The organism is Devosia sp. A449, from assembly GCF_054489375.1.
The window spans coordinates 116,837-1,024,358 of the sequence record NZ_JBTMWU010000001.1 but is presented as its reverse complement, the minus strand read 5'-3'; the positions used below and the strand labels follow the sequence as shown (position 1 = coordinate 1,024,358).

Here is a 907,522-nt window from a genome sequence, read left to right as displayed (position 1 = left end):
GCTCGGCATCGACCGGCTGCGCCTCTATGACATCGACCGCGCCGCGTCGCTCAAATGCCAGGGGAATTTGGCCGGCATGGGCTTTGATATCACCATCTGCGACAGCGGGCAGGAAGCGGTGGAGGGCGCCGAGATCATCACCACCATCACTGCCGACAAGCAATGCGCGACCATCCTTACCGACAACATGATCGGGCCCGGCATCCATATCAACGCTGTCGGCGGCGACTGCCCCGGCAAGACCGAGCTGCATCGGGACATTCTGCTGCGCTCCGACATCTTCGTGGAATTCGCGCCGCAGACCCGTATCGAGGGCGAAATCCAGCAACTGGCGCAAGACCATCCGGTCACCGAACTCTGGCAGGTTGTGGGCGGCACGGTGCCGGGCCGGGCCAGTGGCAAGCAGATCACGCTGTTCGATTCCGTGGGCTTCGCCATCGAAGACTTTTCAGCGCTGCGCTATGTGCGCGATCAGCTTGTCGACAGCGGCCACTACAACGAACTCGACCTGCTCGCCGACCCCAATGAGCCGCGCGATCTATTCGGTATGTTGCTCCGGGCGCAGGAACCGGCCTGATACAGCCGGATTATTCGCCGCGCGGCAGGGCCGTGTAGACGCGGGCGACGAACTGGTGGAACTCGGCCATGTAGTTGCGCAGGAACTCCTTGGTGCTGTCATTGTTCACCTCGCCCTCGGCGGTAATCAGGCCGGGGGTGAAATGGATATAGGCCTCCGGCGCGTTCATCTGCGGCGAGTTGGAAAAGCTGAGTACGCTGCGCAGATTTTGCTGCGCCACCGCCGTACCGATGGAGCCGATCGAGGCGCCGATCACCGCCGAGGGCTTGCGGGTGAAGGCATTCTGGCCCCAGGGCCGGCTGGCCCAGTCGATGGCGTTTTTGAGACCGCCGGGGATCGAGCGGTTATATTCCGGGGTCACGAACAGCACCGCATCGACATCGGCGATGGCCTGCTTGAAGGCCCGGGCGACGGGCGGATAGTCCGCGTCATAATCATAGCTGTAGAGCGGTAGGTCGCGGAACGGGATTTCGCTCATGATGAACCCAGGATGCGCCAGCCGCACCAGCGCCATGGCCAGCTTGCGGTTGATAGAGGCAGTGGCAAGGCTGCCTACGAAGTAGCCGACTTTGAACGTGGTCATGGGGCTCTCCTCCGGCGCAATGATTGCGTCGGAGCAATAACGTCGGCGGCCCCAAAATCGATCCTGCCGCAATGGCGGAATGGATCGATGGGGGCCGCTATTATTGCGCCTTACCAGCGCTCGAGACCGAGCAGTTTCTGGCCCAGCGGCGAGAGAACCGCCGTCGTGGCATTGTGCTTTTCCCATTCGCGTGGATCGCCGGGAAAGGCGTCCCGCTTGGGATGGTCCAGCTCACGCCAAAGCCGGATGCGTTCCTGGCGTTCGGCGTCATTGTCCCACTCTGCGGGGTGCATCGAGACATATTGCGCCATGCGCACCCGACCATCCGAATGGTTGGGGCGGACGCCATGGGCCAACAGCGAATTGAAGATCATCAGGTCGCCCGGTTCCAGATCGACATTGACGACGCTGAGGCCCGTCATATCCGGATGCATCGGATCGCGATCCCCAGGCTGGGTCTGCACCCACTCATCGAAATGCTCGAACAGATAGGGCACGCACTGGAAGCCGCCGACATCGCCATCCTGCTTTTGCAGGCTCAGCACGGCCTGCACGCCGATTGGCGGCGGCTGAATCGAGGTGTCCACATCCCAATGGATGAAGCCATTGGGATTGCCCTTGACCAGCTTGGGTGGATTGAGGTTGGCGCGATCAATGGTGACCCACAAATCTTCGCGGTCCCAGATGTCGACGAAGACGTCGTAGATGCGCGGCTCCATACGGTTGTCCCACAAGAACTGGTGATTGTAGATCTCCAGCATGCCGGTATTGTTGAGCTCCTTCATCTTGTGCTCGCGGCGCTGCGGCGCGTACCAGGTGGTGGAGTCGTTCGGATCTTTCTCGTCAAATTTCCAGAGCAGCTCGGCAAGACGCTCGACCCTGGCCGCAGGCACCGCGCCCCGGACAATGACATAGCCCTTCGTGGTCCAATGCGCCCAGTCGGCCTTCGACAGCACACGCAGCGGCAAGGTCTTCTGGATATCCTTGAGCTGGATCGTGGCGGCGGTGGTTGGATGGCTGTCGCGCTTGAGTGTGGTGGCGGTCTGCATGTCGGTCTCCCATTCTGCCCTCCCTGAATATCAGGTGATGCAGCCAGAATACCGACGCCAACCGCGCCATGTTGTTGGAGCTTGGCCAGCTATGATACTATTCTGGCGTACCAACGCTGGATCGGGGCGCCATGCGGCCAGTTCGAGAACATCTGACCCAACCGCCCGACGCGTCCTGGAGCATGCTCAACCGCCGGCTGGACGATGCAATTCCGTTCACTTGGCACCATCATCCCGAATTTGAGCTGACGCTGACGCTCAATTCGCGCGGCCAGCGCTTCGTCGGCGATCATGTGGGCAGCTATGAGCATGGCGATCTGGTGCTGGTCGGCCCCAATTTGCCGCATACCTGGGCGTCGCGCGAGAAGATCGACCCGGCTGAGCCGCATGTCGCGCTGGTGTTCTGGTTCCGCAAGGAATGGCTGGAAGGGCTGATCGGCGACACGGTGGAATTCCGCCCCATTGAGCGGCTGATCGCTCAGGCCGCCGGCGGATTGGCCTTTGGCGATGGGCTGGGCCAGATGCTGGCCGAGGACTTCGCGGCGATCTATGCGCGCCCTCCCGCCCGGCGACTTATCGGACTGCTGGAGATCCTGCTGCAGCTCGCCAATGCGACTGAGATCAAGCCGCTCTCGACCACCGCGCCGCAGCCGGTGGAGGGCAGCCGCCTGCGTATCGACCGGGTGCTGCTGCATCTGCACCAGCATTATCCCGAACCGCTCCGCCTGACCGAGCTGGCCGAAATTGCCGCCTTGAGCCTGTCCGGCCTGCACCGCATGTTCCGCAAGCACACCCAGCTCAGCATCTCGGATTATCTGATCGGATTGCGGGTTGGGGAGGCCTGTTCGCGGCTGTCGAGCACCGACCAGGCGATCCAGCATATCGCTGCGGATGTGGGCTATGCCTCGCTGGCCAATTTCAATCGGCAGTTCCGGCGGCTGCGGGGCATGTCGCCGCGCCAATATCGCGCATCCTTTGCCAAATGAGCGGCTTATTCGCATGAAGACCGCGCCATCGACTTTTGCCTGACCGGGCGCTAAGCTTTTGGACGTTTAGCTTAGACCATGAACGCCGGGCTGCGGTGGCGATTTGGCTAATAACGGGAGGAACCCCCAATGAACCCCGACACTCACTTTCCCACAAAGCGCCGCATGCTGGCGGCAGGCCTGGTTGCCAGTGGCTGGCTTGGGCTGTCGATGTTGGCGTTTGGCGTTGACGTGACCTCGCCCACCAGCGCGGCCATGGCGCCGGCTCCGGCGCGGATCCATGTTGCCCAGGCCGCTGCTGCGCCGGCCGAACATCCGGTCTCCTACGCGACTGACCAGGCTGATCGTGGCCAGACCAATTTCACCAAATATTGCGTGGAGTGTCACGGCGAAGACCTCAGGGGCGGACTGCTGGGCGGGGCGCCGTTGCGCGGCCTGAGCTTTGAGGAAAAATACGTGACCGACATGCCGGCCGGGATGTTGTTTGAGGTCATGAGCGCCACGATGCCGCCCGATGCGCCGGGCCGGTTTTCGCCCACTGCCTATGCCGATCTGATGGCCTATATTCTCAAGCGGAACGGCTTCCAGTCGGGTGCGCCCCTGCCCTCGGATGTGGATGCACTTTACGAACTGACCATGGAGAAGTGATCGCCAGCGGGCGCGGCTCTCCTGTTGCAGCGAGGCGCGCGTGATTGGCTCGGAACTGACCCTGCAATTGCTGGCGTTGCGGCTGTTTGCCGGACTGCTCATCGTCACGGTGCAGGGCGCCACCATCGCCGCCGTGGCGGTGCTGCTCGGCGATAAGGGGCCACGCTATGACGGCCGGCTGACGCTGCTGCCGTTCGGCCATGTCGATCTTTTGGGTTTGGCTGCGCTGGTGCTGTCCGGCTTTGGCTGGAGCCGGCCCGTGGCGATCGAGTGTGCCCAGCTGCGGTTCGGGCGCTGGGGGCTGGTGATTGCGGCGTTGGCCAGCAGCGCCGTACTGCTTGCCCTTGGCTCGCTGATCCTGCTGCTGACCATTCCCCTGCTGACGCAACTGCCTTACGCGGCGGGCGTGACGGCGGCGGCGTTCGTGCGGGTCACCGCCCGGCTCTGTGTCTGGATGGCGATCTTCACCCTGTTGCCGGTGCCGCCGCTGGTCGGCGCGCATGTGCTGGCGGCCTTGGGAATTCAACTACCACGTTCGGTGGGCATGGTGATCGGCTGGGCTCTGCTGGTGGCTTCGATATTGGGGATCACCAGAATGGTGCTGCTGCCAGTTTACATGTTCGTCGCCCCGCTGATCATCGGCGTCGAGCTCGCCATCTAGTCGATCGGCGTCGCCCCGTAGCGGTCCAGGATAGCGGCGATGCTGCCATCGGCCGCCAGCGCGACGAAGGCCTCGTCGATAGCCCGTTTGAGGGTGATGTCGCCCTTCCACAATCCGAACGCCAGATGGTAACGGGCGAGTGCGGGGGAGGCCCAGCTGACGCTCCAGCCATGCGCATCCGCCAAAGTCGCCGCCAGCATTGCCTCGGTCACGCCGGCGTCGAACGCGCCGGACGTTATGCCGGCGACCAGCGCATCGGGGCTAGCGACGACGCGTGCCGTGGCGCCCTCGGCGCGCAGGAAACTGGCCAGCGCGATGCGGTCGAGCCCCGAAACCAGGGCCAGCGCCCCGACATTGCGCCCAGCCAGCGAGGCAAGCGGCGTCGGCGAGAGCACGGCCCAGCCGGTATCGGCATAGGAGGGCCCGGTTTCGAGAAACGAGCGGGTCTGCGCCGAATCCACCACGCCACCGGCGATCACCTGACACTGGGCGCGGTTGAGGTTCCAATTGCGCGGATTGAAGTCGCGCCCCATGGCGTTGTTCTCATATAGCGCCAGCGACACGCCGATGCGCGCGGCCACCGCCTGCAGCAGTTCAATGTCGATGCCGGGCCGCTCCGGGTCGCCGGTGACCAGCGGCGGATAGAGGGGCGGCACGCAGGCCTTCAGCATGGCGCTGTTGCGCACCTCGGACAGCGAGGTGTCCGGCGGCAGCAGGGCGACCGCAAACAGCAGTGCCAGAATGAGGCCGATGCCCCCGAAATCGCGCAGCAGCCGCCGGAACAGGGTCATCGACGCCTCACGCCCGGCGGAAGTCATAGAGCGCGATGGCGAACAGCACCGCCCCCGAGACCGCCATGACCGTGATCCCGATCCAGGGGGAAAACTGGTGGTAATTGATCAGCGCGCCGCGCAGCGCATCCACCGCATAGGTCAGCGGGTTCCATTCGACGATGGTCACCAGCCAGTCCGGATAGACCACCCTTGTCTGAGCGCGCGACAAAGCCGGATCGAGCGGAAAGATCGAGCTGGAGGTGAAATACAGCGGCAGGATCACCGCGTTGGAGAAGATGCCAAAACCCTCGAAACTGCGGATGCGGTTGGCGATCACCACGCCGAGACAGGTGAGCGAAAAAGCCAGCATGGTCATCAGACCCAGCGCCGTCAGGATTTGGCTCGGGGTCAGCGGCACATCGGCAAAGCGCGCCAGGATCAGCGCGAGGCAGCCATGCAGGACGGCGACCGTGGTGCCGCCCAAAATCTTGCCGAGCAGCACCGTGCCGCGCGACAGAGGCGAGACCAGCACCTCGCGGAGAAAGCCGAATTCGCGATCCCAGATCACCGAGACGGCCGATTGCACCGAGGTGAACATGATGTTGAGCGCGATGACGGCCGGGAAGATGAACTGCAGATAGGTGAAGGGCACGACAAAGCTGACCTCGCCATAGACCTCGCCGCGAAAATACGGATTGAGCCCGATGCCCAGGATCAGCACCCACAGGATGGGACGGCTGACCCCGCCGATCAGCTGGCCACGGTCGCGCATGGCGCGCATGACCTCCCGCAGCCATAACCCGTAAAGCCCACCCAATTGCACCAGCAACCAGTGGCGGCGCGAGGCCGGGGGCGTAGCAGCGGAAATGCTCATCTGGTGTGTTCTCCTCCCCGGCGGCCAAAGGCGGCGGTGCGCTCGCGGACATCGGCGGCCCGGTCACGCAATTCGCGTCCGGTCAGCGACAGGAACGCCGATTCAAGGCTGGGCACCTCATTGGAAAGCGCCAGCACGCGGGTGCCGAAGGCCGCCAGGAAGGTTTCGACAAACGCCTCGTCGGAATTGAGCACGATCTCGGGACCGGCCTGCCGCAGCACCCGGTCGGGGAAACGCACGAGGATTTCAGCGCCGTCCTGCTCGGTCCGGGGCGTCACCCGCAGTAATTGCTGGCCATGGGCGTGGCGCAAGGCGGTGGGCGTGTCGATGGCGAGCAGCTTGCCATTGTCGATGATGCAGACCCGGTCGCAGTTCTCGACTTCCTCGATATAGTGGGTGGTGATCACCACGGTGAGCCCACGCTCTGCCTGCAGGCGACGCAGATAGCTCCAGATCCGCTCGCGGGTCTGTGCATCCAGCCCGACAGTGGGCTCATCGAGCAGCAGAATCTCGGAATCATGGATCAGCGCGCGGGCGATTTCGAGCCGCCGCTTCATCCCCGAGGACAGGGTGCGGGCGGTCTTGTCGGCCCAATCGGTCAGCTCGACCAGCGCCAGCATTTCCTCGATGCGCTGGCGGCGCAGGCGCCGGGGCACGCCGAACACCAGACCGTGCAGATTGAGATTCTCCCGCACCGTCAGCCGATCATCGAGGCTGGGTTCCTGAAACACGATGCCCAACCGGCTGCGGGCGGCTAGCGGCGCGCGCAGCACGTCGTGGCCGGCGATCTCGGCGGTGCCGCTGTCGGGCCTGAGAATGGTGGAGAGGATATGCATGAGCGTCGTCTTGCCGGCGCCATTGGGCCCCAGCAGCGCAAACAATTCGCGCTCGCGAACCTCGAAACTGACCGCGTCCAAGGCCAAAGTGCGCCCGTAACGCTTGGACACGGCGTCGACGCGAATGGCGGGGCGGAGCGGCGCGGTGGGTGGTGGTGTGTCTGGCATCATGGGGCTGCGGTGGCGGGGAATGCGAAGCTATCGAGGATACCCGTCAGGGTGCCATCGGCGCTAAGCGCCGCAATGGCCTGGTCGACGGCGTTGCGGAGGAAGGTGCTGTTGGCCAGGGCAATGGCGCCCACCCCCAGTCTGGTCGGCGGCAGCGGTGTCGAGTCGATGATGTGAAACTTGGCGTATTCGGGGTCCTGGCGCTGCTTGGCCCACAGGCTGGGTGCCCAGACCAGCGCGACATCGACACTGCCGGCGAGCAAAGCCTCGAGGGCCATGTCATTGTTGCCATAGGGATAGGTCGGCCAGCGTTTTTCGGCCGGCAGTGCCGTCAGATAAGAGACTAGGCGGAGATGGGCCAGACTGCCCATCGTCGCGCCGATCGGCCGCGCCGGCGCCAGCTCGGCGAGCTGGTGAATGTCGGGGTCGGCGGCGACATAGACATATTGGGTTTCATAATAAGCCCGGGTCAGGGTGAGCCAGCTCTCATAGCCCTCGGGGATCAGCTTGAAGCCCATATAGATGTCGCAATGCTGCCGCATCACGGCATAGACCTTGGTGATGTCCTCGCTGATGAGGTTGCTTTCGACCACATAGCGCTGCGGTTCGAGCAGCAATGCTGCGGCGATGGCGTCGGCGATTTCGCCGGCTACCTCCCAATCGGGATCGCGGTGATCGATGCAGTAGCGGAGCTGGGATTCATCCAGCCGCCGGCCAAAGTTCCACTGGCCATCGGCAAAGGGGATGTCGAAGAATTCCGGCTGCTGGGCCGAAGCGGGTGACAATGCGGCCCCTGGGACCGCCAATGCGAGGATCAGAAGCGGACCCGCCAGGCGTAAAAACGTGGAGGCAACGCTCAAGACCAGACCTCATTGATAGACCCGGACGGCACCGGAAATTCCGGCCCGTCCGGGCAGTTGGCAGGGCGCTCGCCGATTAGTCGGGCAGCGCGAAGACGTAGAGCGTCGCCGGGTTATCCCGCGGCAGCTTGATTTCCGGGGTCAGCGACGACAGCCGGCCCAGGCCAGAAGCGAAGTTGGCAACAATGGCAACATACTGCTTGCCACCGGCTTCGTAGCTGATGGGGAAGGATTCGAGCGAGTTGCTCAGCGCGCCGCTCTCCCACAGCTTGTCACCCGTCTCGTCGTCGAAGGCCATGAACTTGCGGTCAAGGCTACCAACGAACACCAGACCGCCGCCGGTTGGCAGGGTCGAGCTGGTGATCGGCGGGCGCTGACGGTACATCCACTTGTCCGACTGGTCGGTCAGATCGATGGCGCGAACCTGGCCGATATTGCCGTCGCTGTCAGGCGTCGGCACACGCGAAAAGGTCGCCATGCCGCCACCGGTATAGATGGTGCCCGGATCCAGCGGGTTCGGCGTGGTGTTGGAGCAGAACTCCACCGTTGGCATGTAGAGGGTCTGCGTCTTGGGGCTGTAAGAGGTCGCCTGCCAGGCGCGCCCGCCGGGGTCGGCCGGGCAGTTGAAGGTGGTCTCGCCAATATGGGGGATCACCTCGGGGTTAATGGTCTTGTCACCGGTTGTCTGGTCAATCGACAGCACCACGTTTTGCGGCACGGTTTCCTTGGCCCACAGCCATTCGCCGGTGGTCCGGTCGAGGGCTTCAACGATGCCGATCTTGCCGCTGGTCACCACCATCTTGCGGTCTTCGCCCTTGAACGGCAGGTCGATGAGCAGGCGCTCATAGACGTAGTCCAGGTCGAGACTGTCGTTGGCGAGATACTGGTGGTACCACTTCAGATCGCCGGTCTGCGGATCGAGGGCCAGCGTGGAGTCGGTGTAGAGCGCGTTGTTGGTAACATCGGGATCAGAGCTTGCCGGCAGCAGGCCGCTGATCTCGGCGACCCATGGATAAGGCTGGCCGACGCCGGCAAACACCAGGTTCTGATCCGGGTCATACGAGCCGGCAATCCACGCCGAAGCGCCGTGCCGGCTATCCACCGGAATGCCATTCCAGCTATTGCCTTCGGGCGTGTCGCCACGGGCAATGGTTTGAACGCGCCACAGCTCCGCACCGGTTTCGGGATCATGGCCGGTAATGAAACAGCCGCCCGGCTGGCCATTGCCGCAGTTGGTCATGCCCTGGATGATGACGCCATCGGCCACGATCGGGCCGCTGGTATAACCCCAGCCCTTGGCATGATCGGCAACCTGCTGGTCCCAGACCAGTTTGCCGGTCTTGGTGTCGAGCGCGATGATGTGGGCATCGCGGGTGGCGAGGATCAGATTGTTGCCGTAGATCGCCTTGTTGCGCTCGCCGCTCGGGTTCACGCCATCGGGCAGTTCATACTGATATTCCCAGATCAGATCACCAGTGGCACCATCGAGCGCCTGGATCAGGTGTGTCGAGTTCTGGATATAGATGATCCCGTCATGGACCAACGGGGTCTCCTGCGAGCGCCCGCCCGGCGTCATGCCCCAGGCCCAGGCCAGTTGCAGGCCCTTGACGTTTTCCTTGTTGATCTCTTCGAGTGGACTGTAGCCCCAGCCATTGAACGTCCGCCGCCACATCAACCAGTCGCCGTCCGACGGATTGAGCAGCATCTCGGCAGTGACCGGCGTAACCTTGTCGATCGGGCTATCTTGCGCGGTGGCCGCCTGCGCGACCAACAGTGATGTGAACGACACGGAGATCGCAATGATCCCCGTTAACTTCCGAAATCCCTGCATGAGTGGCTCCCCCACAATTAACGGGACTAGCGCACAGGCTCGATCGAAGTGGAATGAGCCAGGCGAAAGCACGCTAGCTTGGCTTGAGCCTAGGCCCATGCAACGGGAGCCGTCAACTAGATGTATGGTAGAATGATGCGAACGGGCAGTTCAGTGGCCGAGGCCCTGCGACTAAAGCACCTCTACGCTTGGCGCGCCTTGTTGGCCGCCGCCGCAATGCCTATAAAGACAGCAGGCCTTTTGCCGGTTATCCGCTGAGCATTCGAGTGGAAGACGAGAAGCGAAAGCGTCGACACTAAGGAGAGTTTTATGTTTGCCATTACCAGACGCAAGTTCGTTGCCGGTACGGTGGCGGCTTTGGCCGTCCCAGCAATCCTGGCCCCGAGCCAAGCCTACGCTGCCGAGCACGAAGTGCATATGCTGAACAAGGGCGAGGCCGGCGCCATGGTTTTCGAACCGGCGCTGATCCGGATCGCCGCCGGCGACACCGTGAAGTTCGTGCCGACCGATCGTGGTCACAATGCCGAGAGCATCCGTGACATGATGCCGGAGGGTGCCGAGCCCTTCAAGGGCGCGATTGGCAAGGAAGTCAGCGCCACTTTCACCGTTCCGGGCGTCTATGGCATCAAGTGCCTGCCGCATCTGGGCATGGGCATGATTGCCCTGGTGGTGGTGGATGATCCCTCGTCCAACCTGGAAGCCGCCAAGGCCGCGAAGAACCCGCCCAAGGCCAAGGAACGCTTCGACGCCATGTTTGCTGAGCTCTAAGAGCACCAGCAAGGCCAACCCCATCTACCGCCCGTTACGGGCGGTAGAAATCTGATTGCGGGTCGGACAGCACCAGCTCACGCATCCGCGCTGACAGATAGGCGCGCAGCTTGATGTAGCGCTCGTCGGCGTGGGCATCATATTCCCAGCGCGGACGGTCGAGATCGACATCCAGCGTCTCGACCACGCGGCCCGGCCGCGGCCCCATCAGCACGATGCGGTCGGAGAGCAGGATCGCCTCATCCACGCTATGGGTGACGAACAGCACGGTCGATTGCTGCCGGCTCCAAATCCCCATCAGTTCCATCTGCATCAGCTCGCGCGTCTGCGCGTCGATGCTGGCAAAGGGCTCGTCCATCAGCAGGATGCGCGGCTTGGTGACGAGCGCGCGCGCAATGGCGACCCGCTGTTTCATCCCGCCCGACAGCTCGTCGGGATAGGCGTCCTTGAACCGCGAAAGCCCCACCGCCTCGAGCTGGTCCAGCACCATCTCGGCGCGCTCGGCCTTTGACAGCCCCTGTTCCCCCAGCGGAAACTCGACATTGGCCTCGACGGTGAGCCAGGGAATGAGGCGAAAGGACTGGAAGACAAAGCCCATGTCGGGACCGGGCTTCGGCGCTTCGCCGAGCACGCGCACCGTGCCCTGCTGCGGCTTGAGCAGCCCATCCACCAGCCGCAGCAACGTGGTCTTGCCACAGCCGGAGGGCCCGAGCAGGCTGACAAACAGCCGGTCGGGCACCGAGAGATTGATGTCGCGCAGGGCGGTGATTTCCTGCTTCAGCCGCGCCGAGCGAAAGGACATGGTGACGCCCTCAAGCTCGATGGCGGCGACGGGGGACGATGATTGATCCAGAACTTTTTCCCCCGTCGCGCCGTCATACCTTAGCGGCCGGTGGCATCCCCATCGACCGTACCCACCTCGGCGAGTACCGCGTCAACGGGGCCAAAGTCCACCCATTGATCAATGGTAACCGGCGGTACGTTGACAAAGTCTTCCGTCGAGTAGAGCCAGTCCTGGGTGTATTGCAGGTCGGTCTCGTTCATGCCGCCGTTGACGCTCCAGGTGCCCGCGAAGGTGGCGGCCAGTGCCTGTAGGCCGGCTTCGTCGGTGTTGGGTGCATAGGGCACCATGGCTTCGGCCCAGGCATCGGGGTCGGCGGAGAAGTCGCGGGACAGTTTGATCAGCGCCCGGATCACGCCCTGCACTTCGGTCGCGCGCTCGTCGAGCACCTTCTGGGTGACCACATTGACCTTGTTGATGACCGGAACGGCGGCGTAATACGGCGCCTGGTCGATGAGCAGATGATAGCCGGTCTTGTCGGGAATCGACATCCAGACGCCGATCGACATGGTCGTGGCGTCGATCTGCCCGGCCATCAATGCCTGCGCGCGGACATTGGGTTGGCCGATGGCGAGGATATCCATCGTATCGGTGTCAAGTCCTTCTCCCGCCAACACTTTCATCGACAGCGAGTGGTCGAGACTGCCCACGCGGCCAACACCAAAAGTGCGGCCGGCAAGGTCGGCGGCACTGGTGATATCGTCCTTGGCGGCGATGACGTAAGGCAGTGATTTGTTGGGCGAGGTAACCGCCTTCAAGTCGGTGGCGCCCTGTGCGACGAGCAGCAGCAGACCATCGACGCTGACATTGGCCATCTCGCCTTCACCGGCGGCCAAAGCCTGCAAAGCTGAGGGCGTTTGCTGGACGCGGACCAGCTCGACCTCGACGCCTTCGGCTTCGAAATAGCCCTTCTCCAGGGCCAGATCCATGACCGAATTGGGGACCAGCGGTGGCTCCAGATGGGTTAGGATCAGTCGGAATGGCGCCGCAACGGCGGGTTGGGCAACCAGCAGCAAAGCCAGCGCTGGCGCAAGAAAACGGGTTATTTTCTGCATGATTTCTTCCACTTTTCTTCCAGATTTCTTGTGTTTTTCACGCTGCGCCACGCCAGCGCTCGAGGCGCAGCTGAATGTGGCGCAGAATTTCGGTGACGATGACGCCGACGGTGGCCAGGATCAGGACGATGACGAAGTACTCCGCCATGCGGAACGTGTTGCCATAGATGGCCAGCAACCCGCCCAGACCGCGCACGGCGGTATAGAGTTCGGCGACGACGGTATTGATCAGCCCGATGGTCGCCCCGACGCGCAGCCCGACGACGATGAAGGGGACTGCGCTGGGGATGGTGATGCGGCTGAAGATGCGCCAGGGGCTTGCCCCGACCGATTTCGCCATTTCGACCAGTTCGTCATTGGAGGCGAGGACGCCGGCATAGGTGTTGAGCAGGATCGGCATGGCGGCGCCGAGGAAGACGATGAACACCTTGGCCTGGACCCCGAGGCCCAGCAGCACGATGATCAGCGGAATGAAGGCGACGCGCGGCGTCGCGGCCAGGGCGTTGACGTAAATATCGAGGGTTTTGCCGAGCGGACGAATGCCGCCCATGATGACCCCGACCGGCACCGCCACCGCGATGGCGAGCCCGAAGCCCAGGCCATAGACGGTCAGGCTGTCGCCGATGGCAATCCAGAGCCGGGCTTCGCTGAACAGCAGCTGGGCGGCCTCGAAGGTGGCGAAGGGCGTCGGGATGAGGTTGCGGGGAGTCAGCTCGGCGGCGATGGTCCAGCCGGCCAGCAAAAAGGCCAGAAAAGCCAAGCGATAAAGCCAAATGATCACGGTGCAACCACGGCCCGCAGGCCATCCTCATTCCCCAAACAAGCTATCGCTAGCACGAAGCCGCCATGCTGGGAGCAATAGGCCTTATAGGCAGTTCTTCTAGGCTGGTTGCGTCAGGCCTTGAGGAAGGGTGGTGCCGGGCTGATGGTCGGCCGCACCCGGTCATGGGCGGCCTCCTGCAGGGTGTCGATCAGGGCCGAATAGGGCGACAGATGCCGATATTGCGTCGGAATCAGCGCCACCAGTGGTCGGGGAATGCCCAGCGCCACGTCGTAGAGCCGGATGCCGGGGGGAATGCTGTCGCCGGAAAAGCAGGACAGCGCCGGCGCGAGGCAGACGCCAAGCCCGGCGCGAACCATGGCCACGGCAACTTCAAAACTGCGGCACTGGGCGATCACCCGATGGTCGGCCAGCGCGGTCTCGTACCAGGCTTCCACGCGCTTCTGATGCTGGGTGCCGTAGATGAAGTGGATGGCATTGTTGAGGATCTGGCGCTGGGACGCATCCAGCTCGTCCTCTGAGTTAATACCATCGAGTTTGAGCGTGTCCGGCACCACCAGAACATAGGGATCGTCGAGCAGCGGCACCTGCACAAAGCCCATGCTGGCCTGCGCGATCGAACTCGCGGCGACGATGCCGATATTGGCGCGGCGGGCATAGAGCATGGCGATCACATCGCCCGGACTGCTCTCATGCACGTCGAAGCCGATCTCGGGATGCAGTTCGTTGAAGCGGCGCAGGGCCTGCGGCAGCAGCACCCTTATCGGCGAGCTGATCCCGGCGATGCCGATGGTGCGGGTGCCGCCGGTGTAGCCACTGAGCCGGTCCTCCAGCTCCTGCATTTCGCGCATCACCTGTTCGGCGCGCTCGACAAGAAAGGTGCCGATCTCGGTCAGGGTCATCCGCGCGGCGCCGCGCTCGAACACCTTGTGCCCGATGCTGGCCTCGAGCTTGGCGATCTGCTGGGACAGCGAGGGCTGCGACAGGCCGAGTTGCTTGGCGGCGCGGCTCACCGTTCCGGCATGAGCCACGGCCCAGACAATACGCAATTGATGCAGAGTCAGCTGAGGGCCGCCGGCAGCCCGGGTCAGTGTCGACATTTAGCTCATTTGCCCAGGGATCGAGAACGCGGTTTATGCCTGCTCATATACCAGACCGGCGACAGAAGACCTATTTTCCATCGCGACGAAGCAGGTTTTTGCGCGCCCGAGGGAGGGCGTATCGGTTCCTTCGCCTCCCTCCCCCTTGAGGGGAGGGATTGAGGGTGGGGGTCGTGCAGTTGTCCACAATGCCACCCCCTCCCCGGCCCTCCCCTCAAGGGGGAGGGAGGGAAAGAGCCGATAGTCTCATGTCGCCAACGCAGCGGATCAAGGGTGGGGGTGGTTTGCCCCGGTCATCGGGGCTCTCCACACCCCCTCCCAACCTTCCCCGTCAAGGGGGAGGTGTCGGCCGGTGGGGAGGCGGCGTCGTGCCTATTATGGCCTACTGCGCCGCTTCGCTGAGGGCGACCGGGGCGGGCGCCTCGGCGTCGTCATGCGGGGCTTTGGGCCTGAAGCGGCGGGTCCAGCGGCTGAAGCTGTCGATATAGGTCAGCAGCACCGGCACCACCAACAGGGTCAGTGCCGTCGAGCTGATCAAGCCGCCAATCACCGCATGGGCCATCGGGGCGTTCTGCCCGCTGCCTTCATGCAGGCTGAGCGCCAGCGGCAGCATGCCGAAAATCATCGCCAGCGTGGTCATGATGATCGGACGGAAGCGGGTGACGCCGGCTTCGACCAGCGCCTCATAGAGGTTCCAGCCTTGCTTGACGTGCTGATTGGCATTGTCGACCAGCAGAATGGCGTTCTTGACCACCAGGCCCATCAACATGATGAAGCCGATGGCGGAGAACATGTTGAGCGTCGAACCGCCCACCAGCAGCCCCACCATCACGCCGATCAGCGCCAGTGGCAGCGAACCCATGATGGCAATCGGCTGCAAGAAGCTGCCGAACTGGCTGGCCAGCACCAGATAGATGAAGATCACCGCCAGCAGCAAAGCCGAGACCACCGAACCCATGGTTTCGGCAATCTGTTCCACTTCGCCACCCATCGAATTGCGGTAGCCGGTGGGCAGCTCGATGCTGTCGACTGCCTTTTGCAGCAGCGGCGTCACGGTGCCCAGCTCAACGCCTTCGAGATAGGCGTCGATGGTCACGCCGCGCTGCAGATCCTGCCGGTTGATGGTGGTGGGGCCGGTGCTCTGCACCACCTCGGCCACCTGGGACAGGGTCACCATGCTGTTGGAGCCGCTGGCGCCGGACTGGGCGATCGGCAGATTGCCGATGGCATCAATGTCGTTGCGCAGCTCTTCGGGGAGACGCACCACCACCGAATAGACCTGACCATTGGCGGCGGTCCAATCGGCGACGTCATCGCCGCTGATCAACGGCCCGAGCGTCGCGGCGATCTGGCCGAGCGACACGCCCAAATTGTCGGCCAGGTCGCGATTGACCTTGATGCCAACCACGGGCTGGGCTTCATCGAAGCTGGAGGTGATGTCGATCAGGTCGGGAATCGCTTCGAGCTTGGCGACCAATTCATCGCCGAGGCGGTCCAGCACGTCGAAGCTGTCGCCATAAAGCGTGATCGACACCGGCGCCGTTGCCCCGCCCAGGCCCGAAGCGGCCGACACCTGGAAGGTCGCGCCGGGAACCGCCGTCAGGGCCTGACGGATTTGCGGCATGAGCTGAATCGGCGTCAGATCGCGCAGTTCCTTGTCGATCAGCGTCACCGTCATGGTGCCGGTATTGGCGCCGGAGGCCGCCAGACCACCGCCCACTGTGGAATAGGTGGTTTTGACGACTGGCGATTTACGGATCACCGCTTCGGCCTGCTGCAGCTTGGCGGCGGTATATTCCTTGCTCGAGCCGGCGGGCGTTTCCACCGTCACGGTGAAATTGCCGTTGTCGGTGGCGGGAATGAACTCCACGCCGACCAGTGGGAACAGCATGAAACTGCCGACGAATGACAGCACGGCGATCATCAAAACCGACTTGCGGAATTTGAGGCCCCAGCGGATCAGGTGGCGATAGCCCCCGGTGACCCACTCGAAAAACCGGTCGAACTGTTGCACAGCCCGGCCGAGCGGTCCGCGCTTGGCCTTCGGGTTCGAGGCGGGGTCGTACCAGACGCTCGACAGCATCGGATCAAGGGTGAAGGCGACAAACAGCGAGATCAGCACGGCAACGGAAACCGTGACACCGAACTGCAGGAAGAACTTGCCCATGATGCCGTCCATGAAGGCCACGGGCAGGAACACCGCGACGATGGACAGGGTCGTCGCCATCACGGCGAGGCCGATCTCGTTGGTGCCGTCAAACGCCGCCTGCCGGTGCGATTTGCCCATATGCAGATGTCGGGTGATGTTCTCTCGCACCACGATGGCGTCATCGATCAGAATACCCACCGCCAGCGACAGGGCCAGCAGCGTCATCATGTTGAGACTGAAGCCCAAGAAGTTCAGCGCCACCATGGTGCCGATGATCGAAATGGGCAGGGTCAGGCCGGTAATGACCGTCGAGCGCCACGAATTGAGGAACAGGAAGACGATGACGACGGCGAGCAGCGCGCCTTCGATCATCATGTTCTGCACGGCGTGGAAGGAGTCTTCCACCGGCTTGGCATTGTCGACGACGATTTCGATCTTGACCACGCCGTCCGGCAATTCCTTGTCGAGGATATTGGCGATGGTGCGACGGATATCCTCGGCGACGCCAACCGTGTTGGCGCCCTGGGTCTTGAGGATATCGACGGCCAGCGCCCGTTCGCCATTGAGAATGGCCAGGCTCGAGGTTTCGCCCCTGCCCTCCTCGATGGTGGCGACGTCGCGCAGGGTGACCGGTTGCCCGCCCTGCTTGCCGACGATGATGTCGTAGAAATCCTCCTGATCCTCCAGACGCCCCAGCACCTGGATGGACTGCACGATGCTGTCCTGGGTGATGGAGCCGGCGGCCAGATCCTTATTGGCGGCCTGCAACGCGCTGATCACCGCATTGGGGCTGATATTGAACGCGGTCAACCGATCAGGATCGATCTGCACATTGAGCTGGCGCGGCACGCCGCCGGCGATGGTGGCACTGCCGACGCCGGTGATGTTGGTGATGCGCTTGACGATGATGTCTTTGGTCAGCGCTGTCAGGTCGACATCGGACAGCGTGTCCGAGCTGACCGCCAGCGACAGGATGGGCATGGCCGAGGGGTCGAAGCGCAAGACCTGCGGATCGCCGACGCCATCGGGCAGACGGGCCTTGACCGGGTCGATCTTGTCGCGGACTTCCTGCGCCTTGTCGCGCGAATTGGAATCCAGATCGAAGATCATCAGGACCATGGCCTGGCCGGCCTGGGCGGTGGACTGGATGGTGTCCAGCCCGGCAATGGTGTTGACGGCGGCCTCGAGGGGCTCAACCACGTCGGCTTCCACCGCTTCGGGCGAGGCGCCGGGATAGCTGACCACGACGGCGACGACGGGCAGGTCCACATCCGGCATCTGCTCGATCGGCAGATGCTGGTAGGAATAGACGCCGAAGACCATGATCGCCACCATGATCATGGTGGCGAAAACCGGATGGTTGACGCTGATGCGGGTCAGAAACATCGATTAGCCCTCAATCAGTTCATAGGCCTGGCCGGCACTGAGTTCGGCCAGCGCGGCGGCGACGACCTGCTCGCCCGGGGTCAGGCCGGTGACTTCGACCAGGCGGCCGCGATCCCAGGTGGTGCCGGGCTCGACGGCCTGGCGCGTCAAAGTGCCGTTGTCGAGCTTGAGCACGAAATGGCCCTCGGCATCCTCGCGGATGGCGGTGGCCAGAATGGCGATGGCGTCGGGCTTTTCGGCGACGGTGATCTGGCCGGTGGCGAACATGCCGCCACGCAGCAGGCCGTCTTCATTGTGCAGCGAGACATAGATCGGCACGGTTCGGGTGCCGGCCAGGGCCACCGGATTGACGCGGGTGACGGTGCCGTCAAACACCCGGCCATCGAGGCCGGTGACCGAGACGGCGACAGCCTGCCCCGGGGCGACCAGGGCGCTGGACGTGACCGAAGCGGCGGCCTGGAATTCCATCTCTTCAAGATTGACCACGGTGAACAGCGTGGTGCCGGCGCTGATGGTCTGGCCCGGCTCGACCGAGCGCTCGGAAATGATGCCGTCAAAGGGGGCGGGAACCGAGGCATTGTTGAGCGCGATTTCGGCGCCCTGCACGGCGCTTTCCAGCGCCACGAGATTGGCCTCAAGCGCCGCGGTGCCCGAGCGGGCCTGTTCCAGCGTCGAGGGACTGGCCAGCCCCTGCCGCGCCAGTTCCTGGGTGCGCTCAAGCTGCTGCTGCGACGAGAGCAGTTGGGCGCGGGTGGCATCGGCGGTGGCGCGCTGCTGGTTGAGCTGCAATTCCAGCGTGGCGCGGTCGATTTCGGCCAGAATGTCGCCAGCCTTCACCGTGTCACCCGGCCGCACCGCGACGCTGAGGACGCGGCCCGAGGCCTGCGAGGCGACGGCCGAGACCCGGCCGGGAACCAGCGTGCCGGTCACGCGGGCGCGCTGGCTCAGCAGGGTCGGGGCGATTTCGGCGACTTCCGATACCAGCAATTGCTGCGTCACCGGCTCGGTGCTGGCGGTTTCGGCCTCCGGCGCCGGCGGGCGCGTGAGCACGAAGCCCACCACGGCCAGGATTATCACCGCCAGAACGATCCACGGCATCAGCCGACGCCGGGGCTTCTGGCCCTCGGCAATACGGCGCGCATTATCCTTTTCACGCTTGCTCTGGGCCCAGTCGGGCTTTTCACTTGCTGTGGTCATGGCGCGGATCCTGGTTTAGCGGGCTAGTCTTGGAAAATCGAACAATGGCCCAGGCTTACGCCCAGGCCAGACTTTTAGCTGTATGCAACAAAGCCGCGACATTCCCAAGGTTCGTTTGGGGTCACGACGAATAAATCGTGATCGCCGCTTAGCGCAAGACTGGTCGCAGCGTGTCCGCGTCGAGCAGCTGCATGGCGTTGGCGCCGCTGGTGGTGGTGGACCAGACGCGCACGAACTCGCCCCATTCCTCAACGCCATCCACCGCCACACCCTGTGCAGTCAGCGCGGCGACGAGGCCCAGCTCGGTGTGGCCATGGATGAGGTTTTCCTCGGCGATGGCGGCGACCGAAAACGCGGCAACGGAAACCGTGGCGATAGCGGCGGCGAGGGTGAACTTCTTCATAGCAATGATTCCTTGGTTTGGGATGGCGTCGGTTTCCCCCCGCTGGATTGTCCCAACATTGCGCCGCGAAATTTTATCTTGGCCGGATCGGTGGTTGAACTGCCGCAATGCACCGGCAATGTTCGCCCGCAATGGTCAGGGCGACACCGGGGTTTACATGCGCATACTGCTAGTCGAGGACGAGGTGGAACTGGCGCGGGCGCTGATGACGGCGCTCAGTCGGCATGATTTCGTCGTCGATCACGTCGCCACGCTGGCGCTGGCCGAGGAAGCCGCGCGCAGCGAAGTGCATGCGGTGGTCATTCTTGATCGCAAATTACCCGATGGCGATGGTCTCAGCCTGATCCCCAAATTGCGCGCGATCCAGGCCGGGTTGCCGATCATCATGCTGTCGGCGCTCGGATCGCCGGATCACCGGGTGGCTGGGTTGGAGACCGGGGCCGACGACTATCTCGCCAAGCCGTTCCTGATTGATGAGCTGGTGGCGCGAATCCGTGCTGTCATGCGCCGTCCGGCGTTGATGCTGGAGCATGCGGTGACGGTCGGGCGGCTTAAATTCGATCTCAATGAGCGGACCGCCCTGGTCGATGGCAAGCCGCTGGCGTTGCCGCGCCGCGAGTTGCTGGCTCTTGAGGCGCTGGTGCGGCGCGCGGGGCGAACCGTGGCGCGCTCGTCGCTGGTGGAAGCGGTTTATGGCTTTGACGATGATATCGCATCCAACACGCTCGACGCCCATATCTCGCGGCTGCGGCGGAAGCTGGCCGCGGCGGGGGTCGAAATTCACGGCATCAGGGGCATCGGCTATTTGCTGCGGGCAGCGTCATGAGAAAGCGGCGGGAGCCATCGCTGCGCGGCGCGCTGTCGCGGGGCATGATCATGGTGCAGGCGCTGGTGCTGGTCGCTTTTACGCTGGTGGCCGCCATCGCCATGCTCAACCTCATCGCCACCAATCAGGGGCTTGATGACGCGGTGATCGAGGATATCGTGCGGTCGGTGAGCCGCACCGAGACCGGGGCTCTGGCGCTGATTTCCACGCCGGAACTGGATCGGGTGGTCAGCAGCTTTCCGAATTTCTGGTTCTATGTGGTCGATGCCGACAGCAAATCCATCGGCCTGGGCGAGATTCCGCCCCAGATCCGCGTGTTCCCCGGCGCGCTGCTGCATGTATCCTCGGCCAATCTTACCGATCTCGGCAACCCGACCTCGCCCTATGCGCTGATCCGTACCCGCGACAGCACTGTCGGCAAATTATGGATTATGACCGCAGGCGGCCCGCCGGTGTCGTGGCGATTTCTGAGCGTGGCGTTCTCCAACCCGTTCTTTGCCAGCCTGCTGATCCTGCTGACCACGGTGACGCTGCTGACCATCCCGCTATTGATCCGGCGCTCGTTGCGCGGCCTCGATCAGGTGGCGGCCGATGCGGAGAAAATCGACGTCGATCAGCGTGGGTTGCGGTTGTCGTACGACACGGTGCCGGCCGAACTGAACTCGATGGTGCGCGCCATCAATTCGGCACTGGAACGGCTGGATCAGGGCATTGAGCGCCAGCACAGATTCATGGCCGATGCGGCCCATGAATTGCGCACCCCGATTGCCATTCTGCAGACCAGGCTCGAACTGCTGCCCAATACGCCCGAGCATCAGCAATTGCTGATCGATGTGGCGCGGCTGGCCAGCATGGCCAACCAGTTGCTGGACCTGCACCGCATGAGCCTGTCGGCGGCCGATTTTGGACCGATCGAGTTGACCGACCTCGTCGCCCAGGTGCTGGCCGATCTGGCGCCGCTGGCCATTGCCGCCGGCAGCGAGGTGGCGCTCGACGCGCCATCCGGCCCGGTGCTGATCGCGGGCGATGCGCCGGCGCTGTCGCGTGCCATCGCCAATCTCATTCAAAATGCGCTGGCCCATGGCGGACCCGGCGTCGCGGTGACCGTCGAAGTCACCACCGACCGCACTATCACGGTGCGCGACAACGGCACCGGGATCGCGCCGAAACATCATGAGGAAATCTTCTGGCCCTTCCACCGGCTGGCGCCGGCGCAACAGGGCGCCGGACTGGGGCTGAGCCTCGTGCGGGACATCATCCACAAGCATGGCGGGCGGATTTCCGTGTCTGGCACCGAGGGCGGTGGCGCCTGTTTTGAAATCGTCTTTCCTCCGGCGCCCGGCGGCGCTGCCTGATTATCCCATCGAGAGTTCCTGCATGAATTTGACCGTCAAATCGCTTGGCCACATCCTGGGCTGCGCCGTGCTGGCCACCGCCATGAGTGCCAGCGCGGCACAAGCGCAATCCATCACCCAGGCGCTGACCCTGGCCTATGAGCATTCGCCGGATTTGCAATCCGCCGTGCTGAGCGCCCGCTCCGCCGCTGAAGGCATCGCCCTGGCCAAAGCGGGGCAGCGACCAACCATTGGTGCGTCGCTGGCCGGGAACCAATCCTGGGATCTGAATGGCGGGTCCTGGCACGACAGCACGTCACTGACGACCGGCCTCTCCTACAAGCAGACAATCTACGATAGTGGCCGCAGCGACGCGCAAATCGAAGTCGCCCGCGCCGCCACCGAGGCCGCCGAGCACCAGATTCGCAGCAGCGAACAGATCGTGCTGTTCTCGGTGATCCAGGCCTATATGGCGGTCTATGCCGACCGGCAATTGCTCGATTTGCGGGGCGAAAGCCTCGCCTTCTTCCAGGCCCAGGTGACCTCGGCCGAGGATCGCCTGGCGGTCGGCGAAGGCACCAGGATCGATGTCGCGCAGGCCCAGGCCCGCCTCGCGCAGGGGCAGGCCGCTCATCGCGCGGCCCAGGGAAGCCTCGACATCAGCCAGGCCCGCTTCATGCGGCAGGTCGGCGCCGCGCCGCAAAATCTGGCGACGACGCACGACTATGCCAGACTAATTCCGGCCAGCCTGCAATCCGCCATGGCCGAAGCCGAGCTTGGCCACCCGGCCATTCTGGCCGCCAAGGCCGGCATCAGGGCAGCGCAGGCGTCGATCCAGAGCGTCAGCGCGGGTTTTGGCGCGACGGCCGCGATAAACGGCTCGGTCGGGACGCGCTGGAGCGGTCCAGGCGGCGGCGCCAGCGATGGCCTGAACGGCGCGATCGGATTCCAGATTTCCGTGCCGATCTATGCCGGCGGCTCCATCGGCGCAGGCGTGCGCAAGGCCAATATCGAGCAGATCAAGTCGGAGGTGGACGCCATGTCCGTCTATGACCAAATTCGCGAAGCGGTGATCTCGGCCTGGGCCAGCATACAGAGCGCCGACGCCCAGATTGCCGCCGCCGCAACGGCCGCCTCAGCCGGGCAAACCGTGCTCGACAGCGTGGTTCAGGAGCGGGATCTCGGATCGCGGACCACCCTCGATGTATTGAACGCGCAGGCCGAACTGGTCACGTCGCGCGAGGCGGTCATCAACGCGTCGGCCAACAAGGTTGTCGCCACCTTCTCGCTGCTGTCGGCCATGGGACGGTTAACCGCTTCCGACTTGGGTTTGGCGGTGGTGACGAAGTCGGCGACGGGTTATGCGGCGGCGGTTGAAGATGTGTGGCAGGAATTGCGCGCGGTGGCCGAATAGGCGGCGCGGCTAACCCCATTCCTTCTGGGCCAGCAGACTGGCGCTGACGCGGTTCTTGACCTTCAGCTTGGCCATGATCCGGGTCATGTGGAATTTGACCGTCTTCTCGAGGATGCCGAGCTTTTCGCCGGCTTCGCGGTTGCTCATGCCCTTGGCGACGAGCCGGAGCACGCGTTGTTCCTGTTCGGACAGCGAGTCCAGTAGCCGGGGCGTTGCCTTCTCCTTGACCCCCGAGAGCAGGCGCAAGGTCAAATTGGGCGACACGAAGGAGTCGCCCGCCGCTACGCTTTTCACCGCCGCGATCAGATGCAGCGATTCAATGCCCTTGAGGATATAGCCCACCGCCCCGGCCTCAAGCGCGCTGATCATGTCGTCATCATCTTCCGAGACGGTGAGCATGATCACCCGGGGCGCATCGGGCATGGCGGCAATCACCCGAGCGGCTTCGATGCCATTGCCGGGCATGGAAATATCGAGCAGCACAATATCGGGGCGCAGCCGCTCAGCGAGCTCGATTGCCTGCTCGCCGGTGCCGCCCTCCCCGACGACATCGAGCTGGGGATCGAGGGCCAGCGTCTGGATCACCCCGGCCCGAAACAGCGAATGATCATCGATCAGAACGATGGAAATTCTTTCAGCCATCCAGCTTCTCCATGATTGCGAGCGTCATTTCGAGACGGGTGCCGCCGGCAGGATCGGTGACCGACAGGAAGGTGCCGCCCAGGCTTTCGACCCTGGCGCGAAGCCCGGTCAGGCCGAGCCCCGCCTCGCCCCTGACATTGCCCTGCCCGCTGGCCCCGCCACCGCGATCCTGCACCGAGATGTGCAGCAGCGACGCCACCAATTGGCACGACACCGACTGACCATCCCGGCTGGCATGACGGAAGGCATTGCTGAGCCCCTCCTGCACGAAGCGGTACACACAGATTTTGACGGCATGCGACACCTCGCAATCCAGCGCCCCGCAGGTCACGGCCACTTTGGTTTCGGTGCGTTTCTCATGCAGGTTGACGGCCCGCGCCACGACCTCACACAGCGGCAGGCTTTCGATTTCGGGCAGCATCAAGCCCTTGGACACCGCCCTGATGTCGCGCAAGGCATCGGCCAGCACCGTGTCGATGGCCTGTAGCTCGCGGCGGCGGCCCGCGACTGTCCGGGCCTGACGGACATGCTCGACCTTGAGCGCGGCAAGGCCAAGCAACTGGGCAGGCCCGTCATGCAGTTCAGCCCCGACATTGCGCAGATAGCTGGCATTGAGTTCGGCCAGCCGGCTGGACGCCAGTTGCGCCTTATCCCTGAGGGTGCGGTTCTGATCGGAGACCCGGCGCACTTCATCGATGCGCTGTTTGAGCGCGGCATGCTGGGCAGTGATCAGCCGGCTGCCGCGATGGACGATACCGAACAGGCTGAGCATCACGACCAACGTCAGCGCCGCCGTGGTCAGCCAGCTGCGGGCGCGCACATCGAACAGCCGACGCTGCAATAGCTCCGGCTGTTCGTGGATTTCAGCGACGGCGATGATGTGCCCCGACAGATACTCGCGGACCGGCACATAGATCTCCAGATATTCGCTCTCAAAGTGACGCTCGACATGTTCGGCGGCGCCAAGATTGGCATAATGGGCCGAAACCGCGCCCGCCATCGCCTCGGCAAGCCCTTGCGGCGGATCGAAGCGCCGTCCGATCAGTTGCGGCGAGCTGGAATAGACGACGAGGCCGCCTCGCTTCCAGATTTCGAGATGCGGAAAGCGCTTTTCGAAGGGCTCGTCCAGCGCGGTGCCGACGCCCAGCAGCCGGTTCAGCGCCTCCACCTTGTCGGGGGGCAGGCTGTCGCCATAGGCCAATGACTGCAGCTGGGGCGACAGGAAGCTGTCCATGAACAGGGCGGTGGACGCCGCTGTATTCTCCACCGCGGCATTGGAAACGATCCTGGAGGTGATCATGCCGGCCAGCAGCATGACCAGCAGCATGACCAGGCCGCCGGTCAAGGCGAACTGGCCCGACAGATTGCGCGGCGCCGTCACGCCCGCTCCCAAATTGACTGCGGTCCCAATTGACACAATTCATCTCCAGGAAGCCCGGAGTAACAGCGATATCTTACGCTGTATCGCGCCGCTACTTCAATTGGTCGCCCATATTACTCGACCTAAGTCCAGTTCCGGCAATTGCCGGAGCCCAGCTGGCATCAGACCATTGCCCCGCAAAAATCATCAGACCTTCTGACGTTGTTCGCTGTTCTTGGCAGGCGCACTGTTGCCCCGAAATCGCCACGTCCCGCTGTGGAGTGGTGACCGCTGCCAAGCAGATCACGGCAATTCGACTGTTGATCGCAAGACGAGCGGGGGCACGAAAAGGGGAATGTCATGGTAAGTCTGGTCAAACACGATCTCGAATTCATCCTCAAGCAGATCAAGATTGCCGAAGCGCATGCCGCGGGGGGCGATCTAGCGTCGCTGGTGGGCAATCCGCTGGCGCCTTACGGTCTGCGCACCGTCGATGGCAGCTACAACAATCTGGTCCCCGGCCGTACCGAATGGGGCGCCGCCGACAATCCATTCAGCCCGATTACCAGCAGTGGCACGCCGAGAAACGATCTTGATGGCGACAGCCTGAGCTTTGGGCCGGGCATGACGCTAACCAATACTGATTACGGCGCGTCGGGCGATGTGGTGGATGCCGATCCGCGGCTGATTTCGAACCTGATCGTCGACCAGACCCTCGACAATCCCGCGGCCATCATCGCGGCGCTGGAACATGCCGGTTATGCGGGCGACGTCAACGCCGCCATCACTGCGCTACAGACCGGCTATGCGCAGTTCAAACTGATTGCCGAAGCCCTCGAGGGCAACGAGGCTGCCTTGGCGCCGATCCGCGCCGCCTGGCAAACCACGGTCGCCGGCTATGGCATCGAGATGGATGGGCCGACCATTATCCTGCCCAATGTGTCGCCCGATATCGGGGATTCGGCGCCCTATAGTTCGGTGTTCACGCTGTTCGGGCAGTTCTTCGACCACGGTCTCGACCATGTCGCCAAAGGCAATAATGGCACGGTCTATATGCCGCTCTCGCCGGATGACCCGCTCTATGTGCCTGGAGCGCATACCAATTTCATGGCGATGTCGCGGGCCAGTACCGGCGACAATGCGATGAACACCACCACGCCCTGGATCGACCAGAACCAGACCTATGGCTCGCATGCCTCGGTGCAGGTGTTCCTGCGGGAGTATATCCTGGTTGAGGGCAAGCCGGTGGCGACCGGGCATTTGCTGGAAGGCGCGCAGGGCGGCATGTCGACCTGGGGCGATATCAAGCAACAGGCCGCCGATATTCTGGGGATCAAACTGACCGATCTGGATGTCGGCAGCGTGCCGCTGCTGGCGACCGACGAATATGGCAATTTCATTCCCGGCGCGAATGGCTTCCCGCAGCTGGTCGTCGGCCTGGGGGCCGGTGATCTCGTTGAAGGCGTGCCCGGCGCCGGGGCCATTGATCCAACCGAGGCCGGCGCGTTCCGTACGCCGCAGGCCTTCCTGCTCGATATCGCGCATCATGCCGCGCCCGGCTTCTATGATCACGATCACAATCCTGCCACCGCGCCGATAGCGCTGGTGGCCGATGCCGATGGGGTCACCGGCGATGACGGCGACCCGCTGACCTATGACAATGAAATGCTCGATGCGCATTTCATCGCCGGTGACGGGCGCGCCAATGAAAATATCGGCCTCACCACGATCCACCATGTGTTCCATGCCGAGCACAATCGGGTGGTCGAGCAGGTCAAGGACGTGCTCATCGGCTCGGGCGATGTGGCGTTCCTCAATGAGTGGCTGCTGAACGACGTCACCGCCATTCCGGCCGCCAGCGATGCCGGCTATGCGGCGTGGGCCGAGGGCTTGCTGTGGGATGGCGAGCGGCTGTTCCAGGCCGGCCGTTTCACCACGGAAATGGAATATCAGCATCTGGTGTTCGAAGAATTCGCGCGCAAGATGCAGCCCGATGTCGATGCGTTCCTGTTCGAACCCGACCCGGATATCAATCCGGCAATCTTCGCCGAGTTTGCCAATGTGGTGTATCGCTTCGGCCATTCGATGCTGCGCGAGACCATTGATCGCGTGCACACCGACGGGACGACCGACAACCTCGATCTGTTCGACGCCTTCCTCAATCCGCTGGCCTATGACAATTCGGGGACGCTGACGCATGACATGGCGGCCGGCGCCATCATGCGCGGCCTTAGCGGGCAGGTCGGCAATGAGATTGACGAGTTCGTCACCAATGTGCTGCGCAACCAGCTGGTCGGCATTCCGCTGGATCTGACAGCGATCAACATCGCCCGGGGTCGCGACACCAATATGCCCTCGCTGAACGAGGCGCGCGCCCAGTTCCAGGCGGCGGCCGGCGGCGACAGCCAGCTTGATCCCTATACCAGCTGGGTCGACTTCGCGCTGAACCTGAAAAACCCCGCCTCTATCGTCAATTTCATCGCCGCCTATGGCACCCATGCGGCGATTGCCGCCGAGGACAGCGTGGCCGGCAAACGCGCCGCCGCCATGGCCATCGTCTTTGGCACCAACCAGACCTTCCATGACGGAATCACCAACACCAACAAGGTTATCCTGGCCTCCAGCATTACCGACCGGCTCGCCTTCCTCAACAGCACCGACACCTGGACCGCCGCCAATAGCGGGCTCAACAGCGTCGATTTGTGGATGGGCGGGCTGGCCGAGAAGAAAATGGACTTTGGCGGCATGCTGGGGTCGACCTTTGCCGCCGTGTTCGAACTGCAGATGGAAAATCTGCAGGACGGTGATCGCTTCTACTATCTGTCGCGCGTCCAGGGCCTCAATCTGCTGTCCGAGCTCGAAGGCAATTCGCTGGCCAAGATGGTGTTGCGCAACACCGATCTCGGCGCAGACGGCACGGCGATCCCCGGCGACATCTTCTCGCGGCCCGATCTCGTGCTCTATATCGACGCGGCGCGGCAGGCGGCGATGACCGGCCTGGCCGACCCGGTGCATGACAATCCCACGCTGCAGGCGATCTCCAATCTGGTCGACCGGCGGGATACCGATGGCGACGGCATTGTCGATTACCTGCGCTATAATGGCGGCGATCACACCGTCCTCCAGGGCAGTGCCGGCAATGACACGCTGATTGGCGGCGAAGGCGATGACAGCCTGTGGGGCGGCGATGGCGATGACCGGCTGGAAGGCGGTTATGGCGTCGACCATGTCCATGGCGGGGCCGGCGACGACATTATCACCAATTCGGGCACCGATATCGGCGCCGCCGATTTCCTGCATGGCGAGGAGGGCAATGACGTCATCCATGGCGGCTCGGGCCTCTCGCTGATGTTCGGCAATCAGGGACAGGACTTCCTGGTCGCCGGCCCGGACGGCAAGACCGTCATGGGCGGCACGGATAATGATTTCCTGCTGGGCGGCGACGGCATGGACTTCCTGCTCGGCGAGGCCGGCGATGACTGGCTGGAAGGCGGCGGGCGTTTCGACACGCTGGCCGGCGAGAATTCCGAGTTGTTCTTCAATTCGTCGATCATCGGCCACGACGTGCTGAACGGCCAGAAGGGCGATGTCGACTACGACGCGGAATCCGGCGACGATATCATGCTGCAGGGTGTCGGCATCCAGCGCAGCAACGGCATGTCCGGCTTTGACTGGGCGATCCACAAGGGCGACCAGCAGGCGGCCAATTCCGACCTGGGCATCCCCATTTTCACCACGCAGGAAGATTTCATCCTGCGCGATCGTTTCGATCTGGTGGAAGGCCTTTCCGGCTGGAAATTTGATGACGTGCTGACCGGCCGCATCGAGAATGTGAACACGCGTGCCGAACTGACCGGCACCGCCGCTATCCCGGGCCCGGATTCGATCCTCGAGTCCTATTCCAATGCGCTGCTGGAAAAGAACGTCGCGCTGATTGCCGGCCTCGACCAGATCGTGGCGCATAGTGCTCGCACCGTTCAGATCGGCAATGACGGCACCGCCGAAGTCGTCGCGCTGGAGACTTCTGACGCCACCGACATTCTGCTCGGCGGTGGCGGCAGCGACCGGATCAAGGGCCTTGCCGGCAATGACGTCATCGACGGCGACAAATGGCTGAATGTGCGCATCGCGGTCTATGCCCGCGACGCCAATGGCAACCGGACCACGACCCTGATCGCCACCGCCGACAATATGACCGGCAAGCTCTACAACACGGCCGCGGGCCTCGCGGCCCAGGACGCGGCGGATCTCTATAATCCGGCAGGCATCGCCAATTATGCCGGCATGACGCTCGACCAGGCGATGTTCAGCCGGGCGCTCAATCCAGGGCAGCTGGGCATCGTCCGCGAGATCATCGACGGCAACCAGGTCGGCGACATCGACACTGCCGTCTTTACCGGCGTGCGAGAACATTACGGCTTTGGCGTCAATATTGATGGCAGCCTGTATGTCGACCACGCCCCGCCGGCCGCCGATGACACCGCCACGCTCGGCGACAATATTGAGGGCGTGACCAAAAAGCCGGTGCTGGATGGTCGCGATACGGTCCGCAATATCGAACGTCTCGACTTCACCGATCTCGACATGAATGTCGTCAACGGCACGGCTTCGGGCGAGACTCTCAATGGCAATGTCGCCGGGAGCGGGCTGATCCATGACGTGATCATGGGCTTTGGCGGCAACGACACGCTGAATGGCCTGACCGGCGATGACGTGCTGATCGGTGGCAGCGGCAATGACCGGCTGAATGGCGGCGTGGGCGACGACAACTACATCTTTGGCCTCACCGATGGCCAGGACGTGATTGACGACATCGAGGGCAATGACAGGATCAGCATCGCTGCTGCCGGGGTGGCGCTGAGCGCCCTGAATTTCCTGCGCGAAGCCGATGGCGATCTGCGCATCGACATCAATGACCAGCGCATCACCGTCACCGACCATTTCGACAATAATGGCAAGGTGGTCGAGACGGTCAGCTTCGATAGCGGCAGCTATGGCGGCTATGACTTCTATCTGGCCGATGACGAAGGCGACGAGGTGTTCCGCGGCACCTATGTGCTGAGCACGGACGCAACCGGCGAACTCACGGCGGAGGCTGACGTCGACACCATCCTCGTCGATGCCACCGGCAGCGTCGCCTCGACCCTGTTGGGGAACAGCGGGGACGACATGCTGTTCGGCAATGGCGGGGCCGACATTCTCAATGGCGGGGCCGGCGTGGACCTGCTGGTCGGCGGCAGCGGCAGCGACACCTATATTGTCGATGACGTCGGCGACACGGTGGTCGAGCTGGCTAATGGCGGCACCGATACCGTCCAGACCTCGCTCTCAACCTATGCCCTGGAAGCCAATGTCGAACGGCTGACCTATACCGGCGCGGGCGACTTCACCGGGGCCGGCAATGAGCTGGACAACATCATCACCGGCAGCGCGGGCTCAGACAGCCTTTATGGCGGTCTCGGAGCTGATCGGCTCGTCGGCAATGCTGGCGACGATGCGCTCTATGGCGGCGATGGCGACGACACGCTGACCGGTGGCGACGGCGATGATGCGCTGCATGGCGGCGCCGGCAATGACGCCATCAATGTGGGCGGCGGGTTCAACACCATCGTTTACGACGAGGCCAATTTCGGCACCGACACCGTGGCCAGCTTCGACGCCAACCCAACCGGCGGCGGACAGGACAAGATCGACCTGAGTGGCCTGGGCATTACCGACGCCAATTTCGATGCTGAGGTCAGCATCACCATCGTTGGCGGCAGCACCCATATCGACGTAGCCGGCGGCACCATCATCCTGACTGGGGTCAACGGCACCGGAACGAATGTGGTCAATCGGGCCGACTTCATCCTGGTCGGCGACACCACCGTGACCGGCGATGCCGGTGACAACATCATCGACGGCACGGCCGGCAGCGACGATATTAGCGGCCTTGGCGGCAACGACATCATCAACGGCCTGGCCGGCGATGACAGTCTTGATGGCGGCACTGGCGACGATATCGTCAATGGCGGCACCGGCGATGACACGATTTACTGGACTGCCCCGGAAGGCGGCTCCGGTGGGTGGGATGTTATCGATGGCGGCTCGGAAGGCATTGCTGGCGACACCTTCGTCATCACCGGCAGCTCCGCCTATGAAATCTTCCGCTTCTACCCGGCGGAAGATGCCGAGGCGGTCATTCCGGGTCTGGTGCTGAAGGGCAGCGCCACGGAAATCGTAGTGACCCGGACCCTGGTGGTGGATGGCGTCGAAACTACCACCGAAGTCATCGCCGAACTGTCCGAGATCGAGGAAATCGTCATCAATGGCGCCCCGGCGAGTGGAGTGGGCAATGCGGGCGGCGACCGGTTCGAGCTGATCGGCAATTTCGCCGAGCAGGGCGAAGAAACCAGCCTGCGCACCAGCACCATCACCATTATCGGCTCGGACGGCAACGACACGGTCGATATCTCGGCGCTCGCCTCGGCCCATCGCATCGTCTTCAAGACCAAGGGCGGCCACGACATCATCATTGGCACGCTGCGCCCGCAGGATGTGGTCGAACTCGAAAACGGCATGACGCTGGCCGACTATACCCGCACCGCCAATGCCGATGGCTCGACCACCCTGTCCAGCGCCACCCATAGCGTGAGCTTCTTCAGCGCCGGCAATGGCCCCCAGTTCATCCAGGGCAATGATGAGGACGACGACAGCCCGTCTGGCGGCGACACCTCCACCCCGACCGACCCCGTCGATGACGAGGATGATGGGGATGAGGATGACGACGACGCGGATGATGATGAAGACGATGAGGATGACGACAGCGATGAGGACGACGATGACGCTCTCGGCTCGCATTCGGCGACGGCCTTCATGGGCACATCCGGTGCGGACGCGCTGATCGGCACCGCCAACGGCGACACCATCATGGGGCTCGGCGGCAATGACGTGATCTTTGGTCACGACGGCGACGACGACATTTTCGGCGGTGGCGGTCGCGACATGCTCTATGGCGATGGCGGGGCTGACCGCATCCTGGCCGGCGATGGCGACGATTTCATCAATGGCGGCGCCGGCAGTGATACCGTGTTCGGCGGCAATGGCGACGACTGGATCGTGGCCGAACAGGGTGACGGCGACGACAATTATTTCGGCGACGACATGGTCGGCGGCAGCGGCAATGACACGCTCGATATGTCGGCGATTACCGCCAATATCACCATCGATCTGGGCAACGGCATCATGAACCGCGGCAGCGTGTCCAGCGCCCAGACCGGGCTCGACACCATCTGGGGCATCGAGAATGTCGTGGGTGGTTCGGGCAACGACGTCATCATCGCCAGCAATGCGGTGAATGTTCTCGACGGCGGTGGCGGCAATGATGTGTTCCGCTTCCTCTCTGCCGACCATGCCGACGGCGATACCATTGTCGACTACCGCCCCGGCGACAAGATCGACCTGAGCTTCATGGATGCCAATGGCTGCGCCGCGGGCAATCAGAGCTTTGCCATCGTCTCCGAGGGTTTCTCGGATCGGGGGCAACTCATGATCACCCATGAGGTGCGCGACGGTGAGGATTTCACCATCGTCGAGGGCAATATCACCGGCGGCACCGATGCCGATTTCCGGTTGAGCATCAAGGGCTCGCATGAGCTGACGGCCAGCGACTTCAATCTCTGACCTACTCGCCTGAGGGCCGGACTGGTTCCGCGCCCTCAGGTCTTTTCACCGGTCATTCGTGGGGCTCATCATGCGATCCAAAGACAGCATAACGGCAACCAAGCGCAAAAGCGTCGAGCGGCTCACCAAGGGGTTTCGCCGCGTCTTCGTCTTCCTCTTCGCCATGTCGGGGATCATCAACCTGCTGGCTTTGACCGGCGCCTTCTACATGCTGCAAATCTATGACCGCGCCCTGACCAGCGGCAGTGTGCCGACCCTGCTCGCCATTTCGGCGCTCGCCATCGGCCTCTATGTGTTCCAGGGCTTGTTCGACGTCATTCGCTCGCAGATCCTGGTCCGCATGGGCTCGCGGCTGGATCGGCGGATTGCGCCGATGGCGCATCAGGTTGCCATCGACATGCCACGCTTCGGCTTTTCGACGGCGGAAGCGCTGGAGCGGGGGCGCGACGTGGATACCGTACGCGGATTTCTTGGCAGCCAGGGCCCGATGGCGCTGTTCGACCTGCCGTGGATGCCGCTGTTTCTGGTGTTCGTCTATATCCTGCATCCCTGGCTGGGCTCCCTGACCTTTGGCGGCGCCTTCGTGCTCGCCGTGCTCGCCATCGTCACCGAATTGCTGACCAGGCGGCTGAGCAGCGCCACCCATCAGGCCGGGGTCACCCGCAACAGCATCGCCGATTCCAACGCCCGCAATGCCGATATCCTCAAGGCGATGGGCTTTGCCGGACGGGCGGTGGCCCGCTTTGGCCGCGCCAATGACGATCACCTGACGCTGCAGACCCGCACCAACGATATCAGCGGCACCCTGGGCGCCATTTCGCGCGTGTTGCGCATGATCCTGCAATCCGCCGTGCTCGGCATGGGCGCCTATCTGACGATCCAGGGCGACCTCACCGCCGGCGCGATCATCGCCGCCTCGGTGGCTTCGGCCCGCGCTTTGGCCCCCATCGATCTGGCCATCGGCAACTGGAAAAACGTGGTGCAGGCGCGCACTGCCTTTTCGCGGCTCAAGGAAACCGCCATGGCGCTGGCCAAGGACGGCGAACCGATGACGCTACCGGCGCCGAAAAAATCGCTGAAGGTGGAGAACATCACCGTGGCGGCACCGGGCTCGGGGCGGATCCTGCTGAGCGATGTCAGTTTCGAGCTGAAGGCCGGGCAGGCGCTGGGCATTATCGGCCCGAGCGGTGGCGGCAAGACCACGCTGGTGCGCGCCTTGACCGGCGTCTGGCCGGTGCTGCGCGGCAGCGTCCGGCTCGATGATGCCGAGCTGTCGCAATGGGATGACGCGACCCTGGGGCAGTTTCTCGGCTATCTGCCGCAGGAGGTTGCCCTGCTCGACGCGACGATCGAGGAAAACATCGCGCGTCTGCACGATACGCCCGACGCCAGGACCATTGTTGAAGCCTCGCAGGCGGCGGGCGTGCATGAAATGATCGTCCGCATGCCCGATGGCTATCGCACCGAACTCGGCTCGCTTGGCGTGTCGTTGTCCGGTGGCCAGCGCCAGCGTATCGGGCTGGCGCGCGCCCTGTTCGGCAATCCGTTTGCGGTGTTGCTGGACGAGCCCAATTCCAATCTCGATGGCGACGGCGAGGCGGCGCTGACGGCCGCCATTGTCGGGGTGAAGCAACGCGGCGGCATCGTCGTGGTCATCGCCCACCGGCCCAGCGCGTTGGCGGCGGTCGATGTCGTGGCGGTTATCCAGAACGGCCGGATGACCGCATTCGGCCCCAAGGACGAGATCATCGGCGAGAGCGGTCGGCGCGACGTGGCGGCTGCGAAAGCACCCGCCAAGGTGAAGCAGGAGGCACGGGGCCAGGTGGCCGCGTGGGGCCCGGCATGATCGAGGTCACTGGCAGTAAGACGCAACCGAAGGACCCCGATGCGGCCCAGCGTTACGTCCTCAAAAATGCCGAGAAAAAATCGGCGACACCGGCCGTGCTGCTGATGCTGCTGATGGGCGTGGCGGTCTATCTCAAATCGATCTTTCCGGGTCAGGCGGCGGCGGAAGAAGATCCCGCCAATTCCATCGGCTCGGGCCAGGCCGGGCCTGATCAGACTGAGCTGGGCGCGATGGCCCCTGATACGCCAGCCCGCCCGACCAGCGAGCCGGACAGCGCCGATGCATCGGCAAGCGCTCTCGTGGACCTGCCCCGCTCCGCAAAATTCATCCTGGCGGAGGCAGAACCGGCCTTTGTCTATCCCGCCCCCGATGTTCCGCGACTGCCACTGCCGATCCTGCCGCGCGTGGCGGCTGCCAACGACAATGCCAATGGCAACCCCATCATCCCCACCGCGCCGCCTTATGTCGCCCCGCCCGCTATGCGGGAGCCGCTCCCGCCTGCGGACAGCGAAGCGCCGACAGCCGACGACGATAGCGATCTGCAGGACGATGAGGATGGCGACGATGACGACGACACCGGATCGAAAAACCGTTCGCCGCTGACCAGTGGCCCGGTCTATTTGCTGGACCTGACCAGCTGCGCCATATTGGCGATTAGCCTGGCCGATCTGCTGCAAAACACCGTCGATCCAGATGGCGACGTGCTGACGGTGAGAAACCTGACGGTATCGTCGGGCGTGCTGATGCCATCGGCCGATGGCTGGGTGTTCCATAGCGATAGCCAAATGCCCGGTCCGGTGACCATCGACTATCAGATCAGCGATGGCGATTTCGTGGTGAGCCAGAGCGCGCATTTCTCGGTCGTGCGCTCCGTCATCGACGGAACCGATGGCGATGATTTGCTGGTCGGCACCATGTGCGCCGACGACATTGTGGGCGGCAATGGCGACGACCTTATCGACGGACGCGCCGGCCATGACGTGATCGCCGGCGGTAGCGGCAATGACCATATCGTCGCCGGGGCCGGCAATGACATCGTGTTCGGCGGCGACGGTCAGGACATCATTTTTGGCGGCAGCGGCAATGACACGCTTTCAGGCGGCGCCGGGGATGACCGCCTCTATGGCGAGAGCGGCGACGACATCCTCTTCGGCGACGCCGGCAATGATCAGCTGAGTGGCGGCAGCGGCGATGATCTGCTGTCCGGCGGGGACGGCGATGACACCCTTGCTGGGGGCGAGGGCGACGATGTGCTCGATGGCGGCGCTGGTGACGACATTCTCAGCGACGGCGAGGGTCGTGACGTGGTCTTAGGTGGCGACGGCGATGACCATGTCATTGCCACCGCCGACGGCAGCGACGACAGTTTTGACGGCGGCAGTGGCTGCGACACGCTCGACTATTCGGCCACTACGCAGGGCGTGGCGATTGACCTGGCCACGGGCACGGCCTGCGGCGTGGAAATCGGTTTGGATACGATATCGGGCTTTGAAGCCGCCATTGGCGGCAGTGGCGACGATCATTTCATCGTGGGCGATACGGGCCTGACCCTGACTGGCGGCGCCGGCGCCGACATCTTCGAATTCACGCCCGCGCCCAGCCTGCCCCAAGCCAGTCCGACCATTCATGAAATCCTTGATTTCACCGTCGGGGACCGGGTTCGCATGTCCAAATACGATATTTTCGAGGAGGTCCTCGATGAGCTGGATGACCGCTTCGAAGATATCTATGGCGCGGACATCGACGATGACGACATCGCCATCCGCTACCGTCAGGACCGCACCGACGAAATCGACCGCACCATCATCGAGGTCGATATCGACCGCGATGATTTCTACGAAACCACCATCAATATCCAGGGCCGTCACGTCCTGGTCTTTATCGAGCAGGCCTGAGCGGGAGCAACGCTCGCCAACCATCTAGGAGTACCGTCATGAGCGCCAGAAAATCGGGCCGCGAACCGGATTTGAGTTTCAGGATCGGTTCGCGCGTGGTCATCGGCACCGCGCTGGCCTTCCTGCTGCTGGGGGGCGTCGGGGGCTGGGCCGCCACCGCCCAACTGACGGGCGCGGTGATCGCGCAAGGCTCGGTGACCGTCGATCAAAACCTGAAATCGCTGCAACATCGTGATGGCGGGATTATTTCCGACATCGCCGTGCGGGAAGGCGATCGGGTGGCGGCCGGCCAGATCCTGATCCGGCTGGAGGATGCGCAAACCAAAGCCGAGCTGTCGATCGTGCATTCCCAACTGGTCGAGCTGTCGGCCAGGAAGGCGCGGCTGTTGTCGGAACGCGACGGTCTGGAGGCCATCGCGTTTCCTGCCGATCTGGACCTCGGCCATGTCGAGGCGTCCTTCATCGTCAATGGCGAGACCCGGCTGTTCAACGGCAATCTGGCCAATCGCGAAAGCCAGAAAAAACAATTGGAGCTGGGCATCGAGCAGATCGGCGAGGAGATCAAGGGGCTGGAGGCGCAACGCCTTTCCAAGGACGAGGAAGTCACCCTGCTGGGGATCGAGCACACCAAGCTCGCGACCCTGGCCGACGCCGGGCTGGTGCAGGGCACGCGGATTTATACCTCGGACCGCGACAAGGCGCAGCTGATGGGCGAGCGCGGCGAAATCGATGCTGCCATTGCCCGCGCCAAAACCCGCATGAGCGAAATCCGGCTGCAGATCATTTCAATCGACGAAAACAGCCGCACCGAGGCGCAGCGCGAATTGAGCCTAGTCGACACCCGTCTATCGGAACTGCAGGACCGCCGCACCGCCATCGAGGACCGCCTGGCGCGCACCGATATTCGGGCGCCGATTTCGGGGACAGTCAACGAGCTGAATATTCATACCATTGGCGGGGTGATCAGCCCGGCCGAAATCCTCGTCACCATCGTGCCGGAGCATGCCCGGCTCAAGGTGGAGGTCAGGCTGGCCCCGGCCAGCATCGACCAGGTTGCCATCGGCCAGCCGGCCCGGCTGCGGTTCTCGGCGTTCAACCAGCGGACCACGCCCGAACTCAAGGGCGAAGTCGTGCATGTCTCGCCCGCCACCTCCCGCGATCCGGCGACCGGGGAAACCTATTATCTCGGCGACATCAGCATACCGGCGGCGGAAATGGCCAAGCTGGGCGATGACGTGCTGCTGCCGGGCATGCCGGTTGAGGTCTATCTATCCACCGAGCAGCGCACCGCCATGTCCTATCTCACCAAGCCGCTCACCGATCAATTCAACCGGGCGCTGCTGGAGCGATAGCGGATGGCGTCGTCCGGGCTTCAGATCAATGGAACAAATGGGTGATCGGCATGGCGCTTGAGGGATCAAAATCCTTGAGCGCCAACACCACCTCGAGCCGGCTTCGCGCCTCGAGCTTCTGCATCAGGATCGTCATGTAATGCTTGACGGTCTTCTCGCTCAGATCGAGTTCACCGGCCATTTCCCGGTTGGTCTTGCCTTGGCGCAAGAGCGCCACGATCTGCTCTTCGCGCAGGGTGAGCCGGAGCTTCTTGGTGGTCACCTTGGTCAGGGCCGCGCTGCGCAGCGAAGCAATCAGCTTGGTGGCGATCAATGGGGTGATGAAGGTTTCGCCGCCAAGCACCGCCCGGACGCAGTCCAGCAACTCACCGGCGGCGCAGCCATAGGTCAAATAGCCGGTCGCGCCGGCATCAAGCACGCGCATGACATATTCAACATTCGAGTGATGCGAAAAAACGATGACTTTCGGCTGTCCGATGAGACGGGCAAGCTCGGCAATCGTATCAAAGACATATTCGGCACCGCCCAGATCCAACACCCAAACATCGGGTTGATCGACAGAGGTTAAATTGACGAGGCCCGGCGGCAGTTCCGACCGCGACATAACCGAAAAGTCCTGATGCGAGTCAATCGCGTGCGCCATGCCGTCTAATAAAAGAGGATTCTTGCAGACTAAAGAAACGCGCGCCGCTTGCATGTCATGACTACCCCAACAGACAAGTCACAAAGGATAGCGTTTCTTCGTAGGGGCACAACACAATTATTAATGAATAGTAAACGCCAACTGGCATCCGCCCCAGGCAACCTAGGCATTTCGACCGGTTGGCGACCGCAACTGTCTGGCCTGGATCTGCTCGCGGTATTGGCTGGGCGCCAGCCCCAGCACCCGGGTCAGCACGCGGGAAAAATAGGCCGGGTCGGTATAGCCCAGCTCGGCCCCGATCTGCTTGACCGAGAGAGTCGAGAACAGTAATTGCCGCCGCGCCTCCAGCGCCACCCGCCGCTCGACCACCGCCAGCGCCGAACAGCCCAGCGCCTCGCGGCAGATCCGGTTGAGATGGGTCTGGCTCAGGCCCAGCGCCGCGGCATAATCGGCGATGCGGCGCGTCTCGCGAAAGCGCTGGTCAACCATACGGCGGAACGCCTGCGCATGCTGCAGGCTACGGCTGCTGGTCTGTTGCTCGACAGTGTCGGAGGCCCGCTGGATCGCCACCACCAATAGCGCAATCAGCGCGCGCATGGCGCTGACGTGGCCCGGTAACGGGCGATCGGCCTCGGCAATCAAACGCGCCAGCGCTTCCCCCACCGCGCCGTCACCGGCGATCACCCCGGCCGCCAACTCACCGGCTTCACGCATGTCGCGGTCCATCAGCGTCACCACCACGCCGTCGACATCGGCGCTGAACTCATAGGCATGCACGCTCAGCGCCGGCACCACCACCACCGCAGGCGCGGGGACAAGTTGCTGCTGCGCGTCGATGCTGACCTTGGCCCGGCCGCCGGTCAGATGCAGCAGCTGAAAGAACTGCTCATGGCGGTGCGGGGCGATCCGATAATCATGCGGCCGGCTGCGCGACTGGATGGTTTCCCAATGCAGCCAATCCTGATTGGCGGATTCGATTTCGCCATAAAGGGCGTAGCTGGGAATGGCTTTCATGGTCGGATAGTCCAATAGAAAGCGCGCTCTGTCCATTCACCAAAGGCGCGCAAATGGCCATGCTGTGGGCAAAAGAGGGAAATGCTTTGCGCACTCAGGTGGTCATTATTGGGGCGGGTCCGGCCGGGCTGATGCTCGGGCGCTTGCTGGAGCTGGCGGGCGTCGATGCGGTTATCCTGGAGCGCAAGAGCCCGGATTATGTGCTCGGCCGCATCCGTGCCGGGGTGCTCGAACAGGGTACCATCGAGCTCATGGAACGCGCGCAGGCGGGGAGCCGGATGCAGGCGGAGGGCCATGTGCATCATGGCGTCGAACTCAGTTTTGACGGCGACCGCCAGCGCATCGATTTCACCGATCTGGTGGGTCGTCACGTCATGGTCTATGGCCAGACGGAGGTGACGCGCGACCTGATGGCGGCGCGAAAAGCCACCAGCATCTATGAGGCCGAAGACGTCCAACTGCATGATTTTGCTGGCAGTCCCTGGGTCACCTATCGCAAGGATGGCATCACCCACCGCATTGATTGCGACATGATCGCCGGTTGCGATGGCTATCACGGGGTCTCCCGCCGCAGTGTGCCAGAGGCGGCCATCAGCAGTTTCGAGCGGGTCTATCCCTTTGGTTGGCTGGGGGTGCTGGTGGACCAGCCGCCGGTGGCCGAGGAGTTGATCTATGCCCATCACGAACGCGGTTTTGCGCTGTGTTCGCAGCGCTCGCTGACCCGCAGCCGCTATTATGTGCAGGTGCCGACCGATACCGATCTGGCGGCCTGGTCGGATGACCGGTTCTGGGACGAATTGCGGGCGCGGCTCAACCCGGCGACCGCCGAGGCGTTGCAAACCGGGCCGTCGATCGAAAAGTCCATCGCGCCGCTGCGCAGTTTCGTGGCCGAGCCGCTGCGCTTTGGCCGGCTGTTTCTGGCCGGCGACGCCGCCCATATCGTGCCGCCGACCGGGGCCAAGGGGCTCAATCTGGCGATGAGCGACGTGGCGAGTTTGGCCGATGCGCTGATCGAATTTTTTGTCGAGCGCTCCGCCGCGGGGATCGACGCCTATTCGGCCAAGGTGTTGCAGCGCATCTGGAAAGCCGAGCGGTTCAGCTGGTGGATGACCAGCCTGCTGCATACTTTCCCCGAAACCGGCGGCTTTGGCCGGCGCATCCAGCGGGCGGAATTTGACTATCTGGTGGGGTCGCGCGCGGCGCAACAGAGCCTCGCGGAGAACTATGTCGGCCTGCCCTAATGCCCGACGCCGAGCAGGCGATCCACGGTTTCGGGTTCAGCATTCAGCTGGTCCGGAGTGCCTGACCAGGCGACACGGCCCCGCTCGAGAATTAGCACAGCATCGGCAAAGGCTAAGGCCGGTTTGATGCGCTGTTCGACCAGCAAAATTGTCATGACTTGGCTTGCAGCAAGCTGACTGAATGCTGCCATCAGTTCTTCGCAAATCACCGGCGCCAGACCTTCGAGCGGCTCATCGAGCAGCAACAGGGTCGGCTGACCCAAAATGGTCCGCGCCGTGCTCAGCATCTGCTGCTCACCGCCCGATAATTGCGAGCCGAGATTGCGCCGCCGCTCCTTGAGGCGCGGGAACATAATGTAGGCTTCTTCGATCGCCGATTTGGGGCGATCCTTGAGGCCAACGAAGAGGTTTTCCTCGACGGTCAGCGATTTGAATATGGCGCGGCTTTGCGGCACATAGCCCAGCCCGCCCAGCGCCCGGTCCGAACCGTCAAGCCCGCTGATGTCGACGCCACCCAATTGCACGCTGCCGCCATAGCGGCGGGTCTGGCCGGCGATGGTGGCAAAGAGCGTGGTCTTGCCCATGCCGTTGCGGCCGAGCACGGCGAGACGGCCGCCGGCGGGGACGGCAAAGCTGATATCCTCCAAAATCCGGGTCGGGCCGTAGCCGGCGCTCAGGCCGGCAATTTCAAGCGACGCCGCGCTCATCGGCATAACTCCCCAGATAGGCTTCGCGGACGCGCGGATCGTTGGACACTTCGGTTGGCGTGCCATCGAAAATGATCGCCCCCGCCGCCAGCACCACGACGCGCTGGGCGAAGCGGAAGACGAAATCAATATCATGCTCGATCATCAGCACCGCCAGATCGGCCGGCAATTGTGCCAGCGCGCGCTCGATCAGCACGGTATCCGAGCTGGGCACGCCGGCGGCGGGCTCGTCGAGCAGCAGCACTTTGGGCCGCAGCGCCATGGCCAGGGCGATTTCGAGCAGGCGCTGCTGGCCATAGGCGATGGAGCTGACCGGCTGCTGGGCGATATCGCGCAGATTGAGCAGGCCCAGAATATCGGCGGCTTCGCTCACCACATCGGGCATGCCGCGATAGTCGGCAAACAGGCTCCCCGAGCGGCCCATGCGTTGCAGCAGCGCCAGCGCCACATGCTCTTCCGGGGTCATCTCGGAAAACAGCCGCGTCACCTGAAAGCTGCGCACCAGCCCGGCTTTGACCCGTTGGGTCGGCGAGCGGCGGGTGATGTCCTCGCCATTGAGGTGGACCGAGCCGGAGAGCGGCTTGAGCTGGCCGGTGACCAGATTGACGAAGGTGGTCTTGCCGGCGCCATTGGGGCCGATCAGGGCGATGCGGTCGCCCTTGTCCAGACTGAGCGACACATCATCGGTGACGGCGAGGCCGCCGAAATTCTTGCGCAAATTGCGAACTTCAAACAGGGTCATGACCGTGTCCTCCGCAGCCGCGCCCACAGCGTTTCGGCAGCACCGGTCAGACCCTTGGGCGCGAACAGCACCACAGCGATCAGCAACACGCCGACAATGGTGAGCCAGTGGAATGGATTGATCGCCGAGACGCGATCCTCGAACCACACAAAAGCTAGCGTGCCGACCATGGCGCCGAACAGCTTGCCGGTGCCACCCAGGACCAGCATGACCATTGCCTCGGCCGACATGGTGAAGGACAGGCTATCGAGCCCGACCACCTTGGTGGCGATGGCCGAGAGCGCCCCACCCAAACCAGCGACAGCGCCGGCGATGGCATACATCTTGACCAGGGTGAAATAGACCGGCGCCCCCATAGCCCGCACGCGGATCGGGTCCTGCTTGATGCCGCGGCACAGCATGCCGAAGGGCGAACGGACGATGATGCGGAGAACCAGGAACACGACCAGCAGCAGCACAACTGCCATGATGAAGGCCGTGCGCCCGAACAGATCGAAGCGGAACATGCCGAACAGGGGCGATGGCGAGATCCCGGACAGCCCGTCGCTTCCGCCGGTCCATGCCGAGAGCTTGTTGGCCGCCTCATGGGCCAGCGACACTACCGCGATCGAGAGCACCAATTGGCTGAGGCCATGCCCACGCAGGATAACAAGACTGGAGATAGCCCCGGCGAATGCCCCGGCCACAGCGCCAATGGCCAGCATCAGCAGCGGATCGGTGACGCCGAACTTGGCGGCAAAGATGCCGGCGGCATAGGCCCCTGCACCAAACAGCGTGGCATGGCCCAGCGTCGCAACACCGGAATAGCCAGTCACCAGATCGAGCGACAGCACCAGCAGCATCACGCCCACAACCCGCGTCAACAGCGCCAGATTGGTCGGAAACAGGAAGAACAAGACCACCGCAACGGCGGCAACGATCAGGACTGCGATCATGTCCTGCATGGCGGTCCGGCGCCAGCTGCGCACGGAAACGACGTGCGGTGTATTCAATGCAGACTCGCTCATTTGGACCGCCCCATCAAACCGTTGGGGAAGACGCAGACGATCGCGATCACCGCCAGGTAGAAAAAGAATTCGCCATATTCGGGCACCAGGTAGCGCGCCGTGGTCTGCACAGCGCCCAGCAGGAGCGCCGCGACCAGTGCGCCGGCAATGGACCCTGCCCCGCCGACCGAGACGACAACGAGGAAGGTCACCATGTAGTGCAGCGCGTAATAGGGCTCGATGGGCAGCAATTGCGCGCCGACCACGCCGCCCAGAGCGGCAAGGCCAATCGCCAGCGCGAAGCTGACGGCATAGACGATTTTGGTTTTCACCCCAAGGGCCCCAGCCATGGCTGCATCATCCACCGAGGCCCGCAACCGGACGCCGAAGGGGGTGCGCTCGACGAGAAACCACAGCCCGCCGGCGACGACAATGCCTACGGCCACGGCGAACAACTTGTGCGCCGCAATGGAGCGAAAGCCCAGGTCGACCGGCCCCTGCAACGCCGCAGGCAGCGCGACGGTCTTGAGGGTGGGCCCCATGGCGAAATTGGCGATGCCGATGATGGCAAAGGTGATGCCGATGGTCATCAGCACCTGCGTCAGTTCGGGCGCACCATAAATGCGGCGATAGAGCAGCCGCTCCAGCGGAATTGCCACCAATACCGTGCCGACCACCGCGGCCATCACCGCAATACCGAAGGGCAGGCCCATCTGCTGGGTGGCGTAGGAGGCGATATAGCCGCCGATCATGGCGAAGGCGCCATGGGCGAGGTTGACAACCTTCATCAGCCCCATGGTGACGCTGAGGCCGATGGAAATGACGAACAGCACCATGCCGTAAGCCAGGGAGTCCGCAGCGATGGAGAAAATGGTTTGCACCAGCAGGAACCTCTCAGCTTGAGCACCAAAATCCGCGAAGCAGCGGCGTGGCTATCGAGCTTGTCTCAATGGGGCGTAATTGTCGCCCCGCGTCATCACCGGGCTTGTCCCGGTGATCTATGCGAGAATGAATTGCCCGGACCAGCCGGGCAATGACGATGGTGGTATGGCCAGCGGCTAGGAACCGCTGACCGCAGGGGTGGCTTACGGAGCCTTCCAGCCCGGATCGCCCTGGTTCTCAAACGTCTGGATTTCCTTGTTGATGTACTGGCCATCTTCCAGCGCCACTTCGCGCAGGTAGATGTTCTGCGTGATGTGGCGATTTTCCGGGTTGATGCTAACCGGACCGCGCGGGCTGATCCAGCTGAGGCCCTTGACGGCTTCCACGGCCGCCGCAGCGTCCTGGTTACCGCCAGTGGCTTCGATCATCTTGGAAATCACATACATGCCGTCATAGGCGCCGACTGCCGGGAAGGTCAGCTCGGAGGCGCTGCCGATGGCCTTGGTGGCCGCTTCGACAAAGGCGGCGTTTTCGGGCGAGTCGTGGCTCACCGCATAGTGGAACGTGGTCAGCATGCCGAGCGCATTGTCGCCCAGCGCTGTGAGATCGGGTTCCTGGGTCAGGTCACCCGGCGCGAGCAGCGTGACCCCGGCAGCCTTGAGGCCGTTTTCGACATAGGCCTTGGTGAAGCCCAGCGCGGCCGGACCGGCAGGCACGAAGGCGAAGACGGCTTCGGCGCCCGAATCCTTGATGCGCTGCATCATCGGGCTGAAATCATTGGTGTTCATCGGCATGCGCACCGATTCAACGATCTCGCCGCCCGCTGCGGTGAAGGCGGTCACAAAAGCGGTCTCTGAATCGACGCCGGGACCATAGTCGGACACGACGGTAATGATCTTGTTGATGCCGCGCTCGCGCGCCACGGCCGCCATTGGCGTGGAAGTCTGCCAGGTGGTGAAGGAGGTGCGCACCACATAGGGGCTGGCATTGACGATGGCCGACGTGGCGGCGTTGAACACCACCATCGGCACATTGCCCTCCTCAAGGATCGGCGCAGCGGCCATGGCATCGGGGGTGTAATAATAGCCCGCCAGATACTGCACGCCTTCGCTGACGATCAGCTCCTGGGTCAGCGCGGCGGACTGCGCCGGGTCGGCGGCCGGCAGGTCGCGATAGACGATCTCGATGGTGTCATCGCCGACCGTGTTGCCGTTCAGCGCCAGCCAGGCATCGATGCCCGCCTGAAAATTCTTGCCCTGCAATGCGGCGGGGCCGGAAAACGGCCCGACGACGCCGATCTTGATGGTATCGGCGAAGGCGACGCTGCTGCTCAGGGCCAGCGCCATGGTCGTAAGAACCAGCTTCTTCATGATCTATCTCCTCCCTCGGCGGACATAGCACCGCCCGTTATCGGGCTTCCACCCGACTTGCCGACATAATGCGGGTTCGCGCGCCGTTATTGAAATGAAATCATTTGGCCCACTCATAACCCCAGGGGAATGAATGGATTTGAGGCGCAACGGCCAACAGAGCCGTAAACGCGCGCAAAAGCGTCACCTGACGGCGTTCAACAAACGGCCATCATATGGTCTGCCATGCATATGCGAGGGCGACACGGCCCAGCGACATTCCACATTACGCTCGCGGCTGGAGCGAGCAGAGACCTGGTTTAACCTGCTGGCACAAATGGAAAATCAGACCTACTCGGCCGGCTCCACCGTTTCATCCATGGCGTTGAGCTCGCGTTCCAGCCGTGCCTCTTCCACGGCCTTGGGCTGGCTGAACGAGGCGAGCAGCAGATAGGCCACGGGGGTCAGATACAGCGTCGCCACCGCAGCGATGCCCAGCCCGCCGACGATAACCCAGCCCAGAGCGCCGCGCGCTTCGGCGCCGGCGCCGGAGGCCAGCACCAGCGGCACGCCGCCCAGGATGGTGGCCAGAATGGTCATCATCACCGGGCGCAGGCGGATATTGGACGCCTCTTCGACGGCCTCGCGCACCGACAGGCCGCGATCGCGCAGCTGATTGGCAAACTCCACGATGAGAATGCCATTCTTGGCCATGATGCCCAGCACCAGCACCAGACCGATCTGGGTGAAGATATTGAGACTGCCCCCGCTGAACAGGATGGCATAGAGCCCGGCGGCGATGGCGAAGGGCACCGTCGCCATGACGATGATGGCGCTCCAGAAACTCTCGAACTGCGCCGCCAGCACCAGCAGAATGATGACCAGGGCAAAGCCGAAAGTGATCAGCATGGCGTTATTGGCTTCACCAATGGTCTTGGCTTCGGCCAGCGGCAGGATGGTGGTGCCTTCGGGCAAAACCGGCGCGGCTATCTGCAGCAAAGCGGCATAGGCATCGCCCAACGCCATGCCGCCTTCGAGATCGGCGGTCACCGGCACGGAACGGCGTTGCTGCTCGCGGCGCAGCGAGGGCGGCACCGGCGCCTCGGCCAAGGTGGCGATGGTGGAGAGCGGCACATAGCGCCCGTCGCCGGTCCGCACGAACAAGGTTTCGAGGTCGCGCGGATCGTTGATCGGGTTGCTGGTCGACAGCATGCGCACGCTGTAGCTGGTGTCGTTGATAAACACGCTGCCAATGTCGCTGCCATCGATCATGGCCTGCATGGTGGGCGCCAGACCATTGATATTGATGCCCATGGCATCGGCCCGCGAGCGGTCGACGGTCAGGGTCAGCTGCGGCTGGGTGGTGTCGAAATTGACACTGACGCGACCGAAGCGGCCATCCTCTTCCAGCAGGTCAGAAATGGTATTGGCGGTCTCGGCCAGGTCGGCATAGTTGGAACCGGCAACGGCGAATTGCAGGCCGGAGCCGCCGCCGCGAATGCCCAGGCTATTGCCCTGCCCCACCGAGGCCCGCACACCGGGAACCTGCGCCATCAAGCCGGAAATCTCGCTGGCGATCACCTGCTGGCTGCGCTCGCGCTCGCCCCAGGGGGCCAGCGTCAGCGTCATCGAGCCGCCACTGCCCCAGCCGGACAGCACGAAGATCGAGCGGATTTCGCCGCTGTCGACATAGGGCTGCAGCATGGATTCGACCTGGGTGAGGCGCGTGCGGACGAAGTCGAGGCTCACAGTGTTGGGGGCGCTGATGCGCAGGGAAATCTGCGAGCGGTCTTCTGGCGGGGTGATCTCCTGACGCAGGCTGGTAAAGGCATAATAGGACGAGGCGGCAAACAGCAGCGCCACCAGCACCACCACCAGCGGATTGCGCAAAGCCAGCGACAGCGTCAGCCGGTAAAACCCGGCCAGCGCCCGCCCGATACTGCCGAAGGGACCACCGCGATGGGCATGGGCCGCGCTGTCTTCCTTGAGCAGGCGCGAGGCGATCATCGGCCCCAGGGTCAGGGCCACCACCGCCGAAATCAGCACGGCAATGGCCAGGGTAAAGCCGAATTCGCGGAACAGACGCCCGGTCTGCCCTTCAAGGAAGGACAGCGGCACGAACACCGCCACCAGCGTCAGCGTCGTCGCCACAACGGCGAAAAACACTTCCTGCGTGCCCAGCACGGCGGCGGCGCGCGGTCCGGCCCCCATGGCCTTGCGGCGCATGATGTTCTCGAGCACGACGATGGCGTCATCGACCACCAGACCCGTCGCCAGCACCAGTGCCAGCAGCGTCAGGATATTGAGCGAGAAGCCCGCCAGATACATGCCCGCCACGGCGCCCAGCAAGGCAATCGGCATCGACACGGCGGGCACGATGATGGCGCGCCAATCGAGCAGGAACAGATAGATAATGCCGATCACCACCAGCAGCGCCACGATCAGGGCAATCTGGACCTCGTGCAGCGCGCCTTCGATGAACACGGCCTCGTCGCTGGAAATGGCGAGGGTCACGCCCGGCGGCAGGGTCTGGTTGAGGCTGGCGACGGCGGCGTGGACGGCGGTGGAAATGGCGACCGTATTGGATTGCGCCTGGCGCACCAGACCGAGCCCGATCCCCGGCTTGCCATTGGCCCGAATCGACGAGGTGCCGGCCGCCGCGTCAAACACCACCGTCGCCACATCGCTGAGCCGAATGCGGCCATTGATGATGATGGCCTCGAAATCCTCGGGGCGGGTGACTTCGGAAATGGCGCGGACTGAAATATTCTGGTTGGGGCCATTGATCGAGCCGGCCGGCGTATCGAGGGCGAGGGTCGATAGCGCGGTGCGGATATCGGCGACGGTCAGGCCGTGGCTGGCCAGCTTGATCGGATCGACATCGATCTCGAAGGCGGTTTCGCGCGTGCCATAAACCTGCACTTCGGCGACGCCGGGGACGGCGCTGAGCCGCTCGGCGACCACATCATCCACCAGGGCACTGAGATCGGCGATGCTCATGCTGTCGGAGGTGACGGCCAGCTGCATCACCGCCTGGGCGTCGCTGTCGGCCTTGAAAATGGTTGGGGTTTCCGCCCCTTCGGGCAGCGAGCGGTCGACCCGGCTCAGGGCGTCGCGCACGTCTGAGGTGGCGATATCGAGATTGGTGCTTTCGGTGAATTCGAGGGTGACCCGGCTGCTGCCAACCGACGAACTCGAGGAAATCGCCGTCACGCCCTGAACGCGGGCCACGGCGCCCTCGACGGACGCGGTCACTTCGCGGTCCACCGTCTCGGCGGCGGCGCCGGGAAAGCTGGTGAAAATGGAGAGGACCGGGCTTTCGACGCGCGGCAATTCTCGCACCTCGATGCCCAGCAGCGCCGCCAGCCCCGCCACCATGATCATCGCATTGATCACCACCGCCATGACCGGACGGCGGACAAACAGTCGGGCGAGGGAGCCGCCGCGTTCGTTCTTGCTTTCTATCGACATGGCGGCACTTCCCTCAGTTCTGCGCTGTCGCCGGGCGACCGTCCGGCCCCTCCAGCAAGGTGACGTCGGCGCCGTCGTTCAGTTGCAGAATGCCTTCGGTGATGATCGCATCGGTATCGGTCAGCGCGGCCTTGACCAGCACGCCATCGCTATTGCGCTGGATGATTTCCGCCGGCACGCGGACCGCCTTGCCATCCTGATATTTCCAGACATAGGAGCCCTCGGCCGACCACAATATGGCCAGCGGATTGACCGCCGGGTAGCGCTCGCCGGCGAAATCCAGCGCCACGGTGAAGCTCATGCCGGAACGCAGCACGCCATCGGGATTGGGGATTTCGGCCTGCACCTGCAGGGTGCGGCTGGTTGGATCGAGGCGATTGTCGATGGCCGATACATCGCCGGAGAAGCTCTGCCCCGGCAGCGCCACGGCATTAACATGGACCGCCATGCCGGGCGCGATCTGGGCGGCATAGCGCTCGGGCACCCAGAAATCGATCAGAATCGAGGAGGTGTCATCGATGATGGTGACGGCGGTCTGGGCGGCGACATAATTGCCGGGTGTCACCCGGATCAGCCCAACCGCGCCGGCGATGGGGCTGGTGATGATGCGGCGATCCAGTTCCATCCGCGCATTGCGCAGCGCCAGTTCGGCGGTGTCGGCGACCAGTTGGGCGGCGGCCAGAGCGGTGTTGGCCACGACATTATTGCTGGCCAGCCCGCGCGTGCGGGCCAAAGTCGTCTGCGCGTCGGTGACGGCCAAGGTCGCGCGGTCATGCTCGATCTGCTGGGCGCCGGCTTCGAAACGGGCGATGATGTCGCCCTCCGCCACGATCTGGCCGGGACGCACCGCCACTTCGGCCAGCTCGCCACCCGTCGGCGCCGAGATGGTCACCGAGCGAATGGGCGTGCCCTCGCCGATGGCTGTCAGGGTGTCGTTGATCGTGACCAGGGTGACGCCGGTGGTCACGACATTATTGACCCGCCCGCCAAAGCCGCCCGGACGGGCACCACGGGACGCCGCTGCCGCTGGTTCGGACGCCTGGGCGAAGGGCAACACAATGCCGTTACGCGCCAAGATATCGGCCGCCCCGGGAACGTAAAATAGCCAGGCCAAGCCCGCTGCAACGAGTAGGAAGACACAGATAAGCAGCTGCCGAATCAAGCCAGACCTCGACTAAACCAATGAACGCACGGGGTAATCAGACCGACGATACCAGAACGATCCGCTGCGCCACATTACAATCCGGTAAGCTGAGGGCATAGCGCAACCGCAAGCGGCCATGCGCTAATGCGTCGATCGTCGGATTAGGGGCTGCAATGCATGACCGTGAGGTCCTGGTCCCACGTGGTTTGGCCCGCCGGCAGGGTGATGCCGTGGTGGCGCGCCGCTTCGCCGAGGATCGCCCTCGGATTGTGGGCTGCCATGGTGATGGCCTGCTCGAAGGACGCAATGCCCCAGGCGACGACATTGCGCACCGCCTCGTCCATTTCCAGCGCCGAACCGGCCAGATTGGCCTGCCCCGGCACGCGCACGACGCCGGTAGCGTCCCGTTCGACCGACATGCCGGCAAAGCTGTAAATGCCGGCCGGCGCCGCAGCAGCCAGCACCGCGTCGGACACCAGCACCGAGCGCCCGATACCCTTGAGGGTGATCAGCGCCCGCAAGGCATCGCGCGAAATATGGTGGCCATCGGCGATAAAGCAGCCAAACAGCCCCGGCGCCGCCAGTTGGGCGAGCAGGGTATTGTCCAGCTTGGGCAGTTGCTGGGGCAGCCCGTTGCCCAGATGGGTCGAGACGGTGAGACCAGCCTCGACCGCCGCGTCGATCTGGGCAAAACCGGCGGCGCTATGGGCGACGCAGAGCGTCATGCCGGCAGCCCTGAGCTGGTTGATGGCCAGCAAGGCGCCGGCCCGCTCGGGCGCCAGGGTCACCATGAGGATGGGGCGCGTCAGGCCGCCGGACAGGCTGAGCACCATCGGCACGTCGGGATCACCCATGGCCTCGGGCGGATGACAGCCGGCATAGCCCGGTTCGGCGCGCAGGAACGGGCCTTCGAGATGATAGCCGGGCACCATCAATGGCCCCAGCCGGCTGTTGGCAACGGCATGGTCGAGCGCGGCAAAGCGCTCGAACAACTCATGGCGATGCGCGGTGATGATGGTGGGGAGACACCCGGTTACACCGGCCTTGAGCATGGCGGCGAGGGCGTGATCGAGCGCATCCGGCGTGAGGCCGGATGCGTTGAAATCGACCCCGGCATAGCCGTTCACCTGCAGGTCAAATAGGCCGGGGGTGGAGAGCGACATTAGTCTTTGACCGCACTGAGCAGGCTGGCCGAGGCCGGGTCGAGGTAAAGCGTCACCTCGGGGTGCTGCTGCACGATGGAGGCCGGCGCCAGATTGGTCACCGGGCCTTCGACCGCCGCCAGCACGGCCTTGGCCTTGCGCTCGTCGGGCACCGACAGGATCAGCGCCTGGCTGGCCATGATGCGCTTGATGCTCATGGAGATGGCATGCGTGGGCACCGCGTCGATGGTCTCGAACCAGCCTTCGCCGAACTGCTGCTGGCGGCAACCGGCGTCGAGCTCAACCACCAGATAGGGCGCGCTATAGTCAAAATCGGCCGGGGGATCATTGAAGGCCAGGTGGCAGTTTTCGCCGATGCCGGCAAAGCAGACATCGATGCGACGATCAGCCAGCGCGCCATTGAGGCGGGCCAGTTCGGCATCCAGATCGGCGGCATCGCCATCAACCGGCAGGAAGGACTTGAAGCCCGGCAGCCGGTCAAGGAAGCGCTCACGCAGATAGCGGCGGAAACTGGCGCCATGGGTTACCGGCAGGCCGACATATTCATCCAGATGGAAGAACGACACCTTGGTCCAGTCGATATCGGCCTCGAGCAGGCTTTCCAGCATCTCGAACTGGCTGGCCCCGGTGGCGACAATGATATTGGCCTCGCCCCGCGCGGCGATGGCCTCGACGATCAGCCGGGCGCCCTGCGCGGCGGCAGCGGCGCCGAGCGCCTGCTTGTCGGAATGCACGGAAATCTTCATGACATACTCTTTCAAAAAAAGGGGGCGCCGTCTTGGGCCGGCGCCCAGGTTCGGGTCACAGGAGTGACCCGTCCGGCCGGCTAGTCGCGGGTGATGATCCGCTGTTGCGCCAGGCTCTGATCCACGGCCTGGCCGATCCAGGTCGAGTGCATCGCCTCGGCGGCGCTCGGATAGTGGCCGGAAAGGCTCTCGATCGAGGTGCCGGCCTTGATGGCCTGCACCAGATCGAGGAAATAGGTCATCGATTCATAGGTGTAACCGCGCAACTGACGGCCCTGGATGGGATGCTCGACTTCGTAGGAGCCGAAGGGGTTGATCACCAAGGACGCAGCATCCTGCTCATAGGCCGCGAACATGCCGCGATCCTGGGTATCGACCTCGACCACGCCGTTCTCGCCGACCAGGCGCACGCCCTGATTGACGATGGAGGGGAAGGAATTGGGCAGCACCCAGGACAGGTCGAAATTGACGCTGGCGCCGCCGGCGAACTCGACCTTGGCCTGGATGCTGTCCCAGGTGTCGATGCCCATGCCGGACAGCTTGCCCTTCTGGCCGGTGGCATAGACCCGCACCGGACGATCATTGAGAATCCAGGTGACCAGGTCGTAGAAATGCACGCCGAGGAACCAGGATGGCGAGCTTTCATGCGCCCAGCGCTTGAGCCACTCGCTGGGGACGACAATCTTGTCCTCCATATGGACCGCGCCATACTGAATCTTGCCCAGGCGGCCTGCCCGTACATCATCGCGCATGCGGCTGTGGCCGGGATCGAAGCGCTTGTGGAAGTCGACATAGAGCAGCCGATCCTTGGCGGCGACGGCGGCCATCATCTGTTCGACGCGGCTGGTTTCGACATCCAGCGGCTTCTGCGAAATGATGTGCAGCCCGGCATCGGCCGCCTTCAGCACCGCATCGAGATGCAGGTGATCAGGCGTGGCGATGGCGATGGCATCGAGCTGCTCGCTGGCCAGCAGGTCATCGACGCTCTGGTAGCCGGCAATACCCAGACCAGCCTTGTGGCGGTCACGCACTTCCTGGCTGGGATCGGCGACGGCAACCAGCTCGGCCAGGCCACGGCGCTGGGCCGCGGCATAGCAATTGAGCATCTGGCTTCCGTAGACGCCGCCACCGACGACGGCAATTCGAACAGGTTTAGTCATGGTCGAGTCCTAGAGATATCCGAGTGCCTGTGGCAGCCAGAGCGACAGCTGGGGGAACAGGATGACGAGTATGATGGCGATGATGATCGGCACGTAGAAGGGCAGCACCGCCTTGAACACCTGATCGAGCGGAGTGTTGGTGATGCGTTCCATGATGAACAGCACGATGCCGACCGGCGGGGTGATGACACCCAGCACCAGGGTCATGACCACGACCATGCCGAGCTGCACCGGAGAAATGCCAACCTCGGTTGCCAGCGGCAGGAACAGCGGGGTGAAGATGATGATGGCGCTGACCGTCTCCATGAAACAGCCGACAACCAGCAGCACCAGAGCAATCAGCAGCAGGATGAGCAGCGGATCATTGGTGGCTGACAGCACGAGCTCGGCGAGCATCGGCGGAATGCCCAGGCGGATGATGACGTAGCCGAACAGCGATGCGGTGGCGACGATCAGCATCAGGGGCGCCACTTCAGTGGCGGTCTGCCGCACCATGAGGACGAGGTCTTTGGGTGAAATCTCGCGATAGACGATGCAGCCGATAAAGGCGGTGTAGAGCACGGCGACCACGGAGGCCTCGGTGGGCGTGAACAGGCCGGTAAAAATACCGCCAAGGACGATGGCCGGGCACAGCACCGGCAGGATGGCACCCCGGAGCGAAACCAAAATCTCACCCAGATCGACGCCGTCATTGCGCGGGAAATTGGCACCCTTGCCCCAGATCCAGCACATGATCGACAGCACGATGCAGATCAGCACGCCGGGAACGATGCCAGCAACGAACAGCGCGCCAACCGAAGCACCACTCATCACCGCATAGACGATCATCGGGATCGAGGGCGGCACGATCGGGCCGACGGTGGCCGAGGCCGCCGTCAGGCCGATGGAGAAGGAGGCCGGAAAGCCCTTCTTGACCATGGCTTCGTGCTCGATCTTGCCCAGGCCGGCCGCGTCGGCGGCAGCCGACCCCGACATGCCGGCAAACACCAGGCTGCCCAGAATATTGACGTGGGCCAATCCGCCGGGGAAATGACCGACCAGCGCGTCGGCAAACCGGTAGAGCCGCACCGTGGCGCCCGAGCGGTTCATGATCTCGCCGGCCAGCATGAAGAAGGGGACGGCCACCAGCAGGAAGCTGTTGACGCCATAGAACATGCGCTGGGCCACCAGATCGACGGGCACGGAGGCGCCGAACATCAGCAGCAGGCCAACGAGGGAGACGACGCCGAGAACGATGGCGACGGGCATGCCCAGGACAATGAGCCCGATGAGCAGGCCGATGATTGCAATCAGATCGAACATCAGTTTTGCTCAAGCTCTACAATGGTGTGGCGGGGCGGCTCTTTGGCCTTGAAAATCCAGGCCAGGAAGGCGACGGCCATGGCTACGGCGCAGACCCCGATCAGGGCTTGCACATAGCCCATCTTGAGCCAGGCCATGGTGGGCAGCGGGGCGGTCCAGCCGATCCTGGCATAGAGATAGGCGCCATAGGCGACCAGGATCATGAAGGCCGCCGCAACCAGGCCGAACAGGATATGCAGCACCTGCCGGACCCGGGCCGGAAATATCTCGTAGAGCACGCCGACGCGAATATGTTCGCTGCGCATGGCGGCGGCGACGCTGCCGACAAAGATCAGCGCGACATAGGCGATGCGTGTCAGCTCCTCGGTCCACGGCATGGGCAGCCGGATCACGAAGCGATTGCCCACCTGAATGGTCACCAGAACAATCATGAGCATGAACAGGAGCCCGGTCAGGTGCCCCAGAAAATTCTCTAACCGACGCATGCAGCCCTCCTGCTGACCTGCTGAATGGACGGGCCGGAGCACACAGCTCCGGCCCGGAACCGCCTTACTTGGCCGGATCGGCAGCGACGACGCGCTCGTACAGGCCAGCCTTGAGGATGCGGTCGGCGATTTCGCGCGAACCCGACAGCGCCGCCTGGAACTGGCTCAGGTCCGGCTCGATGACATTGGTGCCGGCGGCCCGAATTTCCTTGATGTAGCGCGCCTCCGAGTCAGCCAGCATGGCATCGCCGAGCAGTGCGGCCTGCTTGGCTGCATCGGCCACCACGGCCTGCTGATCGGCGCTCAGCTTCTGCCAGGTGTTTTCGGAAATCTGGATCTTGTAGACGTCGCGCACATGGTTGGTCAGGATCAGGTTTTCCTGAACTTCATACATGCGGTTCTGCACGATGGTTTCGAGGGGGTTTTCCTGCGCCTCGACCACGCCGGTCTGCAGCGCCGTATAAAGCTCGGACAGCGACACGGTGGTCGCGACCGGCTCAAGCTGGCTCCAGACCTCGATCCACAACGGGTTTTCGGGCAGACGCAGACGCAGGCCCTTCATATCCTCGGGACCATTGATGGCGCGGTTGCTGGTGACCTGGCGGGCGCCGCGATCCATGATCGCCAGCGTGCGAATGTTCTTTTCCTGAAGCACCAGCGCATCGATCTCATGACCGATCTCGCCGTCATAGACGGCGCGGACATGCTCGACGCTGGTGAACAGATAGGGCACCGACAGGAAATATTCCGGCAGCCAATAGACCACGTCGGACACGCCGGCCAGCGACATGTCGGTGGAGCCAACGACCAGCGATTCCAGCACGTCGCGCTCATTGCCCAGCGCGCCGTCGGTGAAAATGTTGACGGCGATGGCGCCGTTGGAATTGGCCTCGACCAGTTCCTCGAATTTGCGCATGGCGTTGCCGACCTGGCCATCGCCGCCGTTGAAGCCGGTAGCAAAGTCGATACGCACATCAGCGGCGAAAGCCGTCGCCGTCATCATGACGGTCGCTACGGCAGCCAGGCCACAAGCAGCTTTGAAATTGTAAGACATTCATCCTCCTCCGGCCTGTCCTGACCCAGGACGAGGCTTTAATTCCAATTACTGTAATTATATTCCTGACTTTGGCAAGGGCCATTTGCCAGTGAAGCTGGCCCGTGCAAAACTGCGTGTTGGAAATCGGCATCAAGCGAAGAAGACGCGACATATGAAGCACTTGGTTGATGCGCACACGCCGCTGATCGCCGGCCTGACCGAGCGCGCACCCGCCGATATCGAAACGCTGGATGCGCAACGCCGACGGCAGCTGCTGGGCGAAATCTCCGGGGGCGGCACCACACGCAAACGCCTGGCCACGCTGTTGCGGATGCGCGCCGGCACGGTAACCCAGCACGTCACCGAACTGATCGACGCCGGGCTGGTGCGTGAATTGCATCAGATCCGCACCAACGAAAAGGGCCGGCCGGAGGTGCTGCTCAGCTGCGCGACGCAGGCGGTGAACGTCATCGTGGTGCAGGCGCTGGCCGACCGCATCGTCGGCAATCTGGTGGATCTCGGGGGCACATCCTCATGTGAAATTTCGCGTCCGGTCGAGGATGTCAGCATCACGGCGGCCGGCATCGGCGCGCTCATCGTCAGCCTGGCTCAGGAACTGCGCGACCGACTGGAACAGGGTCGGTTGGCAGGACTGGTGGTATCGTTGCCCGGGATCGTCGACGAGGCGGCAGGCCAATGGTTATTTTCCAGCCGATTTCCCAACGCGGCGCCGCTGTCCATCGCCGACCTCGCCGCAACCCTGCAGATGGAGGTGCGGGTGCAGCGTGCCTTGAGCGCCGAATTGCGGGCGCGGCTGCTGCGGCACCAGGACGAGGGCGCGAATTCGACGGTGCTGTTGCACTGGGGTTATGGCGTCGGCCTGACCAGCGCCATCAACGGCGCGGTGCAGCATTCAACCCAGGGCGGGTTCGGCGAGATTGGCCATTGGCGCAGCTTCATGGCGGGCGACACTCCCTGCCGTTGCGGTGAACGGGGCTGTCTTGAGACGCAGGCGGCACTGTGGAGCCTGGTCGCCCCGCTGCAGCTGGCAAGCTCAAGCGAGGACGACTTCGCCCGACAGCTGATTCAGGATCCGGCATTGGCCGATCACCCGCTGATACGTCGCGCCACCACGGCCATGGCCATCGCCATGCGCGACGTCTATCTGCTGCTGTTTCCCAACCGCATCACCATCACCGGCCCGTTTGTGCAATCGCCGATCCTGTTCGAGCGCCTGATCCGCGAATTCCGGGACAGCCTGCCGCAATATGTGCCGTCGCGGGTCGAGACCGAAGCGGCGGTATTGAGCCCGCGCGACGAAATCGTCGGCGCCGCCAAGCCGCTGCTGCATCAAGCCATCCAACGAGCGCTGGCAGAAATCTAACGCGACTATTTGGCGCGCTGCAGCACCATCGCGGCAATCCGTTGCAGCATTGGCATCGGCACGCCTCTGCGCTCGGCGATCGCCTGGGGCCAGGCAAACAACGCATCGTATGACAGTCTTTGAAATTAAATGGCGCGCCCGGAACGATTCGAACGTCCGACCCCCAGATTCGTAGTCTGGTGCTCTATCCAGCTGAGCTACGGGCGCGCATTGCCGACAAGATCGGCGGTTCAGACGGGACTGGATGTGATATCCGTCTGAAGCGGCGCAACCCATACATGGGCATTTCGGGGTTGGCAAGCGCACAGATGACAGTTTCTTGCCACTGCGCACAACTAGCGCCCGGCGCGCCCCCTGGAAGCGGCTTTTCGGCAATTCGCCTGCGACAACAAAGCCCTGCGCTGACACGGTGCTGGGGATAAGTCGCCCTGCCTCAAGGGCGGATACGCAAGCCGGCCGGCAGAATCAGGTCAAAGCGCGTGCCGATGGGCTGATCGATAAAGACCAGCTGGCCGCCATGCGCTTCGGTAATCTCGCGGGCGATGGCCAGACCCAGCCCGGTGCCGCCGGCCCGCGCCGAGCCTTCGAAGGCGACGAACAGATTGGCACGCGCCCGCGGCGGCAGGCCCGGGCCGTTATCGGTGACCGACAGGGTGACGCTCTCGGCATCCTCGGTGGTGGTGACGGCGATGCTGGGGGCCGCAATGGCGGTGCCGGCGGCTTCCAGCGCCTCGCGGGCATTCTTGAGCAGGTTGAGCAGCACGCGGCCGAGCTGGGTGGCATCGACCTTGAGCACCAGATCCTCCGGCGTGGCATTGGTGAAGACGATGCTGGGGTGGCCGTCCAGCCGCGCCTCGAAGGCGGCATCGGCAACCAGCGGCGCTATTTCGACGGGCACCATCACCGGCGGGGCGGCGCTCTCGCGGCCATAATCGAGCACCGACTGGGCAAAGCCGATGGCCTTGTCCAGCGTGGTGACCAGCCGGGGCGCCAGCCGCTGCACCTTGGGGTCGTCGAGCGTCGCCACCTGATCGGAGAGCAATTGCGCCGAGGTCAGGGTATTGCGCAGATCATGGTTGATCTTGGCCACGGCCAGCCCCAGATCGGCCAGATGGCGGCGCTGCCGCAGCATGGAGAAGATGTCGGCCTCCATCGCCGCCAGTTCGCGCTCGGCAATGCCGATTTCGTCGCGGCGGGCCGAGGGGATGATGATGAGGCTGGCGTTTTCGGGCGCCTGCCGGAAGGCCAGCATGTTCTGTGTCAGCCGGCGCACCGGATAGATGAGCAGATAGCTGGCCAGCAGATACAGCACCACGGCGGTGATGGCGGCGATGGCCAGCGAGATCACCCCGATCTGGCGGGAATAGGCCAGCATGTCCTGCCGCAGCGCCCGCTCGGGCATCAGCAGCTCGATCAGCGTATCGTCCAGATCGCCCTGACCGATAATGCGCATGGTGCGGCCGGGGCCGGCAAACAGCGTATCGATGGAGCCGGCGATCAGCGTCATCAGATCGGCCTGCCGCATATCGGCCGTCACCACCACATCGGGGGTGATGGGGTTGGCCAGCTCGATCAGCTGGCTCTGGCCCTCGCGGCGATAGACGATGGCATTGGCCCCGGCCGAGGTCAGCAGGCGGTCGGTGAGTTCACGCGGCAGTGCCATCACGTCGGGCACCGCATCGAGCACCCGCGCCGCCACCACGCCAACGCGCAGCCGATCCTCCAGCCAGTTTGCCCGGAAGCTGGCGAGCGATGGCAGATAGACCACGATTTCGACCAGAAGAATCACCGCGATGATGGTGGCGATGAGCTTGATCGAAAGGCCGGAAAACCGGCCGGGCAGGACACTGCGTTGAACTGTCATTGCCCATCATTATAGGCAAAGCCGCACAAGGCGTAAGCCCCCGGATGGGGGATGCGTCAGCGCCGCAGGCGTAGCAGGGCGGGAAGCTGCGCCGGCCAGCGGCGCGGCGCCTGCTGTGCCTGATAGTGCTCGGCCAGCTCCACCAGCGCGGCAGCGGCGCTGGGCTGGGGCAGCGCCAGCCCGGCCAGTTCGCCCAGCTTGAGGCCGCGCCCCATCGCCAGCGCCAGCATTGCGACCAGTTCCCCGGCATCGGCACCGACGGCGCCGGCGCTGCTGATGGCGCCGTTGGCAGCGGCGATCAGCTTGACCGTGCCCGCTGGCCGGCCGCTGGCCTGCGCCGTTTCGGTTTCAACCAGATTGCTGCGCCACACGGTCTGGCCCGGACGCAGCTTGGGACCGGCCTCCAGCCCGCCCAATTGGGCCAGCGCCGGTTGGGTGGCGACGAGGCGCGGCACCTGCTGAGTGTCGAGCCGACCGGGACCGAGCCGCAGCAGGCGTTCGAGCAGCAGCGTCACCTGGTGCGCGCCGATATGGGGCTGGTATTCCCCGGCCGCGCCGCCAATGGCACTGATGCGGCCATTGCTGGTCTGGCCATCGGGGCCAAGCTGCAACAGTTCGGGCCGCAAGCGGTCGCGGCGCAATTTGGCCTTGTCCAGCAGTTCGCCGTCGAGCAGGGGCACGTGCCCCATGGCGACAAGGATATGGGAGACATCGAGGCTGTCCTCGCCGCCGGGTCGGCGCAAAGCAATGCCGGTGCCCTGGCTGCGCGGCAGAATCGCGGTGACTTCGGCGTCGTCGAGAATGACCACCCCCTCTTCGCGCAGCGCGCGCAACAGGATGGCCACCAATTCGGGATCAAAGCCCGGCAACAGCCCGCCCTGCGGCACCAGCGTCACCATGGCGCCGAGCCGGCGATAGGCCTGCGCTAGTTCGAAGGCCGCCGGCTCGCCACCGATGACCACGAGGTGGCTAAGCTTGCGACTATTGTCGGCAATGCTGTCGGGAGTGAAGAATTTCACCTGCTCCAGCCCGGGCAGCGGCGGAATCAGCGGCGTCGCGCCGGTGGCCAGCGCGAACTGGCGGGCGCGGATGGTGTGATCGCCACAGCGCAGCGTCTGCCGGTCGATAAAACTGGCGGGGCCGGCCAGAACGGTAACGCCGAGCCCGGCCAGGCGCTCAGCCGCATCGCGCGGCGCAACGGCAGCGGCGGTGGCATCGGCGTGTTCGGTGATGGCGCGAAAATTGAGTTTGGGTTCGACGGCGTTGAGGCCGACCTGGCCGGCGCTGCGCATGGCCTCAGCCCGCCCGGCACTGGCCAGCAGGGCGGCGCGGCGCAGGCTGCCGGCAACCGGATCGCCCTCGGGCGCAGCGCCCTGCACCAGCACGACGCTCAAGCCACGCTGCCGGGCCCTGAGCGCCAGGCTGACGCCGAGCGCGCCGGCGCCGATGACACAGAGATCAGGTTTGATTGCGTCCGCCATTACCTGCCAACGGCCAGAAGAAATGCTTGCGTCGGGTCTTATGGGGCGATATCGCCGCGAAAACAACGGGGGAAGCAATGCAAGGAAGTGTGGTGCCGCGCGTTGACTTGGCCTCGGGTTTTCCCTATAGACGCCACCAACCCGCACCGTGGGCGCTTGGCGCTTGATGTGTGTCTGAAATTCCTGCTTGTGCAGAGCTAAACCAGAGGAACCGTGCCCGGCGCGGTTTGATGTCATGAAGCGTACTTATCAGCCGTCGCAGCTCGTGCGTGCCCGCCGTCACGGTTTCCGTGCCCGTATGGCCACCAAGGACGGTCGCGCGATCATCAACAAGCGCCGCCGCGACGGCCGCAAGAAGCTTACGGCCTAAGGTCCGGTGGCCGGATGACGGCCAGCGAGAACACGCCTGACGCCCTGCGTCGGCTGGTCAAGCGTTCCCAGTTCCAACGGGCTGCCCGGGGCAATCGCGCCGGGCGCTCTGCGTTTGGGCTGCAGGTGATCGCGGCTGATGAGGCTCCGGCTGGCATCGGCTTCACCGTCACCAAAAAAACCGGCAATTCTCCCCAACGCAATCGCATAAAACGTCGCCTTCGCGCGGCTGTGACAGCATGCGCGCGTGACTTTATCCCTCACCATGACTATGTGCTGGTCGGACGACGGGAAGCGCTCAGCGAACCCTTCGCCAAACTGGTTGCCGATTTGGGCGCGCTGATCGAGCGCGTGCATACTCCCAGATCGACCGACCAGCGCCACTCTTCCGGCCGCGGCCCACGGAAACCCAGACAATGACCGACAATCGTAATGTGATCATCGCCATCGTGCTCAGCATGGTCGTGCTGTTCGGCTGGCAGTTCCTTGTGGCTGGCCCACAGATGGAGCGCGCCCAGCAGCAGGCCCAGATCGCTGCCGAGCAGGCGCAGGCCGAAGCCGCTTTGGCGACCCCGACCACCACGGTCGATGTCAATGGCGCGCCCGTGCCGGCCGCCGACGGCAATGCGGTCTATGCCGATCGCGCTGCGGCCATTGCCGCCACCCAGCGCGTCATCATCGACACCGAAGACCTGCATGGCTCGATCAACCTGACCGGCGCCCGTCTCGATGACCTTGAGCTCAAGCAATATCGCGAGACTGTCGACCCAGATTCGCCGATCATTACCCTGCTGACCCCGGCCGGCGCGCCCAATGCCTATTTCGCCGAGCAGGGCTGGGTCCCCGCCAGCGGCACCAATGTCGCCTTGCCCGATGGCAAGAGCGTATGGACGGTCGAAAATGGCGCGACGACGCTGACGGCGACCACGCCGGTCATCCTGCGCTGGGACAATGGCGCCGGGCTGATCTTTCACCGCACCTTCTCGGTCGATGAGCATTACCTGTTTACCGTCACCCAGTCGGTCGAAAACACCGGCGCCGGTGATGTGGCCCTGTTCCCCTATGCCCGCGTCGCCCGTCACGGTACGCCCCACGTTGCCAATTTCTTCATCCAGCATGAAGGCCCGCATGGCGTACTGGGCTCGAACAATCTGATTTCCAAGAAGTATAGCGACCTGCAGAAGGACCAGCAGGCCCGCTTCGACAACACCACCGGCTGGCTCGGCTTCTCGGACAAATACTGGGCGACCGCCGTACTGGCCAAGCCCGGCAACGCGCTGAATGCGCTGTTCTCGTGGAAGAACACCGGCGCCTATGACGATTACCAGACCAGCTTTGTCGAGACGACGCCGGTCATCGTCGCTCCGGGCGCCACCGCGACCCATGAGAGCTATCTGTTTGCCGGCGCCAAGGAAGAAAGCGTCATCACCGCCTATCAGCAGCAGTATGGTTTCGACCGGCTCGAGCTGCTGATCGACTGGGGTTGGCTGCATTTCATCACCAAGCCGATGTATTATCTGCTGACCTTCCTCAACTCCATCATCGGCAATTTCGGCGTCGCCGTGCTGGCGGTCACCGTGATCGTCAAGGCCATCTTCTTCCCGCTGGCCAGCCGCTCCTTCGCCTCGATGGCCGCCATGCGTCGCGTGCAGCCGGAGATGAAGTCGATCCAGGAGCGCTTCAAGGACGACCGTCCGGCCCAGCAGCAGGCCATGATGGAGCTGTACAAGAAGGAAAAGATCAATCCGCTCAGCGGGTGCTGGCCGATCCTGATCCAGATCCCGGTATTCTTCGCACTCTATACCGTTATCTTCATCAGCCTCGACATGCGCCATGCGCCGTTCTTCGGCTGGATTCAGGATCTGGCGGCGCCCGATCCGACCAATATCTTCACTCTGTTCGGCCTGATCCCGTGGGATCCGACCGTCCTGCCCTTCATCGGCAGCTTCCTGCATCTGGGCGTCTGGCCCGTCATCATGGGCATCACCATGTGGGTGCAGATGAAGCTCAATCCGCCGCCGCCCGATCCGACCCAGGCAATGATCTTCAACTGGATGCCGGTGATCTTCACCTTCATGCTGGGCACCTTCCCGGCGGGTCTGGTGATCTACTGGGCCTGGAACAACACGCTGTCGGTGACCCAGCAATATTTCATCATGAAGCGCCACGGCGCCGAGGTGAACCTGCTTGGCAACATTCTCGACGCCTTCAAGCGCAAGCCGAAGTCGACCGAGCCGACCAAGCCCTGATATCGCCATAGCGGATCAGACCTGCTATTGCCCGCCGGACACCTCCGGCGGGCTTATTGTTTGAAGCGAGCAGCACCATGAACACTGTCGATTACCAACCCGAAATGATCGAACGCGGCCGCCTGCTGTTCGCGCGACCGATCCTGTTCACCAAGGGCTGCGTGCGCATTGCCGACCTGCCGCCGATGGACAAGGTCGAGATCGCCTTTGCCGGCCGTTCCAATGTCGGCAAGTCGAGCCTGATCAATGCGCTGGCCGGCACGTCGAGCCTCGCCCGCACCTCGAACACGCCCGGCCGCACCCAGGAACTCAACATCTTCGAGAGCCAGAGCGAAGAGCTGCGCATCGTCGACATGCCCGGCTATGGCTATGCCAAGGCCCCCGAGGACAAGGTCCGCGCCTGGACCAAGCTGATCCACCAATATCTCACCGGCCGCGCCACGCTGCGCCGGGTCTATGTGCTGGTCGATGGCCGCCATGGCCCCAAGGACAATGATCTGACGGTGATGAACGAGCTCGACCGGGCTGCCGTGAGCTATCAGATCGTCTTGACCAAGGCCGACAAGCCGCTGGCCAAGGATCTGGAAAATGTCATCGCCGCCACCCAGGCCGCCATTCTCAAGCGCCCGGCCGCCCACCCGCGGGTGATCCTGACCTCATCGCATAAGGGCGACGGGTTGCGCGACCTGCGCACTGAAATCGCCATGCTGCTGGAAAGCTGAGGCTTCGCCTCAGCGATCCTTGAAGAAGCGGGCGATATAGCCGGCCAGCACAGGGCTGTTGGAGGGCGTGGCCACCGAGACCAGCGCCTGGTCGACAAGCTCGTCGGCCACCCGGCCGCGCCGCATCTCGGCCAGGGCCAGCGCATAGTCATCGGCAAATTCGGGGTGCGGCTGAAAACTCAGCGCCGCCCCATTGCGATAGACCAGCCCGGCATTGGGCGTGAAGTCTGATGCCAGGATCACCTCGGCCTCGGCAGGCGGGACAATCACCTGATCCTGATGCGAGCAGGCCACCGCCAGCGCGGCGGGCGCATCGGCCATGAAGGCGGGCCTTGCGGTTACGGCATAGGTATGGCGGCCAAGGCCCCAGCCCTTTTCGGACTTGCGCACATCCCCGCCCAAGGCGTCGGCCATGATCTGGTGGCCGAAACAGATGCCCAGCATCGGGATATTGCTGGCATAGGCGGCGCGGATGAAGTCGCGCAGCGGCCCCAGCCAGGCATGGTCCTCATAGACTCCCGCCGGCGACCCGGTGATGACAATACCCTCCAGCGCAACCGGCTCGGGCAGCGCGGCACCATCGGACACCGGCACCACCTCATAGCTGAACCCCTGCCCGGTCGCGTCGAACATGGTTTCGAACATGCGGTGATAGGGACCGAACTGGCCACGCAGCGGCGCGGGCACGTCGCCGGTCTGAATAATGGTAAGCTTCATGGACTGTTCCCGAGAGGGCCGACCCCACCGCCATAGCGGGAAAACCAGAGCGGCGGCAATGGGGCGAAAGACTAGGCCGGCTGGAACCGCAGCGCCACGCCATTGATACAGTAACGCAGGCCCGTCGGCGGCGGACCATCTTCGAACACATGCCCCTGATGCCCACCGCAATTGGAGCAGTGAACTTCGACCCGAGCCATGAACAGCGTGTTGTCTTCCGTCGTGCCCAGCGCACCGTCGATAAAGGTGTAAAAGCTGGGCCAGCCGGTGCCGCTGTCGAATTTGGTGTCCGAATTGAACAGCGCCTGATCGCAGCCGGCGCAGTGGAACATTCCGGCGCGATGCTCATCATCCAGCGGCGAGCTGAACGGCATCTCGGTGGCCTCGTGGCGCAGCGTCTGATAGGCGGCCGGCTCAAGCCGCGCCTGCCATTCCGCATCCGTCAGCTGAAACGGAAAACTGGCTTCGGCCGCTTGCGCCGGGGCCGTGGGACGCAACACCGCATAGGCGGCGAGCGCGGCAACAGCCGTGCCGCCCAGCAACACCTGACGACGATCAAGGACAGCCATTCCGTCTTCCCTTCAAACCTGCCGCCGCGCCGAGGGCGCGAAGGCGTTTCGACAGCTATTCTACGTCCCTCCAGGGGACAATGACACGTCAAGTTATGGTGAGAGGCCGCCACCGGCGACCTCTCATTGGTGGCTACATGGCCGATTTTGGCGTCAGCACGGCGTCGATGACGTGGATCACGCCATTGGACTGGATCACGTCGGGGATGGTCACATTGGCGACGGTGCCGTTTTCATCGGTGACGGTGATCTTGCCGTCGACATCCTTGAGCGTCAGCTTGCAGCCGCCGACGGTGTCGACGACATGCTCGCCGCCATCGGCCTTGACCATGCCGGCAATGTCACCCGACAGCGCCTTGGCCGGGATCACATGGCAGGCCAGGATGGTGGACAGCATGTCCTTGTTTTCCGGCTTCAGCAAATTGTCCACCGTGCCGGCCGGCAGCGCGTCGAAGGCGGCATTGACCGGGGCCAGCACGGTGAACGGGCCAGCGCCCGACAGCGTCTCGACTAGGCCGGCGGCCTTGACGGCGGCGACCAGCGTGGTGTGATCGGCCGAGTTCACGGCATTCTCGACGATGTTCTTGTCGGCAAACATGGCGGCGCCGCCGACCATCGGATTGTCCTGGGCCATAGCGCCGCCGATCGAGGCGATGGTGAGCATGGCGGCGACGGACAGAGCGCGGAGAGAGAGGGTCATTGCAGTCATTCCTTCCTGTGTTTCGTTCCCCTATTCGGCAGGGACAACAGCAGGTACGGAACGGCGCGAAGAAGAGTTTCAGATTTTTGTCACCGCACCCTGAGCGACGATGGGGCCGGTCGGCGCGCCGCTGGGGGAACCACCCTTGGGCTCCAGCGTGATCGCCAGCACCGAGCCTTCGCCCCAGCCCGCCATGATTGCCGGCGCGACGGCGACGGCGCTGCGATCGGTGATCGGGATCACGCCCATCGACACCGGCGCGTTGCCGCCCTGGATGGCCCAGAGTTCAAAATCGCGGTCCGGCACCGCCTCGCCCGACAAGGCGGTGAGCCGCACATTGCCGCTGCCGTCATAGAGCGCCACGAATTTGACATTGCTGCCCTCCGCTTCGAGTGCGGCGACCAATTGGGTGGTCAACGCGCCGACATCGGGCGCCGGCTGCAGCAGGTTGAAGCCCACGGCAGCGACCGCAATAGCGATGGCCCCGGCAGCGATGCCGCGCCAGACCATCAGATTGTCCCAGAACGCCGCCGCGCCGCCCGTCGCCGCACCAAACACCCGCTTTTCGATGGCGGCAAACAGCGGACGGGGCACCGGCACTTCAGCAAATTCACCATCCAGCTCGGCAAAACGCGCCACCCAGAAATCATGCTCGGCGCGCAGGGCCGGATCGGCTTCGATCAGCCTGCCGACACGGGCATGCTCGGCAGCCGACAGCAGGCCGAGCACATACTCGGCCACCAGCGCATTGCGCCCGGCAAAACCTCCATCGCTGTCGCCGCTGCTGCTCATGTCGAAAGACAGTCCTTCAGTTTGACCAGGCTCCGCCGCAACCAGGTCCGCATCGTATTCAAGGGTATGGCGTGGCGGGACGCCAGTTCTTCGTAGCTATAGCCATCGAGATAGGCGCCGCGCACCGCATCGGCCCGCTCGGGTTCGAGCGTGCCCAGGCAGTGCTCGATCCGGCGTTTTTCGTCGCTATCCTCGGCCGCCCGCTCCGGGGATGGCCCCGAATCGGCAATATCCAGCGCCGCGTCGATATCGGCCGAGGCCGGGCGGCGCGCCCGCAGCATGTCGAGCGCATGGTTGCGGGCAACGGCGACCAGCCAGCTGATCGGGCTGGTATTGCCCATCACGTAGCGATCGGCGCGCTGCCAGATCTTCACATAGATTTCCTGGATCGCCTCTTCGGCCTCGGCTCGATCTCTCAAGATACGCAGGGTGACGCCGAAGAGTTTCGCGCTGGTCCGGTCATAGAGGACGCGAAAGGCGGCGCGGTCGCGCAGGGCGCAACGGGCGATGAGGTCGGCAATGTCGCGCGATGGCGGCGTCTGACTGGACATGGGTAGTGCAGCCTCCTGACGCCTGCCGATTCCTCACTGCCACCACAACGCAGGAGAACGTGAATTGGATCAATGGGCAAATGCCATAGAACCGGCTTTTCCTTTGTGATGCTATGCTCTAGACCCGAAGCATCTTTGCCGCCTTGCCAACAGGATGGGGCCGTCCATGTCCGACCAAGATAATTCGACCGACCGGTTCAGCCATGATGCCGGGATTCTTGCGCAGGCGCTGCCCTATATGCAGCGCTATGAGGGCAAGACCGTCGTGGTGAAATATGGCGGTCATGCCATGGGCGACGCCAAGCTCGGCCAGGCCTTTGCCCGCGATATCGCGCTGCTCAAGCAGTCCAAGGTCAATCCGATCGTAGTGCATGGCGGCGGGCCGCAGATTGCCTCGATGCTGGCCAAGCTGGGCATCGAATCGAAATTCGAAGGCGGGCTCCGCGTCACCGACCAGCGCACCATGGAAGTGGTGGAAATGGTGCTGGCCGGTTCGATCAACAAGGAAATCGTCGCGCTGATCAATGCCGAGGGCGAATGGGCCATCGGGTTGTGCGGCAAGGACGGCAACATGGTCTTCGCTAAAAAGGCCGTGAAGACGGTGAAAGACCCGACCTCCAATATCGAGAAAGTGCTCGATCTCGGCTTTGTCGGCGAGCCGGTCGATGTCGACCGCACCCTGCTCGATCTGCTGGCGCGCTCGGAGATGATCCCGGTCATCGCCCCCGTAGCCCCCGGCCGCGATGGCAATACCTACAATATCAATGCCGACACTTTTGCCGGCGCCATTGCCGGCTCGCTCGGCGCCAAGCGCCTGCTGTTCCTGACCGACGTGCCGGGCGTGCTGGATCGCAACGGCAAGCTGATCCCCGAGCTGAGCGTGGCCGAGGCCAAGGAACTGATCGCCGACGGCACCATTTCCGGCGGCATGATTCCCAAGGTGGAAACCTGTCTCGAGGCGCTGGATAACGGCGTCGAGGGCGTGGTGATCCTCAATGGCAAGATGCCCCACGTGGTCTTGGTGGAACTCTTCACCGAGTTCGGCGCCGGCACGCTGATCGTTCGCTGATCGCGTTCACCATTTGCTAACCAATTCCCACTTTCCGCCGCTATTCCGCGGGGTGTGGCCCTTTGGGCATAGGCCCGCCGCGCTGCGGCGTGTCAATTTACATCAAATACTATCTGGGGTTTTCCATGCGTACTGAAATCAAGCTTGCCGCCCTTGTTGGCGCCACCCTCATGGCTTCCGTCGCCGGCGCTCAGGCCCAGCAGGTCGAGACCATCATGATCCTGCCCACGGTCACCAACCAGTCCTACCAGCCGAGCTATTCGGCCTGGGATGGCTTTTATGTCGGCGCGCAGGGAAGCCTCGTGGCGATGAAGAGCCACGAAATCAACACCGGCCTGCCCGGCGAATTGCTGATCGGCGATATTGGCGGCAATGCCGGCATCTTCGCCGGCTATCGCCAGCAGCTCAATGACTGGTTCGTGCTCGGCATCGACGCCGAAGTGAACAATGTGGCGACCGAGTTCGAACACCTCAGCAAGAATTACGGCGCGTTGAAGTGGGAAACCGCCGTCCGCGCCACCTTGGGCTACCCGGTGGCCAACAATGTGCTGGCCTATGCCACGGTGGGTTACACCTGGGGGCGCTTCGATTTCAGCCCGCATTTCGGCACGCCCGACTCCACCTACACCGCCGGCGGCTGGCAGCTCGGCCTGGGCGTCGACATGATGGTCACCGAAAACCTGATGGCCCGCCTCAATGCGACCTGGACCCATTATGGCGTCAATGACGTCACCAGCGGCGGCGTCAAGGCCGGCACCAGCGAGCCGAGCGGCTCGGTCGTGCGCGCCGGTCTCGCCTGGAAGTTCTAAAGCCACCAATCCAGAATTTGCTGCAAGGCCGCCCAGTGGGCGGCCTTGTCTGTTAGGGCTGTGCCATTGAGGCGGTTGACAAATCAGCCGCCCGGGCGTCCCTCGGCGGCACTTACCGGAGTGCCGTCATGCAGGACTATATCCGCCGCATCCTCACCTCATCGGTCTATGAAGTGGCCGAGGAAACCCCGCTCGAAAAGATGGAGCAGCTCTCCGCCCGCCTGGGTGTCGAGGTGCTGCTCAAGCGCGAGGACATGCAGCCGGTCTTCTCCTTCAAGATTCGCGGCGCCCATAATCGCATCGCCCAGCTCAGCGCCGAGGAGCGGCTCCGCGGGGTGATCTGCGCCTCGGCCGGCAACCATGCCCAGGGCGTGGCGCTGTCGGCCAGCCGGCTGGGCATTCGCGCCATCATCGTGATGCCGACCACAACCCCGGCGATCAAAGTGAACGCCGTGCGCCGCCTCGGCGGCGAAGTCGTGCTGTTTGGCGACGGTTTTGACGCCGCGCGCCTCCATGCCGCCGAACTGGCGGAAAAGCATGGCTATGTGGTGGTGCATCCGTTCGATGATCCTGACGTGATCGCCGGTCAGGGCACCATCGGCATGGAATTGCTGCGCCAGCATCCGGGCGAAATCGGCGCCATCTATGTGCCGGTCGGTGGCGGGGGCCTCGCCGCCGGCATTGCCGCCTTCGTCAAATTCCTCCGTCCCGAAATCAAGATCATCGGCGTCGAGCCCGAAGAAGCCGCCAGCATGAAGGCCGCCATCGCCGCCGGCCATCCGGTGGTGCTGGAAGAAGTCGGGCTGTTTGCCGATGGCGTCGCCGTGCGCCAGGTGGGCGACGAGACCTTCCGGCTGTGCCGCGAATTGCTCGATGACATCGTCACCGTCAGCGCCGACGAAATCTGCGCCGCGATCAAGGATATTTTCGACAATATGCGCGCCATTGCCGAGCCGGCCGGCGCGCTGGCTCTGGCCGGGCTGCGGCGGCAGGTGGAAAGCGGCGCGGCCCCCAAGGGCGCGCTGATCGCCATCAATTCGGGTGCCAATGTCAATTTCGACCGGCTGCGCTATGTGGCCGAGCGTGCCGAAATCGGCGAGCGGGCCGAGGCGCTGTTCTGTGTCGGCATTCCCGAACAGCCGGGCAGCTACCGCGCCTTTATCCGCCTGTTGGGCCAGCGCCCGATCACCGAGTTCAATTACCGCCTCGGCCATGGCGCCACCGCCAAGATTTTCGTCGGCATCAAGCTGACGCGCGGCGATGCGGAAAAGCGTGAGATCATCAGCCTGCTCGAAGATCGCGGCCTGCAGGTCATCGACCTCACCGACAATGAGGTGGCCAAGCTGCATGTCCGCCACATGGTCGGCGGCCGCGTCAATGATATCGAGGACGAGGTGGTCTATCGCTTCCAGTTCCCCGAGCGCCCCGGTGCGCTGCTGAAATTCCTCGAAGGGCTCAACGATGCCTGGAACATTTCGCTGTTCCACTACCGCAACCATGGCTCGGACTATGGCCGCGTGCTGGTCGGGGTGCAGGTGCCGGCAGCGACCCGGGCCGACTTCATTGCCCATATCGACGCCATCGGCTTTCCCTATTGGAACGAGACCGACAACCCGGCCTATCGGCAGTTTCTGGAGCCGGAAACGGACCTCTAAACCGCGCTTTGCTGCATTATGCTGTCATAAACCGACAATAGAACTGCACGGACTATTTGTGGCCGGAATCTATTGCAATTCAACGGTCAAGGAGCCATCTGCCGCAATATGGCGTTGGTTCTATTGTTGCAATGCGCCCGCCCCGACAATCAAAATGACAACAACACCGCCGGAGATGACGATGCGAACCACCCAGACTGTCCGCCTGCTGCTGCTCAGCGGCGTCGCCACCGCCGCCATGATGGCGCCGGCCATGGCACTCGACGCCCAGGCCTTCGTCGATCGCGTCGCTGCGGTTTACCAGACCATGGGCTATGACTTCGCCTTCGGCCCCGCGACGCTGGATGGTGACACCGTCACCGTCGATGGTGTGACCGTCACGATGGCCGACGCCGATGCCGAGCCGACCAGCCTTGCTACCGAGATCACCTTCTCTGGCGTGGTCGAAGCCGCCGATGGCAGCTACACCGCCAAATCCGTCACCATTCCCGATATCGACACCGAATTCGGCGAGGCTGGCGAGCCGGTCGGGCATTTGACCCTCAGCGACATGCGCGCCGACAATCTCTACATCCCCGCCGGCGACACGGTTTCGGCCGTGGCCATGCTGCAGCTGGTTGGTGGCTTCAGCACCGGCCCGCTGCTGATCACCCGCGATGGCGCCGAAATGGTGTCGATCGACTCCATTGAAGCCCTCTCGACCTTCAATCCGGCCCAGGGCAGCGCCGAGCTGATCGATCTGGGCTCGACCCTGGCGATCAATGGCATCGCCATCGACCTCACCAGCGTCGGCGAGGAAGATCCCGATGCCGCCGCTACCATCGAGGCGCTTGGCCTCACCACGATTTCCGGCGACATCACCCAGGATGCCAGCTGGTCGATGGCCGATGGCCGGTTGGAGATCAGCGAGTTCCTGTTCGACTTCGCCGATCTGGGCGCCCTCAACATCCCCATGCACGTAACCGGCCTCACCCCGGCAGTGATCGACCAGATCACCGCGATGCAGACCAGCACGGCGGGCGAGGAGCTCACCGAGGAGCAGTCGCAGGCCCAGATGATGAGCGCCATGGCGCTGATGCAGGGCGTCTCAATCGTCAGCGCCTCGGTGCGTTATGACGATGCCTCGCTGGCCGGCAAGCTGCTGGAGCATTTTGCCAAGGAAGCCGGCACCGACCGCGCCAGCTATGTGGCCGGCCTCAAGGCCATGCTGCCGATGCTGCTGGCCCAGTCCGGCATTCCCGCGCTCAACGACATCGTGATCCCGCCGGTCTCGGCCTTCCTTGATGATCCGCAGAGCCTTGAAATCAAGGTCGCGCCGCCGTCTCCGACCTCGCTGCTGGTGCTGATGGCCGCCGCCGCCAACCCGGCCGGCCTGATCACCGCCCTGGGCTTTGTCATCGAAGCCAATACTGCCAAGTAAGGCCGCCTTGCCCCACTGCCATCCCGGCTCACGCCGGGGTGGCCCCGCAGGGTGAAACTTTTAGGAATTTAGCGTAGTGTTCGACGACCATGAATGATTTGTCGTCCCCACCGCCCGCCAGCCTCAGCCACATTACCGATTGGGTGTTCGATCTCGACAACACCCTCTATCCGCGCAGCTGCAATCTGTTCGCGCAGATCGATAGCCGCATCACCCGCTATGTGATGGACATCACCCAGCTCGATTTCGAGGCCGCCCGCGCCTTGCAGAAATCCTATTACCGCGATTTCGGCACCACGCTGAACGGGCTGATGCTGCGGCACGAGATCGACCCCGATCATTTCCTCAACACCGTCCACGCCATCGACTATTCCCCCGTCGATCCGCATCCCGATCTGGTCGCCGCCATCAAGGCGCTGCCGGGGCGCAAATTCATCCTGACCAATGGCGATACCGGCCATGCCCATGCGGTGCTGACCCGGCTGGGCGGCGACGATCTGTTCGAGTCGGTCTATGACATCCGCGCCATGACCTATGTGCCCAAGCCGCACCGCGAAGCCTATGACGGCTTCTTCGCCAGCAATGGCATCGACCCGACCCGCGCCGTGATGTTCGACGACCTGGAGAAAAACCTCGTCGTACCGCATGAAGTCGGCATGGCGACGGTGCAGGTGGTGGCCGGCGCCGATTATGATCATGCGCAGGTCGAAACCTGGGAACTGGACCGCGCCGCCGGCCCCCATGTGCATCACGTCACCGACGACCTGGCCCGGTTCCTGCACGAACTGCCTTAGCTACATGCTGTTCAGATGCAAAATATTGCCGTCCGGGTCCTTGAACCAGACGGCCTTGAAGTCGCCCGACGAATGGATGCCGTTGGCATAGTCGAGCCCCATCGCCGGATAGTGCTCGAATTTGACACCCTTGGCGGCGAGGGCGGCGGCGATGGGCGCGATCTGGTCACCGACGCCCCAGGCCACCGCATTGGCCTTGTTGGTGCCGGCGAAATCGGAAACATACACCACCAGCGTGGTCGCCCCGGTGCGGAAGGTGGCGACATTGTCGTCCCCGCTGAGCAGATCGAGCCCCAGCGTTTCGGCGTAAAACGCCCGCGCCCGCGCCATATCCTTGACCGCCACGATGGCGGCAGCATCCTTGTCCTTGAGCATGTCGAAATCCTTTCGCGCTGAAACAAGGCAAACGCGGCAGCCAGCCTCTGGTTCACCGGCGCCGCCCCCTCATCCGCCCTTCGGGCACCTTCTCCCACGAGGGGAGAAGGGAACTCGGTGGCCCCCAAAGAGTGGAGCCCCCCTCGCCCCTTGAGGGAGAGGGACAGCTTTTCTGCGTTCAGCAGAAAAGCTGGGTGAGGGGGCCTGCGTGTGCCCATGCTTTGATGCGTGTGCCTTATCATTCCCCCACGCAAAGCTATTTCCCCCTCTCCCGCGCCCCGCTATCATGCTGGTATGACAGACCTTCCCGGGCGCCGCCCGCCGCCGACGCCCGATGCCGCCCCCACCTTCCGCGAGCGGATCGACAATTTGCGCCATCTTGGCCGGCTGGTGGCGCAGATCTGGCGCACCAGCAAGCGGCTGACTGCCGCCAGCATCGGCCTGCGGCTGATTTCGTCGCTGCAGCCCATCGCCATGCTCTATGTCGGCAAGCTGATCATCGACGAGGTGATCCGCCTCACCCAGATCACCCCGCCCGGCCCCGGCTTTGCCGATTGGTGGAGCGAGGGTGTACTCGATCACATGCTGGTGCTGCTCGGCCTTGAACTCGGGCTGGTGATCGTCTCCGACCTGCTGGCCCGCGCCACCGGCCTGGTCGACTCGGTGCTGTCCGAGCTGCATTCCAACACGGTCAGCGTCGAGCTGATGGCGCATGCCGCCCGACTCGACCTGCGCCATTTCGAATCCGCCGAATATCAGGACCGGCTGGAGCGCGCCCGCCGCCAGGCCGCCGGCCGCAACGCCCTCTTGAGCCAGATGTTCGGCCAGGCGCAGGACATGATCACCGTGGTCACGCTGGGGCTGGGCCTCTTTGCCTATGCGCCGTGGCTGATCCTGCTGCTGCCGCTCAGTTTCGTGCCCGCCATCTGGGGCGAAACCCGTTTCAACACTTTGGCCTATTTCATGAGCCGCTGGCGCACCCCCGAGCGCCGCGAGCTGGAATATATCCGCCATATCGGCGCCAGCGCCGAGACCGCCAAGGAACTCAAACTATTCGGCTTGGGCGATTTCCTCATCGCCCGCTTCAAGCTGCTGGCGCAGGCGATCTATCTCGAAAACCGCAAGCTTTCGACCCAGCGCGCCGCTTGGGGCGCCGTGTTTTCCTCGATCTCGACGCTGACCTATTATGGCGCCTATGGCTTCATCGTCTGGCGCACCATCACCGGCGCTTTCACCATTGGCGATCTGGCCTTCCTGTCCGGCTCGTTCCTGCGCCTCAATGGCCTGTTCCAGAAGATCTTGCTGGGCTTCACCCAGATCGCCGGGCAGTCGATGTATCTCGACGATCTGTTCAGCTTTTTCGAAATCGAGCCGACCATTCTGTCGCCGGCCACGCCCAAGCCGTTCCCGCAGCCGATCCGCCAGGGCATCACCTTCGAGGATGTCGGCTTCCGCTATCCCGACACCGACAATTGGGCGATCCGCCACCTCAACTTCACCCTCCATGCCGGGGAAACCCTGGCGCTGGTCGGCGAAAACGGCGCCGGCAAGACCACCATCGTCAAGCTGTTGACCCGGCTCTATGACCCCGATGAGGGCCGCATCACCATTGATGGCATCGACCTCAAGGATTTTGCCGTCGCCGATATCCACGCCCATATCGGGGTGATCTTTCAGGATTTCATCCGCTACAGCCTCTCCGCCCGCGAGAATATCGGGGTGGGCCGCATCGAAGATCAGGACGACATGGTCCGCATCGAAGACGCCGCCGAGCGCAGCCTCGCCGATGCGGTGATCGCCAAGCTGCCCGAGGGCTATAACCAGCAGCTCGGTCGCCTGTTCAAAAAGGGCCGCGACCTCAGCGGCGGCGAATGGCAGAAGGTCGCCATCGCCCGCGCCTATATGCGCGACGCCGATCTGATCATCCTCGACGAGCCCACCGCCGCCCTCGACGCCAAGGCCGAGTCCGAAGTGTTCTCCCGCTTCAAGAGCCTCGCCGCCGGCAAGACCGCGGTGATCATCTCCCACCGCTTCTCGACCGTCCGCATGGCCGACCGCATCCTGGTGCTCGACAATGGCGGGATCCTCGAATCCGGCTCGCACGAAGACCTCGTCGCCCTCCGCGGCCGCTACGCGGAGTTGTTCGAGCTGCAGGCGGCGGGGTATCGGTAGGGCCCCCTCATCCGCCCTTCGGGCACCTTCTCCCACGAGGGGAGAAGGGGGCTCAGTGCCCGTCCAAGAGTGGAGCCCCCTCGCCCCCTTGTGGGAGAGGGACAGCTTTTCTGCGTTCAGCAGAAAAGCAGGGTGAGGGGGCTGCGCTCGCCCATGCTCAGGCGCTCGGGCGCTCAGACGCTCACACCCCCACCCGCACCAACACCCGCCCCTTCACCTCACCCGCCAAAATCTCACTCGCCGCCCCCGGCAATTCCTCCAGCCCCACCTCGCGCACCAATCCGGCATACGCCGCCAGATCGAAAGTCTCGGCAATCCGCCGCCAGGCCGCCACGCGCGTCGCATAAGGCTGCATCACGCTATCGATGCCGATCAGCGTCACCCCCCGCAGGATGAAGGGCAGCACATTGGTTTCGAGCGTGATGCCGCCGGCATTGCCGAGACTGGCAACCGCACCGCCATATTTGATCTGCTTGAGCAGCTTGCCCAGCACCTTGCCGCCGGCGCTGTCGATCGCCGCATCCCAGCGCGCCGATTCCAGCACCTTGTCGGGCTGCGCCAGAAATTCATGCCGGTCGATGATGCTGGTCGCGCCCAGCGCACGCAGCGCTTCGGCATGCTGCGGCCGCCCGGACAGCGCCGCCACCTGATACCCCAGCCGCGCCAGCAGCGCGGTGGCAATGGTGCCCACACCACCGGCCGCCCCGGTCACCAGCACCTCGCCCGCCGGCGTCAGCCCCGCCGCTTCCAGCCGATCAATTGCCAGCATCGCCGTCAGCCCCGCCGTGCCGACAATCATTGCGTCGCGCGTGCTCAGGCCCTGTGGCAGGGGCACCAGCCAGTCGCCATTGACCCGCGCCCGCTCGGCATAGCCGCCCCATTGGGTTTCCCCCACCCGCCAGCCGGTCAGCACCACCTTGTCGCCGACGCCATAGCGCGCGTCCTCGCTGGCCCGCACAACACCGGCAAAATCAATCCCCGCCACATGGGGGTAGAGGCGCACCAGCCCGCCGCCACCGGTCAGGCAGAGCCCGTCCTTGTAGTTGAGCCCGGCCCAGTCGATATCGACCGTCACATTGCCCTCGGGCAATCGAGCATCATCCAGCATCTGAACCGCTGAGCTGACCTTGCCGTCACCATCCCTCTCGGTGACCAATGCGCGGAAATTCATGAGATCCTCCTCCAATGCGCCCCACCCTAGCCCTCCCCGGCGAGGCGTGGAAACTTCAATACGCTCACCGCGCTCTGGCGCATATCGGCAAAGCGTCTTACCTGTTGAGCCAGCTTGCCCCACCGAGACGATTGCCGTGAACGCACCCAGCGACAGCCAGATCGCCGTCATTGCCGAAACCTATCGCCTGCTCGGCGACCCCACCCGATTGCGGGTGCTGCTGGCCTGCCTGCCGGCGCCGATTGCGGTGGGCGACATCGCCAAGGCGGTCAATGCCTCGCCCTCGCTGGTCAGCCACCATCTGCGTCTGTTGCGCGGCGCGCGGCTGGTGCGCGGCACACGACAGAACAAGCAGGTGTTCTACGAAACCGCCGATGAGCACATCGCCCATATGCTCACCGACATGATCGAGCACGCCATGGAAGAGCAGGAGGCCGACAGCGACGCTTGAGCGCAGCCTTGCGCAAAGTGCTTGATTCAAACATATGAACATGTATTCATATGACGAGATTTGATCGGAGCGGCGCGATGACGGCCAACCACGAAAAAACCGGCAGCATGAGCCACAGCCATGCCGGCCATGAGCACGCGCCGCATGACGACCACGAGCATGATCACGCCGCACACGACCACGACCATGCGGATCACGATCACGCCGGCCACAGCCACGCCCCCACTGTCAGCGCCAGCAATGAACGTGTGGTGCTGATCGGCTTCCTGCTCACCGCCACCTTCATGGTTGCCGAAATCATCGCCGGCATGCTCTCGGGCTCGCTGGCGCTGATCGCCGATGCCGGGCACATGCTGACCGATTCAGCGGCGTTGCTGCTGGCCTGGGCCGCCTTCCGCTTCGGCCGCCGCGCCTCGGATGGCAAGCGCACCTTCGGCTATATGCGGCTCGAAGTGGTGGCCGGGCTGATCAATGCGGTGACCCTGTTCGCCCTGGTCGGCTGGATCATCTATGAGGCCATCCAGCGCTTCATGACGCCGCATGAGGTGCTGGCCGGGCCGATGTTCATCGTCGCCGTGCTCGGGCTGGTGATCAATATGGTGGTGTTCTTCGTGCTGTCGCGCGGCGAGAAGGACCATGTGAATATCCGCGGCGCCATGGTGCATGTGCTGGGCGATTTGCTCGGCTCGGTCGCCGCTATCGCCGCCGCCATCACCATCTGGCTGACCGGCTGGATGCCGATCGACCCCATTCTCAGCGTGCTGGTCAGCCTGCTGGTGCTGCGCAGCGCCTGGGCGCTGTTCCGCAACTCGCTGCATATCCTGATGGAAGGCACCCCCGGCAATGTGGTGGTGGAAGATCTCAGCACGGCGCTGGTCGCCAAGGTGAAGGGGCTCGCCGCAGTGCGCCACGTCCATGTCTGGTCGATCACCTCGGGCCGCCCGGTGGCGACGCTGGAAATCCTGCTCGATCCAGGCGTTGATGCCAATGCGGTGACCCAGGCGGTCAAAGCCGCGCTCTCCGCCGACTATGGCATCAGCCACGCCACCGTCGAAATCGTCTGGGACAGCAGCGCGCCGGCCTGCGCCTGGGATAGTGAAATCCCCTAACGCGGCGCAGCGCGCCCCAGTCTCTCAGCGGTGGATCGGCTCAGCGCGGTGCCAATTGTCCAGCTTGCGTGCGCCACTATGCGGCCGCATCGCCCATTCGATGCCATTGCCGATGACATGCTGCACCATGGGATGGTGGTAGATCGGGAAGGTTTCGTGGCCCGGCGAGAAATAGAAGATCCGCCCCAGCCCACGCTGGAAGGTCAGCCCCGAGCGGAACACCTCGCCGCCCTTGTACCAGCTCATGAAGACGATCTCGTCGGCCGCCGGAATGTCGAAGGGCTCGCCATACATTTCCGACTGCGGAATCTCAAAAAATGGCGGCACGCCATCGGCGATGGGATGGCCGGGATTGGTGACCCAGACCCGCTCCAGATCGCCCTCGGGCAGTTCGCGCCAGGCCAGGTTGCAATTGGTGCCCATCATGCGGCGGAACATCTTGGAATGGTGCCCCGAATGCAGCACCACCAGCCCCATGCCCGCCAGTACCCGCTGCTGCACCCGGTCGATGATCTCGTCGCGCACCTCGTCATGCGCCACATGGCCCCACCAGGTCAGCACATCGGTGCGATCGAGCAGTTCCTGGGTCAGCCCCTGTTCGGGATCGTCGAGCCCCCGGCGCTCGATGGTGAAGTCGCGCCCCTTGAGGCCGGCGGCGATGGCGCCGTCCATGCCGTCGGGATAGATCGCGGCCACCGCCGCATCGCGCTGCTCATGGCGCCCTTCATTCCAGATGGTCACGCGGATCGTCACGACTGCCCTCCTGTTGGCGAAACTGGTCATCTGCCAGCTTGACGCGCCAAAATGTACACGTTTACATTCGGCCGGCAATATGAAATTTGCGCTGGGGAAGGAACGAGCATGGTCTTGCGTCTGGGAGTCATCGGGGCCGGGTTGAAGGCCGCCGATTATGCGCGCGGCTGGGCCGCCATGGACGATGTCGCCATCGTCGCCACCGCGGAAGTCAGCGACGTTTCGCGGAAGCGCTTCGCCGATACCTGCGAAGCCGCCGGCGCGCCCCGCCCCGCCGAATATCCCGATGCCGACGCCATGCTGGCAGCGATGCAGGGCCAGATGGACGCCGTCTATGTGTCGACGCCGCATGTGTTTCACGCTGCCAATGCGCTGGCGGTGATCGAGGCGGGCTACGATCTGCTGCTGGAAAAGCCGATGGTGACCACCGTCGCCGAAGCGCTGGCACTGGTCGAGGCCGAGCAACGCACCGGCCGGACCGTGGTGATTGCCTTTCAGGGCGGGCTGTCGCCGCTGGTGCACGACACGCGCGACCGGGCGCGGCGCGGCGATTTCGGCGATTTGGTCAGCGTCAACGCGGTGATCTGGGAGGGCTGGAAAAACAACTATGCCGGCCAGTGGAAGCAGAACCCCGCCATTTCCGGCGGCGGCTTCATGTTCGATACCGGCGCACACATGATGAACACCGTCTGCGTGCTGGCCGATGCCGAGTTCGAACGCGTCTCGGCCTATACCAATAATCGCGGTCTCGCCGTCGATCTGGCCACTGCCGTCGCCGCCCGGCTCAGCAATGGCGCCTTGGTAACCTTCAATGCCGCCGGCGAAGGCCCGCCGGGCTGCGCCTCCGCCATCACCTTCTTTTACAGCAAGGCCATCATCCGCATCGACGCCTGGGGCAAATGGCGCGAGGTCAGCATTGATGGCGTGGCCGAGCCGCGCGAAGAAGGCGAAACCCGCGACACGCCGATGCACACCTTCCAGGCGGTGCGCGACGGGCGGCTGGCCAATCCCTCCACCGTCGCCAATGGCCTGCGCTTTGCCCGGTTGTGGGACGCCATCAAGGCATCGGCGGCTCGCGATGGCGCGCCGATTGCGCTAGAGCTGGGCCAGCCCTGAGCGAGGGGCGACGAGGAGATGGCATGCAGCGCAAGGGACTGACGTCGGTCGAACTGGCCAAAATTGCCGGCGTGTCCTCTGCCACCATTTCGCGCGCCTTCTCTGCCGGTTCCAGCATGAAGCCGACGACCCGGGCGCGCATTCTGGCGCTGGCCGACGAGCATGGCTTTCGCCCCAATGCGATGGCCCGCTCGCTCAATAACAGCCAGTCGCGGCTGGTGGCGCTGGTGGTCAATACCGTGGCCAATCCGGCCGAGGCCGAAGGGCTCGACCAACTGATCACAAGGCTGCAGGAGCAGGAGCGCATGCCGCTGGTGCTGCGCTGCGCCGACCATGCCGATCGCAGCCAGCTGATGCGGCTGGCTTCGACCTATCAGGTCGATCATGTGGTGCTGTATTCCGACGCCGTGTCGATTGACGACGCGGTGCGCATCTTCCGCTCCGCCGTGCCGGTGATCGCCTCCTCCGAACCGCTGGCGGGGCGCGACCTGTCCGAGGTGCGGCTCGATGCCAGCGCCGCCACGGGGGAAATCGTCGAACATCTGGTCGGCCTTGGCCGTCGCCATTTCGTCTATCTGTCGGGCCGCGCCTCGAGCCATATCGACAAGCAACGCATGGGCTGGTTTGCCGACGCGCTCGCGGCGCATGGACTGGCCTTCGCCATCGTCGAGCATGGCGATTATTCCTACGAGTCTGGCTACCAGGAAGCGGATTTGCTGCTCCGCCGCTCACGCCCCGACGTGATCGTCTGCGCCAACGACCTGATGGCCATCGGCGTGCAGGACGCCGCCGCTTCACTGGGGCTCAAAGTCCCCGAGGACCTGGCCATTGTCGGCCATGACGGCGTCGCCCTGGCCAATTGGGACTGCCACTCGATCACCACCATCATGCCGCCGCCGGGCGCGGTCAGCGCGGCGCTGGCCGAGATCATCGAGCGCGATCCGAACGACGCTTGCGTCCATCGCACGATCAGCTGCGTCGTCCGCTGGGGCCGCAGCACCGGGCCATTGCCTCGGGTTTAGAGCCCATATTATCCCTGCCGATTGCGAGCCCCGATACCATCCCCTCCCCCTTGAGGGGAGGGTTAGGGTGGGGGTGTCGTGCCCTCCAAGCACACCGAGCCAGCGGGAACCACGACACCCCCACCCCCGCCCTCCCCTCAAGGGGGAGGGAGCCTATCGCGGCTCTCTAAATTCAGTCGCCTCAACGCGCCGGAAAGCTCAGCTGCCCCACCAGCAGATTGCCCAGCCGCAGACTCGCCCCCGTCGCCACCACGATCTGCGGCAGGGTCAGCCATTCCAGCGTCCAGGCGGCGCCGGAGCGTTCATTTTCATGCAGCATGGCCTGCTGCAAGGTCCCGACCAGCCCGGCATTATACCGCGCCAGCGCCACCAGCACCTCGGCGTTCACCGGATTGGATTTATGCGCCATCGAGGATGAGCCGCCACCGCCGGCCAAGGCCACCGCGCCAATCTCGTTCTGCGCCAACAAGGTCACATCGACCCCGATCTTGCCCAGCGTGCCGCTGAGCAGAGCCAGCAGCGAGGCAAACCCCACCAGTGGGTCGCGCGCCGTCTGCCACGGTTCAGCCAGCCCCAGATCGAGCTGCCGCGCCAAGGATCGGGCAATGGCCTCGCCCTGCGCACCAAAGCTGCTGCGGTCGCCAATCGGCCCGCCGAGCTGGATCACCAGCAAGCCGCGCCGGCAGGCTTCCAGCGCCACCAGATGCCGCCGCAGCGGGGCAATCCAGGTGGCGAGTTTTGCCCCCACACTATAGGGCAACGCCTGCTGCATGCGGGTATGCGCCATCATGGGCTGGGTGCCATGGCGCTCCAGCAGCAGGTCGATGCCATCGAGCAGGCTGGACAATCGTGTCTCGAACAGGCCAATCACCGCAGCCAGCTGCAGCACCAGTGCGGTGTCGATGACGTCCTGACTGGTCGCGCCCTTATGCAAAGCCTCGGCATGCGGCGCGGCGATGCGACGGCGCAGCTGCGCTACCAGCGCCGGCACCACCACCCCATCGCGCGCCATGCCGGAAGCGAGATCGTCCCAATCGGGCTCAAACCCCACCAGCCCGGCCGCAATGGCGGCCGCCGCGTCAGCCCCGATCAGGCCGGCATCGGCTTCGGCTTGTGCCAGCGCCGCCTCAAACCGCACCATGGCCGCGATCCGGGCCGGATCAGCGAGCAGGGTTTCGGTTTCGATATCGCCGGTCAGGGCGTCGAGCAAAGGGCGCTGGCTGTTCATGCGTGCAATCTAGACCCGCTCAAGCCCGATGGCGATGCCCTGCCCGACGCCAATGCACATGGTGGCCAGCGCCCGGCGCTTGCCGGTCAGCGCCAGCTCCAAAGCTGCCGTGCCGGTGATGCGTGCGCCGCTCATGCCGAGCGGATGGCCCAGCGCAATGGCGCCGCCGTTGGGGTTCACATGGTCGGCGTCTTCGGCAATGCCCAGTTCGCGCAACACGGCGATGCCCTGGCTGGCAAAGGCCTCGTTGAGTTCGATGATATCGAAATCCGCCGACGTCAGACCCAGCCGGGCGCACAGCTTCTGCGTCGCCGGGGCCGGCCCCATGCCCATGATGCGCGGTGCAACGCCAGCGGTAGCGCCGCCGAGAATGCGGGCAATCGGGACGAGCCCATGCTTTTTGGCGGCGGCTTCGCTGGCGATAATCAGCGCTGCCGCACCATCATTGACGCCGGAGGCGTTGCCGGCCGTCACCGAGCCATTGGGAAATAACGGCCGCAGCTTGCCCAGCGTTTCGAGGCTCGACCCGGCGCGCGGATGCTCATCCTTGTCGACGCTGATCGGATCGCCCTTTTTCTGGGCAATGCTAACCGGGACGATTTCGCGCGCCAGCCGACCATTTTCCTGCGCGGCCACGGCCTTGTCCTGGCTGCGCAGCGCGAAAGCGTCCTGCGCCTCGCGGCTCACCTCAAAATCCTGCGCCACGTTCTGGCCGGTCTCAGGCATGGAATCGACGCCATAGAGCGCCTTCATCTGCTTGTTGACGAAGCGCCAGCCGATGGTGGTGTCATAGATTTCCGCGTTGCGCGAAAACGCCGTTTCGGCTTTTGGCATCACGAAGGGCGCACGCGACATCGACTCGGTGCCGCCGGCAATCACCAGCTCGGCCTCGCCGGATTTGATGGCGCGGGCGGCAGCGATCACCGCATCCATGCCCGAGCCGCAGAGCCGGTTGATGGTGGTGCCGGTCACCCCCACCGGCAGGCCGGCGAGCAGCAGGCTCATGCGGGCGACGTTGCGGTTGTCTTCGCCGGCCTGATTGGCATTGCCGAAGATCACATCATCCACCGCGTCCCAGTCGACGCCAGTATGCGCTGCCATCAGCGCCTTGAGCGGAATGGCCCCAAGATCGTCGGGCCGCACCGAGGACAATGCGCCGCCAAAGCGGCCAATGGGGGTGCGCAGATAGGCGCAGATATACGCTTCCGTCATGCTCAGTTGTCCTTCTTGCTGCCGCCATGGGCCGCGGCGGTGCGCGCCTGCAAATCGCGCAAAGTGGTCAATTCGAGTTCGCTCGGCACCGGGGTTTCGTCCAGATCGTCGGCAAAGCGCACTTTCCAGCCGCAGGTTTCCTGCACCATGTCACGCGTCACGCCGCGATGCAGCGAGCGCACCACGAATTCCTTGGTTTCGGGATCGGGCCGCCAGATCGCCAGATCGGTGATCAGCAGTGTCGGCCCCTTGGTGGTGATGCCGAGCCGCTGGCGATGATCGCCGCCCTCGCCGTGACCGAAGGAGGTGAAGAAATCCACCTTCTCCACCATCGAGCGCTGCGCCTGTTTCAGCGTGATGTAGATTTCGCCGCAGGAGGTAGCGATCTCGGGCGCGCCGCCGCCACCGGGCAGCCGCACCTTGGGGTGGTGATAATCGCCGATCACCGTGGTGTTGATATTGCCGAAGCGGTCGAGCTGCGCCGCGCCCAGAAAGCCGATGGAAACGCGGCCGCCCTGCAGCCAATAGCGGAACATTTCGGGCACCGAGACAGTCGACACCGCCGTCTCGCATAATTCGCCATCGCCGATCGACAAGGGCAAAACATCGGGTGCGGTGCCGATGGTGCCGCTCTCATAGATCAGCGTGATGTCGGGCGCATGGGTCAGTCGCGCCACATTGCAGGCGGCCGATGGCGCGCCGATGCCGACAAAGCACACATCCTTGCTGGAAAGCTGGCGCGCGGCGGCGATGGTCATCATTTCATTGGGGGTAAAGTCGGTCATGGTCACAGCCCCTTGATGCGGTCGGCAAACGCCTCGGGCGTCGCCTTGAGCACATGCTCGTCCATCCAGGCCGCGAACAGCTCACGGTCGGACGAAATCTTGTCCCACGCCAGATAGGTGGCGTTGTCGCGGGCATAATAGCCATGGGTATAGGAGGGGTGCGCCCCGCCCTTGACCACAGCGATGGCGTTGATCGTCCAATGCGGCAGGATGCAGAGATTAGGATGCAGGCCCTTGAAGTCGGGCACCACTTCCTCGACCGTCACCACGACCCGCTTGGCCGCCAACGCCGCTTCCTTCTGCACCCCGACAATGCCCTCGATCAGCACATCGCCCTTGGCGTTGGCCTTTTGCGCATGGATGAAGGTCACGTCCGGGCGATGCGCCGGCACCGTCGCCAGCTCTTCGCCGGTATAGGGACAGGTGATGGACTTGATGGTCGGATTGACCTTGGGCAGGTCAGCGCCGCGATAGCCCCGGAACACTGCCAATGGCAGGCCAGCGGCGCCGGCTTCGTAGGCCTGGGCCATGGCGGAGTGGGAATGCTCCACCGTCTCGATGCCGCGCGGATATTGGTTTTCGATGGCGTCGCGCATCCGGCGCAGCAGACCTACGCCGGGATTGCCGGCATAGGAGAAGATCACCTTCTTGGCCATGCCCATGCCGATCATCTGGTCATAGACGATGTCCGGCGTCATCCGCAGCAGGGTCAAATCCTTGAAGCCCTGACGGATCGCCTCATGCGCGGCGGCATGCGGAATGAGATGGGTGAAGCCCTCGAAGGCGACCATGTCGCCATCGTTCAGATTGTGCCGGACAGCCTCGGCAAGCGGCAAGAATTCGGCCATAGCGCTCTCCTGATTTATGCCGGAGCAAACAGAAAGGACCGCGCCCGGTCAACGGATTTGTGCGATTTACGATATTTGTTCGCATATCGCCCAAATCATGGGCCTGACAGATGCACCGGGCAGATAAGCGCAAGAAAAGTGGCAGCATGCTTGCAGCCCATGCTTGGACGAAAAAGGGGCCTGACCGCAGCCAAGCCCCTCTATCGCAAAGTCTTTTTCGGCCATCGCCGCCGCTAGCGCTAGAGGCGGGTTTCCAGCATTTTCAGCATGGCTTGCACCGCTGTCGCGTAGCCCTGCGCCCCCAACCCCACCAGCACCGCATCGGCCCGCATCGACACATAGGAGCGATGATAGATCGACTCGCGCTTGTGAACATTGGAAATATGGAACTCGATAACCGGCCCCTCGAACATTTTCAGCGCATCGAGCAGGGCCAGCGAGGTGAAGGTGAAAGCGGCGGGATTGATGATGATCCCCGCCCCCTCATCGATCGCCTCATGCACCCAATTGATCAGGTTTTCCTCGCTATTGGTCTGGCGGAAAATGACCGGGTGCTGCCCCGCCGCATCGCGGCAGAGCTGTTCCACCTCGGTCAGCGTGGTGGTGCCATAGATGGAAGGCTCACGCTTGCCGAGACGATTGAGGTTGGGACCATTTAAAATATAGAGCGGCTGCATGTTCTTAGCCCCCATAACCGAATTGGCGCGGCAGCCAGAGCACGATGTCGGGGACGAAGGTGAACACCATCAGCGCCACCAACAACCCGCCGAGGAACGGCATCACATCGGCCACGATATTGCGCATCGGTGAGCCCGATATCTTGGTCATGATGAACAGCAGCAAGCCATAGGGCGGCGTGATCAGCCCGAGCATGATGTTGACGATAACGACCAGGCCGAAATGCACCATGTCGATGCCCAGCGCCTGGGCGGTGGGGATCAGCACCGGCACAATGACCAGCAGGATGGTCGTGCCTTCGAGCACGCAACCCAGGATCAGCAACATGATGTTGACGATGATCAGGAAGGTGATCGGATCGAGGTTCCAACCGATCAAGATCGCGCTGATGGTGCGCGGAATATTCTCCACCGTCACCACATAGTTGAACACCAGCGCCCCGGCGATCAGCATGCCGATGGTGGCGGTGGTCTTGGCGCTGGTCAGCAGCGACAGGTAGAATTCACGAGCATTTACACTGCGATAGACGATGATCGAGATGACCAGCGCATAGAAGGCGGCCACAGCAGCGGCTTCGGTAGGCGTCGTGATGCCACCGTAAATGCCATACATCAGCACCACCGGCATCATCAGCACCGGCATGGCTTCCCAGGTCATCTTGGGCAGCTTGCGGAACGGCACCGGCGGCTCGACCGGGAAGTTCTTGACCCGGGCGGTGACGGCAATCTGCACCATCATGACGCCCGCCATCAGCAGGCCCGGAATGACCCCGGCGAGGAATAGGTAGCCAATGGACGTGTCGGCCACCAGCGCATAGAGCACCATGGGAATGGAGGGCGGAATGATCGGCCCGATCACGGCGGTGACGGCGGTCAGCGCGGCGGCATAGCTCGGCGTGTATTTGCCGTCCTTGGTCATCATGTGCTGCATCATCTTGCCCGACCCGGCGGCATCGGCGACAGCCGAACCGGACATGCCGGCAAAGACGATGGATTGCAGCACGTTGACCTGCGCCAGCCCGCCGCGGAAGCGGCCGACCACCGCATCGCACCAGCGCAGCAGGCGCTCGGAGAGCGAGCCGGAATTCATGATTTCAGCGGCGAGGATGAACAGCGGCACGGCCAGCATGATGTAGTTGGAATACATGCCGTTGAGGAACTGCTCGGCGACGATGCCCATATCCTGGCCGGTGAACAGCAGATAGAGGATCGAGCCGCAGAGCATGGACAGCCCCATCGGCAGACCGAGAAAGGCCAGCGCCGTGATCAGGATCAGCGCGGCGGTAAACTGAGTGGAAATGGTCATACGCCCGACCCTGCCTTGGTTGGATCAAAGCCTTCGCTGTCCTTGCCCCAGACGGCCTGACAGGCCAGCCAGAACTGACGAACGATCATCGCCACAGCGAAGATGGCATAGATGGAATAGAGATAATCGAAGCGGATTTTCAGATAGGCCGTCTTTTCGACCTTCATGAACATCACATAATCGACCACGGCCGGCAGCGAGATGGAGAACAGCACCACCAGCGTGACGGCGGTGAGAAAGACCATGACCCGCCGGGTGCGATTGCCCACTGCGGCATAGAAAATATCAAAGCGGATCTCTTCACTGTCGCGCACCACGAAGGCGGTGCCGAACAGCACGATCCACAGCCACATCATGACGCTGATTTCATGCGTCCAGCCGATGGGCAGATTGATGACGTAGCGGAAGACGATCTGCAGGATGAAGACGGCGAACATTACGCCGAGCATGGCTGCGAGAATATTTTCGGCGCGGGCGTATAACCACGCGCCGAGGCCGGCAAGTCGAGGATTCATTGTCTGTCTCCGGAGCGGAGGTCTGCCAAGGACGGGGCGGCGCCGCAAGTTGCGCGCGCCACCCCTGAGGGGCGGAAGTCTAGCTCAGAGTGCGTTGATGCGTTCAACCACGCCGGCCGGCCAGTCCTTGGCCAGATCGGAGTCCAGATACATCTGCTGGGCATAGCTGCGGAAGGCGTTGAGGTCGGGCTCATAGATCTTGAGGCCGGCGGCTTCGAACTGGGTCAGCAGTTCAGCTTCACGATCCAGATGCGCCTTCTGGCTGAAGTCAATCGCGGCGGTTGCCGCGGCCTGCACTTCGGCCTGCTGCTCGGGCGTCATGGCGTTGAACTTTTCGCTCGAAATCACCAGCAGGTCATAGCCCACCAGATGCGAGGTCAGCACGATCTGCTTCATCACTTCGTAGAACTTCATGTTCTCGACGTTGGGCAGCGGATTGTCCTGGCCGTCAATGGCGCCGGTCTGGAGGCCCGTATAGACTTCGGCATAGGCCATTGGCGTCGGGTTGGCGCCGATCGAGGTGCCGAGGAACTGCCAAGCGTCGCCGCCGGGCATGCGCAGCTTGATGCCGGCCATATCGGCCGGGGTCTTGATTTCCTTGTCGATGCGCAGGCCCACCTGACGGGCGCCGAAATAGGTCGGCCCGAGGATGTGAACGCCGAGCTGGTCTTCGGCCATCTGCTTGAATTCAGCGCCGACATCGCTGTCGAAGAAGGTGCGCAGATGCGCCGCATCACGGAACAGATAGGCCGAAGTCAGCACCGACCAGGCCGGGATTTGGTTGGAAATATCCTGGGGCGCGATATTGCCCATTTCCAGATTGCCACGCTGCAGCGCCACCAGTTCGGTGCCCTGCTTGAACAGATTGCCGCCGTAATAGGGCTCAAGCGTGAAGTCGTCGACGATCTGGCCGGCGAACAGATCCATCATCTCGGCGCGGATGTCCTGCTCCGAGAACACTGCCGAAAACCGCAGCACCGGCTTGTCCTGCGCCATGACCGGCACAACAGTGGCCAGCAGCAGGCTGCCAAGCAGCACGGCGCGGCGCGTAAATCCAAAACGCATTGTTATCCTCCCAAATGCCGCCTGTAAGCCCAGGCATCCTCAGCGGACGCACGGTTGAACACCGTCGTTTTCCGTCCTGAAGCACAATGTACGAAATAGTTCGTTCAAGTCAATGCCCCTTCGGAGCGCTTGCAAACTAGCTGCTTAATTTCATTTAGTCATGTAATTTTTGTTTTCTATGATTTTTCTGGATCACTTTGACGAGCGTCGTTCCATTGGCTAAAAGAAAGGCAAGTGGAGGCGGCATTGAGCGACGATAGACAGACAGTGGAAGAAGGCGTCGGCGATTTGGCGTTCCGGCGTATCCGCGACGACATTATAGCCGGCCAGTTGCCCCCAGGGAGAAAGCTCAAGCTGGACACGCTCAAAAGCCAGTATGGCGCCAGCGTCAGCACGCTGCGCGAAATTCTCAATCGGCTGGCCAGCGAAAATCTGGTGATGGCCGAAGGCCAGCGCGGCTTTGAAGTGGCGGCGGCAACGGCGGATAATCTGCGCGAAGTGGCCGATTTGCGGCTGCTGCTGGAAAGCCACGCGCTACGGCTCTCGCTGGAGACTGGCGATCTCGACTGGGAAGGCCGGGTGGTGGCCGCCCATCACAAGCTCTCGGTGGTCGAGGCGCAATTGCTCAGCGGCGACATGGACCGCACTGCCCAGTGGGTCCGCTACGACTTCGCCTTCCACAACGCCCTGATTTCGGCCTGCGGCTCGCGCACGCTACTGGATTTGCACGCCTCGGTGTTCGATCGCTTCATCCGCTACCACATGCTGGCCGAGAGCTTTCGCGGCTCGGCGGTGATGGATGACCACAAGGCATTGTTCGAGCTGGCGATGCAGCGCGACATCGACAATAGCGTCCGCAAGCTGACCAGCCACATCAAGAGCGGCGTCGACTATGTGCTGTCGACGGGCAAGATCTAAGGCCTAGCCCGCAACCGCCGCCCGAAATGTTTCCGCCATGGCATCGGCGTCTGGCTGCACGCCGGCGAAGAGTTCAAACGCCCGCACCGCTTGAAATACCGCCATGCCGCCGCCGGGCAGCACCTGACAGCCACGCGCCCGGGCGAGGTGGATCAGCTCGGTTTCGAGCGGGAAATACACCACATCGGCGACAAAGTGATGCGGCTCGATCAGCGCCGCAGCGATGGGCAGGCCGGGGCATTTGGTCATGCCGACCGGCGTGGCGTTGACGATGCCGTCGGCCAGGGGGGCTATATCGGCCACGTCATCCACGGCCTCGACATCAGCGCCGAGCAAATTGCGCAACCGGCCGGCCAGTGCCTGCGCCCGGCCCGGCTCGGTGTCGTAGATCGCCAGCCGCTGGACACCGCATTGCAGCAACGCCCGCGCCACCGCCGCCCCGGCGCCGCCGGAACCCAGTTGCAGCACCAGGTCGGTCTTCACCGCCGGCAGACCGCGCCGAAAACTTTCGGCAAAGCCCCAGCAATCGGTGTTGTGCCCCAGCGTCCTAGCGCCACCCAGCACCACCGTATTGACGGCGCCGATGGCCGCCGCATCCGGCGCCAGATCATCGAGCAGCGGCAGGATGGCCTGCTTGAAGGGGTAGGTGATGTTGAGGCCGGCAAAGCCGAGCTCGCGCGCCTCGGCCAGGATCTCGGGGAGCTGGGCGTCATCGAGTTGCAGCTGGTCGAAATCAATCAGGTGATAGCGATAGTCGAGCCCGAGCCGCTGGCCTTCGCGCTCATGCATCAGCGGCGACAGCGATGCAGCGATGCCCCGCCCCACCAGCCCGATGGTGATGCCGTCGGGATGCGGCAGGCGGTGCTGCAGAACCGTGCCACGAAGCGGCGGCTCCGGCTGGTTGCTGGCAATGTGCAAAGCTCAGGTCTCCCCATGCGCCGCCGCCGAAAAACGGCAGCGGCCTTGTCTTTCCCTCACCGCACCCGATAAATGCTGAAAGGCGATTTGCGGCAAAATGTACGAACTGGTTAGTTTAGTCAATTGCCGCCATGGAAGGCTGCGATTGTATGAGCACCCCAGTTTCATCATCCCGATCCAAAGCACGGGACGGCGGCACCCGCACGCAAGACCCTGAGGGCACCAAGCAGAACATCATCGAAGTGGCGGCGCAGGAGTTTGCGCTCAATGGTTTGGCGGGCGCCCGCATCGATGACATCGCCGCCAAGACCCGCTCGTCCAAGCGGATGATCTATTATTATTTCGGCAGCAAGGAGGGCCTCTATGTCAGCGCCCTCGAAAACGCCTACCGCCAGGTGCGCGAGGGCGAAGCCAAGCTCGACATCGACGGATTGCCACCGCTGGAGGCGCTGCGGCGGCTGGTGGAATTCACCTTCGATCACCATCACCAGCATGAAGAATTCATCCGCATGGTGATGATCGAGAATATCCATCACGCGCAGTACCTCGAGGGTTCGGGCGTGATCCGCGACCTCAACGTTACCGCCATTGGCAGCATCGAGGCGGTCTATGCCAAGGGCGTCGCCGCTGGGCTGTTCCGGGCCGGGCTCGACCCGCTGGAAATCCACTGGCAGATCAGCGCTCTGTGTTTCTTCAATGTTTCCAACCGCGCCACCTTCTCCAAGATTTTCGGCAAGGATGTCGGCAGCGCCGCCTATCAGGAGTCGCTGCGCCGACAGACCATCGACATGGTGCAGCGCTTTGTGGTGCGGGCCGACAAGCTGAGCGATCTGTAACGACGCGCCCCGGTTGCGGAACGGCCGGCGCTCCCGCACATTGAGCACGGGCAAGGCGGAGGCGAATCTATGCGGCGCATCATTGCCGGTGTCGGCGGCTTGGGACTGGCCATGGCGCTCAGCCAGTTCCCCGAATATGCCCAGCAATATACCCAGCGGCTGGGCGGCGCGGTGGACGAACTGCGTGTGATCACCGAGGATTTCGACCGGGCGGCCGTGGCGGGTGGCCTTGATCGCATCGCGGCGCTGCAGCGCTACGAGGCGTCCAATGACGGTTTTCTCGCCGGACGCGGCAGCTCGATGGCGGCAACCTTCCAGCGCTATGACACGCTGAGCGCCACGCTGGCCCGCATCGAAGGCGCCAATCCGGTCGAGCGGTTTCAATTGCTGCCGGCCTATCTCGATAGCGATATCGGCCGGCGCACGCTGGAGAGCTACCAGCCCGCCATCCCCGTCACCATGGAAGGCATTCTCTATGCCGGGGGCGGTTTCATCCTGGGCTATCTGGTGCTGTCGGGTCTGTGGCGCTTCCTCACGCTGCCGTTCAAACGCAGGCGTTATGCAGCCTATCGGTAAGCACATATAAGCATTTCTTTATGTCCCCCGTTGATCCAGCCCGCGCGCTTGCGTATAGCTGAAGCACGATCCCCCATTGCAATTGCCGGAGCCTGCCGATGACCACCCAATCGACCGATTATGCGGTCAAGGACATTTCCCTCGCCGATTTTGGCCGCAAGGAAATCACCATCGCCGAAATCGAAATGCCCGGCCTGATGTCGATCCGCGAGGAATATGCCGCGACCCAGCCGCTCAAGGGCGCCCGCATCGCCGGCTCGCTGCATATGACCATCCAGACCGCCGTGCTGATCGAGACACTGGTCGCGCTCGGCGCCGAAGTGCGTTGGGTCAGCTGCAACATCTTCTCGACCCAAGACCACGCCGCTGCCGCCATCGCTGCCGCCGGCATCCCGGTATTTGCCCATAAGGGCGAAACGCTGGAAGAATATTGGGCGTTTACCGACCGCATGATGGACTGGGGCAATGGCCTCACCCCCAACATGATCCTCGATGATGGCGGCGACGCCACCATGTATATCCTCAATGGCGCCAAGGCCGAGAAGGACATCTCCATTCTCGACAAGCCGGGCAATGAGGAAGAAGAAATCTTCTTCGCCACCATCAAGCGCCGCCTGGAATCGACCCCCGGCTTCTTCTCCAATATCCGCGCCGCCATCCGCGGCGTGTCGGAAGAAACCACCACCGGCGTGATGCGCCTCTATCAGTTGCACGCCAAGGGCGAGCTGCCGTTCCCGGCGATCAACGTCAATGACTCGGTGACCAAGTCGAAATTCGACAACAAGTATGGCACCCGTGAATCGCTGGTCGACGCCATCCGTCGCGGCACCGACGTGATGCTGGCCGGCAAGGTCGCCATCGTTTGCGGCTTTGGCGACGTGGGCAAGGGCTCGGCTGAATCGCTGCGCGGCGCCGGCGCTCGCGTTCTGGTGACCGAAGTCGATCCGATCTGCGCGCTGCAGGCCGCCATGGAAGGCTTTGAGGTCGTGACCCTCGAAGATGCTGCCCATCGCGCCGACATCGTCGTCACCGCCACCGGCAACCGTGACGTGCTGATGGTCGACGAAATGCGCAATCTCAAGGACATGGCCATCGTCTGCAATATCGGCCATTTCGATAACGAGATCGACGTGCTCGGCCTGCGCAACTTCAAGTGGACCAATGTGAAGCCGCAGGTCGACCTGATCGAGCAGCCCAATGGCAAGCGTCTGATCCTGCTGTCGGAAGGCCGCCTGGTCAATCTCGGCAACGCCACCGGTCACCCGAGCTTTGTCATGTCCGCCTCCTTCGCCAACCAGACGCTGGCCCAGATCGAACTGTGGACCAATGGCGAAAAGCTGGAAAAGAAGGTGCATGTGCTGCCCAAGCATCTCGACGAAAAGGTCGCCGAGCTGCATCTGGCCAAGCTCGGCGCCAAGCTGACCAAGCTGACCAAGACCCAGGCCGACTATATCGGCGTCAGCCAGAACGGGCCGTTCAAGTCGGGCGAATACCGCTACTAATCGACTGCGACTTGCAATCGCGAGCGCCCGTGGCCTTGGCTGCGGGCGTTTGCTTGTGCGGTGTTTGCTGCCCCACCCCCTCCTATCCTCCCCCATCAAGGGGGGGGGTATCGATCGAGTTTCTGGCTGGATCGAGCCTAACCCACCGGACGGCACCTCCCCCTTGATGGGGGAGGTTGGGAGGGGGTGGAGCCCAGCATGCCGAAGCGCTCGCGAACGTTGCTGCTTCGTTCACGGTCAAGACCCGATATCCCCCCTTTGCCATCAAAGCACAGCCATTAACCCTCTTTTAGCCGATTCACCGGGCCGGTATGGTCAGGGTGATTCGGGAGCTCGGGGACAAGTGACCGGATCGGAGTTGGCCGGAGTCCAGATGGACTCCGCGTTTGGCCACTTCTTTTTGTGCAGGCGTACCGGATTGCCTCGGCATCCGGGCTGGCATCAACAATTTTGACCTTAGAGGGCAGCGCATGGCGCCGGATCACTTCCGGAAGCATTGGGGATTCGCGGTAGTCGCGGCAGCCCCTCTTACCCTGATGACGGCGGTCCCCGCCCTCGCGCAGGGCATCAACGCGGCCAGCTTTGCGGGTGCTGCGCCGCTGGCTGTTGCCGTGGGCGCCGGAGCCTTTGCCCTGCTGGCCATGGCGGTGGTGCGCACCACGCTGGTCAACGGCAAGGCGACGCGCCGCCACGCCGCCGAACAGATCGCCGGGCTGCGGGCGCTGGTCGATGAATATGAGGGGCTGCTGTCGGGCACCCGCGAAGTCACCATTTTGTGGACCGACAATAGCGACGGCGCGCCGCGCCTGCTCGGTCAGGCCGCTTCGGTGCTGCCGGTCGGCCGCCAGCCCTCGAGCGTACTCAAGCTTTCCAGCTGGCTGTCGCATGGCGACGCCGACAAGCTGGCGCGCCTGCTGGAAGATTTGCGCGTGCATGGCCATGGCTTTGCCGTGAGCCTGAATGCCCTCGACGGCCGGCTGATCCGCGCCAATGGCTGGGTGCTGGGCGGCGGCGCCGCGATGCGCCTGCGCCCCGCTTTCCTGCAGCCCGGCGCCGAGCCCACCATGGTCGCCGCTGCCGCCACCGGCGATCATGCCAGTGTCCGGGCCATTCTGTCGGCGCTCACCAAACCGGCTTTTGCCCGCGATGACAGCGACCGGCTGATCTATGCCAATCCGGCCTATCTGCGGCTGGCCGGCACGCTGGGCAAGAAGGGCACTGAAAACGCGCCGCCCGAACTGCTCGACACCGCGCAATTGCGACAGCATCTGCTGGCCTGCGCCCAAGACGACAAGCCGGGCACCATGACCGTCGCCTGGCCCGGACAGGGGCCCTATCAACTGGTGGAATTCCCCATCGCCGGTGGCCGTGCCGGTTATCTGCGTCCGGTCGAAGACGAGGCCAACCGCCCCGCCGAAACCGGCATTGCCCATATCGGCGGCATTATCGGCGCGCTGGCCACGCCGATCGCCATTTTCAATGCTCGGCGCGAGCTGATCCAGTTCAACGAGGCCTATGCCCAGCTGTGGAATTTGAACCGCAAATTCCTGGTGCCGGGGCTCGATGAGCGCGCCATTCTCGACAAGCTGCGCACCGAGGGCATGCTGCCCAGCCAGGTGGATTATCAAATCTGGCGCAGCAAGCATCTGGAAAGCTACGCCCGCAAGGAACCGCACGAGAACGAGCCCTGGCATCTGCCCGATGGCCGCACCATCAAGGTGATCTCGGCACCGGCCGGCCCGGCGGGTGGGGTGATCTATGTGTTCGAGGACATCACCGAACGGCTCAAACTGGAATCGGCCAACAAGGCGTTTTCCAATGTGCAGCGCGAAACCATCAACGCGCTCAGCGAAGCGGTGGCGGTGTTCGGCACCAATGGCCGGCTGACGCTGTCCAATCCGCGCCTGCTGGCGCTATGGAAGCTGCCGGTCAATGAACTGGGCCACAATCCCCATATCGACCAGATCGCCGAGGCCTCGGGCCGCGCCATTCCAGAAGATGGCTCCACTATATGGCGGGATTTGAAGCGGGGGATAATTGATCTCAATCCGACCCGTTCGGACCAGACCGGGCGGATCAACCGCTCGGATGGGCGGCTGCTGGATTATGCCATCACCCGCCTGCCCGACGGGCAGACCATGATGACCTTTCTCGACGTCACCGAGAGCGCCAGCTATTCGAAGGTGCTCAAGGAGCGCAATGATGCGCTGGTGGCCGCCGACGTGCTCAAGGACGCTTTCGTCGAAAATGTCTCCTATGAGCTGCGCAGCCCGCTGACCAATATTATCGGCTTCGCCGATCTGCTGGCCGGCAGCGAAGGCGGCTCGCTCAATGAGCGGCAGCGTGCCTATATCGATTATATCCGCGCCTCCTCGGTAACGCTGGGCGTGCTGATCGACAATATTTTGGACCTCGCTTCGGTCGATGCCGGCATTGCCGAATTGCGCCCCGAACTGCTCGATGTGGTGACGCTGGTCGACAAGGCGCGGGCTGGGCTATCGGCCACTTTCCCCGAAATTTCGGGCGAGAAGCCGATCAATCTGGTGGTCGATATCGAAGACCGCATGCCGCCCTTCATCGCCGATGGCACCCGCATCGTGCAGGTGCTGTATAATCTGTTGTCCAACGCGGCCCGCTTCTCGCCGCCGGGTGGCGAAATCCGGCTGACGGTGAGCCATCGCGCCGACCGCATGCTGTTCGTCATCGAAGACGAAGGCCCCGGCATCACCGCCGAAATGCGCGCCGCGATCCAGACCCGCATCGACACCCCCTCGGGGCGCCAGCGCGGCGCCGGCCTCGGCCTCGCCATCGTCAAGACCTTCGTCAATCTGCATGGCGGCACCATCTCGGCCGAAAAGCGCGAGCCGCGCGGCAGCCGCATCATCGTCAACCTGCCGCGCGACAGCGCCATGGCCGGCGTCGCCGAATAATGGAGCGCCTGCTCGCCGACGACGCCGCGACTGCCGCCCTCGGGGCCGCGCTGGCGGCCATGCTGGCGCCAGGCGACCTCGTGGTGCTCAATGGCGATCTCGGCGCCGGCAAGACGGCGCTGGCCCGTGCCATCATCCGCCATCTGGCCGGCGATCCGGCGCTCGACGTGCCCTCCCCCACTTTTGCGCTGGTGCAGCCCTACGACACGGCCAAGGGCCCGGTGCTGCATGCCGACCTCTACCGGCTGGGCGATCCGCGCGAGGTGGATGAACTGGGCCTGCTCGACAATCCCGATGCCATCGTGCTGGTCGAATGGGCCGAACGGGCACCGGAACTGGTCGCGGCGGCGACGCTGGTGGTGGAGCTGGCGATTCCGCCCGGCGGCGAAGGACGGAGTGTTTCGGTGACCCGCCGATAGGCGTGCGCAAGCGCCGCCTGCAATGCGGGTTTCAGAAGACGAGCGGAGCCCCGAGGCGGTTTTCGCCTCTGGTTAAGTTAAAATAATGAGACGAGAACCGCCTCGGGGCGTCGGGTTTTTCTCGGAAGGCAGACCGCAAGCCCCAGCATGGACCCGTAGCCCCATGCCCGAATGCCCCATCCGCACAGCCCAGGGCGGAGCGCGACCTCCACCCTCCCGACCGTCAATCCGGACACCGGTCGCTGCAGCGCCGCCCGTATCCCGGAAGATGGGTGGAGTATGCGGGAGGTTTTGGGGGCGGGGATAAGATGGATAAGTTTCAGCATTTTACCTCACCCACGACACGTCACCCTCGGGCTTGACCCGAGGGGGTTGCACTGACCTTGCCGCCGGAAGTGTAGAGCCCTCGGGTCAAGCCCGAGGGTGACGCGCGGTGGGTATCCGTGGCGCGGTGCCTTTGGCTCCACCCCCTCCTAACTTCCCCCATCAAGGGGGAGGTATCAGATCGGGTTTGGGCACGATCTAGTCACAACCACAGAACGACACCTCCCCCTTGATGGGGGAGGTTGGGAGGGGGTGACGGTTTGATCCACCTAGCGGCTGTGGGGTGCTTCCGGGATGGGCCCCGGGTCAGGCCCGGGGTGACACCGTGGGTGGTGATGGTGCAGGGAGGGCCGCAAATATCCGTTGGTTTACATCTGTCCTGACACCACCTAGGCTCCCAATATTGTGGGGGCAATAATGTCATTTAAGGAAGATGTCGCCGATCTGGCGAAGCGGGCTATTAACGCGCAGGCAATCGCGCAAACCGAAGAAGCAACCAAGAACGCTATCGTCATGCCGTTTCTTCGGGTCCTTGGCTTCGATGTCTTTGACCCGACACAGGTTATTCCGGAATACGTCGCCGACGTCGGCCTGAAGAAGGGCGAAAAGATCGACTATGCGATCAAGATAGGCAACCGGATCGAATATCTGGTGGAGGCCAAATCGGTCTCGGTCAATCTGCGCGACGCACAGTTCAGCCAGCTATTCCGCTACTTCCACACCTGCGATGCCAATATCGGCATCCTGACCAATGGGCTGCATATCTGGTTCTTCACCGATCTGGATGCGCCCAACAAGATGGATGCGACACCCTTCTTCAAATTCGACCTGCTGTCCTATGACGACAACGATCTGAAAGAGCTGGAGAAATTCCACAAAAGCAATTTCAGCATCGAGAATGTTCAGGCTGCGGCCTCGTCATTGAAATATCTGCGTGGGGCAATGAGCGTCATCGAAACCCAATGGGCCAATCCCGACGAGGATTTCGTGCGTTTCGTGGCGCGCGGCTTTTACACCGGCAAGCTCACCGGCGCGGTTGTGGACGGCCTAAAACCCATCGTCAAACGGGCCTTTGACGACCTGTTCAGGCAACGCGCCAAGCAGAAGATCGATGTGGCTTTCGACGGCGGAGCCGAGGATGAGGTCCCGATGGTGGACGAAAGCAAGCTCGATACGACGCCGGAAGAACTGCACGGCTTCAATATCGTCCGCGCCATTGCCGCCGAGGTGGCGCCTGTTTCGCGCATCACCATGCGCGATGCGCAGTCCTATTGCTCCATCCTGTTCGACGACAATAACCGCAAGCCGATCGCCCGGATGCACTTCAACGGGAAAACGAAGTTTGTGATGGTGTTTGACGCGAACAAGGAGGCGGTGCGCCACGACGTCGAACAGGTCGAGGACATCTTCAGCCTCGCAGGTCCGTTGAAGGATGTGATCCGAGGTTACACGGCCTCGGCGTAGAACGTACGAATTCATGAAGTGAATCAGAAAGCCCCCGGCGAAAGCCGGGGGCTGTTTCATCAGCGTCACACCAAAACCTAGTGCGCCTCGTCCCAATTATTCGCCGCATGGGCATCGACCTGAATCGGCACCGATAGCCGTACCGCCGGCTCCGCCGCGCCTTCCATGATGCGCTTGATCGCCGCCATGGCGACCTCCTCGGTGCCCAAGGGCACTTCGAAGATCAGTTCGTCGTGGACTTGCAGCAGCATGTCGGCTTCGACGCCTGCCTTTTTCAGCTCGGGCTCCATGCGGATCATGGCGCGGCGGATGATGTCGGCGGCGGAGCCCTGGATGGGGGCGTTGATGGAGGCGCGTTCGACGAAGCTGCGTTCGGCGGCGTGGCTGGAATTGGCGTTGGGGAAGTTGATCTTGCGGCCAAAAATGGTGGTGACGAAACCGTCGATTTTCACCCGGCGGCGCTGCTCGTCCATATAGTCCTTGATGCCGGGGAAGCGCTCGAAATAGGTCTTGATGTAGTCGCCCGCCTCGCCGCGCGGAATGCCGAGCTGATTGGCCAGGCCAAAAGCGGAAATGCCGTAGATGATGCCGAAATTGATCGCCTTGGCGCGACGGCGCACATCGGACGGCATGCCTTCGACCGGGACGCCGAACATTTCGCTGGCGGTCATGGCGTGAATGTCGAGGCCTTCCTCGAAGGCATCCTTGAGCGCCTGAATATCGGCGATATGGGCAAGAACGCGCAGCTCGATCTGGCTGTAGTCGGCGGAAATCAGGATTTTTCCGGGGGCGGCGACGAAGGCGGTGCGGATCTTGCGGCCGTCAGCGGTGCGCACGGGGATGTTTTGCAAATTCGGATCGTTGGAGCTGAGGCGACCCGTCAGCACCGAGTGCTGCGAATAGGTGGTGTGGACGCGCTTGGTGCGGGCGTTGATATATTCGGGCAATGCGTCGGTATAGGTGCCCTTGAGCTTGGTCAGTTGGCGCCAGTCGACAATGGTGCGGGCCAGCGGCACGCCCTTGAGGGCGAGGTCTTCCAGCACATCCGCGCCGGTGGACCAGGCGCCGGTCTTGGTCTTGGTGCCGCCTTCCAGCCCCATGCGATCAAACAGGATTTCGCCGAGCTGCTTGGGCGAGCCGAGATTGAAATTGGAGCCGGCCAGCTCATAGGCCTCGGCCTCGAAGGCGGCGGCGCGCTGAGCGAAATCGCCCGAGAGGCGGGCGAGAATCTGCCGGTCGATGGAAATGCCACGGGCTTCCATGCGGCCCAGCACCGGGGCCAGCGGGCGCTCGAGGGTTTCATAGACCGTGGTCATGCTCTCGGCGGCGAGGCGGGGCTTGAGGATGCGCCACAGGCGGATGGTCATGTCGCTGTCTTCAGCGGCATAGAGCGCGGCCTTGTCGATCGGCACCTGGGCGAAGGTGATCTGGGATTTGCCGGAGCCGATCAGCTCCTTGATCGGGGTGCCGGGCACGCCGAGCCAGTGATCGGCCAGCTCGCTCATGGTGTTGTATTGCGGGCCGTCGAGCGAATAGCTCAGCAGCAGCGTGTCATCGATGGAGTTCACCGGCACGTCATAGCGGGCGAGCAGGCCGAGATCGTATTTGGCGTTGTGGAAGATTTTGAGGATCGCCGGATTGGCGAAGATCGGGCGCAGCATGTCGAGCGCCAGCCGGATATCCATCTGGCCTTCGGCATGGCCGCCGCCAAAGATATCGCCCTCGCCCACGGAGTGGCCGAGCGGCAGATAGGCGCCGGTGCCGGGCTGGATGGCAAAGGACAGGCCGACCAGATCGGCGGTCTGGTTATCGAGGCCGGTGGTTTCGACGTCGGTGGCGACATAGCCGGTCATTTCGATGGCGTCGATCCAGCGCTGTAGCTGGGCGGCATCGCGGATGATTTCATAGGCGGCCGGATTGAACGGAATGGCCTTGATGCGCTCATGTTCGGCGGCGGCATGCAGCACCAAAGGCGAGCCGGCGGTGCCGGCGGCTTCGTGGCGGGCGGCGCGGGCGTCGGCGCGGGCTTCATTGTTGAAGCCGATGGGGCTGGAGGGTTTGGCGGCAATCTCGGGATCGGCTTCCCAGGCGTCGGGATCGGCGCCGAGCAGACCGGCGAGGCGCTTGGTGATGGTGGCAAATTCCATCGCCTTGAGGAAGGGGAACAGCTTGCCCGGCTCGACCGGCTGGCGCGACAGCGCGCCCAGATCGAGGGGGACCGGCACCTGCTGTTCGAGGGTCACCAGGCGCTTGGAAATGCGGGCGAGGTCGGCATTGGCGATCAGCTTTTCGCGGCGGGCGTTCTGCTTGATCTCGCCGGCGCGCTCGAGCAGGATTTCCAGCGTGCCATAGGTATTGATCAGCTCGGCGGCGGTCTTGACGCCGATGCCGGGCACGCCCGGCACGTTGTCGACGCTATCGCCGCACAGCGCCTGCACGTCGATCACCTTGTCCGGGGTGACGCCGAATTTGGCGATCACCTCATCGACACCGATCCAGCGCAAGGGCGGCTGGCCGGGGCGGGCAATGGTGTCGAGCATGCGGATCGAGCCATCGGGCTCGACCATCTGCATCAGATCCTTGTCGGAGGAGACGATGGTGACCTTGCCGCCGGCTTCGCGGGCCATGCGGGCATAGGTGGCGATGATGTCATCGGCCTCCCAGCCCTCCATCTCGATGGAGGGGATATTATAGGCGCGGGTGGCCGAGCGGGTCAGCGGGAATTGCGGCACCAGATCGGCCGGCGCGGGCGGGCGCTGCGCCTTGTATTCGGCATAGAATTCGTCGCGGAAGGTTTTGCCCGAATGGTCGAAAATGACGGCCATGTGGGTGGGCTCGTCGTCGCCCTTGAGGTCCTCCATCAGCTTCCACAGCATGTTGCAGAAACCCTGGACGCAGCCGACCGGCAAGCCATCGGACTTGCGGTTGAGCGGGGGCAGAGCGTGAAAGGCGCGGAAAATATAGCCCGAGCCGTCGACAAGCAGCAAATGCATGAAACCGATTCCATTCGACGAGCGAGGCGCGACTTTAGGCGAGTTTGGCCCCGGCAAAAAGGCCTGGGGGACGGGAACCGGGGCACAACTGGCCGCGTTCCCGGAAATTGCGGGCTTGGGCGGCGCAGCTCCGGCAGATTTGCGGGTGTATTGCGCGGCGGCACGCCCTACACTGGGACAAACCCATCCCGACGCGGCGCCATAGACGGCCGGCGTGGCGGCCAGAAGCGGAGATGACCGGGCGTGATCAGTTCGGAACGGGCACTGATCCTGACACCACAGGGGCAAGACGGGTCCCAGGCCATCGCGTTGCTGCGCGAGGCCGGGCGCCAGGTTGATGCCGTCGCGACGATGGATGGGCTGCTGGCGGAAATGCAGAGCGGCGCGGGCCTCGCCATTATCGCCAGCGCGGTCTTGCAGGGCGCCAAGCTGGCGGCGCTGCAGGGCTGGATCGCGGGTCAGGCGCCGTGGTCGGATTTCCCCTTGATCATCCTCGGTCCACTGGCGGGCGAGCCCTGTTCGGCGCTGGGCAATGTGCTGGTGCTGGCGGGGACGTGGCAGCCGGTGGCGCTGCTCAACATGGTGGACAATGCGCTGCGGGGCCGCCGTCGGCAATATCAGGCACGGCGCGATCTCGAAGGCATGCGCGAGGCCGAGCAACGGCTGCAAACGGCGCTGCTGGCCGGGCGCATGGGCTCGTGGGAACTCGATATTGCCGAGCAGGTGCTGTCCGGCTCGGACCAGTTCAAGGCCTGTTTCGGCCGCCGCCCCGACGAGACGCTGCTGTTTGCCGATCTGATCGAGGCGGTGGCGCTGCCCGAGCAAAAGCGGGTACAGCGCGGCTTTGACGACGCCATGGCAGGCGCCGATCTGGTGCTGGAATACCGCATTCACTGGCCCGATGGCAGCGTGCACTGGATCGATGCGCGCGCCCGGGTATTGACCGACCGCTTTGGCCAGCCGCAGACGCTGATCGGCGTGGCTTCGGAGATTACCGCGCGCAAGCTGGCCGAGGCCGAGCGGGAAAAGCTGCTCGAAGCGGTGGCGGCCGAACGCGAGCGCACCCAGCAGGCGCTGCGTGGCGAGCGGGCGCTGTCCGGGCTGCTGCTGACCAGCGTGCCGGCCGGCATTGTCGCCTATGACACCAATTTCCGGGTGACGATCTGGAACCCGGTGATGGAGCGGATTTTCGGCCTGCCGGCGCCGGCGGTGCTGAGGCGCTCGCTGGCGCGCATTGTCGGCGACGGCCAGAACGAAACCATCGAGCTGCGGCTGCGCGATGCGCTGGCCGGGATTTCCGGGCCGATCGAGGAAATCGAACTGCACACGCTGACCGGCAATCAGGTGGTGCTGGAAAGCCAGCATGCGCCCTTGCGCGGCGGCGATGGCGAAATCGTCGGCGGGGCAGCGTTTTTCCGCGAAATGACCGAACGGCGGCGGGCCGAGGAGCAGCTGCGGCAGGCGCAAAAGATGGAAACCATCGGCCAACTGACCGGCGGCGTGGCGCATGACTTCAACAATCTCCTGGCCGCCATCCAGGGCAATCTGGAATTGCTGCGCAAGCGCCTGCCCAATGATCCGCAAATGCAGCGTTTCATCGATGGGGCGCTGCAGGGCGCGCAGCGTGGTGCGTCGCTGACCTCGCGGCTGCTGGCCTTTGCCCGGCGGCAGGATTTGCGCCCGGCCCCGACCGATCTGGCGCAATTGCTCGACGGCATGCGCGGGCTGCTCGAACGCTCGATCGGGCCGCTGATCGCGGTGGATTTCGCCATCGAGCCGGATCTGCCGCCGGCCCGGGTCGACGCCAACCAGCTCGAACTGGCCATTCTCAACCTGGCGGTCAATGCCCGCGACGCCATGCCCGAGGGTGGGCGGCTGCGGCTGGTGCTCGGCCTGCGGGACGGCGCCACCAGCGGGCTGGACCTGTCGGGGCCGTTTTTGCGCCTCAGCGTCGGCGACACCGGCACCGGCATGGATGAATCCACGCTCAAGAGCGCAATTGAGCCATTTTTCTCAACCAAGGAGCTGGGCAAGGGCACCGGTCTGGGCCTGTCGATGGTGCATGGACTGGCCGTGCAGCTCGGCGGCGCCCTGCAACTCGATAGCCGGCTGGGCGAAGGCACTACCGCCCAATTGTGGCTGCCCGTCGCCCTGTCCCCGACCAAGGAGGTTTTGTCCGTGAAGCCCGAACAGCCATCCACACCGCCGGCCTCGGTCATTCTGGTGGTGGATGATGACGCCCTGATCAATATGAGCACCGTCGATATGGTGCAGGATTTGGGTCATACGGCGCTGGAAGCCTATTCCGGCAAGGAGGCGCTGCAAATTCTCGGCAGCGGCCGGCAAATCGACGCTCTGATCACCGACTATGCCATGCCGGGCATGACCGGGGTGGAGCTGGCCGAGCGCGCGCGCGAGTTGCAGCCGAACCTGCCGATCCTGCTGGCCACCGGCTATGCCGACCTGCCCAGCGGCACCTCCACCAACCTGCCCCGCCTGTCCAAGCCCTATCAGCAGGCCGAACTGGCAACCCAGATTGCCCTGCTGCTGGCCGGACGCACAGCAGATTAGGCATTTTAGACTGGGCTAGCCCGGCTTCACCGGGTCATTCTCCCACTCACCCCATCGTCACCACCCGGCTTGTCCGGGTGGTCCATGCGGACAGCTGCCCGTGCTAGGTTGCCGGGCAAGGACGACAGCTTGCTGCGTGCCAACTATTGAAACGACGTCGGCTGGCGGCTAGCGCAGACCGGATTTTTCGAGCAGGCCGGCGCGCTTGGCATCGTAATAGAAGCCGCGGGCGTAATAGCGCATGGCCTGATCGGAATTGCCGTGGGCGGTGACATAGGCCCCCGCCAGATAGCGCACGGCATAGCGCAGATTGGTTTCGGCATCGAGCAGCCCGGCGGGCGAGCCGCCATAGCCCATGCCCTTGGCCGTGGCGTGGCTGATCTGCATCAGGCCATAATAGGGTCCGTTGCGGGCGGCGGCGTTATATTTGCTTTCGCGCTGAATGACGCGGTGTATCAGGGATTCGGGCACCGCATATTGCGCGGCATAATGGGCCACCAACCCATCATAGGCGCCACCGGCATAGGCCAGCGCCACCGGCGCCTCGGGCACCAAAGCCGCATCGGGGACATGGCCTTCCGGCGTGGCTTCAGGACTGGCGAAGGCCGCCAGCGCCGCAGTGGCCGGGCCGGGCGCCGGCTTGAGCGCACTCATCGAGCAGCCGGATACGAGCAGGGCCAGCAGGCTAGCGGCGCCAAGGCGGCGGGCGCTGCTGAAAAAATTGGTTGGAAATGCCATGCCACCACTCTAGCGGATTCATCGTTCTGGCGCGATAGGGCCCAATCACGGCAGTCTGATGGCAGATTGATGGCAGCAGCCCGGATATAGCCAGATTCCGGTCTTGGCAGAAATGGCCGTGCGGCACGGCGTGCAGGCCATGCCGATACTCCACGGCCCCTGCCCCGCCGGCCATGGCGGCACGCCGGTTGGCTGGGCGACAATCCCGCAGCCCGACGGCAGCGAGAGGCCGCTGTGGAGTCGCAGCATTTTGGCCAAAACGCCCGTTGCGCCGATCACCGGCTTTGGTTAGGTTGCGCCCAGTTCAGCCGGTGGCCCGTCCCCGCGCAACGGATGCACCCGTAGCTCAGCTGGATAGAGCGCTGCCCTCCGAAGGCGGAAGCCACAGGTTCGAATCCTGCCGGGTGCCAAAACGTCCCAACCACATCAGACCAAAACCGCCAACCAGGACTTTGCTCTGTAAGCGCGTCAGCTCAGATCGCTGCCAGAATCCGCATTTTCTGGGCGGCCGGCCAGACGCGGATAAGGCACCGCAACTTGGTCGGTCGCGATGCCGACGGCTCCCTAGTCTTGCAATGCTAGCCAGCGGGCGGGCCAGCGCATAGCATGGCTAATTCCCGCCAGCGCCCGCACTCAGCTCAATGAAACAGCTGCGCGGGTACGGTTACGAGTTGCGGGAACAGGATCATCAGGAACATCAGGACGAACTGGGCCAGCATGAAGGGCAACACGCCGATGGTGACCTCATCCATCTTTACCCTGCCGACGCCGGCCACCGTGTTGAGCACAACACCCACTGGTGGCGTGATCAGGCCGATGGCGCAGTTGATCATGAACATCACGCCAAAATAGACCGGGTCAATCCCCGCCATCTTGACGAGCGGCATGAGTACCGGCGTCAGGATGAGGATGGTCGGCGTCAGGTCGAGCGCCGTGCCGACAACCATCACCAGCGCCATGATCGCCGCCATCAGCAGGATGGGATTGTCTTTCAGCGGGCTGAGCAGCGCGACCACTTCCTGCGGAATATTGGCGACGGTGATCAGCCACGCGCTGACCGCCGCGGCCGCCACCAGCAACATGACGACGGCGCTGGTCCGAACGGCGTCGACAAAGGCCTTGTACAGCACCGCCAAAGTCATCTCGCGATAGATAACGGTCGAGACGAACAGCGCGTAAACCGCAGCCACGACGCCGGCTTCGGTCGGGGTGAAGACGCCCATCCTGAGGCCGACAATGATGATGATCGGCAGCACCAGCGCGAAGCTGGCCTGGCGTAGCGCCAGCAGGAAGTCCCCCTTGGACCGCTTGGCAAGCGGCGCGACAGGGCTCTTCCGCTCGAGCCACCACCAGGTGACCAGCAGGGCGCCGGCCAGCATCAGGCCGGGGAAAATACCGGCGAAAAACAACTTGGAGATCGACACATTGGCGGCCACGCCGAAAATGATGAAGCCGATGCTGGGCGGGATGACCGGCGCGATAATGCTGGCCGATGCGATCAGGCCGGCCGAACGCGGTCGATCATGACCGGCAGCAACCATCATCGGCAGCAACAATGCTGTCAGCATGGCCGCATCGGCGACGGCGGACCCGGACAAGGCCGCCATGAGGCAAGCGGCAATGATGGTGACATAGCCCAGGCCACCGCGCACATGGCCAATCATGACCAGGGCAAGATTGACCAGGCGCTTGGACAGGCCGCCGACATTCATGATTTCGCCGGCGAGCATAAAGAATGGCACGGCCAGCAATGGGTAGCTGTCGGCGCCGTGAATGACGTTTTCAGCAATGATCTGTGCGTCGAACATGTCGAGATGCCACATCAGGGCGGCGCCCGAGACCAGCAGGGCGAAAGAAATCGGCACACCGATGGCCATGGCGCCGAGCAGCGCGCCGACAAACACGAGAATGGTCATCGCAAATCCTCCGATTCCTTGATGGCGACGAGATCGGCTTCATCGGCCCGCCCGGTCAGCACCCGGTAGAGGTCGTTGAGCAGGATCGCGGCGGCCGAGACACTGAACACCACGCCCGACAGATAGAACCAGGCGACCGGCAGGCCGCTGGAGGGGGCCGAGACATGCCAATTCATGCGGGTTTGTTCGAGGGCGCCGCTGAACATCAGCCAACAGACCCACAGCATCAGGCTGTAGGCTATGACGAAGCACAGCTTCTTTCCGGTCACGCCCAGGCGCCCGACCAGCATATCGGTGCCCAGGTGGGCATGCTCGCGCAGGGCAAAGGTGGCCCCCAGGAACGTCACCCAGACAAACAGCCAGCGGGCAATTTCTTCGGCCACCACAATGCCGGAATTGAACGCGTAGCGCAGGACGACATTGCCGAACACCAGTCCGACCATGACCACAAGGCAGGCCACGGCGATCGCCTGCAGCCCCTTGCAGTAGAATTCGAGAAGCTTGTTCACGCCACTTTCTCCGTAGGTGAAACCGGGATGGCCGAGCCTATGCCTGCGAGACGCGACCGAAAGCCCGTCTCAATCCAGCTCAAAGGTCCGTCGGGGTGATGCTATGGCAGAGCCGGTGCAATGAGGAAGCATGGCCTGGTGCGGCGCCGGCCTGGCGCAGGATCGGCTCTGCCAGATCATTGGCCGCGACCGAACGCAAGATGTCCGGATCATAGCCCGAAACCAGCACGATCCAGTCGGCTGCCGCATCGCCTCCCCTGATCTGCTGCTCACGCGTGGCGGCAGCATCGGGCGTTTGTGTTTGCAGCAAATGTGCACCGGTCAGGCCTGGCCTTTCGGGCAGCCGGCGCAACTGGCCGTCCAAAACGGTTTCCAGGCGCCCTGCCCGGCCCGGCTCCGGCGACAGCCGGATGGTCAGCATGAAGCCCGCCACGCCGCTGCCACTGCTCGATATGGTTCGGCACTGGCTCCGCACCATGTTGCGATGATGCGGCATCATCGTCACCGACCAGGGGGTCGGATCATTCAGCCGCTCCAGATAATGCGGGGAGGTCAGGGTATCGTACGAGGCCAACTCATACATGACGAAGAAACCATCATCATGATCCAGGCTCTTCCAGCGCGAACCGCGCTGGAAGCCGGGGATACGCATTCTCTCGGGAAAATGCTCGTGAGAGTGCCAGTCCTGAAACTCCGCTCGATGAGCGGCGCTCACATCCCACCACATTGCGACAGAGGCATCGCCAAGAAGAGTCATTGCCGATCACTGACCCTTACGGAGATTTGCCAGTTCGGCCTCGACCTGACCCATAATGTCGGCACCGGCCTCGGCCGCGAACTTCTCGACCACCGGTTTGACATGCTCGCGCAGGCGGGCAATCTCGTCAGGCGCAAGCTCATTGACTTCCATCGTGGCCTGCAGCTCGCCGATAGCCGCTTCGTCCTGTTGCTGGACGATCTGGCGTTCATATACCTTGGCCTCTTCTGCGGCCTCGGCGATGAGTTGCTGCTCGTCGGCAGACAGGGCGTCCCAGGTCTTTTGGCTCATGAGGAACGGCATGCCGGTATAGATGTGCCGCGTGATCGAGAGGTATTTCTGCACCTCGGCGAACTTGGCGGAGGTGATCACCGCGAGCGGATTGTCCTGACCGTCAATCGCGTGGGATTCGAGGGCGCTATAGACTTCACCAAAGGTCATCGGCACCGGATTGGCGCCGAGCGCGGTGAACAGATCGATATAGATCGGCGAGGCGATGACGCGCAGCTTGAGGCCCGCCAGATCCTCCAGGCGCGTAATCGGACGCTTGCTGTTGGTCATGTTGCGGAAGCCGAGATCCCAGATGCCCAGCCCATGAATGCCGTCGCTGGCCAGTGATGCCAGCAGCGCGCTGCCGACCGGCCCATCGCTGAGCGTGTAGGCTTCCAGCGAATTGTTGAACAGGAATGGCAGGTCGAAGACCATGAATTCGCTGTTGATGCCGGCGAGCAGGCCGGTCGCCATCGAGGTGAAGTCCAGCGTGCCGCCGCGGATCGCCGACAGGTTCTGCTGATCACTGCCCAGGACCGCATTGGGATAGAACGAGACGGTGATTTTGCCGTCGCTTTTTTCACCGACGAGATCGGCGAATTTCTGCCCGGCGACGCTGAGCGGATGGTCCGCTGCAAGGCTGACGGCAAATCTGAGGGTGCGCTCCTGGATATCCTGAGCGTGGGCACCAAAGGCAGTGGCGGCAAGGGCAACGCCCATCAGGCAGCCCAAGGCACGTCGGGTCATCTTCATCATCATTTCTCCTCCCAAGTTCGTGATGGCCCGATGGAGATATCCAACAAAATGCGCGATTGCAATTATTTTTTATGACGTTCAATTTGTGAAAGGCATACCGATTTTGAACCAACTTGCATTCTGCCGATAAACGACGTAGCAAATCCGGGAAGAGGGACGATATGAGCGGCGCAATCGAAAAGACTTTGGCGATACTGGAATATTTGTCGGCACGCCCTGAAGGCGCGCCGCTCGCCAGTATTGCGACCGATCTCAATCAGCTGAGAAGCGGGTGCCACCGCACACTGGTCGAGCTGATCGGTTACGGCTATGTGCGCCAGATGCAGCGCGGCGAATATGGCCTGACCACCAAGCTGCCCTCGATGGGGCTGAGCTATTTGAGCAAGTCGGGTGTCGTGGACATCGCCCAACCCTTGCTGCGGCGCCTGGCCGATACAACCGAAGAATTGGTGCGGCTGGCGATCGTTGACGGGGCCAGACTCACCCTCGTGGCCAAGGCTCAGGGCGCCAAATCCGGTCTGCTCTACGATCCCGACATGGGCATCGATCTGCGCCTGTCCTGCAGCGCGGCCGGCCATGCCTGGCTGATGACCTTGTCCGAGGAAGAGGCCATCGAAGCCGTGTCCCGTCAGGGCTTCGGCACCCCCGAGCATTTCGGCCCCGAAGCGCCGACCACCATCAAGCAATTGCTGAAAATGCTGGATGTCCATCGGCGACGTGGCTTCAGCCTGATCCGCGATGTTTACGCCCCCGGGATGAGTTCGATGGCCGCGCCGGTGAGACGACGAGGCGAGAAGGCCACGGCCGTCATAGTGGTCGCGGGTCCCTCTCTGCGGCTGACCGAGGAACGCATGCTGGGCCTGGGTGCTGACCTGCTCAACACGGCGGGCGAACTCGCCCTGGTCGGCAATGCCTCCCCGCTGCTTGCGCCGAGCAACCTTGGCACCTGGGGCAATCGCACGGCGTAAAGCCAAAAAGACAACCGGGCTACAGGTGGCCAATGGCGGCCACCTGTAGACGCAGTTCGGCTCAGACGTCGAAAAACACCGTTTCCTTGTCGCCCTGCAGGTGGATGTCGAGCACGTAGCGCGGCACGATGCCGGCTTCCTTGCGGGCGATCAGGGTGGCGCGGCGGCGGGGGTCGGGGATTTTGTTGAGCACGAAGTCGCCGGCGTTGGCGTCGGCTTCGTCCTCGAAATAAAGCCTAGTCTGCAACCCGATATTGATGCCGCGCGCCACGATCCACAGCGCCAGATGCGGCGCCATCAGTCTGCCATCGGGGCCAGGCACCGGGCCGGGCTTGATGGTCTCGAAGGCAAAAACACCTTCGCCATTGGTCGGCTGGCGACCCCAGCCGGTGAAGGCGGGCGCGCTGTTGGAGTTGGGAGCCATTGGCGCGACATAGGAGCCGGTGCTATCGGCCTGCCAGCATTCCACCACCGCGTCAGCCACCATGGCGCCGCTGCCGTCAATGATGCGGCCGGAGACGATGATGCGCTCGCCCACAGTCTCGGGCGTCAGCATGGTGATGCCGGGATCGGTCGGGTAGATGCCCTTGATCTCGGCGAAATTGGGCGTCAGCCCGATATGGACATAGGGACCAGCCGTCTGCGACGGGGTCTCTTTCAGGGTGGGAACGGGGTGAAGCATCAGTTCCCCTCCAGCTTGTTTTCAAACATGGTCGAGCGGCGGCCGCGCAACACGATATCGAAGCGATAGGCCAGCGCATCCATCGGCGTGGTGTTGTGCCGGTCGAGCCGGGCAATCAACTGGTCGATGGCCGCCTTGTCGGCGATCGAGCCGACAATCGGGCACTGCCAGATCATCGGATCGCCCTCGAAATACATCTGGGTGATCAGCCGTTGCGCAAAGGCATGGCCGAACACCGAGAAGTGGATATGGGCGGGGCGCCAGTCATTGCCCCGATTAGGCCAGGGATAGGCGCCCGGCTTGACGGTGCGGAAGCTGTAAAAGCCGTTCTCGTCGGTGATGGCGCGGCCGCAACCGCCGAAATTGGGGTCGAGCGGGGCCAGATAGGCCTCGCGCTTGTGGCGATAGCGACCGCCGGCATTGGCCTGCCAGAATTCGACCAGCGTATTGGGCACTGCCCGCGCATTCTCGTCCAGCACCTGGCCGTAGACGATCATGCGCTGGCCGATGGCCTCGCTGCCGTCCTGGCTGAAATTGCGGATCAGATCATTGTCGAGCGGGTTGAGGCTGGAATGCCCAAAGGTCGGACCGGTCAGCTCTGACGCGGTGCCCGGCAGCGACAGCAGCGCATGCTTGGGCGCGCGTAAGGTTGAACTTTTATAGCCGGGCGTATCGGCCGGGGGATGCCAGGCGCGGTCGCGCGGATACAGCACCCCGTCGGCGCCGGGCAAAATGATACCGCTCATCGCGATGCCTCCAGTTTGGCCAGTTCGTCCTTGGCAATGCGGAACGCCCGATTGGCCGCGGGCACCCCGGCATAGACCGCTACATGCAGCAGCGCTTCCTTGATGTCGTCGGGCGAAGCCCCGGTATTGACCGTGGCCCGCACATGCATGGCCACCTCCTCGTCGTGGCCTAGCGCCGCCAGCAGCGCAATGGTCAGCATCGAGCGCTCGCGCTTGGTCAGCCCCGGTCGCGACCATACCGAACCCCAGGCGCCTTCGGTGATAAAGTTCTGGAAATCCTCGTCGAAGGTCGTGCTGCGCGCCAGCGCGGCGTCAACATGGGGACTGCCCAATACGGAGCGGCGGGTCGCCATGCCCTCGTCGAAACGGGAAGTGTCAGACATGGCCGACCTCCTGGAAAAAACGCATCATGCTGGCTGCCAATATTTCGGGTTGTTCAATGGATGGAAGATGGCCGCAGCCGGTGATGATCTCAAAGCGCGCGCCGGGAATGCGCTCCGCCGCGTCGCGAACCAGCTCCGGCGGCGTCGACAGATCCGCGTCGCCCACCACCACCAAGGTCGGCGTGGCGATGGCGCCAATGGAATCGCGCAGATCGGCGTCGCGCAGCGACGCACAGGTGCCGGCATAGCCGTCCACCGGCAGGCGCAAAAACATGTTGCGCCAACCGGCGAGGTCGTCCGCCCGGTTTTGGCGGTAGGCGTCGGTGAACCAGCGCGGCATTACCGCATCGACCAGGGCTGCCATGCCGCCAGCGCGCACTGCGGCGATGCGGGCGTTCCACATGGCGGCGTCGCCCACTTTTGGCGCGGTATCGCACAGCACCAGCGCGCTCAGGCGCTCGGGATGGCGCAGGGCAAAGCCCTGGGCGATCAACCCGCCCACCGACACGCCGGCTAGCGCCAGCCGGTCGAGCCCGAGATGATCCAGCAGGCCGGCCAGATCATCGACATGATCGTCGAGGGCGTAGTCTCCCGTCGGCGCATCGCTCAGCCCATGGCCGCGCTTGTCATAGGACAGGATGTGATAGCGCTCGGCCAGCAGCGCGATGACGCCGTCCCAGATGCGCGCATCGGTGCCCAGCGAATTGGCCAGTGCCAGCACGGGGGCACCGGCCCGCCCCTGCAGCCGATAATGCAGCACCACATTGTTGATCTGCGCAAACATCATGTCTCCCCTTCGGGGAGCAGTTAAAGGCCGTGACGTAGCGCATGTAAAATGATTAGTTCAGCTCGAACTATAACCCCTCGACTATGGATCAAGCGACGCCTTCGGCCTGTTCCCGGCCCGATCGGCCGAAAAACATAACCGGAGCCCATTGGATGGCCAGAAGCAGTATCGACCCGCGCATCAAGCTGCGACACCTCAATGGCTTCCTCGAAGTGGTCCGGCTCAAAAGCGTGGTCCGGGCCGCCGAAGCGCTGCATATCAGCCAGCCGGCGATGTCCAAGACCATTCAGGAACTCGAAGAGCTGCTGGGCAAGCCGTTATTTGACCGCAGCCGGCGCAAGCTGTTCCTGACGCCGTTTGGCGAAGTGTTTTACCGCTATGCCAGCACCAGTCTGGCCGCCTTGCGCCAGGGCATCGACGCGGCAAGCGACGCGGCCGGCGCGACCATGCTCAAGATCGGCGCGCTGCCCACCGTGTCGGCGCGGGTGCTGCCCAGCGCCGTCTCGGCCTTCACCGCCGAGGGCGAGAATGTGCGCACCAGCATCATTACCGGGCCGAATAATTACCTGCTGTCGCTGCTGCGCACCGGCGATGTCGATCTGGTCATCGGCCGCATGACCGAGCCGGACGCCATGCTCGGGCTGTCCTTCGAGCATCTTTATTCCGAACGCGTGGTGATGGTGGTGCGCACTGGCCATCCGCTGCTGGCCGAAAGCCAGTTCAACCTGCGCATGATCGAGGCCTATCAGACGCTGATGCCGACCTCGGATTCGGTGATCCGCCGCTCGGTCGACGGCATGCTGTTTGCCAATGGCGTGACCAATCTGCGCGATGAGGTCGAAACCGTGTCCAACGCCTTCGGCCGTTCCTATGTGCGCCAGACCGATGCGGTGTGGATCATTTCCGAGGGCGTGGTGGCGCAGGACGTGCTGGATGGGCAATTGGCGCTGCTGCCCTTCTCGGCCTCGGAAACCACCGGCCCGGTGGGCCTGACCTCGCGCATCGATACCACCCCGAGCCTGGCCTGCAGCCGCTTCATGCAGACCGTGCGCGATGTCGTCGCCAATATGGCTTGATCAGGGCCAGGCGGCGTAGGAGCCGTCGGCGCCGGCCTGCTGCCGGAGCATTTGCTGACGATAGCGGCCCGGTGAAATGCCCCTCTGCCGGGCGAAGAAGCGGTTGAAATAGCCGGCATCGCGAAAGCCCAGGGCGTCGGCGATTTCGCGCACCTGCAATGGCGAGCGCTGCAGCAGGTTTTCCGCATCGTCCAGCAGCCGATGATGCACCAGTTGCAGCGGGCTCTGCCCGGTGGCCCGGCGAATGGCGGTGGTCAGTCGATCGGTCGTGACGCCCATCGTGCGGGCATAGTCCTCGACCCGCCATTGCGCCCGCGCATTCAGCTCTACCAGTTGCAAAAAGCTCTGTACCAGATGGCGCGGCGAGGATTGCGGACGCACCACGGCATCGCCGCCCAGCCGCCAGAAGGCGATCAGCACCAGGCAGAGCCGGCTGATGATCGCCTCGCGCATGCCGGGCAGATCCTGCATGGTTTCGCGCCGCATCTCTTCGAGATCGCGCACCGTCGCGCGCGCCGCCGCCGGCTCAATCCGCACGCCCAGCAGCGGCCGGTCGATGGCCTGGCGCAATGGGCCGGCGATGGAGCTGGCCGGCACCACCCGGCCCAGCGCCGCATCGGATACCGCCATCATCGCCCCGCGCGCCCCGGCATCGAGCCGCACCCGCGCCACGCTGCCGCTGGGCAGCCAGATGACGCAGGGCCCTTCCACCGCGTGACTGCTCCCGGCCAGCAGCAAAGCGCCCCGGCCCGAGGCCAGCACGAAGCCATGCCCGCCCAGCCGCAATTTGCTGGCGGAAAAATCCCATTCGCTCACCGTCAGCGCCCCGGCGATGTCTTCTACCTCGACATCCTGTACCAGCCCCGACATCGGCATCCGCACCGCGCCAACCATGCCACCCCTCCAAATTGCCGTCAAAAGTACATTTCTCTTTCTGTAATGTCCATTTTAACCCGATCAGCCTCGGCCTACCGTCAAGGCAGGGTCGGAACCGGCAGCATCAGGACCAACAAGGTCAGCGCCGGAACCGGGAACTCGGGAGCGCCCGCCATGACGGGCATGGGAGGAAACATGACCAATCTGAGCCGTAGAACCGTCTTGCAGGGCATGGGCGTCGGCGCCATGGCCACCGCCTTGGCCGGCCTGCCGGTTTTCGCGCAGGATCGCAGCGCCATCCGCATCGGCTATGCCATTTCCAAGACCGGCGCCAATGCCGCCGGCGCCGGCATCTCCACCACGCCGAACTATCTGCTGTGGGTCGATGACGTGAACAAGGCTGGCGGCATCAAGCTGAGCAAGCTCGGCGTCACCCTGCCATTGGAAGTCACCGAATATGACGACCGCTCGGCCGCCGAGGAAACCGTGCGCGCCATCGAGCGCCTCGCCACGCAGGACAATGTCGATCTGATCCTGCCGACCTGGGGCACCGGCGCCAATCTGGCATCCGGCCCGACCTTTGATCGCTTCGGCTATCCGCAGCTGGGCGCCACCGCCGTCACTGACATGGCGCCCGATCTGGCCAAGCGCTGGAAGCACAGCTTCTGGTTGCTCGGCGGCGGCCACGACTATGCCAATGCGCTGGTGCAATTGCTGGTCAAGCAGCGCGAGGCCGGCACCATCAACAACAAGGTTGCCATCGCTTCGGTTGCCGATGGCTTTGGCATCGACCTGTCCAAGGCCGCAACGCCGGCCTTCACCGAAGCCGGGTTCGAGCTGGTCTATGACAAGACCTATCCGCTCGGCACCTCCGACTTCGCCCCGATCATTAATGACGTTGCCGGGCTCGGCGTCGACACCTTCGTCGCCTTCTCCTATCCGCCCGATACGTTTGCTTTGACCCAGCAATCGGTGGTCGCCAATTTCAGCCCAAAAGTGTTCTATCTCGGCGTCGGCACCGCCTTCCCGATCTATCCGGGCATTGCCGGGCCGAACCACAATGGCGTGATGGGCGTCGGCGGCATCGACCCCGACAGCGAAGCCCTCGCCGCCTATTTCGAGCGCCACACCGCGCTCAACGGCCAGGCCCCCGATAGCTGGGCCAGCGCCATCACCTATGCCAGCCTCGAAATGCTGCACCAGGCCATCGAGCGGGTCGGCGATATCGACCGCGAAGCCATCACCGCCGAACTGTCGACCGGCGAATTCGACACCATCATCGGCAAGGTGAAACTGGTCGACAACCAGTTGCGCAGCCTCTGGACCGTCGGCCAGTGGCAGGACGGCAAATTTGTCGGCCTCGCCCACACCGAACGCGACGGCAGCCGCGATCCCGTGGTGCCCAAGCCAGCCTGGGTGCCTGCGGCTTAGGACGAATCGAGTGGAGTGGCCGCCACCTCTCCCCTGAGGGGAGAGGTCGACCCGAAGGGTCGGGTGAGGGGTTCAGCGTCCGCATGGGCACCATCCCCTTCACTGGCACTGAACCCCTCACCCCACCCTCTCCCCTCAGGGGAGAGGGAGCCCACGCTCAGCGGGACCGATGGAACCGCCCCCTCACCCCAGCCCTCTCCCCCAAAGGGAGAGGGAGCCATATTGTGCTTATCCACCATCGGAGCGCCCATGCTGCTCAGCGCCATTCTCACCGGCCTCGTCCTCGGGGGCACCTATGCCCTCGTCGCCATGGGCCTGACGCTGCAATATGGCGTCGCGCGCATCATGAACCTGGCCTATGGCGACATCATCATCGCCGCCAGCTTTGCCGCCTTCGTGCTGTTCAGCGCGCTGGGCATCAATCCGCTCATCGGCATGCTGCTGATCATCCCGCTCGGCTTTGCGCTGAACTGGCTGATCTATGCCGTGATGCTGCAACCGCTGGCCCGCCGTTCGCGCGACCGGGGGCGGCTGGAAGGCGACTCGATCCTCGCCACCTTTGGCCTGCTTTTTGTCATTCAGGGCGTGGCGCTGGTCATCTTCGGCTCCGGCTTCCAGAGCTATAGTTTCCTTGCCATTCCGGTGAATATCCTGGGCACCACCGTCGCCGCCAATCGGCTACTGGCGCTGGTGCTGGCCATCGTCTTCGGCCTCGGGCTGTTCCTGCTGCTGACCCGCACCCGCTTCGGCACCGTCATTCGCGCCGTCGCCGCCAATCCGGCGTCGGCGCCGCTGGTCGGCATCAATGTCGATAGCGTCGCCCGCTTTGCCTTCGCCATGGGCGGCGCGCTGGCCGCGGCCGGCGGGGTCGTGGTGTCGATGTATCTGACCTTCTCGGCCACCATGGGCGTGGTCTTCACCATGAAGGCGCTGATCGTGGTGATCATGGGCGGCGTCGGCAATCTGCTGGGCGCGCTGGTGGCCGGGCTGATCCTCGGCCTCGTCGAAACGCTGGTCTCCAGCTTCATCGATCCGGGGCTGACGCTGGCCGCGACCTATCTGATTTTTCTTGCCGTGCTGGTGGTCAGGCCGCAGGGCCTGTTCGGCAAGGCCACGTCATGAAGTTCCTCCTCGCCCTTATCGCCCTGGCGGCGCTGGCTTTCGTCCCGGCTTTGGTCGGCCCCTACCCGCTTGGGTTGATGATCGGCATTCTGGGCTATGGCATTCTGGCCACCGCTTGGGCGCTGTTCTCCGGGCCCACCCGCTATATCTCTCTGGCCACCGTCGCCTTTTTCGGCCTCGGCGCCTACACCGTCGCGGTGCTCAGCGAAACGCTGCCCTACCCTTTGGTGCTGCTGGTCGCTGCTGGGATCGGCCTCATCGTAGCGCTGCTGGTGGGCCTCGCCACTCTGCGCCTGGCCGGCATCTATTTCGTCATTTTCACCTTCGGGCTGACCGAGCTGGTGCGCCAGTTGGTGACCTATTACGAGGTCAACGTCACCCGCACTTTGGGCCGCTACGTCTTCCTGCCCTTCGGGCCCGAACACATCTACTGGCAGCTGCTGGCGCTGCTCGCCCTTACCCTCGCCATCGCCTGGTGGGTGCGCCAATCCAAGATCGGCCTGGCGCTGCGCGTCATCGGCGACGATCCGGTGGTGGCCAGCCATCTCGGCATCCGCATCACCAGCGCCAAGCTAACGCTATTTTCCATCAGCGCCGTGCTGATGACCCTGGCCGGCGCCATTCAAGCGCCCCGCTGGACCTATATCGAGCCGTCCATCGTGTTCAATCCGACCACCTCTTTCCTCGTCGTCATCATGGCGCTGCTTGGCGGACCCAATCGCCTGTTCGGGCCGCTGCTGGGGGCGATCCCGCTGTTCCTGCTGTTTGAATGGCTCTCAGCCAATTTCCCCAACCACTATTCCATCATTCTGGGCCTGCTGTTCATCGCCATCGTCTTCGTACTGCCCAATGGCGTGCTGGCGGCGTTTGATAGTCTGCGCTCCCGGTTCTCCGGCAAGGAGGCCAGCGCATGAGCCTGCTCAGCCTCAACGCCGTCACCAAGCGCTTCGGTGGCCTCACCGCCGTCAACGGCCTGTCCTTCGACCTCGCAGCGGGCGAAACCGTCGGCCTGCTCGGCCCCAATGGCTCAGGCAAGACCACGGCGCTCAACATGATCTCGGGTTACTTGCCCCTGAGCGAAGGCAGCATCGCGCTCGCCGGCCACAGCATCAGCACACTCGGCCCCGAGCGCATCGCCCATCGCGGCGTCGCCCGCACGTTTCAGCTGGTGCGCGCTTTGCCCTCGCTGACGGTCGGCGAAAACGTGCTGGCGGCGCTGGCCTTCCGCAAGGCCCCGCTCTGGGGCAAGGAGGCCGAGCCACAAATTGAGGCTCTGCTGGCCGAAGTGGGTCTGGCCGGTCGCGCCGCCCAGCCCGCCGATAGCCTGACCTATATCGACCTCAAGCGCATGGAGCTGGCCCGGGCGCTGGCCAGCGATCCGCAATTGCTGCTGCTCGATGAATGGCTGGCCGGGCTCAACCCCACCGAATTGCGCGCCGGCATCGACCTGATCACGTCGCTGCGCCAGCGCGGCATCACCATCCTGCTGGTGGAGCACGTCATGGACGCCGTCCGAGCGCTGTGCAGCCGCTGCATCGTCATGAATACCGGCACAAAAATCGCCGATGGCCCGACCGCCGACGTGCTCTCCCACGCCGAAGTGATCCGCGCCTATCTGGGGGACGAGCATGCTTGAAGTTGGTCCCCTCTCGCTACATTACGGCAAGCATCTGGCGCTGAACGGCGTCTCGCTCAGCGTGGCCAATGGCGAAACCGTCGTCGTGCTGGGCGCCAATGGCGCCGGCAAATCCAGCCTGCTCAAAGCTATTGCCGGACTGGTCCGCCCTGCCCCCGGCGCCACTATCGCGCTGGAGGGCAAAAATCTGCTCGGTCGCCCGGCGCATGCTTTTCTTGAGCAGGGCATCGCCCTAGTCCCCGAAGGCCGTGGCATCTTTGGCGATTTGACCGTGGCAGAAAATCTCGAGCTGGGCGCCTATACGCGCCACGCCCGCCCGCATGAGGTCCGGCAACGCGCGCTGGTGCTGGAGCTGTTTCCGCGCCTCGGCGAACGCCAGCAGCAAATCGCCCGCACCATGTCGGGCGGCGAACAGCAGATGCTGGCCATCGGCCGCGCGCTGATGAGCTGCCCGCGCCTGCTGATGCTGGACGAGCCGAGTCTCGGCCTCGCGCCCATCGTCACCACTGAACTCTTCGCCGCCCTCGCCCGCATTCAGCAGACCGGCATCGCCCTGCTGGTGGTAGAACAAAACGTCAAGGCGAGCCTGGGCATCGCGCAGCGCGGCTATCTCATGGAAGCCGGCCGCATCACCGGCTCCGGCACCGCCGACGCCCTGCGCAGCGACCCAGCCGTGCAGCAGGCATTTCTGGGAGCGGCCGCGTGATGCAGCGCCCCAACCACACAGTTTCAACAGGAGTTTCCGCATGACCGATCTCGGCCTGCTCATCAACAACCAGGAATCCGAAGCCAGCGGCGGCGGCACCTTCGAGCGCAACAATCCCGTCACCGGCGAACTCGCCACCCGCGCCGCTGCCGCCACGGTGGACGACGCGCTGCGCGCTGCCGACGCCGCCGCCACCGCCTTTCCGGGCTGGTCGGCCACCGCCCCGGCGGCCCGCCGCAAAATCCTGCTGGCCGCCGCTGACCGGCTACAGGCCCGCACCGATGATTTCATCGCCGCCATGGGCGCCGAAACCGGCGCCACTGCCGGCTGGGCCGGTTTCAACGTCATGCTGGCTGCCGAAATGCTGCGCGAAGCGGCCTCGCTGACCACCCAGATCACCGGCGAAATCATCCCCGCCAACCGCCCCGGCTCCACCGCCTATGGCGTGCGGCAGGCTGCCGGCGTCGTGCTTTCGATCGCGCCGTGGAATGCCCCGGTGATCCTGGGCGTCCGCTCGCTGGCGACTCCGCTCGCCTGCGGCAACACCGTGGTGTTCAAATCCAGCGAAATCTGCCCGCGCACCCATCGCCTGATCGCCGATGTGCTGCTGGATGCAGGCCTGCCGCCCGGCGTGCTCAATGTGGTGTCCAATGCCCCCGAAGACGCGCCCGAACTGGTCGAGGCGCTGATCGCCCATAAGGCGGTGCGCCGGGTCAATTTCACCGGTTCGACCCGCGTCGGCCGTCACATCGCCGAACTCGCTGCCCGCAACCTCAAGCCGGCTTTGCTGGAACTCGGCGGCAAGGCCCCGCTGGTGGTGCTGGACGATGCCGATCTGGAGCAGGCCGTTGCGGCGGCGGCGTTTGGCGCCTTCATGAACCAGGGCCAGATCTGCATGTCGACCGAGCGCATCGTCATCGATGACAAAATCGCCGATGCATTTGTCGACGCCCTCGCCGCCAAGGCCACCTCGCTCAAGGCCGGCGACCCGCGCGCCGGCAATACACCGCTCGGGTGCCTGGTCGATCTCGGCGCCGCCCAGCGCATCGACGCACTGATCAAGGACGCCGTGGCCAAAGGCGCGCGCATCGTCGCCGGCGGCGGCATTGATGGCACCATCATGCAGGCCACCGTCATCGATGGCGTCACCCCCGGCATGAAGCTCTATCGCGACGAATCCTTCGGCCCGCTGGTGGCGGTCATCCGCGTTGGCAGCGTCGACGAAGCCGTGCGGGTCGCCAATGACACCGAATATGGCCTGTCGGCCGCGGTGTTCGGCCGCGACGTCAATCGCGCCATGGCGGTGGCCAACCGCATTGAATCGGGCATTTGCCACATCAATGGCCCCACCGTGCATGACGAGGCGCAAATGCCGTTTGGTGGCGTCAAAGCCTCCGGCTATGGCCGCTTTGGCGGCCGCGCCGGCATTGCCGAATTCACCGATCTGCGCTGGATCACCGTGCAGGATGGCCCGATCCACTACCCGATCTAGCGCATTGGCATGCTGGCCGGGGCGAGGCTGCGCTTCTGCGCCGCGATGCGGAACGGGGCGTTGACCGCGCCATAGCCGCGATAGGCGTCGCGCTGCACGATCTCGAAGAAGAAGCCTTCGCCGACATTGGCGGAATAGAGCTGGAAAAACCCGCCGTCGGCATCCCGATCATAAAGGATGTTGGCGGCGCGCAGCTGTTCCAGCAGGGCCGTATCGAGGCCGAGCCGCGCCTGCAGATCGTCATAATAATTCGGCGAAATCTCCAGCGTCGTCAGGCCGTTTTGCCGCAAGGCAGCCGCCGTGGCGAAAATATCGTCGCTGGCAAAGGCCAGATGCTGGATGCTGGAGCCAAAGGTTTCAGCGATGAAGCGCCCGGCCAGGGTGCGGTGACTTTCAGCACCGTTGAGCGTCAGCCGTAGCGTGCCTTCGGCATTTTCGATCACCTGACTGCGTACCAGCCCCGAGGGATCGACCACATCGACCATCGGGCTTTTCTCCGCGATGAAGATCGACCGATAAAACAGAATCCAGGTCAGCATTTCTTCGTAATTCATGGTCTGGGCGACGTGATCGACCCGCCTCAGCCCCGCATCCAGCGATGGCGTCGGATCGTCCACCGCGGCGAATTCGATATCCCAGACCCGGTCGAGTTCACTCTTGCCGTCGAGGAAATAAATCACCCCGCCACCAATGCCGCGAATGGCCGGAATCGCCAGCTGGTCAGGCCCGACGCGCTGGCTGAACAATTGCGCGCCCAGCGCCTGCGCCCGCTCGACGGTGGCCGCCGCGTCGTCCACCTGCAGCCCCAGCGCATAAGCCGAGGTGCCATGGGTGAGATAGGCCGAATGGGCCAGCCCCTCGCGCTCGGTATTGATGACGATATTGATCTCGCCCTGGGTGAAGCGCTCCACTGCCTTGCTGCGGTGCCGCCCGGTCAGGCGAAAGCCGAGCTGGCGCAGGATCTTGGCCATGGCCTGTGCCTCGGCCTCGTCAGCGGCGAATTCGACAAAGGCCACGCCATGCACCGCCACCCGCGGCGGCAACGCCGGCACCTTGATGGCGATATCGGGCTCGGCCAGCCGCACCTGATCCATCAGATAGACCAGCGAGCGATGCCCATCCGCCGCGATGGTGCGGGGCGAGCCGGAGCGGAACTGATCGTTGAAGATTTCCAGCGAAATCGGTCCGTTGTAACCAGTGGCGGCCACCGCGCGCATAAAATCGGTCACCGGCAGATCGCCCTCGCCGGGCATATTGCGGAAATGTCGGCTCCAATAGAGCAGGTCCATATCGAGCAGCGGCGCATCGGCCAGCTGCACAATGAAAATTTTGTCGCCGGGAATGGCGCGGATGGAATTGGGGTCGATGCCACGCGACAGCGTGTGAAAACTGTCGAGAATGATGCCGATATTGGCGTGGTCGGCGCGGCGGACGATTTCCCAGGCATCGCGGTGATCATTGACATGGCGGCCCCAGGCCAGCGCCTCATAGCCGACGCGCAAATTGCGCCGCGCGGCAATTTCGCCGAGCTGGCGCAGATCCTCGGCGGCCCGGTCAATGCCGCCCAGCGCCAGCGGCGACACGCTGGAACAGATCAGCATCAGCTCGGTGCCCAGCTCGCCCATCAGGTCGAATTTGCGCTCCGCCCGCTCAAATGCCTGCCGCCGCTGCGGCTCGGGCAGGCCCTCGAAATCGCGGAACGGCTGGAACAGGGTGATGGTCAGCCCGAGATCGGCGACCATGGCTGCGACCTCGCGCGGCGAGCGGTCATAGGCGAGGAAGTCGTTCTCGAAAATCTCGACGCCATCAAAGCCGGCCGCCGCAATGGCCTCCAGCTTTTCCCGCAAATCGCCACTGATCGACACGGTCGCAATCGAGGTCTGCACAGCCATCCTCCCCATTTGGTCGCAGCGTACGAACTAGTTCGTACATTTGCAAGATGGGGCAGATGGTCGGTGGCGGGGTGGTGGGCGGGCGCTGGGACCTGGCCGCGATATGGCCAAGCGCACCGAACCTCATTCCCCTTGATGGGTTGGTTCACGCCAGCATCCAAAAACGCGGTGTCATCCCGGCCTTGAGCCGGGATCCATCCTGAGATGGATGTGACGGCGAGATCGGGGGTGGGGTGAGTTCAGGAGATTGCCGGCCCCCACGGCGCGGGTTGTTCAAGTTGGACGGCTGCATCGGCGTGCTTGGCCCCACCCCACCCTCAATCCCTCCCCATCAAGGGGAGGGAGGCGCAGGTTACGATGGCTGTGTTCATCGTCTCCCTCCCCTTGTGGGGAGGGATCAAGGGTGGGGGTGCCGCGGGCACGGTGTTCGCGCAGAGATGCCCCTACTTGAGCGAAAGCCGCAATTGAGATCAGGTTTGTTGGTGCATCTCAGGATGGATCCCGGCGCAGGGCCGGGATGACATCGTGTTCTGGGAGGGCCTGCTGCCCGCCAAAGCCCCTACTCCACCGCCCCGTCGCTATCCTCGTCAAAGCCGTTATTGACCAGCTCGACAATGGCTTCCAGCGCTTCGCGCGCCTGCTTGCCGCTGGCCTGCACCAGGATCGTGCTGCCCGGGCCGGCGCCCAGCATCATCAGCCCCATGATGGAATCGCCGCCCACCGAGGTGCCGTCCTTGATCACCTGGATACTGGCGTCAAAACACTCAGCGGTGCGCACGAAGCGGGCCGAGGCGCGGGCATGCAGGCCCTTGCGGTTGACGATGGTGAGCTGCTGGGCGACCGCGCGGTCGCCTGCCGGCGCGCCGTCCACTAGCCGGCCCCAAGAATGGAATTGGCGACGGTGATATATTTGCGGCCCGCTTCCTGGGCCAGATTCACCGCATCCTTGATACCGACATCGCTGCGCACCCGGCCAAGCTTGACCAACATGGGCAGGTTCAGCCCGGCAATGACTTCGACGTCGCGATTTTGCATCACCGAAATGGCCAGATTGGAGGGCGTGCCGCCGAACATGTCGGTGAGGATGATCACGCCGGCGCCGTCATCGGCGCGGTCGACCGCCGCCAGAATATCGTTGCGCCGCTCTTCCATATTGTCATCGGGGCCGATGGCGATCGTTTCGCAGAACTCCTGCGGGCCGACGACATGCTCAAAGGCCGACTTGAATTCATTGGCAAGCGCGCCGTGCGTCACCAGAACCAGACCAATCATGCACATTCCCCAGCCTGCCGTACCGCGACGGCGACGCAGCGCCCACGGCATTGCAGTAATTTCTGTTCGTCACCAGCAACATGCTGCCGGCGCAAATATAGCCCATGGGCCTGAACCGATGCCAGTCTCGGCTCGGTTGCCCATTGATTCAAGTGGTTTTTTGTCACGGCGCGGGGTCTGCCTCGTTCAGTGCGGCAATTGCCTCGATCACCAGCAGCACCTGATGGCCGACGCTGACAATGCCGGCGGCGGGCACCGGCGCGCGCGGCAACTGGGTGCCGGCGACCTCGGTGATCATGGCGTCTTCCTCCAGCATGCGCACCAACTCGGGCACCAGATCGATGACCAGATTGAGCGTGACCAGCGTGCGATGCGGCCGCTTGACGATGCCGCGCCCGCGCAATTCGATCAGCCCGGCCAGGGTTTCGGGCGCGCGCATGCTCAGGTCACGCCCGGTCTGCACCAGATCGACCCGATCATCGGCGACGAGAAAGGCCGGCAGGCCCCGCCCTTCCCAGCGATCAAGCAGCGACAGCGCCAGCACGGACTTGCCGGCGCCCGACGGGCCGCGCAGTAGCACCCCGGTCGAGCCCAATAACAATCCAGTGCCGTGCACGTTTTTCGGTTTACTCATCCGGCCAATCTATTTGCGGGCGCGCGGCAACACAATTGTAAACACGGCGCCGGAGCGATCGGTCCGATTATGCGCCCTTATGGTGCCCTTATGCGCATCGACAATCTGCTTGGAGATCGACAGGCCGAGCCCGGAATGGTCGCCGAAGCTCTCGGCATCGGGGCGGTCGGTATAGAAGCGCTGGAAGATCTTGGTGGAATCGCCGGTGATGCCGGGGCCTTCATCGGTAATGGTGACGGTGATCTCGTCGGCATCGGTGGCCAGCGCCACGCGCACCACCCCGCCCTCGGGCGAGAACGACACGGCATTGTCGATCAGATTGGCCAGCACCTGCGCCAGCCGGCTTTCATGGCCATTGAGCACCGCCGGCCCCTTGCCGCTGCGCTTGACCAGTTCCACGGTGACGCCGCGTCCCAGCGCCATGTCCTTCTGGATCGAGACCATGGCTTCGGCCAGTTTTTCCACATCGACCCGCTCCGAACTGTCGCGGGCCAGTTCGGCGTCGAGCCGGCTGGCGCTGGAAATATCGGTGATCAGCCGGTCGAGCCGTTTGACGTCATGCTGGATGATGGCATTGAGCCGCTCGCGGTCTTCCGGGCGTTTGGCCAGCGGCAGGGTTTCCACCGCGCTGCGCAGCGAGGTCAGCGGGTTTTTCAGCTCATGCGCCACGTCGGCGGCAAAGCGCTCAATGGCTTCGATGCGATTATAGAGCCCGTCGGTCATGCGGCGGAACGCGCCGCTGAGATGGCCGATTTCGTCGGGGCGGTCAGTGAAATCGGGAATTTCGGCGCGGGCATTGCCGGCGGTCTGCACCCGCTCGGCCGCCGCCGCCAGCCGCCGCATCGGCCCGGCGATGGTGCCGGCCAGCAGCAGCGACAGCGCGACCTGCACGGCGGCGGCAATCAGGGCGATGCGCAAAATGCCCCAGCGCTCCTGCGCCACGATGGAATCGATATCGCCCGGCGCGGTCGACAACAGAATGGCCCCGACCACGGCCCGCAGCCGCTGCACCGGCACCGCCACCGAGACGATCAGTTGGTTCTGCCCGTCCACCCGCACGAAATCGGCCGCCGCGCCCTGCAAGGCCGAGGCCACCTCGGGATAGCGGCTGCCTTCGTCGACGCCATACTCCTGATACACGGGATAGTTATCGCCCGGCACCCAGCTCAGCACGCCGTTCCACCAGTCCCACAGGAAGAAATTGCCGCCGGGCGGGGGCTCCGTGAGCTGCCGCATCACCTCGCCACGCGCATAGATATTGTCGCTGTCCAAGATCATCAGCCCGCCCTGATCGTAGATGCGGGCGCGGGTCTTGGTCGGGGTGATCAGATTGCGCAGCAGCGGCGCCACCCGCTCGGGATTGATCGGAAATTCCAGCATAGGGTCGAAATAGGACAGCGAGGACACCGTGCCATCGCCCTGCAATTGCAGCAGGCGATCGGGGTTGATCGAGATAACGTCGCTATCGACCGTTGCCGAGGCCGCCACCGCCGCGGCGATGATTTCGCCCTGCACGCGCAGCGATTGCACCCGCGCATCGATCAGCCCGGCGCGCCACTGGTTGAGGTAGAGGATGCCCACCACCAGCACCAGCAGCCCCGCCATATTGAGCACGATGATGCGCTGGGTCAGGCTGGAGAAAATGGTGAAATTGAGAAAGCGGCCAACGGCGTTGACCAGCTTGCGGAACGGGGTCAGCACCAGATTCCAGCCGCGCCGCTGGCGTTCCGGCCTGGGCTTGGGCTCGGCCACGGCTTCGCGCTCCGAGCCGCGCCAGTCAGGCGCCGACTCGGATTTATGCTCCAGCTCGGGGTCGAGAATGGCCACTGCGGTGCCTACTGCTCCTTGAAGCGATAGCCGACGCCATACAGCGTCTCGATCATCTCGAAATCATCGTCGGTTGCCTTGAACTTCTTGCGCAGCCGCTTGATGTGGCTGTCGATGGTGCGATCATCGACATAGACCTGATCGTCATAGGCCGCATCCATCAGCGCATTGCGCGACTTGACCACGCCAGGGCGTAGCGCCAGCGCCTGCAGGATGAGGAATTCGGTCACGGTCAGCGTCACGCGCTGGCCCTTCCAGGTGCAGGTGTGGCGCTCTTCGTCCATCACCAGCGAGCCGCGCTCGATCAGCGCCTTGCCGCCCACTTCCTGGGTGCCCGGCGGTGTCGAGGGATCGCGCGGCGCCGAGCGGCGCAGGATGGCCTTGACCCGCTCGACCAGCAGACGCTGGCTGAACGGCTTGGTGATGAAATCATCGGCGCCCATCTTGAGGCCGAACAGCTCGTCGATTTCCTCGTCCTTACTGGTGAGGAAAATCACCGGCACGTCGGATTTCTGCCGCAGGCGGCGCAGCAATTCCATGCCGTCCATGCGGGGCATCTTGATATCGAGAATCGCCAGATCCGGCTTGTCGGTGGTCAGGCCTTCGAGTCCCGACGCGCCATCGGTATAGGTGGCGACCTGGTAACCCTCGGCCTCCAGAGTCAGCGACACGGAAGTCAGGATATTGCGATCGTCATCGACGAGGGCGATTTTTGGCATATTCTGCCTTTCTGGTTCGGACGCTCTGCCGGCATGCGGCATCATAGGCTGTTCCGCATGCTTGCAGGCGACAATTACGCGTTAAATAAGGCGCGGCCAAGGGCAGTACAATGCGCTGCCCCTGGCAAACCTGCGCCCCGAAGGCGATGCAACTTCAGTCTTACGACCGATTTCGGGATGGCTGGAGGCCCCCTCGCTCCGGTAATTTCAGCACCATTGTGGGCGGCATCATCGGGTTGCCGCCACCATTGGAGTTTTCTTATGAGCGTGTTGTTCGACCACGAAGCCCTCAGGAGTCAGATCGCCGCCCGGGCCGGTTCGGTGTCGGTGAACGACATTGCCCCCGCCTTGGTTGCACGGTCCGTTCAGGGCGATGAATGCGCGCTGACGGCCGACGGCGCCGTCTCGGTGCGCACCGGGGCCTTCACCGGCCGCTCGCCCAAGGACAAGTTCATCGTCCGCGACGGGCTGACCGAGAACAGCGTGTGGTGGGATAATTCGGGCGCCATGAGCCCGGCCCAGTTCGAAGTGCTGCTCGCCGACGCCGTGGACGCCATGGGCGGCCACGCCATGTTCCGCCAGGACCTGCTGGCCGGGGCCGATCCACGCCACCAATATGGCGTTACCGTGCTGACCCCGAGCGCCTGGCATGCCCTGTTCATTCGCAATCTGCTGATCCGTCCCGGCGAAATGGTCGAGACCGGTAGCAACCCAACTGCCGTCACCATCGTCCATGCGCCGCATTTCAAGGCCGACCCGGCCCGTCATGGCAGCCGCACCGATACGGTGATCGCGCTCGATATGAGCCGCAATATCGTGATCATTGCCGGCACGCTCTATGCCGGCGAAATCAAGAAATCGGTGTTTTCGCTGTTCAACTTCCATGCCCCGCGCCAGGGCGTGCTGCCGATGCACTGCTCGGCCAATCTGGGCAAGGATGGCGAAGCCGCTCTGTTCTTCGGCCTGTCGGGCACCGGCAAGACCACGCTCAGCAATGATCCGGCCCGCCCGCTGATCGGCGACGATGAGCATGGCTGGAGCGAAGACGGCGTGTTCAACCTCGAAGGCGGTTGCTACGCCAAGACCATCAAGCTCAGCCCCGAGGCCGAGCCCGAAATCTTCGCCGCCACCAAGCGCTTCGGCACGGTGCTGGAGAACGTCATCCTCGACGACAGCCACACCCCCGATTTCGATGACGTGTCGCTGACCGAAAACACCCGCGCCGCCTATCCGATCCATGTACTGCCGGCCATCGCCAAGGGCAGCGTCGGCGGCACGCCCAAAACCGTGGTGTTCCTCACCGCCGACGCCTTTGGCGTGTTGCCGCCGATCGCACGGCTGACGCCTGAACAGGCCGTCTATCACTTCCTCTCCGGCTACACCGCCAAGGTGGCCGGCACCGAACGCGGCATCACCGAGCCGCAGGCCACTTTCTCGGCCTGCTTCGGCGCCCCCTTCATGCCGCTGCACCCCACGGTCTATGGCGACATGCTGGCCGACAAGCTGCGCGAGAGCGGCGCCAGCGCCTGGCTGATCAATACCGGCTGGACCGGTGGCGGCTATGGCGTGGGCAAGCGCATCGACATCGCTTCCACCCGCCGGCTGCTGACCGCCGCGCTTGATGGCGCGCTGGACGACGTAGCGATGCGCCAGGACGAGTTGTTCGGCTTTGAGGTGCCATTGCTGGTGCCCGGCGTCGAAACCCGCCTGCTGACGCCGCGCCTCACCTGGAGCGATGCCGAGGCCTATGACCGGCAGGCCCTGCATCTGGCCGGGCTGTTCCGCGCCAATTTCGAGAAATTCGGCGACGCCGCCAACGCCGCCCCCGGCCCGCATCTGGCCCAGGCCGCCGAATAACAGCTATCTCCTCCCGAGATCACTCAGGGCGCCCGCATGGGCGCCCTTTTTTGTTGGGTGGAGGCCGGTACTCCGAACTCCCCACGCACTAGGCTGCGGGGCCGTGAACAACTTATGGCGCCCCACAGCCGCCCCACCCACCGTGTCACCCCGGCCTTGAGCCGGGGCCCATCTCGAGATGTCATCCCAGCCGCAAGGTGGTTTCTCCGGCACCTCAGGATGGGTCCCGGCTCAAGGCCGGGATGACATCGGGTTTGTGGGGCGCCAGGAGCGAACAAACTTATCCATCTTATCCCCGCCCCCAAATCCTCCCGCATACTCCCCTCATCTTCCGGGATACGAGCGGCGCTGCAGCGACCGGTGTCCGGCAAGACGGTCGGGAGGGTGGAGGTCGCGCTCCGCCCTGGGCTGTGCGGATGGGGCATTCGGGCATGGGGCTACGGTTTCATGCTGGGGCTTGCGGTCTGCCTTCCGAGAAAAACCCGACGCCCCGAGGCGGTTTCGTCTCATTTATTATTCAATTCCAGAGGCGCAGTCGCCTCGGGGCTCCGCTCGTCAAAACGCACCGCGCGGCATCAGGCCGGCGCGGCGCTTCAGCATGGCTGAACGACTGGGAAACTCAGTTGGGGGAGTAGAAGATATGCGAGCCGATCTGGGCGACGGCGCTATAGGTATCGGCCCAGGACGGGCGGACATTGGTGGTGTGGTAGTAAAGGGCCGAGCCCGGCACGGCGCCGACCTTTTCACCCAGCGCGAATTCGGTATAGACGGCTTCCGCCATCTGCGCGGAACGGTCCCAGGCGCGGCGTTCGCCGGCGACATCGGTGCGGCCGTCGCAGGCAAAGGTGAACTGGCAGCGATAGCGGCCCTTATCGGCGTTCTGGTAGATCACGCCGCACAGCGTCGAGGGGAACTTGCCGGAGCGGGCGCGGTTGACGATGACATTGGCCACCGCCAGCTGGCCGGTTTCGCTCTCGCCGCGCGCTTCGTGATAGATCGCCTGCGCCAGGCAATCGCGTTCGGCATTGGCATGGTCGAGGCGCTGCGCCAGCGGCTGATAGCCGCTCTCGATATAGGCAGCGAGCGCCGAGGCGTTCAGCGCCGGTTCGGGCCGGGCAGCGGCCGGATTGGTGAAGCTGGCAATGGCCGAGACAGCGCTGTTGCCGCCCAGCGAGCCGCGCGCGATGTAGCCCATCAGCACGTCGGTGGTGAGTTCGCCTTCCGGCAGGCCGGCCTGCACGTCAACAGCGCGCAGCGCCTGCTGGCGCTCGACATAGTTGGTGAGCAATGCGGCGGTCAGGGGTTGCTGGCCGGGGGCCAGCGGCACCGCAGTGGGGCCAAGCGCCGGGCGATCGCGCAGGGACACCAGATCGGCGGGCACCGGCAGCGGGGTTACATCGGCGACACGGATGGTCTGGGCATGAACAGGGACAAGCGTAACGAAGAGCACGAGCGCCAGCGCACTCAGGGCAAGCACATGCGAAACCGCACGCACCGCAATATCTCGCCAAGTCTGCCCCAATGCCCCGTCCTTACTCGTGAGCCCGTCCGGCCATATCCGGCGGGCCTTCTTTGGCCGGTCCCGTCGTTACGGTCCCAGCTCACTTCCCGGCCGGCACCCTAACCAAGGATGCAAAGGGATGGAAGTCGAAATTTACGGCTGCTTAACCATGCCGGTTAGCTTCTTAAAGTAGGGTTAATCCACCCGGGGTCGGATGAAAACCCAAGAAATAGAAGGACTTGCCCCGTGGTGAAGAGGAGCTTGCCGCATTGGATAAAGTTTTAAAGGTTAAACAAACACCCCGAACATCGCTGTGGAGTGTTGCCGGCCGGGAACGAGTCCCGGCCCCGGCGCGGGTTCAGGAACGGCCGAAAGCGGCCAGATGAACCTGATTGAGACTCTCCACCACGGCGATGCCGAGGGCCTGGGTCGCCGCATTGGGATGCACCAGATCGGGCACCATGATGGTCTGCATGCCGGCGGCATGAGCGGCATGGACGCCGGCATTGCTGTCTTCGAGCGCGAGGCACTGCAGCGGATCGATGCCGAGGCGCTGGGCCGCGATCAGATAGGGCTCGGGATGCGGCTTGGGATGGATGACGTCGTCGCGGGTGACTATGGTCTGGAACATCTCCAGCAGGCCGGCGGCCCCCAGATGATGCAGCGCGTGGGGCTGGCGCGACGAGGTGGCGACGGCGGTGGGAATGCCGCGGGCATGCAATTCGCCGATGAATTCACGGGCGCCGGGCTTGACCGGCACGCCGCCCTCGGTGCGCTCGGTCATGATGACCCGGCAGCGCTCGTCGAACAGGGAATAGGGGAAGCTGACACCATAGGCTTCGAGCAGCAATTGATTGGTGCGCTCGTGGCTGCCGCCGACCATGGACCGATGCACATCATCGGTCATCTCGAAGCCAAGGTCGGTGCAGACCTCGAAGACGATGGTGCGGAACACGCTTTCGGTGTCGAGAATGGTGCCGTCCATATCGAAAATGACGGCCTGAAAGGGCGCAAGGCGCAGGAGATCAGAATGGGCGTTCATTAGTGTCGATATAGGGCGATTTGTCGGTTTGCGCCAGTCGGCTGGGCGAAAGGCAGGGTTGCAAGCATGCTGCCAGTTTTCTGGCACTATGCTAGCGTTGCGCCCCATGTCCGACTTTCAGCCCGCTCAAAATCACCTGTCGCTCGGCGATGCCTTCTTTGATCGCGTCACGCCCGCCGACTTCCCCCAGACCATTTTGCGCCACCGCGACCAGCGCTGGGCCAGGCGCATGGGGCTGGCCGATCTCAGCGACGACCAATGGCTTGCCCATTTTGGCCGCTTCGAGCCCCTGCCCGGCTCGCTGCCGCAGCCGCTGGCGCTGCGCTATCACGGCCACCAGTTCCGCAGCTACAATGCCGACCTCGGCGACGGGCGCGGTTTCCTGTTTGCGCAGGGCTATGACCTTGCAGACGGGCGACTGCTCGACTTTGGCACCAAGGGCAGCGGCAAGACGCCATGGTCGCGCGGCGGCGACGGCAAGCTGACCCTCAAGGGCGGGGTGCGCGAAGTGCTGGCCACCGAAATGCTCGAAGCGCTCGGGGTCTATAGCTCCAAGAGCTTTTCGCTGATCGAGACCGGGGAATCCCTCTATCGCGGCGACGAGCCGTCGCCGACGCGCTCGGCCGTGCTGGTGCGGCTCAGCCACAGCCATATCCGTATCGGCAGTTTCCAGCGGCTGGCCTATCTCGAGGATCAGGCTGGGCTCAGCCAGCTGCTCGACTATTGCATCGCCAATTATTATCCCGAACTGGCCAGCGCGGCTGACAAGCCCGCCGCCTTCCTCGAGGCGGTTGTGGCCAAGGTAGCAATGCTCGGCGCGCAATGGATTGCTGCCGGATTTATCCACGGGGTGCTGAACACGGATAATATCAACATCACTGGCGAGAGTTTCGATTATGGCCCCTGGCGCTTTTTACCGGCCTACGACCCGGACTTCACCGCCGCCTATTTCGATGAAACGGGGCTCTATAGTTTCGGCCGGCAACCCGACACCTTGGCGTGGAATTTGACGCGGCTGGCCGAATGCCTGCTGCCGCTCGCCAGCATCGAACGGCTGGAGCCGGCGCTCAACACGGTGTGGCCGATCTTCCGCGCCGAGCTGCCCCGGCAATTGCTGCGCCGGCTCGGCCTCAAGCCGCGCGACACCGAGGCCGATAGTGCGTTCGTCACCGAGCTGTTCGGCTTCCTTGGCGCCAGCAAGGCGCCTTATGAGCAGTTTTTCTTCGACTGGCGCGGCGGCGGGCTCAGCGCCGAACGCGCGGCGGCCAGTCCATCGGCAGAGTTTTATGCCAGCGAGGCGTTCCGCCCCATCGCCAATGGCCTCGAAAATTACGAAGTCGCCGACGACCTCAATCTCGGGCATGCCTATTTCGCCCGCCGCACGCCGCGCAGCATGTTGATCGACGAGGTGGAGGCGATCTGGGCGCCGATCGCCGAGCGCGACGACTGGACCTTGTTTGAAAACACGCTTTCGGAAATCGCCGAGATGCGCGATGCCTATTCCATCAAGCCCTGAGGAGACCCAAATGCCGATTTTTGCCCTTGATGGCATTGCCCCGCAACTCGCCCCCGATCTGGGCTGGATCGCGCCGACCGCCGTGCTGATCGGCGATGTCGTGGTCGGGTCTGAAGTGGGCATCTGGTTCGGCGTGGTGGCGCGCGGCGATATCGAGACCATCACCATTGGCGCGCGCAGCAATGTGCAGGAAAACTGCGTGCTGCATACCGACACCGGCTATCCGCTGAGTATCGGCGAAAACTGCACCATCGGCCATTCCGCCATCATCCATGGCTGTTCTATTGGCGACAATACGCTGATCGGCATGGGCGCGACGGTGCTCAACGGCGCCAAAATCGGCAAGAACTGCCTGATCGGCGCCAATGCGCTGATCACCGAAAACAAGGTGATCCCGGACAATTCCATGGTGGTCGGCGCCCCCGGCAAAGTGGTGCGCGAGATCGACGCCGAGGGCGAAAAGGCGCTGACGGCGTCGGCCGACCGCTATGTCCGCAATGCCAAGCGCTTTGCCACCGGAATGGTCGATGTGACGGCCCGGCCGGGGGATTTTGAGCCGGCATAGTGGGATAGACCTGCTTCCCCCCGCTTTCGTTTGGCGATAAACTTACCGCAAAACGAAAGCTCAGCGATGAACGAAACCTCCGAACGGCATCTGGCTATTCTTGAGCTGGCCCGCAGCCAGGGGCGGGTCATGGTCGATCAGCTGGCGGGTCACTTTGCGGTTTCGGTGCAAACCATCCGCAAGGATCTCAACACGTTGTGCGGGCAGCGGCTGCTCAGCCGGGTGCATGGCGGGGCGGTGCTGCCCTCGGGGGTGGAAAACCTCGAATATGAGGCGCGCCGGCGCATTGCCGCCGAGGCCAAGAGCGCCATTGGCCGGGCCGCGGCGGCGCTGATCCCTAATGATGCATCGCTGTTCATCAATATCGGCACCACCACCGAGGCGGTCGGCCAGGCGCTGATCGAGCATTCAGGGCTCTTGGTGGTTACCAACAATATCAATGTCGCCAATCGGCTGCGGGTCTATCCGCGCTTCGAAGTGGTCATCGCCGGCGGCATTGTGCGCCCCTCAGATGGCGGCATTGTCGGCGAGGCGGCGGCGGGGTTCTTTTCCCAGTTCAAGGTCGACTACGCCATTATCGGCGCCTCGGCGCTCGATGAGGAAGGCGCGCTGCTCGATTATGACTATCGCGAGGTCAAGGTGGCGCAAGCCATCATCGCCAATGCGCGCCATGTCATTCTGGTAGCCGACCAGGGCAAGTTCGCCCGCTCGGCGCCGGTGCGCATCGCCCGGATCGACCAGATCGGCACCTTCGTCACCGACCGCTGCCCCTCGGAACGGTTTCGGGCGCAATGTGCGGCGGCCGGGGTGGCGCTGATTGAAGCGCAATGAGCTTGCCGTGTTAGGTCAGCGCTAACCACCGGGCCAGTTCGCCGGCAAAATAAGCGAAAGTTAAACCGTCGCGGCACATCATGGCGCAGGCGGGCCAGAAGGGCCGTGACGATTGGCGGTTCCCCTTGGCTTTGAACGAGTCCCCTCTGCACGAGCATCGCCTGGCCTGGCTACGGCCCATCGTCCTGCCGACGCTGGTGGCGCTGGCCGTGCTGGTGGTCGGCGGGGTGATCCTCGACCGGCAGAGCAGCGTTCTGCATGAAGAGCGGATGCGCGCCGGGGTGTTGGCGCAGGTATCGCTGATCCGTGCCAAGCTGGAAGGCAATATCAACAGCAATATCCAATTGATCCGGGGGCTGGTCGCCACCATTGCCACCGAACCGGAGATGCAGCAGGAGCGCTTCGCCGCCCTGGTGTCGAACCTGTTCGAGGAACAGAGCCAGCTGCATTCCGTGGCGGGGGCGCCCGACCTCGTGGTCTCTATGACCTATCCGCTGGAAGGCAATGAGCGGGCCATCGGGCTGGATTATCTGAAAAACGATGCCCAGCGCGAGGGCGTGCTGCGGGCCCGCGATACCGGCAAGCTGCTGCTGGCCGGTCCGGTCGATCTGGTGCAGGGCGGGCGCGGCTTTGTCGGGCGCTTTCCGGTCTATCTTGACGGGCCTGACGGACCCCGGTTCTGGGGCGTGGTTTCGGCGGTGGTCGATGTCGAACGGCTGTATCGCGATAGCGGGCTGCTGACCGCAGACCAGGATATCGACATCTCGATCACCGGCAGGGACGCCACCGGTGGCAGCGGCTCGCGCTTTTTCGGCCGCAACCTCGACGCCGCCAACCCGGTGACCGCCGAGGTGGCGTTGCCGTTTGGCTCGTGGGAAATCGCTGCCGTGCCCAAGGACGGCTGGATGGCCCAGGACGGCAGCTGGCTGTTGCGCGTGGCGATGATGGCCGCCAGCGCGCTGATCCTGCTGCCCATCGTCATTACCGGGCGGCTGGTGGGTGAACGGCAACAGCATTTCCGCGAACTCAAGATCCGCGAGGCCGAACTGGCGCGCCTGTCACGCCGGCTGGGGCTGGCACTGGGCGTGTCCAAGGTCGGCGTCTGGGAACTGGACATGGTCAACGGCACGGAAAACTGGGACCAACGCACCAGCGAGTTGTTTGGCCTGCCCACCGATGACGGGGCGCGCAATCTCAGCCATTGGCACCAGGCCCTGCACCCCGATGACCGGGAGCGCGCCGACGCCGAATTCAAACGCATGATCGCCGCCACCGGGCGCTATGAATCCGATTACCGGGTGCTGCTGCCCGATGGCCAGGTCCGCCATATCCGCTCGGTCGGGGCGCTGTTCCACGAGCCCGGCGCGACGGAAAAGCTGGTCGGCGTCAATTGGGACATCACCGAGGACGTGGTCCTCAACGAGGATCTGCGCCGCGCCACCCAGCTCACCGAGGCGCGCAATCGCGAGCTGGAACTCGCCCGCGTCCGCATCGAGCACAATGCCCTGCATGACAGCCTGACCGGCCTGCCCAACCGGCGCTATCTCGACGAGATGCTGAAGCGGCTGGCGGCCGAGGGCTGCCAGGGCAGTGGCACCATGGCGCTGCTGCATATCGATCTCGACCGCTTCAAGCAGATCAACGACACGCTGGGCCACGCCGCCGGCGACGCCATGCTGATCCATGCCAGCGCGGTGTTGCGCCATAATTGCAGTGCTGCCGACTTCGTGGCCCGCATCGGCGGCGATGAATTCGTGGTGCTCACCACCGCCAGCGATGGCGATATCCAACTGGGCACGCTGGCCGAGCGCATCGTCCGACAGATGCGCCAGCCGGCCACCTATGAGGGCCATCAGTGCCGCTTCGGCGTCAGTATCGGCATCGCCGCCGATCGTGGCCCGCAAATCGACGCCAAACGGCTGCTGATCAATGCCGATATCGCGCTGTATCGGGCCAAGGCGCGCGGCCGCAACCGCTACGAGTTTTTCTCCGAGACGCTGCAGGCCGAAGTGGTCAGCACCAAGCGGATCGCCGACGAAATTCTCAGCGGGCTGGAGCGCCATGAATTCGTCGCCTGGTTCCAGCCGCAGTTCGATGCCCACACGCTCGAAGTGGTCGGGGTGGAGGCGCTGGCGCGCTGGCAGCATCCCAGCGAGGGCATCAAGGCGCCCGACGCCTTCATGCGCATTGCCGAAGAGCTCAATGTCGTCGCCACGCTCGACCGGCTGATCCTTGAGCAGACGCTGGCCGCGCTGAAACGTTGGGACGGTTTGGGATTGGGGGTGCCGCGCGCCTCGGTCAATGTGTCGCTACGCCGGCTCGACGACGAGGACCTGATCGCCGGGTTGCGTCAGCTCGATATCGCGCCGGGACGGCTGAGCTTCGAGCTGGTGGAATCGATCTATCTCGATGAAGGCGACGCCGTGGTCGGCTGGAACATCGACCAGATCAAGGATTTGGGCATCGATGTCGAAATCGACGATTTCGGCACCGGCTACGCCTCCATCGTCTCGCTGCAGAAGCTGCGGCCCAAGCGCCTCAAGATCGACCGGCAATTGGTCAATCCGATCCTCGTCGATCCGGGGCAGCGCCAGTTGCTGGCGTCCATTGTCGATATCGGCAAATCGATGGGCATCGAGGTGGTGGCCGAGGGCGTCGAGACCATGGAGCATGCCGCCATCCTGCGCGATCTGGGCTGCGATATTCTGCAGGGCTTTGCCTTCTCCCGCCCGCTCAGCCCGGCCGATCTCGAAACCTTCCTCACCACCAAAGCGTGGCGGCGCGCCTCCTAGAGCGGCCAGATTGCGGCTACCCGCCCTTCTCAAACTCGCCCCCATCAGGCATTGATCGCTGCATAGTGTGCAGGAGGAATGCGGCGATGGGCGACGAACAGGGACGGTTCATTTTTGGCGTGATCGGGGCCGGCATGGGCGCCAAGCCGCATGCGCTGGCGCTGCAATCGCTCAGCGCGGACATTGCCGTGCGCGGGGTCTATCGCCGCGATCCAGTACAACGCGCCGAATTCTGCCGGACCTATGGTTTCCCTGAGGCGACAAGCTACGAGGCGCTGCTCGCCGATCCGCAGCTCGATGCCGTGCTGGTGGTGACGCCGCCGAATGCCCGCGAGGCCATCGTCGCGGCGGCGGCCAAGGCGGGCAAGCATGTGCTGCTGGAAAAGCCGGTGGAGCGGACGCTGGCGGCGGCCGAACGCATTGTCAGACTGGCCGACGATGCCGGCATCACGCTGGGCGTGGTGTTCCAGCATCGCTTTCGCCGCGCCTCGCGCTATCTGGCCGAGGCGGTGGCCGAGAACCGCTATGGCCGGCTCGAAGCGGCGCATCTGGTGGTGCCGTGGTGGCGGCCGCAGGCGGGCTATTACGACCAGCCTGGTCGCGGCACGCTGGCCCAGGACGGCGGCGGGGTGCTGATCACCCAGGCGATCCATTCGCTCGATCTGATGCTGAGCCTCTGCGGTGAGGTCAGCGCCGTCACCGCCATGGCCCGGACCACACGGCTGCACCGAATGGAAACCGAGGATTTCGTCTCGGCGGGGCTGGAATTTGCCAATGGCGCGGTCGGCGCGGTGATGGCCACCACCGCCAGTTTCCCCGGCGGCCCGGAAAGCCTGACGCTGAATTTCGAGCATGCCACGGCGACGCTGACGGCGGGCAATCTCACCATTCACACCATGGCCGGCGAGATCATCACCGAGGGCGAAGCCAGTGTGGGCGGCGGCGGCGGCGCCGATCCGATGGCGTTTCCGTTTGATTGGCATGCGGCGCAGATCGCCGATTTTGCCGATGCGGTCCGGCATGGTCGGCAGCCGCTGAGCACCGGGCATTCGGCCTTGCGCGTGCACCGGCTGATTGATGCGATGATCGCGTCGTCGGCGGCGGGGATGCGGGTAGTTGTCGGGTAAATTGGGATTGGGGCCCCACCCCCTCCCAACCTCCCCCATCAAGGGGGAGGCGTCTCTCCACTCGTGGGCGAGATCCGGTCACAACCACTGCGCTGTACCTCCCCCTTGATGGGGGAGGCTAGGAGGGGGTGGAGCAAGACACGCAGGCCGGTGTCTTATCCGGCCAGCGCAGCTTTCTTGGCCAGTCGTGCCTTGATGCTGTCGACGCTGGATTTGGGCGTCGCGGCGAACAGGGTGCGGGTGTAGTCGTGCTGGGGGTTGCCGAACACTTCGTCGCGGCTGCCGTGCTCGACCACATCGCCGAAATACATCACCATCACCTCGTCGGCGATGTAACGCACCACGCTCAGATCGTGGCTGATGAACACATAGGTCAGGCCGAACTCGTCCTGCAGATCCTTGAGCAGATTGAGAATCTGCGCCTGTACCGACAGATCGAGCGCCGACACCGGCTCGTCCAGCACCAGGAAGCTCGGATTGAGCATCAGGGCGCGGGCGATGGCGATGCGCTGGCGCTGGCCGCCTGAGAACATATGCGGGTAGCGGTTGAAGTGCTCGGGGCCGAGGCCGACCTTGAGCAGCATCTGCATTGACTTGTCGCGGCGCTCGGCGGCGCTCATCGTGGTGTTGAGCAGCAGCGGCTCGGACAGCACTTCACCGATCTTCTGGCGCGGATTGAGCGAGCCATAGGGGTTCTGGAAGATGATCTGCACCTTCTGGCGCATCGCCTTGGTCACGTGCTTGGCGTCAACCGGCAGGCCATCGATCAGGATCTCGCCGGCGGTCGGCTGGTCGATCAGCGTGATCATGCGGGCCAGAGTGGACTTGCCGCAGCCGCTTTCGCCAACCACGGCCAGGGTCTTGCCCTTGTCGAGCCGGAAATTGACGTTCTTGACCGCCTGCACCACCTTGGCCGGGCGGAACAGCCCGCCCGAGGCTACGTAATCGCGTTGCAGGTGGCGCACTTCGAGGACGGGGGTGCTCATTGGCCGGCCTCCAGATCATGGGCAAAATTATAGTCGGCCACCGTCGACAGGCGATCACCCACCGCGTTTTCCGGCAGCGCCGAAAGCAGCGCCCGCGTGTAGTTGGAGCTGGGGTTTTCGAACAGAGTCAGCACGTCGGCCTCCTCCATCTTGTGGCCCTTATATTGCACAATGACCCGATCAGCGGTTTCGGCGACCACGCCCATGTCATGGGTGATCATGATCAGCGCCATGCCGGTATCGGCCTGCAGCTGTACCAGCAGATCGAGAATCTGCTTCTGGATGGTCACGTCGAGCGCCGTGGTCGGTTCGTCGGCGATCAGCAGCTTGGGATTGCAGGCAATGGCCATGGCGATCATCACGCGCTGGCACTGGCCGCCACTCATCTGGTGCGGGAAAGCGCCGAGGCGCTCGGCGCCATCCTTGATGCCGACATGCCGCAACAGTTCAATCGCCCGGTCGCGCGCCGGCCGGCCGCGTAGCCCCATATGGCGGCTGAGCACTTCCTCGATCTGGAACCCGACGGTGAAGCACGGATTAAGGCTCGCCACCGGCTCCTGAAAGATCATCGAGATGTCTTTGCCGATGATGCGACGCTTGTCGGCGGGGCTCATCGACAGCAGGTCGCGGCCTTCGAATTCCATCTTGTCGGCGGTAACCGTGGCGGTGGCGGGCAGCAGCCCCATCACCGCCAGCATGGCCACGGATTTGCCCGAGCCGCTTTCCCCGACAATGGCCAGCACTTCGCGGCCATCGACGGAGACATCAATGCCGTCGACGGCCTTGAACAGGCCGACCGAGGTATCGAACGATACGGTAAGGTTGCGAATATCCAGCAGAGCCATGGCGTCAGCTCCTCTTCAGCTTGGGATCGAGGGCGTCGCGCAGGCCGTCGCCGACCAGGTTGATCGCCAGCACAGTGATGAGAATGGCCAGCCCCGGAAAGGTGACAATCCACGGATCGCTGCTGATGAATTCGCGGGCCTTGGCCAGCATGGTGCCCCATTCCGGCGTCGGCGCCTGCGCGCCCATGCCGAGAAAGCCGAGCGCCGCCGCGTCGAGAATGGCGTTGGAGAAGGACAGCGTCGCTTGCACGATCAGCGGGCCCAGGCAGTTGGGCAGGATGGTCTTGAGCATCAGCCGCATATGGCCGGCGCCGGCCATCTTGGCCGAGGTGACATATTCGCGGTTCTTTTCCGCCATCACGGCGGCACGCACCAGGCGGGCAAAATGCGGCTGCAGCACCAGCGAAATCGCCAGCATGGCATTGACCAGACCCGGCCCCAGAATGGCCACCAGCACCAGCGCCAGCAGCAGCGAGGGGAAGGCCAAGATCACGTCCATGACGCGCATGATCACGGTATCGATCCAGCCACCGAAATAACCGGCCAACAGGCCGAGCACGATGCCGACGCTGGCGGCAATGGTCACCACGACGGCGCCGATCGACAGCGAATAGCGCGAGCCATGGATCAGGCGGGACAGCATATCGCGCCCCACTTCATCGGTGCCGAGCGGGAAGGCCATCGAGCCACCCTCGCCCCAGAAGGGCGGCGTCTTGAAGGCCGCACGGAATTGCTGCTCGGCCGAATAGGGCGCGATCCAGGGGGCGAACAGCGCCACCAGCACCAGCACCAGGATCACCGCGAGGCCGACAACGGCGCCACGATTGACGGAGAAATAATACCAGAATTCGGCGAGGCTATTGGTCTTTTGCGCCGGGATCTCGGCCGGCGTCGGAAGAGCTTCGGTCATATTACTGCACCCTGATACGCGGGTTGATGACAGCGTAGAGCACGTCCACGATCAGATTGACCGCCATCACGATGCACGCAATCAGGAAGAGGCCGGACTGCACGGCGACATAGTCGCGCTTGAAAATGGAATCGATCATCCATTTGCCGATGCCGGGCCAGGAAAAAATGGTTTCGGTGAGGATGGCGCCGCCCAGCAGCAGCCCCACCTGCAGCCCGATGGTGGTGACCACCGGGATCAAGGCGTTGCGCAGCGCATGCACATTGACCACGCGCCGGTTCGACAGGCCCTTGGCCTTGGCGGTGCGGACATAATCCTCACCCAGCACTTCGAGCATGGCCGAACGGGTCTGCCGCGCGATCACCGCCAGCGGAATGGTGCCGAGCACGATGGCCGGCAGGATCAGATGGCGCAGCGCCGAGACGAAGGCGGGCCAGTTGCCATGCAGCAGGGTGTCGATCAGCATGAAGCCGGTAATCGGCTTGAGGAAGAAGCTCAGCGCGATGCGGCCGGAAACCGGGGTCCAGCCCAGATAGGCCGAGAAGAACATCATCAGCAGCAGGCCCCACCAGAAGATGGGCATGGAATAACCCGTCAGCGCCACGCTCATGGCGAGCTGGTCGATCCAGGAGCCGCGCCTGACCGCCGCCAGCACGCCAGCGGGCACGCCGACGCCAATGGCGAACATCATCGCCACCAGGGCCAGTTCCACCGTGGCCGGGAACAGAGTCATGAATTCGTTGAGCACCGGGCGCTTGGTGGCCAGCGAGATGCCGAAATTGCCTTGCAGCAGATTGCCGACATAATTGAAATATTGCTGCCAGATCGGCAGGTTGTAGCCAAACTGCTCCTTGAGGATTTCGTAGCGTTCCGGCGTCACGCCGTGCTGGCCAGCCATGGCCAGAATGGGATCGCCTGGGAGGACGCGCACAAAAGCAAAGGCGCAGATGGAGATGCCGATCAGTGTCGGCACGATCAGCGCAAGCTTGCGCAGGATATAATTCAGCATAAGCGGGTTACCTTGGGGCCGGAATGGATATGCCGGGCCGGTGTTTTCCGAATGCGACAGCAGTCAGCCACATGAGCGGTCATGGGCGTTGTCCTGCCCCTATAGTCAAGAGAGCCCCGGGGACGATCAAGCCGACCCCGGAGCCCTGTGCAACTTTCAGACGCTTCGCTTACTCAGCGATATCGACGTCCTTGAAGCTGTGATTGCCAAGCGGGCTCATGGTGTAGTTGAGCACCTTCTTGTTCATCGGCATGAACACCTTCGAGTGAGCCAGCGTCAGAGCCGGTTCCTGATCCTTGAAGATCACCTGGGCCTGCTCGTACAGGGCCGTACGCTCGGCCTGGTCGGAGGTGGTCTTGGCCTTCTGGATCAGCGCCTCGAAGTCCTGGTCACACCAGCTCGAGTAGTTGGACACGCCAACGGCCGAGCAGGAGAACAGGGTGGCGAAGAAGTTATCCGGATCACCATTGTCGCCGGTCCAGCCGATCTGGAACGGACCCTTGCGGTCGGGCTGCTTGCCGCGCTCGCGATATTCGGTCCATTCGTAGGAGACGATGTTGGCGGTCACCCCGATCGCAGCCCAGTCGGCCTGGATCAGTTCCGCAACGCGCTGGGCGTTGGGGTTGTAGGGACGCGACACCGGCATGGCCCACAGATCGGTGGTCAGCCCGGTGACGCCAGCGTCATCGAGCATCTTCTTGGCGGCAACCGGATCATAGACGTCGGCCGGGATGGCGTCGTTATACGACCACATGGTGGGCGGGATCAGGTTCTTGGCGTCCTGACCAGCACCCTGGTACACGGCCTCGATGATCGCAGCCTTGTCGACAGCCATCGAGAGTGCCTTACGCACCAGGACGTTGTCGAACGGAGCTTCGGTCACGTTATAGGACATGTAGCCGATGTTCAGGCCTTCCTGCTCCAGCACGACGAGATTGTCATTGCCCTGCAGGGTGGCGATATCGGCTGGTGCCGGGTACGGCATGATATCGCATTCGCCGGCGATCAGACGCTGCGCCCGCACCGACTGGTCGGTGGTGATGGCGAAGATCAGATCGTCGATCTTGCGCTTGCCGTCCCAATAGTCGGGGAAAGCCTTGTAGCGGATGACGGTGTCGAGCTGGTAATCGACCAGTTCGAACGGACCGGTGCCGACCGGCTGAGTCGAGAAGGCTGCCAGATCGCCCGAAGCTTCGAGCTGCTCGGCATATTCCTTGGAGACGATCGAAGCGAAGTCCATCGCCAGATTGGCGATCATCGGCGCGTTGGGCTCGTTCAGCACGAACTTGACGGTCAGATCGTCAACCGCAACGATTTCCTTGATGTAGTGGGACATGTCCATGCCCTGGAAATAGTCCCAGGTCATGCCTTCGAGGTAAGCGAACCAAGGATTGTCTTCCTTGTACTGGCGCTCGAAGGTGAAGATCACGTCGGAAGCGTTCAGGTCGCGCGTCGGAGTGAAATAGGAGGTGGTGTGGAACTTGACGCCCGGGCGCAGCTTGAAGGTGATCTCCAGGCCGTCTGCCGAAACTTCCCAGCTCTCAGCCAGCGCCGGCTCAACAGCCGTGCCGCCCGGAACGAATTCAACGAGGCGGTTATAGATGGTGTGCGACGAGGCGTCGAAGTCATTACCGCCGGTGAGCGGGCCTGGATCGAAGTGCGCAGGGGATGCTTCCGAGCAGTAGACCAGCTGCTTGGCCTGTGCGGCACCTATGGCCATGGCCATGACAGCAGTCGCTGCCAGCAGCGTGTGCATCAATTTCATGATTGTCGTCTCCCAAGTAATTTTTAGCGCATCCGGCTTTTGCCAGCCGGAGCTTGGGCGTCAACAAAGCCTAGAATCTGTGGGATGGCAATGGGTCAGCTTGACCATTTGGTCAATCTGATGGCACGAGAAACCTCATTCCACAGAATTGGACGGTTTTGGAATGAACCGTTCGATCCGGTCAAGCCGGCTTGACCTGCCCACGGCGCCAGTGATCCATGGTGTCATGAGCCAATCCATTGCCACCGCCGCACTGCTCGTTAACGACTATGACGATGCGCTCACATTTTTTTGTGACACGCTCGGCTTCGACCTCATCACCGACACCGAACTGGGTGCCGACAAACGCTGGGTGGTCGTGGCGCCGCCGGGGCGGAGCGGCGCGCAGCTGCTGCTGGCCCGCGCCGATGGCCCCAGCCAGACCGCCGCAGTCGGCAATCAGGGCGGTGGTCGAGTGATGTTTTTCCTCGAAACCAACAATTTCGTCCGCGACCATGCCGCCATGCTCGAGCGGGGCGTCAGCTTCCTCGAGGCGCCGCGCCACGAGGATTATGGCTCGGTGGCGATGTTTGCCGATCTCTATGGAAACAAATGGGACCTCATCCAGCCCAAGCGCTGATGCTGGCAATGCTGCTGACGCCGGCCATGGCGCAGGAGCCCGGCTGGCATTATTCACCGCTGCCGGGCGAAGGCGACCGGGCAACGCTGGGCTGCGCGCTGGGGTCGACCGCCACGGCCTTCACCTGCATCGCGGTGCGCTGCGAAGATGATTTCTCCGCCGGGGTGCATCTTCATACCAGCCGCGCTGACGATGCCGGGCGCTGGGCCATCACCATCGACAAGGAAACCCGTGGCTTTGTGGCCGAAGCCGCCGCGCCTTATGGGGCGCGGCTGACCGGGGATGTCTCCTGGGTGCTCGATAATCTGGCCAATGGCGCGGTGGCCTATCTGGCGCCCGAGGATGGCTCGGCGATGCCGGCCAACCACATCGCGCTGGATGGCTCGCTCTATGCCATCAACCGCGCGCTGGCGTTTTGCGCGCCGCGCTGACTCCTACCACGCAAATTCCGGCCCATTTTCGCGCGCGCCCATCAGGAACACGTCGCTCATCAACCGCAAGGGCGCGGCGTCGACATCGGTCTGGTGGCGCTCGAGCAGGCCAGCGAAGTGATCATACATGGCGGCATATTCGGCATCGCCGTGTTCGAGCACCAGCCGATCATCGACAGTCAGCGAGCGACCACCCCCTTCGAGCTTGATCACCGAACCGGTGCCGGTCTCGATGCGGAAGGTCCAGATCTCGCCATCCTCTTCCAGCCAGTTGAAGCCGGCCGACAGTTTGGGCTGGTGCAGCTGGCCCGATTTGAAGGCGATTTCGACGTCGATCGGGGTCTGCCGATTGGCCGGGAAGGTCAGCTTGGCGCGTTCGATAAACACCGGGAACGGCATGATCTTGGTGAAGATCGACAGCGCATTGATGCCGGGATCGCAGACGCCGAAGCCGCCCGGCTCCCACACCCAATCCTGCCCCGGATGCCATTTGCGTACGCTTTCGCGCCAGTCGATGCGGACGGATTTGACGCCCTGCTCGGCCAGCAGCACCTTGGTGCGATCCACCGCCGCGTTATATTGGCTGTGCCAGGTCTGGTAGAGCACGCGGTCGAGCCGCTTGGCATGCGCGATCAGATCGTCCAGTTCGGAAATCGTCGTGGTCGGGGGCTTTTCCATCATCACGTCCTTGCCGGCGTCGAGCGCCTCGCGGACATATTGATGGCGAATGCCGGGGGGCGTGCAGATGGATACCAGCCCGACATCGGGCATGGCGGCATAAAGCTCGCCGGGAGTCTTGAACACCGGCACGCCATTGTGGCTCAGCCCGCGCGTCGAGACCGTCGCTGCCAGTTCGAAATCATCGGAATTGTCGATCACCGGCAGATGCTGGTCCTGCGCGATCTTGCCCACGCCAATGACGGCGATCTTGCGTTTAGCCATGAAACGGCTCCTCCCGAAAAGTCGCCGTATAGAACAGAGCTGCCCCCGCTCTGCCAAGGGTAATTGTATGATTATTTTAGGCGATGCGCCTTACCGCACCAGGATCGCCCGGAAATCATTGACGTTGGTGCCGGTGGGGCCGGTGATCAGCAGGTCGCCAATGGTGTTGAAGGCGGTCCAGGCGTCATTATTGGCCAGGGAAGCCAGCGGGTCGATGCCGGCCTGGCGCAGCCGCGTCGCGGTGCCGCCATCGACAAAGGCCCCGGCATTGTCCTCCGAGCCGTCAATGCCATCGGTATCGGCGGCCAGCGCGGTGATGCCGTCCAGCCCGTCAATGGCGATGGCCAGCGCCAGGAGGAACTCACCATTGCGCCCGCCCCTGCCCTTGCCGCGCAAGGTCACCGTGGTTTCGCCGCCCGAGAGCAGCACGGCGGGTTTAGCAAAGGGGCGATTGCGCAGGGCGATTTCGCGGGCCATGGCGGCGTGGACCTGGGCCACGTCGCGGGATTCGCCCTCAATGGAATCGGAGAGAATGGCGGCTTCGACGCCGTGTTGGCGCGCCAGCTCGGCCGCTGCCTCCAGCGATAGTGCCGCCGAGGCGATGGTGCACACGCTGTTGCGGGCAAACACCTTGTCGTCGGGGAGCGGAGCCGGATTGTTGTCGCTCGCCAGCAGGCTTTGGGCGCGGGGCGGCAGGTTGAGCTGGTACAGTTCGGCATATTGGCGGGCCAGCGCCCGCGAGCCGGCCAGCGCAATGGTCGGGCCCGAGGCCACCACCGCCGGATCGTCGCCGGGCACATCGGACACCACCAGAGTCGCCACCTGCGCCGGGGCGCAATGGGCAGCCAGCCTGCCGCCCTTGATGGTGGAGAACTGGTTTCGGATCAAATTCATCACCGAGATCGGCGCGCCCGAGGCCAGCAGCGCCCGGTTGATGGCCTGCTCGTCATCCAGCGTCAGCCCCGGCGCTGGCGCCGGCAATAGCGAAGAACCGCCGCCCGAGATCAGCGCCACCACCAGATCGTCCGGGCCGAGGCCCGACACCGTCTCCATGATGCGGCGCGCCGCCAGGAACCCGGCTTCGTCGGGGACCGGATGCGCGGCTTCGACGATTTCGATGCGCTCGCAGGGCTCGGCATAGCCATAGCGCGTCACCACCAGCCCGCTGAGCGGACCATCCCAGGCCAGCTCGAAGGCTCGCGCCATCTGCGCCGAGGCCTTGCCGGCGCCGATGACGATGGTGCGGCCGGCGGGGCGTTCCGGCAGATGGCGGCGCACCGCCAAGGCGGGCTGGGCCTGCGCCACGGCGTGGCGGAACATCTGTTCAAGCAGGGCGCGGTCCATAGTCTCTCTCGGCTTGCGATTCGGTGGCGGCAAGGGTAGCCAGCATTGGGTCGGCTGGACAATTGTCAAACGGACGACACACAATATGCCTAGCGGCAGGGTCAAGGAGTACCGATGACCGAACGATTCGCGATCTATTTTGCCCCGTCCGCCACCAGCAATCTGTGGGAGCGCGCCGCCACCTGGCTGGGGCGCGACGCCAGCGATGGCGATCTGTTCAGCGGTCCGGTGGCCGGCATTGATCGCAATCGCCTGCTCAATCTCACCCAGTCGGCCAATCGCTATGGCTTTCACGCGACGCTCAAGGCGCCGATGCGCTTGGTGGACGGCGCCAATGAGAGTGACCTGCGCGCCGCGCTCGGTGAATTTGCCGCCAAGCATGAGCCCTTCGATATCGGTGTGCCCAAGATCGCTTCGCTTGATGGCTTTCTGGCGCTGCTGGTCGAGGACAATGACGCGCTGCAGGATTTTGCCGCCCATGTGGTGGAGGATTTTGACCCGCTGCGCGCGCCGATGTCGGCCAAGGAGCAGGCCAGTCGCGCCAACAAGGGGCTCAGCGAACGCCAGCTCGAACTGCTCGGCGCCTATGGCTACCCCTATGTATTCGAGGAATTCCGCTTCCACATGACGCTGACCGACCGACTGGCCGAAACTGACGCGCATGACATCGCGGTCGCCGCCGCCACCTGGTTCGGCCCGGTGCTCGACCAGAAGCTGCAGCTTGATCGGCTCAGCCTGTTTCATGAACCCGACGCGGGCAAGCCGTTCCGTCGCGTGGCCGATTTCAAGCTTGGAGCCGGCGCCTGATGACTGACACCAATTTTGCCAATGCGCGCATCGTGCTCGGCGATGCAGTTATCGAGGGCGGCCTCGCCACCAAGGACGGGATCATCACCGCCATCGACACCGGCGGCGCTGGTGTCGGCGAGGACATGGATGGCGACTATCTGATTCCGGGCCTGGTCGAGCTGCATACCGATCATCTGGAAAGCCATTACCGGCCGCGCCCCGGCGTGTTCTGGGACGCCATGGCGGCATTGCATGCCCATGACGTGCAGATCATCGGCTCGGGCATCACCACGGTATTCGACGCGGTGCGCATCGGCTCGGACCCCGACCTGCCCGATATGGGCCAGCATGTCGACCAGCTAACCGGCGCCATTGCCAGCGGCCGGGCCGGCGGCTGGCTGCGGGCCGAACATTTTGTGCATCTGCGCTGCGAATTGCCGACGCCCGATGTGATCGAACAATTCGAGGCCCATGCCAGCCATGCCCAAACCCGGCTGGCCTCGGTGATGGACCACACGCCCGGCCAGCGCCAGTTCAGCTCGCTGGAGGACTATAAGCGCTTCTACAAGGACAAGATCGGCCGCAGCCAGACCGAGCTGGACGAATATCTCGATGCCCGCCAGGCCGAGCATGATCGCTATTCGGCGCCCAACCGCGCGCATATTGTCGCCCGCTGTCGTGAACTGGGCCTGCCGCTGGCCAGCCATGACGACACCACTTTGCTGCATGTCGAAGAGGGCGTGGCCGACGGGGTGGCGATTTCCGAATTCCCCACCACGCTGGAAGCTGCCGCGGCGGCGCATGACGCCGGCCTCGCCATTTTGATGGGGGCGCCCAATGTGGTGCGCGGCCGCTCGCATTCTGGCAATATTTCGGCCACCGATCTGGTGCGGGCCGGACTGCTGGATATTCTGAGCTCGGACTATGTGCCCTTCGCCCTGCTGCAGGCCGCCTTCGTGTTGCCGCAGCGCATCGATGGCCTCGAACTGCCCGCCGCTTTGGCAACTGTGACGCGCAATCCGGCCAAGGCCGCCGGCCTCGATGACCGGGGCGAAATCGCCATTGGCAAACGCGCCGATCTGGTGCGGGTACGGGTGATCGACGGCCTGCCGGTGGTGCGCAGCGTCTGGCGGCAAGGGCAAAGGGTCAGCTAAAACATGGCGCGTACCCTCGGTGCCCTGGTCCTGATCGTCGGCCCCTCGGGAGTCGGCAAGGACACCTTGATCACCGGGGCGCGGCAGGCGCTGGAGAATGACAAGCGCTTCGTCTTCGTCCGCCGGGTGGTCAGCCGCCCGACCGATGCCGAAACCGAGCCGCATGACGGGCTCGACGCGGCAATCTTCCACCAGATGGAGGCGGCGGGGCGCTTCGCCCTCGCCTGGGACGCGCATAATCTGCGCTATGGCTTACCGCTGAGCCTCGATACCGATCTCGCACTGGGGAAAATCGTCGTCGCCAATGTGTCGCGCCATGCGGTGAGTGTGGCGCTGGCGAAATATCCCAGTTGCGCTGTGGTGCTGATCAGCGCCGAAATCTCGCGCCGGGCCGACCGACTGCGCCGCCTTGGGCGCGAAAGCGGCGACCAGATCACCGCCAGACTGGCGCGCGAAACGGCTCCGGTGCCGGCCGGCATCAGCCCGATCATGATCGACAATTCCGGTCCGGTGGCCATTGGCATCACCGCGCTGGTGATGGCGCTGCGGGCCATCGTCACCCAGGAATAATGCAATGGGTTGAACCCTTTGCCACTTGGCGCGTTGCTCCAGCACAACAGCGTCAGGAGTTCTCTATGAGTCGCAATGGTCTTTATGCCGTGGTCGCCATTCTGCTGATCGCCCTGGTCGGCTTCGGCATCTATACCTATCAGCAGGAGCAGGCCCGTCCCGGCATCGAAGTGCGGGTGGACGATGGCGGCATTTCCATCGATGGCAATGGCTAAAGCCGTGGACGACCGCCGCCAGGTGATTGCCGCCGCCATCACCAAAGAGCTGGAACGGCAGGGGCAAGCGGCGTCGATTGACGTCGCTGCCTTGGCACGCGTGATCGATGCGGCCCTGACGCCCCCGCCAAGCGATGGCGAAGGCCGGCACCCCGATGAGTTGAATGCAACGAATGATGATTGAGAGGCAGGGCTGATTACAGCCTCGCCCACAGGTGGGTGTTGATGGCGTGGCAAAGCCACTCAATTCGAACAGCGACTACGCCGCGTCGGCGCTGCCCTTGCGGACGGCCTGCGAGACGGCGAAATGGGCCTTTTCGACGGTTTCGAACTGCTGGCCGTCAATGGCGAAGGCCGGTAGCTTCACCGCGAGAAAGCGGTAGCCGTCGGCATGCGGCACCACGACGCCGAGCGGTTCCCCGGCGACTTCGATGACGATGGGCTTATGGGCCTTGGCCCGGTCGAGACTGCGTTCCTGCATTTGTGGACGCTCCACTTGCACAATGCACAGGCCAAAAATCTTGAAGCTGGTGGGGATGCACCATGCTGGCCGGCATTGCTGGGGGTTTATCGAGAGTCTGAGACGAAAGCGTGACAGGGGTCACATTCGTTTCGAGCGACAAATCCCTTGGCGGCGTTTGGCCTGGAGTGCGCTGCGTACGAGCGGATAACCGGCATGGATGGTGAAGCGATTCGAAGTGGTCATCTTCAGTCCTTTCCTGCTGGTTGAACGGCTCATACATCGGCAGGTGCCGATGCAGTGCTGGCAAGATAAGAGCGTTTGGGCGGGATTACTAGACATTTCCCGACCAGAGAATGCAGAAAAACGAGAAAAGACGTCCCCACTTTGGTCGCACACCAGGACTATAAACCCTTGTGATATCATGATGTACGTTCATCAGCCGCTTGGCGATCGCGGCGGCGCTTGAACTGGGCCGGACAATCTGGTGTTGTCGCCCTTTAATGAAGTCCCGCCCGACCAAAGCGGGTTCCGGGGGAATATAATAGTGTCCGAAGACGACGTGCCCGTAGCTGCCAAGAGCAAGCGCGGCGTCAAGCCATCCGGCAAGCCAACGCTCAAGACCATTGCGCAGATGACGGGACTCGCCGTCACCACCATTTCCCGCGCCCTCAACAATGCCCCCGAGCTGGCGCAGGATACGCGCGACCGCGTGCAGAAAATCGCCGCCGAAATCGGCTATCTGCCCGATCGGGCAGCGCTGCGCCTCAAGACCGGCCGCACCAATGTCATCGCGCTGGTGCTGGAGCCGGACGAGCAGATCTACGGCTTTGGTTCATCCATCGTCACAGGCCTGACCGAAGCTTTGCGCAATACCGCGTTTCACGTCGTCATCACGCCGCTGTTTCGCGGCGTCGAGCCGATCGAGCCGATCCGCCATATCGTGCGCAACCGCATGGCCGATGGCGTGATCTTCTCCAAGGCCGAGAGCTTTGACGAGCGCATCCGCTTTCTGCTCGACAATGACTTCCCCTTCATCAGCCATGGCCGCACCAACTGGCCCGAGCAGCACCCTTCGGTCGACTTCGACAACGAGGCCTTCGCCTATGGCGCGGTGCAGCGGCTGGTGGCCAAGGGCTGCAAAAAAGTGTCGATCATCCTGCCCGACAGCGCGCTGACCTATACCGACCACCTCAAATCCGGCATGGCCCGCGCCGCGCAGCAAGCCGGCATCGAGTATGAATTCGCCGCCGACGTGAATCTGAACAGCGCCACCGACGCCATCCGCACCTATGTGATGAAGCGCACCAAGCGCCCTGACGCGCCCGATGGCTGGGTCTGCGCCTCCGAAGTGTCGGCGCTGGCGGTGATCGGCGCGCTCAATGACAGTGGTAAGGTGGTCGGGAAGACCGCCCATGTGGTGTCGAAACAGGCTTCGGAAATGTTCGCGCAATTCCAGCCCGGCGCCGAAACCGTATTCGAAGACTTCGTCGACGCCGGCCGCCATCTGGGCGCGCTGTTGCTGCGTCGCATCAGCGGCGAAGCGGCGGAGCAGCTGCATTATCTGGCTGAGCCGAATTTCGGCTGGAAGGACTAGGGGGCTGGGCTTCCCTTGAGGGCCTGGATGTTGCCCCACCCACGATGTCACCCCGGCCTTGAGCCGGGGCCCATCTCGAGATCACGCCGCTGAAACCATCTCAGGATGGGTCCCGGCTCAAGGCCGGGATGACACCGCGTTTAGATGTCGGAATCGCAGCAGAGGGGCAGCAGGCCTACCCCTCCAGCTCTTCCCGCAGCAATTCGAGTTCCAGCCACTGCTCTTCCGCCGCAGCGCGCTTGGCCTCGGCGGCCAGCAACAGCTTGGACTGGGCCGCAAAGCCGCTCGGATCGCGGGTGTAGAAATTGGCGTCGGCCAGCTTGGCGTTGATCGCCTTGATCTCGTCTTCGAGCTTGTTGATCTGGCCCGGCAGGGTTTCCAGCGCGTGCTTTTCCTTGAAGCTCATCTTGCGCTTCGGCGCAGCCGAGGTGGCTGAGGTGGTCTGGGCCAGGCTGGTCTTGCCGGGACGATGGGCCTTGGGCGCAGCTTCGCGCGCCGTCACGCCTTCGCCGCGCTGGATCACCATGTCGGAATAGCCGCCGGCATATTCGGTCCACACACCCTCGCCTTCGGCGATGATGATCGAAGTCGCCACCCGGTCGAGAAAATCACGGTCGTGGCTGACGATGATGGCAGTGCCGGCATAGTCGGACACCATTTCCTCGAGCAGGTCGAGGGTTTCGAGATCGAGATCGTTAGTCGGCTCGTCCAGCACCAGGAAGTTGGACGGCAGCGACAGGGCGCGGGCCAGCGCCACGCGGGCGCGCTCGCCACCGGAGAGCTTGCCGATCGGGGTATTGGCCTGTTCGGGATTGAACAGGAAGTCTTTCATATAGCCAACGACATGCTTGGGCTGGCCGTTGATGATCAGCGTGTCCGAGCCGCCCCCGGTCAGCGCGTCGCGCAGACGGGTATCGGCGTCGAGCTTGGCGCGGCCCTGGTCGAGCATCGCCAGTTCCAGCGCCGAGCCGAGCTTGATGGTGCCACTATCGGGCGCCAGCAGGCCGGTCAGCATCTTGATCAGCGTGGTCTTGCCGGCGCCATTGGGGCCAACAATGCCAATCCGGTCGCCACGCAGCACGCGGGTGGAAAAATCCCCGACAATGACGCGATCGCCATAGGTCTTGGCGATGTTTTCCGCTTCCACCACCAGCGCACCCGAGGTGCGACCCTCGGAAACCTGCATATTGACCGCGCCGGTAACCTTGCGCTGGTCGCGCCGGTCCTGGCGCAGATCGGCCAGGCGCTCGAGGCGACCAACATTGCGCTTGCGGCGTGCGGTGACGCCGTAGCGAATCCAGTGTTCTTCGCGCAAAATCTGGCGGTCGAGCTTGTGGCGGTCGCGCTCTTCTTCTTCCAGCACCTGGTCGCGCCAGCCTTCAAAGGCGGAAAATCCCTTGTCGAGCCGGCGGGTGACGCCACGATCGAGCCAGACGGTGGCACGGGTCAAATCACTGAGGAAACGGCGGTCGTGGCTGATCAGCACCATGGCCGAGCGCATCGACTCCAGTTCCGCCTGCAGCCATTCAATGGCCGGCAGATCGAGATGGTTGGTCGGCTCGTCAAGCAGCAGAATATCGGGCTTGGGCGCCAGCACCCGCGCCAATGCGGCGCGGCGGCCTTCGCCACCCGAGAGGTTTTTCGGATTTTCTTCGCCGGTCAGGCCAAGCGAGCTGAGCAGATATTGCGCTCGATAATCGTCATCGCCAGGCCCGAGACCGGCCTCCACATAGGCCAAAGTCGTGGCATAGGCGGAAAGATCCGGCTCCTGCGGCAGATAGCGCAAGGTGGCGCTGGGCTCGAGGAAACGCACGCCACTATCGTGGGTGACATCGCCCGAGGCGATCTTGAGCAGAGTGGATTTGCCTGAGCCATTGCGGCCCACCAGCGCGATGCGCTGGCCGGGGGACACGATAAGTTCGGCGCCTTCGAGAAGCGTGGTGCCACCAAAGGTCAAACGGATATTCTGAAGCGAAAGAAGGGGTGCTGCGGCCATGGCGCGGATAGAGCATAGACCGCGCCCAAAGGGAAGGCTGGCCGGGGCATGCCAGTACTGCGCCGGCTCGGCGAAAAAAGGCTGATCAGGGCGTTGAGGACCCTGACCAGCCCGGGGAGACGGTAGCAGCAAGCACCCGTCATCTGGCCCAGGCTATGGCTGGCTAAATCCCTCAAACCAACCCGCCCGGTGATGCGGTGAGAGAACCATAAGTTATTATGACTGTCAAACTCATATTTGATGGATTGGTGAGCGGGCATGCCGCAATTTGAGCCAGTCGCCCTGCCCACACCTACAAAAACACCCTCGGGCAAGGCCCGAGGGTGCAAATCTGTGCAGCAAAAACCTGTGCCTTAGTGCGCCGGTTCCATCACCGCGTCGAGGGCCGACAGGCCGAGGCGCTGGCGGATGGAGCGCTTTTTGCTGGCGAGGTCGGCGATGGTGTAGCTGGCCAGCACGTCGAAGAATGCGCCTAGCGCTTCACGCAGCGCCCCATTGAGTTCGCATTCCCCGATCAGCGGGCAATCGGCGCCATCCTCAAAACATTCGGCCAGGGCGAAATTCTCTTCGGTCAGGCGGATGGTATCGAGCAAAGTGATGTCTTCGGCATTCTTGCCCAGCCTGATGCCACCGTGGCGACCGCGCACCGTGGCCAAAAGTCCGTTTTCGACCAATGGCTTGATCAGCTTGAACAGGAACAGCTCGGAAATATTGTAGGCCTTGGCGATATCGGCGACGCGGCTCAGTTCCGGCGCATTGACGGCGCAATAGACCAGGGTGCGGATCGCATAGTTGGATTGACGCGTCAGTCTCACATCGGACCTTTCTGGGGCAGAACCCGGCTAGCAGCACAGGCCACAACGGCGGCCAAACGCGCCACGATTCGGCTTGTTTTGTCTCTTAGAATGCTCGCTAGCTTATAACCATTCTAAAAGAAGTCAACCAAACTTGATCGCGATATTCAGGTTATCGAACGCCGGCTGGACAGCGACTTAAATTCTTCTTATGAACTTAACCGTGAGGGGGATCTTGAAGTGACCACAACAGTTACGCGGGCCATGCTCAGCGATGCAGCAGCTCGCCGCACGGGCCTGAGCAGGGCCGATACAGCCGCCGTAGGCGAAGCGATGTTTGCGCTGATCGCCGAAGCCTTGATGGCCGGCGAAAATGTGAAGCTGACGGCTTTTGGGACCCTGCAACTGCGCGATCGGGCCGAACGCATTGGCCGCAATCCGCGCACCGGCACCGAACACCGGATCGCCCCGCGCCAGACGGTGGTGTTTACGCCGAGCGCGCAGTTGCGCCAGGCGCTAGGCCAGTTGGCCGATGAATCAGCCAGCCAGATCCGCGAGAGTGCGTGAGAAAAAGCGGCGGTAGAGCGTCAGCTCCGCCGCACCGATGGCTGGCGCCAACCGACCGAGATGGCCGGACAGCACTTGCGGCGGCGTGTGAGGGGCGACCGGCAGCAGCCGCAATTCGGCCTCCAGCTGCGTCACCAACCGTGCGACGATCGGGGCCGGCAGAATGCTGTCGAGTACCACGAGCCCGGTTTCGATCACCGTCATGGTGTTGTGGACCACCCGCGCCAGCGCCGCGCCGCTGGCAATAATCCACTGTTCCAGCACCGGCTCAATGGCCACCCAGTCCCAGTCTTCGATGCAGTCGGGATCGACGGTGAAGCCGGCGGCCTTGAGCCCGGCTTCGAGCGCCGTGACCGAGGCGACGAAATGGGCCGCCTGCTGCTGCCCGTCAGCATCGCCGACCAGCATCGAGCCCAGATTGGCTGAATTGCCGCTCGGCCCTTCCCACAGCGTCCCCTGGCCGACAATGCCGGCGGCGATATAGCGGGAAATCAGGAAATAGATGAAGTTGGACGGTCGCGGCTTGTCGAAGGCAATCAGCTCGGCCCAGCAGGCGGCATTGCCGTCATTATAGGTGCTGACCGTGAGGCAGGTGCGCCGCTCCAGCTCGGCGACCAGATCGAGCTGTTGCCACAGCGCCCGCTGTGCCTCAGGTGCCGCCACCAGTGCCAGATTGTCGGCGATGTTGTTGGGTAGCGCGATCCCGATATCGAGGGTGCGCGCCCGCTGTTCATCGCTCAGCCCGGCCAGCAGCGTACCGATCATGTCGACCAGCTCGCCGACCAGCGTGCAGGCATCGGGAAAGTCGTGGCTGCGATGCTGGCGGACCGATACCTGCAAATGCAGATCGAGCAGCAGCACATCGATATGGTGCCAGCCGATTTCGACGCCGATGGCCAGCGCCCCTTCGGCTCGCAGGGAAATCGGCGTCGCTGGCTGACCGCGCCGTCCACGCAGCACTTCGCCGCGGGTGATCAGCCCGGCGCGATCCAGATCGGTGAGAATGGCGGAAACGGTTTGCGGGGCCAGCCCGGACAGGCGGGCAATCTCGGCATTGGACACGCCGGAATTGAAGGCAATCACCATCAGCACGGCGCGTTCATTGGCGCGGCGCAGGCCCTGATGCTGCAGGCCGCGCCCAGTTGAGTCGAACGCATCGCGTCCAGGCCCGGAAACATTCGGCGCCATCGGCAGACCCCACTATCACCGGATCGGACCGGCGTTCACTGAAGAAACGCCGGTCCGTCTGGTTCACCATCACTGCTATGAAACGATGTGCGGCGCCGCAAAACGACCGCAAATCCAGAATCGAGTATATGCCTGACAAGCATGTCAAACAGGGCCCGCCGCGCCAAGTCCCAGCGGTGATTGGATCGACAAGCGCGACCATTTGTCTATTGGGAGTTTTACCATTCCGGGTGTTGGAGGCGCTACCGCAACGCCCGGCCTGCTTCGTCGAACAGATGCACCGCTTCGGCCGGCAGGCCGATATGGATGGTCTGGTGCAGTTGCAAATCGGGGGCGCCGTCGAGTTTGACGGTGATGAGTTCGCCGTCGGGTAGTTCGACATAGGCCAGGGCGTATTCGCCGAACTGTTCGATGACGGACAGGGTGCCGGAGAAATGGGCGGTTTCGGGGGTAGCCAGCACCAGATGTTCGGGGCGGACGCCGAGGGTGCGGGCGGCAGCGAGTTGAGAGTGCTGCATAATCAGTAGCTTATCGCCCGGCAGGCCGAGACCGTTGGGCTGGGGGGAGACGGGGATAAAGTTCATGCGCTGGCTGGCGATGAAGCCGGCGACGAAGGTGTTGACCGGGTTGCGATAGAGTTCCAGCGGGGAGCCGACCTGCTCAATGCGGCCAGCATTGAGCACGACGATGCGGTCAGCCAAAGTCATGGCTTCGACCTGGTCGTGGGTGACGTAAATCATTGTGGCGTCTAGCGTATCGTGGAGTTTGGCGATTTCGATGCGGGTCTGGGCGCGCAAGGAGGCGTCGAGATTGCTCAGCGGTTCATCGAACAGGAACACCCGAGGATTACGCACAATGGCGCGGCCAATGGCGACGCGCTGGCGCTGGCCGCCGGACAGCGCCTTGGGCATGCGGTCGAGATAATCCTCGATCTGCAAAATCCGCGCGGCCTCGCGAACCCGTTGATCCACCTCGGCTTTTGGCGTCTTGGCCAGCTTGAGACCAAACGCCATGTTTTCGTAGACGCTCATATGCGGATAGAGCGCATAGGACTGAAACACCATGGCGATGCCGCGCTGCGGCGAGGGGATATCGTTGACGATCTTGCCGCCAATCGAGATCTGCCCGCCACTGATCGGTTCCAAACCAGCAATCATCCGCAGCAGCGTGGATTTCCCGCAGCCCGACGGGCCGACGAAAACCACGAATTCGCCCGACTTGATGTCGAGATCGACCCCGTGGACCACTTCGAGGTTGCCGTAGGATTTGCGCACTCCGCGCAGCGCGACATCGGCCATGATGGTCTCCTCAGGTTTCGATCAACAGCGTGGCGATCTCGAAGGGTCGCAGGCTGAGGGTGACGCTATTGTCCTTGATTTCCAAAGGCTTGCTGTCGCCCTCCTCCATCAGATTGACGCTGCGCACCGACTTGACCGGGATGCCGAAATGAATGGTGGCCTCGGCGCGAATATTGGCGTGCTCGAACAGACGCAGCACCACCGCGTCAGATTTTTCAGCCTTTTTGACCGTCTCCAGCGTGACGTTGGACTGGTCGACACTGGCAAAACTGAAGCAAGCATAGTCTGCCAGCATGCTGGCAGACTTCTTGCGGTTTCCGACCACTGCCACCGGGTTGTTGAAGCGCTCGGCGGCGCGATGCACATCGGCCAGATCGGCGACGCCATCATGAACGAAGAGGGCATAGCGCAGACGATGCTCGCCTCGGTCGGCTTGCGGATCGGGATGGGTAGAACCCCGGACCAGAGTCAGCCGTACGGACTGCTCCAGGCAGTCATAGGCGTATTTGCAATCGTTGAGCAGGGCGACGCCGAAATCGGCCTCGCTGAGATCGACCCAGCGATGCATCGAGGCTTCAAAGCGGGCCTTGTCCCAACTGGTATTGCGATGGGTCGGGCGCCGGACATGACCGAACTGGATTTCCGAGCGGATTTCGGAGGTGTTGAGGTCGAAGGGGAACTGGGCCTTGAGCACCGTCTGGCGCTCCTGCCAGTCGATGAAGGTGTCGAACTCCAGTTGCCGTGCGCCGGCGGCCAGAGAAATCACCTGGACGATCTTGGAGTTTTGGTAGGCGCGTTCGACGCGGAGGGCGGCGCGGTGCGGGCCGGTTTCGACGACGCTGACCGAGGATTTGCCATCGGCGAGCGGCCAGAACTGTTCCTCGAAATAGCGATCGATATCCCAGGCGTCCCATTCCATCGGCTTGTCTTCATAGGCGATGAGGCGGTTGGCCTTTTCGCCGGCGGCGAGGGTTTCGCGGTTGCGGGTTTTGTCGAAGATGGAGGTGATTTCGCCGGCCTTGTCGAAGCTGATTTTGAGCAGCTCGTTTTCGAGATGGGTGGCGGAGACCGAGAGTGGCGAAGAGCTGTTGGCTGCGCCGCCGGCGACAATCTGGCCAGCGGCCCAGCCGAGCGGGTTCAGCTCGGCAATGGGGGCGACGAAACTGGTGCTGCCATCGGCGGCGACAATCTGTTGCAGCGGATGGGTGCCGCCGGCGGTGGCGAGGGATGCGCCGTTCAAGGACGCATCGTCGCCGAGCTGCACCAGGCCGGAGCGGGTCTGGCCGGTGAAGTTGAACAGGCGGAGCTGGTCAGCGCCGGGCTTGGCGAAGGCCTGCGCGGCTGAATGCCAGGGGCCGTTCTGCGAGCCGAGGGTCGAAAAGATCTGGCCGTATTCGCTGTCGCTATCGACATAGACCTCGGGAATGGAGGTGCCGGGCAGGATGTCGTGGAACTGGTTGATCAGCACCAACTCCCAGAACTCGGCCAGCGTCTCGGTGGGATAGGGCGCGCCAGTCTCGACCAACGCCATGGCGCCGAGAAATTCCAGCTCGCGCAGCAGGCGTTCGGCCTTGCGGTTATTGGCCTTGTTCTTGGCAACCGAGGTCAGCGTGCCACGGTGATATTGCAGATAGAGCTCGCCATTCCAGGTGGGGAATTTGCTGCCCGGCGCATCCATGCGTTTGCCGAGCCGGTCGAGGAAGGGGACGATGCCTTCGAGCTTGACGCGAGGGGCGCCGGGAATGCCGCGCTCCATGCGGATGCCGCGCTCGATCATGCCGCGCGTCGGGCCACCGCCGCCATCGCCATAGCCGTAGCTCATCACCAGTTCGTTGTTGACGGCTTTGGGCTCGTAGCGCTTCCACGCGCCCATGGTTTCGGAGACCGAGAGATCGCCATTATAGGTGGTGTAGATGGCCTCGCTGTCGAATTTCTGGGCGGTGATCAGCTGCGCCTTGGTGGTGGTGCCGTCGATGCCGCGCCAGAAGAAAGTGTCATAGGGGTGGCGGTCGGTGTCGTTCCAGCTCAGCTTACTGGTGACGAAATATTTGAGCCCGGACTTGTCCATCACCTGCGGCAGGTTGGCGGAATAGCCAAAAGTGTCGGGCAGCCAGACGGTCTTGGGGTCGACGCCGAATTCTTCGAGGTGGAAGCGGCGGCCGCGCATGATCTGGCGGACCAGGGACTCGCCCGAAACGATGTTGACGTCGGGCTCCACCCACATGGCGCCTTCGATCTCGAACTGGCCGGATTTGACCCGCTCTTTCAGCCGCGTCCACAGCTCGGGATAGTCCTGCTTCAAAAAGTCGAAGAGCACCGACTGATTATACATGAAGATGAATTCGGGATATTCCTCCATCAGCTTGAGCACGGTGGCGAAGCTGCGCCCGGTCTTGTCGCGGGTGTGCATGACGCGCCACAGCCAGGCCACGTCGAGATGGGTCGAGCCGACAGCGGTGATTTGCGGCTGGGTCTCGGTATCGACCAGCGCATAGATTTCAGCGGCGATTTTTTCGGCGGCGCCCAGCGAAGCGGCGAAGGCTTCGGTGTGGCCACCGCGACGGTCCAGTGCGCGCAGCGAGCGGTCGATGATGGCCAAAATGGCGTGGCGGCGCGGATCGGACTGGTGCAGGCGGATGGCGACGTCGAGCGGGGTCTGCAAATCGTAATAGAGCTTTTCGGCGCGCTCATTGCGGATGAAGAATTCCACGGTGAAGCCGACCAGAGGCCGGTCGAAAAAGGTGAAGGCGTTGACCTGCAGCGTATGGCTGGTGCCGGGCTTGGCGTTGCGGGTGATCACCAGTTCGGTGTGATTGCCATCCAGCGCCTGGGCGATGTGGCCATCGAGATAGGCGAGGCATTGCGGATCGGTCGAGCCGGGGCGGTCCTGCCACTGGCTGGTGAATTTGAGCACGAGTGTTTGCCCGGCGGCGGCCTTGGGCACGGTGACTTCGGCGGCAAACCAGGTGTGGCCCTGCTTCTTGGCCCAGACCGAATGCGAGCCGAATTTTTCCCAAGCGCGCCAGTCGGCACCCAAGGCGGCTTCGGCGGCGACGTCGTCGCGCTGCACATGCCACTGGAACGGCGCATCGTGTATCGGGGTGAGGATTTTCTGCTCCAGATCGGCGCAGAGCCGCAGCAGCTTCCCCTCCATCTTGAGATCATCATCCAAGAGGCCCAGCTTGGACGAAAGGGGGTTGGAATAAGTCATCCTTTAACTCCGACACCGGCGAAACCTGTGTTCATGTTGCGCCGTAACAAGAAATAAACGCCGACCGCCGGCGCTGCGTAGAGAATGGAAAAGGCGGTGAGGAAGCCGTAATTGATGGCCCCCTGCACCCCGAAGGCCGCGTAAAGTCCCACCGACATCGGGAAGGCATCCTGCACGCGGGCGAAAATCAGCGGCAGCAGGAACTCGTTCCAGGCGCCGGTGAAACTGAAGAACCAGACCACGGCAATGCCGGCCCGCGACATCGGCAGCACGATCTTGCTGACGATCTGGAACAGGTTGGCTCCCTCGACATAAGCGGCTTCCTCCAGCTCGATCGGCACGGTGTCGAAGAAGTTTTTCAGCAGCAGCAAAGTGAAGGGGAGATTGAGAATGGTCAGGGCGATGATGACACCGAACTGATTGAGCAGCCCGCCGCGCTGCGCCGCAAAATACAGCGGCACCAAGACGCCGGCCGAGGGCAGCATGCGCAGCAGTACCAGGGTCCAGAGGAAGGCATTGCGCCCCGGAATGCGCAGGCGGGATAAAGGATAGGCCGCCGAAATGCCGACCACGACGCTGAGCGTGGCGGTGCCGGCGGCGATCAGCATGGAATTGAGGAATTGCCGCCCGGCACTGCCGCTGACGGCGAGGGCGAAATTATCGAGCCCGATGGAGCGCGGGATTTCCAGCTGGCCGGTGGATAGCGGATTGAAGGCGTTGAGGATGAGCCAGGAAAACGGGCTGATCCAGATCACGGCCATGAAACTGAGCGCGATGGCGGTGATGCGGGAGGTGGTGGCGTTGGACTCCATTATTTGGGCTCCCGCAGCATGCGCAGATAGACCAGCGACAACAGCCCGACGATGATCAGCATGGCCACCGAAATGGCGCTGCCAAAGCCCAGATTGCCGCGCGCAAAGCTCTGATTATAGAGGAACACCGCCAGGGTCTCGGTCTGCCGGCCCGGACCACCGCCGGTCATGGCGTAGATCAGCGGGAAATAGGTGAAGGTCCAGATGGTGATGAACAGCATATTGGTGGCGATATGCGGCCGGATGATCGGCAGCTGTACCAGCCAGATGCGCTGGAACGGCGTTGCCCCATCGACCTTGGCCGCCTCGACCACCTCGCGCGACACCGAATCCAAAGCCGCCGAAAACAGCAGATAGGACCAGGCGGTGCCCTTCCAGATATTGGCGATGGTGACGACCGGCAGCGCATAGGTGTTGATGAAATTGATCGGCGGGAAGCCGAGCGGCACGACGATGAGCTGATTGATCAGCCCGGTCTGGCTGGTGGTGGCCGACCACAGGAAGGCGGCGACGATATCGGGCAGCAGCCAGCCCAGCATGATGCAGACTTCCACCACGCTGCGAATGGTGCTGGCGCTGCCGCGCAGGGTGGCGGCGAGCAGGAATCCCAGCACCGACTGGCCGACAATGGCCGAGAAGAACACGAAAATGACGGTGGTCCAGAGCGATTCCAGAAAGCCGCGGCGGGTGAACAGGCGCTCGAAATTCTCGAAGCCGACCCAGCTCCATTCGACCGATTTTTTGCCGACCAGGGCCAGATCGGTGAAGCTGAAGGCAAAGGCCCAGGCGGTGAAATACAGCAGCGCCGCAATCAGCAAAGCCGCCGGCAGCATGCCGAGAAAGAGAACCAGGAGATTGCTGGTGAGCCAGGGATTGGCCTGGTTTTTCATGGGGCGGTTCTCACTCACACAGACCGTTCAAAAGACTCGATGTCATCCCGAGATGCCTGGCTGGGCCACCTGGCGGCTGGGCCGAAATCTCGGGATGGGCCCCGGCTCAAGGCCGGGGTGACACCGTGCGTGTGGGGACGTCATCGAAAACTCCCGTCACGGCGGCACCCGGAGGACAGTGGGCGCCGCCGCGTCGGGAGGGGACTCAGTCGTAAGTGATGACGTTCTCTTCGCCGAACTCATCGACCAGCGCGTCGTGGTACCCCTGGACAACCTCGTCGACGCTGGCGCCGTCGAGAATGTCGGAGGTGGCCTGCTGGACCAGGGCGGAGACCGTCTGATAGCCCGGGATGGTATCGCGGCCGGTGGTATCGGCGGCGAGCGCCGTGGCTTCGGCCAGGAACGGATCGGCGGTATATTCCGGGGATTCCGAAATATCGGTGCGCACGCCCATGCGGTGATTGGCGAGCGTCCAGGCCTTGAAGTTGGCTTCGTCGAAAATCGCCGTCACCAGCTTGAAGGCCATCTCCTTGTCGGCAGCCTTGGCGTTGATGCCCAGGGTCCAGCCGCCCGAGATATTGGTGGTGGCCTTGGTGCCCGGCTCACCCGAACCCGGCCATGGCGTCCAGCCGACCTGCGCGTCGCGGTCTTCGCGGCTTGGGGGATTGTTGCAATCCCACAGGCACGCATCTTCCCACGAACCGGAGGCCAGAATGCCCAGCTTGTCATCGGCCAGTGCCTGGCGTACGGCGGCGCCGATATCGGTGGCGTAGTTGAGATCGGCCGGGTTCAGCTCTTTTTCGACAAACACCTGATGGTAGAGCTCGAAGGTGCGGCGCAGGGCCGGGCTGTCGCCGATCCACTGGTTGGTGTCGCGCTTGAGCAGGCGGTTACGGTCACCATCGGGTACGTCGGCACCGAGCAGCGCCATGTAGAAGCCCTGCATGGTGGTGGCTTCGCCCTGCTTGATGCCGGCCGGCAGCTGGAACGGATACTGGACGCCGGCATCCTTGAGCTTCTGGGCGGCGTCGAGCACGTCAGCCCAGGTCTTGGGCTGCCACGGCAGGGCAATGCCGGCTTTTTCCATGTTGGATTTATCGTACCACAGCATGCGCACGTCGGTATCGGTGGGCAGGGCATAGAGCTGGCCCTGATAGGACGCCACTTCGAGCAGGCCGGGCAGATAGAATTTATACTGGTCCCAATTGGCGGCCATGGCGTCGAGCGGCTCGAGATAGCCGGCGGCGGCCAGTTCGGACACCATGAAGCTATCCACCAGATCGACGTCGGCGGCGGTGCCGGCGCTCAGATCGAGCGCGATGCGCTGGTCATAGCCCTGCCCCGGCAGCTTGATGGCGTTGACCTTTTCGCCGGTCGCGGCCTCGAAGTTCTTGATGCCGGATTCGATCAGGGAGCCGAAGCTTTCCATATACATGATCGACACTTCGGCCTGTGCGGGGATCGCGGCACTCGCCAGCAGTGACAGCGCGGCCACCGTGGTCAGAAAACCCTTTTTGAGCATCAACTCCTCCTCAGAAGCTCTCGCCGTCTCTGCTGGACGGCCCTGCGCCCTGGACCCTCACCCGAACGCAGGGGAAGGTAACCACATGTGATGCAACGTTGCAATTCTGAATCGTATTTGGTCAGGAAGGGTGACCTTGATGATAATTTACGTATATATTCCCGCTCGTTAGAGTTCTGCAATCGTTTCAGAAAACGCCTGCTTGCCACAATATCGTTGCAAAATTTGCGGTATTTGGTTTCGCCGGCGGCCAGTGTAAAACCATCACATGAGCAGCAAGATCATCGCAGACAGCAAAACACGGGCGGCGGGCCAGCGGGTCACGCTGCGCACCATCGCGGAAGTGACGGGACTAAGCCTGTCGACGGTATCGCTGTCGCTGCGCGGCGGCACCACGCTGAAGCAGGAAACCCGCGACAAGGTGGCCGAGGCCGCCAAGGCGCTGGGCTATATTCCCGACCGCGCCGGGGTACGCCTGCGCACCGGCAAGACCAATGTCATAGCGCTGGTGCTGGACGGGGCCGAGGACTCGATCGACTTCGCCCGGCAGATGATCCAGGGCATCGGGCACGCCATCAAGGGCACGCGCTATCATCTGACGGTGATCCCCGAATTCGAGCGGCACCACTCGGCCGAAACCATCCGCTATATTCTGGATAACCGCACCGCCGATGGCGTGGTCATCACCCATACCGGGCCGCGCGACAAGCGCGTGCAGATGATGATCGATGCGGACTTTCCCTTTGTCAGCCATGGGCGCACCGAGTTTTACACGCCGCACCCCTATCATGACTTCCATTCCGAGGTGTTCGCCGCCATGGCGGTGGAGCGGCTGGCCAGCAAGGGCTGTCAGCGCGCCATGCTGGTGATCGGCGATGACAGCACCACCAATTACCACAATATCGTCACCGCCTTTCACCGGGCGACGGCGCGGGCCGGGCTGGAGGCGCGGGTGCTCGAAGGCACCCAGGGCCTGCCACCGGCCGAAATCCGCAAGCTCGGGCTCGATCTGGCCGGCCAGCCCGACCGGCCGGACGGCATTATCTGCGACAGCGAAATGCGCACCATCGCGCTGGTCGGCGGCTTGCAGGAAGGCGGGCTGGTGCTGGGGCGCGACGTGCAGCTGATCTACAAGCAGACCTCGGGCATTCTGCCGACGCTGTTTCCCAGCATGGACAGTATCCGCGAGGACGTGTTCGCCGCCGGGGGCGAGCTGACCCATCTGCTGCTGCGACGTATCGAAGGCAGCGACAGCGCCAGCCTGCAATCGCTCTCCGAACCGCAGCCGCATTGGCGCGGCTGACGCATTAGGCTCCATCGTCACTCAGGGAAAGGGGCGGGATGAGGCCTCAGCAGGAACCGATAGGCTGAACCCCTCATCCGGCCCTGCGGGCCACCTTCTCCCCTCAGGGGAGAAGGGAAGAGAGGCCGCGTAGCGACGCCTATCTTGTTACTGACCGACCAGTCAGTTAGTATAAGGTGGCGAGGTGAAGCCATGAGCGAGAAGCCGCCGAAATTCAGGCGCCGGGCGGAAGCACGGCCGGATGAGGTGCTGGATGCGGCGCTGGCGCTGTTTCTGGAGCAGGGCTTTGCCGCCACCAAGGTCGAGGATGTGGCGCGGCGCGCCGGGCTCTCCAAGGGCTCGGTCTATCTGTACTTCCCCTCCAAGGACGCGCTGCTGGAAGCGATTGTGCAGCGGGCGTTGGCGCCACTGGCGGACGATGCGCTGGCGCAACTGGCCCATGTCGAGGGCGATCCGCGCGGGGTGCTGAGCCTGGTGATCGGCGGGCTGATCACGGCGATGCGCGACCCGCAGCGCATCGCCATTCCCAAGCTGATCCTGCGCGAGGCCAGCCAATTTCCGCAAATCGCCGAGATGTATAAGCGGCAGGTGCTTGACCGCGCCCTTCCCGCCGTCACCGCGCTGCTGCAGCGCGGCATGGATCAGGGCTATCTGCGGGCGCTGGATGCGGAACTAACGGTGCGGTCCATCGTTGGGCCGATCCTGGTGCATCTGTTGCTGGCCGAAGTGTTCGCCATCATGCCCAAGGATGGCCTGGCGCTGGAGCGGTTCATGCAGAACCATCTGTCGATCCTGTTCGATGGGCTGAGCGTGCGGGCGGAGGCAGGGCAATGAGTGACTGGCTCGCCGGGATTTTTGCCGTGATCATGGGGGTGCTGTCCTTCGGCCAGAGCGCGCCCGACGGCTTCACCGGCTATCTGGAGGCCGACTATATTTATGCCGCGCCGGCCATGGGTGGCCGGCTGGAGACGATCGCCGTCAGCGAGGGCGACACCATCGCGGCGGCGGCGACCTTGTTCGTGCTGCAGAGCGCCCAGCAGGAGGCCGTGGTGCGGGCGGCCGAAGCGCGCGTAGCAGCGGCACGGGCGACGCTGGACAATCTGGTGACCGGCAGCCGCAGCCAGGAAATCGACGTGATCCGCGCCAATCTGGCCAAGGCCGAGGCCGATCTGACCTTGGCGCAATCGACCCTGGCCCGCAGCCAGAAGCTGTTCGATGCCGGGTCGGCGACCGAGGCGCGGCTGGAGCAGGACCGCGCGGCCTTGACCAGCGCCCAGGCGCAAGTGAGCCAACTCAACGCGCAGGTTGCGGTGGCCGAGCTGCCGGCGCGCAATGCCCAGCAAGTGGCGGCGGAAGCCAACCTCAATGCCGCCGTCGCCGATGCGGAGCGGGCCCAGCTCGATCTCGATGATCGCATGGTGACGGCCCCGGTCGCGGGGGTGGTCGACAAGGTGTTTTTCAGCACCGGGGAAATGGTGGCGGCGGGCGCGCCGGTGCTGTCGATCCGGCCTGATGGCGCGATCAAGGCGCGGTTTTATGTTGGCGAGGCAGAGCGAGCCGGGCTGGCTGTGGGGCAACGCGTCAGCGTCAGTTGCGATAGCTGTGCGGCCGGGGTGACGGGGCGGATCAGTTCCATCGGCGCCGAACCGCAGACCACGCCGCCGGTGATCTATTCGCGCGATGAGCGGGGGCGGCTGGTGTTCGTGGCCGAGGCGGTGCTCGATGACGCCGGTACGCTGATGCCGGGACAACCGGTGACGGTCAAGGCGCTGCCATGAGCGCGGAGCCGGTCATCGCCGTTACCGGGCTGACCAAGATCTTTGGCGAGCGCATGGTGGTGGACCATTTCGACATCACCGTGCCCAAGGGCGCCATCTATGGCTTTTTGGGGCCGAACGGCTCGGGCAAGACCACGACGATCCGCATGCTGTGCGGCTTGTTGATTCCGGATGCAGGCCAGGGCAAATGCCTCGGCTTTGACGTGCTGACCCAGGCCGGGCGGATCAAGGAACAGGTCGGCTATATGACGCAGAAATTCTCGCTCTACGAGGATCTCTCGATTGCCGAAAATCTCGATTTCGTGGCGCGGATGTATGGCGTGCCCGACCGCAAGGCGCGGGTCAAACGGGCGCTGGACGAGCTGGGGCTGGCCAATCGGGCCAAGCAACTGGCCGGCACGCTGTCGGGCGGCTGGAAGCAGCGGCTGGCGCTGGCGGCCTGCCTGATCCACGATCCCAAACTGCTGCTGCTCGATGAGCCGACAGCCGGTGTCGACCCCAAGGCGCGGCGCGATTTCTGGGATGAAATCCGCCGGCTGAGCAAGGCGGGCGTCACCGTGCTGGTGTCCACCCACTATATGGACGAGGCGGTGCAGTGCGATTTCATCGCCTATATCGCCTATGGCAAGAAGCTGATCGACGGACCGGCGGCCAAAATCCCCGAAATGGTGGGGCTGACCACCTGGCGCGTCGCCGGCCCGCATCTGGGGGCGCTGGAGGAGCGGCTGAAAACCCTGCCCGGCGTGTTGCAGGTGGCCCGCTTTGGCGCGGTGCTGCATGTGTCGGGCACCGATGCGGCGGCGCTGGACGCCAGCGTCGGCGAATTGGAGACCGAGGGGACGCATCAGTGGAGCCGGCAACCGGCCGGGCTGGAAGAGGCCTTCATCTATCTGATGACCGGCGCGCAGGACAATTTCGCCACCGATAGTCCGGTGCCGACATGAACCGGTTCTTCTCCTGGTCGCGGTTTATGGCGGTGCTGCTCAAGGAATTCATCCAGATGCGGCGCGACCGCGTCACCTTCGCGATGATGATCGGGTTGCCGATCATCCAGCTGCTGCTGTTCGGCTTTGCCATCAATGCCGATCCGCGCCATCTGCCGACTTTGGTGGAAATGGGCGATGACGGACCGCTGGTGCGGGCGATTTTGAGCGGCATGGAGGTGTCGGAATATTTCGATTTCCGCGGCACGATCGAGGGCGTCGGGGCCGGTGAAGCGGCGCTGCGGCGGGGTGACGCCAATTTCGTGGTGGTGATCCCCAGGGACTTCGAGCGCGACGTGATCCGGGGGCTGCAACCGAGCATCCTGATTGCCGCCGATGCGTCGGACCCCTCGGCAGTGGGCGGGGCGATGGGGTCGATGAACGACATCATTGCCGGCGCGGTGGCGCAGGTGCTGACCGGCCCGCTGGCCGGACCGGCGGCGGCCCCGGCCCCATTCTCGGTGATCGTGCATCGCGCATATAATCCCGAGGGCAAGACCTCGACCAATATCGTGCCGGGATTGCTGGCGATCATCCTGTCGATGACCATGGTGATGATCACCGCCGTGGCCATCGTCAAGGAACGCGAGCACGGCACCATGGAAATGCTGATCGCCACGCCGGTGCGGCCAGTGGAGGTGATGCTGGGCAAAATCCTGCCCTATGTGCTGGTCGGCTATGTGCAGACGGCGGTGTTCGTGATCTCGGCCGGCATTCTGTTTCACGTGCCGTTCGAGGGGTCCGTGCTGGCGTTTTTCATCGGCTTCAACCTGTTCATCCTCGACAATCTGGCGCTGGGGTTCCTGATTTCCACCGCGGCGCGCAATCAGATGCAGGCGATGCAGCTGTCCTTCTTCACCATCCTGCCCTCGGTGCTGCTGTCCGGCTTCATGTTCCCCTTTGCCGGCATGCCGGGCTGGGCGCAGTGGCTCGGCACCATTGTGCCGGCCACCCATTTCATCGAACTGGTGCGCAAGGTGATGCTGAAAGGCGCGCAGGTCGGCGATGTTGGCACCCAATTCTGGGCACTGGGCATCATCCTGGTGCTGATCTCGATCATCGCCATGCTGCGCTACCGGCAAACGCTGGATTAGAGTTCAGCGCCCTTGGCCGGGAGGCTTAGCGGACGACGCCCGGCCCAAACACTAGCTTCCGGAGCGCTGGCGGAGTTGGGTCATGTCGGCCCCGGTGAGGCCCATTGCAGCAAGGTCGCGGCGGGGCTGATTGGGGCTGGTGGCGGTAGCGATCAGGCCCAGATGCGTCAGGGCAGACGCGACCGGGACGGGCACCTGGGCGATCTGGGCGTAGGCCAGGAAGGGCACCAGACCGAACAGGAAGTCTTCGGCGTAATAGCGATGGGCCAGGGAATCGGGCGCCTTGATCCTGCGGTTGGCCTCCCCGCTCGCAATGGCGCGATAATCGTCGCTACGGGCATCCGATGGCACCGTGCCGATAGCCTTCATTTCATCGACCACGGTGGGCAGTTGATGGCCGAACGCCAGTCCGACCGCCAGACGTTCGGCGTCAAGGGCGGCCATGATCTCAACCACGCCGGGCGTCAAACCCTCGACATAAAAGGTGAAATCGCCCTGGGTCGCCTCGACCCAGGCTGCGCCCAGAATGGCCCCTGGCGGATGCACGACCATGTTCACATTGGACAGATCGCAGGCAATCACGTCGCCGGTGTCGTAGGCGCCGGGGAAGAGACTGCACGCCAAAGCCAGCGCCGCTTCGCCGCCGGGCAAGGCCGCGGTGCGCAGGGCCTTGGCCCGCCCACTGATGTTGACGATATCGGAGGCCGACTTGCGGGCCACATAGGCCAGCGTCGAAAATTGCACGATGGGGGGCGCGGCAGCGAGGGCGAGATAGGCGGTTTCGAACTCGAAGGCACCCCCGGTGTGGCCGGGATTGAGAATGACCGGCCGCTCGGAGCCCCATCCGGCCCGTTGCAAGGCGCGGGCTACGGCGGCATGGGCCGATGTTGGCAACGCCACGATGGCCGCCTCGGCTTCGGCGATGGCGACAGCCAGATCCGTGGTGATCCGGGCCACCTGCAATCGCCCGGAGCCAAATACCCCCTCATAGCCCAGCCCATTGGCCTGCAATGGAGCAATCGTGTCGGCCGACCGGCCATAAAGTGTCACATCATGGTCGGCCAGGGTGAGTTCCACCGCCGTTGCCATACCGCCATTGCCGGCACCAATTACCACCAGACGCATGTTCGTTCTCCTTACCCGCTTGCCTTCAACCGCCCAGACGTTCGCGCAGCACGCCCAACTCCGCAGCGGCGGCTTCGACATCCTCGACGGCAAAGCCCGCCGCCAGATCGGCGCTGTGTCGGGCCAGTGCCTCCTGCGCGCGGGCCGAATAGACCACGCGGCCATTGCGGACTGTGACCCCGTCCTTTTCTTCGAACTGCCGGTTCCAGGCGATGGCGTCGGCCTCGCTGACGCCCTTGGGCAGATCGAGGGTCACGCCGTCACGATCGGCCATCACCGGATAGCCGCCGGGCCGTCCGCCCGGGCCGGGGACATGGACGCGGCGGGCGCCTTCGCCGGCCAGCGCCAGCAACACCGGCACCGCGCTGGCGCCGGAGACCAGATTGAGATCGCGATGCGGCAGCTGGATATCGCGGGTCATCGCGTCGACATCCATCAGCTCGGTATCCCCCACCCAGGCGCGCACCGGCGCGCCCTCCCGTTCGGTGCCGGGTTTGCGCCATTCAACGATGTGGCGGTGATGTCCCAGAACGCGCAGATCATTGCGCTGTCCAAGCGGCAGCCGGCTGCCGATAACCGACGAGAAAATGCCGATATTGCCGACACCCGTCGTCAGGGGTACCCCGGCGCTGGCCAGCACCTGGTTGACGCCATCGGGGTAGCAGGTATTGACGAAATGAGCGTCGAGGCCAGCCGCGCGAACGGCGTTGGCGGTCCGCCAAGCCAGCAGGGCATGAAAGGCGATGGTGCTGCCGAAACCGGCCTGGGCCACCAGGTCGGACCAAAGGCTTTCCCCATTGTCCACTCGCCACGGCGATTGCGCCGAAGCCGATTGCACCACGATCCCCGGCCGCAACCGCTGCAACGGCTCGACCAGGGTTTCGCTCGAGCTCGAATCAAGAATGGTGCTGCTGAAGCTGGCCTGGGTGCGATAATTCATGGCGCGGGCGTTGCAGGCGTCGACGAGCCATTTCAGCCGCTGGGGATTGCGGCCGCCGATGACCACGTGGAGGGGTCCTCGGGCCGCCACGGCCAGATCGCCAAGGATTATTTCCGTGAAATAGCCGGTGCCGGAAAACAGGATATCGCACTGCGATGGGCTGGGCGAACTGGTCATCGTGAACTCCTCCTCGCGCTGGGCGCATTTAGTCGATGCGGATCAATTGATCGCTGTTGGTGTAGTCGGACAGCAGCACTGCGCCATCGGCGGCGACATGCAGGACGTCCTTGTTTTGCACCCCGAAGCCATAGCCGGTGCGGTAGCAAAGCGGCTCGAAGCCGAGCACCATGTTTTCCTCGACTAGGGCGTCGCCTCCCGGCTGGCCGAGAATGGGCGTGGCGCCGAGATAGGGATCTTCGTGCAGATGCAGGCCGATGCCATGGCCGACAAAGGAAATCGGCGCCAGATTCTTGCTGGCGAGACGGGCGATGAAGTCGTTGTAGATTGCGAGGCAACTGGCGCCCGGCTTGGTCTGTTCGAGAATGCGATATTTGCAATCCACCATCAGCTGCCAGATCTCTTCCGCCATTGGCGGCGGTTCCTGCACATAGGCGGTCCGGCACACGCCGGCCTGATAGCCATCCAGAACCGAGAAAATTTCCACGCGGCAGATATCGCCGCGCTCCAGAATGCGCGTCGAGGGGCCGACATTGGGCAATTGGCTGCGCTCGCCGGTCGCCACGATCAGGAGCTTGAAATTCTCCGCTCCCAACTCATAGATCCGGCGGGTGAGGATAGCCGCGATGTCCATTTCGCTGTCGCCGGCCCGGACACCCGCCAGACTGTCGGCAATGGCCTGATCGGCAATGCGCGCCAGACGGTGGATGAGCTGGACTTCCTCGGGCGTCTTGATCTGCCGGGCGCGGGACAATTCGCGCTCCACCCCGACAAACCGGGCCTTGGGCAGATAGCTCTGTAGCCGCTGGAAATCGCCGGCCGGCAGATAATCGAGTTCAAGGCCAATCGCCGCTGACCCCAAGCCGATCTCTTCCAGAGTATCGGCGAGGATGCGCATGGCATCGTCGTGAAATTCGCGCCACACCGCCAGCGGCACACCGGGCGCGCGTCGCCCAATCGTGCTGGCCTCCATATCGACGCCGAACAGGCTGTTGCGACCATCGGCGGTCAGAATGGCCATGGCATGCCGATGCCGGATCATCGGCTGGGTCGGAACCACGAAGCCGGTCACATAGGCGAAGTTTTCCGGCGAACTGGTAATGACGGCGTCGAGCGAAAGCTGCGCCATGAACTTGGTGATTTTGTCGATAATGGGCTGACGCATGATAACTCGCTAGATTTGAACGCTGTACTGATCGACCTTGGCGGCATCGATCGAAATGCCCATGCCGGGCCCGGTGGGCACGCGGATACCGCCATCGGCGAACACCATCGGCTCGCTCAACAGGTCGTCGGTGTAGTAGATGCCGCCGATCCGCCCATTCTGGGCTTCCGCCGGCATTGAGACGGGAATGACGTTGGACAGCACCGCTGCCGGGGCGGCGGCGGCCAGATGCACATTGGCCAAATTGCCGATGCCGGTTTCCACCGAACCGTTGACATTGCAGATGATGCCGGCCGCTTCGCACACGGCCGAGACCTGCATGGCCCGGTAAAGGCCGCCGGGCTTGGTGGTGTAGATCGAGACGATCTGGGCGGCGCGCTGATTGATGATCTGGCTGACGTCGTGGGCATTCCAGGCCGATTCATCGGCCATTACGGGCGGATCGATCCGCGCTGCGACCTGAGCGATGCGTTCAATGCCCATGACGGGCTGCTCGACATAGATCAGGTTGAACTGCTCCATGCGCCGAACGGTCTGGACCGCTTCGCCGGGGGTTTTATAGCCTTCGTTGGCGTCGACGCAGAGCGCGATATCGGGGCCGACTGCTGCGCGGATGGCGCCCACGATGGCGACGTCGCGGTCCGGATTGATTCCGACTTTGATCTTGATGGTGCGAATGCCGTCGCGCACCACAGCCTTGACCTCAGTCACGGCCTCTTCGACATCGATCAGCCCGATGGAGTGCGTGACGGGCACGATCGGCCGCAGCAACCCGCCCAGCAGGACATGCACCGGGACGCCAAGCGCCTTGCCGGTGAGGTCGTAATAGGCAAAGTCCACCGCCGCCTTGGCGTAGGGATAGCCCTTGATTGCCGCGTCCATGCGCCGGTGCAGTTCAGCCGGGTGACCGACCTCCAGGCCAGCCACTGCAGGCGCGAGATACTTGGCAATGACGAGATCGACGATAGCCGTGCTCTCACCATAGTAGCGGCCAAATTCGCCGCCCCAATCCTTGAGAGCGGGTGCCTCGCCCCAACCCACGGAGCCGTCGCTGCCGGTTATTTTCACGAGCAAATACTGACCGATCGGCTCGGTCAGACCCGTCCATTTGTGGGTGCGCCGGGTCGGCAGGCGAACCAGACGGGTTTCGATCGATTGAATGGAAATCATAGATAGGCCTCACAATGTGATTACACACTGTGATCACGAAATGGAATTGTCAAGCCGACTTATGTGGCCATGCCGAGCATGCTGATGCGGTGCCTGGTGCGCTTGCCAAAACGCTCAACGCACATATAATCACATTATGTGATCACATAACTGGAAAGCCAGATGCGCATTCGTGATATCGTGCCGGTCCGCTCGCCCAAGGTCATTGCCGGCATGACCGCCCAGCGCCAGCAATGGGCCCGAGAGGGCGTCGAAATCGAGGTCGTTCCCATTGAGGAAGGGCCATTCTCGATGGAATTCGCCACCGAGGAAGTGCTCGCCGGCCCGCATATTCTCAAGGCCGTTCGTCAGGCCGAGCAGGACGGCGTCGATGCGATCGTGCTCGACTGCATGGTCGATCCGGTGCTGCGGGCGGCGCGAGAAACGGCGCAGATTCCGGTGCTCGGGCCTGGCCTGTCCGGCCTGACAATTGCCAGCCTGCTGGGCGCACGCATCGCCGTTATTGGCATGAAAAACGGTCAGCAACTGCTGGAAGAGCACATCCGAGCCTATGGCTTCGAGCGCAAGGTGGTGTCGATGCATATTGTGGATGCGCCGCCGGCCGATCTGATCGAGAGCCAGCCTTATTGCCTGAGCATTATCGAGCGCGAGATCGACGATGCGATCAACAAGCATCGCGCGGAGGTGATCCTGTTCGGCTGCACGGCCATGTCGGGCTATGTCGAGGCGCTCAGCGCGCGCTACCGCATCCCCATCGTCGAGCCGATGGCCTGCGCCATCAATCTGGCGGCAACGCTGGTCAATCTCAAATTGTCGCATAGCAAGCAATGCTACGAGACGCTGCCGCCCCGCGGCACGGCACCGGGTAGCATCCCCGTCGTCTGAGCGGACTTGGGGTCTGAGCCGGCTTGGGCCGAACCGCGCATCCTGCCGGTTCGACCCAGGCCGCCACGACAGTTAGAGCGCGGCCACAGCCCGGATCTCGATCAGCAGTTCGGGGCTGGCGAGCGGCGCGCCGACGCAGGCCCGCACCGGTTCGGCGCCGGCCACAACCCAGGCGTCATAAACCTCGTTCATGGCGCCGAAGTCGCTCATGTCAGTTAGCCAGATCATCATTTGCAGCACGTTGCTGCGCGTCGTCCCGGCTTCAGCCAGCAAGGCATCCAACTGGTCAAGGACATTGCGAGTCTGACCGGCGATGTCGGACGGGCCGCCCCGCGCCGTAATGCCCTTGGTATAGACAGTGCCATTGTGGATCGCCGCATTGCTCATGCGGGCGGTGCCGGGCAGACGCTTGATTTCAGTCACGATCAGTCTCCTGGTTAAATTGCTGAATCCGGGCTGCTCACCGCTAGCTGCGCATGGACAAATCATGGGGTCCGGGACAGTGCGCAATGGACGGAGGTGCGCTAGTCTAAACACGGCCGTCGGCGAGAATAACCTTGATCACATTGTGTCATCACATTACTAAAGGCGTCAAGCGAATGGGAAGCACTATGGAACATGATAAATCGCCCGAGGGGCTTGAGCCCTCAGGCCGCGGCAAAGTGCAGGATCGGGTTTTGGCCAGCCTGCAATATGGGCTGATGTCAGGGCTGTTCGTGCCCGGCCAGGTCATGAGCCTGCGCAAGCTGGCGACCAGCCTCGGCACCAGCCCCATGCCGGTGCGCGAAAGCCTCAGCCGCCTGGTGGCGGCCAATGCCCTGGAAGAACTGCCCAATCGCTCGGTGCGGGTGCCCAAGCTCAGCGAACGCAATCTGCTGGAATTGTTCGAGCTGCGTCGCAAGGTCGAGGGCATGGCGGCGCGCATTGCCTGCGACTATGTCAATGACGAGTTCATGGCCGCACTGCACGCCCTCAATGCCGTCGGCCGTCGCGCCCACGAACAGGGCGAGATGACCGAAGTGCTGCGGGCGAACCAGCAGTTCCATTTCACCATCTATCGCCAAATTGGCTCGGATATCCTGCTGCCGCTGATTGAGGCGCTCTGGCTGCGCTGCGGCCCGACCATGTATTTCTCGCTGAATTCGCCTGGCCTGTGGAACACGGCTTCCCACGTCGATATTCTCGAAGCATTGCAGAATCGCGATGGCGCCAGCGCCGAGATCGCGATGGCGCACGACGTCGACAAAACCGGCGACTATCTGATCGCGCAGGCCCGGGCCGGCTCAAACTCGGGCCCCTTCGCCGATTTCTCCAGCATGACCGCGCCGTTCGCCTAACCCGCTATTCAGCGGTCCAGCCGCCATCGACCAGCAATGAGGTGCCGGTCACCAGGGCCGAGGCGTCGGAGGCCAGGAACAGGATTGCGCCGGTTACATCCTCAACGCGCCCGATCCTGCCCAATTTGATCTTCGCGCGGACCTGCGCCATGGCCGCCTCATCCAAGCCATAGGAGCGGGTCAGCGGCGTATCGATAAAGGTCGGCGCCACCGCGTTCACCCTGATCTGGTCCGGCCCCAACTCCACTGCCAGCGCCTTGGTCAGCCCTTCAATGGCAAATTTTGAGGTGGCATAGAGGGAGCGGTTGGCGGCGCCAACATGGCCCAGCTGCGACGACATCTGAATAATGGAGCCCGGCTGCCCGGCGCGGCGCAGTCGGTCGGCGACCGCTTGCGCCACGAAATAAGCCGCCCGCACATTGACGGCAAACAGCGCGTCGAAGTCATCGACACTCACGTCGCCGAACGCCTTGATCCGGTTGGTCGCGGCATTGCTGAGCAGGATGTCGAATGGTCCGGCCGCAGCGACGCCGGCGCGCATGGCGGCAATATCGGTGATATCGAGAGGCAGGATGTCTGCCTGGCAACCCGCCGCGACGATTGCGGCCTGCCGCAGCGTCAAATCTGCTGCCGAACGGCCGCATAGCGTCACGTGGGCTCCCGCCTCGGCCATGGCGGCAGCGGCGGCAAAGCCAATGCCCCGGCTGGCTCCGGTGATCAGGGCGCGGCGTCCGTCCAAGCGGAACGACGGCATCGGCGGCAGGGCAAGGCTGTCCAGCATGGTCATGGGGCGATCGCTATGAAGAAAACGGCCGCCGGACGGCCGATGGGGACGCCCGGCGGATCAATCTGCCTATTTCAGGAAGTCGTTGCTATAGACCGTCGACAGGTCGATGCTCTCGGTCACGACGCCCATGGCCAGCAGCTTGTCCTGCAGCCCTTCCCATTCCGCCTGGGTGGAATTGCCCAAGCCATTGGCTTCGACATTGGCCGACTGGGTCATGCGCAGCACTTCGGGCAGCTTGAGCTCGGCATAGAGTTTGTCGGTCTCGGGGTTGGCGGCAATGAACGCGGCCAGCGCCTCGTCCGGGTGCTCCAGGGAGTAGGCCCAGCCCTGCATGAAGGCCTGGGTGAAGCGGCGCACCAGATCGGGATTTTCGGCGATCAGCTCGGCATTGGTGAACAGCGAGGTGGAATACATGTTGAGGCCCAAATCCTCGAACAGGATCCAGTCCACCTCCTCGCCGGTCGCGCGCAGCTTGAGCGCATCATTGAAGTAGAAGCCAACGCCGGCATCGATGCGGTCGGCAGAGAGCAGGGCCACCACGGCGCCGTCAGCCGGCACTTCGGTGAAGCTGCTGGCATCAAGGCCGAGATCCTGCTTGATCTGCTGCCATTGCAGGCTGGTATTGCTCTTGAGCTGCACGCCAATCGTCTTGCCGGCCAGATCGGTCTTGATGTCCGAAATCTTCTGCCCGGCCTTGAAGATCAGGGCGGTGGCATTCTGCTGCAGCACCACCGAGGTGGCGACCAGCGGCAGGGCGCGCTGTGCCCCGAGCAAGACCTGATCGGCGGTGGCATAGCCAAAGTCGGCGTCGCGATTGCCCACCAGCTTCACCGTCACCGATGATCCCTCGCCTGGCAGCAATTCGAGGTCGATCCCGGCATCGGCAAAATAGCCTTTTTCCATCGCCAGGAAGATCGGGGCATGCTCGGCGCCATAGACCCAGTCGAGCCGCAGGCTGACCTTGTCCTGGCCATGGGCAGTGCTGGACAGCCCCAATGCGAGGGCTCCCAGCACCAACCCGCCCAAATAGCCTTTGCTCATCATTTTCATCGTCGTTTCTCCTCCATGAGACACAGTCTGCCCGGGCGCGCCCAGAGCATTGAGTTAGGCAAATCGAGCCGGCGGCCAGCACATGGCCGCCGGGCTTGGATCACATCGTGGCCTGCACGCCGCCATCCTGCTGGCCCTGCGGCAGCATCAGGCGCTCGAACAGCACGATCACCAGGAACATCAGGATGCCGAGCACGCTCATGCACATGATCGCGGCAAACATCAGCTCGGTATTGAGGGTGATGTTGGAGGCGTTGATCACATAGCCCAGGCCTTCGCCGGCGGCGACGAACTCACCCACCACCGCACCGACAATGGCTAGGGTGATCGAGATCTTGAGGGCCGCAAAAATATACGGCATGGCCCAGGGCAGGCTGATCTTGGTGAACTTCTCCCAGCCGCGCGCGCCCAGCGAGTCCATATATTGCAGCATTTCGCTATCGACCGAGGTCAAGCCCTTGGCCGTGTTGATCACGATGGGGAAGAACGCAATCAGCGCCGCAATGACGATCTTGGGGGTCAGCCCGAAGCCAAACCAGATCAGGAAAAGCGGGGCGAAGGCGATCTTGGGCAAGATCTGCGCAGTGACCAGGAACGGATAGGTCAGGTCCCGGATGATCCGGGAATAGGCGATGCCCACGGCAATGACAAAGCCGGCGACGACGGCATATATAAAGCCCAGCGAAATGGCGAGGAAGGTTGGCCAGGTGTTCTTGAGCAGAAGATCACGATTTTCCCAGGCGACCTGTGCGATGACGCTGGGCGCCGGCAGGATGACCGGGCGGATACTGAGCAGATGAACCAGGGCCTCCCAGGCGCCGAAAAACACGGCGAAAACCAGGAATTGGCCGGCAGTTACTGAAAAACGATACATCTTGAACTCCTATTCCGCGGCCACTGACTTGAGCGGGGCGCGCAGCAAGCTGCGAACATGGCTCGCCATGCTGACGAACTCGGGCAACTCCCGCATGGCCTCGGCCCGCGGACGCGGGAACGGCACCTCGATGCGCTCCACCACCCGGCCGGGGCGAGCGGACATCACGATGATCTGCTCCGACAACAGCACCGCCTCGGGAATGGAGTGCGTAATGAAGACCACGGTGGTTTCCGTCTGCGCCCAGAGCTGCAGCAGTTCTTCCTGCAGGGTCTCGCGGGTGATCTCGTCCAGCGCAGCGAACGGCTCGTCCATCAGCAGCACGCGCGGCTTGAACGCCAGGGCCCGGCAGATCGAAACGCGCTGCTGCATGCCGCCCGACAATTCGTGGGGATAGCGGTTCTCAAAGCCCTTGAGCCCGGCAATTTCAAGCCAGCGGCGAGCTTCGTCTTCGCGCTCGGCGCGTTTCATCCCGCGTCGCGCCACTTCCATGGTCAGAACGACGTTCTCCAGCGCCGTCCGCCAGGGCAGCAGCAAAGCGCGCTGAAATACGTAGCCAACCTGGCCCTGGATTTTTTCCTTGTCGACGGGCTCGCCATCAAACAGAATCCGCCCCGAGGATGCCGGCAGCACCCCCGACAGGATTTTGAGCAAGGTCGACTTGCCGCAGCCGGATGGTCCCACCACGCTGAGGAATGACCCCGAAGCGATATCGAACGACACATCCTGCAACGCAGTCAGCGGCCCCGAGCTCGTGTTAAAAGTCAGCGAGAGATTTTCGATCGTTATTCTTGGCGCTTTTTCCATAGTCATCCGAGGTCCGCTTCCAAGAGAGCTGTGCCGTGCTGACGGAGCGGCGTGACCTCAAAGGCTAAAACGAGCACCGCAAACGGGCCGGGGGTCGCATCCATATAGTCCTCCTACAATGTGACGACACAATGTGATCACAAATTGACTTTGTCAACATGGTGCGACGGTCTTGGGCCAGCTTCTGTCGGCGAAGGTTGTGCTCGGTCCGGGCGGGCCGGCGAAAATTTCACCGCCACCGGATTGGCAATTGCATCGCGCCGTGCCAGTGTCGCCGCGCCTTATGGGCAGAGCAGGAGAGAGTGGTGGCCTTGGCCACTGCCGCCGACGGAGCAACCCCCCAGGAAACTCTCAGGCACCAAGTACTGCTCCAGCCTGGCGATCTGGAGAGCGGCGTTCGCGCCCACCGAAGGGGTAACCAGCCACGGCTGGGGGAAACTCTCAGGTACAAGAGACAGATGGGGACAAATCGGCCGGGAAACCGGCTCGTCGTTCCATTGTCTCTACGAGGTCCTATGCGTCAGATCGCCGTTATCGGTGCCGGTATCACCGGCACAACCACTGCCTATGCGCTTGCGCAACAAGGCTTTTCCGTCACCGTGTTTGATCGCCACCGCTATCCGGCGATGGAGACCTCATTTGCCAATGGCGGCCAGCTTTCAGCCAGCAATGCTGAAGTGTGGAACAGCTGGTCGACCATCCTGCATGGCATGCAATGGCTGCTGCGCCCCGATGCGCCGCTCTCGTTCAACCCCAAGCCGAGCTGGCACAAATATTCCTGGATGGCCGAATTCCTCGGCAATATCGGCAATTACCAGGCCAATACCGTGGCCACGACCAAATTGGCCATCACCGCACGGCAGCGCCTGCTCGCGGTCGCGGCCGCCGAAGATATTGCCTTTGACCTCGAAACCCGGGGCATCCTGCATATCTACCGTGACAAACCGGCTTTCGATCACGCCAGCGCCGTCAATGCCCTGCTCAACAAGGGTGGTCTCGAACGCCGGGCGGTGACACCCGCAGAAATCCGACAGATCGAGCCGGCGGTGACGGGCAGCTATCATGGCGGTTTCTTCACCCCCTCCGACGCTACCGGCGATATTCATAAATTCACCCGCGAACTGGCCGCTCGGTGCCAAAAGCTGGGCGTGCGGTTTGAGCAGGACGCCGACGTGCAGGGCCTGAACCATGGCAATGGCCGTCCCAGCGTCACCTTCATGCCCGAAGCGTCGAGCCAAAGCGGAACCATCACCACTGAAACCCGCAACTTCGACGGGATTGTACTGTGTGCCGGCATCGCCAGTCGGCGGCTCGCTGCCATGGTCGGGGACCGGGTCAATATCTATCCGGTGAAAGGCTATTCGATCACCGTCATGCTCGAAGATGCGGCAAGCCAGGCGGCGGCCCCATGGGTGAGCCTGTTGGACGATGCCGCCAAGATCGTCACCAGCCGGCTCGGCCCCGACCGCTTCCGGGTCGCCGGAACCGCCGAATTCAACGGCGAGAACCGCGATATTCGTCATGATCGCGTGCGCCCGCTGGTGGACTGGACGCGCCAGCTGTTTCCCGAGGTCAATACCGACCGGGTGGTGCCGTGGGCGGGTCTGCGGCCGATGATGCCGAACATGATGCCCAAGGTCGGGCGCGGCAAAAGCCCCGGCATCTTCTACAATACCGGCCATGGCCATCTCGGCTGGACCCTGTCCATGGCCACGGCCGATCTGGTGACCGGCGCGGTCAGCAGCCAGATCGCTGCCTGAGACCAAAGGGCTGGGCCGAAAGCTCAGCCCGACCTGTCTCGGATGCGGCGGCGCTGGATCAACGCCGCGGCCTCAACGCCAGATGCAGATGACGACAGCACGGCTTCACGCGCTGTCGTCGTTAAACAAGACCATGGCCATGAAATGCCCGGCCACCTCAGTCAGCGGCACCCGTCAAACAAGCATCGCTCGTCGAGCGGGCCGAGATGCACTCCAGGTGCTCCAGGCCAGCAGCGCCACCGTAGCCAGCATGAAGGACAGGCTGATTGGCCGCTCGATGAAGGTCATGAAATTGCCCCCCGAAATCAGCATGGCCCGGCGAAAATGCTCCTCCATCATCGGCCCCAGCACGAAGCCGAGCAACAGCGGCGCGGCGGGGAAGGCAATGACGCGCATGGCGTAACCGATCGCGCCGAACACCAGCACCATCATCACGTCAAAGACACTGTTGTTGATGGTGTAAACGCCGATGCAGATGAACACGACGATGGCCGGATAGAGAAGATGATACGGGATCGTCAGCACCCGGACCCAGATCCCGACCAGCGGCACGTTCAGAATGACCAGCAGAATATTGCCGACCCAGAAGCTCATCACCAGCCCCCAGAACATCTCGGGACGTTCCACGATCATGCTCGGACCGGGCGTGATGCCATGCATCACCAGCACCGCCAGGATCAGCGCCATGGTGGCACTGCCGGGAATCCCCAGCGACAAGGTGGGAATGAACGAGGTCTGATCGGCGGCATTGTTGGCCGATTCCGGCCCCATAATGCCTTCGATGGCGCCCTTGCCGAACCGGGATGGATCTTTGGCCACCTTCTTTTCCACGGCATAGGACATGAACGACGCCACTGCCGGACCGACGCCCGGCATGACGCCAATGAAGGAGCCGATGGCCGAGCCGCGGATCATCGGCATCCAGGAGCGCCGCACGTCGTCGCCGGTCGGCAACATCGATCGCAGGGTGATGTTATTGTCGATGCTGCCGGCATGCACCGTTTTGATGCTGGCGATCACTTCGGCGATGCCGAACAGACCCATGGCCAGAGCAGCCAGGCTGACGCCGTCATACAGTTCCAGAAAGCCAAAGGTGAAACGGGCCGTGCCGGTGTAGATGTCGGTGCCGATCACCCCCAGTGCGATGCCGAGCACGACCATCGCAATGCCCTTGACCGCCGAGCCGTCCGAGATCACCGACGCTGCCACCAGCCCCAGCACCATCAGCGAAAAATACTCCGTCGCGCCAAAACTCAGCGCGATCGACACCAGCGGCTTGGAGGCCAGCATCATCAGGATGATGCCCACGCTCGCCCCGAAGAACGAAGCCACGGTGGTCATCATCAACGCCACACCGGCCCGGCCCTGCTGGGCCATCGGGTAGCCGTCAAGGCAGGTGACCGCGTTGGATGGCCCGCCTGGAAGATTGAGCAGGATGGAGGCGGTACTGCCGCCATAGTTGCTGCCGTACCAGATGCCGGCCAGCATGATCAGCGCTGCAGTCGGATCAAGGTAAAAAGTCATCGGAAACAGCATCGACATCGTGGCCAGCGTACCGACGCCGGGAATAACGCCGATAAAGGTGCCCAGCGTCACGCCGAGAGCGCAATAGAGCAGATTGTTCAACGTCATCGCCGTTGACAGCCCAAGCGCGGCATTCGCGAAAAGTTCGGTCAGCATCGTGTCACCAGGGCCATGTCAGAATGGAAATTTGTCGACCAAGGCCGACCTGAAAGATCAGCGTGGTGCCGATTGACAGGCAGACCGCCAGGATGCCGGCGCCCAGCAGCGACAGCTTGCCGTCGGCGCGGCTGGCAATCAGCGTCATCCCAACAATGGCCGGCGCCAGCCCGAACGGCTCCAGCAACAGCGCAAAGGCCAGCACCGAGGCCAGGATAGCGACCAGCGAGCGAACATCCACGCTCGGTAGCGGCGCAGCGCGAAATAGCGCTGGCACCACGATGGCGAGGCCAAGGGCGCTCAGAATGCAACCCAACCCGGCCGGGAACATGCCCGGCCCCATATTGGCGATGTTGCCGAGCGCAAGCGTGGTCAGCGCATGAATGGCGATAAAGCCGCCGATCAGGATCAGCGCGCCGCCACCGAAAATATCGCGATAGTCTCTTGCAGGCATAGTTCCTCCCCTTTGCTGGCACATGTGAACGAGGGGCGCCCATCGGCACCCCGCGCATAGTCTCCTAACCCCCGCCCGCGATGCCCCAGACGTGGACCGCTCAGGGCGACCAGCACCCCGGCGGCCAGCACACTTAAAGTGTGTTTCAACGTCATTTATGCTTCCACTTTCGGATAATCGGGGTGTCCCAATCAGGCTCCGCGATACTGCTTCACGCGCTGACGGATCGGGCCGAACACGCTGCGGCCATCGGGCAGGTCCACCGAGATTTCGACGGTGTCGCCGAATTTCAGGAACTCGGTCGTCGCGGCGCCATTGGCGATGATTTCCGTCATCCGCCGCTCCTGCAGACAGGCAAAGCCCGCCGCCGGATCGCGGTTGGAAATCGTGCCGGAACCGATAATGGTGCCAGCGGCCAGCCGGCGGGTATGGGCGGCATGGGCGACCAGCGTCAGAAAGTCGAAATTGAGGTCGGTGCCGGCATGCGGTTCGCCCAGAATTTCGCCGTTGACCTGCGTCTTGACCTTGAGATTGAGGCGCGCGCCATCCCAATGCGATTCAAGCTCGTCAGGGGTCACCGCCACAGCGGCAAAAGCCGTGGACGGCTTGGCATGCAGGAAACCGAAACCCTTCGCCAGCTCACGCGGCATCAGATTGCGCAGGCTGACGTCATTGACCAGCGCGATCAGCTTGATGTGCTGGGCCGCCTGCTCAACGCCGGTACCCATCGGCACGTCGTCGACGATGATGGCGATCTCAGCCTCAAGGTCGATGCCCCAGGCCTCGTCCGCCACCTCGATATCGTCGAACGCGCCGATAAAGGTGTCCGAGGCGCCCTGATACATCAGGGGGTCGCTATAGAGGAAGTCCGGCATTTCGGCGTTGCGCGCCTTGCGCACCAACTCGGCGTGGCTGAGATAGGCCGAACCGTCGACCCACTGATAGGCGCGCGGCAGCGGCGCCATGGCGTTCTCGACCACGAAGTCGAACGCGCCGGGCAGTGTGTTGGCGTTGAGCTGGTTGTAGCGCTCGGTCAGCGCCGGCAACAGCGCTGACCAGTTGTCCAGCACGGCCTGCATGGTCGGTGCAAGGTCGGCAATATCGGCGGCGCGAACCATGGTCCGATCGACCAGGACTGGCCGACCGTCGCGGGTGTCGTTGTTAAGCGTTGCGAGTTTCATGGTTGCGCCTGCGCCCCGACGCGCTGCTTGAGGCCGGCCAGCGTTTCCGAGCTGATCCCGAGCGGTTCCAGCAGATCATTGAGGGTACGGAATTCGTTGCCCGTGATCAGCGAAGCGGCGTCGATCATGGCCGACGTCACCGGGGTCTTGATGTTGAGCAACTTGCCCAACTCTTCGTTGAACACCAGACCATACGGAATATCGGACGAGAAATAGCCGGTGCTCATGTCGATCGGCCCGGCGATGGCGTTGCGCTTTTCGTGCATTTCTGCAGCGATCTCGCCCATGGTCGTGGCTTCAGCCGAGAACGACTCGGCGAAATGCTGCTCGACGGTCCGAACCTTCAGACCAAACGCTGCCGCAATGGCCAGACGCTCGGCATCCAGCTTTTCGATCACGGCGCTGACGCGCGGCGACATGTAGTAATATTGCGACCACACTTCGGCGCGCTCGATACGGGTCCAGTTGTAGACCGTCAGCGGGGCATGGGCGATCGGGTTGATATTGGTCAGCGTGCTGCCCAGCGCATTCTGCTCGGGGACGAAGCCGTCGCCGAACATGCTCTGGCACAGTGCCACCATCGCATCGGTCTCGCTGACCGGCAGCGCCGACACACCGATTTTCTTGCGACGACCGGTGATGCGGGCGGTGGTGTTGCCGACGCGACGCCCGGTCATCACCGTGGTGCCGAAACCGGCAACCGTCAGGTCCAGACCGCGCTTCTTGGCGCCTTCATGCAGATACAGCGCCGACAGCGAGCTCATCGAGCTGACGATGACGGTATGTTCGCTCGTCAGATGGGGCAGCAAGGCATCCATCACCGCGCGATGGCTGGCCACCGGAATGGTGATCACGATGATGTCGGAGCTAGCAGCGAGGTCCGCCGCGGTCGCCGCGACGCCGACTTTACCTTCGCCTTCAGCCAGGCCGATGACCTGCATGTTGGCATTGTTCAAATCGGCAACGCTGTTCGAGCGCGACCACATCGAGACTTCATGCCCACCTAGCGCGAGCCAGCCCGCACTCACAAAGGCAATATTGCCCGCACCAACAATTCCAACTCGCATATTCTGTCCTTTATTAGTCAAGTTTGATGCCCCCCTGCTCGATGACGGTCTTCCAACGCAGGAAGTCGCTGTCGATGGTGGTGGCAAGTACTTCGGGGCCGCCGCACGCGGTCTGCGCGCCAATGCGGGTGAAGTATTCTTCGGTTTCCGGCGTATTGCAGATGGCCAGCAATTCGTCCGAGAGGCGGCTGATGACAGCTTCGGGCGTTTCCGCCGGAGCGAGCAGCCCCACCCAGACCTGAACTTCCAGATCTTCAAAACCGGTCTGTTCGCGGATCACCGGCACGCCGGCGATGGCTTCCTCCTTGGTGAAGGTGGCCAGCGTCCGCACCGAGCCATTGGCCAGCAATGGATCGATCGACGCGATGGTCGAAACGATGAGATCGACCTGACCGGCGAGCACATCGGTCATCGCCGGCGCGGCGCCCTGATACGGAATTTTGCGCAGGCTGATATCGGCGGTCTGGGCAAACAACTCGCCCAGAAGATGGGACACGGTGCCAATGCCCGGGATGGCGATGCTGACGCTGTCGGGACGCTGCTGGGCGTCAGTCACGATGTCAGCGATCGACTGATACGGGCTCTCGGCGCGCACGCTGAGCGACATCGGGGTGTCGGCAATCAGCGCGATAGGCGTGAAATCGTTGATCGGATCGTAGGGCAGGTCGCCGCCCTTGTTCGGCGCGATGGTGATCGCGCCGCCGGTTGCCAGCAGGATCGTGTAGCCATCCGCCGCCGACTTGGCCACATGCAGGGCGCCGATGGCGCCGCTCGCGCCGCCACGGTTTTCGATGACGACGGGCACGCCGATCCGCTTGGACAGCTCATTGCCCAGATAACGGCCGAGCACGTCGGTGGAGCCGCCGGCCGGGAACGGGACCAGAAGGGTGATGGCTTTGGCGGGATAATCCGCCTGCGCCTGTGCCGGCAGGACCGGCGCAGCGAACAGCGAGAGCACGCACAGGGCGCGGAGATAATGCTTCATGGTTTCCTCCTCAAATATCTAGGGCTTCTGCCTTATTTTCTGTGTCGCTCTGGCGCTGGACCGGCACCGATCGCCTTCTCCCTGTTGACGAAAAGCCCCAACAGGTCCATATAACTTCCATTGCATACAAAGTTGGATGCGAACCTATAGGCTCATTCGAAGATGTCAATAGTTTCTTCTCAGGCCGCCATGTCCGGGCGCTGGTTGGGTTGCCGTCTTGACGCCTGGCGGCTTGATGTGGTCGGCCTAGGGGGTCGATTGCGCCGTTGCGCTTCCGCACGCAGCCGCCCGCGTCCCGCGGCAATGGCTGCAGTGCCAGGCGTCGCTCCTGAGAGCGCGGCATGTCGGCAGACGGATGCCCATATGTTTCACATTTGCCTTAGGACAGCCGCCCCATGACCACGCTATCGGAGTCCCAGCCCGCGACGATGTACGAACGCCTGCGTTTGGCCATCGTCTCGGGAGAGCTGCGCCCCAACGAACCGCTCATTGAGGAAGACCTCGCCGCCAAATTCGGCACCAGCCGCACTCCGGTGCGCGAAGGGCTGCAGCGCCTGTCGGCCGACGGCCTGCTGGTGCGGCGCAAGCGTGGCTGGGCCGTGCGCGAATTCACCGCCAATGAGATCCGCGAGAACTACGAAGTGCGCGCGGCGCTGGAAGGGCTCGCCGCTCGCTTCGCCGCCGAACGTGGCACTGACGAAGAACGCCGTGCCATCATGGCCTGCCACGAACAGCGCCGCGCGCTGAACATGCCCGACTCAACCCAGCGCCTCAGCACCAATCGTGATTTCCACGAAGCCATTCTGACCGCCGCGCATAATGACCGGCTGCGCCATCTGATCTTTCTGGCCGGCAATTTCTACCTGACGCGCCGGGTGGCCGTGCTGACCAACGACGCCGAATACGAGCGCGCCCAGGCCGAGCATGGCGCGGTCGCCCAGGCAATTCTGGATCAGGACGCCGACGCTGCGGACCGGGCGATGCGGCTGCACATCATGAACGCCTTCCACACCTGGCAGGGATTTCGGGGCCAGTGAGCCGGGACCGTCGCCCGTCGGACGCCGGTCATATTAGCAAGAGGACGTGACGATGGCGATTTCAGCATTGGGTTATCTTGGCGTACGCTCGGATAAGCTTGACGACTGGTCCGACTTTGCCGGCCGTCTGCTGGGCATGCAGAAGATCGACCGTGGTCGCACCGCGCTGGCCTTTCGCATGGACGACCAGATGCAGCGTCTGCTGGTGTCGGACGAGCCGGGCGACACACTGGCCTTCATGGGCTGGGAAGTCGCTGAGCGCGACGATCTGCAGACCTATGCCGCACGGCTTGAGGCCGCTGGTGTGCAGGTCACACTGGGCACGCATGCCTTGGCCGACCGGCGCTTCGTGACCGAGCTGATTCATTTCGACGATCCCGCCGGCAATCGCGTCGAGCTGTTCTGGAAGCCGATGCTGGCGACCACGCCCTTCATGCCGGGGCGTCCAATCGACGGCTTCAACACCGGCCCGCTCGGCATGGGCCACGCCGTGCTGCATGTGCGCGACATCAACGCCATGCTGCCGTTTTATCGTGACCTACTGGACTTTCACGTCTCGGATTATGGGCTGGCGCCCTACCCGCTGTATTTTTTCCATGTCAATGGCCGCCACCACAGCTTTGCCATGGTGGGATCAGGCGAGGCGGGCTTTCATCACTTCATGGTGGAATTCAAAAATCTGGACGATGTCGGCCAGGGCTTCGATCTTGCCCAGCAGGAAGAAGACCGCATCGCCTACACCCTTGGGCGGCACACCAACGACTACATGACCTCCTATTACGCCAACACCCCGTCCGGCTTTTTTGTCGAAAGCGGCTGGGGCGGCCGGGTCATCGAGCCGGCGACCTGGGAGCCGCACGAGACGGTCGACGGGCCCAGCTTCTGGGGCCACGAACGGCTCTATCTGACCGAGGAAGGTGGGCGCGGCCGCCTGCGCGAGATGCGTCTGGAAGCGGCACGCAATGGGCGCCGCGCCCCGCCGGTCGCCGATTGTCCGTGGCTGTTCGGCGAACTCGGGCGCAAGCGCTAGGCGGCTCTCTCGAGCCAGCAGCAGGCTATTCAGGCCTTAGGCAGGACCGGCACCGTGCGCTGCAGGGACGGTCGCTGCGACACCGCTGCAAACCAGACCGCCAGCTTCGGCGCTTCCGCCCGCCAGTTGCGGGCGGCAAACCGCAGATCGAGATAGCCCAAGGCACAGGCCACGGCGATTGCGCCAGCGTGGAATTCACCCTCGATCTCGTCGAGCGCGCCGTTTTCCAGCGCCGCCAGGCAGGAACCGATCTTGTCCGACTGCCCCTGCATCCACTCGGGCCAGCGCAGCGCTTCCGGCCGCGTCATGGTTTCATAACGCAGCAAGATCGCCGCATCGAGCAAGCCGTCGGCCAGCGCCTCCAGCGTCAACACATCGAAATATCGCTCGCCCTGCGGATACAGCACCCCGCCGCCCGCCATGACGTCCACATATTGGCAGATGACGCGCGAATCGAAGAGCGCCCGCCCATTGGGCAGAATCGCCGTCGGCACTTTGCCGGTCGGGTTGTGCGCAACGATATTCTGATCGCGATTGATCGGGCTGGCCGCCGCCGCCAGAAACTCGATCTGATCATCCACGCCCCGTTCAATGGCGGCGACCATGACCTTGCGCACATAGGGTGAGGCGGACGAGAAAAACAGCTTGAGCATCGTGGCGTTCCAGCGGGGTTTGGAGGGCTGCGGCGGCGTGCAGAATATGAGGTTACGGCTTCCAGATCGAGCGGGTCGATCAGACGTTGGTATACTTCGTCATAACCAGGGCACGGCTCAGGCCAGCCGGCTCTCGACCATGCGGGCATAGATGCTGGCGCCAACCGGGATGATGCCCTCGTCGACGACAAATTTCGGATTATGCGCCGGCACCGTGCCAGCATGACCGACCATGCAATAGGCGCCGGGCCGCACCAGCAGCATGTCGGCAAAATCCTCGCTGCCCATGAACGGCTTCTCCAGCAACCGGACATTGTCCGCGCCCACCACGCCACGCGCCACCGCGACATAGGCGTCGGTCAGGGTTTCGTCATTATGCAGCGGGCTGAACACCTTGCGGAACTCGACCGTCACCGTAACGCCGAACATCGCCTCGATGCCACGCGCGATTTCGGCCACGCGGCCGCGCACCACTTCGGCCACCGCCTCGTCGAAATAGCGCAGCGTGCCGCCCAGCGTCGCCGCATCGGGCACCACATTATAGGCGCTGCCCGCATTGATCTTGGTCACCGACAAGACCGCCTGCTGCAGGGCCGACAGATTGCGGCTGATGATGGTCTGCAGCGCCTGCACCAGTTGCGTCGCGGCGATCAGCGGATCGCGCGACCGCTCGGGCATCGCCGCATGGCTGCCGCTGCCCTGAATGTGAATATCAAAAAAGTCAGCACCGGCCATCGCCGCACCCGGCTTGATGGTGACCGTTCCCGGCGCTTCGGCCGAGTAATTGTGCATGCCGTAGATTTCATCGCAGGGAAAGCGATCGAACAGGCCGTCGGCGAGCATGGCGCGAGCGCCGCCCAGGCCCTCTTCGGCCGGCTGGAAGATGAACACGACCCGGCCAGAAAAGTCGCGGGTTTCTGCCAGATAACGCGCGGCGCCCAGCAGCATGGTGGTGTGCACATCATGGCCGCAGCCATGAAATTTGCCCGGCACCTTGGAGGCGTAGAACAGATTGGTGTGTTCTTCCATCGGCAGCGCATCCATGTCGGCCCGCAAGCCAATGCTGCGGCTTACTGCACCGTCCGGTGCCGCCCGCTTGCCGTCGAGCACGCCGACCACGCCGGTCACGCCGATGCCGCGATGCACCGCAATGCCCCAGGACGCCAGCAACTCGGCGACGATGCCGGAGGTGCGGACTTCCTCGAAGCCCAGCTCGGGATGGGCATGCAGATCGCGGCGGATCGCCACCAGTTCATCGGTGTAGCCGACAATGCGTTCAATGACAGACATGGAACTGACCTCCTGCGACGCAGCCGCCTCCACGCGGCGACGTCATGAAACGAAACCGGCGGGCCCCTCACGGAGCCCGCCGATATTGGGTGATTACTGCGCCACTTTCACGTCACGCGGCAGCGTCCAGTCGTCGGCACGGATCGGCCAGACCACCTTGTCGCTATAGGCGTAGCTCTGCGGCAGGTCCCACAGGAACACGGCGAGGGCATCATCAGCGGCGGCCTGCGTGGCCTCGTGCATGGCGGCGACTTCCTCTTCGACGGTCCGTGCGGCTTTGGCGCGGCCCAGGGCCTCATCCATTGCCGGCGGCAGCGGCCCGCGGGTGTGCAGGAAGCCGGTGGCGATATAGGACATGGTATCGGCAGAAATGGTCGCGGTGTCGGCATAGCCGTACCAGCTCAGCGCTGCCTGTTCGTCAGAGGCCGCGCGCTTGTGGTGCACGGTGCTGGGCGCGATGCTCAGCGTGGCGCGGATGCCCACTTCGGCCAATTGTGCCACGACGAACTGTGCCGCCTGCTCGCCACCGACATAGGTGCCCTTGCCATAGGCCATTTCGATATCGATGCCATTGGGAAAGCCGGCTTCGGCCAGAAGCGCCTTGGCCTTCTCGGGGTCATAGGGCCAGGCCTTCAGGTCAGGATTGTAGCCGGTATGCAGCACGCTCAGCATCTGGCTGTTGGCCGGGCTGACCTGCCCACGGAACAGTGCCTTGGTGATACCTTCTTTGTCGATGGCATAGTTGATGGCCTGCCGCACGCGGAGGTCGTCCATCGGCTTGACCAGCGTGTTGAAGCGCATGATCTGCACGCGAGCGCTCGGCACGATGCCGACCACCAGATTGCCCGACTCTTCGAGCTGCTGCAGGTCCTGCGTGTTGATCAGGGCAGCGGTATCGAGTTCACCGGCCTTGAGCGCATTGATGCGCGCGGCCTCGTCGGTCACCACGCGGAACCGCACATTCTTGAACTCCGGCGCAGCGCCGTAATAGGTGTCGTTGAGCACCAGCTCAACACCGGTTTCCGGGTTGTAGCTGATCATCTTGTAGGGACCCGAACCCATCGCCTCGACGGAGGGATTGTGGGTTGCGGCCCAGGTCGGGTCGAGATGGAACACGCCGGCCAGGCGACGCGCCAGGTTGAGGTCCGGCGCCTTGAGCTTGAACTCGACTTCATACGTGCCGAGCACGTTGACGGCCTCGACATTGCGCATCGAGGTGACGATCCAGCCGGCGCGTTCCTGCACCTTGAGCCGGTCCTGGTTCCACTTCACCGTCTCGGCGGTGAACGGGGTGCCGTCAGAGAAGCGCACATCGTCGCGCAGCTCGAACACCCAGGTGAGATCATCGGTCTGGTGCCACGACTTAGCTGCGGCGCCCACGACCTTACCCTCGGGAGAAATCTCCGTCAGCGAGCTGTAGATCGACGCCACGATGCTCAGATCGATACGCATGCCGCCGGCCTGTGCCGGATCGATGTTCTCGATAGCGACGGGCAGGCCCATGGTCAGCTGGTGGGTTTCGCCGTAGTTCTGCTCCTGAGCCGTCGCGGCCCAAGGCAGGGTTGCAGTCAGGACGGCCGCCATTGCGACTCCGGCCAGTAGGGTTCTGCGTTGCATCCTCTAGTCCTCCATTGGATAGCTGTATTCAAGCGGCCCGGGCGTTGTGGGCCCGGGGATGGGATCAGGCCGTCAGCGCTTCGGCCGCGTTGGCACGGCCCGGGATCGCGTCGAGCAACAGTCGCGTATAGGGATGCTGGCTGTTCTCGAAGATCGCGCGGACCTCGCCTTGTTCGACAATCTCGCCGCCCTTCATCACGATCACATGGCTGCACAGCCGGGTGACGATCGACAGATCATGCGAGATCAGCAGCTGTGCCATGCGCCGCTTCGACTGCAGCTTGAGCAGCAGGTTCAGCACCTGTTCGCGCACCGTGGCGTCGAGCGAAGCGACTGGCTCGTCCGAGATCAGCAATTGCGGATCGGGCGCGATGGCGCGGGCAATGCCCACGCGTTGCCGCTGCCCGCCCGAAAGTGTTCCAGGCGGCCGGTACCAGGTCGAGCGATCCAGCCCCACTTCGGCCAGCAGCTCGGACGCGCGGTCGCGCGCCGGCCCACGGCGCATGCCCATCGCCTGCAGCGGTTCGGCCACGATATCGACAATGGCCATTCGCGGATCGAGCGAGGAATACGGGTCCTGAAAGACATACTGGATCAGTGGCGAGCGCGAATGCTGCCGACGCGGCGCACCATCAAGCATGACGCTGCCGCTGTCCCAGCCCTGGAGCCCGGCAATGATCCGTGCCAGCGTGGTCTTGCCCGAACCGGATTCGCCGACAATTCCAATCGATTGGCCAGGGGCCACCGTCAGATTGACATTACCGACCGCTCGGAGCCCACGACCAAAGGTCTTGCATAGACCGCTCACCTGCAGCAGCGGTGGCTCCCCAGCCTGCAGCGGCGCGGTCTCGCCGAACACCAGCCGGTTGGCCTGCAGCAGCGCGCGCGCCACCGGGCTCTGAGCGTGCTGAAACAGATGCTCTGTTGTACCGGCTTCGACGACGCGACCGCCGGCCATGATGATGACGTCCTGGGTCCGGTCGCGGACCACGCCCATGTCATGGGTGATCAGCAGCACGCCGAAGCCATGCTGCTGCTGCAACCCGATCACCAGATCCAGGATCTGGGCCTGGATGGTGACATCGAGCGCCGTGGTGGGCTCGTCCGCAATCAGCAGCACCGGCTTGCGCGCCAGCGCCATGGCGATGACCGCACGCTGCGCCAGCCCCCCTGACAGTTCATGGGGGTAGGCGGTCAGCTTGCTCAACGGGTCGGTCATGCCGACTTCAGTCAGCAGCCGCAGGCATTCATTGGCAGCCAGTGCCCGATCACGCCTTGTTTCAGGCGCGAGCGCTTCTTCGAGTTGCGCGCCGATGGTCAGGCGCGGGTTCAGCGCCGTCGATGGGTTCTGAAAAATGATCCCTATCTTGACGACGCGAACCGCCCGGTCGGCATCGGTGACATCGGTCGGCAGGTCGACCCCGTCAAGCCGGATCCGGCCTTCGGCCCGCAACGCGTTGGGCAGCAGGCCTGCTACCGTCATCGCCGACAGCGTTTTGCCCGAGCCCGATTCACCAACCACGCCCAAAATCCGGCCGCGCTGCAGCGTCAGGCTGACGCCATGCACCAGTTCAGTGCCGTCTTCGCGCGTCATGACCCGCAGGTCGTCTATCTCCAGTAGCGGCTCCATCACAGGCTGCCCCTCTTGCCGACCATGAATTTTTGCGACAATGCGTCACCCAGGAACTGCACCCCGACCAGCAGCACGCCGAGCGCGATCGCCGGCATGATCGACAGCCACCAGGCCGAGCCGAGTTGCACCTTGCCCTGCGAGATCATCAGGCCCCAATCGGCGGTCGGCGGCTGGACACCCAGGCCGATAAAGCTCAGCCCGGCTTCGGTCATGATGATGCCGGCAGCACTGATCGATGCGGTCACGGACAGCAGGGGGATGAGTCCGGGCACGGCATGGCGCCAGATGGCGCGCCAGCCGGGCACTCCGGCCAGCCAAGCGGCTTCCATATAGCCCTGGGTGCGGACATTCTGCATGTAGCCGCGGGCAACGCGGAAATGCAGTGGCCAGGCTTCGATGGCGAGGATCAGGATCAGGTTTTCCAGCTTGGTACCGAACAGCGACAGCGCCAGCAGTGCCAGCACCAGGCCCGGAATGGTCATCTGCACATCGGCCAGCCGCGACAGGAACTGGTCGAGCCAGGCATGCCCCGCCCCGGCTGCCATGCCCAGCGTTGCCCCCAGCACCAGCGACAGAGCCGTGGCAATCGCCCCGACCAGCATCACGGGCTGTGCCCCATAAAGAATGCGGCTGAAAATATCGCGGCCCAGATCATCGGTGCCCAGCCAATGCCCGGTCGATAGCGATGGCGGCGACATCAGCGCCATCAAATCGCTCTTGTTGGGTTCGAACGGGGCGATCCAGGGCGCCAGGACAGCAACGACCAGGCACAGCCCGATCATGGCGAGGCCGATATAGCCGCGCAGTGGCAATGGATTGCCGCGCATGCGGGTCATCTCGATGGTCGGCACGGTTTCGCTGACAGCGCTCATGGGGTGATCCTCGTGCGCGGGTCGAACACCGAGGTGGCGACGTCGGCAATGAAGTTGCACAGGCAGACCGCTGTCGCGATCAGCATGACAGTCAGGATGATGACCGGGTAATCCTGCAGGCCAACCGCGCCGACCAGCGTGGTGCCCACCCCCGGCCAGCCAAAGATGGTCTCGGTGAGCACAGCACCGCCCAGCACGCCACCCGCCTGCATGCCCAGCAGCGCGATGACGGGCACCACGGCGTTGAGCGCGACATGCCGCCAACGGACCTGGCGCATCGAAATCTGCTTGGCTTTGGCCGTACGGATGTGATCGGCCTCAAGCTGCTGGATCAGGCTGGCGCGGAATAGCCGCGCCACCGGCGGCGCCACCATCAGCCCCAGGGTCAGCGCCGGCAGTACCAGATGCAGCAGGCTGGTATTGCCACCGGTCGGCAGCCAGCGCAGCCGGATCGCGAACACCAGCACCAGCACAATGCCGACGACGAACACCGGCGTAGCCTGCACGACCGAGAGCAGGGCCAGGGGCAGCTCGCGCAGCACGCGATTGCTACCCAGCACCGAGAAATACCCGACGGTGAAGCCCAGGCACGCGCCGATCAGCAATGCAGTGACGCCCAGCAACAGGGTCTGCGGAATGGCCGGCGCCAGCACCTGGAACGGCGAGATGCCGAAGCGCAGCGAATCCGGGAAATTGCCCGATAGGCTAGAGGTGAGAAAATTCAGATACTGAATATGGGCCGGCTGGTCGAAGCCGTAGAGCGCATTCAATGCCGCAATTTGCTCGGCCGTGGCTTGTGGCCCCGCCAGCAGCAGCGCCGGGTTTCCGGTGCCCATCATCAGAAAATACACAATGGTGACCGCCGCCCAGATAGCAAACACCGTCGCCGCCAGCCGGTTGCCCAGATAGCGCCAATTCAGTTCGAGCCCACGCCGGGGCAGACGTCGCAATGACGTGACGACTGGCCGCAGCGTTGCGGCCTCAGAGGAGGATCGGGGCATGATTGGCACCTTCCGAAGAGCGCGCCATGGCGCGCGGGGGCTGATGGCGGTTAGTCGCCGTGAACCTGTGTGACGGGCCAGGGCACAACGCATTGACCAACAAAGCTGCTGACATTCTGCGCCGAAGCGGGCATCGCTGCCTCCAGCGCCTTGAGCAGGCTCATTGCCTGCTGCTCGTTCTCGCTTTCCAGTATCAGCGCACCCTCGGGGCGGCTGCGCACCGGACGACGCGGATGCGGCATGCCATGGCGGCTATAGCGCGCCCGGACCGCACCAGCAGCGCGAAACACTGAGTCGCCAGCCTGCAGCGCGGCCTCGATCGCCGGCAGATCGCCGTCATAGCGGATCATGGTCAGCCAGCCGAGCAGGCGGAAGCTGCATTTCTCGGGCACATATTCGTCGATGCGGGCTTGATCATAGACGGCCGAAGCGCCCCAACGATTGACGCCGCTGACATAGGCCTTGCCGGCGTCGCCCTTCAGCTCAGTGTAAGGCGGCTGGTTCAGTACGTCCCAGGAGGGGATTTGGTAGAAGTCGATCAGCGTGACGTCCCCGGGCGTGACTGCGCGATAGCAGCTGCACGTCAAGAAACCGGCCTCCCACAGATCGGGAGCATGCTTGCCGGCAAACCACTGCGCGAAGGTCCGGAAATCTTCGGGCGGCAAGTCCATCTCGGACGTATAGAGCAGAGGCGTCATAGCAGATTTCCTGTGGGACGGATCGCCATCGCGCTCGGGGCCATCCGACCCCCGCGTAAATGAAAACCCGTTGATATCACATCACTTTTCCGCCCCGGCGACGGGGCGGGAATTCTTATCGTCACTTCTTCCTGCGTATTGAGGCGGCGCATTGCTGCTGCTCACCCTCCCCTGTTGACGCATTGCCCTAACCAGTTCATAGGGTTAAACATTGCATACAAGGTTGGATGCGAACCTATAGGCTTGCGCTAAGATGTCAATAGTTTCTTCTTCGGCTGACGGGGTCTGGCCCCGATTCAGCGGTCGCCTTGAGGCGCATTATTTCGGCAGTCAGCCCGCATACCCGTGCTGCATTCGCGTTAGGACCCCCGCCCCATGACCACGCCATCGGAGTCCCAGCCCGCAACCATGTATGAGCGACTACGCTTCGCCATCGTCGCGGGCGAACTGCGTCCCAACGAGCCGCTCATCGAGGAAGATCTCGCCGCCAAGTTCGGCACCAGCCGCACCCCGGTGCGTGAAGGGCTGCAGCGCCTGTCGGCCGATGGCCTGCTGGTGCGGCGCAAGCGCGGCTGGGCCGTGCGCGAATTCACCGCCATCGAGATCCGCGAAAACTACGAAGTGCGCGCTGCGCTGGAAGGGCTCGCCGCTCGTTTTGCCGCCGAGCGCGGCAGCGCCGAAGAACGCCGCGCCATCATGGCCTGCCACGAACAGCGCAGTGCGCTGGCAACGGGCGAGTCAACCCAACGGCTTAGTACCAATCGCGACTTCCACGAGGCCATCCTGACCGCCGCGCATAATGACCGGCTGCGCCATCTGATCTTTCTGGCCGGCAATTTCTATCTGACGCGCCAGGTGGCAGTCCTGACCAATGACGCGCAATACAAGCGCGCCCAGAGTGAACACGCCGTGGTGGCGCAAGCGATTTTGGCGCAGGACGCCGAAGCCGCCGACCGGGCGATGCGGCTGCACATCATGAATGCCTTCCAGACCTGGCAGGCATTTCAGGGTCAATAACCCACTGCCCCAGGTATGGGCCGAATTATTTCTGCGGATCGAATTGGATCGATTGCGCCTAACTGCAAGGAGAATGGCATGGGCCTACTGGATGGCAAGCTGGCAATGATAACAGGAGCCGGGCGCGGCCTGGGCGCAGCGATGGCGCGTGGATTCGCCGAGGCCGGCGCGGGCGTGATCATTGTCGACCGCGACGCCGATGCTGCTGCCAATATGGCGGCCGAGTTGCAGGCGACCGGGGCGGAAAGCTGGGGCTACGCGCTCGACGTCAGCGACCGAAAGGCCGTCGCCGCCTTCGCCGAACAAATCGCCGCCGACCATGGCCGGCTCAATACGCTGGCCAACAATGCCGGCATCGCACCGCGCGTTTCGCTCGGCGACGCCGGCCTGGTCGAGGCCTGGGACAATACCATCAACATCAATCTCACCGCCCAGTTCGACATGACCTGCGCCTTCATTCCCCTGCTCAAGCAGTCGCGCGGCAATGTGATCTACACCGCCTCGATCTCGGCCTTCATTGCCCCCGGCTCGAGCCCGGGCTATGGCGCGGCCAAGGCCGGCATCGTCTCGCTCACCAAATACATGGCCCGCGAACTCGGCAAGGATGGCGTCCGCGTCAACGCCATTGCGCCGGGCATCATGCTCACCGAAATGTCGGCCGGCCGCCAGGGCGACAAGCTCAACCGCGTGCCGCTGGGCCGCAATGGAAACCCCGAGGAGGTCGCCGGCCCGGTGGTGTTCCTGGCCTCGGACATGGCTTCCTATGTCACTGGCGTGACTCTGCCGGTCGATGGCGGCTTCATGGCGGTCTAGATGCCGAGCGCCGAAAGCCGCGGTCCAGTCCAAGGCTAAAGCAAGGCGCTTCCCGTGGAGAATGATCGTGAAACCACGCCAAGTCTGCATTGCGATCGCGCCGAATGGGGGGCGACACAGGAAGGAGGACCACGCGGCGATTCCTCTTACGGCAGATGAGCTTGCTTTGTGCGCGGCAGAATGCCTCGAAGCGGGCGCCAGCATGATCCATCTGCATGTGCGCACCGCCGATGGAGGCCATTTGCTGGATGCCACGGCCTACAAAGAGGCAATTGCACGTATCCGCGAGGCGGTTGGCGACCGCCTCGTTGTTCAGATTACCACTGAAGCGCTCGGCATTTACGCACCTGCTGAACAGATTGCGGTGTTGAAAGCCACGCGGCCCGAGGCGGCGACGCTGGCGTTGCGGGAACTTGTGCCGGACGCAGATGAAGAGTTGGCTTTTGGCGATCTGTTGTTGTGGATGAAGCAGGAACGCGTTCGACCCCAGATTATCCTGTATGATCCCGGAGAGGCTGTTCGTCTTGCGGCCATGATCCGGCGTGGCCTTGTGCCATGGAATGACATTCCCGTACTTTACGTACTGGGGCGCTACACCGCTGGACAGTTGTCACAACCCTCCGAACTGCTGCAATTTTTGGCGCCGAACATGCCCTCGTTTCCGAACTGGAGCGTATGCGCTTTCGGACGGCAGGAGGCGGCGTGCGTCGTCACCGGAGCGTTGCTCGGCGGTCACATTCGCGTCGGGTTCGAGAACAATTTCCTGCTTCCAAATGGCGAAACAGCGCCCAGCAACGCGGCGCTTGTTCGAACCGTGGCGTCTGCTCTGGGAGAATTGGGCTATTTACCATGTGATGCGACAGCTATTCGCACGCTTTTCGACTTCTAGACTTGGCGGCTTCGCCAAACGCCAAGCCCCCAACCCAAGATGAGCGGCTTGACCCGGCGCTTCCAGGCGCGCGGGATTCGCTTGCGCTCCAACCTTTTCCACACAGCCGCACTTCGCCGCCATGACTTCCTGCGACTCGGGCCAACAGGCCGGAGATCGGGGACGTCACGTGCAACATGCATGTGTCCCGAAGATTTTCCGGGGGCCCAAGTCTTTTAAGTCACTGGTTTCGGGGGGATATGGCGGAGAGAAAGGGACTCCAACTAATGCCTGAAAAAAGCCCAGAAATGCTGGCGTTTGCAACTGCAGTTAACCTTCATTGTGTACCAGTGCCGTGCACCAGTTCTCAAGCAAAATACGAGCGGGGTGGTCATTGCCCTGGGGAATGTGACCTGAGCCCTTAGATAGCCTCCAGGTTTCGTAGAGTCCGAGGTCGCAAAAAATGGCAACGCCCGACTCTAAGCGAGATGCGGTGTGAGCTGCCCACAGCATCGAGCTCGAAGAACTACAAGAGCTCACGCGTTTGCTGATCTATCCATTGTGCAGCGGGCGGCGTTGACCGAAGAGCAGGACAGCGACCGGGTTTTCCCGGCTCCTACACGTTCGAAACCATGAGATACCGCACAGATTGATGCCGGTGCGGGGTTTCTCTATGGATGCATCACGTTGCAACCTGCAAGGACTTTGGTTCGCCCCGGCGGGATGTAAAGTTGCTCCCCGTTAGGCCGGCCGCAGGTCCTATCAGGCTACCTGGGGAGCGCCGGCTGCTGAACGGGAGCGCAGCCGGCATAAGGTGGCGGATGCTTGCCTTACGGTCTAGCCTCCGACACTCTCAGGCTACGGTCTCACTTTAGGAGCGCAGTAAGTGCAAACAATCTACCTCACGCGCGCGCAGGTTGCTGAGCGCTATCCCATTTCGGCTCATACTTTGGCTAAGCTGGCGTCCAATGGCAAGGGGCCGCGCTTCTACAAACCGACCGACAAATGCCTTTATCGTCCGGAGGACATAGAAGCGTGGATTGAAGCTTCCGTCATTTTGCCGAAGACACAATCAGAGGCGTTGGCCAGCCCCCGTGAAAATCAGCGCCCGACCGGTAGCCGGGGAAGTATCCGGCCAGTCGTCGCGCGCTCAGTCAGGTCCGGTCTAAAGTCTTTGCCACCGTCCCCCAATTCCTGGCTCCTTCGCAAGGATTGAGTGTGATCGATTGAGCCATCCAGCTCACTGCTTGGCTTGCTCGCACCATGAGGTAAAGAACTGGTTGCTCAATCGCACCGATCATGCGGTTCGGGGGCCATGAGCCGGCTGGCCTTGCTCTGAACCATTCGGCCCTCCAGGTTCTTCAAATTCTGCAATTATTATGAGTTTCAGCGTCGAGCCTAAGGGCGATAGCTGCATCAAGCTCAGATCGCCTCTTTAGTTTTCATGCCTCGCTCGATTGCGTGTTGTCGGGCGCATACAAGGAACGGCTACCCGCAATGGCGTCCTGGTCCGTACCATCACGCTAGACTCCTTTTCATCGAATTGCTTTCCAATAACAGCATTCGTACCCTGCAGAACCAGTTGGAGCGCGTCCTCACAGCTTGGGACCGATCTTCGGATACTCATCGATTGCGTGCTGCATAGCTCGGTCCTTTTCCGCCAGCAACCTGAGGAATTCACGCTCTTGGTCGTGGGTGGCCGAGTCATTTAGCCAGACGCGTGCGCAGGTTGCCGAACGCCACCCATCTCGGCACATATGCTGGCAAAGCTGACACCTCACGGGCGCGACCGTGTCATCGAGCATTCGGTATTGCACCTTGACGATGCATTGGGTAGGTTGCGCCCTGTTCAGCCGGGGCCTGCGCTCCGCAAAACGGATGCACCCGTAGCTCAGCTGGATAGAGCGCTGCCCTCCGAAGGCAGAGGCCACACGTTCGAATCGTGTCGGGTGCGCCATACTTGCCGGTGTTTCGATGCAGGTCGGACCTCAGAGCAGGTGATGGATCTTAGCGGGATCGTGCCCCTTGCGTGGTGTAACTGAGGCATGGCGTTCGCCCGGCTTCCACACGACGAGTGGGCTTGGCCAGCAATGCCGCCGATCGGGCCATACGCCACCCGGCATCCTCGACCGTCTTACGCCTCCGTCGCAGCCCGTGCTTTTTCCAAAGCTCGGTGCGTACCGAAGATTATAGCGGGGAGGATGACTGCGGCATATGCAATGGCGCTAACTGTGGCAAGCGCCCATGTTGCTGAGGCCGCAATCACCAGTTTGGCAAACACAGCCACCACAACGAACAAGCCCCAAGCATAGATTTGTACCCGGACTTTCCCCAGTGCATTGAGCACCATATTGTATGGCGACGTAATCGCCGTAACAATTGACAGGGCAACAAAGCCCAGAATTACGAGCCTCTGATTTTCAAAGCTACGCCCCACCCATAGCTGGATGATCCAGTCCGAGGCCAGGAATAAGAGGGCGCCGGCAATCGTTACCATGGCCGCGCTGACAAGACTGATCCGGGCTGCGCTCTTTTGAACCCAATCATATTCCTGTTTTGCGATGGCCTCGCCATTGGCACCCCACATCGGCATGGTAATAGCCACAATGATCAGTGTCAGAAGCGAACCAAGTCGCATCGGAATGGAATACGCAGCCACTGCGTCCGGCCCGACTTGGCTGGCTACCACGATATTGTCCACGTTCATGCCGATAGCCGTCAGAACGGATAATACAAAGAACTGCGAGCCAAGCCGCAAGAGGTCCCTGCCTAGTGGGAGGTCGACCAGTCTTAGCGCCGGCCGATAGTTTGGATTTCGGGTAAAGTGGATGACCGATCCCACATAGGTGACGAAAACCGGCGGGCCCGAGTATGCCAGGGTCACGACCCATGGGGGTAGATTCAGGGCTATAGAGGCGACTGCGAAAGAGACCGACAGCGCCGCACTGACGATCTGCAATATATTGGCTAACGGAACGCGTTGCACTGCGAACAGGAATTGGAAGAACAGCGCCCCCGGGATGCCCAGGATGAAGGTCAGCACAACGGTGGAAACGATTGGCGACGTGCCGAACACCCAAAAGACAATAGCTGTCACAACAAACACAGCTGCCGCAATAAGCCCAAGAATGGCTAGAGCACTAGAAACATAACGTTGAACCGCAAGCGCATCACTATGGCCGTGAGCCGCGGATACTCTCGTCAAAAGGCCACTTCCAATCCCCAGATCCGCGACAACAGCGATCGTGGTTATCGACACGGCCGTGGCCCAGAGCCCGAAGTCGGCATCGCCGAAATAGGCCAGCATGGCCGGAGTCGCGATCACGGGGGCCAGCAGGGTCACCAGCCGTCCCGCCAGTCCCGAGAATGCGGCAAGCACGAGGCGTTTGGCACGGGCGTCAAGTAGGGGAAGGACGGTACACCTCCTGGCGCGAGCTGACAGAACTCATGAGCGCAAGAATCTTGTAACCCTGCGCTTTTGCGTTCTTTTGAGTCAGGACAAACTGTCTCGCGTTCGCGCCGAACGCCTTCAACTCACCAAGGTCGGTGTTGACGAGCTTTTCAATCGCTCGCTGCATAGCGTTTGCACCGCCCATGCCGGGATCGATAAAGTGCGGGATATACTCCTCAGGCATGCCTGGCAGCCGAAACATAACTACTGGCCGTCCAGACGCCATGTACTCCATCGTTTTCGAGGGAAAGGAGTACTTAGTAAATTCGCCTGTTGGCTTTCGCGGGTTTACCAGTACCGTGGCTTCCATTTGAAGCCGAAGAGCTTCGGGCCGGGAAACCTGTCCGAAAAATTTTATGCGAGTATCCTGCTGTGCGGCTACGATGATATGCTCTCGGGCATCTCCTTCGCCGGCGATCCACAGTTCCGCATTGTCACCTTTGACTTTCTGAAAGGATTCAATCAGGTCGGCGATGCCGTAACGTGAAGCCAGTGTACCCGTATAAAGAAACACTCGCTTGCCGGTATCTGATTGCTCGATTTCCGGCAAATCCGATGGTGCTGCAATCCCCTCGACGACTACGAATTTGCTGTCATCAAGTCTGAGCTGACCTGCCATGGCCCTGGTTAGAACAACAAACCCGTCAAGTCGCTTCGCCAGAAGGCGGAACAGGCGGGATTCAACGGCCTTTACCATGGCATAAAGTATGCCGCGCTCATCCATAAATTCCGGAAGGTCCGGTAAGACGAGGCAAGCGCGGGTATCCCGTTTTCGAAGCTTTTGCCACAAGGCAGCCGCCAGGAACGGCAAGTGAGCCGAGTAAATAAGAATGACCGAACCGCGTTGGGTGTCGAGCTGTTTCAGGCCCTTGGCAGCAGCCAAAAAACGAGAGAACGTTTTCCAGGGGCGGCCCAGGACGAAAGGCATCCCGACCACCTTGACGTCGCCGAAAACCTCTTCATGCGTTCCGGGGAATTTGGGCTTGGAAAACAAGTAGGGATAGGTGCCGATAAAGGGCAGGTTTACCAGCGAAACGTCCACCCCGGAATTTTCTGTCAGCCCACGGATGATGTTCTTCTGGAACGCGTCGGCAGCGTTTTGAATGTTCCCCTTTGATTGCTCCAGAACATAGTTGGTCTGCGCTGGGGTGAAGATGCCGCCCAGAAAAACCACTGGCAGAGAACCCGGGTTTGGATCGTTCACTTTCAAAGTCCTACTACGTCTGCGGTCAATCGCTAAGTCCCCTAGTACAACCAAAGCCATTGCACCAGCGTATCGGTAAGTGAGTATCCCCCAAACGGGGATGTAAGGAGCCAAATAGGACGACGCGGCAAGGTCAATATCCTTCTTGGCGGTTAGGAGGAAGGGCTGGCGGGCCGGCAGAAAGCCGGTTTGACAAGAGCGAATGGCAGAGGGGAGCATGCTGCGCTGTTGGCCACGGATCGAAAGGGCCCAGCGGCCATAAGGGCTAGGTCCCGCGCTGCTATCCGGGAGGAGGGCAGCGACCCTTTCACAGCAATTGGCGGCGAACCTCTAGTGTGACGAGGGGTTACGAGCCGCCCTTTTTTTTATGCTTCCCAAGAAGGCGACAACCAAAATTGGCGCTAGGAGTGCGACGAGCCCGTGCGGGTAGGTGAAACTGGCGAAGAAAGGAACCTGTGTCAGGTAGTAACCGAACCCCGTACCAGCCGCGCCTACCGCCAAAAAGAATGGCCCCGAACCCCTCGACGCTACAGCGCCAATGAAGCCTAGCGACAGGCCAGACAGCGCCATCACTGCAATGGACCACCAAAGGCCGATCTCTCCGAAAGCCGCGATATGGGAGGGCGCGGGCTGCTGACCAACTACGGGGGTATCCGGCCACATAACCTCAAACACCTCCACCGACATTTCGCACTTCTGTGGCCCTAAGCCTATGGACTTACGGATTATCCCATGAAGCCCGCACTGGGTTCCTGGCTCCTGATACAGATGAATATAGAACGGGACGGCGGAAGCCATCCGCTGCACCACGCCGAAGCTGACAAGTCGCTGCACGAAAGCAAGTGCCGTATTGTTGGGCATTGCAAACACGCGCTGAGAGTGTGGAGCTATCGTTTCGTTATCGCTCAAGGCATCAGTGGTCGTCGATTCCACTACGCAGCCAGTTGGCGAGTAGACGGACGTCGACAGAAGGAAGAAAACCCCAGAGCACACCACCGCAGCGACCAACAAATGGCGCAGGGCGGATCTGGAAACGATTACCGTGGCCGCCATCATAATAACAAACACCAAGAGCGGCGCCTTGGAATATGTCAAAGCCAAGATGCCGACCAGCCCAACTATGCTCGCGGCGAATATCGCCAAGTCCCGCTTCCGGTAGCCCTGCTTGCCATATGCCAGGTAAGCTAGGATCGGCAGCATCATGTTGACGCCATAGGCGAAGAAGAAAAACGGGTAGCCGAGCCCGTTCAGTAGCGACATTCTTACTTCGAGTTTGTCCTGCGCTACGCCGCAACTAAATACATCAAGGTCAAGGGCGCCCGCAAGGTTGAGCTGGAACAAGCAGTATCCAAATGAGATTGCCATTAAAAACAAGGTGGCCAGACTATTCAGGTGATCTGGCATCGTATTAAGCAATCGCGGCGCGACTGCTGATAGCGCTTTATAACTGACGAATGCAGTTATGGGCACTATTAGAAGAGGGCCTAACAAAAGTAAGTAATAAAGGGGCGTCCCAATCTCCGCGATTACGCTTTCCGGTGCGTCGATGCTGATGGTCCTCATCAGCTCTGCCCCGTTAGGCGCAAGGGCATAATAAAGACCGGCAGCTACAGTAGTCCCCAGGTAGGCGATCAAGTAAGAGGCCGTCGGCGCCGCAGCCGCAGCAAGCTTTCTGGTAAAAGTCATGAAAGGCAGCGCCTGATTTGGTTATCGGTGGGAATCAACCACTGTGTCGTCGCGCAGATGGCAAGTGTCATTCGGCAGCTTCGCCCGGCCATAATGCCCATGAGAACATCGCCAGCGCCCCAATGGCGATAATCGGCATTGGGCGCCTGATCTCTTGCTGCTCGGACTCACCAACTCGCATGGACCAACCCCAGCTTTGCCGCAACGCTAATAGCCCGGATAGCCCGTAAGGGCAATGATCGGCTCATTCAGCTCGCCAAGCGGGGGTGGTGCAGGCAATCCAGGAGGCCGCTATGGCCAACGAATGCGGTTTCGATCACGCGCTTTTGCACGTCCTTGTCCGTGAGGGCGCCAAAGTCGACCATCATAATGATCTGGCGGGCGAACGGACCTATCGACAACCGGCTAGCCGCCGCGGACCTCGGGACTGCAAACGAGCCCCATAGCTCAGAATGGTCACGACCCCTCATTTTTGCGCCATCAACCGACGAAAGGTGGTGTGTAACGCCAAATCTGCTAAGTCGTGTCTCCGGAACCGGAGACGGGCCCGGCTCGTGGACAGGAAAGAGGATCAAAGTGGCGGCGAATGTTGTACTAATTACCGGTGGAACGGGCTCGTTCGGCAAGACCATGCTGCTGGACCTTCTATCTGCCGGTGTCGATGAGGTCCGCGTTCTCAGCCGTGACGAAGAGAAACAGGATGCATTGCGCAACCAACTGCGTGATTCACGCGTACGCTTCTACATTGGCGACATTCGGGATCTGGCGAGTGTCGACAACGCGATGCGTGGCGTGACCAGTGTTTTTCACGCCGCGGCGCTGAAGCAGGTTCCGTCATGCGAGTTCTTTCCGCTCGAAGCCGTGCGCACCAACGTGTTGGGCTCGGAAAACGTGCTGCGTTCGGGCGTTGCTGCCGGGGTGCGCAGTATCGTTTGCCTCTCAACCGACAAGGCGGTGTTTCCGGTGAACGCCATGGGCATGTCCAAGGCGATGATGGAAAAGGCGGCGCAGGCCATTGCACGCTCCCTTGGGCCGGATTCGGAGACGGTCATTTCGATGGTGCGGTACGGGAATGTGATGTACTCGCGCGGTTCGGCCATCCCGCTGTTTGTGCGGCAGATCAAGTCCGGAGAGCCTATTACGATAACCGTGCCCACCATGACGCGCTTCCTGATGCCACTTCTTGATTCCGTGGCTCTGGTGCATCATGCGTTCACTCACGCCCGGCAGGGTGACCTGTTCATCCGGAAGGCTCCGGCCTCGACCATCGCGGATCTGGTTTCAGCGATGAAGGAGTTGTTTGGCGTTCCCGATCACCCGGTCGAGGTCATTGGCTGGCGACACGCCGAAAAACTCTACGAAACCCTGGCCAGCGCCCAAGAGCTGTCGCAGAGCGACGATATGGGCGACTACTATCGCATCCGCATGGACTCGCGCGATCTTAACTACAAGGCCTATTTCAGTGAGGGCGACCAAGCCGTAGTCGCGCTTGAAGATTACCACTCACACAATACCGAGCGCTTGGATGTCGAGGGCGTAAAGCGGCTGCTCATGTCGTTGCCCGAGGTCCGGAACGAAGTCGAGACCTGGATGGCGTCGCGATGAAAAGAATCGTCGTGACCGGCGCTGGCGGCCTGATCGGTTGGCACGCCAGCGCGAGATTGCATGCGGCGAACTGCGCAGCCCGCTTCAAGGGTGAAGAGCAGCCATATGACCTAGTGCTTCTGGATCGCGCCTCCTTCGCCGACGCAGAGGGGTTGGCCCGGGCGGTGTCAGGCGCCGATGTCATCTTGCATTTCGCCGGCGTCAACCGTGGCCCGCAGGATGAAGTGGAATCGGTAAACCCCGGAATTGCCACGGCACTGCTGGCCGCCATCAGCCAGGCACAGTCGCGTCCGCAAATTGTTTATGCCAATTCGACCCACGCTATAGCCGATTCACCGTATGGCCGTTCGAAGCGCGGAGCCGCCGAGCAATTTGCCGCGTCGGGTCTGGGGTTCACCAACCTGATACTGCCGCACATTTTTGGCGAATGCGCGCGGCCCTACTACAACAATGTCACTGCGACCCTCATTGACCAGGTTATCAAAGGCGAGACACCTACAATCAATCCCAATGGGGTCGTGTATCTGCTGCATGCAGGTGCGGCTGCGCAGATTGCGATAGACGCGGGAGCCGCTGGCGCGACGGGAGATATTTTCCCGTCAAGCCGGACAATCGGTGTGCCAGCGCTGTACGAAATTCTGCGAGGATTTCATGAGAGTTACGGTAACAATGTCTTTCCGTCATTGAGCGAGGATTTTGAAGTTGCGCTATTCAACAGCTACAGAGCTGCGCTCTATCCGAGCGCCTTTCCGCGGCCGTTGAAGCTCAATACCGACAAGCGCGGAACCTTGTTTGAGGCCGTCAAAGGGGGCAGTGGCGGACAAAGCTTTGCCAGTTGGACTGAGCCGGGCGTGACGCGTGGTGACCATTTTCACCTGAAGAAAGTGGAACGCTTCCTGGTCCTCGACGGGGAAGCAATCATTCGAATCCGGCGGGTGCTCGGTGAACCCGTGTGGGAATACCGCGTTAGTGGTGCCAATCCGTCACCGGTGGACATGCCGACGCTGCACACTCACTCCATAGAGAACGTCGGCGACCGCCCGCTTCTCACTTTATTCTGGACGCACGAGATGTTCGATCCCATGGCGCCGGACACGTACGCTGATCAGGTTCTCGGAGCATAATCTATGAGCAAGTTGAAGGTCATGACTATCTTGGGTACGAGGCCCGAGATCATCCGACTGGCGCGTGTCATGGCGCGGTTAGACGAGTTCACACAGCAGGTCATCGTCCACACGGGTCAGAATTACGACTACGAGTTGAACGAAATCTTCTTCGAGGACCTGGGTGTGCGGCGCCCTGACCATTTCTTGGGGACTGGCGGCGGATCGCTGGGCGAAACGCTGGGCAAGATTCTGACCGAGAGCGAAAAGGTGCTCCAGCAAGAAAAGCCCGACGCGGTTCTGATCTTGGGGGACACCAATTCGGCGATTGCCGCCATCATGGCGCGTCGCCTCAAGGTTCCCGTCTATCATATGGAGGCGGGTAACCGTTCCTTTGACCGGAACGTCCCGGAAGAAACGAACCGCAAGATCGTGGACCACATCTCGGATTTCAATTTGGTCTATACCGAGCATGCTCGCCGGCACCTCCTTTCCGAAGGCATCCAGCATCGGCGCATATATCTGACCGGTTCGCCCATGCGCGAAGTGCTCGAGCATTACAGGCCGCAGATTGAAGCATCCGACGTGCTGCAACGTCTCGGGCTAGCTGCACGGAATTATTTTATCGTGTCGTTGCACCGGGAAGAGAATGTGGACAACAGCCAGCGCCTAGCCGCCTTGGTCCGCGCGCTCAATACGCTAGCAGCACTGCACAATATGCCCATCATCGTCTCCACACATCCGCGCACCCGCAAGCGGCTGGATGCGCTCGGCGACGAGGCAATCGACAGCCGTATCCAGTATATGAAGCCGTTCGGCTTTCATGATTATAATCATCTGCAAATGCGTGCGTTTTGTGCCATCTCCGACAGTGGTACAATCGCGGAGGAAGCCTCGATTCTCGGCTTTCCGGCCGTCACTCCGCGTGACGCAATCGAGCGCCCTGAAGGGCTCGATACCGGCTGCCTGATCATGACCGGTCTCGATAGCGATACAATCCTGGATGGCATTGACGCCGTGACAAAGATGTTCGCTCGGCGGCAGGCAGAAGGTCTGCCCCATCCGGTTCCTGTCGACTACCAGATTGCCAACACGTCCGAGCGCGTGGTCAGTCTCATCCTGGGAACGGCCAGGCTATCCAATAGCTGGGATGGCATCCGCAAGAACGACCTCAACTGAGTGCGCTGTAGGATGTACGAAAGCTTCGGTAAACGGCTACTGGACATCGTCATGGCACTGGTACTTGCGCCAATAGCCATTCCGCTGTGTCTGGGCTGCATTATTGCTATTCGATTGGGTGACGGCGGCGCTGCAGTGTTCCGCCAAACACGCGTCGGTTTGCGTCGCAAGCCGTTTGTTCTCTATAAGCTACGGACGATGTCGGTTGGCACGGGAGACCGTGCCAGCCATGAGGTTTCTGGCTCTCATATCACTGCCATCGGAAAGGTTCTGCGCAAAACCAAACTCGACGAACTCCCTCAACTCTTGAATGTGCTTTGGGGTGACATGAGTTTCGTGGGGCCGCGTCCGTGCCTGCCCAGTCAGAACCTCTTGGTGGAAGAGCGTGATAGACTGGGCGTGTTTGGCGTTCGGCCTGGCATTACAGGCCCAGCGCAAGTCTCCGGCGTGGATATGTCCAGCCCCCATGAGTTGGCTGCTATCGACGCAGCTTACGCAAAAAGCATCACCTTGGTGGACGACTTTCGATATATCCTCCAGACGGCGCTAGGACGAGGCTCTGGGGATGCCGTCAAGCGGGACTGACTGCATCCCCAGAAAGGCCAGGCTATCCGGCATTTCCTCAACCGAGTGCCAACCAAAGGCGGTCTCGATTTCTTGAGAAGGTGCCATGTCGAGGCGATCGATAGCGCCGCTGACCAGTTCCGCTCGACCACTAACAGCTCCAATCGCTCGAAGCATTCCGAGTGGAACCGGCAAGAGCAGCGGACGATTCCCTGTGGCCTTCCCTATCATTTGCACCAGAGCGCTGGTCGAGACGGCATGATTGTCAGATGGCTCGAATATCCGACCGTTAGCAGCAGACCACTGCTCCTCCTCGCTTCCGACAATCGTTTCGATGAGGTCACAGAGGTTACGGATCGAAATATAATAGCGGGGCTCACTCGCTAGCCCGAGAGGTAGCGGTAGCCTCTTCCGCACCATCGTAACCAGCCCGCTCATACTGTTTTGCATGCCTGGCCCATAAACCGCCGGCGGTCGAAGGATGACCAGTTGCGTCCCTTCGGTCAGCCGATCGAGGAAGACTTGATCCGCTGCTAGTTTCTCCACTCCATATCGGCGGGTATGGATGTCGCCCTTCTCGGCAAGACCGGCGGCGATCGAGCTCATAACAATGGTACGTGGGATTTTCGCTGCGAGAACAAAATCTGACATGTTACGGGCAATTAACGCTGCCTCCGACGCAATGCCGCTGGGTTCCCTGGACGTCGGATGCCTTGGAGCAGCAAGATTGATGTAAACATCAATTCCCTTGCCAATCTCTGGTTTAATTGGCGATCTCGCAAGGTCACCGGTTGCTATCCAAAGAACTGATTCAGCCTCAGGTGTTCCCCCGGCGCGGTAGAGTGCGGAAACCTGATGCCCGGTCATGACCAGATGCTTCACAAGTGCGCGTCCGACGAAGCTAGTTGCCCCGGAGACAAGTACGCTGCGTTTGACCATTGCCAACAACCTTTTCTGACCATATGAGGCCGCATTCATAGGGGCCGGAGTTTGAAATGAAAGTGCTTTTTATCTCCCAGTATTTTTTCCCCGAACAAGTGTCGAACAATAATCTTGCTAAGGAGATGATGCGGCGTGAACACGAAGTGGCGGTGTTCACAGCAGTGCCAAACTATCCTGCCGGAAAATTTTTCGAGGGATATTCAAACTGCAAGCGGAGAGAGGATGTCTGGAACGGCATCCGTATAACCCGCGCCAGGACTGTCCCTCGTGGAAGCAGCCGATTTCAACTCCTGTTGAACTATCTCGCGTTTCCACTGGCGGCGGGCGTCAAGGTGCTTTTTGGCAAGGCTAGACCGGATGTCGTCTTTGTAAGCCAGCTCTCCCCCATTTTTATGGTACTTCCCGGCGTCTTGCAGAAATGGAAGACCGGTGTCGGTTTGGTGTACTGGGTGCAGGACTTGTGGCCGGAAAGTGCGACCTTCACGTTGGGGATACGGAACCGATTTGTGGTGGGGCTTCTGAGTACGGTCTGTGGTTGGCTTTATAGGCGTGCCGATATTGTTTTGGTTCAAAGCGCCGCTTTCCGCCAGAAAATGCTGGGATTTGGCGTGCCAAATGATCGAATCCGTGTGCTTCCCAACACCGCCCCTGATTCATACCGCCCTCTGTCTTCGGCGGAGGCGCCGGAGTATCACGACCTCGTGCCGCAGGAAGGGTTTCGGCTGATGTTCGCCGGCAACATCGGCGAAAGCCAAGACTTTGATACGATTATATCTGCTGTCGGGCTGTTGCAGCACTATGAGCATCTGCACGTGGTGGTTGTCGGCAGTGGTCGCGACGAAGCACGAGTCAGGCAATTGGTGACCGAGCGTGCATTGGACAACAGATTTCGTTTTCTGGGTCGTTTCCCAGAAGAAGAAATGCCGAAGCTATTCGCCCACGCCGACGCAATGCTTGTTAGCCTGAAAGACACACCAATCTTTGCACTGACCGTTCCCTACAAGGTCCAGTGCTACCTTGCATGTGGAAAGCCGGTAGTGGCGTCCTTGAACGGTGAAGGCGCCAGAATTCTGGTTGAGTCTGGTGCGGGAATAGCGGTGGACGCAGGACGCCCACGGCAACTGGCTGACGCGATTGGGCGGATGATTGACGAGGGTCCCGAGCAACGCAATCAATATGCGGCAGCTGCAAGGCGCTACTTCGACGAAAATTACTCAACGAAACTAGTATACGACCAACTAGAACGCGCGTTGGTAGATGTGGCGACCGGACGAAGCTAGCGAGGCATGTCGCCGCTCTGTTCCACCACGCCAAAGAGCAGGTGTCGCGCCGCTCGTTCGTCCTGCGCTACCATTGCTCGATCGAGTTCTTTGAGCTTGTCAGAGATGTCTATTGTCCGTCCGCGAGGTGTTGCTCGCATGATTTTGGCGTGTTTGGTTTCTTGCGCGGACGCCGCATCATAGAACAGTTCTTCGAACATTTTCTCACCGGGGCGCTTTCCAGTAACGACGATTTCGATGTCCCCATGGGGGGAAGCGCTATTCCGTACCGAAAGCCCGGCAAGTCGGATCATATTTTCGGCCAAGTCCATTATGAGCATGGGCTCTCCCATGTCGAGTAGGAACACGTCTCCGCCTTGTGACAGTGCGCCGGCCTGAACGATGAGTTCGGCAGCTTCCTCTATCGACATGAAGTAGCGCGTCATCGCGGCGTCGGTAAGCGTTATCGGGCCGCCTAAATCAATCTGTTTCTTGAATAGGGGCACGACCGATCCGTTAGAACCGAGCACGTTGCCGAAACGAACGGCGCAGAACTGTTGACCCGTGCCCGCGGCTTTGGCGCGCGCGGCAATATCACTGACGACCAACTCAGCCCACCGTTTGGTCGCACCCATGACATTGGTGGGTCTTACGGCTTTGTCGGTAGAAATCAGAACGAAATTTTCAATGCCGTGGGCAAAGGCAGCTTCTACAACGACCGCTGTGCCAAAGACATTGTTCTTAATACCTTCGAGCGCATTGGCCTCAACGAGTGGCACGTGCTTGTGTGCTGCCGCATGGAAAACAACCTGGACATCGTTTTGCGCCAATGCCTGATCTACTCGTGCCGGTTCAGTTACCGAGCCGAGCACAGGTACGACAATCAGGTCCGGCATGTCAGCAAGCTCTTGCTCGATTTGATAGAGGGCAAACTCATTGGCTTCGAAAAGCACCAGGCGCTGCGGCCGCCAACGTGCGATCTTGCGGCACAATTCCGAACCGATAGATCCTCCTGCGCCGGTCACCATGATAGACCGGCCCACGATCATGCTGCGGATGAGTTCGGGATCAGGCGGGATTGATGAACGTCCCAATAGCTCGACCACGTCAATTTCCTTGATCTGACTGACGAGATACTTGCCCGTCACCAGGTCAACGATTGACGGGAGAGCACGTATCTTGATGCCGTGCGTACTCACCGACGAGACAATCTCCTTTCGGCGCTGCGCCGATAAAGAAGGAATGGAAAGGATGACGTCCCGGACATCGTACTCGTTGATCAACTCTTCCAAATTGCCCGGGGGGTAAATGTGTACGCCGGCGAGTTCACGACGGTGCATACTTGAGTTGTCGTCCAGGAAGCCAACGATGCGATGGGTGCTCCGCAGGGATTGGGCGAGCTGCATACCTGCTTCCCCTGCACCATAGATGACTATCGCCTTGTGATCGGCATTTTGCCTGTCGCGCTTAGGCAGGAATATCCATTTGGCTGCGAAACGGCTGCCTGCGACGATAAAGGTTCCGATGCCAAAGAAAATTACCGGAACAGACCTGGGCACCACGAACCGGCTGGCCATTTGGGACAGGAAAACCAGCAAGACCCAGGCAACAGTCACCGCGAGCATTGCCTGAAGAATCGTCCACATGGCTCGCTCGGGAATATAGCGGACGATGGCGCGATAAAGTCCCATTCTAATGAATATGGGCACCGCAATAATGGACGGAGACACGACGATCGCCCAATGATCTAAGTTGGAGGGCAGATACCAACTATCGTAGCGCAGGCTGAAGCTGGTCCACATTGCAATCGATAGGGACGCGAAGTCAAAAATGATGAGGACCGCCTGCTTCCAACGGCGAGGCATGGCCAGGATCCGGACGCGTACTTGGTCAATCATCTTTGCTATCCATAGAAGCCCGATCGGCACACTTTCGGTCGATGCCAGACATGCACAGCCAATCTATTGGATTCGAAGGGTATTTATCACGCTGACGATATTGGCGCCATGAAAAACGCTCTTCGCGGGAGGCACGACGGGACAATGCAACTTGTCACTGCTCCAGCGTTTGTGACGAGCGCGGTCAGCGTTAGGTCGCACTGTGCTGGCGGTGTCTTGAAAGATCCGTCAAGGCGTTTAGGGGTCGCGACCATCACCCCGAAGGCGAAATACTCTTTCGAACGATATTGGGGCAGAACGCCGTACCAAAAAAACTGGATCCGTTTTGCGGTGTACATGTGCTAGCGACAAAGCAACAGCCAGAAATGGCTTTGTCATCGCTCCGCAGGCGGGGTTGGTGGATTTTCTAGGTGAACAAAAGAGACCGTCTGATTGCATATGGCTCGTTTTGGGACGAAGCACTGAGGTCGACACCAAGTTTTGGGATGCTGGGTGTAGATCAAGGCCAGTGAACTCAGCGACATCCTGACCGCCCAAACAGTAAGGGCCGATGGATACTCGCGCCTTCTTGAGGTCTACCGCTGGACCAAACACATCGGCGCCCTCCAGAAGTTGACCGCGCCATTGCGCGATCTGCTTAGCGTGCACATCGAACTGCTGCGCCAAATCGGTCGGGGTTTTCTCGTCCTTGAGTACCGCCAGAGCCACCTTCGCCTTGAACGCCAGTGCGTGGTTGCGGCGGGGTAGTCTCTTAATGGTCTCTCAAGTTCGCGGCAAATATTGGCCGCAGTCAGGCAGAAAATCCACTCATTCCCCTGTCCAGATTTCTCGAGCCAGCTCTATCTGCACTTGCAACATCGCAAGATCGCCGCATAACATCAACCCAAGACGAGGCCGACGCTCCGCTAATCCGCAACCCAATCTGAGCCAATTGATCTGACGACTGACTGTTCCGACTTGCCCAGGAAGGGGTCACAGGGTAGACGGGTCAAAATTGATCGCCGGGAGTTTTCTACTTTGCGAATTCTGGTTACCGGAGGAGCTGGCTTTATTGGTTCGGCAGTGATTCGATTGCTTGCAGGGCGCGATGAAGCGACTGTCGTCAATGTCGACAAGTTGACCTATGCAGGAAACCTGAATTCGGTCGCCAGCGCAGAAGGCTCCGGACGTTACCGGTTCTACCAAACCGACATCTGCGACGGCGATACCATTCTGGATATCATGCGCAGGGAAGACATCACTCACGTGATGCACCTCGCCGCTGAAAGCCATGTCGATCGGTCGATTGACGGCCCTGCGGCGTTTATCGAAACCAATCTAGTCGGGACATTTCGCCTGCTGGACGCCGCGCTGACGCATTGGCGTGGACTGTCGAGCGACCGGCAGGAGACGTTCCGGTTTCACCATATCTCGACGGACGAGGTGTTCGGTGACCTGCCATTCGACAGTGGCGTCTTCACCGAAACGACTCCCTATGCGCCATCATCGCCATATTCGGCATCCAAAGCTGGGTCAGATCACTTGGTGCAGGCCTGGCACCACACGTATGGACTGCCCACGGTATTGTCCAACTGTTCGAACAATTACGGCCCATACCACTTCCCCGAGAAGCTGATCCCGCTCGTGATCCTGAACGCTTTGCATGAAAAGCCCCTGCCGATCTATGGCAAGGGCGCCAACGTGCGCGATTGGCTATATGTTGAGGATCACGCACGCGCCCTGGCGCTGGTGGCAACCAACGGCGTGCCCGGCGAGAGTTACAATATCGGCGGCCGTGCCGAGCGCACCAACCTCTCAGTCGTTGAGACGATTTGTGACCTGCTCGACGCCAAGCGACCGCGTGCGGACGGCAAGAGCTATCGTGACCTTATCGCCTTCGTGTCAGACCGCCCCGGTCATGACCGGCGCTATGCGATCGACGCCGCTAAGATCGAGCGGGAGCTTGGTTGGCGTCCGCAAGAAACCTTCGACAGCGGCCTGTCCAAGACAATTGACTGGTACCTTGCCAACGAGGCGTGGTGGAGACCTATCCGCGACAAGAATTACGCTGGAGAGCGCATGGGCCGGGTGGCCTGAAATGGTTTTGAAGCTTCTCGTGACCGGCCGTGATGGCCAAGTTGCCCGGGCGATAGCACTGGCCGGATCGGGTGACGTCGTGGTCAGCTGCGTTGGTCGCCCCGAGCTCGATCTGACCGACCCCGCCTCGATCCGCGCGGCCATTGCTCGCCACAAGCCCGATATTGTCGTCAATCCTGCTGCCTATACAGCGGTCGACAAAGCTGAGAGCGAGGCCGAGCTGGCTTTCGCGATCAACCGCGACGGCGCCGGTAGTGTCGCAGCCGCAGCGGCGGAAGCCGGCTTGCCGATTGTGCATATTTCGACGGACTATGTGTTTAGTGGTGACAAGACCGAGCCCTATGTAGAGGGCGACGAAACAGGCCCCACCGGGGTCTATGGCGCGTCCAAGCTGGCCGGTGAGCAGGCGGTGGCGGCCGCCAATCCGGCCCATGTTGTGCTGCGCACCTCCTGGGTATACGCGCCTTGGGGCACCAATTTTGCTCGGACGATGCTGCGGCTGGCCGCGGACCGTGACGTGGTGCGGGTCGTGGCGGACCAATATGGCACGCCCACCTATGCACCCGATATTGCCGAAGCCGTCCTGGCCGTTTGCCTCACTATTGCAACCAACCCCGATGGTGCCGACTGGCGCGGGGTTTTTCACCTGACCAATGGCGGCGCCACCACCTGGGCGGGCTTTGCGGCGGAGGTTTTCGCCCAATCGGCTGCGCGTGGCGGACCATCGGCTCGGGTCGAACCGATAACGACCGCAGACTATCCAACACCGGCTAGGCGACCGGCCAATTCGCGGCTGAACACGGATCGCTTCACTCGAACCTTCGGCCATCGTCTGACTGACTGGAGCGACGCTGTGGCACGGTTCTCGAGCGCGTCAACTATATAGAGGCCGAGAAGTGCACATTCTGCCGACACCTATCAAATTTGACCTGGTCCCTATTGGCGACATTGAGACACGCACGACAGAGGCAGGGCCGTCTAGCTGGAAATTTACCGGCAGCGATCCCCGTTTTCTTTTGACCCTGTCAAAGCCGATGCTCCCTGGCATGTATAAGTTTGAGTTCGTAAACGCCAAGTTTAAGCCCGACAGGCTCAATGCCAAGCTCTACCTTGACACCGGCAGTGACTTTTCCGAAAGCGAGACGGTCAATCTCCCTTTGTCGATGGAGCATCCCTCAGGGTATTTTGAGGTAGGCCAAAAGGTGCTGCGGCTGCGCCTTGATCCCCATGATGGACCAGGCACCCTCTTTGTCCGGAGCGTCCGCTTAACAAGAATTTCCACGACTCTGCATCGTGGCGCACGCGCAACGCAGCTCGCTGCAGGGCGGATCAAGTCTTTTGACCACGCAGTCCATCTGCTAACAAAATCCTACACCGTGTTGCGCAAGGACGGCATTGCGGGCCTGCGCCAGGCGATAAGCCGGTCGCTGTCACGTGAAATTCTGGGGCTGACCGGCACCGGCTATGCCGAATGGGTTCGGCGCTACGACACCTTCAGCAATGCTGAGATAGAGCTGCTGCAGGGCATGGCCCGGGAACTGCCAAAGCCACCGCTGATCTCGGTCGTGATGCCGGTCTATAATGCCCCCAAGGAGCTGCTGATCGACGCAATCGACAGCGTCCGGAACCAAGCCTACCAGAACTGGCAGCTCTGTATCGCCGACGATGCATCCACCCAGCCGGACGTCCGCACGGTTCTCGAAAGCTACGCAGCAAAGGACCCGCGCATCGAAGTGGTCTTTCGGAAGCGGAATGGGCATATCTCGGAAGCCTCCAACAGCGCTCTTGAGATCGCCCGCGGAAACTGGTTTGCACTGCTGGACCATGACGACGTCCTTCGGCCCCATGCTCTGCTGGAGGTTGCCCTCGAGATAGCGGCGCATCCCGATGCAGGGCTGATCTATTCCGATGAGGACAAGATCGACGGTAAGGGAGATCGATACGATCCGTTTTTCAAGCCCGATTTTTCCCTCGAGCTGCTGCGGTCGCAGAACTATTTCAACCACCTCACCGTGCATCGCACGGACCTGGTCCGTGCCGCCGGCGGGTGGCGAAAGGGCTTCGAGGGCAGTCAGGATTACGACCTCAATCTGCGCGTCGTCGAAAAGCTCGAACCCGGGCAGATCCGGCACATTCCAAAAATCCTCTATCATTGGCGCGCTGCGGAGGGTTCAACGGCCAGCGCCGGCAGCGCCAAGAGCTACGCCTATACGGCAGGGTTGAAGGCGTTGCAGGAGCACGCCGATAGGAGTGGGCGCAATGCCAAGGTCGAGCCACTCGAGGGCCTGCCATTTTACCGCTACCGGCATCAGATTTCGTCGCCCGAACCACTCGTGTCGTTGATCATCCCGACCCGCGATCGTCTCAATCTGATCCAGGGCTGTGTGGAGTCGATCCTAGAAAAGACGACTTATCGCAACTACGAAATTCTCATCGTCGACAATGGATCGGTCGAGCCCGAAACCATCGCGTGGTTCGAGAGTTTCGCAGGTAACCCGCAAGTGCGCGTCCTGCTCTATGACAAACCCTTCAACTATTCGGCCATCAACAATTTTGCCGTCTCACGGGCCAAGGGAGACATCATTGGGTTGATCAACAACGATATTGAAGTGATTTCTCCCGGCTGGCTCGGCGAAATGGTGTCGTTTGCTGCACAACAGGACATCGGCTGTGTCGGCGCGAAGCTGCTGTACCCGGACGACACCCTTCAGCATGCCGGCATCGTAATTGGTGTAGGCGGCGTCGCCAATCATTCGCATCTAGGATTTCACATAGGCAATCATGGATACTTTGGCCGCATGCGTGTGAGCCACAACTGCTCAGCGGTAACAGCCGCATGCATGCTGATCCACAAAAGTGTTTTTGAACAGGCTGGCGCCCTTAACGAACGTGACCTCGCGGTGGCATTTAACGACGTAGATCTATGCCTGCGAGTGCAGCGACTCGGATATCGCAATGTGTTCACGCCCTATGCAGAGCTTTATCATTTGGAAAGCGTTTCTCGGGGTCGAGAAGACAACCCTGAGAAATTGGCCCGGTTCCAGCGAGAAGTGGACTATATGCTCAAAGAATGGAAATTGGAGATTGGGAAAGATCCATTCTACTCCCCAAATTTGTCGTTGAATGATCCCGACTATTCAATAGCTTTCCCACCACGGGTAGAAAAACTGCCGACGATCCGTTCTGCGGAAAACGCCGCGAAAAAATCGAGTGATCAGCCCAGGTAAACTGGTGGGTTGACGGGCGTAACTCGGTTAGGTGTGCTTCCGGGGTAAATATACTCGACCCGCTGCGGAGCCTGATGTGAGGAATTAACTCCGCGCGGTAGTGCCCGCACACGCGATTATGTGCCCTCTGCGCTGACTACTTGGGTCGTCACGGGCGGGCGCCCCTCCCATTGACCATGGCTTATGTAGTGGAGGAGCATATTGAAGCCGTCCGCTACAACATCGGGGTTGACCTGCGCATAGAAGGCTGGATCAAACGATTCCGAAGGCCGCAGGCCCGAGTGCTCGCCAACCGACAAATAATGCCGCACAAGCTCGGCCTGGCTGGCCAGTGGCAGAGAAGACTGGGCGCGGTAGTAATCCACATCGAACAGGCCGCTGCTCAGTACCGCAAGGTCAAGGTTACGGTCGATGATGCGCCTCATCACGGCGCTCCCCAGTGTCGCTACATGCGCAAGCTGCGCGCTTCCAGTCTGCGCCGCCGCTTCGGCTTCGAACACGCGTGAGCGCAATGCCTCTGCCTCTGCCCTGAACCCATCGACAACCAGTTCGATCGGCTGCGTCCACGCAACAGGTTCCGCGTGTTCGGCTCTGAGTTGGTCTATGCTTTTGTTGGTCAGCACGGATGCGGCAATGACGCTGGAGTTTTGCCCTGCAATCTGACGTCGGCCCAGCCCTTTGGTCTGCCACCTGCCCTTGTGGACAGCGATCAATGAGTTGGAGAATTCGACGCTGTCGATCTCGTCCAGATCTGAATCGGCAAAGGAAGTATCGTAGGCTGAGGCAAAAGCATCGAGAAACTTTTCGCGTGACAAATTCTCGCGCCAGTGTTCGTGGTTGCAAAGATCGACAAGCTTCTTGCCGAAGCTGATGGAACTTAGGGGATTGTACAATCCGCCTTGAAGTTCAACCCAATAGCTGCAGTGAACGTCTTCCATCAGATAGATCCCGCCAGGCGCCAGGCGCGGAAAATACGTGGCGAACGACTTCACGATGTCCGAGGATCTGTGCGAGCCATCGTCGATGATGATGTCAAAGGATGAGCCTACGGTCTCGAACAGTTGGGCGGATGTTTCCTCAGTGCTCGCATCGCCGACCAGCAGGCGAATGCGGGCATCGTCAAAGGTCAGGTTGGCACAATCGGGATTGATGTCGACACCCGTGATGACCCGCGCGTTCGAGAAATACTTAGCCCATATTTCCAGTGAACCGCCATTCTGGGCGCCGATCTCCAGAAGGCTGACATCCTTGTCCCTGAAGGGCGACAGGTAATGCTCATAAGCTTCCAGGTACAGGCTCCACTTGTCGGAGACCTTGTCAGCATGCTCGTCATAATGGTCTTGGAGCAATTTACCGGAATTCATCACTATCGCCTGTCTTCGCACTTAGCCTGCTAGCCGACCGCTGGTCTGTCGCGCGTCGCCGCCACGTTCTAGAGCGATGACAGCGATATTCCATGTATCGGCAGGCCGATGACCCCATGCGTGATATGGCTGCTCTCGCAGCGGAATGTTAGCGCATCGTCCACCCAGTGGTGCATTACATGCTCAACCTGAGTGCCATTGGCCAGTCCGACCGCAACGGTATAGTTTCCAGTCGGAAAATAAGGCAGCCTCAAGGCGAACTCGGCCCTAAAACGCGACCCAGCGGGAACGGCGACCGGCTGATCGGCGTAGGACAAATAGGTATTCTCACCGAAAAGGTTGATGCCTCGGTCATTCTTCACGATGAAGCCTAGAATAGGCTGCGCAATGGCGGTCTCGGCTAGGCAATCCACCCGGATTGCCACCTCTTCGCCACCGACAATGACCGATGTCGCTTTTCCGTCGGCATCAACCACTGCAACGTTTTCGACGCGTGCGCCACCCGCACCATAAGCAGGCGCATTGACATCAAATTCGAAAACTTCAATTTCGTTGCGTTTCGTGGAGGCGCTGATGAGGTCGTGTCGTACATCTTGGCGTAACCGAGGCATATCGCGGCGGCGGCCGGTGATGGAAAAAGCCTTGCCATCGGCCTCGCCGTGCAATGCCGCCTGATAGGCGAGGGAGATGTCGCGCGCTTCGCCCTCGGCTCGGACCTGGCCATTCTCCATCCAGATCGCCCGGTCGCACAGGGCGTTGACCGAGCCGGTGTCGTGGGAGACAAAGAGGATGGTGCCGTGCTCCTTGAATCGGTGGATGAAGCGCATGCACTTCTGCGTGAATGCCGCGTCACCCACCGCCAGGATTTCATCGACGATCAAAATGTCGGCGTCGACATGCGCGGCCACGGCAAAGGCCAGGCGGGCATACATGCCTGAGGAATAAGTTTTCACTGGCTGGTCAACAAAATCTCCAATGCCGGCGAATTCCAGGATTGCTGCCTCGCGTTCGGCAATCTGCGCATTGGACAGACCAAGAATAGCCGCGGATAGCCGCACATTTTCGCGGCCCGTGAATTCGGGATTGAACCCGGCACCCAGTTCGAGCAGCGGCGCTACCCGACCGCTCACGTTCAGCGTACCCGAATTGGGGGTAAGCGTGCCGGCAATCATCTGCAGTAGCGTGGACTTGCCCGACCCGTTGCGCCCGACAATGCCCACGGTTTCACCCCGGGCGATGCGGATATCCACATTCTGGACCGCCCAATACTCGGTATAGAACCGCCGATGCCGGAATAGCATCTGCTTGAGCCGATCCTGCGGCTTAGCATAGATCAGATACGCCTTGCCCAGCCCCGCTGCATCGATCACCACCTCAGATAACATCAGCAAATGCTTTCTTTGTGCGGCTGAAAAATACATGCCCAGTGAGCAGGACGATAGCGGCGAAAACGAGATAGGCAGCATAGCCGAGCAAATCAGGACCGTGTCCCCAGAAGATAAAGTCACGCATCAGATTTACCGCCGGCGTGATGGGGTTCAATGTGATTAACCAATTATAAGGCTCAGGCAGGCTTGCGGGGTCGTAGAAGACAGAGGACATGAACATGATCGCCGTCGACAATGGCGGGGTGATATGCTTGAGGTCGCGCAGAAAAACCCCGAGCGACGCCAGTAAATAGCTTATTCCCATCGTGATCATCGCCAGTGGCAATAGCGCCAAGGGGAGGAGCAAAATAGTTGCCGGGGGCAGGCCATGCATAAATAGGTAGATGAGCAAAAAAGCGCCGAACGAGATGACTGCCGTGGCCAGGGACGTCAGCATGCTGACCACAACCAGGACGTCGAGCGGGAACACGACTTTTTTGACGTAAGAGACGTTCTCCAGGACCAGATTCGGTGCCCGATTGAACTGATCGCCGAAGAAGTTGAACATGATGAGGCCGGAGAATAGCAGGAGCGGATATGCATATTCGGCCTCGACCTCTGTGCCTGGCCGTTGCCAGCGAGACTGAAATATCACGCCGAACACGAGTGAGAAGACCGCCAGCATCGCGAGAGGGGCGATGAGAGCCCAAAACCAGCCGAGCATCGAGCCGCGAAAGCGCTGGTCGAACTCCCGCTGTGCCAGCTTCATGGTCAACGAGAGATTGCTTGAAAATGAGGTCACAGACGCCCTTGCCTATCCTGTTTAGTACGGTCTGTATTGGAACGCTGCTGCTTGGACAAGGGGCCCGCCAACTAGAGCCACCCCATCAGGGCAGCCAAATACAAGGTGATGTTTCCCCGCACATTCTGGCGGTAAACTCCCGAACGCATAAGTGCTCTTAGCCCAAACGGGGGGCGGGCCTCGTGGGCCTGCTTCCACTTCACCAGCGTCACGCGTGGTCCCGGAGAGAGCATATCGTCGCATGCCTCCAAAGCCGCAATGTTGGCATCGGCCCAATTTCGGAACTGCCCCCTAATAACACCGCGGAGGCGGCGGAAGGTGGCGACCATCCCGCTGTTTTTCCCCACGGCATTTGCGGCATGCTGCCGGTACAACAGGCTCGGTTCAGGGTCGTATACCGCCGTGCCCCCAGCCCCAGTGATCAGCATATAAGCCCACCAGTCGTGGGTGACGAAACTGATGCGGCGAGCGCTCTCGGCAAAAAGTGCAAAGGCCGGCGGGTTCAGGGCCATTGTGTTGCCGCCGGCCATGCTCTGAACAAGAGCATTTTTGAACGTTTTGGGGCGCAAAAACAAAGGCGACAGGCCAATCGGGTGGGCGTTTTCGTCCACAAGCCGGGTTCTTGCGCCGTATAGCACGGGCGTTGATTCCATGCCTCTCATCGCGTCCAAAGAGCGTGAGATCTTTCCGTTGAGCCAAATATCGTCCTGATCGGCGAAATAATAGGCAGCGTAGGTTCCCTCAACGGCCAAGCTAAGATGGCCAAAATTTGCGGCAAACCCGCGCCTTGGGCCAGGTTGGACATTGAAGCGGCCCTTGGTCCACTTTTCCCGCCACTGAGCCAAAATGTCTTTGGTTGCATCGGTGGATCCATCATCACTCACCCAAATATCGATGTCAGGGTGAGTTTGGTTCTGAATCGACGCAAGTTGCTCGTCTAGAAATTTGTCTCCATTATAGGTAGCGAGCAGCACGGCTACCGTTGATTTTTTGACCGGGGGCATTGTGAAGGTAGCGCCTGTTCTAGGAGACGCGGCGGTTCGCCGCTCCCATTGATTGTCAATCTGGACCAGACTCTTCTAAAGATCGACACACGAATTGAACAGTTTCTGCAGCTGCTTTTTCGCTCGCCGTTGGCTACCTTCCTGGCTTTGGTAACAACCTCCAAGAGAAGGTTCGGCTTCAAGCGACAGGTGATCGCGGCGCTCCTGTGAACATGCAGAGACTCGCGTTCAACGTAAGCGCGAAGTCGACCCTGCCCGAGATTGGCGGGCCCAGAGAGTCGTAGGCAGCACAGTTTTTGGCTGACGGTGTGAGTTGCTATGTCTGCACATAAGCCCAGTGATAGAAATTCCAGTTGCTGGAGGCCGTGTCTGTTGAAGGTCTTGCACGGTTATCTATCCGAAAACCTTCATGGCCTCGGCATCGAGGGGCTTTGCAGATGCCCGCTGCAGCTATGCGCAAATTCTTTCTTTCGACCAAGTGCCAACCAACCAGCATGGTCGCCAACAGAATTGCTCCGCAAAGGCTGAGTAGTAGCATCCTTACCAATCCCGCGGGAGCGTAGTAGAACCTGACATCACTGGGACCACCGTGCGAAATCTCGAAACAAGCGTGCCAATACCGCAGGTTTGGGTAGATTATCGCCAAGCACTACGTGATCTGCCGGGCGAGATTACCGACCCGGCGACTGCGGTCTGGCCGGAGCTTCCGGCTTAGGCATCGTTAGCTTTAGCGGCGCCGGATGCCATCGGTATCAGCGAGGCGGAACTCGACGCTCTCTGGCGTTCGCGGTGGCACCATCTGTGTAGTAAGCGGTGGCTTGGTGCCCTTTGGTAATGGCGCTAAATAAGGGTAAATCCTAGGGGGTGGCGATGAGCGGTGTCGTAGTTTGAACCGTGATTTGGCGCTATTTTGTTGACGGTTGGGGCCGCCCCTGCGTTCATTTATCGCCGCGAGCGAACACCTGCCTTGTTATCGGCTGCTGCGTCGGCCGTCGCTTGGCGTTTTATGTTCTGTTGTCGCCCAATTGGTAGCGCCAGGGAAATGGTTGGATAGAGCCGCCTCTATAGCGTCGTGGCAGGTGAGAGCAGTCAGCAAGCAGGGATCGTTCGTATTTCTATCATCCTGTGTTGATTTTTTGGATCTCCCGTGTTTCCTCGCCGATCGAGAACGTGACATTAGGGCGGCGATTTTACATGAAGATGACGGTTAAAGCAGATTGGCCAATTATTTGCTTAGCAATCCTTTTCTTAATTAAGGCAACTTATCTCGCGTTTTTGGTCACGCCATTGTGGGATGTCCCTGACGAGATAGGCCATTATGCTTATGCAGAAGACTTAGCATATGGGCGCGGTATCCCCCTTCTGGGCGAAGCGAAAATCAGCAGCGAGATCAACAGCAACGTCTTTGGAGTACCTAGGTCTGCCTCCGATAATTGGATTGCGCAACATCCGCCCGCCTATTACATCCTTGCCGCTATTCCGATAAAAGTTGTTTCTTGGTTTTCCGATAGTCAAGAGCTCAGGTTTAGGGCGCCACGCATAGTCACTGCAATTGCTGGCGGCCTCGCTATCATCGTTCTTTATCAAACGCTCAAATTTCTGTCACTCGGCAGGGTGTTTGCTACCGCAATGGCATCCGCTATTGGATTTGTACCGATGTTTAGCCACATGGCGTCGGGTACTAGTCACGATGTCCCGCTTTTCCTATTTTCCGCGCTAGCGGCGCATTCATTCGCTAAATATATTATAGGTCGACAGGTATTAGACGCTTATATCTGCGCCATCTGGCTAGCTATCGCAGTATCAACAAAGATCACGGCGCTCGTGTTGCTGGCCCCGGTTCTCGCTATCCTGATATTTGAGTTAGACGGGCCAATAGGCCGGATCATCAAACATGCCACTGGTATCACATTAACTGCTCTGGCGCTCCCCGGACTGTGGTTCGCGCGCAATATATGGTATTTTCACAATCCGTTTGCGACGAGTGTCGGGCAAGTTCCCGTGCCTGTCGGGACCAAGCCGTCGTTCTGGCAGTTTATGCAAGACAACCCGGTGATAGAACACTTTGTTCTAAATTTCTTTGGGCTATTTGGATGGATTGGGACTGGAAATGGTGAAGTTGCATGGTTTCAGATACACGGCGTACCTTTGCTTGGGTTCTCATTAATTTATCTTGGCGTGGCCTCTATCATGGCGGTCGGAGCCTCAATATACCTTTTTTCTCGTCCTTTATCTGCTCTTCCCACGAGCGGCGCGCCATTAATAAATTATTTTTGGGTGGCCTACGATGTGACCGTAAAGGGTCGTAGACAGTTTTTTGCAACAGCAATTGCTGCGTCCCTGATAATGTTGTCTCTGGTTTTGATTTATAAATCGCAGCCGCAGAACATGAATTATATTCGATCTGTCGCGTCTGTATTTCTTGTGTTTGCTGCGGCGGTTTCGTTATTTATCATAATTTCCGGGAGGCAGTCAGAGCAGAAAAGATTGTTCGCTTACTGCGTTCTTATATTTGGATTTTTTGCGTTTATTCTCGTCAGGGAAATTTACTCAGTTTCTAATATCCTCGGGCAGATGCGCGCTACGCATGGGCGGTATATTTACCCGGTTGCGCCGATGGTTATCTTGGCTGTCGGCATCTTGGTCACTCGGAGCAAGATGATTGGCTATGCTTCGGTTGCCGCAGTAGCCTCGATGGCGATCCTTGGATTCCTGACCTTTGCTACGCAAGTCATCCCATTCTATACGCCGGACGTTGATCGCATCCTTGATGCCAGCCGGATTGTAAACAATACCCCAGCTGGAGAGTTGACGAAGGGCGTCTCAGTTGAGCAGACTTTCACGCTCTCTACAGACGAAGAGATCGCAATCTCTGGCCAGGGCACGGCGTGCGTACAACTTTACTCCGCAACTTATAATCGGGGGAACAGTGGAATGGCCAACGTTTCCATTTCCGCTCCCAGCTGGAATTTCTCAGGGACACTCGATTACAGCGGTGCAAGGGACAATAGTTTTGCGACGGTGTGCGGCCCAGTAGAGCATCACCCTACCCGACATACCCCGCCGACTATCCACATCAGGGGGCTAGAGGGCGAGACAGGCACATCAATTACGGCATGGCTAACGGATGATACATCAAACGGAACGGCTGTAATTAATGGCCAAGAGTCGGGTAAGAGCTTGATTTTTTCCATCGGAGCGGCATCTGACCCATCTCTTCGCTTCGAACAGCAGGCAGTTCTCGGGATAATTTATCTTATCGCAACGATCGTATTATTGATTGTGGCGAGATCACGACCCGGCGGGGTTTTCTTTGCCCAATCCAAAATCGATGGCGCTTAGGCTTCGACCTCTGCTGCCATATAGGCCACCAGCAATCGCCGGCCTTGACTGGTCAAGTGTACTTTGGCCGGTGAGCCCATCACGACCCTGTCCGCCAGCAATAGCTGAAGCATGAGGCTATCTTCCACCGGTTGGGGATTGTTTACCAGGCTGCGGAGCAGGGCGGCGGCTTCAGGCGTGAGTTCTTCAACGGTCATCATGGCTGCGGCATAGCCGAGTCTTTCCGTCAGTCCAACCAGCCCGCCGAGTGCGGGCGTTTTCGTATCCAACATCGATAGGAGACCACCGTGAGCGCCGAGGTTAGAGGTGGCTCGGGAAAACTGGACAGCGGGATAAGTGGATTTTGTGCCTGATGGCGGCCAGTATGGCCGCGAACAGGAGCGACCATGACGAGACGGCCCCGCCGCAACCACACGCCGGTGTTCAAGGCGAAAGTAGCGCTGGCTGCCATCAAGGGTGAGAAGACCCTGGCGGAACTGGCCCAGCAGTTTGACGTGCATGCCAATCAGATCACGCAATGGCGCAGCCAGCTTCTGGAAGGCGCTGCCGATGTGTTTGGCGGCGAGGCCCGCCCAGAGCCGACTGCGCCGACCGTGGACGTCAAGACACTGCATGCCAAGATCGGTCAGCTGGACACCCGCAAAAACCGGGTCCGCGAGCCCGGCAATGTCGTGATGGCCGCCTGAAGGCAGTTTTCGGCGCATTTGTTGCCGCGTTTGACCTCCTGCGATGCCCGGCAAGGGCGTTTCCCCGTTTCCGGGCAGAGTCATGCCGTTACCGCCCGCTTTTCATGGAAGACAAGGCGGTCGAAGTTGTAGGCCAGATTGGCCAGGGTCAGTTTCGCCTCGGCCCGGGTGATGCCGATGGTGCGGATGAACAGCCCGAACCGGTTTTTCTGATGGGCGAACACATGCTCGATCCTGGCCCGGATCGAGGACTTGGCCGCATTGGCCCGTGCAGTGGCGATCGGCATCGACTTGCCCTTTGGCTTGCGCCGGTGGATGCGGCTGGTCAGCATACGATCGGCGAGCCAGGCCTCGTTGCTCTGTGAGCGGTAGGCGCTGTCTGCCCAGACCTCGCTGCCGGTGTTCTCCCGGTCGATAACCTGGCGCAGCATCCGACCATCGGGATGGGATGCGGAGGTCACCGCCGCGGCCCGGATGAAGCCGTAGCGCCGGTCGATGCTGATATGGCTTTTGTAGCCGAACACCGGGATGGCGATCATGGGCAGCGGCGTGCCGTCCGGTCGGTAGCGCACCTTGCCGCCAATCTTGAGCGTCCAGCGCGCATCGGTATCCTTCTGCGCCGCCTTGGCCGGTTCGTCCGGCCAGATCTCATCGGCCGATTTGCCCGCCTTGATGGCGTCCCGCTCGCCATCGGTGTTGCGCTGCTTGGGCGCCGGCACCAACGAGGCATCGACGATCTGGCCTGACATGGGGATGTACCCCTTCTTGTGCAGTTGCCAGTCGAAGGCCTTCATCGCCCGCTTGAGGGTGCCGGTCTCGGTCATGCGGTTGCGGAAATGGCGGATGGTGTTCTCATCGGGCGTTCGGTCGCCCAGGGAAAAGCCCAGGAACCGCATCCAGCTGAGGCGGTCCCGGATCATGAACTCCATGCGGGCATCGGACAGGTTGTGCTGGGCCTGCAGGATCAGGATCTTGAACATGGCCACCGGATCGAAGGGCGGCCGCCCGCCCTTGCTACCATCGCCATAACCCAACCCTTCGACCAGCCACGACCGAAAATACTCGAAATCCACGGTGCGCTCCAAAACCTCGAGCGGATCGCCGTGCTGGCTCAGGGCTTCGAGATGATCGTTCAGGCTGAAAAGCGAATGCGGGTCCATGATGAAGCTCCATGATCGGGCAACATCAGTGAATCACGACTGCAGCAAAGGCGCGAGGGTTTTTGCGGGTGCCCAGCTGACGCTGGAGAACGATTTTTTGGAAGGAGCGCTCAGCAAAGCCGGCCTGCTGAGCGCAAAGCGATGATTGATCGAGACCATGAACTACCGGTGACCCGGCAGGCGCGGCTGCTCGATATCAGCCGGAGCAGCGTCTACTATCTGCCACGTCCGGTCTCGCCTGGGATCTGACACTGATGCGCCGGATCGATGAACTGCATCTAGATTACCCGTTCGCCGGCACCCGCATGTTGCGGGATCTGCTGGGTCGAGAAGGGTTTGCTGTTGGTCGGCTGCATGTGAGCACGCTGATGAAGCGGATGGGCATCGAGGCGATCTATCGCCGGCCCAATACCAGCAAGCCTGCGCCAGGCCACAAGGTCTACCCCTACCTGCTGCGCAGGCTGACGGTGAACCGGCCCAATCAGGTCTGGGCAATCGACATCACCTATATCCCCATGGCGCGCGGCTTCGTCTACCTGGCGGCCGTCGTGGACTGGTTCAGCCGGCGGGTATTGGCCTGGCGGCTCTCGATCAGCATGGACGTGAGCTTCTGCATCGAGGCGGTTGAGGAGGCTCTGGGCAAATACGGCGCCCCCGAAATCTTCAACAGCGACCAGGGCAGTCAATTTACCAGCATGGCCTTCACCGGCCTGCTGCGCGACAATGGCATCGCCATCAGCATGGATGGCCGAGGGGCATGGCGCGACAATGTCTTCGTCGAGCGGCTCTGGCGGTCCATCAAGTACGAGGAGGTTTACCTGCGCGCCTATGACACGGTCTCGGACGCGCGAACCTCGATTGGCAAGTATCTGGCCTTCTACAACGGCCGGCGCCCGCACTCGAGCCTTGACCGGATGACCCCGGACGAAGCCTACTTCAATGCCCTGATGCCAATCTTGGCAGCGGCATAACCGAGGCCAAAATCCACCTAGCGAAGCCCGGATAGCTGTTCAGACAAACCGAGCCACCTCTGTTCAAACACCGCTTCCCACAGTCTTTAAAAGACCCGTTAACCTCACCCTAACTGCTGCCAAATGAAGTTGCGCGCGATGCCATTTGATTTTGCGCGCTACAAATGCCCAGCGCAATTTTCCAGACTGCCAGTAACGCAACGGCGAGGCTAGTACCCGCGGAATTAGGGCGCTCGTAGTCAAGTGGGGCTAATGGGCCCAAGCCAAGTTGAAGCCACAAAACGCGAAAACCAGTGCACCAAACGGCTGCCGCCTACAGCAGCAGGTAGGCACCAATTGCGGCCAATAGAAAAATTTGCAATAGTTGCAAGAGTATATCCGACGGTTTCATTGGGCGTAATCGCGAAGATCAAGAAGGGAATGGACAGCCCTTCATATATAGGGGCCTGAATGCCAGGCGCGCCCAATTGATGGAGAGGATTCCAAAGGGTCAGATTACCTTGACGCAGTTCCTCCATGAAGTACCGCCAGTTGGGCAAGCATTTGCCCATCCAGGGTAGGCTAGCAGCAGGTCCATTGGTGCCAGCGTTTGCCTAAACGGAGTGACCCCAATGATCAAAAGAACCAATAAAATCAGGGCGGCGATTGGTGCTATAGTTTTCCGCGTCCACCCAACGATTGAAATAGCGGGAACTGCTTCAGCACTATCGATTTTTCCCTGCACGCCCATCGCCCAACCTGTTTTTCTGCAATACTGCAATGTTACTCCGGGCCTGAGCGGTGATCGAAACGTCCGCCCTAGTTGGCGCCCCTATAGAGACTGGATGAATCGCCGCGCCCCACTGCATAGTATAGTAGGCCGTGCTCCCGAAGGGCGGTGGGTTCATAGAGATTGCGCCCATCCACTATAATGGGGTGCTTCAGCGTTGATTTCAGCCAGTCGAAATCGACTATTCGGAACTGTTTCCATTCGGTGCAGATGGCGAGCGCATCTGCACCCTGCACGGCGTCCTCTTGACTATCGAGGATGGTGACGCGCGCATTGTTTCCAAAGATTTCGCGGGCTATTTGTGTCGACTTCGGATCATACGCTCTCACCTGGGCGCCAAGTGCCGTCAGGCCTTCGATGAGCACCCGGCTGGGCGCTTCACGCATGTCGTCGGTATTTGGCTTGAAGGCCAGCCCCCATACGGCCACAGTGCGATTCTTCAGGTCACCGTCAAATATCTGTTCCAGTTTACGGAGCAGGAGCGTCTTTTGTATTTCGTTTGTACGCTCGACTGCACTGATCAGCGGTACCTCCAGGCCGACATTTTCTGCCGTGTGGATAAGGGCGCGCACATCCTTGGGGAAGCACGACCCGCCATAGCCGGCGCCGGGATAGATGAAATGAAAGCCGATTCTGGGGTCAGAGCCGATGCCGAGGCGGACCTGCTCCACATCGGTGCCCAACCGCTCAGCGATATTGGCAATCTCATTGATCAGGCTGATCCTAGTCGCGAGCATCGTATTGGCTGCATATTTCGTGAGTTCAGCTGCACGGACATCCATGAACATCAGCTTGTCGTGGTTCCGGTTGTAGGGTGCATAGCACTCCTGCATTGCGTGGCGCACGCGCTCGGAATCTGTGCCGACAATGATGCGGGCTGCCCTGGTGAAGTCGTCGATGGCGCTTCCTTCTTTGAGAAACTCAGGGTTTGAGCACACGTCGAAGTCTATGCTTTCGCCCCTCAGGCGTAGCGCTTCACCGATTTGCCACGCAACTCTGTCTCCGGTCCCAACTGGCACCGTGGATTTGTTGACCACGACCTTGTAGCGGTCCATGTGTTCGCCGATCGTATCAGCAACGGTGAGCACGTATTTTAGATCAGCGGATCCGTCCTCGCCAGGCGGCGTGCCAACGGCGATGAAGATAATGTCACCGAACCGAGCTCCAGCTTCGGCGTCACTGCTGAACAGAAGCCGTCCGGCTTCCCTGTTCCGTTTCACAAGCTGCTCGATACCGGGCTCATAAATCGGCATCTCACCCCGATTGAGTTTCGCTATCTTACGCTCATCGATGTCGACGCATTGAACGATGTGACCGACATCAGCCAAGCAGGCGCCAGTTACGAGGCCGACGTAGCCGGAGCCAAAAACCGTGATTCGCATAAAAAGCAACTCGCTGGAATAAGGTCGAAATCGAGGAACGTCGGGTATCGACGTGCTTCACTTGACAGTTATAAGATGATTGAGACACACATGGAGATGGCGTTTAGATTGAGCAGCGGGACGGATCCGTCCGAGCTATTTACTGAACAAGAACAACATCTGTCATCCCGACGCACCAAAAAAAATAGCGACACCTTCAACCAGTGACGTGACATTCAGCGCCTACCCGGCCACATCGGTCATAGCAACCACCTGTGGCTCGTTCTCTCCGACTTAATAAATTGGGGCGACGTCACCAAGTGGCACTTCGGATCGCTGGCAGGACAGCCCACTCCAAGAGAGCTAAATCTATTGAAAAAGCTTGTAATTCAAATTCCCTGCTACAATGAAGCAGAAACCTTGGGAGTCGCCCTAACAGACCTTCCGCGAAAAGTCGAAGGGTTCGATATCGTCGAGTGGCTTATTATCGACGACGGTAGTTCGGACGATACAGTACGCGTCGCACAAGAATACGGGGTGGACCATATTGTGCGTCACACTGGTAACCGTGGCCTAGCACATGCGTTCATGACCGGACTTGACGCCTGTCTCCGCTGCGGTGCCGATGTTATCGTCAATACTGACGCGGACAACCAATACAATGCCGCAGATATTCCCGCACTAACTGCGCCAGTTCTCAGAGGCGAAGCGGAAATGGTGATTGGTACGCGTCCAATTTCAACTGTCGAGCATTTTTCCGTCACGAAAAAGCTGTTGCAAAAGTTGGGTAGCTTTGTCGTCCGGGTTACGAGTGGCACGGACGTCGCTGATGCTCCAAGCGGCTTTCGCGCCATTAGTCGCAATGCCGCGCAGCATTTTGTCGTGTTCAACAACTATACCTATACGCTGGAAACGATCATCCAGGCAGGTCGAAAAAACCTGCGGATCGTCAACGTGCCCATAAGAGTGAATGCTGATCTGCGGCCATCGCGTCTGGTCAAAAACATCGGCTCGTACATCACGCGCTCTATTTTTACGATTGTACGCATATTTGTAGTTTATCAGCCGGCGCGTTTTTTTGGCTCGATTGCTGCGTTCCTGCTGCTTATTGGCGGTTTGGTCGTGATGCGCTTCATGTATTATTATTTTATAGGCGAAGGTCAGGGAAATATCCAGTCGTTAATCCTGGCTGGTACGTTGTTGATGATGGGGTTTCAGTCCCTGCTGGTCGCATTTCTTGCCGATGTCATCGCCGCAAATCGGCGGCTGTTGGAGGACATCCGTTATGCGCAGCGAGCGAACCTAATACCCAAGCCAGCGACGAATAAGCTGACGTCGGAAGGACTTCAAAATGACGGTTAAGGTGGCCGGCGGAAAGGCCGAGGGCGGGGTCGTCATTGGAAACACGTACGACAAATATGGCACGTCAAACCCAATCGCTCGGCGTCTTGTTGGAGGGTTCGATGATGCGCTTAGCGGGCTAGTGCGTAAAATCGATCCTTCGTCAATTCATGAGGTTGGCTGCGGCGAGGGATATTGGACATTGCGGTGGATGAGCGCAAACATCAACGCGCGCGGAACCGACTTTTCGTCCGAGGTCATAGAAATGGCAAAGGCTAACGCACTAGCGGAGGGCGCCGACGCAGCAAGCTTCGAAGTCCGCAGCATTTACGAGGTGCTTCCTGGTCGAGACAATGCCCCGTTGATCGTGTGTTGCGAGGTCATGGAGCATCTAGAAGAGCCTGAACAGGCCCTTGAGGCGTTGCGCGGTATTGTTGACGCCAATCTCATAATTAGCGTGCCGCGAGAGCCAATATGGCGTGTGCTGAACCTTGCTCGTGGAAAGTATATCTCTGACTTAGGTAACACGCCCGGCCATCTCAACCATTGGTCCAAGGCGGGCATAGTTGCTCTGGTTGAGCGCCATTTCGAAATTCTGGAAGTGTTGTCACCCCTTCCGTGGACTATGCTGCACTGCAGGCGAAAATATTAACCATGGCATCATTGCTGAGTCCTGGCGTCAAGAAGGGGCTGAATTTAATTGGATCCCTTCTCGCGGTCTCGGGAATTGTATTTGTTGGGCTGCTTCTGTGGGAATATTCGGCACAGATAGATTTAGGTAGCATTTCCTTACACTCATACGCCGCCTTTATCGTATTGGCAGCTGTATATGGCGCATCCAATGTGCTTCTCGCGCGAGGTTGGTGGTCCCTACTTGGGTTTCTCAGCGTAAACGCATCGTGGTCGTGGGCTCTACAGGCCTATGCAACCTCGCAACTCGCCAAATATGTACCCGGGAATATCTTCCAGTTTGCAGGGCGGCAAGTCATTGGAGTTGCTGCCGGAATAAATGGCAAGAGCCTAGCAAAATCCACCGGGCTAGAGCTTGCCATCCTTGTTTTTGGTGGTGTTATGTTTGCGCCCCTAGTTCTATCCCTCTTGATCGACTGGGCGGGTAGTCCAATCGCGAGCGTTGCGGCCTTTGCCGTCATACTAGTGCTCGTGATATCTGCTATCCTGCGTTTCTTCGGCTGGCGGTTAACCCAAGCTTCGATGTATTACATGGGGTTTCTTGGTATTTCTGGTTTAATTTTCTTATGGATTATACAAACGGTTGGGGGAGTTGCGCCACTCTGGGCTTATCCATCTATTGCTGGGGCCTATGTGATTGCCTGGTTGGTAGGACTCGTCACTCCCGGTGCGCCGGCCGGTCTTGGAGTCAGAGAAGCCGCTCTTTTGTTTTTGCTAAGAGATATCATTCAGCCCGACCAAATACTTCTAGCGGTCATTGTCGGGCGGGTAGTTACGATTTTTGGCGATGTTGGGTTCTATCTTGTTGCCGCCTTGCGGACGGCAACGCAGAAAATATAGATGAACTTCTTGGCTGCTTTTTTTGACACGCTCGAGAATCAATGCTCGAATACTGCGCGAAAATTTAGGCCTTACGCCCGATGGATATAAACTGGCAATAAAGACTAATTACTTCGATCAGTCCCCCGTGGTTGAGCTCGTTGACTACGTCAATCCAGTACAAGAACGGCTACGTGGAGCAGCGGTGTCCTTAACGTAGGTGAACCAATGTTATGGCTTCGGATGGGTCGTTGTTCGATTGCAGGACCAGCAGCGACAGAAAACCGTTAGTATCCCGTTGGTTCATTATTTGGTCCTAAGGGTAGGGTGTCAATCCATCTGTGGCTATGGGTGGAAACATTGGAGTGAGGTCGTTTTTGGAAGGGACAGATTTTTGTTTCGGTTGATCGAGACGTGCGGCACAGATGGAAGGAATAATGTTATGGATTTGAATTTACGTTCCGACGGAGCGGTCTTTTGAAGGGCATAATTCTTGCCGGCGGTAGCGGCACACGGCTTTATCCTGTTACCCTGCCAATCTCAAAACAGCTCCTGCCGATCTATGACAAGCCGATGATCTATTATCCGCTTGGTGTGCTCATGCTGGCCGGCATACGCGAAGTGCTGATCATTTCGACGCCGCGCGATCTGCCCTCCTTCCGCGCATTGCTTGGCGATGGATCCGATTTTGGTATTTCACTGTCCTATGCCGAGCAAGCCGAACCGAACGGGCTGGCAGAGGCCTTTATCATCGGGCGCGATTTTGTCGGTGACGACTCGGTTGCGCTGATCCTGGGCGACAATATTTTCTATGGCGCCGGCCTGTCCGAACTCTGCGCCAAGGCGCGCGCCAAGGAAGCCGGTGCCACGGTTTTTGCCTATTGGGTCAGCGATCCGGAGCGCTATGGGGTCGTTTCTTTCGATCCGGCGACCCAGCAGGCGCTCACCATCGAGGAAAAGCCGGAACAGCCGCGATCCAACTGGGCCGTGACCGGATTGTATTTCTATGACAATGAGGTCCTTGATATCGCCGCAAGCATAAAGCCGTCCGCCCGCGGCGAACTTGAGATTACCGATGTCAACAACGTCTACCTTCAGCGCGGTTCGCTTGATGTCGCCAAACTCGGCCGCGGCTATGCCTGGCTCGATACCGGCACCCATGACAGCTTGCACGAGGCCTCTTCATTCGTGCGCACGATCGAGCACCGACAGGGCACCAAAGTGATGTGTCTCGAAGAGATTGCCTATGAACTGGGCTATGTCGACGCCGCCCACATCCTGCGGCGCGCCGATGACCTCAAGAAAACCGAATACGGCGCCTATCTGCGCCGTCTGACGGAGATGCCCCATGGTTGATGTTTTTCGCCTCGACATTCCTGACGTGCTGGAAATCGTTCCTGCAAAATTTGGCGACGATCGGGGATTTTTCTCCGAGACCTACCATGCGGACAAGTTGAAGGCCGCTGGCATCGACCTCGACTTCGTGCAGGACAACCATTCCTATTCAGCCGCCCAAGGCGTGCTGCGCGGTCTGCATTTCCAATTGCCGCCCCATGCGCAGGACAAGCTAGTTCGGGTGGTCAAGGGGGCGATATACGATGTGGCCGTCGATATTAGGCGTTCGTCTCCCACCTTCGGCAAATGGGTTGGGCTGGAGGTATCGGCCGCCAAGTGGAACCAGATACTGGTCCCCAAAGGCTTCGCCCACGGTTTCGTCACGCTCGAGCCGGATACCGAAGTTCTTTACAAGGTAACGGATCTCTACGCCCCTGATTGTGACCGAAATATTCGCTTTGATGATAGCGATATCGGCATTGAGTGGCCCGTGGACGTAAGTTCGGTGCAGTTGTCGAACAAAGACGCCACTGCCCCAAATTTTGGTTCGGTGGAAGTGTTCGACTGAACCAGTAATATCGCCGCTCCAACGTGGTTGCACCTGATCAGAGATCGAGGATTCTCAGAGTATTTAAAGAACCGGTACGAGAGCCAGTTGTCGCCTGGGGCTACCTGGAAGGCAGGTCATACCAACGGCTCTCGGGTGTGGCTCGCTAGGAATTCCCAAGCGCCACGCTTGCTGATTCGATGGGCGAAGGAGATTCGCTCATGCCTGGATCGGTTCGGATTCGACAGGACTATTCCTCTGCGGAGCTTCGGCGCCTGGCGTCACGCAGCAAGGACGCCAATCAGAGCCGACGGTTGTTGTCACTGGCGGCGGTTGTTGACGGCATGAACCGCGCCGACGCCGCCCTGATTGGCGGCATGGACCGGCAGACGCTCCGGGACTGGGTGCATCGGTTCAATGCGGCCGGGCCTGATGGCCTGTTCGACCACTGGGCGGCCGGCCCGTCGTCGCGACTTTCGCAACAGCAAAAGGCCGAACTGTCACCATCGTCGAGACCGGTCCAAATCCGGAGGTTGATGGATCGTTCGGTGGCGCCGGGTCGATCTTCAGCGCGTGATCAAGGAGCGGTTTGGGATAGAATATCACGAGCGCCATGTCGGCACACTTCTCAAAAAGCTGGGCTTCTCGCATATGAGCGCCCGCCCGCGTCATCCCAGTCAGGACGCAGCGACGATCGCAGCATTTAACTTCCCGCGGGCGCTGAAGGCTAATATCGGCCACCTTCCCAAGGGCAAGCCGATCGAGATCTGGTAAGGACGAGGCGCGCATAGGTCAGAAGAACGGGACTGTCCGGCTCTGGGCAAAGCGTGGGACTCGGCCACGGATCGGTGCTGAGCTCGCGACTTATGGATAATTGCAAGCTTCACCGGAGGCTTACAATTTATTCCGCGTTGGCAATGCTAGAAACTTGTTGTGATGAATTTCTCACCGTCGGACATCTGAACTTCCGCTGGCGAAAATGTTCCGCGCTCGACGGACAGTATGGGATGGGGAAGCTATTTCAGAACCAGAGAAAGTCAGCACCCGGAAATGATCTCACCGTTCCATCGACGGGCCTCTGGAGACGCGCACGTTTGCGCCATCGATCCGATAGACCGCGGAGCGCAGCTTCTCCAGCGCTGGTGGCAGTTTTCTTTCGAGCCCAGGCCCCTGGGAGCGGCTGATTACTGCCCAGACCTGCCGTACCAGTTCGCTCAGACTATGGAGCTTGCGCGCGGTGTGCAGTGTTTTCAGAATATCCCACCTGGCCGCAGGTTGCGGCAATTCAACCAATCCGGTAGCAACAAAATCAGACCGCTCACTCACAAAGTCGATGACATTGGCTTTCTCGCGATACTGCGCAGCTTCGGCAAACAGCCGCTCCAGCATGGCAGTGGTGGTCGGCGCCATGCGGGGATCTGCCTGGCGCTGGCGGCAGGCAGCGTCGAGCCGATCGGCTTCAACGACAATCCGCGCCTCGTGCTGATGCCGAGTCAGCGCCACGTAGATTTCCCGTGAATCGGTCTTGCGGCCTAGGTGCAAGATCGTCGCTGGGGCGGTGCGCCCCTGAGAAGCATGGGCGGTACCAGCATAGCCATGACTGACTCGCGGCAGCGTCTGCTTCCGACCCGGGCCCTGCCGCGCCAGCGCTGACCATTGAGTCGTCACCGCCGTTCCGTCTTCCAAACGCAGGCGCAACGTCGCATAACCGGCCGGATCCAGAGCCAGGGCTTCGACGACCGCGCGCGTGCCGTTGCGGATCCCCAACTCGGGCAGGGTTTCGCCAAACCGAAGCTTTTCTCCGACACTAATCGGCAGATCATGCCGCTTCTGGTCGCGACCGATGGCGGGCAGGACAGCTTCACCGGCAGCCAGTGCCCCCGCCCGCTGCAGCGCCGCCCGGGCTTCCAGGTTCAGCGCCATGGCATCGACATTGCGCCGGGTCACCAGCAGCACACCATCCCCATAGCGCTGACGGGCTTCAGTCCAGAGGGCAATCACCCGGGCGCGCGTAGCCGCTTCACCTGCGATCAGGTCGATCCGCTCGTGGCAGCCATAGGCGCGCAAACCGGCGGCGGCGTCGCCCCGGGCCATCAGCGTCGACGCGGCCCGCTGCCATTCGACCTGCTGCCGCCGCACGGTGTCGAGAACACTGCCCCGTTCCACGACGTCGGCAATGGCGGCCAGCGGGCTGGCTCCGCTGACCGCCTGCAGCTGCCGGCGGTCGCCCAGCAACGCCACCTTTGCGCCTGCGGCCTGAGCCGCGGTCAGCACGGCCGCCATGTCGCGCGTGCCGACCATGCCGGCCTCGTCGAGCAGCAGTAATGTGTTGGCCGTCAGCGGCGCAGCAGTGCCGTTGGTCACATCATGGCGCCAACGGGCGATCGCCTGAGCCGGAATCCCAGTTGAGTTTTTCAGTTCGTCAGCGGCGATCCAGCTCGGCGCCAAACCCACCACCGTCAATCCTGACCGCTCGGCGGCGGCGACGATGGTTTTGGCCAGGGTGGTTTTGCCGGTGCCGGCAGCGGCCTCGATCAGGGTGACGCCGTCGGCACAAGCCGCCGCCCGTACCGCTGCGCTTTGTTCTGGCGTCAGATGTGCGGCCTGTTCCAGTGCTGTCGCCAACGCGGCCGCGGTGATCCATTCCCGCTCATTCGGTCGGTTGGCAGCGCGCAGCATCGCCGCTTCGGTGGCGGCGATGCCAGCGGTGGTCCAGTGCGCTTCATCGAGCCGCAGCAGGTGGCCGGTTGTTTCCAGCGCCGCCAATTCCGCATAAACCGCGTCCGGCCCCAGCCCCTGCAGGCTCGCTGCAACCAAAGCAGTTTCGAGCAGCTTCTGCCGCTCCAGCACGCTCTCGGTCAGGAACAACCTCGAGGCTGCCAACGCGACCGGCGTGGTCCCGGCAATGGCTGGCGGCTCCTGGAAAATATCAGGCTCAAGCGCATGGTCGTCGCGCTGATGTAGCGGTTGCACACTGGTCGCCAGGGCCCAGGGATCGAGGCCGGTCTGCGCCAGCTCATCGGCCCACTGCGCCTCCAGGGCCACGCCGGTGAGCACGGTATCTTTGGCGGCACGCGTGCTCAGCGCCGCTACCTGCTTCTGCGCCGCGCTCGCCTCGCGCCCGACGCGCTCTTCGATGGCGTGCGAGCGTTTGGAGAACAGCTCGAGCAAGTCCTGTGGCAGACCGGCGAGTTCCCATTGCCCCTGCCCGGCCGGACGAAAGGCAAACCCATCCCGTTGGAGCTGCTCGGCGAGGGCCGCGCGATAGGCCGCGCCCAACCCCATCTGGGCACTGAACAAACTGGTGGTCTCGATGGTCAGATGTTTGGAGGCATAGCGGCCGGAAACGACCGGACTGCCAGCAACATTCAGGGCCACACAATGCGTGTGGATATTGGGATCCCCAGCACGGGTGCTAAAATGGGCGAAGCGGGCAATGATCAGATCACTCGGCTGGGCACGATGGATGCCGCCAGCACCATAGCGGACAGTGATCAAACTCTCATCCACGAGGAATTTTAGCGCCCGGTCGACGGCGGCGCGATGCGCCGCTTCGATCAGGTCGCGCTGCTCTGCTGTCCCCGCCATCCACAAAACAGATACCGACTTGCCCGGCGTAAAGGTAATATCGATGCCGGCGCGATGGGTTTCGCCGGCGCCGCGGACCAGCGGCTGGCCGGTGCCGGGATGGATACCAGCGCACAGATCGCGAAAGGTTTCCGCTTCGACTGCAGACCCATGAGTGACAATACTCTGCCCCGTTGAGTGCCAGATGCCGCCGCCGTCGCGGGTATAGTACTCATCGCGATTGCGGGGGCGGGCTTCGCGGGCGGGATCGTTAGTATAGTAGAGCCCGGCATCCCGACCCACGCCAAGCGGGTGCAGCGTTGCGGTCATGCCCCGTCACTGGCTCCCGGCCGATAGCGGCAGATCCTGCCGATCTGCGCCGCATCAGCCGGTGCGGTGGCTTCGCCGATAAATTCGGCCAGTGCCACCACATGCCGGTCCATCTCCTCCAGCCGGCTGAGCAGCACCAGATGCCGTAACGCCACTTCCAGCTGCTGGGAGAGGCATTCGATAATCACTGCCTCGCGGCTTAGGCCGGCGGCCGTCGCGGCCTGCTCGAGCAATGTCGCCAAATCTGGTTCCAGGCCGATCGACACTGTCGTTATGCTGCTCATACGCGTTCCCTCATGGGCGCGATTCGCAGCCCCACTCCTCTGGATGGGCGGTCAAACCGCCGAAATCGAGCCGTTTCGGCGCTGATGGTGAACGAAATCACTCTCAGTGCGTGAGGTGTGGTAGCCCTAACTTGCTGGCAAAATTGCCGGTACATAGCTGGCATGTGCTGGCAAGCACTGGCAGAGCTGGCAAACGGCCATTTCTGCTCTATGCTCCATCGACGAACGTCTCGCCGGAGCGCGCATGGCCATCGATATCAACCGCCTTATCGGCGACGCAGAAGATCTGCACGCCGAACAGAAGAAGCAGCCAGCTTCGGGTACTTATGCTGCCATTCGGGAAGCCCTGCCGGCGATCGAGGCAATGCGCGCCAATGGCATCGCCTGGAGGGCCATCGCCGATGCGCTGGGGCAACAAGGCATTACTCAGCGGCAGGGCAATGTGGAGATACCCATCACCACGTCCCGACTGACATCCTTAGTCTCTGACCTCAAAAGTCGCCAAGCCAAGGCCGAAAGCAAGCAGGCTGGCCGGCAGTCCCGTGCCGATTTATCGAAAAGGCCACTAAAATCTGAACAATCAAAACAGTTTGCCCTAGCCGACGAACTCAACGTTAAGCCACGCGATGATAAGAGCCTTTCCCGTATCGATGACGAGGAGACCATTCGGCGCGCTCAATTTGACGCAATGAAGGGTCTGCTCAAGCAACAGGACTGAGGGCGAGCATGGTGCGTGTATTGTTGGTGGGGCAGGAAAAGGGTGGTGTCGGCAAGAGCCTGGTGGTTCGCGGCTTGGCCGAGGCGGTGCCGGCGGCTCCCGTAATCGAGGTCGACTCGAACCAGCGCCTGCTCGAACTGGGCAAGCGCGTGACCTATTTCCCGATGCGCGCCGATCGCACCGAAATTGAAAAGACCGGCGGCCGCGCCGCTCGTAGCGAATTCGACGGCGTGATCAATGCCATTGCCGGCGCCACGACGCCAACCATTGTCGACGTCGGCGCCAACACGAGCCGCGCCCTGCTCAGCGTGCTGGCCGACGTCAAAGACGCCCTGGAGGGCGTCGGCGTCGAACTAGGTATGCTGGTGGTGGCTACGTCCGAGCCAGGCGCGTTGAGCGAAGCGCAGCGCTTGATGGACTTGGCCAGACCTATCGCCACGCGCTTCGTGCTGAACAACCAGGTGGCCGGTATGATTGATGACAAGATGTTGGCAAAGATCGCCGGCGGTGTACCGGTCAGTACGCTTGAAGGCAAGACGATGGACGACGAAGCGGTTGCGTTGTTGCAGGCTGGAGGCTTGGCGTCTGTGCCGCAGATCGACACTGGCAAGCTCAACGAGAAATACGGTATCGCACGGGGTGTCCGCATTCAGAAAGACCTGTCGGCTATGCGCCTGGCGGTCATGGAAGCAGTCCGCGGTCCGGCAAAGTGGCTGGTCGGGGAATAGTAGGCAGGACAGCACCGATGCCAAGCGTCGATGACCAGATTGACAAGGCCAAGGCTGCTGCTGCGCGTGATCGCGACGCGGCGGCAGCCTTGAGTGCGCTCAAGCTCATGGAAGTGAAGCGAAAGCCGCCGAGGGCGGCTGCGGCGCACCTACAGGATCCAGAGCTGACATCGGAGGATCAGCGTGATCTGTTTTCATGGCTGTCGCGCTTGCTGCCGCGTCAGGTGAAAAAGCCGAAGGCGCGCCGGAGCACACACACACGGCCGCTTGCAAAGCTGCTTCGGCCGCATCCGGGCATTGTCTTCGCTCTGGTGGCATCTGCCGCTGTCCTGGGATCAGCCGCCTGGAACACACCGCGCGTTTATCTGGGAACGGTGACGTCTGATATGGTGGTCAACTGGCAGATCGGCGGCGCTACCGTTGCAACACAAACGCTGCTCCAATCCACCCAGGTCCCGGTATTGGGTAGGACTGACGATGGCTACCTACTCATTCGGGGCTGGCTGGCGCGCACTGGTCACATCACTGCTTTCGTGCCCGAATCCGCCATCCAGTTTGACCTTTAGATTGCGCTGACGGGCACAACATTGTGGTACAGCCCATCATAGCGTGGGTCTTCCCAATACCTGGACTTTCGCAGCCGCAAAGGGTGGCGCGTGGCCTTCGCAAGGTTGAGCAGGACAATCATCTCCTCAGGCTCAAGCTTCACCGCTTCGTCGGCTTTCAGCAAACGGCGCGCCTGCCGGCTACGACTGGTGCTGGTCGTCTGACCAGTTGGCGCATTCTGGGCACTGTCAGCATCGAGCAGAAGTGTGAAGTCGCCGAGCGCGCGCGATATCTTTTCGGCGTCCTCGCTGAGGTGAGCAATATTGGAGATGGTGGTAACGGAGGCCGAATTCTGAAAGGTTTCGGCGCCGTGTTTGCCGTAGTTTTCTTCGATCTGCGAAAAGGATTGCCAGAAGGACCAGACGCTCACGCCCAGCCCTGGCATCAGGGTCAGTGCTGTCCTCAGCTCGTCAAATCGCCCCAGGCTATCAGCCTCGTCGACGAACATGACAATACGCTCGGCCGCGCCTTTGCGACGGCGGATTGCCATAAACAGTTCGGAAAACATCCAGCGCAAAAGCGGCCCGAGGATTTTACTGCTTTCCTTGGGGTAGATGATGAAGAGGTCCGCATCCCCGGCAGCTATCTCGTCCATGGTGAAGGTGGCATTGCTGGTTAGCTGCTGAAACAGCTCATCCTGCAACCATTGAACTGCGCTTCGCGCCGTACTGAGAAGCGCATCCCTGGCGCGCTCGTCAAGCTCCAGATCTGCTTGCGTTGACCTGAAAATCTGCTGATGGAGCCGTTTCGCAATGGCCAGAAAGCGTGGATAGTCGGACAGGAGCGCAGCGACGTCTGCAGGCGTTGCCGCCCTGCCCTGCTCACGAGCATCCTCCAACGCGACCGCCATTGCACCCACCAAAATGTCAACGCCGCGAATGCCGAAGTAAGCGTTAGTGTCGCCCATATTGGGGATGAGTACGGATGCAACGGCCTGAAGACGGGCGATGTCAGTGACTTTGGCTTTTTCAAGCGGGTTCCAGCGTTCGGTGCCTGTGGCCCCCAAAGTCAGATCGAACTTGATGACACGGCGGCCCAGAGCTGCACGACGTTCATGGACCGCCTCGTAAATATCGCCTTTGGGGTCAAGAACGACCGCCGGACCATCCCATGCACTATGGTCTGGCGCGAGCAGGTTATTGATGATCAGCCCACTGGTTTTGCCGGTACGGGGCGGCGCGACAGTCAGCAAATTGCCGTCAGTGCTGATGCGGATCGGCCTGTTTGTTTCGAGATCCATGCCGATTTCGAGTCCGCGGTTCAAAACCCGCCGTTCGGATTCGTTCGCCCATCGGGCATTTCCCAGAACGCCCGATTGATCCCGGTCGTCGTCGGGCCGGATACGCGCCACCTGCCATGTGGCTGCAATGACAACCGTCAGGCCAACCAGTCCCCAGAAATGCCAGCGACCGCCTGTTGAAAGGGCATCATGACGGCCGTCGGCCATTAACCTGTATTGGTCGAAAATCTCCGAGAACCTCAGCTTCAGAAGCCAGCCCACAAACTGCAGGGGCTTGGGCGCCTCATTCGGCCACAGGGATAAGTCAAATCCATGCGTCGCCAGCAACGACGCTGGCAGTCCAAGCGCAAACACCACGATACCGACAGCCAGCATGGTAAAGGCCATCGGCGCCAGTTCGTGAATCGTGGAAGATGTATGGGGGATAGTAGTTTTGGTCATACAAAAACTTCGGCCTGTTCTGCAGGGATATAAGTTGATGAGCTTTTAGCCGCCGTGAGGTAGTTCCGAAGTTGGTGGGATGCGCCTGCCGATGTCCCTAACCATGAACCGTGGACACACACCGTCCACGTCGCGGTCATGGCAGCCGGCGGCGCAACGAGCCAGCCGTGGTGGATGACCCAACGGCCTGCGGAACCAACACAAGCTAACAAGAGGCTCCTCTGCACCGATGTTTCAGCAACATATGACGTAACAATCTCGATATCTCGTAATTATTCCAATAAAATAAGCACATAACAGGCTTCACAATCATAACTAATAAAATTAATGCACCAATAACAAATACAAAATCTAGAAAACCGCCAATAGCCCAATCACCCCTGATCATGATAAGGTTCAGAAATGATTAAAAGTATGGAAGCGACTAAAAACAACATCGTAAACGGAGAAAGAGGAAATTCAAATTCTTTGCATGTTAGAAAATTACTAGAAATATTTATGAGTGAATTGAAGAGGAATAAAAATTCAATTATAAGAAACAAAGAACTGGAAATCAACGCACAAGATTATTTTTCAAGTCTATCAATACCACTAACAACTAATTTGTTCGGAGAAAAATACCAAGTTCTAAGAATAGCTATTGATCAAATTGATTTGACTGCCATGAATGGTAGGGAGAGAAACCCAGAATGTGTCTTATCGCTAATACATCTGGTTAATTCTATATTAAACTCAAATAAACCAGAAGATATTTTGGTTACCAAGCTCAGCGCCCTGGATAAAGACTGGGAATTCAGCCCCCATAATGCTGAGCAAACAATACCGGCAACTTTTTTAATTACGTCAAAGCTGGCAACAAGAACGAAAATGGCGGAGCAAATCTGGGGGGAGGGCAGGCGCCAGTACGTTGCAATGCGCCGTACTGGCAGGGCAAGTGCAGCGATTGGCCGAATTCATATCGATTACGAATATGCCGTTCATCTAAAAAATATGGATCAGGAGCAACGGCGTACTCACTGGGCGGCGCTCGTACCCAACCTAACACAAACAACTGCAGTTATAGAGTTACAGAACGACCCAGCAATATTTCCTGCACTAGAACTGATGATGCTTTGGCAGATAGACAATTTTCCACGATCAAAGATATGAAGATCAGTGTTTCTACCTTTAAGGACAGGCTCCTGCCCCCTCCACCGCAGGCGGGCATTTGCGGAGAGAATTCGCCGACAGTTCGGGCATGTCGATGATCAGCGCGAAGGCGGTGATGGCCGAGACGCCCGGGATCGAGACCAGGATAGCAAAGCGGCGCGCCAGATCGCTGACGGCCTTGATGAGGGCCGTGATCGCGGTCTGGATGGCGGCGATCTGGCGTTCGATCTGGCTGAGCTGGGCGCCATTGTGGCGTTTGAGAATGGCCAGGGTCAGGTTTTTTGCCCTGTTCTTTGCTGCGGTGCGGTTCTTCACCAGGGCCTCGCGGGCCATGTGCAAATCCTTGAGATCGTTCAGGATCGGACTGCGCGGCGGCCGCGCTTGGAGGTCGAGCAGCGCGCCCATGCGGGCCAGCATCGCCGCATCCATTGGGTCGGTCTTGGCGAGCCTGCCGGTGGCTTCGGCAAACCGCCTGGCCTAACGCGGGTTGACCTAGACCAGGGCGAGGCCGGCCTCCGCCAGCCTCCGCTCGAAGGCCCTGTGATAGACGCCGGTCGGCTCGTAGACGATGCGGGTGCCGGCTTTTCCGCCCAGCCTGTGAACCGGCTCTGGGGTTCAACGCTGATCTGCGGAGGGGCCGCGACCTTGAGGCCAGCAATTCCAACGACTTAGGCGACTGTCAACGCAACCTGTGGGGTCAACTTTGGATCAGTATTCACAGCGGTGCCCCGCCGCTCCACCCGCTGCACCAGCTTGATCGCGAAGCTGTTGCTGACGCCAAAATGGCGCGCCGCAGCCCGGCGGGAGTGACCCGATGCAACAAACCCGAGCACGCGCTCACACAAATCCAAAGAATAGCTTCTGCCCATGATCCACCTCCACATGCGGTGAATCGCAATCCGATACAAAAGGGAATCCTCGATTCCAGGTTCAAGGACGACGATCTATTGCCGTCGGCCCGCTCCACCCCAGTAATAGCCCAGTCGGTGCAGCATGTTCTTCGGCAGCAGAATCAATGCGAACTTGCCGCGTTTAGGTGAACAAACCCTAACGGCGTCCTAAACGCGTCCTAATCTCAAAATAATCAAGGCCCCAATTTCTTGAGGCCTTGATTTTATTATTGAATTTGGTAGCGAAGCCCAGATTTGAACTGGGGACACACGGATTATGATCTCGTTGCGCTTGACCTGAGTGGTTTCAGAATATTGTCTGCGGACGTATGTTCACCGGCTGCGACAAGGTGAGAAATGCCTCCATCACGCTTTTTCAACTCGCCACAGCCACTGACATTTCAACGCCCCGCGAGATCCCCCGTTATCAAGGTCCGGCAGTTAAACGATCTGCGCGGGAAGCTTACTAATTTCACCATAGAGAACGGCAGGCTCGAACTCGCCATACTCCTCTCCCTCCGACGCGGCAGCGTGACCTTGCATGTAATCGCGCGCGCCTGCATCGAGATCATGCCGACGCGACAGAGTTTTGAATCTGTGTCTCCAGGCGTGGTTCGGCGCGACACGTTTGTCTGTAAATCCCTCTTCCCTGATCCAGGCTGCTAGACGTTCACCCACTTTTTTGGACGTCGGGTTCTCGACTGTTCCGCCGCGTTTCCTAGCATCGCTGTAGAACAATGGCCCAGACCTAGACGAGCGGACGAAGTCCAGAAAACCTTGCTCGATGAGATGCGGATGGACGGCGACCAAGCGCGAATTGCCGTCCTTGACAGTGCCGGCTTCAGGCGTGATCCAGAGGAGCCACACGCCATCCTTCTGCTGAATATCTTGCTTCCGTAGTTGGGCAATTTCGCCAACGCGGGCACCTGTGTAACTGCAAAGCCACGGCACCCAACGCCGTGCAGCCTTTGTTTCGCTTGAATGGCGGCCTTCCATTGGCTTGAGCGTCAGGCGGAGCACAAACTTGGCCTCGTCGTCGCTGTAGCCCTTCGGCCGTTCCTTCTTTGACTTGGTAACTTTGATGGTAATCCCATCAACCGGATTTTTAGCAATACGCTTGTTGGTGACAGCCCAGCCGCAGGTCGAACGTAAGGCTGCAAGATACCCAAACTGCACGGACCGGGCGGACAAGCCCCGGGCCACGAGCTGATCCTTCCAGCCGACGACCCAAAGATCGGTCAACTCACGGATATCCGGAATTTCGACCGCAACTTGCGCAATGATCGCCCGCCACTTTTTGCGGCTTGAGGCGGCGTGCTTGGCTTCGTCAGCAAACTTCTCATAGATTGACTTTAGGTTAAAAAAGTCCGCTGACTTCCCCTCGACTACGGTGCTCGCACCGATGGGCAGAGGATCCGGAAACCGGTCTGCATCGGGGTCAGCGCGATAGTCACCATGCGCGTAACGCAGAATTTGCTCTCGGCCTTGCACGATGGACCCGTTCACAGCATTAATGATGCGTTCAAGGCTATCGGCATCGACAAGCTCGCCCCGGTCCTGAAGGTATCGCTCGACACCTGCCTGATTTTGGCTCTTAAGCCTGCCCAACATTTTCGCGGTGAGTTCAGGATTGCCGGAGCTGATTATCCGAATGCCTGGCGTGCCTGCGGCCACCTGATCGGCTAGCAGCCTTCCAAGCACCAGTTTGGGATCACCAGGTTCGTCCTCATGTGCTGCCACCAGCTCGCGATAAAATTCCCCAGCGATCCCCATGGCCTCCTTATGCGAAATCCGGCGGGCACCTTTTCTTAAATTGGCCCAGCGAGCTTCAATTTTAGAGGACACTTGAAAGTACGCAGCTTTGGCTTCGGACGGATCACGCGTCCTTAAGCTGATTTTTTCTTCGCGTCGGCCGAGCAACGAGACAAGATCGGCCGGCACCCGACGACGGAGCCAGAAAATTCCCGATTGGGGATGTCGATAGGGTGTCGCCATTTTGAGCACCATGTGTACCGCTCCTGTGTACCAACAGAGCAGTTGCAAACCCCTTAACCACCGGGATGTGGCGCATTTCCTGGCTTTTTTGGAATAGTGGCGGAGAGAAAGGGATTCGAACCCTTGAGACGGTTCCCCGCCTACACACTTTCCAGGCGTGCGCCTTCGACCACTCGGCCACCTCTCCGCATCGCCTTTATCCCCGGCTGGAAAACGCCGGGGGGGCCGGCTGGTTGGCCGACGCGAGCGAGGCGCAATATACTTATCGCGGCCTAGGACGCAAGGGATCACGTCACCGGGATGACGATTGTTTTTGTGTAAGGGGGTTGCCATCTTGTGAGGGAGCCGCCCCAATGCCACAAAGATGGCGTGCATGGGGTGAAACGGGTAGGCCAGCCTCAATCTATCCCCGTCGGCACAGGGAATCTGGATGCGGCTTATTTTACGAGTAGCGGGCACCTGGCTGATCGGCCTGGCGCTGGTTCTGTTTATCATCGATGGCACCAAATCACTGGGTGCCAACGCGCTGGTCTACACCAGCCTGGCGGAATTGTGGACGCAGCTGCATCCGCCCAGCCTGGAGGCCATGGCGGGCTTTTTCGAAAGCCGGTTCTTTGCCGACCTGCTAGATGCCGCACTGCAGGCCGTGCTCAACTATCCGGCCTTCGCCGTGTTCGGCGTGCCGGGCATTGTGCTGGCGCTGGCCGGACGGGCGCGGCGGCGGGAACGCTTTCTGCGGCAGGACCAGATTTGACGCCGATCACCCAGGCGCCGCTTCCGCGCATGACGCGGGGAAAGGACGATAACGACATGTTCTTCAACACCAAACCGACCAGCATTCCGAGCGCTGCCGAGGCCCTGCCGGGCCGGGCGACGCCGATGAGTGTCGCCGACAGCCACTTCGTCAACGGGCAGAGCCTCAAGGGTCCCTACCCCACCGGCGCCGAGACCATCTATCTGGGACTGGGCTGTTTCTGGGGGGCGGAGCGGCTGTTCTGGCAACTGCCGGGGGTGATCGTCACCGCCGTGGGCTATCAGGGCGGGGCAACGCCCAACCCGAGCTATGAGGAAGTCTGCTCAGGGCGCACCGGCCATACCGAGGCGGTGAAGGTGGTCTATGACCCCAGCAAAATCAGCCTCGACGCGCTGCTCAAGACCTTCTGGGAAGAGCATGACCCGACCCAGGGCATGCGCCAGGGCAATGATATGGGCACCCAATATCGCTCGGCGATCTATACGACGACGCCGGAACAGGCGGCGGTGGTTGAGCGCAGCCGCGACGCCTATCAGCAGGCGCTGAGCCAGCGTGGGCTGGGGCGGATCACCACCGAGATAGCCCCGGCGGCGGAATTCTTCTACGCCGAGACCTATCACCAGCAATATCTGGCCAAAAATCCGCAGGGTTATTGCGGGTTGCAGGGCACTGGCGTGTCCTGCCCGATCGGCCTCGGGGTCGCCGCCGAATAGTCCAAAAATAACGCCGATCCGGGGCACCGGGTCGGCGTTTTGGTCAGCAGATCGTTGATATTGAGCGTCACCCATCCCGCCATCATGACAAGGCCCGGCTTCGAAGCGTTCGTGCTGACGCTGCCGCAGACGGTTTTGGTGCGCCAGTGGCATGACGATTCGGTCGCCAAGATCGGCGGCCGGATTTTTGCGCTGCTGGATGGCGATCCGGGCGAGGTGTGGCTGAAAGTGTCCGAGATGGCGTTTGAGCTGCTGACCGAACTCGAAGGGGTGCGGCCGGCGCCGTATTTCGCTCGGGCGGGCTGGGTGGCGATCTCGGTGGCCAGCCCGCTCAGCGAGGACGAAATGGAGGCGTATCTGCGCGAGGCGCATCGGCTGGTGGTGGGGCGGCTGACGCGGAAGGTCAGGGCGGAGCTGGGGCTGGGGCTGGGATAGCCACAGCGCGGCGCTCGCGGAGCCATGCCGGCTCGATAACGGACTTAGCAAGGGCCCCCGCAAGGGGAGGGTGGGGCCGGTGGATGGGTCTATTCCGGCAAGACTGCGAACACTTGTAGTGGGCTGTCGGGGAGACTGACGTCGTGTAGCCAGGGCGGCAATTTTCCTGCGGCGTAGAGATTGGCAAAGCTGTCTTCGGCGCGGCCGGGCAGGCCGTGGAGCTCGGCCATGCCGGGGCAGAGCACGACGAGGCCGATGCCGCGCTCGTCGAGGATCGCGCGGGCGTCGGCGATGGGGTCGTTGAAGAAGCGGAAGGTGTCGCGCACGCCCTGCTGATTGCGGTGATAGGGCGCCGAGACCACTTCATGCGGGGTGTAGAGCAGCAGATGGGCGCCCAGATCGATGGGGGTCATCACCCGCTCGGGCGGCAACGCGGCCAGATCGGCAAAGGCCGATGGCACGAGGCAGGGCTCCTTGTTATCGCGGGCTTCGGTCACCTGCTGGGCCCGGCTGGGGATGAGATTGACCGCCAGCATCACCACCAGCGCCAGAATGACACCGGAAAAGGCCAGCCAGCTCAGCACCAATCCGGCGATCTGCCCAAGGCGGGGGGTGGCAAGATAGCGGTGCCGGGCGCTGACGATGAGCCAGGCGGCGGCGGGAATGCCCGGCATGATGGCGAGGCGAGCGCCCCGCACCTGGGCTAGCATGACCAACGCGGTGCCGAGCAGAAACACCAGCAAAACGGCCCATTCGGCGCGCTGCTCGGGCACCTGCCACAAGCGCCACAGCACCACACCGGTCGCCAGCAAGGCCGGCAGGCCGACGGCGAGCGCATAGACCGGCAGTTCAATGACTGCCGTGCTCCAGGGACGGGCCTCGATGATCTCGGCGATCCAATTGGCCTGCAGCCAGGGATCGAGTTCGCCATAGGGCCCGCGCAGGCATTGCGGATAGGCCAGAGCGACGGCGCCCATGCCGAGCAGCGCCAGCCCACCCAGCAGCGCCAGACGCTGCCAGGCGGCGCGCGGTGGCGGCACGAGGCTAGCAATGGTGAAGACGGCGCCAACCACCAGCGCCACCGCCACATAGACCGGCGAGATCACATCGCAGGCCGCTTCGAGCCAGCGCGCTGGCGGGCGGAAGATGGCGAGATGGACCAGCGAGCCCAGGGCAAAGGCCTGCCCGAACCAGCGCATGGTGCGGCCCTGAGCTGGATTGCCCACCCAGAGCAGCCCCATGACCAGAATGGCGGCGGCGATCGGGGGTAGCGATTCGGTGGCGATGGCCAGCGCCGTGGCGGCAACAAAGCCGCAGAGCAGAGCGAAGCGTGGCCGGCGAACAGCCTCGATGGCGGTCCAGACCAGGGCCAGCGTCAGCAGGATGATGACATTGTGGTGGTCGACCCGGCCGGGGGTGAATTCGGCGGTGATAGCGGGGCTGAGCACCGGCAGCACCAAGGCCGGCAACACACCCTCGGGTCCGACCAGCCGATAGGCCAGCTTGGCGCTGATCCACAGCAGCGCCGCCAGCAGCGCCATGGGCCAGACATAGCCGGCCCCGACCAGCGCCAGATCGGCGCCTATAAGCGGGGTGAACAGCAGCACCAGCAGGGCCAGCGGCAGATCGACCAGCCGCGACCAGTGCAGCTCGGCGCCCCAGGGGGTGTTGAGACGCTGCACCGTCAGATCGTACCAGCCCTGACCGTTGAGAAAATCGCGGACCATAACCATGCGCATGGCGTCGTCGGTATCGGCAAAAAACGGCATGCCGGCGCGCCCCTGCACGGTGCGCAGCACCAGGATGACCACGGCAATGAGGAAGATCCCGGCAACCAGACGGAGATCGGGACCTTGGCGGTGAACAGGCTGAATGGTCAAAAAAACGATCCTGTGCAGGAGGTTGCGGCAGAATGAACCGGGCGGGTTAAGATGGCGTAGAGAGCCGCTTGCTCCAACGGCATAAAACAAGCAATTGCTTTTTTAATTTTTTGGCGATAGGAACCTCATTCGCGTTCTGCTGATCCGGAGCGCCTTTCTGCCGTCCTGTTTCGTCCGCATTGCAAAGCAGGCCCCCACCGGCCCTGTTGCTGCTGCGCGGGCGGCAGCACTCAACGCATCACCCGCAGGTTTTTCATGTCCAATTCATCTAGCAGCGGCAGCTGGGCCGAAATTTTCACGCCACGCTATGCCAGCGTGATGCTCATTCTGTCGCTCGGAGTGGCACTGCTGGCGTTCAACGCTTTCCTGTCCTCGATTTCGCTGCCGACGGCGGTGCTGGAAATGGGCGGCGTGGCGCTGATTTCCTGGGCGCTGACGCTGTTTTTGGTGTTTGCCATTGTCGGCGGCGCAGGCGCCGCCTTGTTCAAGCAGCGGCTGGGCGCCAAGACGGCTTTGCTGGTGGCGGCGGGCGTGTTCCTCGTGGGGACGCTGATCGCGGCCAATGCCAGCTCGATGCCGCAGGTGCTGGTGGGCCGCGCCTTGCAGGGATTGGGCGAAGGCGTGGTTTCGGCCATCTGTTTTGCGCTGATCCCCGAGCTGTTTCCGTCGCGGCTGGTGCCCAAAGTGTTCGGCATTCAGGCGATGATCTGGGCGATTGCCGCCTTTGGCGGGCCGGCCGTGGCCGGGTTGCTGACCGAGCTGGTGTCGTGGCGCGCCGCGTTCCTGATCAGCGTGCCGCTGGTGCTGATCTTTGCCGTGATGGTGCTGTTCGTGGTGCCAGCCAAAAGCTCCGAACCGAGCCGCGCCACCAGCTTTCCCGGGCTGCGGCTGCTGAGCATCGGCGCCGGTATCATGCTGGTGGCGCTGGCCGGGCTGGCGGCACCGCTGCCGGCCGCCGCGCTGCTGGTGGGCGCCGGCGTGCTGCTGGTGCTGGCGGTGTGGCTGGATGGCCGCAGCCGCGACCGGCTGATGCCGCCCGACGCGTTCCGCCCGGTTTCGGTGGTCGGTACCGGGCTGTGGATGACACTGCTGATCAACGTCGCTGGGGCCGGCTCGGCGGTTTATCTGGTGCTGGTGGTGCAGCAGATCTGGGGCTATGGCGCCACCATGGCTGGCGCGCTGGCCGCTGTGCTGGCGGTGGCCTGGAGCGCTTCGGCGATTACCGTCGCCAATGTGCGGCAGAAGGAAACCCGCAAGCTGCTGATCAAGCTGGGGCCGGCGCTGATCGGCATCGGCCTGCTGCTGGTGCTGGCCGGGCTGCAGCTGGACATGGTGGCCGTGGTGGTGGTCGGGCAGTTGATCATCGGCAGCGGCTTTGGCACCTGCAATGGCTATCTGAACCTGACGATGATGGAAGCGGCGAGCGATGCCGAGCGCGACCGGACCTCGGCGCTGATGCCGACTACCCAATCGGCGGGTAATGCCATCGGCGCGGCGCTGGCCGGGGTGGCCGCCAATTCGGCGGGCCTGGCCACGGCAGTGTCGGCGGCGGATGTGAAGTTTGCCATCGTGCCGGTCTATCTGCTGGGGGCGGCGATGGCGGCGGTGGCGTTTGCCGCCGCATGGCAGACGACGCGGCTGGTGCGGCCGCAGGACCAGTCCTCGAGCTTTGCGGCCGGCTAGCCAGCCGGAACCTGTCCCGCTCAGCCGGGTTTAGCTTCACAGCGGCGCTATCGGGCGTCGCTGTGGAGAACAGCAGCAATGAGCAAGGATAGACAGTCGCCGGATGCGCCGACGACCAGCATGGCGCGCGGCACCGGCGGGGAGACGCAGCAGCGCGACACCGGGCCGGTTTTGACCACCAATCACGGCGTGCCGGTTTCGGACAATCAGAACACACTGAAGGCCGGTACGCGCGGCCCGGCGCTGCTCGAAGATTTCGTGCTGCGCGAAAAGATTTTCCATTTCGACCATGAACGGATTCCGGAGCGCATCGTGCATGCGCGGGCCACGGGGGCGCATGGGTTTTTCGAATGCACCAAGCCGATCCCCGAGCTGACGCGGGCCAGCCTGTTCCAGAAGAAGGGCGCCCGCGTGCCGCTATTCACCCGACTTTCGACCGTGGCCGGCTCGAAGGGCTCCAAGGACACGCCGCGCGATGTGCGTGGCTTTGCGGTGAAATTCTATACCGATGAGGGCAATTGGGACCTGGTCGGCAATAATATGCCGGTGTTCTTCATCCAGGACGCCATCAAGTTTCCCGACCTGATCCATGCAGTCAAACCCGAGGCGGATCGCGGCTTTCCGCAGGCGGCGTCGGCGCATGACACGTTCTGGGATTTTGTCTCGCTGATGCCCGAGAGCATGCATACGGTGATGTGGCTGATGTCGGACCGGGCCCTGCCGCGTTCGCTGCGCATGATGCAGGGCTTTGGCGTTCACACCTATCAGCTGGTCAATGCCAAGGGCGAACACAGCCTGGTCAAGTTTCACTGGAAGCCCAAGCAGGGGGTGCAGTCGACCACCTGGGACGAGGCGGTGAAAATCTCCGGCGCCGATCCCGATTATCACCGGCGCGACATGTATGAGGCGATCCAGGCCGGCGACTATCCCGAATGGGAACTGGGCATTCAGGTGTTCGACGAGGCCTGGGCGGCCAAGCAACCCTATGACGTGCTCGACGCCACCAAGCTGGTGCCCGAAGAGGAAATCCCGGTGCAGATCATCGGGCGCATGGTGCTGGATCGTTACCCGGATAATTTCTTTGCCGAAACCGAGCAGGTGGCATTCCTGCCGACCAATATCGTGCCGGGCATCGACTTCACCAATGATCCGCTGCTGCAGGGACGGCTGTTCAGCTATCTCGACACGCAGAAATCGCGGCTGGGGACGACCAATTTCCACCAGATCCCGATCAACGCGCCGAAATGCCCGATGCATAATTTCCAGCGCGACGGCATGATGCAGACCCAGGTGCCGACCGGGCGGGCGACCTATGAGCCCAATTCGCTGGCGCAGGCCGGCGAGGATGGCGGGCCGCGCGCCAGCACGCAGGGGTTTCAGACCCTGGCCAAAATGGATGAGCCGGCCACCGAGAAGCTGCGCATCAGGTCGGAGACGTTTGCCGATCACTTCAGCCAGCCGCGCCTGTTTTATCGCTCGCAGAACAAGACCGAGCAGGGCCATATCATCGCCGCCACGGTGTTCGAGCTGTCCAAGGTGCAACTGGAGCAGGTGCGGGCCCGCGTCGTCGGGCAGATGCGCAATATCGACGAGGACATGGCAGCCCGCATCGCCAAGGGGCTGGGCATTGCCCTGCCTGACAAGATCGCCCCGGCGCGCGAGCCGGTCGACATGAAGCCCTCCGACGCGCTGTCGATCCTCAAGCACAAGGCGCCAGTGGCCGGGCGGACCATTGGGCTGCTGGTGACCGACGGCGCCGATGGCGGGGCGGTGAAGGCCCTGCAGAATGCCGCCAAGGGCAAGGGGGTCACCGTCAAGATCATCGCACCCAAGGTGGGCGGGGTGACACTCAAGGACGGCAGTCACCTCAAGGCCGACGAAAAGCTCGATGGCGCGCCCTCGGTGCTGTTCGACGCGGTGGCGATCATCGGCTCGCCGGATGGGATCAAGCCGCTGCTGACCGAAAAGGCGGCGCTGGATTTCTGCTCGGATGCCTTTGCCAATCTCAAGGCCATTGCCCATGGCGATGAGGCCAAGCCGCTGCTCGACAAGGCCGGGGTCGGCGCCGATGACTGGGTGTTCGGGCTCGATGCCGGAGCACTGGTTGCCAAGGTGTCCGACCGCAACTGGGCGCGCGAGCCCAAGGTCAAGACGCCGCTCTGAGCGACGCGAAAAAGGGCGGCGGGATGAACCTCCGCCCTTTCAGTTCAGCGGCAGATTGACGGCATAGATTTGCAGCGCCGCCTCCGGCGGGCTGATCGGAGCCAGCCAGGGCCAGGAAAGTCCGGCAAAATCGGGCAGGCCGGTCAGTGCCTGATTGGCCGGCAGGCCGCGACAGAACACCAGATAATCCAGCTGCCGCTCGGTGGCGACCGCCCGGGCCTCGGCCTCGCTGCCGGAGTAGAACCGGATCAGATCGGCAAGCCCGGCTTCATTGCGGTGATAGCCTGCCGAGACGATGGAATGGGGCGTTTCAAGCAGCAATTGCGGCCCGATCAGCAGGAAGCTCATCAGCCGACTGGGCGGCAGGGCGGCCAGCGGCTCATAGCCACTCCGTTCGAGGCAAGCCTGCAAGCTAGGCGAGGAGGAACTGGTGTCCCCCGGCGCCAGCAGCGCGGAAACGTAGGTGAAGAGCGTCCAGTGCGCTGCGCCCATGAAAGCCAGAACCGTCATCGCCGCCCCGGCGGCGGCGGCCAGTGTCTGGCGGCGGCGAAACCACGCCCAGACCTGCACCACCAGCCAGGCGGGCGCCGGCAGGATGGCCACGCTGAGCAAGCGGAAGCCGCGCACCTGCAGGCAGAACACGGCGAACAGGGCGAGGCAGAACAAGGCCAACACCAGCCAGCGCCAGCGCTGTTCGGGCGGCACCAGCGCCGGCACCAGCAGCGCTACCGCCATCCCAAGCACCGGCAGAATGAGCAAAGCCCGTTGTTGCAACTGCACCTGCGTGAGCCAGACCCAGGCCGGCATCGCCTCGCCGATTTCGGGCATCAGGATCGCGGCCAGGCCGGCGTCGAGATTGCCGTAAGGACCATTGTGGCACTCTGGAAACAGCCAGAGCACCACCGCCATGGCGAGCCCCGCCAGCAGCGCCAACGCCAGCAGCCGGGTGCCCGGATGACGCAACAACGGGGTCGCCAGCACGGCGGCGAGCATCGCCAGACCGTAGCCGATGCCGGCGACCAGATAGGTGATCGAAAGCGCATCGCAGGCTCCGGAGAGCCAGCTGGTCATTGGGCTGGCCGCCAGCAGATGCAGCAGCAGCGCCGCCGGGAAACTGGCGGCGAAGGCCAGAACCTGCCGTTGCCCGCCGCGCGGCTCAACCAGCCAATAAAGCGCAAAACAGACCAAGGCGGCGATGACCGAGGGCAGCACCTCGGTGCCGATGGCAATGCCAGTCGCGGCGACAATGCCGGCGGCCACGGCCCAGCCGACACTATGACGCCCCAATATGCTGGCCAGGATCAGCGCCAGAGTCAGCGCGATCTGGACATTGTGATGATCCACCCGGCCGGGGATGAATTCAGTATAGACGGCGATGGCCATGGCCAGCAGCGCCAGCGCCGGCAGTCGGGCCGCCGGGCCGGCCAAGCGTTCGGTCAATTCGGCGAGCAGCGCCACCACCACCAGCAGCAGCAGCAGCGGCCAGACAAAGGCTGCCCAATAGGGGGCGGCGTCATGGGCGAATGGCGTAAAAACGGCCATGAGCAGCGCCAGCGGCGCATCGATCAGCCGCGACCAGTGCATCGGCGCGCCGAATGGGGTGTTGTCGCGATATTGCAGCGTGTCGGTCCACGCTTGGCCGTTGAACAGATCCACAGCCTGGACGAGGCGCATCGCGTCGTCACCAGAGACGCTCAAGAGGGCGCCGGTGACCATGGCCGACAGGCCGAGCGCGGTGGCAATGACCGCCCAGGTCAAAGCGAGCTGAACCCACTTATTTGTCACCCAACTCATGCGCTGCCCCCACTCCCGTCCGGCAGAGCCTTAGCAATTGCGGGTTAAGCGCTCTTAAAGCCGGTGCAGTCGAGCGGCACGAAAAAGGGCGGTGGGATGAACCACCGCCCAGTTGTCAGGGAGAAAATCAGGGACGCTCGTCTAGCCCAAAGGCTGGGGCACAATGCGCAGATAGGGCTTCAGTTCCTTCCAGCCATCAGGATATTTCACCTTGGCGGCTTCGTTGGAGACGGAGGGGACGATGATGACGTCCTCGCCATTCTTCCAGTTGACCGGGGTGGCGACCTGATGCTTGGCCGTGAGCTGCAGGCTGTCGATGACGCGGATCACCTCATCGAAATTGCGGCCGGTGGAGGCCGGATATTCGATCTTGAGCTTCACCTTCTTGTCCGGGCCGATAACGAAGACCGACCGCACAGTCAGCGTATTGTCGGCATTGGGATGGATCATGTCGTACTGGCGGGCGACTTCGCCCTTGGGATCGGCCAGCAGCGGGAAATTCAGCGCCGTGCCCTGGGTTTCCGCAATGTCCTTGGCCCACACCTTGTGCTCTTCGATCGGATCGACCGACAGGCCCAGCACCTTGACGCCGCGCTTCTCGAATTCGGGCTTCAGCTTGGCGGTGTAGCCCAGCTCGGTGGTGCAGACCGGGGTGAAGTTCTTGGGATGGCTAAACAGCACCGCCCACGACCCATCGATATAGTCGTGAAAATGGATCGGACCTTCGGTGGAGTCGAGGGTGAAATCGGGGGCGTTATCGCCAATCAGGAGGGACATGGTTTCAACTTCTCTCGCGGGGCGCAACCGGCCCCAAAAAACGCTGCGGCTAGAATATCGTACTTCAGCCAGCCATTTGAAGCCGGCGGGATTAGAATGGTTTTATGTTTTGGGCAAGGTGTGCGCCAAGCCATTCCACGAGCACGGTATAAGGCAGGATGGCGGGGTTTCCGAGCGGCAATTGCGGGTCGCCGCTCGCCCCGATTGGACCTAGTTCTGCGGCCGGACCGGTGCGCCCTTGGTCCAGGTGACCTGTTCGGTGGCAAGCGGAATGACCGACAGGCTCATCTTGCCGCTGCCCTGCTGCACTTCGCGGGAATGGGCCAGATAGATCAGCGCATTATTGGCCGCGTCGTAAACCCGGGTGACGCGCAGCGATTTCCAGATCAGCGACCGGCCTTCCTTGAATATCTCCTCGCCGCCGGCGCGGGTAGCAATATCGCCAATGGTCAGCGGGCCGGTGACCGAGCAATCCAGCGCCGAATAGGACGGGTCCTCGAACCAGTTGCCCTGCTGCAGGCGATCGATGAAGGAGCGGTTGAAATAGGCCAGATGGCAGACGACGCCATCGACTTCCGGATCGGCCACCGCATCGATGGCGATATCATTGCCGGTCCAGTCGACGCCGACCGAACCGACCGAGCGGCTGTCGCCGCAGGCGGCAAGGGTGACGGCGACCAGGGCGGTCATGGCGAGGGCGGCGAAGCGGTTCATCGGCGGGCTCCTATAGGTCGGCCAGTAGATGGGGAGTTTGCCACGCCACGCAAGTGGAGACGGCTAATAACGCTGTTGGCGCAAGTGCCGCTCCAGCAGGCGCACCAGCAGCGACAGTGAAATGGTCATGGTGAGATAGAGGAAGGCCACCACATTATAGGTTTCAAAAAACAGGAAGCTGCCCGAGGAATAGACTTTGCCGAGCTGGGTGATGTCCTGCACGCCGAGCGCCGAAACCAAAGCGGAATCCTTGATCATCGACACGAAATCATTGGCCAACGGCGGCAGGATGGTGCGCAGCGCCTGCGGGAAAATCACCAGGCGGAAGCACTTCCAGCGGGAGAACCCGAGCGCGCGGGCTGCTTCGATCTGGCCGCGATCCACGGACTCGATGCCGGCGCGGAAAATCTCGGCGATAAAGGCCGAATAGCACACGGTGAGCGCCAGAATGGCGCGCCAGACGAAATCGAACTGGCGGATGGTGACCACGGCATCGAAGGGCTGCAACAGCCAGTTGACCCCGGCGATCAGCCCGGGCGCGCCGACAAAGGCGACATAGAACAGAAACACCAGCACCGGAATGCCGCGGATGATTTCCACGTAGAAAGTGGCCAGCTCGCGCAGCACGCGGTTTTGCGAGGTGCGGGCCAGGGCGATGAGCAGGCCAATCAGCGTGGCGGCGAAAAATGCGACCAGCGTCACCCAGATGGTGGTGACCACGCCACCCGACAGCGCCCGGAAAATCTGCGCATAGCCGGCATCGTCGGTGATGGCCCAGAGCCCGACCACAAACAACAGGCCGATGGCCAGCAGCCACCACGGCGTGCGGGACAGGACGGACGGTTTGCGGGGGAGATAGGTCATAAAGCTCGCAATGCGGACCGAAGGCTAGGGCGCCGAGTATGCGCCTGCTCTCCCGGCAGGGGGATAAGGTGGGGTGGGGCCATTCCCTGAAGTGGAGTGGCCAAAGGCCCCTCACCCGGCGCTGCGCGCCGACCTCCCCCCAAAGGGAGAGGTGAGCGGCGTTAGCGCTTACTGGGCCGAGTTATAGTCGAAGAACCATTTCTGTTCGATCGCCGCCATGGTGCCGTCGGCCTTGATCTGGGCGAGGGCGGCGTTGATCGGGGCGGCGAGGTCGGAGCCAGGGGTGAGGATGAAGCCGAAATCCTCGGTGCCCAGCGGTTCACCGACAATCTTGAAGGCGCCCGGATTGGCACCGATATAGCCATTGGCCGAGGTTTGATCCATCAGCACGGTATCGACATCGCCCGATTGCAGCGCCTGCACCGAGGTGCCAAAGGTTTCGAACAGCTTGATGCGCGGATTGGCTTCGTCGCCATCGAGCACGTCATAGACGGCGACGTAAAAATTGGTGGTTCCGGCCTGGGCTCCAACCAGGAATTCGGCATTGGCGCCGAAGGTCGCCGCGTCGGCGAAGCGGGATTCATCGGCGCGCACCAGCATCAACTGCTGGCTGGTGAGATAGCTGTCGGAAAAATCGATCTGGCTTTTGCGCTCATCATTGATGGTGATGCCGTCCATGCCGACATCGAACTGGCCGTCGCGCACCGCCTGGATCATCACGTCCCAGCTGGCCAGCTGCCAATCGACCTTGGCATTGAGGCGCTTGGCGATCTCGTTGAACAGATCATATTCGAGCCCGATGCCCTCGCCGGTCGCCGGATCGCTGAAATTGAGCGGGACATAGGCGTTTTCGGTGACCGCGACGATGCTGCGGCCAGCCAGATCGGGCAGCGCGTCCTGCGCCTGCGCGGCGGGCAGCGTGAGCGCCAGAACCGTGGCGGCGGCGGCAAGAATACCGGTGCGTGCAAACATGAAATCCGTCTCCCGAGCAATGTTTGACCGGGAGACTAGACTAGAGCAACCACCCTTGGAATGGGGTTTTATGCCTCGTCGGCGATGGCGGCGCCCGGGCCGTTCTTCTTCAGCGATTCAATGGCGTTCACGGCGCTGGCCTTGGCCTTGTAGGTTTCGGTGCGCGCCATGGTTTCGCCATTGGAGGCGACGAAGCGCACGAAATGCTGGCCATCCTTGGAGGCGACGATTTCGAAGCGATAGCCCGAACCGGTCTCGTCCTTGGACAGATCGACCGTCGCCGCATCGGGCGCATTTTTCTTCAGCGACTCGATGGCCGATTTGGCGCTGGCCTTGGCCTTGTAGTTTTCCGACCAGAAGATCTTCTCGGAATTATACGAGAAATCGAACTTGAACTGATCATTCGCTGCGGCGGTGACGTTGAATTTATGCGCCATGACGCTGGCCTCCCTCAAACATGCAGCCCCAGGCCGCTGGAGGAAAGACTAGCCGGAGTTGCGCGAATTGGAAGGGGAAATTTATGCCCCCTGAACGGGTTCAGCATGGCCCGCTTCGCTGCGCAGGGGCTGCAGATCATTTTCGCTGACGATGCGCAAATGGGTCTCGGCCTTGGCCTGCACCTTGTATTGCACGCCATGCCCCTCATAGGGCAGCAGCGCCACGATCTTGCATTCGCCGGCGCGGCGGGTGCTGCTGCCGCGATTGGGCAGGAGATCCAGGGTCTGGCCGACTTTGTATTTATGCATGTCACGCTCCCGAAAAGGAGCCGGCCGGCGCCCAGCAGGAGCGCCGACCGGCGGAATTTAGCTGAGACTAGAGCACGGCCAGATTGGTGGCGCTGGCGCGGCCGTCGCGGCCCTTTTCGACTTCGAAGCTGACCTTCTGCCCATCGGCAAGGCCGGAAAGGCCGGCGCGCTCGACAGCCGAGATATGCACGAAGGTGTCGGCGCTGCCGTCATCCGGCTGGATGAAGCCGAAGCCCTTGGTGGAATTGAAGAATTTAACCGTGCCGTTGATGGCCATGAGACGTTTTCCTTCGAAGCCCGCGCCGAACAGCGAACGAGCAATTCCCCCGCCGCAACACGCGGGCAGAGGCTGGCGACGTTCGCAAAGATGTGGGGTTCGCCCAAAGGCAAGCCGTGCAAGGCTGAAAACGTGGATGACCCTAGCAGCAAGCGCCCCGGCGAACAAGCAAGTCCGGGGGCAGCCAAGCCCCGCGCGCCGCGCATGCGCCAGCGCCGGACGGCGCCGACGCCTCCGGGGAAAATTGAACGAGCGGAGCCCCGAGGCGGCGATCGCCTCGATGGATAGTAAAGAGTGAGGTGATCGTCGCCTCGGGGCGTCGGGTTTTTCTCGGAAGGCAGACCGCAAGCCCCAGCATGGACCCGTAGCCCCATGCCCGAATGCCCCATCCGCACAGCCCAGGGCGGAGCGCGACCTCCCCCCTCCCGACCGTCTTGCCGGACACCGGTCGCTGCAGCGCCGCCCGTATCCCGGAAAGATGGGAGCAGTATGCGCCAGGATTTGGAAGGGGGGATAAGATGGATAAGTGGGGTGTTCCGGGCGCGCCAAAAACGCGATGTCATCCCGGCCTTGAGCCGGGACCCATCCTGAGGTGCTGGGGGCCTGTCCACCTCGCGGCTGTGGCACGATCTCGAGATGGGCCCCGGCTCAAGGCCGGGGTGACACCGAGAATGGGGGGAGCAGGTGCGTCATTGTAGCTGGGAAGCTGGATCACCGGGACGGGCCCGGTGATGACGGTGGGGACGGGCACGCATCTTTCCGCCGTCATTGCCCTTCTGGTCCGGGCAATCCATGCCGCTCATCACCTCCCGCTATCGTCACCCTCGGGCTTGACCCGAGGGGGTTGCACTGGCTGCGGTAAGGGAAGTGCTGAGCCCTCGGGTCAAGCCCGAGGGTGACGCGCGGTGGGGGGAGCAACGAACCGCGCCAGACCATGCCTCACCGCCGCTTATACTGCTCAAGCTGCTTGGCCAGCTGGTCGCGCAGATCGCGCAGGCGGGCGGCATAGGCTGCGTTCTGATGCGCCGGCACCGGCGGCGCCAGCTTGGGCCGCAAGCGCGCCACCGGCAGCGACGTGTCGCCGCTCACCGTCCAGACAAAGGCATTGAGATCGCCCCGCCATACCATATTGGCCGCCTCCCACGCCGCCAGCTCGGCCAGCGCCTGCCCCAATTGCGTGGCCAGTCCACCATAATCGGGCGCCGCCACCGGCAACGGATACCCCACCACCAGAAACGGCAGCGCCTCGCGCAACAGCGCCTCCGCCACCATGCCGGTATGCGCCGACACCACCCCCTGCGGCCGCCGCGTCGCCACCGGCGCGATCTGGGTTTGCAGAGCCGTGAGCTTTAGCCACAACGCCTCATGCCGCGCGGCAAGGGCGTGGGTGACGGGCGGGAGGGTGCGTTTGCGGCGGGGCATTTTGAGGGGACTCCTGCGGCGGGGTGCCGGAGAGGAGAGGGTAAGGCGGGGTGGAGGGGCGGGGATAAGATTTTGCACTGCGGTGCTGCCCTGCGGATCGATGGATTCGCTTTGTTCCTAAGTCGTGCTAGCAAATGGTTCATGCGAACAAAGGATGAAATCGATTCGGTTAAGGCACCGCTGAAGGTCAGAGTCGTTGACCTATTTTGCGGGGCGGGCGGGCTTGCCTATGGGCTCAAGTCTGCTGGATTTGAAATCGCCGCAGGCGTCGATTTAGACCCGGCTTGCCGCTACCCATTTGAAGCCAATTGTGGTGGAAAATTTGTCGAGAAGAGCGTTGAGGACGTTACTATCCCCGAGCTTGAGGGATGGTTCGGTGACGCCGACGTTCGAATTCTAGCCGGGTGCGCACCTTGCCAGCCGTTTTCCAGCTATTCGCAAAGCAGAAAAACACCTGACGCTCGTTGGGAGTTGCTTCGCTCTTTTCTAGCCCTTGCTATTGGGCTAAGGCCCGAAATAGTGACGATGGAAAATGTCCGGGGGTTGGCTGGCCGACCAATCTGGAACGAATTTGTCGGGGGCCTGGAGGCGGCCGGCTATAATGTCTCATGGGACCAAGTCCTTTGCAGTGATTTTGGCGTACCGCAATCTCGTAAAAGACTCGTGCTCCTCGCTTCACTCGTAGGGCCTATTGCAATACCCCAGGCATATGGCAGCCCGGTCAAGACAGTAAGGGATGCTATCTCGGGCCTGCCAGCACTTGATGCTGGTCAGGCAGATCCCAAAGACTCGATGCATGTCGCCTGCAAATTGAGCGAGACCAATGTTCGGCGCATAAAGGCCTCGAAAGCAGGTGGCACTTGGCGAGATTGGCCGAAAGAGCTCAGAGCGGCATGCCATGTGAAGGAAAGCGGCGAAACATATCCGTCAGTGTACGGCCGCATGTCTTGGGACGAGCCGTCCCCAACAATGACCACACAGTGCTTTGGGTATGGAAATGGTCGATTTGGGCATCCGACGCAAGACAGAGCTATCACTCTGAGAGAGGCCGCAATCCTACAGTCGTTTCCTGCCTCCTATGCATTTGTCCCCAAAGGCGAGCGGCCAACCTTTGCAAAAGTCGGAATGCTCATCGGCAACGCCGTACCTCCCAAACTAGCCGAAGCAATTGGCTCAAGTATTCTAACGCATTTGCACGACGTCAACGCATAATGGCCGGGTTCACTTTTTATCCGACCGGAGAAACTCCTTCTGCGTGACGTACCTTTCGAACGACAACACTACTGCATCAATGTAGTTTAGTGTTGCGTCCGCAATCTCGTTAATCTCGCCCAGCGTTTTTTCTCGTCCGCCATCCTCAAACGTCATATTGCCGTGTGCAAGATCGTTTCGACGCTTCATGACATAGTACATTCGAGATTTGTCATTAAAAAATGGCGACCTGGCAGCCTTCCTAACGTCAACCGCAACCTGCAAACGACAACCCAATCTTTCGGCAACAGCCGCTATTTTTTCGTCATCCCAATTGCCCGACATCTTAGGCGGAGGTACTGGAGGACTTTTTTTACGCTCAGCTAGGACGAGGCTAAGCTCCAAGGTTCTAGAAAACCTCGTATCTTCCGACATCAACACATGCGTGCCTGCCGACTGCCGTGCCCACTCCGCAAACAGCCTAGCCTCGTAGTGTACAGGTTCATGGTCAGCGACTGCCGTCATTACCTCTTTGAGTGCGCCCCCCATCACGGCCTCTACAATATTGTAGAGATGGACCAACAAACCAGCTTTCGAGATTGCAACGTGCCGCCTATCGATTGATCCAGTGATCTCGCCGCCGGATTGGCCAACGCGCGCCTCGAGAAAACTCACAACGTGTCTGTGGCTATCGAACTCCGAGCGGCGGTCCCTGAGCAGGTCAATTACGGCCCTCATTTGTTCAGCAGCTCATCGCGAACACACTTGATTCTAGCGACCAACCTACTACGCACATTTGCTGCATCAGATCGCGTCACCTCCTCGAATCTCGAAGATCTTACAATAGACCCCGCATCGGGCACGTTAATTAGCATTTGCGGCTTGATGTCCAGAGCAAGTGAAGATCCAACAGCTATCGCCTCAAAACGAACGCGAGGTATCTGCGCGCCTTTGACGGATTTTCTAAAACCATTTGGAAACGCACTTTCAACGAACGCGAGCATTTCTAGGAACGATTTTTTGGAAGCGTCCAATATCTCCGGGTTACTTTTGGCCTGCTCATTGGCTCGCTTGATCCATGCGTAGATATACCGACTAGGATCGTCCCTGTAATTTTGGAACTCACCGTCCAACCCAAACCCGTCCTTGTAAACGAAGAAGCGGGTTACCAGCTCCTCTCGTTCGCGCTCCTGAATAGCCTTCTGGCTCAAGGGTGTCATTTCGACAAATTTCAGGTCTTTGGACAGCTCAAGGATCAAGTCGTTGAACGGCCCCGGCAAAGAACCGCGCCTAATCTCGGCCTCATTTGCCTGCCGTCCGCCAGTATTGATACGGCGGAACATCTCAGTTCGAGTTTCTGGATCGGTCCCTTCTTCAAGAACGATCCCGCGAATTGATCGATTGCCCAGCTTTTGCCGCCTAGCTGTCTCAAGATCCTGGTATCTAAATCCATTCAGCGCTTCTAGAAGCTCAAGCCCGCGAAGTTTTAAATCGTTGTCCATGAATTTTTGCAATGTTCGCAGGCGCTGCGATCCATCGACGATTTCGAAACGCCCCTCACCATCTTCGTAGTAAAAAAGAAACGGGATTGGCAATCCAATAATAACAGATTCAATGAACTCTGACTGTCTAACGTCGTTCCAAACCATATTTCTCTGATACTCAGGAACGTAATATACTTCTGTCCTCATCCTCTCTACAAGGTAATCAACAGTAAACTCCGTTACATCAAATCGGATTGTTTTTGAGGCACCGCGAATCGCCTCCTCTGCCGTTATCTTCTGTAAATCTGTCGGCCCGGAACGTTTATTTGCCATATCTCACCCTGCTCTCGCGCTAGACGCCAGCTTAGCCCTGGTATTGTTTAGCTCAATAGGCATCAGTCCCGTTAGCTCGGCAAGCTAGCAGGTTACATTCTCCGGACTTTTGTATGCGTCACGTCGTAGCCCGGCCTGTGCCGGGTGACATGGGAAGAGGGCTGAGAGCGTCGGGGGCTTAGCGCTTGGAGAGAGATACCCCACCCTGCTCGATCACGGACTTAGCAAGCCAAGTCCTATCTCGCCTCCCTCCCCGCAAGGGGGAGGGTGAAGGCTGAGGTGAGGTGAGGTAGGCGAAGCCTACTCGTCGCCCATTTTCAGCGCCTTGATAAACGCTTCCTGCGGGATGTCGACGTTGCCGTATTGGCGCATTTTGGCTTTGCCCTTTTTCTGCTTTTCCAGCAGCTTGCGCTTACGGGTGGCGTCGCCGCCATAGCACTTCGCCGTCACGTCCTTGCGCATGGCGCGGACGGTTTCGCGGGCGATGATCTTGCCGCCAATGGCGGCCTGGATCGGGATCACGAACAGATGCGGCGGGATCAGATCCTTGAGCTTTTCGCACATGATGCGGCCGCGGGTTTCGGCCACGCTGCGGTGCACCAGCATCGACAGCGCATCGACATGCTCGGCATTGACCAGCACGGTCAGCTTGACCAGATCGCCGGGGCGATAATCGGCCAAGACATAGTCAAAGCTGGCATAGCCCTTGGAAATCGACTTCAAGCGATCGTAGAAATCGAACACCACTTCGTTGAGCGGCAGATCGTATTCCACCAAAGCGCGGGTGCCGACATAGCTCAGATTGCGCTGGATGCCGCGACGGTCCTGGCACAGCTTGAGGATCGAGCCGAGATATTCGTCGGGCGTCAGAATGGTCGCCTTGATCCAGGGCTCGCGGATTTCCTCGATCTTCATCACGTCCGGCAGATCGGCCGGATTGTGCAGCATGACGGTGTCGCCATTGGTCATGGCGATTTCGTAAACCACCGAAGGGGCGGTGGCGATCAGATCGAGATTGAACTCGCGGGAGAGCCGCTCCTGAATGATTTCGAGATGCAGCAGGCCCAAGAAACCGCAGCGGAAGCCGAAGCCGAGCGCGGCGCTGGTTTCCATTTCATAGGAGAAGCTGGCGTCGTTGAGGCGCAGCTTGCCCATGGCAGCGCGCAGCTCTTCGAATTCGGAGGCATCCACCGGGAACAAGCCACAGAACACGACTGGTTGCGCCGGGCGGAAGCCCGGCAGGGGTTCACTCGTTGGCTTGCGGTCGTCGGTGATGGTATCGCCGACATTGGTATCGGCGACTTCCTTGATGCCGGCGGTGAAGACGCCCAATTCGCCGGGGCCCAGCTCCTTGACCTCGACCAGCTTGGGCGTGTTGACGCCGACGCGGTCGAGTTCATAGACGGCGTTCGACGCCATCATGCGGATTTTCTGGCCCTTTTTCATCACGCCGTCGATGATGCGGACCAAGACGACAACGCCGAGATAGGTGTCGTACCAGCTATCGACCAGCAGCGCCTTGAGCGGCAGATTGATGTCGCCCTTGGGGGCGGGCAGGCGATGCACGATGGCTTCGAGCACGGTGTCGATGCCGATGCCCGACTTGGCGGAGATTTCCAGCGCTTCGGACGCGTCGAGGCCGATGACGTCCTCGATCTGCTGCTTGACGCGCGGAATATCGGCGGCGGGCAGATCAACCTTGTTGAGCACCGGCACGATTTCGTGGCCGGCATCGAGCGCGTGATAGACATTGGCGAGGGTCTGCGCCTCGACGCCCTGGGAGGCGTCGACGACCAGCAGCGAGCCTTCCACGGCGGCCATGGAACGAGAGACTTCATAGGCGAAGTCGACGTGGCCGGGGGTGTCGATCAGGTTGAGAATATAGGTCTCGCCATTCTGCGCCGTGTAGGACAGCCGAACGGTCTGGGCCTTGATGGTGATACCGCGCTCGCGCTCGATATCCATATTGTCGAGCACCTGCTCTTTCATCTCGCGCAGGTCGAGCCCCCCTGTCGTCTGGATCAGACGATCGGCGAGCGTGGACTTGCCATGGTCGATATGGGCGACGATGGAAAAATTGCGGATGTGGGAAAGCGGCGTTGTCATGCCCGCGCTGATAGCAGAACTGCGCGAAGCCGCAAAGATGGTTTAGTGAGGGTTAAACACAAGGCAGTCGGCAGCTTTTGCATGGCTCGCACGTTGGAGGGGAATCATTATCCCATTCAAGCTCATCGCCCTGGCCCCGCTGCTGCTCACCGCGCCGGTGCTGGCCCAGGATTTTCTCGGACCGCTCAATGATTTTGTCGAGACGCTGACCGCGCCCAAGCCGGCGCCGCCGGCACCATCGCGACCGGCGCCAAAGGTGGTTGCGCCGACAGTGGCCACGCCACCGCCCGTGCCAAGGCCACGTCCGCCCAGCCTGCCGGAGGCGCCGCAGGTGACGCCGCCGCAGGTGGAACCGGAACAGAAGCCGGAGACCGAGGCCGAGCCGGAGGCTACGCAAGCGGCGGAGCCGGCGCGGATCTATCAGGTGGCGTGTCCCGCGGTGTTATTGGGGCTGGTGGCGGCGGAGATGGCGCCGCCGCTGAGCGAGGAGGCCTGCGGGGAACAGTCGCCGCTGGTGGTGACGGGGGTGTTGAGCCGGGGGCGGATGGTGAAGCTGAGTACGCCGATCACCACCAATTGCCAGATGGCCAGCGCCCTACCCCGCTGGGTCGAGACGGTGGATGGCTATGCCGAGGCGATGCTGGGGAGCGCGCTGGCCGCGGTGAATACCGGCACCAGCTATATGTGCCGCAAGCGCAACAATGCGGCAGCGGGTTTTGTCTCCGAGCATGGCTTTGCCAATGCGGTGGATGTGACCGGATTTACCCTGGCGGATGGGCGCAGCATCGATGTGACGGCGAACTGGTTGCCGGCAGCGCAGCCCGAGGGACGGCTGTTGCGGCTGGCGCATGATGCGGGCTGCGCCGGCTTTACCACCACGCTGGGCCCGGAAGCCAATGCGGAGCATGCCGACCATCTGCACCTCGATCTCGGGTGCCATGGGGCGAGTTGTGAGGCGCGGATTTGTGAGTGAGGGGCTCGCGGAGAGCCCCCCTTCCTGCTCGATCACGGACTTAGCAAGGGCTAAGTCCTATCTCGCTTCCCTCCCCGCAAGGGGGAGGGTGGCAGACTGATAGCTCTGTGCAGGATTTTTGCAGTCGACACCCTCCCCCTTGCGGGGAGGGATCAAGGGTGGGGGTGGTTTGGCCCGATATCGGGGCTCTCGTCACCCCCTCCTAGCCTCCCCCTTCAACGGGGAGGTACAGCGCGGTGGGTGGGAAAGATTGGTTATTGAGCGGGTGCGACCGGGGCGACAGGCGCAGCTTCAGGAGCGGGAACTGCTGCGGGTTCGACCGGGACGGCAGCGGCTGGCACGGGCGCAGCGGCGGGGGGTGGCAGGGCGGCGTAGATGGCGGTGACGGCGTCGACGCCGAGGCGGTCGGGGCTGCCATCGGTGCAATCGGGGGTGGTCTTTTCGACATCGGCCTTGACCTGGGCATAGGCGGTGCCGGCGCTGGCAACGTCCAGACCAAGAGCGGTTTCGAGGCGGCTGCGGTCAACCGCCATGCCGGTGACGATATTGGGCTCGAGGGCAATGGCGCAGAGCTCGATCACCGCCTGGGTGGCGTAAAAGCCGGTCAGCATATTGGCTTGCTTGGGCGAGGTATTGAGCTTGGCGGCCGGGTCGATGACGACATCGGGGGTGGCGGCTGGAGCGGCGGGGGCGACCGGCTGGGCCAGTACGGGGCCGAGCGAGAGGGCGAGAATGGTGAGCGCGGCGAGAGGGCGGATCATCGGGGGCTCCTATGGGGCGGTTTTCCACCCCCTTCAAAGCCCCGATTATGGCCTCAGCGCGGCGCGCGGTCGCAATAAGGGTGATGGACCGGCAGATCGGCCCAGTCGCGCAGCGACATGGTATCGGGATCGCGGGTGAGGCGATGGGGGGAGGCAGACGTGGTGAACAGGCGGGTGAAGCGCCGGACGAAGCTAGACATTTTGTGACCTCCTTTCAGGTCGAAATAGTGTTTACCTGCCCAAGATGGCCCTTGGGGACCGGCTGCGCAATGGACAAGGTCGCAGCCCCATTGTAGAAAAACTATATGGCCAATCCTTTTCCCGTTCCGCTGAATGCCCTGCGCGCCATCGAAATCGTGGCGCGGCGCGGTGCGCTGGCCCCGGCGGCCGAGGAATTGGGGGTGACCATCGGCGCGGTCAGCCAGCATTTGCGGCGGGCCGAGGAACGGCTGGGCATGGAGCTGTTCGAGCGCACTCCGGCCGGGCTGCGCCCGCTGCCGGTGCTGAAGGCGGCGCTGCCGCAGCTGACCGCCGGCTTTGCCGCCTTGCAGGATGGGCTGGCCGGGCTCAAGGGGAGCGACGAAGGCGTGCTCAACCTGACGGTGGGGAGCGTGTTTGCCTCGCGCTGGCTGATCTGGCGCATCACCAAATTCACCGCGCTCAACCCCGATATCGAGGTGCGGCTCAACGTGACCTCGTCGATGCTGGATTTGAGCCGGCCCGACGTCGATTGCGGCGTGCGCTTCGGGCATGGGCAATGGCCGGGGGTGAATGCCGAACTGGTGGGCGGGCGGGCCTATCAGCCGGTCTGTGCACCGGTGGTCGCCAAGCAGCTTAAGCACCCGGCCGATCTGGCCAATGTGCCGGTGATCCAGGATCAGACGACGATGCTGAGCTGGGATGCCTGGCGCAGCGAATTGGGACTGGACCCGACCATCCGGCTGACCGGGCCACTCTATTCGGATGCCTCGCTGGCTTTTGATGCGGCGATTGCCGAACAGGGCGTGCTGATGGCCGCCGACATGATGAGCGCCGACGCGGTGAGCGACGGGCGGCTGGTGCGGCCGTTCGAGCATTCGGTGGAAGGACCGCAGGGCTATTGGCTGGTGACCGGCAAGGGGCGGCGCGAGAGCCGCAAGGTGCGAGCGTTCCGCGCCTGGCTGGAGCATGAGGTGCCGGCCAGCGTGCATGGCTATCTCGGCCAGATACGGCACATGCCGGATGCGGGATGATTTTGCGTCTTTGTTGAGTTTTTCGGGATATTCACGCGTGAACAGCGGCAATGCTGCGTTTAGAGAGGCAAAACTACCGGCTACGCTCTGCTAGAATGTGCCGATAGAGTGAGCAAGACTGCAGTGGGGGCGGACATAGATGGCTGATGATGTGATTGTTCTGGGGGCCGGCATTGTCGGCGTGGCCACCGGGATTTACCTGTTGCGGCGCGGGCGCAGCGTGACGCTGATCGACCGGGGCGCGCCGGGGCAGGAAACCAGCTTCGGCAATGCCGGCATCATCCAGCGCGAAGGCGTGCGGCCGCACGCGTTTCCGCGCGATCTGGCGATGCTGCTGCAGGTAGGGCTGCATTTGAGCACGGCCGCGCGCTATGAGCCGCTGGCGCTGCCGCGACTGGCGCCGGCGCTGCTGCGCTATTGGTGGGCCTCATCGCCGGAATCCTATCGCAAGGTGGTGCAGAGCTATGCGCCGCTGATCGGCCGTTCGATCATCACCCATGCCGATCTGATGAAAGATGCCGGGCCGGCGGCCGAGGCGCTGGTGAGCAAGAGCGGATGGCTGCTGGCCTTCCGCAGCGACAAGGGGCTGCGCCGCGAGGCCGAAAAGGCGCGCGAGGATCATGACCAGTTCGGCATTTCGCACCGCGTGGTGGAATGGCCCGAACTCAAGCAGATGGAGCCGGCGCTCAAGGGCGGGCTGGCCGGGGCGATCCACTGGACCGACCCATGGACCGTGCGCGATCCCGGCGCGCTGGTCACCGAATATTTCAAGCTGTTCCAGCGGCTGGGCGGCAAGTTCGTTTCCGGCACCGCCAGCGGGCTGGAGCAGGACGCCAATGGCTGGACAGCCATTGTGGACGGGGTGCGCCATAGCGGCAAGCAGGCGGTGATCGCGCTGGGGCCGTGGGCGCCGGACGTACTCGACAAGCTCGGCTATCGACTGCCGCTCTTCGTCAAGCGCGGCTATCACATGCATTATGACAGCGAGCATGGGGCCAGCCTGAACCAGCTCGTGCTCGACCCCGAAGTGGGCTATGCGCTGGCGCCGATGGCGCGGGGCATTCGCCTGACCACCGGGGCCGAATTTGCCATGCGCGACGCGGCGCCCACTCCGGTTCAGCTCGACAAGGCCGAGCGGGCAGCGCGCGAACTGCTCGATCTCGGGCCAAGGCTGGATGCCCAGCCGTGGAAGGGCGCGCGACCCTGCACGCCCGACATGATGCCGATCATCGGCAAGGCGCCCCGCCACGACGGGCTCTATGTCGGCATCGGCCACGCCCATCACGGTTTCACCCTCGGGCCGGCCACCGGCGAATTGCTGGCGCAGGCGATGACCGGGGAAGAGACGGCGATCAATATCAAGCCGTTCGGAATGGAGCGGTTTTTGCACCGGTAGGGGTGTTGTTCAGCCTGAACGGCAGCATCGGCGTGTTTGGCCCACCCCACCCTCAATCCCTCCCCATCAAGGGGAGGGAGGCGCAGGTTGCGAGGCCGGTGTTCATCGTCTCCCTCCCCCTTGTGGGGAGGGATCAAGGGTGGGGGTGAGCCACCCACCGGCCTTGCGAAGAGACCTGGCGCAAGCGCCGCTCCCCTTTTAGCGCAGCCAGCCGGTGGGGCGGGGGTGGAGTTCCATCTGGCCGTCCTTGGTGGCGGCGTCGATGGCGGCGATTTCTTCGGCCGAGAGCGTCAGATTGTTCAGCACGCCGAGATTGTCCTTGAGCTGATCGAGGGTCCGCACGCCGACCAGTGCCGAGGTCATTTCCGGGCGGCGCAGCGCCCAGGACAAAGCCAGCTGCACCATGGTCTGGCCGCGCGAGCGGGCGATGTCGCCCAATCTGTCGACGGAAGCGAGCACGCGGGGCTCGATATGGCTGGCGCGCAGCGAGCCATTGGGATTTTCGCCGCGGGTGCCCGAGGTGTTGCCGGAATTATACTTGCCCGAGAGCACGCCCTGCGCCAGCGGCGAGAAGGCGATCATGCCGATGCCCAATTCGCCACAGGCGTCGATGGTGTGGTCGTTTTCGATCCAGCGATTGATCATCGAATAGGAGGGCTGATGGATGGTGGTGGGCACGCCCATATCCTTGAGGATGCGATGGGCTTCGCGGGTTTCGGCTTCCGGGTAGCTGGAAATGCCGACATAGAGCGCCTTGCCGCTGCGCACCGCATGGGCCAGCGCGCCCATGGTTTCCTCGAGCGGGGTCTCAGGATCAAAGCGGTGCGAATAGAAAATATCGACATAGTCGAGCCCGAGGCGCTTCAGCGACTGATCAAGGCTCGCCAGCAGATATTTGCGGCTGCCGAATTCGCCGTAGGGGCCGGGCCACATATTGTAGCCGGCCTTGGTGGAAATGATCAGCTGGTCGCGATAGGGGCGGAAATCGCGGGCCATGACCTGGCCGAATAATTCCTCGGAGGAGCCGGCCGGCGGGCCGTAATTATTGGCGAGATCGAAATGGGTGATGCCGTGATCGAAGGCATAGCCGAGGATTTCCATCGCCGAGGGATAGTCGCGGGTGCCGCCGAAATTCTGCCACAGGCCGAGGCTGATGACCGGCAGCTTGAGCCCGGAATTGCCCGAGCGGCGGTATTGCATAGAGTCATAGCGTGCCGTATCGGCCCGATAGGTCATGACGATCTCCCCACGATTTCTCGATTTGGCCCGGCGCGCGGGCAATGATATGAGCGGGCCGATGAACCCATGGCCGCGCGATATGAATGGTAATCTGCCCCAAGCCAATCAACCATACAAGGTGATGGCGATCTATAAATTTGCCGCCTTGCCGGACGCCGAGGCGATCCAGCCAAAGCTGGCCGCGCTCTGCGCTGCGCAGGGGATCAAGGGCACGCTGATCCTGGCGCCGGAGGGGATTAACGGCACCGTGGCGGGCACCATAGCGGCGATCGATGCGCTGGCCGACTGGCTGTTTGACGGGGCGGTGTTTGGTGGGCGGCTGGCCGGGGCGGAGGTGAAATATTCCACCGCCGAGGCGATGCCGTTCCTGCGGCTCAAGGTGCGGCTGAAGCCGGAAATCGTGACGCTGCGGGCGCCGGAGGCCAATCCGGCCGTGACGGTGGGCACCTATGTCGAGCCCGCGGACTGGAACCGGCTGATCGAGCGCAATGACGTGGTGCTGGTCGATACCCGCAATGATTATGAGGTCGGGCTGGGCACGTTCCAGCGGGCGCTCGACCCGTCCACGAAGAATTTCACCGAGTTCAAGGATTATGTGGCGACCCATCTCGATCCGGGCCGCGACAAGAAGGTGGCGATGTTCTGCACCGGCGGCATTCGCTGCGAAAAGGCGTCGAGTTATCTGTTGAGCCAGGGCTTTGAGGAGGTGTTTCACCTCAAGGGCGGCATCCTCAAATATCTCGAAGTGGTGCCGGAGCAGGATAGCCGGTTTGCCGGGGAGTGCTTTGTGTTCGACGAGCGCGTCTCGGTCGGCCATGGCTTGGTCGAGGGCGACGCCAGTTTGTGCCGCGCCTGCCGCCACCCGTTGACCCCGGATGATCGGGCCAGCCCCGACCATGTCGAAGGCGTCAGCTGCCCCCATTGCGTCGGCGAGGCCGACAAGCATGCGGCAGCCGCCGAACGGAAAAAGCAGATCGAGCTGGCCAAGGCGCGCGGCCTGTCCCATCTCGGCGACGACGCGGCAAGGCTGGCGGCGGAGCGCAAGGCGCTGAAACAAGCGCAGGCCGAAGCCTCGCGGGCGCGCAGTAAAGCGGGCTAGGCGGCGCGCGGTTCGATCCGGACCAGATCATCGCCGATGGAGCGGCGGCGTTCCATCAGGTCAAAATCAGCCTGTAGACCGAGGAAAAATCCCTCGGACATGCCGAAATAACGCGCCAGCCGCAGATCGGTATCGGCGGTGACGGCGCGCTTGCCGAGCACGATCTCATTGATGCGGCGCGGCGGCACATGTACGGCGCGCGCCAGCGCGTTCTGGCTAAGGCCCATCGGCCTGAGGAATTCTTCCAGCAGGATTTCGCCGGGATGCGGATTGGGCAGCAGCTCAGTCATGGTAGTCGACGATTTCGACATGGTTCGGTCCTCCTGTCTGCCAGACAAAACAGATGCGCCACTGATTATTGATGCGCAGGCTGTGCTGGCCGGCCCGATTGCCTTTCAGCGCTTCGAGACGGTTGCCGGGCGGCACACGCAAATCCTGTAGCAACTGCGCCTGATTGAGCAGACGCATTTTGCGCAGAGCGACCGACTGGATATCCGGCGGCAGCTTGCGACTGCGCCGGCCGGTCCAGATCAGCTCAGTCTCAGCGCTGGCGAAGCCCTGGATCATGGCCGAGAGTGTAACGCTGAGCGTTATATGACGCAATGCGTCATGGGCTAGGCGTTGCCGATCAGAATGCCGGCGGCGAAGACCAGGGAGCCGCCGAGGACGACTTGCAGCACGGCGCGCCAGAATGGGGTCTGCATATAGCGGTTCTGGATGAAGGCGATAGCCCAGAGCTCGATCAGCACGACGGTGATGGCCAGGGTGGTGGCCATGGTGAAATCATGGATGAGGTAAGGCAGTGCGTGGCCGAGGCCGCCCACGGCGGTCATGATGCCGGCGGCGAGGCCGCGCTTGAGCGGTGAGCCGCGCCCGGTGAGCTTGCCGTCATCGGCGGCGGCTTCGGTGAAGCCCATGGAAATGCCGGCGCCGATGGCAGCAGCGAGGCCGACGAGAAAGGTCTGGTGGGTGTCGCCGGTGGCGAAGGCGGCGGCAAAGACCGGGGCCAAAGTGGAGACCGAGCCATCCATCAAGCCGGCGAGGCCGGGCTGCACATAGGTCAGCACGAATTGGCGGTGCGCCTCGGTTTTTTCGCTGTCGCGGCCGGATTCGCCGAGCACTTCGGCGTCGATCCGGTCGGCGGCGGCGGCATGCTGGCGCTCGGCGCGGGCCAGATCGCCGAGCAGCTTGCGGGTGCCGGCATCGCTCACCTGCCTGGCCGCCTCGAGATAGAAGCGATAGGCGCCCTCCTCCATTTCCCAGACCTGCTGGCGCACGGCTTCGAGGGTCAGCGTCTGCATCAGCCAGAGCGGCTTGCGGGTGAGGAAGCCGCGCACATGTTCGCGGCGGATGGGCACCAGGCGCGGGCCGAAGCGCTCGACATAGAGATCGAGAAGACGGCGACGATGCTCATCCTCCTCGGCGGCCATGGCCTCGAACAAAGCCGCCGAGCCGGGATAGGTCTCGGCGAGGCGGGTGGCGAATTCGGAATAGATGCGGCCATCTTCCTCCTCGGCCGCCACGGCAAGCGAGAGAATTTCGCGCTCGGACAGGGTGGTAAATGCGCGGCGATTGTCGGGGCGGAGCGAGAACATGGATGGCCATAAGTTAGAATGGTTCTAAACAATGATTAGAACCATTCTAAGGTTGTGGCAAGTGGCGCCGTCGGTTGCGTGGCCCTCAAACCAGCATGGATTGCTGCGCAAAAATGGCGGCCATGGCGCCGCTGGAGCTCGCGAGGGTGACGCTGGCCATCGGGTTGGCGAGGTCGCCGGCGGCATAGATGCCGGGGACGGAGGTCTGGCGGCGATCGTCAATTTTGAGGACGCGGCCCATGGGGTGCTCCAGCGTTTCGAGGCCGAGGGCTTCATGCAGGCTGGAGGACGGGCGAGTGCGCGGATGAGCGAACAGCACATCAACGGCGATGCGCTGACCGGTGTCGAGATCGACAGTGGCGATCTGGCCGTCCACATGGCTGATGGCGACGATCTTGCCTTCGATGAGCGGTACCTGGCGGCGGGCCAGCTCGGCGCGCGCGTCGGCGGAGATTTCGTGGCCATCGGCAAACAGGGTCAGCCGGTCGGTCCAATCATGGAATAGCGAGACGGCATGCAGCGAATGCTCGCCGGACCAGACGAGGCCCCAATGCTGGCTCGCCACTTCAAAGCCGTCGCAATAGGGACAGGGCACTACCGACTTGCCCCAGGATTCGGCAAAGCCGGGAATGGCGGGGAATTGGTCGGTGACGCCATAGCTGAGCAGCAGGCGACGGGCCTGATGGGTGGCTCCATCCTCGGTGGTGACGCTGAAATTGTCGATGGCGCCGCTGACGGCGTCGGCGCGGGCATTGACCAGTTTCACCGTCGGATAGCGCGCCAGTTGCTGGCGGGCGGCGCCAAGAATGTCGCCGGGCGCTTTGTGATCGTGGCCGAGCAGGCCATGCGAATGGGCGGCGAAGCGATTACGCGGCAGGCCGGTGTCGAGCACCGTGACCTGACGGCGGGCGCGGCCGAGCTGCAGCGCGCCGGCCAGGCCGGCAAAGCTGCCGCCAATGATGAGGACGTCATCCATGATGGTGGGCTCCGGGATGGAGGGGATGGGGGGTGGCCTGGGCGGCGATATCGGCCAGCGACACCGTGGCGAGGCGGGCGGCGAGCAGGGCTTCGGCATCGGCGATGACCTCGCCCATCACGGCATTGACGCTGCGGACAATGCCGCAGCCAACATCGCCGGGATCGCTCTCGGTGCGGATCAGCAGGTTTTCGCCCATGGCGGTATAGACGGCGTAGAGGCTGATTTCCCTGGCGGGCAGCAGCAGGCGCCAGCCGCCCTCATGTCCCTTGGTGGAGGCGACGAAGCCGGCCTCGCGCAATTGGCCCAGCACGCGACGCACGACGACCGGATTGGTCATCAGGCACTGGGCCAGGGTGGTGGAGGTCATGGCCTGGTCGGGCTGCTTGTGCAGATGGACCAGGGCATGCAAAGCGAGCGAGAGGCGGCTGGAACGTTTCATGTAACTTACATTGTTACATTGAGGAGTGGAGTCAAGCGCGTGGTGGATTTTTGTTGGTGGTTGGGCGGAGGGCGTTTGAGCGCCGCAACCTTGGGGTCGGCGCCCCCTCCCCCTTGAGGGGAGGGTTGGGGAGGGGGTGGTTTGGTGGGTCACTGATGGACCCCCACCCCCGGCCCCTCCCCTCAAGGGGGAGGGGAGGGACGATGGCGAGTTCTGCTGTCAGATCCGCCCGTCTTTCAACGACGCCGCCAGTGGTGCTGGCCGTTCGACCGGGGTCTTGATCTCGATGGTGCGACCTTCGCGGGAGGCGGTGGCAAAGGCCTCCATAACTTCGAGGACGTGCAGGGCCAAATCCCCATTGGCGCGGTGGGGGCGGTTGTCGAGGATGCCCATGGCCATGTCGGCGACGCCGAGCGAGCGGTAATTGCCATTGGCATAGGCCTGGGTGACCGGAATTTTGGTCCAGACCGCATCCTTGCCGCGCTGGCGGATTTCGACATCGCCGCCAAAGAAATTGGGATCGGGAACGATCAGGCTGGCCTCGGTGCCATAGAGTTCGAGCGGCACATGCTTGTGTGCGGCGACGTCGAAGCTGAGGCCGACCTGCACGATGGCGCCATTGGCAAAGCCGAGCGAGGCGGTGACATGGGTGTCAACTTTGACATCAATGATCTGGCCCTGCTTGAGCTCGGACAGCACCGGACGTTGCGCCCGCAGGCGCGAGCCCATGGCAGAGACGCGGGCAACGGGGCCGAGCAGATTGACCAGATCGGTGATGTAATACGGCCCCATATCGAGCACCGGACCACCGCCGATATCGTAATAAAACGCTGGATCGGGGTGCCAGGCTTCGTGGCCGGGGCACTGGAAAAAGGCGGTGCCGCCGACCAGTTGACCGAGTGCGCCGCTATCGACCACGGCGCGGGCCTGCTGGTGCGACCCGCCGAGGAAAGTGTCGGGGGCCGAGCCAATGCGCAGGCCGGCCTTGTTGGCGGCGTCGAGCAAGGTTTTGCCCTCGGCGAAGCTGATGCCGAGCGGCTTTTCGGAATAGACATGCTTGCCAGCGGCCAGCACTTTGAGACCGACCTCGACATGGGCGCGCGGGATCGTGAGATTGACCACCAACTGGATCTCGGGGCTGGCCAGCATTTCGTCGATGCTCATCGCCGTGAGGCCGAATTCGGCGGCGCGGGCCTCGGAGGCTTCGGGGCGCATATCGGCCAGGCCCTTGATATCGAGCACCGGAAAACCGGCCATATTTTCGTGGCCGGTGATGGCCCGCAGATAGGCCGATGAAATATTGCCGGTGCCGATGAAGCCGACACCGAGGCGCTTGGTGGTCATTTGCGTGCATCCTCCCTGACGTACGTACGGCAGGCTATCGGGGAGACGCAGCCCACGCCAGACGGAGCATGAATTATTTGGCGCGCGCAGCCTGGGCTTCCAGCGCTGCCACGCGCCGTGCCAGTTCCTGCATCCCCGCAATCAGCGGGGCGATGAAAGCGTCGTAGCGCAGGCCCTGTTCGCTGGCGGGATCGGCGGGGTCAGCCAGGATGTGGCCGGCGAAGTCATGGGTGCCGAGCGCGGCCTGCACCTGCTGGGCGATGAGACCGTAATGGGTGCGCTGGCCATCGGCCCAGCGATATTTGACCGGGGTCAGCGCGCAGATGAAATCAAGGCCGAGATCGCTGGGCGCGATGTCGGTTTTCTGGCGGGCATCCGAGGTCTGGATGGTGCCGGTGGCCGACCAGATGGCGGACCAGCGCGCGCCGGCAGCACCCAGGGTAATGGCATTGTCGGTGGCCGGTTGCAGGCTGGCCGCGATAGTCGTGACGCCGGTGCCGGCATTGACGGTGAGCGCATTGATCCAACTGGCCCCATCGGGACTGACCTTGAGCCGCCAGTGATCGTCGCCGGCCAGCCCCATTTCGGCGCGGCCGGACCAGTTGCTCTGATAGAGCAGGCTGGCGGTATCGCCGGGCGCGGCCTTGTTGAGCTTGAGCTGGTGGCCATTGCCGACATGGGTGAACAGCGTCGCGGCGGCCGCCACGGCCAGCCGGTTGGTGGCGTCGGCGCTGGTATTGACCCCCAATTGCGGCAGGCCGGAGCCGAGCGAGGCCAGCGGCACCCAGGCACCGGCATCGAACACATATTGAGTGCGTTCGGCCTTCACATAAAGCTGCCAGCCGGACGCGGGATCGTGGAAGCTCCAGACGCCGGAGCGGAAGGCGGCGATTTCATCGGCATGGCCGGCCCAGACGCCAGTGGCGGCTTGCGGCACCAAATAGGTCTCGCCCTCAAGCGGCGTGGTGGGCGGCGCAAGGACGCTGCGGCTTTCGACGACGGGCTGCACCAGCGCGTCGAGCGCCTGGATGGCTTCGTTATGGGTGATGTGCTTTTGCGCCTGGCTGGGCATGATGAAGGGCAGTGACAGGCGGGGCGTGTGGTCCATGAGGGTCTCCTTGTGCGGGAGAGTCTAGGGCCAGGAACGGGGGTGGGGATAAAGCGGTCCGCCCGGTCGAATATCGACTGCAGGCATGCCAGCAAGCGGCTGGCACTAAATCTCTATCAAGATTTTGACGTTTCAGCGCAAAACCCCTAAATGACACGCATGAGCACGATCGAAGATCTCCTGGCGACCGACCCCAGCCTGCTGCTTGTCGATGACGACGCGGCGTTTTTGCAGCGCCTTGAACGCGCCATGGTGCGGCGGGGGTTCGATGTCCGCATTGCCGGATCGGTGGCCGAAGGGCTGGCGGCGGTCAATGACAAGCCGCCCGCCTACGCCGTGGTCGATCTGCGGCTCGAGGACGGCAACGGGCTCGAAGTGGTCTCGGCGCTGCATATCAAGCGCCCCGATGCCCGCGCCGTGGTGCTGACCGGCTATGGCAATATCGCCACCGCCGTCACCGCGGTGAAGCTGGGGGCGGTGGATTACCTCAGCAAGCCCGCCGATGCCGATGATGTGATCAACGCGCTATTGGCCACCGGCGAGGACAAGCCGGAGCCGCCGGAAAATCCGATGTCGGCCGACCGGGTGCGCTGGGAGCATATCCAGCGGGTGTATGAATTATGCGACCGCAACGTCTCCGAGACGGCGCGGCGGCTCAATATGCATCGGCGCACGCTGCAGCGAATCCTGGCCAAGCGCGCGCCGCGCTAGGGCTAGCGCTGCCGATGCAGTCCAAAAACGCGGTGTCATCCCGGCCTTGAGCCGGGATCCATCCTGAGATGGGTGATGCGGCGATATCTCAGGATGGGCCCCGGCTCAAGGCCGGGGTGACATCGGGGGTGGAGTGAGATGTATGGCTCACAATGCCCCCTGAAAGTTGCTAGCTCACCGACATCAGCGTTTCAAACCCGCCATAAATCATGCGGGCACCGTCATAGGGCAGCACCATGGCGCCCATGGCGGGGTCCTCCATCATCTTTTTGCCCACCGCGTCGCGGGTGGCCTTGTCGGGATATTCGATCCAGGAAAACACGATCACCTCGCCTGGCTTGGCCTGCACGGCGCGCTGGAAATCAGTGAGTTTGCCGGCGGGGACGTCAGTGCCCCAGTTTTCCACCACGCGGGTGGCGCCCCATTGGCGGAACAGTGCGGCCGCCTCGCTGGCTTGCTTGATGTAAGCCTGCTTGTTGGCGGCCGGCACGGCGATGACGAAGCCATCAATATAGGTCATAGCGAGTCTCCTCAGGTTCAGTCGAACAACGCGCCGCCGACAGGCGGGGTTGCCACTGTTCGCTCGACAACGACGAATGGCTGGGGCTTACTTCGACAGCATCGGAAAAAACGGAGTTCGCCCTATGGCCGTCACCCTGCATTTCCACGGCGCGGCAGGCACCGTTACCGGCTCCTGCTATCGGGTGGTCCATCCCGGCGGCCAGTTCCTGGTCGATTGCGGCTTGTTCCAGGGCAATAAATCGGTCCGCGACCTCAATCTCAAGCCGACGCCCTTCGATCCCAAGGCCATCGCCTTCCTGCTGCTCACCCATGCCCATATCGACCATGCCGGGCTGCTGCCCAAGCTCTATCGGGAGGGCTGGCGCGGGCCGATGTGGATGACCGAGCCGACGGCGGGGCTGCTGGAATATCTGCTGCCCGACAGCGCCGGCATTCAGGAAAGCGAAGCGGAGCGCGAAACCAAAAAGCATAATCGGCGCGGCGATGAGCCGGCGCAGCCGCTGTATATGATGGAAGACGCCGACGAGGCGCTGAAACACCGCCAGACCTGCCGCTATGGCGAATGGATCACTCCGGGGCCGGGGGTGCGGGCGCGCTATTGGAATGCCGGCCATATCATCGGTTCGGCCTCGATCGAGGTCGAGGTGCAGGATGGCGACAAGACCATCCGCCTGATGTTCTCCGGCGATATCGGGCCGGACGAGAAGGTGTTTTATAACGAGCCGGAAGGCCCGGCGGGCTTTGACTACATCCTCTGCGAAAGCACCTATGGCGGGCGCGAGCGGGTGGATTATACGCTGGCCCAGCGCCGCGAGGCGCTCAAGACCGAGATCAATACCGCGCTGGCGCGGGGCGGCAATCTGGTGATCCCGGCCTTTGCCGTCGAGCGCAGCCAGGAGTTGCTGCATGATATCGGCTATCTGATCAAAACCGGCGAGATCGACCCGCGACTGGTGTTTCTCGACAGCCCGCTCGCCAGCAAGGTCACCGGCGTCTATCGCAAATATGCCAAGATGTTCGATGACGTCGAACTGGGCGCCGACGAGTTGTTCAACGACCCGCGCTTCCGCATCATCGAGGCGGTGGAGGAATCCAAGGCGATCAATAACATCCGGGGTGGCGCCATCATCATGTCGGCCTCGGGCATGTGCGATGCCGGACGCATCAAGCACCATCTGCGCAACAATCTGATCCGCGCCAATGCCACGGTGCTGTTTGTCGGCTATCAGGCGCCGGGCACGCTGGGGCAGGTGATTTTGAGCGGGGCCAAGGAAGCGCGCATCCACGGCACGCTGGTGCCGATCCGCGCCACCATCCGCTCGATGGGCAATTATTCGGCCCATGCCGATCATTCCGAGCTGATGGCCTGGATCAAGGCGCGGCTGCCGGCGCATGGGGCGATTTTCCTCACCCATGGCGAGGATGAGGAACGCACGGCGTTGCGCAATGCGATCATGGCGACGGGCATTGCCGGCGATCAGGTGATCCTGCCGCTGCTTGACGATTATTTCGAACTGACGGCGGCAGGCATTGCCGCACGGTCGCAAACGGCGACGCCGCGCATCGATCCGGTGCAGGTGCATTCCGACTGGCACAATGCGTTTTCCGATTTCACCATTCGCCTGAGCCAGCGGCTGCAGGCGGGGAGCGATGCGGAAAAACTGGCGCTGATGCAGGCGCTGCAGCAGGAGCTGTCCGAGCTGGGCGCGGCCCCCTCCCCGGCGCATCGACCGACGCCGATCACCCCGGTGGAGACGCAGAGCGTGGATGAATAGGGCGGACGAACGGCGCTGCTAAGGCGTTTTAGGCGCCAGCACCCCGGCCATGGCCCAGCCCAGGGCCAGCAAAGGAAGCAGCATGCCGAAGGCGAAGCGGATGCCGTAATTTTGCGCCACGGCCCCGATCAGCAGCGGCGCGCCCAGGCTGATGATCTGCACGACCAGCGTCATGGCAGCGACATTCTCCGCCGCCGGACGGTCGCCAATGCCGGCGGCGCCGGACAGCATCAGCGGATAGAGCACGCAGATGCCGAGGCCGACGAGGCCAAAGCCGAGCAACGCCATGACTGCATTGGGTGAAAACACCACGGCGCAGAGCCCGACAAAGGCAATGGCCGACATGATGCGCGCCACGCGCACCGGCCCGAAGCGGTCAATCTGCCGGTCGGCCAGCAGCCGCCCGATGGCCATGGTGGCGAGCAGCGCCGGCAGGGCCAGCGATTCCACCCAGGCGGGCACGATGAAACTGTCGCGCAGGAAAATGATCGACCAGGAGCGCGCGGCGCCTTCCAGCAGTTCGCCGCCCAGCCCGAACCCCACCAGCGCCAGCGTCATCAGCGTCGGCCAGGCCAGCCGGGGCCTTGTGCTGCGCCGGCTATGGGCGCGTTCGGGAGCATCGCGCATCGGCAGCACGATCAGCAGCATGGCGCCCAGCACTAGCGGCGCGGCCAGCCCCAGATGCCATGCTGCTGACAGGCCAAGCCCGCGAATCGGCGAGCCGAGCAGCGCAACGCCGAGAAAGCCGATGCTCCAGGCGCCATGGCAGGTATTCATCACCCGGCGGCCGCTGGCCGCCTCGATGCGGTCGGCCTCGACATTCATGGCGATATTGGTGACGGCGCTGCCGACGCCCATGACGAAAAACAGCGCGGCCATGGCCCAGAAATTCGGCGCTACGGCGATGGCGGCGGCGGCAAGGGTCTGAATCGGCAAGAAAATCAGCACGGTGCGGCGCGGCCCGAAGCGCTCGATGATCCAGCTGGAAAACAGAAACACCGACAAGGCGCCGGCGGGCAGACCCATGAGGGCCATGCCCAGCTGCGCATCATTGAGGCCGAGCGCCACCTGCACATCGGGGATGCGGGTCTGGATGGCGCCCATGCCGAGCGCCTGCAGCACGAAGACGGCGATGATGCGCCAGCGATCGGGGTCTGAACTCACTTGGGGCCGGGGTCCATCAACACATGAATACGGTCGGCGCCGAGCCGGGCCAGTTTGAGCATCAGCGCCTTGCGCCGGGCCGGGGCCAGCGGGGTGTCGGGGCTGTCGCGTAAAATCGCGCCGTCATGGCCGTCGGCGACGATCAGGCCCTCACTCTCGGGGAAAATCTCGGCGTCGAGTTCAGGCGGCTTGGCGAAGAAGAATTTATCGGAAAATTCGCGGTATTCCGGCCATTTTCGGTCGACCTGAAAGTCGATCAGGCTGGATTTGATCTCGATGATCCAGATTTCGCCCTTGGGCCCCACGGCCAGCACATCGGCCCGCCGACCATTGGCCAAGCCCACTTCGGCGTAGCAGGCCATGTCGTGCCGCTCGCGCAGCATACGCATCACCCCGCGCTGCACGCGCAGCGCGGTGGCCGATTGGCGGAGATCGACGATGGGCGGCAGCTCGGCCATGACTACTCCGCAGCGATGGGCGTCGGCGCTTTCTTGTTATCCAGCGCGTAATAGCTGGCCACCAGCCCGGCCAGAAGCAGCGGCAGGCAGATCAGATACGACATGCGGATGCCCAGATATTCGGCGACGAAGCCGAGCAAAGGCGGCGCCAGGAAAAACACCACAAAGCTGACCTGCCCCAGCGCCGCGACATTGACGGCGGCGGGCCGGTCAGTGCGCTGCGCGGCGGCCGAGACGGCGATCGGATAGACCGCCGAACAGCCCAGCCCCATCAGGGCAAAGCCGATCAGGGCGGCGTTCTGCTCGGGGGCGACGCCCACCAGCAGCGCGCCCATGCCGGCCAGCGCCAGCAGCACGATGGCCACATTGCGCGGGCCATAGCGGCTGACCAGCGGATCGGCGGTGAGCCGCATCGCCGCCATGAAGAAGGCGAACAGGGTCAGCCCCATGCCGCCGATCAGCGGGGTGCTGTCAAAGACGTTGCGCATATAGATGGCCGACCAATCGATGCCGGCCCCTTCCACGAGGAAGGCGGCAAAGCCAATCAGGCAGAGCGGCAACAGCCCCAGATTGGGGAAGGCGATGGCGTGGCCGCTAGTCTCGACAAAGCCGGCCGGCTTGGGCGCCGGCTGCATGTTCCACAACATGACCACGGCAATCAGCAGCACGGCCAGCGCCAGCAGGCCCAGATGCCAGGCCGGGGTCAGCCCCGACTGGCGGATCATGGCGCCGAACAGAGCGGTGACGAAAAAGCCGACACTCCAGAAGCCATGGGCGCGGTTCATGTAGCGCTTGCCGGTATGGGTTTCGAGCCGGTCGAGCTGCACATTGAGGTTGATCTCGAAGGCGCCACCGAGAAAGCCGGTGAAGAACAGCGCCACGAACATGCCGATGGGCGAGCTCATCCAGGGGATCGAGGCCAGCAGCAGCGCCGGGCCGAGCACGGTGACAAAGGCAGTGGTGCGCGGGCCGATGCGTTCGACCACCGGCGCGCCCAGCGTCAGCGAAATCAGCGAGCCGATGGCCATGCCAATCATGGTCAGGCCGAGCTGGCTTTCGCTGAGGGCGAAATGGGTCTGCAAATCAGGCAGGCGTGCCATCACCCCGCCGGTCATGATGGCGTAGAGGAAGAAGCAGGCGTAGATGCGGTATTGCGGGGCGATTTTCATTCAGCAGCCATGGCCTTGGAGGCGCGATGCGCGCCCAGTCTATTGGTGAACAGCAATGCGATCAGCACCAGCGGAATGCCGATGCCGAAGGCCCAGCGGATGCCGAAATGCTCGGCGACATAGCCCAGCAGCGGCGGTCCCAAGAGGAACGACACAAAGGAAATCTGTGCCAGCGCCGCGACGTTGACCGCAGCCGGGCGGTCGGTGCGCTGTGCGGCGGCCGACATGGCCAGCGGAAACAGCGCGCTGCTGCCGACGCCCAGCATGGCCAGCCCGATATAGGCCAGCAACTGGGTCTGGGCGAAGAATACCAGCACGGCCCCGGCGCCCAGGATGGCCAATAGCGCCCGCGCCACCAATGCGGGGCTCCAGCGCTCGACGAAACTATCGGCGAAAAACCGGGTGACGGCCTGCGCCCCGGCGCCCAGCGCCACGGCAAAGCCGGCCCAGAACGGGGTGGCGACGAATTCCTTGGTCATATAGATCGCCGACCAGTCGATGCCGGCGCCTTCGAGGATCATGGCGGGCATGCACATCATCACCAGCATCATGATCGCCAGAGTCGGCCGGGCAAAGCGCGGGGAATCCGCGGCGCTGCCGCCACTGCGATGCTCGGCGGGCTGGAAGCGACCCAGCACCACCACAGTGGCTATGGCGATCAGCGGGATCATCAGCGCCAGATGGATTTGCGGCGACAGCCCGGTGGCGGCGATAAACGACCCCACCATGCCGGCGGCAAAGAAGCCGAAGCTCCAGAAAGCATGGGCGCGGTTCATGATGCGACGACCGATGGCGTGCTCCACCCGGTCGGCTTCGAGATTGATGATCAGCTCGATGCAGCCAATGGTGATGCCCACCGGCATCAACAGCAGGAAGAAGGTCAGCGGCGACGGCGCCCAGACGGCGATGGCGTAAAACAGCGCGAGCAGCGGCAAAGCGGTCAGCAGCGTGCGGCGATAGCCAATACGCTCGATGATCGGGCCGGCAAAGGTCAGCGAGATCAGCGTTCCCAGCGCGGCGCCAACCAGCGCCAGGCCCAGCGCGCCTTCACCAACGCCCATGGCGCCCTGAATCGCGGGCAGGCGGGGATACAGGCTGCCCATGCAAAAGGAATAAATGAAAAACGCCCCGAACACCTTGATCTGGGGCGGCAGGTCGATGCCGAACTTCATGGCTGAAACTACTCGCGAAATCAGTGGCCAGAAGCTAGGCGAAATCTGGCCGGGGGGAAAGCGCCAGTGGAAACGTTTTCGTCAGATTTTTGCAACGTTGCAAATATGCGGCAATAGCCGGACCTCGCGGCTCAGCCGGCCTGCAGATAGGTCTCGTCGCGCACCACCTGGGTGCCGCTCAGCGGATGGCGCAGGATTTCGAGCCGGCGAAACTGGCCGCCGGAGCGGGTTTCGGCGGCGCGCTGCGGGGCGGTGACGCGATCGCGGCGGTCAGGACCAAAGTAGCCCGGCGTTTCGTAATAGATCAGGCTTTGTCCGACTTGCCGATTGAGGCGCTCGGCGACGCTGTCGCGGGTGAATGGCAGGGTGATGACATCATCAAAGCCCAGATTGATGCAGCGATTGATGCTCTCGACCGAAGGACTGTCGGCAAAATACAGCAGCGGCGAGAAGCGGATGCGACGACTGGGGCAGAAGCGGATCGCCTCGGCGGCGGGGCGCAGCGCCTCGATATCGGGCACGGCGGCGAACAGGAAGAAACATAGCGGCGTCTGGCTGGCCTGTCGTTCGGCCTCGGCCACCCCGGCATAGGGCAGCACCGCCGCAAAACCGAGGCGGCGCGCCAGATCGATCAATGCGGCGCCCGGCCCATCCAGCGGCCCGACGACATAGGCGGCTGCCTGCATGCCCTGCCACTCCCAGTCCCGCCGCGCATGCTAGAGGCGGAATGCTAAGGGACGGCTAACGGCAGGGCATGGAGGCTGTCGGAGCTCAGTTCTGGCTGATGCAGACCGAAGTGGTGCCGCGATTGCGGAAGCCCAGCTTGGTGGCGGCAGCCTTGGACAGGTCAATGATGCGCTTGCCATGGAACGGGCCGCGATCATTGATGACGACGTCGATCTCGGCACCGGTGCGCTGGTCGGTGACGCGGACCTTGGTACCGAAGGGAAGGGAACGATGCGCCGCGGTCATGGCGTTTTCGTTGAAGATTTCTCCTGAGGCGGACTGCTTCCCGTTGAAACCGGGACCGTACCAGGAGGCACCGCCGCATTGGGCATAGGCTGCAGTGGAGAAGGAGAGCAGAGCTGCAGCAATGACAGCGGCGGAAACAACTTTTCTAATCAAACTATCGGACTCACATCAGTTAAGGTGAGCGCTGATTAGGGGCGGCGGCTGGCCACAATAAGCCCATATTGACTGCATCTGGCCCGGTTACGGCAGGTGTTGCCCATATGTCGCAGAAATTTGGACAGCATTGCTGTGCTGTTGGCGGCGTTACTGGGTGAAGTGGAGAAAATGAATCCGTCAAGCCGCGCTCTCGCGGATTCAGTCGCGGCCCAAATCCCGGACTCGCGGATTCAGCTTGCGCGCTGTGGCCATGATGTCACGGTTCCCGCTCAATTGCCCGAAATCGACCGGCCGGCGCAGTTTTCCACCGCCCTTCCCGGCCCAATCGGCGCGGTTTAAGTCAATTATGGCAGGATTGTGCGGCGATTCCGGCTTCAACCGCCGGGGTCGATCCGCTACGCAAGAGCGGTCTTGGGAGAGAGAATCATGACCATCGCCGCCACGCTGATGCTGGTTGGACGCCTTGTCTTCGGCCTGTTCTTCATCATTGCCGCCTTCCGCAACACCATCCATTTCAAGGAGCGCATTCCGTCACCCACCAATTATGGCTGGGCCATGCCGCCGGCGCTGGTGGCGGGCGGTTTCGCCATGCAGTGGATCGGCGGGCTATCGCTGCTGCTGGGGTTTTATCCGGTGCTCGGGGCGCTGGTGCTGATTGCCTTCCTGGTGCTGGCCACCGCCGGCTACCACAATCTGTTCATGTTCAAGGGCAAGGAACGTGATCCCCATCTCTATCTGGTGCTGGTCAACATCACCCTGGTGGGCGGGCTGCTGCTGGTGATTGCCGACAATTTGTAAGCGAATAAGTGTGGCATCAGTCGGCAATTGTGGCGGCGCGATAACACTTTTCCAAGAACTTCCGGGGCAGACTTGCCGCGCTTAGGACGCAGGCAATGTTGTTTCAATCGACGGATCGTTCCGCCATGCCGCCTGACAGGGGGGCGATGTCGGACGAACATAACGGAATCAAGCGCATAGGTCGGCTGGTGCTGCTGTGCGTCGGCGTCCTGGTCGTGTCCTCGATTCTGCTGACCGGCACCGCTTTGCAGGCCATGTACAGCATCGATCAGGCCAATCTGGATGCCGAACGGCAGCGCGCCGCCAATGCCATCGACATCATCTCCGAGGAGATGGGGCCGCTGACCGCTGATAGCGTGGCGCTGCTGGGCCGGATCGCCGGGCTGCGCAATGCCCATCTATCCACCGAAGTCAGCACCGACCCATCGGAGCGGCAGATTCCACTGATGGAAGGCGAAGGCGCTTCGGGGAATTTGCTCACCTGGACCCGCAGCGCCACCGGCAACACCCTGCTGCGTAAATTCGCGCCGATCCGCATCCCGATCATTGCCGGCATGGTGCTGCTGATGCTGGGGCTGCTGATCCGGCTACGCCATCTGGTGACCGATATCGAGCGCCAGCGTCGGCTGGCGCATCGCCAGTCGCGCAGCGATGTGGTGACCGGGCTGGCCAATCGGCTAGCCTTCGAGACGTCGCTGACCGAGTGTGCGGCCGGCGACGCGCCCTTTGCCGTGCTGCTGTTCGACCTCGACCGCTTCAAGGCCATCAATGACGCCTTCGGCCATGCCGCCGGCGACGATGTGCTGCGCATTGTCGGGGCGCGGCTGTCGGCCCTGCTGGGCCCGGGCGATCTGCTGGCCCGGCTCGGTGGCGATGAATTCGTGCTGCTCAGCGCCAGCCGTACCGAGCGCGCGGCGCTGGAGCAACTGGCGCGCGACTGCATTGCCGCCATCGAAGCGCCGGTGCAGCTGGTTGGCCGCGCCATCTGGGTCGGCATGAGTCTGGGCATCGTTGCGTCGACGGCGCCGCATCGGGGCGCGCTAGATCTGGTGGCGCAGGCCGACGCAGCGCTCTATCGCGCCAAAGCCAAGCGGGGCAGCGGCTTTTGCTTTGCCGGTGACCCGGTGGATATCGCCGCGCCCAAGCCTCTGCTGCGGCGGCCGGCCTAGCGGTTCATTTCACCGGCCGGGGCGTCAGCCCGTGCAGGAACAGATGCTCGAGATAGCGGGCAGCGTCATCAAAGCGCCCCTCGCCATTGCGATCCGGCCCCAGCACGGCGCGCACCTGCACGTCGAAATCGGCATAATGCTGGGTCGTCGCCCAGATTGAAAAGATCAGATGATAGGGGTCGGTGCGGGCAATACGGCCCTGCTCCATCCAGCCTTGCAGCACGGCGGCTTTTTCATCGACCAGGTCTTTCAGGTCGATCTCGATCATCTCGATGATGCGCGGCGCGCCCTGCAGCATTTCATTGGCAAACAGCCGGCTTTCGCGGGGAAAGTCGCGCGCCATCTCCAGCTTGCGGCGGATATAGGAGCGGATTTCGGGAAACGGATCGCCCTCGGCATCCATTTCGCGCAAGGGCGCCAGCCAGTTGACCAGCAGCTCGGAAATCAGCCGACGGTGAATCTCTTCCTTGCGCGGGAAATAATACAGCAGGTTCGGTTTGCTCATCCCCGCCACCTCGGCGATCTGGTCGATGGTGGCGCCGCGAAAGCCATGCACGGAAAACACCTCCAGCGCCGCCTCGAGGATCACGTCCTGCTTCTCGCGCTGGATGCGGGTCAGCGGCCGGGGCTTGGCATGGGGATGCGTTGCCGCCCTGGCGTCAGCTTTGTGCTGGCGCGGGGTGGTAATGGTCGGCTCGGCACTTTTCACTTTGTTCGGCGGCATTTTCGCCTTGCTAGAAAGTTTGGGAGTGCTAACATTTTTCCAACTGGTCAAAATTCTGGTCTTAACGGTCCGGCGTCAAGAGCCAAATGCACCAAGCAGTGCACAAACGATGGGAGTGAGGGTGACGTGTCCAATTCAAATGCCGTGGTGCCGAACGATCTGAGCGCTTTCTGGATGCCCTTCACGGCCAACCGGCAGTTCAAAAAAGCGCCACGGATGCTCGTGGCGGCCAAGGATATGCACTACACGACCAGCGATGGTCGGCAGGTGCTCGATGGTACGGCAGGTCTGTGGTGTGTCAATGCCGGCCACGCCCGCCCCAAAATTGTCGAGGCCATCGCCAAGCAGGCGGCCGAACTGGATTACGCCCCGGCGTTCCAGATGGGCCACCCCAAGGCGTTCGAACTGGCCAACCGCATCGTCGATATTGCGCCGGCGGGGCTCGACCATGTGCTGTTCACCAATTCGGGCTCCGAATCGGTCGACACCGCGCTCAAGGTGGCGCTGGCCTATCATCGGGTGAAGGGCGACGGCGCCCGCAGCCGGTTGATTGGCCGCGAACGCGGCTATCACGGCGTCAATTTCGGCGGCATTTCGGTGGGCGGCATTGTCGGCAACCGCAAGATGTTCGGCACGCTTCTTACGGGCGTCGACCACATGCCGCATACGCATAACCTCGCCAAGAACGCCTTCACCAAGGGCGTGCCCGAGCATGGCGGCGATCTGGCGGACGAGCTGGAACGCATCGTCACCCTGCATGATGCCTCCACCATCGCTGCCGTCATCGTCGAGCCGGTGGCCGGTTCGACCGGCGTGCTGCTGCCGCCCAAGGGCTATCTGCAGCGGCTGCGCGACATCACCAAAAAACACGGCATCCTGCTGATTTTCGACGAGGTCATCACCGGCTTCGGCCGACTGGGGACGCCGTTCGGCGCCGATTATTTTGGCGTTACCCCCGACATCATGGTCACCGCCAAGGGCCTGACCAATGGCGTGATCCCGATGGGCGCGGTGCTGGTCAGCTCGGAAATCCACGACGCCTTCATGAATGGCCCCGAGCATGTCATCGAGTTCATGCATGGCTACACCTATTCGGGGAACCCGATCGCTTCGGCGGCGGGCCTGGCCACGCTCGAAACCTACAAGGAAGAGGGCCTGCTGAGCCGCGGCGCTGCCCTGGCGCCGGTGTGGCAGGACGCGCTGCATTCGCTCAAGGGCGAGCCGCATGTCATCGACATCCGCAATATCGGCCTGGTCGGCGCCATCGAGCTCGAACCCATTGCCGGCGCCCCGACCAAGCGCGCCTTCTCGGCTTTCCTCAAATGCTTTGAGGATGGCTATTTGATCCGGACCACCGGCGACATCATCGCTTTGAGCCCGCCGCTGATCATCTCCGAAGCCCAGATCGGCGAGCTGATCGACGCGGTGCGCCATGTCCTGCGGAGTATCGAATAATGTCTGTCATTGAAAACGCCGTTGCCGGCAAACGCTATGTCTCGACCGGCCGCCGCGTGCCGGTGTTCAACCCGGCCACCGGCGAAGTCTCGGCCGAATTGCCGCTCTCGACCATGAGCGAACTCAACGACGCGGTGGCCTCGGCCAAGCAGGCGCAGGTGGCGTGGGGCAATACCCCGCCGATGAAGCGCGCCCGCGTCATGTTCAAGTTCAAGGCGCTGCTCGACCAGCATGCCGACGAAATGGCGCGCGAGATTTCGCGCGAGCATGGCAAGGTGCATGACGACGCGCTGGGCGAAGTGGCGCGCGGCATCGACTGCGTCGATTTCGCCTGCGGCATTCCCCAACTGCTCAAGGGCGAATTTTCGCGCAATGTCGGCCCGTCCATCGACACCTATTCCGATCGCCAGCCGCTCGGCGTCGTCGCCGGCATCACCCCGTTCAACTTCCCGGCCATGGTGCCGATGTGGATGTATCCGGCAGCCATCGCCTGCGGCAACGCCTTCATCCTCAAGCCCTCCGAGCGCGATCCGTCCGCCTCGATGCTGGCCTGGAACCTGTTCATGGAAGCGGGCCTGCCCGAGGGCATCCTCAACGTCATCCATGGCGACAAGGAAATGGTCGACGGCATTCTCGACCATCCCGACATCAAGGCGGTGAGCTTTGTCGGCTCGACCCCGATTGCCGAATATGTCTATCAGCGCGGCACCAAGGCCGGTAAGCGCGTCCAGGCTTTGGGCGGCGCCAAGAACCATATGGTGATCCTGCCCGACGCCGATCTCGATCAGGTCGCCGATGCGCTGATGGGCGCCGGCTACGGCTCGGCCGGCGAGCGCTGCATGGCCATTTCGGTCGCTGTGCCAGTGGGCAAGGCAACCGCCGATGCGCTGGTCGCCAAGCTCAAGCCACGCGTCGAAAGCCTCAAGATCGGTCCCGCCACCGACAAGGACGCCGAAATGGGTCCGGTGGTCACCGCGATGCATCGCGACAAGATCCTCGGCTACATCGATTCCGGCGTCGAACAGGGCGCAAGCCTGGTGGTCGATGGCCGTGGCTTCAAGCTGCAGGGCTATGAAGGCGGCTATTATGTCGGCGGCACTTTGTTCGACAACGTCACGCCCGACATGACCATCTACAAGGAAGAAATCTTCGGCCCGGTGCTGTCAGTGGTGCGCGCCAACGACTATGACGAGGCGATCAACCTGATCAACGGCCACGAATATGCCAATGGCACGGCGATCTTCACCCGCGACGGCGACGCCGCCCGCGAATTCGCCGACAAGATCGAAGTCGGCATGGTCGGCATCAACGTGCCGATCCCGGTGCCGGTGGCCTACCACTCCTTCGGCGGCTGGAAACGCTCGCTGTTCGGCGACCACTCCATCTACGGCCCCGAAGGCGTGCATTTCTACACCCGGCTCAAAACCGTCACCACCCGCTGGCCCGCCGGCATCAAGGGCGGCGCCGAATTCAGCTTCCCGAGTGTGAAGTAGAAGAGATGATGAGAGGGTTTCGCCCATCGCTGACCCCCTCCCCAACCCTCCCCGCAAGGGGGAGGGTGCTTCCCCCAGTTTCTGGCAGCATGCTGCTTTCACCCACCGGCCCACACCTCCCCCCTTGCGGGGGAGGCTGGGAGGGGGGTGGTTTTGTCACGAATATTTTTGGTGAGTAAGCCCATGTCCGCTCCCGGTGAAAATCTGCGTATCAATGGTGATCGGCTCTGGGACAGCCTGATGGAAATGGCCCAGATCGGCCCCGGCATTGCCGGCGGCAATAACCGCCAGACGCTGACCGATGCGGATGGCGAAGGCCGGCATTTGTTCAAGCGCTGGTGCGATGACGCCGGGCTATCCATGGGCGTCGATCAGATGGGCACCATGTTCATGACCCGCCCAGGCACCGATCCCGATGCGCTGCCGGTCTATGTCGGCAGCCATCTCGATACCCAGCCGACCGGCGGCAAATATGATGGCGTGCTGGGCGTATTGGCGGCGCTCGAAGTGGTGCGCTCGCTCAATGACCTCAACATCAAGACCAAGCACCCAATCGTCGTGACCAACTGGGCCAATGAAGAGGGCGCGCGCTTTGCCCCCGCCATGCTGGCCTCGGGGGTATTTGCCGGGGTTCACACGCAAGACTATGCCTATAGCCGCAAGGACCAGGACGGCAAAACCTATGGCGAGGAGCTGGCCCGCATTGGCTGGCGCGGCGCGGAAGACGTCGGCGCGCGCAAGATGCACGCCTATATCGAATATCACATTGAGCAGGGGCCGATTCTCGAAGCCGAAAACAAGCAGATCGGCGTCGTCACCCATGGGCAGGGCCTGTGGTGGCTGGAATTCACCCTGACCGGCAAGGAAGCCCATACCGGTTCGACGCCGATGAACATGCGGGTCAATGCCGGACTGGCGATGGCGCGGATATTGGAGATGGTGCAGGCGGTGGCGATGGCGCATCAGCCCGGTGCCGTCGGCGGCGTCGGCCAGATGAAATTTGCACCAAACTCGCGCAATGTGCTGCCGGGCACAGTGGTGTTCACGGTGGACATTCGTTCGCCCGAACTGGCCAAGCTCAATTCCATGCGCAGCCAGATCGAGGCCAAGGCGCAGGCGATCTGCGCCGAGCTCGGTGTCGGCTACGCCATGGAGGCGGTCGGCCATTTCGATCCGGTGACGTTCGATCCGGCGCTGGTGGCCCGCGTGCGCGCGGCAGCCGAAAAGCTCGGCTACAGCCATATGGATATTATTTCGGGCGCTGGTCACGATGCCTGCTGGGCAGCGAAAGTGGCGCCCTCCACCATGATCATGTGCCCCTGCGTTGGGGGCCTCAGCCACAACGAGGCCGAAGATATTTCGCGGGAATGGGCCTCGGCGGGCGCCGATGTGCTGTTCCATACCGTGCTGGAAACCGCGGAGATCGTGCAATGACCCGGCCCTGACCGGGCACCCCGGTGATGGCGAGGAGGGGCGGCCATCGCGCAGAAGGGCGGCGAAACTGGCATCGAACTTGCAACGCATAAGCAAGCCGCCAGCCCCAAGCCCCCGCAAACCGGGCCTACAGATATTTTAAGAATAAGGGAGTGAGCAAAAAATGGGCAGCACCGTCATCAAGAACGGCACCGTGGTCACCGCCGACCTGAGTTATCAGGCCGATGTGAAGATCGACGGCGAGGTGATTGTCGAAATCGGGCCAAATCTGAGCGGCGACACGGTGCTCGACGCCACCGGCTGCTACATCATGCCGGGCGGCATCGATCCGCATACCCACCTCGAAATGCCGTTCATGGGCACTTATTCCGCCGACAATTTCGAAAGCGGCACCCGCGCGGCCCTGGCCGGCGGCACCACCATGGTGGTGGATTTCTGCCTGCCCAATCCCAATCAGAGCCTGCTCGAAGCGCTGCAGATGTGGGACAACAAGACCTCGCTGGCTTCGACCGACTATTCCTTCCACATGGCGATCACCTGGTGGGACGAGCAGGTGTGGCGCGAAATGGCCGAAGTGGTCGATCGCGGCATCACCAGCTTCAAGCATTTCATGGCCTATAAGGGCAGCCTGATGGTCAATGACGACGAGATGTTCTCGTCGTTCCAGCGCTGCGCCGAGCTCGGCGCGCTGCCGCTGGTGCATGCCGAAAATGGCGACGTGGTCGCGGCGATGACGGCAAAACTGCTGGCGGAAGGCAATAACGGGCCGGAAGGCCACGCTTATTCCCGCCCGCCCGAAGTCGAGGGCGAAGCCACCAACCGCGCCATCATGCTGGCCGACATGGCCGGGGTGCCGCTTTATGTGGTGCATGTGTCCTGCGAACAGAGCCACGAAGCCATTCGCCGCGCCCGCCAGAAGGGCATGCGGGTTTATGGTGAGCCGCTGATCCAGCATCTGACGCTGGATGAGAGCGAATATTTCAACGCCGATTGGGACCATGCCGCCCGCCGGGTGATGTCGCCGCCGTTCCGCAACAAGGCGCATCAGGATTCGCTGTGGGCCGGCTTGCAGTCGGGCTCGCTGTCCTGCGTCGCCACCGACCACTGCGCCTTCACCACTGAACAGAAGCGCACTGGCCTGGGCAATTTCTCCAAAATCCCTAATGGCACGGGCGGGCTCGAAGACCGCCTGCCGGTGCTGTGGACCGCCGGGGTCAATACCGGCCGGCTGACGATGAATGAATTCGTCGCCGTCACCTCCACCAATATCGCCAAGATCCTCAACTGCTACCCCAAAAAGGGTGCGGTGATGGTGGGCGCCGATGCCGATCTGGTGGTGTGGGACCCCAAGCGCAAGAAGACCATTTCGGCCCAGGGCCAGCAGTCGGTCATCGACTATAATGTGTTCGAAGGCTTCGAAGTCACCGGCCTGCCGCGCTATGTGCTCAGCCGGGGCAAGGTGTCCATCGTCGAAAACGAGGTGAAGACCGAGCCCGGCCACGGCAAATTCGTGGCGCGCGAAGCAAAGAATCCCGTGAACCGCGCCCTCAGCCAGTGGAAAGACATCGTTTCCCCCCGCAAGGTGGAACGGTCGGGCATTCCGGCTTCGGGGGTATGATGGGCTTGGTCGTTTCTAGCGTATGGATTTTCACATGACGGCTGTCGTTTCCGCCGCCAATCTTGGCCTCACCTTCAAGACCAATGATGGCGACGTCGTTGCGCTCAGCGACGTCAATCTCACCATCGAAAAGGGTGAGTTCGTTTCCTTCATCGGGCCGTCGGGCTGTGGCAAGACCACGTTTCTGCGCACCATTGCCGATCTGGAGCAGCCCACTTCGGGCAGTCTGACCATTAATGGCCTGTCGCCCGAACAGGCGCGGCAGAGCCGGGCCTATGGCTATGTGTTTCAGGCGCCGGCGCTGTATCCGTGGCGCACCATCGAAAAGAACGTCGCCCTGCCGCTCGAAATCATGGGCTATTCGGCGGCCGATCAGGCCGCGCGCATCCAGCGCACCATGGAGTTGGTCAATCTCAGCGGCTTCGAGAAAAAATATCCCTGGCAGCTGTCGGGCGGCATGCAGCAGCGCGCTTCCATCGCCCGTGCCTTGGCGTTTGACGCCGATCTGCTGCTGATGGACGAGCCGTTCGGCGCGCTCGACGAAATCGTGCGCGACCACCTCAACTCCGAACTGCTCAAGCTGTGGGCCGCGACGCAGAAAACCATCTGCTTTGTCACCCACTCGATTCCCGAGGCGGTGTATCTGTCGACCAAGATCGTGGTGATGTCGCCGCGGCCGGGTCGCGTGACTGACATCATAGACAGCGACCTGCCGCGCGAGCGCCCGCTCGATATCCGCGAAAGCCCGGAGTTTCTGGCGATTGCCGCCCGGGTGCGCGATGGGCTGCGGGCCGGGCACTCTTATGATGGGGATCATGTGTGATGATGACATCGCATCACCCCCTCCTAGCCTCCCCCATCAAGGGGGAGGTACCCCGCAGTGGTTGTGGCGCCATTGTGCCTCACCCACCCGCCAGACACCTCCCCCTTGATGGGGGAGGCCGGGAGGGGGTGACGGCTGGGCACGGTGAACCATCATGACCCGCACCCTCCCCATCCTTCTCGTCCTGCTCGCCATCGTCGCGGTGTGGTATGCCGCTGCTATCGGCATGAATGCGCAGTGGCAGAATGACGTCTATCGCCGCGCCAAGGTCGAGAATGTCACGACCACCCAGTTCATCGTCGACACCTGGAACCAGGACAAGCCGGTGCTGCCGACCGCCCATCAGGTGTTTGGCGAATTGTGGAATGCCACGGCTCTGGTCGCGCCCAACAAGCCGCGCAGCCTGATCTTTCACGCCTGGGTGACCTTCTCGGCCACCGGGCTCGGTTTCGTGCTCGGCTCGCTATTGGGCATCGGGCTGGCCGTGCTCATCGTCCACAACGAGGCGATGAACCGCTCGCTGATGCCGTGGATCGTCGCCAGCCAGACCATTCCGATCCTGGCGCTGGCGCCACTGATCGTGGTCATCGGCTTCAATATTTTCACCGGCACGCTGGGCATCCCCACCGATCCGGCGCGATTGATGAGCAAGGCCATCATTTCGGCCTATCTCAGCTTCTTCCCGGTCGCCGTCGGCATGGTCAAGGGGCTGCGCAGCCCCGAGGCGATCCAGCTCGATCTGATGCATACCTATAGCGCCTCGGCCAACCAGACCTTCTGGAAACTGCGCTGGCCCGCCGCCATGCCGTATCTGTTTGCGTCGCTCAAGGTCGGCGTCGCGGCGAGCCTCGTCGGCGCCATTGTCGGCGAATTGCCCACCGGCGCCGTCGCCGGGCTCGGCGCCAAGCTGCTGGCCGGCTCCTATTACAGCCAGACTATCCAGATCTGGGCCGCTTTGTTTGCCGCCTCCATCCTCGCTGCGCTGCTGGTCATCGCCGTGGGCGTGGTGGAAAAACTGGTCAATCGTCGCATGGGGGGGCGCCCGGCATGAGCCAGCTCCAGCATTATCTCGCCATCGTCGCCGGTGGCCTCAGCGCTGCGGCGCTCGTCTTCAGCCTGATCACCCCGTTGGAACAGGGCCTGCTGCTCAAGGCATTTCTGGCGCTCGGTACTTTGTCGCTGATCCGCTTCGTCGTGCCACTGGGCCTCTGGGCCGATGGGGCCTTTACCGTGCTCGGCGCGGTGGCGGTGCTGACCGCCATTGGCGTCTTCATCCCGGCGCCGCCCTTCTTCTGGATGGCGCTGATCGTCGCCTGGCTGTTTGCCTGGCTGTTTGTCGAGCGGCTAAGCCGGGTGCTGGCCCCGGGGCTGGCCGACAATGCCGGGCTGGGCCTGCTCATCCCCATCACCTTTGGCCTGTCCATATTGGTGATCTGGGAAGTCGCCACCCGCGCCGGCAATGTGCCGCAAGTGATCCTGCCGCCGCCCTCGATGATTGGGGCGCGCATCGCGGCGTCCATTCCCACGCTGTGGGCCGATTTCCAGCAGACCTTTTTGAAGGCGGTGCTGATCGGTTATGTGCTGGGTTGCGGGCTGGGCTTTGTGGTGGCGGTGCTGATCGACCGCTCGCCCTTCCTCAAATCGGGCCTCCTCCCGCTGGGCAATTTCGTCTCGGCGCTGCCCATTGTCGGCGTCGCGCCGATCATGGTGATGTGGTTCGGTTTCGACTGGCCCTCCAAGGCCGCGGTGGTCATCATCATGACCTTCTTCCCCATGCTGGTGAACACCGTGGCGGGCCTCAACGCATCCTCCGCCATCGAGCGCGACCTGATGCGCACCTATGCTGCCGGTTACTGGCAAACCCTTATGAAGTTGCGCCTTCCCGCTGCGGGCCCCTTCATATTCAACGCCCTCAAGATCAACTCGACTTTGGCCTTGATCGGCGCAATCGTAGCGGAATTCTTCGGGACGCCCATTGTCGGGATGGGCTTCCGCATCTCTACCGAAGTCGGCCGGATGAACGTCGACATGGTATGGGCCGAAATCGCGGTGGCGGCCGTCGCGGGTTCGGTCTTTTACGGGGTGATCGTTCTGATCGAACGGGGCGTCACCTTCTGGCATCCGTCTGTGCGTGGTGCATAGGCAATGCCAAACTCAGGGAAAACGGCAATGAAGAAACTTCTGATCGGCGCCCTCGCAGGCGCAATGACGATGGCAGCTGTGGGGGGAGTCTGGGCTCAGGACAGCGTGACGCTGCAGCTCAAATGGGTGACGCAGGGCCAGTTCGCCGGCTATTTCGTCGCCGCAGCCAAGGGCTTTTATACCGATGAAGGCCTCGAGGTCGAAATCAAGCCGGGCGGCCCCGACATTGCCCCCGAACAGGTGATCGCCGGCGGCGGCGCCGACGTCATCACCACCTGGATGGCCCCGGCCCTGGCCGCCCGCGAACGCGGCGTGCCGCTGGTCAATATCGCCCAGCCGTTCAAGTCCTCGGGCCTGCTGCTTACCTGCCTCAAGGAAATGGGTGTCGAAACCACCGCCGATTTCAAGGGCAAGACGCTGGGCGTCTGGTTCTTCGGTAATGAATATCCGTTCTACGCCTGGATGGCCAAGCTCGGCCTGCCCACCGATGGCGGCGCCGATGGCGTCGAAGTGCTGAAGCAGGCGTTCAACGTCGATCCGCTGATCCAGAAGCAGGCTGCCTGTATCTCCACCATGACCTACAACGAATATGGTCAGGTGCTGTCGGCCGGCATCACCCCGGAAGAGCTGACGGTGTTCAACTACCGTGACGAAGGCGTCGGCATGCTCGAAGACGGCCTCTATGTCATGGAAGACAAGCTGGCCGACCCGGCCTTTGTCGCCAAGATGACCAAGTTCGTCCGCGCCTCGATGAAGGGCTGGGAATATGCCCGCGCCAACCCCGAGGAAGCCGCGCAGATCGTGGTCGATAACGACATGACCGGCTCGATGACCGTCGAAGACCAGCTCTACCAGGTCAACGAGATCAACAAGCTGACCGACGGTTCCACCGGCGCGCTCAACGAAGACGACTACAACCAGACCGTAGCCACGCTGCTCTCCGCCGTGTCGCCGGAAAACCCGGCCATCACCAAGGAGCCGGTTGGCGCCTTCAGCCATGTCGTCACCGACGGGCTGTAAGCGATCCACAGCGATATTGCGAAAGGCGGGGAGCAATCCCCGCCTTTTTTGTTGGCCACCCTTTGGCCTAAATCTGGCCGGTAGAGGGAACGATTTTGAGCGCGCTTGGTTGATTGGACACTGCGTCTCACCAACAGGGCACTTCCCCATGAACTCCATCATCTACCTCGTCGGCCTCGTGGTCATCGTCATGGCTATCCTGTCGTTCATCGGGCTGAACTAGCCGGCTCCCGGAGCGAAACCTTCACGCAACAGCAGGAGCTGCCGTCATGACCATTGAAGCGCCTACCAGCGTCACCGTCGTTGAAGCCGCCGCCGCCCGCCGCGATCAGTCGTCCTATGTCGACTGGCCGGCGATCATCGCCGGCATTGTTCTGGCCTCCGCCATCAGCGTCGTGCTGATCAGTTTCGGTTCGGCCATCGGTCTAAGTTTTCTCGATTTCGGCTTCCGCGACGGCCCCAACCCGATCTTTGTCGGCATTGCCGCTGCCACCTGGTTCCTCTGGGTACAGGTCTCCAGCTTCATGGCGGGCGGTTATCTAACGGGTCGCCTGCGTCGGCGCCATTTCGATGCCGATGCCGACGAAAGCGACCTGCGCGATGGCGCCCATGGCCTGCTGGTCTGGGCCGGTGCCGTAGTGCTGGGTGCGGTGATTGCCGTGGGCGGCATCGGTGCCGCCGCCAATGCAGTGGGCTCGACCGCGGCCACGCTCACCAATGCGACGTCCAATGTCGCCGGCGATGCACTCGATCCCAGCAGTTATTTTGTCGACACCATGTTCCGCAGCACGCGACAGGGCGATTCTACTCTGGCCCGGGCTGATGCCGTCGGCATCTTCGCCCAGGCTGCTTTGGGGGATGGCACGGTGTCGCCCGAGGATCGCAGCTATCTTGCCGAAAGCGTTGCGGCCAATACCGGGCTGACCGCCGAGGAAGCCCAGGTTCGCGTCGATCAGGCGATCGCTGATGTCGCTACGGCGCGCCAGCAGGCTGTGGCGACTGCGCGCACTGCCCGCAATACGGGCATTATCGGCGCCTTCCTGCTCGCGGCGTCGCTGCTGGTCTCGGCCATCGGCGCCTTCTGGGCCGCCCAGAAGGGTGGCGACCACCGCGACAATAGCCGCGTCTTCACCGGCGTGTTCCGCCGCTTCTAACGCCCCGAAAGGAAACTCACATGCTGCGTGGAATCGGACTTTGGCTGCTCGGCGTGCCGATCTGGCTGATCATCATCATCATTTTCTTCCTGCGCTAGGAAGAGCAAGGCGGGGACGGGTTCCCCGCCTTTTGTTTGGGGGCGGCCTAGTTAAACACCCGCCGGCATTTGAACTGGCCGAATTCGACCCAGCCGGTGGCCAGCACCTCGCCGCGAAAGCTCACCCAGCATTCATCCAGCGAAATCGGCGCGCCGGCGCCGGTCAGCAGCACGGCATTGCCATGGCGCACCGCGGTCGCCTGTTGCGCGTCGAGGCGGATTTCCGGCAGGTAGGTAAAGCCGGCCCAGACCGGCTTCAGCAAGGCATCGCGCTCATCCAGCGTCAGGGCTTCGAGCTGCTCGATGGTCACCGCATCGTCGTCGGTGAACGGCCCGACTGCGGCACGATGCAGCATGCTGACATGGCCTCGCGTGCCCAGCGCCTCGGCAATGTCGCGCGCCAGCGAGCGCACATAGGTGCCCTTGCCGCAGCGCGCTTCCAGCACCGAGCGCTCGCCATCATGCTCGAGCACGGTGAGGGCGTCGACATCGATCTCGCGCGGCGCCAGTTCCACCACCTCGCCGGCCCGCGCCAGATCATAGGCGCGCTCGCCATCGATCTTGAGCGCCGAGAAAATCGGCGGTCGCTGCAGAATAGTGCCGATGAAATTGGGCAAGACCGCTTCCAGCGCCGCCCGGTCGGGCCGCACATCCGAGGTGGCGATCACTTCGCCCTCGGTATCATCGGTGGTGGTGGCGCTGCCCCATTGAATGGCGAAGCGGTAAATTTTGGTGCCATCCTGCACCTGCGGCACCGCCTTGGTGGCCTCACCCAGCGCAATCGGCAATATGCCGGTGGCCAGCGGGTCGAGCGTACCGGCATGGCCGGCCTTGGCCGCGCCGAACAACCAGCGCAGCTTGCCCACCGCCTGGGTCGAGGTCATGTCATAGGGCTTGTTGAGCACCACCCAGCCGGAGATGGCGCGCTTGGCGCGTTTGACTTGGTTCACTCGGTCTCGCCGTCTTCGTCGTCGAGGTCACGCTGCACCTTGTCCGAGCGCAGCAGCGCGTCGATGCGGCCGGCTTCTTCGAAGGTCTCATCAACATGAAACCGCACTTCGGGCGCGAATTTCAGGGTCAGCTGCGGCGCCACGCGGCCGCGCACGAATTTGCGGTGCCGGTTCAGCGCCACCACGATTTCGTCGGCATGCTGGCCGCCTAGCGGCATGATATAGGCGTTGGCGATCTTGAGATCGGGCGACATCCGCACTTCGGGTACGGTGATCACCGCGCCGCGCAGCGCGTCGTCGTCGATTTCGCCGCGGGCGAACATCGCGGCCAGTGCGTGGCGCACCAGTTCGCCGACGCGCAGCGAGCGCTGGCTGGGGCCGGTTTGCTTGTTATCTTTGCTCATGGGGACGAATTAGGGCCTCCCCGCCCCGCCGTCAATCGGCCAGACGCAGGGTGGCCATGCTCTGCAGCTGCTCGGCCCGGGCCTGCAGCACCTCGGTGCTCACCGGCCAGGTCCGTGGCTGGGACGGATCGAACAGCGTGCCGCGCCATTCCTGATAGACAATGGCCACGCCCTTTTCGGTTTTGGCAAAGGCCATCACCATCACTTCGCCCTGCCCTGCATAGCCTTCCAGCCGGTCAAGATAGGCGCCGCAGACATAGCCCAGCGGCGCCAGCTTTTCGCCGTCATCCTCGCCGAACTGGAAAAAGCCGCTCAGCTTGGGATGGCAGGTCTGGCTGTAGCCATACATCACCGCACTGCGATAATCCTCGAGCGGCCGCCCGGCTTCGAGCGTGATGCGCGCGCCATAAAGCGTGCTCCAGCCTTCGGCGCTTTCGCCCTTGGGGTAGATTTCGAGCAGCGCCTGCTTGGCATCGGCGCGAAAGCTGACCTCGACCAGCGGCTGCACATTGCCCGACAGCCGTTCCGCCGGGCTCAGCCAATCGGGCAGTGGCAGGGTGAATTCATGACCATTGCTGGCCAGCACCAGCCCATTGCCGGCTTCGGTCAGCGGCGGTTCGGTCAGCACCTGCGCCAGTGCAGGCAGCGTTGTCATCAGGCCAAGCGCCAGGCCGGCCAGCAGCATGCGGAAAAATACCATCGATCCGGGTCTCCTCACCCGGCCTTAGGCTTAAAAGGGAAACCGGCCGTCCGGCAAGTCAATTATATCGATTGCGGTAAACGCGCGCTGCCGCGTCTAGGCCAGCTTGGCCCCATGCAACCCGTCGGGCAACACGCGATGCGGCGGCTGATGCCCATCCATGAAGGCGCGGATATTGACGATCACCGTCTCGCCCATCTCGATGCGGGCTTCCAGCGTCGCCGAGGCCATATGCGCGGTCAGCACGATCCTGTTGGCTTCGGCCAGCGCCAGCAGCCGGGGATTGATGCCGCGCTTGTTCTCGAACACGTCGAGCGCCGCGCCGCTGAGATGGCCCGACTCGATGGCGTCGAGCAGCGCCACTTCATCGACCAGCTCGGGCCGGCTGACATTGACCACGAAACTGCCCTGCTGCATCCGCGCCAGCCGCTCGGCCGAGAGGATATGATAGGTCTCGCGGGTATGCGGGGTGTGCAGCGACACGATATCCACCGCCTCGATCATGGCGTCAAGATCGGGCCAATATTGCGCTTCCAGCGGATCTTCCACCCCTGGCGGGCGGCGATTGCGGGTAAAATAATGGATCGACAGCCCGAAGGCCTTGGCGCGCTGCGCCACCGCCGTGCCGATGCGGCCCATGCCGACAATGCCCAGCGCCTTGCCACGCAGCCGGTGTCCCAGCATCGAGGTCGGCGACCAGCCGGCCCAGACCCGGTCGCGCACCAGCATCTGGGTGCCCTCGACCAGCCGTCGCGGCAGCGCCAGCATCATCGCCATCGCCATGTCGGCGGTGTCTTCGGTCAGCACGCTCGGCGTATTGGTCACCGTCAGCCCGGCGGCGCGGGCGGCTTCGATGTCGATATTGTCGACGCCATTGCCGAACTGGGCGATCAGCCGCACGCTTTTGGGCAGCCGCGCGATCAGCCTGGCATCGATCCGGTCGGTGATGGTGGAGACCAGCACATCCTTGCCTTCGAGCCCGGCAATGATGTCATCACCGGTCAGCGAGACGTCGCCCTCATTGACATGGGTCTCGAACAACGTCGCCATGCGTGCCTCGATGGTTTCGGGCAGGCGCCGGGTCACAAGGACATTGGGTTTCTGGCTGGCCATCAGTTCCGGGGGTCAGGGGCGTGCTGTGGAAAACCACCCCCTTTAGCGCCCATTAAGGATCATTGGCTAGTGTTAAGACAATTCCAATTATTCTGCGAAGTCATGTCCGACGAGTTTCCTCGCCACATTTTTGGCCGTCACCCCACCGCTATGCTGCGCGCCCTGTCGGCACTGTTGGCGGTGTTGCTGCTGGTTGCGCCTGCCATAGCCCAGACTTTGGGCAGTAGCGGCCTGCCGCTGCCGCGCTTTGCCAGCACCCGCTCCGAACCGATCAATGTGCGCGTCGGCCCCGGCCAGAAATACGATATCGCCTGGACCTATCTTAAATCCGGCCTGCCGGTCGAAATCATCCAGGAATTCGATACCTGGCGCAAAATCCGTGACGTCGACGGCGCCGAAGGCTGGATTCACCAGAACCTGCTGACCGGCACCCGCGCCGGCTATGTCACCCCGCTGCTGGCCAATGGCGAAATTCCGCTGCGTTCCGGCCAGTCCGACGAAGCCGGCATCCGCGCCCGGCTCGGGCCAGGGCTCAAGGTCACCATCAAGGAATGCGACGGCATCTGGTGCGAAGTCAGCGCCACCGCGCCGGACGGCCAGCGCGCCGCCACCTATTCGGGCTATCTGCACCAGGAAGAACTCTGGGGCGTCTATCCCGACGAAGCATTCGACTAGCGGGGCGGGCGGCGGGCGCGGCCCGCGGCGGTCTTTTTATTCCAGTTCCGCTACTGCATTGGCGACTTGGCGGGCGATGCGCAAATCATTGTCCTGTTTGGGGCAGGTGGCGCAAAGCCGGTCGGGGGTGATCAGATAATCGAGACAGCACCCCTTGCGCTTGACGATCAGCAGGCTGTGCCCGCTGGCTTCCACCCGCTCCAGACTGCCCTGGCCACTCAGCCCCAACACCTCCAGCCATTGCGCCGTATAGGCTTCGATGGTCTCGTTCGGCAGTTCCGGCCGGCGCTGTTTCAGCCACACCATCAGGCTCAGCATGCGATCGGCCAGCAAGCGCCGCGCCGGTAGCGGCTTGAGCCTGGCCTGCGCATTGACCTCGTCCAGCATGGTCGCCGTCATTGCCTTGAGCTGGGTCCCAGCATTGGCGATCAGCGCCTCGGGCGTGCCGCTGCTCTGCGCACCCGGCAACAAGCGAAAACCATCGACATAAATCCCCCGCCTCTGCTGGCTCAAGCCTTCCAGCGCCGGCACCGCGCCGTGAATATGGGCGGCGATTACTGCCAGATAGGCCGGCTGCCAGATCAGATTGGTCCATAGCCGCACCGCGTAAAACGCCGGTCCGGCCTTGGGATGGGTGGCGCGGAGCGCTTCATGCAGTTGGGCCAGCATGGCACTATTATCGGCGCCGGGCTGATACCAACCCGCACGGGCCGGGCCGGGCTCGCCCTTCATGAAACCGGTGACCTGCGCCGCCGTGGCCAGCAGCCGCGTCGTCGCCGCGTCGCCAGTGTCTTGCGCAAACAGGAAGGAGCGGGCCATGCCTCGCTTCTAGCGCCCCAGCACCGGCAAGAAAAGGCCGCCGGATCGCTCCGGCGGCCAAACTAGCTCTGCGGCGTTCGCTTAGACCTTGAGCAGCTTCAGGCGGAACAGCAGCGCGCCCAGTGCCCCGCCGACCAGCGGCGCGACGATGAACAGCCAGAGCTGGGACAGCGCCTGGCCGCCCACCAGAATCGCCGGGCCAAAACTACGTGCCGGGTTGACCGAAACGCCGGTCACCTGAATGCCGACCAGATGGATGGCGGTCAGCGACAACCCGATGGCAAGGCCCGCAATATGGGGCGCAGCGCGTTCGCCGGTCGAACCGAGCACGACGACGACGAAGATGGCGGTGAAGACGATCTCGAAGATCAGCGCGGCCAGCATCGAGTATTCGCCGAGATAGCCGGGGCCCCAGCCATTCTGGCCCAGCCCGGTATTGCTGCCGACGATGGCCCACAGGATCAGTGCGCCGACCAGTGCGCCGGCAAACTGGGCGATCCAGTGCTGAAACATGCTCAGCAGATCCATCCGCCCATCGAGATAGAAGCCCAGGCTGATCGCCGGGTTGATATGGCAGCCCGAAATCGGCCCGATGGCATAGGCCATGGCCACCACAGCCAGACCGAAGGCCAGGGCAATGCCGACCTGTCCGATGGCGTCGCCGCCCAGCACGGCCGCCCCGCAGCCGATCAACACCAGCACCGCCGTGCCGATGAATTCCGCAATCAGTTTGTTCATGACGCTTGGTATCCCCAATCCATTTTTCCCATGCCGGCCGCGAATCAGCCCCGGTCGACAAGACTTCCTGTGACAACCCGCCACAGGCAAGGGGCTAAATGCCGGGCAGCACCGGATTTTCTCAGGCGGCTTGCCGCGCCGCAGCGATGGTGGCGCACACCGCATCGACATCAGTCAGGGTGATTTCATACTCCCGCTCGATGGCGGTGCCGCCCATGCCGACATGCGGATTGCGGAATTCCATGCCGCTTTTGATGGTGACCGGCGAGGCAAAATGCATCTCGTCAACCCCGGTCGCCTGCCGCACCTGGGCGATATTGCCGGCGTCGAGTTCGCCGCAAGCCATGATGGCGATGCGGCCATTGGCGATGGCGACGCAGTCCTTGAGAATATCGCTGCCTTCGATGGCGGTGTCGCGCTGGCCGCTGGTCAGCACCCGTTGCACCCCGCAGCGCACCAGCGCCTCGATGGCCTCGCGGTAATCCGCCGTCATGTCGAAGGCGCGGTGATAATTGACGCTCATCGGCCCGGCCGCCTCGACCAGCGCCTTGGTGCGGACCTCGTCAATGCGGCCATCCGGCGTCAGGCAACCAATGACCACACCGGCCACGCCGAGCTCGCGCATCGCCTTGACGTCATCCAGCATGGTGGCGAATTCGCGTTCCGAATAGAGGAAGTCGCCACCGCGCGGGCGGATGATGACGTGGAAGGCAATGCTGGCCTGCCGCAGCGATTCGCGCACCACGCCCAGGCTCGGCGTCAGCCCGCCTTCCACCAGCCCGGCGCATAGCTCCACCCGGTCGGCACCCGCATCCTGCGCCGCCATCAAACCATCGATGCCCTCGACGCAGATTTCAATTTTGAACGGGTATTTGCTCATGAGTGGTCTCCAATTGGTACTCTATTGGTAGTGATCTTGTGCAGAGGTGCAAGGCCAATCTTCCCGGCCTGCCCATCGGCATTTCTACCAAGCGGAATAGGCACTGGCCCCTAGCGCCGCGCTCACCGCCGGACAGGCTTGCCGGGCCAAGATGGGGGCTGGAGGATATGCCATGCGCCCGATTGCTGGCTGGGTCCGCGATAGCAGCGGCACTTCGGCTGTCGAATTTGCCATTCTGACCCCGGTCTTCCTGCTGCTGCTGACCGGCATGCTGGCCTATGGCATTTATTTCGGCGCTGCCCATGCGCTGCAGCAGCTGGCGGCCGACGCCGCCCGCACCGCCATTGCCGGGCTCGACGAGCCCGAACGCAACAGGCTGGTCAAAGAATTTCTCGATGCCAATGCCGATAGCTATGCGCTGATCGATCGGCGGCGGCTGACGGTGCGCATCGGCGACAAGCCGGGCGACCCCGAACATTACCGAGTGACGCTGACCTATGACGCCTCCGAACTGCCGATCTGGAACCTCTATCTGCCGCTGCCGCTGCCCAGCCAGCAGATCGCCTATAGCTCGACCATTCGCCGGGGCGGCATATGAATTTGTGGGCCCGCTTTTGCGCCGATAGCCGCGCCAATATGGCGGTGCTGTTCGCCATGGGCTTTGCCGTGTCGGCCATGGTCTCGGCCGTCGCCGTCGATGGCGCCGCCCTCTATCACGAGCGCCGCATGATCCAGAATGGCGTCGATCTGGCGGCATTGTCGGCCGCCGGCGATCCGGGCCGGGCGGCCAGCCTGGCCCAGACCTCGCTGGTGGAGGCCGGGCTGCTCCCCGCCGGCTCGACCAGCGGCCTGACGGTGATCACCGGCCACTACAATCCCGACCCTGCTATGCCCGCCGCCGCCCGCTTCGTCGCCGGGAAAAGCCCACTCAATGCGGTGTCGGTACAGTTCCAGCGCCCCGGCCAATTGCATTTCGCCAAGAGCTGGGCCGATGCGCCGATATTGGGGGCCGGCGCCATCGCCTCGGTCACCCCGCAAGTCTCCTTCTCCATCGGTTCGCGCCTCGCCAGCCTCAATGACGGCATCGCCAATGCGGTGCTCAAGCCCCTGCTCGAAGTCGATGTCAGCCTCTCCGCCCTCGACTACCAGGCCCTGCTCAGCGCTCGCGTCGATACATTCGGCCTGCTCGACGCGCTGGCCGGCAAGCTCAATCTCACCGCCGGCAGCTATGACGACCTGCTGGCCATGTCGGTCGATCACGCCACCTTGGCCGGGGCGCTGGCCAGCCTGCTGACCGGCGCCGAACGCAGCGCCATGGCCAAGCTGGCCGGCTCGACCAGCCACAATGGCAAGGTCAGGCTCGGACAATTGCTCGATCTCGGCCCGCTGGGTCGCATGGCCATCGGCTCGGGCACGGGACAAGGCCTGTTCACCAAGATTTCGGCGCTCGAGCTGCTGACCGCCAGCGCCGGCCTCAGCGATGGCCAGCATCAGGTCTCGCTGGGCCTCACCGCCGGCGTGCCGGGGCTGACCCGCATCAGCATCGATCTGGCGGTGGGCGAGCCGCCGCAGGGCGGTGGCTGGTATGGCATTGGCAGCACCGGCACGGTGATCCGCACCGCGCAGGTGCGGATGCGGCTGCTGTCCGAACTCGGCCTGAAACTGCCGCTACTGCCCCTGCTGCCGTTGCTCGATGTGCGCCTGCCGCTCTATCTCGAAGTCGCCCACGCCGAGGCGGTGGTGGCATCGGCATCCTGCCCCTCCGGCAGCAATAAATCCGGCAGCGCCACCATCCTGACGCGCCCCGGCATTGCCCGGCTCATTCTGGGCGAAGTGACGCCGCAAAGCTTCGGCGCCTTCAACACCCCGCCCAATATCACCGAGGCGGTGCTGATCAACCTCATCGGCCTCAAGGTCACCGGCGCGGCCGAGGCCAATATCGCCCAGACCCAGCCGGTGGCGCTGAGCTTTTCACCGGCCGAGATCGCCGCCGGCACGGTCAAGACCGCCAAAACCAGCACCCCGGTCGGCTCACTGGTCGGCTCGCTGCTGGGCCGGCTCACCCTCAACGCCATCGGCATCCCGCTCGGCATCATCGCCCCGGCGCTGAACAATCTGCTCGCCCCGCTGGCGCCCACCCTCGACCTCACCATCACAAGAATTCTGACCCTGGTCGGCCTGTCGCTCGGCGAAGCCGATGTGCAAGTCTACGGCGTCCGCTGCGGCCACCCCGTTCTGGTCGGCTAACAGGCTTCGCCTGCGCCACAAACCACTACCCCCCTCTCCCCTTGAGGGAGAGGGACAGGATTTCTGCGTTCAGCAGAAATCCAGGGTGAGGGGTGCTGCGTTCACCCATGCTTCGGCGCGAACGAAAGTGACCCCTCATCCGCCCTTCGGGCACCTTCTCCCGCAAGGGGAGAAGGGGAGAGCGGAAACATCTTGACTCACCCCATCAGTGTGCTACATAACCAGCACACTACACAGGCATCACACATGGATGATTTTCACACCAGCCAGCCGATCTTCGTGCAGATCAGGCAACGGCTTGCCGAGATGATCCTGCGCGGAACGGTGGGTGAGGGCGAGGCGTTGCCCTCGGTCCGCCAGATCGCCGCCGACCTGTCGGTCAATCCGCTGACGGTCACCAAGGCATTCGAGGCGCTGGTCGATATTGGCGTGGTCGAAAAACGCAGAGGGCTGGGCATGTTCGTCAAAACCGGAGCGCGGGCCGAACTGCTCGCCCATGAACGCGACAAATTCCTCAAGGACGACTGGCCCCGCATCCTCGCCCAGGTCAAGGCGCTCGATCTTGATCTGAAAACCCTGCTTTCCAGTTCTCCTGCCACAGGTGCAGAAAATGACTGAGCTTTCCCTCTCCACCAGCCTCGAACCCATCGTTTCCGCCCGCGGCCTGCGCAAGAGCTTTGGCCGCAAGGAAATCCTGCATGGGCTGGATTTCGATATTCCCGCCGGCCGCATCTATGGCCTGATCGGCCACAATGGCGCCGGCAAGACCACCACGCTCAACGCCATGCTCGGCCTGACCAATTGCGAAGGCACCATCCGCGTTCTGGGCGAGGACCCCTTCGCCCAGCGCGCCAAGCTGATGGAAAACGTCGCCTTCATTTCCGACGTGGCCAGCCTGCCGCGCTTCCTGCGGGTGCGCGAGCTGTTCGCTTTGCTCAGCAACATCCATCCCAAATTTTCGCAGGACAAGGCGCGCGCCTTCCTCGAAGGCACCGACATTCGCCCCGAGATGAAGGTCAAGCATCTCTCCAAGGGCATGGTCGCCCAGCTGCATCTGGCGGTGGTGATGGCAATCGACGCCAAGCTGCTGGTGCTCGACGAGCCGACGCTCGGCCTCGACATCACCTATCGCAAGCGCTTTTACCGACGCCTGCTCGAAGATTACATGACCGAGGAGCGGACCCTGCTGATCACCACCCATCAGGTGGACGAGATCGAGTTCATGCTCTCCGACATCATGTTCATCCGCGATGGCGATCTGATCCTGCATATGCAGATGGAAACGGTGAACGACAAATTCACCCAGCTGGTGATCAGCGATCCGGCGGCGCAGGACGCGGCCCGCGCCTACCATCCGGTCTATGAGGAAACCCGCTTCGGCCAGACGGTGATGATCTTTGATGGCGTCGACCGCAATCTGCTCGAGCCCTTCGGCAAGCTCTCCACCCCCACCCTCAGCGACCTCTTCGTCGCGTTGATGCAGCGTCCCACCGCCAATCCGGAGACCGCCCGATGAAGGCTTTTATCGCGCTCATCCACCGCGAGCTGATCGAGCATAAGGGGGCCTTCCTGATCGGGCCGCTGCTGCTGGTGGCCGTTTTGTTCGGCGCCACCGTGCTGGCCTTTACCGTGGGCCGCGTCGATGCCCGCTTTTCCGGCGCCATCTTCACCGTGGCGCCGCTGCGGGTGTTCGAAGTCGGCTTTCTCGGCTTCGGGCTGGGCTGGTCGCTCTATCTGATCTCGGTGCTGTTCTTTTACTGCGCCGATGGCTTTGCCGCCGACAAGCGCAACAATGCCATGCTGTTCTGGAAGTCGATGCCGGTCAGCGATTTCAAAATGCTGCTGGCCAAGCTGACGGCGGCGCTGACCATCCTGCCCGGCACGGTCTATGCCGTGGCCCTGCTCAGCGGCGTGCTGCTGTTCGGGGTGGCCTATGCCACCATGCTGATCAATGGCACCGGCACCGGGGCGACCCTGGCCAGCATTGTCGGCATCTATGGCCAGGTGGCATTGGCCATCCTGTCGGTGCTGGTCTGCGGCTTGCTGTGGTATCTGCCGGCCATGGCGCTGGTCGGGGCCATGGCCACCGCCGTCGGCCGCTGGGCCATCCCCATTTCCCTGCTGTTGCCGGCGCTGCTGTCGACGCTGGAATGGGTGACTCTGGGGGGCCTCCATCCCTTCGCCACCCATATCTGGCGCTTCATGGAATACCGCTCCGCGCTACCCGATACGCCCTATCTGGAACACTGGATCACCTCCGACCAGAGCTTTAGCGGCGTAGCTTTCGCCTCTGACCTGATTGCCAATATGGATTGGTTGCAGGTCGGTATCGGCGCGGTGTTTGCCGTGGTGGCGCTGTATTTCGCCAGCGAATATCGCCGCCGCAGCAACGACAACTGAGCCGCATCAGGCCCTCGTGGTGAACCATCACACCACGGGGGCTTACTGACAATTGGCATCAAACTGCGCCGATGCCGGTAACGGCCCGGCGAGGGCCGGCGACCAGAATCCTCGGCTGGGGGCGTTAGTGGGACGCACCATGAGTCTGTTTCCCGACCTGCGCTATGAAACTGCCCGTGACCACCTGCAGCAGGCGCTTGCCATTCTGCCTGCCGAAGGCAGCGAGCTGATCCGCCTGCTGGTAGAAGAAGCCGCCCGCCTCTGCCAGGCCAAGGCCTATGACGCCGTCGCCGACCTCATCCCGCTCCTGCCCGACCCGGATGACGAGATCCACTAACTCCACACCTGCCACGATGCCCCGTCGCCGCGACGGCGGTTGCCGCTATCACGCGCGCGATGCGGTTTGCGGTGCCGCATCCCCCATTCCCGCCCCGCCCAATCCGCTATTGCGAATGATTTGCAATTGCACTACCTATGAGGGACTGATTTTGGAGTGATCGATGCATCGTCGCGTGTTTGCTGCCCTCGTTCTGTCTGCGGCGCTCGCCGCGACACTGCCCGCCACCGCTCAGGATCGCCTCAAGGCCGTCACCACTTTCACCATCATCGCCGACATGGCCCGCAACGTCGCCGGCGATGCCGCCGATGTGGTGTCGATCACCAAGCCGGGCGCCGAAATCCATAATTACCAGCCCACCCCCGGCGATCTAATCGCCGCGCAGGGGGCCGATCTGATCCTGTGGAACGGGCTTAATCTGGAACAATGGTTCGAGCAGTTCCTCGCCAATCTGGGCGCGGTGCCTTCGGTGGTGGTCACCACCGGCATTGATCCGATGGGCATTGGCGAGGGCCCCTATTCCGGCAAGCCCAATCCGCATGCCTGGATGTCGCCCACCGATGCGCTGGTCTATGTCGACAATATCCGCGCCGCCTTCGTCGCCGCCGATCCGGTCAACGCCGCGATCTACGACGCCAATGCCGCCGCCTATTCGGCCGAGATCACCGCCACCGTCGCCCCGATCCGCGCCGCCATCGCCGCCATTCCCGAGGACCGGCGCTGGCTCGCCAGTTCGGAAGGCGCCTTCTCCTATCTGACGCGCGATTTCGGCCTCAAGGAACTCTATCTCTGGCCGATCAATGCCGATCAGCAGGGCACGCCGCAGCAGGTGCGCCATGTCATCGACCAGGTGCGCGAGCATGATGTGCCGGCGATCTTTTCGGAATCCACCATTTCGCCCAAGCCGGCCCAGCAGGTCGCCCGCGAAACCGACATCAAATATGGCGGCGTGCTCTATGTGGATTCGCTGAGCGAGCCCGATGGCCCGGTGCCGACCTATCTCGACCTGCTCAAGGTCACCACCACCACGATTGTCGAAGGGCTGACGCCATGAACGACATGACGCACGATATCGCCGCGCCGGGCCTTGTGGTCAGCGACATCACCGTCGCCTATCGCAATGGCACCACCGCCATCAAGCATGCCAGCTTCACCATTCCGCGCGGTTCCATTACCGCGCTGGTGGGGGTCAATGGCTCGGGCAAATCCACCCTGTTCAAGGCCATTATGGGCTTTGTGCCGCTGGCTGGCGGCACCGTGGAAATCCTCGGCGTGCAGGGGAGGCAGGCGCTCAAGCGCAACCTCGTCGCCTATGTGCCGCAGTCGGAAGATGTCGACTGGAATTTCCCGGTGCTGGTCGAGGACGTGGTGATGATGGGCCGCTATGGCCATATGGGCCTGCTGCGCCGCCCCAAGCCGCTGGATCACCAGATGGTCACCCGGGCGCTGGAACGCGTCAACATGGTGGAGTTCCGCCATCGCCAGATCGGCGAACTCTCCGGTGGGCAGAAAAAGCGCGTCTTCCTCGCTCGCGCGCTGGCGCAGGAAGGCCAGGTCATCCTGCTCGACGAGCCGTTTACCGGCGTCGACGTCAAGACCGAGGATGCCATTGTCGCCCTGCTGCGCGACCTGCGCGACGAGGGCAAGGTGATGCTGGTGTCGACGCATAATCTGGGCTCGGTCCCCGAATTCTGCGACCGCACCGTCTTGGTCAAGGGCACCGTACTCGCCTCCGGCCCCACCGCCGAAGTGTTCACCCGCGAATGGCTCGAAATCACCTTTGGCGGGGCGTTGCGCCACTTCGTGCTGGCCGGCGCCGCCCTGCATGACGACGACGATCCGCGCCACATCACCGTGCTGACCGACGATGAACGCCCGCTGGTGATGTATGGCGAGACCGGCAAGATGACGACAAAACAGTCCGACAAGGTCGACGAATGATCGAAACCCTGCTGCTGCCCTTCAACTATCATTACATGATCAACGCCATCTGGGTTTCGGCGCTGGTCGGCGGCGTCTGCGCCTTCCTCTCGGCCTATCTGATGCTCAAGGGCTGGTCGCTGATCGGCGACGCGCTGAGCCACTCCATCGTGCCCGGCGTGGCCGGCGCCTATATGCTGGGCCTGCCGTTTTCCATCGGCGCCTTCTTTTCCGGCGGCCTCGCCGCTGCCGCCATGCTGTTTCTCACCCAGCGCACCAAGCTCAAGGAAGATGCGGTGATCGGGCTGATCTTCACCGGGTTTTTCGGCCTCGGCCTGTTCATGATTTCGCTGTCGCCGACCTCGGTCAATATCCAGACGATCGTCATGGGCAATATCCTGGCCGTTACCCCCGAAGACACGCTGCAACTGGTGCTGATTGCCGTGGTGACGCTGGCGGTGATGCTGGTGATCTGGAAAGATCTGATGGTGGTGTTTTTCGATGAAAGCCACGCCCGCTCCATCGGCCTCAACCCGCCCTTGCTGCGCGGCATCTTCTTCACCCTGCTCGCCGCCTGCACCGTCGCCGCCATGCAGACCGTCGGCGCCTTCCTGGTCATCGCCATGGTCGTCACCCCCGGCGCCACGGCGTATCTGCTGACCGACCGCTTCCCCCGGCTGATCCTGATCGCCATCGCGGTGGGCACGCTGTCCTCGCTGGTCGGGGCCTATATTTCCTTCTTCCTCGATGGCGCCACCGGCGGCGTCATCGTCGTGCTGCAGACCGTTGTCTTCCTGCTCGCCTTCGTCTTTGCCCCCAAGCATGGCCTGCTCGCCGCCAGACGCCGCGCCGCTAGGGAGATCGCGTCATGAACGAGTTCCTCATTTACGCGCTGTGGCCGTTCCACTTCCCCTTCATGACCAACGCCATGATCATCGCCCTCATGGTCGCCATTCCCACCGCCCTGCTCAGTTGCTTCCTGGTGCTCAAGGGCTGGTCGCTGATGGGCGACGCCATCTCCCATGCCGTGCTGCCCGGCGTGGTGCTGGCCTATATTGTCGGCATCCCGCTCGGCATCGGCGCCTTTGGCGCCGGCATGGGCTGCGCCCTGGCGGTCGGCTATCTCAAGGAAAATTCCCGCATCAAGGAAGACACGGTGATGGGGGTGGTGTTTGCCGGCCTCTTCGGTCTCGGCATTGTGCTCTACACCTCGATCCAGACCGATGTGCATCTCGACCATATCCTGTTCGGCGACATCCTCGGCATCGGCCCGGCCGATCTGATCCAGACCGGTCTGATCGCGCTGGTGGTCACCGCCATCGTGCTCGCCAAATGGCGCGATCTGCTGCTGTTCACCTTCGATCCGCAACAGGCGGGCGCCATCGGCCTGCCGGTGCGGGTGCTGCATTATGGGCTGCTGGCCATGTTGTCGCTGACCATCGTCGCCGCGCTGACCGCCGTCGGCATCGTGCTGGCCATCGCCCTGCTGGTGGCCCCCGGCGCCATCGCCTATCTGCTCTCCAAGCGTTTCGCCCCGATGCTGGGTATCGCAGTGGCCGTCTCGGTCAGTTGCTCGCTGCTCGGCATCTATGCCAGCTTCTTCATCGACAGCGCCCCGGCCCCGACCATCGTGCTGCTGATGAGCGCCACCTTTATCGTGACCTTCATCATCACCACCCGCCGGCCTGCCGTGCTTGCTGCCTGAGCCCCCGCTCAGGCAGTCCCTTCCACCGCACTGCGCGGCCAGACGATGCGCACCCTTGCATGGCCATTGGCGGCGATATTTTCGAAGGCCAGCCGCCCCCCGGTGCGCTCCAGCAGCGTCTTGGCGATGAACACGCCCAGCCCCAGCCCGCCGGGCTTGTTGGCGTCAGGCCCCTGCGGATCGCGCGGGCGGCTGGTGAGATAGGGCTCGCCCAGCCGCGCGATCAGCTCCGGCGCAAAGCCCGGCCCGTCATCGGTGATCGACACCGATACCGCCTCACCATCCCACGCCGCCTCGACCCGCACCGTCGAGCGGGCGAAATCACTGGCATTCTCGATCAGATTGCCCAGCCCATACAGCAGTCCCACGCTGCGCTGGAACACCGGCGCCGGGCCGGCTGCCTTCTCGTAATAAAACAGGATCGCCTTGCCGCGCCCTTCATGCGGCCGCGCCACTTCGGCCAGCAGATCGGTCAGCGGCACCGCCGCAAACGGGTCGCCGCTTTCATTGCCCAGATTGCGCAGCTTGGCCAGGATCGCCCGGCAGCGCGCCGCCTGAGCGATGATCAGTTCCACATCCTCGGCCAGATCGCTGCCCGGCTCGGCCTCGCTGCGCATCTCCTTGGCCGCCAGCGCAATGGTAGAGAGCGGCGTGCCCAGCTCATGCGCGGCGGCAGCGGCCAGCCCGTCCAGCGCCGATAATTGCTCCTTGCGCGACAGCGCCAGCTCGGTGGCCGCCAAGGCGTCGGCGATCTGGCGCGCATCATGGGCGACGCGACTGACATAGGCGGAAATGAACACCACGCCGCAGACGATCGAAACCCAGATGCCGATGACATAGATGCGGTTGAAGACGATGCGCTCGAGCGGATTCCACGGCAGCGGCAAATGCCACACCGACAGGATCGAGGCGATCACCACCGCCAGCAGGGCCACCAGAAAGGTGGCCCGCTGCGGCAGCGTCGTCGCCGACACCGAAACCGGCGCCAGCAGCAGCAGCGAAAACGGATTCTGCAGCCCGCCGGTCAGCGCCAGCAGCCCGCCCAATTGCAACAGGTCGAACGCCACCTGGCCGGCGGCCGAGCGCACCGACGGCCGGTAGGAAGTCCCCAGCTTCAGCACCAGCCACAGATTGACCAGCGCCGACAGGGCGATCAGCACAAAACATTCAAACAGCGGCAGCGGAAAGCCCAGCCCGAAGGCGACAAACAGCACGCCGATGGTCTGGCCACCCACCGCCAGCCAGCGCAGCAGCACCAGCGTCTGCAGCCGCAGCGGCCGCCAGGTCGAGGGCAAAGGCAGGCCATCGGCCTGGATCATACTCATTTCAAAGCCCTTCCGAGGCAAAAATCCGTCGCGCCATAGGGAGACAAAAATCCAGTTTCAAGACCAAAAAATCCATGGGCACAGCATTGATCCTGTCTCGGCACGGGCCATGTAAAGCTCATCGTGACTGGGAGACTGAAACCGAAATGACCACAGCAATCATCAAACCACAATGGTCGCCGCTGACCATCGCCCTCATGGTTATGGGCTTTATCATCTTTTGGCCGCTCGGCCTGGCGGTGCTGGGCTACATCCTCTGGGGCGAAAAATTCGGCGGCTCGCCGGAAAAGGCCCAAGCCTATTTCAACAAGGGCAAAGCCTGGTGCTCGTCCAACAAGGGCCACCAGAGCTGGAACAAGCGGAGTTACGGCATGAGCTCGAGCGGCAATGCAGCCTTTGACGACTATCGCGCCGAACAGCTCAAGCGCCTCGAAGAAGAACGCGCCCGCCTCGACGCCGAAATCGACGCCTTCCACGAATATATGGCCAACCTCAACAAGGCCAAGGATCGCGAAGAATTCGATCGCTTCATGAACGAACGCCGTGGCTCGCGCCAGGGCTTTGACCAGCCCAAGCCCGACAATGGCGACAGCTGGACCAACAATAACGGCTAATCCCTTCCTCCCCTGAAGTCGGTCCCCGGACCAAACTAGCGCCCCCAAAAGGGGCGCTTTTTTTCTTGGGCGCTGGCGGCTTGCCCTCATCTCCCCCATCCACTGCGCTGTACCTCCCCCTTGACGGGGGAGGCTAGGAGGGGGTGCGAGAGCCCCAATATAGTGGCCAATCCACCCCCACCCTTGATCCCTCCCCACAAGGGGGAGGGAGACGATGAACACCGCCATCGCAACTTGCGCCTCCCTCCCCTTGATGGGGAGGGATTGAGGGTGGGGTGGAGCCCAACACGCCGATGCACGGAAAAAGGGACTGACCGTGCGTGTGACGCCATCCCGCGCTACACTCCCCCAACGATTCCCCACGGCCCCCATGAACCTGTTCTTCCGCGCCAAGTCCAAAATTCCGGCCAGCACCCTCATCGACATCGATGGGGCGCCGGTGACCGTCACGGTGCGCGTCAATGCGCGGACGCGCAGCTATCGGCTGTCGATTCCCCATAGCGGCGGCCCGGTGCTCACCCTGCCGCCGCATGGCAAATGGACCGAAGCCGAGGCCTTCCTCATCCGCCACCGCAACTGGCTGGCCGCCCGCATCCAGCGCGCGCCCACCGCCACCAGTTTCGCCGATGGCGGCGTCGTCCCCCTGCGCGGGGTGGACCACCGCATCATCGGCACCGGCAAGCTGCGCGGCCGGGTCGAAATCGCTGACGACGATGGCGCGCCAGTGCTGCTGGTGCCCGGCGATGCGGCCCATCAAGCCCGAAGGCTGACCGACTGGTTCAAGCAACAGGCGCAGGCCGATCTCGAACTGCGCACCGCCATCCATGCCGAGCGGCTCAATGTCACCGTCAAATCGGTCAAGATGCGCAGTCAGGCCAGCCGCTGGGGCTCCTGCTCATCCTCGGGCAATATCAATTACAACTGGCGCCTGGTGCTGGCCCCGCCCTTCGTGCTCGACTATGTCGCCGCCCACGAAGTCGCCCATCTGGTGGAAATGAACCACTCCCCCGCCTTCTGGGCCACGGTCAAACGCACCCTCCCCGACATGGACCGCGGCCGCGCCTGGCTGAAAACCCATGGTCGGCAATTGATGGTACACGGCGCCTAAGGCGACTTATCCCCGAAGGCTCCCCACCCCCGATGTCACCCCAGCCTTGAGCCGGGGCCCAGCTCGAGATCAACCCGTCGCCGCAAGGTGATCGGGTGAGCCATCACACCCATCTCAGGATGGGTCCCGGCTCAAGGCCGGGACGACACCGAGTTTGGTGATGCGCTCCAGTAAAAGGGGCGAAGCCCCTAGTTCTGCTGATCGCCGAAAATCAGATCCATCAGCGTGCGTTGGCTGCGTTCGTTTTCGATCGGCACCGGCTGGCCCAAGGGGGCCGGCGGCTGCATCTGGGCCGGGGCGCTGGGCACCCAGACCTGCTGGCCGGTGGCCGGATCGACCACCAGGACCATCGGCAGGCCGGTGCTCGGGTCAATCGGCGCCTGGGTGAGGCCGGGATTCTGCGGCTGCAGCGGATAGCCGGTGACCGGATCGATGGCCTGATCCTGCACGATCTGGCCCACCGGCATGCCGGTGGTCGGATCGATCTGCACCCCATTGGCGTCGACCAGCATGCCGCCGCCATTGCCGATCGGCATGCCTGTCGCCGGATCGACCATCTGGCCACCCTGCATTGGCTGGCTGGCCGGCACCGCCGTGGTCGCCGGCAGATATTGGCCAGTGGCCGGATCGAGCTGCAGCAGCTGGCCGGTGGCCGGATCGGTCATGGTCTGTACCGGCTGGCCGGTATTGGCATCGACATATTGCGTCATCGGCTGGCCGGTGGTCGGGTCGATCACCTGCTGGGCGACCAGCTGGCCGTTATAGTTGCCGCCCGGAATCGGGGCCATGGACTTGCCGGCATGCGCCTTGGTCATGAATTGCGACCAGATCGCCGCCGGCACGTTGCCGCCCGACAATGTGGTCTTGGTGTCATTGTCATTGCCGAGCCAGACGCCGGTGACCATGGCCGAGGTGTAGCCGACAAACAGCGCGTCGCGGGCGTTCTGGCTGGTGCCGGTCTTGCCGGCAAATTCCCAGCCGCCGACATTGGCGCTGCGGCCCGTACCGACTTCGACCGCTTCCTTGAGCATGTCGTTCATCTCGGCCAGCACCTTGGGATCGACGACGCGGCCGGGGCCGGCATCGGAGGCCTGATACAGCAGATCGCCATCCTTGGATTGGATCGAGGTGATGACATTGGGAATGACGCCCATACCGCCATTGGCGAAGGGGGCGTAGGCGCTGGTCAGCTCGAGCAGGTTCACTTCCTGGGTGCCCAGCCCGATGGCGGGCACGGGCGTCAGGTGGGAGGAAATGCCCATGCGGGTGGCCACGTCGATCACCGCCTGCGGGGTGACGTCGATGGCCAGGCGCGCCGTGATGGTGTTGAGCGAATAGGCCAGGCCCTGGCGCAGGGTCACGGTGCCGGCATATTTGCCGGAGGCATTGCGCGGGCTCCAGCCATTGTAGTCAAACTGGGCGTCTTCGGCCAAGGTATCGGGCGTGTAGCCCTTTTCCATGGCGGCCATGTAAACGAAGGGCTTGAAGGTCGAGCCGGGCTGACGCTTGGCGGTGACGGCGCGATTATACTGGCTGGCCTGATAATCGACGCCACCCACCATGGCGCGCACCTTGCCATCGACATCCATAGCGACCAGCGCGCCCTGGCTAAAGCCGCGCTTGGGGCCTTCGGAGGCGACCAGTTCCTTGACGATGAACTCGGCATCCTTCTGCATCTTGAAGTCGATGGTGGTCTGCACCACCACGTCGCTTTCGATGTCGCCAATATAGGCGGTCATCAGGCTTTCGACCCAGTCGGCCACATAGTCTTCCGAACCGGCGACGCGGGTGCGCACGCTCTGGTTGGGGTCGATCTGGGCCGCTGCGGCTTCCTCGGGCGTGATGAAGCCGTCGCGCGCCATGGCGTTGAGCGACAGGCGCTGCCGCTCGATGGCCCGCTCGGGATTGGACTTGGGATTATAGGCCGAGGGCGCGGGCAGGATGCCGGCCAGCATGGCCGCCTGGCCCAGCGACAGATTGCGCGCCGAGACGCCGAAATAGGTCTGCGCCGCCGCCTCTATACCCGTTGCCCCGGCGCCGAAATAGACGCGGTTCATATAGAGTTCGAGAATGTCTTCCTTGGAGTAATTCTGCTCCAGCCACACGGCCAGAATGGCTTCCTGCACCTTGCGGCCCAGGGTCTGGTCGGGGGTGAGGAACAGGTTCTTGGCCACCTGCTGGGTGATGGTCGAGGCGCCGCGGGTCACGCCGCGCGCCTGCACCGATTCAATGGCCACCGAAATCAGGCCGATCGGATCGACGCCGAAATGGCTCATATAGCGGCGGTCTTCGCTGGCGATGATGGCGGCCGGCACATAATAGGGCAGCTCGCGATAGGTCACCGCCTCGCCGCCGGTGGCGCCGCGATTGGAAATCAGGCTGCCATCGGCCGCCAGAATGCGGATATTGGGCGGCCGGTCGGGAATGGCCCAGGTGTTGGATGAGGGCAGCTGCGCCCCGTAATAGACGATGACGCCAATGACGGCGATGCCGCCCCACAGGCACGCAACAAAGCTCCACCACAGCAGGCCCATGAGGAACCCGCCGCTACGCGAACGCTTCTTGCGCGCCCTGGCCGGCTGGGCCTTGCCGCGCTTGGGGGCCTTGGGCGGCTTGCCGCCACCACCGCCGCCACCGCTGCGTTCATCAGCGACGGAAAAGCTCATCGATTGACCAATGGAGGGCTCGACCCGCTCTCCGGCCTTACCCCGCGCCGCAGCCTTGGGCTTATTGCCCTTGGCCGGCTGGTTGCCCACGCGGTCATCGGCGGAAATGCGAAAATCCATCAAGCAGACCTTAGAAAAACTGGTGCCTTTTGCCCGCTTCTATCCTGTTCCGCAGCGTCGGGGAACCACAGGTTGCCGAAGGGTTAAGGCAAATACTGACCTCGACGCGGGCGCGGCATTGCTGCCGGGGCGCTTGCCGCGTGATCAGCCCATTCTTCTCCGGGGCAAATGTGGCCGGTTTATGTGGGGTTTTGCCGGTTTGCCGGCAGGTGTTGCCAGCGCGTCACAGACTTGCCGGTCCCCGGTCGGACCGGCTAGAGGCATGCGACATGAATTTCCGCCCGTTGATCGCCATCCTGATCGCGCTGCTGACCACCCCGGTCATGGCCGCGTCGCCAAGCCAAATGCGCGACGCGGCGCTCGAGGCCGCCATCGCAAGCTTTTCGCAAGCAAAGCGTCAGCTTGCTGGCAGCGCGTTCTTGCTCGATATCGCCGCCTACGAGCAGGCGTTGACGCGGCAGCGCTTCCAATCCGACCATTGGGGCGCAGATATCACAGTCAAATTTGTCACCCGTGACAAAGCCAGCGGCTCCTGCGACCGCTTTGCCGCCTTTGTCCGCCTGCCGCCAGAAGAAGGGGTGATTTCTTTGGTGTTCTGCCCCCAATTCTTCAATTCGGGCACCGACAATCTGCGCCGCCTGACCATATTGCACGAGCTGGTCCACGTCGTCGCCGGCCCCGACGAATGCCGCGCCATGGCCTTCGCCGCCAGCGTCGAACAGGCCGCGCATGGCCATTTCACCCCGGTGGATTCCTACTGGAAAGCCAGCAATTGCGCAGGTTCGGACTACCGCCTGCCCTAGATCTCAGCGCCAGCCCAGCGCCGGCGCAACATGGGTCAGAATGCTCTCGATGACATGCGCATTATAGTCGACGCCGAGCTGATTGGGCACGGTGAGCAGCAGCGTATCGGCCTCGGCAATGGCCTCGTCCATCGCCAATTCCTTAATTAAAACATCGGGTTCTGCAGTATAGCCGCGACCGAACACGGCGCGCTTTTCCGGCTCGATATAGCCGAACTGATCCTCTTCCGAACGGCCATTGCCGAAATAGGCGCGGTCCAGATCATTGACCAAAGCGAAGATCGACCGGCTGACCGACACCCGTGGCTCACGGGCATGACCGGCCTCTTTCCAGGCGGCGCGATAGGCCCGAATCTGCTCGGCCTGCTGGACATGGAACGGCTTGCCGCTCTCGTCGAATTTGAGCGTCGAGCTCTGCAAATTCATCCCCAATTGCGCCGCCCAGACCGCCGTCGCATCGGTCGCCGCCCCCCACCAGATGCGATCGCGCAGCCCCTCGGAATGCGGTTCAAGCCGCAGGAAACCTGGCGGATTGGGGAACATCGGGCGCGGGTTGGGCTGGGCAAAGCCCAGTCCTTTCAATTGGTTAAGAAAGATCTCGGCATGGCCGCGCGCCATGTCGGCCTCGGTCTGGCCTTCATGCGGGCCATAGCCAAAATAGCGCCAGCCATCGATCACCTGCTCGGGCGAGCCCCGGCTGATCCCCAGCTGCAACCGCCCGCCGGAAATGAGGTCAGCCGCGCTGGCATCCTCCACCATATAGAGCGGATTTTCGTAGCGCATATCGATGACGGCCGTGCCGATCTCGATCTTTTTAGTCCTGGCCCCAATCGCCGCCAGCAGCGGAAATGGCGACGCCAGCTGGCGGGCAAAATGATGCACCCGGAAATAGGCGCCATCGGCCCCCAATTCCTCGGCCGCCACGGCCAGATCGATCGATTGCAGCAGCGCATCCCCAGCCGACCGCGTCTGCGACTGCACCGAGGGCGACCAGTGACCAAAGGAGAGAAAGCCGATGTTTTTCATGGGGTTTTGCCTATTCAGCGGCTTGGTAATACTCAGCCGATGGCCGGATGACAGCAACCACCGCCTCGGTTACCGCTGCCTGAAAATCACTATCGAGCCGCAGCGCTTCAAGGGTCCGCGGCACCGGTCGCTCGCCCGGCCAATCCTCAAAGGCAAAGGCCAAGACCGCGGCGGCTTCGGCGATGGCGTCATCCAGCGTATCGGCGACTGCGATCACACCGGGAACATCGGGAAACGATACGCCGTAACCGGAATCGGCGTCCTTGTGGATGAGCGCAATGTAGTGGAGTTCACGCATCGCTGTCTGGGTCCCAACCTGCCTGTCGATAGATCGAGCGGACCGTACCAACAGGAATGTCCTTGCGCGGATGCGGCAGTATCACCGTCCACCCACTCGGCAGATGCCGATATTTATGGTGCGAACCGCGTGTCGATACAAGGATGAACCCGTCGGCCAGCAGGCGACGGATGATCTGTCGGCTATCGCGCTGCACGGGCGCCATGATAAACCGCCCCCAAAATGGTTGGGCACATCATGCGCCGCCAGCGAGAAGCAGAGCATCGGGCGCCGCCCGATGCAAGTGTTGCTAGACGTCCAGGTTGCTGACGCTGAGGGCATTGTCCTGAATGAAGTCGCGGCGGGGTTCGACCAGGTCGCCCATCAGGGCGGTGAAAATCTCGTCCGCTTCGGTGGTGTTGTCGATCTCGACCTTGAGCAGGGTGCGGGCATTGGGGTCGAGCGTGGTTTCCCAGAGCTGGGAGGCATTCATTTCCCCCAGGCCCTTGTAGCGCTGCAGCGACACGCCCTTGCGGCCGGCATCGGTCACTGCCTTGAACAGCGAAGCCGGGCCAAACACGGGAATGGAGTCGCCCTTGCGGGTCAGCGTCGGCACGCCGCCATAGATTTCGTCCAGCCGGTCGGCGAGCTGGCGCAGCTTGCGCGCGTCGGCGCTTTGCAGCAGCAGCTTGTCGATGACGTGGGTCTCGGTCACGCCGCGCACGGTGCGCGAGAAGGCCAGGCTTTCGTCGTCGGTGATGGCGCCGGACCAGCCGCGTTCCAGCTCGTCGGAAATGCGGTCGAGCCGGTTGGAGATGCGGTTCATGGTGCCGGTGATGCGGTCCGGATCGGCCAGGCCATCGGGATCGAGCCCGCCGACAATCGCCGCCTGTTCGACCAGGCTGCGATTATAGCGGGTGTTGAGATTGTCGATGGCCAGCACGATATCGCGCGCCTGCTGCACGATGCCAAGCAGGTCGCCGCCGGCATGTTCGACGCCGTCACGGGTCTTGAATACCGCGTCGTCGAGCCCGGCTTCCATCAGATATTTGTCCAGCGCCGCTTCGTCCTTGAGGTACTGCTCGGACTTGCCGCGCATGGCTTTGTAGAGCGGCGGCTGGGCGATGTAGATGTGGCCGCGCTCAATCAGCTCCGGCGTCTGCCGGTAGAAGAAGGTCAGGAGCAGGGTGCGAATATGGGCGCCGTCCACGTCGGCGTCAGTCATGATGATGATCTTGTGGTAGCGCAGCTTGTCGGCGTTGAACTCTTCGCGACCAATGCCGGTGCCGAGCGCCGTGATCAGCGTGCCGACCTGATCGGAGGAAATCATGCGGTCAAAGCGGGCGCGCTCGACATTGAGGATCTTGCCGCGCAGCGGCAGCACCGCCTGATTGGAGCGGTCGCGGCCCTGCTTGGCCGAGCCACCAGCCGAGTCACCCTCGACGATGAAGATTTCAGACTTGGCCGGGTCGCGTTCCTGGCAGTCGGCCAGCTTGCCGGGGAGCGAGGAGATTTCCAACGCGCCCTTGCGGCGGGTCAGTTCGCGCGCCTTGCGGGCGGCTTCGCGGGCGGCAGCGGCTTCCGCCACCTTGCCGACAATGATCTTGGCCTCGTTGGGATGCTCTTCGAACCACTGGCCGAGCTTGTCGTTGACGATGCTTTCAACGACCGGGCGAACTTCGGAGGAGACCAGCTTGTCCTTGGTCTGCGAGCTGAATTTCGGATCGGGGACTTTCACCGAAAGCACGCAGGTCAGCCCCTCGCGGGTGTCGTCGCCGGTCATGCTGACTTTTTCGCGCTTGGCGATGCCCGAGCTTTCGGCATAGCCGACCACCTGGCGCGTCAAGGCGCCGCGCAGGCCGGCCAGATGGGTGCCGCCATCGCGCTGCGGGATGTTGTTGGTGAAGCACAGCACGTTCTCGTGATAGCTGTCATTCCACTGCAGCGAGACTTCGACGACGATGCCGTCCTTTTCGCCGATCATGGTGATTGGCGCCTCGAGCACGCCGGTCTTGGACTTATCGAGATATTTGACGAAGGCTTCGAGACCACCCTCGTAATACAGCTCGGTGCTGACCAGCTCGGGGTGGCGGGAATCGTTGAGAATGATGCGGACGCCCGAGTTCAGGAAGGCCAACTCGCGCAGGCGATGCTCCAGCGTCTTGAAATCGAACTCGACCATGGTGAAGGTGTCGGTCGAGGGGAAAAAGCTGATGGCGCTGCCGCTGCGGCCTTCATAAGTGCCGGGCTGCTTGTTGGCGACATAGGTGCCGGTCTGGGCCAACGGCGCATCGGCGACGCCATGGGTGAAACCCATCTCGAAAATCTTGCCGTCGCGGCGGATATTGAGCCGCAGCCACTGGCTCAGCGCATTGACCACCGACACGCCCACGCCGTGCAGGCCCCCCGAGACCTTGTAGCTGTTCTGGTCGAATTTACCGCCGGCATGGAGCTGGGTCATGATGACCTCGGCCGCCGAGATGCCCTCTTCCTGATGGATGCCAGTGGGAATGCCGCGACCATTGTCGTTGACCGTCACCGAACCATCGGCATTGAGCGACACCGTGACCAGGTCGGCGTGACCGGCCAGCGCCTCGTCAATGGCGTTATCCACCACCTCATAGACCATGTGATGCAGGCCCGAACCGTCATCGGTATCGCCGATATACATGCCGGGGCGCTTGCGCACGGCGTCGAGGCCCTTGAGCACCTTGATGCTGTCAGCGCCGTATTCGTCGGGAATGGGATTTTCGCTATCGGTCATGGGGTCCGAATCAGTCTATTTCGCAGGTACTTTGTTCTACCGGAACAGGGGTCTAACCCCAAGCAAAATGGGCTTTTTCGGGCCATTTGCGGGGGATAGGCGCCCCGATTCGCCGGTTCATTCCCAGGCGCCGCCTCAGTCGGGATAAACCCGTCCATCGCGCACCGTGATCAGCTGCGCCCGCTCGCCCAGCGCCTCGAACAAGACCCGGTCGGTACCAGTCAGAAAACACTGCGTACCCAACCCGTCGAGCGCCAAAAACAGCGCCCGGCGCCGGTCGGGATCGAGATGGGCGGCGATCTCGTCAAGCAGCAGAAACGGGGTGATGGCGGTGCGCAATTTGACCAAGCGCGCATGCGCCAGGATGAGGCCGATCAGCAGTGCCTTTTGCTCGCCGGTCGAGCCCAGCGCGGCCGGCATGCCCTTTTGGGCATAGGTCACCTCAAGATCGACCCGGTGTGGCCCTGATATGGTGCGCCCGGCGGCACGATCAACCCCGCGCGCGGCCCGCCAGGCGTCGCGCAGGGCGGTTTCCAGCGCCGCCGAGGACGGATGGTCGACCACGCCCTCCAGCAGCGGCGTCAGCGCCAGATGGGCGGCCGGGAAACTGACATCATCGAGACTCTGCTCGATCAGCGCCTGCAGATGCTCAAGGCTATCGGCGCGCGCCAGATGGATCGAAGCACCCAGCTCGGCCATCTGCGCCTCGATGGCATTGAGCCAGGCCGGATCGCCCTGCTCTTCCAGCAGCCGATTGCGCTGGCGCATGGCCTTTTCGTAATCGCCGACCGAGGCCGAGTGGCTGGGAATGAGGGTGGTGACGAGCCGATCGAGAAAGCGCCGCCGATCGCCGGCCGGGCCGGAAAACAATCCATCCATCGCCGGGGTCAACCACAGCACGCGCAGATAGTCGCTCATCGCCTCGATAGAGCGGGCATTGGCGCCATTGATGCGCACCCGCCGCCCGCCTTCAGGCGCCGCGCCGGTGCCGATATCGGCCGGTCCGTTATCGGTTTCGATGGTGGCCGCCACCGCCCAGCCGATATCGCTGCCATGGGCCTGCAGGGTCTCAAAACTGGCCCCACGCAGCCCCCGGCCGGGCGACAGCACCGAAATGGCTTCGAGCAGGTTGGTCTTGCCGGCGCCATTGGGGCCGGTCAGTACGACATGGCGAGAATCAAGATCCAGCGCCGCCGCGGCATAATTGCGGAAGGCGGTGAGGCGCAGGCGGGAGAGGTGACGGGTCATTACACCCTTTCTACCCCTCTCCCCTTGAGGGAGAGGGTGGATCGGCGCAGCCGAGACGGGTGAGGGGTCGTAACAGTCGGCATTGCAGGCTTCACCATCGCAGACCCCTCATCCGCCCTTCGGGCACCTTCTCCCTCAAGGGGAGAAGGGAGGATCGAGCATGCGACAAGTCTGGGCCCTGCGAGCATAGCTCTCCGGGCGTTCGCGGCTTAAATCGCTCCACCGGAGCGATTTCCCCTGCGGGACGCCACTTACACCCGCATCGGCATCAGCACGTAGAGCGCGCGGGTTTCGCCGTCGTCCTTGACCAGCGTCGGCGAGCCGGCGTCGTTGAACATGAAGACGGCGTTTTCCGAACGAATCTGGCCGATGATGTCGAGCAGATAGCGGGCATTGAAGCCGATCTCGAAGCCGTCGGTTTCAAATTCCACGGCCAGCTCTTCGCTGGCCGTGCCATGGTCGGGATTGGTCACCGACAGTTCGAGCAGGCCGTTGGTGGCATGCAGCTTGACCGCCTTGCCGCCGCGATCGGAGGCAATGGTGGAGACGCGGTCGACAGCGATGGCAAAGCTGGCGCGATCGACATTCATCTGCTTGTCGTTATTCTTGGGGGTCACCCGATCGTAATCGGGGAAGGTGCCTTCGATCAGCTTACTGAGCAGCACCACGGTGCCGACGGTGAAGCGGATCTTGGTGTCGCTGACTTCCACCGTGACGTCGCCATCGGCGCCGTCGAGCAGCTTTTGCACTTCACCCACGGTCTTTTTCGGCACGATGATGCCGGGCATGCCCTGGGCACCAGCCGGCGCGTCCAGCTCGGCGCGGGCCATGCGGTGGCCGTCGGTGGCGACGGCGCGCAGTACGGTGCCGACATTGGAAATGTCGACGGTGTGGAAATAGATGCCGTTGAGATAGTAGCGCGTCTCCTCGTTGGAGATGGCGAACTGGGTGCGCTCGATCAACTCGCGCAAAGCCGAGGCGGGCATGGTGAATTCATGGCCGAAGCTGCCCGACTTAAGATCGGGGAAGCTGTCCGGCGACAGACACGCCAGGTTGAAGCGCGAGCGGCCCGAGGTGAGCACCATGTTCTCGCCGCCATCGGTCTCGAGCCGCACTTCGGCGCCATCGGAGAGCTTGCGGACGATTTCATAGAGCGTATGGGCCGGGACCGTGGTGGTGCCGGCAGTCGACACCATGGCCGGCACCGATTCGGTGACTTCGATGTCGAGGTCGGTGGCGCGCAGCTCGACCTTGTCGTCGCTGGCCTTGAACAGCACGTTGGCCAGAATGGGGTAGGTGTTGCGCCGCTCCACCACCCGATGCACATGGCTCAGCGACTTGAGCAGATGATTGCGTTCGAGCGTGACTTTCATTCGGCAACTTCCCTGGCACTACGCGACGACAAAAAACCCCGGCGGACCGGGGTTTGGACATTTACAATTTGTGAACGCAAAGGCAAGGGCGGGGACAGGTTTGCCGCAGGATTTTCCGTCGCATTGGTCTGCCCTTCTCCCAGCGAGGGGAGAAGGGGGCAACCCGCCCGCTATTCTTCGAGCATGCGCTTGAGCAGCTCGATCTCCTGCGCCAGTTCCACGTCGTCCTTGATCATCTGCTCGACCTTGCGCACCGAGTGCAGCACGGTGGTGTGATCGCGGCCGCCGAAGCGCCGGCCGATTTCGGGCAGCGACCGCGAGGTCAGCGCCTTGGCGAGGAACATGGCGATCTGGCGCGGACGCACCACGTCGCGCGAGCGACGGGCCGACAGCAGCTCGTTGCGCGGCACCTTGTAGTGGCGCGAGACGATCTTGAGGATGTCCTCGATACGGACGCGGCGGGCTTCGCGGCTGCGGATCAGGTCGCCCAGGGTCTTTTCGGCCAGCGGCACGGTGATCAGTTCACCGGTCAGCTGGTTGGCGGCGACGAGGCGGTTGACCGCGCCATCGAGATCGCGGCCATGGCTGACCACGGCGCGGGCGACATAGTCGATCACCGGCACCGGGAAATGCATGCCATAGCGGGTTGCCGACTGCTCGGCGCGGCGCTGCACGATGGCCCGGCGCAGATCGAGATCGAAGCCGGAAATCGGCACCACCAGCCCGCCCGACAGGCGCGACTTGATGCGTTCGTCGAGCATTTCGAGATCACGCGGCGGTGCATCGCCGGCTACCACCACCTGCTTGGCGCCGGTGAGCAGCGTGCCCAGCGTATGGCCGAATTCGGTGGCGGACTTGCCCTGCAGGAACTGCATGTCGTCGATGAGCAGCAGATCGACCCGACGCAGCCATTCCTTGAAGCCGAGTGCCGACTGGCGCTGCACGGCGGTGATGAAATGATACATGAAGTGGTCGGCGGTCAGATAGACGATATTCTTGGACGGCTCGGCCTGCTGCACCGCATGGGCGATGGCGTTGAGCAGGTGGCTCTTGCCCAGACCGACCGTGGAATGAATGTAGACCGGATTGAAGGTCACGGTGTTGTTGGCGACCGCCTGGGCGATCTGCTTGGCCACGCCGAGCGCCATTTCATTGGCGCCACCGGGCACAAAGCTCTCAAAGGTCATGCGCGGATCGATGGCACTGCCGGCCAGGGCATCGCCCTTGGCGGCAGAATTGTCGCGCACCATGCGCGGCTGGCTCGTCGTCGGCAGCGGGGCAGGCGCCAGAGCGGGAGCAGCGGTTTCATTGGGGGCGGCGGGTTCGGCATTGGCCTGGACCAGGCGCGGGCGGGCCTGACCATTGACGCGCAAAGTCACCTGAATGCGGCCGACTTCCGCAGCATCCTGGCGGAAGGATTCCAGAATCCGGTCGCTGTAGTTGGACTGGACCCAGGAGCAGAGGAAGCGCGTCGGCGCCGACAGATGCACCACGTCCTCGACAATTTCCTCGAGCTCCAGCCGGGCGAACCAGGACGCGAAGACATCTTCGCCAACACCGGCCTTGAGGCGCGCGCGGACCCGGTTCCACAGATCGCGCTGGCCTTCGGAGGTGTCGGAAGTGGTCATGACAGGTTTTTCGCCTTGAGTGGTCGGAAGGGAAGAGGAGGAATTGGCCTTGGCCCAATCATCCCCTCCGGCAATTGCCTGTCGCGTCATCTTGATGTGCCCCATTCTGTTCGATCCGCTGGCCCGCAAAGCCAGTGGATGTGCCCTGTCATTTTTTCTGCCGTGGCCGGAACCGGAGGGCTCCAACTGGCCATAGCTTCGCCGTTGGCGTCCGACATTGCGGACGCATTTACACTCCCCGGTGGTTGCCCCACCGGCTGCCATCTCAATCTTGTCGTGAACCCGGCCCTACGGCCGAAGGCCTACTGAACCATGCCGATATCGAGGGGACTGGCCCCCAAACACGCTGCCAACACAACCTTCACCGGTACAAAAACACCTGCGGCGTTGCCGCCGAGAAGCTAAAAACCAACGCTCGGAAAATGAGCCTGCCAACCTCGCCGGACACTCATTCTTGGTGTCCTTTGCCGTGTTGACCAATTCACTTTAGAGGCAGGGTTTTGGCCCCGCAACCGTGGAATCTTTAAAATGAGGGGTTGACTCCGAGGTTGTGATTTCTGGTCCCCCGCCCCCGCCAAAGTCCCTCAAAGCAAGGGTCTGTGACTCAACGCAGATTCCATTCCTTAAGTCGGCCCGAAGGGTAAAAAATTTATTTCCGCCCGGGTGATTTTTCCGCCGCACGCCCGATTTCCGCGCTGCGGCAAAAACGACCTTCATGGCGCCAAGCCTTTGGCAGGCCAGCACAAAGCCCCAAACGGGCATACCCGTCCGGCAATTGGCTATCCTGTCAGGAGCTTCGTAGGACGCCGGACAGACGGAAAAACCTTGCCCGGTACCATACAAAGAAAATGGGCCCCTTGCGGAGCCCAGTTTCACATGCTGGCAGCAGCAGCCCTTAGGGCGCCGCGCTGGCCGATCAGGCGCTAAGCGCCTTGACCCGGCTATTGAGGCGGGAAATCTTGCGGGCCGCCAGATTGGCGTGGACGATACCGCGAGTGGCCGCACGGTTGATCTCGGGAGCCGCTGCGCTCAGCGCTGCCATGGCAACTGCGTGGTCGCCGGCAACAATGGCTTCTTCAACCTTGCGGATGAAGGTGCGCACGCGCGAACGGCGCGACTTGTTGACCGCGGTGCGGGCTTCGATCTTGCGGGTGGCCTTCTTGGCTGAAGGAGTATTGGCCATAACGGTCCTCTTGGCGTCCAACCGGCCACATGCACCCTCATGGGTCACAGGCGTCCGGGATGAAATGAAATTCGGCGGCGTTCGTCTGCCACCAAGTTGGGCGGTCTATAGGGGATGGCGGGGTGAGCGTCAACTGGATTCAGGCCACAAGGGGCGCTGAGGCCTGCTATGGCGCCTTCTGGCACACCGGACAGAAAAACGTCGAGCGTCCCGACTGCACGATGCGCTGGATGGTGCCGGTGCAGAGCGGGGTCGGACAGGGCTCGCCTTCGCGGTCATAGACGGCGAAACGATGCTGGAAATAGCCCGAGCCGCCTTCGGCATTGCGGAAGTCGCGCAGGGTCGAGCCACCCACTTCGATGGCCTCCACCAGCACCTGCCGCACCGCATGGGCCAGGTCCTCCAACGCCGCCTTGGGCTTGCCCTTGGCGGTCACCAGCGTGCCGGCCAGCACCGTGGGCAGGATATGGGCCCGGTGCAGCGCCTCGGCCACATAGATATTGCCCAGCCCCGCCACTACCCGCTGATCGAGCAGCGCTGCCTTGATCGGGGATTTCTTGCCCTTGAACTTGGCCGCCATCATGTCGGCATTGAAATCATTACCCAGCGGCTCGGGGCCCAGATCCTTGAGATAGGGGCTGTCGCCAATATCGTCATAGAGATCGATGAAACCGAAGCGGCGCGGATCGGCATAGATCAGATGGCTCTTGCCATGGGCGGGATGGGAAATATCCCAGATCATGTGATCATGTTTGGGCTCGGTGCCCGGCTCGTAATAGCGCGGCGGCTTGTCGATGCCGTGCTCGGCAAAGCGCCAGGAGCCGGTCATGCCCAGATGGCTCAGCACGGTCTGGCCATTGCTCAGCCCGATCAGCAGATATTTGGCGCGGCGACCCACCGACACGATGGTCTGGCCTTCCAGCGCTGCGGCCAATCCCTCGGGAAACGGAAAGCGCAGATTGGCGCGGCGCAGCGTCACGGAATCGATCCGCGCCTCCACCAGCCAGGGCTCCAGCCCCCGGCGTACGGTTTCGACCTCGGGCAGTTCGGGCATTGTTGGCCTCTTTACCTGTGCGGCTTTGTGCCATGGCAAAGCCAGAATGGGTTGCATATGGTGCGGCCGTACGAGATGTACGAATATCATACAAGGCCGATTGGACGATGCCATGACCGACGCGCGCGAGACCACTCATTTCGGCGAGCAGACCGTGGCGATGGACGACAAGCAGGGCCTGGTCAATGCGGTGTTCCATAATGTGGCCGACCGCTATGATTTGATGAATGATCTGATGAGCGCCGGCGTGCATCGCTTGTGGAAGGACGCCCTGGTCAATGAGCTGGCGCCGCCCAAGACCGGCACGCGGCCGTATCAGGTCCTCGACATGGCCGGGGGCACCGGCGACATCGCCGAGCGCATCATCAATGCCTCGGTCGGCTATGCCGAAGTCGTGGTCTCGGACATCAATTCGGACATGCTGCGGGTCGGGGCCGAGCGTGCCAAGGCCTGGCGCTATCCGGCGCAGGCCAGCTTTGTCGAAGCCAATGCCGAAGAGCTGCCCTTCGCCGACAACAGCTTTGACGCCTATACGATCGCCTTCGGCATCCGCAACGTGCCGCGCGTCCAGAAGGCGCTCGACGAGGCGCATCGCGTGCTCAAGCGCGGCGGCCGCATTCTGGTGCTGGAATTCTCCCAGGTCGACGTGCCGGGCCTCGACAGTCTCTACAAGCTCTATTCCGACCGGGTGATCCCGCCGATGGGCAAGGTGGTGACCGGGGATTCCCAGCCCTACCAATATTTCGTCGAATCGATCCGCAAATTCCCTGCCCCGACGGCGTTTACCGCCATGCTGACCCAGGCCGGCTTCAAGCGCGCCAAACACACCTCCTTCACCGGCAACATCGCCACGCTGTTCTCCGGATGGAAGCTCTAGCCCATGGTCATCGGCGCTTATCTCCGTCTGTTCCGCGCCGGCTATGTGCTGGCGCGCGAAGGGGCGCTGTCCATTCCCGGTGAACTGCCCCCCGCGCTGGCGCCGCTGCGCCTCGGCATCTGGCTGGGCCGGCTGATCGAGCGCCCCAGCGTGCGTAAGACCGGCCATGTCGAACGCCTCAACAAGGCGCTCAACCGGCTCGGCCCCACCTATGTCAAATTCGGCCAGACCCTGGCCACCCGCCCCGATGTGGTCGGGCCGCAGATCGCCAATGATTTGGCCGGGCTGCAGGACAAGATGGACCCGTTCGACGCCACGCTGGTGCCGGCCATTCTCAAGACCGCATTGGGCGACAAGGCCGACGAGCTGACCGAGCTGTCCCCGCCCATCGCCGCCGCCTCCATCGCCCAGGTGCATCAGGCCAGGCTCAAGCCGGCCAGCGGCCTGCCCAAGACCGTCGCGGTCAAGATCCTGCGCCCCGGCGTCGAAGCCCGCTTCATGGCCGATATCGAGAGCTTTTACGCGGTCGCGCGGCTGGCCGAGGGGCTGGTGCACTCGACCCGCCGTCTGCGTCCCACCGAAGTGGTGGCCACCCTCGACCGCTCGGCACGGCTCGAACTCGATTTACGGCTCGAAGCTGCGTCCATTTCGGAAATGGCCGAGAACATCAAAAACGACACCGGCTTCGTCATCCCCACCGTGTCGTGGGATCACGTCGCGCAAAATGTGCTGACCACCAGCTGGGTCGACGGCATCCCGATTCGCGACCATGCGGCGCTCGATGCCGCCGGGGTCGATCGCAAGGCGCTGGCGGCCAACCTGCTGCAGAGCTTCCTGCGCCATGCCATCCGCGACGGCTTTTTCCATGCCGACATGCATCCGGGTAATCTGTTCGCCGATCGGCGCAATGGCGACGTCATCGCCGTCGATTTCGGCATTATGGGTCGCATCAACCGCAAGGAACGCCGCTTCCTCGCCGACATTCTTTACGGCTTCATCACCCGCAATTATCGCCTGGTGGCCGAACGGCATTTCGATATCGGCTATGTTCCCAAGGACCAGTCGGTCGACGACTTTGCCCTCGCCATCCGCTCCATCGGCGAGCCGCTGCATGGCCGCACCGCCTCGGATATTTCCATGGCCCGCGTGCTCGGCCAGCTGTTCACCATCACCGACCTGTTTTCCATGGAGACGCGCCCCGAGCTGGTGCTGCTGCAAAAATCCATGGTGCTGGTCGAAGGCGTCGCCCGCGCGCTTGATCCGCATCTCGATATCTGGACCGTGGCCGAGCCGGTGGTGGGCGATTGGCTGCGCAAGGAAGCCGGACCGCTGGGGCGGCTGGAAGACATCAAGGACCATTTCACCACCGCCGCCGAGGCGGCCGGGCGACTGCCCATCATCATCGAGCAGGCCGAACTGGCGCTGGCCGATTATCACGCCAACAAGGCCCGCCCGCGCGATCGAGTGCTGCGCTGGGCCATGCTGGGGCTGATGGGGATTACCGGGCTGACCATGGCGGCGCTGCTGTGGCGCCTGCTGACGCTGACTTCGCTGTGAGGCCTATACGATGATTGATGTGGTTTCCGTCGACCTGGTCTGGCTGCCGCATGGCGTGGGCCTGCCCGTGCCGAGCCGGCAGACCGCCGGCGCCGCCGGCATGGATCTGGCCGCCGCGCTGCCGGTAGGCGAAGTGATGGTGCTAGCGCCGGGTGTGCGCGGGCTGGTGCCTTGCGGCTTTGCCATGGCGCTGCCCGAAGGCCACGAGGCACAGGTGCGGCCGCGCTCGGGCCTCGCGGTCAAATATGGGGTGACTGTGCTCAACGCGCCGGGCACAATCGACGCCGATTATCGCGGCGAGGTGATGGTGCCGCTGATCAATCTGGGGCAGGCCGAATTCACCCTGCGCCGCGGCGACCGCATTGCCCAGATGGTGATCGCCCCGGTCAGCGCGGCAAGTTTCGTAACGGTGGAGACGCTCGATGACACTGAACGCGGCCATAACGGCTTTGGCTCAACCGGACGCGGCTAACCCGGTGAGCGGGCGCGCGCCATTCTGGCTCGGCGCGGCCCTCGCCCTCACCCTCGCCACCCCCGCTTTTGCCGGTGACCGGGCCGGCATCGACTATCTCGGCTATTCCGACGATTTCCGCTATTTCGCCTTTGAAGAATTCGGCATTCAGGACGGCTCGGGCTTTGCCTATGCCAATATCTATGTGCTCGATCTAAGCAGTGACAGTTGGGTCAAGGGCGCACCGATCCGCGTCCGCCTCGACGATGAGAGTGTCGGCCTGCCCCAGGCCCGCGCCGAAGCGCAGGAACAGGCAAAGCCGCTGCTCGAACAATATGGCATCACCGAGCCGGTGGACATTCTGGCGCTGAATGGCGACGGCACGGTCGATGCCGATTTCAACCAGCTGAGTGTCGGCTGGCCGAGCTATGGCATGAGCGCGCCGGACCATGTGTTCGATTTGACGCTGGAGAGCTTCACCGCGCCGGGCGACGCCGCCTGCGCCAGCTATACCGATGAACCAGTCACCGGCTTTGCCCTCATTTACACCAAGGACGGCACCAGCACCGAAGTGCATCGCGACGAGACGGTGCCGAAAAGCCGAGGCTGCGTCTCGGCCTATCGGCTCTATGGGGTGATCGCCCCGTTTGACAGCTTTGCTGCCTTCAACACCGACCCGACGGCCGGCGTGGTGGCGATTGTCAGCGTCTATTCGCTGGGCTTTGAAGGGCCGGACCGGCGCTTCATCGCGGTGCCCCTTGCTCCCTGACCCGCTCTCGCCCGAAGAGACGCGGCGCTATTCGCGCCATCTGGTGCTCAAGGGCATGGGCGGGGCCGGGCAGCAGGCGCTGAAGGCGGCGCGGGTGCTGGTGGTCGGCGCCGGCGGGCTGGGCAGTCCGGTCATCGCCTATCTGGCGGCTTCCGGCATCGGCACCATAGGCATTATCGACGATGACGAGGTCTCGCTGTCCAATCTGCAGCGGCAGGTGCTGCACACCACTGCCAGCATCGGCAAAGCCAAGGTGGCGAGCGCCGCGGAATTTGCTGCCGCGCTCAATCCGCATGTGCAGATCGTGCCGCACAGCCTTAGGCTGACGCCTGACAATGCCCCGGCCATTTTCGCCGATTATGCGCTGGTGCTGGACGGCACTGACAATCTCGCCACCCGCCGTATCACGGCCGCTGCCGCCGAGGCCCTGGGGCTACCGCTGGTTTCCGGCGCTGTCTCGATGTTTGACGGCCAGGTCACCATCTTCGCGCCGGGCGGCCCGCGCTTCGACGATATCTATCCTGCCGAAGCCGACGATGCCGACCTGCCCAGTTGCGAAGCCACCGGCATTCTGGGGCCGCTGACGGGCGTTATCGGCACGCTGATGGCCATGGAAGCCATCAAGCTGCTCACCGGCATCGGCGAGCCACTGATCGGGCGCCTGCTGACCTATGACAGCAAGGGCGGCCGGTTTTCGGAGTTTTCGTATTAGGGGCTGCTGGCTTGCGCCGTCGCACCCACACCCTCGACGTCACTCCGGCCTTGAGCCGGGGCTCATCTCGAGATCGCCCAACAGCCGCAAGGTCGCTCCGCCACCCACCGTGTCACGACCAGCATCTCAGGATGGGTCCCGGCTCAAGGCCGGGATGACATCGCGGATAGGATCGTCACCCGCGCCAATTCGGCATTAGGCGTCAGGGTGCTTGAACACCAGCGCGGCGTTGGTGCCGCCGAAGCCGAAGGAGTTGCTCAGCACCACGCCCAGATCCACATTGTCGCGGCGCTGGCGCAGGATGTTCATGTCTTCGAAGGCTGGGTCCAACGTTTCGATATTGGCGCTTTCGGCGATGAAGCGGTGCTTCATCATCAAAATGGAATAGATCGATTCATGCACGCCGGTGGCGCCCTGGCTGTGGCCGGTCAGCGACTTGGTGGCCGAGATCGGCGGGCAGTTGTCTTCATTGCCGAACAGCGCGCGGATCGCCTCGATTTCACGCAGGTCACCGACCGGCGTGGAAGTGGCGTGCGGGTTGATATAGTCGACCTTCTGCTTGACGTTCTTGAGCGCCATGCGCATGCAGCGCTCGGCGCCTTCACCCGAGGGAGCGACCATGTCGAGCCCGTCCGAGGTAGCGCCATAGCCGATCAGCTCGGCCCAGATCTTGGCGCCGCGCGCCTTGGCGTGCTCATATTCTTCCAGCACCAGCACCCCGGCGCCGCCGGAAATGACAAAGCCGTCGCGATTGGCGTCGTAGCAACGCGAGGCCACGGCAGGCGTGTCGTTATAGCGCGAGCTCATCGCGCCCATGGCGTCGAACAAATCGCTCAGGGTCCAGTCGAGGTCTTCGTGACCACCGGCGAAGACGATGTCCTGCTTGCCCATCATGATCTGTTCCATGGCATTGCCGATGCAATGCTTGGACGTCGCGCAGGCGGCGGTGATGGTGTAATTGATGCCCTTGATGCCGAAGGGCGTGGCCAAAGTCGCCGAGGCCGTGGACCCCATCGCCTTGGGCACGGCCAGCGGCCCGATGCGCTTGGGGCTGAGATTTTTGCGGGTGATGTCGGCGGCTTCGACGATGGTGCGGGTGGAGGCGCCGCCCGAACCCATGACGATGCCGGTCATCGGGTTAGAGATGTCGCTCTCTTCCAGCCCCGCATCGGCAATCGCCTGCTGCATTGCCAGATAGTTCCACGCCGCGCCCTTGCCCATGAAGCGGGTGACGCGGCGGTCGAGGATTTCAAACGGGTCGAGGCCGGGATCGCCCTTGACCTGGCTGCGGAAACCCAGCTCGGCATAGTCCGGCGCGGCAACAATGCCGGGCTTGGCGGCGCGCAGGCTGGCCGTGACCTCGTCGAGCGAATTGCCGATCGAGGAAATGATACCCATGCCGGTGACGACAACTCGTCTCATCGTGTCCTCGCTTATGCTCTTGTATGGGCGCACTTTAGGGCCGGCGCCGCATTATGGTCGGAAAAGGTCCGGCATTAAGGCCGGTCAGGCACTGGCCTTCTGGTCATGCAGCTGGGCATCGGTAAACAGCCCGACGCGCAAATCCTTGGCTTCATAGATGATCTTGCCGTCAGCCTTGACCCAGCCGTCGGCAATGCCCAGCGTCAGGCGGGACTTCATGACCCGCTTGAGGTCGATGCCATATTCCACCAGCTTGACGTCGTCCGTCACCTGGCCGGTAAACTTGATCTCGCCACCCAAAGCGCGCCCCTTGCCGGGCTGGCCGATCCAGCTCAGGAAAAAGCCGGTCATCTGCCACACCGCGTCGAGCCCGAGGCAGCCTGGCATCACCGGGTCGCCGATGAAGTGGCATTTGAAGAACCACAGATCGGGGTTTACATCGAGTTCGGCCCGCACCTGGCCACGGCCAAAGGCGCCGCCGGTTTCATCGATCTGGGTGATGCGGTCGAACATCAGCATGGGCGGGGCGGGAAGACGGGCGTCGCCCTGACCGGGCAATTCGCCACGACCATGGGCCAGCAGCTCTTCATACCCAAATGCATTCTGCCGCTCGGCCATGCTTGTTACCCCGGTTAACCCTGTTGTTTTGTCTCGTATAGACGCGCGCAAGGGGGGTCAAGTCAGCCCCGGTTCGCCAGATCGCGCCGCCAGAGGCCCGCCGCGCCCCTGCGACTTGTATGAATACCCTGCCGTGGCTATAAGGAAGCCAGCAATTCCCGGCCCTTTTTCGTTTCCAAGGACCCCATGACAGATCGCTCCCAGACCGTCCGGTCGCATCCATCGCGCAAGCCCTGCCTCACGGCGGTCCTGCGCATGGCCGGTCTTCGCCCGACCCGTCAGCGCGTGGCGCTTGCCGAACTGCTGTTTGGCGGCCCGCATCGTCACGTCAGCGCCGAGCAGTTGCATGGCGAAGCTTCCGACGCCCGGGTCAATGTCTCGCTGGCGACAATCTATAATACGCTGCATCAGTTCCATGAAGCCGGACTGTTGCGCGAAGTCGCCGTGGATGCCTCGCGCTCCTATTTCGATACCGATACTTCCGATCATCATCACTTCTTCGTGGAAGATGAGCAGCGGATGATCGATATTCCTGCCGCCTCGGTCCAGTTCCTGGCCCTGCCCGACGCCCCCAAGGGCATGGTGGTGAGCCATGTCGACGTGGTGATCCGGGTGCGCAAGGCGCAGGCCTGACACTTTCAGCGAGCCGATATTTGGCGCGTCCAGCCCCCCGGCGCGACGAAATTGCATTCGGTGCCGGTGACAGCGCCCCACGCATCGACCATATTGCACGCCGAACGAAAACAGCGGCAGGGGTGGCTCATGAGCCAAAAGGTCAATCTCAAAGCCTATTTCGACCGAATCGGCTTTGCCGGCTCCATCGCCCCGACCTTGGCGACACTTGAGGCGATCCACGCGCTGCACCCCGCAGCCATCGCCTTTGAAAATTTCAATCCCCTGCTCGGCCTGCCGGTCAATCTCGATCTGGCTGCCATCGTCAAGAAGCTGCTGACCGACCGGCGCGGCGGCTATTGCTACGAGCACAATCTCCTGCTGCAGGCGGTGCTGCGCGAACTCGACTTCACTGTGCGCGGACTGGCGGCGCGGGTGCTGTGGAACGACCCCGATGCCACCGACAGACCAGCGACCCATATGCTGCTGGCCGTCGACATCAGCGGCGTCACCTATATTGCCGATGTCGGCTTTGGCGGCATGACGCTGACTGGTCCGCTGCGGCTCAAGGCTGATGTCGAGCAGGCCACCCCGCACGAGGCCTTCCGCCTCACCGGCGGCGATCCCGAGTGGCGGCTCGAAGCCAAGCTGGGCGATGAATGGCGCGCGCTCTACCAATTCGACACCGCCGAGCGGCAGTCCGCCGATTACGCCGCGTCCAATATTTTTCTCTCCACCGATCCCGAATCGGGCTTCCGCAAGGAACTGCGCGTCGCCCTGACCCCGCCCGGCAAGCGGCTGGCGCTCAGAGATAACCGGTTGACCACCCATGTGCTGGGCCAGCCCTCGGAAACCCGCCACCTGACCAGCGTCGCCGAACTGCGCGAGGTGCTGACCAATATTTTCGGCATTCATCTGCCCGCCAGCGAGCTGCTCGACCCGAAGCTCGAATCCATCCTCGCCACGGCCGGCGTGGCGGTGGACTGAATGGCCCCGGTCGTCGTCGACCCGGCCAAAATCAGGGAATTCACCAGCAAGGCGGCGTTTTACGACTGGCTCGCCTCCCATCACGACAGCGCCGACGAGGTGTGGATCCGCATCTTCAAAAAGGCCAGCGGCCACCAGAGCATCACGGCGGTGGAAGCCATCGACGTAGTGCTTTGCTGGGGCTGGATCGACGCCATCCGCAAGGGCTGGGACGAGATTTCCTTCGTCCAGCGCTATACCACACGCAAGCCCAAGAGCCTGTGGAGCCAGGTCAATCGCGACAATGTCGCCCGGCTGGTGCAAGAGGGCAAAATGACCGCGCATGGCCTGCGCCATGTCGATGCCGCCAAAGCCGACGGGCGCTGGGACGCCGCCTATGCCACCACCATGGAGGCGCCGGTCGACCTGCTCGCTGCCATCACCGCCAATCCTGCGGCCAAGGCACGCTATGATACGCTCAGCGCCCAAAACCGCTTCGCCCTGACCTTTCGCGTCCACAGCCTCAAGACGCCCGCTGGCCGCGCCAAAAAGATTGCGGCCTTTGTCGAGATGCTGGCGCGTGGCGAAACCATCTATCCGCAGGGCCCGGCGAAATGATCCGCCACCTGGCTTTGCTGCGCGGGGTCAATCTGGGCCAGCGCCAGGTCAAGAGCGCCGATCTCAAAGCCGCTTTCGAGGCGATGGGCTTTGCCAATGTCAAAACCATCCTGGCCAGCGGCAATGTGCTGTTCGATGCTGCGCCCGCAGCCGTCGGCCAGAAGGCGATCGAGGACGCCCTCGCCGCAAGCTTCGGCTTCCCTATCGGCACGGTGTTGCGCACCCAGGACGAGATCCGCGCGCTGCTGGCCGCTGACCCGTTCAAGGGCCGCAAGGAAGATCACGACACCAAGCTCTACGTCACCTTCCTCGCCGACAAATCCGCCAAAACCCTGCCCATGCCCAATGCCATAGCGGGCGACTACGAGGTGGTGCAGCTCACCAACGACGAAGTGTTCATCCTGGCGTTCCGTATGCCCAATGGCCGTTTCGGCGCGGGCATGGAGCAGATCTGGAAGCATTTTGGCAACAAGCGCCTCTGGACCTCGCGCAATTTCAATACCGTGGTAAAAGCCGCCGCATAAAGCGTCTGGGAGGCTCCTGCATGATCACCGTTTTCGGCTCGACCAATCTCGATCAGGTCGGCACCGTCAGCCGTTTGCCCAAGCCGGGCGAAACCGTCGCCGGCGGCACCTTCTCCATGGCGGCCGGGGGCAAGGGCGCCAATCAGGCGCTGGCCGCCCGCCGCGCCGGAGCCGAAGTGCGCCATGTGTCGGCCGTGGGCGATGATGCCTTTGCCGGTCTGGCGCTGGAACTGCTCAAGGCCGATGGGGTGAATCTCAGCGCGGTGCGCGTCGTCGACGGCCCCACCGGCATTGCCATGATCTTTGTCGACACCAAGGGCGAAAACGTCATCGCCGTGCTGCCCGGCGCCAATGGCCAGGTGACGCCCGAAGACGCCGATGCGGCGCTGGTCGGGCAGAGCGGCGGAGTGTTGCTGGTGCAGCAGGAAATCCCGCAGGCCGCCACTGCGCGGGCGCTGGAGCTGGCGCGCGCCCAGGGCATCACCTCCATCCTCAACACCGCGCCTTTCCTCGACAGCACCGCCGCACTGGCGCCGCAGGCCGCGATCCTGATCGCCAATGAAACCGAATTTGCCCTGCTGACCGGCAGCGACATCAGCGAACTCGACAAGGCCATGGCGGATTGGGCCCGCCAGCACAGCCAGACCGTCATCGTCACTCTGGGCGGCGATGGCGCCCGCGCCGTCACGGCCGCAGGCCAGACCATCTCGGTGCCGGCCCTGCCAGTCAAGCCGGTCGACACCGTGGGGGCCGGCGACACGTTTTGCGGCTATCTCGCCGCCGGGCTCGACGCCGGGCTCGACCTCGAAGCCGCCATGAAGCGCGCTGCGGTCGCCGCGAGCCTGGCGTGTCTCAACCCCGGCGCGCAGCCGGCCATTCCACGCAGCGACGCGGTCGCAGCGGCGCTCTAGGGCTTAGCTCCGCGCCCGTTGCTCCACCCCCTCCCAACCTCCCCCATCATGGGGGAGGTGTCGGCTTTGTGGTTGTGACCCGATCGCTGCCCCAACTCGATCTGATACCTCCCCCTTGACGGGGGAGGCTAGGAGGGGGTGGCGGAGAGCCCCGATATTCGGGCCAATCCCCAACAAAAAGGGCAGGCCCGACCGGACCTGCCCTTTTCAATTCATCCTGCTGCTGCCGCCCTTATTTGGGCGCCAGCACCATGACCATCTGACGGCCTTCGGAACGTGGCTGGCTTTCCACCTTGGCGATGGCGTCCATCTGTTCCTTCACCTTGACGAGCAATTGCATGCCCAGTTCCTGGTGCGCCATTTCGCGGCCGCGGAAACGCATGGTGACCTTGACGCGGTCGCCCTCGTCAAGGAAGCGCTCTACAGCCTTCATCTTGGTCTCGTAGTCGTGCGTGCCGACATTGGGGCGCAACTGGACTTCCTTGACCTCGATTACCTTCTGCTTCTTGCGGGTCTCTGCCGCTTTTTTCTGCGCCGCATATTTGTAGCGGCCGAGATCGAGCATCTTGGCAACCGGCGGGACGGCGTTGGGCGAAATCAGGACGAGGTCGAGCCCCTGCTCCTGAGCCTCAGCAAGAGCGGCGCGGGTATTGACGATCCCGCGATTCTCACCTTCAGCATCGATGAGCTGGACATCGGCGCTGGTGATATCTTCATTGGCAGGCGGCCCATCTTTCTGGGGCGCGACTTGTCTCATGGGACGACGAATGGCAAACGATCCTTGTGTTATTAAGCCAAGCGGGTGATTTCGGGCATAAAATCGTGTTACGCGGGCGATAAGTCAACTGGCAAACTACCAGAATTTCTGGCCTGTTGCGCCACGCAAACGCCGCGATTGCCACGCCCGATCGGCACGGCTAACGATTCATTTCCGTGAGAGGGAAATCTTCCCCATGTCTATAGCACAGATCCGCAGCTTCCGCATCCCCGTCGGCACCGGCGCCGCCGCGCGCGACATTGCCGTCGAGCAGCGCGACGGGCGCGGACCGGGCCTGTTCTGGCTGGGCGGCTTTCGCTCCGACATGGCTGGCAGCAAAGCGCTGGCGCTCGACGCGCTCGGGGCCCAACACGGCCTTGCCGTCACCCGCTTCGATTATTCCGGCCACGGCATCTCCGGCGGCGACTTCAACCACGGCACCATCAGTCGCTGGCTCGAAGAAGCCGAGGCGGTGCTGGCCACCACCAGCGGCCCGCAGATCATCGTCGGCTCCTCGATGGGCGGCTGGCTGGCGCTGCTGCTGGCAAGGGCGCTGCTGGCGCGTGGCAGCAAGGCGCATGGCGTGGTGTTGATCGCCCCGGCGCCCGACATGACCCATGAGCTGATGCTGCCCGACTTCACCCCGGCCGAGCACGAATCGCTGCAGAATAACGGCTATGTCGACCAGCCCAGCGCCTATTCCGACACGCCTTACCGCATAACCCGGGCGCTGATCGAGGATGGCGCCAACCATCTGCTGTTTGGCGGCGTCATCGAAACCGGCTGCCCGGTGACGATTCTGCAAGGCGGGCAAGATCCCGACGTGCCCCAGGCCCACGCCATTCGCCTCGTCACCCACATGCTGCACGACCCGGTGACGTTGACGCTGATCCCCGACGGGGACCACCGGCTGAGCCGCGATGAAGATCTGGAACGGATGCAGGACGCGGTGCTGCGGCTGGTGGAGGCTTAGTCGCGCAGCACCAGCTTGGTGCGCTGCACGCCATCCACCCCGAAATTGTCCGGGCTCAGCCAGCGTTCATATTCGGCCTGCAGCGCCGGCCATTCGCCATCGATGATGGAGAACCAGGCAGTGTCGCGGCTCTCGCCCTTGACGATGCGGTCCTGCCGAAACACGCCCTCGAATTGAAAACCAAACCGCAGCGCCGCCGCTTTGGAGGCTTCGTTGCGGGCATTGCATTTCCACTCGAAACGCCGATAACCCAGATCATCGAAGGCGTGGCGGGCGAACAGATACAGTGCCTCGGTGGCGAGACGCGTCCTGGCCATGGCCGGCCCCCAATAGACGCCGCCGATTTCGATGGAGGCGTGCTCGGGGAAAATCCGCATCCAGCCCTGCCGACCCAAAGTCTTGCCCGTAGCCTTGTCGATCACCGCGACATAGCGGTCGGGTCCGGCATTGGTCTCATCGATCCAGGCGCCGACCTCTTCGACACTTTGCGGCGCTTCGCCATAGAGCCAGCGATAGCGCTCGGGCACCCCCGCGCCGATCGAAGCGGCATAGAGCCCGGCAGCATGCTGGGACCCGAGGGGTTCGAGCCGGGCGTAACGGCCTTCAAGGGTAGAGTGCGGCGGCGCGGATTTGGCCGGTTGCGGGGCGGTCATGGCCGCGTCTCCTTGAGGATGGCGCCCAGTCCGGCGCGATAATCGGGATAGAGCAGCTCGATCCCCAGCGCCTGCTTGATGGCGGCATTGGAGACGCGCTTGTTGTCGGCATAAAAGCTGCGCTGCATCGGTGTCAGTTCGGCCGTGGCATAATCCAGCACCGGTGGCTGGGGCACGCCCAGCACATCAGCGGCATGGGCGATCACCTGCTGCGGCGGCGCCGGCTCGTCATCGGCCAGATTGAACGTGCCATCGAGCCGCGCGGCCGCGGCCAGCGCCGTCACCCGACCGATATCGGCAACATGGATGCGGTTGAACACCTGGCCGGGCTTGGCGATGGGCCGCGAGGTGCCATCGCGCAGCTTGTCGAAGGTCGAGCGGCCCGGTCCGTAAATCCCGGCCAGCCGCAAAATCGTCAGTTTCACGCCCCGCGCCTGGGCATAATCGCGCCACGCCTGCTCAGCCAGCACCCGGCGGTCGCTGCGGGCATTGCGCGGCACCAGCGGCGCTGACTCGTCGATCCAGGCGCCGCCGAAATCGCCATAGACCCCGACGGTGGAATAATAGCAGAGCCATTCGAGGTCCGGTGCGGCATCGAGATCGGCCCGGTGCTGCAGCAATGCCGGGTCACCCGCTTCGTCGGGGGCGATGGAGAGGATCACATGGCTGGCGCGGCGCAATGCTGGGCCGAGTGTGACGCCCGGCGCAGTGCCGTCGAACAGATAGGTACCGATGCCCTGCTGGCCCAGCATGCTCGCCTTGTCGGCGCTGCGCACGGTGCCGTCGACAGTGACGCTGGGGTCTATCTGGCGCAGCGCATCCACTGCCGCTTGTGACGAATAGCCCAACCCAAATACAAAACACTTCATCCGATATCCCCGTCCCACTCCGCCGCTACCGCGCTGTCGCTTTCCCGCGCCAGTTGGCTTGGTCGCAGCGCCTCGGCCCGCGCCGGCACCAGCCGCCGCAGCGCCCAGATCGCCGCCCCACGCACCAGCGGATCATCATGCTCCAGCCGCGCTTCGGCCAGTTTGCTCAATGCCACATCGCCTGAATTGCCGATGGCGATCAAGACGTTGCGCAAAAATCGGCCATGGCCAATGCGCTTGATCGGCGAGCCGGCAAACAGCACGCGGAACCCGGCATCATCCAATTGCGCCAGATCGGCCAGCCGCGGCCGCTCCAGTTCCTCGCGCGCCCGCAGCCGCGCTTCCCGGCTCACCGAGGCAAATTTGTTCCATGGGCAGACCGCCAGGCAATCATCGCAGCCATAGATGCGATTGCCCATCGGCACCCGGAACTCCAAGGGGATCTGGCCCTTATGCTCCACCGACAGATAGGCCAGACACCGCCGCGCATCGAGCTGGAACGGCGCGGGGAAGGCCTTGGTGGGGCAGATATCGAGGCAGCGGGTACATGAGCCGCAGCTTTCGGCATGCGGCTTGTCTGCGGGCAGCTCCGCCGAGGTGAGGATGGCCCCCAGAAACAGCCAGGAACCGAAATCGCGGCTGACCAGCACCGAATGCTTGCCCTGCCAGCCCAGCCCTGCCGCCTCGGCCAGCGGCTTTTCCATCAGCGGCGCAGTATCGACGAAGACTTTGACCTCGGCGCCGGAGCGCCGCGCCAGCAGCCCTGCCAATTCCTTGAGCTTGCCTTTGATGATCTCATGATAGTCGCGATTGCGGGCATAGACCGAAATGGTGCCAAGCGATTTTTCGCCCAGAATGGCCAGTGGATCGCTTTCGGGGCCGTAATTGAGACCGAGCAGGATCACCGACTTCGCCTCGGGCCACATGTTTCGTGGGCTGGCCCGGCGCTCCGCCGTCTCTTCCATCCACGCCATGTCGCCATGCCAGCCGGCCGCCAGTGCGGCGTTCAGTTTTTCCGGCAGGTCGGGGCGTGCATCGGCCGGGGCAATGCCAAAACTTTCAAAGCCCAGCGCCATGGCGCGGGCCCGCAGTTCGGCGACGAGTTTTTCGGTATTTTGGGCCACGATGCTCAAGCTACTGCATTTTGGCGTGGCGTGGATAAATCTGGCGTTCAAAAGTCGAGATCGGCATAGCCCTTTTGCGGCGGCATGGCGACGACGCGGTCATTGAGCAGGGTGCGGAAGGCCGGCCGGGATTTAATGCGGGAATACCAGTCGCGGGTTTCCCCGGCCTTGTCCCAGTCGATATCGCCGAGGTAGTCCAGCGTCGACAAATGCGCCGCCAGCGCGAAATCGGCCAGCGTCATGGTATCGCCGGTCAGCCAGGCGCGGGTGGCGAACAGCCAGTTGAAATACAGCATATGCTCATTGAGATTGGCCTTAGCCACGCGCAGCACGGCCGGATCGGGCGTCGCCCCGCGCTGGTCGCGCTTGACGATCTTTTCCTCGAGCACGTAGCGCGTCACTTCCTCGTTGAGCTTGACGATAACCCATTCGATCATCCGCCACATCTCGGCGCGCGGCCCCGGATCAGCCGGGATCAGCCCGGCCACGGCGCTGGGCGTATAGAGGTCTTCCACAGTGTGGATGGTGGCCAGAATGCCGACGATGGGCTGGTCGCCTTCGCCGATCAGGATCGGCAGGGTGGCGGCCGGATTGATTTCCAGCAATTGCTCGTCGCGCAGCCAGGGCTTGATCTCTTCCATGTCCAGCGGCACGCCATATTCGGCGCACATCAGGCGGATGAGGCGCGAGGACGGGTCGAGGGGATGGTGGATAAGGCTCGGCATTTACACGCTCTGGTTACAACCGGCCCGTTTGCCGTTCCCCGCCTTGGCGCATAGTGCGAACAGAGCTAAGAGGATCGGCCACTGCGGCCCTGGAAACGAGTTAGGGGATCAGATGAACGTCGATCAAGGTCTTTTTGTGCCGCTGATCCTGGGAATCCTCGAAGGGCTTACCGAATTCCTGCCCGTCAGCTCCACCGGGCACCTGCTATTGGCTGGTCATTTCTTCGGATTGAGCCAACCGGCGACCTTTATCGTGCTGATTCAGCTCGGCGCGATCCTGGCAGTTATCACCGTCTATTTCGCCAAACTGGGCCGGCTGATCGCCGATGCGCTGACCGGCAAGCCCTATGCCTGGCAATTCGCGCTGGCGGTGATTCTCGCCTGCCTGCCGGCGGTGGTGGTCGGGGTGCTGCTGCGCGACTTCATTCAGGGCGATCTGTGGAACTCGGCCTGGCTGATCTGCAGCACGCTTTTGGTCGGCGGCATTATCCTGTTGCTGGTCGACCGATTGAAGCTCGAAACCAAATATGACGATATTTACCAGTTCCCCTGGCATCTGGCGCTGATCATCGGGCTGTTCCAGATGCTCAGCCTGGTGCCGGGTGTGTCGCGCTCGGGCGCCACTGTGGTCGGGGCCATGCTGTTTGGCGCCAGCAAGCGCGCGGCGGCCGAATTCACCTTCTTCATCGCCCTGCCGATCATGATCGGCGCCTTTGGCTATGATCTCTATAAAAGCCGCGAGCTGATCGATCCCGATCTGGCGCTCAGCGTCGGCATCGGCTTTGCCGCCGCCTTCGTGGTGGGGGCACTGGTGGTGCGCTACCTGCTCGATTTCGTCAGCAAATACGGTTTCACCCCATTTGCCTGGTGGCGCATTATCGTCGGCGCCGCCGGCATGATCGCGCTGCTGATCTGGGGCTAGGGCGAAACCGCCCTATTGCTCGAGCGGCTTGTAGGTCGCCGGGATGGAGAAGAAGGCGCGTGGAATTTCCACGTCCTTTTCCACGTCATAGAGCGAGAAGGTCAGTTCGGCTCCGCTTGGCTCGACCAGGCTCCACTGCACCAGCTCCAGCGAATCGGTGTCGAAAATCAGCGACACCTGCACCGTGCCGGCCACGGTTTCGTCGATCACCGTGATCGACAGATAGCCATCGGAATTGGTGACGCCGATCACATTGGCATTGAGCAGGTCGATCTTGTCGCCGAGGAACTGGCGCAGCGGGATCGAATCCTGCGGATAGGCGTAATAGGTCTCGTCGCGCCGGTTGAGCACGTAAAAGCCCTTGCCGACGGAGACGATTTCCTCGCGGCTGGGCGGCGCGTAGCGGAAGGCGATCTTGTTGGGGCGTTCGAGAAAGAACGTGCCCTCGGTGCGCCCGCCATTGGTGTCGATCTGCAGGAAGCGACCGACCATGGTGCGGATGGCCGAATTATGCGCGCCGATATTGGCGATGAGTTGCTGTTCCTCGGGCGTCAGCGCCCGGTCGAGCGCCCAGGCCGGCACGGTGAGGGCAAAGGCGGCGGACAGGCCAAGCAGCAAGGCATCGCGGCGAATCATGAATAGAGGTCCCTGGCTGACAATCACGGTAAGGCTAACCTAGAAAGCAATTACGGCAACAGGTGGTTCCGCCCGTTGCCGCATGCTGTCACGTCTGCGTCAGTAGCGCCGACTGTTAATAGGGGTCCGACCCCACCAGAATCTCGCGCTTGCCGGCATGGTTGGCCTGGGAGATCACCCCCTCGCGTTCCATGCGTTCGATCAGCGTTGCCGCCTTGTTGTAGCCGATGGCCAGACGGCGCTGCACATAGGAGGTGGAGGCCTTCTTGTCGGTGAGCACGATATGGACGGCCTTGTCGTAGAGCTCGTCGCCCGAGCCGGCATAATCGTCACCGCCCGCCGCGCCTTCGCCGCCGAACTCGCCACCTTCACCGTCTTCCTCGGTGATGGAATCGAGATAGTCGGGCGAGCCCTGGCTCTTGAGATGGGCCACCACGGCTTCGACTTCGGCGTCCGAGACGAAGGGGCCGTGCAGGCGCTTGGTGCGGCCACCGCTGGCCATGTAGAGCATGTCGCCATTGCCCAGCAGCTGCTCGGCGCCCTGCTCGCCCAGAATGGTGCGCGAGTCGATCTTGGACGTCACCATGAAGGAGATGCGGGTGGGGAAGTTGGCCTTGATGGTGCCGGTGATGACGTCGACCGACGGGCGCTGGGTGGCGGTGATGATATGGATGCCGGCGGCACGGGCCATCTGGGCGAGGCGCTGGATGGCGCCTTCGATGTCCTTGCCGGCCACCATCATCAGATCGGCCATTTCGTCGACGATGACCACGATATAGGGCAAGGGCTCGAGATCGAATTCTTCGCTCTCAAAGATCGCCTCGCCGGTTTCGCGGTCAAAGCCGGTCTGCACCGTGCGGGTGATGACTTCGCCCTTGGCTTTGGATTCGGTGACGCGCTGGTTGAAGCCGTCGATGTTACGCACACCGATCTTGCTCATCTTGCGATAGCGATCTTCCATCTCGCGCACGGCCCATTTCAGCGCCACCACCGCCTTTTGCGGATCGGTGACCACCGGGGTCAGCAGATGGGGAATGCCGTCGTAAATGCTGAGTTCCAGCATTTTCGGGTCGATCATGATCATGCGGCACTGCTCGGGCGTCATCTGGTAGAGCAGCGACAGAATGAAGGTGTTGATACCCACCGACTTGCCCGAGCCGGTGGTGCCGGCGATCAGCAAGTGGGGCATGCGGGCGAGGTCAGCGATCACCGGCTCGCCGCCAATGGTCTTGCCGAGGCAGATGGGGAGCTTGCCCTTCATCTTCTCGAAATCGGAGCTGGCCAGCATTTCGCGGAAATAGACGGTTTCGCGATTCTGGTTGGGCAGTTCGATACCGATGGCATTGCGCCCCGGCACCACGGCGACGCGGGCGGAAATCGCGCTCATCGAGCGGGCGATATCGTCGGCCAGCGAAATCACGCGGCTCGACTTGATGCCGGGGGCCGGCTCGAGTTCAAACAGGGTGACCACCGGGCCGGGGCGGACATTGATGATGTCGCCCTTGACGCCGAAATCTTCCAGCACGCCTTCAAGCTGGCGGGCCATTTCTTCCAGCCGCTCCGGCGCATGCTCGGGCGCCGGACCATTATGGTGCGGCGTGGCGAGCAGGCTCAGCGGCGGCAGCTCGAACCCACCGGGCTCATCGAGGAACGAGCTTTGCGCCTCGCGCAGCATGCGCTGGCCGGGAGCCGGGCGCGGCGCCGGCGCGGCAACGACGCGGGGCTTGGCCGGATCAACCGGATGGAAACGCGAATCGCCGCGCTGCTGATGGCTGGTCGGCGTGCTTACCGGCAGGTCGGGCACGAAGGGAATGTCGTCCTCGACCTCTTCAGGGTAGTCGAGTTCGGTATCGTCATAGCTTGGGCGGGCATTGATGCGCGGCGAAATGGCGGGCGCGGCGTCGAAGGCCGGCTCGACCGGGGCGTGGATGCGGCGCGGCGTCAGCGACGGCTCGCGGCGTTCGACGACAGGGGCCTGGCCATCCATGCTCGGCTCGACTTCATCGTCGCGCCAGGTCGCGGCTTCGGCAGCGCGGCGTTCGGCATGGCTTTCGCGGGCGCGGCGGAAGGCGGTGCGCAGCGAATAGCCGGTATGGACCAGCGCGCCGAGCACGATATCGACCAGCGGATTGGTCTCGGGCTCATCGGCCTCCGGCGCGGCGGCAGCGCCCTTGCGGCCAGCGGCCAGCGGCTTTTTCGGACCTGTCGGCACGGCGCTGCCCAGACCCATGGCGATCCAGAAGGCGGCCATGGCCGGAATGGCGATGATGATGGCGAACAGCACGGCGGTGACCGCCTGCGGCGCTTCGCCGGCCACCAAAGTGGCCAGCATGGTGAAGCCATTGCCGATCAACCCGCCCAGCCCGGTGGGCAGCGGCCAGCTGGCCGGCATGGCGACAAAGGACAATACCCCCGCGCCCAGTATCGTCGCGGCAACCCAGCCAGTGAGGCGCATGCCGAGATGGGTCGGCATGCGGCGGCGGGCAAAGGCCCAGCCCCACAAGGCCGGCGGCACCAGTAGCAGCAAAGCGGCCAGTCCCAGCACCTGGAACAGCGAATCGGCGATCACCGCGCCGGGAAAGCCCAGCCAATTGGCCGGCGACTTGGCGGTGGCATAGGAAAAACTCGGATCGTCGACCGACCAGGAGGCCAGCGCCACGAGGCACACCGCCACCAGCCCGAGCAGCACGAAGCCGGCCAAGCGCACCGGAATGCGAATGGCCAGCGCGGGCGGCGGCATCGGCACAGCCTTGGCGCTGCCGCGCGAACGCTGCGGCACGGAGCGGATTTCATCGAGCACTGGCGAGGGGGAGCTGGACATGGGCGAACTCAATACTGCCCGGAACAAACCGGGCCCACTAATTGCTGCCAATCTAAGCCGAGCGGGTTAACCCAAGGCTAACCATGGGAATTTGTGAGGGCGGCAGGCGCGTGCACAAGCGCCGCCAGGCGCGGTTTCGACCAGAACAGGCGGAGCCCCGAGGCGGCAACCGCCCCGATGGATAGTAAAATAGTGAGGTGATCGTCGCCTCGGGGCGTCGGGTTTTTCTCGGAAGGCAGACCGCAAGCCCCAGCATGAAACCGTAGCCTCATGCCCGAATGCCCCATCCGCACAGCCCAGGGCGGAGCGCGACCTCCACCCTCCCGACCGTCAATCCGGACACCGGTCGCTGCAGCGCCGCCTGTATCCCGGAAGATGGGAGGAGTATGCGCGAGGTTTTGGGGGCGGGGATAAGATGGATAAGTTTTGGGGGGGTGTGGCGCCTGGGGCACCACCCCCTCCTAGCCTCCCCCTTCAAGGGGGAGGTATCGCTCCACTCTTGGGCGCGATCGTGCCGCACACGCGAAGCGAAAGCCCCTCCCCCTTGAGGGGAGGGAAGGTCGACTGATGGTGTTGGTGCACCACTCTTGCGATACGCCTCAGTTGTATGCGCGCTCGCCATGGCTCGAAATGTCGAGGCCATCCACTTCGCTCGATTCGGCGACGCGGACGCCGCCGAACAGCGCCTTGACCACCAGCATGGCGACAAAGGCCACGACGGCCGACCACAGCACGGCCACCAGCACGGCCAGGCCCTGGATCACCAACTGCCCGCTGATGGAGTAACCCTCGGCGCCGAAGCCGCCCAGGGCCGGCGCGGCGACGATGGCGGTGCCGAGGGCGCCGACAATGCCGCCAATGCCATGGATGCCGAAGACGTCGAGGCTGTCGTCATAGCGCAGCCAGGGCTTGAGCGTGACCACGGCCCAGAGACAGACAAAGCCGGCCACCGCGCCCAGGACGATGGCGCCCAGCGTTCCGGCAAAGCCGGCTGCGGGGGTGATGGCGACCAGCCCGGCCACCGCACCCGAGACAAAGCCCAGCGAGGAGGCATGGCCGCGGGTGATTTTTTCGCCCAGTGCCCAGGCGATGCCGGCAGCAGCCGGCGCGGTGATGGTGTTGAGGAAGGCCTGTGCGGCCAGACCATTGGCGCCGAGGGCCGAGCCGGCATTGAAGCCGAACCAGCCGACCCAGAGCAGGCAGGCTCCGATATAGGTGAACACCAGATTATGCGGCGCAATCGGCTCTTTCATATAGCCCAGACGCGGCCCCAGCACGATGGCGGCGACCAGTGCGGCGACACCAGAATTGATATGCACCACGGTGCCGCCGGCAAAATCGAGCGCCCCCATATTGAAGAACAGCCCGGCCCCCGACCACACCATATGGGCGATCGGCAGATAGGACAGCGAGAACCAGATCGCCAGAAACGCCAGCACGGCGCCGAATTTCATGCGCTCGGCAATGCCGCCCACCACCAGCGCGGCGGTGATGCAGGCGAAGGTCAGCTGGAACACCACGAAGACCAGCTCGGGAATGCTGCCCGACACCGCATCGGGCGTGACATTGGCGAGGAAGAGATTGGAGAAATCGCCGATAAAGGCCGAAATACCGCCATCGGCGGGGCCGGAAAAGGCCAGCGAATAGCCATAGGCCACCCAGAGCAGGGCGATCATGACAAAGGCCCCAAACACTTGGGTGGCCACCGACAGGATGTTTTTGGAGCGCACCAGCCCGCCGTAAAACAGCGCCACGCCCGGAATGGTCATCAGGATGACCAACAGGGTTGAAACGAGCATCCAGGCGGTATCGCCGCTATCGATGCTGGCGACGGCCTCTTCGACCACTTCGGTGGCCGGCGCGGCCGCGTCCTGAGCCAGCGCCGGCAAGGCCAGCAGCAGAGAGGCGAGTGCAGCGCTCCCCAATAGTCTTGACGTCTTCATCTTGGTTCTCCCGATGACGTTTTTTGTGTCGTCGCGTGTCCGAACCGCAAAAGTGGCGTCCACTTTTGCGGGACGCGCGCTAAAGTGCAGACGCGCCGGTTTCGCCGGTGCGGATACGGGTGACGGCGAGCAGGTCGAGCACGAAAATCTTGCCGTCGCCGATGCGACCGGTGCGGGCGCTGTCGCTGATGGCGGTGCTGACGGCGTCGGCGAGATCATCGTCGACGGCGATTTCGAGTTTGAGCTTGGGCACGAAGTGGACGGCATATTCCGTGCCGCGATAGATTTCCGAGTGGCCCTTCTGGCGGCCATAGCCCTTCACCTCGGTCACGGTCATGCCGTGGACATCGAGCGTATTGAGAGCCTGGCGCACCTCTTCGAGGCGTGATGGCTTGATAATCGCGATCACCAGTTTCATGTGTTCCCCTTTGCGACTTGGCGCTGTCTGGAATGCACAAGACGACTCAAGCGCCGTGCCAAGTCGGGGACGCAGCGAAAATACAAGATGATTCAATGACTTATGATTTTCGTTGGAATCGGCCGGCGCGTGCGGCCGGATAAATGCTCAATTTTCGCGCAAGGCGAAAAGCCTCTGATCAAAATTGCAGCAGTCGCCGCGACGATCAGCGCGCTTGCACCAAAACACGGCCGGACCACAAATAGAGCGCAAGGAGACACGGCATGAGCACTAGCAACGATAATTTCGACGTGCTGATCGTGGGTGGAGGGCCGGTGGGCCTGACGCTGGCGCTGGCGCTGGTGCAGTCGGCCCGCGGCATCCGTATTGGCCTCGTCGATCGCCGGCCGCTGTCAGTGCCGCGCGATGCCCGCGCTTCGGCCATTGCCGCCGGGGTGCGCCGGGTGTTCGAGGCACTGGGCGTGTGGCCGGCGATGGCCGCCGAAGCCCAGCCGATCACCGCCATGCGGATCACCGATTCGGGCGAGGGCGATATCGCCCGACCGCTATTCCTGACCTTTGATGGCGATGTGGCGCCGGGCGAGGCCTTTGCCCATATGGTGCCCAACCGCGTCAGCGGCCAGGTGCTGCTTGATGCCGTGTCCGCGCATATCGAGGTCATTGCCCCGGCCACCATTACCGGCTTTGCCGAAGGTGCTGGCAGCGCAAGGCTGACGCTGGCCGATGGCCGTGTGCTGAGCGCCCCACTGGTGGTCGCTGCCGATGGTGGCCAGTCGACCCTGCGCAACATGGCCCAGATTGGCGTCATCGCCCATGATTATGGGCAGACCGGGCTGGTCACCAATATCGGCCATGAATTGCCGCATGATGGCATGGCCTATGAGCATTTCCGCCCCGCCGGACCGTTTGCCAGCCTGCCGCTGCCGGGCAACCGCTCGTCGCTGGTGTGGACCGAGCGGACGGCCGATGCGCCACGTTTCCTCGCCATGGACCACGCCACGCTGGCGCGCGAAATCGAGGCGGTGATGGGGTCCAGCCTGGGCGCGGTTACTGTCGAGGAAGATTTGCAGGGGTTTCCGCTGCGGCTGCAGATTGCGCGCGAGTTTATTGCCCCTCGCCTGGCACTGGTCGGCGACGCTGCGCATGTGGTGCATCCGATTGCCGGACAGGGGCTTAATCTGGGGCTCAAGGATGTGGCGGCTTTGGCCGAAGTGGTGATCGAATCGATCCGGCTCGGGCTCGATCATGGCGGCGCCGATGTGCTGGGGCGCTATCAGAGCTGGCGCCGGCTCGATACGGCCAGCATGGCGGCGATGACCGATGGGCTCAATCGGCTGTTTTCCAACGACCTCGCCCCGGTGCGTGCGCTGCGCGATGTCGGGCTGGGGCTGGTGGATCGGGCCGGTCCGATCAAGGCGGCGCTGATTCGCACTGCGTCGGGCGTGTCCGGCAGCGGCCCGAAACTGCTCAGCGGCTTGCCGATCTAAAATGGTCCGGTTCGACTCCACGGCGATCGAGCGCGCGGAGTACGATCCAGAGAGCCGGGTGCTGCAAATCTGGTTCAAGCCCTCGGGTGGCCCCTATGACCATCTCGAGGTGCCCGAAGAGGTGTTTTACGAGCTCTGCACCGCCCCCTCAGCCGGGCGCTACTACAACGAGCATATCCGCGACCGCTATGAGGTGATCCCGCCTTAGCCGCCGCCCTTCAGCTCCGGCATTTTCCGCAGGGCTTCGGGGTCGACATTGCGGGCTTCGTCGAGGCTGAGCAGCGGCACGCCCTTCACAATCGGAAAGGCCAGCCGCGCTGCTACCGAAATCAGCTCGCTGCGGTCGGCCGATAGCGTCAGCCGCGTCTTGGTCAGCGGGCAGACCAGCATTTCGAGCGTCTTGACGTCGAACTCATGGCGCGGATTGGGGGCGGGCGCCTGGGCCATGGTCAGTTGAGCGAGCTGGCGCCGCCGCTGGCGCCCCGGGCAATTTCATATTCGGTCATGGCGATCAACGTCTCGGCCCGCTGCTCCAGCGTCTGCGCCTCGAGCAGCACCTGCTTCTCGGCCGGACCGTAGGGGCCGACCATGCAGCAGAAATTGACCAGATCGGCGGTGCCGGTCCGCTCGATCTCTTCCCAGTTCAGCTCGATGCTGGCGAATTCGGCATAGTCGCGCATCATCTTGACGAAGCGCTCGCGGTCCACCGCCTCCTCGCCGAAATCGCGGGTGAAATCGCTGGCGTAATCTTCCGCCGCGATCACGCCCTGCCGATACGGCGTCAGCACGGTCAATTCATGGGCCAGGCGAAACCGCGTCACTCCTTCGAGAATGACGAAGTAGCGGCCTTCGCCACTTTCCTCGAAATGGGTCAGCCGCCCCAGACAGCCAATGGCCTGCAGCGGGCTGCGGGTCTTGGGGCTTTCCTCGCTGATGTCCTCGGGCTGTATCAGCCCGATCAACCGGTCGCCGCGCAGCGCCGCATCGATCAGCTCGATATAGCGCGGCTCGAAGATATTGAGCGGGCGATGCGAAAACGGCAGCAGCAAAGCGCCCGACAGCGGAAACAGCGGTACGGATTTGGGCAGGTCGGCCGGAGCGGCCGGGCGTTTCAGCATCGATTCGTTTCCCTTACGAGAACAGCGCCGCCGACAGCAGGCGCCTGCCCTTGAGTGTCGCCGGATCCTTGGGGCCCCAGGCGTCGAAGAATTCGAGCAGCTTTTTGCGCGCGCCGTCGTCGTTCCAAGTGCGGTCACGCTTGAAGCTGGCGATCAGCGCCTCGGCGGCCTCGACGCGCTTGCCTTCGGCATTGAGCGCCAGCGCCAGATCATAGCGGGCCTGATGGTCATCGGGGTTGGCGGCAACGGCGGCTTCCAGCGTCGCGATTTCGCTGACATTGGCAGCTTCGGCGAGCAGGCGGATGGAATTGGCCAGCGCGCTATAGGCGTCGCCCGTCCGGTCGGCTTCGGGCACCAGATCCAGCGTGGCCTGGGCCTGCTCGGTCTCGCCGGCGGCCAGGTAGACCCGGGTCTGCCCTAGCAGCGCGGGCACATGGTCGGGCTGATGCTGCAGCACCATGCCGAAAATCTGCGCGGCGCGACCGAGGTCGCCGGCGGTTAGCGCGGCCTCGGCGGCGGCGATGGCCTCGGCGATCTGGGCTTCCATCGAATCAGCAGCCGGCTGCGGCGCCGGAGCACCGGCAATCACCTTCTCGGCAAAGCGGCGCACTTCACCCTCGGGCAGCGCGCCCATGAAGCCATCGACCGGGCGGCCGCCGGCAAAGGCGAACACGGCTGGTATCGACTGCACGCCGAGCTGGCCGGCAATCTGTGGGTGCTCGTCGATGTTTATCTTGATCAGCCGAATCGCTCCGGCCTTTTCGGTGACCACTTTTTCGAGCGTCGGGGTCAGCGCGCGGCACGGGCCGCACCAGGGCGCCCAGAAATCAACCAGCACCGGCTGGTCGAGCGAAGCATCGATCACATCGACCTTAAATGCAGAATCGCTCGAATCCTTGATCAGAGCGCCAACAGGCGCGGAAGACTGGGGGGTAGCGGCAACGCCGTTAAGCGGAGTGGACATGACGGAACAAGGCCCTTCAACCGAGGCAAACTGGGATATTCGTGGCCCTTCTTGCGCCAGCGAACGGTGACCTGACAAGCCCTTGGGCCACTAAGACGCCGACAAGATGACGATAGCGCCAAAAAGTGGGTTGCAATCGGTCAAGTGATTGGGCATATAGCGCCCGTCGACCGGTGCTAAGGCACTGACCGGCAAACGGAGCGCGGGTGTAGCTCAGGGGTAGAGCATAACCTTGCCAAGGTTAGGGTCGTGGGTTCGAATCCCATCGCCCGCTCCAAATCCTCCCAATCTGGGAGTGGCAACAAAAGGCCGGGCTTATTGCCCGGCCTTTGGTTTTTCTGGCCCGTTTTCCGGGCCTTTGCCGCGATTCACCCAATCCAAAACCTCTGCCAGACTCGTTCCACCCGAGGGCCATAGCTTGCCGTTTGGTAGCAACGAATCAGCTTGGTTGAAGTCTGCGGTTCCAATCGGGTTCCATCAGGAGCTCTCCTCAATTCGTCACCATATTGCAGGTGCCGGAATAAACATCCGCACCATCGGTCAGCCAGAACCGCATCGGCTGCGTGTATGTGAAAATACGCAGCTGGTTTAATAGCGGGTCTGCGTCAGGCAAGTGTGCAAGCAGATCACGATGATTGGAGCCTTGCCGGAGAACAGCCCATTTTTCGGTCTTTTCTTGGGTGGTCATCACACCCGTTGAACTCTCGAAGAGAAAGCTGCTCGACTGATCCCATTTCCACCAGTCGAATGTCCGCTCGGCTTGAAGCGTACCATCTGTTGAAACGTAGGCAGCATCTTTGAAGTCACATAAAAATGCCTTCCCGTCGTAGCCCACTCTATCCGTTGGCCCTTCAAACTGGAATTTGTCTGGCTGGACCTCCAGAATAATCGCAGCCTGAACCGATGGCGCGGAGATCAACGCCAAGGCGGCGATCACGATTGTATGGGCTTTCATGCTCACTCCCGAAACCTGATAACGAGCATTATAGTGCGTCGCGCTAACGTGCACAATTTTGCTCGTTATGTCGCATGGATGTGCGACGGGTCATCGGGGAAAATGTCAGGCGCTACCGTCTCGCGGCAGATCTGTCTCAAGACGCTGTAGCAGCGCGAATGGGCGTAGACCGCGCCTATATCAGCGCTCTTGAGCTTGGCAGGCGCAATCCCACCGCACTGACGCTGTGGCACACGGCGCAAGCGTTGGATGTGAAAGTTGGGCAATTGTTGGAGGAAAGCGATGAAGCCCCCATGTCCGCTCCTCCCATAAAGAAGCGCGCGAGCAAACGTCCGGCATCGTGACAACGACCCCCGGATATGGCGCAGACCCGAACGGGTCCCTTCGTATATTGTTTCGTTAGCGCAGGTGGGGGGAGGCTGAGGCCAGCTGCCCCCGTACGCCACTAGCATGGTGGCGCGGCCACGGGAGGCATACACCCGTGGCCGGGAGCACCGGCGGCTACGCGGGTAGCGACCGTCAGAGCCCCAGGCGCAGGCGGCCCGCCGCATGGCAGCGGCGCGGTCCGGTAGTGGCGCGGCCCTACAGGTAGTAATCCCCGGATATCTTGAACCCGCGTGGCTCTTCCCAAGGGAGCTCTGAAAGCTCCTTCTCAACCCCTTTTCGGGTGTAGACGTCGAACAAAAGGGCAGGCGTCCCCTGGACAAAAAGGCCGTCCTTCCTTTCAAGCCATACACTGGCCGCCGCTCCGACAAACTGCGGATATCTTGTCCTGCTGGCCGCCGGCAACGTCGTCGCGAAGTTTGCGATGGGCGACGCTCGTCGACAGTAGGCTTCGTAATCGAACCTCCACCAGACTGAGATTGATAATTCTCCATAGCCGACGTCGTGCCAGACAATGACTGACGGCTGTCCCGCGAGCTCAACAGCAATGTGGCCATGCTTTGGTGGCCGCAAATGGATTGGAGACCACGCGATCAATGATCGGTCCAACAATATATTGATCGCCTCAATCATCAACTTGAGATGTCCTTGGGTTTGCTCCCTACGCATGAGCCGCCTCCCCCGTGCTTGACGTGAAGGTCTGCTCCAGCCCCAGCATGGCAGCTTCGCCGCCACGGACCGCCTGGGTGTAGTGCCCCAGCGTCACATTGGCATTGGCATGGCCAGCGAGCTTGGCGACCAAGCCCACTTCCACCCCCTGCGCCTGCAAGGTGGAGATGAAACCGTGCCGCGCCGCATGCGGCGTCACATACGGCAGCTTGAGGGCCCCGAACGCCGGCACCCAGAACCGCTTGCGGAAGTTCTGATAGAGCAGCGGCCCACCGCCGTCTTTGCGGGGCAACGGCCAAGGTTGCAGCCTACCGGGGCCAGGAAAGACTCGGTGGAGCTTACCGTCGGTCCGCGGGCAGACGAGACGCCAAGCAAGCAGCATCTCCCGCAGCGTCGCCGCCATAGGGATTTCGCGCACGCCCGCCTCGGTCTTGGTGGCCTCTGTGAGGCTGCCGTCCCGCTCCTGAATCCGTCGGACGTGGATGCGATTGCCGTCAAAGTCTACATCCTCCCAAAGAAGCCCTAGCTGCTCGCTGATCCGAGTGCCGGTGAGAAACGGGAAGGCATAGTAGATGCCGCGATGCGTGTCGGCCTTGGCCTGGGCAATGAGTTTGGCCACCTGCTCCGACGTCAGAATGGTCTTTTTGACCTTGCTGCGCCGACGCACGACATTGGAGGGCATGGCGGGAGCCCGGACCCGATAATCCTCCTCGCACAGCGCCAGCGCTGCCTTCAGCATCGAGAGCGCACGGTTGGCCGTGTACCGCCCCACCTGCTCCATGACGGTGCGATGCCAATTACGAATATCCGCAGTGGCGAGAGCGGCGGTCGAGACCTCACCCAACATTTTCAGCAACCGGGCGTCGCGCCGGGGCAATTTTCCAGAGAGGGCGTATTCGGCGCGTTCCTGCACCGTGCCTTCGAGCAGCGGACCAGTAATGGCCTTGGCGACGACCCGATAGCCATAGTGCGTCGAGGCTTTGACCTCGGTTTCCCGGTTGGCCAGGAAATGCGCCACCGCCTCGGCAACCGTCGGGGCACGGCTGGGATCGACATAGACCCCCGCATGGACCTTGCCCAACAACACGGTTTTGAAGGCTTCCGCCTCGCGGCGCGTCTCGAACGAGGGGAGCTTGCGCTGCCCGGTATCGGGATCGCGATAATTGGCGAACCAGCGAATCAGTTCAACCACACTACCACCGGCCAGTGGGCGACGACGCACACGCTTGGTGATGGAGACATCGAAGGGTTTCATTGCGTTTAACCTATTGTGAATTCAACCAAAAACAGGAAAACACGGGCGATATATCGCGCACAATTTCTCGGCGTTCAGGCGTGGAACCACAAAGGAACCAAGCGGCCTCAACGGATATTCGCAGCGTGTTTTCGGAGGATTCGAGGTCCCGGCGTCCGGGGCCTCGCGGTATTCAGGATCAGGGGCGGATTCCACGCCCATTCGGGTTGGGATCGCGGCGAAGGGCATTCGGACGCCAAGGTGACGGGGTGACGGCGGTGACGGTGGCCGCAGGCCGCTGCGGGGCGCGCCGCAGGTAGGGGAGGGACTCCCCCCTCCCCTGGTGCTCAGCTGCTCTGGGCTGAACGGGCCGTCACAGGCATCACACCGTCACGTCAAAATGGCTGCTTTTTCCGCTCGCCATCGTCGACCGACACCCTTATCTGCCTTCCCTTCCGATCTTTATCGAGAAACTCAACAATGACGCCCGCTTGCGCCATTGCCGGGCGCATTCGTTTGAGTTGGTTGGAAAGTTGCGAGGGCGACTTGGGCAGCGAGCGGCCCAAACTGAATCCCACCTCGCCGATGACTTCGGCAAAGAGGTCGCCGATGTAGCCCTCATAGGTCTGCCGCTGAGCGATATTGCGCAGCCTTACGACAAGCGGATCCTCGTTGATGCGGTCCACCACGAAATCGCGCTGCGCCGTCGCGATAGCGTCAATCAGGGCGTTGGGCTCTTGGCCAAGACCGCTTTCACTTGCTTTGATCCAACGCGCCGCATCAGCCATACGAAGATGGCGGGGCGGCTCGACTGCATCGAAGGTCCGCAATGCGCTCGAAATGGCGTCGTAGAGGCAGCCGAGAACGCCGGGCAGGATGCGGTCGAATTCTTCAAACAGTTCGGCTTCGGTCTTGCGGCCACCTTCCGCCATTGGCGACAATCGAATTGGAATCCCACGTTCCATGAGGTCAGGGCGACTGGCGTAGCCCCCGATTCCGTTGATCACGAAGGGGCGGGAATAGCTCATGACGTATAGGTCGCCATCGCTATAAAGTTTCCGAACGGCGATGCCGCCACCGGTGGCCAATGAACAGAGCACGTCCGACATTTCACCACTCATTCCCGACGCATTGTCGAAATTGAGCAGCCGATATTCCTTTGCCTGGATCATGAGATCCTGAGGTTTGTCGGGAAGCCGAAGCCTCACGGCGACATTGGGATCGAGGATCCGCTTAATGATCTCACAAAAGAAGCTTTTTCCTGAGCCCTGCTCGCCTTCCACCAACAAGATGAAATACGGCCCGCTGGGCTTGAGGCCGTTAATCAGAAACGCCAGCAACAAACGATAATTCAGATCATCCAAGCCCAGAAACGTCTGGAGCGCGCCAAGGTCCCCATTGCGCTGCGGTCCGGCCAATGCTCGGAAGCCTGCGCCCCGAACAAACTTGAACTCTGAGTTGGATGAAACTTGCCAGCCGTTACCGTCGATTTGAACGGCTCCGCCGTTGTCACCGCCGAGATCGATAACAATGTGTCGGGTATCTCCCGCAATTCTCACGTGGACAGGGGAAGACGCATGGTCGAATAGCGCTATGGCCTCCAGCGTTGCCACAGCTTCCCTGAGCGGGCCGCTGCTAACGGGGCGGGCCAACTCAGTATGTACGAGGTGACGAAGCCAAAGCGTGAAACTGGCAGATTCCACACGAACCGCCACGCCCCTTCCAAGGTGCGGCAGAGTTGCATAGGCATGACCGTCACCATCATTGAACAGCCCCATGGTACTTGTAAGCGCAAGGCCAACAAGGACCTGCGTCAAGGAGCTGCCCTCTTCCTGCGGCGCGTCAAAACCCTTCTTGCGGGCCGATTCGATCCACTCTGCCAGTTCTGCAAGAGAGTTTCCGGCATAGTCTTCGGGCAAAAGCCCTTCGAAAATGGCGACGATTTCCTCATCAGACGCTCTGGCTTGAACCAGTATTGCAGCGAGAGCGACGCCAGCATCATGGGTGGCCTTGCCCGAAATCACGGCACCTGCGTGTTCGGAACCGGTCGTTACGCGCGCCAAGTCGATGTGGTGCGCAGTAATCTCGGGGAGTTCTGCCAAATCCACCTCAAGAAGGTCCGCCCCCAGAGTTTCGTATGGCTTGCCGGTTTCGGGGTGAATAGATGGAGGCATGACGGTCTGCTTGCCCGCAGCAAGAACATCGATATTCCCAAGCCCATGGCCACCCTTGATTACGGTGGGTTTGAGTGACTTTTCTGCCCTCCCGAAAATCGTGCCGCCTTTCTTGCCACGCTTGCCGGACAGAACGGCTCGGCGTTTCACACGATTTAGTCCCAGTAGGCTGAGTGCGAGGTTCAGCAGTCTATCGTCATCGACGTCAAGCGCGATCAAAACTTGCCCGCTTGGGAGAGCCCCGCCAAGCAAGAGGCCAACACCCTTATTGCCATACTGTTCCAGAAGTGCGGTTTGCTTTGCCTTGTTCGGCAAGCTGCCCAACTGGCCCGTCCAGCCCGTCATAACCGGCGTTTTTCCCTCAACGGGAGTAACGCCGAAGCCGCGATTCCAGTATTTTGGTGCCTCTGCCATAAATACGGGATTAGACATTGCCGCCTCCCTGACGAGAGGAATTGATGATCGCTGCCACATCCGACAGCTTCACCAAACGCCGACTGTTATACACGAAGTATGTTGGGATGATCCCCGCACGGGCGGCGCGCTGCACCTTGTAATATGGCAGGCCGAAGTGTGCGGCAGCGCCCTTCAAGGTGGTAAGCTTCTCAAAGGCCGGCTGCCGTGGAAGGGGAGCAAGCGGGTGCAGATTAGATTGATCGGGGGTAAATGGCACGATGTTCTCCTTGATTGAGAAACATCGGAATAGCGAAGGTAGGTATCTGAAATTTAGGGCGTTAATTCGGGAAATAGCGCCCTTGAGTTCGGCTAACCGGCACGCCCAAAGCCTCGATGGCCGCAACGGCATTAGCGACTTTTTCTTCTATTTGTTGACGAGCGTCACTCCATACCGACGCGAGCCTCAGATAGGCGTCCTTGTTCTTGTTAAATTTTTGAATGATGTGACGTACTCGGTCATCGAGCGGATCGGTTTCGCCACGTTTACGCAAGACTTGCCGAGCCGTGGAGTTCAAGCTCTCTATGGTGGCGAACCCCGTCTCCTCGGCAAAGACAAGCGCGGCTATTTCTAGGATAATCGCATCGTCGCGCTTATCGCGCGGCTTGCCGACCTGACGTTTTTTCTGGTTGAGCAGATTATTCATGGCCTGGGTCACGCGGACATGAGGCAGGGGCTTCCGATCGGCGCCTGGGCTGGCCATCGCTATCGAAAGCAATACTTCTGCAAGCAAGGTCTCATGGGAAGTTAGCTGGTTGTAGGTCTGTTCAAGGTCCCACGCGGCATCTGCCATGGCGGCGTCGCTTCCGTCGAAACCCAGCCAAACGAAGTCATCTGTGGTGACGGCCGCCGGATTTTGGAAGAACTTCCGCCCATTCTTGAGGCGATTTTGGATGCGGTCTTTTCGTGCCGCATTTTCTTTCACTGTTTTGTTTGCCATTGGTCAACGCCCCCAAAATACTCCTCGTACATGTAGCGTGTCGTGCGACACGGTCAAATTGGCGTCCAGCAGGCCGTCGCCGCACGCTCAATCCTAGCGCACTGTTAAACGTCCGAGCCACAATCGCCACAGAGATTACCCCCCCTCCCCCGCAGGTGGCGCTGCTGACACCTTCCGCACCGTCACACACGTCACCGCCGTCACGTTGCTTCCGCGCATTCGCGCACGTAGCTGGCCGCGCCCCTAAAGCTACCGTATGGCGAAAATGGGGGAAGGCGGCGTAGGCGTGTATGCAGCGAAGGCACGACTTCACCAAATGAACTGGTGCCCCATTCGATCAAGTCTTCTTAGGCGATCCTCGTAGTCCGGCATGATCGTTTCTAACGAGCGCCAAAAACGCCGAGAATGATTGTGCTCTAGAACGTGACAAGCTTCATGAGCAATAACGTAGTCGACCAATGGCATCGGTGCCATCACCAAGCGCCAGTTCAGGCGAATGCGTCCTCGCACATCGCAACTTCCCCAGCGCTTTGACTGGTCAACGACGTTGACGGTCGGTGTTGGAATGCCAAGCGTCTCTGCGATCATTCGCGCACGGACAGGAAAATGCTGGATCGCATGGGCTCGATACCAGTGCCTGAGACCACTGCGGACAGCGCCGCGCTGGACGGATGCATGGCCATTCGGCAGCACCGGCGCGATAAGGGTCGAACCTCTCGCGGCAATCCGGGTCACAACCGCAGTCTCGTCGGGAATGAGCTTCAAGCGATACTGGCGGCCGAGATAGTGGAAGGTCTCACCGCTCACAAACTCCTTTGAGACCGGCTGTCCCCCAAGTTCGCGATACGCCGCTTGTTTGCGAAGCAGCCAAGCACCTTTCTTGCGAACGATGCCCAGGACGAGATCATCATCTAGATCAGACGGTGCAAGGACGCGCACCCCATCGAACCCAACAGATATCGCCACGGTTTTCCGGCGCGCTGTCCGCTCGATCAGGAACGCGAAGGTTTCGCCGCCGAAGACAATGGAATGCTGAGCTGCGTCCGTCATCCCGCATACCTGGCACGGGCGACATCCATGATCTTCGCCGTCGTGGCTTCGACCTTGTGCGCATCCAACCCCAAGCTGCGCAACTGCTCCTTGATAGATCGGCGCATCCGCCGTTGCACGTCCTCCTTGTGATGCCAGTCAACGACTTCGGAATATTCTTCAAGCGCCTTGGTAATGCCGGCAGCGGTTCGGCAACGATCGGTGTCGGGTAGATCGGTGTCGATGAAGGGCAGGATGGCGACGGCCGTTCCAGTGAGACCATCGCTCCTACCCGCCGCGCCAGAGCGAATATCTGCGGCTTGCCCCACCATTGCTTCAAGCTGGGTCAAGGCGCTGGCGGCGGAAACGCGAGCTTCCCGCTTGTCGTTGACGATCCGCTCTAACTGTTCCCAGAGCGAAGCGTAGGCCGTGGGATTTTCGTCTCGGTGGACGTGGATTTCTTGGCGGATGGCGTGCTCGATCTCCGCCGCCTTGGCATCGCTCGACCGAAGGCTTTCCAGATGCGGACGAAAAGCAGGGTCAAGAATATCGAACTTCACAAGCAACTGCTGAACACCCGTCACCGAGAGGTGGCTGGTAATAATCTCCCCAACCTTCGCACCGTAGTCCTTCGGGTCAAACGGCTCCTCATGATAGGCGCGGCGGGCAAGAACGCGAATGCGCGATAGCCGCTTCAGGTCGGATGGATAGGGTTCTTCCAATGCCTTGGGGTCAGGCAAGACCATGTCCATGGCTTCGGCAAAGCGCAGGAAGTCGAGTTCGAATTTGGCGCGAATGTCATCCGGACGCAGCATTTCAACGCACGCCGTATCGTCCTGCCGACCAATCCCTTCGAAGAGCCGGATGGCCGCTCGATGCCGACTTTCAAGAAGCTGGATTTTCTCGGACAGCGGACGGAGCGCACTGGCTATGCCGTCCTCGTCAGAGAACATATCCAAGGCATCAGAAATGCGCCGATTGTCACCCCAATAATCGACGACCAACCCATAGGTCTTGCCTTCAGCGGTGCGGTTCACGCGCGCGATTGCCTGCAAAAGCGTATGCTCCCGCAGCGGCGCATCGAGATACAGAACCTGCTCTACCGGCGCGTCAAAGCCGGTCAGAAGCATGTCGCACACGACCAAGATTTTAAGCGGATCGTCGCGCTTCCTGAACCGGCCAATCAAGGTGTCGCGGTCACGCTTGGACAGCTGATGGGCTTGCAGCCGAGCGCTGTCATTGTTGGATGCGGACATGATCAGCGCGCATTCAGGCGCGCCGAGCTTCCGCAAGGCTTCGACGTAGGTCACGGCGACGTCTCGGCTCACCGTCACGATCTGCGCTTTGAAACCGTTCGGCTCAATGGTGCTCCGATAGTGCGCAAGGATATCTTTGGCGATAGCCTCCACCCGAACCGGCGCTCCGGCCAGTTTTTCCTGAAGCCGTATGCCGCGCTTCAGCCTCTCAATCTCTTCGTCCGAAAGTTCCGGAAAAGACGCGCGAATATCCCGTTCGAGATCACGTCCGTCGATCCGCAGTTGTGCATCGCGCATTTCGTAATAGATCGGGACGGTCGCTCCATCCTTCACAGCCTGGTCGATCAGGTAGCGGTGCAGGTAATCGCCGAACACCTCACGGGTGCTACGGTCTTTTTTGTCGATGGGCGTGCCGGTGAAGGCGATCATGCAGGCATTTGGCAGCCCCGCGCGCATCCGGGCGGCGAGCGCGCCATACTGCGTCCGGTGCGCTTCATCGACCATGACAAAGACGTTCCGCGCTTTGGAAATGATCGAAGACCGTTTCGGCACGGCACTGTGAAACTTATGAACGGTCGTCAGAACGGTCGTTCCAGCACCACCTGACAGAGCTTTGCGCAGCGCGTCCCCGCTTTCAGCCTGGATGGGATTGGCAAAGCCCGAGCGCTGGAATTGCCCGGTGATCTGGTCATCAAGGTCGGTTCGATCCGTGACGATGACAATCGTCGGGTTTTCGGCCTCGGGCAAGCGTCTGAGCTTGGTCGCCAGGAACACCATCGTCAGCGATTTACCGGAGCCTTGGGTATGGTGGATCACGCCGCCACGGCGCTGTGGATTGGGCGCGCTGCGGATGCGCTCTATCGCCTTGCCAACGGCAACGAACTGCTGATAGCGCGCCAGTTTCTTGATCCGCCGACCGTCGATGCTTTCGAACATGACGAAGTTGCGGATAAGATCGAGCAGATTGGCCGGTGCGAGAAGTCCAGCGAGCAAGATGTCTTGTCCGGTTGGCGTTCGACCCAATTGAGCCGCGAGCGCATCGAGCGTAAGCGGATAGGGGTCCTTCCATTCGGCCCATTGGCGAGCAGGGGTCAGCGTCGTGCCGTACTTCGCCACGTCGCGCGCCAGTGCGATGGAAATCTGCGCTGTCTCGAACAGGCGAGGAGCGCCAAGCCCAGAGAATTCATCACGACTTTCATAGCGCCGGAATTGGCGGATTGCCTCGCCCATCGGATCGGCTAATGACGGCGATTTGCATTCGATGGCCGCGAGCGGGAGGCCGTTCACGTATACGACGATATCGGGGATGATGTCCTGACGCGCACCTTTTATAGCGACCTGCCGGGCGAACTCGAACATGTTGGCGGATGGGGTATCGAAATCGAAGAACCGCACATTGCGGTCCTGCCGTCTGCCGGTGTCAGTGTGAGCGGCGGTAACGCCATAGGTGAGAGCCGTATAGGCGCTCTCGTTGGCCTCCATCACATCGACGGCCGTAACGCGCGTGACAGCCGCAACAGCGCGGCGAACTCCATCCTCGCCAAGCCAAGGATTGAGGCGCCTGAGGCACTCCGCAAGGCGGCCAGTCAGAACCGGCTCTGTCGCCAGCCCATCTCGCAATCGTCGCACATCTTCCGGGGACAAGGGCTTATAATCGAACAGCACCCGCAAGAGGTCGACCGCCGGCTCCTCTACCCATTCGCGCTCAAGCTGCTCACTGGTCTCGTTCATGCCGCTTGCCCGGCCTTGTCACGATGCCGCGCAATGATATTCTCTGGAACGCGTACCCGACCCGATAAGAGTTCTTGTGCAAGAGCGTTTCGCGTCTTCTTAAGCAGGTCGAGCGCTTCTTTTTCTGCGGCGATCCGAGCATCAAAGCTCTTCGCAAGAGCAGCTATTTCCAACTGCTCATTCATGGGCGGCAAAATGACCGGAAAGCTGCGTAGGTCGCTTGTGTTTATCGAAGCAAGATTTGTGGTCTGTTTTGATGAAAGCCTGAAATAGGTCTTTCCGTGACGACTAGCTGCTAGTAGCGCCAGAAATTCAGGATTAAGAGTGGATTCACATCTAACCGCAAACACGTGGTTCTGATGAACGCAAGGTGAAATTTGACCCGGCCAAACGCAGCCGCGTCCGAGTTTGTCAAAATCCCCTCCCTCATTGAAAAGTACGTCGCCCACCTGCAGAGAGTAGCGGTCAATCTGATCCTCTTCGATCGTTATTAGCTTGACCTCTTTAAGATCCAAGTGTCCATCTTGGACGTTGGCTACACGCAAATACGGTACGGAAAGAGGCCTCTTAAATTGGCGCCCTTTGCTTTTAGATATCCCGGTCTGTATCGTTGCGACATCGCGCAAGCGGCAAACCCTCCAGCCCTTTGATGAGGATTTTGCCCATTCAGTTCCGGTTCTCAGACGCTCTTCCAAGACGCCATTCTTGGTAACCACGAGCGCTTCAATAAGCTCTTCTGACTTGGCTATAGCCCCCTCCGTAGCGCTCAAGACCTCGGCAATAGCGTGCTGCTCCGGCCAAGGGGGCACGGAGATTTGGCAGCGAAAGAAGTCGTCGGCCGGTAAATTTAGAAGCCCATCGTTCCGGACCCCGGAATTTATTGCTCTCGCCAACTCTCTATTTAGGACGCCATTTTGAAAGGCATGCGCTGCGTACTCTGCATCTATTTCTTTGTGAATATTAAAGCAGTAATATACGAAAGGTACCGCCGCGCTTGCTTCGCTCAGTCGAAATATGCAGCCCTGCGGCGCAGTCAGAGAGTTACCCTTATTATATGCGAATTCCCCCTTCTTGAGCAGCGTATAGCGCTCAGCGCTTCGACCGGCCATGTCTCGGCTATATTTATCTGACTGCAGCATGAAGCCGCGCTTCGCGGAAATAGTCATCACTAGATGACCGGCGCCGTCATTCTTGCGAGTTATTCGTGTTGTGATATCTGAGAGACGGCGCACCTCCCAGTCAGAGGGGCGATTATCCCACATATCCCATCTCCTTGAGGAGACTATTCATACGGGCGGCAGCCTCGTCGCGGGCCTTTTCGGCCTTCCAGAGCTTGGCAAGTTCGGCCTGCACATCGACTGGCTTTTCCGGCTCTAAAGTGTCGATATAGCGAGAGATGTTGAGGTTGAAGTCATTCTCAGCGATCTCCTTTATGCCGACGACGCGCATAAAACGGTCGCTTGGCTCACAAATGGACTTGCGGTAGCTGACCTCTTCGGCATTGGAAGCTTTGCTGTAGAAAGCCGCATTGTCGCCCCATACTCCAAACGCGTCGACGATGCGGGTGGTGTTGTTTTCGCCTAGAATGTTCTTTTTCGGTTGCTCCTCGAATTCCTTCGCGCCGTGGATGAACAGCACCTTGCCTTTTCGCTCGGGCGCTTTCGCCTTATTGAGGATCAAGACAGTCGCTGGAATGCCAGTGCCGGCGAACATATTCTCAGGTAAACCGATAATGGCTTCGAACAGGTCGGCTTTCAGCATCGCCTCGCGAATACGGCCGTCGCCTGAGCCGCGGAACAGCACCCCATGCGGCATCACCACGCCGCACACGCCTTTAGCGTTGAGCGTTGCCACCATGTGCTGAACGAAGGCGAGATCGCCCATATTTTTAGGGGGAATGCCGTAGATGAAGCGGTTATGGCCCTTCTTCTCGGTGTCGCCTGACACGTCCTCCGCACCCCAGCTATCCAGCGAGAAGGGCGGGTTGGCGATCACGCGATCATAAAGAAACAGGTTGCCGTCCTGATCGAGCAGGCGCGGATTGCGGATCGTATCGCCCTTTTCAATTCGCGCATCGCGAAGCCCGTGCAGCAGCAGGTTCATCTTGGCTATGGCCCATGTGCCTAGGTTTTTCTCCTGCCCATGCAGCGTGATGTTGAGCGCTTCACCGAGCCTCTTGCCTTCAAGCTTTGCCACATGCTCGGCGACCTGAACCAGCATGCCGCCTGAGCCGCATGTGGGGTCGCTGATGCGCATGCCTGGCTTGGGGTCCAACAACTCGACAATTAGCCGCACGACGTGGTGGGGGGTATAGAACTCGCCGCCCTTCTTGCCTGCGTCGTCCGCGAACTTGTCGATCAGATACTCATAGGCGCGACCAAGCATGTCTGGCTCGGACAGCGAAGCGTTGGACAAGTCGATCCGTGAGAAGTGGTCGATCAAACGCGACAGGACGCCTTCGCGGTTCTTGGCATCGCCAAGGCGCGACTCGGAGTTGAAGTCGATATTGGCCAACACGCCTTCAATCGAGGGATTAGTATCCTCAATCGCGGCACATGCCTTGTTGAGCTGGTCGCCAATGCCCGTCGTCAGTTTTTTGATCGACGACCATCGCGCGCGCTCAACCAGAAAGAATTCATGCTCGTCGGGATCGCTATAGGCGACATTCTCCGGCAGCCCCTGACGGATAGCCTCTTTGGCCTCTTCCTCAAAACGATCAGACAGTCGCTTTAGAAACAGAAAGCCAAAGATGTAGATCTTGTAATCGGAACTATCGATGGAGCCGCGCAGGATGTCGGCGGATTTCCAAAGATGATTTTCTAGTTCGGCACGTGTGAGTTTGGCCATGTTTCCCTCAATGGTTCTGGTTGTCGCCAAACAGGCGAGCGTCAATCAGACGCCGCGCGAGTAAGCGGCGGATTTCGGCAGCCTCAAGGGCGGTGCGGTAGGCGATTTGCGCGTCTTTAACGAGGGCCGCGATGCGCTCCTGTTCGTCCAGCGACGGCAGATTGATTTCGAGTTTGGCAAGGTCTTTCGGCGACAGTGACAGCAGCGTCGTTGCCCCTCTTCGCAAAACCTCGATCTTCGGGCGGAACACGTCGCTCGACAGGATTGCGAAAAGGGCACCCCCAGTCACATTAGGGCCGGGTCGCACGACAATGATGTTTGCACTGGCAATAGCCCCCGCTGTCTCATCGCCCACGAGGCCGAACTTAAGCAGTGTCCCGCGCCCGGTGACGAGCACGTCGTCGGCCTGAACTGCATAGGTCATGGCTTTGGAGGGGGACGAAAAGCCTACGGTGTCCAGCGCTACTCGCCCGGCTACAGCGCCATCTTGAAGGTCACGCACGCCGATAACCGGCAGCCTTTCGCCAGGACGGATCACGGACTCCTCGCGCGACACCCCAACCCCGGCAAAAACTTCTGCGACATCGAGCAGGCGTGTGCTGTGGCCGGCTGGAGCTGCTATTTCTTTGTGGTTGATCATACACTTAAACTAACCGTAGCGCGCTACAACGTCAAGATAAAATAAAACCGTAACAAGCTACGGTATCCTATAGTTCGATTTCTTGTTGACTGTCCGGCGACTCTCCCTCATATAGGACGGGCCAGGCCTAGAGTCTGACGTTTGATGAAACAGGAGAAAAGTATGGGATCACGTGCGAGGCCGAGCGGCCTCACAATCAACGAGCGCGATGTAGCGCTTATTCGGGGCATGATCGAGCGGGGAGACCGCCATCACGATATCGCAGCGTTCTTCGGTCTCAATCAGGGCCGGATTGCTGAAGTAAAGGATGGCACGCGGTTTCCGAAAGTTCCGCCGGCGAGTCCCGACGAACTTCCGCCTAAGGGGCCGTATCTCACCCCGAAGGTAACATGGACCGAAAACCGACTGGTCTCGTAAACCAGCCGATTTCCGAATACGTGGGCCGAAGCCCGCTAGGCATGCCTTGAACAGCATTACCCTAGCTGGCCCCTCCTTAAAGATCAATGACCCGGCGCTTCGGACGGGTCGCATTTCCGGCCCAAGGAGGGCCATTTCCATGTTTGAAATCCTTCGCGCGAACGCAGGCGGGTACTTCTGGCGTCTTAAGGGTGCCAACGGCGAACCCCTTGGCCATTCCGAGGTATACACCACCAAACAATCTGCCGAAGCCGGCATCGCTTCTGTGAAACGTGTCGCGCCTACCGCGTCTGTTAACGACCGCGCCTAAGCAAGTATTCCGGCGGCCAGCAGCTGGCCGCCGGTCCTAACGACGAGTACCGCATAGTTGCTGACCTTGTGGCAGCGAAACCCGTCGCACAATTATCCAAGCGCCCATATTTGCCGAGCTCGCTCCACAAGGTCCTTCTGTCGAATGGCTAGCTCATCCTTGGTCCAATGAACGGCCGCGAGGATTGGTTTGGTCGTGTCGAAAGACACTTTGTCGTTCTTGTTGGCGAAAATCTCCTTCTTGCGGGCGAACGAGTAGAATTTGGCCTTGTAGTTCTTGATGCCAGAAAGCAGCGCTAGGTTGCCAAGACGATGCAACCAGAGCCGATGCTCGTCGTCGGTAAAGCGCTCGCGCCAATAGGCGTCCTTGAGCGCCTGCGGCAGAACGTGCTCGATGGTGATCTTTCCGCCGAAATCCTTAGTGACGGACTCGTCCTGGTCGGCCTCTTCGAGACGCAGTAGAACAGCTTGCGCAAACGGGCGTCCGTAAATCTCACCATCGAGCAAGATGCGGAACTCCTCGTCGTTGGAATTTGCGCGAAAGATGGCGCGAATGTCATCGGCGGTCTTACGCGCGCGGATAGCTGTGATCAGTTGGAAATACGCTGTAAGCCGCGCGGTGAAAGCAAGGCGGCGGATCCAATTCTGATAAGTAATCCGTTCGAGAAGGTCCACGAACGCATCCTCGGTCAGTCCTTCGACTGGCTCGTTTAAGAACGCCAGCAGTGGCGGTATCCATTCCTCGAATGCGACGCGGCGCAATGACCTTACCGCTCGGCGTGCCGCGGGTGTTTCGAAGTCGTTGCGGAGTATGCGAAGATAGTTCCGAGCCGAAGTGTTCAGACCGTCGAGGAAGGCGAATGGTGTAGCCGATGCTTCGACAAGCGGCGCGAACTCCTCATGGAGCGATTTGCGAGCCTTGATAGCGACTACTGAACTGCGGTGGTGGGCGAGAAATTGGTCCAAGCGCTCGATGCCGATCTGCTCCTCGAGCTCAAGCCACGCCTCGTCTAGTTCGCTACTATGGGTTGCATCGCCCCCCAACCTTGCGAACAGCATGTTCTTGATAAGGTCCGCGTTCGAAAGGGCCATGCCGCGGGCATTTAGAACGTTGAACAGTCTATAAGCCGACTGCAACGACGCGGTAGTCACGAAGACCACATAGACTCGACTGAGCAAGTAATTGGCAAACAGCTTCAGCGTCTTCTGGTCACGCGCCGCTATGAAGGCGTCAATGGCATCAAGGTTCTCGGCGATCCGCTGTTTGGGAGCATCTTGGTCCTTGGCGATCTCTTTGCGAACCGAAGCCGGAACCTCCTCACCTGTCAAAACGTATTTCCGGAAGAAGCTTTGATCCCGCTGCCGCAGCGTGAGACGCGGCATTTCTTCCTCGCCCGTCAAGGCATTGCGAGGCAAAACGCGCCTGCCCAGCTCGGATTTGGCTGGCTCATCAACGGCATCGCGTAGCCGCGAGAAGATCAGGTTGAGCGTCGTGAGCCGCTGCTGACCATCCACTACTTCGTAGAGGAGGCCCTTTTCGCGCTCGATGGTGATGAGCGAACCGATGAAATACTCTTCGTCATTTGCTTCATATGCCTCCCAGACATCGTCAAGAAGTTGCTCAACGTTACCCTTCTCCCAAGAATAGGGTCGTTGATAGGCCGGGATCTCGTAACGGATTTGATTGGTTAGGACATCGCTTATCGTCCGTTCGTCAGCTTTCATTCTCAAACTCAATGTCGCGGGGTGATGTTGTTTTTAGCCGTCTCAAATTGAGCCGATATGCCCGCAGGCAAGGCTGCAGACTAGGCTGCCAGCACTTGTCTGCGCAAGCTGCTGAAAAGAGAGCAAATAGCCAAGGCAACATTACGCAATTAGCGCGAAAGCAAGCGGTCCAATCCGGCCCAGGAAAGCGAGCCACCAAATCCGGCGCCGGGCGCCGAATGTCCATTCTATGACATCAAATCATCCACTGAGTGGACATATGTCTCTATATGTCTATTTACGCGGCGAATTAACCAGACATACTGATAGCGTCTTACGGGAGCAGACATATGAAAGTCATAGGTTCGATACTTCGGGAAGCGCGTAGACGCGCCGGGCTGTCCACTCAGGAACTCGCCGACAAATCCAAAATCTCACAGAAGCAGATCACCCGGCTTGAGGGCGCCGAACATCATGGGGGCGTTCGCGAAAGAACGGTGAAACAGCTCGCTGATGTGCTTCGCATCAGTGCGAAGGTTTTGGATGGCAGTGATCCGCTTCCTCCCCCCGTTCCACAGCCGGGGAAGGTAGCCGTCTCCAACGTCATCTCGCACTCCAGCCGGCTAGCCATAGACTTGCTATCGCGGCGGTACGGCGTCAGCGCGTCCGAGGTAATTAACCTTGCCCCACTTATGTTCGTTTTGCTGGCAGAGGGAAGCCTGGCATGGCGGAGAAAGAAGCTTGAGGAGGTCGAAGCGGCTGCAGATCGATTAGCTGATCTTGCCAAAACGAGCCACCTGGCGTTTGCCCACGCTGCATACAGAGTTTCTGACGCTGCTAACGGCGAGCGCTCATCTATCCAAGAGGCAGATCTATTCGGAGGTCACCTCGACGACGACGCTTATCACTTCGGCTATGACCCTCGCACTGGTAGCCCATTTGCCCACTATCTGGCGGCGCTCGCGGCCGACTACGATTCATCCGTCATATCCGTCGACGAAGTCGGCGGTGAAGAGGATGGAAAGTACCCATCCTACAGCGTCTGCGATGAGGATCTGGCGAAAATAGCCATCGGATCGAAGTGGGGGCAACTCGCACTTAGGTTCGGACATGCGCGGCTCGATGAAATCCCCAAAGACCTTTGGAGCGACGACCGGGAGAAAGATCGAGCAAAGTGGCTTGATGACAAGATGCCTGCCGCACTCGCCGAGGCATGGGATGCCATCCGGGGCATATCGCTATGAGCGTACACATTACATCTCACGCAGCAGTGCGATCGCAACAGCGTTCGCTGCGGCCGGCAGACCTCAGCGCCGTACTAGCACAAGGAACATTGCTCCGTGACGGAAGCGTTTTCCTTAGTGAAAAGGACGTAGCGGCCGCCATCGCTAGTCGCGCCGAAGAAATCCGACAGCTCCAACGACTGAGGAACACGCGAGTAGTCTTGGCTGCCGATCGCGTTGTGACCGTCTATAAGGCGACAGCCAGGACGCAGAGGCGGTTGATCCGCGGAGAGCGCTAACGCTAGCCGGTTGCAGTGTGGTTATCGACGCTAGCGCACCGTCAAGGTTGCGTCGCGGTTGCTGTCACGCCAGTTCACGAAATTTCGAGGTGCTCCGCCGTGGTTACACGGAATACAAGTTCAGCCGGCCCAGAATACGTTGCGCGGCTTGAACCGACGGGCACTAACATGAATTCCGGCGCGTTCTGAGCGACTGCAACGACAGCACAATTCCTGCCTTGCCAAGGTTAGGGTCGTGGGTTCGAATCCCATCGCCCGCTCCAATCTTCCCTCGGGAAGAAACGATCAAAAGGCCAGACGCAAGTCTGGCCTTTCGTTTTTTCCGGCCTAGGGCAGCGTGTGCCCGGCGGCGGTGAACAGGCGATACCATTCCTGACGCGTCAGCGGCACGGCCGAGCCGGCAGCGGCGTCGGTGACGCGGCCGGGATTGGTGGTGCCGAGCACAACCTGGATATTGGCCGGATGGCGGGTGATCCAGGCCACGGCAATGCCGGTCGGGGTCACGCCATATTGCGCCGCCAACTCATCGATGGCGTCGTTGAGCGCCGCGAAATTCTCGCGATCGCCGAGAAACACCCCGTCAAAAAACTGCTTCTGGAACGGCGACCAGGCCTGCAGCGTCATCTTGTTGAGGCGCGAATAGTCGAGCAGGCCATTGTCGCGGCTGACCGACTGCTCGAGCCCGGCCATGTTGGCGGCGATGCCCTGCGCAAACAGCGGCGCATGGGTGATGGAGAGCTGCACCTGATTGACCACCAGCGGCTGGTTTAGCGCGCTTTTGAGCAATTCAATCTGCCCCGGGGTGTGGTTGGAGACGCCGAAATGACGGACCTTGCCCGAAGCCTTGAGCGTATCGAAGGCCTGGGCCACCTCGTCGGGCTCGACCAGCGTATCGGGGCGGTGCAGCAGCAGCAGATCGAGATAGTCGGTGCGCAACGCCGCCAGTGATTCGTCGACCGAGGTCAGGATGTGCTCGGCCGAGAAATCGAAATAGCCTTTGCGGATGCCGACCTTGGACTGGATCACCAGCTGTTCGCGCTCGGCCGGCGACAGCGTCACCGCTTCGCCGAAACGCGCCTCGCATTTGTGACGCTCGCCGCCGTAGATATCGGCGTGGTCGAACACATTGACGCCGGCATCGCGGGCGGTGCCGACCAGCGTCGCGATTTCGGCATTGCTCATCTTGGGAATGCGCATCATCCCCAGGATGACACTCGACACCGTCAAATCGGTATGAGGGAGCTTATAGGTCTTCATCGTCGGCACCGTGGCTAGGGTCACAAACCGCCAGCAGGGAGTGCCGGCGCGGTTGTCAAACTATGTCACGCCGGCGCCACGAGGCCCAGCAGCGTGGTCAGCTCCCGCGCCGCCACCGCACCGGCGCGATTGGCGCCGATGGTTGAGGCCGAGGGGCCATAGCCGACCAGATGAATGCGGGGATCGCGCGCCACCTGCGTTGCCAGCCGCCCGGTCATGGTGATGCCGCCCGACTCTTCGCGCAATTGCAGCGGCGCCAAATGGTCGAGCGCGCTGCGAAAGCCGGTGCACCACAGAATCACATCGACATCCAAGCTGCGGCCATCGGCCCAGCGCACGCCGGTCGGGGTGATCTCGCTGAACATGCCTTGCCGCGCCAGCGCGCCGCGCTGGGCCATGGCGGCGATGGAAGGGGTCATCGGCAGGCCGGTGACCGACACCACCGAACTGGGCGGCAGCCCGGCCCGCACGCGTTCTTCCACCAGCGCCACGGCGGCACGCCCGGCCTCCTGATCGAAGGGGCCTTCGCGGAATTTTGGTGGCGTACGGGTGACCCAGCTGGTGCGGGTCACCTGCGAAATCTGGTCGAGCAGTTGGATGGCCGAAATCCCGCCGCCCACCACCAGCACATGCTGGCCGGCAAAATCCTCCGCTCGATGAAAATCGCGGGTATGCAGCTGGCGGCCGGCGAAGCTGTCGGCGCCGGGATAGTCGGGGACATAGGGCTTTTCCCAGGTGCCGGTGGCGTTGATGATGCCACGGGCCGAAAACAGCCCGCGATCACTCTCGACCCGCAGCCGCTCGCCCCGGTCGCACACCACGCTGACGCTGGCCGGACGCAACACATTGAGCCCGAAATGGGCCTCATAAGCGGCGAAATATTGCGGCACCGCCACAGCGGCGCGCACGCTGGCATCGCCGCCGGCCATGGCCTCAAAGCTCATGCCGGGCAGGTCATGCACCCGATTGACGGTGGAGAGCGTCAGCGACGGCCAGCGATATTGCCAGGCCCCGCCCGGCTGCGGCGCCCGGTCGAGCACGAGGAAATCGCGGCCGGGGGCCAAGCCGAGCTGTTTGAGATGATAGGCCGAACTCAGCCCGGCCTGGCCGGCGCCGATAACGACAATATCGAGCTTGAGCGCGACGCGCGCGCCCTGGGTCTGATCTGGCACGCTTGGCCCCCGATAATTGCCACCACATGTAGGACTGCGCTGCGACGGGAGCAACCTCTGGGCCGCTGCGGGGTTTTAACCGGCACAGGAGTGCTGATCCATGACCCACGTGACCTATGATGTCGTCGAACATGACGGCGGCTTTGCCTACCGAGTGGGCGATGTGTTCTCCGAAACCTTCCCCACCCACGCGGCTGCGCACGCCGCAGCCGGCGCCGCCGCCCGCCGCATGCAAACCAGCGGCAGAGACGAGGCCATCCAATTCCAGGACAGCAGCGGCAAATGGCACGAAGAGCAAGCCAATGGCGGCGACCGCCCACAGACCGATGTCGAGGATGAGCTGAAGGATTGAGCTTCACCTCACCTCAAAATGCGGTGTCATCCCGGCCTTGAGCCGGGATCCATCCTGAAATGGATTCACCGGCACAATCTCAGGATGGGCCCCGGCTCAAGGCCGGGGTGACATTGTGGGTGGGACGATACCCAGCCCGCCCCTACACCCGCTTGGCCAGATGCTGCCCGGTCAACGAGCCCTTGGCCTTGACCAGATCGCCCGGCACGCCTTCGAACTGCACGCGGCCGCCATCCTGGCCGGCGCCGGGTCCCAGATCGATCACCCAATCGGCCCGCGAGATCACGTCGAGATTATGCTCGATGACGATCACTGAGGAACCGGCATCGACCAGCCGGTCGAACAGCCCGATCAGCGTATCGACATCATTCATATGCAGGCCGGTTGTCGGCTCATCGAGCACATAGATATTGCCCTTTTTGCCCAGCTCGGCCGCCAGCTTGAGGCGCTGGCGTTCGCCGCCCGATAGCGTCGATAGTGGCTGGCCCAGCGTCAGATAGCCCAGCCCGACATCGTCTAGCCCCTTGAGGATCTTGGCGATGGCCGGCTCGGTGAAAAACCCCACCGCGTCGTCGACGCTCATCTCATAAACTTCGGCAATCGACTTGCCGCGCAGATGGTGTTCCAGCACCTCGGGCAAAAACCGCTTGCCCTCGCAGGTCTCGCACACCGTCACCATCGGATCGAGATGGGCCAGATCGGTATAGATCACCCCCAGCCCGTTACAATCGGGACAGGCGCCCTTGGAATTGGCCGAGAACAGCGCCGCATCGACCCCATTTTCCTTGGCGAAGGCCTTGCGGACCGCATCGAGAATGCCAGTATAGGTGGCGGTATTGGAGCGCCGCGAGCCACGCGCCAGATTCTGGTCGATGATGATGGTGTCGGGATAGGCACTGGGCAGGCAGCCCTGGATCAGGCTGGATTTGCCGGAGCCGGCGACGCCCGTTACGGCGGTGAGCACCCCTTTGGGAATCGACACCGACACGTCCTGCAGATTGTTCAGCTTCGCGTGGGCGATCTTCAGTTCGCCGGTGGGCTTTCGCACCTTGTCCTTGATCGGCTGATGCTTCTGCATGTGGTTGCCAGTCAGCGTGCCGGATTTGAGCAGGCCGGCATAATTGCCCTCATACACGACCTCGCCACCCTTGGAGCCGGCATAGGGCCCCATATCGACCACATGGTCGGCAATGGCGATCATGTCGGGCTTGTGCTCGACGATCAGCACCGTATTGCCCTTGTCCCGCAGCTGTTCCATCAACCCGGCCAGCCGCCCCACATCGTGCGGATGCAGCCCCACCGAGGGCTCGTCGAACACATAGGTGATGTCGGTCAGCGAGCTGCCGAGATGGCGCACCATTTTGACGCGTTGGCTTTCGCCGCCCGACAGGGTGGAGCTTTCGCGGTCGAGGCTGAGATAGCCCAGCCCGATGGTGACGAGGTTTTCCAGCCGCAGTGCCAGCGCCTCGAGCATTGGCCCGACCTGCGGCGCGGTGATGCCGCGGATCAGTTTGGCCAGCTCGCTGACCTGCATGGCCGAGAGCTGGGCGATATTATGCCCCTCCACCGTGCTGGCCAGCGCCTGCTGGTTGAGCCGCGCACCCTGGCAGACCGGGCAGACGGCGCGGGTGAAGATGCGGTCATATTCGGCGCGAACATGGGGCTGCAGCGTTTCGGGGTCCTTGCTGCCCAGCCCCTTCTTCAGCTTGGCGACGACGCCCTCATAGGTGAGGTTGATCTTGCCCACCTTGATCTTGCGGCCGTCATCGAGATGAAACAGCATCTCGCGCTCTTCGGCGCTGAAGTCCTTGATCGGCTTGTCGACATCGAACAGGTCGGCGCCGAAATAAATCGCCGACCACCAGCCATCGACTTCAAAGCCCTTGGGCAGCAGCGCGCCTTGCTTGAGCGATTTGGTCTCATCGACCACGGCGCTCATATCCATCGCCGCCACCTGGCCGATGCCTTCGCAATCGGGGCACATGCCGCGCGGGTCATTGTAGGAATAGAGCCCCGGCGAACCCAGGCGCGGTATGGCCAGCCGGCTGAACAGCACGCGCAGCATCTGCGCCGCATCGGTCACCGTCGCCACCGTCGAGCGCGAATTGCCGCCCAGCCGCTGCTGATCGACAATGATCGCCGCCGAGATATTTTCCAGCTGGTCGGCGTCGGGCTGGCCGTAATGCGGCATGAATTGCTGCACGAAGGCCGGATAAGTCTCGTTGATCAGCCGCTGGCTTTCCGCCGCGATGGTGCCGAACACCAGCGACGACTTGCCCGAGCCCGACACCCCGGTGAACACGGTGATCTGCCGCTTGGGAATATCGAGGGAAACCGATTTGAGATTATTCTCGCGGGCGCCGCGAATGATGATCGAACCGTAGAGCGATGAAGTCACGCGATGATCCTCTGGTCTGGGGCGGCAGGGACGCAGTTTTAGTCGGTCACGGCGCAGCCGCCAACCCGCACACTAAAGCCACCCCGCTGACATGACGCGTCAGCAGGGTGGCTTTCGACAGGCTTGTGGATTTTTGGTTTTTTGAGGGTGGGTGAGCCTCACCGACCCCGTGGGATTGTCCAACCCGGACTGCCATCGAGTGTCTGGCCCCACCCCACCCTCATTCCCTCCCCATCAGAGGGGAGGGAGGCGCAGGTTGCGATGGCAGTGTTCATCGTCTCCCTCCCCCTTGTGGGGAGGGATCAAGGGTGGGGGTGCCGCTTAAATCGATAGTCCCTCGGCATTGAACAGATGCAGTCTTGCCGGGTCGAAATGCACGCTGACGGTGGAACCCAGTTCCACCGGCCGCTGGCCTTCGAGCACGATATTGACCGGCTGGTTGTCGGCGGTGGTGGCATAGACCACCGTCTGGCCGCCGAGATTTTCCACCAGATCGACCCGCACCTCGGCCAGTTTGACCCCGCTGCCTTCGGCAATTGTGATATGCTCGGGGCGAATGCCCAGGGTCGTCGCGCCCGCCACCGCCCGCTCCAGCGTCAGGCTGTTGCCGGCCACGGTGAGCGTTGCCCCATCCGCCTTGGCGCTGAGGAAGTTCATCTTCGGGCTGCCGATGAAGCCGGCGACGAACAGGTTCTTCGGGTTGTTGTAGAGTTCCAATGGCGCGCCGGCCTGCTCGATAACGCCACTGCGCAGCACCACGATCTTGTCGGCCATGGTCATGGCTTCCACCTGATCATGGGTCACATAGATCATGGTGTTGCCGAGGTCATTATGCAGCTTGGCGATCTCGACCCGCATCTGCACCCGCAGCTCGGCGTCGAGGTTACTCAAGGGCTCGTCGAACAGGAAGATTTTTGGCTCGCGCACGATGGCGCGGCCGATGGCGACGCGCTGGCGCTGCCCGCCCGACAGGGCCTTGGGCTTGCGCTTGAGCAGCGGCTCGATCTTGAGGATTTCCGCCGCTTTGGCCACCCGCTCGGCGATTTCGGCTTTCGGCATGCGCGCGGTTTCGAGGCCAAAGGCCAGGTTCTGATAGACGCTCATATGCGGGTACAGCGCATAGGACTGGAACACCATGGCGATGCCGCGCTTGGCCGCCGGCACGTCGTTCATGCGCTGGTCGTCAATCAGCAGATCGCCGCCGGTGATCGGCTCGAGGCCGGCAATCATCCGCAGCAAGGTGGACTTGCCGCAGCCGGACGGGCCGACAAATACGGTGAACTCGCCCGGGTCGATATCGAGATCGATGCCGTGGATCACTTGCGTGTCGCCATAGGCTTTGACGATCTGCCGAAGCTGAATGCTGGTCGCCATGGTCAATCTCCTATGCGGTCCGGAACTGCGCCGGGACCCAGCTTTCGTAGAGCACATGCCCCGGGCCGATCGGCAGGACAACATCCTCGCCGGTAGCCGATGAATGATAGAACGCCGTCACCAGTTCAAGCGAACGCCGTGAATCGGTGCTGGTGACCGGCAGCTTGCCAGCCCCCGTCAGCGCGTCATGGAACCGGGCCATCTGGGTCTGGAACCGCGATGGCACATGCTGCCAATCCTTGAGCAGCGCGTCGATGGAAGCAGCCGTTTCCGGATTGCGCGGCTGGATGCTCCACAGCTTCTCGCCGGGATTGTACGCCGCGTGGTCGCTCTCGAAGGTGACGTTTTCAAACGCCAGGCGAATGCGGGTGGTGTCGTCGGCCGCGCCCAAAGTGGCGGTGAAGCTGGCCAGGGCGCCGCTTTTCATCACCAGCGAGGCCGAAATGGTGTCTTCCACCTCGATCGGATTGACGCGCGTGGCGACCCGCCCGAAGACGCGTTCGATATCGCCCATCAGATAGGTGAAGAGGTCATGCGGGTGGATGGCATGGCCCATCAGCACGCCGCCCAGCTCGGTCGCCCATTTGCCGCGCCACGGCACGGCATAATAGGGCGCGTCGCGGCGCCACAGCGTTTCCACCGTGCCCATGAAGGGCTTGCCGGCAATGCCGGCATCGATGATGGCCTTGGCCTGTTCGATGCCATTGCCGAAGCGATATTGGAACACCGGCATCAGCATCCCCTTGGAGAGTTTCTCCTCGGCGATGACCTGATCGACCTGCGCCAGCGAGCCGACCAGCGGCTTTTCGCAGATTACATGCTTGCCGGCGCGCAATGCCGCCATGACCATGGAGAAATGCAGCCCCGGCGGGGTGCAGATATCGATGATGTCGATATCGTCCATCGCCAGCACGTCGTCAAAACTGGTGCTGCGGCCGGCAATGCCGAACTCATCGGCGACCGCGTTCAGGCGCTCTGCATTGAGGTCGCACAGCACCTTGACCTGGAACTTGTCGGCATTGGGCAGATAGCCCTCGACCACATGGCTGCGGCCGATGCCGACGCCGATAATAGCAACGTTGAAGACGCGACTCATTGGGCCCACTCCGTTCCCACTTCGGCCTGGGCCTGCGCGGTCAGCGCCAGCTTCATGGCGTTAAAGCAGCGTTCGCGCGGCATGGCGGTCTCGGTGCGGTCGCGCACGTCAGCCAGGAAGTGGCGGCCGAAAGGCAGGTCGACGGCGCTGCAATCGATATGCTGCACACCCTTCTTGTCGACCAGGAACAGATGGTTGTCGCCGGGGCGGCCGGCGATATCGACATATTTGCGCAGCTCGATATAGCCCTCGGTGCCCAGAATGGTCAGGCGACCATCGCCCCAGGTCGGCAGCCCCTCGGGGGTCATCCAGTCGACGCGGATATAGCCGGTGGTGCGCGCGGTGCGGACATGCACGTCGCCCACATCCTGCAAGCCGGGACGCTCGGGATGGTGGCGGTTGAACACGCTGGACGACACCACTTCGCCATCCATGGCGTTGGAGAAGAACAGGAACTGCTCGAACTGGTGGCTGGCGATATCGGTGAGGATGCCGCCATAGCGCGTGCGGTCGAAGAACCAGCCCGGGCGATTGTTGAGGCGCAGCGAATGCGGCCCGAGGCCCACCGTATTGACCACTTCGCCAATGGCGCCGGCGGCGATCAGATTGCCGGCTTCCACCGTGGCCCGCACTTCGAAATGCTCGGAATACATGATCGAGAAAATCTGGCCGGTTTCGGCCTGCACGCGCTTGATCTCGTCGAGCTGGGCGAAGCTGGTCATGCCCGGCTTGTCGGTCAGCACATCCTTGCCATGCTGCATGGCGGCAATGGCGATGGCGGCACGGTCAGCCGGAATGGCGGCGGTCACCACCACCGCGATCGCCTTATCTTCCAGGATGGCGCGCGGATCGGCAACGCGCTTGGCCTGCGGATATTTGGCGCCGAACAGCGCGGCCAGATCGTCTTCCACGGCGTGGAAGGCCACGAACTCGGCCCCGGCCTGCACCAGGCAATCCACCTGCCCGTAGATATGGTTGTGATTGATGCCGATGGCGGCGAATTTGATGGTCATGCGAGAATAGTCCCGTCGGTAATATCTGTGTTCTGCCTCCCCTCCCCCTTGCGGGGAGGGGTCGGGGGTGGGGGTCCATCGGTGGTCACAAAGCCGACCCCCTCCCCGGCCCTCCCCTCAGGGGGGAGGGAGCGCCAACCATAGCCGTCTTGCATCACCGCTTCATTCCGGTGGTCGCGATGCCTTCGATCAGCAGGCGCTGGAAGAACAGGAAGAACAGGAAGATCGGCACCAGACTGAGCACGCTCATGGCGAATAGTCCGCCATAGTCGCTCATGCCGGTACTGTCAGTGAAGGTGCGCAGGCCGAGCATGACGGTGTAGGTCTTCATTTCGCTGAGATAGATCAGCGGCCCGAAGAAATCGTCCCAGGTCCAGATGAAGGTGAAGATGGCGGCGGTGGCCAGCACCGGCATGGAGAGCGGAATGATGATCTTCCAATAGATGCGCCAGGGTGAGCAACCATCCATCTGCGCCGCCTCGTCCAGCTCCTTGGGCAGTCCACGGAAGAATTGCACCATCAGGAAGATGAAGAAGCCATCGGCGGCGAGAAACTTGGGCACGACGAGGGGCAGGAAGGTATTGACCCAGCCGAGCTGGCGGAACAGCACATATTGCGGGATCAGCGTCACCTGATAGGGCAGCATCAGCGTCATCAGCATCAGCGCGAACCAGAAATTCTTGCCGCGAAACTGCAGCCGGGCAAAGGCAAAGGCCGCCATCGAACAGGCGATGACATTGCCGACCACGCTCAGCCCCGCAATGATGAAGCTGTTGGTGAAGAACACGCCAAAGCTGGTGCGCAAGCCGTTCCAGCCCCGCACATAGGCGTCGAGGCTCCAGGCCGAGGGGATGATGCTGGCCGAGGTGAAAATCTCGTTTTCCGGGCGGAACGAGGCGGCCAGCAGCCAGAGCAGCGGATACAGCATCAGCACCGAGGCGCCGAGCAGGCCGACATGGGTCAACACCGAGAGCAGTTTGCGCTGGGTCGGGGTGAGGGTCCGCAGCCCGACAACGGTCAGTTTGTTGGGGGCGTCAGTCATCGTAGTGCACCCAGTATTTGCTGGTCAGGAACGAGAAGGCGGTGAACGCCCCGACCAGCGCCAGCAGCACCCAAGCCAGCGCCGAGGCATAGCCCATGCGGAAGAAGCCGAAGGCCTCCTGGTAGAGGTACAGCGTATAGAACAGGGTCGAGTTGATCGGGTTGCCGGTGCCGCCGGAGATGATGAAGGCCGGAGTGAAGCTCTTGAAGGCCTCGATGGTCTGGATGATGGCGTTGAAGAACACCACCGGGGTCAGCAGCGGCAGGGTGATCTTGAGGAACTGGCGGAACTTGCTGGCGCCATCGAGACTGGCCGCCTCATACATGTCCTGCGGAATCTGTCGCAGACCGGCGAGGAAGATGATCATCGGCGAGCCGAACTGCCAGATCGACAGCACGATCAGCGTCCACAGCGAATATTGCGGATTGGAAATCCAGCTCGGGCCATCAATGCCGAACATGGCGAGGAATTTATTGACCAGGCCGTCGCCGGCAAAAATCTGCCGCCACAGGATGGCAATGGCGACCGAGGCGCCGAGCAGGCTCGGTAGATAGAACAGCGCGCGATACAGCGGCAATCCGCGAATGCCGCGATTGAGCAGCATGGCCACCGCCAGCGCGAAGGCGAGCTTGAGCGGCACCGAGAAAATGACGAAGAAGGTGGTCACCCGCATCGACGCCCAGAATTTGGGGTCGTTGGTGAACATGCGCATGTAATTGTCGACGCCGGTCCAGCGCGGGGCGGTGAGCAGGTCGAAATGGGTGAAGCTCAAATAGAGCGAGGTCGCCATTGGCCCGACCGTGAGCCCGATGAAACCGATCAGCCAGGGCAGCAGAAACAGATAGCCCGGGGCATCATTCTGCCAGATCCGGGCCCAGAGCGAGGGCGAGGCCGCGCGCTCCCTTTCGGGAGCGCCCGATTGAAGGGAGCGCGCGGTCATATCTTAGCTAGCCCGTTCGAGAATGGCAGTGGCTTCGGTGACGAAGTAGGCACCGGCATCCTCGGCGGTGCGGGCGCCGAAAGCGACTTCCTGGCTGAGCGTACGCAGCAGCGAGATGTCGATTTCACCAGCAGCGGCCGGCGGCGGCGGGGGCAGTGCGCCAAGCAGATCGCCCAGATTGGCCACGAAGTTCAACGCAATCTGGTTGGCTTCGTCCAGCGTCGGGGCCACGGCGTCACGCACCGCGGCCGAGCAGGGAATGCCGCGCTCAACGCCGAGAATCTTGCCGGCTTCCGCATCGTTGATGAAGAAGTTGAGGAATGCAGCGGCAGCTTCCTTATTGGCCGACGAGCCAGCCACCGAGAAGAACATTGAGGGCTTGCGGTAGTGGCCGCCGCCGACGCCGGCTGCGAGGCGGGGGTAGCCCACCATATCGAGGCGATCGGGAATGATCGCCTGGTAGCCCACCAACTGGTTGGAGTTGGACGGCATCATCGCCGATTTGGCGCGCACCAGCGGCGTGGTTTCCACGGCACCGGTATCGATGGCCTGCTCGTCCGGCGCGATGATGACACCAGCCGCGCGGAACTCATTCCACATGGCGAACCACTTGACCATTTCGTCGGCCCCGAAGCCCAATTTGCCCTCGGCGGTATAGAGCGCCAGGCCCTGCTGGCGCAGCCAGTTGTCGAGCATCGGTTCGGTGCCCGACGAGTCGTTCATCATCTTCATGCCGCCACGGACATTGGCAGCAGCAAAGGCCGCACCCTTTTCCAGGATGTCGGCATAGGTCCAGGCATTGGTCGGCGCTTCAATACCGGCTTCCTCGAAAGCAGCGGTATTGATCAGCGTGGCCACGGAGTTGGCGCCCAGCGAAATGCCATACAGCTTGCCGTCGACCTTGCCGCCTTCGAGCTGGTCGGCGTCGAAATCGTCGAGCTTGAGCACGCCGCCGACGAATTCATCGAGCGGGGCGATGGCGTTGCGCTTGGCGTATTCAACGATGTAGCGATAATCCATCTGGATCAGATCGGGGGCGTTGCCGCCGGCGGTCTGGGTGGCCAGCTTGGGCCAGTAGTCGTTCCAGGCGAGAAATTCGCCCTCGATGGCACCGCCATTGGCGCCGGTATAGAGATCGGTCACGCCATAGGTGCGGTCGGCACGAGCCTGGCCGCCCCAGAAGGTCAGACGCAGATTTGCGCCTTGGGCCCAGGCTGGCATGACGCCGGCGGCGCCCGCAGCGACGAGCGCTGAACTGCCCATCAGAAACTGACGGCGGTCGATACGAATAGTCATTAGGTTTCCTCCCAAGAACTTAGGTCGTTCCATTCCGGAACGTGTGTGACCGCAGCCTCCCCGCCGCTAAATCACCAACCAGTTACATACTCCGCACTGCTGGATATCGATGTCAACAGCCCGAAGTCACGTTTTTCGTCGGCTACTTCCTATATCGTTTGCGCAAATAACCGACTGGTTACGACATAGCACACAGATTCGGCGCAAGGCAATCACTTGTATGGAAGATGCGGGCAGTCGGTGAATGCCGGGTTACGCCCCATGCAAGCACCGCGCTCCAAGCCCGGATTTCGGCGCTTTCAGCCTGTTCAATGCTGTCAGGCCCTCCCTTTTTTACTGCCTTTCAGCGGCAGATCGGGTCTTGTTGAGCAACAGAGTGGCGCAGTCTCGACCAAAAGAAAAATACGAAATATCCTCTCCATTATAGATTGTATCTATGGCACGAGAGGAAGCGCCGGCATGGACAAGCTGCTCAACCAATTCCTGGCGGTGGCCGAAGCCGGCAGCATCACCGCCGCCGCTACGGCGCTGTTCGTCACCCAGCCGACCCTGACCTTCAACATGCGCAAGCTGGAGGAAAATCTCGGCGTGAAGCTGCTGATCCGCACCCCGCGCGGGGTAGCGCTGACCGAATATGGCGAAACGCTGTATCAGAACGGCCGACTGATGCGGCGGCTCTATGACAATACGCTCAGCGCCATCGCCCACCAGCATGGCCGCACCGAGCAGGGCCTGCGCATCGGCTCGGGCTATTCCTGGTGGTCGTTGTTCATCCGCGACATGGTGCTGGATTATTCGCGCAGCCATCCCAATGCCCGCATCCATGTCAGCCTCGGCAACCAGCTGCGCTGCATGGACCAGTTGCTCAGCGGCGACATCTCGCTCTTCGTCGCCCATGAGATCGACGGTCTCAATCGCAGCACCGGCGCCGAGCTGGTGCCGCTGACCCGCGTCGGCCAGGGTTATTTCGTGCGTGAAGGCCATGCCCTGCTCAGCCGGCCGCGCAGCATCGCCGAGATCGAGGCCTATCCGGCGGTCAACAGCTCGATGCCCGAAATCCGCCACCAGCGCTTTTTCGAGACCTGGGGCCGCAGCCCCTCGGGCAGCGCATCGTTCGATCAGGGCAATTATGTCTTTGCCTCCAATTCGCTGGCGGCGTGTCTCGACTATGTGGCGCGCACCGATGCGGTGATCGGCCATACCGAGGTGATGCAGGACGAATTCATCCGCCGCGGCCTGCGCCGCATCAGCGTCAGTGAACCGACCCGGCAAAGCCTGATTGGCATCTATGTGCTGCAGGAACGCGCGGTCGAGCCGCGCATCGCCGAGCTCATCGCCCAATTGCGCAGCGCTGCCAGCAAGGTGCTGCCAGCGCTGGACTAGGCCGGCTTGGTCCGCAGATAGTCCACCACCATCTGCACCGCTTGGGCTTCGCGTTCCTGCACCATGTCGATGCCGCTGAGGTCGCGGGCAAAGATCACCGACAAAGTCGCCATGTTGGAGACATAGAAGAAGCCCAGCGCGGCGATGGAGATATAGAGCTGCACCGCATCGACATCGCGGCGAAAAATGCCGGCATCGGCGCCGCGCTCGACAATGGTGGTAATCTGCCCGACCAGCGGCGAATGCAGGTCTGGAATATCGGGCAGGGTCTTCAGAAACCGCGCATTCTCGATATTTTCGGCGTTGAGCAGGCGCGGAAACCACGGATTGGCGAGGAAGTGGCGGAAGGTGAAGCGCACCAGCCGGTCCATGGCGTCGACCGGGCCGAACTGGTCGAGGCTGAGCGCCCGTTCGCCGCGGCGAATCTCCTGATAGGCGTCGAGCAGCACCGCCCGGTACAGCACTTCCTTGTTGCCAAAGTAGTGGTAGAGCAGCCGCTTATTAGCCCCCGCCAGCGCGGCTATGGCATCGACCCGCGCGCCCTCGAAACCGCGCTCGGCAAATTCGGCGCGGCCGGCCACCAGAATGTCCGCCTTGGTCTTTTCCGAGTTGCGCGCGCGCCTTGGCGCCTCAGCCTTGAGGCGAGGCTTTGGCGCGGCCACGGGGGATGAGGGCTCTGACACGCTTGGATACCGCCGGAATGGACATGAGGATGGTGAAGGTGATGATCAGGCAGATAACAGCACTGATCGGACGGGTAAAGAACGGGCTCGGATCGCCATTGGTCAGTTGCAGCCCGCGCCGCAGATTGAGGTCGAGCAGGTCGCCCAGCACAATGCCCAGCACCAGCGGCGCCATGGGGAATTTCATTTCCCGCAGCAGGAAGCCGACAACGCCGAAGAACAGCATGACATAGACGTCGAACATGCGCTGGGTGATGGCGAAGGAGCCGACCACGCAGAGCACATAGATCACCGCCATCAGCCGTTCGCGCGGCACCATCAGCACCTTGATGAACAGCTTGGTCAGCGACAGGCCGAAGATCAGGTTGGCGATGGTCGCCAGCAGCAGCATCGCCACCACCTGGTAGAGGAAGACCGGGTTTTCCACCATCAGCATCGGGCCGGGGCGGATGCCGTGAATATACATGGCCGCGATCAGCACCGCCGCCGCCGCCGAACCGGGCAGCGCCAAAGTCAGCGTCGGGATCATGGCGGCGGACACCACCGCATTGTCACCGGTCTCGGCAGCGATCAGCCCTTCCTGGCTGCCCTTGCCGAACATTTCGGGGTTTTTGGAGAATTTCTTGGCCGCCGCATAGGAGGTCCATGAGCCGACGTCTTCGCCGACGCCGGGGATGATGCCGACCAGCGTGCCGATAACGCCGGAGCGCAGGATGGTTTTCCAATATTGGAAAATCTCCTTGAAGGTCGGCACCACCCGGTCATTGACCGAGACGATGTTGGCGACGGCGCTGCGCTTCATCGAGGAGAGGATTTCGGCCAGCCCGAAGGCGCCGACCATGGCCGGGATCAGGTCGATGCCGCCACCCAGCGCCTGAATGCCGAAGGTGAAGCGCTGATGGGCATGCAGGGTTTCCATGCCGACCATGGCGACCAGCAGGCCCAGAATGCCGGCGATATAGCCCTTGAGCGGGGTATCGCTGCCGGTCATCTGGCCCGAGATCACCACGCCGAACAGCGCCAGCCAGAAAAATTCATAGGAGCCGAATTTGAGCGCCGCTTCCGACAGGACCGGGGCGATGATGGCGAGAAAGAAAATCCCCACCATGGTGCCCAAAGTCGAGGAGGTGGTGGCCAGCCCCATGGCGAGGCCGGCCTTGCCCTGCAGCGCCAGCGGATGGCCGTCCAAGGTCGCCGCCGCATTGGCGGGGGTGCCGGGAATATTGAGCAGGATGGCGGTGCGGCTGCCGCCATAGATGGCGCCGAGATAGACGCACATCAGCGTCAGGATCGCCTGATCGGGCATCATTTTATAGGTCAGCGTGACCAGCAGGGCGACGCCCATGGTGGCGGTCAGCCCGGGCAGAATGCCGATGGTGACGCCGAGCAAGGTCGCCCAGGCGACGTTGAACAGCGACCCGGGGGTCATGAAATGGCCGATGCCCTGGCCCAGCAGCAGGAGTCCGTCGAACATGGGGTGCTCCTAAGGCAGGCGAATGAGGAAAATGCGGGTGAAGGCGTAGGCAATGCCGCCGCCCGCGACCACGGCGACGCCCAGCGCCCAGAGCGCGCTGCGCAGCAGCGGAATGGGCTGATCGGCCAGTACGGTTTCAAACAGAATGATGAAGGTGAAGATGAACAGCATGGCCGCCAGCCAGAACGGCAGCCAGCCCACCAGCACCAGGGTGAACACCAGCGCCAGTCCCAGCACCGCGCCAACGCGGAAGGCCTGCCAGCTCACCAGCAATTGCGCGAGGCCCCGCCAGCCGTCCGGCGCTTCGATGCGCCAGGAGCGCCAGGCGAGCAGCCCGCCCAGCAGGGTCAGCACCGCGCCCAGAATCATCGGCACCAGGCCCGGAATGGTCGCGGGATTGATGCGGCGCGCTTCCAGCCGGGGCATGGTCCAGCTCATATAGAACACCGCCAGACCCAGTGCGACCAGCACAATGGCCGCCACAAGATCGGCGCGGGCGCGAACCCCCTGTTCGTCGGGCTGGATAGTCATGTTTGGCATTTCCTTGGCAAAAATTGCGGGCGGCAGCGAAGCACCGCCCGCATGAGGCTTATTTCATTTCGGTGCGGGTTTCGCAGTCGATGCCGATGGTCGAGGGATCATTGACCGCCTCGCCGCGCAGCACGGCGTCACAGGCTTCCAAAATCACCACCGGCATGGCCAAGGCGCGGGCTTCGGCGCCATAGGCGGGGGAGAACACCGCGCCGAAGGTCTCGGCATAGGTTTTCACCGCTGCCGAATTGGCCACCTGATCGGCCCAGATCTTGTCGAGCGTGGCGATCACTTCGTCCGGCACGCCGGTCGGCACGAAAATGCCGAAATAATCGGGCGCCAGTTCCATTTCCGGCAACCAGTCGGTGATCGGCGGGATCGGCTCGACGCCGTCAAGCAGCAGCGGCTGGTTGGACAGCACGGCCAGGGCGCGCAGGCGGCCACCACGGATCAGTTCGGTCTGTTCCACCGCCAACTGGGTGGTCACCATGGCCTCGCCGGCTGCCGCAGCAATCGCTGCCGGCCCGCCGCCATCATAGGTGATCATGTTGAAGGGGAAGTTGTCGGCCGCGCCGCTCAGCGCCCCGATGGCAGTACCGCCCGAAGAGGTGATGCCCGCCGTGGCCACGGTCACTTCATTGCCGCGTGTCTTGAAGGCTTCCAGCAGCTCGCCGAAATCCTTGAACGGGCTGTCGGCAGGGACGCTGACCACCGGCACGTTGGCGACCGACAGATAGATGTGCCAGTCGTCGATATTGGTGTCTTCCAGCAGGCCGGTCACCGCATAGGTGGCATTGTTGGCGATGGCGTTGGCGGTCCAGGTATAGCCGTCACGCGGGGCGTTCAGCACTTCCTGGGTGCCGATGGCGCCCGAGGCGCCCGGCTGGTTGACCACCACCACATCGACGCCCAGCGCTTCGCCCAGAATCGGTGCGGTGACGCGGGCGATCTGGTCGGTCGAGCCGCCGGCGCCCCATGGCACGATCAAATTGATCGGGCGGTCGGGTTTCCAATCCTGCGCGGCGGCAAAAGATGTGCCCAGCAACAGCGCCGAGGCGCCCCCCGCCAGGACAAACAGCAAGCGTCTGTTCATCGCATATCCTCCCTAGATGCATCTGGTCCGGACATTTCCGTGACCCGGCCCCCAGACTGCGGTCCGACTTTGGCGCTGTCAACCGATAAGTAACTACCCAGTTCTTATTCGGGCAGCGAAAATTTACGGGCAGCGACCGCTGGATAGAGATTGCGCCGGCCGCCGTGCCGAAGCATCCTGAACCGAAAGGTTGTCTCGCAGGGGCGGAATATGGAATTTCAGTCGGCCATCATCATGCTGGTGGCATTGGGCCTGGGCGCCGTGGTCAAGGGCGCCACCGGCATGGGGCTGCCGCTGATCGCGCTGCCGGTGCTGGCCTCGTTTTTCGGGCTGCAGCATGCGGTTGGCCTGCTGGTCATCCCGCTGATCGTCACCAATGGCTGGCAGATCTGGCGGTTTCGCGCCGAGGCCAGCTCGCCCCGGCTGGGCTTCATGCCGTGGTTTTTGATCTGCGGCGCCATCGGCGTCGGGCTGGGCACCTGGGCGCTGATCGCCCTGCCGGAACGGGCGCTGGTGCTCACTTTGGGCATCATCCTGCTGCTCTATGTGGCGCTGCGGCTGCTGACCCCGCATTTTTCGCTCAGCGACGCCGCCGCCCGGCGCTGGGGGCCGCTGGCCGGCACGGGTGGTGGCATTTTGCAAGGCGCCACCGGCATTTCCTCTCCCATTGGCGTCACCTTCATCCACGCCATGGCGCTGGGCCGGGAAGCCCATGTGTTCACCGTCTCGGCGATGTTCCTGGTGTTTTCGGTGGTGCAGCTGCCGGCGCTGTGGGCCACCGGAGTGATGCGGCCGGAATGGCTGGTGCAGGGCCTCCTGGCCATGATCCCCATCCTGCTGTTCATGCCGCTGGGCCAGTGGATCAGTGGCCGGCTCAGCCGGCAGGCCTTCGATCGGATGATCCTGATTTTCCTCGGCGCCATCGGCGTCAAAATGCTGCTCGGAGTCTAGCGCAGGCGGCGCTTTTCACGCCCCCTCCGAACGTCGATAGCGATCCCGCTTGACGGCCCCCCGCCATCGCGTGTAGCTAAGTAACCAATCAGTTACACCGCAAAATCGCTCGGAGGAATTCAATGGCGGAGCAACGGCTCGGACTCATCATGCACGGCGTCACCGGACGCATGGGCTATAATCAGCATCTGGTGCGCTCGATCCTGGCGATCCGCGATCAGGGCGGCATCGCACTCGCCAATGGCGATCGGCTGATCGTCGACCCGATCATCGTCGGCCGCGACGCCGACAAGATCGAGCGTCTGGCCAAGAAGCACGACATCAAGCGCTGGAGCAGCGATCTCGATGCGGCGCTGGCCAATCCCGATGACACCGTGTTCTTCGATGCCGGCACCACGCTGATGCGCGCCGGGCTGATCGAGAAGGCACTGGCCGCCGGCAAGCATGTCTATTGCGAAAAGCCGACCTCCGACTCGCTCGACATCGCCGTCGAACTGGCCAAGACCGCCCGTGCCTCCGGCCTCAAGCATGGCGTGGTACAGGACAAGCTGTTCCTGCCGGGCCTGATGAAGCTGAAAATGCTGCGCGACAGCGGCTTCTTTGGCGAAATTCTCTCGGTGCGCGGCGAGTTTGGCTATTGGGTGTTCGAGGGTGACTGGCAGCCGGCGCAGCGCCCGAGCTGGAACTACCGCAAGAAGGATGGCGGCGGTATCATCCTCGATATGCTGTGCCACTGGCGCTACGTGCTCGATAACCTCTTTGGCGAGGTCAAGGCGGTCTCCTGCCTCGGCGCCACCCACATCCCGACCCGTGTCGACGAGCAGGGCAATAGCTACAAGGCCGATACCGACGACGCGGCCTATGCCACGTTTGAACTCGAAGGCGGCGTGATCGCCCAGATCAATTCGAGCTGGACCACCCGCGTCCGCCGCGACGATCTGGTGACCTTCCATGTCGACGGCACCCACGGTTCCGCCGTGGCGGGCCTGCACAAATGCTGGACCCAGCATCGCGTCAACACCCCCAAGCCGGTGTGGAATCCCGACCAGCCCCAGACCATGGACTTCTTTGGCGATTGGGAAGAAGTGCCGGACAACTGGCCGGCCCAGAACGGCTTCAAGGCGCAGTGGGAAATGTTCCTGCGCCACGTCGCTGAAGACGCGCCCTGGGAATATGGCCTCGAAGCCGGCGCCAAGGGCGTCCAGCTCGCCGAACTCGGCCTCAAGAGCTGGGCCGAACGCCGCTGGCTCGACGTGCCGAAGCTGGAATTCTGAGGGGCACTCCCCCCGACCGCGATGTCATTCCACCCACGGTGTCACCCCGGCCTTGAGCCGGGGCCCATCCCGAGATGTTTCAGCGCTCAGCGATAGTGAAACTATCTCAGGATGGGTCCCCGCTTTCGCGGGGATGACACCGAGTTTGTTGAGGAAACGCTCTCCATGACCAGCATCAGCCTGCCCAATCCCGACCGGTCGATATCCAGCTATACGCTGACCGGCACGCCGATCCCCTTCGTTCGCCACAAGGCATCCGACTTCAACCGTATCGCCTATGCCGCGGCCCATGTCGTCGCCGATCCGCTGGCCAATAATGATCCCTGGCTCACCCCGGCCATCGACTGGGACACCACATTGAAATTCCGCCATCGGCTATGGGATCTCGGTCTCGGCGTTGCCGAAGCCATGGATACCGCCCAGCGCGGCATGGGTCTGGGCTGGGCCGAGGCGCAGGAGCTGATCCGCCGCGCCCAGGCCGAAGCCCGCACCCGCGACGATAGCCTGATCGCCTATGGCGCCGGCACCGACCACCTTGCCGCCGGTCCCGATGTCACCATCGACCAGATCATCGCCGCCTATGAAGAGCAGGTTGGCTTTGTCGAAGGTGAAGGCGGCCGCGTCATCCTGATGGCCAGCCGCGCCCTGGCTGCCGCCGCCAAGTCGCCCGACGATTACGCCAAGGTCTATGGCCGCATTCTCAGCCAGGTGAAGCAGCCGGTGATCATGCATTGGCTCGGCGAAATGTTCGATCCGGCTTTGGCCGGCTATTGGGGCCAGGTCGATCACGACGCTGCCATGGATGTCTGCCTCGACGTCATCGCCGCCCATGCAGACAAGGTCGACGGCATCAAGATTTCGCTGCTCTCGGCGGAAAAAGAAATCGCCATGCGCCGCCGCCTGCCGGCCTCGGTCAAGATGTATACCGGCGACGACTTCAACTATGCCGACCTCATCGCCGGCGACGACCAGGGCTATTCGCATGCCCTGCTCGGCATTTTCGACGCCATCGCTCCGGCCGCTTCGGCGGGCCTCGCCGCGCTCGGCAAGGGCAATAATAACGAGTTCTTCGACCTGTTGGCCCCCACCGTGGCGCTGAGCCGCCACATCTTCGCGGCGCCGACCCGATTCTACAAAACCGGCGTGGTGTTCCTCGCCTATCTCAACGGGCTGCAGGACCATTTTTCCATGGTCGGTGGCCAGCAATCGACCCGCTCGGTGCAGCATCTCAGCGAGCTGTTCCGCCTCGCCGATCAGGCCCGCGTGCTCGGCGACCCCGACCTTGCCGTCAAGCGCATGCAGGCGGTGCTCACTGTCAACGGAGTGTCGGCATGACCGCGCGCGCTATCTCGCTGAACCTGGCCACCACCCGCCAGGTCTGGGGCTTCAAGGAGGCCGTGGAAGGCTGTGTGAAGGCCGGCATCACGGCGATTTCGCCGTGGCGCGACCAGATCGCGGCCGTCGGCCTCGATGAAGCCGCCCGCATGGTCAAGGCCAATGGACTGCAGGTTTCCGGCGTCTGCCGCGGCGGCATGTTTCCCGCCGCAACTGCGGCCGGACGGCAGGCCCAGATCGATGACAATTTGCGCGCCATCGACGAAGCCGCCGCGCTCAATGCCGACTGCCTGGTGCTGGTGGTCGGCGGCCTGCCCGGTTCGTCCAAGGACCTGGCCGGCGCGCGCCAGATGGTCAGCGACGGCATCGCCGCCATGCTGCCACACGCTCGCGCCTCGGGCGTCAAGCTGGCCATCGAGCCGCTGCACCCGATGTATGCCGCCGACCGCGCCTGCGTGAACACCATCGATCAGGCGCTCGATATCTGCGAAAATCTGGGCGAAACCGTCGGCGTCGCCATCGACGTCTATCACGTCTGGTGGGATCCCAATCTGGCCAACGCCATCGCCCGCGCCGGCCGCATGAAGCGCATTTTCGCGCATCACATCTGTGACTGGCTGGTGCCGACCCGCGACATGCTGAATGATCGCGGCATGATGGGCGACGGCGTCATCGACCTGCCAGCCATCCGCAAGATGATCGAAACCGCCGGCTTTTTCGGCCCGCAGGAAGTGGAAATCTTCTCGACCGAAAACTGGTGGAAACGCCCCGGCGACGAAGTGCTGGCCACGATCAAGGAACGCGTCGCTACGGTTTGCTGATCCAGCAAGACTCAAAAACCCCCGGGCCACGCCCGGGGGTTTTGCGTTGTTAAGCCCGGTTATAGGCCAGCGTCTGGCACAGGATCGCCGCGCGGCAGCCCTGAATTTCGATAGTGTCCGGGCCAACCTGGGTCACGGTGGCCTCGGCGCTGATGCCGCCGGCCTTGAGCGCGCCTTTCCACTGGTTGGGCGCGCTCTGGGTGGCCTGCATAACCTGCTTGCCGACAAAGGCCAGGTTCTGCTCGGTGGCCGACTGGCCTTCCAGATTGGTCAGCACGCCGCACAGATCGGTGCCGGTTTCCCCGCACAGGGTGAAGCTAAATGAGGTGCCGAAGGAATCGACAAAACTGCCATTGGGGTCGACAGCGGGTGTGGCCTCCTGGGCGAATGACGGCAGCGCCGCCGCGACCAAGAGGCTGATGGCAAATGTCGTTTTAGCAAAGTGCATATGGTGATCTCCGTTCGCAACAACCGCCGCCCCCGCGCAGCTATTTGTTGATTGACGGTATCCCAACGCAGCTTCACCCGACCGGGTTGCGCTCCTGCGACAAACTGTGATCAGCGCCGGAAGGTGGCCGCCATCTCGATATGGGTGGATTGGGTGAACTGATCCACCGCGATCAGATCGCTCATAATGTAGCCGCCGCCGATCAGAATCGCCGCATCGCGGGCAAAGGTTCTGGGGTCGCAGGCCACCATCACCACGGTGGCGATTTTCTTGGCCAAGGCCAATTCACGCACCTGCGCCTCGGCCCCGGCGCGGGGCGGATCGAGCACCACCGCCGCATAGGGCAGTTCGAACTGGGTCAGCGGATCGCGGAACAGATCGCGCGCCTTGGGCGTCACCTCGCGCAGATTGCGGGTAAAGCGCCAGGCCTTTTCCAGCGCGGCAATACCCGCCTTGTCATTGTCGAACGCCGCCACCGGCCGCTGCTCGGCCAGCCGCAGGGCGAACGGGCCGACGCCGCAAAACAGGTCGGCCACGGTTTTGGCCTTGCCCACGGCATTGACGACATAGTCGCCCAACACGTTTTCCGCCGCTTCGGTCGCCTGCAGAAAGCTGCTGATCGGCAATTCCACCTGGGCGCGGCCCATAGTGAGCACCGGCGGCTGGATCTGCAGCACCATTTCGCCATTCAGCGACAGCCGCGCCAACCGGAAACGGTCAACCAGCGGCGCTACGCGGTCAGCGCGGGCCTGCTTTTTCTCGGTGCGAATAGCCACGTCGAGCCCACTCGCCGTGGCGGTAAAGCTCACATCGGCCTCGCCCACCAGCTGCATGACCGCGCGGGCAATATCGGGAGCCTTGGCCAGACCCGGCACCAGAATCGGGCAAACATCGAGATTGTGCACCTGATGACTACGCAGCCGCATATAGCCGGCGCCCTCGCGCCGCGCATGCAACGTCGCCCGCCGCCGGCCGTCACCCGCCGCATCAATGAAGCGCGACACCTTGGTGTCGATGCCGGCAAAGCGCAGCGGCGTTTCCACCAGCCCGATCTTGAAGGCTTCGTAGCTGGCCCGATCCATATGCTGGAGCTGGCAGCCACCACAAATGCCGTAATGCGGGCAGAACGGCGCGACGCGATTTTCCGCCGGGGTGATCACCTCCACCAGCGTGCCGCGATCACCCGCGGCCGTGATCACCACCGTTTCGCCGGGCAAGGCCAGCGGCACGAAGACCTTGCGGCCCTCAATCTCGGCGACACCCTCGCCCTTATGGCCGAGGCTGGTGATGGTTGTGGTGATGGTCATGGATTTCCGGTGCTTGCTGAAGAGGTTCAGTACAAGGTCCCGGCCCCAAAGCCAACCGGGCGCGATTTACTGGCCTTTCTTCCCCTCGCCCCTTGTGGGAGAGGGACCGAAAATCCGCGTTCAGCGGATTTTCAGGGTGAGGGGTTCTCTCCGCATATACTGTGGGTGAAAAGGCCCCCTCATCCGCCCTTCGGGCACCTTCTCCCGCAAGGGGAGAAGGAAAGCGGCGTTACGGCCGACTCGCCCATTCCAGCAGGCTGGCCAGCCCGACAAACGGCACCCCGGCATGTTCGCTCAGGCCCGACGCGCAGGTGCTCACCGTCGACACGCCCAGCGTACAGCCCGCCGGGATATCGTTTTTGGCAAAGCGCGTGGCATGGGCATTCAGCTCGGGGAAAAACAGCCCCTTGTCGCCGGCATAACCGCAGCAGGTCACCGAACTCAGCACCGCAACCCGCTCGGCACAGGCCGCCGCAATCGCCTCGGTCATTGGCTGCTCGGCCAGCCGCTGCGCCGAGCAATTGTGGTGCACCGCCACCACATCCAGTTTCTTGGTGATGGTGAGTTTCGGCAGGATCTGGCTCAGCAAAAACTGGCTGGAATCGAGCACCGGCGCATCACCGGGAAATTCCCGCAAATGCTTGGCGCAGGTCGACGCATCGGTCACCACCGACAATCGCCCCGCCTCGCTCAGCGCCGACAGCTCGCGGTTCAGCGCGCCGCCGACTTCGGCCGCCTGCTCGGGAAAGCCCTTTGACTGGAACGGCTGGCCACAGCATTGCCCATTGAGCTTTTCGGGCATCACAACGTCAAACCCGGCCCGCGCCAACAGCGCCAGCATCGCCTCGGGCACAGCCAGCAGATCATGCTCGGTCTTGGGGGCGCCAAACATGCGGGTGGCGCAGCTGGGGAAATAGACGATGGAGGGCCGCCCGCTCTGGGCAATCGGCACCGGAAACCCCGTCTTGCGCGGGTCCTGCCGCGAATCGACCGGGGCTTTGGGCGCCCCCGGCCCATGGTTTAACGCCCGCGATACGCGCGGCACCCGATCGCCGGTCAGTCGCCGGGCCGTCTCGGTAATGGCTTCCACCGCCCCCGCCGGCACCAGCATTCGTGCTGCATCGGCAAAAGCCACGCCACCGCGCATCAGATGCTCAACACTGCCGCGATGATCGGCGACAAAGCCCGCCACCGCCTGCGCCGTGCCGCCGCGCCGCTGGGCGCGCTGGCCGATAATCATGGTGCCGGTTTCGATGCCCACCGGGCAGCGCAGCGAGCACAGATTGCACGCCGCGCAGGTATCGAGCCCGGCATATTGGAAATCATCATCCATGCGCTTGAGCCGCGCCGAGTCTTCGCCACTGGCGCGCAGCCGCTCGCGTTCGCGGGTCACGGCGATGCGCTGGCGCGGCGACAGCGTCATGTGCTGGCTGGGGCAGGCCGGCTCGCAAAAGCCGCACTCAATACACAGATCGACCAGCTCGTCGGCCAGCGGCATCAGCTTGAGATGCTTGACGTGGATCTTGTCGTCATCATTGAGCAGCACGCCGGGATTGAGCAGCCCTTCGGGATCGAAGGCCGCCTTGATGCGCCGCATGATGGCATAGGCCTTGGCGCCCCATTCGGCCTCGACAAACGGCGCAATAGCCCGCCCGGTGCCATGCTCGGCCTTGAGCGAGCCGCCATAGCGCACCGACACCAGGTCGGACAGCGCATGGGAAAAGGCGTCGAATTTTTCCGCCGAACCGGGCAGGGAAAAATCATCGCCCATCTGGAAATGCAGATTGCCGGCCAGCGCATGGCCGAAAATCACTGCATCCTCATAGCCATGGTCATCGAGCATGGCGCGCAGATCGACGACGAAATCGGCCAACCGCTCGATCGGCGCCGCTACGTCCTCGGTGAGCATGATGCTGCCCTTGGGCCGCGTCGCACCGGCCGAGGCAAAGAACCCCTTGCGGATGTCCCACAGCTCATGGCTGCGATGCTCGTCGGTGGAAAGATCAATCTGGGTGGCGCCATGCCGGGCCAGCAAGGCCACGGCCTTGTTGACCTCAGCCTCGAGCGTCGCCGCATCGGGCGCGGTCACGTCGATCAGCACCGCTGGCGAATTGTCGGTCAGAAACGGCAGCAGCGGCGCCATTGGGGCCAGATGCTCCACCGTGGCCAGCGCCCGGCGCTCGATATATTCGGCGGCGGTAATGCCCGTCGTCACCTGCACGCCGCCATTGGCCATTTCGATAATGGCGCGGCCGGCCGATTGCGGATCGGGAAACGGCACCAGCCCGGTGGCCTTGAACGGATGCTCGGGCACGGTGTTGTAGGTCACCTCGGAGACGAAGCCGAGCGTGCCTTCCGAGCCGACCATCAGATGGATCAGGATTTCGAGCGGGTCGTGATAATCGACCAGCGCATTGATCGAATAGCCGACCGTGTTCTTGATGCGGTATTTATGGCGGATCAGCGCCACCAATTCGGCATCGGCCATGATTTCGTGATGCAGGCGATGCAGCTCGTCGAGCATGTGGGCATGGCTGGCGCGAAACGCCGCGCAGCTTTCCGGATCGCCCGAATCCAGCATGGTGCCGTCGGTCAGCACGATGCGCAGCCGCGCCATGGTGTGATAGGTGTTCTGCGCCACGCCGCAGCACATGCCGCTGGAATTATTATTGACCACGCCGCCGATCTTGCAGGTGGCCTGGCTCGCCGGATCGGGCCCGATCTTCTTGTTGAACTTTTTCAACGCCGTATTGGCATGGGCGACAATGATCGCCGGCCCCAGCGTGATCTGCTCGGCGCCAGGGTGAATTTCCAGCTTGCGCCAGCCATCGCCCAGCACTGCCAAAACCCCATCGGTCACCGCCTGCCCCGACAGCGATGTCCCTGCCGCGCGAAACGTCACCGGCAGGCCTTCGGCCCGCGCCGCGATGAACACGGCGCGCACCTCGTCCTCGGAATTGACGAAGACCACCACAGCCGGAATCAGCCGGTAGGAGCTGGCATCGCCGCTCCAGGCATAGGTCATCAACGGGTCGGTATAGATCTGCCCCCGGACTTTACCGCGCAGCAGCGCGGCCACACGCTCGCCGGCGGCGAGACGCTCCGGGGTTTGAACGACGGGCTGGATCGAGGCGAGAAGAGGAGCTTGCTGCATCTGCTTGCACTAACATGTTAGCGGCCGGCTGCGAAGACCCTTGTCAAAGAAGCGGGTCAGGGATTTGCTCGACGCCAGACCAATGGCGCCACCGCGCCGGGGAGCAGGACAATGCCCGAAATCAACTGGCTGGCGGTGATTGCCGCCGCATTATCGATGTTCGTGATCGGCGGCGTCTGGTATTCGCCGCTGCTGTTCGACAAGGCCTGGCGCCGCGCCGCCAGCCTGAGCGAGGCCGACATGGCGCGAGGCAGTCCGGCGCTGATCTTCGGGGCCGCCTTTGTGCTGTCGCTGCTGATGGCGGCCAATCTGGCCTTCTTCATCGCCGGGCCGGCCACCACATTGAGCTTTGCCATCGGCGCTGCAGTCGCGGCGGGCCTCGGCTGGGCCACGCTCAGCGTCGGCATCCTCACCCTGTTCGAGCGCCGGCCACTCAGCTATTTCCTGATCAATGGCGGCTATCTCACCATCAGCTTTGCCGTGATGGGGCTGATTCTGGGCCTCTGGCGCTAACGCAAAAAGGGCGACCGTCGCCGGCCGCCCCCATAGCTTTCAGATATCGACGTCGTCGTCGCCCAGCGCCTCGATTTCGGTGGCCGCGCGCTTGAGAATCTCCGCCGCGTGGCGCTGCTGGTCTTCAGTGCCGCGCCGCGCCTTCTTGATCGCCGCCTTAAGGGCGCGCCGTGCATCATTGAGTTCGGGCACCACATCCTTGAGGTCGCGGTCGCCCGCGCCTTCGGGATTGGGGCCCCAGCCGGGGCCGAAGCCGCGATGGGGCGGCGGTTCGCCGGGGCCCGATTCGCGGTTGAACGGCCAGTCGGCCTTGGCGAATTCGCGGAAGCGGGCCATCTGCTCGCCGGCCTTGGCCAGGAAGGACAGCGTCGATTCGATGGCTTCGCGATTGTCGGCCAGATGCGCCCTGCCCTCGTCGGTGATGGTATAGAGCTTCTTGTTGCCATCGGCCTCGGAGGTGACATAGCCGGCCTCTTCGAGAAAGGTCAGCGCCGGATAGACGATGCCGGGGCTGGGCGTATAAAAGCCCGCCGATTTTTCCTCGACCGCCTTGATCAGGTCATAGCCATGACGCGGCTGCTGCTCGATCAGATACAGCGCCACCAGCCGCAGATCGCCCGAAGCCAGCATCCGCCCGATGCGCAAATTGCCACCCATATTGCCAAATCCCTCACTGCCCTCGACGCCGGCGGCAAACCGTCCCCAGCCGCGCCTGGCCATGGCTTCCATGCGGCGCCAATTGGGCTCGCCCTTGTTCCAATAACTTCCCATGATGGGTCTCCGATATATCTTGAGTTCCGTTACAAGGGAAGATCGGGGCCGTACGCGGCTATTTCAAGATATATCTTACGATTGTTTTCGAGCGCTAAGCGTCCGCAACAAAACGCCCCACGGACCGAGTCCGCAGGGCGTGATTATGTTGGGAGGCTTGAGAGCGTCCCCACCCACGGTGTCACCCCGGCCTTGAGCCGGGGCCCATCCTGAGATCTCAAGATGGATCCCGGCCTTGAGCCGGGATGACATCGAGGAAAGTGGAGCTCAGAGAATCGGCGCCGGGGCGTTGTCGCGGTCGAACTGGCCGGCCTTGCGATAGCGGTAGAGATAGCTCGGCAGGATGGTCTCCATTGCCGTCGGCACAATGCCAAACGCGGCAAAGCTGCGCTTGTCCTTGATTGCGGCATCCGACACCACATTGTCGACGCCGAGCAGTTCGACCTGATCGGCGGTCAGCAGCGGCTTGCCCGGCAGGATGGCGAAGGGCAGCGCCAGCAGCTTGGCAAAGCCGGCCGAGAGCGGCAGCAGCGGCCGGTTGCGCGCGGCTTCGCGCTGCACCAGCTCGATCAGCTCGCGGTGGGTCGCCACTTGCGGCCCGCCCAGCTCATAGATGCGCCCGGTTTTGACCCGGCCTTCGGCGGCCCGCAGGAAGGCTTCGGCCACATCGGTGACATAGGCCGGCTGGAAGCGGGTATTGCCGCCGATCAGCGGCAGCACCGGGAAGAAGCGGGCCAGCGCGCCCATCAGGTTGAAGAAGCCATCATCCTGACCGAACAGGATCGAGGGCCGCATGATGATGGCATTGGGGAAGGCGGCGAGCACGGCGGCTTCGCCGGCCAGCTTGCTGGCGGCATAGCGGCTGACCTCGGCGGCGACATCGACGCCCAGCGCCGACATATGCACCAGCGTCGAAGCGCCCGCATCGCGCGCGGCAGCGGCGACATTGGCTGCGCCATCGACATGCACGGCCTGAAAACTCTGCGCGCCCCGGCTATGGCCGACACCCACCAGATTGATGACGATATCGGCGCCGGCAACGGCGCGGCGCACCGAGGCAGCATTGCGCAGATTGGCCTGGATCGGCTGCACCTGGCCGACGCTGCCATACATTCTGGTGTGCCCGGCCAGGTCCGGCCGCCGCACCGCCACGCGAATGCGATGGCCATTCTGGGCCAGCAGCTGCACGAGCTGGGTCCCCACAAAGCCCGAACCACCGAAAATGGTGACGAGTCTGGGTTCAAAGCGATCCATTTGCGGGCTCCGGCAACAGGCGAAAATTCGTCCCCGCTTCTAGCCCATGGCCGCCGCCGCTGTCGAGGGCTGCGCCCAGATAGCGGCGCGAATCACCTTGACTCCACCGCACAATCGTTCTTGTTTTGTTCAATAACCTCCAACCGAGTCTGGCCCCATGCCCGAAACCACGACCTATCACGGCCAATGCCATTGTGGCGCCGTGCGCTATTCCGCCACCACCGACCTGGCCTCGCCGGGCGATTGCAACTGCTCGCGCTGCCGCCGGCTGGGCTGGGTGATGCAGTCGCTGCCGGCCAGCGCTTTCGTGCTTGAAAGCGGCGAAGACAATCTCGCCGCCTATCACTTCAACACCGACAAGATCGATCACCTGTTCTGCAAAACCTGCGGCATCGAATCATTCGCCCGTGGCAGCGACGGCAAGGGCAATGCGCTGGTCATGATCAATGTGAACTGTCTCGAGCCGGCCGTAACGGTGGATAGCAGCACGATAAAGCACTGGGATGGGGCGAACTGGTGATTGCGAACAGAAACCGTGTTGACATCGTCCGGCGCGCCCCCTAGTTAAGCCGCGCCTGCCCAGATGGCGGAATTGGTAGACGCGCACGGTTCAGGTCCGTGTACCGCAAGGTGTGGAAGTTCGAGTCTTCTTCTGGGCACCATCTTTCTCCTATGCCGTTGACACGGTGGAGAAATCCGCAAGATCAATGGCTTAGGGGCCGCTGCTAGTACTAACTCTTGGTACAAAGCAGCGGTCCATGGGCTATTGCGTGAAAAATCTCTACCTAATCGGAAATCGCTGGAAGTACCGCAAAGGCATCCCTGCCCTGTTGCGTCCGCACATCGACGGGCGACTCACCGAGTTTGTCCGATGGCTTGGGGCGCATGAGGGAACCAGCAAGAATCCCCCACCCGGTATCCTGTCCCGTTATTCCGAAGTGGACAAAGAGTGTTCCGCGCTGATCGCCATGGCCAAGAAGCGGGCCGATGGACATTTCGATGAGCTAAATGCCGAAGTCATCGCCCATGTGATTACCCAAGCCCGTCATGAGCTATTGGAGGCGGATGATATCGGGCGTTTTGACCCTGATGTGTTGAACCACGGCAAACACTGGGAAAAGCGACAGGAAACCATTGATATCGTGCTGCCTGCCTTGAAGCGTGAATATGCGCTAGGGCAGATTGGCGAGTTCACCACTGATGAGGTCTTGGACCGCTGCGCATCCTTAGGCCTGCTGGTGGACACCCAGAGCGACGGCTTCAGAAAGCTGGCGAGGGCTTATCTAGGGTTGCTCATTGAGACCACAGAGAAGGCGCTACAGCGGCAGAGTGGGGAACCTGTACCGACACCTGAGCCGCCGCCCCCAATCGCCCCTCATGCCGCCCGCAAGCCATCTAAGCAGACCATAACGGGGCTGGCCACTGACTGGTGGAAAGAGGCTTCAGCAGCTGGTCGGTCACTTAGCACCAAAGAGGCCTACACCCGCGCCGCTAGGCAGCTGTCGGAGTTCCTCGGGCACGATGACGCCAACGCGGTCACCAATACCGATATCCTCGCCTTCAAGGACCACCGGATTGCCCAAGGGAAAAACCTCAAGACCATTGGGGCTGGGGACTTGTCGGCCCTTAACGTCCTTTTCGGCTGGGGGGTCAGCAATAAGCGCCTAGCGGTAAACCCCGTCGAGGGGGTGAAGGTCATGGCCCCTAAGAAAACAAGGAGCCGTGGCCCGGGCTTCACCGATGAGGAGGCCAGTGCCATCCTGTCGGCATCATGGGCCTATCAGCCAGCGGGGAAGGAACCCCACAAGACCACCTTGGCGAAACGCTGGGTCCCGTTATTGATGGCCTATACCGGCGCTCGGGTTGGTGAAATGGCCCAGCTTCGTCGTGAGGATGTGCGCCTAGAAAATGGGCGGTGGATCATAAAGATCGACCCGGAGGCTGGTACGGTGAAGACCGACGAGTATCGCGAGGTGGTAATGCACCCGCATTTGGTTGAGTTGGGCTTCCCCACTTTTGCCCAGCAAGCAAAGCCGGGTCACCTGTTTCTGACCATCACCAGAGATGGCCCCGAGGGTATCCGTGGCGCACTTCAGACACTCAAGAATGACCTCAGGGATTTCGCTCGAACGATTGTATCTGACCCGCGAGTTCAGCCCAACCATGGCTGGCGTCACAGGTTTTCCACTGTGAGCGGAGACCTTGGCAAACGTGAGGATGTGCAGTGCGCAATCACAGGTCACCAGCTGAAAGGTGGCTCACGCATGGAGTATGGCGAGCGTACATTTGTGGCTATGGAAAAGTTCTTCAGCGATTGGCCTCGTGTCGAGATCACCGACTAGCGAACCTTTGGTCGCTGAACATTATGGCCCCATTCAGACCATGCCGACGCGAGAGATAACCTCGGGCAATTAAGGCCCCACCTAGACATATGCCGACACCGCTCTTGGTGTTCCGCATCGTTTGACGCTCCCCCTCAATTTTATCCACCACACCAACGGCCCCCGGCGCAACACCCGGGCTGGCCGAGAGAACCTATGACGCCATGACAACCGAATTAATCACATTCAGCGCCGCCGACCTCCTATCCACATCCTACCCGCCCCGCGAGGTGGTCCTTGATCCATGGTTGCGCCAAGGCGAGACCGTAATGGTCTGGGCAGCGACCGGCGTCGGCAAGACGTGGTTCATCCTATCCCTCGCTGTCGCCATCTCCGGTGGTGGAGCCGTTGGCGATTGGACTGCCCCCAAGCCTCGTAAGGTTCTGATCATCGACGGGGAAATGCACCAGCAGGACCTTGCTGATCGCCTGAGGCTCCTCGGGGACGTCGGTGTCAGCGGCCATGACATGGAGGCAGTCGGCAGGAACCTGCATGTCCTTCCAAGGCAAGCCCAGGACCCCGACAGCCGCTTCCATGACATCACCGACGAGGGCGAACAGAACAAGATACTCAGGCGATGCCGGACGGAGGGGATTGAGGTTCTGATCATCGACAACCTATCCACAGTGGCCGACGGGCTCACCGATGAGAACGACGCGACGGCCTTCAGGACTATCCAAGGGTTCATGCTCAAGATGAAACAGGCGGGGATCACGACCATCCTTGTCCATCACGCCAGAAAGGACGGCAGGGATATGCGGGGATCGACGGCCCTCCAGACAACCTTTGAGGTGATCATCGGACTGCAGAAGCCGTCAGTTGCTCCCCATGGCAAGGCCTGCTTCACGCTGGAGTTCACCAAGGTTCGGGCCAAGGGCAATGACACGACGACGAGTCGCATATGGACACTGCAGGAAAACGGCTGGGATATAGCCGAGGATGAAACCCAGCTAGACAACCGGGTCCTTGCGGCTGTTCAGAGCATGAAGTTCCCCACGCAGCAGGACATCGCGGATCACCTCGGGGAACAGCCTCCGCAGGTCACCCGAGCCAAGAAGAGGCTGATCGCCAAGGGGCAGATCACGGCGGACGGCTGGGCGCAGTGCCTCGGGAAAGCCAAGGAACTCAGGGATAATCCGGTGGGGCCGGAGGACGATCTGGACATCTCGGGGAACCTTGAGAACTCCGATTACTAACCTGCTGGGACACGAGGGAGGGGGTCTCTGACCTCCCCCGCTAACACTTTCCAATTTCTTCTTTCTTATAGGGTGGAAACTGGAAATTCACTCGGCCCGAGGTGTTTTCTGGCTGGGTCTGCGTCGTCGTATTCGTACAGCTGCCACCCCGCATAATCCCCCAGGTACCCGGCCAGATGGGACCCGCTCATTCCTATACGCAAAAGGCGATTGGATCACCTTAGCCCCGCAGAATTTCTGGTGGTGCTAAGGTTGGGTGAGGCAGTTGGGGCCAGTGCCTGAAGTTGCTCGATGTGGTCGCTGGCTGAGTGGCCGATCACAGATGCAAGTCCAAACAGTAGCGAGCAACGCATCCCATGTTCGGTTTCTCCAGACTCATCGCCGCCATACATGGCAACGGTCTTTCGGTCACTTTGGTTGTAGGTGGCGACGTGGTCACAAAGACGAGAAAACGCAGCGCTCACCGAAAAGGGTGTGAACATGGTGGCCCTATAGGTGAGGTTTAGATCGGGAGTCGTCAGGTCTCGCCCATTCTTAAAAGCGCCGGCCCGCTCGTAACCAAGCTGCTTGCAGTACGAGACGATACCTTCCAATGCATCGATCTCCTTTAGCTTTCCCTCAAATATGACTGCCGCATGGTGGTACTGAGCCGCCTTGATCTGCTTCTGGATCATTCCGATTGAAGCAATAGCCGCCATCACCGCTGCGACGCCGGCAATCAACGTTTGGTATCGATACGCCCAGTAGTCGATCCCCCCATGCGGCGCATCTGCCGGCGCACCTGTCACCGTTAGCGACCCAATCAGTATCCCAAGCAAAAGCAGTTCTACCGCAACAAATCCGAAGATCACCCAATTCGACTTCACCGCTCCCCCCCCCCCCCTGGATGACCATCTCGCGTCCGGGATACCACCATACGAAGAGCCGGCCACGCAAGCCGCAAACGACTACCCCACCCGCAAGGACGGCGTGTACATCATGGTGACCCGGGGGCTGCTGGAAGACTCAGGGGAGGCCACTGGCGGGCAGTAGGCGTGTGGCCGTGCGCATCTGTAGTAGCTTCCCCATGAGGCCGGTACTGGGAGTCCCTAGAGCCTCCCTGAGGGGACCCTAAGCGGTCACCTCGGTTACCTGAAAGTCGGTTGCCGTTTCCGGGATATGGGACCAGCCGTGATCACAGGCGTCGAAGTGGTCCATGACCTTGATGGTCTCGACGTGAATGATGTCGTTGTCGTCGTTGACGTAGTCGATGCGGAAATTGGTCAGGCTCATTCGTCGTCGTGTCCCTTGGTATTCCCTCGGCTCATAAGCTGGCTGGAGTCCCAGAGGGGACCCAGAGCCTATTTTTGCTGAGGCATGTGTTGCCGGATACGTATAGCAGCCAGCGTCCTCGTTCCCCCCGGCACCCGGCCGGATGGGACCCGCTCATTTCCTATACGCGAAAATCATCTAGCATTGCCGTAAGTCATTGTGAATCCACAATAAACCTCCGATATCGCAGAGGCTTCGGTAGCGTTGTGATCGTCGTCGTCGTCCCGTAGGTGTCACTAGACCTTGCCCGTGTGGCACTGGTGGCTCACCTGACAATGCGGTGTCACATAAGTCCTTATTGACTTCTGGCACTCACTGGGTCACAAAGCCTTAGAGTCTAATGAACCTCAAGGCGGCAACGATGACGGCAATGGTGGGCTATGCCCGGACTTCAACAGCGGAACAGGTGGCAGGGCTTGAGGCGCAACTGCGTGACCTCGAGGCGCAGGGATGCACCAAGGTATTCAGCGAACAGGTGTCGTCGATTGGCGATGGCCGCCCACAGCTGACCGCCATGCTGGATTATGTCCGGGAGGGGGACGTGGTCGTCGTTACCAAGCCTGACCGCCTAGCGCGATCCACGGCTGACCTCTTGGCCATCTGTGAGAACCTCAAGGACAAGGGCGTGTCGCTCCGCATCCTATCCCTCCAGATGGACACCAGCACACCCACGGGAAAGCTCATGCTGACGATGCTGGGCGCTATCGCTGAGTTTGAGCGGGAACTGATGTTGGAACGTCAACGGGAGGGTGTCGCCAAGGCGAAGGCTGATGGCAAGTACAAGGGTCGCGCCCCAACGGCCATGAGACAAGCCGAGGAAGTCCTGCGGCTCAAGGGCGAAGGCCGGAGCGCCGACCAGATCGTCAAGCAGCTGGGCATTAGCCGCTCAAGTGTCTTCCGCATCTTCAGGACACAGACGGACACCGCAGGGAGCGCAGCCGAATGACACTGCTCAGCCCAATTGTGATCTACTGGATCATCTGCGTGACCTTCGTCCTCGTGTGGTCCGTCGGGCTCACATGGTGGGCCAGCTTGGACGATAAGGATTGATCGAGTTCGTCGTCTCAAATGAGGTCACGCCTCTCCTCCCACATTTTTTGGTCCTATATCCACGGCCCATTGGCCTCTGCCCGACACGTGGTATTGCTCTGATACAAAAACATGGTACGTTGCGTCGAGTGCAGCGACCTTAATTCGTTGGTTTTGCTAGGTTTTTCTTTTGGTCTCGCCAGTCTTCTTCTGGGCACCAATTATTAAACCCCGGCCCCGACGCAAGTCGCGGCCGGGGTTTTTGGTTTTAGGGCCACTCTAGAGTGGGCTTCCCTCGGCCCCACCCACCGGACCCCACCCTCCCCCTTGCGGGGAGGGAGAGCGAGATAGGAGTTAGCTTGCTAACTCCGTGATCGAGCCGGGAGGGGGTGCGAGAGCCCCGATATCGCGGCCAACCCACCCCCACCCTTGATCCCTCCCCGCAAGGGGGAGGGCGTCGACTGAAAATTCAGCAGCCCAAAATTTCATGAGGCAAGTCTCGCCGCATGCACGCCGCGCGCCCCCCGCCCGCTCGTCTTCCCAATGCCGTTTTGCTGTGTCATCAGAGATCAAACGCAATTTTAGAGAAATTTCATGGCCATCCGACTGCACCGCGGCGATCTGCCGGACCTTTCCCGTTATGGCCGCGAAGTGGCGATCGATACCGAAACCATGGGCCTCGACCCGCATCGCGACCGGCTTTGCGTCATCCAGCTGTCGCCCGGCGATGGCAGCGCCGATGTGGTGCAGATCCCGCAAAACGCCACCGAGGCGCCCAATCTGGTCAAACTCCTCGGCGACGCCAATGTCACCAAGATCTTCCATTACGCGCGCTTCGACGTCGCCGTGCTCAAGCAGCGTTTCGGCGTGGTCACCGGCCCGATCTATTGCACCAAGATCGCATCCAAGCTGGTGCGCACCTATACCGACCGGCATGGGCTGAAGGATCTGGTGCGCGAGCTGCTCAATGTCGATCTGAGCAAGCAGCAGCAGAGTTCGGATTGGGGCCAGGACAAGCTGAGCGATGCCCAGCTCGATTACGCCGCCGCCGACGTGCTCTATCTGCATGACCTCAAGCGCCATCTCGACCGCATGCTGAAGCGCGAAGGCCGCACCGAGCTGGCGCAGTCCTGCTTTGACTTCCTCAAGACGCGCTGCGAACTCGATCTGCTCGGCTGGGCCGAAACCGATATTTTTGCCCATAGCTGAGCCCGCTGAGGAGAGACCATGAGTCTGCATGGCGATGCCGCACAAAGGCTGACGATTTACCGGGGGCTGCAAAGCCGCAACCGGATCGTCGCTATTTTGCGCATCGGCGTGCCGGTGCTGGGCGTCATCGCGCTCGCCACCCTGATGCTGCAGATCTATGTGTCGAGCCTGGGCAGCCGTTTCGGCGTCGGCCAGATCAGCGTCACCTCCGAACGCGTCACCGTCGAGGCGCCCGAATATGCCGGCGTGCTGAGCAATGGCACCGCCTATCGGGTCTCGGCCAGCGCTGCGCAGGCCGCCACCAGCGCCACCGACCGCATCGGGCTGATTGATGCGGCGCTGACCATGCTGCGGCCCGATGGCGTCAGCATGCAGGTCGATGCGCCGCTGGCCGTGCTCGATACCACCAACCAGTTGGTCACCGTCGAGGGCGAGGCCCAGGTCAGCAATTCGCTGGGCACCACCGGCGTCGTCGCCAATTCGGTGTTCGACTATGCCAGCCAGGCGCTGGTCGGCAAGGGTCCGGTGACGGTGGATTATGCCGATGGCACCCATATTGTCGCCGAAGGCATCACTTATGATGCTGTCGGGCTGGTCTGGACATTCAGCCGCGCCACGGTCACCCTCCCCAACACGCCGGGAGCCCGGCCAACCAAGATGGAATCACCATGATCAAGCGTCTGCTGCTGGCCTTCGCCTTGACCCTGCTGGCGCAGCCCGCCTGGGCCCAGCAGAAGGTGGAAATCACCGCCGATCTGTTCACCGTCGACGAGAACACCCAGGAAGCGGTGTTCACCGGCAATGTCGTGGTGGTGCATCCCACGGTCAAAGTCTGGGCCGACAAGGTGGTGGCCATGTATGGCGAGGGCGGCACCAGCGATATCGAAAGCTTTGTCGCCACCGGCACGGTGCGGCTGGTCACCAAGGATCAGGACGCCACCGGCGAGCAGGCAGTGTTCACCCCGGGCGACCAGATGCTGCGCCTCACCGGCAATGTGCTGGTCACCAATTCGGGCGGCACCGTCCAGGCCGGCGAGCTGCTGGTGAACCTCAATACCAATGTCTCCACCTTCACCAACAAGGACGGCGGGCGCGTCACCGGAGTGTTCACCTCGCAATGAGCGACGCAAGCAACACACCGCGCATCGACCAGACCGGCTGGCTGGTGGCCCATGGGCTGGCCAAGAGCTTTGGCAAGCGCGTGGTGGTGCGCGACGTCTCCATCGCCGTGCGGCGCGGCGAAGCGGTCGGGCTGCTCGGCCCCAATGGCGCGGGCAAGACCACGGTTTTCACCATGATCATGGGGCTGGTCAAACCCAATGCAGGCAGCATCAGCCTTGATGGCAGGCCGATCACCCATTTGCCGCTGTTCCAGCGCGGCCAGCTCGGCATCGGCTATCTGCCGCAGGAGCCGTCGATTTTTCGCGGTCTGTCGGTGCGCGGCAATATTCTGGCGGTGCTGGAAAACCACGTGAAGGGCCGCGCCGAACGCAAGCGGCGGCTCGATGCGCTGCTCGAGGAATTTTCCATCCAGCATCTGGCCAATGCCAATGCGCTGGCTTTGTCGGGCGGCGAGCGCCGCCGCGTCGAGATCGCCCGGGCGCTGGCCGCCGACCCGATTTTCATGCTGCTCGACGAGCCCTTTGCCGGCGTCGACCCCATCGCCGTGGCCGAGGTCAAGGGACTGGTGCGCCAGCTCACCCAACGCGGCATTGGCGTCTTGATCACCGACCATGCGGTGCGCGAAACCCTGGGCCTGGTCGACCGTGCCTATGTCATCCATGGCGGCAAGGTGATGATCCAGGGGCGCCCCGAAACCATCAGCGCCGACCCCGATGCCCGCCGCGTCTATCTCGGCGAGGGCTTTGAACTCTAGGAGCGGGCGACCCGTGAAGCGTCGGCCCCTTCGCCCCCTCGCCCCTCAGGGGAGAGGGAAGGGGTGAGGGGTGAGGGGTGAAGGGTGAAGGCCTCACAGCATAATCGCGATGCTGAACCCCTCATCCGGCCCTGCGGGCCACCTTCTCCCCTCAGGGGAGAAGGGAAGTACGCTCACCTCAGCGCCCGGCAAACCCTGGAATGCGCAAGCCCCCAACCACTTGGCACAAAACTTGCTCTGACCAAAAATATGCGGCATGGTCCGGCCGAATTACTGCTGATTTTGCCCCAAGGGTCTTGTTTGAATGGCACTTTCGCCGCGTCTCGAATTCCGTCAGACCCAGAGCCTGACCCTGACGCCGCAGCTGATGCAGTCGATTCGGCTGCTGCAGCTGAGCCATCTCGAACTCAATGCCTTCGTCGATGCCGAGCTGCTGGCCAACCCCCTGCTGGAGCGCGAAGACGGCGCCGAGCCCGGCGAGCCCGAGCCGGTCGAAGCCGAGCGCTCCACCGAAATCAACGCCTATGAAGACACGGTCGATCGCGGCGAACGCATTCAGGACGCCGATTCGATCGCCGATGGCTACGACACCGCCGTGGACAACGTGTTTCCCGACCAGAGCGCGCAGGATCAGCTCAATCCGCAGAGCCGGCTCGACCGCAATGGCGCCAACGCGTCCGGCGATGCTCCCGATCTCGACCAGTTCGTCGCCTCGCGGCCGCTGCTCAGCGAGCATCTGGAAAACCAGGCCAACATGCTGCTGCGGACGCCGGCCGACCGGCTGATCGCCCGCCATCTGATCGATGGGCTCAACGAGGCCGGCTATCTCACCAGTGATCTCGATGCGCTGGCCGAATTGCTGGGGGCCGAGCGCGCCGATATCGAGGCGGTGCTCGAAGCGCTGCAGGGCTGCGATCCGGTCGGGGTGTTTGCCCGCACGGTGCCGGAATGCCTCGCCATCCAATTGCGCGAGCGCGACCGGCTCGATCCGATGATGGCCAAGCTGCTCGAGCATATCGGCCTGCTGGCCAGCCATGATCTGGTCGGGCTGATGCGGGAAGTCGGCTGCGATCGCGAAGATTTGATGGACATGCTGGCCGAAATTCGCCAACTCGACCCCAAGCCGGGCCTGGCCTTCGATAGCGGCCCGGTCGAAGCGGTGGTGCCCGACGTGTTCGTGCGGCGCGGCCCCGATGGCGGCTGGCAGATCGAGCTGAATGCCGAAACCCTGCCCCGCGTGCTGGTCAACCGGGTCTACTATGCCACGGTCACCAAAAAGACCCGCGATCCTGCGGAGAAATCCTTCCTGTCCGACTGTCTCGCCACCGCCAACTGGCTCACCAAGAGCCTGGATCAGCGGGCGCAGACCATCCTCAAGGTGGCTGCCGAAATCACGCGCCAGCAGGATGGCTTTCTCACCCATGGCATCGCCCATCTCCGGCCGATGACGCTGAAAATGGTGGCCGAAACCATCGCCATGCACGAATCGACGGTCAGCCGCGTCACCGCCAATAAATATCTGGCGACGCCGCGCGGTCTGTTCGAGATGAAATACTTTTTCACCACCGCCATCGCCTCCAGCGACGGCGGCAGCGAGCATTCGGCCGAAGCGGTGCGCCACCGCATTCGCCAGCTCATCGAGGCCGAAGTGATCAGCGCGGTGCTGTCCGACGACACCATCGCCGCCATGCTGAAACAGGAGCAGGGCATCGAATTGGCCCGCCGCACCGTGGCCAAGTATCGGGAGGGAATGAATATTCCCTCATCGGTGATGCGCCGGCGGCAGAAGAAAAATCTGGAGCAGATCGGCTAGCGGGGCAAATCACCCGTCCCCGAAAATCCGCAGGCGAAGGCTAAGGCCATTATGTGGCGAAGTCCAAAGGATAAACGCTGCAGCAGGGGGAGTTGCGCATTGTTCGGCACGGCGGGCGGGGCTAGCATCGGGGTCGCAGACTACCCACATCATGAGGCTAGGCTGCAGACGTGATCCCGAAAACCGGGTCCCGGCTTTCGAGATCCTCGTCGAACCAAAACGACAGAAGGAAGAGGATGCCATGACTTTGCGCGTTTCGGGAAAGAACATGGATGTCGGCGATGCCCTGCGCGGCAAGGCGCAGGACCATTTTGCGGTCGTGGTCGGCAAATATTTTGACGGCGGCTATAACGGACATCTCACCCTCAGCCCCGATGGCATCGGCTTTCGAGCCGATTGCGTCGTTCACCTCGATACCGGGGCAAGCCTGCAGGCCAGCGCTCAGGGGGGCGACCCCACCAGCGCCTATGAGATCATGGCGATCAACATTGAAAAGCGCCTGCGCCGCTACAATCGCAAGCTGCGCCAGCGGCCGCGTGGCGCCAATGGCGCCGGTGAGGACTTCACCGCCAATTACACCGTGCTTGGGGCCAGCGACGAGTTCGATGAACTCGATGCCGACTATGCGCCCCCGGTGATTGCCGAGACCACGCAGAACCTGCGCCAGATGAGCGTTGAGGAGGCCGTGATGGAGCTGGATCTGACCGCTGGACAGGTCGTGATGTTCCGCCATGCTGGACATGGCGGGCTGAATGTGGTCTACCGCCGCTCCGATGGCAATATTGGCTGGATAGACCCAGCCCTCGGGGCCAATTGACGCCCGGACGCCACAATTTAGCGTAATCAATCCCAGGGCAGATTTATGGAATTGGCCGATATTTTGGTTGAGCGCGCGGTACTTTGCTGTACCGGCGTGAAAACGAAACGCCAGTTATTTGAAGAGCTTGCGGAACGGGCAGCAGAGCTTACCGGGCATCCTGCGGCCGAGATTCTGGAGGCGATCACCAGCCGAGAAGAACTGGGATCGACCGGGCTGGGCAATGGCATTGCCATCCCGCACGGCAAGATTGCTGGCCTAAAGACAGTGACCGCGCTGGTGGCGCGGCTGGATCACCCCATCGAATTCGATGCGGTGGACGACCAGCCCGTCGATATCGTGGTCATGCTGCTGGCGCCCACGGGCGCCGGTGCCGATCACCTCAAGGCGCTGTCGCGCGTGGCGCGACTGCTGCGCACGGAATCGGTGGTGGACGAATTGCGCCAGGCCAATGACCCGGCCCATCTGCGCGCCGTGTTCACCGCGTCAGACGAAACCCACTACGCCGCCTGATTTTTGGCCGCGAGAAACACCAAGACCCCCGCGCTTTCGCCCGGGGGTCTTTTTTGTTTGCTCTATGTCCCCACACCCACCGCGTCATCCCGGCCTTGAGCCGGGACCCATCCTGAGATGGCGGTCGCGACACGATCCGGGGATGGGCCCCGGCTTTCGCCGGGGTGACATCGTGGGTGGGGGAGCGAAACTGCGCGGGGCGAAGCCCCTAATGCAGCGTCGCCAGGCCCAAATTCTTGTCGCCGAGCCAGTCGGCCACGGAATCCTCGGTATCGGTCACCAGCAGCGGCGTGCCATCGGCGGACATCACCAGCTGGTAATCCAGGCCGGGCTCAAACTCGGCATCGTGGATCATGGTCGAAAGGACAGCACCGCGCACCGGCCGTACATAAGCGACAGCATCGCCACCCAGCGCAGCGAACTGCGCGCGGGTCAGCAGCTTCAGCGGGTGTACCAGCGCAGCGGCCTCGGCCTCGTCATTGCGTTTCTCATACATCTGGTCGGCCCTTTCCTCAAAGTGAGCGAATGTCGATACGTCGGGCGATCTTGGGCGTCCGGGGACGCTCTACTGCAACAACGAGCATACCATGCCCAAGAGTTGCATCCTTCACGATCATGCCATCGGCCAGAAGGAAGCTCCGCTGGAATTGTCGCGCCGCGATACCGCGATGCAGGAACTCCCGTCCCGGTTCATCCTTCTGTCGGCCGCGCACCACGATCTGGCCGTCTTCGGCCAGCACTTCGAGCTCGCTGACGCCAAAGCCGGCTACGGCAATGGACACCAGAAAATGCTCGGTGCCTTCGGCATCGATCCGGCGCTCGATATTATAGGGCGGGTAGCCGTCGGCAGACTTGGTCAGCCGGTCGACACGCTCCTCGAAGCCATCGAAGCCGAGGAGAAAGGGAGCGGAAAACACCGAAATACGCGACATCCACGCCGTCCTTGAGTATCAAGCAACGTATCAGCGCGGACCCATTCAGAACTTGGCATCGCGCGCCTGACGGAGATATGGGACAAGCCAGCGTCCCATTCAAGAGCGCCGGAGGAACAGCCTATGGATCGCACCGTCGCCATCATCACCCCGGCCTGGAAGGCGCAGGACACACTGGTCGCCACGGTGCAAAGCGTGTTGGCGCAAACCCATGCGCATTGGGAATGGTGGCTGATCGCCGATGACGGCGCCGATTATGAAGCCTTCCTGGCCGATCAGGGCATTCGCGACAAGCGCTTTCGCTTCCTCAGCAGCGGCGGCAGCGGGCGCGGCGCGTCCAACACCCGCAATGTGGCGCTGGAGCAGCTCACCGCCCCCTATGCCGCCATTCTCGACGCCGATGACCGGTTGAAGCCCCGCAAGCTCGAACTGGCCGTCGCGGCCCTCGCCGACCACAGCATCGTCACCACCGCGCTCGACGTGATGACCGACAGCTTTGCCCATCTGCGCCATGTCGGAGCCGGCCCCGATCGCGTGCTGACGCCGGGCGCGCATAAATGGGTGAGCCTCTCGATGGATTCGATGCTGGTCTGGGATCGCCGCCGTGCCGATGGCCGCTACGACCCGACCATGAGCAATATGACCGACCTCGAATTCCTGCTGCAGCTCTATCGCACCGCGCCGACCTCGCTGCATCTGGGCACGCCGCTGCATGATTACGTCAAGCGCTCCAGCTCGATGAGCAATGGCGCCAATGTCGCCGCCGGCATGATCGCCTCCAAAACCGAAATCCTGCGCCGGCTGCAAAGTGGCCATTACGGCCTGCCCGCCGCCGAGGCCGACGGCGTCGCCGCCTTCCTGACCATTTCGCTCGACGCCGAGGCCCGCTATGGCGCCGCGCTGGCGGCCAAACCCGGCCTGCTGTTCGAGGATCACCTCGAGCCGATGCTGGCAGTGGCCGCGACCCGCCCCGCCGCGCTCAGCTGAGCAGGATGGCGATGATATCCTCGTGGATGACGCGCCATTCCTCAGCGCCGAACGGATAAAAGCCAAAACCGCGCAGCATGAAGGCCCCTTCGGTCGCCAGCAGCGCCAGCCTCGCCTTGCGCCCCACCTCGGCTGACAGATCGAGCCGGTCGAACAGTGATTGATAATAGGCCCGGCTTTCCTGCTGGAAATTGGGCGAGCGCACGAAGCTGGCCATCAGGGCGACGGCGCGCGCCTGGGCCGCCTCGTCTTCCTGGCTGCTGGCCATGACATGGGCGGCGAAATGCGCCTTGGGACCGTCGGCAGCGATGGCAAGAAACTGCTCGACCAGCGCGTCATAGGTCGCGGTAACCCGGCGCATCATTTCGTCGATCAGCGTATCCTTGGTGGTAAAGGCATAGAGCACGCCGCCCTTGCTGACCCCGGCCTCCCTGGCCACGGCGTCCATGGTCAGGCCGTTGGCGCCATCGCGCAGCACCACGCGCTCGGCCGCATCTAGCAATGCCCCACGATCAATTGTTTGACGCCGACCCATGATTTTCTCTTTTCAATCCGTCTGGACGGATATATGTAGCAGCCCGCGCTATCACAATGCAATTCGCGCGCTGCGCAAAGAGGTTTTCGATGCCGACCGCAACCAATCGCTGGTTGATTCTCACCGCCGTCATGCTGGCTTTCATCCCCATCGTGGTCGATATGACCATTCTGCATATCGCGGTGCCCTCGCTCACTTTGGCCCTCGGCGCCACCGGAACCGAGATCTTGTGGATCATCGATATCTACCCGCTGGTGATGGCTGGCCTGCTGGTGCCGATGGGCACTTTGGCCGACCGGGTCGGGCACCGTCGTATGCTGCTGACCGGCCTCGTGGTCTTCATCATCGCCTCGACCGCCGCCGCCTTTGCCCCCACCGCGATGGCGCTGATTGCGGCCCGCGCCCTGCTGGCCGTCGGCGCGGCGATGGTGATGCCGAACATTCTGGCCATCATTCGCCAGACCTTCGTGGATAGCCGCGAACGCGGCATGGCGCTGGGGCTATGGGGCACGGTCGGCGCCGCCGGTGCCGCTATGGGCCCGCTGGCCGGTGGTGCGCTGCTGGAGCAATTCTGGTGGGGCGCGGTGTTCCTGGTCAATGTGCCGATCATGCTGGTGGTGTGGCCGCTGGCCTTTGCCACCCTGCCCAAAAACCGGCCGGCGCGCGCTGGCAACTGGACCATCGGGCAAGCGCTGGTGCTGATCGCCGGGCTGTTGACCACGGTCTATGCGATCAAAACCGGCTTCCGCGCCGATAATTCGCCGCTCATGACGGGGGCGCTGCTGGTCATCGGGCTGGGGCTGCTGGGCTGGTTCGCCCGCCGGCAGCTGGTGTCGGCGTCGCCGATGCTCGATCTGAGCCTGTTCACCCGCCCGGCCATTGCCATGGGCATGGTGATTGCGCTGGTGGTCTCCGGTTCGCTCGCCGGGGTAGAGCTGACCATTGCCCAGGAGCTGCAATTCGTGGTCGGCCATTCCCCGCTGCAGGCCGGGCTGTTCATGATGCCGCTGGTCATCGCTTCGGCGGTGGGCGGCCCGCTGGCAGGCTATCTCACCAGCCTTGTTGGACTGCGTCTGGTGGCGACGGCATCGCTGGCGGTCGCCGCTGCGGCGCTGGCCGGGCTGGGCATTGCCGACTTCCACGCGCCCGGTGCCGGCGTCATGCTCTGCATGGTGCTGCTCGGCCTGTCGCTCAGTATCGGGCTCACCGCCTCCTCCATCGCCATCATGGGCAGTGCCCCGCTCGACAAGGCCGGTGCCGCCGGGTCGCTGGAAAGTACCGGCTTCGAGCTGGGCGCGGGCCTGGGCATCACCTTTTTCGGCGTCCTGCTGGCTGCCAGCTATGGTGCCGGCATGGTCATGCCACCGGCGCTGGCGGCCTTGGTGCCGGCTGGGGCCGGCGATTCCATCGGCGAGACCATGCTGGCGGCCGAGCGATTGGGCGGCGCTGAAGGCGAAGCCCTGGCCACCGCCGCGCGCCTGGCCTTTTCCGGGGCACACGGCACGGTCTTGCTGAGTGCAGCGGCGCTGATTGCCGTGCTGGCGGTGGTAGTGCTGGTGGCGTTGCGCCACTACCGCGAACCGGAGGCTGAACTGGCCTCGCAGCCTTGAGGTCCGGACTTGCCTTGCCGCCAGTTTCCCCCTATAGAGCCCACTTCTCCGGACCGCCCGGCCAACAGGCATGCCGTGGCGGTCTTTGAAAGCGATAGGCCCTAAACCAGCCCATCTAGAACAAGGACCCGCAAAATGCCCAAGATGAAGACGAAATCTGGCGCCAAAAAGCGTTTCAGTTTCACAGCGACCGGTCGTGTCAAGGCAGGCGTCGCCGGCAAGCGCCACCGCCTGATCAACCACAACGCCAAGTACATTCGCACGAACCGCGGCACCAAGATCCTCGCCAAGGGCGATGAGGGTCTGGTGAAGTGGTACATGCCGTACAACCGCTAACGCTGAAGGGAAGCTGACACATGTCACGCGTTAAAAGAGGCGTTACCGCTCACGCCCGCCACAAAAAAGTATTGAAGGCTGCGGAGGGCTATTATGGCCGCCGCAAGTCAACGATCCGCATCGCCAAGCAGGCCGTCGAAAAGGCCGGCCAGTACGCGTATCGCGACCGTCGCAACAAGAAGCGCAATTTCCGCGCGCTCTGGATCCAGCGTATCAACGCTGCCGTCCGCGATTACGGCCTGACCTATGGTCGATTTATCGACGGCCTCAGCAAGGCTGAGGTTGCCGTTGACCGCAAGGTGCTGAGCGATCTCGCGATCACCCAGCCTGAAGCGTTCGGCGTGCTGGTCGCTAAGGCCAAGGCTGCGCTTGTGTATCTGGATGGTGTCGAAGCCACCACCCACGCACGCATCAACGCCTAACACTCCCCAGCGCTGCTGAGGCTGAATATGCGCCTTGCGCCACCCGATAAGGGCTGGCGCGGGGCGTTTTGTTTTGGTCTAACCGCCCGTAATCTGTCCGAACGAGTTCTGCCATGTCCCTCGATAGCCAAATCGCCACCCTCCGCACCGATCTGTCGGCCGCCATTGCAGCTGCCGGGGACGATGCCGCGCTGGACGCGGTGCGCGTCGCCGCCCTGGGCAAGAAGGGCAGCGTTTCAGCGCTGCTGGCCTCGCTCGGCTCCATGGCCGCCGAAGACCGCAAAAGCGCCGGCCCGGCGATCAACGGCCTCAAGGTCGAAATCGCCGGTCTGATCGAGACCAAGAGCGCCACCCTCAAGGCCGCCGCGCTCGACGCCCGCCTCAAGGCCGAAACCGTCGATGTCACCCTGCCCTTGCAGGCAGCCCCGACAGCGCGCGGCCGCGTCCACCCGATCAGCCAGACCATCGACGAAATCACCGCGATCTTCTCCGACATGGGCTTTTCCATCGCCGAAGGTCCCGATATCGAGACCGACTATTTCAACTTCACCGCGCTGAATTTCCCCGAAGGCCATCCGGCCCGCGAGATGCACGACACCTTCTTCATGAAGCCCGGCCCCGACGGCGTGAAAAAGGTGCTGCGCACCCACACCTCGCCGGTGCAGATGCGGGTGATGCAGAAGAGCAATGAAAAGCCCGCCGCCAGCTACATCACCCCCGCCATGGATCCGCCGATCCGCGTGGTGATGCCCGGCCGCACCTATCGCAATGACTCAGACCAGACCCACACCCCGATGTTCCATCAGGTCGAAGGCCTGGTCATCGACAAGTCGAGCCATATCGGCCAGCTGCGCTGGGTGTTGGAGGAATTCCTAAAAGCCTATTTCGAGGTGCCCAACGTCACCCTGCGCTTCCGCCCCAGCTTCTTCCCCTTCACCGAGCCGTCGATGGAAGTCGACGTGCAATGCGACCGCTCGGGCAATGAGGTCAAGATCGGCGAAGGCAGCGACTGGCTGGAAATTCTCGGCTGCGGCATGGTCCACCCCAATGTGATCCGCCACGCCGGGCTCGACCCCGACGTCTATCAGGGCTTTGCCTGGGGCATCGGCATCGACCGCATCGCCATGCTGAAATACGGCATGCCCGACCTTCGTGCGTTTTTCGACGCCGACCAGCGCTGGATCGACCATTACGGCTTCCGCCCCCTCGACCTGCCGACCCTGTTCGGCGGGCTGAGCAGCTAAGATGCTCTGCTTCCAAGAACCGGCACCTCAGTCGACGCCCTCCCCCTTGCGGGGAGGGATCAAGGGTGGGGGTAGATTGGCCCCAATATCGGGGCTCTCACACCCCCTCCCAACCTCCCCCGTCGAGGGGGAGGTGTCGCTCCGTGGTTGGGACGCGCTCCGTGGCTATGGCGAGGCGCAGCTATGACTCTGCCATCCCACTATGCCAACGCCATCCAGTTCAGCTTCGGCGACTCGCCGCACCTGGCCGATGAGCTGCTCGCCCTGGTGCTCGCCGGCAAAAAAACCGCGACCTGCGGCGCCTTGCGCGACTATGGCCCCGGCAAGGAGGCCATGCCGGCCGTCGGTCGCCGCGACGTGGTGCTGAACGGCGCGGGCGAACCCGCTTGCGTCATCGAAACGCTATCGGTCGAAACCACCCGCTTCGATGCCGTCCCCGAGGCTTTTGCCGTCGCCGAAGGCGAAGGCCCCTATGCCGCCTGGCGCGCAGGCCACGAAACCTATTTCGCCCGCAATGGCGGCTTTGCCCCCGACATGGGCCTGGTCTGCGAGCGCTTCCGGCTCGTGGAAGTCCTCCCCGCCGGCCGCCCGATCTATAACCAGGTCGCCACGCCTATCTTTATCGTCACCGATATCGAATCGGATGGCCCGACGCCGCTGCATAATTCCATGCTGAGCTTTGCCTCGGTGGCCATCGCCGCCGATGGCACGCAATATGGCGAGTTCGAAGCCCAGCTCTTGGCCCGCCCCGACCGCACCACCAATGAAACCACCATGGCGTGGTGGAAAACCCAGCCCGAAGCCTGGGCCGCCACCACCGCCAATGCCGAAGCTCCCGCCGTGGTCATGCCGCGCTTTGCCGACTGGGTGGAAGCCCTGCCCGGCCCAAAGGTGTTCGTCGCCGCGCCGATGATTTTCGACGGGCTGTGGATGGATCATTATCTCGATGAATTCGCCGGCACCCGCGTGCTGAGCGGCCCGTTCAAGCAGCGCCAAATTTTCCGCGGCGGCGGCATTTGCCTCTACACCATGGCCGGCACGCTGCGCGGCGCGCCCTATCTTGACTGGGGCATGAGCAAGCTGCCCGCCGAATTTTACGGCCACATTGCCCACACCCACAAAGCCATCGACGATGCGCGGGGCTTTGCCCATGTGCTGGTCGAATTGTTCAAAATCTCCCGTGCCCTGCCTGCCATCAACGGCAGCAAGTCCGACTTCCGCTAAGGTGCCAAAACCATGAAATTCACCCTCGACTGGCTCAAGCAGCACCTCGACACCGACGCGTCGGCTGATGAAATCGGCAAGACGCTGACCCTGGTCGGGCTCGAACTCGAAGGCATGGAAGATCAGGGCAAGGCGCTGAGCGCCTTCGTCACCGCCCATATCGTCTCGGCCGAACAGCATCCCAATGCCGACAAGCTCCGCGTCTGCAAGGTCGATGCCGGCAGCGGCGAATTGATCGACGTGGTCTGCGGCGCCCCCAATGCCCGCACCGGCCTCAAATCCGTGTTCGCCTTCCCCGGCACCTATATTCCGGGCAAGGACATGACCATCGGCAAGGGCAATATCCGGGGGCAGGTGTCCAACGGCATGCTGTGCTCCAATGCCGAGCTGGAACTCAGCAACGATCACGACGGCATTATCGAACTGCCGGCAGACGCCCCGATTGGCGTCCCCTATCCCGACTATGCCGGGATCAATGGCGTGATCTTCGATATCTCCATCACCCCCAATCGCGGCGACGCCACCGGCGTCTATGGCATTGCCCGCGATCTGGCCGCCTTTGGCCTCGGCACGCTCAAAGCCACCGACATGTCGCCGGTGCCGTCGCAGGGCCCGAGCCCGATTGCGCCGCTGCCGCATCAGTTCGCCGCTGGCGAGCCCAAGGCGATCCGCAAATTCGGCGGCCGCCTGATCACCGGCGTCAAGAATGGCCCCTCGCCCGAGTGGCTGCAGCAGCGCCTGCGCTCCGTCGGCCTGCGTCCCGTCAATGCCGTGGTCGATATCACCAATCTGGTGTCGCTCGGCTGGGGCCGCCCGCTGCACGCCTATGACGCGGACAAAATGGTCGGCCAGCCGGTGCTGCGCAATGCCCGCCCCGGCGAAACGCTCGACGCGCTCGACAACAAGATTTACCCGCTCGATGAGAGCATGACCGTCATCGCCGATGATGACGGTCCGCTCTGCCTCGGCGGCGTCATGGGCGGCATCCGCTCCAGCTCCACCGACGCCACGGTCAATGTGTTCATGGAATGCGCCAGCTGGGACCCCGAACTGATCGCCCGCACCGGCCGCAAGACCGGCATCGTCTCCGATGCCCGCTATCGCCTCGAGCGCAATGTCGATCCGGCCCTGACCGAGCCCGGCCTCGAGCTAGCCACCCGCCTGGTGCTGGAACTCTGCGGCGGCACGCCGCTGGAGCCGGCGATTTCGGGCGAGGACGTCTATCTCAATACCGTGGTCGAATTCCCCCTGTCCGAGGTCAAGCGCCTCACCGGGCTGACCGTGGAGCCGATGGTGGTGAGCGCCATCCTCACGCGCCTCGGCTTCGAGATCACCGGCAAGGGCGATGTGCTCACCGTCAAGGTGCCGAGCTGGCGCCCCGACGTGACGCAGAAGGCCGATCTGGTCGAAGAAGTCATGCGCATGGTCGGCGTCGATAACGTCCCGGTCGAACCGCTGCCGCGTCTCAGCCACGTCGCGCCGCGCATGCTCACCTCCATCCAGAACCGCCGCCGCCTCGCCCGCCGGGCACTGGCCTCGCGCGGACTCGATGAGGCCGTCACCTGGTCCTTCATCTCGCATAGTGAAGCCACCCGCTTCGGTGGCGGGCAGGAAAGCCTGCAGCTGGCCAACGCCATCGCTTCCGACATGACCGACATGCGCCCCTCGCTGCTGCCCGGCCTGCTGGCTGCCTCACGCCGCAACGCCAATCGCGGCCTTGATGATCAGGCCCTGTTCGAAGTCGGCCAGGTGTTCCTCTCGGCCGAGCCGGAAGGCCAGCACACCTATGCCACCGCCATCCGCACCGGCACCGCCAAGCTGGATGGCTCGGGCCGGCACTGGTCGGGCAAGGCCGCTGCTGTCGGTGTGTTCGACGCCAAGGCCGACCTTGCCGCTGCGCTCGACGCACTGGGCTATGACATCGACAAGATGCAAGTCTTGGCCGAACCGGCGCCGTGGAGCCACCCCGGCCGCGGCGGCCGCGTCGCCCAAGGCCCCAAGACCATCGCCTGGTTCGGCGAACTGCACCCGGCCTGGGCCGCCGAACTCGACATTGACGGCCCCGTCGCCGCCTTCGAACTCGATCTCGACGCCCTGCCCGAGCCGCGCAAGAAGGCCACCCGCACCAAGCCGGCTTTGGACCTCTCGAGCCTGATGCCCCTGACCCGCGACTTCGCCTTCGTGGTGGATAAAGCCGTCACCGCCGGGGCGATCCTCAAGGCCGCCCGCGGCGCCGACAAGGGTCTAATCAAGGACGTCGTGGTGTTCGACGTATTCGAAGGCGCTCACGTTGGCGAAGGCAAAAAATCCATCGCCATCGAAGTGACCCTGCAGCCCACCGACAAGACGTTGACCGACGAAGACATCGAAAAAGTCTCCACCGCCATCATCACCGCCGTCACCAAAACCAGCGGCGGCGTGCTGCGCGCCTAAGAGGCACGCCTCTCCCCCCAACCACCACGCTGTACCTCCCCCTATTAGGGGGAGGCTAGGAGGGGGTGCGAGAGCCCCGATGATTGGGCCACCCCCCCACACACCACCCGTCACCCTCGGGCTTGACCCGAGGGCTCTACACTGCCGCCCCAAGTGCAACCCCCTCGGGTCAAGCCCGAGGGTGACGACGCAGTTCTTCCCGCCCCATCGTCATCACCGGGCTCGTCCCGGTGATCCACCTTCGGCGCAGCAGACTGGATTGCCCGGACAAGCCGGGCAATGACGGCATGAACGAGCCCCCCAGCCCCACACAGGCTGGACAGACTCCGGCACAACCGCTCTTATCCGGCCATGACCGACACCGCCCGATTCCCTGACGTCATGCTGCTGGCTGCGGGCCTCGGCACCCGTCTGCGCCCCATCACCGAAACCCTGCCCAAAGCCCTGGTGCCCGTCGCCGGCGTGCCGCTGATCGAGCGCATCATGGGCAATGCCAAGGCCGAGGGCGCCAAGCGCTTCGTTGCCAATGCGCATTACCGCGCCGACCAGATTCTGGCCCATTTCGGCGGCTTGCTGAAGGTCAGCCGTGAGGACGAACTGCTCGGCACCGGCGGCGGGGTGAAGCAGGCTCTGCCGATGCTGCATTCCGACCCGATCCTGGTGATGAACACCGACGCCTTCTGGCCCGCCGGTAGCGATACCCCGCTGGCCCGTATGCTGGCCCGCTACACCGACGACTCCATCGTGCTGCTCTGCGTGCATCCGCGCAATGCCACCGGCTTTGCCCGCAGCCATGATTTCTGCCTGTCGCCGCAGGGCGAGATCACCCGCGATTATGGTGCGCCGGTGATCTATGCCGGGGTGGCCCTGCTCGGCAAAGCCCGCTTCGCCGATACGCCGGATGGTGCCTTCTCCATCAATGAGCTGTTTGAAGCCGCACTGGAGCGCGAGCAACTCTTCGGCGTCGTGCTCGACGCGCCGTGGTTCCATGTCGGCGACCCGATGGCGCTGGCCGATGCCGAGCGGCTGCTCCGGCCATGACCCTCTATTCCATCGCCCCGCATGCCAAATTCCTCGCCACCCTGGCCGACCGGGTGATGGATGGCACGCTGCTGGGCGACTGGGACCGGACCCAACCCTTCTGGCTCAGCGACGTCACCATCGTGTTACCGACCCGCCGCGCCAAACAGGTGCTGGCCGACGCCTTCGCTCGCCACCCCGACAACAATGGCCTGCTCCCCGACATCCGCACTTTTGGCGGCGAAGTGGAAGACGAAGAGCCGTTCCTGCCCCCCTTCGACGCGCCACCGACCCTGCCCGCCGCCAGCGGCCTCGAGCGCCGCCTGGTGTTGTCGCGCCTGGTCGCCGCCTGGGCGGGATCGGAAGCGGGCCGCGAGGCATTTTCCAGCCCACCCACCGCCGGCGAAATTCTGGCCATGGCCGAGTCGCTGGGTGAGCTGATCGACGATCTGCTGACCGAAGAGCGCAGCGCCGACGATATCCGCGCCATCATGCCGCAAATCACCGGAAATCTGTCAGCATACTGGCAGCAGACGCTGAATTTTTTGGACATCGCTTTGCGCTTCTGGCCCGAGCATTTGGCGGCCAAAAACCGCGATGACGTGGCCAGATTGCGCGGCCAGCGGCTCGACCGGCAGGCGGACGCCGCCATCCATCTCTATGGCGAGCGCCCGGTGATTGCCGCCGGCTCCACCGGCTCGATTCCCGCCACCGCCCGATTGCTCAAGGCGATCAATAGCTTGCCGCGCGGCGTCATCGTGTTGCCCGGCCTCGATACCGCCCTGACCGACGCCGACCACGCTGCCCTGCTCAACGACAGCAATGCCCCGCATGGCCACCCCCAATACGGTCTGGCTAGGCTGTTGAATAGCCTCGGCAAAACCGTCGCCGAAGTCACCGAACTGGCCGCCAATGTTTCCCCCCGCACCCTGCTGGTCAACCATGCGCTGGCGCTGACCAAGGACACCGCACGCTGGGCTGAGCACCGCCTCAGCGAGGTCGAATTGGCCAATGCCAGCAAGGGCTTGTCGGTCATCCGCGCCCGCAATGAGGACGAGGAAGCCCGCGCCGTCGCCATGGCCGCGCGGCAGGCTCTGGCCGATTCAAAGAGCGTCGGCATCGTCACCCCCGACCGCAACCTCGCCCGCCGCATCGCGGCCGAATTGCAACGCTTCGACATCGCCGTCGATGACGCCGCAGGCGTGCCGTTGTTCCAGTCAGCATCCGGCCGCTTGCTGCGGCAGATTCTGACGCTGGCCAGCAGCGATTGCGCGCCCGTCGATCTGGTGGCGCTATTGCGCAATCGGGCCACCCGCTTCGGGTTGGAACGCGGCGAAATCGCCCTGCTGGCCGACAATATCGAGCTGGGTCTGCTGCGCGGACAGCGCCCCAATCCGGGCCTTGGCGGATTGCGCATCCTGCTCGCCGCCAATCTCGATCGCAGCACCAAACACCCGGCCCGCAAGCTCAAGCCGGACGATGGCCCAGCCATCGAAGCCCTGTTCGTCCGCATCGATACGGCGTTGGCGCCATTGCGCAATTTGCTTGCCACCCCCTCAATCAGCGCCAGCGAATTCGCTGCCGCTTTACATGCTGCCTTCCTCGCCGTAGCCGATGGCGCCGACCTCCCCGGCCGCCGCGAACTCGATTCTTGGGCGGCGCAACTGGCGGCCCAGACCGGCGAAGGCCACCACTTCGCCCCGCGGCAACTCGATGGCGTACTCTCCGCCTTGATGACCGGCGCACAGGTCCGCACCCGCAACGACAGCCGCGAAGATATCGCCATCTGGGGCCAGATCGAGGCCCGGCTGCAGCCTCCCGACTTGCTGATCCTGGCCGGCCTCAACGAAGACAAATGGCCCGAAGCCGCCGACCCCGGCCCCTGGCTCAGCCGCGGCATGCGGCTGGCCGCCGGGCTGCAACCGCCCGAGCGGATGCAGGGCCTCGCCGCGCATGACTTCGCCCAAGGCCTTGGCAATGCAGAGGTTATCGTCAGCTTTGCCGATCGCGTCGGCGCCAGCCCCGCTATCGCCTCGCGGCTGTTGCAGCGACTTGAAGCCTTTGCTGGCGATGCGACGGCCGCGCATTGGCAGCAAAAGGGCGAAATCTGGCTGGCGCACGCCCGCCGCATCGACGCGGTACCTTCCGTGGTGGCGGCCTCGCGCCCGCAGCCCAATCCGCCGGCCAGCCAACGTCCCCGCGCGCTCAGCGTCACCGAAATCGAAACGCTGATGCGCTCGCCTTATGACGTCTATGCCAAGCATGTGCTCAAGCTGCGCCAGCTCGACCCGCTCGGAGACACCCCCGATGCGCGCGAACGCGGCACCATCATCCACGATATTTTCGCCAGCTTTGTCGAGGCGGGCCATGACGTTAGCGCGCCCGATGCGCTCGAGCTGCTCAGCACTATCGCCAAGGAAAAATTCGCCGGGCTCGAAGCCATTGGCGAGCGTCGCGATATCTGGCTGCGCCGCTTCGACACCGCCGCCAGCCAGTTTCTCGACTTCGAACGCGCCCGCGACGCCATGGTGAAACAGCGCCATGCCGAAATCGACGGCCAGTGGCAACTGCATCTGGCCGAAGCTTTTACCCTCAGCGGCCGCGCCGACCGGGTGGATGAGCTGGTCGATGGCACGCTGGAAATCATGGATTTCAAGACCGGCTCGCCCCCCACCAAGGGCGCGATGCAGGCGTTTGAAGTGCCGCAACTCCTGCTCGAAGCGCAGATGGCCCATGCCGGCCAACTGGCCGAGGGCAAAATCGCCCGGGCCCAGACCAGCGCCCTGACCTATATCAAGGTGGGCCTTGGCCCCGACGCCTTCCAGCCCAAGCCGTTCACCCCCGCCGAGGGCTATGACATCATGGGGGCGGCCGACGAAATCGCCCGCCGCATGCAAGCCCATATCAGCCATTTCCTGCTCAGCGACACCCCCATGCCGTCGCGCCTGCTGCCGCTGCCCGGCCAGCGCTTTGCCGGCGCCTATGACCATCTGGCGCGGGTCGCCGAATGGACCGCCGTCGATGGCGAGGAGGGCGGGCTATGAACGATCGTGGCGAGCTGAAAATCCCCTTCGACACCAGCCGCAATCAGGCCCGCGCCGCCGATCCGGCCTGGTCGATCTGGGTGTCGGCCAATGCCGGCTCGGGCAAGACCTTCGTGCTCACCCGCCGCGTGCTGCGGCTGCTGCTGGCCGGCGTCGAGCCGCAGGCAATCCTGTGCCTCACCTATACCAAGGCCGCCGCCGCCGAAATGCGCCGCCGCGTGGCGCATGAGCTGGCCCAATGGGCCCTGATGGACGAAGCCGAACTCGACACCGAGCTGGTCAAAATCGAGGGCGAAAACTTCCCCTCCATTTTGCGCGAACGCGCCCGAACGCTGTTTGCCAAGGCGCTGGAAACGCCGGGCGGGCTCAAGATCGTCACCATCCACGCCTTCTGCGAATCGGTGCTGCACCGGTTTCCGCTTGAAGCCTTGGTGCCCTATGATTTCGCGGTCATCGAGGACGACGAGCGCACCGCCATGCTGCTGGCGGCGCGCGAAAGCGTCATGGCGCAGGGCATTGGCGTCGCGGGCGCGGTGGAAACCCTGTTTGAAACCCTGAGCGACGACCAGCTGCGCACCGCCATCGATGCCGCGCTGATGGATGGCCGCAAGCTGCGCGCTGTGCTGGCCGATCCCGCCCGCGCCAAAGCCAATCTCCGCCGCCTGGTCGGCACGACTTTGCCTGCGGAGACCATCACCAGGTCCATCGTCGCGGAGCGACTGATCGGCCCCGCCGAATTGGCAAAACTGTTTGAGATCTGCCCGCCCAGCGGCGGCAATCGCAGCCTGCAGGACAAGCTGGCCGCACTCGATCCCAATGATCCAGCCCCCGAAGGCTGGCTGCGCGCCTTCCTCACCGCCGATGAGACGGTGCCGGCGCGCTTTCCCGTAAAGGCCATCACCAGCGCCGATCCCGATCTGGCCGATACGCTGATTGCCGAGGCCGAACGGCTGGCCGCCCTTGCCGAAGCCCGCCGCGCCGCAAAACTGATCGAGCGCAGCGATGCCCTGCTCGACATCATTGCCGCCGTGGTGCGCCATTACGAGGCGCGCAAGCGGGCCCGCTCGCTGCTGGATTTCGACGATCTGGTGGAGAAGCTCGCCAATCTCTTCGAGCACGAATCCGGCGAATGGGTGCGCTACAAGCTCGATGCCGGCATTGACCATATTCTGGTCGATGAAAGTCAGGACACCAATGGCGAGCAATGGCGCGTGGTCAAAGCCATCGCCGCCGAATATTTCGCTGGGGCCGGCGCGGTGACCCGCCCGCGCTCGCTGTTCGCCGTGGGCGACCAGAAACAGTCGATCTATTCCTTCCAGGGCGCCGAGCCGGAGCTGTTTGACGACACTGGCAATGACTATCGGCGCGCGGCCAACCAGGCGGAGACGGCGTTCGAGCGCGTGCCTTTGCGCACCAGTTTCCGCACCCTGCCCGAAATTCTGGCCGCCGTGGATCTGGTCAGCGCCAATCCGGCCATCCAATCAGCATTGCTGGAAGCCGAGGCGGTGCATCACGATACCGCCCGCACCATGCGGGGCGGCAGCGTCACGCTGTGGCCGCCGATCCAGCAGGCGGGCGATGCGCCGCCGGGCAGCGCCTGGCCCACCACGCCGCCCGAAAGTGAACAGACCGCCCCGCGCCAGGTGGCGGCGCGCATTGCCCGCGAAATCAGCCAGTGGATTGCCGAGCGCCGGCCACTGACCGGGCGCGGCCGCGCCATCAGCGCCGATGATGTGCTAATCCTGGTGCAATCGCGCGGCTCGCTGTTTCAGGAAGTCATCCGGGCGCTGCGGCTGGCCGGACTGCCGACGCCGGGTGCCGATCGGCTCAAAGTCACCGGCCATATCGCGGTGATGGATCTGCTGGCGCTCTGCGACGTGCTGCTCAATCCGGCCGACGATCTGCAACTGGCAGCATTGCTGCGCTCGCCTTTGTTCGATGTCAGCGAGGACGATCTGCTGGCGCTGGCGCAACCGCGGGCCAAGGGCGAAACCCTGTGGCAGGCGCTGGCGCATTGCCCACTTCCCTCCTGTGCCGAAGCGCATGAAAAGCTTGCGCGCTGGCGCAGCGAACTGGATTTCGAGCGGCCCTTCGAATTTCTGGCGCAGGTGCTGTATGCCGAAGGCGGGCTCAAGCGCTTCCACGCGCGGCTGGGCGCCGAGGTCGACGACGTGTTCGCCGAAATGCTGGCGCTGGCGCTGGATCACGAGCAGGATTCTCAGCCCTCATTGCAGGGCTTTGTCGCCGCCATGCGGCAGCGCCAGGGCACCATCAAGCGCGAACTGCCCGAAGCCGGTGGCGGCGTGCGGGTGATGACGGTACATGGCGCCAAGGGGCTGGAAGCGCCGATCGTCATTCTGGCCGATGCCACCGCCAAGCCACGCATGCAGATGGTGGGCAAGCCGATTTATGTGATTGCCGAGGCGCCGGGGCCACTGCTGATCCATGCCGCCGCGACTGCCGGGCATCTGCCGGAGACGCTGCCGCTGAAGCAGGGCGTCGACGACAATATTCTGGCTGAGTACTGGCGCCGGCTCTATGTCGGCATGACCCGCGCCGAGGACGAGCTTTATGTCACCGGCGCGCTGACGCCGGGCTCGGACGCCGGCAAGCAGCTGGCCGGCAGCTGGTATGAGGCTATCGAGACGGCATTGCGCCCGGAGGCTGCCAGCGTCGTGGACGGCGAGGGGCGCGAGAGCGCCCTGGTCTATCCGCGCCAACGCGTCCAGCCGCTGCCGGCCGGGCCTGATGCCACATTGGCGGCGCTGGTCGATCAGCCACTGACGCTGGCCCCGGTGCCGGCCCCACCCAGCATCGTCACCGTGACGCCCTCGATGGCGCGGAGCCATGTGGCGCCGGTGCAGGCGCTCGATAGCCTCGCCGAACAGGTGCGCGACGCCGAGCTGGCGCGGCAGGAGGGCATTGCCCTGCATGCCCTGCTGCAACATCTGGGGCGCATCGCGCCGACATTGTGGGATGACGTAGTGCCCAAGGCGCTCGAAGCGCTCTTGCCCGGCGCGGCAGAAAGCCACGCTCGGCTGGGGGCCAAGGCAAGTTCCATCCTCACCAGGCCGGAGCTGGCGAGCCTGTTCGGGCCGCAGAGCCGGGCGGAAGTGCCGTTTTTGCTCGACGCGCAGCGCGATGGCGCGCCGATCCGCCTCGCCGGTCGCATCGACCGGCTGGTCATTGACGACTCGGGGGTAACTCTGGTCGACTACAAGTCCGATGCGTCGGTGCCCGGGGGGCCGGGCGAGGTGCCGGGAAACTATCTTACCCAGCTCGGACTATATGCGTTGGTTGCAGGTCAGCTTTTCCCCGGACGAAGCGTACGCGCGGCAATCCTGTGGACCCAACTGGAATCATTGATGTTTTTGCCACCAGACCTGCTGGCGGCCGAAACGAAGGGCTTCACCATGCGGTGACTCGGCTTGCACCCAGACTGGACTCTACCCAGCTTTAGGCGCACAGAGACCGCCGCTTTCAACCCAAAGGCTAGATACTATGACCACTCACGTTTCCGACGCCAATTTCGGCGAGGAAGTCCTCAACTCCAAGCAGCCCGTCCTGGTGGACTTCTGGGCAGAATGGTGCGGGCCGTGCCGTGCGATTGCACCCGTTCTCGATGAGCTTTCGACTGAGCTGGCCGGCAAGGTCAAGATCGTCAAGCTCAACATCGACGAAAACCCCTCGACCACCTCCAAATACGGCGTCCGCTCGATCCCGACCATGATCCTGTTCAAGGGCGGCGAAGCCGCCGACATGAAGATCGGCGCCGGCACGCCCAAGGCAGGCCTCAGCAAATGGCTGGAAAGCCACGCCTAAGCCTACCCGCTGAATTGACCACGACACCGCTGGGGCAACCCGGCGGTGTTTTTGTTTGGTGCTGAACCATGTGGATTGCCCGGACGAGCCGGGCAATGACGATGGGGGGATGGATTGTGGCCTCCTCCCCACCGTCATCACCGGGCTTGTCCCGGTGATCCATCTTCCCCGCACCAGCAGCCGCTCCCCTTGAGGGCAGGGCTTCGCTCCCGTGCCACCCCACCCACAATGTCACCCCGGGCCTGACCCGGGGCCCATCTCGAGATCGTCCCACAGCCGCAAGGTGGCCGCCCCACCCACCTCAGGATGGGTCCCGGCTCAAGGCCGGGATGACATCGGGTTTGTGGGGCGTCCGGAACACCCACTTATCCATCTTATCCCCGCCCCCAAATCCTGGCCCATACTCCCCCCATCTTTCCGGGATACGGGCGGCGCTGCAGCGACCGGTGTCCGGCAAGACGGTCGGGAGGGGGGAGGTCGCGCTCCGCCCTGGGCTGTGCGGATGGGGCTTTCGGGCATGGGGCTACGGTTCCATGCTGGGCTTGCGGTCTGCCTTCCGAGAAAAACCCGACGCCCCGAGGCGGTTTCGTCTCACTATTTTATACTTACCAGAGGCGACAACCGCCTCGGGGCTCCGCTCGTTCAACTGTCCCCGGAGGCGTCAGCGCCGACCGGCGCTTTGTTCCGCCCGACACTTGCTGCTTTAGCCACGATCACCTGCTAAAAAGAGGCAAAGAAGACCTGGGAGTATCCCGCCGTGACCCTGCTCAACCTCGCTGCTGCGCCGTTCAATCTCGATGACGATGCCATCGCCTGGGTCCACACCACCCGCGACGGGCTCACCCCGCGCGACAAGCTGGCCCAGCTCTTCGTGCTGCTGGAGCGCGGCACCCCCGCCGAAGTGGCCGAGGAGGTGCGCGGTTTCCGGCCCGGCGGCATTACCCGCATCTATTCCGATGATCTGGCCGCCGAAGTCGCGCTGGCGCGCGATCTCGGCACGCTGAGCGCCATCCCCCTGCTGATCAGCGCCGACCTCGAAGGCAGCCGCATGAGCCTGCCCTTTGGCACCAGCGTGCCCAATCCGCTGGGATTGGCCGCGGTGGATGATGTGGCGGCGACCAGCGCCATTTCTACCATCATGGCCCGCGAGGCGCGGGCGGTGGGGCTCAACTGGAGCTTTACCCCGGTCATCGATATCAACGCCGCCTGGCGTAGCGCCATTGTCGGCACCCGCTCCTATGGCAGCGACATGAACAAGGTCGAGCGCCACGCGCTGGCCCAGATCGAAGCCTTCCAGGCCAATGGGGTCGCCGCCACGGTCAAGCACTGGCCGGGCGAAGGCTATGACGACCGCGACCAGCATCTGGTGACCACGGTCAATCCGCTGACCATGCCGGAATGGGAGGCCAGCTTTGGCCTGCTCTACCGCAAGGCCATCGAGGCGGGCGTGATGAGCGTGATGAGCGCCCATATCGCGCTGCCCGCCTTTGTCCGCGCGCTCGATCCCGAGGCGGGCGCCGAAGCCTATCGCCCGGCCTCGCTCAGCAAAATCCTCAATGAGGATTTGCTGCGGCGCGAGCTGGGCTTTAACGGGTTGATCGTCTCCGACGCCACCCCGATGGCCGGCATGGGCGATTGGGGGCCGCGCGATGTGGTGCTGCCCGAGGTGATCATTGCCGGTTGCGACGTGATCCTGTTCACCGACGACGCCAACGGCGATCTGATGCGGCTGGTCAAAGCCGTGGCCGATGGAAGGCTGACCCAGGAGCGGGTCGACGAAGCGGTGACCCGGGTGCTGGCGCTGAAGGCGGCGCTGGGCCTGCACAAGGTGGACCATCCCGAACCCAGTATCGACGCGGCGCGCCAGATCGTGGCGACCGACGAGAACCGCAAGCTGGTGGCGGACATCACGGCGCGGGTGCCAACGCTGGTCAAGGATATCAACGGGCTGCTGCCGCTATCGCCGGGCAGGCACAAGCGGGTGCTGGTCTATTCCGGCGGGGTCATCGTGCCCTTCGTGCCGCAGCCGCTGCCGCTCAGCCTGCCCGATCGGCTGGGAAGGGAGGGCTTTGACGTCACCTTGTTCGCGCCCGGCATGGAGGTCAGTTCCAAGGATTTCGACCTGGTGCTGTATCTCTTCGCCGAAGAGACCACGCTGGGTCGCAGCCGGATTTTCCTCGACTGGGTCAAGCTGACCGGCTCGGTGTTCGGCGCCATGAGCCGGCTGTGGCACGATGTGCCGACGCTGATGATCTCGTTCGGCTATCCCTATTATCTCTACGACGCCCCCCGCGTGCCGGCCTATATCAACGCCTATGGCTCCAGCGAAGCGCTGCAGGCAGCCGTGGTCGAAGCGCTGCTGGGCCGCAGCCCGTTTACCGGCACCAACCCGGTCGACCCATTCGTCGGCAGCGGGCAGGGACGGTATTAATCCGGCGGCGTTCCATTGCGCGCCAGCACATCGCCGGCCAGATAGAGCGAGCCGCAGATCAGCACCCGCGCGTCGGGGACCGCGGCCGCCGCCTTGAGCGCCGTCAGCACCGAGCGTGCCGGTTGCGCGGCAAAGCCGGCCTGCTGTGCCTCGGTGGCGATAAAGGCCGCCGGATGGGCATTGGTCTCGTCGGGAATGGTCAGGGTGAACACCTGCGGCGCCAATGCGGCAAACGGCGCCAGAAACTCGGCCGGGGCGCGGGTGTTCATCATCCCCATGATCAACACCAACGGGGCTTGGCGCCTGGCGTTCATTTCGTCCAGCGCCTTGGCCAGCGCGGTGGCGCCGTGGGTATTGTGCCCGCCATCGAGCCATAATTCGCTGCCCGGCGGCAGCAGGTCGCGCAATTTGCCATGCAGCGGCATCAGCCGCGCCGGCCAGGTGACCTGACGCAGGCCCGCCGCGAAGGCGGCTGCATCGACCGGCAGGCCGAAATGGCGGGTAGCGGCAATGGCCAACGCCGCATTGTCGAATTGATGGGCGCCAAACAAAGCCGGCGGCGGCAGATCGAGCAGGCCGATTTCGTCGGAATAGACCAGCCGCCCATCCTGGGCCGAACCATGGAAATCCTCGCCCTGCCAGATCGGGGTAATCCCCAGCCGCCGCGCCGCCCGGTCAAGCACGGGACGGGCCTCGTCGCGCTGCAAGCCGATCACCGCCTTGCTGCCGCGCTTGAAAATGCCGGCCTTGTTGGCGGCGATTTCGGCCAGCGTATTGCCGAGAAAACCCTGATGATCGAGATCGATCGGGGTGATGATCTGGCCCAGCGACCGGGTCACCACATTGGTCGTGTCATAGGTGCCGCCCATGCCGGTCTCGAGCAGCAGATAATCGGCCGGCGTTTCGGCGAACAGCGCGAAGGCGGTGGCGGTGGTGATTTCGAAAAAGGTGATCGGCCGCCCGGCATTGAGGGTTTCCACCCGCTCCAGCGCCGCATTGAGCCGCTTGGTGCTGACCAGCGTCCCGGCCAGCCGGATGCGCTCGTTGAAATGCACCAGATGCGGCGAATTATAGACATGCACCTTTTTGCCGGCCGCTTCGAGAAAAGCCCGCAGATAGGCGATGGTGGAGCCCTTGCCATTGGTGCCGGCGACATGGATTACCGGCGGCAGGTGATCGTGCGGGCTCCCCAGATCGGCCAGCAGCGGCAGGATGCGGTCGAGACTGAGATCGATCAGCTTGGGGTGCAGCGCCGACAGGCGCGCGAGAATGGCATCAGTGCGGGACATGAGACTCACCAGGAACAGGCCCTGATGGGGTACCGCCGATGCGTCAGGGGGGCAAGATGGGCCGGTGTCTCAGAACTCCGACCAATCCTTGTCGGGCGCCGCATTGCCGCGCCGCAGATAGCTGCCGGCCACGGCCTTGAGCCTGTCCTGCATGCCCCTGATACCGCTCGCCGGAGCTGCAACGCTGCGGGCCGGCGCCGCATCGATAGTGAAAATATCGACGATGCGGTCGAGCTCGCTGGCCTGGGCTTCGGTCTGCTCGATGGCGGCGTTGGTTTCCTCCACCAGCGCGGCGTTATGCTGGGTCATCTCGTCCATCTGGTGGACGCCGACATTGACCTCGTCAATGGCGCTGGACTGCTCGCGGCTGTCGCGGGCGATGGCTTCCAGTGCGGCCGTATTGTCGCGAATGGCGCTGAGCATGGCGGCCAGCTTGGCAGCGGCATCGGCCACCAGCAGCGAGCCGCCCTTGACCTCATTGGCGCTCTGCTCGATCAGCAGTTTGACGTCGGCCGAGGCACTGGCTGCCGATTGCGCCAGCCGGCGGACTTCCACCGCCACCACGGCAAAGCCCTTGCCGGCGTCGCCAGCGCGCGCCGCTTCCACCGAAGCGTTGAGCGCCAGCAGATTGGTCTGGAAGGCAATGTCGTCGATCAGCCCGATAATGTTGGAAATCTTGGCAGAGGAGGCGGTGATGCGGTCCATGGCGTCGGTCGCCTGCGCCATCACCTGCCCGCCCTGTTCGGCGGTGGCGGAGACCGATTTGGCCTGCACGCTGGCGGCTTCGGCCTTGTTGGCGTTTTCCAGCACCGTGGCGGCCAATTGCTCCATGGTGGCCGAGGTCTCTTCGATGGTCGCCGCCTGCCGTGCCGTGCGCTCGCTCAGATCATTGGCGCCCGAGAGGATTTCCCCGGTGGCAGTCTTGAGCGCGCCGGAGGTCAGGCGCAGTTGGCCGACAATCTCGCCGAGCTTTTCGGCCACCGCATTGGTGTCGGTCTTGAGCCGGGCGAAGGCCCCCTCATAATCGCCGCGCACCCGGCGCGTCAGATTGGTGTCAGCCAGCGCCGAGAGCACCTCGCCGGTTTCCGACAGGCCGCGATCGACGGTTTCGACCAGCGAATTGACCGAGCGGGCCAATGCGTTGAGTTCAGCATCGGGGAATTCGGCCTCGACGCGGCGGCTGAAATCGCCGGCAATGGCGGCATCGACCACATTGCCGAAAGCGCGCTGCAAATTGCCCATCATGCGAGTGCGCTCGGCCTGATTGGCCAGCACTTGCGCGGCTTCCGCCTCGGTCAGCTGAGCCACCTTCTGGCCGTTTTCGCGGAACACTTCCACGGCGCGAGCCATGGCGCCCAATTCGTCGGTGCGGTCAGCGCCGCGCACGTCCACTCCCAGATCGCCCTTGGCCAGCGCCTCCATGGTGTCGGTGAGGCGGGTGATCGGCTTGGTAATAGTGCGCGAGAACAGCAGGCCCAACCCCGCCACGACGGCGAGCAGGCCGGCTCCAATGGCCAGCATCATGTTGCGCATATTGGCGACCGGGGCCAACACCTCATCAGTCGCCATCACCGCCACCGCGGCCCAGCTCTGGCCGCGTGTGGTGATCGGCGCGGCGGCGACCAGCATGTCGCTGGCGCGATAGGCGCTGGTCTCGCCCTGGGCCGGAATGCCGGTCAAGGCGGCGTCGAGCACCGGCCCGGCAAATTCGGTGGCCAGCGCATCATTGGCTTCGGTGAAAATGGAATCGCTGCGCAGCAGCCCGTCCGGGCCGACGACGATGACTTCGCCGGTCTGGCCCAGTCCGGTGCGATCGCCAATGACCGCGTCGAGCCGCTCAGAGGGCAGTTGCAGCGCCAGCACGCCGACCTTGCGGCCCTGGGCATTGAATACCGGCTTGGCGAAAAAGCTCGCCGCCTGGCCGGCAGCGGGGGCATAGGCGGCGAAATCGGCAAAAGTGATGGCGTCGGGATCTTCGATGGCCACCGCCTGCGCGAACACCCCGCCCAGGCTGGACGACGCCAGCGGGCCGGCGGCAAAGCTGGTGCCGAAATCGACGCCCTTGTTGACCGAATAAACCAGAAACCCCTTGAGATCGAACAGATAGAGGTCGCGATAGCCGCGCGCGGTGATCTGGGTGCGGTAGCCGGGATGGAAGCGGGTATGGGTGACATCATAGGCGCCGGTGGTGCCCAAGGTGGCCAGCGCTGCCAGATTGTCCTTGTTGGGATTGTCATCGACATAGAGCTTGCGCACTTCGGTGGTCGGATCGACCTTGAATTGCAGCCAGGCGCCGCCGAAATCGCGCAGCGCCTGCACGGTCGCCTCCGAGCGCGAGGTAGCGACCAGATCGTCTTCGACCGATTTGAGATAGGTGGACACTTGGCTGGCGCGCTCATTGGCCAGCGTCATCAGATTAGTTTCGGCGGAATTGCGCAGCGCCTGGCTACCAATCAGGTAACTCGCCAACCCCACACCCAGACTCACCAGCAAAGCCGAACCGAGCAGCGCCAGCGGCAGCTTGCGCGCAATCGGCAGCGAGAATTTGATCATGGAACGCGCCCCCTCATTCCGAATGGCTGGCGCAGCAAATGCGTCAGCCCGGTCGGCAACCTAGGGGAACGTCCTTAAGTGTCGGTAAAGGCCTTATTCGGCATGCGCCCCGGCGGGCGGCAACAGCAGATCGCCGTCATCGCCTTCGGCCGCCACGGCCGCGTCGCGCAGGCTGGTCCGGGCTACGGTCGGCGCCGTGTTGGTCAGCGCACCGGCCGATTCCGCCTTGGTCAGGATGGCGGCCAGCGAACCGATGGTGGCGCGCAGATTGTGGCGATGCACCACCATGTCGACCATGCCGTGCTCGAGCAGATATTCCGAGCGCTGGAAGCCCTTGGGCAGCTTTTCGCGAATGGTCTGCTCGATGACGCGGGCGCCGGCAAAGCCGATCTGTGCGCCCGGCTCAGCCAGATGCACATCGCCCAGCATGGCATAGGAGGCAGTGACGCCGCCGGTGGTGGGGTTGGTCAGCACCACGAAGAAGGGCAGGCCCGCCTCGCGCAGGCGCAGCACGGCAACCGTCGTGCGCGGCATCTGCATCAGGCTGAGCACGCCCTCCTGCATGCGCGCGCCGCCGGAGGCGACGAACAGCACGAAGGGGGTCTTGCGATTGGCCGCGGTTTCGAGGCCGGTGATGATGCCCTGCCCGGCAGCCATGCCGAGCGAGCCGCCCATGAAATCGAAATCCTGCACGGCCACGGTGATGTTGCGTTCGAACAGCTTGCCGGTGGCGACGATGACGGAATCGTCAAAGCCGGTCTTGGCACGGTTTTCCTTGAGCCGATCCGGATAACGCTTCTGGTCGCGGAATTTCAGTGGATCGACCGGCACGGAGGCCACCGGCACCAGCTGATAGGCGCCATCATCCAGGAAGGTCTTGAGCCGGTCAGCCGGCTTGATCTTCATGTGGTAGCCCGAATTGGGCACCACCCACTGGTTAGCTTCCAGATCGCGATAGAACACCATCTCGCCGGACTCGGGGTCCTTGACCCAGAGATTTTCCGCGATCTGCGGCTTGTTGCCGAGGATGGAGCGGATTTTGGGGCGGACGAAATTGTCGATCCAGTTCATGGGAGCCTCGTACAGGGACTTTGCGTCACCTAAGCGTCAATTGTGGCAATTGTTATCAGGCCCGGCGGGCCAGGGCAAAGGCGGAGCTGGTGCCTGTGGAGAGATTACCCCCGCGCCCGCTTCACCCCGGCAGCCAGATCGGCGACGATGTCGCGCACCGCAGCCACGGTCTGGGCGCCGCCCTTGCCGTCGACCAGCGAGCGGGCCACGGCGTCGACCAGCACCGAGCCGACCACGATGCCATCGGCATGCTTGCCAATATCGGCAGCATCATCGGCCGTCTTGATGCCGAAGCCGACGGCCACCGGCAGATCGGTATGGCTCTTGATGCGGTCCACCGCCTCGCCCACCGCGCCGCGCGACTTGATCGCCGCGCCGGTCACGCCGGTCATCGAGACGTAATAGACAAAGCCCGAGGTATTCTTGAGCACCGCCGGCAGACGCTTGTCGTCGGTGGTCGGGGTGGTCAGGCGGATGAAATTGATGCCAGCCTTGAGCGCCGGAATGCAGAGTTCTTCGTCTTCCTCGGGCGGCAGATCAACGATGATCAAGCCATCGACGCCCGCTGCCTTGGCGGCCGCGAGAAACTTGTCGACGCCGAAAATATAGATAGGGTTGTAATAGCCCATGAGCACGATGGGCGTGGTCTCGTCCTTGCGGCGGAAATCTTCCACCATGCCAAGCACGCCGCGCAGGGTCTGGCCGGAGGCCAAAGCGCGCTGGCCGCCAAGCTGGATGGCAACGCCATCCGCCATCGGATCGGAGAAGGGCATGCCCAATTCGATAATGTCGGCGCCGGCCTGCGGCAGCGCCTCAAAAATAGCCTGGCCAATCGCCAGATCGGGATCGCCGGCCATGATGAAGGTGACCAGCGCCGGACGATTGAGGGTCTTGAGTTCGGCGAAACGCTTTTCGATACGCGACGTCATGATCTACAGCAGCCCCAGATATTTGCCGACGCTCTCGACGTCCTTGTCGCCGCGCCCGGAGAGGCACAGCACGATCGACTGGTCCTTGCCCATGGTGGGCGCCACCTTCATCAGCTGCGCCAGCCCATGTGCCGATTCCAGCGCCGGAATGATGCCTTCCATACGCGTGCAGAGCTGGAACGCGTCCAGCGCCTCATTGTCGGTAATCGGGGCATAGGTGACACGCCCGCTGTCGTGCAGAAACGAATGTTCGGGGCCGACGCCGGGATAATCGAGGCCGGCAGAGATGGAGTGGCCTTCCAGAATCTGGCCGTCGCTATCCTGCAGCAGATAGGTGCGGTTGCCATGCAGCACGCCGGGGCTGCCGCCGGTCATCGAGGCGGCATGGCCGTTCTTGGTGTCGATGCCATGGCCGCCCGCTTCGGCGCCATAAATCTTGACGGAAGGATCATCGAGGAAGGCGTGAAAGGTGCCGATGGCGTTGGAGCCACCGCCGACACAGGCAACCACCGCGTCAGGCAGCTTGCCTTCGGCCTCGTGGAACTGCGCCTTGAGTTCGGTGCCGATGACCGACTGAAAATCGCGCACCATTTCCGGATAGGGATGCGGGCCGGCGGCGGTGCCGATCAGATAATAGGTCGAGTCGACATTGGTCACCCAGTCACGCAATGCCTCGTTCATGGCGTCCTTGAGCGTGCCGGCGCCAGCGGTGACCGCGCGCACTTCGGCGCCGAGCATCTTCATGCGCAGCACGTTGGGCATCTGCCGCTCGACGTCGGTGGCGCCCATGAAAATCACGCAGGGCAGGTCGAATTTGGCGCAGACCGTCGCCGTCGCCACGCCATGCTGGCCGGCGCCGGTTTCGGCGATGACGCGGGTCTTGCCCATGCGCTGGGCCAGCAGGATCTGGCCGAGGCAATTGTTGATCTTGTGGCTGCCGGTGTGGTTCAGCTCTTCGCGCTTGAACCAGACTTTGGCGCCGCCCAGATGCTCGGTCAGCCGCTTGGCGAAATACAGCGGGCTCGGGCGTCCGGCATAATGCACCGACAGATCGGATAGCTCGGCCTGAAACGCCGGATCGATCTTGGCAGCGCGGTAGTGCGCCTCAAGGTCCAGAATCAGCGGCATCAGCGTTTCGGCAACGAAACGCCCGCCATAGAGCCCGAAGCGACCCTGATCGTCAGGGCCATTGCGCAGGGAATTGGTGCCGGTGGTAGCCACTCGTGCCTCACAGATACGTCGGCTCCTGCGTCTCCCTCCCCCTTGTGGGGAGGGATGGCGCGCAGCGCCAAGGGTGGGGGTGGGCCACGTGCGCCGGGCGAAGGAAGACCCCCACCCGACCCCTTCGGGGCCACCCTCCCCACGAGGGGGAGGGAAAGAAAAAGCTAACCGGCTGCCCTGGCGTTCCGCATGAACGCTTCGATCAGCCGCTTGTCCTTGACGCCCGGTGCGCTTTCGACGCCGGAAGACACATCCACCCCGAAGGGGCGCACGGTCTTGACGGCATCGGCCACACTCTGCGGTGTCAGGCCCCCCGAAAGCATGAAGGGGATGGATGGGTCAAGCGCCTTGAGCAGGCCCCAGTCGAAGGTCTCGCCCAATCCGCCCGGCCGATCGGCGCCCTTGGGCGGCTTGGCATCGACCAGGATACGGTCGGCGACGTCGAGGAACGCGCTGACATGGATCACGTCTTCGGCCGAGCCGATGGGCAGCGCCTTGATGATTTCCACACCGGCCTCGGCGCGGATGGCGGCCACGCGGTGCGGCGTTTCCGGCCCATGCAGCTGGATCCAGTCGGGGCCGAGCGCCGCCACTTCGGCGACGCAGCTATTGTCCGGATTGACCAGCAGCACGCAGGTTTCGACCCGCCCGCGGGCCGCCGAAATCAGCGTAGCGATCGTCTCGATAGAGACGTGGCGCGGCGAGCGCATGAAATGCACAAAACCCACCATATCGGCCCCCGCCGCGATGGCGGTTTCGAGGATGTCTTGGGTCTTGATGCCGCAAATTTTGATAATCAGGGGATCGGCCATCTTGTCGCTCAGCGCAACTCCAGGAGGTCATCGACTTCGGTCAGCGCGCCTTGCGCGGCCTGGCCTTGGGTGCGGCGCAGCTTTTCCAGCTCGCCATTCAGCGCGTGGGCTTCGCGCCGCCAGTGCTTTTCGCGGCGCCGGTGGTGGCTCTGGGCAAACCATGTGGCGGTGCCGCCCAGCAACACGCCGATCAGCAGCACGACATAGAGCACCACAAACAACGGCACGCCATAGCCCGGCGCCACCGCCGCATCGCTGGCGGCAAAGGGATTGAAATTAATGGCCACGAAGTGCCGGTTGGCGAGGGCGAAGACAATCAATCCCAGGCAAAGCGGGACGAGGATCACCCAACCAACGATTTTGCTGACCATGCGCCTGGTGACCTATGGAGCCCTGGCCCCGTGAGTGAAGCGTCGTGCACCGCCGAAGCGGAAAAGCGGGGCCCCACTTTTCCCGGCTGCGCTCAACTGCGGTTAAGCCGCTCGCGGATTTCCTTGCCGGCCTTGAATTGCGGCACATATTTCTCGCCCACATCGACCTGTTCGCCGGTGCGGGGGTTGCGCCCGATACGCGCCGGGCGGTTCTTGACCGAAAAAGCACCGAAGCCGCGCAGCTCGACCCGATCACCGCGCGCCATGGCGTCGCCGATTTCATCGAGGATGGCGTTGACGATGTTTTCGATATCACGCTGGAACAGATGCGGGTTCTCCGCCGCGAGTTTCTCGACGAGTTCCGACTTGATCATCCCCGGCTCCAGTTGGCAGGCTGTGGCCTCATTCAGTTACGAGGCAGCGCCAACCTGCCAAAGCGAGACCAACCCGTCAAGCGTGATGGGGCCATCGGGCAGACCGAACGCGGCCCGAGCCTGCCCATTGAGGAAGGTTCCGAGCAGGTCAAAGCCTTGCTGGGGCTGTGGCCAGACGGTGTGAACCTCGAGATCGTCGGCCAATTCGCGCTCGCTTTTCAGCCAGGCGATGGCCTCCAGCTCGCCGCCAATGGCGTCGATCAGGCCGGCTTCCACCCCGACTCGGCCGGTCACGATGCGACCATCGGCCAGCGCCAGCGTCACCGGCCGGCTCAGGCCGCGCCGCTCGGCGACGATATCGACGAACCACTGAAAGCTGTCATCGACCAGCGCCGCAATCGAAACGCGCGGCGCCCCCTCCAGCGGCTCGTTGTAATCCGGCTCAGCCTTGAGCGGGCCGGAGGCCACCTTGTCGAGATCGATGCCGATGGTGTCCATCAGCTTGCCGGCATTGATGTGCTGGTAGAGCACGCCGATGGAGCCGACGATGGACAGCCGCCGGGCGAAGATCCGGTCGGTGGCGATGGCGGTCATATAGGCTGCGGAGGCGCCCAGCTCGCCGATCACCGCCACGGTGGGCTTGGCTTCGCGCAATTGCGCCAGGGCTTCGTAAAGTTCCTCGCCGCCCGCCGTGGTGCCGCCGGGCGAATTGATGGCGACGATCACCGCTTTGACCGCATCGTCCTCGGCCAGGTCATCGATGGCCTGCAGCCGATCCCGGTCGGTGGTGATGGTGCCATCGATCACCAGCCGCGCCACATAGGCGCCGCCTGAGGTCTGCGGCCAGGCAAAGCGCCCCAGCCCGACCAGGACGACCAGCGCCAGCGCGATAAAGGCCAGCACCCGCCAGCGCCCGCGCGATTTGCGATAGGTTTCTGCCGCAACGACCGTATGGGCATCAAAGGGGCGGGATGGATCAGTCATGGCGGCCTCGCTCTTGCCTATCGGGGTAGCCGCCACCCGCCGGCTTGGCAAGCGCAACCGCGTTAGCCGGCCTTCTTGGCCGCCTTCTTTTCCTGCGCCACCACATAGGCGCGCAGCGCTTTATTGATGTCGGTCTGATAGCCCTTGCCGTCCTTGGCATGGCGCTTGAACCAGTCGAGGATATCGGCGTCGAGACGCAGCGTGGTCTGCTTTTTCATCAGCCGATACATCGTGCCCTGCTTGGCATTCTCGAAGAACGCATCATCCAGCTCGGGAATATCGGAGTAGTCGATCTCGCTATCGGGGCGCGCGGCCAGTTCCCGCATGCGCTCGATCTGCTCTTCCGTGATCGGACCGGGCACATAGCGCACGAACTTAGGGCTCTCTTCGTTCATAGCGTTTCCTTTCTGCCCGCGATGCCGGTCGGGCCGAGATGATGCGAATGAGGTGACCAGCTGACATCTCCCGGCGCGTATGGACCACAAGCAGGATAGCCTCTGGGCCAAAGCGCCCGATGGTCTTGAACCGCGCTTCGCCCGCGACCGTCTTGGCCGGCAAGGTCAGCTCATGGGGGTCTTTGAAGATCATGGCCGCATCTTCAAAAAAGACACCATGCTTTGCCAAGTTCAGCTGTCGCTTATGCGCATCCCATTCGAACTCCACGCGCAGCCCCCTCCGCGTTTCGCCCAAATGTAACTACAATTTTGTAACTACACAAGCGGCTTGACCATGAATTTTGCCGCCGCCTCATAGCTGGCGAGCTTGTCGGTCAGTGCGGGCGCGGCGACGACGCGGAAGCCGTGCTTGTACCAGAAAGGCAGCGAGTCATTGACCGCAACCAGGCTGACATTGGCGAAGCCGGCGGCACGGGCGTGGCGCAGGATATCACCGACAATCATGGCAGCCGCCCCCGTGCCGCGCAGGGCGGGCAGCAGGGCCAGATCGTGCAGATAATAGGTGTCGGCATCCGCCGGAATTTCACCCAGCAGGCTATTGAGTTCCGGCAGCGCCTGATAGCGCCAGGGATGCGAGAGCAGATAGCCCGAAGGCACCCCATCCAGTTCGAGCAGCCGCGTGCCATCGGGATAGAGCCGACGCCGCTCGGCAAACACCGCGGCATCCTCGGGAAAATTCGGATGCACTGCCGCAGCAATGGTCTCGACCGCAGGCAGATCCAGCGTGGTCATGGCCCGCCAGTGCATTACATTTTTCATCGGGCAGGCCCCTTGGTCGCGGTTGCGAACCGCTTACCCTTAAAAAGCAAAAGGCCCGCGCTGTGAAGCGCGGGCCCGGATTTTCAAGCCGTTTGGCTTAGTTGCCTTCGCGACCCTTGAGCGCAGCGCCCAGGATGTCGCCCAGCGATGCGCCCGAATCGGACGAACCGTAATTGGCGACGGCTTCCTTTTCCTCGGCGATTTCCAGAGCCTTGATCGACAGCTGGATGCGGCTGGTCTTGCGATCGTACTGGGTGACGCGTGCGTCGACCTTTTCGCCCTTGGAGAAACGCTCCGGGCGCTGGTCGTTGCGGTCGCGGCTGAGGTCAGCACGACGGATGAAGGCAGTCATCTCGGTGTCGGCGATACGGACTTCAATGCCCCCATCGTTGACTTCGACAACAGTGCCGGTGACCACGGCGCCCTTGCGGATGCCACCCTGGTCAGGAGCGCCAGCCGGCGCGTCCGACGTGGTTTCGCCGGTCGACAGCTGCTTGATGCCCAGCGAGATGCGTTCCTTTTCGACGTCAACATCGAGGACCTTGGCCGAAACCATGTCACCGCGGTTGTAGTCGTCCAGGGCGATTTCGCCCGACTTCTGCCAATCGAGATCGGAGAGGTGAACCATGCCGTCCACATCGCCGTCGAGGCCGATGAACAGACCGAATTCGGTCTTGTTCTTGACTTCGCCTTCGATGACCGAACCGACGGGGAACTTCTCGGCGAAGCTTTCCCACGGATTGGCCAGGGTCTGCTTGAGACCGAGCGAGATGCGGCGCTTGTCCGGATCCACTTCCAGCACGACAACTTCGACTTCCTGCGAGGTCGAAACGATCTTGCCCGGATGGACGTTCTTCTTGGTCCAGCTCATCTCGGAGACGTGGATCAGGCCTTCAATGCCCGGCTCCAGTTCAACGAATGCACCGTAGTCGGTGATGTTGGTCACGCGGCCGGTGAACTTGGCCTCGATCGGGTACTTGGCTTCGATGCCATCCCAAGGATCGGCCTGAAGCTGCTTCATGCCGAGCGAGATACGATGGCTCTCGTGATTGATGCGAACGATCTGGACCTTGATGGTCTCGCCGATCGTGAGCACTTCGGACGGGTGATTGACCCGGCGCCAAGCGATATCGGTGACGTGCAGCAGGCCGTCAATGCCGCCGAGATCAACGAACGCACCGTAATCGGTGATGTTCTTGACCACGCCGTCAACAACCTGGCCCTCTTCGAGCTGCTGGACGATTTCCGAACGCTGTTCAGCACGCGACTCTTCGAGGATGGCGCGACGCGAGACAACGATGTTGCCGCGACGCTTGTCCATCTTCAGAATCTGGAACGGCTGCGGCACGTTCATGAGCGGCGCGATATCGCGGATCGGACGGATGTCCACCTGCGAACGCGGCAGGAAGGCGATGGCGCCTTCGAGGTCGACGGTGAAGCCGCCCTTGACCTGGTTGAAGATGGTGCCTTCAACGCGCTCATTGTTGTTGTACATTTCTTCGAGCTTGACCCAGCTCTCTTCGCGGCGAGCCTTCTCGCGCGACAGCACGGCTTCGCCAGCAGCGTTTTCGACGCGGTCAACATAGACCTCGACGATCGAGCCAACGACGATGGTGCCGTCACGGCCAGCCTGGCCGAATTCCTTCAGCGCGATACGGCCTTCGGTCTTCAGACCGACGTCGATGATCGCCAGATCCTTTTCGATCGCGACGACGGTGCCCTTTACGACGGCACCCTCTAGCGGCTCATTGTCGACGAACGAGTCCATCAACAGGGCTTCGAAATCTTCTTTCGTCACAGTTTGCTGTGCCAAATATCTTCTCCAATGCACCGGGGGTTGGCGTTAAAAGACCGGAAACCCGCCATTTCCAAACGAAAATGCCGGCGCGCGAGCGCCCGATCGAACAGTTGATTGGTAATTGTTTCCGGTGCCAGCGCCTGGATGATGGTCGGGGCCGAACCGCACAAGGGTGGATTAGAGCTTACAGCCCTGCCTTGTGCGCCATGGTCCCATCGACAATCGCGATGGCTGCGCGGAGTGCGGCCTCTATATCGAGAAGCGTCGTATCGAGCAAGTGCGCGTCGTCCGCTTTGTAGAAGCCGCCATGGGGATTTTGCATGTCACGCGCATCCCGCTCTTCAATCTGGTGATAGAGGGCGTAGCGGTCAACCACCTGGCCACGCGATTCAAGCTGGCGCGCCCGGCGCTCCATGCGCGCTTTGGAATCGGCCTGGATGAACAGTTTGACGTCGGCATCGGGGGCAATCTTGGTGCCGATATCGCGGCCATCGAGCACCGCGCCGCCGGCCTGGGTGGCAAAAGCCCGCTGATAATCGAACAGCGCCTGCCGCACCGGACCGATCACCGCCACTTTACTGGCCATCACCCCGGCATCGGCCGAGGTCAGGGCCTCGATATCATTGAGATGGCTGGCGTCGAGCGCCCGAGCCGCCTCAATCGCCGCCGCTTCGAAACCCGGCTGCTCATCCTGCCCGGTCACTGCCAGCCCGACGGCGCGATAGAGCAGGCCGGTATCGAGATAGGGCAGCTGGTAATGGCGGGCCAGGCCCGAAGCCAGCGTGCCCTTGCCCGAGGCGGCGGGTCCATCCACGGCAATAATCATGACAATGATCCTTTGACAGGCGCGAAGCGGGCGCCGATGGCGCTCATGGCGGCAACAAAGCCGGGAAAGCCAGCATCGATAATGCTGGCATCGTCGATGGTCACTGGCTGCTGGCTGGCCAGCCCCAACACCAAAAAGCTCATCGCCATACCGGCATCGCCTTGGGTCAGCACGGTTCCGCCGCCCTCGACCGCGCCGCTGCCCATTATGGTCAGCCGATCCGCACTCACCTGTGCCGCGACCTTGTTGGCAACCAGCCCGGCGACGATGGCGTCCAGCCGGGCGCCGCGCAAATCCGCCAGCCCCTCGATCACCGTCTCGCCCTGGGCGTAGGCGGCGGCGACCACCAGCAGGGCTATATCGTCCAGCATGGCGGCGGCGTGTTCGGCAGTGACCCGCACACCCTTGAGCCGCGACGAGCGCACCCGCAAATCGGCGACATGCTCGCCGCCGGTCTCGTGCTGGTTGAGAAACTGGATATCGCCACCCATTTCGAGCAGCGTGTCGATCAGCCCGGTTCGGGTCGGATTGATCAGCACGTTTTCGACCACCAGGTCCGATCCCGGCACGATCAGCCCGGCCAGCAGCGGATAGGCCGCCAGCGACGGATCGCCCGGCACCTCCACATGGCATGGCCGCAGCGGGGTGAGACCGGTCACACTGATGCTCGCCACACCTGCCGCGTCATGCGTCACCGTCACCGCGCCGCCAAATTGGCTCAGCAGCTTCTCCATATGATCCTGTGTCGGCACCGGTTCGACAATAGTGCTGATCCCGGCAATTTGCGCGCCGGCCAGCAGCAGCGCGGCCTTGGTCGAGGCCGATGGCGCGGTAACCTGCAGCGGCACCGAGGGGCCGCGCAGCGTGACTGTCTCGCCATCGTCATCGAGCGCAACGCCGAGCGCCGCCATCAGGGACTGGCATTGCAGTCCACCGGCTAGCTGCGACGAAAAACCATAGGGGGCCAACAGACCCAGCAATAAGGGCGTCGCACTGCCCGTCTGCGCCAACTCGAGCGGGCCAGCGGGAGCCAGCAGGCCACCGACACCCAGACCATCGACCTGCCAGCCATCAGCATGCCGTTCGATGCGCACGCCGAGCTGGCGCAATATCGCCATCACGGCAGGCACAGTATTGGCCTCAGACAGGCCCGCTATATGGCTGCGGCCCACGGTCAGCGCGCTCAGCAGCAGCGCGGCATGGGAGATGGCCTGATCGCCGGGCGTCATGAAACGACCCGTCATCGGGGCGGCGCCATGGCTGGCAAGCTGGGCCGGTTCGGCGGGATTTTTGGCGTTCTGATCGGTCATGGGCGAAGCCGGCTTTAGCACGGCCCGGAGCGGCAAGGCCATCGCGGGCTGTCGGTAGGAAGCCGCTGTCCACATTTTCGGTTTGACAGGGGGCAGGTTTGGCCATAACCGGACGGACCAAACCGGGGCCAAGAGCCCCGCAAATCCTTACGACGAGGAACATCGATGGCCAGTTCCGAACGCGGCACAAAACGCACCGATCCAGAGACGGGCAAGAAGTTCTACGACCTGAACCTCGACCCGATTGTCTCGCCCTATACCGGCAAGAGCTATCCGCGCTCCTATTTCGAGCAGCTTCTCGCCAGCAAGCCCGCCCCCGTAACCGCGCGCAAGCCCGCTGCTGCGGATGAGGACGAAGAAGAGGTCGAGGACGAAGTCGAAGACGTCGCCGCGCCCGAGATCGTCTCGCTCGAAGATGCCGACGCCGAAGAATCCGGCGACGAGGAGATCCCTGACGTCGAGGACGTCGAGGTCGACGAAGAACTCGGCGAAGACGAAGCCGACGTCTTCCTCGAGGAAGACGAGGACGAAGACGCTGAACTCGGCTTTGACGTCGGCGGCGACGAAGACCGTTGATTCTAAAAAACTTTTCGGCCGGCAGAGCTATTTTGCCGGTCGAATAAAAAAGTGTCATTTAGGCACTTGCAAGGGGGCGGATCATCCAATAGGTTCCGCCTCGCTTCGGGAGGCAATTGCCACCGAGACCCAAAGGAATGGGGCCTTAGCTCAGCTGGGAGAGCGCTTGCATGGCATGCAAGAGGTCAGCGGTTCGATCCCGCTAGGCTCCACCATTTCCACCTCGATTTTGCATTGAGACTATTCGCCTCCGGGCGCCCCCCCTTCCCAGACTGCAGCTACGACCTTCACGGGTTGTTCAGCCTTTTTGTGCTTCCTCTGCGCGACCAAATCGGTTCGGGGGGACGACGCAGTGCTGACGCGGAGAGGATTTTGTGGGGGGCTGCTGGGCGCGCTGTCGGCTTCAACGGCCGTGCTGGCCAATGGCACCGAATGTGCGGTCTTCACGCCACAACGGCAGCACGAGCTGTCACCCAGCGCGGCGCTGGACTTGCTCCGGGCCGGCAATGAGCGGTTTGTCGGCGGCCAGACCATCAATTGCAATTTGCTGCAGCAGGTGCACGAGACCGCCACCCATCAATCCCCGTTTGCCGCCATTGTCGGCTGCATTGATTCTCGCGTACCGCCGGAATTTGTGTTCGATCAGCGCATCGGCGACGTGTTCTGCGCCCGGGTGGCCGGCAATTTCGCCAATGTCGATATCCTGGGCAGTCTCGAATATGCCACCGAAGTGGCCGGCGCCAAGGCGATCATCGTGCTTGGGCATAGTGGCTGCGGCGCCATCCGCAGCGCGGTGGACGGCGTCAAGCTCGGCAACATCACCGCCATGCTGGACAATCTCGCTCCGGCGCTGGCGAGCATTGATGCGGCCGATGGCGAGCGCAGCTCCAAAAATGCCAGCCTGGTGCAGAAGGTGGCCGAGGCCAATGCCAGGCTGACCGCCGCGAGCCTGACCCAGCGCAGCCCGATCCTGCAAAATCTGGTCGATAGCGGGAATCTGTCGATCGTGGCGGCCATGCATGACATCACCACCGGCCGTGTCGCCTGGCTCTGAGGCGTCCGGCCCTGTCAAAAACATCGTGAAACGTTGTTCTTCGGGGACTAGGGCCGCTAAGGTTGCGCCAATTGCCATCACCCAGCAGGTCCCGTGTCTCCCGTAGAAGTGCGCATCGCCGCGATTGCCGAACGAATCAGGCAGGCTGAGGGGCTGACCGCCGGCAGTCTGATCGAAACCCTTGGCCATGCCTCCTATCCCATGGTCATCCTGGTGCTCAGCGTGCTCAACATGCTGCCCGGGCCGCCGGGCTATGGCGGCACGCTGGCGCTGGCCATCATCGGCACCACCCTCGCCATGCTGCTGGGCAAGCCATTGCAGGCCGGCGGCTGGGTCGGGCGGCGGCGACTGCCGCAGGCGCTGCTGGGCCGGATGATTCGCCAGCTGCAATGGCTGGCCGGGTTGATCGGCCGGATTTCGCGGCAGCGGCTGGGCCTGCTCACCGGCCCACGCTCGGAATGGCTGACCGGGATCTTCATCCTGCTGATCAGCCTGCCGATGGTGCTGCCGATTCCCTTCATCAATGCCGTGCCCAATACCGGCATTGCCGTCATTTGCGTATCGCGCATCAATCGCGACGGGCTGGGGGTGCTGCTGGGCGGCGCCATTGCGCTGCTGGGCCTGGCCATCGCCATTGGCGCGGTGTGGGCGGCCATTGTGCTGGCCCGCAGCATGGTGGGCGCATGATCGGGGCGCCCCAGGTCCGGCAGGTCCGCTACGCCGCGGGGCAGCAGCTCGACCGCGTCTCGACCGGCGGCTGGCTGCTCGGCCTGCTGTTTTTCGCGCTGGCCCTCACGCCATCGCTGATTCCCCGCCATTTCCTCACCCAGGGCATTTTATGCGGCTGCACCTTTGCTGCCGGCTATGGCATCGGGGTGTTTCTCGAATGGCTGTGGGACTATCTCGAACTGCGCTGGTCCAGCCCCAAGCTGGCGCAATGGATCGGCCGCATCGCCGCACTGGCCTGCCTGGGGCTGGCCATCGTCTTTCTGTGGTTCTCCACCGGTTGGCAGAATTCGATTCGCGCCGCCATGGGCGTGCCGCCGGTCGAAGCCAGCCAACCGCTGCTGGTGGCGGCGATTGCCGTGCTGCCGGCCGGGCTGCTGATCGGGCTCGGCACGCTGCTGGTGCAGGGGGTGCGGCTGGTTTCCGGCTGGCTCAATCGCATCATTCCGCGCCGGGTGGCGCTGACCGGGGCGATTCTACTGGTGGGGCTGCTGGCGATGACGCTGGGCCAGGGCGTGGTGGCGCGGGGCGCGCTTTATGCCGCCGACCGCTTCTACGGCAATCTCGACCGGCTGGCCGGCAGCTATGCCGTGGCCCCGATCGATCCGCTGCGCTCGGGCAGCGCCCCGTCTTTCATCCCTTGGGACACGATCGGGCTCGACGCCCGCATCTATGTGCAATCGGGGCCGACCACCGAAGAAATCGCCGCCATGACCGGCCGCCCGGCCATCGAGCCGCTGCGGGTCTATGTCGGGCTGCGCTCGGCCGAGACCGCCGAACAGCGGGCCGCATTGGCGCTGAAGGAAATGGATCGCGTCGGGGCCTTCGACCGTTCGGTGCTGGTGCTGGTGATGCCGGTCGGCACCGGCTGGGTGGAGCCCGCCGCTATCGATACGCTGGAATTCCTGCATGGCGGCGATGTCGCCACCGTGGCGGTGCAATATTCCTATCTCACCAGCTGGCTGTCGCTGGTGTCGGAACCCGATGTGGGGGTGGAAACCGCGCGCGCCTTGTTCACCGCCGTCTATCACCGCTGGACCGCCATGCCCAAGGAGAGCCGGCCACGGCTTTATCTGCACGGGCTGAGCCTTGGCGCCTATAGCTCGGCGGCCTCCAGCACGCTCTACGACATCCTCGCCGATCCCTTCGACGGAGCGCTGTTTGTCGGCACGCCGTTTGCCACCGCCTCGTGGCGCGCCGCCACCGTCAACCGCAATCCGGGCTCGTCCTGGTGGCGGCCCGAAGTGGGCGATGATTCCATCGTGCGCTTTTCCAATGGCGGCGGCGATCTGATGGCAGATCCCCATCCCTGGGGGCCGTTGCGCACGGTCTATCTGCAATATCCCAGCGACCCCATCGTGTTCTTTGAGCCCGCCATGCTGTGGCGGGCGCCGGTCTGGCTGAGCGGCCCGCGCGCCGAAGGCGTGTCGCCGCTGCTCGACTGGTATCCGGTGGTCACCTTCCTGCAACTGGCGCTGGATATGGCGCTGGCCCAGACCGCGCCGATCGGCTTTGGCCACGTCTATGCCCCGGAAGATTATTTCGACGCCTGGGTGCAGGTCACCGCACCCACCGGCTGGACCCCGACCGAGCTGGCCGCCTTGCGGCAGAAGCTCAGCCGTCACGGCGAGCGGGCGCTGATCGAAGGGGGCTGGTTCCGCACGCCGCATGATTGACGCCGGGGCGCGCCGCCGCTCATGCTGGCCCTCCGCCAGATTCGGATAGGACCTTGCCCAAAGCCCCCCTCATGCTCGACCAGACCCGCGCCCGCCACCTCTGGCTCCGGGCGCAAAAGCTCGACAGTCTGGCGCCCTTCGGCGACACGCCGGCGGCCACGCCCGCTGCCATCGCGCATCTGGGCTATGTGCAGATCGACACCATCAACGTCATCGAGCGCTGCCACCACCACATCCTGTGGTCGCGCATTCCGAATTATCGCCGCGGCGACCTGAGCAGCGCCCAATCCACCGACAAATCGGTATTCGAATATTGGACCCACGCGCTGAGCTACGTCCCCAGCGCCGAACTGCCGTATTTCCTGCCGGCGATGCAGCAGCATCGCGCCAATCCCGGGCGCTGGTTCGGCTCGGTCACGCCAGCCGAGAGCAAGACCATGCTGGCCCGATTGCGCGCCGAAGGACCGCTGTCGATCCGCGACATTGGCGACGATGTGCTGGTCGACAAGAACCATCCCTGGGCCAGCCGCAAGCCGAGCAAGCGCGTGCTGGAGATGATGTTCTATCAGGGTCTGGTCACCATCGCGGCGCGGCAGGGCATGCTCAAAACCTATGATCTCACCGCCCGCCATTTCGGCTGGAGCAAGGTGCCAAAGCCGGCCACTGAACGGCAGGTCACCGCCTATCTGCTGGATCGCGCGCTGCGCAGCCAGGGCATCGTCAGCCTCGATTCCATCTGCCATCTCGACGCGGCGCGCAAACCGGCAATGAAGGACCTGATCGAGAGCCGCGTGCGCCGCAAGCTGCTGGTGCCACTCACCATCGCCGGCAATGACAAGGTGCAGCATTGGGCCAGCCCCGAAACGCTCGATGCAGCGGCGGGCGAGCCGCCCAATCTGGTGCATATCCTGTCGCCCTTCGATCCGCTGATCATCCAGCGCAAACGGCTGAAACTGTTCTTCGATTATGATCATCTGTTCGAAGCCTATCTGCCGGCGGCCAAGCGCCAGCTCGGCTATTTCGCCCTGCCGGTGCTGCTGGGCGACCGCATCGTCGCAGCCTTCGATCTCAAGACCGACCGCGGCAAAGGAAAATTGCTGATCCAGCAGGCGAGCTGGTTCGAGGATGTCGGCGTCGAGGGCAAGGCCGCCATCGACGCGGCGCTGGGGCGGTTCGAAGCGTTCCAACTGGGCGCCTAGGCGCTGGCCTTGTGGCCCCAAAAAACACGGTGTCATCCCGGCCTTGAGCCGGGATCCATCCTGAGATCCATTCACCGGCACCATCTCAGGATGGGCCCCGGCTCAAGGCCGGGGTGACATCGAGGGTGGGGCTCGCTCCAGTGCCAAATTGCACCCTCATGGTGAGGTGCGAGGCCCTTGCCGAGCCTCGAACCACGAGGGCGTGCCCCCTACGTGCCACCGAACTCTTTCGCAGTCTCTTCCAAACCCCTGCCCCGCAGGCTAAAAGCCAAGCCGCAGAGTGGAGAGACCCCATGGCGACCTATACCGACATTGCCCGGCGGGTGTATAACCACACTTGGAAGCTCGACCCCATCGTGCGCAGCCTGCTCGATACCGACTTCTATAAGCTCCTGATGCTGCAGATGATCTGGGGGCTCTATCCCAAGGTCAACGCCACCTTCTCGCTGATCAACCGCACCAAATCGGTGCGGCTGGCCGACGAGATCGACATTGACGAGTTGCGTGCCCAGCTCGACCATGCCCGCACTTTGCGCTTTTCCAAGAAGGAAATGATCTGGCTGGCCGGTAACAGCTTTTACGGCAGCAAGCAGATTTTCACCCCGGCCTTCCTCAAGCGGCTGGAAGATTTCCGCCTACCCGAATATTCGCTGGAACAGCGCGACGGCCAGTTCGTGCTGGAATTTCCCGGCCTATGGCTGGAAACCGCGATGTGGGAAATCCCCGCTTTGGCGATCATCAACGAGCTGCGTTCGCGCGCCGCGATGAAGCATTACGGCCCCTTTGCGCTCGACGTGCTCTATGCCCGCGCCAAGGCCAAGATGTGGGGCAAGGTCGAGCGCCTGCAAAAGCTGCCCGAGCTGAAAATTTCCGATTTCGGCACCCGCCGCCGCCATTCCTTCCTGTGGCAGCGCTGGTGCGTCGAAGCGCTCAAGGAAGGCATCGGCGACGCTTTCACCGGCACCTCCAACGTCAAGCTGGCGATGGATAATGACCTTGAGGCGCTGGGCACCAATGCCCATGAGCTGCCCATGGTGCTGGCGGCCTTGGCCACAACCGACGACGCGCTACGCGCCGCGCCCTATCAGGTGCTGCAGGATTGGGAGAGCTATTATGGTGGCAATCTCAAGATCGTCCTGCCCGACGCCTTCGGCACCGACGCCTTCTTGCGCGATGCGCCCGACTGGGTGGCCGACTGGACCGGCTTCCGCCCCGATAGCGCCCCGGCGATTGCGGGCGGCGAACGCATCATCGCCTGGTGGAAGGAACGCGGCCGCGATCCGCGCGACAAGCTGCTGATCTTCTCGGACGGGCTCGATGTCGACATGATCGAAGAGGCCTATCTGCATTTCGACGGCAAGGTGCGCATGGCTTTTGGCTGGGGCACCAATCTCACCAATGACTTCGAGGGCTGCGCCCCCGATGGCCGCAATCCGGGGCTGGAGCCGATTTCCATCGTCGCCAAGGTCAGCGAAGCCAATGGCCGCCCGGCGGTCAAGCTCAGCGACAACCCGGCCAAGGCCACCGGCACGCCGGAAGAGATCGCCCGCTATGTGCAGATTTTCGGCGAATCTGGCCGGGTCGAGCACGCGGTCAAGGTCTAGCCGCCAACCCCATTATCGGCCGTGGAGAAACCCTGTTCCTTCGCAGGCGTTAACCCCTTGGGAACCAAGCCGGACTAGCGTTTTGGCGGGGGCTCCTCAGGAGCCAAAATGACATTGCAGCTCATCGACATCGCCGTGCGTGACAAGCAGGCCCATCCGCGCCTGGCTGGCCGCATGACCGGTCACGTCCGGGCGGTGCTGTCCGAAACCCTGGGCGGGCAGGACCAAACCCATGAATTGGCGATTCCGGTATGGGCCGATGTGGCCGATGGCGCCAGCGATTCCGATATCGACATGGCCCTGATGCTCAAGGCCGCCGCCATCATTGCCCGGCTGAAATCGAGTCTGGCCGAGCCGCCGGCGCCTTAGCCGTGGCCAGCGCCGCCATGAAGGCGCGCTGCTGAGCGCTCAAGCCACCGGGGCGGCGCTGCGGCGGCGCCGGGGGCTGTTCCACCCGGATATGGCGGTATTTGGGGGCATGGGCGTAATAGCGCGCCGAGCGCTCCAGTTCGGCCTCGGCCCGCACCCGCCGCTCGTCGCGCACAAACCAGACCAGTGTCGCGATGACGATCGCCCACATTGCCAGCAATTCCCAAGCCATAGCCGCCTCCGCCTTGCCAGCAGTCATAGCTAACAAAACATTAACCGCCAAAGCAAAGCCGGCATTAGCCTTACCGCCTAAAATTTTAGGCTTCGGCCGGCAGCAGGCGGACGATCATTTTTTGGTCGTGTCGGGGCTTTCGATGGGCACGGCATAGAGTTCGAGCCGGTGGTCAACCAGGCGATAGCCCAGCCGCTTGGCGATGACCTCCTGAATCGCCTCGATTTCCTCATTGCGGAATTCAATGACGGCGCCGCTGCGGATATCGATCAGATGGTCGTGATGCTCGTCGGGGATCAGCTCGAAGCGCGCCCGGCCATCCTTGAAGTCATGCTTGGTCACCAGCCCCGCCTCCTCGAAGAGGTTGACGGTGCGATAGACGGTGGACAGCGAGATGCGATCATCAATCGCCGAGGCGCGGCGATACAGCTCTTCGACATCGGGATGATCGGAAGCCGCTTCGATCACCTGGGCGATGACGCGGCGCTGCTCGGTCATGCGCATGCCCCGGGCAACGCAGGCCTCTTCCAGCGTCGGGTCAGTCTGGCTCCTGCTCACGCTGCACCTCCCTGCGGGTTGCCTTGAGCGACCGGGTTACCCAAGATCGCGCGCCATGACAAGCGCGGTGGCCTGCGACCCATCGGCTTTGGGATAGTAGCCCTTGCGGCTGGAAATGGTGGCAAAGCCCTCGCGCTGATACAGCTTGATCGCCGCCGCATTCTCCTCGCTGACTTCCAAAAACATCCGCCGCGCCGGGCTGAGCAGCAAATCGTTGAACACCGCCGCCAGCAGCGCCTGGCCGACGCGCTTGCCGCGAAATTTGGGATCGACGGCGATGGTCAGCAATTCGGCCTCGTCGGCCACCACCCGGATCAGGGCAAAGCCGGCAATGCGCCGCCTGGCGTCGCAGGCGACATAGACCGGCGTTGCCGCGTCAGCGAGAAAGCTCTCGAATTCTCCGCTCGGCCAGCCGCGATAAAACCCCTGCGCATGAATGCGCGCCAGCTCCTTGGCGTCCCCCATGCGACCCGGCTCGATATGCAGCCCCGCCGGGGCCATCCACAATTTGATCATGCCCCAAGCCTCGCAATGCGCGCCGCACTCTGCGGCTTGGCATCGGCATCGCGGATATAGTTCGGCTCGGGCGGATGGCTGACTGGGTCGAGGCTCGCACCAAACCCCGCCAGCAAGGCAATATCGACAAATGGGGTTTCGAGCAGTGCTGCGCCCGACTGAATGGCCGCCCGCGCCTCGTCCATCGCCAACAGCGCGCCCGCGCTCAGCGCCACGCCCGGCGCGGTGAAATTCTGCACATAGGCCTCGCCGCGTCGCGCATCGAGCAGCACGGTAGACGCCCCCTCTGCCGCTAGCGACAGCGCCACCAGACTCGACACCCCAACCACCGGAATGCCCCGCGCCAGCCCGATGCCGCGCGCCGCCGACAGCCCGATGCGCAGCCCGGTGAACGAGCCCGGCCCCGTCGTCGTCACCACGCGCTGCAAATCGGCATAGCCCAGCCCATGGCGCACCAGCAGCGTTGCGATGCGCTCAAAGATCAGTTCGGCATGGCCGGTGGCCAAATCATCGACCGACACATCCACGCGCCCATCGCCCAGCAACAATCCCAGTTGCAGACGCGGCGCGGCGGTGTCGATGGCGAGAGTGATGGGCAGGATCATTGGTGCACACACTACCCCTCATCCGCCCTACGGGCACCTTCTCCCGCAAGGGGAGAAGGGGGGCTCAGAGAATGAGCTGACACGGTGCCTCCCTCGCCCCTTGCGGGAGAGGGACCGAGTTTCTGCGTTCAGCAGAAACTCAGGGTGAGGGGTCTGCGATGCCTCGGCGAATTCCTAAACCGCGCAAACGACCAAGTCCACCGCCTTGACGCCCTCTCCCCGGACAGCGATTTTGCCCCATGCGCCCTGATTCGCCGAAAGCCCCACGATGACCTGGCTGGCCGAGACCGCCATGCTGAGCCATGGCTGGCGCCGCTTCCTGCTGCTGGTGCTGGCCGGGGCCGTTGCCGGCCTGTCGGTGCCACCGCTGTTCATCCTGCCGGCGCTGTTCATCAGCTTTCCCATCTGGGTCTGGTGCCTCGATGGCGCCGAGCGACAGCGCGGCTGGCGCCGTCTGTTCGGCCCGGGCTTTACCATCGGCTTTGCCTTTGGCTGGGGCTATTTCACCGTCGCCTTCCACTGGCTGGGCGCGGCCTTCTTTGTCGATGGCGGCATCATGCTGGCCATCATGCCCTTCGCCATTCTGGCGCTGGCGGCGCTGATCGCCCTGTTCTGGGGGTTTGCCAGTGCCGTGGCGCAGCTGTTCTGGTCGCATGGCCCCTGGCGCATCGTCACCCTCGCCACATTCCTCACCATCGCCGAATGGCTGCGCGGCCATGTGCTGACCGGCTTTCCCTTCGATCTGCTCGGCTATGCGCTGACCCCGACCGACGAGATGATGCAGCTCAGCGCGCTGATCGGCATTTATGGGCTGACTTTGCTCGCGGCTGTGCTGGCCATGCTGCCGGCGCTGATCTGGCCGGCCGATGATCGCAGCCTCAGCCGGCGCCTGCTGCCGCTGTTTATCGGGCTCACCCTAATCGCCCTGCAGCTCGGCTATGGCCATAATCGGCTTGCCGGTACCATTGCCACGGAGCGCAGCGATATCGCGCTGCGGCTGGTGCAGCCGCTGGTTTATGAACATGCCGATTGGGGCAATGCCGACCCGGTGGCGCTGATCGACCGGCTGCTGATGCTGAGCGACATGCGCATGGACCCAGCCGATCAGGGGCTCGCCGATATCACCCATCTGGTCTGGCCCGAATCGAGCCTGCCGTTTTTCCTCTCCACCTATCCCGAGGCGCTGGCCCGTATCGCCAGGCTGCTGCCCGAAACCACCACCCTGCTGGCCGGCGCGCCGCGCCAGCAATATGAGCCCGGCGCCAGCACGGCCTCCGGCCCGCCCTTCAACGCCCTGCTGGCTATCGACACCAATGGCGAAATCATCGCCAGCTATGACAAAAGCCACCTCGTGCCCTTCGGCGAATTTCTGCCCTTTGCCGAGCTGTTCTCCCGCTTCGGCATCAAGCAGTTCGTGCCCGGCGCCGAGGGCTGGGGCCATGGCGATGCGCGCCGGCGGTTGATGAGCCTGCCGGCCACGCCGGCCTTCCTCGCGTTGATCTGCTACGAAATCCTGTTTTCCGGCGATCTGGGCGACACGGCGGGCGCGCAATTCCTCTTCAACATCACCAATGATGCCTGGTTCGACGGCTCCATCGGCCCGGCCCAGCATGCCCACCATGCTCGCGTACGCGCCGTCGAAGAGGGCATGAGCCTGATCCGCGCCGCCAATTCCGGCCTGACCTTCGCCACCGACCCGCTCGGCCGCATCACCGCTGCCCTGCCGCCCCAGCAAATGGCCGCCCTCGACGTCCGCCCGCATCAGCGGCTGGCCAGCACGCTGTTTTCACAATTGCGCTACTGGCCCCTGCTGATCGCGCTGCTGGCCGGGGTGCTGATTTCCATCGTGGTCAGTCGCGGCAGCCGGCGCCGCCGGATGGACTGAGGACGACCTCGCCTTCACCCCACCCACCGGGTTCACCCTCCCCCTTGCGGGGAGGGAGAGCGAGATAGGACTTCGCTTGCTAAGTCCGTGATCGAGCCGGGAGGGGGTGCGAGAGCCCCGATGAACGTGGCCAACCCACCCCCACCCTTGATCCCTCCCCGCAAGGGGGGAGGGTGTCGACTGCGCGGTCAGCAATTCAGCAAACCAAAACTTATCCCCGCCCTCAAATCCTCCCGCATACTCCAGCCATCTCTCCGGGATACGGGCGGCGCTGCAGCGACCGGTGTCCGGGGCGACGGTCGGGAGGGTGGAGGTCGCGCTCCGCCCTGGGCTGTGCGGATGGGGCATTCGGGCATGGGGCTACGGTTCCATGCTGGGGCTTGCGGTCTGCCTTCCGAGAAAACCCGACGCCCCGAGGCGGTTTCGTCTCACTATTTTATACTTACCAGAGGCGACAACCGCCTCGGGGCTCCGCCTGTTTTGAACCGTCGGCATCTGGCCGGGCGGCGCTTTCGCACGCGCCAATCCATGCTCCAAAATCGCCCCTCATCATATCAAGCTTTCTTTATATCCTTCTTGACCGCGACCGCTGGCGATGTCACAACCGCCTTATAATCGTTGGTTTTGAGCCATTTTCGTCAGTTTCGGGGGATACTCGTTGGCACGCTCGTCTTATCTCTTCACCTCGGAATCGGTTTCCGAAGGCCATCCGGACAAGGTTTGCGACCGGATTTCCGATGAAATCGTCGACCTGGTGTTCCGCGAAGCCAAAAAGAGCGGCATGGACCCCTCCCAGGTCCGGATTGCCTGCGAAACGCTGGCCACCACCAATCGCGTGATCATCGCTGGCGAGGTGCGCGTGCCCGAAACCCTGCTCAAGCACGGCAAGGACGGTCAGGTGCTACGCGACGCCGCCGGTCACCCGCTGGTCAATCCCTCCAAGTTCAAATCGGCCGCCCGCAAGGCCATCCGTGCCATCGGCTACGAGCAGGCCGGCTTCCACTGGAAGACCTGCAAGATCGACGTGCTGCTGCATGGCCAGTCGGCCGATATCGCGCAGGGCGTCGATGAGGCCGGCAACAAGGATGTCGGCGCGGGCGATCAGGGCATCATGTTCGGCTATGCCAGCCGCGAGACCCCGGAATTGCTGCCGGCGCCGATCTATTATGCGCACAAGATTCTCGAAAATCTGACCATCGCCCGCAAGGCCAATAACAGCGCGGCCGGCAAGCTCGGCCCCGATGCCAAGAGCCAGGTCACCGTGCGCTACGAAAATGGCAAGCCGGTCGGGGTCACCCAGATCGTGCTGTCGACCCAGCATCTGGACGAAACGCTGACCTCCGAAGATGTGCGCGTCATCGTCGAGCCCTATATCCGCGCCTCGCTGCCCGAGGGCTGGATCAACGCCGACACCGTCTGGCACGTCAATCCCACCGGTAAATTCGTCGTCGGTGGCCCCGATGGCGATGCCGGCCTCACCGGCCGCAAGATCATCGTCGATACCTATGGCGGCGCAGCGCCGCATGGCGGCGGCGCCTTTTCGGGCAAGGATCCCACCAAGGTCGACCGCTCGGCGGCCTATGCCGCGCGCTATCTGGCCAAGAATGTGGTCGCTGCCGGCTTTGCCGACCGCGCCACCATCCAGCTCAGCTATGCCATCGGCGTGGCCCAGCCGCTGTCGATCTATGTCGATCTGCATGGCACCGGCACGGTCGCCGAGGAAGCGGTCGAAATCGCGCTCGGCCAGGTGATGGACCTGACGCCGCACGGCATCCGCACCCATCTCGATCTCAACAAGCCGATCTATGCCAAGACCAGCGCCTATGGCCATTTTGGCCGCAAGGCTGGCCGCGATGGCTCGTTCTCCTGGGAAAAGACCGACCTGATCGGCGCCCTCAAGGCGGCGTTGAAGTAATCCCCGCCCGTTCCGGTCGCGGTATTGTGCATGAGAGGATTCCCGCGTAAGCGGGCATCTTCCCTTCGTTGACGACCGAAAAGGTCATCCCTGCTCACGCCGGGCTGACCCAGCCGATCCAAGGCCAGCATGACCAAGCCAGACCACGAACTCCCCAAGACGCGCTCGGGCGAACCGCGCGCCTTTTTCGGCCGCCGCTCCGGCAAGAAGCTGCATAGCGGCCAGCAGGCGGTGTTCGACGCCACCCTGCCCGACCTCGAAATCACCCTGAACGGCCAGCTCGATCCGCGCACGCTGTTTCCAGCTTCGGACCGGATCATCGTCGAAATCGGCTATGGCGGCGGCGAGCATCTGGCGCTGGAAGCCGGGCGATCTCCCGATACCGGCTATATCGGCTGCGAGGTGTTTACCGGCGGCATCGGCAAGATGGTGCAGACCATCGCTGCGGAGAATTTGCGCAATATCCGCCTGTTCACCGATGATGCGTTCAAGCTGCTGGTGGCGCTGCCCGACGCCTCGCTGGACGAGGTCTATCTGCTCTATCCCGATCCCTGGCCCAAGACGCGGCATCACAAACGCCGCTTTGTCTCGCCGACCACGCTCAACGAGCTGGCACGGGTGATCCGGCCGGGCGGTCAGTTCCACTTCGCCACCGATATCGAGGATTATGCCAACTGGACGCTGGCGCATATTCTGCGGGCGCCGCAATTCAGTTTCGCCCCCGAACAGCCGGGCGACTGGCATCAGCCCTATCCGGGCTGGCAGGCCACGCGCTACGAGCAAAAAGCCCGCCGCGAGGGCCGGCTGATCAGCTTTTATTTCAGCTTCACCCGGCGCTGATCACATTTTGAGGCAAGGGGGAACCTGCCGAAGTTTAATGGGGAAAGGCTCTGGAAGCGCCACAATCGCGCCTTATTATCGAACCCGACCACAATTTTGAGGTTCGCCATGCCCACTTTGTCTCCGTCCAGTCCGAACGAGAACGATGTGCTGATGGTCAGACCCGGCAAGTGGACGGTGACCGTTATCACCTTGCTGCGGGAGGACACCCGCCGCTTCAACGAGCTCAGGCGCGCTGGCGGCATTTCCCAGAAGACGCTGACTGTGACCTTGCGGGAATTGGAGCGCGATGGCTTCGTGACCCGCACCATGTATGCGACGATCCCGCCTCGGGTCGATTACGAGCTGACCGCGCTGGGACACGATCTGCTGACACTGGCCGACAGCCTGCGCGGCTTTGCCGATCGCAATCGCGAGCAGATGCAGGCGGCACGGGAGCGCTTCGATGCCCATGGCCACGACCCGGCCATCCGCCTCGTCGGGCATATCAGCTAGGCTAGAGGCGCCACCGACAAGAGCCGGCAGCGCCTGGGTAGACTGGTTAGAGAGCCACTGGCTGCAGCGAGCCGGGGGAGTAGAACTGCATCACCTGGCTACCGTCATCGAGGATAACATAGGCGCGGACCAGGCCGCTCCAGTCTTCGACGGCGGTGGCATTGATGCCGCGGCGGTTGAGTTCGGTGAGGACCGAATCGGCGACGAAGTCACGCATTTCGGGAGTGGTCTCGCCAAACGCGTTGTCGGCAAAAGCCGGGGCGGCAACGCCGACAAGGGCAGCGGCGGTAACCAGGGCAACTATCGTGTTCTTGATCATTTCGGTGTTCCTTTCGTGTTGAACACCACCGAAGTGATCCTGCCGACCGGCACTCTCAAGGGCTGATTTCAGCATTTTTGCCCTTGAACTTCGCTCCCGAGGCCCCAGAGTTCTATCAAGGTTCTCAAGGGCTTAAGCCGACCCTAAGTTCCCCTGGCGCTACCTGGTATCACCACGAGAACCCCTGACGATCGCGGGCCTTGGGCCGGGAACTATTGGCTCAGGTATGCGTCTAACGGGCACAAGGAGTTGGTCATGCCCGTCAGCGTCAAAATTCTCAAAACCGAACTGCTCACCCCCAATGTGCGGCGCTATCGGCTCGAAAAGCCGAAAGACTTTCATTTCGAGCCGGGTCAGGCGACCGAGCTGTCGCTCGACAAGGATGGCTGGCGTGACCAGAAGCGCCCCTTCACCTTCACCTCGCTCAATGCATGGGACGAACTCGAATTCACCATAAAGAGCTATCGCGACCATCCCGGCGTCACCAACCAATTGTGGACCGCCTGGCCCGGCGACCGGCTGCTGCTGCGCGATGTGTGGGGCACCATTACCTATAAAGGCCCCGGCACCTTCATCGCCGGCGGGGCCGGCGTCACCCCCTTCATCGCCATTCTGCGGCAGCTGGCCCAGGACGGCAAAATCGCCGGCAACCGGCTGATCGCCTCCTATCGCACCGAAAAGGACATCATTCTGCGCGATGAATTCGAGGCCATGGCGGGGCTCGAAACGCTATGGACCATCACCGATGATCCCGCCACCAGCCTGTCGCGAGCGCGGATCGATATCGACTTTCTCAAAACCCACATCACCGATTTCGCGCAGAACTTCTATCTCTGCGGCCCCGACCCGCTGGTGCATGATCTGCGCCAGGCCCTGAGCAAGCTGGGCGCGCGGGTCGAGCTGCTGACCTGGGAGCGCTGAAGCGGCGTCTCCAGCCTGCCCTTGCGGCGCGAGCGGTTCGGCGCTATATAGACGCCAACATCTCTAGCAATTTGCAGAGTGGGAGCCGCCCGGCCCCGCTCTTTTTTATTACCTGAAGGGACTGATGAGCTTCGATCTCGCAGCCAAGCGCTATATCAAGGAAACGGGCCTGGAAGCCCGGATCTCCCGTATCGTCGAGCCCGTGGCCAACGGTCTGGGCTTCGCACTCGTGCGGGTGAAGGTCACCCAGGAAAACGGGGGCACCCTGCAGATCATGGCCGAGGACGAACACGGCCGTTTCACCATCGTCAATTGCGAGGCGCTCAGCAAGGATCTGTCGCCGGTGCTGGACGTGGAAGATCCGATCGAGCGCGAATATCATCTCGAAGTCAGCTCCCCTGGCATTGATCGGCCGCTGGTGCGCCAGCGCGATTTCGCGGCCTATGTCGGCCACGAGGTCAAGATCGAGCTCAGCGACATGATCAATGGCCGCAAGCGCTATCGCGGCGTGATCAAGGCGGTGGACGACGAGGCGGTGACCGTCACCGTGCCCGACGCGCCCACCGGCACCGACCCAGACCATCGCCTGCTGCTCATAAATCTGGGCGAGGCCAAGCTGGTGATGACCGATGCCTTGATGGAAAAGGCGCGGCTCGACCAGGAAGCGCATCCCCTTGACGATGACGAGACCGAGACGGTCGAAATTGCCGATACTGACGATTCCGAGGAGACACATTAAATGGCTGTGAGCGCGAACCGCCTCGAACTGCTACAGATCGCAGATGCCGTTGCCCGCGAAAAGTCGATCGACCGCATGGTCGTGATCGGGGCCATGGAAGACGCCATGGAAAAGGCGGCCAAGGGCCGCTACGGCGCCGAGACCGAGATCAAGGTTGAGATCAACCCGCGCTCGGGCGAAACCCGCATGTGGCGTCTGCTGGAAATCGTCGAAACGATCGAAGAGACCAGCCGTCAGATCGACCTCAAGCATGCTCTGACCAAGTCGCCCGAAGCCAAGATCGGTGACTATCTGACCGAGCCGCTGCCGCCGATGGAATTCGGCCGTATTGCTGCGCAGTCCGCGAAGCAGGTTATCGTGCAAAAAGTGCGCGATGCCGAGCGCGAGCGCATGTATGACGAATATTTCAACCGCATCGGCGAGATCGTCAACGGCACCGTCAAGCGTGTCGAATATGGCAACGTCATCGTCGATCTGGGCCGTGGCGAAGCCATTATCCGCCGCGACGAGCTGATCCCGCGCGAAATGTTCCGCTATGGCGACCGCGTCCGCGCTTACGTCTATGACGTGCGCCGCGAACAGCGTGGCCCGCAGATTTTCCTCAGCCGCACCCATCCCCAGTTCATGGCCAAGCTGTTCATGCAGGAAGTGCCGGAAATCTATGATGGTGTCATCACCATCCGCTCGATTGCCCGCGATCCGGGCAGCCGCGCCAAGATTGCCGTGACCTCCTCGGACAGCTCCATTGATCCGGTCGGCGCTTGCGTCGGTATGCGCGGTTCGCGCGTTCAGGCCGTGGTGGCCGAGCTGCAGGGCGAAAAGATCGACATTATTCCGTGGACCGACAGCATTGCCGACCTCGTGGTCAGCGCGCTGCAGCCCGCCGATGTTGCCAAGGTGGTGCTCGATGAGCAGGCCGAGCGCATCGAAGTGGTTGTCCCCGACGAACAGCTGTCGCTGGCCATTGGCCGTCGCGGCCAGAATGTCCGCCTCGCGTCGCAGTTGATCGGCTGGGATATCGACATCCTGACCGAGCAGGAAGAAAGCGAACGCCGGCAGAAGGAATTCACCGAACGCTCGTCCCTGTTCATGGCTGCCCTTGACGTTGACGAGATGGTTGCCCAGCTATTGGCTTCGGAAGGCTTCTCCTCGGTTGAGGAACTGGCCTATATCGACGCCAATGAAATCGCTTCGATCGACGGGTTCGACGAAGAAACCGCTGGCGAAATCCAGAACCGCGCCACCGAATATCTGTCGGCCATCGACCAGGCCCATGACGAAGAGCGCAAGAAGCTCGGCGTCGCTGACGAGCTGTACGAGATTGCCGGCCTCACCGCCGCCATGCTCGAAGCCCTGGGTAAGGACGACATCAAGACGGTGGAAGACTTCGCCGGCTGCGCTGCGGACGATCTGATCGGCTGGAGCGAACGCAAGGATGGCGAGACCAAGCGCTTTGAAGGAACCTTCAAGGACTTCCCGATCAGCCGAGAGGAAGCCGAAGACATGATCATGCAGGCCCGGATCAAGGCCGGCTGGATCAATGAGGAAGACTTGCCGCCGATCGAAGGTGGCGAAGACGCCGAATTCACCGACGAGGCGACGGCTTAGGCCGTTTCGGAGCGAGGGACCAGATGGCCCGGCGCGAAGAAACGAGCAGGATGTGTGCTCTGACACGGGTTGAAAAACCCGTGGCGGAGCTGATCCGTTTTGTGCTCGGCCCCGATGATGTGCTGGTGCCTGATACGGAAGCCAAGGCCGAAGGCCGCGGCGTCTGGATCAGTCTCAACCGCGATCTGGTGGCCGAGGCGGTCAAGAAGAAGGTGTTTGCGCGGAGCCTCAAGACCGAGGTGACGCTGCCGGACGATTTGCCCGGCCTGACCCAGCTCCGGCTCGAGCAGCGTTATCTCAATGCGCTCAGCATGGCACGCAAGGCGGGCCAGCTGACCTTTGGCGCCACTAAAGTGCGCAGCCTGATCGATAGTGGTTCGCTGATCGCCCTGATTACGGCGACCGACGCGGCCGACGATGGCCGCAGCAAGATGGTCGGACCACTCAAGGCGCTGCATTACGCAGCGGCCGAAGACGGAATCGAAGGCTTCGATGTGCCCCATTTCGAATTGCTCGCCTCAGAGCAAATGGGTTTGGCACTCGGGCTGGAAAATGTGATACATGCTGCCCTAACAAGAGGGGCAGCAGCCCAAGCGGCAGTAGCAAAGGCCCGGAGACTGGCCTTATACATTGCCAAACCGACGGAACAGGACACCGACCGCGCTGCGGTTGACGGTGACCTTTTGCCCGAGGCCACCGACGAAAGACGCGAGATACATGGCTGATAACGACGACAAGCGCACCGACGACACTGGCGCCAAGAAGACGCTGACACTGAAGGGCGGCCCAGGCCTGGGCAACCGTCCGGGCATGTCGCGTGGTCCTTCGCGCTCGACGGTCGTCGTCGAGAAGCGCACGCGCCTGGTTCCCAAGCCCAATGCACCGAGCGCGCCCCATCGCCCCGCCGGCCCCCCGCAGGGTCAGCGGCCAGGATCCGGTCGCCCGGCCGCCGCACCACGCCCACCGCTGGGCCTGTCGGCAGCTGAAGCCGAAGCCCGCCGTCAGGCGTTGGCCCTGGCTGGCGCCCGCGCCGCCGAGGATCAGCAGCGCTTTGTCGCTGAAGAAGCGCGCCGCATGGAAGACGACGCTCGCCGTCGCCAGGTCCGTGAGGAAGCCGCCCGGCTCGAGCAAGAACGCGTCGCTGCCGATGCACCTTCCGAGCCGCAGGCTCCGGTCGCAGAAGCTCCGGCCGCAACGCCGGCCGCCGAAGCGCCTGCTGCTGCTGCTGCAACGGCAGCTGCGGCTCCCGCCGCAACGCCGGATGCCGCCGAGGCAGATTCCGACTATACACCGGCATCGCAGCGCAATCCGGGCCCGTCCAGCGTGCGCGTCGTCGCCGGCCGTCCTGGCCAGCCGCCGCGCCCGGTCCGTCCGGCCGGTGAGCGTCCGAGCGGTGGCAACACCCGCCCGGAAAGCGAACGTGGCGCCAATGCCCTGATCCGTCCCGGTGCTGCCGGTGCCCGTCCAGGCGGCGCCCCCGGCGCCCGTCCCTCGGGCACGGCTGGCCGTCCGGCCGGCGATCGTCGCCCGGGTGCTGGCATGGCGCCGATCGGCAACGTGCCGCCGGCACCGCCGAGCGAGGCCGATGGCCGCAAGATCCGTACGGGTGCACCGGCGACACGGCCGACCACCGAAGCTGAACTCGAGAACGCCCGCCGCGCTTCGCGCGCTGCGCCGGAACGGCCGACGCGCCGCGCTGGCCAGGATACCAATGCGCGTGGCCGCCTGACCGTGACCAATGCCGGCGCCGAGAGTGATCGTGATAAGGGTCCGTCCCTGGCCGCGATGCGTCGCCGCCGCGACAAGAAGATGGGCCGCAACCAGCAGGAAGCGCCCAAGCTCAGCCGCGAAGTCATCATTCCGGAAGCCATCACGGTTGCCGAACTGGCCAACCGCATGGCCGAGCGCTCGGTGACCGTCATCAAGATGCTGATGGCGCAGGGCACCATGGCCACGATCAACGATGTGCTCGATGCCGATACGGCCGAGCTGATCGCCACCGAACTGGGCCACACCGTCAAGCGCGTGTCGGAAGCCGACGTTGAAGAGGGGCTGTATGACATCCCCGCCGACGACAAGGCCGAGGATCTGACCGATCGTGCGCCGGTCGTGACCATCATGGGTCACGTCGACCACGGCAAGACCAGCCTGCTTGACGCGATCCGCAACGCCAATGTGGTGTCGGGCGAAGCCGGTGGCATCACCCAGCATATCGGCGCCTATCAGGTTGAGCGTAACGGCGCCAAGATCACCTTCCTCGACACCCCGGGCCACGAGGCGTTCACCGCCATGCGTGCTCGCGGTGCCCAGGCCACCGATATCGCTATCCTGGTGGTGGCGTCGGACGACAGCGTGATGCCGCAGACCATCGAATCGATCAAGCATGCCAAGGCAGCTGGCGTTCCGATCATCGTGGCCATCACCAAGATGGACAAGCCTTCGGCCAATGCGCAGAAGGTTCGCACCGAGCTGCTGCAGCATGAAGTGTTCGTGGAAACCATGGGCGGCGACGTGCTCGACGTGGAAGTCTCCGCCAAGACCGGCGAAGGCCTCGACAAGCTGCTCGAAACCATCCTGCTGCAGGCCGAAGTGCTCGAGCTCAAGGTGGCCCGCGATGGGCGCGCCGAGGGCCTGGTCATCGAAGCCAAGCTCGATCGTGGTCGCGGTGCGGTTGCGACGGTCCTGGTGCAGCGCGGTACACTCGCCATCGGTGACATTCTAGTCGCCGGCACCGAGTTTGCCCGCGTCCGCGCCCTGATCAACGACAAGGGTGAGCAGGTCAAGGAAGCTGGTCCCTCCATTCCGGTGGAAGTGCTGGGCTTTACCGGCGTGCCGAGTGCGGGCGACCGCTTCTCGGTCGTCGAGACCGAAGCCCGTGCTCGCGAAGTCACCGAATATCGTCAGCGCGCCATCCGTGAAAAGACGGCCGGCGGCGGCGCTACCAGCCTCGAGCAGATGATGAATCAGCTCAAGGTGGCCGGCATTGCCAAGTTCCCGCTGATCATCAAGGGCGACGTGCAGGGTTCGGTGGAAGCCATCGTCTCCTCGCTCAACAAGCTGTCCACCGACGAAGTGTCGGCGCAGATCCTGATGAGCGCCGTGGGCGGCATCACCGAAAGCGACGTGACCCTGGCATCGGCCTCGAACGCCATCGTCATCGGCTTCAACGTCCGTGCCAACAAGCAGGCGACCGAACTGGCCACCCGCGACGGCATCGAAATCCGCTACTACAACATCATCTACGACCTGGTGGATGACGTGAAGAACGCGATGAGCGGGCTGCTGAAGCCTGAGCGCCGTGAAACCTTTATCGGTAATGCGGAAATCCTCGAGGTGTTCAACATCACCAAGGTCGGCAAGGTCGCCGGCTGCCGGATCACCGAAGGCATGGTCGAGCGTGGCTCGGGCGTCCGTCTTATCCGCGACAACGTCGTTATCCACGAAGGCAAGCTCAAGACGCTCAAGCGCTTCAAGGACGAAGTCAAGGAAGTCCAGATCGGCCAGGAATGCGGTATGGCCTTCGAGAATTACGAAGACATGCGCGCCGGCGACGTCATCGAATGCTTCCGCGTCGAGACCGTGCAGCGCACGCTGTAATCCGGTCCAGACCGTTAGAAATGCCAAAGGGCGCGGTGCAAACCGCGCCCTTTTTGTTGGCTGGGTCACCCCAAACAAAAAAGGCCCGCTCAGTGAGCGGGCCTTTCAATTTCAATCCCGGGTCCTTGTCGCGGCAGCAGGTAACTTTGTCTCGGTGACTACGGATTCCGAAACAAGGCGTCCCACTGCCGCGGCAGTGACCCGGGAGGGAGTTAGTTGATCACGACGACGCGGGCGCCGGTGGGCACGCGGGCATAGAGATCGAGAATGTCCTGATTCATCAAACGGATACAGCCGGAGGAGACGCTGGTGCCGATGGTGTAGGGCTCGGTGGTGCCGTGCAGGCGGAACAGGGTGTCGGCGCCATTCTTGTAGAGATAGAGGGCGCGCGGGCCGAGCGGGTTGGTGATGCCGCCCTCCATGCCGCCGGCATAGGGGCCGTAGCGCTCGGGTTCGCGGGCGATCATCGAGCGGGTCGGGGTCCAGCGCGGCCACTCGGCCTTGCGGCCAATGGTGGCCGTGCCGCGGAACACCAGCGATTCATCCTTGCCGACGCCGATGCCGTAGCGCAGCGCGCGGCCGCCTTCGAGCACCAGATAGAGGAAGTGCTGCGGCGTATCGATGACGATGGTGCCGGGGCGCTCGCTGGTCGGGTAGGGGACTTCCTGGCGCCACCACTGAGGATCGACGCGGCGCAAATCCATGGCAGCAATGGGGAATTTTTCTCCCAGCACCGCGCCATACATGCGCTGGTAATACGGGTCGATCTGGGGCTCCTGCACGACCGGCGTGCGGGTCGAGGAACAGGCGGCCAAGGCTACTGCGGGCAAACCGATCATGAATAGGCGACGAGAAAGCACGGTAATTTCCTGGGTCACGGGTGACGCAAAACTGTGTAGGGCCAATGACCTAAGCCGTGACCAGAAGCTTCGCTAGTGCAGGAAAGCCTCACTGCCCAAACGGGCGATTAAGGAAGCGGTTCCTCGCAAAAAAGTGATGGCTTCTGACCTGTTGCCGCAAGGCCACACCATAAAAAGAGGCCCGGATCGCTCCGGGCCTCGTCTTCCAGCATGCTGGCGATTTTCTTGTGGTTTGCTGCCTATTCGGCGGCTTCTTCGTTCTTGATTTCCTTGCCGGTCGCCTGATCGACGATCTTCATGGAAAGACGGACCTTGCCGCGCTCGTCAAAGCCGAGCAGCTTGACCCAGACCTTGTCGCCTTCCTTGACCACATCGGTGGTCTTGGCAACGCGGGCTTCGGCCAGCTGGCTGATATGAACCAGACCGTCCTTGGCGCCGAAGAAGTTCACGAAGGCGCCGAAATCGGCGGTCTTGACCACGGTGCCCTGATAGATGGCGCCGACTTCAGCTTCATCGGTGATCGACTTGATCCACTTGATGGCCGCTTCGATCTGCGAACCGTCCGAGGAGGCGATCTTGATGGTGCCGTCGTCTTCGATGTTGATCTTGGCGCCGGTCTTTTCGACGATCTCGCGGATCACCTTGCCGCCGGTGCCGATCACTTCACGGATCTTCTCGGTCGGGATCTTCATGGTCTCGATGCGCGGAGCGAATTCGCCCACTTCCGAACGGGACGCGGTGATGGCCTTGGCCATTTCGCCCAGGATGTGGATACGGCCGCCCTTGGCCTGCTCGAGAGCGATCTTCATGATCGCCTCGGTGATGCCGGCGATCTTGATGTCCATCTGCAGCGAGGTGACGCCGACTTCGGTGCCAGCCACCTTGAAGTCCATGTCGCCGAGGTGATCTTCGTCACCCAGGATGTCGGACAGCACGGCGAACTTCTCGCCTTCGAGGATCAGGCCCATGGCGATACCCGCCACCGGACGCGCCAGCGGCACGCCGGCATCCATCAGTGCGAGCGAGGTGCCGCAGACGGTTGCCATCGAGGACGAGCCGTTGGATTCGGTGATCTCGGACACGATACGGATCGTGTAGGGGAATTCTTCGACCGACGGACGGATCGGGTTGATGGCGCGCCAAGCGAGCTTGCCGTGACCGATTTCGCGACGGCCGGGCGAACCCATGCGGCCAGCTTCACCCACCGAGTATGGAGGGAAGTTGTAGTGCAGCAGGAAGTTCTGCTTGTAGGTGCCTTCGAGCGAGTCGATATACTGCTCGTCTTCGCCGGTGCCGAGCGTGGCAACGACCAGCGCCTGGGTTTCGCCACGGGTGAAGATGGCCGAACCATGGGTGCGCGGCAGAATGCCGACTTCCGACACGATCGGACGCACGGTCGACAGGTCGCGACCGTCGATGCGCAGGCCGGTGTCGAGCACGTTCCAGCGCACGATCTTGGCCTGGAGGGTGTGGATCACTTCGCTGAGGGCTTCGCCGGAGACTTCACCCGACTCGACCTTGGCAGCAAAAGCTTCCTTGACCTTCTTCTTGGCAGCGTCGACCGCAGCGTAGCGATCTTCTTTCTTGGTGATCTTGTAGGCGGCGCGCAGATCGGCTTCGGCAACCGCCAGCACGTCCTTTTCCAGATCCGAATAGTCCGGAGCGTGGAAGTCGCGGGGTTCCTTGGCGGCCAGCTCGGCCAGCTTGATGATGGCAGCGATCACCTTGCGGCTCTCGGCATGACCGAACATCACGGCGCCCAGCATGATTTCTTCGCTGAGTTCCTTGGCTTCGGACTCAACCATCAGCACGGCGTCTTCGGTGCCGGCCATGACGAGGTCGAGCTTCGACTCGGAACGACGGTCAACCGGCAGGTTCAGCACATATTCGCCATCGACATAACCGACGCGAGCCGCGCCGATCGGGCCCATGAAGGGAATGCCCGAAATGGTCAGCGCGGCAGAGGCAGCGACCAGCGCCAGCACGTCCGGGTTGTTTTCCATGTCGTGCTGCAGAACGGTAACGACCACCTGGGTCTCGTTCTTGTAGCCATCGGGAAACAGCGGGCGGATCGGACGGTCGATCAGGCGCGAGGTCAGCGTCTCGTTTTCGGTCGGACGGCCTTCACGCTTGAAGTAGCCGCCCGGGATCTTGCCGGCGGCGAAGTATTTTTCCTGGTAGTTGACGGTCAGCGGGAAGAAATCCTGCCCCGGCTTGGCCGACTTGGCGCTCACGACAGTGGCGAGCAGCACGGTCTCGCCCAGGGTGGCGAGCACTGCGCCATCGGCCTGGCGGGCCATCTTGCCGGTCTCGAGCGTCAGGGGCTGACCGCCCCAGTTGAGCTCGACCTTATGGTGATCAAAATTGATCGTCATGTTTTTCGTCTTTCCATTCTGCCGGTTGAGCGGAAACGTGGGGGCGTAGCAATCCCACGAACTCAGCCGGTGTGCCCGCACCTGCTACTGCACCCCATGTGCAGCCCAGGCTCAAAATCAGGCACTGTTCACGTCTGGCGGTGACGAAACATGAGCAAGACAACAAGCAGCTCCCAGAGAATTCCCTGGTGGTCGCGCGGTCGAACCGGAAAAGTCTGCAACTTTTCCTGACCACGCTCCGTCTGGGAAACCTCACGAACCAAAACCAAAATGTTGATTTTGTGCGCGTGAGGCGGGGGAGCGGCCAATAATCCTGCCATGCTCCGGCATGCGCCGGTCTACGCTATATCGCCGGTCCGCCGGGGCGGCGCGACGACGGCAGATGCGGGGAAAAACCCCGCATCCGCAATTGCCCTCGGACGCGTTAGCGACGCAGGCCGAGACGCTCGATGAGCGACTTGTAACGGGCGTCGTCAACCTTCTTGACGTAGTCAAGCAGGCTGCGGCGGGTCGAAACCAGCTTCAGCAGACCGCGGCGGGAATGGTTATCCTTGCCATGGCCCTTGAAGTGCTCGGTGAGGTTGGCAATGCGCTCGGACAGGATTGCCACCTGGACTTCCGGAGAACCGGTATCGTTCGGCTTGATGGCATATTCCTGGATCAGAGCATATTTGCGCTCAGCAGTGATCGACATCGGATAGATCCTTTACATAAGAGGATTGGGTCGCCCCGGCCGGGATGTCGTCCAGGAGGGGCCATGAAAGCCTCGGGCAAGTGGGCCAAAGACTGGCGTCCCTATATTGCAAAGCGGGCGGGAAAGCCAGAATTTATTGGCATGTGGGGGCGGGGCGGGGCGTTGCGGATGTCAGTTCGCCGCCTCGGAGGCCTGTTGCTTCATTTCGGTCGCTAAACGCGGTGTCATCCCGGCCTTGAGCCGGGACCCATCTCGAGATGGAACCACCGGCAGGATCTCAGGATGGGCCCCGGCTCAAGGCCGGGGTGACATCGGGGTTGGGGCTAGAAAATTCCTCAATTCCGCTCAGTATTTGGCGCTGGAATCGCTGGCCGGGAAGCTTTCGTCGACGGCGTCGTCCTGCTTGTCCCAGGCGCTGGGCTTGTCGGCCTGGGCGTCCTTGCCGGCATTGCGCACTTGCACAGGGGAATCCTTGGGGCCGGGTTTCTTGCCGTTTTTCATCGCGGCGGCGTCGTCAGTCTTGTTCGGTTTGGTCATTTTGCAAACTCCCATGGGTTGGGAGAGAAACCCGCCACGCGCCTGCATGGTTGCAGACCCTTGGAGTCTGCGCCCATCCTCTGATAAAGAGCCGGCATGACCGAGACCCGCGCCAATACCAAGAAGCTGTTCATCAAGACCTATGGGTGCCAGATGAACGTTTATGACAGCGACCGCATGAGCGATGCGCTGGCGCCCCATGGCTATGAAACCACGCTGGATATGGCCACTGCCGATCTGGTGCTGCTCAACACCTGCCATATCCGCGAAAAGGCCTCGGAGAAGGTATTTTCCGAGCTGGGGCGGCTCAAGGAATTGCAGAGCGAGCGCCGCGCCGTGGGCGGCGACATGCTGATTGGCGTCGCCGGTTGCGTGGCGCAGGCCGAGGGCGAGGAAATCGCTCGCCGCGCCCCGGTGGTCGACATGGTGTTCGGCCCGCAATCCTATCACCGGCTGCCCGATATGCTGGCGCGGGCCGTGGCGCAGCAGCATTTGCATCCGAGCCTGAAAGTGCCGGTGATCGACACCGACTTCCCCGAGGAAGACAAATTCGAGCATCTGCCGGCGGCGCGCAAGGAAGTGACGATCAAGCGCGGGCTGACGGCGTTTCTGACGGTGCAGGAAGGCTGCGACAAATTTTGTTCGTTCTGCGTGGTGCCTTACACGCGCGGGGCGGAAGTCTCGCGGCCGGTGAGCCAGATCATTGCCGAGGCGCGCGGGCTGGTTGACGCCGGCGTCAAGGAAATCACCCTGCTGGGACAGAACGTCAACGCCTATCATGGGCTTGATGGCGCCGGGCGCGTGGTTGGGCTGGGCGAGCTGGCGTTTCTGCTGGCGGAAATCTCCGGGCTGGAGCGGCTGCGCTACACCACCAGCCATCCGCGCGATATGGATGACGCACTGATCGCGGCGCATCGCGATCTCGATATTCTGATGCCCTATCTGCATCTGCCGGTGCAGTCGGGCAGCGACCGGATTTTGAAGGCGATGAACCGGCGCCACACCGCCGCCGAATATCTGGCGGTGATCGAGCGGATCAAGACGGCGCGGCCGGATATGGCGCTGTCGGGCGACTTCATCGTCGGCTTCCCCGGCGAAACCGATCAGGATTTTGAGGACACGCTGCGGCTGATCGCCGAGGTTGGCTATGCCTCGGCCTATTCGTTCAAATATTCCACCCGTCCGGGCACGCCGGGGGCCAATCTGGGCGACCAGATTGACGAGGCGGTGAAAAGCGAGCGGCTATATCGGCTGCAGCATCTGGTCGATATGCAGACTACGGCGTTTCATGCGTCCTGCGTGGGCCAGACGCTGCCGGTCTTGATCGAACGGCCGGGGCGCATGGCAGGGCAGGTGGGCGGACGCTCGCCTTATCTGCAGGCGGTGCATCTGGACGGCAGCCCAGATTTGATCGGGGCGATCCATCAGGTGGAAATTATCGGCACCAGCACCAATTCGCTGCTGGGGCGGCTGAAGGTGGCGGCGGCGGCTTAGGGCTTGCTTTGCGGCTAACCTGGCCGCAAGCTCTCGAGGTTCCGGGTTCCTGGCCAAGCAGGATGGCGATGCCGCCAAATGACGAGATCTCGCCCAAGCCGGTCTGGCTATCGATCTGGCATGGCCTGAAATGCCGCTGCCCGCGCTGCGGCAAGGGCTGGCTGTTCCACCATTATATCGAGCAGGTTGAGCACTGCGCGAATTGTGGCGAACCGCTTGCCCGCTACCGGGTGGGGCTGTTTCTGCCGCTGATCGTCATCACGGTGATGGTGCATATCATCGGCTTCACGATGCTGGAAATGGAACTGCATGGGCGTGGCAGCCCCTTGATCTACCTCTATGTGCTGGTGCCGCTCGCGGTCATTGTCCCACTCGCCATCCTGCCTTCGAGCAAGGGCGCGATCATCGGGCTGCTCTGGGCCAAGGGCTGGAGCGACGAGCAGGACCGCTGACGCCGGGCGCCGTGTGCCCGCCTCGGGCATAGCCCTCATGGCCTCCAGAGCCTAAATCGCTCCACCGGAGCGATTTTGCCCTTTGGGCCGCTCTGAAGCGTCACAATATTGCTACAGACAGCGGACCCAAATCGTCCTAGCCTCGTTAGCATATCGTGGCGCAGGCCCGCGCCACCCTCTTCCGGGAGCCACACCAGTTTGAGCAGGCACTTGTCACCGACCGCAGACAACGCACTCGCAACCCAACTCGAACTCGCTTTTGAAGACAATCGTCTCGCTGCCCAGCTGTATGGCGATTTTGACCAAAACCTGGCGCTGATCGAACAGCGGCTCAAGGTCACGGCCACGCCGCGCGGCAATCACGTTCTGCTGAAAGGCGCCGCCTCGTCGGTCGATCAGGCCCGAAGGGTGCTGGAATCGCTGTATGGCTCGCTCGAAGAAGGCCGCAGCGCCAATATTTCCGACGTCGACGGCGTCATCCGCATGATCGAGACCGAGGATAGCCAGCTGACGCTGCCAACGCTGGAGCGTAAGGGCAAGGTGCGCATGGCCCAGATCGCCACGCGCAAATCCACCATCGTCGCCCGCACCCCGGCCCAGGACGCCTATATGCGCGCCATGGAACGCAGCGAGCTGGTATTCGGCGTCGGTCCGGCCGGTACCGGCAAGACCTATCTGGCGGTGGCGCATGCCGCGTCGCTGCTGGAACGCGGCGATATCAACCGCATCATTCTCTCCCGTCCGGCGGTGGAAGCCGGCGAGCGTCTCGGGTTCCTCCCCGGCGACATGAAGGAGAAGGTGGACCCCTATCTGCGGCCGCTTTACGACGCGCTCTACGACATGATGAAGCCGGAAAATGTCGAGCGCTGTCTGACTTCGGGGATCATCGAAGTGGCGCCGCTGGCCTTTATGCGCGGCCGGACCCTGGCCAATGCCGTGGTCATTCTCGACGAGGCGCAGAACACCACCTCGATGCAGATGAAGATGTTCCTCACGCGCCTGGGCGAGAATTCCAAGATGATCGTCACCGGCGATCCGACCCAGGTCGATCTGCCGCGCGGCGAGCGCTCGGGGCTGATCGAAGCGGTGCATCTGCTTGATGGCGTCGAGGGCGTGCATATTTCGCGCTTCAACGATAAGGACGTGGTCCGTCACGCGCTTGTCGGCCGCATCGTGCGGGCCTATGAAGCCGATACCGCAAAACGACTGGCCGAAAAGGCCGGCGAAGGAAATATCCGCTGACTTCTCTACCGCTTGAAATCGCTATCATCCGCAATGACGACGCCTGGCCGGAGGATCTCGATCCCCTGGCCGAGCGCGCCGTGCTGGAAGCCCTCAAACAGGCCAAGGCCAAGGTCAAAGGGGCGGCGGAGCTGTCGATCCTGCTGACCAATGACGCGGAACAGCGCGAGCTGAACCAGCAATGGCGCGGCATCGACAGTTCCACCAATGTGCTGAGCTTCCCCCAGATCGAGCCGTTCGAGCCGGTGGTGGGCATATTGGGCGACATCACGCTGGCGCGCGAGACGCTGCTGGCTGAAGCCGATGAGCAGGGCGTCAGCTTCGAGGCGCATTTTACCCATCTCGTGGTGCATGGATTTTTGCACATTTTGGGTTATGATCACCTGACCGATGACGAGGCGACCGAGATGGAAAGCCTCGAAACCCGTATTTTGGCCGTTTTGGGGGTCGATGACCCCTATTCTGACTAGGCCTGCGACCCTATATTCGTCGGTGCAGTATTTCCGTTTGAGGATAGAAAGCCGCTTAGGTGCGGCGCCATGCAATGAACGACAGCGACAGTTTGGGCCCCTCGGCGCCCGCCAATCCCGAGCCTCCTTCTAGCCCCGCCTCCGTGCCTGCACGGGGGCCTTCGATCTGGAACCGCCTGCGCGCCATGCTCGCTCGCGGCACGGTTTCCCTGCGCGACGATTTACAAGTTGCGCTCGATGAACAGGGGAGCGCCGAATCTGCGGATTTTTCCGAGAGCGAGCGCACCATCCTGCAAAACGTGCTCAAGCTGTCCGATGTGTCGGTCGGCGACGTCATGGTGGAGCGCAGCGACATCCAGGCCGTCGATACTGACGTCAATCTGGGCACGCTGATCGCCAAATTCCGCCAGGTCGGTCATTCCCGCCTGCCGGTCTATGACGACAATCTCGACAACATCGTCGGCTTCATCCACGTCAAGGACGCGCTGGGCAAGATCACCGATCCGGTGACCGACCCGACCAAGGATGTGCCGGTCAAGCTGATCTCCCCGGTGTTGCGGCAGAAGCTGAGCAAGCTCGACATCACCCGCCAGGCGATGTTCGTGCCCACCTTCATGCCGGTGGGCGATCTGCTGCAGTCGATGCGCGCCTCTCGCGTGCATATGGCGATCGTGGTCGACGAATATGGCGGCACCGACGGTCTGGTGACCATCGAGGACCTGCTCGAAGCCGTGGTCGGCGAGATCGAGGACGAGCATGACGAGCTGGCCGCGGCGCTGATCCGCAAGGTCGGCGTCGACACCTATATCGCCGATGCCCGCGCCGAATTGAGCGATGTGCGCAGCCTGATCGGACCGGATTTCGACCCCGGCGAATATGCCGAGGAAGTGGACACGATTGGCGGGCTGGTGTTCGACCTGGCCGGGCACGTGCCCAAGCGCGGCGAACGGGTGACGCGGCTGGCCGGCTTTGAATTCGAAGTGCTGGCTGCCGACAGCCGCCGCATCAAGCGGCTGCGCATCCGCCGCCAGCGCGACGGCGGCGAGGTGCTGGCCATTACCGACCAGCGCAGCGACGCCCAGAAGGCGGCCGCTGAATAAGCTTACAGCTTTGGGGGAAGCATGACGGTTCATCGGTTTAACGCCAGTGTCTGGCACAATGTGCTGGGCACGGTGCCGGCTGCCTTGACCATCGCCGATGGCGACAGCGTCATCACCCAGACGCTGGATGCAGCGGGCTTTGACAAGGACGGGGTGCAGCGCGCCTCGGGCCCCAACCCGATGAATGGGCCGATTTTTGTCACCGGCGCCGAACCGGGCGATAGTTTGCGGGTGGAAATCCTGCGGATGACGCCGATCCGTGACCGGGGTTGGACCCGGGCGGCGCTGGCGGCCAATGTGCTCGACCCCGAACGCGCCCGCGACCTCTCGCCGCGCGACCGGACGGAATGGATCATCGAGAATGGCACGGTGCGGCTGGAGCAGCCGGTCGCCGGACTGGAGCATCTGGTGCTGCCGCTGGAACCGATGCTGGGCTGTTTCGGCGTGGCGCCGCATAGCGGTCAGGCGTTTTCGACCGCCACCAGCGCCGAAAACGGCGGCAATATGGATTATCGCGGCTTTGGGCCGGGGACGACTGTGTGGTTGCCGGTGGCGGTGCCGGGGGCGCTGTTCTTCCTCGGCGATGGCCACGCCATCCAGGGCGACGGCGAAATCGTCGGCACCGGGGTGGAAACGGCATTCGAGGTCGAAGTGCGGCTGAGCGTGATCAAGCAGCAGGCATTGAGCTGGCCGCGCGGCGAGACCGCAGACGCGATCTTTACCGTGGGCAATGCCCGCCCGCTCGAACAGGCCTTGCAGCATGCCACCAGCGCGATGCTGGACTGGCTGATGGGTGAGTTTGGGCTGAGCCAGATCGCGGCCAGCCATTTGCTGGGGCAGGTGGTGCGCTACGAAGTCGGCAATGTGTTCGACCCGGCCTATACCATGGTGTGCAAGATCGAAAAGCGCTGGTTGCCGCGCGGGGGGTGACGTTCCGACCACCTTGCGGCGGCGGCGAGATCTCGGGATGGGTCCCGGCTCGAGGCCGGGATGACATCGGGTATGTTGAAACAAAAAGGCCCAGGGATTACTCCCTGGGCCTTTTGGCTTGCTGCTTGACTGAAATCAGACCTGCTGGACGGCTTCGACGCCGGGGACGAAGTGGCGGAGCAGGTTTTCGATGCCGCTTTTGAGCGTGGCAGTGGAAGACGGGCAGCCCGAGCAGGCGCCCTGCATATGCAGGAAGACGGTGCCTTCCTTGAAACCCTTGAAGATGATGTCGCCGCCATCCATGGCCACGGCCGGGCGCACGCGGGTGGCCAGCAGCTCCTTGATCACTTCAACGGTTTCGCTGTCTTCGGCTTCGAAGAATTCCTCGACTTCGTCGTGATTGGCCACCTCAGCGGCGCCCTCGACGATCACCGGCTTGCCGGAGAGGAAATGGTCCATGATGACGCCGAGAATGGCCGGCTTGATATGGGCCCAATTGGTGTCGTCCTTGGTCACCGAGATGAAATCGGAACCAAGAAACACCCCGGTCACCCCGGAGATGGAAAACAGGCCCTGCGCCAGCGGCGAATTGACCGAGGCCTCGACGCTGCGGAAATCGCGCGGCTCACCAACCAGCACATCGCGCCCCGGCAGGAACTTGAGGGTCGCGGGGTTGGGCGTGGCTTCGGTCTGAATGAACATCTGGCGCCTCTGAAGTTTACGATTAGAACGCTTCTAAAATAGACTTTTGGCGGCGAAGTGCAAGGGCGTTTCCGCATAGCGACCACGTGCCGCCTTCACGGCTCGCCCGGGCAGGGATAGCCAAAGCGCATGATCCAGATCTTTCGCAGCGTCGGCCTTATCGAAGGCATCACCACTCTGGCCCTGTTTGGGGTGGCCATGCCACTCAAATATGGCTTCGACTATCCGCATCTGGTGCCGCCAGTGGGCATGATCCACGGCGTCGCGTTCGTGGTCTACCTGATCGCCATGGTGATCTGCCTATGGGGTCGAGGCTTTAGCGCCGGGGAATGGGCACGGACCACGGTCGCGTCGTTGTTTCCGTTCGGGACGTTTTTGAATGACGGGATGTTGAAGCGCAAGCAGCTGGCGGCAAGCGCTGCTTAGGTCCACCGCGCCGTCACCCTCGGGCTTGACCCGAGGGGGTTGCACTCACGCGGCGCTCAGCAAGTGAAGAGCCCTCGGGTCAAGCCCGAGGGTGACGCGCGGTGGTGGTTGGAGCCTTGCCATTCGAGCGCAGCTCTCATGGCCTGCTTCCCTAAAATCGCGCCACTGGCGCGATTTTGCCTGCGGCCGGTCAGCAGATGGCGATGATCTCGTCGTCGGTCATGCGGCCGGGGACGACGGTGAGGGGGATGGGCAGAGCGTTGGAGCGGCTGGCGAAATGGGCGACCAGCGGGCCGGGGCCTTCGCCGGAGGTGGACGCCGCCAACACCAGAATGGCGATGTCGCGGTCCTGATCAATCACGCGCTCGATTTCTTCGGCGGCTTCCCCCTCGCGGATCACCGATTCGCTGCGCACTTCGCCAATGTCGCGGATGCGAGCGAGACGGGCATCGAGATTGCGCTCGGCCTCCTCGACCGCCTCGGCGCGCAGCACGGCTTCGACGCCCAGGCCGATGAATTCGGGCTTCTGCACCACGCTCATCAGCACCACGGTGCCGCCGGTGCGCTTGACCCGATAGGCGGCAAAGGTCAGCGCCCGCTCGCATTCGGGCGTTTCGTCGATGACGACGAGGAATTTACGCTTGTATTCAGTCTGGGAAACCATGGCGCCCCTGCATTTTTTGTCGCTGGAAACGCTTCAGCGAATGAAGCCGACAATATTGCGGACATCGACCATTGTCTTCTCCGCAATTGCACTGGCGCGCTCGGCGCCGTCCCGCAGGATGGCGTCAATGGTCGCCGGGTCCTCGATCAGCCGCCGCATTTCGTCGGCCATCGGCGCCAGCTGGGCCACCGCCAGATCGGCCAGAGCCGGCTTGAAAGTGCCCCAGCCCTTGCCGCCATATTGGGCAATGACTTCGCTCTTGGTCAGATCGGCCAGAGCGGCATAGATGCCCACCAGATTGTCCGCCTCGGCGCGACCGGCCAGGCCCTCAACGGTCTCGGGCAGGGGCTCGGGATCGGTGGTGGCGCGCTTGATCTTCTTGGCGATGGCGTCGGCGTCGTCGAGCAGGGAAATGCGCGACTGGTCGGACGGGTCCGACTTGCTCATCTTCTTGGTGCCATCGCGCAGGCTCATGATGCGGGTGGCCGGGCCGGCGATCAGCGGCTCGGTGATGGGGAAAAACTCTTCGTCCAAGCCTTCGGCGGTAATGGACTTGGCATAGTCATTGTTGAACTTGGCAGCGATATCGCGCGTCAGTTCGAGATGCTGCTTCTGGTCGTCGCCCACCGGCACATGGGTGGCCTTGTAGAGCAGGATATCGGCGGCCATCAGCGAGGGATAGGCCAGCAGCCCCAGCGACACATTCTCGGAATTCTTGCCGGCCTTGTCCTTGAACTGGGTCATCCGGTTCATCCAGCCGATGCGGGCAATGCAATTGAACACCCAGGCCAGTTCAGCATGCTGGCTGACCTGGGACTGGTTGAAGATGATCGAATTTTTGGGATCGACCCCGGCGGCGATGAAGGCGGCAGCCACTTCGCGGGTGGCGCGGCGCAGATCATCGGGCTCCTGCCAGACGGTGATCGCGTGCATATCCACCACGCAATAGATGCATTCATAGCTCTGCTGCAGCGGCACGAAACGGCGGATGGCGCCGAGGTAGTTGCCCAGATGCAGATCGCCCGAAGGCTGGATGCCGGAGAAAACGCGGGGAGTGAAGGTCATGGGATCAGCCGTTCGATAATGCGGTTGTTGGGCCCGTTCTATATGGGCGGAGGCATAATGGGAACCGGGGGTGGGATTAGCGCCGCCGCAGGCGGCGGAGCAGCAGCCCGAGCGGCTGGACGCCGGAGACGTGAATCAGGGTGAAATAGAGCGCCATGCCGAACAGCACCAGCGTCCCCAACACGCCGATCTGCTCCCAGATCGGGGCCGCCGTCGTCATATGCGCCGCGCCGCGCGCCGCCAGCAGAAACAGCGCACCGCCCATGATGGTGCTGATGGCGATGATCAGGCCGTGCTTGCGCCAATCAGCCAGGCCAAGGGCAAAATGGCCGCGCCGCGCCAGAAACACCGCCAGCAGAATGGCGTTAAGCCAGGCGGCGACCGAGGTGGCGATGGCGATGCCGACATGCAGATAGGTCGGGAACAGCAGCAGCGACAGCACGATATTGGCGACCACCGAAATGCCGGCGAAAATGGTCGGGGTCACGGTGTCCGCGCGGGCGAAATAGCCCGGTTGCAGCACCCGAATCAGCACATAGGCGGGCAGGCCGGTGGCAAAGGCGATCAGCGCCTGGGCGGTCTGTAGCGTGGCTAGCGCATCGAAGGCGCCGCGTTCGAACAGCACCCGCACGATGGGTTCGGCCATGGCGATCAGTGCGGTGGCGGCGGGCATCGACAGCAGCATGGCGATGAGCAGCGACTGATCCTGGGTGGCGCGGGCCTCGGCGTCGCGGCCGCCGGTCAGATGGCGCGACAATTCGGGCAGCAGCACGGTGCCGATGGCGATGCCGATAATGCCGAGCGGCAATTGATAGAGCCGATCGGCATAGTTGAGGATGGAAATGGCGTTATCGGCGCCCGAGGCGATGATGGTGCCGACGAAAATATTGATCTGGGTGATGCCGCCAGCCAGGATCGCCGGAATCGCCAGCACCCAGAAGCGCCGCACTTCGGGATCGAGCCGGGGCAGGCGGAAGGCGGGCAGGAAATCGGCGCGTTTGATCGCCGCCCAGACCAGCCAGAGCTGGGCGAGGCCGCCGACCATGGTGGCGCAACTGACCCAGATGGCGGCGCCGACCTGGTCCTGCGCCCAGAAGGTGACCAGCGGAATCATCGCGGCGATATTGACCAGATTGAGCAGCACCGGGGCAAAAGCGGCGGCAAAGAACCGGCCGAGGGAATTGAGGATCGCCCCATAGGCGGCCATCAGCGACATGCAGGCCAGATAGGGGAACATGATCCGCGTCAGCAGCACGGTGAGGTCGAATTTTTCCGCGTCATCGGTAAAGCCGGGGACGAAGGCCACCATCAGCTGCGGCATGAAGATTTCGGCCAGGATGGTCACCACCACCAGCATGGCGACGAGCCAGCTCATGATGCGCGCCGCCAGATCGAGCGCCGCATCGGGGCCGTCCTGCTCCAGCGCACCGGAAAACATCGGCACGAAGGCGGTGTTGAAGGCGCCCTCGGCAAATAGCCGGCGGAACAGATTGGGAAAGCGGAAGGCGGCGAAAAAGGCGTCAGCAGCGGGGCCGGTGCCGAGCACGGCGGCCATCAGCGCATCGCGGGCAAAGCCGGCGACGCGGGAGACCAAAGTGAGGCCGCCGACGGAGAGGAAATTGCGGTAAAGGCTCATGGGTGGGGGCTACCCATTATTCAACGGCTTGGGGTGGAACACCGCCATCAGCGCGTCGTGAATCTTGCGCTGGCGCGGCTTGCTCATGATTTTCTGGCCGGTGAGGTCGGTGACGTAGAAAACGTCGACGGCCTTTTCGCCATAGGTGCCGATATGGGCCGAGCCGATGGTCAAATTGAGGTCGGCGATCTGATGGGTCAGCGAGTGCAGCAGGCCCATGCGGTCGAGCCCGGACACCTCGATGACGGTGAATTTTTCCGACAGCACATTGGAGACGGTGACCTGCGAGGGCACGGCGAAGGGTTTGAGGCGCTTGTTGTGGCGGCTTTCCTTGCCCAGATCGATGAGGATCTGCCGCTTGCCCTGCAGCAATTGGCGGACGGTATCGATGATGCGGGTGGCGCGGACCTTTTCATCCTCGTCGGAGGTAAAGGAACGGCGCAGGCGAAAGGTGTCGATGGCGTGGCCGTCGCGGGTGGAGAAAATCTGCGCCCCGATAATGGAGGCATCCTGCATGGTGCAGGCGCCGGCAATCAGCGACAGCAGGCGCGGATGGTCGGGCGTGTAGAAATTGACCTCGGTAATGCCCTCGAAGGCCTTGACGCGGATGGAACCGGCAAAGCTCTCGCCAGCCAGATCGGCCTGGCGGATCATGCGGGCATGTTCGACCTGCAATTCGGGCTCGGCGCGCAGCCAGTAATGGTCGTAATGGCGGGCGACATAGGTGGCCACGTCGTCGGCGGGCCAGGCCTGCAGCGCCTCGGCCAGCTCGCGGCGGGCAGTCTCGATGCGGTCGGACTGGGTGACCTGGCTGTGGCCGCCGGAGAGCAGCGGTTCGGTGGCGTAATAGAGGGCGCGCAGCAGGCTGCCCTTCCAGCCGGTCCAAACGCCGGGACCCACCGCGCGGATATCGCAGGCGGTGAGGATCATCAGCAGCGCCAGGCGCTGCGGCGACTGCACCAGCTCGGCAAAAGCCTTGGCGGTTTCGGGGTCCTGAATATCGCGGGCCTGGGCGATGGCGCTCATCAGCAGATGATGCTCGATCAGCCAGGAGACGGTATCGGTTTCGGCCGGTGACAGGCCGAAGCGCGGGCAGAGCCGGCGGGCGATGCGGGCGCCGGCGATGGAATGGTCCTCGGGGCGGCCCTTGGCGATATCGTGCAGGAACAGCGCCACATAGAGCAGGCGGGTATCGTTGAGCTGGGGCAGCAGTTCATGGGTCAGCGGCAGCTCGTCGCGCATGCCGCCATTGGCGATATTGGCCATGACGCCGACGGCGCGGATCAGATGCTCGTCCACCGTATAGTGGTGGTACATGTTGAACTGCATCAGCGCGACGATCTTGCCGAATTCTGGGACGAAACGGCCGAGCACGCCGCTTTCGTTCATCTGGCGCAGGATGCGTTCCACCGATTGCGGATCGGTGAGGATGGTCAGGAAATGCTCATTGGCCTTGCGGTCACTGCGCAATTTGTTGTCGATCAGGCGCAGCGAGCGGGTGATGACCTTGATGGCATCGGGGTGGAACAGCAATTGTTCGCGCCCGGCGACCAGGAAAATGCGGATCAGATTGACCGGATCGCGCTCGAACACGTCGGGGGCGGCGATATTGAGCCTGCCGGTATCGAGCACGAAATCGCTCTCGCCCTTGATTTTAGACCGGCCGGGGCGGAACGGCGCCAGCACGCGGCCGACCAGATCCATATCCTTGGCGTGGTTGAATTCGAGGCTGGCGCAGATGATGCGGGTCAGGTCGCCGACATCCTTGGCGACGAGGAAATAGCGCTTCATGAAGCGCTCGACGCCCAGCATGCCGACACGCTGGGCATAGCCCATGCGGCGGGCCAGTTCGGGCTGCACGTCAAAGGTCAGTTTTTCCTCGGCGCGGCCGGTGATGAAATGGAGGTGGCAGCGTACCGCCCAGAGGAAATCTTCGGCGCGGGAGAACAGGCGATTTTCGGCGGCGCTGAGCACGCCCTTGCCGACCAGCTCCTGGCTGGTTTTGACCTGGTAGAAATATTTGCCGATCCAGAACAGCGTGTTGAGGTCGCGCAGCCCGCCCTTGCCGTCCTTGATATTGGGCTCGACCACATAGCGGGTATTGCCCATCACGCGGTGGCGCTCGTCGCGCTCGGCCATTTTGGCGGCGATGAATTCGGGGCCGGTATGGGGCACGATTTCGGATTCGAAGCGCTGCACCATCTGGTCGAACAGGGTTTTGTCGCCGGTGAGGAAGCGCGCCTCGAGCGTGGCGGTGCGCACCGTCATATCGGCGCGGGCCATGCGCAGGCATTCATCGACCGAGCGGACGGCATGGCCGACCTTCTGGCCCAGATCCCACAGCATGTAGAGGATATATTCGGTGACCTGCTCGCCCCAGGGCGTCTGCTTGTAGGGCAGGATGAACAGCAGATCGATATCGGAGCCCGGCGCCAGCGTGCCGCGGCCATAGCCGCCGACGGCGGAGAGGGCGATGGCCTCGGCGCCGCTGGGATTGTCCACCGGATAGACCCGGCTGGTGGCGAACAGATGCACGGCGGCGATGATTTCGTCCTGCTGGGCACTCAGATTTTGCGCGCAGCGCGTGCCCTTGCCGCTGGCGAGCAGTTCGACCTCGGCCAGATGGCGTGCATCGGTCAGCGCCTTGCGGATATGGGCCAGCACAATGGCGCGAGCGGCGCTCGACTTGGGCGATTCATTGCCAATAGCCGCATCAAGCTCGCCGAGCAGCACTGCGGCGGGTTTGAAAGCGAAGAGGGATTTTCGCGGCTTTGCCTCAGCTTCGGCGAGCGTCATCGCGGATTTTCTTCAACTCGTACAGCGCTTCAATCGCTTGTTTGGGGGTCATCTCGTCAGGTCGGACGGCGTCGAGCGCTAAGTGTACAGGGTCCGGTCCCACCGGCAAGGCCGCAGGCTGATGGGCGAAAAGTGGCAGATCGTCTAGCACGCTGGCTTTCTGGCTGGAAGAGGCCGTGCCAGTCGAGCGCTGTTCCAGGACGGTCAGCACCTGCCGGGCGCGGACCAGCACCGGCTCGGGCAGGCCGGCTAGACGGGCCACCTGAATACCATAGGAGCGATCGGCGGCGCCGGGGCCGACTTCGTGCAGAAACACCACCTCCCCCTCCCATTCGCGCACCTTCATGGTGACATTGGCGACGCGGGTCAGGGTTTTGGCGAGACTGGTCAGCTCATGAAAGTGGGTGGCAAACAAGGCCCGGCAACCGGTGGTCTCATGCAAGGCTTCCACCGCCGCCCAGGCGATGGAGAGGCCATCGAAGGTGGCGGTGCCGCGACCGATTTCGTCGAGCACCACCAAAGAGCGCCGCGTGGCGCGGTTAAGGATAGCGGCAGTTTCGACCATTTCCACCATGAAGGTGGAGCGGCCATGGGCAATGTCGTCGCTGGCGCCGACGCGGGAAAACACCCGATCGATGACGCCGATACGAGCCAGGCTCGCCGGCACGAAGCTGCCCATCTGCGCCAGAATGGCAATCAGCGCGTTCTGGCGCAGGAAGGTCGATTTACCGCCCATATTGGGACCGGTGACCAGCCAGAGACTGCCACCGCCAATGGCGTCATCGCCCGACAGATCGGCATCATTGGCGACAAAGCTCTTGCCCTCGGCCATGATCATGTCTTCCACCACCGGGTGGCGGCCACCTTCAATGCGGAAGGCCAGCGAAGTGTCGATCTCGGGGCGGGTATAGGAGCGGGTGGCGGCGAGATGGGCCAGGGCGGTGGTGACGTCGAGCTCGGCCAGCGCATCGGCGAGGTCTCGCAGCGTCTCGGTGCGGCTCAGCACGTCGGCGCGCAGGCTGGCAAAGACGCGCAGCTCGATTTCGAGCGCCGCCTCATGCGCCCGGGCGATGCGGCCTTCCAGCTCGGCCAGTTCGGTGGTGGTGAACCGCATGGCATTGGCCAGCGTCTGGCGGTGGATGAAGCTCTGGCGGTGCGGCTCTTCGAGCAGCTTGGCGCCATGCGCCGCCGGCACTTCGACGAAATAGCCGAGCACGCCATTGTGCCGGATTTTCAGCGAACGGACATCGGTCTCGTCCATCAGACGCGATTGCAAGGCGGCGACCACGGCGCGGGTCTGGCTGGCCAGCGCGCGCTCCTCGTCCAGCTGATCGTTATAGCTTTGGCGGACGAAGCCGCCATCGCGGCTGAACAACGGCAAATCATCATCCAGCGCCAGCGCCAACTCGGAGGCCAGCGGCAGCGGCGCAGCGGCCAGAATGCGGGCCAGTCGGTCGAGCACCGCCGGAATATCCTCGATGCGGGCAAAATGCCCCGAGAGCGCCGAGGCCGCGCTGACCGCCTTGCCGATCGCAGCCAGATCGCGCGGGCCACCGCGATCGAGCGCCAGCCGGGTCAGGGCGCGCGCCAGATCGGGCACCGCCTTGAGATCGGCGCGCAGCCGGCCGGTGAGCAGCGTGTCATTGGCGAGCAGGCCCACCGCATCGAGCCGCTCATTGATGGCCGGGGCATCGGCCAGCGGCGCAGCCAGTCGCGCCGACAGCAGGCGCGAGCCGGGTGCAGTGACCGTCAGATCGATGGCCTGCCGCAGCGAACCGCGCTGCTGGCCACGCTGGGTCTGGTGCAGTTCGAGGCTGGAGCGGGTGGCCTGATCGATGGCCATGTGGCGGGTCGCGGTATCGGCGACCGGCGCGCGCAGGGCGACGCCGACGCCCTTCTGGCTTTCGCGCACATAGGCGACGATGGCGCCCAAAGCGGACCGGGCCGCGCGAGACAGGGCGCTGGCGTCAAAGCCCTCGCCCGGAAAGGCGGCGCGCAGGTTTTCCGTCGCCGTCTCGCTATCAAAGCTCTCGGCCGGGGCGGGGTGGGTGATATCCACCCAATTGGGGGCAAACAAATGCCGCTCGACCAGCAGGGCGCGGGTCGCATCGGTCAGCAGCAATTCGGCCGGGTCGATGCGGGCCAGCTCGTCCTGCAACTGTTCGGCCGAGAGGTCAGTGGTAAAAGTCTCGCCGGTCGACACATCGGCCCAGGCGAGGGCGAAATCGGTTTCGCCGTGCCGCACCATGGCGAGGGCCGCCAGAAAATTGGAGGAGCGGGCGTCGAGGTGATCATCCTCGGTCAGGGTGCCGGCGGTGATCAGGCGCACCACGTCGCGCTTGACCACGGATTTGGCGCCGCGTTTTTTAGCTTCCTTGGGGTCTTCCACCTGCTCGCAAATGGCGACGCGGTGGCCGAGCTTGATCAGCTTGTTGAGATAATCATTGGCGGCGTGGATGGGCACGCCACACATGCCGATATCTTCGCCCAGATGCTTGCCACGCTTGGTTAGCACGATGCCCAAGGCAGCGCTGGCGATCTCGGCGTCCTCGAAGAACAGCTCGTAGAAATCGCCCATGCGATAAAACAGCAGATAGCCCGGATTAACCGCCTTGATCTCGAAATACTGCGCCATCATCGGCGTCAGTACCGGGGTCTGCGCGGGTTCGATTGGCGGCTGGTCCATCGGCAATAAGGTCTCGGAAAGGAAGCCGCGACCTTATGGGGTTCGTCCGCTAAATCCAACCGCTTGCAGTCGATTTGCCCGTTTTGTTGGCGGCTTACAGCCCCCTGATGTCAGAGGCCGGTTCGACCAGCTGGCGATAGAGGTGCCAGGTGCCGTGACCGAAGATGGGAATGACCAAAGCCAGCCCGACAAACAGCGGCAGCGAGCCGATGAACAGGCCCGCGCCAACCAGAATGCCCCAGACCAGCAGCGGCAGCGGATTGCGCAGCACCGCGCGGAACGAGGTTTCCACCGCCACATAGGCGCCGACATCCCGATCAAGCAGCAGCGGGAAGGCGATCACCGAGGTGCAGAGCACGACCAGCGCGAACAGTGCGCCGAGCAGCGAGCCGACAATCAGCAGGGTCATGCCGCCCGGCTCGGTCAACACCTGCTGCATCAAGCCGGTCAGCGTTTGCGGCGTTGATGAGCCAAAGATGCTCTCATACAGCGCCTGGGCGGCGGTGAGCCACAGGGTGAACAGCGCAAACAGCATGACGCCCACCACGGCAATGGAGGCAATTGCTGGCGAGCGCAGCACCTCGAAGGCATGGCGCCAGGAGGTATCGAGGCCCTGTTCGCGGCGGCGGGAAATCTCGTAGAGCCCGATGGCGGCAAATGGCCCGATCAGGGCAAAGCCGCCGACCAGCGGATAGAGCAGGGGCCAGGTGTAATAGCCGCTCATCCACACCGTCAGCACGATGCCGACAACGGGATAGATCAGCACCAGCATGACGTAATGGCTGGGCTGTTCCCAAAAATCGGCCGCGCCCCGGCGCAATGCGGTGAAAACGTCGCCCACGGAAATGGTGCGAATAATCGGGTGGTCGAGCTTGTCGCCCGCGCCGGCAATGACGTGGAAACTGGACATGGCTGTTCTCCGCTGCCTCTTGCAGAGAGTCTTCGCCATTCGGCCAAGCAGGAGAGTGGCCGTCGATGAACGAAGCCGTCTGCAAGAGGGAGAATATGCCGGAAACGGGAGCCTGTCGCCCCCGTTTCTAGAAATTGTGATTCGGGCCCTTGGCCTAGATTTCGTAGCGATCCGTCGCGTGCCGCACCGGGCGGTAGAGGAAATAGTCGAAGTCGGCCGGGCTGGCCGTACCGTTCAAATCCTGTGCCGCCATCCCGACAAAAGCGCCGGTGAAGCTGCCATGGGCCTGATGGCCACCGCATTCGTCCGACAGCAGCGAGGCATCCAGCACTGGGCCGATCGGCTGCAAATCCTGCCCGTCCAAGGCGTAGAAGAACTGCAGCGCGGGCCCGCGAATGGTGAGGGCGAGCTTGACCTTGCCGCTGTTGGGGATTTGCACCGGTTCGGCGGGGAAGCTGAGATTGCCATCGGGCCAGCTGGCTTCCGAACTCATCAGCAGCAGCTCGCGCTGGCCGTCGGAGTGGGCGGTGACCGCCAGATAGAAGAAATTGTAGCGGCTGTAATAGGCGGTGAGGCCGGCCATAGTGCGCTCGTCGGTGGCGGCGAAATCCACCAGCGTCTCAGCATCATAGGAGAAATGGGTCTGGCGGCGGGCGACCAGCGCCTGTTCGAACCACGAGCCGATCGACTCGCGGCCGTAGAGGCGCAGCCTGTTGTCCGTGAGGGCAAAAATGCGGTCGGGTTCGGGGGTGCGGAGCCACTGGAAGTCGAGGGGCAAGTCGCCGTCGAAGCTGTAGCGCTGCTCGGCCCAATAGGGGGCGTCGTCGCGGGTGCCGGGCACCTCCACATGCAATGACGGCACCGGACCGTGTTTCACGTGAATCCAGTCGTCATCGCCCCAATAGGCTTCCTGGATGGAAGTCTCGCGGCCGAGCACGCAGCGGCGCTCCTGGGTGGTCGGGCGGCCGCCGAGATGGACCAGATAGGTCTTGCCATCCGGCGTCTCGACCAAGTCGCCATGGCCGGCGCGCTGAATGGCGGCGAAGGGGGCATCCTTGCTGGTCAGAATATGCTGGTCGGGATGGGTTTCGTAGGGGCCGTCGAGGTTTCGCGAGCGGGCAAAGGTGACGGCGTGATCATAGGCGGTGCCGCCTTCGGCGGTCAGCAGGTAATACCAGCCGTTGCGCTTATAGAGATGGGGGCCTTCGACCAGCTTGAGGTCGGTGCCCTGATAAATATTCTTGATCGGGCCGACGAGCTTTTCCCCCACCGGGTCGAATTCCTGCAGCGCAATGCCGGCGAATTTCAGCGGCCGGGCGCGGTGGTCCCAGAGCATGTTGACGAACCATTTGCGGCCATCGTCGTCATGAAACAGGCTGGGGTCGAAGCCCGAGGAGTTGATGTAGATCGGATCGGACCAGGGACCGTCGATAGTGTCGGCCCAGACGATGTAATTATGCGCGTCCTTGAACGAGCCGTCCTTGCGCTTGACGTCGGTATAGACCAGCCAGAATTTTTCCCCGTCATGGCTGAGGCAGGGAGCCCAGACGCCGCAGCTATCAGGATCGCCACGCATATCGAGCTGGCTCTTGCGAGTCAGCGGGCGGGTGAGCAGCGTCCAGTTGGCCAGATCGCGGCTGTGGTGAATCTGCACGCCGGGGAACCACTCGAAGGTGGAGGTGGCGATGTAGTATTCGTCGCCGACGCGCAGAATGGACGGATCGGGATTGAAGCCGGGCAGGATGGGGTTGGTGATCTGGGGCATGTCAAATCTCGGGGTGGAGAAATCAGAACTAGACCCATCCCATCGTCATCACCGGGCTTGTCCCGGTGATCCACTCGCTTGCCCTTTGCGCCGGGGCAGAATGGATTGCCGGGACAAGCCCGGCAATGACGATGAAACAGCGGTCGGAATGACCAATCAGACGAAGCGGTTGATCAGGTTTTCCAGATATTCCTGCTGGCCGGATTTGGGCTGCGGGTTGAGGTTTTCGGCATCGACCTTGGCGGCCAGATCGGCGAGCGACAGCTTGCCGCCGAGAATGCCCTGGCCGAGTTCGCCGTTCCAACCGGCATAGCGGGCGTCGAGCGCCTGGTCATAGGTGCCGTCGGTGATCAGCGCGGCCGCCGCCTTGAGCGAGCGGGCCAGCACATCGAGGCCGCCAATGTGACCATAGAGCAAATCAGCCGGATCGATCGACTGGCGGCGCACCTTGGCGTCGAAGTTCCAGCCACCCGAGTTCAGGCCACCGGCCTTGAGGATCTGGTAGAAGGCCAGCGTGGTCTCTGGCACCGAATTGGGGAACTGGTCGGTGTCCCAGCCGGACTGGATATCGTTGCGGTTGGCGTCAACCGAACCCAGAATACCCAGCGAGGCGGCCAGCGCCAGTTCGTGCTCAAAAGTGTGGTTGGCGAGGAAGGCGTGGCCGACCTCGATATTGCACTTCACCTTGGTTTCGAGGTCGTACTTCTTGAGGAAGCCATAGACCGTGGCGACGTCGAAGTCGTACTGGTGCTTGCTCGGCTCCTGCGGCTTGGGCTCGATCAGGATCTGGCCCTTGTAGCCGATCTTTTCGGCATGCTCGATCACCAGATGCAGGAAACGGCCCATCTGGTCCTGTTCCTGGCCAATCTTGGTGTTGAGCAGGGTTTCATAGCCCTCGCGGCCGCCCCACAGCACGTAATTGGCGCCGCCCAGCTCATGGGTCAGCTCCAGCACGTTCTTCACCTGGCCGGCGGCATAGGCGAAGATTTCCGGATCGGGATTGGTGGCGGCGCCGGACATGTAGCGGCGATTGGAGAACAGGTTAGCCGTGCCCCAGAGCAGCTTGGTGCGGCTGGTTTCCATCTTGCGGGCGAAGATTTCGCCGATCTCGCGGACATTGCGATTGCTCTCGGCCAGGCTCGCGCCTTCGGGGGCGATATCGGCGTCGTGGAAGCAGAAGAACGGCATGTCGAGCAGATCGAACAGCTCAAACGCCACATCCGCCTTGAGGCGCGCGCCCTCCATGCCCTTGTCATACCAGGGGCGATCGAACGTGCGGCCGCCAAACGGGTCGCCACCTTCCCAGGCAAAACTGTGCCAATAGGCGACGCCGGGGCGGATATGATCCTCCATGCGCTTGCCGAGGACGATCTCGTCCTTGTTGTAGTGGCGATAGGCCAGCGGGTTGGTGCTGTCCGGGCCCTCGAACTTGACCGGGGCGATATTCTTAAAGAAATCCGTCACTTACGTGCCTCCTCAATAGCGGGATAGAGCGCGGCAAAGCGCGCATATTGGTCGGAATAGGCGGCCGACAGGCTTCGGTCGGGCGCAATCACGGTTTTAATCGGCGGCATGGTCATCACCGTTTTGGGGTCGGCCCCTTCGGCGGCGCAGAGGCCGAGCCGGGCCGCACCCAGCGCGCCACCGAAATCGCCGTCCTCGGGGAGGGCGATTTCCATATCGAGATTGGTGGCGATCAGCTTGAGCCACAGCGCCGATTTGCTGCCGCCGCCGACGGCCAGCAACCGGTCGATTTTTGTGCCGGCGTCGGTGAGCACGCGCTGGCTGTCGCGGAAGGCAAAGGCGACGCCCTCCATCACCGCCTGGGCCAGCTTGGCCGGGTCGGAAAGGTGGGAGAGGCCGACGAAGCTGCCGCGCGCCGCGGCGTTGTTGTGCGGGGTGCGCTCGCCCGAAAGATAGGGCAGGAAGATTTCCTCGCCCGGCCCGGTGAACTGGGCTTCGGCGGCGGCGGAAAGTTGCGCCTGCTTCTGGCCGGTGAGCTTGCTCAGCCAGTTGAGGCTATCGGTGGCCGAGAGGATGACGCCCATCTGGTGCCAGGTATCGGGGATGGCGTGGCAGAAAGCGTGGACCGCGCCGGCAGTATTGGGGCGGAACCTGTCATTGGAGACGAACAGCACGCCCGAGGTGCCGAGCGAGACAAAGCCCTCGCCGGGCCGGATGGCACCAATGCCGCAGGCCGAGGCGGCATTGTCGCCCGCGCCGCCGGCGATCACCACATTCTCGTTCATGCCCCAGCGTTGGGCCAGATCGCGCTTGAGAAAGCCCGAGGGGGCGGAGCCTTCCACCAGACGCGGCATATGCGAGCGGTTGAGGCCGGTGACGGCGAGCAGCTCGTCGGACCAGTCGCGCTTGCCGACATCGAGCCACAGCGTGCCGGCGGCGTCGGACATGTCTTCTACATGCTCGCCGCTGAGCAGCAGGCGCACATAGGCCTTGGGCAGCAGCACTTTGGCGATCTGTTCGTAGATTGCCGGCTCGTGCTTGCGCACCCAGGCGATTTTGGGCGCGGTGAAGCCGGGCATGGCGATGTTGCCGGCGATCTCGCGCAGGCGGGGGAGCGCGGCTTCCATTTCCCGGCATTCGGCGGCCGAGCGGCCATCGTTCCACAGGATGGCCGGGCGCAGGATTTCATCGTTTTTGCCGAGCAAGGTGGCGCCATGCATGTGGCCGGACAGGCCAATGCCGCGCACCGACGCCAGTTCGGTCGGGTGGCTTTTGCTGAGCGCGTCGACGGCGGCGAGGGTCGCGGTCCACCAGTCAGTGGGGTTTTGCTCGGACCAGCCGGGATGCGGCCGGACCGGCTCGACGGCGGCGGCCGAGGCCTCGCCCAGGGCGCGGCCATGCTCATCAATCAGCAGCGCCTTGACGCCGGAGGTGCCGATATCAATGCCAAGATAGGTCATGAGGCACGTACCTCAATTCTGGGCAGCAACAACATCTCAACGTCCTCCCGCCCGATTTCGGGCCCGCCTTGTGGTGATGACCGAAGGTCTTAGCGCAGATTGTCGCGCAGGAAAATCCCGATTTCAATGGGGTCCACGGCGCCCTTGCTGCTGCCGCCGAGCGCCAGGGTGCGGGCGACAGCGATGGCCTGCCGGATTTCACCATCCGGGTTTTGGTCCAGCACCACATCAATGGCGCCGGATTGCAGCCCGCTGCGGGTCGGATCGGTCAATTCATGCGCGATGACGCGGATGGCGCCGGCGCGGCTCGAGGCATCGAGCGCCCCGACCAGACCGGCATTGCCGGCACCCAGATTATAGATTCCAACCAGGTCGCGGTGCTGCTCCAGCAGTTGGTCCACCAGGGCCTGCGTTTCGCTGCGCTCATCATGCCCCTCAAGCGGGCCGATCAGCGTGATGGCGGGAAATTCAGCACTGAGAACGGCGCGGAAGCCGGCGAGGCGGTCGGCGTGGTCGCGCAATTGCAGCGAGCCGGCGATGACCGCGATTTTGCCGCCCTGCGGCAGGAACCGCCCCATCAGCGAGGCAGCGGTGCGGCCGGCGGCGGCGTTGTCGATGCCGATGAAATGGCGGCGCTGGGTGCCCGGCAGGTCGGACACCAGCGTCATCACCGCAATGCCGCGCCGCGTGGCGCTGTCGACGGCGGTGCGCACCGAGGCCTCGTCGCTGGCAACGATGATGGCGCAGTCGCAATTGCGGGCATCGAGCGCGTCGAGGCTTTGCGCCAGCGCGTTGGCGTCCAGCGCACGGACCCGGCGGGTCTCGATATGCATGCGATCGGCCAAAGCCGGGGCGCTGCGGCGCTCGACAGCGTCGGCGAGGCTGGCCATGAACTCATTGGAGCTGTCGGGAATGACGAAGGTCAACTTGAGGTCGCGGGCGCGGGCCAGCAGCGAGGCGCTGAGATCGCGCTGGAAACCGATCTCGGCGATGGCGGCTTCGACTTTCTCGACGGTGGCGGCGCGCACGCCCGGGCGAGCATTGAGCACGCGATCGACAGTGGCCAGGGAAACGCCGGCCGCCCGCGCCACATCATGCACCGTGGCCCGGCGTCTCAAACCAATCTCGTTCACGCTGGGACCCTCGTTTGTTCGCACCAAGCTTTGGCGGCGCGCGGCCAAACGTCAAGTGTATCGTTGCAGGCGGGTGGCGAAGCAGGCTACAGCTTGCCGCGATTTTTCTGGGGGCGGCCATGGGTATTTCAGTAGCGAATTTTGGCGAATTCAACGGCAAGCGGGTCGATCAGTTCTCGCTGCTCAGCGATACCGGCGTCGCCGTCGACCTGATTTCCTATGGCGTGGTGGTGCGCGACTGGCGCGTGCCGGTGGCTGGCGGCAGTCGCTCGGTGGTGCTGGGTTTTGACAGCTTCGACGCCTATCCGGCGCATAGCCCGCATTTCGGCTCACTGGCCGGACGGGTCGCCAATCGCGTCAAGGATGCCAGCTTCGAGCTGAACGGCAAGACCTACAATCTGCCCGCCAATGCCGGCAAATTGCAGCTGCATGGCGGCACCGAGGGACTGGGAAGGCAAGTGTGGGACGGGCAGGTCGATGAGGCCAATAATGCCGTGCGCTTCACTCATTTTTCGCCCGATGGCGCCATGGGCTATCCCGGCAATGTCAATTTTTCGGCGACCTATACGCTGGCTGGCAACAAACTGCGGCTCGAACTGAGCGCCACCACCGACCGGCCGACGCCGATCAGCCTGGTGCAGCATCAATATTTCAACCTCGGCACCAGTGCCGATGTGCTCGACCATTCCATCCAGGTCAATTCCAGCGCCTATACCGAACTGGGCGACGATCTGGCCCCGACCGGCGCCATCCTGCCGTCGCGCGGCACGATTTATGACCTGCGCACGCCGAGGACCATGCGCGATGCGGCTGGCCAGCCAGTGGATTACGATATCGGCATGGCGCTCGACACCGGGCGCAGCAATGCTGATCCGATTGCCAGTGTGGTGTCGCCGAACCAGGACTTGACGCTGAAGCTGTGGAGCGACCGGCCGGGGGTGCAGGTCTATAACGGGGTGTGGACCGCGGTTCCGGTGCCGGGATTGGGCGGCAAGAGCTATGGCAAGCATGCCGGCTTCTGCCTCGAAGACCAGGCTTTCGCCGATGCGCTGCATAATCCGCATTTCCCCAATGTGATCTACTCGCCCGAGCGCCCCTATCGCCATTGGTGCGAATTCGAAATTGCCTGAGGCATCGCAGCGCTGCTGACGGATTTTGTCAGCACGCTCGGGCACGGTTGGCGGTGTGATCCACTGGAGACACCGTCATGTCCCGTTTGTGCTGGACAGTTGGCCCCGGGCCGGGAATCTGGCATCCCAATCCGCCACGGGAGACTGATGCATGGACAAAACCGAGCGGTTGTTTGCGGTCATGGACGCCTTGCGGCGGCACCGCCGCCCGGTCACGGCGGCAGTTTTGGCCGAAGAGCAGGGCGTCTCGGTGCGCACGCTGTATCGCGATGTGCAGACGCTTATCGGGCTGGGCGCGCCGATCGATGGCGAGGCGGGGGTGGGCTATATGCTGAAACCCGGATTCTTTTTGCCCCCTTTGATGTTCACGCCGGAAGAGCTGGAAGCGCTGGTGCTGGGCGCGCGCTGGGTCGGGGCGCAACCCGATGACGGGCTGGGCGCCGCCGCCCAGAACGCGCTGGCCAAGATCGCCACCGCCTCGCCGGAAGATCTGCGCGACCGGATCAACGATACCGGGCTGTGGCCGGTCGCGGTGTGGAGCAATAATCGCCAGCCGATGCCGATATTGGGGCAGGTGCGCCAGGCGATGCGCACGGAAAAGGCGCTGACCATTGCCTATGAGGACGAGGCCGGCAACGCCACGGAACGCACCATCTGGCCGGTGCAGCTGGCCTATTACGAAGGCAAGCAGACCATCGCCGCCTGGTGCTGCCTGCGGCAGGCTTTTCGCAATTTCCGCACCGACCGCATTGTGGCGCTTACCATAACCGAGGAGCGCTATGGCAAGCGCCGCGCCGTGCTGGAACGCGAATGGCACGAGAGTTGGGAGCACGACCGGCGCTATGAGGGCCGGGATTTGAAGTAGAGGCTTCGCCGCCTTCACCCCATGCGCGCATAAAGACTTTCCGGTCGCACGGCGTCGTCGAAGCGAAAGCGGTGATCGGCGGGGGGATGGGCGCGCTGGCCGCATTCGAGGCGCGGGCAGATGCGGCAGCCGACGCCAATCGGCACCAGCTGGCTGTCGCCGGTCAGATCCATGCCGTCGGAATAGATCATCTCCTTGGCGTGGTGGATGGAGCAGCCCAGCCCGATCGACATATAGCGACGCGGCGCGTTGTAGCGGTGGTCGCCCTTGGAAATGGTGCGGGCGATGCAGAAATACTTTTGGCCATCCGGCATCTGGCTGAGCTGGATATTGATCCGCTCGGGGCTGAGAAACGCCGAATAGATATTCCAGCGGGGACAGGCGCCCGAATGGCGCGGAATGTGAATGCCCGACAGCGAAAAGCGCTTGGAAATATTGCCGGCAATATCGGTGCGCACCAGATGCAGCGGAATGCCGGCGGCGCCCTTACGCTGCAGCGTGGTCATGCGGTGGCAGACCTGCTCGAAACTGGCGCCAAAGCGGCGGGCAACGCGCTCGATATCATAGCGATAGTCGCGACAGGCGCGCAGGAACGGCTCATAGGGCATGACCAGCGCCGCCGCGAAATAGGCCGACAGCACATTGCGCGCCAGCACCGGCGCATCGCCCTCGGGCAGGGCGGAATCGGCAATGATGGCGTCGATTTCGGCGCCGGCGGCGAGCTGGCCGAGTTGGTGGGCGATGAGGAATAGCGCCGATTCAGCCGGCACGATATCGGAGACCAGCAAATGCTGGCGCCGCTGATCGAGCTGGCGGGCAATGCCATGCGGCAGTGAGGCCAGCCGCACTTCCAGCCCGAACACGTTGAACAGATAGGTGCGCAAGCCATAGTCGAAATTGTCGCCACCATGGTCGATGTCGGCGCGCACCCGCTCGGCAGCGGCTTCCAGTGCCGCGAAATGATTGAGGTTTTCCTGCAGGAAATCAGAAATCGCGTCGGTGGCGAGGTGGAACGGTTCGGCTTCGCCGGCGGCGACCGGGGCCGGGCCGGATTTGGCCACCAGCTGGTAGCGGTCATAGAGCTTGAGAATGGCCCGCGCAGCGGCCGGATTGGCGTGGGCCAGGTCGCGGATTTCGAGATTGGTGACATCGCTATCGGCGAACAGATCGTCGCCAAAGGCTTCCATCAAATCGCCGACCAGCCGCCCCTCATCGCTATCGACCAGCTCACCCGGCTCGACGCCGAAATAGCCGGAAATGGAAAACAGCAGCGGCACGGTGAGTTTGCGCCGATTATGCTCGATCAGATTGAGATAGCTGGCGGAAATGCCCAGCGCCTGCGCCAGATCGGCCTGGGCGATTTTCTTCTGCCGCCGCAACCGCTTAATGCGGCCGCCGATCTGCATGTCCTGCGTCTCGTTCATCGCTGCTCCTCCGGCTTCTGTTGACAGACTTTACAAATCTGCCGCCGAAACTTGACCGCTGCTTTACAGCTTTACTCGGCCTTATGCGCTTATTTCTTGCATGTCTCGGCGTTTTGTCAAATCTTTACATCAACAAAACGAGGAGACTTTCGGATGAGCCCGTCCATTAGCGAACGCGAGGAATATCTGACCATCATCGCCCCGACGGCGGTTGAAGCCATGGCGCAGTTCAAGGCGCGTGGCCTCGACACCCAGGGCTATGCCATTGCCGGCAAGATTGGCCGCCACCAGTTTTCGCTGGTCGGCGGGGAGGGCAGCACCGAGCTGTTTTCCGGTAACGGCATGATTGCCGCGACGTTCAGCCGGAAGGTGCTGGGGTAAAATCTCTCAGTCGACACCCTCCCCCTTGCGGGGAGGGATCAAGGGTGGGGATGAGAGCCGCGATATCCGGGCTCTCGCCCCCTCCCATCCTCCCCCTTCAAGGGGGAGGTGCCGCGCGGTGGTTGTTCGGCCTGCAAGCCATTCGAGCATAGCTCTTATGGCCTGCTTGGCTCGAAAGGCTCCACTGGAGCCTTTCGCCGGCGCTGCCGGACGCCCCGCAGTGTTCCACGTGAATCACCAAAACGCCCGGTTCACCGGACCGGCGAAGCCATGTCTCAAGGAGAAGACACATGCTCGATAAGCCACAATTCCCGACGCCCGATTATGCCCCCGACCGCTGGCGCAATATTGCCCGCAATTACACGCAGGCCGATATTGCCCGGCTGTCCGGGTCGCTGCCGATCCGCCATACGCTGGCCGAAAACGGTGCGCGCCGGCTGTGGGAGCTGCTGCAGAGTGAGGATTTCGTGCCGACGCTGGGCACTTTTACCGGCAATCAGGCGGTGCAGCAGGTCAAGGCCGGGCTGAAGGCGATCTATCTTAGCGGCTGGCAAGTTGCGGCCGATGCCAATAGCTCGGGCAATATGTATCCCGACCAGAGCCTCTATCCGGTGGACAGCGTGCCATCGGTGGTCAAGCGCATCAACAAGGCGCTGCAGCGGGCCGACCAGATCCAGACCATGGAACAGGCCGACGGCATCGCCACCACCGATCACGACTTTTTCGTGCCGATCATCGCCGATGCCGAAGCCGGGTTTGGCGGCGCGCTCAATGCCTTTGAGCTGATGAAGGCAATGATTGAGGCCGGCGCCGCGGCGGTGCATTTCGAGGACCAGCTGGCTTCGGAAAAGAAATGCGGCCATCTGGGCGGCAAGGTGCTGGTGCCGACCAGCCAGTTCATCCGCACGCTGAATGCGGCGCGGTTGGCGGCCGACGTGATGGGCGTGCCGACGCTGATCATGGCGCGCACCGATGCGGAAGCAGCGCGGCTGATCACCTCGGATATCGACCCATATGACGCGCCTTTCGTCACCGGCGAGCGGACCTCGGAAGGGTTTTACCTGCTCAAGGGCGGCATCGACGCGGCCATCGCCCGCGGCATTGCCTATGCGCCCTATGCCGATCTGATCTGGTGCGAAACCAGCACGCCTGATCTGGCCGAAGCGAAGAAATTTGCCGAGGCGGTGCGCAAGGTGCATCCGGAGCAGATGCTGGCCTACAATTGTTCGCCCAGCTTCAACTGGGCCAAGCATATGGACGAAGGCGCGATGGCCCGCTTCCAGCGTGAAATTGCGGCGATGGGCTATAAATACCAGTTCATCACCTTGGCGGGCTTCCACAATCTCAGCCTCACCACGTTCGAATTGGCCCGCGCCTACAAGCAGGACGGCATGGCGGGCTATAGCCGGCTGCAACAGGCCGAATTTGCCGCCGAGGCGCATGGTTTTTCGGCGGTGCGGCACCAGCGCGAGGTGGGCACGTCGTATTTCGATGCGGTGTCGATGGCGGTGAGCGAAGGCAAAAGCGCCACCACCGCAATGGGCGAAAGCACGGAAACGGCGCAGTTTCACTAGCTGCTGCTACCCCCAATCACGGTGTCATCCCGGCTCAAGGCCGGGATGACACCGCGTTTTTGGGGAGGGCGACCTTACCCCGCCACCGGCAACAGCGCGCCCAGCAGGCCGAAGGCCAGTGCTGCCAGACCGAGCGTGTGCAGCAGGGCAATGGCCCAGGTGGTGGCGACGAAGCGCGGTTTGACGGTCTTGTGGCGATAGACTTCCTGCGCCGCCAAGCCGCCAATAATGCCGCAGCACAGATCGACGACATGCAGATTGGTTTCGCTGACCCGGTATTTGCCGGTGAGCGCATAGAGCTTGTCAAAACGATAGAGCAGGGCGCTGCCGGTGCCCATGGCGGCATAAAGCAGGCCAAGCCAGACCGGCGCCCGCTCGGTGCCGATGGCCCAGAGGATCAGCAGCGTCATCAGCGTTGCAGCGGCGGTGCGCAGCCCCAATTTGTAGCGCGAGACATTCCCGCCGCCCTGCCGGACATCGCGCAATGTTGGCACCACGGCGGCCGCGACGGCAACGGTGACATCAACGGCCGACAGCCGGCCTTTGCGGCCGATGGCGGTATCGAAGCTGAGCTGATCGCCAATGCGCGGGCGCGCGCCGCCCGACACCTTGGAAATATGGACGTAATAGTCCCGCCCCGCGTCATCGCGCACGAAGCCATAGCCGCCCTTGTTATTCCACTGGACCAGTTCGCCCGATCTTCTCATCATCACCCTGCCGGCAGTTGCCGTCACCAATATGGGGCAGAAGGTTAACGAGGCTTAAGCAAAAGCTAATTTCTGTTGGCCGTTCAACCAGGATGGTTATAGGCTTTCCCGCAGTGCCGACCAAATAGCTGCTGCTGCCATGTCCCAATCAGCCAAGCGCTTCGTTGTAAGCCAACTCGACAAAGCCGGAATCACGCCCAATGGCGACCGGCCAACCGACCCGCAAATCCATGATGAACGACTCTGGGCCCGCCTGCTGCGCGATGGCACGCTGGGGCTGGGCGAAAGCTATATGGATGGCTGGTGGGACGCGCCCGAACTGGATCAATTCCTGTTCAAGCTTATGAATGCCCATATTCAGGACGCCTTTCCCAAGGATCTGGCGGAACTGTGGAGCGTGGCTCGAGGCAAGCTGCTCAACCTGCAGCGGCTACATGTCACCGAGGTGGGCGAGAAGCATTACGACATCGGCAACGATCTCTATGCCGCTATGCTCGACAGCCGGATGATCTATTCCTGTGCCTATTGGCGGGACGCCGGCGATCTCGACGCGGCGCAGGAGGCCAAGCTCGACCTGATCTGCCGCAAGATGGGGCTGATGCCGGGGATGCATATTCTCGATATCGGCTCGGGCTGGGGCGGTTTCCTGCAATTTGCCGCCGAACGCTATGGCGTGTCCGGCGTTGGCGTCACCGTCAGCAAGGAACAGGCGGCGCTGGCCAATACCCGGACGGCGGGGCTGAAGGTGGAAACGAAACTGCTCGATTATCAGGCGCTGGACGGGCAGTTCGACCGCATCATCTCGATCGGCATGTTCGAGCATGTCGGCTACAAGAATTACCGTGCCTATTTCGACAAGGCCGCCAGTCTGCTCAAGCCGGATGGGCTGATGCTGCTGCATTCCATTGGCGGGCACCACTCCACCACCCATGGCGATCCGTGGAGCGAAAAATACATCTTTCCCAATGGCATGCTCCCCTCCGTCGCCCAGATCGGCAAGGCCATTGAAGGCCTGTTCGTGATGGAGGACTGGCATAATTTCGGTGCTGACTATGATCGCACCCTGATGGCCTGGCGCGACAATTTCGATGCGGCCTGGCCAGAACTGATCAGCGAGCAATATGACGAACGCTTCCGCCGCATGTGGCGCTACTATCTCAGCGTCTTCGCGGCGCTGTTTCGCGCCCGCAATATCAGCCTGTGGCAGGTAGTGCTGTCGCCCAAGGGCGTGCCGGGCGGCTATGTCAGCATCCGCTGAGGGGCGGATTCACGTGAAACACATAGGCTTCAAGTGGCGCCGAAATTGAGCCGATAGCTCAGAGCCTCAGCGATATGCGGGCGACCGACACTGTCCACGCCGGCCAGATCGGCCAGAGTGCGGGCTACTTTGAGCACGCGGTGATAGGCGCGGGCCGAGAGGTTGAAGCGCTCGGCGGCTTGCAGCAGCAGCGCCTGACTCTCCTTGTCCGGATTGACCAGAACCTCAATCAGCGTCGCGCTGGCGGCGGCATTGGTGAAGATGCCGGGATGCTCGGCATAACGCTGGCGCTGCCGCACCCTGGCGCGCGCCACCCGCTCGGCCACCACGGCGGAGCTTTCGGCGATGGTGGATGGCATGATCATGTCGGCGGCCGAAACCGCCGGTAGGTCGATGCGGATATCGATGCGGTCAAGGAACGGCCCCGAGATGCGCGCCTGATAATCATCGGCACAGGCCCGGCCACGCTTGCAGGTGTGACCGGGGGTGCCGGCCATGCCGCATTTGCACGGGTTCATCGCCGCGATCAGTTGCACCCGGCTGGGATAGGTGACCCGCGCATTGGCGCGGGCGATGATTGTTTCGCCCGCTTCCAGCGGCTGGCGCAGGCTGTCCAGCACGCTGGGGGCAAATTCGGGCAGTTCATCGAGAAACAGCACGCCATTATGCGCCAGGCTCACCTCGCCCGGTTTCACCCGCAAGCCACCGCCGACCAGTGCCGCCATCGAGGCCGAGTGATGCGGGGCGCGGAATGGTCGGCGATCCGACAGCGCGCCGCCGACCAAAGCGCCGGCAATCGACTGGATCATCGAGATATCGAGCAGTTCACGCGGTTCAAGCGGCGGCAGGATCGAGGGCAGGCGTGCCGCCAGCATGGATTTGCCGGCGCCGGGCGGGCCGATCATCAGTCGTGCATATAACATAACATTTGGTAGGCTTTTGAAACCTTTGATGATGTTTTGGCTCCCAGCAGAAACGTATCGAGCTCTTGGTTCTTGATGGTGACGGCGAGATTGGGGTGGGATGCGGACTAGCGGCTTTTGGAGCGACTACTTTAAGGTTGCCGTAGAATGTGGCGGGCCTACCATCCGGCAATGGCCAAGACAAAATACACCGATCTCGATCGCGAAATCATCGTACTGTCAGCCGTGTGGGACCTCATTGACTCGATGGTCCACTACGGCCATTTCGTGAAGCAGCACCGGCTCGAGGAAGCCACGCTGATGTTTAATACCAGCGAGTGCAGCCGCCTATTCATCATCATGCTTGCAGACTTCCTCTCGAAGCCGTCGGAAGGAACATTCACGCTCAAATTCAGGGATGGGGAAGGCAGCCTTGCCGAAACCTACCTTGGCAACCTCCTCGACATCTCTAACGCGCCACACTTCCACGGTGATGTCGCGCTCCTGCAGACGTCGATACAAGCATTCGCCAACTGGCTTGACGGGTCGGTCACTGTGGAAAAGGTCTGGCTGCCGTCTATCGATCGCGAGGGCGATATCACGGTGCAGCGCAAAACCTACCTTAAAATCTGCGGCACACTCACCAAGCACGGCTTCACGCGCTTGGGCAACACGGTCAAAGCGATCCAACGGGTGCTAGCGGACAATGGCACCAAAATCGACGAGGGCCAGAGCTATCTAATTATTCCCGACTTTCAGGACTGGTTTCGCGATAACGTGTTCATCGCCAGTTCGTCGATCATCGCGTGGCACCTCAACGAGATCCGCTGGGGCCTGTTTCAGTATCTCCGGCCGGAGTTCGAGCGCGCCTACAGCCCCTACCTGGCAGGAGACTTCGAGGCCTATAGGTTCGATGTGCCTGTCGCAATCACCAACCCACTGATAAAATCTATATACTGGGACCTGATGAACAACGTTAGAAGCCCGCCATACTTCCCGCGCTTCACAGTTCAGCGTTACCTTTGGAATGACTTTTAGTTGTCAGGAGCGCTCGATCTGCGGCCATGGTGATCTGCAAAACGGCGGCTTTCAGGACATCCAAACGCTCGCGGGAATGACCAAAATGGGGACGACTTTGGGGGACAAGCTTTTCATCATCGGCAATGGGTTTGACCTTCATCATGGCGTTCCATCCAGCTACACGGCTTTCGGCGAGTATCTGGCTCAAGTCGATTCAGATACCTTTACGACAATTGAGGAGTACCTCTTCGTCGATGAGGACTTCTGGTATCTATTTGAGGAAAGGCTAGCCACGTTCGACTCCGAGCTAGTCATCGACCACGCGGAGCACTTCCTGATGCCCTACGGGGCAGAGGACTGGAGCGACTCCGGTCACCACGATTACGAATACGAGATCAACGAAGTGGCAGACGCTCTGTCTCGGAACGTGCGTAATCGATTTGCCGAATGGATCAGGTCCTTGCCTATACCTGCGCCCGGGACGGTCCCGCTCGTCCGCAGCGTCGACCCGGAAGCTCAATTCCTCAATTTCAACTACACTCCGACTTTGCAGCAACTCTATGGCGTGCCAGATGCCAACGTGCTCCACATCCATGGCAGCGCTAAGGACCCGATGAGTCACATCGTGTTAGGACACGGGTGGAAGGCAGAGGAACGCCCCCACCTTTCCAATCGAGTGGACGAGGAGACCGATACCCGGGTTGCGGGAGGCTACGATCTCATTGACAGATACTTCGCTGACACCTTCAAGCCCACAGATGAGATTCTTGCTGGCAACTCATCTTTTTTCGCTGGATTGGGGGGCATCACCGACGTCCACGTACTTGGCCATTCTCTCGCTGCAGTGGACGCGGCGTACATTGAAAAGGTCGTCCGAGGCATTCATCCGGAGGCCAACTGGACCATCAGCTATCATCGCGATCCGTCGCGCGAAATGGAACGGTTCGAACGCTACCGGGTAAATCACGAACGTCGTCGCTTCGAGCGTCTTTCGACGCTCTGACAGAAAGTCACTCGACGGTTACGTAGTAGGATGGCATGCCGCAGCTCGCGAAAAGGCGGACCCGCACCGCTCTCCTGGCATTACCGTTCCACGTCATGCGACCTACCTCGATCTCGTGCAGGTTCGCCGTCGTTCCGTCCCGTTGCTGCCAAAGGCATCCGACATGCTCCAGGTAGTGCGGCACCGCCGACTCCCTCGGAAAGTCGGTGCGAACGAATTCGGCTACGGCAGGGACGAACGGCGTCGATTTGAAGTGATGCATGGCGTAGACATGGGCGATCTTGGCGATCAACTGCACGAAGCGGACCATATCGATCGCTTGGGACGAGAAAGCGTCTAGTGAGTAGCGCTGCAGCAATGCCGCATCCGCGTTTATGTTGTAGAGGCGAAAGTTGAACGGCTCGTCGGCTTGGGCAGCTCGCCTGCTGTAGGTGGATGCCGGGTAGAGCGCAGGCAGAACTAGGATCGTCGGGTAGTGGACCAACGGGATGTATTCGTGCTCGGTAGTTTCCCGGCCGACGTCGAGTGGAAAGTTGGACTTCTTCAGAACCCCTTCCTTTCCCTGGAGCGCGAAAGCCTTTCGAACCGGGTCGAACATTTCCCGCGCTATCGAAACCTCGAACCTGGAAGTGGCTTTCTGGCAATCGTGGCATGAAGCATCGGGAAGCTCGAGCCCTGCCCCAAGGAACTCGGGAATCACGTGCTCGCTGGTCAGCTTCAGTGCGTTCCCCTCGCTGTCATGGTCGCGGCCGCAGTATACGCAGCTGCCAAAGCCCGGAAGGTCCTTCCTGGTTTTGACGGCCGAAAACGCCTCCAAGTGCTCGCCATCGAACATGCCTTCGGCAAACATCCGGAATGCTCCCCCGTCCTTAGGCGCGTAATCCATTGCGCCTACGGCGGGCAGGGCTGCTAGGTCTGCCCAAGCGAACTTCCAGTATCGGCGAGCAGGTCCCGGCGGCGGCGGATCTCCGAGCATTTCTCCTCCTCGTCATCGTAGCTAGGTTAGCCAGAGGCATCGCTACAGTGTACCGCCGTATGGAATGCGACCCGTCGCAATCATTTCGTCCAACCGCGCCGCCTTGACCCGCAGACGTGAGATCGCCTCCTCCAGACCGCGCTTGTAGTGCCTGATCTTCGCGCGTTCTCTCTCGCCGGGCGCGTCCATTTCCGCCACATCGTAGCAGGCGAGGGTGGCTTCCCTGTACCCTAGGCTGCCAGCGACGCTTGCCTTCCATTTGACCGGATCAAAGTCGAGGTCGATGAGCGCTGCCGGCGCGTTGGCAAACGAGGGAAACGGATCGATTGCTGTATAGAACCCATCGCTGCTGGTCATCCGACCGAACATTAATCGGACACAGCTGTCCGCCTGTTCATTGGCATAGCCCACCACGGATGGGTCAAATTGGATGAATGGGGTTCCACTCTCCGAGATATCAGCCCTTTTAAAGGCGACAGATCTTTCGGCGCGGAACGCGTCCATATAGCCAGTGCCGACGAACTGCCCGCCTTCGTGGAAGATGTTGCCCTTGGTGATCACCCCGCGGCAAAGTCCGCCTTTGGACACTACCTTAGCGGCGGCAGCATGGCAGTGATGTACCAAGGTAATCAACCCCGCTGGGGACACCTCAGCGGAGGCGACCATGCAATCCGAGACCTGCGTTACCTCGAAGCGAACGCCTTTTTGGATGTAAGGCGCTTGCGGGCAGAGAAAGTGTCCGTTTTCTCGGACTTTCACGGCATCTACCGAGCTGCCTAGTGCACTCACCAGCTCAAGCGCCCGGCTAAGGTCGCCTCCGCCAGCTTCGGCGGCTTGGACCATATTGGTAAAGCCGACGATATCCACGAAGGCGATGAACTTTTCAGTGACTTTCACGTCGAACTCCAGATATCAAATTGAATTAGGAGCGAGCCTCGTGCTCCAAAACCTCGCGCACGTGCTCGAGAACACCGATAAGCTGTCCGACATCTTCTTCCCACGCGGGGAGTGAGTGCCAACGTTTCGATGAAGTGCTCACAGCTTCCAGTGCAACGGTGAGGTTCGGCATACCCCACTTCGGCACGGCAAATTGTAACAACTGCCGGCCCAACGGCTACCTCTCGGGCGCTCTAACCACCTGCAGACCTTAGAGGTCGGTTCCTTTTCCGTTATCGTGGGATAAAATAGCGGGTTTGGCCGTCAAGCTGGCCGGAGCGGGCGAGCCCAATGGTGGTCAGCGTTTCGAGCAGGCCGGCAATGCGATTGCGGCGCTTGGGCGTGTTGCGGCCATCGAAGGCCATGGCAAGGCTTTCAGGCGGGACTGGCGCCGGGGCGCGGCGCAACAGGTCAACAAGGATGGAAATCTGCTCGTTATCACTGACCGGCCATTTGGGCTTGTCGCTGACTGGAAGAATGGCGAGATCGGCTTCTCGCTGCACGCCATCGGGGCGGGCAACCTTGTGGTCCAGCTTTGGAATTTGATATTCGGGGCGCAGCCAGCGGACGAGGCCGCGCGCTTCCTCGGCGATGCGCTGCTGATTGAGGGCGACGAGGCGGGTCAGCAGATCTTCCTCGGCCTTAAGTTGGTCATCGGTTTTGTAAGAGCTGGGCGTGGTGGCGCCGGGGCGGCCGACAAGGCTGGTGGCGAGGTCGGACCAGCCATAAGTTGACAAGACCAGAGTGTCGATCTCGTCGTGAATATCCTTGAGGATGGCGATGTGGCCGGCGTCGTAGATGTTACGCTCTTTGTCGCTCAGTTGCTCGATACGGGCGGCGTTTTCACTGTGGCGGCCGGGGCCGACCTTCCAATCGAGTTCGCGGATGCGTTCGAGCACGTTGTACAGCCCGGTCATGGTCAGGAAGCCATGCGCCGCCAGACGATCCTTGCGGAAGGCGTCGAGGCGCTCTCCGAGTGTGTCGAGGCGGGATTGGGCGATGGAGTTGGCGGTTAGGTCGGAGAAGGGGAAGGGATCGAAAATTCGCGAATTGTTATATACTGGGTCGCCGCCGACACCTTGCCATCCACCCAGCGCGAACGACCACAGAACATGAACTCTGGAACTGGTCTGAGTGAGTAGGTCAGCGCGATTAGAAGCAACAACTCTTATCTTCTGGTCTGGGGCGGTGGATTTAGGCAAGAAAAGAAATAACCGGTGCCGCGAGGTTTCGGCCGTCGCAATGTAGCGTTGTAGCCCTCCTAAGGCATCACGCATGCCCGGACGAGGTTCCGCAAAAATCCACCAATTTTGCCTATACGTGTCCCTATTGACGTTCTCTCGCTCTGGCTTAACTGTCGAGGACAGATGCTGAAAAGTCAGCGGAAATTCCGCTTGGACAGTTTGAACGTCCAGTCCATAGAGGTCGATTGCTCTGACACCACGTGGTCGCTGAGCAATGTCCCTGCCGTTCATATAGGCTGGCGCCCGGGCCGGTGCTTTACTAAGCAATTCCACTGTTGCCGCATTACCAGGTTCAACAATAAAGCCAGCGCCCCAAGGCATAAAGCCTTTGTAGCCGATGCCTGAATTTGCCGTCAGAAGTTTCGCGAGAGACAGGTTGGCTCCAATGGTCAGGTCAGCTCGAACTTTCCCTTCTCGCGTCTCCAAGACCACCTGCGGGGCGTCGCTGTTTAGGCTGGTTTCGCTCACGACCGTAGCGAATAAGCCATCTCGCATCCCTGCCTCGGCCACAGTCATCGCGATGCGTACCGCAGCCTTGTCGCTCGCCTTCATCCACGGATGGTCTGGCACCGCAAATACCAGCGATAGCGGCAGTTTCGCCGCCATGTAGCGTTCGATCACCCGGCGAGAAAACGTCTGGGTGATGGAGTTGGTGGTGATAAAACCGAAGCGGCGCAGAGGATTTGGAAGTTTGACGTCTTCATTCAGTGCGGTTGCGCCGACAGCGGCGCCATTGAAAACAGCTGATCCCGGTAGGGATATCTGCTTCCGCGTCAGGCGTTCGGCCGCGGCGTCCCAGAAGTGCATGACGAAGTCCGCGCCGCCGGGGACTTTAGGGCGGGCTTTCCAGACGGCTTCGGCATAGCCGTCACCCAGTTCGGCGCGCATGTCCTTGCCGCCGATGAAAGGTGGATTGCCGACGATGAACTCGGCTTCGGGCCATTCGGCAGGGCGGGGGTTTTTGTAGTGGTAGAGTTTAATGCGAGCTTCGGGATCGGGGACCAGGTCACCAGTGATCGGGTGGGCCATGCGGGTGACGCCGTCCCAGCGGCTGACCGGCGCGCCGTCGTCGTCGCGCACGAGGTCGCGGCTATCGAAGGCGAGAATGGCGTCCTGCTGGCGAATGGTGCCATAGGCACGCAGGACCGGGTCGGAAATCGAGGCAAGTCCGGCGGTGCGCAACTGCCATTTCAGGTAGCCGATCCACAGCACCAGATCGGCAATGGGGACGGCGCGCGGATTGAGTTCGAGGCCGTAGAACTGCTTGGGGCTGACAGTTTCGCCTTCCATCATCAGGCGGGACTGATCTTCGCCTAGACTGTCGATCGCGGCGAGGACTTCACCTTCGAGCTTTTTCAGCAGTTCGAGCGCGACATAAAGGAAATTGCCGGTGCCGCAGGCCGGATCGAGCACGCGGATGGTGCAGAGTTCGTGGTGGAAGGCCTTGGCGCGGGCAAGGGCGGCAGCGGGGTCGGCGGCCTGCAGCGCAGCTTCAATGGTGGCCTGTACCTTGTCCCAATCGGCGCGCAGGGGCTCGATGATGGTGGGGACGACGAGGCGTTCAACATAAGCGCGGGGGGTATAGTGGGCGCCGAGCTTCGAGCGGTCGCGGGGATCGAGGGCGCGTTCCAGCAGTGTGCCGAAAATGGCGGGTTCGACGTCGCGCCAATCCATCCGCGCTGCGATCAGCAGTTCGTTGATATCTTCTGCGGCCAACGGCAGGGCCTTTGGCTGGGCAAACAAGCCGCCGTTGAAATGTTTTAGGCTGGCCATAGAGTGGGGCTCGAAGCCGCCGGTATTCATGGTCTTCCACAGGCTTTCCATAGCTGGTGGGAAAGCAGCTGGGTTGTCGACCAGCTTTTCCAGCAGCTCGACCATCAGCTTTTCGGGCAGCAGACCTACATCCTCGGCGAACATGGTGAACAGGCAGCGCATGAGGAATTCCGCGACGTCGCCGGCGTCGTGCTTGCCTTCAAGGTTCTTGGCGATGCGGGCGAGGCGGTCAGCAATGTCGCGGGTGACTTCGGCAGATTTTTTCGCGGGGTCGAGGCTGTGCGGATCGGTCCATACTGCCTTGAGGCGGGACTGGATGGCGGGATCGCGCAGGGCCTCCATGTCAATGCGGAAGGATTGCGCATCGGGAAATTGGGCGTAGTTCTTACCCTGGCCAGAAAAGTCGGCATAGAGCTCGATGACGTGGCCGACATCAACTAGAATGACGAAGGGCGGGTAGCCGTGTTCGACGGGGAGTTGGCGGGTGTAGTCAACCGCCTGGGTATAGGCAGCGCGCATGACGCGGTCCCAACCGCGCGAGCCGCGCTTCGCGTGGCCGAGCTTGCGGCTACTGGCCTCTGAACCGTAGAGGTCGGCGGTGCGGACGTCTTCGACTTGGCGGCGGGCAGACTGCTTGGCTTCGAGCACAAAGCTGCCGCGCTTGTAGCAATCGACATAGAGTTTGGTGGTTGAGCCGTCGGGATGGCGATAATCCAGACTGCGCTCGAAGACGTAATCGTTGCGGGCGTTGGCCTCCTGGCTCATGGCAGGGCGCGGCACATCCAGCACATCGCAGAGACCGGCGATGAAGAGCTGGTAGTTGGCGCGCTCGGAGCCGCCCGAAGCGGTGGCTTCGGCGATCAGTGCATCCAGTATTGTCAATTAAATACCGCCTCCAAACGCGAAACCAAGTAGAACGGCCGCCCCACCCGCTTGGTGCCATGATCGCAGCGCGTGAGGCAAGTCCGCGCGCACCCGTAAAGGAGCTGCCGGGGCGAGCACACAGGGCAAACCTAACTTAATGTGTATTTCCTTAGATTCCGATTTCCACTGAGACGCCCGCGATCCGTGGCGTTTTCGCGGATTCAAGTCTTCGGTCGCGCAGCAGGGTCAACGACAACATCATAGAACGCAGCCAATCCCGGCCTTTCCTGAGGTTCCCATGCGTCAAGCCCGCGTTCTCACCGACCCCGAATTCAAACGCCTGCTGGCCGTGGTGGCACAGCGTAAACATGCCGAGCGTGACCGCATGGCCCTGATATTGTCGCATCTGGCGGGTCTGCGGGTCGGAGAAATTGCCGGGCTGATCCTGCGGGACGTGTTCGAGGCCGATGGTAGCGTTCGGGAGCAGCTTCGCGTTCGCGCCAGCATCGCCAAGGGCGGGCATGAGCGCGTAGTGTTCCTGAGCGAGCGCCTGCGCCGCGAGATTGCCTCCTACCGCGATGCCATTTCGGACCTTGCCGAACGCCCCGCTGATGCGCCACTGCTGCTGACCCAGAAGCGTACGGCATTCTCCCCGAACACCTTGTGCCAACTCATGGGGCAGCTTTATCGCGCTGCCGGCCTTGATGGCGCATCCTCGCACAGCGGTCGTCGCTGGTTCATCACTCGATTGGCGCACTCGGGCGTTTCGCCCAAAGTCCTGATGACGCTGGCGGGGCACAAAAATCTGGGGACCACCCAGCGATACATCGACGTGAACGACGACATGATGCGTGCGGCGGTCGAACTGCTCTGACCGCCGCCTTTCTTCTAAGAAGAAATTCACCGCTCGTCATCACCGTTGGCGTTCGCTGTTCCCGCGTAGTGGGTCAGGAACTGACCGTACTTCTTGAGATGCACGTCCGGCCGGTTGGTGCCCCAGATCAGGTCAAACGCCTCCCACGCGCGGCGAATATGCCACGGCGTGCGACCTTCGGTCGTTACCTCGGCTTCGGCCAGCCGGTTGGCCTCGGCAATGGCCTGCACCTCCTTATAGACTTCGTGGTTCGACAACATCATCAGGCCAGTCGTGTCCCATCCCCCAGTGCTATTGGGATTGCCGGGGTTAAAATCACCATAGGTGCAGAGATCACCCAGCGGGCTTGGGAACGGGAACGGCTTGGACCGATCGAGAGCGCTCTCGCTCTTGGGGAACTGGTACGGCCACAGCGCAATATCGCTGCCAGTTTCACGCAGGCCCCGCGTGATGATGTGATTGGCATGCACGTTCCGAAACGCCCGCGCGCTGTCGTAGCTGATGCGGATGTTTCTGTTGAGGTGCTTGCGCATGGCCTTCTGCAACCCCGTCAGCATCACCCCGAACCCGGGCTGAGCCGTGCCCAGCACGTGTATCCACTGAAGCCGGTCCAGCAGCCCGGCATCTCGCATCTGGATAAACCGCTGGTTCCAGAACCACATGTTCTGCTTGGTGTCACCGGCAAGAGCGATCCCTTCGAGGTCTCGCTGATACGGCAACATGCGCTGATACCACGCTTCCGCCTCGGTTTCGTTGCGGCCCTGCATGACGTTGCAGAGGATCAGGTCCGAGCGACTTCGGCTGCTGATGACATACCGGGTGTTCTCCTCGGTCTGGTCGAGGCACTGGTCGAACTGGGTGTAGCCGCTGCCGCGCACATTGAGGCTTCGGGTCGGCACGTCCAGCAGAATACCGACATCGCAATGCCGTTCCTGCCATTGCAACACCTGAACCCGAAACACAGGATGGAGTGTCTTGATGCTGCCGCTTATCAGCGAAAAACCGCCGCTGTCGCCCACCACGGTCGTGTTTGACTTGTTGCGGGTCGTAACCATCGTGGGGTTCACCTCCCCCACGCCGAACGCCGCGCTGTAAAGCCCTGCGTCATAGGTGAACAGGCTGCTGATCGGTGAGAAGTAGTTGAGGTCCGCCATGGACAGCCCGGCCGGCAATGGCCGTGACGCTGGATTCATGACGGCATTGACGTAGGACTGGTTGGGAGCAGGCAAAAACAGGGCGTGCTCGGAATTGGCCGAGATATTGAGCATGACGGTTCTTCTAAGAAGAGAGGAAAGGGGAAGGGGTGGCGGGCCTCGATGGCCCACCTGCGCTGTTAATCCAGCGTCATCGGCGTGAAGTAGCGGTTGGAGACGGCCTTGCCGCCATCCAACAGCGCCGGAAGGAACACGGCGTACTCCGCCCGCGCCGTGGCAAAGCCAATCCGAACCGCTCCATCGGGGTCGATAGCAAAGGCCAGGTCGCCAACCAAAGGCAATAGCGCGATGGTCGAGACGACTGAGCGCAGGTGAGCCGCCCGAACGTCCACGTGCCCAGTCTTGGCAGCCGTCACACTGAGTTTGTGCGACTTCCGCGCCACGATGAATTCGGCGTCGGCGCCATTGAGCTTGATCGTCACCGGCTTGTCACCGGTCGATTTGAGGCCACCGACAATGCCGAACAGCAACTGCTGGGCGTTCCGGTCCAACGAGAACTCCAGCGTGGGCTTAAAGTCGGCATCCCGCACTTCGAGCGGGAAATTGCCCTGTGCCGAACGAAGAGGTTCAATGAGGAACCCCATATCCTTCTTGCTGTCCTCGGGGGCCGCTGCCGCTGATGTGGTCAACACGATACGGGCATGACCGAGCGTCTTGCCGGGGTCCTCGGTGCGCACCTCAAACAGCCTGCGACGTTCCGGCGGCGCAATATTGGCCTCTGCCTTGCGCCGTCCAAAAGTCTGGAAGTGGTGCGGCTTCTTCGGCCAGTTCCCGAGGATCGGCAGCTTGGTGTTGACGACCACAACCGGGCTTTCCAAGGTCAGGATTGGGGCGATCATTATCGAACCATTCGGCTTAAGCACGAATTGCCGCGACGCAAGCCGCTTTTCCGTCTTGGAGCTGGAGGGGTCTTCGACGTCCTTCTTGGGGAGGTCCGTCTCCCACTCCCCGATCATGACACCGACCTGTAGAAGCTCACCCAACGTGTCCACAAGCGGGTCAACCGGCGCCAGTGACTGTAGAGCCTGCGAGAGTGACGTGCCGCTCAACGCGAGCTTGGCGGGTGCCGACACCCACTGCCCGGCCACTTCTACTGTGAACGCGAGGGAGACAGCATCGCCGTCCTTTGCCCCCTCAACACCCCCCAGCAGCACCTGACGGCCTGCCGCTTCGAGGCTGGCACTAACCTTCGCAGGTGCAAGGTCGATTTGGTACTCGCGCTCGTCCGGTGTCTGCCGATTAGCCTTTCGCTGCGCGGCCGCGAGCGCATTGATACCGCCCGCGCCCTCCAACAGTGCCAGGACCGCCTCGATACCGCTTTCGTCAAAGGTGATTTTCTCAAGCTCCTCTGACGACAAAGCAAGGATCAAATTCTTCAGCCTCTCGGCGGCCAAGGCCCAGCGATCCAAAAACTGGCCGTGCTGCTTAGCGACCTTTTTGTCCTCGGAGTACGGCTTAAGGCCGAACGTCGCCGCCACAGCCATTGTGGCCGGGTGCTTGCTCTTGATCTTGTCGGTATCGACGCCGATGCTGCGGGCTTCCTGTGCCCAGTCGTTGGTCGGAAATAGGCCCATCTGCATAGCCAGCATGGCAATACCGCGCAGGGTTCGCGCATCTCCGAGCAACAGACCACTCATGGCCTCCGAGCCTGCCTTTAGGCGCAGCGTGGTCCAACGTTCGTTGATTTGGGCCTTAACGACCTCATCCAGCCCCGCAATGTCGGCCACGCTGATGGCATCGGCGTCAGGAACGGATGGCGTGGCATCCGCATCGCGGACAATCTCCACGGATGCCTGTTCGGCGGAAATAACGCGCCGCGCTTCGGTGACAGCGTTGGTATCGATGGCTTCGGGGGTGATGGCGGTTTCGAGCAAAATGCTCATAGGGAGTCTCCTTGCAATAGCAATCCATCCGGCGGGCTCACCATGAGCTAGCCGACAAATCTCCCAATGGGAGGTTTGGTGCTCATGCCGCCTTCGATGGCTACGGGCAGTATTTCCCCGGGCACAAGCTGGATTGCGATGAACAAGGACCTGCAGGGCAGGTGTTTCGGCTCTTCGCGATCACCGGCCACTAATCATACCACTAAGTCCGGGTCAAGACAAAAAATGCCGGTTACTTGAACCGGCATGCATTGGATGTGAATTTATGGTTAATTCGATTTCTTCTTAGAAGAACCGGATGGGTTTTAACTCGATGCCTGTGGTTCTGGGTCTTTGTTTGGGGTTGATGTTTGATCTGTTGGTGTCTGGCTTGCTGTGTCTGATCCATCTTGCAATACGATACCATTGCGGGTCTCCAGAAACGGAAACCAGCATCGGTCTGCATTGCGATACCATCCGGTTAGGTCAACCGTGCGTAGCAACGGGCCAACCTTGCGGGTAGGGTGAGCTTCACCTGCTAACGAAAGTCGAAAGTATCAGGGTCTGGCTCAGATCATCGAAGCCGCGTCGCAGCATTTCCTTGGTTGCATAAACTGACCCACTTGAGCCACCAAAGCCGATTTGTAGATTTGTTGTTCCACCGGGGCACACTTCGGCCCACACTGCCTTGCATATCAGTGCGAACCTCGCTGGTGATCGCCTACTGGCGAACTTGATCGCCGCATGACCGTGAATGTTGGACTGTACGTGCTCAATGCACATAATCCCATCAGTACGTTCGTTGATCGGCTTCATATAGAAACGCGGGCCAAGCAATTGGCGATCTAGCAGCCGGTGAAAGTCCCGAACCTTTTGCCGAAATTCGTCTGCTGACATTCCTGATCGGTTCGACGCGAGCGTCAGCACGTAGTCGGGAAATTGACCGAGCAGCGTAAGGTAGGCATCGCGCAGGCGCTCCCTATCGGTAGGTTGGTATGCGCTCAATGCGCATTTGCTGCGTTCCATACCTGCCTCACTATTGCGGCCCTCGCCGCTAAATACGGTTGCAGCAGCCGTTGGCGGCCTGCTGCTCAGTTCTATTTATGCGGGGAGGGTCAGCGACGATGACGCAGGGGATCGAATTTCTGGAGACTATTTACGGGCAGCTACACGAGGCTGGAATTATCCGCTCCAAAGGGGAGTTTTCCGAACGGCTGCTGGGGAAGTCCCCGAGCTACCTGACCTCAATGCGGGCCAAGCAGCGGGTAATTTCCAGCGAGGTCATAATGGGTTTGGGCGACAATCTGATGGTCGAGATTGATGGTCTCGGATCAGACCCGGCTCATGCAAAAATGCTCGCCCTGTTGCGCCGGGCCGTGGCGCTGGTCAATAATTACCTGGCCGACCAAACCATCCCTACCACGATCGTGTTGAGCACCAGTCTTGAACTGCCTCGACGCCCGAGCCGCCTGTCCGCATGGCTGCGCACATTCATTGGCAATCCGTATTGAGGGACTGGTCAGATCGACGTTAGGAAAACGCGCCGGTACGCTAGGCCAGTTACGTTTTTAGGGTGGAATGCTGACGGTCTGCCTCTGGATGAGACCGCCGGAAGCAGACATTCCAGGTGCGCGCCATGCTCTAGCCGTTTGCGGCCTTTCCGGGCAACAGCGGTATTTCTGGGCTCAGCGCCTATTGGCGCATGGGCCAGTCCAAGGGAATGAGTCTTTCATTCGTGATCGAATTCCATCGTTGTCTAACGGCCTGCACGTAGCGCGGGTCTTCGCTGATGTAAGCATGCTCGATGAGGATAACCTGCAATCCATTTTGGCGGCCTGTCTCATCAAAAAGGAATTTGACGATCTTGCGCATTGCCGCCCTGTCTTCATCCGTTGCCATGTCATCAAGTTGTTTCTCTTCGCCGCCAACTTCCGGATAATAGGGGCGGCTAATCTGATCGATTACGATCAGCCCAGGAACTGGGGCTTCCACAGCTTCAAAATGCTTGTGTAGCGAAAACGACAGAGCGAGGTGTATAGCGAGATAATTTTCGTCTGAACCTATCTCAGCCATGGTGAGGGGCGAACGTCGTACCGGCTCCATTATGGTAACTTTGGGTTCTGCAGAGAATAGAAGCCGGGCCCCGGTTACGGGAATCTTCGTCGGGAGGTCTGGCAAAATAGCGCTTGCGAAGACACCAATTTGATTCTCTGCATCCCTAACGCGCTCCCGTCTCGCTTCTGGATCAACAAGATCCCGCAAAGATGCGATCTCCGTTTCCATGGCACCCAGGTCCAGGTAGGAGGTGCTGTCGTCTTGAGACGTCATTTCCAAGAACTGGTGGACGCGGCCGATGACTACGGCGCGTTGCTGAGATTTGGCCTCAAAACGGGTGGCGGCTTCTGTCTGTCGCAGAAGGGCGCTGATCTGCGCATCGACTTCGCGAAGACGACCAGACCGGCGAGTGATTTCCTGGTCGACATTCTCAGCTTCGGTAGCCATTTCCGGACGAAGCCGGTCCACCACGAGTACTTCACTGTTCACGAGTTCCAGCGAAGAACGGATCTGCTCGGCCATCACAAATCCAGAGTCAGTTTCATGATCGCATACCGGGCAGCGCCCGCTGTCCAGGTTGAGATGTTTGATGAGGCCCAGCTTATGAGACTGACCATCCACCGCCGTGTGATATCCGGACGCATCTTTAATGGCCTGCCTCAGTGTCTTGCGCTTTTCTCGGAGCGAGTGAATGCGGTCAATCAGATCGCGGCGCTCTTGCTCCAGCTCACCTCGTCCATCTGCGTTGTCCACCACGTCTCGTGCAGAGAATTCGGTCACTGCCCGCAGTTGCAGCAATAGGCTGCCATCATCGTCGACTGAAGATGGCGTCGACGCAAGTCCAAGGCTTGCAGCCTGGCTCAGCAATGCAAGCGACCTTTCCGTGGTTCGACTGCGAGCGCTTAGCATGGCACTTTGCTCTCGCTGATAGCGCTCCAACGCAGCCTCCAGCTGCCGTAATTTGCGCGCAGCGAGAACGCTCTCCTGGCTGACTGCTCCCAAAAAGTAAGGGATGGTAGCTTTGATATCCCTGGCCTTTTCCGGTCTATTTAGGTCGTGCAGCAATGTACTCTTGCTGACTATCACGTCACCAGAAAGGAATAGGTACGGGGGAATATCCCGCACCGTCGCGCGTCCCTTTTGACTGCCCTGCTGAGATTTTTTGTCATCGAGATCGCCGATACCAAAAGCCCGCTCAATCATGCCTCGAGCGGTTTCACGATTGGTTGGTCCCTCGAGGCCAGCCTCGACTTCCGGCAGCTCGAGCATACGTCCGGCCTTCACGAACATCTGCTCAGTACCTTTGCCGGCACGAGGGATCTTTCGGCCGACGATTAGATGTTGATCGCCATTCACCCAATGGACTGCGACTGCAACCGCGTGCTCCCGTACGTAGAAGGGGAGGCCACAGTTCGTCGACCCAAGGCAGTAATCAATCGCATCAATAATTGCGGATTTTCCTGTGCCTGACGCGCCAGTAATCACGTTCACGGCGTCAAGTTTGAACCAGATGGACCGACGCCTGCTTTCGACACCATAAAATGCGAGTTCCTGGATGTTCCAACGAGTCATGGCTCAACCCCAAAAGCAGAGAAAACGGCTGCGGCGCTTCCGACCTTCGCCATCCATCCACCAAGACGCTCGGCGCGCTTGATGACCCGTTTGGCGTGTTCTGGCAGATCCCTGCTGCCTTTCGCGGCCGGTGCCGCATGCCCCACACCCAGAAGACCGCCGCCATGAAGCCTGAGCGCATTTGCCTGCACACCGAGCTTCACCGCCGAGGTGACGATGTCCAGAGAGGCGTCCAGGCGCGCTCCGAGGTTGATCCTGATGTCAGGAAATCTGTTGAGCCAGGACAGAAGGCCGGTGGTGGCGTTCGTCTTTTCGAAGGATTCCTGGGTGTCGTCGGAAAACGCTATCGGGATCGACAAATAAAGTAACGACAGGGATGGGGAGGTTCCTGAAACACTCTCGTAGGAGGAACAGAACCCGGCTATGGCAAAAGCTCCGAAGGCAGGGTTGGTTTCAGCGAAAAGATCGTGGGCGGTAGTCATTTAGAAAACCCGAGCAGAGACTCGTAGTGGGGGTGCCAGCCTACTGCTCCAGAAATCGAGAGTACTTGGTAGGTTCCCCTAACATAGTACGGTGAAAGAATTTTCGGCGCTATACTCTCCAATTCAACAGGAGCATCAAAATGCGTCCAATCGAGCAGCGTGTGTCCATTCTTCATGAGTATCTCAGTAGACATTCCGCTGCATTGTTGACACATCCGATAGTGCCGGTCTGACCATTCCTCGATCAATCGGTCATCGTAATTGCGAATCGTTTCGCGTCTTGCCGGGTTTTCTCTGACCCATCGCGAACGTTCTTCTCGAGCGCGCCATTCTTCCCTGACCGAGCGCTTCAGGACCACCGCATCGCCGCCCACTGCGGACACCTGTCGCTCGATCATGCCGTCGAACTTGTAGTTGGGAGGATGATTTATGTTGGCAAATTCGCTGGTGAGCTCGTCCAGTTCAATTTCCCGGACGATTTCAAGATGACACTTCAAGAGTTCAAACCGGGAAATCCCGAACTCGCGCTGTTTAGTTAGCAGGGCCAAAACCTGACGATACCACCAGCCGATGAGACGCTGGGCAACCAGATGCTGCTTGCTCTGAGGTACGGTGGTCAAAAGCGCCGCAAGCTCGTCTTCGATCTGGGCGGCATTTGGTTGCATTGCTTTGATTTTGGCTCGAGCCAAAAGCTCGTCTATGCGCTCATCGGTCAATGCAAGGAATGCTTCACACCCCTCGTATCTGTCCGCGTGGGGCAATTTCGCTTTTCCAGCGGCTCTTGCAGTGGCGCGCTCGAGCAAGACGCGTTTTGCTTCTTCCTTTAGACTGTCCCGAAGGGCCTCTCGGTCACCGCCATCACCGACAAGGGCGTTAAGAGGGGAGTCGGCAGCAATCTCCGCCACGGTGACGAGGTGAAAGCGGGCTGTCGTCAAGTCCAGTTCTGGAATTACGTCTATCCAAGCCCTCAGCGTTTTCCAGACCATCACGCTCTTGATTGAGACAGGGGAAGGCTTCGCCTTCATGGAGTGCTTGAGCTGCTCCAACAGGTCCCCGCCACTTGTGCTTAGATGCACATCATCCAGCGTCTCGAGATGGACAATTGCTTCGTCTTCACGTTGGCTCCAAAGCAGGAGCAGAGCGTACTGAATTTGGTAGAGAAATCCGAGCGCGGCGGACTCCGCGCTATGCACGTTAGTATTCACCGTCAGCAATCCTTTGACCGTGATTTGGTCGAAAGCAATTCCTTGAAAATCAACTTTTTCAACGTGCAGGAAGCTGTGTCAATGGAAACGCCGAAGCTCCTGTGCATTATGGATTTTCTTTCAGGCTTCCGAAACGCCTCGCGGGTCGCGGTTGTGTTTGCCACAGATGCCAAAAATCTTCACAAGCAGACCGCCCTCGGAGCCGGCTTTGCGGTTGATTTCCGAAATGTGGAGAGCCAAGCCAGCCGTAGCAGACCAAAAAGAGGTCTATCGTTGAAAGCCCGAGTACAGCTCCAAATCAGACTGCTTGCAATTCGCTTGTAAATGGAGGCGCAGATCTGGTCTGCCCGCCCGTCGGCTGTCTGGGATGTGCAACATTGTCCTAAACGGCCGGAATGAGGCGCGTTGCCGCCCATACCAGATCCAGTGGACTTCTTGCGCTTCGACTCAAAATATTGCGCTCAAGGATGAATCGGACGCATATGGTCGAAGACTGGAGGACCGCCGTGCCGAAAGATGTCGCCAAGGAGGAGAAGCAGCAGCTCAAGGATCTGGCCCGATCGATCGTTCTGAGTCAGGGCAACGAATTCATCAAACAGTTGCTTCGCGACAACGACCTCAAGATCGGTGCCACTAAGCCCGATTTTCTGACCAACATGAACGACGCCATCGACAAAGGACTTCTGACGAGGGCGCATTTCGACGCCTGGCTGGAGGAGGTGGAGGGATGGGGCCGGCAGCACGTCTACTTCCATGCGGCGCTGGGAAAATCGCATGGCGACGCATTGGCGTTGGTGCAGGGCTCTAAGTGGAAGAGCCTGCTGAACAAGGGGAGCGGTCACGCCTTTCCTAACGAACTCACGCTGACGAGCATCGAGGTTTCCAAAGAGTCGATATCCTTCCTCTGGCACCGCGCTACCGAAGCGACGGAACGAAAGTCCAAAATGGACAAAGATGAAGAGTGGATCGACGGAGAACTCTACCAGTTCCACGCCTATCAGGTTCAAGCCAACAGGGCGGTGGTAAGATTCGAATGGCGCTTCGACGGCCTTTACAGTGCGGTGTTTCTCCAATTGCCGAACGATGGGGCTTTGCACCGTCAGGTCCTGAAGCTGGTTCAAGATCAGCTCCGGGAGATCGGCCTCATCGATAAGCCTCTGGCTCGCGTTCCGCTCGGCAATGCCGCCAAGGTGTTGGGCAGCGACAGCAACGTCGCGTCGGCAAAATCCCAGACGATGCACACGCATGGCGGATACGTGATGCTGGTTTCAACGACCGAAGGCGGGATCGACGAGGTCGAGGCAGTGCGCGAGGCCAGGAAAGGCGTCGATGCAGGGGCATTCCAATCCGCCGATGGGAAGTACGGTCTTCCAAAGACCCTACATGGTGCATTGGAGAAGGACATCAAGATCGAAATTTTTGGCGCGGAAAGTCGCGTGCGTATTTGGGTCGGCTGCAAGAGGGCCGACGTCTACTACATCACGGACCTGCTGTGGCATTGGAACAACAACTAGCTTGGGACGATGTGGAGCGGATCGCCGGCCGTGCAGCGATGGACGCTGTCAGAGGCGTTGTTGAGAGCGGAAGCTCGGCCATCGTTGATCCCTTGCTCATCGCCACCGAGACCAGCGCGAGTGCCGAGGAGGTCTTCCTGCTTCTCGACAGGCTCTCCGAGCTAGGCGTCCTGAAGAAGGTGCTGGCTTTCACCTGCCCCAATCCCCAGTGCAGGCACCCATTAGCCCAAAGCGACGTCGAGATGGGCGAATGCTCGAATTGCGGAACGACCTTCAAGCAGATCGGCAAACCGCCAGTCGAAACCAGTGAATACAGGACTTCGGGCGCGATCAGTCGAGGCGTGCCATGGCTGTTCGCCGTGCACGGGTTCAATACGGTCGGCGAGTGGCAGGAGGAATTCAGCTGGCGCATCGCCAACAAGTACAGGCGCCGCGCGCCCGTCCTGAACTACAAGTTCGGACTCGTTCGGATCTCGGTGCTGTTCAGATGGCGCCACCGACAATTGGCCCGGCAGTTGGGCAGGCAGATCAAGTTAGCGCAGGCGTTCGCAACGGAGGGGGGCATTGCTGAACCGCCCGACGTGGTCCTTCACAGCTTCGGCACCCTGCTGTTCACGACACTTCTGTCGTTAGAGGAGTTCAAGGACCTGACCTTTGGTCGTGTGCTGCTTGCGGGCAGCATCGTTCGCCCGGACTTTGACTGGGGTGCCCACCAGCAGAAGGGAAGGATCGGCGCGGTCCTGAACCATTGCGGGCTTCGCGACTGGCCGGTGCAGATCACTGTCTTCGCGATACCTGAAAGTGGACCGAGCGGTCATCGTGGCTTCGACGCCCCGACAGTTCTCAACGTTCGTGCCGAAAAATATGGGCACGGAACTTTCTTCGACCGATGGGCGCTCACCGAAAATCTTGTCGGCGACGGTTTGTGGGATCGATTCCTGCGCTATCCGGAAACATCGCTTGCGACTGGAATCGGGACGTTCGTACCCTCCAGTGCGTGGTGGACATTGCCGAGACCGGCGTGGACTGCACTGCGCTGGGCGGCGATTTTGGGCGTGGCCGCCTTGCTCGGTTGGCTCGGCACGTGGATTTGGCAATTGTGTCGTTGACCATCCGTGACGTGGCAGGCGGATATGTCCGCTTTCGGTAGATTGCGGGAGCAGCTTGAATGACGGAAATGGGTGGTGGGCTCAACCGGCCGAGGCCAGCCCCCTACGCTGCCACCGCAACCAAGCACGACAGAAAACTCGCAGACAACCGGCGGCATTAATGGCCTGAATTTCTTCTTAGAAGATCGGATGGCTCAACGTGAAGCGCCAGCGAAAGTCTTTCAAGCTCATCAAGGCTCAAATCGAATTTGTCGCCGTTCTCAATCTTGTCGATTTCGACCAATGGCCAATCAAGCTGTTCTGCTAACTTGCTGGCGGTCATACGGCGTTGTTCCCGGAACCGCCAAACATTGCGCGCTAGCAGCCGTGGAGCTTGGGGGTGTCGCAGTCGCATTGGTATCTTCCTCCTGTTGCCGCGAAATATAGCCGTATGGATCACCGGCCAAGAGGTCGTGTTTTTCACGAAAAAGGCTCAACAGAGCCAAGGCGTTAGACAGACGTTTCGGCCATTCAGCTACATAGGGTAAGGCCAGACAGCTATAGCCGATGGCTATAGCTGTCTGGTGCGCCACGCGCGCATTCGCGCGTGTGACCTCAGTCCAATGGGGTGGCCACAACAATGTTGTACGTCGCTGATGCCCTACGGTGCCCGCTGTTGGGGTTGGCACCATCAATGCAAGCCGTGCTGCACTAAGGGCTTTTTAGCCCGCATTGCCCCTACACGGGTAATCGAGCACTACGCTTCTTTCGCACCCAGTTCGCGCAGCAAGGCCCGACAAGTGGCTTCACCTTCGTCCGCACATTCCGCCTCACGACGCCTTGGCTGTATCTGTTGGAAATATTCGAGCTTCCGCCGCAACCTCTTGGCAAGGGCAGCTTTGCGCTTGGTCTCGGGATTGACGGATGGAACTCGCCACATGGGAACAGAACACGCCTTTGTCGCATATCAGTCAAGCGGCCATAGATTTGCTCTGTCCTGCCCTACGAAGTCCGCTGCGAACGGCCTAAGTGGACATTTTGCGGGTAGGCATCATTTTCTACTCGCGCCGCCAACGGGTGCGTATCGTGTAAAAGTCATCCGGGGGTGGCGCAAACAAAGACGACAGCGGTACGGACAGGAAGGCCGCCATCTTCTCAAGGTAGGCGACCTTTTCTTCTCGGGTCATTTTCATGGCACGGTCGAAATGGCCACCGTCCACACCCATATGGTTGAGCAGCTGGGTCCGAGTAATCCCGCGTTTGGCCTCCCAATAGACCAGGTTTCGGTGGAACCGGATTTCCCGTTCCAACTGCGGCCAATTGGGTGGCAAATCCGTGTCGGAAGTCATCGGGGTGTCTCCCCGCCAACCAGCGCGGCATCGACATAGCTATCGACGTTCTGCCCGAATTGCAGTGCCAGGCGGTGGCAGGCTTCGGCATTGCCCTGCCACCCATTGCCACGGCCTCATAGGCAAAATCGAAGTGCATTACCGCAAGCTGGACGGTCTTGAAGCCGTCATTGGCGACACCGGGATTGAGCCAGCCATTGCGGTCCATGTCCCGACTGGCGAACAGCAGTTCTTTTGCCCGGTCACCAACGTGCAGAAGTACGGTTGAGCGCAAGGAGGCACATTGGCGCGATGCCAAAGCCAATTCCGAATTCGCGCTGGCCGGAAATGTGAAAAACGCCAAGAGCAGCATTGCAGCCGCTCCCGGCACTCGGAGGTATTTCAGGACCAAGATTAGCTGGCCTTGCGCAGCATGAGCCCGCGTTCGGCCGCCGCTGCCGCAAGCTGGTTGTCGAGTTCACCAGCGCGCACAGCCTCGGTCAGGGTGTCGAGGATCGCAGGCAGCGCTGACAGCTCGCCAACGGCGATGGCGTTCTTGTCCTTGGCGAATTCGATGGGCTTGCCCGCATAGCGAATACCGAAGAAGGTCTGACCGCTGGCATCCACGAACCAACCAGCGCGCAGGCGTTTCGGGGTTTCAACCGCAACCCGAACCCCATCGTCGTTCTTGCGCCATACCACATGGGTCGGTGCATAATGCTGCCCAGCAATCTTGGCCTCGGCCATTGCCTTCTGCTCGGCCAGCGCCGCGATCACCTTGTTGCGGGCGCGTTCAACAGGATCATTGCTCGCCCGAACTGGCTGGGCCGTGGTCAGCTTCAGGGTCTTCAGGATGCTCATGTGCTGTGGTGTCTCCATGTGGGTTGCTTCCCACATGGCCTAAACCCTGCATCCCAAAACGCGACCAGAGATTAGCCGCTTTTCGCCTTTTGCTCTTCGGCCCCAATGTCTGACATGCCGATACGGTTGCGCTCATCGCGCTCCAGCAGCTTATCCAGTTTCGACTGCCTCAGCGGATCATCGCCCACAAGCCCGGCCCGAAGTGCTGCAATCGGCAAGACCACTTCGGTCCCATCCTTCAAAGTCACGAGCTTGTCGCCCTCTGCGAGTTCGACAAAGAAGCTTTCTTCCTGCTCCATGGCTCCTTTGTCGGATAGCTTGACGTTGTGAGCGCCGCCCAAGAATGTCACAGTCACCTTACGGCTCGTGTCGAAGTTGATTTGGTCGACAACGTCCTTCAGCGCGATCATGATCTTGCGACGAGCATCAAGACGAATTTCGGGGTCTGCGTCATTAATTAGGACCACATATTGCTTGATCCGTCGAACGTGTTCGGCAGGTGAAACAGCACCCTTCGCCAGCAAAAACTGCTCCTGCAGCTCTGCCAAACGCTTCTCGTTCTCTTTGACTTTGGTCACTGTGTCCAACCACATACGCTCAGCGTCAGGGTCGTCTGTTTCCCCAAATGCCTTGAGATACCGCCTGGCTGTTGTTCGCCGGTTCACCACATAGCGCTCAACAGCCACCAATTCCTGCTCAATTTTCAGGGCTTCGTCGGCCCGTTCAAACTGCGTGTCGTCGAGGACAAGGTGATTTATTTTGTCGATCACCCCCGCTTCAACCTTCAAATAGTTGAAATGATTTCGGTTGGTGCACTCGAAGCGCCGAAGAGCCTTGCTGCAAACTAGATAGCTCTCGTCTTGACTGACCGACCAGACATATTCACCAACGCGGTTCTTCCTCTTCGCCCCGGCGCTCTGCTTCTTGATGTAGGTCATCGTGGAGCCGCAGGATGAGCAGCGAGTTCTGCCGCTAAACAAATTGGGCAAATTGCTTTTTGCTGTCCCACCGGGCAAACGCTTGCGCCCGCTGTTCACAAGGGCAAAAGTGGCCTCATCAATCACCGCAGGAAAGTAGTTGGGGATGGGATCGCCAGACGGCTCGCGTATTCCACCACGCGGACGAGTATGCGGCTGAAACTCGCCAAGAACAGCGGTATTACCTAGAATTTTCTGAATGTAGCTGGCATGCCAGCCTTCGCCCTTCCTCTTTCCCTTGCCCCACGTCTCGATACCGTCTTCGTTCAGCCGCGAGGCAATTTTCCGTATTCCGAAGCCGTTAGCGTTCTCCTCAAACATGCGCTTCACGATCTCCACGCGCTCGGGAAGTTTGGAAAACTTGCCTGTCTCAGGGTCAACAGTCAGCCATGCGGGACAAACGGTGGTGATGGGCCTCTTTGCATCTTCTGCGGCCTTTCGGCGAATGCGCCAGCTTTCGGCGAGGCGATCACTCTTGTGCTTGCTTTCCTGAAACGCCCGAAACGCATTGAAGACCGTGCTAATGATGCCGATAGGGTCAGCTTCTAGCTTCCTACTGTCGAGTATCAACCTGTCGTTCGCGGTCGCAATTGTGAGGCCATGACCCACGACCTTTTGTATCCATGCGATCACCTGCCCCGGAGGCAAACGCGAAATTCGGTCCAGTTGCTCAACAACAAGCACCGTCGGTTCGCGCAGTAGATCGTTTTCAACGCGCTTAGTGAGCGTGCCAAGCTCTCCCTCGGAGAGGTTTGCGCCCGTGTAGGCGCTTTTTCCTTCATCACGAAGGCGGTCAATAACTTCCCAGCCCTGCTCAAGGCAAAAGCGCTCGCAAATGTCCATCTGCCTTTCCAGGGACGAACCTTTGCTTTGTTCAAGAGATGACCAGCGGGCGTAGATAATGGCTTTCATGCCGCAACGGTAAAGCCGTCTGGGTTAACAATCAGCCGTTATTTGATGCGCTATATGCACACAAACGTGCATATAGCATTTCCGCTCTTATTACAGGGATATATGCACGCAGCATATTGTGGCCACCGGCTGCTGCCACTTCCAGCGCCCGCCGCGCCACCAACTGGCCGCGCACGTCGCTGAGATCGGGCAGGCCCTCGGGCGCCGGGCGCTTGCGGGGCGTTGGCCGCGCCGCCAATTGATGGCCGGTGAGGTGATTGACCAGCGCCAACAGGCTTTCGGCGGCGATGATATCGAGCCCATCACCTGCCCAGGCGGCCTCGGCGCCCGAGGGGGCGGCGCAGATCAGCCCCAGATCGCGGCTCTGTGCGGCAATCGCCGCTGGCAAGATGCCACCGACATGGGCGAGGCGGCCGTCGAGCCCCAATTCGCCCAGCGCCAGATAGCCGTCCAGCGCGTCCTGCGGAATGGCGCCGATGGCGGCCATGATGCCGAGCGCAATGGGCAGATCGTAATGACTGCCCTCCTTGGGCAGGTCGGCCGGCGCCAGATTGACCACGATGCGCTTGGGCGGCAGGCCGAGCCCCGAGGCGATCAGCGCGGCGCGGACCCGTTCGCCGGATACATTGACTGCCTTGTCGGGCAGGCCGACCAGAATGATTTTCGGCAGGCCGGGCGCGATCTGCACCTGCACATCGACCGGCACCGCCTCGATGCCTTGAAACGCGACTGTCGCTACGCGGGTGACCATCGTCCATGCCCCAAGCCCCAAGCCCCGCCGCAGAGTAGCAAAGCAAACCGAGGCTCACAAGAACGTAAAGCGAACGAAATACGGCATGTTAACCACGCCGCTTGCCACATAGGTAAACCTAATCCTCCGTTAACCGCGCCATGTTGAATCAAAGGCTCAGTCAGTCTTGCGTAGAGTTGTGATCCGATGCTTGCCAGCCGGCCTTTTCCCTCGTTTTCTGCGATCGCAAAGGGCACGGTTTCGGCCATGCTGGCCGCAATATTGGTCGCCTGTTCGTCCGGCGGCGGGCTGTATGGCCCGATCCAGGGCGATAACCGCCCCCATTCGGGCGTCGACCGGGCCAGGGCGATGCCGATCCAGGGGATCGACGTGGCGCGCTATCAGGAAAATGTCGATTTCCGACAGGCGTTTCAGTCCGGCATCCATTTCGTCTTCATGAAGGCGACCGAGGGCAAGGACTATATCGACCCCAATTTCCGGGTGAACTGGGTGCGGGCGCGCGAAGCCGGCATGCCGCGCGGCGCCTATCACTTCATGACCTGGTGCTCGCTGGCCTCCGAGCAGGCGGCCTGGTTCGTGCAGAATGTGCCCAATGATTTCGATGCGCTGCCGCCGGTGCTGGATCTAGAATGGAACAACCATTCGAGCTGCAAAAACAAGCCAAGCCGCGCCGATGCGCTGGAAAAGATCCGCGTCATGCTCGACGCCATGGAGCGCCATACCGGCAAGCTGCCGATCATCTATACCGACATGAACTTCCACCGCGACGTGCTCGACGGCGCTTATTTCCCCAATGCGTTCTGGCTGCGCTCGACCGCTGCCGAGCCGCATGAGCGCTATGGCAACCGCACCTGGACCTTCTGGCAGTGGACGCAGACCGGCGTGGTGCGCGGCGTGCGCGGCGAGGTGGATCGCAATGCCTTCTACGGCAACCAGAATGACTGGATCACCTTCCTGCTGACCGGCTGCGATCCGCGCGCCATTGCCTCATTGGGGCCGACTGGCCGGTGCCAGTCGGCGAAATAGGACTTGGTTAGCGCCCGCGCCACATGCGGGCGCGGCCATAATCGACGACCTCGGCATCGGCCTCGGGCTGATACAGCACCGAGTTGACGGTGACGGGTCCCTGCTCGGAATCATAGGTGAATTCCTGCTCGTCGCGCATGCCGAGCAGCGCCAGCCCATGCAGCGAGCGCAGGGAAATGGTCTGGCCGATGACTTCGCGCGCGGCGCCGAGCACCAGTTTATGTTCAAGCCAACGGCCATCGCCGACGCGATAGCGGACCTGGCTGTTCATGGTGACCACGGTAGGGTCGATCATCTCGGAGTCCACAACATCGGACTGGACGAGCTTTTGCCGAAGCAGATCGAAATAGCCGCGTTCTCCTGAGGGGCGCGCCATGGCGATGCCGCGCAGAATGGCATAATCCCGATCGGTCATGACGAACTGGGGCGAGTCCGACATTTTATGAGGCTCCTTAACAGCTGAAATGAAACAGGGAATGGGCGCCGCGCCAGGGAGGGCGCGGCGCCAGTCAATCAGGGCTTGCTGGTGCCGAGCGCCGTCAGCACGCGGGCGCGATCGTCAAGAGCGCGCAGGCGGATGGTCATGGTTTCGGTCTTGACCGGGGTCTGCGGCGGCAGCTTGTATTCCAGATCGGGTAGCACCGACTTGACCCAATCGGTGAAGCGCTGCAGCTTGTGCGCGCCGCTAATGGGCAGGGTGACGGCATATTTGAAGGTCATAATCGAATTATCCATACAAACGCATCGCCGCATCCCGGCGTCGGCAAGACGCGGGTGCTACGGACGATGACAACTGACCCGCGGAAAGCGGGTGCAAAATCAGCGGAAAATTAGGGACTTATCCTGGCCCGGCCCTTGCAACGCAGGTGGCCGAACCAGGTCACACACCTCGAAGGAGGCGGATCCGGTGCTGCTGGCGATGATCGGAACGATTGGCGCGCATGCCCATATCAAAGCAGAACGCGGCGGAAAGTCAAATCACTGCCGGCATACATGCCGGATCGGCTTGCCAGCCCTCAGGGTCGGGACTAGCCTTCGCCTATTATGAACCGGGCAAATTTGCCCGAGGAGGACTGAAATGGCCAAGGGTCAGATGCGCAGCAACAAAGAAGCCAAGAAACCCAAAAAGGACAAGATCGTCGCCGCCAAGCCGATCACCGGTCTGGGCTCGGGTAGCGCTGGCAACGCCAAGAAGTAAGCGTCCCAATCGCGACAGATGTGGCGGTCGACAGGGGTCGGCCGCCTTTTTTTTTGTGGCCAGGCGTCAGGATGCGAGGCTGGGGGCCATCGACACTAGAATGTCCGTGCGCGGCACGCTGCCGTGGCTGGAACTGGCGGCCAGCATGGCCAGGATCATCAGGGCGATAACGGTAGCGATACGCACAGGCTCGGTCCTCCAGCAGAAGGTCTGAGCCCATCAACTGCGCCTTGGCGCTGCGGCGGTCAATGCCAGCGTTAAGACTTGCTTAACGGTGCAATTTTAGCGAATTTTCGAGGGTGTTCAGCCCGCCGTATGGCCGAGCAACCCGCTGGACTGGATCCCGTCAAAGACAAACTGCACCGCCAGCGCGGCCAGCAGGATGCCGACGACGCGCGACACCACCGCCAGCCCGGTGACCCCGAGCACGCGCTGGATCGGAATCGCCACCAGCAGCGTCAGCCAGGCCAGAAACAGGATCACCACCACCGCCAGCAACACCGACCAATATTCCAGATTGGTCTTGGTGCCGGTGGTCAGCAGGATCACTGCGCTGATGGCACCGGGGCCGGCGAGCAGGGGCATGGCCAGCGGAAACACGGCGATATCCTGGCGCTGGCGGGCCTCCACCTCTTCCTCGTCAGTGGTGCCGGTGCCGCCCGAATGGCGGGCGAACACCATGTCGATAGCGATCAAAAACAGCAGCAGGCCGCCGGCGGTACGCAGCGCCGGAATGGTGATGCCGAAGACTTCGAGGATCGGATTGCCCAGCACGCCGAAGAGCAACAGGATGATGCCGGCGATGATGACGCCACGCGTGGCGAAGGCAAAACGCTGCTTGGAGGTGTGATGCTTGGTCAGCGCCGCGAAGATAAAGGCGATATCGGCCACGCCCACAGTGGCGAACAGCGTCGCGAAGGCGACGAAAAAGGTAGTTGTGGGCATGACGCCGGTCCCCTCAGAGCGAGATAGACCTAGCGTTTTCGTGACCGTTTGGCGACCCCCTGCCGCGGGCCTGCTGTCGCCGGGTCAGACCATGCGTGCCGCGGTCGCCAGGCCGGCCAGCAACAGCAGGCCAAACCCGTCGATCCAGCCCCGCGAGCGGCTCAGCCAATCGGCTTTCGGCCGTGTTGTCGGCAGAAACCGCAGCAGCCAGACGGCGCCGTAGAGCACCCATACGGTGAAAAACGCCACCATCAGCAGATCGGCCCAACCGGAGCGGTTGAAGCCAACCATGATGCGGGTGATGCCGGCGCCGAGCAGGATCGACAGCAGATAGGCGCCGACTACGACCAGCGAGTTCCGCCAATAGGGCAGGGTCAGCCGCTGGTCGACCGGCAGGGTGCGGCGCCAGCGGCGGAACAGAAACCAGCCGACGCCGCCCAGTATCGTCGTCAGCAGCAGATACATCAGGCGCGGCGCTTTTCGATGGCGTCCCAGATCATCACGGCAATGTCCGGCCCGCCGAAGCGCTTGATCTCGCGGATGCCGGTGGGCGAGGTGACGTTGATCTCGGTGAGGTAGTCGCCGATGACGTCGATGCCGACAAAGATCATGCCGCGTTCCTTAAGCGCCGGGGCGATGGTGGCGCAGATTTCCAACTCGCGCGCGGTGAGCGGGCTCAGCTCGGGGCGGCCGCCGACATGCATGTTGGAACGCGCTTCGCCATCGGCGGGAACGCGGTTGAGGCCGGCAATCGGCTCGCCATCAATGATGATGATCCGCTTGTCGCCCTTGCGCACGTCGGGCAGGTATTTCTGGATCATGAAGGGTTCGCGATAGTTCTGCTCGAACAGTTCCAGCAGGCTAACCAGATTGTGGTCGCCCTCCTGGATGAAGAACACGCCGGCCCCGCCATTGCCGTAGAGCGGCTTGACGATGATGTTGCCATGCTCCTTGCGGAACTCATGGATCAGGCTGCGGTCGCGCGTCACCAAAGTCGGCGGCATCAGCTCGGGAAAATCCATCACCAGGATTTTTTCCGGCGCATTGCGCACCGCAGACGGCGGATTGACCACCAGGGTCTTGGGATGCAGCCGCTCGAGCAGATGGGTGAGCGTGATGTAATTCATGTCGAAAGGCGGATCCTGGCGCATATGGATCACGTCCTGCGTCGACAAATCGACCCGGCTGGCCTCGCCGAGCTGGTAATGTTCGCCCTTGGGCTTGTCGAAGACGCGGATCGGGGCGGCTAGTGCCGACACCACATTGCCGCGCAGCGCCAGCGTATCGGGCGTGTAATGCAGCAGCTCGTGGCCGCGCGCTTGCGCCTCCAGCATCATGGCGAAGGTGGAGTCGCCGAGGGGATTGATGGTGGCGACATGGTCCATCTGAACCGCGACTTTGAGCATTTTTGGCCCTTTTTGATCTGTGGTCGGGCGGCCGGAGCTTCAGCTGGCCGCATCGAAGGCGTTGATGACATGGCGCGGCCATCTGCCTTGTGCAAGGAAAATTACATCGAAGCGGCAGTTCGCCTGTGCTGCGGCGGGGTGGCGGGCCAGCCAATATTGCGCGGCGCGGGTGATGCGCGACTGGTTGACCGACGCCAGCGTCTCGGCTTCGCTGGATGCCTGACGGCGCGCCTTGACCTCGACAAAGACGATGGTGCCGAAGCGGCTGGCGATCAGGTCGATTTCGCCGACCGGGGTTTTGTAGCGTTGCGCGATGATGCGGTAAAATTGCAGGCGCAGCAGCCAGGCCGCCAGCAACTCGCCGCGCTGGCCGCCCTGGTAAGCCTTGATGCGCGCCTTACTTTTCGGCTTTAAGGGCGAGGGCGGCATCATAGACCTCCTTGCGCTTGAGCCCATATTGCTTGGTCACGTCATCGACGGCGACGCGCAGCGGCTGGTCAGCCATCGCTGCCAGCAGAGCCGCCTGCCATTCGTCGGCGTCGGGAGCGGTGGGCGCGGCGGCGCCGGCGACGACAATGACGGCTTCGCCCTTGGTTTCGGTGTCGGCAAAGGCAGCAGCCAGCGCGGGCAGGGTGCCGCGATGCACCCGCTCGAAGCGCTTGGTCAGTTCGAGCGCCACCGCGGCTTGGCGGTCTCCCCACAATTCAGCCATCGCCGCCAGCGTGTCGTCCAAGCGGCGCGGGCTTTCGTAGAACACCAGCGTTTCACGTGAATCCGTCAGCGCCTTGAGCGCATTGACGCGGGCGCCGGCCTTGGGCGGCAAAAAGCCGTGAAAGGCGAAGGCGTCGGTGGGCAGGCCCGCCACCACCAGCGCCGACAGCAGCGCCGAGGCGCCGGGAATGGGGAAGACCGGCTGGCCGGCTTCAGCGAGAGCGCGGATCAGCGGGAAACCGGGGTCGGACAGCAGCGGCGTGCCCGCGTCGGAAATCAGCGCGATGGCTTCGCCGGCGGCGACGCGGCGGACGATGTCCTCGGCCTTGGCCCGCTCATTGTGCTCATGCAGCGCCACGCGGCGCCCCTTGATGCCGTAGTGATCAAGCAGGCGGGCCGATTGCCTCGTGTCCTCGCACAGCACCACAGAGGCGGCCGCCAGCGTTTCCAGCGCGCGAATCGTGATGTCGCGCAGATTGCCGATCGGGGTAGCGACGACATAGAGGCCAGGCGCCAGTGGCGGGGCGGCAAATGTGGTGCCGGCGATGAAATAGCCCGAATTGGTGTCCGACATGCCCATTCCGCTGGTTGAGAATTGGTTAAGCAATTGCTGCCAAGTGTTAACAGACTGCTAGCATTGAGAGGCCCGAAAATGCGGATTTTCGGAAACATCGCCACTGCCATAGCACGCGGCGTCGGATCGGCGCTGCTGGTTTTGCTGGCCGCCTGTGCGCCGCTGCAACTCGGCTCCCGGGTGCTGGATTTTGGTGGCCCGGTGGGAACGCCCGACCAGCCGGGCCAGATGACGCCGAACCAGCCCCTGCAACCGAGCGGGCCGAGCCAGAGTTTTGGCCGCGGACCGGTGCCGGTGACGCTGTTGCTGCCGCTCTCGGGCGATCCCGGCATCGCCAGTGTCGGCCAGTCACTGGCCAATGCCAGCCGGCTGGCGATCAGCTTCATCGAGGCCAATCCCAATATCGCGGAAAACATCACCATCACCCTGCGCGACAGCGGCACCAGCGTGCAGGGCGCGACGGCGGCGGCCAGTGCGGCGGTGAGCAGCGGGGCCAAATTGATCCTGGGGCCCTTGCGCGCCGAGCAGGTGACGGCAGCCGGCGCGGTGGCGCGTTCGGGTGGGGTGCCGCTGATCGGCTTTTCCAACAATCCGATAGCGGCGAGCCCGGGCGTGTATTTGCTCAGCGTCTTGCCAGACATGGAGATGAAGCGCTCGCTCAACTGGCTCAAGACGCAGGGCAGACGCGGCATTGCCGGGGTGTTCCCGACCAGTGAGTTCGGCCAGGCGCAGCAGACAGCGTTCCGCCAACAGGCCATTGCCGCAGGCTATGCGCCCAATGCGGTCTATAGTTTCTCGTCAGTCGGGGAAGCCCAGCAGATCATCAATCAGGCGCTGCCCGAGATCAAAAAGGGCATGATCGACACGCTGTTCCTGCCCGACCGCGCCACCGCGCCGAATTTTGGCCTGCTGCTGGCGCAGGCCGGGGTGACGCCGGAGATGGTGCAAATCGTCGGCTCGGCCGATTGGGAGGGCGATCCGAGCATCGCCAGCAGCAGCGCCTTGGTGGGCGCGATCTATCCCAGTGTCGACCCGGCCGGCATGGCGGCAATCAGCGGCGATTATCAGCGCCAGTTCGGCGGTCAGCCGCACGCGCTGGCCACCCTCGCCTATACCGCAACCATCCTGGCCAATGTGAACACGCTGTCGATGGCCAATCCGCCCTATAATCCGGTGCTGCTGACCAGCCCGCAGGGGTTCAATGGGCGCGACGGGGTGTTCCGGTTTTTGGGCAATGGGCGCAGCGAATACGCGCTGGCGATCAAGCGTCTGGCGCCGGGCGGGGCGCAGATGCTGGAGGCCGCGGGGCTCTAAGCGTCTGTCCGGCGCCTGACCTCAGCCAACGCAACCTCGACATCTACCATCGCATTGTTCAAGGCCAGTTTGGCAGCATCGAGAGCCATTGCAGCGTTGTGTAGCGATTTTCCCGACGAGTAGGGTCCTGCTGGCGGAAAATCCGACAGCGGCGACGGAACAATTTCTGGAAAAGTCCTACCCTGCTTGACATCCGCAACGCGGCCCGGGTTTACGCCAAACCACGCTGCGATGTCATGATTTCTGTCGCCTCTCAGCAGCATACCTTTTACGACTGCAGCATCAGTATCAGACAAGCGAATTCCGCTATTCTCTGCCTTCATCCCGCATCTCCATTCATGCGAGATGCATTATTGCCCGTTGCAGTTTAGATTCCAATATACTTTGGAGTCTTGCTTAAGCCGCCAGGTCGGCGACCACGGCGTCGAGCACCGGAAAGCCCTTTTCCGTCACGCGGATATTGCCATTCGGCAGGGTTTCCACAAAGCCGTAGCCCTTGAGGGTATCGATCTGGCGCTTGGAAATCTGGCGACCGGAGAGGGCGGTGAAGCGGGCGGGGGAGATGCCCTCCTTGAGGCGCAGCCCCATCACCAAAAATTCGTCGCCCTGTTCTTCCCAGGTGAGCACATCGTCCACCACCAGGCCGTGCCCCTTGTCGACGACCTTTTTCTGCCAGTCGAAGGGCATTTTTTCGGCGGCGGTGGCGTGGCGCTGATTGTTGATCATCAGGCGGCCATGAGCGCCCGGACCGATGCCGGCATATTCGCCATAGCGCCAATACAGCATGTTATGGCGGCTTTCCTGGCCGGGGCGGGCGTGATTGGAAATCTCGTAGGCTGGCAGGCCAGCTTCGGCCGTCAGCTCCTGGGTCATTTCATAGAAATCGGCGGCCAGATCTTCGTCCGGCAGCTTGAGCTTGCCGGCCTGCTGCAGATCGAAATAGCGCGTACCCTGCTCGATGGTTAGCTGGTAGAGGCTGAGATGGCCGCGCGCCATCCACAGCGCTTCCTTGAGCTCGTCTTCCCAATCATGCAGCGTCTGGCGCGGACGGGCATAGATCAGATCGAAGCTCGAGCGCTCGAACACCGATTGCGCGATGCGCACGGCGGCGATAGCTTCGTCGACGGTGTGACGGCGGCCCAGTTCGGCCAGCGGGCCGGGGCGCAGTGACTGCACGCCCAGCGAGACGCGATTGATGCCGGCGGCGCGGTAGCCCTTGAAGCGGTCGACTTCGACGCTGGTCGGATTGGCCTCCAGCGTGATCTCGGCATTGGCGTCCATGGTCCAATGCTTGGCGATGGCGTCGATGATGCGCGCCGTCGAGTGCGGGTTCATCAGCGACGGCGTGCCGCCGCCGAAAAAGATCGACTGCACGACGCGGCCCGGCGCCATGGCGGCAGCGGTGGCGATTTCGCGCTCATAGGCGGCGACATAGTCGATTTCGTCGAAGGCGCCGCGATGGACATGCGAGTTGAAGTCGCAATAGGGGCACTTGGCCGCGCAGAAGGGCCAATGCACATAGACCCCGAACATGTCGTTGGGGTTAGCGCTCAATCTGGTTCTCCACGAACAGGGCGAAAGCGCGGGCGCGATGGCTCAGGCCCTGCTGACCGGGGGTCCAACTGTGCTTCATGTCCGGCGGCACCTGGCCAAAGGTGATGTCGTAGCCGGCGGGCATGAACATCGGGTCATAGCCATGGCCCTGCTCGCCGCGCGGCGGCCAGACCAGGGTGCCGTCGCATTTGCCGACATAAAGCACGTCGCGGCCATCGGGATGGGCGAGGCAGAGCGTGGCATTGAACGAGGCCTTGCGGCGCGACGGCTCGGTAGCATTGGCGGCCTGCAGCGCATCTTCGACGCGCTTCATGGCGCGGTTGAAATCGCGCGGCACGCCGGCCCAGTCAGCGGTGTAAACCCCGGGATCGCCATTCAGCGCATCGACGCACAGCCCCGAATCATCGCTTAGCGCGATCATGCCGGCGCCTTGCGCGGCGGCATGGGCCTTGGTGCGGGCGTTCTCGGCAAACGTCGTGCCGGTTTCGTCAGGCTCGGGCAGGCCGAGTTCGCCGGCCGATACCAGCTCAAGACCAAACGGGGCGAACAGCTCCTGGAATTCCTTGAGCTTGCCGACATTGTGGGTGGCGAGGACCAGACGGTCGCCTTCGCGGAGTTTTGCAATACTGGTCATCGTGCGGTTGACCCTCCGAGGGCGGTCTTGCGGGTTTCGCTCTTCGTCCGACCCGCAGCGGGGCGAGGCGACAGATCGAGGGCGCGGGTAATGTCATGCCAGATCGCGCAAGTCTCCGCCGACACCACACGGTCTGCCTCGCCCGCCTGGGGCGCAGGCCGCGGTGAAGGGGCGGCTTTTTTGCGCGTAAAGAACTTCATGCGGTCAGCGCCGTCTGTTGCAGCAGGGTCAAATCGGCAATGCCCTGCTCGGCTAGCGTCATCAGGCTGTTCAGCTCGTCGCGGCTGAACGGGACCTGTTCGGCAGTGCCCTGGATTTCAACGAATTTGCCCGAGCCGGTCATGACGAAATTGGCGTCGGTATGGGCTTCGACGTCCTCGAGATAATCGAGGTCGAGCACCGGGGTGCCGCGATAGATGCCGCAGGAGACGGCGGCGACCGAATCACGCAGCGCCTTGCCCTTGGTCAGCTTGCGCTCATCCATCCAGGCAATAGCATCGGCCAGCGCCACATAAGCGCCGGTGATCGCCGCGGTGCGGGTGCCGCCATCGGCTTCGAGCACGTCGCAGTCGATGGTAATCTGGTTTTCGCCCAGCAGCTGCATATCGACCACGGCGCGCAGGCTGCGGCCGATCAGGCGCTGGATTTCCTGGGTGCGGCCGGTCTGCTTGCCGGCGCTGGCTTCGCGGCGGGTGCGCGAACCAGTGGCGCGGGGCAGCATGCCATATTCGGCGGTGACCCAGCCCTGGCCCTTGCCGCGCAGCCAGCCGGGCAGGCTGGTTTCGACCGAGGCGGTGACCAGCACCTTGGTATTGCCGAACGAGACGAGGCAGGAGCCCTCCGCCTTCATGGCGACTTTGCGCTCAATGCTGACTGCGCGCATCTGATGGGGCTCACGTCCGGAAGGGCGCATTAGGATTCCACGAAAAATTACTGTTAACCGCCTCTTAACCCTCCTCGCCCCGGCTCACAAGCACTGGCGGCTTGGCGCGCAGCAGCAATGCGCTTAAATGAGAGCGCAGGGTTAAAGTGAACGATTTTATCGAAAGCCGCATAGTGAAGCCGCAAGAAGACTTTCTGAGCGTGCTCAACGCCCGCAGTCAGGACATATTCAAGAAGATCGTCGAGCGTTATCTCGAGACCGGCTCGCCCGTGGGATCACGCGATCTCAGCCGCATGCTGCAGACCGGGCTGTCGCCGGCCTCGGTGCGCAATGTCATGGCGGACCTCGAAGATCTCGGGCTGATCGCCGCGCCGCATACCTCGGCCGGGCGCGCGCCGACCCAGGAAGGGCTGAGGTTTTTCGTCGATGCCATGCTCGAAGTTGGCTCGGTCAATGAGAGCGAGCGCGCCCAGATTGCGCACTCCATCGAAGGCCAGCAGCGCGGCCAGGTGGAAGATGTTCTCACGGAGGCCAGCCAATTGCTCTCCGGCCTCAGCCAGGGCGCCGGCGTGGTGATCGCCACCAAGGCCGACGTGGTGCTGCGCCATATCGAATTCGTGCGGCTCGACGCCACCCGCGCCATGGCCATTCTGGTCGGGCAGGACGGGCAGGTGGAAAACCGCATCATGGATATTCCGCCGGGGCTCACCGCCGGAGTGCTGACCCAGGCCGGCAATTATCTGGCCCATCATGTGGTGGGGCGCACCATTGCCGAGGCGCGCAAGGCGCTGGCTGACCGGCAGGCCGAACAGCGCGCCGAGCTGGATGAACTGACGCAGAAGCTGGTGGATGCCGGCATCGCCACGCTGGGCCAGGCTTCGGCCAATAGCCAGCCGACGGTGATCGTGCGCGGCCGGGCCAATCTGATTAATGACACCATGGCGAGCGATGAGTTGCTGCGCATGCGGCAATTATTCGATGAGCTGGAAAGCAAGGACGGCTTGCTCGACCTGCTCGGCGACGCCGAGAAGGCGCAGGGGGTGCGAATTTTCATCGGCTCGGAAAACAAGCTGTTTTCGCTGTCGGGTTCGTCGGTAATCCTGTCGCCCTATAAGGACGCCAATGACCGCATTGTCGGCGTGCTGGGCGTGATCGGGCCGACGCGGCTGAATTACGCGCGCATCGTGCCGGTGGTGGATTATACCGCAAACGTGATCAGCGCGATGATGGCCAGAAAGCGGACTTAGCGGCGGAGGCTTGAAAATCCGGTCGTATTGGCCGATATGCGGGACAAATCCTTTGACTGTTATGCGGAACAAAACAGATGAGCGACGACAACGCCGCCCCGGGCGAAATGCCTGAAGTCGAAATCCCGGTCGAAGAGACCATTGATCCGGTGGAAGCGCTGCGCGCCGAGAATGCCGAGCTCAAGGATCGCGTGCTGCGGACCATCGCCGAGATGGAAAACCTGCGCAAGCGCACCGAGCGCGACGTGGCCGACACGCGCAGCTATGCCATTGCCGGCTTTGCCCGCGACATGCTGAGCGCCACCGATGCGCTGAACCGCGCGCTGGTAATGCTGCCGGAAGGCACCCGCGAATCCGAAGACCCGACGGTCAAATCGCTGATCGAAGGCATCGAGATGACCGAGCGCGAAATGCAGCGCCTGCTGGCCAAGCATGGCGTCGTGCCGATCGAGGCTGAGGGCCTGAAGTTCGATCCGCACAAGCATCAGGCGATGTTTGAAGTGCCGGACGCGACCAAGCCGGAAGGCACTGTGGTGCAGGTGGTGCAGGGCGGTTTCGCCATTGGCGAGCGCGTGTTGCGACCCGCCATGGTCGGCGTCGCCAAGGGCGGTCCGGTTGCGGCTCCCAGCGGCGAGCCGGTCGACAAGAGCGCCTGATTTAGACCAATAGTTTCACGTGAATCCCCGCGAAAGCGGGGATTTTCTTTTGTGGGTTAGCCCAGAATATCCTTGGACTGGATGCGCTCCACGCCGGCTTCAGCCATGGCGGCCCAGGCGGCGGCGAGGCTGCCATTGGTGTCGATGGCGCGGCTGGCGTCGTCAATGACGGTGACGTCGAAGCCGCCGGCGGCGGCGTCGATGGCGGTCCAGCTGACGCAGAAATCGGTGGCGAGGCCGGCGATATAGAGCCGGTCGACTTCGCGTTCATTGAGATAACCGGCGAGGCCGGTCAGCGTCGAGCGGTCGGCTTCCTGGAATCCAGAATAGGAATCAATCAATCGGTTGAAGCCCTTACGGATGATCAGCTGGCCATGCGGCACGTCGAGATCGGCGGACAAGGCCGCGCCGTGGCTGTTCCAGACGCAATGGTCGGGCCACAGCACCTGGGGGCCATAGGGCAGTTCCACCATGTCGTAGGGGGCCTTGCCGGGGTGCTGGCTGGCGAAGGAAATGTGATCGGACGGGTGCCAGTCCTGGGTGAAGATCACATTGCTGAAATGGCGGGCCAGGGTGTTGATCAGCGGCACGATTTCGTCGCCGCCGGCCACCGCCAGACTGCCGCCCGGCAAAAAGTCATTCTGCACATCGACCACGACCAGCACGTCGGTGGGATTGATCTTGATGGTCATTTTCACTCCAGAAATCGTCAGTTTGCAGCAAGAAGGCTTATTGTACCCATTCGGCGCGGATGAGGCCGCGCACGGAATTGCCGAGCCAGACGGCGTCGGCCTTTGGCAAATCATCCAGCGTCAGAATCTGTTCCATCGCGCGACCGGTGGCCAGCAATTCGGCGCGCAGTGTGCCGGGCAAGAGGCCCGAGGATAGTGGCGGGGTCAGCAAGACCCCATCGCGTTCGAGGAACAGGCTGGTGATCGAGCCTTCGGTCAACTCATTGCGTTCATTGCAAAATACCACCTCATCAACGCCCAAAGCCGCCTGGGCGCGCTGGCGCGGTTCGTCGAGCATGGCCCGGTTGGTGGTCTTGTGCAGCAGAAAACGGTTCTGCGAATCCTGGCGTGTATCGGCGATGGCGAAGCGGAACAGGGCCGGATTGGGCGGCAGGGGCACGGCTGTAATGGCCGGGCCGCTGGCGTCGAGGGTGAGCCGTACCCGCATGGCGGCGTCGGTAAAGCTGTCAGCATGATCTGCCAGCATGCTGGCGATTTTCTCGCGGTTTGCTGGCAGTTGGAAATAGCGTGCCGACAATTCGAGCCGGTGCAGGTGACGCTCGAGCAGATCATAGCCGCTACCCGGTTGCCAGAGCAGGGTTTCGATCAGGGTCACCGGTTGGGCCGGTTCGGTGAAAAACGCCATTTTGAGCAGAGCCTCGCGATATTCGTCTTCGGCCTGACTATCGGCGACGATGCCGCCGCCAATGCCGATTTCGCCGTTGCCGTGATTGTCGATGACCGCGGTCCGAATCGCCACATTGAGGGTCAGATCGCCATTGGGGGCGAAGTAGCCGATGGAGCCGGTATAGACGCCGCGCGGTCCGGCTTCGACCTGGTGGATGATTTCCATGGCGCGCAGTTTGGGCGCGCCGGTGATCGAACCGCAGGGGAAGAGATTGGCCAGCAGGTCACTGGTGCTCACCCCCGGGCGGCGCTGGGCGACAATGCCCGAGGTCATGGTGTGCAGCGTGGAAAAGGTTTCGACGGTGAACAGGTCGGTGACCTTGACCGAGCCGATTTCGGCGATGCGGCCGAGGTCGTTGCGCAACAGGTCGACGATCATCAGGTTTTCGGCGCGGTTTTTTTCGTCACTGGCCAAAGCGGCCCGCCCGGCTGCGTCCTCGGCCAGATTGCGGCCGCGCTTGAGCGTGCCCTTCATCGGGCGGGCGCTGAGCTGGCCGGCCCGGCTCGAGACGAAGAGTTCGGGCGAGCGCGACAATATCCAATGGGTGCCAGTGTTGATCAGCGCGCCATAGGCGACCTGCTGTTTGCGCACCAGTTCGCGATACAGCGCCAGCGGATCGCCGTCCAACTGGAAGCCGGCCTTGAAGGTGAGGTTGACCTGGTAGGTATCGCCGGCCGCGATCAGGCTCTTCACGGTGTCGAAGGCCAGGCCATAGGCGGCTTCGTCCATGCGCGGAATGATGTTGCGGGCCGTGCCGGTGCTGATGCCAGCGAGGCGCTGCTCGACCTGTGCCGGGCTCAGGCGTTCGGGGGCGTCGTAAAGGCCGAGCCAGAGCAGGGGGGTGGCGTTGCGCTCTGGTAAAAGGGAGGTGAGGCGCTCCTCGAAGACAAAACCCAGCTCATAGGCGAGATAACCGGCAGCATGCAGGCCCTCGGCATTGGCCGCCTCCAGCCGGGCCAAAGCCGCCCGCACGCCGGCAGCGTCATGGGCGCACAAAATCTCGCGCGGGGCGGTGAACAGCAAATTCTCCCCGGCGGGATCGAGAGTATCGTGGAGCAGCACTGAACCGGGGGCGAACATGGCGGCTTTCTAATGGCTTTTGCCGCGCCCGTCACCGGGTTCGCCGTGCGAAAAAATTGCGGCTGGCCCCATGGCGCCGCTTCCGCTGATTTGGGCCGCCATGCTAAATAGCAGCGCGCCGGCGGCGGAATTGCCACCGGCTTGGGAGACTTCCATGAACTTTAATCTCAAGGGCGGCCTTGCCGCCCTGTCGCTGCTGGCCTTCGTCGTGCCGGCGGCCGCGCAGACTGTCGAATTCACGCTGATCAATAACAGCTCGCAGGCGCTGCATTATTTCTACACCAACCCAAGCAATATGGATGCCTGGGGCGAGGACCTGCTGGGCGAGGACGGCACGCTGGAATCCGGCGAGCAGGTCGTAGTCACCATCGGCGATGGCTCGGACCAGTGCCTGTATGATTTCCGCTTCGAGACCGGCGAAGGCTCGATGTTGGAAGTTACCGAGGTCGATATCTGCGAACTCAGCAGCTACACGCTGACCGACTAACCCGCAAAAAAACGCGGTGTCATCCCGGCCTTGAGCCGGGATCCATCCCGAGATGGCTGCACCGGCTTGATCTCAGGATGGGCCCCGGCTCAAGGCCGGGGTGACATCGAGCGTGGGGCGATGTTTTACGACGTCACTCAAGGGGGAGGGTGTCGACTGAGACAATCGCGATAGCCCGGCAACGCCGGTCTCCGCCAATTCACCCCTTTGAGCGCTTGAAGCCATTGGGCGCCCCCCCTATATAGCCAGCAAGCCCAGACACGGGCGTATTCCAGTGCAAGGAACCCGGCCTTCACCGGCCACGGGGCTGCTTCCGAAGCGGAGGGCTCCAGCACGGGTTTGCTAGAAGAGAGGCTAATTCATAAATGGCTAAAGTCATCGGTATCGATCTGGGCACCACCAATAGCTGCGTTGCAGTGATGGACGGCGCCAATCCCAAGGTCATCGAAAACGCGGAAGGCGCACGCACCACGCCATCCATGGTCGCCTTTTCCAAGGACGGCGAACGTCTGGTTGGCCAGCCGGCCAAGCGCCAGGCCGTTACCAATCCGGAAGGCACGCTGTTTGCGTTCAAGCGCCTGATCGGGCGCCGCTACGACGACAAGGTCGTGGCCAAGGACAAGAACCTCGTCCCCTTCAAGATCGTCGCCGCCGAGAATGGCGATGCGTGGGTCGAAGCCTCGGGCGAGAAGTATTCGCCCTCGCAGGTCTCGGCCATGATCCTGCAGAAGATGAAGGAAACCGCCGAATCCTATCTCGGCGAAACCATTACCCAGGCCGTCATCACGGTTCCGGCCTATTTCAACGACAGCCAGCGCCAGGCCACCAAGGATGCGGGCCGCATCGCCGGCCTTGAAGTGCTGCGCATCATCAACGAGCCGACCGCTGCGGCGCTGGCCTATGGCCTCGACAAGAAGAACACCGGCACCATCGCGGTCTATGACCTTGGCGGCGGCACCTTCGACGTGTCGATCCTGGAAATTGGCGACGGCGTGTTCGAGGTGAAGTCCACTAATGGCGACACCTTCCTCGGCGGTGAAGATTTTGACATGCGTCTGGTCGATTACCTGGCCGACGAGTTCAAGAAGGAGCAGGGCATCGACCTTCGAAGCGACAAGCTCGCTTTGCAGCGCCTCAAGGAAGCAGCGGAAAAGGCCAAGATCGAACTCTCGACCCTGACCCAGACCGAAATCAACCTGCCCTTCATCACCGCCGACGCGTCGGGCCCCAAGCACCTGACGCTCAAGCTGAGCCGTTCGAAGCTCGAATCGCTGGTCGACGACCTGATCCAGCGCACCATCGAGCCGTGCAAGCAGGCGATCAAGGATGCCGGCGTCACCGCCGCGCAGATCGATGAAGTCGTGCTGGTCGGCGGCATGAGCCGCATGCCCAAGGTGCAGGAAATCGTCAAGCAGCTGTTCGGCAAGGAGCCCCACAAGGGCGTGAACCCGGACGAAGTGGTGGCACTGGGCGCCGCCATTCAGGCCGGCGTGCTGCAGGGCGACGTCAAGGACGTGCTACTGCTCGACGTGACCCCGCTGTCGCTGGGCATCGAGACGCTGGGTGGCGTGTTCACCCGGCTGATCGATCGCAACACCACGATCCCGACCAAGAAGAGCCAGACCTTCTCGACCGCCGAGGACAATCAGAGCGCGGTGACCATCCGCGTGTTCCAGGGCGAGCGCGAAATGGCCGCCAATAACAAGCTGCTGGGCAATTTCGACCTCAGCGGCATCCCGCCGGCCCCGCGCGGCGTGCCGCAGGTGGAAGTGACCTTCGACATCGACGCCAACGGCATCGTGCAGGTTTCGGCCAAGGACAAGGGCACCGGCAAGGAGCAGCAGATCCGCATCCAGGCCTCGGGTGGTCTCAGCGACGCCGACATCGAAAAGATGGTCAAGGAAGCCGAGCAGAACGCCGAAGCCGACAAGAAGAAGCGCGAATCGGTTGAAGCCAAGAACCAGGGCGAAAGCCTGATACACTCGACCGAAAAGTCGCTCAAGGAATATGCCGACAAGGTTTCGGCGGAAGACAAGAGCGCTATCGAAGCCGCCATCAACGACCTCAAGGGCGTGATCGAAGGCGACGACGGCGAAGTGATCAAGGAAAAGACCGACGCCCTCGGCCAGGCGGCAATGAAGCTGGGCGAGGCCATGTACAAGGCCAGCCAGGCTGAAGCCGAAGCCAAGGCCAATGGCACCGACGATGATGGCGAAGACGACGATGTGGTCGACGCCGACTTCGAAGAGGTCAAGGACGACGACGGCCAGAAGTCGGCCTAAGTTTGGCGATATGATCGCCAGCATGAATTGAAGGGGGTCCGGCGTCAGCCGGGCCCTTTTTTTGTTGCGGGGGCTGCCTCCCTTCTCCCCTTGCGAGAGAAGGGGCCCCGAAGGGGCGGATGCGGAGTCTCTTTCCTGAAATCGCAGCATGGGGGCGCGCAGCACCCTCACCCTGAAAATCGGCTGAACGCCGATTTTCAGTCCCTCTCCCTCAAGGGAAGAGGGGAAACGGAGCCTTAAATTCTACACTTCCGCTTAGAATTGGCTTTTCTGGGCTGCATAGCCTATGAAGGCACATGAACATTCCAGACCCCCAGACCTTCATCGAACCCGAAAAACTGCGCAAGCTCATGGCCAATGCCGTGCGCCTGGGCTATCCCGACTTGGCCTTTGGCTGTCAGTTCCGCATCGCCGAACTGGCCGGCAACGCCCATGGCAAGGCCTTTGAAGGCCCCGCCGCCGAGCGCGCCGTCGAGCGCCTGTTCTGGATCGGCCTTGTTACCGCCGAAGAACTCCGCACCGCCGATAATGGCCGCACCACCCGGCTGATCAAGGTTCGCGCCAAGCACAAGCGCGTCGGCGCCGTGCGCCTGCTGTCCGATCTGATGATGACGGCCGAGCTGAGCGATGGCTTTGAAAAGCTGGTCGCCAATAACCGCAGCGACCTCACCGGCGAAGCCATCGTGGTCAGCCACGAAGACCTGTTCAGCATCGATGCGGTCAATGCCGCGCGCAAGAAGCTGATGGACCAGGGCGTGACCCTGAGCGAAACCGCCGAAGCCTGACCGTCCGCCGCTCGCTGCTTCGGCCTCCCCCGAAACTTGCAGAGCGCGTGACCGACCCCGCCATTCGAGCCCCAGCCCGCATGGCATCCCCGCAAACAATGCTCCGCTGGAGCGATTTCCCCCTAACCTTAACCTTCCTTCGTGCCATTCGAGCGTAGCTCGCATGGCCTTCTCGCCTAAAATCGCTCCACTGGAGCGATTTTGCCCTGCGGGCCGGTGAGAAGTTTCACGTGAATCCTTGTTTTCGGCCCCGGAGCGATCCGGGGCTTTTCCTTGTGGACAGCGTCCGACGCCGCAAAATGGGCTTGATTGAGTCAAGTGCCAGCCGCTTTTCGGGTGCAAATGAGCCACATGCGTTTCTGAGGCCGCTGCCATGACCGAATCCACCGCCGAGCATCCTGCGGCTGACACCACCGACTCCATCGGGCGGCTGGCCGAGCTGATCGCCGGCGATCCGATGGAACGGATCGATGCCGATATGAAGCATGTGCTCGATGGCATGGCCGAGCTGGGCGCGCGGCCGCTGGAGCTGATTTCGCCGGTGATGGCGCGACGCCAGCCGCGGGCGGCCGAAGCGATCAGCGCCATTCTGGACCGGCAGGAGCGCGAGCGCCCCGAGGATGGGGTCAGCACCGAAGACATCGCGATAGCGGGCGCTGACGGCGAATTGCCGGCGCGGCTCTATCGGCCCATGGGCCTACTGAGCCGCAACAACCCGATGATCCTTTATTTTCATGGCGGCGGCTTTGTCACCGGCGACCTCGACAGCCATGATGCCTCGGCGCGGGCTTTGGCCCGGCGCAGCGGCGCTATCGTGGTGTCACTCGCCTATCGGCTGGCGCCGGAGCATAAATTTCCAGCGGCGCATGACGATGCCTGGGCGGCGTGGCGCTGGCTGCTGGCGGCGGCACAGGGACTGGCCGGCGATGCATTGCGGCTGGCCGTGGCCGGCGAGGATGCCGGTGGCAATCTGGCGGCTTATGTGGCGCTGCGGGCGCGCGATGAGCGCGTCATCAAGCCGGTGCACCAAGTGTTGATCCACCCCATTGCCGGGGCCGAGCTGTCGACGCCATCCTATGGCCAGACCCTGCGGGCGCAGCCGATCGGACTGCCGGCGATGCGCTGGCGGTTCCGGCAGCTGTTCAATGACGACGCCGAGCGCAGCGATCCGCGCATCGCCCTGACCGAGATTGCCAATCTGGCCGGCGTGGCCCCGGCGACCATCGTGCTGGCGGGTATCGACCCGCTGCGCTCGGAAGGCGAAGCCCTGGCCGCAGCCCTCGAAAGCGCCGGCGTCCCGGTGCAGTGCTGGACCTATGATGGGGTCACGCAGGGGTTTTTCGGCCTGGGCCTCGTGGTCACCAAAGCGCTGTTCGCGCAGGCCGATGTGGCCGATGCGCTGGGCAAGGCGTTTGCGCCGGACCGGCGTAGCTGACCCCACATCCTGCCAAAGCACAGCATGCCTTGCCGTTTGACGGCCTGACGCATTGAAGCGCGCGCGCTGGCTTGCTATGAGCCAGCCATGGTTTTGCCGGTTGCGGCCCCACCACCCCTTGCGGGACGTGGGGTCGATTGCCATCTAGGGGCAGACACCGGGGCATAATTTGATGCAGGGCGCGCGCCGGCGCGACCAGCAGGTTCGGAGACTATTTTTGGCCAAACGCGATTTCTACGAGGTGCTCGGCGTACAGAAGGGCGCTGACGACGCAGCGCTCAAGAGCGCCTATCGCAAGCTCGCCATGCAGCACCACCCCGACCGCAATCCGGGCAATGCCGACGCCGAAGCCAAGTTCAAGGAACTCAGCGAGGCCTATGACACGCTCAAGGACGGCCAGAAACGCGCCGCCTATGACCGGTTTGGCCATGCCGCCTTTGAAAATGGCGGCGGGCGCGGGCCGGGCGGTGGTTTTGGCCCCGAATTCACCTCCTCGATGTCCGATATCTTCGACGATATCTTTGGCGACTTCATGGGCGGCGGCGGTGGTGGCCGGGGCAGGGGTGGCGGCGCCGCCAAGCTGCGCGGCAGCGATCTGCGCTATAACCTCGAAATCAGCCTCGAAGAGAGCTTTGAAGGCCGCACCGTCGAAATCGACGTGCCGACGCTGGTCGGCTGCAATACCTGCGATGGTTCGGGCGCCAAGCCGGGCACCGGCACCCATACCTGCCGCCAGTGCAATGGCCATGGCAAGGTGCGCGCCGCGCAGGGCTTCTTCACCATCGAGCGCACCTGCCCGGTCTGTCAGGGCCGTGGCCAGATGATGGACCAGCCCTGCACCGATTGCGGTGGCCAGGGCCGCCGGCAGGAAAATCGCAAGCTCAGCGTCGATATCCCCAAGGGGATCGAGGACGGCACCCGCATCAGGCTGGCCAATGAGGGCGAGGCCGGACTACGCGGCGGACCGCCGGGCGATCTCTATATTTTCATCTCGATCCGCCCGCATGAGCTGTTCCAGCGCGACGGGGCCGATCTTTATGCTCGCGTGCCGATTGCCATGACCACGGCGGCTTTGGGTGGCGAATTCGAAGTGCCGACGCTGGATAATGCCCGGGCCAAGGTGAAAGTCGCGGCCGGCACCCAGCCGGGTCAGCGCGTCCGCCTCAAGGGCAAGGGCATGCCGGTGCTGCGTTCCAAGGATGTCGGCGATCTCTATGTGCAGCTCGATATCGAGACGCCGCAAAATCTGAGCCGCAAGCAGCGCGAGCTGCTGGAGGAATTCCAGCGCATCACCACCGAGGACACCAATCCGACCTCGGAAGGGTTTTTCGCCAAGCTCAAGAAGATGTTCGAGGCCTAAGCATTGTCCGATCCGATCGCGCCGGCCTCGCCCATTCCCCCAGCAGCCGGCCCGATCGAGATCGTCCTGGCGTTTGACGACGCCTTCTGGGCGCCGACTTACGCCACCATGCGTTCGATCTGCCTGACGACGCATCACCCCGAGCGGCTGCGGTTTCATCTGCTGCATCGCACGCTGACGCCCGAGCATCACGCCGCCATCGCCAGCATCGGCAGTGATTATGGCGCAGTGCTGAACTTCATCGATATCGATGCGCGCAACATCTTGGCGGAGCGCATCGCGGCGTTCCCCAAGATCCGGCTGGCGCGGCTCAACCCGATTGTCTATGCGCGGCTGTTTCTCGGCGATCTGCTCGATCCCGCGATTACCCGCGTGCTGTATCTGGACAGCGATCTATTCGTACGCAGTGCGCTTGATCCGCTGTATTTCATGGATATGGACGGCCACGCCATCGCCGCCGTGCTGCAGCCCGACCGCACCCATTGCATCGCCGGGCAGGATCTGCGCGCCCGCAATGCCTTCTCCATGGCCGAGCCCTATTTCAATGCCGGGGTGATGCTGATCGATATGGCGCAATACCGGGCAATGGATTTTGCCGCCACGCTGGCCCAGCTGGAGCCAGCCGAGCTGGCGATGTTCTATTACGATCAGGACATGATCAATTACTGCTTCAAGGGGCGGATTCTCGAAGTCGAGCCGCGCTGGAATTTGCAGAATGCCGAGCCGGCGCATGAGGTGTTCAACCCGACCATCGTGCATTTTTCGGCCAATGCCAAACCCTGGCTGAGCTGGTCGCGCGTCGCCTTCAAGCGCACCTATCGCCATCTGATGACCAACCAATATTACTACCAGTATCGGCGCGAACGCCTGCTGCGCCGGCTCAAGCGGCTCGTCGGCTGGCGCTAAGCCGGCTTGCCGGAGGCGAAGGCGGCGGGCAGAGTGGGTCCATAACAAGGACCAATCCCCCATGCTGACTGCGCTAACGCTTTGCGGCTCGATCCGCAAAAATTCCTATAACCGGATGCTGCAGGAGCATGTCGGGCACAAGCTGGAGGCGGCGGGCGTGGCGGTCAACGCCATCAGCCTCGCCGATTTCGAAATGCCGATCTTCAATGAGGATCTGGAGCCCGACCATGTGCCCGAGGCCGCCGGACGGCTGGCCGAACTGTGGCGCAGCCACGACATCGTCTTCATCGCCAGCCCGGAATATAATGGCGGGCTGACGCCGCTCACCGTCAATATGCTGGCCTGGCTTAGCCGGCAAAAACCCAGCCCGTTTCGCCATGCGGTATTCGGCATTGGCGGGGTCAGCACCGGCAAATATGGCACCATTTTCGGCCTCAGCCATCTGCGCGATTCGCTGAGCAAGATCGGGGCGCTGGTGGTGCCGACTTTGCTCGGTATCGGCCCGGTCGAAGACGCCTTCGACAAAGACGGCAATCCCACCGAGCCCGCCATCATCCGCAAGGTCGACCAGATCGTGCAGGAACTGACCCAGTTCCGCCGGGGCGGCTAACCATGCGGGCGCTGTATCTGACCCATCCGCAGGTGGCCATCGACGCCAATATGCCGGTGCCGTTATGGGGGCTGTCGGCCCTGGGCCGGCAACGCGCCGAGGCATTTGCCCAATCGGGCGCCGTGCCGGTCGGGGCGATGATCTTTTCCAGCAATGAGCGCAAGGCGCTGGAATTGGCGGAACTGCTGGCTACGGCGGCCGGCACAGCGGTGCTGAGCGAGCATGCGATGGGCGAGAATGACCGCAGCGCCACCGGCTTTTTGCCACCGGCCCTGTTCGAGGCGACCGCCGACCGGTTCTTTGCCGCGCCGGAGCAGAGCATTGATGGCTGGGAGCGGGCCATCGACGCCCAGCGCCGCATCGTCGCGGCGGTAGCGGCCGCACTAGCCCGGGTGCCGGAGGGCACGCCGGCGATACTGTGCGGCCACGGGGCGGTGGGCACATTGCTCAAATGCCATGTGGCCGCGCGGGCAATTTCCCGCGCCGAGGATCAGGGTCCCGGCGGCGGCTATGGCTTTGTTTTCGATTTCGGCGCCGGCCGGCTGCACAGCGAGTGGACAGCGCTGGAACAGCTCGCGCCGGATTGGCTGGCCCGCGCTAACCTTGCGACAATCGCGAATTTGCTCTAGTCCGAACCCAACATCGACAGTGGAGAAAGACCATGGCTGGCCAATTGATCGTGGGCCTCGACGTTTCGTCGCGCGCCCGTGCCGAAGAGATCGTCTCCCTGCTGGGCGATACGGTGGATTTCTACAAGATCGGCTATCAGTGCTTTTATGGCGCTGATGGCTATGCGCTGGGCAAGGCGCTGATCGCCGCCGGCAAGAAGGTGTTCTTCGACCTCAAGCTGCTCGATATCGACAATACGGTCGAAAAGGGCGTCGCTGCCTTTGCCGAAACCGGCGCCACCATGCTGACCGTGCATGCCTATCCCAAGACCATGCGCGCCGCCGCCAAGGCTGCCGCCGGCTCCAATCTCTGCGTACTGGGCGTCACGGTGCTCACCTCGATGGACGACGAAGACGTCAAGGAAGCCGGCTATGAGCGCGACGCCGCCGGGCTGGTGGCGCTGCGGGCGCAGCAGGGCCGCGACGCCGGCATTGGCGGGTTGGTGGCCTCGCCACATGAAGCCACCATGGTGCGCACCATTGTCGGCAACAAGCTGGCCATCGTGACCCCCGGCATTCGCCCGGCGGGCAGCGCCATGGGCGACCAGAAGCGGGTGATGGGCCCAGCCGAGGCACTGGGGGCCGGCGCCAGCCATCTGGTGGTGGCGCGACCGATCATCGAAGCTGCCGATCCGGCGGCAGCGGCGCGGGCGATCCTGCATGAAATGAACAACGGGACGCGCCTCGCATGACCAGGTTTTCCGCCTGCATCGACATGCTGTTCGTCGGCGAAACCACCAATGTCGCCGAGCGCATCCGGCTGGCCAAGGCCAGCGGCATGGATGCGGTGGAATTCTGGCTGTGGTCGAACAAGGACCTCAACGAAATCGAGGACGCGCTGGGCGCGACCGGATTGCCCTTGGCCGGCATTGTCGCCGAGCCGTTTGCCGAACTGACCCGCGTTACCGACCATGACCGCTTTCTCGCCGGGCTGGAACGCAGCCTTGCGGTGGCGCAGCGGCTGGGCACCAAAATGATGATTGCCCAGGCCGGGCCGGAACTGGCCGGCGTGCCGCGCCAGCAGCAGCATGATGCGCTGGTCGAGGCCATGGCGCGTTCGGCTGAGGTGCTCAAGGGCTCTGGCGTGCAGCTGGCGCTGGAGCCGCTCAATACGCTGGTCGATCATCAGGGCTATTATTTGCCGTCGACGGTGGAAGGGCTCGACATTGTCGATGCGGTCAACCGCCCGGAAATCGCGCTGCTGTATGATCTTTATCATTCGATGGTGATGGGCGAGGACACCGCAACGGTATTGGCCGGCCGCGTCGACCGCATCGCCCATATCCACATCGCCGACCACAAGGGCCGCAATCAGCCGGGGACTGGGGGCTTGCCGCTGCGGGCGAGTCTCGATTGGCTCGAAGGGCAGGGCTATGCCGGTTATGCCGGGCTGGAATTCGTGCCGATTGGGGCGACGGCCACGGCGCTGGATGAGACGCGAGTGGTGCTGGGGCGTTAGGGCGCTAGCGCCCGCCACCACCGCGTCCGCTCATCACAACCGCCACCCCACCCCCGATGTTACCCCGGCCTTGAGCCGGGGCCCATCTCGAGATCACGCCAGCACACCCATCTCAGGATGGGTCCCGGCTCAAGGCCGGGATGACACCGCGTTTAAATGCACGATTTGCGCTAGCGCCTATCCGACCAGGCCGTGCTGGCGGCTGAGGTCTTCCAGGTCGAGCTGTGGCCTTGCGCCGATGTGGCTGATGACTTCGGAGGCGGCCAGGCACCCGGTCTTGAGGGCGCTTTCCAGCGTCTGGCCACGGGCCATGCCGAGCAGGAAGCCCGAGGCGAACAGATCGCCGGCGCCGGTGGCGTCGACCACGCGGTCGACCGGGAAGGCCGGGACCGAGGTGATTTCGCCATTGTAGATCGCCATGGCGCCGTCGGCGCCCATGGTGATGGCGGCGAGTTCGGTGTCCTTGGCGACTTCGCGCACGGCTTCGCCCAGATCGTCGGTCTGATACAGCGACTTCAGCTCATGCACATTGGCAAACACATAGTCGATGGTCTTGGAGCGCATCAGATCGAGGAATTCGGGGCGGAAGCGATCGACGCAGAAGGGGTCCGACAGGGTGAAGGCCGCGGCGCGCTCATGCTTATGGGCGTAATGCGCGGCGCGGACGAAAGCCTTCTTGGCTTCCACCGGGTCCCACAGGAAGCCTTCCATATAGGTGATGGCGGCGCCGCCGATTTCGTCTTCGAAGATATCGGCTTCGGTCAGCTCGTGGCAGGCGCCCAGATAGGTGTTCATGGTGCGCTCGCCATCGTCGGTGACGAAGATCATGCAGCGCGCGGTCATGGCGCCGTTGATCAGGGGGAGCGTCGAATAATGCACGCCCAGATCGCCCATGTCGGCGGCGAACACCGCGCCCAGATCATCCTGCGCCACCTTGCCGACAAAGGCCGCCCGGCCGCCCAGCGAGGCGACGCCCGCGGCGGTATTGCCGGCGCTGCCGCCGGAGAATTGCTGCCGGCCGACCGGCATCTTGGCATAGAGATTGGCCGCCCGATCGCTGTCGATCAAATGCATGATGCCCTTGTTCATCGCCTCGCCGGCAATGAAGGACTCCTCCACCGGGGCAATGATATCGACAATGGCATTGCCGATGGTGAGGACGTCGAAACGGGTCTGGGTCATGCGAGGGTCCGGCGTGAGGGAAGGCCGTGAGCCGGTTTAGAGCAGGACCGGGGTCGGTGCAACCTCGCGGTTCTCGATGATGGCGGTGATCAGCGCCTCGATATCCTCGCCGGCCTGCATGGCGATCTGCCCGTCGAGCAGCAGCACCGCCAGCCCATGCACCCGCGCCCAGGCGGCCAGAGCCGCCATCCGGCCATTGCGGCCATCGCCACCGCTGACCTGGCGCAAGGTGGCAAAGGCGGCTTCGGCGGCAATGCGCAGGCCGGGCCGATTGTCGCGCCGCAGCTGGGCCGAGAACATCAGCCGGAACAAGGCCGCATTATCCAGCGCGAACAGCACATAGGTCTTGCCCATCGCCGCCAGCAGATCGGGCGGATTGGCGGCGCTGACCTCCGCCATGGCGCGGGTGAAGCGCTGATAGCCGGTGACCGCCAGCGCCTCGAGCAAGGCGGCCCGAGAATCGAAATGCCGATAGGGCGCCGCCGGCGACACCCCCACCGCCCGCGCCAGATCGCGCAGGCCCAGCCCCGCCTCGCCCTCGCGTTCGAGGATCAGCAATGCCGCTTCGAGCAGGGCATTGCGCAGATCGCCATGGTGATAGGGCGCATTTGGACGAGATGTTGACATTGTTCACTTATAGGAAAATATATGTAAGCGTTGATTACATGACGCGGAGAGGACGCGCAAATGGATATCGATCTGCTGCTGACCATTGGTCATCATCTCGCGGTGTTTAGCCTGGTTGGCATTATTGCCGCCGAATTTGCGCTGCTGCGGCCGGGATTGGCCGGGCCGCGCGTCAGCCAATTGGCGCGCATCGACGGCGTCTATGGCGCCATGGCCGGGCTGGTGGTCATCGTCGGGGTGCTGCGGGTGATCTTTGGCGCCAGCGGCTGGGAATATTATGTCGGCAATTATGCCTTCTGGGCCAAGATGGCGGCCTTCGTGGCGGTCGGGCTGCTGTCGATCAAGCCCAGCATCGCCATCCGCCACTGGGCCCTAGCGGCAAAAACCACGGCGGATTATGCCGTCCCGGCAGATGATCTCGCCAGCAATCGGCGCTTCATCCACTACCAGTTGGGTGTGCTGCTGCTGATCCCGATCTTTGCCGCGATCATGGCGCGGGGGTGAAGGCCGCTAGCGGCCGCTACCATTCAATCCACTGCATTCTCCCCGCCGTCATCACCCGGCTTGTCCGGGTAATCCATGCCGCAGCAGATGGATTGCCCGGACGAGCCGGGCAATGACGATGGTGGGGTGGGCTGGCGCAAGGCGGGAGAGCGCGGCCGAACCTAGTCCCGGCCGCTACTTGCCCACGGGCAGCGGCGATTTCGGTTCGAACTGGCACCATTGCTTGATCTCGCAGCGCCAGCATTCGGGCTTGCGCGCCTTGCAGACATAGCGGCCGTGCAGGATCATCCAGTGATGCGCATGCAGCAGATATTGCTTGGGGATCACCTTGAGCAAATGCTGTTCCACCGCCAGCACAGTCGCCCCCGGTGCCATGCCGGTGCGATTGCCGACGCGGAACAGATGGGTGTCCACTGCGATGGTGGGCTGCTTGAACCACAGATTGAGCACCACATTGGCGGTCTTGCGGCCGACGCCGGGCAGGGCCTCCAGCGCCGCGCGATCATCGGGCACCTCGCCGCCATGCAGATCGAGCAGCAGCTGGCTCAGGGCGAAGACGTTTTTCGCCTTGCCACGAAACAGCCCGATGGTGCGGATATCATCGGTAATCTGCTCGACGCCCAGCGCCACCATGGCGGCGGGGTTGTCGGCCAGTTCGAACAGGGCCTTGGTGGCCTTGTTGACGCCGACGTCCGTCGCCTGCGCCGACAGCACCACCGCCACCAGCAGGGTAAAGGCATTGCTGTAATCGAGTTCGCCCTTGGGCTCGGGCTCGATTTCGTGGAAGCGGTGAAAGATGGCTTCGACATCGGCTTTGGAGAGCGGTTTCACTTTTTTGACTGCGGCCATTCTCTCGCCCCTGATTCTGCGCCTATAGTGTCCAAGAGACCGCCATGCCAATGCAAGCCACAACCACCGCGCCCCTGTTCGCTGCGACACTGAAGCCCGACCGCTCGGCCCGGCTGACCGGTGGCTGGCTGGCGTTTTTCACCAGTGCCATCCTGGCCTCGCCGCTGGTGGTGGTGGTGCCCGAAATGCTGGTGCCGGCCGGCGTGGCCTTTGTCGTGGGCTTTGGCGGGCTGACCGCCCTCAGCGTAAGGCAGTCGCGCCAGCGCCGGGTAACCCAGCAGGTGACCCTGTGGCAAGATCAACTGGAAATCGTCACCATTGACGGCAAGGGCGGCCGGACCTTGCAGCGCTTTGATCCGCAGGCGGTGCGGCTGGTGCTGCATCGCGATGCCAATGAAAAAACCCAATCGATGGGCCTGCGCAGTGGTGCCGATGAAATCGCCATCGGTGCGTTTCTCGGACCCGAGGATCGCTCGAGCTTCGCCCAGGCCTTTGGCACGGCGTTGCGCCGCGCCCGGCAGGCGGCCTAGTCAAAACCGGGTCGCGCGTGGCGACCAAGCGGCCTAGACAGACACCTTGAAACATCACCAGATGGGTGTCCCGATGAACCAGATCACGCATATGACCCCCGCCACGGATTACGACACCATCCGCGCCGCTATCCGCTATCTCAGCGAACACGGCCCCGATGCGCTCGACCTGCCCGGCTTTGCCCGGGCGCTGGGGCTGAGCGAACGCCAACTGACCGATTTGTTCCGCCGCTGGTGTGGCCTCAGCCCCAAGAGCTTTGCCCAGGCCGTGGCGCTCGACCATGCCAAGAGCCTGCTGCGCGACAAGCAGAGCGTGCTCGACACTACCTATGAAGTGGGCCTCAGCTCGACCTCGCGGCTGCATGATTTGTTCGTCACTTATGAAGCCATGCCGCCGGGCCAGTTCCGGGCGGGCGGCGCCGGGCTCGACATGGTGTGGGGCGCGGCGCCGTCGCCCTTCGGCATGGCGGTGGTGACCGCTACCGATTATGGCATGTCGGGGCTGGGCTTTGCCGACGAAGATATTTCGGTGCAGCAGGCCTTCGAGGATCTGGCCAATCGCTGGCCCAATGCCCGCTTCACCCGCGACGACGCTCGCATCGCGCCGGTGGTGGCCGACGCCTTCGATCCGGCGCGCTGGTCGCCCGACCATCCGGTGCGGCTGGTGCTGATCGGCACCGATTTCGAGGTGAAGGTGTGGGAGACGCTGCTGAAGATTCCGGTGGGGCAGGCCACCACCTATCAGAGCGTCGCCAATGCCGTAGGCCGGCCCAAGGCGGCGCGCGCCGTGGGTGCGGCGGTGGGGAAGAACCCGATTTCGTTTGTCGTGCCCTGCCACCGCGTGGTCGGCACTTCCGGCGCGCTCACCGGCTATCACTGGGGCGTGCCGCGCAAGCGGGCGATCCTGGGCTGGGAAGCCGGGGTGATCTCCGCCGCGCATTAAGTTTCACGTGAATCTTCACCTCTCCCTTTGGGGGAGAGGTGAGATGCTAAATCTCGACCCGCTCAACCAGCTTCCCATCGGCGCCAATCTTGTACACCGTCGGCTGGCCGGTGCCGATTTCGCGCTGCAAAATCTGTTCCGGGGTCAGCCCTTCAATCGCCATCACCAGGGCACGCAGCGAATTGCCATGGGCGGCGACGAGCACGGTCTTGCCAGCCTGCAGCTGGGGCAGGATTTCGCTGTCGTAATAGGGCAGGGTGCGGGCGGCCGTGTCCTTAAGGCTCTCGCCACCCGGGGGCGGCACGTCGAACGAACGGCGCCAGACCAGCACCTGTTCCTCGCCCCATTTGGCGCGGGCGTCGTCCTTGTTCAGACCCGACAGATCGCCATAGTCGCGTTCATTGAGAGCAATATTGCGGATGATGGAGAGGTTGAAAATCCCCATCTCTTCCAGCATCAGATCGAGTGTGTGCTGGGCCCGGCGCAAAGCCGAGGTGTAATAGAGGTCCGGCACGATGCCGCTGGCCTTGAGCGCCTTGCCGGTGGCGCGCGCCTCTTCGATACCCAGTTCGGTCAGGTCCGGGTCACGCCAGCCGGTGAACAGGTTTTTCAGGTTCCACTCGCTCTGGCCGTGGCGGACGAGGATCAGGGTACCGGTCATCGCAGACTTCCTTGTTGTGATCAGTTGAGGCCGAGCACGTCGGCCATGGAATACAGGCCGGGCTGTTGGCTGGCGGCCCACAGCGCGGCGCGGGCGGCGCCATTGGCAAACATGGCGCGATCTTCGGCGCGGTGATTGAACTCGACCCGCTCATGCGGCCCGGCAAAGATCACCGAATGATCGCCGACCACCGTGCCGCCGCGCAGGGTGGCAAAGCCGATGGTACCGGCTTCGCGCGGGCCGGTATGGCCATCGCGGACGCGCACGGAATGATCCCGGAGCGCGATATTGCGGCCTTCGGCCACCGCCTCGCCCAACAGCAGGGCGGTGCCCGAGGGCGCGTCGACCTTGCGGTTGTGGTGCATTTCGAGAATTTCCACGTCGTAATCGGCCAGCATGCTGGCCGCCTTGCGGACCAGGCTGGCTAGCACATTGACGCCGAGCGAGAAATTGCCGGATTTGACGATGCGCGCCCCGGCAGCGCCCGACTGAGCGATGGCCGCGTCATCGGCCGGCGCACAGCCGGTGGTGCCGATAATATGGACGAGGCCCAGCTGGGCTGCCTTGCTGGCCAGCATGACGCTGGAGCCCGGCGCGGTGAAGTCGATGATGACGTCAGCGCCGGCCAGTGCCGCATCGATATCGTCGGTAATGGCGATATTCAGCGCCGCCAGACCGGCATGGGTGCCGGCATCACTGCCCAGCGCCGGGGCGCCAGGGCGATCGAGCGCGGCCTGCAGCACGAGGCCGGGATGCTCTGTCACCGCGCGGATATTGGCCGCCCCCATGCGCCCACCGGCGCCTGCTACCACGACCCGCAATTGTGCCATTGCCCGCCTCCTGAAATCTGGCCTGCCTATAGCAGCGCCGGGCGTAAACGCCAACAGCACTGCCCCATTGCGGTCAACATGCTAGGATCAGCTTCGACGCAGACAAAGGGACGCCAATTGACCATCTCCAATGTGCTTGCCGGCATCGCGGTGGACGATCTGAGCGAGGTGCTCGAATATTATGAGACGCTGTTCGGCCGTCTGGCCGATGCCCGCCCGATGAGCGAAGTGGCCGAATGGAAGCTGCCCGGCGGTGGCTGGGTACAGGTGTTCACCGATGCCGACCGGGCCGGCGCCTCGTCACTGACGCTGATCGTCGACGAGCTGGCCCCCGAACTGGCCCGGCTCGACCTGCACGGCCTCAAGCCGGTGGCCCAGGCGATGGGCGATTTCTTCAAGACGGCAAAGTTTCGTGATCCGGATGGCAATCAGATCATCTTTAGTCAGCCGCAGCCGGGGACGTATTGATCAAAGCCGCTCACCAAAACGCGGTGTCATCCCGGCCTTGAGCCGGGACCCATCCTGAGATGGGTGTTACCGGCACTATCGGGGGATGGGCCCCGGCTCAAGGCCGGGGTGACATCGGGGGTGGGGCTCTCGCAGAAGCTAAACCCGCCGCAGCTGCACTTTTTCGATCATATGGCTGCGGCCTTTTTTCAGCACCAGATCGGCGCGGCTGCGGGTTGGCAGCACGTTTTCCAGCAGATTGGGCAGGTTGATGCTGCGCCATACTGTCTTGCCGAATTCGCCGGCCTCGGCTTCGCTCATCTCGGCGAATTTGCGGAAGAAGGAGGTCGGGTCCTTGAACGCGGTGTCGCGCAGGCGGAAGAAGCGCTCCATGAACCAGGCTTCCAGATCGTCATTGTCGGCGTCGATATAGATCGAGAAATCGATGAAATCGGAGGCGAACAGGATCGGCTTGCCATCGCTGGGCAGCTCGCCCGGCTGCAGGATGTTCAGCCCCTCGACGATCAAAATGTCCGGCCGGTCGATGATCACATTGCTGCCGGCCACCACGTCATAGACCAGGTGGGAATAGACCGGCACGTCCACGTGCCCCTGGCCCGATTTGATATCGGCGAGGAACTGCACGAAGCGGGCGCGGTCATAGCTTTCGGGAAAGCCCTTGCGCTCCATGATGCCGCGTTCGGCCAGGATCGCGTTGGGGTAGAGGAAGCCGTCGGTGGTCACCAGATCGACCTGCGGGCTGGCGGGCCAGCGCTGCAACAGCGCCTGCAGGATGCGCGCGGTGGTCGATTTGCCGACGGCAACCGAGCCGGCGACGCCGATGATGAAGGGCACTTTCTGGTCGGGGGTTTCGAGAAACCGCGTCGACACATTGTGCAGGCCCTGCACCGCCTCGACATAGAATGACAGCAGGCGGGTCAGCGGCAGATAGACCTCTTCGGCCTCTTCCAGCGAAATCGGATCGCTGAGGGTACGCAGCCGCTTGATGTCGGCGGCGTCCAGCGTCATCGGCTCATCGGCGCGCAGGGCGCTCCATTGATGCTTGGTGAAGTGATGATAGGGCGCCAGCACCGGAGAGCGGCGCGCCATCAGTGCTGATCCTTGCGGGCGGCTTTTTCGGCCAGGCCCGACTGGGCGGTGCGGGTATCGAGTTCGGCCATCACCTCGGCCAGCGGCACCTCGGCGGCGCGCAGCACCACCAGCAAATGATACAACACATCCGCCGCTTCCTTGACCAGCTCGGGGCGGTCGCCGGTGACGGCGGCGATCACCGCTTCGGTGGCTTCCTCGCCCAGTTTTTGCGCGCATTTATTCATGCCGCGGGCGATCAGCTTGGCGGTGTAGCTGTCTTCGGGTGAGGCGGCAGCGCGGAGGGCGATGCGGGCTTCGAGGTCGTCAAGGGTCATGGCAGTAGAGGCTCCTCATCCCCATCGCGTTTGGGGCAGGCTTAGAGCAAAAAACTTCAGCTACGTCTCTACGACCTAAGCCGCGCCATCCATGCGCACGTCGATGCCGTGGTCGCGCAGATATTGCTTGGCCTGCTGAATGGTGAAGGTGCCGAAATGGAAGATCGAGGCGGCCAGCACGGCGCTGGCATGGCCTTCCACCACGCCATCGACCAGATGCTGCAGCGTGCCGACGCCGCCCGAGGCGATCACCGGCACTTCCACCGCATCGGCAATGGCGCGGGTCAGTTTCAGATCAAAGCCCGACTTGGTGCCGTCGCGGTCCATCGAGGTGACCAGCAATTCGCCGGCGCCGCGCGCCACCATGCGGGCAGCGAATTCCACGGCATCGAGCCCGGTCGGGTTGCGGCCGCCATGGGTGTAGATTTCCCAGCCAGCACCATCGGTGCGCTGCTTGGCGTCGACCGCGACGACGATGCATTGATTGCCGAATTTGTCGGCGGCGCGGGCAATGAAATCAGGATCGGTCACGGCCGCCGAATTGACCGCCACCTTGTCGGCACCGGCCAGCAGGAGCTTCCTGATATCCTCAATGCTGCGCACGCCGCCGCCCACCGTCAGCGGGATGAAACAATGTTCGGCGGTGCGGGCCACCACGTCGAAAATGGTGTCGCGGCCTTCATGGGTGGCGGCGATATCGAGAAAGGTCAGCTCATCGGCGCCGGCGGCGTCATAGGCGATGGCGGCGGCCACCGGATCGCCGGCATCGATCAGATCGACAAACTGCACGCCCTTGACCACACGGCCGTCCTTGACGTCGAGGCAGGGGATGAGGCGGGTCTTCAAAGTCATGGACGAGGTTTCCGGGCGTTGCGGGTCAGCGTGGCGACCAGCGTGAACGCCAGCGAAAACAGCCACATGAAAAAAGCGAAGATGGCGACGAGCAGGGCCCAGCTCGGTAGCCAGTTGAGCAGCGCCGCATAACCCAGTGCCAGAATGGGGACGATCGGCACCAGATACCACCACCAATTGACCTTCGAGATCATGATGTGGCGCGGCGCTGCCATCAGGCGGCAGCCTTCAGCAGGGCCAGTGCTTCACGTGAATCAATGCGCCCGTCATAGAGCGCGCGGCCGGAAATGGCGCCTTCCAGCACGGCATATTCGGGCTGGGTCATGCGCTCGATATCGTCCATCGAGGCGAGGCCACCCGAGGCGATTACCGGAATGGAGGTGGCGCGGGCCAGCTCCAGCGTCGAGTCCCAATTGATGCCGGCCAGAATGCCGTCGCGGTCGATATCGGTATAGATGATGGCGGCGACGCCCGCGCCTTCAAAGCGCTTGGCCAACTCGATCACCGCCAGCTCGGAGGTTTCCGCCCAGCCTTCGACGGCCACCATGCCACCGCGCGCGTCAATGCCGACCGCGACCTGGCCCGGCCATTTTTTGGCGGCCTCTTTCACCAGGGCCGGATCACGCACCGCGACGGTGCCGAGGATGACCCGGGCCAGGCCCTTGTCGAGCCAAGCTTCGATATGGGCCAGGCTGCGAATACCGCCGCCCAGCTGCACCGGGAATTTTACCGATTTAAGGATGGCTTCCACCGCTGCGCCATTGACGCTCTCGCCGGCAAAGGCGCCGTTGAGGTCGACGACGTGGAGATATTCAAAGCCCTGCTCTTCAAAGCTGCGCGCCTGGGCGCCCGGGTCGTCGTTGAACACGGTGGCCTGGTCCATATCGCCCAGCTTGAGGCGAACGCACTGGCCATCCTTGAGATCGATGGCAGGGAACAGGATCATGGAGTCCACCTTAGAAAATTATCGATGAGCTTGAGGCCCAGTGCCTGGCTTTTTTCCGGGTGGAACTGGGCGCCGAACAGATTGTCACGGCCAACGCAGGCGGTGATTGGCCCGCCATAGTCGGTGGTGGCGACCAGCGTCTCGGCGCTGGCGGTCACCAGATGATAGGAATGCACGAAATAGGCATGCAGGCCGTCAGGGCCAGTGGGAATGCCGTCGAGCAAAGCATGGGGCCGCGTCACCTCGATGGTGTTCCAGCCCATATGCGGAATTTTGAGCGCCGGGTCCGTCGGGGCCAGCGCCTGCACTGCGCCGGGAATCCAGCCGAGGCCCGGGGTGATGGTCTTTTCGCGGCCTTCACTGGCCATCAGCTGCATGCCGACACAGACGCCGAGGAAGGGCACGCCACCGCGAATCACCCGCTCTTCGAGCATCTCCACCATGCCCGGCACCGCATCGAGCCCGGCCTTGCAATCGGCAAAGGCGCCGACGCCGGGCAGCATGATGCGGTCGGCCCGGCGCACCAGCTCGGGATCAGCGGTGACGACGATGTCGATGCCACGGTCAGCAGCGACGCGACGGAAAGCATTGGCGGCGGAGGCGAGATTACCGGCGCCATAATCAATGATGGTGACCACACTCATGCCAACGCCTCCAGCTGCGCCAGCTCGGCACTGAGCGCGACGCGATCACCGCGATGGGTCCAGCCGCGCAGTTGCAGGGCATGACGGCGGAGCCCCGAGGCGGCAAAGCCGAGCCAGATGACGGTGGTGAGATAGAGCAGGAAGGCGGCATCGCCGCCGATGAAGCGGGCGAGGATGACCAGCGCCACGAGTTTGACGATCCAGAGCAGCAGTTCCAGCCAGAGGCCATGCGTGGCCAGGAAGATCGGCGGCAAGAAGGCGGCAAACCACGAGAAGGTTTCCGGGATGGCTGCCGGCAGAGCGGGTTGCCCAGGCTTCGGGTCGAAGATGGCGTAGAGGGTCACAATGGTCTCCAGTACCTCGATGTCATCCCGGCCTTGAGCCGGGATCCATCTTGAGATCTCAGGATGGGCCCCGGCTCAAGGCCGGGGTGACACCGCAGATGGGGGACGATCTAGTGCAAAAACCGCGAAAACGAAAGCCTTACAGCGTGCCCTTGGTGCTGGGCACGCGGTCACCGACGCGCGGATCGATCTCCACCGCATCGCGCAGGGCGCGGGCGACGGCCTTGAACATCGACTCGGCCAGATGGTGGTTGTTGTCGGTGTAGAAGTTTTCGATATGCAGCGTGATGCCGGCATTCATGGCAAAGGCCTGAAAGAACTCACGAAACAGCTCGGTGTCCATCTCGCCGACCTTGTCGCGCGAAAACTCGGCGCGGAACACCAGGAACGGGCGGCCGGACACGTCAAGCGCGGCGCGGGTCAGCGTGCCATCCATCGGCAGGTCGGCGCTGGCATAGCGGCGGATGCCCTTCTTGTCGCCAAGGGCCTGCTGGATGGCCTGGCCCAAAGCGATGCCGACATCTTCCGCCGTGTGGTGAAAATCGATGTGCAGATCACCCTTGCAGCTGACCTCCATATCGATCAGCGAGTGGCGCGACAGCTGGTCGAGCATGTGATCGAAAAAGCCGATGCCGGTCGCCATCTTATGCGCGCCGGTGCCGTCGAGGTTGATCGAGACGGCGATCTCGGTCTCATTGGTCTTACGGGCAATGCTGGCGGTGCGCATGGTCAGGTCTCCGAGAATACCGGGGCTGACTAGCAGATAGGCATGCAGCCGTGAAGATCACGTTAGGGGAGCACCCGTCATTGCGCCACATTCGGCTGACGATCTGGGCATCCCGCCTCACGGAGATGACCATGCGCCAAATGTTGATTCTCGCCACCGCCGCAGTGCTGTCGGCGTCGCCCGCCTTGGCCCAGTCGAGCCGCACCGCCTGCGACATGGTCCCGAGCGGCATGCTGGAGCAGAGCTTCGGCGGACTCGCCACCCTCATCGAGCGCGGTGACCAGGACGGGGTATCCTTCTGCAATTGGCAAGGTGGCGACGAGGTCTACGCCAAAATTACGTCCATCACCGCCGCCAGCCAGAACATCGTCGGGGGCACGCCGCTGCAATATTTCGCCCAGTCGCAGGCGGGGATGGCTGACAATGTCGGCGCCGAGAATCTGGCGCCCCTGGACGGGCCCTGGCAGGCCGGCTTCATCATCGACCCCGCCGATAACCCCTCGCAAGCCTATAGCATCAGCTTCATCAACCAGGACGACACCGTGACGGTGGCGACCTTTGGACTGCCCAGGGACAAAGCCGTTGCGCTCGCCGGCGCCGTCGCCGCCGGCATGTAGCAACTCACGCATTGCATTCGCTGCACTGTCACCTAAATATCACTCAACAGTTCTGGAGTACCTCCCCAATGAGTGACAATAATTTCCCCGGCTGGCACGGGACGACCATCGTTTCCGTGCGCAAGGGCAACAAGGTCGTGGTGGCGGGCGATGGCCAGGTCACCATGGGCCAGACCGTGATGAAGCACGGCGCCAAGAAGGTGCGGCGGCTGGCGGGCGGCAAGGTGATCGGCGGTTTTGCCGGCTCCACCGCCGACGCCTTCACCCTGTTCGAGCGCCTCGAAGCGCGGCTCGAGCAATATCCCGACCAGCTGATGCGCGCTGCCGTCGAGCTGGCCAAGGATTGGCGCACCGACCGCTATCTGCGCAAATTGGAAGCCATGATGATCGTGGCCGACAAGAAGGAAACCCTGGTGCTGACCGGTACCGGCGACGTGCTGACCCCCGATCACGGCGTTACCGCCATCGGCTCGGGCGGCAATTATGCGCTGAGCGCGGCGCTGGCGCTGGCCGACGCCACCGAGCTCGACGCCGAGGAAATCGCACGCCGCGCCATGAAGATCGCCGAAGAAATCTGCGTCTACACCAATGGCAATGTGACGCTGGAAACCATCGAGCTCGACAATTGAACTACGCAATCCGGCGCCTTACCCGGGATGATGTCGACGCCTATCGCGCCATTCGGCTCGAGGCGCTGACCAACCATCCCACGGCCTTCTTCAGTGCCGCCGAGGAGTTTGCGCAACGCTCGGTCACCGACTTGCTGGAGCTGCTGGCAACCCTGGTGTTCTTCGCTGCGGAAACCCCGGCCGGCGAGCTGGTCGGCATCATGGCCTATGAGCGCGGCGAGAAGCGCCAGGCCCATCGCGGCTGGGTGTATCAGGTCTATGTCAAACCGGTGATGCGCGGCACGGGCTGCGCCCGGGCACTGCTGGGGGCTGTGGTCGAGCATGCCCAATCCGAGGTGCAGCAATTGCATCTCAGCGTTGAAAGTCAGAATGAGCCGGCCCTCCGGCTCTATCAAAAGGCGGGGTTTGCCATTTACGGCACCGATCCCCGCTTCCAATGCGTGAACGGTCGCTTTTGCGACGAACACCTGATGGTGCGCTTTTTCGATAAGGCACCTGGAGAAAACCCATGAGTGAAGCCAATTTTTCCCCGCGCGAGATCGTGTCGGAACTCGACCGCAATATTGTCGGCCAGCATGACGCCAAGCGCGCTGTCGCGGTGGCGCTGCGCAATCGTTGGCGCCGGCAGCAGCTCGGCGACGATATGCGCCGCGAGATCACGCCCAAGAATATCCTGATGATCGGGCCGACCGGCGTCGGCAAGACCGAGATCGCCCGCCGTTTGGCGCGACTGGCGCAGGCCCCGTTCATCAAGGTGGAAGCCACCAAATTCACCGAAGTCGGCTATGTCGGCCGTGACGTCGAACAGATCATCCGCGATCTGGTGGAAGCCGGCATTGCCGTGCTGCGCGACAAGCGCCGCGCCGATGTGCAGGCGCAGGCGCATCAGAATGCCGAGGACCGGGTGCTCGAAGCGCTGGTCGGCCATTCGGCGGCACCCTCGACCCGCGATTCGTTCCGCAAGAAGCTGCGCAATAACGAGCTGGATGACAGCGAAATCGAGATCGAAATGACGCCGGCGCCCAATACCGGCGGCTTTGAAATTCCCGGCATGCCCAATGGCGGCATCGGCATGATCAACCTTTCCGACATGTTCAAGTCGGCAATGGGCGGGCGCGGGGTCAAGCGCAAGATCAAGGTCAAGGACGCCTATGAGCCGCTGATCGCCGAGGAAGCCGACAAGCTGCTCGATCAGGACCAGCTGCGCAGCGAAGCGGTGGAACTGGTGGAAAACCACGGCATCGTCTTCATCGACGAAATCGACAAGGTGGCGCATCGCGAAGGCGGGGCGCAGGGCGGGCCGTCGCGTGAAGGCGTGCAGCGAGATCTGTTGCCGCTGATCGAAGGCACCACGGTGTCGACCAAATATGGCCCGGTCAAAACCGACCATATCTTGTTCATCGCTTCGGGCGCCTTCCATGTCAGCAAGCCGTCCGACTTGCTTCCCGAACTACAGGGCCGCCTGCCGATCCGGGTGGAGCTGAAGGCGCTGACGCGCGAGGATTTCATCCAGATCCTGTCGAGCACCGATGCCAGCCTGATCAAGCAATATGTGGCGCTGATGGGCACCGAAGGCGTGACGCTGGAATTCTCCCAGAGCGCCATCGAGGCCATCGCCGATGCGGCGGTGAAGGTGAACAACTCGGTCGAAAATATCGGTGCGCGGCGGCTGCAGACGGTGATGGAGCGGCTGGTGGAAGACATCAGCTTCGAAGCCCCCGACAAGCAGGGCCAGACCATTACCATCGACGCCGCGTTTGTGGCCGAGAAGGTCGGCGTGCTGGCGGCCGATCAGGATTTGAGCAAGTTCGTGCTGTAGGGCGCACCCACCTCTCCCCTGAGGGGAGAGGTCGACCCATAGGGTCGGGTGAGGGGTTCAGTGTTTGGAGCGGGCGCAGCGCCTTCACCGGCACTGAACCCCTCACCCTAACCCTCTCCCCTCAGGGGAGAGGGGACTAAGAAAGTTCAGCGCTTCTTCCCTGACCGCCGCACCAGTTCGTCGCGCAGGAACCGTAAATCCTCGGCGTCGAGCTTGCCGATATCGGCCGCCAGCCGGTTGGTGAGTTCGGTGGCTTCGGGGACGAGGCCCCCGGTGTCGATGGTGACTTTTGGGTCGCTGATTTCCGCCAGCCGCTGCAATTCCTCGGCTTCATCCCAGATCACATTGAAAAACGTGATCATGCGGTGCAGCAGGAAGCCGGTGGGTTTGCCGCGTTTGCCATGTTCGAGTGCCGACAAATAAGCGCTGGATACATTGAGCGCTGCCGCCATGTCTTTCAGTGAAATGCCGCGCGCCTCGCGCAGCTCGCGGATCTTGGCTCCCAATGGCGTCATAGCCGACGCAGGCGCACATACCACGCCCCCTCGCCACCATGGCCGCGCGCGGCGCGGCTCCAGCCCGATACCATGGGCGACAAAGTCGGTTCGCTCAGCCAGAGCGGCAGCATGGTGCGCAGCACGCCGCGCTGGGTCATCGCCGCCATATAGTCATGCTCGGTTTTGACGCCCTTGCCGGTGATCACCAGCACGGTGCGGTCGCCGCGACCAAAGCGGTCATGAATGAAGCGGTGCAGGGCGCCGCGGGCTTCGAGCTGGGTCATGCCATGCAGATCGATGCGGCTATCGATCTCGATGCGGCCGCGCCCGACTTTTTTGCGAATGGCCGGATCGACGGCCTTTTCCGGCAGGGGCGCCGTCGACAAGGGCGCTTGATAGGGCGGCAGGAAAGGTTTGCGCGGCGGCTGTTTGCGGGGCGGGGCCTTGGTGGCGGCGGTCACCGCCACCGGCGTTTCTTCGACCGGCAGCGGCAGGGGGCCGGCTGCCAGTTTCAGCAGGCCCTTGCGGCGCAGCGGGTCGACGGTCGAGGCGACCGCCGTCCACAGATGGAAGTCGTGCGGCAGGCGCCTGGGATCACGCTTGGACATGGGATGGAACGCCGGCCCGCCGCTACTGGGTTCAATCGAGCTGGCTGGTGGTGACGACCTTCCAATTGGGATCGCGCGACTTGGGATTGCGGGCAAACGTCCATTCATCGGCGATGGTCTGGACCTGATCGGCATTGCCGTCGACCAGCGCGCCATCCTTGTCGCGGGTGGCGGACACCACTTCGGCATGGAAGCGCACGGTCACCAGCACGTTTTTCTTGTCATATTCGGCGTCGGAGAATTCCACCTTGGGCAGGCCGACAAAGGTGAAGTCGACCGTCTGGCCGGCGGCCTCGCGATCGGCAATGGCGCGCTGGAAGCCGTCATAGACCTCTTTTTCGACCAGGTTCTTCAACGTCTGGCGATCGCCGGAGGCAAAGGCGGTGACGATCATCTCATAGGCCTGCTTGGCGCCTTCGAGGAAGGATTTCGGGGTAAAGCCCGGATCGGCCTCGACCACGGCGCGGAAGCCTTCGGCCAGCTCGGCATTGCCCTTGGCGAATTGTTCGATCTCGGCTTCGGTCTTGCGGGCGCGACGTTCGTCATCCAGCTCGGGCGCGGCAGTGCCACGCGGGCGCAGCGGCACCACGGTGTCCTCGGCGGTGGCCTCGGCCAGCGGCTTGCGGCGCTCCTGCGGCGGACGCTCATTGCCGGTCCTGGTGCCCAGCACCGAGCGCAAGCGGAACAGTACGAAGACTGCCACAGCAATCACGATGAGGGTGGGCAGATCGAAAAATTCATCCATGGGGCATTGCACCTTAGCGTGAGCGCGCTGCAAAAAAGCGACGCGGCGCGCTCGTTGAGCGCTTCATTGTGCCTATATATAGGCAAAGCCTCACCCCAAAACCAGTTCACAACGGGGCGAGAGAGTGTTTTGCCACGCTGGCTATAGAAGGAAACCCATATCTTGGCACGATTTTTTGCGCTCGGGCTGATTGCCCTGCCGCTTATCGAGATCGCCCTGCTCATCAAGGTGGGCCAGAGTATTGGCCTGTTCCCGACGCTGGCGCTGCTGATCGGCGCGGCGATTGGCGGGGGCATGCTGCTGCGCCATCAGGGCCTGTCGGTGCTGACGCAGCTGCGCAGCAATGTAAATGCCGGCCAGATGCCGGGCCGCACCATTGCCGAGGCGATGATGATCGGGGTGGCGGCGCTGTTTCTGGTGCTGCCGGGGCTGCTCAGCGATGTGGTGGCATTGGCGCTGCTGCTGCCGCCGGTGCGCGGCTGGATTTATGCGGCGCTGGCCAGCAAGGTAACGGTGGTCGACACGGCCGGTTATCGCGCCCACAATCCCCAGACCGGCCGGCATCTGGGCGAGGGCACGATCGATCTCGACGAAGACGACTACCGCCCACGTTAAGCCGGGCGCAAAGCGCCCGCCAGCTTGTCGCTTCGGCGCAAAGATGCTAGCCACGCGGCAACAATATTCCGGCGAAGGACCACAGACCATGACCGACGAAACCCAGGGCGGCGCGGCCCCCCAGGCTGCCGAACTGCCCTCGATGAACATGGTGGGCCAGTATATCCGCGACCTTTCCTTCGAAAACCCGGGCGCGCCCGGCTCGATCATGGCTGGCGGCGGCAATCCGAGCTTCAACGTCTCGATCTCGGTGGCGGTGAAGAAGCAGGCCGACGATATCTACGCGGTCGAGCTGACGCTGAATGCCAAGGCCAATCGCGAGCAGACCATCCTGTTCAATGTGGAACTGGTCTATGGCGGCGTGTTCCGTCTCAAGAACATCCCCGAAGCCCAGCTCAGCCAGCTGCTGATGATCGAATGCCCGCGCCTGATTTTCCCGTTTGCGCGTCAGGTCCTCGCCAGTGTCACCCAGCAGGGCGGTTTCCCGCCGCTGATGATGGAGCCGGTCGATTTTGCCGCCATCTATCGCCAGAACCTGGCCAAGCTGGCCGCCCAGCAGGGCGCCGCACCGCTGACCGCCGACAGCGCCGAGACCGACAAGCCGAACTAAGTCCGCTCCATCGTCATTGCCCGGCTTGTCCGGGCAATCCACTGGCAGCCACGAATGCTGATGGATGGATCACCCGGACGAGCCGGGTGATGACGGCAGTCAAACAAAAAGCCCCGCTTCGTGCGGGGCTTTTTTTATTCGGCGGCCTGGGCGGTGTATTGGGCCCAGATGGAGTCACCCAAGGTCGCCACCAGTTTTTCATGGGCGGCGCGTTCGCTCTCGCTCAGCCGGCTGGGCAATGCCACCGGACGACGGGCGGCAATAGTTCTTGTGGCGATGGCATCGGCGCCTGACATCTGGTCTTCGGCGATCAGCGCGAGGCTGACCTGCTTGCCGCCGAGCAGTTCAAGATAGACTTCGGCCAGGATCTCGCTGTCGAGCAGCGCGCCGTGCAGGGTCCGGCGCGAATTGTCGATGCCGTAATGCTTGCACATGGCGTCAAGGCTGACGCGGGCGCCGGGGTGTTTCTGCCGCGCCAGCATCACCGTATCGATGACCGGATTGCTCAGCGGTGGCTGGCCGAGCTTGCCCAGCTCGGCATTGAGAAAGCCCATATCGAAGGGCGCATTGTGGATGACCAGCGTGGCATCGCCGATAAATTCACGGAAATCAGCCGCCACCGCCGCAAACAGCGGCTTGTCGGAGAGAAATTCCTCGCTCAGCCCATGCACGCGAAACGCCTCTTCGGGCATTGAGCGCTGCGGATTGATATAGACGTGGTGATGCCGGCCCGAGGGAATGTGGTTGATCAGCTCGACACAGCCGATTTCGACCAGGCGATCACCCGAATTGGGCGACAGGCCGGTGGTTTCGGTATCGAGCACGATCTCACGATTCATTTTTTTGGCCCTTTGGCTCTGATGCCAGCGACAAGCGCCGCGACCATCCCGACCGTTTCGGTAACGGGCATTCCGGTATCGAAGAGATAGGTGGCGCGTGCCTTCTTGTCGGCCTGGGGAAGCTGGCGGGCAAGGATGGCGTCGAGCTTATCCACGGTCATGCCCGGCCTTGCCAAAGCCCGCTGGCGCTGAATGGCCGGATCGACCCAGGTGACGCCCACCGCGTCAAAGCCATAATCATAGCCACTCTCAAACAGCAGCGGCACTTCCACCACGGCCAGTTCGGCGCCCGCTGCTTCGGCATCGTCCATGAAACGGGCAATGCGCGCCCGTACCAGCGGATGCACCACGGCTTCAAGCCGGGCGAAACCGGATGGATCGGCCGCGAGGCGTTGCGAGAGTAAATTGCGGTCGATGACGCCATCCCGGATCACGCCGGGAAACAGCGCTTCCACTGGCGCAACCGCAGCGCCCGCATAGAGTTCGGCCACCGCCGCGTCAGCCGAAAACACCGGCACGCCCAGCTCGGCAAAGGCGTTGAGCACGGTGGATTTGCCGGTGGCGATGGAGCCGGTCAGCCCGATGCGCCACATGACTCAGCCCTCCAACGTCGCTTCGACGCGGGCGCGCAGTTCCGGCGTCACCGTCGGCCGCACGCCGAACCAGGCCTCAAAGCCCGGCGCGGCCTGGTGCAGCAACATGCCCAGCCCATCGACAATGCGCAGGCCATGCGCCGCCGCGTCAGCCAGCAGGGGCGTCACCAGCGGGGTATAGACGATATCGGTGACCAGGCTGGTCTTGGCCAGCAGCCCCAGATCGAGCCAATCAAACCGGCTGCCATGCATGCCGATGGAGCTGGTATTGACCACCAACCCGATCTGCGGCGCCAGTTCGGCAAAAGCCTCAAAGCCATGCGCCTCGAACGGGCCGTCGATCTCTTCAACCAGCGCCTGGGCCTTGCTCAGCGTGCGGTTGAGCACATGCACCTTGCCGCCATTGCGCCGACGCAGCGCCACCAGCACCGCCCGGGCCGCGCCGCCCGCGCCGATGATCATGGCGTCGGCCGGACCATCGGACCAGCCGGGGGCCGCAGCATCGAGATTGCCAAGAAAGCCGAGATAGTCGGTATTGCTGCCATGCACCTTGCCGTCTTTGACCACCAGCGTGTTGACCGCGCCGATCATGGTGGCCAGTGGGTCGACGCTGTCGCACAGCGCAAACACCGCCTCCTTATGTGGAATGGTGACATTGCCGCCGACAAATTCGCCACTGCGCAGCCGCTCGAAAAATGCCGGCAGCTCGGATGGGGCGACATCGATGGCGTCATAGCGCCCGTCAATGCCGTGTTCTTCCAGCCAGGTGCCGTGAATGAGCGGGGAACGCGAATGGGCGATGGGGTGGCCGATAACGAAGGCTTTGGTGGTCAATTGAGGGTCTCGGGGGCGAATTCGCGCAAGGCGGCCAGCAATGGCAGCAAGGGCAGGCCCAGAATGGTGAAATAATCGCCGCTGACAGTTTCAAACAGGCGGATGGAGGGGCCTTCGAGGCGATACCCGCCGACCGAGGCCAGGATAGCATCGCCTTCGCGATTGAGCACATCGTCGCGCTCTGCCGGCGAAAACTCGCGCAAAGTCAGCTCCGCCGTCTCGACGCCGGACCACAGCAGCACGTCATTGCGCACCAGCGCCACCGCCGCATGCAGGCGATGGGTCTTGCCGCGCAGATAGTCGAGCTGGGCCGCCGCCTCGTCGCGATTCCCCGGCTTGTGTAAAAGTTCGGTGCCCAGGCCCAGCGTCTGGTCGGCGCCGATCACGATGGCATCGCGATGCTGGGCCGCGACCGCCGCCGCCTTGTTTTGCGCCAACTGCAAAGCCACGTCGCGACCATTGCCGCCGGCCGCTAAAACCGCGTTTTCCACTGCCCGCTCCTCGATCAGGGCCGGGGCGGTGGAAAAGCGCAAACCGGCCTGTTCCAGCAGGGCTTTGCGGGTGACGCTCTGGGAGGCAAGGATCAACATAGGGAGATGTTTTCCACACTGTCCCGCACAGCTCAAGCCCAAGCCTGTGATAATGACTCATGGTTTTGGCCATTTGCCGAACTTGTTCGACCTCGTTACCAATTCATTAACAGTCTGGCCTGCCACCCCTGCCGGACCGGGCTGGGGATAGCACTGGGGAAAACCCGCGGGGCGGGAGCCGTTATAGCAGAACGGTTTTACACAGCGAAAAGCGAATCGTTGACTCGGGAGTCGCCACGTTAACGCCTCGTTAAGACGTATTGACGACTGGTTAACGCTCGAGCCGCCGTCAAATACTAACAGGCCGTTAACCAAGGGGCTGCGCGCTTGTGCCGCCGTGGCAGAGATTGTGGACGGCGCTGAATTGTCCCAAAACACCGCTATGATAATACTGATACGAAGTAAGAAAGACTCTTTAGGGGTTTTGAAGGGAAGGCAGACATGACCCACAAACCCCTCCTCGCAACCGTGCTCGGCGAGCGACAGGCGCGCCCCCCGATCTGGGTGATGCGACAGGCCGGACGCTATCTGCCCGAGTATCGCGAAATCCGTACCAAGGCCGGCAGCTTTCTCGACCTCTGCTACAATCCAGAGCTGGCTGCCGAAGTGACGCTGCAGCCCTTGCGGCGCTTTGATCTCGACGCCGCCATCCTGTTCTCCGACATCCTGGTCATTCCCGACGCTTTGGGCCAGCCGGTTCGCTTTGAAGTCGGCGAAGGCCCGCGGCTGGATCCGATGACCGCCGAGACGCTGGCGAGCCTCAAGCCGGAAAAGGCTTTGGATCATCTGGAGGCTGTCCTGGAGACCGTGCGCAAGGTTCGGGCGGCACTGGCTCCCGAGAAGACGCTGATCGGCTTCTGTGGCTCTCCCTGGACGGTGGCGACCTATATGATCGCTGGCCGGGGCTCGCCGGATCAGGCGGCGGCGCGGCTTTATGCTTTGCAGCAGCCGGAAGACTATGCGCGGCTGATGGATATCCTGGTCGCTGCCAGCATCGATTATCTGGTGGCGCAGCTCGAAGCCGGCGCCGATGTGGTGCAGCTGTTTGAAAGCTGGGCGCTCAATCTCGACGATGAAGCCTTCACCACCCAGGTCATCGAACCCAATCGGCGGATTGTCGAAGGTGTGCGGGCGCGCATTCCCAATGCCCCGATCATCGGCTTTCCGCGCGGCGCCGCCGGCAATATCGCCCGCTACGTGGCAGCCACCGGCGTCAACGCCGTGGGGCTGGATTATTCCACGCCGCTGGATTTCCCCAAGACGGTGCTGCCGACCAGCCTGCCGGTGCAGGGCAATCTCGATCCGCTGCGCCTGGTGACCGGGGGCGAACAGCTCGACCGCCGCGTCGACGCCATCATCGAAGCGTTCAGCGATCGCCCGCATATTTTCAATCTGGGCCACGGCATCGTGCCGCAAACCCCGATTGAGCATATGGCCCAGCTGGTGAATCGCGTTAAAGGCCGCTAAGCGGCTAGGCCACTAGTGGCCGTTTGTTGAGGAGTTCGCGCTATGGAATGGGTCAAGGCGTTTCACGTGATCTCCGTTATCGCCTGGATGGCGGGGCTGATGTATCTGCCCCGTCTGTTCGTCTATCACGCCGGTGTCGCGGTGGACTCGGAGCAGTCCGAGACTTTCAAGATCATGGAGCGGCGGCTCTATCGCGGCATCATGCTGCCGGCGATGATCGCCACCTGGATTTTTGGGCTGTGGCTGGCCTTTGGCTTCGGCCTCGTCGATTTTTCGATGGGCTGGATGTGGCTCAAGGCGGTGATGGTGATCGCACTCAGCGGCGTGCAGGGCTTTTACGGCTCGCTGCTGCGCGCCTTCCAGCAAGACCGCAACACTCGCTCGCATAAATTCTTCCGCGCCATCAACGAAGTCCCGTTCGTGATGGCGATCATCATCGTCATCGCGGTGATCGTGAAGCCGTTTTAGAACTTCAATATTGCCCACCCGCGATGTCACCCCGGCCTTGAGCCCGGGCCCATCCCGAGATCACGTCTCCTAAACCATCTCAAGATGGATCCCGGCTCAAGGCCGGGATGACAGTGAGTTTGCTGAAACACCCAGCTGTTTCACGTGAATCCCGACACCCTGCTTCGGTTTCTTTCTTGAAACTGCCGCCGGATCGCGCTACATGGCAGACAACGCATCCCATAAAAAAGCTGATCTCCCCGGTCGCTGCGCGGTGCCTGCCCTCCCAAATACCCAAGACTTTCAGATTTCCCTCAAGGGTTTAATCGCTCCATGCAGAATATGAAGCTCAGTGAGCTCAAGGCCAAATCTCCGGCCGAACTTTTGGTGTTCGCCGAAGAACACGAGGTCGAAAACGCTTCGACCATGCGCAAACAGGAATTGATGTTTGCCATTCTCAAGGAACTGGCCGCCCAGGAAGTGGACATCACCGGCGAAGGCGTCGTTGAAGTTCTGCCCGACGGTTTCGGTTTCCTGCGTTCCCCGGACGCCAATTATCTCCCGGGTCCCGACGATATTTACGTCAGCCCATCCCAGATTCGCCGCTTCGGTCTGCGCACCGGCGACACGGTTGAAGGCCAGATTCGGTCTCCCAAGGATGGCGAGCGCTATTTCGCGCTGCTCAAAGTAAACACGATTAACTTCGAAGATCCCGAGGCGGTTCGCCACAAGGTCAACTTCGACAACCTCACCCCGCTCTATCCCGAAGAACGGCTCCGCATGGAGCTGCCCGACCCCACGGTCAAGGATCGCTCGGCCCGCCTGCTCGATCTGGTGACGCCCTTGGGCAAGGGCCAGCGCGCGCTGATTGTTGCGCCGCCGCGTACTGGTAAGACGGTACTGTTGCAGAATATTGCACAGTCCATCGCTACCAATCACCCCGAATGCTATCTGATCGTGCTGCTGATCGACGAGCGTCCGGAAGAAGTGACCGACATGCAGCGCTCGGTGCGCGGCGAAGTCATTTCCTCGACCTTTGACGAGCCGGCTTCGCGCCACGTTCAGGTCGCCGAAATGGTGATCGAAAAGGCCAAGCGCCTGGTCGAACACAAGCGCGACGTGGTCATCCTGCTCGACTCGATCACCCGTCTTGGCCGCGCCTACAACACCGTCGTGCCGAGCTCCGGCAAGGTGCTCACCGGCGGTGTCGACGCCAACGCTCTGCAGCGCCCGAAGCGCTTCTTCGGCGCGGCGCGCAATATCGAAGGCGGCGGTTCGCTGACCATCATTTCGACGGCGCTGATCGATACCGGTTCGCGCATGGACGAAGTGATCTTTGAAGAATTCAAGGGCACCGGCAACTCGGAAATCATCCTTGACCGCAAGGTCGCCGACAAGCGCATCTTCCCAGCCCTCGACATCACCAAGTCGGGTACCCGCAAGGAAGAGCTGCTGGTCGAGCCCGATATCCTCAAGAAGATGTATGTGCTGCGCCGTATCCTCAATCCGATGGGGACCATCGACGCCATGGAATTCCTGGTCGACAAGGTCCGCCAGACCAAGACCAATTCCGACTTCTTCGACTCGATGAACACGTAATGACGATGGGCGCGCTGCTTCCCGCCGCCGCCCATTGTTTCGCCTGATCCATGCGGTCGGGTGATACCATTGTGGCGCTGTCCTCCGGGGCACCGCCTTCCGGAGTGGCGGTGATCCGCCTCTCCGGGCCGGATGTTCCGGGACTGCTGCAGACTGTCGTCGGCAGCGTCCCCGAACCCCGCAAACTGGTGCTGCGCCCAATCGGCCATGACTCTCTGCTCGACCGTGGCCTGGTCGCCTATTTTCCCGCCCCGCATAGTTTTACCGGCGAAGACTGCGCCGAATTGCAGGTGCATGGCTCACCCGCCGGCGTGCGTGCCATCCTGAAATTGCTGGTCAATCAGGGCGCGCGGCTGGCCGAAGCCGGCGAATTCACCCGTCGCGCCTTTGAAAACGGCAAGCTCGATCTGGTCGAAATCGAAGGCCTGGGCGATCTGCTGGAGGCCGAAACCGAAAACCAGCGCCGTCAGGCGCTGGCCCGGTTTGAGGGTGGTCTTTCCCAGCGCATTGATGGCTGGCGCGACCAACTGCTCGATCTGCGCGCCGAGATTGAAGCGCGCCTCGATTTTTCCGACGAGGGCGATGTCGATGAGGCACTGCCCGAGAGTTTCGCCAGCGCGATCAATGCGCTCCGCGCCGAACTCGCCGAAGCCGTCGCTTCCATCGAACACGGCCGCATAGTCCGCGAAGGTGTTCGCGTCGCGTTGGCTGGTGCCCCCAATGTCGGCAAATCCAGCCTGCTCAACGCCCTGGCCAAATCTGATATCGCCATCGTCACCGATGAAGCTGGCACCACGCGCGACGTGCGCGAAGTGCCGCTCGATATCAATGGTCAGCTTTATATCCTGCTCGATCTGGCCGGCTTGCGCGACACCGACAGCAAGGCCGAAGCCGAAGGCATCCGTCGCGCCCGCCAGGCGATCCAGAACGCCGATATCGTGCTGTGGCTGACCGCGCCCGATCTCGACAACCATGAAGTCACGCCCACGCATGACCGGCTGCTCCGCGTTGCAACCAAGGCCGATCTTGGCCCGGTAAGCGATGCTCACATTGCCGTATCCGCCCAAAGCGGGGCAGGGCTCACAGCACTTCTGGCCGAGATCGAACGCCTCGGCGGGCAACTGGCCCAAGGCGAACCCTCACTGCTCAGCCGCGAACGCGACCGCGCTGCCCTGACCGCCGCCATGGCCGCGCTGGACCAGTCCACCGGGCAGCTCGCCATGCCCGAACTGGCCGCCGAAAGCCTGCGTATCGCTTCGCAGGCACTGGAGCGGCTGGTGGGACGGCTGGATGCTGAACGCGTGCTCGACCGGCTATTTGCCAGCTTTTGCATCGGCAAATGATTCACGTGGAACATTGTTCCCGCCGACCCGCATGGCAGGCGTGATCGGCCAAGAATTGATTCACGTGAAACATTGGCCTATTGAGCGGGTCTGGAGTTTAGACCATGACTGACTATGCCGTCATCGTTGTTGGAGGCGGACATGCCGGCTGCGAAGCCGCTGCTGCCTCGGCCCGCCTGGGCGTGCCGACCGCATTGATCACCCACAAGTTTGATACCATTGGCGTCATGAGCTGCAACCCGGCCATCGGCGGCTTGGGCAAGGGCCATCTGGTGCGCGAGATCGATGCGCTGGATGGGTTGATGGGCCGCGTCGCTGATCAGGCCGGTATTCAGTTCCGCGTGCTCAATCGCCGAAAGGGCCCGGCCGTGCGTGGCCCGCGCGCCCAGGCCGACCGCACCCTCTATCGCAAGGCGATGCAAGCAGCGATCCTGGCCCAGCCCAATCTCGATGTGATCGAGGCCGAGGTCGACGACATCGAAGTCACCGATGGCCTGGTCAGCGGTGTGCGGCTGCTCGACGGTCGCCGCATTGGCGCCAAGGCTGTGGTGCTGACCACCGGCACGTTTTTGCGCGGGCTGATTCATAGCGGCGAAACCAGCTATCCGGCGGGCCGCCTGGGCGAAAAGCCGGTGCTCGGCCTGTCGACGCGGCTGGAAGCCCTTGGCCTGCGCCTCGGTCGCCTCAAGACCGGCACCCCGGCGCGGCTCGACCGTGACTCGATCAACTATGCCGTCTTGGAAGAGCAGCTCGGCGACAATCCGCCCGAGCCGTTTTCGGCGATGACCACGGCCATTACCACCCGCCAAGTGCCGTGCCACATCACCCGGACCACGGCAGAAACCCACGCCATCATTGCCGCTAATGTGCATCGCTCGCCGATGTATTCCGGCCGCATCCAGAGCCGCGGCCCGCGCTATTGCCCGTCCATCGAGGACAAGATTGTCCGCTTTGCTGACCGCGACAGCCACCAGATCTTTCTCGAGCCCGAGGGGCTGGACGACATCACCGTCTATCCCAATGGCGTCTCCAGCTCGCTGCCGCCCGAAGTGCAGGATGCGTTCCTGCACACCATGCCGGGCTTGGAAAATGTCCGCATCATTCAGTATGGCTATGCCATTGAATATGATCACGTCGACCCGCGCGAACTGCGTTCCACCCTGGAGCTGAAGAAGCAGCCGGGCCTTTATCTCGCCGGACAGATCAATGGCACCACCGGCTATGAAGAAGCCGGTGCGCAGGGCTTGCTGGCCGGCGCCAATGCCGCGCGTGCGGTGAACAATGACGAAGCGATTGTTCTCTCGCGCACCGACAGCTATCTCGGCGTCATGGTCGACGATCTGGTGACGCGCGGCGTGGCCGAACCCTATCGCATGTTCACCTCGCGCGCCGAATTCCGCCTACATCTGCGCGCCGACAATGCTGACCAGCGGCTGACCCCGCTGGGCATTGAGACCGGTCTGGTTGGCGGTGAGCGCAAGGACATGTTTGGCACCCGTGCGCAGCAGCTGACCGAGGGCAGGGCACTGCTGCAACGGTTCAGCGCTACACCCAATGTCGCGCGCAAGGCCGGCATCGCCGTCAATGAAGATGGCAAAGCCCGCACGGCGTTTGATCTGCTGTCCTATCCCGACGTCACGCCAGCCGACACCGCGCGTCTGTGGCCCGAAATCGCCGACATCCCGGCCTCCGTGATGGAGCAACTGGTGGTCGACGCGCAATATGCGGTCTATCTCGACCGCCAGCGCCGTGACATCGAGGCGGTGCGGCGGGATGAGCAGAAGCCGATTCCCGATAGCCTGGACTATGACGAGGTGCCCGGCCTGTCGATCGAGCTGCGGCAAAAGCTGGCGCAGCACCGGCCGCAAACCATTGCCCAGGCCCAGGCGCTGGATGGTATGACGCCGGCGGCGATCACCCTGTTGCTGGCCGTGGTGCGCCGCGGCGATCTGCGTAAGGCGAGTTAATGGCTGATTTCGCGGCCATTGCCGCCTATGCCCCACATTTCAGCCGCCCCCTCGACCAGGTGGGCCGTGATCTGGAATCCTATGCTCAACTGCTGAAGAAGTGGCAGGCGGTACAGAATCTTGTTTCACGTGAAACACTGGATGCGGTGTGGTCACGGCATTTTGCCGATAGTTTGCAAATCCTGCCGCTGCTGACCGCGAGTGACAAACGCTTCCTCGACCTCGGTAGCGGCGGCGGTTTCCCGGCCCTGCCGCTGGCCATCGCCCTCAAGGGGCCGAATCACCACTTCACTTTGGTTGAACCCACCAGCCGCAAGGTCAGCTTTCTGCGCACTGTGGCGCGGGAATTGGGGCTTTCAGTGACGGTGGACGGCCGCCGCAGCGATCAGATTGATTCACGTGAAACACCGGCGCCGGATGTCATAACCTCCCGCGCACTGGCGGCTTTGCCGACGCTTTGCGGCTGGATGCAGCCGTTTTTTGCCGAGACCAGCCGGGCCATCCTGCATAAAGGCAGGGAACATGTTGAAGAAGTCACCGAAGCCGCTACGCTTTGGGACTTTAACGTGTTAGTAACCGGGAGTGATACCGACGATAAAGGTGTCCTGCTCACGCTCACGAATTTGCGTGCGAAAACAGTTAGTTAGCGGCAAACGAGCTGGAGGCCGATAGTGGCGCCCCGTATCCTGACACTGGCCAATCAAAAAGGCGGCGTGGGTAAGACCACGACAGCCATCAACCTTGCCACGGCCCTGGCCGCCATTGGCGAACGCGTGTTGATTGTCGACCTCGACCCACAAGGCAACGCCTCCACCGGTCTGGGCATTTCGCGCGTCGATCGCGATGTGTCGTCCTATGATCTGCTGGTCGGCGAGGCCACCGTGGCACAGGCGGCGATCATGACCAGCGTGCCCAATGTGGCTATCGTCCCCTCGACGATGGATCTGCTGGGCGTCGAATTGACCATTGCCGGCCATGCCGACCGCGCCTTCAAGCTGCGTGACGCCTTCAAGCTGCTGGGCGAGCTGAGCATCAATGACAAGCCGGTGAGCTATATCCTCATCGACTGTCCACCCTCGCTGAACCTGCTGACGATCAACTCGCTGGTGGCCGCTGACGCGGTGCTGGTGCCGCTGCAATGCGAGTTTTTTGCGCTGGAAGGCCTGAGCCAACTGCTTCAAACTATTGAACAAATTCGCTCGACGCTGAATCCGCGCCTGTCGATCCAGGGCGTAGTGATGACCATGTTCGACAAGCGCAATAATCTCAGCGAACAGGTGTTGCAGGACGTGCGCCAGGAAATGGGCGATCTGGTCTATGACACGGTGATCCCGCGCAATGTGCGGCTCAGCGAGGCGCCGTCTTACGGCAAGCCGGCGCTGCTGTATGACTTGAAATGTGCCGGCAGCCAGGCGTATCTCCGGCTGGCAACCGAAGTGATCCGCCGTGAGCGGCAGCTCAACGCGGCATAGGAGCCCGGATATGAACGACAAACCCACACGGCTCGGTCGCGGGCTGGCAGCACTGATCGGCGATATGGCCATTGTCGAGGGCGCACGCGTCACCGAATCGGGCGGCGTCAAGAAACTGCCGGTTGAGTTCATCATGGCCAACCGGGCCAATCCGCGTCGCACGTTTAACGACGAGCAGCTCGAAGAACTGACCAATTCGATTCGCGAAAAGGGCGTGATGTCGCCCTTGCTGGTGCGGCCGAGCGAAGACCCCAATATTTTCGAGATCATCGCCGGCGAGCGCCGCTGGCGCGCGGCGCAGCGCGCGGGCCTGCATGAAGTGCCGGTGATTGTCCGCGACGTCGACGACAAGGAAGCGCTCGAACTTGCCATTATTGAGAACGTGCAGCGTGCCGATCTCAATCCGCTCGAAGAAGCGATGGGCTATGGCCAGCTGATCGAGCAATTCGACTATACCCAGCAGGATCTGGCGCAGGTGATCGGCAAGAGCCGCTCGCATGTCGCCAATACACTGCGCCTGCTGCGTCTGCCCGAGGACGTGCGCAGCATGGTTTCCAGCGGCACCCTGACCGCCGGCCATGCCCGCACCCTGATCACGGCGGAAGATCCGGCCGCCCTGGCGCGGCAGATCGTCTCCGGCGGCTTGTCGGTGCGTGAGGCCGAGGCCTTGAGCCAGCAGCGCGAGATCGCCGGCAAGAAGCCCGTCGCTGGCGCCGCGACCGAGCGCGATGCCGATACCGTGGCACTGGAGCGCCGCTTGGCCGATGCGCTGGGGCTGTCGGTGTCGCTGGCGCATGGCGAACGCGGCGGCAAGCTGGAAATCCGCTACAAGACGCTGGAACAGCTCGACGGCATTTGCCTGAAGCTAACCGGTTACCAGAACTAGGTTTTTTGGGTTTTGCTGTTTTGCAATTCACACCATCCGGCATTGTCGGGTGGTGTTTTTTTGCGCGGTGCGCCGAGGTGGCTGGGCGGCAATAACGGCCACGCGACGATATGGATTCACGTGAAACCATGCCTCGAACCGTGTGTGGCCCCGATCTCCCCGCACCGTCACCACCCGACTTGTTCGGGTGGTCCATGGAGTGCCCGGAGGACGCTGGATTGCCGGGACAGGCCCGGCAATGACGGTCAAACTAAAATCTGCGCCCAGGGTTTCACGTGAAACATGACTCCGGCGTTTGCCCACCCACCGTGTCATCCCGGCCTGGAGCCGGGACCCATCCTGAGGTGGGACCGCCGGCGAGATCGGGGGATGGGCCCCGGCTCAAGGCCGGGGTGACATCGCGCTTTTTACCGGCGGGGGAGGATGGCACCACGACGGCCAGGGCGCTAATGCGCGGCGGCCATCATGCAGATGGCGAGCATGGTGCGGCGCAGGGCGGCGTCGGCCAAAGCGGGGCGGCGGCGGCTGTCGGCGGTGGTTTGGAGAATCCGCGCCGAGGCGGTCGCCAAAGCGGCGTCGGACCACAGGCGCAATTGCTGTTCCAGCGCGCCGATGCGGGAAAAATGCGGCTTGGGGCGCTGGCCTTCCAGCACCATGCGGGGTGACTTGCCTCCATCGACCTCTACCCGCCAACGCCGCAGATTGGCGAAATGGATGGTGCACATAGCCAGCAGACGTTGCGGATCGACGGCCGATGACAAAGCGCGGTTAAGCGCCAATTCGAGCTTTTCGGCGTGGCCACCGCCGGCGGCGTCGAGAATGGCGTCGATCACCAGCATGCCATTGTCGGCACACAGCAGCAGCACGTCATCGCGGGTCAGCTGCTTGCTGCCGGCGGCATAGAGCGTCAGCTTTTCCAGCTCGCGCCGGGTGATTTCGCGGTCATTGCCCAGGATTTCGCGCAAAGCGGTCACCACGTCAGCGTCGACGCGAATGCCGTGCTGATTGAAATTCTCGCGAATCAGCGCCTGCAGCGTCTCGTCGCTATCGGGGTAGCAGGGCAGGGCGCGGCCGTGTTTGTCGGCTTCCACCAAAGCGCGCAGCGCGTCGCGAGGCAGCAGATTGCCGGCCTCGAGCACGATGGCGGCGCCGGGAGGATTGTCGCGCAGATCGGTGAGCGTCATCACCAGCGACTTGCCGGCGCCGCGTACCCGGATGATGCGCTTGCCGCCAAACAGCGACATGGTGCGGGCCTCCACCGCCAGAATCGAGGGGTCGGCATCCACTTCGCTGCCATCCAGCGTCACGATGCTGGCGGCTTCGGGGTCGTCGCCGCTGAGCTGGCGGATCAGCCGCTGCGCCGTCTCGCGCACCAGGCCGGCATCGGGGCCATAGGCGAGGAAAATGCCTTCACTCAGATCGGGGCGCGCCAGAAAGCGCGCCACTTCATGGGCCTTGAGCGCCGTCATCAGCGGCTGAGCGCGGCGAGCAGGCCTAGCCGGAGCGATTCGGCGGCGGCTTTGGCGGCGCGTTCGCCGGCTTCGGTGGCGGCCGCCTGATTGGCCAGCACCTGATCACTGGTGGTGTAGTCGGCGCTGGCGTGGCGGGTGATGCTGAGTGGCTTGGCGCCGTCGCGATCGCTGATATTCAGCGTGGCCGTCACGGTGACGCGAGTGAGCTTGTAGGGATTGGCCGTCGCCGACAGGCCGATCGCCACGGCCGAGGCGCTGGCGGTAACCATGGCCAGTCGCGCCGTCTCGGCGTCGGAGCTGCCGAAGCGCAGCGCCAGCTCCTGATAGATGATCTGTTCCAACCGGCTGGCGGGCTTGGCATAGGCCAGGCTCAAGGCCGGCTGAGTGGCCGTCGTGCCGCCATAGACCGGGGTAAAGCTGCAGGCGCCCAGCATGGTGCCAGCGCCCAAGAGGACGCCGGCCATGGCGATGGGGCGGAAGAGCCTAGACCACAACATTGACGATCCTGTCCGGGACGATGACGATTTTCTTGGGCGGCTTGCCGTCCAGAATGCGGACAATCTCGTCCAAAGACAAGACCAGCTGCTCAACTTCGGCCGCCGGGGTGCCCTTGGCCACGGCGATCTCGCCGCGGCGCTTGCCATTGATCTGGATCGGCATGGTGACCGTGTTGTCGACCAGCAGCGCCGGATCGACCTCGGGCCATAACGCATCGGCCACCAGCCCGGTCTTGCCCAGGGCCTGCCAGCAGGTTTCGGCCAGATGGGGCATCATCGGTGCAATCAGCTGGATCAGCCGCTCCACGCCGTCCTGCAGCGCGCCAATGCGGGCGGCAGGCGCGGCCGAGGCGATGCCGGCCGAGCGGACCAAGGCGTTGGTCAGTTCATAGATCTGCGCAACGGCGCGGTTGAAGTGCAGGCCCTCGATTTCGGCGGCGACATTATGCACGGCGCGATGCGCGGTCCGGCGCAGCGCCAGCCCCTCATCGTCGTCGGAAACACGAACAGTCTCGGCAGACTGTTTCACCAAGGCAATGGTTTCGCCGACCAGTCGCCAGACGCGCTGCTGGAAGCGGCTGGCGCCTTCGACGCCGGCCTCGGTCCACTGCACGTCACGCTCCGGAGGCGAATCCGACAGCATGAACCAGCGCGCCGTATCGGCGCCATAGGTGGCGACGATCTCGTCGGGATCGACGACGTTCTTCTTGGATTTGCTCATCTTTTCGATAGAGCCGATGGTGATCTTCTCGCCCGATTGCAGATGGCGCGCCGTGCGGGTCTCGCCCTGGGCCTCCAGCACGATATCGGATGGCTGCACCCATTCGCCGCTCGGCGACTTATAGGTCTCGTGGGTCACCATGCCCTGGGTGAACAAGCCCTTGAACGGCTCATCGACGCCGACATGGCCGGTGGCCTTCATGGCGCGGGTGAAATAGCGCGAATACAGCAGATGCAAAATCGCGTGCTCGACGCCGCCAATATATTGATCCACCGGCAGCCAGCGATTGGCCACTTCGGGAATGGTCGGGGTGGCGGCATGCGGGGCGGTGAAGCGAGTGAAATACCAGGACGAGTCGACAAACGTGTCCATGGTGTCGGTTTCACGACGCGCTGCGCCACCACACTGGGGGCAGTTTACATGCTTCCAGGTCGGGTGGTGGTCCAGCGCATTGCCCGGCTTGTCGAAAGTGACATCTTCGGGCAGCACCACCGGCAGGTCCTTCTTGGGCACCGGCACGGTGCCGCAGACCTCGCAATGGATCACCGGAATCGGGCAACCCCAATAGCGCTGGCGCGACACGCCCCAGTCACGCAGGCGATAATTGACCTCCACAGCGCCTTGCGGCTTGCCGTCGACCGTCAGCGCGGCAAAGTGCGCGGCAATGGCCTTCTTGGCGGCGTCGATCGACAGGCCGTCAAGGAAACCGGAATTGAAGATGGTGCCGGCATCGGTATAGGCCTCGTCGCCCACCGCAAAGCTGGCCGGGTCGGCATCGGCAGGCAGCACCACGGGCACCACCGGCAAATCATAACGACGAGCAAATTCCAGGTCGCGCTGATCATGCGCCGGGCAACCAAAGATGGCGCCGGTGCCGTAATCCATCAGCACGAAATTGGCGACATAGACCGGCAGGGTGACGCCGTCCAACACCGGATGCTTCACGTGAAGCCCGGTGAACACGCCCTTTTTCTCGGCTTTTTCAATGGTTTCGGTGGCCGTGCCATGGCGATGGCATTCAGCGACGAACTCGGCCAGCTCGGCATTGTTGGCGGCCAGCTGCGCGGTCAGCGGATGGTCGGCCGACAGCGCCAGGAACGACGCGCCAAAAATCGTGTCGGGCCGCGTGGTGAAGACTTCAAGGCTCTTGGTGGCGGTCAGCGCGCTGGGCTGCAGTTCAAACAGCAGCCGCAGGCCTTCGGACTTGCCGATCCAGTTGCGCTGCATGATGCGCACTTTCTCGGGCCAGTCGGTCAGCCCGTCCAGCGCTTCGAGCAGCTCTTCGGCATAGTCGGAAATCTTGAAGAACCACTGGGTCAGCTCGCGCTGCTCCACCGGCGCGCCGGAGCGCCAGCCCTTGCCGTCGATGACCTGCTCATTGGCCAGCACGGTCATGTCGACGGGGTCCCAATTGACCTTGGACTTTTTGCGGGTGACCAGATCAGCCGCCATCATGTCGATGAACATCGACTGCTGGTGCTGGTAATATTCCGGCTCGCAGGTGGCGATTTCGCGGGTCCAGTCGATGGCCAGGCCCATGGATTTGAGTTGGGCCTTCATCGCGGCGATGTTCTGGCGCGTCCAGGTGCCGGGATGGGTCTTGCGCTCGATGGCGGCATTTTCCGCCGGCAGGCCAAACGCGTCCCAGCCCATCGGGTGCAGCACATTCTTGCCGCGGGCGCGGTGATAGCGCGCCACCACGTCGCCCATGGAATAATTGCGCACATGGCCCATATGGATGCGGCCCGAGGGGTAGGGGAACATCTCGAGGACGTAGTAGGGTTCACGCGGATCGTCATTGGAGCTGACAAAGCTGCGGGCATCATCCCACACCTGCTGCCACTTGGGTTCCATTTCACGCGGATTGTAGCGTTCGCCGCTCACTATTGTTGTCCTTGGATGTTCGTCGCGAAGCTGCACAAAGGTCCGGCGCTGCTTGCGTTTATGGGGGATTTTGGCTACCGGACCATCACCAGAAATCCCCACCAAGGTCAACAGGAACAGGGCGAAAGCATGGACTCTGCCGCTGCCGAGAGGCTTGCCGACATCACCACACGCATCGCCCACGCCCAGGCCCGCTTCGGCGCGCCGCCTGAAAAGGTGGAACTGGTCGCCGTTTCCAAGACCTTTCCCGCCGACGCCATTGAACCGTTTCTGGTGGCCGGGCAGCGCGTGTTCGGGGAAAACCGGGTGCAGGAGGCCAAGGACAAGTGGCCGGCTTTGCGCGAGACCTATCCGGATGTGGAACTGCATCTGATCGGGCCGCTGCAGACCAACAAGGCGCGCGAGGCGGTGGCGCTGTTCGACGTGATCCAGACCGTCGATCGCGAGAAACTTGCCAGCATGCTGGCAGCAGAGATGGCTCTTGCTGGCAGAAATCTGCCGTGTTTCGTGCAGGTCAATATCGGGCTCGAGCCGCAAAAGGCCGGCATCGCTCCCGCCGAGGCCGCTGCCTTCGTCGCCCGCTGCCGCGACGTGCATGGCCTCGATGTGGTGGGGCTGATGTGCATCCCCCCCGAAGGGGTGCCGGCTGGCCCGTATTTCGCCCAATTGGCCATGCTGGGGCAGGCCGCCGGCGTCGCCAAATTGTCGATGGGAATGAGCGGCGATTTCGAGACCGCCATCGCCATGGGAGCCACCCATGTGCGGGTCGGCTCGGCGCTGTTTGGCAGTCGCCCACCCCTGGCCGAGCCCAAGCGCGACTGAATTCGCGATAACGGCGATTTGGCGTGCAACTTCCGGTCACTCTGCATCGTTGCTGTGGGCAATGACGCCGTTGTGATCACCTAGCCCAAAACCGGTCGCAATCTTGTGACTCATGGGCTGGCTGACGCGAAAAGGCCGGAGAAAACAATGATCAAGCGACGCATCCTGTTGGTGGACGACGACGCCGACCTGCGCCAGACCCTGGTCGAACAGCTCGAGACCCATCCCGAGTTCGACATTCTGCAGGCTGGCACCGCCAATGATGCGCTCAAGGCGACGCGTGAGCACAATATCGACCTGATGATTCTCGATGTCGGCCTGCCCGATATGGATGGCCGCGAAGCGGTCAAGCTGCTGCGCAGCGAGGGCTATCAGAGCCCGATCCTGATGCTGACCGGGCACGACACCGATGCCGACCAGATCAGGGGCCTCGAAGCAGGCGCCAATGATTATCTGACCAAGCCGTTCCGCTTTCCCGTGCTGCTGGCCCGCATCAATGCGGCGCTGCGCCAGCACGACCAGAGCGAGGGCGTGGTCTTCACCATCGGCCATTACAGCTTTCAGCCGGCGGCCAAGGTGCTGGAGACCAATGACGGCAACAAGGTGCGCCTGACCGACAAGGAAACCTCCATCCTGAAGTATCTTTATCGGCAGGGGCCGAAAACCATCACCCGCGATGTGCTGCTCAAGGAAGTGTGGGGCTATAATAACCGCGTCACCACCCACACGCTGGAGACCCATATTTATCGGCTGCGCCAGAAGATCGAGCGCGACCCCTCCAATGCGCGGCTGCTGGTCACCGAAGAGGGCGGCTATCGGTTGGTGCCGTAGAGCCTTATGCGATTTGACTAAATCAAATCGCCGGCTCTCGGTTTTTTGCCGCAAGGTTATTTGCGAAAAGCCGGTCCCCACCTTTTCGCACCTTGCTCTAATCGGGGGAGCGGCACAAAAGCCGGTACAAAATCGCGACAAATGCCCTATAGGATGAGACGGCTCCGCACTGGCGGGGCCGTTGGCGTATCCGGGTTGGGCATATGATCAGGGACGATGCGGCCGAGGCGCTGGCCCAGGCCGAATTTTTTGATATTTGCGACGACGAGCAGCGGCGCATGCTGGCCTTTGCCGGCGATCTGCGCCGGTTCGACCCCGATGCCGTGCTGTATCAGGCCGGCGCGGTGCCCGAGGGCGCCTATGTGCTGGTCGACGGCACGCTCAAGGCCAAGCCGGACAGCGGCAAGCCCTACACCATTGCCGAGCCCGGCAGCGTGGTGTCAGCCATGGCGCTGATCCTGGCCAAGCCCCGCCCGGTGAGCATCTCCGCCGTTACCGAATGCACCGCCCTATTCGTGCCGCGCACGGCTTTCCTCAAGCTGGTGCAGCAATCCCCCGAACTGGCGCAACGTGCCGTGGCGCGGGTCGAGCGCGATCTGGGAGACTATCTCGGCGCGCTTGAGCCGGTGCGGCGCAAGATGAAGGCGGACGACAGCTAACGCCGTCCCAACCCACTGCGCGTCACCCTCGGGCTCGACCCGAGGGCTCTCCACTTACCGAATGTGAAGTCAGTACAGTGGCCTCGGGTCAGGCCCGAGGGTGACGATCTGTGAGCGCGTAGCGCCCCCTAAACCCCACTAAACCGTGCAATCACCGGCACGTGGTCGCTCGGCTGCGGGGCGTAGCCGCGGTAGGATTTGATGATCTCGGTGCCGATGCAGTGCTCGGCGATGTCGGCGGTGGACCAGATATGGTCGAGCCGGCGGCCGCGATCGGAATTTTCCCAATCCTTGCCGCGATAGCTCCACCAGGAATAGAGCTTCTGGTCATAGGGCACGTGCTTGCGCACCAGATCGACCCAGCCATGGCCGCCATTGAGAATGGCGTCGAGCGCTTCGGTTTCGATCGGGGTGTGACTGACGACCTTGAGCAACTGCTTGTGGCTCCACACGTCATTTTCATGCGGCGCGATGTTGAAGTCGCCGGCAATCAGATGGCCGCGCTGGAACACCGGCTCGTTGAACCAGCTGGTCAGTTCGGAGAGAAAGCCCAGCTTGTGCTTGAATTTGGGGTTGATCTCGGGGTCCGGCTCGTCGCCGCCTGCCGGGATATAAAAATCATGCAGCGTCACCGGGCCATGGCCGAAATCGGTCAACGCCGAGATGTGGCGCGATTCGGGGATTTCGCAGAACATCCGACTCGACACATCGGTCAGCGGGAATTTACTGACGATGGCGACGCCGTGATAGCCCTTCTGCCCATGCACGGCATGGTGCGGATAGCCAGCCTCGGTGAAGGCGTTACGCGGAAACTGATCGTCCTGGCATTTGATCTCCTGAAACATGATCACGTCCGGCGCGTGCTGGGCGATGAATTCCAGCACCATGGGCAGGCGCAGGCGGATCGAATTGATGTTCCAGGTGACAATGGAGACGGACATTTTTTGCCTTTGGCTGAAGGGGCCTTCTTATCGCCAAGCCGGGGCGGAAGGACAAGCCGGTTTTGTCGGCTGGGCTAGCGTTCCGGACATCACCCCCCGACCTCCCCCATCATGGGGGAGGCGCCGTTCTGTGGTTGTGGCTCGATCTCGTCCCAAACCCGATCTGATACCTCCCCCTTGATGGGGGAGGCTAGGAGGGGGTGGGCCAAACACACGGCGCCATAGATTGCCCGGTGACCCATCTTCCTCACACCCAACGTTTCACGTGAATCCAACAAAAAAACCCGGCCTTGCGACCGGGTTTTTCAAATTTAGCGATGCACCAGAGCCTATTCGGCCTTGGGTGCCTCTTCAGCGCTGGCGGCAGCGGCCTGTTCGGCGGCGGCGGCAGCTGCAGCTGCTGCGGCTTCCGCGTCCTTGGCGGCCTGCTCAGCGGCAAAAGCCTCGGCGGCTGCGATCTTCTCGGCTTCGCGGGCTTCCTTGGCGGCAACAGCGGCAGTGCGCTCGCTGGCTTCGATCTTCTTGGTGCGCGAATTGGTCGATTCGACGATACGCGCCGACTTACCGCGACGATCACGCAGATAGTACAGCTTGGCGCGACGGACCTTACCGCGCTTGAGCACTTCCACCGACGCCACGTTGGGGGAGTAGTAGGGGAACACGCGCTCGACGCCTTCGCCATACGAAATCTTGCGCACGGTGAAGCTGGCGGTGATGCCGCCGGCGCTCATGGCAATGACCACGCCTTCATAGGCCTGCAGGCGTTCTTTTTCGCCTTCGCGGATCTTGACCCACACCTTGATGGTGTCGCCATGGGTGAAGTCGGGAAGTTCGCGCTTGGCGGAGAGAGCAGCAACCTGCTCGGCCTCAAACTGCTGGATGATATTCATGTCGATTCCGTTCTGAATCTTTTCAAAGGAGCGTTTATCGAGCCAATGTGGCGCGTCGCCCGGTCTTGGTTGGTAACGGAGGTTTTTCGTCTTTTTATTGGTGCGCAACGGGTCCGATGGCCCAACACGCGGATAGTGGCGCGGCTATAGGGGAAAAACGCCCAAGAGTCTAGGCTTTGGCCGCGATTTATGACTTGGGACGGCCCAACAGGTCGGGTCGACGGGCCAAGGTGAGGTTTTGGCTCTGTTCGGCGCGCCATTTGGCGATTTTGCCGTGATCGCCCGAGGTCAGCACCGCGGGGATTTCCACGCCTTCAAAGCGTTGCGGCCGGGTGTATTGCGGATATTCCAGCAGCCCGTTTTCAAAGCTTTCGTCGGCATGGCTGTCGGCACCGCCTAGCACGCCGGGGATCAGCCGCACCACGGCCTCCAGCAGCACCATGGCGGCCACTTCGCCGCCGGCCAGCACATAGTCGCCAATGGAGATTTCCTCCAGCCCACGGCCGTCAATGACGCGCTGGTCGATGCCTTCGAAGCGCCCACAGATGATGACGGCGCCGGGGCCGAGCGCCAATTGACGGGCGCGAGCCTGGGTCAGCGGCGCGCCACGCGGCGACATCATCAGGCGCGGGCGCGAATCGTGTGGCGGCGACACGGCGTCGATGGCGCTGGCCAAAACGTCGGGCTTCAGCACCATGCCGGCGCCGCCACCCGAGGGGGTGTCGTCAACGGTGCGGTGGCGGTCGGTGGCGAAGTCGCGCAATTGCGTCGCCTCAAGCGACCACAACCCATCGGCCAGGCCACGGCCCAGCACCGAAGCGCCGAGCGGGCCGGGAAACAGCTCAGGAAACAGGGTGATGATGGAAGCGGAGAAGCTCAACCCGGCTCTTCCTCGCCCTCATCGGCATCGAGCGGCACGATCAGGGTCAAATAGCCTTCGGCCACATTGATCATCGGCACCACGGCCTTGGTGAAGGGGTAGAGATAGGTGCTGCCGCTCAGCGGATCGCGCACTTCCAGCAGGTCGCCGGCGCCGAAATTGGGCATGGCCGAGACCTGGCCGATGACCACGCCCGACTCGAGCCGCACGTCGAGGCCGAGCAGATCGGTATGATAGAAATCATCCTCGTCGTCGGGATCGGGCAGCTTGTCGCGATCGACATAAAGGCTGACGCCGTTCAGGGCCTCGGCCGCGTTGCGATCGGATACGCCCTTGATGTTAGCGATGACCACATTCTTCTGCAGGCGCAATTTGCTCAGGGTAACGGTCAGTCCCGGCCGGTCTGTATCGAGCGGGCCATAGGAGCCGATGGCCAGGGGGTCCTGGGTATGGGTGGCGATGCGGACGCTGCCCTTGATGCCATGGGCGGCGCCGATCTGGCCGAGGAAAATTTGATTGGTCTTGCTGGTCATGCGCGCTCCGACAGCTGGGCCCCGCGTCTTAGCAGGCATGACGGCGCTTGGGAATTGGCCGGTGCGCTTGTGGCGGCGGAACCAAGCAGGGGCGGTGGCAATTGTCTCAGCAAGCGTGACAAGGAGCGCGCTTTACCATGGCTAAAACCCTTACCAATCGCAATGATATCCGCCAATGGGCCGAGGCCCGGGGCGGCAACCCCATGCTGATGGATACGCCTGACGGCAGCGGCATCCGAACGCTGCTGCAACTGACCTTCGGCCAGCACGCCATCAATACCGACGGCAATGAGGGCCCCGACCGGCTCGGCGGCTTTCATCTGGTGAGCTGGGAAGAATGGTTTGCGGCGCTCGACGAAGGCAAACTGGCGCTGCGCGTGTCGGATGACCTCGCGGGCGGCAATGAAGCCGAGTTCGAGTTCGTCAGCAAGGACGGCTCGTATACGGCCTAGTCCCCGTCCGCCGCGGCTTCGATGGCTTCCATGTCGTCGTCAGAAAAGCCGAAATGGTGGCCGAGTTCGTGGATCAGCACGTGGGTGATGATTTCGCCCAGCGTGTTGTCGTCGTTTTCGGCCCAGTAATCGAGAATGGCGCGGCGGTAGAGAAACACCGTGTTGGGCAATTGCCCGGTCTGCGGCACGGCGCCGTCTTCGGTGAGGCCGACGCCGGAAAACAGCCCCATCAGCTCGAAGGGGCTTTCCATGCCAAAACCTGCGAGAATGTCGTCTTCGACGAATTCGGCGACCGAGCAGGTCACATCGGCGGCCAGCGTTTTGAACGGCTCGGGCAGTTCGCGCAGCGCCTGGCTGGCCAGGGCTTCGAAATCGTCAAGGGAGGGCGCGTAGCGCGCCCCCCAGTCGGCGTGACCTACTGCCACTCGCGGATATCGACGAAGTGGCCGGCAATGGCGGCAGCGGCGGCCATGGCGGGCGACACCAGATGGGTGCGGCCCTTGAAGCCCTGGCGGCCTTCGAAGTTGCGATTGCTGGTCGAGGCGCAGCGTTCCTGCGGCTTGAGCTTGTCCGGGTTCATGGCGAGGCACATCGAGCAACCCGGCTCGCGCCATTCAAAGCCGGCATTGAGGAAGATCGTGTGCAGGCCTTCGGCCTCGGCCTGATCCTTGACCAGACCCGAGCCGGGCACGACCATGGCGCTGACGGTGGAGGCCACCTTGCGGTCGCCAATCACGGCGGCAGCAGCGCGCAGATCTTCGATGCGGCCATTGGTGCAGGAGCCGATGAACACGCGGTCGATGCCGATCTCGGTGATCGGGGTGCCGGGCTTGAGGCCCATATAGTCCAGCGCCCGCCACTTGGAGACGCGCTTGTTCTCGTCCTCGATGTCATCGGGATTGGGCACCGCGCCGGTGACCGAGATCACGTCCTCGGGCGAGCTTCCCCAGGAGACGATCGGCGGCAGCTTGGCGGCGTCGAGAATGACGACCTTGTCGTAAACCGCGCCTTCGTCGGTGTAGAGCGTCTTCCAGTAATCCAGCGCCATGTCCCAGGCCTTGCCCTTGGGGGCGCGGTTGCGGCCTTCGACATAGTCGAAAGTGGTCTGGTCGGGGGCGATCAGGCCGGCGCGGGCGCCGCCTTCAATGGTCATGTTGCAGACCGTCATGCGGCCTTCCATCGACAGCGCCTGGATGGCTTCGCCGGCAAATTCGATGACGTGGCCATTGCCGCCGGCGGTGCCGATCTCGCCGATGATGGCGAGAATGATGTCCTTGGCGGTGACGTGCGGCGGCAGCTGGCCGTCAACACGCACCAGCATGTTCTTGGCCTTCTGCTGGATCAGCGTCTGGGTCGCGAGAACGTGTTCCACTTCCGAGGTGCCGATGCCATGCGCCAATGCGCCGAAGGCGCCATGGGTGGAGGTGTGGCTATCGCCGCAGACGATGGTCATGCCGGGCAGGGTAAAGCCCTGCTCGGGGCCGACGATGTGGACGATGCCCTGACGCTTGTCGAAGGCGTCGAAATATTCGATGCCGAAATCGCGCGTGTTCTCGGCCAGCGCCGCGATCTGGACAACGCTTTCCGGGTCGGGATTGGGCAGCGAGCGGTCGGTGGTCGGCACGTTGTGATCGACCACGGCCAGGGTGCGCTCGGGGTGGCGCACCTTGCGGTTGTTGAGGCGCAGGCCTTCAAACGCCTGTGGGCTCGTGACTTCGTGGACGAGGTGCCGGTCGATATAGAGCAGCGAGGTGCCGTCCTCATTGTTCTGGACCAGATGGTCGTCCCAGATCTTGTCGTAGAGCGTGCGGGCTTTGGTCATGGCGGTCTTCCGGCAGGAGAGTTTGGAGTCGTTCTAAGCCGCAAAGGGCCGATGGGTCAAGTATAACCGTACTCGTGGGTACGGTTGGTTCAGGCGGGGCGGTCGATGGCGCGGCGCACCGAAAACACGCCGAGCAGGCTGGTATCGAGCCCGATGCGCAGCCGGCACCACAGAGCGATGGCGATCTGGGCCACGATCCGGGCTCCCATATTGGCAGCGGCGGCGCCGACAATGCCGAAAGCCGGGATCACCGCGATCTGTACGACAAAGCCCAGTCCCATGATAATGCCAAAAATGGCGACATAGGCGCGCTCATGCCCGGTCATCATCATGACGATCTTGGAGGGGCCGGTGGCGGCGTCGAACAGCAGCCCAAGCGCCAGCAACACCAGCACCAGCGTGCCCTCGGCATAGGCCGGTCCGAATAGCGACAGCAGGAATTCGCCCCAGATCACAAAGCCGGCAAAGATCAGCAGCGAAAAGGCAAAGCCGGCCCAGGCGCAGAGCGCGACAATGGCCTGCGCCTGGCGCATCTGGCCGGCATGGAAATGCTGCGCCACCATGGGGGCGATCACCAGTTCGATGGCGAAGGTGAACAGCGTCATCAGCCCGGCGGTGCGGAAGGCATTGAAATAAATCCCCGAGCTCTCCAGATCAAGCATCAACCCAACCAGGATCACATCGGCATTGAGCGCGGCGGTTTCGATCAGCGCGCCCAGCATCAGCCAGCGGCTGATGCCGCCCCATTTGGCCCAATAGGTCCGCACGCCGTCCAGGGCCGGGGCCAGCAAATAGGTCGTGCGCCCTGCCTGCCAGAATTGCAGCGCCAGCATGCCGGCCAGCAGAGCTGCCGACAGCACCAGTGCATCGGGCCCACTCAGCACGATGCCAAAAGCGAACAGGGCTAGCACCGCCGCCGGCAGCGCCAGCCGCCACAGGATGTCGCGCGGCACCAGCGCCGTCCACAGCGAGCCCTGGGCGCGCAGAGCCGAGGAATTATACTCCGCCAGCGCCATCGGCAGCACCAGGAAGGCGGCGCCATAGAAATGGCTGGCGGTATCGTCCAGCGTGACGAATTGCAGGGTGACAAAAACGATGGCCGCGAGCCCGAGACTGGCCGCGACGCCGGCCAGGATGGTCAGCATCGAGCCGGAGCGGATAGCGGCGATGGCGGCAAGCTTTCGCCCGGCCACGCTTTCCTGCGGCCAGAGGCGCAGGATGGCCATGGGCTGGCCGACACCGGCGGCAATGGCCAACACGGTGGCAATCGCCAGTCCGAAAGCGAAATGGCCATATTCATCGGGGCTCATGGTGCGCGACAGCACCACATAGGTCAGATAGGTCAGCCCGGCGGTGGCGATCTTGATGGCCAGCGAGCCGACCGAGCGCCATAGGCCGGTATGCAGCAGGGCCGACAGATCCGAAGGTATTTTCAGCCGCATAACTGACGTCCCGAGGCCGCGAGCCTGAAGCCGCGAACCCCGCCAATCTGCCACGCCAACCTCAAGAAGGTCTTACTTGGCTGGGGTGGGCGGGATTACAGATTGGTAAGGTGCGGACCGCTTCACCTCTCCCCCAAGGGAGAGGTCGACCCACTTGGGTCGGGTGAGGGGCCTTTACTGGGGGCAGAGCGAGGGGAAGGCCCCCTCACCCGTCGGCTGCGCTGCCGACCTCTCCCCCAAGGGAGAGGTAAGACGTTTATTAATGCCGGAAATGCCGCATCCCGGTCATCACCATGGCGATGCCGGCAGCGTCGGCAGCAGCAATGACTTCATCGTCGCGCATCGACCCGCCCGGCTGGATCACCGCGGTGGCGCCAGCCGCGACCAGCGCTTCCAGGCCATCGGCAAACGGGAAGAACGCGTCCGACGCCGCGACCGAGCCGGCGGTCAGTGCGCCCTCGATGCCGGCGGCCTTGGCCGCGTCGATCGACTTGCGGTGGGCGGTGAGCGCGGAATCGACGCGGGACATCTGCCCGGCGCCAATGCCGACGGTAGCCCCGGCCTTCACATAGACGATGGCGTTGGACTTGACGTGCTTGGCCACCTTGGCGGCCAGCCGCAGATCGGCCATTTCAGCGGCGGTGGGCTGGCGCTTGGTGACGACCTTGAGCTCGCAATCATCGACATTGCGATTGTCGCGCGACTGGACCAAGAGGCCCCCGGCGACGGATTTGACCATCAGCCCATCGGCCTTGGGATCGGCGATGCCGCCGGTCAGCAGCAGGCGCAAATTCTTCTTGGCGGCGATGATGGCCTGGGCTTCGGGCGTGGCCGAGGGGGCCACGATCACTTCGGTGAACACCTTGACGATTTCGGTTGCGGTGGCCGCGTCGATCTCGCGATTGGTGGCGACAATGCCGCCAAAGGCCGAGACCGGGTCGGTGCGCAGGGCGTTCTGATAGGCCGTGAGCAGATTGTCGGCCACGGCCACGCCGCAGGGATTGGCGTGCTTGATGATGGCGATAGCCGCAACCTGGGAGGGGTCGAACTCGCTGACCAGCTCGAAGGCGGCGTCGGTGTCGTTGATATTGTTGTAGCTGAGCGTCTTGCCCTGCACCTGCGTGGCGGTAGCGACACCGGCACGGCTTTCGCCATTGGCGTAGAAACCGGCCCACTGATGCGGGTTTTCGCCATAGCGCATCACTTCGCGCAGGGAGCCGGCAAAGCTGCGATAGGGGATTTCGGGGTAGTCGATTTCCTTGGCGAACCAGGTGGCAATGGCGCTGTCATAGGCGGCGGTGCGCGCATAAGCCTTGGCGGCCAGCTGCTGGCGCAGCGCATAAGGCACGCCGCCGGTTTCGCTGATCGCGGCGAGGATGGCGGGGTAATCCGCCGGATCGACCACCACGGTCACATAAGCGTGGTTCTTGGCGGCGGAGCGGACCATGGCGGGGCCGCCAATATCGATATTCTCGATGATCTCGTCATAGGAGGCGCCGGAGGCGACGGTCTGCTCGAAGGGATAGAGATTGACCGCCACCAGCTCGATGCCGCCGATCTCGTGCTCTTCCATCGATGCGGCGTGGTCAGCCTTGTCGCGCACGGCGAGAATGCCGCCATGCACCTTGGGGTGCAGGGTCTTGACCCGGCCATCCATCATTTCGGGAAAGCCGGTCAGCTCGGCGATCTCGCGCACCTTCAAGCCGGCATCCTTGATCAGCTTATGCGTGCCGCCCGTGGAAACCAGCTCCACGCCGGCCGCGCTCAGCCCCTTGGCAAACTCGGCCATGCCGGACTTGTCGAATACCGAAAGCAGCGCCCGCCCGACCTTGACCGTCTTGCTCATGAGGATATTTCGTCCTGTATTGTGGATTTTCCGGCTCGCTAGCACGAAGCGGGGGGTGCAGCCAACCGGTGATTGCGGATGGCAGCGATGCGCTAGGCCTGTTCGCGGGTCAGAATCCAGGCGACTTCGGTCTCGGCGGCGACCTCGACTTCGAGCACTAGCTGCCGTGTTTTGTGGAAGCCGACATAGGCCGATTGGCGCACGCTTTCCTCTTCGCGGAAGCTGGCGCCTTCCCAGAGGAAGCTCCACACCGCGCCATTGGGCAGCACCAGCCGCACGATATCGTCGCCGCGATTGCGCCGCACCATGATGCCGGGCGCCAGATGGAAGCGGACGGCCAGCAGGCCGGGCGATGGCGTGCCATGGGCGATCATGCGGTCCTGGCCGACCAAAGTGGTACCCTCGGAGAGCAGCGTCAGCCGCCGTTCGAGATCGACGCCGAAGCGCTTGGCATAGCCATCGGTGGACAGGGTCAGCAAATGGTCGGCGGCATCGAGGGTAATCGACGGCGTGCCGTGAATGTCGGCGTCCTCGGCATCGATGGTCGGTGCAGAATGAGCCACGCCCTGGCGGAACAGCGCCTTGCTGTCGGGCAGGTCGGACGGCGCCGGGCCGCAGCTGCCCAGGATCAGCTCGCTGCCATGGGAGAATTCAAAGGCCAAAGCGCTGGCATGCAGATCGCCGGCCAGACCCGGCGCCGGCACCAGCCCGGAATCGGCGATCACCACGGCGTCGCCATCGCGCAAAATGCCATAGCCGCCGAGCAGCATGGAGCGCGGCTTGCGCCCCGGGCCATTGGCCTGAATGGCGATCAGCACGTCATGCGGCAGTTGCCCGCAGCCGTTGAAATAGGCCGGCTCGCCGCTGGACAGAGTCAGCGTATCGAGACTTTCATGCATGCGGTCGATCTGCGCGCCCAGCTCATGGCCGGCTTCGGATTTGGCTGCTGCCGCCACCCGGCGAATGCTGACCAGCTCGACCAGCAGGTGCAATTGCAGGCGCGGATTGCGCGACAAATGCAGGCCATCGGCGTCGAGCTGATTGGCGAGGACGGCATTGAGCCGCTCCACCCGCCTCGGGACGTCGGTCTTGTCGTCCTGTTCGCAATATTCGGCGCCGAGCAGGGCAATGGCGGCAAACAGCGCGTCGGTGGGGTCGCTGGCCAGTGGCGCCCGCAGTTTGAGGCTCTGGATCTGTGCGCCCAGCACGCGCTGGATGGTCCGCGCCTGATCCGGCGTGGCGCCATCGAGCAGCAGCGGCAGATGACGCAGCCAGTTGAGCACGCGCTGCGCCGTCAGAGCCAGGGCCCAGCTATCGTGCTGGAACTGGCCTTCGCGGGTGATCCAGTCGAGCACCAGCGTGCGGGCAAAGCGGCGTTCGCCATTGTCGCGCACATCGCGGAAATGGCGCAGCCAGGAAAAGCCGTGCAGATTGAGCCACCAGTCGGGATGGTCGACATCGAGGCTGAAAGGGGAGGCGCCGCCGGTTTCGATGAGCTTGCTGGCCAGCAGATAGCGGCCCGACATCATGTCGCGCACGGCTTCGCGGTCGGGCGGGCGGAATTCGGGCAGGTCGCCGGCAAAGGCGTCATCGGCGAGGCCCCGCCAGGTCCAGCGCAGGATGGGCAGGGTCACCACCAAATCGGCGAGGCCGAGCGCATGGCGGCGCATCGCGTGCGAAAGGCCGGACGCCATCAGCGCGCCCGCCTGTGCCACGCGGCCTGAGCCGGTGTTGCCATCTGTGTGCCCGTCAACGGCCCATTTCCCTGTTCGGCGCCGTCCCCCCAGGTGGCACCCGTCTCAATATAGGCTCAGCGGCGGCGGAAACGCGCCACGAAAAACCCGTCCATACCGCCGGATTTGCCGCCCGGCGCCATGCCCGGATGGGTGCGCACCAAACCGCGTTCGGTCACCGCGCCCTCCAGCCCCGGCAGTTCGGCGGCAGTCACCGGCCACAGTTCCAGCTCGGGCAGGGTCTCCAGCGCCCAATCGACCTGGCCTTCGCCCTCGGCCGGCTCAAGCGAACAGACGCAATAGACGAGCACGCCGCCGGCTTCAAGGCAGCGAAAAGCATTGGAAAACAACGCTCGCTGCAGCCGCACCCGGCCGGCAACGTCGCCCACCGAGCGATGCCAGATCACTTCGGGATGGCGACGGAAGGTGCCGGTGGCCGAGCAGGGCGCGTCGAGCAAGACGCCATCGTAACGCTGTTCCGGGACGTATTTGCCGGCATCGGCGACCACGGTTTCGGCGCTGTAGTCGAGGCGCGCGAGGTTCTGCTTGAGCCGCTCCATGCGGGTGGCGTCGCTATCGAGCGCCGTCACCTGATAGCCGGCCTTGATCAATTGGGCGGTCTTGCCACCCGGGGCGGCGCAGAGGTCGAGCACGCGGCCGCCTGGCTTGGCGCCCAGCAGGCGCGCCGGAATGGCCGAAGCCGTATCCTGCACCCACCACAGACCCTCGGCAAAGCCGGGCAGGGCCTCCACGGTCCGGTCGCGCTGTTCGATGCGCACGGTATCGGCTATGACGGGTTCGGCGCCAAGCTGCTCAATCAGTGCCGAATCATCACTCTTGAGCGTGAGATCGAGTGCGGCACCGGCCAGCAGCGCCGAGGAGAAGCCATCAATGGCTTGCTCGCCATAGGCATCGAGCCAGGTGTCGCCAAAAGTGTCGGGAATCAGCAGATCATCGCTCAGCATGCCGAATTTGGCCGAATTGGCCTGGGCGCTGCGCAAGACGGCGTTCATCAGCCCGCTGAGATGGCGGGCCTTGGGATCACGCTTGGTGGCTTCCACGGCCAGGAACAGCGCGCTATGCGCCCCCAGATCGGGCAGGAACACCAGCTGCGCCAAGCTCAGCCGCAACACCGCTTCAAAGCTGCCGGATTTGCCCGGCATGCCCTTGTCGAGCAGCGTGTGAATCATGAAATTGAGTTGGCCCTGCCGGCGCAGAGCCGTGGTGATCAACCGGTTGGCGAGGCCACGGTCGCGCCCATCGGCCAGCTCGCTGGCATTGAGCGGCACGAAATTGTCGCCGCCCAGCACGGCCTTGAGCCGCTGGGCCGCAACGAGGCGGAGCTTGAGCCCCGCCGGATCAGGTTTGTTATGCGCCACGCTTGTTTTTATCCCCAGGGACCGCGTTGTCCGCCATCCTCGTCGGTCCGTCCGACGGTCGGCACGCGCCAGCCGCCACCGATATCACGACCGGTCGAAACCGGCTGCGGGCGAGGCTGAGGCCTGCGGCCCTTATCGTCCACCTGCATGCTCGCTGCAAGCGTGCGCAGCGCCTCGATGCGGTTTGTCGTATCAGGATGGGTGGAAAACAGATTGTCCATCCGCTGCCCCGACAGGGGATTGATGATGTACATATGCGCCATGGCCGGGTTGCGCTCGGCCGCGACATTGACCTTCTGGCCAGCAAAGGCGGCAATCTTTTGCAGCGCCGAGGCCAGCGCCAGCGGGTCGCCGGAAATCGCGGCGCCGTCCTTGTCAGCCTCATATTCGCGGGTGCGGCTGACCGCCATCTGCACCACCATGGCGGCGACCGGGGCGAGAAACACCATCAGCAGCGCGCCAAAGCCGCCGAGCGGATTGTCGCGATTATTGCCGCCGCCAAAGAACAGGCCGAACTGCGCCAGCGCCGAAATCGCCCCGGCAAAGGTGGCGGTAATGGTCATGGTCAGCGTATCGCGGCTGCGGATATGGGCCAGCTCATGGGCCACCACGGCGGCGACTTCGTGGGTTTCCAGCTGCTGCAACAGTCCGGTGGACACCGCCACAGCGGCGTTTTGTGGATTGCGGCCGGTGGCGAAGGCATTGGGCTGGTCGGTCTGGATCACATAGACCGCCGGGGTCGGGATGCCGGCCTTGCGCGAGAGAATATCGACCATGTCATACAGCTCGGGCACGCGGGAGCGCTCGACCGGCACGGCATTCTGCATGCGCAGCACCATCTTGTCGGAGTTCCAGTAGCTGAACAGATTGGTCCCCAGGGCAAAGATGAAGGCGATCATCATGCCACCGGTGCCACCGATGAAATAGCCGACCACCATGAACAGCGCGGTCAGCGCGGCGAGGAGGACGGTGGTGCGAAAAGCATTGAACATCAGGAGCCCTTGGGTTCGCGGTCTTGACCGATTATGTTGTGCAGACCGGGCCGTCCTGCAAGCGGCATGCGCAAATCGTATTTTTGAGCTGGACCATGAGCGACCAAGAAATTCCCGACGACACCCCCCGTCCGCCCTTGAGCGAGGCGGCCAAGCGCGCGCTGGCCGAAGCTGCGGCCCGTCGTCGCGAGATCGACGCCAAGCGGGCTTTTGCCCCCAAGGAGCAAGGCGGGCGCGGCGGGCTCGAGCCCGGCCGCTATGGCGACTGGGAAATCAAAGGCCTGACCAGCGATTTTTGAGCCGGCTAATGCGGCCCCCAAAAACGCGGTGTCATCCCGGCCTTGAGCCGGGACCCATCCTGAGATGGGGGAGCTGGCGTGATCAGGGGATGGGCCCCGGCTCAAGGCCGGGGTGACATCGTGGGTGGGGCGCGTTCGCCAGCCACGCCAGCGTCAGGTATCTCTACACCTAGCCGCCAATCAGGTCGGCGAGGCTAAAACCTGCCGCCGATGCGGCGATGGTCATCGCCACGGTGACGATGGCGGCGATGAGCCCGTGCTCGACCCAGGTGATGCCGGCTTCATCGCGAACAAAACGCAGTACAAGTTTGATCATTTCAATGCTTTCGGCACTTTTTCAATGCCCGGACCATGCAAAACCCGGGCTGAACGCAATCTGAACGACGGCTGCTAAGCTAGCCGCGTGCCCTTTCTATGGCGGGCAGCAATTCGGTTTCGATCGCTTTTGGCGTCAGTGGGCCGACATGCTTGAAAATAATCACCCCGGCGGCATCGACCACAAAGGTTTCCGGCACGCCATAGACGCCCCAGTCGATGGAGACGCGGCGGTCGCGGTCGGCGCCGACGGCGTCATAGGGATTGCCCAGTTCGGCGAGGAACGCCCGCACATTCTCCGGCGCATCGGACTGGTTGATGCCGAACAGGCGGACGCCGGTGATGTCCTTGAGCGCGGTGAGCAGCGGATGCTCGTCACGGCAGGGAATGCACCAGCTGGCAAACACATTGACCACGGTGACCTCGCCCTTGAGCGCTTCGGTGTCAAAGCCGGGCACGCCCAATTCGGGCACGGCCGCCATGGCAAAGCTGGGGGCGGGCTTGTCGATCAGCACGCTGCGGATCAGGCCGGGGTCGCGGTTCATCGAACTGGCAAACACCGCCACCAGCGCAATCAGCGCGATCAGCGGCAAGCCGAACAACACATAGCGCATCATTTGGCGGGCCGCCGGCGCGGATTGCTGGCCTCCAGCCGGGTGAGCTTCTTGTCGGTACTGCTGGCGTCGTAGAGCGTCCAGGCAATCAGTCCAGCCACGGCGATGGCGACGCCGAGATAAGCCCAGATGATGAAAGCGGCGTGGGGTCCCAGATCGATCATGCGCCAGCTCCCTGTGCGGCCTGCCGCGCCAGATTGGTGACCCGGCGGCGCTTGATTTCAGTGTGCATGGCTTTGAGCTGCAGCGTGATGAACAGGAATGTAAACGCAAAAAACATCACGAAAAGCGGCGTCAGGATCGAGCCCGGCATGGTCGGCCCATCGGCCCGGAACACGCTGGCCGGCTGGTGCAAAGTGCTCCACCAATCCACCGAGAATTTGATGATCGGAATATTGACCGCACCCACCAGGGTGAACACGGCAATGACGCGGGCGGCGCGCAGCTGATCGTCAAAGGCGCGCCACAGCGCGACAATGCCGAGATAGATGAACAGCAGCACCAGAGTGGAGGTCATGCGCCCGTCCCACTCCCAGAAGGTGCCCCAGGTCGGGCGGCCCCACAGCGCGCCGGTAAACAGCGCCAAGGTGGTGAACATGGCGCCCAGCGGGGCGGCGGTCTTCATCGAGACGTCGGCCATCGGGTGACGCCAGACCAGCGTGCCGATCGCCGAAATGGTCATCACCACATAGACGAACTGGCTGAGCCAGGCATTGGGCACGTGGACATACATGATGCGCACGGTGTCGCCCATCTGGTAGTCCTCGGGCGAATTGAAGAAGGCGAACCACAGCCCGACGCCGAACAGCAGCGCGGTGACAATGGTCAGCGGCCACAGCAGCGGCTTGGTCCAGATGACGAACTGCCCCGGATGGGCAATCCGCTGCCACCAGCTGAGCTTGGGTGCGGTGTCTGTTGTCATCTGAATGTCCGGCTCCTTCGTCCCCTCCCCCTTGAGGGGAGGGACAGGGTGGGGGTCCTTCGGTCTGTGCACTGAACCATCGACCCCTACCCTCGGTCCCTACCCTCAAGGGGGAGGGAGGCGATGAGGGGGGTGCAGTGACAAACACCAGGCTGTCTAATCTTCGCTTGAGCTTATCGCAAGCGCGGCGGCGAAGGGAGCCAGTGCCACGGCCATGAGGCTCAATGCCGCAAGAAACAGCAGCGCGGCACTGGATTGGGCATGGGTGATACTGCCGACGCCGAAGATCAGCACCGGGATCGACAGCGGCGCAATCAGGATCGGCGCGATCAGCCCGCCGCGCCCGATCCCAACGGTCACCGCCGCGCCCACGGCCCCGAAGGCGGCCAGCGCCGGCGTTCCGGCCAGCAGCGAAATCAGGGTTTTCCAGAAGGCGTCCAGCTCCATCGCCAGCAACACCGCCAGCACCGGGCTGGCGACGATCAGCGGCAGGGCCGAGACCAGCCAATGGGCGATCAATTTTGCGGCAACCACGGCGCTGAGCGGCAGTTCGCTCTGCCGCAACAGCACCAGACTGCCGTCTTCATGATCGGGGCGGAACAGCCGGTCGACGCCGAGCAGCATGGCGAGAAACGCGGCGATCCACACCACGCCCGGCGCGATGGCGGCGAGCAGCACTTTGTCGGGGCCGACGGCAAAGGGCACGATGGCGCCGACAATGATGAAGAACAGCACCAGCGTCAGCATGTCGCCGCCGCCGCGCAGCGCCAGCCGCAATTCGCGGCTGAGCATGGCGCCAAAAGCCCTCATGCCTGCGCCCCCAGCGTCAGAGTGTCCAATCGGCTCGGGTCGGGCAGGGTGATCGGATCATGCGTCGCCGCCAGCACTAACCCGCCACGATCGAGATGACTGTCGATCAGCCCAGTCACCAGCGCGTGGCCTTCCACATCCAGCGCCGCCGTCGGTTCGTCGAGCAGCCACAGGGGCCGCCGGCTCACCAGCAGGCGGGCCAGCGCCAGCCGCCGCGACTGCCCGGCCGAGAGGTAACCGGCATCCAGTTCGGCCAACGGACCCAGCCCCACTTGCTCAAGCGCCGCCAGGGCGGCAATGCCATTGGCGCCGTTGAGCTGGCCCCAGAAATCAAGGTTTTCTCGCACCGTCAGCCGGGGTTTGACCGCATTGCGGTGGCCGCAATAATGCAGTTGCGGCCCGGCCTCGGGGTCCACCCCTTCGAGGGCAAACCCACCGGCCATTGGCGTCACGATACCGGCCAGGGTCAGCAGCAGCGTCGACTTGCCGGTGCCATTAGGGCCGCGCAGCAGCAGGCATTGCCCGGGCGCGACGGTGAAGTCGAGGCCGGTGGCCAATGCGACGCCGCCGCGACCGCAGCTCAGGCTTTGGGCGTGCAGGCGCAACGGGGGATAGACTTGCCAATCGGTCATGGCCCCATCTCGTATTGAACCCAAGGTCGGGCTGGCAAGCCCAATCGTCTTTCTCTATAAGCCCTTATAGATTGGACTCATTCCAGGGAAGGCGGCGCTTTTGCGCGGTTTTCGGGCATTTTGTCCGGGCCGGCGCGCCTGCTGCACCAGATAATAAAGGGCGGAAACCATGACCTCGGTAAACAGCTTCAAGTCGAAATCGACCCTGGTGGTCGGCGACAAGACCTACACCTATTACTCCATCGAAGAAGCCGAAAAGAACGGCCTCCAGGGCGTCTCCAAGCTCCCGCACTCGATGAAGGTGGTGCTGGAAAACCTGCTGCGCTTCGAGGACAACCGTACCGTCACCAAGGCCGATATCGAGGCTGTGGCCACCTGGCTCGTCACCCGCACCTCCGAGCATGAAATCTCCTACCGTCCGGCCCGCGTGCTGATGCAGGACTTCACCGGCGTCCCCGCCGTGGTCGATCTGGCCGCCATGCGCGACGCCACTGCCAAGCTCGGCGCCGATCCGCAGAAGATCAATCCGCTGGTGCCGGTCGATCTGGTCATCGATCACTCGGTGATGGTCGACAGCTTCGGTAGCCCGCTCTCCTTCGGCCAGAACGTCGAGCTGGAATATGAGCGCAATGGCGAACGCTATGAGTTCCTGCGCTGGGGCCAGTCGGCCTTTGACAATTTCCGCGTCGTGCCCCCCGGCACCGGCATCTGCCACCAGGTGAACCTCGAATATCTGGCGCAGACCGTGTGGACCAAGGACGAGAACGGCGAAACCGTCGCCTATCCCGACACGCTGGTCGGCACCGATTCGCACACCACCATGGTCAATGGCCTGGCCGTGCTCGGCTGGGGCGTCGGCGGCATCGAGGCCGAGGCCGCCATGCTCGGCCAGCCGATCACCATGCTGATCCCCGAAGTCGTCGGCTTCAAGATGACCGGCAAGATCAATGAAGGCATCACCGCCACCGATCTGGTGCTGACCGTCACCGAAATGCTGCGCAAGAAGGGCGTGGTCGGCAAGTTCGTCGAATTCTACGGCCCGGGCCTTGATTATCTCAGCCTCGAAGATCAGGCGACCATCGCCAATATGGCTCCCGAATACGGCGCCACCTGCGGCTATTTCCCGGTCGACGCCGATACGCTGAAATACCTGACCACCTCGGGCCGCGCCGATGCGCGCGTGGCGCTTGTCGAAGCCTATTCCAAGGCGCAGGGCATGTTCCGCGACGCCAGCTCACCCGATCCGGTGTTCACCTCGACGCTCGAACTCGACCTCACCACCGTGGTGCCATCCATCTCCGGCCCCAAGCGCCCGCAGGACCGTATCGCCCTCGACAACGCCAAGCAGGCTTTCGCCGCGGCTTTGCCCAAGGAATTTGGCAAGACCGACGATCCGCGCATTGCCGTTGACGGCGCCGATTACACCATCGGCCATGGCGACGTGGTGATCGCTGCCATCACCTCCTGCACCAACACCTCCAACCCGTCCGTGCTGGTTGCTGCCGGTCTCGTCGCCCGCAAGGCCCGTGCGCTCGGCCTCGACTCCAAGCCCTGGGTCAAGACCTCGCTGGCCCCCGGTTCGCAGGTCGTCACCGACTATCTCGATAGCGCTGGCCTGTCCGAAGATCTCGACGCCATCGGCTTCAACCTCGTTGGTTATGGCTGCACCACCTGCATCGGCAATTCCGGCCCGCTGCCGGCGGAAATCTCCAAGGCCGTGCAGGAAGGCGATCTGGTCGCCGCTTCGGTGCTGTCGGGCAACCGCAATTTCGAAGGCCGCGTGAACCCGGATGTAAAGGCAAACTTCCTTGCCTCGCCGCCGCTGGTTGTGGCTTACGCCATCGCCGGCTCGATGAAGATCGACATAACCAAGGACCCGATCGGCATCTCCAAGGATGGCAATCCGGTCTATCTGCGCGATGTCTGGCCGACCAACCACGAAGTCGCCGAAATCGTGCGTCAGCACGTCACCAAGGAAATGTTCCAGGGCCGCTACTCGGACGTCTTCAAGGGCGACGAGAATTGGCAGAACATCGTCATCGAAGGTGGCGAGACCTATGGCTGGAATTCGTCCTCGACCTATGTGCAGAACCCGCCCTATTTCGAAGGCATGACGATGGAGCCCAAGCCCATCACCAATGTCGAAAAGGCCAAGGTGCTGGCGCTGTTCCTCGACTCCATCACCACCGACCACATCTCCCCGGCTGGCTCGTTCAAATCCTCGACCCCGGCCGGCAAATACCTCGAAGAGCATCAGGTCGCGCCGCGCGATTTCAACTCATATGGCGCCCGTCGCGGCAATCATGAAGTGATGATGCGCGGCACCTTCGCCAATATCCGCATCAAGAACCAGATGCTGGATGGCGTCGAGGGTGGCTACACCCGCGGCCCCGATGGCTCGCAGATGGCCATCTATGATGCAGCCATGGCCTATCAGGCCGCCGGCACGCCGCTGGTGATCTTTGCCGGCAAGGAATATGGCACCGGCTCGTCGCGTGACTGGGCCGCCAAGGGCACCAATCTGCTCGGCGTCCGCGCCGTGATTGCCCAGTCCTTCGAGCGCATCCACCGCTCCAACCTGGTCGGCATGGGCGTCATCCCGCTGCAGTTCAAGGATGGCGAGAGCTGGCAGACGCTCGGCCTCGATGGCACTGAAACCATCGATATCGACGGCGTCACCGCGATCGCGCCGCGCGCCCAGGTCAATGTTCGCATCACCCGCGCCGATGGCACGGTGCTTAATGTCGAAACCCTCTGCCGCATCGATACCGCCAACGAGCTCGACTATTACAAGCATGGCGGCATCCTGCACTACGTGCTGCGCAGCCTCGTCGCCGCTTAAGGCTTCGGCTTATTCACTTTGCAAATGGCGGCCTCCGGGCCGCCATTTTTGTTTGGCGTGATCGCCAAAGCCGCCCCATCCCCAATGTCACCCCGAACGCGATCGGCACCTCTCCCTCGAGGGGGAGGTTGGGAGGGGGTGAGAGCCTCGATGTCCGGAGCAGCAACCCCAGTTCACTCTGACGGCAGAAACTCCGCCTCTCACCCTCTTTTGACTAGCGAGCTTCGCCGCCCCCGGCTTACAACACTGCTCATGACGATCAGACCCCTTTTCGGCACCCTCCTCGGCCTTGTCGCTTTCGCTGCCCTGGCCCATCCGGCCGGCGCCGACTCCACGCGGGCGCGACCCAAGGCGGTGGTGGAATTATTCACCAGCCAGGGCTGCGCCTCCTGCCCACCCGCCGACGCGCTGCTCACCATGCTGGCGGCCAGGGATGACGTGGTGGCGCTCGCCTATCACGTTGATTATTGGGACTATGTCGGCTGGGAGGACACCTTCGGCACCGCTGCCTATTCCGACCGCCAGCGGGCCTATGCCAAGAGCTGGGGCTCGTCGCGGATCTACACCCCGCAAATGGTGGTCAATGGCGCCAAGGCGGTGGTCGGCTCGCGCCGCAGCGAGGTGCATGGTGCGCTGGACGGGGCCAGCCTGCCGCTGGCCGTCGATATCGTCCGCGAGGGCGATATGCTCAAGATTTCCATTCCGCCCAATACCAGCCTCGACGACGCGGTGGTCTGGATGGTGACCTATCTCGACCGCGCCGACGTCAAGATCGACACCGGCGACAATGCCGGCAAGGCGATGGTCTATACCCAGGTGGTGACCGGACGGCAGGTTCTGGGCATGTGGGAAGGGGCCAGTGGCGCCCATCTCAAGCTACCTTTGCCCGAAGTGTTCAACGAGGTCAGCACCGGCATCGCCGTCATCGTGCAGCAGGAACGCCAGGGCCTGCCCGGCCCGATTCTGGGCGCCGCCAGCTTCGAGCGCTGACGCGACCAAAAAAATCCCGCTCCTGGGCACAGGAGCGGGGAGATTGGTCAACTAATTGGGAGGCTGGCACCCGGGCTTCTGGGTTTGGGGGCTCGGTCGGCCCAGATGCCAGCCACTGGAGGCAATGACCCATTGATGACGCTGCATTCGGGCATCCGCAGGGACAGAATGTGACCGAATTGGGGTATTTTGAGCCTATTGCCAACTCGGGCAATTGCCGTAATCATGACGGGGTGATGACAGGGAGCTAGGGCTGGCTTGCAAAGTCCGGCAAACGACAGCAAGGCAAAGCTGGCATTGGTGCATGTGGGAGACCCACAGCCCGCGCGCGGCATTCAGCCCATCGTCGCGTTCGATCGACGCGAATTGATGCAGATTCTGTCGGTCTATGGCAGCCATGTGATCCGCGGCGAGTGGCGCGATTACGCCATGGATTTCCTCAAGGACCGGGCGCTGTTTTCCATCTATGCCCGCGTCTCCGAGCGCCCGCTCTATGTGGTCGAGAAAAACCCCAAGCTGCGCAATCGCCAGGGCCAATATCTGGTCAGCAACCAGCAAGGCCTGATCCTGCGCCGCGGCCACGACCTGGCTCAAGTCCTCCGCGTGCTTGACCCTCATCTCGTCGTGGTGGGGTGAGGCTTCGCCTCGGGCTTTTCAACGCACTCGATGTCATCCCGGCCTTGAGCCGGGACCCATCCTGAGATGGTTCAGCCGGCGTAATCTGGAGATGGGCGAGATCGGGGATGGGAGGTCGCTCCCATTGGGCAGAGGAAACCGGCAGCTGCGTCTGCAACATTGGCGTACCTGAACCAACCTGCGAAAATCCCGGCATGATGGCGAGGCGGCTGTCTCACTAACTAACTATCCATCGAGGCAGCGCCTCGCCATCATCGCTCGAAACCCGCACACAGGCGGCGCTTTGGCACGCCGCTACAGCCCCAGCTGCAAATGCTCGATATCCAGCCAGCGGTCGAATTTGAACCCCACCGCCTCATAGCGCCCCACAGGCCGAAAGCCGAATTTCTCATGCAGGCGAATGGAATTCTGCGTGCCCGCCGTGATCACCGCAATCATCTGGCGAAACCCGAATGTTCGCGACTGGGCGATCAATTCGCTCAGCAGCGCACTGCCGAGCCCCCGGCCGGTAGCGTCGGGATGCAGGTAGATCGAATCCTCGCAGGTGAAGCGATAGGCCGGGCGCGGGCGATAGGTCGAGGCATAGGCATAGCCCAGCAGCCGGCCTGCGTTCTCGGCCACGATCAGCGGATGGCCGAGGGCAACGAGATGGCCGAATTTTTCCGCCATCGCCGATTCGCTGGGCGGTTCGGTGTCGAAGGTGACCGTGGAGCTGTCCACATAATGGCGGTAGAGCGCGGTGATGGCGGGCAAATCGGCCCAGGCAAACGGGCGGAGCAGATGGTCGGACACTTGGGTGTTCCAGACAAAGAAAAGGACCGCAGCTGTTGTAAGCTGCGGTCCAATTTGTCGTCCAATAAAATCGCCGCTTGGGCGCCGATGTTACTCGCGATTGCCGAACAGGCGGAGCAGCATCATGAACAGGTTGATGAAGTCGAGATAGAGGCTCAGCGCGCCCATGATGGCGCCCTTGGCCATCACGTCGGCGCCGTGGGCCTCGTTGTAGCCTTCCTTGATCTTCTGCGTGTCATAGGCGGTGAGGCCCACAAAGATCAGCACGCCGACCGCCGAGATGGCGAATTCGAGCATGGAAGACTGCATGAAGATGTTGACCAGCGACGCGATGATCAGGCCGATCAGGCCCATCATCAGGAAGCTGCCCATCTGGGTCAGGTCACGCTTGGTGGTGTAGCCATAAAGGCTCATCGCGCCGAAGGTAGCGGCGGTGATGAAGAACACCTTGGCGATGGACGCGTCGGTATAGACCAGGAAGATCGAGCTGAGCGAGACGCCCATGATCGCGGCAAAGCCCCAGAACACGGCCTGTGCGGCCGGCACGGAGAGCTTGTTGATGCCGAAGCTGAGCACCAGCACGAAGGCCAGCGGCGCCAGCATCACAACCCACTGCAGCGGGCTGGCATAGAGCAGGGCGCCCCACTGGGTGACATATTGGCCATTGGCCAGCTGGCCGACGGCGGCGTCTGCATTGGTGGTGATAGCGGCGGTGGCGGCAAACCATGCGGCCAGGCCGGTCACGATCAGGCCAACGCCCATGTAATTGTAAACGCGCAGCATATAGCTGCGCAGCCCTTCGTCGATGGCGAGGGCCGAGCCGGCCCGCGCACCGAGGGTCTGACGGTCATATTCAGCCATAGATCGGCTCCTTGATCCCGAGTGATGCGGTCCAGCGACCGCCGGTGGGCATTGCTTGCCACTTGGACGACAATATGGATGCGGGGCCAATCGTTTACAAGTGATCTCGGATCGGTTTTCACGAATCGGCTGGCCGGTCGGAGGGGGTATGTTACGGTCCAATCCGAATCGCTTTTCTGATTTCTTGCTGCGGAGGACGCGATGCCCCGGCTGTTTACCGGTCTGGAAATCCCCACTGACATTGGTTTTGCGCTGTCGCTCAAGCGGGGCGGCCTGTCCGGCGCCCGCTGGGTCGATGCGGAAAATTATCACATTACCTTGAGGTTCATCGGCGACGTCGATTACAAGACCGCCGATGAGGTGGCCGACAGTCTCGACCGGCTGGCCAATTCGCTGCGATTTTCCGTGCGGCTGACCCAGTTGGGCAGCTTTGGCGGCGAAAAGCCGCGGGCGCTTTATGCCGGCGTCGAGCCCAGCGAGGCGCTGAGCCGGCTGCAGGCGGCGCAGGAGCGGGTGTTGCAGCGCGCCGGCCTGCCGCCCGAAGGGCGGAAGTTCACCCCGCATGTCACCTTGGCGCGGCTGCGCGGCGTCGGGCCCGAGGAGGTGGCGCGCTTCATCACCGAGGCCGGGCGCTTCGAACCGCTGAGCTTTCCGGTCGGGCGCTTCGTGCTGTATTCGAGCAAGGATTCGGTGGGCGGCGGGCCTTATGTGGTGGAACAGAGCTATCCACTGGCCGCCTGATGTTAGCCAAATCTTAACCGTGACGGCGCAAACCAAAAGCCTATTGGCCCAGCCCGTCAAAATGCCGCCGCGATTGGCCCGCACTTGATGCAAATGCGATTGAATGCGGCGGCGTTTGACACCTTGGTAACCATGTTCGGGGCAGAGTTGGCGGGCAGCTCCGTCCCTGGCAGGACCTTCGAGACAAAGGATGAATTGGCGATGACGACGAAAACCGGTGGCCTTGCACTCGGGCTCGCGGTCGGCGCGATCATGGCTCTGGCTCCAGCTGCCATGGCGCAGCAGGCCACTGAGCTTGGCACTTTCAATGCCTGGACCGCCTGGCAGGCGAATGACGCTTCGGGCGTCATCTGCTATGTGTCGGCAACCCCGCAGAAGAGCGAGCCAGCCGGCGCCAACCGCGACCCGATCCATTTCATGATCATCCACCGCAAGGGGATGGGCACCAAGAACGAGGTGCAGACCATTATCGGCTACCCGTTCAACAGCACCGCGGCCAATGCCAGCGCCGTCATCGACGGCAAGGCCTATCCGATGCTGACCGAAGGCTCGGCCGCTTGGCTGGCCTCGACGGGTGACGAAAGCGGGTTCGTGCAGGCGTTCAAGGCCGGCAGCAATCTGCTGGTCAAGGGCACCAGCCAGCGCGGCACCGCGACCACCGACACCTATTCGCTGTCGGGGGCCACGGCGGCCGTCAACGCCATCGACGCCGCTTGCAAGTGATTTTGGGTTGCCCGGCCCGGGCGATCCGCCATAAAGGGCGATGGGCTGATCTCAGCCCTTCGCCTTCTGTCGTTGTTACGAGGCCCTGATGATCAAATCCGCTGTGGGGCTCGCCCTTGTTGCCAGCCTGCTCCTGTCCACCAGCGCCAGCGCCCAGCAGGTGCGGCTGCTCGGCGAGCATCGCGCCTGGACCAGCTACGCCGCCAATGATGCGGCCGGCGCGGTGTGCTTTGCCATGACCAAGCCGGAAGCGGTGACGCCGTCGCCCGATGGCTATACCCAGGCCTATATCTACATCACCAATCGCCCGGCCGAGAACGTCGCCAACGAGTTCAACCTCGTCGCCGGCTTCCCGTTCCAGCCCGACAGCAAGGCGACCGTGGCGGTGGGCAGCAATGTGTTCAACCTGTTCACCCAGAACGATGCCGCCTGGCTCGACGATGCCGGGCAGGCCGGCAATCTGGCCAGCGCCATCCGCGCCGGCTCCAGCATGGTCGTCGAAGGCACCAGCGCCGCCGGCATCAAGATCACCCAGACCTATTCCCTCTCCGGCGCCACCGCCGCCCAGCAAGCCATCAATTCGGGCTGCTGAGCCACCCACCGCGCGTCACCCTCGGGCCTGACCCGAGGGCTCTGCACTTTTTGGCGATCCGGTATTGCGGTCCGCGCTCCCCGCATCCCTCCCTCCCACGTCCATGACTTTGCGCAATCCGCGCCATTGTGCTATTGCCCGCGCCAATCCCGCATTGTCAGACCCCTGTGTAGCCACGCCATGAGCATCGCGCTGAACCTTGACCATTCGACCGCTATCCGCCCCGCTGCGGCCAGCCGGCCGTCGCTGATCGGCCTTTCCAAGCCGCAGCTTGCCGAGGCGCTGACCGAGGCGGGCATTGCCGTCGACAAGGAAGCCCGCATGCGGGCCAGCCAGTTGTGGAATTGGCTCTATGTCAACGGCACCACCGATTTTGAGCGCATGACCAATGTCGCCAAGCCGGTGCGGCAGAAGCTGGCTGACACTTTCATTCTCGACCGCCCGGAGATCGTCACCGAGCAGGTGTCCACCGATGGCACGCGCAAATGGCTGTTCCGCTTCCGCGACCCGGCCAATCCCAATTACCCGCCGGTGGAAGTCGAAACCGTTTACATCCCCGAGCAGGATCGCGGGACGCTGTGCGTCTCGTCGCAAGTCGGCTGCACCCTGACCTGTTCGTTCTGCCACACCGGCACGCAAAAGCTGGTGCGCAACCTCACGGCTGGCGAAATCCTCGGCCAGATCCTGATGGCGCGCGAGCGGCTGGGCGATTTCCCAGGTGGCTCGCGTCCGGATGATGGGGGCCTCGTGCCCAGCGAGGGCACCCGCGCCATCACCAATATCGTGATGATGGGCATGGGCGAGCCGCTGTATAATTACGACAACGTCAAGCAGGCGCTGCTGATCGCCTCGGCCGGCGACGGCATGAGCCTCTCCAAGCGCCGCATTACGCTCTCGACCTCGGGCGTGGTGCCGTTCATCGAGCCGACCGGTCGCGAAATCGACGTCATGCTGGCGATTTCGCTGCATGCGACGAATAATGACCTGCGCGACGTGCTGGTGCCAATCAACAAGAAGTGGCCGCTCGAAGAGCTGCTGGAAGCCTGCCGCAATTATCCCGGCCTCTCCAATTCCCGCCGCATCACCTTTGAATATGTGATGCTCGACGGCATCAATGACAGCGACGCCGATGCCCGTGAACTGGTGCGGCTGCTGGCCAATATTCCGGCCAAGATCAACCTGATCCCGTTCAATCCGTGGCCGGGCGCCAATTACGGCACCTCGCCGTCGAGCCGCATCGAACGCTTCGCCGATATCGTCAACAAGGCCGGCTATGCCAGCCCGGTCCGCACCCCGCGTGGCCGCGACATCTTTGCCGCCTGCGGTCAGCTCAAGAGCGAAAGCGAACGCCTGAGCAAGAAGGACCGCGAGGCGCTGGCGGGGTAAAAATGGGCATCGCCATCAAGCGCATCACCCAAGCCGATACTGCCCTGTTCGGCAATATCGGCGTTGATGTCTTCGATGAGCCCATCCATCCTGGCCGCCTCGAGGCCTATCTCGCCCAGCCCGGCCACCTGATGGTGCTGGCGCTGGAGGACGAGCTGGTGGTCGGCCAATGCGCCGGGGTGGTGCATCACCATCCCGACAAGGTCACCGAACTTTATGTCGACGAGGTCGGCACCGCCTCCAGCCATCTGCGGCAGGGCATCGCCGCGGCGATGCTGGCAGAGCTGTTTGTCTGGGGGCGTGAGCTGGGCTGCGATGAGGCCTGGCTCGGCACCGAGCTGGATAATGTCGCGGCCAACGGCCTCTACCGCCGCTTTGATGGCGCGGCGGAGACGATGGCCTATTACGAGTTCAAACTCTGACGCCGGCCCTTGCCGCGTGCTAATATCGCCGCCTGCTCACAAGCGGAGGTTGCGATGACCCAGTCCAGGGATTTTGGCAGCATCGGCCAGCTCAGCCGCAGCGTCGCTGACATTGCCGCCGCCGAGGCGTGGTGGCGTGATGTGCTCGGTGTGCCCCACCTCTACACCTACGGCCCGCTGGCCTTTTTCGATTGCGGCGGCGTGCGGCTGATGCTGAGTGCCGAAGCCGGCCCGGCCCAGGCCAATGTGATCTATTTCCGGGTCGACGATATCGACGCGCGTTTTGCCGAGCTGACGGCGCGCGGCGTCGAATTTCAGGGCAAGCCCCACCTCATCCACCGCCACCCCGATGGCCTGGAAGAATGGATGGCGTTTTTTACCGACAATGAGGGGCGGGTCCTGGCCCTGATGAGCCAGCGCCGGCCGGCCTGACTATTTGCGGCCTTCGGCCAGCAGGATGGTCGCGGCAAAAGCGGTGAACACCGCGGCAAAACTCCAGTTCAGCGCCCGCTGCACCCAGACGCTGCGCACCAGCGTGCCGGCCAGCCATTCGGCGGCGAACACCGTCAGCACCGCCAGCGGGATCGACACCACGATGAACTCGGCGCCAAGAAAGAACAGCTTCTGCCCCGCCGCCGGATCGTGGCGATCAACGAATTGCGGCAAAAACGTCATGAAAAACAGCACGACCTTGGGATTGAGCAGGTTGATGCCGACCCCGGTCAGATAGCTCTGCGCCACGGTCGGGGTCTTGACCGCCTTCTGCGCCAGCCGCAGCCCGCCGCCCTGGGTGATCGCCTGCCAGGCCAGCCACAGCAGATACAGCGCGCCGGCAATCTTGAGCACCAGAAACGCCGTCGGCGCCGCCACGATCAGCACTGAGATGCCCAATGCCACCAGGCAGGTATGCACCAGTATCCCGGTCATCGCCCCGGCCGCCGTCGCCAGGCCATGGCTGCGGCCATAATTGATGGCGCGCGACATCTGCAGCGCCATGTCCGGGCCAGGGGTAATGGCGAGCACGATGGTGGCCAAGGCAAAGGCCAGCATGACGGAGAGATCGGGAATGAAGCCGGACATATGCTAACTCTGAGCAAAATTGTGCGGGCGAACATTGCATGGGCAAGGTTGCATGAATAGGGTGCGGCCGAATTCCGGGCGTGACCGCGCCCTCCACCACTCAATGTGTGACATCATGGCAAAAGACATCAAGAAAGTCGTGCTGGCCTATTCGGGCGGCCTCGATACCTCGATCATCCTGAAATGGCTGCAGGAAACCTATGACTGCGAAGTGGTGACCTTCACCGCCGATCTCGGTCAGGGCGAAGAGCTGGAACCGGCGCGCAAAAAGGCCGAGATGTTCGGCATCAAGGATATCCGCATCGAGGATCTGCGCGAGGAATTCGTGCGCGATTTCGTGTTCCCGATGTTCCGCGCCAACGCCCTCTATGAGGGCCTCTATCTGCTCGGCACCTCCATCGCTCGCCCGCTGATCGCCAAGCGGCTGGTGGAAATCGCGCAGGAAGTCGGCGCTGACGCCATTTCCCATGGCGCCACCGGCAAGGGCAATGATCAGGTGCGGTTCGAATTGACCGCCAATGCGCTCGATCCTTCCATTAAGGTGATCGCACCGTGGCGCGAATGGGATTTGCAGTCGCGCACCAGCCTGATCGAATATGCCGAAAAGAACCAGATTCCGATCGCCAAGGACAAGCGCGGCGAAGCCCCGTTCTCGGTCGACGCCAATCTGCTGCACACCTCTTCCGAGGGCAAAGTGCTGGAAGATCCGGGCGTCGAAGCGCCGGAATATGTCTATCAGCGCACCGTCAGCCCGGAATCGGCGCCCGATACCCCCGAGACCATCGTCATCGGCTTTGAAAAGGGCGATGCGGTTTCGATCAATGGCGAGCGCCTGTCGCCGGCCGAACTGCTGACCAAGCTCAACGAGCTGGGCGGCAAGCATGGCGTCGGTCGTCTCGACCTGGTGGAAAACCGCTTCGTCGGCATGAAGTCGCGCGGCGTTTACGAAACCCCCGGCGGCACCATCCTGCTGCAGGCGCATCGTGGCATTGAATCGATCACGCTGGATCGCGGCGCGGCCCATCTCAAGGATGAGCTGATGCCGAAATATGCCGAGCTGGTCTATAATGGCTTCTGGTATTCGCCCGAGCGCGAGATGCTGCAGGCGCTGATCGACAAGAGCCAGGAATTCGTCGCCGGCGAGGTTTCGGTCAAGCTCTACAAGGGCAGCGCTAATGTCGTGGCCCGCACCTCGCCCTATTCGCTCTATTCGGAAGATCTGGTGACCTTCGAAGAAGGCGCCGTGGCCTATGACCACAAGGACGCCGAGGGCTTCATCCGCCTCAATGGCCTGCGTCTCAAGACCTGGGCGGCCCGCAACAACAAGGCGCGCGGCTGATCTGATCTGGGCCGGGGCGTCTGTCGCCCCGGCTTCGTCACCGACCTTAATTGCTCATTAACGAGAACAATCTAGCGTTCGCTTCGACGTCGTGCGTAAGCACAATGACGAGGGGAGAATGTGCGGGTGCGAGCAGGAGACGCTGGCAGCTTGGGCGAAAAGGCCGAGGCTTTGCTGCTCGACGCTGCGCTCGAGAACATTCCCTATGGCTTTTGCGTCTGGTCGCCGCAGTTCCGCCTGTTGATGTGGAACAAGCACTATCGCGACATTTACGGCTTTTCCTCCGACGCCATCTATCGCGGCATGAGTCTCGAAGAGATCGTGCAATTGTCCATCTCGCTGGGCAATCACGGCGGCGCCGATGTGGCGGAATTCTACGAGGAATATAGCAGCCAGCTGCTGTCCAATCGCGGCGGCGCCCGCATCAAGAACGAAGAAGTGGTGCATGGCGGGCGGACCATCGAATCCGCCCATATCTATTCCGAAGCTCTGGGCTGGGTGGTGACCCACGAGGACATCACCGACGAAATCGCCCGCAGCGAAGTGATGCAGAAGCGCAAGCTCGAGCTGGAACGGCAGAACATCAGGCTCGACGCGGCGGTCAACAATATCAGCCAGGGCCTGTGCATGATGGACGCCAAGGGGCGGCTGGTGATCTGCAACGAGCCCTATGCGCGCATCTATAATCTGCCGCCCAACCTGCTGAAGGCCGGCACCCAGCTCGAAGACATTCTCAGCCATCTGTTCGATGTCGGCATGAGCGCCGGCGGCACGCGCGATGAATATATCGCCTGGCGCCGCGACGTCATTGCCCGCCGCGAATATGGCAAGAATATCCACGAGCTGAACAATCGCACCATCATGATGCAGCACCATCCGATGAAGGATGGCGGCTGGGTGTCGACCCATGAAGACATTACCGAGCAGCGCCAGAACGAGGCGCGCATTCGCCATCTGGCGCGCCATGATGCGCTGACCGACCTGCCCAATCGCATCGAATTTCTCGAACAGATGGCCAAGACCGAGGCCGGGCTCAGTCGCGGCGAGATGGCGGCGGTGCTCTATATCGATCTCGATCACTTTAAGGCGGTCAATGACACGCTGGGCCATGCGGTGGGCGATGAGGTGATCAAACAGGCCTCGGCGCGGCTCTGGGGCACGACGCGGGAAACGGACGTGCTGGCGCGGCTGGGCGGCGACGAATTTGCCCTGCTGATGCGCCCCATCGACAGTGCCGCCGATGCCGCCAAGGTGGCCGACCGCATCATCAAGGCCATCGGCACGCCGATGCTGATCAACGGCCAGCAGATCGAAATCGGCGCCAGCGTCGGCATTGCCATCGGCCCGGGCGACGGGGTCAAGACCGACACGCTGGTCAAGAATGCCGATCTGGCGCTGTATCGCGCCAAGAGCGAAGGCCGTTCGACCTATCACTTCTTTGAAACCGGCATGGATGCCGATCTGCAGCAGCGCCGCTCCATCGAGGCCGGCTTGCGCCTGGCCCTGCAGCGCGAAGAACTGCGCCTGATGTTCCAGCCGCTGCTGGGGCTGGCGGAAAACCGGGTGACCTGCGTCGAGGCGCTGCTGCGCTGGGACCATGAGGGGCGCACCATTTCGCCCACCGAATTCATCCCCATCGCCGAGGAAACCGGGCTGATCGTTGCCATCGGCGAATGGGTGCTGCGCGAGGCCTGCAAGACCGCCGCGACCTGGCCGGGCGAGATCCGCGTTGCGGTCAATCTGTCGCCGATCCAGTTCAAGAGCCGCGACCTGCTGGGGGTGGTGCGCTCGGCGCTGGCCGAGGCGCGCATTCCGGCCACCCGGCTGGAGCTGGAAATCACCGAATCCCTGCTGCTGGCCGAAAACGACACCAATCTGCGGGTGCTGCATGAGCTGCGCGCCATGGGCGTGCGCATCTCGATGGATGATTTCGGCACCGGCTATTCCTCGCTCAGCTATCTGCGCAGCTTTCCCTTCGATAAAATCAAGATCGACCGCTCCTTCATGCGCGACCTGACCAGCCGCGGCGACAGTCAGGCCATCATCCAGGCGGTGATCGGCTTGGGTAAATCGCTGGGCATGTCGACCACCGCCGAGGGCGTCGAAACCGAAGAGCAGCTCGAAATGGTGCGGGCCCAGGGCGCCTCGGAGGTGCAGGGCTTCCTGTTCTCGCCGCCGCTGCCCCCGGCGGCCCTGGCCAATCTGCTGCATTCCGAAGCCGCCAAAGCCCAGACCGCCCGCAAGAAGGCCTCTTGAGGGCATTCTCTGCCACCAAGGCTCCCACACCCTCGATGTCATCCCGGCCTTGAGCCGGGACCCATCCTGAGATGGGCTCGCAGCGTGATCTCGAGATGGGCCCCGGCTCAAGGCCGGGGTGACGCCGTGGGGGGGCAAAGAAATCTGAAAAACTACGACCACAGATGGCCGATGCAGGCCCCCTCTGCGTCCCCAGCGCTTGTCGATCCGCGCTTCTTGCTGTAAGAGCCGGCACGAATGCGCCAGCCTGCCCTTTTGCGGCTGGTGTTCATGTTTTCCGCATGATTTCAGCCAAGGTGCGCTCCGAACGACTTCCGGGGTCTTTTTTTGGGATCATGCCACTTCGAGGCACTGCCCCTATGTCCTTGCGCAATATCGCCATCATCGCCCACGTCGACCACGGCAAGACCACGCTGATCGACGTCCTGCTCAAGCAGTCCGGTTCGTTCCGCGAAAACGAGCGCGTCGACGAACGCGCTATGGATAGCAACGATATCGAGCGCGAACGCGGCATCACCATTCTGGCCAAAGTGACTTCCCTGCTGTGGAAGGACAACCGGATCAACATCGTCGACACCCCCGGCCACGCCGACTTCGGCGGCGAAGTCGAGCGCATCCTGTCCATGGTGGACGGCGTGGTGCTGCTGGTCGACGCGGCCGAAGGCCCGATGCCTCAGACCAAGTTCGTGCTGGGCAAGGCCCTGGCGCGCGGCCTGCGTCCGATCGTGGCCATCAACAAGATCGACAAGTCCGACGAGCGCCACATGGAAGTGCTCGAAGAAGTGTTCGACCTGTTCATCGCGCTGGACGCGACTCCCGAGCAGCTCGACTTCCCGGTGCTCTATGGCGCCGCCAAGCAGGGCTGGATGATGAATGAGCCGGACGGCCCGCGCGAGAGCCTGGGGCCGCTGCTCGACAAGGTGATGGAGCATGTGCCCGAGCCCAAGGTCGAGGAAGGCCCGTTCCAGATGCTCGTCACCACGATCGAGCGCAATCCGTTCCTCGGCCGTATCCTGACCGGCCGTATCTATTCGGGTTCGGTCAAGCCGGGCGATGCGATCCACTCCATCCATCACGATGGCAAGATCGTTGAAAAGGGCCGCGTCTCCAAGGTGCTGGCCTTCCGTGGCCTCGAGCGTACCCCCATCGATCACGGCGAAGCCGGCGATATCGTCGCCATTGCCGGTCTCGAAATCACCACGGTGGCCGATACCATCGCGGTGCCGCAGATCACCCGCCCGCTCGATGCCAAGCCGATCGATCCCCCGACCCTGTCGGTCACCTTCCGCATCAATGACGGCCCGCTGGCCGGCCGCGAAGGCGACAAGGTGCAGTCCCGCGTCATCCGTGAGCGGCTGATGCGCGAAGCCGAAGGCAACGTGGCCATCCGCGTCACCCCCGGCGAAGACAATGACAGCTTCGACGTCGCCGGCCGTGGCGAATTGCAGCTGGCCGTGCTGATCGAAAACATGCGCCGCGAAGGCTTCGAGCTGACCATTGGTCGCCCCAAGGTGCTGTTCAAGGAAATCGACGGCGTCCAGATGGAGCCGATCGAAGAGGTCATCGTCGACGTTGATGATGAGCATACCGGCGCCGTCGTGCAGAAGCTGACCGAGCGCAAGGGTGAATTGACCGATATGCGTCCGTCCGGCCTCGGCCGTACCCGCATTAGCCTGCTGGTCCCCACCCGCTCGCTGATCGGCTACCAGGCCGAACTGCTCAGCGACACGCGCGGCACCGCCATCTTCAACCGCCTGTTCCACTCCTTCGTGCCGTTCAAGGGCGATCTGCCCGGCCGCCGCACCGGTGTGCTGATTTCCAACGGCACCGGCCAGTCGGTGGCTTTCGCGCTGTGGAATCTGGAAGATCGCGGCCCGATCATGATCGACGCTGGCGTCGAGATTTATGAAGGCATGATCATCGGCGAGCACTCCCGCGAGAACGACCTCGAGGTCAACGCGCTCAAGGGCAAGCAGCTCACCAATATCCGCACCACCTCCAAGGACGAGGCGGTGCGCCTGACCACGCCGAAGAAGCTGACGCTGGAGCAGTCGCTGGGCTATATCGCCGATGACGAATATGTCGAGGTGACCCCCAAGTCGATCCGCCTGCGCAAGATCTGGCTCGACCCCAATGACCGCAAGCGCGCCATGCGCTCCAAGGTCGGCTGAGCCGGCTTCGCAGCTATTTCGATACAACGTCATTGCCCGGCTTGTCCGGGCAATCCATTTCTGGGCCTGCATGGACCACCGGGACAGGCCCGGTGGTGACGATAGGGCAAAAGAGGAGACACCCCCATGACCGACTGGATCATCCAGACCATTTCCGAGTGGGGCTATCTCGGCATTTTCATGGTCATGCTGGCCGAAAGCCTGTTTCCCCCGATTCCGTCCGAACTGATCATTCCCTTTGCCGGCTTTGCCGCCGCCAATGGCCAACTCGACTTCTTCGGCGTCCTCGCCACCGCCACTTTCGGCGCCGTGGTCGGCATGCTGCCCTGGTATTTTGCCGGGCGGCTGTTCGGGCTCGAGCGGGTACGCTGGCTCGCCGACCGCTTTGGCCGGCTGCTGACCCTTAATGCCGAAGAGATCGACACCGCCATCGGCGTGTTCCGCCGCTTCGGGCCGATCATCGTGCTGTTCGGCCGGCTGATGCCGATCATCCGCACGCTGATTTCCATTCCGGCCGGCCTCGCCCGCATGTCGCTGCCGGTGTTCCTGCTCGCTTCGACCGCCGGGGCGCTGCTGTGGAACACTGTCCTCACCCTCGCCGGTTATGTGCTGCATGAGCATTACGAGCTGGTGGAAGTGATCCTCGATCCGCTGAGCTATATCGTGCTCGGGCTGATCGTCGTCATCTACCTGTTCCGCGTCATCACCTGGAAGCCGAGCCGGGCGACCGAATAGGCGTCGCAAATTGCGAGACCTGTCGCATTCTGCCTCGCAGCTTCACCGGCAAAACGCGAATATTCATCATCGCTTAAACTCTGAGGCCCGGTTTCCGGGCCGCATCGACTTGGCACGCTTCCTGCAATGCAGGTGGTGTCCGGAAGTTTTGTATTGCGTACCGGATGTCAGTCATTGGGCCTCGTTCCGTGCGACCGGAACGGGGCCTCATGCTTTTGCGCCTGCTCTTGCCGCAAGGCGCGCCAGCCACTAGATATTCCTGACCCTTTTCAGTCGCGTTGTCGTCAGCGCGCAATCGGAGACGCCCATGCGCGCCGTGCTCGATATCATCCTTCTGATCCTCCAGCTCTACTGGTGGGTTATCCTCGCCATGATCATCATGAGCTGGCTGATCTCGTTCAACGTGATCAATACGCGCAACCAGTTCGTCGCCAGCGTCTGGCGCGTCATCAATCAGCTCACCGAGCCGGTGCTGCGCCCGATCCGCAAAATGCTGCCGAATTTCTCCGGCCTCGATCTGTCGCCGATCGTGCTGTTCATCATCCTGTTCTTCATCGAACGGGTGATCATTTATTACATCTATCCCAACGTGTTCTGAGCTCGTTGGACACACCCAAATGCTACCGGCTCAGCCCCACAGGGCTGAGCCTTTTCATTCGCGTCACCCCCAATGCGGGACGCGACAGCATCGAAGGCGTCGAACGCCGCGATGACGGCACTGCGGTGCTGCGCGTCCGCGTCAAGGCCGTGCCCGACAAGGGCAAAGCCAATGCGGCGGTTTCGGTATTACTCGCCAAAGCCCTGGGCGTATCCAAATCCTCGGTCACCGTCACCAGCGGCGACACCGCCCGGCTGAAGACGCTGGCCGTGGTGGGGGACGGGCCGGCGCTGGCGATCCAGCTCGAAAAACTGAGCCAGCCCACCACCCCCTCCTAGCCTCCCCCATCAAGGGGGAGGTATCACTCCACTCATGGGCACCATCTCGTCCCAACCACTGAACTGTACCTCCCCCTTGATGGGGGAGGCTAGGAGGGGGTGGGGCAACAGGCCCCGGTCGCATCGCCCCCACCAGCCCCGACCCACCCGCGACAAAACAGCGCAATTTCCATTGCTTAACCAATCAATCCGGCTAATCTCGGTGTTGGAAGGGGCTCATGGAGGGCGGCCTGCGGTGGGTTGGAGGACCTGCCCAGTCTTGCGTTTGAGTCCCCGGAGGAACTCTAGAGGGACTGTTCTATGACTTTGGCACTCTGGCTGATCGTCGCGTGTGGCGCTCTGTCCATTATTTATGGGGTGGTCACCACCCAGCAATTGCTGGCCGCCGATAGTGGCAGCGCTCGCATGCAGGAAATCTCGGCAGCGGTGCGCGAAGGGGCCTCGGCCTATCTCAAGCGCCAATACACCACCATCGCCATTGTCGGCGTGGTCATTCTGATCGCCGCCTGGTTCCTGCTCGGCATCTATGCCGCCATCGGTTTCCTGATCGGCGCCGTGCTGTCGGGCGCGGCGGGCTTTATCGGCATGAATGTGTCGGTGCGCGCCAACGTCCGCGTCGCCCAGGCAGCCATTGGCTCGCTCGGCAAGGGGCTTGATCTGGCGTTCAAGTCAGGCGCGGTCACCGGCATGCTGGTGGCGGGTCTGGGTCTGCTGGGCGTCGCCCTCTATTTCATCGTGCTGACGCAGTTCCTCGGCTTCGCCTTCAATGACCGCGTGGTCATCGACTCGCTGGTGGCGCTGGGCTTTGGCGCCTCGCTGATTTCCATCTTCGCCCGTCTCGGCGGCGGCATTTTCACCAAGGGCGCCGACGTCGGCGGCGATATGGTGGGCAAGGTCGAGGCCGGCATTCCCGAAGACGATCCGCGCAACCCGGCCACCATTGCCGATAACGTCGGCGACAATGTCGGCGACTGCGCCGGCATGGCCGCCGATCTGTTCGAAACCTATGTGGTGACCATCGTCGCCACCATGGTGCTGGCCGCCATCATCCTGCCCGATGCGTTCAAGCTGATGGGCATGGTGCTGCCGCTGGCGATTGGCGGCGCCTGCGTCGTCACCTCGATTATCGGCACCTATTTCGTCAAGCTGGGCGCCGACAACAACATCATGGGCGCGCTCTACAAGGGCATCATCGCCACTGGCGTGCTGTCGCTGATCGCCTTGCTGCCGGTGTTGTGGTTCGTCTTTGGCGACCTCAATGTGGTGATCGAAGCCACCGACAAGTCGTTCACCCCGTGGAGCCTGTTCTGGTGCGGCGTGGCCGGGTTGATCATCACCGGCCTGATCATCGTCATCACCGAATATTACACCGGCACCAATCGCCGTCCGGTCAATTCCATCGCCGAAGCCTCGGTCACCGGCCATGGCACCAACGTCATCCAGGGCCTCGCCGTGTCGCTGGAATCCACCGCCCTGCCGGCGCTGGTGATCATCGCCGGCATCATCGTCACCTATAACCTCGCCGGCCTGTTCGGCATCGCCTTCGCCGTCGCCACCATGCTGGCGCTGGCCGGCATCGTGGTGGCGCTCGACGCCTTTGGTCCGGTCACCGATAACGCCGGCGGCATCGCCGAAATGGCCGGGCTCGACGCCTCGGTGCGCCACAATACCGACGCGCTCGACGCGGTGGGCAACACCACCAAGGCCGTCACCAAGGGCTATGCCATCGGTTCTGCCGGCCTCGGCGCCCTGGTGCTGTTCGCCGCCTATACCCAGGATCTGATCTACTTCGCCAATCTACCCGATGCCCCGGCCATCTTCCAGGGCATGGGCACGCTGACCTTCTCGCTGGCCGACCCCTATGTGGTGGTGGGCCTGCTGTTCGGCGGGCTGCTGCCCTTCCTGTTCAGTGGCATGAGCATGACGGCGGTGGGTCGCGCCGCGCAATCGGTGGTGGTGGAAGTCCGCCGCCAGTTCAAGGCCGATCCGGGCATCATGGCCGGCACCTCCAAGCCCGATTATGCCCGGGCCGTCGACATGCTGACCCAGGCGGCGATCAAGGAAATGATCCTGCCCAGCCTGCTCCCCGTGCTGTCGCCAATCGTGGTGTTCTTCGTGATCTACTGGATCGCGGGCCCCGCCGCCGGCTTCTCGGCCCTAGGCGCCATGCTGATGGGCGTCATCGTCACCGGCCTCTTCGTCGCCATCTCGATGACCGCCGGTGGCGGCGCCTGGGACAACGCCAAGAAGAGCTTTGAAGATGGCTTCACCGACTCAGCCGGCGTCACCCACCACAAGGGCTCTGACGCCCACAAGGCCTCGGTCACCGGCGACACCGTCGGCGACCCCTACAAGGACACGGCCGGCCCGGCCGTCAACCCGATGATCAAGATCACCAACATCGTGGCGCTCCTGCTGCTCGCCGTGCTGGCCCATTGGGGCTAACCAGACTTCGTCTGGACTGAACTGAAGGGGCCCGGGGGAAACTCCCGGGCCTCTTTTTGCCATTGGGGTTCCCCACCCACCACGCGTCACCCTCGGGCTTGACCCGAGGGCTCCACACTGCCGGTGGTAAGTTGAGCGCAACCCCCTCGGGTCAAGCCTGAGGGTGACGGGCGGATGATGAGCAGCCAGGCTTGTTGTAAGTCCCAGTTGTCGGCGAGCCCCCAAATCACCTCGCCCCTCAGGGGAGAGGTCGGCCCGAAGGGCCGGGTGAGGGGTGCCATGCAGATGCTGAACCACCAGCGCCGAGCCATGGATTGCCCGGACGAGCCGGGCAATGACGGCGGTGGATAGATTGTCGCCCTCCCCACCGTCATCACCGGGCTTGTCCCGGTGATCCATCTTCCTGCACCGCGCCGTCAGTCGACCTTCCCTCCCCCTTGAGGGGAGGGATCGAGGGTGGGGGTCGGCGGGTATTTACGCAGGAGCCGCCGCGACCCCCTCCCTGGCCCTCCCCGCAAGGGGGAGGGGACGCTGGAGCTGAGGCCAACATACAAGGCCGGGATGACATCGGGTTTGTGGGGCGCCCGGAACACCCACTTATCCATCTTATCCCCGCCCCCAAAACCTCCTGCATACTCCCCCCATCTCTCCGGGATACGGGCGGCGCTGCAGCGACCGGTGTCCGGGGCGACGGTCGGGAGGGTGGAGGTCGCGCTCCGCCCTGGGCTGTGCGGATGGGGCATTCGGGCATGAGGCTACGGTTTCATGCTGGGGCTTGCGGTCTGCCTTCCGAGAAAAACCCGACGCCCCGAGGCGGTTTCGTCTCACTATTTATACCTTACCAGAGGCGATAGCCGCCTCGGGGCTCCGCTCGTTATTGCCATCGGCGGCCAGACCTGGCCGGCCGACGCTTCGTGCTGGCCGGCGCATAATCTTGGCGTCACAGTGTCGATCAGCACCTGCCTCGTTCGTTGCACTGGCAGATGGCCGCTGACGCGGCGTCACATTCAGGAGACTGCAATGCGTAAATTGACCGCCGGCCTGTTCTATTCCGTCGATGGCGTGGCCGAGGCCCCCGATCAGTTCCAGTTCGACAGTTTCGATGCCGAGCTGGGCCAGATGCTCGGCAGCGTCATGGGGGACGTCGACACGGTGCTGATGGGCCGGGTGGGCTATGAGGAATGGGCCGGCTATTGGCCCAATGCCAGCCAGGATCAGGACTTTGCCGGCTTCATCAACAATGTGCCCAAATTCGTCGCCTCAGATACGCTCAAGCCAGACGAACTCGGCTGGAGCAATTCCACCCTGATCGAGGGCGATCTCGACGCCTTTGTGCGCGACCTCAAGAGCCAGCCGGGCGGCACCATCGCGGCGATGGGCGGCATGTCGCTGGTGAGCCAGACGCTGCTGGCCGGACTGATGGATGAGCTGACGCTGATCCTGCATCCCGTCGTTGCCGGCAAAGGACGCCGCCTGTTCGAAGACGGTACGCCGACCACGCGGCTGCAATTGCTGCGCTCGGAGCAGACCAGCAAGGGCAATGTGGTGCTGACCTATGCCAGACGCGCGGACTAGTCCGCCGCGTCCTGGGCTTCCAGCACGGTGATCACCCGGCCGAGCAGGCCCAAAAACTGCTGACGCTCGGCGGGGGTAAACTGTTCCAGCGCCAGCGCATTGATGGCGCTGACCACTCGCTCCACACTTGCCACCTGGCCCAGCGCCAGGGGTGTCAGCGTCACCAGGGCGCTGCGCCCATCGGCGGGGTCGGGTTGGCGGGTGATCAGGGCGTCGCGCTGCATGCGCTTGAGCGTGGCGGCCATGGTCGGCTGTTCGACGGCGGCGCGGCGCGCCAGTTCCTTCTGCGACAGGCTGCCGCCATCGGCCAGCGCGAACAGCACCGGCATATAGGCCGGGGCGATGCCGCTGGGGGCCAGTTGCCGCTCCAGCTCGCGGGCGAACAGACGGGCCGCCCAATTGGCCATATAGCCGGCCGAGGCCTCGCGAATCAGAACCACTTACATAGCTTGCTATCTAAATACATAGTATGCTATCTATACCTCTGGAAACTGCATCCCGCAAGGAGCCGGCATGTCGCTCAAAAGCAGCCCCACCCGCTACGGTCCTGTCGCCATCGCCATCCATTGGCTCACGGCAATCGCCATCATTTGCATGTTGGCCAGTGGGCTGAGTGCCGCCAATACCCAGGATCAGGCGCTCAAGCTCGCCCTGCTGCGTGGCCATGCGGTCACGGGTGTGGTGGTTGGCGTGCTGACGCTGCTGCGCATCGTGTGGTGGCTGGCGATTGATCGTCGCCCGCAGGACGCGCCCGGCCTGTCGCGGGGGCAGGCGGTGGCGTCCCGTGTCGTGCATTACGGGCTCTATGGGGCCATCCTGGTCATGGTGGCGAGTGGCATCGCCACCGTCGCGCTCAGCGGTGCTGGGGCGCAGCTCACCGGCGCTGCGGCATTGCCGCTGCCTGATTTTACTCTGGCGCCACCCCTGAAGGTGCATGTCCCGCTGGCCTTCGCTCTCATGGCGCTGCTGGTCGGCCATATCGGCGCGGCACTCTGGCACCAGTTCATTCAGCGCGATCGCCTGTTGGCCCGGATGGGCGTGGGTCGGTAGCGGCCAGCGTCGCAAAGACGCGCGGACTGGACTGATTGGCCAGCGCTGCGGCGATGGCGGCAACACAGTCCTCCGCCGTCATGCTGCCGGTATCGACCGTGAGGTCATATTGGCCCGGCACATGCACCGCGTCCTGCCAGCGCTGCACCGGCTCGGGTATGCCGGGGCCACTGGCATAAAACCCGTTCTGCGGATCGGCATTGCGCCGCCGCATGATTTCATCGAGCGGGCAATAGACGCCGGCAAACAGCACCTCCAGCCCGGCAAGCCGCTTGGCACAGGCCGGCAGAATGCCGAGGGGCTGCGAATAGAAGTCGTGGTGCCCGAGATCGGCCACCACATCAAAGCCCTGCCGCGCATGGGCAGCGATGGCGTCGTAGAGCGCCGCATACAGCGCCACCACCACGGGCTCGAGATCGGGCCGTTCGCCGCCCGGCCGCAAACCTATCCCCGGCTGCAAATTCTGTGGCAGCATGCGGTTCTGTGCATCGACGCCCAGATTGATCCAGCGACCGGGGAGGTTCGCCTGCATGGACGCCGCGATGGAGGATTTTCCCGAGCGCGGCGCGCCGTTGAGAATGACGATGCGGCCACTCATGGCAGGCGCATGCCGGTCAGGTTTTGCCCATTCTGGTGCAGCATCAGCGTCGGCGCCGCGCCGTTCACCGGCTCGGCAAAGGTGATCTGGGCATCGACCACCTTGAAGAAGAAGCGGTTGGCGCTTTCGGGAAAGATTTCGTAGCGCGCCTGGCCGGTGAGCTGGGCAAACAATTTTTGCTCCGCGGTGGAGATGGTGACGATGACGCCGGGGGCCAGCACATAGTCGCCGGCATAGGCGGGCAGCACGCTCGGATCGATTTCCGTCACTTGGCGCGGCGTCGGCTGTGGCCGCAGCGTCAGTGCCGGGTCGAGCAGATGAAAGCCGATATCTTCGATACCGGCGGCCGTGACCATGCTCGACAGCAGCACCACGCCATTGCCGGTCTTGGCGTCATAGCCGGCAAAGCTGCGGAAACCCGCGGTAATGCCATTATGCCAGACGATGTCGCGCTCGCCCTCAAGCAGCTTGAACCAGCCGAGCCCGATGACCTCGCCATCGCTGCCAGCCGAGCGGGTGCGCTCCAGCATGAGGGCAAAGGCGGGATCGAGCGGGGTGGAGACCGCGCCGCTGGCAGCGGCGATGAATTTGGCGAGGTCGGCAGTGCTGGTGACCAGCGCCCCCACGGGAGCAAACACATCCATGTCCCAATTGGACACGGGCTCACCCGCCGCGTCATGGCCTGTCGCCATGCCGGGGATGGTCCCCGGCGCGGTGGCCAGCCGGGTCTCGGTCATACCGAGCGGATCGAGAATTTGGCTCTGCAGCAGCGCCGCATAGGGCTGGCCGCTGACTTCGGTGATGGCCTGCGCCAGCAGGGCCGTGCCGACATTGGAATATTCGAATGCTTCGCCAATGCCGCGCGGCAGCTGATAATCGGCAATCCACGCCATCAACTCGTCGGCGCCATAGCCCGAATAGGGATTGTCGAGCCCTTTGGCCAACAGCGCCTCGGGCAGGCCGGAAAAGCCGGCGCTATGGGTCGCCAGATCAAAGGCGGTGATGGCCTTGCCGTCGCGCTCGGGGAGCTTGGTGCCGGCCGGCAGATAGTCGGTCAGCGGCGCATCGAGGTCGATCTTGCCGGCGACCACCAATTGCGCCAGCAGCAGATTGGTGAAGACCTTGGTGATCGAGCCGGCCTCGAACAGCGTGTGTTCATCGACCGGGGTGGGATCATCCGTGGCCAGCGTGCCATGCGAGACGAAGCGCGGCATGCCGTTCTCGATCACCGCCACGGCGATGGCGACATTGGCCTGATCGCGGTCGATGCGGTCGGCCAGGATCTGCGCGATGGCGGCGTCGGAAGGCATGGCGGACTGCTGCGCCGCCAGCGGCGTGGCCAGCATTGCGGTGGTGGCCAGGGCGGCGAGGGCGCGGTTCATCGGAGCCTCCGGGGGTGCAGGAACGACATAACGCCATGCACACCCCGTGGGGCAAGGATAAGGCGCCGCCTATTTCGCCTTGTTGTGCATCTCGATGGAGTCGAGGATCACCTTCTTGGCATCCTCATAGCCGCCGACATGGGAAATCTTGGCCCATTTGCCGGGCTCGAGATCCTTGTAGTGGGTGAAGAAATGCTTCACCCGCTCGACCTGGATGGCCTGCATGTCGCCGATATCCTGGATGGAATCATACATCCGGGTCAGCTTCTGCACCGGCACGGCGAGGATCTTTTCGTCCTGGCCGCCATCGTCTTCCATGAACAGCACGCCGATCGGGCGGCAGCGGACCACCGCGCCGGGCACCAGTGGGCGCGAATTCATGACGATGACGTCGAGCGGATCGCCGTCGCCGCACAGAGTGTGGGGCACGAAGCCGTAATTGCCCGGGTAACGCATCGGCGTATAGAGGAAACGGTCGACGAACAGCGCGCCCGAGGCCTTGTCGATTTCGTACTTGATCGGCTCGCCGCCCATCGGCACTTCGATGATGACATTGAGATCGTCGGGCGGGTTCTTGCCGGTGGGGATGGCGTCGATGTTCATGGCTTCAGCTCTCGTGCAGCGGGGAGGCGACAAAGTGCCTGCGTTGTGCCCAACACAGGCCGTAAACGCAAGCCGATTGCGGGTGTGCCAGCTATGCCTATCTGTCACACCCACGCGATTTGGCGGCGGGGCTTAGTCCTTGGCGGCCTTGCCGACCTGGTTGCGCAGAATGGTGCGGTCGCGGCTGGAAACGCCGATCAGCTCGGCGATGCGCCAGACCATATTGTCTTCCAGCTCGTGGTTCTTCTTGTCGGAAAACACCACCAGCCACATCATCCGCACGATCTCGATGCGGTCATCCATCGGCAGCTGGGTCAGGCCCTGGGTGAAGCGGTAGAAATCCACCGCCTCGGCATCGCGCAAGGCGGCGTCCTTGACCAGCCGGTCGACGGCGGCTTCGTCCAGCTCGTAATGCTCCTGCAGCACCGCCTTGATGGCGTTGCGCTCCGCGTCCTTCATCTGCCCATCGACAGCGGCCAGATGCACCAGCAGGGCGGCGACCGCCAGCTTGGGATCATGGGTGGACAGCGCCGTTTCCGGCTTGTTGAACAATCGGGTAATGGCCTCGAACATGGCGCAGGGCCTCCTTCGGGGTGCGAGGGGAGTGACGAAAGGCTTGTGCGCACCGGGAGGCAGGCAGTTCAGAGTTAAGCAGGCGGCGCGATTTCCTCAATGGGCGCGAGGCCCGGTCACGCGCTCTTGACCCGGCTTGATGCGGAAGCGCCACACCGGGGGCAGCGAAAGGACTCGACTCTTCGGAGATTCGGAGTCTAAATGTTCCTGTTTTGTTCACTTGCTCAGGAAGGGTTGGTGCGATGCTTTCGCCCGATCGCCAGCAGCGCCTCGCCGCGCTGCGGGACAGCATTGCCGATATCGAACGCAAGCCGGCGCTGGCCGAGGCTCGGGCGCAGGTGGCGCAACCGACGGCAGATTTTCCGCAATTTGCGGGCGGCTTGCTGCAGGAAATCTACACCGATGAACGGCGCAATGCCGGCGCGCTGCTCGGCTTCGCCCTGGGCCAGGCCCGGGGCCTGCTCACCGGGCAGCGGCTGGCGGTGATCTATCTGCAGCTGGCCGACGAGGCGCAGAAGCTGGGCCTGCCTTATGGGCCGGGACTGCTCAGCTTTGGCTTTGATCCTGACGCACTGGTGCTGGTACGGGCCGCCACGATGGGCGAGCTGCTCTGGGCCGCCGAGGAGGCGATTGCCTGCCGCGCCGTGGCGGCGGTGGTGGCCGATATTGGCGGCCATGCCAAGCTGCTCGATTTTACCGCCAGCCGGCGGCTCAGCCTGCGGGCGGCGGCCACCGGCGGCTCGATCTTCATGCTGCGCTATGGGCAGGCGCGCCAGGCCAGTGCGGCGCAGTTGCGCTGGCGCCTGTCGCCGTCTCCCAGCGCGCTGCGGCGTTGGGATGCCGGGGCGCCGGGGGCGCAGCGTTGGCGCGTCGAACTGGAAAAAGCAACGCTCCTCAAGAAGCAGACCAATTGGCTGCTGGGTTGGACGGAAAATGGATTTGCAACACTGCCTGCTCACGCCAATGCTGCCGAGCGGCTCGGCGGGGCCGCGGCGCTTTCTCGTGCTGTTCCTGCCGCATTGGCCGACCGACTATCTCAAACGGCGTGAGCCCCAGCTCAAGGGGCCGTTGGCGCTGTATGAGCGGATCAAGGGCGGGCTGCGACTGGCCGCCATCGATGCCGAAGCGGGTCGGCTGGGCCTGCATGTCGGGCAGAACCTGGCTGACGCAAGGGCCATGCTGCCGGGCCTGACGGTGCGCGAAATCGATCGTCCACTGCTCGAAGCCGGCTTTGCCGATTTTGCCGACTGGCATTCCAATGCCAGCCCGCTGGTGGCGGTGCTGGATGAGGTCAGTGGCTTTGGCGATCTGGTGCTCGATATCACCGGGGTGGCGCATTTGTTCGGCGGCGAGCGGCCCATGCTGCGCCTGCTGCTGAGCCGGCTGCGCGAACTCGGCTATAGTGTCGCCGGCGCCATCGCCCCCACCATTGGCGCGGCCTGGGGCGTCAGCCATTTCGCCCGCAGCCAGGTGGTCGAAAGCGCCGATATGGAGGCCATTATCGAGGCGCTGCCGGTGCAGGCGCTGCGGCTGACCCAAGCGCAGATTGCCGGCCTCACCCAGATGGGGCTCAAACAGATCGGCCAATTGCGCGGCCGGGACCGCAAGGCGCTGCAGGCGCGCTTCGGGATGTCGCTACTGGTGCGACTCGATCAGGCCTTTGGCGGGCTCGAAGAACGGATGACACCGCGTCTGCCGCCGGCCGAGCGCTATGCCGAGCGGCGGTTCGCCGAGCCGATCGGGCTGATGGATGATGTGTTGATGACCACTCATGATCTGGCCATCCAGCTCGGGGTTCGGCTCGAAGCCGAAGGGCAGGGGGCGCAGGCATTTCACCTGTTCCTCTATCGTGTCGACCACAAGGTGATGACGCTATCGGTCAATTCGGCGCGGCTGACCCGCGACCCCGAACATATCAGCAAGCTGTTCAGCCATCGCTCGGAACGGCTCGAGGGCGCCTATGATGCCGGCTTCGGCATCGACATGATCAGGCTGGCGGCCAGTTCGCTGGCGCCGCTCGATGCGGTGCAGCTGGGGGCCTTTTCCCATCAGGGCGTGGCCGAGGATCTCGACCAGCTCAATGACCGGATGAGCAGCCGGCTCGGGCCGCTGGCAGTGTTGCGCACGCAAATGGTGGCCAGCCACATTCCCGAGCGGGCGGCGCGGCTGGTGCCGGCGCTGGCGAGCGGCGCCCTGCCACCACGCGCCGCGGCCTGGCCGCTGCCTGAGCGGCCGCTGCGGCTGTTGCCGGTGCCCGAGCGGGTCAATATCAATGCCGAAGTGCCCGACGGGCTGCCGGCCTCGATGCTGTGGCGCGGCGACAGCTACAAGATCGAACGCGCCTCGGGCCCCGAGCGGCTGGGCGCGGAATGGTGGCGCAGCGGCCAGCGCCTGCAATTGGTGCCCCCCGCGCCGCCGGAAAAGGGGGAGCCGACGCCCTATGTCCCCAAGCTGGACCTGTTCGATCCCGATGGCGTGACGCGCGATTATTACGCCGTTGAAGACGCCGCCGGCCGCCGCTTCTGGATCTACCGTCACGGCTTCCACCGGCCGGACGAGCCAGCGGTCTGGTATCTGCACGGATTTTTCGCATGAGCCAGGTGGTTCCGCTCACCCTGCCGGTGACGGCGCGGCGCCGACCGCCAGCGCCGGTCGCGCCTTATGCCGAACTGGTGTCGACGACCAATTTCTCCTTTCTGCGCAGTGGTTCGCACCCCGAAGAACTGGTGGCAGCGGCCATGGCGTTGGGGCTGAGCGCGTTTGGTGTCACCGACCGCAACAGTTTCGCCGGCGTGGTGCGGGGCTATGTGACGGCCCGGGACAACAAGGAGATCAGGCCCGATTTCCGTTACCTCGTCGGCGTGCGGCTGTGCTTTGCCGACGGCACACCGGACATCATCGCCTATCCTAGCAGCCGGGTAGCCTATGGGCGGCTGTGCAAACTGCTGACCATCGGCAATCAGCGCGGGGAGAAGGGTAGCCCAAAACTGTTCTTCAAGGATCTTTTTGGTTCCAATGACCCAGCCTCGGAAACCGAGCAGGGGCCGTCGGAAAATTATTCGCAAGGCCAGCTGTTCATCCTCATGCCCGATGAAAGCGACTGGGGGCTGACCGAAAAAACACTCGATCAGCTGAGCCGGCAAGTGCCCGGCCAGGTCTGGGTGGTCGGTACTCCTCGCTTCGATGGCAATGACCGTGCGCGTCTCAACCGTATCAATGCCTTGGCCCAGCGGCACGGGGCATGGATGCTCGCCAGCAATGATGTGCTTTATCACGAGCCCGACCGGCGCATTGTCGCCGATGTGGTCACCTGTATCCGCGAGCATGTGTCGCTGGAAGCTGCGGGTTTTCTGCTCGGCGCGAATGCCGAGCGGCATTTGAACCCCCCGCGCGAAATGGTCCGGCTATTTGCTGGATTTCCGGAGGCCATTGCAGAGACACAGCGGTTTATCGAGCGGATCGAATTCTCTCTCGAGCAGCTCGAATATAATTATCCCGAGGAAACCGTTGGCAATGGCGAAACGGCGCAACAGACCTTGGAGCGTCTCACCTGGGCCGGCGCTGCCAAGCGGTTTGCCGGCGGCGTACCCGACGATATTGCCGACAATATCCGGACCGAACTCCAACTGATCGATGAAAAGTTCTACGCGGCCTATTTCCTGACCGTGCATGACATCGTCCATTATGCCCGTTACGAGAAGGGCATCCTATGCCAGGGCCGCGGCTCGGCGGCCAATTCCACGGTCTGCTATTGCCTCGAAATCACTGAGGTCAATCCGCGCAAGGCCAATCTGGTTTTCAGCCGCTTCATCTCGACCGAGCGCGACGAACCACCCGATATCGACGTCGATTTCGAGCACGAGCGGCGCGAGGAGGTGATGCAGTATATCTACCAGAAATATGGTGGTCGGCGCACGGGCCTGACCGCCAACGTCATTTCATACCGATCCAAGAGCGCCATTCGCGAAACGGCCAAGGTGTTCGGAATTTCCGACGACACGATCAGCGCTTTCAATCAGCTGCATTGGGGCTGGGGCTCCAGCCTCAACCTGAAAAATGTTGCGGCCATCGGCCTCAATCCAGACGATCCGGTGCTGGCGCAGATGTTCGAAGTGGTGAAGGTGCTGCGCGGTTTTCCGCGTCACCTCAGCCAGCATGTGGGTGGCTTCGTCATCACGCGGGATTCACTGGAAAGCCTGGTGCCGATCAGCAAAACGGCAATGGATAGCCGCACCATCATCGAGTGGAACAAGGACGACATCGACGCGCTTAAAATCCTCAAGGTCGATATCCTGGCTCTGGGCATGCTGACCTGTCTCCGGCGCGCCTTCGATCTCATGGAAACGCATTATGAGCGCGAGGTAACGCTCGCCGAGCTGCAGAATGAAGAGTTCGATGAACCAGAGCGGGCCCGGCCGGTCTATGAAATGACCCACCGGGCCGACACGATCGGGGTGTTCCAGATCGAAAGCCGGGCCCAGATGTCGATGTTGCCACGGCTGAAGCCCGTTGAATTTTATGATCTCGTCATCGAAGTCGCCATCGTTCGCCCCGGCCCCATCCAGGGCGGCATGGTGCATCCCTATTTGAAGCGTCGACAGGACAAGAGCTGGAAAGCGGACCCCGACGATCCGCTGGATATGGTGCTCGAAAGAACGCTGGGCATCCCCCTGTTTCAGGAGCAGGCCATGCAAATGGCGATCAAGGGTGCGGGGTTTACCCCTGGCGAGGCCGACCAGTTGCGCCGGGCCATGGCCGCTTGGCGACGGACTGGGAAGATCAGCATCTTCAAGGATAAATTCATCAACGGGATGCTGAACAATCCTGGGCGGCATTATGAGCGCGAATTTGCCGAGCGCTGCTTTTCCCAAATCGAAGGCTTCGCCGAATATGGCTTTCCCGAAAGCCACGCGGCTTCGTTCGCGCTGCTGGTTTACGCCTCGTGCTGGCTCAAATGCCACTATCCCGATGTGTTTGCTTGCGCGCTGCTCAATTCGCAGCCCATGGGGTTTTATGCGCCCAGCCAGCTCGTGCGGGACGCGAGCGAGCATGGCGTCGAGATCAGGCCTCCCGATATCAATCTTTCGACCTTCGATTGCATGCTGGAAGCTGACGGCTGGGAAACTGCCGAGCATGTCTGGCCCCGCCATGCCGAGATGAAACAGCACATCAAAACCACCAAGGCGCTCAGGCTCGGGCTGCGCAGCGTCGAGGGGCTGGCCGAAAAGGACATCACCGCCCTTGTCGAGACGCGTGGCGATGCGGGCTATGAGTCCATACGTGATCTCTGGCTGCGGACAGGCATGCCGATCGCCAGTCTTGAAAAGCTGGCCAAGGCCGATGCCTTTGCTTCATTGAAGCTCAATCGACGAGAGGCGCTCTGGGCTGTCAAAGGCCTGATCGGCACGCATGGCGCCGAGACATTACCGCTATTTTCTGCTGCCGGATTGCCGCCGGCCCTGATGACAGACGAGGCCGGAAACCTGCCACTGATGCAGCCGGGCGAGGAGGTCATCCACGACTATGCGACGCTGTCACTCTCGCTCAAGGGGCATCCAGTCCAGTTCCTCCGTCCGCTGTTGCAGGTGCGCGGCACCACGCGGGCGGTCAATCTCGGTACGGTGACGCCAGGACATCGCATCGAGGTGGCAGGGTTGGTGTTGGTGCGGCAACGGCCCGGCACGGCGAGCGGGGTGATCTTCGCCACTCTCGAAGACGAGACCGGGGTGGCCAATATCGTGGTCTGGCCGAGCCTGTTTGAAAACGACCGCATCCGCAAAACCCTGCTGTCGAGCCGTATGCTGGCGGTGCGCGGACAGCTGCAGCGCGAGGGGCTGGTGATCCATATCATTGCCGAGGACATGGAAGATCTGACGCCGCATTTGCTAGATCTGTCGCATGGCAAGGATATCGGTGATGTCGTGGTGGCGCGGGCCGACGAAGGTAAGTCGGGGCCGCCGGATGGGGCGAGTCGGGACCGCAATGCCACTCGAGAAATCGACATCGCCCGCCGCCGGGCCTATGCCGCGCTGCCGGGCGGGCGCAACTTTCACTGACGCTGTGGTTGAAGCGGTTACGCCAGAATCTTGTCGATGGCCTTGGCCAGGGCGATATCCTTGGCGCTGAGGCCGCCGGCGTCGTGGGTGGAGAGGCGAATGGTCACGCTGTTGTAGCTGTTGGACCAGTCCGGGTGATGCCCGGCTTTTTCGGCGGCCAGCGCCACCCGGCCCATGAAGCCGAAGGCTTCGGAAAAATCCTTGAATTTGAAGGCGCGCTCGATGGCCAGCGCCGCCTCGTCATAAATCCAGCCCTTGAGGTCCCGCAGGGCCTCTTCCCGTTGCTTGCTGCTCAGCGTCTCGACCATGCTGTCACCTGTCTCCAAAACTGGGTCTGCCAGCTGCCAGACTAGCCGGGCAAAGCGACGCTACCATGGCGGGCATTAACGCCATGGCAAGCAGTTTGGTCGCAGCGTGCGGAGGACATGGCCGAGTGCAGCGCGGTAAATTTTGAGGCCGCTCGCCCGCCCCATCAACCTCCACCCATCCAAGGACCCGCGCGTGATCTGGACGAGATGTTTCGCCGCTCCGATCCTGGCCTGTGGGCTGGCAGTTCCGACCGTTACCGCCGCCGATCTCGTAGTCTATCACAATTGGGCCGCGCCGGCCGAACTGGCGGCGCTGAATGTGCTGCGCGATGTGCTCGAAACCCGGGGCCATGGCTGGGTGCCGCTGTCGATACCCCATGATGCCAGTGGCGATATCGATGTGGTGGAGCTGATCGCGGCCGGGGCGACGCCCAATGTCTTCCTGCAATTGCAGCCCGATATCTACCGCGCACTCGATGCCGACGGACGACTGCTGCATCTGGGTGCGCAATTTGCCGCGAGCGGCGTGCTGGCGCAATTGCCGCAAGTGGTGCGCGACGCCATTACCATCGATGGCGCCATCGTCAAGACGCCCGCCACCATTCATGCCGACGCGATGATCTATTATAATCGCGCCGTCGCTCTGGCGGCGGGGGTCGATCCGGCAGGCTGGACGTCGCTCGAGGCGATGTGGGCCGATTTTGCCGCCATCCGTGCCGCCGGCTTCCAGCCGCTGGCGCTGGGCGCCCAACCCTGGCAGGTCGGCTATCTTACCCATGCGCTGGTGGCGAGCCTGGGCGCGGCGGGCGTTTATGCCGGGCTCTATGGCCAAACCATTGATCCGGCGGTGTTTGACGATGCCAGTCTGCTGGCGGTGTTTGCCTGGTTGCGGCGCTTCCAGCAGGAAGCCGACGCTGATGCGGTCAACCGCGACTGGAACATGGCCACCAGCCAGGTCATCCAGGGCCAGGCCCTGCTGCAATTGCAGGGCGACTGGATGAAGGGCGAGTGGCACGCCGCCAGCAAGAGTGAAACCGATGATTATGGCTGCCTGTTCGTGCCCGGTGCTGCGCATCTGCCGGTCACCGTCGACAGCTGGGGCCTGCTCGGCGGCATGGCGCCGGAGATCGAAGCCGCCGAACGGGATTTCGCCGCTGCGGTGGTCGAGGTGGCTACCCAGACCCGTTTTGCCGCCGCCAAGGGCTCGACGCCGGTGCGGCTCGATGCCCATGGCGATATCGATGCCTGTTCGCAACTGGTGCTGGGGGCGCTGGATCGGGATGATTTCGCCCTGCCGACGCCGCATCTGACCGCCTCGCCCTCCTGGGTGGCAGCGGTCTGGGCGGTGGCCAATAGCTTCTGGAACACCCCGACCATGGCACCCGCCATGGCCGTAGCGGCGCTCAAATTGGCCTACGCCGATCGGTAGCCGGTTAAGCTGTTATTCACCTTTCCGCTCGGAAAATCGCTGCCAAATCGGCGTCCGGAGCGGTCTGGCAAGGCGATATTAATCCCTGAAGCGCTTTGATCCGTGGGAATAAGGGGAATTGGGTGTTTACCTCGGCGCGAAACACAATGCCGGCGCTCGACTACGTGTCGATCATCCGATCGGTCTATGGTGACCGGCGTGCGATGCTGGCTGGCGCCTTTGCCAGCGCGTTGACGGCTGCGCTGACGGCCTATCGGTCCCAGTCGATACCGCTTTATCTCATCGCCCTCGCCTTCATCATCATCGGTCTGCTGCGCTATTTCAACATGCGGGCCTTCTGGCGCGCGGCGATCGACAATGACGATGCCGAAGCCGCCGCACAGTGGGAAAACCGGGCGCTGACCAGTGGTACGGCGCTGGGGCTGGTCTATGGCTTCTGGTGCCTGTTCGCCATGCTGCTGGTCGACGACCCCTTCGCCGAACTGGCCAGCGTATCGCTGTCGATCGCGGCCATGGTGGGGGTCTGCGCCCGCAATTTCGGTCTCGACCGGCTGGTGACGCTGCAGATGCTCTGCGTCATCGTGCCGATGGCGGTTGGCTTTTTCCTGCATGGCGACATTTTTCATCCGGTGCTGGCGGCGTTGCTGATCGTCATGCTGGCCAGCTTTCGCAAGCTGGCCGGAGACATTCGCTCCATCCTGCTCAGCGCGGTGCATGGCCGGGTCGAGGCGTCGCGGCTGGCCAGCGAGCTGGATATGGCCATAACCACGCTGGAGCATGGTCTGTGCATGCTCGATGAGCGTGGCGTGATCTCGGTGGCCAATGAACGCGCGGTGCGGCTGTTCAGCCTGCTCGGCCTGCCTGACCTGATCGGGCAGCGGGTCGCCGAAGTGCTGGAAAATCTTGGGGCCAGCGGCGTGCTGCCGCGCACCGCCGTCGACCGGCTGCTGGATGTGATCGCCCGGCATGTCTCGGGCAAGGTGCTGCTCTGTCTGCCGGCGGGGCGCTATTACGAAGTGTCGGTCAGCGCCCGCCATCAGGCCACCGTGCTGCTGTTCGAAGATATCAGCGAGCGCATTGCCTCCGAAGAGCGCATCAATTTCATGGCGCGACATGATGCGCTGACGGCGCTGCCCAACCGCCCCTATTTCGGCGAACTGGCCAGTGAGGACATGGAGGCAAGGCGCTTTGCCGGGGCTCTGCCGCGCCTCGTGTCGCTGATGATTGTCGACGTCGATGATTTCAAGCATGTCAACGACACGTTCGGCCATCTCGTGGGCGATGAATTGCTGTTGCAGGTGGCGCATCGCCTGCGCCAGACATTGCCGGCCGAAGCCGTGCTGGCGCGGCTGGGTGGCGACGAATTCGTCGTCTATCGCGGCGCGGTGGGCGATGCCGCCCAGGCGCAGCGCGATGCCGATGCCATGCTCGCCGCCTTCGCCGCGCCGTTCAAGCTTGAGGGGCTGACGTTGACGGTCAAGGTCAGTGTCGGGTTGGCCACCAGTGCCAATGTCAGTGAGCAGCTCGACGATCTGATGACCAAGGCCGATCTGGCGCTATATGCGGCCAAGGGCGACGGCAAGGCCCGCAGCCAGATTTTCCATGCCCAGATGGATATCGACTATCATTACCGCCAGCGGCTCAAGAGCGATCTGCGCGAGGCGCTGCAGAATGGTGACCTGACTTTGGTGTTCCAGCCCCTGCTCGATATTGCCACCCGCAAGGTGGTGACCTGCGAGGCGCTGGCACGCTGGGATCATGCCGAGCTGGGCCTGATTCCGCCCTCGACCTTCATTCCTCTGGCCGAAGAGATGGGCCTGATTTCCGAGATCACCGCCTGGGTGATCCTGCGGGCGGCGGCGCAATGCAGCCAGTGGCCGGGCGATGTGGGCGTGGCGGTCAATATCTCGGCGCGTGATTTCCGGGGCAATGATCTGGGGGGGCTGGTCGATCAGGCCCTGGCCAGTTCCGGTCTCGATCCCAAGCGGTTTGAAGTCGAGGTCACCGAAACGGCGGTCATCGAGGAATACGAGATTGCCCATCGCGTGCTCAGCGAGCTGGCCGGCAAGGGCATTGCCATCGCGCTGGACGATTTTGGCACCGGCTATTCCTCGCTGAGCTATCTCAACGCGCTGCCCTTCACCAAGCTCAAGATCGACCGCTCCTTCGTGGCCGATATCGCCAGCAATCCACGGGCTTTGCGGCTCTTGGCCAATGTGGCCCGGCTGGGGCGCGATCTCGATCTGACGGTGATCGCCGAAGGCGTCGAGACCGAGGCCCAGCTCAACGCCATGCTGGAGCAGACCGAGATCCAGCAGGTGCAGGGTTATTTCTTTAGCCGGCCACTGCCGGAGCGCGATATCGGCGAATTGATCGGTCGGCTTAATGCCCGGTCGGTGGTGCGATCAAACCGTCGGCATGGTTAATCACCGTTAACGCTTTGTAAACCATAATCAATTGTCGATCTATCCGCCTCTGGTCGGCGGGTAGCGTCATTTTTCCCCATGCCGTTATGGCTAACGAAAGGTTAATGTCCCGGCGCCACTACGGGGATAATGGGGACATTGGTGATGAGTGCGGCAACGCAAGCAAGCGGCGCGACCTCGCGCTTCGCGCTGACCCTGATCGATTTGCTGGATCGCGTGCAGTATCGCCGCGTCTCGATCGATGAGCAGCTCGATCCGGTGTATCGGCTGCGCTACGAGGCCTATCGGCGCGAAGAGTTCATCCCGATCAATTCCGAACAGATCACCCGCGACGCCTATGACGACGCGGGCAATTGCTATTGTTTCGGGGTCTATATCGACGACAAGCTGGTCAGTTCCATCCGCCTGCACATCGCCACGGCCGAGGACCCGACCTCGCCCAGTCGACGGATCTGGCCCGATGTGCTGGGCGCGATCATCGATTCTGGCGGCAGCTATGTCGATCCCAGCCGCTTCACCGCCGATCATGATGCCTCGCTGGCCTATCCGGCGCTGCCCTATCTGACATTGCGCATGGCGGTAATGGCCTGCGAGCATTTCGACACCACCTACTGCATCTCCTCGGTGCGCCCCGAACATGGTCCGTTCTACAAGCGGGTGTTCGGGCTCGAGCAGATGGCGGGCATCGGCTATTGGGGCGAACTGACCTTCCCGGTCTGCCTGTTCGGCGCCAAGGTGCCGGTGATCTACGACCGCATCATGGACCGGTTTCCGTTTTTCATGTCGACGGCCGAAGAACGCCAGGTGCTGTTTGGCCCCGCCGGCCACGCGCTCTCCGCCATCACGCCCACCGCCCGCCAGGCCCATCGCCTGCGCCTGGTCGGGGCTACGGAAACCGCGTAGCGGATCAACGAGGGGGCCGGCCCAACGCCGGTTCTGATCGGACAGTTGAATAAGTGTCGGGGACGGGCCCGCTTCACTCCGGAACCTATGGGCTGAACCAGGGGGACTACATGTCGCGCCACCCTCCTGTTATGTGACTGTATGAACACCCTTTACACCCTGACGGCCACGGCTAACGACCGACAGGAGATCAAAAAAAGCCGGTTCATTGCCATCGCTGGCGCCGTCAATAATGACGACGCGGCCAAAGCGTTTGTGGCAGCCCATTCCGATCCCACGGCCAATCACAATTGCTGGGCGTGGCGGGTCGGGCAAAGCTACCGCTTCAATGATGACGGCGAGCCCAGTGGCACCGCCGGCAAGCCTATTTTGCAGGCTATTGATGGGCAGGCGCTGGATCGCGTCGCCGTCGTGGTCACGCGCTGGTTCGGTGGCGTGCTGCTCGGTAGCGGTGGGCTCATCCGCGCCTATGGCGGCACCGCCGCCTTGTGCCTGCGCAACGCCGACAAGGCGCCACTCATCGATACCATACCGGCCATGGTGACGTGCCTGTTTGGCGACCTGGCGCTGTTGCAGGCGCGGCTTGGTGCGTTGCCCGGCGTGCAGATGCAGGGCACGACATTCAACGACAGTGGCGCCGAATGGGCGCTTGCCGTGCCACGCAGCGATGCGGACGCGGTGGCACGGCTGGTGACCGATCTGACGAGCGGGCGGGCACTGCTGCGCTTCGAGGAATGAAGGCGTTTCGTCGCGGCCAAGCGCGACCGTGTCGTTGGCCTTGAGCGGCACCAGCCCCTACACTCGACAATTGAAGCAGGAGCCGCTCCCGTATGGAAATTTCTATCGTTGATATCTGCCCAACCCCGGTCGATGGCGATCAGTCGCAGGCCTTTGCCAATGCGGTTGATCTGGCGCAGCGCGCTGAAGCGCTTGGCTTCAAGCGCTATTGGGTGGCTGAGCATCACGGGTCGGCCTCTACGGCGTCACAGGCGCCGGAGGTTTTGATTGCGCATCTGGCGGCGCAGACCAGCACAATTCGCATTGGTTCGGGTGCGGTGCTGCTGAACCATTACAGCCCGCTCAAGGTCGCGGAGCAGTTCAGGACGCTGCACGCGCTGTATCCGGGGCGGATCGATCTGGGCATCGGTCGGGCCTTTGCCGGTCCGGTGGCCGATGTGGCGTTGATGCGGCACCGCGATGGTAAGCGGGTGGACGACTATGCCGAGCAGGTATTCGAGCTGCTGTCGTGGATCAACAACGCCATGCCGGCCGACCATCCCTTTGCCAAGGTGGCCATTGCCCCCGATGTGCCGGGTGCACCGGAGCCGCTATTGCTAGGCTCCAGCCAGTCCAGCCCGCTGTTGGCGGCGCAGCTCGGTCTGGCCTATGTGTTTGCTGGCTTCATTTCGCCGGATGGCGCGGCATCGGCCATCCGCAACTATCGACAGGGCTTCCAGTCCTCGGCGCTGGTGGGCCTCAAACAGCCGCACACCATGCTGGCCATCCATGTGGTGTGCGCCGATACCACTGCAGAAGCCGAGCGCCAGGCCATGCCGGTGCGGCACATGTATGCGCAATTGTCGGAAGGCAAATTTGCCGAGCGTCTTACCACCCCCGATCAGGCGATTGCCCATTTCGGCGGCGTCATTCGCGCTGAAGACGATGCCTGGCCCCGCTTTGTCATTGGCGATCCGGCGCGCGTTGCGTCTATGATCGGGCGCATGATTGAGGAAACCCAGCCGGACGAGCTGATGGTTCAGGACCTGATCACCGACCATCACGCCCGCCGCCGCTCGCATGAGCTGCTGGCCGGTATTTTCGCTGGCCGGTGATGAATTGAGGAGTACAGCCATGATTACTGACGTGGATCGCCGGCATTTGCAGCGTTGTGTCGAGCTGGCCGCACAGGCGCTGACAACGGGCGATGAACCCTTTGGCTCGGTGCTGGTGTCGTCCGATGGGGAAGTGCTGTTCGAGGACCACAATCATGTGGCCGGCGGCGACCACACCCAGCACCCCGAATTCGCCATCGCGCGCTGGGCGGCCAACAATATGGCGCCGGCAGAGCGGGCCAGGGCCACGGTTTACACCTCGGGCGAACACTGCCCGATGTGTGCCGCCGCGCATGGCTGGGTCGGCCTTGGCCGCATCGTCTATGCCAGCTCCTGCCACCAGCTGGGGGAGTGGTTAGCCGAACTCAATGTACCGGCGTCGCCGGTGCGGGCGCTGTCGATCAGTGAAATCATCAACAACGCGCAAGTCGTCGGACCGGTCGAGGAATTTGCCGAGCAGGTTCGGCAGCTGCACATCGCGTTCCACGCCAACGCCAGGTCCGGTGGCTAGCCCGGACAGCAGCTTAAGCGATCGGCTGTGGATCCTCGCCTTCGTCCTCCTCGTCATCTTCGAAGCACTGCCAGAAGAAGGCGTTGAGCTGCTCGTCGGCAGCCGCCTGCGCCGCCTGCAGCCTGATCAGTTCGGCCTTCTTCAGCGCGTATTTCTGGCGATCAGCAGCGGAGAGGTGCTTTGCGGTCGTGTCGTGACGGCGAAAATCGGTGGACATGTTGTTCCAGTCAAATGGCGGTCAACCATGGTTCGGCGCTGTGGCTGGGGCTGCGACCAATCTCGCCCCGGCCCAATAATATCGTGCCGATTTGAATGGAGGAAAATGGTGCCGCCTAGGTGACTCGAACACCTGACCCCATCATTACGAATGATGTGCTCTACCAACTGAGCTAAGGCGGCTCATATTTTTACCTGAAAGTCAAGTAATAAATGGTCTTTTAGTTGAAATCTAGGAGATATACTGCCTAGACTTGCATTTTATACTTCGTTCCCGCACCGATCCGCGTTTTACGAATGATGTGCTCTACCAACTGAGCTAAAGCGGCAACGGGTGGCCTTTTACGTTGGGTTGGCGGCCGGTGCAAGAGGCAACGGGAGTTCCACAGGCAATTGCGGCAATGTGGGCGCGCTGGCACGGCCGGTGACCGTCATCGGCACCTTCCATTCGAAGGCGTCCAGCCGCCCGGTGACCGGCGAGATCGGCTCCCATTCGTCGCTGACCAGCCCATCGGCGGTCCAGGCCGGGTCGCGCGGCGCGCGGACGGCGCGGGCCAGCCATTCGCGGGCCTTGCCCTGGTCGCCGCTCTGGCCTTCTTCGATTTCGGCCATCAGGCTGGCGACACCCTGGGTGGCGTCGGAGCCGGCAAAGGGCTCCAGCGCCAGGCGGGCCCGGGGCCAGTCATAGGCGTCGATGGCGGCGCGGGCCAGGGCCATGCCAGCGGCGCGGCTGGGCGGCGGGCTCTCGATGATTTCGCCGAGGCGCTTCAGCCGTTCCACCGCCGAGGCGCCGGGCTGGGCATGGGCATAGAGCGCGGCGATGTCGGGATGGCCGGTGGCGCGCCAGATGCGGCGCAGCAGGCTCATCGCCTTGCGCGTCTCGCCGCGATTGATGTGGATGCGCGCTGCGATCAGCGCCGCCGGCACAAAATCCGGCAACAGCTTGAGGGCGGTGAGCGCGTGGTCGAGGCCGGCCAGCGGGGCGCTGGTTTCGGCCTCGCGGGCGCGGGCGGTTTCGATCACGGCCTGGCGGCGGCGCTTGCGGGCGCGGTCCTCGCGGCTGCTGGCCTGTTCGACATTGACCATGGCGACGGCTTCGGCCCACTGGCCGCGCTGCGCCAGATCGTTGAAGACGGCATCGGCGGCCCAGCCGCTTTGCGGCGCCAGCGCCAAGGCTTTCCGGGCAAAGGTCAGCGCTGCTTCGGGGCGGTGCTGGGCGCGGGCCTGGTCATAGAGGCCGGTCAGCGCCGCGACAGCAGTTTTTTCATTGGCGATCAGCGCACGATAATGCTCGCGGGCAGCGGGCATATCGCCCAGCGCCAGATCGGCGCGGGCTTCGAGCAGGCGGGCAGCGGCATTGCTGGGCAGGCGAGCCTGCGCGTCGCGGGCCAGAGCGCGGGCGCGGCTGGGGTCGCCGGCCTGCAGCGCCACAATGGCGTCGGACAGCGCCTCGACGCCCTGTTCATGACGGCGCTGGCGATTGCGGCGGGCCATATGGCGCGGCGCGGCGAGGATGCGGCGGATGATGGCCCAGAGGAAGATGACGACAATCGCCACCACGAGGAACATGACGATGGCCGCGCCGAGCCGGGGCTGCATGCGATAACCGCCGGCTTCCAGCGTCAGCGTGCCGGGCAGGGCGATCAGCCAGGCCGCAATGGCGGCGACGACCAGACTGCCAACGATCCAGGAGGCGAGACGGATCATGGTTTGACCTCGCCGGAAAGCGCGTTGGCGCGCACAGCGTCGAGGAAGCGCGCCGCTTCGGCCTGGCTGGTGACCAGCGCCGGCACATCTTCGGCGGCGGCCAGCATTGGCGCGGGCAGAGTGGCTAGCAGGCTTTCGGCGCTCAAAAAGTCGCGGCGGGCAATGGCGCCTTCAAGCCGTGACATCACTGCTTCGGGCGAATCACCGTCGATCTCGCCGGTGGGGCGCAGGGCGATGGCCGAACGGAACCAGTCGAGCGCGCCATCCTGCCATTGGGCGTCGGGATTGGCGGGGCGGCCGGCCAGCATGGCGGGCAGCACGTTGGCGAAGCGGCTGGCAATCACGTCGGGGCGGGCGAGGCCGGTGGTGGCCGCGTTGGCCAGCGCCGTGGGAATGGCGGCCGACGGCAGCGCAGCGCGCAGGGCAGCGAGTTCGCTGGCATAGGGGCGGCCGGTGGCAAAGGCGGTGTCGAGGCCCGACAGAATCAGCGGCAATTGCAGCACTGCGCCAATATCGCTGGGCTGTTCGGCCAGTGTCGCGGTGGTCGCCGTCATGGTGGTGTCGAGACTGCGCAGCCCGGCTTCGGCGGTGCCGAGGCGGGCGGCGACTTCATCAAGCCGTGTGGTCAGCGCGATCAGTTCGGCCCGCAAGCCATCCACGGCGCCGGTATCGGCGGTGGGGGCGGGCGCGGTGGACAGCCGGTCGATGCGGGCGGCCAAAGCGGCAATATCGGTTTCAACGCCGCTGAGATCGGCGGGTTCGCCGGTGGCGGTGGCTGGCGCTGCCGGTTCGGCACTTTCCAGCGCGCCGAGGCGCTGGTTGAGCGTCGCCAACTCGGCCTGGGTGGTCTGGGTCACTGTCTCCAACTCGGGAATGGCGCTGGCGAACTGGGCGAGGCGCGGATCGGCGGGGGCAGGGGCCGCCGGCGGCGTCGGCCACAGGCCAAACCAGGCCAGCCCATAAGCCGCCGCGAGGCCAAGCACGCCACCGGCCACGGCGGCGCCAAGGGCAAAGCGCGATGGTGTGACCACGGGCGGCGCGACAGCTGGCTTGGGGCTGGGCGCCGGGTCCTTGTCGGGCGCAGGCTTGCTCGCGGACGGGCCAGCGCTGGCTTCGCGCGCCTTGAGGTCGAGCACCGGCGGCTTTACCGGGCCGGTTGGCTTGGAATCAGTGCCCTTTGGGTCCGCCATGGCTTGTCCTCATTCGTGGAGGCCGATCATGGCCCAGTTTGCTCGCGGGCAAAAGCCAGTGCGAGCGCCAACATGGCGTCTTCGTCGGGCCGGTCGGCCAGGCTGATGCGGCTGAAGCGGGCGTCGAGCAGGGGCCCGGCGACGGCTTCAGACATGCACAGAACGGCCAGATTGCGCCGCCGTTCCCGCGAGATCGACGCGGCCAGTTCGGCAAAGATCTGCGCCGAGCGGCGCGAATAGGCCAGCACGGCGGTGATCTCGTCGCCCAATTGCGCCAGAATGGTCTCGGGCAGGGCGTCGATCGCCACCATTTCATAGACTTTGGCGGTGACCACCATGATGCCGAGCGGGGCCAGCGCCTTGGCCAGATCGGCGCTCTGATGCTTGCCGGCGGGGTAAAAGATCGGCCCGGGCAGGCGGGCAATGCGCATGGCATTGACCAGATCCTGAAACGCCCCGGCGGCGCTGCTGACCCGGACGAAACCGGCGGCAGAGGCCTCGCGCGCCGTGTGATCGCCCACAGCGAAGACCGGCAGATGGGCAAAGCGCTCGACCATGTTGCGTTCTGCCAGTGAGCGCACCGCATTGGCGCTGGTCAGCACCACGGCGGTAAAACCATCGGGCGGCGGCAGGCTGGAATCGAGCGTCTGGCGCGTCATCACCGGCGCGGCGACGGCCTCAATGCCGAGCGCAGCCAGCCGGTCCAGCGTCGATTGGCCATCCGGTTCCGGCCGTGTCACCAGCATCCGGCTCATTGGCGCGCCCACTGGGCCAGCCAATCGGTGCCGGCCTGCGCCAGCAGATCGGCGCCGACCTGACGGCCAACCGCCAGCGGGTCACCGCCGCTGGCGCCGCTCTCAAAGGCAGTTTGGCCATCGAGGCTGAGAATCTGGCCGCGCAGCGTCACCGTGTCGCCGTCGAGCCGGCTCAGCGCCCCCACCGGGGTGCGGCAGGAGCCGTCCAAGACTTCGAGCATGGCGCGTTCGGCGGCGATCATGGTGTGGGTTGGCGCGTGGTCCAGCGCCGCGATCAGTTTTGCCATGCGGGAATCGTCGCTGCGCACCGCGAGGCCAATTGCCCCTTGCGCCGGCGCGGGCAAAAACACTTCGGGGTCGAGCAAGGCAGTGGCGCGGTGGCCCTCGCCCAGCCGGTTCAGCCCGGCCATGGCCAGCAGCGTCGCATCGGCCACACCGTCGAGCAGCTTTTGCAGCCGCGTACCGACATTGCCGCGGAATGCCACGATTTCGAGATCCGGCCGCACCCGGCGCACCTGGGCGGCGCGGCGAATCGAGGAGGTGCCGAATTTAGCGCGCTCGGCCAGATGGTCGAGGCTTTGCACCTTCACTGACAGGAAAGCGTCGCGCACGTCTTCGCGCTCGAGGAAGGCCGCCAGCGTAATGCCGTCGGGCAGGCGCGTGGCCACGTCCTTGCTGGAATGCACGCCGATATCGACGCGGCCGGACAGCATGGCCTCGTCGATTTCCTTGGTGAACAGGCCCTTGCCGCCGATTTCTTCGAGGCTGGCATTGCTGGCCTGGCTGCGGTCGCCGCCGGTGGAAATCACCTCGATGGCGATGTCGTCTTCGGGCACGCCGTTGGCTTCGCTCAACAGGCGCCGCACCAGCCGCGCCTGGGCCAGTGCCAGCGGACTACCGCGCGTTCCGATCCGGGCGAAGGGGGCTGACGATTGCAATGTCTTTGCTTCCTATAGTAGGCAGGGCCGTCGTTGAATTTCGCCGCTATCGCGAAACCCGGCACAAGCTTTTCTGCATTCTGCTCCAGAGGGAGTAACCAGTTCGTCGTGACCGGGCAAGCGCCAGCCATAATCCTTGGTATCGAGACCAGCTGCGATGAAACCGCGGCCGCCATTGTGCGGCGCGACGCAGCCGGCCAGGGCACGATTGTGTCCAATGTGGTGCGAACCCAGCTCGATGAACATGCGGCATTCGGCGGCGTGGTGCCCGAACTGGCGGCGCGCGCCCATGTCACCTATCTCGATCACATCATTGCCCAGGCCTGCCGCGAGGCCGGCATAAGGCTGGACGAGGTCGATGCCATCGCCGCCACCGCTGGTCCGGGGCTGATCGGCGGCGTGCTGGTCGGGCTCACCACCGCCAAGGCGTTGGCCGCCGCCTTGGACAAGCCGATCATCGCGGTCAATCATCTGGAAGCCCATGCGCTGACGGCGAGACTGACCGATGGGGTGCATTTTCCCTATCTGATGCTGCTGGTGTCGGGCGGCCATAGCCAGTTCGTGCTGGTGCGCGGCGTCGGCGATTATCAGCGCTGGGGCACCACGATCGATGACGCGCTGGGCGAAGCCTTCGACAAGGTGGCCAAGCTGCTCAGCCTCGGCCCGCCCGGTGGGCCGGCGGTGGAGCAGCTCGCCAAGTCCGGCGATCCGAAACGCTTCAAATTTCCGCGACCGTTGCTGCGCGAGGCGCGGCTGGATTTCTCCTTCTCCGGGCTCAAGACTGCGGTGCGGCTACAGGCCGAAGCGCTGGCGCCGCTGAGCAATCAGGATGTCGCCGATATTGCCGCCAGCTTTCAGGCGGCGGTGGCTGAAGTGGTCGCGGTGCGCGCCGGGCAGGCGCTGGAGCGGTTCAAGGCTGAATTGCCCGATGCTGCGCCGCAACTGGTGGTGGCCGGCGGCGTTGCAGCTAATCGCACCATTGCGGCGGCGCTCGAAATCGTCTGCGCCAAGGCTGGCGCGACGCTGATCGTGCCGCCGATTGCGCTGTGCACCGATAATGGCGCGATGGTCGCCTGGGCTGGGGCAGAACGTTTCGCCTTGGGCGTCGAAAATACCCTCGATTTCACCGCGCGGCCGCGCTGGCCGCTCGATCTCGACGATATGAGGATTGGCCCCAATGCAGCTTGAAACTGTGAGCGTCATCGGTGGCGGTGCCTGGGGCACCGCGCTGGCGCAGGCCGCGGCGATGGCCGGCCGTAAGGTCGCGTTGGTGGCGCGGGACGCGGCGCAAGTTGCTGAAATCAACAGCCAGCACAGCAACGCCCGCTATCTCGGCAGCCAGCAACTGCATCCCGGCATCATCGCCGCGACCAGCGCCGCCCCCGCCGATTTCATCATTCTCGCCGTGCCGGCGCAATCGAGCCGGGCCGCTCTGGCGGCGCTCGATCCGGCGTTGCTGGCCGGCCGGCCGGTGATCCTGTCGGCCAAGGGGCTGGAGACCGGCACGCTGGATCGGCAGAGCGAAATCCTCATCGATATGGCGCCCACTGCCATCCCCTATGTGCTGTCCGGCCCCAGCTTTGCCGTCGATGTCGCGGCGGGCCGCCCCACGGCGGTGACGCTGGCGGGGGACGATGCCGAAGCCACCTCAATGCTGGCGGCCGCTTTGGCAGGCCCCAGTTTCCGCCCCTATGCTGCCGATGACCGTATCGGCGTCGAAATCGCCGGGGCGCTGAAAAATGTCTATGCGCTGGCCTGTGGTGCCGTCGATGGCGCCGGGCTCGGCGCGTCGGCCCGTTCGGCGCTGATTGCCCGCGCCTATGCCGAAATGGCCCGCATGGTGTCGGCCATGGGCGGCTCGGCGACAACGCTCACCGGGCTGGCCGGGCTGGGCGACCTGACGCTGACCTGCACCTCGGAGCAGTCGCGCAATTATCAGTTCGGCATGGCGCTAGGGCGCGGCGAGAGCGTCGAGGTGATCCTGGCCGGCGGCGCCAAGCTGGCCGAGGGTGTCGCCACCGCGCCGGTGGCGGAAGCGCTGGCCAAAAGCCTCGATGTCGATACCCCGCTGGTGCAGGCGGTCAATGCCGTGCTCACCCGCAAGGCCAATATCGCCACTATTGTTGCGGGGCTAATGTCCCGCCCACTCAAACGAGAGGATTGAACTCCATGTTGTTCGCCATGATCGCCAAGGACGCACCCGGAACTACCGACAAGCGCCTGGCCGTGCGCCCGGTGCATTTGCAGCATCTGGAAGCCCTGGGCCAGCAGCTGCGGCTGGCCGGCGCGCTGCTCGACGCCACCGGCACGCCCGAGGGGTCGCTGATGGTGGTGGAAGCCGAGACGATCGAAGCGGCAACGGCGATTTTCTACGCCGATCCGTTCGTGTCCGAGGGCATTTTCGGCAGCATCGAGATCAAGCCCTGGCGCATCGCCTTTGATCACATGTCACCCAAGGCCTAGTGTCATGGCTTATTGGCTGATGAAATCGGAGCCCGATGTGTTCTCCTTTGAGGACATGCAGGCCACGACGGCGCGCGGCGAACCCGAAGCCTGGCATGGGGTGCGCAATTATGCGGCGCGCAACAATATGCGGGCCATGGCGCTGGGCGATCTGGCGTTTTTCTACCACTCCAATATCGGCAAGGAGATTGTCGGCATCATCAAGGTGGTCGGCCTGTCGCACCCCGACGATACCGCCGAGCTCAATGCCAAGGGCGAAGTGGTGTGGGATTGCGTCGATGTCGAAGCGGTCAAGCCGCTGCCCAAGCCCGTAACGCTGGCCACGGTCAAAGCCACGCCCGAATTGTCCGAGCTGGAACTGGTCAAGCTCTCGCGCTTGTCGGTGTCCAAGGTCGGCCAGGCCGAATGGGATTTGATTTGCAAGATGGGCGGGCTCTGAGCTCGTCTATTTGGCCGCTTCCGATCCCCTCTGAGCGGCGCTAACCTGCCCCACGCGCAAAAGGGCGCTTGGGGAGTTCAATCATGTCGCATTTCGCCGTCAATTGGCTGGCCGTCGTGCTGGCCACCGTCGTGAGCTGGGGCGCCGGCGCCGGCTGGTACATGCTGTTTTCCAAGCAATGGCTGGCCGCGATCGGCAAGAAGCCGGAAGACATCAACCGGGCCGATTACACGCCCTATATCTGGTCGGTGGTGTGCCTGGCGGTGATGGCCTATTTCATCGCCCTGCTGACGCCGGCGCTGCTCGGCTCGCTCAGCGTCACCAATGGGCTGATCGTCGGCGCCCATATGTGGCTGGGCTTTGTGCTGACATCCATGGTGCTCAACCACCGCTATGCCGGCTCGCCCTGGTCACGCACCGTCATCGATGGCGGCTATCTGCTGGTCGTGCTGCTGCTCGATGGCGCCATCATTGGCGTGTTTGGCTAAGTAGCAGGCACCCACAAACTCGGTGTCACCAATCCACGCTCGTCACCCTCGGGCTCGACCCGAGGGTTCTTGCGATGCGGCAAGTACAACGCCCTCGGGTCAAGCCCGAGGGTGACGATTGGCGCGAGTGGGCAAGTCGCGGGAGCTCAGCTCTCCACCACAATCGGCGGCACATGCTTGGGCTCGGCCTCGGGGGCATATTTGTTCAGCAGGCTGACCTGGCTGATGGAGAAAATCACGGTCAGCGGCATCACGCCCCAGACCTTGAATGCCACCCAGATATCGGTCGAAAAATTGCGCCACAGCACTTCGTTGATGATGGCCAGCACCACGAAAAACAGGCCCCAATTCAGCGTCAGCTTGCTCCAGCCCTCGGGGCGGAGCTTATAGACGTCGCCAAACACATATTTCAGCAGGGAGTGGCCGAACACCAACCCGCCCAGCAGCACCGCCGCGAACAGGCCATTGGTGATGGTCGGCTTGATCTTGATGAAAGTGTCGTCCTGCAGCCACAGCGTCAGCCCGCCAAACACCAGCACCACGACGCCGGTGACCAGTGGCATGACGGCAATCTTCTTGAGCAGCAGCCAGGTCAGCACCAGCGACACCACCATGGCGCCCATGAACCAGGCGGTGGCGGTGAAAATATCGGCGCGGGCATTGGCGATGAAGAAGATCACCAGCGGACCGAGCTCAAGCCCCATCTTGATGAGCTGGGGACGCAATTCGTCCCAGTTGAGCTCGGGTTCGGCTTTGTCGGTCATGGCAATGGTCTCTAAACGGCATCAAAGGGCAATGTGAGCGCTGAGGCTCGCCCATGCAAGGGCGGGATAGGCCTCAAGCATGGTCAGATTGGGGCTATTCCCGCCCGGCAATCGCCTGCGCGAACTCGCTGGCGGTAAAGGGTTCGAGATCGCCGACGCCTTCGCCGACGCCGATGAAATGCACCGGCAGGCCAAATTTCTGCGCAATGGCCACCAGAATGCCGCCGCGTGCCGTGCCATCCAGCTTGGTCATTACCAGCCCGGTCACCCCGGCGCGCTTGCCGAAAATCTCCACCTGTCGCAGCGCATTCTGCCCGGTGGTAGCGTCGAGCGTCAGCAGCGTGGCGTGCGGCGCGGTGGGGTCGACCTTCTTGATGACGCGGATGATCTTTTCCAGCTCATTCATCAACTCGTCGCGGTTCTGCAGCCGCCCGGCGGTGTCGATGATCAGCACATCGCGGCCTTCGGCACGGGCCTGGGTCACTGCGTCAAAGGCGAGGCCCGAGGCGTCGGAGCCGGCCGGGCGGGTGATCACCGGCGCATTGGTGCGCTGGCCCCAGACCTGGAGCTGTTCAATCGCCGCGGCGCGAAACGTGTCGCCCGCCGCCAGCATCACCGATTTGCCCTCGGCGGTAAATTTCTGCGCCAGCTTGCCGATGGTGGTGGTCTTGCCCGAGCCATTGACCCCGATCATCAGGATGATGAAGGGCTTTTGCGCCGGGTCGATTTCCAGCGGCCGGGCCACCGGCCCAAGCACTTTTTCCACTTCGGCGGCCAGCACGGCGCGCACATCCTCGCCCGACACATCCTTGTCAAAGCGGTCGCGGCGCAGGGTTTCGGTAATGGCGGTGGCCGTCTCGATGCCCAGATCGGCCTGGATCAGCACGTCTTCCAGCTCGTCGAGCGTCGCCGCATCCAGCTTGCGCTTGGTGAAGACCGAGGTGATCGAGCCGGTGAGCTGATCCGACGAGCGCTTGAGGCCACCGGCCAACCGGGCAAACCAGCCCTGGCGCGGGGCCTCTTCGGCGACGTTCACCGGAGCGAGCGGCGCAACCGAGGCAGGGGCGGCGACCAGTCGGTCTTCCACCTCCTCGACATAATCGGGCGTGGTTTCGGGTGGACCGGGTTGCGGCACGACGTCCGGTTCGGGGGTAGGCGCAGGCGCTGGTTCTGGAATCGGCTCAGGCGTCGGCGCCACCGGTTCCGGTGCTGGCACTGACGCCGGCACGGCCTCGGGCAGCGCTTCCGGCGGCGCGGGTGGTTGCACCGGCGTCTCGCCGCCAAACAGGCGCTTGAAAAATCCCGGCTTCTTGTCGGTCATAAATGTGCCTTCAATTCCAAACCATGCGAGCGTGTCTCTATCACGCCGCCGCAACTCTTTGTGTTTCACCCACCAGCCCGTCGGCGTGAACCCCGGTGACCAGCACCTCCAGCAAATCGCCCGGCTGGGTGCCCGCCATCTTGACCGGCACGAATTGCGCAGTGCGGCCCAGCCCGTTGCGCTCCATCAACACATGCTCGACGCGGCCGACCCGGCTGGCGCAGAGCTTGGCAAATTGCCGATCACCCGCCGCCCGCAGCAGGGTGGCGCGCTTGCGGGCGATTTTGCCGCTCACCTGCGGCATGCGCGCCGCCGGCGTGCCTTGGCGCGGCGAATAGGGAAAGACATGCAGGTAGGTCAGTTCCGCCTCGCTGACGATGGCCAGCGTATTGGCGAACATGGCGTCATCCTCGGTGGGGAAGCCAGCAATGATATCGGCGCCGAACACCATGTCGGGGCGCAACGCGCGCAGCTTGCCGACAATGGCCAGCGCATCGTCGCGACTATGGCGGCGCTTCATCCGCTTGAGAATCATGTCATCGCCCGATTGCAGCGACAGATGCAGATGCGGCATCAGCCGTTGCTCGCTCGCTACCACATCATACAGCGCTGCGTCGGCCTCGATGGAGTCGATGGACGAAATGCGCAGCCGGGGCAGGTCGGGCACATGGCGCAGAATGGCCTGGGCCAGCTTTCCCAGGGTCGGCGTCCCCGGCAGGTCGGGGCCATAGGAGGTGATATCGACCCCGGTGAGCACCACTTCGCGATAGCCATTGCCGACCAGCTTCTTGATCTGTTCGACCACCATGCCCATCGGCACCGAGCGCGACGGGCCACGGCCAAACGGGATGATGCAGAAGGTGCAGCGGTGGTCGCAGCCATTTTGCACCTGCACGAAAGCGCGGGTGTGCCCATCCATGCCCTCGATCAGATGGCCGGCGGTTTCCCGCACGCTCATGATGTCGTTGACCTGCACCTTGTCATTGAGGGGCAAGCCAAACACCAGCGGGGTGTAGCTTTCGGCCTGCATCTTGTCGTTATTGCCGATCACCAGATCGACTTCTGCCATGTCACCAAAGCTGCGGGCTTCGGTCTGGGCGGCGCAGCCGGTGACGATGATGCGGGCGTCGGGATGGTCGCGGCGGGCCTTGCGCACCGCCTGCCTGGCCTGGCGGACCGCCTCGGCGGTCACCGCGCAGGTGTTGAAGATGATGGCATTATCGAGCCCGGCCTTTTCGGCCTCGCGCTTCATAACCTCGGCTTCATAGGCGTTGAGCCGGCAGCCGAATGTCACGGTTTCGACAGCCATCAGGCCGCGACCTCGTTGCGCGCCCACAGGCCACTAGCCGGGTCGAGCGTGCCGGTCCATTCCAGCTCGGCCGGGCCGGTCAGCACCACATGGTCGTCATCGCGCCATTCGACGACGAGATCGCCGCCGGGCAGGGTGACGGTCGCCTTGCGGGCGGTGCGGCGGGTGCGCGCGCCATTGACCACGGCGGCGCAGGCGGCGGTGCCACAGGCTTCGGTCAGGCCGGCGCCGCGCTCCCAGGTGCGCAGGATGATCTTGTCCGGCGCCATCACCTGGGCCAGCGAAATATTGGCGCGCTCGGGAAAGATCGGGTGGTTTTCCAGCATCGGCCCGAAGCGGTCCAGCGCATAGTTCCACACATCATCATGCACCCAGAAAATGGCATGCGGATTGCCCATCGAGGCGACCGAGGGCGAATGCAGCACTGGCGCATCAATCGGCCCGATCTGCAGCTCGATCTTGCGGGTATCGGCAAATTCCTCGGCCAGCGGAATGTCGTACCAGGCGAATTTCGGCGTACCCATGTCGACGGTGATCTGGCCGTCAGCCAGCTCTTCGCCAAACAGAATGCCGGCAACTGTCTGATAGGTGAAATGCTTCTGCTCGCCCGCTGCGGCGAGGAACTGGGTGACGCAGCGCATGCCATTGCCGCAGGCCTGGGCGCTGCTGCCGTCCGAATTGATGATGTCGACATAGGCGACGGTGCCGGGCATGCGCGGATCATGGATCGCCATGATCTGATCGAATTTCGTGCCCTCGGCGGCATTGATGGCGATGGCGGCGGCGGGCGTGATCCGGTCAGCGCGGCCGCGCATGTCGGCCACGATAATCTGGTTGCCCAGCCCGTTCATCTTGAGAAACGGCGCGCCGCTCACTGGTCGCCTCGTCCGCGAGTGTTGGAATTGACCGCTATATGGCGGATGTAGCCCAAAATTGCCAGTGCGGCTGTTGGCATGGTTCCGCAGCCGCGCCTGCCGTGGCGTAACGGAAAAATACGCAGGAAAAAGCCTTCGAATTGTTTAGATTTGCGGGGGTTTCCGGCTTCATGGCGCTTTAACCAGGCGACCAGCTTGACCGCGCCAAAGGCCCGATTGTGCGCTAGCCTCCTGACAGAGGTTGAGGATCATCCCTCGCTGCCACCGTTTTCGGAGCCCAGCCCATGAACATGACCATGCTGACTGACCAGATCATCACGGACTGGCAGCCTCATTTTCCCTCACTGTTCGGCAATCATTCGCTGGCGCTGAGCCATAATCTGGCCAGCTCGCCGCTGTTCACCGACGCCGCGCTGGCGCAGTTGATCGACAACACGCCGCGCGAGGCCTACCACGTCAATTATTCGCAGAAGACGCCGGGCAATCCGCCCAAGCGCCGCGAAGGCGAGATCAAGGGCCTCTCCGGCCAGCAGGTCATCGACGTCATCAAGACCGGCAATATCTGGGTCAATCTCACCGCCCCGGCCAAGACCGATCCAGCCTATGGCGCGCTGCTCGATAGTCTCTACAGCGAATTCGAGGAACGGGTTCCCGGCTTCAAGAGCTACAAGCGCAACCTGACCATCCTGATTTCCTCGCCCAATGTGTCGGTGAAGTATCACTCCGACGTGCCGGGGCAGAGCCTGTGGCAGGTGCGCGGCACCAAGAAGCTCTATGTCTATCCGCCCTCCAAGCCGTTCATCAGCCAGCCGGCGCTGGAAAAGCTGATCCTGGGTCAGCTGCGCGAAACCGACATGCCCTATGAGCCCTGGTACGATGACTATGCCGAGACCCATGTGCTCGACGCCGGCAAGATGATCCACTGGCCGCTCAACGGGCCACATCGCGTGGTCAATGAAGGGATGCTCAACGTCTCCTTCACCACCGAGCACTGGACCGACGAGCTGCGCAAGCATTACGCCGTCAATTATGCCAATGGCATTCTGCGGGCCAGAACCGGCAAGCAGAACCTGTCGCAGCAGGTGACGGGCCTCAGCTATTATTCCAAGCTGGCGCTGGCCGGGCTGGTGAAATTCACCCCGCTCAATCCGCAGAAGCAGAAAATCTACAAGGTCGACTTCCAGGTCGATCCGAGCGCCCCCGAAGGCGTGCGCGACATTGAAGGCTATTCCTTCAGCAAATGAGCGTGCTCACGGCCCTTCCCTGCATCGAAGAGCGACGGCGTCCCGACGCCGTCGATCGCGTTTCCGCGCCGGGACATGGGCTGCACATCGAATTGGTGCAAACCCGCGAAGGGTTCGACGCCATCGCCCAACAATGGGCAGCATTGGAACTCCAGGTGGCCGGCGCCGTGCTGTTTCAGGGCAGCGGCTGGGCTCGTGCAATCTTCGATTTCGAGGCGGCGCGGGGCAATGCGGCCTTCGATCCGGTGGTGGTGACGCTCAGCGAGGGGCAGCGGCTGGTGGCGGTGCTGCCGCTCGAGCGCATCCGCACGCCGATGCGCATTGTGCTGGCGCCGCTCGGCCATGCCTTCAGCCAATATTCGGACGTGCTGATCGCCGACGGGCTCAACCCGCAAGAGACACTGGCGCGGCTGCTGCGCGCCGCCATCAAGGCTGCGCCCTGCGATGCCGTGAGTTTCCTCAAGGTGCGCAGCGATAGCCAGTTGGCCCGGGCCATGCCGGAAAATCACCTGGTCACCGGCGCCGCGCAGGGCGCTCCCTATGTGGCGCTCAGCGACTTTGCCGATTACGAGGCCTATTTCCAGACCATCAAGCCCAAGACGCGCAAGAATATGCGCAATGAGCGCAACCGGCTGGAGCGCGACGGCGCGGTGACCCACCATGTTGCGGCCAATGCAGGCGAGACGCTGGGCGTGGTCGAGCGGACCCTCTCCGGTCGCGCCAATCGCCTGCGCGAGCAGGGGCTGAGTTCGCGGGCCTTCAGCAATAATGCCTTCACCGAATTCTGCACCGGCCTGCCCGGGCGGCCCGATCTGACGCTATTGGCGATGTCGCTGCAGCATCAGGGCGAAAAGCTGGCCGAGCAGTGGGGCTTCGTGCACCAGCAGCGCTATTATGCCTTCGTCGCCAGCCGCGATTTCGGCCATTCCGAGGATAGCCCGGGCAAATTGCATCTGGGTGAAGTCATCCATGCATGCGCCGATCGCGGCCTGGTCGGGGCCGATCTGATGGTGCCGGTCATGCCCTATAAGCTGACCTGGGCCACCGAAGTGGTGAGCGTGACTGACTACGCCCTGCCCGTCACCCCGCGCGGCGTGCTGGTGCTCAATGTCTGGGACAAACGGCTGCGCCCCGCGCTCAAATCCGCCATGCTCGGCATGCCCCGCTGGCTGCGCAGCCTGCTGCTGCGCGTCGCCGGGCGGAATTTGTAGGGCCAATGTCGCAGTCGACACCCTCCCCCTTGCGGGGAGGGATCAAGGGTGGGGGTGGATTGGCCACAATCATCGGGGCTCCCACACCCCCTCCCAACCTCCCCCGTCGAGGGGGAGGTGCCGTCCGGTGCCCAGCCCCACGACCCCAATTCCTGCTTTTTCTTGACTCCCGCCCTGCCTTCCCCTACACCGCACGCCATTCATCAGGCGTAAGCTCCTGACCAGCCGACCGGGACCCCTAGGGTATAAACCGATCCCGGAGGCCAACATCCGCCAGCGCGTTGCGCCCGCGGGTGGGTTTGGCGTTTGCGTGGATGGATCCTATGTCTAGCGGGATATTCCCGCTGCGAAGGACCAGAAATATGTTCGAGAGCCTTTCCGACCGGCTTGGCAAAATCTTTGATGGCATCCGCGGTCGCGGCGCGCTCAGTGCAGCCGACGTCGATGCCGCCATGCGCGAGATTCGCCGCGCGCTGATCGAGGCCGACGTCTCCCTCGAAGTCGTTCGCGCCTTCGTCGAACAGGTGCGCGAACGCGCCGTCGGCGCCGAGGTCACCCGTTCGGTGACGCCGGGCCAGCAAGTGGTCAAGATCGTCCATGACGAGCTGATCGCCGTGCTCGGCTCGGACAGCGTGCCGATCGATCTCAATGCCAAGGCCCCCGTCACCCTGCTGATGGTCGGCCTGCAAGGCTCGGGCAAGACCACCACCACCGCCAAGATCGCCAAGCGGCTGAGCGAGCGGAACAAGAAGAAAGTCCTGCTCGCCTCGCTCGATACCCGCCGTCCGGCCGCCATGGAGCAGCTGCGCGTGCTGGGCGAACAGGTCGGCGTCGATACGCTGCCCATCGTCGCATCCGAAACCCCGGTGCAGATCGCCCGCCGCGCCGAGCGCGAAGGCCGTCTCGGCGGCTATGACGTGCTGATCCTCGACACTGCTGGTCGCACCCATATTGACGACGAGCTGATGGCCGAAACGGTCGCCATCAAGGACATCGCCAACCCGCATGAAATTTTGCTGGTGGTCGATGCGCTGACCGGTCAGGACGCCATCAATGTGGCGCGCTCCTTCGATGGCCGCCTCGATATCACCGGCATCGTGCTGACCCGCGTCGACGGCGATGGCCGTGGCGGCGCGGCTCTGTCGATGCGCGCGGCGACCGGCAAGCCGATCAAGCTGATCGGCGTCGGCGAAAAAATGGATGCGCTGGAGGATTTCCATCCTTCGCGTATCGCCGACCGTATTCTGGGCATGGGCGACATTGTCTCGCTGGTCGAAAAGGCCGCCGAACACGTTTCGGCCGAAGACGCCCAGAAGATGGCCAAGAAGCTCAAAAAGGGCTCCTTCGACCTCGACGACCTGCGCGGCCAGCTGTTGCAGATGAAGAAGATGGGCGGCATGGGCGGGCTGATGTCCATGATGCCGGGCGTTGGCCAGATGAAAAAAGCCATGGCCAATTCCAACATCGACGAGAAGGTGTTCGATCGCCAGATCGCCATCATCAATTCGATGACCAAGAAAGAGCGGGCCGCGCCCGACCTGCTCAATGCCAGCCGCCGCAAGCGCATCGCCGCCGGCGCGGGTGTGGAAGTCAGCGAGATCAACAAGCTGGCCAAGCAGCACCGTCAGATGGCGGACATGATGAAGAAAGTGTCCAAGGGCGGCATGGGCGCCCTGGGTGGCATGTTCGGCGGCAAGATGGGTTCGATGATGGGCGGCATGCCCGACATCTCCAAGATGGACCCGGCCCAGCTCGAGCAGATGGCCCGTCAGGCCGGCCTCGACCCCAACCAGCTCAAGGGCCTGCCCGGCGCCCAGCCGCAACTGGCCGAGAAACTGCCGACCGATGTCGGCGCTTTGTTCAAATCCGCCGGATCGGGTCTGCCCGGTCTGGGCAGCGCTCCCCGTTTCCCTGGCCTTCCCGGCCTGGGCAAGAAGAAATAGTCGTTCAACCAAACTCAACTCAAGGATACCAAAATGGCCCTCAAGCTCCGTCTCGCCCGTGGTGGCACCAAGAAGCGCCCATTCTACCACATCGTCGTCTCCGATGCCCGTTCGCCCCGCGATGGCCGCTTCATTGAGAAGCTGGGCACCTTCAATCCGCTGCTGGCCAAGGACAATGAAGGCCGCATCGTGCTGAACACCGAGCGCGCCAAGCATTGGCTCGGCGTTGGCGCCCAGCCGACCGACCGCGTGCTGCGTTTCCTCGACGCCGCCGGTCTGACCAAGCGCGACGCACGCAACAACCCGAACAAGGCCAAGCCGGGCGAGAAGGCCACCCAGCGCGCTGAAGAGAAGGCCGCCAAGGCTGCGGCCATCGAAGAAGCCAAGAACGCGCCGAAGGAAGCTCCGGCCGCTGAAGAGACCGCTGCCGAATAAGTTTTGGCCGCTGAATCACAAAAGCCCCGGTGCGCAAGCGCCGGGGCCTTTTTTATTTATCCATCCCAAAACTCGATGTCATCCCGGCCTTGAGCCGGGACCCATCCTGAGATCGTGCCCCCGCCGCAAGGTGGCCCACGATCTCCATTCCACCGTCATTGCCGGGCTTGTCCCGGCAATCCATCGCACCGCTGGCGCGATGGCAGATGGACCACCGGGACAAGCCCGGTGGTGACGACAGTGGTAAGTCGGCGTCTTAGGCCTTCAACTTCGCCAAAATCGCTGCGCCCATCTCTTCCGTGCCCACAATCTTGCGATTGTCCTGGGCGATATCGCCGGTGCGCAGCCCGTCGCTGAGCACGGCCGAGATGGCGTTTTCGATCCGCGTCGCCAGTTCGATCTGGCCGAAGGAGTAGCGCAGCGCCATCGCCACCGAAGCGATCATGGCGATCGGGTTGGCAATGCCCTTGCCGGTAATATCCGGGGCCGAGCCGTGTACCGGCTCGTAGAAGGCCTTGCGCTTGCCGGTCACCGGATCGGGCGCACCGAGCGAGGCGGAGGGCAGCATGCCGAGCGAACCGGTCAGCATGGCGGCCACGTCCGACAGGATGTCGCCGAACAGATTGTCGGTCACCATCACGTCGAACTGCTTGGGATTGCGCACCAGCTGCATCGCCGCGTTATCGGCCAGGATGTGGTGCATTTCGACATCGGGATAGTCCTTGGCGACGCCCTTGACCACTTCGTCCCACAGCACGCCGGACCTCATCACGTTCTTCTTGTCGGCCGAGTGCACCTTGTTGTTGCGGGTGCGGGCCAGATCGAAGGCGACGCGGGCGATGCGGTCGATTTCGTAGGTTTCGTAAACCTGGGTATCGATGGCGCGCTTCTGGCCATTCTCCAGTTCGGTAATGGTCTTGGGCTCGCCGAAATAGACGCCGCCGGTCAGCTCGCGCACGATCAGGATGTCGAGGCCTTCGACCAGCTCGCGCTTCAGCGAGGAGGCATCGGCCAGCGCCGGGTAGCAGATGGCGGGACGCAGATTGGCGAACACGCCCAGTTCCTGGCGCAAGCGCAGCAGCGCGGCTTCGGGGCGCTGCTCATAGGGCACGTCATCCCATTTCGGGCCGCCCACGGCGCCAAAGATCACCGCATCGGCGGCCTTGGCCTTGGCCACGTCCTCATCGGTGATCGCCACCTGATGGGCATCATAGGCCGTACCGCCGGCCATGCCGCGATCGGTCGAGAAATCGGTGAGCTGCTCGGCATTGGTCCAGGCGATCAGCTTTTCGACTTCGACCATGATTTCATGGCCGATGCCGTCGCCCGGCAGCAGGAATAGGGAATGAGTGGCCATGATCGGTCCTTACCGTACTGGTGGTTACGCTTCGATAGGGCGACATAGCGTCTTTTTCACGCGCTGCGCAAGCCGGACGCGCATGGGCCGAAAAAATCGAAGTTTTCTAGCGGCGGATTTAGCAAGTCTTTACGACCGCAATGCTTGTTTGCCCGCCACTAAAGCGTTGGAGAGCCTAGAAAATGTTGAAGCGCCGTGCCACCATCTCCCTCTTGGCTCTCCTGGCGGCCTCGCCGTCGGCACTGGCGCAGGATGCCGGCGCGCTGGCGCTAGGCGAAATGCCGATCTGGGTGCGCTATCCGGCGATTGCGCCCGATGGCGAAACCCTGAGCTTCACCTATCGTGGCCGCATCTTCGTGGTGGATGCCGAGGGTGGGCTGGCCGTGCCGCTCACCGCCAACGGCACCTATAGCCATGGTGCGCTGTGGTCGCCCGACTCGGAAAAGCTGGCTTTCGCCTCCGATCTCAATGGCGATGACGACGTCTATCTGACCGATTTTTCCGGCACGCTGCAACGCATGACCTGGTCTTCGGCCAGCGAGATCCCCACCAGTTTCGCGCCGGATGGGCAGTCGATCCTTTATACCGCGCTGCGGTTGGGCGATGCCGAACAGAGCGTGCAGGGCGCCCTGTCGGGCAAGCCACAGCTGCATGCCGTCGATATCGGCAGTGGCCGCGAGGGGCTGGTGCTGCCCAATCTGGCCGAGCAGGCGCAGTGGAACCGCGAGCAGACGCGGCTGGTCTATAGCTACAATCCCTCCATCGATCCGGAAGACCGCCAGCATCGCGTCGCCGCCAATGCGCGCCAGCTCTGGATCTATGATCAGGTGAGCGGGAGCCACCAACCGCTGTTCCCGGTGGATGGCATTGACCGGCACAATCCGGTCTGGAGCGCCGATGGCACGGCGCTGTATTATCTTTCCGAGGCCTCGGGCTGGCTCAACGCCTGGCGGCTCGATCTCGCCTCGGGCGAGGAGGTCCAGCTCACCCACTATGAAGGCGACCCGGTGCGCGACCTGTCGGTGGCCGATAACGGCACGCTGGCTTTTGCCTATCGCGGTCGCATCCATGTCATGCCCGCCGCGGCGAGCGAGGCCCGGCCCATTGAGGTGCTGACGCTGGAGCAGCGCGCCAGCCGGCAGGACAATTTCTATGCCGGCAGCACCCGCGAATTTGCCTCCTCGCCCGATGGCGAGCATTTCGCGCTCATCGCCAATGCCGATGTGTTTATCCAGGATGTGGCGGGCACCTTCCGCCAGCTCACCGCCACGCCCGGCGCGGAAAAGAACATCGCCTTTTCCCCCGATGGGGCGATGCTGGCCTATGCCGCGCAGCGCGACCATCAATGGAGCATTTATGGCGTCGACCTGCGGCCCGATGGCGATAGCGGGCTCGAGCCGCGCTATGAGGAAATCCCCCTCTATCGCCCCGAAACCGGCAATGCCTATCAGCCGGCCTTTTCGCCCGATGGACGCAAGCTCGCCTTCATCGCCGACCGTCGCGAGGTCCAGGTGCTCGATCTGGAGAGCGGCGCGGTCCAAAAGCTGTTCGGCGAGGCCGACTATAATTCGACCTATAAGGATGGCGATCTGGGCTTCAGCTGGTCGCCCAGTTCCGAGGAATTGCTGGTCGACTGGCGGGCCATTGGCGGCGGCGATATTCGCCGGGTCGCCATCGTGCCGGCCGATGGCAGCGCGCCGGCCCGGCCCATCGGTGCGGTGCCCAATCTTTACAACGGCTTCTGGAGCCTCGACGGCACCCAGGTGCTCGGCCTCACCTCGCTCTACAGCCTGCGCGATGCCCAGCTTTGGGCCCAGGGCACCGAGCTCTACCGCATCTTCCTGTCGGAAGAGGCGCGGCAGGATTTCCTCGATACTGTCGAGGGGCTGGGGGGCGCCTATGGCGAAGCCGAGGATGGCACGCCGGTGGTCCGGCGCTACGCGCTGGACGGCTTCCGGCCGCAGCAGCTGGAAGGACGGCTGACCCATGGGCTTGACGGCGTCAGGCTGGTCGAGCCGCTGCCCGATCTCAATAGCCTGCTGGTGGTAGCGGCGGTCGATGAGGATAGTTACGCGATCAATGTCGTCAGCCTGGTGGATGGCAGCGTCAGCACCATTGGCGGTTTCGATGCGCCCGATCTGCAAGCGCTGACCTATGTGCCCGATCTGGGCGCGCTCGACGCCAAGCTGGCCGGGCACATCAGGCGCATCCCGCTGGCGGCGCCGGATCAGGCTGACATCATCGCTTCCAATCTGTTCTATGCGCGTGACGCCGATGCGGCGCGGCTGGCCGGTTTCGAGCAGGCCTGGGCCGATGTCGAATACCGTTACTACGACAGCGGCCATGAGGGGCGCGACTGGGCGGCGATCGGCGAAAAATACCGCAATTATCTCGGCTCCATCGCCAGCGACCGCGAATTGCGCGAGCTGATTTCGGCCATGTATGGCGAGCTGTCGGCCTCCCATATGTTCACCGGCTATCGCGGGCGCGAAGCCGAGCGGCAGGATCTTGGCAACACCAATGACGCGCTGGGCGTCTATCTGGACCATGGCTATGAGGGCGCCGGCCGTCGCGTCGCCGCCATCCTGCCCGGCGGTCCGCTCGACCGCCGCGCCATCGATATCGCGCCGGGCGATATCATCACCTCGATCAATGGCCATCCGGTGCCGGAGGCCGGCGGGCTCGACCGGCTGCTCGCGCTCAATGTCGGCCGTCCGGCTCTGGTAGGGGTCAATGATGGGGAAACCCAGGAGGAGCGCTTCTATTCGGTCAAGCCGATCGATCAGCTTGAGGAGACGGCGCTGGCCAAGACCCGGCTGATCGATGCGCGGCGCGAAATGGTGGCGCGGCTCTCCAACAGCTGCATCGCCTATCAATATGTGCCGAGCATGGACACGGCGTCCTATCTCGACCTGCTGGGCAATCTCACCGCCCAGCGCGGCATCGCCAAGGCAGCCTTGATCGATGTGCGCTCCAATGGCGGGGGTAATCTCACCCGCGAGCTGATCACCCTGCTGAGCGGCAAAGCCTATTCGACGCTGGGGCTGGAGGGCGGCCCGACCGAAATCGAGCCCAATAATCGCTGGGTCTGGCCCAGCGCGGTAGTGGTCGACAGTTTTGGCTATTCCGATGGCTCGGTGTTCCCCCAGGCCTATCAGGATAGCGGCATCGGCAAGCTGGTGGGCGACACGGTGCTCAATACCGGCACGGCGGTGGATTATGTCTCCAGCCCCGTGGTGCCCGGCCTCGTCTATGGCATTCCGGTGCTGCCCAACAAGCGGCTGGACGGCCGCTATTACGAGAACAACGTCATCGCGCCCGAACTGCATGTGCCGTTCAGCCCCAATAGCGCGGGCCTCAATACCGACCCGCAAATCGAGGCGGCAATTGCCGCGCTGATGGACGAGCTGGGCGACGGCGTCGATTGCCGACTGCCGTAAACCGGCAACAAAAAAGGCGCCCGTAAGGGCGCCTTTTTCATAGTGAGCGTCGCGGCTGGTCAGCCGGCGAAATAGGACTGGGTGCCATGTGCCTCGATGGCGGTGGCGAGACGGCCAAGGGCATGGATATAGGCAGCCGAGCGAACCGAGACGCCGCGGTCGCAGGCGATGGTCCAGACTTCGCGGCCTTCGCGTTCCATCATCTTCTTCAGGCGCGAATGGATTTCTTCCAGGTCCCAATAGAAGCCCTGGCGGTTCTGCACCCATTCGAAATAGGAGACGGTAACGCCGCCGGCATTGGCCAGAATATCGGGCAGCACGGTCACGCCCATATCGGCGAGGACCTTGTCGGCTTCGGCAGTGACCGGGCCATTGGCCAGTTCCAGAATCACCTTGGCCTTGATCGAGGCCGCATTGTTGATGGTGATCATTTCTTCCAGCGCCGCCGGCACCAGCAGATCGACTTCAACGCCGAGCAGGTCGTCGGCGGGGATGATGGCGGCATCCAGTTCGGCGGCCATTTCGGTCACCCGGCGGCCGGCATTCTTGCCGGCGATCAGCTTGGCGACGTCCAGCCCGGCGGGGCGGTGAATGGCGCCATTGGAATCGGAGACGGCAACGATCTTGTTGTTGTCGGCGGCCGAGAGCTGGGCATAAAACTGCCCGGCATTGCCAAAGCCCTGAATGGCGACGGTGTGGTCACGGGCGAGGCCCAGCTCGCTCGCCAGATGGCGCACCAGATAGAAGCCGCCGCGCGCGGTGGCGTCATTGCGGCCAAGCGAACCGCCCAGCGCGATTGGCTTGCCCGTAATGACGGCCGGCGTCACGCTGCCGGTGATCTGGTTATATTCGTCGGCCATCCAGCCCATGATCATGGCATTGGTATAGACGTCCGGCGCCGGAATATCGCGGTCGGGACCGACGGTGGAGGCGAAAGCCTGCATATAGGCGCGCGACAGGCGCTCCAGCTCGGTGCGCGACAGCGTGCGCGGATCAACCCGCACGGCGCCCTTGCCGCCGCCATAAGGCAGGTTCATCACGGCGCATTTGAAGGTCATCCAGAACGCCAGCGTCTCGACTTCCTCGATGGTGCTGTCGGGATGGAAACGGATGCCGCCCTTGGTGGGGCCGCGCGTGTCGTCATAGCGGCAGCGCCAGGCCAGGAACGACTTGCGCGAGCCGTCATCCATGCGGATCAGCAGGCGGGTCTTGGTGGTCTCGCGCGGATATTTGAGTTTCTCGATGACATCCGGATCGATCTGGAGATGGCTGGCCGCCTCTTCGAGGCGGACAAGGGCGCGATCAAGCAGGTTGTCGTCGGTCATGGCGGATCCTTTGCGCGGGAATTTGGGCAATATGCACAAATATGGGGCGCATTGTGTGCCACGGCGGCTTTCTTAGGTCAATAAGGCTGACATTAAATGCTGCTTTGCTGTCCAATATGCCTATTGACCGGGCACGGGCTAGCCGTGCAGATGGTTTCGCTGCCCGATGAGACCCCATGTGCTGACTTCCGCCGCCTTGCCCGACCTGCTGATTAATGCGGACGACTACGACCGGGTGTCGTCGCTGGTCGAGCGGGCCTGCGAACAGCTGCCCTATGTCGCCGCCTATCTCGAACGCGAGCTGAACCGCGCCGCCGTCTGCGCGCCCTGGGACAAGGCCGGGGTGTCGATGGGGGATCGGGTGATGTTCCGCCTCGATGACGAGCCGCTGACGCGGCTGGGTCGGCTGAGCTATCCCAATCGTCCGTTCGGCGAAAAAGGCAATGTCACGATTCTGGGGGCGGTGGGCGCGGCGCTGATCGGCATGAAGCGCAATGCCAGCATCGAATGGCTCGATGGCGAGCGGCTGCGCACGCTGACCGTGCTGGATTACGGCTGGTAGGGTTAGACAAAGCCATTGCTGTCGAACAGCACCCAGAAGGTCAGCACATTGGTCAAAGCATGGGCAATGGCGGTCCAGAATACCGAGCCGCTGCGCCAGGCGATCCAGCTCCACAGCAGCGCCAATGCCGCCGCGCCGCCGACCAGCGCCAGTGCGCCACCATCAAAAATCAGGCCATGACTGAGCAGCAGCGGCACATGCCAGGCGTTGAACAGGACCCAGCTCAGCCAGAAGCCCAGCCGTCGCCGCTCGGCAAAGCGGGTGAGAAACCCGCCGCGCCAGGCCGCTTCCTCCAAGGGTCCATTGATCACCCCGATCAGGGTGGCGAGCATCGCCCCATGCGTGGTCAGCAGCGCGGTGTTGGGCACAAAGGCCACCAGCGCGACAATCCCAACTTGGATCAGCAGCAAGCCCGGCACGAACCAGTCGCGCCAGGCCAGCCGCTCCGAAAACAGCCTTCCGTCATGACGTTTCCAGGCATGCCAGAAGATGACCGGCAGGCAGAAGCCGAGCCAATAGATCACCAGGGTCAGCAGGAACCCGCTCGGGCCGCCCAGTTGCAGGGTCAGCGCCGGTACGATGAGCACCATGGCGGCAATCAGCGCCATGGCATGCAGGACGAGGGCGATCTGGGAACGGCTCATAAAGGCTCGGCGGCTGCGGACAATCGCCGGCATTGAGTCAGAAGATGGCGGCTGGAGCAATGGCGCTTACGGCGGGCAGGGCGTTCTCCCACCCATAATCGCTACGCTTCAGCGGCGCTAATGCATGTCGCGGCGCGTCACCAGCTCGAAATCATCGGCCACGGGATCAACCTTGAGCGCCAGATGCTGGCGGTCGAGTTCGGCCAGCCAGGCCGTCCACGAGCAGGGGCTCATGCCGTCATCCTGGCTTTCCATCTGCGCCTTGTCGGGCTTCTGGAAGCTCAGCTTGAGCAACGCCCGTTCTTCCCCGAACCGGTTGCGCACCCGGGCAATCGCCGGAATGCCGTGTCGGTCGGTCACCCAGTTCTGGATGTCGCGGTGTCGTGTCAGTGTGTGGTTTCGGGTCATGCTGGCCTCCCCGCCATGGATGCTGCTCACAAGCGCAACGATAGCTGAGCCCCACAGGTTCCGGCTAGAGGTTAACCATTAAGTTTGCGCAGCAGCTTTTCCACCCGCTGGCGCTTGCTGTCCTGCACGATCTTGCCCAGCCGCCCGGTAAGCAAAGCCACAAATCCCGGGTGTTCCGCAGGCGGAATCACCGGGGCCATGGCCTCGGCATAGCTCGGAAACTGGTTGGGCGCGGCATGCTTGAGCCGTTCAAGCAGGATCGGCACCACCTTGTCGCCATAGCCGGCGCGGGCCAGCTTGATCAGGATCGAGTTGCAATGGTCCTTGGCGATCACCGAGCCCCGATCGGCGGCCTCGATGATGGCCGGCAAGTCGGCCACCAGCGCCTCGGCGCGTTGCTCGGCCACGGCGTCGAGCGCCGTCATGGCGCCCCATACCGTGCGATTATTGGCGCTTTTGAGCGCGTCGATGAAAACCGGGCATTCGCCCCCGATCAGCTCGGGCCGTCTGGCGCCGATTTCATACAGCACCTTGAGCGCGTCATTGGCCTGCCGGGCCGAGCCGGAGCGCACCGCCCCGGCCAGTTCGGCGACAGCCGCGCTGTCGCCGGAGGCCGCGATGGCAGCGGCCAGTTCGACATTGGGCCCTTCGTCGCGACGGTCGAGAGCCCCTGAAAGTTTGTCGAGCACGCTCATGGCAGGCCTCCTGACGGCGCCTTAAGCCTCGATGGCCACGTCCAACGCCAGCGTCACCATTTCCTTGAGCGAGGTCTGGCGCTCATTGGCGTCGATCTCTTCCTTGGTGATCAGGCAGTCGGTCATGGTGCAGATGGTCAGCGCCTTGACGCCAAAGCGCGCCGCCAGAGTATAGAGCGCCGCGGCTTCCATTTCGACGCCGATAATGCCGTGCGCGGGCAGGGCGCCATAGCCTTCCAGCCCCGGCTCGGCATGATAGAAAATATCGCTGCTCAGCATATTGCCGGCATGGAAGCGCATGCCCTTTTCTTCGGCCTTGTTGGCGGCAGAGCGCAGCAGACCGAAATCGGCGATCGGGGCGAAATTATATGGCCCGAAGCGGTCGCGCACGATGGCGCTGTCGGTGGTGGCGGCCTGCGCCAGCACCAGATCGCGCACCTTGACCTTGGCATTGAGCCCGCCGCAGGTGCCGACGCGGATCAGCGTCTTGAGCCCATAGACGTTGATCAGCTCATGCACATAGATCGACAGCGAGGGCTGCCCCATGCCGGTGGCCTGCACCGAAACCTTCTTGCCCTTGTAGGTCCCGGTATAGCCCAGGCAATTGCGCACCGAATTGACCAGCTTGGCGTCATCGAGAAAATTCTCGGCAATCCACTTGGCGCGCAGCGGGTCGCCCGGCAGCAACACGGCCTCGGCATAGTCACCCTGCTTGGCGTGGTTATGGGGGGTCATCTTGATCTCCTCGGTTTTTGTCCAGTTGGTCAAATCAATGGCATTGCCGCTCGCCAATGACAACAGACGGCTGATGCCTTGACCTTGCCTTGCCTGCGGTCCATCTACGTTTCCAGCAATGGAGTGACGCAATGGTTGCCAAGATTTTCATCGACGGGGAAGCCGGAACCACGGGTCTGCAGATCCGCGAGCGCCTGGCCGGCCGGCGCGACCTGGAGGTGCTCTCCATCGCCGCCGACAAGCGCAAGGATCAGGACGAACGCCAGCGGCTGCTCAATGCGGCCGATGTGGCGATCCTGTGCCTGCCCGATGATGCGGCCAAGGAAAGCGTCAGCCTGATCACCAATGGCACCACGCGCGTCATCGACGCCTCCACCGCCTATCGCGTCGATCCGGACTGGACCTATGGCTTTGCCGAAATGGACCAGCGCCAGAGCGCGGCCATTGCCGCCGCCCGCTTCGTCTCCAATCCGGGTTGCTGGCCGCAGGGCCTGATCGCCAATATCCGCCCGCTGGTCGAGGCTGGCCTGCTGCCGGCCGATAGCCGGCTCACCTATAACGGCATCAGCGGCTATAGCGGCGGTGGCAAGGCGATGATCGCCGACTACGAAGCCGCCGGCCCCTCGGCCAGCCACTTCATGCCCTATGGCTTGATGTTCAATCACAAGCATGTGCCGGAAATGACGGCCTATCCCAAGCTGACCCACGCGCCGCTCTTCGTCCCCAGTGTGGGCGATTTCGCGCAGGGCATGGCCAGTTTCGTGCCGCTGCAGCTCGGTGATCTCGCCAGCGTGCCGACCGGAAAACAGCTCCACGCGGCTTTGGCCGATCACTATGCCGCCATCCCCGACAGCTTCGTCACCGTCGCGCCTTTCGAGGCGACTGGCCGCGTCGAGGCCCTCGATCCGCAAACCAATAACGGCACCAACCAGCTGACGCTCTACGTCTTCGCCAATGACAGCCTGGCCCAGGCCTTGCTGGTGGCGGTCTATGACAATCTAGGCAAGGGCGCCTCCGGCGCCGCCGTGCAGAACCTCAATCTGATGCTCGGCGTCGACGCCAAGGAAAGCCTGGCGGCATAGCCGCCGGGGGGCGAGCCGAACGCTTTCCCGTCTTCCCGACTTGACCCCGCGCCTGCTTATGCGCGATGAACCGGCCAAAGCGAGGTTTTCCAGCCATGGACAAGTTCACCACCCTGACCGGTGTCGCGGCACCCCTGCCGATCATCAATATCGACACCGACATGATCATCCCCAAGCAGTATCTCAAGACCATCAAGCGGACGGGTCTGGGGACGGCGCTGTTTTCCGAGATGCGCTATCATGAAGATGGCACGGAAAATCCCGATTTCGTGCTGAACAAGCCGGGCTATCGCAATGCCACCATCATCGTGGCCGGCGACAATTTCGGCTGCGGTTCCAGCCGCGAGCATGCCCCCTGGGCGCTGCTCGATTTCGGCGTGCGCTGCGTCATCTCCACCAGCTTCGCCGACATCTTCTACAATAACTGCTTCAAGAACGGCATTCTGCCGCTGGTCGTTACCCCCGAGCAGCTCAAGCTGCTGCTGGACGATGCCGAGCGCGGCTCCAACGCCACGCTGACCGTCGATCTGGAAAGCCAGACCGTCAAGGGTCCGGATGGCGGCACCATCCATTTCGATATCGATCCGAGCCGCAAGCAGATCCTGCTCGAAGGCCTCGACGATATCGCCGGCACGCTGAAGTCCGATCCGTCCATCTCGGCCTTTGAAGGCCAGATGGCCACCGACCGGCCCTGGCTCTAAGCCTGTCCCAATCAACCCCGCCAGTTCAGCTGGCGGGGTTTTTTCATTCCCGAAACCACCCACCCCCAAAAGGCCCCATCATGGTGCAGCGCGTTTCCACCGGTTCCCCCTTTGAAGCCACCTTCGGCTATTCCCGCGCCGTGCGGCATGACGATACCGTCTATGTCTCGGGCACCACCGGCTATGATTACGCCACCATGACCATGCCCGACGATATCGGCCAGCAGGCGGCCAATGCGCTGGCCACCATCGACAAGGCGCTGCGCGAAGCCGGCTCGTCCATTCAGGACACCGTGCGCGTGGTGTATTATGCAGGCGACCGCGCTGACGTCGACGCGGTGGTGAAGGCCGTCGGTCCGGTGTTCAAGGACATCCGCCCCGCCGCCTCGATGCTGATCGTGCAGATGATCGAAGCCGGCATGAAAATCGAAATCGAAGTCACCGCCCGCATCGGCGCCGCCAACTCCTAGGCCGACAACCCACTCGTCCGAGTCAGCGCCGCTTCATCACCCGTCGACACCCGGTCACGGCCATTGGCCTTGGCGTGGTACAGGGCGGCGTCGGCCCGCCGCAGCAGGTCCGACAGGCTGTCGCCCGGCACCAGCTGGGCCACGCCGAAACTGGCGCTGGCCTGGCGGTTGCTGCCGAGATGGGCCAGCGACAATCCGGTAAAGCCGCTGCGCACCCCCTCGGCATAAAGCCGCGCCATCGCCAGATTGGCGCCGGGCATGAACACGGCAAATTCCTCGCCGCCGAGCCGGCCGACCACGGCGCGCGTATCGGCGGTGGCGGTCAGCACATTGCCAAAGGCGGTGATCACAAGGTCGCCGGCCTCGTGGCCAAAACTGTCATTGATCGTCTTGAAGTGGTCGAGGTCGGCCACCACCATGGCGCCGGGCGTGCCGCGGCGCAGCAGCCGGCTGGCGCGTTCCTCGAAGCCACGCCGGTTGAACAGGCCCGATAGCGTGTCGGTTTCCGACCGCGCGGTCATTTCGGCCATGACGTCACGGACAATGATCAGCAGAGTCAGCAGGCCGTTGGTAATGAGCAGCACGGCCCCCAGCGTCTGCGAATAGGCGGCATAGTTGGACGCCAGATAGTCTTGCGGCGCGGCCCCGGAGCCGATCGCCATCGCCATGATCGGCTTGGCCAGGAAGTGCAGCGCCACGCCGAGGTAAAGGCAGAACAGGGCGATATCGAGCGCGCGTTTTTTGGGCAGCCGGCTGAGTACGGCAATGCCCACCACCTGCACCAGGAAATACGGCAGCTGGTAGAGCAAATTGCGCAGGGCGCTTTCGCGCTCCATGTCGAGAATCGAGAGGTTGAGCAGGAGCGATGCGCCGATCAGGGCCAGCAGCGGCCGCCAGGGCGGAACCAGCCGATAATGATGGGCGAGACCGATCACGCCACTGGCCAGCGCGATCAGGAAGACTGCGAAAATGCCAAAGCTGACCAGGCGATGGTCATCCTGATAGGGCAGGATGAATTCGAGCACCATGTAAAGGGCGCCGAAGCCATAGGAAAACGCCAGCCAGCGCGCCCCGATGGCCGAGCGCTGATAGGCTGCCACGACGCCGAAGGCGGTGGCAAAGATGCCGGCAACAAAAAGATTAATGGCAAGCACGAAGGCTGCGGCACTCATAAAACCAGTCCGTGGTCAGATGGCGCCGATCCTAGCGTTCAGGGGCAAAACGAGACGTTAACAGGGCGGGAGTTTGTGGGGCGACTGAGCGATAAGTCACTGCGCGATCAGTCTGCCACCCTCCCCCTTGCGGGGAGGGAGAGCGAGATAGGACTTAGCCCTTGCTAAGTCCGTGATCGAGCCGGGAGGGGGTGCGAGAGCCCCGATGTCCGGGCCAAACCACCCCACCCTTGATCCCTCCCCGCAAGGGGGAGGGTGTCGACTGCAACAACAATGCCAAGCGGGGTGACACGGTGGGCGCCTAGCGCCCCGCCACCCTAAACGCCTCGCCGATCAGCGCATAGCTGCGCCGACGCAGTTCATAGCTATGCACCGTCGTGGTGATCATCACCTCGTCGGCCTCACAGGCTTCCGCCTTTTCCGCAATCGCGTCGCGCACCGTTTCGGGCGAGCCGACAATCCACAGCGTCGACTGGTGATCGATGACATTTTGCTGCTGCGCGGTCAGCACCCTTGCATGGGCCTCTTCGGGGGCCATCAGCTTGCGCTGCTCGCCGGTGGTGAACAGCGCCCAGCTCACCGCCTGCGAATGCGACAGATATTGCGCCTCCTCGTCGGTCGGCGCGCAGATGGCCGAGACACAGAGCATGGTTTTGGGCTTGGGAAAGGCGTCGCTCGCCATGAAGCCATAGCGATAGGCTTCAAAGGCCGGGGCCGGCGGGGTGTGGCTGAAATGGGCGGCAAAGGCGTAGCCCATGCCCAATTGTCCGGCCGCCTGGGCACTGGCGCCCGACGAGCCGAGCAGCCACATCGGCGGCAGACGCACCCCGCCCGGCGACACCGGCACCCGCGAATAGGGATGCTCGGGCGGAAAACTGTCTTCGTCAAACGCCATCAGCTCGGCCAGATAGGCGGAAAATTCCTCGCCGCCGCCACTGCGCAAGGCGCGCATGGCATAGCCATCGCCACCCGGCGCGCGCCCGAGGCCGAGATCGATACGGCCGGGAAACAGCCCTTCCAGCGTCCGATAGGCCTCGGCGATGCGCAGCGGCGCATGGTTGAGCAGCATGACGCCACCGGCGCCGATGCGCAGGTTTTTGGTATGGGCAGCGGCGCTGCCGATGAGGATTTCCGGCACTGACGAGGCAATGGAGGGCATGCCGTGATGCTCGGCATACCACAGCCGCTGATAGCCCAGCCGGTCAGCTTCCTGCGCCAGCAGAATGGTTTCAGCCATCGCCTGGGCGGTGGTGGTGCCTTCGGCAATCGGGGCGAGGTCCTGCAGCGACAGGGCAAATTGGGCGGCCATGGCAATTTCCTTTTGGAGCAATCGCGGCGTTCTATCGGCAAAATGCGATGAAAGCGAGATGGCAATCTTGGCGCGGTAACCTCTGATTCATTGCAATTTGAATCAAACCTTGCCGATCCGGCTCCGGCGCGCTCAATCGCAGATTGACGGCAAGGAGCCAAAGCCATGCGTATGTTCTGCAAGCGAATTGGCCTGATCGTGGCGCTGCTGTTGCTGGCCGTGCCAGCGGCGCAGGCCCAGTTCAATTTCCTGCCCGAAGTCCGCGCCGGCATCTTTTCGCGTGGCGTCGATGGCGGTGGCCCGCTGCTCGATGCCAACCGCATCGGCGACGCCAATGTCGAGCTGCTGTTCGCCGTGCCCGATCTCAATGCCTGGACACTGATCGGCGAGCTGCGCCCGCATCTGGGCGCGACGATGAGCTTTCGCGGCCAGGATTCTTATGGCTATGCCGGGCTGAGCTGGACCTTTCAGGCGCCGGTGCTGCCGGTGTTTGTCGAAGCCAGCGCCGGTGGCGTGCTGCGCAGCAGCATGTTTTCTGCGCCCGAGAATGATCCGGCGCGCAATTTCGGCTGCGGCGTCGGCGCCCGCGTCGCCGGCAGCGTCGGTCTCAACCTGCCGCTGGGCACCTCGCTGATCGGCACCGTGGAACATCTGCCCGATTTCGGCACCTGCGGCACGACCCGGGCCAATACCAATGTCGGCGTGCGGCTGGGCTTCCGGTTTTAGGTTTTTGCCGCCGAGGATGCAGCGGGCCTGTGAGCTTGCCCCACCCTCGATGTCACCCCGGCCTTGAGCCGGGGCCCATCCCCCGATCACGCCAAGAGTATCCATCTCAGGATGGGTCCCGGCTCAAGGCCGGGATGACACCGCGTTTAAATGCAGGTGCTTGCAAAAACCCCTAGGCCGCCTGGCCGGCTGCCCAGCCTGAGGCCCAGGCCCATTGGAAATTATAACCGCCGAGCCAGCCGGTCACGTCCACCACTTCGCCGATGAAATAGAGGCCGGGCACGTCGCGCGCGCCCATGGTCTTGGCGTCGAGATCGCGCGTATCCACCCCGCCCAGCGTCACTTCGGCAGTGCGATAGCCTTCCGAACCCACGGGCTTGAGCGTCCAGCGCTTCAAAATCGCTTCGACAATGGCCAGCTTCTTGTCGGAAAAATCGCCGATCATGCCGCCCATATCCAGCTCTTCGCCGAGCAATTGCGCCAGCTTCTTCGGCAGCATCTGGCTCAGCACCGTCTGCACCTGCAGCCTTGGCGTCGCCTGCCGCGCCGCGCGCAGCGCCTCGCCGGCGTCCTGATGCGGCAGCAAATCCACCGCAATGGCGTCGCCCTCGCGCCAATAGGAGGAAATCTGCAAAATCGACGGGCCGGACAGGCCGCGATGGGTGAACAGCAGCGCTTCCTCGAAGGCGGTCTTGCCATGGCTGACAATGGCGTCGGCGGCGATGCCGGAGAGCTGCTTGAGCTTTTCCAGTGCGCCGGTCTCAAAGGTCAGCGGCACGAGGCCCGGCCGTGTGTCGGTCAGCCGCAGGCCGAATTGGGTGGCGAGCTGATAGCCCAGCCCGCTGGCGCCCATTTTCGGAATGGATTTGCCGCCGGTGGCGACAATCAGGCTTTCCGCCGTGATCGACGAAGTCGAGAGCGCGATGGCAAAGCCGGTCTCCTCGCGGCTGACGCTTTCGACAGAGGTTTCCAGCACCAGCGTCACCCCGGCGCGGCGCATTTCGCCCAGCAGCATGGTGTTGATCTGGGTGGCCGGGCCATCGCAGAATAATTGCCCCAGCGTCTTTTCGTGGAAGGTGATGCCGTGGTCGCGCACCATGGCGATGAAGTTTTCCGGTGTATAGCGGCTGAGCGCCGACAGCGCGAAGCGCGGGTTCTGGCTCAAAAACCGGTCGCGGCCCTTCTCGATGGTGGCGTTGATATTGGTGAAGTTGCAGCGCCCGCCGCCCGAGATGCGGATTTTCTCGCCGGCATATTTGCCGTGGTCGACCAGCAGCACGCTGCGGCCGCGCCGCCCGGCCTCGATAGCCGCCATCATGCCGGCCGCACCGGCGCCAAGGATCACGACATCATAATGGGGCATGGCTTGGTCCTGCGTTGGCGACAGGGTGGCTCTTAGTCGAAGTGCCACACCGTGCCAATGGTGACCTTGCTGGTGCTCGGCCCGCTGACCCCGGTCAGGCCCGGCGCGCCATCAATGCGGCCAAGCAGCAGTGCCTCGCCGCGCAGGCTCGCCTGCCCCCACAGCGCATATTCGACGCCGCCGCCAAACACATAGGCGCCGCGGCCCTCGACCAGCCCTAGCCCGCCCGCCACATAGGCCAGCACGCCGTCGGTGGGCACGACGCCGATGTGCGCCAGCCCCAGCACGTCGAGCCCGGCATCGCCCGACGTATCGAAATTGAACCCGAGCTGGGTTTCGATACCGGCGCGGAAGCTGTCATTGAGGGCGTAATTATAGCCGGCCAACCCGCCCATCTCGAAGCGGCTCAAATGCCAACCCCAGCCGTAATCATCGAAGAAGTTGAATTGCGGGTCGGTCAGGCCGCCAATATTGATGCCGGCATAGGGACCACTGAAGTCGGTTGCCGGCCCACTGTTGAAGCCGGTGGCAGCCGCCCCGCCATCGAGCTGCCAGAGCAGGCCCGAGGTGATGCGCATCGCCGAAATGGCGGGAATGTCATTGCCATTGGGCACCGGGCCGAGCTGGCCGATGCCGGCCGCTTCGAGCCGCAGCGCCATGGCGTCGGTCACCATCACTTCAGCGCCGATACCGGCCTCGAAGGCCCAGCTTTCGCCGAGATGGCCGACGCCACCCAGCAGATAAATCAGGCTATTGTCGCCGGCGGCAAAGCCGAGCCGGGCCAGCGCCATGGCGCGCAGATAGGTCGCGTTGGAAAAGTCAGTGGCGACCGTCGCCTGTAGCTCAGCGCCTAGGATCACCCCGGGCGCGACGGGCTGGTTCCAGCCGATCACCGCGCCAAGTTCGGGGCGGATGTCGGCGCCGGCGCTGTTGAAATTATTCTTGCGCGCCGAAATCGGACCGAGCAGTACGCCGGCATAAAGCCCGTCAAAGGCGCTGGGGGCGGTGAAGTCGGCCGTCAGCTGGGGGCTGAAATACAGCGCGTCCTGGCCATGGGCGCCGCTCGCCAGCAGCGCCGTCGCCATCAATGCCCCTGCAATCGCGCCAGCCCGCATCGCCCTATCCTCGCACGTTCCGCCATTTCGGCGCGGAAGCCGCTAATGCCGCAACAATTTTGTTCCTTAACACCGTCTTAACAGAGCCGCTGTTGCAAATCAGCACCATTGCGCCGCCGGCCCGGCAATTGCATTGACTCTTTCCTATTACGGAGTATGAGAACTCCTGCTTTCCAACCGAAGCAGTCAATTGATGCGCAGCTTTTTCGACATTGCAGACCCTGCAACCGCCCGGCCACTGGCCGGTGGCGTCGCTGCCCTCATGACCAAAACCACCAAAACCGCCTGACGCTTGTCCCCGGGTCGTCTCCCGACGGGGAGAGGCGAAGGCACCGGATGGCCGCGACGCTACGTCGCGCGGGGGCGGAAATTGGTTAGGAACTGGAGTTCAAAAATGGGTTATCGCGTCGCTGTCGTCGGGGCCACGGGCAATGTGGGCCGGGAAGTTCTCAATATTCTGGCGGAGCGCAAGTTCCCCGCCTCCGAGGTGATTGCGCTGGCGTCGTCGCGCTCGATCGGCCGGGAAATCTCCTATGGCGACAAGATACTCAAGGCGAAGAACCTTGATGATTTCGACTTCAAGGGCGTCGATTTCGCCATTCTGTCGGCCGGCTCGACCATCGCCAAGGATTGGGGCCCGCGCATTGCCGCCACCGGCTGCATCGTCATCGATAATTCCAGCTTCTGGCGCTATGATTCCAATGTGCCGCTGATCGTGCCAGAAGTGAACGGGCCGTCGCTCGCCAAGTGGCTGGCCAATCCGAACCGCCTCAACATCATCGCCAATCCCAATTGCTCAACCGCCCAGCTGGTGGTGGCGCTCAAGCCCCTGCATGACTTCGCCAAGATCAAGCGCGTCGTGGTCTCGACCTATCAGTCGGTGTCGGGCGCCGGCAAGGAAGGCATTGACGAGCTGTGGAACCAGACCAAGGGCATTTTCGTCAATGACAGCCCGGGCAATGGCAACAAGTTCCCCAAGCAGATCGCCTTCAACGTCATCCCCCATATCGACGTCTTCATGGAAGACGGTTCCACCAAGGAAGAGTGGAAGGTGATGGCCGAAACCAAGAAGATTCTCGATCCCAAGATCAAGGTGACCTGCACGGCCGTGCGCGTGCCGGTGTTTGTCGGCCATTCCGAAGCGGTCAATATCGAGTTCGAAAATCCGATCACCGTCGATGAAGCGCGCGACGTGCTGCGCGAAGCGCCCGGCGTTGCGGTGATCGACAAGCGCGAACCGGGCGGCTACGCCACCCCGGTCGAGAGCGTCGGCGATAACGACACCTTTGTCAGCCGCATCCGCGAAGACGTCACCATCGAGAACGGCCTCAATATCTGGGTCGTCTCGGACAATCTGCGCAAGGGCGCGGCGCTCAACACCATCCAGATCGCCGAAACCCTGATCGAACTCGGCCTCAAGCCCCGCGCGGCCTAAGCCGCCGACGGCGCACTTCCCTTCTCCCCTGAGGGGAGAAGGTGGCCCGATAGGGCCGGATGAGGGGTTTAGCCTCACGGCTTCTGCCGATGGGCCTTCACCCCTCACCCCAACCCTCTCCCCTGAGGGGCGAGGGGGCGAAAGAGCCGACGATACCAAGTGGGTGTGAAACGCGCTAAGGCTACTCCAGCGGCGGTGCTGAATGGTGCCGCCCACCCCCCCCCACCTCAGCCCTCCCCATAAGGGGGAGGGAGCCAGATCGAGCGGCTGAGACGATCGCGCTCCACAACCCCACAGTCCTTCCATGCCCATCCGCGATGTCCTGCTGGCCCTTGCTGTCGTGTTCATCTGGGGGCTCAATTTCGTCGCCATCAAATGGGGCGTCGCTGAAATCTCGCCCTATCTGCTGACCGGGCTGCGCTATCTCGGCTGCGCCCTGCCGGCGGTATTTTTCATCCGCCGCCCCCCGGTGAGCTGGTGGCTGTTGATCGCCTATGGCCTCAGCGTCGGCGTGTTGCAGTTCGGCCTGCTGTTCGCGGCGATGAAGTTCGGCATGCCGGCGGGACTGGCCAGCCTGCTGATGCAGGTCCAGGTGTTCTTCACCATGATATTGGCGGTGCTGTTCCTTGGCGAACGGCCGACGCTGCCGCAGCTGGGCGGGGCGCTCGTGGCGCTGCTCGGCCTGGGCATTATCGGGGCCGAGCATCTGGGTGGCACCATGCTGATGCCCTTGCTGATGACGCTGCTGGCGGCGCTGTTCTGGGCCATTTCCAACATTCTGACCAAGCGCGCCGGCAAGATCGACATGCTGGGCTTCGTGGTGTGGAGTAGCCTCGTGGCGCCGCTGCCGATGCTGGCGCTGGCGCTGCTGATCGACGGGCCGCAGGTGGTGGTGGAGCTGTTCAGCATCAGCCCGCGGGCGCTGGCGTCGATGCTGTTCATTGCCTATGGCTCGACCCTCGTCGGTTATGTCGGCTGGGCGGTCTTGCTGGGGCGGCATCCGGCGAGTCTGGTCGCGCCCTTCTCGCTGCTGGTGCCGGTGGTCGGCTTTGCCGCCGCCTATGTGCTGCTGGGCGAGCAGGTGAGCCTGCTTGAAATCGCCGGCAGCGCGCTGATTTTTGTCGGCCTGGTGCTCACCATTATCGGGCCGCGGCTGCTGGCCCGGTTGCGGGCTGCCTGATGCCGCTGCGTCATATCGGGCTGGCGCTGCTGGTGGTGGCGATCTGGGGCTTCAACTTCGTCATGATCAAGCTCAGCGTCGAGGCGCTGCCGCCGATTCTGGCCGCCGGCCTGCGCTTTGTCGCGGCGGCGCTGCCGGCGGTGCTGTTTATCCGCCCGCCCAAGGCGCCTTGGTGGCTGGTCACCGGGTTCGGGCTGGCCTTCGGCTTTGCGCTCTATGGCTTTCTCAATCTGTCGCTGGCCTGGGGCATGTCGGCCGGGCTCAGCTCGCTGGTGCTGCAGACCCAGGCGTTTTTCACCATGGCGCTGGCTTTTATGCTGCTCGGCGAACGCCCGACCCGGTTTCAGCTGCTGGGTGCGGCCATCGCCTTTGCCGGCATCGCGGTGATCGCCACCGAACGTCTCACCGCCACGGCGCTGCTGCCGCTGGGCATGGTGCTGCTGGCAGCGCTGAGCTGGGGGGTGGCCAATGTGCTGACCAAAAAGGCCGGCCGGGTCAATGCGCTGGCTTTTACCGTCTGGGGCGCACTGGCCGCGCCGCTGCCGCTGCTGGCTTTGTCGCTGTGGCTCGAAGGGCCGCCGGTGGTGCTGGCGGCATTGGCCGGGTTCGGCTGGCGCGATGCCGGGCTGATCGCCTTTCTCGCCTATCCGGCGACGCTGTTGGCCGGCGGCATCTGGAGCTGGCTGCTCGGCCAGCATCCGGCCTCGGTGGTGGCGCCCTTTACCCTCTTGGTGCCGATCACCGGCCTGTTGTCGGGCTATCTGGTGCTGGGCGAGGTCATTACCCCGGTCGAGGTCGGCGGCGCCCTGCTGGTGGTGGCCGGCCTTGTCGTCACCGTGCTGCGCGGCCGCGCCGTACCGGCCAGCACGTCAGCCTGAGGCAACAAAAAAAGCCACCCCGGAAACCGGGGTGGCTGTTCGGTTGCCCAAAACTGGGCAGCCTGATTTAGCCGGCAGCTGCCGGAGGGGTCGTTGCGGCCAGAACGTCAAACTCTTCCACGGACAGCTCGCCATCGGCGTTGGTGTCAGCGGCTGTGAAAGACTCCTCGTTGAGGTCCGGCCAAGCGACCTGGGCTTCGACCAGGGTGAGGCCGCCGCTGGCATCGGTGTCGAACGAGGCGAAGTCAGGGGCAGCAGCCTGGGCAAAGGCGGCCGTGGACAGGCCAAGCACGACGAGGGACGACAGAATGATCTTCTTCATGGGAGTTGAGCTCCAATGTTGGGGGAGAGGAAAAAAGCGGTGACCGGTTAGCCGATCCCCGACGGGCCGTTCTCCTGCGGTCCGTGAGACAGACAATGCTGGTGCAATGTGTCTCGCCAGCGCCGAAAACTCGGCGGCCACCGGGAAATTCCGGGGCAAATTGCGGGCAGTTCTGGCCAGACTAAGGCAGGCCGTATCGGCCAAGATAATTTGACATTAACCACGATGGTTCGCAGGCAACGCTAAAAATGGCATTGCGCCTCCATGTAATATTATGGAATGGCGCAGACTAACTGCTTATTTTTTTGGGGTGTTCTTCTATCACGGCCGCGTGACCGCTTGAGCAAGACTTCACGCGGCAGTGATCGGCCAGTCAAAAGCGCTCGAGATCAGATCTCGGGGCGGACGAAATCGCCGCTCTCATTGTCCATGATCCACAATTCACCGGTGGAGATATCAAACCAGGCGCCATGCACCGCCAGCCGACCCTCTTCTTCCAATTCGGCGACATAGGGGAAGGTGCGCAGATTTTGGATCGAGTTGCGGATCGAGATGCGTTCGAGCGCTGTTTCGCGCTCGGCCGGGGTCATCAAGCCATTGCCGCTGAGCTGGCCGGGCAGGTCGCCCAGCATGTTCATCCACTTGCCGATGAAGTCGCCGGTGTCGAGCGGGCGCTGGTCGGTCGCCAATGCGGCGCGAATGCCGCCGCAGCGGCCATGGCCCATGATGACGATATTGGCGATATCCAGCGCCTTGACGGCATATTCAATGCCGGCCGAGGTGCCGTGCTGGCCGCCATCGGGCTGATAGGTCGGCACCAGATTGGCGACGTTGCGCAGCACGAAGAGTTCGCCCGGCCCCGCATCGAAGATCATCTCCGGCGCGGCGCGGCTGTCGCAGCAGGCGATAATCATGGTTGTGGGATGCTGGCCCTCGCTGGCGAGGCCACGAATTCGGCCCTTCTCACGGGCATAACGACCCGCCATGAAGTTGGCGTGGCCTTTGAGGAGATGATCGGGAAAACGATGCATGATTTCTGGATTAGCGATAAGAGCGTTTGAGATCAACTGCTACCATCGCTTCATAGTGCAATAGGGCCATGCATGATTATCTATCGCTTTCTCACCGGTGAAGACGATTCCGCCTTCTGCCACAAGGTCACCAAGGCCCTCAGCGAAGGCTGGCAGCTGCATGGCGCCCCCAGCTACGCTTATGACGGCTTCTCGAAAAAAATGCGCTGCGGCCAGGCCGTCACCCGCCTCGCCAAGGATCAACCCTACGATCCCGACAAAAAGCTGGTGGATTTCTAGTGCAGCTTCGCCGCCGCGTCCCCCATTGCATGGCCCAGGTCTGGAATGGGGTGGGAAGCGGTCTGTCCGTTCTTGGCGCCGCCCTGGCGGAAAGCAGCCATTCGGCCTGCAGATTAGGCTGCGACGTGCAAGCAGGCATGACTTGCCGAGTCTGCAAAGACGTTCCATGAAGTTAAGCGATGCAAACGTGAAATTGGGGTGACAACTGTCGACCCTTTGCAGACGCTTTTAGCGCCAGAATGACCGGGGCGAGAAATGGCCATCAAGAAGCGCATTAAGAACCTGAGCAAACTAACCCGTGAACTCCTCGCTGAAGGGGAAAGCGGACGCTCCGACTTCAAACGCTCACCCGGCGGGATCAGCGCCGACGATCTTGTGGCTTTTGCCAACTCTGAAGGCGGTGGCCATATCTTGGCCGGCGTCGACGAACAGGTGGTCGCAAACGCTCAAGTCGGCGTTGTCCGCGGCTGTGATGTCAGCGATGCGACGATCCTTCAGGTGCTGAACAAGGCAGTCAGCTGTATTCCGCCAGTCTCGATCGATATTTACATCGAGAACTTGGAAGACAAGCCGATCCTCAGGATAGAGGTGCCGCCGAGCCAGACGAAACCGCACTGTACGCCGAAAGGAATCTATTGCCGGCGCGATGGAGCACGCAACCGTCCCCTTCATCCCAGTGAGTTGCTGAGACTTTTCCTCGATAGCGAAGCGAGTGCCTTTGCTGCCCGTTTCGAGGTCGCGGCCGACCGCATGACTGAAGAGCTCGGTAATCTCGAGTCATCGCTTGATAGTAGCATCAAGAGCATGTCCGACCAGCTCGGTTGGGCAGACTATCAGCTCGGTGATACCGAAAGCACGCTCAGCGCCATACAGGGGCTGGTCGCCAAATTGACTGCGGATACGAGCGATGTCAATTTCAGCTCCGCACGCTCTTTCGTCAGGACAAGCGGGAAGATCCGGTCCGGCAGCAATCCCGCACGACGTACGTCAACAAGCTCATTCAGCAAATCAGAGAAGACGAAGCGCTCTTCAAACATGTCGTTCGGGGCGGCAAACTGAACCCTTCGAAGCCCCAGCCGGCTGACAGCGACATTACTGACGACGATGCTAAGTTGCTTCTCAAAATTGCGACCAATCACGTCCACGATACGGAACGCGACAAGATGTACGAGATCGTGGTCAAGACCCCGAAAAGTTGCAGCGATGACGAACTCGATCAGTTTTCTGCAAAGGTCGCGGAAGGTGGCGAAGTGGCAGACGGCGTACGTGGCCGAGTGCAGCGAGCTTTCCGTCTCGGTTTCATCATCCACAAAGAGAGGGTGGTAGGCACCGCGGCGTTTAAAAAAACCGCGGCAGGATACCGGTCCAAGGTGTTTGCAAATGCGAAGAGCGGACTAGACCCCAAAGGATTTCCCTACGAGTTGGGCTGGATATTCCTCGACGTCGATCACCGTAAGAAGGGCCAGATGACGCGGCTCCTCAAGGAGCTTTTCCCTACCGTCAAAGGAGCTGCTCTGTTTGCTACGACGCGCACGTCAAACGACGTTATGCAAGAAATGCTGGTCCAGTTGAAATTCGAGCAAAGTGGTACCGATTACAAGTCCGCGCAGAACCCCGAGGAAACGCTGAAACTCTATGTTCAGCCCGCTACGAGCGGCGGCGGAACCACTGCGTGACCTGGTTACTACTCGCGACGGCTATCACGCCGAGATCTTTGATGCCGAAGAGGTAGTCTAGCTCCTCTTCGCCGTTCGCAATGGTGGCGAACGTCGATAGCGCTCGGTTGAAACCCGCGTAGGGCATAGCTTTTGGTCAGTACCCGACCTCAGCTATCGTCCGTGCTTGAACCTGGTCCCAATTACCGCCTTTGGGAAATCGAAAGGGCTGCGCCAACGACCCCTACGGGGTCGGGAGCGGCCGCTTCAGTGGTGCACGAAAATCGCCAGCCCTATCGCGTTTGGGGGCGAACGTTGCGCTGTCTCATCCTCCCAGGAGGGCGAAGGCCGCGATGCTTCAGTGCGCGGGATCAGTTGCGCGCTGCCAGTTTCAACGCCAGCGCCTGCAACATCATGATCGTCTTGCCGTCATTGATCTCGCCGCTGCCGATCATCTCCAGCGCCTGCTCCAGCTGCAGTTCGAACACTTCGATATCCTCGCCCTCGGCCGTCAGCCCGCCGCCGGCGCTGACTTGCTGGCCCGGCGTATAATTTCCCAGGAAACAGGCGCATTTTTCGGTCAGCGAGCCGGGGCTCATATAGGCGTCGAACAGAAACACCATGGCATCGGGCTCGTAGCCGGTTTCCTCGATGGCCTCGCGACGGGCGGCGATGGCCGGGGCTTCGCCATCGAGCAGGCCGGCCGGCGCCTCGATCAGCCAGGCCGGGTCGCCATTGAGATGCACCGGCAGGCGGAACTGCCGCGTCAGGATGATGGTGCCTTGCGCCGGCGCATAAAGCAGCACGGCGGCGGCGCTGCCATGGTCATAGACCTCGCGCTGCACGGTCTGGCTGCTGCCGTCGCGACGGGCATGGGTCACGTCATAACGGTCGAGCCGGCCCCAGTCATGCGCCAGTGGGGTGACGCTATTGATGGTGATATCCTGGGTCATGGCGGCTCCTTATAGAGAGTACCTCTATGCCGCGCTTGGCCCCTGCCAGACAAGCGCCAGCACAATAGCAGCATGCTGAAAGAAAACTGCGGGCAAACCGGCAGCATGCTGGCGGGGGTCCGGTCCGTCGCTCCGCGAACATGTCGTGCGCCATACGAACAAAGTGCGGTGTGCGCCAAAAGTTGGAGGCGGGAGGCGCTTTCCCGCTTTGATTTTGTAACCTTTGGGGGCTAGAAGTCTCGAACCATTCCAAACTGTGAGCGGCTCAGCCGCATGCCAGCGAGGCTCCATGACGGTTCGATCCCGCCCGCTTTCTCCGCATCTGCAAATCTACCGCTGGACCATCACGATGACGATGTCGATCGCGCATCGGGCCACCGGCATCGCGCTTTACGCCGGCACCGTGCTGCTGGTGCTGTGGCTCGGCGCTGCCGCGTCCAGCCAGGAAATGCTCAACACTATCAACGCTGTCTATGGCAGCTGGTTCGGCCAATTGGTGCTGTTCGGCTTCACCTGGGCGCTGTTCCACCACATGCTGGGCGGCCTGCGCCACTTCATCTGGGATTTCATCATCGGCATGGAGCCGGGGCAGCGCGAAATGCTGGCCTGGGCCAATCTGGTGGGTTCCATCGTCCTGACCCTGGTGGTCTGGACCGTTTTCGTCTGGATGGCATGATGCGCGAAACCGTCATTACCGGCGACATGGTCGCCAATCCCAAAACCAAATATGGCAACGCCAAAGCCTCGACCCGCCATTTCATCACCCAGCGGGTGACCGGGGCGATCAACATCGTCTTCATCGGCTTTTTGGTGTTTGTCGTCATTCGCTTGGCCGGGCAGGACCGGCCCGACATGGTCGCCACGCTGGGCAATGCCTGGATCGGCTTGCCGCTGGCGGCGCTGCTGGCGGTGGTCACCATTCACATGCGCAACGGCATGCGCGACACGCTGGAAGACTATTTTTCCGGCAGTCTCTATCGCCTGCTGATGCTGCTCAACACGCTGTTTTGCATCATCATCGCGGTGGCGGGAATCGCTGCCATTCTCAAGCTCGTCTTCTGGGGTTAAGCCTGATGGCCAAATACGAACTCATCGACCACGAATTCGACGTGGTCGTGGTTGGCGCCGGTGGCGCGGGCCTGCGCGCCACTCTCGGCATGGCCGAGCAGGGCTTCAACACCGCCTGCATCACCAAGGTCTTCCCCACCCGCAGCCACACCGTGGCAGCGCAGGGCGGCATTGCCGCCTCGCTGCAGAATATGGGGCCGGACAGCTGGAAGTGGCACATGTACGACACCGTCAAGGGGTCGGACTGGCTGGGCGATAATGACGCCATGGAATATCTGGCCCGCGAAGCCCCGGCGGCGATCTATGAGCTGGAGCATTACGGCGTGCCGTTCTCCCGCACCCAGGAAGGCAAGATCTACCAGCGCCCGTTTGGCGGCCACATGACCGAGTTTGGCGAAGGCCCGCCGGTGCAGCGCACCTGCGCCGCCGCCGACCGCACCGGCCACGCCATCCTGCACACGCTGTATGGCCAGAGCCTCAAGCACAATGCGCAGTTCTTCATCGAATATTTCGCGCTCGACCTGATCATGGGCGAGGACGGCTCCTGCCAGGGCGTCATCGCCTGGAAGCTCGATGATGGCACGCTGCACCGGTTCCGTTCCAAGCAAGTGGTGCTGGCCACCGGCGGCTATGGCCGCTCCTATTTCTCGGCGACTTCGGCCCATACCTGCACCGGCGACGGTAATGGCATGGTCGCCCGCGCCGGCCTGCCGCTGCAGGATATGGAATTCGTGCAGTTCCACCCCACCGGCATTTATGGCGCCGGCGTGCTGATTACCGAGGGCGCGCGCGGCGAGGGCGGCTATCTGACCAATTCGGAAGGCGAGCGCTTCATGGAGCGCTATGCCCCCAATGCCAAGGATCTGGCGTCGCGCGACGTCGTCTCCCGCTGCATGACGCTGGAAATCCGCGAAGGCCGCGGCGTCGGTCCCAAGAAGGACCATATCCATCTGCACCTCGATCATCTCGATCCCAAAGTGCTGCATGAGCGCCTGCCGGGCATCACCGAAAGCGCCAAGATTTTCGCCGGCGTCGACCTGACCCGCGAGCCGATCCCGGTGCTGCCGACGGTGCACTATAATATGGGCGGCATCCCCGCCAATTATCATGGCGAAGTGCTCAATCCGACGCCGGAAAACCCCGAGGCCATCGTGCCCGGCCTGATGGCCGTGGGTGAAGCCGCCTGCGCCTCGGTGCATGGCGCCAACCGCCTGGGCTCCAATTCGCTGACCGATCTGGTGGTGTTTGGCCGCGCCGCCGCCTTGCGGGCCGGTGCGGTGATGGACCGCGCGGCCCCGATCCCGGGCATCAACACGGCGCAGGACGAAAAAATCCTCGCCCGCTTCGATCGCCTGCGCAACGCCTCGGGTTCGCGCCCGACCGCCGAAATCCGCGACGCCATGCAGCATACCATGCAGGCCGATGCCGCCGTGTTCCGCACCTCGGACTCGCTGCAGGCCGGTGTGGCCGGCATGACCGAGATCTATGGCCAGCTCAAGGATGTGCAGGTCAGCGACCGCTCGCTGATCTGGAACAGTGATCTGGTGGAAACCCTCGAGCTGGAAAACCTGATGGTCAACGCCATGACCACGGTGGTGTCGGCCGAGGCGCGCCACGAATCGCGCGGCGCTCATGCCCATGAGGATTATCCGAGCCGCGACGATGAGAACTGGCGCAAGCACACGCTGAGCTGGATCGATATCGACACCGGCGCGGTCAAGCTCGGCTACCGTCCGGTGCGGGTCGATCCGCTGACCCCGGAAAGCGAAGGCGGCATCGACCTCAAGAAGATCGCCCCCAAGGCGCGCGTTTACTGATGCGCGCAGCGGCCGGATATTCGGGCACGCCCCTGGCACAGAAGCTGGGGATGCAGGACGGCAGCCGCGCGCTGTTCGTCGACCTGCCCGCATCTTTGGCCGATCTCGCCACCGCCCGCGCCTTTGCCGAAGTCTCCAGCATTGGCGCGGACCAGCTCGGCAGCGTTGGGCGCGGCTATGATTATGTGCATCTGTTCGCCACGGCGCGCGCCGTGCTCGAAGCGCTGGCGCAACCCTTGATGAACCTGATCGCCCGCGATGGCATGATCTGGGTGAGCTGGCCGAAACAGGCCGCCAAGATGGTCACTGACATCACCGAGGACGTGATCCGCGCCGTGGTGCTGCCGCTCGGGCTGGTCGATGTGAAGGTCTGCGCCGTGGATCAGACCTGGTCCGGCCTCAAACTGGTCATTCGCAAGGAACTGAGATGAAAATTCTTGCTGCCCTTGTCCCGTTGCTGCTGCTCACCGTGCCGGCGCTGGCCGCGCCGAGTGCGGCGCAGAAGCAGGAATTCTACAGCGTCTGCATGAGCATCGCCCAGAATGATGCTTTGTGCAGCTGCAAGGCGGATGCGGCGATGACGCTGATCGACGAGCGCTTCATGGGGGTGGTGATCACCTCGATGAAGGGCGGCGCGCCCGGCGAGGGCGATTTCAAGGCCTATAACGCTTACGTCGCCAAATCGAACCAGGTGTGCAAGCCGAACTATTGAGCGGCATTGCGCACGCCACACACTGATCAGACGAAATTCGGTGCCGGTTGAGCGGCACATAGAAAGAGGACCCGACCCATGGTCGAACTGATGCTCCCCAAGGCCGATCGGCCGACCAAGGGCAAGACCTGGCCCAAGCCGGCCGCTGCCAAGCGGCTGCGCGAGTATCACATCTATCGCTATGATCCCGACCAGAACGCCAATCCGCGCATCGACACCTATTTCGTCGATCTGGACGATTGCGGCCCGATGATTCTGGATGGTCTGTTGTGGATCAAGAACAAGGTCGATCCCACGCTGACGCTGCGTCGTTCCTGCCGCGAAGGCATTTGCGGCTCGTGCTCGATGAATATCAACGGGCTCAACACGCTGGCCTGCACCAAGGGCATGGATGACTCCAGCGGCCCGATCAAGATCTACCCGCTGCCGCATATGCCGGTGGTCAAGGATTTGGTGCCCGATCTCAGCCTGTTCTACGCCCAGCACCGCGCCATCGAGCCCTGGCTCAAGACCACGTCGCCAACGCCCGAAAAGGAATGGCGCCAGTCAGTGCCCGAGCGCGCCAAGCTCGACGGGCTCTATGAGTGCATTCTGTGCGCCTGCTGCTCGACCTCGTGCCCGAGCTATTGGTGGAATGGCGAGAAATATCTCGGCCCTGCCGCTTTGCTGCAGGCCTATCGCTGGCTGATCGATTCGCGCGACGAGAGCACCCAGGAACGCCTCGACGACCTGGAAGACCCGTTCAAGCTGTATCGCTGCCACACCATCATGAACTGCGCCAAGGTCTGCCCCAAGGGGCTGAACCCGGCCAAGGCCATCGCCGAAATCAAGAAGATGATGGTCGAGCGCAAGGCGGCCTGAGAGCCCCATCGGTCTCATCCGCCGGGTCCACCCTCCCCTTGCGGGGAGGGTGAGCGAGATAGGAGTTAGCCCTTGCCAACTCCGTGATCGAGCCGGGAGGGGGGGTGCGAGAGCCACGACCTCCGGGCCAATCCACCCCCACCCTTGATCCCTCCCCGCAAGGGGGAGGGTGTCGACTGCGAACGCAGCGCCCCCTTACGTCGCTTCCGAGATCAGCATGATGGTGCCGGCCTCGTAATTGGCCTGGCAGTCGGCGCTGTCATGCTTGAGGTCGCTATCGAGCAGCACGTTGGCGGCGCCGGGGCCTTCAAAGCGCGGGTCGTCGCATTGCTCGTCATCGGAGTAGCTCGAGCTGTTGTCGCCGAAGTCGATATGGCTGCTGTCATAGGGCGCACCGGCGAGATAGGCGGGCGAATAGACCGTGCGGATGCTCACCCGGCCCTCGGCTTCCAGCGCCTTGCAGTCGGTGGCGTCGCCGGCCAGATCATCGGTCAGCAGCTTCTTGTTGGTGCCTTCGCCCATGAAGCGCGGATCATCGCATTCGCCGTCATTGGCCCAGTCGCTCCAGTCCCCGCCATAGTCGAAGGCCGGTATCGCCTTGGCGGCGCTGGCGCCATCAAAGCTGGCGGTGCCGGCAGCGACGGCCGCCTTGCAGTCGGTGGCGTCATGGCCCAGATCGGCGTCGAGCAATTCGCTGGCAACGCCGCTGCCCGAGAAGCGCGGGTCGTCGCATTCCCCATCCTTGGCCCACTCACTGCTGTCATCGCCATAATCGATGGCATCGGGGGCGGTGTCGCCAACATAGCGCACGCTGCCGGCTTCATAGGCGGCGCGGCAATCGCTGGCGTCCTTGCGCAGATCGGCATCGACCAGCTCGACCGCCGAGCCGGCGCCGACAAAGCGGGGGTCATCGCATTCGCCATCATGGGTCCAGGCGCCGCTATCGTCGCCGAAATCAATCGCCGCAGCATTGGCGTCCGCCTTGAGGGTCACCGTGCCGGCTTCAAAAGCGGCGCGGCAGTCACTGGCATCCTTGAGCAGATCGGCATCGACCAGCTCGACCGCCACGCCGGCGCCGGTGAAGCGGGGGTCGTCGCATTCCCCGTCATGGGTCCAGTCGCCGCTATCATCGCCGAAGTCGATGTCACCGGCACTGACGGCGGCGGCGGCCGGGGTCTTCTTGTTGACGGGGGCTTGCGCCATGGCCGGGGCGGCCGCGCCAATGGCCAGCAGCAGAATCAATGCTGCACCGCCGAGGCGTTGGTGGAATGCGTTCATCGGTTGTCCCTTCCCAGATGTCTGCCGCCAGTGGTGGCTGCAGATTACAGCGGCTTTGCGGCGGCCAAAAGCCACCAATGAAAGATTTAGCCGAGCGCGGCGCGGCCCCGCCGCTCGGCCCGCGTGAACAGCACCGAGCCGACCAGCACCAGCGCCGTACCAATGCCATGATAGAGCGTAAAGGGTTCGGACAACACGATAACGGCAAAGATGATGGTCACCACCGGCCCGAAGGCGGCGGTGGACGAGGTGGCCCGCGCCCCGATTCGCGCCATGCCGGCATTCATCAGAAAGCTCGGTAGCACCGTGCCGAGCAGGCCCAGCGCCAGCCCATACCCCCACAGCTCGGGCGCCAGCGTCAGATAGCTTTGCGGCCCGGCGATGATCAGGTTCTGCGCGATGGCGCAGACGGCAGCGGTCGACATGGCGATGCAGGTGAACAGGCCCGAGCCCAGCACCAGCATCTGCCGCTTGGCCAGATGCTGATACAGCGCAAAGGTAATGGCCGAGCCCAGCACCAGCAGCGTGCCGAGCACCAGCCCGTCGGGGTCGACGGCCAGGTTCCAGCCAAAGATCAGCAGCAAGCCGGCATAGCTGACCGCCATGGCCGGCACCACGCCCCAGATCATGCGGTCGCCAAACAGCCAGACGCCGAACAGCACCACGAAAAACGGATAGGTGAACAGCACCAGCCGCTCATATTGGGCGGTGAGGTAATTGAGGCCCAAAAAGTCGAGATAGCTGGACAGATAATAGCCCAGAATGCCCACGGCCATGCTGGTGAGGACCACTTTGGGGGTCAGCGCCGCCCGCCAGTGATCGCCGCGCCGCAGGATGGTGAGCAAAATCACCAGATAGACCGGCAGCGCCACCAGCATGCGCAGGCTGAGCAGCATTTCGGTGGTGACGCCATAGCCATAGGCGAGCTTGATGAAGATGCCCTTGGTGGAAAACAGAATCGCGCCGGCCACGGCCAGGCCATAGCCGATGGCGTCGCTGGGGGCAGGGGCGGTTTTGCTGGAGAGGCTCATGGAGGGTCCTTGAGGGAGCCCGCCATGCCAGTCACCGACCGCCAGTGGCGGGCCGGAGCGACGAAGGGCTGGATCTCAGCGCGATGCGAAGCGCCAAGACAGGCATGGGAAATTGATAGCCAACCGATTCTGGCCGTGCAAGGCGGCTTGCCCATAATCCGTTCGGCCCCCCGTCAGCCGCGCGGATGGGCCTTGCGGTAGCTCTCGAGCAGGTGGTCGGTATCGACGGCGGTGTAGATCTGGGTGGTGGAGAGGCTGGCATGGCCCAGCAGCTCCTGAATCGCCCGTAGATCGCCACCGCGCCCCAGCAGATGGGTGGCAAAGGAATGCCGCAGCGCATGTGGCGTGGCCGAAGGCGGCAGGCCCAGCGCGCTGCGCAACTGCACCACGCGCAACTGGATCAGCCGGGCCGACAACACCCCGCCCTTGACCCCGCGAAACAGCGGCTCCTCGGGCCAGGATTTGAACGGGGTCAGCTCCAGATAGAGCGCGATGGCCTGGCGCACCGGCGCAATCAGCGGCACCAGCCGGATTTTGCCGCCCTTGCCGGTGACCCGAAGGGCTTCGCCTTCGAGATCGCCCTTGGTCAGTGCCAGGGCTTCGGAAATACGCAAGCCGGCGCCATAGCACAGCGACAGCACCGCCATATCGCGGGCGGCGACCCAGGGGCGCTCTTCCATCTCTTCAACGCTGGTAATGGTTTGCCGCGCTTCCAGCACCGTCAGTGCCTTGGGCAGGGATTTGGGCAGCTTGGGGGTGCGAATGACGTTGAGCGCCTCGCTGGTCACCACGCCCTCGCGTTCGAGATACCGGAAAAAGCTCTTGAGCGCCGACAGCACCCGCGCCAGCGAGCGCGAGCCCAGGCTCTCGCTGCGGCGCTGCGCCATGAAGGCCCTGATATCGGCGCCGCGCAATTCCTTGAGCGTCAGCAGGCCGACCGGCCCGCCGGCATGCCCGGCCAGAAACGACAGGAACTGGTCGACATCGCGGCTATAGGCTTCCAGCGTATTGGCCGACAGCCGGCGCACCGAGCCCAGCTCACGCTGCCAGCCGGCCAGCTGGGCGCGCACGAACTCATCACTGGCAAAGGCGGAATCGACCATCAGCGCAGTCTCCCCCCGGCATGGTAAACCCATCCTTAACCGCCGGTCTGTCATGGTATTTTCTGTAACGGAGGCAGTATCATGGCAATTTCACCAAGCATCTACCGGCTGGGCGCCGGCCTGGTTGTTCTGGCCATGCTGACATCCGGCGTCATGGCGCAGTCATCGGACTATTGGGATAGCGATTACTGGGGCAACCCCCAGGGCGTCAGTCAGCCCTCGACGCCTGACCATCTGGTGCGGTTCGATGCCAGCATTGGCGCGCTGTTCCTCGAAGGCAATGAAAAGGTGCTGAGCGGGGATTACACCGTCAGCCATTTGATCTGGCAGACCAAGGCGCCCGTGCTGCGCGGTAGTCTCGACATCAATTTTGGCAGCGGCTTCAGCGCCCGTGCCGAGGGCAGCGTTGCCGGCTTCGGCAGCAGCTATATGGAAGATTATGACTGGCTGGGCGGCAGCGACCTATTCGACAATTGGACACATCGCAGCCAGCATTCCGATACGACCCTTGACCATTATGTCACCGGCGCGGCCTCGCTGGGCTATAAGCTGGCGCGCGACGGCACGGCGGTGGTGCGGGCGCATGGCGGCTTCAAATATACCGATGTGCAGTGGTCCTCGCGCGGCGGCAGCTTCATCTATAGCGATCTCGGCTTCCGCGACTGGGTGGGCAGTTTTGCCGATGGCGACCCGGCGATCAGCTATCGCCAGCAATTTCCCGAGCTGTTCCTGGGCGTCGATGGCGATGAGCATTACGGCAATTTCCGCGTCGGTGGACTGCTGCGCGGCGGGCTGACCTTCCTGTCGCGCACCACCGACCGCCACCATATGCGCAATCTGAGCGTTCTCGACGACCTCTGGGTGGCGCCCACCGTCACCGCCGGCGTCGACCTCGGCTGGGCGCTGGGCCGCAATGCCGAGCTGACGCTGGCGGCGCGCTACGACCATATTTTCGAGCAGCGCGGCGCCGCCAACTACTATTACGACACGCCCGCCGATGGGAATAATCTCAGCCTGCCGGAAGGCGCGGGCGGCGGGTTGCGCAGCGCCGAAATCACCGCCGGTCTCAAGGGCCTGTTTTGAATGGTGGCGGATTTGCGGCGGTTTGAGGTCGATTTGACGATTCATGTGGCTTGTCTGCACCACTGCACGCCCTGCGCGTGGCTTGAGGCCACACGCCGACGTGAGCGGCCTTCCGTGTAACCGGACGTTGCGATAAGGCGGAGACATGAAGCGGCTGATCCACATTATTGTCCTGACCCTTGCCCTGCTGGGCCTGACGGCCCCTGGCCTGCTGGCCGAGACCTCGGTCAGCCATTGTGCGCGTGGGGCGATCTGGTCCCACAGCCCAGCCGTGGTCGGGGTGCCGGCGCCGCTCGAAATGTCGAGCCTGACCGCGCCGATCAGAACCTCGGTCTGTCCCGACCACGCCATTGTGGCCACGACCGCCTTGCCCAGCGCCCTCTGGCGCGGGCCGTTGCCGGCGCTGACCGGCAGCATATTGCCGCCGCCGCAGGTGCTGGCGGAAGCCGAGCTGCCGCCCCCAAGAGGGCAGTAGCGGCGCAAGTTCTCCATTCCCCCTTCCTTACGGCCGCTCCGGCCGCATTCTCGAGTTTTTGACATGACCAGTATCGCCCTTGGCCGCCGCCAGTTTATGGCCGGCGCCGCCAGTCTTTCTGCCCTGGCTCTCGCCGGCTGCGCCTCCACCACGCCGCGCGTCGTTACCCCGCCCGGTCCGGTTCGCCACGAAGTTCCTGCCGATGTGCAGCTGATGTATGGCCCGGTCTATACCGAGCCGTTCCCGCTGCGCGCCGCTGATATGTCGCTGGTTGATCCGCTGTATTGGCGCCAGCAGGTGATCGATCCGACCGGCGAAAAGCCCGGCACGGTGATCGTCGATACCCCCAACCGCTTCCTCTATCACGTGCATGATGATGGCATGGCGACCCGCTATGGCGTCGGCATCGGCCGTGACGGCTATGCCTGGTCGGGCCGCGCCCATATCGCCTACAAGCGCAGCTGGCCCCGCTGGACCCCGCCCTCCGAGATGATCGATCGGCAGCCCGAGCTGGAGCAGTATCGCTACGGCATGGAAGCCAGCGTCGACAATCCGCTCGGTGCGCGCACGCTCTATATCCACCAGGGCAATGTCGATACCATCTATCGCATCCACGGCAATCCCGACGAGCGCGCCATCGGCAAGGCGATATCGAGCGGTTGCGTGCGCCTGCTGCAGCAGGACATCATCCATTTGCATGATCAGGTGCGGACCGGCTCGACGCTCGTCGTCATCTGACGGCGAGCCACGGCAGAATCACTTGCGCTCGGGCTGTAGCAATGCGAACAGACCGGGTACAGATGGAACAGCGTCCGGACATCGTCGCCGTCATGGTGGGGGTCGCCGTCGAGGGCCCCTACAGCTACCGTATCCCGCCCGGCATGGTGGTGACGCGGGGCTCGATCGTGGCCGTGCCGCTGGGCCCGCGCCTGACGCTGGGCGTGGTCTGGGGCCCGCCCAAGGAGATGGTGGCGCATAATCGGCTGCGCGATATCGCCCAGGCCTATGAACTGCCGCCGCTTAGCGAAGAATTGCTCAAACTGGTCGATTGGGTGGCGCGCTATACGCTGGCCCCGCCCGGCCAGGTGCTGCGCGCCGTGCTGCGCTCGACCGAGGCGCTCGATACCCCGAGGCCGGTCATCGCCTATCGCCGGACCGGGTTTGAGCCGGAAAAGCTGACCCCGGCGCGGTTGCGCGTGCTCGATACCATGATGGACGACGTGGCCTGGCCCAAGGCGGCGCTGATCGGCGCCACCGGCGTCTCGCCCTCGGTGATCGAGGGGCTGGAGCGGGCCGGCGCGGTCGAACGGCTGGAAATGCCGCCGCCACCGGTGGTGCTGCCGCCCGATCCCGATGGCGCCATTGCCACGCTGTCGCCGGGCCAGCAACAGGCGCTGGACCAGATCGCGGCGCTCGACGTCAATCAGTTCGGCGTGGCGCTGCTCGATGGCGTCACCGGCAGCGGCAAGACCGAAGTGTTTTTCGAGGCGGTCGCCGAGACGCTGCGGGCCGGACGGCAGGCGCTGATTCTGCTGCCGGAAATCGCCCTGACCAATACCTTCATCGCCCGCTTCACCAAACGCTTCGGCACGAAGCCCGCCGAATGGCATTCCGACATGACGCCGCTGCAACGGGCCAAGGTCTGGCGCGGCGTGCTCGACGGCACGGTACGCGCCGTGGTCGGGGCCCGCTCCGCGCTGTTCCTGCCGTTTCGCGAGTTGGGCCTGCTGGTGCTCGATGAAGAGCATGACGGCGCCTACAAGCAATCCGAAGGGGTCAATTACCACGCCCGCGACATGGCGGTGGTGCGGGCGCATCTGGCCGGCGCGCGGGTCATCCTCTCCTCGGCGACGCCCTCGGTGGAAACCCGCAACAATGCCAATATTGGCCGCTACGCCCATGTGCTGCTGACGTCGCGCTTTGCCGAAGCGGCGATGCCCAATATCACCGCCGTCGACATGCGCATCGACGGGCCGGAAAAGGGCGAATGGATCGCGCCGGTGCTGGCGCGCGAAATCTTCGCGGCGCTGGATCGCGGGGAGCAGGCGCTGTTGTTCCTCAACCGGCGCGGCTATGCGCCACTGACTTTGTGCCGCTCCTGCGGTCACCAATATCAATGCCCCGATTGCTCGGCCTGGATGGTCGAGCATCGCTTTCGCGGCGTGCTGATGTGCCATCACTGCGGCCATGAAGTGCGCACCCCAAAAACCTGCGGCCAATGCGGCGACACCGAAAGTCTGGTGGCAGTCGGCCCGGGCATCGAACGGGTAGCCGAAGAGGCGGCTCTGCGCTTCCCCGACGCGCGGCGGGTGGTGCTGAGTTCGGACATGGGCAGCAATGCGCAATTGCGCGAGCGATTCTCCGAAATCGAGCGCGGCGAATTCGATCTGATCATCGGGACGCAACTGGTGTCCAAGGGCCACCATTTCGAAAAACTGTCGGTGGTGGGCGTGCTCGACGCCGATCTGGGCCTCGCCCATGGCGACCCCCGCGCCGCCGAAAAGACCTTCCAGATTTTGACCCAGGTGGCCGGCCGGGCCGGGCGCGCCTCGCAACATGGCAAGGCGTTCCTGCAGACCTATCATCCCGACCATGCGGTGATGAAGGCCATGGTCAGCGGCGACCGCGAGGCGTTTTACGCCCACGAATTGGCCGCGCGCGAGTCGGGCGGGCTACCGCCCTTCGGGCGATTGGCGGCGCTGATCGTCTCGGCCAATGAGCATGCGGTGGCGATGGGCTTTGCCAAGCAGCTGCTCTCGGCCGCGCCAATGGCCGACGGCGTGCGGCTGTTCGGCCCCGCCGACGCCCCGGTCGCCATGGTCCGCGGCCGCCACCGGGTGCGGCTGTTGGCCCAGTCGGGCAAGGATTTTGACCTCTCCGGCTATGTTCGCTTCTGGCTCGGCTCGGCCGAAAAAATCACCGGAAATCTGCGCGTCCAGGTCGATATCGACCCGATCAGTTTCATGTAGAGTTATTGTATATACAAAAATTGACGCCGGCTGGCTGACGGATTATATTGAGGGGGCTCGATGGAATTCGAATGGGACGACGCCAAGAACCGCTTGAACCTCGAAAAGCACGCGGTCGGTTTCGATGCGGTACGTGATTTCGTGTGGAATGACGCCATCATCGAGGCGGATATTCGCCGCGACTATGGCGAGGAGCGCTTCATTGCCCGTGGTTTTTCCGGCGATGGACAGGGCTACCACATCGTTTTCACTATTCGCGCCGACAAAATCCGCGTCATCAGCATGCGGCGGTTCAGCAGAAAGGACTATTCCCGCTATGGAGCGTGATCCCAACAGCACTGGCGCAATGGCTGCCACGAAACGAATCTACGGCGTGCCCGATGACGACATGCCGGAACTGACCGAAGAGGCCATGCGCCGGTCGGTCCCAGCCCAAAAATTCTTTGCCGAGCGCGGCCTGCCGCTGCCCGGGCGCCCAAAGGCCGCCGCGACCAAGATCTCGATCAGCCTCCGGCTCGACCCCGAAGTGGTGTCCGGCTTCAAGGCCGGCGGCCCCGGCTGGCAGACCAGAATGAACGCCGTTTTGGCCGAAAGCCTCAAGCGCGACAAGAAACCGGTGTAAGCCAAACCACCCTGCGACACTTTCGCCGCATTTGAATCGGGTCCCCAAGCCTTGCAAGCCGCGGGAAGCGTGTGCTAGAGCGGGCCGGACTTTGAAGGGGTCTCCGGATGTCCCCTTTCCCAAACCAGAACAAGCGTCGGCAACCGCCCGGTTTCCCAAGAGAAATTAGGTGGCGGAGCAGGCAGGCAACCAAGAGGGTGTAGCGGCATTGGCAGCGCAGAATTCAGTGCTTACCCAGATCGCCCGGCCATATGCGTCGGCACTGTTCGACCTCGCTGAAAGCGAGAACCAATTGGCATCGGTGGAGACGTCGCTATCCGACGTCTCGCGCCTGATCGGTGAAAGCGCCGACTTCTCGCGCTTCCTGCGGTCGCCGGTCATCACCGCCGACACCAAGGCCACGACGCTTGATGCGTTGCTCGCCAAGGCTGCGGTCAATCCGCTGGTCGGCAATTTCCTGCGCCTCGTCGCCAAGAATGGCCGGCTGTTTGCGCTCGATACGATCATCGTCGGCTTCCGCGAACTGGCCGCCCAGGCCCGGGGCGAAGTGACCGCCGACGTGACTTCGGCGGCGCCGCTGAGTGCCGACCAGGCCAAGGCGCTGGCCGAAACGCTCAAGGCGAAAATCGGCAAGACCGTTACGCTCAACCAATTCGTCGATCCGTCGCTGATTGGCGGCCTTCAGGTGAAGGTCGGCAGCCAGATGATCGACAGCTCACTCAAGACAAAACTCGCTGCGATGAAGATCGCCATGAAAGAGGTCGGATAATGGACATCAAAGCCGCGGAAATCTCTGCGATCCTCAAGGACCAGATCAAGAATTTCGGCCAGGAAGCCCAGGTTTCCGAAGTCGGTCAGGTGCTCTCCGTCGGTGACGGTATCGCCCGCGTCTACGGCCTCGACAATGTGCAGGCCGGTGAGCTCGTCGAGTTCCCGGGCGGCGTCAAGGGCATGGCCCTCAATCTCGAAACCGACAATGTCGGCGTCGTGATTTTCGGCAATGACCGCGCCATCAAGGAAGGCGACGTCGTCAAGCGCACCGGTTCCATCGTGGACACCCCGGTCGGCATGGGCCTGCTCGGCCGCGTGGTCGACGGTCTGGGTAACCCGATCGACGGCAAGGGCCCGATCGAGCATACCGAACGCCGCCGCGTTGACGTCAAGGCGCCTGGCATTCTGCCGCGCAAGTCGGTGCATGAGCCGATGTCGACGGGCCTCAAGTCCATCGACGCGCTGATCCCGATCGGCCGTGGCCAGCGCGAGCTGATCATTGGTGACCGCCAGACCGGCAAGTCCGCCATCATTCTCGACACCTTCCTCAACCAGAAGGCTGCGCACGACGCCAACGCGTCGAACACCGAGAAGCTGTATTGCATCTATGTCGCCATCGGCCAGAAGCGCTCGACCGTGGCGCAGTTCGCCCGTCAGCTCGAAGAAGCCGGCGCGCTGCAGTATTCGGTGATCATTGCCGCAACCGCCTCCGATCCGGCGCCGCTGCAGTACATCGCGCCCTTCACCGGTTGCGCCATCGGCGAATTCTTCCGCGACAATGGCATGCATGCCGTGATCGCCTATGACGATCTGACCAAGCAGGCCGTGGCTTACCGCCAGATGTCCCTGCTGCTGCGTCGTCCGCCCGGCCGCGAAGCCTATCCCGGCGACGTGTTCTACCTGCATAGCCGTCTGCTGGAGCGCGCTGCCAAGCTGAACGAAGACCACGGTCTGGGTTCGCTCACGGCGCTGCCGGTCATCGAGACCCAGGCCAACGACGTGTCCGCCTATATTCCGACCAACGTGATTTCGATCACCGACGGCCAGATCTTCCTTGAGACCAATTTGTTCTTCCAGGGCATTCGCCCGGCAGTGAACGTCGGTCTGTCGGTGAGCCGCGTGGGCTCGGCCGCTCAGGTCAAGGCGATGAAGCAGGTGGCCGGCTCGCTCAAGGGCGAACTGTCCCAGTATCGTGAAATGGCGGCCTTCGCCCAGTTCGGCTCGGACCTCGACGCCGCCACCCAGCGCCTGCTGAACCGTGGTGCCCGTCTGACCGAGCTGCTGAAGCAGCCCCAGTTCTCCCCGCTCAAGATGGAAGAGCAGGTTGCGGTGATCTTTGCCGGCGCCAATGGCTATCTCGACAGCATTCCGGTCAGCAAGGTCGGCGACTTCGAGAAGACGGTGTTGTCGGCGCTGCGTGGCAAATATGCTGCGCTGCTCGCCACCATCGCCAGCGAGAAGGCCCTGAGCGACGATTCTCGTGCTCAGCTCAAGGCTGCTCTCGATGACGTCAAGAAGACCTACGCGGCTTAAGGCCATCATGGAGGCGACAAGCCCATGGCTTCGCTAAAGGACCTCAAGAACCGGATCGACTCGGTCAAATCGACCCAGAAGATCACCAAGGCCATGCAGATGGTCGCGGCGGCTAAACTCCGTCGCGCCCAGGAAGCAGCCGAAGCGGCGCGTCCCTATGCTGAACGCATGGGCAAGGTGCTCACCGCTCTCGGCGCGGTCTATGACGGTCAGGAAAATGCGCCGGTGCTGCTTGGCGGTACCGGCAAGGATCAGGTGCATCTGCTGGTGGTCGCCACTGGTGAGCGCGGTCTGGCCGGCGGGTTCAACTCGTCGATCGCCCGTCTCGCCCGTGAGCATGCCGCCAAGCTCATGAGCCAGGGCAAGACGGTCAAGCTGTTGACGGTGGGCCGCAAGGGCCACGACATCCTGCGCCGCCAGTATCCCGACAACATCGTCGACACCTTCAATTTCCGCGAAATCAAGCAGGTCGGGTTCACCCAGGCCCAGCAGGTTGCGGACAAGGTGCTGGCCATGTTCAACGCCGGCGAGTTCGACGTGGCGACGCTGTTTTTCGCCAAGTTCGGTTCGGTGATCAGCCAGGTGCCGACGGCCCAGCAGCTGATTCCGGCCAAGCTGGAAAAACTCGAGGGTGAAGGCGCTGCTGAAGCGTCGGCCGTGCCCTATGAATACGAGCCGAGCGAAGAAGCCATCGTTGAAGACCTGCTGCCGCGCAACATCTCGGTGCAGATCCTCAAGGCCCTCCTCGAAAACTCGGCCTCGTTCTATGGCGCGCAGATGTCCGCAATGGACAATGCGACGCGGAACGCCGGCGAAATGATCGGCCAGTTGCAGCTGAGCTACAACCGTCAGCGCCAGGCCCAGATCACCACAGAACTCATCGAAATCATTGCGGGCGCGGAAGCGCTCTAAGCGAAGGACAAACAAATGGCAGAGAAAAAGGCCGGTCGTGTATCGCAGGTCATCGGTGCCGTCGTGGACGTCGTGTTCGACGGCCACCTGCCCGCGATCCTGAACGCACTCGAAACCACCAATAACGGCCAGCGCCTCGTGCTGGAAGTGGCGCAGCATCTTGGCGAAAACGCCGTGCGCACCATCGCCATGGATACCACTGAAGGCCTCGTGCGCGGCGCCGAAGTGATCGATCTGGGCACCGCCATCCGCGTGCCGGTTGGTGAAGCGACCCTGGGCCGCATCATGAACGTCATCGGCGAGCCGATCGACGAAGCTGGTCCGATCGGTGAAACCGAACGCCGCGAAATCCACCAGGAAGCTCCGAGCTTTGCCGAGCAGAACCCGGAAAGCCAGGTTCTGGTCACCGGCATCAAGGTGGTGGACCTGATCGCGCCTTACGCGCGTGGTGGTAAGATTGGCCTGATGGGCGGCGCCGGCGTTGGCAAGACCGTTCTGATCCAGGAACTGATCAACAACGTCGCCAAGGCGCATGGTGGTTATTCGGTGTTTGCCGGCGTGGGTGAGCGCACCCGCGAAGGCAACGATTTGTATCACGAAATGATCGAATCGGGCGTGAACAAGAACCCGGCGGACAATAACGGTTCTGCCGCTGGCTCCAAGTGCGCGCTGGTGTTCGGCCAGATGAACGAGCCCCCTGGTGCCCGTGCCCGTGTGGCGCTGACCGGTCTGACCGTTGCGGAAAACTTCCGTGACCAGGGCCAGGACGTGCTGTTCTTCGTCGACAACATCTTCCGCTTTACCCAGGCCGGCGCCGAAATGTCGGCTCTGCTGGGCCGCATCCCCTCCGCTGTGGGTTACCAGCCGACGCTGGCGACCGACATGGGGCAGATGCAGGAACGCATCACCACCACGAACAAGGGCTCGATCACTTCGGTGCAGGCCGTGTACGTGCCCGCCGACGACTTGACCGACCCGGCGCCGGCGACCTCGTTCGCCCACTTTGACGCCGTGACCGTGCTGAACCGCGCTATCTCGGAAAAGGGTATTTACCCGGCCGTGGATCCGCTGGCTTCCAACTCGCGTATTCTCGATGCGAACGTGGTTGGCCAGGAGCACTACGACGTGGCTCGCCGCGTGCAGGAAGTGCTGCAGAAGTACAAGGCGCTGCAGGACATCATTGCCATTCTGGGCATGGACGAGCTGTCGGAAGAAGACAAGCTGGTCGTGGCCCGCGCCCGTAAGGTTGAGCGCTTCATGAGCCAGCCCTTCGACGTGGCTGAAGTGTTCACCGGCACGCCGGGCGTGTTCGTGGCGCTGGAAGACACCATCAAGGGCTTCAAGGGCCTGGTGGCTGGCGAGTATGATCACCTGCCGGAAGCTGCTTTCTACATGGTCGGCACCATCGAAGATGCCGTCAAGAAGGCGCAGAAGCTGGCCGCTCAGGCCGCTTAATTTTGCAAACTGGGCTCGCCGCTTGCGGCGAGCCTGATGCATGGACCCGGGTTTCGGGTTCTTTCCGCTAAGGGACCAAAAAAATGGCTGATGGCCTCAAGATCGAGATCGTGTCGCCCGAGCGGCTGGTGCTGTCGGAAGTCGTGACCTCGGTCACCGTGCCGGGCAGTGAGGGCTACTTCACCGTGATGGCCGACCACGCGCCGTTCATGACGACGCTGCGCGCCGGCTTCATCACCGTGCATGGCCTGAATAACCGCGACGAGATTTTCTTCGTCCAGGGCGGCTTTGCCGACGTGTCGTTCGAAGGCCTGACCATTCTGGCTGAGCGTTCGGTGCCGTTCACTGATTTCGATCAGGCCGACCTGGCCGCGCAGATCAAGGCTGCCGAAGCCGAACTGGCTGCCGCGCCGACGCCGGAAGACAAATCCTACGCTCAGGAAATCGTCAGCGCATTGCTGAACCTGGCCATGGAAGCCGGCCAGATCGACGGCGGTCACATCCACTAAACCCGCCTCGACCCAACAAATTGTCAAAAGCCCGCGAACTCAGCTTCGCGGGCTTTTGTCATTTTGATCAGTCGTGACAATAGTATAGCCGCCATGATCTTGGGCTGGGTCTTTCACCGGCCAATCAATTTGCAGATCATCAACACTCGCTTAAGACAATATACGCAGTCTCTGGCCGGATAAGTACCGCGCGCCCAGAAGGGTGTGGGTCATTGGAGCCACAGAATGGGTTCTTTGCTCGGCAATATCCGTTTGACCTTTGCCATCGCCGCGATGGCGATCTGTTCCATTACCCTGGCGATTGGCGCCGTATTGCTGGGGCTGTTTATCAGCCTGTCCAATACCGCCAGCGACAATGCCGAGCATGAGGTGACCAGCGCCACGCGCATTGCCGCAGAAATTCTGCAGGTCAATTTGCCGAGCCTGGAAATCGCCTCCGACGAGGCCGGCGATGTCGCCGGGCTGACCATGCGCTCGATGCCGCGCTTCCGCAGCCATGACGTGATCGACACCATTGCCCGGGTCGCCGGGCAGGATGCCACCATCTATGTCTACGACGTCGAGGTCGGGCCTGATTTAACCGTCGGCACCACGAGCCTGCTGCAGGCCGATGGCGAACGCCTGCTCGATGCCCCCATCCTGGCCGGCACCCCGCTCTTCGACGCCATGCTGGCCAACACCCAGTTGCGCGCCGAGGACGTCATCCAGGGCGTCGGCTATTTCACCCTCTACCAGCCCATCGCCATGGCTGACGGTACCGTCATCGGCGCGATGCAAATTGCCGTCGCTCGCGCGCCGATCGAGGCCGTGGTCGGGCGTAATATCACCATGCTGCTGGCTGTCGGCGGCGCCGCGCTGCTGATCATCGGCATCATGGCGCTGCTGCTGTCGCGCCTGCTGACAAGGCCGATCCCCCGCATCTCCGCGGTGATGAGCGCCATCGCCGAGGGCGATCTGGCGACGCCGGTGCCCTATACGCAGGGGCGCAACGAAATCGGCGCCATGGCCCGGGCGGTGGAAGTGTTCCGCGCCAATGCGGCGCGCGTCGCCGAGCTGGGCGAAGAAACCAATCGCCATCTGGTCGCCGCTGCCGATCATACCGGCCAGCTCAATGCCATCTCGATGTCGCAGATGGTGGCCGAGTTCAGCCTGACCGGCGAGGTGCTGACCGCCAACGACCATTTCCTGCATCTGCTCGGCTATGAGCTGTCGGCCATTGCCGGCCGCCCCAATGCGCTGTTCCTGTTCGATACCGATCCCAATGCGACGGACTACCGCCAGTTCTGGCGCGATCTGGCGCAGGGTGAGTTCAAAAGCGGCGAGTATCGCCGCCGCACCCATGATGGTCGCGAAATCTGGATTCAGAGCACCTTCAACCCGATCCTGGGCCTCGATGGCGTGCCCTACAAGGTGGTGCAGTTCGCCACCGAGGTCACCGCCCGCCGCCAGACCGTTGCGGCCGTTGGCGCCGGGCTGGCCCAGCTTGCCGAGGGCAATCTGACCGGCACCATCGACACGCCGTTCCCGCCCGAATTCGAAGCCCTGCGCGAGGCGCTCAACGGCACGGTGACGCGCTTCGCCGATGTCGTCGGCCAGCTCCGCGCCACCTCGCGCTCGCTCAAGGTCGCCACCGGCGAAATCCTCTCCGGCGCCAATGACCTTTCCGAGCGCACCACACGGCAGGCCGCCACCATCGAGGAAACCAGCGCCGCCATGGATACGCTGGCCGACACCGTCGCCACCAATGCGCGGATGGCCGTCGACGCCGCCGGCAAGGCGCTGGCGGTCTCCCATTCCGCCGCCGAGAGCGGCACCGTAATGGCCAAGGCCAACGAAGCCATGGAGCGCATCACCACCAGCTCGGGCAAGATCTCCAACATCATCGGGTTGATCGACGACATCGCCTTCCAGACCAACTTGTTGGCCTTGAATGCTTCGGTGGAAGCGGCGCGGGCCGGCGACGCCGGCAAGGGCTTTGCCGTGGTCGCCGTCGAAGTCCGCCGACTGGCCCAATCGGCCGCCAGCGCCTCGGCCGACGTCAAGGCCTTGGTGGAACAGTCGGCCAGTGAGGTCAGGGGCGGCTCGCTGCTGGTGTCGGATGCCGCGACCCGTCTCGCTGCCATGCAGGAGGCGGTGCAGCAGAACAGCGCGCTGGTGGAAGCCATCGCCAAGGCCAGCGGCGAACAGGCCGCCGCCATCGACGAAGTCTCCACCGCCGTCCGCACGCTGGACGAAATGACCCAGCACAATGCGGCGCTGGTCGAAGAAACCAACGCTGCCATCGAGCAAACCGAAGCCCAGGCCCAGACGCTCGATCGCATCGTCGATATTTTTGTCATCGAAGAGCGCCGCGCAAATCCGGCGCGCGCGCCCGGCGAACGCCGCGTCGCCTAGGCGCAGCAGAAAACCGCAGGCAAACCACCAGCATGCTGCCAGCCAATGCTGCCTCCGCCAACAGCGTCAGCGGGGCAAACGCTCGTTGATTTTCAATGGGTTGGTGCAGCGCTCAACGGGCTATTGCCGAGCGCGCTGCGCAAGCAAAAACCGCCATTTCTGTCCGGATTCGACGCTTAAAGCCCACCCAAAATACGGGCCGACTGGCGGTGCACGTAGTCGCCGCAAACCAGGCTCTGTTCCCTGCTAACGCCGAATTACAGGGATTATTGGAGAATGCTGACGAATTCACCCTCGTTGCGTCCCGGCCAAGTAGCGGCAGTGCCAATGGATTGTTCGGATATTCCCTACGCCAGTATCAGGGAATTTTTGGCGCGGTAGCAGGGATAGGTGCGAAGCCAGCAGCGTAGAGAGCAACCCACGCAGGGTAGCCTGCTCGCCACAGCGAATTGCCTCGCGGAGCCGGTCTTTAAACGCCGGCTCTACGCCATCCGGCGACACGTGCTTCGGCCTCAGAGCAAAAGTAGCGCTCACCGTGTTCAGATCGGATGATGGTCTCCAGGTAGTATCGCTGCCCTGGCACATGGTAGATGCGCTCACCGCTGTTGATGCTGATATTGCCCTTGATGTTGCAGCCGGCGCCGCCGAGAGAGCCGAGGGTCGCACGGGCAATGCCCGCGCCTGCATCGGGTACGATAAGCAACATAGCGCCCGCGAATCCCACACCGGCCGCGGCCAAAACGGGCAAGACTTTAACTAGACCTCGGATCATGGACACCCCTTCGATAGTGAGGATGCCACCCAGCCGCACGCTAGCAAGCCGATCTGGGGATACTGGTGAAGCAACGGTTTCTCGCGGCTTGAAAAGACGGCCTATCGCACAACTAGCGCGCCCGGCCAAGGGCGGGGTTTGCGATCTGCACGTACCGCGAGGTCAATGCGGGTTGGCGAGAAGATCGAAATTGGGCGGTTCGAATTGAACAATTACCCAATTACCAAGTTATCGAATGACTGGAAATGCGGGATGCAGCCAAATTCCGTTTGTGGAAGGCCAGTCATACTCCGGTTTAAGACGACCCATAAGACGTGAGTTAAGAGGGATTCGTTTAGACAAGACCGGCTTTCCATTACCGTAAGAAGAATAGGTTGCGGATTAATTAGAACATAGACTATGTCGATATTTTGCATCTGACTTTGTTTAGTTGACAACAAATGTGACCCGTGCATTTCTGATGGTAGAAAATGAGGCACACATGGCTACGCTAGCGAACCACCCCGCCCCCATCGCTGTGACAGTCATGGCGCTGACTCAGGTCAAACCTGATCCCACAAATCCAAAGAAGCACTCAAAGCGTCAGATCCAAAAGCTGGCCGCTGCCTATGGTGAGTTCGGATATATTTCTCCACTGCTCGTGGACGAAAAGGCGATGATCATTGCCGGTCATGGACGTTGGTTGGCAGCTGAGCGACTGGGCCTAGCCGATGTGCCGGTCATCGTATTGCGCGGGCTCTCGAAGGATCAAAAGAAGGCGCTTCGAATTGCCGACAACAAAATTGGCGAGGAGGGCAGTTGGGACGCGGCGCTACTGGCTAGCGACTTTCGCGATCTAATCGCTGCCAACTATGAGATCGAACTAACCGGTTACGACGCGATCGAAATCGATCGTCTGCTGGCGCCTCCTTCTATCGCGGGATCGGAGGAGGATATTCCGCTGCCGCCGGAGACCCCCACCAGTTGTCTCGGCGATCTCTGGCAATGCGGGGATCACCAGGTCTTTTGTGGTGACTCCCGTGAACCAGCCAGCTTTGAGTATTTGCTGCAGGGTCAACTAGCCGACCTCGTGTTCACCGATGTCCCCTACAACTTGAAAATTCCGGGGATGGTAAGTGGTGCCGGGGCCAAAACCCACACAGACTTCGCCATGGCATCGGGCGAAATGTCCGAGGCGGAGTTCGCAGCATTTCTGCTCTTGGTCATGGGTCTAGCGCGAGATCATTCGCGAAATGGGTCCCTGCACTACCACTGCATTGATTGGCGTCATATCGCCGACATGGTGGTCGCAGGGCGCCAACTATTCGACAGCTTCCTCAACATATGCGTATGGGCGAAGAGCAACGGTGGCATGGGTTCGTTCTACCGCAGCCAGCACGAGATGGTGGCCGTCTTCAAACATGGAGAGGCCAGCCATACTAACAACGTGCAGCTCGGTCGCCTCGGCCGTAACCGCTCTAACCTTTGGCAGTACCCCGGAGCTTCGTCATTTTCAGCGACGCGGAAAACTGACCTTGATGATCACCCCACGGTCAAACCGGTTGCCATGGTTGAGGATGCCATTCGTGACTCCACGATACCGGGCGATCTAGTGCTTGATCCATTCGGCGGCTCCGGGACGACGTTGCTGGCGGCGCAAGCCACCAAGCGTCGAGCGGCTCTCATCGAGATCGATCCAAGATTTGTCGACGTCATTTTGCGCCGCTTCCAAACAGCGACAGGAATTGAGCCGGTATTGTTGCCATCACAGAGGCCCCTTTCCGACGTCGCGGAAGAACGCGCGGAGGGCACCAATGTCCCATGATAGCGACGGCGATGACCCCTATGAGGTTGGATATGGGAAGCCGCCGAAGAGTTCGCGGTTCAAGCCGGGAACATCTGGTAACCCAAAGGGGCGCGAAGCTCGGGGCACCACGGTCAAAGCTAAGCTCCATGAAAAGCTACATCGGAAGCTGAAATTGTCAGACGGCACGACCAGCACGCCGATGGACATGATCATTGCCAGAGCTCTTCACGAGGTCGCTGCTGGCAAGCTCGGAAAATGGATCCCAACGCTCCAATTTCTGAGTGAATTTGACCCTAAGCAAAAGTTTAAGCCGACGTCCAACGACGAGGATCGACTGAACAAGTTGATCGCAGACATGCTCAAGCCGGACGACGAAGATGACGAGGAATGATCCCTACCAACTGATGTATCGCACCCAGTTTGATATGTTTTCCGGGCTTGCTTTCGAGGTTCTTCATCCTGGCGAACAGCTGCTCGAAAACTGGCATATCGGCGTCATCGCGCATCAGCTAACCCAATTCATAGCCGGAACGCCTAATCGACTAATCATCAACCTGCCGCCGCGCAGCCTGAAGTCATTTATGACCTCGATCGCCATGCCGGCATTCCTGCTCGGTAAGGATCCGCGGCTAAAAATACTGATCCTCGCCGGCACATCGGATCTAGCTAATGATTTCCGCCAAAAGGTCGTTAGGCTCATGCGGTCAGATCGATACGGCGGCGTGTTCGACCAGATCGAATTCACTGCGTCTGACCGGCGCATGGATTTCCCACAAGGCGGTTCGTTGTCTTTCCTCAGATATGGAGAGGCGATTATCGGCAAAGGCTACGATGTCATCATCGTCGACGACCCACAGTCACCGTCTCAGATTGAGGATGCCGACAAGCGCGAGCAAGTCGCCGAATATTTCAAAAATGATGTTCTACACCGCCTGAACAGCAAGACGCACGGCCGCATCGTTATAGTGCAGCAGCGCCTCCATGTAGAAGACCTGACCGGTTATTTTTCTCACAGGCCCGAATGGCAATGCCTCGCCATAGCCGCTGTTTCCCGCGGCGTCGAAAAATGGGCCACCCCACGTGGTGGGTTCGTTACGAGAAATAAGGGCGTGGCCCTTTGCGAGGAACGGGAGAGCAAACAAACAATCGAAGAACAGCTCCCCTTGATGGGCGCTGAGAAATTCGCTGCTCAATACCTACAAGCGCCGGGATTGGGCGTCGTTAACAATCATGGAAACGGAATCGCTTGGTACCGACCACCCGACTGGGATGGTAAAGCGCATCTTCCCTGGGCTCTTCTTAAGCCATTGGACCCAATGGATACCATAAGAGAACTATACTTCGACGGACCGCAATCGCCGTGGATTTGGCAAGACCCAAATCCACCAATGACGCTGGAAGAATGGGAAAAGGGAGCAATTGCTCAACAAGCAGCATTGGTCCAGCGAGTACAAGATGATGCCGGTCGGCGGCTGGCGGATCGTTGAACTGCCAATGACGATTCAAAGCCAACGTCTCTGAATCATCGCAGTGTTTTGTCCCGCGTTGAACTGCCAGAAACACCGTTCCCGCTACGTCCGCAATATACAGCGGTCACCTCGCAGAACAACCACTGGTGGCAGAATGGGGCCGATACCGGACTGCCGCTCTTAAACTGGCGATTGGCAATGTTGCCGGCGGCTAACCCAAAACTAACGCGAGCGCTTACAGTCGTTTGAACAATGTGACCTCATAGGAATGCAGAAAGGCCGCGCCATGGCGCGGCCTTGAAGCTATGGGCTCGACGGCGGGCGCCTTAGCTGACGCGCACCCGCACCATTTGGTAGGAATAGGGAGGCAACGTCACCAGCAGCTTGCCGCCGTTGATGCTCGCTCCATCGCCCTGGCGGGGCGCTACCTGTTGCTGGTCCTTCGCGGTGTTGACGGCCTTCAGATCGGTATGGGTCATCACCTGATGATCGATGATGGTGCCGCCGGCAAAGCCTTGCAGATCAACCTCGGTCTCGATGCTTTCGCTCATGTGGCGATTGACGAGGAAGAAGCAGAGCGTGCCATCTTCGTTCTGAACGCCTGAAACGTCGACAAACGGCGTTTTCGACTTGTGCGTGCTTTCATAACTTGGCGAATTCACCTGCAATTGCAGGGCCGTGCCACGGCCGAAAACTGAGGCGAAGTAGTAGGGGTAATAGATGGTTTGCGCCCAGGCCGGGCCGCCTTTTTCGGTCATGATCGGCGCGATCACGTTCACCAACTGGGCGATACAGGCAATCTTTACGACATCGGAACGGCGAATGAAGGTGTTGAGGATCAACCCCACCATCAGCACGTCTTCGAAATTGTAGATGTCCTCCAACAAACCCGGCGCATGCGGCCAGCCCCCATTGCCGTCCAAAATCTCTCGGTCCCGCTTGTTGGAATGGTACCAGACATTCCACTCGTCAAAGCAGATATAGACGTCGCGCTTCGACTTGCGCTTGGCCTTTACCTGCTTGATTGTGGCAGTCACCGTTTCAATGTAGGTGTCGAGTTTTTCTGCCAACGCCAAGAAGTTGGGCGTATTTTCGTCCCGGTTGGCGAAGTACATATGCAGCGAAATATAGTCGACGTGATCATAGGTATGCTCGAGAACGATCCGCTCCCAATCGGGATAGCTGGCCATGTCCGAATTGGATGAGCCGCAGGCGACTAGTTCCAGGGACTTGTCGAACATGCGCATGGCGCGTGCCGTGTTTGCCGCCAGTTTTCCATATTCCGTCGCGTCCTTGTGGCCGACCTGCCAAGGTCCATCCATCTCGTTGCCCAGGCACCAGAGCTTGACGTTCCAGGGCTCCTTGCGACCATTCTTTATGCGCAGGTCGCTCCAATAGGAGCCACCCGGATGGTTGACATATTCAAGGAAATTGCGGGCGTCATCGACGCCGCGCGACCCCAGATTCACGGCCAGCATCATCTCCGTGCCGACCGTTGCGCACCAATCGGCGAATTCGTGGATTCCGACGGCATTGCTTTCCGAGGTATGCCAAGCAAGATCCAGGCGCGTTGGGCGCGCTTCGCGCGGCCCGATACCGTCTTCCCAATTATAGGCCGAAACAAAGTTCCCGCCCGGATAGCGGACAACCGGAACATTGAGCTTTTTCACCAAGTCGACGACATCGCCGCGCATGCCGTCAGCGTCGGCTGTCGGATGGTCAGGCTCATAGATGCCTTCATAAACCGCGCGGCCCAGATGTTCGAGGAAAGCCCCATATACACGATCATCGATTTTCGAGATCGTGTAGTCCTTGTTCGCAATAACTGACGCTCTCAACGGCCCTCTCCCACTGGTTCCATTTTATGGATTTACATCACGATTTATGATTAGCGGTCACGTGGGGTTGACGCAAGAGGGCGCGGGCAGCTTCGCAATGCTCGATTTAGCGCGCGGTTTGCAGCCTTAGGATGATGTCCTGGTCGTAGTTGCCAAAGCCCTGGCCAAAAATATTAATGCCTCCAGGATGCTTGGCGTCCTGCTTCACTTCGATGCGCAGGCGGATCGAGTGATGGTTGGCAAGGTCGAGGTCCACCAGGGACACCGGCGATATCTTCACACCATCGACATAGGTGCCGTCGGTCGTCACACGCCAGCTCTTGAGCTGGCCGTATTGGCTGCCCTTGAGCTTCCACCAGTCGGGCGTGTAGACGCCGCGTTTGTCGCCATAATCGCCAGTCGACATCCAGGTGCCGATCTCGGTGCCATTGACGGAGAGCGTGATATCGCTGGGCCAATCGGCCGAGGTTCCAGGCACTTCCGAGCTCAATTCGAGTGAAAATTCCATGACCTCGACGGTGTTCTGCGCCAGCTTGGCATTGTTGGGAAACTGGTACTCGATGAAGCCTCGCGTAAACCAGATCAGCCCGGCCTTCATACGCTCCGGGTTCAGAAACGTGTTCGGAACGTCGAGCAAGCCAATGATGCCCTCGGTTGAACACAGGCCGCACGGCGCCGACACTTCACAGCTCGTATAGAGCCCCAGCGGCATCGACACTTCGATCGTCTTGGGGTTCAGAGGCTTGACCTCCTCCTTGAACGTCACCAGGACTTCGTCAAAGGTCGAATGGCAGATTTTCTGGTTGCCCTTGCGCGCCTTCTGCGTCTCGGTGCGGATGAGACCTGCGCCTTCCAGAATTTGCAGATTGGTCGACACGGTCGACTGCGGCAGGCTGAGTCGTGCGGCGATATCGTTGCCGTTGAGCGGTCCTTCGACATGGAGGAGCTTGAGAACCTGAATCCGGATCGGAGAGGCGAGCGCCTTCAGCACCTCGATCCTCTCCTCGGGATCAATCACCAAAAAATTGCGGCTCACGGATGCACTCTCACGAAACGAACCCCGAACTCATGTAACAGTTTTTTCGCGAACGCACGGGCAAAACGGAGTTGAGCACGTTTTCAGCGTGCAAATGTGCCAGAACAGCCGGAATGCATTGGGTCGTTCATTGGCGGGCCGGGTCTTTTTGCGTTGTTGCTCTTTCGATCAGTTCACCAGCGATAAATAACGTCTTGTCGCCCAACTCTCCTCCGCTCGCCAAATCGACCAGCGCCCGTTCGGCCATTTCAGCGTGAGGGAGGGTCACCGTGCTGATCTGTAGATCCTTGGCGAATTCCCGGTCGTCATAGCCGACCAGTGCCAGATCCTGCGGCACGCGCAATCCAGCCTCCTGCGCAGCGGCTAGGATTCCGCGGACGATGATATCGTTTTGCCCAAAAATCGCGTCGGGTGGTTCGGCAAGTTCGAAGAGTTGACGGGCCGCGTGATAGCCCGTTGCATGCCCCCAGTCGCTCGCAGCCTCATAGGCCTTACCCAGATTGAGACCCGCCTTGTTGAGCGTGCGGCGATAGCCGGCGAGGCGCTCCTTGCTGGCGAACTGCCAGGGATCGCCGGTGATCGTGGCGATGCGCTTGCAACCGATGTCGAGCAGATGCTGGGTGGCTACGGATCCCCCGTGCCGTTCCGCGGGCAAGACGGCGAGGCCGGTGCCGTCCTCGCGCCGGCAATTCAGCAGCACATGGCGGAACGCGTGCAGCCCATCGGGAGGCGTGGCCAAGGCCGAAAAGCTGCTGGCATAGACAACGCTCTCAACGCCGAAACGGGCGAAATTGTCGAGGGCGGCGCTCTCTCGATCGAGGACGCCATCGGTGACCTGGATGATGATTTGGACGCCTTGCGCATCGGCCCAGTTCTGGAGGCCATAGACCAAGTCGATCGGGTAAGCAGACGAAATTTCATTGATCAGAAGCCCGAAAAGGCGCTGGTTCTCCTGACTCAATTCCTCCAGACGAGGCCCTGGGTCATAGCCCAGCTCACGCGCCACCTGCAGCACGCGCTGCCGCGTCGCTTCAGCGATGCGCATGCCGGGAACCTGGTTGAGGATCAGCGACACAGCGGTCCGCGATACGTTTGCCGCGCGTGCAATATCCACCATTTTGACGCGTTTCTTCAAACCACCCTCCGACACCTCACAGCCATCCTTGACAAGATAGCGCAGCTGGATGAGCTTGCTAAACAAATTTAGCAAGGCAGCCGCGAGAGCTGTGGACGCTGACGAGGAGCAACCATGACGATCACCGAAACCGCAACCACGCTTGCGCCCAATCCACAGTTCCGCCGCGACAACTGGATTGATCTTTGCGGCTCATGGGGCTTTGCCCATGACGACGGCAATATCGGCATTGGCCAAAACTGGTACCAGCACGCGGAGGTCTTCGACAGACAGATCGTGGTGCCGTTCCCGCCGGAAAGTGAATTGTCCGGGCTGCGCGAGACCGGATTTCATCCGGTTATCTGGTATCGGCGCACTTTTGTGGCGCCACAGCTGCAATCGGACGAGCAGCTTCTGCTCAATTTCGGCGCCGTGGACTATGCAGCGACCGTTTGGGTCAATGGACAGTGCGTCGGCAACCACGAGGGGGGGCATGTGCCGTTCTCTCTTGATGTCACACACGCCCTTGGCGCGGGAGAGCAAGTGCTGGTGGTGCGCGCCGAGGACCAGCCGGAAGATGTCCGCATGCCGCGCGGCAAGCAGGACTGGCTCGAGGCGCCCCATTCCATCTGGTACCACCGCACCAGCGGCATCTGGCAGCCGGTGTGGTTGAGCGTCGTTCCGGCGCTGCATCTGACCGATATTCATCTGGTCCCCGACCTAACCAATGCGCGCGTCCGCTGCGATATCCGCCTCAACACCATGCCAGCGGCGCCAACCACGGTGACCATCAGGCTCAGCACCCAGGGCAAGCCGATTGCCGAGCAGACGATGATGCTCAACGACGCCGAACTGGGCTTCGATATCCCGGTGCCGCAGCTCGAAAACGGCGTGCATCGCGATTACCTGCTGTGGTCGCCGGAAAAGCCGAACCTGGTGGATGTCGAGGTGGTGCTGAACGCCAAGCGACCCGACCGGGTGCAGTCCTATCTTGGCCTGCGCAGCGTCGCCGTCGGTGCGCAGCGGTTCCTTCTCAATGGGTTGCCCTATTATCTACGCATGGTGCTTGGCCAGAATTACTGGCCGCAATCGCATCTCGCGGCGCCCAGTCCGGAAGCGTTGCGGCGCGAGGTCGAGCTCATCAAGGCCATGGGTTTCAACGGTGTGCGCATCCACCAGAAGATCGAGGACCCACGGTTTCTCTACTGGTGCGACGTGCTGGGCCTTTTGGTTTGGGAGGAAATGCCCAGCGCCTATGCCTTCTCGAACTCGGCCATCGAGCGGTTGTCAAAGGAGTGGATGGCGGCAATCCGGCGCGACAAGAGCCATCCATGCATCGTCGCCTGGGTGCCGCTCAATGAGAGCTGGGGCGTGTCGCAAATTGCGGATCGGCCCGATCAGGAGCACTATGCCAGCGCCCTATATCACCTGACCAAGGCGCTCGATACGAGCCGCCCGGTTATCTCCAATGACGGTTGGGAACTGGTTGAGAGCGATATCTGGTCAGTGCACGACTACGCGCCCGATGGCGCGGGGCTGACGAGCCGCTTCCATGATCCGACGGATATCGAGGTCATGCTGACCGGGATGGGGCCGGCGCGCCGGCGTATCGTGCTGGGTGGTCGCGTCTTGGGCGATGCGCCCGTAATGCTGACCGAGTTTGGCGGGTTGAGCTACCTGCCCAAGCAGGGCGAGAAATGGCACGGCTATTCCACCGTTGCGGATCCGAAGGAGTTCGAAGATCGCCTTCGCGATATCTTCTCGGCCATCGCCGCCATGCCGCATATTGCTGGCTATTGTTACACCCAGGTTAGCGACACCGAGCAGGAAGTGAACGGGCTGCTGACAGCAGGCCGCGAGCCGAAGCTGCCCTTCGAGACCTTGCGCGATATTACAATGCTGCCGGCAGCATCGGTGCCGCATGAGCAGATTGACAATGCCAGGCGTAAGGCGCGCGCGGCGGCCAAGGACGGGTCGCCCATCGACTGATGGCCTCGGGCGCGGTGGAGCCGAACCCGCCTCGAAAGCGGGTTTGGTGATATTTATCCAGATTTTTGATATCATTTTCTGGAATGGGATTGACTGTCCGCGCGATCCGTTTGAAAAATATTACAAATGACTATGTGCCGAGGTTTGGCCTCGAGTGCTTAGCAGGTGGCGCCAGCGGCGCCGCGGGAGAGGAAAGCCATGTCCGACATTGTCCTTAAAGAGGTCAGCAAATCTTTCGGCGCGGTTAGTGTTCTCGACAAGGTGTCGATGCATATCGAGTCGGGCGAGTTCATCGTCTTCCTCGGGCCATCAGGCTGCGGAAAATCGACGCTGCTCCGCATGATTGCCGGTCTCGAAGCGGTCAATGAGGGGGAAATTTTCATTGGCGGCGAGCGCGTCGATCAGTTGCCGCCCAATGAACGTGGCGTGGCGATGGTGTTCCAGAATTACGCGCTCTATCCCCATATGACGGTTCGCGACAACATGTCGTTCGGGCTGCAGAATGTCGGGACGCCCAAGGCCGAAATCACCAGACGCGTCGAAGATGCCGCGCGCATGCTCGAAATCGTGCAATTGTTGGATCGCAAGCCCGCGCAGCTCTCCGGCGGGCAGCGCCAGCGGGTCGCCATCGGTCGAGCCATCGTCCGCGATCCCAAGGCTTTCCTTCTGGACGAACCGTTGTCCAATCTCGACGCCGGATTACGCGTGCGCACCCGCCTCGAACTGGCGCAGCTGCACAATCGTATCAAGGCGACGATGATCTTCGTGACCCACGACCAGACCGAAGCGATGACACTCGCGACGCGTATCGTGGTGATGAACAATCGTCGGATCGAACAGATCGGGACCCCGATGGAGGTCTATTCGCGCCCGGCAACGCGATTTGTGGCCAGCTTTGTTGGATCACCTGCAATGAACTTCATCCCAATTGCAGCCATCAGCGACGTTGGCGGCAAGGCGTCGGTCAGCTTTGCCGGACAGACGGCGGTACAGACCGCGGTGCCCTATGCATCCTTGCCAAAAAACAACCTTACCTTCGGCATTCGCGCAGAGGCCGCTCATGTCAATTTCATGGGCGCTGGCATATCGGGCGTGGCCGACGTGGTCGAGCGGCTCGGCGAACGGACTCTGGTCTATACACGCCTGCCTGATGACACCGTCCTGGTCGCCGAGGACAAGGGCATCAGCCAGATCCAAGCTGGAGATACCGTCCACATCACTCTCGATGGCGATACAGCCATCGTTTTTGACGATGCCGGAAAGGCCTACCACGCCGCCGGCTAACAGACCGGTTGGAGACCGGCATGGAGCCCATCAATGGGCCGGCCGAGGAAGAACATAGAGCCGTCTAAAACGGCCGCCTGACTACAGTGCGCCTGCTTCGCCAGCTGGCGCACTGCCTGAGGAGTGGCGTCGGGATTGTCCCAAGGGAGGAAAACGTGAAGAATCTTTTCAAGATCGCAATGCTGTCGACTGCGCTGTTATCTGTCGGTGCCGTGCAAGCCCAGGAAGACGTCGTTTGGTGGGATTTCCTCGGCGGCGGTGACGGCGTGCGCATGAAGTCACTGATCGACCGCTTCAACACTGAACATCAGGGTGAAATCAACATCCAGGCGACTACACTGGAGTGGGGCACCCCTTTCTATACCAAGGTTCAGACTTCGGCCGCCATTGGCGAAGGTCCTGACGTAATGACCTATCACCTGTCGCGCGTGCCGCTTGGGGTATCCTCGGGGGCTCTGGCGCAGATCAACGTGGACGATCTCGCCAGCGTCGGCCTTAGCGCAGACACCTTCGCCCCGGCCAACTGGGAAGCCGGCCAGAGCGATGGCGCCCAATATGCCGTGCCCTTCGATATCCACTCAATCGTCCTATACTACAATAAGGACAAGCTGGCCGAAGCAGGGCTCCTTGGCGAAGACGGCAAGCCCACGGGCCTAGATGGCGCCGACAATTTCATGGCGGCTCTCGAGAAGCTCCAGCCCAATTCCGAATATGCCCTCTCGCTGCAGACCTCGGGCGACGGTACGCCATGGCGCGTGTTCTACTCGCTGTTCGGCCAGCAGGACGGCGTGTTCCTGGGCGAAGACGGCACCTTCCTGCCCGATGAGAGCATTCCAAAGGCAGTGGCTGCCGTCGAAACCATGGCCAGCTGGGTCGAGGGCGGCTATGCGCCCGCACTTACCGAATATGAAGGTTCGGTTGCGCTGTTCACCTCGGGAAAAGCAGCGCTGCACATGAACGGCGTCTGGGAAGTTCCGACGATGACCGACCTCGCGGCCAAGGGCGAACTCGGCTTTGAATGGGGCGCCATCGCCATCCCGACCTTCTTCGATCACCCAGCGACCTGGGCCGACTCGCATGGCTTTGCCATCCCGAACAATGTCGGCAAGGAAATGACGCCGGAGAAGAAGGCCGCCGTACTGGAGGTCATCTCGTGGATGAATGAGAATTCGCTGGCCTGGGCAGATGCCGGCCACATCCCGGCCTATTCACCAACCCGCGATAGCGAAGCGTTCAAGACCATGGAACCCAACGCCACCTATTCGGTGCTGGCTGACACTGCGGTCTTCGATCCCAAGTCGGTCTTGGCTGGCGTGGCTTCGCCCGTCTATGACGCCGTTGCCAACTATATCAGCCCGGCCATGAACGGCGAAATGGGTGCGCAGGAAGCCATCGACGAGATGAAGGCCGACCTGCAAGACCAGGCCGACTAATTCCTCAAAATCTGGTTCGGCGGCTTCGCGCCGCCGAACACTTTAAGGGGCCGGAGCAGCATGATCAGGAACTACCGACGCGAAGTTGCGGTCGCCTATCTTCTTATTCTTCCGTTTGTGCTGACCTATGGCGTGCTGTTTCTGTGGCCGACCGCCCAGATGGTCTATCTCAGCTTTACCGATGCGCCCCTGATCGGGCCCGGAAAATGGATCGGTCTCGAAAATTACATCGAGATGTTCGATGACCGTCGTTTTTGGACCGCCCTCCGAAACACAGCCTACTTCGTCGCGCTGACCGTCATCCCCAACACGCTGATCGGGCTCGCCATCGCGATGATGGTGTCGCGCCTCAAGGGATGGCAGCAAAGCGTCATTCTGGCGATGTTCTTCCTGCCCTATATCCTGCCTGTCTCGGTGGTTTACCGCATCTGGAACTGGATGTTCAATCTGCAGTTCGGCATCATGCAGTACCCGCTGACCTGGATTTTCGGGGCGAAAACGCCAGTGTTCCGGACGCAGTGGATGTTCATGCCGGCCGTTGCGTTCGTCACCATCTGGTGGACCTGCGGCTTTAATATCCTGCTGTTCCTTGCTGGCCTGCGCTCGATATCGACCGACATCTATGAGGCCGCGGCGCTGGACAATGCCAGTCGTTGGACGATTTTCCGCCGCATCACCTGGCCGTTGATCTGGCCGGTGACGGCGCTCGTGCTGACCATTCAGTTGATCCTGCAGCTGAAGATTTTCGATCAGGTCTATTTGTTCGTGCAGGGCGGCCGGCCCGACCCCTCGATGGTGCTGGTACAATATATCTACAGTCAGGCCTTCCAGAAAAACCAGGGCGGCTACGCCGCAGCGATTTCGGTCGCCTTGTTCGTGATCGTCATCGTCTTCTCAGTCCTGCAGTTCCAGTTGCTTCGCGCACGAGGTCAAAATGAGCGTCGCTGACATAGTAGCGGACACCACTGGCCTCACGGCCAAACCCCGCATCATGAAATCGCTCGATATCGGCGGCCTCATCCTGACGCTGGTCACGGTGATCTTTGCGGTGCTCTGGGCCTTTCCGATCTATTGGGGCGTGGTCACCTCCCTCAAACCCGAATCCCAGGTGATCTCCAACACCGTGGAATTCCTGCCACGCACCTGGACGATCGAGGCCTATTGGCACGTTCTGGTCAACACCATGATCGGGCGATGGTACCTCAATTCGCTGGTGACCTCGCTTGGTGTCACCGCCATCACCCTGGTGTGCAGCGCCCTCACCGCCTATGCGTTGTCACAACTCAGATTCCCGGGTCGCACTATCCTGTGGGTGCTGATCCTTGCCAGCTTCATGGTTCCGTTGACCGCCTTGATCGTCAACCACTTCATTTTGATGGCTCAGTTATCGTTGATAAATACCTGGATGGGGGTGATTCTTCCTCAGCTCATCCACCCCGTCGTGATCATCGTCTACAAGAACTTCTTCGACTCGGTACCCAAGGAATATCGAGAAGCCGCAAAGATGGATTCGGCCAGTGAGTGGCGTATTTTCACCCGCATCTATTTGCCGATGAACTGGGGGATAACCACTGCGCTCGCCATTGTGACCTTCATCGGTGCCTGGAACAATTTCCTCTGGCCATTTCTTGCGGTTTCAAAGCCGGAAATGATGAACGTTGCCGTAGGCATCACGCAGGTCAACGATGCGTTTGGCGTCCAGTATGCACGCGAGCTCGCCGGTGCCATGATGGCCGCCTTGCTGGTTGCCGTGCTCTACCTGATATTCCAACGTCGTGTCACACAGGCAATTATGCTGTCTGCCGGGGTGAAGGGCTGAGACGATGGCAACCCTGTTTACTATCGACTGCTAGATCCCTGTCTCTTCAGCGCTCGGTTCGATTGGCAGTCATTAATCCGCTCGACGAACGACAGCTTTATTTGAATTTTCATCTGTAAGCGGCCCGATCGCATCCGACCCCATTTAGGTCGTTTCTGACCGCTGCAACAGCCAGAGAATGAGAAATGGCCGATGGTGGGCGTAGCTCTCGGTTGAAACGGGGCGGTCCGGCAGAAAGCGGTGCTGCGATCAAATATCCACGCGCCGACCCTCTCACGGTTAACTGCAAAAGAGCGCCTGAACCAACGCATTCCCGCATTACAGTCCGACAGCCCAAACTTCCTGAGTTACCTCTCCATCAATAGGCCGCGAAAACTATTCGCTCGCTATCGATCGACCACCGACATGCTGACGGCAATGCTTCCCCATCGCTGCTTTGTCCAAGCAGCGATGGGGGAGCTCGGCCTAGCGAGAAAGCTCGTCGAGAACCTGGTTGACGGCGCGCTGCGTGATGTCGATGATCTTGTCGACCTCAGCCTCAGTGATCACCAGCGGGGGCGCGAAGCCAAGGATGTCGCCTTGCGGCATGGCGCGGGCGATCATGCCGAGTTCGAGAGCCGCCGCCGATACACGCGGACCGACCTTGAGGTCGACAGCGAAGGAATCCCGACGCTCGGCGCCAGTCCCGAATTCCAGGGCGGCCATCAGGCCAACGCCACGCACTTCTCCGACCAGGGGATGGTCGGTGAAGGTTTCGCGCAGCCGGCGCTGCAAATAGCCGCCGGTGCGGGCGGCGTTGCCGGTGAGGTCTTCACCATCGACAATATCCAGGTTGGCATTGGCGGCAGCGGCACAAACGGGATGTGACGAATAGGTCCAGCCGTGGCCCAAGGGACCCAGTCTGTCATTGCCTTCGACCAGCACGTCCCAAACCTTTTTGCCAATGATCGAACCCGACAGCGGCAGATAGGCTGAGGTCAAACCCTTGGCGATGGTGATGATATCGGGCTGGATATCGTAGGTGTGGCAACCAAAATACTGGCCGGTCCGGCCAAAGGCGGTGACCACTTCGTCAGCAATCAGCAGCACGTCATACTTCCGCAGCACAGCCTGGATCGCGGCCCAATAGCCCTCTGGCGGCGGCACGATGCCACCGGTTCCGAGCACGGGTTCGCCGATGAAGGCCGCAATGGTTTCCGGCCCTTCTTGCAGGATCAGCGCCTCAAGTTCGGCCGCCAAACGCAACGAAAAATCGGTCTCGCTCTCGCCGGGCTGGGCATAGCGCCAGTAATGCGGGCAAGCGGTGTGCAGAATGCCGTCCATGGGTAGGTCGAACGAGTTATGGAACGACTGCAGGCCCGTCAGGCTGCCCGTCATCAGGCCCGACCCGTGATAGCCACGATGGCGCGAGATGACCTTTTTCTTGGTCGGGCGGCCGAGCACGTTGTTGTAGTAACGGACTAGTTTGAGATTGGTCTCGTTGGCGTCCGATCCGGACAGGCCATAATAGACCTTGCTCATGCCCATGCCGGCAGAGCGCACGATACGTTCAGACAGGTTGATGATCTGCTCGTTCGAGTGACCAACATAGGCATGGTAATAGGCCAGCTTCTGCGCCTGGGCGTAGATCGCATCGGCGACTTCGGTGCGGCCATAGCCGATATTGACGCAGTAGAGGCCGGCGAAGGCGTCCAGACTTTCCAGACCGTCACGATCCCGAACATAGACCCCACTGCCGCCGGTCATGACCCGGTTCGGGATATCACCGCGCTCGAACTGAGCGAGATGGGTCGAAGGGTGGAAAACATATTCTCTGTCGACGGTAGACAGGTCGTTGATGCGGTCGTCCATGATAGTTCCTTGCTCAGACAGCGTCGTAAGCGGCGCAGACATATTTCAGGTCAGTGAATTCGGAGATCGCGTGTCGCCCGCCTTCGCGGCCCAACCCGCTATCGCGCACGCCTCCAAAGGGAATGGGGTGCCCAGTCATCTTCACGCAGTTGACCGCCACCATCCCGCTGCGCAGCGCTGCGGTTACCCGGCAGATGCGGTTATGGTCATTGGTAAAAAGATAGGCAGACAGGCCATATTCAGTGTCATTGGCGGCCGCTAGTGCCTCTGCCTCGGTATCGAATGGCAGGATTGCGGCGACGGGCCCGAAGGTTTCCTCGCGGAAGATCGCCATATCCGGTCGCACATCTGCCAGCACGGCCGGCGTCAGGAACAGCCCGTTGGCCTCACCCCCGGTGAGCAATCGCGCCCCGGCAGCGGTCGCATCGGCAATCTGGTCAAGGCATTTGTTGACCGCACGTTCATGCATGAGCGGGCCCAGCATAACCCCGGCTTCAAAGCCGTTTCCGACCCGCAGGGCTTGGGCAGCGGCGGTAAATTTTTCGAGGAATTGCTCGTATATGCTGCGCTGCACAAAAATCCTGTTCGCCGCCAGGCAATCCTGCCCCGTGGTTTGAAATTTGGCGTCGATGGCGGCTGCGACCGCACGATCCAGATCTATGTCGTCAAACACCAGAAATGGGGCATGCCCGCCCAGTTCCATGGAGACGCGCTTGAGCGTGTCGGCGCAGGCCCTGACCAGTTGCTTTCCCACCGACGTCGATCCAGTGAAGCTCAGGCCGCGGATGCGCGGATTCGCGGTCATTTCACCAACGATGTCGCGCGAGGGCCCGGTCAGCACGTTGAACACCCCGGCGGGGAAGCCGGCACGTTCCGCAAGCACCGCCAAAGCCAGCGCCGAGAACGGTGTTTCATTAGCTGGCCGTATCACGACTGTGCAACCGGCTGCCAAGGCCGCGGCCGCCTTGCGGGTAATCATCGCGCAGGGGAAATTCCACGGCGTAACGCAGGCGACGACGCCGATCGGCTCGCGCACCACGCGCATGGAGCGGCCGGGCAGATGGCTCATTGGTATTTCGCCGTCGATGCGCTTCGCTTCCTCGGCGAACCACTCCACGAAGCTGGCGGCATAGTCGATCTCGCCCCGCGCCTCATGCAGCGGCTTGCCCTGCTCCAGCGTCATGATAATCGCCAGGTCTTCACGGGCGTCGCGAATCAATTCAAACCATTTCCGGATGATGTTCGACCGCTGCTGTGGCAGCATGGCCCGCCAGCCGATAAAGGCGGCGTCGGCAGCGGCAATCGCCAATTGCGTTGCATCTGCTCCCAGGGACGGCACATGGCCGATGACCACGCCATTGGCTGGATTGGTCACGGGCGTCATCGGCGCCGTACCGCTATGCCAGCCCCCGTCATAATAGGCCCTGCCCGGCATCAGGCTGCCGTCGGCCGGCATCCACGACTGGCTAACGGGGAAATTAACGGCGATTGCGTTCATCATGCGTCCTCAGGCCTGCGACTACCCAAGACTAGGGTTATGGCGCCCAAAAATGCTGCCCAAGCACATGGGCGCCAAAGGTTTTTTCGCGGGAAAAGCCGCTGTTGCCGAAGAATTTTCGGCTATTTGAACTTATCGCGCATCGCGCCCAGGCCCGGGATATAGTCGATCAGGTGGGCGTGCTCGGGGTCGAAAAACTGCACGAGGCCCCGCTGATCACGGCCGACCAGAATGGTAAAGACGTAGGCCTGATGACCCGGCGACGTTACGGTGGGGTGATAGCCCGTCGGTAGCAGGTAGCTGTCGCCGTCCAGGGTCATCACGGCCTCCGGCGTGCCGTCGTTGTGATAGTGGAACTGGCCGCCAAACCCGGTCGGCGGATTGTAGCGATAGTGGTAGAGTTCGGCGTGATTGGTCTCGCCATCCCGATGGGTGTCGTGCTTGTGCGGCGGATAGCCCGACCAGCAGCCGTCTTCCGCATAGAGTTCGCTGACCAGCAGATTTCCCGCCCGACCATTGGCGTTCTGCCCCAGGATGTGGAAAATTTCCCGCTTCGATTTAGTGTCGGACGAGCCGACGACGACACTCTGGACCTCGTCAGGCGTCACGCGGAATGGCGCATGGCTCTCGGCGCAGGCGCCGCCAGCCACGATCGCTTCCAGCACCGCCCCGGTGGCCGTGATGGTGATGGCATTGCCGGTGCCAGCATAGACGGAATCGGCCTTGCCCGACCAGATATCGGCCCGCCGGCCGATGCCTTCGAACAGCGCACTGCCGACGGCAACACGGCAGACGCCGCGTTGCACGACCACAACCGTCTCGAAGCCGGGAACCTCCAGGGTAACCGACTCGCCATCGGCCAGACTGATACGGTTGAAATAGACGTCCTGCAGATGCGGGTTGCTGGCGTCAACGATAGCGCGGTTGGCATTGTCGGCATTGCGGATGATGAGGCTCATGGGGCTCTCCTGGTTGAAGTTCGGGCTAGACTGAAGCGGTCAGGCCGCCATCGACGGCGAGCACATGGCCAGTCACGAAATCGGAAGCGGTTGACGCCAGAAACACAGCCGCGCCGGACAGGTCCTGCGGCTGGCCCCAGCGCTTTGCCGGCGTGCGGCCCATCAGCCAGGAGCTGAAGACCGGGTCTTCGCTCAGGGCGGTGTTCATCTCGGTCAGGATGTAACCCGGGGCGATGCCATTGACCTGCACCCCTGACGGCGCCAATTCGACGGCCAACCCCTTGGTAAGCATTTTCAGCCCGCCCTTGGCCGCCGTGTAGGGCACAATCGAAGGCCGCCCCAGGCTCGACAGCACCGAGAGGGTGTTGATGATCTTGCCATGGCCACGACTGACCATGCCCCGTCCGACCTGCCGGGCCAGGCGGAACGGAACCGTAAGATTGGTGTCGAGCACACGCGCCCAGTCGGCATCCTCGACCTCAAGCGCCGCCTGCCGGTGCTGGATGCCGGCATTGTTGATCAGGATGTCGATGGCGCCATGCTGCTCCTCGGTGCCGCGGACGAGTTCATCGAGTGCAACCGGGTCCAGCAGGTCGCAAACGGCTGCGCCAGCCTGGCCGCCGCCCCTCTGGATCAGCTCGACAGCGTGTTCCAGCTTGCCGGCGTCACGTCCGACCAGCACAACGGAGGCGCCATGTTCGGCCAGCCCGCGCGCCATGGCCAGGCCAAGACCGCTGCCGCCGCCGGTCACCAGGGCAATCCTGCCCGTTAGATCGAACGCACCCCGGCTCATGGGTTCACCCAGTTGGCTGGCGTCTGCCCGTTCAGGATCGCCACGGCGGCCTCACCGGCCTGGCGCTGCAACGACGCCACTGTGGCTTCCGAATACCAGCCGGCATGGTCGGAAAGTACCACATTGGGCAGACCCAGCAGCGGATGGTCCCGCTCGGGCGGTTCCTGGCGCAACACATCGAGGCCCGCGCCAAACAGCGCTCCACCCGTTAATGCACGGACCAGTGCCGCTTCATCTACATGCGCGCCGCGCGCGGTGTTCAGCAGCACCGAACCTGGACGCATGGCGGACAGGAAACCGTCATTGATCATGGGGGCATCCGGATCGGCCACCGGTGCATGGATCGAGACGATGTCCGAACCACGCGCGAGCGCATCCAGGCTTACCGACTGCACGCCTTGCGCCGCAGCATCGCCGGCGCTGAGATAGGGATCATGCACCAGCACGCCGACCACGCCGAAAGCGGCGAAGCGGGCCCGGACGGCCCGGGCAATGCGCCCGAAACCGATTAATCCGAGGGTCTTGCCGGCGATGCGCTGGATGGGTTGCTCCTGACCGATACCCCAAATGCCGGAGCGGACCGCCCGGTCGTGGCTGACGACGCGGCGCTGCAGGGCGAGATAGAGCGCCAGAGTTTGGTCGGCGACCTCAATGTCAGCGCCATAATCAGGGATATTGGCGACCTTGATGCCCTGTGCTCTGGCCTGTTCTAGATCGATCCGGTCGACACCGACGCCGTAGCGAACAATGCCCTTGGCCTTGGCGCAGGCCTTGATGACATCGGCATCAAGCGCCGTATCGCGAACGAAGATGATCGCCGCCTCGTTGAGCCCGGCGAACAGTTCCGCGCGGTTGCCATGCCAGTCCAGCACGGACAGCGTCATCCCCAGCGGCGCCAGCATGTCGGCTTCCGTGGCATGGTCTGCATAACCCGGTGCGATTACGACCGCTTTGCCCATGATTATGCCTTTGGCGTGAAGGTTGCGTAGAATTTGCGCAGGCCACCGGTCTTCCAGTCGCAGACCGTTCCCTTGGTAACGACAAAGCTGTCCCCGGCCACGAAGCGATGCGCCCCGCCGCCTTCGAGCGTCAGCTCAAGCCAGCCATCCAGCAGATACATCAGCTCGTGCTTGGGGAAGGTGGTCGGGACGCGGTGATACGGGCTGGTTTCCCAAGCGCCGACATTCCACTGCCCGTCGGCACCCGCGCAGAATACCAGATCGCCCTGTTTCGGGTCGCCGCTGATCAGCAGATGGGCGGGCGTGGGATTGGAGGGCGGAATGGCTGCGAGGTCGCTGCGCGAAGCCACGACCGGCGCGCCCATTGCGGCGGCGTCATCGCGGCGTACCATCACATAGCCCGCTGCATCTGCCGATGGCGACCAGCCATTGGCCTGGCCCGGCTCCAGGGCGAAAATGTCACCAGTCTGGACCACGCGGTCGCTGCCGACGATGCTGAGCGTACCGCTCCGCAGCTGACCAAAAACATAGGCATCGGCCAAGGCTGCGCCATTGGCCGGCAATGGGCCGGTGTAGCATGACACCGCCAATGCGGCGTCGCTGAACGCCTCGGTCCAGCTTTGAGTATCGGTGAGTTTGAAAATTCCGGTGGTCATGATGGGCACACTTTGCTTGGGCGCTGATGCGCAATTTCAGGGTGTGAAGAGTCAGCCCCTGGCGAGTGGTCGGCAGGGGCGGCTGCTTGCTGGTGAAGGCGGGTTAGTAGCCGCGCCTTGGATCGAAGATATTGGGCAGCGCTTCGCCTGCTTCATGCAACCCGATACAGCGCGCCACAAACTGCGCCTTTTCGGCCCGGGTCGGCGTCGAAGCGATATGCGGGGTCAGGGTGATCCGCTCATGGGCCCAAAGCAGGCTATCCTTGGCAAGCGGCTCGACACGGAACACGTCGAGCACAGCACCAGCGATGTGCCCGCTATCCAGCGCCGCAATCAAATCCGCTTCCACCACATGCTGACCGCGGCCGACATTGATGATCTGGGCACCGGTCGGCAGCTTGGCCAGCAGCTTTGCATCGATGATATCGACCGTATCCGGCGTCACCGGCAGCAGGCAAACCAGGATGTCGACGTCCGCCAGAAAGGCGTCGAACTGGTCGGCACCGGCAAAAGTCTTGATGTCGGGCAGGGATTTTGCCGAACGGCTCCAGCCCTGAACCGGAAAGCCCACGGCTGACAGCATTGTTGCGGCTCGGGCCCCCAGATTGCCCAGCCCCATGACTCCAACCTTGCGATCGGCAGCCGAATACAGGACTTCCTTGTAGCGCCATTCGCGCGTCGCCTGACCCAGCGCGAAATCATGGGTATCGCGCAGCAGGGACAATGCGGACCACACCACGAATTCGCCCATGCGCTGCGCCATGTCGACGCCGCCCATGCGCACCAGAGGAATCTGGCGCGGCCAGGCTGGATCCTTGGTGATGTGATCCACCCCGGCGCCCGACGAAAACACCGTTTTCAGGTTTGGCAGCGTTGCCAGCCACCCAGCCGGTGGCTCCCACGCCATGACATAGTCAACCGAAGCGAGGTCGCCGGTATCTTCCCAATAGGCGACCTCAATGCGCGGGTTTGCGGCGTGGAAGTGATCCTTCCACTCGTTCATGGCCTCGCGGCCACCAGATTTTACCAAGAGCTTCATGGCAACCTCCTATTTGTCTTTGTCAGTGGTCCCGATCAGCATCCGGTCGATGCCAAAGAGACGGTCCAGAATGAGCATGGCGACGACCGCCAGAACGATGAGTACGGTTGAAACCGCAGCAACCAGCGGATCGATGGAGTCTTCGATGTAGAGCATCAGCCGTACCGGCAGGGTGGTCAGGCCCGGCGAGGCGATAAAGATCGTCATCGTGACTTCATCGAAGCTGTTGATGAACGCCAGCACCCAACCCGACACGATGCCCGGCGCGATCAGAGGCAGGGTGACGCGGCGGAAGGTTGTCAACGCACTGGACCCCAGGGATGCGGCGGCATTGTCCAGCGCCAGATCCAGCGAGCCCAATGAGTTCATCACCGTGCGCAGCACAAAGGGGGTGATGATGATGACATGGCTGATCACCAGCCCGAACATCGTCCCGCCCAGCCCGATCTGGGACAGGAAGCGCAGAAACGCCACACCCAGCACGATCGATGGCACCATCAGCGGCGACATGCACAGGCTGAGTAGCGCCGTGCGGCCCGGAAACTCAAAGCGCACGATTGCCATGGCCGTGGGAACCGCGAACAGGGCGGCCAGCGTGGCGGAGATACTGCCCAGAACCAGGCTAGCCTGAAAGCTGGCCATGAAATCCTGATTGTTCAGCAAAGCCCCGAACCAGCGCAGTGACGGCCCATCGAGCGGCAAGGACAGATAGCCCAGCGGGGTGAAGGCAACCACGCAAACAATCACGATCGGCAACAGCACGAAGAAGACGAACACGCCATGGAACAGCAAAGACCAGAAACCGTTGCGTCCGCTCACTTGTACATCCTCGCGAAATAACGTTCGGCAACGCCGTTCAGGCCGATGGCGACAGCGATGATCACCGCAAACAGGATCATGGCCAGCGCCGCCCCCAGCGGCCAGTTGAGGCTGAACAGGAACTCGTCATAGACCAGCGTGGCAATGACCTTGAGGCGCCGACCGCCGATGATCTGGGGCGTCGCGAAGGCACTGGCGGCCATGGCGAAGACCAGGATGGCGCCAGCCATGATGCCCGGTAGCATTTGCGGCAGGATCACGCGTCGGAAGGTGGTGATGGGACCGGCGCCAAGCGAATAGGACGCATTTTCGACCTGCGGGTTGAGCCGCTGCAAGGTGGTCATCACGGCGATGATCATGAATGGCAGCAGCACATGGGTCAGGGCGATCACGACACCAAATTCGGTATACATCATCTGCACCGGACGCTCGATGAGGCCCAGTGCCTTGAGCGCCTGATTGATCATGCCATTCCCGCCCAGCAGCAGAGCCCATCCCAGCGAGCGGGATACCACCGAAATCAGCAGGGGGCCGAGCGCCACGAGCAGAAAAATGCCCCGCCATGGCGCCTTCATCCGCATCAGGATGAGGGCTTCCGGAGCGCCAATGGCCACGGTCAGCAGGGTCGTGAAGACAGCAATTCTCGCGGTTCTGGCGAAAATTTCAAAGAAGTAGCTATCCGAGAAAATCTCGATGTAATTGGCGAGTTCGTAGACCGGCATGATGCCGGTCGTCAGGCTGAAATCCTGCAGCGACAGGATCAGCGTGCCCAGGAGCGGCAGCAGCAGGAAAACTACAAACAGGAATGCTGCCGGCAGCGACAGCAGATAAGGCAGCCCGCGACGAAGCCCACTCACGGTGACGCCTCGGGCGCAATCAGATGGACATCACTGGCGTCGAACACCAGGCCGATGGTTTCACCCACGGCTGGCGGGCGCGGACCAAGATTTTGCCGCTGGCTCACTGCGAGGCCCTGCTCAGTGTCGATTTCGAGCAGCCATTGCGTGCCTTGGAACACGCAATTGCGCACCACGCCCCGCAACCCGTCTTCGCCAAAGCCCAGCTTTTCCGGCCGCACCGCCACGATGGTGGCGCCAGGGCGCGCATTGTCCGGCGCTGCAAAACTATAGCCGCCGACGGTAATTCGGCCGCCGCTATCATCGACATAACCGGCAAAAAGATTGGTTTTGCCGAGAAAGCTGGCAACGAAGCTGTTGCAGGGCCGGGCATAGACGTCTTCGGGCGCACCGATTTGCTCGATAGCCCCGGCGCGCATCAGCACGATACGATCTGACAAGGCCATGGCCTCGGCCTGATCATGAGTGACCAGAACCGTCGTCGTCCCCGTCGTCTGCTGGATACGACGCAGCTCGATCTGCATTTCTTCGCGCAGATTGGCGTCAAGGTTGGACAGCGGCTCATCCAGCAGCAGGACGCGCGGCTGAATGACCAGCGCCCGGGCCAGCGCGACGCGCTGTTGCTGCCCGCCCGACATGCGGCGCGGATAGCGGTCGCCATAGCTTGCCAGCCCCACCAGTTCGAGCACTTTTTGAACGCGCTCATCCCGTTCGGCGCGGCCGACACCACGGACTTCAAGGCCATAGGCAATATTCTGGGCCGCCGTCATATGCGGGAACAACGCATAGGATTGGAAAACCATCCCCAGTCCGCGCTTGTTCGGCGGCGTGGCAATCAGGTCGCGGCCTTCAAGCTGGATACTGCCGCTGGTAGGATCAACAAAGCCGCCCAGCATCTGCAGGGTCGTGGTCTTGCCGCATCCTGAAGGGCCGAGGAGAGAGATGAACTCCCCCTCCTCGACAGATAAAGCGAACTGATCGACGACTGTGACCTTGTTATAGGCCTTGGACAGTCCGGCGATCTCCAAAAATGACGCCGTTGGCGTAGTAGCAGCGGCACTCATGGGCAACGCCTTCTCAAATAGCAGTGTGGTGGTCTTAGCGCTCGATTTCACGAACCCAGCGCGTGTCCCATGCCTCGCGGTTGGCGTTGACATAGTTCCAGTCCACATTTTCCAGGTTCGACACCTTGTCCGGGCCATAGGGAACGCCAACGGCTTCCTCTGCCGTCAGTTCAGCCAGCTTGTTGATAGGGCCAAAGCCGAGGCCCTTTGCCAGCACCTCCTGCACCTCAGGCGACACCAGATAATTCACGAAGGCCTCGGCCTCCGGCTTGGGCGAGGCCGTCTTGACCGCGCAGACGTCGTTGCTGATCGCCATGGCGCCTTCGGACGGATATGCCAGCTCAACCGGGAAGCCGCTGGCGGCCAGCACCTGAACCTGGGTGGACGACCACACCGCCAGATCAACCTCACCACTCTGGAACATCTCGGCCAGACGGGCAGAGGCCGGCTCGAAGCTCAGCACACCGGGCGCGATCTTTTCCGCCATGACCTTGAAGCCAGGATCGAGATTCTCAAGGTCGCCGCCATGGATTTCGGCAAGCTTGATCAGGGCCAGCAGGCCATTGGTGTTGTTCAGCGGCTGGAACACGACCCGGCCAGCAAATTTCGGATCTTCAAGCGCTGTCCAGGAGGTGGGCGCATCCCAGCCTTCCTTGGCGAAAGTGTCGGTGTTGTAAGCCAGTCCGAGGCCAACCACGCCAAAGCTGACGGCCTTGCCGGACTTGAACTTGGCGAAATCATAGATATTTGCTTCATGCGCGGAGAGGTCGAGATCCAGGCACAGGCCGAGATCGATCGCCTGAGTCATCGGACCGGTATTCATCATGGCGATGTCGACCTGTTGATTGGCCTCCTGCGCCAACAGCTTTGCCAGCACCGCAGCCGAGTTACCGGCGGAATAGACCACCTTGATGCCGGTCTCGGCTTCAAAGGCGGGAAAAACTTCGGCGCGCATCAGCTCTTCCTGCGAGCCGCCATTGCCGGCCACATAGAGCACGTTCTCCTGGGCAACCACGCTGCCGACAAAAGCGGACAGAGCGACCGTGGATAGCAGAGCCAGTTTCAATCTCATCGGAATTCTCCTTGTTTCCCGTCGGACGTGCGCCAAATTTGGACATGCGCCTTCTTATGCTTCCGACCTGGCTTAAATTAGGGCTTTAGCGACGAAAAAGTTCTCGTAACAGCGGCGATAACAGAAACTTTTGCGGAAAAATCTGGAATCTGACATATGAAAATCGGCGCGGCGTCACGCCGCATGACTAATTTCGCGCCAAAATCGCGATTTGCCCTAATATATGGCGCAGCATAAGGCCGAATTTCCGGGGCCACCACCATTAACCAGAGCGATGCAGGTGTATTTCTTGCCCGTTAGGCAGGGGATGGCTGATAATTGACTAAACCGAAAATACTGCGGAAAAACGCATACTTCCCGACTATTCTTCGATCAAGGAACTGAGCCCATGGCAAGCGCACCTCGGATTAAACTCGACGAGATAGATCTGCGCCTGCTCTCGATGCTTCAGACCGAGGGGCGCATCAGCAAGACGGACCTCGCCAACAAGATCAACCTGTCCGTCAGCGCGTGTTTCGAGCGGATGCAGAAGCTCGAACAGAACAAGTTGATCCAGTCCTATCACGCGGTCATCAATCCTGCCATTTTCGGCAATCTGCAGATGTTTCAGGCTCATATCATTCTCAAGACGCACCGTGCCGTCGATTTCGGCATGTTTGAGAACTATGTGCGCAATACCTCGATGATCACCGAGTGTTTCGCATTGGGCGGCGGCGTGGACTATTCTATAAAGGTCGCAGCTCAAACCGTGTCCCAGTATCAGCAGCTCATTGATGACATGCTGGACGCCAATCTCGGCGTCGATCGCTATTTCACCTATATCGTCACCAAGACGATAAAGGACCGCCGCCTCACGGTGCAAGAGATTTTGGACATCAGGCGCGACAGCGACGCCACTGCACTGTCGGATCAATTTTAGATCAATGCTTAGCCGCCGCCGCAGACTTTCGGCCCCTTCGGACGGCGGACCGCTTGCGTTACTTGGCCTCGGCCCTCTGATTGAGCCGGCTCATAACCCCGCATCACAGGGATAGGCCCGATGAGTATAGCCCAACCGATCCTCGGGATCGACGTTTCCAAAGCCCTCGGCTTTACTGGTCAAAGTGTTGCCGGAAGGGGGGCCTAGTCGTTAGCAGCAAATCGATCGTCGACTTACCATTCGGGGTGGCGGCTTTGGGGCGAGGCGGCATAGCGCCTAATTTCAGGAATGGCGCGCGAAGCGGCCATAACTGAAAGCCTTCGTACCAAAAGGACTGGACTTCGTCGCGCAACCACGCATTGCTGTGGATATCGAACCGAAGCCCGGCAGCCACTCCGGGCTCGCCTCAGTGCAAGGCCCCCAAACTGAGGTTTACCTGAGGACATACGATGCGCAAAACTCTGACAGACACCCACCGAGTCATCCTCGCCAATGCGGCGGCACGCGATAGCCTGCGGGCCCTGCCCGTACCGTCGACGATTGGCAGAGATCCCATGATGGTTCGCCAGAGCGTGGCAGAACTCGTCGATGACGGCTTGCTGGCAGAGGTAGCAGCCGAGGACGGCGATGAGATTTGGCACAAGAACGACGATGCTGCCGATACAACCTTGCTGATCACCGAGCTTGGCCTCGTCACAATCGGCGTTATGGTGACAGGTGACGGAAAGTCCGCGGCCGCCATCATCCAGCAGAGGCCTGCGCTCGGCGGAATGCCACCGCCAGCTTCAAAGCTACAAACCCTGGTCATGCTCATGCAGCGCCCACAGGGAGCTCTGATTGAGGAGCTAGTTACCATCACGGGATGGCAGAAGCACTCTGTGCGCGGAGCCATCAGCGGTGCGCTGAAGAAACAGCACCGCCATACGATCTCGTCGACTTTGGTAGGCGGGCGCGGCCGGGTCTATCGCATTGAGATGCCAGAGGCGCCACCCGCCGAGAAAAGCAGATCGGCTGCGGCGGTCAATGCAAGCGGCCATGGGAGCGGGTTGTGAGACGCCGGACCCCGGTTGACGTGGCACAAGACGTCGATGCACTGCGCGACATGGACGCCAAGGCGCTGCGAATACGATGGCGCGCGGTGCTCAAGACCGAGCCGCCCGCCAAAATGCAGTCCCCTTTGTTACGCCTGGCGATCGCATACCGCCTGCAGGAGTTGGCCTATGGCGGCCTTAAGCCGGCGGCGTTTCGCCAGCTCCGGAACTACGGCAAGTCCCTCGACGTGCGTCCATCGACTGTCGGCGCGGATGGATCGCAGCCCACCAGAGCGGTGGTGTTCGATGCTCGCGCTTCGCTGTCACCCGGTACGCGTCTCATGCGGGAATGGAACGGGACAACCCACCTGGTGGATGTTGTGGAGGGCGGCTTCGTGTGGCGTGGCGGGTTGTACAAGACTTTGTCTGCCACAGCCGTTGCGATCACGGGGACCAAGTGGTCTGGCCCCAAATTCTTCGGCCTTCTCGCGCCCAAAGCCGCCAATTCGCCGCGGCGCGCGGCCGCAGCAACGCGCGAGGATATCGCGGCATGAGCGAGCAAACACGATTTCGCTGCGCGATCTACACGCGCAAATCGTCCGAGGAAGGTCTTGAGCAGGACTTCAACTCATTGGAGGCGCAGCGTGAGGCCTGCGAAGCCTATATCCGATCACAGGCCCATGAAGGCTGGCAGCTCATTCCCGACCGGTTCGATGACGGTGGTTTTTCCGGCGGCAATATGGAGCGCCCGGCGCTCGTCCGATTGATGGATCAGTTCCGGGACGGCAAGATCGACATCATCGTCATCTACAAGATCGACCGGCTGACCCGATCCCTCACCGACTTTGCGCGGCTGGCTGAGACGTTCGACAAGCACAACGTGTCCTTTGTCTCGGTGACGCAGCAGTTCAATACCACGACCTCAATGGGTCGGCTGATGCTCAACGTGTTGCTGTCGTTCGCCCAGTTTGAGCGCGAGATTACCGGCGAGCGTATCCGCGACAAAATCGCGGCCAGCAAGAAGAAGGGGATGTGGATGGGCGGCGTGATCCCGATGGGATTCGACGCCCGCGACCGGCGCCTGTTTATCAATGATGAGGAGGCCACCACCATCCGGCAGGTGTTCCAGCGCTATTTGGAAGTGGGCAATGTGCCGGCTCTGCTGGAGCGCCTCAAGGCGGACAATGTTTTGACGGCGCCGCGCCTGTCCGCCAATGCCCGAAAGCATGGCAACCGCAACTTCACGCGCGGCCATCTCTATAAGCTTCTGTCCAACCCGATTTATATTGGCCGTGTGCCGCATAAGAAGGTCTCACATCCCGGGCAGCATGAGGCCATCATCGATGCCAAGACATGGGCGGCGGTGCAGGCTCAGCTTCAAGCCAACACCCAAGGTCCGCGCAGTCGACGCCGTCGTGCAGCGGCAGAAACCCACCTTTTGGCTGGATTACTCTGCTCGGAAGATGGCAACCGCTTTATTGCCACCCACGCCAACAAGGGCGCGCGGCGCTATCGATACTATGTCGAGGACGTTGTTATCGGCAAAACACCAAGGCGATTGGCTGCTGGCGAGCTCGAAGCCGCGACCCTGGCCGCCCTCCGCGCGTACTTGATGAACCAACAGCAATTGGTGGGTGACTTGGGCGAGGTGAGCGCGGACCAAATCGCTGGGGCGCTGCACCACGCGCAGCGGAGCGCTGAGCTTCTGGGGCAGCGATTGGGCCAGCCACAGCACGCTGTTGTCCGCGATGTGATCGCCAAGGTTCGATATCGCGATACCCAGCTAGAGCTGGAGATTTCACGAACCGGTTTGCACCGGCTGCTCGAAATTCGACAGCCAGAAAGCACCGCTTGGCCGGCGAACGCCGATCCACACAGCGACGTTATCAGCTTCCGAGCGCCGCTCGTCATCAGGCGGCGTGGTCCGCAGATGAAGATGGTTGTGGCCGGACCAGACAATCTGCGGCCCGACACCGAACTGGTTGCCGCTGTGGTTAGAGCGCGCCGGTGGGCCGAACGTCTCGCCAATGGCGAGGTTGGCTCGATTACCCAGCTCGCGGCAGCTGAAAACCGCAGTGCAGCCTATATCAGCCGGATCTTGCCGCTGGCATATCTCGCACCGCGGATTGTAGAGGACATTCTGAGCGGTAAGAGTTCGCCGGGTTTGCTGGATCGAGCACGCCCGGCGCTCGACCTTAGCTGGCAATCCCAGATCGACACCTTGGCTTTGGTTGAGCGGGGTTAAGCCAAAAGGGCCGCGCTCATGCCCGTGTGGGCATCAGCAAACGGCATGTCAGCGCTTCTTGCCGGTCTCTCCCAGCGTGCGGGCGATGGCCTCGGCCTGAATGCAAAAGAGCCGTAGCTCCGTCTCGGGCATGGTCACGGCGGCCTGCTGCAGGCGCTCGAGCAAGTCAGATCGCGCGGAACTGCTCTCCCCCTCGTTCGATAAGCCAAGCAGCCAGTTCGGCGTCGTCGCGAGTGCCGCGGCAATTCTGACGAGCGTGGCAAGGTCAGGCTCTCGGCGACCATTGGCATAATGGGCGTAGCGCCGTTCATCCAAACCAGCTCGCCGGCCGGCCTCGGCATTGGAGATGCCGAGCTGCTCGGCACGTTCTCGAAGTCGTCGGGCGAAGATGTCCATAGGAACGATTTGTTCCCGATAGGCATCAATCCATCCACGAACGTTACGGAATGCTTCAGGAACAAAATGTAGCCTTTTGCTAAACAGCAAAGGGGACTGCACAGTGCAGCAACAGACATTTGGCAAACGCAACGCCACCAAACTGACGTCCAGTTCCACCAGTCGCTCTGGGCCGGTGCCGGCGCAAATCGGACCACCGCCGAGACCGCCATACTTGATCGCGAGTCTAGCTCTCCTCGGCGCGCTCAGCGTTGGCATAGTCATGTGGATGGCGAGCTCAACAAGTACCTCCACGCCAAATACGAGCTCTCCGGAAGGTACCGTTTGGGTAGCCGCGCAACGGCTGGCGCGACATAGCTGCCCCGCTGTAACCTGTGGGGTCGTGGGCGAATTCTACTATCGAGAAGGCGTGCAACCCTTGGAGATCCTGGACGGTTGGGTGCGGGTGTCAAAGTACTATGACGCGTCCTGCAACGGGGGGCGGAGCGACTATGTCGATACCGGCAATGCGCAGTGCACCCAGAGCAATGGCATTGTCGACGGCCAATTTGCAGAATGGGTCGTGGAAGCCAGTCTTTCCGCGGATCGGCCCGCAGATCCGGCCGAAGGCGCCACGGGCCTAGCAAAATCGATTGGCGGCTCTGATGATTTCAATATTTATCGGCCACAACTCCTACAAGCTGCGCAGCGCTTGATTGATGGGAACTTGTGCACTGAAACGCAGTTGGCAGAGTCCAACGGGTTTATGGCGTCGGTGAACCTGAGGCCACGAAAAGCATACTTCGTACGGTGTGGCGACGAGAGATACTACGCTGATCTGACCACCATGGAAATCTTCCAATGAGGCGATAGCCCGCGGCACAAAACGTGCCGAAAATGGCCTCCGGTATATCTGAAAGCCATCTAATCTTTTCAGATAAGAGACCGGCATGGTTGATGTTCAACAAAAATGGCATTGCACCATCAATGCCAATTAAGTCAGCGGCCACTGGTGGGCAGCATCGATGCCCACCAGTGGCCCCACATAGCATTTGGGAAGCGGTTGGGGTTGGCCAACAAGCCCACAAGGTCTGCAACGCGCCCCAACGCAGTCCATCACGCTGCGGCATCTATTTCCTGGAAGCTGCCGTTCAACAGAGCGCTGGCAACGCTGCGTTGGGGCAGAACGTCGCCAGGCCCCCCGAAGCGAGACACGAGGAGCGACTGACGCCAAAGATATCCAAGCGTAGGGACCCAGTATTGTGGATCAACGTCGGAATAGGGCGGCGGTGCGGTGGCACGACGCCAATCCTTTCTCCTGGTGCGAAGAGGGTCTTCGACTCTGGTCAGGCCATTACCAGATGCCCCTGGCGGACCTCGCGATAATGCCTCTCCGGGGGTTGATAGTCCGCCGGGCGGATCGGGCTTTTGATATCATCATTGGCAAGGCCGCGGGCACGGTGCCTTTGCGCCGGATCTGCCACGGGCACCGCTGACAGCAACTTACGGGTATAAGGGTGCTGAGGGTCGGCAAAAATATCGCTACGGTTGCCGATCTCAACGATCTCGCCGAGATACATCACCGCTACGCGATGGCTGACGCGCTCCACCACGGCCATGTCGTGGGAGATGAACAGGTAGGATAGGTGCAAACTTTCCTGAAGTTCCAGCAGCAGATTGACCACCTGCGCCTTGACCGAGACGTCGAGCGCCGAAACGCTTTCGTCGGCAACGAGGATCGCCGGCTCCACGGCCAGCGCGCGGGCGATGCAGATGCGTTGGCGTTGTCCGCCCGATAGCTGGTGTGGATAACGGTTCGCCATGCTCGGCGAGAGACCTACTCGTTCAAGCAAAGCGCTCACACGGCCAGGCGCCTCGAACGCCGTGGCCATGCCGTGAAGCAACATGGGTTCGGAAATCGCGCCGCCCACGGTCATGCGGGGATTGAGGCTAGCAAAGGGGTCCTGGAAAATCATCTGGATGCGCTTGCGGCGGCTGCGCATCTCGCTTTCAGGCAGACCGGCAATCTCCTCGCCTTCCAGTTTCACCGAACCCGATACCGGCGACACCAATTGCAGAATGGACAGCCCGGTGGTGGATTTGCCGCAACCGGATTCCCCGACCAGCGCTAGCGTTTCTCCGCGCTGCAGGGTGAAAGACACGTTCTCCACCGCATGCACACGGCCTGAAACCTTGCTCCACATGCCTGAGCGGATCGAGAAGCGGGTCGAGAGGTTCTTGACCTCAAGCACGGGCGGGCCGCCCTTGTCGAGTGTTTCAACGCTGGCTGCCGCGACGCCTAGCTTGCCGGTCTTGGGGTCGGCAATGGCAAAGCGGCGCGGGCGCGGTTCGCCGGTCATCGAACCCAGCTTGGGAACAGCCGACAGCAGGGCCTTGGTATAGGGCTGTTCGGGCGTGAGAAAGATATCGGCGGTCGGGCGATCCTCGACAATCGCGCCGTGCCGCATCACCACGGTGCGGTCGGCGATCTCGGCCACCACACCCATGTCATGGGTGATGAACAGCACCGACATGTCCTCTTCGGCCTGCAAGGTCTTGATCAGCTCGAGAATCTGCGCCTGGATGGTGACATCGAGCGCCGTCGTCGGCTCGTCGGCGATCAGCAGTTTGGGGCCGCAGGCAAGCGCCATGGCGATCATGACGCGCTGGCGCATGCCGCCGGAAAACTGGTGCGCATGTTCATTGTAGCGCCGTGCCGCGTCCGGAATGCGCACCCGGTCGAGCTGCCGCAAAGCCTCGGCCTTTGCCTCGGCCGGCGAAATATGGCGATGGGCCAGCAACGCTTCGGCAATCTGCTCGCCAATCGGCATGATCGGGTTGAGACTGGTCATCGGCTCCTGAAAGATCATCCCGATGCGCTTGCCGCGCACGGCATTCATCTGGCTATCGGTGCGGCCGAGCAATTCCTTGCCATCAAGCCGCACGCTGCCTTCGATCCGCGTCAGCGCCGGATTGTGCAACTGCATGATCGACATGGCGGTGACGCTCTTGCCGGAGCCGGACTCGCCCACCAGCGCGACCGTCTCGCGCTGTCCGACCGTGAAGTCGATGCCATGCACGACTTCGGACCACTGGCCGCGGTTGCGGAATGCCGTCTTGAGGCCTGATACGACGAGAACCGATGTCGTCATGCTGCGCTCCTCCTAAAAAGAGGTCCGCTGACGCCATCGGCGCGTGCGAAACCCATGACCCGCATGGTGCGGGCCGCGCTGTGCGGCATCTAGAAAGGACGTCGGGCATTTGTCAAGTTATCATTGACAAGTGCGTCTCGCATTTGGCGCGATCTAAACTTAGCTATTTCAATTATTTACGTGAATATAGGCGAAGAAAAATGCGACACACGGCCTCAGAAAAATTGACATGTTCACAGTGATGTTTACAAGAAAGTGACGTCCGGCGTTTAGATCGGGCAGTGGAGTTGACCGTGCGCGTAGCCATTGTAGCGGACGACCTGACCGGAGCGCTCGACGCGTCGGCCCCGTTTGCCGCCCGCGGCCTCCGCTGTAACGTGGCCACCAATCCCCGCGGCATCGCTGCCGCTCTCGCGCAGGGCGGCGACGTGGTCTGCGTCAACACGGCAAGCCGCGAGAAATCAGCCAGCGAAGCGCAGGCAATCGTGCGGCATGCTGCCAGCATATTGGCGGCATCTGGGCCGTTGATTGCGCTCAAAAAGGTTGACTCGCGCCTCAAGGGCCATGTGGCCGAAGAGTCCGCCGCGTGCCTCGAAGCCTTCGGCCGCCAGCAGATCATCGTCGCTCCCGCCATCCCCAGCCAGGGCCGTCTGGTCAAAAACGGCCAGGTAATCGGCAAAGGGCTCGACGCGTCGCTGGACATCGCCACAAGGTTCGGCGGACTGGAATTGACGGCGCCCGATATCGAAACAATCGAGGATTTGCAGGCGGTTGCCGGTCATGACTGGCGAGAGGTGCTGTTCGTCGGCGCCAGCGGGTTGGGCGAAAGCCTGGCGCGTGCCCTGGGCACACCAGACCGCCATCCGTTCGTCTCCATCCATGGCCCGCTCCTGCTGGCAATCGGCTCGCATGATCCGATTACCCTGGCTCAGGTCGCCCGCGCCAGCGCGCTGCCCGAGGTGCGCTACCAGATCACCACCGATGGCTCCGTTGAACCCAATTTGACCGCACCCACAACACTTTACCGGGCCGAGAGCACGCCGGCATCTCCCAGCCATGCCAGCGTCCTAAAAAGGTTTGGCGTCTCGATCGCGGCGCGCCTGCGCCAGGGCGATGTCGCCACGGTGCTGCTGTGCGGCGGCGAGACCGCGCAGACCGTGCTGGGCGAGCTCGGCATCGACTGCGTCGAGCTGGTCGGCGAGGCATTGCCGGGGATTGCAGTTTCGCGGGCGCGGCTGGACGGGCGCGATCTGACTATATTGACGAAATCGGGCGGTTTCGGCACACCGGATGATCTTCTGGTGCTTGCACGAGCCGCTAACAAGACCATACGTAGTACTGATATCAACAAAGCGGGCACCAAGGCATGACGAAAACTAGACCTGGCGATACCAGCGTCGACGAGGAACCGCGGCACCGAACGCTGTTTGCCGATCGCGTCTACCAGTTGCTGCTGACGCGCATATCCGACGGCGAATATCCGCCCGATCACAAGCTGCCAAGCGAAAAGGAACTGTCCGAACAGTTCGACGTCTCCCGGCCCATCGTGCGCGAGGCGCTGGAGCGGTTGCGGCAGGAAGCCATGATCTATTCGCGTCAGGGCGCCGGCAGCTTCGTGCGCCTGCGCAGCGAACCGCGCGCGCTAGGCTTTCCGCCGGTCGAGACCATTGCCGATATCCAGCGCTGCTACGAGTTTCGCCTGACCATCGAGCCGGAAGCGGCGTTCTATGCCGCCAAGCGTCGCAACGAGGCAGCGATCGCAAACATCGCCAAGGTCGTCGACCTCTTGAGCAGCGTCACCGACCAGCAGCGCCACCGCGAGGATGCCGACTTTGCCTTCCATCTGGCCGTCGCCGATGCGGCCAACAATCACTATTACAGCTCGGCCATGCAGGCCCTGCGCAGCCATATCGCCGTCGGCATGAAGCTGCATGGACTTGCCCTGATGGGGCCGGGCCGCGGCCTCGAAAAGGTGCTCGATGAGCACCGGCACATCTATGAGTGCATTCGCGACGGCAAGGCCGAGGAGGCCCGCGACCACATGCGTCAACATCTGGAAGGGTCACGCAACCGGCTGTTCGAAGACCGAGTGCTCGACCTGTCGCTTTAGCGGGATCTACCAGGCGGCTCTCAGAGCGCCGCCTGATAGATCCCGAAGATGTCGGCAACCGCCATGTCGCGTGGGTTGAAATCCATTAAGCGCCGGATGCCATGGGCCTCTTCGGCCATCGAGTTCAAGGCATCGGCGGTGACGCCGAGCGGCGCCATGGTCATTTCGACGCCGAGGGCTTCGCAATAGGCATAAGATTCGGCTTGCAGGTCCTTGCCGGGCAGGCCCAGCAGGTCCGAAACCAGTTGCGATTTCTCCGGGCGGGCCGATGCGTTAAACGCCAACGTATGGGGAAAGATCACCGCATTGGCGAGACCGTGCGGGACCTCGTAGCGGGTGCTGAGCGGATAGGACAGCGCGTGTCCCGCCGTGGTGTTGACCGGACCTAGGCACAGCCCGCCGTAGAGCGCCGCCATGGCAAGACCCGCACGGGCCTCGACATCGCCGCCGTCGGCAACGGCGCGTGCCAGATAGCGCCCAACCAACGAAATACCCTCTCGGGCATAGAGATCGATCAGTGGATGGGCGCGCCGGCTAGTGAAGGATTCCACGCAATGAGCAAGTGCGTCGACGCCCGTCGCGGCGGTGACGGCGGCAGGCAACGAGACGGTCATTTCCGGATCGACGATGGCAATGTCGGCCACCATGTGCCGGCTGTCGGCGGCCAGTTTCGCCTTATTGGCGGGGTCCATGACTAAAGCGCGCGCGCCCACTTCGCTGCCGGTACCGGCCGTGGTGGGCACGGCGATCAGCAGGCAGGAGCGGGCGTCGGCCTTGTCGACGCCAACGATGTCTCGAAAGTTCTTGGCGCTGCCGCAGAGCACCGAGGTCAGCTTGGCGAGATCCATGGCGCTGCCGCCGCCGAAGCCGATGATGACATCGGGCGCAAAGCCGCGCGCCTGATCGACCAGCAGGTCAAGATTTGGCAGGTCGGGCTCGGGCCGCACCTGCGAGAAGATCAGACTTTCGGCGGGCAGGCCCAGAAGCTCGACGCGGCCGGCATTGAAGGCATCGGCCACCACCAGCACGCGCCGGTTGGCCCAGCCGGGCACCAGATCGGCTAGGCGCCTGACCTTGCCGGCCCCATATTCGATGCGTCCCGGCTGAACCAGGCTCAGTGGTTGCAAGAGCGGGCTGGCGGACTGGACAGCAGAGGCAGTGAGGGCCGAGGTCATTATTTGGCACCCTTTGGATTGAGAGCATCGTTGAGGCCGTCGCCGATGAAACTGAAGGCGACCGATGCAATGGCCAGGGTAACGGCCGGGGCCGCAAGCAGGTGGGGATATTGCTGCCAGGTGCGCAGGCCATCCGAGATCATCAGCCCCCAGCTTGGGGTCGGTGGCTGCACGCCAACACCGAGAAAGCTGAACGCGCTTTCCAGCACCATGGCGCCGCCGAGTCCGGCACTGACGGTAACGATCAGTGGCCCGATGGAATTGGGAATGAGATAGCGCAGGATGATATGGCGGCTCGGCAGGCCCAGCGAACGGGCCGCCAGCACATAGGGTTGGCTGCGAATGCTGAGAATTTGCGCGCGCACGGTGCGGGCATAGGGCGGCCACATGACCAGCGCGATGGTGCCGAAGACCATGATGAAATCGACGATCAGGGTATTGCGGAACAGCATGTTCTCGGTGGCCAGATACATCTGGTCCATCCAGCGGCCCAGCTGCGGCTTGAGCGATGTATTGATGACGATAACCAGCAGCAGGTTGGGGACCGACATGAACACGTCGGTAAACCACATGATGGTGGCGTCGACCTTGCCGCCGGCGTAGCCCGCGATAGCCCCGAGCGCCGAGCCGATGATTGCCGAAATCGCCGTCACGACGATGGCGACGAGAAACGCCGTGCGCGTGCCGTAGATGACGCGGCTAGCCACGTCGCGGCCCAGTTCGTCAGTGCCCAGCCAGTGAGCCATGGACGGAGCCAGATTACGGGAATCGAGGTCCTGCGTCAGGAAGTCATAGGGTGTCAGGAACGGCCCGAAGACGGCGATGAGAACGAGGAGCACAATAGCGCCAAGGCCCACCATGGCAATCTTGTTGGCGCGCAGCCGCGCCCAGGCATCGCTCCAGAGCCCGACAGGAGGTTCATTGGGCTTTATGAGGCCAGCGGGTTCGGTGGTTGTGGACATGCCTTACCTCTTCTCTGCAGCACGCGGATCGAGCAGCGGATAGGCAAGATCGATCAGGAGATTGGAAACCATCACCAGGGCCGAAGCGATCAGGGTCACCGCTAGGATGATTGGATAGTCGGAGTTCAGCAGCGCCTGGATGGCGAGGCGACCCAGCCCTGGCAGCCCGAACACCAGCTCAACGAATACCGCGCCATTGACCAGTGTGATCATGATCAGGCCCAGTTGGGTCAACACGGGCGTGAGGATCGGGCGCAGGATGTGGCGCCGGACGATCTTGCCGGCGGGCAGGCCCTTGGCCCGGGCGGTGCGCACGAAATCCTCGCTCAGCACCTCGATGACTGACGAACGGGTTTGGCGGACGATCAGCGCGATCGGATGGAAGGACAGCACCAGCAAGGGCAGAATGACGCGCACGTCGAACAGCCCGCCCCAACCGTAGGGCACGGCGCCACCGGGTAGGATAAGGATCAGCAGCACCATCAGGATCGGACCGGCGACGTAGGACGGAATGGCGTAGAGGAACAGGGCCGAACCCAAGATGGTGTAATCAATAGCCGTGTTCTGGCGCAGCCCGGCGATTACCCCGAGCGGGATGGCGACCAGCGCGGTGAGAAGGATGGCGAGCACGCCGAGGGTGATCGACACCGGCGCGGCGGCGGCAATGGTGCGACCGACCGAGCGACCAGAGGTCAGCGAATTGCCGAAATTGCCCTGCAGCACGTTCCAGAGATAATCGCCGAACTGCGCAAAGAACGGCCGGTCAAGACCAGCCGCCTCGCGGATCGCTGCAAGCCGGTTGGGATCAAAAGCAATGCCGCCTGGCTCGCGTAGGAAAATGAGCTTGATGGGATCGCCGGCACCATAGAAGGCCAGCGCATAGACCGCGAGCAGCACCAACAGCACCGATGGGATCCAGAGCAGCAGCCGCTTGATAGCGTAGATGAGCATTAATGACCTCGCCTATGTGGAAGCCGCGCCGGAGCGCGACTTCCTTAATCTAACCGTTCGAAGAGGCTTACTTAATCTCGATGTTCCAGGGCGCGAAGACCTGCCAGTCGAGGTTCTTCTCCATGCCCGCGACGCTGGGCAGAGCCCAACGGGACATCGCCTCGATATACCAGGGGAGGAGCTGGTAATCCTCGCGGAAGATCCGCTGCGCTTCTTGCGCAAGCTCGTCACGGCGCGGATCATCGAGCGGCAGCGGCGCCGCTTCGTTGAGCAGGCGATCGACTTCGGGATTGTTGTAGCCGTTCATCTTGTTGATGGCGACGCTCGAGCTCGAGTGGATGGCGGTGTGCAGGAACTCAGTCGCGTCGGGAACGCGCGAGCCTGCATCGTCACGCACGATGTGGACGTCGGCGGGCGAGAAGTTGTCAAGCGTCGGCTTGAGCTCGATCGCGGTGATACCCAGGTTCTGGCGCCACTGTTCGATGGCGAACTGTGCCGCCGCCTGCTCGGCCGGCGCGATGATACCGGCAAAGATGATGCGCGGCAACTTGTCGGGCGAACCGTATTTCGAGGCAGCAAGAGCCGCCTTTGCGGCCTCCGGATCAAAGGGGTATGGCACCCAGTCGGGATCGACACCCTTGACGCCGACGAGGATCTGTTCGGCCTGCTTGTGCGGCCCCTTCGGGAAGGAGGCGCGCATCATTTCGGCACGGTCGACGGCCAGGATCAGCGCCTTGCGGACGTTGACGTCATCGAACGGAGCAGTCTTGGAATTGAAGTAGAAGTGCTGCCCGTTCGGGATCTCGGTGCCCTGGCTGAACTCCACGCCCAGATCGTCGACGATGGTCGGCGTCACCAGCGCAGTATGCGCATGATACTCGCCCTGCTTCAGCAGCGCGGTAGCGGTGACCGAATCCTCGATAACGCGCAGTTCGATGCGGGTGAGCTTGACCTTGGGTCCGAAGAAATTCTCGTTCGGCTCCCAGGCGACGAAGCCATCGTCGAGGTTCATCTCGACTAGCTTGAACGGACCCGAGCTGATGACGCCGCCTTCAGGCGTGTACCATTCGGGGTTCTGGTTGCCGTCCTCGGCACGCGACTGCGACACCTTGCTGATCGGCACCAGGTGATTGGCGAGGCGCATGTAGAAGACCGGATCGGGCGCGACGAGCGTTACCTGAATGGTCGCATCATCGACGATGGTAACGCCGGAAAGCTCGGTACCGGTGCCCGCGGAGAGGTCGCCATAGCCGACCACGCCGGCAAGTACGAGCGGCACGCGCTGGCTGGCGCTGAGCGGCATGGAACACATTTCCCACGAGCCCTTTACATCTGCGGGCGTGATCTTGGACCCGTCGGAGAAGACTGCGTTGGGGTCGAGCTTGAAGGTCCAGACCGTCCAGTCGGCATTTGGCTCCCAGCTGGCGAATACATAGGGCTGCACTTCGCCGGCGGCGTCGAAATACATCGGCGACGCCCACCACAGCGAGTGCCAGCGCAGAGCTGCACCGCCGCCGCGATAGGGCGACCAGTTCATGTCGAATGACGGATGAATGATCTTGAATGTCTGTTCCTGCGCGACGGCCTTGCCGGCAAGCATGCCGAAAGCGGTCATGCTCAGCATCAGCCCGGCGCCGCCCTTGAGCACGCCGCGACGCGACGGACGGCTAGTGGCAGTCGATTGATCGACCATTGGTGTTCCTCCCATTTTCCGTGCCTGTCATTTCGGCATTCAGCCACCGACGGCAACGGTCGTGGATCATGTCACAGCGCAATTGCATGTCAACATGTATTTCTTTCGCCTTTCGATGCGCAGCTGTCATATGAACTATCAATATGATTTTGATAGGTAATATTTTTCTTGGCAACAGCGAACCTGTCATGATAATCACTTTACAAGTTAGTTTGGAGGAGAGCGTTCATGTCACAGACCAGCGTCAATGCCGACGGCCATATTCGGCCCGTGATCGGCGATCCGACCCGGGAAGAGGCGTTCCTGCCAACACATGTGGCACAGGCCCATGCCTCTTTCCTGTTGGCGCTGAATAACGGCGACATGGCATGCACCTGGTTTGCCGGCACCGAAGAGGGCAAGCCCGACGTCTCGATCTATTTCACCCGCCTGCCCGCTGGCGCGGCCGCCTGGACGCCCGAGATCAAGGTTTCGGACGACCCCGAACGGTCCGAGCAGAACCCCGTTCTGTTCGAGACGCCCGCAGGCGAGCTTTGGCTGCTCTATACGGCGCAGGAATTCGGCAATCAGGACACGGCCATCGTCCGTCGCCGCATTTCGCGCGATGGCGGGCAAAGCTGGGGTCCTATCGAGGTGCTGTTCGGCGAGCCGGGCACCTTTATCCGGCAGGGCGTGCTGGTGCTTTCGAGCGGCGAATGGATATTGCCAATCTTCCATTGCCTGCCGGTGCCGGGCGAGACGTGGCATGGCCAGAACGATGTCAGCGCGGTGATGATCTCGACCGATCAGGGTCAGAACTGGACCGAGCATGCCGTGCCGGACAGCAAGGGTGCGGTACATATGAACGTGGTCGAGCGCCGCGATGGCAGCCTCTTCGCACTCTATCGCAGCCGCTACGCCGACAACATCATGGAATCGGTTTCGACCGACAAGGGCCACACCTGGTCCAAGCCGGTGGCAACGAGCCTGCCCAACAACAATTCGTCGATCCAGTGCTGCACTCTCGCCGACGGCACGCTGGCGCTGGTGTTCAACAATATCGCCGCAACCCCGGCCGTTCGTGCAGAGGCTGGCAATGAGCCGATCTGGGGCGTGCCGCGAACGCCGCTGTCCATCGCCTTGTCGCTGGACGAGGGCAAGACCTGGTCGCATATTCGCGATATCGAAGTGGCGCCGACGCCGCCGCCGGAATTGAACCTGGACAAGCCGGATCGCAGGGCGCGCGAACTCTCTTACCCCACCGTGACCGGTGACGCGGAGGGACGGATCAACGTGGCCTTCACCTATTACCGCAAAGCGATCAAGTTCGTGCGGTTCAGCCCTGACTGGGTCAAGACCGCCTGATGGCGGCAGGGAGAGCAGGTATGGCTGTTGCAGCCGAGAAACCGATCGCCATCACCATGGGCGATCCCGTCGGCGTCGGCGCCGAAGTCATCGTCAAGGCGGCGGCCGAGCTGAGCCCGGCCGACCGTGCCGCCCTGCTGGTCATCGGTTCGGCGGAAACGCTTGAGCGGGCGATCAGCGCGACCGGCGTTAATCTGCGGCTGGTCACCGGCGAGGCCATCGGAGGCAACAGCCAGTTGCGCATCGACGATGTGCGGGTGCCCGGCATGCCGCTGCCGTTCGGCAAGCTCGACCCGATCGGCGGGGAAGCCAGCTACCGCTATATAGCGCGCGCCGTGGAGCTGTGCCTGTCCGGGAAAGCCGCCGGCATCGTCACGGCGCCAATCAACAAGGAAGCCCTGAATCTTGCCGGCCATCACTTCGATGGCCATACCGGCATGCTGGCGCACCTGACTGGTTCGCGTTCGTCCTTCATGCTGCTCGCCTCCGAGCGGCTCAAGGTGATCCATGTTTCGACCCATGTGTCGCTGCGCGACGCCATCGGCCGGGCCACGCCGGAACGCATTCTCGAAACCATCCGGGTCGGTCACGCCCATCTCAAACGCACGGGCTATGACAACCCGCGCATCGCCGTGGCTGGCATCAACCCGCATTGCGGCGAGAATGGCCTCTTCGGTCGCGAGGATGATCTGCAGGTTGCCCCGGCCGTCGAAATGGCCCGCCAGGAAGGCATCGACGTCGTGGGCCCGATCTCTGCCGACACGCTCTATTACCGGGCCTATTCCGGCGCCTTCGACCTGGTGGTGGCGCAATATCACGATCAGGGCCATATCCCGATCAAGCTCGTGGCCTTCGACACCGCGGTCAATGTTTCGCTGGGCCTGCCGATCGATCGCACCTCGGTCGATCATGGCACCGCCTTCGATCTGGCCGGCACAGGTCGCGCCAAACACGTGAACATGCTTGCGGCCATTGCCTATGCCCGCAAGCTGGCGGCAACTGCCGCCTGATTTTTCCTTTAGCGACCGAGGTTGCACAAATGAGCATTCGTGGAGTTTTCAGCGCGGCGGCGACGCCGATCAATGGCGACCGCAGCCCCGACCATGGCGCCCTCGCCGCCCATTGCCGGCAATTGCTCGACGATGGCTGCCACGGCATAGCGCTGCTGGGGTCAACTGGCGAAGCCAATTCGTTCTCGCTCAACGAGCGCCGGGCGATCCTCGAGGCCGTGGTCGCCTCGGGCATCGCGGCGGATAGCCTGCTGCCGGGGACGGGTCTTTGCGCCCTGCCCGAAACCGTCGAGCTGACCCGCCACGCCTTGTCGCTGGGCGTGACCAAGGTGGTGATGCTGCCCCCGTTCTACTACAAGGGCGTCAGCGACCAGGGCCTGTTCGACGCCTATTGCCAGGTTCTCGACGCCGTGGCGGATGACCGCCTGCGCGTCGTGCTCTACCACATTCCGCCGCTCTCCCAAATTCCGCTGAGCCACGACCTCATCGGCCGGCTATGCGAGCGCTATCCCGATATCATTGCCGGGGTGAAGGATTCCGGCGGGCAGTTGGACAATATGGTCGCGCTGGCCAAGGCCTTTCCGCAACTCTCGATCCTCGCCGGGGCCGATCCGTTCCTGCTGCCGCTGATGCGACAGGGCGGCGCTGGCTGCATCACCGCGACGTCGAACCTGGCGGCACGCCAGTTGCGCGTGGTGTTCGACAAATTCGCCGACAGCAGCGCTAGCGTCGCGGTCGACGCGGCACAGGCGCGCATCGTTGCCCTGCGTGAGGCCAGCAACAGCTTTGCCCAGATTCCGACGATCAAGGCGATGATTGCCCGGCGTTACAACGCGCCGAGCTGGACCAATATGCGGCCGCCGCTGGTGCGCATCAGTGACGAGCAGATCGCCAAGCTGACCCCGATCCTTGATCGGGTCGACGCTGAACAGCCCGCATGACCACCATAGACGCCGCTCTGGCAACCGGACGGCGCGGCCTGCGCACGCGGCCCGGCAGCCTGTTGCTCGGTCCGACCGGCGCACGCCTATGGGCGGAAATGCTTGATGACGTCCCCGGCTTTGTCGGCGCCATCGACTTCATCCACAAGCTCAACATTCCAATGTTGTTCGGCATAGCGCTGGAGCAAGCCCAGCCGCCGCTGCCGTCGCAGGTCGAGTGGCGGCCAAGCCACCTCACCACAACCAGCACACTTGGCGCGCTGACGCTTGAAGAGCGCCGCTACGTCACGTGGGCAGACGAAGCTGTCTCACTGCAGTGCTGGCACAATGCCGGCACGGCCCCGGCGCGTGTTCAATTGCAGATCGACACGAGCTGGGTAACCCGCGACGCCACCGGTGCCCGCGGCGAGCGGCGGATCGATGCGCAGGACTTTTCGCTGCGCATGGTGCTCGCTACAAGCCGTGATGACCTCTGGTCGGGGATGACGCTGGCGCCCGGCGAAACCGTGGAATTCGTCGTGGCCGCTGCGGTCGGCATTGCCGAGAGCGATAGCTGGGAGATGCTGGACCGCAAGGTCGGTGCCATAGTCGCCAAATCGTCCGCAGCGCTACTGGCAGAACAAGTCGCCGAATATCAGGCCTGGTTCGATGAAACGCCGAAATTCACCAGCAGCAGCCCTTTGCTGGACAAGCTCTATGCCTACCGCTGGTTTTTGATGCGCCACACTCTAGCGAGGCCTGGTCGTGCACCGCTCGACGGCACCTTCTTTTATGAAGGCCGCTCGCACAAGATGACCAAGACGCCTTGGAATCCGGTGGGCTGGGAGTTCAGCAAGCTGATCCCGCTGTCGACGCCCATGCACCTCATCGAAGCGCGCTGGCATCACGAAGCGGGCCTCGGGACCGGGGTCTATCCCCTGCTGGCCGGTGCGCAGGCCAAAGACGGGCAGTTCGATGCCCAGACGTTGACGCGGACGATCCACCCCTATGCAAACTTCATGGGCTGGGCGAGCTATCAATATGGGCTGGCACAGGGCATCAACGATGCCTTGCGAGACGCACTCCCCATGCTCAAGCGCCAGGTGCGCGGCGAGGCTGAGTTCCTGGCGACGGGGGGCGACAACCTGCCGATCCAGCAGCGCCACCAACTGACCGGCAAGGAGTACCAACCCAGCTACTGGTATTTCCACGACTACCCCGACGATCCGCTGGACCCGGCCACCTACACCCCGCTCAAGCGCGTCGATCGGGCTATCTATCATCATCTCAACGCCCGTGGCGTGGCCGGCCTTTGCCGGCTGATGGGCGATAGCGAGGCGGAGCAGTTCGAGGCGCTCGCCGAGGACATTGCTGGCGATGTGCTAACCAAGCAATGGGATGGCGAGGCCAGGTTTTTCTACGATCTGCATCACCAGACCGACGAGAAGGCCAGGGTGCGCAATATCGTGGGTTTCTATCCCTATTGGGCCGGAATTACCGACGATGCGCATCTAGCAGGTCTGCTCGAATCGCTTGGCCCCGACCATTTCGACACCCCCAATCCCCTGCCCTCGGTATCGCCGCAATGCCCGGTCTTCCAGGCCGGCGGTAGTTGGAAAGGGCGCTTCCTCAAGGGCCGCAACGGCTGCATGTGGGACGGCCCGACCTGGCCCTATACCAATAGCGTGGTGATCGACGCTATCGGCCGGGTCAGCCGCGGCAATGGCCATGCCCAGGATGAGCTCTTCGGACACTTTTTCTGGAAATACGCCCTGCTGCATTTCCAGCAGCGCGACGGCGAGACGCCTTATCTCGTCGAGCACTATGACAGCATGACGGGCGAGCCGATCAGCGACGAGCCGGACTACAACCATTCCTATCTGATCGACATCATCATCCGCCAGATAGTTGGGCTCGAAATCGCCGAGGACGGGATGGTCACGATAGATCCGGTGGACGTTGGCCTTGAGCAATACGAGCTTGAGGACGTCCGAGTGTTGGGCCATCGATTGAAGATATCATTTTCCAGAGATGGCGGAACGGTAGTGGAGCAGAACGGAACGGTCGTCGCCACGGCTCCGAGCGGACAAAGACTGAGCGTTGCATTGGACCGACCACAGCGACCGGCATCCTGATCTCATAGCTACAGTACGCACTAGGCGCTGTGACGCAGCCCATGGCCAATTGTCCATTATTCGCCTCCTGGAGCCAGAACCTGCTGGGCCGCTCTCGGCCTCATTTCGGCCGTCGGTGATTGACGGAAGGAATGCCCGCTTGCGCCCCGTGGGGGGGCTGCCGCCCGTATGTTACCACACCGAGCGTTGGGCTTTGGCCAAGACCGGCCCCACCGAAATGTCGCAACGCCCCCAAACGGGGTCCGAAACATCGGCATGTCCCGGGGCACTGAAACGTCGACTGAATTTCCGCTAAGTTATTGGCGGAGAATGAAAATGAGCGTGCTTCGGTTTGGTGGACACACCGCTAGCCACTGAGCACAAGAAACCGCCCGAATGATTTCCGAACTAACTTATCCGGGGAAATGGCCGTTGGAGAATGGGGATAATTGAGGGCTGTTTGGGCTTGCCTCAAGGCAGTCTCCCGAAGCGTTTCGCCATTTCCCGCCGTGAATTGCTAGGTGAATTCAGCGACTTAAGACTCAATGCTACCGGAGATCAATTTTCGCAACGAAAACAAGGGGTTAATGGCGGAGAGAGAGGGATTCGAACCCCCGATGGAGTTGCCCCCATGCCGCATTTCGAGTGCGGTGCATTCAACCGCTCTGCCATCTCTCCGCGAGATCGATACGAGCCCCCGAAGGGGCCGGCTGGTCGACACGGGCCGGCTTATGCCATAGCAATGGTTGGCCCGCAACACCCCTTGTGGGCCTTCCTGCAATTTTGCCGGCGGGGCAGGGGCTGGAGGGCGCGCCGACGCCCGGTTCGCGACACATTTTTGTGCAAAATCCCGTGCGCCGGCGTGCATCACAGCGCTCGGCTCGAAATGGGAGGATGCCATGGTTAAACGTCGTGAAGTCGTCGCCGGCATAGCGGTTTTGCCCATCGTGTCGCTGGGCCTGGGGCCCGTCTGGGCGCAGCAGGCGGCATTGGAGGGGGATGCGATCCCCACGGCGGATGGCGACATCATCGTCCATCCGGTCGATCACGCCAGCCTCGTGCTCGGCTTTGGTGATCAGGTTATCTATTGCGACCCGGTGGGTGGCGCGGAGCGCTATGCGGGCCTGCCGGCGCCGACCGCGATTCTGGTAACCCACGGGCATGGCGATCATTTTGACGTTCCGACGCTGGAGGCGATTGCCGGTCTGGCGCCGATCCTCGCCAGCCAGGAGGTGTTCGACAAGCTGCCTGAGGGGCTCAAGGTGAATGCCACGGCGCTGGCCAATGGCGACGAAACCAGCCTTGACGGCATCGCCATCAAGGCGATCCAGGCCTACAACATCACCGCCGACCGGCTGCGCTATCACCCCCCGGGCGTGGGCAATGGCTATCTGCTCACCCTGGGCGACAAGGTGGTCTATGTGGCCGGCGATACCGAGCCGACCCCCGACATGCTGGCGCTCACCGACATTGCGGTGGCCTTCCTGCCGATGAACCTGCCCTATACCATGACGCCCGAGCAGGCGGCCGAGGCGGTCAACGTGTTTAAGCCGGCCATCGTCTATCCCTACCACTATGGCGAGAGCGATCTGTCGGTGCTGGAGGCCCAGGTCGGAGACCATACCGAGGTCCGGCTGCGCGATTGGTATCCGAACGGCCAGTAATCCGGCGTCAGGCTTGACTCTTGGGGCATTTCCCCCGATAAGCCGCGACGGAAATGCGTGCTGGCTGGTCTGGCGCGCCTTCTTTGTTTGAAAACGCTGTTCGAGGCTGCCCGCCGGTTTGATCACCGGCTGCCGATCGAAGACCGCAGGGCTTCGGCTTTAACCTGCGGCGCCACAGAGCGCGACACAATGGGACCGGGCGTTTGACGCTCCCGGTTAAACTATGACTTTTGCCGTGATCAAAACCGGTGGCAAGCAGTATAAGGTTGCCGCCAACGACGTTCTCAAGATTGAAAAGCTCGACGCCGAAGCCGGCACCATCGTCACCTTCGACCAGGTGCTGATGATTGACGGCGAAGTCGGTGCTCCGCTGATCGAAGGCGCGCTTGTCGCTGCCGAGCTGCTTGAGACTCGCAAGCAGAAGACGGTCATCATCTTCAAGAAGAACCGTCGCCACAATTATCGTCGTCGCAACGGCCACCGCCAGTTGCTGTCGACCGTGCGCATCACCGAAATCCTGACCGGCGGCGCCAAGCCGACGATCAAGGCAGTCGGCGTTGTCGCCCCCACGGAAACCGTGGTTGTCGGCAAGCCCGCCAAGGTCCGCGCTGCTGCCAAGGCTGCTGCTGCGGCTGAAGCCAAGGCAGTCGTTGCGACCGAAGCCAAGGCTCCGGCCAAGAAGGCTGCGCCGAAGAAGGCCGCTGCCGCCGACGTAGCTGCCGCTGACAAGCCGGCAAAGAAGGCCCCGGCCAAGAAGGCCGAGCCTAAGGCCGACAAGGAATAAGGAGCCCTAGAGATGGCACACAAAAAAGCAGGCGGTTCATCCCGCAACGGTCGTGATACCGCTGGCCGTCGTCTTGGCGTCAAGAAGTTTGGCGGCGAAGCCGTCATCGCTGGCAACATCATCATCCGTCAGCGCGGCACCAAGTGGCATCCCGGCACCGGCGTTGGCCTGGGCAAGGATCACACCATTTACGCACTGGTCGATGGCGCAGTGACGTTCCGCACCCGCGCCAAGTCGCAGGTGTTCGTGTCCGTCACCCCAGCAGAAGCCGCCGAATAACCCGGCAGGTTTTGTGAACCCGCCGGTGACCTGGTCCCCGGCTCGTGTTCGCACCATGCGAAATCAGATCAAGGGGGACCGGCTCGCCGGTTCCCCTTTTCGTATTCTGCAGCAGAGCGCAAAATGGACAGCATCAAGCACCGCCTTCCCGCCATCATCACGACGGATGGCCTGGTGCTGACCACGCCGACGCTGGAGCATGTGCCGGAAATGGCGGTGCTGGCCAACAGCAAGACCATCCATGCGGTGCTGTCGCGCCTGCCGCATCCCTATGACGAGAGCCATGGCCGGTTCTTTGTCGAAAATATCGCGCGCGGGCCGGAGGAATTCGCCTGGTCCATTCTGCTGCAGGGCCATTATATCGGCACCATTGGCCTGCATTTTTTGCCCGACCTGCTGCCCGAGCTGGGCTATTGGCTGGGTGAACCCTATTGGGGCCTGGGCTATGCCACCGAGGCCGCCATGGCCGTGGTGGCAGCGGCCAGGACCAGCGGCACGCCAGCCTTGCGCTCGCGCGCCTTGCTGAGCAATGCCGGCTCGCGCAAAGTGTTGCGCAAGGCCGGCTTTGTCGAGACCGGCGAGGCCGTCGACGAGAAGGGCACGCTGGCCGGTCAGAAGGTCATGCAGATGCGACTGGATTTCGGATCATGACGCCACGCGATGCTTTGCCGATGACGATCATGGGATGGCGCGCGTCATGAATGTCACGCTGCGCACGCCCCGCTTCATCCTGCGGCCGCCCCAATTGGGCGATGCCGAGCCGATCGCCCGCTATCTCAATGATTTCGGCGTGGCCGGCAATCTGGCGCGGGTGCCATTCCCCTATCATCTGAGCGACGCCAAGGCATGGCTGCGCACCCGTCTGCCCGGCCTGCCGCCCGAGGAGACCAATTTCTCCATCGAGCTGCCGGGCGAGGGCTTTGCCGGCCATGTCGGCTTTCATCAGGGGGCCAGCGGCCCGGTTCTCGGCTATTGGCTGGGGCGGCCCTTCTGGGGACGCGGCATCATGACCGAAGCGGTCGTGGCTAGCCTCGATTGGTTCTTTGCCATCTCGGTGGCGCCAGTGATTTACTCGGGCGTGTTCCATTTCAATGCGGCTTCGCTCGCTATTCAAACCAAGCTCGGGTTTACCCAAACCGGACGCTCAACCCTGCTCTGCCTTGCGCGCGACGCCGAGGTGGAGCATATCGACACCAAACTGACGCGTGGCGTCTGGAAGGCCAGAGAAAAATGAAGTTCCTCGACCAGGCCAAGGTCTATGTGCGCTCCGGCGACGGCGGTGGCGGCTCCGTGTCGTTCCTGCGTGAAAAATTCGTCGAATTCGGCGGTCCCAATGGCGGCAATGGCGGGCGCGGCGGTGACGTCGTGCTCGAATGCGTCGACGGGCTCAATACGCTGATCGATTATCGCTACCAGCAGCACTTCAAGGCCAAGACCGGTGTCCATGGCATGGGCAAGAACCGCACCGGTGCCGATGGCGGCGACATCGTGCTGCGCGTACCGGCCGGCACGCAGGTGTTTGAAGACGACAACGAGACACTGATCGCCGACATGACCGAAGTCGGCCAGCGCGTCGTGCTGCTCAGCGGCGGCAATGGCGGCTTCGGCAATGCCCATTTCAAGACCAGCTCCAATCAGGCACCGCGTCACGCCAATCCGGGCATTCCGGGCGTGGAAAAGTGGATCTGGCTGCGGCTCAAGCTGATTGCCGATGCGGGTCTGGTCGGCATGCCCAATGCCGGCAAGTCGACCTTCCTCGCCGCGGTCTCGGCCGCCAAGCCCAAGATTGCCGATTATCCCTTCACCACGCTGCATCCCAATCTGGGCGTGGTTTCCATTGGTGAGCGCGATTTCGTGCTGGCCGATATTCCCGGGTTGATCGAAGGCGCCAGCGAAGGCGCCGGCATTGGCGACCGCTTCCTCGGCCATGTGGAACGCTGCGGCGTGCTGATCCATCTGATCGACGGCACCCAGGAAGACGTCGGCCTGGCCTATAAGACCATTCGCGGCGAATTGGCGGCCTATGATCCGCTGCTGGGCGAAAAGCCTGAGCTGGTGGTGATCAACAAGGTGGATTCCATCCCGGCCGACGAGCTCAAGGACAAGGTCAAAACCCTCAAGAAGCTGAGCAAGCAGGACGTGCTGCAGGTGTCCGCCGTGACCGGGCAGGGCGTCGATATGGTGCTCTATGGCATCATCGAAACGCTGGATGCCGAAAAGGCCGCCAAGCTCGAAGCCTCCCGTCGCAAGGCTGAGCCCAATTGGGCGCCGTAGTCATTGCGGCGGCCGACCAGGTGAACGCCCTCGCGCCCTATAAACGGCTGACCATCAAGATCGGTTCGGCGCTGCTGGTCGACAAGGCCGGTCGGCTGCGCGCCGACTGGCTGGCCAGCATCGCCACCGATATCGCAGCGCTGCAAGCCAGTGGCTGCGAGGTGGTGATCGTCTCCTCGGGCGCCATCGCGCTGGGGCGGGGACTGCTGGGCCTGTCGGCAGTGGCGCTGACGCTTGAACAGAGCCAGGCGGCGGCCAGCGCCGGGCAGATTGCCCTGAGCCAGGCCTGGGCCGAGGCGCTGGGTCGGCACAGCATTGTGACCGGGCAGATTCTCATCACGCCCAATATCACCGAAGAGCGGCGCTATTATCTCAACGCCCGCACCACCATAGCCACCCTGCTCGGGTTGGGCGCCATTCCGATCATCAATGAGAATGACAGCGTCGCCACTGCCGAAATCCGCTATGGCGACAATGATCGCCTGTCGGCCCGCGTCGCCACGATGATCGAGGCCGATTGTCTGGTGCTGCTCAGCGATATTGACGGGCTCTATACCGCCCCGCCGGCCAAAGACCCCAATGCCACCCATTTGCCGCTGGTCCGCGCCATCACGCCGGAGATCGAGGCGATGGCGGGGGGCGCCGCCAGCCATCTGTCGCGCGGCGGCATGACCACCAAGGTGGAAGCCGGCAAGATCGCGACCCAGGCCGGCACGGCAATGATCATCGCCAAAGGCACCGAGAACCATCCGCTGCAGGCGCTGACCGAAGGCGGTCGGCATACTTTGTTTCACCCCGCCCATAGCCGGGCGCAAGCGCGCAAACGCTGGATCATGGGCACGCTGGCCGTGTCCGGCACGCTGCAGGTCGATGCCGGCGCGGCGCGCGCCCTGCGCACCGGCAAATCGCTGCTGCCGATCGGCGTCACCAAGGTGAGCGGCGAGTTCGAGCGCGGCGACGCCATTGCCGTGCTCAACCCAGACGGGGCCGAAATCGCCCGGGGCCTGGCCGGGCTCAACAGCGAAGATGCGCGGCTGGTCATGGGCAAGCGCAGCGACACCGTGCAGTCGCTGCTCGGCCCCAGCAATCGCGCCGCTCTGGTGCATCGGGACAATCTGGTGCTGGTCGGCACCAAGGAGGACAGTCAATGAACGCCCATGACGCCGCTGCGTCGGTCGCCACCATCATGGCCGAACTGGGCCGCAACGCCCGCATCGGCGCGCGCGCCTTGGCCCTGGCTACATCGGAGCAGAAGCGCACGGCGCTGCTGACCGCTGCCGGCGCCATCAACGCTCACCGCAAGAAAATCCTCGCCGCCAATGCGCAGGATATGGCGGCGGCACGCGACAAGGGCATTTCCAGCGCCTTTCTCGATCGGCTGGAGCTGAACGACGCGCGCATCGACGGCATTGTTGACGCGGTGAAGATTATTGCCGAGCTGCCCGATCCGGTCGGCGCCACCATCGCCGAATGGGATCGGCCCAATGGCCTGCATATCGAACGCGTGCGCACGCCGCTCGGCGTCATCGGGGTGATTTTTGAATCGCGCCCCAATGTCACCGCCGATGCTGGCGCGCTGTGCATCAAGTCGGGCAATGCGGTGATCCTGCGCGGCGGCAGCGACAGCATCCACTCCAGCCACGCCATTGTCGAATGCCTGCTGGACGGGCTGCACCTGGCCGGCCTGCCGGCCGAATGCGTGCAGCTGGTGCCGACCACCGACCGCGCTGCCGTGGGCGAAATGCTGAAGGGGCTGGACGGCAATATCGACGTCATCGTGCCCCGCGGCGGCAAGACGCTGGTCGCTCGGGTGCAGGACGAGGCGCGCGTGCCGGTGTTCGCCCATCTCGAAGGGCTGGTGCATGTCTATATCGACAAGAGCGCCGATCTGGAGAAGGCCGTCAACGTCACCCTCAACGCCAAGATGCGGCGCACTGGCGTGTGCGGCGCGGCGGAAACGCTGCTGGTGCATCGCGACGTGGCCAACACTCATTTGGTGCCGATCATCGAGGCGCTTATCGCCAAGGGCTGCGAAATCCGCGGTGACGCGGCGGTGATGGCGCTGGTGCCAGAAGCCAAAGCCGCGACCGAAGCGGATTGGCGCACCGAATATGAGGACGCGATCATTGCGGTGAAGCTCGTGGATAGCGTCGACGCGGCCATTGCCCATATCGAGACCTATTCGAGCCACCACACCGAGGCGATCATCGCCGAAGATGCGGCGGCGGTTGAAAAATTCTTCAACGAAATCGACTCGGCGATTCTGGTGCACAACGCCTCCACCCAGTTCGCCGATGGCGGCGAGTTCGGCTTTGGCGGCGAGATCGGTATCGCCACCGGCAAAATGCATGCGCGCGGGCCGGTCGGTGTGGAACAGCTCACCAGCTTCAAATATCGCGTCCGCGGCAACGGCCAGACGCGGCCGTGAGGGGACGCAGACCCGCCGTCCGGGGCGCGCTTTGACTCTGCGCGCGCCCATCCGCATCCCCGGGATCACCGAGCTGCCGCCCTCCGGGGCCGGCATGCGCATCGGGCTGTTCGGCGGCAGCTTCAATCCCATCCATGAAGGCCATGGGCTGGTGCTGGAAGAGACGCTGCGCCGGCTGCAGCTTGACGTCATCTGGGTGCTGGTGACGCCGGGCAATCCACTCAAGAACCATGACGAGCTGGCGCCGTTGGCCGACCGGGTTGAGGCTGCCCGCAAGCTGCTGGTTCATCCGCAGGTGCGGGTGACGGGTTTTGAGGCCGCTCAAGGGTTTAGTTACTCCTGGCAGACCATCCGCTTCCTCACCGAGGCGCTGCCGGATCGGCGCTTTGTCTGGATCATGGGCGCCGATAATCTGGTCGATTTTCACCGCTGGGAACGCTGGCGCGATATCGCGGCCATGGTGCCCATGGCGGTCTATGTGCGGCCCGGTTCGGGGCGTCGGGCGCCGGTGTCGCTGGCCGCCAATGCGCTGGCCCGCTGGCGGCTCGATGAGGCCGACGCGCCGCTGCTGGCATCGTTGCCGGCGCCGGCCTGGGTCTATCTGCATGGCCGCCAATCTGCCCTCTCGTCCTCGGCGATTCGGGCACGCCAGCAACACAACAAGCCAATGTGAGCGGCAATCTTGCGAAATGCTTGCAGAAAGCGCATATTGAAGTTTGTGATTTAGTCACCTGAACAGGAACTGACTGCTTGTCGTTTTCACAACGCCTGCAACATTCCGATCAACAACCAAGGATGCTGACCCCACGCATGACCCATGCACTGGCATGGGCGGAAGGCCATTGCTGATGGCCGCGCTGCCCGAGAACACCGTTTCCGCTCCCACCGCTTCCCAGACAACTCCGGAACGCCCGATGATCGACGTGATCCTTGATTGCCTTGACGATGCCAAGGCCGAGGAAATCGTTGCCGTGGACATCACTGGCAAGTCCTCGCTGGCCGACCATATGGTCGTCGCCTCAGGCCGTAGCCAGCGCCATGTCGGCGCCGTGGCCGACCAGATGGTCAAGGCCCTGCGCGAAGCCGGCTTCGACAAGCCGCGCATCGAGGGCCTGCCGCATTGCGACTGGGTCCTGCTCGATGCCGGCGACGTCATCGTGCATATCTTCCGTCCGGAAGTGCGCGAGTTCTACAATATCGAAAAAATGTGGCAGGCCGATTTCGCGGCCGACGCCCACTAAGCGCCTATGCGCCTGACAATCGCGGCTGTCGGCCGAATGAAGGCCGGGCCGGAGCGGGAGATGATTTCCCGCTATCTCGATCGCGCGGTCGGCGGCGGCAAATCGCTGGCGCTGACCGGCTTCGACATTATCGAACTCACCGAATCTCGTGCTTCGTCCTCGGCCAGCCGCAAGGCTGACGAGGCCAAAGCGTTACGCGCCGCTTTGCCCGATGGCATCGTGGTGGCGCTGGACGAACGCGGCAAGGCCATCGGCTCGGAAGCCTTGGCCAAGCAGATCGGCCGCTGGCGCGATGATGGCCGCCCGGCCGTCAGCTTCGTCATAGGCGGCGCCGATGGGCTGGAGCCCGATTTCGTGGCCAAGGCTGATCTGGTGCTGAGCTTTTCCCCGCTGACCTGGCCGCACCAACTGGTCCGCATCATGCTGGCCGAACAGCTCTACCGCACCACCACCATCCTCAGCGGCCACCCCTACCATCGCGGCGATTGAGCGGCACGATCATCACGTCATGGTTAAGCAACGTTAACCTGCGGTTTGGGGGCGGCTTGCTATGGTGCGAGGAATGATTCGGGCGCGTAGCGCTTCTGCTGGAGACGTCATGGCGGTCGGGCCGGGCAAGAGACTGGGATTGGTGCTGGCCAGCCTGTTATTGGCGGGCGTGGCGACCCTGCCTGTGCTCGCCCAGCTGGAGACGACGCCGCCCCCGGCCGAGGCCGTGCCAACGGCTGAGACGCCGGCAGAACCAGCGGTGGAAGCCGCACCGACGCCGGAAGATCTTGCAGCGGTGGAAGCCTCGCTCAGCCTGAGCCAGGAGCGCATCGATGCGCTCAAGGCCGAGATTGCCGAAATGGAAGGCGACCGCACCAAGCAGAACGCGGCGCTGATCGCAGCGGCGCAACGCGTCAAGCTGGCGGAAATCGAAGTGGCCGATATCGAGGATCGGCTGTCGACGCTGATCATCTCCGAACTGGAAGTGCGCGGGCGGCTCGATGGCTCCAAGGCCGAGATCGCCAATGTGCTGGCGGCGCTGGAGCGCATCAGCCTCAATCCACCCCCGGCGCTGATCGTCGACCCTGACGATGCCCTGGGTTCGGCCCGCAGCGCCATGCTGATTGCCGCCATCGTGCCGCAGCTGCGCACCCGCGCCGATGCGGTGACGGCCGACCTCACGGCGCTGACCGACATCAAGGCGCAGGCGCTGGCCGAAGAGGCCACGCTCAAGGCCAATTACTCGGTGCTGGAAGAGGAGCGCCTGCGCATCGCCACGCTGATTGTGGCCCGCCGGCAGGGCATCACGATGCGCAGCACGGAGCTGGCGGCCGAAGAGGCCGAGGCGGTGGCTCTGGCAGCGCGGGCCACGAGTTTGCAGGAGCTGATCGGCAGCCTGTCGCAGCGCGCCACTTCGGTCTCCAGCGCCAGTGCCGCGGCTGATGCCAATATCGACCCCGATGCGCCGGTACTCACCGCCGAGGCGGTGCAGCTGGCGCTGGCCAATAGTGCCCGTACCGAGCCGGCCATCCCGTTTGGCGCCGCCAGGGGCTATCTCACCATGCCGGCCAATGGCGTCAATGTGCTTGATTACGGCGCCGGAGACGGCTTTGGCGGCATCAGCCACGGCATCTCGGTGGTCACCCGTGCCGAGGCGCAGGTGGTGGCGCCGGCCGATGGCTGGGTGCTGTATAAAGGGCCTTACCTCAATTACGGCCAAATCGTCATTCTCAATACGGGGCAGAACTACACCGCATTGTTGGCGGGTTTGGACGCCATCAGTGTGGACATCGGCCAGTTCGTGCAAATGGGCATGCCGCTGGGCACGATGGGATCACGCACAATTGGCCGTTCGGTCACCACCAATGCTGGCGCGGCCCAGCCGACCCTCTATATTGAATTCCGACAGAACAACGAGCCCGTCGATCCAACTGGATGGTGGGCAAACCTGACACAGAGTGGATAGAACCCTCATGCGCCTGACTCCTCTTCGCACGCTCGCTATTGTCCTGTCGCTCTCGCTGCCGACCGGCCTGCTGATGGCCCAGGAACCGACACCGGTGCCGGCGCCGCCGGCCGAGCAAGCCCCCCCGGTCGAGCCGGCCCCGCCAGCCGAACCAGCGCCAGCGGCCGAGCAGCCCGAACCGACGCCGGAGAAAAATGCCGCGGCGCCGCGTGACCCGCTCGAGATCTATGCCGACCTCAACCTGTTCGGCGAAATCTTCGACCGGATTCGCGCCGAATATGTCGATCCGCCGGATGAGCAGGAGCTGATCCGCGCCGCCATCCAGGGCATGCTGACCTCGCTCGATCCGCATTCGGGTTATCTGCCGCCGGCCGATTATGACGATATGCGCGAGAGCAATACCGGCGAGTTCGGTGGTCTCGGTATCGAAGTCACCATGGAAGACGGTGTGGTCAAGGTGGTCTCACCCATCGATGACACCCCGGCGGCCAAGGCCGGCATCATGGCCAATGACTTGATTGTCGAGATCGATGGCGTGCAGGCGCAGGGCCTGACCCTGGACGAAGCCGTGGAAAAGATGCGTGGGCCGATCGGCACCTCGATCAAGATTTCGGTGTTCCGCGAGGGCGTTCCCGATCTGCTCAGCTTCGAGCTGACCCGCGCCACCATCGCGCTGCGCGCCGTGCGCTGGAGCATGGAAGGCGATGTCGCCGTGCTGCGTCTGTCGCGCTTCTCCGAGCAGGCTTTTGTCGGCCTCGAGGCGGCGCTCAAGGCGATCTATGCCGAACGCAAGGATGTCGCCCCCAAGGGCATCATTCTGGATTTGCGCAACAATCCGGGCGGCCTGGTCGATCAGTCAGTCTATGTGACGGACGCCTTCCTCAAGCAGGGTGCGGTGGTGCTGACGCGCGGCCGTATCGCCGAGGAAAGCGCCCGCTATGACGCCCAGCCCGATCCGCTCGATGCCATGATCGCCGATGTGCCGCTGGTGGTTCTGATCAATGGCGGCTCGGCCTCGGCTGCCGAAATCGTCGCCGGGGCGCTGCAGGACCATAAGCGCGCCACGCTGGTGGGCACGCGCTCCTTCGGCAAGGGCAGTGTGCAGTCGATCATCTCGCTGGGCCCCGATGGCGCCATGCGGTTGACCACGGCGCGCTATTACACACCGAATAACCGCTCGATCCAGGCGCTGGGCATTACGCCCGACATCGAGATCAAGCAGGTGGTGCCGGCTGAATTCCAGGGCCGCGACGAGATCATTGGTGAGGCGGGCCTGGCCGGCCACATCAAGATCGAGGGTCAGGAAGAAACCAGCGTCGGCTCCTCGGTCTATGTGCCGATCGAAAAGGCCGACGACACCCAGCTGCAATATGCCATTCGCCTGATCAATGGCGAAGAGACCGATGCGGCGTTCCCGCCCAAGGCCGACTGACGGCCGAGCGGGCCGCTGTGGTATAAAATTGGTGGGGGCGAGGCGGCTGATTCGCTGCCTCGCCCCCACTGTCTTTAGTGTCGGGGCGGAATTCGTGAACCATGGCCAATGACCTGACAACGCCGTTGAGCGGGCGCAAGCGCAAGCCTGGCCCGCGGCCGCATCTGCCGATTGCGCGCACGCTGTTCGCGCTGCTGGCGCTGATCGCGGTGGCGTTCGTGCTGCGTCTGGTGCTGACCGATGACCCCAATGGCGGTCGCCCCAGCGAGGAGGTGGCCATCACCTCGACGCGCAACAGCAATGCGGTGGCCAGTGCCGTCAGCACCGGCCCGGTGACCATCACCGCCGACCCCCAACAATTCCCCGCCGGCAGTTCGATAACCGCAGTGGCCAGCGGCACCACGGATGCCGGCTCCATCACCGGTCTGTCCGATATGTCCGGGGCGTTGCCCGATCTCAGCGAGGAGACCGGGGCAGGGCCGATACCCCGCATTTCGGCCAGTGGCCAGACCCCGTTTGCCGCCTATGCCCGTCCCTCGATCGCGGCCGTCACCAGCGGCTTGCCGATGATCGCCGTCATCGTCACCGGGCTGGGCATCAACGAACAGGGCTCGCTCGAGGCCATCGACCATCTGCCCGGCGACGTCACGCTGGCCTTCGCCCCCTATGGCAAGTCGCTGCCGAGCACGGTGGCGACGGCGCGGGCCGATGGCCACGAAGTGCTGCTGGAAATTCCGCTCGAGCCCTTCGACTATCCGCAGAACGATCCTGGTCCGCAGACGCTGCTCACCGGCGAAGCGCCGCGTGCCAATCTGGACAAGCTGTTCTGGCTGATGGCGCGCTTTGGCGGCTATGTCGGGGTGATCAACAATATGGGCGCGCGCTTCACCGCTGCCGCCGCTGATTTTTCGCCTGTCATGGAAGAACTGGGCGCGCGCGGGCTGGGCTATCTCGATGATGGCTCGTCCAACCGTTCGCTGGCGCAGCAGCTGGCGGGCGGCAACAAGGTGCCGTTCTCCCGTGCCGATCTGGTGATCGACGCCAATCCGTCGCGCCAATCCATTCTCGCAGCGCTTGCCAGCCTTGAAACCACAGCGCTGGAGAATGGCCAGGCAATTGGTATTGTCAGTGCGCTGCCGATCTCGGTGACTGCGGTGACCGAATGGGCGCGCGAGCTTGAGAGCAAGGGTTTCATGCTGGTTCCGGCCAGCGCCCTGATGAAATAGAGTTTTGCCATGACCACCCGTCCTGACCGAGACAGCCTGCCCTATCGTGATTGCGTCGGTATTGCCGTGTTCAATGCTGCGGGGCAGGTGTTTGTCGGCCGACGCCGATCCGGCGACGACCCCGAGAACAGCGCTGGACTGGGCGCCCCCTGGCAGATGCCGCAAGGCGGGATCGATGCTGGCGAAGATCCGCTGCGCGCCGCATTGCGCGAGCTGCATGAGGAAACCAGTATCACCAGTGTGAGCCTGCTCGCCGAAGCGCCGGAATGGATCTATTACGACCTGCCGGACGAGGCGCTGGGCGTTGCCCTCAAGGGCAAGTTCCGTGGTCAGCGGCAGCGCTGGTTCGCCTTCGCCTTTACCGGCCAGGATGACGAAATCGACGTCACCAGCCCCGGTGGCGGCAAGTTTCCGGCCGAGTTCGACGCCTGGCGCTGGGAAAAACTCAGCCGCACGCCGGGCCTGATCGTGCCCTTCAAGAAGCCGGCCTATGACAAGGTCGTGGCCGCCTTCGCCGACATTCCGCAGCGTTTCGCCGCATGAAAACCATCGGCCTCATCGGCGGCATGAGCTGGGAATCGACGGCGCATTATTATCGCGTCATCAACCAGACCATTGCGGCGCGGTTGGGCGGGCTGCATTCGGCCTCGATCATCGTGCATTCGGTCGATTTTGCCCCCATCGCCGCCATGCAGGCGGCGGGCGACTGGGACGGCGCCGGCCAGCAGCTGGCGGCGATTGCCCGTAGCTTGGAAGCGGCAGGAGCCGAGGTGATTGGGCTGGCCACCAACACCATGCATATCGTCGCCGACCAGATCAGCGGCGCGGTGCAGGTGCCATTTATCCATATTGCCGATCCGACCAGCGCGGCGTTGCGCGCCGATGGCTTCGAGACGGTCGGGCTGCTGGGCACGCGCTTCACCATGGAAATGGGATTTTACCGCGACCGGCTGGCCGCCAGCGGGCTGGCCTCGCTGATCCCCGAAGTCGACCGCACCAATCTCAATGGCATCATTTATGACGAGCTGTGCCGGGGCATTGTGCGCGAGGAATCGCGCCGGCTCTATGTCAACGCCATCGAACGGCTGGCCGGGCGCGGCGCTGAAGCAGTGATTTTGGGCTGCACCGAAATCACCATGCTGATCGATGATTCGGTCAGCCCACTGCCGGTCTATGACACCACCGATCTGCACGCCAAAGCGCTGGTGGACGCGGCGCTGTCCTAGGCGTTCACGCCCGGATTAGCTGGCCAACCCACCTTCTTCCCCCTCGAAGCATTGCTAGCGCACGCCCTCAGAAGGCGTTGGGCGCGCGGCCGACTGCTGTCGCTGTGTCCTTGCTGCCTCTAGAATCCGGCTTGACAGTCTGAGAATTAATTCGTTTATACGTATTAGCAGCTAATGCGTATTAGCAGAATGGCTGTTCATGGGGGAGCGCCGTTGATGGGCTCAAAGCGACTGACGCAACGGGATATTGCGCAACTGGCTGGCGTCAGCCAAGCGACGGTTTCGCTGGTGCTCAATGCGGCCTCCAGCGCCGAAGGCCGCATCCCGCAAGAGACCCGCGACCGCGTCCAGAAAGCCATTCGGGATACCGGCTATGTCGCCGATCCGATTGCCCGCCGCATGGCCAAGGGCCTCAATCGCATTATCGGCGTGTTCACCTATGAGCCGGCTTTCCCCAGCGAGCAGGCCGACTTTTTCGGGCCCTTCCTGTTCGGCATCGAGGAAGCGGCCCAGCAGGTCGGCTATGATCTGCTGCTGCTCACCGGCGCGGCCCATCAGGGCCAGCGCAAGATTTTCAGCGAGAATAACCGCCTGCGGCTGGCCGATGGCTGTCTGGTGCTAGGGCGTGAATTCGATCAGGACGAACTGACGCGCCTCGTCGGTGGCGATTATCCCTTTGTCGCGGTCGGGCGGCGTAACGATGCCGGGGGGCCGGTGCCCTATGTCGGCGCCGACTATGCCGCGGCCACGGCGACGTTGGTGCAGCAGGCCCGCGACCTTGGCCATTCGCGCATCGCCTATATCGGCCCTGCGCAGGGCGCCGAATCCACCGTCGATCGCTGGATCGGTTTCAGCCGCGCCATCGAAGGCATGGACTTCGTTGCCCATGTCCCGGCTGCCGCACAGCCGGCGGCCGGGACCCTCGACACCCTCATCGCCAGCCAGGCCAGCGTCGCCTTCTTCATCGAACTGGCCGACGCCATCCTGGTGGAGCGGCTGGCGCGGCAGCGCGGTCTCAGCATTCCCGGCGATCTGTCGATTGTCGTGCTGGGCAATCACATCCGGGCCGAACAGACCGGCACCCGATTTACCTCCTTCTCCATCCCCCGCGAAGCCATGGGGCACGGTGCGGCCCGCATGCTGGTGCGCCGGGTGGAGACCCAGGAACCCGGGCAGCAAGTGCTGCTCCCCTGTGAACCCGTCGCGGGCGAAACCCTCGGCGCCATGACTAAGCGGACCAAATGACCATTAAAGAACTCAGCGCAGATATCTTGATTATTGGCGGCGGCCTCGGCGGCGTCGCGGCGGCTCTGGGCGCGTTGCGCAATGGCCGTTCGGTCATCATGACCGAGGAATTCGATTGGATCGGCGGTCAACTGACCAGCCAGGCGGTGCCGCCCGATGAGCATAGCTGGGTCGAGCAGTTCGGCATTACCCGCTCCTATCGCAAACTGCGCAATGGCATTCGCCAGTATTATCGCGACAATTATCCGCTGACCGAGGCCAGCCGCGCCTGGGGCGATCTCAATCCCGGCGCCGGCTGGGTCAGCCGCCTCTGCGCCGAGCCGCGCGCTGGCGTTGCAGTGCTCGAAGCCATGCTGGCGCCCTATCGCGGCGGCGGCAAGCTGACCGTGCTGCAGCCTTATCGTCCCGTCGCTGCCGATGTGCAGGGCGACACTGTCCGCGCCATCACCGTGCGCCACCGCGATACCGGCGCTGAAATCACCTGCTCGGCGCCTTATGTGATCGACGCCACCGAGCTGGGTGATCTGCTGCCGATGACCGGCACCGAATATGTCACAGGCTTTGAGAGCCGCCACAATACCGGCGAGCCGAGCGCGCCCGAAGTGGCGCAGCCCGACAATGTGCAGGCGGTTTCGGTGTGCTTTGCCGTCGATCATGTCGATGGCGATCACACCATCGACAAGCCGGACAATTACGACTTCTGGCGCCAGTACCAGCCCAGCTTCTGGGGCGGCCCGCTGCTCGGCTTCAAGGCGCCGCATCCGCGCACGCTGGAGATTGTCGAGCGCTCGTTCACGCCCAATCCCGATGATGATCCGCTGCTGGTCGATGCCGATCAGCGCCGCAATCCGGGCGATGGCAATCTGTGGACTTTCCGCCGTATCGCGGCGCGCCGCAACTTCGTGCCCGGTGCCTATAATTCGGACATCTGCCTCGTGAACTGGCCGATGATCGACTATATGGAAGGCTCCATCATCGACGTCTCGGAAGAGGAAAAGGCCCGCCACCTCAAGGCTGCCGCCGACCTCTCCTATTCGGTGTTCTACTGGCTGCAGACCGAGGCGCCGCGCCTCGATGGCGGGCAGGGCTTCAAGGGTCTGCGCCTGCGTGGCGATGTGACCGGCACCGATCATGGCCTCGCCATGGCGCCCTATATCCGTGAGAGCCGCCGCATCAAGGCGGTCACCACCATTGTCGAGCAGGACGTCTCGATGCTCATTCATGGCAATGCCCTGTCGCGCCAATATCGCGACAGCATCGGCATCGGCATGTACCGCATCGATCTGCATCCCTCGACCGGCGGCGACAATTATGTCGACGTCGACTCCTCCCCCTTCGAAATTCCGCTGGGTGCACTGCTGCCCCAGCGCCTGCGCAACCTGCTGCCGGCGGGCAAGAATATCGGCACCACGCATATTACCAATGGCTGCTACCGCCTGCATCCGGTGGAGTGGAATGTCGGCGAAGTCGCCGGCCTGCTCGCCGCTCACTGCCTCGAAACCGGGCTCACACCGCATGCGGTGCAGGAGAATGATGCCCAGCTCGAGGCCTTCCAGACCCGGCTCTATGGCGAGGGGATCGAGATCCGCTGGCCAGACGTGCGCGGCTACTAAGCATACAACAGGAGGAAACCCATCATGACCAAGATCACCCATCTCAAATCTGCAGCGGCCGCGGCCGGCATTCTGCTGCCGCTCGCCTGGAGCGGCGTTGCCTGGGCCCAGGACGCCGTCAATCTGCGCATGACCACCTGGAGCGCCAACGAGGCCCATATGGCGGTGTTCAACGAGATCGCCGCAGGCTTCAAGGCGACCCATCCCAATGTCACCGTGACCTTCGAGCCGCTGCCCTTCGACAGCTATTCGACCACGCTGACCACCCAGATCGCCGGCGGCAACGCCCCCGACCTGGCCTGGATCTTTGAAACCAGCGCCGCCGACTTCGTCAATTCGGGCGTGCTGGCACCGCTGAGCGACGCCTTCGCCGCGACCGATGGCTATGATCTGGCTGACGTCACCGACTCGGCCACGGCCCTTTGGAAGCGCGACGACCAGCTGTTCGCCTATCCCTTCTCGACCTCGCCTTTCGCGGTGTTCGCCAATAACGATCTGATCACCGCTGCCGGCGCCAAGACCCCGGCCGAGATGATCGCTGCCGGCGAATGGACCTGGGACAACGCCCTGGCCACCGCCAAGGCCGTCGCCGCTTCCGGCGACAAGGAAGGCCTCATCGTCCGCGACTTCAACTACCAGCTCTGGCAGAACCTGACCGCCGTGTGGCGCGGCTGGGGTGCCAATGCCTGGAGCGACGACGGCAAGACCTGCGGCTTCACCGAGCCGGCCATGGTCGATGCCATGACCACCATTCACAACGCGATCTTCGTCGATGGTGCGCTGCCGGGACCGGGTGAGAATGTCGACTTCTTCACCGGCGACGCGGCGATGACCATCACCCAGATTTCGCGCGCTTCGCTGCTGCCGAAGGAAGACCCGTTCGCCTGGGATCTGGTGCCGCTGCCGCAGGGTCCGGCGGGTGAGTATTCCGTGGTCGGTCAGGCCGGTGTCGGCGCCTTTGCAAACCGTCCCAACACCGAGTTGGCCGTCGAGTTCCTCGGCTATTTCACCAATCCGGAAAACAGCCAGAAGCTGGCGCAGTTCTTCCCGCCGGCCCGTGCCAGCCTGTTGAACGCCACGACGCTGGCAACCACCAATCCGCTGCTCTCGCCTGAGCAGATCGAGACTGTCGTCGTCCACGGCATCAGCACCGGCAAGGTGATCTCGGGCCACACCAACTTCGCCCAGATCCAGCAGACCGTCCGCGCCAGCCTCGACAGCCTGTGGGTTGCCGATGCCGACGTGCCGGCCGTGCTGCAGTCCGTCTGCGACAGCATCAACCCGCTGCTCGCACGCTAAGCGCCAACCACCTGACTCGCAGTCAGCCTCCCTCCCCCTTGTGGGGAGGGTGGCCCCGCAGGGGTCGGGTGGGGGTACTATCCGCGAGCGCAATGTTCGTGACTCACCCCCACCCTTGATCCCTCCCCACAAGGGGGAGGGAGACGAAGGAACCACCGCATGAGCTTGACGGCAGAATCTCCCCCCAGAAAACGTCCATTCTGGACCATTGAACGCCGCGATGCGGCCGCCGGCTATGTGTTCATCGCCCCGCAGCTGCTCGGCATCATCATTTTCGTGCTGATCCCGCTCGGGCTGGTGTTCTGGTATTCGCTGCATGAATGGAACGTGCTCGCCAACACCTTCAATTTCGTCGGCAGCGCCAATTACCAGATGCTGCTGAGCGACAAGGCGCTGCCGCAGGTGCTGCTGTCCTCCGCCATCTTCTCGGCCGGGTTGGTCGTGCTCAACATGTCGCTGGCGCTGCTGCTGGCCGTGTTGCTCGACCAGAAGCTCAAGGCCATGGTGGTGTTCCGCACCCTGTTCTTCTCGCCCGTCGTCGTCTCGCTGGTCGCCTGGACCATCGTCTGGAGCTTCCTGTTGCAGAATAATGGCGGCATCAACGGCATGCTGCAAATGATCGGCGTCGAAGGCCCCAACTGGCTGCGCCATCCCTCCACCGCCATGGTTTCGGTGGTGGTGGTGCAGGTGTTCAAGAATGTCGGGCTCAACATGATCCTGTTCCTGGCCGCGCTGCAGGGCGTACCCAAGGAGCTGTATGAAGCGGCGCGCGTCGATGGGGCCGGGCACTTCAAGCAATTCCGCCGCATCACCCTGCCGCTGATTTCGCCCACCATGCTGCTGACCTCGATCATCACCATTGTCGGCTCGCTGCAGGTCTTCGCCCAGATTGCGGTGCTGACCCAGGGTGGTCCGGGCATGAGCACCACCGTGCTGGTGTATTACCTCTACCAGCAGGCCTTCCAGTTCCATTTCTTCGGCTACGGCTCGACCTTGTCGATCCTGCTGTTCGTCATCGTCGCCGCCCTGACCTTCGCCCAGTGGCAGTTGCGCAAGAGGATCGTGTTCTATGAAAACTGATCTCTCGCTCCGCATGAAAACCGGGCTTTATGGCCTGATGTGCGTGCTGCTGATCCCCTTCGTCTTCCCGACCTGGTGGATGGTCACCTCATCGGTCAAGCCGATCAGCGATATCTTCGCCTTCCCGCCGGACCTCTGGCCGCGCCGCTTCGATTTCACCACCTATCAGAAGGTGTTCGAGCTGCAGCCCTTTGCCCAGCAATATTGGAACTCGGCCTATATCGCGGCGCTGGTCACCATCGGCACCATGATCATCTCGTCGATGGCCGGCTATGCCTTCGCGCGCATCCGCTTTCCCTTCTCCAACGCCATTTTCATGGTGGTGCTGCTCGGGCTGCTGATCCCGTCCGAAGTCACCATCGTGCCGCTGTTCCAGATCTTCCTTAAATGGGGGATGATCAACACCCACTGGCCGCTGATCCTGGTGCCGATCTTTGGCGCGCCGTCGGTGTTCGCCACCTTCGTCATGCGCCAGTTCTTCATCGCCCTGCCGGGCGAGCTGGAGGAAGCCGCGCGCGTCGATGGGCTGGGGCGGTTCAAGATCTTCTGGATCATCGCCCTGCCGCTGGCCAAGCCGGCGCTGGGTGCGGTCGCGATCTTCACCTTCCTGCACAGCTGGAACCTCTATCTCGAACCCATCGTGTTCCTCTCCTCGACCAATATGTTCACCCTGCCGCAGGCGCTGACCCAGTTCACCGACGCCTATGGCGGCGCCATGTGGAACATCCAGCTCGCCGCCGCGACCATGACCGCGATTCCGGTGCTGCTGGTGTTCATCGTGGCGCAGAAGCAGTTCGTCGAGGGCCTCGCCCATACTGGCCTCAAGGGCTGACAAGGATATCCAAATGGCTCCCGTAACCCTGAAATCCGTCAAGAAGTCCTATGGCGACCTCGCCATCATCCACGGCATCGACGTCGATATCGCCGATGGTGAATTCGTCGTGCTGGTCGGGCCCTCCGGCTGCGGCAAGTCTACTTTGCTGCGTATGATTGCCGGGCTCGAAACCATCACTGATGGCGATATTTCCATCGGCGCCCGCGTGGTCAATGATCTGGAGCCCAAGGATCGCGACATCGCCATGGTGTTCCAGAATTATGCGCTCTATCCGCATATGAGCGTGGCGCAGAATATGGGCTTTTCGCTGGAGCATCGCGGCGGCAACAAGGCCGAGATCGCCGAGCGGGTGAACTGGGCCGCCGAGATTTTGGGCCTCAAGCCCTATCTCGACCGCTTCCCGCGCCAGCTCTCGGGCGGCCAGCGCCAGCGCGTCGCCATGGGCCGCGCCATCGTGCGCAATCCGCAGGTCTTCCTGTTTGACGAGCCGCTGTCCAATCTCGACGCCAAATTGCGCGTGGTGATGCGCGGCGAGATCAAGAGCCTGCACCAGCGCCTCGGCGTCACCACCGTCTATGTGACGCATGACCAGGTCGAAGCCATGACCATGGCCGACAAGATTGTGGTGATGAATGCTGGGCGGGTCGAGCAGATCGGCGCGCCACTCGATCTCTATGATCGCCCGGTCAATCAGTTCGTTGCCGGCTTTATCGGCTCACCGTCGATGAATTTCATCAGCGGCACCATCACCGCCGAGGGCTTTGCTGCCGCCGGCACAATGCTGCCACTGCCTGCCGGCACCGGCAATATCGGCGCCAAGGCGGTCTATGGCATCCGTCCCGAACATCTGGCGCTGGATCAGGCCGGCATCGCCGCCAAGGTTGCCTTGGTCGAGCCGATGGGCTCGGAGACCCAGGTCACCATGGCCATTGGTGAGCACACCATCATTGGCGTGTTCCGCGAGCGCGTGCAGGCCCGGCCCGGCGACACCATCCATATCCGCCCCGATCTGGCCCAGCTGCATCTGTTCGATGCCGCCACCGGCACCCGCCTGAACTAAGGAGCGGACCATGCGCTATCCCGAAACCAAGCTGCACACTGCCATCACCACCGGCGAATTTCCGGTCATTGTCTCGCTGGCGCGCCACGATATCGATCTGGCCAAGGCGGCGCTCGATGCCGGGGCCACGGCGCTCAAGACCCATCTCAATGCCTATCACCGCGCCACCGGCACTAGTTTTGGTAGCTTTGCCGAGGAACGGCCCTTCTTCGAGCAGTTGAGTAAGCTCGGTGCGCCGCTGCTGCTGATGGCGGGGCAGGAGACTGTACCGTCAGCCGAAGAAATGGAGCTGCTGGCCGATCTCGGCTTTGAAGGCTTCAACGTCTATTTCGCCCATCTGCAGCCGCATCTGCTGCAGTCACGGCTGCGCCCGATGCCGGCCTTGTCGTCCGACAGCACACCGGATGACCTCGCGCGCATCGTCGCTCTGCCCGGCGCCATGCTGGAAGCGTCCATTGTCGAGTTTTCCGGCTATGGCCAACCGCTCACCGATGCCGATATTGTTCGCTATGGCGAGATAGTCACCGAGGCCGGCATTCCGGTGATTGCGCCCAGCCAGCGCAAATTCACCGCCGCCGACATGCCGCGCCTGCGCGCCGCCGGCATTGCCGCTCCACTGTTGGGCGCCATCGTCACCGGCGACACGCCCGCCTCGATGCGGGCCGCCGTGACCCCCATCGTCGCCGCCATCGCTGCCGACCGCTAGGGCGACGGCGCTGGCCGCGCCATAACAAAGCCAAACTTGGGCCGCTGCATCGACAGACAATGGGTTGCCGCATTCGGTTGCGGCGCTCATTATCGTCTGACGCCTGCCAATTCACCCGGGTCGTGCCCCGAACGACGGAGCCATCATGCCCTACGACACCCCCGTGATTGCCACGATTGCCGTGGGCCTGGTGCTGGCCGCCCTGCTGGGCCTGCTGGCGCATCGGCTCAAATTGCCGCCGGTGCTGGGCTATCTGCTGGCCGGGATTTTGGTCGGCCCGCATGTCTCAGGGCTGGTGGCTGATCCGGCATTGGGGCGCCAGCTGGCCGAATTCGGCATCGTACTGCTGATGTTTGGCGTGGGCCTACAAGTTTCGCTCAAGGAAATTTTGGGCTTGCGTCCGCTGGCCATCACCGGCGCGCTGGCGCAACTCGCCTTGGGGATTTTGCTCGGCTTGGGGCTCGGATTTTTGCTGGGCTGGGAGCCCCATACCGGGCTGCTCTTCGGCCTCGGCCTGTCGGTCGCCTCCGGCGTCGTCATTTTGCAAGAAAACCGTCAGCATGCTGCAGGAAATGACGCGAAAAGCTGGCTTATTCTGCAGAATATGGTCGTGGTTCTGGTGCTTTTGCTGCTGCCTGCCGTCGCCGGCCTCAGTGGTAACACGGAGGTCTATGACCCCTTCGTGTCACTGGTCGAACGCCTGCTCGGCACCTCGGTCGGGCTCTGGGGCGCCATTGCCCTGACGGCGATCAAGCTGGCGGCCTTTGTCGGCTTCATGGTGGTGGCCGGGCGCAGTGTTATTCCCTGGCTGCTGCATGGCGTGGCCCGCATGGCCTCGCGCGAATTGTTCCGCCTGACCATCGTGGCGATCGCGCTGGCACTGGCGCTGGGCGCGGCCTTGCTATTCGGCGTGACGCTGGCGCTGGGGGCGTTCTTTGCCGGCATGATCCTGAGCGAAAGCGGCAGTCTGGGCCGGGCGGCGCGGCAGACCCTGCCGCTGCGCGATGCCTTTGCCGTACTGTTCTTCATGGCGGTCGGCATGCTGGTCGATCCGGCCATTATCCTCACCCAACCGCTGCCGCTGCTGGCGACTGTGCTGATCATCATGCTGGGCAAGTCGGTGGCGGCGTTTGCCGTCATGGTGCTGTTCCGGCGTCCGGTGGGGCAGGCGCTCGAGCTGGCCGCCACGCTGGCGCAGATCGGCGAGTTTTCCTTCATCCTCGCCAGTATGGGCGTGGCGCTGGCGCTGCTGCCGCCCGAGGCTTTACAGCTGATCCTCGCCGGCACGCTGATTTCCATCCTGCTCAATCCGCTGGTGTTCTGGGGCGCCTCCCGGCTGCAACCGCGGGTCGAGGCCCGCATGGGCGCGCGGGACGAGCAGCGGATCGAACCGACCGAAACGGTTCCCGAACCCAAATTGCCCCCGTCCGACAATCTGCTGTCCAAGGCCGCCGCTACGCCGGTGGCCGTGGCCCCGGCCGCCGTCGTCGCCACCGAAGTGGTGGCGGCTGAAGCCGAGCCGGAGGCCGTCGAGGCTGAGCCAGAGGCGGCAGCAACAGTTCCCCCCGAGGAGCCCGCGGACAATGTCATCATCCTGGCGCCGCCGCCGGCAGCGCCAAGCGTCGATGCCAGCGACACCACCACGCCCGCCGTGGGCGAAGCGCCTGCCGCCATTGACGAGGTGATGGTTTCCACCCCCACTGAACCCGAGACGTCTGAGCCCGAGCCGCCTGAACCCGCCGAAACGCCGGCCGAAGTCGCTGAGGAACTGGCCGAACAGGAGGCCGATCTGACCAGCGAAGGTGGCCCACCGCCGCCCGAGCCGGAGCCCGAAACCGAGACACCCGAGCCGGTGACCGACAGCGCGATTCCGCATGTCGTGCCCGAGCCCAAAAGCTAGCTCCTTGTCAAAGGCTTGAGGTCTGGCGCATAGAGTTTCCACCGTCGCGCTTGCACCGCCTGCGGCGACGGGGAATAGTGTGGGCCAATGATTTCGCAAAAAGCCAAATATGCCCTGCGCGCACTGGTGTCACTCGCCCGGACCGGACGCGGGGAAACCAAGATGATCGGGGAGATTTCGCGGGAACAGTCGATCCCCAAGAAATTCCTCGAACAGATCCTGCTGGAGCTGAAGCGGGCCGGCTTTGTCGCCAGCCGGCGCGGCCGCTCGGGCGGCTATGAATTGCTCAAGGAACCCGAGCAGATCATGTTCGGCGAGGTGCTGCGGCTGATCGACGGCCCGATTGCGCCGCTGCCGTGTCTCTCCAAAATCGCCTATCGCAAATGCGAGGATTGCCGCGACGAAGACAGTTGCGAAATCCGCCACGTCTTCGAACGAGTGACCCTGGCCACCCGCGAAGTGCTCGACAGCACCAGCCTGGCGGATTCGCTGCGGCTGGAAGATTTGCCGGTTTAGGTTAGCCCCTCATCCGCCCTTCGGGCCCCTTCTCCCAGGAGGGAAGAAGGGTGAGGCGTAGCCCCTAGCCGAACACCACGGTCTTGCGGCCGTTCAGCATGACCCGGCTTTCCAGATGCAGCTTTACCGCGCGGGCCAGCACGCGGCTTTCGATGTCGCGGCCGGCGGCGACCAGGTCGTCGGGGCTCATGGCGTGGGTGACGCGGGCGGTTTCCTGTTCGATGATCGGGCCTTCATCGAGGTCGGGCGTCACGTAATGGGCGGTGGCGCCGATGATCTTGACGCCGCGCTCATGGGCCTGGTGATAGGGCTTGGCGCCCTTGAAGCTGGGCAGGAACGAGTGATGGATATTGATCACCTGACCGAACAGTCGGGTCGACAGATTATCCGACAGCACCTGCATATAGCGCGCCAGCACCACCAGATCGGCGCCGCTCTGCTTGATCAGCGCCAGCACCTGCTCTTCCTGTTGCGCCTTGGTGTCCCTGGTCACCGGCAGCAGATGGAAGGGGATGCCGGCGTCGCCGGCGATTTTCTGGGCGTCGGGGTGATTGGAAATCACCGCCGCCACTTCGGCGTCGAGCCAGCCGACGCGGATCTGATACAGCAGATGCAGCAGCGTGTGGTCGAATTTGGAGACCATGATGACGATGCGCTTCTTGCGGCTGACATCGGTCAGTGCGGTCTTCATCGAGAAGCGGGCAATCGGCGATTTGAGGGCGCGCTCAATAGTCTCGCGGCTCATGCCCTCCGGCGCGGTGAAGGCCAGGCGCATGAAGAACTGGCCGGTTTCCCGATCCCAGAACTGGTTGGATTCGGCGATATTGGCGTCGAGCGCGGCCAGCTCGGTGGTGACAGCGGCAACAATCCCCGGCCGGTCGGCGCAGGAGAGGGTGAGGACGAAATTGGCCGGATTCATCGCGGCAGCTCCAGATTCTCAAATTTAGACGCGTTACCGCTTCGACAAGCGGTATCAATGGCTTGGTGCTCCCCGTCAAGGGCGCAGCAAAAAGGGCCACCCTTGCGGATGGCCCTTTCTGAGTTTCGGCCTCGTGGCCTGAAGGAGGGGTGTTAGGCGAGCATCTCCCGCACAAACACCTTGCACCCAAGACCTGCTTCGAGCGCCGTCATCTCAAAAGACATTGGATCACCTCCTTCACGTTGGTTGAACATGAGAGGATGGTGCCCTGATTTTTTCGATCTGTCCAGCCTCACCGGCCTGCGTGGTTTTGCGAGGTCAGGCCCGCGCCTTTTTCGGGCGCGCGCGCAGTTGCAGAATGGTGGCGGCGAGCACGCCCAGCGCCACGATGCCGATGATGATGGTGGCCAGCGCATTGACGTCGGGCGAGACGCCCAGCCGGACCTTGGAGAAAATCACCATGGGCAGCGTCGACGAGCCGGGGCCGGAGACGAAGCTGGCGATCACCAGATCGTCGAGCGACAGGGTAAAACCGAGCAGCCAGCCCGATACCAGGGCCGGGGCGATGATGGGCAGGGTGATGTCAAAGAAAGTGCGGACCGGGGAAGCACCCAGATCCATCGCCGCTTCTTCGAGACTCCGGTCGAAGTCGGACAACCGCGACTGCACCACGACGCAGACATAGGCGGTGCAGAAGGTAGCGTGGGCAATGACGATGGTCAGCATGCCCCGGCCCTGCGGCCAGCCTAGCAGGCCCTCCATGGCCACGAACAGCAGCAGCAAGGACAAACCGGTGATAACGTCGGGCATCACCAGCGGGGCCGAAACCATGCCGGCAAACAGCGTGCGGCCGCGGAAGCGGCGGAAGCGCACCAGCGCTACGGCGGCGAGCGTGCCCAGCACCAGCGCGATGGTGGCGCTGAGGGCTGCGATCTGCAGGCTGAGCCAGGCGGCGCCGAGCAGCTGCGGATCGTTGAACAGTGCCACATACCATTTGGTCGAAAAGCCCGACCAGACGGTGACGAGACTGCTCTCGTTGAACGAGAAGATCACCAGCGAGACGATGGGCGCATAGAGAAAGGCAAAGCCCAGCGAGGCGGCGATGGGGAGAAACCAGCCACGAGAAAACATTTTACTTCTCCACCACGGCGCCCTGCACCTTTTGCAGCAGCATGATGGGCACGACGACCACCACCAGCATGGCGCAAGCCACGGCAGCGGCGCGCGGCCAGTTGGCAGCACTGAAGAATTCGTCCCACAGCACCCGGCCGATCATCAGCGTTTCCGGGCCACCAAGGAGCGACGGAATGACGAATTCGCCAATCGCCGGGATGAACACCAGCATCGAGCCGGCGACAATGCCGGGCAGCGACAGCGGCAGCGTGATCGAGAGGAAGGTGCGCAAAGGCCGCGCGCCGAGATCAGCCGAGGCCTCGAACAGCGAGGTGTCGAGCTTCACCAGCGTCGTGTAGAGCGGCAGGATCATGAAGGGCAGGTAGGTGTAGACGATGCCGACATAGACGGCGAAATCGGTCTGCATCATCACCAGCGGTTCGATGCCGAACAGGCCGAGAAACTGGTTGATCACCCCATTGCCGCGCATGAAGCCGCTCAGCGCGTAGACGCGCAGCAGGAATGAGGTGAAAAACGGCAGCACCACCAGCATCAGCAGGATATTGCGCCATTTGTCGGGCGCGCGCGCGATGGCGTAGGCCATCGGATAGCCGACCAGCAAAGTGATGATGGTGGCGATGGCTGCGATGCGGATCGAAGAGAGATAGGCGGCGACATAGAGGTTGTCGCTGAACAGCTTGATATAGTTGGACAGATGCAGCGTCAGCTGCACCGTGCCTTCCTCGGTGGTGACCAGCAGCGGCGAATAAGGCGGGCGGCCGAACTGCTTGGTGGCCAGCGAAATGCCGAACACCACGGCCAGCGGCACGAGGAAAAACACCAGCAACCAGAGCACCGGCGCGATCAGCACCAGCATGCGGCCGGAAATGCCGACCCTGGCGAGGTGGCGCTCGACCGCATTCCACGGGCGCAGTCGCCGGGGCGGCGGAATGGTGGGTTCGTGGTTGGTGGTCATACCGTCAGCACCGAGCCGGCGTTGTCGCTCCAGGTGACAAAAACCTCCTCGTCCCAGGTGATGGCGTCGGGGTTGCCGCGCACCGAATTGGTCTGGCTGACGCGCAGGCGTTTGCCGCTGGCGAGCTTGACCTGATACAGCGAGATATCGCCGAGATAGGCGATTTCCTCGACAATGCCCTTGGTCACATTGGCGTCGAAATCATTCTCCGGCCGCTCGCGGCTCAGCGCCATTTTTTCGGGGCGGATGGCCCACCACAGTAGCTGGTCGGGCGCGCAGTCGACGCCGTGGCCGACATAGATATCGCAGCCCAGTTCGGCCGAGTGGATGCGGATATGGTCGGGCTCGTCCTGGGTGACGGTGCCCTCCACCATATTGGCCGAGCCGATAAAGCCGGCGACAAAGCGCGAATTGGGGAATTCGTAAATATCGGTGGGCTCGCCGGTCATGGCGATTTCGCCCTGGTTCATCACCCCGATGCGGGTGGCCAGCGTCATGGCCTCCTCCTGGTCGTGGGTGACGACGATGAAGGTGACGCCGAGCGACTCCTGGATCTTAACCAGCTCGAACTGGGTTTCCTCGCGCAGCTTCTTGTCGAGCGCGCCGAGCGGCTCATCGAGCAGCAGCAGCTTGGGGCGCTTCGCCAGCGCGCGGGCCAGCGCCACGCGCTGCCGCTGGCCGCCCGACAGTTGGTGCGGCTTGCGCCGGCCGTAATCCTGCAGTTTGACCAGGCTCAGCAGCTCGGCGACGCGGTCAGCGATTTCGCCCTTGGGCAGGTGGTCACGCTTGATGCCATAGGCGATGTTCTGCTCCACGCTCATATGCGGGAACAGCGCATAGGACTGGAACATCATGTTCACCGGCCGATTATAGGGCGGCACATTGGTCATGTCCTGGCCATCGATCTCGATGGTACCCGAACTCGGGGTCTCGAAGCCGGCCAGCATACGCAGCAGCGTCGACTTGCCCGAACCCGAACCGCCGAGCAGGCAGAACAGTTCGGATTTGTAGATGTCCAGCGACACCTCATGCACCGCCGAGACGTCGCCAAATTTCTTGGAGACATTCTTGATGCGCACAAAGGGCTTGTTGCCGGCAGGATCGCGCCAGGGGCGGGTATCGACGGCAAGCTGTGGCTTCTTGGCCATGGCAGACTCTATAAAATGGTTGAGGGGCGGCCATGGCCGCCCCTGTTTAACTGTTATTACTGGCCCGTTTTGATGCGGGTCCAGGTGCGGGTCAAGACCTCTTCGAAATCGGGGCTATGCGCCGACATCACGAAGGCCTTGGCCAGGGTCTCGGCCGGCGAATAAATGCCGGGGTTGGACTTGACCTCTTCGTCGACAAACTCGATCGCCGGCAGGTTCGGGTTGGCGTAGAACACGTAATTGGTGATCGCCGCCACCACTTCGGGCTGCAGGATGTAGTTGATGAATTTGTGGGCGTTGTCCTTGTGCGGCGCATCGGCCGGAATCGCCAGGAAGTCGAACAAGGTCGCGGCCCCTTCCTCGGGGATGACATAGTTCACTTCGACGCCCTGATTGGCGGCGGCCGCCGCGTCGGAAGCGATGAAGATGTCGCCCGAATAGCCAAGCGCCAGGCAGATTTCGCCATTGCCCAGATCGTCGATATATTGCGACGAGTGGAAGTAGCGGACATAGGGCTTGATGGAGTTCATCAGCGCCTCGGCCTTGGCCAGATCCTCGGTGCTTTCCGAATTGGCGTCGAGCCCGAGATAATGCAGGGCGATGCCGATGACTTCGGACGGGCTGTCGATGATGGCGACGCCGCAGGACGCCAGCTTGGAGACGACCTCCGGCTTGAACAGCAGGTCCCAGCTGTCGAGTTCAGCACCCTCGCCCAGGGCAGCGGTGGCCTTGGCGACGTTGTAGCCCAGACCAATGGTGTTGATCATATAGGGCACGGCATGGGCATTGTCGGGGTCGTGCCGCGTCGCGGCAGCCATGACGGTCGGGTCGAGATTGACCAGATTGGGGAGCTTGGACTTATCCAGCGGCGCGATCAGGCCGAACTTGATCTGGCGTTCGACGAAATTGCCCGACGGCACCACGATGTCATAGCCGGAATTGCCGGCCAGCAGCTTGGCATCGACAATTTCATTGCTGTCATAGACGTCGTAATTGACCTTGATGCCGGTCTCCGCCTCGAAATTGGCGATGGTGTCCTCGGCAATATAGTCGGACCAGTTATAGACGTTGAGCACGGGCTCGTCCTGGGCCAGCGCGGGGCTGGCGACCATGACTGCGCCGAGAGCAAGGACGAGCGACTTCTTCATTCGGATAGAGCTCCTGTTCAGAATTTTGATCTTGGATATCGGGGGGCGCACGTGGCGCGGCGGTCTCGTGTGCCCATGGGGCACGGACAGTCAGTGACGGGCACTCATCTTGGAGTGCCCGGACGGGCCGGTCCGGTGTGAAACGATGATACGGAGAGAGAGCGCTGGAAAGCGCTGGGCACATTGGCAGGACTGAGCCCGGAGCCGGGCGCGTATCGATCGGCGCCAAACGCGCGATCAACCAATTCTGTCTGCAGCGAAGTGCCCTTTCCACGCTGGAGTAATTGGGGCAACCTAGAACCAAATTGGCAGGGCGACAAGCGCCTTGCTCCCATGTTTCCACGGGGGTTGACGTTCGGTCGCAAGCGGGCGCAAAACCCGCGCCAAACGGGGCCATATTGCCCACAACCAAGATTGACAAGCGAGTAACCCAATGACCGCCAAATCCTACCTCTCGATCAGCCCCGAGGTGAAGCAGGCGCTGGCTGCCGGCAAGCCGGTGGTGGCGCTGGAATCCACCATCATCACCCATGGCATGCCCTATCCACAAAACCTGGAAATGGCGCAGAATGTCGAGGCGGTGATCCGCGCCAATGGCGCTGTGCCGGCCACCATCGCCATCATGGATGGCCGCTTCTGCGTCGGCGTGTCGGGTGAAGATCTTGAGCGGCTGGCGCTTGAAGGCGGCAAGGCGGCTAAGGCCAGCCGCCGCGACGTCTCTGCGCTTTTGGTCAAGGATGCCATCGCCGGCACCACTGTGGCGACGACGATGCAGATCGCGGCGCTGGCCGGCATCCATGTCTTTGCCACTGGCGGTATTGGCGGCGTCCATCGCGGCGCCGAGGAGACTTTTGATATCTCCGCCGATCTGGGCGAATTGAGCCGCACCCCGGTGGCGGTGGTCTGCGCCGGCGCCAAGTCGATCCTCGATATCGCCAAGACCCTCGAAGTGCTGGAAACCAATGGCGTGCCGGTGCTCGGCTATGGCACCGATGAATTCCCTGCCTTCTGGGCCCGCCAGAGCGGCCACAAGGTCGATCACCGCTTTGACGATGTTGTCGATATCGCCCGCGTGGTGGCGCTGCAGGCCGAACTGGGCATGGGCGGCGTGCTGATCGCCAACCCGATCCCCGAGGCTGACGCGCTGGATCCTGCGACCATCGAAGCCCGCATCACCGAAGCGGTGGCCGGGGCCGAGCGCGAAGGCGTGTCGCGCAAGGATCTGACGCCGTTCCTGCTCAAGCGCATCTTTGAATTGACCGACGGCAAGTCGCTGGTCGCCAATATCGCGCTGGTCGAAAACAACGCCAAGGTCGCGGCGCAGATCGCCGTGTCGCTGGCGGCCCGCACTGCTCCCAAGCCGGGTGTGCTGCGCGCATGAGCCAAAAGGTTCTCGTCGTCGGCGATGTGATGACCGACGTCATCGTGGTGCCCGAGGGCCCCATCGTGAAGGGGTCCGACCGACGCGCTACGGTGCGCAGCCGGCCGGGCGGCTCGGGCGCCAACCAGGCCGTCTGGCTCGGAGCGATGGGCGCCGATGTGGTGTTCGCCGCGCGGGTCGGCGCCGCCGACCGCACCATGTATGAGAATTACTTTCGCGGGCTCAATGTGGTGCCGGTGCTGGCCGGCGACCCCGACCAACCCTCGGGCGTCTTGGTCACCATTGTCGATCCCGATGGCGAGCGCAGCTTCCTCACCGATCGTGGCGCCAATCTGCAGCTCAGCCCCGACGATCTGCCGGCCAGCCTGCTCGACGATATCGGCATGGTCATGGTCTCGGGCTACAGCTTTTTTGCCCCCGGTCCCCGTGCCGCGGTGCAGGGGCTGTTCGCCACGGCGCGGGCGCGCGGCATTGCCGTTGCCGTCGATCCGGCTTCGGTCGGCTTCCTGCTCGAGGTCGGCGCTGAGCAGTTCCTTGACTGGACGCGTGGTGCCGATGCGATCTTTGCCAATGAAAGCGAGGCCGAAGCGCTGACTGGGCTCACAGGTCGTGTGGCGCAGATGCAGGCGCTGGGCGAGCGCTATGGCACCGTGCTGATCAAGCGCGGCGGGCAGGGCGCCGTGCTGGGCGGCCGCGACGGCATTCGGGTCGAACTGCCGGCGCAACTGGTCAAGGTCGTCGATTCCACCGGGGCGGGCGATGCCTTTGCCGCCGGTTTCATCGCGGCGCGATTGGCGGGTGATGACGAGGCCATGGCGCTGGGCAAGGCCATTGCCGCTGGCGCCAAGGCGGTGCAGTCGATCGGCGGGCAGCCTACCTGATTTTCTGCCCCGCTTTGCGCATAGTCTGGCCGCATAGCAAGGCGACCAGAAGGAGACCGATATGAAGCGTCTGCCCGCCGCCGCCCTGCTCTGCCTCACCCTTGCCACGCCCGCCTTTGCCGATGGCAAAATCTATGTGCAGCTGCCGGAATTTGGCCCGTTTACCAGCAATCAGGCCGAGGAACTGCTCTCCTCGGTGGTGCTGGCCAATGTCGTCTCGTCCAATTGCCCCGACTTCGCCGTGAGCGACGCGGAATGGTCGCTGCTGGTTGATTCCGCCGATCTGCTGGCGCGCGGCGAACTCGGCCTCTCCGTTGCCGATTATGACCGCTATTTCTACGCACCGGCCTTCGCTGCGCTCGACAAGCCCGACACCTGCGCCGTTGAAGGCCCGGCCGTCGAAGCGGTGCTGGAAGAGCTGGTGCTTCAGGGCGGTAGCCGCGAGCCGCTGGCCGATCAGGAGGCTGCTTACGAAGCCGAGCAGGCGCGCCACGCCGTTTGGGATGCTGCCGAACAACCGAGAAAGACCAAGGTCAAATGAGCCTCATCGCCCCCATTCTCGTCGCTCTGGTGGCGCTGCTCCACCTCTACATTCTCATTCTTGAGATGTTTTTGTGGACCGGCCCGCGCGGCCAGAAGGCCTTTGGCCTGACGCCCGAATTCGCCCAGTCGACCAAAGCGCTGGCGGCCAATCAGGGGCTCTACAACGGCTTCCTCGCCGCCGGGCTGATCTGGGGCCTGCTCTATCCGGATCCGGCTTTCGGCTGGCAGATCCAAATGTTCTTCCTCGCCTGTGTCGCCGTCGCCGGCATTTTCGGCGCGGTGACGGCGAGCCGAAAAATCCTGTTCATCCAGACCGTTCCGGCGGTGCTGGCCATGCTGGCGGTGATGTACGCGTAAGCGCGCCGCCGTCATACCACCGGCCGTCACCCTCGGGCTTGACCCGAGGGTGTTTCACTTAGCAACCGCGCCGCAAGTGCAGAACCCTCGGGTCAAGCCCGAGGGTGACGATCTGGGATGGGTAGGCCCCCCGGTGGGAGAACCTAACCCGCCAGGCTCGCCAGCACCCGCACCCAACTGCGGATGCCCCGATGATAGCTCTCGAGATCGTATTTTTCGTTGGGGCTGTGAATGGCGTCGTCCACATGGGCAAAGCCGATCAGCAGCGTATCGAGCCCCAGGATCTTCTTGAAATCGCCTGCCACCGGAATCGAGCCGCCCGAGCCGGTGATCACTGCCGGCTTGCCCCATTCGCCGGACAGTCCGGCCAGCGCCTGGCGCAGATGGGTGCCATCGTCCGGCACGGTGATGGCGGGTGAGCCGCCATGCTCGGTGAAGGTCACCGAGCAATCGGCCGGAATGCGCGCCTGCACATGCTGGCGGAAGGCAGCGCGGATCTTGACCGGGTCCATGCCCGACACCAGCCGGAAGCTTATCTTGGCGCTGGCCTTGGCCGGGATGACGGTCTTGAAGCCGTCGCCGGTGTAGCCGCCGATCATGCCGTTGATTTCGCAGGTCGGCCGCGCCCACAGCATTTCCAGCACCGAGCGATCCTGCTCGCCGGCCGGCACCGACAGGCCGGCTTCGCCGAGAAACGCCGCCTGATCAAAGCCGAGGCCCTGCCACTGCGCTTTCAACGCCGGGCTGATTTCGGCCACGTCATCGTAAAACCCCGGCAGCGTCACTGAGCCATCGGGCGCCCGCAGGCTGGCGATGATTTCGGCCAGCACCTGATTGGGGTTGCGCGCCGCATTGCCGAACATGCCGGAATGCAGATCCTTGTTGGCGCAGCTGATCTCGATTTCCTCGCCGACCAACCCACGCAGCATGGTGGTGATGGACGGGGTCTGGCGGTCCCACATATCGGTATCGCAGACCAGTGCGATATCGGCCGCGCCTAGTTCAGCCTTATTGGCCTCCATGAAGGGCGGCAGGTTCTTGCCGCCGCTTTCTTCCTCGCCTTCCAGCATCAGCGACACCTTGACCGGCAGCGCCCCGGTCACCGCCTTCCAGGCGCGGCAGGCTTCGATGAAGGTCATCATCTGACCCTTGTCGTCGGAGGCGCCGCGCGCCACGATGATTTTTCGGCCATTGGCATCGGTCTTGAGTTTGGGCTCGAACGGGTCGGTGTGCCACAAATTCAGCGGATCGACCGGCTGCACGTCATAATGGGCATAAAACAGCACATGCGGGCCGGCCTGCTCAGGACCATGCGCCACCACCACCGGATGGCCCGGGGTCGGGCGGGCGGCAGCATCAAAGCCCAGCCCGGTGAGTTCACTGGTGATCCAGTCGGCCGCGCGCTGGCATTCCGCCGCGTAAGCGGGATCGGTGGAGATGGACTTGATGCGCAGGAGCGCATAGAGCCGCTCCAGGCTCTGCTCGAGCCCGGCATCCACCTGGGCGAGAACGGCATCGAGGCTGGCGGCGGTGGTCGTGGTCATGGGGACGAATCCTTTTTGCTGCTACCCTCACCAAACTGGACCACGCTGTCTAGCGCCGCCGCGCCTGCATCGGTATTGTCATACTAATTGATGTGCGCTGCGTTGCGCGCCCTGGGGGATATGCCGATGGCTGCGCGTAATGCGGCGGAAACCACGACGAGCGATCTGATTGCCGCCATTTCCGGCCGGGTGCCGTCGCGCAATCTGCATTCCCAGGTGCTGTGGCAGCTGGGCGTCGCCATTGTCGGCGGCCATTACCCCGTCGGCAGCATCCTGCCCTCCGATAGTGAATTGCTGGCGGATTTCGCCGTGTCGCGCACCGTGCTGCGCGAGGCGCTGAAAACCCTGGCCGCCAAGGGCATGATCGAGGCGCGGGCCCGCATCGGCACGCGGGTGCTGCCGCGCCGACGCTGGAACCTGTTCGATGCCGATGTGCTGGCCTGGCATTTCGAAACCGGACCCGACGTGGATTTTCTGCGCAGCGTCGCCGAAGTGCGGATCGGCATTGAGCTGGAATCGGCGGCCTTGGCCGCCGAGCGGCGCAGCGACGAACAGGCTGAGCAGTTGCTGGCTTTGGCCGATGCCATGGGCCAGGCCACCACCGCCGAGGAATTCGCCCGCGCCGACCTGGCCTTCCACCGCGCCGTCGCCGAAACCTCGGCCAATCCATTCATGGCCTCGATCAGCACGCTGGTCGAAGTGGCGCTGACGGCGGTATTCACCATCAGCTCGCCGGTCGAAGACAAGGAAAAGCTGGCCCAAACCAGCGCCGCCCATCGCCACATCGCCGAAGCCATCCGCGACCGCAATCCCGACCAGGCCCGCGACCTCATGCGCGCCGTCATCACCGACGGCTTCGCCCGCTCCTCTGAACGGATGGCGGTCAAGGGTTAAATCTTGCGGTGCGGAAAGTCGGAATGGTGGCGCTGAGCGGGATCGAACCGCTGACCTCGTTCTCCCAACTGAGCTACAGCCCCGTTCCGACGGTGCTGATATGAAACAGAAAATACTGCGAGAGCAAGAGCGGGATTGCGGTTTTTTGCAGTCGTGATCAGGCCAGTCCATGGCGGATCAGCGCGCCGGCGGTGGCCAGCACGGCGTCGGGCATCGGCGTCAGCGGACGGCCGAGCAGGGTGGTGATGGCGCTGGAATTCAGGCGCTTGCTGCGGCCCAGTTCGGCCAGATTGTCGCCAACATCGGCATCGAACCGGCCATAGAGCCGCACCATCCAGTCGGGCAGCACCAGGCGCGGCACGCGGTGGTCGGGAAAATGCTGGCGTAGCAGGCCGGCGATGTCGGCGAAGGCCATGCTGCGCTCGGCCATGGGGAAGCGCTGGCCGCCGGCGGCCGGGTCAATCATGGCGGCGAGATGGGCGGCAGCGACGTCGCGCACGTCGACGGCGTTCAACTCCATGCGCGGCAAAGCCGGCACCGAGCCGTCGAGCAGGCGCTGCACCAGCACTGCCGAGGTGCCCGGATCATCGTCAAGCAACGGACCGAGAATGACGGCGGGGTTGATCGCCACCAGCGCGTCATGGCGACCGGCAGCGTCCATGATGGCCCAGGCGCGGCGCTCAGCCAGGGTCTTGGACCGCTGATAGGCGTTGAGGCCGGGCCCGTCGAGATTGGTCCAGTCAGAGGCGGTGAAGGGGCCGCTACGGTCGCTGGCGTGGCCATAGGCGATGGCGGCCATCGAGGAGGTGAGCACGATGCGCTCGACGCCGGCCGCATTGGCGGCGTTGAGGGCCCGCTCGGTGCCGCCGACCGCCGGGGCGATGACGTCCGTGGGATGGGAAGGGGTTTTGAGCAGCAGCGGCGAGGCGGTGTGCAGCAGATAGCGGCAGTCCTGCGCCGCCGCCGCCCAGCCCGCGTCATGGCGCAAATCGAGCGCCACAAACTCAAGGCGGCTGATATCGGCGCCGGCCCGGCTGAGACTGGCCCGCACTGCGTCAGCCCGCAACAAATCGCGCAGACTGCCGCGCACTGCATAGCCGGCGTCGAGCAGTTGCAGGGCGATATGGCCGCCGAGAAAGCCCGAAATACCGGTGAGCAGCACGCGGTCGGTCATGATGCGGCTAGCCGACCGTGGCCCAGCCGCCGCTCTTCTCGCTGGCAAAGATGGCGTCGATCACCTGCATCGAGGCGATGGCGTCCTCAATGCCCCAGGGCAGCGGCTTTTCGCCCAGCACGGCCAGCGCAAAGGCTTCGGCCTGCTCGGTATATTGATCGACGGCGGGCAGGATTTCGCGGCGGGCGAGCGAGCCGTCAAACGGCGCACCGGTATCGATGGTGATGGCGGTGCGCTCGTCGGGCGGGGCGTTGAACGGGATGATGATTTCCAGCTTTCCCTTGCTGCCCAGCACCTGCAGCCGCTGATGCGGGGTCGCCTGGGTGGAGCAGATGAAGCTGAGCTGGCGGCCCTGGCCGAAATCGGCGAGCACGCTGGCCAGCCGGTCGGTGCCGAAATCCTCGTCGCGCTCGACCAGCGAGACGACGCGCTTGGGTTCGCCCTCGAACAGATAACGCGCGGCGGTGATCGGGTAGCAGCCGATATCCATGATGCCGCCGCCGCCAATATCGGCCTGATTGCGGACATTATTGGGATCGGCATTGTAATAGGAAAACACCGCATTGATGGCGCGGATGGTGCCCAGCTCGCCCGAGCGGATGATTTCGCGGGCGCGGGCCCATTGCGGGTGGAAGCGCACCATGAAGGCTTCCATGATGATGCGGTCGGGCGGGCACTCACGCAGTGCCTGGGCATCGGCCGCGCTGAGGGCGATCGGCTTTTCGCACAGCACATGCTTGCCGGCCTTGGCGGCGGCCACGGTCATCGGCACATGCAGATGGTTGGGCAGGGGATTGTAGATGGCGTCGATGTCGGGATCGGCGAACAGCTCTTCATAGGAGCCATAGGCCTTGGGGATGCCGAGCTTGGCGGCGGCCGCCTGGGCCTTGCCCAGATCACGCGAGGCGATGGCGACGACCTCGGAATGGGCCGACTTCATGATCCCCGGCGTGACCTTCTGCATGCCGATATTGGCGGTGGACAGAATGCCCCAGCGGACTTTTTTATGGCTCATGCGCGCGTCTCCCATGTTGGTCAGAGACTTAGCGGTGGGGAGGGGATTTGGCTAGTATGGAAGGAAAGGCGATTGCGGCTCCACCCCCTCCCAGCCTCCCCCATCAAGGGGGAGGTGCCATTCTGTGGGTGCGGTTAGCGTGTGCCAAACACTCGATCTGATACCTCCCCCTAGATGGGGGAGGCTAGGAGGGGGTGGAGCAACGGGCGCGGATCCCCCTAGTGATCTTCCTGCGCATCCGCCACACCCAGCCGCCAATAACCCGCCGCCTTGATATATTGCGCCGGGAAACCCCGCGCCTCGAGATGCGCCCGTGCCGCCTGCGCCATGGTGACTTCGCCGGCGATATAGGCGTAGCCGACCCCGGCGGGGAAAGTCAGCGCCGTGATGGTGTCGAGCACCAGGCTGGTGGTGCCGGCGGGCTGGCCGCTGCGATGCACATAGGTCAGCGACAGATCACTGCGGGTGGTGAAGCGCTGTTCCTCGGCAGCGTCGGCCACTTCGATCACCGCCAGCACCTTGGCGCCGGTCGGCAGTTCCTCGAGACGGCGGCCCAAAGCGGGCAGGGCGGTTTCGTCACCGGCCAGCAGATACCAGTCATAGGTCATCGGCACGACGGTCGAGCCGCGCGGGCCACCGATCACCAGCGTGCTGCCGATTTTGGCATTGGCCGCCCAGCTCGAGGCGGGGCCATCGCCATGCAGCACGAAATCGAGGTCGATCCAGCCGGCGTCGACGTCCCAGGCGCGCGGGGTGTAGTCACGCATTTGCGGGCGCTCGCCGGGCCATTGCGCGCCATTGGGGCCAATTGGCGCGAGGAAGGGCTCGACGCCCGCGGGAAAGAAGAAGGCCTTGATATGGTCGGCATGGCTGGGCGAGGCAAAGCCGGTCATGTCGCCGGCAAAGCGGAACCGGCGCATCAGCGGTGTGATGTCGGTGATTTTGGTCACCGTGAGCAGGCGCGAGCGGGTCTCGTGGCGGACGCGCTGGGGTGCGCGCGGGTCGATTTCGGACATGGGTGACCTATTCCTGAATTGTTTTGTCAGGAATTAGCGGGCGGTGACCGAAAATGCAACCATCGCCCGCGCCAATGCTGACAGTGCGTTAGCCAATTTGCCGCTGTCATGAATGGCCTTGCCCAGCATTGAACCGGCCCGGCAAAGGCCTATGTGAAGGGCAAGCAAAACAGAAAGGCCGACCCGATGCGCAGTGTTGTCTATGAAGAATTTGGCTCCCCCGAGCGGGTGCTGCGCCGCGAGGATCGCGCGCAGCCGGTGCCGGGTCCGGGCCAGGTGCTGGTGCGCATGCTGCTGTCGCCGATCCACAATCACGATCTGATGACCATTGCCGGTCAGTATGGCTTCAAGCCGAGCTTGCCGGCGGTGCCGGGTACCGAGGCGGTTGGCGTGGTCGAGGCGCTGGGCGACGGCGTCAGCCATTTGCAGCTCGGCCAGCGGGTGGCCGGCGGCGGCGAGCAGACCTGGGCGCAATTCTATCTGGCCGATGCCCGGCGGCTGGTGCCGGTGCCGGATGCGGTGAGCGACGAAACCGCCTGCCAGCTGGTGTCGATGCCACTCAGCGCCAAGATGATCATCGACAGCATGGGGCTCAAAACCGGCGACTGGATCGTGCAAAATGCCGCCAATGGCGCGGTGGGCAAGCTGGTGGCGCGTTTTGCCGCCGAGCAGGGCATCAATGTCGTTGGGCTGGTGCGGCGCGATGCGGCGGTGGCCGAGCTGGAAGCGCAGGGCATTGCCAATGTGGTCTCCACCGAACATGAAAACTGGCAGGAACGGGTCAAGGCGCTGACCAATGGCGCGCCGATCACTAAGGCCATCGACTCGCTGGGCGGTGACGGGCCCACGGCCTTGCTGTCGGTGGTGGCTGACGGCGCCGAACTGATCAGTTTTGGCGCGATGACGCAGCGGCCGCTGAAGATTTCGGCTGGCGACCTGCTGTTCCGCAACATTTCCGTCAAGGGCTTCTGGGGCGCCAAGCCACCGGTTGCGCCGGAGCGGATCGGCGTGCTGCTGGGTGAGCTGGTGAGTGCCGCCGCCAAGGGCGAGCTGGTGCTGCCGATTGAGACGGTGTTCGGGCTTGAGCAGGTCGTGGAGGCGGTCCAGGCCAGTGGCGAGCCGGGCCGCAAGGGCAAGGTGGCGCTGCGCGGCTAAGCCCGCCCAGCGCCCAAAGCGTCAGAGCAGGCCCAGCATGCGGTCCTGCGCCTGACGCAGCGCAAACAGGCGCGTGGTGACATCGGGCTGGCTATTGGCACTGGTCAGCAGCTCGCCCTTTTTCACCGCCGCCGTCACCTTGCCGCCTTCGAGCAGGCCCACCGGCACCGCATGAGCGGCGCGGCTGTCGGCAATGGTCATGGTGAAGCTGCGATAGCAGGTTTCGCCAATCGCATCATAGGTTTCGCCGACTTTCAGATCGCGCTTGGCCACCGCGCAGACCTCGGCCACCGGCCGGGGCAGCGGCACCATGTCGGGCTTGCCATAAAGCATGATGCGGGCGCAGGTCAGCGGCACTTCGAGGCTGGTCAGATGATAGGGCCGGAAGAAACTGTAATAGGGACCGTGGCCGATATGGAGGTCATCCATCCGCTCGATGATGCGGGGATGCTCGGCCTTGACGATGACGAAGACGCCGGGGGCCACGCCCTTGCCGATGGTGAAATCGACTACGCCGCTGCCATTGAGAATGCCGCCATCAGCCTTGGGGATCAGCACCTTGGCCATGTTGTCGCGGTCGACATTGGGGCCATGCATGCCCGGCACGTCGGGCACCAGCCCGGTGGCGTTGGCTATGGCGCACATTTCCACCATGGTCTTGGAGCCGTCGATGAATTCCACCAGCATGCGCGGGTTCATGTTCCGGCGTTCGGCTTCCTCGCGATAATCGTCGGGCACCGCGTCATGCTTGAGCGGGTTGTTCTTGCCCTTGCCGGCGGCGACGATGGGCAGGCCGAGTGCGCTGACAAATTCGATCAGTTCCATGCAGGAGCTGGGCTCGTCGCCGGCGCCGACGGAATAGATCACCCCGAGCCGGTCGGCCTGGGCCTTGAGATAGGGGCCGATGGTGACGTCGGCTTCGACATTCATCATCACCAGATGCTTGCCATGCTCCATGGCCTGCAGCGCATAATCGGCGGCGACGCCCGGCTTGCCGGTGGCGTCGATCACCACGTCGATATTGGGGGTGTTGACCAGAGTGTCGGCACTGGTGATGGCGATCTTGCCGGCTTCGATGGCGGCGGTGGCCTGGGCGGGGCTCTCGGCTTCGCGGCCATGGCTGTCATCGCCATAGGCAATGGTCATGGCGGCCAGCGCGGTGTGGGGCCGGCGGGTGGCGATGGCGACCATTTCGATGCCGGTCATCAGGCTCATCTGGGTCACCAGATCGGTGCCCATCTCGCCTGAGCCAATGACGCCGACGCGGATCGGCTTGCCGGAGTCGGCACGGGTGGCGAGGTCGCGGGCGAGGCCGGTCAGGGCGATATTGGCGGTCATAACAAAGTCCAACGCAAAGAGGCGTCTCTGGGTTACCCCCCTCCCATTGCCGGCGGCAAGGGAAAAGGCGCTGCCGACGCTAAAACGGCCTCGTCGCTCATCTTTGCCGGACTGTAAGCGGATACTGTGGACGGGCGGACGGCAACAGCATCAGGGTTAGCACTTCTTAAACCGTTCCCATGGAAACTGCGCGTTGGAGAACACTCCGGGGGGCGCGCATAAATCATGGTCAGCAAGGCCGCGAAAATCATCGCTTTGCCAGCAGTCATCGATCTGGATGCGCTCGACGGCATCCGCGATGACCTGATCGACGCCATTGAGGAGGGCCCGGTCAGCATTGCCGCCGGTGCAGTTGAGCGGGTTTCGACCAACGCCTTGTTCATGCTCATCAGCGCCGCCGAAGCGGCGCGGCGAAATCAATATAGCTTTGCGATCAAGCAGCCGAGCGCAGCCCTTGTGGGCGCGATCGAGCGTCTGGGCCTGGGCGCCCAGTTTTCAGAGATGATGAGAGGATGACGACTTTGCGGGTTCTGACGGTGGACGATTCGAGGACCATCCTCGCCATGCTGCACCATACCCTGAGCAATGCCGGGTTCGAGGTGCTGCAGGCCGAAGATGGCCAGCAGGGGCTTGACGTTCTCAAGACCGAAACGGTCGATGTGGTGATTACCGACATCAATATGCCGGTGATGGACGGCATCGAATTCATCAAGAATGTGCGGGCCGGGGGCAATCACCAGAGCCTGCCGATCCTGATCCTGACCACCGAAACCAGCCAGGACAAGCGCGATCAGGGCAAGGCCGCAGGCGGCACCGGCTGGATCGTCAAACCGTTCGATCCGGAAAAACTTATTTCGGTCATCCACCGCGTGGTTCACTAAGCAGTAGTAAAAACCCAGAAGGGTTGGGCGTGTCCGGATGAGCGATCTCGACGATTTCAAAGCCACCTATTTCGACGAATGCTCCGAGCTTCTGACCGAGCTTGAAGAGCAGTTCGCCGCAATCGAGGCGGGCGAGCGCGATGCGGATCGGCTCAATGCGGTGTTCCGCGCCATCCATTCGATCAAGGGCGGCGCCGGCGCTTTCGGCTTTTCCGCCCTGGTGGGCTTTGCCCACGCCTATGAGACATTGCTCGACTATGTCCGCGACGGCCGCATCGAGCTGGTCGATGACGTGGTGGTGCTGTGCATCCGCGCCAATGATATCGTCGCCGATCACGTCAAGGCGGCCCAGACCGGCGAGGCCCTGCCGGCCGATTACGGCATGGACGAAAAAGAGCGCTTCGACGCCTTGGCGCGCGGCGAGTCGACTGACGACGATGTCGGCGGCGACCCGCTTGACGAATTCGACATCGAATTCACCCCGGTGATGGTCAATCTTGACGGCGCACCGGCCAGCGGCGAAGCGCCGGTGGACGACGCTTTCGACGCGGTGCCGATGCAGGTCGAGCCCGGCCATTGGGAAATCCGCTTCACCCCGCATCGCGCGCTCTATGCCCGCGCCAATGATCCGCTGTTGCTGTTCCGCGAGCTGGCATCGCTGGGCGACATGCATGTGCATGCCGTGCTGGAAGAAATTCCGCCGCTGGCCGATTTCGAGCCGTTTGCGGTCTATTGCGCGTGGGAGATCACCATCATCTCCCCCACCGTCACCGAAGCACTGATCCGCGAAGTCTTCGAATTCGTCGACGGCGATTGCGACATCGTCATTGCCCAGCTGGGCGCCCCCGCGCCGCTGCCGGAGCTCACCCTGGAGGAGCCCGCGCCGATCGAACCCCCGGCTGTGTCGATGTTCGAATCGGCCCTGTTGTCCGAGCCGCGCCGCGAAGATCTGCTGGCGCTGGCCGATGACGAAGTGGCGAGTCTGCTCGATTTCAGCATCCCCGAAGCCAGCTTCGAGCCCGAACCCGCACCGGCCCCCGTGACCGAGCAGGATAGTTTTGACGAGCCGCCCAGCCTGAGCTTTGCCGAGCTGGCCGCCACCATCGAGCCGAGCAAGATTGCCCGGCCCGCGCCCGTCGCGCCGACACCCTTGCGGGCTGCGCCGCTGGCGGCTCCCGCTGACGGCGAAGAGAACAGTGGCGGCGGCCGCAGTGTCGGCGTGCAGTCGATCCGCGTCGATCTCGATAAGGTCGACCGCGTCGTCAACATGGTGGGCGAGCTGGTGATCACCCAGTCGATGCTCACCCAGCAGATGGATGAGACGCTGCGCGCCCGCTACACCGAATTGGTGCGCGGCCTCGAAGTGCTGGCCCAGACCACGCGCGGGCTGCAGGACTCGGTGATGGCGATCCGCGCACAGCCGGTCAAATCGGTATTTTCGCGCATGCCGCGCCTGGTGCGCGAGCTGTCGACCAAGACCGGCAAGAAGATCAAGCTCGAGACCATTGGTGAGAACACCGAAATCGACAAGACGGTGATCGAGCAGCTCAGCGATCCGCTGACCCATATGATCCGCAATTCCGCCGACCACGGTATCGAGAGCCCGGAATCAAGGCTGTCGCGCGGCAAGCCGGAAACCGGCACCATTCGACTGTCCGCCGAACAGGCCGGCGGCAATATCCTGATCATCGTCGAAGATGACGGGGCCGGCATCAATCGCGAGCGCGTGCTGGGCCTGGCGCGCGACAAGGGCATCATCGCCCCCGATGTGACGCCAACCGACGAGCAGATCGACCAGCTGATTTTCGCCCCGGGCTTCTCGACCGCCGATGCGGTCAGCGATATTTCCGGGCGTGGCGTCGGCATGGATGTGGTGCTCTCCAACATCAAGAAAATCGGCGGCTCGGTGCATGTCCGTTCGTGGACCGGCAAGGGCACGCGGATGACGTTGCGCCTGCCGCTGACCCTGGCGGTGCTCGACGTCATGCTGGTCAAGGTCGGCGTGTCGCCTTACGTGGTGCCGCTCTCCTCGATCGTCGAAACCATCCAGTGCTCGCGCGCCAGCTTCGAGCGGGTGCCGAGCGGCGGCCAGGTGCTGCAGGTGCGCGGCGAATATGTGCAGGTCATCGACCTGGCGCAGCGCTTCGAAATGCAAACCGAGACCGAGCCGGAAAACCGCTTCGTCGTGCTGTGCGAGGCCGAAGGTTCGGCCAAGGTGGCGCTGATCGTCGATGACATCATCGGCCAGCAGCAGGTGGTGATCAAATCACTGGAAGAGAATTTTGAACGCGTCGAAGGCATTGCCGGCGGCACGATCCTGGGCGACGGCAATGTCGCGCTGATCGTCGACGTTCAGGGACTGAAAACCACTATCGTGCATAAGAATGCGGCTTAGGCGCCGCTGCATGCATAATGACATGGCGTAGCCGCCACAGTAATGCGTAGCCGGCCAGAAGGCCGGCAGAAAGGCAAAGAAATGGAAGCGCTCGGTTTGCGTGACGATATGGGCGACAAGTCCGCCATCGCCGCCCAGAATTCCCTGCAGCTGATCGCCTTCTCGATCGGCGAACAGACCTATGGCGTGGAGATCACCACGGTGCGCGAAATCCGCGCCTGGAACGGTGCAACGCCCCTGCCCAATACCCGCGAATTCGTGCGCGGCGTGATCAATCTGCGCGGCACCATCGTGCCGATCTTCGATCTGCGCGCCCGCTTCGGCGACGGCCAGACCTCGCCCACCAAGAACCACGTCGTGGTGGTGATGAGCGTCGGCGACAAATGGGTCGGCATCCTGGTCGATGCGGTGTCGGACATTCTGACCGTGTCGCGCGACGACATCCACAATGTTCCCGAAGGCAATTCAATCGACACCGAACTGCTCAACGGCATCGTCACCCACGACAGCCGCATGGTCGGCCTGATCGACCTGCACGCCGTGGTCAGCGGCGCCAAGATGGACGGCTAGCCGGCTCCGGAATAAAAAAGGGCACCGCAGGGTGCCCTTTTAGATACATCCCAGCTGACTTTATGTCCGTGCTTTCACAGTCCTGATCGTTTCAGCGTCGCGTCGGGATAACGCTCTCCCGCGATCTTGATCTGGGCAGCGGCCTGCTCGATTTCGGTAAGGTCGTCGGCGGTCAGCTTGACCAGTAGCGACCCGACATTCTCGTCGAAACGATCGAGCTTGCGGGTGCCGAACAGAGGCACGATCCAGGGCTTCTGTGCAAGAATCCAGGCCAAGGCCACCTGACCAGGCGTGGCGCCGTGGCGGTCGCCGACGCGGCGAATGAGATCGACCAGGGCCTGGTTATTGGCCATGGCTTCGGGCGCGAAACGGGGGATCTGACCACGGAAATCCCCGCTGACAAAGCTGGCTGCCGGATCGATGGTGCCAGTCAGGAAGCCCTTACCCAGGGGGCTAAATGACACGAAGCCAATGCCCAGTTCTTCGAGCGTGGGCAGGATTTCGGCTTCCGGCTCACGGGTCCATAGAGAATATTCGCTCTGCAGCGCTGTAACGGGTTGCACGGCATGGGCGGCGCGGATGGATCTGGCACCCGCCTCGGACAGGCCAAAATGCAGCACTTTGCCCTCGGCGATCAAGTCCTTGACCACACCGGCGACGTCTTCCATCGGCACATCGGGATCGACGCGGTGCTGGTAGTAGAGATCGATATAATCAGTTCCGAGGCGTTTGAGGCTGCCTTCGACGGCGCGCCTGATCTGGGAGGGCTGGCTGTTGACCCCGCCGCGATGCTCACCGGTGTCCTGATCGATGTCCCAGCCGAATTTGGTCGCGATCTTCACCTGATCGCGGATACCGGCAAACGCCTCACCGACCATTTCCTCGTTGGTCCAAGGGCCATAGGTTTCCGCAGTATCGAAGAAGTCCATGCCACGATCGACAGCGGCACGCAGAAGCGAGATCATTTCTGGTCGGTCAGGGATTTCGCGTGCCTTGCCATATCCCATCGATCCGAGCGACAGCGCCGACACTTCCAGCCCCTGTCCAAGCGTGCGTTTTTGCATTTCGTTCTCCTCGCCGGCGCCGCATCGTTGCATGTGGTCGCCGATCCCTCAACCGTTGCGGCAGGACCGTGCTTTGGAAACTGGGGCCGCCGCTGTAGCCGGTCCGGGGCCCAGCCTATGAATGTCAGCTTTTGGAACACATTCGCGAGGCCTTGGACGGCCGGAGCGGGGTCGAAAGCCGTCCACGTACAAAAAAGGCGCCTTGCGGCACCCTTTACGACAGACCGGAAAATAGACCCGCTAGAACAGTTCGGCGTCGCCGCTGCTCTGGTGGGCGGCGATGCCGCTGAGCGCGGGCACGCGCAATTCGTCCAGCGTCAGGCTGGCCCAGATTTCGTCATAGACACTGTCGGGGGCGGTGGGCGGCAGCAGGGCGAACTGGCGCACGGCCAAAGCCATATTGTGGCAGCGCTGCTCGATGCGATCCTGACCCTGCAGGGCGGTGACGATCATCTGCACGGCATGCCGAACCGTGGCGTCCTGGCTCTTGTCGGCCAGCAGGTCGAGGGCTTCGGTGATGCCTTCTAGCATCGACGCCGTCTGGCGCGCGGTCTCATCGAGTTCTCTCGCGAGTTTCTGCAGTGACATAAAGATTCGATCCTAGCCCCGTTGCGGCACCCTAGCCCAATCTTTCTAAAGCTCTCCTTGCCGTGTTCGGCGGCAGTGGTTTCCTCGGTCTGCATGGTTAGCAATTGGCTAACGAGTTTAACGCTACGATCGGAACATAGGCTTTTGGGGTTGCAGACGATAAATGGCATTGCCGACTTCTCTACCGCCCGAGTTTGATCGCGGGGTGGTGACCACCGTGCACCAGGGCGACTGCCACGTCTCCAATGATGTCGATCTCACCTATTCAACCGTGTTGGGGTCCTGCATCTCGGCCTGTATTCGCGACCGGGTCGCCAATGTCGGCGGGATGAATCACTTCCTGCTGGCCGAACAATCGGGCTCCGCCAAGGATCGCTACGGCGCCTCGGCGCGCTATGGCGCCTTTGCCATGGAACAATTGATCAACCAGGTGATGACGCGGGGCACCGGTAAGAAGGTCAATCTCGAGATCAAGGTGTTTGGCGGCGGCAAGATCAATTCGGTGCTCGACGATGTCGGCCTGAAGAATATCGAATTCGTGCGCCAGTTCCTCGCCGACGAAGGCTATTTCGCCAATAGCGAGGATCTGGGCGGCTCTTTTGCCCGTCGCGTGCTGTTCAAACCCCATTCCGGCCGCGCCTTCGTGCGACGGCTCGATAGCGAGCTGGGGGCCAATGTGGCGCGCGAGGAAGCAGCGCTGGCGCGTCGTCGCACCGTGATCCGGCCGCCCCGCGACGATATCGAACTGTTTTAGTTTTTTGGCCTCCGGAGGGGGCCGGGGCGGCACAGGTGGAGGCCGAGTGTCATCATCTCAGTGTAGGGTCAGTCTTCGTCACGCCATTCCGAGTAAGCCGCCGTCTCAAAACGGTCCAGTTCTTCACCTTTCAACAATCAGGCTTAGCAAAGTCTTGCACCGGAGCGGCGCTTTATAGACTTGGTTAACCATTCCTCCGTAGGGTTCGATCATGTTGGACCCACGCCCTGATGATTTGCGGATCATGCCCGCCACGCCGCAGCGGCGGCTGGCGTTGATCGCCAGCTTGTTGTGGCTGGGCGCGGTGGCACTGGGGGGCACTTGGCTGGCTGTGTTCGGCCAGGGATGGCTCGGATTTTCCGGTGCCATCGGCCTGCTGCTGGTGGCGCTGATCGGCACATTTGCCCTCGCCGCCCGGTTTGACCGGCAGCATGACATCACGCTGGCCTCGGTGGCCCTGGCCGCCGGCTTGAGCGAGCAACCCGACGAGCCACTCAGCATGGCCGCTATCGTGGCGCGGCTCGGCAAGCGCCTGGAAAAGGCGCATCATTTCAAAAGTGCCATCGCCGCGATGCGGCAGCCCGCCGTGGTGGTGGACGACAAGGGCGTCATTCATGCCGCCAGTGCCGGCGCGACGCGGCTGATGGCCGGGGTCAGCGAGGGCGCGACGCTCGATATGCTGTTCGGCACCGGCTATCTGCAATCGGGCGGCGGGGCCCCGGAAGAGACCATGGTGATGCTGGGCAGCGGGCGGTTTACCGTGCTGCGCCGGCCGCTGGCCAAGGGCCGCTACCTGCTCGAAATGCTGCCGGCCGGCAGCTATATCGAAGATGATGATCTGGACGCCTTTGCCGGTGCGCTGGCCAGCGGCCAGACCGGGTTCCGCTTCGAGGCCGATGTGGCCGCGACCCAGCCGGTGCTGGCGGCGCTCAATCGCGGCCTCGGTGCCCTTGATGGCGGGCTGCTCCAGCTGGAGGCCGTGGTGTCGGGCGCCGACGAGCTGCCGGACGCGCTGGATGGCCCCTTGGGGAGCATGGCGCGACGACTGCATGAGTTCATCGAAACCATCAGCGAACAATTCGACACCGAACGGGCCCAGCGGCTGGCGCTGGAGGCGCGGCTGGGCAAGGTCGGGCATCTGCTGGACGGCTTCGAACGCCGCGCGGCGCAATATGGTGCTCTGGCCGCCGATAGTCGCGAGGATGCCTTGGTGACCGGCCGGGCGCTGGCGACAGGCAGCGGGCGCTTGCGCCAGGCTCAACTGCTCGGTCGCGAGGCGCAAAATCTGGCGGGCGAAGCCGATCTGGGCGTGCGGCGCACCGAGGCACTGGTCGGCGAGATCGACCACATGACCCACGATATCGACCAGATGGTGCAGGCCATCGAGGATGTGTCGTTCCGCACCAACCTGCTGGCGCTCAATGCCGCCGTCGAAGCGGCCCGAGCCGGCGAAGCCGGCGCCGGCTTTGCCGTGGTGGCCGATGAGGTGCGCCAGCTGGCGCAACTGACCAGCCGTTCGGCGCGCGAGATCAGGGCGGCGGTCAAGCGCGGCCGGGCCCAGTCCGAGACCGGGGTGGGCGAAACCAAGGCGCTGCAGGCGGTGATTGCCGGGCTGGAGCTGCATTTACGCAATCTAAGCAATGAGACCGATACGATCGCCACGACACTGGGCGAAGGTGATTTGGCGCTGAAGCGCCTTGTCGGGCGGATGGCGTCGTTCAGTGCGGCCGAGGAAACCAGTTCGGTTCCCCTGGCGCGACGGGCACGCGGCTGACCCGAACGAATGGGAATTGGGGTAGGCCACATGGAACCGGGAGAAATCTCCCTTAGCGACCGCGAGTTCACTCGCATCAAGAACCGGGTCTATCAGGTTGCCGGTATCTCGCTGAGCGATGCGAAACGAACGCTGGTGATCTCGCGCCTGAGCAAGATCGTGCGCGCTCTCGGCCTGCCGGGTTTCGACGCCTATGTCGACTATCTCGAGCATGGCGGCAGCGCCGGCGATGGCCAGGATTTCATCAACGCCCTCACCACCAATCTCACCCGCTTCTATCGCGAAGACCATCATTTCGAGCATCTGCGCAGCCATGTCGCGGCGCTGATCGCGGAAAAGCCGCGCGGCAACCGCTTGCGCATCTGGTCGGCCGGCTGCTCGACCGGGCAGGAGCCCTATACGATCGGCCTGGATCTGCTGACGGCGTTTCCCGAGCTGAAACGCTGGGATTTCAAGATTCTGGGCACCGATATCGATACGAATGTGCTCACCAAGGCGGCGCGCGGCTTCTACCCCGCCAGCGAGATCGCCGAACTCAGCCCTGAGCGCGCCCGCCCGTTCGAGCGTGGCGACGATGGCATGATCTATATTCCGGCGGTGGCGCGCGAGCTGGTGTCGTTCAAGCCGCTCAATCTGATTGGCGCCTGGCCGATGAAGGGGCCATTCGACGCGATTTTCTGCCGCAATGTGGCGATCTATTTCGACAAGCCCACCCAGGGCGAGCTGTTCGGCCGCTTCAGCGCGCTGCTGGCGCCCAAGGCCTTCCTCTATATCGGGCATTCCGAAAATCTGGGTTCGGGCGGCGAGGGTTTCCGCCTTGTCGGCAAGACCATCTATCAATCCAAGCGTACCTCCAGCAGACGAGAAGCGGCATGAGCATCAAGGTCCTGGTCGTCGACGATTCGGCGCTGATCCGCGAAGTGCTGACGCGCATGCTGATGCGTGATGGCGATATCAAGGTGGTGGGCACGGCCACCGATCCGATCGATGCGCGCGAAAAGATCAAGACGCTGAACCCCGATGTGGTGACGCTCGATATCGAAATGCCCAATATGAACGGGCTGCAATTCCTCGAAAAGCTGATGCGCTTGCGCCCCACCCCGGTGGTGATGGTGTCGACGCTGACCAAGAAGGGGGCCAGCGAAACCCTGCTGGCGCTCGAACTCGGCGCGGTGGATTTCGTCGCCAAGCCCAGTGCCGAATTTGCCGGCGGCATCGAAGCCTTCGGCGCCAATCTGCGCGACAAGATCCGCGCTGCCGCCAAATCCGATGTGCATGGCGCCTCGGCCAATCGGGCCGAAGCCCCCAAGGTTACGGTCAAGACCGCCGCCGCCCCGCCCGGAGCGCTGATTGCCATCGGCGCCTCGACGGGTGGGGTGGAAGCCATCCGCACCGTGCTGGCTGCCATGCCGGTCGATTGCCCGCCCATCCTGATTGCCCAGCACATGCCGGCCGGTTTCACCGGCCGTTTTGCTGCCCGGCTCGACGAGGTCTGCGCGCTGACGGTGCTGGAGGCGGAAGACCGCATGCCGTTGCAGATCGGCCATGCCTATGTGGCGCGCGGCGACTATCATTTGCGCGTCGAGCGGGTCTCGGGGCAACTCAAGGCCCGGCTGAGCCAGGATGAGCTGGAAAGCGGCCATCGCCCGAGTGTCGACGTGCTGTTTGAATCGGTGGCCAAGACCGCCGGTGCCCTGGGGGTCGGCGCGATCCTGACCGGCATGGGGCGCGATGGCGCCCGCGGGCTCAAGCTGATGCGCGACGCCGGTGCCTATACGGTAGGCCAGAGCCAGGCCTCGGCGCTGGTCTATGGCATGCCGCGCGTGGCCTTCGAAGAGGGCGCCGTGATGGAACAGGCGCCGGTGGAAGCCATCGCGGCGCGGCTGGCCCAGGCGCTGACGCGGCTTAAATCGGCCGCCTAAAGCGCCACAACGCCCGCATCAGGCCGTTCCGTGTCAATTCCAACCTCCCGGTTGAGAGATTTGTAACGCTTGTTGCCTAGTGTTTTGGCAGAAAATACGGGGTCTCAAGGCCCCACTCGCCAGGAAGGTGAAATACGACCATGCCTAAAGCCAGCGCAGTCAGCGTCCTGATCGTCGACGACCAGCAGTCCATGCGCGGTATCTGCAAATACATTCTCACCCAGCTCGGTTTCAAGGACATCATCGAGGCCAAGAGTGGCCGCGACGCCTTGGGCAAGCTGGAAAAATCCAATGTCGACCTGGTCATCTCCGACTGGAACATGGAAGATATTGACGGGCTGACCTTGCTCAAGGTCATCCGCAAGCACCCGCGCACCCAGTCCATGCCGTTCATCATGGCCACGGGACGCTCCGACAAGGAGCAGGTCAAGGAAGCCATTTCCTTCGGCGTCAACAATTACATCATCAAGCCATTCGACGCGTCGACCATGAAAAAGCGCATCGAGGCGGTGATCGGCGCGCTGACCTAAACCGCGCTGCCAGCACAAAAATCGGGCCACCCTTCGGGGTGGCCTTTTCGTTTCCGGCTGCCCTTTCGGCATCGAGATTTGTGCGTAAGGAGTGGTTAATCGCCCAAGTGTATCGTTTCCATTGATCGGCAAAGCCGACATGAGGGGGACGACCGCAGCAATCCGCGCCGTGCAAGGGCGCGGTATTTTCGTGTCACCGGCAGCGCCGGGGCATGCGGCTGGCGGTCAGCGAACAGCTGGAGCGTTCGATGGGACTGTTGCCGCAACTGAAGATTGCCCAGAAACTGCCATTGGCACTGGTCGGGTCGGCGCTGCTGGTGAGTGCCGGGGTGGGGCTGGCGAGTTACCTGATCGGTTCGGCCACGGTCGAGCAATTGTCGCGGCGGCAGATCGAGACCGTCGCCACCCAGACGTCGAACGAGCTGGGCTCCTATCTCGAGGGCATCGCCAAGGATCTGAGCATTACCGCGGCGACGGAATCGACCCAGACCATCCTGCGCGATCTCAACATTACCTGGGGCCAGTTTTCTACCGGCTCGCTGGCGAGCGACCCGGTAGCGGCGCTGCAAACAGCCTATATTGCCAACAATCCCGACCAGGCGCAGCGCGACCTGCTCGACGTGTCGACTGCCGACAAGCGCACCAATTACGACTTCACCCATTCCAAGATTCATCCGGCCTTCCGCCGGCAATTGCAGGCGCGCGGCTATGCCGATCTGATGCTGCTCGATCCGAACGGCAATCTGATTTATTCGGTGATGAAGCGCGACGATTTTGCCACCAGTTTTGCCAGCGGCCCCGGTGCCGCAACCGGGCTCGGCCAGGCGTTTCAGGCGGCCGCGAAAATGGCCGAGGGCGGCCAGGTGTCGTTCGAGGATTTCTCCGCCTATGGCGCCGCCGCCGGCGCGCCGCAAAGCTTCATGGCGACCCCGGTTTTCGACAACCGGCAGAAACTGGTCGGCGTGCTCGCCGTCGCCATTTCGACCGCCTCGGTCAATGCCATCATGAACAAGTCCGATGGGCTGGGCGAAACCGGCGAGAGCTTCTTTGTCGGCGCTGATTTCCTGATGCGCTCGGATTCCCGCTTCTCGGAGGCCGATGATTCACTGGCCACCAGTTTCCAGAACCCCATCGTCGCAGCCGCGCTTGCCGGCACCGAGGCCATCGGCATTGCGTCGGATTATCGCGGCATGGCCATGATGCTGACCGCCCAGCCGCTGGCTTTCGGCGGTGCCAATTGGGCGGTGGTCACGGCGGTCGGCGAGGACGAGGCCTATGCGCCGATCACCGACATGCGCAATATGATGCTGGCCATTGGCGGGGCGTTGCTCGCCATCGCCGCGATTGCCGGCTATTTCTTCGCCCGGTCGGTCAGCCGGCCGATCGGCCGCCTCACCACCACGATGGAAGCGCTCGCCGATGGTGATCTCGATGTCGCGGTGCGCGGCGCCGATGGCAAGGACGAACTGGGCGCCATGGCCCGCGCTGTGGAAGTGTTCCGCGAAAATGGCCTGCGCATCGCGCAATTGACCGAGGCGGAAGCCGACCAGATCATCCGCAGCCAGGCCGAACGCGCCATCATGATGCAGAATCTGCAACGAGCCTTCGGCGCGGTGGTGGATGCGGCGATTGCCGGCGATTTCACCCGCCGGGTCGATGCCGAATTCCCCGATGATGAACTCAACAGGCTGGCCCGCTCGGTCAATCATCTGGTCGCCACCGTCGATCGCGGCGTCAGCGAAACCGGCTCGGTGCTGGCGGCGCTGGCCGAGACCGACCTGACCAAGCGCATGGAGGGCGACTATGAAGGCGCCTTCGCCCAGCTGAAGGCCGATACCAATGCGGTGGCCGACAAGCTGACCGATATTGTCGGCCAGCTCAAGGATACCTCCCGCACGCTGAAAGCGGCGACCGGGGAAATCCTTTCCGGCGCCAATGACCTGTCCGAGCGCACCACCAAACAGGCCGCCACCATCGAGGAAACCTCGGCGGCGATGGAGCAATTGGCCTCCACCGTGCTGCAGAATGCCGAGCGCGCCAAGCAGGCCAGCGGCGTCGCCGCCACCGTGACCCACACCGCCGAAGAGGGTGGGCAGGTGATGGCGCAGGCCACCGAAGCGATGCAGCGCATCACCCAAAGCTCGGGCAAGATTTCCAACATCATCGGCCTGATCGACGATATCGCCTTCCAGACCAATTTGTTGGCCTTGAACGCGTCGGTGGAAGCCGCCCGCGCCGGCGATGCCGGCAAGGGTTTTGCCGTGGTCGCCGTCGAGGTCCGTCGCTTGGCGCAATCGGCGGCCAATGCCTCCTCGGAAGTCAAAGTGCTGATCGAGCAGTCGGCCGGCGAGGTCAAGGGCGGCTCCCGGCTGGTGCTCGATGCCGCCGCCAAGCTCGAAGCCATGGTCAGCGCGGCGCGCTCGTCCAATGCGCTGATGAGCGGCATCGCCAAGGACAGCCACGAACAGGCCGGGGCCATCGAAGAGGTCAATCTGGCGGTTCGCACCATGGATGAGATGACCCAGCACAATGCGGCGCTGGTCGAGGAGATCAACGCTGCCATCGAGCAGACCGAGGCCCAGGCGACCGAGCTCGACCGCATCGTCGATATCTTCGCCATCGATGCGGTAGCCCCGGCGCCGCAGCGCCGCCCCGCGCCGATCCAGGCGGTGGCCGACGGCGCGCGTGGCCTGCAGGACAAGCTGCGCAGCGTCGCCAAATCCTATCTCAGCCACGGCAATGCCGCCGTCGAGAAGGACTGGAGCGAGTTCTAGCGCAGGCTCGCCCGCCAGTCTTCCATACAAGAGCAACGCGCCGTTAAGTTCCGCCCCGCTATAAGCCTTCCATACAAGCAGATGCCAGCGGGGGAGCAGGCGGACGATGCGGTCGATTTCGGATTTCTGGGGCAATATCAAACTGACGACAGCCATTGCCGGGCTGGTGCTGATGAGCATTCTCGTCACCATCGTGGCCTATTCGGTCAATGGCTATATCGACCTGCGGCGGCAGTCGATCAATCAGAGCGTGGCGCAGCAGGCGGCCAATCTGCAACTGGCCGGCACCATTCTGGAAAAGCGCCTGTCCGGCTCGGTGCTGACCTGGGCGGAGGACGGCCAGATGGCCGCGTTCCAGGCATTTTCGCTGCCGTTTTTCCACGATAGCGCCGCCATCGACTCGGTCACCCGCATCACCCAGGGTTCCGCCGCGATCTTCGGCCTCGATACGGCCACCGGCGAGTTCCTCGCCAAATCCACCAGCTTCGAGCTGCCCGACGGCAAGCGCGCCCTTGGCTTTGCCATTGATAAGACGTCGCCCGAGCATGCGGCGCTGGCGGCAGGATTGCCGTTTTACGGCGAGGTGATGATGCAGGGCACCCGCTTCCACGGCGCCTTCCAACCCTTCACCGATCTCAAGAATGTGCCGCTCGGCGCCTTCTTTGTCGGTGGCGATGCGCAGCAGGCCGAATCCGCCGCCGATGGGTCGCTGCCGGGCATGGCGATTATGGGGCTGCTGCTTCTGGTGGTGATGGGCGGCATCTGCCTGCTGCTGTCGCGCCGGCTGACCGGCCCGATCCCGTGTATCGCCGGGGCGATGCAGGCGATTGCCGACGGCAATTACACCACCGAAGTGCCCTATGTGGCGCGCGGCAATGAGCTGGGCGCCATGGCGCGCGCGGTGGAAGTGTTCCGCGCTAATGGCCTGCGCGTCAGCGAAATGACCGAGGCCGAAGCGGCCCGCATCATCGCCGACCGCGACAACCGCCAGCTGATGATGAGCGAATTGCAGCACGCCTTCGGCCAGGTGGTCGATGCCGCCGTGGCCGGCGATTTCAGCGGTCGGGTGACCAGCGAATTCCCCGATCCCGAACTCAACAACCTGGCCAGCAGCGTCAACACGCTGGTGTCTAATTTTAACCATGGCGTCACCGAGATCGGCTCGGTGCTGGGCGCGCTGGCCAATACCGACCTGACGCGGCGCATGGGCGGCGATTATGACGGCGCCTTTGCCACGCTCAAATCCGACGTCAATGCGGTGGCCGACAAGCTGACCGATGTGGTCGGGCAATTGCGCGAAACCTCGGGCACGCTGAAGACCGCCACTGGCGAAATCCTCTCCGGCGCCAATGACCTTTCCGAACGCACCACACGCCAGGCCGCCACCATCGAGGAAACCTCGGCGGCGATGGAGCAATTGGCCTCCACCGTGATGCAGAATGCCGAACGGGCGCGGCAGGCCAGCACGGTTGCCGCCACCGTCAGCACCGCCGCCGAAGATGGCGGGGCGGTGATGCAGCGCGCCACCGAGGCGATGGAACGCATTACCCAAAGCTCGGGCAAGATCTCCAACATCATCGGGCTGATCGACGACATCGCCTTCCAGACCAACCTGCTCGCGCTCAACGCCTCGGTGGAAGCAGCCCGCGCCGGCGACGCCGGCAAGGGTTTTGCCGTGGTCGCCGTCGAAGTGCGGCGGCTGGCCCAGTCCGCTGCCAATGCCTCGGCTGACGTCAAGGTGCTGATCGAGCAGAGCGCCAGCGAAGTGCGGCAGGGCTCGGGGCTGGTGCATGATGCGGCGGGCAAGCTCGAAGTGATGCTGACCGCCGCCCGTTCCTCCGACGAGTTGATGACCGGCATTGCCCGCGACAGCCGCGAGCAGGCCTCGGCCATCGAAGAGGTCGGCACGGCGGTGCGGCAGATGGATGAGATGACCCAGCATAATGCGGCGCTGGTCGAGGAGATCAACGCCGCCATCGAGCAGACCGAGGCGCAGGCCAGCGAGCTGGACCGGATCGTCGAGGTGTTCACGCTCGATCAGATGCCGACCAGCCCGGCGCGCGCCATGCCGCCGACCCGGGCGCGGGCGCCGCAGCAACAGGCGCTCAAGTCGGCGGCCCGCAGCTATCTGAGCCGGGGCAACGCCGCGGTCGACGTCGACTGGACCGAGTTCTAAAAACCAGCTCACCGGGGCGCCATCGCGTCCCGGTGAGCGGTTTTTCCGGCGCTAAGCCGGGATTTGGCGAAATTATTCGTGTTCTGCGCCGATACGGGGCCGCTCGGACAACTTTAGCTTAACGGCTGTCCCGTAACTTTCCCCATCAGTTTGGGTCCGCATGGCGCGCGATGCTTCGCCTGCCCGGATGCTTGGGGAATTCGCTTATGCGCAAGCTCTTTGCCATGTTTGGCAATATCAAGATGACCACGGCCATCGCGGCGCTGGTCCTGGTTGCCATTATCGGCTCGATCGCTGCCGTGTCCGGCGCGATTTATTTGAACCTGCATGATCGCTCTATTGCCGACAGCCAGATGCAGCAGGAAACCAATCTGGCGGTGGCGGCGACCATTCTCGAGCGGCGCATTTCCGGCTCGGTGCTGAACTGGACCGATGAGGGCACCATGGCGGCCTTCCAGAGCTGGGCCATTCCACCGTTCTACGATACCGAAATCATCGATTCAGTGACCCGCGTCACCAAGCAGGATGCCTCGATCTATGTGATGGATACGGCCACCCAGGCACTGATGGCCAAAACCACCAGCGTTGCCGCCGAGGATGGCAGCCGCGTTGCCGATCTGGTGCTCGACGCCTCCAGCCCGGCCTATGCCGCCATTCTGGCCGGTGAAAGCTATATCGGTCAGTTGCCGATCAACGGCGCCAGCTATTTCGCCGCCCTGCAGCCGATCGAAAAGATGAGCGGCGAAGTCATGGGCGCGATCTTTGTCGGCACGCCGATGGCCAAGGTCGAGGAAGCTGCCAATGCCGTGCTCGGGCTGATCCTGATGGTCGGCGGGCTGGTCACCGTGGCGCTGGGCCTGGTCGGCCTCGTGCTGTCGCGGGTGATCACCAAGCCGATCCCCAAGCTGGCCGGCTCGATGGAAGCCATCGCCGAAGGCAATTATGAGACCGAGGTTCCCTTTATCGAGCGCGGCAATGAAGTGGGCGCCATGGCCCGCGCCGTTGAAGTGTTCCGCCAGAACGGGCTGCGCGTCAGCCAGATGACCGAGGCCGAGGCGGCGCGGATCATTGCCGATCAGGAAAACCGGCAGAAGATGATGAGCGAGCTGCAATCGGCCTTTGGCGAAGTGGTCGATGCCGCGGTCGCCGGTGACTTCACCCGCCAGGTGCAGGTCGAATTCCCCGATCCTGAACTGAACGGGCTGGCCAGCAGCGTCAACAATCTGGTCTCGACCTTCAATCGCGGCGTCACCGAAATTGGTCAGGTGCTCGGCGCACTGGCCGATACCGACCTGACCGAGCGCATGGAGGGCGATTATGAAGGCGCCTTCGCCACGCTCAAAACCGACATCAATGCGGTAGCCGACAAGCTGACCGAAGTGGTCGGCCAGCTGCGCCACACGTCGGGCGCGCTCAAGACCGCGACCGGGGAAATCCTCTCCGGCGCCAATGATTTGTCCGAACGCACCACCAAGCAGGCGGCGACCATCGAGGAAACCTCGGCGGCGATGGAGCAGCTGGCGTCTACCGTGCAGCAGAATGCGCAGCGCGCCAGGGAAGCCAGCGTCAACGCGGCCCAGGTCACCCGCACCGCCGAAGAAGGCGGCCAGGTGATGGATGCGGCGACCTCGGCGATGGAGCGCATCACCCAGTCCTCGGCCAAGATTTCCAACATCATCGGCATGATTGACGACATCGCCTTCCAGACCAATCTGCTTGCCTTGAATGCTTCAGTGGAAGCCGCCCGCGCGGGTGACGCGGGCAAGGGCTTTGCTGTCGTTGCCGTGGAAGTGCGCCGGCTGGCCCAGTCGGCGGCGCAGGCCTCCAGCGAGGTCAAGGTATTGATCGAGCAGTCGGCTGGCGAAGTCAGCTCCGGCTCCAAGCTGGTGGGCGATGCGGCCGGCAAGCTCAAGGCGATGCTGGAAGCGGCGCGCGGCAATAATGGCCTGCTCGAATCCATCGCCAATGACAGCCGCGAACAGGCGTCGGCCATCGAGGAAGTGTCCACCGCCGTCCGCACCATGGATGAAATGACCCAGCACAATGCGGCGCTGGTTGAAGAAACCAATGCCGCCATCGAGCAGACCGAGGCGCAGGCCAGCGAACTCGACCGCATCGTCGACGTGTTCCGCCTCGACCAGCAGCCTGTCCCCGCCGGGCGCGACCAGCGTCCTGCCGGCGGCACTGGCGCCGCGCGCAGCCTGCAGCAGCGTCTGGCCGCCGCCTCATCCAATCTGCGCAGCCACGGCAATACCGCGCTGGCGACGGACTGGAGCGAGTTCTAACGCTGGCGACAACCCAACGGCGCCATATCTGAAATCGGACCAAACCGACCCTCGCAATGCTCCAGCGTTGCGGGGGTCGTTGCTTTTGGTGGGTTTGGCCGTTCTGGAATGTTTAGTACATTGAACGGCATAGCCCGCCTGCCGCCCCCAAAGCCCCGGATTCCGGGCGTGTTAAACATTCGCTTAAGCACGTTCTGGTAATTTTACCGGATCAAGGCGCGAGCAGCTTGCTGCAACGCGTGGGGGGAGCATGGGGCAATCGAAATGTTGACGCGCGTTGGGCAATTCTTCGGCAATATAAAACTGACCACGATGATCGCTGCATTGGTGATCTCGGCTATCATTGTTTCGGTGAGCGTGGTCACGGCGGCAATCTATCTCAATTTGAGCGCCTCCACCCGCAGCACGGCGCTGAGCCAGCAGACGACCAATCTCAAAACGGCGGCCACCATCGTCGAAGGCAATCTGCCGGGCGCCGAGGTCAAATGGGGCGAAGCCGGCGAGCTGGCCGAAATCCACACCTGGGCCATGCCGCGCCAGTTTCTCAATCATGACATCGTCGATTCCATCGCCCGCATCACCGGCGAGGCCGCCAGCATTTTCGGCTGGGACGAGGCCAGCCAGGGTTTTGTGGGCATGACCACGACCATTGCCGGCGCTGATGGCCAGCGTCTGGCCGGCACTACCCTGGGCCAGGCCAATCCGGCCTATGCGACCCTGCTCGCGGGCCAGCCTTATTACGGCGAGGATGTGCTGGCTGGCACCGCCTATTATACCGCCTATCAGCCGATCCTTGATCAGGCCGGGGCGCCGGTCGGCTTGCTGTTTGTCGGCGTCGACAAGGACAAGGTCGAAGCGGTGGTGCTCGACGCGGTCAAGATGCTGCTGCTGGTCGGCCTCGTGACCCTCCTTGCGCTGGGCGCCATCGGCTATGTGCTGTCGCGCCTGATGATGGGTTCGGTGCCCAAGCTGGCGCGGACCATGAAGGCGGTGGCCGAGGGCGATTATGAAACCGAAGTGCCGTTCATCACCCGCGGTAATGAAGTGGGCGAAATGGCCCGCGCCGTCGAGATTTTCCGCGAAAACGGCCTCAAGGTCAGCCAGATGACCGAGGAAGAGCGCGCCGCATCGCAGCGCCGCCGCATCGAGCGCACCGATATGATGGTGGCGCTGCAGGCGGCGTTTGGCGAGGTGGTGGATGCCGCCATCGCCGGCGATTTCTCCAAGCGCGTCCACGCCCAGTTCCCCGATCCCGAACTCAATGCCCTGGCCGGCAGCGTCAACAATCTGGTGGAAACGGTGGATCGCGGCCTCGGCGAAACCGGCGAGGTGCTGGCAGCACTGGCCGATACCGATCTGACCCTGCGCATGGAAGGCGATTATCAGGGCTCGTTTGCCAAGCTCAAGACCGACACCAATGCGGTGGCCGACAAGCTCAGCGCCGTGGTGACCCAGCTGCGCTCCACCTCGCGCGCCCTCAAGACCGCGACCGGGGAAATCCTCTCCGGCGCCAATGATCTTTCCGAACGCACCACCAAGCAGGCGGCGACCATCGAGGAAACCTCGGCGGCGATGGAGCAATTGGCTGGCACCGTGGCCGAGAATGCCCGCATGGCTGAAGACGCCAATGGCAAGGCGCAGTCGGTATCCGACAGCGCCGCCCAGAGCGGGGTGACCATGGAGCAAGCCAATCAGGCGATGGAACGCATCACCTCCAGCTCGGCCAAGATTTCCAACATTATCGGCATGATCGACGATATCGCCTTCCAGACCAATCTGCTGGCGCTCAATGCCTCGGTGGAAGCGGCCCGCGCCGGCGATGCCGGCAAGGGCTTTGCCGTGGTGGCGGTGGAGGTGCGGCGGCTGGCCCAGTCGGCGGCCAGTGCGTCATCCGACGTCAAGGCGCTGATCGAGCAGAGCGCCAATGAGGTTCGGGGCGGCAGCAAGCTGGTGTCCAATGCCTCCGACCAGCTCACCGCCATGCTGGACGCCGTGCACGAGAATACCAGCCTGATGCAGTCCATCGCCCGCGCCAGCCGCGAGCAGGCGGCGGCGATTGATGAAGTCTCGGTGGCGGTGCGCACGCTGGACGAGATGACCCAGCATAATGCGGCGCTGGTGGAAGAGACCAATGCCGCCATCGAACAGACCGAAGCCCAGGCCAGCGAGCTGGATCGGGTGATCGACATTTTCACCATCGACGCCGAGGTCGATACGTCGGTCCAGCGCGCGCCGGTGCGCGGCATGGTCGACAAGGTCCGCACCGCTGCCCGCTCCTACCTGACCCAGGGCAATGCGGCCATCGCCAAGGAATGGTCCGAGTTCTGACGCCAGCCGCGATTGATAAAGCTTGGTTCAAGGGTGCCGCGAGGCGCCCTTTTTCCATTCGGAAAACCACGGATTTTCCGTGACTTAACCTGGCTTTAAGTCAGCCTTCGGCATGGTGGGGGCGGACGCAGTTGTACTTGGCCTGAACCGGTCGCGCGAGCACGCGGCAGAAGCAACTTTGCGTCGCTTCCCGCTATCAAATTCTGGTTCCTGCCGCACAGCTGCGGTCACGGGGCTCGGCTGTGCCGGGTTGTCGGGGGCCGTCTCGCAAGAGACATTTATGGTAGGGAATACAGAATGAAATTCTCCAACCTGTCGATCCGCACCAAGCTGGTGGTCGGCGCAGGAGTGCTGTTCGCCACATCGATCTGTGGCATCGTGTTTGCTGGTACGACGCTGATGTACGAGACGGCGGGCAATGAGGCAGAAGCACGGGCGCGCGCCCTGCTCGGCCAATATAGCCAGCTGGTTTCAGGCCAGATGGGCGGCGTGATTTCGCTGGCCCGTGGCATCACCACGGCCGTCGAAGGCGCCATTGCCGAGGGCCCGGTCAATCGCGATCAATTGGGCCGTTTGATGTCGGCGACGACCGCCGCACGCCCCGAGCTGGTCGGCATGGCGCTGGCTTTCGAACCCGATGCGCTGGATGGCCGCGATGCGGCCTATCTCAACCATCCCTATTCCGACGCCACCGGGCGTTTCGTGCCCTATTTCATCAATCAGGACGGCAAAATCGTCGTCGACAAGCTCGATTTGTCGCCGCAGGCCAACAATGAATCCTGGTACCAGCTGCCGCTCGCGGAAAATCGCACCGTCCTGACGCCGCCCTTCGCCTATGAAGTGGATGGCGAGACCGTGCTGATGACCACGATCAGCGCCGTGGTGCACAAGGGTGGCAAGCCGGCCGGCGTGGTCACCGCCGATCTGAGCCTGGCCACCATCGCCGGCGTGATTTCCCAGCTGCGACCCTTCGATGTCGGCAATGTCATGCTGATCAGCAGCGACAATCAGTGGATCGCCAATCCCGATCCGGCGCTGGTCGGCACGCAGCTGGCCCCCGAAATCGCCGGCGTGCTGCTCGATGAGAGCCTGATGAGCAAGGGCATGTATTACACCGATGCCAATGGCATTCAGCAATTCGTCGCCTCGATGCCCTTCACCTTTGATGGCGTCGACGACAGCTGGACCCTGCTGATGGATGTGCCCTCGGCCACCATCTTTGCCAGCGTCGACCAGATGCGCAATCTGTCGCTGGGCGCCGGTGCGGGCCTGCTGGCGCTGGTGCTGCTGCTGGTGTGGCTCGGCGCCGACATGATCGCCAAGCCGATCCGCCGCATGACCGCGATCATGGGCGGTCTGGCCAAGGGCGAATATGAGGTCACCGTGCCTTATGCCGATAATGGCGACGAAATCGGCGCCATGGCGCGGGCGGTGGAAGTGTTCCGCCAGAACGGGCTCAAGGTCAGCCAGATGACCGAGGCCGAAGCGGCGCGCATCATTGCCGACGAACAGAGCCGGCGCGCCATGATGAGCGACCTGCAACACGCCTTCGGTCAGGTGGTCGATGCCGCCATTGCCGGCGACTTCACCCGCCGGGTCGAAACCGAATTCCCCGATCCCGAACTCAACGGGCTGGCGCAGAGCGTCAATAGCCTCGTCGATACCGTCGATCGCGGCCTCGAAGAGACCGGCCGGGTGCTGACGGCCTTGGCCAATACCGACCTGACCATGCGCATGCATGGCGACTATCAGGGCGCCTTCGCCAGCCTCAAGGCCGATACCAATGCGGTGGGCGACAAGCTCACCGAAGTGGTGACCCAGCTGCGCGTCACTTCGCGCACCCTCAAGACCGCGACCAGCGAAATCCTGTCGGGTGCCAACGACCTGTCCGAACGCACCACGCGACAGGCGGCCACCATCGAGGAAACCTCGGCGGCCATGGAACAGCTCGCCGCCACCGTGTTGCAGAATGCGCAGCGCGCCAAGGATGCCAGCGTCAACGCCGCCGAAGTCACCCGCACCGCCGAACAGGGCGGGCTGGTGATGGAAAAGGCCAATGCCGCCATGGCGGCCATCGAAGTCAGCTCCGGCAAGATCTCCAACATCATCGGCCTGATCGACGACATCGCCTTCCAGACCAATCTGCTGGCCCTCAACGCCTCGGTGGAAGCGGCTCGCGCCGGTGATGCCGGCAAGGGCTTTGCCGTGGTCGCCGTGGAAGTGCGGCGCCTGGCGCAGTCGGCGGCCAGTGCCTCGGCGGACGTCAAGGTGCTGATCGAGCAGTCGGCCAATGAGGTCGGCATGGGCTCGCGTCTGGTGTCCGATGCCGCCGGCCGGTTGATGACCATGCTGACCGCGGCGCGCGCCAATGACCAGTTGATGGATGGCATTGCCCGCGAAAGCCACGAGCAGGCCGGGGCCATCGAAGAGGTCAATGTCGCCGTCCGCACCATGGACGAGATGACCCAGCACAACGCCGCTTTGGTCGAGGAAACCAACGCCGCCATCGAGCAGACCGAGGCCCAGGCCAGCGCGCTCGATGATATCGTATCGGTGTTCAATACCGGCATGCGCGAACCCGACCCAGTCCGCGCCCCGACGCGCAGCGCAGCGACCACCAACCGGCCGGCCGCCGTCAAGCGCGCCGCCCAGGCCTATCTCAGCCAGGGCAGTGCCGCCATCTCGGCCGACTGGAACGAGTTCTAGCAGGCTTCGCCTGTCGCTATCTGTCCAGCGCCCTCCCCCAGCGGGAGGGCGTTTTCGTTTGTGTGACGGCCGTGTAACGACCCCGGAAGCGCTTCTTTAACCATATTCTTCCTATGGTTTGCCGCCTCAACAGCGGAAGTTCATCGCATGACGACCCAGCTCAAACTTGCCTTCAAGCTGCCGGCCATGGTCGTGGCGATTGCGCTTGTCACCGGGGCCAGTCTGGCGCTCGCGGCCTATGTTGCCAGCAGCGCCATTGTCACCAGCCAGGCCGAGCAACGCCTGACCTCCGCCGCCGCCAATGCCCATTCGGCGCTGGAAGCCTATCTGCGCGAAGTGGCCGAGGATCTGACGCTGTTTGCCGGGCGCTCCGAAATCGCCGCCAATATCGACACCTTCGCCGGCGCCATGCGCTCGCTCAAAGGGCAGGGCGATCCCACCGAGCTGTTGCAGACCGCCTATCTGACGGGAAACCCCAATCCGGCCGGCGAACGGCTCAAACTCGACACCTCCGACAAGCTGCCAGTCTATGATCTGCATCACCGGAGCCTGCATGCCGATTTCCGCGATCTGCTGGAAAAGCGCGGCTACGACGACGTGCTGCTGTTCGATACCGATTTCAACAATGTCTATTCGGTGTTCAAGGACGCCGATTTCGCCACCAATTTTGCCGAAGGCGGCGGGCCCTGGGCCGCTAGCGATCTGGGCAAGGTCGTCCGCGCCGCCATGACGGGCGAGGCGGGGCAGGTGTTCCTCTCCGATTTCGCCCCCTATGCGCCCAGCGCCGGAGCCCCGGCCAGCTTCATTGCCGGACCGGTCTATGATCAGGGCTTTCTGATCGGCGTCCTGGCTTTGCGCCTGCCCACCGCCCGCATCGGCGACGTGCTCGGCCGCACCCGTGGTCTGGGCGAAAGCGGGGAAACCTATCTGGTCGGCCAGGACGGGCTGGCCCGCAATGACGCGCCGCAGACGCCGGACAATGATGTGCTCACCCTGTCGATTGCGGGCGAAGCGGTCAGCGCCGCTTTGGCCGGCACCGCCGGCATCGGCACGCTCGAACATGCCAATGGGCAAACCTATGTGGTGGCCGGCGAGCCGCTGAGCTTTGGCGGCGTCGATTGGGCCGTGGTGGCGCTGGAGAGCCAGGCCGATATTTCCGCCCCCGCCAATAATCTGCGCCAGACCATGCTGCTGATCGGGCTGGCCTTGCTGGCGCTGGCCACCCTGGTCAGCGTGCTGATCGCCCGCACCATCACCCGACCGATTTCGCGCCTCACCGACGCCATGGCCGAGATTGCTGCCGACCGGCTCGAGCTGACCGTGCCGGGCCTCGAGCGCGCCGACGAGCTGGGCTATATGGCCGAGGCGGTGGAAGTGTTCCGCCGCAACGGCCTCAAAATGGCCGAGCTGCGCCTGGTCGAGCACGATATGAGCGCCGAACGCGCCGGGCAGGTCAGTGTCATAAGGGCGCTGCAACAGGATATCGGCGCTGTGGTCGGGGCCGCCATCGATGGCGATTTCTCCCAGCGTGTCGGCACCGACCTCGCCGATCCCGAACTGCGCCTCTTGGCCGATAATTTCAACGATCTGGTTGCCACCGTGGAGCGCGGCCTCAGCGAAACCGGCAGCGTGCTGGCGTCTCTGGCCCGCGCCGATCTCAGCCACCGCATGACCGGCGACTATAAGGGCGCCTTTGGCCGCTTGCGCGACCACACCAATGGCGTGGCCGAACAGCTCGGGCAGATCGTCTCCCAATTGCGTGGCACCTCCGGCGCACTCAAGACCGCGACCGGGGAAATCCTCTCCGGCGCCAATGATTTGTCCGAGCGCACCACGCGCCAGGCCTCCACCATCGAGCAGACCAGCGCCGCCATCGCCCAGCTCAGCCAGACCGTGCTCGACAATGCCGACCATGCTGCCGAGGCCAGCCAGAAGGCGCGGGCCGTCTCGGTCGAGGCCGAAGCCAGCGGCGCGGTGATGGGCGAGGCCACTCTGGCCATGGGTCGCATCACCCAATCCTCCGGCAAGATCTCCAACATTATCGGGCTGATTGACGACATCGCCTTCCAGACCAATCTGTTGGCCCTCAATGCTTCGGTGGAAGCCGCCCGCGCTGGCGATGCCGGCAAGGGTTTTGCCGTGGTCGCCGTCGAAGTCCGCCGCTTGGCGCAATCAGCGGCCAGCGCTTCGGCCGACGTCAAACTGCTGATTGAGCAGAGCGCCAATGAGGTCAAGGGCGGCTCGCAACTGGTCGCCAACGCCGCCGAACGGCTGGTGCTGGTGCAGGATGCCATCCGCGCCAATGCGCTGCTGCTCGACGGCATCGCCCAGGCCAGCCGCGAGCAGGCCGCCTCCATCGACGAGGTCAATGTCGCGGTGCGCCAGCTTGACGAGATGACCCAGCATAATGCGGCGCTGGTCGAAGAAACCAATGCCGCCATCGAGCAGACCGAGGCGCAGGCCAATGAACTCGATCAGGTGATCGGGGTCTTCACCCTCGCCGCCCCGACCCGGGTCACGCCGCTGCGAAGCTCCGGCCGCGCCGCCTGAGCGGCGCTGTCACCCCTGAAGGCCCGGTTAACCGGGCCTTCACCATGCCCGCATCACTGTAGGGCAATTGATCCAGATCATGGTCCGCCGCCGGACTATGGCCCACACGTCACGCAGTTACCCCTTGAGCGCCCCTATGCCCACCAAAGACAGTCTGCAATCCCGTCTCGACTTCATCGGCCTCGATCAGACGGCTCGCCAGCGGCAAGCCAGGGCGAAAATCCATGTCGACAAGCATCTGCCGCTGGCGCTCGATAAATTTTACGCCAAGATCGCCAAGGTCCCGGCGGTCGCGCGCTTCTTTGAGGGCAAGCCGCAGATGGACAAGGTCCAGGCCCGGCAGGTCGGGCACTGGCAGGCGATTGCCGATGGCGCGCAGGACGATACCTATTTCGAGGCCAGCAGCCGCGTCGGCCTGGTTCATGCCAGGATCGGGCTGGAGCCGCGCTGGCATATCGGTGGCTATGGCGTCATTCTGGAAACGCTGGTGACCGGTCTCGTGCATGACATGATGACCGAGGCGCTGCAGCCCAAAAAGGGCCGCTTCGGCAAAAAGCCCGCCTCGTCCGAGGAGGTTTTGGCCGCTGCCGACGACATGGCGCTGACCCTGGCCAGCCTGATCAAATCGACGCTGCTCGATATCGACATCGGCGTCACCGCCTATTTCGACAAGCTCACCGAGGACACCCGCGCTGCCGATGATGCGGCCAAGGCCAAGATCAATCGCGCGGTGACGCTGACCGGCGAAGTGCTCAAGGAGATGGCGGGCGGCGATCTGACCCATCGCATCACCGCCGAGTTCGATCCCGAATTTGCCCAGATCAAGGACGACACCAATGCGGTAGCCGACCGGCTGACCGATATTGTCGGCCAGCTGCGCGAGACTTCGCGGTCGCTGAAAACGGCGACCGGGGAAATCCTTTCCGGCGCCAATGATCTGGCCGACCGCACCACCAAGCAGGCGGCGACCATCGAGCAGACCTCGGCGGCGGTGGAACAATTGTCGCTGGTGGTGGTGGAAAATGCCCGCCGCACCGCGACCGCCAGCGGCAAGGCCCAGGTGGTGGCACAGAACGCCACCCAGGGCGGCACGGTGATGAAGCAGGCCAATGAGGCCATGACCGCCATCGAAGCCAGCTCGGGCAAGATCTCCAACATCATCGGGTTGATCGACGACATCGCATTCCAGACCAATCTGCTGGCTCTCAACGCCTCAGTCGAAGCCGCCCGCGCTGGCGATGCCGGCAAGGGTTTTGCCGTGGTCGCTGTCGAAGTCCGCCGGCTGGCCCAATCGGCCGCCAATGCCTCGGCCGACGTCAAGACGCTGATCGAGGCCAGTGCCCGCGAGGTGCAGAGCGGCACCCGCCTGGTTGGTCAGGCCGCCGAAACGTTGCTCGATATTCTGGCCGGGGCGCAGGAAAGCGCCACTCTGATCGACACCATCGCCCAGGCCAACAAGGACCAGGCCGCCTCGCTCGAAGAGGTCGCCATCGCCGTGCGGCAGATGGACGAGATGACCCAGCACAACGCGGCGCTGGTCGAACAGACCAATGCCGCCATCGAACAGACCGAAAGCCAGGCCAGCGACCTCGATGGCATTGTCGACGTGTTCAAGATCGGCTCCAGCCGCGCCGCCCCCGTGGCCCGCCCCCCGCGCTTCCGCGCCGGCCCGGTCAGCCTCGGCAACACCGCGCTGGCGCAGGACTGGAACGAGTTCTAGCGGACGAACTGCCGTCGCCCTTTGCGGGGCGCAGCATCATCACCACAGCCCCCACACCCACGGTGTCACCCCGGCCTTGAGCCGGGGCCCATCCCCAGATCGTGCCGCTGAACCCATCTCAGGATGGGTCCCGGCTTAAGGCCGGGATGACACTGCGTTTGGCTGTTGGAACTCCGCACACACAGCCCGCCCCAGCGCGAAATTGTCGGTCCATTAACCTTTCTCGCGCAGCTTGAGCGTGGACGCAGATCAACGCAGCATCGCGGGCAGGCCCGGCGATTCAAGGTGGACGATCGAGCCGTGCTTCACTCCGCAAATCAACTGCCGCTGCCAGCCACCAGACCTCCAGACGGCCACCTGGCGCAAGCGGACCCGCTGCATCTACGCAGTGTCCACTAGCGCCATCAAAACCCACATTTATCCATTATTTTCTAACCTGACTGCTGCGCTGGACGCATGGGGCTGGAGGGCCTTTTCGATGGGATTATTCGGACGGAATAGCGGCAGCGACGACAAGGCCAAGGTCGAGGCGATCATGCGCAGCCAGGCGGTGATCGAGTTCGGGCTCGACGGCACCATAATCACCGCCAATGCGAATTTCCTCAATGCCCTGGGCTATGCGCTCGATGAGGTCGTGGGCCAGCATCACCGCCTCTTTGTCGACCCCGCCGAGGCGCAGTCGCCAGCCTATCAGCAGTTCTGGGCCGATCTTGCCGCCGGCAAGTTCCAGGCCGCCGCCTATCGGCGCCTTGGCAAGGGCGGGCGCGAGGTGTGGATACAGGCCAGTTACAATCCGGTCTTCGACAAGGCCGGCAAGCCGGTCAAGGTGATCAAATTCGCCACCGACGTCACCGCCCAGACCAATCAGGCCGCCGACCACAAGGCCCAGATTGCCGCCATCAGCCGGGCCCAGGCGATTGTCGAATTCAACCTCGACGGTACGGTGCGCAGTGCCAATGAGAACTTCCTCGCCGTGCTCGGCTATCGGCTCGACGACATCGTCGGCAAGCATCACCGCATGTTCTGCGATCCGGCCTATGCCGCCAGCGCCGACTATAGAAGCTTCTGGGAGCGGCTGCATGGCGGGGAATATGTGGCCGCCGAGTTCCAGCGCTTCGGCAAGGGTGGCAAGGAAGTCTGGATTCAGGCGTCTTACAACCCGATCCTTGATGCGCAGGGCCGGGTGGTCAAGGTAGTGAAATTTGCCACCGACATCACCGAGCGCAAACGCGCCGAAGGCATTATCGCCCATCTGACCACCAGCCTCGCCAAAATGGCCGAGGGCGATCTGAGTGGGCGCATCGATAGCGAATTCACCGGCCAGTATGAGCAGTTGCGGCTGGCCTTCAATCAGTCGCTGGGGCGCTTGCTCGATATTGTCGGCGGCCTGCAAAAGACCTCGCGCTCGCTCAAGACCGCGACCAGCGAAATCCTCTCCGGCGCCAACGATCTGTCGGAACGCACCACCAAGCAGGCGGCGACCATCGAGGAGACTTCGGCCTCGGTGGAACAGCTCTCTACCGCCGTACAGGACAATGCCACCCGCGCCGCCACCGCCAGCCAGAAGGCGCAGGCCGTCTCCTCCAGCGCCACGGAAGGCGGCCAGGTGATGGCCCGGGCCAATGAGGCCATGGGCGCCATCGAGACCAGCTCGGGCAAGATCTCCAATATTATCGGGTTGATCGACGACATCGCCTTCCAGACCAATCTGCTGGCGCTGAACGCGTCGGTCGAAGCCGCCCGCGCCGGTGATGCCGGTAAGGGCTTTGCCGTGGTCGCCGTCGAAGTTCGGCGGCTGGCCCAATCGGCAGCGCAGGCCTCGAGCGAGGTCAAGGTGCTGATCGAAGCCAGCGCCAGCGAAGTCAAGAATGGCTCGCGCCTGGTCGGGCAGGCCTCCGAACAGTTGCTCGCCATCCTCAATGGCGCAAGGGAAAGCTCGACCCTGATCGATGCCATTGCCCTCGCCAATAGCGAACAGGCGGCGGCGCTCGAAGAGGTCACCGTCGCGGTGCGGCTGATGGACGAGATGACCCAGCATAATGCCGCGCTGGTCGAACAGACCAATGCCGCCATCGAGCAGACCGAAGCCCAGGCCAGCGAACTGGATCAGATCGTCGATATCTTCAAAATGGAAGGCGCTGCGCCGGTCGCCAAAAAACCGGCCCGGCCGACCCCGGCCTTGCGCAGTATCGGCAATGCGGCGATCTCGCCGGACTGGAACGAATTCTAGCAAGACAACCGCAAGAAAACTGTCAGCATGCTGCCAGCCATTGCCCAGATTGCTGCAAGCATGCTTGAAGCAATCTGAGCAGGATGGAGAGCAGCATGGCGCGGATCGGGTTGGTGGCACATGACGACAAAAAGGACGACCTTTGCGTCTGGGCCGCCCGGCATCGGCACATCCTCAGCCAGCACGAATTATGGGGCACCGGCACCACTGGCAGCCGGGTAATGGCCGCGACGGGCCTGTCGGTGGCGCTGCTCAAAAGCGGCCCGCTGGGCGGCGATCAGCAACTCGGCGCGATGATCGCCGAGGGCAAACTGGACGTGCTGATCTTCTTTATCGATCCGATGACGGCGCAGCCGCATGACGTCGACGTCAAGGCGCTGACCCGGCTGGCGACGCTGTATGATGTGCTCTGCGCCAACAATAAATCGACGGCCGACGCGGTGCTGGTCTATCTGGGATCGCCTGACGCGCCAGACGTTTAGCGGCGATTTTCCGGCGTTGAAGCGATTGCAAAGCCGGCTTGCAACTTGAAAAGTCAAGTTGACCCATTGCCCGCCTTATGAACAGATGCCGCAAAATAGCCTGGATGTTCAACCGGGCATGCATCGTATTGGGGAGACGGGACGGCTTTGGTGCCTTCTGACTTGGTTATCGACGTTCGTAACGTCAGCAAACGCTTTGGCGGCTTGACCGCTGTGAACAACTGCTCGCTCTCGGTGCGACGCGGCTCGGTGACCGGGCTGATCGGACCGAATGGTGCGGGCAAGTCCACCCTGTTCAATATTGTCGCCGGCAACATCGAGCCCGATGAGGGCACGGTGATCTTCGACGGCGCCGATGTGACCGGCTTCAAGCCGCATCAATTGTTCCGCACCGGCATGCTGCGCACCTTCCAGATTGCGCATGAATTCTCCAATATGTCGGCCATCGAAAACCTGATGATGGTCCCCGGCGATCAGCCCGGCGAGTCGCTGGGCAATGCCTGGTTCCGGCCCGGTCTGGCGCGCTCGCGCGAGACCGAGGTGCGCAAAAAAGCCTTGGATGTCATCGACTTCCTCAAGCTGGGCCATGTGCGCAACGAGCTGGCCGGCAATCTTTCGGGCGGGCAGAAAAAGCTGCTCGAACTGGGCCGCACCATGATGGTCGACGCCAAGGTGGTGCTGCTCGACGAGGTCGCGGCGGGCGTCAACAAGACGCTGCTCAACGATCTGGCGAGCAATATCGAGCGGATGAACAAGGAGCTGGGCTACACCTTCTTCGTCATCGAGCACGATATGGATCTGATCGCCCGGCTATGCGACCCGGTAATCGTAATGGCGCAGGGCGAAAAGATCGCCGAGGGCTCCATGGCCGAAATCCGCGCCAATCCCGCCATCGTCGAAGCCTATTTCGGCACCCCCGTGGCGGTGGCGTAGATGAGGGTTCTGTTGTTCCAAAGCCGGCTCTGCTTGGGGGAAACCCGCTAATGCCCCTGATTGAATTGAAACATGTCGTCGGCGGCTATGGTGGCGCGCCGATCCTCAATGGTGTCAGCATGGCCATTGAGCAGTCCGATATCGGCGTCATTGTCGGGCCCAACGGCGCCGGCAAGTCGACCACGCTCAAGGCGATTTTCGGCCTGCTCAAGGTCACCGGCGGCACCATCGAATTTCAGGGCGAGAATGTCGTCAATTCGCTGCCCGACGCGCTGGTGCCCAAGGGGCTCAGCTTCGTGCCGCAGGAAAAGAACGTCTTCACCTCGCTGACCGTCGAAGAAAACCTCGAAATGGGCGCCTTTACCCGGCGCGACGATTTCAAGGACACGATGGACTGGGTCTATCAGATGTTCCCGGTGCTGGCGGAAAAGCGCCGCCAGCCGGCGGGCGAATTGTCGGGTGGACAGCGTCAGATGGTGGCCATGGGCCGCGCCCTGATGAGCAAGCCAACCCTGCTGATGCTGGACGAGCCCTCAGCCGGGCTGTCGCCGCGCTATGTCATCGAGATTTTCGAAACCATCGTGCGGGTTAACAAGGAAGGCGTCGGCATTCTCATGGTCGAGCAGAATGCGCGTCAGGCGCTGGCCTTCGCCTCGCGCGGCTTCGTGCTCGCCAATGGCCAGAACCGATTTACCGGCACGGGCGCCGAGCTGATTGCCGATCCCGAAGTCGCCAAAAGTTTCCTCGGGGGCTGAGGGTCATGGACGAACTCATATTCTTTATCAATCGCGTGCTGATTTCGGGCACCGTGCTCGGTTCGATCTATGCGCTGGGTGCCATCGGCATCACGCTGATCTTCGGCATTCTGCGCTTCGCCCATTTCGCCCATGGCGACATGATGACCATGGGGGCCTTCATCGCCTTTGTGCTGGCGGGGCTGTTCACGGCCATGGGCATCGTGACGCCGCTGCCGATGGGCTTCGTGGTGCTGCCGATCGCCATGGTGATCGCCGCCTTCCTGGCATTGGGCATCGACAAGGGCTTTTATGCCCCTTTGCGCAAGCGCGGGGCCCAGCCGGTGACGCTGCTGATCGCCTCGATCGGCGTGACGCTGATGATCCAGGGCCTGATCCGGCTGATTTTCGGTTCGGGCACCCGCAGCTTCTACGAGAATGAACCCAAGGATATCTTCCGCATCGATATGAGCGCCTTTGGCGGGACGCGGCCGATTTCGATCACCGAGCCGCAGGTGCTGATGTTCGTGGTCACTGCCATTCTGGTGATCGCGCTGCATCTGTTCCTGACCCGCTCGCGACTGGGCAAGGCGATGCGCGCCATGGCCGACAATGCCGATCTGGCACAGGTGTCGGGGATCAATACCGCGCTGGTGGTGCGGGTGACCTGGGTGATCGCCGGCGGTCTGGCCTGCGTCGCCGGGGTGATGCTGGCGCTCGACGTGGCGCTGATGCCCGATCTGGCCTTCAATATCGTGCTGCCGATCTTTGCTGCCGCCATCGTTGGCGGGCTGGGCCATGCCTATGGCGCCATCGTCGGCGGCTTCCTCATCGCCTTTGCCGAAACGCTGGCGGTGTTCAACTGGACGGCCGTGCTGCGCCCGCTCAACGGCTTGCTGCCCGAGGGCATGGAACTGCCGGCCAATCTGGCGCTGGTGCCCACCGAGTACAAGCTCACCGTCGCCTTCATCATTCTGGTGGTGACGCTGCTGGTGCGACCGACGGGTATCTTCAAGGGAGCGTCGTCATGAGCGCGACCGAGGCAAAAATCCGCTGGATCGACCGCCCGCTTTATCGCGGCATCGCCTTGTTCATCGCGCTCTTCGTGCTGGTGGCAGCCGCTGGCGTGTCGCAGGGCAGCGCCAGCATGCTGCTGATCCTGGTGCAGGCCACCGGCTTCGCCTTGATCGCGCTGGGTCTGAATATCCAGTGGGGTTATGGCGGGCTGTTCAACTTCGCCATCATGGGCTTCCTGATGGTGGGCGGCGCCGGGGTGGTGTTCATCTCCTATCCGGTCAATGCCAGCTTCTGGGATTCAGACGGGCCGATGATGCTGGGGCGGGCGCTGCTCGCCTTCCTGATCGGCGTGGCGTTGGTCTATGCCGCGCGCCAGACCAAGCGTCTGGGGCTGCGCGGCTTCCTTTATGGCTTCGTCGTCGTGCTGGCCTGGTTCATTGCCTATGTGATCTATCGCAGCCAGATCGATCCCGCCGCCGCCTATATCGAATCCACCGCCGGCTTTATCGGCGGGCTGGGGCTCAATCCGGTGCTGGGCTGGTTGTTCGGTGGCCTGCTGGCGGCGATCATTGCCTTTTTTGTCGGCAAGATCAGCCTTGGCCTGCGCACTGACTATCTCGCCATCGCCACCATCGGCATTTCCGAGATCATCCGGGCGCTGATCAAGAATATGGACTGGCTGACCCGCGGCACCATGTCGGTGTCGCCGATCCCGTGGCCGACGCCGCTGCCCCAGGCGCTGCAGGCCAATGGCGTGGGCATTGCCGACAGCTTCGTGCAGGCCCGGATGGGTTTCCTGGCGCTGGCGGTGGTGGTGCTGATCGTCGTGTTCTACTTCATCCAGCGCGCTTATGGCGGGCCGTGGGGCCGCATGATGCGGGCCATCCGCGACAACCACATTGCCGCCAGTTCGATGGGCAAGGACGTGACCGGTCGGCAGTTGGAGCTGTTCGTGCTGGGCTCGGTGCTGATGGGCATTGGCGGCGCCATGCTGGTGACGTTCAGCCAGATTTTCGATCCCTCGGGCTATCAGCCGATCAACCACACCTTCATGATCTGGGTGATGGTGATCGTTGGCGGCGCCGGCAATAGCTGGGGCGTGTTGCTGGGGGCGCTGCTGATCTATGTGGTCTGGATCCTGTCCGACCCGGTGGCGCAGCTGCTGTTCCTCAACCTGTCGCATCTGACGACCAATCTGGGCTGGGGTGCGATTCCCGAAATCGACTCGCGCGCGCTGCAGATGCGGGTCTTCGTACTCGGTGTGGTGATCTCGGTCGCCCTGCGCTTCGCGCCAAAGGGGCTGATCCCCGAAGTGATCCGCCGCGAGGGCTAAGCGCGGCACAAGCCGGCGAAAAATTTAGAGGGCTCGCAGCGTTCAGCTGTGGGCCTTTTTATGTCCGGGCAGTGACCCAGAGCCATTGGGTGGGCGCGCGGTCATAGCCGTTCCCCGCAACCTCTTCGAGCTGTAGGCTCGACCAGCCGGCGGCGGCGCGAAAATGCGCCAGCAGCGTGTCGCGGTCGGGATAGTTGTAGTAGCGGCCGAAGCGGTCGCGGCCTTCGCCAGTGCCGGCCTTGAAGCTGGCGGTGAACAGGCCGCCGGGGCGCAAGGCGGCATGGATGCGGCGCAGGTCGTCGGTCAGCTCGGCCGCCGGGGCGTGCAGCAGGCAGGCACAGGCCCAGACCGCGTCATAGGTCGCCGGCGCATCAAGTTCGTCAAAACGCAGCATGCGCACCATGCGGCCAAGTCGCGTGCTGGCCTCGGCCGCCAGCTCGGGCGAAGCGTCGGTGGCGTCGACATCAAAGCCGCGCTCCAGCATGACGGCGGCGTCGCGCCCCCTGCCGGTGCCGAGCTCGAGAATGCGGGCGCCGGGGGTGAGGGCGTCGAGAAAGGCCACCAGGCGTGGGGTGGGCCGGTCGCCACCGTCACGCACATAGTCGGCGGCGTTGTTGGCGTAAAACGCCAGTGTCTCGTCATCTGCCATGAGCGGCTCCCATGAAAAAGGCCCGGGATCGCTCCCGGGCCTTCAGTCGGTTCAGGCGATCAAGACTACTCGATCAGGCCCTTGTTGACGGACTTGCCGCCTTCGATGACGAAGTAGTTGATGGCGCCGGCCACGTCACCGACAGCGTCGAACTCGATGGTGCCCGAAGCGCCTTCGTAGTTGATGTCGGTGCCAGCTGCGATCAGCTCCTTGGCCTTGGTCCACTCGCCCGGCAGGATGGTTTCGCCAGGAGCATTCGAGACTTCACGCAGGGCGGCGGAGATGCCGTCACGATCGGCCGAGCCGCTCTTTTCGATGGCCAGGGCCAGCAGGAACACGGCGTCGTAGGAGTTGGTCACATAGGTGCCGTTGACGTCCTGGCCAGCCGCCTTAGTGAGGGCGTCCAGCGCGTCGAAGGACGGGCCAGCAGCCGCAGCAGCCTGGGTCAGGATCATGCCTTCAAGCGCAGCCGCATCGCGGCCGGCAAGCAGGGCTTCACCGGCCATGCCGTCGCCACCAACGAACTGGGTGAACGAGCCGGCTTCGATGGCCTGGTTCAGGATGGCGCCGCCACCGGCGTTTTCGTAGCCATAGATCACCAGCGTGGATGCGCCGGCAGCTTCGACCTGCCCGATTTCGGGGCGGTAGTCGGCCTTGCCGTCTTCATGGGCCACATTGGCCAGCACCTTGCCGCCACCAGCGACGAAGGCGTCGACAAAGGCACCGGCGAGGCCCGAACCATAGTCGTTATTGACATAGGTCACGCCGACTTCCTTGGTGCCCTGAGCGAGCAGCAGTTCAGCGGCCTTGACGCCCTGGATGGAGTCCGGAACCACGTCGCGGAACACCAGGTCGTTGTCGTCCAGCTCGGCAACGGCCGGAGCGGTCGAGGCTGGCGAGATCATCACGACATTACCCGGAATGGCCGAGCCATTGGCGCCGGCAATGGTGGCGCCGGAGCAGTAGCCGCCAAAGATCGCCACGACCTGCTCGGTATTGACCAGACGGTCAGCAGCCGGACCAGCGGCGCCGCCGTCGCAGGCGCTGTCAGCCAGCACCGAAGTCAGCTTCTGGCCGTCGAACATGCCGCCCTGATCGTTGACATTGGTGATGGCCAGATTGGCGGCATCAACCATGCCAGGCGCGAAGCCGGCGATGGGGCCGGTAATGTCGGCCAGGAAGCCGAGCTTGACCTCCTGCGCCATGGCAGGGGCAGCAATGGCGAGCGCCGAAGCGGCAACAGCCATTACCAGTGTATTCTTGAGATTGATCATGTTCGTCCCTCTGCTGGGCCGGTCCGGGGGCGGCTCTTGCCTGAGCCAGTCTTTTCCACGCGGAACGACGCGATAAAGGGGGCGCAACCCACGCCCCACTGGGGGGACTGTTGCACATTTGATTGGGCGGAGTCACCGGGTATTGATTGGCAAATCAGCCCGCTGTGGCTGTTGCTTAACGGGGCCGCATTTTGCATAGATTTGGCCTGAGGTGGGAGTGGCAGCCATGATGGCGAAGCGATGGCGCGCGGCACTGCTGGGACTGCTCGCGCTGGCCGCGACGCCGGCCCTGGCGCAGCTCACCGTGCTCGATCAGGCCCAGGATGCGGCCCAGCCCGCCGCTGCGCCGGCGGAGCCGGTTGCGCCGCCGCCGCCCTGTGGTGTCCAGCCACTCTCCATTGCCCGAATGAGCTGGCCATCGGCGGAATTGCTGGCCGAAATCCATGCCCGGGTTCTGGCCCGCGAATTTGGCTGCGAGGTGCGGGTTACGCCCGGCGATCTGGCGGCCACGGGGTCGTCGATGGGATCGACCGGCCAGCCGGCCGTGGCGCCGGAAATGTGGGTGACCCGCATCGCCGACGTGTGGAATGCCGGCATCGCCGCGCAAATGCTGCGGCCTGCCTCCGCGACCTATGTCGAGACCCAGTTCGAGGGCTGGTTCATGCCGGATTATGTGGCGGCGGGGCATCCGGAACTGACCGGCGTCGCCGGGTTGGCGGCCGCCATGCCGACACTCAATAATGGGGTCAAGGTGCGCTTTGTCTCCTGCCCGGCCGATTGGGCCTGCGCGCTGATCAACCGCAATCTGCTCGCGGCGCTGGGGCTGACCGGCATGGTGGAACTGGTCGAGCCGGGCAATCGCTTCGAGATGGATATGCTGATCGCCGAGGCGGTGAGCCGACGCGAGCCGATCCTGTTTTATTACTGGCAGCCCAATGCGGTGCTGGCGCAGTTCAATTTCGTGCCGCTCGACATGGGCGCCTATGACGAGGAAGCGGCCAAGTGCCTGGCGCGGCTCAGTTGCCCCACGCTCGTGCCCAGCGCCTTCCCCAGCGAAACCGTGGTCGTGGCCCTTGCCGAATGGGTGTTTACCGACATTCCGACCATCGCCGCCTATTTCCAGCGGACCAGCCTGCCGCTCGCCGAGATGAATGCTTTGCTGGCCCAGTTGAACGAGCCCGGGGCCACGGTGGAGGGCATTGCCGACCGCTTTGTGGCCGAGCGAGAAGATCTCTGGCGCCGCTGGGCCGGCCCGGCCGCGCCGTAACCGCTGCAAACTGGGCGATTTTGCGGCGATCAGATGGCCGCTAATTATTTTTCACTTGCAGCGTGATGTCGTGACCACTTGCGGGCACTTGCGTGAGCAAGTTTTTCTCTTGTAGCAGTCTTATTGCAGTCTATTTCAGAATAGACGCCAAGTCTAAATTGCCAATTTTAACAGTTATCTGTCAAGTATTGGGCGATTTGACAGGGCTGTATTGTGCTGTATGGTTTGCTCATCCCAAAAATCCCAGGAGACGACCTGATGATATTGAAATCCGGTGGCATTGCCGCCGCGATGACCGTTGCGCTGTTGTCCGCTGCAACCGTACCCGCCATCGCCCAGGACTCCACCGCCGCCTGCGGTACTGATCGCACCATCGACATTGCCGAGATGACCTGGCCGTCAGCGGCCGCTCTGGCTCATATTCACGCCACCATTCTCGAAGCCGGCTTTGGCTGCGATGTCGAGATCGTCACTGGCGACACGGTTCCCACCTCATCGTCCATGCTGACGCGTGGCTCGCCGGCCGTAGCGCCCGAGCTGTGGACCAGCGCCATTGAAGAGCCCTGGGCCGAAGGCGTTGCCGAGGGCAGTGTGGTGTCGCTGGGCGAGGCCATCACCGATGGCACGGTCGAGGGCTGGTTCATCCCGCGCTATACCCAGGAGGCCCACCCCGAACTGGTGTCGGCCACCGACGTGATCGCACGCCCCGATCTGTTCCTCGATCCGGAAGATTCCAGCCAGGGGCGGCTGTATTCCTGCCCGCCGGGCTGGGCCTGCGAGCTGTCCACCTCGGCGCTGTTCGAAGCCTATGACATGGATGCGACGTGGAACCTGTTCTCGCCCGGTTCGGGCGGCACGCTGGATGCTTCCATCGCCCGCGCCTTCGTGCGCGAAGAAGCTATCGTGTTCTACTATTGGGGCCCGACGGCGATCCTGGGCAAGTATGACGCGGTGCAGCTGGAAATGGGCGAGCCCGACGAGGCCGTCTATATCTGCAATACCGATCCCGATTGCGACGAACCCGCTGGCGTGACCGCCTATCCGTCCTCGCCCGCCGTGGTTGGCGCTGCCGCCTGGCTGACCGAGGAAGCTCCGGCCGTGGCCGAGTATTTCACCAAGGTCGGCCTGACCAATGCCGAAATCAGCGAGCTGCTGGTATATGGCGACGAGAACCAGGCCGATGCTGCTGCCACCGCCGAAAACTTCCTGCGTACCAAGGAAGAGCTGTGGAGCGGCTGGGTGTCGCCCGAAGTGGCCGAAAAGGTCAAAGCCAGCCTCAGCTGATTGTTCGTCCCCACGATGACGCGGCCGGGTTGCGACCCGGCCGCTTTCCGTATGATGCCCGAAGGCGCGATCTATCGCTTTTCGGCATCATGCGCACCGAACTCCCGAAAAGAGAGCCCGCGTGTTTCCCGATATTATTGATTCTCGCCCGCTGCGACGCGCCATTGACGATGCCCTCAACTGGGTCGTCCGCAATTGGGGCGATGGCTTTGAGGCCGCCGCCTATCCGCTGCTGATGCTGCTCAAATCCATCGAGAGCCTGCTGATCGCCACCCCGTGGTGGCTGATCATGGCCATTCTGGGCGGCATTGCCTGGCTGGCCACAAGAAACTGGAAGCTGCCGGCCGTCGTGCTGGTGTCGCTGCTGTTTCTGGGCGTGATGGATTTGTGGCAGGACGCCATGACCACCATGGCCTTGATGATTGCCGCGACCATCACCGCCATTCTGGTCTCCATTCCGGTCGGCGTGTGGATGAGCCGGTCCTCGCGGACCCGGCAGATCATCACCCCGGTGCTGGATCTGATGCAGACCATGCCCAGCTTCGTCTATCTCATTCCCACGGTGATGATCTTCGGCCCCGGCAAGATTCCGGCGCTGATCGCCACCATCGTTTATGCGGCGCCGCCGCTGGTGCGGCTGACCGATCTGGGCCTGCGCTCGGTGGATCCGGCGGTGATGGAGGCCAGCCGCGCCTTCGGCACCAGTCCGCGCCAGCGCCTGTTCGGCGTGCAGATTCCCTTGGCGCTGCCGACCATTCTGGCTGGCGTCAACCAGACCACGATGATGGCCTTGGCCATGGTGGTGATCGCCTCGATGATCGGGGCCGGCGGACTGGGCTATCAGGTGCTGCAGGGCATCGGTCGGCTTGAAGTCAGCCGCGGGCTGTTTGCCGGGCTCGGTATTGTCGCGCTCGCCATCATTTTTGACCGCATCACCCAATCATTCGGCAAACAATTGCAGGGCCGTATCGGCCTGTCGGAGGCGCGCTAGATGAACGTCATGACCTCGCCCGCCCAGTTGGGCGACAAAGCCACCGACCTCGCCATCGCCATGCGCGGGGTGACCAAGATTTTCGGCAAGGACCCGCAGGGCGCGCTGGCGTTGCTGCGCTCCGGCAAATCCAAGGCCGAAGTGCAGGCCGAGACCGATCATGTTGTCGGGCTCGACGACGTGTCGCTCGATATCGCCCGCGGCCAGATTTTCGTGGTCATGGGCCTGTCGGGCTCGGGCAAGTCGACGCTGATCCGTCACGTCAATCGCCTGATCGAGCCCACCTCCGGCGAGATCGTGGTCAATGGCACCGACGTGCTGCAGATGGACCACGACGCGCTGCGCAGCTATCGGCGCACCCAGGTGGCCATGGTGTTCCAGAAGTTTGGCCTGTTGCCGCATCGTTCGGTGATCGACAATGTCGCCTATGGGCTGGAAGTGCGCGGCGTCAGCAAGGCCGAGCGGCTCAAGGCGGCGGCCAAGTGGATCGAGATCGTCGGGCTGTCCGGCTATGAGCAAAGCCAGCCGCGCCAGCTCTCGGGTGGTCAGCAGCAGCGTGTCGGTCTGGCCCGAGCGCTGGCGCTGGATACCGACATCATCCTGATGGACGAGGCGTTTTCGGCGCTCGACCCGCTGATCCGCTCCGGCATGCAGGATCAACTGATCGAGCTGCAGAAATCACTGGGGAAGACAATTCTGTTCATCACCCACGATTTCGATGAGGCGCTCAAGATCGGCGACCGCATCGCGGTGCTCAAGGATGGGGCGCTGCAGCAGGAGGGCAAGCCGGAAGATATCGTGCTGCGGCCGGCCAATGCGCATATCGAGGACTTTGTGCGCGAGGTGAACAAGGCCCGCGCCATCCATGTGCGCTCGATCATGGAGCGCGGCGAGCACGAGCCCTGCGCCCAGGCGGTGTCCAAAAACGCTCGCTGTGAGGACGTGCTGCCGCTGTTTGATGAACACCAATGGGTGGGCGTGCTCGATGATGAAGGCCGCCAGATCGGGCGCATTACCGCAAGGCAGGTCATCAAGGCGCTGGCGCGTTATACGCCGGGCGTCGGCGAAGACCCGTGACAGCTTCATGACAGCTTCATGACAGCTATCCTTCCGTCGTAGTTGCGTCCGGCGCAATGGCGCAGATATAAGGGCGCCGTGAAGCCGAGTGTGGCAGCGGGAGTAGCGACTTTGGATTTGAAACGGATCAACGATCACGTCACCGTCTCGGGGCAGATTCAGCCTGAGGATGTCGCCGCGCTCAAAGCCGCCGGTTTCGTGGCCATCGTCAACAACCGCCCCGATGGCGAATCGCCCGACCAGCCGGACGGCGCCGTCATCGAGGCTGCTGCCAAGGCGGCGGGTCTGGCCTACTATGCTATTCCGCTGGGCCGTGAAGGGGTTTCCCCCGGCATGGTCGAGCAGACCAAATCAGTGCTCGAGGGGAGCGCTGGTCCGGTCTTCTGTTTCTGCCGTTCGGGGACGCGTTCCACCACCTTGTGGGCGCTGAGCCAGGCCGGAGACGTAGCGGCGGATGAGATCATTTCGCAGGCGGCTGAGGCCGGCTACGACATGAGTCACCTCGCCGGCCACCTCGGCCGCAATTAGACTTAATCTGTTTCGGCGGTTGAACGGGCAACCGTCACGACCGCCGTTGACGACCTGAGCCGGACCCTTACGGGTCCCCAACCCCTCCAGCTCGGAACGGTTATCCATGCCTATCAAGAAAATCCTCGTCGCCAATCGCAGCGAAATTGCCATCCGCGTGTTCCGCGCCGCCAACGAGCTGGGGCTCAAAACGGTGGCCGTGTTTGCCGAAGAGGACAAGCTGGCGCTGCACCGCTTCAAGGCGGATGAGGCCTATCTGATCGGCAAGGGCCTCGGCCCGGTCGAAGCCTATCTGCAGATCGAGGAATATATCCGCATCGCGCGCCTGTCGGGCGCCGACGCCATCCATCCCGGCTATGGCCTCTTGGCAGAAAGCCCCGAATTCGTTGATGCCTGTGAGGAAGCCGGCCTGATCTTTATCGGCCCACGCGCCCAGACCATGCGCGACCTCGGCAATAAGGTTGCGGCCCGCAACATGGCCATCGCGTCTGATGTGCCGGTGGTGCCGGCGACCGGCGCGCTGCCGGATGATCCTGCTGAAATCAAGCGGCTCGCAGCCGAGGTCGGCTATCCGCTGATGCTTAAGGCCAGCTGGGGCGGCGGCGGGCGCGGCATGCGCCGCATCATGGATGAAGCCTCGCTGCTGTCGGAAGTCAGCGAAGGCAAGCGCGAGGCCAAGGCGGCGTTCGGCAAGGACGAGATGTATCTCGAAAAGCTGGTCGAGCGCGCCCGCCACGTCGAAGTGCAGCTGATCGGCGACGCGCATGGCAATCTGGTGCATCTTTATGAACGCGACTGCTCGGTGCAGCGTCGCAATCAGAAGGTGGTGGAGCGGGCCCCCGCGCCATATCTCTCCGATGCCGTGCGCAAGGAACTGACCGACGCCGCGGTGCGGCTGGGCAATGCCGCCAATTATCGCGGCGCCGGCACTGTTGAATTCCTGATGGATGCCGACACCGACAAATTCTACTTCATCGAAGTCAATCCGCGCATCCAGGTGGAGCATACCGTCACCGAGGAAGTGACCGGCATCGACATCGTCAAGGCGCAGATCCATCTGCTCGACGGCGCGGTGATCGGCACCCCCGAATCCGGCGTGCCGCTGCAGCAGGACATCCGCCTCAACGGCAATGCCATCCAGTGCCGGGTGACCACCGAAGACCCCGAGCAGAACTTCATTCCCGATTATGGCCGCATCACCGCCTATCGTGGCGCCACCGGCTTTGGCGTGCGGCTCGATGGTGGCACCGCCTATTCCGGCGCCATCATCACCCGGTTCTATGATCCGCTGCTGGAAAAGGTCACCTGCTGGGCCCCGACCGCTGAAGAGGCGATTGCCCGCATGCACCGCGCCTTGCGTGAGTTCCGCATCCGTGGCGTCTCGACCAATCTGGCGTTTCTCGAAAACATCATCACCCACCCCGATTTTGTCGAGAACCGCTACACCACGCGCTTCATCGACACGACGCCCGAGCTGTTCAACTTCACCCCGCGCAAGGATCGCGCGACCAAGCTGTTGAGCTACATTGCCGACGTCACCGTCAACGGCCATCCCGAAGTGCGCGACCGGCCCCGGCCGCCCGCCGCTGCGGCAGCGCCGGTGGTGCCTGAATTCCCGCCTTTGGCGGCCATCGAGGGCAGCCGGCAGATTCTGGACCGTGACGGGCCGAAGGGCCTGGCCGACTGGATGAAAAGCCAGAAGCGGGTGTTGTTCACCGACACCACCATGCGCGATGCGCATCAGAGCTTGCTCGCTACCCGCATGCGCAGCTTCGATATCACCCGCATTGCCGAGGCCTATTCGCGCGGCTTGCCGAATTTGTTCAGCCTTGAATGCTGGGGCGGGGCGACGTTTGACGTGGCGATGCGCTTCCTCAATGAAGACCCGTGGGAGCGGCTGGCCAAGGTGCGCGAAGGCGCGCCCAATATTCTCACGCAGATGCTGCTGCGCGGCTCCAATGGCGTCGGCTACACCAACTATGCCGATAATGTCGTCAAGTTCTTCGTCGCCCAGGCGGCCAAGGGTGGCGTCGATATCTTCCGCGTTTTCGATTGCCTCAACTGGGTCGAGAATATGCGGGTCTCGCTCGATGCGGTGCTCGATGCCGGCAAGGTGGCCGAAGGCGTGATCTGCTACACCGGCGATGTGCTCGATCCCGACCGCGCCAAATATGACCTCAAATATTACGTCGGGCTGGCCAAGGAGCTGGAACAGGCCGGCGCGCATATTTTGGGTCTCAAGGATATGGCCGGGCTGCTGAAGCCCGCTGCGGCGCGCAAGCTGATCGAAACGTTGCGCAACGAAACCGACCTGCCGATCCACCTGCACACCCACGACACCTCGGGGGCGGCCTCCGCTACCGTGCTGGCGGCAGTCGATGCCGGCGTCCATGCGGTCGATGCGGCGATGGATGCGCTGAGCGGTACCACCAGCCAGCCGACCCTTGGCTCCATCGTGGCGGCGCTGCGGGACGGCGAGCGCGATCCCGGACTCGACGCCAAGGCGATCCGCCAGATTTCCTTCTATTGGGAAGCGGTGCGCACGCAGTATCGCGCCTTTGAGAGCGATCTCAAGGGCGGCGCTTCGGAAGTCTATCTGCACGAAATGCCGGGTGGCCAGTTCACCAATCTCAAGGAACAGGCGCGTTCGCTGGGTCTGGAAACCCGCTGGCACGAAGTCGCCCAGACCTATGCCGACGTCAACCAGATGTTCGGCGATATCGTCAAGGTGACGCCGAGCTCCAAGGTGGTCGGCGACATGGCACTGGCCATGGTTTCGGCCGGACTGACTCGCGCCGATGTGGAAGACCCCAAGCGCGATATCGCCTTTCCGGATTCCGTGGTCGGCTTCTTCGCTGGCGATCTGGGCCAGCCGCCGGGCGGCTTCCCCGAGGCGCTGCAAAAGAAGGTGCTCAAGGGCAAGGCCCCGCTGACTGAACGGCCGGGCTCCTATCTCAAGGATGTCGACCTCGAAGCCGAGCGCAAGAAGATCGAGGACGAAGTCGGCCATCCGATCGATGATTTCCGCCTCGCCTCTTACCTGATGTACCCCAAAGTTTTTTCCGATTTTGAAAAGACTCAGGATCGCTACGGCCCCACCGAGGTGCTGCCGACGCCGGTGTATTTCTATGGCCTCGTGGAAGGCCAGGAACTGCTGGTCGATCTGGAAAAGGGCAAAACGCTGGTGCTGCAATATCTCAGCCGCGCCGAAACCAACGACAAGGGCGAAGTGCGGGTGTTCTTCGACCTCAATGGTCAGCCGCGCACCATCACCGTGCCCGACCGGCTGACCGCCGGCGCCGTCAAAGTGCGGGCCAAGGCCGCCTTGGGCGATCCCAAGCAGGTTGGCGCGCCGATGCCGGGCGTGATCTCGGCGCTCAACGTCAAACAGGGTCAGACAGTCAGTGCCGGCGATGTGCTGTGTTCGATTGAAGCGATGAAGATGGAAACCGCCATCCACGCCGAAGCCGATGGGGTGATCGCCGAATTGCTGATCAAGCCCGGCGACCAGATTGACGCCAAGGACCTGCTGGTCCGCTTCGAATAGAAAAAAGGCCCGGAGTGATCCGGGCCTTTTTTATTGGGGGAGTGTTCGCCTAGACCCGGCGCGCCTGACCATCAATGGTCTGGCCGTTGCGCTCGCGCGGGTCGGCACGCACCGGCACCGGCAGGCGGCTGACGATCCAGCTCACCATCAACGGGATCAGGATCAGATCATCGACCCAGCCAATGAAGGGCAGGACATCGGGAATGATGTCGAACGGATTGATCAGGTAGAACGCGGCAAACAGCGTCGCGGCCTTGAGGTAAAGCGGGGTTTCACGCGCCAGTAACGCCTTCCAAAGCAGAAGGGCTTCTTTGCGGAAAAGGACGATGCGGGGGAGGAGGGTGCTGAACATGATTGATAAATGGGATGGGTCCGCCGGGGATCAAGAGCGGGCCGATCACATTTTTGGGTCCGCCTGCGTCGGTTGGCATCACCTAGAAACATTGCGTCGGCGGGCCGCCCGGCCTATTTCTGCTGCAGAACTTTAGAGGTGTCTTATGGCTGGCCCGGCAATGCGCAGGCAATCGGTGGGTGTGGATGTTGGCGGCGTGATGGTCGGCGGCGGCGCGCCCGTGGTCGTGCAGTCGATGACCAATACCGATACTGCCGATATCGATGCGACGGTCAAACAGGTGATGCAGCTGGCGCGCGCCGGTTCGGAGATCGTCCGCATCACCGTCGACCGCGATGAGAGCGCCGCTGCGGTGCCGATCATCCGCGATCGGCTGGCCGTCATGGGCTATGACGTGCCGCTGGTCGGCGATTTTCACTATATCGGCCACAAGCTGCTGACCGACCACCCGGCCTGCGCCGAGGCGCTGGCCAAATACCGCATCAATCCGGGCAATGTCGGCTTCAAGGCCAAGCGCGACACGCAGTTTTCGACGCTGATCGAGATTGCCAACCGGTACAACAAGCCGGTGCGTATCGGGGTGAACTGGGGCTCGCTCGATGAAGAGCTGCTCACCAAGCTGATGGACGAAAACGCGGTGTCGCAGACGCCGATTTCGGCCTCAGCCGTGCAGCGCGAAGCAATTATCCAGTCAGCGCTGTTGAGCGCGCAGCGCGCCGAAGAGCTGGGCATGGGCCGCGACAAGATCATCCTCTCGACCAAGGTATCCGACGTCCAGCATCTGATCGCGGTGTATCAGGATCTCGCTTCGCGCTGCGATTATGCGCTGCATCTGGGGCTGACCGAGGCTGGCATGGGGTCCAAGGGCATTGTCGCCTCGTCGGCGGCACTGGGCATTTTGCTGCAGCAGGGCGTCGGCGACACCATCCGCATTTCGCTGACCCCCGAACCGGGCGGCGATCGCACCACCGAGGTCAAGGTGGCGCAGGAGCTGCTGCAGACCATGGGCTTCCGGCAGTTCGTGCCGGTGGTGGCGGCGTGCCCCGGCTGTGGCCGTACCACCTCCACCACCTTCCAGTCGCTGGCCAAGGAGATTCAGGATCATCTCTCGAGCTCGATGCCGGTGTGGAAAGAGCGCTATCCGGGGGTGGAAGGTCTGTCGGTGGCGGTGATGGGTTGCATCGTCAATGGCCCGGGCGAGAGCAAGCATGCCAATATCGGCATCTCGCTGCCCGGCACTGGCGAAACCCCGGCGGCGCCGGTGTTTGTCGATGGCCAGAAGGTGGCGACGCTGCGCGGGGCCGATGTGGCCGATCAGTTCAAAGTGATGGTGGCCGATTATATCGAGCGCAAATTCGGCGCTGGCCGGGAGGCAGCGGAATGAGTGATTTCTTCCGCCAGCTCTTCGCGCCCTTCGCTTCGGTGCCCCGCCGCTGGCTCTGGCTGGGCGCCATGCTGCTTATGCTGTTGGGACTCGGGCTGACCGGAAATCTGGCTTAGAAATGCAAAAGGGGCGCTAGCGCCCCTTTTTTATGATCAGGCCTGGGTCTGCCATTCGGCCAGCGGGAACACCCGGTCATAGGCCCAATTGAACACGAAGGCGTAGGCCATGTAGAACGCGGCCAGCGCGATATCCATCAGCAGCGCATCCCACAGCGAGATCTGCAAATACCAGGCGATGGCCGGCAGCATGAAGATCAGCAGGCCGAGCTCGAACAGCATGGCATGACCGACGCGGATGGGGACGGTTTTGGCGGTATTGCCGCGCCAGCGCACCATCAGATGGTCGAAGCCGAGATTGAAGACATAGTTCCACAGCATGGCGATGGTGGCGCCGAACACCACCACCACGGCGGAATCGCCGCCGGGCAGGTGGAAGGCTAGCGCGGCAAGTGGTGTGGCCAGCGCAATGCCGATGACTTCGAAGCTGACAGCGTGGCGGATACGGTCGGCGGTGGTCCGCATTGAAACATTCCCTTGAGTGTCGGGTCGTCCCGAATGCAGGTCCCAAAATAGGGGGAGGCCGTCCTCGCAGTGGCGATATAGGGCCTTCCGCGCGCCGGGGCAAGGCAAAGGGGCGCAAAGCCCCTATGCCTTGCGGGCAGGTAGCCTAGATCAGGCCTTCGGCCTTGAGCGCGGCCTGAGTGGCCGGGCGGGCGCCAACGGCAGCCATCAGCGCTGCGATCTTGGGGAAGGCGGTGGCCAGATCGATGGTGCTGCGGCTCCAGTTGATGACGGTGAAGGCGTAGGCGTCGGCCTGGGTATAGTCACCCAGCAGATAGGGGCCGGCTTCTGGCAGCATCGCCTCGAACTGCTTCAGCCGGCGGGTGATTTCGGCCAGCACAATGGCGCGCTCTTCGTCGCTCATATTGGGCTTGAACAACCCGCCGGATGCCTTGTGCAAATCGCCGATAAAGCCCAGCGCTTCCTGCAGGCGGGCGCGCTCCAGCGTGCCGGCGGCGGGCTTGAAGGCGGCAATGTCCGAGCTGTCGCCCAGATATTGCAGGATCGCCGGACCCTGGGTCAGCACCTGACCTTCAGCGACCTGGAGGGCCGGTACGGCGCCGCGCGGATTGATGGCAAAATAGTCGGCGTCGGACGCGGTCTTTTTCGTCCGCAGATCGACAGCCTCAATGGCAAAGGGCCGGCCCAGCTCGTTGAGTACAATGTGGGAGGCCAGCGAACACGCGCCGGGGGCATAAAACAGTTTCATCAGGAACCTAACTCGTCATCCATCCAGCCAAGCGGCTGTGCAGCTTAGCTAGGGTGGCGGTGCGGCGCGCACCAGTGAAGCTATCGTGATCGCGGCAATATGTCCTGCGGTCAGACCGAGGCTTCGACTTCGAGCGGCGGCACGCAGGCATCGACCCATTGGCCACCACACAATTCAGCCAGCCGCTCGACGCTCAGCCGCACCGAAGCATGGGTGTCGCCGCCGGCGGGGATCACCTCGGCGTAAACCTTGAGCGAGCTATCCAGGTAGATCGGCAGCGGCGCCGGCAGGCCGAAGGGGCAGACGCCGCCGACTTCGTGGCTGGTCAGGCGCAATACATCCTCGGCGCCGAGCATGCGCGGACGGCCGCCAAAGGCGGCCTTGGATTTGACGTTGTCGAGGCGAGCGTCGCCACGCGTCACCAGCAGGAATTCCTCGTCCTTGACGCGGATGCACAGCGTCTTGGCGATCTGGCCGGGTTCGACGCCATGCACCGCGGCGGCCAGTTGCACCGTGGCGGTGGAGGCGGTGGTGACTTCGACGATGAGGTCGGGGGCGCGGGCGGCGAGGTCGGCTTGAACGGATTGGAGGCTCATCTTGACGCTTTCAGAACAGGCGGGCGAGGCGGTTTTCGTAATCGGCGCGCATCAAATGATGCACCGGCGTGGTGAGGGCGCGGCGCATGAAATCGGGATCGATCTCGCGCACCCCATCCAGCGCCATCAATGCGGCGACGCTGATGCGTTCCCCGGCATAGGGATGATAGGCGACGTCCATGCCGCTGGCCACCGTGCCCGGCGTAATGACCCGGCAATAGGCGCCGGGGCGGCCGGCGCGATGGAAGCGCTTGGCCCAGAACTTGTCGCCCATGCGGGCGGAAAACACCGTGCAGGGCGTGCGGTGCGAGGTGACTTCGAGCACTACATCATGGATGGCGAAGCGGTCGCCGACCGCGACGTTGCGACCTTCGACGCCGGAAATGGTGAGGTTCTCGCCAAATAGGCCGGGCTCCATGGTCTGTCCCAGCTCACCGGCCCACCAGAAATAGTCATCGGCGAAATAGGCATAGATGGCCTGATCAACGCCGCCATGGTGGCGACGGTCGACAATGGCGTCATCCACGAGGCCTTGCGCGTCGATCTCGACCGGCCCGTCGACCGGGCGCTTGAAGATGCCGGTCAGCGCGGATTTGGCGGGGATCGGTTCGGCCTTGCCGCGATTGACGCTGAGCAGCGTGGCCACTTGCTCAATGCTCCCGGCTGGCAAAATAGCGGGCCGTGGCGCGCAGCCCATCGGCCTTGGGACCAAAGGTGCGCAGCGAGAGGACCGCCTCATTGACGATCTGGTCGAGCCGGGCGCGGGCGCCGTCGAGGCCCAATTGGCCAACCAAAGTCTGCTTGCCCTTGGCGGCATCCTTGCCGGTGGCCTTGCCCATGGCTTCAGGGGTGGCGGTGACGTCGAGAATGTCGTCGGCCAGCTGGAAAGCGCGGCCGGCGGCCTCGGCATAGGCGGTGAGAACCGACAGGGCCCGCGGCTCGGCACCGCCCAGAATGGCCCCCATGCGGACGCTGGCGCGGATCAGCGCGCCGGTCTTCATCGCCTGCATGGTGGAAATTTCATTGCCGGAAAAGCCGCCGCGCTCGCCCGCGATATCACGCATCTGCCCGCCCACCATGCCGCCGGCGCCGGAGCCGGCAACCAGTTCGGCCACCAGCGCCAGGCGCACGGCCGGATCGGGATGGCAGGCCGGATCGACCAGCATGCCAAAGGCGTGGGTGAGCAGGGCATCGCCGGCCAGGATGGCGGTAGCGTCGTCATAGGCCTTGTGCACCGTGGGGCGGCCGCGACGCAGATCGTCGTCATCCATCGCCGGCAGATCGTCATGGATCAGCGAATAACAGTGGATCATTTCCACCGCGAGACCGGCGGTCAGCGCGCCGACTGGGGCCGCGTTGAAAATGGCGGCGGCCTGCCGCACCAGCAGCGGCCGCAGCCGTTTGCCACCCTCAAGGCTGCCATGGCGCATGGCTGCAATCAGCCGCTCGTCGGCCGGGCCGGGGCCTGACAGGCGCGCAACAACAAGCTGGCGCTCCAGCGCGGTTTCCACAGCAGCAGCGCAATCGGCGATATCGGCAGCGAAATCATACATGACTCGTTGCTAGCCGGTCAGCCGCGCCGCTGCAAGCCGGGAGGAAGTGGCACTGGAAACTCCTTGTTTGCTCGGCTAAGGGGTGCCCATGGCACGACGCAGCACACTCAAGGGCATCTTGCGCTGGCTCGGCATCGCATTGGCGATTGCCGTGGCCATTCCGGCCCTGCTCACGCCGCTCTACCTGGTGGTCGATCCGATCTCGGTGCCGATGCTGGAGCGCTATGTCACGGGCCGTCCGGTGGATCGGCAGTGGCGCGATATCGCTGACATTTCCGACCGGCTCAAGGCGTCGGTTATCTTGTCCGAAGACGGCCAGTTCTGCCGGCATGGCGGCGTCGATATGGGGGCGCTGCGCGACGAAGTGCAGAAATTCATGGCGGGGGAGGAGGCGCGGGGGGCGTCGACCATCACCATGCAGGTGGCGCGGAACCTGTTTTTGTGGAATGGCCAAAGCGTCGTGCGCAAGGCGCTGGAGGTGCCGTTGGCGTTCTATATCGACCTGATCATGCCGAAAAAGCGGATCATGGAGATCTACCTCAATATCGCCGAATGGGGGCCGGAGGGGCAGTTTGGCGTGGCGGCGGGCGCCCACTATGCCTTTGGTATTGAACCACAAAACCTCAACTGGCGCACCGCGACGCTGCTGGTGACGGCGCTGCCCAATCCACTGCTGCGGCAGCCGGCGCGTCCATCAGCGGGGATGCAGCGCATTGCCCGGATCATCGAGGGGCGGGCGCTGCAATTTGGCGAGCGCGCTGCTTGTGTCGGCGAGAATGGGCAGCTGGCGCTATAGCGTCACGCCGCCGCTGGCTCGTCGCGTAGCAAATCGGCCAGCGCCATGAGCTGGCGGTCGCGAATGCCCAATTCGCGTAAGTGGCTGGCGGTGTTGAGGACGTAGTCGACATTGCGGCCCGACAGGCCGACGGCGACGCGGACCATGGCGAGTTGCTGGTCGAGGCTGAGATGGCCGGCAAACTGCTCGTGTCGCTCGTCGACGAGGAAGGCTAGGGCGCTGACGCTGCGGCCGTCGGCCAGATGCACCGGGCGCATGGCGTCGCGATAAACCGAAGTAACCTGTTCACGCGCCTGCAAATAATCGCGGACGGCCTGCCAGTCGGTATCGGCGACTTCGAACACCATGCCGCGGCAGGAGCCGCCGCGGGCCAGCCCGAACACCAGGCCCGGATGTTCCTCGGTGCCGCGATGGTGGTGGGAGACGATGGAGAGGCTGCGATGGGCGCCCCGGAGCAGGCCCTGCTGGGCGGAAAGGTGAGGGAAACCGGGGTTCCAGATCAGTGAGCCGTAGCCGAAAACCCAATGCGTCGCCGTGGTTTGCATCGCCATAACCTGAACAGAAAGCCGGGCAAGCCTGCCCGCACGCTGAATTGCAATAGAAGCCGGGCGATCCTAAGGCAGCGGGGATTTACCGCCGGTGAACGGGGTGCGCAGGCAAGCCGCTTTAGGTAAGAGTTTCGCCATGAAGAAACGAATCATTATTCTTGGCAGTGTCGTGTTGGCCGTGGTGGCGCTGTGGAGCGTGGCCTGGGTCGTGCTGGCGGGCATCGTCAAGACCAATATCGAGCTGCTCGCCGACGCCGATGGCATCACCACGCCGCGCATCACTTGTGAGACGCTGCATGTCGGCGGCTACCCATTCCGCTTCGATGCCGATTGCGTTGCGGCGCAGATCGTCAGCGGCGATGTGACGGTAGAGGTGCCCGGCATTCGCGCCAGCATTCTCGTTTACGCGCCGACCCATGTGCTGGCTTCGGCACAGGGGCCGCTGCAGCTGAGCGACAATTTTACCGGCACGCGCAATGGGTTAGACTGGTCGAGCCTGGAAGCCAGCGTCCGACTGAGCGACTGGCGCATCGCCCGTGCCTCGGTATCGGGCAAGGATGTGACCTGGTTCGACAACCTCATTGGCGAGTCGTTGATCGCCCAAAGCCCGCTGGTTGAGGCGCATCTGTTTGACATTCCCGAGCAGCATGATGGCGAGCGCGGGCTGGCCGCGCTGGCGCTTTTTGCACGGGCACAGAACGCGCAATGGCCGGGGCTGACGCTCAGCGATGCCACGGCCGAAGTGCAGCTGGAGCTGACCGGATTGCCCGATGATGTGCGCGTTTGGGACCAGCAAGCGCTGGCAGCAAACTGGCAAAGTTCTGGTGGTTTTCTTAAAGTCGTTTCGGTCCACGCCACCGACGCCGATGCCAGCCTCGACGCGCAGGGCGAATTGCGGCTCGATCCGCAGGGCATGCTCGATGGTCAGATCTCGGTGAAGTCGGTTGGTGTCGCTGAACGGCTCGGTCCGCTGCTCGAAGAGCCGTGGCGCACTCTGGTGCTGGGCACGCCGGCGGCCGATGGGTCGCACAGCAATCTGCTCAGCTTCCGCGCCGGCGCGGTGTTTTCGGGTCTGGTGCCGATCGCGGCTTTGGCGCCGCTGTTTTAGGGCGCCTCAGTAGGTCTCCCCTTCATTCGTCATTGCCGGGCTTGTCCCGGCAATCCATTCGCTCAGCGTGTGGAGTGGACCACCCGGATAAACCGGGTGGTGACGATGGGGAGGGGATCGAGATGGCCCTTCGGGCCACCTTCTCCCCTCAGGGAGAAGGGAGCTAAGCGTCGTCGCCGCCGCCGTGTTCGCGGATGAAGGGGGTTGGCGGGGCTGGTGGGGTTTCGAGTTCGCGGCCGAAATTGGCGGTGGCGGTTTCCTGGCCGGCCGAAATGATCGAGCGGCGGATGGCGCGGGTGCGGGTGAACATGGCTTCGAGCGCCGGGCCGTCGCCGGTGCGGACGGCGCGTTGCAGCACCGAGAGGTCTTCCGAAAAGCGACCGAGCATTTCGAGCACCGCGTCGCGATTGGTGAGGAAGACGTCGCGCCACATCACCGGGTCGGAGGCGGCGATGCGGGTGAAGTCGCGGAAGCCCGAAGCGGAGAATTTGATGACTTCGGACTGGGTGGCGGCTTCGAGATCGGCGACGGTGCCGACGATATTGTAGGCCACCAGATGCGGGATATGGCTGGTGATGGCCAGCACCATATCGTGGTGGCCCGCTTCCATGACTTCGACCTGGCTGCCCATGGCGCGCCAGAAGGCGGCCAGCTTTTCGGTCTGGGCGGCATCGACGTCGCCGGCTGGGGTCAGGACGCACCAGCGGCCGGCGAAGAGTTCGGCAAAGCCGGCGGAGGGGCCGGAATATTCGGTGCCGGCGATGGGGTGGCCGGGAATGAGGCTGACGCCAGCCGGCACCAAAGGCGCCAGCGTCTTGACCACATGGCCTTTGACCGAGCCGACATCGGAGAGGATGGCGCCGGGCTCCAGCGCCGGGGCGATGGCGCGCATGACGCTCTCATAGGCGCCGACCGGGGTGCAGATGATGACCAGATCGGCACCGCGCACCGCTTCAGCGGCGTCGAGCGTATAGATGTCGCCCAGCCCCAATTCGCGGGCTTCGTCCAGCGTCGCCTGCTGGCGGGTAGCGATGGAAATGACCTCCACCAGACCCTGCCGGCGCGCCGCCAGGGCGATGGAGGAACCGATCAGCCCGATACCGATCAGGGCCAGCTTGCGAAAATGCGCGCTCATGAGATTTTGACCAATGCGTTGAGAATGCCGGCGACGCCGATCATGGCCTGTTCGGGGCCGATGGAAATGCGCAGGCCGTTGGTAATGCCATAGGACGGGCCGATTTCGCGGACGATCAACCCGCGCTCATACAGCGCCGCGAAAGCCTTGGCGGCGAGGTCGTCGTCGGGGAACAGCACCATGACGAAATTGGCCTGGCTGGGCAGCACATACATGGAGTTGGAATGCAGCTCCGCCGTCAGCCAGTCGCGCCATTTGGCGTTATAGGTCTTGAGCTGGGCGGTAAATTCAACGTCGCGCGTTGCCGCCGCAGCGGCCAGCTGGGCCGGCAGATTGACGTTGAACGGGCCGCGAATGCGGTTGATGGCGTCAACGAGATGCGGTGGTCCGACCATCCAGCCGATACGGGCCGCCGCCAGCCCCATCTTGGAGAAGGTGCGGACCATGACGACGTTTTCGGCCTCGCCGACCAGCTCGAGCCCGACCGAGTAGTCGGCGGCGGTGACATATTCGGCATAGGCGCTGTCGATCACCAGCAGGATATCGGGGCGCAGCCCGGCATGCAGGCGCCGCACTTCGGCATCGCTGAGATAGGTGCCGGTGGGATTGTTGGGATTGGCCAACCAGACGATTTTGGTCCGGGGCGTGACCGCCGCCAGCAGCGCATCGACATCGGCGGTGTAATTGGTCTCGGGGACCATGGTGATGGTCGCGCCGGTCGCTCGGGTGATGATGGGATAGACCGAAAAACCATAGCGGTTCATCAGCGCGTCGTCGCCGTCGCCGAGATAGGTCTGGCCCAATAGATGCAGTAGATCGTCCGAACCATTGCCGCAGACGATGCGCGCCGGGTCAATGCCATGCACCTCACCGAGCGCTTCGCGCAGCAGGCGCGAGGAGCCCTCGGGATAGATTTCGAGGTGATCGCCGACCGAGTGGAAGGCTTCCACCGCCTTGGGGCTGGCCCCGAGTGGGGATTCATTGGCGCTGAGCTTGACAGCCTGGCTCCCCGCCGCGCCGGCCTTGCCGGGCAGATAGGGCGCAATGTCGAGAATGCCGGGCTGCGGAACGGGTCGAATGGGATCGGACATGATGGGGTACGCTTGGGCGGAAAAACCGCGCGGACCATAGTCAAAGTGAAGGGGGATGGCAAAGGGAAGTACGCTTGCACCCTGGATAAGGACCTCGGTGGGTTTGGCCCCACCCCACCCTCGTTCCCTCCCCATCGAGGGGAGGGAGGCGCTGGCTGAGGCGCCGGTGTTCATCGTCTCCCTCCCCCTTGTGGGGAGGGATCAAGGGTGGGGGTGTGGGGCGGGTTCGGCGGAGGGGGCGGGAGCTACTGTGATCGGGGCTAAACCACCCCTACCCTGGATTTCTGCTGGACGCAGAAATCCGGTCCCTCTCCCGCAAGGGGTGAGGGGGATGACTGCGGGGGCGGTGGGCGGCGGAGAGCTGGCTAGCTCTGTCGAGCTGTCGCGGTGCTCATGCCGGGGACGCGGACGAAGCGTTCTTCGCGTTTGCGGCGGGCGATGGCGGGGAAGGCTTCCTTGCGGGCGCGGACGCAGATGACGCCGCTCATGGCGGGGCCGAACAGGCGCCCGGCGCGTTCGAACAGGCGGGTGGATTTGAGCACCAGCGAGGATTGGAACGGCGGCAGGAACAGGCCGTCGCGCCACAGCTCGGGGACGAAGCTGTGGTCGCGCAGCAGCTTGTCGAGCTGGCCGCCGGAATAGGGGTTGCCCGAGCCGAAGGGGGTGTTGTCGCGCTGCGCCCAGATGCCACGGCGGCGCGGCACCACCAGCACCAGGTGGCCATTGGGCGCGGTGATGCGCCACAGCTCGCGCATCAGTTCCTCGTCGTCGGCGACGTGTTCGAGGGCATGGACGGCAATGGTCATGTCGATGGCGGCGTCGGTCAGCGGCATTTCGAGCGGATCGCACAGCACCGTATGCGACGGGCCTTCGCGCGGCCAGGCCGAGGCGCCCTGGCGGCCCGGCATGAAGGCCAGCACGCGTTCAGCCGGCTCCAGCGCAAAGCGCAGATAGGGGGTGGCAAAGCCCAGCCCGAGCACGCGCTTGCCGCGCACATCGCCGGCAAGGCCCGTCACCTGTTCGCGCACCAGGGCGCGCGAAATGCGGCCCAGTGGCGATTTATAATAGGTGATGAGGCGGGTGACATCGGCAGTCATGGCCCAACTCTGCCGCTTTCGCCCGGTCTTGTCCAACGGGGCGGTTGTTTTGTGCCCCTCGGCGGCCTAGCTATCAGCTTAATCTGATTATGAAGGAGTAGTGCCATGGGTCTGATCGTCGATGTGTTCCCCGCCCGGAGCGACAATTTCGGCTATCTGGTTCACGACACCGCCAGCGGCCGCACGGCGGCGATTGATGCGCCGGACGCCGCCGCGATCAAGACCGCGCTGGAGCATCGCGGCTGGACGCTGAGCGATATTTTCATCACCCACCACCATATCGACCATGTGGAGGCGATTCCGGCGCTGAAGGCCGAATTCGGCGCGCGTGTGGTCGGGCCACGGGCCGAGGCCGACAAGATCGACGGGCTTGATGAGCTGGTGGCCGGCGGCGAGACGGTGAGCCTGGGCGAGACAGTGTTCGACGTGTTTGACGCGCCGGGCCATACGCTGGGGCATATCGTGTTTCACGACAAGGTCGGCAAGCATCTGTTCACCGCCGACGCGCTGTTCTCGCTCGGCGTGGGCCGCATGTTTGAAGGCACGCCCGGGCCGATGTGGGACGGCGTCAAGGCGCTGCGCGAGTTGCCGGACGACACGCTGGTCTATTGCGGCCATGAATATACCGCCAGCAATGCCGCGTTTGCGCTGTCGATCGACCCAGACAATGTGGCGTTGCAGCAGCGCGCCGCCGAGGTTGAGGCACTGCGCAAGGCCGGCAAGGCCACCATCCCGTTCCCCCTCGGCCAGGACAAGGCGGCCAATCCGTTCCTACGCGCCGACGATCCGGGCCTGGCGAAGCATTTTGGGCTGGAAGGCGCCAGCGCCGCCGAGGTGTTCGCCGCCATCCGCAAGGGCAAGGACAGCTTCTAGCGATGTCCCCGGCGCTGATTTTCAAACCGGTCACGGATGAGACAGTCAGCGATTTTCAAAGCCTGTTCGGCGCGCCTGGTGCGCCGAAATATTGCTGGTGCATGACCTGGCGGGCCAGCAGCGACGAACTCAAAGACACCAAGAGCGCCAGCCGCCAGCGGCAGATGCTGGGGCGGATCGCCGAGGGCGTGCCGGTCGGGTTGCTGGCCTATCTGGCGGGCGTGCCGGTGGCCTGGGTATCGGTGGCGCCGAAACAGAGTTTTCGCGGGCTGGGTGGCCCGGAGGACGATCTACCGGTGTGGTCGTTGACCTGCATGTATGTCGCCAAAGCGCAGCGCAAGACCGGGCTCAGCGCCGCGCTGATCACGGCGGCAGCACAGCATGCCAAGGCGCAGGGCGCTGCGGTGCTGGAGGCCTATCCGGTCGCCCCCGATTCTCCGAGCTATCGCTTCATGGGCTTTGTGCCGGCCTTCGAACGGCTGGGCTTTGCGCCGGTCGGCACGGCAGGAAAGCGCCGCCATGTGATGCGGCTGGGCCTGTGACGCGCTGGCCAATGCACAGCGCGATGGCATTATAGTTAACAAATGATTAGCATCTGGCACGCCGCTTGCCCCTAATAGGGGATAAGGCCAGATGATTTGTCTCATATCGGGACGTGCTGGCCTGCTTTGGGACAAAGCGAGGCTGAGATGGCCGATAGTGAGACGATCCGGGCGGGACTGCCGATGCGGCTGGAAGCGGCGCGGCCGAGGCCGTCGCTGCTGCGCAATGCGCCGATGGCGGCATTTGTCAGCCAGCTGCTGGCCGAGCGGGATGTGTTGCCGCCGCAGCGGGCGCGGCGGCGGGGCAGTGCCGAGGGGGCGATCGGCGCCTATGCCGCTGGGGGCAAGATCGCCGTCAAGCGGCTGCCGGCGGGCTATCGCACGAGTATTGTGGCTTAGGGGCGGAGCGCCCCCGCCCTAGTTCATCGAGACGTCGCGCTGGGCGCTGGTGATGGAGACGGTGAAGCCGGCAACGACGTCGATCAGGCTCATCACCATCAGCAGGAAAAATACCGAGCTGGCGGCCGAGCCGACCAGCAGGAACTCCACCAGCATCACCACGAAAATCGCCATCGACAGCATGTGCTCGACGATGGAAGCGCGGTTGCTGCGGGTTGATTTCAGCACTTCGAAGAACAGGCAGGCAATGCCGACGACCAGCAGGAAATCGCCTGCGCTGATGTGCCAGGGCGTGCCTGACGGCATGGGCAGAGCGAACATGCCCGCCGCCCAATTGAGCGGATTGCCGGCGAAGATGGTGAAGACGATCAGATTGTAGGCCAGGAACGGGAACACCAGCAGCGGCGGGATGAACCGGCCGGGGCGGGTGGGGTGCTGGCGGCCATTGGAGGGAATGTAAACGGTCTCGGTCATGGCGGGCTCTCCAAAGGGGCGGAGCGCACAATGCCAGAGGTGATGGCGGGCGGGAAGGGCTTCAAGCCAAAGGTGTCACCCTCGGGCTTGACCCGAGGGGACTGAACTTGCATCGCCGCACGAAAGTGTAGAGCCCTCGGGTCAAGCCCTAGGGTGACGGCCAGTGGGTACCTCAGCTTTTCAGCTTGAGGGGGCCGACCATTTGTTCTGGTTTGACTTCGGCGTCGAATTCTTCGCCGGTGAGCAGGCCCAGCGCGATGGCTTCTTCGCGCAAAGTGGTGCCGTTCTTGTGGGCGGTCTTGGCGATCTTGGCGGCGTTGTCGTAGCCAATTCTGCGGTTGAGCGCGGTGACCAGCATCAGCGACTGCTCCAGCAGCTGGGCGATGCGGGTGCGGTCGGGCTCGATGCCGATGGCGCAGTGATCGTTGAAGCTCTTGGCGCTGTCGGCCAGCAGGCGGATGGACTGCAGAATGTTGTAGGCGATGACGGGCTTGAACACGTTCAGCTCGAAATTGCCCTGGCTGGCGGCAAAGCCGATGGTGGCGTCATTGCCCATCACCTGGGTCACCACCATGGTCATGGCTTCCGACTGGGTCGGATTGACCTTGCCCGGCATGATCGAGGAGCCGGGTTCGTTTTCGGGAATGGTGATTTCGCCGAGGCCGGAGCGAGGGCCGGATGCGAGCCAGCGCACGTCATTGGCGATTTTCATGAAGGCGGCGGAGAGCTGCTTGAGGCCGCCCGAGGTGCCGACAAAGGCGTCGTGGCCGGCCAGCAGGGCAAATTTGTTGGCGCCGGTGATGAAATCATGGCCGGTGAGGCTGGCGATCTCGGCGGCGACGGTCACGGCATAATCGGGGTGGGCGTTGAGGCCGGTGCCGACGGCGGTGCCGCCCAGGGCCAGTTCCTTGAGCTGGGGCAGGGTGACCTTGACGGCGGCGAGGCCATGATCGATCTGGGCGACCCAGCCGCTGATCTCCTGGCCCAGGGTCACCGGGGTGGCGTCCTGCAGATGGGTGCGGCCGATCTTGACCACATCCATGAATTCCTCGGCCTTGGCGGCCAGGGTGTCACGCAGCAGGGTGACGCGGGGGATCAGGTAATTCTCGATCGCCTCGACGGCGGCGATATGCATGGCCGTCGGATAGGTGTCGTTGGACGACTGGCTCATATTGACGTGGTCATTGGGGTGGACGGGCTTTTTGGAGCCCATTACGCCGCCGGCCATTTCGATGCCGCGATTGGAGATGACCTCGTTGACGTTCATGTTGGACTGGGTGCCCGAACCGGTCTGCCAGACGACGAGTGGGAAGTGGTCGGACAGCTTGCCTTCAATCACCTCGTCGGCGGCGGCAATGATCAGGTCGCGGGTGGTCTGGTCGAGCAGGCCGAGCTTGTGGTTGGCCAGCGCCGCGGCTTTCTTCAGCACGCCAAAGGCGGTGATGATTTCGCGGGGCATCTTCTCGCCGCCAATGTCGAAATTGGCGAGGCTGCGGGCTGTTTGCGCGCCGTAATATTTATCGGCAGGAACCTCGATGGTGCCCATCGTGTCCGACTCAACGCGCATGCTCATGGCTTAACTCCGGTTTAGGCCGCTCTTTCCGGCGGCAGACATAGCAAAACGGCCGACCCAGTGAAGGGTCGGCCGTCGGCATATCAGAAACGGACGCAAGGCGCGCCTCGTCTTTGGTTTACTTCCGAGCGTCGAGAATCTGACGACCGCGATACATGCCGGTCTTCAGGTCGACGTGGTGCGGACGGCGCAGCTCGCCCGAATCCTTGTCTTCGACATAGGCCGGGGCGGAGAGGGCGTCGGCCGAACGGCGGAAGCCGCGCTTCATCGGCGAGGTCTTGCGTTTTGGCACTGCCATGGTCGGTACTCCGAATTCAATATCGTTGTGCCGCCAAAGCGGCCCAGAGAGTTCATCTCTGAAAGGGGTTGATCGGCTCTATAGAGCAAGCTGGAAGGCTTGGCTAGGGGGATTTGCAAGAGTCTGCGTGTCGGATTGCGTTGCTCTCGTAGTCGACACCCTCCCCCTTGCGGGGAGGGATCAAGGGTGGGGGGCTCCCGGGCACCGGACTCGCGGAAAGATACCCCCCACCCGGCTCGATTTACGGACTTAGCGAAGGGCTAAGTCCTATCTCGCTGGCCCTCCCCGCAAGGGGGAGGGTGGGGGCCGGTGGCTCTCCCTACGAAAGGGCCAAACGACCTAGGCCGCCTGCACGCCGGGGAGGGGTTCGGCGCCTTCGAGGTCCCAGATAGTGGAGAGGCGCTCGGCGGCGGCGCCGGGAGCGAGCACGCGGAAGGCGCGGTCGGCGCAATCCAGCGCCAGCCGGAAGCGGGTGCGGCTCATCGGATCATTGACCAGCTCGGTGGTCGAGCCGACCCAGAGCACATGACTGCCTTTGGCGATGAGGAAGAGATCGTCCTCACCCAGCACAAAATGTTCGAAGTTTTCGCTGATCAGCCCATAGGCGCGCCCGGAGCGGCCTTGCCAGCTGCTGTGGCGGCCAAAGCCGTGGGTCAGGACATTGCTCTCGACAGTTTTGGCCATTTACGCCATCCCCACAGCGATCGTCGAATTGGAACAAAGATAGAACAAAACACCAAGCACGTCAAGCGGCTCCATGCTTGAATGCTACATCTATGTTCGCGTTCGTCCGAATCGTCAATATGTAGTGGTTATGGGGCGTCGGCGGCCGCTTGCTTGAGAGCGTCGAGGCGGGCGCGCAGCTTGGGATCGAGGGGGCGGGAGAGACCATGTTCAGCAGCCTTGAGAATCAAGGCATCTGATTCGGACTCGATGGCTTTTTTGAGTCGCTCCTGAAACACGTCGGCCGAGAGGCCGGCTTCGATGGGCGGCAGGAATTTGGCTTCGGCAGTGCCCGGCCAGATCAGCAGGCTGTTGCGGCCCCAGAACAGGCCCGAGTTCAGCGCCACCGGCACCACCGGCACCTTGAGCTCGAGATAGAGCCGGACGATGCCCTGCCGGTAGTCGGCGGGGGCGAGCGGCGCCTTGCGGGTGCCTTCGGGGAAGATGACGATGCGGCAGCCGCGGGCGATGGCGGCATGGGCCTGCGCCATCATCAGAGGAATGGCTTCGGCGCCGCGCTTGCGATCGACTTCGATACAATCGAGCGAGCGCGCCGCCGGACCGAAGAAGGGAATCTGCATCAGTTCTTTTTTGACGATATAGGCCGGCCTGCCCGTGTGCGGGAAAATCGAGAACACATCCCAGTCGCTCTGGTGCTTGGCGGCGATGATGCAGCCGCCCTCGGGGATGTTTTCCATGCCGCTGACCTGGGTTTTCACCCCGGTAAAAAAGCGCAGATAGGCCAAATTGGAGCGGCACCAGAACTTGGCGATGGCCCAGCTGGCCGGGGTACGGCCGCGGAACATGGCGATGGTGCCGATGGTGATGGCGACCAATGCGGTCTGGCCGATAAAGACGAAATAGAACAGCGCCGAGCGCACTGCCTGCACGATAGCCATCAGCCTCTCCTACGGCGTGGGGCCGTTTTGAGCGTCATAACGGGCAAACGCCAGCTTGGCGAGGGCGTTCCATGCTGGGGTGGCCCAATGCGGTTCGGTGCGTGTGGCCCACCCAGCTCATTGTTTCCCCTTGTGGCGCTATCGGCTCCTGCGCCTCCCTCCCCCTTGAGGGGAGGGCCGGGAGGGGGTGGCATTGTGGGCCATTGCACGACCCCCACCCTCAATCCCTCCCCTCAAGGGGGAGGGAGGCGCAGGAACCGCTATGTCCGAGGCCAGCCTAAGGTGAACAACCCATCCCGATCGAAGGAAAGAGGGCACGATCTCGGGATGGGCCCCGGCTCAAGGCCGGGGTGACATCGGGGTGGGGCTGGCTTTGTTCCTACGACGTCTCGGCCAGGAAGCGGCGGACGGTGACGCGGGAGGTGATGGCGGTGAGGGCGGCGATGACCGGGACGACGGCGATGATGCCGATCATGCCGTCAATGCCGAGGGCAAAGCGCCCGAACAGCACGCCGACCTGCGCGCCGGCTTCGCTCGACAGCATATTGCCGGCGGCGGTGCCGATCAGGGCGAAGAACAGCAAGGCGGCCACGGTGCCGAGCAGGCCACCCTGCAGGCCGATGGAGAGGAACCGTCCCTGGAATTCGCCGGCGATGAATTTGTTGGAGGCGCCGATATAATGCAGCACATCGACGATTTCGCGGTTGGTGGCCATGGCGCCACGGGTGGCGAAGACGATGGCCAGCACGGTGGCGGCGCCGATCAGAATCAGCACCAGCAGGCCCGAGAGCACGATGGTGCCGGCCATGGTGTTGAGCTGCTGCCGCCAGGCGGCGTGGGTGTCCAGACTTGCGCCCTTGATGGCACCGAGATTGCGCTCCAGCCCTTCGATATCGGCATCGACCGGATCGGCCAGCTGCACCACGACGAGGCGGGGGATTTCGATGGCGGTGAGATCGAGCCCGGCGCCCAGCCAGGGGGCGAGCAATTGCTCGCTTTCGGCCAGGGTCAGCGCCCGCGCCGAGGCGATGCCGGGGGTGGATTCGGCCAGTGACACAGCGGTGCGCAGATTGCTCTCCATCACCTCGCCCGAGACCGGACGAATCTGGATGGTGACTTCGCGGCCGACATCGGATGACCAGGCAATGGCTGATTTCTGCACCAGCACCACCCCGCCCAGAGTGACCGCGGATAAAAAGCCCATAATGGTGATCAGCAGCAGCAGGGTGCGCCCAGCCACGCTTTTTTCGGGGACGATGGGGGCGGCGCCGCGACGGCTCGGCAGGACGGTCAGGATACGCTCAATCATGGATCACCAGCTCGCCCTTGCTGAGCAGCATGCGCGGATAGCTGAACTGGTCCAGCAGCGGCAGTTCGTGGGTCGCCAGAATGATGGTCATGCCCAGCGTGCGGTTGAGTTCGGCAAACAGATGCACCAGCCGGCTCGACAGGTCGGGATCGACATTGCCGGTGGGCTCGTCGGCCAGCAGCACTTTTGGCCGGGCAATCACGGCGCGGGCAATGGCGGCGCGCTGTTTTTCGCCGCCCGAGAGCAGCGACGGCAGCGCATTCATGCGCTCGCCCAGCCCCACCCATTCGAGCAGTTCGGTGACATTGGGGCGGTATTCGCTTTCGGGCTGGCCCAGCACGCGCAGCGGCAGGGCCACATTTTCAAAGGTGGTCAAATGGTCGAGCAGGCGAAATTCCTGAAACACGATGCCGATATGGCGGCGCATCTGCAGCAGGCGGTCCTGGCTGAGATGGCTGACATCCTCGCCGAACATGGTGACGCGGCCGCGCGACGGCTTCAGCGACAGCAGCAATAGCCGCAGCAGGCTGGTCTTGCCGGCGCCGGAAGGGCCGGTGAGAAAATGAAACGAGCCCGGCTCGACCGAAAAACTCAGGTCCCGCAGAATCTCCGGACCATTGCCGTAGCGCAGCCCGACATTGGAAAACTCGATCAAGAACAGAGGCTCCCCTTTGGTCCGCCATGCGGGCGAATCAGGTGTTGTGCGCATCATAACAGCCATGGCGGCGGCATGTGCAGGCGCTGTCCTTGCCGGGATGAAAGGGACGAAAATGTGGTGGATTGATCGGTGGGTCGCACAGGTTTGAGGAGTTTTAACCCCCTGCCGCTAGGGTCGGCGCTGCGTTACTGCCTCCTCCGTTCTGTCTGGCCCGATGATCATTACCTGTCCACATTGCCAGACCAAGTATCAGGTGACCTATGAGGCCATAGGCTCGGCCGGTCGCAAGGTGCAGTGCGCCCAGTGCCGACAGGCCTGGAAGCAGCGCCCGGTGGCACCGGAAACCCCGCCGACGCCGGAGCAGCAAGCGGCGTTTGATTCGATCACCGAGGATGCGCTCGACGAAGTGATGATGGCCGAGGAACGTTCCGCGACCACGGATGGGGCGGCGCGGCAGGCGCTGGAACAGGCCAATGCAGCGACCCAGCAGCAAAGCACCAGCGCCGATGCCGCCTTGATGCGCAAACGGCAAAAGGCGTTCAGCCAGCGCCAGAATGCCATGGCGGCCGAGCTGCCGCTGGCGCGGCTGCGGCGCAGTGTCAGAGTGTTGGCGGTGCTGCTGCTCGGCGCGATCTTGATCGTCGGCTATTTCGGCCGGACGCAGGTGGTGGAGCGGTTTCCGGAGCTGGCCGGCGTCTATGAGGCGATCGGGCTGGGCGTCAATGTGGTGGGGCTGGAATTTTCCAATGTGTCGACGCTGCGCACGCTGCGCGACGGCAAGGATGTGCTGATCGTTTCGGCGCAGATCGTCGGACTGATGCCCGAGCCGGTGATGGTGCCGGCGGTGGTGGTGACGCTGATCGATGCGCAGGGGCGCGGCGTTTACGAATGGAGCGTGACCCCCTCGGTGCGCGACCTGATGGCGGGCGAACGCTCGACCTTCGATACCCAACTCACTCTGCCCCCGGGCGACGCTGCAAGGGTGCGGCTAAGCTTTGCCGGCGGGCAGGAAATGACCATAGGCGGGGCTGAACCCGCCACCGAGTTTTCTATTCTGGAGCAACATTGATGGCCCGTATTCTGGTTGCCGAAGATGATCCGTCAGTGCGCGCCTTCGTGGTGAGCGCGCTGACCATGAAGGGCCATGAGGTCGTCGCCGAAGAAGATGGCGGGCTGGCCGCCGAGACGGCTGATGCCGAAGAGGGGCAATTCGACCTGCTGCTTTCCGATATCAAGATGCCGATCATGGACGGCATTGCGCTGGCCCTGCATGTGGCCGCGAAATATCCCCAGATGATCATCGTGCTGATGACCGGCTTTGCCGATCAGCGCGAGCGGGCGCATGGGCTCGACGCGCTGATCTATGACGTCATCACCAAGCCGTTCACGCTGGCGGAATTGTTGCAGAAGGTCGATGACGCGCTGGTCGGGAAGCCGGTGGAAGTGTTGTCACTGGCTCGGCGGGCGCGGGAGCAGTAGGGGCGCCGGCCGCTTAGCACAGCGCTCGTCCCAACCGCGATGTCACCGAGTATGTGCGGAGTGTCGCCTACAGCCAGTCCGGCACGCTATCGAGGGCCAGCAATTCTTCCAGCGATTTGCGCGGGCGGATGACGTGGTGGCGGGTGCCGTCGACCAGTACTTCGGGGATCAGCGGGCGCGAATTATAGGTCGAGGCCATCACCGCGCCATAGGCGCCGGCGCTCATCACCGCCAGGAGATCGCCTTCCTTGACGCCGGGCATGGTGCGGCCCTTGGCGAGATAGTCACCCGTCTCGCAGACCGGGCCGACGATGTCGGCGGTGATCGGGGCGAGGTTGGAGTGATTGACCGGCTGGACGTCGTGATAGGCCTCATACAGCGTCGGGCGCAGCAGATCATTCATCGCCGCGTCGACGATGACGAAATTGGTGCCGCCTTCCTTCACATATTCGACCTTGGTGACGAGGATGCCGGCATTGCCGACCAGCAGCCGGCCGGGTTCGATCACCAGGGTGCAGCCGAGCTGGCCGATTTTGTCGCGCACCACGTCGGCATAGGCGGCCGGTAGGGGCGGCGCGTCTTCCTCGGCGTTATAGACAATGCCGAGGCCGCCACCGACATCGATATGCGCGATGGCGTGGCCGTCGGCCTGGAGCGCCTTGACCAGGTCGGCGAGCAGGGTGAAGGCCTCGGCGAAGGGGGCGAGTTCGGTGATCTGGCTGCCGATATGCATGTCGACGCCCACGGCTTCGACATTGGGCAGCTCGGCGATGCGGGCATAGACTTCGCGGGCGCGGGCATAGGCGATGCCGAATTTATTCTCGGCCTTGCCGGTGGAAATCTTGGCGTGGGTGCGGGCATCGACGTCAGGATTGATGCGGACCGAGACCTTGGCGGTCAGGCCCATATCCTGGGCGATCATCGACAGGCGTTCGAGTTCGGGCTCGCTTTCGAGGTTGAAGCATTTGATGCCGACTTCGAGGCCGCGGCGCATTTCGGCGACGGTCTTGGCGACGCCGGAAAACACGATCTTTGCCGGCTTGATGCCGGCGGCCAAAGCGCGTTCCAATTCGCCGAGCGACACCACATCGGCGCCGGCGCCCTCGCTGGCCATCAGCTTGAGCACGGCCTGATTGGAATTGGCCTTCATCGCATAGGCGAGCAGGGTGGGGATGCCGTCAAAGGCGGCCTGTACCGCGCGCACCTGGCTGCGGAGGGCGGCGCTGGAATAGACGTAAAACGGCGTGCCAACCTTGGCGGCGAGCTCGTTGAGATTGACGTCCTCGGCAAACAGCGTGTCGTCGCGGTGTTGAAAATGGTGGACCAAGGCCAATCTTCCTGTCTTCCCCCTCTCCCCTTGTGGGAGAGGGTGCCCGAAGGGCGGGTGAGGGGTTTGCTCAACCCGCGTTGCCCCCTCATCCGTCTCGCTACGCGAGCCACCTTCTCCCACGAGGGGAGAAGGGAGGGCCCGGTGATCTAAACTGACGCCGTGAAAAACAAAAGCCCGACTTAGCGCGCGGCCTCATAGGTGGCTTCGATGCGGTCGGCGACCATGGCTTGCAGGCGCCAGAGATGGGGATCGTGAATGCCGATATCCTCAAGGTGCTTGACCGTGGCGAACAGATATTCGGCCATCGAGCCGCGCGAGCCGACGGCGGTGGCCAGCATGTCGGCGATGGCGTCGATGCTGAGACCCGAGACATAGCGACCCGAATTGCGGTCGATGCAGAAGGTGAGGGCGCGGATGCTGCGCTCGTCGGTGGCGACATTGACGAAGCGGGGCGGGAAGGGCGAGGGCCGCCAACCCATTTCGCGCTCGAATAGCTGGGTCAGGCAGTGTTCGACCCGGTCGGGCGGCAGGCGATACAGTACGCCCTTGCAGGCGCCGCCGCGATCCAGCGCCAGCATCAGGCCGGGATTCTCATCGCTGCCGCGAAAGCGGTTGTTCCAGCCGAGGCAAAATGAGCGGTGCCAGCCGCGCACCAGCCCGGTGCGCATTTCGACGAAGTCGCAGGCCGGTTTCCAGATCAGCGAGCCATAGGCGAAAATCCAGACTTCGTCGGCGCCGGGATCGGGGCCGAACAGGCTGGCAATGGTGTTGCGGTGATCGTCCGGGCCGGCCTCGCGCAGGCCGGGCGGCGGCGGGGGCAGCACGTCGGACAGGATTTGGGGCTGGAGATAGCCGACATGACGCTCGGTGAGGCGCATCTGTCGGGGTTTTTTGGCCACCAAATTCTCCTTATTTTTCGGCAGGGAGTCTGTTGCCAAATGCCAGTCACCAATGCGGCGTCATCCCGGCCTTGAGCCGGGACCCATCCTGAGATGGGGGCGCCGGCGGGATCGGGAGATGGGCCCCGGCTCAGGCCGGGGTGACATCGTGGGTGGGGCAAAATCGCGACAGGTCCCGCAGGGGAGCATCGGGGCAGTTGAGAAATTATTCAACCCCACCATCGCCATGACTGCCACGCGACTTGGGCAGCGGCAGGGGGTCGTGGGGCTGGCCGGTCAGCTCGGTTTTCCAGCGGGCGGCCTGGATCAGCACGTTGGATGGGGCGGTGCCGCCATAGGATTTGCGGGCGGCGACCGAGGCTTCGACGGTGAGCACCTTGTGGATGCGGCTGTCGATGCGCTCATCAATGGTCTTGAAGTCCTCGATGGTGAGGCCTTCCAAGCCGGTGTTTTTCTGTTCGGCCAGCGCAACGATCTGGCCGGTGATGTGATGGGCGTCGCGGAACGGGATGTTCAGCTCGCGCACCAGCCAGTCGGCGATATCGGTGGCGGTGGAGAAGCCGGCGGCGGCCGAGACGCGCATGCGTTCGCGGTTGGCGGTGAGATCGCCGACCATGCCGGTCATGGCGGCCAGCGACAGCGACAGCGCGTCGAGCGCATCGAAGGCGACTTCCTTGTCTTCCTGCATGTCCTTGGAATAGGCCAAGGGCAGGCCCTTCATCACCACGATCAGGCTGGTCAGCGCGCCCAGAATGCGGCCGATCTTGGCGCGCACCAGCTCGGCAGCGTCCGGATTGCGCTTCTGCGGCATAATGGAAGAGCCGGTGGTGAATTTGTCGCTGAGCTTGATGAAGCCGAACTGAGCCGAACTCCAGATCACCATTTCCTCGGCGAAGCGCGACAGATGCATGGCGCAGATCGAGGCGGCGGCCAGGGTTTCGAGGATGAAATCACGGTCGGAGACGGCGTCGAGCGAATTGGCGGTCGGGCGGTCAAAGCCGAGCGCGTTCGCGGTCATCTGCCGGTCGATGGGATAGGGCGTGCCGGCCAGCGCCGCCGAGCCGAGCGGGCTCTCGTTGAGGCGCTTCCTGGCATCGAGCAGGCGGCCGGCGTCGCGGCCGAGCATTTCGACATAGGCCAGCAAATGGTGGCCAAAGGTCACCGGCTGGGCGCTTTGCAGATGGGTGAAGCCGGGCATGATGGTGGTGGCTTCCTGCTCGGCGCGGGTAACCAGCGCCAGCTGCAGGGTGTGAATCTGGATCACCAGCGTGTCGATGGTGTCGCGGACATAGAGCTTGAAATCGGTCGCGACCTGATCGTTGCGCGAACGGGCGGTGTGCAGCCGGCCGGCGGCATCGCCGATCTTTTCACGCAAGCGGCTTTCGACATTCATGTGAATGTCTTCCAGCGCCCGCGAGAACGTGAAGCTGCCACCCTCGATTTCAGCCAGCACCTCGGTTAGACCTGCGACGATGCTGTCGCGATCCTCCTGCGTCAGAATGCCCGTCTCGGCGAGCATTGTGGCATGGGCGATCGATCCGGCAATATCCTGGCGGAATAAACGCTGGTCGAATCCGATCGAGGCGTTGATTTCTTCCATGATGGCGTCCGGGCCGGTGGCAAACCGCCCGCCCCACATCTTGTTGCTCATCGAATACCTCGGAGATTGCTTTATGACCGATATGCACGCGCCTCGCCCCGGAGCGACCAGCCGGGTCCGGCTGTGGGTCATCCTGGGGGTGACGGGATTGGCGCTAGCTATAGCGGCGTGGCTGTGGCTCGGCAATGCTGGACAGGCAAAGGAATGTCCGGTGCAGGACGCGGCGGCGCAGGCGATCGACGCTGCGGCCAAGGGCGAGCTGGCGGCGCTGAATGGCACCGGCGAAGGGCGCGGCTATGCCACGCTGGCGTTCAAGGACGCCGACGGCAAGGCCATGACCATTGCTGATTTCAAGGGCAAGGCGCTGCTGGTCAATTTCTGGGCCAGCTGGTGCGTGCCGTGTCGCGAGGAAATGCCGGCGCTCGACGCGCTGGCGACGAAATATAATTCGGACGCCTTCATGGTGCTGCCGATCAATCTCGATATTGGCGAGGGCGGGGTGGCCAAGGCGCAGTCGTTCCTTGATGACGGCGCGTTCGCCAATCTGCCGCTTTATGCCGACAACACGTTTGCCGCCTTCGAGCGGCTGAAGCAGCAGGCCGTGGCCGTGGGCCTGCCGGCGACGCTAGTGCTGGATGAAAATGGCTGCGAGCTGGCCGTGCTGCAGGGCCCGGCGGAGTGGCATAGCGCCGATGGCGAAGCGGTGGTTGAGGCGCTGTTGGCGCTCAAGAGCTAGTTCTACCTTTCTTCCCCTCTCCCCTTGAGGGAGAGGGACAGCTTTGCCGCGTTCAGCGGAAAAGCAGGGTGAGGGGTGCTGCGCAGGCCCATGCTTCAATGCTTGGGGAAGCAACCCCTCATCCGCCCTTCGGGCACCTTCTCCCTCAAGGGGAGAAGGGAAGAAGAAAATCAGATAAGCCGGTCCACCACCGCGCCTGAACTGAGCGCTACGGCCGGGGCTTCGCCGGTGGGGCTGGCGCTGGCGGCTTGTTGCTGGTCGTCGTCGACGGCCAGCATCAGTTCCATGCGCAATTCGGCGACTTTGGCCAATTGGGCGGCCAGCGGGGTGCCGGCGCGATCCACCATGCGGTTGATCATCACCGATGGGCTGATACCGAGAGCATTGCTCATCACCTTCTCCCTAGGCCAGCTTGTCGACCTTGGCGCCCTGACCGGGCGGTGGGGTCGAAAGCGCCGACTGCATCAGGGTTTCGAGCAGGTCGGTCTGCATCTCATGGGCTTTTTTGAACACGGCAATCTGCACGCTGGTTTGCAGCTTGACCGAATTCATCGCCATCATCTGGGTCGAGAGGTCGGTATTCATCGCAGACCTCCTGTGCTGACTGGTCCAGGCGGGAGCCTAGGAGGGCGGCGTAAACAAAGTCTTCGGCGACGGTGTTAATTTAGTTTGAATTAGCGCGCAGCCGGCGCCCAGCGACCGCCGAACAGCGGCACGTCGCGCCGCTTGAGCAGGGCGGCCAGCACGATGCCGGCGAGGAAGCCGCCCAGATGCGCCCACCAGGCGACAGGTTCTTCCGAGCCGATCAGCACGTAAAACAACTGCGTCGCCACCCAGAAGCCGAGCATCCAGAAGGCGGGGACCGGCAGCGGAATCGGGATGACGATGCGGGCCAGCACGAAGACGCGGGCATGCGGGTAAAGCAGGATATAGGCGCCCATCACCCCGGCCACGGCGCCCGAAGCGCCGATCAGCGGGCCATTGTCGTTGAGGTTGAACGCCAGATGCGCCAGCGCGGCGAGCACGGCGCAGGCGAGGTAAAACAGGGCGAATTTGAAATGGCCCAGCGCGTCCTCGATATTGTCGCCGAACACCCACAGAAACAGCATGTTGCTGAGCAGATGCAGCCAATCAGCATGCAGGAACGCATAGGTCACCAGCGTCGCCCAATCGGGCAGCCACGGCACCGGTTGGGGATAGAGATCGCGCACCACGATGGGGATCATGCCGAAATCGATGGTGGCCTGATCGAAGGCCGCCGGCGGTAGCACCGCCTGCAGCATGAAACAGATGATGGTGAGGCCGATCAGCCCATAGGTGACATAGGGGAAACCGATATGGCGCATGGGATTGGTGTCATGCAGCGGCAGAAACATTGCTTTTGGCCCTTACCCTGGCGACATCGCCCGGCTGCACTAATGTCTTGAAACTCCGGTCGGTTCCAGACCCGCGCGGAGATCGGGGGCCTAGTCGCGACCGCCCTTTTTGACATCGCCATGGTTGCCGGGGACCCACAGCACATCCTTGGCGCCATTATTATTGGCGACGCGGGCCAGCACGAAGAGCAGATCCGACAGGCGGTTGAGATAGCGCACGGCCTCGGGGCTGGTGTCGGGCTCGGCAGCGGCCAGTTCGACGGTGATGCGCTCGGCGCGGCGGGTGACGGTGCGGGCGATGTGCAGGGCCGCCGACAGCGGCGTGCCGGCGGGCAGGATGAAGCTTTTCAGCGGCGCCAGATCGGCATTGAAATGGTCGATCTGCTGCTCGAGGAAAGCGGTCTGCACGGCGCGGATGCGCAATGAGGGGAAATCGGCGTCGGGGCTGTCGGCACCCGGCGTTGCCAGATCGGAGCCGACATCGAACAGATCATTCTGGATCCGGCCCAGCAGCATATCGATTTTGGGCATGGAGCCGGTATGGATACGCGCCGCGCCAATAGTGGCGTTGGCCTCTTCCACCGTGCCATAGGCGTCGACGCGCAAATCGAATTTGGGGCGGCGGGGGCCGCGCACCAGCCCGGTGGTGCCGTCGTCGCCAGTGCGGGTGTAGATGCGGTTGAGCTTGACCATGCTAGCCGCGCCCGGCGCCGAAGAAGAACAAGGCGGCCATCAGCAGCAGCAGCACCACGGCCTGACCGGCGACGCGCAGGCGCATCAGCTTCTGGCTGGTACTGCCCGGCCCGCCCTTGGTCATGTTCCACAGACCCATGCCCAGCACGACGACAACGAAGAGCAAGGCGAGGGCGATGGCGATATTGAGAGCGAGTTGCATGACATCCTACCGATTGGAGCGCTGGTCAGTGATGGAGGCGGCAAGACCTGCGGCCAGCGCATCATAGATCGCACGAATCCGGGACGAGGTGAACAATTCCCTGCCGGTGATCAGCGCGGCCGGTTGTCACAAATGGATCGGCTTGTCCGAGTAGATGGGGGTGCCTAATGTCCGTTGCCATGGCGAGGGACACGGAAAGCAATGGAAGGTGGCGTGCGATGAGCTGGTTCGTGATCTGGCAGCGGTTTGAGGGCGCGCTGGTGCTGGTGGGCGCTTTGGTCCTGTTCTGGCAGCTGGATAGTGGCTGGGCGTGGTGGCTGGCGATCCCGGTGTTCTTTGCGCCTGACCTGAGTTTTTTGGCCTATGCGTTCGGCCCAAGGGTGGGCGCAGTGGGCTACAATATCGTGCATATCTATGGCTTTGGCCTGGTGCTGCTGGCGGCAGGATCGGTGTTTGCCGTGCCGGCGCTTGCAGCCTGTGGCGCGCTGTTCCTGGCCCATGCCGGCTTTGACCGGATGCTGGGCTATGGCCTCAAAGCGCTGGAGGGATTTTCGCTGACCCATCTGGGGCGGATCGGCAAGGGAGCCTAAAACCCGACCGCGCGCCGCACATCCTCTTGCGTCCAGCCTTGGGCGCGCAAGGCCGCGAGGCTTTCGGCGCCCTTGGATTTGGCCAGCTTTTTGCCGGAATCATCCAGAATCAGGCGATGAAAATTATAGACCGGCGCCGGCAGGCCGAGCAGCATTTGCAGCAGCGTGTGGATATCGGTGGCCGCCTCCATGTCGCGGCCGCGCGTCACATGGGTGATATTCTGCGCCGCGTCGTCGACCACGACGCTGAGGTGATAGCTGGTGGGGATGCCCTTGCGCTGCAGCACCACATCGCCCCAGCGTTCGGGCTTGGCATAGCGGATTTGCGGCCGGTCGGTGAGCAGCGGGCCGACCACGGTAAAGCTGAGCATGCCGACACGGTCCATGGCCTTGGCGGTATCGAGGCGGAACTGCACCGGATCGCCGCGTTCCAGCCGCTCGATCTGCTCGCCGCGGTCGAGATGGCGGCAGGTGCCGGGATAGAGCGGGGCGCCATCGGGGTCGCTGCCATCGGCATGGGCGGCGATCTCGCTGCGGGCGCAGAAGCAGGGATAGAGCAGGTTTTGCTCGCGCAAACGGTTGCCGGCCTCGGCATAGGCGTCGAGCCGGTCGGACTGGCGCAGCACCGGTTCGGGCCAGTCGAGCCCCAGCCAATGCAGATCGTCGATGATTGTGGCGGTGAATTCGGGTTTACTGCGCTCGGTATCAATGTCTTCGATGCGCAGCAGGGCCGTGCCACCCAGCTGGGCGGCGGCGCGCCAGGTATAGAGCGCCGAATAGGCATGGCCGAGATGCAGCCTCCCATTGGGGCTGGGGGCAAAACGAAGGACGGGACTGGATGGATTCGGCGACACAGGACGGTTCTACCATAGGCCTGCTGCCGCCGTCACCGCGCCTCGATAGTGTCGACGCCATTGCCGCCCATATCGAGGCGCTGGTGGGGCTCGATCCGCGGCTGGGCCCGGTGCGCGATTTTGCCGGGGTGGTGCCGCCGCGGATCAATCGCCGGGGCTTTGTCGGCATGGCCAAGGTGATCTGCGGCCAACAGGTGTCGGTGGCCAGTGCGTCGGCGATCTGGAGCCGGTTTGAGCTGCTGCCCGGGGCGCTCGATCCGGCAACCTATCTGGCGCTGAGCGAGGAGTCGGTGCGCGCCACCGGCTTTTCCGGAGGCAAGTTTCGCACCGTGCGGGTGATCGCCGAGGCGGTGGTGGATGGGACGCTGGATTTCGACGCGCTGGAGACGCTGCCGGGGGATGATGCGGTGCGGTCTCTGGTGGCGCATAAGGGCATCGGGCCATGGACGGCGGAGGTCTATCTGATGTTCTGCGCCGGCCATTGCGATGTGTTTCCATCCGGCGATCTGGCGCTGCTCAAGGCGGTGCAGCATGGGCTTGGCCTTGACGCGCGGCCAACCATCAAGGAAATGATCGCCATCGCCGCTGGCTGGACGCCCCATCGTTCGGCAGCGGCCCTGTTGTTCTGGCGGTATTTCGCGGTGATGCGCGACCGGGAAGGAATTCTTTTATGACCAAACTCTCCGGCCCGATGGTGCCCCCCGCTTCCGGTGGCCTGCCCAAGCAGGCGGTGATTCTGCTGCATGGCTATGGCAGCGACGGCAATGATCTGATCGGGCTGGCGCCGCTGTGGCAGGACGCCTTGCCCGATGCGGTGTTCATCTCGCCCAATGGGCCCGAACAATGCGGGCAACTGGCCTCGGGCTATCAGTGGTTCGATATCAGCTTTGACGGCGACCGGCTGGCCAAGCGGCAATTGGGCGTGGTTCAGGCAGCCCCGGTGCTGCGCGAATTTCTCGACGATCTGTGGAGCCAGACCGACATTACCCCGGAAAACACGCTGCTGGCGGGTTTCAGCCAGGGCGCGATGATGGCGCTGCATGTTGGGCTGTCATTGGATCGCCCGCTGATGGGCATCATCGGCTTTTCCGGGGCGCTGCTGCCGCCGGAGGGCTTTGGCAGTGATGGTGTGGCCAAGAGCCCGGTGTGCCTGGTGCATGGTGACAACGACAGCGTGGTCGATCCGATCCATAGCGCCGAGGCCGATCTGGCGCTGCGCCAAGCCGGCTATGAGGTGCACTATCACGTGAGCCCGGGCGTCGGGCACGGCATTGCCCCGGACGGCATGGCGTTTGCCACCCGTTTCATCGAGCGCCTGATCACAAAATAAAGCGAATGCTTCCCGCTTCACAGGGCTGACACAAAGCGCTTAGTATAAAGCGCTATGGACTTACTCGATTCCCGTTCCGGGAGACTCAAGTGACCATCCACGTGTCGCCTGAGGCCTGTCCCGCTCTGGTGCTGAACGCCGACTTCCGGCCGCTCAGCTACTATCCATTGTCCCTATGGTCCTGGCAGGACGCCATCAAGGCGGTGTGCCTCGATCGGGTGAATATCGTGTCGCAATATGACACGGTGATCCGCTCGCCCAGCTTTGCCATGCAATTGCCCAGCGTGGTGGCGCTCAAGGATTATATCAAGCCGGCGCGGAACCCGGCCTTTACCCGCTTCAACGTGTTCCTGCGCGATCGCTTCCTGTGCCAATATTGCGGCTGCAAGGACGATCTGACCTTCGATCACGTCATCCCCCGCTCCAAGGGCGGCCAGACCACCTGGGAAAATGTCGTTGCCGCCTGCGCGCCGTGCAATCTGAAAAAAGCCAATCGGATGCCGAGCGAAATCCGCATGTTCCCGCACCAGACGCCGTATCAACCCACGGTATATGACCTGCACAATAATGGCCGGGCTTTCCCGCCCAACCATTTGCACAAGAGCTGGCTGGATTATTTGTACTGGGACATCGAGCTGGAGCCGTAGGGCTGGCTGGGTGGGGCGAGCTTGAGGATCAGTAGAGCTACGGAGCCCGTGCTCTCTTGCAAGGTGTTTAGCCAATAACTATTATTGGTTTTCACTCAGGCACGGAGAACAGGCATGGCCATCAGCGCTGAACTGGGCGAAACGCTCGAAAAAGTCGTGACCGATCTGGTTGAGAACGGCCGCTACAATTCCAAAAGCGAAGTGCTGCGCGAAGGCGTCCGCCTGGTGCAAGAGCGCGAGGCGCGGTTCAAGGAGTTGGAAGCCAAGCTGCAAGTGGGGCTGGACGAGATTGATGCGGGGCTCGGCATCCCGGCCGATGACGTTTTTGCTGAACTCATGGCCCGCTACGGTGAGATGGCCGAAAAGAAATCGGCATGAGGCTGCGGTTCGCTCCTCGAGCCAGAATGGATTTGCGCGGCATAGGCGACTATATCGCCGAGGACAGTCCAAAACGGGCCATCACCTTTGTGCAGGAGTTGCAGACCGCCTGCATTGAGCTGACCGAAACCCCGTTCGGTTTTGCCGTTTTGCCTAATTTCGCCGATCGCGGGTATCGTCGGCGGGTACACGGGCGCTACGCGGTCATCTATGTGGTGCGCGACGACGTCATCTCGGTGATCCGCGTCCTATCGGCAGCTGTCGACATCGACGCCGCTCTGGACGTCTAGCCCCGCTTCTGCCCGCGCAGCTGGGCGGCAATCGATACGCCCAGCAAAACCACAATCACCAATGACACCAGTGCGTTGTAGCCGGCCATGGAAATGCCGAGGAAGCGGAACTGCACCACGTCGCAGCCGATGACCGGGGTCAGGTTGCTCAGCGCGTTGAAATCCATGCTTTCGCCGACGCCAGTGCAGGCGGTCGGGCCGGGCCAGAAGCCCCATTCGACGCCAGCGTGGAACGCCCCCATATAGGTGCTCCAGACGAAAATGGCGGTGACGATGGCCATGGCGACATACCAGACCGGCAGCGGCAGCCGGTTCCAGGTGAGCAGCACCAGCAACAGCAGCGGCAGGCCATAATAATAGGCGAGGCGCTGTTCGAGGCAGAGTTCGCAGGGCACGAGGCCGCCGAACACCTGCGAGGCGAGCGCCAGCAGGATGGTCACGAGGCCGAGAACGAAGGCGGCGCCTGCCGAAAGCTTGTCGAGCGGGCGGAGGAACGATTGGGCCATTTGGGTTCTCGAGTGACGCTGGAGTGAAGGCTGGATAGCGTGCCGCTGTGGCAAATTCCAGCCGGAAACAGGCTTGTGATCAATCGCCGGGCAGGCTGATTCCAGCCGCCTGACGCAGGGCGATGGCATTGGCCGGGGCGTGCAATTTGTCCTCATGCACGAAATAGGCAAACACGTCCTTGCCCGATCCAGCCCAGGCGGTGACGGTTTTGGCCCAGTCGGCAATGTCGGTGGGCTGGTAGCCGCCGCCATGGCCATGCGCCGGTCCCTGCAACCGGCAATAGGCGAAATCGGCGGTCAGGTCGCGCGATGGATTGTCCGGCGTGTCGGCGATGACGCGCGCAACATTATGTTCGGCCAGCAGCGCATTGACCTCGGGCGCGTCAAAGCTGGCATTGCGCAGCTCGATGGCGTGACGGATCGGGCCGACGTTGCCGGTATCGAGGAAGGGCGGGGATTTGAGCCGTGCATCGGCCTTGCCCGCCAGCGCGACATAGTCGGCGCCGGTTTTGGGCAGCAGCGCCAGGAAGCCGCTCAGCACATCGCGGTCATAGCTGACATTGGGCGGCAGCTGCCAGATGAACGGACCCAGCTTGGGGCCGAGGGCCAGCGGACCCGAGGCGAAAAAATTGGCCAGTTCGATCTCGCAGTTTTTCAGCCGCTTGATATGGGTGACCAGTTGCGGGCCCTTGATGGCGAAGACAAAGCCGTCGCGGGCTTCGCCGGCCCATTTGGCAAAACTCTCCGGCTTCTGGTTGGCACGGAAGGTGGCGTTGATCTCGATGCTGCCGAGGCGGGAGCTGGCATAGGCCAGCTCTTTTTTCTGCACGAGGCCTTCGGGATAAAAGCTGCCGCGCCAGGGTTCGAACACCCAGCCGGCCGTTCCAGTGCGCACTTCGCCTTGCTTGCTCACGCTCTTGTCCTCCGCCGCCCAGCGCCAAACAGCTAACGGCCACGCCGATCCGACATGGCCACAGAGCGGCCGAATATTTTCTAGCCGAGCCTGTCCCGCCCGTCTCGCTTAAAAACAGGGTCGAGACATGGACGCCCAGATGCCACGGGACCCGATTGCTCCCCATGCCGCACCCCGCGCGAAACCATTGCGCCGCGCGCGGCCGGAGAGGGAAAGAGATTTAATCACGACCGTTCATATCGTGAATGAGCCGGGCTATAAGCTGTGTTCGTTTTCGCTTTGACAGGAAAGTTTTTTGACCGCCGCACTGATCTCGTTGAACAAGGCCACTAAATCCTTTGGGCAGGGAGACGCGCGCATCACGGCGGTCGATCAGGTGGACCTGTCCGTCGAGCGGGGCCAGATCTTCGGGGTGATCGGCCATAGCGGCGCGGGCAAGAGCACGCTGATCCGCCTGCTGAACGGGCTGGAGCGGGTCGATAGCGGCACGGTCCATGTCGATGGTCTCGATCTGTCGCATGCCGAAGGGCCGGCTTTGCGCAAGGCACGGCTGAAGATCGGCATGATCTTCCAGCATTTCAACCTGCTCTGGTCGCGCACCGTGGCGCAGAACATTGCCTTCGCCCTCGAGATTGCCCGGGTTGACCGGGCGACAACCAAGGCCAGGGTGGCCGAACTGGTGCGTCTGGTGGGGCTCGAAGGCCGCGAAGACGCCTACCCGGCGCAATTGAGCGGTGGCCAGAAGCAGCGCGTCGGTATCGCCCGGGCCTTGGCCAACCATCCCGATGTGTTGCTCTGCGATGAGGCCACCTCTGCGCTCGATCCGGAGACCACGGACGCCATTCTGGACCTGTTGTCCGACATCAATCGCCGGCTGGGTCTGACCATCGTGCTGATTACCCATGAGATGCATGTCATTCGGCGCATCTGCGACCAGGTGGCGGTGATGGAAGCCGGGAAAGTGGTGGAGACCGGTCCGGCCAAGGCCGTTTTCGCCCAGCCCCAGGCCGAGGTGACCAAGCGTTTCGTGCGGCAGATTTCCAGCGCCGATACCTTCGACCCAACGGTCCCTGGCCTCGTGGACGGTGCCCTGATCAAGCTGGTCTATGTCGGGCCCCGGGCCCGCCAGCCCGTGCTGGCCGACGCGATCCGGCATTTCGACCTCCCCATCAACATCGTGCATGGTCGGGTGAGCCGAACGCGCGATGCCGCTATCGGTGAACTCTATGTCGAGGTGCCGGCCGAGGGCGCGGCGCTGCAGGCATTGCTGGCCTATCTGGCGGAGCGCGACATCGTCGCCGAAATCATTGGCGAGGAGACCGCGCCATGATCGAATTGCTGTTTCCCAATCTCCGGCTCGACCAGTTCTGGAAGGCCACGATCGACACGCTCTACATGACGGGCATGGCTGGCAGCGCGACCTTTATTCTCGGGCTGCTGATCGGCACGGTGTTGTTTCTGACCAGTCCTGGGCAGCTGCTGGCCAATCGCTCGGCCTATGGCGCGCTGTCGCTGGTTACCAACCTTTTCCGCTCGATCCCCTTCATCATCCTGATCGTGCTGCTGATCCCGGTAACCCGGTTCCTGGTCGGGCGTATGCTGGGCGTCAACGCCGCCTTGCCGGCGCTGATCGTGGGGGCAGCGCCGTTCTATGCACGGCTGGTGGAGATTGCCTTTCGCGAGGTCTCCAAGGGCGTGATCGAAGCGACGCGCTCCATGGGTGGCGGTGTTTTCACCATCATCTTCAAAGTTCTCATTCCAGAGGCAGGCCCCGCGCTGGCTTCGGGCCTCACCGTGTCCCTGATCTCGCTGGTTGGCTTCACCGCCATGGCCGGGGTCATCGGGGCCGGGGGGCTGGGCCATCTGGCCTATCTCGAAGGTTTCCAGCGCAATAATGGCGACGTCACGCTGGCCGCCACCGGAATGGTTCTCGTCATCGTCTTCGCCATTCAATTCGCTGGCGACATGGCGACCCGCAATCTCGACAAACGATAAAACCAAAGGAGCCAATGATGGCAAAGACCTCTCTCATCACCGCAGCGTTGCTCGCTGCAACTGTGCTGGCAACCCCCGCTCTGGCCCAGACCAAGCTGGTGGTTGGCGCATCCTATGTGCCGCACGCCGAAATCCTCGAACAGGCCGCGCCCATCCTGGCCGCAGAAGGCATCGAACTCGAAATCATCCCGTTCCAGGACTATATCCTGCCCAACACGGCGCTGGATTCGGGTGAAATCGACGCCAATTATTTCCAGCACGTGCCCTATCTGAACGAAGTTCTGGCGGACAATCCGGACTATGATTTCGTCAATGCCGGCGGCATCCATGTCGAGCCGATCGGCCTTTATTCGCAGCGCTGGGATAGTCTGCAGGACCTGCCGGACAATGGCGAAGTCATCCTGCGCGACTCGGTCGCTGAAGAAGGCCGCATTCTGGCGATCTTCGTGCGTGAAGGCATCGTCACCCTGCCCGAAGGCCTCGATGTCTATTCCGCCCGCGTGCACGATATCGTCGGCAATCCGAAGAATTTGACCTTCAAGACCGATGTGGAAGCCGCATTGCTGGCGCAGGTCCATCTCAATGATGAAGCCGACGCCGTGGTGATCAACGCCAACTACGCCCTCGATGCCGGCCTTGACCCGGTGAATGATCCAATCGCCGTCGAAAGTGCCGAAAACAACCCCTATGCCAACATCATCACCGTGCGGGCCGGCGATGAAACCCGGCCGGAAATCATTCGCCTTGTCGAAGTGCTGAAGTCCGAGCCGATCCGCCAGTTCATTCTGGAAAAATACAAGGGTGCCGTGGTTCCCGTCGCCGACTAAGCCCTTGCGATAGTCGGAAGGCCCATTGCGGATGCAATATCCGCAATGGGCCAGTTCAAGACTCTCCCCGGCCTGAACGGCCGCTTGCGCCCCGGCCCCGAATGCGGGCATTTTGCCGAAGCCGAGTTTGAAGGGGTGCCATTGTGACTGCAGAGACTGTCGCCACGCCGGTCGTTGTTATCGGACTGGGCGGCACCATTGCCATGGCTCCCGGCGCGCAGCCGGGCGTCACACCGACCCTGACCGCCGATCAACTGCTCGGGGCGGTGCCCGAGTTGGCGGCGTTCACGGGCCTGCGCGCCGAAAGCTTCCGGATGTTGCCCGGCGCTCACCTGTCCTTCGATGACATCGTGCAGTTGGCCGCGCACATCAACGACCTTGCTGCTGCGGGTACCCAAGGGGTGGTCATCACCCAAGGCACCGACACTATCGAGGAAACTGCCTTTGCCCTGGACCTGCTCGTTGTCCCCGACATCGCGGTCGTGGTCACCGGAGCGATGCGCAATCCATCATTGTCGGGGGCGGACGGCCCGGCCAATCTACTCGCGGCAATCCGTGTCGCCGCCAGCAGCGAGGCCCGGCAGATGGGCGTCGTTGTCGTCCTGAATGACGAGATACATGCCGCCCAGTTTGTCGCCAAACGACACAGCACCAGCCCATCGGCGTTTGTCTCGCTGGGTGGGGGTGTCATCGGTGGGGTGAGCGAGGGGCGCGTCCATTTCCATACCCGACCCCTGCGCGCATGGCGGTTACCACGCCACAAGGTAACCGGCAGCCAGCGGGTAGCCTTGCTCCGCCTGTCGCTGGATGATCAGGGGGAACTGATCCATGCGGCGGTCGAGGCGGGTTTTGCTGGCCTGGTCATCGAAGGGGTTGGTGGCGGGCACGCCTCACCCAATGCTGCAGCGGCGCTGGAGCGAGCCGCGACCGCGATCCCGGTCGTGCTGGCCAGCCGGGCCGGCAATGGCGAAGTATTGCGCAGCACCTACGGCTTTGTCGGGGGTGAGATTGACCTGCAACGGCGCGGCGTCGTGCTGGCCGGCCAGCTCGACGGGCTCAAAGCGCGGGTTCTGTTGACGCTGCTGCTCAGAGCCGATTGTGCCGGCGACGTGAAGCAGATCTTTGCCGGGCCGGCCGCCCAAATCGATTGATCGCTGATCCGGTGCTCCAACCCGGAGGGGCTTTACGCCCGCGTTACGGGTTAGCGCCGCTTTCGATCTAGAGCCGTTACGCCGCTAAGGCGTAGCTCCGTTCCATCTCAAGTGATGGAGCGTTCGATGCTTGCCGATTTTCTCAAGATCGCCATCGAAACGGCCAGTTCGGGCCGATCTGAAGCTGATCGAGCAGGGTGCCCACAATCCCGCGCGCGGGCTCAACGCCCGCGGCCGAGCGAGGGTATCGCATGAACGCCGCGATCAATTCTTGCATCGCCGACACGGCAAACTGGTTAGGGGCGGTTTGGCTCAAATAAAAAGGGGACTGGCCGAAACCAGTCCCTTCCCAATAAACGCCCACACAGGATGGCTGCGGCTAGAACTTGTAGTTCAGGCCGGCGCGGACGACGCCGAAGCGCTGCGTAGCGTTGGTGTTGCCGAACGGAGCGGGCAGGTTGTTGTAGGTCTGGGTGCCCAGGTCGACATAGAGATATTCGGCCTTGATGGAGATGTTGGAGGTGGCCTGGGCTTCGAGGCCCGCGCCCACGGTCCAGCCCATATGGGTGGCGGTCTGCGAGGTGGTAACACCATTGTCGAGGCTGACGCTGCCACGGCCCGCGGCAAAGCCGCCGGTGACATAGGGCATCACCTGACCAAAGCTCATGCCGGCGCGGCCACGGATGGTGCCGAACACGTCGATGCCCGCCTTGAGCGTGTCGCCGGCGCCCAGATCCTGGGTGTGGCCGATGCTGGCCCACTGCAGATCTGCTTCGGTGCCGAGCACGAAGCCGCCCATATCCAGATTGTAGCCGACCTGTGCGCCCAGCGCGCCGCCGCCGCTATTGTTGGAGACCGTCGCGCCGCCAGCAGCAGGCTGCCGGTCCAGGGTGCCCCAGCCGTAGCTGGCATTGACGCCAGCGTAAAAGCCCGACCAGCCGGAGGCCGGGGTGGGCGAATAGATCGGGCTCGCGCCGCTGTTCCAGCCGAGATCGGCAGCCTGGGCAGCGGTGGAAAGCAGCAGGATCGCGGAAAGCATGATGCCAAGGCGCTTCATGGATGTCCTCGTAGAAGGGAAGGGAAATTGTCCTGCGCAAAATGCGACTGAACAAATTAATAGTCGGGTAAGGAACAGGGTTAACGCCATGCAGGAGAGCATGGCAGGTGATCACATTTGCGCGGGATGGGTGTGGAGGGGCGGAATCGGGCCGAAAGCGGCGGTTTTTGATATTGCCACGCCACGGTGTCGCCCCGGCCTTGAGCCGGGGCCCATCTCGAGATCAGGCCGGTGAACCCATCTCAGGATGGGTCCCGGCTCAAGGCCGGGATGACACCGCGTTTAGACGAAGCGAGGGGCCAAAAACCTAGAAACTCGGGCGTGGTCGGGGGAAGGGGGCGGAGTCGGTGCTGGGCAGGCCGGGGCGCAGGTCGCCGCCGAGGGAGGCTTCGGTGGTCGGGGCGCTGAACAGCGGCAGATGCACCGGGCGCGGGCGCGGCAGGTTGATGCCGACGGCGATGCGGCCCAGATCGGTGGCGACATAAGAGCTGGCGATCACCGTGTCACTGAGAAAGCTCGGCTGGCCCTTGAGCCCCATGGGGAAGGCGGCTTCCTGGGCGGCGGTATAGGCGGCGGCTTCCTTGCCGCAGATCAGCGGGCGCATGTCGACCGGCGCGGCGCCGGGATTGTTGGCGAGGCCCAGCACGTTCTGTCCGGTCGGCGTGGCGCCGCCCGACAGGCCCTTGAGCAGCAATTCGGCGGTCCGCTCATTGCGGTCGCGGCCCGAGGCGCCGCCCAGCACCACGGCGAGCAGGCGGCGGCCATTGCGTTCGACAGTGGTGACGATGTTGAGGCCGGAGGCGCAGACGAAGCCGGTTTTCATGCCGGTTGTGCCAGCAAAGCTTTCCAGCAGCTTGTTTTCCGACTTCAGCGCCTTGCCGTTGAGCATCACGGTGCTGGTGCCGAAAATCGGCAGATATTGCGGAAAGCTCTGGCGGATATAGAGCGACAGGATCGCCATGTCGCGGGCCGAGGTCACCTGGGCCGGGTCGTGCAGGCCATTGGCATTGGCGTAATGGGTGGCGGTCAGCCCCATGCGCGAGGAGGCTTCGTTCATCATGCCGACAAAGCTGGCCTCGTCGCCGCCCACGGTTTCGGCGATGGCGGTGGCGATGTCATTGGCCGATTTGACCAGCATCAAATACAGCGCGTCCTGCAAGCTCACTGCACTGCCCACCGGCAGGCCGGATTTGGACGGCGCCTGGTTGAAGGCCTTTTTGGAGACGACCACCGGGGTGTCGAGCGTGACCTTGCCCAGAGCGATCTGCTCGAAGGCGACATAGGCCGTCATCATCTTGGTGAGCGACGCCGGGTGCCAGGGCTGGCCAGCCTCCTGGGCATAGAGCACGTCGAAATTGTCCATATCGACCAGCAGCATCGGATTGGCGCGGGCCGGCGCCAGACTCAGCAGGGCCAGCAGGACGACAAGGACAAGACGGCGGGCAAACAGCAACGGACACGGCTCCAGGGTGGGGGAAAGGCGCCCCTTCTTAGCAGCGCGGCGCCGTCACCTCAATGGAAGGGGATGGCTGCTGACGGGGTTTTGAAGCCGGCTTTTGAAGCCAGCATCGGCTGGCAGCATGCTTGTGGTTTTCTTGCGGTTTTCTCGCAATTTGCCTGTAATTTTTTGCCCCCTAGGCACAATAAGGAACTGTGTCTATATTAGTGCCTGAGTTACGCGAAATGAAAGCTATATTCCATGTCACTGCACGACACGTCCAAATCCGCCAACTGCACCGCGATGTCTGACGTGCTCAATCGCATCGGCGACAAGTGGAGCGTGCTGGTGGTGGGCATGCTCGGGCGCAACGGCACGCTGCGCTTCAATGAGCTCAAGCGCATGATCAATGGCGTCAGCCAGCGCATGCTGACGCTGACCTTGCGCAATCTCGAGCGCGATGGGCTGGTCACCCGCACCATCTATCCCGAGGTGCCGCCGCGCGTCGAATATGGCCTGACCGAAATGGGCAAGACGCTGGATGGTCCGATCAGCAAATTGTGGGATTGGTCGGCCGAGCATCACACCGCCATCATCGAAGCCCGTTCCATCTATGACGCCCGCGCCGATGCGGTGGCTGCTGCCGAGCCGCGCAAGGTCGCCTATGTCAATGGCTGAGTGAGCCATGGTCTGGACGCGGTCGGCGCTGGCGCAACAGCTCACCGCACTGGGTCTGCGACCCGGCGATGCGGTGCTGACCCATGCCGGGCTGCGGTCGGTCGGGCCGATACTGGGCGGGCCGGATGCCCTGATCGCGGCGCTGGGCGACGCGGTCGGGCCCGACGGCACCATTCTGGCCTATTGCGACTGGGCCTATGATGATCGCGACTATCCCGATCATGCCCTGCGCCCGCAGGTGCCGCCCTTCGATCCGGAGCGCTCCCGCGCCACGCGCGACAATGGCGCTTTCCCCGAATTACTGCGCACCACACCGGGCGCCAGACGCAGCGGCAATCCCGGTGCGTCCTGCGCCGCCCTGGGTGGGCGGGCCGACTGGTTCGTCGCCGATCATGCGCTGGATTATGGCTATGGCCCGCACTCGCCCTTCGGCAAGCTGGTCGCCGCCAATGGCAAGACCCTGCTGGTTGGCGCGCCGCTCGACACCATGACGCTGCTGCATCACGCCGAGCATCTGGCTAATCTGCCGAACAAGCGTGTGCGGCGCTACGAGGCGCCGATGCTGATCAATGGCCGCAGTGTGTGGCGGCATTTCGAGGAATTCGACACCAGCGATCCGGTGGTCGATGGCCTGGCCGACGATTATTTCGCCGATGTGGTGGACGCGTTTTTGGCCAGCGGGCAGGGCAGGCGCGGCCAGATCGGCCACGCCCCGTCGGTGTTGGTCGACGCCCCGGCCATCGTCGCTTTCGCGATCGACTGGCTGGAGCGCCGCTTCAGAGCCTAGATCAGCGCGACGATCTTTTTGCGCTTCCACACGAACTGATACCAGCTCGCCTGTAGCACCAGCATCATGGTGAAGCTGGCGGCATAGGCGATCCAGATGCCGGTGAGGCCGAGGCTGGTCTGGCTGAGCCAGATCGCGCCGGGCAGTTCGATGAACAGGATACAGGACAGCGACAGCAGCATCGGCGCATAGACCGTGCCGCTGGCGCGCATCATGCCCGAGAACACCACGCTCCAGCCGAAGCAGAGAATGCTCCACAGCACCACATGCAGCAGGGTTTCGGTCAGCTCGATCACTTCGGGATCGGTGATGAACAGCGCCACCACATGCTGGCTGAACAGATAGGCCAGCACGATCAGCCCGCCGGTGATGATCAGATTGAGCAGCACGGCAGTCTTGGCGATGGTGCCCAATTGCTGGGTCTGGCCCGCACCGATGGCCTGGGCGGCAAAGATCGAGGCGGCGATGCCGATCGACATGGCGGGGAACTGCACATAGCTCATCACCTGCCCCAGCGCGCCATAGGCGGCAGTGGCGTCCGAGCCAAAGCGGTTGACCAGCCCGATCACGACGATGCCGGCGATGGACGAAATCACCATCTGCATGCCGGTCGGGACGCCCAGCTTGAGGATCAGCCCGAGCAGCTTGAAGTCGGGATGCAGCATGGCGCGCAGCAGCACCGCATCGGGCGCCAGCGGCATATTGCGGATCCGCATATAGAAGAACAGGAAGACCAGCACGGTGAGGAAGCCGGAGATCATCGCCCAGGCCGCAGCATTGACGCCCAGCTGCGGCAGGCCGAACCAGCCCAGGATCAGTGCCGGGGTGACCAGCAGGCTGACCACCATCGACATGATCAGCGAGAAGAGCGGGGTGATGGTGTCGCCGACGCCGCGCAGCACCGAGGTGACCACGAGGAACATGAAAAAGCCCGGCATGCCGATCAGCACGATGCGCGCATAGCCCACCGACATTTCGCGGATGTTTTCCGGGGCGCCGAGCACGGTCATGATCTGTTCGGTGAACAGCCCGCCGCCCACCGCAACCAGCGCGCCGAGCACCAGGGTGGCGAACAGCGTGGTGCCGGCCACCTGCTTGACCTTGTCGACATTGCGCGCGCCCCAGGCCTGACCGATCAGCACGGTCGAGCCGGCCGACAGGCCAATGACGAAGCTCATCAGGAAAAACATGATGGGGAAGAAGGTGGCGGTGGCGGCCAGGGCCTCAACGCCGATCATCTGCCCGATATAGATGGAATTGACCGTACCCGAGAGCGCCTGCAGAATATTGGAGGCCATCAGCGGTATGAGAAACACGACGAACCGCTGCCAGAGCGGCTTGGATTGGGGGTTCATTTGAACACTCCGAAGAACCTCGACAAAAAAGAGCGCCCCGACAGGGGCCCCGGGAACAGCGCAACGCTGAGAAAATTTCAGGTCGCTGCAGGGACCGATTTACACCCTCATGGCGGAGTGCAGGCTGGACGGGCGCTGGAGGCGTGGCAATGACACGGCGCAGTTTCTACGCTTGAGGGTGGTGGGCGTCAACGCGTTTTGCGGGCGTGTGGGCGGGGGCGCGGAGGCTGGGGCCCCACCCCCTCCCAGCCTCCCCCATCTAGGGGGAGGTGTCTCTCCACTCGCGTGGCACGATCCCGTCACGACCACTGCGCGGTACCTCCCCCTTGAAGGGGGAGGCTAGGAGGGGGTGACGGAGCGCCCCGATATCGTGGCTCCCATCCCCCACCCTTGATCCCTCCCCACAAGGGGGAGGGAGACGATGAACACAGACACCTCAGCCAGCGCCTCCCTCCCCTTCGATGGGGAGGGAATGAGGGTGGGGTGGGGCCACACACACCGATGAGTGGACAAGCCCAATCCACCCTTATCACCGCCACCAATCGCTCCCATCACCAAGTGTCATCGCCCCAGGCGCGAAAAGCTGATGCGTTCGCGGCGCGCTGCGGCTAAGCATCAACCATGTCCACGATCACCGCCGCCCCCGCTGTCCGCTTTTCCGACCAGTTCTATGCCGGCGCCCGCGCCTGTATTCCCGTCGTCATCTCGGTGGCCGCCTATGGCATTGTCTGGGGCGTGTTGGCGCGCGGCACCGGGTTGAGCCTGCTGGAAGTGATCCTGATGAGCGGGCTGGTGTTTGCCGGCTCGGCGCAATTCGTGGCGCTCGATCTGTGGAGCGCGACGCCGTCCAGCCTGCCGATCGGCCCGCTGATCATCGCTGCGCTGATCGTCAATCTGCGCTATCTGCTGCTGACGGCGACGCTGCGGCCCTTGTTTGGTCCGCATGAACAGGTCAAGGGCGCGCTGATCATGGGCATTGTCTCGGACGAAACCTGGGCGATGACCGTGGCCGAAATGGCCAAGGGGCGCGGCTCGGTCGGGTTTTTGCTGGGCGGCGGCGTGCTGGCCTATTGCTGCTGGATGGCCACCACCGTCATCGGCCATACGCTGGGCTCGGCGATTGACGATCCCAGTCGCTATGGCCTCGATTTTGCCTTCACCGCCACCTTCCTCGTGCTGCTGCTCGGCATGTGGAAGGGCAAGGGCGATCTGGTGCCGTGGATCGTGGCGGCGCTGGCGGCCATTATCTCGGCCAAGCTGATCGAGGGCAGCTGGTATATTCTGATTGGTGGCGTGGTCGGCAGTCTGGCCGGGGCCATCGCCGAAAGGCTGCGCCATGCTCACTAGCACCGAAGCCCTGCTCGCCATCGCCGGCATGGCGCTGGTGACTTTCATGGTCAAGGCCGGGGGCTTGCTGCTGGCCAATCGCCTGCAGCGCGACGGCTTTGCCGCGTCCTGGCTCAAGCATATTCCCGGCGCGGTGCTGGCCTCGCTGGTGGCCCCGGCTCTGGTCACCGGCAGCGCCGCCGAAGTCATCGCCGCTGCCATCACCGCCGGGACCTATGTCATCACCCGCAATCTGCTGGCGTCGATGGCGGCCGGCGTCCTCGCGGTTTATCTCGTACGACTGTGGCTGCTAGCGTAATCAGCCTGTTGCAGCGCAACCCGACCTGGGTTAGAGAGCTTTCCCGTGCCCCTCTGGCGGAATGGTAGACGCAGAGGACTCAAAATCCTCCGCTGCGAGGCGTGCCGGTTCGAGTCCGGCGGGGGGCACCATTATCCCACTATAATTGCAAACTGCAGCACCGTGCCCTCGGTGCTGAGCGTGCAGTCGTGGCCGTGCTGGCGGCAGTAAAGCGGGATATCCACCTTGGCCATCGGGTCGGTGGCCAGCACGAGCAGGGTTGCGCCGGCGGGCAGGCCCGCAAGACGCTTTTCCATTTTCAGCACCGGCAGCGGGCATTTCAGCCCGCGTGCGTCGATGATGTCGGGCTCAGTCGCCAAGGACAAGAACCCAGTGGATGCCGTAGCTCGAGGTCGGGTTGAAGGCCATGGCGAGGCCGGCCTTGCCGGCCGTGGCGCGCAGGCCGACGGCGTCGGCGGGGTTGTTGCGCCAGCCCGAGAAGGTCTCGGCAAAAGTGGCGTAACCGGCGCTGAGCTTCATCACCGTCAGGCCCTGCGGGGTTTTCGGCGGGGTGCCGGTCTGGGCATATTGATTGGCCAGCGCCTGGGCGGTGCCGTCGAGCGCCGCGTCGGAGGCCAGAGCCGGCAGGCCGGCGGTGGCGCGATAGGCGTTGATCATGCCGATGGCCTGGGCCTGGTCGAGCCGGGCGCCCGGCTGATCCATGCGGGCCGACAGAGCCGGCGCCAGCGCCGTGGCGCTGCTGGCACCGCCGCCGCCCATGCTGCAGGCGGAAAGGACAATTGCCGCCAACACGGCGGCGAGCGGCGCAAGGGCCGGCTTGAAAGAACGCAGAGCGGTCATGAGTAAATCCTGAGACAAAGGGCCGTGGCCAATTATGGGCCGAGCAAGGCCAAAAGATGGTTGCCCCCTCTATAACCGCCAGACACCTGCCAGCGGCTTAACGCGATCTGGTGCTGTCGGGAGGTGGTGATCTCGGCGGGATTCGAACCCACGACCCCCGGATTAGGAATCCGGTGCTCTATCCAACTGAGCTACGAGACCACGCCGGACGAAATACCAGCAAGGCCGGATGGTGACAAGGCGAAGCGGCGGCCTTCGCCGCGCTTCTTGCTCAGGGGCATCCCGCCCAATCGCCGGATCCCCTCTCCCCTTGTGGGAGAGGGACAGACCTGACGCGTTCAGCGGCAGGTCAGGGTGAGGGGGCTGCGCTCGCCTATGTTTTGATGTCGGCCGAAGAACCCCCTCATCCGCCCTTCGGGCACCTTCTCCCACGAGGGGAGAAGGGGGGCTCGGTGGGCGACCACCATCCCGCACCACGCCCCGAGGGTGACGCGCGGTAGGCGGGGCAATGTGCGTCTTCACGGCGTGAAATCGGCGTTCATGATTTTTTGCCGTATTTGGGTGCATGGTTAGGGAAGTCTTTCCGGGGCCTGATTTGTTCACCTCCAGTCTCGTTCGCCTTGCTGCGCTTGCGGCCCTGTCTTCGGTGTCGGTGGCGAACCTTGCCTGCGAACAGCTGGCGATGGCGGCCGGTGGCGTGGTCACGGCGGTCACCGATGGCGATACGGTGATTCTCGATGATGGGCGGGTGGTGCGGCTGATCGGCACGCAGGCGCCCAAGCTGCCGCTCGACCGGCCCGATTTCGTCACCTGGCCGCTGGCGCCCGAGGCCAAGGCGGCGCTGCAGGCGATCGCCCTCAACCAGAAGGTGCGGCTGGGCTATGGCGGGGAAACCATTGATCGCTATGGCCGTAGCCTGGCGCATCTGTTCATCGACACGCCGGACGGCGAAATCTGGGCGCAGCAGGTGATGGTGGCGCAGGGGCTGGCGCGGGTCTATTCCTTCCCCGACAATCGCGCTTGTCTCGAATTGTTGTTGGCCGCCGAAGGCCGGGCCCGCTTGGGCGGGCTTGGCATCTGGGCCGATCCCTATTACAGCGTTCGTGCGGCGGACGCGCCCGGCGACCTCCTTGCCCGGGCCGGCCATTATGAACTTGTCGAAGGTAGAATCCTGCTGGCCGATAAAACCGGCGGGCGGGTCTATCTCAATTTCGGCCGGTTCTGGAAGGAAGACTTCACCGCCGTGATCGAGGCGCCGGCTTTGCGGCTGTTTGCCAAGGCCGGTATCGACCCGCTGGTGCTGGAACAGGCGCTGGTGCGGATTCGCGGATGGGTGGACGACCGGGATGGTCCACGCATTGAAATTACGCATCCCGAACAGATCGAGGTTCTGGCTAGGCAATGACGGGCATGGGGCATATCGCAAAAATTTTGCGCAGCGGCGTGCTGGTGGTGTCGCTGCTGGCGCTTGGCGCCTGCACCAGCCTGACCGGGACCAATGTCGCGGTCAGCCAGACCGGTGACAATCCGGCGCCGGCCGTGGTGCCGGCTGGTACCGAACCCGATGACGTGGTGATCGGTCGCCGCGAGCATCCGCGTATCATCGCCGCCTATGGCGGGGTGTATTCCGACCGGCCGGCCGAAATCATGGTGGCCCGCATTGTCGGCCGCCTGCTCGCTGCCGCCAACCAGCCCAATGCCCAGTTCCAGGTGACCATTCTCGACAGTTCCGAGGTCAATGCCTTCGCGCTGCCGGGCGGCTATATCTATGTGACGCGCGGTATCCTGGCGCTGGCCTCCGATACCAGCGAACTCTCCGCCGTACTGGCCCATGAAATTGCCCACGTGACGCTGCGCCATGCCCGCGCGCGCACCAATCGCACCCGCACCACCCAGATTGTCGACCGCGTCATCACCGGCGTCTTCGGCGGCGATACCTCGACCGACGCCACCGCCAACCGCACCCGCGAATCAATGGCGGCCTTCAGCCAGAATCAGGAGCTGGAAGCCGACCGTGAGGGCATCAAATTTGCCGGCAAGGCCGGCTATGACCCGCAGGCGGCGGCGCGCTTCCTCGGGGTGATGAGCCGTTTTGCCAGCTTCTCGGCCGGCGAAAATGGCGGGGAAGGGTTCTTGTCGTCCCACCCCTCGACCCCGGCCCGCATCCAGAAGGCGCTCGATACCGCCAAAACCATGTTCGGCCAGGCCCAGCTGGAGACGGACCGCGCCGGCTATCTGGCGTCGATTTCCGGGCTCACCTTTGGCGACAGCCCGGCGCAGGGCTCCATCGTCGGACGGCGCTTCATCCATACCGCGTCCAAATTCACCTTCACCGTGCCCGACGGCTACACGCTGCAGAACTCGCAGAGTGCAGTGGTCGGCGTCGCGGGCGACGGCGAGGCGGTGCGTTTCGACAGCGCCGATGTGCAGGCCAATGTGGGGCTGGCGGATTATCTGAAATCGGGCTGGATCGCCGGGCTCAAGGCCGACAGCGTCAAGACGCAGAGCTTCAACGGTATCGAGATGGCTTCGGGCCTGGCCCAGACCGACCAGTGGTTCTTCCGCGTCTCGGTGATGCGGCTGGATGGCCAGGTCTATCGGTTCATTTTTGCCGCCAAGAGCGACAGCGCCCGCTTTGCCCAGGGGGCCGACGCCACGCTGCAGAGCTTCCGCCGGGCCAGCGCCGCCGATCTCGGCCAGGTGCGCAAGGTGGCGCTGCGCGTCGTCACCGCCAAGGCCGGCGATAGTGCCGATTCACTGGCGCGACAGATGGCCGGGCTCAGTCGCGGCAGCGAATTGTTCTATATCATCAACGACCTCTATCCCGGCGACAGCGTCGTAGCCGGGGAGAAATACAAGGTCGTGGTGCTGCAATAGCCTAGAGCTTCTTGGCCTGATCGCCGATGACGTCGGCGGCGCCGCCGGTGCCCGCGCCCATGACGACGAACAGATTATTGCCGACGGCGGCAAAGGTGCCGGCAATGGCGACAGCGATCAGTGTGCCCAAGAGGGCATATTCGATGACGGTGGCGCCGGCTTCGTCGCCGATAAAGGATTTGATCGTCTCAACCAGCATGCGCGCCCCCCGGCCGGCAAGGTTATCGGACTAGAGCAGATCGCATAGAGCGGCGATCAGCGGTTCGTCCGCCGGTGGCATGGCATAGTCGCGCAATTTCTGCGGACGCACCCATTTGAGGGCCGTATGCTCCCGCGCCTCCGGCACGCCCTGCCATTTCCGGCAGGCGTAAAGTGGCATCAACAGGTGAACATTGTCGTAAGAGTGGCTGGCGAAGGTCAGCGGCGCCAGGCACGCGGTCTTGGTGGAGATGCCCAGCTCCTCCTCCAGCTCGCGGATCAGCGCTTCTTCCGGGCTTTCCCCCGGCTCGATCTTGCCGCCGGGAAATTCCCACAGCCCGGCCAGATTTTTGCCCTCGGGGCGCTGGGCGATCAGCACGCGGCGATCCGCATCGATCAGGGCGCAGGCGACGACGAGCAGCAGTTTGTGGTCGCTCATCGGGCCCCCGGAATGCGATAGCTGTAGTCATATTGATGGGTATAGCCGAGACCGGCATAGAGCGCCTTGGCGGCAGCATTGTCGGCCTGCACATTGAGCGCCGCAATGGTCGCGCCTTTGCCCCTGGCCCAAGCCAGGCCGCTCTGCATCATGGCGGCGGCCAGGCCCTGGCGGCGGCGCGTGGGGTCGGTCACCACATTGCCGGTCAGCACAATGCCATCGGCGACGGCCATCAGGCCGGAGGCCACGGCTTGCCCATCGCGAAACAGCACCACGCCGGTAGCCGGCACGGCAAAGGCGGCCAGCACCTTGCTCATTTTGGCCGTGACCTCGTCGCTGAGGTCCGACAAATGCTGCTGGGCAGCCAGGAACACCGGATCAAGCACGCCAAGGCATTGCGCCTCGGCGTCCGGCGCGTGTTCACCCAATTCCATGGCCAGCAGATGGCTGGCGTCGATGCTTTGCCAGCCGGCGTCGTCGAGGGTTTCGTTGAGGTCGGGGTTCGACAGCGGCGTGATGCGGAACACCGGCTTGAGCCCGCGGATCACCATCCAGGAGCTGGCCGAAATCACCCGCAGATCGGCATCCTCGCCGTCTTCGGGATCAAAGCACTGCACCGAATTGGCCCGTTTGGTGTAGCCGCCGGCGGCTCGCCTTACCCAGCCGCCGTCCCATTTTTCTTCCAGAGAGGGCCAGGCGCGCAGGCTGGCCCGCTCGAAGGCTTCGACGTCGGGCAGGGCCATATCAGCTCCGGTAATCGCCATTGATGGTGATGTAGCCATGGGTCAGGTCGCAGGTATAGACCGTCGCCGCGCCGTCCCCGAGCCCCAGGCTGACGGTCAGCTCCAGCTCTTCGCCCTTCATATAGGCGCTGGTGGCGGCTTCGTCATAGCCATGGGCGCGCTCGCCATTGCGGGCCACCACCAGATCGCCGAAGCGGATAGCGAGGCGGTCGCGGTCGGCTGGCTCGCCGGCCTTGCCCACGGCCATTACCACGCGACCCCAATTGGCGTCCTCGCCGGCAATCGCGGTCTTGACCAGCGGGCTGTCGGCAATCACCTTGGCGATGCGGAAGGCCGAGGCGTCGGTGGTGGCGCCTTCGACATGGATCGACACCTGCTTGGTGGCGCCTTCGCCGTCGCGCACCACCTGGATGGCCAGATCGAACAGCACGTCCTTGAGCGCCTCGCCAAAGATTTCGGCGCGCGGATCATCGAGGCTGGCAATCGGCTCGACCCCGGCCTTGCCGGTGGCAAAGGCCAACAGCGTATCGGAGGTGGAGGTGTCGCTGTCGACGGTGATGGCGTTGAAGCTGGTCTGCACATGCTGGGCCAGCAGCGCCTGCAAGACCGGCGCGGCAATCGGCATGTCGGTGACGACGAAGCTGAGCATGGTGGCCATGTCGGGCGCGATCATGCCGCTGCCCTTGGCGATGCCGTTGATCTTGACCTCGACGCCGTCGATCTCAAGGATCGCGCCTGATAGCTTGGGGAAAGTGTCGGTGGTCATGATGGCCTTGGCCGGGCCCATCCACGGGCCATCGCCGAGCTGGGTCGCCATGGTGTCGAGCACGCCGGCGAATTTACTGGCATCGAGCGGTTCGCCGATGACGCCGGTCGAGGCGAGGAAAATTTCGGATGGGGTGCAGCCCAGTGCCTTGGCGGCATAGTCGGCGGTCAGCTCGACGCTCTGCTGGCCCTTGGCGCCGGTAAAGGCATTGGCATTGCCCGAATTGACCACCAGCCCGCGCGCCACGCCGCCCGGCAGATTGGCCTTGCACCAGTCGACGGCGGCCGACGAGCATTTCGAGCGGGTCAGCACGCCAGCGGCGACGGTGCCCTCATCAAAGGCCATCAGCAGCACATCGGTGCGGTTTTTGTATTTGATGCCCGCTTCGGCGGTGGCAAAGCGCACCCCGGCAATGGAAGGCAGGTCCGGATAGGATTTGGGAGCGAGCGGGGAAACCGGGATGGCCATCTGCAGGTGCCTTGTGGGAGATGAGTTCAACGCCCGGTGTGCCCCAAACATGCGGCATTCGCAAGACGGGCAGACGTGCCGCCTGTGGGCGGCTTGATCCGAGGGGGCAGGGCTTGGGGAAGTGGAGAGCCCTCGGGTCAGGCCCGACGGCTGGGGGTGGTGGGATGGCTTGAGCACAAAAGCCGCAGTCGACACCCTCCCCCTTGCGGGGCTTCGAGCCGGCCGAAAGGCAAAATCGCTCCAATGGAGCGATTTTAGGTGAGGAGGCCATGAGGGCTTTGCCCGAATGGCGATCAAGGGTGGGGGTGGTTTGGTCCCGGTGATCGGGGCTCTCGTACCCCCACCCGGCTCGATGACGGGCTTAGCGAAGGGCTAAGTCCTATCTCGCTCGCCCTCCCCGCAAGGGCGAGGGTGAACCCGGTGGGTGTGGCCGGAGGCCTTACTGCGCGGCGGCTTCGCCTTCGGTCTGGGCGTCGACGGCGGCCTTGAGGGTGGCGTCGGGGATGTCGATGGTGACACCAGCCATCAGCCGCTCCACGGTCTCGTCAAAGGTGGTCATCAGCAGCTGCTGCTGCAGCTGGCCGGCGACTGCCTCGAAAGCCGGGGCGGACGACTGGCGCTTTTCTTCGAGGCGGATGACGTGCCAGCCGAACTGGGACTGCACCGGATCGGAGACCTGGCCGATCTCGGTCATGGCATAGACAGCGGCCTCGAACGGCGCGACCATCATGCCCTTGCCGAAGAAGCCAAGATCGCCGCCATTGGCAGCACCCGGATCAATCGACTTTTCCTTGGCGACGGCAGCGAAATCGGCGCCGCCATCCAGCTCGGCCTTGACTGCCTTGGCTTCGTCTTCGGTCGGTACCAGGATGTGGCTGGCGCGGATTTCCTCGGCGGGCACGAAATCGGCGACGAATTTGTCGTAGGCAGCGCGCACGGCTTCCTCGGTCACCGCATTGGCGATGGTGTCGGCGAAATAGGCGCGGCGCAGGGCGCGTTCCTCAAGATATTTGAGGCGCTGCTGGAACAGCGGGGTATCGGCCATGCCGGCGTCCTTGCCGGCCTTGGCCATCACCTTCATGTCGATCAGCACGCGCAGCAGGAACGGCTTGCGCTGGTCGGGGGGCATCTGGCCGAGTTCCTGGGTCAGGTCTTCGGCGGCAAAGCTGAGATCGGCCTCGGTGATCGGCTCACCGCCAACGGTGGCGACCACCGTTTCAGGGGTCACAGCGGCGGCTTCGACAGCGGGCGCGGCCTCCTGGGCCAGGGCCGGCGCCAGTGCGGTGCCGGCCAGCATCAGGGCCAGAACGCTGGCAGTGCGGGCAAGGCGCGAAGAAAAAAGCATCATCGTTCGGTCTCCTGGGCCGGCGCTGCTAGGCGCCAGGCGAAATTGTTCTGCGACATGCGCTCCGGAACCGGAGTCCGGCGCGGGGCAATGGCCTCAGCTCACATGGCAACGGGGCCAAAATGTGCCGCGTCGCGCCTTGTGGGCAATCTCTGACCGGAAACCCTGTCTCTACCGGGCTTTCCGGCAGGGGTAGGGAGGTGTCGCTGATTTCGGCGACGTTGACAAGACAGGGGTGCGCTCTTACATCTCACCCGCTTTTTCCGTCGTCTGGCGGACACCAGAAATTCAAAAGCCCGAAAGGCTTTCTCATCGCGCCGACGTGGCCGAACGGGTCCCTTCCGCACCCTCTCCAGCTCTCCGCGATGAGCCATTTAAGGACCTGATATATGGCACTGGCTTCACTCGCTCGTCGGATTTTCGGGTCACCGTCCGATCGGCACGTCAAGCGGTTCCAGGGCCGGGTCGCCGCGATCAACGCGCTCGAGCCGGAACTGGAAAAGCTCAGTGATGACGCCCTGCGCGCCCGCACCGCCGAATTCAAGGCGCAACTGGAACAGGGGGCCGATCTCGACGATTTGATCGTGCCGGCCTTTGCTACCGTGCGTGAAGCCTCCAAGCGCGTGCTCGGCATGCGCCATTTCGACGTGCAGCTGGTTGGCGGCATGGTGATGAATGAGAGCGGCATCGCCGAGATGCGCACCGGTGAAGGCAAGACGCTGGTGGCGACCTTGCCGATGTATCTCAATGCCCTGACCGGCAAGGGTGCGCATCTGGTCACCGTCAACGACTATCTGGTCAAGCGCGACGCCGCCTGGATGGGCCAGATCTATAATTTCCTGGGCCTGAGCTGGGGCGTCATCGTCCATGGCATGACCGATCCCGAGCGTCAGGCCGCCTATGGCGCCGATATCACCTACGGCACCAATAACGAGCTGGGCTTCGACTATCTGCGCGACAATATGAAATATACCCGTGCCCAGATGGTGCAGCGCGGGCATGAATTCGCCATCGTCGACGAAGTCGACTCGATCCTGATCGACGAGGCGCGCACGCCCTTGATCATTTCGGGCCCGTCGGACGACCGCTCCACGCTCTACACCACCATCGATGCGCTGATGCCGATCATCGAAGAGGGCGATTTCGAGCTGGATGAAAAGCAGCGCGCCGCCACCTTCACCGATCAGGGCATCGAAAAGCTCGAAGCCAAGCTGACCGAAGACGGGCTGCTCAAGACCGGCTCGCTCTACGACATCGAAAACGTCGCGCTGGTGCACCATGCCAATTCGGCACTGCGCGCCCACAAGCTGTTCCGCAAGGACAAGGATTACATCGTCCGCAACGACGAAGTGGTGATCATCGACGAATTCTCCGGCCGCATGATGCCGGGCCGCCGCTATTCGGAAGGCCTGCACCAGGCGCTGGAAGCCAAGGAACACGTCAAGATCCAGCCGGAAAACCAGACGCTGGCCTCGATCACCTTCCAGAATTATTTCCGCCTCTACAAGAAGCTGGCCGGCATGACCGGTACGGCGGCGACCGAGGCCGAGGAATTCGCCGACATCTACAAGCTCGATGTGGTGACCGTGCCGACCAACGTGCCGGTGGCCCGCAAGGATGACGAAGACGCCATCTTCCGCACCGCCGAGGAAAAATTCAACGCCATCGCCGATCTGATCAAGGAATGCCAGGAGCGCGGCCAGCCCGTGCTGGTGGGCACCACGTCCATCGAAAAATCGGAAATGCTGGCCGAAATCCTGCGCACCAAGAATGTTGGGCAGATGAATGTGCTCAATGCCCGTCATCACGAGCAGGAAGCCTTCATCGTCGCCGATGCCGGCCTGCCGGGCGCCATCACCATTGCCACCAATATGGCCGGTCGCGGCACCGACATTCAGCTTGGCGGTAACCTCGAAATGCGCATCCAGCGCGAAACCGAGGGGCTGGAGGGCGAAGCGCGCGAGGCCAAGATCGCCGATATCAAGGCGACTATCGCCAGCGACAAGGCCAAGGCGCTGGCTGCCGGCGGGCTGATGGTGATCGGCACCGAGCGGCATGAAAGCCGCCGTATCGACAACCAGCTGCGTGGCCGTTCCGGCCGTCAGGGCGATCCGGGCCATTCGGCCTTCTTCCTGAGCCTGCAGGACGATCTGATGCGCATCTTCCCGGTCGACAGCATGGATTCCATGCTCGGCAAGCTGGGGCTGGAGCAGGGCGAATCGATCACTCATCCCTGGGTGAGCAAGGCCATCGAACGGGCGCAGGGCAAGGTCGAGGCGCGCAACTTCGACATCCGCAAGAACATCCTCAAATACGATGACGTGATGAATGATCAGCGCAAGGTGATCTTCGAACAGCGCATCGAAATGATGGATGCCGAGGATGTCAGCGAGACCGTGGTCGAGATGCGCCATGACGTGGTCGACAACATTGTCAGCAAGGCGATTCCGCCGCGCTCCTACCCCGAGCAGTGGCACGTGGAACAGCTGACCGCTGCCGCCAAGACCTATCTCAACCTCGATGTGCCGGTCGCGGCATGGGTGGCTGAAGAAGACATCGATCCCGAGATGATCACCCAGCGGCTGGTGGAAGCTGCCGATGCGCATGCCGCCGAGAAGGAAGCCCGCACCATCGTGGCGATGGAAGCAGCCGGCTCACCCAATCCGGGCGTGATGCGCCAGGTGGAGAAGTCCATCCTGCTGCAGTCGATCGACGGGCTGTGGCGCGAGCATCTGGTGACGCTGGACCACCTCTCCAAGGTGGTGGGCTGGCGCGGCATCGGCCAGCGCGATCCGCTCAACGAATACAAGCAGGAAGCCTATGAGCTGTTCCAGGGCCTGCTCGCCAATCTGCGCGAGCTGGTGACCACCCAGCTCAGCCATGTCGAATTGCAGCCGCGTCCCATGACCCCGCCGGTGCCTGATCTCAGCCGCCTGCAGGAAACCCATATCGATCCGCTGACCGGCGAGAATGACGTCAATGAAGGCAATGGCCTGGCTTCGGGCAGCGATCCGGCGCTGGCCCCGATCGACCCCAAGCTACTGGTCGGCGTGGCGCGCAACGCCCCATGCCCCTGCGGCTCGGGCAAGAAGTTCAAGCATTGCCACGGCGCGTTCTAGGCGCTGGTGGACTGAAATGACGAAGGCCCGGAGCGATCCGGGCCTTTTTTATTGCCAGTATGTGGGCTCCTGCGCCCCCTCTCCCCTGAGGGGAGAGGTGAGCCCTCAGCAGGTCACGCGGATCTCGGCGAAGCCGGTCATGCCGTTTTCGCCGGCGGAGACGACGCCGATCATGCAGGCGGTGCCGGGCAGGCCGATATTGCCGCCGGCGGCGATCACCGTGCCGTCGGCAAGCGAGATGAAGCCATTGTCCACCGCACCGATCGCCACCGTGCCGGCAACGCCGCAGACCGGGTAGCTGTCGCCGGCCGCCACCAGGAACCTTGTGCCGGTGGGCAGGCAGTCGCCGGCATTGGCGGGGGCGGTGGCATTGGGCGCGGCCGGCAGCTCGGGCAGCGCGGTCTGGACCGGGCTGCGCCAGTTTTCTTCGAGGATGGCGAGGCGATTGGCCAAATCCTGCAGGCTGGCTGCGTCGGTGCCCGAGGGTGTGCCCTGCTGGCGGCCGAACAGCTCAAGGCTGAGGCGGAACTGGGCGATATCGGTGGAGAGCCGCATGATGTCGCGCTGGGTTTCGCCATAGACCCAGGCGCTGGCCCCCAAAGCGGCGACACCGACCAGCCCGACGACAAAGCTCAGCAGCGTGCCGCGCGGCAGGCGGCGGCGCGGCCGCTTGCGTTCAGGCGGCGTCTCCGCCTTGACCTCGACAGTTACCGGCTCTTCCAAGGCGAATTATCTCCCTATGGGCAGTCGGGTCTGGATCGGCGCAGATTACGGCTTCGGTATGGTGCCGGCGCCTACTGGCGCTGCGGCGGGGCCGGGGGCTTGGGCGCCGGCTGGCCGGAGATCACCGGGGTGACATTGGCGTCCTTGCCGCCAAAGACATTGCCGATGCCGCTGAAGAAGCCGCCAATGGCCTCGCCCCGCTGTTTGGCGGCGGCCAGGGCCGCTGCCTCGCGCTCGGCCTCAAGCGCCAGCCGTGCTGCCTTCTGGGTCTCGCTTTCGACAGCGGAGACGAAGGCCATTTCGTCGGCCTGCTGCTTTTGCGCCAGCGCGGCATTCTGCACCACGGGCGGGCAGGCCCCCATGGGGTTGAGCGCGCCGCCGCCGATGGCGTTAAAAATATACTGCCGCTCGCACACATCCCAGGCCGGCGGTGTCTTGGTCAGCTCGAACAGATCATAGCCTTCCTTGATGTCCTTCCAGAAGCTGATGTGCTGGCTGCCGGCTTGCTTGGCCAGATTGCCGGCGGTCATGCGGAACGGGAAAATCTGCAGCTGAAAGCTGGAATTGCCGCCCTTGAAGGTTTCGCGGGCCAGCGCATAGATTTCGGCGATGCCTTCATCGGTCATGGCGTAGCAGCCGCGCGATGAGCAATCGCCATGCACCATCAGATCGGTGCCGGTGCGGCCCCAGGCGCGGTCGAACTTGTTGGGAAAGCCGGTGTTGAAGGAGAGGTAATAGCTCGACTTCGGGTTCATCAGGCCGGGCGTGATCGTATAGAAACCCTCGGGGCTCTGCCGGTCGCCTTCCTTGATCTTGGGGCCGAGATCGCCGGAATAGGCGCAAATCTCATAGGTCTTGAACAGCTTGTAGGTGCCGCCAGAGGTGCGCTTCCACACTTCGAGCGCCTGCTCCTGCTTGAAGATGCGGATGACCATGGCTTCGCCGGCCGACGAGCCCATATTGCGCAACCCGGCCTGGGTCACGCCCGACAGCGGCTGGTTATGCCGATTGTCGTTGCTTTTGGACATGAAGCCGCCACAGGCAGCCAGGCTCAAGGCGACGACAAGCACGACAAGAGTCGAACAGATTTTGCGGAGAACGATGGCGGTCACGATTGCGGCCCGATGGTCGAGGAACAGGTCCGGACCCAATAGGGGCCGTTGGTTACCGCAGCATGAGTTTTGCTGGTGAATTAAGCCTTACCACGGCGCTAAAATGCCCGGAAGCCGGCTTATCTCACGCAGATGTGTGGGGATATAACCTCTCCCTTCGGGGGAGAGGTCGGCGCGCAGCGCCGGGTGAGGGGGCCTTGACCCGCACCACACCCAGAAAAGGCCCCCTCACCCGACCCAAGAAGGTCGACCTCTCCCCCAAGGGAGAGGTGAAGAGGCGAAGCCTTAAAGCGTCGTGCCGATGGCCAGGAATTTTTCGCGGCGGTGTTCGCGGGTTTCGAGGCGACCCTTGCCGGAGAAATCGCTGAGGAAGCCGGCGATGGCGTTGCGGGTGGCGTCCATGATGACTTCGTGGTGGCGATGGGCGCCGCCGGCCGGCTCGGGGATGATGGCGTCGATGACGCCAAAGCCGAGCAGGTCCTGGGCGGTGATCTTCTGGGCTGTCGCCATGTCCTGCGCCCGGGCCGCGTCGCGGAACAGGATCGAGGCGCCGGCTTCGGGCGAAATCACCGAATAGATGGAGTTTTCCAGCATCAGCACGCGGTTGGCCACGGCGATGGCAATGGCGCCACCTGAGCCGCCTTCGCCGATGACGATGGCGATATTGGGCACGCCCAGTTCGAGGCATTTCTCGGTCGAGCGGGCAATCGCCTCGGCCTGACCGCGTTCCTCGGCGCCGATGCCGGGATAGGCGCCGGCGGTGTCGACAAAGGAAATCACCGGGATGTTGAAGCGGTCGGCCATTTCCATGATGCGCACGGCCTTGCGGTAGCCCTCGGGGCTGGCCATGCCGAAATTATGCTTGAGGCGGGTTTCGGTGGAGCTGCCCTTTTCCTGGCCCAGAATGGCGACGGACTGGCCGTTGAAGCGCCCGAAGCCGGCCTGCAAGGCCGCGTCTTCGCGGTATTTGCGGTCGCCGGCCAGCGGCGTCCATTCGGTGATCAGCTTGCCGATATAGTCGGAAAAATGCGGCCGCTGCGGGTGGCGGGCCACCTGCGTCTTCTGCCACGGGGTCAGCTTTTTATAGATCTCGACCAGCGCCTCTTCGGCGCGGCTGGAGAGTCGGTTGACCTCTTCGTCGATCGACACGGCCTGATCGGTTGCCGCCATCGCCTTGAGTTCGGCGATCTTGCCTTCAAGATCGGCGACCGGCTTTTCGAAATCGAGATAAGACTGCATCCCACCCGCCTGCTCAAGCCGCATGCGACCAAGGATCGCCGGCTTTCGGTTTCTTTTTTGTCGCAAGACCGTTGCGAAACGCCGGTATCCGGCATTTCGGGCCTTGCTCTGAGGGGGCTATGCGGCCCCGAAGTGCTGGGTCGCTGCTGTTGCGCCCTAAAGTGGCCGGAAAGTGGCGTTGGCGCAACGCTGAGTCAAGGGTTGGCGGCATTGGGACACAGGAAAGCGCCCTGTTTTGTCGCCGCGCCGGTGAAACTAGCCCTCCGCCAGCGGGTGATGGGTTTCGACCAGGGTGCGCAGTTTTTCGTCCAGCACATGGGTATAGATCTGCGTGGTGGAAATATCGGCGTGGCCGAGCAGCATCTGCACCACGCGCAGATCGGCGCCGCCGGCCAGCAAATGGCTGGCAAAGGCATGGCGCAGCACATGCGGCGCCACCCGGGCCGAACTGATGCTGGCGCGCGCCGCCAGTTCCTTGAGGTCGCGGGCAAAGACCTGCCGGGTGAGATAGCCATCGGCGCCGCTGGCGGGAAACAGGAAAGGGGAGCCGGGCTCCAGCGTTGCCACATAGGTCTTGATGGCGTCGCGGGCACGGTCATTGAGCGGCACCACGCGCTCCTTGCTGCCCTTGCCGATTACGGTGAGATAGCTGGTGTCGCGCATCACCGCCGAGCGGCGCAGGCTGACCAGCTCGCTGACCCGCAGGCCGGTGGCATAGAGCAGTTCGAGCAGCACATAGAGCCGCAGCGCCGCCGCCGCTTTGGGCGGGGTAGCTTCGGCATTGGCCTCGGCTTCCGCCGTGCTCAGCAACAGGTCGACCTCGGCGATGGACAGCACTTTGGGCAGCGCCCGCCGGCTTTTGGGGCTGGCGACGATGCGGGTCGGATCATCGCCCCTGATGCCATCGGCGCATAAAAACTTGTGGAATTGGCGGATCGCCGACAGCCGGCGCGCCGAGGACGAGGCGGAGAGCCCGTCATGC

The 907,522-nt window shown here is 62.8% G+C and carries 854 protein-coding genes, 11 tRNA genes, 9 pseudogenes and 2 riboswitches (2 of these 876 cut by a window edge); of the genes and pseudogenes, 429 read left to right on the top strand and 445 right to left on the bottom strand.

Annotated elements, in window-relative coordinates; genetic code table 11:
* A protein-coding gene (locus ACX3OW_RS04930) for an ornithine cyclodeaminase (protein WP_459094610.1) crosses the window boundary here: on the top strand, positions 1 to 577 show its 3' portion. The gene continues 476 nt to the left of window position 1, outside the view; 577 of the gene's 1,053 nt are visible here — the last part of the coding sequence; the start codon falls outside the window, past its left edge; its stop codon occupies positions 575 to 577.
* A 10-nt stretch (positions 578 to 587) separates the two neighbouring features.
* Here ACX3OW_RS04930 and ACX3OW_RS04925 read toward each other — a convergent pair whose 3' ends face one another.
* Positions 588 to 1,160 carry an NADPH-dependent FMN reductase gene (locus tag ACX3OW_RS04925; RefSeq protein WP_459094609.1) on the bottom strand — a complete coding sequence of 191 codons (573 nt, stop codon included), beginning with the start codon at positions 1,158 to 1,160 and terminating at the stop codon, positions 588 to 590.
* 110 nt (positions 1,161 to 1,270) lie between these two features.
* Positions 1,271 to 2,209, bottom strand: a complete 939-nt coding sequence (locus ACX3OW_RS04920) for a phytanoyl-CoA dioxygenase family protein (RefSeq protein ID WP_459094608.1) — start codon at positions 2,207 to 2,209, stop codon at positions 1,271 to 1,273.
* Positions 2,210 to 2,340: 131 nt separating this feature from the next.
* On the opposite strand from ACX3OW_RS04920, the gene ACX3OW_RS04915 reads away from it, so the two are divergent.
* The 3 genes from ACX3OW_RS04915 (at position 2,341) to ACX3OW_RS04905 (ending at position 4,504) form a co-directional block, all read left to right on the top strand.
* Positions 2,341 to 3,195: a helix-turn-helix domain-containing protein gene (locus ACX3OW_RS04915; RefSeq protein WP_459094607.1), complete on the top strand. Its 855-nt coding sequence runs from the start codon at positions 2,341 to 2,343 to the stop codon at positions 3,193 to 3,195.
* 129 nt (positions 3,196 to 3,324) lie between these two features.
* Complete coding sequence (locus ACX3OW_RS04910) at positions 3,325 to 3,843, top strand: c-type cytochrome (RefSeq protein ID WP_459094606.1); 519 nt, start codon at positions 3,325 to 3,327, stop codon at positions 3,841 to 3,843.
* Between the two features lie 40 nt (positions 3,844 to 3,883).
* Positions 3,884 to 4,504, top strand: coding sequence for a zinc metalloprotease (locus ACX3OW_RS04905; RefSeq protein ID WP_459094605.1), 621 nt, complete (start codon positions 3,884 to 3,886; stop codon positions 4,502 to 4,504).
* Here the strand turns inward: ACX3OW_RS04905 and ACX3OW_RS04900 are convergent.
* From ACX3OW_RS04900 to ACX3OW_RS04880, 5 genes are all read right to left on the bottom strand, one after another.
* Positions 4,501 to 5,295: a substrate-binding periplasmic protein gene (locus tag ACX3OW_RS04900; protein ID WP_459094604.1), complete on the bottom strand. Its 795-nt coding sequence runs from the start codon at positions 5,293 to 5,295 to the stop codon at positions 4,501 to 4,503. The genes ACX3OW_RS04905 and ACX3OW_RS04900 overlap by 4 nt on opposite strands.
* Before the next feature lie 7 nt (positions 5,296 to 5,302).
* Positions 5,303 to 6,151 (bottom strand): ABC transporter permease, encoded by an 849-nt coding sequence (locus tag ACX3OW_RS04895; protein ID WP_459094603.1) that lies wholly within the window; start codon positions 6,149 to 6,151, stop codon positions 5,303 to 5,305.
* A complete protein-coding gene (locus ACX3OW_RS04890; RefSeq protein WP_459094602.1) occupies positions 6,148 to 7,158 on the bottom strand; it encodes an ABC transporter ATP-binding protein in 1,011 nt (336 codons plus the stop codon). Before ACX3OW_RS04890 ends, ACX3OW_RS04895 begins: the two co-directional genes overlap by 4 nt.
* Positions 7,155 to 7,940 (bottom strand): substrate-binding periplasmic protein, encoded by a 786-nt coding sequence (locus ACX3OW_RS04885; protein WP_459094601.1) that lies wholly within the window; start codon positions 7,938 to 7,940, stop codon positions 7,155 to 7,157. Before ACX3OW_RS04885 ends, ACX3OW_RS04890 begins: the two co-directional genes overlap by 4 nt.
* A 151-nt stretch (positions 7,941 to 8,091) precedes the next feature.
* Entirely contained in the window at positions 8,092 to 9,804 is a 1,713-nt protein-coding gene (locus tag ACX3OW_RS04880; RefSeq protein WP_459094600.1) for an outer membrane protein assembly factor BamB family protein, read from the bottom strand.
* A 351-nt stretch (positions 9,805 to 10,155) separates the two neighbouring features.
* Here ACX3OW_RS04880 and ACX3OW_RS04875 point away from each other — a divergent pair, with 351 nt between their 5' ends.
* On the top strand, positions 10,156 to 10,614 hold the full coding sequence (locus tag ACX3OW_RS04875) for a pseudoazurin (RefSeq protein WP_459094599.1): 459 nt from the start codon (positions 10,156 to 10,158) through the stop codon (positions 10,612 to 10,614).
* Between the two features lie 34 nt (positions 10,615 to 10,648).
* Here ACX3OW_RS04875 and ACX3OW_RS04870 read toward each other — a convergent pair whose 3' ends face one another.
* From ACX3OW_RS04870 to ACX3OW_RS04840, 7 genes are all read right to left on the bottom strand, one after another.
* Entirely contained in the window at positions 10,649 to 11,416 is a 768-nt protein-coding gene (locus ACX3OW_RS04870) for an ABC transporter ATP-binding protein (RefSeq protein ID WP_459094598.1), read from the bottom strand.
* 80 nt (positions 11,417 to 11,496) lie between these two features.
* Entirely contained in the window at positions 11,497 to 12,510 is a 1,014-nt protein-coding gene (locus tag ACX3OW_RS04865; protein WP_459094597.1) for an ABC transporter substrate-binding protein, read from the bottom strand.
* A gap of 37 nt (positions 12,511 to 12,547) precedes the next feature.
* Positions 12,548 to 13,291 carry an ABC transporter permease gene (locus ACX3OW_RS04860; protein WP_459094596.1) on the bottom strand — a complete coding sequence of 248 codons (744 nt, stop codon included), beginning with the start codon at positions 13,289 to 13,291 and terminating at the stop codon, positions 12,548 to 12,550.
* Positions 13,292 to 13,404: 113 nt separating this feature from the next.
* Positions 13,405 to 14,391, bottom strand: a complete 987-nt coding sequence (locus tag ACX3OW_RS04855) for a LysR family transcriptional regulator (protein ID WP_459094595.1) — start codon at positions 14,389 to 14,391, stop codon at positions 13,405 to 13,407.
* 382 nt (positions 14,392 to 14,773) lie between these two features.
* Positions 14,774 to 17,926: an efflux RND transporter permease subunit gene (locus tag ACX3OW_RS04850; protein ID WP_459094594.1), complete on the bottom strand. Its 3,153-nt coding sequence runs from the start codon at positions 17,924 to 17,926 to the stop codon at positions 14,774 to 14,776.
* A 3-nt stretch (positions 17,927 to 17,929) separates the two neighbouring features.
* Positions 17,930 to 19,123, bottom strand: a complete 1,194-nt coding sequence (locus ACX3OW_RS04845) for an efflux RND transporter periplasmic adaptor subunit (protein WP_459094593.1) — start codon at positions 19,121 to 19,123, stop codon at positions 17,930 to 17,932.
* Positions 19,124 to 19,271: 148 nt separating this feature from the next.
* The gene (locus tag ACX3OW_RS04840; RefSeq protein ID WP_459094592.1) at positions 19,272 to 19,526 is read right to left on the bottom strand and encodes a hypothetical protein; all 255 of its coding nucleotides are present in this window, start codon (positions 19,524 to 19,526) and stop codon (positions 19,272 to 19,274) included.
* Between the two features lie 157 nt (positions 19,527 to 19,683).
* Here ACX3OW_RS04840 and ACX3OW_RS04835 point away from each other — a divergent pair, with 157 nt between their 5' ends.
* From ACX3OW_RS04835 to ACX3OW_RS04825, 3 genes are read left to right on the top strand one after another with little or no spacing between them, the layout of a single operon-like run.
* Positions 19,684 to 20,352, top strand: coding sequence for a response regulator transcription factor (locus tag ACX3OW_RS04835; RefSeq protein ID WP_459094805.1), 669 nt, complete (start codon positions 19,684 to 19,686; stop codon positions 20,350 to 20,352).
* On the top strand, positions 20,349 to 21,707 hold the full coding sequence (locus ACX3OW_RS04830) for a sensor histidine kinase (RefSeq protein ID WP_459094591.1): 1,359 nt from the start codon (positions 20,349 to 20,351) through the stop codon (positions 21,705 to 21,707). Before ACX3OW_RS04835 ends, ACX3OW_RS04830 begins: the two co-directional genes overlap by 4 nt.
* Before the next feature lie 22 nt (positions 21,708 to 21,729).
* The gene (locus ACX3OW_RS04825; RefSeq protein ID WP_459094590.1) at positions 21,730 to 23,100 is read left to right on the top strand and encodes a TolC family outer membrane protein; all 1,371 of its coding nucleotides are present in this window, start codon (positions 21,730 to 21,732) and stop codon (positions 23,098 to 23,100) included.
* A 9-nt stretch (positions 23,101 to 23,109) separates the two neighbouring features.
* On the opposite strand, the gene ACX3OW_RS04820 is transcribed toward ACX3OW_RS04825, so the two are convergent.
* Together ACX3OW_RS04820 and ACX3OW_RS04815 are read right to left on the bottom strand one after the other, a co-directional pair.
* Positions 23,110 to 23,742, bottom strand: coding sequence for a response regulator (locus ACX3OW_RS04820; RefSeq protein WP_459094589.1), 633 nt, complete (start codon positions 23,740 to 23,742; stop codon positions 23,110 to 23,112).
* The gene (locus ACX3OW_RS04815; protein ID WP_459094588.1) at positions 23,735 to 25,123 is read right to left on the bottom strand and encodes a sensor histidine kinase; all 1,389 of its coding nucleotides are present in this window, start codon (positions 25,121 to 25,123) and stop codon (positions 23,735 to 23,737) included. Before ACX3OW_RS04815 ends, ACX3OW_RS04820 begins: the two co-directional genes overlap by 8 nt.
* A 339-nt stretch (positions 25,124 to 25,462) precedes the next feature.
* Here ACX3OW_RS04815 and ACX3OW_RS04810 point away from each other — a divergent pair, with 339 nt between their 5' ends.
* The 4 genes from ACX3OW_RS04810 (at position 25,463) to ACX3OW_RS04795 (ending at position 37,857) form a co-directional block, all read left to right on the top strand.
* Entirely contained in the window at positions 25,463 to 32,764 is a 7,302-nt protein-coding gene (locus ACX3OW_RS04810) for a peroxidase family protein (RefSeq protein WP_459094587.1), read from the top strand.
* Between the two features lie 70 nt (positions 32,765 to 32,834).
* Positions 32,835 to 34,610, top strand: a complete 1,776-nt coding sequence (locus ACX3OW_RS04805) for a type I secretion system permease/ATPase (RefSeq protein WP_459094586.1) — start codon at positions 32,835 to 32,837, stop codon at positions 34,608 to 34,610.
* Entirely contained in the window at positions 34,607 to 36,505 is a 1,899-nt protein-coding gene (locus ACX3OW_RS04800; RefSeq protein ID WP_459094585.1) for a calcium-binding protein, read from the top strand. The genes ACX3OW_RS04805 and ACX3OW_RS04800 overlap by 4 nt, the downstream gene beginning before the upstream one ends.
* Positions 36,506 to 36,543: 38 nt before the next feature.
* Positions 36,544 to 37,857, top strand: coding sequence for an HlyD family type I secretion periplasmic adaptor subunit (locus ACX3OW_RS04795; RefSeq protein WP_459094584.1), 1,314 nt, complete (start codon positions 36,544 to 36,546; stop codon positions 37,855 to 37,857).
* Between the two features lie 25 nt (positions 37,858 to 37,882).
* On the opposite strand, the gene ACX3OW_RS04790 is transcribed toward ACX3OW_RS04795, so the two are convergent.
* Both ACX3OW_RS04790 and ACX3OW_RS04785 read right to left on the bottom strand, forming a co-directional pair.
* The gene (locus tag ACX3OW_RS04790) at positions 37,883 to 38,554 is read right to left on the bottom strand and encodes a LuxR C-terminal-related transcriptional regulator (RefSeq protein WP_459094583.1); all 672 of its coding nucleotides are present in this window, start codon (positions 38,552 to 38,554) and stop codon (positions 37,883 to 37,885) included.
* A gap of 108 nt (positions 38,555 to 38,662) precedes the next feature.
* Entirely contained in the window at positions 38,663 to 39,514 is an 852-nt protein-coding gene (locus ACX3OW_RS04785; protein ID WP_459094582.1) for a helix-turn-helix domain-containing protein, read from the bottom strand.
* A gap of 86 nt (positions 39,515 to 39,600) precedes the next feature.
* Here ACX3OW_RS04785 and pobA point away from each other — a divergent pair, with 86 nt between their 5' ends.
* Positions 39,601 to 40,755 carry a 4-hydroxybenzoate 3-monooxygenase gene (pobA, locus tag ACX3OW_RS04780; protein WP_459094804.1) on the top strand — a complete coding sequence of 385 codons (1,155 nt, stop codon included), beginning with the start codon at positions 39,601 to 39,603 and terminating at the stop codon, positions 40,753 to 40,755.
* On the opposite strand, the gene ACX3OW_RS04775 is transcribed toward pobA, so the two are convergent.
* From ACX3OW_RS04775 to ACX3OW_RS04715, 13 genes are all read right to left on the bottom strand, one after another.
* Positions 40,752 to 41,462, bottom strand: coding sequence for an ABC transporter ATP-binding protein (locus ACX3OW_RS04775; protein WP_459094581.1), 711 nt, complete (start codon positions 41,460 to 41,462; stop codon positions 40,752 to 40,754). The genes pobA and ACX3OW_RS04775 overlap by 4 nt on opposite strands.
* A complete protein-coding gene (locus ACX3OW_RS04770; protein WP_459094580.1) occupies positions 41,443 to 42,204 on the bottom strand; it encodes an ABC transporter ATP-binding protein in 762 nt (253 codons plus the stop codon). Before ACX3OW_RS04770 ends, ACX3OW_RS04775 begins: the two co-directional genes overlap by 20 nt.
* Positions 42,201 to 43,148 (bottom strand): branched-chain amino acid ABC transporter permease, encoded by a 948-nt coding sequence (locus ACX3OW_RS04765; protein WP_459094803.1) that lies wholly within the window; start codon positions 43,146 to 43,148, stop codon positions 42,201 to 42,203. The genes ACX3OW_RS04770 and ACX3OW_RS04765 overlap by 4 nt, the downstream gene beginning before the upstream one ends.
* 59 nt (positions 43,149 to 43,207) lie before the next feature.
* On the bottom strand, positions 43,208 to 44,071 hold the full coding sequence (locus ACX3OW_RS04760; RefSeq protein WP_459094579.1) for a branched-chain amino acid ABC transporter permease: 864 nt from the start codon (positions 44,069 to 44,071) through the stop codon (positions 43,208 to 43,210).
* Between the two features lie 204 nt (positions 44,072 to 44,275).
* Positions 44,276 to 45,442, bottom strand: coding sequence for an ABC transporter substrate-binding protein (locus ACX3OW_RS04755; RefSeq protein ID WP_459094578.1), 1,167 nt, complete (start codon positions 45,440 to 45,442; stop codon positions 44,276 to 44,278).
* A gap of 330 nt (positions 45,443 to 45,772) precedes the next feature.
* Positions 45,773 to 48,892, bottom strand: a complete 3,120-nt coding sequence (locus tag ACX3OW_RS04750; RefSeq protein WP_459094577.1) for an efflux RND transporter permease subunit — start codon at positions 48,890 to 48,892, stop codon at positions 45,773 to 45,775.
* 13 nt (positions 48,893 to 48,905) lie between these two features.
* On the bottom strand, positions 48,906 to 50,006 hold the full coding sequence (locus tag ACX3OW_RS04745) for an efflux RND transporter periplasmic adaptor subunit (RefSeq protein WP_459094576.1): 1,101 nt from the start codon (positions 50,004 to 50,006) through the stop codon (positions 48,906 to 48,908).
* 191 nt (positions 50,007 to 50,197) lie between these two features.
* Positions 50,198 to 51,199 carry an N-acetylglucosamine-6-phosphate deacetylase gene (locus ACX3OW_RS04740; RefSeq protein WP_459094575.1) on the bottom strand — a complete coding sequence of 334 codons (1,002 nt, stop codon included), beginning with the start codon at positions 51,197 to 51,199 and terminating at the stop codon, positions 50,198 to 50,200.
* Entirely contained in the window at positions 51,199 to 51,945 is a 747-nt protein-coding gene (locus tag ACX3OW_RS04735; protein WP_459094574.1) for a glucosamine-6-phosphate deaminase, read from the bottom strand. The genes ACX3OW_RS04740 and ACX3OW_RS04735 overlap by 1 nt, the downstream gene beginning before the upstream one ends.
* Positions 51,946 to 52,025: 80 nt before the next feature.
* Entirely contained in the window at positions 52,026 to 53,105 is a 1,080-nt protein-coding gene (locus ACX3OW_RS04730) for a Gfo/Idh/MocA family protein (protein ID WP_459094573.1), read from the bottom strand.
* A 9-nt stretch (positions 53,106 to 53,114) separates the two neighbouring features.
* The gene (locus tag ACX3OW_RS04725; protein WP_459094572.1) at positions 53,115 to 54,407 is read right to left on the bottom strand and encodes a TRAP transporter large permease; all 1,293 of its coding nucleotides are present in this window, start codon (positions 54,405 to 54,407) and stop codon (positions 53,115 to 53,117) included.
* The gene (locus ACX3OW_RS04720; protein ID WP_459094571.1) at positions 54,407 to 54,892 is read right to left on the bottom strand and encodes a TRAP transporter small permease; all 486 of its coding nucleotides are present in this window, start codon (positions 54,890 to 54,892) and stop codon (positions 54,407 to 54,409) included. Before ACX3OW_RS04720 ends, ACX3OW_RS04725 begins: the two co-directional genes overlap by 1 nt.
* Positions 54,893 to 54,956: 64 nt before the next feature.
* The gene (locus ACX3OW_RS04715; RefSeq protein WP_459094570.1) at positions 54,957 to 55,946 is read right to left on the bottom strand and encodes a TRAP transporter substrate-binding protein; all 990 of its coding nucleotides are present in this window, start codon (positions 55,944 to 55,946) and stop codon (positions 54,957 to 54,959) included.
* 91 nt (positions 55,947 to 56,037) lie between these two features.
* Between ACX3OW_RS04715 and ACX3OW_RS04710 the strand changes: the two genes are divergently transcribed.
* On the top strand, positions 56,038 to 57,312 hold the full coding sequence (locus tag ACX3OW_RS04710) for an ROK family transcriptional regulator (protein ID WP_459094569.1): 1,275 nt from the start codon (positions 56,038 to 56,040) through the stop codon (positions 57,310 to 57,312).
* Between the two features lie 130 nt (positions 57,313 to 57,442).
* Here the strand turns inward: ACX3OW_RS04710 and ACX3OW_RS04705 are convergent.
* From ACX3OW_RS04705 to ACX3OW_RS04695, 3 genes are all read right to left on the bottom strand, one after another.
* Positions 57,443 to 57,519, bottom strand: a tRNA-Arg gene (locus ACX3OW_RS04705).
* Between the two features lie 226 nt (positions 57,520 to 57,745).
* Complete coding sequence (locus ACX3OW_RS04700; RefSeq protein ID WP_459094568.1) at positions 57,746 to 59,176, bottom strand: ATP-binding protein; 1,431 nt, start codon at positions 59,174 to 59,176, stop codon at positions 57,746 to 57,748.
* Positions 59,177 to 59,232: 56 nt separating this feature from the next.
* On the bottom strand, positions 59,233 to 60,657 hold the full coding sequence (locus ACX3OW_RS04695) for an FAD-dependent oxidoreductase (protein WP_459094567.1): 1,425 nt from the start codon (positions 60,655 to 60,657) through the stop codon (positions 59,233 to 59,235).
* A gap of 235 nt (positions 60,658 to 60,892) precedes the next feature.
* On the opposite strand from ACX3OW_RS04695, the gene rpmH reads away from it, so the two are divergent.
* The 4 genes from rpmH (at position 60,893) to yihA (ending at position 63,997) form a co-directional block, all read left to right on the top strand.
* On the top strand, positions 60,893 to 61,027 hold the full coding sequence (rpmH, locus tag ACX3OW_RS04690; RefSeq protein ID WP_046136922.1) for a 50S ribosomal protein L34: 135 nt from the start codon (positions 60,893 to 60,895) through the stop codon (positions 61,025 to 61,027).
* Between the two features lie 14 nt (positions 61,028 to 61,041).
* Positions 61,042 to 61,446 (top strand): ribonuclease P protein component, encoded by a 405-nt coding sequence (gene rnpA / locus ACX3OW_RS04685; RefSeq protein ID WP_459094566.1) that lies wholly within the window; start codon positions 61,042 to 61,044, stop codon positions 61,444 to 61,446.
* On the top strand, positions 61,443 to 63,275 hold the full coding sequence (gene yidC / locus ACX3OW_RS04680) for a membrane protein insertase YidC (RefSeq protein ID WP_459094565.1): 1,833 nt from the start codon (positions 61,443 to 61,445) through the stop codon (positions 63,273 to 63,275). The genes rnpA and yidC overlap by 4 nt, the downstream gene beginning before the upstream one ends.
* Before the next feature lie 77 nt (positions 63,276 to 63,352).
* The gene (gene yihA, locus ACX3OW_RS04675) at positions 63,353 to 63,997 is read left to right on the top strand and encodes a ribosome biogenesis GTP-binding protein YihA/YsxC (RefSeq protein WP_459094564.1); all 645 of its coding nucleotides are present in this window, start codon (positions 63,353 to 63,355) and stop codon (positions 63,995 to 63,997) included.
* A gap of 9 nt (positions 63,998 to 64,006) precedes the next feature.
* On the opposite strand, the gene ACX3OW_RS04670 is transcribed toward yihA, so the two are convergent.
* The 5 genes from ACX3OW_RS04670 to ACX3OW_RS04650 all read right to left on the bottom strand — a co-directional run bounded on the left by ACX3OW_RS04670 (position 64,007) and on the right by ACX3OW_RS04650 (position 67,326).
* On the bottom strand, positions 64,007 to 64,714 hold the full coding sequence (locus ACX3OW_RS04670) for a type 1 glutamine amidotransferase (RefSeq protein ID WP_459094563.1): 708 nt from the start codon (positions 64,712 to 64,714) through the stop codon (positions 64,007 to 64,009).
* Between the two features lie 71 nt (positions 64,715 to 64,785).
* Positions 64,786 to 65,283 carry a peptide-methionine (R)-S-oxide reductase MsrB gene (msrB, locus tag ACX3OW_RS04665; RefSeq protein WP_459094562.1) on the bottom strand — a complete coding sequence of 166 codons (498 nt, stop codon included), beginning with the start codon at positions 65,281 to 65,283 and terminating at the stop codon, positions 64,786 to 64,788.
* A gap of 133 nt (positions 65,284 to 65,416) precedes the next feature.
* On the bottom strand, positions 65,417 to 65,947 hold the full coding sequence (locus ACX3OW_RS04660) for a fasciclin domain-containing protein (protein ID WP_459094802.1): 531 nt from the start codon (positions 65,945 to 65,947) through the stop codon (positions 65,417 to 65,419).
* Positions 65,948 to 66,061: 114 nt separating this feature from the next.
* The gene (locus ACX3OW_RS04655) at positions 66,062 to 66,775 is read right to left on the bottom strand and encodes an anti-sigma factor (RefSeq protein WP_459094561.1); all 714 of its coding nucleotides are present in this window, start codon (positions 66,773 to 66,775) and stop codon (positions 66,062 to 66,064) included.
* On the bottom strand, positions 66,772 to 67,326 hold the full coding sequence (locus ACX3OW_RS04650; RefSeq protein ID WP_459094560.1) for a sigma-70 family RNA polymerase sigma factor: 555 nt from the start codon (positions 67,324 to 67,326) through the stop codon (positions 66,772 to 66,774). Before ACX3OW_RS04650 ends, ACX3OW_RS04655 begins: the two co-directional genes overlap by 4 nt.
* Positions 67,327 to 67,492: 166 nt before the next feature.
* Here ACX3OW_RS04650 and argB point away from each other — a divergent pair, with 166 nt between their 5' ends.
* From argB to ACX3OW_RS04625, 5 genes are all read left to right on the top strand, one after another.
* A complete protein-coding gene (gene argB / locus ACX3OW_RS04645) occupies positions 67,493 to 68,395 on the top strand; it encodes an acetylglutamate kinase (protein ID WP_459094559.1) in 903 nt (300 codons plus the stop codon).
* A 125-nt stretch (positions 68,396 to 68,520) separates the two neighbouring features.
* A complete protein-coding gene (locus ACX3OW_RS04640; protein WP_459094558.1) occupies positions 68,521 to 69,204 on the top strand; it encodes an outer membrane protein in 684 nt (227 codons plus the stop codon).
* 128 nt (positions 69,205 to 69,332) lie between these two features.
* On the top strand, positions 69,333 to 70,859 hold the full coding sequence (gene ilvA, locus ACX3OW_RS04635) for a threonine ammonia-lyase, biosynthetic (RefSeq protein ID WP_459094557.1): 1,527 nt from the start codon (positions 69,333 to 69,335) through the stop codon (positions 70,857 to 70,859).
* A 181-nt stretch (positions 70,860 to 71,040) separates the two neighbouring features.
* Complete coding sequence (locus tag ACX3OW_RS04630; RefSeq protein ID WP_459094556.1) at positions 71,041 to 72,279, top strand: hypothetical protein; 1,239 nt, start codon at positions 71,041 to 71,043, stop codon at positions 72,277 to 72,279.
* A gap of 89 nt (positions 72,280 to 72,368) precedes the next feature.
* Positions 72,369 to 73,073, top strand: coding sequence for a pyrimidine 5'-nucleotidase (locus ACX3OW_RS04625; RefSeq protein WP_459094555.1), 705 nt, complete (start codon positions 72,369 to 72,371; stop codon positions 73,071 to 73,073).
* Here the strand turns inward: ACX3OW_RS04625 and ACX3OW_RS04620 are convergent, their stop codons facing one another.
* On the bottom strand, positions 73,074 to 73,448 hold the full coding sequence (locus ACX3OW_RS04620) for a VOC family protein (RefSeq protein ID WP_459094554.1): 375 nt from the start codon (positions 73,446 to 73,448) through the stop codon (positions 73,074 to 73,076).
* A 294-nt stretch (positions 73,449 to 73,742) separates the two neighbouring features.
* On the opposite strand from ACX3OW_RS04620, the gene ACX3OW_RS04615 reads away from it, so the two are divergent.
* Positions 73,743 to 75,620 (top strand): ABC transporter ATP-binding protein, encoded by a 1,878-nt coding sequence (locus ACX3OW_RS04615; protein ID WP_459094553.1) that lies wholly within the window; start codon positions 73,743 to 73,745, stop codon positions 75,618 to 75,620.
* Between the two features lie 181 nt (positions 75,621 to 75,801).
* On the opposite strand, the gene ACX3OW_RS04610 is transcribed toward ACX3OW_RS04615, so the two are convergent.
* Positions 75,802 to 76,791, bottom strand: a complete 990-nt coding sequence (locus ACX3OW_RS04610) for an acrylyl-CoA reductase family protein (protein WP_459094552.1) — start codon at positions 76,789 to 76,791, stop codon at positions 75,802 to 75,804.
* 136 nt (positions 76,792 to 76,927) lie between these two features.
* On the opposite strand from ACX3OW_RS04610, the gene ACX3OW_RS04605 reads away from it, so the two are divergent.
* On the top strand, positions 76,928 to 77,242 hold the full coding sequence (locus ACX3OW_RS04605; RefSeq protein WP_459094551.1) for an ArsR/SmtB family transcription factor: 315 nt from the start codon (positions 76,928 to 76,930) through the stop codon (positions 77,240 to 77,242).
* Positions 77,243 to 77,319: 77 nt separating this feature from the next.
* Positions 77,320 to 78,351, top strand: coding sequence for a cation diffusion facilitator family transporter (locus tag ACX3OW_RS04600; RefSeq protein WP_459094550.1), 1,032 nt, complete (start codon positions 77,320 to 77,322; stop codon positions 78,349 to 78,351).
* Between the two features lie 24 nt (positions 78,352 to 78,375).
* Here the strand turns inward: ACX3OW_RS04600 and ACX3OW_RS04595 are convergent, their stop codons facing one another.
* Positions 78,376 to 79,104, bottom strand: coding sequence for a ThuA domain-containing protein (locus ACX3OW_RS04595; RefSeq protein WP_459094549.1), 729 nt, complete (start codon positions 79,102 to 79,104; stop codon positions 78,376 to 78,378).
* 108 nt (positions 79,105 to 79,212) lie between these two features.
* Here ACX3OW_RS04595 and ACX3OW_RS04590 point away from each other — a divergent pair, with 108 nt between their 5' ends.
* Together ACX3OW_RS04590 and ACX3OW_RS04585 are read left to right on the top strand one after the other, a co-directional pair.
* Entirely contained in the window at positions 79,213 to 80,220 is a 1,008-nt protein-coding gene (locus tag ACX3OW_RS04590) for a Gfo/Idh/MocA family protein (RefSeq protein WP_459094548.1), read from the top strand.
* Between the two features lie 23 nt (positions 80,221 to 80,243).
* Positions 80,244 to 81,242 (top strand): LacI family DNA-binding transcriptional regulator, encoded by a 999-nt coding sequence (locus tag ACX3OW_RS04585; protein WP_459094547.1) that lies wholly within the window; start codon positions 80,244 to 80,246, stop codon positions 81,240 to 81,242.
* 181 nt (positions 81,243 to 81,423) lie between these two features.
* On the opposite strand, the gene ACX3OW_RS04580 is transcribed toward ACX3OW_RS04585, so the two are convergent.
* The 8 genes from ACX3OW_RS04580 to dctP form a co-directional block, all read right to left on the bottom strand.
* Positions 81,424 to 82,470 (bottom strand): 3-carboxy-cis,cis-muconate cycloisomerase, encoded by a 1,047-nt coding sequence (locus ACX3OW_RS04580; RefSeq protein WP_459094546.1) that lies wholly within the window; start codon positions 82,468 to 82,470, stop codon positions 81,424 to 81,426.
* A 9-nt stretch (positions 82,471 to 82,479) separates the two neighbouring features.
* Complete coding sequence (gene pcaF, locus ACX3OW_RS04575; protein WP_459094545.1) at positions 82,480 to 83,682, bottom strand: 3-oxoadipyl-CoA thiolase; 1,203 nt, start codon at positions 83,680 to 83,682, stop codon at positions 82,480 to 82,482.
* Between the two features lie 2 nt (positions 83,683 to 83,684).
* Positions 83,685 to 84,467 carry a CoA-transferase subunit beta gene (locus tag ACX3OW_RS04570; RefSeq protein WP_459094544.1) on the bottom strand — a complete coding sequence of 261 codons (783 nt, stop codon included), beginning with the start codon at positions 84,465 to 84,467 and terminating at the stop codon, positions 83,685 to 83,687.
* Positions 84,468 to 84,469: 2 nt separating this feature from the next.
* The gene (locus tag ACX3OW_RS04565; protein WP_459094543.1) at positions 84,470 to 85,315 is read right to left on the bottom strand and encodes a CoA transferase subunit A; all 846 of its coding nucleotides are present in this window, start codon (positions 85,313 to 85,315) and stop codon (positions 84,470 to 84,472) included.
* Positions 85,316 to 85,554: 239 nt separating this feature from the next.
* Complete coding sequence (locus ACX3OW_RS04560; protein ID WP_459094542.1) at positions 85,555 to 85,992, bottom strand: type II 3-dehydroquinate dehydratase; 438 nt, start codon at positions 85,990 to 85,992, stop codon at positions 85,555 to 85,557.
* 4 nt (positions 85,993 to 85,996) lie between these two features.
* A complete protein-coding gene (locus tag ACX3OW_RS04555) occupies positions 85,997 to 87,298 on the bottom strand; it encodes a TRAP transporter large permease (RefSeq protein ID WP_459094541.1) in 1,302 nt (433 codons plus the stop codon).
* Positions 87,295 to 87,813: a TRAP transporter small permease gene (locus ACX3OW_RS04550; protein ID WP_459094540.1), complete on the bottom strand. Its 519-nt coding sequence runs from the start codon at positions 87,811 to 87,813 to the stop codon at positions 87,295 to 87,297. The genes ACX3OW_RS04555 and ACX3OW_RS04550 overlap by 4 nt, the downstream gene beginning before the upstream one ends.
* 84 nt (positions 87,814 to 87,897) lie before the next feature.
* Positions 87,898 to 88,878: a TRAP transporter substrate-binding protein DctP gene (gene dctP, locus ACX3OW_RS04545; RefSeq protein WP_459094539.1), complete on the bottom strand. Its 981-nt coding sequence runs from the start codon at positions 88,876 to 88,878 to the stop codon at positions 87,898 to 87,900.
* Positions 88,879 to 89,124: 246 nt separating this feature from the next.
* Between dctP and ACX3OW_RS04540 the strand changes: the two genes are divergently transcribed.
* Positions 89,125 to 89,796: a GntR family transcriptional regulator gene (locus ACX3OW_RS04540; RefSeq protein ID WP_459094538.1), complete on the top strand. Its 672-nt coding sequence runs from the start codon at positions 89,125 to 89,127 to the stop codon at positions 89,794 to 89,796.
* 3 nt (positions 89,797 to 89,799) lie between these two features.
* On the opposite strand, the gene ACX3OW_RS04535 is transcribed toward ACX3OW_RS04540, so the two are convergent.
* Complete coding sequence (locus ACX3OW_RS04535; RefSeq protein ID WP_459094537.1) at positions 89,800 to 90,714, bottom strand: shikimate dehydrogenase; 915 nt, start codon at positions 90,712 to 90,714, stop codon at positions 89,800 to 89,802.
* A 149-nt stretch (positions 90,715 to 90,863) separates the two neighbouring features.
* On the opposite strand from ACX3OW_RS04535, the gene ACX3OW_RS04530 reads away from it, so the two are divergent.
* The 6 genes from ACX3OW_RS04530 to ACX3OW_RS04505 all read left to right on the top strand — a co-directional run bounded on the left by ACX3OW_RS04530 (position 90,864) and on the right by ACX3OW_RS04505 (position 98,765).
* A complete protein-coding gene (locus ACX3OW_RS04530; protein ID WP_459094536.1) occupies positions 90,864 to 91,550 on the top strand; it encodes a TetR/AcrR family transcriptional regulator in 687 nt (228 codons plus the stop codon).
* 69 nt (positions 91,551 to 91,619) lie between these two features.
* Positions 91,620 to 92,126 (top strand): DUF2937 family protein, encoded by a 507-nt coding sequence (locus tag ACX3OW_RS04525; RefSeq protein WP_459094535.1) that lies wholly within the window; start codon positions 91,620 to 91,622, stop codon positions 92,124 to 92,126.
* Between the two features lie 98 nt (positions 92,127 to 92,224).
* Entirely contained in the window at positions 92,225 to 93,628 is a 1,404-nt protein-coding gene (gene ahcY / locus ACX3OW_RS04520; protein WP_459094534.1) for an adenosylhomocysteinase, read from the top strand.
* A 536-nt stretch (positions 93,629 to 94,164) separates the two neighbouring features.
* Complete coding sequence (locus ACX3OW_RS04515) at positions 94,165 to 96,558, top strand: sensor histidine kinase (RefSeq protein ID WP_459094533.1); 2,394 nt, start codon at positions 94,165 to 94,167, stop codon at positions 96,556 to 96,558.
* A complete protein-coding gene (gene tsaE / locus ACX3OW_RS04510; RefSeq protein ID WP_459094532.1) occupies positions 96,558 to 96,977 on the top strand; it encodes a tRNA (adenosine(37)-N6)-threonylcarbamoyltransferase complex ATPase subunit type 1 TsaE in 420 nt (139 codons plus the stop codon). Before ACX3OW_RS04515 ends, tsaE begins: the two co-directional genes overlap by 1 nt.
* A gap of 741 nt (positions 96,978 to 97,718) precedes the next feature.
* On the top strand, positions 97,719 to 98,765 hold the full coding sequence (locus ACX3OW_RS04505) for a type I restriction enzyme HsdR N-terminal domain-containing protein (protein WP_459094531.1): 1,047 nt from the start codon (positions 97,719 to 97,721) through the stop codon (positions 98,763 to 98,765).
* Between the two features lie 77 nt (positions 98,766 to 98,842).
* On the opposite strand, the gene polA is transcribed toward ACX3OW_RS04505, so the two are convergent.
* A complete protein-coding gene (gene polA, locus ACX3OW_RS04500; protein WP_459094530.1) occupies positions 98,843 to 101,758 on the bottom strand; it encodes a DNA polymerase I in 2,916 nt (971 codons plus the stop codon).
* Positions 101,759 to 102,001: 243 nt separating this feature from the next.
* On the opposite strand from polA, the gene ACX3OW_RS04495 reads away from it, so the two are divergent.
* Positions 102,002 to 104,329: a hybrid sensor histidine kinase/response regulator gene (locus tag ACX3OW_RS04495; RefSeq protein ID WP_459094529.1), complete on the top strand. Its 2,328-nt coding sequence runs from the start codon at positions 102,002 to 102,004 to the stop codon at positions 104,327 to 104,329.
* 168 nt (positions 104,330 to 104,497) lie between these two features.
* On the opposite strand, the pseudogene ACX3OW_RS04490 reads toward ACX3OW_RS04495, so the two are convergent.
* Positions 104,498 to 104,965, bottom strand: a pseudogene (locus ACX3OW_RS04490) (transglycosylase SLT domain-containing protein); the annotation flags it as partial.
* A gap of 205 nt (positions 104,966 to 105,170) precedes the next feature.
* On the opposite strand from ACX3OW_RS04490, the gene ACX3OW_RS04485 reads away from it, so the two are divergent.
* Together ACX3OW_RS04485 and ACX3OW_RS04480 are read left to right on the top strand one after the other, a co-directional pair.
* Positions 105,171 to 105,359, top strand: a complete 189-nt coding sequence (locus ACX3OW_RS04485; protein ID WP_459094528.1) for a hypothetical protein — start codon at positions 105,171 to 105,173, stop codon at positions 105,357 to 105,359.
* 43 nt (positions 105,360 to 105,402) lie between these two features.
* Positions 105,403 to 105,476: transfer RNA gene (locus tag ACX3OW_RS04480), tRNA-Arg, on the top strand.
* Between the two features lie 229 nt (positions 105,477 to 105,705).
* Here ACX3OW_RS04480 and ACX3OW_RS04475 read toward each other — a convergent pair.
* From ACX3OW_RS04475 to ACX3OW_RS04460, 4 genes are all read right to left on the bottom strand, one after another.
* Positions 105,706 to 106,983, bottom strand: coding sequence for a TRAP transporter large permease (locus ACX3OW_RS04475; protein WP_459094527.1), 1,278 nt, complete (start codon positions 106,981 to 106,983; stop codon positions 105,706 to 105,708).
* The gene (locus ACX3OW_RS04470; protein ID WP_459094526.1) at positions 106,980 to 107,492 is read right to left on the bottom strand and encodes a TRAP transporter small permease; all 513 of its coding nucleotides are present in this window, start codon (positions 107,490 to 107,492) and stop codon (positions 106,980 to 106,982) included. Before ACX3OW_RS04470 ends, ACX3OW_RS04475 begins: the two co-directional genes overlap by 4 nt.
* Positions 107,493 to 107,571: 79 nt before the next feature.
* The gene (locus ACX3OW_RS04465) at positions 107,572 to 108,249 is read right to left on the bottom strand and encodes a hypothetical protein (RefSeq protein ID WP_459094525.1); all 678 of its coding nucleotides are present in this window, start codon (positions 108,247 to 108,249) and stop codon (positions 107,572 to 107,574) included.
* A gap of 6 nt (positions 108,250 to 108,255) precedes the next feature.
* Positions 108,256 to 109,272, bottom strand: coding sequence for a TRAP transporter substrate-binding protein (locus ACX3OW_RS04460; RefSeq protein ID WP_459094524.1), 1,017 nt, complete (start codon positions 109,270 to 109,272; stop codon positions 108,256 to 108,258).
* A 164-nt stretch (positions 109,273 to 109,436) separates the two neighbouring features.
* Between ACX3OW_RS04460 and ACX3OW_RS04455 the strand changes: the two genes are divergently transcribed.
* Positions 109,437 to 110,243: an IclR family transcriptional regulator gene (locus tag ACX3OW_RS04455; protein ID WP_459094523.1), complete on the top strand. Its 807-nt coding sequence runs from the start codon at positions 109,437 to 109,439 to the stop codon at positions 110,241 to 110,243.
* A 61-nt stretch (positions 110,244 to 110,304) separates the two neighbouring features.
* Here the strand turns inward: ACX3OW_RS04455 and pcaG are convergent, their stop codons facing one another.
* Genes pcaG through pcaD form a run of 4 tightly spaced genes read right to left on the bottom strand, consistent with a single transcriptional unit; the run spans position 110,305 to position 112,841 of the window.
* Positions 110,305 to 110,925, bottom strand: coding sequence for a protocatechuate 3,4-dioxygenase subunit alpha (pcaG, locus tag ACX3OW_RS04450; RefSeq protein WP_459094522.1), 621 nt, complete (start codon positions 110,923 to 110,925; stop codon positions 110,305 to 110,307).
* On the bottom strand, positions 110,925 to 111,671 hold the full coding sequence (pcaH, locus tag ACX3OW_RS04445) for a protocatechuate 3,4-dioxygenase subunit beta (RefSeq protein ID WP_459094521.1): 747 nt from the start codon (positions 111,669 to 111,671) through the stop codon (positions 110,925 to 110,927). The genes pcaG and pcaH overlap by 1 nt, the downstream gene beginning before the upstream one ends.
* Entirely contained in the window at positions 111,668 to 112,054 is a 387-nt protein-coding gene (gene pcaC / locus ACX3OW_RS04440) for a 4-carboxymuconolactone decarboxylase (protein WP_459094520.1), read from the bottom strand. The genes pcaH and pcaC overlap by 4 nt, the downstream gene beginning before the upstream one ends.
* Complete coding sequence (gene pcaD / locus ACX3OW_RS04435; protein ID WP_459094519.1) at positions 112,047 to 112,841, bottom strand: 3-oxoadipate enol-lactonase; 795 nt, start codon at positions 112,839 to 112,841, stop codon at positions 112,047 to 112,049. Before pcaD ends, pcaC begins: the two co-directional genes overlap by 8 nt.
* 152 nt (positions 112,842 to 112,993) lie before the next feature.
* On the opposite strand from pcaD, the gene pcaQ reads away from it, so the two are divergent.
* Positions 112,994 to 113,917 carry a pca operon transcription factor PcaQ gene (pcaQ, locus tag ACX3OW_RS04430; protein ID WP_459094518.1) on the top strand — a complete coding sequence of 308 codons (924 nt, stop codon included), beginning with the start codon at positions 112,994 to 112,996 and terminating at the stop codon, positions 113,915 to 113,917.
* On the opposite strand, the gene ACX3OW_RS04425 is transcribed toward pcaQ, so the two are convergent.
* The gene (locus tag ACX3OW_RS04425; RefSeq protein ID WP_459094517.1) at positions 113,918 to 114,811 is read right to left on the bottom strand and encodes an AraC family transcriptional regulator; all 894 of its coding nucleotides are present in this window, start codon (positions 114,809 to 114,811) and stop codon (positions 113,918 to 113,920) included.
* A gap of 177 nt (positions 114,812 to 114,988) precedes the next feature.
* Here ACX3OW_RS04425 and ACX3OW_RS04420 point away from each other — a divergent pair, with 177 nt between their 5' ends.
* From ACX3OW_RS04420 to ACX3OW_RS04395, 6 genes are all read left to right on the top strand, one after another.
* Positions 114,989 to 116,224, top strand: coding sequence for an amino acid ABC transporter substrate-binding protein (locus ACX3OW_RS04420; protein ID WP_459094516.1), 1,236 nt, complete (start codon positions 114,989 to 114,991; stop codon positions 116,222 to 116,224).
* Positions 116,225 to 116,473: 249 nt separating this feature from the next.
* Positions 116,474 to 117,346 carry a branched-chain amino acid ABC transporter permease gene (locus ACX3OW_RS04415; RefSeq protein WP_459094515.1) on the top strand — a complete coding sequence of 291 codons (873 nt, stop codon included), beginning with the start codon at positions 116,474 to 116,476 and terminating at the stop codon, positions 117,344 to 117,346.
* Complete coding sequence (locus ACX3OW_RS04410; RefSeq protein ID WP_459094514.1) at positions 117,343 to 118,260, top strand: branched-chain amino acid ABC transporter permease; 918 nt, start codon at positions 117,343 to 117,345, stop codon at positions 118,258 to 118,260. The genes ACX3OW_RS04415 and ACX3OW_RS04410 overlap by 4 nt, the downstream gene beginning before the upstream one ends.
* Positions 118,257 to 118,982 carry an ABC transporter ATP-binding protein gene (locus ACX3OW_RS04405; protein WP_459094513.1) on the top strand — a complete coding sequence of 242 codons (726 nt, stop codon included), beginning with the start codon at positions 118,257 to 118,259 and terminating at the stop codon, positions 118,980 to 118,982. Before ACX3OW_RS04410 ends, ACX3OW_RS04405 begins: the two co-directional genes overlap by 4 nt.
* Positions 118,975 to 119,688 carry an ABC transporter ATP-binding protein gene (locus tag ACX3OW_RS04400; RefSeq protein ID WP_459094512.1) on the top strand — a complete coding sequence of 238 codons (714 nt, stop codon included), beginning with the start codon at positions 118,975 to 118,977 and terminating at the stop codon, positions 119,686 to 119,688. Before ACX3OW_RS04405 ends, ACX3OW_RS04400 begins: the two co-directional genes overlap by 8 nt.
* Before the next feature lie 40 nt (positions 119,689 to 119,728).
* Entirely contained in the window at positions 119,729 to 121,180 is a 1,452-nt protein-coding gene (locus tag ACX3OW_RS04395; protein ID WP_459094511.1) for an aldehyde dehydrogenase, read from the top strand.
* Here the strand turns inward: ACX3OW_RS04395 and ACX3OW_RS04390 are convergent.
* From ACX3OW_RS04390 to ACX3OW_RS04365, 6 genes are all read right to left on the bottom strand, one after another.
* Positions 121,177 to 123,066 carry a bifunctional sugar phosphate isomerase/epimerase/4-hydroxyphenylpyruvate dioxygenase family protein gene (locus ACX3OW_RS04390; RefSeq protein ID WP_459094510.1) on the bottom strand — a complete coding sequence of 630 codons (1,890 nt, stop codon included), beginning with the start codon at positions 123,064 to 123,066 and terminating at the stop codon, positions 121,177 to 121,179. The two genes, ACX3OW_RS04395 and ACX3OW_RS04390, sit on opposite strands and share 4 nt — an antisense overlap.
* 565 nt (positions 123,067 to 123,631) lie before the next feature.
* Positions 123,632 to 123,943 (bottom strand): HPr family phosphocarrier protein, encoded by a 312-nt coding sequence (locus ACX3OW_RS04385; RefSeq protein WP_459094509.1) that lies wholly within the window; start codon positions 123,941 to 123,943, stop codon positions 123,632 to 123,634.
* Positions 123,943 to 124,344, bottom strand: a complete 402-nt coding sequence (locus ACX3OW_RS04380; protein ID WP_459094508.1) for a PTS sugar transporter subunit IIA — start codon at positions 124,342 to 124,344, stop codon at positions 123,943 to 123,945. Before ACX3OW_RS04380 ends, ACX3OW_RS04385 begins: the two co-directional genes overlap by 1 nt.
* A 163-nt stretch (positions 124,345 to 124,507) precedes the next feature.
* Positions 124,508 to 124,978 carry an HPr kinase/phosphorylase gene (locus ACX3OW_RS04375; RefSeq protein ID WP_459094507.1) on the bottom strand — a complete coding sequence of 157 codons (471 nt, stop codon included), beginning with the start codon at positions 124,976 to 124,978 and terminating at the stop codon, positions 124,508 to 124,510.
* 9 nt (positions 124,979 to 124,987) lie between these two features.
* Positions 124,988 to 126,805, bottom strand: a complete 1,818-nt coding sequence (locus ACX3OW_RS04370; protein ID WP_459094506.1) for a stimulus-sensing domain-containing protein — start codon at positions 126,803 to 126,805, stop codon at positions 124,988 to 124,990.
* An 8-nt stretch (positions 126,806 to 126,813) separates the two neighbouring features.
* Entirely contained in the window at positions 126,814 to 127,524 is a 711-nt protein-coding gene (locus tag ACX3OW_RS04365) for a response regulator transcription factor (protein WP_316358099.1), read from the bottom strand.
* 261 nt (positions 127,525 to 127,785) lie between these two features.
* Between ACX3OW_RS04365 and pckA the strand changes: the two genes are divergently transcribed.
* On the top strand, positions 127,786 to 129,381 hold the full coding sequence (pckA, locus tag ACX3OW_RS04360; protein ID WP_459094505.1) for a phosphoenolpyruvate carboxykinase (ATP): 1,596 nt from the start codon (positions 127,786 to 127,788) through the stop codon (positions 129,379 to 129,381).
* Between the two features lie 619 nt (positions 129,382 to 130,000).
* Here pckA and ACX3OW_RS04355 read toward each other — a convergent pair.
* Positions 130,001 to 130,876 (bottom strand): cell wall hydrolase, encoded by an 876-nt coding sequence (locus tag ACX3OW_RS04355; protein WP_459094504.1) that lies wholly within the window; start codon positions 130,874 to 130,876, stop codon positions 130,001 to 130,003.
* 364 nt (positions 130,877 to 131,240) lie between these two features.
* Positions 131,241 to 131,924, bottom strand: a complete 684-nt coding sequence (locus ACX3OW_RS04350; RefSeq protein ID WP_459094503.1) for an HAD family hydrolase — start codon at positions 131,922 to 131,924, stop codon at positions 131,241 to 131,243.
* 106 nt (positions 131,925 to 132,030) lie between these two features.
* Between ACX3OW_RS04350 and ACX3OW_RS04345 the strand changes: the two genes are divergently transcribed.
* The 5 genes from ACX3OW_RS04345 to ACX3OW_RS04325 all read left to right on the top strand — a co-directional run bounded on the left by ACX3OW_RS04345 (position 132,031) and on the right by ACX3OW_RS04325 (position 138,755).
* Positions 132,031 to 133,440: a protein adenylyltransferase SelO gene (locus ACX3OW_RS04345; protein WP_459094502.1), complete on the top strand. Its 1,410-nt coding sequence runs from the start codon at positions 132,031 to 132,033 to the stop codon at positions 133,438 to 133,440.
* A 10-nt stretch (positions 133,441 to 133,450) separates the two neighbouring features.
* Complete coding sequence (locus tag ACX3OW_RS04340) at positions 133,451 to 134,005, top strand: gamma carbonic anhydrase family protein (RefSeq protein WP_459094501.1); 555 nt, start codon at positions 133,451 to 133,453, stop codon at positions 134,003 to 134,005.
* A 66-nt stretch (positions 134,006 to 134,071) separates the two neighbouring features.
* The gene (locus tag ACX3OW_RS04335) at positions 134,072 to 134,836 is read left to right on the top strand and encodes a DeoR/GlpR family DNA-binding transcription regulator (RefSeq protein ID WP_459094500.1); all 765 of its coding nucleotides are present in this window, start codon (positions 134,072 to 134,074) and stop codon (positions 134,834 to 134,836) included.
* A gap of 80 nt (positions 134,837 to 134,916) precedes the next feature.
* The gene (locus tag ACX3OW_RS04330) at positions 134,917 to 137,628 is read left to right on the top strand and encodes a bifunctional diguanylate cyclase/phosphodiesterase (protein WP_459094499.1); all 2,712 of its coding nucleotides are present in this window, start codon (positions 134,917 to 134,919) and stop codon (positions 137,626 to 137,628) included.
* A gap of 86 nt (positions 137,629 to 137,714) precedes the next feature.
* Positions 137,715 to 138,755, top strand: a complete 1,041-nt coding sequence (locus tag ACX3OW_RS04325; RefSeq protein ID WP_459094498.1) for a Gfo/Idh/MocA family protein — start codon at positions 137,715 to 137,717, stop codon at positions 138,753 to 138,755.
* 155 nt (positions 138,756 to 138,910) lie between these two features.
* Here the strand turns inward: ACX3OW_RS04325 and ACX3OW_RS04320 are convergent, their stop codons facing one another.
* The 5 genes from ACX3OW_RS04320 to ACX3OW_RS04300 all read right to left on the bottom strand — a co-directional run bounded on the left by ACX3OW_RS04320 (position 138,911) and on the right by ACX3OW_RS04300 (position 144,270).
* The gene (locus tag ACX3OW_RS04320) at positions 138,911 to 139,741 is read right to left on the bottom strand and encodes an ABC transporter ATP-binding protein (protein ID WP_459094497.1); all 831 of its coding nucleotides are present in this window, start codon (positions 139,739 to 139,741) and stop codon (positions 138,911 to 138,913) included.
* The gene (locus tag ACX3OW_RS04315) at positions 139,738 to 140,586 is read right to left on the bottom strand and encodes an ABC transporter ATP-binding protein (RefSeq protein ID WP_459094496.1); all 849 of its coding nucleotides are present in this window, start codon (positions 140,584 to 140,586) and stop codon (positions 139,738 to 139,740) included. Before ACX3OW_RS04315 ends, ACX3OW_RS04320 begins: the two co-directional genes overlap by 4 nt.
* Positions 140,587 to 140,590: 4 nt before the next feature.
* Entirely contained in the window at positions 140,591 to 141,496 is a 906-nt protein-coding gene (locus tag ACX3OW_RS04310) for an ABC transporter permease subunit (protein WP_459094495.1), read from the bottom strand.
* 1 nt (position 141,497) lies between these two features.
* Positions 141,498 to 142,505 carry an ABC transporter permease subunit gene (locus tag ACX3OW_RS04305; RefSeq protein ID WP_459094494.1) on the bottom strand — a complete coding sequence of 336 codons (1,008 nt, stop codon included), beginning with the start codon at positions 142,503 to 142,505 and terminating at the stop codon, positions 141,498 to 141,500.
* Between the two features lie 169 nt (positions 142,506 to 142,674).
* Complete coding sequence (locus ACX3OW_RS04300) at positions 142,675 to 144,270, bottom strand: ABC transporter substrate-binding protein (protein ID WP_459094493.1); 1,596 nt, start codon at positions 144,268 to 144,270, stop codon at positions 142,675 to 142,677.
* A 226-nt stretch (positions 144,271 to 144,496) separates the two neighbouring features.
* On the opposite strand from ACX3OW_RS04300, the gene ACX3OW_RS04295 reads away from it, so the two are divergent.
* Both ACX3OW_RS04295 and ACX3OW_RS04290 read left to right on the top strand, forming a co-directional pair.
* The gene (locus tag ACX3OW_RS04295; protein ID WP_459094801.1) at positions 144,497 to 144,889 is read left to right on the top strand and encodes a VOC family protein; all 393 of its coding nucleotides are present in this window, start codon (positions 144,497 to 144,499) and stop codon (positions 144,887 to 144,889) included.
* Positions 144,862 to 145,320 (top strand): hypothetical protein, encoded by a 459-nt coding sequence (locus tag ACX3OW_RS04290; protein ID WP_459094492.1) that lies wholly within the window; start codon positions 144,862 to 144,864, stop codon positions 145,318 to 145,320. The genes ACX3OW_RS04295 and ACX3OW_RS04290 overlap by 28 nt, the downstream gene beginning before the upstream one ends.
* 3 nt (positions 145,321 to 145,323) lie before the next feature.
* Here the strand turns inward: ACX3OW_RS04290 and ACX3OW_RS04285 are convergent, their stop codons facing one another.
* Positions 145,324 to 146,262, bottom strand: coding sequence for a Gfo/Idh/MocA family protein (locus ACX3OW_RS04285; protein WP_459094491.1), 939 nt, complete (start codon positions 146,260 to 146,262; stop codon positions 145,324 to 145,326).
* Between the two features lie 90 nt (positions 146,263 to 146,352).
* Positions 146,353 to 147,606 (bottom strand): glycerate kinase type-2 family protein, encoded by a 1,254-nt coding sequence (locus tag ACX3OW_RS04280; protein WP_459094490.1) that lies wholly within the window; start codon positions 147,604 to 147,606, stop codon positions 146,353 to 146,355.
* 114 nt (positions 147,607 to 147,720) lie between these two features.
* On the opposite strand from ACX3OW_RS04280, the gene ACX3OW_RS04275 reads away from it, so the two are divergent.
* The 5 genes from ACX3OW_RS04275 (at position 147,721) to ACX3OW_RS04255 (ending at position 150,518) form a co-directional block, all read left to right on the top strand.
* The gene (locus ACX3OW_RS04275) at positions 147,721 to 148,413 is read left to right on the top strand and encodes a DUF1045 domain-containing protein (RefSeq protein ID WP_459094489.1); all 693 of its coding nucleotides are present in this window, start codon (positions 147,721 to 147,723) and stop codon (positions 148,411 to 148,413) included.
* Positions 148,410 to 149,549, top strand: a complete 1,140-nt coding sequence (locus ACX3OW_RS04270) for an alpha-D-ribose 1-methylphosphonate 5-triphosphate diphosphatase (protein WP_459094800.1) — start codon at positions 148,410 to 148,412, stop codon at positions 149,547 to 149,549. The genes ACX3OW_RS04275 and ACX3OW_RS04270 overlap by 4 nt, the downstream gene beginning before the upstream one ends.
* A gap of 3 nt (positions 149,550 to 149,552) precedes the next feature.
* Positions 149,553 to 150,119, top strand: coding sequence for a phosphonate metabolism protein/1,5-bisphosphokinase (PRPP-forming) PhnN (gene phnN, locus ACX3OW_RS04265; protein WP_459094488.1), 567 nt, complete (start codon positions 149,553 to 149,555; stop codon positions 150,117 to 150,119).
* Positions 150,120 to 150,184: 65 nt separating this feature from the next.
* Positions 150,185 to 150,334, top strand: a complete 150-nt coding sequence (locus ACX3OW_RS04260) for a hypothetical protein (RefSeq protein WP_459094487.1) — start codon at positions 150,185 to 150,187, stop codon at positions 150,332 to 150,334.
* A gap of 4 nt (positions 150,335 to 150,338) precedes the next feature.
* Complete coding sequence (locus ACX3OW_RS04255) at positions 150,339 to 150,518, top strand: hypothetical protein (RefSeq protein WP_459094486.1); 180 nt, start codon at positions 150,339 to 150,341, stop codon at positions 150,516 to 150,518.
* Positions 150,519 to 150,593: 75 nt separating this feature from the next.
* On the opposite strand, the gene ACX3OW_RS04250 is transcribed toward ACX3OW_RS04255, so the two are convergent.
* Positions 150,594 to 150,815, bottom strand: coding sequence for a hypothetical protein (locus ACX3OW_RS04250; RefSeq protein ID WP_459094485.1), 222 nt, complete (start codon positions 150,813 to 150,815; stop codon positions 150,594 to 150,596).
* Positions 150,816 to 151,341: 526 nt separating this feature from the next.
* Here ACX3OW_RS04250 and ACX3OW_RS04245 point away from each other — a divergent pair.
* Positions 151,342 to 152,391 carry a LacI family transcriptional regulator gene (locus ACX3OW_RS04245; protein ID WP_459094484.1) on the top strand — a complete coding sequence of 350 codons (1,050 nt, stop codon included), beginning with the start codon at positions 151,342 to 151,344 and terminating at the stop codon, positions 152,389 to 152,391.
* Positions 152,392 to 152,566: 175 nt separating this feature from the next.
* Here the strand turns inward: ACX3OW_RS04245 and ACX3OW_RS04240 are convergent, their stop codons facing one another.
* Both ACX3OW_RS04240 and rirA read right to left on the bottom strand, forming a co-directional pair.
* Positions 152,567 to 154,387: an ABC-F family ATP-binding cassette domain-containing protein gene (locus ACX3OW_RS04240; protein WP_459094483.1), complete on the bottom strand. Its 1,821-nt coding sequence runs from the start codon at positions 154,385 to 154,387 to the stop codon at positions 152,567 to 152,569.
* Between the two features lie 353 nt (positions 154,388 to 154,740).
* Complete coding sequence (rirA, locus tag ACX3OW_RS04235; protein ID WP_459094482.1) at positions 154,741 to 155,202, bottom strand: iron-responsive transcriptional regulator RirA; 462 nt, start codon at positions 155,200 to 155,202, stop codon at positions 154,741 to 154,743.
* Between the two features lie 219 nt (positions 155,203 to 155,421).
* On the opposite strand from rirA, the gene ACX3OW_RS04230 reads away from it, so the two are divergent.
* The gene (locus ACX3OW_RS04230) at positions 155,422 to 155,748 is read left to right on the top strand and encodes an integration host factor subunit alpha (protein WP_459094481.1); all 327 of its coding nucleotides are present in this window, start codon (positions 155,422 to 155,424) and stop codon (positions 155,746 to 155,748) included.
* Here ACX3OW_RS04230 and ACX3OW_RS04225 read toward each other — a convergent pair.
* The 6 genes from ACX3OW_RS04225 to ACX3OW_RS04200 all read right to left on the bottom strand — a co-directional run bounded on the left by ACX3OW_RS04225 (position 155,719) and on the right by ACX3OW_RS04200 (position 164,669).
* Complete coding sequence (locus tag ACX3OW_RS04225; RefSeq protein ID WP_459094480.1) at positions 155,719 to 156,936, bottom strand: ROK family transcriptional regulator; 1,218 nt, start codon at positions 156,934 to 156,936, stop codon at positions 155,719 to 155,721. The genes ACX3OW_RS04230 and ACX3OW_RS04225 overlap by 30 nt on opposite strands.
* A 242-nt stretch (positions 156,937 to 157,178) precedes the next feature.
* Positions 157,179 to 158,234 (bottom strand): ABC transporter ATP-binding protein, encoded by a 1,056-nt coding sequence (locus ACX3OW_RS04220; RefSeq protein WP_459094479.1) that lies wholly within the window; start codon positions 158,232 to 158,234, stop codon positions 157,179 to 157,181.
* Between the two features lie 10 nt (positions 158,235 to 158,244).
* Positions 158,245 to 161,445 (bottom strand): alpha-mannosidase, encoded by a 3,201-nt coding sequence (locus ACX3OW_RS04215; protein ID WP_459094478.1) that lies wholly within the window; start codon positions 161,443 to 161,445, stop codon positions 158,245 to 158,247.
* Complete coding sequence (locus tag ACX3OW_RS04210; protein ID WP_459094477.1) at positions 161,442 to 162,257, bottom strand: carbohydrate ABC transporter permease; 816 nt, start codon at positions 162,255 to 162,257, stop codon at positions 161,442 to 161,444. The genes ACX3OW_RS04215 and ACX3OW_RS04210 overlap by 4 nt, the downstream gene beginning before the upstream one ends.
* Positions 162,257 to 163,147: a carbohydrate ABC transporter permease gene (locus ACX3OW_RS04205; RefSeq protein ID WP_459094476.1), complete on the bottom strand. Its 891-nt coding sequence runs from the start codon at positions 163,145 to 163,147 to the stop codon at positions 162,257 to 162,259. Before ACX3OW_RS04205 ends, ACX3OW_RS04210 begins: the two co-directional genes overlap by 1 nt.
* A gap of 205 nt (positions 163,148 to 163,352) precedes the next feature.
* Positions 163,353 to 164,669 (bottom strand): extracellular solute-binding protein, encoded by a 1,317-nt coding sequence (locus ACX3OW_RS04200; protein ID WP_459094475.1) that lies wholly within the window; start codon positions 164,667 to 164,669, stop codon positions 163,353 to 163,355.
* A gap of 268 nt (positions 164,670 to 164,937) precedes the next feature.
* Between ACX3OW_RS04200 and ACX3OW_RS04195 the strand changes: the two genes are divergently transcribed.
* The 5 genes from ACX3OW_RS04195 (at position 164,938) to ACX3OW_RS04175 (ending at position 169,827) form a co-directional block, all read left to right on the top strand.
* A complete protein-coding gene (locus tag ACX3OW_RS04195) occupies positions 164,938 to 165,972 on the top strand; it encodes a LacI family transcriptional regulator (protein WP_459094474.1) in 1,035 nt (344 codons plus the stop codon).
* A 192-nt stretch (positions 165,973 to 166,164) separates the two neighbouring features.
* Complete coding sequence (locus ACX3OW_RS04190; RefSeq protein ID WP_459094473.1) at positions 166,165 to 166,806, top strand: TetR/AcrR family transcriptional regulator; 642 nt, start codon at positions 166,165 to 166,167, stop codon at positions 166,804 to 166,806.
* Positions 166,803 to 167,750 carry an HlyD family secretion protein gene (locus ACX3OW_RS04185; RefSeq protein ID WP_459094472.1) on the top strand — a complete coding sequence of 316 codons (948 nt, stop codon included), beginning with the start codon at positions 166,803 to 166,805 and terminating at the stop codon, positions 167,748 to 167,750. Before ACX3OW_RS04190 ends, ACX3OW_RS04185 begins: the two co-directional genes overlap by 4 nt.
* The gene (locus tag ACX3OW_RS04180) at positions 167,747 to 168,694 is read left to right on the top strand and encodes an ABC transporter ATP-binding protein (RefSeq protein ID WP_459094471.1); all 948 of its coding nucleotides are present in this window, start codon (positions 167,747 to 167,749) and stop codon (positions 168,692 to 168,694) included. Before ACX3OW_RS04185 ends, ACX3OW_RS04180 begins: the two co-directional genes overlap by 4 nt.
* Entirely contained in the window at positions 168,691 to 169,827 is a 1,137-nt protein-coding gene (locus ACX3OW_RS04175; RefSeq protein ID WP_459094470.1) for an ABC transporter permease, read from the top strand. Before ACX3OW_RS04180 ends, ACX3OW_RS04175 begins: the two co-directional genes overlap by 4 nt.
* Positions 169,828 to 169,878: 51 nt before the next feature.
* Here ACX3OW_RS04175 and ACX3OW_RS04170 read toward each other — a convergent pair whose 3' ends face one another.
* From ACX3OW_RS04170 to ACX3OW_RS04155, 4 genes are read right to left on the bottom strand one after another with little or no spacing between them, the layout of a single operon-like run.
* Positions 169,879 to 170,952: an NAD/NADP octopine/nopaline dehydrogenase family protein gene (locus ACX3OW_RS04170; protein ID WP_459094469.1), complete on the bottom strand. Its 1,074-nt coding sequence runs from the start codon at positions 170,950 to 170,952 to the stop codon at positions 169,879 to 169,881.
* Between the two features lie 25 nt (positions 170,953 to 170,977).
* The gene (locus ACX3OW_RS04165) at positions 170,978 to 172,069 is read right to left on the bottom strand and encodes a hypothetical protein (RefSeq protein ID WP_459094468.1); all 1,092 of its coding nucleotides are present in this window, start codon (positions 172,067 to 172,069) and stop codon (positions 170,978 to 170,980) included.
* Positions 172,070 to 172,097: 28 nt separating this feature from the next.
* A complete protein-coding gene (locus ACX3OW_RS04160) occupies positions 172,098 to 173,234 on the bottom strand; it encodes a M24 family metallopeptidase (RefSeq protein WP_459094467.1) in 1,137 nt (378 codons plus the stop codon).
* Between the two features lie 9 nt (positions 173,235 to 173,243).
* Positions 173,244 to 174,404 carry a mandelate racemase/muconate lactonizing enzyme family protein gene (locus ACX3OW_RS04155; protein WP_459094466.1) on the bottom strand — a complete coding sequence of 387 codons (1,161 nt, stop codon included), beginning with the start codon at positions 174,402 to 174,404 and terminating at the stop codon, positions 173,244 to 173,246.
* 162 nt (positions 174,405 to 174,566) lie between these two features.
* On the opposite strand from ACX3OW_RS04155, the gene ACX3OW_RS04150 reads away from it, so the two are divergent.
* Positions 174,567 to 175,289 carry an aspartate/glutamate racemase family protein gene (locus tag ACX3OW_RS04150; RefSeq protein WP_459094465.1) on the top strand — a complete coding sequence of 241 codons (723 nt, stop codon included), beginning with the start codon at positions 174,567 to 174,569 and terminating at the stop codon, positions 175,287 to 175,289.
* Positions 175,290 to 175,361: 72 nt separating this feature from the next.
* On the opposite strand, the gene ACX3OW_RS04145 is transcribed toward ACX3OW_RS04150, so the two are convergent.
* Positions 175,362 to 175,712 carry a RidA family protein gene (locus ACX3OW_RS04145; protein ID WP_459094464.1) on the bottom strand — a complete coding sequence of 117 codons (351 nt, stop codon included), beginning with the start codon at positions 175,710 to 175,712 and terminating at the stop codon, positions 175,362 to 175,364.
* Positions 175,713 to 175,900: 188 nt separating this feature from the next.
* Here ACX3OW_RS04145 and ACX3OW_RS04140 point away from each other — a divergent pair, with 188 nt between their 5' ends.
* Entirely contained in the window at positions 175,901 to 176,626 is a 726-nt protein-coding gene (locus tag ACX3OW_RS04140; protein ID WP_459094463.1) for a GntR family transcriptional regulator, read from the top strand.
* Between the two features lie 4 nt (positions 176,627 to 176,630).
* Here the strand turns inward: ACX3OW_RS04140 and ACX3OW_RS04135 are convergent, their stop codons facing one another.
* The 4 genes from ACX3OW_RS04135 to ACX3OW_RS04120 form a co-directional block, all read right to left on the bottom strand.
* Entirely contained in the window at positions 176,631 to 177,413 is a 783-nt protein-coding gene (locus ACX3OW_RS04135) for an SDR family NAD(P)-dependent oxidoreductase (protein ID WP_459094462.1), read from the bottom strand.
* 66 nt (positions 177,414 to 177,479) lie between these two features.
* Entirely contained in the window at positions 177,480 to 178,463 is a 984-nt protein-coding gene (locus ACX3OW_RS04130; RefSeq protein WP_459094461.1) for an ABC transporter substrate-binding protein, read from the bottom strand.
* Between the two features lie 100 nt (positions 178,464 to 178,563).
* The gene (locus tag ACX3OW_RS04125; RefSeq protein ID WP_459094460.1) at positions 178,564 to 179,337 is read right to left on the bottom strand and encodes an ABC transporter permease; all 774 of its coding nucleotides are present in this window, start codon (positions 179,335 to 179,337) and stop codon (positions 178,564 to 178,566) included.
* A 9-nt stretch (positions 179,338 to 179,346) separates the two neighbouring features.
* Complete coding sequence (locus ACX3OW_RS04120) at positions 179,347 to 180,150, bottom strand: ABC transporter ATP-binding protein (RefSeq protein ID WP_459094459.1); 804 nt, start codon at positions 180,148 to 180,150, stop codon at positions 179,347 to 179,349.
* Positions 180,151 to 180,427: 277 nt separating this feature from the next.
* Positions 180,428 to 180,522, top strand: a riboswitch (glycine riboswitch).
* Positions 180,523 to 180,525: 3 nt separating this feature from the next.
* Positions 180,526 to 180,604, top strand: a riboswitch (glycine riboswitch).
* Positions 180,605 to 180,659: 55 nt separating this feature from the next.
* Between ACX3OW_RS04120 and ACX3OW_RS04115 the strand changes: the two genes are divergently transcribed.
* Positions 180,660 to 181,904: a D-amino acid dehydrogenase gene (locus tag ACX3OW_RS04115; RefSeq protein WP_459094458.1), complete on the top strand. Its 1,245-nt coding sequence runs from the start codon at positions 180,660 to 180,662 to the stop codon at positions 181,902 to 181,904.
* A 174-nt stretch (positions 181,905 to 182,078) separates the two neighbouring features.
* On the opposite strand, the gene ACX3OW_RS04110 is transcribed toward ACX3OW_RS04115, so the two are convergent.
* From ACX3OW_RS04110 to ACX3OW_RS04090, 5 genes are all read right to left on the bottom strand, one after another.
* Complete coding sequence (locus ACX3OW_RS04110; protein WP_459094457.1) at positions 182,079 to 183,584, bottom strand: tripartite tricarboxylate transporter permease; 1,506 nt, start codon at positions 183,582 to 183,584, stop codon at positions 182,079 to 182,081.
* Between the two features lie 4 nt (positions 183,585 to 183,588).
* The gene (locus ACX3OW_RS04105) at positions 183,589 to 184,038 is read right to left on the bottom strand and encodes a tripartite tricarboxylate transporter TctB family protein (protein WP_459094456.1); all 450 of its coding nucleotides are present in this window, start codon (positions 184,036 to 184,038) and stop codon (positions 183,589 to 183,591) included.
* A gap of 191 nt (positions 184,039 to 184,229) precedes the next feature.
* Positions 184,230 to 185,219, bottom strand: a complete 990-nt coding sequence (locus ACX3OW_RS04100) for a fumarylacetoacetate hydrolase family protein (protein WP_459094455.1) — start codon at positions 185,217 to 185,219, stop codon at positions 184,230 to 184,232.
* On the bottom strand, positions 185,216 to 186,286 hold the full coding sequence (locus tag ACX3OW_RS04095; protein ID WP_459094454.1) for an NAD/NADP octopine/nopaline dehydrogenase family protein: 1,071 nt from the start codon (positions 186,284 to 186,286) through the stop codon (positions 185,216 to 185,218). The genes ACX3OW_RS04100 and ACX3OW_RS04095 overlap by 4 nt, the downstream gene beginning before the upstream one ends.
* A gap of 13 nt (positions 186,287 to 186,299) precedes the next feature.
* Entirely contained in the window at positions 186,300 to 187,271 is a 972-nt protein-coding gene (locus ACX3OW_RS04090) for a Bug family tripartite tricarboxylate transporter substrate binding protein (protein ID WP_459094453.1), read from the bottom strand.
* Positions 187,272 to 187,666: 395 nt separating this feature from the next.
* Here ACX3OW_RS04090 and ACX3OW_RS04085 point away from each other — a divergent pair, with 395 nt between their 5' ends.
* A complete protein-coding gene (locus tag ACX3OW_RS04085; protein ID WP_459094452.1) occupies positions 187,667 to 188,308 on the top strand; it encodes a GntR family transcriptional regulator in 642 nt (213 codons plus the stop codon).
* A 52-nt stretch (positions 188,309 to 188,360) separates the two neighbouring features.
* The gene (locus ACX3OW_RS04080; protein WP_459094451.1) at positions 188,361 to 189,338 is read left to right on the top strand and encodes a VOC family protein; all 978 of its coding nucleotides are present in this window, start codon (positions 188,361 to 188,363) and stop codon (positions 189,336 to 189,338) included.
* A 29-nt stretch (positions 189,339 to 189,367) separates the two neighbouring features.
* On the opposite strand, the gene ACX3OW_RS04075 is transcribed toward ACX3OW_RS04080, so the two are convergent.
* The 7 genes from ACX3OW_RS04075 to ACX3OW_RS04045 form a co-directional block, all read right to left on the bottom strand.
* The gene (locus ACX3OW_RS04075) at positions 189,368 to 189,991 is read right to left on the bottom strand and encodes a glutathione S-transferase (protein WP_459094450.1); all 624 of its coding nucleotides are present in this window, start codon (positions 189,989 to 189,991) and stop codon (positions 189,368 to 189,370) included.
* Positions 189,992 to 190,108: 117 nt separating this feature from the next.
* Positions 190,109 to 191,281: a M20 aminoacylase family protein gene (locus ACX3OW_RS04070; RefSeq protein ID WP_459094449.1), complete on the bottom strand. Its 1,173-nt coding sequence runs from the start codon at positions 191,279 to 191,281 to the stop codon at positions 190,109 to 190,111.
* 93 nt (positions 191,282 to 191,374) lie between these two features.
* On the bottom strand, positions 191,375 to 192,865 hold the full coding sequence (locus tag ACX3OW_RS04065) for an ABC transporter substrate-binding protein (protein ID WP_459094448.1): 1,491 nt from the start codon (positions 192,863 to 192,865) through the stop codon (positions 191,375 to 191,377).
* A 97-nt stretch (positions 192,866 to 192,962) separates the two neighbouring features.
* The gene (locus ACX3OW_RS04060) at positions 192,963 to 194,528 is read right to left on the bottom strand and encodes an ATP-binding cassette domain-containing protein (RefSeq protein ID WP_459094447.1); all 1,566 of its coding nucleotides are present in this window, start codon (positions 194,526 to 194,528) and stop codon (positions 192,963 to 192,965) included.
* The gene (locus ACX3OW_RS04055; RefSeq protein ID WP_459094446.1) at positions 194,528 to 195,403 is read right to left on the bottom strand and encodes an ABC transporter permease; all 876 of its coding nucleotides are present in this window, start codon (positions 195,401 to 195,403) and stop codon (positions 194,528 to 194,530) included. The genes ACX3OW_RS04060 and ACX3OW_RS04055 overlap by 1 nt, the downstream gene beginning before the upstream one ends.
* Positions 195,400 to 196,404: an ABC transporter permease gene (locus ACX3OW_RS04050; protein WP_459094445.1), complete on the bottom strand. Its 1,005-nt coding sequence runs from the start codon at positions 196,402 to 196,404 to the stop codon at positions 195,400 to 195,402. Before ACX3OW_RS04050 ends, ACX3OW_RS04055 begins: the two co-directional genes overlap by 4 nt.
* A gap of 50 nt (positions 196,405 to 196,454) precedes the next feature.
* Positions 196,455 to 197,102, bottom strand: coding sequence for a hypothetical protein (locus tag ACX3OW_RS04045; protein WP_459094444.1), 648 nt, complete (start codon positions 197,100 to 197,102; stop codon positions 196,455 to 196,457).
* Between the two features lie 375 nt (positions 197,103 to 197,477).
* On the opposite strand from ACX3OW_RS04045, the gene ACX3OW_RS04040 reads away from it, so the two are divergent.
* The 5 genes from ACX3OW_RS04040 to ACX3OW_RS04020 all read left to right on the top strand — a co-directional run bounded on the left by ACX3OW_RS04040 (position 197,478) and on the right by ACX3OW_RS04020 (position 201,757).
* Positions 197,478 to 198,119 (top strand): GntR family transcriptional regulator, encoded by a 642-nt coding sequence (locus tag ACX3OW_RS04040; RefSeq protein ID WP_459094443.1) that lies wholly within the window; start codon positions 197,478 to 197,480, stop codon positions 198,117 to 198,119.
* Between the two features lie 78 nt (positions 198,120 to 198,197).
* Positions 198,198 to 198,932 carry an SDR family NAD(P)-dependent oxidoreductase gene (locus tag ACX3OW_RS04035; RefSeq protein WP_459094442.1) on the top strand — a complete coding sequence of 245 codons (735 nt, stop codon included), beginning with the start codon at positions 198,198 to 198,200 and terminating at the stop codon, positions 198,930 to 198,932.
* Between the two features lie 67 nt (positions 198,933 to 198,999).
* Positions 199,000 to 199,821: a beta-keto acid cleavage family enzyme gene (locus ACX3OW_RS04030; RefSeq protein WP_459094441.1), complete on the top strand. Its 822-nt coding sequence runs from the start codon at positions 199,000 to 199,002 to the stop codon at positions 199,819 to 199,821.
* An 865-nt stretch (positions 199,822 to 200,686) separates the two neighbouring features.
* A complete protein-coding gene (locus tag ACX3OW_RS04025) occupies positions 200,687 to 201,016 on the top strand; it encodes a helix-turn-helix transcriptional regulator (protein ID WP_459094440.1) in 330 nt (109 codons plus the stop codon).
* 664 nt (positions 201,017 to 201,680) lie between these two features.
* Positions 201,681 to 201,757, top strand: a tRNA-Arg gene (locus tag ACX3OW_RS04020).
* A gap of 177 nt (positions 201,758 to 201,934) precedes the next feature.
* On the opposite strand, the gene ACX3OW_RS04015 is transcribed toward ACX3OW_RS04020, so the two are convergent.
* The 3 genes from ACX3OW_RS04015 to ACX3OW_RS04005 all read right to left on the bottom strand — a co-directional run bounded on the left by ACX3OW_RS04015 (position 201,935) and on the right by ACX3OW_RS04005 (position 206,141).
* Complete coding sequence (locus ACX3OW_RS04015) at positions 201,935 to 203,179, bottom strand: oligosaccharide flippase family protein (protein ID WP_459094439.1); 1,245 nt, start codon at positions 203,177 to 203,179, stop codon at positions 201,935 to 201,937.
* Between the two features lie 19 nt (positions 203,180 to 203,198).
* Complete coding sequence (locus tag ACX3OW_RS04010; protein WP_459094438.1) at positions 203,199 to 204,455, bottom strand: glycosyltransferase; 1,257 nt, start codon at positions 204,453 to 204,455, stop codon at positions 203,199 to 203,201.
* A gap of 330 nt (positions 204,456 to 204,785) precedes the next feature.
* On the bottom strand, positions 204,786 to 206,141 hold the full coding sequence (locus ACX3OW_RS04005) for a hypothetical protein (RefSeq protein ID WP_459094437.1): 1,356 nt from the start codon (positions 206,139 to 206,141) through the stop codon (positions 204,786 to 204,788).
* A 576-nt stretch (positions 206,142 to 206,717) separates the two neighbouring features.
* Between ACX3OW_RS04005 and ACX3OW_RS04000 the strand changes: the two genes are divergently transcribed.
* The 4 genes from ACX3OW_RS04000 to ACX3OW_RS03985 are packed head-to-tail and all read left to right on the top strand — an operon-like array spanning position 206,718 to position 210,613.
* Entirely contained in the window at positions 206,718 to 207,746 is a 1,029-nt protein-coding gene (locus tag ACX3OW_RS04000) for an SDR family NAD(P)-dependent oxidoreductase (RefSeq protein WP_459094436.1), read from the top strand.
* Entirely contained in the window at positions 207,743 to 208,870 is a 1,128-nt protein-coding gene (locus ACX3OW_RS03995) for a polysaccharide biosynthesis C-terminal domain-containing protein (protein WP_459094435.1), read from the top strand. The genes ACX3OW_RS04000 and ACX3OW_RS03995 overlap by 4 nt, the downstream gene beginning before the upstream one ends.
* Before the next feature lie 3 nt (positions 208,871 to 208,873).
* Positions 208,874 to 210,028: a non-hydrolyzing UDP-N-acetylglucosamine 2-epimerase gene (gene wecB / locus ACX3OW_RS03990; RefSeq protein ID WP_459094434.1), complete on the top strand. Its 1,155-nt coding sequence runs from the start codon at positions 208,874 to 208,876 to the stop codon at positions 210,026 to 210,028.
* Positions 210,029 to 210,040: 12 nt separating this feature from the next.
* Entirely contained in the window at positions 210,041 to 210,613 is a 573-nt protein-coding gene (locus tag ACX3OW_RS03985; RefSeq protein ID WP_459094433.1) for a sugar transferase, read from the top strand.
* Here the strand turns inward: ACX3OW_RS03985 and ACX3OW_RS03980 are convergent.
* Positions 210,575 to 211,531, bottom strand: a complete 957-nt coding sequence (locus ACX3OW_RS03980; RefSeq protein ID WP_459094432.1) for an NAD-dependent epimerase/dehydratase family protein — start codon at positions 211,529 to 211,531, stop codon at positions 210,575 to 210,577. The two genes, ACX3OW_RS03985 and ACX3OW_RS03980, sit on opposite strands and share 39 nt — an antisense overlap.
* 56 nt (positions 211,532 to 211,587) lie before the next feature.
* On the opposite strand from ACX3OW_RS03980, the gene ACX3OW_RS03975 reads away from it, so the two are divergent.
* Positions 211,588 to 212,814 (top strand): glycosyltransferase family 4 protein, encoded by a 1,227-nt coding sequence (locus ACX3OW_RS03975; RefSeq protein ID WP_459094431.1) that lies wholly within the window; start codon positions 211,588 to 211,590, stop codon positions 212,812 to 212,814.
* Here the strand turns inward: ACX3OW_RS03975 and ACX3OW_RS03970 are convergent.
* Positions 212,811 to 214,691 carry a polysaccharide biosynthesis protein gene (locus ACX3OW_RS03970; RefSeq protein WP_459094430.1) on the bottom strand — a complete coding sequence of 627 codons (1,881 nt, stop codon included), beginning with the start codon at positions 214,689 to 214,691 and terminating at the stop codon, positions 212,811 to 212,813. The genes ACX3OW_RS03975 and ACX3OW_RS03970 overlap by 4 nt on opposite strands.
* A 597-nt stretch (positions 214,692 to 215,288) precedes the next feature.
* A pseudogene (locus ACX3OW_RS03965) lies at positions 215,289 to 215,447 on the bottom strand (transposase); the annotation flags it as partial.
* A gap of 261 nt (positions 215,448 to 215,708) precedes the next feature.
* Here ACX3OW_RS03965 and rfbB point away from each other — a divergent pair.
* From rfbB to ACX3OW_RS03950, 3 genes are read left to right on the top strand one after another with little or no spacing between them, the layout of a single operon-like run.
* Positions 215,709 to 216,767: a dTDP-glucose 4,6-dehydratase gene (gene rfbB, locus ACX3OW_RS03960; protein WP_459094429.1), complete on the top strand. Its 1,059-nt coding sequence runs from the start codon at positions 215,709 to 215,711 to the stop codon at positions 216,765 to 216,767.
* A 7-nt stretch (positions 216,768 to 216,774) separates the two neighbouring features.
* Entirely contained in the window at positions 216,775 to 217,653 is an 879-nt protein-coding gene (rfbD, locus tag ACX3OW_RS03955; protein WP_459094799.1) for a dTDP-4-dehydrorhamnose reductase, read from the top strand.
* Positions 217,654 to 217,663: 10 nt separating this feature from the next.
* The gene (locus tag ACX3OW_RS03950) at positions 217,664 to 219,994 is read left to right on the top strand and encodes a glycosyltransferase family 2 protein (RefSeq protein WP_459094428.1); all 2,331 of its coding nucleotides are present in this window, start codon (positions 217,664 to 217,666) and stop codon (positions 219,992 to 219,994) included.
* A 116-nt stretch (positions 219,995 to 220,110) separates the two neighbouring features.
* On the opposite strand, the gene ACX3OW_RS03945 is transcribed toward ACX3OW_RS03950, so the two are convergent.
* The 4 genes from ACX3OW_RS03945 to ACX3OW_RS03930 form a co-directional block, all read right to left on the bottom strand.
* On the bottom strand, positions 220,111 to 221,358 hold the full coding sequence (locus ACX3OW_RS03945) for a class I SAM-dependent methyltransferase (RefSeq protein ID WP_459094427.1): 1,248 nt from the start codon (positions 221,356 to 221,358) through the stop codon (positions 220,111 to 220,113).
* Positions 221,359 to 221,426: 68 nt separating this feature from the next.
* Positions 221,427 to 222,779, bottom strand: coding sequence for an ABC transporter ATP-binding protein (locus ACX3OW_RS03940; protein ID WP_459094426.1), 1,353 nt, complete (start codon positions 222,777 to 222,779; stop codon positions 221,427 to 221,429).
* On the bottom strand, positions 222,733 to 223,494 hold the full coding sequence (locus ACX3OW_RS03935) for an ABC transporter permease (RefSeq protein WP_459094798.1): 762 nt from the start codon (positions 223,492 to 223,494) through the stop codon (positions 222,733 to 222,735). The genes ACX3OW_RS03940 and ACX3OW_RS03935 overlap by 47 nt, the downstream gene beginning before the upstream one ends.
* A gap of 104 nt (positions 223,495 to 223,598) precedes the next feature.
* Positions 223,599 to 224,531 (bottom strand): glycosyltransferase family 2 protein, encoded by a 933-nt coding sequence (locus ACX3OW_RS03930; protein WP_459094425.1) that lies wholly within the window; start codon positions 224,529 to 224,531, stop codon positions 223,599 to 223,601.
* 589 nt (positions 224,532 to 225,120) lie between these two features.
* On the opposite strand from ACX3OW_RS03930, the gene ACX3OW_RS03925 reads away from it, so the two are divergent.
* Together ACX3OW_RS03925 and ACX3OW_RS03920 are read left to right on the top strand one after the other, a co-directional pair.
* Positions 225,121 to 225,246, top strand: a complete 126-nt coding sequence (locus ACX3OW_RS03925; protein WP_459094424.1) for a phage tail assembly chaperone — start codon at positions 225,121 to 225,123, stop codon at positions 225,244 to 225,246.
* 479 nt (positions 225,247 to 225,725) lie between these two features.
* Entirely contained in the window at positions 225,726 to 227,873 is a 2,148-nt protein-coding gene (locus ACX3OW_RS03920; RefSeq protein WP_459094423.1) for an ArnT family glycosyltransferase, read from the top strand.
* On the opposite strand, the gene ACX3OW_RS03915 is transcribed toward ACX3OW_RS03920, so the two are convergent.
* Positions 227,870 to 228,145, bottom strand: a complete 276-nt coding sequence (locus tag ACX3OW_RS03915) for a hypothetical protein (protein ID WP_459094422.1) — start codon at positions 228,143 to 228,145, stop codon at positions 227,870 to 227,872. The two genes, ACX3OW_RS03920 and ACX3OW_RS03915, sit on opposite strands and share 4 nt — an antisense overlap.
* A 114-nt stretch (positions 228,146 to 228,259) precedes the next feature.
* On the opposite strand from ACX3OW_RS03915, the pseudogene ACX3OW_RS03910 reads away from it, so the two are divergent.
* A pseudogene (locus tag ACX3OW_RS03910) lies at positions 228,260 to 228,505 on the top strand (transposase); the annotation flags it as partial.
* Positions 228,506 to 228,639: 134 nt separating this feature from the next.
* Here ACX3OW_RS03910 and ACX3OW_RS03905 read toward each other — a convergent pair.
* Positions 228,640 to 229,719 (bottom strand): IS5 family transposase, encoded by a 1,080-nt coding sequence (locus ACX3OW_RS03905; protein ID WP_459094421.1) that lies wholly within the window; start codon positions 229,717 to 229,719, stop codon positions 228,640 to 228,642.
* A 73-nt stretch (positions 229,720 to 229,792) separates the two neighbouring features.
* Here ACX3OW_RS03905 and ACX3OW_RS03900 point away from each other — a divergent pair.
* A pseudogene (locus tag ACX3OW_RS03900) lies at positions 229,793 to 230,690 on the top strand (IS3 family transposase); the annotation flags it as partial.
* A gap of 798 nt (positions 230,691 to 231,488) precedes the next feature.
* Here ACX3OW_RS03900 and ACX3OW_RS03895 read toward each other — a convergent pair.
* A complete protein-coding gene (locus ACX3OW_RS03895) occupies positions 231,489 to 232,841 on the bottom strand; it encodes a UDP-glucose dehydrogenase family protein (RefSeq protein WP_459094420.1) in 1,353 nt (450 codons plus the stop codon).
* A gap of 351 nt (positions 232,842 to 233,192) precedes the next feature.
* Here ACX3OW_RS03895 and ACX3OW_RS03890 point away from each other — a divergent pair, with 351 nt between their 5' ends.
* From ACX3OW_RS03890 to ACX3OW_RS03865, 6 genes and pseudogenes are all read left to right on the top strand, one after another.
* A complete protein-coding gene (locus ACX3OW_RS03890; RefSeq protein WP_459094419.1) occupies positions 233,193 to 234,182 on the top strand; it encodes a glycosyltransferase family 2 protein in 990 nt (329 codons plus the stop codon).
* Positions 234,172 to 234,813 carry a class I SAM-dependent methyltransferase gene (locus ACX3OW_RS03885; RefSeq protein WP_459094418.1) on the top strand — a complete coding sequence of 214 codons (642 nt, stop codon included), beginning with the start codon at positions 234,172 to 234,174 and terminating at the stop codon, positions 234,811 to 234,813. Before ACX3OW_RS03890 ends, ACX3OW_RS03885 begins: the two co-directional genes overlap by 11 nt.
* Before the next feature lie 2 nt (positions 234,814 to 234,815).
* Positions 234,816 to 235,691 (top strand): hypothetical protein, encoded by an 876-nt coding sequence (locus ACX3OW_RS03880; RefSeq protein WP_459094417.1) that lies wholly within the window; start codon positions 234,816 to 234,818, stop codon positions 235,689 to 235,691.
* Between the two features lie 456 nt (positions 235,692 to 236,147).
* Positions 236,148 to 237,026, top strand: coding sequence for a glucose-1-phosphate thymidylyltransferase RfbA (rfbA, locus tag ACX3OW_RS03875; protein WP_459094416.1), 879 nt, complete (start codon positions 236,148 to 236,150; stop codon positions 237,024 to 237,026).
* Positions 237,019 to 237,573: a dTDP-4-dehydrorhamnose 3,5-epimerase gene (gene rfbC / locus ACX3OW_RS03870; protein WP_459094415.1), complete on the top strand. Its 555-nt coding sequence runs from the start codon at positions 237,019 to 237,021 to the stop codon at positions 237,571 to 237,573. The genes rfbA and rfbC overlap by 8 nt, the downstream gene beginning before the upstream one ends.
* A 200-nt stretch (positions 237,574 to 237,773) precedes the next feature.
* Positions 237,774 to 238,408, top strand: a pseudogene (locus ACX3OW_RS03865) (IS630 family transposase); the annotation flags it as partial.
* 200 nt (positions 238,409 to 238,608) lie between these two features.
* On the opposite strand, the gene mobF reads toward ACX3OW_RS03865, so the two are convergent.
* Together mobF and ACX3OW_RS03855 are read right to left on the bottom strand one after the other, a co-directional pair.
* Positions 238,609 to 241,449 (bottom strand): MobF family relaxase, encoded by a 2,841-nt coding sequence (gene mobF, locus ACX3OW_RS03860; protein ID WP_459094414.1) that lies wholly within the window; start codon positions 241,447 to 241,449, stop codon positions 238,609 to 238,611.
* Complete coding sequence (locus ACX3OW_RS03855; protein ID WP_459094413.1) at positions 241,446 to 241,733, bottom strand: hypothetical protein; 288 nt, start codon at positions 241,731 to 241,733, stop codon at positions 241,446 to 241,448. Before ACX3OW_RS03855 ends, mobF begins: the two co-directional genes overlap by 4 nt.
* Positions 241,734 to 241,977: 244 nt before the next feature.
* Here ACX3OW_RS03855 and ACX3OW_RS03850 point away from each other — a divergent pair, with 244 nt between their 5' ends.
* The 3 genes from ACX3OW_RS03850 to ACX3OW_RS03840 are packed head-to-tail and all read left to right on the top strand — an operon-like array spanning position 241,978 to position 243,745.
* Positions 241,978 to 242,451: a hypothetical protein gene (locus ACX3OW_RS03850; RefSeq protein WP_459094412.1), complete on the top strand. Its 474-nt coding sequence runs from the start codon at positions 241,978 to 241,980 to the stop codon at positions 242,449 to 242,451.
* A gap of 8 nt (positions 242,452 to 242,459) precedes the next feature.
* The gene (locus ACX3OW_RS03845; RefSeq protein ID WP_459094411.1) at positions 242,460 to 243,179 is read left to right on the top strand and encodes a P-loop NTPase family protein; all 720 of its coding nucleotides are present in this window, start codon (positions 242,460 to 242,462) and stop codon (positions 243,177 to 243,179) included.
* 17 nt (positions 243,180 to 243,196) lie between these two features.
* The gene (locus tag ACX3OW_RS03840) at positions 243,197 to 243,745 is read left to right on the top strand and encodes a hypothetical protein (protein ID WP_459094410.1); all 549 of its coding nucleotides are present in this window, start codon (positions 243,197 to 243,199) and stop codon (positions 243,743 to 243,745) included.
* On the opposite strand, the gene ACX3OW_RS03835 is transcribed toward ACX3OW_RS03840, so the two are convergent.
* A complete protein-coding gene (locus ACX3OW_RS03835) occupies positions 243,742 to 245,466 on the bottom strand; it encodes a type IV secretory system conjugative DNA transfer family protein (RefSeq protein ID WP_459094409.1) in 1,725 nt (574 codons plus the stop codon). The genes ACX3OW_RS03840 and ACX3OW_RS03835 overlap by 4 nt on opposite strands.
* Before the next feature lie 402 nt (positions 245,467 to 245,868).
* Between ACX3OW_RS03835 and ACX3OW_RS03830 the strand changes: the two genes are divergently transcribed.
* Positions 245,869 to 246,615, top strand: coding sequence for a hypothetical protein (locus tag ACX3OW_RS03830; RefSeq protein ID WP_459094408.1), 747 nt, complete (start codon positions 245,869 to 245,871; stop codon positions 246,613 to 246,615).
* Positions 246,616 to 246,633: 18 nt separating this feature from the next.
* On the opposite strand, the gene ACX3OW_RS03825 is transcribed toward ACX3OW_RS03830, so the two are convergent.
* From ACX3OW_RS03825 to ACX3OW_RS03810, 4 genes are all read right to left on the bottom strand, one after another.
* Positions 246,634 to 247,044, bottom strand: coding sequence for a hypothetical protein (locus ACX3OW_RS03825; RefSeq protein WP_459094407.1), 411 nt, complete (start codon positions 247,042 to 247,044; stop codon positions 246,634 to 246,636).
* A gap of 239 nt (positions 247,045 to 247,283) precedes the next feature.
* Positions 247,284 to 247,484, bottom strand: a complete 201-nt coding sequence (locus ACX3OW_RS03820; protein ID WP_459094406.1) for a hypothetical protein — start codon at positions 247,482 to 247,484, stop codon at positions 247,284 to 247,286.
* Positions 247,485 to 247,946: 462 nt separating this feature from the next.
* A complete protein-coding gene (locus tag ACX3OW_RS03815; RefSeq protein ID WP_459094405.1) occupies positions 247,947 to 249,512 on the bottom strand; it encodes a DUF6538 domain-containing protein in 1,566 nt (521 codons plus the stop codon).
* An 85-nt stretch (positions 249,513 to 249,597) separates the two neighbouring features.
* Positions 249,598 to 249,687, bottom strand: a tRNA-Ser gene (locus ACX3OW_RS03810).
* 243 nt (positions 249,688 to 249,930) lie between these two features.
* Between ACX3OW_RS03810 and ACX3OW_RS03805 the strand changes: the two genes are divergently transcribed.
* The 3 genes from ACX3OW_RS03805 to ACX3OW_RS03795 are packed head-to-tail and all read left to right on the top strand — an operon-like array spanning position 249,931 to position 251,402.
* Positions 249,931 to 250,254, top strand: coding sequence for a hypothetical protein (locus tag ACX3OW_RS03805; protein ID WP_459094404.1), 324 nt, complete (start codon positions 249,931 to 249,933; stop codon positions 250,252 to 250,254).
* 56 nt (positions 250,255 to 250,310) lie between these two features.
* Positions 250,311 to 250,967: a peptide-methionine (S)-S-oxide reductase MsrA gene (gene msrA / locus ACX3OW_RS03800; protein ID WP_459094797.1), complete on the top strand. Its 657-nt coding sequence runs from the start codon at positions 250,311 to 250,313 to the stop codon at positions 250,965 to 250,967.
* A gap of 60 nt (positions 250,968 to 251,027) precedes the next feature.
* Positions 251,028 to 251,402, top strand: a complete 375-nt coding sequence (locus tag ACX3OW_RS03795; RefSeq protein ID WP_459094403.1) for an MmcQ/YjbR family DNA-binding protein — start codon at positions 251,028 to 251,030, stop codon at positions 251,400 to 251,402.
* 89 nt (positions 251,403 to 251,491) lie between these two features.
* Here the strand turns inward: ACX3OW_RS03795 and ACX3OW_RS03790 are convergent, their stop codons facing one another.
* Complete coding sequence (locus tag ACX3OW_RS03790; RefSeq protein WP_459094402.1) at positions 251,492 to 253,282, bottom strand: hypothetical protein; 1,791 nt, start codon at positions 253,280 to 253,282, stop codon at positions 251,492 to 251,494.
* Between the two features lie 255 nt (positions 253,283 to 253,537).
* Here ACX3OW_RS03790 and ACX3OW_RS03785 point away from each other — a divergent pair, with 255 nt between their 5' ends.
* Complete coding sequence (locus ACX3OW_RS03785; RefSeq protein WP_459094401.1) at positions 253,538 to 254,965, top strand: MFS transporter; 1,428 nt, start codon at positions 253,538 to 253,540, stop codon at positions 254,963 to 254,965.
* Positions 254,966 to 255,043: 78 nt separating this feature from the next.
* A complete protein-coding gene (locus ACX3OW_RS03780) occupies positions 255,044 to 257,128 on the top strand; it encodes a catalase (protein WP_459094400.1) in 2,085 nt (694 codons plus the stop codon).
* A gap of 39 nt (positions 257,129 to 257,167) precedes the next feature.
* On the opposite strand, the gene ACX3OW_RS03775 is transcribed toward ACX3OW_RS03780, so the two are convergent.
* From ACX3OW_RS03775 to ACX3OW_RS03730, 10 genes and pseudogenes are all read right to left on the bottom strand, one after another.
* Complete coding sequence (locus tag ACX3OW_RS03775; RefSeq protein ID WP_459094399.1) at positions 257,168 to 258,922, bottom strand: hypothetical protein; 1,755 nt, start codon at positions 258,920 to 258,922, stop codon at positions 257,168 to 257,170.
* Positions 258,923 to 259,063: 141 nt separating this feature from the next.
* Positions 259,064 to 259,699, bottom strand: coding sequence for a peroxiredoxin (locus ACX3OW_RS03770; RefSeq protein ID WP_459094398.1), 636 nt, complete (start codon positions 259,697 to 259,699; stop codon positions 259,064 to 259,066).
* 210 nt (positions 259,700 to 259,909) lie between these two features.
* Complete coding sequence (locus tag ACX3OW_RS03765) at positions 259,910 to 260,413, bottom strand: CreA family protein (RefSeq protein ID WP_459094397.1); 504 nt, start codon at positions 260,411 to 260,413, stop codon at positions 259,910 to 259,912.
* Between the two features lie 63 nt (positions 260,414 to 260,476).
* Complete coding sequence (locus ACX3OW_RS03760) at positions 260,477 to 261,277, bottom strand: amino acid ABC transporter permease (RefSeq protein WP_459094396.1); 801 nt, start codon at positions 261,275 to 261,277, stop codon at positions 260,477 to 260,479.
* Between the two features lie 168 nt (positions 261,278 to 261,445).
* Positions 261,446 to 262,249 (bottom strand): substrate-binding periplasmic protein, encoded by an 804-nt coding sequence (locus ACX3OW_RS03755; RefSeq protein WP_459094395.1) that lies wholly within the window; start codon positions 262,247 to 262,249, stop codon positions 261,446 to 261,448.
* Positions 262,250 to 262,317: 68 nt separating this feature from the next.
* Positions 262,318 to 262,479 (bottom strand): YegP family protein, encoded by a 162-nt coding sequence (locus ACX3OW_RS03750; RefSeq protein WP_459094796.1) that lies wholly within the window; start codon positions 262,477 to 262,479, stop codon positions 262,318 to 262,320.
* A 51-nt stretch (positions 262,480 to 262,530) separates the two neighbouring features.
* Positions 262,531 to 262,686 (bottom strand): annotated as a pseudogene (locus tag ACX3OW_RS03745) (YegP family protein); the annotation flags it as partial.
* An 81-nt stretch (positions 262,687 to 262,767) separates the two neighbouring features.
* Complete coding sequence (locus ACX3OW_RS03740) at positions 262,768 to 262,995, bottom strand: hypothetical protein (RefSeq protein ID WP_459094394.1); 228 nt, start codon at positions 262,993 to 262,995, stop codon at positions 262,768 to 262,770.
* A gap of 67 nt (positions 262,996 to 263,062) precedes the next feature.
* Positions 263,063 to 263,272 carry a cold-shock protein gene (locus ACX3OW_RS03735; RefSeq protein ID WP_459094393.1) on the bottom strand — a complete coding sequence of 70 codons (210 nt, stop codon included), beginning with the start codon at positions 263,270 to 263,272 and terminating at the stop codon, positions 263,063 to 263,065.
* A 939-nt stretch (positions 263,273 to 264,211) separates the two neighbouring features.
* The gene (locus tag ACX3OW_RS03730) at positions 264,212 to 264,694 is read right to left on the bottom strand and encodes a hypothetical protein (RefSeq protein ID WP_459094392.1); all 483 of its coding nucleotides are present in this window, start codon (positions 264,692 to 264,694) and stop codon (positions 264,212 to 264,214) included.
* Positions 264,695 to 264,835: 141 nt separating this feature from the next.
* On the opposite strand from ACX3OW_RS03730, the gene ACX3OW_RS03725 reads away from it, so the two are divergent.
* Entirely contained in the window at positions 264,836 to 265,906 is a 1,071-nt protein-coding gene (locus ACX3OW_RS03725) for a DNA cytosine methyltransferase (RefSeq protein WP_459094391.1), read from the top strand.
* 9 nt (positions 265,907 to 265,915) lie between these two features.
* Here ACX3OW_RS03725 and ACX3OW_RS03720 read toward each other — a convergent pair whose 3' ends face one another.
* From ACX3OW_RS03720 to lepA, 3 genes are all read right to left on the bottom strand, one after another.
* On the bottom strand, positions 265,916 to 266,623 hold the full coding sequence (locus ACX3OW_RS03720; RefSeq protein WP_459094390.1) for an MAE_28990/MAE_18760 family HEPN-like nuclease: 708 nt from the start codon (positions 266,621 to 266,623) through the stop codon (positions 265,916 to 265,918).
* On the bottom strand, positions 266,620 to 267,702 hold the full coding sequence (locus ACX3OW_RS03715; protein WP_459094389.1) for a DUF262 domain-containing protein: 1,083 nt from the start codon (positions 267,700 to 267,702) through the stop codon (positions 266,620 to 266,622). Before ACX3OW_RS03715 ends, ACX3OW_RS03720 begins: the two co-directional genes overlap by 4 nt.
* 300 nt (positions 267,703 to 268,002) lie before the next feature.
* Positions 268,003 to 269,808: a translation elongation factor 4 gene (gene lepA / locus ACX3OW_RS03710; RefSeq protein ID WP_459094388.1), complete on the bottom strand. Its 1,806-nt coding sequence runs from the start codon at positions 269,806 to 269,808 to the stop codon at positions 268,003 to 268,005.
* A 157-nt stretch (positions 269,809 to 269,965) separates the two neighbouring features.
* Between lepA and ACX3OW_RS03705 the strand changes: the two genes are divergently transcribed.
* Positions 269,966 to 270,781, top strand: coding sequence for an extensin-like domain-containing protein (locus ACX3OW_RS03705; RefSeq protein ID WP_459094387.1), 816 nt, complete (start codon positions 269,966 to 269,968; stop codon positions 270,779 to 270,781).
* Between the two features lie 254 nt (positions 270,782 to 271,035).
* Here the strand turns inward: ACX3OW_RS03705 and ACX3OW_RS03700 are convergent, their stop codons facing one another.
* Complete coding sequence (locus tag ACX3OW_RS03700; protein WP_459094386.1) at positions 271,036 to 271,542, bottom strand: hypothetical protein; 507 nt, start codon at positions 271,540 to 271,542, stop codon at positions 271,036 to 271,038.
* 53 nt (positions 271,543 to 271,595) lie between these two features.
* Positions 271,596 to 271,742, bottom strand: a complete 147-nt coding sequence (locus ACX3OW_RS03695) for a hypothetical protein (protein ID WP_459094385.1) — start codon at positions 271,740 to 271,742, stop codon at positions 271,596 to 271,598.
* A 105-nt stretch (positions 271,743 to 271,847) separates the two neighbouring features.
* On the opposite strand from ACX3OW_RS03695, the gene ACX3OW_RS03690 reads away from it, so the two are divergent.
* Together ACX3OW_RS03690 and ACX3OW_RS03685 are read left to right on the top strand one after the other, a co-directional pair.
* The gene (locus tag ACX3OW_RS03690) at positions 271,848 to 272,774 is read left to right on the top strand and encodes a LysR substrate-binding domain-containing protein (RefSeq protein ID WP_459094384.1); all 927 of its coding nucleotides are present in this window, start codon (positions 271,848 to 271,850) and stop codon (positions 272,772 to 272,774) included.
* Between the two features lie 139 nt (positions 272,775 to 272,913).
* Entirely contained in the window at positions 272,914 to 274,170 is a 1,257-nt protein-coding gene (locus tag ACX3OW_RS03685; protein WP_459094383.1) for an NAD(P)/FAD-dependent oxidoreductase, read from the top strand.
* A gap of 198 nt (positions 274,171 to 274,368) precedes the next feature.
* Here ACX3OW_RS03685 and ACX3OW_RS03680 read toward each other — a convergent pair whose 3' ends face one another.
* Positions 274,369 to 275,406, bottom strand: a complete 1,038-nt coding sequence (locus ACX3OW_RS03680) for an aldo/keto reductase (protein WP_459094382.1) — start codon at positions 275,404 to 275,406, stop codon at positions 274,369 to 274,371.
* 61 nt (positions 275,407 to 275,467) lie between these two features.
* Here ACX3OW_RS03680 and trhO point away from each other — a divergent pair, with 61 nt between their 5' ends.
* On the top strand, positions 275,468 to 276,508 hold the full coding sequence (gene trhO, locus ACX3OW_RS03675) for an oxygen-dependent tRNA uridine(34) hydroxylase TrhO (protein ID WP_459094381.1): 1,041 nt from the start codon (positions 275,468 to 275,470) through the stop codon (positions 276,506 to 276,508).
* Here trhO and ACX3OW_RS03670 read toward each other — a convergent pair.
* The 7 genes from ACX3OW_RS03670 to ACX3OW_RS03640 all read right to left on the bottom strand — a co-directional run bounded on the left by ACX3OW_RS03670 (position 276,505) and on the right by ACX3OW_RS03640 (position 281,973).
* Entirely contained in the window at positions 276,505 to 276,819 is a 315-nt protein-coding gene (locus ACX3OW_RS03670; protein WP_459094380.1) for a HigA family addiction module antitoxin, read from the bottom strand. The two genes, trhO and ACX3OW_RS03670, sit on opposite strands and share 4 nt — an antisense overlap.
* Entirely contained in the window at positions 276,791 to 277,075 is a 285-nt protein-coding gene (locus ACX3OW_RS03665; RefSeq protein ID WP_459094379.1) for a type II toxin-antitoxin system RelE/ParE family toxin, read from the bottom strand. Before ACX3OW_RS03665 ends, ACX3OW_RS03670 begins: the two co-directional genes overlap by 29 nt.
* Before the next feature lie 47 nt (positions 277,076 to 277,122).
* Complete coding sequence (mbfA, locus tag ACX3OW_RS03660) at positions 277,123 to 278,103, bottom strand: iron exporter MbfA (protein ID WP_459094378.1); 981 nt, start codon at positions 278,101 to 278,103, stop codon at positions 277,123 to 277,125.
* A gap of 85 nt (positions 278,104 to 278,188) precedes the next feature.
* Positions 278,189 to 279,079, bottom strand: a complete 891-nt coding sequence (locus ACX3OW_RS03655) for an NAD(P)/FAD-dependent oxidoreductase (protein ID WP_459094377.1) — start codon at positions 279,077 to 279,079, stop codon at positions 278,189 to 278,191.
* On the bottom strand, positions 279,072 to 279,521 hold the full coding sequence (locus ACX3OW_RS03650) for an Rrf2 family transcriptional regulator (protein ID WP_459094376.1): 450 nt from the start codon (positions 279,519 to 279,521) through the stop codon (positions 279,072 to 279,074). Before ACX3OW_RS03650 ends, ACX3OW_RS03655 begins: the two co-directional genes overlap by 8 nt.
* 219 nt (positions 279,522 to 279,740) lie before the next feature.
* Entirely contained in the window at positions 279,741 to 280,865 is a 1,125-nt protein-coding gene (locus ACX3OW_RS03645) for a Gfo/Idh/MocA family protein (protein WP_459094375.1), read from the bottom strand.
* A gap of 73 nt (positions 280,866 to 280,938) precedes the next feature.
* Positions 280,939 to 281,973: a DUF2793 domain-containing protein gene (locus ACX3OW_RS03640; RefSeq protein WP_459094374.1), complete on the bottom strand. Its 1,035-nt coding sequence runs from the start codon at positions 281,971 to 281,973 to the stop codon at positions 280,939 to 280,941.
* 159 nt (positions 281,974 to 282,132) lie between these two features.
* Here ACX3OW_RS03640 and ACX3OW_RS03635 point away from each other — a divergent pair, with 159 nt between their 5' ends.
* Positions 282,133 to 282,684: an ActR/PrrA/RegA family redox response regulator transcription factor gene (locus tag ACX3OW_RS03635; RefSeq protein ID WP_459094373.1), complete on the top strand. Its 552-nt coding sequence runs from the start codon at positions 282,133 to 282,135 to the stop codon at positions 282,682 to 282,684.
* Positions 282,685 to 282,853: 169 nt separating this feature from the next.
* Here the strand turns inward: ACX3OW_RS03635 and ACX3OW_RS03630 are convergent, their stop codons facing one another.
* Positions 282,854 to 283,204, bottom strand: a complete 351-nt coding sequence (locus ACX3OW_RS03630; protein WP_459094372.1) for a DUF1428 domain-containing protein — start codon at positions 283,202 to 283,204, stop codon at positions 282,854 to 282,856.
* A gap of 124 nt (positions 283,205 to 283,328) precedes the next feature.
* Here ACX3OW_RS03630 and ACX3OW_RS03625 point away from each other — a divergent pair, with 124 nt between their 5' ends.
* Complete coding sequence (locus tag ACX3OW_RS03625; RefSeq protein WP_459094371.1) at positions 283,329 to 284,981, top strand: MBL fold metallo-hydrolase RNA specificity domain-containing protein; 1,653 nt, start codon at positions 283,329 to 283,331, stop codon at positions 284,979 to 284,981.
* A gap of 18 nt (positions 284,982 to 284,999) precedes the next feature.
* Here ACX3OW_RS03625 and ACX3OW_RS03620 read toward each other — a convergent pair whose 3' ends face one another.
* The 6 genes from ACX3OW_RS03620 to ACX3OW_RS03595 form a co-directional block, all read right to left on the bottom strand.
* Positions 285,000 to 286,145, bottom strand: coding sequence for an MFS transporter (locus ACX3OW_RS03620; RefSeq protein WP_459094370.1), 1,146 nt, complete (start codon positions 286,143 to 286,145; stop codon positions 285,000 to 285,002).
* On the bottom strand, positions 286,142 to 286,603 hold the full coding sequence (locus ACX3OW_RS03615) for an MmcB family DNA repair protein (protein ID WP_459094369.1): 462 nt from the start codon (positions 286,601 to 286,603) through the stop codon (positions 286,142 to 286,144). The genes ACX3OW_RS03620 and ACX3OW_RS03615 overlap by 4 nt, the downstream gene beginning before the upstream one ends.
* 2 nt (positions 286,604 to 286,605) lie before the next feature.
* The gene (locus tag ACX3OW_RS03610) at positions 286,606 to 287,772 is read right to left on the bottom strand and encodes an MFS transporter (protein ID WP_459094368.1); all 1,167 of its coding nucleotides are present in this window, start codon (positions 287,770 to 287,772) and stop codon (positions 286,606 to 286,608) included.
* The gene (locus tag ACX3OW_RS03605) at positions 287,769 to 288,944 is read right to left on the bottom strand and encodes an MFS transporter (RefSeq protein ID WP_459094367.1); all 1,176 of its coding nucleotides are present in this window, start codon (positions 288,942 to 288,944) and stop codon (positions 287,769 to 287,771) included. The genes ACX3OW_RS03610 and ACX3OW_RS03605 overlap by 4 nt, the downstream gene beginning before the upstream one ends.
* Before the next feature lie 131 nt (positions 288,945 to 289,075).
* A complete protein-coding gene (locus ACX3OW_RS03600) occupies positions 289,076 to 289,630 on the bottom strand; it encodes a hypothetical protein (protein ID WP_459094366.1) in 555 nt (184 codons plus the stop codon).
* Positions 289,631 to 289,715: 85 nt separating this feature from the next.
* Complete coding sequence (locus ACX3OW_RS03595) at positions 289,716 to 290,069, bottom strand: septal ring lytic transglycosylase RlpA family protein (protein WP_459094365.1); 354 nt, start codon at positions 290,067 to 290,069, stop codon at positions 289,716 to 289,718.
* Positions 290,070 to 290,498: 429 nt separating this feature from the next.
* On the opposite strand from ACX3OW_RS03595, the gene ACX3OW_RS03590 reads away from it, so the two are divergent.
* Positions 290,499 to 290,870 carry a DoxX family protein gene (locus tag ACX3OW_RS03590; RefSeq protein ID WP_459094364.1) on the top strand — a complete coding sequence of 124 codons (372 nt, stop codon included), beginning with the start codon at positions 290,499 to 290,501 and terminating at the stop codon, positions 290,868 to 290,870.
* 95 nt (positions 290,871 to 290,965) lie between these two features.
* A complete protein-coding gene (locus ACX3OW_RS03585) occupies positions 290,966 to 292,039 on the top strand; it encodes a diguanylate cyclase domain-containing protein (RefSeq protein ID WP_459094363.1) in 1,074 nt (357 codons plus the stop codon).
* Between the two features lie 4 nt (positions 292,040 to 292,043).
* Here ACX3OW_RS03585 and ACX3OW_RS03580 read toward each other — a convergent pair whose 3' ends face one another.
* The gene (locus ACX3OW_RS03580; protein WP_459094362.1) at positions 292,044 to 292,763 is read right to left on the bottom strand and encodes a TetR family transcriptional regulator C-terminal domain-containing protein; all 720 of its coding nucleotides are present in this window, start codon (positions 292,761 to 292,763) and stop codon (positions 292,044 to 292,046) included.
* A gap of 174 nt (positions 292,764 to 292,937) precedes the next feature.
* Between ACX3OW_RS03580 and aptA the strand changes: the two genes are divergently transcribed.
* The 9 genes from aptA to ACX3OW_RS03535 all read left to right on the top strand — a co-directional run bounded on the left by aptA (position 292,938) and on the right by ACX3OW_RS03535 (position 303,902).
* Positions 292,938 to 294,218 (top strand): omega-aminotransferase AptA, encoded by a 1,281-nt coding sequence (gene aptA / locus ACX3OW_RS03575; protein WP_459094795.1) that lies wholly within the window; start codon positions 292,938 to 292,940, stop codon positions 294,216 to 294,218.
* Positions 294,218 to 295,711 (top strand): CoA-acylating methylmalonate-semialdehyde dehydrogenase, encoded by a 1,494-nt coding sequence (locus ACX3OW_RS03570; protein WP_459094361.1) that lies wholly within the window; start codon positions 294,218 to 294,220, stop codon positions 295,709 to 295,711. Before aptA ends, ACX3OW_RS03570 begins: the two co-directional genes overlap by 1 nt.
* Before the next feature lie 183 nt (positions 295,712 to 295,894).
* Positions 295,895 to 297,145 carry a Zn-dependent hydrolase gene (locus ACX3OW_RS03565; RefSeq protein ID WP_459094360.1) on the top strand — a complete coding sequence of 417 codons (1,251 nt, stop codon included), beginning with the start codon at positions 295,895 to 295,897 and terminating at the stop codon, positions 297,143 to 297,145.
* Positions 297,146 to 297,308: 163 nt separating this feature from the next.
* Entirely contained in the window at positions 297,309 to 298,763 is a 1,455-nt protein-coding gene (gene hydA, locus ACX3OW_RS03560; protein WP_459094359.1) for a dihydropyrimidinase, read from the top strand.
* 34 nt (positions 298,764 to 298,797) lie between these two features.
* A complete protein-coding gene (locus tag ACX3OW_RS03555) occupies positions 298,798 to 299,586 on the top strand; it encodes an ABC transporter ATP-binding protein (protein WP_459094358.1) in 789 nt (262 codons plus the stop codon).
* Positions 299,587 to 299,740: 154 nt separating this feature from the next.
* Positions 299,741 to 300,637 carry an ABC transporter permease gene (locus ACX3OW_RS03550; RefSeq protein ID WP_459094357.1) on the top strand — a complete coding sequence of 299 codons (897 nt, stop codon included), beginning with the start codon at positions 299,741 to 299,743 and terminating at the stop codon, positions 300,635 to 300,637.
* Positions 300,634 to 301,728, top strand: coding sequence for an ABC transporter permease (locus ACX3OW_RS03545; RefSeq protein ID WP_459094356.1), 1,095 nt, complete (start codon positions 300,634 to 300,636; stop codon positions 301,726 to 301,728). Before ACX3OW_RS03550 ends, ACX3OW_RS03545 begins: the two co-directional genes overlap by 4 nt.
* Before the next feature lie 27 nt (positions 301,729 to 301,755).
* Positions 301,756 to 302,748: an ABC transporter substrate-binding protein gene (locus ACX3OW_RS03540; protein ID WP_459094355.1), complete on the top strand. Its 993-nt coding sequence runs from the start codon at positions 301,756 to 301,758 to the stop codon at positions 302,746 to 302,748.
* A gap of 269 nt (positions 302,749 to 303,017) precedes the next feature.
* Entirely contained in the window at positions 303,018 to 303,902 is an 885-nt protein-coding gene (locus tag ACX3OW_RS03535; protein ID WP_459094354.1) for a hypothetical protein, read from the top strand.
* Positions 303,903 to 304,047: 145 nt separating this feature from the next.
* Here ACX3OW_RS03535 and truB read toward each other — a convergent pair whose 3' ends face one another.
* The 4 genes from truB to ACX3OW_RS03515 form a co-directional block, all read right to left on the bottom strand.
* Positions 304,048 to 304,950, bottom strand: a complete 903-nt coding sequence (truB, locus tag ACX3OW_RS03530) for a tRNA pseudouridine(55) synthase TruB (protein WP_459094353.1) — start codon at positions 304,948 to 304,950, stop codon at positions 304,048 to 304,050.
* Positions 304,947 to 305,354, bottom strand: a complete 408-nt coding sequence (gene rbfA, locus ACX3OW_RS03525) for a 30S ribosome-binding factor RbfA (RefSeq protein ID WP_459094352.1) — start codon at positions 305,352 to 305,354, stop codon at positions 304,947 to 304,949. The genes truB and rbfA overlap by 4 nt, the downstream gene beginning before the upstream one ends.
* A 31-nt stretch (positions 305,355 to 305,385) precedes the next feature.
* Positions 305,386 to 306,054 (bottom strand): hypothetical protein, encoded by a 669-nt coding sequence (locus tag ACX3OW_RS03520; protein ID WP_459094351.1) that lies wholly within the window; start codon positions 306,052 to 306,054, stop codon positions 305,386 to 305,388.
* Positions 306,055 to 306,150: 96 nt separating this feature from the next.
* Complete coding sequence (locus ACX3OW_RS03515; RefSeq protein WP_459094350.1) at positions 306,151 to 307,167, bottom strand: 2-hydroxyacid dehydrogenase; 1,017 nt, start codon at positions 307,165 to 307,167, stop codon at positions 306,151 to 306,153.
* A gap of 102 nt (positions 307,168 to 307,269) precedes the next feature.
* Between ACX3OW_RS03515 and ACX3OW_RS03510 the strand changes: the two genes are divergently transcribed.
* Positions 307,270 to 307,842, top strand: a complete 573-nt coding sequence (locus ACX3OW_RS03510; RefSeq protein WP_459094349.1) for an SH3 domain-containing protein — start codon at positions 307,270 to 307,272, stop codon at positions 307,840 to 307,842.
* A gap of 36 nt (positions 307,843 to 307,878) precedes the next feature.
* On the opposite strand, the gene ACX3OW_RS03505 is transcribed toward ACX3OW_RS03510, so the two are convergent.
* The 3 genes from ACX3OW_RS03505 to ACX3OW_RS03495 form a co-directional block, all read right to left on the bottom strand.
* Entirely contained in the window at positions 307,879 to 308,661 is a 783-nt protein-coding gene (locus tag ACX3OW_RS03505; RefSeq protein WP_459094348.1) for a siderophore ferric iron reductase, read from the bottom strand.
* 81 nt (positions 308,662 to 308,742) lie between these two features.
* Positions 308,743 to 309,399 (bottom strand): aquaporin, encoded by a 657-nt coding sequence (locus tag ACX3OW_RS03500; protein ID WP_459094347.1) that lies wholly within the window; start codon positions 309,397 to 309,399, stop codon positions 308,743 to 308,745.
* Positions 309,400 to 309,520: 121 nt separating this feature from the next.
* Positions 309,521 to 310,279: a copper homeostasis protein CutC gene (locus ACX3OW_RS03495; protein WP_459094346.1), complete on the bottom strand. Its 759-nt coding sequence runs from the start codon at positions 310,277 to 310,279 to the stop codon at positions 309,521 to 309,523.
* 172 nt (positions 310,280 to 310,451) lie between these two features.
* Here ACX3OW_RS03495 and ACX3OW_RS03490 point away from each other — a divergent pair, with 172 nt between their 5' ends.
* From ACX3OW_RS03490 to ACX3OW_RS03445, 10 genes are all read left to right on the top strand, one after another.
* Positions 310,452 to 310,877, top strand: coding sequence for a TadE family protein (locus ACX3OW_RS03490; protein WP_459094345.1), 426 nt, complete (start codon positions 310,452 to 310,454; stop codon positions 310,875 to 310,877).
* Complete coding sequence (locus ACX3OW_RS03485) at positions 310,874 to 312,526, top strand: TadG family pilus assembly protein (protein ID WP_459094344.1); 1,653 nt, start codon at positions 310,874 to 310,876, stop codon at positions 312,524 to 312,526. The genes ACX3OW_RS03490 and ACX3OW_RS03485 overlap by 4 nt, the downstream gene beginning before the upstream one ends.
* Positions 312,527 to 312,772: 246 nt before the next feature.
* On the top strand, positions 312,773 to 313,144 hold the full coding sequence (locus ACX3OW_RS03480; protein ID WP_459094343.1) for a GntR family transcriptional regulator: 372 nt from the start codon (positions 312,773 to 312,775) through the stop codon (positions 313,142 to 313,144).
* Positions 313,137 to 314,042, top strand: a complete 906-nt coding sequence (locus tag ACX3OW_RS03475; RefSeq protein ID WP_459094342.1) for an ABC transporter ATP-binding protein — start codon at positions 313,137 to 313,139, stop codon at positions 314,040 to 314,042. The genes ACX3OW_RS03480 and ACX3OW_RS03475 overlap by 8 nt, the downstream gene beginning before the upstream one ends.
* Entirely contained in the window at positions 314,039 to 314,926 is an 888-nt protein-coding gene (locus ACX3OW_RS03470) for a hypothetical protein (protein ID WP_459094341.1), read from the top strand. Before ACX3OW_RS03475 ends, ACX3OW_RS03470 begins: the two co-directional genes overlap by 4 nt.
* 139 nt (positions 314,927 to 315,065) lie before the next feature.
* Complete coding sequence (locus ACX3OW_RS03465) at positions 315,066 to 315,263, top strand: hypothetical protein (protein WP_459094340.1); 198 nt, start codon at positions 315,066 to 315,068, stop codon at positions 315,261 to 315,263.
* A gap of 163 nt (positions 315,264 to 315,426) precedes the next feature.
* Positions 315,427 to 316,317: a metal ABC transporter substrate-binding protein gene (locus ACX3OW_RS03460; RefSeq protein ID WP_459094339.1), complete on the top strand. Its 891-nt coding sequence runs from the start codon at positions 315,427 to 315,429 to the stop codon at positions 316,315 to 316,317.
* Positions 316,314 to 317,204, top strand: coding sequence for a manganese/iron ABC transporter ATP-binding protein (locus ACX3OW_RS03455; RefSeq protein WP_459094338.1), 891 nt, complete (start codon positions 316,314 to 316,316; stop codon positions 317,202 to 317,204). The genes ACX3OW_RS03460 and ACX3OW_RS03455 overlap by 4 nt, the downstream gene beginning before the upstream one ends.
* On the top strand, positions 317,201 to 318,055 hold the full coding sequence (locus ACX3OW_RS03450) for a metal ABC transporter permease (RefSeq protein ID WP_459094337.1): 855 nt from the start codon (positions 317,201 to 317,203) through the stop codon (positions 318,053 to 318,055). The genes ACX3OW_RS03455 and ACX3OW_RS03450 overlap by 4 nt, the downstream gene beginning before the upstream one ends.
* Complete coding sequence (locus ACX3OW_RS03445) at positions 318,052 to 318,888, top strand: metal ABC transporter permease (RefSeq protein WP_459094336.1); 837 nt, start codon at positions 318,052 to 318,054, stop codon at positions 318,886 to 318,888. Before ACX3OW_RS03450 ends, ACX3OW_RS03445 begins: the two co-directional genes overlap by 4 nt.
* Positions 318,889 to 318,896: 8 nt before the next feature.
* On the opposite strand, the gene ACX3OW_RS03440 is transcribed toward ACX3OW_RS03445, so the two are convergent.
* On the bottom strand, positions 318,897 to 320,213 hold the full coding sequence (locus tag ACX3OW_RS03440; RefSeq protein ID WP_459094335.1) for an ActS/PrrB/RegB family redox-sensitive histidine kinase: 1,317 nt from the start codon (positions 320,211 to 320,213) through the stop codon (positions 318,897 to 318,899).
* Positions 320,214 to 320,359: 146 nt separating this feature from the next.
* Between ACX3OW_RS03440 and ACX3OW_RS03435 the strand changes: the two genes are divergently transcribed.
* Both ACX3OW_RS03435 and ACX3OW_RS03430 read left to right on the top strand, forming a co-directional pair.
* Positions 320,360 to 320,827, top strand: a complete 468-nt coding sequence (locus ACX3OW_RS03435) for a DUF2852 domain-containing protein (protein WP_459094334.1) — start codon at positions 320,360 to 320,362, stop codon at positions 320,825 to 320,827.
* 370 nt (positions 320,828 to 321,197) lie between these two features.
* Entirely contained in the window at positions 321,198 to 321,935 is a 738-nt protein-coding gene (locus tag ACX3OW_RS03430) for a M48 family metallopeptidase (RefSeq protein WP_459094333.1), read from the top strand.
* A 188-nt stretch (positions 321,936 to 322,123) separates the two neighbouring features.
* Here the strand turns inward: ACX3OW_RS03430 and ACX3OW_RS03425 are convergent, their stop codons facing one another.
* Positions 322,124 to 324,721, bottom strand: coding sequence for a transglycosylase domain-containing protein (locus tag ACX3OW_RS03425; RefSeq protein ID WP_459094332.1), 2,598 nt, complete (start codon positions 324,719 to 324,721; stop codon positions 322,124 to 322,126).
* Positions 324,722 to 324,990: 269 nt separating this feature from the next.
* Here ACX3OW_RS03425 and ACX3OW_RS03420 point away from each other — a divergent pair, with 269 nt between their 5' ends.
* Positions 324,991 to 325,524 (top strand): hypothetical protein, encoded by a 534-nt coding sequence (locus ACX3OW_RS03420; RefSeq protein ID WP_459094331.1) that lies wholly within the window; start codon positions 324,991 to 324,993, stop codon positions 325,522 to 325,524.
* 3 nt (positions 325,525 to 325,527) lie between these two features.
* On the opposite strand, the gene ACX3OW_RS03415 is transcribed toward ACX3OW_RS03420, so the two are convergent.
* From ACX3OW_RS03415 to mutM, 9 genes are all read right to left on the bottom strand, one after another.
* The gene (locus ACX3OW_RS03415) at positions 325,528 to 326,550 is read right to left on the bottom strand and encodes an LLM class flavin-dependent oxidoreductase (RefSeq protein ID WP_459094330.1); all 1,023 of its coding nucleotides are present in this window, start codon (positions 326,548 to 326,550) and stop codon (positions 325,528 to 325,530) included.
* A 10-nt stretch (positions 326,551 to 326,560) separates the two neighbouring features.
* A complete protein-coding gene (locus ACX3OW_RS03410) occupies positions 326,561 to 326,848 on the bottom strand; it encodes a type II toxin-antitoxin system HicB family antitoxin (protein ID WP_459094329.1) in 288 nt (95 codons plus the stop codon).
* Positions 326,841 to 327,053: a type II toxin-antitoxin system HicA family toxin gene (locus ACX3OW_RS03405; protein WP_459094328.1), complete on the bottom strand. Its 213-nt coding sequence runs from the start codon at positions 327,051 to 327,053 to the stop codon at positions 326,841 to 326,843. The genes ACX3OW_RS03410 and ACX3OW_RS03405 overlap by 8 nt, the downstream gene beginning before the upstream one ends.
* 84 nt (positions 327,054 to 327,137) lie before the next feature.
* Positions 327,138 to 329,591, bottom strand: coding sequence for a DNA topoisomerase (ATP-hydrolyzing) subunit B (gyrB, locus tag ACX3OW_RS03400; protein ID WP_459094327.1), 2,454 nt, complete (start codon positions 329,589 to 329,591; stop codon positions 327,138 to 327,140).
* A 135-nt stretch (positions 329,592 to 329,726) separates the two neighbouring features.
* On the bottom strand, positions 329,727 to 330,839 hold the full coding sequence (gene recF, locus ACX3OW_RS03395) for a DNA replication/repair protein RecF (protein WP_459094326.1): 1,113 nt from the start codon (positions 330,837 to 330,839) through the stop codon (positions 329,727 to 329,729).
* A gap of 251 nt (positions 330,840 to 331,090) precedes the next feature.
* The gene (gene dnaN, locus ACX3OW_RS03390; protein ID WP_459094325.1) at positions 331,091 to 332,212 is read right to left on the bottom strand and encodes a DNA polymerase III subunit beta; all 1,122 of its coding nucleotides are present in this window, start codon (positions 332,210 to 332,212) and stop codon (positions 331,091 to 331,093) included.
* A 170-nt stretch (positions 332,213 to 332,382) separates the two neighbouring features.
* Entirely contained in the window at positions 332,383 to 333,840 is a 1,458-nt protein-coding gene (gene dnaA, locus ACX3OW_RS03385) for a chromosomal replication initiator protein DnaA (protein ID WP_459094324.1), read from the bottom strand.
* A 916-nt stretch (positions 333,841 to 334,756) separates the two neighbouring features.
* Positions 334,757 to 335,023 (bottom strand): 30S ribosomal protein S20, encoded by a 267-nt coding sequence (gene rpsT / locus ACX3OW_RS03380; RefSeq protein WP_459094323.1) that lies wholly within the window; start codon positions 335,021 to 335,023, stop codon positions 334,757 to 334,759.
* A 166-nt stretch (positions 335,024 to 335,189) separates the two neighbouring features.
* Entirely contained in the window at positions 335,190 to 336,077 is an 888-nt protein-coding gene (mutM, locus tag ACX3OW_RS03375; RefSeq protein ID WP_459094322.1) for a bifunctional DNA-formamidopyrimidine glycosylase/DNA-(apurinic or apyrimidinic site) lyase, read from the bottom strand.
* 112 nt (positions 336,078 to 336,189) lie between these two features.
* On the opposite strand from mutM, the gene ubiE reads away from it, so the two are divergent.
* The 5 genes from ubiE to ACX3OW_RS03350 are packed head-to-tail and all read left to right on the top strand — an operon-like array spanning position 336,190 to position 340,443.
* A complete protein-coding gene (ubiE, locus tag ACX3OW_RS03370; RefSeq protein ID WP_459094321.1) occupies positions 336,190 to 336,954 on the top strand; it encodes a bifunctional demethylmenaquinone methyltransferase/2-methoxy-6-polyprenyl-1,4-benzoquinol methylase UbiE in 765 nt (254 codons plus the stop codon).
* Positions 336,955 to 336,957: 3 nt separating this feature from the next.
* On the top strand, positions 336,958 to 338,511 hold the full coding sequence (gene ubiB, locus ACX3OW_RS03365) for a 2-polyprenylphenol 6-hydroxylase (protein WP_459094320.1): 1,554 nt from the start codon (positions 336,958 to 336,960) through the stop codon (positions 338,509 to 338,511).
* Positions 338,512 to 338,521: 10 nt separating this feature from the next.
* Entirely contained in the window at positions 338,522 to 338,983 is a 462-nt protein-coding gene (gene dut / locus ACX3OW_RS03360; protein WP_459094319.1) for a dUTP diphosphatase, read from the top strand.
* The gene (locus ACX3OW_RS03355; protein WP_459094318.1) at positions 338,934 to 339,731 is read left to right on the top strand and encodes a DUF2259 domain-containing protein; all 798 of its coding nucleotides are present in this window, start codon (positions 338,934 to 338,936) and stop codon (positions 339,729 to 339,731) included. The genes dut and ACX3OW_RS03355 overlap by 50 nt, the downstream gene beginning before the upstream one ends.
* 55 nt (positions 339,732 to 339,786) lie before the next feature.
* Entirely contained in the window at positions 339,787 to 340,443 is a 657-nt protein-coding gene (locus ACX3OW_RS03350) for a HesA/MoeB/ThiF family protein (RefSeq protein WP_459094794.1), read from the top strand.
* 195 nt (positions 340,444 to 340,638) lie between these two features.
* On the opposite strand, the gene fabB is transcribed toward ACX3OW_RS03350, so the two are convergent.
* A complete protein-coding gene (gene fabB, locus ACX3OW_RS03345) occupies positions 340,639 to 341,865 on the bottom strand; it encodes a beta-ketoacyl-ACP synthase I (RefSeq protein WP_459094317.1) in 1,227 nt (408 codons plus the stop codon).
* Positions 341,866 to 341,949: 84 nt separating this feature from the next.
* Complete coding sequence (gene fabA / locus ACX3OW_RS03340; RefSeq protein ID WP_459094316.1) at positions 341,950 to 342,483, bottom strand: 3-hydroxyacyl-[acyl-carrier-protein] dehydratase FabA; 534 nt, start codon at positions 342,481 to 342,483, stop codon at positions 341,950 to 341,952.
* A gap of 186 nt (positions 342,484 to 342,669) precedes the next feature.
* On the opposite strand from fabA, the gene irrA reads away from it, so the two are divergent.
* The 5 genes from irrA (at position 342,670) to ACX3OW_RS03315 (ending at position 346,114) form a co-directional block, all read left to right on the top strand.
* Complete coding sequence (irrA, locus tag ACX3OW_RS03335) at positions 342,670 to 343,116, top strand: iron response transcriptional regulator IrrA (RefSeq protein WP_459094315.1); 447 nt, start codon at positions 342,670 to 342,672, stop codon at positions 343,114 to 343,116.
* 129 nt (positions 343,117 to 343,245) lie between these two features.
* The gene (locus ACX3OW_RS03330; protein ID WP_459094314.1) at positions 343,246 to 344,082 is read left to right on the top strand and encodes an arylamine N-acetyltransferase family protein; all 837 of its coding nucleotides are present in this window, start codon (positions 343,246 to 343,248) and stop codon (positions 344,080 to 344,082) included.
* Positions 344,083 to 344,679, top strand: a complete 597-nt coding sequence (locus ACX3OW_RS03325) for a YdeI/OmpD-associated family protein (RefSeq protein ID WP_459094313.1) — start codon at positions 344,083 to 344,085, stop codon at positions 344,677 to 344,679.
* The gene (locus ACX3OW_RS03320; RefSeq protein ID WP_459094312.1) at positions 344,676 to 345,203 is read left to right on the top strand and encodes a DUF1697 domain-containing protein; all 528 of its coding nucleotides are present in this window, start codon (positions 344,676 to 344,678) and stop codon (positions 345,201 to 345,203) included. Before ACX3OW_RS03325 ends, ACX3OW_RS03320 begins: the two co-directional genes overlap by 4 nt.
* A 20-nt stretch (positions 345,204 to 345,223) precedes the next feature.
* Complete coding sequence (locus ACX3OW_RS03315; RefSeq protein WP_459094311.1) at positions 345,224 to 346,114, top strand: ribokinase; 891 nt, start codon at positions 345,224 to 345,226, stop codon at positions 346,112 to 346,114.
* A gap of 232 nt (positions 346,115 to 346,346) precedes the next feature.
* Here ACX3OW_RS03315 and infC read toward each other — a convergent pair whose 3' ends face one another.
* A complete protein-coding gene (gene infC, locus ACX3OW_RS03310; protein ID WP_459094793.1) occupies positions 346,347 to 346,883 on the bottom strand; it encodes a translation initiation factor IF-3 in 537 nt (178 codons plus the stop codon).
* A gap of 184 nt (positions 346,884 to 347,067) precedes the next feature.
* Here infC and ACX3OW_RS03305 point away from each other — a divergent pair, with 184 nt between their 5' ends.
* On the top strand, positions 347,068 to 347,844 hold the full coding sequence (locus ACX3OW_RS03305; protein ID WP_459094310.1) for an alpha/beta hydrolase: 777 nt from the start codon (positions 347,068 to 347,070) through the stop codon (positions 347,842 to 347,844).
* Here ACX3OW_RS03305 and ACX3OW_RS03300 read toward each other — a convergent pair.
* The 4 genes from ACX3OW_RS03300 to ACX3OW_RS03285 form a co-directional block, all read right to left on the bottom strand.
* Positions 347,841 to 348,497, bottom strand: coding sequence for a GNAT family N-acetyltransferase (locus ACX3OW_RS03300; protein WP_459094309.1), 657 nt, complete (start codon positions 348,495 to 348,497; stop codon positions 347,841 to 347,843). The genes ACX3OW_RS03305 and ACX3OW_RS03300 overlap by 4 nt on opposite strands.
* A complete protein-coding gene (locus tag ACX3OW_RS03295) occupies positions 348,494 to 349,366 on the bottom strand; it encodes an SDR family oxidoreductase (protein ID WP_459094308.1) in 873 nt (290 codons plus the stop codon). Before ACX3OW_RS03295 ends, ACX3OW_RS03300 begins: the two co-directional genes overlap by 4 nt.
* A complete protein-coding gene (gene queG, locus ACX3OW_RS03290) occupies positions 349,363 to 350,442 on the bottom strand; it encodes a tRNA epoxyqueuosine(34) reductase QueG (RefSeq protein WP_459094792.1) in 1,080 nt (359 codons plus the stop codon). Before queG ends, ACX3OW_RS03295 begins: the two co-directional genes overlap by 4 nt.
* 95 nt (positions 350,443 to 350,537) lie before the next feature.
* Complete coding sequence (locus tag ACX3OW_RS03285; RefSeq protein WP_459094307.1) at positions 350,538 to 351,215, bottom strand: glutathione S-transferase family protein; 678 nt, start codon at positions 351,213 to 351,215, stop codon at positions 350,538 to 350,540.
* Between the two features lie 112 nt (positions 351,216 to 351,327).
* Between ACX3OW_RS03285 and ACX3OW_RS03280 the strand changes: the two genes are divergently transcribed.
* Positions 351,328 to 352,137, top strand: coding sequence for an undecaprenyl-diphosphate phosphatase (locus tag ACX3OW_RS03280; RefSeq protein WP_459094306.1), 810 nt, complete (start codon positions 351,328 to 351,330; stop codon positions 352,135 to 352,137).
* A gap of 12 nt (positions 352,138 to 352,149) precedes the next feature.
* Here ACX3OW_RS03280 and ACX3OW_RS03275 read toward each other — a convergent pair whose 3' ends face one another.
* The 4 genes from ACX3OW_RS03275 to ACX3OW_RS03260 all read right to left on the bottom strand — a co-directional run bounded on the left by ACX3OW_RS03275 (position 352,150) and on the right by ACX3OW_RS03260 (position 357,955).
* Positions 352,150 to 352,773, bottom strand: coding sequence for a LolA family protein (locus ACX3OW_RS03275; RefSeq protein ID WP_459094305.1), 624 nt, complete (start codon positions 352,771 to 352,773; stop codon positions 352,150 to 352,152).
* Between the two features lie 115 nt (positions 352,774 to 352,888).
* Complete coding sequence (locus ACX3OW_RS03270) at positions 352,889 to 355,513, bottom strand: FtsK/SpoIIIE family DNA translocase (RefSeq protein ID WP_459094791.1); 2,625 nt, start codon at positions 355,511 to 355,513, stop codon at positions 352,889 to 352,891.
* Between the two features lie 680 nt (positions 355,514 to 356,193).
* Positions 356,194 to 357,537, bottom strand: coding sequence for an ammonium transporter (locus ACX3OW_RS03265; protein ID WP_459094304.1), 1,344 nt, complete (start codon positions 357,535 to 357,537; stop codon positions 356,194 to 356,196).
* A gap of 79 nt (positions 357,538 to 357,616) precedes the next feature.
* On the bottom strand, positions 357,617 to 357,955 hold the full coding sequence (locus ACX3OW_RS03260) for a P-II family nitrogen regulator (RefSeq protein WP_459094303.1): 339 nt from the start codon (positions 357,953 to 357,955) through the stop codon (positions 357,617 to 357,619).
* A 263-nt stretch (positions 357,956 to 358,218) separates the two neighbouring features.
* On the opposite strand from ACX3OW_RS03260, the gene ACX3OW_RS03255 reads away from it, so the two are divergent.
* Together ACX3OW_RS03255 and ACX3OW_RS03250 are read left to right on the top strand one after the other, a co-directional pair.
* Positions 358,219 to 359,442 (top strand): FAD-dependent monooxygenase, encoded by a 1,224-nt coding sequence (locus ACX3OW_RS03255; protein ID WP_459094302.1) that lies wholly within the window; start codon positions 358,219 to 358,221, stop codon positions 359,440 to 359,442.
* Between the two features lies 1 nt (position 359,443).
* Positions 359,444 to 359,650, top strand: a complete 207-nt coding sequence (locus tag ACX3OW_RS03250; protein WP_459094301.1) for a KTSC domain-containing protein — start codon at positions 359,444 to 359,446, stop codon at positions 359,648 to 359,650.
* On the opposite strand, the gene ACX3OW_RS03245 is transcribed toward ACX3OW_RS03250, so the two are convergent.
* Genes ACX3OW_RS03245 through ACX3OW_RS03235 form a run of 3 tightly spaced genes read right to left on the bottom strand, consistent with a single transcriptional unit; the run spans position 359,647 to position 361,524 of the window.
* Positions 359,647 to 359,889, bottom strand: a complete 243-nt coding sequence (locus ACX3OW_RS03245) for a Trm112 family protein (RefSeq protein ID WP_459094300.1) — start codon at positions 359,887 to 359,889, stop codon at positions 359,647 to 359,649. The two genes, ACX3OW_RS03250 and ACX3OW_RS03245, sit on opposite strands and share 4 nt — an antisense overlap.
* A 2-nt stretch (positions 359,890 to 359,891) precedes the next feature.
* On the bottom strand, positions 359,892 to 360,560 hold the full coding sequence (locus tag ACX3OW_RS03240) for an LON peptidase substrate-binding domain-containing protein (RefSeq protein WP_459094299.1): 669 nt from the start codon (positions 360,558 to 360,560) through the stop codon (positions 359,892 to 359,894).
* Positions 360,561 to 360,573: 13 nt separating this feature from the next.
* Positions 360,574 to 361,524 carry a tetratricopeptide repeat protein gene (locus ACX3OW_RS03235; protein WP_459094298.1) on the bottom strand — a complete coding sequence of 317 codons (951 nt, stop codon included), beginning with the start codon at positions 361,522 to 361,524 and terminating at the stop codon, positions 360,574 to 360,576.
* A 202-nt stretch (positions 361,525 to 361,726) separates the two neighbouring features.
* On the opposite strand from ACX3OW_RS03235, the gene ACX3OW_RS03230 reads away from it, so the two are divergent.
* Positions 361,727 to 361,801: transfer RNA gene (locus ACX3OW_RS03230), tRNA-Gly, on the top strand.
* A gap of 213 nt (positions 361,802 to 362,014) precedes the next feature.
* On the opposite strand, the gene ACX3OW_RS03225 is transcribed toward ACX3OW_RS03230, so the two are convergent.
* Positions 362,015 to 362,479, bottom strand: coding sequence for a hypothetical protein (locus ACX3OW_RS03225; protein WP_459094297.1), 465 nt, complete (start codon positions 362,477 to 362,479; stop codon positions 362,015 to 362,017).
* Between the two features lie 74 nt (positions 362,480 to 362,553).
* Between ACX3OW_RS03225 and ACX3OW_RS03220 the strand changes: the two genes are divergently transcribed.
* Positions 362,554 to 362,823: a helix-turn-helix domain-containing protein gene (locus ACX3OW_RS03220; RefSeq protein ID WP_459094296.1), complete on the top strand. Its 270-nt coding sequence runs from the start codon at positions 362,554 to 362,556 to the stop codon at positions 362,821 to 362,823.
* Between the two features lie 238 nt (positions 362,824 to 363,061).
* Here ACX3OW_RS03220 and ACX3OW_RS03215 read toward each other — a convergent pair whose 3' ends face one another.
* The 10 genes from ACX3OW_RS03215 to ACX3OW_RS03170 all read right to left on the bottom strand — a co-directional run bounded on the left by ACX3OW_RS03215 (position 363,062) and on the right by ACX3OW_RS03170 (position 375,837).
* Positions 363,062 to 363,496, bottom strand: coding sequence for a hypothetical protein (locus tag ACX3OW_RS03215; RefSeq protein WP_459094295.1), 435 nt, complete (start codon positions 363,494 to 363,496; stop codon positions 363,062 to 363,064).
* A 28-nt stretch (positions 363,497 to 363,524) separates the two neighbouring features.
* Positions 363,525 to 364,787: a tyrosine-type recombinase/integrase gene (locus ACX3OW_RS03210; protein WP_459094294.1), complete on the bottom strand. Its 1,263-nt coding sequence runs from the start codon at positions 364,785 to 364,787 to the stop codon at positions 363,525 to 363,527.
* A 374-nt stretch (positions 364,788 to 365,161) separates the two neighbouring features.
* Entirely contained in the window at positions 365,162 to 367,372 is a 2,211-nt protein-coding gene (locus ACX3OW_RS03205) for a bifunctional DNA primase/polymerase (RefSeq protein ID WP_459094293.1), read from the bottom strand.
* On the bottom strand, positions 367,365 to 367,613 hold the full coding sequence (locus tag ACX3OW_RS03200; RefSeq protein ID WP_459094292.1) for a hypothetical protein: 249 nt from the start codon (positions 367,611 to 367,613) through the stop codon (positions 367,365 to 367,367). Before ACX3OW_RS03200 ends, ACX3OW_RS03205 begins: the two co-directional genes overlap by 8 nt.
* Before the next feature lie 61 nt (positions 367,614 to 367,674).
* Entirely contained in the window at positions 367,675 to 368,334 is a 660-nt protein-coding gene (locus ACX3OW_RS03195; RefSeq protein ID WP_459094291.1) for a hypothetical protein, read from the bottom strand.
* Between the two features lie 309 nt (positions 368,335 to 368,643).
* On the bottom strand, positions 368,644 to 369,384 hold the full coding sequence (locus ACX3OW_RS03190) for a M48 family metallopeptidase (protein ID WP_459094290.1): 741 nt from the start codon (positions 369,382 to 369,384) through the stop codon (positions 368,644 to 368,646).
* Complete coding sequence (locus ACX3OW_RS03185) at positions 369,381 to 372,350, bottom strand: type I restriction endonuclease subunit R (RefSeq protein ID WP_459094289.1); 2,970 nt, start codon at positions 372,348 to 372,350, stop codon at positions 369,381 to 369,383. Before ACX3OW_RS03185 ends, ACX3OW_RS03190 begins: the two co-directional genes overlap by 4 nt.
* Entirely contained in the window at positions 372,347 to 373,612 is a 1,266-nt protein-coding gene (locus ACX3OW_RS03180) for a restriction endonuclease subunit S (protein ID WP_459094288.1), read from the bottom strand. The genes ACX3OW_RS03185 and ACX3OW_RS03180 overlap by 4 nt, the downstream gene beginning before the upstream one ends.
* Positions 373,602 to 375,197: a type I restriction-modification system subunit M gene (locus tag ACX3OW_RS03175; protein WP_459094287.1), complete on the bottom strand. Its 1,596-nt coding sequence runs from the start codon at positions 375,195 to 375,197 to the stop codon at positions 373,602 to 373,604. Before ACX3OW_RS03175 ends, ACX3OW_RS03180 begins: the two co-directional genes overlap by 11 nt.
* Before the next feature lie 7 nt (positions 375,198 to 375,204).
* Positions 375,205 to 375,837, bottom strand: a complete 633-nt coding sequence (locus tag ACX3OW_RS03170; RefSeq protein ID WP_459094286.1) for a restriction endonuclease subunit S — start codon at positions 375,835 to 375,837, stop codon at positions 375,205 to 375,207.
* A gap of 556 nt (positions 375,838 to 376,393) precedes the next feature.
* On the opposite strand from ACX3OW_RS03170, the gene ACX3OW_RS03165 reads away from it, so the two are divergent.
* A complete protein-coding gene (locus tag ACX3OW_RS03165; protein ID WP_459094285.1) occupies positions 376,394 to 376,564 on the top strand; it encodes a YegP family protein in 171 nt (56 codons plus the stop codon).
* Positions 376,565 to 376,656: 92 nt separating this feature from the next.
* Here ACX3OW_RS03165 and ACX3OW_RS03160 read toward each other — a convergent pair whose 3' ends face one another.
* Positions 376,657 to 378,288, bottom strand: a complete 1,632-nt coding sequence (locus ACX3OW_RS03160; RefSeq protein WP_459094284.1) for a DUF262 domain-containing protein — start codon at positions 378,286 to 378,288, stop codon at positions 376,657 to 376,659.
* 329 nt (positions 378,289 to 378,617) lie between these two features.
* On the opposite strand from ACX3OW_RS03160, the gene ACX3OW_RS03155 reads away from it, so the two are divergent.
* Positions 378,618 to 379,511 (top strand): helix-turn-helix domain-containing protein, encoded by an 894-nt coding sequence (locus tag ACX3OW_RS03155; RefSeq protein ID WP_459094283.1) that lies wholly within the window; start codon positions 378,618 to 378,620, stop codon positions 379,509 to 379,511.
* Between the two features lie 605 nt (positions 379,512 to 380,116).
* On the opposite strand, the gene ACX3OW_RS03150 is transcribed toward ACX3OW_RS03155, so the two are convergent.
* Positions 380,117 to 381,046 (bottom strand): aldo/keto reductase, encoded by a 930-nt coding sequence (locus ACX3OW_RS03150; protein ID WP_459094282.1) that lies wholly within the window; start codon positions 381,044 to 381,046, stop codon positions 380,117 to 380,119.
* Positions 381,047 to 381,111: 65 nt separating this feature from the next.
* Positions 381,112 to 382,218, bottom strand: coding sequence for an NAD(P)-binding domain-containing protein (locus ACX3OW_RS03145; RefSeq protein ID WP_459094281.1), 1,107 nt, complete (start codon positions 382,216 to 382,218; stop codon positions 381,112 to 381,114).
* Positions 382,219 to 382,318: 100 nt separating this feature from the next.
* Here ACX3OW_RS03145 and ACX3OW_RS03140 point away from each other — a divergent pair, with 100 nt between their 5' ends.
* A complete protein-coding gene (locus tag ACX3OW_RS03140; protein WP_459094280.1) occupies positions 382,319 to 382,570 on the top strand; it encodes a hypothetical protein in 252 nt (83 codons plus the stop codon).
* Positions 382,571 to 382,712: 142 nt separating this feature from the next.
* Here the strand turns inward: ACX3OW_RS03140 and ACX3OW_RS03135 are convergent, their stop codons facing one another.
* The 7 genes from ACX3OW_RS03135 to ACX3OW_RS03105 all read right to left on the bottom strand — a co-directional run bounded on the left by ACX3OW_RS03135 (position 382,713) and on the right by ACX3OW_RS03105 (position 391,729).
* Positions 382,713 to 384,968 carry an ATP-binding cassette domain-containing protein gene (locus tag ACX3OW_RS03135; protein ID WP_459094279.1) on the bottom strand — a complete coding sequence of 752 codons (2,256 nt, stop codon included), beginning with the start codon at positions 384,966 to 384,968 and terminating at the stop codon, positions 382,713 to 382,715.
* A 321-nt stretch (positions 384,969 to 385,289) separates the two neighbouring features.
* A complete protein-coding gene (locus tag ACX3OW_RS03130) occupies positions 385,290 to 386,342 on the bottom strand; it encodes an ABC transporter ATP-binding protein (RefSeq protein WP_459094278.1) in 1,053 nt (350 codons plus the stop codon).
* 10 nt (positions 386,343 to 386,352) lie between these two features.
* Positions 386,353 to 387,438 carry a Gfo/Idh/MocA family protein gene (locus ACX3OW_RS03125; protein ID WP_459094277.1) on the bottom strand — a complete coding sequence of 362 codons (1,086 nt, stop codon included), beginning with the start codon at positions 387,436 to 387,438 and terminating at the stop codon, positions 386,353 to 386,355.
* Complete coding sequence (locus ACX3OW_RS03120; RefSeq protein ID WP_459094276.1) at positions 387,435 to 388,451, bottom strand: Gfo/Idh/MocA family protein; 1,017 nt, start codon at positions 388,449 to 388,451, stop codon at positions 387,435 to 387,437. Before ACX3OW_RS03120 ends, ACX3OW_RS03125 begins: the two co-directional genes overlap by 4 nt.
* 154 nt (positions 388,452 to 388,605) lie before the next feature.
* The gene (locus ACX3OW_RS03115; protein WP_459094275.1) at positions 388,606 to 389,493 is read right to left on the bottom strand and encodes a carbohydrate ABC transporter permease; all 888 of its coding nucleotides are present in this window, start codon (positions 389,491 to 389,493) and stop codon (positions 388,606 to 388,608) included.
* Positions 389,486 to 390,433: a carbohydrate ABC transporter permease gene (locus ACX3OW_RS03110; RefSeq protein WP_459094274.1), complete on the bottom strand. Its 948-nt coding sequence runs from the start codon at positions 390,431 to 390,433 to the stop codon at positions 389,486 to 389,488. Before ACX3OW_RS03110 ends, ACX3OW_RS03115 begins: the two co-directional genes overlap by 8 nt.
* 3 nt (positions 390,434 to 390,436) lie before the next feature.
* On the bottom strand, positions 390,437 to 391,729 hold the full coding sequence (locus ACX3OW_RS03105) for an ABC transporter substrate-binding protein (RefSeq protein WP_459094273.1): 1,293 nt from the start codon (positions 391,727 to 391,729) through the stop codon (positions 390,437 to 390,439).
* A gap of 459 nt (positions 391,730 to 392,188) precedes the next feature.
* On the opposite strand from ACX3OW_RS03105, the gene ACX3OW_RS03100 reads away from it, so the two are divergent.
* Positions 392,189 to 393,112: a LysR family transcriptional regulator gene (locus ACX3OW_RS03100; RefSeq protein ID WP_459094272.1), complete on the top strand. Its 924-nt coding sequence runs from the start codon at positions 392,189 to 392,191 to the stop codon at positions 393,110 to 393,112.
* Here the strand turns inward: ACX3OW_RS03100 and ACX3OW_RS03095 are convergent.
* The 4 genes from ACX3OW_RS03095 to ACX3OW_RS03080 are packed head-to-tail and all read right to left on the bottom strand — an operon-like array spanning position 393,109 to position 396,893.
* Entirely contained in the window at positions 393,109 to 393,774 is a 666-nt protein-coding gene (locus ACX3OW_RS03095; RefSeq protein WP_459094271.1) for a TetR/AcrR family transcriptional regulator, read from the bottom strand. The genes ACX3OW_RS03100 and ACX3OW_RS03095 overlap by 4 nt on opposite strands.
* Complete coding sequence (locus ACX3OW_RS03090; RefSeq protein ID WP_459094270.1) at positions 393,743 to 395,269, bottom strand: tripartite tricarboxylate transporter permease; 1,527 nt, start codon at positions 395,267 to 395,269, stop codon at positions 393,743 to 393,745. The genes ACX3OW_RS03095 and ACX3OW_RS03090 overlap by 32 nt, the downstream gene beginning before the upstream one ends.
* A 9-nt stretch (positions 395,270 to 395,278) precedes the next feature.
* Entirely contained in the window at positions 395,279 to 395,800 is a 522-nt protein-coding gene (locus tag ACX3OW_RS03085; RefSeq protein WP_459094269.1) for a tripartite tricarboxylate transporter TctB family protein, read from the bottom strand.
* Between the two features lie 58 nt (positions 395,801 to 395,858).
* The gene (locus ACX3OW_RS03080; protein ID WP_459094268.1) at positions 395,859 to 396,893 is read right to left on the bottom strand and encodes a Bug family tripartite tricarboxylate transporter substrate binding protein; all 1,035 of its coding nucleotides are present in this window, start codon (positions 396,891 to 396,893) and stop codon (positions 395,859 to 395,861) included.
* Between the two features lie 210 nt (positions 396,894 to 397,103).
* Between ACX3OW_RS03080 and ACX3OW_RS03075 the strand changes: the two genes are divergently transcribed.
* The 4 genes from ACX3OW_RS03075 (at position 397,104) to ACX3OW_RS03060 (ending at position 401,274) form a co-directional block, all read left to right on the top strand.
* Entirely contained in the window at positions 397,104 to 397,844 is a 741-nt protein-coding gene (locus ACX3OW_RS03075; RefSeq protein WP_459094267.1) for a sulfite exporter TauE/SafE family protein, read from the top strand.
* A gap of 122 nt (positions 397,845 to 397,966) precedes the next feature.
* The gene (locus ACX3OW_RS03070) at positions 397,967 to 399,118 is read left to right on the top strand and encodes a Gfo/Idh/MocA family protein (protein ID WP_459094266.1); all 1,152 of its coding nucleotides are present in this window, start codon (positions 397,967 to 397,969) and stop codon (positions 399,116 to 399,118) included.
* 165 nt (positions 399,119 to 399,283) lie between these two features.
* Positions 399,284 to 400,453 (top strand): dihydrodipicolinate synthase family protein, encoded by a 1,170-nt coding sequence (locus ACX3OW_RS03065; RefSeq protein ID WP_459094265.1) that lies wholly within the window; start codon positions 399,284 to 399,286, stop codon positions 400,451 to 400,453.
* Complete coding sequence (locus ACX3OW_RS03060) at positions 400,450 to 401,274, top strand: sugar phosphate isomerase/epimerase family protein (protein ID WP_459094264.1); 825 nt, start codon at positions 400,450 to 400,452, stop codon at positions 401,272 to 401,274. Before ACX3OW_RS03065 ends, ACX3OW_RS03060 begins: the two co-directional genes overlap by 4 nt.
* A 49-nt stretch (positions 401,275 to 401,323) precedes the next feature.
* Here the strand turns inward: ACX3OW_RS03060 and ACX3OW_RS03055 are convergent, their stop codons facing one another.
* The 3 genes from ACX3OW_RS03055 to ACX3OW_RS03045 form a co-directional block, all read right to left on the bottom strand.
* Complete coding sequence (locus ACX3OW_RS03055) at positions 401,324 to 401,722, bottom strand: hypothetical protein (RefSeq protein WP_459094263.1); 399 nt, start codon at positions 401,720 to 401,722, stop codon at positions 401,324 to 401,326.
* A 110-nt stretch (positions 401,723 to 401,832) separates the two neighbouring features.
* Positions 401,833 to 403,029 carry a class I SAM-dependent RNA methyltransferase gene (locus ACX3OW_RS03050; protein ID WP_459094262.1) on the bottom strand — a complete coding sequence of 399 codons (1,197 nt, stop codon included), beginning with the start codon at positions 403,027 to 403,029 and terminating at the stop codon, positions 401,833 to 401,835.
* 229 nt (positions 403,030 to 403,258) lie between these two features.
* Entirely contained in the window at positions 403,259 to 406,183 is a 2,925-nt protein-coding gene (locus ACX3OW_RS03045) for an FAD-binding and (Fe-S)-binding domain-containing protein (protein WP_459094261.1), read from the bottom strand.
* 111 nt (positions 406,184 to 406,294) lie between these two features.
* On the opposite strand from ACX3OW_RS03045, the gene ACX3OW_RS03040 reads away from it, so the two are divergent.
* A complete protein-coding gene (locus ACX3OW_RS03040; protein ID WP_459094260.1) occupies positions 406,295 to 406,696 on the top strand; it encodes a DUF1761 domain-containing protein in 402 nt (133 codons plus the stop codon).
* A 39-nt stretch (positions 406,697 to 406,735) separates the two neighbouring features.
* Here the strand turns inward: ACX3OW_RS03040 and ACX3OW_RS03035 are convergent, their stop codons facing one another.
* Both ACX3OW_RS03035 and ACX3OW_RS03030 read right to left on the bottom strand, forming a co-directional pair.
* Positions 406,736 to 407,467, bottom strand: a complete 732-nt coding sequence (locus tag ACX3OW_RS03035; protein ID WP_459094259.1) for a PadR family transcriptional regulator — start codon at positions 407,465 to 407,467, stop codon at positions 406,736 to 406,738.
* 267 nt (positions 407,468 to 407,734) lie between these two features.
* Positions 407,735 to 408,721, bottom strand: coding sequence for a complex I NDUFA9 subunit family protein (locus tag ACX3OW_RS03030; protein WP_459094258.1), 987 nt, complete (start codon positions 408,719 to 408,721; stop codon positions 407,735 to 407,737).
* Between the two features lie 157 nt (positions 408,722 to 408,878).
* Between ACX3OW_RS03030 and ACX3OW_RS03025 the strand changes: the two genes are divergently transcribed.
* From ACX3OW_RS03025 to ACX3OW_RS03010, 4 genes are all read left to right on the top strand, one after another.
* A complete protein-coding gene (locus tag ACX3OW_RS03025) occupies positions 408,879 to 409,241 on the top strand; it encodes a GFA family protein (RefSeq protein WP_459094257.1) in 363 nt (120 codons plus the stop codon).
* Positions 409,242 to 409,298: 57 nt separating this feature from the next.
* Positions 409,299 to 409,383 (top strand) — tRNA-Leu (locus ACX3OW_RS03020).
* Positions 409,384 to 409,479: 96 nt separating this feature from the next.
* A complete protein-coding gene (locus ACX3OW_RS03015; RefSeq protein ID WP_459094256.1) occupies positions 409,480 to 411,063 on the top strand; it encodes a tyrosine-type recombinase/integrase in 1,584 nt (527 codons plus the stop codon).
* A 203-nt stretch (positions 411,064 to 411,266) separates the two neighbouring features.
* Positions 411,267 to 412,298 carry an AAA family ATPase gene (locus tag ACX3OW_RS03010; RefSeq protein WP_459094255.1) on the top strand — a complete coding sequence of 344 codons (1,032 nt, stop codon included), beginning with the start codon at positions 411,267 to 411,269 and terminating at the stop codon, positions 412,296 to 412,298.
* 215 nt (positions 412,299 to 412,513) lie between these two features.
* On the opposite strand, the gene ACX3OW_RS03005 is transcribed toward ACX3OW_RS03010, so the two are convergent.
* Positions 412,514 to 413,164, bottom strand: a complete 651-nt coding sequence (locus ACX3OW_RS03005) for a hypothetical protein (RefSeq protein WP_459094254.1) — start codon at positions 413,162 to 413,164, stop codon at positions 412,514 to 412,516.
* A 244-nt stretch (positions 413,165 to 413,408) separates the two neighbouring features.
* Entirely contained in the window at positions 413,409 to 413,570 is a 162-nt protein-coding gene (locus ACX3OW_RS03000; RefSeq protein ID WP_459094253.1) for a hypothetical protein, read from the bottom strand.
* Positions 413,571 to 413,949: 379 nt separating this feature from the next.
* Here ACX3OW_RS03000 and ACX3OW_RS02995 point away from each other — a divergent pair, with 379 nt between their 5' ends.
* From ACX3OW_RS02995 to ACX3OW_RS02960, 8 genes are all read left to right on the top strand, one after another.
* The gene (locus ACX3OW_RS02995) at positions 413,950 to 414,555 is read left to right on the top strand and encodes a recombinase family protein (protein ID WP_459094252.1); all 606 of its coding nucleotides are present in this window, start codon (positions 413,950 to 413,952) and stop codon (positions 414,553 to 414,555) included.
* A gap of 677 nt (positions 414,556 to 415,232) precedes the next feature.
* Positions 415,233 to 415,847 carry a ribonuclease D gene (locus tag ACX3OW_RS02990; RefSeq protein ID WP_459094251.1) on the top strand — a complete coding sequence of 205 codons (615 nt, stop codon included), beginning with the start codon at positions 415,233 to 415,235 and terminating at the stop codon, positions 415,845 to 415,847.
* Positions 415,848 to 415,865: 18 nt separating this feature from the next.
* Positions 415,866 to 416,519 carry a hypothetical protein gene (locus tag ACX3OW_RS02985; protein WP_459094250.1) on the top strand — a complete coding sequence of 218 codons (654 nt, stop codon included), beginning with the start codon at positions 415,866 to 415,868 and terminating at the stop codon, positions 416,517 to 416,519.
* Entirely contained in the window at positions 416,516 to 416,968 is a 453-nt protein-coding gene (locus ACX3OW_RS02980; protein WP_459094249.1) for an LptA/OstA family protein, read from the top strand. Before ACX3OW_RS02985 ends, ACX3OW_RS02980 begins: the two co-directional genes overlap by 4 nt.
* Positions 416,965 to 417,723, top strand: a complete 759-nt coding sequence (gene lptB, locus ACX3OW_RS02975; RefSeq protein ID WP_459094248.1) for an LPS export ABC transporter ATP-binding protein — start codon at positions 416,965 to 416,967, stop codon at positions 417,721 to 417,723. The genes ACX3OW_RS02980 and lptB overlap by 4 nt, the downstream gene beginning before the upstream one ends.
* Before the next feature lie 304 nt (positions 417,724 to 418,027).
* Complete coding sequence (gene rpoN, locus ACX3OW_RS02970) at positions 418,028 to 419,536, top strand: RNA polymerase factor sigma-54 (RefSeq protein ID WP_459094247.1); 1,509 nt, start codon at positions 418,028 to 418,030, stop codon at positions 419,534 to 419,536.
* Positions 419,537 to 419,777: 241 nt separating this feature from the next.
* The gene (locus ACX3OW_RS02965; RefSeq protein ID WP_459094246.1) at positions 419,778 to 420,353 is read left to right on the top strand and encodes a ribosome hibernation promotion factor; all 576 of its coding nucleotides are present in this window, start codon (positions 419,778 to 419,780) and stop codon (positions 420,351 to 420,353) included.
* Positions 420,354 to 420,398: 45 nt separating this feature from the next.
* Positions 420,399 to 420,866 (top strand): PTS sugar transporter subunit IIA, encoded by a 468-nt coding sequence (locus ACX3OW_RS02960; RefSeq protein ID WP_459094245.1) that lies wholly within the window; start codon positions 420,399 to 420,401, stop codon positions 420,864 to 420,866.
* Between the two features lie 208 nt (positions 420,867 to 421,074).
* Here ACX3OW_RS02960 and ACX3OW_RS02955 read toward each other — a convergent pair whose 3' ends face one another.
* Both ACX3OW_RS02955 and ACX3OW_RS02950 read right to left on the bottom strand, forming a co-directional pair.
* Entirely contained in the window at positions 421,075 to 421,362 is a 288-nt protein-coding gene (locus ACX3OW_RS02955; RefSeq protein WP_459094244.1) for a DUF1150 family protein, read from the bottom strand.
* A 16-nt stretch (positions 421,363 to 421,378) separates the two neighbouring features.
* The gene (locus ACX3OW_RS02950) at positions 421,379 to 421,798 is read right to left on the bottom strand and encodes an Hsp20 family protein (RefSeq protein WP_459094243.1); all 420 of its coding nucleotides are present in this window, start codon (positions 421,796 to 421,798) and stop codon (positions 421,379 to 421,381) included.
* A 123-nt stretch (positions 421,799 to 421,921) separates the two neighbouring features.
* On the opposite strand from ACX3OW_RS02950, the gene ACX3OW_RS02945 reads away from it, so the two are divergent.
* On the top strand, positions 421,922 to 422,785 hold the full coding sequence (locus ACX3OW_RS02945; protein WP_459094242.1) for a glycosyltransferase family 2 protein: 864 nt from the start codon (positions 421,922 to 421,924) through the stop codon (positions 422,783 to 422,785).
* Here ACX3OW_RS02945 and ACX3OW_RS02940 read toward each other — a convergent pair.
* Positions 422,778 to 423,320, bottom strand: a complete 543-nt coding sequence (locus tag ACX3OW_RS02940; protein ID WP_459094241.1) for a TetR/AcrR family transcriptional regulator — start codon at positions 423,318 to 423,320, stop codon at positions 422,778 to 422,780. The genes ACX3OW_RS02945 and ACX3OW_RS02940 overlap by 8 nt on opposite strands.
* Before the next feature lie 89 nt (positions 423,321 to 423,409).
* Between ACX3OW_RS02940 and ACX3OW_RS02935 the strand changes: the two genes are divergently transcribed.
* From ACX3OW_RS02935 to ACX3OW_RS02885, 11 genes are all read left to right on the top strand, one after another.
* Complete coding sequence (locus ACX3OW_RS02935; RefSeq protein WP_459094240.1) at positions 423,410 to 424,930, top strand: MFS transporter; 1,521 nt, start codon at positions 423,410 to 423,412, stop codon at positions 424,928 to 424,930.
* Positions 424,931 to 425,065: 135 nt separating this feature from the next.
* Positions 425,066 to 425,266, top strand: coding sequence for a 50S ribosomal protein L35 (rpmI, locus tag ACX3OW_RS02930; protein WP_056230654.1), 201 nt, complete (start codon positions 425,066 to 425,068; stop codon positions 425,264 to 425,266).
* A 20-nt stretch (positions 425,267 to 425,286) separates the two neighbouring features.
* On the top strand, positions 425,287 to 425,688 hold the full coding sequence (gene rplT, locus ACX3OW_RS02925; RefSeq protein WP_459094239.1) for a 50S ribosomal protein L20: 402 nt from the start codon (positions 425,287 to 425,289) through the stop codon (positions 425,686 to 425,688).
* A gap of 113 nt (positions 425,689 to 425,801) precedes the next feature.
* Positions 425,802 to 426,932, top strand: coding sequence for a phenylalanine--tRNA ligase subunit alpha (gene pheS, locus ACX3OW_RS02920; protein ID WP_459094238.1), 1,131 nt, complete (start codon positions 425,802 to 425,804; stop codon positions 426,930 to 426,932).
* Between the two features lie 183 nt (positions 426,933 to 427,115).
* The gene (locus ACX3OW_RS02915; RefSeq protein WP_459094237.1) at positions 427,116 to 428,156 is read left to right on the top strand and encodes an ASCH domain-containing protein; all 1,041 of its coding nucleotides are present in this window, start codon (positions 427,116 to 427,118) and stop codon (positions 428,154 to 428,156) included.
* A 12-nt stretch (positions 428,157 to 428,168) separates the two neighbouring features.
* Positions 428,169 to 430,589 carry a phenylalanine--tRNA ligase subunit beta gene (gene pheT / locus ACX3OW_RS02910; protein ID WP_459094236.1) on the top strand — a complete coding sequence of 807 codons (2,421 nt, stop codon included), beginning with the start codon at positions 428,169 to 428,171 and terminating at the stop codon, positions 430,587 to 430,589.
* Between the two features lie 351 nt (positions 430,590 to 430,940).
* Entirely contained in the window at positions 430,941 to 431,630 is a 690-nt protein-coding gene (locus tag ACX3OW_RS02905) for a nucleotidyltransferase family protein (protein ID WP_459094235.1), read from the top strand.
* Positions 431,627 to 434,653 carry a double-strand break repair protein AddB gene (gene addB / locus ACX3OW_RS02900; RefSeq protein ID WP_459094234.1) on the top strand — a complete coding sequence of 1,009 codons (3,027 nt, stop codon included), beginning with the start codon at positions 431,627 to 431,629 and terminating at the stop codon, positions 434,651 to 434,653. Before ACX3OW_RS02905 ends, addB begins: the two co-directional genes overlap by 4 nt.
* Positions 434,650 to 438,075 carry a double-strand break repair helicase AddA gene (gene addA, locus ACX3OW_RS02895; RefSeq protein WP_459094233.1) on the top strand — a complete coding sequence of 1,142 codons (3,426 nt, stop codon included), beginning with the start codon at positions 434,650 to 434,652 and terminating at the stop codon, positions 438,073 to 438,075. The genes addB and addA overlap by 4 nt, the downstream gene beginning before the upstream one ends.
* Before the next feature lie 79 nt (positions 438,076 to 438,154).
* Complete coding sequence (trxA, locus tag ACX3OW_RS02890; RefSeq protein WP_459094232.1) at positions 438,155 to 438,475, top strand: thioredoxin; 321 nt, start codon at positions 438,155 to 438,157, stop codon at positions 438,473 to 438,475.
* 757 nt (positions 438,476 to 439,232) lie between these two features.
* The gene (locus ACX3OW_RS02885) at positions 439,233 to 440,906 is read left to right on the top strand and encodes a glycoside hydrolase family 3 protein (RefSeq protein ID WP_459094231.1); all 1,674 of its coding nucleotides are present in this window, start codon (positions 439,233 to 439,235) and stop codon (positions 440,904 to 440,906) included.
* Here ACX3OW_RS02885 and ACX3OW_RS02880 read toward each other — a convergent pair.
* From ACX3OW_RS02880 to ACX3OW_RS02810, 15 genes are all read right to left on the bottom strand, one after another.
* A complete protein-coding gene (locus ACX3OW_RS02880; RefSeq protein ID WP_459094230.1) occupies positions 440,903 to 442,195 on the bottom strand; it encodes a bifunctional folylpolyglutamate synthase/dihydrofolate synthase in 1,293 nt (430 codons plus the stop codon). The two genes, ACX3OW_RS02885 and ACX3OW_RS02880, sit on opposite strands and share 4 nt — an antisense overlap.
* 69 nt (positions 442,196 to 442,264) lie before the next feature.
* A complete protein-coding gene (locus ACX3OW_RS02875; RefSeq protein WP_459094229.1) occupies positions 442,265 to 444,748 on the bottom strand; it encodes a methyl-accepting chemotaxis protein in 2,484 nt (827 codons plus the stop codon).
* 93 nt (positions 444,749 to 444,841) lie between these two features.
* Entirely contained in the window at positions 444,842 to 445,819 is a 978-nt protein-coding gene (gene accD / locus ACX3OW_RS02870) for an acetyl-CoA carboxylase, carboxyltransferase subunit beta (protein WP_459094228.1), read from the bottom strand.
* Positions 445,820 to 445,923: 104 nt separating this feature from the next.
* Complete coding sequence (trpA, locus tag ACX3OW_RS02865) at positions 445,924 to 446,748, bottom strand: tryptophan synthase subunit alpha (protein WP_459094227.1); 825 nt, start codon at positions 446,746 to 446,748, stop codon at positions 445,924 to 445,926.
* A gap of 3 nt (positions 446,749 to 446,751) precedes the next feature.
* Positions 446,752 to 447,969, bottom strand: coding sequence for a tryptophan synthase subunit beta (gene trpB, locus ACX3OW_RS02860; RefSeq protein ID WP_459094226.1), 1,218 nt, complete (start codon positions 447,967 to 447,969; stop codon positions 446,752 to 446,754).
* Between the two features lie 164 nt (positions 447,970 to 448,133).
* Positions 448,134 to 448,781, bottom strand: coding sequence for a phosphoribosylanthranilate isomerase (locus ACX3OW_RS02855; RefSeq protein ID WP_459094225.1), 648 nt, complete (start codon positions 448,779 to 448,781; stop codon positions 448,134 to 448,136).
* Positions 448,782 to 448,789: 8 nt separating this feature from the next.
* On the bottom strand, positions 448,790 to 449,152 hold the full coding sequence (locus ACX3OW_RS02850; RefSeq protein WP_459094224.1) for a lipopolysaccharide assembly protein LapA domain-containing protein: 363 nt from the start codon (positions 449,150 to 449,152) through the stop codon (positions 448,790 to 448,792).
* A gap of 92 nt (positions 449,153 to 449,244) precedes the next feature.
* Positions 449,245 to 449,526, bottom strand: a complete 282-nt coding sequence (locus ACX3OW_RS02845) for an integration host factor subunit beta (protein WP_146291309.1) — start codon at positions 449,524 to 449,526, stop codon at positions 449,245 to 449,247.
* A 36-nt stretch (positions 449,527 to 449,562) separates the two neighbouring features.
* The gene (gene sppA / locus ACX3OW_RS02840; RefSeq protein ID WP_459094223.1) at positions 449,563 to 450,510 is read right to left on the bottom strand and encodes a signal peptide peptidase SppA; all 948 of its coding nucleotides are present in this window, start codon (positions 450,508 to 450,510) and stop codon (positions 449,563 to 449,565) included.
* A 62-nt stretch (positions 450,511 to 450,572) separates the two neighbouring features.
* Positions 450,573 to 450,905: a BrnA antitoxin family protein gene (locus tag ACX3OW_RS02835; protein ID WP_459094222.1), complete on the bottom strand. Its 333-nt coding sequence runs from the start codon at positions 450,903 to 450,905 to the stop codon at positions 450,573 to 450,575.
* On the bottom strand, positions 450,886 to 451,173 hold the full coding sequence (locus tag ACX3OW_RS02830) for a BrnT family toxin (RefSeq protein ID WP_459094221.1): 288 nt from the start codon (positions 451,171 to 451,173) through the stop codon (positions 450,886 to 450,888). Before ACX3OW_RS02830 ends, ACX3OW_RS02835 begins: the two co-directional genes overlap by 20 nt.
* 47 nt (positions 451,174 to 451,220) lie before the next feature.
* A complete protein-coding gene (locus tag ACX3OW_RS02825; protein ID WP_459094220.1) occupies positions 451,221 to 451,724 on the bottom strand; it encodes a GNAT family N-acetyltransferase in 504 nt (167 codons plus the stop codon).
* Positions 451,725 to 451,821: 97 nt separating this feature from the next.
* A complete protein-coding gene (gene rpsA, locus ACX3OW_RS02820) occupies positions 451,822 to 453,537 on the bottom strand; it encodes a 30S ribosomal protein S1 (RefSeq protein WP_459094219.1) in 1,716 nt (571 codons plus the stop codon).
* A 169-nt stretch (positions 453,538 to 453,706) separates the two neighbouring features.
* Positions 453,707 to 454,348: a (d)CMP kinase gene (locus tag ACX3OW_RS02815; RefSeq protein ID WP_459094218.1), complete on the bottom strand. Its 642-nt coding sequence runs from the start codon at positions 454,346 to 454,348 to the stop codon at positions 453,707 to 453,709.
* The gene (locus tag ACX3OW_RS02810; RefSeq protein ID WP_459094217.1) at positions 454,345 to 455,658 is read right to left on the bottom strand and encodes a 3-phosphoshikimate 1-carboxyvinyltransferase; all 1,314 of its coding nucleotides are present in this window, start codon (positions 455,656 to 455,658) and stop codon (positions 454,345 to 454,347) included. Before ACX3OW_RS02810 ends, ACX3OW_RS02815 begins: the two co-directional genes overlap by 4 nt.
* A gap of 165 nt (positions 455,659 to 455,823) precedes the next feature.
* Here ACX3OW_RS02810 and ACX3OW_RS02805 point away from each other — a divergent pair, with 165 nt between their 5' ends.
* From ACX3OW_RS02805 to ACX3OW_RS02770, 8 genes are all read left to right on the top strand, one after another.
* The gene (locus ACX3OW_RS02805) at positions 455,824 to 456,234 is read left to right on the top strand and encodes a TIGR02300 family protein (protein WP_459094216.1); all 411 of its coding nucleotides are present in this window, start codon (positions 455,824 to 455,826) and stop codon (positions 456,232 to 456,234) included.
* Positions 456,235 to 456,373: 139 nt separating this feature from the next.
* Positions 456,374 to 456,449: transfer RNA gene (locus ACX3OW_RS02800), tRNA-Ala, on the top strand.
* Positions 456,450 to 456,586: 137 nt separating this feature from the next.
* A complete protein-coding gene (locus ACX3OW_RS02795; RefSeq protein ID WP_459094215.1) occupies positions 456,587 to 457,288 on the top strand; it encodes a carbonic anhydrase in 702 nt (233 codons plus the stop codon).
* Positions 457,289 to 457,381: 93 nt separating this feature from the next.
* Entirely contained in the window at positions 457,382 to 457,975 is a 594-nt protein-coding gene (locus tag ACX3OW_RS02790; protein WP_459094214.1) for an exopolysaccharide biosynthesis protein, read from the top strand.
* Positions 457,972 to 459,690: an alpha/beta hydrolase gene (locus ACX3OW_RS02785; protein ID WP_459094213.1), complete on the top strand. Its 1,719-nt coding sequence runs from the start codon at positions 457,972 to 457,974 to the stop codon at positions 459,688 to 459,690. The genes ACX3OW_RS02790 and ACX3OW_RS02785 overlap by 4 nt, the downstream gene beginning before the upstream one ends.
* Before the next feature lie 71 nt (positions 459,691 to 459,761).
* Positions 459,762 to 460,889, top strand: a complete 1,128-nt coding sequence (locus ACX3OW_RS02780) for a winged helix-turn-helix domain-containing protein (RefSeq protein ID WP_459094790.1) — start codon at positions 459,762 to 459,764, stop codon at positions 460,887 to 460,889.
* 293 nt (positions 460,890 to 461,182) lie between these two features.
* Positions 461,183 to 462,493: a nicotinate phosphoribosyltransferase gene (pncB, locus tag ACX3OW_RS02775; protein ID WP_459094212.1), complete on the top strand. Its 1,311-nt coding sequence runs from the start codon at positions 461,183 to 461,185 to the stop codon at positions 462,491 to 462,493.
* 108 nt (positions 462,494 to 462,601) lie between these two features.
* Positions 462,602 to 462,862 carry a hypothetical protein gene (locus ACX3OW_RS02770; protein WP_459094211.1) on the top strand — a complete coding sequence of 87 codons (261 nt, stop codon included), beginning with the start codon at positions 462,602 to 462,604 and terminating at the stop codon, positions 462,860 to 462,862.
* Here the strand turns inward: ACX3OW_RS02770 and ACX3OW_RS02765 are convergent.
* The 4 genes from ACX3OW_RS02765 to tsaB all read right to left on the bottom strand — a co-directional run bounded on the left by ACX3OW_RS02765 (position 462,816) and on the right by tsaB (position 464,773).
* Positions 462,816 to 463,094, bottom strand: a complete 279-nt coding sequence (locus ACX3OW_RS02765) for a hypothetical protein (RefSeq protein ID WP_459094210.1) — start codon at positions 463,092 to 463,094, stop codon at positions 462,816 to 462,818. The genes ACX3OW_RS02770 and ACX3OW_RS02765 overlap by 47 nt on opposite strands.
* 114 nt (positions 463,095 to 463,208) lie before the next feature.
* On the bottom strand, positions 463,209 to 463,598 hold the full coding sequence (locus tag ACX3OW_RS02760; RefSeq protein ID WP_459094789.1) for a Fur family transcriptional regulator: 390 nt from the start codon (positions 463,596 to 463,598) through the stop codon (positions 463,209 to 463,211).
* A 90-nt stretch (positions 463,599 to 463,688) separates the two neighbouring features.
* The gene (gene rimI, locus ACX3OW_RS02755; RefSeq protein WP_459094209.1) at positions 463,689 to 464,168 is read right to left on the bottom strand and encodes a ribosomal protein S18-alanine N-acetyltransferase; all 480 of its coding nucleotides are present in this window, start codon (positions 464,166 to 464,168) and stop codon (positions 463,689 to 463,691) included.
* Complete coding sequence (gene tsaB, locus ACX3OW_RS02750; RefSeq protein WP_459094208.1) at positions 464,165 to 464,773, bottom strand: tRNA (adenosine(37)-N6)-threonylcarbamoyltransferase complex dimerization subunit type 1 TsaB; 609 nt, start codon at positions 464,771 to 464,773, stop codon at positions 464,165 to 464,167. Before tsaB ends, rimI begins: the two co-directional genes overlap by 4 nt.
* Before the next feature lie 268 nt (positions 464,774 to 465,041).
* Here tsaB and lnt point away from each other — a divergent pair, with 268 nt between their 5' ends.
* The 4 genes from lnt (at position 465,042) to ACX3OW_RS02730 (ending at position 469,908) form a co-directional block, all read left to right on the top strand.
* Positions 465,042 to 466,658 (top strand): apolipoprotein N-acyltransferase, encoded by a 1,617-nt coding sequence (gene lnt / locus ACX3OW_RS02745; protein ID WP_459094207.1) that lies wholly within the window; start codon positions 465,042 to 465,044, stop codon positions 466,656 to 466,658.
* Between the two features lie 658 nt (positions 466,659 to 467,316).
* Positions 467,317 to 468,573 (top strand): methionine adenosyltransferase, encoded by a 1,257-nt coding sequence (gene metK, locus ACX3OW_RS02740; protein WP_459094206.1) that lies wholly within the window; start codon positions 467,317 to 467,319, stop codon positions 468,571 to 468,573.
* 129 nt (positions 468,574 to 468,702) lie between these two features.
* Positions 468,703 to 469,413, top strand: coding sequence for a tRNA (guanosine(46)-N7)-methyltransferase TrmB (gene trmB, locus ACX3OW_RS02735; protein ID WP_459094205.1), 711 nt, complete (start codon positions 468,703 to 468,705; stop codon positions 469,411 to 469,413).
* A gap of 108 nt (positions 469,414 to 469,521) precedes the next feature.
* The gene (locus ACX3OW_RS02730) at positions 469,522 to 469,908 is read left to right on the top strand and encodes a winged helix-turn-helix transcriptional regulator (RefSeq protein WP_459094204.1); all 387 of its coding nucleotides are present in this window, start codon (positions 469,522 to 469,524) and stop codon (positions 469,906 to 469,908) included.
* Between the two features lie 46 nt (positions 469,909 to 469,954).
* Here ACX3OW_RS02730 and ACX3OW_RS02725 read toward each other — a convergent pair whose 3' ends face one another.
* A complete protein-coding gene (locus ACX3OW_RS02725; protein WP_459094203.1) occupies positions 469,955 to 470,227 on the bottom strand; it encodes a hypothetical protein in 273 nt (90 codons plus the stop codon).
* Between the two features lie 255 nt (positions 470,228 to 470,482).
* Between ACX3OW_RS02725 and ACX3OW_RS02720 the strand changes: the two genes are divergently transcribed.
* The 5 genes from ACX3OW_RS02720 to infB all read left to right on the top strand — a co-directional run bounded on the left by ACX3OW_RS02720 (position 470,483) and on the right by infB (position 477,092).
* Positions 470,483 to 471,148, top strand: coding sequence for a flavodoxin reductase (locus ACX3OW_RS02720; RefSeq protein WP_459094202.1), 666 nt, complete (start codon positions 470,483 to 470,485; stop codon positions 471,146 to 471,148).
* A gap of 124 nt (positions 471,149 to 471,272) precedes the next feature.
* Positions 471,273 to 471,887, top strand: coding sequence for a ribosome maturation factor RimP (gene rimP, locus ACX3OW_RS02715; protein WP_459094201.1), 615 nt, complete (start codon positions 471,273 to 471,275; stop codon positions 471,885 to 471,887).
* Positions 471,888 to 473,495: a transcription termination factor NusA gene (gene nusA, locus ACX3OW_RS02710; RefSeq protein WP_459094200.1), complete on the top strand. Its 1,608-nt coding sequence runs from the start codon at positions 471,888 to 471,890 to the stop codon at positions 473,493 to 473,495.
* Positions 473,496 to 473,518: 23 nt separating this feature from the next.
* A complete protein-coding gene (locus ACX3OW_RS02705) occupies positions 473,519 to 474,220 on the top strand; it encodes an RNA-binding protein (protein ID WP_459094199.1) in 702 nt (233 codons plus the stop codon).
* Positions 474,213 to 477,092 (top strand): translation initiation factor IF-2, encoded by a 2,880-nt coding sequence (infB, locus tag ACX3OW_RS02700; RefSeq protein WP_459094198.1) that lies wholly within the window; start codon positions 474,213 to 474,215, stop codon positions 477,090 to 477,092. The genes ACX3OW_RS02705 and infB overlap by 8 nt, the downstream gene beginning before the upstream one ends.
* 212 nt (positions 477,093 to 477,304) lie before the next feature.
* On the opposite strand, the gene ACX3OW_RS02695 is transcribed toward infB, so the two are convergent.
* The 4 genes from ACX3OW_RS02695 to ACX3OW_RS02680 all read right to left on the bottom strand — a co-directional run bounded on the left by ACX3OW_RS02695 (position 477,305) and on the right by ACX3OW_RS02680 (position 481,558).
* Entirely contained in the window at positions 477,305 to 477,931 is a 627-nt protein-coding gene (locus ACX3OW_RS02695; RefSeq protein WP_459094788.1) for a L,D-transpeptidase, read from the bottom strand.
* A 260-nt stretch (positions 477,932 to 478,191) separates the two neighbouring features.
* Positions 478,192 to 480,327 carry a polyribonucleotide nucleotidyltransferase gene (gene pnp / locus ACX3OW_RS02690; protein WP_459094197.1) on the bottom strand — a complete coding sequence of 712 codons (2,136 nt, stop codon included), beginning with the start codon at positions 480,325 to 480,327 and terminating at the stop codon, positions 478,192 to 478,194.
* A gap of 424 nt (positions 480,328 to 480,751) precedes the next feature.
* Entirely contained in the window at positions 480,752 to 481,021 is a 270-nt protein-coding gene (gene rpsO, locus ACX3OW_RS02685; protein WP_459094196.1) for a 30S ribosomal protein S15, read from the bottom strand.
* Between the two features lie 345 nt (positions 481,022 to 481,366).
* Positions 481,367 to 481,558, bottom strand: coding sequence for a hypothetical protein (locus ACX3OW_RS02680; RefSeq protein ID WP_459094195.1), 192 nt, complete (start codon positions 481,556 to 481,558; stop codon positions 481,367 to 481,369).
* 96 nt (positions 481,559 to 481,654) lie between these two features.
* On the opposite strand from ACX3OW_RS02680, the gene miaB reads away from it, so the two are divergent.
* From miaB to ACX3OW_RS02650, 6 genes are all read left to right on the top strand, one after another.
* Positions 481,655 to 483,052: a tRNA (N6-isopentenyl adenosine(37)-C2)-methylthiotransferase MiaB gene (gene miaB, locus ACX3OW_RS02675; protein WP_459094194.1), complete on the top strand. Its 1,398-nt coding sequence runs from the start codon at positions 481,655 to 481,657 to the stop codon at positions 483,050 to 483,052.
* Between the two features lie 68 nt (positions 483,053 to 483,120).
* Positions 483,121 to 483,504: a DUF983 domain-containing protein gene (locus ACX3OW_RS02670; RefSeq protein WP_459094193.1), complete on the top strand. Its 384-nt coding sequence runs from the start codon at positions 483,121 to 483,123 to the stop codon at positions 483,502 to 483,504.
* A gap of 150 nt (positions 483,505 to 483,654) precedes the next feature.
* Entirely contained in the window at positions 483,655 to 484,746 is a 1,092-nt protein-coding gene (locus tag ACX3OW_RS02665; protein WP_459094787.1) for a PhoH family protein, read from the top strand.
* The gene (gene ybeY, locus ACX3OW_RS02660) at positions 484,743 to 485,216 is read left to right on the top strand and encodes an rRNA maturation RNase YbeY (RefSeq protein ID WP_459094786.1); all 474 of its coding nucleotides are present in this window, start codon (positions 484,743 to 484,745) and stop codon (positions 485,214 to 485,216) included. The genes ACX3OW_RS02665 and ybeY overlap by 4 nt, the downstream gene beginning before the upstream one ends.
* A 185-nt stretch (positions 485,217 to 485,401) precedes the next feature.
* Entirely contained in the window at positions 485,402 to 486,316 is a 915-nt protein-coding gene (locus ACX3OW_RS02655; RefSeq protein WP_459094192.1) for a hemolysin family protein, read from the top strand.
* A 21-nt stretch (positions 486,317 to 486,337) separates the two neighbouring features.
* The gene (locus ACX3OW_RS02650; protein WP_459094191.1) at positions 486,338 to 487,246 is read left to right on the top strand and encodes an acetamidase/formamidase family protein; all 909 of its coding nucleotides are present in this window, start codon (positions 486,338 to 486,340) and stop codon (positions 487,244 to 487,246) included.
* A 135-nt stretch (positions 487,247 to 487,381) separates the two neighbouring features.
* Here the strand turns inward: ACX3OW_RS02650 and ACX3OW_RS02645 are convergent, their stop codons facing one another.
* A complete protein-coding gene (locus ACX3OW_RS02645; protein ID WP_459094190.1) occupies positions 487,382 to 487,948 on the bottom strand; it encodes a NifU family protein in 567 nt (188 codons plus the stop codon).
* A gap of 129 nt (positions 487,949 to 488,077) precedes the next feature.
* On the opposite strand from ACX3OW_RS02645, the gene ACX3OW_RS02640 reads away from it, so the two are divergent.
* The gene (locus tag ACX3OW_RS02640; protein WP_459094189.1) at positions 488,078 to 488,374 is read left to right on the top strand and encodes a DUF3817 domain-containing protein; all 297 of its coding nucleotides are present in this window, start codon (positions 488,078 to 488,080) and stop codon (positions 488,372 to 488,374) included.
* Between the two features lie 190 nt (positions 488,375 to 488,564).
* On the opposite strand, the gene ACX3OW_RS02635 is transcribed toward ACX3OW_RS02640, so the two are convergent.
* The 10 genes from ACX3OW_RS02635 to ACX3OW_RS02590 form a co-directional block, all read right to left on the bottom strand.
* Complete coding sequence (locus tag ACX3OW_RS02635; protein ID WP_459094188.1) at positions 488,565 to 489,038, bottom strand: universal stress protein; 474 nt, start codon at positions 489,036 to 489,038, stop codon at positions 488,565 to 488,567.
* Positions 489,039 to 489,071: 33 nt separating this feature from the next.
* The gene (gene trpS, locus ACX3OW_RS02630) at positions 489,072 to 490,103 is read right to left on the bottom strand and encodes a tryptophan--tRNA ligase (RefSeq protein WP_459094187.1); all 1,032 of its coding nucleotides are present in this window, start codon (positions 490,101 to 490,103) and stop codon (positions 489,072 to 489,074) included.
* A gap of 76 nt (positions 490,104 to 490,179) precedes the next feature.
* Complete coding sequence (murJ, locus tag ACX3OW_RS02625; protein ID WP_459094186.1) at positions 490,180 to 491,739, bottom strand: murein biosynthesis integral membrane protein MurJ; 1,560 nt, start codon at positions 491,737 to 491,739, stop codon at positions 490,180 to 490,182.
* Positions 491,740 to 491,748: 9 nt separating this feature from the next.
* Complete coding sequence (locus ACX3OW_RS02620) at positions 491,749 to 494,535, bottom strand: [protein-PII] uridylyltransferase (RefSeq protein WP_459094185.1); 2,787 nt, start codon at positions 494,533 to 494,535, stop codon at positions 491,749 to 491,751.
* Complete coding sequence (mutS, locus tag ACX3OW_RS02615; protein ID WP_459094184.1) at positions 494,516 to 497,221, bottom strand: DNA mismatch repair protein MutS; 2,706 nt, start codon at positions 497,219 to 497,221, stop codon at positions 494,516 to 494,518. The genes ACX3OW_RS02620 and mutS overlap by 20 nt, the downstream gene beginning before the upstream one ends.
* A gap of 94 nt (positions 497,222 to 497,315) precedes the next feature.
* Entirely contained in the window at positions 497,316 to 498,131 is an 816-nt protein-coding gene (locus tag ACX3OW_RS02610; protein WP_459094183.1) for a DUF2189 domain-containing protein, read from the bottom strand.
* 154 nt (positions 498,132 to 498,285) lie between these two features.
* Positions 498,286 to 499,896 (bottom strand): glycoside hydrolase family 43 protein, encoded by a 1,611-nt coding sequence (locus tag ACX3OW_RS02605; protein ID WP_459094182.1) that lies wholly within the window; start codon positions 499,894 to 499,896, stop codon positions 498,286 to 498,288.
* Positions 499,897 to 500,052: 156 nt separating this feature from the next.
* On the bottom strand, positions 500,053 to 501,360 hold the full coding sequence (xylA, locus tag ACX3OW_RS02600) for a xylose isomerase (RefSeq protein WP_459094181.1): 1,308 nt from the start codon (positions 501,358 to 501,360) through the stop codon (positions 500,053 to 500,055).
* Positions 501,357 to 502,820 carry a xylulokinase gene (gene xylB / locus ACX3OW_RS02595; RefSeq protein ID WP_459094180.1) on the bottom strand — a complete coding sequence of 488 codons (1,464 nt, stop codon included), beginning with the start codon at positions 502,818 to 502,820 and terminating at the stop codon, positions 501,357 to 501,359. The genes xylA and xylB overlap by 4 nt, the downstream gene beginning before the upstream one ends.
* Before the next feature lie 89 nt (positions 502,821 to 502,909).
* Positions 502,910 to 503,953, bottom strand: coding sequence for a LacI family DNA-binding transcriptional regulator (locus ACX3OW_RS02590; RefSeq protein ID WP_459094179.1), 1,044 nt, complete (start codon positions 503,951 to 503,953; stop codon positions 502,910 to 502,912).
* A gap of 119 nt (positions 503,954 to 504,072) precedes the next feature.
* Here ACX3OW_RS02590 and ACX3OW_RS02585 point away from each other — a divergent pair, with 119 nt between their 5' ends.
* Positions 504,073 to 505,083, top strand: coding sequence for an aldose epimerase family protein (locus ACX3OW_RS02585; RefSeq protein ID WP_459094178.1), 1,011 nt, complete (start codon positions 504,073 to 504,075; stop codon positions 505,081 to 505,083).
* A gap of 151 nt (positions 505,084 to 505,234) precedes the next feature.
* Complete coding sequence (locus ACX3OW_RS02580) at positions 505,235 to 505,948, top strand: helix-turn-helix transcriptional regulator (protein WP_459094177.1); 714 nt, start codon at positions 505,235 to 505,237, stop codon at positions 505,946 to 505,948.
* Positions 505,949 to 505,962: 14 nt separating this feature from the next.
* On the opposite strand, the gene ACX3OW_RS02575 is transcribed toward ACX3OW_RS02580, so the two are convergent.
* Entirely contained in the window at positions 505,963 to 507,372 is a 1,410-nt protein-coding gene (locus ACX3OW_RS02575) for a helix-turn-helix domain-containing protein (RefSeq protein ID WP_459094176.1), read from the bottom strand.
* A 153-nt stretch (positions 507,373 to 507,525) separates the two neighbouring features.
* Here ACX3OW_RS02575 and ACX3OW_RS02570 point away from each other — a divergent pair, with 153 nt between their 5' ends.
* Positions 507,526 to 507,753: a hypothetical protein gene (locus ACX3OW_RS02570; RefSeq protein WP_459094175.1), complete on the top strand. Its 228-nt coding sequence runs from the start codon at positions 507,526 to 507,528 to the stop codon at positions 507,751 to 507,753.
* A gap of 290 nt (positions 507,754 to 508,043) precedes the next feature.
* Complete coding sequence (gene aceA, locus ACX3OW_RS02565) at positions 508,044 to 509,327, top strand: isocitrate lyase (protein ID WP_459094174.1); 1,284 nt, start codon at positions 508,044 to 508,046, stop codon at positions 509,325 to 509,327.
* A 74-nt stretch (positions 509,328 to 509,401) separates the two neighbouring features.
* Here the strand turns inward: aceA and ACX3OW_RS02560 are convergent, their stop codons facing one another.
* Positions 509,402 to 510,037, bottom strand: a complete 636-nt coding sequence (locus ACX3OW_RS02560) for a DUF1294 domain-containing protein (protein ID WP_459094173.1) — start codon at positions 510,035 to 510,037, stop codon at positions 509,402 to 509,404.
* Positions 510,038 to 510,173: 136 nt separating this feature from the next.
* Here ACX3OW_RS02560 and cfa point away from each other — a divergent pair, with 136 nt between their 5' ends.
* The gene (cfa, locus tag ACX3OW_RS02555; RefSeq protein WP_459094172.1) at positions 510,174 to 511,292 is read left to right on the top strand and encodes a cyclopropane fatty acyl phospholipid synthase; all 1,119 of its coding nucleotides are present in this window, start codon (positions 510,174 to 510,176) and stop codon (positions 511,290 to 511,292) included.
* A 29-nt stretch (positions 511,293 to 511,321) separates the two neighbouring features.
* Here cfa and ACX3OW_RS02550 read toward each other — a convergent pair.
* Positions 511,322 to 512,200: pseudogene (locus ACX3OW_RS02550) on the bottom strand (YifB family Mg chelatase-like AAA ATPase); the annotation flags it as partial.
* 186 nt (positions 512,201 to 512,386) lie between these two features.
* On the opposite strand from ACX3OW_RS02550, the gene ACX3OW_RS02545 reads away from it, so the two are divergent.
* Together ACX3OW_RS02545 and ACX3OW_RS02540 are read left to right on the top strand one after the other, a co-directional pair.
* A complete protein-coding gene (locus ACX3OW_RS02545; RefSeq protein ID WP_459094171.1) occupies positions 512,387 to 513,232 on the top strand; it encodes a hypothetical protein in 846 nt (281 codons plus the stop codon).
* Entirely contained in the window at positions 513,222 to 514,217 is a 996-nt protein-coding gene (locus ACX3OW_RS02540; RefSeq protein WP_459094170.1) for a bacteriophage abortive infection AbiH family protein, read from the top strand. Before ACX3OW_RS02545 ends, ACX3OW_RS02540 begins: the two co-directional genes overlap by 11 nt.
* A 7-nt stretch (positions 514,218 to 514,224) precedes the next feature.
* Here ACX3OW_RS02540 and ACX3OW_RS02535 read toward each other — a convergent pair whose 3' ends face one another.
* The 3 genes from ACX3OW_RS02535 to ACX3OW_RS02525 form a co-directional block, all read right to left on the bottom strand.
* Entirely contained in the window at positions 514,225 to 515,067 is an 843-nt protein-coding gene (locus tag ACX3OW_RS02535) for a hypothetical protein (RefSeq protein WP_459094169.1), read from the bottom strand.
* A 168-nt stretch (positions 515,068 to 515,235) separates the two neighbouring features.
* On the bottom strand, positions 515,236 to 516,090 hold the full coding sequence (locus ACX3OW_RS02530) for a hypothetical protein (protein WP_459094168.1): 855 nt from the start codon (positions 516,088 to 516,090) through the stop codon (positions 515,236 to 515,238).
* Positions 516,091 to 516,362: 272 nt separating this feature from the next.
* Positions 516,363 to 520,028 (bottom strand): class I SAM-dependent DNA methyltransferase, encoded by a 3,666-nt coding sequence (locus tag ACX3OW_RS02525; protein ID WP_459094167.1) that lies wholly within the window; start codon positions 520,026 to 520,028, stop codon positions 516,363 to 516,365.
* 280 nt (positions 520,029 to 520,308) lie between these two features.
* Here ACX3OW_RS02525 and ACX3OW_RS02520 point away from each other — a divergent pair, with 280 nt between their 5' ends.
* On the top strand, positions 520,309 to 520,884 hold the full coding sequence (locus ACX3OW_RS02520) for a tyrosine-type recombinase/integrase (protein WP_459094166.1): 576 nt from the start codon (positions 520,309 to 520,311) through the stop codon (positions 520,882 to 520,884).
* A gap of 26 nt (positions 520,885 to 520,910) precedes the next feature.
* Here the strand turns inward: ACX3OW_RS02520 and ACX3OW_RS02515 are convergent, their stop codons facing one another.
* From ACX3OW_RS02515 to ACX3OW_RS02505, 3 genes are all read right to left on the bottom strand, one after another.
* Positions 520,911 to 522,152, bottom strand: coding sequence for a hypothetical protein (locus tag ACX3OW_RS02515; RefSeq protein WP_459094165.1), 1,242 nt, complete (start codon positions 522,150 to 522,152; stop codon positions 520,911 to 520,913).
* 65 nt (positions 522,153 to 522,217) lie between these two features.
* Positions 522,218 to 523,981 (bottom strand): hypothetical protein, encoded by a 1,764-nt coding sequence (locus tag ACX3OW_RS02510; protein ID WP_459094164.1) that lies wholly within the window; start codon positions 523,979 to 523,981, stop codon positions 522,218 to 522,220.
* Positions 523,982 to 524,491: 510 nt separating this feature from the next.
* Complete coding sequence (locus ACX3OW_RS02505) at positions 524,492 to 524,986, bottom strand: hypothetical protein (RefSeq protein WP_459094163.1); 495 nt, start codon at positions 524,984 to 524,986, stop codon at positions 524,492 to 524,494.
* Between the two features lie 98 nt (positions 524,987 to 525,084).
* Between ACX3OW_RS02505 and ACX3OW_RS02500 the strand changes: the two genes are divergently transcribed.
* On the top strand, positions 525,085 to 525,471 hold the full coding sequence (locus tag ACX3OW_RS02500; RefSeq protein WP_459094162.1) for a DUF6626 family protein: 387 nt from the start codon (positions 525,085 to 525,087) through the stop codon (positions 525,469 to 525,471).
* A 181-nt stretch (positions 525,472 to 525,652) separates the two neighbouring features.
* Here the strand turns inward: ACX3OW_RS02500 and ACX3OW_RS02495 are convergent, their stop codons facing one another.
* From ACX3OW_RS02495 to ACX3OW_RS02485, 3 genes are read right to left on the bottom strand one after another with little or no spacing between them, the layout of a single operon-like run.
* Positions 525,653 to 527,587: a DUF3732 domain-containing protein gene (locus tag ACX3OW_RS02495; protein ID WP_459094161.1), complete on the bottom strand. Its 1,935-nt coding sequence runs from the start codon at positions 527,585 to 527,587 to the stop codon at positions 525,653 to 525,655.
* Positions 527,584 to 528,069 carry a three component ABC system middle component gene (locus ACX3OW_RS02490; protein ID WP_459094160.1) on the bottom strand — a complete coding sequence of 162 codons (486 nt, stop codon included), beginning with the start codon at positions 528,067 to 528,069 and terminating at the stop codon, positions 527,584 to 527,586. The genes ACX3OW_RS02495 and ACX3OW_RS02490 overlap by 4 nt, the downstream gene beginning before the upstream one ends.
* Positions 528,066 to 529,274, bottom strand: coding sequence for an ABC-three component system protein (locus ACX3OW_RS02485; RefSeq protein ID WP_459094159.1), 1,209 nt, complete (start codon positions 529,272 to 529,274; stop codon positions 528,066 to 528,068). Before ACX3OW_RS02485 ends, ACX3OW_RS02490 begins: the two co-directional genes overlap by 4 nt.
* Between ACX3OW_RS02485 and ACX3OW_RS02480 the strand changes: the two genes are divergently transcribed.
* The 3 genes from ACX3OW_RS02480 (at position 529,257) to ACX3OW_RS02470 (ending at position 531,897) form a co-directional block, all read left to right on the top strand.
* Complete coding sequence (locus tag ACX3OW_RS02480; RefSeq protein ID WP_459094158.1) at positions 529,257 to 529,598, top strand: hypothetical protein; 342 nt, start codon at positions 529,257 to 529,259, stop codon at positions 529,596 to 529,598. The two genes, ACX3OW_RS02485 and ACX3OW_RS02480, sit on opposite strands and share 18 nt — an antisense overlap.
* 182 nt (positions 529,599 to 529,780) lie before the next feature.
* The gene (locus ACX3OW_RS02475; protein ID WP_459094157.1) at positions 529,781 to 530,788 is read left to right on the top strand and encodes a hypothetical protein; all 1,008 of its coding nucleotides are present in this window, start codon (positions 529,781 to 529,783) and stop codon (positions 530,786 to 530,788) included.
* Entirely contained in the window at positions 530,767 to 531,897 is a 1,131-nt protein-coding gene (locus ACX3OW_RS02470) for a hypothetical protein (protein WP_459094156.1), read from the top strand. The genes ACX3OW_RS02475 and ACX3OW_RS02470 overlap by 22 nt, the downstream gene beginning before the upstream one ends.
* Before the next feature lie 157 nt (positions 531,898 to 532,054).
* On the opposite strand, the gene ACX3OW_RS02465 is transcribed toward ACX3OW_RS02470, so the two are convergent.
* Together ACX3OW_RS02465 and ACX3OW_RS02460 are read right to left on the bottom strand one after the other, a co-directional pair.
* Positions 532,055 to 532,291, bottom strand: coding sequence for a helix-turn-helix domain-containing protein (locus tag ACX3OW_RS02465; RefSeq protein WP_459094155.1), 237 nt, complete (start codon positions 532,289 to 532,291; stop codon positions 532,055 to 532,057).
* Between the two features lie 643 nt (positions 532,292 to 532,934).
* A complete protein-coding gene (locus ACX3OW_RS02460; RefSeq protein WP_459094154.1) occupies positions 532,935 to 533,225 on the bottom strand; it encodes a hypothetical protein in 291 nt (96 codons plus the stop codon).
* A 133-nt stretch (positions 533,226 to 533,358) separates the two neighbouring features.
* Between ACX3OW_RS02460 and ACX3OW_RS02455 the strand changes: the two genes are divergently transcribed.
* Positions 533,359 to 533,493 carry a hypothetical protein gene (locus tag ACX3OW_RS02455; protein WP_459094153.1) on the top strand — a complete coding sequence of 45 codons (135 nt, stop codon included), beginning with the start codon at positions 533,359 to 533,361 and terminating at the stop codon, positions 533,491 to 533,493.
* Between the two features lie 125 nt (positions 533,494 to 533,618).
* On the opposite strand, the gene ACX3OW_RS02450 is transcribed toward ACX3OW_RS02455, so the two are convergent.
* The 3 genes and pseudogenes from ACX3OW_RS02450 to ACX3OW_RS02440 form a co-directional block, all read right to left on the bottom strand.
* Positions 533,619 to 534,065 carry a DUF6641 family protein gene (locus ACX3OW_RS02450; protein WP_459094152.1) on the bottom strand — a complete coding sequence of 149 codons (447 nt, stop codon included), beginning with the start codon at positions 534,063 to 534,065 and terminating at the stop codon, positions 533,619 to 533,621.
* A 71-nt stretch (positions 534,066 to 534,136) separates the two neighbouring features.
* Positions 534,137 to 535,954 carry a recombinase family protein gene (locus tag ACX3OW_RS02445; protein WP_459094151.1) on the bottom strand — a complete coding sequence of 606 codons (1,818 nt, stop codon included), beginning with the start codon at positions 535,952 to 535,954 and terminating at the stop codon, positions 534,137 to 534,139.
* A 61-nt stretch (positions 535,955 to 536,015) separates the two neighbouring features.
* A pseudogene (locus ACX3OW_RS02440) lies at positions 536,016 to 536,705 on the bottom strand (magnesium chelatase domain-containing protein); the annotation flags it as partial.
* A gap of 246 nt (positions 536,706 to 536,951) precedes the next feature.
* Between ACX3OW_RS02440 and ACX3OW_RS02435 the strand changes: the two are divergent.
* Positions 536,952 to 537,731, top strand: coding sequence for a glycoside hydrolase family 25 protein (locus tag ACX3OW_RS02435; RefSeq protein ID WP_459094150.1), 780 nt, complete (start codon positions 536,952 to 536,954; stop codon positions 537,729 to 537,731).
* 7 nt (positions 537,732 to 537,738) lie between these two features.
* Here ACX3OW_RS02435 and ACX3OW_RS02430 read toward each other — a convergent pair whose 3' ends face one another.
* The 7 genes from ACX3OW_RS02430 to rsmI form a co-directional block, all read right to left on the bottom strand.
* Positions 537,739 to 538,170: a hypothetical protein gene (locus ACX3OW_RS02430; RefSeq protein ID WP_459094149.1), complete on the bottom strand. Its 432-nt coding sequence runs from the start codon at positions 538,168 to 538,170 to the stop codon at positions 537,739 to 537,741.
* A 74-nt stretch (positions 538,171 to 538,244) separates the two neighbouring features.
* Entirely contained in the window at positions 538,245 to 538,466 is a 222-nt protein-coding gene (locus ACX3OW_RS02425; protein WP_459094148.1) for a hypothetical protein, read from the bottom strand.
* Positions 538,467 to 539,232: 766 nt separating this feature from the next.
* Entirely contained in the window at positions 539,233 to 539,874 is a 642-nt protein-coding gene (locus ACX3OW_RS02420) for a MarC family protein (protein WP_459094147.1), read from the bottom strand.
* Positions 539,875 to 539,958: 84 nt separating this feature from the next.
* Positions 539,959 to 540,339 (bottom strand): hypothetical protein, encoded by a 381-nt coding sequence (locus ACX3OW_RS02415; RefSeq protein ID WP_459094146.1) that lies wholly within the window; start codon positions 540,337 to 540,339, stop codon positions 539,959 to 539,961.
* Positions 540,339 to 541,280: a glutathione synthase gene (gshB, locus tag ACX3OW_RS02410; protein WP_459094145.1), complete on the bottom strand. Its 942-nt coding sequence runs from the start codon at positions 541,278 to 541,280 to the stop codon at positions 540,339 to 540,341. Before gshB ends, ACX3OW_RS02415 begins: the two co-directional genes overlap by 1 nt.
* Positions 541,281 to 541,319: 39 nt before the next feature.
* Complete coding sequence (locus tag ACX3OW_RS02405) at positions 541,320 to 541,709, bottom strand: YraN family protein (RefSeq protein WP_459094144.1); 390 nt, start codon at positions 541,707 to 541,709, stop codon at positions 541,320 to 541,322.
* Positions 541,678 to 542,565: a 16S rRNA (cytidine(1402)-2'-O)-methyltransferase gene (rsmI, locus tag ACX3OW_RS02400; RefSeq protein WP_459094143.1), complete on the bottom strand. Its 888-nt coding sequence runs from the start codon at positions 542,563 to 542,565 to the stop codon at positions 541,678 to 541,680. The genes ACX3OW_RS02405 and rsmI overlap by 32 nt, the downstream gene beginning before the upstream one ends.
* A gap of 78 nt (positions 542,566 to 542,643) precedes the next feature.
* On the opposite strand from rsmI, the gene ACX3OW_RS02395 reads away from it, so the two are divergent.
* Positions 542,644 to 543,879, top strand: a complete 1,236-nt coding sequence (locus tag ACX3OW_RS02395) for a penicillin-binding protein activator (protein ID WP_459094142.1) — start codon at positions 542,644 to 542,646, stop codon at positions 543,877 to 543,879.
* Here ACX3OW_RS02395 and ACX3OW_RS02390 read toward each other — a convergent pair.
* The 4 genes from ACX3OW_RS02390 to rph form a co-directional block, all read right to left on the bottom strand.
* Positions 543,876 to 544,202, bottom strand: a complete 327-nt coding sequence (locus ACX3OW_RS02390; RefSeq protein ID WP_459094141.1) for a hypothetical protein — start codon at positions 544,200 to 544,202, stop codon at positions 543,876 to 543,878. The two genes, ACX3OW_RS02395 and ACX3OW_RS02390, sit on opposite strands and share 4 nt — an antisense overlap.
* Positions 544,203 to 544,275: 73 nt before the next feature.
* Entirely contained in the window at positions 544,276 to 545,433 is a 1,158-nt protein-coding gene (gene hemW, locus ACX3OW_RS02385) for a radical SAM family heme chaperone HemW (protein ID WP_459094140.1), read from the bottom strand.
* Positions 545,423 to 546,067: a non-canonical purine NTP pyrophosphatase gene (locus ACX3OW_RS02380; RefSeq protein ID WP_459094139.1), complete on the bottom strand. Its 645-nt coding sequence runs from the start codon at positions 546,065 to 546,067 to the stop codon at positions 545,423 to 545,425. Before ACX3OW_RS02380 ends, hemW begins: the two co-directional genes overlap by 11 nt.
* 196 nt (positions 546,068 to 546,263) lie before the next feature.
* Complete coding sequence (gene rph, locus ACX3OW_RS02375) at positions 546,264 to 546,980, bottom strand: ribonuclease PH (RefSeq protein WP_459094138.1); 717 nt, start codon at positions 546,978 to 546,980, stop codon at positions 546,264 to 546,266.
* Between the two features lie 116 nt (positions 546,981 to 547,096).
* On the opposite strand from rph, the gene hrcA reads away from it, so the two are divergent.
* Both hrcA and grpE read left to right on the top strand, forming a co-directional pair.
* Positions 547,097 to 548,197: a heat-inducible transcriptional repressor HrcA gene (hrcA, locus tag ACX3OW_RS02370; protein WP_459094137.1), complete on the top strand. Its 1,101-nt coding sequence runs from the start codon at positions 547,097 to 547,099 to the stop codon at positions 548,195 to 548,197.
* Between the two features lie 77 nt (positions 548,198 to 548,274).
* On the top strand, positions 548,275 to 548,853 hold the full coding sequence (gene grpE, locus ACX3OW_RS02365) for a nucleotide exchange factor GrpE (RefSeq protein ID WP_459094136.1): 579 nt from the start codon (positions 548,275 to 548,277) through the stop codon (positions 548,851 to 548,853).
* Positions 548,854 to 548,909: 56 nt separating this feature from the next.
* Here grpE and pncA read toward each other — a convergent pair whose 3' ends face one another.
* Both pncA and pabB read right to left on the bottom strand, forming a co-directional pair.
* Positions 548,910 to 549,545, bottom strand: a complete 636-nt coding sequence (gene pncA / locus ACX3OW_RS02360) for a bifunctional nicotinamidase/pyrazinamidase (protein WP_459094135.1) — start codon at positions 549,543 to 549,545, stop codon at positions 548,910 to 548,912.
* A gap of 37 nt (positions 549,546 to 549,582) precedes the next feature.
* On the bottom strand, positions 549,583 to 551,352 hold the full coding sequence (pabB, locus tag ACX3OW_RS02355; protein WP_459094134.1) for an aminodeoxychorismate synthase component I: 1,770 nt from the start codon (positions 551,350 to 551,352) through the stop codon (positions 549,583 to 549,585).
* Positions 551,353 to 551,506: 154 nt separating this feature from the next.
* Between pabB and ACX3OW_RS02350 the strand changes: the two genes are divergently transcribed.
* The 10 genes from ACX3OW_RS02350 (at position 551,507) to ACX3OW_RS02305 (ending at position 561,344) form a co-directional block, all read left to right on the top strand.
* A complete protein-coding gene (locus ACX3OW_RS02350; RefSeq protein WP_459094133.1) occupies positions 551,507 to 551,839 on the top strand; it encodes a hypothetical protein in 333 nt (110 codons plus the stop codon).
* 365 nt (positions 551,840 to 552,204) lie between these two features.
* Positions 552,205 to 554,121 carry a molecular chaperone DnaK gene (gene dnaK, locus ACX3OW_RS02345; RefSeq protein ID WP_459094132.1) on the top strand — a complete coding sequence of 639 codons (1,917 nt, stop codon included), beginning with the start codon at positions 552,205 to 552,207 and terminating at the stop codon, positions 554,119 to 554,121.
* A 296-nt stretch (positions 554,122 to 554,417) separates the two neighbouring features.
* Positions 554,418 to 554,906: a hypothetical protein gene (locus ACX3OW_RS02340; RefSeq protein WP_459094131.1), complete on the top strand. Its 489-nt coding sequence runs from the start codon at positions 554,418 to 554,420 to the stop codon at positions 554,904 to 554,906.
* 373 nt (positions 554,907 to 555,279) lie between these two features.
* Positions 555,280 to 556,341, top strand: a complete 1,062-nt coding sequence (locus ACX3OW_RS02335) for an alpha/beta hydrolase (RefSeq protein ID WP_459094130.1) — start codon at positions 555,280 to 555,282, stop codon at positions 556,339 to 556,341.
* 217 nt (positions 556,342 to 556,558) lie between these two features.
* Complete coding sequence (gene dnaJ, locus ACX3OW_RS02330; RefSeq protein WP_459094129.1) at positions 556,559 to 557,701, top strand: molecular chaperone DnaJ; 1,143 nt, start codon at positions 556,559 to 556,561, stop codon at positions 557,699 to 557,701.
* Between the two features lie 3 nt (positions 557,702 to 557,704).
* Entirely contained in the window at positions 557,705 to 558,607 is a 903-nt protein-coding gene (locus tag ACX3OW_RS02325) for a glycosyltransferase family 8 protein (RefSeq protein WP_459094128.1), read from the top strand.
* Between the two features lie 61 nt (positions 558,608 to 558,668).
* Complete coding sequence (locus ACX3OW_RS02320) at positions 558,669 to 559,217, top strand: NADPH-dependent FMN reductase (protein WP_459094127.1); 549 nt, start codon at positions 558,669 to 558,671, stop codon at positions 559,215 to 559,217.
* Between the two features lie 2 nt (positions 559,218 to 559,219).
* Positions 559,220 to 559,846 (top strand): histidine phosphatase family protein, encoded by a 627-nt coding sequence (locus tag ACX3OW_RS02315; protein WP_459094126.1) that lies wholly within the window; start codon positions 559,220 to 559,222, stop codon positions 559,844 to 559,846.
* Between the two features lie 32 nt (positions 559,847 to 559,878).
* On the top strand, positions 559,879 to 560,577 hold the full coding sequence (gene pyrF, locus ACX3OW_RS02310; protein ID WP_459094125.1) for an orotidine-5'-phosphate decarboxylase: 699 nt from the start codon (positions 559,879 to 559,881) through the stop codon (positions 560,575 to 560,577).
* Positions 560,574 to 561,344, top strand: coding sequence for a TIM barrel protein (locus tag ACX3OW_RS02305; RefSeq protein ID WP_459094124.1), 771 nt, complete (start codon positions 560,574 to 560,576; stop codon positions 561,342 to 561,344). The genes pyrF and ACX3OW_RS02305 overlap by 4 nt, the downstream gene beginning before the upstream one ends.
* Before the next feature lie 177 nt (positions 561,345 to 561,521).
* On the opposite strand, the gene ACX3OW_RS02300 is transcribed toward ACX3OW_RS02305, so the two are convergent.
* Both ACX3OW_RS02300 and ACX3OW_RS02295 read right to left on the bottom strand, forming a co-directional pair.
* Entirely contained in the window at positions 561,522 to 562,526 is a 1,005-nt protein-coding gene (locus tag ACX3OW_RS02300) for an adenosine kinase (protein ID WP_459094123.1), read from the bottom strand.
* A gap of 36 nt (positions 562,527 to 562,562) precedes the next feature.
* Positions 562,563 to 563,153 carry a TetR/AcrR family transcriptional regulator gene (locus tag ACX3OW_RS02295; protein WP_459094122.1) on the bottom strand — a complete coding sequence of 197 codons (591 nt, stop codon included), beginning with the start codon at positions 563,151 to 563,153 and terminating at the stop codon, positions 562,563 to 562,565.
* Positions 563,154 to 563,213: 60 nt separating this feature from the next.
* Between ACX3OW_RS02295 and ACX3OW_RS02290 the strand changes: the two genes are divergently transcribed.
* Positions 563,214 to 563,657 (top strand): DUF2214 family protein, encoded by a 444-nt coding sequence (locus tag ACX3OW_RS02290; RefSeq protein ID WP_459094121.1) that lies wholly within the window; start codon positions 563,214 to 563,216, stop codon positions 563,655 to 563,657.
* Positions 563,658 to 563,831: 174 nt separating this feature from the next.
* On the opposite strand, the gene nth is transcribed toward ACX3OW_RS02290, so the two are convergent.
* Positions 563,832 to 564,506 carry an endonuclease III gene (nth, locus tag ACX3OW_RS02285; RefSeq protein ID WP_459094120.1) on the bottom strand — a complete coding sequence of 225 codons (675 nt, stop codon included), beginning with the start codon at positions 564,504 to 564,506 and terminating at the stop codon, positions 563,832 to 563,834.
* Positions 564,507 to 564,550: 44 nt separating this feature from the next.
* On the opposite strand from nth, the gene ACX3OW_RS02280 reads away from it, so the two are divergent.
* Together ACX3OW_RS02280 and ACX3OW_RS02275 are read left to right on the top strand one after the other, a co-directional pair.
* Positions 564,551 to 565,036, top strand: coding sequence for a DUF2244 domain-containing protein (locus ACX3OW_RS02280; RefSeq protein ID WP_459094119.1), 486 nt, complete (start codon positions 564,551 to 564,553; stop codon positions 565,034 to 565,036).
* Positions 565,037 to 565,097: 61 nt separating this feature from the next.
* Complete coding sequence (locus ACX3OW_RS02275) at positions 565,098 to 565,979, top strand: methylated-DNA--[protein]-cysteine S-methyltransferase (protein WP_459094785.1); 882 nt, start codon at positions 565,098 to 565,100, stop codon at positions 565,977 to 565,979.
* Between the two features lie 46 nt (positions 565,980 to 566,025).
* Here ACX3OW_RS02275 and ACX3OW_RS02270 read toward each other — a convergent pair whose 3' ends face one another.
* Positions 566,026 to 566,640 carry a 2,3-bisphosphoglycerate-dependent phosphoglycerate mutase gene (locus ACX3OW_RS02270; protein WP_459094118.1) on the bottom strand — a complete coding sequence of 205 codons (615 nt, stop codon included), beginning with the start codon at positions 566,638 to 566,640 and terminating at the stop codon, positions 566,026 to 566,028.
* A gap of 20 nt (positions 566,641 to 566,660) precedes the next feature.
* Positions 566,661 to 567,470 carry a 4-hydroxy-tetrahydrodipicolinate reductase gene (dapB, locus tag ACX3OW_RS02265; RefSeq protein WP_459094117.1) on the bottom strand — a complete coding sequence of 270 codons (810 nt, stop codon included), beginning with the start codon at positions 567,468 to 567,470 and terminating at the stop codon, positions 566,661 to 566,663.
* A gap of 117 nt (positions 567,471 to 567,587) precedes the next feature.
* Between dapB and ACX3OW_RS02260 the strand changes: the two genes are divergently transcribed.
* Positions 567,588 to 567,938 (top strand): VOC family protein, encoded by a 351-nt coding sequence (locus ACX3OW_RS02260; RefSeq protein ID WP_459094116.1) that lies wholly within the window; start codon positions 567,588 to 567,590, stop codon positions 567,936 to 567,938.
* A 138-nt stretch (positions 567,939 to 568,076) separates the two neighbouring features.
* Here ACX3OW_RS02260 and coaA read toward each other — a convergent pair whose 3' ends face one another.
* From coaA to hisB, 8 genes are all read right to left on the bottom strand, one after another.
* Positions 568,077 to 569,027 (bottom strand): type I pantothenate kinase, encoded by a 951-nt coding sequence (gene coaA, locus ACX3OW_RS02255; protein WP_459094115.1) that lies wholly within the window; start codon positions 569,025 to 569,027, stop codon positions 568,077 to 568,079.
* On the bottom strand, positions 569,027 to 569,344 hold the full coding sequence (locus ACX3OW_RS02250; protein ID WP_459094114.1) for a phosphoribosyl-ATP diphosphatase: 318 nt from the start codon (positions 569,342 to 569,344) through the stop codon (positions 569,027 to 569,029). Before ACX3OW_RS02250 ends, coaA begins: the two co-directional genes overlap by 1 nt.
* 75 nt (positions 569,345 to 569,419) lie before the next feature.
* Complete coding sequence (gene hisF, locus ACX3OW_RS02245; RefSeq protein WP_459094113.1) at positions 569,420 to 570,196, bottom strand: imidazole glycerol phosphate synthase subunit HisF; 777 nt, start codon at positions 570,194 to 570,196, stop codon at positions 569,420 to 569,422.
* Complete coding sequence (locus ACX3OW_RS02240) at positions 570,193 to 570,411, bottom strand: hypothetical protein (protein ID WP_459094112.1); 219 nt, start codon at positions 570,409 to 570,411, stop codon at positions 570,193 to 570,195. The genes hisF and ACX3OW_RS02240 overlap by 4 nt, the downstream gene beginning before the upstream one ends.
* Entirely contained in the window at positions 570,411 to 571,142 is a 732-nt protein-coding gene (gene hisA / locus ACX3OW_RS02235; protein ID WP_459094111.1) for a 1-(5-phosphoribosyl)-5-[(5-phosphoribosylamino)methylideneamino]imidazole-4-carboxamide isomerase, read from the bottom strand. The genes ACX3OW_RS02240 and hisA overlap by 1 nt, the downstream gene beginning before the upstream one ends.
* Positions 571,139 to 571,786 (bottom strand): imidazole glycerol phosphate synthase subunit HisH, encoded by a 648-nt coding sequence (hisH, locus tag ACX3OW_RS02230; RefSeq protein ID WP_459094110.1) that lies wholly within the window; start codon positions 571,784 to 571,786, stop codon positions 571,139 to 571,141. Before hisH ends, hisA begins: the two co-directional genes overlap by 4 nt.
* Entirely contained in the window at positions 571,783 to 572,130 is a 348-nt protein-coding gene (locus ACX3OW_RS02225) for a DUF2628 domain-containing protein (RefSeq protein WP_459094109.1), read from the bottom strand. The genes hisH and ACX3OW_RS02225 overlap by 4 nt, the downstream gene beginning before the upstream one ends.
* Before the next feature lie 139 nt (positions 572,131 to 572,269).
* Positions 572,270 to 572,857, bottom strand: coding sequence for an imidazoleglycerol-phosphate dehydratase HisB (gene hisB, locus ACX3OW_RS02220; RefSeq protein WP_459094108.1), 588 nt, complete (start codon positions 572,855 to 572,857; stop codon positions 572,270 to 572,272).
* Between the two features lie 131 nt (positions 572,858 to 572,988).
* Here hisB and ACX3OW_RS02215 point away from each other — a divergent pair, with 131 nt between their 5' ends.
* The 4 genes from ACX3OW_RS02215 to hslU all read left to right on the top strand — a co-directional run bounded on the left by ACX3OW_RS02215 (position 572,989) and on the right by hslU (position 575,922).
* Entirely contained in the window at positions 572,989 to 573,474 is a 486-nt protein-coding gene (locus tag ACX3OW_RS02215; RefSeq protein ID WP_459094107.1) for a hypothetical protein, read from the top strand.
* Between the two features lie 68 nt (positions 573,475 to 573,542).
* Complete coding sequence (gene hslV, locus ACX3OW_RS02210) at positions 573,543 to 574,103, top strand: ATP-dependent protease subunit HslV (RefSeq protein ID WP_459094106.1); 561 nt, start codon at positions 573,543 to 573,545, stop codon at positions 574,101 to 574,103.
* Positions 574,100 to 574,615 (top strand): GNAT family N-acetyltransferase, encoded by a 516-nt coding sequence (locus ACX3OW_RS02205; protein ID WP_459094105.1) that lies wholly within the window; start codon positions 574,100 to 574,102, stop codon positions 574,613 to 574,615. The genes hslV and ACX3OW_RS02205 overlap by 4 nt, the downstream gene beginning before the upstream one ends.
* On the top strand, positions 574,612 to 575,922 hold the full coding sequence (gene hslU, locus ACX3OW_RS02200) for an ATP-dependent protease ATPase subunit HslU (RefSeq protein WP_459094104.1): 1,311 nt from the start codon (positions 574,612 to 574,614) through the stop codon (positions 575,920 to 575,922). Before ACX3OW_RS02205 ends, hslU begins: the two co-directional genes overlap by 4 nt.
* 146 nt (positions 575,923 to 576,068) lie before the next feature.
* On the opposite strand, the gene ACX3OW_RS02195 is transcribed toward hslU, so the two are convergent.
* From ACX3OW_RS02195 to ACX3OW_RS02185, 3 genes are read right to left on the bottom strand one after another with little or no spacing between them, the layout of a single operon-like run.
* The gene (locus ACX3OW_RS02195; RefSeq protein ID WP_459094103.1) at positions 576,069 to 576,437 is read right to left on the bottom strand and encodes a helix-turn-helix domain-containing protein; all 369 of its coding nucleotides are present in this window, start codon (positions 576,435 to 576,437) and stop codon (positions 576,069 to 576,071) included.
* Positions 576,434 to 577,027: a Smr/MutS family protein gene (locus tag ACX3OW_RS02190; protein ID WP_459094102.1), complete on the bottom strand. Its 594-nt coding sequence runs from the start codon at positions 577,025 to 577,027 to the stop codon at positions 576,434 to 576,436. The genes ACX3OW_RS02195 and ACX3OW_RS02190 overlap by 4 nt, the downstream gene beginning before the upstream one ends.
* Before the next feature lie 31 nt (positions 577,028 to 577,058).
* The gene (locus tag ACX3OW_RS02185; RefSeq protein ID WP_459094101.1) at positions 577,059 to 577,772 is read right to left on the bottom strand and encodes a Tim44/TimA family putative adaptor protein; all 714 of its coding nucleotides are present in this window, start codon (positions 577,770 to 577,772) and stop codon (positions 577,059 to 577,061) included.
* Positions 577,773 to 577,934: 162 nt separating this feature from the next.
* On the opposite strand from ACX3OW_RS02185, the gene ACX3OW_RS02180 reads away from it, so the two are divergent.
* Together ACX3OW_RS02180 and secB are read left to right on the top strand one after the other, a co-directional pair.
* Positions 577,935 to 578,387 carry an FxsA family protein gene (locus ACX3OW_RS02180; protein ID WP_459094100.1) on the top strand — a complete coding sequence of 151 codons (453 nt, stop codon included), beginning with the start codon at positions 577,935 to 577,937 and terminating at the stop codon, positions 578,385 to 578,387.
* Positions 578,388 to 578,475: 88 nt separating this feature from the next.
* Positions 578,476 to 578,997: a protein-export chaperone SecB gene (gene secB / locus ACX3OW_RS02175; protein ID WP_459094099.1), complete on the top strand. Its 522-nt coding sequence runs from the start codon at positions 578,476 to 578,478 to the stop codon at positions 578,995 to 578,997.
* A 134-nt stretch (positions 578,998 to 579,131) separates the two neighbouring features.
* On the opposite strand, the gene dnaQ is transcribed toward secB, so the two are convergent.
* The 4 genes from dnaQ to ACX3OW_RS02155 are packed head-to-tail and all read right to left on the bottom strand — an operon-like array spanning position 579,132 to position 581,853.
* On the bottom strand, positions 579,132 to 579,836 hold the full coding sequence (gene dnaQ / locus ACX3OW_RS02170) for a DNA polymerase III subunit epsilon (RefSeq protein ID WP_459094098.1): 705 nt from the start codon (positions 579,834 to 579,836) through the stop codon (positions 579,132 to 579,134).
* Entirely contained in the window at positions 579,833 to 580,429 is a 597-nt protein-coding gene (coaE, locus tag ACX3OW_RS02165; protein ID WP_459094097.1) for a dephospho-CoA kinase, read from the bottom strand. Before coaE ends, dnaQ begins: the two co-directional genes overlap by 4 nt.
* Before the next feature lie 3 nt (positions 580,430 to 580,432).
* Positions 580,433 to 581,263, bottom strand: coding sequence for a shikimate dehydrogenase (locus ACX3OW_RS02160; protein ID WP_459094096.1), 831 nt, complete (start codon positions 581,261 to 581,263; stop codon positions 580,433 to 580,435).
* Positions 581,260 to 581,853, bottom strand: coding sequence for a Maf family protein (locus tag ACX3OW_RS02155; RefSeq protein WP_459094095.1), 594 nt, complete (start codon positions 581,851 to 581,853; stop codon positions 581,260 to 581,262). The genes ACX3OW_RS02160 and ACX3OW_RS02155 overlap by 4 nt, the downstream gene beginning before the upstream one ends.
* A 441-nt stretch (positions 581,854 to 582,294) precedes the next feature.
* On the opposite strand from ACX3OW_RS02155, the gene hemE reads away from it, so the two are divergent.
* The 8 genes from hemE (at position 582,295) to ACX3OW_RS02115 (ending at position 591,034) form a co-directional block, all read left to right on the top strand.
* Positions 582,295 to 583,320 (top strand): uroporphyrinogen decarboxylase, encoded by a 1,026-nt coding sequence (hemE, locus tag ACX3OW_RS02150; RefSeq protein ID WP_459094094.1) that lies wholly within the window; start codon positions 582,295 to 582,297, stop codon positions 583,318 to 583,320.
* A gap of 42 nt (positions 583,321 to 583,362) precedes the next feature.
* Positions 583,363 to 583,788 carry a protoporphyrinogen oxidase HemJ gene (hemJ, locus tag ACX3OW_RS02145; RefSeq protein ID WP_459094093.1) on the top strand — a complete coding sequence of 142 codons (426 nt, stop codon included), beginning with the start codon at positions 583,363 to 583,365 and terminating at the stop codon, positions 583,786 to 583,788.
* A gap of 312 nt (positions 583,789 to 584,100) precedes the next feature.
* Positions 584,101 to 585,366: a transcription termination factor Rho gene (gene rho, locus ACX3OW_RS02140; protein ID WP_459094092.1), complete on the top strand. Its 1,266-nt coding sequence runs from the start codon at positions 584,101 to 584,103 to the stop codon at positions 585,364 to 585,366.
* A gap of 50 nt (positions 585,367 to 585,416) precedes the next feature.
* A complete protein-coding gene (gene mnmE / locus ACX3OW_RS02135; RefSeq protein WP_459094091.1) occupies positions 585,417 to 586,709 on the top strand; it encodes a tRNA uridine-5-carboxymethylaminomethyl(34) synthesis GTPase MnmE in 1,293 nt (430 codons plus the stop codon).
* 104 nt (positions 586,710 to 586,813) lie between these two features.
* A complete protein-coding gene (mnmG, locus tag ACX3OW_RS02130) occupies positions 586,814 to 588,676 on the top strand; it encodes a tRNA uridine-5-carboxymethylaminomethyl(34) synthesis enzyme MnmG (protein WP_459094089.1) in 1,863 nt (620 codons plus the stop codon).
* A complete protein-coding gene (gene rsmG, locus ACX3OW_RS02125; protein ID WP_459094088.1) occupies positions 588,676 to 589,323 on the top strand; it encodes a 16S rRNA (guanine(527)-N(7))-methyltransferase RsmG in 648 nt (215 codons plus the stop codon). The genes mnmG and rsmG overlap by 1 nt, the downstream gene beginning before the upstream one ends.
* A gap of 24 nt (positions 589,324 to 589,347) precedes the next feature.
* On the top strand, positions 589,348 to 590,148 hold the full coding sequence (locus ACX3OW_RS02120; protein ID WP_459094087.1) for a ParA family protein: 801 nt from the start codon (positions 589,348 to 589,350) through the stop codon (positions 590,146 to 590,148).
* Between the two features lie 10 nt (positions 590,149 to 590,158).
* Positions 590,159 to 591,034: a ParB/RepB/Spo0J family partition protein gene (locus ACX3OW_RS02115; RefSeq protein WP_459094086.1), complete on the top strand. Its 876-nt coding sequence runs from the start codon at positions 590,159 to 590,161 to the stop codon at positions 591,032 to 591,034.
* Between the two features lie 446 nt (positions 591,035 to 591,480).
* Here the strand turns inward: ACX3OW_RS02115 and holA are convergent, their stop codons facing one another.
* From holA to leuS, 3 genes are read right to left on the bottom strand one after another with little or no spacing between them, the layout of a single operon-like run.
* Positions 591,481 to 592,503: a DNA polymerase III subunit delta gene (gene holA, locus ACX3OW_RS02110; protein ID WP_459094085.1), complete on the bottom strand. Its 1,023-nt coding sequence runs from the start codon at positions 592,501 to 592,503 to the stop codon at positions 591,481 to 591,483.
* A complete protein-coding gene (locus tag ACX3OW_RS02105) occupies positions 592,503 to 593,003 on the bottom strand; it encodes a hypothetical protein (RefSeq protein WP_459094084.1) in 501 nt (166 codons plus the stop codon). Before ACX3OW_RS02105 ends, holA begins: the two co-directional genes overlap by 1 nt.
* Positions 592,990 to 595,608: a leucine--tRNA ligase gene (gene leuS / locus ACX3OW_RS02100; RefSeq protein WP_459094083.1), complete on the bottom strand. Its 2,619-nt coding sequence runs from the start codon at positions 595,606 to 595,608 to the stop codon at positions 592,990 to 592,992. Before leuS ends, ACX3OW_RS02105 begins: the two co-directional genes overlap by 14 nt.
* 129 nt (positions 595,609 to 595,737) lie before the next feature.
* On the opposite strand from leuS, the gene ACX3OW_RS02095 reads away from it, so the two are divergent.
* The 3 genes from ACX3OW_RS02095 (at position 595,738) to ACX3OW_RS02085 (ending at position 597,920) form a co-directional block, all read left to right on the top strand.
* The gene (locus tag ACX3OW_RS02095; RefSeq protein ID WP_459094082.1) at positions 595,738 to 596,430 is read left to right on the top strand and encodes a YggS family pyridoxal phosphate-dependent enzyme; all 693 of its coding nucleotides are present in this window, start codon (positions 595,738 to 595,740) and stop codon (positions 596,428 to 596,430) included.
* 147 nt (positions 596,431 to 596,577) lie between these two features.
* Positions 596,578 to 597,261 (top strand): response regulator transcription factor, encoded by a 684-nt coding sequence (locus tag ACX3OW_RS02090; RefSeq protein ID WP_459094081.1) that lies wholly within the window; start codon positions 596,578 to 596,580, stop codon positions 597,259 to 597,261.
* A gap of 203 nt (positions 597,262 to 597,464) precedes the next feature.
* A complete protein-coding gene (locus ACX3OW_RS02085) occupies positions 597,465 to 597,920 on the top strand; it encodes a Crp/Fnr family transcriptional regulator (RefSeq protein ID WP_459094080.1) in 456 nt (151 codons plus the stop codon).
* Between the two features lie 128 nt (positions 597,921 to 598,048).
* Here the strand turns inward: ACX3OW_RS02085 and ACX3OW_RS02080 are convergent, their stop codons facing one another.
* From ACX3OW_RS02080 to rimM, 4 genes are all read right to left on the bottom strand, one after another.
* A complete protein-coding gene (locus ACX3OW_RS02080; RefSeq protein WP_459094079.1) occupies positions 598,049 to 598,861 on the bottom strand; it encodes an exodeoxyribonuclease III in 813 nt (270 codons plus the stop codon).
* 329 nt (positions 598,862 to 599,190) lie between these two features.
* Positions 599,191 to 599,751, bottom strand: a complete 561-nt coding sequence (gene rplS / locus ACX3OW_RS02075) for a 50S ribosomal protein L19 (protein ID WP_459094078.1) — start codon at positions 599,749 to 599,751, stop codon at positions 599,191 to 599,193.
* Positions 599,752 to 599,938: 187 nt separating this feature from the next.
* Positions 599,939 to 600,631: a tRNA (guanosine(37)-N1)-methyltransferase TrmD gene (trmD, locus tag ACX3OW_RS02070; RefSeq protein ID WP_459094077.1), complete on the bottom strand. Its 693-nt coding sequence runs from the start codon at positions 600,629 to 600,631 to the stop codon at positions 599,939 to 599,941.
* Entirely contained in the window at positions 600,628 to 601,164 is a 537-nt protein-coding gene (gene rimM / locus ACX3OW_RS02065; RefSeq protein ID WP_459094076.1) for a ribosome maturation factor RimM, read from the bottom strand. Before rimM ends, trmD begins: the two co-directional genes overlap by 4 nt.
* Positions 601,165 to 601,301: 137 nt before the next feature.
* Between rimM and ACX3OW_RS02060 the strand changes: the two genes are divergently transcribed.
* Positions 601,302 to 601,616, top strand: a complete 315-nt coding sequence (locus tag ACX3OW_RS02060; protein ID WP_459094075.1) for a hypothetical protein — start codon at positions 601,302 to 601,304, stop codon at positions 601,614 to 601,616.
* Here ACX3OW_RS02060 and ACX3OW_RS02055 read toward each other — a convergent pair.
* The 7 genes from ACX3OW_RS02055 to htpX all read right to left on the bottom strand — a co-directional run bounded on the left by ACX3OW_RS02055 (position 601,613) and on the right by htpX (position 610,830).
* Complete coding sequence (locus ACX3OW_RS02055; protein WP_459094074.1) at positions 601,613 to 602,041, bottom strand: metallopeptidase family protein; 429 nt, start codon at positions 602,039 to 602,041, stop codon at positions 601,613 to 601,615. The two genes, ACX3OW_RS02060 and ACX3OW_RS02055, sit on opposite strands and share 4 nt — an antisense overlap.
* Complete coding sequence (gene leuC / locus ACX3OW_RS02050; protein ID WP_459094073.1) at positions 602,032 to 603,438, bottom strand: 3-isopropylmalate dehydratase large subunit; 1,407 nt, start codon at positions 603,436 to 603,438, stop codon at positions 602,032 to 602,034. Before leuC ends, ACX3OW_RS02055 begins: the two co-directional genes overlap by 10 nt.
* A gap of 89 nt (positions 603,439 to 603,527) precedes the next feature.
* On the bottom strand, positions 603,528 to 604,880 hold the full coding sequence (locus ACX3OW_RS02045; RefSeq protein WP_459094072.1) for a lipopolysaccharide biosynthesis protein: 1,353 nt from the start codon (positions 604,878 to 604,880) through the stop codon (positions 603,528 to 603,530).
* 259 nt (positions 604,881 to 605,139) lie between these two features.
* Positions 605,140 to 606,726, bottom strand: coding sequence for a bifunctional phosphoribosylaminoimidazolecarboxamide formyltransferase/IMP cyclohydrolase (gene purH, locus ACX3OW_RS02040; protein WP_459094071.1), 1,587 nt, complete (start codon positions 606,724 to 606,726; stop codon positions 605,140 to 605,142).
* Between the two features lie 92 nt (positions 606,727 to 606,818).
* A complete protein-coding gene (locus ACX3OW_RS02035) occupies positions 606,819 to 608,420 on the bottom strand; it encodes a heparinase II/III family protein (protein WP_459094070.1) in 1,602 nt (533 codons plus the stop codon).
* Between the two features lie 116 nt (positions 608,421 to 608,536).
* Positions 608,537 to 609,838: an RsmB/NOP family class I SAM-dependent RNA methyltransferase gene (locus tag ACX3OW_RS02030; RefSeq protein ID WP_459094069.1), complete on the bottom strand. Its 1,302-nt coding sequence runs from the start codon at positions 609,836 to 609,838 to the stop codon at positions 608,537 to 608,539.
* A gap of 8 nt (positions 609,839 to 609,846) precedes the next feature.
* Positions 609,847 to 610,830, bottom strand: a complete 984-nt coding sequence (gene htpX / locus ACX3OW_RS02025; protein ID WP_459094068.1) for a zinc metalloprotease HtpX — start codon at positions 610,828 to 610,830, stop codon at positions 609,847 to 609,849.
* Positions 610,831 to 610,925: 95 nt separating this feature from the next.
* Here htpX and ACX3OW_RS02020 point away from each other — a divergent pair, with 95 nt between their 5' ends.
* Entirely contained in the window at positions 610,926 to 611,129 is a 204-nt protein-coding gene (locus ACX3OW_RS02020) for a DUF1674 domain-containing protein (protein WP_459094067.1), read from the top strand.
* A gap of 169 nt (positions 611,130 to 611,298) precedes the next feature.
* Here ACX3OW_RS02020 and ACX3OW_RS02015 read toward each other — a convergent pair whose 3' ends face one another.
* The 6 genes from ACX3OW_RS02015 to ccmA form a co-directional block, all read right to left on the bottom strand.
* Positions 611,299 to 611,445 carry a Flp family type IVb pilin gene (locus ACX3OW_RS02015; RefSeq protein ID WP_459094066.1) on the bottom strand — a complete coding sequence of 49 codons (147 nt, stop codon included), beginning with the start codon at positions 611,443 to 611,445 and terminating at the stop codon, positions 611,299 to 611,301.
* 79 nt (positions 611,446 to 611,524) lie between these two features.
* On the bottom strand, positions 611,525 to 612,061 hold the full coding sequence (locus ACX3OW_RS02010) for a DsbE family thiol:disulfide interchange protein (protein WP_459094065.1): 537 nt from the start codon (positions 612,059 to 612,061) through the stop codon (positions 611,525 to 611,527).
* Positions 612,058 to 612,222, bottom strand: coding sequence for a heme exporter protein CcmD (gene ccmD, locus ACX3OW_RS02005; protein WP_459094064.1), 165 nt, complete (start codon positions 612,220 to 612,222; stop codon positions 612,058 to 612,060). The genes ACX3OW_RS02010 and ccmD overlap by 4 nt, the downstream gene beginning before the upstream one ends.
* Entirely contained in the window at positions 612,219 to 612,980 is a 762-nt protein-coding gene (locus tag ACX3OW_RS02000) for a heme ABC transporter permease (RefSeq protein WP_459094063.1), read from the bottom strand. Before ACX3OW_RS02000 ends, ccmD begins: the two co-directional genes overlap by 4 nt.
* 156 nt (positions 612,981 to 613,136) lie before the next feature.
* Positions 613,137 to 613,790: a heme exporter protein CcmB gene (gene ccmB / locus ACX3OW_RS01995; RefSeq protein WP_459094062.1), complete on the bottom strand. Its 654-nt coding sequence runs from the start codon at positions 613,788 to 613,790 to the stop codon at positions 613,137 to 613,139.
* Positions 613,787 to 614,395: a heme ABC exporter ATP-binding protein CcmA gene (ccmA, locus tag ACX3OW_RS01990; RefSeq protein ID WP_459094784.1), complete on the bottom strand. Its 609-nt coding sequence runs from the start codon at positions 614,393 to 614,395 to the stop codon at positions 613,787 to 613,789. Before ccmA ends, ccmB begins: the two co-directional genes overlap by 4 nt.
* Before the next feature lie 196 nt (positions 614,396 to 614,591).
* Between ccmA and acnA the strand changes: the two genes are divergently transcribed.
* The 3 genes from acnA to ACX3OW_RS01975 all read left to right on the top strand — a co-directional run bounded on the left by acnA (position 614,592) and on the right by ACX3OW_RS01975 (position 618,890).
* Positions 614,592 to 617,264: an aconitate hydratase AcnA gene (gene acnA / locus ACX3OW_RS01985; RefSeq protein WP_459094061.1), complete on the top strand. Its 2,673-nt coding sequence runs from the start codon at positions 614,592 to 614,594 to the stop codon at positions 617,262 to 617,264.
* 252 nt (positions 617,265 to 617,516) lie between these two features.
* On the top strand, positions 617,517 to 618,254 hold the full coding sequence (locus ACX3OW_RS01980) for a DUF1223 domain-containing protein (RefSeq protein WP_459094060.1): 738 nt from the start codon (positions 617,517 to 617,519) through the stop codon (positions 618,252 to 618,254).
* A gap of 258 nt (positions 618,255 to 618,512) precedes the next feature.
* The gene (locus ACX3OW_RS01975; RefSeq protein WP_459094059.1) at positions 618,513 to 618,890 is read left to right on the top strand and encodes a DUF2794 domain-containing protein; all 378 of its coding nucleotides are present in this window, start codon (positions 618,513 to 618,515) and stop codon (positions 618,888 to 618,890) included.
* Between the two features lie 294 nt (positions 618,891 to 619,184).
* On the opposite strand, the gene ACX3OW_RS01970 is transcribed toward ACX3OW_RS01975, so the two are convergent.
* Positions 619,185 to 619,682, bottom strand: coding sequence for a GNAT family N-acetyltransferase (locus ACX3OW_RS01970; RefSeq protein WP_459094058.1), 498 nt, complete (start codon positions 619,680 to 619,682; stop codon positions 619,185 to 619,187).
* A gap of 90 nt (positions 619,683 to 619,772) precedes the next feature.
* Positions 619,773 to 620,543 carry a Bax inhibitor-1/YccA family protein gene (locus ACX3OW_RS01965; protein WP_459094057.1) on the bottom strand — a complete coding sequence of 257 codons (771 nt, stop codon included), beginning with the start codon at positions 620,541 to 620,543 and terminating at the stop codon, positions 619,773 to 619,775.
* A 201-nt stretch (positions 620,544 to 620,744) separates the two neighbouring features.
* Between ACX3OW_RS01965 and thpR the strand changes: the two genes are divergently transcribed.
* The 6 genes from thpR (at position 620,745) to ACX3OW_RS01935 (ending at position 624,839) form a co-directional block, all read left to right on the top strand.
* Complete coding sequence (thpR, locus tag ACX3OW_RS01960) at positions 620,745 to 621,284, top strand: RNA 2',3'-cyclic phosphodiesterase (RefSeq protein WP_459094056.1); 540 nt, start codon at positions 620,745 to 620,747, stop codon at positions 621,282 to 621,284.
* 201 nt (positions 621,285 to 621,485) lie between these two features.
* Positions 621,486 to 622,007, top strand: a complete 522-nt coding sequence (locus ACX3OW_RS01955; RefSeq protein WP_459094055.1) for an invasion associated locus B family protein — start codon at positions 621,486 to 621,488, stop codon at positions 622,005 to 622,007.
* Between the two features lie 88 nt (positions 622,008 to 622,095).
* Entirely contained in the window at positions 622,096 to 622,599 is a 504-nt protein-coding gene (locus tag ACX3OW_RS01950) for an invasion associated locus B family protein (RefSeq protein WP_459094054.1), read from the top strand.
* Positions 622,600 to 622,779: 180 nt separating this feature from the next.
* On the top strand, positions 622,780 to 623,985 hold the full coding sequence (gene rlmN, locus ACX3OW_RS01945; protein ID WP_459094053.1) for a 23S rRNA (adenine(2503)-C(2))-methyltransferase RlmN: 1,206 nt from the start codon (positions 622,780 to 622,782) through the stop codon (positions 623,983 to 623,985).
* Positions 623,986 to 623,987: 2 nt separating this feature from the next.
* A complete protein-coding gene (locus tag ACX3OW_RS01940; RefSeq protein ID WP_459094052.1) occupies positions 623,988 to 624,407 on the top strand; it encodes a GNAT family N-acetyltransferase in 420 nt (139 codons plus the stop codon).
* Positions 624,408 to 624,461: 54 nt separating this feature from the next.
* Entirely contained in the window at positions 624,462 to 624,839 is a 378-nt protein-coding gene (locus ACX3OW_RS01935; RefSeq protein WP_459094051.1) for a VOC family protein, read from the top strand.
* On the opposite strand, the gene ACX3OW_RS01930 is transcribed toward ACX3OW_RS01935, so the two are convergent.
* Entirely contained in the window at positions 624,840 to 625,487 is a 648-nt protein-coding gene (locus ACX3OW_RS01930; protein WP_459094050.1) for a LysE family translocator, read from the bottom strand. It lies immediately after the preceding gene.
* A gap of 115 nt (positions 625,488 to 625,602) precedes the next feature.
* Here ACX3OW_RS01930 and ACX3OW_RS01925 point away from each other — a divergent pair, with 115 nt between their 5' ends.
* The 8 genes from ACX3OW_RS01925 to ACX3OW_RS01890 all read left to right on the top strand — a co-directional run bounded on the left by ACX3OW_RS01925 (position 625,603) and on the right by ACX3OW_RS01890 (position 636,944).
* Positions 625,603 to 626,826, top strand: coding sequence for an argininosuccinate synthase (locus ACX3OW_RS01925; protein ID WP_459094049.1), 1,224 nt, complete (start codon positions 625,603 to 625,605; stop codon positions 626,824 to 626,826).
* A 150-nt stretch (positions 626,827 to 626,976) separates the two neighbouring features.
* Positions 626,977 to 629,082 carry a putative bifunctional diguanylate cyclase/phosphodiesterase gene (locus ACX3OW_RS01920; RefSeq protein ID WP_459094048.1) on the top strand — a complete coding sequence of 702 codons (2,106 nt, stop codon included), beginning with the start codon at positions 626,977 to 626,979 and terminating at the stop codon, positions 629,080 to 629,082.
* Positions 629,083 to 629,441: 359 nt separating this feature from the next.
* Positions 629,442 to 631,253, top strand: coding sequence for a translational GTPase TypA (gene typA / locus ACX3OW_RS01915; protein WP_459094047.1), 1,812 nt, complete (start codon positions 629,442 to 629,444; stop codon positions 631,251 to 631,253).
* Between the two features lie 126 nt (positions 631,254 to 631,379).
* Positions 631,380 to 631,988 carry a DedA family protein gene (locus ACX3OW_RS01910; RefSeq protein WP_459094046.1) on the top strand — a complete coding sequence of 203 codons (609 nt, stop codon included), beginning with the start codon at positions 631,380 to 631,382 and terminating at the stop codon, positions 631,986 to 631,988.
* 307 nt (positions 631,989 to 632,295) lie between these two features.
* A complete protein-coding gene (locus ACX3OW_RS01905) occupies positions 632,296 to 632,586 on the top strand; it encodes a YggT family protein (protein ID WP_459094045.1) in 291 nt (96 codons plus the stop codon).
* Positions 632,587 to 632,591: 5 nt separating this feature from the next.
* The gene (locus ACX3OW_RS01900; RefSeq protein WP_459094044.1) at positions 632,592 to 632,924 is read left to right on the top strand and encodes a DUF167 family protein; all 333 of its coding nucleotides are present in this window, start codon (positions 632,592 to 632,594) and stop codon (positions 632,922 to 632,924) included.
* 300 nt (positions 632,925 to 633,224) lie between these two features.
* Positions 633,225 to 635,369, top strand: a complete 2,145-nt coding sequence (locus ACX3OW_RS01895) for a sodium-translocating pyrophosphatase (protein WP_459094043.1) — start codon at positions 633,225 to 633,227, stop codon at positions 635,367 to 635,369.
* Between the two features lie 1,020 nt (positions 635,370 to 636,389).
* Positions 636,390 to 636,944 carry a dihydrofolate reductase family protein gene (locus ACX3OW_RS01890; protein WP_459094042.1) on the top strand — a complete coding sequence of 185 codons (555 nt, stop codon included), beginning with the start codon at positions 636,390 to 636,392 and terminating at the stop codon, positions 636,942 to 636,944.
* Here the strand turns inward: ACX3OW_RS01890 and ACX3OW_RS01885 are convergent.
* The gene (locus tag ACX3OW_RS01885; RefSeq protein WP_459094041.1) at positions 636,941 to 637,384 is read right to left on the bottom strand and encodes a MarR family winged helix-turn-helix transcriptional regulator; all 444 of its coding nucleotides are present in this window, start codon (positions 637,382 to 637,384) and stop codon (positions 636,941 to 636,943) included. The genes ACX3OW_RS01890 and ACX3OW_RS01885 overlap by 4 nt on opposite strands.
* 73 nt (positions 637,385 to 637,457) lie before the next feature.
* Between ACX3OW_RS01885 and ACX3OW_RS01880 the strand changes: the two genes are divergently transcribed.
* Complete coding sequence (locus tag ACX3OW_RS01880) at positions 637,458 to 637,994, top strand: cytochrome b (RefSeq protein WP_459094040.1); 537 nt, start codon at positions 637,458 to 637,460, stop codon at positions 637,992 to 637,994.
* Here ACX3OW_RS01880 and ACX3OW_RS01875 read toward each other — a convergent pair.
* The 4 genes from ACX3OW_RS01875 to ACX3OW_RS01860 form a co-directional block, all read right to left on the bottom strand.
* Complete coding sequence (locus ACX3OW_RS01875; RefSeq protein ID WP_459094039.1) at positions 637,948 to 638,592, bottom strand: chloramphenicol phosphotransferase CPT family protein; 645 nt, start codon at positions 638,590 to 638,592, stop codon at positions 637,948 to 637,950. The two genes, ACX3OW_RS01880 and ACX3OW_RS01875, sit on opposite strands and share 47 nt — an antisense overlap.
* Positions 638,589 to 639,974: a serine hydrolase gene (locus tag ACX3OW_RS01870; RefSeq protein WP_459094038.1), complete on the bottom strand. Its 1,386-nt coding sequence runs from the start codon at positions 639,972 to 639,974 to the stop codon at positions 638,589 to 638,591. Before ACX3OW_RS01870 ends, ACX3OW_RS01875 begins: the two co-directional genes overlap by 4 nt.
* A 69-nt stretch (positions 639,975 to 640,043) precedes the next feature.
* Entirely contained in the window at positions 640,044 to 640,577 is a 534-nt protein-coding gene (gene ppa, locus ACX3OW_RS01865; RefSeq protein ID WP_459094037.1) for an inorganic diphosphatase, read from the bottom strand.
* Positions 640,578 to 640,709: 132 nt separating this feature from the next.
* Entirely contained in the window at positions 640,710 to 641,150 is a 441-nt protein-coding gene (locus ACX3OW_RS01860; protein ID WP_459094036.1) for a tellurite resistance TerB family protein, read from the bottom strand.
* 242 nt (positions 641,151 to 641,392) lie between these two features.
* Between ACX3OW_RS01860 and ACX3OW_RS01855 the strand changes: the two genes are divergently transcribed.
* Genes ACX3OW_RS01855 through ACX3OW_RS01845 form a run of 3 tightly spaced genes read left to right on the top strand, consistent with a single transcriptional unit; the run spans position 641,393 to position 647,206 of the window.
* Entirely contained in the window at positions 641,393 to 642,199 is an 807-nt protein-coding gene (locus tag ACX3OW_RS01855; RefSeq protein WP_459094035.1) for a hypothetical protein, read from the top strand.
* Positions 642,084 to 643,745, top strand: a complete 1,662-nt coding sequence (locus tag ACX3OW_RS01850; RefSeq protein WP_459094034.1) for a Y-family DNA polymerase — start codon at positions 642,084 to 642,086, stop codon at positions 643,743 to 643,745. Before ACX3OW_RS01855 ends, ACX3OW_RS01850 begins: the two co-directional genes overlap by 116 nt.
* Positions 643,742 to 647,206: an error-prone DNA polymerase gene (locus ACX3OW_RS01845; RefSeq protein ID WP_459094033.1), complete on the top strand. Its 3,465-nt coding sequence runs from the start codon at positions 643,742 to 643,744 to the stop codon at positions 647,204 to 647,206. Before ACX3OW_RS01850 ends, ACX3OW_RS01845 begins: the two co-directional genes overlap by 4 nt.
* Before the next feature lie 17 nt (positions 647,207 to 647,223).
* On the opposite strand, the gene ACX3OW_RS01840 is transcribed toward ACX3OW_RS01845, so the two are convergent.
* Positions 647,224 to 647,514 (bottom strand): 4a-hydroxytetrahydrobiopterin dehydratase, encoded by a 291-nt coding sequence (locus ACX3OW_RS01840; protein ID WP_459094032.1) that lies wholly within the window; start codon positions 647,512 to 647,514, stop codon positions 647,224 to 647,226.
* 193 nt (positions 647,515 to 647,707) lie between these two features.
* On the opposite strand from ACX3OW_RS01840, the gene ACX3OW_RS01835 reads away from it, so the two are divergent.
* The 6 genes from ACX3OW_RS01835 (at position 647,708) to ACX3OW_RS01810 (ending at position 654,615) form a co-directional block, all read left to right on the top strand.
* Positions 647,708 to 648,943: an extracellular solute-binding protein gene (locus ACX3OW_RS01835; protein WP_459094031.1), complete on the top strand. Its 1,236-nt coding sequence runs from the start codon at positions 647,708 to 647,710 to the stop codon at positions 648,941 to 648,943.
* A gap of 146 nt (positions 648,944 to 649,089) precedes the next feature.
* Entirely contained in the window at positions 649,090 to 651,369 is a 2,280-nt protein-coding gene (locus ACX3OW_RS01830; RefSeq protein WP_459094030.1) for a putative bifunctional diguanylate cyclase/phosphodiesterase, read from the top strand.
* Positions 651,370 to 651,513: 144 nt separating this feature from the next.
* Complete coding sequence (locus ACX3OW_RS01825; RefSeq protein ID WP_459094029.1) at positions 651,514 to 652,272, top strand: N-acyl amino acid synthase FeeM domain-containing protein; 759 nt, start codon at positions 651,514 to 651,516, stop codon at positions 652,270 to 652,272.
* Positions 652,273 to 652,413: 141 nt separating this feature from the next.
* A complete protein-coding gene (locus ACX3OW_RS01820; RefSeq protein ID WP_459094028.1) occupies positions 652,414 to 653,010 on the top strand; it encodes an IMPACT family protein in 597 nt (198 codons plus the stop codon).
* 92 nt (positions 653,011 to 653,102) lie between these two features.
* A complete protein-coding gene (locus ACX3OW_RS01815) occupies positions 653,103 to 654,104 on the top strand; it encodes an LLM class flavin-dependent oxidoreductase (RefSeq protein ID WP_459094027.1) in 1,002 nt (333 codons plus the stop codon).
* Between the two features lie 19 nt (positions 654,105 to 654,123).
* Positions 654,124 to 654,615, top strand: a complete 492-nt coding sequence (locus tag ACX3OW_RS01810; RefSeq protein WP_459094026.1) for a nucleoside deaminase — start codon at positions 654,124 to 654,126, stop codon at positions 654,613 to 654,615.
* Between the two features lie 13 nt (positions 654,616 to 654,628).
* On the opposite strand, the gene ACX3OW_RS01805 is transcribed toward ACX3OW_RS01810, so the two are convergent.
* The 6 genes from ACX3OW_RS01805 to hemC form a co-directional block, all read right to left on the bottom strand.
* A complete protein-coding gene (locus tag ACX3OW_RS01805) occupies positions 654,629 to 654,832 on the bottom strand; it encodes a hypothetical protein (protein WP_459094025.1) in 204 nt (67 codons plus the stop codon).
* A 106-nt stretch (positions 654,833 to 654,938) separates the two neighbouring features.
* A tRNA-Thr gene (locus tag ACX3OW_RS01800) sits at positions 654,939 to 655,014 on the bottom strand.
* A gap of 159 nt (positions 655,015 to 655,173) precedes the next feature.
* Positions 655,174 to 656,538 (bottom strand): heme biosynthesis HemY N-terminal domain-containing protein, encoded by a 1,365-nt coding sequence (locus ACX3OW_RS01795; protein WP_459094024.1) that lies wholly within the window; start codon positions 656,536 to 656,538, stop codon positions 655,174 to 655,176.
* Positions 656,535 to 657,728 (bottom strand): COG4223 family protein, encoded by a 1,194-nt coding sequence (locus ACX3OW_RS01790; protein WP_459094023.1) that lies wholly within the window; start codon positions 657,726 to 657,728, stop codon positions 656,535 to 656,537. Before ACX3OW_RS01790 ends, ACX3OW_RS01795 begins: the two co-directional genes overlap by 4 nt.
* Positions 657,729 to 657,754: 26 nt before the next feature.
* Entirely contained in the window at positions 657,755 to 658,483 is a 729-nt protein-coding gene (locus ACX3OW_RS01785; RefSeq protein ID WP_459094022.1) for a uroporphyrinogen-III synthase, read from the bottom strand.
* Positions 658,480 to 659,421 carry a hydroxymethylbilane synthase gene (gene hemC / locus ACX3OW_RS01780; RefSeq protein ID WP_459094021.1) on the bottom strand — a complete coding sequence of 314 codons (942 nt, stop codon included), beginning with the start codon at positions 659,419 to 659,421 and terminating at the stop codon, positions 658,480 to 658,482. The genes ACX3OW_RS01785 and hemC overlap by 4 nt, the downstream gene beginning before the upstream one ends.
* A gap of 129 nt (positions 659,422 to 659,550) precedes the next feature.
* On the opposite strand from hemC, the gene tsaD reads away from it, so the two are divergent.
* The 5 genes from tsaD to ACX3OW_RS01755 all read left to right on the top strand — a co-directional run bounded on the left by tsaD (position 659,551) and on the right by ACX3OW_RS01755 (position 662,811).
* Entirely contained in the window at positions 659,551 to 660,609 is a 1,059-nt protein-coding gene (tsaD, locus tag ACX3OW_RS01775; protein ID WP_459094783.1) for a tRNA (adenosine(37)-N6)-threonylcarbamoyltransferase complex transferase subunit TsaD, read from the top strand.
* Complete coding sequence (locus tag ACX3OW_RS01770; protein WP_459094020.1) at positions 660,599 to 661,585, top strand: NAD(P)H-dependent glycerol-3-phosphate dehydrogenase; 987 nt, start codon at positions 660,599 to 660,601, stop codon at positions 661,583 to 661,585. Before tsaD ends, ACX3OW_RS01770 begins: the two co-directional genes overlap by 11 nt.
* Positions 661,586 to 661,590: 5 nt before the next feature.
* Positions 661,591 to 661,884, top strand: coding sequence for a YciI family protein (locus ACX3OW_RS01765; RefSeq protein WP_459094019.1), 294 nt, complete (start codon positions 661,591 to 661,593; stop codon positions 661,882 to 661,884).
* Between the two features lie 4 nt (positions 661,885 to 661,888).
* On the top strand, positions 661,889 to 662,323 hold the full coding sequence (locus ACX3OW_RS01760) for an EVE domain-containing protein (RefSeq protein WP_459094018.1): 435 nt from the start codon (positions 661,889 to 661,891) through the stop codon (positions 662,321 to 662,323).
* Between the two features lie 83 nt (positions 662,324 to 662,406).
* Complete coding sequence (locus ACX3OW_RS01755; protein ID WP_459094017.1) at positions 662,407 to 662,811, top strand: DUF1761 domain-containing protein; 405 nt, start codon at positions 662,407 to 662,409, stop codon at positions 662,809 to 662,811.
* A gap of 146 nt (positions 662,812 to 662,957) precedes the next feature.
* On the opposite strand, the gene ACX3OW_RS01750 is transcribed toward ACX3OW_RS01755, so the two are convergent.
* From ACX3OW_RS01750 to dapF, 4 genes are all read right to left on the bottom strand, one after another.
* The gene (locus ACX3OW_RS01750) at positions 662,958 to 663,575 is read right to left on the bottom strand and encodes a septation protein A (RefSeq protein WP_459094016.1); all 618 of its coding nucleotides are present in this window, start codon (positions 663,573 to 663,575) and stop codon (positions 662,958 to 662,960) included.
* 94 nt (positions 663,576 to 663,669) lie between these two features.
* Positions 663,670 to 664,896, bottom strand: a complete 1,227-nt coding sequence (gene ftsY, locus ACX3OW_RS01745; protein ID WP_459094015.1) for a signal recognition particle-docking protein FtsY — start codon at positions 664,894 to 664,896, stop codon at positions 663,670 to 663,672.
* A 40-nt stretch (positions 664,897 to 664,936) separates the two neighbouring features.
* Complete coding sequence (mtaB, locus tag ACX3OW_RS01740) at positions 664,937 to 666,205, bottom strand: tRNA (N(6)-L-threonylcarbamoyladenosine(37)-C(2))-methylthiotransferase MtaB (protein WP_459094014.1); 1,269 nt, start codon at positions 666,203 to 666,205, stop codon at positions 664,937 to 664,939.
* Positions 666,205 to 667,056: a diaminopimelate epimerase gene (dapF, locus tag ACX3OW_RS01735; protein ID WP_459094782.1), complete on the bottom strand. Its 852-nt coding sequence runs from the start codon at positions 667,054 to 667,056 to the stop codon at positions 666,205 to 666,207. Before dapF ends, mtaB begins: the two co-directional genes overlap by 1 nt.
* A gap of 308 nt (positions 667,057 to 667,364) precedes the next feature.
* On the opposite strand from dapF, the gene ACX3OW_RS01730 reads away from it, so the two are divergent.
* The 4 genes from ACX3OW_RS01730 to rpsP all read left to right on the top strand — a co-directional run bounded on the left by ACX3OW_RS01730 (position 667,365) and on the right by rpsP (position 671,913).
* Complete coding sequence (locus ACX3OW_RS01730) at positions 667,365 to 668,324, top strand: hypothetical protein (RefSeq protein WP_459094013.1); 960 nt, start codon at positions 667,365 to 667,367, stop codon at positions 668,322 to 668,324.
* Positions 668,325 to 668,326: 2 nt separating this feature from the next.
* A complete protein-coding gene (locus ACX3OW_RS01725; RefSeq protein ID WP_459094012.1) occupies positions 668,327 to 669,535 on the top strand; it encodes a GNAT family N-acetyltransferase in 1,209 nt (402 codons plus the stop codon).
* Positions 669,536 to 669,897: 362 nt separating this feature from the next.
* The gene (gene ffh / locus ACX3OW_RS01720; protein ID WP_459094011.1) at positions 669,898 to 671,478 is read left to right on the top strand and encodes a signal recognition particle protein; all 1,581 of its coding nucleotides are present in this window, start codon (positions 669,898 to 669,900) and stop codon (positions 671,476 to 671,478) included.
* 33 nt (positions 671,479 to 671,511) lie between these two features.
* The gene (gene rpsP, locus ACX3OW_RS01715) at positions 671,512 to 671,913 is read left to right on the top strand and encodes a 30S ribosomal protein S16 (protein WP_459094010.1); all 402 of its coding nucleotides are present in this window, start codon (positions 671,512 to 671,514) and stop codon (positions 671,911 to 671,913) included.
* Between the two features lie 256 nt (positions 671,914 to 672,169).
* Here the strand turns inward: rpsP and leuB are convergent, their stop codons facing one another.
* On the bottom strand, positions 672,170 to 673,270 hold the full coding sequence (leuB, locus tag ACX3OW_RS01710; RefSeq protein ID WP_459094009.1) for a 3-isopropylmalate dehydrogenase: 1,101 nt from the start codon (positions 673,268 to 673,270) through the stop codon (positions 672,170 to 672,172).
* A 182-nt stretch (positions 673,271 to 673,452) separates the two neighbouring features.
* On the opposite strand from leuB, the gene ACX3OW_RS01705 reads away from it, so the two are divergent.
* A complete protein-coding gene (locus tag ACX3OW_RS01705) occupies positions 673,453 to 676,710 on the top strand; it encodes a S41 family peptidase (protein ID WP_459094008.1) in 3,258 nt (1,085 codons plus the stop codon).
* Between the two features lie 59 nt (positions 676,711 to 676,769).
* On the opposite strand, the gene ACX3OW_RS01700 is transcribed toward ACX3OW_RS01705, so the two are convergent.
* Positions 676,770 to 678,035 (bottom strand): Glu/Leu/Phe/Val family dehydrogenase, encoded by a 1,266-nt coding sequence (locus ACX3OW_RS01700; protein WP_459094007.1) that lies wholly within the window; start codon positions 678,033 to 678,035, stop codon positions 676,770 to 676,772.
* A 178-nt stretch (positions 678,036 to 678,213) separates the two neighbouring features.
* Here ACX3OW_RS01700 and ACX3OW_RS01695 point away from each other — a divergent pair, with 178 nt between their 5' ends.
* Positions 678,214 to 678,597, top strand: coding sequence for a hypothetical protein (locus ACX3OW_RS01695; RefSeq protein ID WP_459094006.1), 384 nt, complete (start codon positions 678,214 to 678,216; stop codon positions 678,595 to 678,597).
* Between the two features lie 2 nt (positions 678,598 to 678,599).
* Here the strand turns inward: ACX3OW_RS01695 and ACX3OW_RS01690 are convergent, their stop codons facing one another.
* The 4 genes from ACX3OW_RS01690 to deoD form a co-directional block, all read right to left on the bottom strand.
* Positions 678,600 to 679,241, bottom strand: coding sequence for a CPBP family glutamic-type intramembrane protease (locus ACX3OW_RS01690; RefSeq protein WP_459094005.1), 642 nt, complete (start codon positions 679,239 to 679,241; stop codon positions 678,600 to 678,602).
* Positions 679,242 to 679,358: 117 nt separating this feature from the next.
* Positions 679,359 to 679,649 carry a hypothetical protein gene (locus tag ACX3OW_RS01685; RefSeq protein ID WP_459094004.1) on the bottom strand — a complete coding sequence of 97 codons (291 nt, stop codon included), beginning with the start codon at positions 679,647 to 679,649 and terminating at the stop codon, positions 679,359 to 679,361.
* 71 nt (positions 679,650 to 679,720) lie between these two features.
* On the bottom strand, positions 679,721 to 680,344 hold the full coding sequence (locus ACX3OW_RS01680) for a hypothetical protein (RefSeq protein ID WP_459094003.1): 624 nt from the start codon (positions 680,342 to 680,344) through the stop codon (positions 679,721 to 679,723).
* 21 nt (positions 680,345 to 680,365) lie between these two features.
* On the bottom strand, positions 680,366 to 681,079 hold the full coding sequence (gene deoD / locus ACX3OW_RS01675; RefSeq protein WP_459094002.1) for a purine-nucleoside phosphorylase: 714 nt from the start codon (positions 681,077 to 681,079) through the stop codon (positions 680,366 to 680,368).
* A gap of 131 nt (positions 681,080 to 681,210) precedes the next feature.
* On the opposite strand from deoD, the gene argC reads away from it, so the two are divergent.
* The 3 genes from argC to ACX3OW_RS01660 all read left to right on the top strand — a co-directional run bounded on the left by argC (position 681,211) and on the right by ACX3OW_RS01660 (position 683,332).
* Positions 681,211 to 682,161, top strand: a complete 951-nt coding sequence (argC, locus tag ACX3OW_RS01670) for an N-acetyl-gamma-glutamyl-phosphate reductase (protein WP_459094001.1) — start codon at positions 681,211 to 681,213, stop codon at positions 682,159 to 682,161.
* Between the two features lie 95 nt (positions 682,162 to 682,256).
* On the top strand, positions 682,257 to 682,862 hold the full coding sequence (gene leuD, locus ACX3OW_RS01665) for a 3-isopropylmalate dehydratase small subunit (RefSeq protein WP_459094000.1): 606 nt from the start codon (positions 682,257 to 682,259) through the stop codon (positions 682,860 to 682,862).
* Between the two features lie 80 nt (positions 682,863 to 682,942).
* On the top strand, positions 682,943 to 683,332 hold the full coding sequence (locus ACX3OW_RS01660; protein ID WP_459093999.1) for a RidA family protein: 390 nt from the start codon (positions 682,943 to 682,945) through the stop codon (positions 683,330 to 683,332).
* On the opposite strand, the gene ACX3OW_RS01655 is transcribed toward ACX3OW_RS01660, so the two are convergent.
* A complete protein-coding gene (locus tag ACX3OW_RS01655) occupies positions 683,329 to 684,504 on the bottom strand; it encodes a GGDEF domain-containing protein (protein WP_459093998.1) in 1,176 nt (391 codons plus the stop codon). The two genes, ACX3OW_RS01660 and ACX3OW_RS01655, sit on opposite strands and share 4 nt — an antisense overlap.
* A gap of 301 nt (positions 684,505 to 684,805) precedes the next feature.
* Positions 684,806 to 685,813 (bottom strand): LLM class flavin-dependent oxidoreductase, encoded by a 1,008-nt coding sequence (locus tag ACX3OW_RS01650; RefSeq protein WP_459093997.1) that lies wholly within the window; start codon positions 685,811 to 685,813, stop codon positions 684,806 to 684,808.
* A 165-nt stretch (positions 685,814 to 685,978) separates the two neighbouring features.
* Here ACX3OW_RS01650 and ACX3OW_RS01645 point away from each other — a divergent pair, with 165 nt between their 5' ends.
* Positions 685,979 to 686,539 (top strand): hypothetical protein, encoded by a 561-nt coding sequence (locus tag ACX3OW_RS01645; protein ID WP_459093996.1) that lies wholly within the window; start codon positions 685,979 to 685,981, stop codon positions 686,537 to 686,539.
* Between the two features lie 172 nt (positions 686,540 to 686,711).
* On the opposite strand, the gene ACX3OW_RS01640 is transcribed toward ACX3OW_RS01645, so the two are convergent.
* Together ACX3OW_RS01640 and ACX3OW_RS01635 are read right to left on the bottom strand one after the other, a co-directional pair.
* Entirely contained in the window at positions 686,712 to 687,902 is a 1,191-nt protein-coding gene (locus tag ACX3OW_RS01640; protein WP_459093995.1) for a BaiN/RdsA family NAD(P)/FAD-dependent oxidoreductase, read from the bottom strand.
* 32 nt (positions 687,903 to 687,934) lie between these two features.
* Positions 687,935 to 689,017, bottom strand: a complete 1,083-nt coding sequence (locus tag ACX3OW_RS01635; RefSeq protein ID WP_459093994.1) for a hypothetical protein — start codon at positions 689,015 to 689,017, stop codon at positions 687,935 to 687,937.
* Between the two features lie 394 nt (positions 689,018 to 689,411).
* Between ACX3OW_RS01635 and ACX3OW_RS01630 the strand changes: the two genes are divergently transcribed.
* From ACX3OW_RS01630 to ACX3OW_RS01620, 3 genes are all read left to right on the top strand, one after another.
* Positions 689,412 to 690,452 carry an aspartate-semialdehyde dehydrogenase gene (locus tag ACX3OW_RS01630; protein WP_459093993.1) on the top strand — a complete coding sequence of 347 codons (1,041 nt, stop codon included), beginning with the start codon at positions 689,412 to 689,414 and terminating at the stop codon, positions 690,450 to 690,452.
* A gap of 304 nt (positions 690,453 to 690,756) precedes the next feature.
* Positions 690,757 to 691,632: an EamA family transporter gene (locus ACX3OW_RS01625; protein ID WP_459093992.1), complete on the top strand. Its 876-nt coding sequence runs from the start codon at positions 690,757 to 690,759 to the stop codon at positions 691,630 to 691,632.
* Entirely contained in the window at positions 691,632 to 692,510 is an 879-nt protein-coding gene (locus ACX3OW_RS01620) for an EamA family transporter (RefSeq protein WP_459093991.1), read from the top strand. Before ACX3OW_RS01625 ends, ACX3OW_RS01620 begins: the two co-directional genes overlap by 1 nt.
* Before the next feature lie 67 nt (positions 692,511 to 692,577).
* Here the strand turns inward: ACX3OW_RS01620 and ACX3OW_RS01615 are convergent, their stop codons facing one another.
* Both ACX3OW_RS01615 and ACX3OW_RS01610 read right to left on the bottom strand, forming a co-directional pair.
* Positions 692,578 to 692,832: a hypothetical protein gene (locus tag ACX3OW_RS01615; RefSeq protein WP_459093990.1), complete on the bottom strand. Its 255-nt coding sequence runs from the start codon at positions 692,830 to 692,832 to the stop codon at positions 692,578 to 692,580.
* A 389-nt stretch (positions 692,833 to 693,221) separates the two neighbouring features.
* Positions 693,222 to 693,863, bottom strand: coding sequence for a carbonic anhydrase (locus ACX3OW_RS01610; protein WP_459093989.1), 642 nt, complete (start codon positions 693,861 to 693,863; stop codon positions 693,222 to 693,224).
* Between the two features lie 72 nt (positions 693,864 to 693,935).
* Here ACX3OW_RS01610 and ACX3OW_RS01605 point away from each other — a divergent pair, with 72 nt between their 5' ends.
* The 3 genes from ACX3OW_RS01605 to ACX3OW_RS01595 all read left to right on the top strand — a co-directional run bounded on the left by ACX3OW_RS01605 (position 693,936) and on the right by ACX3OW_RS01595 (position 695,818).
* The gene (locus ACX3OW_RS01605; RefSeq protein ID WP_459093988.1) at positions 693,936 to 694,142 is read left to right on the top strand and encodes a DUF1737 domain-containing protein; all 207 of its coding nucleotides are present in this window, start codon (positions 693,936 to 693,938) and stop codon (positions 694,140 to 694,142) included.
* Positions 694,143 to 694,397: 255 nt separating this feature from the next.
* The gene (locus ACX3OW_RS01600) at positions 694,398 to 695,201 is read left to right on the top strand and encodes an AlbA family DNA-binding domain-containing protein (protein ID WP_459093986.1); all 804 of its coding nucleotides are present in this window, start codon (positions 694,398 to 694,400) and stop codon (positions 695,199 to 695,201) included.
* A gap of 53 nt (positions 695,202 to 695,254) precedes the next feature.
* A complete protein-coding gene (locus tag ACX3OW_RS01595) occupies positions 695,255 to 695,818 on the top strand; it encodes a hypothetical protein (RefSeq protein ID WP_459093985.1) in 564 nt (187 codons plus the stop codon).
* A 350-nt stretch (positions 695,819 to 696,168) separates the two neighbouring features.
* On the opposite strand, the gene ACX3OW_RS01590 is transcribed toward ACX3OW_RS01595, so the two are convergent.
* On the bottom strand, positions 696,169 to 696,750 hold the full coding sequence (locus ACX3OW_RS01590; protein ID WP_459093984.1) for an NUDIX domain-containing protein: 582 nt from the start codon (positions 696,748 to 696,750) through the stop codon (positions 696,169 to 696,171).
* 289 nt (positions 696,751 to 697,039) lie between these two features.
* On the opposite strand from ACX3OW_RS01590, the gene sdhC reads away from it, so the two are divergent.
* From sdhC to ACX3OW_RS01560, 6 genes are all read left to right on the top strand, one after another.
* On the top strand, positions 697,040 to 697,426 hold the full coding sequence (sdhC, locus tag ACX3OW_RS01585) for a succinate dehydrogenase, cytochrome b556 subunit (protein WP_459093983.1): 387 nt from the start codon (positions 697,040 to 697,042) through the stop codon (positions 697,424 to 697,426).
* Positions 697,426 to 697,818 carry a succinate dehydrogenase, hydrophobic membrane anchor protein gene (sdhD, locus tag ACX3OW_RS01580; RefSeq protein ID WP_459093982.1) on the top strand — a complete coding sequence of 131 codons (393 nt, stop codon included), beginning with the start codon at positions 697,426 to 697,428 and terminating at the stop codon, positions 697,816 to 697,818. The genes sdhC and sdhD overlap by 1 nt, the downstream gene beginning before the upstream one ends.
* Positions 697,819 to 697,823: 5 nt before the next feature.
* On the top strand, positions 697,824 to 699,635 hold the full coding sequence (gene sdhA, locus ACX3OW_RS01575; RefSeq protein ID WP_459093981.1) for a succinate dehydrogenase flavoprotein subunit: 1,812 nt from the start codon (positions 697,824 to 697,826) through the stop codon (positions 699,633 to 699,635).
* The gene (locus ACX3OW_RS01570) at positions 699,635 to 700,066 is read left to right on the top strand and encodes a DUF3052 domain-containing protein (RefSeq protein ID WP_459093980.1); all 432 of its coding nucleotides are present in this window, start codon (positions 699,635 to 699,637) and stop codon (positions 700,064 to 700,066) included. Before sdhA ends, ACX3OW_RS01570 begins: the two co-directional genes overlap by 1 nt.
* A complete protein-coding gene (locus ACX3OW_RS01565) occupies positions 700,063 to 700,347 on the top strand; it encodes a hypothetical protein (RefSeq protein ID WP_459093979.1) in 285 nt (94 codons plus the stop codon). The genes ACX3OW_RS01570 and ACX3OW_RS01565 overlap by 4 nt, the downstream gene beginning before the upstream one ends.
* A gap of 78 nt (positions 700,348 to 700,425) precedes the next feature.
* Positions 700,426 to 701,208, top strand: a complete 783-nt coding sequence (locus ACX3OW_RS01560; protein WP_459093978.1) for a succinate dehydrogenase iron-sulfur subunit — start codon at positions 700,426 to 700,428, stop codon at positions 701,206 to 701,208.
* 195 nt (positions 701,209 to 701,403) lie between these two features.
* Here ACX3OW_RS01560 and ACX3OW_RS01555 read toward each other — a convergent pair whose 3' ends face one another.
* The 3 genes from ACX3OW_RS01555 to ACX3OW_RS01545 all read right to left on the bottom strand — a co-directional run bounded on the left by ACX3OW_RS01555 (position 701,404) and on the right by ACX3OW_RS01545 (position 704,620).
* Positions 701,404 to 702,486 carry a hypothetical protein gene (locus tag ACX3OW_RS01555; protein ID WP_459093977.1) on the bottom strand — a complete coding sequence of 361 codons (1,083 nt, stop codon included), beginning with the start codon at positions 702,484 to 702,486 and terminating at the stop codon, positions 701,404 to 701,406.
* A gap of 86 nt (positions 702,487 to 702,572) precedes the next feature.
* On the bottom strand, positions 702,573 to 703,517 hold the full coding sequence (locus tag ACX3OW_RS01550; RefSeq protein ID WP_459093976.1) for a DMT family transporter: 945 nt from the start codon (positions 703,515 to 703,517) through the stop codon (positions 702,573 to 702,575).
* Positions 703,518 to 703,690: 173 nt separating this feature from the next.
* Positions 703,691 to 704,620, bottom strand: a complete 930-nt coding sequence (locus tag ACX3OW_RS01545; RefSeq protein ID WP_459093975.1) for a tyrosine recombinase XerC — start codon at positions 704,618 to 704,620, stop codon at positions 703,691 to 703,693.
* Between the two features lie 81 nt (positions 704,621 to 704,701).
* Between ACX3OW_RS01545 and ACX3OW_RS01540 the strand changes: the two genes are divergently transcribed.
* The 12 genes from ACX3OW_RS01540 (at position 704,702) to ACX3OW_RS01485 (ending at position 717,343) form a co-directional block, all read left to right on the top strand.
* Entirely contained in the window at positions 704,702 to 705,703 is a 1,002-nt protein-coding gene (locus ACX3OW_RS01540; RefSeq protein WP_459093974.1) for an omptin family outer membrane protease, read from the top strand.
* A gap of 145 nt (positions 705,704 to 705,848) precedes the next feature.
* A complete protein-coding gene (locus tag ACX3OW_RS01535) occupies positions 705,849 to 706,178 on the top strand; it encodes a hypothetical protein (protein WP_459093973.1) in 330 nt (109 codons plus the stop codon).
* A 63-nt stretch (positions 706,179 to 706,241) separates the two neighbouring features.
* A complete protein-coding gene (locus ACX3OW_RS01530; RefSeq protein ID WP_459093972.1) occupies positions 706,242 to 706,916 on the top strand; it encodes a L,D-transpeptidase in 675 nt (224 codons plus the stop codon).
* 62 nt (positions 706,917 to 706,978) lie between these two features.
* Entirely contained in the window at positions 706,979 to 709,147 is a 2,169-nt protein-coding gene (locus ACX3OW_RS01525) for a primosomal protein N' (RefSeq protein ID WP_459093971.1), read from the top strand.
* A gap of 60 nt (positions 709,148 to 709,207) precedes the next feature.
* Entirely contained in the window at positions 709,208 to 709,474 is a 267-nt protein-coding gene (locus tag ACX3OW_RS01520) for a BrnT family toxin (RefSeq protein WP_459093970.1), read from the top strand.
* 19 nt (positions 709,475 to 709,493) lie between these two features.
* Positions 709,494 to 709,769, top strand: a complete 276-nt coding sequence (locus ACX3OW_RS01515) for a BrnA antitoxin family protein (RefSeq protein WP_459093969.1) — start codon at positions 709,494 to 709,496, stop codon at positions 709,767 to 709,769.
* Between the two features lie 169 nt (positions 709,770 to 709,938).
* Positions 709,939 to 710,538, top strand: a complete 600-nt coding sequence (locus ACX3OW_RS01510) for a F0F1 ATP synthase subunit delta (protein ID WP_459093968.1) — start codon at positions 709,939 to 709,941, stop codon at positions 710,536 to 710,538.
* A complete protein-coding gene (gene atpA, locus ACX3OW_RS01505; RefSeq protein WP_459093967.1) occupies positions 710,538 to 712,073 on the top strand; it encodes a F0F1 ATP synthase subunit alpha in 1,536 nt (511 codons plus the stop codon). The genes ACX3OW_RS01510 and atpA overlap by 1 nt, the downstream gene beginning before the upstream one ends.
* A gap of 24 nt (positions 712,074 to 712,097) precedes the next feature.
* A complete protein-coding gene (locus ACX3OW_RS01500; RefSeq protein ID WP_459093966.1) occupies positions 712,098 to 712,985 on the top strand; it encodes a F0F1 ATP synthase subunit gamma in 888 nt (295 codons plus the stop codon).
* A gap of 15 nt (positions 712,986 to 713,000) precedes the next feature.
* Positions 713,001 to 714,440: a F0F1 ATP synthase subunit beta gene (gene atpD / locus ACX3OW_RS01495; RefSeq protein WP_459093965.1), complete on the top strand. Its 1,440-nt coding sequence runs from the start codon at positions 713,001 to 713,003 to the stop codon at positions 714,438 to 714,440.
* 83 nt (positions 714,441 to 714,523) lie between these two features.
* Positions 714,524 to 714,949 carry a F0F1 ATP synthase subunit epsilon gene (locus ACX3OW_RS01490; protein WP_459093964.1) on the top strand — a complete coding sequence of 142 codons (426 nt, stop codon included), beginning with the start codon at positions 714,524 to 714,526 and terminating at the stop codon, positions 714,947 to 714,949.
* 225 nt (positions 714,950 to 715,174) lie between these two features.
* Entirely contained in the window at positions 715,175 to 717,343 is a 2,169-nt protein-coding gene (locus ACX3OW_RS01485; RefSeq protein ID WP_459093963.1) for a methyl-accepting chemotaxis protein, read from the top strand.
* A 469-nt stretch (positions 717,344 to 717,812) separates the two neighbouring features.
* Here ACX3OW_RS01485 and ACX3OW_RS01480 read toward each other — a convergent pair whose 3' ends face one another.
* Positions 717,813 to 718,115 carry a sunset domain-containing protein gene (locus ACX3OW_RS01480; protein WP_459093962.1) on the bottom strand — a complete coding sequence of 101 codons (303 nt, stop codon included), beginning with the start codon at positions 718,113 to 718,115 and terminating at the stop codon, positions 717,813 to 717,815.
* Positions 718,116 to 718,596: 481 nt separating this feature from the next.
* Here ACX3OW_RS01480 and ACX3OW_RS01475 point away from each other — a divergent pair, with 481 nt between their 5' ends.
* Genes ACX3OW_RS01475 through ACX3OW_RS01465 form a run of 3 tightly spaced genes read left to right on the top strand, consistent with a single transcriptional unit; the run spans position 718,597 to position 721,388 of the window.
* Complete coding sequence (locus tag ACX3OW_RS01475) at positions 718,597 to 719,919, top strand: site-specific DNA-methyltransferase (protein WP_459093961.1); 1,323 nt, start codon at positions 718,597 to 718,599, stop codon at positions 719,917 to 719,919.
* Positions 719,909 to 720,292 (top strand): DUF5681 domain-containing protein, encoded by a 384-nt coding sequence (locus ACX3OW_RS01470; protein WP_459093960.1) that lies wholly within the window; start codon positions 719,909 to 719,911, stop codon positions 720,290 to 720,292. The genes ACX3OW_RS01475 and ACX3OW_RS01470 overlap by 11 nt, the downstream gene beginning before the upstream one ends.
* Entirely contained in the window at positions 720,279 to 721,388 is a 1,110-nt protein-coding gene (locus ACX3OW_RS01465; RefSeq protein WP_459093959.1) for a terminase large subunit domain-containing protein, read from the top strand. The genes ACX3OW_RS01470 and ACX3OW_RS01465 overlap by 14 nt, the downstream gene beginning before the upstream one ends.
* Before the next feature lie 308 nt (positions 721,389 to 721,696).
* On the opposite strand, the gene arfA is transcribed toward ACX3OW_RS01465, so the two are convergent.
* From arfA to ACX3OW_RS01450, 3 genes are all read right to left on the bottom strand, one after another.
* A complete protein-coding gene (arfA, locus tag ACX3OW_RS01460; protein ID WP_459093958.1) occupies positions 721,697 to 723,208 on the bottom strand; it encodes an arabinosylfuranosidase ArfA in 1,512 nt (503 codons plus the stop codon).
* A 106-nt stretch (positions 723,209 to 723,314) separates the two neighbouring features.
* A complete protein-coding gene (locus ACX3OW_RS01455) occupies positions 723,315 to 724,244 on the bottom strand; it encodes an ArsR/SmtB family transcription factor (protein ID WP_459093957.1) in 930 nt (309 codons plus the stop codon).
* A gap of 127 nt (positions 724,245 to 724,371) precedes the next feature.
* Positions 724,372 to 725,379, bottom strand: coding sequence for a LacI family DNA-binding transcriptional regulator (locus ACX3OW_RS01450; RefSeq protein ID WP_459093956.1), 1,008 nt, complete (start codon positions 725,377 to 725,379; stop codon positions 724,372 to 724,374).
* A 114-nt stretch (positions 725,380 to 725,493) separates the two neighbouring features.
* Here ACX3OW_RS01450 and ACX3OW_RS01445 point away from each other — a divergent pair, with 114 nt between their 5' ends.
* The 5 genes from ACX3OW_RS01445 to ACX3OW_RS01425 all read left to right on the top strand — a co-directional run bounded on the left by ACX3OW_RS01445 (position 725,494) and on the right by ACX3OW_RS01425 (position 731,883).
* Complete coding sequence (locus tag ACX3OW_RS01445) at positions 725,494 to 727,347, top strand: glycoside hydrolase family 2 protein (RefSeq protein ID WP_459093955.1); 1,854 nt, start codon at positions 725,494 to 725,496, stop codon at positions 727,345 to 727,347.
* Positions 727,348 to 727,545: 198 nt separating this feature from the next.
* Entirely contained in the window at positions 727,546 to 728,631 is a 1,086-nt protein-coding gene (locus ACX3OW_RS01440) for an ABC transporter ATP-binding protein (RefSeq protein WP_459093954.1), read from the top strand.
* Between the two features lie 155 nt (positions 728,632 to 728,786).
* Positions 728,787 to 730,064, top strand: a complete 1,278-nt coding sequence (locus ACX3OW_RS01435) for an extracellular solute-binding protein (RefSeq protein WP_459093953.1) — start codon at positions 728,787 to 728,789, stop codon at positions 730,062 to 730,064.
* 60 nt (positions 730,065 to 730,124) lie between these two features.
* Positions 730,125 to 731,012, top strand: coding sequence for a carbohydrate ABC transporter permease (locus ACX3OW_RS01430; protein ID WP_459093952.1), 888 nt, complete (start codon positions 730,125 to 730,127; stop codon positions 731,010 to 731,012).
* A 43-nt stretch (positions 731,013 to 731,055) separates the two neighbouring features.
* Positions 731,056 to 731,883, top strand: a complete 828-nt coding sequence (locus ACX3OW_RS01425; RefSeq protein WP_459094781.1) for a carbohydrate ABC transporter permease — start codon at positions 731,056 to 731,058, stop codon at positions 731,881 to 731,883.
* A gap of 465 nt (positions 731,884 to 732,348) precedes the next feature.
* On the opposite strand, the gene ACX3OW_RS01420 is transcribed toward ACX3OW_RS01425, so the two are convergent.
* The 11 genes from ACX3OW_RS01420 to ACX3OW_RS01370 form a co-directional block, all read right to left on the bottom strand.
* Positions 732,349 to 733,734: an aminotransferase gene (locus tag ACX3OW_RS01420; protein ID WP_459093951.1), complete on the bottom strand. Its 1,386-nt coding sequence runs from the start codon at positions 733,732 to 733,734 to the stop codon at positions 732,349 to 732,351.
* 13 nt (positions 733,735 to 733,747) lie between these two features.
* Positions 733,748 to 735,232 carry an NAD-dependent succinate-semialdehyde dehydrogenase gene (locus tag ACX3OW_RS01415; RefSeq protein WP_459094780.1) on the bottom strand — a complete coding sequence of 495 codons (1,485 nt, stop codon included), beginning with the start codon at positions 735,230 to 735,232 and terminating at the stop codon, positions 733,748 to 733,750.
* 122 nt (positions 735,233 to 735,354) lie between these two features.
* Positions 735,355 to 736,191: a 5-deoxy-glucuronate isomerase gene (locus ACX3OW_RS01410; protein ID WP_459093950.1), complete on the bottom strand. Its 837-nt coding sequence runs from the start codon at positions 736,189 to 736,191 to the stop codon at positions 735,355 to 735,357.
* Between the two features lie 25 nt (positions 736,192 to 736,216).
* Entirely contained in the window at positions 736,217 to 736,984 is a 768-nt protein-coding gene (locus ACX3OW_RS01405; RefSeq protein WP_459093949.1) for a glucose 1-dehydrogenase, read from the bottom strand.
* Positions 736,981 to 737,943, bottom strand: a complete 963-nt coding sequence (locus tag ACX3OW_RS01400) for a C-terminal binding protein (RefSeq protein WP_459093948.1) — start codon at positions 737,941 to 737,943, stop codon at positions 736,981 to 736,983. The genes ACX3OW_RS01405 and ACX3OW_RS01400 overlap by 4 nt, the downstream gene beginning before the upstream one ends.
* Positions 737,944 to 737,945: 2 nt before the next feature.
* Positions 737,946 to 738,599, bottom strand: a complete 654-nt coding sequence (locus tag ACX3OW_RS01395) for a cupin domain-containing protein (RefSeq protein WP_459093947.1) — start codon at positions 738,597 to 738,599, stop codon at positions 737,946 to 737,948.
* Between the two features lie 103 nt (positions 738,600 to 738,702).
* On the bottom strand, positions 738,703 to 739,638 hold the full coding sequence (locus ACX3OW_RS01390) for a 2-hydroxyacid dehydrogenase (RefSeq protein ID WP_459093946.1): 936 nt from the start codon (positions 739,636 to 739,638) through the stop codon (positions 738,703 to 738,705).
* A gap of 9 nt (positions 739,639 to 739,647) precedes the next feature.
* Complete coding sequence (locus ACX3OW_RS01385) at positions 739,648 to 740,457, bottom strand: ABC transporter permease (RefSeq protein WP_459093945.1); 810 nt, start codon at positions 740,455 to 740,457, stop codon at positions 739,648 to 739,650.
* Positions 740,454 to 741,314, bottom strand: coding sequence for an ABC transporter permease (locus ACX3OW_RS01380; protein ID WP_459093944.1), 861 nt, complete (start codon positions 741,312 to 741,314; stop codon positions 740,454 to 740,456). Before ACX3OW_RS01380 ends, ACX3OW_RS01385 begins: the two co-directional genes overlap by 4 nt.
* Positions 741,311 to 742,378: an ABC transporter ATP-binding protein gene (locus ACX3OW_RS01375; RefSeq protein ID WP_459093943.1), complete on the bottom strand. Its 1,068-nt coding sequence runs from the start codon at positions 742,376 to 742,378 to the stop codon at positions 741,311 to 741,313. Before ACX3OW_RS01375 ends, ACX3OW_RS01380 begins: the two co-directional genes overlap by 4 nt.
* A 34-nt stretch (positions 742,379 to 742,412) precedes the next feature.
* Entirely contained in the window at positions 742,413 to 743,450 is a 1,038-nt protein-coding gene (locus ACX3OW_RS01370; protein WP_459093942.1) for an ABC transporter substrate-binding protein, read from the bottom strand.
* A gap of 388 nt (positions 743,451 to 743,838) precedes the next feature.
* Here ACX3OW_RS01370 and ACX3OW_RS01365 point away from each other — a divergent pair, with 388 nt between their 5' ends.
* The 4 genes from ACX3OW_RS01365 to ACX3OW_RS01350 all read left to right on the top strand — a co-directional run bounded on the left by ACX3OW_RS01365 (position 743,839) and on the right by ACX3OW_RS01350 (position 747,645).
* Positions 743,839 to 744,369, top strand: a complete 531-nt coding sequence (locus ACX3OW_RS01365; RefSeq protein WP_459093941.1) for an Lrp/AsnC family transcriptional regulator — start codon at positions 743,839 to 743,841, stop codon at positions 744,367 to 744,369.
* Between the two features lie 449 nt (positions 744,370 to 744,818).
* Positions 744,819 to 745,421 carry a DUF3489 domain-containing protein gene (locus ACX3OW_RS01360; protein ID WP_459093940.1) on the top strand — a complete coding sequence of 201 codons (603 nt, stop codon included), beginning with the start codon at positions 744,819 to 744,821 and terminating at the stop codon, positions 745,419 to 745,421.
* Between the two features lie 20 nt (positions 745,422 to 745,441).
* Complete coding sequence (locus ACX3OW_RS01355) at positions 745,442 to 745,954, top strand: DUF2924 domain-containing protein (RefSeq protein ID WP_459093939.1); 513 nt, start codon at positions 745,442 to 745,444, stop codon at positions 745,952 to 745,954.
* Positions 745,951 to 747,645: a recombinase family protein gene (locus tag ACX3OW_RS01350; protein WP_459093938.1), complete on the top strand. Its 1,695-nt coding sequence runs from the start codon at positions 745,951 to 745,953 to the stop codon at positions 747,643 to 747,645. The genes ACX3OW_RS01355 and ACX3OW_RS01350 overlap by 4 nt, the downstream gene beginning before the upstream one ends.
* Before the next feature lie 48 nt (positions 747,646 to 747,693).
* Here the strand turns inward: ACX3OW_RS01350 and ACX3OW_RS01345 are convergent, their stop codons facing one another.
* Positions 747,694 to 748,200 carry a helix-turn-helix domain-containing protein gene (locus ACX3OW_RS01345; RefSeq protein ID WP_459093937.1) on the bottom strand — a complete coding sequence of 169 codons (507 nt, stop codon included), beginning with the start codon at positions 748,198 to 748,200 and terminating at the stop codon, positions 747,694 to 747,696.
* A 223-nt stretch (positions 748,201 to 748,423) separates the two neighbouring features.
* Between ACX3OW_RS01345 and ACX3OW_RS01340 the strand changes: the two genes are divergently transcribed.
* Positions 748,424 to 748,885 (top strand): hypothetical protein, encoded by a 462-nt coding sequence (locus tag ACX3OW_RS01340; RefSeq protein WP_459093936.1) that lies wholly within the window; start codon positions 748,424 to 748,426, stop codon positions 748,883 to 748,885.
* A 481-nt stretch (positions 748,886 to 749,366) separates the two neighbouring features.
* On the opposite strand, the gene ACX3OW_RS01335 is transcribed toward ACX3OW_RS01340, so the two are convergent.
* Positions 749,367 to 751,172, bottom strand: a complete 1,806-nt coding sequence (locus ACX3OW_RS01335; protein ID WP_459093935.1) for an ABC transporter ATP-binding protein — start codon at positions 751,170 to 751,172, stop codon at positions 749,367 to 749,369.
* Positions 751,173 to 751,453: 281 nt separating this feature from the next.
* Between ACX3OW_RS01335 and ACX3OW_RS01330 the strand changes: the two genes are divergently transcribed.
* Both ACX3OW_RS01330 and ACX3OW_RS01325 read left to right on the top strand, forming a co-directional pair.
* Complete coding sequence (locus ACX3OW_RS01330) at positions 751,454 to 752,542, top strand: four-carbon acid sugar kinase family protein (RefSeq protein ID WP_459093934.1); 1,089 nt, start codon at positions 751,454 to 751,456, stop codon at positions 752,540 to 752,542.
* Positions 752,539 to 753,282 carry a FadR/GntR family transcriptional regulator gene (locus ACX3OW_RS01325; RefSeq protein ID WP_459093933.1) on the top strand — a complete coding sequence of 248 codons (744 nt, stop codon included), beginning with the start codon at positions 752,539 to 752,541 and terminating at the stop codon, positions 753,280 to 753,282. The genes ACX3OW_RS01330 and ACX3OW_RS01325 overlap by 4 nt, the downstream gene beginning before the upstream one ends.
* A gap of 20 nt (positions 753,283 to 753,302) precedes the next feature.
* Here the strand turns inward: ACX3OW_RS01325 and ACX3OW_RS01320 are convergent, their stop codons facing one another.
* The 4 genes from ACX3OW_RS01320 to ACX3OW_RS01305 all read right to left on the bottom strand — a co-directional run bounded on the left by ACX3OW_RS01320 (position 753,303) and on the right by ACX3OW_RS01305 (position 758,063).
* Positions 753,303 to 754,457, bottom strand: a complete 1,155-nt coding sequence (locus tag ACX3OW_RS01320) for an iron-containing alcohol dehydrogenase (protein ID WP_459093932.1) — start codon at positions 754,455 to 754,457, stop codon at positions 753,303 to 753,305.
* On the bottom strand, positions 754,457 to 755,419 hold the full coding sequence (locus ACX3OW_RS01315; RefSeq protein ID WP_459093931.1) for an ABC transporter permease: 963 nt from the start codon (positions 755,417 to 755,419) through the stop codon (positions 754,457 to 754,459). Before ACX3OW_RS01315 ends, ACX3OW_RS01320 begins: the two co-directional genes overlap by 1 nt.
* A gap of 3 nt (positions 755,420 to 755,422) precedes the next feature.
* On the bottom strand, positions 755,423 to 756,370 hold the full coding sequence (locus ACX3OW_RS01310) for an ABC transporter permease (protein WP_459093930.1): 948 nt from the start codon (positions 756,368 to 756,370) through the stop codon (positions 755,423 to 755,425).
* A gap of 67 nt (positions 756,371 to 756,437) precedes the next feature.
* On the bottom strand, positions 756,438 to 758,063 hold the full coding sequence (locus ACX3OW_RS01305) for an ABC transporter substrate-binding protein (protein WP_459093929.1): 1,626 nt from the start codon (positions 758,061 to 758,063) through the stop codon (positions 756,438 to 756,440).
* A gap of 228 nt (positions 758,064 to 758,291) precedes the next feature.
* On the opposite strand from ACX3OW_RS01305, the gene ACX3OW_RS01300 reads away from it, so the two are divergent.
* Genes ACX3OW_RS01300 through ACX3OW_RS01285 form a run of 4 tightly spaced genes read left to right on the top strand, consistent with a single transcriptional unit; the run spans position 758,292 to position 763,472 of the window.
* The gene (locus ACX3OW_RS01300; RefSeq protein WP_459093928.1) at positions 758,292 to 759,407 is read left to right on the top strand and encodes a sialidase family protein; all 1,116 of its coding nucleotides are present in this window, start codon (positions 758,292 to 758,294) and stop codon (positions 759,405 to 759,407) included.
* A 20-nt stretch (positions 759,408 to 759,427) separates the two neighbouring features.
* The gene (pdxA, locus tag ACX3OW_RS01295; RefSeq protein WP_459093927.1) at positions 759,428 to 760,417 is read left to right on the top strand and encodes a 4-hydroxythreonine-4-phosphate dehydrogenase PdxA; all 990 of its coding nucleotides are present in this window, start codon (positions 759,428 to 759,430) and stop codon (positions 760,415 to 760,417) included.
* 29 nt (positions 760,418 to 760,446) lie between these two features.
* Complete coding sequence (locus tag ACX3OW_RS01290; RefSeq protein WP_459093926.1) at positions 760,447 to 761,358, top strand: dihydrodipicolinate synthase family protein; 912 nt, start codon at positions 760,447 to 760,449, stop codon at positions 761,356 to 761,358.
* On the top strand, positions 761,355 to 763,472 hold the full coding sequence (locus tag ACX3OW_RS01285; protein ID WP_459093925.1) for an MGH1-like glycoside hydrolase domain-containing protein: 2,118 nt from the start codon (positions 761,355 to 761,357) through the stop codon (positions 763,470 to 763,472). Before ACX3OW_RS01290 ends, ACX3OW_RS01285 begins: the two co-directional genes overlap by 4 nt.
* 567 nt (positions 763,473 to 764,039) lie before the next feature.
* On the opposite strand, the gene ACX3OW_RS01280 is transcribed toward ACX3OW_RS01285, so the two are convergent.
* A tRNA-Ser gene (locus ACX3OW_RS01280) sits at positions 764,040 to 764,129 on the bottom strand.
* Positions 764,130 to 764,350: 221 nt separating this feature from the next.
* Between ACX3OW_RS01280 and ACX3OW_RS01275 the strand changes: the two genes are divergently transcribed.
* The 25 genes and pseudogenes from ACX3OW_RS01275 to ACX3OW_RS01155 all read left to right on the top strand — a co-directional run bounded on the left by ACX3OW_RS01275 (position 764,351) and on the right by ACX3OW_RS01155 (position 788,213).
* Positions 764,351 to 765,115 carry an MBL fold metallo-hydrolase gene (locus ACX3OW_RS01275; protein ID WP_459093924.1) on the top strand — a complete coding sequence of 255 codons (765 nt, stop codon included), beginning with the start codon at positions 764,351 to 764,353 and terminating at the stop codon, positions 765,113 to 765,115.
* A gap of 223 nt (positions 765,116 to 765,338) precedes the next feature.
* Positions 765,339 to 765,761 (top strand): annotated as a pseudogene (gene rplU / locus ACX3OW_RS01270) (50S ribosomal protein L21); the annotation flags it as partial.
* A 150-nt stretch (positions 765,762 to 765,911) separates the two neighbouring features.
* Positions 765,912 to 766,178 (top strand): 50S ribosomal protein L27, encoded by a 267-nt coding sequence (gene rpmA / locus ACX3OW_RS01265; RefSeq protein ID WP_459093923.1) that lies wholly within the window; start codon positions 765,912 to 765,914, stop codon positions 766,176 to 766,178.
* 123 nt (positions 766,179 to 766,301) lie between these two features.
* Positions 766,302 to 766,829: a GNAT family N-acetyltransferase gene (locus ACX3OW_RS01260; protein ID WP_459093922.1), complete on the top strand. Its 528-nt coding sequence runs from the start codon at positions 766,302 to 766,304 to the stop codon at positions 766,827 to 766,829.
* Positions 766,830 to 766,875: 46 nt separating this feature from the next.
* Positions 766,876 to 767,412 (top strand): GNAT family N-acetyltransferase, encoded by a 537-nt coding sequence (locus ACX3OW_RS01255; protein ID WP_459093921.1) that lies wholly within the window; start codon positions 766,876 to 766,878, stop codon positions 767,410 to 767,412.
* Positions 767,409 to 768,452 carry a GTPase ObgE gene (gene obgE, locus ACX3OW_RS01250; protein ID WP_459093920.1) on the top strand — a complete coding sequence of 348 codons (1,044 nt, stop codon included), beginning with the start codon at positions 767,409 to 767,411 and terminating at the stop codon, positions 768,450 to 768,452. The genes ACX3OW_RS01255 and obgE overlap by 4 nt, the downstream gene beginning before the upstream one ends.
* Positions 768,453 to 768,472: 20 nt before the next feature.
* A complete protein-coding gene (gene proB, locus ACX3OW_RS01245; protein ID WP_459094779.1) occupies positions 768,473 to 769,603 on the top strand; it encodes a glutamate 5-kinase in 1,131 nt (376 codons plus the stop codon).
* Positions 769,600 to 770,880, top strand: a complete 1,281-nt coding sequence (locus ACX3OW_RS01240; protein ID WP_459093919.1) for a glutamate-5-semialdehyde dehydrogenase — start codon at positions 769,600 to 769,602, stop codon at positions 770,878 to 770,880. Before proB ends, ACX3OW_RS01240 begins: the two co-directional genes overlap by 4 nt.
* Before the next feature lie 31 nt (positions 770,881 to 770,911).
* Positions 770,912 to 771,553: a nicotinate-nucleotide adenylyltransferase gene (locus ACX3OW_RS01235; RefSeq protein WP_459093918.1), complete on the top strand. Its 642-nt coding sequence runs from the start codon at positions 770,912 to 770,914 to the stop codon at positions 771,551 to 771,553.
* 175 nt (positions 771,554 to 771,728) lie between these two features.
* Positions 771,729 to 772,121 (top strand): ribosome silencing factor, encoded by a 393-nt coding sequence (gene rsfS, locus ACX3OW_RS01230; RefSeq protein ID WP_459093917.1) that lies wholly within the window; start codon positions 771,729 to 771,731, stop codon positions 772,119 to 772,121.
* A 6-nt stretch (positions 772,122 to 772,127) separates the two neighbouring features.
* Positions 772,128 to 772,610: a 23S rRNA (pseudouridine(1915)-N(3))-methyltransferase RlmH gene (gene rlmH / locus ACX3OW_RS01225; RefSeq protein ID WP_459093916.1), complete on the top strand. Its 483-nt coding sequence runs from the start codon at positions 772,128 to 772,130 to the stop codon at positions 772,608 to 772,610.
* A 109-nt stretch (positions 772,611 to 772,719) separates the two neighbouring features.
* Positions 772,720 to 774,075 carry a murein hydrolase activator EnvC family protein gene (locus ACX3OW_RS01220; protein ID WP_459093915.1) on the top strand — a complete coding sequence of 452 codons (1,356 nt, stop codon included), beginning with the start codon at positions 772,720 to 772,722 and terminating at the stop codon, positions 774,073 to 774,075.
* 7 nt (positions 774,076 to 774,082) lie between these two features.
* On the top strand, positions 774,083 to 775,507 hold the full coding sequence (locus ACX3OW_RS01215; RefSeq protein ID WP_459093914.1) for a S41 family peptidase: 1,425 nt from the start codon (positions 774,083 to 774,085) through the stop codon (positions 775,505 to 775,507).
* A 101-nt stretch (positions 775,508 to 775,608) separates the two neighbouring features.
* Positions 775,609 to 776,733 (top strand): divergent polysaccharide deacetylase family protein, encoded by a 1,125-nt coding sequence (locus tag ACX3OW_RS01210; protein ID WP_459093913.1) that lies wholly within the window; start codon positions 775,609 to 775,611, stop codon positions 776,731 to 776,733.
* Positions 776,734 to 776,742: 9 nt separating this feature from the next.
* Positions 776,743 to 777,276 (top strand): RNA pyrophosphohydrolase, encoded by a 534-nt coding sequence (locus tag ACX3OW_RS01205; RefSeq protein WP_459093912.1) that lies wholly within the window; start codon positions 776,743 to 776,745, stop codon positions 777,274 to 777,276.
* Positions 777,273 to 777,959, top strand: coding sequence for an aspartate/glutamate racemase family protein (locus ACX3OW_RS01200; RefSeq protein WP_459093911.1), 687 nt, complete (start codon positions 777,273 to 777,275; stop codon positions 777,957 to 777,959). Before ACX3OW_RS01205 ends, ACX3OW_RS01200 begins: the two co-directional genes overlap by 4 nt.
* Positions 777,960 to 778,172: 213 nt before the next feature.
* A complete protein-coding gene (locus tag ACX3OW_RS01195; RefSeq protein WP_459093910.1) occupies positions 778,173 to 779,204 on the top strand; it encodes a LacI family DNA-binding transcriptional regulator in 1,032 nt (343 codons plus the stop codon).
* Entirely contained in the window at positions 779,201 to 780,817 is a 1,617-nt protein-coding gene (locus tag ACX3OW_RS01190) for an FAD-dependent oxidoreductase (RefSeq protein WP_459093909.1), read from the top strand. The genes ACX3OW_RS01195 and ACX3OW_RS01190 overlap by 4 nt, the downstream gene beginning before the upstream one ends.
* A gap of 24 nt (positions 780,818 to 780,841) precedes the next feature.
* Positions 780,842 to 782,116, top strand: coding sequence for an extracellular solute-binding protein (locus ACX3OW_RS01185; protein WP_459093908.1), 1,275 nt, complete (start codon positions 780,842 to 780,844; stop codon positions 782,114 to 782,116).
* Between the two features lie 159 nt (positions 782,117 to 782,275).
* Entirely contained in the window at positions 782,276 to 783,196 is a 921-nt protein-coding gene (locus tag ACX3OW_RS01180; protein ID WP_459093907.1) for a carbohydrate ABC transporter permease, read from the top strand.
* Positions 783,186 to 784,028, top strand: a complete 843-nt coding sequence (locus tag ACX3OW_RS01175) for a carbohydrate ABC transporter permease (protein ID WP_459093906.1) — start codon at positions 783,186 to 783,188, stop codon at positions 784,026 to 784,028. Before ACX3OW_RS01180 ends, ACX3OW_RS01175 begins: the two co-directional genes overlap by 11 nt.
* 13 nt (positions 784,029 to 784,041) lie before the next feature.
* Positions 784,042 to 785,091 carry an ABC transporter ATP-binding protein gene (locus ACX3OW_RS01170; RefSeq protein ID WP_459093905.1) on the top strand — a complete coding sequence of 350 codons (1,050 nt, stop codon included), beginning with the start codon at positions 784,042 to 784,044 and terminating at the stop codon, positions 785,089 to 785,091.
* Between the two features lie 10 nt (positions 785,092 to 785,101).
* The gene (locus ACX3OW_RS01165) at positions 785,102 to 785,797 is read left to right on the top strand and encodes a hypothetical protein (RefSeq protein ID WP_459093904.1); all 696 of its coding nucleotides are present in this window, start codon (positions 785,102 to 785,104) and stop codon (positions 785,795 to 785,797) included.
* A 145-nt stretch (positions 785,798 to 785,942) separates the two neighbouring features.
* Positions 785,943 to 787,697, top strand: coding sequence for a cation:proton antiporter (locus ACX3OW_RS01160; RefSeq protein ID WP_459093903.1), 1,755 nt, complete (start codon positions 785,943 to 785,945; stop codon positions 787,695 to 787,697).
* Positions 787,698 to 787,784: 87 nt separating this feature from the next.
* The gene (locus ACX3OW_RS01155) at positions 787,785 to 788,213 is read left to right on the top strand and encodes an RrF2 family transcriptional regulator (RefSeq protein ID WP_459093902.1); all 429 of its coding nucleotides are present in this window, start codon (positions 787,785 to 787,787) and stop codon (positions 788,211 to 788,213) included.
* Positions 788,214 to 788,277: 64 nt separating this feature from the next.
* Here ACX3OW_RS01155 and purU read toward each other — a convergent pair whose 3' ends face one another.
* From purU to ACX3OW_RS01130, 5 genes are all read right to left on the bottom strand, one after another.
* Entirely contained in the window at positions 788,278 to 789,132 is an 855-nt protein-coding gene (purU, locus tag ACX3OW_RS01150; protein ID WP_459093901.1) for a formyltetrahydrofolate deformylase, read from the bottom strand.
* A 318-nt stretch (positions 789,133 to 789,450) separates the two neighbouring features.
* Entirely contained in the window at positions 789,451 to 790,263 is an 813-nt protein-coding gene (locus ACX3OW_RS01145; RefSeq protein WP_459093900.1) for an ABC transporter permease subunit, read from the bottom strand.
* Position 790,264: 1 nt separating this feature from the next.
* Positions 790,265 to 791,221: an ABC transporter permease subunit gene (locus ACX3OW_RS01140; protein WP_459093899.1), complete on the bottom strand. Its 957-nt coding sequence runs from the start codon at positions 791,219 to 791,221 to the stop codon at positions 790,265 to 790,267.
* Positions 791,218 to 792,369 carry an ABC transporter ATP-binding protein gene (locus tag ACX3OW_RS01135; protein WP_459093898.1) on the bottom strand — a complete coding sequence of 384 codons (1,152 nt, stop codon included), beginning with the start codon at positions 792,367 to 792,369 and terminating at the stop codon, positions 791,218 to 791,220. Before ACX3OW_RS01135 ends, ACX3OW_RS01140 begins: the two co-directional genes overlap by 4 nt.
* A gap of 56 nt (positions 792,370 to 792,425) precedes the next feature.
* Complete coding sequence (locus tag ACX3OW_RS01130) at positions 792,426 to 793,517, bottom strand: polyamine ABC transporter substrate-binding protein (protein ID WP_459093897.1); 1,092 nt, start codon at positions 793,515 to 793,517, stop codon at positions 792,426 to 792,428.
* A 433-nt stretch (positions 793,518 to 793,950) separates the two neighbouring features.
* On the opposite strand from ACX3OW_RS01130, the gene ACX3OW_RS01125 reads away from it, so the two are divergent.
* The 4 genes from ACX3OW_RS01125 (at position 793,951) to ACX3OW_RS01110 (ending at position 796,679) form a co-directional block, all read left to right on the top strand.
* Entirely contained in the window at positions 793,951 to 794,898 is a 948-nt protein-coding gene (locus tag ACX3OW_RS01125) for a pseudouridine-5'-phosphate glycosidase (RefSeq protein ID WP_459093896.1), read from the top strand.
* Positions 794,895 to 795,779 (top strand): carbohydrate kinase family protein, encoded by an 885-nt coding sequence (locus ACX3OW_RS01120; RefSeq protein ID WP_459093895.1) that lies wholly within the window; start codon positions 794,895 to 794,897, stop codon positions 795,777 to 795,779. Before ACX3OW_RS01125 ends, ACX3OW_RS01120 begins: the two co-directional genes overlap by 4 nt.
* A gap of 61 nt (positions 795,780 to 795,840) precedes the next feature.
* Positions 795,841 to 796,320: a hypothetical protein gene (locus tag ACX3OW_RS01115; RefSeq protein WP_459093894.1), complete on the top strand. Its 480-nt coding sequence runs from the start codon at positions 795,841 to 795,843 to the stop codon at positions 796,318 to 796,320.
* Positions 796,317 to 796,679, top strand: coding sequence for a DUF1304 domain-containing protein (locus tag ACX3OW_RS01110; RefSeq protein ID WP_459093893.1), 363 nt, complete (start codon positions 796,317 to 796,319; stop codon positions 796,677 to 796,679). Before ACX3OW_RS01115 ends, ACX3OW_RS01110 begins: the two co-directional genes overlap by 4 nt.
* 143 nt (positions 796,680 to 796,822) lie before the next feature.
* Here ACX3OW_RS01110 and ACX3OW_RS01105 read toward each other — a convergent pair whose 3' ends face one another.
* Positions 796,823 to 798,223, bottom strand: coding sequence for a M20/M25/M40 family metallo-hydrolase (locus tag ACX3OW_RS01105; RefSeq protein WP_459093892.1), 1,401 nt, complete (start codon positions 798,221 to 798,223; stop codon positions 796,823 to 796,825).
* A gap of 126 nt (positions 798,224 to 798,349) precedes the next feature.
* Between ACX3OW_RS01105 and ACX3OW_RS01100 the strand changes: the two genes are divergently transcribed.
* Positions 798,350 to 799,117 (top strand): FadR/GntR family transcriptional regulator, encoded by a 768-nt coding sequence (locus ACX3OW_RS01100; protein WP_459093891.1) that lies wholly within the window; start codon positions 798,350 to 798,352, stop codon positions 799,115 to 799,117.
* A gap of 157 nt (positions 799,118 to 799,274) precedes the next feature.
* Here ACX3OW_RS01100 and ACX3OW_RS01095 read toward each other — a convergent pair whose 3' ends face one another.
* From ACX3OW_RS01095 to ACX3OW_RS01085, 3 genes are all read right to left on the bottom strand, one after another.
* Positions 799,275 to 800,291: an SDR family oxidoreductase gene (locus ACX3OW_RS01095; RefSeq protein ID WP_459093890.1), complete on the bottom strand. Its 1,017-nt coding sequence runs from the start codon at positions 800,289 to 800,291 to the stop codon at positions 799,275 to 799,277.
* Positions 800,292 to 800,298: 7 nt separating this feature from the next.
* Positions 800,299 to 801,306, bottom strand: a complete 1,008-nt coding sequence (locus tag ACX3OW_RS01090; protein ID WP_459093889.1) for a Gfo/Idh/MocA family protein — start codon at positions 801,304 to 801,306, stop codon at positions 800,299 to 800,301.
* A gap of 218 nt (positions 801,307 to 801,524) precedes the next feature.
* Positions 801,525 to 802,322, bottom strand: coding sequence for a siderophore-interacting protein (locus tag ACX3OW_RS01085; protein WP_459093888.1), 798 nt, complete (start codon positions 802,320 to 802,322; stop codon positions 801,525 to 801,527).
* A 186-nt stretch (positions 802,323 to 802,508) separates the two neighbouring features.
* On the opposite strand from ACX3OW_RS01085, the gene ACX3OW_RS01080 reads away from it, so the two are divergent.
* Complete coding sequence (locus ACX3OW_RS01080; RefSeq protein ID WP_459093887.1) at positions 802,509 to 803,477, top strand: zinc-binding dehydrogenase; 969 nt, start codon at positions 802,509 to 802,511, stop codon at positions 803,475 to 803,477.
* Between the two features lie 21 nt (positions 803,478 to 803,498).
* Here ACX3OW_RS01080 and ACX3OW_RS01075 read toward each other — a convergent pair whose 3' ends face one another.
* A complete protein-coding gene (locus ACX3OW_RS01075; RefSeq protein WP_459093886.1) occupies positions 803,499 to 804,815 on the bottom strand; it encodes an NAD(P)H-dependent oxidoreductase in 1,317 nt (438 codons plus the stop codon).
* A gap of 225 nt (positions 804,816 to 805,040) precedes the next feature.
* Here ACX3OW_RS01075 and ACX3OW_RS01070 point away from each other — a divergent pair, with 225 nt between their 5' ends.
* From ACX3OW_RS01070 to ACX3OW_RS01055, 4 genes are all read left to right on the top strand, one after another.
* Positions 805,041 to 805,331, top strand: a complete 291-nt coding sequence (locus tag ACX3OW_RS01070) for an STAS domain-containing protein (protein ID WP_459093885.1) — start codon at positions 805,041 to 805,043, stop codon at positions 805,329 to 805,331.
* The gene (locus ACX3OW_RS01065) at positions 805,328 to 805,696 is read left to right on the top strand and encodes a response regulator (protein ID WP_459093884.1); all 369 of its coding nucleotides are present in this window, start codon (positions 805,328 to 805,330) and stop codon (positions 805,694 to 805,696) included. Before ACX3OW_RS01070 ends, ACX3OW_RS01065 begins: the two co-directional genes overlap by 4 nt.
* Before the next feature lie 37 nt (positions 805,697 to 805,733).
* Entirely contained in the window at positions 805,734 to 808,091 is a 2,358-nt protein-coding gene (locus ACX3OW_RS01060) for a chemotaxis protein CheA (RefSeq protein WP_459093883.1), read from the top strand.
* 81 nt (positions 808,092 to 808,172) lie between these two features.
* A complete protein-coding gene (locus ACX3OW_RS01055; protein ID WP_291363876.1) occupies positions 808,173 to 808,661 on the top strand; it encodes a chemotaxis protein CheW in 489 nt (162 codons plus the stop codon).
* Between the two features lie 74 nt (positions 808,662 to 808,735).
* Here ACX3OW_RS01055 and ACX3OW_RS01050 read toward each other — a convergent pair whose 3' ends face one another.
* Both ACX3OW_RS01050 and ACX3OW_RS01045 read right to left on the bottom strand, forming a co-directional pair.
* On the bottom strand, positions 808,736 to 809,725 hold the full coding sequence (locus tag ACX3OW_RS01050; RefSeq protein ID WP_459093882.1) for an aldo/keto reductase: 990 nt from the start codon (positions 809,723 to 809,725) through the stop codon (positions 808,736 to 808,738).
* A 240-nt stretch (positions 809,726 to 809,965) separates the two neighbouring features.
* Complete coding sequence (locus ACX3OW_RS01045) at positions 809,966 to 810,313, bottom strand: hypothetical protein (RefSeq protein WP_459093881.1); 348 nt, start codon at positions 810,311 to 810,313, stop codon at positions 809,966 to 809,968.
* A 163-nt stretch (positions 810,314 to 810,476) separates the two neighbouring features.
* Here ACX3OW_RS01045 and ACX3OW_RS01040 point away from each other — a divergent pair, with 163 nt between their 5' ends.
* From ACX3OW_RS01040 to ACX3OW_RS00955, 18 genes are all read left to right on the top strand, one after another.
* A complete protein-coding gene (locus ACX3OW_RS01040) occupies positions 810,477 to 811,067 on the top strand; it encodes a chemotaxis protein CheD (protein WP_459093880.1) in 591 nt (196 codons plus the stop codon).
* Positions 811,068 to 811,278: 211 nt separating this feature from the next.
* Positions 811,279 to 812,841, top strand: a complete 1,563-nt coding sequence (locus ACX3OW_RS01035; RefSeq protein ID WP_459093879.1) for a methyl-accepting chemotaxis protein — start codon at positions 811,279 to 811,281, stop codon at positions 812,839 to 812,841.
* Between the two features lie 30 nt (positions 812,842 to 812,871).
* Positions 812,872 to 813,717, top strand: coding sequence for a CheR family methyltransferase (locus ACX3OW_RS01030; RefSeq protein ID WP_459093878.1), 846 nt, complete (start codon positions 812,872 to 812,874; stop codon positions 813,715 to 813,717).
* Positions 813,714 to 814,763, top strand: coding sequence for a protein-glutamate methylesterase/protein-glutamine glutaminase (locus tag ACX3OW_RS01025; RefSeq protein ID WP_459093877.1), 1,050 nt, complete (start codon positions 813,714 to 813,716; stop codon positions 814,761 to 814,763). The genes ACX3OW_RS01030 and ACX3OW_RS01025 overlap by 4 nt, the downstream gene beginning before the upstream one ends.
* A gap of 140 nt (positions 814,764 to 814,903) precedes the next feature.
* Entirely contained in the window at positions 814,904 to 815,293 is a 390-nt protein-coding gene (locus ACX3OW_RS01020) for a response regulator (protein WP_459093876.1), read from the top strand.
* A gap of 212 nt (positions 815,294 to 815,505) precedes the next feature.
* Positions 815,506 to 818,067 carry a methyl-accepting chemotaxis protein gene (locus ACX3OW_RS01015; RefSeq protein ID WP_459093875.1) on the top strand — a complete coding sequence of 854 codons (2,562 nt, stop codon included), beginning with the start codon at positions 815,506 to 815,508 and terminating at the stop codon, positions 818,065 to 818,067.
* Between the two features lie 106 nt (positions 818,068 to 818,173).
* Positions 818,174 to 820,243, top strand: coding sequence for a methyl-accepting chemotaxis protein (locus tag ACX3OW_RS01010; protein ID WP_459093874.1), 2,070 nt, complete (start codon positions 818,174 to 818,176; stop codon positions 820,241 to 820,243).
* A gap of 206 nt (positions 820,244 to 820,449) precedes the next feature.
* A complete protein-coding gene (locus ACX3OW_RS01005) occupies positions 820,450 to 822,528 on the top strand; it encodes a methyl-accepting chemotaxis protein (protein ID WP_459093873.1) in 2,079 nt (692 codons plus the stop codon).
* Positions 822,529 to 822,792: 264 nt separating this feature from the next.
* A complete protein-coding gene (locus ACX3OW_RS01000) occupies positions 822,793 to 824,856 on the top strand; it encodes a methyl-accepting chemotaxis protein (protein ID WP_459093872.1) in 2,064 nt (687 codons plus the stop codon).
* A 297-nt stretch (positions 824,857 to 825,153) separates the two neighbouring features.
* Positions 825,154 to 827,562: a methyl-accepting chemotaxis protein gene (locus tag ACX3OW_RS00995; protein WP_459093871.1), complete on the top strand. Its 2,409-nt coding sequence runs from the start codon at positions 825,154 to 825,156 to the stop codon at positions 827,560 to 827,562.
* Between the two features lie 147 nt (positions 827,563 to 827,709).
* Positions 827,710 to 830,112, top strand: coding sequence for a methyl-accepting chemotaxis protein (locus tag ACX3OW_RS00990; RefSeq protein WP_459093870.1), 2,403 nt, complete (start codon positions 827,710 to 827,712; stop codon positions 830,110 to 830,112).
* A gap of 136 nt (positions 830,113 to 830,248) precedes the next feature.
* Complete coding sequence (locus ACX3OW_RS00985; protein WP_459093869.1) at positions 830,249 to 831,832, top strand: methyl-accepting chemotaxis protein; 1,584 nt, start codon at positions 830,249 to 830,251, stop codon at positions 831,830 to 831,832.
* 478 nt (positions 831,833 to 832,310) lie between these two features.
* A complete protein-coding gene (locus tag ACX3OW_RS00980; RefSeq protein ID WP_459093868.1) occupies positions 832,311 to 834,062 on the top strand; it encodes a methyl-accepting chemotaxis protein in 1,752 nt (583 codons plus the stop codon).
* Between the two features lie 95 nt (positions 834,063 to 834,157).
* Positions 834,158 to 834,544, top strand: coding sequence for a methylglyoxal synthase (locus ACX3OW_RS00975; protein WP_459093867.1), 387 nt, complete (start codon positions 834,158 to 834,160; stop codon positions 834,542 to 834,544).
* A 150-nt stretch (positions 834,545 to 834,694) separates the two neighbouring features.
* The gene (locus ACX3OW_RS00970) at positions 834,695 to 835,477 is read left to right on the top strand and encodes an ABC transporter ATP-binding protein (RefSeq protein ID WP_459093866.1); all 783 of its coding nucleotides are present in this window, start codon (positions 834,695 to 834,697) and stop codon (positions 835,475 to 835,477) included.
* 50 nt (positions 835,478 to 835,527) lie between these two features.
* Positions 835,528 to 836,232 carry an ABC transporter ATP-binding protein gene (locus tag ACX3OW_RS00965; RefSeq protein ID WP_459093865.1) on the top strand — a complete coding sequence of 235 codons (705 nt, stop codon included), beginning with the start codon at positions 835,528 to 835,530 and terminating at the stop codon, positions 836,230 to 836,232.
* 5 nt (positions 836,233 to 836,237) lie between these two features.
* Entirely contained in the window at positions 836,238 to 837,242 is a 1,005-nt protein-coding gene (locus ACX3OW_RS00960) for a branched-chain amino acid ABC transporter permease (RefSeq protein ID WP_459093864.1), read from the top strand.
* On the top strand, positions 837,239 to 838,561 hold the full coding sequence (locus ACX3OW_RS00955) for a branched-chain amino acid ABC transporter permease (protein ID WP_459093863.1): 1,323 nt from the start codon (positions 837,239 to 837,241) through the stop codon (positions 838,559 to 838,561). Before ACX3OW_RS00960 ends, ACX3OW_RS00955 begins: the two co-directional genes overlap by 4 nt.
* A 58-nt stretch (positions 838,562 to 838,619) precedes the next feature.
* On the opposite strand, the gene ACX3OW_RS00950 is transcribed toward ACX3OW_RS00955, so the two are convergent.
* Positions 838,620 to 839,210 (bottom strand): class I SAM-dependent methyltransferase, encoded by a 591-nt coding sequence (locus ACX3OW_RS00950; protein ID WP_459093862.1) that lies wholly within the window; start codon positions 839,208 to 839,210, stop codon positions 838,620 to 838,622.
* Positions 839,211 to 839,275: 65 nt separating this feature from the next.
* Positions 839,276 to 840,484: an ABC transporter substrate-binding protein gene (locus ACX3OW_RS00945; RefSeq protein ID WP_459093861.1), complete on the bottom strand. Its 1,209-nt coding sequence runs from the start codon at positions 840,482 to 840,484 to the stop codon at positions 839,276 to 839,278.
* Between the two features lie 226 nt (positions 840,485 to 840,710).
* On the opposite strand from ACX3OW_RS00945, the gene ACX3OW_RS00940 reads away from it, so the two are divergent.
* From ACX3OW_RS00940 to pyc, 6 genes are all read left to right on the top strand, one after another.
* A complete protein-coding gene (locus ACX3OW_RS00940; RefSeq protein WP_459093860.1) occupies positions 840,711 to 841,751 on the top strand; it encodes a glycine betaine ABC transporter substrate-binding protein in 1,041 nt (346 codons plus the stop codon).
* Between the two features lie 258 nt (positions 841,752 to 842,009).
* Positions 842,010 to 843,035 (top strand): ABC transporter substrate-binding protein, encoded by a 1,026-nt coding sequence (locus ACX3OW_RS00935; protein WP_459093859.1) that lies wholly within the window; start codon positions 842,010 to 842,012, stop codon positions 843,033 to 843,035.
* A gap of 121 nt (positions 843,036 to 843,156) precedes the next feature.
* Positions 843,157 to 844,026, top strand: a complete 870-nt coding sequence (locus tag ACX3OW_RS00930; protein WP_459093858.1) for an ABC transporter permease — start codon at positions 843,157 to 843,159, stop codon at positions 844,024 to 844,026.
* Positions 844,027 to 845,103, top strand: a complete 1,077-nt coding sequence (locus ACX3OW_RS00925) for a quaternary amine ABC transporter ATP-binding protein (protein WP_459093857.1) — start codon at positions 844,027 to 844,029, stop codon at positions 845,101 to 845,103.
* Positions 845,104 to 845,214: 111 nt separating this feature from the next.
* On the top strand, positions 845,215 to 845,631 hold the full coding sequence (locus ACX3OW_RS00920) for a protein tyrosine phosphatase family protein (protein WP_459093856.1): 417 nt from the start codon (positions 845,215 to 845,217) through the stop codon (positions 845,629 to 845,631).
* A gap of 106 nt (positions 845,632 to 845,737) precedes the next feature.
* On the top strand, positions 845,738 to 849,178 hold the full coding sequence (pyc, locus tag ACX3OW_RS00915) for a pyruvate carboxylase (protein WP_459093855.1): 3,441 nt from the start codon (positions 845,738 to 845,740) through the stop codon (positions 849,176 to 849,178).
* Positions 849,179 to 849,227: 49 nt separating this feature from the next.
* Here pyc and ACX3OW_RS00910 read toward each other — a convergent pair whose 3' ends face one another.
* Positions 849,228 to 849,530, bottom strand: coding sequence for a YkvA family protein (locus ACX3OW_RS00910; protein WP_459093854.1), 303 nt, complete (start codon positions 849,528 to 849,530; stop codon positions 849,228 to 849,230).
* Between the two features lie 145 nt (positions 849,531 to 849,675).
* On the opposite strand from ACX3OW_RS00910, the gene ispG reads away from it, so the two are divergent.
* The gene (gene ispG / locus ACX3OW_RS00905; RefSeq protein WP_459093853.1) at positions 849,676 to 850,914 is read left to right on the top strand and encodes a flavodoxin-dependent (E)-4-hydroxy-3-methylbut-2-enyl-diphosphate synthase; all 1,239 of its coding nucleotides are present in this window, start codon (positions 849,676 to 849,678) and stop codon (positions 850,912 to 850,914) included.
* A gap of 152 nt (positions 850,915 to 851,066) precedes the next feature.
* Here ispG and ACX3OW_RS00900 read toward each other — a convergent pair whose 3' ends face one another.
* The 5 genes from ACX3OW_RS00900 to ACX3OW_RS00880 form a co-directional block, all read right to left on the bottom strand.
* Positions 851,067 to 851,495: a PACE efflux transporter gene (locus ACX3OW_RS00900; protein WP_459093852.1), complete on the bottom strand. Its 429-nt coding sequence runs from the start codon at positions 851,493 to 851,495 to the stop codon at positions 851,067 to 851,069.
* 145 nt (positions 851,496 to 851,640) lie between these two features.
* On the bottom strand, positions 851,641 to 852,243 hold the full coding sequence (locus ACX3OW_RS00895) for a glutathione S-transferase family protein (RefSeq protein WP_459093851.1): 603 nt from the start codon (positions 852,241 to 852,243) through the stop codon (positions 851,641 to 851,643).
* A 110-nt stretch (positions 852,244 to 852,353) separates the two neighbouring features.
* On the bottom strand, positions 852,354 to 852,839 hold the full coding sequence (locus ACX3OW_RS00890; RefSeq protein WP_459093850.1) for a YbaK/EbsC family protein: 486 nt from the start codon (positions 852,837 to 852,839) through the stop codon (positions 852,354 to 852,356).
* 10 nt (positions 852,840 to 852,849) lie between these two features.
* Positions 852,850 to 853,485 carry an MOSC domain-containing protein gene (locus ACX3OW_RS00885; RefSeq protein WP_459093849.1) on the bottom strand — a complete coding sequence of 212 codons (636 nt, stop codon included), beginning with the start codon at positions 853,483 to 853,485 and terminating at the stop codon, positions 852,850 to 852,852.
* Positions 853,486 to 853,489: 4 nt separating this feature from the next.
* Complete coding sequence (locus ACX3OW_RS00880; protein WP_459093848.1) at positions 853,490 to 854,392, bottom strand: polyprenyl synthetase family protein; 903 nt, start codon at positions 854,390 to 854,392, stop codon at positions 853,490 to 853,492.
* 88 nt (positions 854,393 to 854,480) lie between these two features.
* Here ACX3OW_RS00880 and ACX3OW_RS00875 point away from each other — a divergent pair, with 88 nt between their 5' ends.
* Positions 854,481 to 855,188, top strand: coding sequence for a transglycosylase domain-containing protein (locus tag ACX3OW_RS00875; protein WP_459093847.1), 708 nt, complete (start codon positions 854,481 to 854,483; stop codon positions 855,186 to 855,188).
* 2 nt (positions 855,189 to 855,190) lie between these two features.
* Here the strand turns inward: ACX3OW_RS00875 and ACX3OW_RS00870 are convergent, their stop codons facing one another.
* On the bottom strand, positions 855,191 to 855,733 hold the full coding sequence (locus ACX3OW_RS00870) for a gamma-glutamylcyclotransferase (protein WP_459093846.1): 543 nt from the start codon (positions 855,731 to 855,733) through the stop codon (positions 855,191 to 855,193).
* A gap of 139 nt (positions 855,734 to 855,872) precedes the next feature.
* On the opposite strand from ACX3OW_RS00870, the gene ACX3OW_RS00865 reads away from it, so the two are divergent.
* Positions 855,873 to 856,844, top strand: a complete 972-nt coding sequence (locus ACX3OW_RS00865; RefSeq protein WP_459093845.1) for a DUF2125 domain-containing protein — start codon at positions 855,873 to 855,875, stop codon at positions 856,842 to 856,844.
* A gap of 163 nt (positions 856,845 to 857,007) precedes the next feature.
* Here the strand turns inward: ACX3OW_RS00865 and ACX3OW_RS00860 are convergent, their stop codons facing one another.
* The 3 genes from ACX3OW_RS00860 to ACX3OW_RS00850 all read right to left on the bottom strand — a co-directional run bounded on the left by ACX3OW_RS00860 (position 857,008) and on the right by ACX3OW_RS00850 (position 860,167).
* On the bottom strand, positions 857,008 to 857,979 hold the full coding sequence (locus ACX3OW_RS00860; RefSeq protein WP_459093844.1) for a prephenate/arogenate dehydrogenase family protein: 972 nt from the start codon (positions 857,977 to 857,979) through the stop codon (positions 857,008 to 857,010).
* Entirely contained in the window at positions 857,976 to 859,070 is a 1,095-nt protein-coding gene (locus ACX3OW_RS00855) for a pyridoxal phosphate-dependent aminotransferase (RefSeq protein ID WP_459093843.1), read from the bottom strand. The genes ACX3OW_RS00860 and ACX3OW_RS00855 overlap by 4 nt, the downstream gene beginning before the upstream one ends.
* Positions 859,071 to 859,435: 365 nt before the next feature.
* On the bottom strand, positions 859,436 to 860,167 hold the full coding sequence (locus ACX3OW_RS00850; protein ID WP_459093842.1) for a class I SAM-dependent methyltransferase: 732 nt from the start codon (positions 860,165 to 860,167) through the stop codon (positions 859,436 to 859,438).
* Positions 860,168 to 860,272: 105 nt separating this feature from the next.
* On the opposite strand from ACX3OW_RS00850, the gene gloB reads away from it, so the two are divergent.
* The 3 genes from gloB (at position 860,273) to ACX3OW_RS00835 (ending at position 861,981) form a co-directional block, all read left to right on the top strand.
* Complete coding sequence (gene gloB / locus ACX3OW_RS00845; protein WP_459093841.1) at positions 860,273 to 861,040, top strand: hydroxyacylglutathione hydrolase; 768 nt, start codon at positions 860,273 to 860,275, stop codon at positions 861,038 to 861,040.
* A 2-nt stretch (positions 861,041 to 861,042) separates the two neighbouring features.
* A complete protein-coding gene (locus ACX3OW_RS00840) occupies positions 861,043 to 861,582 on the top strand; it encodes a GNAT family N-acetyltransferase (protein WP_459093840.1) in 540 nt (179 codons plus the stop codon).
* 147 nt (positions 861,583 to 861,729) lie between these two features.
* A complete protein-coding gene (locus ACX3OW_RS00835) occupies positions 861,730 to 861,981 on the top strand; it encodes a hypothetical protein (protein ID WP_459093839.1) in 252 nt (83 codons plus the stop codon).
* Positions 861,982 to 861,999: 18 nt separating this feature from the next.
* On the opposite strand, the gene ACX3OW_RS00830 is transcribed toward ACX3OW_RS00835, so the two are convergent.
* The 7 genes from ACX3OW_RS00830 to ftsE form a co-directional block, all read right to left on the bottom strand.
* Positions 862,000 to 862,455 (bottom strand): hypothetical protein, encoded by a 456-nt coding sequence (locus tag ACX3OW_RS00830; RefSeq protein ID WP_459093838.1) that lies wholly within the window; start codon positions 862,453 to 862,455, stop codon positions 862,000 to 862,002.
* A gap of 172 nt (positions 862,456 to 862,627) precedes the next feature.
* On the bottom strand, positions 862,628 to 864,028 hold the full coding sequence (fumC, locus tag ACX3OW_RS00825) for a class II fumarate hydratase (protein ID WP_459093837.1): 1,401 nt from the start codon (positions 864,026 to 864,028) through the stop codon (positions 862,628 to 862,630).
* A 118-nt stretch (positions 864,029 to 864,146) separates the two neighbouring features.
* Positions 864,147 to 864,326: a 50S ribosomal protein L32 gene (rpmF, locus tag ACX3OW_RS00820; protein WP_459093836.1), complete on the bottom strand. Its 180-nt coding sequence runs from the start codon at positions 864,324 to 864,326 to the stop codon at positions 864,147 to 864,149.
* 339 nt (positions 864,327 to 864,665) lie between these two features.
* A complete protein-coding gene (locus tag ACX3OW_RS00815) occupies positions 864,666 to 865,010 on the bottom strand; it encodes a hypothetical protein (protein WP_459093835.1) in 345 nt (114 codons plus the stop codon).
* 128 nt (positions 865,011 to 865,138) lie between these two features.
* Complete coding sequence (locus ACX3OW_RS00810; protein WP_459093834.1) at positions 865,139 to 865,948, bottom strand: lysophospholipid acyltransferase family protein; 810 nt, start codon at positions 865,946 to 865,948, stop codon at positions 865,139 to 865,141.
* A gap of 379 nt (positions 865,949 to 866,327) precedes the next feature.
* Positions 866,328 to 867,257 carry a cell division protein FtsX gene (locus ACX3OW_RS00805; protein WP_459093833.1) on the bottom strand — a complete coding sequence of 310 codons (930 nt, stop codon included), beginning with the start codon at positions 867,255 to 867,257 and terminating at the stop codon, positions 866,328 to 866,330.
* Positions 867,250 to 867,912, bottom strand: a complete 663-nt coding sequence (gene ftsE / locus ACX3OW_RS00800) for a cell division ATP-binding protein FtsE (protein WP_459093832.1) — start codon at positions 867,910 to 867,912, stop codon at positions 867,250 to 867,252. Before ftsE ends, ACX3OW_RS00805 begins: the two co-directional genes overlap by 8 nt.
* Before the next feature lie 217 nt (positions 867,913 to 868,129).
* Between ftsE and ACX3OW_RS00795 the strand changes: the two genes are divergently transcribed.
* Both ACX3OW_RS00795 and ACX3OW_RS00790 read left to right on the top strand, forming a co-directional pair.
* Complete coding sequence (locus tag ACX3OW_RS00795) at positions 868,130 to 868,984, top strand: DUF3426 domain-containing protein (protein ID WP_459093831.1); 855 nt, start codon at positions 868,130 to 868,132, stop codon at positions 868,982 to 868,984.
* Positions 868,984 to 869,394: a response regulator gene (locus ACX3OW_RS00790; protein ID WP_459093830.1), complete on the top strand. Its 411-nt coding sequence runs from the start codon at positions 868,984 to 868,986 to the stop codon at positions 869,392 to 869,394. The genes ACX3OW_RS00795 and ACX3OW_RS00790 overlap by 1 nt, the downstream gene beginning before the upstream one ends.
* A gap of 67 nt (positions 869,395 to 869,461) precedes the next feature.
* On the opposite strand, the gene lysA is transcribed toward ACX3OW_RS00790, so the two are convergent.
* The 3 genes from lysA to argH all read right to left on the bottom strand — a co-directional run bounded on the left by lysA (position 869,462) and on the right by argH (position 873,274).
* Positions 869,462 to 870,721, bottom strand: coding sequence for a diaminopimelate decarboxylase (gene lysA / locus ACX3OW_RS00785; RefSeq protein WP_459093829.1), 1,260 nt, complete (start codon positions 870,719 to 870,721; stop codon positions 869,462 to 869,464).
* A 182-nt stretch (positions 870,722 to 870,903) separates the two neighbouring features.
* Positions 870,904 to 871,623 (bottom strand): gamma-glutamylcyclotransferase, encoded by a 720-nt coding sequence (locus ACX3OW_RS00780; protein WP_459093828.1) that lies wholly within the window; start codon positions 871,621 to 871,623, stop codon positions 870,904 to 870,906.
* A gap of 205 nt (positions 871,624 to 871,828) precedes the next feature.
* Positions 871,829 to 873,274 (bottom strand): argininosuccinate lyase, encoded by a 1,446-nt coding sequence (gene argH / locus ACX3OW_RS00775; protein WP_459093827.1) that lies wholly within the window; start codon positions 873,272 to 873,274, stop codon positions 871,829 to 871,831.
* A gap of 22 nt (positions 873,275 to 873,296) precedes the next feature.
* Here argH and ACX3OW_RS00770 point away from each other — a divergent pair, with 22 nt between their 5' ends.
* Positions 873,297 to 873,959, top strand: coding sequence for a TlpA family protein disulfide reductase (locus tag ACX3OW_RS00770; RefSeq protein WP_459093826.1), 663 nt, complete (start codon positions 873,297 to 873,299; stop codon positions 873,957 to 873,959).
* 170 nt (positions 873,960 to 874,129) lie between these two features.
* Here ACX3OW_RS00770 and ACX3OW_RS00765 read toward each other — a convergent pair whose 3' ends face one another.
* From ACX3OW_RS00765 to ACX3OW_RS00745, 5 genes are all read right to left on the bottom strand, one after another.
* A complete protein-coding gene (locus ACX3OW_RS00765; RefSeq protein ID WP_459093825.1) occupies positions 874,130 to 874,351 on the bottom strand; it encodes a hypothetical protein in 222 nt (73 codons plus the stop codon).
* Positions 874,352 to 874,361: 10 nt separating this feature from the next.
* Complete coding sequence (locus ACX3OW_RS00760; RefSeq protein ID WP_459093824.1) at positions 874,362 to 874,544, bottom strand: putative motility protein; 183 nt, start codon at positions 874,542 to 874,544, stop codon at positions 874,362 to 874,364.
* Between the two features lie 89 nt (positions 874,545 to 874,633).
* Positions 874,634 to 875,335, bottom strand: a complete 702-nt coding sequence (locus ACX3OW_RS00755) for a rhomboid family intramembrane serine protease (RefSeq protein ID WP_459093823.1) — start codon at positions 875,333 to 875,335, stop codon at positions 874,634 to 874,636.
* A 90-nt stretch (positions 875,336 to 875,425) separates the two neighbouring features.
* Entirely contained in the window at positions 875,426 to 876,028 is a 603-nt protein-coding gene (locus tag ACX3OW_RS00750; protein WP_459093822.1) for a cob(I)yrinic acid a,c-diamide adenosyltransferase, read from the bottom strand.
* A 1-nt stretch (position 876,029) separates the two neighbouring features.
* The gene (locus ACX3OW_RS00745) at positions 876,030 to 876,230 is read right to left on the bottom strand and encodes a twin transmembrane helix small protein (protein ID WP_459093821.1); all 201 of its coding nucleotides are present in this window, start codon (positions 876,228 to 876,230) and stop codon (positions 876,030 to 876,032) included.
* A gap of 218 nt (positions 876,231 to 876,448) precedes the next feature.
* Between ACX3OW_RS00745 and ACX3OW_RS00740 the strand changes: the two genes are divergently transcribed.
* Positions 876,449 to 876,820 (top strand): DUF4260 domain-containing protein, encoded by a 372-nt coding sequence (locus tag ACX3OW_RS00740; protein WP_459093820.1) that lies wholly within the window; start codon positions 876,449 to 876,451, stop codon positions 876,818 to 876,820.
* Here ACX3OW_RS00740 and gluQRS read toward each other — a convergent pair.
* Positions 876,817 to 877,674, bottom strand: coding sequence for a tRNA glutamyl-Q(34) synthetase GluQRS (gene gluQRS, locus ACX3OW_RS00735; RefSeq protein ID WP_459093819.1), 858 nt, complete (start codon positions 877,672 to 877,674; stop codon positions 876,817 to 876,819). The genes ACX3OW_RS00740 and gluQRS overlap by 4 nt on opposite strands.
* Here gluQRS and ACX3OW_RS00730 point away from each other — a divergent pair.
* From ACX3OW_RS00730 to ACX3OW_RS00710, 5 genes are all read left to right on the top strand, one after another.
* Positions 877,659 to 878,348, top strand: a complete 690-nt coding sequence (locus tag ACX3OW_RS00730; protein ID WP_459093818.1) for a DNA-3-methyladenine glycosylase family protein — start codon at positions 877,659 to 877,661, stop codon at positions 878,346 to 878,348. The genes gluQRS and ACX3OW_RS00730 overlap by 16 nt on opposite strands.
* Complete coding sequence (locus ACX3OW_RS00725) at positions 878,345 to 879,004, top strand: alpha/beta hydrolase (RefSeq protein ID WP_459093817.1); 660 nt, start codon at positions 878,345 to 878,347, stop codon at positions 879,002 to 879,004. Before ACX3OW_RS00730 ends, ACX3OW_RS00725 begins: the two co-directional genes overlap by 4 nt.
* Before the next feature lie 89 nt (positions 879,005 to 879,093).
* Complete coding sequence (locus ACX3OW_RS00720) at positions 879,094 to 879,651, top strand: HNH endonuclease (RefSeq protein ID WP_459093816.1); 558 nt, start codon at positions 879,094 to 879,096, stop codon at positions 879,649 to 879,651.
* 114 nt (positions 879,652 to 879,765) lie between these two features.
* The gene (locus ACX3OW_RS00715; RefSeq protein WP_459093815.1) at positions 879,766 to 880,029 is read left to right on the top strand and encodes a type II toxin-antitoxin system ParD family antitoxin; all 264 of its coding nucleotides are present in this window, start codon (positions 879,766 to 879,768) and stop codon (positions 880,027 to 880,029) included.
* On the top strand, positions 880,026 to 880,319 hold the full coding sequence (locus ACX3OW_RS00710) for a type II toxin-antitoxin system RelE/ParE family toxin (protein ID WP_459093814.1): 294 nt from the start codon (positions 880,026 to 880,028) through the stop codon (positions 880,317 to 880,319). Before ACX3OW_RS00715 ends, ACX3OW_RS00710 begins: the two co-directional genes overlap by 4 nt.
* Here the strand turns inward: ACX3OW_RS00710 and ACX3OW_RS00705 are convergent.
* Together ACX3OW_RS00705 and ACX3OW_RS00700 are read right to left on the bottom strand one after the other, a co-directional pair.
* On the bottom strand, positions 880,316 to 880,825 hold the full coding sequence (locus ACX3OW_RS00705; RefSeq protein WP_459093813.1) for a disulfide bond formation protein B: 510 nt from the start codon (positions 880,823 to 880,825) through the stop codon (positions 880,316 to 880,318). The genes ACX3OW_RS00710 and ACX3OW_RS00705 overlap by 4 nt on opposite strands.
* Before the next feature lie 79 nt (positions 880,826 to 880,904).
* Positions 880,905 to 881,738 carry a DUF72 domain-containing protein gene (locus ACX3OW_RS00700; RefSeq protein WP_459093812.1) on the bottom strand — a complete coding sequence of 278 codons (834 nt, stop codon included), beginning with the start codon at positions 881,736 to 881,738 and terminating at the stop codon, positions 880,905 to 880,907.
* Positions 881,739 to 882,033: 295 nt separating this feature from the next.
* Here ACX3OW_RS00700 and ACX3OW_RS00695 point away from each other — a divergent pair, with 295 nt between their 5' ends.
* From ACX3OW_RS00695 to ACX3OW_RS00680, 4 genes are all read left to right on the top strand, one after another.
* Entirely contained in the window at positions 882,034 to 883,068 is a 1,035-nt protein-coding gene (locus ACX3OW_RS00695; RefSeq protein WP_459093811.1) for a methionine ABC transporter ATP-binding protein, read from the top strand.
* A complete protein-coding gene (locus tag ACX3OW_RS00690; protein ID WP_459093810.1) occupies positions 883,065 to 883,733 on the top strand; it encodes a methionine ABC transporter permease in 669 nt (222 codons plus the stop codon). The genes ACX3OW_RS00695 and ACX3OW_RS00690 overlap by 4 nt, the downstream gene beginning before the upstream one ends.
* Before the next feature lie 17 nt (positions 883,734 to 883,750).
* A complete protein-coding gene (locus tag ACX3OW_RS00685; protein ID WP_459093809.1) occupies positions 883,751 to 884,560 on the top strand; it encodes a MetQ/NlpA family ABC transporter substrate-binding protein in 810 nt (269 codons plus the stop codon).
* Between the two features lie 143 nt (positions 884,561 to 884,703).
* Positions 884,704 to 885,711 (top strand): asparaginase, encoded by a 1,008-nt coding sequence (locus tag ACX3OW_RS00680; protein ID WP_459093808.1) that lies wholly within the window; start codon positions 884,704 to 884,706, stop codon positions 885,709 to 885,711.
* A gap of 379 nt (positions 885,712 to 886,090) precedes the next feature.
* On the opposite strand, the gene ACX3OW_RS00675 is transcribed toward ACX3OW_RS00680, so the two are convergent.
* The gene (locus tag ACX3OW_RS00675) at positions 886,091 to 886,768 is read right to left on the bottom strand and encodes an outer membrane protein (RefSeq protein WP_459093807.1); all 678 of its coding nucleotides are present in this window, start codon (positions 886,766 to 886,768) and stop codon (positions 886,091 to 886,093) included.
* 307 nt (positions 886,769 to 887,075) lie between these two features.
* Entirely contained in the window at positions 887,076 to 888,221 is a 1,146-nt protein-coding gene (locus ACX3OW_RS00670) for a D-alanyl-D-alanine carboxypeptidase family protein (protein ID WP_459093806.1), read from the bottom strand.
* 246 nt (positions 888,222 to 888,467) lie between these two features.
* Between ACX3OW_RS00670 and ACX3OW_RS00665 the strand changes: the two genes are divergently transcribed.
* Positions 888,468 to 888,884: a winged helix-turn-helix transcriptional regulator gene (locus tag ACX3OW_RS00665; protein WP_459093805.1), complete on the top strand. Its 417-nt coding sequence runs from the start codon at positions 888,468 to 888,470 to the stop codon at positions 888,882 to 888,884.
* A 7-nt stretch (positions 888,885 to 888,891) separates the two neighbouring features.
* Positions 888,892 to 889,671, top strand: coding sequence for an aminoglycoside 3-N-acetyltransferase (gene aac(3) / locus ACX3OW_RS00660; RefSeq protein WP_459093804.1), 780 nt, complete (start codon positions 888,892 to 888,894; stop codon positions 889,669 to 889,671).
* Here the strand turns inward: aac(3) and ACX3OW_RS00655 are convergent.
* A complete protein-coding gene (locus tag ACX3OW_RS00655; RefSeq protein ID WP_459093803.1) occupies positions 889,668 to 891,026 on the bottom strand; it encodes an MATE family efflux transporter in 1,359 nt (452 codons plus the stop codon). The two genes, aac(3) and ACX3OW_RS00655, sit on opposite strands and share 4 nt — an antisense overlap.
* A gap of 621 nt (positions 891,027 to 891,647) precedes the next feature.
* Here ACX3OW_RS00655 and ACX3OW_RS00650 point away from each other — a divergent pair.
* From ACX3OW_RS00650 to ACX3OW_RS00640, 3 genes are all read left to right on the top strand, one after another.
* On the top strand, positions 891,648 to 892,373 hold the full coding sequence (locus ACX3OW_RS00650) for an AzlC family ABC transporter permease (protein ID WP_459093802.1): 726 nt from the start codon (positions 891,648 to 891,650) through the stop codon (positions 892,371 to 892,373).
* The gene (locus ACX3OW_RS00645) at positions 892,363 to 892,671 is read left to right on the top strand and encodes an AzlD family protein (protein ID WP_459093801.1); all 309 of its coding nucleotides are present in this window, start codon (positions 892,363 to 892,365) and stop codon (positions 892,669 to 892,671) included. Before ACX3OW_RS00650 ends, ACX3OW_RS00645 begins: the two co-directional genes overlap by 11 nt.
* A gap of 47 nt (positions 892,672 to 892,718) precedes the next feature.
* Positions 892,719 to 892,802 (top strand) — tRNA-Leu (locus ACX3OW_RS00640).
* On the opposite strand, the gene ACX3OW_RS00635 is transcribed toward ACX3OW_RS00640, so the two are convergent.
* The 3 genes from ACX3OW_RS00635 to ACX3OW_RS00625 all read right to left on the bottom strand — a co-directional run bounded on the left by ACX3OW_RS00635 (position 892,803) and on the right by ACX3OW_RS00625 (position 893,712).
* Entirely contained in the window at positions 892,803 to 893,030 is a 228-nt protein-coding gene (locus tag ACX3OW_RS00635; protein WP_459093800.1) for a sulfurtransferase TusA family protein, read from the bottom strand.
* Complete coding sequence (locus ACX3OW_RS00630; RefSeq protein ID WP_459093799.1) at positions 893,020 to 893,511, bottom strand: CAP domain-containing protein; 492 nt, start codon at positions 893,509 to 893,511, stop codon at positions 893,020 to 893,022. Before ACX3OW_RS00630 ends, ACX3OW_RS00635 begins: the two co-directional genes overlap by 11 nt.
* Before the next feature lie 124 nt (positions 893,512 to 893,635).
* A tRNA-Arg gene (locus ACX3OW_RS00625) sits at positions 893,636 to 893,712 on the bottom strand.
* 394 nt (positions 893,713 to 894,106) lie between these two features.
* Here ACX3OW_RS00625 and ACX3OW_RS00620 point away from each other — a divergent pair.
* Together ACX3OW_RS00620 and ACX3OW_RS00615 are read left to right on the top strand one after the other, a co-directional pair.
* A complete protein-coding gene (locus tag ACX3OW_RS00620; RefSeq protein WP_459093798.1) occupies positions 894,107 to 894,916 on the top strand; it encodes a thermonuclease family protein in 810 nt (269 codons plus the stop codon).
* A gap of 5 nt (positions 894,917 to 894,921) precedes the next feature.
* Entirely contained in the window at positions 894,922 to 896,388 is a 1,467-nt protein-coding gene (locus tag ACX3OW_RS00615; protein WP_459093797.1) for a M48 family metalloprotease, read from the top strand.
* Between the two features lies 1 nt (position 896,389).
* Here the strand turns inward: ACX3OW_RS00615 and ACX3OW_RS00610 are convergent, their stop codons facing one another.
* The 5 genes from ACX3OW_RS00610 to ACX3OW_RS00590 form a co-directional block, all read right to left on the bottom strand.
* On the bottom strand, positions 896,390 to 896,587 hold the full coding sequence (locus tag ACX3OW_RS00610; RefSeq protein WP_459093796.1) for a Flp family type IVb pilin: 198 nt from the start codon (positions 896,585 to 896,587) through the stop codon (positions 896,390 to 896,392).
* A gap of 30 nt (positions 896,588 to 896,617) precedes the next feature.
* Entirely contained in the window at positions 896,618 to 897,025 is a 408-nt protein-coding gene (locus ACX3OW_RS00605; protein ID WP_459093795.1) for a (deoxy)nucleoside triphosphate pyrophosphohydrolase, read from the bottom strand.
* Entirely contained in the window at positions 897,022 to 897,768 is a 747-nt protein-coding gene (locus ACX3OW_RS00600; protein ID WP_459093794.1) for a GNAT family N-acetyltransferase, read from the bottom strand. Before ACX3OW_RS00600 ends, ACX3OW_RS00605 begins: the two co-directional genes overlap by 4 nt.
* Position 897,769: 1 nt before the next feature.
* On the bottom strand, positions 897,770 to 899,002 hold the full coding sequence (gene argJ, locus ACX3OW_RS00595) for a bifunctional glutamate N-acetyltransferase/amino-acid acetyltransferase ArgJ (protein ID WP_459093793.1): 1,233 nt from the start codon (positions 899,000 to 899,002) through the stop codon (positions 897,770 to 897,772).
* Between the two features lie 439 nt (positions 899,003 to 899,441).
* On the bottom strand, positions 899,442 to 900,350 hold the full coding sequence (locus ACX3OW_RS00590) for a peptidylprolyl isomerase (RefSeq protein ID WP_459093792.1): 909 nt from the start codon (positions 900,348 to 900,350) through the stop codon (positions 899,442 to 899,444).
* A 386-nt stretch (positions 900,351 to 900,736) separates the two neighbouring features.
* Between ACX3OW_RS00590 and secA the strand changes: the two genes are divergently transcribed.
* Entirely contained in the window at positions 900,737 to 903,466 is a 2,730-nt protein-coding gene (gene secA, locus ACX3OW_RS00585) for a preprotein translocase subunit SecA (RefSeq protein WP_459093791.1), read from the top strand.
* Between the two features lie 105 nt (positions 903,467 to 903,571).
* Here the strand turns inward: secA and ACX3OW_RS00580 are convergent, their stop codons facing one another.
* The 4 genes from ACX3OW_RS00580 to xerD all read right to left on the bottom strand — a co-directional run.
* Positions 903,572 to 904,189: a hypothetical protein gene (locus tag ACX3OW_RS00580; protein WP_459093790.1), complete on the bottom strand. Its 618-nt coding sequence runs from the start codon at positions 904,187 to 904,189 to the stop codon at positions 903,572 to 903,574.
* A 71-nt stretch (positions 904,190 to 904,260) separates the two neighbouring features.
* Complete coding sequence (locus ACX3OW_RS00575) at positions 904,261 to 905,217, bottom strand: L,D-transpeptidase family protein (protein ID WP_459093789.1); 957 nt, start codon at positions 905,215 to 905,217, stop codon at positions 904,261 to 904,263.
* Positions 905,218 to 905,586: 369 nt separating this feature from the next.
* On the bottom strand, positions 905,587 to 906,540 hold the full coding sequence (locus tag ACX3OW_RS00570; RefSeq protein ID WP_459093788.1) for an acetyl-CoA carboxylase carboxyltransferase subunit alpha: 954 nt from the start codon (positions 906,538 to 906,540) through the stop codon (positions 905,587 to 905,589).
* 255 nt (positions 906,541 to 906,795) lie between these two features.
* On the bottom strand, positions 906,796 to 907,522 hold the 3' portion of the coding sequence (gene xerD, locus ACX3OW_RS00565; protein WP_459093787.1) for a site-specific tyrosine recombinase XerD. Its footprint extends 191 nt past the window's final position; only the last 727 of its 918 coding nucleotides appear in the window; the start codon falls outside the window, past its right edge; the stop codon is at positions 906,796 to 906,798.

Bases quoted from the DNA above. Each gene is read 5' to 3' on its own strand.
- ACX3OW_RS04920 (WP_459094608.1), bottom strand. From the start codon at position 2,209: ATGCAGACCGCCACCACACTCAAGCGCGACAGCCATCCAACCACCGCC.
- recF (WP_459094326.1), bottom strand. From the start codon at position 330,839: ATGACCCGTCACCTCTCCCGCCTGCGCCTCACCGCCTTCCGCAATTAT.
- ACX3OW_RS01060 (WP_459093883.1), top strand. From the start codon at position 805,734: ATGAGCGATCTCGACGATTTCAAAGCCACCTATTTCGACGAATGCTCC.
- ACX3OW_RS03725 (WP_459094391.1), top strand. From the start codon at position 264,836: ATGCGAACAAAGGATGAAATCGATTCGGTTAAGGCACCGCTGAAGGTC.
- ACX3OW_RS01010 (WP_459093874.1), top strand. From the start codon at position 818,174: ATGCGGTCGATTTCGGATTTCTGGGGCAATATCAAACTGACGACAGCC.
- ACX3OW_RS04895 (WP_459094603.1), bottom strand. From the start codon at position 6,151: ATGAGCATTTCCGCTGCTACGCCCCCGGCCTCGCGCCGCCACTGGTTG.
- ACX3OW_RS04600 (WP_459094550.1), top strand. From the start codon at position 77,320: ATGACGGCCAACCACGAAAAAACCGGCAGCATGAGCCACAGCCATGCC.
- ACX3OW_RS04420 (WP_459094516.1), top strand. From the start codon at position 114,989: ATGACCAATCTGAGCCGTAGAACCGTCTTGCAGGGCATGGGCGTCGGC.
- leuC (WP_459094073.1), bottom strand. From the start codon at position 603,438: ATGACCAAAGCCCGCACGCTCTACGACAAGATCTGGGACGACCATCTG.
- ACX3OW_RS03040 (WP_459094260.1), top strand. From the start codon at position 406,295: ATGCCCGAAATCAACTGGCTGGCGGTGATTGCCGCCGCATTATCGATG.
- ACX3OW_RS04765 (WP_459094803.1), bottom strand. From the start codon at position 43,148: ATGCAGGACATGATCGCAGTCCTGATCGTTGCCGCCGTTGCGGTGGTC.
- ACX3OW_RS03665 (WP_459094379.1), bottom strand. From the start codon at position 277,075: ATGATCCAGGGCTTCGCCAGCGCTGAGACTGAGCTGATCTGGACCGGC.
- ACX3OW_RS00990 (WP_459093870.1), top strand. From the start codon at position 827,710: ATGACGACCCAGCTCAAACTTGCCTTCAAGCTGCCGGCCATGGTCGTG.
- ACX3OW_RS03265 (WP_459094304.1), bottom strand. From the start codon at position 357,537: ATGAAGACGTCAAGACTATTGGGGAGCGCTGCACTCGCCTCTCTGCTG.
- ACX3OW_RS01530 (WP_459093972.1), top strand. From the start codon at position 706,242: ATGACCAGTATCGCCCTTGGCCGCCGCCAGTTTATGGCCGGCGCCGCC.
- ACX3OW_RS03440 (WP_459094335.1), bottom strand. From the start codon at position 320,213: ATGAGTATGATCCAGGCCGATGGCCTGCCTTTGCCCTCGACCTGGCGG.
- ACX3OW_RS02535 (WP_459094169.1), bottom strand. From the start codon at position 515,067: ATGTTTGCCGAAGGCATGTTCGATGGCGAGCACTTGGAGGCGTTTTCG.
- ACX3OW_RS03300 (WP_459094309.1), bottom strand. From the start codon at position 348,497: ATGACCGCCCCGCAACCGGCCAAATCCGCGCCGCCGCACTCTACCCTT.
- ACX3OW_RS00870 (WP_459093846.1), bottom strand. From the start codon at position 855,733: ATGCAAACCACGGCGACGCATTGGGTTTTCGGCTACGGCTCACTGATC.
- ACX3OW_RS01115 (WP_459093894.1), top strand. From the start codon at position 795,841: ATGAAGCGTCTGCCCGCCGCCGCCCTGCTCTGCCTCACCCTTGCCACG.
- ACX3OW_RS02825 (WP_459094220.1), bottom strand. From the start codon at position 451,724: ATGAAAAATGTAATGCACTGGCGGGCCATGACCACGCTGGATCTGCCT.
- ACX3OW_RS00840 (WP_459093840.1), top strand. From the start codon at position 861,043: ATGTCCCCGGCGCTGATTTTCAAACCGGTCACGGATGAGACAGTCAGC.
- ACX3OW_RS03220 (WP_459094296.1), top strand. From the start codon at position 362,554: ATGGATGTGCGACGGGTCATCGGGGAAAATGTCAGGCGCTACCGTCTC.
- ACX3OW_RS04585 (WP_459094547.1), top strand. From the start codon at position 80,244: ATGCAGCGCAAGGGACTGACGTCGGTCGAACTGGCCAAAATTGCCGGC.
- ACX3OW_RS04840 (WP_459094592.1), bottom strand. From the start codon at position 19,526: ATGAAGAAGTTCACCCTCGCCGCCGCTATCGCCACGGTTTCCGTTGCC.
- ACX3OW_RS03510 (WP_459094349.1), top strand. From the start codon at position 307,270: ATGTCCGACGAGTTTCCTCGCCACATTTTTGGCCGTCACCCCACCGCT.
- ACX3OW_RS04890 (WP_459094602.1), bottom strand. From the start codon at position 7,158: ATGATGCCAGACACACCACCACCCACCGCGCCGCTCCGCCCCGCCATT.
- ACX3OW_RS01965 (WP_459094057.1), bottom strand. From the start codon at position 620,543: ATGGCTGAATATGACCGTCAGACCCTCGGTGCGCGGGCCGGCTCGGCC.
- ACX3OW_RS04055 (WP_459094446.1), bottom strand. From the start codon at position 195,403: ATGAGCGCTGTCAGCGAAACCGTGCCGACCATCGAGATGACCCGCATG.
- ACX3OW_RS03760 (WP_459094396.1), bottom strand. From the start codon at position 261,277: ATGACCTATCTCCCCCGCAAACCGTCCGTCCTGTCCCGCACGCCGTGG.
- ACX3OW_RS03350 (WP_459094794.1), top strand. From the start codon at position 339,787: ATGGGCGGGGCCGGGCAGCAGGCGCTGAAGGCGGCGCGGGTGCTGGTG.
- rplS (WP_459094078.1), bottom strand. From the start codon at position 599,751: ATGAATATCATCCAGCAGTTTGAGGCCGAGCAGGTTGCTGCTCTCTCC.
- ACX3OW_RS03165 (WP_459094285.1), top strand. From the start codon at position 376,394: ATGTTTGAAATCCTTCGCGCGAACGCAGGCGGGTACTTCTGGCGTCTT.
- ACX3OW_RS03905 (WP_459094421.1), bottom strand. From the start codon at position 229,719: ATGGACCCGCATTCGCTTTTCAGCCTGAACGATCATCTCGAAGCCCTG.
- ACX3OW_RS01080 (WP_459093887.1), top strand. From the start codon at position 802,509: ATGCGCAGTGTTGTCTATGAAGAATTTGGCTCCCCCGAGCGGGTGCTG.
- mobF (WP_459094414.1), bottom strand. From the start codon at position 241,449: ATGACCGCAACGCTGCACCCGCTTGGCGTGGGTCGGGATGCCGGGCTC.
- ACX3OW_RS01125 (WP_459093896.1), top strand. From the start codon at position 793,951: ATGACCGCCAAATCCTACCTCTCGATCAGCCCCGAGGTGAAGCAGGCG.
- rlmH (WP_459093916.1), top strand. From the start codon at position 772,128: ATGCGCCTGACAATCGCGGCTGTCGGCCGAATGAAGGCCGGGCCGGAG.
- ACX3OW_RS01200 (WP_459093911.1), top strand. From the start codon at position 777,273: ATGAAAACCATCGGCCTCATCGGCGGCATGAGCTGGGAATCGACGGCG.
- ACX3OW_RS02415 (WP_459094146.1), bottom strand. From the start codon at position 540,339: ATGTATCTGCTGCTGACGACGATACTGGGCGGCGTCGGCTGGTTTCTG.
- polA (WP_459094530.1), bottom strand. From the start codon at position 101,758: ATGCATTTGCTGCTTGTCGACGGCTCGGGCTATATTTTCCGCGCCTTT.
- ACX3OW_RS00855 (WP_459093843.1), bottom strand. From the start codon at position 859,070: ATGTCCGATCCCATTCGACCCGTTCCGCAGCCCGGCATTCTCGACATT.
- ACX3OW_RS01025 (WP_459093877.1), top strand. From the start codon at position 813,714: ATGAGCATCAAGGTCCTGGTCGTCGACGATTCGGCGCTGATCCGCGAA.
- ACX3OW_RS01055 (WP_291363876.1), top strand. From the start codon at position 808,173: ATGGAAGCGCTCGGTTTGCGTGACGATATGGGCGACAAGTCCGCCATC.
- ACX3OW_RS01175 (WP_459093906.1), top strand. From the start codon at position 783,186: ATGAAAACTGATCTCTCGCTCCGCATGAAAACCGGGCTTTATGGCCTG.
- ACX3OW_RS03615 (WP_459094369.1), bottom strand. From the start codon at position 286,603: ATGGCCGAGCTGCCGCCCATCGTCGATCTCCGCCAATCGGCCACCGCG.
- ACX3OW_RS02510 (WP_459094164.1), bottom strand. From the start codon at position 523,981: ATGAGCATTTTGCTCGAAACCGCCATCACCCCCGAAGCCATCGATACC.
- ACX3OW_RS02915 (WP_459094237.1), top strand. From the start codon at position 427,116: ATGACTCTGCCATCCCACTATGCCAACGCCATCCAGTTCAGCTTCGGC.
- ACX3OW_RS01285 (WP_459093925.1), top strand. From the start codon at position 761,355: ATGACCACCATAGACGCCGCTCTGGCAACCGGACGGCGCGGCCTGCGC.
- msrA (WP_459094797.1), top strand. From the start codon at position 250,311: ATGTTCTTCAACACCAAACCGACCAGCATTCCGAGCGCTGCCGAGGCC.
- ACX3OW_RS01730 (WP_459094013.1), top strand. From the start codon at position 667,365: ATGAACATGACCATGCTGACTGACCAGATCATCACGGACTGGCAGCCT.
- ACX3OW_RS01555 (WP_459093977.1), bottom strand. From the start codon at position 702,486: ATGAACGCATTCCACCAACGCCTCGGCGGTGCAGCATTGATTCTGCTG.
- ACX3OW_RS02420 (WP_459094147.1), bottom strand. From the start codon at position 539,874: ATGCCCACAACTACCTTTTTCGTCGCCTTCGCGACGCTGTTCGCCACT.
- hslU (WP_459094104.1), top strand. From the start codon at position 574,612: ATGAGTGAAGCCAATTTTTCCCCGCGCGAGATCGTGTCGGAACTCGAC.
- ACX3OW_RS04185 (WP_459094472.1), top strand. From the start codon at position 166,803: ATGAGTGACTGGCTCGCCGGGATTTTTGCCGTGATCATGGGGGTGCTG.
- gloB (WP_459093841.1), top strand. From the start codon at position 860,273: ATGGGTCTGATCGTCGATGTGTTCCCCGCCCGGAGCGACAATTTCGGC.
- ACX3OW_RS04475 (WP_459094527.1), bottom strand. From the start codon at position 106,983: ATGACCATTCTCGTGTTTGTCGGCGCGCTGCTCGGCGCCATGGCCATC.
- ACX3OW_RS00805 (WP_459093833.1), bottom strand. From the start codon at position 867,257: ATGATTGAGCGTATCCTGACCGTCCTGCCGAGCCGTCGCGGCGCCGCC.
- trmB (WP_459094205.1), top strand. From the start codon at position 468,703: ATGACCAAGCCAGACCACGAACTCCCCAAGACGCGCTCGGGCGAACCG.
- ACX3OW_RS01590 (WP_459093984.1), bottom strand. From the start codon at position 696,750: ATGACCCAGGATATCACCATCAATAGCGTCACCCCACTGGCGCATGAC.
- ACX3OW_RS04120 (WP_459094459.1), bottom strand. From the start codon at position 180,150: ATGACTATGGAAAAAGCGCCAAGAATAACGATCGAAAATCTCTCGCTG.
- ACX3OW_RS01305 (WP_459093929.1), bottom strand. From the start codon at position 758,063: ATGGTCGATCAATCGACTGCCACTAGCCGTCCGTCGCGTCGCGGCGTG.
- ACX3OW_RS01940 (WP_459094052.1), top strand. From the start codon at position 623,988: ATGGGCATCGCCATCAAGCGCATCACCCAAGCCGATACTGCCCTGTTC.
- ACX3OW_RS03075 (WP_459094267.1), top strand. From the start codon at position 397,104: ATGGAATTTCAGTCGGCCATCATCATGCTGGTGGCATTGGGCCTGGGC.
- ACX3OW_RS03770 (WP_459094398.1), bottom strand. From the start codon at position 259,699: ATGTCCCTCCTGATTGGCGATAACGCCCCCGATTTCACCCTCGACTCC.
- ACX3OW_RS03185 (WP_459094289.1), bottom strand. From the start codon at position 372,350: ATGAACGAGACCAGTGAGCAGCTTGAGCGCGAATGGGTAGAGGAGCCG.
- ACX3OW_RS00850 (WP_459093842.1), bottom strand. From the start codon at position 860,167: ATGACTGCCGATGTCACCCGCCTCATCACCTATTATAAATCGCCACTG.
- ACX3OW_RS00975 (WP_459093867.1), top strand. From the start codon at position 834,158: ATGGCGCGGATCGGGTTGGTGGCACATGACGACAAAAAGGACGACCTT.
- ACX3OW_RS03315 (WP_459094311.1), top strand. From the start codon at position 345,224: ATGATCACCGTTTTCGGCTCGACCAATCTCGATCAGGTCGGCACCGTC.
- pncA (WP_459094135.1), bottom strand. From the start codon at position 549,545: ATGACCATCAAGATCAATCCCACCGACGTGCTGGTCGTGGTCGATGTG.
- ACX3OW_RS04140 (WP_459094463.1), top strand. From the start codon at position 175,901: ATGGAACATGATAAATCGCCCGAGGGGCTTGAGCCCTCAGGCCGCGGC.
- ACX3OW_RS01415 (WP_459094780.1), bottom strand. From the start codon at position 735,232: ATGAACGCAATCGCCGTTAATTTCCCCGTTAGCCAGTCGTGGATGCCG.
- ACX3OW_RS04045 (WP_459094444.1), bottom strand. From the start codon at position 197,102: ATGACGCCTCTGCTCTATACGTCCGAGATGGACTTGCCGCCCGAAGAT.
- pyc (WP_459093855.1), top strand. From the start codon at position 845,738: ATGCCTATCAAGAAAATCCTCGTCGCCAATCGCAGCGAAATTGCCATC.
- ACX3OW_RS00605 (WP_459093795.1), bottom strand. From the start codon at position 897,025: ATGAGCGACCACAAACTGCTGCTCGTCGTCGCCTGCGCCCTGATCGAT.
- ACX3OW_RS04405 (WP_459094513.1), top strand. From the start codon at position 118,257: ATGAGCCTGCTCAGCCTCAACGCCGTCACCAAGCGCTTCGGTGGCCTC.
- ACX3OW_RS03835 (WP_459094409.1), bottom strand. From the start codon at position 245,466: ATGACCAAAACTACTATCCCCCATACATCTTCCACGATTCACGAACTG.
- ACX3OW_RS01130 (WP_459093897.1), bottom strand. From the start codon at position 793,517: ATGAAGAAGTCGCTCGTCCTTGCTCTCGGCGCAGTCATGGTCGCCAGC.
- trhO (WP_459094381.1), top strand. From the start codon at position 275,468: ATGAACCCATGGCCGCGCGATATGAATGGTAATCTGCCCCAAGCCAAT.
- pcaF (WP_459094545.1), bottom strand. From the start codon at position 83,682: ATGACGGAAGCGTATATCTGCGCCTATCTGCGCACCCCCATTGGCCGC.
- ACX3OW_RS02495 (WP_459094161.1), bottom strand. From the start codon at position 527,587: ATGACTCGTTGGAACATCCAGGAACTCGCATTTTATGGTGTCGAAAGC.
- ACX3OW_RS04650 (WP_459094560.1), bottom strand. From the start codon at position 67,326: ATGTCCAGTCAGACGCCGCCATCGCGCGACATTGCCGACCTCATCGCC.
- lepA (WP_459094388.1), bottom strand. From the start codon at position 269,808: ATGACAACGCCGCTTTCCCACATCCGCAATTTTTCCATCGTCGCCCAT.
- ACX3OW_RS03125 (WP_459094277.1), bottom strand. From the start codon at position 387,438: ATGAGTCGCGTCTTCAACGTTGCTATTATCGGCGTCGGCATCGGCCGC.
- ACX3OW_RS01335 (WP_459093935.1), bottom strand. From the start codon at position 751,172: ATGACGACATCGGTTCTCGTCGTATCAGGCCTCAAGACGGCATTCCGC.
- ACX3OW_RS00740 (WP_459093820.1), top strand. From the start codon at position 876,449: ATGAGCTGGTTCGTGATCTGGCAGCGGTTTGAGGGCGCGCTGGTGCTG.
- ACX3OW_RS01560 (WP_459093978.1), top strand. From the start codon at position 700,426: ATGGTCGAACTGATGCTCCCCAAGGCCGATCGGCCGACCAAGGGCAAG.
- ACX3OW_RS03410 (WP_459094329.1), bottom strand. From the start codon at position 326,848: ATGCGTGAACTCCACTACATTGCGCTCATCCACAAGGACGCCGATTCC.
- ACX3OW_RS00995 (WP_459093871.1), top strand. From the start codon at position 825,154: ATGAAATTCTCCAACCTGTCGATCCGCACCAAGCTGGTGGTCGGCGCA.
- rbfA (WP_459094352.1), bottom strand. From the start codon at position 305,354: ATGAGCAAAGATAACAAGCAAACCGGCCCCAGCCAGCGCTCGCTGCGC.
- ACX3OW_RS01895 (WP_459094043.1), top strand. From the start codon at position 633,225: ATGACTTTGGCACTCTGGCTGATCGTCGCGTGTGGCGCTCTGTCCATT.
- ACX3OW_RS00750 (WP_459093822.1), bottom strand. From the start codon at position 876,028: ATGGTCAAGCTCAACCGCATCTACACCCGCACTGGCGACGACGGCACC.
- ACX3OW_RS01830 (WP_459094030.1), top strand. From the start codon at position 649,090: ATGCCGGCGCTCGACTACGTGTCGATCATCCGATCGGTCTATGGTGAC.
- ACX3OW_RS03190 (WP_459094290.1), bottom strand. From the start codon at position 369,384: ATGACGGACGCAGCTCAGCATTCCATTGTCTTCGGCGGCGAAACCTTC.
- ACX3OW_RS00770 (WP_459093826.1), top strand. From the start codon at position 873,297: ATGACCGATATGCACGCGCCTCGCCCCGGAGCGACCAGCCGGGTCCGG.
- dctP (WP_459094539.1), bottom strand. From the start codon at position 88,878: ATGCGTTTTGGATTTACGCGCCGCGCCGTGCTGCTTGGCAGCCTGCTG.
- ACX3OW_RS03610 (WP_459094368.1), bottom strand. From the start codon at position 287,772: ATGAAAATCGCCCCGCAATACCGCATCTACGCCTGCTTCTTCCTCTAC.
- ACX3OW_RS04835 (WP_459094805.1), top strand. From the start codon at position 19,684: ATGCGCATACTGCTAGTCGAGGACGAGGTGGAACTGGCGCGGGCGCTG.
- rpsP (WP_459094010.1), top strand. From the start codon at position 671,512: ATGGCCCTCAAGCTCCGTCTCGCCCGTGGTGGCACCAAGAAGCGCCCA.
- ACX3OW_RS03545 (WP_459094356.1), top strand. From the start codon at position 300,634: ATGAGCCAGCTCCAGCATTATCTCGCCATCGTCGCCGGTGGCCTCAGC.
- nusA (WP_459094200.1), top strand. From the start codon at position 471,888: ATGGCTGTGAGCGCGAACCGCCTCGAACTGCTACAGATCGCAGATGCC.
- ACX3OW_RS01090 (WP_459093889.1), bottom strand. From the start codon at position 801,306: ATGAGCCATAAAAAAGTCCGCTGGGGCATTCTGTCCACCGCCAATATC.
- pcaC (WP_459094520.1), bottom strand. From the start codon at position 112,054: ATGTCTGACACTTCCCGTTTCGACGAGGGCATGGCGACCCGCCGCTCC.
- ACX3OW_RS00665 (WP_459093805.1), top strand. From the start codon at position 888,468: ATGTCACTGCACGACACGTCCAAATCCGCCAACTGCACCGCGATGTCT.
- ACX3OW_RS04175 (WP_459094470.1), top strand. From the start codon at position 168,691: ATGAACCGGTTCTTCTCCTGGTCGCGGTTTATGGCGGTGCTGCTCAAG.
- sppA (WP_459094223.1), bottom strand. From the start codon at position 450,510: ATGACTGATCCATCCCGCCCCTTTGATGCCCATACGGTCGTTGCGGCA.
- ACX3OW_RS03635 (WP_459094373.1), top strand. From the start codon at position 282,133: ATGAGCACGATCGAAGATCTCCTGGCGACCGACCCCAGCCTGCTGCTT.
- pyrF (WP_459094125.1), top strand. From the start codon at position 559,879: ATGGCTGGCCAATTGATCGTGGGCCTCGACGTTTCGTCGCGCGCCCGT.
- secB (WP_459094099.1), top strand. From the start codon at position 578,476: ATGACCGACGAAACCCAGGGCGGCGCGGCCCCCCAGGCTGCCGAACTG.
- ACX3OW_RS02105 (WP_459094084.1), bottom strand. From the start codon at position 593,003: ATGTTGTGGTCTAGGCTCTTCCGCCCCATCGCCATGGCCGGCGTCCTC.
- ACX3OW_RS02810 (WP_459094217.1), bottom strand. From the start codon at position 455,658: ATGACCGATCAGAACGCCAAAAATCCCGCCGAACCGGCCCAGCTTGCC.
- mbfA (WP_459094378.1), bottom strand. From the start codon at position 278,103: ATGTTCTCGCTCCGCCCCGACAATCGCCGCGCATTTACCACCCTGTCC.
- ACX3OW_RS04805 (WP_459094586.1), top strand. From the start codon at position 32,835: ATGCGATCCAAAGACAGCATAACGGCAACCAAGCGCAAAAGCGTCGAG.
- rlmN (WP_459094053.1), top strand. From the start codon at position 622,780: ATGAGCATCGCGCTGAACCTTGACCATTCGACCGCTATCCGCCCCGCT.
- ACX3OW_RS03755 (WP_459094395.1), bottom strand. From the start codon at position 262,249: ATGTTTGCACGCACCGGTATTCTTGCCGCCGCCGCCACGGTTCTGGCG.
- mtaB (WP_459094014.1), bottom strand. From the start codon at position 666,205: ATGGCTGTCGAAACCGTGACATTCGGCTGCCGGCTCAACGCCTATGAA.
- ACX3OW_RS00725 (WP_459093817.1), top strand. From the start codon at position 878,345: ATGACCAAACTCTCCGGCCCGATGGTGCCCCCCGCTTCCGGTGGCCTG.
- ACX3OW_RS03405 (WP_459094328.1), bottom strand. From the start codon at position 327,053: ATGGCGCCCGTGCAGCGCGATAGCCGACAGATCATCCGTCGCCTGCTG.
- ACX3OW_RS03415 (WP_459094330.1), bottom strand. From the start codon at position 326,550: ATGAAAAACATCGGCTTTCTCTCCTTTGGTCACTGGTCGCCCTCGGTG.
- ACX3OW_RS01400 (WP_459093948.1), bottom strand. From the start codon at position 737,943: ATGGGCAAAGCGGTCGTAATCGCACCGGGTTATGCAGACCATGCCACG.
- ACX3OW_RS04190 (WP_459094473.1), top strand. From the start codon at position 166,165: ATGAGCGAGAAGCCGCCGAAATTCAGGCGCCGGGCGGAAGCACGGCCG.
- ACX3OW_RS04770 (WP_459094580.1), bottom strand. From the start codon at position 42,204: ATGACCCTGTTTGAAGTTCGCAATTTGCGCAAGAATTTCGGCGGCCTC.
- ACX3OW_RS03425 (WP_459094332.1), bottom strand. From the start codon at position 324,721: ATGGATTTTCGCATTTCCGCCGATGACCGCGTGGGCAACCAGCCGGCC.
- ACX3OW_RS03205 (WP_459094293.1), bottom strand. From the start codon at position 367,372: ATGTCTAATCCCGTATTTATGGCAGAGGCACCAAAATACTGGAATCGC.
- ACX3OW_RS03105 (WP_459094273.1), bottom strand. From the start codon at position 391,729: ATGACTATTCGTATCGACCGCCGTCAGTTTCTGATGGGCAGTTCAGCG.
- ACX3OW_RS04620 (WP_459094554.1), bottom strand. From the start codon at position 73,448: ATGCTCAAGGACAAGGATGCTGCCGCCATCGTGGCGGTCAAGGATATG.
- ffh (WP_459094011.1), top strand. From the start codon at position 669,898: ATGTTCGAGAGCCTTTCCGACCGGCTTGGCAAAATCTTTGATGGCATC.
- ACX3OW_RS03065 (WP_459094265.1), top strand. From the start codon at position 399,284: ATGACCAGCATCAGCCTGCCCAATCCCGACCGGTCGATATCCAGCTAT.
- ACX3OW_RS04115 (WP_459094458.1), top strand. From the start codon at position 180,660: ATGCGTCAGATCGCCGTTATCGGTGCCGGTATCACCGGCACAACCACT.
- ACX3OW_RS01550 (WP_459093976.1), bottom strand. From the start codon at position 703,517: ATGAGCCTCTCCAGCAAAACCGCCCCTGCCCCCAGCGACGCCATCGGC.
- ACX3OW_RS01845 (WP_459094033.1), top strand. From the start codon at position 643,742: ATGAGCCAGGTGGTTCCGCTCACCCTGCCGGTGACGGCGCGGCGCCGA.
- ACX3OW_RS00610 (WP_459093796.1), bottom strand. From the start codon at position 896,587: ATGCTGGTTGAGACGATCAAATCCTTTATCGGCGACGAAGCCGGCGCC.
- nth (WP_459094120.1), bottom strand. From the start codon at position 564,506: ATGGCCGCAGTCAAAAAAGTGAAACCGCTCTCCAAAGCCGATGTCGAA.
- ispG (WP_459093853.1), top strand. From the start codon at position 849,676: ATGGCTGGCCCGGCAATGCGCAGGCAATCGGTGGGTGTGGATGTTGGC.
- ACX3OW_RS02770 (WP_459094211.1), top strand. From the start codon at position 462,602: ATGACATTGCAGCTCATCGACATCGCCGTGCGTGACAAGCAGGCCCAT.
- rpmI (WP_056230654.1), top strand. From the start codon at position 425,066: ATGCCCAAGATGAAGACGAAATCTGGCGCCAAAAAGCGTTTCAGTTTC.
- ACX3OW_RS03285 (WP_459094307.1), bottom strand. From the start codon at position 351,215: ATGCCGAGCCTTATCCACCATCCCCTCGACCCGTCCTCGCGCCTCATC.
- ACX3OW_RS02305 (WP_459094124.1), top strand. From the start codon at position 560,574: ATGACCAGGTTTTCCGCCTGCATCGACATGCTGTTCGTCGGCGAAACC.
- ACX3OW_RS04400 (WP_459094512.1), top strand. From the start codon at position 118,975: ATGCTTGAAGTTGGTCCCCTCTCGCTACATTACGGCAAGCATCTGGCG.
- ACX3OW_RS02845 (WP_146291309.1), bottom strand. From the start codon at position 449,526: ATGATCAAGTCGGAACTCGTCGAGAAACTCGCGGCGGAGAACCCGCAT.
- ACX3OW_RS04160 (WP_459094467.1), bottom strand. From the start codon at position 173,234: ATGCGTCAGCCCATTATCGACAAAATCACCAAGTTCATGGCGCAGCTT.
- ACX3OW_RS02520 (WP_459094166.1), top strand. From the start codon at position 520,309: ATGCGTCAAGCCCGCGTTCTCACCGACCCCGAATTCAAACGCCTGCTG.
- ACX3OW_RS03670 (WP_459094380.1), bottom strand. From the start codon at position 276,819: ATGTCGAAATCGTCGACTACCATGACTGAGCTGCTGCCCAATCCGCAT.
- fabB (WP_459094317.1), bottom strand. From the start codon at position 341,865: ATGAGACGAGTTGTCGTCACCGGCATGGGTATCATTTCCTCGATCGGC.
- ACX3OW_RS00685 (WP_459093809.1), top strand. From the start codon at position 883,751: ATGGCAAAGACCTCTCTCATCACCGCAGCGTTGCTCGCTGCAACTGTG.
- ACX3OW_RS02085 (WP_459094080.1), top strand. From the start codon at position 597,465: ATGATCAGGGACGATGCGGCCGAGGCGCTGGCCCAGGCCGAATTTTTT.
- ACX3OW_RS02060 (WP_459094075.1), top strand. From the start codon at position 601,302: ATGGCTAAAACCCTTACCAATCGCAATGATATCCGCCAATGGGCCGAG.
- mutS (WP_459094184.1), bottom strand. From the start codon at position 497,221: ATGGACCAGCCGCCAATCGAACCCGCGCAGACCCCGGTACTGACGCCG.
- ACX3OW_RS00875 (WP_459093847.1), top strand. From the start codon at position 854,481: ATGGCACGACGCAGCACACTCAAGGGCATCTTGCGCTGGCTCGGCATC.
- ACX3OW_RS01050 (WP_459093882.1), bottom strand. From the start codon at position 809,725: ATGCAAAAACGCACGCTTGGACAGGGGCTGGAAGTGTCGGCGCTGTCG.
- ftsY (WP_459094015.1), bottom strand. From the start codon at position 664,896: ATGACCGACAAGAAGCCGGGATTTTTCAAGCGCCTGTTTGGCGGCGAG.
- ACX3OW_RS03035 (WP_459094259.1), bottom strand. From the start codon at position 407,467: ATGGGAAGTTATTGGAACAAGGGCGAGCCCAATTGGCGCCGCATGGAA.
- ACX3OW_RS03495 (WP_459094346.1), bottom strand. From the start codon at position 310,279: ATGAGCAAATACCCGTTCAAAATTGAAATCTGCGTCGAGGGCATCGAT.
- ACX3OW_RS00910 (WP_459093854.1), bottom strand. From the start codon at position 849,530: ATGTTCAGCACCCTCCTCCCCCGCATCGTCCTTTTCCGCAAAGAAGCC.
- ACX3OW_RS01160 (WP_459093903.1), top strand. From the start codon at position 785,943: ATGCCCTACGACACCCCCGTGATTGCCACGATTGCCGTGGGCCTGGTG.
- ACX3OW_RS01765 (WP_459094019.1), top strand. From the start codon at position 661,591: ATGTTGTTCGCCATGATCGCCAAGGACGCACCCGGAACTACCGACAAG.
- hisF (WP_459094113.1), bottom strand. From the start codon at position 570,196: ATGACTTTGAAGACCCGCCTCATCCCCTGCCTCGACGTCAAGGACGGC.
- ACX3OW_RS01365 (WP_459093941.1), top strand. From the start codon at position 743,839: ATGGCAAGCGCACCTCGGATTAAACTCGACGAGATAGATCTGCGCCTG.
- ACX3OW_RS04730 (WP_459094573.1), bottom strand. From the start codon at position 53,105: ATGACTAAACCTGTTCGAATTGCCGTCGTCGGTGGCGGCGTCTACGGA.
- pcaQ (WP_459094518.1), top strand. From the start codon at position 112,994: ATGGCCAGAAGCAGTATCGACCCGCGCATCAAGCTGCGACACCTCAAT.
- ACX3OW_RS00755 (WP_459093823.1), bottom strand. From the start codon at position 875,335: ATGTTTCTGCCGCTGCATGACACCAATCCCATGCGCCATATCGGTTTC.
- ACX3OW_RS04180 (WP_459094471.1), top strand. From the start codon at position 167,747: ATGAGCGCGGAGCCGGTCATCGCCGTTACCGGGCTGACCAAGATCTTT.
- ACX3OW_RS02955 (WP_459094244.1), bottom strand. From the start codon at position 421,362: ATGTATGAGAAACGCAATGACGAGGCCGAGGCCGCTGCGCTGGTACAC.
- rimP (WP_459094201.1), top strand. From the start codon at position 471,273: ATGAGCTTCGATCTCGCAGCCAAGCGCTATATCAAGGAAACGGGCCTG.
- ACX3OW_RS03700 (WP_459094386.1), bottom strand. From the start codon at position 271,542: ATGATCCGCCCTCTCGCCGCGCTCACCATTCTCGCCCTCTCGCTCGGC.
- ACX3OW_RS03275 (WP_459094305.1), bottom strand. From the start codon at position 352,773: ATGATTCGCCGCGATGCCTTGCTGCTTGGCCTGTCCGCCGCCTTTGCC.
- trpS (WP_459094187.1), bottom strand. From the start codon at position 490,103: ATGACCTTCACTCCCCGCGTTTTCTCCGGCATCCAGCCTTCGGGCGAT.
- ACX3OW_RS00745 (WP_459093821.1), bottom strand. From the start codon at position 876,230: ATGCAACTCGCTCTCAATATCGCCATCGCCCTCGCCTTGCTCTTCGTT.
- ACX3OW_RS00795 (WP_459093831.1), top strand. From the start codon at position 868,130: ATGATCATTACCTGTCCACATTGCCAGACCAAGTATCAGGTGACCTAT.
- ACX3OW_RS03010 (WP_459094255.1), top strand. From the start codon at position 411,267: ATGACAACCGAATTAATCACATTCAGCGCCGCCGACCTCCTATCCACA.
- ACX3OW_RS02645 (WP_459094190.1), bottom strand. From the start codon at position 487,948: ATGTTCATTCAGACCGAAGCCACGCCCAACCCCGCGACCCTCAAGTTC.
- ACX3OW_RS02045 (WP_459094072.1), bottom strand. From the start codon at position 604,880: ATGCGGCTGAAAATACCTTCGGATCTGTCGGCCCTGCTGCATACCGGC.
- ACX3OW_RS02835 (WP_459094222.1), bottom strand. From the start codon at position 450,905: ATGAACGAAGAGAGCCCTAAGTTCGTGCGCTATGTGCCCGGTCCGATC.
- ACX3OW_RS03630 (WP_459094372.1), bottom strand. From the start codon at position 283,204: ATGACCTATATTGATGGCTTCGTCATCGCCGTGCCGGCCGCCAACAAG.
- leuB (WP_459094009.1), bottom strand. From the start codon at position 673,270: ATGGCCACTCATTCCCTATTCCTGCTGCCGGGCGACGGCATCGGCCAT.
- ACX3OW_RS01310 (WP_459093930.1), bottom strand. From the start codon at position 756,370: ATGCTCATCTACGCTATCAAGCGGCTGCTGCTCTGGATCCCATCGGTG.
- ACX3OW_RS04755 (WP_459094578.1), bottom strand. From the start codon at position 45,442: ATGAAGAAGCTGGTTCTTACGACCATGGCGCTGGCCCTGAGCAGCAGC.
- ACX3OW_RS02350 (WP_459094133.1), top strand. From the start codon at position 551,507: ATGAACTTTAATCTCAAGGGCGGCCTTGCCGCCCTGTCGCTGCTGGCC.
- pabB (WP_459094134.1), bottom strand. From the start codon at position 551,352: ATGTTCGCCCCCGGTTCAGTGCTGCTCCACGATACTCTCGATCCCGCC.
- ACX3OW_RS01315 (WP_459093931.1), bottom strand. From the start codon at position 755,419: ATGTCCACAACCACCGAACCCGCTGGCCTCATAAAGCCCAATGAACCT.
- ACX3OW_RS03320 (WP_459094312.1), top strand. From the start codon at position 344,676: ATGATCCGCCACCTGGCTTTGCTGCGCGGGGTCAATCTGGGCCAGCGC.
- ACX3OW_RS02275 (WP_459094785.1), top strand. From the start codon at position 565,098: ATGGGTGTCCCGATGAACCAGATCACGCATATGACCCCCGCCACGGAT.
- ACX3OW_RS04800 (WP_459094585.1), top strand. From the start codon at position 34,607: ATGATCGAGGTCACTGGCAGTAAGACGCAACCGAAGGACCCCGATGCG.
- ACX3OW_RS03180 (WP_459094288.1), bottom strand. From the start codon at position 373,612: ATGTGGGATAATCGCCCCTCTGACTGGGAGGTGCGCCGTCTCTCAGAT.
- ACX3OW_RS02320 (WP_459094127.1), top strand. From the start codon at position 558,669: ATGCTGACTGCGCTAACGCTTTGCGGCTCGATCCGCAAAAATTCCTAT.
- ACX3OW_RS03830 (WP_459094408.1), top strand. From the start codon at position 245,869: ATGATTAAAAGTATGGAAGCGACTAAAAACAACATCGTAAACGGAGAA.
- ACX3OW_RS03940 (WP_459094426.1), bottom strand. From the start codon at position 222,779: ATGTATTTTTCAGCCGCACAAAGAAAGCATTTGCTGATGTTATCTGAG.
- ACX3OW_RS02935 (WP_459094240.1), top strand. From the start codon at position 423,410: ATGCCGACCGCAACCAATCGCTGGTTGATTCTCACCGCCGTCATGCTG.
- ACX3OW_RS03430 (WP_459094333.1), top strand. From the start codon at position 321,198: ATGAACCTGTTCTTCCGCGCCAAGTCCAAAATTCCGGCCAGCACCCTC.
- ACX3OW_RS02405 (WP_459094144.1), bottom strand. From the start codon at position 541,709: ATGCCGCCCTCGCCCTTAAAGCCGAAAAGTAAGGCGCGCATCAAGGCT.
- dapF (WP_459094782.1), bottom strand. From the start codon at position 667,056: ATGAACGGGCTGGGCAACCAGATTATCGTGGCCGACATGCGCGGCCGC.
- dnaN (WP_459094325.1), bottom strand. From the start codon at position 332,212: ATGAAAGTCACGCTCGAACGCAATCATCTGCTCAAGTCGCTGAGCCAT.
- ACX3OW_RS03765 (WP_459094397.1), bottom strand. From the start codon at position 260,413: ATGAACCGCTTCGCCGCCCTCGCCATGACCGCCCTGGTCGCCGTCACC.
- ACX3OW_RS02605 (WP_459094182.1), bottom strand. From the start codon at position 499,896: ATGCCCCAGATCACCAACCCCATCCTGCCCGGCTTCAATCCCGATCCG.
- ACX3OW_RS04555 (WP_459094541.1), bottom strand. From the start codon at position 87,298: ATGACCATTTCCACTCAGTTTACCGCCGCGCTGATCCTGATCACGGCG.
- ACX3OW_RS04670 (WP_459094563.1), bottom strand. From the start codon at position 64,714: ATGAAGCTTACCATTATTCAGACCGGCGACGTGCCCGCGCCGCTGCGT.
- ACX3OW_RS00985 (WP_459093869.1), top strand. From the start codon at position 830,249: ATGCCCACCAAAGACAGTCTGCAATCCCGTCTCGACTTCATCGGCCTC.
- ACX3OW_RS04750 (WP_459094577.1), bottom strand. From the start codon at position 48,892: ATGTCGATAGAAAGCAAGAACGAACGCGGCGGCTCCCTCGCCCGACTG.
- ACX3OW_RS02540 (WP_459094170.1), top strand. From the start codon at position 513,222: ATGACTTTTAGTTGTCAGGAGCGCTCGATCTGCGGCCATGGTGATCTG.
- ACX3OW_RS04785 (WP_459094582.1), bottom strand. From the start codon at position 39,514: ATGAAAGCCATTCCCAGCTACGCCCTTTATGGCGAAATCGAATCCGCC.
- ACX3OW_RS03110 (WP_459094274.1), bottom strand. From the start codon at position 390,433: ATGACCGCGCGCTCCCTTCAATCGGGCGCTCCCGAAAGGGAGCGCGCG.
- ACX3OW_RS02990 (WP_459094251.1), top strand. From the start codon at position 415,233: ATGGCCATCCGACTGCACCGCGGCGATCTGCCGGACCTTTCCCGTTAT.
- ACX3OW_RS02195 (WP_459094103.1), bottom strand. From the start codon at position 576,437: ATGACGCCATTGGGAGCCAAGATCCGCGAGCTGCGCGAGGCGCGCGGC.
- ACX3OW_RS04200 (WP_459094475.1), bottom strand. From the start codon at position 164,669: ATGCTCAAAAAGGGTTTTCTGACCACGGTGGCCGCGCTGTCACTGCTG.
- ACX3OW_RS04590 (WP_459094548.1), top strand. From the start codon at position 79,213: ATGGTCTTGCGTCTGGGAGTCATCGGGGCCGGGTTGAAGGCCGCCGAT.
- ACX3OW_RS03625 (WP_459094371.1), top strand. From the start codon at position 283,329: ATGGCCGTCACCCTGCATTTCCACGGCGCGGCAGGCACCGTTACCGGC.
- ACX3OW_RS04410 (WP_459094514.1), top strand. From the start codon at position 117,343: ATGAAGTTCCTCCTCGCCCTTATCGCCCTGGCGGCGCTGGCTTTCGTC.
- ACX3OW_RS03775 (WP_459094399.1), bottom strand. From the start codon at position 258,922: ATGAGTTGGGTGACAAATAAGTGGGTTCAGCTCGCTTTGACCTGGGCG.
- mnmE (WP_459094091.1), top strand. From the start codon at position 585,417: ATGCGGTCGGGTGATACCATTGTGGCGCTGTCCTCCGGGGCACCGCCT.
- ACX3OW_RS03695 (WP_459094385.1), bottom strand. From the start codon at position 271,742: ATGTCTAGCTTCGTCCGGCGCTTCACCCGCCTGTTCACCACGTCTGCC.
- pcaG (WP_459094522.1), bottom strand. From the start codon at position 110,925: ATGCTTCACCCCGTTCCCACCCTGAAAGAGACCCCGTCGCAGACGGCT.
- purH (WP_459094071.1), bottom strand. From the start codon at position 606,726: ATGAGCAAGACGGTCAAGGTCGGGCGGGCGCTGCTTTCGGTATTCGAC.
- argJ (WP_459093793.1), bottom strand. From the start codon at position 899,002: ATGGCCATCCCGGTTTCCCCGCTCGCTCCCAAATCCTATCCGGACCTG.
- ACX3OW_RS01490 (WP_459093964.1), top strand. From the start codon at position 714,524: ATGGCTGATGGCCTCAAGATCGAGATCGTGTCGCCCGAGCGGCTGGTG.
- ACX3OW_RS02080 (WP_459094079.1), bottom strand. From the start codon at position 598,861: ATGTCCGTCTCCATTGTCACCTGGAACATCAATTCGATCCGCCTGCGC.
- ACX3OW_RS00965 (WP_459093865.1), top strand. From the start codon at position 835,528: ATGCCCCTGATTGAATTGAAACATGTCGTCGGCGGCTATGGTGGCGCG.
- ACX3OW_RS03785 (WP_459094401.1), top strand. From the start codon at position 253,538: ATGTCCAATTCATCTAGCAGCGGCAGCTGGGCCGAAATTTTCACGCCA.
- ACX3OW_RS04345 (WP_459094502.1), top strand. From the start codon at position 132,031: ATGTCCGACTTTCAGCCCGCTCAAAATCACCTGTCGCTCGGCGATGCC.
- ACX3OW_RS04925 (WP_459094609.1), bottom strand. From the start codon at position 1,160: ATGACCACGTTCAAAGTCGGCTACTTCGTAGGCAGCCTTGCCACTGCC.
- pcaD (WP_459094519.1), bottom strand. From the start codon at position 112,841: ATGATGTTTGCGCAGATCAACAATGTGGTGCTGCATTATCGGCTGCAG.
- ACX3OW_RS03025 (WP_459094257.1), top strand. From the start codon at position 408,879: ATGCCCGAAACCACGACCTATCACGGCCAATGCCATTGTGGCGCCGTG.
- ACX3OW_RS03895 (WP_459094420.1), bottom strand. From the start codon at position 232,841: ATGCGAATCACGGTTTTTGGCTCCGGCTACGTCGGCCTCGTAACTGGC.
- ACX3OW_RS00590 (WP_459093792.1), bottom strand. From the start codon at position 900,350: ATGATGCTTTTTTCTTCGCGCCTTGCCCGCACTGCCAGCGTTCTGGCC.
- ACX3OW_RS04825 (WP_459094590.1), top strand. From the start codon at position 21,730: ATGAATTTGACCGTCAAATCGCTTGGCCACATCCTGGGCTGCGCCGTG.
- ACX3OW_RS03250 (WP_459094301.1), top strand. From the start codon at position 359,444: ATGGTCCGGTTCGACTCCACGGCGATCGAGCGCGCGGAGTACGATCCA.
- ACX3OW_RS01950 (WP_459094054.1), top strand. From the start codon at position 622,096: ATGATCAAATCCGCTGTGGGGCTCGCCCTTGTTGCCAGCCTGCTCCTG.
- sdhA (WP_459093981.1), top strand. From the start codon at position 697,824: ATGGCCAAATACGAACTCATCGACCACGAATTCGACGTGGTCGTGGTT.
- ACX3OW_RS01320 (WP_459093932.1), bottom strand. From the start codon at position 754,457: ATGACCTCGGCCCTCACTGCCTCTGCTGTCCAGTCCGCCAGCCCGCTC.
- ACX3OW_RS01215 (WP_459093914.1), top strand. From the start codon at position 774,083: ATGCGCCTGACTCCTCTTCGCACGCTCGCTATTGTCCTGTCGCTCTCG.
- ACX3OW_RS02610 (WP_459094183.1), bottom strand. From the start codon at position 498,131: ATGTCCAGTTTCCACGTCATTGCCGGCGCGGGCGACAAGCTCGACCAC.
- ACX3OW_RS04775 (WP_459094581.1), bottom strand. From the start codon at position 41,462: ATGAGCGCGGCGTCGCTTGAAATTGCCGGCCTGAGCGCCGGCTACGGC.
- ACX3OW_RS02010 (WP_459094065.1), bottom strand. From the start codon at position 612,061: ATGATGCGCTATGTGTTGTTCGGCTTGCCGCTGATCGCGCTGATTGCG.
- ACX3OW_RS02270 (WP_459094118.1), bottom strand. From the start codon at position 566,640: ATGACCGGTACCCTGATCCTCGTCCGCCACGGCCAGAGCGAGTGGAAC.
- ACX3OW_RS02570 (WP_459094175.1), top strand. From the start codon at position 507,526: ATGAGCCCGTCCATTAGCGAACGCGAGGAATATCTGACCATCATCGCC.
- ACX3OW_RS04530 (WP_459094536.1), top strand. From the start codon at position 90,864: ATGAGCACCCCAGTTTCATCATCCCGATCCAAAGCACGGGACGGCGGC.
- ACX3OW_RS04210 (WP_459094477.1), bottom strand. From the start codon at position 162,257: ATGGAGTCCAACGCCACCACCTCCCGCATCACCGCCATCGCGCTCAGT.
- ACX3OW_RS00600 (WP_459093794.1), bottom strand. From the start codon at position 897,768: ATGGCCCTGCCCGACGTCGAAGCCTTCGAGCGGGCCAGCCTGCGCGCC.
- ACX3OW_RS03210 (WP_459094294.1), bottom strand. From the start codon at position 364,787: ATGAAACCCTTCGATGTCTCCATCACCAAGCGTGTGCGTCGTCGCCCA.
- ACX3OW_RS03540 (WP_459094355.1), top strand. From the start codon at position 301,756: ATGAAGAAACTTCTGATCGGCGCCCTCGCAGGCGCAATGACGATGGCA.
- ACX3OW_RS02780 (WP_459094790.1), top strand. From the start codon at position 459,762: ATGCTCGACCAGACCCGCGCCCGCCACCTCTGGCTCCGGGCGCAAAAG.
- ACX3OW_RS03195 (WP_459094291.1), bottom strand. From the start codon at position 368,334: ATGGCAAACAAAACAGTGAAAGAAAATGCGGCACGAAAAGACCGCATC.
- ACX3OW_RS01680 (WP_459094003.1), bottom strand. From the start codon at position 680,344: ATGAGCGTGCTCGACAAACTTTCAGGGGCTCTCGACCGTCGCGACGAA.
- rpsO (WP_459094196.1), bottom strand. From the start codon at position 481,021: ATGTCGATCACTGCTGAGCGCAAATATGCTCTGATCCAGGAATATGCC.
- ACX3OW_RS02950 (WP_459094243.1), bottom strand. From the start codon at position 421,798: ATGTCGCGTATTTCGGTGTTTTCCGCTCCCTTTCTCCTCGGCTTCGAT.
- ACX3OW_RS01930 (WP_459094050.1), bottom strand. From the start codon at position 625,487: ATGTCCGGCTTCATTCCCGATCTCTCCGTCATGCTGGCCTTTGCCTTG.
- ACX3OW_RS00790 (WP_459093830.1), top strand. From the start codon at position 868,984: ATGGCCCGTATTCTGGTTGCCGAAGATGATCCGTCAGTGCGCGCCTTC.
- ACX3OW_RS01880 (WP_459094040.1), top strand. From the start codon at position 637,458: ATGTCGCTCAAAAGCAGCCCCACCCGCTACGGTCCTGTCGCCATCGCC.
- ACX3OW_RS01855 (WP_459094035.1), top strand. From the start codon at position 641,393: ATGCTTTCGCCCGATCGCCAGCAGCGCCTCGCCGCGCTGCGGGACAGC.
- ACX3OW_RS00830 (WP_459093838.1), bottom strand. From the start codon at position 862,455: ATGACCGAGACCGTTTACATTCCCTCCAATGGCCGCCAGCACCCCACC.
- ACX3OW_RS04455 (WP_459094523.1), top strand. From the start codon at position 109,437: ATGAGCGGCGCAATCGAAAAGACTTTGGCGATACTGGAATATTTGTCG.
- ACX3OW_RS02850 (WP_459094224.1), bottom strand. From the start codon at position 449,152: ATGGTCAGCAAAATCGTTGGTTGGGTGATCCTCGTCCCGCTTTGCCTG.
- ACX3OW_RS02380 (WP_459094139.1), bottom strand. From the start codon at position 546,067: ATGACCAGTATTGCAAAACTCCGCGAAGGCGACCGTCTGGTCCTCGCC.
- ACX3OW_RS02695 (WP_459094788.1), bottom strand. From the start codon at position 477,931: ATGATCGGTTTGCCCGCAGTAGCCTTGGCCGCCTGTTCCTCGACCCGC.
- ACX3OW_RS01875 (WP_459094039.1), bottom strand. From the start codon at position 638,592: ATGAGTGGCCGCATCGTCATTCTCAACGGCGCGCCGCGCTCGGGAAAA.
- ACX3OW_RS02390 (WP_459094141.1), bottom strand. From the start codon at position 544,202: ATGAAGGCAGAGAATAGCGGAATTCGCTTGTCTGATACTGATGCTGCA.
- ACX3OW_RS00575 (WP_459093789.1), bottom strand. From the start codon at position 905,217: ATGTCCAAAAGCAACGACAATCGGCATAACCAGCCGCTGTCGGGCGTG.
- ACX3OW_RS04155 (WP_459094466.1), bottom strand. From the start codon at position 174,404: ATGATTTCCATTCAATCGATCGAAACCCGTCTGGTTCGCCTGCCGACC.
- cfa (WP_459094172.1), top strand. From the start codon at position 510,174: ATGTCCCAATCAGCCAAGCGCTTCGTTGTAAGCCAACTCGACAAAGCC.
- ACX3OW_RS02460 (WP_459094154.1), bottom strand. From the start codon at position 533,225: ATGACTTCCGACACGGATTTGCCACCCAATTGGCCGCAGTTGGAACGG.
- ACX3OW_RS00950 (WP_459093862.1), bottom strand. From the start codon at position 839,210: ATGGCAGATGACGAGACACTGGCGTTTTACGCCAACAACGCCGCCGAC.
- ACX3OW_RS02880 (WP_459094230.1), bottom strand. From the start codon at position 442,195: ATGTCCCGCACTGATGCCATTCTCGCGCGCCTGTCGGCGCTGCACCCC.
- ACX3OW_RS01290 (WP_459093926.1), top strand. From the start codon at position 760,447: ATGAGCATTCGTGGAGTTTTCAGCGCGGCGGCGACGCCGATCAATGGC.
- ACX3OW_RS01425 (WP_459094781.1), top strand. From the start codon at position 731,056: ATGAAATCGCTCGATATCGGCGGCCTCATCCTGACGCTGGTCACGGTG.
- hisH (WP_459094110.1), bottom strand. From the start codon at position 571,786: ATGAGTGTGGTCACCATCATTGATTATGGCGCCGGTAATCTCGCCTCC.
- thpR (WP_459094056.1), top strand. From the start codon at position 620,745: ATGCCCCGGCTGTTTACCGGTCTGGAAATCCCCACTGACATTGGTTTT.
- ACX3OW_RS03050 (WP_459094262.1), bottom strand. From the start codon at position 403,029: ATGACCATCACCACAACCATCACCAGCCTCGGCCATAAGGGCGAGGGT.
- acnA (WP_459094061.1), top strand. From the start codon at position 614,592: ATGACCTCGGTAAACAGCTTCAAGTCGAAATCGACCCTGGTGGTCGGC.
- ACX3OW_RS02035 (WP_459094070.1), bottom strand. From the start codon at position 608,420: ATGGCGTCCGGCCTTTCGCACGCGATGCGCCGCCATGCGCTCGGCCTC.
- ACX3OW_RS04285 (WP_459094491.1), bottom strand. From the start codon at position 146,262: ATGGCTAAACGCAAGATCGCCGTCATTGGCGTGGGCAAGATCGCGCAG.
- ACX3OW_RS02965 (WP_459094246.1), top strand. From the start codon at position 419,778: ATGACTTTGCGCGTTTCGGGAAAGAACATGGATGTCGGCGATGCCCTG.
- obgE (WP_459093920.1), top strand. From the start codon at position 767,409: ATGAAGTTCCTCGACCAGGCCAAGGTCTATGTGCGCTCCGGCGACGGC.
- pheT (WP_459094236.1), top strand. From the start codon at position 428,169: ATGAAATTCACCCTCGACTGGCTCAAGCAGCACCTCGACACCGACGCG.
- ACX3OW_RS01100 (WP_459093891.1), top strand. From the start codon at position 798,350: ATGGCTGCGCGTAATGCGGCGGAAACCACGACGAGCGATCTGATTGCC.
- ACX3OW_RS03490 (WP_459094345.1), top strand. From the start codon at position 310,452: ATGCGCCCGATTGCTGGCTGGGTCCGCGATAGCAGCGGCACTTCGGCT.
- ACX3OW_RS01095 (WP_459093890.1), bottom strand. From the start codon at position 800,291: ATGACCGACCGCGTGCTGCTCACCGGTATTTCGGGCTTTCTCGGCGGC.
- ACX3OW_RS01180 (WP_459093907.1), top strand. From the start codon at position 782,276: ATGAGCTTGACGGCAGAATCTCCCCCCAGAAAACGTCCATTCTGGACC.
- ACX3OW_RS00890 (WP_459093850.1), bottom strand. From the start codon at position 852,839: ATGAGCCTCCAATCCGTTCAAGCCGACCTCGCCGCCCGCGCCCCCGAC.
- ACX3OW_RS03100 (WP_459094272.1), top strand. From the start codon at position 392,189: ATGGACAAGCTGCTCAACCAATTCCTGGCGGTGGCCGAAGCCGGCAGC.
- ACX3OW_RS00880 (WP_459093848.1), bottom strand. From the start codon at position 854,392: ATGTATGATTTCGCTGCCGATATCGCCGATTGCGCTGCTGCTGTGGAA.
- ACX3OW_RS00760 (WP_459093824.1), bottom strand. From the start codon at position 874,544: ATGAATACCGACCTCTCGACCCAGATGATGGCGATGAATTCGGTCAAG.
- ACX3OW_RS01445 (WP_459093955.1), top strand. From the start codon at position 725,494: ATGACGATCACCGAAACCGCAACCACGCTTGCGCCCAATCCACAGTTC.
- ACX3OW_RS03970 (WP_459094430.1), bottom strand. From the start codon at position 214,691: ATGATTGACCAAGTACGCGTCCGGATCCTGGCCATGCCTCGCCGTTGG.
- ACX3OW_RS04080 (WP_459094451.1), top strand. From the start codon at position 188,361: ATGGCGATTTCAGCATTGGGTTATCTTGGCGTACGCTCGGATAAGCTT.
- ACX3OW_RS01660 (WP_459093999.1), top strand. From the start codon at position 682,943: ATGGTGCAGCGCGTTTCCACCGGTTCCCCCTTTGAAGCCACCTTCGGC.
- ACX3OW_RS01360 (WP_459093940.1), top strand. From the start codon at position 744,819: ATGCGCAAAACTCTGACAGACACCCACCGAGTCATCCTCGCCAATGCG.
- ACX3OW_RS03945 (WP_459094427.1), bottom strand. From the start codon at position 221,358: ATGAATTCCGGTAAATTGCTCCAAGACCATTATGACGAGCATGCTGAC.
- ACX3OW_RS04335 (WP_459094500.1), top strand. From the start codon at position 134,072: ATGAACGAAACCTCCGAACGGCATCTGGCTATTCTTGAGCTGGCCCGC.
- ACX3OW_RS00630 (WP_459093799.1), bottom strand. From the start codon at position 893,511: ATGACCGCTCTGCGTTCTTTCAAGCCGGCCCTTGCGCCGCTCGCCGCC.
- ACX3OW_RS03650 (WP_459094376.1), bottom strand. From the start codon at position 279,521: ATGAAACGTTCCAGCCGCCTCTCGCTCGCTTTGCATGCCCTGGTCCAT.
- leuD (WP_459094000.1), top strand. From the start codon at position 682,257: ATGGACAAGTTCACCACCCTGACCGGTGTCGCGGCACCCCTGCCGATC.
- ACX3OW_RS02480 (WP_459094158.1), top strand. From the start codon at position 529,257: ATGCACGTTAGTATTCACCGTCAGCAATCCTTTGACCGTGATTTGGTC.
- ACX3OW_RS04875 (WP_459094599.1), top strand. From the start codon at position 10,156: ATGTTTGCCATTACCAGACGCAAGTTCGTTGCCGGTACGGTGGCGGCT.
- ACX3OW_RS03570 (WP_459094361.1), top strand. From the start codon at position 294,218: ATGTCTGTCATTGAAAACGCCGTTGCCGGCAAACGCTATGTCTCGACC.
- ccmB (WP_459094062.1), bottom strand. From the start codon at position 613,790: ATGAGGGCTTTTGGCGCCATGCTCAGCCGCGAATTGCGGCTGGCGCTG.
- rsmI (WP_459094143.1), bottom strand. From the start codon at position 542,565: ATGTCGGACACCAATTCGGGCTATTTCATCGCCGGCACCACATTTGCC.
- ACX3OW_RS03915 (WP_459094422.1), bottom strand. From the start codon at position 228,145: ATGTTGGATACGAAAACGCCCGCACTCGGCGGGCTGGTTGGACTGACG.
- ACX3OW_RS02340 (WP_459094131.1), top strand. From the start codon at position 554,418: ATGAACATTCCAGACCCCCAGACCTTCATCGAACCCGAAAAACTGCGC.
- ACX3OW_RS03235 (WP_459094298.1), bottom strand. From the start codon at position 361,524: ATGTCCACTCCGCTTAACGGCGTTGCCGCTACCCCCCAGTCTTCCGCG.
- pheS (WP_459094238.1), top strand. From the start codon at position 425,802: ATGTCCCTCGATAGCCAAATCGCCACCCTCCGCACCGATCTGTCGGCC.
- ACX3OW_RS01955 (WP_459094055.1), top strand. From the start codon at position 621,486: ATGACGACGAAAACCGGTGGCCTTGCACTCGGGCTCGCGGTCGGCGCG.
- ACX3OW_RS03090 (WP_459094270.1), bottom strand. From the start codon at position 395,269: ATGTTCGACGGACTCCTGCTGCTGGGCCAGGGCATCGGCCATTTCATG.
- ACX3OW_RS03590 (WP_459094364.1), top strand. From the start codon at position 290,499: ATGACCATCGCCGCCACGCTGATGCTGGTTGGACGCCTTGTCTTCGGC.
- ACX3OW_RS01605 (WP_459093988.1), top strand. From the start codon at position 693,936: ATGATTATCTATCGCTTTCTCACCGGTGAAGACGATTCCGCCTTCTGC.
- ACX3OW_RS04735 (WP_459094574.1), bottom strand. From the start codon at position 51,945: ATGAAGATTTCCGTGCATTCCGACAAGCAGGCGCTCGGCGCCGCTGCC.
- ACX3OW_RS04640 (WP_459094558.1), top strand. From the start codon at position 68,521: ATGCGTACTGAAATCAAGCTTGCCGCCCTTGTTGGCGCCACCCTCATG.
- ACX3OW_RS01205 (WP_459093912.1), top strand. From the start codon at position 776,743: ATGACCACCCGTCCTGACCGAGACAGCCTGCCCTATCGTGATTGCGTC.
- pdxA (WP_459093927.1), top strand. From the start codon at position 759,428: ATGGCTGTTGCAGCCGAGAAACCGATCGCCATCACCATGGGCGATCCC.
- ACX3OW_RS02020 (WP_459094067.1), top strand. From the start codon at position 610,926: ATGAGCGACCAAGAAATTCCCGACGACACCCCCCGTCCGCCCTTGAGC.
- rpoN (WP_459094247.1), top strand. From the start codon at position 418,028: ATGGCACTTTCGCCGCGTCTCGAATTCCGTCAGACCCAGAGCCTGACC.
- ACX3OW_RS04820 (WP_459094589.1), bottom strand. From the start codon at position 23,742: ATGGCTGAAAGAATTTCCATCGTTCTGATCGATGATCATTCGCTGTTT.
- deoD (WP_459094002.1), bottom strand. From the start codon at position 681,079: ATGACCCCCCATAACCACGCCAAGCAGGGTGACTATGCCGAGGCCGTG.
- ACX3OW_RS03825 (WP_459094407.1), bottom strand. From the start codon at position 247,044: ATGGATGCGGCGATGCTGGCCCGCATGGGCGCGCTGCTCGACCTCCAA.
- purU (WP_459093901.1), bottom strand. From the start codon at position 789,132: ATGAATCCGGCCAATTTCGTCCTCACCCTCTCCTGCGCCGACCGGCCG.
- ACX3OW_RS04295 (WP_459094801.1), top strand. From the start codon at position 144,497: ATGAGCCAATCCATTGCCACCGCCGCACTGCTCGTTAACGACTATGAC.
- hslV (WP_459094106.1), top strand. From the start codon at position 573,543: ATGAGTGACAATAATTTCCCCGGCTGGCACGGGACGACCATCGTTTCC.
- addB (WP_459094234.1), top strand. From the start codon at position 431,627: ATGACCCTCTATTCCATCGCCCCGCATGCCAAATTCCTCGCCACCCTG.
- ACX3OW_RS01785 (WP_459094022.1), bottom strand. From the start codon at position 658,483: ATGAGCCGGATGCTGGTGACACGGCCGGAACCGGATGGCCAATCGACG.
- ACX3OW_RS04525 (WP_459094535.1), top strand. From the start codon at position 91,620: ATGCGGCGCATCATTGCCGGTGTCGGCGGCTTGGGACTGGCCATGGCG.
- ACX3OW_RS01565 (WP_459093979.1), top strand. From the start codon at position 700,063: ATGAAAATTCTTGCTGCCCTTGTCCCGTTGCTGCTGCTCACCGTGCCG.
- ACX3OW_RS01640 (WP_459093995.1), bottom strand. From the start codon at position 687,902: ATGCCCCATTATGATGTCGTGATCCTTGGCGCCGGTGCGGCCGGCATG.
- ACX3OW_RS02640 (WP_459094189.1), top strand. From the start codon at position 488,078: ATGATCCAGATCTTTCGCAGCGTCGGCCTTATCGAAGGCATCACCACT.
- ACX3OW_RS02425 (WP_459094148.1), bottom strand. From the start codon at position 538,466: ATGGATAATTCGATTATGACCTTCAAATATGCCGTCACCCTGCCCATT.
- ACX3OW_RS03550 (WP_459094357.1), top strand. From the start codon at position 299,741: ATGACCCGCACCCTCCCCATCCTTCTCGTCCTGCTCGCCATCGTCGCG.
- ACX3OW_RS01040 (WP_459093880.1), top strand. From the start codon at position 810,477: ATGGCATTGCCGACTTCTCTACCGCCCGAGTTTGATCGCGGGGTGGTG.
- ACX3OW_RS04100 (WP_459094455.1), bottom strand. From the start codon at position 185,219: ATGAAACTCGCAACGCTTAACAACGACACCCGCGACGGTCGGCCAGTC.
- rpsT (WP_459094323.1), bottom strand. From the start codon at position 335,023: ATGGCCAATACTCCTTCAGCCAAGAAGGCCACCCGCAAGATCGAAGCC.
- fumC (WP_459093837.1), bottom strand. From the start codon at position 864,028: ATGAGCATGCGCGTTGAGTCGGACACGATGGGCACCATCGAGGTTCCT.
- ACX3OW_RS01300 (WP_459093928.1), top strand. From the start codon at position 758,292: ATGTCACAGACCAGCGTCAATGCCGACGGCCATATTCGGCCCGTGATC.
- ACX3OW_RS02395 (WP_459094142.1), top strand. From the start codon at position 542,644: ATGCGGATTTTCGGAAACATCGCCACTGCCATAGCACGCGGCGTCGGA.
- ACX3OW_RS04515 (WP_459094533.1), top strand. From the start codon at position 94,165: ATGACGGCGGTCCCCGCCCTCGCGCAGGGCATCAACGCGGCCAGCTTT.
- ACX3OW_RS01015 (WP_459093875.1), top strand. From the start codon at position 815,506: ATGCGGCTGGCGGTCAGCGAACAGCTGGAGCGTTCGATGGGACTGTTG.
- ACX3OW_RS03030 (WP_459094258.1), bottom strand. From the start codon at position 408,721: ATGGATCGCTTTGAACCCAGACTCGTCACCATTTTCGGTGGTTCGGGC.
- dnaQ (WP_459094098.1), bottom strand. From the start codon at position 579,836: ATGAATCGTGAGATCGTGCTCGATACCGAAACCACCGGCCTGTCGCCC.
- ACX3OW_RS01790 (WP_459094023.1), bottom strand. From the start codon at position 657,728: ATGGCGGACCCAAAGGGCACTGATTCCAAGCCAACCGGCCCGGTAAAG.
- ACX3OW_RS01155 (WP_459093902.1), top strand. From the start codon at position 787,785: ATGATTTCGCAAAAAGCCAAATATGCCCTGCGCGCACTGGTGTCACTC.
- ACX3OW_RS03015 (WP_459094256.1), top strand. From the start codon at position 409,480: ATGGGCTATTGCGTGAAAAATCTCTACCTAATCGGAAATCGCTGGAAG.
- ACX3OW_RS02995 (WP_459094252.1), top strand. From the start codon at position 413,950: ATGAACCTCAAGGCGGCAACGATGACGGCAATGGTGGGCTATGCCCGG.
- ACX3OW_RS01035 (WP_459093879.1), top strand. From the start codon at position 811,279: ATGTTGGACCCACGCCCTGATGATTTGCGGATCATGCCCGCCACGCCG.
- ACX3OW_RS03535 (WP_459094354.1), top strand. From the start codon at position 303,018: ATGACCATTGAAGCGCCTACCAGCGTCACCGTCGTTGAAGCCGCCGCC.
- ACX3OW_RS03120 (WP_459094276.1), bottom strand. From the start codon at position 388,451: ATGACCATCAAATTCGCCGCCATCGGCATCAATCACAACCATATCTAC.
- ACX3OW_RS04035 (WP_459094442.1), top strand. From the start codon at position 198,198: ATGGGCCTACTGGATGGCAAGCTGGCAATGATAACAGGAGCCGGGCGC.
- trpA (WP_459094227.1), bottom strand. From the start codon at position 446,748: ATGACGTCGCGTATCGAAAAGCGTTTCGCCGAACTCAAGACCCTCAAT.
- ACX3OW_RS02760 (WP_459094789.1), bottom strand. From the start codon at position 463,598: ATGCGCATGACCGAGCAGCGCCGCGTCATCGCCCAGGTGATCGAAGCG.
- argB (WP_459094559.1), top strand. From the start codon at position 67,493: ATGTCCGACCAAGATAATTCGACCGACCGGTTCAGCCATGATGCCGGG.
- ACX3OW_RS04415 (WP_459094515.1), top strand. From the start codon at position 116,474: ATGCTGCTCAGCGCCATTCTCACCGGCCTCGTCCTCGGGGGCACCTAT.
- ACX3OW_RS03850 (WP_459094412.1), top strand. From the start codon at position 241,978: ATGGCCATCGATATCAACCGCCTTATCGGCGACGCAGAAGATCTGCAC.
- ACX3OW_RS02445 (WP_459094151.1), bottom strand. From the start codon at position 535,954: ATGAAAGCCATTATCTACGCCCGCTGGTCATCTCTTGAACAAAGCAAA.
- pnp (WP_459094197.1), bottom strand. From the start codon at position 480,327: ATGACGATCAATTTTGATCACCATAAGGTCGAGCTCAACTGGGGCGGT.
- secA (WP_459093791.1), top strand. From the start codon at position 900,737: ATGGCACTGGCTTCACTCGCTCGTCGGATTTTCGGGTCACCGTCCGAT.
- ACX3OW_RS01325 (WP_459093933.1), top strand. From the start codon at position 752,539: ATGACGAAAACTAGACCTGGCGATACCAGCGTCGACGAGGAACCGCGG.
- ACX3OW_RS02215 (WP_459094107.1), top strand. From the start codon at position 572,989: ATGCGCCAAATGTTGATTCTCGCCACCGCCGCAGTGCTGTCGGCGTCG.
- ACX3OW_RS03465 (WP_459094340.1), top strand. From the start codon at position 315,066: ATGAGTCTGTTTCCCGACCTGCGCTATGAAACTGCCCGTGACCACCTG.
- ACX3OW_RS04550 (WP_459094540.1), bottom strand. From the start codon at position 87,813: ATGAATCCTCGACTTGCCGGCCTCGGCGCGTGGTTATACGCCCGCGCC.
- pncB (WP_459094212.1), top strand. From the start codon at position 461,183: ATGGCGACCTATACCGACATTGCCCGGCGGGTGTATAACCACACTTGG.
- ACX3OW_RS02515 (WP_459094165.1), bottom strand. From the start codon at position 522,152: ATGCTCAATATCTCGGCCAATTCCGAGCACGCCCTGTTTTTGCCTGCT.
- ACX3OW_RS04240 (WP_459094483.1), bottom strand. From the start codon at position 154,387: ATGGCCGCAGCACCCCTTCTTTCGCTTCAGAATATCCGTTTGACCTTT.
- gyrB (WP_459094327.1), bottom strand. From the start codon at position 329,591: ATGACCGATAGCGAAAATCCCATTCCCGACGAATACGGCGCTGACAGC.
- ACX3OW_RS02250 (WP_459094114.1), bottom strand. From the start codon at position 569,344: ATGACCCTTGACGACCTCGAAGCCCGCATCGCCCTCCGCGCTGCCGCC.
- ACX3OW_RS04845 (WP_459094593.1), bottom strand. From the start codon at position 19,123: ATGACCACAGCAAGTGAAAAGCCCGACTGGGCCCAGAGCAAGCGTGAA.
- grpE (WP_459094136.1), top strand. From the start codon at position 548,275: ATGAGCGACGACAACGCCGCCCCGGGCGAAATGCCTGAAGTCGAAATC.
- ACX3OW_RS00645 (WP_459093801.1), top strand. From the start codon at position 892,363: ATGCTCACTAGCACCGAAGCCCTGCTCGCCATCGCCGGCATGGCGCTG.
- ACX3OW_RS01405 (WP_459093949.1), bottom strand. From the start codon at position 736,984: ATGAGCCGGGGTGCGTTCGATCTAACGGGCAGGATTGCCCTGGTGACC.
- typA (WP_459094047.1), top strand. From the start codon at position 629,442: ATGTCCTTGCGCAATATCGCCATCATCGCCCACGTCGACCACGGCAAG.
- miaB (WP_459094194.1), top strand. From the start codon at position 481,655: ATGACCGAGACCCGCGCCAATACCAAGAAGCTGTTCATCAAGACCTAT.
- ACX3OW_RS03995 (WP_459094435.1), top strand. From the start codon at position 207,743: ATGAAAAGAATCGTCGTGACCGGCGCTGGCGGCCTGATCGGTTGGCAC.
- ACX3OW_RS03520 (WP_459094351.1), bottom strand. From the start codon at position 306,054: ATGGTATTTTTCCGCATGCTGCTGGCCGGCCTGGCGCTTGGCCTGATG.
- ACX3OW_RS04465 (WP_459094525.1), bottom strand. From the start codon at position 108,249: ATGACTCTTCTTGGCGATGCCTCTGTCGCAATGTGGTGGGATGTGAGC.
- ACX3OW_RS04050 (WP_459094445.1), bottom strand. From the start codon at position 196,404: ATGCCCCGATCCTCCTCTGAGGCCGCAACGCTGCGGCCAGTCGTCACG.
- ACX3OW_RS03720 (WP_459094390.1), bottom strand. From the start codon at position 266,623: ATGAGGGCCGTAATTGACCTGCTCAGGGACCGCCGCTCGGAGTTCGAT.
- ACX3OW_RS01170 (WP_459093905.1), top strand. From the start codon at position 784,042: ATGGCTCCCGTAACCCTGAAATCCGTCAAGAAGTCCTATGGCGACCTC.
- ACX3OW_RS04090 (WP_459094453.1), bottom strand. From the start codon at position 187,271: ATGAAGCATTATCTCCGCGCCCTGTGCGTGCTCTCGCTGTTCGCTGCG.
- ACX3OW_RS03855 (WP_459094413.1), bottom strand. From the start codon at position 241,733: ATGAGCAGCATAACGACAGTGTCGATCGGCCTGGAACCAGATTTGGCG.
- ACX3OW_RS01110 (WP_459093893.1), top strand. From the start codon at position 796,317: ATGAGCCTCATCGCCCCCATTCTCGTCGCTCTGGTGGCGCTGCTCCAC.
- ACX3OW_RS04310 (WP_459094495.1), bottom strand. From the start codon at position 141,496: ATGACCGAAGCTCTTCCGACGCCGGCCGAGATCCCGGCGCAAAAGACC.
- ACX3OW_RS01860 (WP_459094036.1), bottom strand. From the start codon at position 641,150: ATGTTCGAGGCCATTACCCGATTGTTCAACAAGCCGGAAACGGCGCTG.
- ACX3OW_RS01140 (WP_459093899.1), bottom strand. From the start codon at position 791,221: ATGACCACCAACCACGAACCCACCATTCCGCCGCCCCGGCGACTGCGC.
- ACX3OW_RS03455 (WP_459094338.1), top strand. From the start codon at position 316,314: ATGAACGACATGACGCACGATATCGCCGCGCCGGGCCTTGTGGTCAGC.
- ACX3OW_RS04560 (WP_459094542.1), bottom strand. From the start codon at position 85,992: ATGCAGCCGCTCTATATTTTAAATGGTCCCAACCTCAATCGTCTCGGC.
- ACX3OW_RS01815 (WP_459094027.1), top strand. From the start codon at position 653,103: ATGGAAATTTCTATCGTTGATATCTGCCCAACCCCGGTCGATGGCGAT.
- sdhC (WP_459093983.1), top strand. From the start codon at position 697,040: ATGACGGTTCGATCCCGCCCGCTTTCTCCGCATCTGCAAATCTACCGC.
- ACX3OW_RS04060 (WP_459094447.1), bottom strand. From the start codon at position 194,528: ATGGAGCCGCTACTGGAGATAGACGACCTGCGGGTCATGACGCGCGAA.
- ACX3OW_RS03330 (WP_459094314.1), top strand. From the start codon at position 343,246: ATGAGCCAAAAGGTCAATCTCAAAGCCTATTTCGACCGAATCGGCTTT.
- rplT (WP_459094239.1), top strand. From the start codon at position 425,287: ATGTCACGCGTTAAAAGAGGCGTTACCGCTCACGCCCGCCACAAAAAA.
- ACX3OW_RS04610 (WP_459094552.1), bottom strand. From the start codon at position 76,791: ATGAATTTCCGCGCATTGGTCACCGAGAGGGATGGTGACGGCAAGGTC.
- ACX3OW_RS01375 (WP_459093943.1), bottom strand. From the start codon at position 742,378: ATGAGTGCCGCTGCTACTACGCCAACGGCGTCATTTTTGGAGATCGCC.
- ACX3OW_RS04395 (WP_459094511.1), top strand. From the start codon at position 119,729: ATGACCGATCTCGGCCTGCTCATCAACAACCAGGAATCCGAAGCCAGC.
- dnaA (WP_459094324.1), bottom strand. From the start codon at position 333,840: ATGACCACTTCCGACACCTCCGAAGGCCAGCGCGATCTGTGGAACCGG.
- ACX3OW_RS03295 (WP_459094308.1), bottom strand. From the start codon at position 349,366: ATGAAGTGTTTTGTATTTGGGTTGGGCTATTCGTCACAAGCGGCAGTG.
- ACX3OW_RS00945 (WP_459093861.1), bottom strand. From the start codon at position 840,484: ATGATCAATCTCAAGAATACACTGGTAATGGCTGTTGCCGCTTCGGCG.
- ACX3OW_RS04380 (WP_459094508.1), bottom strand. From the start codon at position 124,344: ATGATTGGTCTGGTTCTGGTGACGCACGGCGCGCTTGCCAATGAATTC.
- ACX3OW_RS03420 (WP_459094331.1), top strand. From the start codon at position 324,991: ATGAATTTCCGCCCGTTGATCGCCATCCTGATCGCGCTGCTGACCACC.
- tsaB (WP_459094208.1), bottom strand. From the start codon at position 464,773: ATGATCCTGCCCATCACTCTCGCCATCGACACCGCCGCGCCGCGTCTG.
- ACX3OW_RS02465 (WP_459094155.1), bottom strand. From the start codon at position 532,291: ATGCGACTGCGACACCCCCAAGCTCCACGGCTGCTAGCGCGCAATGTT.
- yihA (WP_459094564.1), top strand. From the start codon at position 63,353: ATGAACACTGTCGATTACCAACCCGAAATGATCGAACGCGGCCGCCTG.
- ACX3OW_RS01440 (WP_459093954.1), top strand. From the start codon at position 727,546: ATGTCCGACATTGTCCTTAAAGAGGTCAGCAAATCTTTCGGCGCGGTT.
- ACX3OW_RS03735 (WP_459094393.1), bottom strand. From the start codon at position 263,272: ATGGCCATCAACGGCACGGTTAAATTCTTCAATTCCACCAAGGGCTTC.
- ACX3OW_RS01905 (WP_459094045.1), top strand. From the start codon at position 632,296: ATGCGCGCCGTGCTCGATATCATCCTTCTGATCCTCCAGCTCTACTGG.
- ACX3OW_RS04280 (WP_459094490.1), bottom strand. From the start codon at position 147,606: ATGGACCGCGCCCTGCTTGAACAGATGTTCCGCCACGCCGTGGCGCAG.
- ACX3OW_RS04865 (WP_459094597.1), bottom strand. From the start codon at position 12,510: ATGCAGAAAATAACCCGTTTTCTTGCGCCAGCGCTGGCTTTGCTGCTG.
- ACX3OW_RS02730 (WP_459094204.1), top strand. From the start codon at position 469,522: ATGCCCACTTTGTCTCCGTCCAGTCCGAACGAGAACGATGTGCTGATG.
- ACX3OW_RS04065 (WP_459094448.1), bottom strand. From the start codon at position 192,865: ATGGCGGCCGTCCTGACTGCAACCCTGCCTTGGGCCGCGACGGCTCAG.
- ACX3OW_RS01825 (WP_459094029.1), top strand. From the start codon at position 651,514: ATGAGTGCGGCAACGCAAGCAAGCGGCGCGACCTCGCGCTTCGCGCTG.
- queG (WP_459094792.1), bottom strand. From the start codon at position 350,442: ATGGCGCTGGGCTTTGAAAGTTTTGGCATTGCCCCGGCCGATGCACGC.
- ACX3OW_RS03845 (WP_459094411.1), top strand. From the start codon at position 242,460: ATGGTGCGTGTATTGTTGGTGGGGCAGGAAAAGGGTGGTGTCGGCAAG.
- wecB (WP_459094434.1), top strand. From the start codon at position 208,874: ATGAGCAAGTTGAAGGTCATGACTATCTTGGGTACGAGGCCCGAGATC.
- ACX3OW_RS01395 (WP_459093947.1), bottom strand. From the start codon at position 738,599: ATGACCACCGGAATTTTCAAACTCACCGATACTCAAAGCTGGACCGAG.
- ppa (WP_459094037.1), bottom strand. From the start codon at position 640,577: ATGAACATCGACGCCATCCCCACCGGCAAGAACCCGCCCGACGATCTC.
- ACX3OW_RS04725 (WP_459094572.1), bottom strand. From the start codon at position 54,407: ATGTTCGATCTGATTGCAATCATCGGCCTGCTCATCGGGCTCATTGTC.
- ACX3OW_RS02505 (WP_459094163.1), bottom strand. From the start codon at position 524,986: ATGGAACGCAGCAAATGCGCATTGAGCGCATACCAACCTACCGATAGG.
- holA (WP_459094085.1), bottom strand. From the start codon at position 592,503: ATGACGGCGCTCAAGGCCCATGAAGTGGCGCGCTTTCTGGCGCGCCCC.
- ACX3OW_RS04350 (WP_459094503.1), bottom strand. From the start codon at position 131,924: ATGAACGCCCATTCTGATCTCCTGCGCCTTGCGCCCTTTCAGGCCGTC.
- dnaK (WP_459094132.1), top strand. From the start codon at position 552,205: ATGGCTAAAGTCATCGGTATCGATCTGGGCACCACCAATAGCTGCGTT.
- aptA (WP_459094795.1), top strand. From the start codon at position 292,938: ATGCCCTTCACGGCCAACCGGCAGTTCAAAAAAGCGCCACGGATGCTC.
- ACX3OW_RS00900 (WP_459093852.1), bottom strand. From the start codon at position 851,495: ATGCGGACCACCGCCGACCGTATCCGCCACGCTGTCAGCTTCGAAGTC.
- ACX3OW_RS03730 (WP_459094392.1), bottom strand. From the start codon at position 264,694: ATGCCCCGCCGCAAACGCACCCTCCCGCCCGTCACCCACGCCCTTGCC.
- ACX3OW_RS04630 (WP_459094556.1), top strand. From the start codon at position 71,041: ATGCGAACCACCCAGACTGTCCGCCTGCTGCTGCTCAGCGGCGTCGCC.
- ACX3OW_RS01390 (WP_459093946.1), bottom strand. From the start codon at position 739,638: ATGAAGCTCTTGGTAAAATCTGGTGGCCGCGAGGCCATGAACGAGTGG.
- ACX3OW_RS03445 (WP_459094336.1), top strand. From the start codon at position 318,052: ATGAACGAGTTCCTCATTTACGCGCTGTGGCCGTTCCACTTCCCCTTC.
- ACX3OW_RS04215 (WP_459094478.1), bottom strand. From the start codon at position 161,445: ATGACTTATTCCAACCCCCTTTCGTCCAAGCTGGGCCTCTTGGATGAT.
- ACX3OW_RS03555 (WP_459094358.1), top strand. From the start codon at position 298,798: ATGACGGCTGTCGTTTCCGCCGCCAATCTTGGCCTCACCTTCAAGACC.
- ACX3OW_RS00810 (WP_459093834.1), bottom strand. From the start codon at position 865,948: ATGGCTATCGTGCAGGCAGTGCGCTCGGCGCTGTTCTATTTCGTCTTT.
- ACX3OW_RS03820 (WP_459094406.1), bottom strand. From the start codon at position 247,484: ATGGGCAGAAGCTATTCTTTGGATTTGTGTGAGCGCGTGCTCGGGTTT.
- ACX3OW_RS04740 (WP_459094575.1), bottom strand. From the start codon at position 51,199: ATGTCGCTCTCCACCCCCGGCCTATTTGACCTGCAGGTGAACGGCTAT.
- ACX3OW_RS02190 (WP_459094102.1), bottom strand. From the start codon at position 577,027: ATGTCCAAGCGTGATCCCAGGCGCCTGCCGCACGACTTCCATCTGTGG.
- ACX3OW_RS01000 (WP_459093872.1), top strand. From the start codon at position 822,793: ATGTTGACGCGCGTTGGGCAATTCTTCGGCAATATAAAACTGACCACG.
- ACX3OW_RS04320 (WP_459094497.1), bottom strand. From the start codon at position 139,741: ATGAGCACCCCCGTCCTCGAAGTGCGCCACCTGCAACGCGATTACGTA.
- ACX3OW_RS02585 (WP_459094178.1), top strand. From the start codon at position 504,073: ATGGGTATTTCAGTAGCGAATTTTGGCGAATTCAACGGCAAGCGGGTC.
- ACX3OW_RS04460 (WP_459094524.1), bottom strand. From the start codon at position 109,272: ATGAAGATGACCCGACGTGCCTTGGGCTGCCTGATGGGCGTTGCCCTT.
- ACX3OW_RS01610 (WP_459093989.1), bottom strand. From the start codon at position 693,863: ATGCATCGTTTTCCCGATCATCTCCTCAAAGGCCACGCCAACTTCATG.
- ACX3OW_RS01600 (WP_459093986.1), top strand. From the start codon at position 694,398: ATGGCCATCAAGAAGCGCATTAAGAACCTGAGCAAACTAACCCGTGAA.
- ACX3OW_RS04625 (WP_459094555.1), top strand. From the start codon at position 72,369: ATGAATGATTTGTCGTCCCCACCGCCCGCCAGCCTCAGCCACATTACC.
- ACX3OW_RS01700 (WP_459094007.1), bottom strand. From the start codon at position 678,035: ATGACCGACGACAACCTGCTTGATCGCGCCCTTGTCCGCCTCGAAGAG.
- ACX3OW_RS02015 (WP_459094066.1), bottom strand. From the start codon at position 611,445: ATGATCAAACTTGTACTGCGTTTTGTTCGCGATGAAGCCGGCATCACC.
- ACX3OW_RS04260 (WP_459094487.1), top strand. From the start codon at position 150,185: ATGAGTCGCAATGGTCTTTATGCCGTGGTCGCCATTCTGCTGATCGCC.
- irrA (WP_459094315.1), top strand. From the start codon at position 342,670: ATGACAGATCGCTCCCAGACCGTCCGGTCGCATCCATCGCGCAAGCCC.
- lptB (WP_459094248.1), top strand. From the start codon at position 416,965: ATGAGCGACGCAAGCAACACACCGCGCATCGACCAGACCGGCTGGCTG.
- ACX3OW_RS02765 (WP_459094210.1), bottom strand. From the start codon at position 463,094: ATGGCTTGGGAATTGCTGGCAATGTGGGCGATCGTCATCGCGACACTG.
- ACX3OW_RS01925 (WP_459094049.1), top strand. From the start codon at position 625,603: ATGGCAAAAGACATCAAGAAAGTCGTGCTGGCCTATTCGGGCGGCCTC.
- ACX3OW_RS03470 (WP_459094341.1), top strand. From the start codon at position 314,039: ATGAAGGCTTTTATCGCGCTCATCCACCGCGAGCTGATCGAGCATAAG.
- ACX3OW_RS04870 (WP_459094598.1), bottom strand. From the start codon at position 11,416: ATGTCCTTTCGCTCGGCGCGGCTGAAGCAGGAAATCACCGCCCTGCGC.
- ACX3OW_RS04125 (WP_459094460.1), bottom strand. From the start codon at position 179,337: ATGTATCGTTTTTCAGTAACTGCCGGCCAATTCCTGGTTTTCGCCGTG.
- rsfS (WP_459093917.1), top strand. From the start codon at position 771,729: ATGGCCGCGCTGCCCGAGAACACCGTTTCCGCTCCCACCGCTTCCCAG.
- ACX3OW_RS04655 (WP_459094561.1), bottom strand. From the start codon at position 66,775: ATGAGCAGCAGCGGCGACAGCGATGGAGGTTTTGCCGGGCGCAATGCG.
- ACX3OW_RS03045 (WP_459094261.1), bottom strand. From the start codon at position 406,183: ATGCAGCAAGCTCCTCTTCTCGCCTCGATCCAGCCCGTCGTTCAAACC.
- ACX3OW_RS02815 (WP_459094218.1), bottom strand. From the start codon at position 454,348: ATGATTATTGCCGTGGATGGACCCGCCGCCTCGGGCAAGGGCACGCTG.
- ACX3OW_RS03690 (WP_459094384.1), top strand. From the start codon at position 271,848: ATGGCCAATCCTTTTCCCGTTCCGCTGAATGCCCTGCGCGCCATCGAA.
- ACX3OW_RS01065 (WP_459093884.1), top strand. From the start codon at position 805,328: ATGACGACTTTGCGGGTTCTGACGGTGGACGATTCGAGGACCATCCTC.
- ACX3OW_RS03060 (WP_459094264.1), top strand. From the start codon at position 400,450: ATGACCGCGCGCGCTATCTCGCTGAACCTGGCCACCACCCGCCAGGTC.
- ACX3OW_RS03740 (WP_459094394.1), bottom strand. From the start codon at position 262,995: ATGCATAAATACAAAGTCGGCCAGACCCTGGATCTCCTGCCCAATCGC.
- coaA (WP_459094115.1), bottom strand. From the start codon at position 569,027: ATGGCGCGCCGCTCTCCGGTGCTGGCGCCCTATCATCACTTCACCAAG.
- ACX3OW_RS03435 (WP_459094334.1), top strand. From the start codon at position 320,360: ATGACCACAGCAATCATCAAACCACAATGGTCGCCGCTGACCATCGCC.
- ACX3OW_RS03160 (WP_459094284.1), bottom strand. From the start codon at position 378,288: ATGAAAGCTGACGAACGGACGATAAGCGATGTCCTAACCAATCAAATC.
- ACX3OW_RS01190 (WP_459093909.1), top strand. From the start codon at position 779,201: ATGACCATTAAAGAACTCAGCGCAGATATCTTGATTATTGGCGGCGGC.
- rph (WP_459094138.1), bottom strand. From the start codon at position 546,980: ATGCGCCCTTCCGGACGTGAGCCCCATCAGATGCGCGCAGTCAGCATT.
- ACX3OW_RS00960 (WP_459093864.1), top strand. From the start codon at position 836,238: ATGGACGAACTCATATTCTTTATCAATCGCGTGCTGATTTCGGGCACC.
- atpA (WP_459093967.1), top strand. From the start codon at position 710,538: ATGGACATCAAAGCCGCGGAAATCTCTGCGATCCTCAAGGACCAGATC.
- ACX3OW_RS03255 (WP_459094302.1), top strand. From the start codon at position 358,219: ATGAGCACTAGCAACGATAATTTCGACGTGCTGATCGTGGGTGGAGGG.
- ACX3OW_RS01500 (WP_459093966.1), top strand. From the start codon at position 712,098: ATGGCTTCGCTAAAGGACCTCAAGAACCGGATCGACTCGGTCAAATCG.
- ACX3OW_RS04915 (WP_459094607.1), top strand. From the start codon at position 2,341: ATGCGGCCAGTTCGAGAACATCTGACCCAACCGCCCGACGCGTCCTGG.
- ACX3OW_RS02560 (WP_459094173.1), bottom strand. From the start codon at position 510,037: ATGATGAGAAGATCGGGCGAACTGGTCCAGTGGAATAACAAGGGCGGC.
- ACX3OW_RS00815 (WP_459093835.1), bottom strand. From the start codon at position 865,010: ATGGCCAAAACTGTCGAGAGCAATGTCCTGACCCACGGCTTTGGCCGC.
- ACX3OW_RS02725 (WP_459094203.1), bottom strand. From the start codon at position 470,227: ATGATCAAGAACACGATAGTTGCCCTGGTTACCGCCGCTGCCCTTGTC.
- trxA (WP_459094232.1), top strand. From the start codon at position 438,155: ATGACCACTCACGTTTCCGACGCCAATTTCGGCGAGGAAGTCCTCAAC.
- ACX3OW_RS03935 (WP_459094798.1), bottom strand. From the start codon at position 223,494: ATGAAGCTGGCACAGCGGGAGTTCGACCAGCGCTTTCGCGGCTCGATG.
- ACX3OW_RS03240 (WP_459094299.1), bottom strand. From the start codon at position 360,560: ATGCTGAAACGCCCGGCCGCTCCGGCCGACCTGCCCAAATCCGTACCG.
- ACX3OW_RS01070 (WP_459093885.1), top strand. From the start codon at position 805,041: ATGGTCAGCAAGGCCGCGAAAATCATCGCTTTGCCAGCAGTCATCGAT.
- murJ (WP_459094186.1), bottom strand. From the start codon at position 491,739: ATGAGCCTTTACCGCAATTTCCTCTCCGTCGGCGGCCTCACTTTGGTC.
- ACX3OW_RS03480 (WP_459094343.1), top strand. From the start codon at position 312,773: ATGGATGATTTTCACACCAGCCAGCCGATCTTCGTGCAGATCAGGCAA.
- ACX3OW_RS02985 (WP_459094250.1), top strand. From the start codon at position 415,866: ATGAGTCTGCATGGCGATGCCGCACAAAGGCTGACGATTTACCGGGGG.
- ACX3OW_RS02805 (WP_459094216.1), top strand. From the start codon at position 455,824: ATGGCCAGTTCCGAACGCGGCACAAAACGCACCGATCCAGAGACGGGC.
- hemE (WP_459094094.1), top strand. From the start codon at position 582,295: ATGACCCACAAACCCCTCCTCGCAACCGTGCTCGGCGAGCGACAGGCG.
- ACX3OW_RS04810 (WP_459094587.1), top strand. From the start codon at position 25,463: ATGGTAAGTCTGGTCAAACACGATCTCGAATTCATCCTCAAGCAGATC.
- ACX3OW_RS01570 (WP_459093980.1), top strand. From the start codon at position 699,635: ATGCGCGCAGCGGCCGGATATTCGGGCACGCCCCTGGCACAGAAGCTG.
- hisA (WP_459094111.1), bottom strand. From the start codon at position 571,142: ATGATCCTGTTCCCTGCCATCGATCTCAAGGATGGCCAGTGCGTTCGC.
- ACX3OW_RS04110 (WP_459094457.1), bottom strand. From the start codon at position 183,584: ATGCTGACCGAACTTTTCGCGAATGCCGCGCTTGGGCTGTCAACGGCG.
- ACX3OW_RS03580 (WP_459094362.1), bottom strand. From the start codon at position 292,763: ATGCCGCCGAACAAAGTGAAAAGTGCCGAGCCGACCATTACCACCCCG.
- ACX3OW_RS03325 (WP_459094313.1), top strand. From the start codon at position 344,083: ATGGCCCCGGTCGTCGTCGACCCGGCCAAAATCAGGGAATTCACCAGC.
- ACX3OW_RS04305 (WP_459094494.1), bottom strand. From the start codon at position 142,505: ATGCTGAATTATATCCTGCGCAAGCTTGCGCTGATCGTGCCGACACTG.
- hydA (WP_459094359.1), top strand. From the start codon at position 297,309: ATGGGCAGCACCGTCATCAAGAACGGCACCGTGGTCACCGCCGACCTG.
- ACX3OW_RS03175 (WP_459094287.1), bottom strand. From the start codon at position 375,197: ATGGCCAAACTCACACGTGCCGAACTAGAAAATCATCTTTGGAAATCC.
- ACX3OW_RS01545 (WP_459093975.1), bottom strand. From the start codon at position 704,620: ATGGTCGATTCCGCCTTTGCCAGTGATGAGTTCGTGCGCGCCCAGCTG.
- ACX3OW_RS02960 (WP_459094245.1), top strand. From the start codon at position 420,399: ATGGAATTGGCCGATATTTTGGTTGAGCGCGCGGTACTTTGCTGTACC.
- rimM (WP_459094076.1), bottom strand. From the start codon at position 601,164: ATGACCAGCAAGACCAATCAAATTTTCCTCGGCCAGATCGGCGCCGCC.
- ACX3OW_RS04250 (WP_459094485.1), bottom strand. From the start codon at position 150,815: ATGCAGGAACGCAGTCTCGACCGGGCCAAGGCCCATAAGCCCATCGTC.
- ACX3OW_RS00705 (WP_459093813.1), bottom strand. From the start codon at position 880,825: ATGGCCCAATCGTTCCTCCGCCCGCTCGACAAGCTTTCGGCAGGCGCC.
- ubiE (WP_459094321.1), top strand. From the start codon at position 336,190: ATGACCGACGCGCGCGAGACCACTCATTTCGGCGAGCAGACCGTGGCG.
- ACX3OW_RS02940 (WP_459094241.1), bottom strand. From the start codon at position 423,320: ATGGGTCGGCGTCAAACAATTGATCGTGGGGCATTGCTAGATGCGGCC.
- ACX3OW_RS03460 (WP_459094339.1), top strand. From the start codon at position 315,427: ATGCATCGTCGCGTGTTTGCTGCCCTCGTTCTGTCTGCGGCGCTCGCC.
- ACX3OW_RS01795 (WP_459094024.1), bottom strand. From the start codon at position 656,538: ATGATCCGTCTCGCCTCCTGGATCGTTGGCAGTCTGGTCGTCGCCGCC.
- ACX3OW_RS03605 (WP_459094367.1), bottom strand. From the start codon at position 288,944: ATGAAGTTCGGCATCGACCTGCCGCCCCAGATCAAGGTGTTCGGGGCG.
- ACX3OW_RS01275 (WP_459093924.1), top strand. From the start codon at position 764,351: ATGGTTAAACGTCGTGAAGTCGTCGCCGGCATAGCGGTTTTGCCCATC.
- ACX3OW_RS03215 (WP_459094295.1), bottom strand. From the start codon at position 363,496: ATGATTGAGGCGATCAATATATTGTTGGACCGATCATTGATCGCGTGG.
- ACX3OW_RS01085 (WP_459093888.1), bottom strand. From the start codon at position 802,322: ATGTCCGAAATCGACCCGCGCGCACCCCAGCGCGTCCGCCACGAGACC.
- rsmG (WP_459094088.1), top strand. From the start codon at position 588,676: ATGGCTGATTTCGCGGCCATTGCCGCCTATGCCCCACATTTCAGCCGC.
- ACX3OW_RS01020 (WP_459093876.1), top strand. From the start codon at position 814,904: ATGCCTAAAGCCAGCGCAGTCAGCGTCCTGATCGTCGACGACCAGCAG.
- ACX3OW_RS04005 (WP_459094437.1), bottom strand. From the start codon at position 206,141: ATGACTTTTACCAGAAAGCTTGCTGCGGCTGCGGCGCCGACGGCCTCT.
- ACX3OW_RS00935 (WP_459093859.1), top strand. From the start codon at position 842,010: ATGATATTGAAATCCGGTGGCATTGCCGCCGCGATGACCGTTGCGCTG.
- ACX3OW_RS03975 (WP_459094431.1), top strand. From the start codon at position 211,588: ATGAAAGTGCTTTTTATCTCCCAGTATTTTTTCCCCGAACAAGTGTCG.
- ACX3OW_RS03355 (WP_459094318.1), top strand. From the start codon at position 338,934: ATGACACTGAACGCGGCCATAACGGCTTTGGCTCAACCGGACGCGGCT.
- ACX3OW_RS02240 (WP_459094112.1), bottom strand. From the start codon at position 570,411: ATGGCAGCGCCGCGCCACATCATGATCTCGAAGGTCAATTGGTGGTGG.
- ACX3OW_RS01850 (WP_459094034.1), top strand. From the start codon at position 642,084: ATGGATTTGCAACACTGCCTGCTCACGCCAATGCTGCCGAGCGGCTCG.
- ACX3OW_RS03920 (WP_459094423.1), top strand. From the start codon at position 225,726: ATGAAGATGACGGTTAAAGCAGATTGGCCAATTATTTGCTTAGCAATC.
- ACX3OW_RS03155 (WP_459094283.1), top strand. From the start codon at position 378,618: ATGAAAGTCATAGGTTCGATACTTCGGGAAGCGCGTAGACGCGCCGGG.
- ACX3OW_RS03780 (WP_459094400.1), top strand. From the start codon at position 255,044: ATGAGCAAGGATAGACAGTCGCCGGATGCGCCGACGACCAGCATGGCG.
- ACX3OW_RS03585 (WP_459094363.1), top strand. From the start codon at position 290,966: ATGTTGTTTCAATCGACGGATCGTTCCGCCATGCCGCCTGACAGGGGG.
- mnmG (WP_459094089.1), top strand. From the start codon at position 586,814: ATGACTGACTATGCCGTCATCGTTGTTGGAGGCGGACATGCCGGCTGC.
- ACX3OW_RS02115 (WP_459094086.1), top strand. From the start codon at position 590,159: ATGAACGACAAACCCACACGGCTCGGTCGCGGGCTGGCAGCACTGATC.
- ACX3OW_RS01420 (WP_459093951.1), bottom strand. From the start codon at position 733,734: ATGGACGACCGCATCAACGACCTGTCTACCGTCGACAGAGAATATGTT.
- ACX3OW_RS01145 (WP_459093900.1), bottom strand. From the start codon at position 790,263: ATGTTTTCTCGTGGCTGGTTTCTCCCCATCGCCGCCTCGCTGGGCTTT.
- ACX3OW_RS03485 (WP_459094344.1), top strand. From the start codon at position 310,874: ATGAATTTGTGGGCCCGCTTTTGCGCCGATAGCCGCGCCAATATGGCG.
- yidC (WP_459094565.1), top strand. From the start codon at position 61,443: ATGACCGACAATCGTAATGTGATCATCGCCATCGTGCTCAGCATGGTC.
- ACX3OW_RS02635 (WP_459094188.1), bottom strand. From the start codon at position 489,038: ATGGTTTCCCAGACTGAATACAAGCGTAAATTCCTCGTCGTCATCGAC.
- ACX3OW_RS03260 (WP_459094303.1), bottom strand. From the start codon at position 357,955: ATGAAACTGGTGATCGCGATTATCAAGCCATCACGCCTCGAAGAGGTG.
- ACX3OW_RS00925 (WP_459093857.1), top strand. From the start codon at position 844,027: ATGAACGTCATGACCTCGCCCGCCCAGTTGGGCGACAAAGCCACCGAC.
- tsaE (WP_459094532.1), top strand. From the start codon at position 96,558: ATGGAGCGCCTGCTCGCCGACGACGCCGCGACTGCCGCCCTCGGGGCC.
- ACX3OW_RS01540 (WP_459093974.1), top strand. From the start codon at position 704,702: ATGGCAATTTCACCAAGCATCTACCGGCTGGGCGCCGGCCTGGTTGTT.
- ACX3OW_RS01615 (WP_459093990.1), bottom strand. From the start codon at position 692,832: ATGAAGAAGATCATTCTGTCGTCCCTCGTCGTGCTTGGCCTGTCCACG.
- ACX3OW_RS02280 (WP_459094119.1), top strand. From the start codon at position 564,551: ATGCCAATGCAAGCCACAACCACCGCGCCCCTGTTCGCTGCGACACTG.
- accD (WP_459094228.1), bottom strand. From the start codon at position 445,819: ATGAACTGGATCGACAATTTCGTCCGCCCCAAAATCCGCTCCATCCTC.
- ACX3OW_RS01770 (WP_459094020.1), top strand. From the start codon at position 660,599: ATGCAGCTTGAAACTGTGAGCGTCATCGGTGGCGGTGCCTGGGGCACC.
- ACX3OW_RS04075 (WP_459094450.1), bottom strand. From the start codon at position 189,991: ATGCTCAAGCTGTTTTTCTCGTCCGCCTCACCCTATGTGCGCAAGGTC.
- ACX3OW_RS04615 (WP_459094553.1), top strand. From the start codon at position 73,743: ATGACAGACCTTCCCGGGCGCCGCCCGCCGCCGACGCCCGATGCCGCC.
- ACX3OW_RS01635 (WP_459093994.1), bottom strand. From the start codon at position 689,017: ATGCGGGCTGGCGCGATTGCAGGGGCATTGATGGCGACGGCGCTGCTG.
- ACX3OW_RS00835 (WP_459093839.1), top strand. From the start codon at position 861,730: ATGGCCGATAGTGAGACGATCCGGGCGGGACTGCCGATGCGGCTGGAA.
- ACX3OW_RS00675 (WP_459093807.1), bottom strand. From the start codon at position 886,768: ATGAAGCGCCTTGGCATCATGCTTTCCGCGATCCTGCTGCTTTCCACC.
- dapB (WP_459094117.1), bottom strand. From the start codon at position 567,470: ATGGCACAATTGCGGGTCGTGGTAGCAGGCGCCGGTGGGCGCATGGGG.
- ACX3OW_RS02450 (WP_459094152.1), bottom strand. From the start codon at position 534,065: ATGAGCATCCTGAAGACCCTGAAGCTGACCACGGCCCAGCCAGTTCGG.
- ACX3OW_RS03070 (WP_459094266.1), top strand. From the start codon at position 397,967: ATGGCGGAGCAACGGCTCGGACTCATCATGCACGGCGTCACCGGACGC.
- rpmA (WP_459093923.1), top strand. From the start codon at position 765,912: ATGGCACACAAAAAAGCAGGCGGTTCATCCCGCAACGGTCGTGATACC.
- ACX3OW_RS04170 (WP_459094469.1), bottom strand. From the start codon at position 170,952: ATGCGTCTGGTGGTAATTGGTGCCGGCAATGGCGGTATGGCAACGGCG.
- ACX3OW_RS01005 (WP_459093873.1), top strand. From the start codon at position 820,450: ATGCGCAAGCTCTTTGCCATGTTTGGCAATATCAAGATGACCACGGCC.
- ACX3OW_RS03980 (WP_459094432.1), bottom strand. From the start codon at position 211,531: ATGGTCAAACGCAGCGTACTTGTCTCCGGGGCAACTAGCTTCGTCGGA.
- ACX3OW_RS01485 (WP_459093963.1), top strand. From the start codon at position 715,175: ATGGGTTCTTTGCTCGGCAATATCCGTTTGACCTTTGCCATCGCCGCG.
- ACX3OW_RS03150 (WP_459094282.1), bottom strand. From the start codon at position 381,046: ATGAAGACCTATAAGCTCCCTCATACCGATTTGACGGTGTCGAGTGTC.
- ACX3OW_RS04070 (WP_459094449.1), bottom strand. From the start codon at position 191,281: ATGTCTGTCATTGAACGCATTGTCGGCTACACCGATGAACTGGTGGCG.
- ACX3OW_RS02315 (WP_459094126.1), top strand. From the start codon at position 559,220: ATGCGGGCGCTGTATCTGACCCATCCGCAGGTGGCCATCGACGCCAAT.
- ACX3OW_RS04325 (WP_459094498.1), top strand. From the start codon at position 137,715: ATGGGCGACGAACAGGGACGGTTCATTTTTGGCGTGATCGGGGCCGGC.
- ACX3OW_RS01220 (WP_459093915.1), top strand. From the start codon at position 772,720: ATGGCGGTCGGGCCGGGCAAGAGACTGGGATTGGTGCTGGCCAGCCTG.
- ACX3OW_RS01645 (WP_459093996.1), top strand. From the start codon at position 685,979: ATGCGTATGTTCTGCAAGCGAATTGGCCTGATCGTGGCGCTGCTGTTG.
- ACX3OW_RS03450 (WP_459094337.1), top strand. From the start codon at position 317,201: ATGATCGAAACCCTGCTGCTGCCCTTCAACTATCATTACATGATCAAC.
- ACX3OW_RS04205 (WP_459094476.1), bottom strand. From the start codon at position 163,147: ATGAAAAACCAGGCCAATCCCTGGCTCACCAGCAATCTCCTGGTTCTC.
- ACX3OW_RS00980 (WP_459093868.1), top strand. From the start codon at position 832,311: ATGGGATTATTCGGACGGAATAGCGGCAGCGACGACAAGGCCAAGGTC.
- ACX3OW_RS04425 (WP_459094517.1), bottom strand. From the start codon at position 114,811: ATGGTTGGCGCGGTGCGGATGCCGATGTCGGGGCTGGTACAGGATGTC.
- ACX3OW_RS01630 (WP_459093993.1), top strand. From the start codon at position 689,412: ATGGGTTATCGCGTCGCTGTCGTCGGGGCCACGGGCAATGTGGGCCGG.
- ACX3OW_RS03815 (WP_459094405.1), bottom strand. From the start codon at position 249,512: ATGGTGCTCAAAATGGCGACACCCTATCGACATCCCCAATCGGGAATT.
- ACX3OW_RS04505 (WP_459094531.1), top strand. From the start codon at position 97,719: ATGTCATTTAAGGAAGATGTCGCCGATCTGGCGAAGCGGGCTATTAAC.
- rpmF (WP_459093836.1), bottom strand. From the start codon at position 864,326: ATGGCAGTGCCAAAACGCAAGACCTCGCCGATGAAGCGCGGCTTCCGC.
- ACX3OW_RS00715 (WP_459093815.1), top strand. From the start codon at position 879,766: ATGGCCATCAGCGCTGAACTGGGCGAAACGCTCGAAAAAGTCGTGACC.
- ACX3OW_RS01810 (WP_459094026.1), top strand. From the start codon at position 654,124: ATGATTACTGACGTGGATCGCCGGCATTTGCAGCGTTGTGTCGAGCTG.
- ACX3OW_RS02905 (WP_459094235.1), top strand. From the start codon at position 430,941: ATGACCGACACCGCCCGATTCCCTGACGTCATGCTGCTGGCTGCGGGC.
- ACX3OW_RS03645 (WP_459094375.1), bottom strand. From the start codon at position 280,865: ATGACCACCAAGCGCCTCGGTGTCGGCTTCATCGGCACCGGCAATATT.
- ACX3OW_RS04365 (WP_316358099.1), bottom strand. From the start codon at position 127,524: ATGCCAAAAATCGCCCTCGTCGATGACGATCGCAATATCCTGACTTCC.
- ACX3OW_RS03225 (WP_459094297.1), bottom strand. From the start codon at position 362,479: ATGAAAGCCCATACAATCGTGATCGCCGCCTTGGCGTTGATCTCCGCG.
- ACX3OW_RS03715 (WP_459094389.1), bottom strand. From the start codon at position 267,702: ATGGCAAATAAACGTTCCGGGCCGACAGATTTACAGAAGATAACGGCA.
- ACX3OW_RS02575 (WP_459094176.1), bottom strand. From the start codon at position 507,372: ATGAACGAGACGCAGGACATGCAGATCGGCGGCCGCATTAAGCGGTTG.
- ACX3OW_RS01690 (WP_459094005.1), bottom strand. From the start codon at position 679,241: ATGAGCCGTTCCCAGATCGCCCTCGTCCTGCATGCCATGGCGCTGATT.
- htpX (WP_459094068.1), bottom strand. From the start codon at position 610,830: ATGTTCAATGCTTTTCGCACCACCGTCCTCCTCGCCGCGCTGACCGCG.
- ACX3OW_RS03475 (WP_459094342.1), top strand. From the start codon at position 313,137: ATGACTGAGCTTTCCCTCTCCACCAGCCTCGAACCCATCGTTTCCGCC.
- ACX3OW_RS01120 (WP_459093895.1), top strand. From the start codon at position 794,895: ATGAGCCAAAAGGTTCTCGTCGTCGGCGATGTGATGACCGACGTCATC.
- ACX3OW_RS02785 (WP_459094213.1), top strand. From the start codon at position 457,972: ATGATCGGGGCGCCCCAGGTCCGGCAGGTCCGCTACGCCGCGGGGCAG.
- atpD (WP_459093965.1), top strand. From the start codon at position 713,001: ATGGCAGAGAAAAAGGCCGGTCGTGTATCGCAGGTCATCGGTGCCGTC.
- ACX3OW_RS02670 (WP_459094193.1), top strand. From the start codon at position 483,121: ATGCCGCCAAATGACGAGATCTCGCCCAAGCCGGTCTGGCTATCGATC.
- ACX3OW_RS04330 (WP_459094499.1), top strand. From the start codon at position 134,917: ATGGCGCAGGCGGGCCAGAAGGGCCGTGACGATTGGCGGTTCCCCTTG.
- ACX3OW_RS02855 (WP_459094225.1), bottom strand. From the start codon at position 448,781: ATGGCCGATCCCCTGATTATCAAAATTTGCGGCATCAAGACCCAAGAC.
- addA (WP_459094233.1), top strand. From the start codon at position 434,650: ATGAACGATCGTGGCGAGCTGAAAATCCCCTTCGACACCAGCCGCAAT.
- ACX3OW_RS02545 (WP_459094171.1), top strand. From the start codon at position 512,387: ATGGCCAAGACAAAATACACCGATCTCGATCGCGAAATCATCGTACTG.
- ACX3OW_RS01165 (WP_459093904.1), top strand. From the start codon at position 785,102: ATGCGCTATCCCGAAACCAAGCTGCACACTGCCATCACCACCGGCGAA.
- ACX3OW_RS02500 (WP_459094162.1), top strand. From the start codon at position 525,085: ATGACGCAGGGGATCGAATTTCTGGAGACTATTTACGGGCAGCTACAC.
- ACX3OW_RS04300 (WP_459094493.1), bottom strand. From the start codon at position 144,270: ATGAAATTGATGCACACGCTGCTGGCAGCGACTGCTGTCATGGCCATG.
- ACX3OW_RS01625 (WP_459093992.1), top strand. From the start codon at position 690,757: ATGCCCATCCGCGATGTCCTGCTGGCCCTTGCTGTCGTGTTCATCTGG.
- rho (WP_459094092.1), top strand. From the start codon at position 584,101: ATGCAGAATATGAAGCTCAGTGAGCTCAAGGCCAAATCTCCGGCCGAA.
- ACX3OW_RS02720 (WP_459094202.1), top strand. From the start codon at position 470,483: ATGCCCGTCAGCGTCAAAATTCTCAAAACCGAACTGCTCACCCCCAAT.
- ACX3OW_RS01755 (WP_459094017.1), top strand. From the start codon at position 662,407: ATGTCGCATTTCGCCGTCAATTGGCTGGCCGTCGTGCTGGCCACCGTC.
- ACX3OW_RS01655 (WP_459093998.1), bottom strand. From the start codon at position 684,504: ATGAGTGCCGCAGCCTTCGTGCTTGCCATTAATCTTTTTGTTGCCGGC.
- gshB (WP_459094145.1), bottom strand. From the start codon at position 541,280: ATGCTCAAAGTCGCGGTTCAGATGGACCATGTCGCCACCATCAATCCC.
- ACX3OW_RS01685 (WP_459094004.1), bottom strand. From the start codon at position 679,649: ATGACCCGAAACCACACACTGACACGACACCGCGACATCCAGAACTGG.
- ACX3OW_RS04220 (WP_459094479.1), bottom strand. From the start codon at position 158,234: ATGGCCGATGTCGCGCTGCGCGGAGTGCGCAAATCCTACGGCAACCTC.
- ACX3OW_RS04790 (WP_459094583.1), bottom strand. From the start codon at position 38,554: ATGCAAGCGGCGCGCGTTTCTTTAGTCTGCAAGAATCCTCTTTTATTA.
- ACX3OW_RS03985 (WP_459094433.1), top strand. From the start codon at position 210,041: ATGTACGAAAGCTTCGGTAAACGGCTACTGGACATCGTCATGGCACTG.
- ACX3OW_RS01705 (WP_459094008.1), top strand. From the start codon at position 673,453: ATGTTGAAGCGCCGTGCCACCATCTCCCTCTTGGCTCTCCTGGCGGCC.
- ACX3OW_RS04135 (WP_459094462.1), bottom strand. From the start codon at position 177,413: ATGACCATGCTGGACAGCCTTGCCCTGCCGCCGATGCCGTCGTTCCGC.
- ahcY (WP_459094534.1), top strand. From the start codon at position 92,225: ATGACCACCCAATCGACCGATTATGCGGTCAAGGACATTTCCCTCGCC.
- ACX3OW_RS04290 (WP_459094492.1), top strand. From the start codon at position 144,862: ATGGGACCTCATCCAGCCCAAGCGCTGATGCTGGCAATGCTGCTGACG.
- ACX3OW_RS04150 (WP_459094465.1), top strand. From the start codon at position 174,567: ATGCGCATTCGTGATATCGTGCCGGTCCGCTCGCCCAAGGTCATTGCC.
- ACX3OW_RS03085 (WP_459094269.1), bottom strand. From the start codon at position 395,800: ATGACTATCCAGCCCGACGAACAGGGGGTTCGCGCCCGCGCCGATCTT.
- sdhD (WP_459093982.1), top strand. From the start codon at position 697,426: ATGCGCGAAACCGTCATTACCGGCGACATGGTCGCCAATCCCAAAACC.
- ACX3OW_RS04085 (WP_459094452.1), top strand. From the start codon at position 187,667: ATGACCACGCTATCGGAGTCCCAGCCCGCGACGATGTACGAACGCCTG.
- ACX3OW_RS04130 (WP_459094461.1), bottom strand. From the start codon at position 178,463: ATGAAAATGATGAGCAAAGGCTATTTGGGCGGGTTGGTGCTGGGAGCC.
- rimI (WP_459094209.1), bottom strand. From the start codon at position 464,168: ATGATCAAATTGTGGATGGCCCCGGCGGGGCTGCATATCGAGCCGGGT.
- ACX3OW_RS01480 (WP_459093962.1), bottom strand. From the start codon at position 718,115: ATGATCCGAGGTCTAGTTAAAGTCTTGCCCGTTTTGGCCGCGGCCGGT.
- ACX3OW_RS04795 (WP_459094584.1), top strand. From the start codon at position 36,544: ATGAGCGCCAGAAAATCGGGCCGCGAACCGGATTTGAGTTTCAGGATC.
- ACX3OW_RS04850 (WP_459094594.1), bottom strand. From the start codon at position 17,926: ATGTTTCTGACCCGCATCAGCGTCAACCATCCGGTTTTCGCCACCATG.
- ACX3OW_RS01470 (WP_459093960.1), top strand. From the start codon at position 719,909: ATGTCCCATGATAGCGACGGCGATGACCCCTATGAGGTTGGATATGGG.
- ACX3OW_RS03515 (WP_459094350.1), bottom strand. From the start codon at position 307,167: ATGGCCAGCCAGAAACCCAATGTCCTTGTGACCCGGCGCCTGCCCGAA.
- ACX3OW_RS04340 (WP_459094501.1), top strand. From the start codon at position 133,451: ATGCCGATTTTTGCCCTTGATGGCATTGCCCCGCAACTCGCCCCCGAT.
- ACX3OW_RS03880 (WP_459094417.1), top strand. From the start codon at position 234,816: ATGGCATCATTGCTGAGTCCTGGCGTCAAGAAGGGGCTGAATTTAATT.
- ACX3OW_RS00710 (WP_459093814.1), top strand. From the start codon at position 880,026: ATGAGGCTGCGGTTCGCTCCTCGAGCCAGAATGGATTTGCGCGGCATA.
- ACX3OW_RS02980 (WP_459094249.1), top strand. From the start codon at position 416,516: ATGATCAAGCGTCTGCTGCTGGCCTTCGCCTTGACCCTGCTGGCGCAG.
- ACX3OW_RS02620 (WP_459094185.1), bottom strand. From the start codon at position 494,535: ATGACGCTCGCCGAAGCTGAGGCAAAGCCGCGAAAATCCCTCTTCGCT.
- ACX3OW_RS03080 (WP_459094268.1), bottom strand. From the start codon at position 396,893: ATGAACAGACGCTTGCTGTTTGTCCTGGCGGGGGGCGCCTCGGCGCTG.
- ACX3OW_RS00730 (WP_459093818.1), top strand. From the start codon at position 877,659: ATGGATTCGGCGACACAGGACGGTTCTACCATAGGCCTGCTGCCGCCG.
- ACX3OW_RS03680 (WP_459094382.1), bottom strand. From the start codon at position 275,406: ATGACCTATCGGGCCGATACGGCACGCTATGACTCTATGCAATACCGC.
- ACX3OW_RS04700 (WP_459094568.1), bottom strand. From the start codon at position 59,176: ATGACAGTTCAACGCAGTGTCCTGCCCGGCCGGTTTTCCGGCCTTTCG.
- hemJ (WP_459094093.1), top strand. From the start codon at position 583,363: ATGGAATGGGTCAAGGCGTTTCACGTGATCTCCGTTATCGCCTGGATG.
- ACX3OW_RS04830 (WP_459094591.1), top strand. From the start codon at position 20,349: ATGAGAAAGCGGCGGGAGCCATCGCTGCGCGGCGCGCTGTCGCGGGGC.
- ACX3OW_RS02580 (WP_459094177.1), top strand. From the start codon at position 505,235: ATGGACAAAACCGAGCGGTTGTTTGCGGTCATGGACGCCTTGCGGCGG.
- argH (WP_459093827.1), bottom strand. From the start codon at position 873,274: ATGAGCAACAAGATGTGGGGCGGGCGGTTTGCCACCGGCCCGGACGCC.
- ACX3OW_RS02185 (WP_459094101.1), bottom strand. From the start codon at position 577,772: ATGGATGAATTTTTCGATCTGCCCACCCTCATCGTGATTGCTGTGGCA.
- ACX3OW_RS04570 (WP_459094544.1), bottom strand. From the start codon at position 84,467: ATGACCGACTTTACCCCCAATGAAATGATGACCATCGCCGCCGCGCGC.
- ACX3OW_RS01465 (WP_459093959.1), top strand. From the start codon at position 720,279: ATGACGAGGAATGATCCCTACCAACTGATGTATCGCACCCAGTTTGAT.
- lnt (WP_459094207.1), top strand. From the start codon at position 465,042: ATGACCTGGCTGGCCGAGACCGCCATGCTGAGCCATGGCTGGCGCCGC.
- ACX3OW_RS01410 (WP_459093950.1), bottom strand. From the start codon at position 736,191: ATGAGCCTCATCATCCGCAATGCCGACAATGCCAACCGCGCTATCGTT.
- ACX3OW_RS01935 (WP_459094051.1), top strand. From the start codon at position 624,462: ATGACCCAGTCCAGGGATTTTGGCAGCATCGGCCAGCTCAGCCGCAGC.
- ACX3OW_RS04315 (WP_459094496.1), bottom strand. From the start codon at position 140,586: ATGGCTCTGCTGGATATTCGCAACCTTACCGTATCGTTCGATACCTCG.
- aceA (WP_459094174.1), top strand. From the start codon at position 508,044: ATGCTCGATAAGCCACAATTCCCGACGCCCGATTATGCCCCCGACCGC.
- ACX3OW_RS03280 (WP_459094306.1), top strand. From the start codon at position 351,328: ATGAACGTCGATCAAGGTCTTTTTGTGCCGCTGATCCTGGGAATCCTC.
- rpmH (WP_046136922.1), top strand. From the start codon at position 60,893: ATGAAGCGTACTTATCAGCCGTCGCAGCTCGTGCGTGCCCGCCGTCAC.
- ACX3OW_RS04225 (WP_459094480.1), bottom strand. From the start codon at position 156,936: ATGGCGCCGAATGTTTCCGGGCCTGGACGCGATGCGTTCGACTCAACT.
- rnpA (WP_459094566.1), top strand. From the start codon at position 61,042: ATGACGGCCAGCGAGAACACGCCTGACGCCCTGCGTCGGCTGGTCAAG.
- ACX3OW_RS04195 (WP_459094474.1), top strand. From the start codon at position 164,938: ATGAGCAGCAAGATCATCGCAGACAGCAAAACACGGGCGGCGGGCCAG.
- ACX3OW_RS02335 (WP_459094130.1), top strand. From the start codon at position 555,280: ATGACCGAATCCACCGCCGAGCATCCTGCGGCTGACACCACCGACTCC.
- pcaH (WP_459094521.1), bottom strand. From the start codon at position 111,671: ATGAGCGGTATCATTTTGCCCGGCGCCGACGGGGTGCTGTATCCGCGC.
- ACX3OW_RS01255 (WP_459093921.1), top strand. From the start codon at position 766,876: ATGAATGTCACGCTGCGCACGCCCCGCTTCATCCTGCGGCCGCCCCAA.
- argC (WP_459094001.1), top strand. From the start codon at position 681,211: ATGGTTGCCAAGATTTTCATCGACGGGGAAGCCGGAACCACGGGTCTG.
- ACX3OW_RS02300 (WP_459094123.1), bottom strand. From the start codon at position 562,526: ATGACCCAGACCCGTTTCGACGTCCTCACCATCGGCAATGCCATTGTC.
- infB (WP_459094198.1), top strand. From the start codon at position 474,213: ATGGCTGATAACGACGACAAGCGCACCGACGACACTGGCGCCAAGAAG.
- ACX3OW_RS03565 (WP_459094360.1), top strand. From the start codon at position 295,895: ATGTCCGCTCCCGGTGAAAATCTGCGTATCAATGGTGATCGGCTCTGG.
- hisB (WP_459094108.1), bottom strand. From the start codon at position 572,857: ATGCGCACCGCCAGCATTGCCCGTAAGACCAATGAGACCGAGATCGCC.
- ACX3OW_RS04900 (WP_459094604.1), bottom strand. From the start codon at position 5,295: ATGACCCTGTTCCGGCGGCTGCTGCGCGATTTCGGGGGCATCGGCCTC.
- ACX3OW_RS02155 (WP_459094095.1), bottom strand. From the start codon at position 581,853: ATGTTGATCCTTGCCTCCCAGAGCGTCACCCGCAAAGCCCTGCTGGAA.
- ACX3OW_RS03130 (WP_459094278.1), bottom strand. From the start codon at position 386,342: ATGGCGACCAGCATTCAGCTTCGGCAGATCGTCAAAGCCTATGGCGAC.
- ACX3OW_RS03640 (WP_459094374.1), bottom strand. From the start codon at position 281,973: ATGGACCACACGCCCCGCCTGTCACTGCCCTTCATCATGCCCAGCCAG.
- ACX3OW_RS04275 (WP_459094489.1), top strand. From the start codon at position 147,721: ATGACCGAACGATTCGCGATCTATTTTGCCCCGTCCGCCACCAGCAAT.
- ACX3OW_RS00570 (WP_459093788.1), bottom strand. From the start codon at position 906,540: ATGCAGTCTTATCTCGATTTCGAAAAGCCGGTCGCCGATCTTGAAGGC.
- ACX3OW_RS03805 (WP_459094404.1), top strand. From the start codon at position 249,931: ATGCGGCTTATTTTACGAGTAGCGGGCACCTGGCTGATCGGCCTGGCG.
- ACX3OW_RS04095 (WP_459094454.1), bottom strand. From the start codon at position 186,286: ATGCGAGTTGGAATTGTTGGTGCGGGCAATATTGCCTTTGTGAGTGCG.
- ACX3OW_RS01135 (WP_459093898.1), bottom strand. From the start codon at position 792,369: ATGGCCAAGAAGCCACAGCTTGCCGTCGATACCCGCCCCTGGCGCGAT.
- ACX3OW_RS01910 (WP_459094046.1), top strand. From the start codon at position 631,380: ATGACCGACTGGATCATCCAGACCATTTCCGAGTGGGGCTATCTCGGC.
- ACX3OW_RS01620 (WP_459093991.1), top strand. From the start codon at position 691,632: ATGCCGCTGCGTCATATCGGGCTGGCGCTGCTGGTGGTGGCGATCTGG.
- ACX3OW_RS03685 (WP_459094383.1), top strand. From the start codon at position 272,914: ATGGCTGATGATGTGATTGTTCTGGGGGCCGGCATTGTCGGCGTGGCC.
- pckA (WP_459094505.1), top strand. From the start codon at position 127,786: ATGAGCGTGTTGTTCGACCACGAAGCCCTCAGGAGTCAGATCGCCGCC.
- ACX3OW_RS03600 (WP_459094366.1), bottom strand. From the start codon at position 289,630: ATGCAGGCAGCCGCCTATGTCGTCGGGCCGCTGGATGGGCCGGGCGCC.
- ACX3OW_RS02875 (WP_459094229.1), bottom strand. From the start codon at position 444,748: ATGATCAAATTCTCGCTGCCGATTGCGCGCAAGCTGCCGCTGGCGCTG.
- ACX3OW_RS01890 (WP_459094042.1), top strand. From the start codon at position 636,390: ATGCGTAAATTGACCGCCGGCCTGTTCTATTCCGTCGATGGCGTGGCC.
- ACX3OW_RS01750 (WP_459094016.1), bottom strand. From the start codon at position 663,575: ATGACCGACAAAGCCGAACCCGAGCTCAACTGGGACGAATTGCGTCCC.
- ACX3OW_RS02945 (WP_459094242.1), top strand. From the start codon at position 421,922: ATGGATCGCACCGTCGCCATCATCACCCCGGCCTGGAAGGCGCAGGAC.
- ACX3OW_RS04580 (WP_459094546.1), bottom strand. From the start codon at position 82,470: ATGAACAGCCAGCGCCCTTTGCTCGACGCCCTGACCGGCGATATCGAA.
- ubiB (WP_459094320.1), top strand. From the start codon at position 336,958: ATGGTCATCGGCGCTTATCTCCGTCTGTTCCGCGCCGGCTATGTGCTG.
- ACX3OW_RS00655 (WP_459093803.1), bottom strand. From the start codon at position 891,026: ATGAACCCCCAATCCAAGCCGCTCTGGCAGCGGTTCGTCGTGTTTCTC.
- ACX3OW_RS04565 (WP_459094543.1), bottom strand. From the start codon at position 85,315: ATGGCCGAATTCTTGCCGCTTGCCGAGGCTGTCCGGCACAATCTGAAC.
- ACX3OW_RS03055 (WP_459094263.1), bottom strand. From the start codon at position 401,722: ATGCACTTTGCTAAAACGACATTTGCCATCAGCCTCTTGGTCGCGGCG.
- ACX3OW_RS03930 (WP_459094425.1), bottom strand. From the start codon at position 224,531: ATGCCCCCGGTCAAAAAATCAACGGTAGCCGTGCTGCTCGCTACCTAT.
- ACX3OW_RS01430 (WP_459093952.1), top strand. From the start codon at position 730,125: ATGATCAGGAACTACCGACGCGAAGTTGCGGTCGCCTATCTTCTTATT.
- ACX3OW_RS03885 (WP_459094418.1), top strand. From the start codon at position 234,172: ATGACGGTTAAGGTGGCCGGCGGAAAGGCCGAGGGCGGGGTCGTCATT.
- ACX3OW_RS02095 (WP_459094082.1), top strand. From the start codon at position 595,738: ATGGACTCTGCCGCTGCCGAGAGGCTTGCCGACATCACCACACGCATC.
- fabA (WP_459094316.1), bottom strand. From the start codon at position 342,483: ATGGCCGAGCGGCAGAATGCATTTGGGTATGAAGAGCTGCTGGCCCAT.
- ACX3OW_RS00955 (WP_459093863.1), top strand. From the start codon at position 837,239: ATGAGCGCGACCGAGGCAAAAATCCGCTGGATCGACCGCCCGCTTTAT.
- ACX3OW_RS01260 (WP_459093922.1), top strand. From the start codon at position 766,302: ATGGACAGCATCAAGCACCGCCTTCCCGCCATCATCACGACGGATGGC.
- ACX3OW_RS04910 (WP_459094606.1), top strand. From the start codon at position 3,325: ATGAACCCCGACACTCACTTTCCCACAAAGCGCCGCATGCTGGCGGCA.
- coaE (WP_459094097.1), bottom strand. From the start codon at position 580,429: ATGTGGCGCATCGGGCTGACCGGCTCCATCGCCACCGGCAAATCCACC.
- ACX3OW_RS01210 (WP_459093913.1), top strand. From the start codon at position 775,609: ATGGCCAATGACCTGACAACGCCGTTGAGCGGGCGCAAGCGCAAGCCT.
- ACX3OW_RS00690 (WP_459093810.1), top strand. From the start codon at position 883,065: ATGATCGAATTGCTGTTTCCCAATCTCCGGCTCGACCAGTTCTGGAAG.
- ACX3OW_RS00650 (WP_459093802.1), top strand. From the start codon at position 891,648: ATGTCCACGATCACCGCCGCCCCCGCTGTCCGCTTTTCCGACCAGTTC.
- ACX3OW_RS02490 (WP_459094160.1), bottom strand. From the start codon at position 528,069: ATGACTACCGCCCACGATCTTTTCGCTGAAACCAACCCTGCCTTCGGA.
- ACX3OW_RS03245 (WP_459094300.1), bottom strand. From the start codon at position 359,889: ATGGCCCAGGCGCCCGCCCCCAATCCGCGCCATGAGTTCGACGTCAAG.
- ACX3OW_RS01370 (WP_459093942.1), bottom strand. From the start codon at position 743,450: ATGAGATTGAAACTGGCTCTGCTATCCACGGTCGCTCTGTCCGCTTTT.
- ACX3OW_RS04040 (WP_459094443.1), top strand. From the start codon at position 197,478: ATGACCACGCCATCGGAGTCCCAGCCCGCAACCATGTATGAGCGACTA.
- ACX3OW_RS01185 (WP_459093908.1), top strand. From the start codon at position 780,842: ATGACCAAGATCACCCATCTCAAATCTGCAGCGGCCGCGGCCGGCATT.
- ACX3OW_RS01045 (WP_459093881.1), bottom strand. From the start codon at position 810,313: ATGTCACTGCAGAAACTCGCGAGAGAACTCGATGAGACCGCGCGCCAG.
- ACX3OW_RS02435 (WP_459094150.1), top strand. From the start codon at position 536,952: ATGCTGGCCGCAATATTGGTCGCCTGTTCGTCCGGCGGCGGGCTGTAT.
- ACX3OW_RS01805 (WP_459094025.1), bottom strand. From the start codon at position 654,832: ATGTCCACCGATTTTCGCCGTCACGACACGACCGCAAAGCACCTCTCC.
- ACX3OW_RS04375 (WP_459094507.1), bottom strand. From the start codon at position 124,978: ATGAGTAAACCGAAAAACGTGCACGGCACTGGATTGTTATTGGGCTCG.
- ilvA (WP_459094557.1), top strand. From the start codon at position 69,333: ATGCAGGACTATATCCGCCGCATCCTCACCTCATCGGTCTATGAAGTG.
- ACX3OW_RS02000 (WP_459094063.1), bottom strand. From the start codon at position 612,980: ATGACAACAGACACCGCACCCAAGCTCAGCTGGTGGCAGCGGATTGCC.
- ACX3OW_RS04165 (WP_459094468.1), bottom strand. From the start codon at position 172,069: ATGACCAGTTCGCCCAGCCCATCGCAGTGCGATATCCTGTTTTCCGGC.
- ACX3OW_RS02650 (WP_459094191.1), top strand. From the start codon at position 486,338: ATGACGGTTCATCGGTTTAACGCCAGTGTCTGGCACAATGTGCTGGGC.
- ACX3OW_RS02430 (WP_459094149.1), bottom strand. From the start codon at position 538,170: ATGTCGGACTCGCCCCAGTTCGTCATGACCGATCGGGATTATGCCATT.
- ACX3OW_RS01515 (WP_459093969.1), top strand. From the start codon at position 709,494: ATGGCTGCCACGAAACGAATCTACGGCGTGCCCGATGACGACATGCCG.
- ACX3OW_RS02290 (WP_459094121.1), top strand. From the start codon at position 563,214: ATGGATATCGATCTGCTGCTGACCATTGGTCATCATCTCGCGGTGTTT.
- xylB (WP_459094180.1), bottom strand. From the start codon at position 502,820: ATGACCTATCTTGGCATTGATATCGGCACCTCCGGCGTCAAGGCGCTG.
- ACX3OW_RS03000 (WP_459094253.1), bottom strand. From the start codon at position 413,570: ATGAGCCTGACCAATTTCCGCATCGACTACGTCAACGACGACAACGAC.
- ACX3OW_RS04720 (WP_459094571.1), bottom strand. From the start codon at position 54,892: ATGCGTCGGTTAGAGAATTTTCTGGGGCACCTGACCGGGCTCCTGTTC.
- ACX3OW_RS00765 (WP_459093825.1), bottom strand. From the start codon at position 874,351: ATGAGCAATGCTCTCGGTATCAGCCCATCGGTGATGATCAACCGCATG.
- dut (WP_459094319.1), top strand. From the start codon at position 338,522: ATGATTGATGTGGTTTCCGTCGACCTGGTCTGGCTGCCGCATGGCGTG.
- ACX3OW_RS03840 (WP_459094410.1), top strand. From the start codon at position 243,197: ATGCCAAGCGTCGATGACCAGATTGACAAGGCCAAGGCTGCTGCTGCG.
- ACX3OW_RS04105 (WP_459094456.1), bottom strand. From the start codon at position 184,038: ATGCCTGCAAGAGACTATCGCGATATTTTCGGTGGCGGCGCGCTGATC.
- ACX3OW_RS01030 (WP_459093878.1), top strand. From the start codon at position 812,872: ATGGAACCGGGAGAAATCTCCCTTAGCGACCGCGAGTTCACTCGCATC.
- ACX3OW_RS04695 (WP_459094567.1), bottom strand. From the start codon at position 60,657: ATGGCGGACGCAATCAAACCTGATCTCTGTGTCATCGGCGCCGGCGCG.
- ACX3OW_RS00895 (WP_459093851.1), bottom strand. From the start codon at position 852,243: ATGAAACTGTTTTATGCCCCCGGCGCGTGTTCGCTGGCCTCCCACATT.
- ACX3OW_RS04660 (WP_459094802.1), bottom strand. From the start codon at position 65,947: ATGCTCACCATCGCCTCGATCGGCGGCGCTATGGCCCAGGACAATCCG.
- ACX3OW_RS01840 (WP_459094032.1), bottom strand. From the start codon at position 647,514: ATGGTCGAGACGCTGAGCAGCAAGCAACGGGAAGAGGCCCTGCGGGAC.
- ACX3OW_RS01350 (WP_459093938.1), top strand. From the start codon at position 745,951: ATGAGCGAGCAAACACGATTTCGCTGCGCGATCTACACGCGCAAATCG.
- msrB (WP_459094562.1), bottom strand. From the start codon at position 65,283: ATGGCTGTCCTTGATCGTCGTCAGGTGTTGCTGGGCGGCACGGCTGTT.
- ACX3OW_RS03500 (WP_459094347.1), bottom strand. From the start codon at position 309,399: ATGAACAAACTGATTGCGGAATTCATCGGCACGGCGGTGCTGGTGTTG.
- ACX3OW_RS01980 (WP_459094060.1), top strand. From the start codon at position 617,517: ATGACGATCAGACCCCTTTTCGGCACCCTCCTCGGCCTTGTCGCTTTC.
- ACX3OW_RS04715 (WP_459094570.1), bottom strand. From the start codon at position 55,946: ATGTCTTACAATTTCAAAGCTGCTTGTGGCCTGGCTGCCGTAGCGACC.
- ACX3OW_RS01520 (WP_459093970.1), top strand. From the start codon at position 709,208: ATGGAATTCGAATGGGACGACGCCAAGAACCGCTTGAACCTCGAAAAG.
- ACX3OW_RS01870 (WP_459094038.1), bottom strand. From the start codon at position 639,974: ATGAACCGCGCCCTCGCCGCCCTGGCCACCACCGCAATGCTGGCCACG.
- ACX3OW_RS02655 (WP_459094192.1), top strand. From the start codon at position 485,402: ATGCTCGCTCGCGGCACGGTTTCCCTGCGCGACGATTTACAAGTTGCG.
- ACX3OW_RS02090 (WP_459094081.1), top strand. From the start codon at position 596,578: ATGATCAAGCGACGCATCCTGTTGGTGGACGACGACGCCGACCTGCGC.
- ACX3OW_RS00615 (WP_459093797.1), top strand. From the start codon at position 894,922: ATGGGGCATATCGCAAAAATTTTGCGCAGCGGCGTGCTGGTGGTGTCG.
- ACX3OW_RS01760 (WP_459094018.1), top strand. From the start codon at position 661,889: ATGGCTTATTGGCTGATGAAATCGGAGCCCGATGTGTTCTCCTTTGAG.
- ACX3OW_RS00940 (WP_459093860.1), top strand. From the start codon at position 840,711: ATGATGGCGAAGCGATGGCGCGCGGCACTGCTGGGACTGCTCGCGCTG.
- ACX3OW_RS01820 (WP_459094028.1), top strand. From the start codon at position 652,414: ATGAACACCCTTTACACCCTGACGGCCACGGCTAACGACCGACAGGAG.
- ACX3OW_RS03115 (WP_459094275.1), bottom strand. From the start codon at position 389,493: ATGACTGACGCCCCCAACAAACTGACCGTTGTCGGGCTGCGGACCCTC.
- ACX3OW_RS01475 (WP_459093961.1), top strand. From the start codon at position 718,597: ATGGCTACGCTAGCGAACCACCCCGCCCCCATCGCTGTGACAGTCATG.
- phnN (WP_459094488.1), top strand. From the start codon at position 149,553: ATGGCGCGTACCCTCGGTGCCCTGGTCCTGATCGTCGGCCCCTCGGGA.
- ACX3OW_RS01535 (WP_459093973.1), top strand. From the start codon at position 705,849: ATGAAGCGGCTGATCCACATTATTGTCCTGACCCTTGCCCTGCTGGGC.
- ACX3OW_RS01240 (WP_459093919.1), top strand. From the start codon at position 769,600: ATGAACGCCCATGACGCCGCTGCGTCGGTCGCCACCATCATGGCCGAA.
- ACX3OW_RS03655 (WP_459094377.1), bottom strand. From the start codon at position 279,079: ATGGATGACGTCCTCATCATTGGCGGCAGCTTTGCCGGCCTGGCCGGC.
- ACX3OW_RS03140 (WP_459094280.1), top strand. From the start codon at position 382,319: ATGACCCACGTGACCTATGATGTCGTCGAACATGACGGCGGCTTTGCC.
- ACX3OW_RS01650 (WP_459093997.1), bottom strand. From the start codon at position 685,813: ATGGCCGCCCAATTTGCCCTGTCGCTGCAGGACCTCGCCCCGATTGCC.
- ACX3OW_RS02680 (WP_459094195.1), bottom strand. From the start codon at position 481,558: ATGACCAAACCGAACAAGACTGACGACGCCGCCGCGATGAAAAACGGC.
- ACX3OW_RS00865 (WP_459093845.1), top strand. From the start codon at position 855,873: ATGAAGAAACGAATCATTATTCTTGGCAGTGTCGTGTTGGCCGTGGTG.
- ACX3OW_RS02295 (WP_459094122.1), bottom strand. From the start codon at position 563,153: ATGTCAACATCTCGTCCAAATGCGCCCTATCACCATGGCGATCTGCGC.
- ACX3OW_RS00860 (WP_459093844.1), bottom strand. From the start codon at position 857,979: ATGAGCGCGCATTTTCGCAAGCTGGCCCTGATCGGTATCGGGCTGATC.
- ACX3OW_RS04855 (WP_459094595.1), bottom strand. From the start codon at position 14,391: ATGTCGACACTGACCCGGGCTGCCGGCGGCCCTCAGCTGACTCTGCAT.
- ACX3OW_RS03305 (WP_459094310.1), top strand. From the start codon at position 347,068: ATGTCTATAGCACAGATCCGCAGCTTCCGCATCCCCGTCGGCACCGGC.
- ACX3OW_RS03505 (WP_459094348.1), bottom strand. From the start codon at position 308,661: ATGGCCCGCTCCTTCCTGTTTGCGCAAGACACTGGCGACGCGGCGACG.
- ACX3OW_RS02705 (WP_459094199.1), top strand. From the start codon at position 473,519: ATGGCCCGGCGCGAAGAAACGAGCAGGATGTGTGCTCTGACACGGGTT.
- ccmD (WP_459094064.1), bottom strand. From the start codon at position 612,222: ATGATCGATCTGGGACCCCACGCCGCTTTCATCATCTGGGCTTATCTC.
- mutM (WP_459094322.1), bottom strand. From the start codon at position 336,077: ATGCCCGAACTGCCCGAGGTCGAAACCGTACGCCGGGGGCTGGAGCCC.
- ACX3OW_RS01075 (WP_459093886.1), bottom strand. From the start codon at position 804,815: ATGACCGCCAATATCGCCCTGACCGGCCTCGCCCGCGACCTCGCCACC.
- ACX3OW_RS03170 (WP_459094286.1), bottom strand. From the start codon at position 375,837: ATGATCAACCACAAAGAAATAGCAGCTCCAGCCGGCCACAGCACACGC.
- ACX3OW_RS01525 (WP_459093971.1), top strand. From the start codon at position 706,979: ATGGAACAGCGTCCGGACATCGTCGCCGTCATGGTGGGGGTCGCCGTC.
- ACX3OW_RS03270 (WP_459094791.1), bottom strand. From the start codon at position 355,513: ATGCCGCCGCCCGCGCTGGCCATTCGCATTCCGGTGCGCTTGGCCGGC.
- rfbC (WP_459094415.1), top strand. From the start codon at position 237,019: ATGGTTGATGTTTTTCGCCTCGACATTCCTGACGTGCTGGAAATCGTT.
- ACX3OW_RS01105 (WP_459093892.1), bottom strand. From the start codon at position 798,223: ATGACCACGACCACCGCCGCCAGCCTCGATGCCGTTCTCGCCCAGGTG.